Origin of the sequence: Labilibaculum sp. DW002 (assembly GCF_029029525.1) — a bacterium.
Classification (GTDB): domain Bacteria; phylum Bacteroidota; class Bacteroidia; order Bacteroidales; family Marinifilaceae; genus Paralabilibaculum; species Paralabilibaculum antarcticum.
On record NZ_JAKJSC010000001.1, the window covers coordinates 1,499,458 to 2,422,203 of the forward strand.

Here is a 922,746-nt window from a genome sequence, read left to right on the forward strand (position 1 = left end):
GAAAGATTCTCAAGGTATTTGTTTTGTTGGGAAAGTAGATTTGCCTGTTTTCTTGCAACAGAAACTTAAGGCTAAGAAAGGTAAGATCATTGAAATCTTGCCTGAAAAAGCAGATGAAATAGTTCCGAAATCAGATTCATTGGAAGCTATATCAATGCCTTATGAATTTAAACCAGAACATGGAAATGTTGTTGGCGATCACAATGGTGCCCATTTCTTTACTGTTGGTCAGAGAAAAGGTTTAAATGTTGGCGGGAAAAAAGAACCATTATTTGTAATTGGTACTGATGTTGTGAAAAACATTATTTACGTTGGCATGGGGCATGGACATCCTTTACTTGAAAGAAAAGCTTTGTTTATTCCAAAGAAAGAAATTCACTGGATTCGTGAAGATTTAATGCCAAATGAAGAATGTGAGAGACGTTACGATATTCGAATTCGTTACCGTCAGCCTTTACAAAAGGGAACCATTTACTTTAAGAAAGATGGCTTGTATATTCTATTTGATGAACCGCAACGTGCTGTTGTTGCAGGCCAATTTGCTGCCTGGTACGATGGAGATGAGCTAATTGGTTCTGGAGTAATTGACTAATCTCAAAAACATATAAATAAAAAAAGGCATCCTGTTGGATGCCTTTTTTTATTCATATATCTTAAGCATTTACTGCTTCAATTTTCTCGAAACATAAACAAAAAACTCGACTGCAGCTATAAACAGTAAGGTATAACCGAACAATTCACTTCCTTCTTCCACAGCATTTTTTACCCAACGTTGTACTGGCTCTAATTTCTCAACATCAAATAAAGCTCTCCAAACCTTTTTGGTTCCAAACAAACGAGAGAAAACAAATACACTCAGAAAACCAGCAATAAAAGTTCCAAATGCCGGTGTTGTGAAAAACTCTTCCAAATTCTCCCATATTTGCTTTTTCTGACGATAAGCCAAAAATACAGCAATAGCCAAAACAAGCATAGCAAAAGGAAACCAAGCGCCATGGTAAAGTTGATCGAAATAAACATCTAATTCTCTGATTAGAGCAACCAAAGCACCACCTCCAAAAAGGTAAGATATTGCCTTATGTGATTTCGAACGAATACCAGCCAATATAAAAGTTAAACTAGTTAGCAACAAAAACAATTGTTGCATCCACTCTGTTGAAGATCCTTCTCCAAACTTAATACCATCGACAAGAATTCCTGCATCGCTTTTGATAACTAATGCAGAAGCCACAACAGGAATAGCATACAATACTACTCGAACAGCAGCGTAAATAATTGGTTTTAGATTCATTCTTATAATATATTTATGAAATAGTTTTTATTAATATTTTTCCTGATCGTATCACAAATATCGATTGATTAACGATTAAAACAAAAGTAGACAGAGAAAGCCATCATTACAAATTGCAAGGTTCCTATCAAACTAATTTGATAAATTCTGCCCATTGGATGGGTTCGTTCTACTGGTTTTTTAATCAAACTTGATTTAAAATACTTTTGCAGTAAAAAATAGCCTAAATACGCCATTCCAATTCCAATTAAAGAGCCAACAAGAATATCTGCCGGGTAATGAACCCCCAAATAAATTCGAGAATAAGAAACGATTATTGCCCAAAATATCAGAAAAACACTGGTAATTCTATTCTTTATAATCAAGCTGGCAAGCACAGCTAATCCAAATGAATTTGCTGCATGCGAGGAAACAAAACCATATTTACCTCCTGTATATCCTTGTACCAAATTAACCATATGACTAAAATCTGGATCTCTTGATGGTCTAAACCTTTTAAACAGTGGTTTAAAAATTCCAGAAGCTATTTGATCGCTTACTACGATTACCAAAACTAAACTGATAAGAATCAAACCACCTTTTCTCCAGCCATAAGTGTTTAAAATACAACCAATAAGCACAATGTAAAACACATACCACATTTCCTTTTCAGAAATTAGCCTCATTAAATAATCCCAAAAATAATGTTGTTGCCCATTTAGTAACAATAACAATTCTTTATCAAGGTTAATTAACCATTCTAACATGAATTTCGTTTTTAGTTTTGATCTGTCACAACAAGTAATTCATCTGTACATTAACTTGTAGATAATGCCATTTTAATTGTTGTGTCCAAAAATAAGTAAATTATTTAAGATGCTCTTGTGCCCAAGCTAAATCCTCAGGTTTTCCGAGATCTGTCCATATTTCTGAACAATCCTTATAGGCCAGAATTTTCTCTTCTTTTGCCAATCGCAAATACAAATCAATAATCGAGAACTTCCCATTCTCTGTTATTAATGAGAAAAGATTTGGGTCAATTAGATGGATTCCACTAAATGCCATTGGCTGGGATTTATTCATGTCATCTCTTGCTTCTTTTATTTCTCCAGTCTTGCAATTCTTCCAGCCTGTAAGCTGATTTTTAGTATTAAAATACAAATATCGACTGCTCGTTCTCTCGCGCATTACCATACTCACTAAAGCATCGCTTTTTGTATGTTGATCAATCAGTTCATTCAAATCTAAGGAAGATAAAACATCAACATTATAGATTAATACGGGAGCATTCGGAATAAATAAATCAGCTGCTTTTTTTAATCCCCCACCTGTATCCAATAACTCATCTCTTTCATCGGATATGCGAATATCAATGCCAAAGTTCCTATTTACACGAAGAAATTCCTCGATAAGGTCGGCATAATGATGAACGTTGATTACAATTCGATCGACCTTTAATTCAATCAATTTTAAAATGGCTCTTTCCAAAAGAGGTTTTCCTGCTAATTCAACCAAAGCCTTAGGCTTGTTATCGGTGAAAGGTTTAAGGCGAGTCCCTAAACCTGCAGCAAATATCATGGCGTTTAACATCTATATCAGTTTTCAGTGAACGGTTATCAGTGAACTGTGAAAACCACATTAAATCACTATTAGTAAACACATTACTGGATTTTCTTATTGCTTTTTCTTTTTTGCATCGCACAATCGTTTTACATTTTTTGCGACACGATTGCATTTTTTGCAGATAAAATTCTCCGCATTGCAAATTTTTTCTGCGTACTCCTCAGGAGACAATTTACAACGTTTCTTGGCCATAATTAACTTCCTTCTATTTCTCTTTCAATATGTCTTAAACTGATATTCACATCGAATTTCTCTTGTAGATGTTTTGCTAAACTATCTGCTGAAAATACGGATCGATGTCTTCCTCCGGTACAACCAAAGCTCACCTGTAAATTAGCAAAATTGCGTGCGATATATTTATCTACACTCATATCAACAATAGAAAAAACCGAAGTTAAAAACTCATCCATTTCGCTCTTTTCTTTAAAAAAGTCAATTACTGGCTGATCTTTCCCTGTCATTTCAACATATTCCTGATACCTTCCTGGATTGTGAATTGCTCTACAATCGAAAACAAATCCTCCACCGTTAGTCGTTTTATCCAAAGGAATCCCTCTACGGTACGAAAAGCTATTTATTTCAACATGTAATTTTGGCTTCTCTTCTTTCCCAACTTCTTTTAAAAAATCAGAAGCAATAACAGATTTTAGTGCTTTTACCAATTCCGGCAATTCAACAGGAATATCCATACGATTCAATATGGTTTCCAAATTGCGTAAGGCAAATGGAATCGACTTTAAGAAATGTTCTTTTCTTTCGTAGAAACCTCTAAAACCATACGCTCCCATTGCTTGCATGATTCTTACCAGAACGTAGCCTTGGAAAAATGATCCAAATGCTTTCGGATCTACATCCTGAACTTTCTGAATCTCTTGCAAATAAAAATCAAACAACTCATCGCGAACCTCTTGTGGCAAATCTGCCTTTGCATCGTATAATAAAGAAGCTAAATCGTATTGTAGCGCCCCTTTTCTTCCTCCCTGATAATCAATAAACCAAGGTTCACCGTTTACCAACATGATATTTCTTGATTGAAAATCGCGATACAAAAAGTAATCTCGTGGAGCATCTAATAAATAATCTGAAAATTTCTGAAAATCGTCTTCCAACAATTGTTCATCAAAAGGAATTTTAGCCAATTTCAGAAAATAATATTTGAAGTAATGTAAATCCCAAATCATTGATTGTTTATCGAAACTATCTCTAGGATAACAGGCACTATAATCTAAACCGTCACTTCCCTCCGTCTGAAAACGAACCAATTGAGTAATGATTTTCTTGTAAATCAAAACCAAATCGGTCGCAAATCCTTCACCAATTCGTAGGTGTAAGATGTAATCGAATAAGGTTGTATTTCCTAAATCCTGCAAAAGGTAAATATCTTGTTCTGCATTTTCATGATATATTTCAGGAACAGATAAACCTTTCGATGCGAAATGCTTGCTGAAACTGATAAATGCATTATTCTCTTTTTTATCGGCGTTATACGCACCCAAAACAGTTCTTTTCTCTCCAATTAATCGAATGTATTCACGATAAGAACCTGATTGTGGTAAGATTTCTGTCTCCACAACTTTGTCGTCTGCCCACTCTTCAAATAGTTGAATTAGAGCATTTTTTGTTTCCTCTTTCAAATCTAATATATTTTAAGGTTCCTATTTTTTTTACTGATCATCAAATTTACAAAAAGATATAGCACAATAGTACTTCAATCAAAAGTGCTGGAAGCATATTTAAGACTTTTATCTTTTTTATTTCAAGAATACTTATTCCCAAACCTATAATTAATATTCCTCCAACTCCAGCTATCTCATTAATAATTACTTCTGGAATCACTTCACCAAACAAGGCAGCTAACAAAGTTAAACCTCCTTGATAAATCAGCAATGGAATAACTGAAAAAATTACACCAACGCCCATCACTGCTGCTAATGCAATGGCTGAAAATCCATCCATTACAGATTTAGTCATTAATAAAGTTGGCTCCTTTCCCATTCCTTCTTCAATACTTCCTAAAATGGTTAAAGTTCCCAAACAGAAAAGCATAAAAGCCGTTACGAAACCAGTCGAAAATTTATCTTCCTTACTACCAATCTTCCTTTTTAATAGTTCGCTCAAGTTTTCAACTCGTTCTTCTAAACGTAATCCTTCTCCAATTAAGGATCCAACGACAAGGCTGAATACCATTAATAAAAGTTCGTTAGCCTTTAAAGCCATGCTCACACCAAGATACAAAGTAAAAACTCCAATTGCCTGAAAAACAATCTTAAACATTCGTTCTGGAATCTTTGTACGAAACAAAAGGCCTATACTACCACCTATGATTATTGCTATAACATTTACGAGTGTTCCTATCATAAAAGATTAAATTTACTAAAAAGCTAAAAATACAGAAATTATCGAAAGCTGCCCTTAATCTATGAAAAAGCTTTTGCACAAATCAGTATTAATTTTCTCTATCCGGATATGACGAATAGCATATTTCCAAACCGAGATATTCCTTATCTTGTGGCTCTAAACAAACACCTAGAAAAACTCAAATACTATGAAAAGATTTTTTGTATTTGCCTTAATGCTTGTGGGCATTTCGCTTTTTGCAAAGGCACAATATGCTGATTATTTTACTTCAGCAACCATGCGATTGGACTACAATCATGTTGGAAATTCAGGAGAAGAACATTTTGCATTCGATCAAATGGTGAACGATGGCGAATGGGCAGGTAGTAAAACAGTCTTGATTGATGAACTTAAATTAGGAAAGTATTTTTTCGAAGTGAAAGATGCAAAATCTGGCGAACTACTATATTCACGTGGATTTGCAAGTATTTACGGCGAATGGGAAACAACTCCTGAAGCTGATAAAGAATGGGCTAGTTTCCACGAATCACTTCGTTTTCCATGGCCCAAAGCTGAGGTTAATGTCACTATTTCAAAACGTAATATCAAGAATGGCTTCGATCCTGTTTGGACATACAAAGTAAATCCAAAACACCACCGAGCATTTATTAGTCCAGTTAAAGATCATTATAATACGATTGATATTGTTGTAAACGGAAAACCTGAGAAACAAGTTGATATTGTGGTTCTTGGTGAAGGTTACGCCAAAGAAGATATGGGCAAATTCAAAAAGGATGCTCAACGATTCGCAGAGGTTCTTTTAAACACAGAGCCATATGCTTCTTTTAAGAACAAGTTTTCAATCAGAGCAGTTGAAACGCCATCACCCGATTCAGGGGTAAATCACCCACATCAGGATATTCACACACGTTCTGCACTATCTGTTACTTACGGTGCTTTCGATTCTGAGCGTTATGCATTAGGTTACGACAACAAGACAATTCGTAATGCTGCCGCTGCTGTTCCTTACGAATTTACTGCTATTTTAATGAATGACTCTATTTATGGCGGAGGCGGTATTTACAACCTTTATATTACTGCTGCGGTTAATAATGCTTTTCAGGAATACTTATTTGTTCATGAATTCGGACATCATTTTGCTGACTTAGCTGATGAATATTATACTTCTGCTACCTCATATGAAATGGATGCAGAACACATGGAACCATGGGAGTTAAATGTAACAGCTAATCCTGATCCAGAAACCATCAAGTGGAAAGATATTGTAACTGAAGGCACACCTATCCCAACACCTTGGGAAAAAGAAAAGTATGATGAGCACAGTATTGCTATTCAGAAAAAACGTGTAGAAATGCGTAAAGCCAAAGTTGAAGAGAAAGTTATGGAAGAATTCTTTATCAAAAAAAGAACGTGGGATGATAAGCTTTTATCAAACATGAAACATAGTGGTGAAGTTGGTGCATTCGAAGGTGCGCAGTATAAGGCAACCGGCTTATACAGAAGTGCTGCCAATTGTATCATGTTTACACGTCACGATGAATTTTGTCCAGCTTGTCAACGTGCTATCAAACTCATTATCGATCAATATTCGAACTAGAAATACAAAAAAGGCTGTCCAAATGGACAGCCTTCAATCTACTATTATATACGCAACTATAGATTTACATCAACAAATCTAGTCTAGAGAAACAACGGCTTTCACAACACCTGTCTTAGGATCAAGCCACGTTTTAAAATCTTCAATCATATTCTCAAATTTCGCTCTGTGCGTAATTAAAGAATTTACATTTACCTTACCAGCTTTCATCGAATCCACTACGTGATCGAAATCCTCACGAGTCGCATTTCTACTACTTCTTAGAGTTGTCTCTCTTTTGTGAAATTCAGGATGTGAGAAACTAAAAGTATCCAACTGTAATCCTACCATAGTGATTCTTCCACTATGAGCAAGGAAGTTTAGATTACCTTCAATAGCTCTTTTGTTTCCAGTAGCATCGATGATAGCAGTTACCATATCGCCACCAGTAATCTCTTTAATAACTTCTAAAGGATTGTTTAGTGCATTAACTGTATAATCAACACCAAAGTGTTCTTTTGCGAACTCAAGACGATTATCCTGAACATCCAAAGCAATTACTTTAGCTCCTTGAATCTTTGCAAAAGCCATAGCTCCTAATCCAATTGGACCAGCACCTGTTACCAAAACAAATTCATCTTTTTTGATTTCTGTAATGCGAATTGAATGCGCACCAACAGCCATTGGCTCAACCATAGCCAACTCGTCGTAACTCATTCCCTGACCATGAATCAAAGCATATTCAGGTACATTCATATACTCTCCCATTCCGCCATCAATATGAACTCCGGCAACTTCGATAGTAGTACAACAGTTTGGCTTACCAGCTCTACAAGCAACACAATCTCCACAAGGAAAATAGGGAATAAAAGTAACAGCTTCACCATTTTCGAAACCTTTATCGTTAGCTGCAATATCAACGATATCTCCAGCTAATTCATGTCCTAGTACTCTTGGGTAAGAAAAGAATGGCTGTGTTCCTTCAAAAGCATGTAAATCGGTTCCACAAATACCTATTCTCTTTATTTTTAATAAAGCATTCCCCTCTTTTCTTTCGGGTTGAGATTGATCTTGCATCTCGAACTTACCTGGTTCTAAACATACTAATTGCTTCATTTTTATATTTTTTAAAGTCCTAATTTATAAATACGTTCCATTAACTGCCATTTTTCATCGGCACTGGCATCGGCTGATGTATTCTGAAAACGAGCAACATAAGCTTCCCATTCTGACTGGCGTGGCTTGGTAGCCAATTCAGTCATTGCTATGTCGTGATCAAAATCAGCAAGTGTGTCCATAATCATGAACAATTGGTTTTTAACAATGTAGATTTCCATATCAATGATACCAACATCTAACATTCCTTGAGTAATTTCAGGCCATGCAGCACCAGCTGCATGAACCTCTTTGTATTCTTTAATCAGTTTGTCATCATTTTTCAAACAAAGTGATTTACAATATCTTTTATAGTTATTTGTATTCGACATTTCCTTTAAATTAAGCCATGTGAATTTTCACTGTTCTGTATCCGTAAAAAGCGATTAAAACAAAACAGATTAGTGGTAAAATAAATGAGAAGTTAACTGCTGGCATATCGAAAACAGTTTCCATATCGATAATAGCAGCCTGAATTTTTGGTAAGAAAGTACCACCAACAATTGACATGATTAATCCTGCAGCTCCAAATTTGGCATCATCGCCCATTCCTTCTAAAGCAATACCATAAATGGTAGGGAACATTAGTGACATACAAGCTGAAACACCAATTAGACAATACAATCCAGAGATTCCTTGCAACATAATTGTTCCTGTTGCTAAAACAACTCCACCAATTGCTAAATACTGTAGCAATCTTCCTGGTTTGATATATTTTAACATGAAAGTACATACGAAACGAGCAACTAAGAAAAAGAACATCGCTAGAATGTTATACAACTGAGCAATGTGCGCAGCAGCTCCTTCGGTTAGTCCATTAGCTCCTTTTCCTGAAACAATAATATCTCTTACACTATCGGAAAGAAATCCTAATGAGTTAACAATACTTAACCAACCCGATTCAAGATCGTGAGGCGTTAAACCACCTTTAACGAAAATACGCTGACCGTACTGAACGATGAATGTCCAACACATAATCTGTGCTCCAACATAAAACATCTGAGCAATAACACCCTCGCGATACTTACGGATTTTGAATAGTTTCGCTAACGTTCCAAAAAGATTCAAGCTATGATCTGCATCTTCATTCTTTGGCATTTTTACCAATGCAATAATGATGAACATGGCAATAATTACCAATCCAATAGCAATATAAGGAGTACTTAAAATACTAAGATCACTCATTTTTACCGCTTCAAATTCTGCTGGAGATAAGGCAGTTCTTGCTTCAGCACCACGAGGATCAAGACGAGCCTGAATCACTGTAGTCGCAATAAACATTCCTGTTAAAGAACCCATTGGATTAAAAGCCTGTGCTAAATTTAAACGACGAGTAGCTGTAGAGTCAGCTCCCATAGATAGAATGTATGGATTTGCACTGGTTTCCAAGAATGACAAACCACAAGTCATTACGAAATAAGCAATCAAAAATGGATAATACATTCCTAAAGCACTTGCTGGAAGAAATAACAATCCACCTGTTGCATATAATCCTAATCCGACAAGAATACCTGCCTTATAAGTGTACTTTCTGATGAATAAAGCTGCTGGAAAAGCCATTGCTCCATATCCACCGTAAAAAACTACTTGTACCCAAGTACCTCCACTTGCTCCCATGTTAAAAATTCGGGAAAAAGCTTCTACCATTGGGTTGGTAATATCATTGGCAAATCCCCAAAGTGCAAAACAGAATGTTATTAAAACAAACGGGATTAATACTGCCCTCGAAACTACTTTATCTTTTGTGCTCACTGTTGTATTTTTAGGTTTAAATTCGGTTAATTCTCTCTACTTATCCTAATGCTTGCTTATTTAACAAGTACGTTACGCGAAGCAACTACATTATCAGTAATCTCGTTAAAGATTTCTTCGCTCAATACTCCTTCGTCCCAAGCATCAAGTAAATCAGCCAATTGAGCCTTTGTATGAGGACCAACAACTACACGATCAGCCTCTTCCATAGAGAATAAGTAACGCAATGCCAATCTTGACAATGGTATGTTGTGTTTCTTCGCAATCTCGTTTGTTTTCATTGCAGTATCAACATCCAAATTCGTGATCCACTCATTGTTTGGTCTGTCTTCGTTATACATATCCAAACGTCTTCCTAATAAGCCCATGTGCAAAGCAGAAGCTGCATAGTATGCAATATTTTCTTCACGGATTTGAGGAATATCTTTTTCGAAACCAGCTAGGTTACAAGCATCCATTTTCAAAAATCCAGACAATACATCAAAATTATCTTTGATCATGTGTGGGTAAAAACGATCAATTGGGTTTCCTCCAATTCCTAACATACCAACAATTCCTTCTTTCTTGAAAGACTGTAAACAATCCATAATCTCATCCATTTTTTCAACTGGAACCAAATGTGGCTCATGTAAAAATAACAGATCAATTCTATCAATACCTAAAACCTCAAGACTCTCATGAACACTTCTTTTCATTGTCTCTGGAGAATAGTCTACGATGCAATCATCAGCTTTTTCAGCTCTTAAACGACCAACTTTAGTACTGATAAATGGCTTATCACCTTCCCATTGACGCAAAGCTTTTCCTAGATAAGTTTGAGACATGTTATAAGATGGAGCTGTGTCAAAAACACGAACACCTCTTTCCAAAGCGTACATCATAGCGTCAACAGCAACACTTTCTTCAACAGGACTCCACACACCACCCAAACCAGAACATCCACATACCAAGCGGCTCTGACCTGAGAAAAAACTACTGTTCTTATAATCTCCTTTTATATATGTCGGTTTTGTATTCATTTTGTTTTAATTTTTTAGTTGATAAAATTCAATTGCATTACCTCCAAGAATAGCTTCCTGTTCTGCGGTAGTATATTTCTTAATTTTTCTGATAATCAAGTTCATTACCTTCTGGTAAGAACCAGCCAAAGTACAAACTGGCCAATCCGATCCGATCATTAATCGATCAGGACCAAAAGCTTCCAACACAACATCCAAATAGGGATTTATGTCTTCTTCTGTCCAATTCGTCCAATCTGCTTCGGTAACGATTCCGGATAACTTACAAGAAACATTTGGCAAAGCAGCAATTTTGCGAATCCCATCAGCCCAATCATCCATCTTTTGATCTTTAATTTCAGGCTTCGCAATGTGATCCAATACAAACTTCTGATTTGGAAATTTAGCTGCAAACTCAGCACTTGGCTTCAAGTGTTTTGCAAAAATTAGAATGTCGTAAGTAAAGCCGAACTCTTCTAATAAGGCGATGCCATTGCAAAATTTCTCCCCTAATATGAAATTATCATCCTGCTCATCCTGAACAACGTGACGAAATCCTTTTAAGACAGGAAACTTGCTATAATATTCTAATCTTTCGCGTAAATTATCTGCTCTCAAATCAATCCAACCTACAACTCCTTTTATGAATTGGTTCTTCTCTGCTAAACCAATTAAAAAATCGGTTTCTGCTTCGGTTTGATCTGCTTGTACAGCAACGCATCCATCAAAATCAATAGCCTTCAAATTGATTTGCAAATCCTTAGGTGCAAAATCATTTTGAAGAACAGCCATTTCATCCGATATCCAGCTATGTTTTTCAGGACAGTAATTCCAGAAATGCTGATGGGAGTCAATTTTTTGTACTTTCATAAGCTTATATTCTTACTGATTTCTAATTTCTTTTATAATTGAAATCGCATTTTCTGTTGCCTCTTCAATAGCTTTGTAGTTGAATGTACCATCTGTATTTTTCACCATCAATTGCGAGCCCATACCCACACAGTGAACACCGGCATTAAACCATGCTCTTAAGTTCTCTTCATCTGGTTTTACACCTCCTGTTGGCATAATAGATGACCATGGAAATGGGCCTTTAACTGCTTTTACAAATTCTGGACCTCCTACCTGAGCTCCAGGGAATATTTTCACAACCTCAGCTCCCAGCTCTTCAGCATAGGAAATCTCAGTAAGTGAACCACAGCCCGGAGACCAGGCTACTTTTCGTCTATTACAGACCTTAGCCATTTCAGCATTTAAAATTGGAGAAACAACAAAATTAGTTCCCAATTGAATGTATAAAGATGTTGTTCCCGCATCAATAACAGATCCAACTCCCAACATCATATCAGGACATTCTTTTGCTGCCCATTTATTTAATTCATCGAAGATTTGATGTGCATAATCACCTCGATTTACAAACTCGAACAAACGAGCGCCACCATCGTAACAAGCTTTTACGACATCCTTGCAGATATCAATATCTTTATGGAAAAAAACGGGAATCATTCCTGTTTCTTTCATTTTCAAAGCAACTTCTATTCTGGAAAATCTTGCCATTAGTTTTTCAATTATGAATTACGAGTTATGAATTATAAATACCTAATACCTGTTATTAATTTAGGCCTGCTTTACAAATTCATAACTTATAATTCCTCATTCATAATTCATTTATCGCGCTACACGTCCTGAAGCATCACCATCCATTAATTTAGCAACGTCCTCTACAGTAACTTGATTGTAATCGCCATAAATGGTGTGCTTTAAGCAAGATGCTGCAACGGCAAAATTTAAGGCTTTTTGATCATCATCAGCATAGGTTAATAATCCGTAGATTAACCCACCCATAAATGAATCACCACCACCAACACGATCAACAATGTGCGTAATTTGGTAGGTATTATTTGACTTGAACAAAGTTTTACCATCATAAAGAACACCTGCCCATGAATTGTGGTTTGCATTGATAGAACCACGTAGCGTAGTAATTACTTTTTTGCACCGTGGGTATTCCTTCATGATTTTCTCAGAAACCGAAAGATAAGCCTCAGCAGTTACGTGTCCAGAAGTTACATCCAAACCATCAGGATGGATTCCTAAAACCATAGCAGCATCTTCTTCATTACCCAAAATGATATCTGTTCCTGCAACTAATTCTGGCATAACTTCTCCTGCTGTTTTACCATACTTCCAAAGATTCTTACGGAAATTCAAATCACAAGAAACAGTAATTCCTTTTTCGTTTGCTTTCTTAATTGCTTCTAAACAAACATCAGCAGCTCCTTGAGAAATAGCTGGCGTAATACCTGTCCAGTGAAACCATGTTGCACCTTCGAATACCTGATCCCAATCGATCATACCTGATTCGATTTCAGAAATTGCCGAATTAGCTCTATCGTAAACAACTTTACTACCACGAGTAACTGCTCCGGTTTCTAAAAAATAGATTCCCAAACGATCTCCACCGTAAACAATATTATCTGTTGATACACCATACTGCTTCAAATCCATTTCGCAAGCACGTGCAATATCATTTTTAGGCAAGCGAGTTACAAAATCAGGTTGCAAACCGTAATTAGCCAAGGATACAGCAACATTAGCTTCTCCACCACCATAGGTAGCTTTAAATTCAGAAACTTGACTAAAACGCTCATAACCGGGAGTTGATAAACGCAACATTATCTCACCAAAACATACTACTTTCTTATTCATCTTATATTTCTTTTATCAACTATTACAACATTGATTCAATTGCCTTATTCATACCTTTTTCGTGAATCGACTGAAGTGATTCTGTAACTGCTTCACACAATCCAGGAACTTCATTCAAGTCTCTTTTCCATACTTTATCGTATGCCAAAACATTCTTCACAAGAGAACCAAACTCTAATTCAGACTTCATAGCAGCCCATTCTGTTTTCATTAAGTCCATCACATCTTGAGAATCGTTAACTGGAATTTCTTCTAGGTTACGTTTTCCACGATAGAAGTACAACATAGCTGCTAATGCAAAACTTAAACGCTGAGGAATTTCATTATTTTGCTCTTGATAAGCCAATAAAGTAGGCAATACACGAGTTTCGAATTTCGAGAATGAATTCAATGAAATTGACAATAATAAATGGTGGATGTAAGGATTTCTAAAGCGATCTAAAACGTCAGCTGCAAAAGTTTCTAACTCTTGCTTATCCATATCTAAAGATGGAATGATTTCTTCTTCCAATGCTTTTTTAAGGAAACGACCACAAACCTCATCTTCAACAGCTTGCCTTACTGCATCAATTCCATATAAGTAGGCTACAGGAACTAGAATGGTATGCAAACCGTTCAAAATTCTCACTTTACGCTTTTTGTACGGAGTAATATCATCAGTAAAAATCACATTTAAACCCGCTGCTGGAGCTGGAAATTCTTTTTGTACTTGCTCTGGAGCTTGAATTACCCATAAGTGGAAAAATTCACCTTCAACAACCAAGTTATCTTCGTATCCTAGTTCTTCTTTAATTTCTGGCATTCTATCTTTTGGATAACCAGGAACAATACGGTCAACCAAAGTATTGCAGAAGTAGTTTGCTTCATTGATCCACTTCACAAAATCAGCTTCTAACTTCCAAAGCTCAGCATATTTTAATACGATTTCTTTCAATCGATCTGCATTGGCATCAATCAATTCACATGGAATAATAATTAAACCTTTAGCAGCTTCACCTTTAAAATGAGTAAAACGACGATAAAGTAAAGCAGTTAATTTTCCAGGATAAGAATTCTGAGGCTTGTCTTCCAATTTGTCATTTGCATCGAAAGCAATACCTGCCTCTGTTGTATTCGAAATCACAAAACGAAGACTGTCCTCTTCGGCCTGAGCCATGTACTCATCATTCTGAGTATAAGGATTAATACCTCCCTGAATAGCATCAATAAGAGTGTGTTCACTTTTTGCTTCACCATTTTGAATTCCACGAAGATAAAGTGTGTACAATCCATCTTGATCATTCAACATGTCAACCATACCACGATCGATAGGCTGAACTACTTTAATACCAGCTTCAAAATTTTGCTTTTTGTTCATGGTATCAATCATCCAATCAACAAAAGCTCTTAAAAAATTTCCTTCGCCAAACTGTAACACTTTAGTTGGAAGTGAAGCAATGGCAACGTCGTTATTAGTTCTATTTAATTTCATCATTACGATCTATTATTCTTACTATTCAATTTCTGATTTATTATAAAGAAACTCCACGTTTCCAAGGAATGAAGTCAAACTGACGAAGCTCTTCTGCTTTTACCAATTCTTCACCAGATGCGACTCTAATAATTTGCTCTAACAATTCAATTGCTTTTTCACGAATAGAATGTTCGCCTGTTACAATAGTACCGGCATTAAAATCGATGATATCACCCATTTTATCGGCAAGCATAGTATTACTAGAAACCTTAACAACGGGAACAGCTGGGTTACCGGTTGGCGTACCCAATCCTGTACTAAACAAAATTACATTTGCTCCTGATGATGCAAGACCAGTTGTTGATTCAACATCGTTACCTGGTGTGCAAAGTAGACTCAATCCTTTTTTGCTTACCAATTCGGTATAATCTAACACATCAACAACTGGAGAAGCACCGCCTTTTAAAGCTGCTCCTGCAGATTTCATTGCATCTGTAATCAAACCATCTTTAATATTTCCTGGAGAAGGATTCGCTTCGAAGCCAGAACCTGCTTCAACAGCACGCTTAGCGTAAGTTTTGATTAAATCTGAGAACTTTTCGGCATCTTCTGGATTTACACAACGGTCAACAATATTCTGCTCTACTCCATTCAATTCCGGGAATTCAGAAAGAATTGCACCTCCACCTAAAGTCACGATCATATCGCTCACATAACCCAATAATGGATTTGAAGAAATACCTGAAAAACCATCAGATCCGCCACATTCAAGGCCAATTAACAATTCACTAAGCGGTGTATCTTCTCTTTTGTATTCGTTTGCTTCCATTAAGCCAGCATAAGTCAACTTAATTGCTTCCGCGATAAAATCACGTTCCGAAGTACTTTGTTGTTGTTCCAAAATATGAACAGGCTTCTTTCCTAACACACCAAACTCTTCTAAAAAGCCCTTAATATATTTCACTTCTGCATTCTGGCAACCCAATCCGATAATTGTTGCCCCAGCAACATTCGAATTAGCGATATAACCCGCTAAAAGTTTGCTTAACACAATTGCATCTTCTCTTGTGCCACCGCATCCACCTTCGTGAGTTAGGAAGCGAATGCCATCAACATTTGGAAAAAATGGAGAAAATTGTTTTTCACTGTTCAAGTTCAAAACATCCATTTTTAGAATTTCTTCAGCACTAGCTCCTTTTGCAGATGCTTCTTTTAATACATCTAGGTTGATTTTGTGAGAAGTCTCATGCTTATAGCCTAATTGAGATTCCAATTCTTCCTGAAGTACTTTTATGTTACGATTCTGACAAAACACCAATGGAATTACTAACCAATGGTTTGCAGTTCCTACTTTGCCATCTTTGCGTTTGTATCCTTTAAAAGTTCTATTTTCAAACTCGCTTACATCAGGCGCAGTCCAAGTATATTCTGATGCTGTATTACTAAATCCACCTGTGTGATGCACAATATTATCAGTTGTAATTACCTCTCCTTTACCAATAAACTTGAGTGCTTTACCAACCGGAAGACCATACATTACAATTACATCACCTTCGTTAAAATCTAGTTCTGCAATTTTGTGCTTCACCTGAACACCATTTTTTACCAGGTATTCTTCATTCTGATAAGTTACGGTTTCACCTGCAGCAATATCTACCAAAGCAACCAGTAAATTATCTTTCTGACTAATTTTTATCAACTTCTCTTTCATAAGCATTGGCTTGTTCTATCGATTGAACTACACTTGAAAAAAAATGTAATTAAGCTTAAAACAAATTTTATAATTGGATATGTAATATTATTAACAATTCAATCGATTGAACAAATCAGTAAAAAAATATCAAACAAATAGATAATTAAGCGACAATTACTACCAAGTTTTTTTAGCCAAGATGAATTAATTCACCAAACTGTTCAAACGATTGAACACAAAGTAAGAAAAAAATTAGATCAATTAAAAATTTTTCGATGAATTTCGAATAATCAAGGTTGGGTTTAGAACGATATTTTTTGCTGTAAAATCTGAATTTGTGGACTTTATATGTTCAAGAACCAATTCTCCTGCTGTGTGCCCCATGATAATACTAGACTGGTCAACAGAACTAATTCCTGGATCTAAGTAAGAAGTAAAAGGTTCGTTACTAAAACCAAAAATCATAACCTCATCTGGAACAATAATATTCTGTTCTCGTGCAATTTGTAAAGCCCCTACAGCCGTATAATCACTCGAACAAAAAATTGCATCTGGTCTGTCCTTCATTGCTAACAATTGAAGCATTCCATTTCGTCCATCTTCCAAATGCAAATCGCTTTGAATAATTAGTTCTTTTTCAACTGGCAAAGAAGCATCACGTAAGGCTGATTTGTATCCCTTTAGTCTATTCTTATATAGTTCCATATGAGAATGTCCAGCCAAATGAGCAATTCGTTTACATCCCTGCTCTATCAAATGACTAACCGCATTATAGGCTCCCTTGTAATCATCAACCTCAACCGTACTTACCCCAAAATCTTTAATAATTCTATCGAAAAATACCAAAGGCACATTCTCCTCTTTTAATTTTTCGAAATGTTGATACTTTTTAGTTTTAAGCCCCAGAGCTGCAATTACCCCATCAACTCTAGTTGCCAATAAAGTATTAATAATATCCTTTTCTTTTTTTACGGAATCATCGGATTGTGTAAGGATTACACTATAGCCAGCTTTGTTTACTGTTTCTTCAATACCGCGAATTACAGAAGAGAAGAAAGAAATATTTGCTGCAGGAACAATAACACCAATCAATTTACTTTGCCCACTTCGCAAAGCAGCGGCAATTTGATTAGGCTTGTAATTTAACTCTTCAGCCATCTTATTCACCGCATCTTTCGTCTTTTGACTCATTCGAGGGTGATCACTTAAGGCTTTTGATACTGCAGAAGGAGTTATATTCAAAGCCTTTGCTATATCTTGTAGAGTTACTTTTTTTCTTTCCATATTCTAATGCTATTGCAAACACAAAAGTATAACATTATCTAATTTAATTATTATTTATAATGTGATAAATTAACATCATACTTAAAATCACTCTCCATAGCATTCAAACGATCTTCTTTATGTGTCTGATAATAAGCGTTCTTTTTAAAAAAAATCCAGTGAAGCCCCCCTCACTGGATTATCTATAATAATAGAATCACCATTTCAACAGTGTTTCATTTATTTTTTCAATGTAATTTTACAAAATTGTTGCACAATGTATTTACTTCTCTTCCCAAACTCTAAAGTAATTTACCTTGTATTCACCATCTAATCTATTATCATCTGGCAATGCACCAAACCATTTATTCGATTCGCAATTAAAGTTGACTTCCAGTGGTTGATGCCAATGTGTATTTTCTGCTTCCCTAAATAAAATACCATCAATATAAAAGCGAATGTATTCAGGTGTCCATTCTAATCCCCACGTATGAAAATTGGCCTGCAATTCTTCAGGAAAATAAAACTTCTTAGTTCTCGAAAAATGCTTCTTAATATCTCCTTTGTCTTTTGGTGTTTTAAAAACATGAATATTAGAATTCAAATCGTGACGATTGTATGACAAGCCAGGTGCATTTTCACAAATGTCTATCTCTGTCCACCAGTCTTTACCCACATTAGTCATCCAAAACCCGGAAACCCAAGGAGCATCCATCAATTTCACTTCTGCCTCGAAATATCCATACAGAAATTTATTTTTACTTTTAATAAAACCTGTAGAATGGGTAAAACCTTCTGGAAGTTTTTCATCTCCATGTTTGTTTACACGAAATACTACATTTCCATTTTCCAAACTCACATTCGATCCATGAAAATAAGTTGGTTGTCTGCCTTTCCAACCTGGATTATTAGGATACCAAAGTGTTTCATTTATTTGATTTGCATTGAATTCGTCTGAATATTTTTCCAATTTCTTCCAATCTTTAGAATTGGATTGATCGGAAAGTGGGTAGTCTGCATTCGTTCTTGCCGGTGCATGTTCTAAATTCACCGAATCGACATAGTTCTTTGGCGGAATCGTTAAATTCTGAGAAAAAACAGAACCTCCAATTGCGAATACCAATATTAATAATGTTACTAATTTTAATTTCATGAGCGTAATTTAAGGTTATTATTCCCCTCTCGAGGTGCAGTAATTTTATTTGATCAGCTTGAACTGTATTGCCTGACCTCCTCCTGCTGCTAAAACCAAATCCATTTTACTTTCAGAGGTCACCTGCATCTTCTTAATTTCTACAACTTCCGGATTTGTTTTCCAATCCGCGCCTTTGCCATCAGCATAAATTGTGGCTTCGTATTTTTTCCCTTTTGCAAGAAATGATAAATCAGTGCTCAACACTCTGGCATTCTCATCGGTAATACTTCCCAAATACCAGTTGTCGGTTCCTCTTTCCTGTCGAACTACAGTATAGTAATCACCAATTTTCGCATGCAATACCTTAGAGTTGCTCCAGTCGGTAGGAACATCCTTAATGAACTGAAATGCAGGAACTCCTTCGTAGTTTTCTGGTAAATCTGCTGCCATGGGCATTGGGCTGTACATCGTTAAATAGTAGGCTAATTGCTTGCAAATTGTACTTCGTACACGAAAAGTATCTTTACTCCACGGTTTCTCAGGAAGAAACATCTTAAAAATCCCTGGTGTATAATCTATCGGACCACCAAGAATTCTTGTAAACGGAAGTACTACACCATGTTCTGGCGAATTTCCTTTACTCCATGCATTGTATTCTTGTCCACGCACACCTTCACGAGCCATTAAATTTGGATAAGTACGTTGTTCTCCGGTAAATTTAATTGGTTCATGATTTACAATCATCAATTTATATTTAGCAGCTGTTTGTACCATTTTTTTGTAATGGCGAACCATATACTGCCCATGATGGTGTTGCTTGTATGTTTTGGTGTCGTAATCGTAATTTACATCACCCGTGTACCCCATTTTCACAGTTTTAATACCTAAATCACTACACATTTGATACAATTCATCCATTGCCGGTTCGTAATGATCGATATCAGAAATAGTCTCATGATACATCATCATGCGAACACCTTTTTCTTTACCATATCGACATACTTCCTTTATGTCAAAATCATCAGTTGAGGTTTTCCAGTCAAATATTCCATATCCAGTCCAAGAACCTTCCATATTATCCCAACCTTTATCCCAACCTTCAATTAAAACATCTGGAACTCCATGTTTAGCAGCAAAATCAATATGTTTTTTTGCATTTTCGGTAGTTGCACCATGCGGATGAGAAATTGGTTTGCCAAATTGTGTTTTTTCAGCCCAGGCAGTTTTCCCGATATGCAATTCCCACCAGATACCGATGTACTTATAGGTTTCAATCCAATCGGTATTCTCATAAGCCACTGGTGGATTCAAATTCATGATTAAATCTGATTCAACCAAACCTCCTGCATTTTCAGAAATCTGAATGGTTCTCCAAGGAGTTTGAAAAGGTGCCTTTGCTCTCACTAAATCACAATTCTTCCATGGTGTTAAATGAGCTTTTAATTGTACTCCATTGTGCGTATTTAACAAATTCATTCCTGCATAATCTGTTAAATCGGCTTCATGAATACTAATCACCAATTTATCATTCACCTCTATCGTAGTTGGAGTATTGGCCATATTGGCTCTCTCCTCTTTATCTGGACGTCTTTCGAAATTTAATGAATCACCAACAGCACTAATTGGAGAATTGTAATACACTTTCTCGTAGTTGTCGTAATCAGCAAAATTCCACCAAGCTTTGTAATCATCTGCAAAAGTAAACTCCGTTAACTCATCCACGATAATAAAATCAGCCAAGTTATTTTGTTTTGGAAAAACATATCGAAATGCAACACCATCGTCATAAGCTCTTGCCACAACATCAAGCAACAATCCAGTTTTCGATTGCTTCAAATGAATCGTTAATTCATTATAATGATCACGAACCTTCTCGCTCTGTCCCCATACTGTGGTCCATTCACTATCATTGGATCTCGTCTCCGAAGCTAAAATTTCAAACCCTTGCTTTAAAGATTTCGTTTTTAACTCGAAGCCTAATGCCGATTTAGTTATGAATTGCAAATCGCCATGATTCACTGTATAGAACAATTGGCCTGATTCATTCAAGTCAAACTCAAACTTATTTTGTTCGTTTGGTGATTCCAAAGAACTAGCATATTTTTTATTGGTAGCACAACTAACTACGAATATAAATAACAATAAATACAATAATTTCTTCATCCAGTACTAATTATCTTTTAAGTTTATTTTAACAACACCATTGGCAGCTCTCACTCCATATTCGGCAGCTTCATTCCCAATTAGTACTTCAACAGATTTAACCTGCTTTGGACTAACCGAGTTAATGTCATCAGTTACAATTCCATCCACTACAATTAAAGCCTGTTGCCCTGAACTTATAGAGCTAGGACCTCTTGAGGTAAGAAATACTTGTTTAGTTCCATTTACAGTTTCAACTTTTGCTGTAGTGTGAACAAACTGAATGATTTGGTAGATGTTTGCCATTCTATCGAAATTGTTATTTTCATACAACAAGTTTTCAATACAATAATCAAGATTTTCCTTAGTCATTATTTTATTCTTAATAACTTTGTAATAAGAACTTTCGTTATGAATATAAATTAAATTCACGGCATGTTCTTTCTCGCCCCTGTAGCGGAAGTTTTGACCAACAAAGCCAGCAACTTTAACTTTAATATTATCCTTTTTAGCTCTACATGATATGCTGTAATATCCTAATGAATCAGTTGTGGTAGTTTGCTTACTTTTTGAAGCGCTAATAGTTGCGTTAGCCACGGGATATCCTTTAAAAGTGATTACCTTACCTGTTAATATTGCCTCTTGTCCCTGAATATTTGTAAATGCCAAACAAACTAACAATCCTATTATACCAAGTTTTAGTTTCATGTTTTGATTTTTTGTTGATTAAAGCAACGATTAGTTCCTTATTTTGAGTTTCTTCTTTATATCAAACCTTACTATCTACTTCTGCTTTCGCTTCGGATTTTCTTAATTTTAGCATCAAGTTTGTTCACTATTTTTTTGTTGCCTTTTGCAATGTTATTTTTCTCTTGAGGATCTTTTTCTAAATCGAACAACTGTGCTTCATTCATTAAACCTGCTTCAATGTTTTTATCATTAGTAATCCAATCTGCAACACGTGTTGAAGGTTCAATATATTTCCATTTCCCTTGGCGGATTGATAAAGCATAAGCTTCCTCAATTACACTTTCCCGGCCATTTGAGTCTTCACCTAAAAAAGCAGAAATCGTATTGAAGCTATCTGGTGCTTCTGTTTCGTCCAATTCATAATTAAGTAAAGAGGCAATAGATGCATACAAATCAACATGAGATACCAGAGCGTTATTCGTTTGCCCTGCTTTAATTCGTTTAGGCCAATGAGTAATTGTTGGAACTCGTGTGCCGGCTTCATAACAAGAGTATTTTCCACCTCGGTAAATTCCTCCCGGTTTGTGATCTCCCAATAATTCCATTGCCTGATCATCATATCCATCAGTCAATACAGGCCCGTTATCTGAAGAGAAAACGATCAAAGTATTCTCTAATATTCCTTTTGATTCCAGGTAATCTACCAACTGTCCTGTAATGTAATCCATCTGAACAATTGCATCTCCTCTTGGTCCCATTTCTGTAGCTCCCTGAAACTGATGATCGGGCAAACGTGGTACGTGAATATCATGAAATGCAAAATACATGAAGAATGGTCCATCCTCATTTTCATCAATAAAATTTCTTGCCTTGTGTAACATTTGATAAGGAACAGTCTCATCTCTCCATCGTGCCGAGTTACCACCCGTCATGTAACCAATTCGGCTAACACCATTCACAATTGTTTTGCCATGCTGTTTATCGGCTCCGTAACGCAATAAATCAGGGTTTTCTATTCCAGTAGGATCTGTTCCTATTTTCCCATCATAGCTTACTCTAATCGGATCGCTCTGATCCAAACCTAAAACTGTATGATTTTCAACTAGTACGCAAGGCACTCGATCTCCTGTTGCCGGGATTAAAAAAGAATAATCGAAGCCTATCTCAAGTGGACCGGGTTTCACATCCTTATTCCAATCCAAACTACCATCTCCCAATCCTAAGTGCCATTTTCCAATTACCGCAGTTTTGTATCCTTTCTTTTGCAGCATTGCTGGCAAGGTTGGTGTTCCTGGTTTAATCAACAAAGGAGCATCTCCCTGCAACACAGCAGCATTTTGTCTAAATGCGTAACTTCCGGTTAGTAATGAGTATCGCGAAGGTGTACAAGTTGCCGATGAACAATGCGAATCGGTAAACAATACACCTCCTTTGGCCAATTTATCAACATTTGGCGTTTTCACTCTCGTTGCTCCGGTACATGAAAGGTCTCCATAACCCAAGTCATCAACATAAATGACAACAATATTGGGTTGATCACCTTCTGTCTTCTTTTCTGCATTACATCCTGCAACAGGAAATAAATTAGCAGCTAAAAGCAAGCATAAAAATATAATTTGGTATCGTTTCATTAGTTCTTCTTGTTTTGTGGTTTGATTATTAGAACAGCATCGGCATTGTTGTACCATGGTGATTCAAAATCTTGTTTTTTATTTATCACCATGTTTTGGCTGTATTCTCCTGTTAATGTATTCATCCATTGAAACTCTACTGATTCATATTCATGGAAGAGAAATTCCGCTCTAAATTGATAGGTTTCATTCGGCACATAAAACAGGTAAGTATCGTCACTTTTTAAGCAATATCCTGCCTGATTGCGCCAAGGTGTTGGTTTAAACTTGCTGAAATCGAATTTTGAAAACAAATTGGTCATGTGTTTGAAATACTCAAACTTTGGTTTGATAAAATCTTCCGTTTGTTCGTAAGGATTGTGAATTACCACATTCCAACTGGCAGCCTGCCAATAATAAGTTGAATATACACCAGCAAACACGCATTGGTAATTTCTTCTCAAGCAAACTTCCGGATCGATATAACTTCCTACAAATACTTCATATGGCGACGCTTCGTAGCCACCGTGTTCTATATTGAAAACCGGCTTCGTTTTGTAATTATTGTAATCATCAAGCATGTTGTGATACAAAGAAAAAGTCCAATCCTGACGAGAAATAAAATCAACAGATTCAGGATGACGCTTACAAAATCCATAATCATGAACTGTTACCAATCGATTAAACGCATTTCCTTCTCGTAACCTTTTAATTCGCTCCAAAATATAAGCATCATCGGCTCTACCGTAATACAATGCTTCTTTTGAAACATCCCACATTACATTTGGAAAGGCTCCGTATCGTTTCACCACATAATCGTAATACATGTTGTCGGCATCTGAATACATTTCAGGCCAAGCAACCAACTTATTCCACACATATATCATTAAATGAGAGACAATATCTTTCTCATTCATCAATTCGATGGTACGGTCTAACTTTTTAAAGAATTCAACATTTAAAGCTGAATAATCAGGTTTATCATTATTTCCTAGGAATGGAAAAATATCTTTAGGTCCACCATATTCATGTTCCGGATGCTTTGCTAACTTTTTATCTTTATTCCAACTTACATCATATGAAAAAACATTCATCACTACCTGATTGAAACCATTCTCATTTAATAAATCCAATAAGTGCTCTGTTTTTGGTAAACCATCTTCATTATGGTAATCCAAGGCGTAAAGCCAATCACACTCAAATGCAGTTAAGAAATAAGATTTCCCGCTCTCGTAAAAGAAATTTCTTGGTTTTTCTGGATTCAAAACGATTCCACCTTTTTGTCCCTCTCTTCCCTTCTCATCAATAAGCAACACTCCTTTTTTAGCATTTAATGCTTTTATCTCAGAACTTGTAGTATAAGACCATTTTCCAGCTTCAGCAGTTGAAAAACGAATTAGCCACTCATTTTCTCCATTATAAAATCCGGGAACAATTTGCTCCTTACCTTGCGGACTAATAAACTTGGCCGAAAAATCTACAACAAAAGGATTTTTAAGTTTACTCTTTGCTTTAAAGGAAATATCCACAACTTCCCATTTTTGAATCGCAATTAAACTCTTAGTGTATTTTTCTTTTTTAATCTCTGCCTTAGATATTGTAAAAACACTAATGCAAAATACGATCAATAACAATTTCCTTACTGACGACATAAAATTTTATTATATAGGTTTTTTTCCATGCTTGGAATAAGTATTTCCTTAACTCCTCTCCTTCAATTCAAAATTACATAAGCTTATACTGCTTATTGGGATAGATTAACAACAAAAGAGGGGGGTAAATAACACACAAATCCCTACAATGCACTCAACACACTCATTATCTGACAACAAAAGCTTACCTGTCTCATTCCTGCTCAATGTAATCAACATATAATTATTGGATTAAAGCTTAGATATTGTCATGAAAAAAATAGAAATTGCAAATAAATTTAAAATCTAGTTTCATCTTAATTCATAAAAAATAAACACATTATGAAGTACTTTATTGGAATTCTACTCTTCGCACAAATTCTGATTTCGTGCAATACGAGCACGGAAAACATTACAGTCTCCCCAAATTCCGAGGCATTAAGTTATATGGGAAGAACCATTACTCTTTCAGATTCTTCAGCCACTGAATTGTGCTGGTCGGGAGCTTCGGTTGAAATTAACTTTGAAGGCCAAGAGCTACGAGCAAGTTTAAAAAATAACCTGCGCGACAATTATTATAATGTGCTTATTGATGGTGTAATGGACACAATTTTACGCATTGATACCCTAAGAAAGGAATATATTTTAGCCAAAAATTTACCCAAAGGAAAACACAACATTCAACTATTTAGAAGAACAGAATGGACCTTTGGAAAAACTCAATTTTATGGATTTAGCATTAAAGGAGATGCAAAACTTTTGCCTGCTTCAGCAATAAAGAAACGAAGCATTGAATTTTATGGCAATTCTATAACTGCGGGTCACGGAACCGATGATCCAACTGAACAAGATCGTTGGGATAGCATCTACTCCAATAATTACAATACATACGCTTCGGTAACAGCTCGACATTTTGATGCTCAGTATTCATGTATAGCAAGAGGTGGAATTGGAATCATGGTGAGTTGGTTCAACCAAATTATGCCCGACTTGTATTATCGTCACGATCCAACAGATAGTAATTCGAAGTGGGATTTTAACTCAAATCCTGTTGATGTGGTAGTTGTTAACTTGTTTCAAAATGATTCGTGGATTGTAAATTACCCAGAACATGAAGAGTACAAAAGAAGATTTTCCAACAATTCACCAGACAAAGAATACATCATTAAATCATACGCTAATTTTGTAAGCAAAATTAGAGGTCATTATCCAGATGCTGATATTGTTTGTATGCTAGGTAATATGGATGTAACTCAAGAGGGTTCTTTATGGCCTGGATACGTAAAAGAAGCTGTTAAAACTTTAAAGGATGATAAAATCTCAAGCTTTTTTATGCCTTATAAAAAAAGCAAAGGGCATCCTCAAATAGCAGATCAAAAACGAATGGGTGAAGCATTAATCCAACACATAGAAGAAACTATTGGTTGGTAAAAAAATCGTGCATATAAAAACCCCACGCGGTCGAAGACGTGAGGTTTTAATTTCAGACTCAAGAAATGAGTCTCTAACCAACTAACTCTAATTCACAATAACCTTTTGAGTATAAACAGCATTTTCGCCAGTTAATCTCAAAATATAAAGACCTTTTCTTGTTGGCATATCAGAAATATGTATTTCCGATTGTCCTCTGTTAATATTTTCTGATTTTATTACTTTCCCATTCATAGAAACAAGGTCCATTGTTCTAAAAGTATTTTCGATCATCATCACTTTCATCCATCCTTCTGTAATTAAAGTTGGATACACCTTAACCCCATATTCTTTTGCATCTTTTATTCCAACAGCCAATCTGGTATCATGTAAATTAACCTGCATTATTACCGAACTTACTCGGCCATCATTATCAGAAAACTGAATAGACACTTCATTATCTTCCTTTAGATACTCAATTGGAACTGGAATCTCAATCATACCAAAGAAATCATCGCGACTAGCCTGATCGTATCCTGCCCAATCTGAAGGAGGAGTAAGCGCATTACCATTAACACGAACAGTTGGTCTTTTAGAGCGATTATGCTTTCTACCAATAGACATACGAAGACTGGCTGTTCCGCCATTATCACCAACATCAACACCGTTAATATGAAATGTTAATGCGCCCGTAATTTTTTTCAAATGCTCACTTGTATAATACTTTTTCGAACGAATTGCATTGGTAAAAACGATATTCTTATTGAAGGAGTATTCCAAAACAACTGTTTCATCAGCAATTAATTTTATACTCGTTGGAGCAGTATTCTGGGTTTTATCTGTGTATTCAGGATCTTTATCATTCCAAATTTTCAAACTCTTAATTCGTACTGAAGTCAAATCATTCAATTCTTCAAATGATTCCAAATTTACAGTGCTTGTAGACTCTTCTAAATTACTCAATGCCAAATACAATCTATTCTCATCAACAAAAGCATGACTCTGAATATCTGGATCTTCTGAAGACACAAAAACTCTTTTCCCTTTTACATCTTGCCATAATTCATAAAAATGTACTCGTGGTGTATACACCCATTCTGTATTAGAATCTATTGGAACACCTGTAACACTTGGACGCCATAAAACTGCTCCGTATGGCTCGTAGTTATTACTTGCATTAATATGCCATGTTGCTTTTGATGTAATAAATGGTATTGCAATTTGCAAATCATTTTCTCTATCAAGCAAATTGAATATGATATGGTTTATAGCTTTTACCGATTGTATACTTTTCAAATCACTATAACCATCAGGGTAACCCTTCTCAATTCCTCCAAATTCTGATATTGCATGAGGTTTAACAACGCCCCACTTTGCATAGCTATAGGTTTCAATTAGATCTAAAATTGCTTCTGAATTAGAACCAGATCTCTTATTATCTCCACCTGTCACATTAATTCCATCGTACAGGTGAGTTGCAAAAGCATCCATGTGATCACCTGCAACATCCATAAACATTTTCATTCGAGAATCCCAATATCCAAAATCCCAAAGTTCCATAGATGGCCATGCACTTGAATAACCAATTACATTTACATTTTCCAATTCTGGTGTTTCATCGAATTTTTTACCAATCGCTCCAAACCATTCTGCCATTCTTTGACGCATTTTAGCATCATCAGGCTGTTCTGCGGAAAAATCTGCATCTCCTGCATGAACAAATGGCTCATTCATTGGCTCGTACCACATCGGACGATCCTCATCGGTATAAAAATGCTTAAAATATTCAGCAGCCCATATTGCGGCTTTATCCGTATCTATACTCCATCTTACAACCGACTCAGGATGTGCTGTAACAATAAGTCTATTGGATTTTCTCCAATAATATGGTTGCGATTTTGAATAATTGACTGTATTAGTACCTTTACTAATAATTGTTTGCTCATCCTCAGGATATACACCTACTTCTCCTCCTGCATTATTTTTTGCCCATGCAAATGGCCCCCAAAAGCTTCGTCCGTAATTAACACCCAACTCTTCTGTTAAATGATTGTATTCATCATCTGTTACATTTCCGTCAGCCCATCCTCCATGCAAATTGAAATATTTGCTTCTATCAATCTCAGATACATCACCAATATAACGTTGCATAGATGGATCTACCGTTATTTTATTTTGTGCATTACCTGAGGTAATGCAAGCAAATACAGTTAAAAGAGTACAAAGAGTAAAAATTCTTTTCATAGGTTTCATTTAAATCGGTTTCGATTACACAAAGAGGTCGAAAAAAAAATAATATCACGGAAAGAAAAGCCAATTAAATACGGGGGGATTTTAAATATAAGAATCCTAAACCTCCACTTATTCAGTAATCTAAAGCATAAAAAATAACCACCTCTTAAAATTAAGAAGCGGCTACTAATTTATCCAACTATAAAAAAATCATCTAATATCCAGAATGCTCCTATTCATGCTTAACAATACCATATTCCTCCATCATACTGTCAGCTGTATATCTCACGACCTTTGGTTTTTCTGTTCCTCTTGCCTCTTTAATTAAAATTTCCCACTGTTCTTTAAGCATCTCTAACTTATCGGTATGTTGTGAGTTCTCAATTAAATTAGTTAGTTCCTGAGGATCATCTTTTAAATTGTAAAGCTCTTCGTAAACAGCCTGCTCTCCCATTAAAGGACCTTCTACAAAAGAGCGATACAAAGCAATATCGGGATCGTGAACCGCATACAGCATTTTATTTAGTTTGATACCTAACTCTTTTGCTGTTGCAATTTTCACACTTGCCGAAAGGTTCTCATTCTTATAATAACGGATGTATTTCCATTCTTTATTTTGAACGGATTCGCATCGAGGATTTCCAAATTGAGTAGACCATAAATTTTCTGTGTACAAGAAATCTCTCACCTTCTCATTCGAATCATCTACGATACCAGAAATATCTTTTCCTTGATAACTTTTAGGAGTATCTACACCAGCATAAGACAAAATGGTTGGTGCAATATCAATTGTTTGAATCAATTCATTAACAACTCTACCCCTCGCTTTTCGCGATGTCATTGGATTATAAACAATCATTGGAACATGAGTACATTGTTCGTAGCACAAGGCTTTTCCTCCTAAGCCTTGCTGTCCCATGAACAAACCATGATCAGAAGTATAAATAATGATTGTGTTTTTATCTAAACCTTGTTTCTTTAAATTAGCTCTCAATTTCCCTAACAAACCATCAATTCCTGTCATGGCTTGCATTTGCCTTATTTCTCTTTCTTTTAGATCTTCTGGTGTATCAGTATAATTATAACCAACTTGACGATCTTCTGCTCTCAATAAATCCGAAGGTAATTTTGGCGTTATGATATCTTTTTTAGCAATATAATTTGGAACTAAAGGAATATCAAGATCACGATACAATTCACGGTAAATTACTGAATCTGTTGGCAATTGTTTCATGGTTCCAGTACTTGCACCATGCGGTAAATTAAAACAGATACTTAAGCAAAATGGCTTATCATCTGGTCTTGACTCCAAAAAATGAACAGCTCCATCCAAACGATATTCATTATTATCCAAGAAATCCTCTATGCCTTCATTAATGATCTCAACTTGAGTATCGTGCTTTGCCGATTTAAAAATCTTGTGTCTTTTCTTAGGATAAAAACTAAGATGACCATGACCTGAATACCAATAATCAAAAGATTTATCCATTAATCCACTTTGATATCCACCATTACCTATTGGAGAATGATTTTTCCCAATGTATCCAGTATAATATCCATTCTCCTTCAGTACAACAGGATAAGATTCTTTCCATGCCTCAGGAGAAACACTTGTTCCTGAATTAAAATTGACACCATGCTTGCGCTCAAACTGACTTAAAAGCATTGAAACTCGACTTGGTGTACAAATTGCACTGGTAACATGGGCATTCGTAAATCTTACGCCTTGTTCAGCCATCTTATCAAAATGTGGTGTCTGAAGTAATTCATTCCCATTACATCCTAACAAATCAAATTGCTGATCATCCGTAAGGATAAAAATTACATTCGGTTTTGTTTCCTTTTTTATAGATTTAGCATTTGCACTAAAAATTGTTACTAATCCTAAGGCTATGCTTAAAAAATATTTACTTCTCATTCTAAAATAACAAGTTTGTATCATCATCAACTCAAGCAGTCCTTTTCTCCAGTCTACAAATCAATAAATGAAAGTTACACTACAAATAGACTTATTTTTCGTCAATATTACGGGGAATAATTCCAAATGATTATAGGGGGAAATTAACAATTCTATTTACTTAGTAGTATCACTTCTTGTAAATAACAATTACCCCTACAGAGTAAGTAAATTCACAAATATCAAATCAATTTTTATAAAAAGAAGCAATTCCATTGGTTTCTAAAGTGCCAATTACAAGTCCAATATAGAAATACACCACAGATAATCAATTATATTCCCCCTATGCATATAAAGTTTTAGCTTTACATTTGAGCTATACTTTAAATGATCAACTGATGAACAAATCTATCCTATTAAGAGGTATTCTCTTTTTACTATTGGCAATGCAATACTCTCTTGGGTATTCACAAAACCCACTTGTTACGCACATGTTTACTGCCGATCCTACGGCTCGTGTTTTTAATGGGAAATTATATGTATTTCCATCAAGCGATACCTATCCTCCTAATGGACGAGAAGCAGAATTTCCACGCTTTTGCATGCCAGGTTATCATGCCTTTTCTCTAGAGAATGGCTCCACTTGGAAAGATCATGGTTGGGTATTGAAAGAAAATGATGTGCCTTGGGGTGAAAAAGACACTTACGCTATGTGGGCTCCAGATTGTATTGAAAAAGATGGAAAATACTATTATTACTACCCAGCGAAACCAAAAAATGATAGAGCTTTTAGAAGAATTGGCGTTGGGGTTTCTGATAAGCCAACAGGACCATTTAAGTGGGAAAAAAGTTTCATAAAAGATGTTACTGGAATTGATCCTGGACTACTATTGGACGATGACAATAAAGCTTACTTATTCTTTGGTGGTGGGCACGAATTGTATGCTGCACCCCTTAAAGACAACATGAAAGAAGTAGCGGCCAAACCTATTCTAATTGATGGATTGCCTGCTGGATATAAGGAAGGATCGTTCCCATTTAAGAAAGATGGCATTTACTATTTAACTTTTGCTCATGTTTTTCCTGATGAAGGATATACAATTGGCTATGCTACCAGTGATAAACCAATGGGACCTTATACTTACCAAGGGAAAATAATGGACAATATTTACAATGGTACCAATCATCATTCTGTTGTTAAATACAATGATCAATGGATTTTATTTTACCATTCGTGGGATATTAGCGGATACAACAAGCTACGTTCGATGAGAGCAGATTACATGACGTTCAAAAAAGATGGGACCATTAAAAAGGTTAAGCCTACGCTTCGTGGAATTGGTACTCCTCAGGTAAATGATACAATTCAGGTTGATCGTTGCAACGAAATATCAGGTGCAAAAACAGCTTTTGTTGGTGGTAACGAACCTAACGGATGGATGGTTTGTGATGCTAAAATGATGAGTTCTGTGAGATTTGATCGAGTAAAATTTGATGGAGCAAAAAAAATCCAAGCTCGTATAGCAAGCGGTCAAAGAAATGGTAGTTTCGAAATAAGATTGAACAATCCAAAAGGTAAATTAATTGCAGAATTCCCTATAAACTATACTGGTGGATGGAACACATGGGAAACTATAGAAACAGAACTTAAAGAGCCGATTACAGGGACGCATAACCTAGTTGTTGTCTTTAAATCTGATTGGGGTAATACCAAATCGGTTAATTTGAATTGGTTATTACTTAAATAAGATTAAGATTTTATCTGTATTTTAGCAAGTCATAAAAAAGCTATTATTCTAGTATGAAAAAATCAATTATCCTTTCATTTATTATGCTGATATCGGTCGCAACTTCGTTTAGCCAAGAAACTATTGTTCCTCTTTGGCTAAATCAAGTTCCAAATCAACAAATTACTGATGAAGTTGAGCTTGTAGAATCAACCGGAATTATCAGAATATCAAAGGTCCAAAACCCAACAATTGAAGTGTTTTTGCCTGCGAAAAACAATGCAACAGGTCAAGCTGCACTTATTTGTCCGGGTGGTGGTTATGGTATTTTGGCTTACGATTGGGAAGGAACTGATATCGCAAAATGGTTGAATTCTAAAGGAATTGCAGCTTTTGTATTAAAATATCGCTTGCCGGATTCAAAATCGGTAATTGAAAGCTACAAAGCTCCTTTACAAGATGCTATTCGAGCATTAAGAACAATTCGCTACAATGCAAAGAAATACAATATTCATAAAAGTCAAATAGGTGTAATGGGCTTTTCGGCCGGAGGACATTTAGCTTCAACACTTGGAACTCATTTCAATGAAGTAATGTATACTCCAAGTGATCGTATCGACCAAGAAAGTGCTCGACCTGACTTTATGGCTCTTATTTATCCGGTAATTAGCATGCAAAATGGTGTAACTCATAATGGATCAAAAAACCATTTACTGGGAAAGGATGCTAATGCAGAATTAATTGACAAATTCTCCAATGAATTACAAGTAACTACAGACACACCACCTACTTTTTTGATTCATGCATCGGATGACAAAGCCGTGCCAGTTCAAAACAGTATGTTAATGTATAGTTCGCTAATTAAAAATAGCGTAAGCACCGAAATGCACATTTACCCAAAAGGAGGTCATGGCTTTTCGTTTGGACACAAACAAGGGCATGTTAATTCATGGACTGATTTGTTTTGCACTTGGATTAATAATTTAGAAGAATAGACTCTTAATTTTAAACAATAAAAAAGGGAATTGCTAAAATCGGCAATTCCCTTTCTAGTTTCGTTGAAACTATTATTTTTCCCAATCATCTGTTCTGAATGAGGAAGCAGGATTACCTGCCGTATCGAACAAGCTCCCTACGACCCAATTTGACCATCCGTAACGTACAGCAACCGGATTCTTTACCTCATCACTCCAAACAACCAATCCTTTTCTTAATACGATTAGTGCTTTGGCAGGATAGAATACTTTATCTTCTCCAGCAATTAAAAAGTCGTTCAATTCTTTTCCCATATTGCTTAAACCCAATGGTGCATTATCAAATTTCAAGTAAGCCTTGTTCTCTTCAATTTCCATTGATTTATATACAGGACCACCATATTGAATTCCCTTAAACCCATAATCTTTAGCCAATGCCCAATAAGCCAAACGCTTTCCAATTGTGATTTTTTCAGGAGGATGGATCATCCATTGATGTCCAATATCCAAAGTCGAAACCATTCCTGTGTTTGGCACATATTTCATTGTTTGTAGCTGCGCTTCTCTTATTTCTGCAGTATTTTTTCCTTCTGTCTTGCCATAATTTTGCATAGGACAAATTTGCACATAGTAAAATGGGAAATCACCCTGATTCCATAAACCTCTCCAACTCTTAATCATGGCTGCAAACAAATCAGTATACCCTTTTGGTTGATTTGAATTGGATTCTCCTTGATACCAAATAGCACCTTTTATTCCAAAAGGAATAATCGGATTAATCATGGCATTATACAAAACCGTTGGCGATTGAAATTTCATTTTATCAGTTCCCAATACTGTCATATCAGCACCAAACTCGCTTAACGTTTCTTTATTCATCCATGCTTCAACACGAGTACCACCCCAAGTACTATTTATTACACCAATCGGAACACCTAATTTATCTTGTAGATACTTCGCAAAACTATATGCAACCGCACTAAAATTAGCCACCCCTTCAGGTGAAGACACTGCCCATGCGCCCTTACAATCTTCTTGAGGAAATTCCGCAAAAGCATTCTTCATGTTGAACAAGCGAATGGATGAATTATTTCCTGCCGCGATATAATCATTCGATCCGTAAACTGGCTGGTTGTTAAAACCCTTAAAAGGCATTTCCATATTCGATTGCCCAGAGCACAACCAAACCTCTCCTATCATTACGTTCGATAAAACAATCTTTTTATCAGCAGAGATCGTCAGCGAATAAGGTCCGCCAGCTTCAGGGGTAGGAATAGTAATCATCCATTTTCCTAATTTATTAGCTTTTACCTCAAAACTTTCGTTGCTCCAGCTGGCACTAAGTTGTATTTTTTGGTTCTTATTTGCCCAACCCCAAATAGGCACATTCGACTGTTGCTGCAATACCATATTGCTTCCAATTACTGCAGGCAATTTAATTTGTCCTAAAGAACTATTACTTGCGGCCAATAGGCCTACTAGCAATGATATTTGAAATAAAAATCTACGAAATTGATTCATTACTTTAGCTTGTTTAGGTTAAAATCATTCCCTTATCTCTTTAATTAACTAACACTTCTAACTCGGAACTAGTCAATTCTTTTGTTTTGGCTTTCACTGTAATTTTCCCCGTTTTGAAGGTAGATTGTAGTATTAGTAAACATTTTCCGCCCGATGTTTTAATCTTATTTGACTGATAATCTTGAATATTCGATGGCGAACCATTATCAACACCAAGTAATCGAGCTGGTCCTGTAATTTCAAACTCAACTTCCATCTCCTGATTTTTCACTGGAATCCCATTTTCATCAGTTAACTGTAACGTATAATGAACTACATCATAAGCATTAGCTTTTATTTTTTCTTGATCAGCGACAAGCGAGAGGTTTTGAGCTTTCTTAGCCGTTTGTAAGCAATAAGTCGCTTGTCCATCGACAGCTTTGGCTGTAAGTTTCCCTTCTTGATAAGGTAACATGAATTTTACAATGTGATCTTCATTATCCGATAAAGATTGAACACCCACAGATTTATCATTTAAAAATAATTCTATCTTCTTTTGATTGGTATATACTTCTACGGCAATACTATCTCCATGCGAATAATTCCAATGCTCATTCACATCTTGCCATCCCCATTTTTGATGACTTGCCCAATCTTTTTCTTTCTCTACTAATAAATTTTGTTTAGCATCCCACTTATATGGCGATTTAGACAATAACTGAGTAGCAATGTAAACGTGAGGTTCATCATTCCAAAGCACTTTGAACATTTGGTAAGATGGCTTTTTGAAGCCCGCAAAATCGAGCAAACCACTACCACTACCTTTTTTCGGCCAAGCTCTCGATTCACCCATATAATTGATTCCCGTCCAAAGAAAAATACCAGCAATAAATTCCTTCTCAACAACTGGTTTCCAATCGTGCCATCGGGTCCAATTCTCTGTTCCTAAAAATACTTTATCAGGATAATTCTTTTTGCAATAGTCATACACAGCTTGTCGATACGACAAACCCACAATATCTAAAGCATCTGCATAACCCGAAAAATTACTCACTGTAGGAATCACCAAATTTGCGGTTACAGGTCTTGATAAATCAACCTCTTTAACCCATTTCGATAATTTGTGAGCAGTCTCTGCTACATGATATTTTTGTTTAGGATGATTCTTGAAATTAGACTTCACCTTCTCTAAAGACAAAGGAGGTTCATCCCAATAATAGTTTACATCTCCCACTTTATTACTTCCCCAATACCCAGTTACAGCTCCATAATTAGGGAAAGTCCACTCTATTTCGTTCCCAATACTCCACATGATAATTGACGGATGGTTTATATCACGCTTCACCATATCCTTGATGTCTCGCTCTGCCCATTCTTCGAAACTATGCGTATAACCTTTGGTAATATCCTCTTCAGTTTCCTGATTGTAGTTGTTTCGCTTGTCTTTAGGGTTTTGCCACTCATCAAAGGCTTCTTCCTGAACCAAAAAACCCATCTCATCGCAAATGTCCAAAAACTCTGAAGATGCTGGATTATGAGCGGTGCGAATTGCATTACAACCAGCCTCTTTTAAGGCTTTTAAACGTCGTTCCCATACTCCTCTTGGCACAGCTGCACCAACCAAACCACCATCGTGATGCAAACAAACACCTTTTAAAAGCATGTTCTTTCCATTTAAGAAAAAGCCTAAGTCCTTATCAAACTTAAAGCTTCTGATACCAAAAGTACTTGAAACCTCATCAATCTTCTCTCCTTCAACAAATACTTCCGTAACCAATCTGTACAAGTTTGGTTTTTCTGTATCCCAAAGGTTTGGAGAAAGTACTACAATATTTTGATTTTCCTTTTGAGCATTTTTTGCCTTCACAAGCAAAGCAGATTCAACAAAACCGACCTCTTTATTCTGAAAAAAGATCCTTGTTTTCAAAACAACCGGCTTGTCTTCCTCAAAATCATTACTTAGATCTGTAGTAATACAGATCTTTGCTTTTTCTTCTGAAACCTCCGGTGTTGTAATTTGGGTTCCCCATTGAGGGATGTATACCTTGCCGCAAGTTACCAACTTAACATTTCGATAAATCCCTGAACCTGGATACCAACGGGAATCCAAATATGCCGATCGATCGACCTTAACAGCAATCAAATTCTTTTTATCACCATAATTCAAATAAGGAGTTAAATCGTAAGCAAAAGGAGCATAACCAAATGGCCTCTTACCTAAATATTCTCCATTGATCCAGACCTCTGAATTGGTATAAACACCATCAAATTCTATTCTTGTATTTTTATCTACAGCTTCATTTGGCATGATAAATGTTTTTCGATACCAACCAATTCCTCCTGGCAAAAATGCAGTTGCACCTCCGGTATTTTTTTGTGTAAACGAATGCTCTACACTCCAATCATGTGGTAAGCGAACGTCACGCCAAGAAGAATCATCCAATCCTGTTTTTTGGGCCTTTTCAACATTGCCCAGATTAAACTTCCAATCAAAATTAAAATCTAAACTTGTTCTAACCTCTTTTTTCGGACGGTTACATCCAAACAAAAGACATAAAATAATAAAATAGACGTATTTATTCATTTTGCTCCTTGATTTTGAATTAACTCATTTAAGTTTAAGCCAAAAAAAGAGCTTACAAAATATTGTAAGCTCTTCCCTTTAAGTTATTTCTATTTCAATTCTATCTTCAAAGTAAAAGCATGTTCACACGGTTTTTCTGTTGGCATTTCAACTTCTAAACCAGCTTCAGTCATTTTCCAATTCAATTTTTCCTTAGAACCCAACATACTCACCTTAACAATTTCATTGGTTAGTAATCCTTCTTTCTTTGCAAAAGATCTAATTACCATCTTATCTTTTGGCCAATCCAATGCAATCGCATACAAATTACCATCCCTTGTTGTAAATCGAATATCCTCAGCAACTGCGTCTGCATTCTTATCTTCACTTAAATGTCCTTCTACAATTTCTTGTGGACCTTCACCATAAGCTTTCCAAGTACGCGTGCCATAAATTGCTTCCTTATTCACATAGAACCAATCACCCATTTCCAACAAACGAGTTTTAACTCCTTCTGGAATTTCTCCGTTCGCTTTAGGTGTAATATTTAATAGAACTGCTCCGTTCTTACTCACTACATCTACTAGGAAATCAATTAAACGGTTTGTCGACTTATATTTTGGATCACTAATATCACACCATGCTTTCCAATCAATAGAATCATCCGTAAGCCATGTAAAATCCTTCTTCTCACTCATACGTGATCTTTCCAAATCCAGTACAGCCGAACCAACAGCCATATCTTCAAATTTGTAGGTGCAAACTACTTCTTTTCCCCACTCTTGTCCTTTGTTATAATAGTTTGCCAAGAATTGCTTACGATACTCTTCCTTAATGATATCCATTTTGTTGTCAAACCAAATGATATCTGGTTGATATTTATCCATTAATTCATTCAATCGATCAAGCCACTCCTGATGAAAAGCATCTTCTGGAGGATTAGGATAATCACCGGTAGCCATTACAAAAGAACCTTCAGGAACATATGGTCCATATAATCCTGCATATTCAGGATTAGAAGCATCTGTCTCTTTATCCCACGTTGGGTACCATGCATATAACCAATGACGGTGATAAGTGGCAATGAACTTCATACCTTGCTTACGAACAGCTTTGGCCATTTCACCAACAACATCTCGTTTTGGCCCCATATCCATTGCATCCCACTTTGTTAGTTCACTATCCCACATTGCAAAACCATCTGCATGTTCTGCTACTGGACCAGCAAATTGTGCTCCCGATTTCTTGAACAATTCAGCCCATTCATCAGCATCAAATTTATCTGCAGTAAACATTGGAATAAAATCCTTATAACCAAATTCATCTAGTGGTCCGTAAGTTTCTTCGTGATGCTTACGAATAGGATGTCCTTTGGTGTACATATGAATTGCATACCATTCTGTTTCGTGAGCAGGAACAGAATATGGTCCCCAATGAAAGTAGATGCCGAATTTTGTATCCTGATACCATTCTGGCACTTCTTTTTGCTTTAAAGATTCCCATTCAGGCTGATAATCGATCTTCACGATCTTTTCCTGCTTTGGTTTAGAACTGCAAGAAAATAAAGCCAAGCTAAATGCAAGTAAAATTAATTTGTTCATGATTATTATTCGATTAATAATTATTATTTAAATTTTATCCAATCAACATTAAACAAGTTTCCCTCTTCGCCCTTAAAAACACATACCAAATTTTGAATACCAGAAACCTTTTTGTCTAATTTTACATTGAATGTCTTCCATTGATTCCACCCACCAGTATTTGTAATTTTGACAACTGCCAATAATTTACCCGTTGCGCCACCAATTCGAACTTCAACGCTTCCACCTTTTGCTGCCGAAGCACAATTCATCTCAACTTCAGTTAAGTTTCCATCTCTAAAGTTTACACGATCGTAAGCAACCCATGAATCATTAGTAATGTAATCCAACTGCCAGTTAGCAGGAAGTCCACTTCCAATTCTATTCACTTGAATCTCTTTTTCACCAATTCTGCTATATCTATCAATTTGTATTTCGTTAGTTGCAGGACAAACTCCAATACCGCGTAAAGTTGGAATCACTTCTTGAATGCTACCATCTTCATTAAAATTCAGATTATCAGCACACATCGAGCGTAAATGTTCATTGTTACTAATGTCTTTATGATGATAAAACACCATCCATTGACCTTTGTATTCAACTATTGAATGATGATTTGTCCAACATCCATTTGTCCAACGTTTCATAAAGAATCCTTGATACTCAAATGGTCCAAGAGGATTATCTCCTGTTGCATACGCCAATTCTTCCGTTCCGTGAGGAGAATGTGGAAAAGTGAAATAGTAAATTCCATTTCTTTCGAAAACAAAAGATCCTTCTTTATACTTTGAAGGTAAATCGTTAATAACAACAGGTTCTGAAGCCAATTCTTTCATATTAGCTTTCAACTTTGCCCCATACAATTTTTCGCCACCACCCCAATATAGGTATGCCTGACCATCAGTATCAATAAACACATTTGGATCGATGCCATCTAAACCTTTCATGTAATCATTCTCTAGTGTATATGGGCCTTCTGGATTGTCCGCAACAGCTACTCCAATTCTTCTAAATGCAGTCGTATCCTTTGGCATATCTGGGAAATAGTAATAATATTTACCTTCCTTTTCAATGCAGTCCGGAGCCCACATTCCAAAACCATCAAAAACACCCCATTTTACATCAGCTTGATCAATGATCACTCCGTGGTCAGTCCAATCAAAAAGATTTTCAGATGAGAACACATGATAATTTGGCATGCAAAATCCATTGTTCCCTTTACCTTCTTCGCACTTAATATCTGTTGACGGAAATACAAATAGCTTCCCATTCATTACCCTTGCAGTAGGATCTGCAGTATACATATGTCTTACCAAAGGATTATCTGCAATGGCAAAATTTGCTGCAAAAAGTATAATTGTTAATAAGCTTAGTCCTAATTTCTTCATGTTCAATTTTATGCTTGGTGTATTAAATTATTTGTTCCAGTTTGCTTCAACTATTGCATTGATTTCTGGAAAGTTCTTATCTGTTTCATTTAATTCCTCTCTTTGAGTTTTCAAATCAAGCTTCAACTTGGAAATGATCTCCTTGTACTCAGGATCATTGTATCTGTTATTTAATTCTTGAGGATCTGTTCTTAAATCGTAAAATTCCCAACTTGCAGGCGTTTCTCTATCAATTCCCTCATACTGAGAAGACCAATAAAAATCCTTAAACTCAGATGTATCGCGATACATTTTCCCATAGTAAAAAATCAACTTGTAATCTTTGGTTCTAAGACCAAAATGAGCTGGCACGTAGTGATGAATAATATGCATCCAATAACGATAATAGGTCGCCTCTCTCCAACTATCTTCAGCTTTTCCTTGAAGAGTATTTATAAAACTCTCGCCTTGCATGTAATCCGGCTTGCTTCCTCCAGCCAACTCGATCATCGTTGGTGCGTAATCGGTATTATTAATAAGTATATCACTTTTCACATTAGGCTTAATTCCTTTTGGATAGTGCACTATGAATGGCATTCTCATGCTTTCGTCATACATCCATCTTTTATCTTGCAAATCATGTTCTCCCAACATCATTCCTTGATCTCCCGTGTAAATAATAACCGTATTTTCCCACAATCCTTCTTCCTTCAGATAATCAAATAACCTCCCAAGATTATCATCAACACCTTTTACACAGCGCAAATAATCTTTTAAATAGGTTTGATATGCGAGACTAGTTGCATCATCACCAGAAATACTATCCTTTAGGTAGTGTTGAACGTAGTTTCTATGCATATTCCTTTTCGAAACAGATGTCCCGATATAGTTGATTAAACTATCATTCTTCCCTTTGGTTCCTTCCGATCCCCAATTAGGCTGGCTATAAAGACTTTCTGGTTCTGGTATTTTTGTATTTGCCAAATACTCCTTATATCTTGGAGCATACTCAAACATGTCATGAGGTGCTTTGTAATGATGCATCAAGAAAAAAGGCTTTGTCTTATCTCTATTTTTCAGGTAGTCTATTGACTGATCAGTTATAATATCTGTTGAATGCCCCTCATATTGCACTATATTATTTGGCCATTCACCTTTTCCTTTCTCACGAAACTTTGTATTAAAATATTTTCCTTGACCTGGTAAAACTTTATAATAATCAAATGCTGTTGGTTCATCATGAAGGTGCCATTTCCCAATCATTGCTGTAGAATAGCCTAATTTACTCATCTCCTTTGGCAAATATTGTTTATCAGCGGCTAATTCACCATCTAAATCCAGTACACCATTAGTTTGAGAATATTGTCCTGTAATAATGCATGCTCGACTTGGAGTACAAATAGAGTTCGTGCAAAATGCATTGGTAAAAACAATTCCATCATCAGCTAAATGATCCAAATTTGGAGTTGGATTTAATTTTGCCAAACGACCACCATAAGCTCCAATTGCCTGCGAGGTGTGATCATCCGACATGATGTAGATAATATTTGGCTTTTGCTTCTCATCTATTTGAGAACAGCTAGCCGATATCAAGCCCAATGTGGCCACTAAGATGCCAATCATAATTGTTTTCATTATTCTTTTTTTAGTTTTCTGCAAAAGCAAAGGAGATCTTTTTTCATTCATTAAATAACATCAGTAAATCCTATTTCCATTGATTATAATTGCGATCTTCCTCTACTCGTTTACGAATCATTAAAAGTAGCATACTAATAGAAGAAATTAGTGAGAAATTATTCTACATAAAGGGGTGAAATAGAATTATACTAAGAAAATGATAGACAAAACACTTAATAAAAACTAGACAAAAACTTTTTTAGATTGAAATTAAGATACTGACAGCACTAACAACACCTCACCACAAACAACTGATTACGAGAGATCTAATCAAGCCACCCAAACCTACCCCATCCTATTTATTTGGGAATGGATAATAATATGCCAACTCAATTTAAAACTTGCATACAGCCCCCCTATATTCAACTAATATACCTCCAATTGACCGCCTCTGAAATTGTATTTTTGTATTAGGCAAATATACTCAGTGTATATAGTAAGCCTCTGAGCAAAAACTAAATCAGTATTGACATGAAAAAAATAACAATTGCCATTCTATTATCCCTTCTTTTTTTAAGTGGATTCACTCAAATAAAAGATAAACCTAACGTGATAATAATTCTTTCCGATGATCAAGGATTTGGCGATGTTGGATTTAATGGTTGTACAGATATTCCAACTCCAAACTTAGATCAACTAGCAAATAGCGGCGTCGTTTTTTCTCAAGGATATGCTTCTCATCCATACTGTAGCCCAAGCAGAGCTGGATTGCTAACAGGGCGTTACCAACAAAGATTCGGACACGAAAACAATTTGCCTTACACCGATGCTAAAGCTGATGATGGCCTTCCGTTGAATGAGCTAATGTTATCTGAGCTATTGCAAAAAAATGATTACCGAACTTGCGCTATTGGAAAGTGGCACCTTGGTGACTCCACGCAGTTCTGGCCAAATAAAAGAGGCTTCGACGATTGGTTTGGGTTCTGGGGTGGTGGAATGAGCTATTGGGGAGATACAGGAAAAAAACCAGCGACAGCAGGAGTTCTTCGTAACGGTAAAATTGTTCCTCGATCGGAATTAACATACCTAACGGATGATTTTACCAATGCAGCAGTAGAATATATTGAAGAATACAATAAAGAAGACAAACCTTTCTTTATGTATTTAGCTTACAACGCACCTCATGCTCCAATTCAAGCAACCAAGGAATATACTGACAAGGTTAAACATATTGAAGATGGTAAGCGTGCTGGTTATGCAGCTATGGTTGTTGGTATGGATGCTGGAATTGGAAAAGTAATTCAAAAATTAAAAGAAACTGGTGATTATGATAACACATTAATCTTCTTTTATAGCGATAATGGTGGTCATTTACACGGTGCTAGCAGTGCTCCATATCGTGGACACAAAGGAATGTTATTCGAAGGTGGAATTCATGTTCCATTTCTTGTTTCATGGCCTAGTAAAATTAAGTCAGAAAAGAAATACACCGAAATAATTTCAGCCTTAGATATTTATCCAACAATCCTAAAGGCAACTGGAGTAAAACATCCAAATCCTGTTAAATTAGATGGCGTAGATCTTTTACCTTATATCAAAGGGGATAACAAAAAAGCACCTCATAAGGTACTATTCTGGCGATATTCTGATGGTGCGGGTTATGCAGTGCGCAAAGGCAAATACAAAATGGTGATGTCAGGATACAAAAAAGAATTCTTTTTGTTTGACATTAAAAATGATCCTTATGAGCATACAAATTTAAGCTCGAAATTACCGGTAAAACTGGAAGAATTAAAAGGATTATATGCAGAATGGAACAAGGAAACAGTTCCTGCATTATGGCAAGATCCACATGCACAAAATCTTTCGAAAGAAGAGAAAAAGCGTCAGAACTACATTGATGCTGCAACAAGAGGAGAAGGCAAATTCAATTAGTCCTAATTCTAATGATATTTTCAACATGGAACAAATGAATATTCTTCACATTTGTTTCTTTGAAAGAATTATTTTTTAAGCAAAATGCAATTTTCATCAATAAATAATAACATGAAAAAATATTCTCTGGCCTTAGGATTACTATTATTTACAACTTGTCTGTTTGCAATAAATCCCCCTAACGTAATTGTTGTTTTAGCTGATGATATAGGTGTTGGAGACATCTCGCATTATCGACGAATGCACTCGAACAATATCATTCTTGAAACACCAAATATTGATAAGCTAGCCAATGAAGGAGTTGTATTTACAAACGCTCATGCTCCTGCAGCGCTTTGTGCTCCTTCTCGATATGCGATTATGACTGGCAATAGTTGTTATCGAAGCCCAAAACCATGGGGCGTTTGGGGAGCTTACGAAGAATCACCAATAAAAGCAGACCAGTTGACCTTAGGAAAACTGATGAAACAATCAGGATATTCCACGGCTTTCTTAGGTAAATGGCATTTGGGAGGAGACTATCTTAAGAAAGATGATAAAAATACAATTTACAGAGGTCCTCGCTACAAGCCAGAATTAGATGTCGACATCAGTAAAATAATCGGAAATGGGCCAAAACAGCAAGGATTTGATTACAGTCTAACTTTCCCTGCAGGAATTCAAGATGTTCCTTATGCTGTTTACGAGAATGAAAATTGGATGCCCTTACATAGCAACTCAGAAATCACCTATATTTCTCAAGAAAACATGACTAAAATCGGTGTAAAACTGGATAAGTCGGAAGGTTTAGGTGATTCAAACTGGGATCCACATGATATGGGACCACTTTTAGCCAATAAGGCTGTTGATTACATTAACAATCATGCCAATAGAGAAAAGCCTTTTTTCATGTATTACTGCTCGCAGGCTGTCCATTTACCACACACTCCATCGAAAGAGCTAAACGGAATTAAAATTGCAGGAACAACTCCATCGAAACACATGGACATGATTAAGGAGCTTGATGTACAAATGGGAATGCTGACGGATGCACTAAAAGCTCAAGATATTTATGAAAACACTATTTTCATTTTCACCTCGGATAATGGTGGCTTATTAAAGCAGAACACATTAAAATCAGGTCATCAACCTAGTGATATTTATAGAGGTGGTAAAAATTCTGCCTTTGAAGGTGGACACCGCGTTCCATTTATTGCTGTTTGGCCTGAACAATTTAAAGGGAACAAAACTTCGAATGAACCAATTTTGGGGCTAGATATAATGGCAACACTTGCTTCCGTAACAGGACAAGAAATTGCAAAAGATCAAGCAATGGATTCTTACAACCTTCTGCCAATTCTTAAAAATAAAAAAAATGCAGATTCCCATGCTTTTTTAATGTTACAAGGAGGCACAGGTAAAGAGGTCATTTTAATTGAAAATGATTGGAAACTAATTATACAAGTCGATAAAAAAGATAAAACCGATCAAAAAAGAAAACCAATCGCTTTGTATAATCTTAAAAAGGATCCAACAGAGAAACAAGTTAATAATCTGATCAACTCTAAAAAACAGCAAAATCGTATTAAATCGATGTTTACAAAGTACAATACGATTCGAAAAAATAAAGAAGTAACCGGAAATTTTAATTAGTAAAATCAATTAGATGAAATTACGTTTTGTAAGCCTTGCCCTTCTTGCATTGATCTCTATTCAGACTTTGTGTAGCACAAACAAAACAGCGACTCCTCCCAATATTGTGTGGATCGTATCGGAAGACAACTCTAAACATTACATGAGCTTGTTTGACGAAAATGGAATTGAAACTCCAAATATTGAAAAGCTAGCAAATAGCGGTGTAATATTCAATCGCGCATTTTCGAATGCTGCAGTTTGTAGTGCCGCTCGATCAACTCTTATTTCTAGCTGTTATGGTCCTAGAATGGCTTCGCATTACCATCGTAAAATGGGATGCATTATCCTTCAGGATTCGATGGAAATGTTTCCTGCCTATCTTCGAAAAGCAGGTTACTATACAACCAACAATTCTAAAGAAGATTATAATATCATTAAAGCAGACAATGTTTGGGATAACTCTTCGAAGAAAGCCAGTTGGAGAAATAGAAAAGATGGTCAGCCATTTTTTCATGTTCAAAACATTGGTACAACTCATGAAGGACGCTTGCATTTTACCGAAGAACAGTATCGTACAGAAAAGACAAAGTGTGATCCGAACTCATGCTTTGTTCAGCCAAATCATCCTCAAACCGACCTATTCAAATACTCAAATGCTCTCTATCGCGATGAAATCGTAAACATGGATCAAGAAGTAGGCGATATTGTAAGCAAACTTAAGGAAGATGGCTTATTAGAGAATACCTTTATTTTCTATTATGGCGATCACGGTGGAGTTTTACCTGGAAGTAAAGGATATTTGTATGAAACAGGTTTGCACGTGCCACTTGTAGTACATATTCCAGAAAAATACAAAGAGCTTGTTACCCTAGAAAAAGGCAGTAAAACAAATGGCTTTGTAAGTTTTGTTGATTTTGGAGCTACTGTACTAAACCTTGCAGGAATAGAAGTGCCGAAGAATATGGATGGCAAACCATTCCTTGGTAAAGGTGTAAGCAAAGAAGACTTGGAATCGAGAGATGAGACCTACTCTTACGCGGATCGTTTTGATGAAAAATATGACATGGTTAGAGCCGTCAGAAAAGGGAATTTCAAATACATCAGAAATTACCAACCATTCAATTTCGATGGCTTGATGAACAACTATAGGTACAAGCAGTTGGCGTATAAAGAATGGAGAGAGTTATACGAAGCTAAGAAATTAAACACTGTACAATCGGCCTTTTTTGAACCAAAACAAGCTGAGGCTTTATATGATATTGAAAAAGATCCATTTGAAACAAATAATCTAGCTACAGATTCAAAATACTCAGACAAATTATTGGAGCTAAGAGCAAAGTTGGAAAATTGGGAAAACAGCATGCCCGATCTATCTTTCTATCCAGAACATTACTTGCTTAAAAATGCAATTAGCGATCCTGCAAGTTTTGGACAAACACACAAAAAGGAACTTAGTACTTATCGTCACATCGCCAACCTATCACTTTCTGATTTTGATTCGGTTGAAAGTGAAATCAAATCGTACTTGAAGTCTAATGATCCATGGGAAAGATACTGGGCTTTAATTGTTTGTAGTGGATTTCAGAAAAAGGATACTAAGCTAATCGCCTTAACTAAAGAGATTTATATGAATGATTCTGAATTGATTAATAGAGTTCGTGCTGCTGAATACTTGGGGTTAACGAAAATAGAAAATCCTGTAAAAGCAATTAGCAAAGCCCTTTACGAATCGACTGATAGTGCTGAAGCATTGTTAATTCTTAACTCGGTTACTTTATTACAAGATGGACGACAAAAGTATTCTTTTGATCTTAAAGAGAATAAAATTCAAAAGTCTGTTTTAGAAAACAAATTGGTAAAACAACGTTTGTCATATTTAAATGACTTACAAAGACCACATTACAGATAGCCTATTCATAGCCATGGATAGGCTGCTTTATTTATCTGCTAGCTAATAATTCTACAAAAATCGTATACAAGCTCAAAACTACACCTTAAACATTTGATCTAAAACCAACTAGGATGCAAAAACTACAAATATCTATTCTATTATTGATAATCATTTTTCTGGCGAGTTGCCAAGCAAATCAGCCTACAAATACCAAAGAATTATTCGATTTCAATTGGAAATTCTCAAAAGGTGAGGCGATAGATTCTGAAAATCCTGATTTTGATGACACTTCCTGGCAAGATGTAGACCTGCCTCACGATTATAGTATTGAAGGTCCATTTAGTAAAGAGAATGCTTCATTTTCGCGAGGAGGATGGCTTCCCGCTGGAAAATGTGCATATCGCAAATCCTTCAAGGTATCCAAAAGCAAATTAGATAAACGATTTGTAATTTATTTCGATGGTGTATATCGAAATTCTGAAGTTTGGATAAATGGACATTTCTTAGGCAAAAGGTCATTAGGTTATATTGCATTCCATTATGATCTTACCAAGTATATTAATTTTGACGCTAACAATATTATAACTGTTATAATTGATAATTCTTCACAACCCGGTTCTCGTTGGTATAGTGGCACCGGAATCTATCGTCATGTACACCTCATTACAACTAACAAATTATACGTTCCTGTTCGGGGAAATTACATTGTTGCAAATGACTATAACGATGAAAGCGCAACAATTAAACTGGAAACAAAGGTTCAAAATGATTCTGATGCTAAAAAGGACATTATAATACGCCATACAGCTTTTAATCCTGATGGGCAGGCAGTCAATTCAATTGATCTGCAAGAAACTTTATTATCAAAAGAGAATAAAATCATTAATTCCGAACTGAATATTGAAAGTCCATCATTATGGAATCCTTCTACTCCAAACCTTTATTCAATTAAAACAGAGCTTATTGAAGATGGTAAAACAATCTATTCTGAGACGAATAAAACGGGAATACGAAAATTGGAATTTAATGCTCAAAACGGATTCTTACTAAATGGAAAAAACATCAAACTAAAAGGTGTTTGCCTGCATCACGATGGTGGTCCTTTAGGTGCTGCAGTTTATGAGCGAACGATTGAGCGACAATTAGAAATTTTAAGAGAAATGGGATGTAATGCAGTTCGAACTGCGCATAATCCTTTCTCAGAAGAATTTATGAATGTTTGTGACAGAATGGGATTTTTGGTGATGAACGAAATGTTCGACGAGTGGGAACAAGCTAAATCTCCAGCCACAACTCAAAACGGAAAAAAGATTCGAATTCCGGTAGATTTTTATGCCAAAGAATTCAAAAAATGGGCAGATATCGATTTAAAAGATTTTGTGCTTCGAGATAGAAATCATCCTTCAGTTATTATGTGGAGCGTTGGAAATGAAATTGAACAAATGATGAGTGATGAAGGAGCTCCAATTGCGAAAAGACTTGCTGAGATTGTTCATGAATTGGACTATCGTCCTGTTACTAATGGTGTTTATGGGTATGGTTGGGATCGTTGGCCAAATGATTCGGCCGTATCTCATAGCGATATTAAGGGCTATAACTATATCAAAGATGACGGATTTGATAAGGAAAGATCATTATTTCCATCGGCCTTAGCAATTGTAACAGAATGTGAATCAGCTCAATCTTTCTACCCTAGATCAACTTATTTATACGATGATGCGAAAAAACAATGGTGGAACGCATTACAATACGAAAGTCAAGAAGCCTACGAATGGACTGAGAAAAGAGGTATTACAGGTGATAGTGGCATGGAAGCGTGGAGAGCGGTAAAAAAACGACCTCATGTCATGGGACAATTTATTTGGACAGGATTTGATTATTTAGGAGAAGTAATTCCTTTTGGATGGCCTGCGCGATCGTCCTCTTTTGCTCCATTAGACCTATGTGGTTTTCCAAAAGATGGGTATTATTTCTATCAATCTCAATGGAGTGATGAACCAATGGTTCATATTTTCCCGAACTGGAACCTAAATGGTATGGAAGGTAAACTTGTTGATGTTTTTGCATTTACAAATGGTGATGAAGTTGAACTATTTCAAGATGGAAAATCCTTAGGTAAAAAATCAAACGACAAAAAGGGTGTTGAATATCAAACATGGAAAGTAAAATACAAGGCTGGGGAGCTTAAGGCTATTTCTTATTTAAACGGTGAGAAAGTTGCAGAAAAAACACTCAAGACAGCTGGAAAAGAAAAGAAAATATCACTAAGCGTTCGAAGAACAGAAATGAAATCAGATAGTCAAGATTTAATATATGTGGAATGTACAATTTTTGATGCTGAAGGAAATATCGTTCCAAACGCAAGTAATAAAATTAATTTTTCAATTGAAGGTCCAGCCACGATTGTAGGTGTAGGAAATGGGAACAACATGAGCCATGAACCATTTCAGGCTTCATACCGAAAGGCATTTAAGGGCAAATGTTTAGTCATTATAAAATCGACTAAAGAAAAAGGTCAAATCTTATTCTCAGCTCATTCTAAAGGACTTGAAAGTTCCAATTTACAACTTGAATCAAAATAGACATGAAAATTAAAGACATATTAGTTTGTTCTGGACTAATCATTTTCACTAGTTTTTCATCAATATCTCAAGTACAAGTGGATATTGATCTTCAAACAAAGAAAATGTATGGAAAAGTTGCCGAGCTTGACAGATCAAAATTCTTCAACATGCACGCGCAAGCCAAAAGCTTTAATTCAGAAGAATTGGCATATCTGCAAGAATTAGGTGTTGGTTTTGGAAGATCTTTCAGTGCTCCAACTGTTGGACAATTTATGGCTAATGAAACTCCTTCAAAAGCTGATCACCTGAAGCGAATTAAGTCTTCACGCAGAAAATCATTACAATGGATGAAAACTCCAATCGAACTGGATCGAAGTATGATATTCACATCTCATCCTACTCACAAACATAGTAGGTATGCTTTTCAATGGAAAGGGAAAAATGCAGACTATTCTCAGGAGGCGGAATACATTGCACGTGAGTTTAAAAATCTATACGGTAATAGTGCGAATGGAGAATTACCCTTTCCTAAGTACTATGAACCAATGAATGAACCCTTTGTTCATGCAAAGGATATCAAAGGAATTGATTCAGAAGATGTACGCGTAGAAATGTGTCGATTCCATAAAAGTCTCGCAGAAAAATTACATGCGAAAGTTCCGAAAGTAATGATAGGTGGATTTGCCTCTGCATGGCCATCATTTGAATTATGGGATTTTAGACATTGGAACGAGCGAATGAAATTATTCATGGACTTGGCTGGCGAGGATATGGATTTTTTATCCTATCACATTTATGATGGGAAAAATGTAACCGGAGGTGATTCATTCAGATCTGGAAGTAATGCAGAAGCAATAATGGATCTAATTGATGCATATGCTACAATTAAATGGGGGAAAACAAAGCCCATTTTAATGTCGGAACATGGAATAACACGACCAGATTGGATTGGATCTCCATATAGTGAACTTAGAGATTGGAAAAACATTAGATCCATCAATCATCAAATGATGCAGTTTATGGATCGCCCTGATCAGATTGCAAAAGTTGTATCATTCATTACTGCTAAAGCTAAATGGTTCAAAACACCTGGAAGCCATCCATATCCATGGGTAAGTATGCGAAAAGTAAATGGTAAATATGAGTGGACTCACCTAACCAAATTCTATGAATTCTGGAAAGGTGTTCAAGGTTCATATAGTGACATTCAAGTTTCAGATCCAGATATTCTAGCGCATAGCTTTATCCATGAAAACAAGGCATTTATTGCTTTAAGCAACCTGGAACACAATGAAAAAAAAATAAATTTAAATTTCACTAAACTACCTAAGGTCAAATCACTAAAAATAAGAAGACTATACCTATCAGAAAACAAGCCGAATTTAGATGTGAAAATACTGGATCCGAAGTTAAGACAACTAAGTCTCGCGAAAGATGAAGCGGTAATTCTAGAGTATACATTTGAGGATAATATTACTCAATCTGAAACACTACAGAACAAAAATTACTTTGCTGATGAATATCTATTGCCGATCGAAGATCAACAAGCGATCAAGTTTCACATAAAAGGAATAGACGCAAATGTTCAAAGAGCAAGTTTAAAAATAGGTATTGCCCGACCATTAGATAAGTCGCTTAATGCAAGCTTAGTATTTAATGGAAAAAACATCAATTTCCCGAGTGATTGGAAAGGATATGATCAATCTGATAGAACTAAGACTGGCTTCTTTGGAGTTATGGAAGTAAATATTCCAAGTGAAATTGTGAAAGAGGATAACACTATCGAAATTTCATTTAATGGAAATGGAGGACGAGTTAGTTCAGTCAAATTAAGTGTTTTAAACAATGTTGATTACATCAAATAATAATTACTAGTATTGATATGATTTTAAAATCCATAAGATTCCAATTTTCAATTCTTTTTATCCTACTGATTTTTTTTGGATGCGGTTCAGACTCCAGTAAGCCTGAAAAATCGAATTCTTTCTCAAATAAAGAAATCGATGCAAAAGTTAAAGTAATAATGAGTCGAATGACTCTGGAGGAAAAATTAGCGCAAATAGAAGGAATTCGGCCAAATGATCTCATGATTGATGGCAAATTATCTCTTGAAAAATGCAGAGAAATCATTCCTCATGGAATAGGACATTTCTGTCAATTTTCATCTTCCTTGACCATGAGTCCATCGGAGTTAAGAGACTTTGTTCGTGAGATTCAGCATTATCTAATGACCGAAACCAGAACCAAAATTCCAGCTATTTTTCACGAGGAAGCAATCACTGGATTTGCAACTCAGGGAGCAACAACATTCCCACAGCAAATTGGCATGGGTTGTTCATGGAATGAAGATCAAATTATCAAAAATTCAGCTTCTACAAGAAGAAATATGAGAGCTGCTGGAGCAACTTATGCCCTGTCTCCTATGCTCGACCTTAGTCGCACCGCTCATTGGGAACGAATTGAAGAAAGTTATGGTGAAGATGCCTATTTGACTTCTGCATTAGGTTTGGCGTTTGTAAATGGATTGCAAGGAGAAGACATCAGTAATGGAGTTGCAGCTACAACGAAACACTTTGCAGGATATGGTACTCAAAACAATAATTCTAAGGAATTTCATGAAGAATATTTGATGCCACACGAAGTAGTAATCAAAAAAGGAAACGTAAAAAGTGTAATGCCTTCTTACGGTAGATTCAAAGGTAAAGCTGTAGTGACCAGTAAAGAAATGCTAACTACAATTTTACGAGAAAAGTTGGGATTTGACGGTGTTGTCGTGAGCGATTATGGCGCAATTAACCTTACCTATACTGGACACAAACTGGCATCTTCATCGAAGGAAGCTGCAGTTATGGCTTTAAATGCTGGTACAGATATTGAACTTGCAAAACCAATTGCTTTTCCATATTTACCTGAAGCATTGAAAGAAGGATTGGTAAGCCAAGAAAAAATTGACGATGCAGTAAAACGCTCATTAATCATGAAGGCTCGTTTGGACTTATTGGATGAAAATCCAGCAATTGGTGTTGATGGAGAGCTGGATTTTGATCCTCCTGCAAACCGTAAATTGGCTTATGAATCTGCTTGTCAGTCTATCGTTTTATTAAAGAACAATGGTATTCTACCCCTTAAAAAGGATGTGAAAAAGATTGCTTTGGTTGGACCAAATGCAGCTACAGTGCATGGTTTATTAGGTGATTACACATACCAATCTATGATTTCGTTTTGGTGGGGTAAATCTTTCGACCCTAACAATCCTAAACTAATTAGTCTTAGCGAAGGTTTACACAATGTTCTTGGAGATGATGTTAGCATTGCACATGAACGTGGCTGTGACTGGAGTGCACCTTTAGAATCAATGATCAAAAAAGATGGATTAGGCGATAGTCGTTTGGCAAAAGTAAAAATGCTAACCATTAAAGATGTACCTCAACCAAATCTTGATAATGCTATTAAAATATCTAAGGAAAGTGATGTGATTATCGCCGTAATGGGAGAAAACATTTACTTGTGCGGTGAAGGGCGTGAAAGAAAAGGAATTCGTTTACCAGGAGAACAAGAAGCTTTCGTAAAGCAATTAATTGCAACTGGAAAACCGGTAATTTTGGTTATGTACGGTGGTCGTCCGCAAGTAGTAAATGAGTTGGAAAAAGGTTGTGCTGCTATTGTTCAAGCTTGGTTCCCTGGAGAAGAAGGTGGCCAAGCAATTGCTGATATCATGATCGGTAAAGTTAACCCGTCTGCTAAATTGTGTATCACTTACCCTAAATCGGAAGACAAAACAGAGGTGAACTACAAAAATGAATACACAAATGAAGAACCTCAATATCCTTTCGGATACGGTTTGTCATATACCAATTATACTTATAGTGATTTGCAATTGAACTCTAGCACTAAAATTACAGATGATCGTTTCGAAATAGCCTGTAAAGTGAAAAATACGGGTGAAAAGGACGGTACTGAGATCGTTCAGTTGTATGTCTCTCCTACCGATGAAAATTCAAGTATGAAACCAATACAATTAAAAGGTTTTCAGCGTGTAGATTTAAAAGCAGGTGAAGAAAAATCCATAAAATTCCTTGTTTCACCTGAGCAATTGGTTCAATACAAAAATGACCAATGGATTGTAGTACCAGGAAAATATGATTTTAAGCTAGCAGCATCTTGCACTGATATCCGTTTAAGCGGAACAATTAATATAAAGGGTGATGCCAAAATTCTTAAAAATGGGCGTTCAGTATTCTTCTCGAAAAATCAATAAAATAATGTTCTACTGATAATTACTCTTTGTTTTAAAAATACAAAACCCGGAATGTGTGCAATCACAATTCCGGGTTTTCTATTTACTGATTTCATTAACAAAGAAATAGTCTATCAGCTAATTTTCAGAATACTTACACAAATTTAAGCACAATTATTAAATTTATTCCATGATCCATAGCCTTGACGAATACTACGCCAGATTAACAAAACGAAATTAAAAATGGTAATTAAAACTACAGATTTCTTCTTCTCAACACTCCTGACTTAAAATAGAACCGATTAAAGCGGTACCATTTAAAAAGGAAAAACACAACAAAAAACCCGAAATAGTATCGCTCTATTTCGGGTTTTTTAACTTTTAAATTCATTGTCTATAACCGCTCAACAACAAAATAATAAGCCATTTCATGTTTATTATCCTTGTTGGTAAAACCACCGTCAAACTCCATTTTTCCTGCCGACAGTTCAACTACAACTTCTGCTGATGCATTATCATCAGTTAATGCACACGAGTATTTCTTACCATTAATTCGAATTACCGGATCTTTCAAATCAAGTGATTTACCCAGTGCAATCCATTCTGTATAATCTGTAGCTTTCTCTCCTTCAACTGAAGCATCAATAGCCAATCCACTTTCTTGTGGATAACGGGAAATTGTAAATTTATACTTCCCTTGCTGCATAACTTCCGTTACAAAAATTCCTTCATCAAAGGATATACCATTGCGAATCATGTTCTGATTCCAAGGAATATTTTGTTCGCTATGCATATCGTGACAAGTTAGATGCATCGGGTTCTCATTATCCGAACCTATTTTAATAACCGAATACTCAAAATCTTTTTCGGTACTTGTCCACCAATTATCGTAGAATGCATTCATTTCAACAACAACATCAGGGTAGGCATTCGCAACATTCACTTTCTGTCCTGGATCATCATTAATATCGTACAATTTATCTCCATCAATCAAACGCCAACGAGTTGTCATCACACAAGAGTTTCTACCTTTTTTAGGCCATTGAATTCGTTGCGTATCTGTCACCAACATTCTTTTATCAAAATCTGTTTCAGTAGGCTTATCCAAAATCATACCTTTTACAGATTTTCCATCCATTTCCGATAGATAGGTATGTTCCAAATCGCATAAATCAACTAATGTTGGCAATAAATCAACATGAGCAGTTAAAGAATTAATATCTCGTCCTTCTTCTGGCATTGCATCAGGCCAGCTAATAAAGCATGGCACTCTATGTCCACCATCATAATGACTGCCCTTAGTTCCTCTCATACCTGCATTATAACCTGTATATTCACCTGTTTTTTTATCGTAATAGTAACCAGCAGCAGTTCCATTATCAGTCATAAAAATCAAGATTGTATTTTTAGACACTCCTTGTTCTTCTAATTTTTTTCTGAATTTTCCCAACTGCTCGTCCAACTCAGTAATCATACCATAAAAACGCTTTTGTGTTGGTTTAAGATTTGCATTTTCATACAAATCGTAATACTTCTCAGGCACATTAAAAGGACTGTGTGGTGCATTTAACGACACATAAAGGAAAAATGGTTTGTCTTTATTTTCTTTAACAAACTTACCTGCTTCATTAAACCAAACATCAGTACAATATCCTTCAGCTTTCTCTGGAGTTCCATTTCTAAAATAGGTATCGTCGAAATAATCATTGTTCCAATAATCTGGTGTTTGCCCTACACCACCACCACCGTGATAGTAAGCCATATCAAAGCCTCTATCTTGCGGGCGAAACGGATACATATCTCCTAAATGCCATTTCCCAACCATTCCTGTTGCATATCCATTCTCAGAAAACACATCAGCAATCGTCGTTTCCTTTTCGTTCAGTAAAGAACAACCTCCAATGGTATGCCAGGTTCCATTCCGATTGGAATTACGTCCAGTTAGCAAACCTCCACGCGTAGGAGTACAAGTTGTTCCAGTATGAAAGTTTGTAAAACGCACACTTTCTGAATGCAATTGATCAATATTTGGAGTCTTAATAATCGGATTTCCATGACAAGCAAGATCCCCATACCCTTGATCATCAGTAATCACTATAATAACATTAGGCTTTTCAAGAGTAGTCGTTGCCTCGCACCCAAAAATGGAAAGTGCTATAGCAATTCCCCCAAATAAATTTTTAATTTTCATTTTTTAATTCTTATTGTAAACTAAATGATTACACTGGTTTCTAGTAACGAGAGACTAAAAATTCGCCTCAACAAAATATTGTTTGGATGTGCAAAATTTACCGTCACATTGCAATTTAATTTCATCCTGTCCAAATCCAGGATAAACATCCTTTACGATCTCCTTCACCAAATTTCCATCCTTATCTTTAACTTTAATATATAGTTTTCTCTGACTATTAGATTTCACGATGCAATTGATTAGTAAAGTCTCTTCTTTAACAAGAGTGCTTACAGTTACATTTTCAGTAAAGAGATCACCAACTGCACCTGAAACCTGTGATATTGGAACTAATTTATAGGATCTGATCCAATCGTAACGTGCGGTATTAATCGATTCATCTTCCAAATCATTAACATTTGTAATTGGTTGCCAATCGTAAGTCTCGGTTACCATATTTATTTGCATAGGACGATCAAAAGGTTTTTCTGAAACATCGGTTCTAACTTTTACAGTATCAGAAAATTCATTATCTGCATAAAATAAAACCTCATTAGCATTTTTCCACCAGGCACCATAAATATGATATTCTTCCGAAACTTCTGATTTAACCTTTGTTTGTAAACCTTTAGAGATAAACTTTTCTCTTTCCCCTCTTTTTTCTACATATCGAAAATGAGTATTGGAATTCATGCCCATTCTAAATCTCTCATCAGTAGTTCCACCACCAACGCATTCCTGAATATCCAATTCCTGACTGTATGAATCTCCTCGATAATCGGTTGGTTCAAATGCCACTTTGTCGTTCGACATCCAGAATGTTGTAGACATCTGAATTTTTGATGCCTTTGCTTTGCATTCATAGTAACCAAAATGAGCCTTTTTAGATTTTGATGTAACGGCACCACCATAGTACTTATAACCCTTATATGCCTTCTTTAAAATGCCACTTTTAATTTCCAAGTTTCCATTTTTCACAAATACAGCCTCTGGATTAAACATTGCCGGCTGTCTTCCCTCCCAACCTGGGAAGTAATTGTTCCATTTCTTTTGATCCAATTCGGATCCATTAAATTCATCAGAGAATTCTTGATTGAGAACCCATCTAAATCCCTTTGGTGGAATCGGTGGATCTGCCATTAATTGTAGTCCAATGGAACAACACAATAATAACAATAATACAACTTTCTTCATATATCTAAAATATTCAATTTACAGTACAAAACATTAGTTCGGAAGACCAGCTTATCAAATTAGATTGTTCTTCCAATTACTAAACAATATTACGCTGAATTAATCTAATTAACAGGAATAAAAGCGCGTGTATTTGGGGGATATATACTTTAAAAACCAAGCATAAACCTTAAATGCCCCCTTATATTACATCGAAAACAGACTGATGAATAAAATATTTCGACCTATTTTTACACTTATACTTATAAGGAAAATTATCAATTTCATAATGGCAAATTTTTAACAAATGAAGAAGTTATTCTTTTTAATAATGATGTGTAGCTTGCTTGCTAATTCACAAGCTCAAAAACCAATTAACGACTGGGAAAATCCTACTGTTTATAGCGTTAATAAAATGCCTGCCCGAGCAACTAGTTATTCTTTCAAAAATGTGAAAGATGCTCTTGGAGGTAATCGTGAAAATTCTGAAATACTATTTCTAAATGGAAAATGGAAATTCAATTACTCTAAAGAAGTTGAAAATAGACCAGTAAATTTTGCCGATAGAAAATTTGATAGCTCCAAATGGGATGAAATAGATGTTCCATCAAATTGGGAATTGAAAGGATATGGCAATCCTGTTTATGTGAATTCCAATTTTAAAGTAAATCTAAATCCGCCACACTATCCTTGGGCAAATGAAGTTGGATCATACATTACAAATTTTGAATGGAATCCTAATTGGAATGATCAGCAAGTCATCCTGCATTTTGGTGGTGTAACATCGGCTTTTTATGTATGGGTTAATGGCCAAAAAGTTGGATATAGTGAAGACAGTTGTTTGCCTGCTGAATTTGATATTACCGAATTTCTAAATGAAGGAAAAAATACTCTTGCTGTTGAAGTTTACAGATGGACAAGCGGTAGTTTTCTTGAAGATCAAGACCATTGGCGTTTAAGTGGTATTCACCGAGAGGTAATGATTCTTACACAGCCCAAAATTGCTATTAACGACTTTTTCGTTCGAACTAAATTTGACTCTAATCTCGATGATGCACTATTACAAATTAGACCTCGATTGACATCAATTGACAAGGTGAATTTTAATGATCTTAAGATTGAAGCCAATTTATTTGATGCCAATGGAAATAAGGTGATGAAACAAATTGAGCTAAACGCTAACAAGATTGCGAATGAATATTATCCTCAAAGAGATAATGTGTATTTCGGATTATTAGAACAAAATATTGAAAGTCCACGCAAATGGTCAGCAGAAGATCCATACCTGTATACTTTGGTATTAAGTTTAAAAGATAAGAATGGCAACCAAATTGATCATCGTTCTCAAAAAGTAGGTTTTAGAGATGTTACGATTGATGGTAATGTTATGCTGATCAATGGTAAAAAAGTAAAACTTTACGGAGTTAACCGTCACGATCATGATCAAACAGGCGGAAAAGTAATTTCTCGCGCAGCAATGGAAAAGGATGTACAACTGCTAAAACAATATAATTTTAATGCTGTTCGAACCTCACATTATCCTAACGATCCGTATTTCTATGAATTATGCGACAAATACGGTATTTATGTGATGGACGAAGCCAATTTGGAAACTCACGCCGTAAGAGGTTTACTCTCGAACCAGCCAACTTGGGCAGGAGCTTATGTTGACAGAGCCATTCGTATGGTTGAAAGAGATAAAAACCATGCTAGTATCATTTCATGGTCCCTCGGAAATGAATCCGGATCAGGTCCAAATCATGCCGCTATGGCTGCTTGGATTAAAGACTATGATCCTACAAGATTTTTACATTACGAAGGTGCTCAAGGTGATCAGAATCATGAACATTACAAAAAAGTATTTTCTGACGAATGGCGTAATTGGGAAAATATTAATTATGCAAACCCAACAGATCCAGCCTATGTTGATGTAATCAGCAGAATGTATCCAAGCTTGGAACAGTTTCAGAATTTGGCCAATAGCCCATACATCCATCGTCCAATAATGCCATGTGAATATGCACATGCAATGGGAAATTCACTAGGAAACATGATGGAATACTGGGATTTGATTCATAAATATGACAACCTAATGGGTGCTTTTATCTGGGATTGGATTGATCAAGGAATTTTAAGGCATGATGAAAATGGTAAGCCATACTATGCTGTTGGTGGTGATTACGGTGATACGATTAATGCAGGAAATTTCTGTTTGAATGGTATTATTGCTTCCGATAGAACGCCAAAACCTGAAATTGAAGAATGCAAATATGTGTACCAACCAGTAACTTTTAAAGCGGTTAACTTAGACCAAGGTTTAATTAGAATACGTAATCGTCAATGGTTTTCCAATACTTCCGATAAATTATTCAAATGGGAATTGTATCAGGATGGAAAAAAACTACAGGAAGGTAATTTGCCAATGCAAATAATTAATCCAGAAGCTTCAAAGGAGATTCGCATTCCATTCAAAACACCTAAGGTAATTCCAGGTGCCGAATACTGGCTTCGGGTGAGCATGAATAGCACAAAAGCCAATCTGTGGGCTGATAAAGGATTTGAAATTGCTAAGCAACAATTCAAACTTCCAATTGGTATTGAAAAGAAAGATTCCCGAAAACAAAATTTTCCTGAAATATCAGAAAAAAGAGAGAACGGAATAATTGTTCTTTCCAACAAGAATTTCAACTTGAAAATTTCAGAAAAAGACGGATATATCCAACAATTAATTTCAAACGGGAATACACTTATTGATGGAGCAATGACACCAAATTTTTGGCGTCCAAAAACAGATAACGACGAACGAGGATGGAAACCTGAGTTACAATCTGCATTTTGGAAAACAGCTGTTCAAAACCTAAAATTAGAATCTTTCGATGTAGTTAAAAATCAAGAAGGCTCTGTTAGCTTTACTGCTGTGCTAAAAATTGAAGACAAACTTAATTTGAAGCTAAACTATACTGTTACTGGTGATGGATCTGTAAAAGTAGATTACAGTTTAAATGCAGACAAATCTCTTCCTAAACTATTAAGAGTTGGGATGAGTACAAAAGTACCTGTAAACTTGTCTAAAATGAGTTATTACGGAAAAGGGCCATGGGAAAACTACAGTGATCGTGCCGAAGCTGCAGAAGTGAATGTTTACAAAGGAAATGTTGCTGATTTTGTGTTTGAATATGCTCAACCACAGGAATGCAGTAACAGAACTGATGTTAGATGGTTGCAGCTTGAGAATAAAAACGGAGCAGGTTTACGATTCGAGGGAGCACAAGCATTAAGTACTTCTGTTTGGCCATGGACAGCCGAATCCTTAGAACAAGCAAGACATACCAACGAATTGAAGAAAGAGAATTTCTACACTGTTAATATTGATTTGCTTCAAACTGGAGTTGGTGGTTGTGATACATGGTCACCAAAAGCTGAACCTATTGAAAAGTACAGGCTATATTCCGGTGAATATCAATATTCATTTACAATTTCTTCAGAAAAGTAATAGTTAGCAAGAATAAAACAAGAAAGGCGTTGAGTAATCAACGCCTTTTTTATTTACCCTTAACACATCTAACGCCTTGTAATTAAATACTTACACAGATGTAACAAATAAACTTTCGGCTTGTCTCGAAAGCTAATTCACAGTTAAATCAAATAGCTTCATTCAGAGTTCTATTAACAAGAAGATATTACCTCAATCTGATTACAGATAAGGCTAATGAAGAATGAAAATAGCCAGCTTTTCGAATGCCTAAATAATCCATCTTACAAAGAATCGCCTTTAGTTCCATGCAAATAAAAAGGGCTGCCAATCGGCAGCCCTAAATACTAACTAAAAACTAACATGATTTAGTTATATACTGAATCAACTTTAATCATCACATTATTGTACTCAATAGTTTCAGAAACTTCATCAACAACAGTCGTAATAGATAGCGTTCCTACACCAGTGTCTTTACTAGCATCAATGACATAATCGTAGCTTCTAACAACTACCGATTCTACACCTTCTGAATCTGAAACAGTTACATTTTCTGTTGCTGTAAAAGATACCATATAATTAATTTCATCCGAAGTATCTGAGTAAGCCGAAGTTGCAAGAACTTTTACTTTTCCATTTTTTGTCCAGATGCTTAGCAAAGAATTGTTTTGATATACATTTAACTCAAACAAATCATTACTACCGGTCTCTGTGATAGCATAAACCGGTACTTTTTCTATATCAGGTACAGGATACTCATCTGCCTCACAGGCAAAAAATCCAAATACCATAATAAAACTTAAAAGTTTTACAATATTTTTCATAGTGATTTTCTATTTATTTCCGGCTCTACGAATAGAGCCGGATAATTATAAATTTGTTTACTTATGGTCTAGCATCACGTTCAATCATGGAGAAATCATCAACATAAATAACACCTTCACCGTTCAATGTGAACATGATAATTAAAGTGCCACCAAGATTGTAATCAAATGTTTTCTCAATTGTAACCCACTCTCCTTTAGGTTTATCATTAAGACCAACCCAGTTTTGCTTCCATTCAGGGAAGAACCATGTACTCATACTTCCAGCAGTTGTTGAAGCATCAACCCAAACTTTGTATGTATAGACATAACTCTTGCCTACCTTCATTGTTGCTGGAGCATTTTTACTTTCAATCTTACCTTTACCTCCAAATTGGGTCATTTTCATACTATATGAACCACTAGCGGCTTTTTCTGTTGTATACTCAATGGTTGCAGTATTATCCCACATTGGAACCCATCCTGCACCAGCATCCTCGAAGCCATAAGCTGGGTCACTTAGTACATTTGGATTGTACATTACTACAGGAGCATCTACAATATCCACTAAATTTCTCTCATCTAACGAAATGATTTCTCCACCAGAATAAGAAATAGTCACAACATCATCATAAGAATAAATTGGTTGACTTAAAGTCAAATCAATTACATTTCCTAGTTCTGAATTTACTTTAGCTGCTTGTACTTCAATTTCTTCATCAAATCCAGTATTAGGATTTGTTACATGAACAGTAAAGAACTCTTCTTGATTAAAGAATGGAACAATTTCCCCAGTTAAACTAAATTGAATCGTTTCATCTTCTAATTCCATTGCATTTCCAGCAACTTCGAAAGGAAGAGTTGACTTTATCACCTTTATTTTTAAAGGAATTGGCTGACGTTTATAACCATAAGGTACATTTTTACTGTTTCGGCTTGAAACCATTACAGGTTTAAATGTTCCTAATCGATAAAAATAATTTAATTCTGTAGAATCAGATTTACCACCTGTTCCTCCAGGAATTATCCATGTTCTTCCTGTTGGTCTATCAATTGTTGTCATGTCAACGAAATTAATAGCCTTACCTGCTTCAATTTCCAATGTAGGCCAAGAAGCTGAATCCAACTCATTAACTGCTGAATTTGCTGGTAAATCTAGAACTTCATTACCATCAAGAAACAATTTTAATGCAGGTTGTAAAGTATCATAAACATCCAAAACAAATGTTGTATCAATAACCCAAACATCACCTTGTTTAACTGCAGCCAGAGTATCATTTCCGATAAACTCAACATATTCCTTAAACGTATTGTACAATCTTAAATTATGCAATCCAGGACTAGTAAACAGGACATGAACAGTATTATCATAACTAACACTACCTGCATTTTCATCAATAAAATCAACATAATTTGAATCCTGACGTATAATTCTTCCTGTCAAAAATTTATCATCAAAATTAGGATCTAACTGCCATTCATGAGTTAATGCATTTTGAGAAAGATCCGCAAATGACATATATTTATCGAGACCAATGGAATTAGGTCTTGCGTGAGACATATCTGTATACCAATTAACATCTGAATAATCATTCAGCGGTTCGTATTCATCATCACATCCTACTACTAGGAGCAACATGAATAAACCGAAGATTAAATTTATATTTTTCATACTTTTCTCTCTTGTTAGTTTACATTAGGATTAGCTGTAGTTTCACTATTTGGTATTGGCCAATAGCTATGCAAGTTTTCAATATAATTTATAGCAGATTGTTGAAAACCAAATAACTCTTTTGGTGGATATTTTACAGGATCATCTAAAGTCGCCTCTGCATCACTTTTAACATCAAATAAGATATCTCTGCTAATGTCTTTCCCTTTTTCATCCACTGTTTTATAATTCCCAATATAGAATGTTTTAGCAGCTAACTCGTCTAACCTTTGCTTTTTCAATCCCCATCTTCTTAAATCTAAATGACGAATAGCATGTCCCTCTGCACTTAATTCAAGTGGACGCTCTACATACATTAAATGATTCATTACATCAGTAGACATATACGATTTTTTGTCATAATCTGCAGCTGCAAATTCTGGTGCAGGTGTTGCTCCTAACAATTGTAATGCTGCTCTTTGTCTAACTCTATTAATATACATTAAAGCTTCGGTAACACCAGCTTCATTGCTACCACCTTCAATTAAACACTCAGCATACATAAGATATACATCTGCTAGACGAATTACGCGATAGTTAATCCCTGAACGTCCCGGAGGGGCTAGGTTCTTCTCATGATCCGTAATATCCCAATTGGTATTCTTTCTCCAGTAAGCTGTTTCTCCATTGTTAAAATAAGATACAACAGAAGGTCTTCTTTGATAATACAACAAATCTTCATCATCAGCTACTGCTATAGAATGAGATGTACGAAGAGAAAACTTTCTATAACGAGTACTTCCGTCCTCTTCCGTCACTAAATTACGTGGGTCATTAATATCAATAGAATCTTGTCTATAGGTCATTATTAACCAACAACTTGGATAAATACCTCTCCATCCTCCAGTTTGAGGAGCAGCAATTAAATTGGCATTATTATTAGTCGTTCCAAAAGGTGAATATTGATCGTACTCTGGCTTGTAATTAGCGTCGTAAGAAACTTCTAAAATAGACTCTGAATTAAACTCACCATTGGTTGTAGAGTTTTCACTAACATCAGCCAAAGCATATACTCCACTATCAATAATAGCTTTAAAATAAACAGCAGCAGTTGAGTAATCACCGGCATACAAGTAAGACTTACCTAGAACAGCCGCCGCAGCCCCTTTAATAATTCTACCTTTAAAATTCTTAAGATTTGTATTGCCATCAGCCGCATAACCACTTAGTGTTGCTGGTAAATGCTCTAACGCATATTCCAAATCAGCAGTATAAAATGCTTTCACATCTTCTGCAGAGCTTAACGTTTGGTAAAAATCCTCTTCTGATTTAGGAACAAAATCATAAATAATTACGCTTCCCTTATTATAAGAATTATGAAGATAAAAATGGAATAATCCTCTAAAAAAACGAGCCTGCGCCATAATACGCTTCCATTGTTCGTCTTCTTCTGTGGTATCCATTCCTGATTTAATACCTTCTAAACCTTCAATCACCTGATTTGCTCTGAAAATCCCTTTGTACAAGGCATCCCATTTTTTATTAACTCCATTATAACCAGAATTAAAAATTTGCAAATAAGCTGGATTAGGGGTTGGAGGCGAAGGACGCCCATAACCTGGGAAGGATAAATCACTTCTATTGGTCTCATCTGATAATAGCATAATATTACCATCAGAAAATTGATTGTACGTTCCAACTAAACCAATTTCACAATCATTTAAAGTTTTCCAGAAACTACCTGTGGTAACTTCGTTTGGATTAACTTCCGTAAGATAATCGTCGCAGCTACTTAATGAAAATAACATCATTAAGCCTACTAAACATTTATAAATATATTTCTTCATTATATCAACTTTTATACATTAAAAATCTAGCTGAATACCCATTCTGTATTGAGCACTTACAGGATAATTACCTCTATCTAATCCACGAGTAGCTAGACCATTTCCTCCAACTTCTGGATCATATCCTTGATATTTTGTTAAGGTTAATGGATTGTCTGCAGCAGCGTAGACTCTTAATTTCGATAATTTTAAACGAGTCAACATACTTTTTGGTAAAGAATATCCAAGAGTTATATTTCTAAGTCTAACAAATGAGCCATCTTCAATCCACATATCAGACCAACCTCTATAATTCATATGTCCGCTACCTCTATTTGTTGGGATAACACCATATGGATTTTTTATCGTGTGTTGATACAGTAAATCTTTGTGAGTTCCTGATATCATTGCATAAGCACGAGAACCATTTACCACTTCATTACCAACAGAAGCAAACCAAACCATTGCTAAATCAAAGCCTTTGTAGTCTACAGAAGCATTTAAACCTAACTCATACTCTGGGGCACCTGATCCGCCATAAACTCGATCACCTTCTTCAATTTTGCCATTCCCATTGGAATCCACATAAATCAAATCACCCATTTTCGCTTCAGGATCAATCTTCTGATAATTAGCTAACTTAGCTTCAGTATTTACAATTCCATTGGTTTTCATTACAAAGAATGATCCCGCTGCATAACCTTCTTTTAATGCAGTAATTTTATCTCTATTACTTGGTTCATTAAGAGCGTAGCCTTCAGTGAAATAAGCAATATCTGCACTACCACTCATTTTGGTAATTTCATTAACATTCTTAGAGTAAGTAGCATTAACAGACCACGATAGTTTTCCTGAATGACGATATCCTAAAGCAAATTCCATTCCTTTATTGTTCATATCTCCAACATTCAAAACAACCGTTTTCCCTTCACCAGCACCACCAGAAGTAGGAATCAACAATGGAAATAACATGTCTTTTTTATCTGAATTATAAAAATCAGCTGTAAAAGTCATTTTGTTATTAAACATTCCTAAGTCAAAACCAACATTTTGCTGTACTGTTGTTTCCCATTTAACATCCTCATTTGAATAAGCAGTTTGGATAGCTCCAATTGCTAACATTCCGTCACCTTCAGCTCCGAAAGGATAATCATAATTTAAGCTAATGGTAGGAGCAAAAGCATAATCAGCAAAATTCTGATTACCTGTTGTACCATAACTAGCACGGATTTTTAAAGAATTTGCAACATCTGCAAGAGGAGACCAAAAATTTTCATCTGCAACATTCCATGCTACAGAAGCTGATGGAAATGTACCCCATCTATTTTCTTCTCCAAATCTTGATGATCCATCGCGTCGTACACTTGCACTAAGTATATATCTACCCTTATAATCATACTGCACACGACCTAACATTCCAACGAGTGTATTGGTTCTATCTCTCTCCCACTGAGTAATACCTGAGCCTGCGTTTGGTTCAGAAGATGCACCATTTAAAACAGTAACTTCATTACTAAACAAGTCTTTCTTCTCTCCATAAAACCTAGTATAGGTATACTTTTCAGTTGAAAATACCCCTAATAGTTTTATTTTATGATCTCCTAATTCTTTCATGTAATTCAGACCACTTTCCCAAGTAAAACTTGTTGCTCTATCACTAGTGTTCTTTACCGAAGAGCGAGTATTGGTATTCACAACCAATTCTCCTTCATCCGTGTACACTTCGAATTTAGGTTTAATTTCGATTCTAGTATTGTTATTAAAGCTAACTCCAGCTCTTGTAGTCAAATTGAAATTCTTTAGAATTTCATAGTTAAGATCAATATTAGCATTGAATTGTTCTCCATTGCGAACATTTGATTGCTTAAATTTAGACATCATATTACCTAAATTCATAGCATCATTACTATCCTTTCCACCTGAAGCTACCGATATATCTTGACTTGGATCAATAGGTGCAGCGTATGGCTTATACTTGTAGGCATCATAAAGAAAATTCCAAGGTACATCTGACTGTTCTTCTACTCTAAAACCTAAACCTGATCTAATGGTCCATTTATTCTTTTTAAATGTTGTATTACTACGAACATTATATCTTTCATATCCAGAATTGATCAATACACCATCTTGCTTAAAAAATGAACCAACAAGACTGTAAGTTAAATCTTTTGTTCCACCTGAGATATTTAAACTATGATTTTGGATTACAGCATTATCATTCTGAATCGTCCCCATCAAATTGGTATTGTTCGTAAAGTCATCTTTACTAGTCTCTAACTCAGTCCAGATTCCATCAGTGGTAGTCCCTTTTATTGTTTGAGTTTGAGTAAGACTATTATACCAGTATTCGTCAAAATTCATCAATTCAATTCCTGATGTAATTTTCTGAACTCCCATATAACTATCTAATGCAATACGCATTTGACCTTTCTTTCCTTGTTTTGTTGTAATCAATACAACACCACCAGAACCTCTGGTACCGTAAATAGAAGCTGATGCAGCATCTTTCAAAATATCAATGGTTTCAATCTCATTGTTACTTAAACGAGGATCGCCATCTTGAGGAATTCCATCAACAACAAATAAAGGAGCATTTGCACCATTAACAGAACTTAGTCCTCTAATTTGGATGTTAGCAGCAGCTCCAGGAGCTCCTGAACTAGCTTGAACACTAACTCCGGCTACTTGACCTTGTAGAGCAGAACCTAAATCGGAAGTCGCCATTTTTGTCAACTGTTCTGATTTAACCTGCACAACAGCACCTGACACTTCTTTTTTTCTTTGTGTACCGTAACCAATTGCCACGATCTCATTAATATTAAACGATTGCGCTTGCAAAGCAACATCAATGTTTGCACTTGTTATTACCTGCTCTAAGGTTTCCATTCCCATAAAGCTAAAAACCAAAGTTTCTCCTTTAGTAGCATTAATACTATAGATTCCATCAATATCGGTTATTGTACCAACGGTTTTTCCTTTAATAACAACGCTAACTCCAGGTATTCCCAAGTTATCTTCCGAAGAAATAACTTTACCTCGGACTTGAATTTCTTGACCATACATATTAAAGGTCAACATCAACAAGAGGGATAAGATTATTCCTCTCGCCTTCCATGAACTTCTGTACCTTGTGTCCTTCATAAAATTTAAAAATAGATTAGTTTTTACAATTATATGCGCTTTATACATTTCTTGTAACAAATGTACTTTTCATTCATGCAATCGTTGGAAAAAATTAGTTTCAATAGGAGGGGGATATTTGTTAAATAATGTAAAAATACCAGTCATTGAAGCCTAATCCCCTCTAAAACAATAGATCTATAGCTCATTTATTAACAATCAATCAAAAAAACACAACAAGCTAATTTTCAATGCAATAAATCTTAAGAGTTTTAAATACCCCTCTTAATTTACTTTATTCCCCCTAATAATTATATGAATAACTACGGCAACAAATTATAATCTACAAGCTCGAACAAAATACTTGAAACATATGTGAATTAAAAATAACCGACGACAATAAAACCTGTTTTACGATACATTAGATAAAACAAAAAAGAGGTGCCCTGGGGCACCTCTTTACACAACTTAACCAACTTATTATCACACTAACAACAAATTAAATCATTACAATTTCGAATGCACATGCATAATTAGCATCTCCATTACCCTCTGCTTTAATTGTAAGACCAGATTCTCCAACTTGCCATTCGCAAGCTTTATCCATTCCTACCATTTTTACAGATTTGATTTCACCTTTGCAAAGGTCACTTCCTTTTGCAAAAGATTTAACTAAATACTTACCATTTTCAGCTATATCCATAGCAATCACGTAAATCTTACCATCTTTTTGAGTAAATCTGAAATCATTTGCAGTTAATTTCTTGTTTTTACCTTCAGTATGATGACCCGTTTTAACTTCAGTAGGTCCTTCTCCAAAAATACTCCAAGGGCGAGTGCCATAAATAGCATCACCATTAACACTTAACCAATTACCAATTTCAAGTAAAATATCTGCTTGATCTTGAGGAATTGTACCATCAGCTTTTGGTCCTACGTTAAGAAGCATATTACCATTTTTACTTACAATGTCAATTAAATCATCAATAAGCGTATTTGCATCTTTAGAGTTCCAATCAACAGTATGGCACCAGCTATTGGTTCCAATTGATGTATCAGTTTGCCAAGGGAATTTTCGAATATCGGCAGATTTCCCACGTTCTATATCCAAGACATTTGTTCCTTCTGGAAAAGTCTCATAATTGAAATTCTTTGTTTGAAGAACCACATCTTTATTCCAATCTATCCCCTTATTATAGTAATAAGAAGCAAGTTTAGCATGATAGGGTACAAACTCCTCATGATCTAAAACAAAATCGAACCAAAGAATATCAGGCTGATAATTATCAATGATATCCTGTGTTCTATTCCACCATAACTCAAGAAATTCTTTATCAGCTGGAGCATAGTGATCATGTGCACGTGCATACAAATCAGCATACTCTGGATCTGCTGTATCAAATCCCTCTTTATGAGTAAAGTAATTCCAATTAAAAGCAAAATGAGACGAAGCTCCCAAATACAAACCAGCATCCTTTGTTGCTTTCGACATTTCTCCTAAGATATCACGCTTAGGCCCCATATCTGCAGAATTCCAACGAGTAAAATTCGATTTATACATTGCAAAACCATCGTGATGCTCTGCAACTGGCACAACATACTTAGCTCCTGCTTTTTTAAATAAATCGACCCATTCTACAGCATTAAATTTTTCTGCTTTGAACATCGGGATAAAATCTTTGTATCCAAATTCACCTAGATCACCATACTTCTCAACATGATGAGTATTAACAGAAGACCCATTCTTGTCTTGTAGCTCTCCTGTTGGACTCCATATAACAGAATCCATATACATTAAACGAGGATACCACTCTGATTGAAAAGCAGGAACACTATATGGTCCCCAATGAATAAAAATACCAAGTTTGGCATCTCTAAACCAATCTGGTGTTTGGTATTTAGCTAATGAGTTCCAATCCTCCTCAAAAGGTTCATTATTAACCATTGTAGAACCTTTACGATCCATACAAGAACTAAATAACAAGCCTACCAACAACATACTTAATAGTAGTCTTTTCATATGTTTTTTTTATTTTAACAATAGTCGTTTTAATAACAATAAAATTTAGCCATTGTTACATCGTAAAGAGGTAACAAATAAATTCAATTGTCCTTCTCAAGTAATTTTAATTTTCACAAGAATATTTCAGTTTAAAAAAGCAATACTACTTTCTTCTACTGCGGATTCTTATTTGTTTTAATTGTAATAAAACCAGTTCGAGTTAAGAATGTCCTTACTGGAATAAATTGATTACTAAAAAAATGTATAAAGCACATTACAAATATATATGGTCAGACCACAAGTAAAGGCTACAAAATATTAGTTTAAGAAGGGGGGATTTGAAAATAAAGAAAGGAAAGAAGCCGAATTTCATTAAATAAAAAAGAGAACCTAAAATAGGTTCTCTTTACTTTTATATCTTAAATATTATTCTTCAAGATGATCTTTTCGATATTGGCGAATGTAGTCTGAAGGAGTCGTATCAAATTGTTTTCTAAAACACTCTCTAAAATACTTCATATCATTAAAACCAACTTCATAAACAACATCGGTAACAGATAATCGATCTAATTTCAACAATTGAGCAGCTCTTTTTAAACGAATTGTTCGTATAAACACGTTTGCAGTTTGACCAAGCAATGCTTTTAATTTCTTATTCAATATCGATTGGCTTATTCCTACTTCACGCCCTAACTGCACAACTGTAAATTCAGGATTACTTATATTTTCTTCTACTACTTTTAATAGCCTTTCGAGTAATTTTTCATCAATGGATGTAAAAGTGACCTCTTTGGGCTCAACTTCTACTTTCTGATTAAAGTCTCTCTTTACCTGTCTTCTAGCTTCTAGAATTGATTTAATTTGAGCAATTAAAACATCGATATTAAAAGGTTTAGACATATATGCAACAGCGCCTTCCGTTAAGCCTGTTAATTTATCTTCATCGGTTGATTTTGCCGTAAGTACAACAATTGGAATGTGACAAGTCAACTCATCTTTTTTGATAATATTACACATTTCAAATCCATCCATTTCTGGCATCATCACATCAGAAATAATTAAATCTGGATTGTACTTTCTACAAAGTTCAATTCCCTCTTTACCATTATATCCTTGTATACAATTAAATTCCTCTTTTAGATTACCCTTTATCAATGCTTGCACATCGAAATTGTCCTCAACAATTAATACAACTGGTTTTTTTTCGTCTATCTCTAGCTCCCTAGAGATATCAGACATTGCTTCTTCATGCTGATAATCCTTAACGATTGTTGGTACTTCGCTAACGGATTGATTCGCCTGAACTGAGAAATCCTCCTTTTTAAAATGCAATTTACCCTTTGGAATTTGGATTGAAAATAGTGTTGCTATGTTTGGATTACTTGATACTGAAATTTTACCTTGATGAAGGTTAACCAAATTCTTTGCAAAAGCCAGTCCAATTCCTGTTCCAGAAACTTTTGACAATTTATGACTACCTGTCTGGTAAAATCTATCAAATAGATATTGTACTTTCTCCTTAGCGATACCAGGACCATTATCCTTAACGCTTATTTTCACCCATTCTTTACCGTCAATTTCTTCCTCTTCTACAATAATCGCTACCTCTCCACCTTGTGGCGTAAATTTAAAAGCATTAGACAATAGGTTATACAGTACTTTTTCCAGTTTATCGTAATCGAACCATAACTCTACCGAAGGGTAAGAATTCTTTAGTTCGAAACGTATGTTTTTTGATTGAGCAATTTCATTAAACGCATCAAAAACCTCATTAACAAGTTCCATCACATTGCCTCTATTCACTGCCAATGGCATCTTGCCTTTCTCCAATTTTCTGAATTCCATTAATTGGTTAATTAATCGATTCAACATTCGAACATTCTTCATCATCAAAGAATAATTCTGTTGTCGATCCTCTCCACTAATCTTATCATTACCAGAAATCAAACGCTCCAAAGGACTTTGAATTAAGGTTAAAGGGGTTCTAAATTCATGAGAAATATTCGTAAAAAACTGTAATTTCATTTGAACTAGCTCTTCCATTTTTTCTTGTTCAAAATGCTCCATCATCAGCTCATTCTTCTTGGTAACAGCGATAACCGAATACCTTCTGAAGAAAATCAGAAGTACTACAAAAATAAATACATAGATAAAAAGGGCATAAATTGTTCTCCAAAATGGAGGAACGACCTCAATCGTCAACATCGAAGGAATAGTTGTCCATACTCCATCGTTATTTGTAGCTAAAACCTTTAAAGTATATTCCCCAGGAGGTATATTTGTGTACTTAGCTCTTGGTTCAACACTATTTACCATATTCCAACCATTGTCAAAACCTTCCAGCATATACTTATACTTGATTTTCTCAGGTGCAACATAATGGAGTGCAGTAAAGCCAACTGAAAAACTATTTTCGGAATATTTTATTGAAACAGAATCGGTAGATGGCATTTCGTTTTCAAGAAGAATTCTCCCGTGATACTCTTTTCCCGTTAAAATTTGTTCATTAAGTATAAACAGCTCTGTAAACTCAACATGAGATGCATATGGATTATCTTCAATTTCACTTGGAGTAAATACATTAATACCATTAACACCACCAAATACCATTTCTCCATTTTTTCTTGTAAAAGAGGCTAGTTCACTAAATTCATAATCCTGTAATCCATCAGACATTGTATAATTCCTGATCTCTTCCGTATTGATATTAAACCTTGTTAATCCTCGATTTGTTGAAATCCATAAATTTCCTTCGCGATCCTCTTCAATTCCCTTAATAACATCATTTGGCAATCCATGTTCTGAAGTATATGCTTTAAACTTAGTCGTACTACCTGATCCTCCTTCTAGCAGACAAAGTCCACCTCCCATAGTTCCAACCCATACTCTATTCTTACTATCGAGATGCATGGCCAGCACATAATTATGCGTTAACGACGTGTCATTCTCTGGATCATTTACGACTGTTATAAAGGAAGGACTTGAGTTTTCCTTTTCCCTTTTCGGCAAAATATTTAAGCCCATATCGGTACCCACCAATATGTTCCCATCACCATCCTCAAGTAGACTCCTTACAATATCGGAACACAATGAACCTTCCCCATTAGCTCTATAATTATTTAGGACAATAAACTCATTTTTTACGCTATCGTACTTTGTTCTATATAGTCCAGTACCATAGGTGCCAAGCCAGATATATCCATCTTTATCAACTAATATTGTAAATACCGAATTTTCAACTAAATGAGATAAAGATTCTATTTCAATTTCACCACTCCTATTTATTTTCGCCAGACCAAGTCTCACAGGATATCCAGCTCCAAATATCACTCCTTTAGGTTCATCGGGTAAACCTGCAATAGAGTATACATAGTTTTGATTGTTTACAATCTCGGTTATAGCCTTATTAATAAATCCTGTTTCATATTCACCTTTCTTATTTGCCAGCAAACAAGAAATTCCTCCACCTTCAGTACCCACCCAAAGGTTAGATTTTCCATCTTCATAAACAGCTCGAACTTTATTATACGACAAGCTTCCTTTGGCATTAGTCCTACTAATATGATGGAATTTCTTTTCATTTAAGTCTAGCCGGTTAAGACCACCTCCATTAGTACCAACCCACAAAAGTCCTGAATTATCTTCGTACAGGTCAATTACAATATTCGCACTTAGGCTTTTAGAATTATAAAACTCGTATTGGAAATGTTTTATTAACTCAAGACTTTCCTCATCTTCATGCCAAACAAATTGAAATAATCCAGAGTTATTAGCTCCAAACACGAAGCCCTTACTGGTTTTTAAACATGATGAAAAAAAGTAGGGTGCTATCATTTTAGCTGTGAATTCTCCGCCTTGCTCTTTAATATAGTATGCACCATCACCGCACGAGGCGATATATCCTCTTTCTGTTTCAATAATTGAATGGAAAGTTCTCGCCGCTAATATAGGAATCCGTTCAATCTTCAATTTCAAATCCTTGGTAAGGCCTACCTTATAGAGCCCATTAGTATTACCGAGCCAAATTTGTCCTTTTGAATCTTGAAAAAATAAATTTGCAGAACGCAATGAGTAAAATTTATTTTCTCTATCTGAAGCTGCATCAAAAATTACGCCTTTAACATCTGAAGTATTATATGTTTTGGTATCAATAAGGCTCACACCATTTGATGAGCTTATCCATAAAATACCATCTCTATCCAGAAAAATGTTACCCACTTTCAGATCCATTAAGATACGCTTGCCGTTCATAATTTCCGGAACCTTATGAAACTCCTCCTTCTTTCTATCGAAAAACCAAACCCCATTATCAGAAGTTCCTATCCAAAAATTACCTTTTGAATCTTCAACCATACAAAATGGCAAGTTACTGCCAATAGGGTGTTCCATTGGTGTGGTTCTCTGGTAAGTGATGAATTTCATTCCATCAAATCGATTCAGTCCATCAACGGTTCCAAACCACATAAATCCCTTAGAATCCTGAAAAATAAAATTGATATCATTTTGGGAAAGACCATCAAGAGTACTTAATCGCTCAAAATCCGTTTGAGAATAGGAAGAAAAAAATACAAATAACAGTAGAGTAGAGAGAAATAAACGCATATCAACTTAATTATTAACCGATTTTCAATTTCAAATAAGAAATAAGCAGTACTAGGGTTTACTGAATTTTCTTTATAACTGCATAATGTATAAAAAAAAACTTTCCCGACATCAGATATCGAGAAAATTTAATTTTACAAGCATATAATACATTCCATTCACACTATTTTTTCAGCTTATCTTATTTCAAAATCCATGCTTTGAAGAGCTGAGACACCTTTATTTTCTAGATCCTTAACTGGAGAACTGCCCCCAATGAAAAGAGTATATTTTCCTTTACGAATTTCACTATTCCCTTTTTCTGTTACCTGCGCAAATTCCTTAGCACCAATCGTAAACTTCAAGTTTTTGTTTTCTCCTACCTTTAGGCTAAGTCTCTTAAATGCCACTAATTTTCTTAATGGTGCTGTTTCTCCAGCTCCAGGCTGAGCTAAATAGATTTGAACTACTTCATCAGCCATCATCTCACCAACATTTGAAAGCTTTATCGCTATTTCTAAATCTTCATTTTTCTTCAATTTCGCTGAACTTAAACTGAAATCATCATATTTAAATTTGCTATAGCTCAAGCCAAAACCAAAAGGAAATAATGGATCTTCCTTCATGTATTTATAGGTTCGCCCCTTCATACTATAATCTTCATAAGCTGGCAATTGATCCATGCTCTTCGGAAATGTTAATGGCAATTTTCCTGAAGGAGAAATCTTACCAAATACAACATCAGCAACAGCGGTTCCCCCTTCTTGCCCAGGATACCAAGCCCATACAATAGCATCTGCTAAGTCCGCTACCTCTGGAATAATCATTGGACTTCCACCGGTCATTACAACAATAACAGGTTTCTTATTGTCTTTTTTCAGTTTACGCAAAAACTCAAGTTGATTTGCAGGTAAGAATGGCTGCAAACGGTCTCCCATTGTTTCTGATGCAATCGCATCTCCTTCTTCACCTTCCATGGCACTTGAAATTCCCAATACTGCAATTATTGCATCAGCATTTTTCGCTTCTCCAGTTGTCCAATCGATAGGATTAACATTTTTGCGATATGGCAAACATCCTTTTTTGTAATTAATTGTTGTACTCGAACTTACTGCAGCAGTTATGCCTTCCAAAACATTAACCAGACGATTACTCATCCCGTAATAATTCCCTAATAACACCTCTGAATTATTAGCCTGAGGCCCTGTAACATATAAATTCTTAATCGCTGGAGACAAAGGCAATGCATTGTTCTTATTTGTTAGCAATACAATTGATTTCCTTGCTACTTCCAATGCTAAATCGCTATGTTTCTTGCTACAAATAACTTCTTCACCTAATTTACTGTACGGATTGTTTTCTTCCGGATCAAAGAATCCTAACTTAAATCTCGTATTTAATAAAGCTCTTAAACTTTTGTCAATGGTTTCCTCTTTTACCAATCCTTGTTGCACTGCGTCAACCAATTTTGGATATACCTTACCACAATTTAAATCGACACCACTGTTAATTGCCAAAGCAGCAGATTCTACAGCATTTTTGGTAACCTTATGAAACAAATGAAAGTCAGAAATAGCACCACAATCAGAAACAACATGACCTTTAAAACCCCAATCATCTCTTAAAATCTCTTGCAAAAGAAAAGGACTACCACAAGCAGGCTCTCCTAGCACACGATTGTATGCACCCATTACCGATTCTACATTCGCTTCTTTCACCAAAGCTTCAAAAGCTGGCAGGTAAGTCTCATACAAATCTTTCTTCGACACGATGGCATCAAACTCATGTCTTAATGCCTCTGGACCTGAATGTACAGCATAATGCTTTGCACAGGCCGCTGCTTTAAGGTATTTTGGATCATCTCCTTGCAATCCATTCACAAAAGCAACCCCTATTCTTGACGTTAAGTAAGGATCCTCTCCATAAGTTTCCTGACCTCTTCCCCATCTTGCATCTCTAAAAATATTAATGTTTGGAGTCCAAAAGGTAAGTCCTGCATATTTTGCTCTGTTGTCATTCTTAATGGAAATATTGAATTTTGCACGAGCCTCATCGGATATTGCCGTTGATACTCTTTTTGCTAAGTCCGGATCAAAGGTTGCAGCCAGACCAATTGCCTGAGGGAAAACCGTAGATCGCCCATTTCGTGCTACACCATGCAAACACTCGTTCCACCAATTGTATCTTGGCACCGATAATCTTGGAATCGCCACACTTACATCAGTCAACTGAGAAACTTTTTCCTCTAGCGTCATTGCGTCGATAAGCGCATCAATTCTTGAGTCGATGGATAGCTCGGAATTGAACCACTCATAGTTTTCATTTTGCGCACTAAGTATGGAAATATTAGCACAACAGACCAACACTGCTAGAAGTAATAATTTTACGTTTCTCATATTATTGTGTAAAAAATTAAAATTCAAGTTTATTGCCTATCAAAAATAAGCTTTTAATAGACTTTCAAACCTAATATCATTAAATAAAAACAAGAGGGTGTATATTAATAAATTTTCAGGGGGGCTTTTTCTTTTCGATGTGTAATATCGTACAAGCAAAACCCATACTACCTTAATATACAGAGGATTTAGTTGCTTTTCAGTATGCAAATCCATTACCGCTCTGTTCACAAAACAATTGCATTTCTCTGCTTCATCAAGCGTAAATTAATTCAAGAAACTACCCCCAAGTCTGTCCGTAAATCTCCCCTCACTTCTACAATGAGTACTTTATCTTTGTAATACAAATTATATCTGTAATGATATAGGAAGTAAAGCGACAATTGATTACTCCAATACGGAGAGTGTATACAAGTTTTTAAAAGAAAAACGGATGATTAAAAAAACAGGCAAAGCAAAATTCATGGAAGCTCTTCGCCTTCTAACAATTGCAGTTTTTGCATTTGGATTGGGAGCGTGTCAGCAAAGCTCATCTATTCCCGACCAAGATTTCAACAAGGATTGGTTGTTCTTTAAAGGAGAATATGAAAAAGCTGAGAAAGCCGATCTTGATGATTCAGCATGGCGCAAACTAAATTTACCGCACGACTGGGCAATTGAAGGGCCATTTAGCAATGAAAATAACGCCAGAACTGGAGGATTACCGGTTCATGGAACAGGTTGGTATCGAAAACACTTCCAGGTGGAAGAAAAATTTTCGGATAAAGAAATTGCCATAGAATTCGATGGAGCAATGAACAATGCTCATGTATGGGTTAATGGGGAATTTGCCGGAAATCGTCCTTATGGATACATCGGATTTGAGCTGAACATCACTCCTTTCATTAAGTTCGGAGAAGACAATGTGATTGCTGTAAGATTATCTCCAGAAGATCTTTCTGCCAGATGGTATCCTGGAGCTGGGATCTATAGGAATGTTAGGATCAAGATTAACAACAAACTTCATATTCCGCAGTGGGGAACAAAAATACGTACACCACACATTACCGAAAAGAATGCTAGTGTTGAAATTACAACATCGGTTTGCAATCAATCCAAAAGCCAACAAACAGCAAAATTGGAAACCATTCTGATAGATGCGAAAGGAAATGAAGTTTGCACAACCAATAGCGATATCATTATACAAGCTGAAACGACCGGTTATGTGGATCAGAAAATGAACATTGAAAATCCACTAAAATGGGATCTTGAAACACCACACCTATACAAAGCTGTCAGCAACATTTACCTGAAGGGGAAATTGATTGATCGCTTTGAGACTAATTTTGGGGTAAGATCGATCCAGTTTTCTTCAGAACATGGCTTTCAACTAAATGGTCGTACGGTAAAACTAAATGGGGTATGCATGCATCACGATTTAGGTCCTTTAGGAGCTGCTGTAAATTACAGAGCTACGGAAAGACAAATGCAGATCATGAAAAGCATGGGTGTTAATGCACTGCGAACAAGTCATAATCCTCCGTCTCCTGAAATTCTTCAGATTTGTGATAAACTAGGAATTGTAGTGCAAGTAGAAGCATTTGATGAATGGCAAATGGGAAAAGTACCCAATGGCTACAACAAATACTTCGATCAATGGCACGAAAAAGATCTTCGCGATATGATTAAAAGAGATCGCAATCATCCTTCGGTGATCATGTGGAGCATTGGAAATGAAATATTAGAACAGTCGAGAAAAGATGGATGGAAAATAGCCAAAAAACTTACCGATATCTGTCACGATGAAGATTCAACTAGACCAAGCACAGCAGGCTTTAATTATTACCCTGCTCCTTTCACCAATAAATTGGCAAAATATGTTGATATCGTAGGAATGAACTATTGGCCTTTAAATTATACTGAGATTTTAGAGAAAAATCCAGACATGATAGTTTATGGTTCCGAAACCTCGTCTCAAACCAGTAGCCGAGGTGTATACCATTTTCCAATTGAAGCAAAAGAGAAGCATGAAACCAATCAGGTTTCAAGTTACGATGTGACCGTTGGACCTCCTTGGGCTTACCCTCCAGATGTTGAGTTTGAGCAGCAAGAAAAGGAAACACGTTCCTTAGGAGAATTTATGTGGACTGGTTTTGACTATTTAGGAGAACCTACGCCTTATGGTGGCAAAGACAATTCGACAAATGGTTACTGGAATGCGGATTGGCCTTCCCGGTCGTCTTATTTTGCTCCCGTTGACTTGTGCGGTTTCCCGAAAGACAGGTATTTCTTGTATCAAAGTCAGTGGACAAAAAAGCCAATGGTTCATGTTTTACCGCACTGGAATTGGGAAAACAAAACTGGAGATACAATTCCTGTTATGGCCTACACCAACTGCGATGAAGTAGAACTTTTTGTGAATGGTAAATCGTATGGAAAAAAAGTTAAAGGTGTGGATTTAACACCAATTCCTGCAGAGTTTCATTTCTTTGAAAAAGGAACTTACTACTCGAAATACCGACTATCGTGGAATGTGCCATACCATGCTGGTGAGTTGAAAGTTGTTGGCTATCAAAATGGCAAAAAACAAGCAGAGAAAACAATTAAAACTGCAGGAAAGCCTTACCAAATCAAATTAATTGCCGATCGATCAAATATAAAAGCAGATGCTATGGATCTATCCTTCATCAGCGTGAGAGTAGAAGACAAAGATGGCAATTTGTGTCCTAAGGCAAATGATCTTATCAACTTTACAGTTGATGGAAAAGGAAGTATTGCTGCAGTAGGAAATGGAGATGCAACATCAACAGAACCGTATCAAGCCAATTACAGAAATGCTTTTAATGGTTTGTGCTTGTTAATTGTAAAATCGACCGATAAGGCAGGGAAAATAAGAATTACGGCCAGTTCGAATGGTTTACAAGCTCAGGAAATTGTTTTAAACACTAAAAAATAAGATTTAAATACCTTCCCAAAAAAAAACGAGCTTACTTCTTAAAAGTAAGCTCGTTTTGTTTTTAATAAGCACCTCACACCTTTAAAATGCTTGTGTCAGAAATGGCTGGATAACAAAAATGCCCCTTGTGCAATACAAGAGGCATTTTTATCAGAAATAGACTTCTATTATCTGAACAAGCGAGCAAAACCTTTCTTTCTGGTTCTTTGAGAAAGCTTTCTTTCTAATCCATTAATTCCTGCGTAAATCTCGCCCCAATCGGGCAAACCGCCATAATTCATGTCGTCGATGTATAGGTCTGCTTTAATTTTACGGCTAATGCTCTCGTCGAACACTTCTTCAGGGTAGTTTTTGTTGACGGCATAAAACTCGACCCCTTTAGAACGACAAAACTCAACTGCATCCTCCAACTCTCTTCCTGCTCGATAAGTCCACAAAATTAACTGATGACCATCTTCTTGCAGCATACTTAAGGTAGCACAAGCAAATGGAATTTCCTTCCCTACTTTTGGGTAGCGTTGCTCAACAATGGTTCCGTCGAAATCTATGGCAATAATCATGGGAATAAGGTTAAAGTGTAAAGGTGAAAAGTGGAAAAGTATAATCTCGATGAATCGGGACCAGCAAGCTGGAGGTGGAAAGTGGAAAAGTCTTAAAGGTCAAAGGGTCTTAAAAGTCAAAAATCCTACCTGTAAAGGTAAAATATCCATTGCCGTTTGGCTTTAGCCAAGGGATTTAAAAAAGGAAGTCGATAAATAATTACTTCAAAAATCTAATAAATTCAGTTTTAGAAATTCTCCCTTTTTGAGGGGATCCCGAAAGCTTTCGCGGAGTCCACAGGACAGATGGGTGTTTTAAACATCACATGAACTTGAAACAGATTGCCGCGTCGTTCCTCCTCGCAATGACATAAATTAAGAATCGATTATTTTTTCAGGTAAATTTTATAAGCAAAACCGCCTACCACATTTTCAAAATCGTGCACAAAAGCATGAAGATAGAGATGCTTAAAAAGTAAGGCCGTAGCTCCTACATTAAGCGTATTGCTATCGTATTCTGCAACAAAAGAAACTTGTTGTAAACAAGAAGGTGTTACTGAAACCCCTCCGAAAAAACCATGTACTTGTGTATTTTCACTAGCTGGACTATCATTAAACCCAAATCCCATCGTAACTCCAACATTGCAGGCTTTCAGTTTCAAATTTTTACTCGAAACTGCGTAATAAGAACCAAAGGTTTTGTTGACATCATCACCATGTTCTGAATAGATATCACCTCCCCCAATGGCAATGGCAGGTAATATCTTTTTCTCTTTAAACAATTTTAATTTAAGACCAAAGGTTCTGTCCTGCTCTGTATATTTTGAAGTCTTTGCATTTTGCAACAATACCATCCGGTAATTTACTTCCATAAAAGGTAGAAAGGTAAGATTCAAATAATAATTTCCAGAATCATAAGACAATCTACTAGGTGTAAATTCTTGTGGTAAATAATTTGCCCCAAATAAAAAGGTTCCATCCTTCTGCATTTCCGCACTTGGAATATTCAACAAACCAATACTACCAGAAGTCGCCTGTGCACAAAGCCATGCAGGCAAACAAACAAAAAATAGGATGCTTAAAAATCGTCTCACTTCAAGTGTTAAATTAGGCATTTGTAAAGGCTTAAAAATCTTCTAAAAAAAGAGGCTGTCCCAATCACGAAAGACAGCCTTTATATCAATCCAATTAAAATTTATAACCAAAAGAAAGGGTCAATTGTGGTCCATTGATAGACACTTTATTCTTTATCGACTCAACGATTTCTCCCTGATTATAATCCCCAATCATATAAGAAAACTCAGCTCCTACCAGAAAATGATCACTAACCAATCTTTCGATCCCAAGCAATGGGGCAAATGAATAATCATGACCATTTTGATCTTCAGAACTTATCGTTCCCGATTCTGATTTCATGTCTACTTTGTTGTTGATATCGTAAAGGTACAATTCAACTCCTGTATATACCTGAAAACCATCAAACGTAGCGAATTCTGGAGTATACAAACCACCAAAGGAGAAACGAGTAAAGGAAACCTTTAATTCACTCAAGCCAGCACCACTCCCACTTACCTTATCTGACCAATAAGAAGCGCCAACTCTTGCTCTAATTGATGGTAAAATGATAAAGTTAATATTACCACCAAAAACAAGACTGGAACCAAATTCATCACTATTTCCTGATGAAGGCAAATAGCTATCGTTCCAATAGTCCATTTCAGGTGCATACAATCCACCAGTTAAGTTAATACTGTGCACAATAGAACCTTTGTTCTTTACCTTTGGTGAATGACTAGTATACGGGTTAAAAGTCTGAGCTTGCAAGGCTATTCCTGCTCCCAGGAACAACAATATTATGAATATTTTTTTTGACATTACGTTGATTTTTAGCTAAACAAATTAATTTCCTGATCCACCCCCATGATGACAAGCCTGCTGACCTGCAGGAGACCATATTACAGGTATGCTTGGAATCTCGATGCTGTAATTTTTAGTAACATTTCTCAAAGTACTAATGGCATATTGTGCACTAATGGTTCTTTGAAAACCTTTTAGCCCATCAACTTCTTTAGTCGAATAAAAAGTCATTTCGATTCGAATAGGCAAATCATCCTTGGCTTCTGTTTCGTTGGAATCGAAGGTTTTAATCAAAGTTGCCACCAAAGGCTCATCACAATCTCCAACAAATTGAACTGGAGTAGACATTACTGTTCCCTCGTAAGACCAAACATTTATTGTCGTTAAAATATAATCTGAAAAGTGAGATACCAATGCAGTTCCTGTGCCATCCCCATTTTTTGCTACCGTAACGGTTTCCCATTCTCCATTTACCAAAGTTGCAAACACTAAATCCTCCGTTGTATTTGGAATTGGGAAGCTTACTTCAATAGGCTCAACAAAAGTTTGTCCTTCAGGTAAAAAATTAAGGGATTTTAACGCAATTCGTCCTTTCAAAATTTCCACTTGACTACTTTCCGCTGCAATATCAGCTGCGGCAGGTGTTTCTGTAATGGCGATCATCGCATCTTCTGCCAAACAATTTGCAGGAAATTTAACGGTTGCATCCGATCCTACAATTGGGGTATTAAACTCAACCCCTTTGGTTACCGAAAATGGTTTGTTCGCTTCGGTCAACATTACTTTTGAAGCAAAGACCCAGTCTCCTCCATCCAACATATTGCTTCTGTCGATGCTAATGGTCTTTTCTTTTGAGATAAAACCAATTTTTTCAAACTTTAGAATTAAATCTCCGTCATCTCTGTTGTCAATATCAACAATTAAGACTCCATCTTCAATTTCAACAGTTTCCGATGATTGATCCGGATAAGTTACCAATACAGAAACATCGGCAAGCTTATTCTTCAAGTAACTATCAATTACTGTAATCGTAATCGTTTCTACTGCATCAGGCGTATAAAAGTGAATCGGCTCTACATCCTTTTTACAACTGTGCATGCTCATTCCTCCAAGAATGCCAATGGCAATTAAGAAGAATAAGGATTTAAACACTCGATTTTTTTTCATAAAGTCAATAATTGTGATTTTAAATAAATTGGATTATAAATATCTTCAGTTCTATTGGCATTCGGTTTGGTTTCGTAAAGCTGTCCTTTTACGAACTCTGTCCCTGCATCATATTCCCAATCGAAATAATTTGCTGGCATAACACGGAAGCTTCTTTTTCTCTTTCTTTTCTTTGTAGGCAAGGGAATGGTAAAATTAAATCCGCCATTGGATTCCCCACCAGTATATATGGCAAAAAAGCTAATGCTAACCCGACCAAAATGACGAATTACATCTGCTCTAATTCCTTTATCTCCATAAATGTATTTCCCATAACTAAGGGCTAACTCTAAACCATATTCGTGATGAAAATAACGGCTTTTAACAAACCAATTGAATTCATTTATGTCTTCGTTCATCCACCTCCCTTGATAAAAATGAGAGGCTCCGGTAAGTCCAATATTAGCTTCCACTTCCACTCTATTTTTCAAAACTGGACGAAAAACACTTGCATGAGCACCATAACGATTGGTATTAAAATTACCCACCGACAATTTCCCAAAATAGGATTCTCCAAATCGCAGGTTTTGATTTAGTGTAACAAAACCAGGACGAACCTCATCTCCTTCCTTTCCATAGTCGTTAACTAGTGGAACAATTACTTGTCCAGTAAATTGCATTCCTTTCCAAAGGTCCACTTCAACAACTGGATTTAGATTAATCTGTGTTTCGTAAATCTGGTGAAAGCCTGTATTTTGCAAATACATTTGCGGATAGATCACCAAGTCTACTTTATTTGTATTTGGATTCCAGAACAGTTGCTCTTCCAATAATTGATAATTGGAATCGATTTTTGATTCGATATGCAAAACAGTCTTCATTTTCGACTTTGGCAATTCTCCTTTTCGGAAGGCTTCCCAATTGCGAGCTGAAACTTGCAACTGCACTTGCGGAATGGCATGGTTCAGCACATAAAGTGTCAAATTATTATTCTCTGTCACATTTGCTGCAATGCAATCCAAAGCTATGCTTATGGCCTCTACATCCCAAGAGTATACATTGTTTTCCAAGCTTACCAAAACCTGATGATCAATAGCAAGAACTTTTACATTCTCAAAGCCAATAACGCATAGTTTTTCACTTAAATCGTCCAGATTTCCTTGCGCATTTACCTGAAAATTGGTCAGCAAGCAAAGGCTGATCAGAAATAGCTTAATTAGATGTTTCACAAAATAATATTTGACATTACAAACTCAAGATTATCATTACATTATGACAAAGCAACAAATATAGGAAGTTCTCATTAATAATTGGCAATGCATCAACCAGTTGTTAACAATATTTTTTTTAATACACAAACTAATAAAAGACAATTCAATCCTGTATTATCAATGCATTAGTATTTATAAGAAATGACTAAATGAGAGACTCTTCCTCATTTACACATAAAAAAACGAGTAAACATTGCTGATCATTATCATTACAAACTAAGAATAAAATCAAAACAACTATTCACATTTTGATAAATTGAACAAATAATCTAAGAGTGAATAGGTAAAAAATCATAATTATTTGTGTTATCTGCGTCTTAATTACTCATTATTAATCATTTCTCTTGTCCTCAAGCCGGATGGACTCTTACATTTCCAGCTTTGCTGGTCCCGAGAATCGGGATTGTCCATGTCGGGGAACCGATTCGAGCGAACCTCCTCGTAATTCGTTATTACCTCCTGTCATTGCGAGGAGGAGCAGCCTGTCCCGAGTCCGCGATAGTTATCAGGACGGGAACGTGGCAATCTGTCTCAGGTTAGTAGTAATCCAAGAAAAGGGTGAATCTTATTTAATCATTTTTTTCTGCGCTATCTGCGTCCTAACCATTAATTCTTAATTACTCATTATTAATTATTTCTCTTGTCCTCAAGCCAGACGGGCTTTTCATTTTATTCATATAACAATTTTAAATTAAGGTATTCATGATTTTCAATGCTCCTTAATGAGAAAAGAAACAAAAGAATCAAGACCTCGACAATCGGTGACCCATTACGGCTTAAAAGCTAAACAGAATAATATTCGCTTCGCTCATGGGATTCTGTTTTTAACGCTTTCTTCTCCTATGGGGCCCCACCTGCATTGTCCATGTCGGTGAACCGATTCGAGCGAATTGCGAAATCTTAAAAAATCATTTTTTTCTGCGCTATTTGCGTCTGAATTCATCATTAACAATTTATCACTAATAATTATTTCCTGTCCTCTAGCCGGACGGGCTGTTCTTTTATCATTACCATAAAAGAACCAAAAAGGCTAGACCTCGACAATCGGTGACCCATAACGGCTCAAAAGCTAAACAGAATAATATTCCCTCGTTCCTCACTCATGGAATTCTGTTCTTAACGCTTTTTTCTCCTATGGGGCCCCACCTGCATTGTCCATGTCGAGGAACCGATTCGAGCGAACTGCGTTTTTTTGACTCTTCGGCTTTTCGACTTTTCGACTCTTCGACCTTTTGACTCTTCGACCTTTTGACTTCCAGCTTTGCTGGTCCCGTCCTCGAAAGCTTTCGGGATCGGGATTCACTCTTCCACTCTCTTACACCCCCCTATATCCCCCCTCTAAGGGGGACTGGGCCGCTGCATTTTTTTTTTACTGATTACTGCTCACTGATAACTGCTCACTGATTACTGTTCACTGTTCACTGTCAGTTTAATTTTTCGAAAAGTTACGTAACAATCTTTGCCCCCAATTTTTCTTTGAGTTCTCTTCGTCATAATAGCCGTTGCCATAGCCATAACTGTTGTAGTTTTTTCCGTAACCATAGCCATAGCCATTGTAAACAGCATCGTTCAAAACAATTCCCAATTGAGAGATGTTCTCTTTTTCGGCTAACTGATTAATGAACTTGATTTGGTTCTTATTTGAATAGCCCTGACGCAAAACAAACAAATTCGCATCGGCATGCTTGCCCGTTAGTAAACCGTCGGTAACCAAAGTAACTGGGGCATTATCCATGACAATGTAATCGAACTCTTTTTTGGCTTCGGCCATAAACTCCCCAAAAGCTGTGGTTCCCAACAGTTCAGCAGGATTTGGCGGTATTGGACCTGAATTTACAAAATGCAGGTTCTTTGTTCTGGTTGGTTGAATAATTTCCTTTAAAGTATGATTGCCAATTAAGTAAGTAGATAAACCAAACTTATTATCCACCTCAAAAATGGAGTGCAAACGAGGCTTACGCAGATCACAACCTACCAGCAATACTTTTTTATTGTCCATGGCAATGATACTGGCCAAATTCAACGAGCTAAAGGTCTTTCCTTCCCCAGGAATCATAGAGTGAATGGCCAAAACTTTGCAACCGTCTTTTTGTTTGAACAGGTATTGCAAATTGGTACGCAAACCACGGAAAGATTCTGCAATTCCCGAACGAGGATGTTTGGCAATTGGCAACTCTTCGTAATAATTATTGTGCGCAATCTCGCCCATTATCGGCAACTTGCTTTCCTTCTCAATATCTTCTTTCGATTTTATGGTATCGTTAAAATAATCGCCCACCACAATCACTAAAAATGGAAGAGCCAAACCTAAAATTAAACCAACCAATAAGTTAATTACTGTTTTGGGACCAACCTTTACGGCTGTATCAACACGAGCAGGATCGAGTATTTGAGCATCCGACACATTCGAAGCCGTTGTTATGGCTGCTTCGGCACGTTTCTGTAATAAGAAAGTATACAATTCGTTGTTCAAATCGAAACGACGCTTGATGTTGATCAGCTTCTGTTCTGTTTTTGGCAAGCCTGCCAATTCCAGATTAATCTTGTCCATGCGGTTCGACAAAGACTTCAATTCTACCTCTGCATTGCTCAATAAGTTTTTCAGATTTTCGTCTAAGGAAGCCAAGGTATTGGTGATTTCGTTGTTCACCATTAACAAACTTGGGTTTTTTTCTTTGGCGATAAAGGAAAGCTTCGATTTTCGCGAATACATTTCGGCCAATTTAACCACCTGAGCATTTAATCCTGCATCTACAATTCCTACTACCGATGGCGACACCATTAATTTCATTTGCTCTGCATCGCCCATATAGGCTTTTAGGTTACGGAAATAATCCAATCGACGCTCGGCCAATGCTTTCTCCGATTCCAGTTCTTCCAATTTTTGCACAACCAAACCAGCTTCCTGTCCCAAATCTACAATCCCATTTTTTGAACGGAAATCAGAAAAGTTTTGCCCAGCCAAACTCAAAGAATCTACAATTTGTCCCAATTGTTCATCGATAAAACGAACCGTATTTTCCGAAGTTCTGTTCTTTTCTGCCAAGCCATAATTCATGTACACACGAATCAATTCGTTCATGTAATCAACCTCACGAGCAGGATTGTTTCCTTCCAGGTTCAGGTTAATTCCATCTGCCTTTTTCGTTGCCAAACTTACCGATAAACGATTCATATATGATTTTGTCAGCTGATTCAAATCATTGAACACAAAATAAAATTTCCGATCATTCGACCCTAAAAATATTTCGTTCTTTCGTAGCGTAAAATTGAAATATTCGTTTGCAAATATCTGACCGTAAGTCCCTTTCTGAGAAAACTCAACTTCCTGACTCACACCATGCTTAACAACTTCTCCTACGGCTTCCAGCTCATAACGATTCCCTCCAAGAGGTAAAACATGCAAAGCAATACCCGTTAAATTGTTTTCGGCGCTATACTCTTCTATCAAATAAGGCGATTGTTTGTACAAACTTACATCTGTAAAATTCCCCTTCTGAAACCATGAAATCGTTCGGTCCATATTTTCCAATGCCTGACGATTCAAAGTATAAGATTTTAGCATCAGGATGTGGTTTTCGATATTGGTTTTACTCCCCATATCAAATCCTTCAAACAATTGATCCATTCCCATGCCTGCAGACTCTTCATGTACCAAAACAGTACTTGTCATCTTGTACGTAGGCTGGGTGTATTTACTGATTAAGTAACCACCTGATAAACCTAAAAATCCGAAAAGAACAAACCAGTGCCATTTCGAAAGCAAACGAAAAATGAACTCTTTTACATTAGTTCCTTCTTCCATTTCGAAATATTCCATCATTTCATTCATGTTTTGCATAGTCAACGCGTATTTTATTTTACCTACTTTGAAGTAGAAGTTTTATTTTTTTAAATCAGTCTTTAATAGTCTTAATAGTCGAAGAGTCCAAGAGTCCAAGAGTCAAAAGGTCTTTAAAAGCCTTAACTATCCAAGGGCCTAAAATTATTTTTTACTCAGATAAGCGATGAATTTCCCTAATCCTCCAGATAATAAGAATATCTCGGACCAAATTCCCCTCTTGAGAGGGGACTAAGGGGAGTGTTTTCAAGCCAAATTATGGTTTTGCTCAATCCAACTTATAATATCATTAATAATCACCTCTCTATTTTGCTTTACTTCCAAGTCATCAAATCTTAAAAAATGAATCCCCTTCTCCTCTAATCTTTTTTGTCTAATCTCATCATTATCAGCTATAGCTTCATTAGAATGACTCTCTCCATCAATTTCTATCGCTAAATGTAATTCATGACAATAAAAATCAACAATGTAATCCAACATTGGCACTTGTCGATGGAATTGAAAGCCTAATATCTGCTTTTGTCTCAAGTCTGACCAAAGAAGAATTTCCGAAAGAGTACTGTTCTTTCTCAACTTCCTTGCTAGTATTTTTAAATCCTTTCGATAGGGTATAATTTTATTTCGGCTCATCTTTCAAAGCTTACCATTTTATTATTCTTTTATTACATCCCCCTGTTTCCCCCTTCGAAGGGGGACTTGGCCGCTACGAATTAATTTCCTTAATTACTTATTCAAAAATTAATACCTCAACCAAACTGTTAAGAATTATCGGACCAAACTCCCCTCTTGAGAGGGGACTATGGGGAGTGTTCAATCACTATTCAATTAAACTGTATCAACATCCCCCTGTTTCCCCCTTCGAAGGGGGACTTGGCCGCTACGAATTAATTTCCTTAATTACTTATTCAAAAATTAATTCCTCAACCAAACTATTAAGGTTTATCGGTCCAAACTCCCCTCTTGAGAGGGGACTAAGGGGAGTGTTCAATCACTATTCAATTAAACTGTATCAACATCCCCCTGTTTCCCCCTTCGAAGGGGGACTTGGCCGCTGCGAATTAATTTCCTTAATTACTTATTCAATAATTAATATCTCAACCAAACTATTAAGGTTTATCGGTCCAAACTCCCCTCTTGAGAGGGGACTAAGGGGAGTGTTCAATCACTATTCAATTAAACTGTATCAACATCCCCCTGTTTCCCCCTTCGAAGGGGGACTTGGCCGCTACGAATTAATTTCCTTAATTACTTATTCAAAAATTAATACCTCAACCAAACTGTTCAGAATTATCGGACCAAACTCCCCTCTTGAGAGGGGACTAAGGGGAGTGTTCAATCACTATTCAATTAAACTGTATCAACATATCCCCCTGTTTCCCCCTTCGAAGGGGGACTTGGCCGCTGCGTGCACTTTATCTGTCTACAAGATATTAAGCACCAATATCAAAGTCGATAGTGTCGATAAGAAAAGCGAATAGAGCGGTGAATTCAGTTTTACGTTTTTGTATTTGTCGGGCTCTACGTACACCACATCGTTGGGCTGTAGAAAAAAGGCATCTGATGATAGGAATTTTTTATTACTTAGATCCAGACGAAAAGTTTTGCTGCCCTTATCTGTTGGACGAAGAACCAATACTTTTTGAATGCGACCATAATCGGTAACACCACTAGCCATGCTGATCCCATCCAATACGGTCATGTTGTTGTTGTAATTGTAATATACTCCTGGGCTTTTAACTTCTCCCAATACGGTGATCTTGAAACTTAGCAATTTTACTTTTACCGTAGCATCTTTCAAGTATTCATCTGCTCTCAGCTGAATAGCATTTCGAGCATTATTCAAAGTCATTCCTGCAACTGCAACGTCTCCAATTACGGGTAACTTAATATTTCCAACTAAATCGACATGAAAACCATTTAAATACTGAGAAGATGGCTGTCCGTAGTTTTGAGAGGTACCTCCCGTTGCTCCAGCTGCCTGCGTAGGATTAAACATGGCATTTACCTCTGGACTCATGGATTGGATATCCACATACAAATTGTCGTTGGTTTTTATAATGTACTCTGCCGTTTTTGCAGGAATCCCTTCTAAAAGTTCATCATCAGTCGTATTGCTTAAGTACACCAAATCTTTATTGGTTCTGCAAGAGGAGAAAAACAAACCCGTTGCAAGTAGGATAAATAGTAGTCGTTTCATTGATTGCCTATGTAATGATATGAAATGCAAAAATATATCTTCTTTTTAAATAGTAATGATAAATGCGAAAGTAAAAAAGTCTTAACAGTCGAATGGTGTATCACGATGAATCGGGACCAGCAAAGCTGGAAGTTGAATAGTCGAAACTGATAACTGTTCACTGATAACTGATCCTTTACACCCCCCTGTATCCCCCCTGCAAGGGGGACTTGGTCGCTGCTTAATTTTCTCTTTTAATCTTTTGTTTTCTTAAATAACCTTCGTCGAAACTTCACTTTTTAATACAAAAGTTAAAAACTCATGATCCAAACTCCCTCCCGATTACTATCGTGGATGAGAGGGCCCCGAAAGCTTTCGAGGGTAAGGGGGAGTGTTTTTAATTAATAATTCATCATTAATAATTATTTACTGCCCATCTCCCGTTAGCATTACCTTAAAGGTTTTTAGGAAAAGGATTAGATCGAGTTTTAAAGACCAGGAATCGATGTACTGCATGTCCATTTTCATCCACTGCTCGAAAGGAATGTTGTTGCGACCAGATACTTGCCAAATGCAAGTGATCCCCGGTTTCATGCTCAATCTTCTTCTTTGCCATCGCTCGTATTGTGTTACCTCGGCAGGAACTGGTGGTCGAGGACCTACGATAGACATTTCGCCACGCAATACGTTAATGAACTGCGGCAATTCATCCAAAGAGGTTCTTCTTAAAAAATGACCGATGCGAGTTACCCTCGGATCCTTCTTTATCTTGAATACCGGTCCTTCTTGTTCGTTTTGTGCCATTAAACTTGCCTTTAAGGCTTCGGCATTGGTAACCATGGTTCTGAATTTTAAGCATGGAAAGCGACGACCGTTTCGGCCTACTCGTTTCTGTGCAAAAAAGATTGGGCCTCCATCATCTAATTTTATGGCCAAAGTGATGATCAACATCACGGGCGAAATCAGGATTAGTATAAAAGATGCCGCAAGGTAATCGAGTACCGATTTCATTTTTAGTGCCAAATAATTCCCTGGGGTATTCATGAAAGATAAGAATGGCAACTGATGAAAATAGGAATGCTGCGAGCGTAAACTTAAAACACTCAAAAATTCCGATTGCATTCGAAAAACAACGCCCACCTCAGCACAAGTATAAATCAAACTTTTTACCTCATCCTGATTCAAATTACTTTTGCAATACATCACCTCATCAATGGATTTCCCATCTACCAAATCGGTCATGTCTTCTTGTGCTGACAGGATGGTATAACGCTTTCCATATTTTGCTTTGATGTAGGTACTGTCTGTCATGATCGCATATACCTGATAGCCCCAATCTTTGGTCCCCAGCAAGCGATCAATAAAATAGTAAGAATCTTTATCAGCAATAATTAAAACCGAACGGGTGTTGTAACCTTTCCCACGAAACTTTTTCATTATTCTATAGAACAACAACTTATAGCTTGCCAAGACAATGAAATTAAGAGCCGAAAACTGCAACAAAACAACTCTCGAAATGGTATCGAAATCGAGCATCACAATAGAAGCCATTAAAAGCGCAATCCCTATGAATACAACGGTTATGTATTCAACAATAAGCGCAGAGTACATCTTGACACGCACCATACGTCCCAAGCTAAATTGTCCCAACAAAAAAGACCATATCGGAATAATCAAAAGAAGTACAACTTTGTATTCTTTCATATTCCCGCCAATGGGTTTAATAAATTGTTCGCAGAGCCACATGGCTGCAACAAAACAGGCCACCGAAATAATGGTTTGAAATGCAACACTGAATTTCTCCAGTGCAGGTTCGCGTTCTCTAATCATGATAGGGGTAAATAATGTGGTTAAAAGTGTTTTTCCGATAATAATCGGACGTAAATGCACACTGCTGTGCAGATTTAAAGTGTTTGGTAGATGCGCACTGCTGTGCGTGTAAAAGTGAAATTGTCTAACAGTCTTAACAGTCGAACAGTCAAAGGGTCTTAACAGTCCAATAGTCGAAGAGTCGAATGGTCTAAACAGTCTTAACAGTCGTAAAAGTCCAAATGTGAATCATGCATTACCATTTGGCTTTAGCCAACGGATTGAAAAAAGTAAAATAATCGCTGTCATAGCGAGGAGCGAAGCGACGTGGCTATCTGTTTATAACTTGTAGTCACTATAAAAAAACGCACTACTGTATTCGAAGAGATTACTTCGTTGTCGTACCTCCGCCTCGTAATGACAAACGTAATTGACGAGAAGATTACTTCGTTGTCGTTCCTCCTCCCGATAGCTATCGGGATCGTAATGACATTACAGGGTTTCGAACAAATCTCTCCACTCAGGATTATACTCATTAATCAAGTCTATTTTCTTTTGTCTCGATCCTGCTTTTATTTGTTTCTCCCTCTCAATGGCTTCACCGATGTCAAAAAACTGCTCATAATAAACCAGTTCATCAACATTATAGCGAGCCGTAAAAGATTTAGGGTTCGTCTTTTCTTTGTGCTGTACTACCCGTAACTTCAAATTTGATGTAACACCTGTATACAAAACCGTATGGTTCTTATTCGTAAGAATATAAACTTGATAAGTGCGGTATTCCATTTTAATCTGTCATAGCGAGGAGCGCAGCGACGTGGCTATCTGTTTATAACTTGTAGTTCCTTTAATTAATAACACTACCATATTCGAAGAGATTACTTGGTTGTCGTTCCTCCTCCCGATAGCTATCGGGATCGTAATGACAATCTCTAATGCAAACAAACCCTTTTTAATTCCTCATTATTAATTTATAATTATTCATTATTGAAAATAATGCTCATACATCAAGCGAATGCCCTCTTCCAATTCGATGCTGTGCTTCCAACCCAGACCGTGCAATTTCGATGGATCGGTTAATTTGCGCATGGTGCCATCTGGTTTTGTTGTATCAAAATCGATGATGCCTTTAAAACCAATCTCTTTTTGAATGCATTCCGACAATTCACGAATGCTGATCTCTTTTCCGGTCCCTATGTTGATATGCGTGTTCTTTACTTCTGACGTTTCGACTCTTTGACCTTTAGACTCTTTGACTACTTCATCAAAGTTTCTATTCTCTAATAAGAACACACAAGCCGCTGCCATGTCTTCCGACCAAAGGAATTCGCGCATTGGCTTACCACTTCCCCATAAATCCAATTTGACTTTTTGACCTTTTGACTTTTCGACCTTTTGACTTTCAATACCGTATTTGTTTAGGATAGCAAGAATCTCTTCTTCACTCGCATTTCCATCCACTCCTTCAACTGGTCGGCGGCTTAGGTCTTCACGAATAACATCCCAATTGTTCTCTTCCAGTGCTTTTGCCAAATGGATCTTTCGAAGCATGGCTGGCAATACGTGCGAGGTTTCCAAATTGAAATTGTCGTTCGGACCATACAAATTGGTAGGCATTACCGAAATAAAGTTGGTGCCATATTGTAGGTTGTAAGCTTCACACATTTTTAGGCCTGCAATTTTCGCGATTGCATAAGGCTCGTTGGTGTATTCCAAAGTATCGGTTAACAAACAATCTTCGGGCATTGGCTGTGGAGCCATTTTCGGATAAATACATGTCGATCCTAAAAACAACAACTTCTTCACCCCATGCACATAGCTTTGGTGAATTACATTGTTCTGAATTTGCATGTTCTCGTAAATGAACTGCCCACGATAAGTATTGTTCGCAACAATCCCTCCTACTTTAGCAGCTGCCAAAATCACATATTCTGGTTTCTCAGCTTCAAAAAAAGCTTCTACAGCTGCCTGATTCAATAAATCCAACTCCTCAAACGAGCGACCTATTAAATTGGTATATCCTTTATTTTCTAAGGTCTTCCAAAGAGCCGAACCAACCAGCCCTTTATGACCTGCAATATATATCTTACTATCTATGTTCATAGAATTACGAATTTCAAAACGAATTTTAACGAATTAACGCGAAAGGTTGATAATGCGTTTATAGGTGAGAGATTGAGTTCCAAAATTTATTAGAACCCCCAACTCCTTATTCGTCGCTTTCAAATAATTTTGCAATTGCTTGTATTGCGAATCACCTAAATTGTTAACTACTTTTAATTCTAGTATAATCGAATCATAACAAATGAAGTCAGCAATATAATATTTGCTTAACTTCTAACCATCAAAAAATATAGATAACTTTTTCTGACGCTCAAATGGAATCTTTCTTTTTTTCAAATTCCTTTTCCAATGCTTCCTGATAAACTGCCTCTAGAAAACCTGCACCTAATTCTGTATGCACTTTCATACAAGCTCCCACGATAGCATAGCTTTCGTCTTTAAATAAAATATCAGTCGACATCTTCGTGTTAATTCGTTTTTAATTCGCGTAAATTAGTTTACTATTATTCAAAATAATTCAACACTTGGTATCCAGCACCTTTTAAGAATGCATCCTTTTTAAACAAGACAATATCTGCATCTACCATGTCTTTTACCAAAGCAGGTAAATCATATTCTGGCTCCCATCCCAATACAGTTTTCGCTTTGGTAGGATCACCAATTAGCAATTCTACTTCGGTAGGACGGAAATATTGAGGATCAACCTCTAGTAGACATTCACCAATTCGCTTGCTAATCTTTTCCAGGTATTCCAATCCTACTTTTTCAATAAACATAGCTGTATCGATAGAAGCCAAATAAGCTTTCTCCTCTACTCCTTCGCCACGAAACTCAACCGTAATACCACATTCGGCAAAGGCAAACTTCACAAAATCGCGTACTGTTGTTGTAATTCCTGTTGCAATTACGTAATCATCGGCTTTTTCTTGCTGCAATACCAGGTGCATCGCGCGGATGTAATCTTTGGCATGACCCCAATCTCTTTTTGCCGACAGGTTCCCCAAAAACAATTGCTCTTGCATGCCCATAGCAATACGAGCTGCAGCACGTGTAATTTTACGAGTTACGAAAGTTTCTCCTCGATAAGGCGACTCGTGATTGAATAAAATACCGTTCGATGCATGCATGTTGTAAGCTTCTCGATAGTTTACCGTAATCCAGTAAGCATACATTTTGGCAACTGCGTAGGGCGAGCGAGGATAAAATGGTGTCGTTTCCTTTTGTGGTACTTCCTGCACCAAACCATACAACTCCGATGTTGATGCCTGATAAATACGGGTTTTTTCACTCAAGCCCAAAAAGCGTACTGCCTCTAAAATTCTCAAGGTTCCCAATCCATCAGCATTGGCTGTGTACTCTGGCGTATCAAAACTAACTGCCACATGACTCATGGCCGCCAAATTGTATATTTCATCGGGTTGTACCTCCTGAATTATACGAGTAATGTTCATACTATCGGTTAAATCGCCATAGTGCAAGATAAAATTGCGATTCTCAACATGTGGGTCCTGATACAAATGATCAATACGATCGGTATTAAACAAAGAAGTTCTGCGTTTAATTCCGTGTACGATATAACCCATCTTCAGTAAATACTCGGATAAATAGGCTCCGTCCTGTCCGGTAACTCCGGTAATTAAGGCAACTTTTTGTGTCATTTTATATTGTTTTTTTGATTCTATTATTTGTCTTTGCGATCCCATCCCTCTGCCAGCTTTGCTGGTCCCGTCCTCGAAAGCTTTCGGGATCTCCCCTAAAAAAGGGAGAATACTTAAAATTAGAGGTGTCTGACTTCCAGCTTGCTGGTCCCGATTCATCGGGATTCGACTTTTGGACTGTTAGACCTTTAGACTGTTAAAACCCTCCAGCTCTGCTGGCTAAACCTTCTGCAATTTCCTTCTTAGCGATAAATTAATCGGCTTGTTCTCCAGAAACACTCTTTGCGGAACCATTCGCGGAAGCAAGTATTGCGGTATTTTCCGACCAATTTTACAGCCCAGTGTAAACCAAGCCGGAAAACCATACAAACGCATGATTTTTAAATCTTCCGATGATTTTTTCTTTTGCAAGCTTGCTGTAGTACTCTTACCACCCAGGCGCATTTTTACCACATAAGCATCTAAAAAATGAGTTCTTACATCTGGATTAATGAACCAACGCAGCGAAATTTCATAATCGCTGGCAATGGAATAATCCTGATTGTACAAACCTAAGTTTTGGAAAACTTCCTTTTTTGCATAAATGGTAGTGTGCAAAGGAATCCAACCAAAAGGCAGGTAACGTTTCTTAAAAGGCTTGGCGCCATAAATTCTTTTTACCTGGCTGATATCATGCTGATCTACATACAAACCATTGGCATAAACCAAATCCGATTGCGAGTACTCAAATGCTTCCACCACCTTGGCAATGGTATCCTTCTCAAAAAACAAATCATCCGAATGAAGTATCCCAATTACATCTCCCGTAGCTTTTTGTATGCCTTTGTTTAAGGCATCGTACAAACCCTTGTCTTTTTCCGACTGATAATGGGCCAAAGAATTTCGATAACCCTCAATTACTGCCTGAGTGCCATCGGTAGAACCTCCATCCATTACAATGTGCTCAATATTTGGGTAAGTTTGAGCCAATACAGACTCAATACAATCGGCAATACAAGCCTGATTGTTATACACAATGGTGATAACAGATACTTTCATAGAACAATATTTTGTTTTCAAAGAACTTTTAAGGCGTAAGGATTCATGCATTCCTTTTACTAGAATGCTTGTTATTTTATTATTTTATGGATTCATTTTTTTTTAGAATAATAAATTGCTCATATATAGCCTTCATCACGCAAAATCGAAAACCTACCATGCCATCTAAAAATCCTAGTTTAATGACATACATATATATAAACTTAAAAAAGGGACGTAAAGGTAGTTTATAACTAATCGCTTTTAACACACGTCGTTTCTCATGTGATTTTCCATTTATGAGCTTCAGAAAAGGCACATTATTCAAACTTATATTTTCCTCATTACTACACTCATCACTGGCATATTTTAAATGTTTCACAAACCATTGATTGATCCCTTTGCTCATAAAATAATGCACATAAGGTTCTTTCAATTTTCCCATACCTTTCATTAGATCACATTCACGTTGGCCATGACCATATTGTTCAAACCGCGCATCCTTCAACTTATGAAAACGCATCTGATATACCGTACCAGCCGAGTATTTCAACCAAGTTGCCCAAAGCATTTCTTTTGCAGGGACTAAAAAAGCTCCATATTTATAATCCAAAATGGTCTTATTGCACTCTTGTCTTAAAGCCTCTGTAAAATGTTCGTCTGCATCCAAATGAAAAACCCATTCATATTTAAAGGCAACAGTCTCATTTGCAAAATTACGTTGTTGTGCAAAGTCAATAAATTTATTTTGAAAAACTCGCGCTCCATGTTTTTCAGCTATATCAATAGTTTTATCCTTACTATAGCTATCAATAACTACGATGTCATCACACCATCCTATAGATTTTAAACAACTCGGAATGTTATCTTCTTCATTGTAAGTTAAAATGACAATACTGAATCTACTATTCATAACTTCTTTTTTTTATCAATTTGGCAGGATTTCCACCAACTATATCCCAAGCATCAACATTCTTAAAAACTGCAGAACGAGCACCTACAACGGCACCTGATCCAATAATTACACCTGGACCAATAAAAGCGTCTGCGGCAATCCATACCTGATCTTCTATTGTTATGGGCTTAGGAAGCAAAGGGAAATTCAAAGTATTATAATCATGAGAGGAGGCACACAAATAAGATTTTTGTGATACAATTGAATGTTTTCCAATTTTTATATGGCCTTGATTGTAACAATCAACTTGCGGCCCTAAACAGGCATATTCACCCATTTCTAAATTCCATGGAGCCCATATCTTAGCACTAGCGTAGATATTTGCTTTAGAATTGACTTTTGCACCAAATAAACGAAGCAATAAAATTCGCCAAGTGCGAAATAGCCCCAAGTTAAAAGGACGAAATAAGATCCAATAACAAATATTCCAAGCTAATCGTCCTATTTTATTGGCAAGACTAAAGCTGTGATCGTATTGTGATAAATCAACATTTGATTCGCTCATATGGTTTGATAAAAAAAGTTTTAGATTTTATTATTTACGATTGAAGTATAAAATTCTTTCATATTCTTAGCCACAGCTTTAATGTCGTACTTCTCTGCCACCAATTGCTTACCACATAAGCCCATTTTATTTAGTTCTTCAGGACTCTTAGTAATAGCCTCCTGTAAAGCTTGTGCCAAATTCTTTACTGACAAATCGATCCACCAGCCACATTTATTGCTTTCCAATTCTTGCCATGGCGTACCATGCGTGGTAATTACAGGAACACCCATTACCAAAGCTTCAGCTACAACAATCCCAAAATTCTCACTGTAGGTAGGTAGAACAAAAACATCCGCACTTTTTAAAAAGGACCATTTTGAATCTCCATACTGAGCACCAACCAATTGAACATTAGGAATATTTTCAGATTTAATTTTTTCCTTTAATTCTGAAATGTAGTCAGCATCCCCTTCGCCTGCAATCTCCAAAACCCACTCCATTACATTTAAAATTTTCCATGCTTCTAACAAAAGTTCAATCCCTTTTTTCTCATGAATTCGAGACAAAAAAACCATTTTTTTTGTTCCGTAATCAATTTTAGGTTCTGGAACTGTTGACAAGTCAATACCATTGGGAATTATGGTGATGGGATTGGTGAAACCAAGCTGACAAACACTTTCTGTTTCCGCTTCGCATGTGGCATGAATGGCAAGAGCCTTTTTTAAATCTCGCCTTTGATACAAAAACATTCCTAACTTTTTTTTCCAAGGATTGTGCTGCATAATCCAAGGCTCTAACATTCCTCGCGGTGTTATGACGTAAGGAATGCCTTTGAACCTAGAAATCCTTGCCATGACATGTATGTACGGATCCCAAACATGTTGCAAATGAATTAAATCAACCTCTTTATTAGAAAGTTTCAATCCAAACAAAAGCAATTGCTTCATCGATCGAAAAGTAAGCTTAAAAAAAGAATTGGTATTTACCTCTACAGGATTTTCACTCCCTCTGGCAACTAATTCTATTTGAATTTCCGAATTCGAAAGCTGCTGACAAGTTTGTGGAACACTACGAGATGGCCCTCCTGCACCTTTATCTAGAGAACCAACAATATGAATTACTTTCATTAAATTATAGATTTGTAGACATTCTTATATTCCTCTGCAATTTTGCTGACTGCATATCGTTCCACATTTTTTTGCCCTAAGGCAATTTTGCTATTTCGGGAATCATTATTCTTGATAACGCTTAAAAACCCTTCTCGAATAGAATTAACATCAAGAGGTTTTACATATTCCACTGCATCACCTGAAACTTCGATTAAAGGTTCTATTTGGGAAGTAACAACTACTCGCCCTGTTTTTTGACCTTCTATAATTGGCATCCCAAATCCCTCATATTCGGAAGGAAAGGAGACAATATCACAATTCACATATTCTTCTTTTATTTCTAGATCCGAAATATTGAAAATAGTAGAGTACTCTATACCACTTTTCTTCAACGCAAAATTCTGCTCGACTGACAATTTTCCAACAATCCGAAGATGGCAAGGAATATCTATTAAGGCTTCAACAACTCGTAATAAATTTTTATTCCACCCAGTTCCAATATGAAGAATCACAGGTTTTTCTTTATTGAATTCTTTGGGTAAATATTTAAACATCGGATCAATAGGGTTTTCTATTACAAAAAGTTTATCCGTTTTAATGTGAGCTAAAATGTTGTTTTTGGTTTGATTTGAAATGCAAACCACTTTATTGGCTAATTTGATAGGCAAATAGAGCCAGAACAACCATTTGTAAAATCTCTTAATCGGATTTTTCACATTGTCTAAAAAAACCAAATCGTGAATCGTGAGCACAATCTTACAACCAAACAAACCCAATACCACATCGTGTATGTGACCAGTAATGTGATTGATCCCTGCTTTATTCCGATGCTTGAAGGTAAACCATGAATTTTTCACAAGATCCCAAGGCATCGAGCCTTCCGAAGGCATAAATACCTCATGCATCTTTTCGTTCTGGCGCATTTCATCGGTTATGGTTTTAAATACTTTACCAATGGAAAAACCCACCTTGGGATTGCGATAAAAAAAGGTGATCATTAGTTCTAATATATAAGGGATAAGATGTAAAAACTATATTTTGCCTACTCTTTTAGAAATGCGATTTCTTATCAATTTTGGTTTGTGCTTCAGGCTTGCCAAAATAAGACCTCCAATTAGGGTACTAAAGCCCAAAGCTGTGGGTTGCGCCCATTGCCCCTGCAGTATGATTATAAAACCAAAACTTAACAACAACCAAGGAAGACCATTGCCACGGTTTAATTCTGCAAAAGAGGCAATTGTCAATTTTAAAACGAAAAACAAACGAGTCAGAATCACAAACATTCCTAGAATAATTCCCATTTCTCCAATCAACCTCCCCCATTCTCCTTCCGAAATCAAAAATGTTCTATCTCCAGTTAATAACATACTGCCAACATTGGTACCCATACCAATACCATAACCCGAAACGGGCAGTTCGCCTGAATTAGCAATTGCCCCAAGCATTCCTCCCAGAAACCGATCAAGCAAAACTCCTTTCACTCCCCCTTCATTTTCATTAGCTGAAGTGAAACGATCCGTGAACACCTCCACTCCTTTCTGAAATACTGGAATGTATTGCAAGACAAGAATCAAAAGAAACAAACCAAATATAACTAATAAAGCCTGCTTGAAATACTCTGGTTTCCTAACGATAATAAAAAATGCAAATCCTATACTGAGCAAAACCCCGAAAAGCAAACTCCTGCTGATTGATAAAGGAATAGATACCAAAAGTGCAGTTGCAGCCATCAATAAAACAAATCGATTAATTCTTTTCGAATTCAGCCAAAAAAAAATAACAAAGGGTGCAAGAAGTCCCCAGAACATTGAATTTCCATTAGTAAAAGAAAATGTTCCTGGTGGTCGAAAGTAACCCATTGCGCCGGAAAAACCAGCTCCCGAAAGATCGCCCCCCACACCTCGGTTTACCCAAGCCGCTTGAGGGCTCAAGAACTGGAGACCTATTAATATCAACATAGGAATTGCGATGTAGAGACATATTTTTCCCATTTTAATCACATCATCTCGGGAAAACACTTTACCAATCACAAACATCAAGGGAAAATGAAAGAGCAAAATACGCACACCAAAAATGGCTACAAACAAATTTCGATGCCCAAAAAGCATGGCTATTACAAATGCCACACCAGCGCAAATCCACATTATTAAAATATAGAAATTCAACTTAAACAACCCTTTTTCCCAGGCTTTCAGCAACATCCAAACAGCCAAAGGATCACGCACAATTAACAAAGGAGTTGCTAAACCTGGTAAAAACCACTTACGTAAAGCTCCTTCAAAAATCAATAAAAAAAAATACAACCAGATCCCTTTTTTTAAAGAGCTTAGCTGAGCACTCTTCTTTTGCTCAATTAGTGAATAAAAAAACGTGATCGTATTTTTAAAATCTAAATTTGAATCTATATTCATTCTGATATTTTATGCTCTAAACTAAGGATTGTTTCAGTTAGCTCCTGTCCATATACTTTCCATGGCCTACTCTTAGCAGTCATTAAAGCAGCTTCACCAACCTGTTTTATATATGGTCTATTTTGTAAAATTTCTTCTATTTGATTTTGGAGGGCTTCCGATGAACCAGCCTCTACGATCCATCCATTTTTCCCATGGCTTATAAGGTCTGGACCGCATGTACGATCTGTTGTAATTACAGGTGTTCCTTGCGACATAGCTTCGGTAACCACCAAACCAAATCCTTCAAAAAGAGAAGGGAAAACCAAAATATCCTTTGTTCTCATTAATGCCAGAACTTCTTGATGAGTAAGGCTAGGAATCCATCTATGTTTTAATAAATTATCATTCAAAGCTGTGCAATTGTCAACAGGTTTTTTACCAACTAGGGTCAAATCAATTTGCGTTCCAAGATTTTCAGCAACTTCAAACAAATTTGCGATTCCTTTGCGTTGTGATAATCCTCCAACAAACAGGACCTTTAAAGGTCCTGTTAAATTTGAATATTCTCTTTTTTTAATGGGCTTTGGAAACCCATAAGGAATAACAGAAACAGGAGGTAATTCTCCAGGATAATCGTTTAGTGTTTGAGCTGTAAAACTACTAGCCACAAAAATGTGTGTTGCCAACTCTAACTCTTTATCCTTTCGCGCAAGTTTTTCATCAGAATCTAAAAAACCAGTTAATGTAGCTGCCCATTCCGGTCTTTGTTCTTTTTCCTCTAACAATAATTTACGGGCACTTCTCCAATAACCAATTGGTAAATCGTACAAACAATCCAAACCTAATTTTGTAGCTTCCTGAAAAGTGGCTGCAGCGCCATCTTCATAAGCATAGACTCCCGTACTGCCCTGTTTCATGGCTTGCTCCAAACTAGAAGCAATTTTTTCGTCTAAGCTTTTATACACCTGATCGACACAAAACATACCTTTTTCGTGCTTTATCAGTTTTTTAAAACCAAACTTCGAAACCAACAATCGTCCAATTTCTCTCCAAGGATGTGTATAAGTTACCCCCTTAAGAAGTGAGTTAAATTCTCTTTTATGAAGTTCCGCCATTGGTTTTACAAACCCTATTTTATAAAGAACAGTTCCAGAAAAAACTGCTATAGCAGTATAAAATCGATACAAAAGACCAGCTTTTGCACAAGCTTGAACAGCTGCTCTCGAATTAGCATTTCCTGTTGGATGAGATAATATTATTTTCATTTGGTAATTTTATTAGCCCTTCAACCAGGCATTATTCGCTGCTAAAAATTCGCAGGGATTGTAATCTAATTCTTCACATCTCGATTTTGATATAGGAAGTGCAGGATTCCCTACTACGATTTGGCCAGATAGTATATCTTTACTAACAACTGCGCCAGCACCTACAACAGCACCTTTACCTATATGCACCCCAGGAAGAATGATGGCATTTGTGGCGATCCAAACATAATCATCAATTATTACCTCTTTCTTTATATGCTTCCAAAGAGGATCTTTGATATCGTGCGATGCAGTTAATATCTGCACTCCATCATTAATACAAACATTCGCACCTATACTTAAATGATCATGTAAAGCTATAGTAGCTTTGCCAACAAAGGTAAATGCGTCAATTTTTAAATACCTATTTTTCCCTTCAATAGTTACCTCTCCTATTTCTGCAGTCTCATGAATAAAAGCTCCTTTTCCTGTAAGTTTCTGTCGACGATAATTACGCTTAACAAGTCCTGGCAATAATATTAATCGCTTAGCCCAAGCTTTATAGAATAAAATAGAATAAATTGAATTTTTAGCACGTGATTGCCAGAGGTATGTAAAACTTGCCATATTAACTATATCTTAATTAAAGAATTAGATAATTGCTGAGATATTTCAGCCAATGAATTCAATACACTTTCCTGTTCCTCTCTAGCAAGTGTTTTTTCTAATTTGCCTTTTTTATAATAAGGAATATAATTAAGTGTTTTTTCTGCATTCTTCACTTCCCAATTACGTGAAACGCATATTATAGGTAGTTTGTGTTCCTGCATAGCAGCAGCGGTTCCACTCTTCTCTATCAATAATAGGGGGGTTGAACTGATCCCCCAATCTGCCATACTTAGTACATCAGATATCTTCTCAATACTTTGTTCTCCTAAAACCTCCGTCTTAAGACCTGCATTTTCACAGGCAGTACACCAATTTTCAAGTTCGGTTCCACAACGGCCAATAAATTGAAAATGGATCGTTTTATTGTTATTTTGGCCATAAACAGCCAATTCTTTTACAAAAGGTACAATGGGTGCTCCTGGGTGAATAGATCCAAAAAGAAGAAATGTCAGTTGCTCATTTATACTTGATTTTTTCTCTTTTTGAATAATTACTGGAATATTTCCAAATAAGGGTAAGTAATTCGCCTTATATCCAAGCCTCGACAATTGAGCTTGATAAAGCCTTGTTTGGGTATGTATTTTCACAGGTTTAACAATAGCAATTATATTATGAATGATGATTTTTTGTACCTCTCCCCAAACCTTATATTTAAAGGGTGATTCTGAATCCATTCCTACCCATAACTCATGAAACATGATCTGCCATTTACGACCAATTCCTATTTTTTTCAATTTGGAAGCTAACCCAAAGGGTAATCCTTTTTTCTGAAATGAAAATGGCACGTATTGCAAACTCAACCATTCTGGGTCAAACTGGTCAATCCAAGTTTTAGCCTTAGTAAATCTACTATTTGCAGCCAGCTGTGTCGAAATGCGTAAAACAGGAATGGAAATACCTTCAGACTCTTGCTCCTCTTCTAATATTTTAGGAACATTTTTATCGTATAAAGCAAGCAATGCGCTTTGATGACCTTGACGTATTAATTCTCCAGCTAATCGCCTTGAATAATCACCCACACCATCACGCCCTGGCTCCAAAGAACCACAAAGAAATATTATCTTCATTAGGCTTTTATATTAGAATTAAATGTGTTAGCACTTTGAAATTGTTCTCTTTTTAAATCATTAATACGCTGATCAATTATTCTCCAATCAAAAGATGTATTACGTTTCAAAAAACATTTATGGAGTTTTTCCTTAGAAACCTCATGAATAGATAAACCTGCTTCACTTAACCCAAGGCTTTCTAGAAAATCAACATGCTTTAAGTCGTAGTTTATTGATATAAAAGGACACGCCGCTAACGCAGCCATTATGTTAAAATGAAGCCTTTCCCCTAAAGCAAAAGTACAATCTTCAAAGTGACTCAATGCTTCTTCATAATTATTAGGAATATCTAGAACAATAACTTGGTTTCTATCTTTTACCAAATCAATACTTAATTCTAAATCTATATAATGAAATGGTAAAAATTTAATTAGATAACCTTCTTCAGTCTTTTCAGCAATAAAATTTAAAATCTCGTTTCTACTTTCTAAAAGATTAGAATCCTTTGTATGCGTGCCAAAATTTATAATTATACTTTTTTTTAAGTGGTTCTCCCTTTTCTCTACCCTTTTATTATGTAAACTAAATGCAGCATCACCAACAATAGGTAATTCAAGTCCAATTTTACGCATATTTTTTTGAGATAACGGGCCCCTTACCCCCCCTACTTCATTTGTTGCTAAAATAGATTTCCAAAAAAAATCATCAACAATATTTTTATCAGCTCCAGTCCCATGAATAAAAACTGATTTTCCTTCCTCAATCAACCTCAAATAATATTTTTTATTACCCCCAAATTTTCTAAACAAAGTTCCTCCACCTACAATAATACCTGATATTCTATTACTAAAAAATAAACAATAGAATTTTAATAAGATTGGCATATGTTTTTGCAGAGGGATCAGTTTATTTGGATAACAAACAGATTTTGTAGCCTCATAGACTAGCTCATCACCAAAATTACCATCCCCTAAAAAACCATAGTAAGCAAATAATTTATGTTTATTAAAAAGCACATTCAACAATGACGGGAAATGTCCCATTGTATAGGCTCTTCTATAATAATTCTTAGCTTTCTTTATCAAATTGAACATTCTTAATATAATTGAAAAAATAAATTATTCTAATCAAATAAATGACGAGTGTAGTGTATAAACTAAATAAAATTACCCCATACACCTCTCCCAATGGAACAAAAAAAGCTGTGATTAACTGAACTCCAATTGCTGATATAATAAATAGTAATGCTGGGATTACAATACCTCTCGAGGACAATATTTTATTTATGGCGCTACTTGTAAATGCCATACACCCACTTATCATCATTAAAACAAACTCTTTACTCAGGTTAGCGTAATCGGGTCCTAAGATCCAAAGTAATTGATCTTTTAAAACAATAAATATTAGTCCAAATACTATACATATAAAAAAAAGAAATAGGTTTATTTTAAGAAAGCTATTTATAATCTTTTTTTTATTATTAGGCATGCGTGCAAACCGTGGAACAAAAAGAGTATCTATCAAAACGCCTAGTAGTACAAAAAGCATTAAAAATCGACCTAGAGCACCAAGTTGAGCAATGGCGGCAGTATCTCCAAATATGGAGATCAACCAAATAGTAATCTGACCAGACAAACAATAATAAATAGCACTTGGTAAAATTCGTTTTACGATGGCTAATATTTCCTTACGAATTACTGGGTCCGGTTTTGTTGCGCTAATTACAAAGGGTGCTGTAATTTTTTTTAGTTGTATATTTCCATAAATGCGCGGTAATCCACTTGCCAACAAGGCAACAAAAGTAAATGGAAAAATAAAAATGGTTAATCCTGTTAGCGCCAAGCGGCCCACTCCCACCTCAACTTGGTTTCTTTGCAGTGGTCCAATATTTTGATGCAATTTCGGCACAATTTGCAGTAAGGAATCAGACAGTGCTGCAAAAAATGCAGGAATTAAAGAAATAACAATTAATGTAGCGGTTAACCAGGAAGCTCCGTGATCTAGTAATAAGTATAGCAAAATAGGAATAGAAACAAGTAAACTAACTATAGCGAATTTTTTTCGCAAGTCTAAACCCGTTGCCAAAACGGCTCCTAACTTTTCTTTATCCTGCCATACTTTTCCCCCTTGTGCCATTACACCAGAAGATATTCCTCCATCAGCCAACACAGTCATGGTTCCCAGCATGGTATTGGCTAAGGTGTAAAGGGCATACTCTTCTACAGGGAGTAGGCGAATAACTAAAATTCCACTTATAAAACCAACCGCTTGCACCAATACTTGTGCTAGACCCGTAATACTAATCAGTTTTCCCCAATGTAAAACCTTGGCATATTGAGGATGAGCCTGCATTTTCGCTTTATAGTTTTTCAAATGCACCAATTATTTCCCTTTTCCAATATTATAAACATCAAAGCCAACTGTTGTCAACTCTTCTTTATCTGCAATGTTTCTACCATCGAACACAAAGGCAGGTTTCAACATTTCGCTGTAGACCTTTTGCCAGTCGTAAGTTTTGAACTCGTCCCATTCGGTTAGTATGGCAATGGCGTGTGCGTTTTCCATAGCGGCGTAGGGTGTGCTGTGAATCGTTACTCTTTTTAACAGCTCCTTCGTCGTTTCGCTTTCGGGCAGATTGCCGCGTCGTTCCTCCTCGCAATGACAGATGTCTTTTATGATCTGCTCTTTTGTTACTTTCGGGTCGTAGATGTGTATTTCGGCACGGTCTTGTAATAATTCGTCGGCTACGTATATTGCTGCAGATTCTCTTGTATCGTTGGTATCTTTTTTAAATGCCCAACCCAAAAAGGCAATTTTCTTTCCTGAAACGGTGTTAAATAGTTTGTCAATTATATTTTTTGCAAAGCGGTGTTTTTGGTAATCGTTCATTTTAATTACTTGCTCCCAATAAGCTGCTACTTCTGGCAAATTAAAATGTTGGCACAAGTACACTAAGTTCAAAATATCTTTCTGGAAACAAGAACCTCCAAAACCAACCGAGGCTTTTAAAAACTTAGAACCAATACGGCTATCGGCACCTATTGCTCGTGAAATCTCATCTACATCGGCTCCTGTTTTTTCACAAAGTGCAGAAATTGCATTAATAGATGAAACTCGCTGCGCTAGAAATGCATTAGCGGTTAACTTTGATAATTCGGAAGACCAAACACGGGTTGTTAATATATTTTCTAGTGGCACCCAATTGGCATACACATCAACCAAAGCCTGCATAGCTGCTTTTCCTCTCTCTGTATCTTTACCTCCAATTAAAACGCGGTCTGGCACCTGTAAATCATTAATCGCTGTTCCTTCCGCTAAAAACTCAGGGCTTGAGAGGATGTCAAACTCCACTCCATTTCCCGTAGAATTTAGTATGGTACTTAATGCCTCAGCAGTACGAACCGGTAAAGTCGATTTCTCAACAATAATTTTATCGTCTTTGGCTACTCTAGCAATCTGGCGAGCACATAACTCAATATATTTTAGATCGGCAGCCATTCCTTTTCCAACACCATAAGTTTTGGTTGGGGTGTTTACCGAGATAAAAATCATTTGTGCATCTGCTATGGCTTGATCTACCTCTGTAGAAAAAAACAAGTTGCGGTTTCGTGCTTCAGCAACTACATCGGCCAATCCTGGCTCGTAAATGGGTAGCTTATCCAAATCAGCATCGTTCCAATCGGCAATTCGTTGTTCATTTAAATCCACTACTGTCACCTTAATGTGTGGACATTTCTGGGCAATCATTGCCATGGTTGGTCCGCCTACGTATCCTGCTCCTATACAGCAGATATTAGAGATTTGTTTGTTGTTCATGTTGTTTAATGTGTATCCCGATAGTTATCGGCAGGGCGTAATGTATAATTCTAAAAATTGGTCTTCTACTTTATTGGCTTAGTACTAATTTGCTTCGGCTTGGTACTTCTGAGCTAGCTCTTAATACCAAAAAGGTGCGCTTTGGTACTTATTTGCTTCGGCTTGGTACTTTTGAGCATCGGCTTGGTAGCTTTTTGCTCCGAGTTGGTACTTATTTTCTCCGGTTTGGTACTTCTGAGGTACCCCCCCACCCTGTTAAATAGAAAAGTGTGTTTTTTATTTGCCTAAGTATGTATTCCAGGAGATTGCCACAGTCGCATAGGCTCCTTCGAAATGACAACTGTTTGATTTTTTAACTTTCCTGCTCTACTGGCCCCGTCCTCGAAAGCTTTCGGGATCGGGATTGACTTTTGGACTATTGGACTATTGGACTATTGGACTATTAGACTTTTTAAAACCCAGACAGTGGGTAAATATTAATTTATTTCTATTTTCTTACTTTTTAGAGTTACCGGGAAATCTTTTTTGTAAATCTCCGTAGATCATATCTGTTCCGGGCACGCCAGCTTTTCCAGCTCCCTTCACGTAATTGTAAAATGCAAGTGCACCAATGTAAGCTTCACTTCCTGATAATAGCATGGTATCGTCCAACAGGTCGGCCAATTGTCGAAGTGGTCCGTACACTTGCTTAAGGGTTTGCACAGCTTCCAAATCCTCTTTAAGTTCTTCTACTTCCACATAAGGAGGTACTAAATTTGGATTGGAGATCATGTGTGCATGAGCTTTGCTTACGAAAGCAAAAGTTTTGTCTCCCATTTTAGGAATCTCGCGACGATCCTCTGCCGAAAGATTCTTTAAATGAGGTAATAATTTCTCATTCAATATTTGAATGGCATCCTTAACGGCAACTAAGTCTGCCTCTGGAATTTCTACTGAAACTTGATTTTTAGTAATCATTTTGTTCTTGTTTTTAAGTTAAAACCACTGTCTGAAGTTCTTTTGCGTATTAACAATAATACAGAACTAAAATACAATGATTTAGATTCAACTAAAAACATTTCGTTAACAAAATATTCCTTAAGTGTAAAGTAGAAAACAGATCAACATTCATTTATCTTATGTCATCTGCAAATTCAAACATGTCAATATCTTGAATTCATTGATTAAAATTATGTTATATTTTTTTTGTTTGTTGCTTTTGTGGGCTTAAGCAGAAATAGGATGAATCTTAGTAAATCATAATCATCTGTGTTATCTGCGTCCTAATTATTAATTATTTCTCCTGTCATTGCGAGGAGGTACAGCCTGTCCCGATTATCGGGAACGTGGCAATCTGTCTCAAGTTAGTAGCAATCTAAGAAAAGGATTAATCTTAGTAAATCATAATCATCTGTGTTATCTGCGTCCTAATTCATCATTAATAATTAATCACTAATAATTAATCACTAATAATTAATCACTAATAATTATTTCTCTTGTCCTCAAGCCGGACTGGCTTTTACTTTTCTCCTTAAATGAGAAAAGTAAACAAAAGAATCAAGTCAGCCTGATCCTTGTCTCCTCTTTGTTGTTACGCATTATCACGCCTCGCGGCAGGCTGACAAATCACGCTCAAATTACATTACTAATTCGTAATTATTTTCAAGCTCTCCGGACTATATTCCGAAATTCCTATTCGAGCGAACTGCGTTTTCAAAGATGTTTTCTCTTCTCCTTTGGAGCCTGTCCCGATATTCGGGAAGAAAGATAGAATGAGGTTATTTCGTAATTTATTTCCCTTTGAACACCCCCCTGTTTCCCCCCTCGATGGGGGATTTGGTCGCTGCTATATTTTTTGTCGTAATTCGTAATTATTGTTCTTGTCTTCTAGCCAGACGGGCATTCAAACTTTTTTCTTGATAAAAAAGTTACAAAAAATCAAGACCTCGACAATCGGTGACCCATTACGGATTAAAAGCTAAACAGAATAATATTCGCTCCGCTCATGGGATTCTGTTTTTAACGCTTTTTTCTCCTATGGGGCCCCACCTGCCTTGTCCATTTCGGGGGTTCGATTCGAGTGAACTGCCTTTTAATTAATAATTTTTAATTCGTAATTAGTAATTAAACATCGGGTCCCGGTCTCCGGACTATATTCCGAAATTCCTATTCGAGCGAACTGCGTTTTCAAAGCTGTGTTCTTTTCTCCTTTAGGAGAAAGATAGAATGAGGTTATTTCGTAATTTTTTCAAGTTCTCCGGACTATATTCCGAAATCCCTATTCGAGTGGACTGCTTTTTCAAAGATGTTTTCTCTTCTCCTTTGGAGCCTGTCCCGATATTCGGGAAGAAGGATAGGATGAGGTATTTCGTAATTTATTTTCCTTTGAACACCCCCCTGTTTTCCCCCTCAATGGGGGAATTGGTCGCTGCAATATTTTGTCGTAAATCGTAATTATTAATTCATAATTAATTTACGTCGGAGTCTAAGCTCTTATCCTTTCACCTTAGTTTTTTTCTCTACGATACTACATTTTCGAAATTCAGCCTATTTGCTTCGGAAGCCAATGCTAAATCTTCACACCAAAAAAAGAGGTACAAACAAGTGTAGCTTTCTATTTCAATCTTAGTGGTAAAGCTTTCTTCTTTTCGGGTGGCAATGCAGGGAATTTCTTCTGCGTGCAAAAGCTCATCCAATCCGAATATTTTTAAGAGGCACGCTTCTTTGGCTTTGTTTCCTTTCGCTTTGTTTTTCCAGCTAAAGCAAAAAGTATTGTCGTCCTTCTTTTCAATTTGAAAGTCTGCTAAGCCATCCAGATTGCCAACTACCAATTTTAGTTTGTCGAAATCGGCATTTCCATCGGCATCGAAAGCCTGGGTGTTGGTTTTGCAAAAAAGATTTTGGCCTGTCATTCCCTGGCGTTTTGCTTCAGGATTCCAGTAAGGGCGAATTAACTCGTTTAGGTTACGACTAACAAAGGTGCTCGCGGCCTTAAACTTTCCCCTCTGACTGGTTTGTTGTTCCGTTTTGGGGTTGTTTACCTTTTTGGGTCTTCTTTTCAGGTAAGGTTTTCCATTTCTGTGCGAAATAATCACCTCATCCATCATGTCCCTCAAAAGGCTTTTACTTAATTTTGTCATAACCTATATAATACGGCAGTTTCAAGCACTATGTGATCCAGTTTATTGCCATTTCTCATCCGAGCTTGAGCCAGTGTTGATCGAGAGTTAGACACAAAAAAAATTAAGCCTAATGGCTTAATTGAAGGATTCCTATTTCGCAGTTTTCTGCTTTTTCTTCTTTGTTTCGCTTTTCTTTATGGCTTTTGTACCTGGCTTTACATCTTCGAATTTAATTTCGGTAAGCACGCAAGTTCCCAAGGACTCAAAACGGATGGCCAAACGATGCTTTCCACGAATTTCTTGAATTTCACCAGAAACTCCTTTTAGTGGGCCAGCAATTACTTCAACCCGATCGCCTGTTGCCATATCGGCGGTCGTTATTTCTATTTTTCTTGCCTCATCGCTTAAAAAGCAACGCAGCGCTTCGATTTGTTTTTCAGGAATTGCGACTGCTTTTCCGCGAATGGTAACGTAACAAACACCATAAAAAGAATTGATTGCTTCGTGGTATTCTTTTGTACTTACACGTACAAAAACATAGGAGTTAAAAAGAGGTGTTTCGACCCATTTTTTTCGATCGCTCCAAACCCGAAGTTTCTTTTGCATGGGCAGGTAACAATCAATGTTTTTTTGGCAAAGTTCATCGTACAATTTTCTTTCCGAACGCGACTTGGTATAGATCGCATACCAAAAGTATTCTCGTATCGGTTTTTGTATTTTTCTCTCTTCGCACATTTACTATCAATCAACAATTCTAATTCCAAATAAGGCTTTGTATCATTCTTAACAATATTCATAGAAAGGATTAGCTATAAAAAGAATTTTCTCAATTCATAAAAACATCACGTCTAGATACAGCTTCGCCCCTTCAGTCCCATTAGTTATAGGACTATTTAACTTCATCCATCCTTTTTACAAGGATCGCTTACAAAGATAAACACTGCATAAAAAATTATACGAAATGCTATTTATTATTGATGGAAAGACCTACGCTATCGATTAAAAACCTTTCCTATGGGTGTCAGCGTACTTTTTTAATAGATATCTGTTTCTGAATATAATTTTTATCCCATTTCACCATAAGTTAGCAATTGAAAAATTTACTTTATTTAACATTATTTTACACTTATCGTACCAAGGCCTAACCAAATACCCATCATATCTATTTTCATCGATTAACTATATCTTGTAAAATAAGTCTTAGATTACTAACATAAAAAGACAATATCAGCAATAAAAGAGTAAGAGATCTCCTATTTATACTATTCAATGAAAACGTCAGTTTTTTACATCCAGAAAAAAAAACAGATCAAAAAGCGCTATCCATTTCACAGCACATATTTATCCATAATTTTAGGAATGCATTCTTAGCTGCTTCCTTTTATGAAAAAATAGAATTCTGAAAAAATAAGGTGGAAATTTGGGCAATAAGGAGTCCTGTAAAATGATTTCTCAAATCTTTTTTACATCACAAAAACCCTTCAAAAGCTTTGACGGCTACATTTTTACCTCAGAAAACAGATAATACATGTTATTTTTACTATCATTAATCAATAATGCTCATTTATAAGTATTATTTTGATTATTTTCGCGAGATCTAGATCTATAAACCTAATCTTAGTTTCTATGAATTGTAAGAACATCATTGTTTTATTCGTTTTTTCTCTATTATGTATATCGCAGGCCAATGCTCAAGCCTTACTAGGAGTGAAAAAAAGTAGTTTTGTGGATAAGAGTGAAAAATCAGTCAATGCCTATTCTAAAATTACAGAGGCGCTGACAATGTATGAGCAAGCACCTAATAGTACAGACAAATGTCTTGCTTTATTATTGCAGGCTTATCAATACAAAAAAACCAATGCCGTACTCAACTACAACATTGGGGTTTGTTACCTCAATAGCGATTCTAAAATAAAGGCAAGCAAATATCTTCTGGAAGCTTACGATTTAAAACCTACGGTAAGTAAAGATATCTGTTATCAAATTGGACGAAGCCACCAATACCAATATGAGTTCCTAAAGGCACTTAAGATGTTTCAAAAGAACATTGAGATTTTAGTCAACTCTAAAAAAGCGAACAAAAACCAAGGCTTAATCGAGATCTGCGAAAAAAGCATCGACGAATGCAAAAGCGGTCTTAATTTACAAGCATTGGATCGCAAGCAAACGGTTTACCCACTCGACAATACCGTTAACTCGAAATACAACGACTTAAATCCTATCGAAAAAGGAAGTACTTTCTATTTTAGCTCGCAAAGAGAAGCCAGTGCAAAAGGAAAACTACTTGAGAAAGTTTATTCTGTATCTACGGATCAAAATCAAGGTGTAAAGAAAGAAAACATTCCTTTCCGTACGTATTCGAATTTAGCCTTGGTAGCCTTTAGTGACGATGAGTATATTTTTTACTCGGGTCTTAATGGCGGTGGTGATTTTATTCCTGCAGAATATAAAAATGGCAAATGGATTAGCAAAGGAAGCTTACCAACCATCAACTCTGCCTCATCGAGAGAAGCATCGGCATGCATTGCTGGTGATGAATTTTACTTTGTGAGCGATCGCCAAGGAACTCTTGGAGAATGTGATATTTACTATTGCAGCAAAGAGAAAAATGGAAGATGGTCGAAAGCAAAAAACATAGGCGCTGAAATTAATACGGTATTTGATGAAGCAGATGTATTTGTTACACCTGATGGAAAAGAGATGTACTTTAACTCTAAAGGACACAACAGCATGGGTGGATACGATATTTTCAAATGTGTGCGCTCATCTGATGGAAAATGGAGTAAACCCGTAAATATGGGTATTCCTGTAAACAGTCCTTTTAACGACATTCAATATTTCAAATCGGCAAAAGGTGCTGAATACTTTTCTTCGGAACGAAATGGTGGCGCTGGAGGATTCGATATCTATTCCATCGGGAAAGTTGTTGAAAAGGAAGTAGTGAAAGCGAAACCACAAGCTCCAAAAACAAGTGCGAGCCCAGCAGAGCAAGCGCCTGTTAAAAAAGCAAACAAAGAAATTGTTCCTGAACTGATTTACCGAGTGCAAATTTTAGCTTGTAAAAAGGAAGCTAGTGTTGAGGAATTGTACAAAATATACAATGGAAAAGAAGTGATTGAACAACAATTTCTAGAGGAATGGCACAAGTATGCAATTGGTAAATTCAAGACTTACCGTGAAGCCGAAGCATTTAAAAACACATGTGGCATTGAGGGTGCTTTTATTGTTCTGTTTAAGAATGGAAAACCTTTAAAAGTAAAAAGATAGCAATCAGCTTGTCTTTTCGACACAAAATATAAAATACAAAGCGCCATGGAAAATTCATCCATGGCGCTTTTTTTATGCCCGCAATTTTATGCATATGGTCCCTTGCAAGGCAGGTCATCAAATAACAAAGCAATTCATTTCCCTAAAAAGCTATTTTTGCATTCAAATCACAGCACATGATTTGAAAAAGGCAATTTGTTTATTCGTTTTACCTTCAAAAGCAAGAAGAGAAATACAGCTTAAACCAATATTCCCTGCTAGAGTGCATTCCTTTTTTTTTCGAAAATATTACAAAGAATTCAATTGTACATTCCACAAAAGAAGGAAAGTAAAACATCCATATTCAAAAGAATAGATCATGCAATAAACACAGCCCAAGAGAGTTAAAAACTACTCCCACAAGCTTTTATGCTATTGCAAATACGATGAGAACAAAAAAAAGCGCTTCATTCTTTCGAATGAAGCGCTTTTGGTTTTATTAGAGTAATGTGCCCAGAAAAAGGGCAACCAAATTTTTCTTACTATTTAAATATCAACGAAATACAAAAGCCAATAATTTTTGTTCTCGATTTAGTCTCTCTAAATATTCTATTCCTTCTCTTTGCTATTGTAAAGATAACAACTTCGTAGCACAGATTCAAACGTGAAACTAATATTAGTCAAAAAACACAATAACAATAAATCAATCGTTTAACTATTTGTTTCATTACTCTTTTTACTAATAATAATTGCCAATTCTGCCGCAATATTATTAAGTAAACTTCTTTCTTCCGTAAAAAAGGGGCCCTCGTTCATATCTGGACATTTTTCAGTATAAATAACTTCTACGACTCCACATTTTTCTTTTTCAACAATAATATCAGCTACAAGTTTATGCTCACAACTAGTTATAGGAGTATTTGAATAGTCAATGCCATTTAGTGTAATTCGAGCTTGTGTTATTTCTGGGTATTGCCAAGCAGGTGGTATTAGTTTAATAATCTGATGTATACTATCTTTCAGTGAAATTGAACTTTGTTTAGTAATATTTGACATCTCATACAAGAAAGCTAACTCTTTTACACGTTCCAGTAAAAGTGCTTGTGTATACTGGTTAATAAGAATGGCACTTAAAGTTTGAGCAAATTCTTCGAATAAATTAGTACCTAAACTCGAAAATAACTCTCGCTTAATATTTTTAAGTTGCACAAGCCCAACTCTTTCATTTCCATATAAAAATGGGATAATTAAAAGTGAGCAACTACTCTTTGGCTTCAGAAGATTATTATTTTCAACTAAGCCCAATTTCCTACGATAAGGAATGGAGAAATTATTAAAATCTATGGTCCAAAACGTTCCTTTTTCAGTAAAAAAAGTTGAAGTAGGATCGAAATTATTAGTTAATATTGGTTCCCAAAGAATTGTAGTTTCGTCTTCAGGCAGATGGTGTAATAAGTCATTTAAACTTATGATTTTGTATTCAAAACTATCCTTAGTGCAATGTACAAATTCGAATTGGGATTTATTTTCCCGTTTGTGAAATAAAAGCGTTAGTTCTGAAAACTTTAACGAGTCAATAAGAATATTCGACATTTCGTTCAGAAAAATAGACCTTGGTATCTCACGATTAGCAATTTTTAATATTTCATAAGATAAAGTTGGAAGGATATTTTTCATTTTGATAATTTAAATAAATGCATAGGCTATACTTTTGGCAAAGATATTAAATGGTTGCAATTATTAAAGAACCTTACCTCAATCTTAAATAAAATCGATATCTCCTAGCAATCTCAATAGATTAACATGCCGTTTTTCCTTTCATTAGAACAAATACTGGATAAATCGCTCCATTATGTGCCACCCATTTCGGAGCAAAGTGTGCCACTGATATCGGTTCAAGTTGTGCCAGTATAATACTGGCATAATTTTGAAAGTATATCGGTCGAACTTGTGCCACCAAAAGAATGATTTCTATCTTATTTCTGTATACACTAATCACTACAGAAATATGGCTGCCAAAAGGATAGAAATTATGGACATACGTCAATTACTACTATTAAAGATCAAAGGAGAGAGTAATCGTTCTTGCTCTAAAATTTTAAGTATTCACCGCAATACTATTGATCCCTATATTAGGCTATTAAATGCCTGTGAACTTAGCTATACTGAGCTGTTAGATTTTTCAGATGTCGATTTATTAGAACTATTTCCAATTAGCTCAAACTCTGATACTGATCGTTATCAGATTCTTATTCAATATTTCCCCTATTTCAAAAAAGAGTTGATGCGACCTGGATCAACACGAGAAGTTTTGTGGCGTGAGTATTTACAAAGCATCCTCAATAGAATCAGCAGAGATAGCATTATCTAAGGCAGAAAATAAATGGAAGGATAAATATGCGGTAGCCTTCAAATCCTGGAGAACAAATTGGTATAAGCTATCTGCATTTTATGGCTTCTCTAAAGATATCCGACGAATAATGTACACCACCAATGCTATTGAAGGCATTCATCGCCAAATGAGATCTGTCACAAAAACTAAAGGCGCTTTTACTTCAGAAATGGGTCTGAAAAAATTAATTTACCTTAGAATAAAAGTGATAACAAAAGGCTGGAAAGGAAAACAACCTAACTGGGGACTTGTATTAGCCCAGTTAGAAATAAAATTTGAGAAGAGAATAGCTAGATATGATTGAGTATTTTCAAGATAAAAGCGAAGGTACTCATCTTACCAGAACCTGTCAAGACCAAGACAAGCGATCTGCCGCAGGCGCAACACAGATCGATCTTGACTGAACCTGTTAAGATAACTTAAGGGCTTTTAATAGAAAACACTAAAAAAATTGGTCAGACACAGTTCCATGAATATATCCCGTTTAGACGGATAAATAGGTCGTCTCTGGTTGTGAAAAAGCTCTTATGCCCTTAAAACAGTGGGTTTACAGATAATCATACCCGACCGTAAGCTACTTATAAGACGGATAAATAAAACCAATCAATATTTCATCGGCTCAGATTTCAATTATCAATGAAGGCCTTAAAGTAATCTGATACAGAATATTAATTGAGATAGAAGCCCCAATAGAGCCCAATCCAAAACACTCAACTCATTGACTACCTGCTACTTATAATACTTTAAATGAGTGAATATACCCTTATTTGTCCCCCTTATTAATATTAGTTGATTATAGGATTTAACGGTAAATTGTATGAGTAGATAAGGGGAATTTCACCCAAAACCTCTCACAGAACCGTACGTGATAGTCTCCCATCATACGGCTCTTGTTATACAAATCAATGCTAATTTAACTAGAATATCCAACTTGCCAATGGTAAAATAAATAAGGATACTGTTTCCTTACTCGACCTAACCATTAGTAGGCTTTGGTTAAACTTGTTCTATAGCGTTTATACCGTTTTCTTGCCCATCGCACAATACGTTTTCGTAATAATTGAAAGACTTTTGAGAGTTCATCCTCTAAAACGGCCATAGTAATTAACCCATCATCGAATCATTGGATTCAGATATTGGGCAATTTCCACAATGCTCTTAAAACTTAATCTCTCAACTTTCGATTCATCAATTGTTATTCTGCTCCAAATTTGATTGCTAGTTCCGGGTATAAAAAAACACCCTTAACAAATTTAAGAGTGAATTCTTGTTATAAATTAATTCCTTAAGTTACATGTCTGTTTGCTCTCTGGATCCCTGGAAATGATAATCTCTGTTTTTCCCTTTAATTGTGTAATCGAATGTCTGGTTTCTCATATCAAAACCTCCAAAGTGTAAATCATCAGAAGCATGTTCTTCATCCATTCTGAGTGGACAGTGCTTGTTCCACCCATCATTGCTCCACTTCCCATCATGCCACCGTTTGAACCCATCATATGGCCATACATCTCTTCGAAAGCAGCGTCATCATGACACAGCATGATACTATCGTTATTCTCATAATAATTCATAATGAATGTTGTATCCAGTTCACTTCCAAAACAATGAATTTCGACCTGCCCATTACCCAAATCGCTTACAACCGCTGTCCCATCCTGGCTTGCATCAAATGTATTATTAGACGTGCTTTTCAATCCATCTTTGATTGTAAGGGTGCCAACATATGTTCCCTCAATTGAATTAGATGGAGAGATATTAGAATCCTCGCATGAAGTAAAACCCAATGATGCCATTACAGCTAAGCTCAAAACTAATTTTAAATTTTTCATCTTTTTGTTTTATTATATACAATTATTTTCAAATCTATATCACTTGTTTCTTCGTGATTATCTTGTTTGATTGTATACCGAAATCGAATGAATATGCCCTATGGTTTTTTGGAAGTATTTAAAAAAAATAAAATTGGTTATAACTCCCGAATTCTAGTCGTTTATACTTTTAAATTAAAAAGTAATATTCATAAAAACTGAAGGCGTAAATGGAACCGCCTCTGAGTAAATGCTGACAAGTTCATCTCCTTCATCAGGAATTTGGGTCAGGTTGGAGTATTTTATGTTTTTAGTATTGAAGAGGTTTAGTATCGAAAAACCGGTTTCAATCTTTATGTTTTTTAAGGGAAAGCGGTAAATTCCTGAAACATCGAATCTTTTATAGGGATGATCTGTTGATGATATATTGGTGTTTTGTAAATAACCTGAGCCATAAACATAGTTGGCCGATAAGTAAAAGGGTGATAAGTTAAATAAACCTGAAATTTTGAATTCATGAAGTTGATCTTGAAGCGCATTTTGGTATTGAGTATCCTGAAAGTAAGGAAACCATTCTAAGGATTGTGAAAGCGAATAGGAGATCCATGCTGCATGACCCTTATAGTCTTTCTTCAGAAATACATCGATCCCTTTTGTTTTATTTTTCCCTTGATATCGTGTATTGAGAGTTCCGTTCTGAACCAAGCGTGAAATATCTTGTGTGTTTTTATAAAACCCTTCCACACTAAAACTAATTCCATTTTGACGATAGACTCCTCCAACAATTATATGCTGGGAAGAAATAACCGGAATATCAGCTCCATTACTAATCATCCATCTATATCGGTAATTGTCATATTGATCAATCTCCGAATCGTAAACTATAAATTGATTGTAAAGTCCCCACGATGCGTTAAACTGTACTTCTGAAGAAGGTTTAAACGACATGTTCAGGCGAGGTTGCAGATATATTTTTTTAAGCTCTAATGAATAATCTGTTCGTATTCCATAACTAAGATCGATTTGGTTAGTAGGAGAATAACGATTTTGTAAATAAGCCATGACTTGTGCTCCATGCTCATTATTTTGTAATTGACTTTCAGCTAACATATTATCTTTTAGAAGAGTTGTATTTCTAATTAATCCAGCACCATAATCAATTACCTGCCGTGGCGATATCCTCATATTTCCGGAGAGGTGGGCCTTTAGTTCGGTGATATCGTTTTGAGTCTGTTCATTTTTGCTGTGCATACTATGCCCCATCATTGATTGAGAGCTATTTTGGACATCACTAACTTCAGCTTGCAGACCAGAATAAGCTATATTAAATGATGAACTTCCTTTTCCTTCCCAAAGCATGGTATACTTAGCACCAATTCCATAGCGTCGATTCTTTTCATCCAATTTTTGTTCGATAACTGTATTTTGATGTGCTTGTTCTATGGAATAGGAGAAATGATCCTGTCCCCAAAAACTGCTGATGTGATAGGTATTGCCCTTTTTGGTTTGTCCTGAAAATTTCAGGTTGCCATCACGAAAATTATAATCTGGATTTGTCAGAATGCTATTACCATTAAAATGAGTTTGACTAGCATCTTCCCATTTTACATCGTTAGGAGAATAAAGGTTGTAATAGGTTTGTCGATATGCAGCAACAACAGACATTTCTGGCCCGATGGGTGTTGTTGCGAGTACGTTCATCGTCATGTTATTCAGGTTGAAATTCATTCCTGATCTTTGCTTACTTCCATCTATTCCTGTAATGTCTACAATACCGCCAACACGCTCGCCAAGTTGGGCGTCGAATCCTCCTTTGTGTACCCGAATATCTTTGGCCATATAGGGGTTTACCGCACTGATATTATCGTTGTAATTTTTGAGACCAAACAAGGTCATCCCATCAAAATTCACCTGACTCTGCCCGGCATAACTTCCCCATATAATTAAATCGTTTGATTGATCACCTGCGGCCATAATCCCGGGTTGCAGTCGTAGTAAATTAAAAACAGAGTTGTCACCACTCCCAGGAATTAGTAAGGCAACTTTATGGTTTATTCGCATAAGACCAGCCTGAGTCCCCACTTGTTGTGAATAGGAAATTGGATTAGCTGTTACAATAATCTCATTCAGATTGACATTCCCAGCAGAAAGATCAAATCTATAATTGCTTCCATGCGAAACTATTGTGTCGAGTTTCTGGTAACCGAGATATGAAATTTTAAGATGAAACATACTATCAATGGCAGAAGTAAAGTTGAAGTTACCTTGTTCATCAGAAATACCTCCCATCTGATTGATAACAATATGGGTATAAGGCAAACTTTCGCCACTTTCACCATCATGTATCCTACCCGATAATCGATAATTTACCGATGGAGACTCAACTTTATTTCTTGGATAAAAGAGATATACATTACCTGTTTTTTCAAATGAGATGGGCAAGTTTTGTGTTAAAATAAGAAAGGCATCACCCGGTGTATCAAAATGTTGGTGTAAGGTAATTTTGTAGTTAGCGAGATCCTGATCATTAAAAGACAGATTCAAATTGTAGGTATCGCGAATTTCGATTAACAACTTGTTTAAAGCCATGTTGTTTGCCTGAATATCAATTCCTTGCGCATGTGAAACACTTCCCCAAAAAAGGAAAAAAAGGAAGATCAAATATTTCTTCCTTAGAGCTGATATTTTATTAAAGGTCCATTTATTCATATCTAAATCGGCAGTACAAAAATTTACTATCTGTTTAAATTTGATACTTGGTAAAATTATGAATTAATTGAACTTTTACTTTTTATCGATTCGATATTCAGTAGCAGAACTCTTCTGAACGATAAGCTCAAAAGGGCGACAAATTATTTTAAGAATATTGTCTAAAGATTCATTTTTGTCGAAGCTACCCGTATATACTTGATTAAGACCTTTGGGCACACTGATTTTCACTGAATATTGACGTTCAATTTCCTGGAATACCTCTTTTAACAAAACCGAAGTAAAAACAATTTTATTTGACAACCATGCCCTTGTATCTTCAATATTAGTCACTTCATCAACTTCAAGTTGACCTGTTCGAAGTATAGCTTTTTCTTTTGGATGCAAAATAACGCTGTTTGAAGTTGAAACAGACTGTACTCTTACTGCTCCGGTAAAACAGGTGACTTCATAACGTTCATTGCGAGCAAAAATATTAAAGCTTGTTCCAAGGACTTCAGTAATTCCAACAGAAGATTCTACCCTAAATTTTTTTCCTTTTTCTACTTCAAAAAATGCTTCTCCTTTCAAATTTACTTTTCGGTTTACCATCCACCAATAGGGATGATATGAAATTTCGCTACCTGCATTTAAATCAATGCTTGAACCATCGGGTAATTGAGTGCTTAAGTGTTGTGCTGATAATGTTTGAACGCTTGTTGTATAGGTTTTCATAAATAAACCAAGTCCGAATGTGATTACAACAGCAGCAGCAACAGATACTTGCCAAAACAGAGAACGGGGTTTAAATGAAATGACTGAACGGGGCTTCATTTTAACAAGCGTGTCTTCCCATATTTCACTTTTGGCTTTAGGCCAAGGTACCCGAAGCATCGAAAACAATTCACTGGAATCGTTATCTAAATTTTTATAGTTTGCATTGCTCATTCTCATCCTACGTGCATTTTAATGTAATTACCAACGAGTTTTAGACTTTCAAAAGAACTTGAAAAAATCAGAAAATAATAAAGTACTTTTAGAACCTCTCTAAATGTGAAAAGTGCCCCAGTCATCCTTTTCTCAACGGTCTTTATACTGATATCCAATCGTTCAGCAATTTCTCGATATTTGAGACCTTCTAAACGGCTCATAAGAAAAACCACCCGTTGCCTTTCGTCCATTTCGGCTAATGTTTGCTCGTATTTCTCTTTCAGTTCTTTAAATTCTAAGACCTTTTCAGGAGATATGTCCATGAATTCAAATTCCAATGAGTTGATGTATTTAGCCTCGACGAGACTCTTTCTATATCGGCTTATAAAAAGGTCATTGGCAATTTTATAGGCAAATCCAACCGTTTTTTCACCTTCGTTTTTCGTCTGTTTCTCCCAGAGTTCAAGCAATGTGTCCTGAGCCAAATCTGTGGCCAATTCCAAATTACCCGACCTGTAGTATAAATAACTACGAAGCCCGTCAAAAATTTTATCATAAAACTGCTTAAATTCTTTCTCTGTCAAAATAATTCGATTTAAAATAAATCATTAGAAGTACAAGCGTAATTTACTTAAAAGATTTATATAAAACATCTTAGGATCTTTCTGTAATTCCTGATGCAATATTTTAATTGTAGCTATTACTTGTATACCGAACTGAGGTGGATTTTCCCTATGATTAATTTATTTTTGTATACCCATTCATCCTACTAGAAAAACAAACATATACAGGAAGATAAAGCCTTAATTCTTCAGACTGCTTAAAGGGGTATTTATCTCGGTAACTGGATAAGCTGGATTTTGAACTAAAGAATTAATCATCTCTACTTAGTGATATTCCCCATCTACCTATTTAAATGAACCCATACAGGGAATAAGTCCATCTTCATTTTTTTAATGCGGACAATTTCCTTACTTGCTTATTGATTTTATACTTATTCTAAACTCAATAGTCCGTTAGATTCTAGTAATTAGCAGTTAGTCTGATTCACAAATCGCTTATTGTTAGTTATTTAGAGTTAGAGATGTGATAGCCTTAACCTGCTGCTAATCAACGTTAAATAAAAACTTAACAAACCATTGAAACTAATACCAGAAAAGAACGAGACTGTTCTTTTCTGGTATCAATAATTTCACAATATCTTAACAGCTTTTCAATTGCTTACGTCTCTTTTCATCCTGTCGCGGTTTTCATCCGAGAAAAACGGAAAAGGAATCAATTGATCTTAAATCATTTATTTTCTGACGTATACTGAAATTAAAACTTTAAAATTCCTTCTTAGATTATCATACCAGCTCCAACGGTGACATTAGTCGCTTCATCAATTATTATAAGACTCCCTGATATTCTATTTCGGCTGTATTTATCGAAAAACAGGGGTTTAGTTGTTCTTATCCTGATTCTTGCAATATCGTTTGTGCCAATCGATTTATCTTCAAAATTTTTATCCAGCGTGCTGATATCTATTTTATATTTTATTTCCTTGACTATTGCCCTGACATCACTAGTTGTATGTTTTACTAAATATTTTGCCGAAGGATTCAGGGGTGTGTCACCTAACCACGACACCATTAAATCGATATCCTGACTTGCTGTAGGGCTATTATTCGGTTTAGCAATAAGGTCACCTCTGCTGATATCAATTTCATCTTCGAGTTGAAATGATACGGACATCGGGGCATAAGCCTCATCTATTTCGCCATTAAAGGTATCAATCGCTTTAATCCTGGAAGTAAATCCTGAAGGATAGACAATCACTTCTTCTCCTTTTCTGAATACCCCGCCTGCTATTCGCCCCGCGAAGCTTCTATAGTCATGATACTTTTCACTTTGAGGGCGTATTACATTTTGAACAGGGAATCTGGCATCGGTGTGGTTATGGTCGCTACTTAAGTGTAAATTCTCCAAAAGGTATAGCAGGGTTGAACCTTTGTACCAAGGCATTTTTTCTGACTGATTTACGACGTTATCGCCATTTAAAGCACTTATTGGAATAAAGTGAATATCCTTAACCTCAAGTTTTGATGCGAAATTGGTGATGTCCTCCTTTATCTGTTCAAATTTTTCTTCATCATAATCTATTAGATCCATTTTATTAATCGCAAATACGACATGAGGTATCTGCAATAAAGAGGCGATAAAGGAGTGTCTTTTGGTTTGTTCGGAAACACCCTTTCGTGCATCTACCAGAATAATGGCAAGGTTAGCTGTTGAAGCTCCGGTAACCATGTTTCTGGTGTATTGAATATGTCCGGGTGTGTCTGCAATAATAAACTTGCGTTTTGGCGTTGCAAAATATCGGTATGCAACATCAATTGTGATGCCCTGTTCTCTTTCAGCCCTTAAACCATCAGTCAAAAGTGCTAAATTGACATTTTCTTCTCCCCGCCGTTTAGATGAATTCTCTATCTCCTCGTATTGGTCCTCAAAAATTGATTTCGTGTCGTAGAGCAAACGTCCTATAAGTGTGCTTTTTCCGTCATCAACGCTTCCAGCTGTTGTGAATCTTAATAATTCCATCTATTTCGTGTTTTTTAATTTTTCTGTTAAACAATATGTCTTGAAATCATCTTTATTGAAAATAACAATAAAGGGCTTTTGATATCGATTAAAAGTAACCCAGTTTTTTTCTGTCTTCCATGGCTCCTTCTGATCGTTTATCATCGCTACGTGTTTTTCGTTCGGTCACTCTCGAAACTTCAACCTCCTTGATTATATCATCAATGCTTTCGGCATCAGATAGAAAAGCTCCGGTACAGGTGATATCTCCTATGGTTCTGAAACGTATTTTCTTTGTTGTAATTGGTTCGGTATCTCTGGTTAAGTTATATTCGCTTTTTGCCAGTAATATGCCGTTTCTTTCGAAAATCTCCCGCTCATGGGCAAAGTACAGCGATGGCAAATTAATTTGCTCCTGTTGGATATATTGCCATATGTCGGCTTCTGTCCAGTTGCTTATAGGGAATACTCTAAACGTTTCGCCTATGTTTTTTTTGCCATTAAAAATATTCCATAACTCTGGACGCTGATTTTTTGGATCCCATTGGCCAAATTCATCTCTATGTGAGAAGAAACGTTCTTTTGCCCTTGCTTTCTCTTCGTCACGACGAGCACCACCGATACAGGCATCAAATTTATATTTGTCGATCGTGTCAAGCAAAGTAACCGTTTGAAGCGCATTCCGGCTGGCATTAAATCCCTTCTCCTCAACAGCATGTCCTAAATTTATTGACTCCTGAACTGAACCTACAACTAGTCGGGCTCCAATATCTTTAATATAATTATCTCTAAAGCTAATGGTCTCTTCAAAGTTGTGGCCTGTATCAATATGTGCCAATGTAAAAGGGATCTTCGCTGGCCAAAAAGCCTTTCGTGTAAGATGTGCTATGACAATAGAATCTTTTCCTCCTGAGAAAAGAAGGGCTGGGTTTTCGAATTGAGAGGCCACCTCCCGGATGACATATATGGCTTCGGATTCTAATTCCTGTAAATTGGATAGCTTATATTTTTTCATGTTGTATTCTTTTTTAGTTTGTTAAATAATAAGGGGATCAATTCAAAAACGATTCAGCTTCTTATTCTGTAAATCTTGTATCGTTTTAATATAAATTGAAATTTCAGAACAGCAGTATTCGATCTTAAAACTCAGCTAATTATCAAGGGGTTCAACATCTTTTTTCGATTATTTTATCTATGATATGTTCAAGTATTTCTTCTGCCAATTCTTTGACACTCCTGTCTTCAGTTTTTATCACGATGTCAGGATTCTTCGGGCTGATAAAAGGAGAGTTGATGCCTGGAAAGTTTTTAACATCTCCATTTCGGGCCCTTTTGTATAATCCTTTTATATCGCGCTGTTCGCAAATATGTAGTGGCGTGTCGATAAATACTTCTATAAAATCATCGCCTATGATATTTTTGGCAAGATCCCGAACATCCTCAGTTGGACTGACAAAACAGTTTATTGTAATAATACCTGATTCAACAAATAATTTTGAAATTTCAGAGATACGTATAATGTTTTCAAGTCTGTCGTTCTCGGAGAAACCGAGATTTTGGTTAATACCGCTTCTTATATTGTCACCATCAAGAATGTTGGCAAAATAGCCAAGTTTGAAAAGTTCTTTTTCCAGTTCAATGGCAATTGTCGATTTTCCTGACCCCGATAGTCCGGTAAACCAGATTGCTTTTGCCCTCTGATTCAGAACAGATTCCTTGTAAGTACGAGGGACCGTTTTTTCGAATATGGGGAATATATTTGTTGCTTTTTTCACGATTACCTCCAATTTTGTGATTTACTCTTTTGGTTTTGATGGTTTAGAATGTAAACCGCATTCTGTTTTTAATTTTCCTGACCATCTGCCTGAACGTCCTTTCCCTTTTATTGTACAGTGTGTACAGCCAACAGATTCATAACCACTGGCAAAAAGGGGATGTTCAGGAAGATTGTTTTCTTTAATTATCTTATTCTTTTCTTCCTCTGTCAGGTCTATTAAAGGATGAAATTTTATTATTCCGTCAGCCTCCTGAAAAATTCCAAAGTCTTCTCTTACATTATTTTGATTCTGCATAAGTCCTGAAATCCAGATTTTATATCCCGATTTTACAGAGGCAAGTGGACCAACTTTATTTACAGCACAACACAGGTCGGGATCACTTTTCCATACTTTCTCCTTTTTGGTAAAACTAATCTGATATTCATCAGGTTTTATATCAACAACATCAAGCTTATATAGCTGTTTTAATGTCTCTTTGTACTTCAATGTTTCAGGAAAGTGAAACGAAGTATCCAGAAAATGAACTTTTTGTTGTGGGTTAATACTATTAATAATATGCAAGAGCAGAATTGAAGACGTTCCAAACGATGATGTAATCATTATTTCATTGGGACTAAAATCTTTATATAACTCATGAATCCTTTCATCAGGCGTCAGTGGGGAATATTTTGCATTTAATTCTTTAATATTAGCTTTCATTTGTTCTGGGATTAGTTATAATATTGTTTATGATTTTAAAAGCCGTTTTTGCATTTGACTATATCCTTTGGTAGCTTAATACCCCCAGCGAACGCGTGCCCATATTCTTTCATTTGTGAAATAAAGAATAAGCTTCACAACAAAATCGGCAAGACCAATATGAAAGGCTGAACTGATATCTGAAGTGAACGCGTAGGTAACACTCATGGTTGCGAATGTTGCCATAAAGCGATACGAAAGCCCCTTTATTATACTTCTTTGTTTAGATTCTTTCATTGTCTATGATAAGATTTGAAGTTATTTTATTTAATTCTCTCACTTTTACAGTGAAATCCGATTTTAGACTGTTTCTAAGCTTATTGAGATTATCAAGAACACTCTCCACTTCATCGGGTAAAATGCTTTCAAGAATTTCTCTGAATCTTTTTGAGAATGTTGGCGATTTCCCATTTGTGGAGATACCTACCTTTAGATTTCCTTTGGTAACAACAGATCCGAAATAAAAATCGGATAACAACGGCTTGTCGACAACATTTACCAATAGTCGCATTTGTTTAGCTTCAAGTCTGATTTCGCGGTTTAAGTCTGAATGGTTTGTCGCAATTATCACAATATCTTTATCAATGAGGTCTGAACGATCAAATTTCTTATTTTGAATTTTAACATTTGAATGTTTATTTGACAGTTCATAAATCTTAAGTGAAACCTCAAGAGAGACAATCGTAATATTTGCGTCAGGACTGTTTTTTAATAAAAAAAATAATTTTTCTGTTCCTGCTTTTCCCCCACCAATAATTAAATATTTAACCTTTAGCGGGTTTATAAATATGGGCAACAGGGGATTTATATTTATTTTATCCGTCATTTTCATATGTTTATAATTTTCTAGTTAAGGCCATATGAAAGTCGCCAATAAGTATCTCCCTGTGTGTCGAAAGCACTAGACATGGCTCGTTTCATTTTCTTTAATTTGGTTCTGAAGTAAATTGCTATGCAGATATTCACACACGTATTCGGTATGTTGCCTTACAACCTCTCCAATAATTATAATACTTGGCGTTCCCACATTCTTTTGTTCTACAAGCTTTTCAATATTTTCTATTGTAGAAATGGCCGTTTTCTCATTTGCTAACGAACCGTTTTGTATTACAGCAACCGGAACTCCTGATTTGTTATTATTCTTAAAAATTTCAACGATCTCGGAAAGTTTATTTCTTCCCATTAGTATAACTATAGTTGCAGATGATTTTGCTGCCAGTTTAATATCACTAGCCAGTTGATTATTTTGTGTTGTCCCGCTTAAAACCCAGAAGCTTTCGCTGATTCCCCTGCTGGTTAAAGAAATGCCCTTAAGTGCAGGTAGTGTTGTTGCTGATGAAAGGCCTGGGATTACGGCGACCTTTATTCCATGCAACTCAGCATATTCAGCCTCTTCTTTGCCACGACCAAAAATAAAAGGATCTCCTCCTTTTAATCGGACTACATTGCCATATTTATATGAGTAGTCAACAATTAATTTGTTTATCTCATCCTGAGTGTGACTATGATTATTGGCTCGCTTACCTACATATACTTTCAGGCTGTTTTTCGGTGCATATTCCAGAATTTCAGGATTAACCAAAGCGTCGTAAAGGACTACTTTAGCTCTTTTAAGTGCATTTGCTCCTTTTATACTTATTAGTTCAGGATCTCCCGGTCCTGCACCTACTAATGTCAGAACCGGTTTGTCATATTTATTTGTTTTGGCTTCCATGTCTTTATCTTAAAAGTCGATTTCAATAAATTTTCTTGTTTTGCTTATATACTTGTCTGCAAACGCTTTGGCTGGTCTTTGTTTATTAATTAGAAGAATTGTGTCTTTAAAGCTATTTTCCTTGCTTGTTATCTTTTTACTTGTAATTAAATTATCAAAGTCATTTATTACTTCAATCTCCGTGTTTACAGCAATCTTGTTTTTTATAAGAATCGATTTTGCGATTGAAATAAGAGCGGCATAATTATGAAATATTGCATCTGCGTATTCTTCGTTTTCGTAAGCAATATCAGACTCTTCAAATCTATTTTTTGCCTCATTCGTAAATCTTTCTGCCCAATTGATATCAACTACTGGGGCAGTTGCAATCTTATTAGTTTCAAACTTTTTATCGTTTCCCCAGTCATAAAAATCACTTTCAATAAGATTTGTTTTATTTGTTAAGGGAGTAAGAAGGTCAAAATAAAACGTCTTAGTTTTTTCGTTATAGTATTCATTAAATGTTTTATCGTCCAAATTATTCTTAGTGAAATCTGAAAGTATTATCCTAAGTGCATCAGGTACCCTCTTGGCAGGTATTTTAATTACTTTTTCACTAAAGACACCATTGCCGTCACCTGTTATACCTCCGCCTAACATTATTTGGCTTCCCGGAGCTTGTCTACCATCAACAGAAAATATTGTTCCGTGAAAACCAATTGATGCTATTGACTGTTGCCCACAAGAGTTTGGACATCCGCTTAGTTTAATCCTTAAATTCTTATCTCCGATAAGCTCAGGAAATTCATCAATAATCACTCTTTCAATTTCTGCAGATAATTTGCTTGTGTTTGTTATGGCTCTGACACAAGTGTCTGTACCCGGACATGATGTCACATCTGCAGTGCTATCGGCTCCAGGCTCAGCCAATCCAATCTCGTTTAGCAAATTGAAAATTCCTTTTAAATTCTCATTAGTTACAAACTTCAGAATAAGTCCCTGAGTAATGCTTAGTCTGATATCATCAGCCGCGTATAGCTTTACAATACCGGCTAATTTTCTAGCTGTATCGCTATCGATGTTTCCTATCGTTAGCTTAATTTGAATGGCATTAAATCCTTCCTGCTTTTGTTTCGATACATTCGTTTGTAACCACAATAAATATTTGTCTTCATTTAAAATTTCGATATCTTTTGTATTGCCCGCTTTTAAATTGGGAACAATTTGATTGTAAGATTCTCTGCTAATAACGAATTTCTCATGTTTAACGGCTATTTTTTCCTCATTTATTAATTGAATTACAAGCGAAAGACCAAGCTCTTTAATTAGAAATTTCAATCTCGATTTTGCTCTGTTGTTTCTTTCTCCATATCTGTCGAATACACGAATAACAGCTTCAGTGAAGGGTATCAGTTCGTCTTCTGGAATAAATTCTGTCGCAACATCGGCTAGTTTTGGAGAGACTCCCAGCCCGCCACCAATCATGACCTTGAAACCTCTTTTTTCTTCTCCTGAAATAATCTTAATTTTCGGAATAAACCCAAGGTCATGAATAAAACTCAGTCCCTCGTCTTCTTCATTTGATGAAAAAGAGAATTTTAATTTTCTTCCCAGTTTTTGCCCAAAAGGATTCCACAATATGTATTCGTAAAGCGCCTGAGCATAGGGTGAAACGTCGAATGTTTCTTTTGGATCAATTCCGGAAAAAGGGGAGGCTGTTATGTTTCGAACAGTATGACCACAGGCTTCTCTAATTGTTAATCCAACTTTATCAAGTTCACTCCAAATAGCTGGAGTATCTTTAATTTTTACTGAATAAATCTGAATATCCTGTCTTGTGGTGATATGTAACATGCCATTAGCGAATTGGTCTACAAGTTCAGCGATTTTAGTCAGCTGTTGTCCGGTTATTCTTCCATAAGGAATCTTAATTCGAACCATCTGTACTCCTTTTTGACGCTGACCATGAATACCTCTTATGGAGTGAAATCCTTTGAAGCTCTCTTGGTCAATACTGCCGTTTTTAAATAATTGGATTTTTGATTCCAGTTCTTTTATATCATTTTTTACTGATTGGGATGGATTAGTCGAATTTAGAATAGTCATGTTTTTAATTTATTAAAAGAATATTTGGATGTTTGATTTTATGCAAAAAAAAAGCCTTCCGAGTATCCGGAAGGCTTTACTATAAGTGATATGTTTTGATTTTAGAACATAGTACAATCATAGTTATAATATCCCGGATAGGTCAAAATAATGCGCATACAACAGCACATACAGCAAATGCAGCACATCATTGTGTTAGAAGAATCTATACGGTTTTTAACTATGTTTTGTATTGTGCTTTTCATCTTAATTTTTATTTAGCGGATGTTTTTTTGAAATCTAACTATAAAAAAAAGCCTTTCTGATGACACAGAAAGGCTTAGTATATAATTATTTAAATTACACGTGATGAGCTCATCCTTTGTCGATAGGTATGTACATACAGCAGCAACAATTGTTCTGCTTTGATTTCACGATATGTAATTTTTCTTTTCTCATCTTTTCAAAGGTGTCTTATGTTGTTTTAGCAACAATATGTTAATGTTTTCGGAATGCAAATCTTTTTTTATGATTTCAGGTATAATTCCCAGAGTTTAAATAAAGTGTTGCGATCGAAAGTGTTGAATGTGTTTTTTATCTCTAATTTAATTTATATTTTCCATAAGCTATCGGATCAGGACTTAGCACCTTAACTGGTGTCAGGTTGCTAGAGTTTCATCGAACCTGTCTCTCCACTCTTCTGTATAAATCAACTATTTCTAATTGAATTTGACGACACAAACATAAAGTGCTTTCACCGTCTTTCCAAATTCATAACAATTTAATGATGAATCGAAATCCACTTATAGTTAAGGATTCTAGTCAACCATGCTAGCTCACCAATGCAGCACCCCCCTGTATTAGCACCGATTTTAAGTAAAAAAAAACAAGATCTTCATGCATTAAAATAAATAAACTAAAAATCTTTATTTATTTTGAATTTAGATAATGGCAGGCAAACTGAAAATTTGACCAAACTTCTCTTCTTTGAAAAGAAAAGGCGAAGCCTTATCAGATTGGGAATTGAAGCTGGGCAAGTCTATGCTTGGAGTAGAACTCAAAAGGGTGGATGGGCGGTTGCTCAGAGTCCAATTCTTATTACTACAATTACATTGGAAAGGTTGAAGAAACGCGGCTATGTTTCTATGTCAAAAATTGTATTTACAGGTACGGTCTTGTGTATGAAACGTAGCGTATAAAAAGACGCTAACTTTTCGGATAAACACAGAGCCGAATTTTTATATTTTGTTTTTAATTTATCAATCTTAAAAGCCAAATTTAAAAATTTGGCGAACTTCGTAAATATACACAAACCTCTCGAAAAGCCTATATTAGCTATATTTTATACACGTTATGCTTAGTGTTTAGTGCTTTTCCGCTTTACTTAATTCCAAAGTCATTTTTATAAAATCAGATATGCTTTTTCCTAAAACTGCCATTCCTGCATCGTGAGGATTTTCCAATTTATAGCGTCCTTTTGCCGAACCATTTAAAGCATAGTCGAATCCATCAATTATTACTATACACCAATGACTTCGCCTACACTCAATAATTACTTCTTCAGCATAAAAAGGCCAATCTCCCTTATATTCCGATTTCAAAATTTTCTTTGATTTATATTCAGGATTTACTTTTCGCTCAACTTCGTCAAGCATTGTTCTCTTATGAACCTTTTTCGGTGTCTCTTTATATTTTGTGGTTTGACTTCGATAATCCTTTTTCCCGAAATCTTTTTCATATAATATTCCAAAATCAAAAAACGTTGATGATGATAATTGTAAACCTTTTTGACCTAAACATTTAAAAATAAACTGTCTCGAAATTGCGGAAATATACTTTTCAAAGACTACAATTATGTAAGTGGATATTTTTTGATAAACTTCGTGACTTAAATTAAAATCCATCAGCTTTTGATAATCTTTTGAGTCAAGAGCCTTGTTTTCAAACTCTTCCCATAGTTTTTTTGTATTAATTCCAATTTGCGCATTGTCAGTAATCAAATCGAAATTGTGATATCTTGCCAATTTACCGAACTCAGAAAGTATAAATAGAAGTTCTTTTAAATCCGAATTTGTTTGGATAAACTCATTGTCTAAATCAAACTGGGGGCTGTCGAAATCGAAGTAATAATTGTCGATTATTTCCTTTAGTAATTTTTCTAAATCGTGTCCTAAGTTTTTAAGATACCTAAAGTTCGGAAGTTCTTCGTGTTTGTGGAAGTAACCCAAGCAAATGTAGGCTTTCATAAATCTCTCAAATCCTTGCGATAAAAGTTGAAAAGGAAGAAAGTAAAAATCGTTGTTGAGATTGATATTTTGAAGTTCGCCAAAACCTAATTTAATCAACTTGTCAGAGGTTTCAAATTCCTCTAAAAGCGCAAAATATTTTATGTTCTCAATTTCTGGCATTCTGTTTTTCGGCATTAAGCACAACTTCTAAATAAACGCAATGGCGTTCATATTTATAGTAAAAGTTTATTTCCAGACCTATATAGAGCGGGAGTGTACACTTATTATGTTTTTAATATTAAAAATCATCAATAAAACGGCACTAATACTTTTACTAAAGTATTAAATCTAAACTAAGATTCATATTGTCAAACCTGTCAACTTTCCGACATGGGAAATCACATTTTAAATAAGTCGCTATTTTGAAAACTGGATAAGCTAAATATTGAATCAAGAAACGATGTGTTTTTATTCGGTAATAAAAACTACCTCTGTAGATTAATAGGCATAAACAGAATGTGAAACGTAATAATGGAGCTATTTGTAAAGAGTTTTTAAGGGGTATTTATCCAGATCTTATCTGTTCCTATCGATCACCTATCCCGCTTCTATCTCGATCGTTTATCCTACTTAAACGATCTTTCTGATAGCAAAACAAATTAATTTGATGGAAATTTCTATTTCTCTAGTAAAATAAGCCTTTGCAGAGAATAAAGGCTACAAATAGAGCTATAATAAAGGGGTTTTAAGGGTGTTTATCTAGGTCTTAAATAGTTTCTATCCCGATCTTATCTAGATCGCTTATCCGTTTCGGAGGATATGAAAAAAGCCAATTAATATTTTAGTGATTCAGGTCTCAATTTCCCGAAGTCTAAAATATTATTTGGCTCGAATACAAATTGCCTGGCAATTACACATCCGAGCTTTGCTCGGATTGCATCATGTAAGTTTGTAAGGTGCTGAATATTTCCAGTTGCTCTTCATGAGATTTTGCAAACAGTACATAGAGCATTTGAACCAGATAGCCTTGTGCATCGGGTTGCATTCTTCGAATGGCATCAATAATTTGTTTTTCCTGTACATTAAATTGATCTTCTACACCGCCTAAAGCATTTGTTTTACTAGGAATCAGATTGTTCGCAAAAGCCCCTAATACCGATTGAATTGCAGGCATTTGAGTAATTGCTGTTACAGTATCCTTGGTTGTGCTAGTACTTGCCTCGGCAATATCTCTGGTGTGTTTGTCCTTTAGGTCGCTTATTTTATCATTTAGCTTTTCAATCGTAAATTCATGCTTTAGATTCGTATCTTCCAAAGTTCTGATCTTATCCCCGTACTCTGTACTTAAGCTTAGGATTGTATTAAAATGTTCCCGTTCTACGGTTCTTAATTCTGCCGAAGCATTCTGATTCATTTGGTGATTTTTTCTGCTGTCTATATCGATGAGCGGATAAGCACCAAATTCATCTAGCTCTCTTTCTTTTGCCCGCATTCGTTTTGCTTTGTTGATACAAGATGTAGAACAATATCTACTATCGGGTCTTTTCTTTTCAATCGGGTTTCCACAAATTTCACATTCCATTTTCTGGTTCTTTTTTAGTTGTTGGTTTATTTTAATAATTCTATTTTCTTTCAAGTATGCCAATTTCCCATTTGGTTCTCCATTCCACATTTTCATGAATGTATTTGACTTCGTTTTCAAGTAAGAGGTAATGTCCTTTGATGTGTTCCAAAAAGACAGGATTCAATTTTTTCATTCTTCGGCCAAGAGTTGAAATGGAAATGTCTAATTCCATTGCAAGCTCTTTTCTGTTCATTGTTCTGTATTCCATTTTTAAATTTTTGCAGTTTGGTTATTCCTGAATTCTGTTTTTTTCGTGTTTGTATTCTTTTTAGAGTGTACTCTTATAAAACCACATAAAATAAATTGACATTGTACAAATCAGGTGTATTCAATCGGTAGTCCTTATTTGGTAGCATGAACTTTATTTTCTTTTGGATTTTCTCTTTAAACGATACTGCTTAGTATTATTTTCATTCATCCCCTTTATTCGAATCTGCCACAATAATTCTTTTACAAACTCCCTTTTTAATCCAATACTAATTCTTTCATCTTTACTTATAGAAACTCTTTCTTTTATTGATGTCTTTTTCTCCAATTGGTAAAAATTCGGCTTCTCTTTAAACTTCGACAGTCGAATCGGGTAGCGAATCACTTTACCTTTCCCATCGGTCACAAATACAACATGACCTCTCCCTGATCTGCTGATTTCGACATTGAAAAGTTTCAAGGTCTCATCATAAATTGCTTTTGAATTTACTTCTTCCAACTGGTTGATATGATAGAAAAGACTCTCCAGACCTTGCTTGATGTTTCGGCTTTTGGCAGAAAATTTAAAAACTGGCTTCTCGCATCTTTTACGATTATCCAACTGATGCCTTAACTCTAATTCTTTAATGTAATTCTGAGCCTTCTGCCGCTCATGATTGTCTTTTATTTTCTTGCCTGTTAGCTTATCAATCCTAGTAGATACAATATGGAAATGCGTCCTCTCCAAATCTTTGTGCTTGTAGATAAAGTAAGTCTGATCCCCATAGCCCATGTGTTGCATAAAATTGTCAATTTCCTTTAGAATCATCTTATCATTTAATTTCTGGGAATCTTCTACAGATGGATTTACAGAGATGTGAAGGCATTTGTTTTTCACTCGGGCATTGAGCTTTTCGATGTCCGTAAGCTCTTTTAAACGATGACTTTTGTCGTAAAAAAAGGGATTAATGGCTTTGGTGTTCTTGCTATAGAAATAACTAGCTGCCTTCTGCTCCACTTTCTTTTCATTATAGAGAAAAGCATTTTCAGTATTGGCTGTTTGATGGATAACGATAACCATGAAGGGAGCTTTTGTTTTTTATTCAATGACATCCATATACTTTTGCAAAACGGAAAAACAATTTCGGAGCTCTTTCAAAACTTTTAAAAAGACCTCACGATCTGAAGGACCAAATTGATGAACTTGCTGAGCATTGATATTCTTAGATACCTGATTGAGGTTCACTCCAATTTTGTTGAGTTCATAGTCCAGCTTTTTAGTAATCTGAACAAAGTCTTCACTCACTTCAATTTTTCGAATCTCCCTATTCTTCACAAGCTTTGCCCTGCAAAAATCACTCATCGTTCGATAGCCTTCCTTCTGGCATCTTTTTAGAAGAAGTCTCTTTTCTAGTTTGGTCAAACGAATCCGAACTCCATGTTCTAGCTTCTCATGTTTTTCTGTCTTGGGTCTCATATCTATTCCTCCTTGTCCGTTGGACAATCAAGCTTTTCATTCGGGGATGAAAAGTCCCTGCCGGAAGGCACAAGCGTTTTTGTGGAACAAAAACACATCTTGCATTCCCCTCTTTAAATTTTAAATCCAGTCCTTGATTCAACTTATTTTTTCCAAAAAGGGAAGAACTCCCAACCTGCGGAAATGTCTTCCCTCACCTTAACTCAACCACGATTATCTTATCCTACTTTCTGTTTTATTCCTTTCTTTTTTTCGGTCTTCTGCTCCTTCTCCTGTTCCTTTTCTTTCTCCTTTTTAAAACCGGAAAAGTTGATGCTGCGATTGGCTGCATCTACCTGAAGAGATGCTGAAAATTTCTTTCCATTTTTCCCGGTCATTCCATCCAGATGGATTTTCTTTCCAGCTGCCAATTGCTGTTTTTGTTCTTCGGAAAGACTTGCTCCCTTGATTTTTTCAGGGATATTAATATGCTTAGAACGAAGTGGAATCAGCTCATTGGTTTTGGCATCCAAAGAGAGGTAATAATTATCCTTTTCTCCCTTCTGATTGGTCATCTCAATGGTCTTTCCTAAGTGTTTGTCTTCCAAAAGAGCTGTTTTTTCTTCCTTGGTAAATTTGTGTCCCAAATATTCATCAGGAATATGCAGGCGTTGAATGGGATGCACCTTTACTTTCACGCTGCCATCTTCCTCTTTCTGCAATCTGATTTTAGTAGGAATCCGATATTGCTCATCATTAATTTTGGCATTGATCGTGTATAGTTTAGCAGATCGAAAGCCATTTAAAAAATCTTTCAATTCCTGACTTTCCATTCGATCTACAAAGTCTTTTTTGATCCCGGCTTTCTCCAGCTTTTCAAAAGGGATCTCTTCCTTGGTAATTCTTGTTGTTTGTTCCATCATTTCAAATTTTACTAGTTAGTATTCTGCATAAATGGGCCAAGCTTATTGCTTGCTGATTTTGCATTCAATCAAAATCTTCTGAATATCCTCGCAGATTCGGCTGCGATTGTTTTCAAGCACTTCCTGCACATCATCAAACTGATAAATATCAGGGATGGACTGATAGCGCTTTTCTTCCCTTTTCACCTGATGGGGATCCACCTGAATCAAAGCGTTGAAATTCTTTTGGGCGATCTCCTCTCCAAAATTGTCGGCGATCTGTCCCACCATCACTCCTTGCGGCAGGGTGGCAATTTTCCCTTCCGGAACCAGATAATCCATCTGTGTTGAAAAGGAAGTGGATTGTGTGTTTCTGTTGATCGTAACGGACTGTCTCTCCTGCAGGATTTTCCCCATTCTGCTCTGAATGAACTTGGCCGTATCGCCAACCGATTGACCCGCAAACACATTCCCTATATTGGTCAAAATGGCATTGGCCTGTTCCTTCCCATAGTCCCGAATCAACTGATCAATTGTCTGCATGCCCAGCAAGGTTGAAATTCGATTGCTTCGGGCCGTTGCGATCAGAGTATCCAAACCCCGAAAATAAATGGTGGGCAGCTCATCAAAGATCAAAGAAGATTTGCGCTGCCCCTTTCGGTTCATCACCTTGAGCATTCTGGTGATGTACAGGGAAAGTACGGCTCCGTACATCTCAATTCGAAGGGGATTGTTAGCCAGACAAATCACCTTTGGCTGTTTGGGATCATTGATATCCAAAGAGAAATCATTTCCTGAACAAATCCAGTAAATCTCCTTACTGATGATCTTGGAAATGGCAATCTTTAAACTCCCCAACTGTCCTTCCAGCTGTTCACTGGCTCCTCTTTGGTGTGCATTCAGAAAAGGGTTGATGATGTTCACTACATCTTTTTCCTGGGAAAGCACTTCAAAAAGATCATCATAGTCCAGTTGCAAGAGTTCTATGGCATGAGGCAGTGTGCAATACTGCCCATTTTGGTAGCGCTTCAAAAACCAGATGACCGCTGCAAAAAAGGAGACGGCAGATTCGGAAAAGAACTCTCCTTGCTTTCGGATCCACTCCCGGTTCAAATTGTAAAGAACCGTTCTGGAAGATTCAAAGGCATCAATGGGTGATTCCATCAGTTCCGGTGCCAAAGGATTGCAACGATAGGATTTTTGGATGTCATCAAAATTAATGATGTAAAAGGCTGAAGCCGCTGGCAGTTTCTTGTTCTTTTTTGCCTTCAAAAAATGATTGTAGGCCACTTGGGACAGATCCGGAAATTTAAAATCATACACGCACATGCAAAACCCTTTGTTCAGGTGTTGTTTGATAAAAGGCAGTACCACGGAAAAGGATTTTCCAGAGCCAGGTGTTCCAATTACCATGCTTCCTCGAAATGGATTGATCACATTGATCCACCCCTGCTTCGCTTCTCCTTTGTTCTGAAACTGAGTGGGCAGATTGACCGAATACTCATTCTCTTGCAGCTTCTGAAGTTGTGGAAAACTTTCATTCTCACTGTTGAAACGATCTTTCATCAGGTTCACATTAATCAGTTTAGAGATATTATCAAAGGCAATGTTCAGAATCACAAAGCCCCAAAAGGAAAACAGAAGATAAAGGCCTGCCTGACATTTGACTAGCAGTAAGCTTCCCCAGTAAAGGACCAAGCTAAAGAGAACCTGAAAGATCAGAGTGGAAATTTTCAATTCCCTGTCCTTTTTGGCTTTGGTTCCAATGCAGGTAATGATTAAAAAAATCATACAGACCGTCTTTGAGTAAAGTGGTGAACTCAAAAACTCAATATTTATCAATTTGGCGAACAGAGCTTCCAATTCCAGCTGGTAAATCCCTATTGCTTTGAAAAAAGCCATTTGGCTCAAGTACAAAGACAGGATCAAAAGGAAGTAGGAAAAAAATCGAAATCCCTCATGCAACCTTACCAATTCTCTGGATTCATCACTCATCTTTTCCTATCCTTTTTGACTTATAAATTTTCGGCCTTAAGAATATCTCCGTTCTCCAATTCCAGACTAAGCTTTCTTCCGGTGTTACCCAGCGCTTTTTCCAGCATTTCAATTCGCAGTACCCGCTGATCGGGAACATTCAGCTTGGGCAGAACAAAAATTTCTCGGACAGAGCTTTTGGCTGGAACATAAGCTAGGGAGTAATATTGAAAGCGGGGGCGCAACTGGTATTCCTGAGCATTACTGGCCCGAAACTGTCTTTTATCAGCAATCCACCATTGAAAGCTCTCCAAATCATAGCCCATGTCCGTGTCGTTTTTGATTCCAACTTCAAAAAACAAAACATCATTGCTCAAATAAATGTTCCTTAACTCCAAACTGATGCCGTCTTTTGCCATTTTGTGCCTTCTCCCACTGCGTTTTTGGCGGGCTAAAATTCTTCTGCAATTATCATCCAATGCTTCCTTACTCATTAGCTGACCCAAGTATAAATCTGCTTCTCTGGATTCAAAATCCTGAAGTAAATATGCATTTTCCGGGTCTGTCCCATATGTCAGAATTAGTGTATAGAGCTGCCCAGCTGAAACTAAAGTAATGGAGCTTTCTCCTTCAAATTCGACCAAAGCTTTGATGCGAACCAAATTCGGATGTTCAGGTACAATTCCAGCCAAAAGTAAATCTTGATTACCTAGCTGTAAATAGGTAATTTCCTCTTCTGAAATCAGATGAATAACTTTGTTCTCACAGACCTTAATCTGATTTTCTGCAAACAGTATTAATGGGAACAAAAGGAAAAAGGTAATATTGTATTTTTTCATCTCTATTGCTTTTTACTGATTAAATAAACAAGGGTATTTTTCTTGATACTGACTTTTTTCAGCCTTACTCTTTTCAGAAGGCTTCGTGTTGTTTGATCAGCTGCTGAAATGCCCATATTAGCTATTGGATCATTACTCATTCCCCATAGGCTTGAAGCATTGGTTCTGCTCCCCACTTCTTTGCTCACTCTTCTAGACACATTATCGGGGATGTACAAACCTGGCAAACCATCCAAATCATGAATTTCCAAGTTCACAGGCAAAAAATAATCTGCAACAGGAAAATTGGAAACTCGTATGTACAGACGCTCATTATTGATCTTACATATCCCGTATAAAAATGAATTTTCTAGTACTTTTCGTCCGTCCAGCCAGGCATCTTCGAGTAAACGCATTTTGATCCTGTTCCCATTCAGCACCTTGCTGCTTTCATAAATTTCAGCTCTAATCATGGAGTTGGAAGTAATCTTCCCATTGAAACTCACCTTCTCTTTCTTTTCCAATGTGAAGCTCCTTAATCTTTGCTTTTTCAGCTGAAATAGTTGACTCTTTGTTTGCTCCAGATAAAATTTCAAAGAATCATTTTCCTGATTCAGGCTGATATTTTCATCAAAGACCTCCTCCAATTCTTCCAATCCTGTTTCGGAATCTACCAATTTGCTTCTCCCTTGTTTTTCTTGAGGTATTGGCCTTACCGCTTTTTTAACTGGACTTTTCTGGATTTTCTTTTGACATGGAGAAGCTTCCTTTTCCAAATCATTTCTAACCAGTATTTCCTTTTGTCGAATGTGTGCCAGCAGTTGAGCAGAAACATCTTCCTTCTGATTTTTTTGCAAAAGGACCAAAAGACTGTCTGTTCCCACAACTGAGTCACTTCCTTCTTGTTCTCCTTCCTTTAAAACATGCTCTTGCTGAGCGTTTTCATTTCCCAATTGAACAGCCAAATCTTGCTGTTGATAGGCTTCCATTTTATCAAAGATCTCTATGCTCTTTTCTGCTTCAGGCAGGAAGTAATTAGCTCCTTCTTTTTCAGCCTTATTATTCGCAAGAGCATTTTGCTTTAAAGCCTTCTCTCCACCTCCTAAAATGTAGAAAATGAGTATCACAAAGGGAAGCAGTACTATAGGAAGTATGAGTAAGGCCTTATTTTTTTGTAGATAAGTTCTCATGTAAATTTCGTTTAAGTTGGTTTTCAAATGTATCCACCGGCATCGCAAATGTTGACGTACCAGTTTGTATCTTGTTTGTTTCACTGACATTTCCAGTAGGTGATTCAAGCTGATGCCCTACAAACTTTGCCACTGGCAACCAGATAAAAGAGCTTCCAAACAGAAGCAGAAATGCAATCACAATCAGTGCCCATTTTCCTTTTCTCACATTCGGAGCCAAGGCCTTGTCCTTCTCATCGGCTCTACTCAGCCAGGCATCAAAAAGCATTGGAAGACTTTTGCTTTGTTGTGGAGATCGCTTCTTTTCCATAATGATGTTTTTTTTTAGAATTGTTTTCTTCTGATGGTTTCAATGTCCTTATTGTCCTCTATCCTCCAGTTCTCCAATAAAAAGCCATGGGGATTGTTATCCGTTCTGGAGATGTTTCGCATAGCTCCGGAAGTACTTAAATTCCGAATCGTAATGTTGGACTTGCGCACAATTTTCTGCTTTCCAAAAAAATGAAAGCGGTAAGGATAGGCTGAAAAATCCAGCTCTATGGAATCGGTCTGCACAGTCATGCTAATATCTGAGGCGATCACCTGATTGTAGACATTGTTCTCCTTGAAAGACTGATATTGATCCATGGCGGAACGATCTGACAAATGAAGTGCTTCCCGGACATTATTTTCGATGTATTGTTTGTCAGGTTCCAAAGTGAAAAACAACTCATGAAAGCGTTTGACATGATCCCTGGCTTCCGCATTTCTGTTCTCGGTGATGTCTTCCCGAAGCGCTACCAAAAGAGATTTCCCATTATCCAGCACATAGATTTTTTGTTTGGACCGCTCCACCAGATTCAAGGAAATAGTAAACACATAGACACTTAGCCCAATCATAGAAAGACTGGTAATGAGCAGTACATAAACTGTAAACCTAAATTTTCTTTGGATATCAAATAGTTTTTTCATGATGCGTATTTTATTTCAACATCCCTTTGGTAATTGCCATGGTGGCCGCAGTTCTGACCATTCTTCCTCCTCCGGAACCTGTTCCCGAAGCTTGTACAATCCAGGAGGCAATCTTAGGAACTAAACTCAAGCCTATGATTCCACAAACCGGAACAATCAGGCTGGAAACATAGAACATTTGAGGCTGATAGATCATCATGCTGTTGATCTGATTGATCTCCCATTCCAGCATATAGATCAGTACCTCCTGATCCAATGAGAGAATCAAAAGAGCAATGGGCAGATAGAGATTTACATTGATAAAACGGGCAATCCATTGCAGGTAGTTGTCTTGAAATCCATCAAAAATTGAAAGGGCAAAAACCAGAGGGCCAAAGATCACCAGCAGGACACAAAAAACTGTTCGCAAAAAGGCAATCAAATAGACAATGGCTTCAAACAGTGATTCCAGCACCTGACGGATGGCATCCATGATGTAAAAATTGATCTGGTTTTGAATGGCCCTTCCGGTGAAGATGTTGTAGGTGGTCAGCAGCAGATTAACGCCCTTGTCCCAAAGGGCCGCTTCCTTCTCCTCATTTTCATAGAAAATGGGTAAATCTGATGCCAGCATGGCATCCTGCTTTTCCTCCAGCAATTGAGCCACCTCCAGTTTTTTATTGGCGTAGATGCTTTCTGAAAGTGAAGCCAGGCCTTTGGTCGGCACCATTAGCAAATTCACAAAAACGCCCCAAAAACTTAGCACCAACACAAAGGCAAAAGGACGCAATAGTGGCAAAAGTGAAATGGGATTGTCTGCAATGAGCTCCTCATAAATCCGCTTGGAAATGTAAAAGAAGGCCGCGATTCCCCCAATGGCTCTGGCCATATCCACCAAAAGCCGGGCATGGGAGATTCCGCTGGCAATCAAAGTATCTGTAAAGGCAAAAAAGTCATCTGTTGTAAGTACTTGTAAGATCATGAGCTTGGTTTTAATGGGTTAAAAAGGCATAGGAACCTGTCTGCTTCGGGGTAAATGAATGGAAGAATTTCAACTTGTTATAAGTATAATCCAACTCGCCATTGAATTTGTGAACCGACATTTTCAGATCTGTGAAAGCATGTAATTTCTCACCCTGTTCCGATTCCAGAAAGTTGACCATCAGAAATTGTTCCAGCATCTGGTTGGCTTCCTGTTTGAGTAACTTCTTTACTTCCCCTCCCTTTTCCAAATGTTCCAGACCATCCAGTTTTGCATACAAACTGATAAAAGATTCGGTGAGGCCATAGAGATCTTCCAATTGATCAAAACGGCTGTTATACAATTTTTGATCGATCTGTTTTTGCAAGGCATTCATCATTTTGATCCAGCCTGTTTCCTGATACCTTCCTTTGAACTGAGAACGTTCCATGAATTTGGCAGCCAATCGCATTAATCCCGTTTTTATTTTCCCTGTGATCTCCTTAGAATCCGTTACCGGCACGGACGTCACCTTCCAGTAGTAATGTGTGAATGGCGTTTTTACAAACAAGTGAGGAACAGGAGGCAACCATCCTTTAAAAGCAATAAAAGACATGGGGTATTTATTTTTCATTTGAGGGTATCTCCCTTTCCATTTTTTGATGGCAACAGCTTGCCCATTGATTGTCATTACTGATCCCAACAAAATGAAAATGATCAGCAAGTAGTTTTTTATTTTATTCATGATTAAAATTTATTTGTACAAAGAATAATACATAGCAAAACCTTCCAGCGTATTGCTTTCATAGCTTTTCAGATAGGAAGCATAAAGTAGCTTGTTGTAGAGGTAACAGATGGTCCCGTAATGTTGTTTTACACTTAGATACACACCATTGATGGTGTCGTAGCGCTGTTTGTCATCCATCATCAGAAGATTGTCTTCCAGAATGGTTTTTAGGATGGTGTTCACCAGTTGTCTGCTGTCGTCCAGAATCAGATCAAAAGATTGAACGATGGCCACAGCCTGCTCATTGGTGAAATTCTCATCCTGTATGAGCTGGGGCAATTTATCGGTATAAATATTCATGACTTTATCCAGCATCTTTCGGGTTTCCTGTACCCTTTTGTAATCCTTGATCAAAGCGGATACTTTCTCCAGACTTTCCAGCATCTTCTGGTCTATGCCCAGCATCTCACCAGTCAGGCCTTTGATGTCTCCGTTCAAGGCTTTGATCAGCACATTGTACCAATTGATTTTCGAGAGTATGCCTTTTTCCTTCGTCCAAAGGGCTTCCCTTTGAATTCCAGCTCCCACGTCGGTGACAGCTGCTTGTGCTATTGCTTGTTGAAATAGGCTTCCAAAAAGCAAAAACATCACTATCAGTACCATTAATTTTGTTTTCATCTTCGTTTATTTTTTGATTACATGTTTGTTAGTATTTCAATCAGGGAATTTTCCCCAGAGAGTTTTTCCAGAATTATTTCTTTTTCTTTCTGCTCGGTTGTGTAACAGAAGTATTCCGCACGACTAACCTCAAGAGCAAAGACTCTGGAATAGGAACCCAGTGCGATGAATACCTCTTTGAGTTTCCGGTCGCCCGGCAGGTTCTTGTTGATGGAGAGAATTTGTTCTTTCTGAAAATCTGACAAACCCAGGAGCTGGCTGATCTGACCAAACTTGTTTTTAAACTTGCTCATGTCCAGCAAAATTCTGGTATCAGCATTATTGATAATGGCATCTCGAATAATGGGGGACGAAATGATATCATCTACCTCCTGAGTCACCACCATGGCCTCTCCAAAGAACTTGCGGATGGTCTTGAAAAAGTATTTCAAATAAGACGCCATTTGAGGAGTGGCAATTGCCTTCCAAGCTTCTTCGATGCAGATTACCTTTCTTACCCCACTAAGTCTTCTCATTTTCTGAAGAAAAATGTCCATAATGATCAAGGTAGCTACTGGAAAGATCACTGGATGATCTTTGATATTGTCCAACTCAAATACCAGAAATGGACAATTGAAAAACTCATCCGTCTGCATGGGTTTATTTAACAAATAGTCATACTCTCCCCCTTCAAAATATTTACTGAGAATAAAAAAATACTCATGTGTGTTGAATTCCAGGCTTTGCTTTTCGACCAAATCAGGAATGTAGTCCTTGCAAAAGCTGTAATAGCCATTAAAAGATCGTTCCAAGCCTGGTGTTTGCAAAAAATCTGTAACTGAATGAGCAATCACGTCTTTTTCCATGTCTGAAAGCTCTTCCTTATAAATGGTGTAAATGACCGATAGAATGGTCTGTTTGCGCTCTACACTGAGTTCCCCTTCCAATACAAATGGATTAAAAGAAATGGGACTTTCCGTAGTGAATTCCACCATCATGGCTCCTCCCTGCTCCTTCAAACTCTCATTGAGGTATCGGGTCAGCATCTCATAGCTGCGCCCCACATCCAAAAGCACCACATGGCAATTGCCACTTTCTGCGTATTGTCTCAAAAGATGGTTGGTGAAAAATGATTTCCCAGAACCTGATCCCCCAATAATAAGTTTGTTTCGATTGTGAATCAAGTGTTTTTCCATGGGTTCATCCGAAAGATCTATTTTCACCGGGCAGCCCTCCTGACGATTGGAAAACTGAAGAGTAAATTCTGAATTGGAATTTCTCACTTCTCCTTCAAAATTACACAGGCAACAAGCCTGAGGCACCTGAGTAATGAAAAGTTCCGTTTCGGGCAATTGAGTAGAAAATGGCACACAAGAAAAAAACAGAAGCGGCAAATCAAAAGTATGCTGATAGGGAAAACAGTTCATCAGTGAAAAAGCAGAACTGCATTCGCTTTTGTTTTGCTTGAGCTTCTTGATGGATTCATCCATTACCATCACATTGAAATGCGTTTTCACGATTTTCTCTCCTGAAGTCTGTACTGTATCCAGAAAATTTTCGATCAATCCTGAATTGATTTTATTCTCAGATGAGAATCGAGACAAACTGTAAATTTTCTTGTAATTGCTCTCCAGATTGGCTTTCACCTGCTGTTGCCCCGGCATGTAAATAAACTGATTGGTGATATGGGAAAATGGCAAATGATAAGTCAGTGGATAAACAAAAGAACAAGGCAAGCCGGTCCCCGGATGTCCACCCACAGGTTTTACCCTGGAAGGCATGTGAGAATAATCACTCAGACTTAAGATTTCCACAAACTGATCCATCACGCGTAGCCGATCCCGAAAATCAATACCGCCCAGCAAGCTGTTTTCTTTTTGAAAATTAAGGGTCAGATAAGATTCTATGAGCCCAGTAGACTGTTCCGTTCCCACGGCCTGCTCTCGGCTGATTGGCTCACAAGAAATACCTGATTGAGAAAACAGGGCCATCAGGTTGGATCTGAGCTCTAGCGCTTTTTCACTCCGACACTGTTCTGCCTGCTTTACTTTCGCAGAAAAAATCAGAGAAGAACTCAGGTAATTTTTCAAAAGACCTTTGTTCAGTAGGCTGATATAGAGATAGCATTCATGTCTGAGCATCTCCCTTCCTTTGAAATGATTTCCATAGCTTTCATCTAGTTTGGATTGTTTGTCAGCAGCACTTGCTTTTCCTTCTTCAAATTGCTCAACAAAAAAGAAATCCTGTTTGTGCAAAAAGCTGTCTTCGGGCAGTAGGTTCACTACACGCTGAAAGCTATCATGCAACAGATACAATTTCTCCTGACTACAAGAAAGAAGTTCTGGCAACTTCAGCTTTAAACCAAAGCTTACATCCAGGTTATTGGAAATCAAAAAATCTCCTTGAAAACCAAGTATCGACAAACTTTTTTCTATTGATTTTACATTCATGATTTAGCTTTGACAGATTCTTCTTTTCACAGAGATAAACTGAGGTAGTTTTTTAGCATGCTTCTTTTTACTCCAGCCTTTGTGACCGTATTTTTTCTGAATTCGACTGAGACGATAGAGTATGGCAAAAAATGAGGGGACACAGATGGCTACAGCAGAAAAAACACCAGCGAGTATGTAGAGCAAAACAAACAGGATAAAAGTACCGATGATACTGTACAGAGCTAAATAAACCAATTCACCTGAAAAACCTTTCACATACAAGCTGGTGTCTATCTTTTGGATTTGATAGTTATCCATCAGGAAAAAAATGCCTTGATGACAACACCTACCAAAATTAAAAACAGGCAGGCACCAAACCAGCCCATGATGGCTTTTTGGGTGTCCTGATCTCCACTTTGCCATTTGATGTAGACCCTGACTCCTCCAATTAATCCAACCACTGCTCCAATGGCAATGATCAAATTAGATACCGGATCAACATAGGAATTGATTTCACTGGTAGCTTGATCAATTCCAGTTGCACTTTGTCCTAAAGCAAGTGATGCTATGCAGAGCATCCCAATCAAAAGAGCCATCCCCTTTTGATAAATTCTCAATCTGTTTTTCTTCATGGAAATTAATTTTTAGTACTTATTGTTGATATTGAATTTGACTCAAAATTTCTTTAAATCTTGGTTCATCAGGCTGTAAAAAGGCATCCAGCTCAAAAGCTTTATCCATACCCATTTCTTCCTGAAAAGAAATATCTGGCAAGATCCCTAACAGGGAAAGAGGCGGGATCAATTCTGAGGTAAAATCTTTTGCAGAAACCAGTATCGGCTGAAACTCTTGCTTTTGAAAATCATCTTCTGATTGATCTTCAAACTGAATCGGCTGATCCTTGTACTTGCTTTTCAACCAGGCAAGCACCATCAATCCCAGATACCATGGAATCAAAACAAAGGCCGTGAGTTTTAAAAAGTTGGCCCAGCTAATGTGATCGAATCCAAACATAAGTTCTTGGGGTTTTAGTAAACGTTCTATTATCTAATCGAATACATGACAGTAGTCTCTGTTTCGATAAAGCAAATGTCCAAAATCCAAAAACAGGAATTTCCCAAGTTGTTCCCAACTTGGGTGTTTTTTATTGTTTAGTAAAAACCAGATGATTTGTAGTAATTTGATCTATTTTCACATGAATTGACCTCAAAAAATGATCTTTTATCCCAAGTTGGCTTGTTAAAGCATTTAATTTGTTTCTGTTTGCTAGATTTTGCTTTGGTTTTAAAAAAAAAGAAGAGAAAAAACGGTCAAAAAAAGAAAAGAAAGTCAACTGACCAGCCGATGACAGGCTAAAATACAAGGCTGCCACAGCTCAATAAAAAATATGAAACCAGGTAAAAGCTTGATTTATTTGTGGCACAAAGCCTGGCCTTGTATTTTTAACGGGCAAGCCTGCGGGACAATCGGCTATATTGGGCTTTCTTTTTGTCTTTCCTTTGGCTGATTTTTAAACCAATACAATTTCTTTACAACTTTGGGAAAAGCAAGTGTAGCTCTGGAATGAAATGAAGGAGATACTCTTGCCTGCGAGTGTCCAAGGCTTGTTGGGAGAAGCAGTGCAATCAGAATCCCGAAGCTGAGCGTAGCAAACAGCCTGGAAGCTGACAAATGGCTGAGCCATACTGGCCGACACACAGGACTCATCTTCTTAGCAGATATCTATTTCCTTTACCAGCACAAAAAACTTCTTCCTAGGGCAGGAAAAAGCAAGTGCAGAGCCGTAATGAAATGAAGGGGATGCTCTTCATGCAGGGATGTGGGAGGCTTGTTTCAATATGAAATGAAAACACTTACATCACATGATGGAGCATGCGAATGAGGATGATCTTGGTTGGAATAAATAGAAGAAACAGGCCGCTCACATAAAGGGGTATCTATACTCTTTTATCTTTGGAAGTCTTCTCAAATGCAATGAGATTGAACAGTTCACGCATTCTACTGCGAACACGGTTTCCATAAAGCACCTCTAGCTCTGAGGCAGATAAATTTGTAGTCAGGTGGGTAATAATTTTCTTTTGAATGAATAAGTCATAGCGACTAAGCAGAATTTCAGCCATCACATTGCACTCATTCCCATAGTACTTCTGACTTTGTTCTATGCCCAAATCATCAAAACAGATAATTCCAGTTTTAATAACTTTTCCTATGCTATGCAAGTAGGTATTTCCATACCGACTGATCACCTTGAATCCTTCTCGTTCGAACTCAAAGCTTACTTCTCGAGAAGATTTCATTTGAAATTGTCTGAGCGGAGGAAAAAATTGGTTGATGAGCCTCATTAGGGAAGTTTTCCCACAGCCAATTGGCCCTGTTAATAAAATTCCTTTGTGTAATCTCAGCCCTTTCTTTTTGCAGCTGTCCTCATCTCCAATGGCATAAACCAGCAGTTTATAAATCAAGCCCACATCTTCCTTGTGAATGGTAAAATGAGCCCCAAACTGCTTTTTGCCCACCCGCTCCAACCAATTCAAACAGGATGGAAAATCAAACTGATAGTTATTCCCAATCAACTTGGCTACATCCTCATAAGGGTTCTGAATAATCTTTGTCGAGACTGGCATTCAATCGGTTTTTTCCGTTTCCATTTTTTCCTCTTTCCTTTTTCAAATTATCCGGATACCCTTCTTTGTTTTTGTTTGTAATGTTTATTAAAAGTGTATCACTTGCTGTATCAGATCCAGTATCTGTTGCGATATCAAATCTGATACAGCTAATGTGACTGCCGGAATGTAAATTGGCTGAAGGAAAATACTCAATATAGCCCCATTGATTCAATTCTTTTATACAACGGGCATAGGTGTTTACGGATCCTATTCTGGAGAGCTTCATCATCTCAAAGCGGTTTACCGAAAAAGGATTTTTGAAGCGATTCATGTTCCAAATCTGGAAGCAGGACAAATACAGACTGATGTGATAAGCTTTCATTCGCTGATCCTGTTCCAGTTTTTGGAAGAATCTATTGAGATGTCGGATGTAGTTCATCAATGGCCATTAATTGGAAATCGACACTTGACTTGGTTCTTATCTAGCATTTTTTTGATGTCTTCAAAATTATAAAACATCATGCCTCCAATTTTTGTGTAAGGAAGAGTTCCGTTGGATCTCATGGTTTGTAGGGTTCCTGGTGAAATCCCCAGTAGTTCACGCACCTCGTAAGATTTTAGCCATTTCTTGGCCGGTTGACCATGGTGCTCTTTTAAAATCGTTTTGAATTCATCCAATAGTTCGATTTTGAATTCTCTCAAATCATCTGTGGTTACAATTTCTGTTGGCATAAGATTCTGTTTTAAATGACACAAAATAACTTAGCCCTCAAATTGCAATATTCTCTAAATATTTTCCCCCAAGTTGTTCCCAACTTGGGAAAGAAATTTTCATGGAAATTTATTCACTTTCTAAATATTACAGTGTTATTTTTTCATCAATTTCTTTCATCTTAGTTAAAAGTGAATCTTTTAGAAGATCAAGAAACTTAGTTTGTTCTATTTTTCGATTTCGAACTTCTGAAAAAGTATGATAGACATCGCCCAAATCAATATCAAACATACTCTCAAACAATTGAGCAATCCTTTTAATGCCTTCCTTTCCATCATTAATGGACTTTGAGCTGTGTAAACCATAAATCAATTCCACTAAGGCTGTTTTACTTTCCGTCCACTTCAACTGATGAGAGTTTGATTTTTCGATTTGAGAATCCTCATTTAACCTTAAGTTTTGATTAAGCTTTGAAATATCATCTTGATCTAGCAATAAATCCTTAAGACATTCAATTCGAGATTCAAAGAAAAAATTTAAAGGTGATGAATATAAATTCTTTCCTTCTTTTTGGAATTGTTTTGAAAGATTTCTTTTTTCCTTTTGTAGATATTTAATCTTTTCTGGTAATAATGAAAATTTATTAGTCTTATCTTTTACTCTCGCCATTTCTGGGTAAAATTCTTTTAATTCATCTTTCCATGACTGGTATTTCTTCACTTTATTAAAAGATTTCTTGCATTTTTTCTGATAAGTTAGAATGAATTTTCTGGACTTGTTAATGATCTTCTTTTGAAACTGAAAATAAGCCATCATCTCTGAAAAATAATCGAAACTAGAGTGAATGCATGATAGTTTAGAATTGCTCTTAGAAACTATTTTCACATTAGTATGTGGAGATACTAAATCAGGACATACTTTTATTTGTTCATCCAATATTTCAAAAACATGCAACAGCATTTCCAAATATATTTCGGCCTCTTTATCTATTTTGAAACTGATTAAATTATTTCGAACTTCATTAATAAATTCATAATACAAAGTGCCTAAATGACATTCAAAATCTCGATAATCTGAATAATTATTAAAGTAGATTTTGTATCCACTTTCAATTTTCTCCAATGCAATTGTTGCATTGCACAATTCGGCTTTTAGGTTTAAAAAATTGTCTTCCTGAATCATAAACAAATCCTCCATATCTTCTTTTATGAATGAAGCTGAGGATGTTATTCAACCAACATCCTCTACCATAAAATTAATACTGTTATTATAAATTTATGAAATCTCAATTGAATCGAACGAATATTTTAAGAGAAATATAAATTATTTTGTTTGTTATGTGTTTTACAACCAGAATATTATATTAACATCTACCTGTTAATTATAATTTTCTAAATAACAGCATTTAATTTTCTTTCCGGAGTTTTCCTCTCTTGCTTAGTTATAAAAATTAATTCTGACATAAATTTGAAGTTTTGATTAAAGAATTAAACAGAATCAATCATTTGATTGCAAATGATCAGTCTTTTTATTCAGACAAACCTATGTGATTCCCATCTGATTATTTATGAAAAAAATATATAAAACGACAGACATAGACTTTCCATGGATGTACAAAGAAGTACACACACACAACATATAGGTCAAAACAGAAAGCGATTAAAGGAGGACAGAAGCATTAAACAGCATGAGATTGCTGACTTAATTGGTATGCACCGTTCTAACTACAACAAAATAGATAATGGACAAAGAGAGATTTCCATTTCTGCTCTTGATAAAATTGCTGCTTATTTTGATATTACTCTTGACGAGCTGGTGCACATGGGCGAAGATTTGCCCAAAGAAGTAAACGTTGGAGACAAAACCACTGCTGAGCAAGTAAAGCTTATTCAGGAACTAGACTAGGAAATGAAAAGCATGGTCTTTAAAATAATTGAGACATTCCTTACAAAGAAAAAATTCAAAGACTTCTTCAACAAAAATATAGTAACTCTATAGAATTATTCTAAATTAAAGAAAGACCTAACATCTCATATTTGTACCTTTTAGGTCATATTTGAGCCGAATAAGTCATAAAAACAAAATATTACCCACTCACATTTTAAATGCAAGTGGGTAATATTTTGTTTTGCCATTTCCTGCCTTCGCAGAATACGAGCGAAACGCTCGAACTAGCTGTGGGAACAACTGAATGCTAAAATGGTATAAAAGGTGGTGGTGGAGGTTTGGAGCTACTGTGCCTTACTGAGTTGCGAGCCGTCTGCGAGTGGGAGGCTGTGACTGGCAAGTAAAACAAGGTACTTGTGATTGACAGCCAGCGGTTTTTGGCGGCTTTTTTGAAGCTGTGGTGGATGTTGCCGGGTGAAGCACTGGGTATGTTTATTTTTGAATGCTTCTGTTTAGAATGTATGAGAAAATAATTGGGTTGTGGTGCTTGACCCAGGTGTGTAGGGAAAGGGATTTAACCAGGTAGAAAATTTTGCGAGTAAATATCACTTATCTCAAAATGCCTCTCTCCTTCTCTTTTGGCACATACTTTTATTTTAAATGTAGGATGCAAAATTTTTACCATGGAAAAGTAATACCCGTGGCCTCTCAAAAAAGATGACAAAAACCGATAGCGGCCGACCTAGCAGGCGAGCCTAAAATGAGCAATGGAGGTTTTTTAGCTTTCGGCAGTGGCTTAACGACGATAGCTAAAGAAACTGAGAATTACTGTGAACGACAAGTGGTTGAGCCCGAAAATTGTGACAGGGTTGCGGGAATTATGGAGCTGATATTGAAATTTATTCGGAACCCCAATGTTCGAAATCAAATGAAGAACAATTTGATATGAAAGTCGTTTTTTAAGTTGTTTAAATGATCGACTTTGATGTCAAACTTGTTATCTCAAACAAAAACTAAAAGATTAATAATTCAGAGAAAATTCCATTATTTTATTTAAATCCATTACTCCCTTTTTTTAAAGGATTGAGCGTTTTCTTAATCTTAAACTATTAATGAGTACTGAGGTGGAACTTAGAGACATGGCCGCTCCAGCTATCATTGGATTCAAAAGAAATTCATTGAAAGGGTACAGTACTCCTGCAGCAATGGGAATGGCTATTGCATTGTAAATGAATGCCCAAAACAGATTTTGACGAATAGTACGCATTGTTGCTTTGGATAGCTTTATGGCTTTTGCAATTTGCTTTAGATTGGAATGTATTAAAGTAATACCAGCACTTTCCATAGCGATATCAGTTCCGCTTCCCATAGCAATTCCTACATCGGATTGCGCCAAAGCATGCGAATCATTTATGCCATCACCAACCATTGCTACAGTTTTGCCATCTTCTTGAAGTTGTTTCACAAAGTTTCCTTTATCGGCAGGCATTACATTTGCTCTAAAGTTCTCAATTCCAACCTGACTTGCTATTGCCGAAGCTGTTTGCTCATTGTCACCCGTAAGCATATAAATCTCAATACCCATTTGCTGAATCTGCTCAATGGCTGAATGGGAGCTTTCCTTGACTTGGTCAGCAACAGCAATAACTCCTTCCACTTTGTTTTTAGCACTGAAATAAATTACTGTTTGAGCAGCTAATTTTAAGGCTGCTGCCTTTTGAGATAACTCGCTTGGAATATCGATGTCATTGACAAGCATTAGTCTTTCATTTCCTGCCATAAAGGTTGTCTGCTGAAAACTTGATTTAGCACCCATTCCTGTTATACTCTCAAAAGAATCTGTATGAATAATCGGAGTATCTTCTTTTTTGAGGTGCTGGACAATTGCTTCTGCAATAGGATGTTCAGATTGGGACTCTATGGCTAATAGAATTTGTTTCAATTCACCGACACGAGCACCTTCTGCCCAAACTAACTCAGTTACTTTGGGTTTACCTTCTGTTATGGTACCTGTTTTATCAAGAATTAAGGTGTCAATTTTAAAAGCTGTTTCTAATGATTGGGCATCTTTAATTAATATTCCTTGTTGTGCTCCTTTACCGATACCAACCATCAAAGCCGTTGGGGTTGCTAAACCCAAAGCACATGGACAAGCAATAATCAAGACTGTAATTAATGTTAATAGTGCATAGGTGAATGATGGCTCAGGGCCGATCATGTACCAAATAAAAAAGGTGAGTATAGCGATTCCTATTACTATTGGAACGAATATGCCCGCAATTTTATCAACCAATTTTTGAATGGCTGGCTTGCTCGCTTGAGCTTGCTCTACCAATTGAATAATTTGAGAGAGTAAAGTTTCATTACCAACTTTATTAGCAATGATTCTTAGCGAACCTTTTTGATTGATTGTACCTGCAAATACCTTATCTCCCTTTGTTTTTGAAACAGGAATAGGCTCTCCGGAAATCATACTTTCATCAATAAATGATTTACCCTTCTTCACTATACCATCCACAGATACTTTGTCTCCCGGTTTCAAGATAATAAGTTCACCTTTTAAGATCTCATCAAAAGAAATAGTCTTTTCTTCCCCATTTCTAATCACAATTACCTGCTTTGGTTTCAAATCCATTAGCTTTTTGATGGCCGAAGAGGTTTTACTTTTCGCCTTCTCTTCCAAAAATCGTCCCAATAAAATAAGCGTTACGATAATGACAGCGGATTCATAATAGACATGTGGAGATACACCTCGGCTTAGAAAGTATTGTGGATATACAGTATTAAAAACACTAAACACAAAGGCAGTTCCTGTACTTAGTGCAACGAGTGTATCCATATTCGCTGAAAAGTGTTTCAGTTTGTTCCATGCAATGACAAAGAATTCGGAACCACTCCAAAATAACGCAGGAACTGAAAGCATCATCATTATCCAGTTTTCATAGGGAATTTGTCCCATAAAAAACATAGCCATAATGAAGACTGGTATTGAAAAAATGGCTGATATTATCAGCTTTGATTTAAGACTATCCAGTCTCTTTTCTTCTATCTCTTTAAAGGCTTTTTGTGCTTCCTTTGCTTCTCCAATTAGAATGGTATAACCAATTCCCAGTGCTTTTTGCTGGAGTGTTTCTATGGAAACGATACCTGAATCATATTCCAATGCTACGGACTGATTGGGGTAGTTAACTGCAACTTGCCTAACTCCCTTAACGTGATTAAGATAGGATTCCAGATTAACTGCACAAGATGCGCAAGTCATTCCTGACACCTTGTGACTATCTTTAATTACACTGAACCTTTGATTTAATGCTGTGACTTCTTCCATGACTTTCTAGTTTAGACTACAAAGATGAGCATGGAAGCAAACTTATTCTTTACAGAATTCTGAGAATCCTTTATAGAATTTTGTATTTAAAAGGAATCTAGGGCTTGGTGTCCTGGTTTTTTCAGTTTTTTAAATTCAGTTGGTGGCATACCTGTTTCTTTTTTAAACTGAGCAGAAAGATGTGCCACACTACTATAATCCATCTGAAAGGCTATTTCAGAAAGCGTTAACTCATTATAAAAAATAAGCTCTTTTACTCTTTCAATTTTCTGCTTCAAAATAAATCGTTCGATAGTGATACCTTCTACTTCCGAGAAAAGTCTGCTTAGAGAAGAGTATTCATGGTTTGTTTTTTCGCTTATAACAGTCGAAAAATTTACCTTAAGTGCATCTTCTTTGTAGTGAATTTGCTCAACAATAATGGCCTTAATTTGGCCAATAAGTTTTGATTTTTGGTCTTGGAGTAATCCGAACCCTCTTGAGGCCAACTTTTCCTCTAATTGCTTTCTTTGAGAATCATTTATATTTTCACTGATGCTTACTTCACCAAGCTGTATATAGGACGTTTTAATATTCAATTCATTGAATATCTCTCTCACGGTTTCAATACAGCGAGGACAAACCATGTTTTTAATGCAAATTATACTTGTCATTGTATAATATCAGTTAATTAATTTGTAGAACCTTAAATTTCATTTAGCCAATAATACCCTTTTAAGTTTAAAAAAAATATCCTTGGCATTTTCATAAAGGATTTTTGATATTTTTTTTAATTTAAACCTAAATTCATCCCTTTTATATTCAACCTTGCTTATTTCTCCTACAATTCGAATAAGCTCCTGAGCCATTTCCTCGTACACATGTCTTTTGTAATGTCGGATGCTATGATTAATACCTTCATCATTTACAAACTTTCTTACATCTAACAAGAATGCATTGTCATGTTCAGCACAAAAATCATCCAATACTTTATTTAGTATTCTGTGTCGATCTTGTGCCTTTCCGAATTCTGATACATTATTTTTCGGACTCCTTATTTCCGCTCCATTAATAAAAATGATTGGTTTGCTTATTTGACTCCTCAAACTTTCCAAATTATTCCTGAGATCCTCAGGAATAATCTGTCCCTGAAATGTAAAATCACTTTTAAAATCATCGTAAAACTCTTCATCCATACCTATAAAACCATGCCTTTTACAACGTGAAACAAACTGTTCTTTCGTTTCATTTATAAAATCAGAATAACTTTCATAAGGTACAAGCACATTGGTTCTTTTTGAGTTGTACAGATCCATTGTGTAGTCTAAGAGCAGACTATATACCAGTACATCATACTCCTGTTCAAATACTTTTGTGGAAAAAATAGATTCATCCCAAAAAGGCAATTTATCAATCAGGTATGACTTTGTAGTATCACTAACAATTCCCGATTGTAATAATATGAATGAATGAGCTTGGGGTACAGGATGATTATTTACATTCACAAAATTGAATTCCGACTGTAAGTTCAAATTCTTATAATTCAAATAATGCAGCATTTGATTCAGATCGCAAGCTCCTTTCAGTAATAAGCGAATAGGTTTCGTTTCATTATCCTCATCAATAATCTGATTCCAATCCTCCGATACTGTTATCCAATTAGGCTTAGGTTCTTTGGTCAGTTCTGCAGTAACCGCCCCAACTCTAATAATTTCAGGATAACTTAAATGTGCATAAACAAATTGTTCTAATCCAATATTCATTGCACGGCATGAGAAGAGAAAGTGTTCCAGTCTGTTGGTAGATAATTGGAGTGCATAAAAACCGACAACACCATATTCTCCAAAACGATCTTTTACCCGAATCATTTTGCATTCGTAATCTGTATTTTCAAGCAGCTCATCAAGCTCATGTTCGGCAATCCTCTTTTTAGTATAGTTGATTTGATTTGTTCTTTGAATCAATTCGAATATTCGGCCCTTACCAGATAAAACTTCGCTGATAAAAGCAAGTTGAATCCCTGACGTTTGAAGAAATTCCTTATTATCAGAATAATTAGTTCGTTCCTGATTTTTTCTCTCTAAGATTCTATAATAATGAAGACGACTATGTTCTTTATCCTCTTTCCCAATAAAAGCATCATGATCGGTAATCTTAAAAATGAAATTAGGATCCTCAACCCACACGGCATCATTATAAAATTTAACTTCTTTTAAATTCAAATGGTTATCATCCAAAAACAACACATTTTGAGGTCGTAACTGTGCCAACTCTATGATACTATTAACACTCTTCCCTTTAGGTTGCCAATTTATTCGAGGAAATATAAAATAATCCCAAACCCCTAATTCCTGAAGTTTCTTTTTTGCTTCATATTGGTTGTTTTTTGAAGAAATCGAGTTCATTATTCCCCGCTCCACCAATTCTTTCACCAAATCTATATTGAACTGTATAGGAGTAATCTCTTCCTCTGATAGCGTTCCAGACCAAAACGTATCATCCAAATCCCATATCACTAGCTTAACAATATCCATCATATTTAGTTTTCAAAAATCACAATTCGTGGAACATTAACCATCTTTACATTTTCATACATATTTCCCTCAAATGAATGTGTTTATTATTCAATAACACACTCCATCCATAAAAGAGGGCAAACAGGGATAAGAAAACCTCCATAAGTTCACTTTCGCCGTCAAGACTAGTTATTAGGATAAAAACACCAATGGAAATAAACTTGGATGGGGGAAAATAAAGCAAAACCAATTGGGACACTTGTTTCGTTTCGGTATCCAAAGTGTCATTATTTTATATCTAACCAAGAAAACATTCCGTTATTTTCACCCCATTATACATCACTCTTGTGTATAAAATTACAATTTAGATCTTGATCTAGCACATTGGCTATGTGAATAAGGTACTCAATTGTCGTATTCACTAATCCATTTTCAAGCCTTGAAATGTATTCCTGATTACATCCCAAAAGTTCAGCCAATTTAGATTGTGTCATCTTTTTTGACATCCTTGCTTGCCTAATCTGTATCCCCAAATCGCTCCTTATTTTTCCCATTTTAAGGCAAATTCTTAATTTTAATACTATCAAAACAAAAGCACTTTGAGAGTGCTTTTATTTCATAAACTAACCGATTCAAAAATCAACAGAACAGTATTTGTCCTAAGGCTCAACATTCACAGGTCAAACCTTAGGGCTTGTATTTGATTAATGATGTTGATGTCCTTTATGACCTTTAGTGTCAGACTTTGCTCTTTCATATTGACAACATCCTGGCAACTTATTATAAGTTTCATCTTTCGCTTTATGCATCATCGTATCATGCCCAGCTTTGGCAATAGCCATATGCACTTTATGAATGTCAGTTTTAGAACTTTCAAAAGCAACTTCGATCATCTTAGTCTCTTTATTCCAATCTGCCATAGTCACACCATCTATGGCTAGAGCAGCTTTTTCTATTCGCTTCTCGCACATACTGCAATTACCAAAAACTTTAAATTTAACGTTCTTTGCTTGAGCAGATAAGCTCAAAGTGCTAACAAAAAACAAACCGATTAATCCTACTAATTTTAATTTCATAATGTTTTCTTTTACTATTGATTACTAATTCAATTATTTTTTACAACAAGAGCCACTTTTCTTTTTATTGGGACGAGTGCACTCTGAATGATCTGATTCCTTCTTTTCTAATTTATGACTGCAAGTTGAATGATCATGCCCTTCATGACTAGTTACCTGTGTAAGAGCACCTCTTTCGTACTGACAACATCCTGGCAGTTTGTTGTAAACCTCATCTTTCGCTTTATGCATTTGAGTGTCGTGACCTGCTTTTGCTATAGCCATATGCACTTTATGGATGTCGGTCTTAGAACTATCAAAAGTCACATCAATCATTTTTGATTCTTTGTTCCAATCTGCAACAGATACGCCATCCACCGCTAATACAGCTTTTTCAATTCTTGTCTCACACATTCCGCAATTACCGGAAACTTTAAATTTCTCAGCATTATTTTGTGCAAACACTGATCCTGAACTCATAAAAGCCATTACTAATACAATATAAATTGCTTTAATTTTCATCTTCTCTAATTTTTAAATTATTTATTACTTACCACATCTTTTTTTACTGATTCTCTTTTATATTTGCAACAATCCGGCAGTGCAAAACAGGCTAAATAATCCAATATGATACTAGAATTAAAACCATAACAGGTCCACTTATTTTTTATTAATTAATTTCATATATTGATCGCAAGTCTCATCTGACTTAAAAAATAATACTCTTTTATGATCTTGCGGATCTTGCCTTACTATGGCATCTGCCTTGCTAAACGTTTGACCTGATACCGGATCAACTGCATATTGAATATTATCTATATTTTGCTCCAACTTCGTCAAGCATTTCTCACAACAACCATAATAAGTTCTACCTCCAATTTGAATTGGCAAACTACCTTTACTTTTTATATCACCTCTCACCATACAAATTATACTATCAGGTATAATTTCTCCCTCAAAAGATGAGTAATTAATTACTTCAGGAATAGATTTACTATTCAATTGAGGTCCATATAAAGCTATAGCTGCAATTACTATTATTCCTCCCAACAATAGCAATCCTCTCGTTCTGCTTTTACTTTCTAATCGAGTCTTTGTTTTATTCTTATTATTTATTTTTTTCATGATTTCTCCTCTTTTACCATTACTCCTTCTGACAGTTGGCTCAATCTGTAAGAGAAGCTATAAATTTGTTCAAAAGTATTGACACTTCTGTAGCTACCCTTTCAATATCCTCATTATTAACGGCACTCATTGAAGCTATTGGATTGATTGCAGCAACTTCAATTTTACCGTCTTTAAGTTCCTGAATGATAACATTACAAGGTAACATTGTTCCAATCCTACTGTCAAATTTTAGAGCCTCGTAAGCAAACTTGGGATTACATGCACCTAATATTTTGTATTTATGAAATTCGACAGCTAACTTTTCATTGAGTTTTTGTTGAATGTCAATTTCTGTTAGAACCCCAAATCCCACATTTTGCAGCGATTCTCTAACCTGTATCTCTACTTTTTCGAAATTTGAATTCAGTACTTTGGAATTATAGTATGACATCTTTTATTTTGTTTTATATGAATATTAACTCTTACTAAACGCAAAGCATTTGTAATTCCAGAGATTGAACTAAAACTTACTTAGTGCCCATGAATTGGTAATCTCCATCACTCATTTTAAATAAATAGTTAAAGGTATTGTGTCGCATATCGAAATTTCCAAAATGCTCATCACCTTCCTCGTGTTCATCACTTAAATGATGCATCCATTCTGTTTCTTCACTATGGGAGTCTCCCATCATTCCTCCAGGAATATGATTTTCACCTAGCATATGTCCATAGATTTGTTCAAATTCCTCACCTGTGTGGCAAACGAAAACACTATCACTATGCTGGTAATAATCAAGCATAAATGTTGTGTCTAATTCTCCTCCATAACAATGAATCTGAATTTGTTCACCAATAATCATTACATCTGCATATGCGTGATCATCAGAAGAAGATCCCGATTTCACAACACTTTTCAATGATAAAGTACCAGTATATTTTCCTGTAATTTCATTTAACTGCTCATCATCATTTTTGTCGCAAGCAACAAAAATGACCAAACTAACCAGTACCGCTACTATTGTTTTTGATTTCATAACTTTCCTTTTTTAATGATTAAATGTTTAGTTGCTAATTGATGGGATCAAGCCGATTTGAATAAAATACTCTCGCAAGGCCTGATCCCATCTGATCAAAAATAAAAACCCACGTGTCCAAACCTTCATTTAAACACGTTACCAAACTATGAAAAACCTAACTTTTACAGTTTAAACAATAATTCCTTTATAAAGCTAAACAGCCTATATTTGTTACGATACTCAGCAATTACGGTTTCTTTTTTAATATCTAAATCTGAAATAATTTGTTCCATTTCTATTATACTAATTGCCGATGAATCGTAGAATAACTGTATTATATTTTTTGAACAAACCACCTCTATAACCTCCTCTACACCATAAAACAAGGCGTAAACTGTATTCGTCTCAAATAAAGTCAAATCCCGATCAGCATGGAATTCAAAACATCTATTGGCGCTCATAACTATAAATTATGGTAGGTTATATATTAGAGTTTCATCATTATTATTAAAACTCTCTCCAACATGTTTGTAAATAAGCATTTTGGTTTGTCCTTTTGTATGGATTATTTCCATCTCATTACTATTATCAACCTTTAGCAAGGATTCCCCTGTCTCGGTAATTACGTTAAGTGTAAAATTGATACTTACAAAAGATTCTGAAGGATCTTCATAATTTTCAGGTGCCAAATATTCTACACAAGAATATACAAGTTCAACTTTCTCATCTTTATTAAAAGTAGTTTGTGATATCAATTTGATTTCGTCTAAAAGATGATTTTTAGGCAGTGGAAGCTTAACACTTCTCCACAAACTGTTATCTATATTATGAATGAATATTGTTTGATTTTTTTTATCGTATTTCACATACTTTATTGATCCATCATCCAGTTTAATAGATTTGTATTTTGAATTAATTTTTCCTTCATATTTAATCTGAGTAAAACCTATTGTACTCATAAAAAGCAGAAGAATAGTTATTAATATATTTGCTTTCATGATTTTAGTTTTTAATGATTTGTCTTGATTCTAGATACCTAACTGTTTCGCTAGTAGTCAGAGGATTCGTGATATTGCCTGTTCTCAAATAAAAAATTGTACGGGAATTTTCATTTAGATAAATTGGCCGCATAGATGGCTGAATGACCACGATACATATTTCCTTTTTATTTATATTGTGGAATGAAATGTTTAATAAAGCACAAATATTTTTCCCAAAAGTATTTGAGACCAAAGTAATAAGCCTCTGTTGAAAACCATCTTTATCATTCTTCTTTAATGAAAAGTAGTCATTATCGAGACCCAACAATTCCCCAAAATCATTCACTCCAATCAGTAATGTCCCCCCTTTGGCATTTAAAAATCCTGCAATTGATTTCATTATAACCATTTCCAGATTCTTATTTGTTTTAACCTGTCGATAATCATGTCTTAAAGAAGACTTGAATTCAACAAACTCGCTTTCACCTTCTTTTATGAGTACGGGAATACTCTGCTCCAGCAACTTCCTTTTTCCGTGCAACAGACCATCTTTTCTTCTCAGTGATTTGTAGTATAACCCCGATCCTAAACCAATTAAGGCTCCCAGAAAAGAAAAAGCAATTGACATTCCAATCATATGAAAGCTAAAAGCATGCATTATACTTTCAGTAGTCACCTTTCCCAGATTTCTCAAACTATACTCCGCTCCATTTGTATCGAACCAATAAATAACCATACTTATTGGATGCAGAATAAAAAAGCCAATTAACAGTCCAATCAACGAGTGGATTAGTAACTCTCTATTTCGAATTTGGAGATTTGCACCTTTAATAATATTCATGACCAACTATTTTTAAATTGCAATTTTGGAAGGAACAGTTGCTCGTTCCCTCATATCGACCTCATTACTTAATGGTTTCCTTCACTTCTCCACATCCTAGCATCATTTCTCCAAAATATGGGTTTTGAATTTCTTCAGAATTACTGAACCAATAAGCTCCTTTATCGCCATTAGCCATCGGACAAAACTGATAGTATGTCGTTACTTTATCCAAACCAAAAGACTTTACACTTTTGTATAATGCTTGGTTAAAAGGTGCGAAGGCAGTTCTTTGCTTATCAATATTCTTTTCTCCTACTATTGTTATTAATTTAGATTCGAGCACTTTCAAATCGGCCATCCAAGCCATATGGGCATCACCTTTTAATAAATCCATGTTGATCGTTTTCAATTTTGGCAACAAAGCGTCAGCTGCAGATTTAACCTGAACAGGATCAGATGTTACAAAAGCTTTGGTCAAGGATAGATAATCATTGTAAAAGCTCGTTAACTGCTTTTTGAATTTGCTATCCACATCAAAACTTTTCATTTTGTGTTGAGAATGATCCGTTGCTACATCACCATGATTGTGTCCTGTAGGAGCAGCTCCTCCACCAGGATTCATCATACTTGGAAGGCCTATTAATTGAGATGCTGCATCAATTTTGAAAACGCCATTAATTGCAATTTCTTCATGTTCCTGCAAACCTTCACTGACTACGAAAAATGATCCGGCTTCTGGTCCCAAAATAACTTCCCGATACAAAAAAGATGGTGTCTCCCTATTCGGAACTTTCACATAAACCACAGCTCTTTTACCTGTCCAGAGAATAGCTGATTTTGGAATTAGTATTTTGTTCGAAGTTTCGGCAGTTTTAGAAGTCACAATACCATTCACGAACATTTCAGGTTTAAGCTGTTGGTTTTTATTGGACACCTCTGCTCTTACTTTTGCAACTCTTGTGCTACCATTAATAAATGGATCGATATAGGTAACCTTAGCTTCATAATTCTTACCAGGTATCGCTTGAACGGTAAACTCTACCTTATCATTAATTTTCACCCAGGGCAAATCACTTTCGTAAGCATCCAACATCACCCAAAGTTTAGATAGATCAACCACCTTGAATAGTTTTGTTCCTTCCTTCACATAATCGCCAATTGCAACATGTCGCATGGTAACTGTCCCTGAGATTGGAGAAAGCATATCAAAATATAACATAGGTTCTCCTTTCTTTTCAATTTCTTCAATTTGCTCGTCTGTAAGATCCCACAATTTAAGTTTCCCCCTAGATGCTTGATAAAGTGATGGACGTGAAGATTTAAAACTAATTGCCTCTAACAATTCTCGTTGTGCTGTCACTAAATTTGGAGAATAAATAGTAGCTAGTTTTTCCCCTTTACGCACAGTTTGTCCTGTGAAATTGACAAATAATTTCTCAATTCTCCCTCCAAAGCGAGCTGTTAATTCAGATACGTTTCTTTCATCTGCATGAATTTTACCTTGCAAACGAACTGACTTTTCAGGAACTCCAAATTGAACCATCATGGTTTGAATATCCGCCAATTTAGCTGCAGATTCAGACATAACAATTTCATTCGGATCAACATCATCACCTGATGATTGCGTTGTCGTAAGAGGAATTAAATCCATAGCACAAATTGGACACTTACCTGGCTTATCCTGCTTAATCTGAGGGTGCATTGAACAAGTCCAGGTAGTTGGATCTTCTGATTCATGATTATGTCCTTCGTGCCCTTCAATACCATTTGAAGGTGTTACGGTTTTATCAGATGATCCTGAAAATAAGAGTCCAAGAAGAACTCCAATTACTAAAACGGCAATTACTAATTTGTAATTATCTTTTATATTGTTGATTATTTTTTTCATAACAGAACGATTTATTTACCCATTAAGTAGTTGATGAATGCAATTGCAGCTTGTTTATCTGCTCTGGCTTTTTCCAGCTCCAAATTGTATTTTAGAACCTTTCTTTCCATTCTTAAAATTTCTTCGAAATTCTTGTTCCCTGTTGCATAATCGGTTTCCAACAGATTTAAAGATTTATTAGCCAATTCTAACTGAGCGATGTACAAAGCAATTCTTCTATGTCCATCTTTATAATCTTTCCATGAATTTTCGAATATGGATTCCAACATGTTTAATGTATTGGCTTTGTCCATCTCTTTGGCGGTTTCCAGCAAAACAACTTCATTAATCATTGCTTTGTATTTGTTCCGGTAAAGAGGAACTGTAATCCCAATTTTTGGAAAAATAAAGGCATCTTTTCCTGCCAAATTATTATCTCCCTTTCCGACAATGGTATAATCAAAACCCAAATTAAAACTAGGTTTGCCTTGCTTGTCGGCCAATACTTTTCTGTATTTTAAAGACTCCTGCTGAAGCGCAATTCCCAGCAATTTGTGATTGTTACTTTTCACAGAATCCAACAAAACTTCTTTTGCAAAAGGAATGTCATCTTCCCACAAAACGTCAGGAGTAATCACCATATTTGATTTATCAGCATTTAAGAGCTTATTAAAAGCAACCTCCAATACCTGCTGCTTATCTGTTAAAAGGTCTAATTGATTTTGCAAATCACCAATTTCCATTTCAATTCGATACTCATCAACAGCAGAAACCAAACCTGCCTCTACTTTAATAATAGCCAACTTTCGAAATGCACTTAGAATCTCAAGATTCTCCATCGTTACCGAAATGGCTTTCTTATTGAAATAGATATTGTAATAATTTGCACTGATATCACTAAATAGTTTTGACTTGGCATCCTGAAAAACCTCATATTTAGCCTTAGCATTCCCAATGGCACTATTTTCTTTTGCCCTTAAAGTTCCAAACCAAGGAAACATCTGAGAAGCAGAAAATTTAAATTCCTGAGGGCCCATCCTCGTTTCTATCGGCTTGATAAAATAGGCAAATGCCACTTGTGGGTCAGGCAAGGCCTTTACCTGAGGTGCTACCTCTAAAGCCGCCATATATTCCTTAAATCTGGCTTGCAATCCAGGATTATTTTCTGCTCCTGTTTTCAAGTAAGCTGACAGTTCCTGTTGGCCAAAAACAACAGAGGAAGTCAAAAGAAACAGGACTGTGATAATTATATTTACTTTTCTCATGATACTATTCCTTTAGTTTTTTTAACTCCTTCTTCACTTTCGATTCCTGCCACATACTATAAAGTACAGGAACCACCAACATGGTTAATACCTCAATGGTCATTCCTCCAAATAATGGAATTGCCATTGGAATCATGATATCCGAACCTTTTCCTGTTGAAGTGAGTACAGGTAACAGTGCGATGATGGTCGTAGCGGTCGTCATAATGGCCGGACGCACTCTTTTTGAACCCGCTTCGATAATCAGTTCTCGAACTTCCTTAACAGATTTGGCAGGTTTTTTATCCTGCAATTGCTTGATATAAGTACTGATCAAGACCCCATCGTCAGTTGCTACACCAAAGAGAGCGATAAAACCAACCCAAACGGCGACACTCAAGTTTATAGTTTGTACCTGAAACAAGTCCCTAAAATTCATACCTGCCAAAGAAAAATCTAAGAACCAGGTCTGACCATAAAACCAAAGCATAATAAAGCCTCCTGATAAGGCAACGATAATACCTGTAAAGATTAATGAGGTAGAAATAACCGATCGGAATTGGAAATACAGAATCAAGAAAATGATCATTAGTGATACCGGAACTACAATCATTAAACGTTTAGTCGCTCTAATCTGATTCTCATAATTACCTGTAAAGACATAAGAGACACCTGCTGGCAATACAAATTCACCAGATTCAAGTTTTTCATTCAGATACTCCTGTGCATTCTCTACCACATCAATTTCAGCAAAGCCTTCTTTTTTGTCGAAAATCACATAACCTACAAGAAAAGTATTCTCACTTTTAATTAACTGCGGCCCTCTGATGTAATTAATTTCAACCAATTCTCCCAAGGGAATTTGAGCTCCACCTGCTGCGGGAATCAATATCTTTTTTAAATCTTCTGGATTATCTCGATATTCTCTTGCATAGCGTAATCGAACCGGGAATCGTTCTCTACCTTCTACCGTAGTTGTCAATTGCATTCCTCCAATAGCACTGCTTAATACCGATTGTAAACTCTTAATTGAAATGCCATAGCGCGCAATGGCATCCCGATCAATCTCCATTTCCAGATAAGGCTTACCTACTACTCTATCAGCAAAAACCGACATGCCATTCACACCTTCAACATGTTTAAGTTGTTTCTCTAATTCGAAGCCCACCTTTTCAATACTTTCCAAGTCAGGACCAAAAACTTTAATTCCCATTGGCGCGCGCATACCGGTTTGTAGCATCACCAATCGAGTTTGAATAGGTTGTAACTTTGGAGCTGAAGTCAGACCTGGTATCGTTGCATTGCTGATGATCTCATCCCAAATATCATTGGGTGATTTTATCTCATCTCGCCACTGACGGAAATATTCACCATTCTTATCATCACTAAGTTTTCTTTAGGAACCAAACGAAAGCCATCTTCTTTGGGATTATAAATAGAACCATCTTTTAATATAAAAGCATTCTCCTCGTTGACTTTAAAACGCATTTTATGTCCGTCTTCATTTAGAATGTATTCCGGCTTGTAATTAATGACATTCTCGTACATAGAGGTTGGTGCCGGATCGAGTGCTGAATTTACACGTCCCCATTTCCCAACTACAGATTCAACTTCAGGAATGTTATTTAGTTTTTTATCAAGGATTGCAATCACTTCCAGATTTTCAGCGATACCCGAATGAGGCATGGTTGTTGGCATCAGTAGAAATGAGCCTTCATCCAAAGAAGGCATAAATTCTTTTCCAATACCTGGTAATTTTTCATCCAAATTCTGATAAAGAGCTGTTTCTTTTACAAAATTAGGCGCAAAACCAAATATCTTATCAAAACCTTGCCAGCTAGTGATTCCAAATAGAACAATCAGAATTGGCAAACTCATAAATTTCCATTTGTTATTCAAACACCAATTTAAAATTCTTGGGTAGAAATAACCACGAGCGACAACGCTCCTAAAACTATTGACACTAAGGCGATTACAAATAAGAAGTTTGCAAACAAGCTATTTTGTGCTCCTAAAGGCAACCAGGCCTTTGTTAGGAAAAAGACTACTACCACAACCGTAATTGCGATATTGATTAGATTCACCCATGATTTTTTCGACTCACTCCACTTATCCGCAAACAAACCATTTAAACCATAAGCAACCAAAGCCAACGCGATATAGTTCCCTGAAACAATAGACAAGACGATACCTGCCACAATAATCAGGCTATTCCAAATTTTAGAATATTTGTTTTTATCAAAACGAATTGAAAAAATCAGGTGAGCCAGAGTTGGAATAATAATAAGTCCAATCAAAAGGGCCGCAAGCATGGTAAAAGTTTTTGTAAAAGCAAGTGGTCTAAAGAGTTTTCCTTCGGCTGCCTCCATTGCAAATACAGGCAGAAAACTTACTATAGTAGTTGTTAAGGCTGTCATAACTGCACCTGCAACTTCAGTTGTAGCGGTATAAATAATTTCCAAAAGTTTTTTGCCTTTAGCTCCAATATTTTCAACCGCTTCGGCATGCCGAATGATATTCTCCGTAAAAACAATCCCCACATCCACCATGACACCAATCGCAATAGCAATACCTGAAAGGGCCACAATATTGGCATCGACACCAAACTGACGCATGGTAATAAAGGTGATTAAAACCCCTAATGGCAATAAAGAAGATATAAGAAATGAAGCCCTCAGATTCATCACCAAAACAATCACAATCAGGATACTAATCAAAACCTCTAAGGATATAGCCTCTTCAAGGGTTCCCAGTGTTTCTTTAATTAGTCCGGTGCGATCGTAGAAAGGTACTATTGTTACTTTCGAAACTGTCCCATCATCTAAGGTCTTAGTAGGTAGACCTGGAGTAATTTCTGCAATCTTCGCTTTTAAATTATCAATTGCCTCCAAAGGATTGGCACCATAACGAGCCACAACCACACCACCAACGGCTTCCGCTCCACCTTTATCAAGACCACCACGACGCGTTGCAGGACCAAAATTGATTTTAGCGATATCCTTCAATCGTATCGGCACATTATTACGAACTGTTACAACTGACTTTTCAAGATCTTCTAGATTTTTTATATAGCCCAAGGCTCTCACCAGGTATTCCACGCGATTGAACTCAAGGGTACGAGCACCAACATCAAGGTTACTGTTTTTTACAGCAGCCATAATCTGAGCCACATTCACACCGTGTGCTCTCATGGCATGAGGATCTATATCAATTTGATATTCCTTTACAAAACCACCAATTGATGCCACTTCGGCAACACCTTCTGCAGCTGTTAGGGCATAACGAACTTGAAAGTCCTGAAGACTTCTTAGTTCATGCGGATCCCAACCACCAGCAGGATTTCCCTCTTTATCTCGACCTTCGAGAGTATACCAGTAAATCTGGCCCAAAGCTGTGGCATCAGGACCTAAAGCTGGAGCGACATCGTCTGGCAAAGTACCTGATTGAAGCGAGTTTAATTTCTCTAAAATTCGAGTTCTACTCCAATAAAACTCCACTTCCTCATCGAATATGATATAGATACTCGACAGACCAAAAATGGAGTTACTACGAATGGTTTTCACACCAGGTATTCCCAATAGTGAAGTTGTTAATGGATAAGATATCTGATCTTCGATATCTTGAGGCGAACGGCCTGGCCATTCAGTATATACAATTTGTTGATTTTCTCCAATATCAGGAATAGCATCAACAGGTACTGGATCTTTTGGTAAAATACCTAGTATCCCATCCAAAAGGTGAATTGATAACACCCCATGATATGAAAATTAGCACCAAAAAAGTAACCAGTTTATTCTCAAGGAAAAAACGGATAAATTTATTCAGCATAGTTATTCAATTATGATTTTATTACTCAACTATAAATTACCTGACATGTCAGAAACTATAAGGCATAGTTGTCTTAACGCATCTTATAAAGATAAGTTACAAATCATAATCTGTAAGTCTGCAAACTTGAAAGTACGGTTTGAATTTTGGGAGGTGGCATTGTGTTTCTCAAGGAATACACTTTAGCCATAATTGGATCTTCTACCTTAATCAGCTCAATTAAAATTGGCAATACAATTTCAAATTGAGTAAAATCAAAGGTATATGATGAAATTGAAAAATCATTTTCAATTTTAATCGTATAAGCCTCGTCATGGCAACATCCTTCAGGATTTTCACAACAAGATTGAGTTACTGATAAAAAAGACACATCTTTTACATTACCACCACAATAATGCGTGGAGATAGTAACACCTGTTGTTACAACAAATATTACCAGAGCTAATAATGTATGACCGAATCTTTTTAGCATTTGAGATAATTTATAAGGCAAATTTAAAAATAGTTTACACAAGGGGTGTGTACAATTTTAAAAAAGATGTGCATAATTTCAAGTGTCGAAGAATTTTAAATTTCATTAATTGGATTTCTACCTGTTTTTTTATTATCACTGAACTCACTAGGTGTCAATCCAGTTATGGACTTGAATTGCTTGGAAAAATGCTGACTAGAACTGTAATTTAATTGATAAGCAATTTCACTAATACTTAATTCTTCATAGAAAAGTAATTCCTTCGCTTTCTCTATTTTTTGAAGAATTAGATACTTTTCAATTGTGGTTCCTTCAATTTCTGAGAACAACTTACTTAAAGAAGAATAACTCCTCCCAATGGCATTTGAGAGGTGATTAGTAATATTTCCAATTTGTTCTGAGCTTTCCCTATGATGTACAACTTTTATTATTTCATTCTTTATCTGCTCAATTAATTGGGCTTTTTTATCGTTCAAAAACTCAAATCCCATCTCCTTTAATGCCATTTTAAGATCATTGTGCTCTAATTCGTTTATTGTATTCTTAAAAAGAACAGTACCAAGTTCAATCTTAAGATACTGAATATTCAATTTTTCGAGAACATCTTTTACCGCAGTTATGCATCGAGGGCACACCATGTTCTTAATACTAATTTGTTTCATAAAATCTAAAGTAAGAAAAAACTTTTCAAATCTATTTTTAAATAATTATTCGGATCAACTCAAAGGAGTTAATTCTATCTTATATTTATTACAAGGTTTAACTCTAAATATTCTACCCATAAAATATTATTGCGATTTAAAAATTAAGAAAAGCTGAACAAATTCTTTAATCAAAGAATTAAGCCAACATAAATAAGATAGAAGGATTGCATTAAAATTAATTCTTTACATAGTAGTTTGATGGCAATAAAAACAAAAAGTCAATAATTTACAACACAGCCTATAATTATCTGTTTTTCACTTGCGATTCATTTTAGATATTTTGTATCCTATTCATACATCTGATGTACCCGTTTAGATATTTGTATTTCTGACAATTAGAGGTGTTTCAAAAGTGATTCTCCTAATGTTTTATATTTAAAATATTGTTCAAAATAAAATAGTTTGCATCAAACCTTTACAATTCTATCCTAATTTTTATCTTTTCAAATGAAAATTCACGATTACTTCTTCAATCTCACCGACCGTTATTTGTTTTACTTTGGCATTAAGTTTTTCGTTCCACACTTTTAAGTTGTATACACCAGGGGGTACATTCTCAATAATAAACTCACCCTCCTCGTTGGTAATGGCAAAAAAAGGATTCTGCAATACAATTACATAGGCCTCCATTTCCGGGTGAACATTGCAAAGGAGGACAGAAACGCACTCAATTTTATCATATTTCACAGATCGTACTTCACCTTTCTTCCATGTCCCCAGATTGAATTTATTGACACAAGAATCAGGTGAGAACACATTGTGTAATACATCGTCGCTGTTCAAAAAATCAACAGTAGAGCCTACCACTATTGGGAGAATTTTGGGTAAAAATTGTAATTCCTTTTGGTTCATTACTGGATTTTCTTCCGGCAGATCAAAATGAGTATCTACATTCTCAATGTAGACAACTGTATTAATTTTATATTTCTCTTTACCTGGGTCTGTCTTTACTTCCCCAATAATAGTTTGAGAAGCCAAAAGGCCAGGCAAAAATAAGACAGCTATAAACAAACAGATTCTTTTTAATATTTTCATTTTTAAAATTTATTGGTTACGCATGTTTTAAGGTATCTACAGAATATTAATCAAAAGGCAAAATCCAATCCAAGAGCAAAATAATCAAGCTCTTGATCATCGGGATCCAAACTAGTTTCCATAAAGAACTTTACATTGGCTACCACCAGCGCACTTACATGCGGAACGACCCTTTTTATAGAACTCCCTTCATTTGGATTAGCCTGTTCATATCGAACAAGACCAATTAACCAAGGATAGAACATGTAACTAGCCTCCCCAAAAAAGAGATTGTATTTCGTTGTCAATTCTCCTCCATCCTTTCCGCCAATTACTCCTCCAATCAAATTGAACTGATTGATAATGATATTGAAATCAACTCCAATACGATGAAAGTTAAAACCAATCGTATCGCTAATAGTTCCACTCCCCCTGTAAGCAAAGGTTCCAAGGGTTAAGGAAATCTCCTTATCGATTGGAACACTCTCTTTTACACTCCCATCAAACGCCATTCCACCTATTTTATAACTCAAGCGACTATAGAAATCCCTCTCATTATTAACATCATGCTGCACACCACTTCCATTAATAATTCCCCCGACATATCTCACACGAGGGGTAAGTAATCCACTAAATTCCATACCCAATTGAAAATTCTCAATGCCGAAAGGCACTTGTTCATGGATATAGGCTCCAACAAACTCATTTCCCTGCGAAGGGGCATATGTGTTAAAAGCATAAGTAGTCTGGGTGAGACCTCTATGGTTTGAACTAAAGGGAACCATTTCTGGAATAAACTGACCAACTCTAACTGATAGTGCCTTTTCGGGTAAAAAGCCATTAAGCAAGTTACTAAACCGAATAAAAAAACGATCGATATTCCCGGTTTTTCCATCTTCGTACAAATGAGCCCCTAAAAATAATGAGATGTCTTTACCCATAGTATTTGCCGCCAGGAATTGAAGGCTAGGTAAACCAAATTCAGATACTATATCTCCAGTTTCGTCACGCATTCCATCGAATGAGGTTTTTCCTCTTAACGAAATTGGTGATTTAGCTGGAATCGAATTGGGCCATACTGCATCAGGCCATATTTTTTTATATGATTCGGCTCCAAGAATTACCCTTTCTTCCTTAATATTTTCTTGTTCTCCTTTTGGAAACTGATAACCATTCATTCGGAAAGTTTCGCCAAAAGGTGTTAGTTTAGGATAAACTGAGTGACAAGTGATACAACTTGTTTTATATTTTCTGGAAAAAGAAGGTATTGCCTCTCCTTTTTCTGGTAACAGAATACTGGCTAGCATCAGCAATAGTGTAACAAATTTTATCTTCATAATCCTTTAATTTGCAGATTTCTATATAATGTAACGCGAACACAATGTAATGCACTATACATGTCGGATACAGGATCAGTTTACTATTTTTACACTTTTTTTATTAAAAAAAATGGATCATTTCACATCTCACTTTTCTTTGTATTCGTTTGGATTAATATCATTTTTTTTCAGCATTCTGTGAATGGTCCTTCTATCAACGCCTGCAATTCTTGCTGCTTCAGAAATTTTACCATAGGCAGCTTCGAGTAAACGATGGAGGAATTGCTTTTCAAACATTTCAATGGTATTTTTCCTGGCTTCACTTAAAACCAAGGAGGGAAATTCCAACTGGCACTCCTCTTTTACAGAATAATAAGAATTCAAAACTGATTTCTCAATTACCTCTCCTTTTGTCATTACAACTGCCCGTTCAGCAATATTTTCAAGCTCACGAACATTACCCGGATAGTTGTGCTTGTATATGAAATCATATACATCACTAGAAATTCCGGTGATTTCCTTATTCTGTCGTGTGGAATATTTTCGTATAAAATAGTCAAAAAGGAGAGGAATATCAGATGCCCTGTCTCGTAATGGAGGAACATTAATATACATTACATTCAACCTGTAGAACAAATCCTTTCTGAAATTCCCTTTTGCAACTTCGTGTTCGAGATTTCTATTGGAAGAAGCTATGAAACGTGTTTTTACTTGGATTAGCTGGTTGCCACCAACTCGATAGAATTCTCGTTCCTGCAATACCCTTAAAAGTTTAACCTGCAACTCTTTCGTTATCTCACTGATTTCATCCAAAAATATTGTGCCTGAGCCTGCCGCTTCCAACTTACCTATTCTTCTTTCTACGGCTCCAGTGAACGCACCCTTTTCATAGCCGAAGAGTTCACTTTCCAACAGACTTTCCGAGAAAACTGAACAATTAACTCCAACAAAAGGTTGATCTTTATGGCTCCCATTGTTATGAATTGCGCGTGCAACCAACTCCTTTCCTGTGCCACTCTCACCGGTAACTAATACATTAAGTGTATTGGGTGCAGTGGTAACTGCTCCAATCACTTTAAATACTTCATGCATACCAGAATGTTGACCAATGAGTTCCCGGTCATTGACTTTACCAGGTTGTTGGCTCTCTAGTTCCTTAATTTTTTTTCTAAGAGAAACCATCTCGATAGCTCTTTGCGTAATAACAAAAATCTTATCGATATCAAGAGGTTTTGTCAGGTATTCGTATGCTCCTAACTGTATGGATTTTATGGCTGTATTCATAGTCCCACAACCAGTAATTACCACTATGGGTATCGTGATGTTGTTTTGTTTTAAAAGTCGAATCACCTCAAGACCATTCAATTCTGGCATATCAACATCTAAAAAGATCAGGTCCGGATTTTCATTCTCAATCATGGTAAGAGCCTCTTTTCCTGTTCCAGCCTGATGAACAATAGCGGATTGCGTCTCAAAAGTTTTTTTAAACGCATAGCGAATATTTTTATCGTCATCAGCAATTAATATAGATTTCCCTTTAAGTTTCATTGCTCTTATTTTTTAAAAATGGGTAAATAAATTGAAAAACAGGTGCCCTTAGAATACTCAGAACGAACCCTAAGTACCCCGCCATGTTGATTGGCAACTCTTTTTACTTGTGGCAATCCTAGACCTGTCCCATTTCTTTTAGTGGTAAAAAAGGGATCAAAAATTCTATCGATAAGTTCCTGAGGAATCCCTACTCCATTATCCTCTACCTCTATACAAATTACTTCTTCTCCCTTGGAAATAAGAATTTCATTTACCTCTACTCTGAAATCTCTTTCATCGTGGATATTTATTTCCTGTAAGTCCATCATCTGTTCCTGTAGCTTTTCTTTACGCGAAATCACCCTAATGATACCACTGTTTTCAATTGCCTGAAATCCATTTAAAATCAAATTAATTATGGCCTCTTTTACCTGATTTTCATCCACATTCAAAGATGGGAGTTGTTCATCCAAATGAATTTGAATTTCAGCTTTATCTTTTTGCATTTGATGACGAACAAATTTTACACAAAAATCAAGTATTTGATTAATATCCCGTTTTTCTTTCATTGGCAATGGAGGACGAGCAAAAACCAACAAATTATTTACAACACTCTCCAATTTTTTTGTGGAGTCAAGGGCTACTTCAACGGATTCTGTATCCTTAAGCTCTTCATTTCTTTGGATCAACTGTAAAATCATGCTTACAGAAGTAAGAGAGTTTCTTACCTCATGGGCAATTACGACAGCTAACTCACCTGTAACGGCAAATTTCTCACTTTTAATCAATTTGTCTTGAAGATTTTTCTTTCTGGTGTTATCCGTAATTATTGCCAAAACACTCTCCCCTATTCCGTTTTTATAAATAGGGATCAAAACATGTTCGAGGTATTTTTTTTCACCATTATCTTTTGGGTGAACCCAGGCTGCAGTCTTAAATTCACCAGTTTGAAAAAGTTGGTTCAGCATACCACTTTCCAAATCTTGATGACAATCGATAGCATCACAATATTCCGTACCCACCAGACCGTTTATAGGTTGATCCAGAATTGTAGTTAGCACAGAACTGGCTGAAAGTATGAATCCATTTTTATCTAGCATAAGAATTCCATTAGGAATATTATCGAGAATTGTCTGTAACTTATTCTTTTCTGTTTCAAGTTCGGAGGTTCGCAATTTCACTTTCTTTTTGAGCATATCCTGATGCATACTAATCTCTATCTCTCTTTTCTCCAAGGATTGGGCCATCACATTGAATTGCCTTGCCAAATCCGCTATCTCATCGTGTGTTTCAACCTCGACACGTGAGGAATAATTGCCCCTAGAAATGAATTTAGCTTTTTCTATTAAATTTCTGATTGGGTGCACAAACTGCTTCGTGGCTAATAACGCCAAAAGAAAGGAAATGAGCACAAATCCACTAAGAAGAGAAGCAAAGAGGAAAAACTGAGATCTGATTTCTGAAAAAATCACGTTCTTTGAGATTGCAATCAGAAGGTTGTATTTTTGCTCAAACTCTGAATCTGTTTCAAATACGCGAGCACTCCCCACAAGTATGGAGTCGAAATCAAAAATGCTATCTTGAACGTTTAAAAATATTTTCTTAGTAAAATTCTGCCCATAATCAACTTTAAGATTTGATTGTTCTTTAAAAGCAGAAAGCTTATTCCAAGAATCCTTATAATCTGAATGATAGACGTAATACCCATGATCATCTACCAACATTATTTTCCGTGGGAAAAGGTTTTTTGAACTCTCTATGATTCTATAAAAGCTATCGGCCTTGATATGGATAATTAGTGCTCCATTGAAATCCGATTGCTGAATATGGTAAATACAGCAAATGGTTTGAATAGGTGTCGAACTTTTTATAGGAATTATTTCTGCAGGACTAAAGGTCGCCGTATTGGGTTCAATCTGTTGGGCGACATAGAGGTAATACCTGCTCCCTCCCTGGTTGAGATCAATAGGCGGAACAAGATGATATGACGCATTTTGCTGGACTACCTGAAACAATTCTTCTCCCTCAAAATCTATCAGTTTAATTTGATAGAACATATCTTTTTGTCGGGTAAAAGTTAGTACCTCCGGAAGTAATGATTTTACCAATTCATGTCGTTGGACGCCTTTCTCCCTATTGTATTGCTGAGTAAAGGTTTCAAATGCATTCGAAGCAGTTAAAAAGTATATATTCTCTTCCAAACCATAAAAAAAATGCTCCAACTCACCCTTAATCTCTTTCAATTCATTGTTAAGATCATTCGTTGCAATTTCTCGTTGCAATCGAAGATTGGAATGAATTCCCCAGATACCAAAGATAATAATTGGCAACAATGATAAAGTAATAAATGCTACAACAAATTTGTCCCGAATATTGATATGGAGTATTTTATTAAAATTAATCATGCACGATGCTTTCTTCAACTAAAAGTACGAAAATCATACAGATATTGAAAATATTAATCCCGCAGTTGGAAACTTCAAAACATTATCATTTTGATACTTACTGAAAAGGTGAGCCTTTTTCTTCTCAAAGCTACTTTTACACAAAAAAATATAATATTTTAACACATGCAAAAATCGCTTTTACAGCCTTGCTAACTAAAAAATAAATGTTGTGTGTTCATAATAAATCACCTATTTCTGTTTCGATTGACTTTCGCAATTTAAACATGAGATAGCTAATACATCGCGGAAATTGGTTGCAAAATTTAATCCTAAAAAAGACAGAAAATACTGTTTACAAGACTTTATTAGCATCCATAATTTTACCAAAATCGTGTTCACATTCCATTCATTTTCGATATTACCAAGTTGAATTTACCCTTTTTTGTTCTAATCAATTGGTTAGATTCTATATTTTCAAAGAGTATACCACACTCTATTCCTATAAGATCCCGAAGGTTCTTTTCAATTGCATTTAAATCTGCTCTAGAAAAACCCTTGTCAGGAATCAGATTCACAAGGATTTCATCCTTCCGCTTCTGTATAATTTGCGCTGCCAATAGTCTTTTTATTTTCTTAAAGGCCAAATCCAATCGTCCAATTCGATGACCATTTTTCAGAACAATGTAATCGTCATCTCGTCCTTCAATTGCCTGTACTATAAATTCCTCTTTACAATTAGGGGCTAATTTAATAATATCATCTACCTTATAGCGAATTAAAGGAAAAGCCGAATTAATTAAGCTTGTAGTAATTAAATGATTATTTTCAACTTCAACATGAGAATATAATGGAAGCTCCCGATACAAGGAATCTTGACACTGACCTAAAGCAACTGTTCTTTCGGCATTGCCATACCAGTCAAAAATTTTGGTGTTCAGTACTTTTTCAATGATTTCTTTTTGAAAATTATGCAATACTTCTGATGATGTAAATGCTATAGGAATACGCAATTCCTTCCCCGATTTATAGAGCTCGGTTGCCAATATGTGCATGGAACTTGGATATGCTCTTATCACTTTCGGCTGAAATTCTTTTATAATTTTATAATATTCATCTATCCTGTCTTTTTTCAAATGAAAGCTTGACATATACAGTACATTATTGATTTTATCGTGATATGATAAAATTTTGCGATCTAGATTACCTCGTAGTGAGACTACCGGATCACCTAACTTATATCCGTGCATGTTTTGAAAAAAATGAACATATGCATTTTCTTTTATTGTGGAAGCAAAATCACGATAAACCTTAAGAGGTGTTCCGGATGTGCCGCTTGAATATGCTTTAAAAGAGGTAAACTTAGATTTAGTAAGAAAATCTTCACCAAACTCCTTCACATCTGATTTGGTTACTATAGGTATTTTTGAGATATCCAATAAATCTCGAATTGATTGTAGACCTAAGCCATGCTTTTGATAAAAATCCTTGTAAAAAGCAGAATTCTCGAACGCATTTCGATATTGCTTGACAAATTCCAGGTTTTTGAGTTCATAAAGCTCCTCTTTTGAACAATTATTTAATTCAATTATTCGTTGAAGTTCTTTTTCAAAACCATTGCCAAATTTTATCTTACGCGTTATTAAATCTTTTATATAACGATATGTCATAGCCGATATCTTATAAGCAATAATTAATTATAATATGTCAATTTTTCTTTCATGTTAGTTCGTACCCAAAAAGTAAATTAGTCGAATCTCACATGAAGAAAACTCACGCATTTTTTGTAGCTCTTCACGCTTTCTTTTAGAGAGCTTGAAGAAAATTTCATCTTCATACAGAAAGCTTCTACAAAATGTATTCATATTGAGTACACAGAATGACAGGTACTATAACTTATTTTGTATTTTCTGGAAAAAAGAAATTGTTTCTCCCCTTTTTGGTAACAGAATACCAAGTAGAAAAATATACACTACAAATTATGATTCCATAGTTCTCTTTATTTTAGCGAAAGTATAAAATCAATAAATGTGCCAAGAAAACTATAAACTGCTGTGTTGCATTATACATCATAGATACAGGATCATCTTCCGTTTTATGTACCCTTTATATTATAACAAAATGAGACATGTGGTGTCGCAGTATAGACCATTTTATGTCTCATTTTTCTTTGCATTGGCTCAGATTAATATTGTTTTTAGCAGCATTCTGAGAATGGATCCTCTATCACCGCCTGTACCCCTTGTCACTTTAGAAATTTTGCCATGGGCAACTTTCAGTAAGTGATGAAGGCATTGGCTTTCAAAAATTTCCATGGTATTAACCTTGGCTATGCAAACCTAAGGGAATAGTTATGCTTGTATATGAAGTTACACACACACTGGAAATTTCGGTGATTTCTTTATCCTGCCGAATGGAATATTTCCGGACAAAATAGTCGAACAGGAAAGGTAAATCACATGTCCTGTATCGTAAGAGTGATTTAGGTGAGATCATGTTGGAAACCAGAGATCGAGTTAGTTTACTTAGGTTTAAGTAAAGGAATTACAGGTATGCATCGAATTTTATTACGTTAATTTACAGGAATCTTTTACATATCATATTTTGCATGTATTAAATTACAATTAAGCAAAACAATTTTAATATGAATTACGTCTATTTAAGAATAAGTATGGACAAACAATCAGACGAAAATCAACGGTTCGAAATATTGAAGTACTGTGATTCTAAAAAGATCCTAATTGATGTTTTGGCTGAGAAGAGATAGACAAACCATACATTATATTCTAAATTACATGAAAGAATCCTTGATGAATTATCACTAAGAACATGAATTGTTGTTCCTCAATGAAACCAGGGGTGGCTTGCATGTATTTTACAAACACACTATTCCTAACAACATACACAAATCGATAGCATCATGTAAGGATAAAATGTGCGATGGGAAGTATTTAGGAAGAGTTGATCTTCTCGCTCGAAATTATCGTATATTTATAATGGAAAGTCAACAGAAATATATTTACCATTTCTTTAAATAATATTACAGATATTGATTCAATTCTGCTATTGTAGTATTCATATCCCTCTCCATCTCAAGTAAATTTTTTACACCTTTATAATAAATGGAAAGTTCAAGAATAGAATAAAACTCTAGGATATCAGGGGTCAAAACATATATGTGGCCCCAGCAGAACCCAAAACGAAAAACATTAAAACTTGAACACTAATAACTTAGTGGTGGTTTAGCGTTTTAATGTCCCCCTTATTTGTCCTCCACTAAGTTTTAGGTGGTTAAGTATTTTCAACGGTTGGTATTTGAAAAGTAGGCGATTTCGAAGCACTTATCTTTCAAGTTACAAAGAGGTTATGTTTTACCTTAGTTCTTTATTAGCAACTGGGCGTTCATCTCCATGCGCTGTTAATCAATCACTTAAATACTCAATAATGCCTTTTCAAACTGCACAAACCTATCCACGAAGCACAAATTTATTTTATTTTTTTGTGGGCTGGACAAAATGCCCTGTGGGCAAACTGGGTTGACAATTCTTTGAGCAATCTTTATGATAACACTCCATTTCTTTATTGATATTTTTCAATTCCTTACCGCTTCATTGTTAAATTCGTAAAAAAAAAGTGATAGAATTAATAATAATGGAATGAAATTATATATAAAAGTTCATACAACGAACTTAAGACTTAACAACAGTTTTTACCTTTCTGAATCGATGGACATTTCACCGTTCCATAAGAACAATACACGCAACAATCACCATGCTTTGGTTTTAAAATTACATGGCAATTTTCACATTCATAAAAGAACTGACATGAATCTGATGGCATGGGTTCTTCTTTTTTATATCCACAATCAGGACAGGTAATCACCGATTTTGATATTATCTTCATATTTATTTACTATTTATGTTAATGCAAAAACTTCTGTTACTTCCCTTTTAGAACGCGTGTAGCATTTAATATCGCGATCAACGCTACCCCCATATCTCCGAATACCGCTTCCCACATGGTGGCAATTCCGAATACACCCAGGACGATAAAGGCAAGCTTAACCCCCAATGCAAAGATGATGTTCTGCCAAACAATTTTTCTGGTCCTGGTGGCTACATCTATTGCAGTAACAACTTTTGAAGGAGAGTCCGTCATTAAAACAACATCGGCGGTTTCAATTGCAGCATCAGAACCGAGGGCACCCATGGCAATTCCTACATCAGAACGAGTAAGTACAGGGGCATCGTTTATCCCATCGCCTACAAAAGCAACTTTTCCTCTCTTGTTCTCCTCGATTAAAATCTCAATATGCTTAACCTTATCTTCGGGCAATAGTTCATAATAGTATTTGTCAATCTTTAATTTTTTGGCAAAAGCTGCTGCGGCAAATTTGTTATCGCCTGTTAGCATTACCGTTTGGATATTTTTTGCTTTTAATTTTTCTATTGCTTCAATGGCATCATCTTTCAGGGTATCCGAAATAATTATATACCCGGCATAGATAGAATCAATAGCTATATGTACGACAGTTCCTTCGACATTGCAAACAGGATGCTCTATATTTTCTTTATGCAAAAGTTTGTCATTGCCTGCAAGTATTGTTTTACTGTCAATAACAGCTTTAATCCCATGTCCTGAAATTTCTTCGACATGTTTAATTCGTGCATGATCTGACTTATTGCCAAACGCATCTATAATTGATTTAGCTATTGGGTGATTTGAATTGTATTCAGCATAGGCTGCATATTCTAGTATTGTTTCTTCATCGAAACCGTTTGAAGGAGATATGCTTGCAACCTTGAATTCGCCTTTGGTTAATGTTCCTGTTTTATCAAACACCACCGTTTTCACTTGCGTTAGTGCATCCAGAAAGTTGGACCCTTTCACTAAAACACCCCTTCGGGAAGCCCCACCAATACCACCAAAGTAACCAAGCGGAATACTGATTACAAGTGCACAGGGACAAGAAATAACTAATACCACCAATGCCCTGTATATCCAATCACTATAAGTTGCTCCACTTATTAAAAGAGGAGGTACAACAGCAAGCAGAAAGGCACAAATCACAATTACCGGGGTGTAGTATTTAGCAAATGTAGTAATAAACTTTTCGGTCTCCGCCTTCTTGGAAGTTGCATTTTCAACCATCTCAAGAATTTTAGAGATGGAAGATTCCCCGAAAGGTCTTGAAACTTTTACGGTAATTAATCCGGATTGATTGATCATGCCCGCTAATACTTCATCGTTTAGTTTTACTTTTCGTGGGACACTTTCTCCGGTAAGTGCTGAAGTATCAACAAAGGAATCTCCTTCGACTACAAATCCGTCCAATGGAATTTTCTCACCCGCTTTTACAATTATAAGGGTAGCAACTTTCACATTTTCCGGAGATACCTTTTTGATGTCTCCATTTAATTTAAGATTCGCGAAATCCGGTTTTATTTCAAGAAGGGATTTTATTGATCTTCGGGACCGATTCACCGCAATGTCCTGAAACAATTCACCCACCACATAAAACAGCATGACGGCCACAGCTTCAGGCATTTCATCTATAGCAAAAGCACCTAGGGTTGCAATAGTCATTAAAAAATGCTCGTTAAAAACCTGTCCTCTGAGGATATTTTTCACAGCTAATGCAATAACTTTCCACCCCACAATCAAATAAGCTGTTACGAATATGAGATACTCCACAATTTGGTAAGGAGTATTGTGTATTTCTTCCTCAAATAACAGCCCTACAAACAGCAGAAGAATACCTGAAACCGCTTTAATTATAGCCCATTTGTTTTCTGAAAGCTCGCTTGTTGAAACAACTTTTATCTCATTATCGTTTTCCCTGATTTCGACTTCTGGCTCAATCTCTTTAATTTTACTTTTAACTTTTTCAAGATTGTTTGTATCTATTGTCAGGGAAGAGTTGACAAAATTGATATTCACAAAATTTACTTCCTCCAGGTTTGCTAGGTTGCGTTCTATTTTCGCAGCACAAGAAGCACAATCAAGGTTTTCTAATATATATTTTTTCATACCATTGTTTTACAGATTTTCTCAAATGAACGATAACTTGTGTAACAGCAGATTGCACACATTTTATAGCAACCTGCTGTCTTTTGGATGGTATTTTATATTGTTTGAAATCCTGTTTTAACACGGAATACACTTTCAACATTAGACACATATATTAATCCGTCTCCTGAATTGAGCGTTTTACCGTATTTTGAAATAATAGAAACAACATTTTCCACATTGTCATCATAGACTACTATTTCAATTTTAGCAATGGGACTATCAGTAACGGAAAACTTTTGGGATACAAATGCGTTTTCGTCTTGAAATTTCCCTGTTCCTTCAGCTGAAGAAATGGTTATATTTTCAAACCCGGCTTCTTTCAAATGATGTAAAATATCATTCACCTTGTTGGGACGTATAAATGCTTTTATTTCTTTCATAATTTTTGTTTTAATGGTCATGTTCTGTTTCTTCTTTGCCCATGTCTGCCAATAAATAGTATGCGGCATTCATTACTACTTTTGTGTTTTCAGGTAGTGAATCAATCAGGTGGATTTCTGTATAACCGTCATCTTTTAGCCCAGTGATAACCTCAATCATTTTAAAAGCCATTTTATCATCGTTGGCATCATCATCGTCAACATCACCATGTTCATGTCCTTCATGTGATTCTTCTTCGACATGATTTCCATTTTCTTCTGCGTGTTCATCATGCCCATGTTCTTCAAGAGCTTCATTATCTTGAATAAAAATGTATGATTTCGTTCCTTCCTTCACTATGGCATCATTGGGTAATGTGCGTGTATATTTCTTATCGGTGTGTAAATGACCTGAGATATACATTCCAGAAATAAGACCAGAGACTTTTTCATTTATATCGGCATGAATATGTACTGCCCTTGAATTGGCTTCAAACTCTTTTCCAATAGCAAAAACAGTAGCTGTTAATTCTTCATCAGGACGATTTGAAACTGTAAAATGAACTTTTTGACCTTCTTTTACAAGATGAACGTCTTTCTCATAAATCATAAAATCGGCGTGCATTTCACTGTTATCTGTAATAGCAAAAAGTTTGTCTTTGGCATCAACATAAGTACCAACTTTAATATTAACATCATTCACAAAACCATTAATGGGTGCTATGATATTTACTGTATTTGAAATAATTCCTTCTTCAATTTTATCAGGAGAAAGGTTTATCATTTGTAAACGAGATTTTAGTCCTGCGTACTTTGCTTTAGCTGTGTTGTATTCTGATTTTGCTTGTTGGTAATCTTTACCTGCACCAACATTATTTTCAAACAATTCTTGCTGACGTTCATACTCTTTTTCCAAGTATTCCAGTTTGTTTGCTACTTCCGAAAACTGTTCTTGAAGAATGATATAATCAGGATGTTCAAGCACGGCTAGTAGTTGCCCTTTGGATACTTTGTCTCCATGAAACACCTTGATGCTTTTTACATTTCCACCAATTATTGCAGTTACATCGGCACTGCTTGAAGGAGGAACTTCAAGTTGACCATTGGTTTTTACCACGGTGGTTAAATTCCGCATTAGGAAACTACCTAGTTTCAGGTTAAGTGCTTCACGTTGGTTCTTTTTTAACACAACCACACCTTCTGCGCCATGCTCTTCATGTTCTTCACCTTCATGACCTTTATTATTGCTTGAGTTACATGACATCAAACTTGCAATGGCTATAAATGCTATAAATATTTTTGTTTTCATTATATTTTTGTTTAATAGATTATTTACCTGTTAAAAATTTTAATTGAGCAGACAATTCAAAATACTCTACTTGTTGCTTGAAAAAATCCTGTTTTGTTTTGATAGCCATTTCCATGTTCTGAATAAACTGGATATAATCAATACTACCAAGGCGATACGCCAGATTGGATGCCTGAATTTGTTCTTCTGCTAATGGTAATGCTTCTCCCTGGTAATATCTTAATACATCTTGCAATGTAAGGTATCTGCTAATTTGTTGATTATACCTGGCTTTTATTTCCAGTTTCTTTTGCTCGTATTGCTGACCTACAATCTGCAAATTTATTTTTGTAGCCTTGGTTTTGCCTGACTGGGAAAAGAACAATAAAGGAACAGATATTCCCGCTTCCCATCCATAAAAACCTGATTTGCCGTCAACTGATTGCAATTTATATCCCAAATTTAACTTAGGTAGAAAATTAGACTTTTCCACTTTCCAAGCCGATTCTGCAACATCGATTCCTGTTGAGTAATAATTTAATAACGGACTTCCATTTAAAGAATCTCTCGCTGAAATAATATCAAAAACATTCTTTTCTAAATTTTGAATATTAACATCAAATTCCGTCGGATATAAAAGGTATTGATTTAGAATTTGCAAGCTTGCATAATAGTTACTTTCAGCTTTCTTAATATTAACCTGCAATTCTTTGTATTTGGCCGATGCCGAAAGATATTCAATTTTAGAAGTGGCCTGAGTCTTGTATCTTAACTCCGCAGCTTTCTGGAAATTTGCGTATAAGGTATCAAGCTGTTTGAAAAGCTGAAATTGTTGTTTGGCAAAGACAGCATTGTACCATGCCATACTTACATCACGAGCCAATGAATATTCGGTAAGCTTCTGTCCCGATTCAGCTTGTTGTGTTCGGGCACTGACTAATTTATTTTTTGCTGGAATACCAAATATATCTATGTCAGATTGTACAATTCCTAACTGATTTTGGACACCTGCAGAACCGTTCCCCACTTCCTCTTTTCCTGTGTATATTGAGGTACTACCAAAATCGTAAGAAGTGGCTTTTAAAGCTTTTTGCTTATCAACCTCCATCTGAGCAGCTTTAATTGAAGGATAATTCTCCTTTGCCCTTTCTATTGCTTGTTGCAAGTTTATTGATGAATCTTGAGCACTAAGTTCATTTGGAAGAACTGAAAACGTTACAATCATTAATACGGCTAATACAGCTGTTCCTACTTTAGGTAGTTTAATTGTTTTTTTTCCTGATTCAACAATGTTATATAAAACAGGTAGAACAACCAGTGTTAATAGGGTTGAAGTTAACATGCCGCCAATAACAACAGTTGCGAGTGGTCGTTGTACTTCAGCTCCTGCTGATGCAGATATTGCCATAGGTAAAAAACCGAGTATATCGGTAGAAGCAGTTAACAAAATAGGACGAATACGGCGAATAGAGCCTTTTGTAATTATTTCAGCTAAACTGAATTTACCTTCGGCTTTCATTTCGTTAAATCCACTGACAAGTACCAGTCCATTTAACACAGCAACACCAAATAGTACAATAAACCCAACTCCAGCAGAGATACTAAATGGCATTCCACGTAAATAAAGGGATATAATACCTCCTACAGCAGCAAACGGTACTGCTATATAAATCATAAGCGTTTGTTTTAGTGATTTTACGGCAAAAAACACTAACATAAAAATAAGGGCTAATGCCAGAGGTACGACTAAAGCAAGTCGTTTACTCGCTCTTTCAAGGTTTTCAAATGCTCCACCATATCTGATATAATACCCTGATGGAAGTACTAGTTTTTCATCTAATGTTTGTTGAATTTCTTCAACCAAAGATTTTACATCTCTGCCTTCAACGTTTATACCAACATAAGTCCTTCTGTTGGTATTGTCCCTACCAATTTGCATCGGACCTGGTTGATAGCTTATGTCAGCTACTTCTTTAAAGGGTATTTGATTACCATCGGGCAGGTTGACATATAAATTTTTAATATCTTCAATACTTCTGCGGTGTTCTTTATCCAGGCGAACTACCAAATCGAACATTCGTTCCCCTTCATAAATTTCTCCTGCAATTCCACCGCTAAATGCTGTTTCAACAATGGTATTTAACTCATTTATATTTAATCCGTAACGTCCTAACTTATTTCTGTTATAGTTAATTGTAATTTGAGGTAATCCTTTAGTTGCTTCGGCTTTCACCCCTGCAACTCCATCAATACCAGAAATAAGACCTTTTATTTCTTCGGCTTTTTCCGATAAAACATCCAGGTCAGCACCATAAAGTTTTACAGCAACATCTTCTCGAATTCCTGTTAGTAATTCGTTAAATCGCATTTCAATGGGTTGAGTAAAACCATAATTAATTCCCGGTAATTCCCTTACCTTTTCTTCAACCTGTTCTATTAATTCTTGCTTAGAATCAGCCTTTGTCCATTCATCTTTTGGATTTAGAATCACAAAAATATCTGCAATATCTAATGGCATGGGATCCATCGGTAAATCAGCAACACCAATACGGGACTGAATTGATTCAACTTCATCGGGAAAGTTTTCAAGAACTATTTGTTCGAGACGGGTTGAAGCTTTTTGAACCTCAGAAAGTGATGTGCCGGGTTTTAAAAATGCCTGAAAAGCAAAATCACCTTCATCAAGTTGGGGTGTAAATTCAGCTCCTAGCCTTGAGAAGATGAACCAACCGGATATTAATAATATCAAAGCAATTGCTATAACAATGCGACTCCTTTTAATTGCCCAATCTATAACCGGACTGTATATATTTTCAAGTTTTCCAATAAATTTGTCTCCCCATGTCTTCTTGTTAGTTTTTGGGGGCTGAAGGAATATGGATGCCATCATTGGAATATATGTTAGACAAAGCAAGACGACACCTAAAATTGCAAATCCAAAAGTCATAGCCATTGGAATAAACATTTTTCCTTCAACGCCTTGAAGAGCTAAAACAGGTATAAAAACGATGAGAATTATTAACTGACCAAAAAAGGCAGAATTCATCATCTTACTTGCTGATTTATATGCTATTTCATCTCTCTTGACCTTGTTTAATCTTGTGCCTATAAGCTCGTTTTTATGAAGATAAAAAATCACACTTTCTACAATAATTACAGCTCCATCTATAAGTATACCAAAGTCAATAGCCCCTAAACTCATAAGATTAGCCCATACTCCAAATTGATGCATCATAATAAATGAAAACAGCATGGCTAATGGGATAGTAGAAGCTACAATTAGTCCTCCACGTAGGTTTCCTAAGAAAATTACAAGGACAAATATTACGATTAACGCTCCAATAGAAAGGTTTTCGGCAACTGTAGATGTGGTACTTTTAATAAGTTTACTCCTATCAAGAAATGACTTAATTTCTATACCTTCCGGTAAAGACTTTTGAATTAAAGCCATTCTCGTCTTTACATCTTTGATAACATCGTTTGAATTAGCGCCTTTTAACATCATGACAATACCACCAACAGCATCGCCCTTACCATTTTGAGTAAAAGCACCATAACGCACAAAACTGCCAAACTTTACATCGGCTACATCCCTGATAAAAACTGGCTTACCATCTTTATTGATAACAAACGTATTCTTTATATCATCCAAAGAGCGCATCAATCCCTCACCCCGAATGAAATTAGCCTGGAAGTTCTTCTCAATATAAGCCCCGCCTGTATTTTGATTATTTGTCTCTAAGGCATCAAATACATCTGCCATGGTTATTCCCATGCTTCTTAGTTTATCAGGGTTAACTGAAACTTCATATTGTTTGCCTTTGCCACCAAAAGAGTTTACCTCGACAACACCAGGAACCATAGCCATTTGACGTTTAACAATCCATTCCTGCATGGTCCGTAGCTCCATATCGTCATACATCTTTTCATAACCGGGCTGAACCTCAAGTGTGTACTGATAAATTTCACCTAAACCTGTACTGATAGGAGCCATAAATGGTTCAGCAAAACCTTCCGGTATTTTTTCTTTTATTTCGGATAAAGCTTCACTTACTAATTGCCGTGGCAGGTAAGTACCCATTTTATCTTCAAAAACGATTGTAACTACCGAAAGTCCAAATCTTGAAACAGACCTTATTTCTTCAACTCCTGGAAGGTTGGCAACTCCAAGTTCGACCTGATAGGTTACAAATTGCTCAATGTCTTCCGTTCCCAAGTTAGGGGCTGTAGTTATTACTAGTACCTGATTGTTTGTAATATCAGGTACAGCATCAAGTGGCACTTTGTTCATAGAGTATATACCCCCTATAATCAGACCGATTATCATCAGTCCGACTAGTGCCTTGTTTTTAATTGAAAAAGATATAATTCTGTTTATCATTTCATATTTGTTTTACATGTTATTAACCTGATTTTATTTACTTGCTTTTACTGCATAATAATTTTTGAAGTTTTTTATGTTTTCAAAATAGACCAACACAGGTTGATTCTTCTCTTTCAAGCCAATTATGGCATCGGATTTACTGATGGTTTTACCGGAAAAAGCATCTGTAACAAAAGCAATTTCCCGAAAGTTGTTGATTAGATGTTGATGGCACCTTGAGCCACAGATATAGAATACTCCGTTGTCATGCATAACTTTTGAACTTTCGTGATACTGCAAACGATCATTGCACATACAAACCTGCTCATTAGGAAACTGTCCTGCCGTACAATGCGAATTTTCGGTAGGCATATTTGGTATCGCACCAATAAGTGAAAAAAAACAGAATTTAGATTAGAGTTAGAAAAAGCAAACTAAAACTGATCAACATCGTTCTATTGAATCTTTGGTTTTCAACGATTTGCTTTTACCTTAATTGTTTTTTACTTAACCTCCTTGCAGCCATGGTACCAAACAATTATTTATGAGTCGATAATCTTTTGGTATTTCTTAAAATGAAAACCAAACAGGAATTCCAACTTTTTTTTGCAATAATTCTTGCGGAATTTTGAACGTTATTTTATTTAAAACAGATCATTTTTATGAAATGAATAAATACAATTCGCTAAGTCACAAGAATTGCTCTCATGTCTTCCAGAAAAGGAAACTAAATTAAACTTTGGGAGGTCGAAAGAATGAAATTATACATTCCCTTTCATTCTGTACAATTGATGGTACTGTTAAGTTAAAACCTGTAAAATCAATCTGGAAGGTAAAGTACACAACTGGTTGGGGGTGTGTTTGACAGCAAACACAAAAACAAAAAGGAGAACATAAATCAACATCATATGAATGATATTGGTCTTGTTCAAGCAATTCCAGAACAACTGAATTTGTATCAGCAGCATGTACATCAGTACAAGGCATGGCTGTTAAAACCATTACATACACCGATAATATGACTGCTATGATTTTCATACTTAATTAATCAGTTGCTTTAAATATCTACATACAAATATCGGAAAAAGTTTGTGCAACTGAGTTGCAAAGTTATTTCTTGCAATTGGAACAGATTCCTTTTACAACTAGGTTCACGCTTTCAAGCAAAAAATCAGAAGGAAGTTTGATATCCGGAATTTGTATTTCATCCAGACAATACGTTTGATTGCATTTTGTACAAAGAAAATGAACATGAAGGTCCTCTAGATGGCAATTGCATTTTTCATGACACAAGGCATATTTAACCGCTCCTGTTCCATCCTCAATATGATGGATTAGTCTTTTTTCTTCAAAGGTTTTTAATGTCCTGTAAAGAGTAGCCTTGTCAGCTTTTTCAAATTTCTGTTCCAATTCAGGCAGACTGATGGCTGTATTTTGATCAATCAAAACCTGTAAAACCAACTGACGCATAGCAGTTGGTCTTATGTTTTTGGATTTGAGCTTTTTGTCTAATTCAGGATTCATTTTTTTTCAAATTAACAACAACTTTTATTTCTCTGAAGTGTATCAAGGTCTTTAATCCAATCTTCCCCATACTTCTTGACAAGAATTATTCGGAGATTTGTCTCTCTCGAGTGAACTTCAAGACATTTATAAGGGGTTATTTTTATAATTAACATCCATATTATTAAGATACCTATAAACTGTAGCTCTACTTTTACCAATAATAATGGCAATGTCTTCAGCTTTCATTTTTTTATCTTCATATAATTCTTTAGCTATTTGCGCTTTTTTATAAGCGTCTTTTGAAAGACCTTTAGGTTTACCTATAAATTTACCTCTTAGCCTAGCTGCCTCTTGTCCCGCTTTTGTGCGTTCAATAATTAGTTCTCTTTCATATTCTGCAAGTGAAGCGATGATATTTATAAAAAACCTACCTTGCGAAGTTGTTGTATTAATATTGTCATTCAAGCTAATAAAATTTACACCAATCTTTTTAAAATGATCAATTAATTCGACAATATGTCTTATGGATCGGCCTAATCGGTCCAACTTCCAAACAACAATTGTGTCCCCTTCCCTCAGCTTATTGATCATTTCTTGTAGGTGTGGGCGCTCTTTATAGCCAGAAATTTTCTCAGTAAATATTGTATCGCAACCAAATTTTTTGAGAGCAATAATTTGCAAATCCAACTTCTGATCTTTTGTACTTACCCTGGCATATCCAAATTTTTGGTTGCTCATATCTCAAATAGTTTAAAGGTTGACATTAATTAATGAGACAAATATATGATACAAAAATACCATTTACAAAGTTGAATATTCGTTGTATCACAAAGTGACCGTTTTGTGATACATATTTTCGTGTTCATAAAATTGGATGATTTCCATATTTAATAAGCAAAATGAATGGATGATCAATTATATTGAGTGTATGGGAAAGAATAATCCTGAAACACACAACCAATGTGTTTTAAAGAGGCCTTTCCCAAATTAAGTTTATAGCCTATTGGTCTTAAGCAAACCAAACAATACTTAATGCTTTGTTTTTATATGGAATAACCTGTTCAAAGATCTTACTGTTCAGATCTTCGTCTCTAATATCATTAAACCAATCTATTCCCCACAATTCTTCTGTTCTCTTTTGCCCAATACCTGTTCTAAAGTATTGTCCTGCGAGACTATCTTTTGGAACATTAATTTTCCCATCAGCTAAATTCCAGAATTGGAAGTCGTCACTTTGCCATTTCCATTGAATTTTATTATCCTCCATATAAACTACCATAATAGGGTGTGTCCCAATATCTGCAAAACGTATTGCACAGGCGGTGATACTTACATGATATTTTTTGTGTAGATCTTCAATAATATTATAATCAAACCTTCTGTAAAATTCACAATCAAGCCTAAATCTTTCTTGAGGCATTAATAAGCATGAAGCGAAAAAGTCAGCTTCTCTTTCAATCATTTGATGTTTATTCTTATTGTATCTGGAAGGATGTGGTTCTAATAAACCTTCTTTAAGTGCAAGGCGATGAGTATTTATAAAGTAATGGCCTAATTCGTGTGCTAATGTAAATCTCCCTCTTTCTTTATCTTGAGTGTTACCTAGAGCTGTATTTAAATGTATATAATAACCATTATCATAGACTAAGGTTCCATCAAAAGCATTACCATAATCATCGTAAAAAACAGGAACATCCTCTAGATGAGCTATCTTTTTGAGAGGGGTTATCGTTTCATCATGCTCCATTGCAAGAAATTCTGCTATTTCTCGAATTTGATTTTTTTTACGGCTATTTATCTTCATCGTTATGTTTTCGCTTCATTTTTTCAAGAATTGACTGAGGAATATGCTCATTTCCCTTTCTCGCAGCAATTCTTAACTCATTAATATCTTGTTGCTCTTCATCATTCCTCAACCTTAGTACTTTTCCCTTTTTCTCAAAAGATTGATTAATAATTTCTTCAGGATTAATCCTAACATTTTTTAGTTTGAAATCATAATTCTCATATAATAACTCAAACTGTTCCAATTCTTTATCATTTCGTGGATAAATATACCCTGCAATAGCCAATAATTCGTCGAATCTATCAGCATTTATGTTGTTGCTTTTTTTCTTAGCTGCCATAGTTTCTGTTTAAAAAGTTTTCGACTTGTTTAATCGCTTGTTCTTTATATTTCCTAATCGAGCCTGGAACTAACTCCAATTCATTTTGAAGTTTTTTACTTACAGATCTTGGAATGTTTTTTCCCGCTGGAGCATATAGTTTGTATGTCAAATATATAATACGATGCTTTTCTCCCAGCTGAGCAATTACATCATCAAGAACTTTTAGCTGTTTTCTTAATTCTTTCCTAGTTATCTCATCATCTGTTGTTTTATCCACTAATTCATCAAGTGAGTATATTAATGACAAATCAGTTTCTATATCTGGTTCATGACAAGTCCCTCTATTGGTATAGTTTGCAAGCTGAGTATATGCTATTCTATTAAGCCACCTTCTTATACCAGTGTCAACCTCCTTCGATTTTGATTTTTCATGATTATATGTATGATATTTCCATACTCTGGCAAATGTACAATTAACAATATCTAGTGCAACGGTTTCTGTAAGATTCCACTTATAGCAAAATATCTCTGCAGCCTTAACAACTGCTTGGTCATAGCGGATACAGAATTCTTCAAAAGCAGCTTTAGCTTCTTCTGGATATTCTTCTTTCCAGCCTATATATTCAAGTAAATTCAGACTACAGGCTAATTTCATTTCTTCTATAACTTCCAAAACTAATTTTGTTAATTAAATACCAAAAGCGTGAGTCACGCTTTTGGTATGATTATAAAGGATGTATAAAATTAATGAAATATTTAACAATATGGCAACAAACCCACCGAAAGACGGAAGTAGAAAAGGAGCAGTTAAACAACGCTCACAAGTAAAGAATCCTAAAACAGGTCTTTGGACAAAGCGTGATGCTGAGACAGGGAAATTTATAGATGTGAAAACATCAAGTGATAAACCATTTAAAGGAGTTAGAAAGGAGAAAAACTAAATTATGAAGAACAATTTTTTTAATTATTTCAAGTCAGGCATTTTGGTGTCAGTTATAGGCGCATTGGTTATTGCTTTGTATTTGGCAAAGAGCCATTGGGAGCTATCAATTGCTATCTCAGGAACAGTTACCATGTTGCTTGTCTTGATTTCAAAATACCTATGGAAATTTAAGCCTTTCAAATGGCTGTTTTGGGTAGATGATTTCTCTGGCAGATATGAGGGAGTATTGAGATATCAGTATATCGATGATCAGGGCAATTTTCAATCAGGAGAGAGAAAGCATGTGAAGGTTATTAATCAAAATGGGAGCCGTATTTCTATTGCATCATTTACGCTCAATGAGGATGGTGAGAAATCTTCTCCATCATATAGTAGAGGTATGTTTATAGAACTTACAGAAGATGAGAATCACTACCAAATTATCTATCATTTCTTAAATGAGGGTAACCCCCAACTTGGATTCCCACCTCATTTTGGGACTGATGTATTAAAATTTATAAAGAATGGTACATCTAAGAAATTGACAGGTGGATATTATACAAACAGAAATCCTCAAACGAGGGGAGAATATTTTAATCTTAAATGGGTCAGTAATGACCTTAGTCACGAATTTTAATAATATTTAGTTATGGCAGTTTTGCACAAAGAATTTACAAAGTATAATAAGGATATAAAGCTTACATCCTCTCGTAAAGAGTCACTAAAGGACAGTCGAAGAGACATTAAAAAGAAAATCAGGAAATGGTTTAAGGATAACAAGCCGGATGATTTGCAACCTAAATTTCATGGACAAGGTTCATTTGAAATGAATACCGGAGTTAATCCTATTCCTGAAAAATATAGCGACAATAATACGTTATTAAAATACGACTTAGATTTTGGTATTTATTTCATTGAAAAGGACGATGAAGATAATAAGCAAACCATCGAAACATGGCATGATTGGGTTTATAAATCAGTTGAAGACCATACGGCTCAAAAGCCAATTAAAAAAACAACCTGTATTCGGGTTATTTATATTGATGGGCATCACCTAGATTTACCAATATATTATAAGTTGGATGATGTTATCGAACTGGCTCATAAAGCTAAGAGTTGGATTGAAAGCGACCCAAAGGAATTTTACGAATGGTTTAACAATCTTAAAAATGCGCAGTTGGAGAGAGTTGTTAGGTACATAAAAGCTTGGAAAAACTATCGTGAACTAAAAAATACGAATTTAAAATTACCTAGTGGTTTTGAGCTTACAATCTTAGCTGCAAACAACTATGTTGAGGATGATAATGATGACAAAGTATTCAGAGAAACAGTTCGTAAAATAGACACAGTACTTAATAAGCCTAATGGTTTTATGTGTTTACGTCCTACAACTCCTAAGGATGAAGATGTTTTTGCTAATTATTCAACTACAAGAAAGGATAATTTTCTCACAATATTGAAAAGCTTACTGAATGATTTAGATAGAGCTAGGGATGAAAAGAACTTCAAAAAGGCTTCTGAAATATTACGTGATAATCAGTTTGGTGATAGATTTCCTTTTGGAGAAGATAAAGACGAAGAAGATAAAAGTAATAACCTTAGTGCAAGTCTTGGAGCAGCACTAATTACACCAAAACCTTATGGAGCTTAATCTGCAGATTCAAGAAGTATTAAAGCACTACCCAGACTTATCTTTTAATGAAATAAACAATTCTATTGATGGGGAATTGTTTATTTCAAAGGATGACTCCTATGATGTATCAATAGAATTAGAGCCATATCCTAGGCATTTTCCGAGGTTGTTTGAAGTTAGTGAGCGTATACCACGAAAAGTTACCCGTCATACTTATACAGATACAGGTTCTTGTTGTTTGTCTACACAGGCAAAAGCTCAAATTTTAATGAGAACAGAAGTGGAAACACTTTATTTGTTTGTAAAAGAGGTTGTTGTGCCATATTTCCAAAACAATTCATATTTTGAAATAAATGGACATTATAAAACCGATGAGTATTCTCATGATAAGCTTGGAATCATTGAAGGATATAGAGATATCTTACAATCAAATAATGATTTACTCATTGCCAGGCTCATGATAAATAGAATTGAATACAAGAAACTAAAGATGCACGATTTATGCTATTGTGGTAGCGGTCAGATAATGAAAAAATGCCATAATGGTAGGCATCATACTTGCTATAAAGACTTTCGTAAAATTGACATTGAGCTTCTACAATGTGATTTAAGGATTTTTATTGATAAAATAAAAAAAGGGAGATAGTTTTAAAACTACCTCCCTCTTTTTACTCCAGTACGATTCTTAAGCCGATCTAACCTCAAGATTCAATGTTTTACCCAATGCACTAAATACCCTACTTAATGTATTAACTGTAACATTAGATGAATTGTTCTCAATTTTAGATATCTGACCTTTTTTGACTCCTATTCTCTCTCCTAACTCTGCTTGCGATAATTTTTGTTCTATTCTTAATTTTTTAATTTCAATTCCAATTAATTCAGACTTTAGCTCAACTTCATATTGATCTCTCTTAGCAGTTCCTTCTTTCCCAAGAAAATTATCTTTTACTTGATCCAAAGTTTTAAAACCTGCTTTTTTAACTTGATTTTTCATAACGATTTTAATTTGATTCAATTTATTACTCTGGAGTAATTCGGAGTACAATTAAGTCACTTAAGAAAAGAATTGTTCTGCTATCTTCCTGGCTTTCTTTATTTCCTTTTCAGGAACTTTTGAAACCTTTTTCACAATACCATGAGTGCAGAGGACTAATGATTGTGAGTCTTTGTTCCAAACGGCTAAAAGTCGGTAGCGATTCGATTTGTTTGTCACCCTAAATTCCCAAACATCATCTCTGAGTTTTTTGAATTTTTTGGGATCGATACAATATTGACACTGTTCGATGATCGTGAACAGTTTGTTTCGAACCTTTTCATCTAAAACCTCTAAGAAGTTTTCAGATTCTTTACTTAATACAACATCAAATAACTTGATCATTTGCTACAAAGATATAAAAAGTCTACTTAAAAGCGAACTTTTGAGAATGTAAATTAAGATTTCATTAAACTCTCCAGCTGGTGAAATCAACCAATTTGAACCTAAGAGTAAAGCTTTTCAGCACTGGTAAGGGATAGCCTTGTCCGATAACCCATGTTATGATCACCTACCCTATTTAAGGTACTCAAACTAATTTCCATCCACAAGCAAAGTTTATCCTGAAAGAGTTACCAAAACGGCTTTTGCTGAGTATAATATGTAAGAAGATAAGCTCCTCTCTTTATGTCTGAATTTGAAAGTGTATAACTAAAGGACTCCTTTCTTTTCCCCAATATAATCAGGCATTTCCAACAGTCTGAAAATAAAGTTTGCCAAAACATAAACTTTTGCCCCTAAAACTGATATATAAATTACCTCATTAGAAGTAATGAGGATAAAAAAAAATTAACAAAATTATGAAATGGAAAACATTCAAGAGAATTATTAAAAAATGGAAAATGAAAAATTCAACCAAGCAAATTAATTACGCCTTACTGGTTATAAAATTAATCAAGGAAGGCATAGGGTTTTTCTTATAACTTGAGTAAATAAAAAGTGAGTGAAATTTTTAATTTTCACCCACTTTTCACTTTGTTCCAAAAATAACAATTGTATGTAGTTAAGGTGGAATTTTGAAACGCTTCTTTTTTTTGATACCAAATTGTTCTTTGTCCAGCTGCACCGGCTTTCGTTTTTGATACCGTTTTTATCAGCTGCAGAAAGTTCCAGGACAAATAAATGATACCTAAATAAAATTAATTAGCTTGAAAAGGGATAAGAATGTTACTATTTGTACACCTCCACAAACCAACTTGCCTTACAAGGTGATATACTGTCCGTTACGTTAATTTGTATTTTCTGCATCGAAAAAACAAAAGCTCTCCCTCTCCTTTAAACTCTTTACATATATCACGGTCTTTGCTACATGCATAAGCATCCCTTTTCAAAAAGGTCATGACTTATCCAAAAGGAAACGGAATAAATGGCCTGTGTATTGGCTGGGAAAATCATTTCAATGTGTTTTAAGCAGGTTAGCCAAAAGGCTTTGTATTTTGCAGCATGCAAAATACAAAGCTTTTTGCCACCTGGCCTGTGTGAAGGATAAAAAACTCTTTGAAATGATTGGGTGTGTTTATGCCGAACGCTTTTGTGTTAATCCATGCCCGTTTCTAAATTTGCTGACACATGTATGAAGATAAACATCTAATAAACCATTACATTCAGACACAAGAAATAAAACTATAACACATTCACCTTCTTTTGTAGAACATCCATATCAGTAGAGATCGATCATACTGGTCAATATTATGGCAAATCCAACTTGCTTTTAGAGTGCTACATATCAATATTTTAAAACAAAAAGTTCACACTTTTCGTGATGGTATCCTAAATTGTAAATGCGAACAATTAAAAAATTATGTATCGTTAACTTTTAAACTATTTCTTTTTTTCTTTCAGCTCTAGCTTTATTTTCAGCTCCTCCATATCCTCCGCAACCTTCTCATCCAAAATTTTCGCATAAATCTGTGTTGTTTTTAAGGAAGTATGTCCCAACATTTTAGAAACTGTTTCAATAGGAACACCATTGGACAAAGTAATCGAAGTTGCAAATGTATGTCGAGCCATGTGCATACTAATATCTTTATTAATATTACACATATCCCCTATCTCCTTTAAATAACTGTTCAATTTCTGATTTGTTAATACAGGCAATAATTTACCAGAATAGACAGTCGCAGGATAATTCTCATAAGCATTCAAAATTTCTTTAGCCTTTGGCAATAATGGTATCCTACATCTTGTGTTGGTCTTGTTTCGATCAATGACAATCCAGTCTTTATCATCATTTCCTTTTTGTAGATGAGTTCCGTTTAATTTATGGATATCGGAATAAGACAAACCTGTATAACAAGCAAAAACAAAAATATCACGAACCAATCTTACACGGTCCATTTCAATGGACTTGTTTTCAATTCTCTCTAACTCTTCTGAAGTTAAGTATTCCCGATGAGTTGTTACCAAAGGAACCTTATAATTCCCATAGGGATTCTTATCAATATGCCTCAAAGAAATCGCAAGGTTTAGAACACGGCGAAAATGTTTGTGATAATTCCAGGCCGTATTCTGATGCACCTCAAATTTAGTTTTCAAGTAGACATCAAACTCATCCAAGAATTTATAGTCTATTTTTCCCAGTGGATAATCCTTTGTTTTAAATTTAAATTTGATGAAGTTACAAATACGTTTTCGAGAAGACTTATAGTGTTTGTAGGTCTCCATAGCATATCCTCGGTGCAGTTTTTCCGCCATACTATTAAGATAGTAATCAAAAACAAATAAAATACCAACATATTTTCCATCGTCTTCATTTAGGTATTTGCTTTTAATTGCGTTGACATCAAATTCATCACCAAAAGACTTGAACTGATTGTAAATATCAAGAAATTCAAGTTGAATTTTATCCAAGGTATTATTTATTACCATCGAGGCATCATTTTGTCCTTTATGCTGTTGCCCATTTTCATCCCATTTTTCTGGAATCACAAAAATATTAGAGGATAGTTCAACTCGTTGACCATTCATGGTCAACCGCACGTAAATAGGGGCTTTACCATTAACTCTAGCCCTCCCTTTTTTCAATGAAAAATTGATAGTCAGTCTCATAATCGTTGTTAAGTTTATATTTAACCTTGAATCATCCCGTTTTGCATCTATAAATTAGTAGAAATTCTACCAACTTCAAATAGTAAAACGAATCAATTCGCATCATTCTTGATGTTGATTTAGAGAGATTTATGAGCTTGTCGAGAACAAAAACTTAACAGTATGTCTGTTCTCGATATAGTCTCGCTTAATATGCGATTATTTGCCTTTAATTGATGTTTTCAAAAAACAAAAAGCACTTAAGTCAGTGACTTTAAGTGCTTTTGTTTTTATTTAACAGTTAAGAAGTGCCCAGAAAAAGACTCGAACTTTCACGACCATAAGGCCACCAGCCCCTCAAGCTGACGCGTCTACCAATTCCGCCACCTGGGCAAGGGCTAGCAAAAGTAACAAAAAAGAACCAAATGCAAAACACATCGCCCCATTCATAGTACTTCTAAATAAAATATCATTCCCTATAATTCTTCTTTGGAGATGAATTTCATTTTCTATCTTTGTGAAATATTAAAAAGATACATGGCAGAAAATAAAAAGGATTACACCTACCTCGACAAATTAGCAGTTCAACCTGAAAAATGGAATGAATTAAATAAGAATGAATTTCAGATCATGACATTCAGAACCTGCTTTTTATATGGCGAAAGTCAGAATAAAAAAATGATTCCTGTCTTGTTTCAAATTTATGAACACCTGCAATCAACTACTACTAGCGAGGAAAGAATAAAAATGCTAACCGCATTAAGTGCCTCCATTCGAAAAAATAGACCAAAAGCGATTATGGCCTTATTTCCTTTTATTCAGGTAGAAGAAGATGGTGATGTTATTCGTGCGGCAAGCCAATTTTTCGTTAACCTTTCTGTTTTGTCCAATAAAGAATTTACTTCAGGTGCCAGAATCATGATCGAATTGGTTAAAGATGCTCCCCTAGACAGCAATTCAGCCTATATTCTTCTTGGTCTTTTAGACATCAACAATGAAAAAATTGACAAGCTGATATCTCTTCTAAAAACAATTCTTGGCAATGATGTAAAAAGCATTCTTCACAACAACGGCATTACTTTGTAAAAAACAAGCTTGAAAATTGAGGGTGTAGATCCGCACTGCTGTGCGGATAAATATGTTTGTCTGTAGGGCAAACATATTATAGCCCAAGGTAAATGAGCGAAGCTTCTTTTAATTAATAATGAGTAATTAAAAAAGTATAATTAGGACGCAGATAATTATGATTTTTTAAGATTCACCCTTTTCCCTATCGGGTTTTTTCTCCCGAGAATCGGGACAGGATCTCAAAAGGAAAAACAGCAGTTTGAATCTGGATTGCAAGATTAATTGGGACAGTATTGGATTGTATGATTTTTTTGCCTGAAGGGCAAACATATTATAAGTCAGGGCAAATGAGCGAAGCTTCTTTTAATGAATAATTAAAAATAACCTCATCCTATCCTTCTTCCCGAATATCGAGACAAGCTGTTCCTCCTCGCTACCGATCCCGATTAACCGGGAGAGATCACCGAAGATCATGACAGCCCATTCCAAAAGCGATCGACTCTCTAAAGGGAGTGAAAAATAATCACCAATAATATAAACATCTACCTTTTTAGATCTTTTAACAGTTATTTATATCGTGCAAGACATATTTTTCATAGATTTGTTTAAGCAAAAATAAATCGTGAAATTCAAGTAACTATTACTGACAAATAACAATTGTACTTATGAAGAAAATTGCCCAGATCATATCTGTATTTGTTTGCATCATTCTTTTAAGCGCCGCAAGCACATTTGCTCAAAGCAACTTAGAAGAAGCACTACTAAAAGCAAAATCAGAAAACAAAACCGTATTCGTCAATTTTTCAGGTTCTGATTGGTGTAGAGCTTGCATCCTATTAAAAAAGACAATCCTTAACACTGAAGAGTTTGAAAAATATGCAGGTGAGAATTTGGTGATTCTTGATCTGGATTTTCCAAGGTTAAAAAAGAACAAACTATCGAAAGAGCAAACTGCTACCAACGAAGCATTGGCTGAGAAATACAATAAAAATGGTCAGTTCCCAACAATCATTCTGATGGATTCAGATGGAAAAGTGCTTGGAAAAACAGCTTACAAAAAGATTTCTCCAGAGAAATACATTCAACACATTCAGTCTATTATTAACAAGTAAGCAATGAAATACATTGGAATTATTCTTGTTCTAATTGGTGCTTTTTCCTCTTCTGTAAACGCTCAAAGCAATAAATCTCACAAAGAAGTGTTGTTGTTGATGGGATCAAGATTTGAACTTACCGCTGTAAGTGAAAATGAAGCTTTGGCAAAGGAGGCCATTCACGCAGGAATTGCAGAAATCAAAAGGATTGAAAGCTTGATCTCCTCCTGGGATTCCAATTCGCAAACGAGTAGTGTTATTCGCAATGCGGGAATTAAGCCAGTTAAAGTAGATCAAGAGCTGTTTAACCTGATTAGAAGATCGATAAAAATTTCGAACTTAACCCATGGCGCATTTGACATTAGCTACGCCTCGATGGATAAAATATGGAAGTTCGATGGCAGCATGAAAGTGATGCCTGATTCTGCTTCGGTAAAAGCTTCGGTAAGCAAAATCAATTACGAGAACATTATTTTAGATGCCAAGCAACAAACTATTTTCTTAAAGGAAAAAGGAATGAAAATTGGATTTGGAGCTATAGGGAAAGGCTATGCTGCCAATAAGGCTCTCGATATCATGTCGAAAATGGATTTGAAAGGTGCACTGGTTAATGCCTCCGGCGACCTAATCAGCTGGGGAAAAGATGAAGGTGGTAAAGATTGGAAAATTGGGATCTCGAACCCAAAAAATAAGGATCAAATCTACTCTTGGTTAACCATTGGCGAAACTGCTGTGGTAACATCCGGCAATTACGAAAAATTTGTTGAGTTTGATGGTGTAAAATACAGTCACATTATCGACCCTCGATCGGGATATCCTGTAAAAGGACTAAGTAGTGTGAGTATTATATGTCCCAATGCTGAACTTGCAGATGCATTAGCAACATCTGTTTTTGTTTTGGGTAAGGATAAAGGTCTTGACCTTATCAATCGACTTAAAGGCATCGAATGTCTTTTAATTACAGATAAACAAGAACTGATCACCTCGACAAACTTAAAGTTAGAGTACCACAACATAAAGAATCAGAAAAGTAAATATCAAATTCAAATAGGAGAAACGAATGAAAAATAGAAGAAAGTTAAACTTGCTTCTGATGGGTCTTTTCGCTATTATAGCAATGAATAGCTGTGTTTCTGTAGCAGGATATCAAAAGACTTATCTTAACGACGAAGCAATGGCGCTTCAGGCTAAAAAGCTCGAAAGCTATGAATCGAATTTTCAATCGTACCGCGAAGGTGCTGCCGGTGCCAACGGCGGTAAATCAGGGGGAGGTTGTGGATGCAATTAAAGAAACTATTCACGCTACTATTACTAGCAGGAATTTCTGTAACAGGCTTTGCTCAAACAGACAAGAATAGCATAGACGACAAACAAGAAGACAGTCGTAAAAAAGTAAAGACAGACAAAGCTCCCGAAGATTTTAAAACTACCGAGGTGAATTTCTTGCTTAATTATTATGAGCAAGATGGTGATCACTCTCCAGTTACCGGCGGACAAGGAACTGAAGAATTAAGCAATGTAGCTCCAAGTTTTGTAGTGCATATTCCTATGGATTCACTCTCAAGCTTGGATCTTAATTTCGGGATTGATATTTATTCTTCGGCTTCTACCGATAATATCGACTTTTTCGAAGCTGCGGACAACAAATCGTCAGCCTCAGGAATGGATGCAAGAGCGCATATCAATGCTTCTTATTCACGTAAATTAGCCAAGTCGGGAAATGACTACAGCTTTATGGCAGGCTTTTCACAAGAATATGATGTGTCCTCATTCAATTTTGGTGGATCCTACACCTTGAATTCTAAAGATCAAAATCGTTCACTTACCATTGACGGTCTGTTCATGAACGACACTTGGAATTTACTTTATCCTGTCGAAATTAGAGATAATATTGCGAAGAAGACCATTACAGATGACACCAGAACAACTGTAAAATTTGGCTTATCGTATTCGCAGGTAATCAACAAACGCTTACAAGCCTTATTCTCGGCCGAAGTTGTTTCGCAAAGAGGATTGCTTTCAACTCCTTTCCATCGTGTATTTTTCGACGATGCAAACATTGGTGATAGCAATGCGATCTTAAGAAATTTAAGCCATGTTGAACGCCTTGACGATAGCAGAATTAAAATTCCAGTATCGATGCGTTTTAATTACTATTTAAGTGATTTTATTCGCGTTAAAACCTTCTATCGTTTCTATACGGATAGTTGGGGAATTTCTGCTCACACAGCAAGCCTAGAATTGCCAATGATGGTTTCTCCATCTTTTATCGTGTCGCCATTTGTAAGGTATCACACGCAAACTGCTGCTGACGATTTCTACGATTTTGGACAAGCTAGTGCAAGCAATACACCTGAATTCTATACTTCAGATTACGATTTATCTGATCTCAACAGTGTGAAAATTGGAGTTGGCCTTCAATACTCTCCAGTAATGGGTGTTAGCAACTTTAAATCTCCATTCAGAAAAAACAAAACAGCACAACTTAAAAGCATTGGTTTACGAACCGCCTACTACGATCGTAGCGATGGCTTAAATGCTTGGATGGTAAGTCTCGATTTTGGATTTACTTTCTAACAATCAACATATTCTATAAAAAGCCTCGTACATCGAGGCTTTTTTTTTATCTTAAGTGAATGAACAGAAATAAAGCTCTTTATCTCCTTTTTCTATTTCTCTTAGGGTCTCTTTGCGGATTTGCCCAAGATAACTCGAAGTCAAAAATCAAACTTGACAAAGAACAAAAGGATACAGAGGTAAATTTTCTCTTCAATTATTACGCTCAAGATGGCGACAATTCACCCGTTACAGGAGGAATAGGAAGCGAGAAACTTAACAATTACAGTTCTTCCATCCTTGTCCATCTACTTCCCGACAGTTTAACTCAACTTACTTTAGAGCTAGGCATCGATGCCTATACCTCAGCATCAACAGACAAGATTGATTACTTTAAAACACACCAATCTTCCGCTTCTGGTAAAGATGGAAGAGCTCATATTAATGCTGATTACACACGTAAGCTTGCCCATTCAGAAAACAAATATGGATTCCATTTTGGCTTTTCCATCGAATCTGATATTTATTCACTTGGCATAGGAGGCAAATACATGATCAATTCAAAGGATCTTAATCGATCATTGCGAATATCTACAAGCTATTTCAGAGACAACTGGCATTTAATCTATCCACACGAACTACGCAGTAAAGAAAGCTGGTTAAGCACAGATATTAGGAATACGCTTAGCATAGAATTATCCTTGACTCAGGTTCTCAATCAAAAATCGACCATTGGCATCACTGTCGAACCGGTATTTCAATTTGGCCTACTTTCTACACCATTCCACAGAGTCTTTTTTAATGATGCCGCTGGCAAATTATTCGACGATTTAGAATTCTTAAGTCATACAGAGCAACTACCCAACAGAAGATTCAAACTCCCTATTTCTCTTCGTTATCATTATTACCTGAACGATTTTTTTAGATTCAAAAGCTATTACCGAATCTATTCAGACACATGGGGAATACAAGCCCACACAGCAAGCATTGAAACACCATTTTTCGCATCTCAAACCTTCATCCTTGCTCCTTTTTTCCGATATCACACACAATCAGCAGCAAGGTATTTTGCTCCTTTTGCTACCGTAAACGCCTTAAACCCTCCACGCTACCATACTGCAGACTACGATTTATCAAAACTTCATTCCTATAAAACAGGCATTGGCATATCCTACGCTCCCATTTTTGCAATTCGCAAATTCAAATCGCCTTTTAAAAGCTCAAAAACAGCCCAACTAAAAAGCATTAATCTAAGATCGGCCTATTACAAAAGAAGTGATGGATTAAAGGCTTGGCTGATTAGCCTCGATTTAGGATTTATCTTTTAATAAAATACAGGGCATAAAAAAAACGGTTTCATATTAATGAAACCGTTTTACTGAGCGAGAAACGAGACTCAAACTCGCGACCCCAACCTTGGCAAGGTTGTGCTCTATCAACTGAGCTATTCTCGCATAATATATGCGTTGTGCTCTAACTCCCGATAACTATCGGGATGAGCTATTCTCGCATTTTCCTTTTTAAAAACTCTAATTATTGAAAGAAAGGAAAAACTTCAATAATCTTGGAGCGAGAAACGAGACTCAAACTCGCGACCCCAACCTTGGCAAGGTTGTGCTCTATCAACTGAGCTATTCTCGCATACTAATCAGAACATGTGTTCTTATCTTTAGCGATGCAAATATAGATATTCTAAGTCTTTTGACAAGCAAAATCAGCAAAAAAATTTCAATAAATCCTCTCAAACAGGGCTAAAATTCTGATTATTTGGACAAAAAGAAAGAGGAAATTATTTAGAATAATCTCCTCTTTATCTATTTACAAGCTTTTGAAGACTACAAATTGTCTTTTAAAAACTTATTGAATCGCTTGTACAAATGCAATCTGGTTTTACCACCATAGATACTGTGATTACGGTTGGTGTAAATCTGCATTTCAAATTGCTTATCTGCCTGAACCAATCGTTCCGCTAGCTCATACACATTTTGTACATGAACATTGTCGTCAGCTGTACCATGACAAAGCAATAAGGCTCCTTCTAGCTTGTCAACATGATTGATAGGTGAATTATCATCATAGCCTTTTTCATTTTCCTGAGGAGTTCTCATGAATCTTTCTGTGTAAACCGAATCGTAATATCTCCAATTGGTTACTGGTGCAACAGCTATTGCCGCGCTAAACACATCAGCACCCTTTTCTAAACAAAGCGAAGACATAAATCCACCATAACTCCATCCCCAAATCGCAATTTTATCTTCATCGATAAAACTCTCGCTTGCTAAAGAACGAGCTGCAGCAATATGATCATCCGACTCTAATCGCCCCAATTGCATGTAAGTACACTTGCGAAAATTCTGTCCTCTTGCTCCTGTTCCTCTAGGATCAACACAAACAACAATATATCCTTCTTGTGCCAAATACTGATACCAATCAAAACTCCAGCTGTTTTTTACACTTTGCGAATTAGGCCCGCTGTATTGTGTAATTACCATTGGGTATTTTTTAGATGCATCAAAATTGAAAGGCTTAATCATCCAAGCATTCAACATCGTCATGCCATCAGCTGCAGGAACCATTGTAAATTCCTTTGTATTGTACTGATACCCTTTTAATTTTTCAAGCAATTCGCTATTGTCTTCCAACACACGAATCTTCTTTCCCTTACTACTAAATAAACTAACTGTATTTGGCTGGCTAACACTTGAGAAATAATTGATGTAATATTTAAAACCATTGCTAAAAACAGTTCTATTCGTACCTTTTTCCGGAGTAATCAACTTCTTATTTGTTCCATTAAGCTTTACCGAATATACGTTGCGATCCATTGGAGAAACTTCTGCAGACTCATAGTAGCAAACCTGTTTCTTCTCATCAAAACCTAAGTAATCGGTCACATCCCAATCGCCATTTGTAATTTGCTGCACTGCTTTTCCAGTCGCCATATCATACAAATACAAGTGATTAAAACCATCCTTTTCATCCAAATAGATAAATTGTTTTCCATTCTCTAAATAAGAAAGGTGATCAAAATTCCTCTCTTCTACATAGTACTTGTTCTCTTGTGTAAACATTACATCCGAACTACCTGTTCTGGCGTTAGCGACTAAAAATTCTAACTTATTCTGATGACGGTTCAATCGGTAAATACTAAGCATTTTAGGATCTTGGGTCCACTTAATACGAGGAATGTATTGATCTTTTTCCTCTCCTACGTCCATTCTTTTTGTGATTCTATCCTCTACATTATATACAAACACCTCAACACTGGAATTTTTCTCTCCAGCTTTCGGATATTTGTAGGCATAGTTTTCAGGGTAAAGCGCATTCTCTTTTACCTGAGGATACAAACCTTCAAACTTATTCATGTTGAACATCTTCACTTCGCTCTCATCAAATTTCATGTAAGCAAGAAATTTGCTATCTGGCGACCATGCGAATGCTTTATTGAACTCAAACTCTTCTTCATAAACCCAATCCGGTGTTCCGTTTTGAATCTTATTCCATTCTCCATCTTTTGTAATTCTGATTTCAGAACCAAACAATACATTATGAATGAACAAATTATTATCACGTACGAAAGCAATGCGATTTCCATTAGGAGAGAAAGTTGCTAATCGCTGTTTCCCATTTTCCGATAAAGAAACCAACTCTTTATTTTTAAAAGAGAAAATAAAATAATCAGCAGTAAATGAACGACGGTAAATTCTTTGCGGATTTGTCATCAACAAAATTCGACTTTCATCAGCACTAAATTCATATTCATTAATCATTTCAACTTTTGCATCCTTCAATTCCTTTAAATCCAAAAGTACATCTACAACTTCTCCACTTGCATAACTGTGTTTTACAATTTTAGTTCTGCCCTCTTCTAAAGTAGTATAATGAATACCATCATTCATAGAGCGTAAACCATTAACCGATTTCTGACTAAATGTTCCTTGCAACATCAAATCTTCCATTGTAATTTTCTTACTTCCCTCTTGCGAGAAAACAGAGAAACTACAAGTCAATAACATACTTAAGACAAGAATATGCCAATTAATCTTCATAATATTTAAATTTATTATCATTAGTAAATGTTGTTTTTTCTAATCCCTTTCAAAGATTCTACTTTTTTATAGAAAAGAAAAATTCCTTTCAACAATTTAATTTCAGAATGGATGATTAGCACCTATTCTCTTTCTAAAAGCATATCTTATTAAAAGCATCTAATGGCAATTCCAAGTTCAAAATTTAGTTTTCAAACCTAATTTAAGTAAAGAAGGATGGTAATTCTTTTGAATTACTGAATATTGACTACAAAATTCAGCTATGATTTAGAGAGAAAGTTATATCTTTGTAGACCGAAATAAAAATGAATATTTAAAACGATATAATGATTAAAATTACATTTCCGGATAACACCGTAAAAGAGTTCGAGGCTGGAATTTCTGGTCTTGACATTGCGAGAAACCTAAGCAATAGACTTGCAAAGGAAGTTTTATCCATAACTGTAAATGATAACATTTGGGATATTACTCGTCCAATTAACGAAGATGCAAGCATAAAGCTTCACACATGGAATGATGAAGAAGGTAAGCATGCTTTTTGGCATTCTTCAGCTCACTTAATGGCTGAAGCATTAGAAGCATTGTATTCTGGAGTTAAGTTTGGTATTGGCCCGGCAATTGATATGGGTTTTTACTACGATGTTGACTTGGGAGAAGATCGTATGCTAACCGACAAAGATCTGCCAAAAATTGAGCAGAAGATGTTGGAATTAGCTCGTACAAAAAATGAGTACACACGTAGAGACGTAACCAAGGCTGAAGCTCTTGAGTTTTTTGACTCAAAAGATGAGGGATATAAAGTAGAGTTGATTAATGATCTTGACGATGGAACAATTAGTTTTTATCAGCAAGGAAACTTTACTGATCTTTGTCGTGGACCTCACTTGCCAAACACCTCATATATTAAGGCAATAAAAATTAACTCTATTGCCGGTGCATACTGGAGAGGCGATGAAACAAGAAAACAGTTGACTCGTGTTTATGGTATTACTTTTCCAAAGAAAAAGTATTTGGATGAGTACGTTGTTATGATGGAAGAAGCTAAAAAGCGTGACCATCGTAAGTTGGGTAAAGAAATGGAATTATTCACTTTTTCTCAGAATGTAGGACAAGGGATGCCATTGTGGTTGCCTAAGGGAGCACAGTTGAGAGAAAGTCTTGAGACATTCTTGAAACGTGTTCAGAAGCAGTTCGGATACGAGCAGATTATTACCCCACATATTGGTAATATCAATCTATACAAGACATCGGGTCACTACGATAAATATGGTGAAGATTCATTTCAAGCTATTCAAACACCACAAGAGGGTGAAGAGTACCTGTTGAAACCAATGAACTGTCCTCACCATTGCGAAGTTTATAAATTTAAGCCACGTTCGTATAAGGATCTTCCAATTCGTTTTGCTGAGTTTGGAACCGTTTATCGTTATGAGCAAAGTGGAGAACTTCACGGTTTAACTCGTGTAAGAAGTTTTACTCAGGATGATGCTCACCTTTTCTGTACACCAGATCAGCTGAAAGAAGAGTTCAAAAAAGTGATCGATATTATCTTTATCATTTTTAAAGCACTTAACTTTACAGAATATACCGCTCAGGTTTCTTTACGCGATAAGGAAAAGAGTTCGAAGTATATTGGAAGTGATGAGAATTGGGATAAAGCTGAAAAAGCAATTATCGAAGCGGCTGATGAAAAAGGATTAAATACAGTTGTGGAATATGGAGAGGCAGCTTTCTATGGTCCTAAACTAGATTTTATGATTAAGGATGCAATTGGACGTAAGTGGCAATTGGGTACTATTCAGGTTGATTACAACTTACCGGAACGTTTCGAATTGGAATATGTAGGTAGCGATAATCAGAAGCATCGTCCTATCATGATTCACCGTGCACCATTCGGATCGATGGAGCGTTTTGTTGCTGTTTTAATCGAACATACCGGAGGTAAGTTCCCGTTGTGGTTAACTCCTGAGCAAACGGTGATTATGCCTATTAGCGAAAAATATAACGATTATGCAAAAAAAGTTTTAAATTCGTTAAATAATTCCGATATTCGCGCCGTGTTAGACGACCGAAATGAAAAGATTGGTCGTAAAATACGTGATAATGAATTGAAAAAGATTCCTTATCTACTAATTGTTGGGGAAAAAGAAGCTCAAGAAAATACGATTTCTGTTCGTCGACAAGGAGAAGGTGATATGGGAACAATGCAAATTTCAGAATTTGCTGAATTAATAAATAAAGAGGTAGAAGGTCAAATGTCTTCTATTGCAAATTACTAACTAACTAAGGGAGGAACTAGCCATAGCTGGATTTCAACATAGAAACAGAAGAGGCCCGATGAAGCCTCGCGAGGCTCAACATAAGATTAATCAGTTGATTAGAGCCCGCAGTGTTCGTATTGTTGGTGACAACATCGAACCAGGTGTATTTTCTATTGCTGAAGCATTGAAAATTGCTCAGGACAAGGAATTAGATTTGGTGGAAATTTCACCTAACGCCGATCCACCGGTTTGTAAGATAATCGACTACAATAAGTTTCTTTATCAGCAGAAAAAGAAACAAAAGGAGATTAAAGCAAAAGCCGTCAAAGTTGTTGTGAAAGAGATTCGTTTCGGTCCAAATACTGACGAACATGATTACAACTTTAAGCTGAAGCACGCTGAGAAATTTCTTGGCGAAGGTGCTAAAGTAAAAGCTTTTGTATTCTTCAAGGGGCGATCTATTCTTTTTAAAGATAAAGGAGAGATTTTATTGTTAAAATTTGCTCAAGATCTTGAAGAGATTGGGAAAGTTGAACAAATGCCTAGACTTGAAGGAAAGCGTATGACAATGTTCATCGCGCCGAAAAAGAAAAAGTAATTTAGTATATAATCAATAAGTTTGTACAATGCCTAAGATGAAAACAAACTGCAGCGCAAAGAAGAGATTTACTTTGACTGCATCTGGAAAGATCAAAAGAAAGCACGCCTTCAAAAGTCATATTTTGACTAAGAAGAGCAAAAAGAGAAAGAGAAATCTTACTTATTTTGGTGATGTTCATAAGTCAGACCAGAAGAATGTTAAGTTAATGCTTAACATGTTGTAAAAAATCATTTTTGATTTTTTCAAGTTTATTAACCGAGTGATTTAGCACAAAAGAGTCCCAATGGGAACGCTAACATTCTAAAATTTTAAATTATGCCAAGATCAGTTAATTCTGTAGCATCTAGAGCTAGAAGAAAAAGAATTCTTAAGGAAACTAAAGGTAACTTTGGTGCCAGAGCTAATGTGTGGACAGTAGCTAAGAATACATGGGAAAAAGGTTTGCAGTATGCTTACCGTGATAGAAAAAAGAAAAAAGGAAATTTCCGTTCATTGTGGATTCAGCGTATTAACGCTGCTGCAAGACTAGAAGGTCTTTCATATTCACAATTAATCGGATTAATGCATAAAGCTAATATCGAGATCAACCGTAAGGTTTTGGCAGATTTAGCAATGAATCACCCAGAGGCTTTTAAAGCTGTAGTGGGAAAGGCTCAAGCAGCTAAATAGCATTATAGATTATTTTACTTTAGAACGGGATTGTTTTTGGACAATCCCGTTTTTTGTTTACCTCCTAAATGACAATACTTATTGCGTACAGTAGGCAATTTATCGAAAAAGGCTTCCAATAATGCCTTTTACAAGCCTTATTATGCTTTGTTTTATTATTTTTGAAATCAGTAAACAGAATAAATCTATTAACCGAACAAGTACCTCAAAAAAACCACAAATGAGAATAGCACTTATTGGTTACGGAAAAATGGGCAAGGAAATAGAACAAATTGCTCGTAACCGCGGACACGAAATAGGATTAATCATAGATCAGGATAATCAAAAAGATTTGAATGCTGATCAACTAAAAGATATAGATGTTGCCATAGAATTTACGAATCCTGAATCTGCATACGGAAATTATCAGATTTGTTTCGAAGCCAAAGTACCGGTTGTTTCCGGAACTACCGGATGGTTAGATAAAATGGATCTCGTAAAAGAAAAATGCAATGCTGGAGATGGCTTTTTCTATGCATCAAATTTTAGCTTAGGTGTAAACCTGTTTTTTGAGCTAAATAAGAAGCTGACCAAGTTGATGGCTCCTTTCGAAGAGTACAATGCAGACATGGAAGAAATTCACCACATCCATAAACTGGATTCTCCAAGTGGAACTGCAATTACGCTTGCTGAAGGAATTATTGACAATCATCCTAAAAAGGACAAATGGATTGAAGCAACGAGTATGAAGGAAGACGAACTTAGCATTTTAGCAAAACGTCATGGAGCAGTTCCGGGAACACACTCCGTAACCTGGCATTCGGAAGTTGATGAAATTACAATTCAACATTTGGCTTATAGCAGAAAAGGTTTTGCTTTAGGAGCCGTTTTAGCAGCTGAATTCATGCCTAAAAAGGAAGGATTCTTTGGAATGAAAGATTTATTAAATCTATAAATATTAGCCTTTGCGCTAAAAAAGAAACGAAATTATCATTTAAAATCAATTGAATGAAAAGCATTTTAAGAAACAAATGGTTTAAATTTTCAATAGCCCTTATCATTTGTCTGTTGATGATTGTTTGGGTAGGTAACTATTGGCTACTGTTAGGCCTTCCTATCCTTTTTGATGTATACATTAGTAAGAAAGTACATTGGGCTTTTTGGAAGAAAAAAGGTGTAGCAAAACAAAGTGCTACCGTAGAATGGATTGATGCCATTATTTTTGCTGTAGTTGCCGCTACAATCATTAGAATGTTTTTCATCGAAGCCTACACAATTCCTACATCATCAATGGAGAAATCATTATTGGTAGGTGATTACCTTTTTGTAAGTAAAGTGGCTTATGGACCAAAAATTCCAAATACTCCTTTGTCTTTCCCATTCGCGCATCATACAATGCCGACAACCACAAAGACTAAATCGTATTTAGAGTGGATCAATTGGCCATACAAACGTCTTGCTGGTATTACTGAAATTAAAAGAAACGATGTTGTCGTTTTTAATTTCCCTGCAGGTGATAACATAATTGTTGGACAAGAAAATCCAGATTATTATTCAAGAATTAGACAAATTGTAAATTCTATTAAAGGATCTGACATGAAAAAAGGTCGTCAGGTTCAAGCAGATAGTTATTACAAGAAAATTGCTAGAAAGCACTTGGCTGATAATAATGAAATAAGCAGCAGACCTGTTGATAAGCGTGAGAACTATATTAAACGTTGTGTTGCAATGCCAGGAGATACAATTCTAAGTATCGACGGACAATTGTTCATTAATGGTAAAAAGCAGATTAAAATTGAAAACTTACAGTACCGATTCCAAGTAAACACCAATGGTAGCTTAATAAATCCTAGAAAATTGGATGAAATGCACGTTACCAAAAGTGAAATTGGACAGAATGGTTCTACTTACTCGATGCCATTATCGCAGGAAAAAGCTGAACAATTGGGTAAACTAAGCAATGTTTCTTCAATTGTAAAAATGACTTACAATGTTGGTGTTCCTGAAGATGTTTTCCCTTTTAGCGACCATTACACTTGGAACAGAGATAATTTTGGACCTCTTGTAATCCCGCAAAAAGGACAAAGCGTAAAACTGAATTTAGAAACATTACCGCTTTACGAAAGAGCTATTAATGCTTATGAGGAAAATTCATTATCTGTAAAAGATTCAACTATTTTCATTAATGGAAAGGCAGCTGATTCATACACTTTTAAAATGGATTATTACTGGATGATGGGTGACAACAGACACATGTCTGCCGACTCAAGATATTGGGGATATGTTCCAGAAGATCACGTTGTTGGAAAAGCATCTTTCATCTGGTTATCATTAGATAAAGACAAAAGCGCATTTAGTAAAATTAGATGGGATCGCATTTTTAAATGGATTCACTAATCAACTAAAATAGATATAACTAAAAAGACACCTCAACAGGTGTCTTTTTCTTTTGCATATTTTTCTATTTTTGTAGCTTATTATAAGCAGTACCTATTCGATGAAAAATACAAAAACCTTATTAGCCACTTCTTTTTTTGCGCCAATTCAATACTATTGTAAATTGGTTCAATATCCTGAAATATTTATTGAACAATGGGAAAACTATTCCAAACAAACGTACCGAAATCGCTGCAATATATATGGTGCTAATGGAGTTTTACCACTTTCAATTCCTGTTGTAAAAGCTACAAGCAAGAAAATATTAACGAAAGATGTAAGGATCTCCTACGATACTAACTGGCAGAAATTGCATTGGAAAGGAATAGAGGCAGCTTACAAGTCTTCTCCATTCTATGAATACTATATCGATGATTTTGAACGATTTTTCACAAAAAAATGGGATAACCTACTTGAATTCAACAAGGAAATTCAAGATGAAATTTTGGGCTTATTAGAAATTGAACCAAACATTCAATTTACAGATGACTTTATTGAATTTGGGAATTCCGAATATGATGATTATCGAAATATTATTCACCCTAAAACGTCTAAATCAGGTATTGATCGCACATTCAATCAGGAAAAATACACACAAGTATTTGGAGATAAGCATGGATTTCAGGAAAACTTGAGCATTCTAGATTTGATTTTCAACTTAGGGCCCGACAGTTTAAGCTATCTGGAATCAAGCATTGTTGATTTGTAAATAAGCTAGTACCTCTTTCATTATGATATCGTGATCGAATGCTAATGATGGTAGATTGGGAATAGCAATCCACTGCGCTTGAGCAGCATCATCGTCACCTTTCACAACTGGTAATTCGTTACGCTCAATAATACCAGTATAAACAACAGAAACAGTTCTACCTCTAGGATCTCTATTTACAGTACCGTAAGTTCGGTATTGCTCCAATTTAATTCCTTCAAAGCCTGTTTCTTCCTTCAGTTCCCGATAAGCAGCAGTTTCCAAATCTTCATCCATATCTACAAAGCCACCAGGAAACGCCCATTCCCCCTTAAAGGGTGGATTAGCACGCTCAATTAGCAAGACATGATACATCTGATTTGTTTTGCAAAAAATGGCACAATCGACGGTTAATGCAGGTCTTGGGTATTCGTAGGTATACATTGGTAAATTTTGGATTCGCTCGAAGCTATTTGATAATTCGCTTAATTACCCTCAGTTTATGAGTATACCGCTTCTCATCTACATTAAATATTCCAATATGATCCACATTATCAATACGTACTTTTCCTGAAGCATGTATAATTTTATGTCGATCCCAAATAATTCCAACATGAGTAATCTCACCTACTTCATTATCAAAAAATGCTAAATCACCTGGTAAAGCTTCTTCAACAAAAGTAAGGACCTCACCTTCTTTAACCTGTTCACTTGCGTCACGGGGTAGGCAGATACCATTTAGTTTATAAACAATTTGACTCAAACCTGAACAATCTATACCATAAGGTGTACGCCCTCCCCATAAATAGGGTGCATTAAAATATTTCAGTGCCGATTCAATAAGAGAATCTCGAAGTTCCTCAGGCTTTTTTCCATTGGATGAAACCACGCCTTGATAATGATACAGTTTATCGGCAAGCATGAAAGTTTTCTTCTCTAAATCACAAAATGGGAATGAGCTTCCCGGAACAATTAACTTGTTAGAATAATCTGCTTCTTGAAAAACCAAATTAAAAGTATCATTGGCAACTACAGGAAAATTCTTGTTCAATTGATTGAATAAATCCTCTTCAATTGGACTAATCATTTTATTGTCAATCCAACCTTCATAATTATCGAAAGCAAGCTTAACTTTCGACCATTTTTCAGTTACCTCAGTTATTTCAAAATGTTCGCCAAAAAGAACTTGACTAACCATTTCACTTTTTTCAGTTGGTTCACTTCGAACAGGAATGATACTTAAATCAGAAATGCCATAAGTCATTTATTGCTCTCTTTTTTATCTTATCAATCAAATATAAAAAATAAAATTATGTATTCACATCTGACCCTGCAAAATTGCCAATAAAATAGCACATCTAAAAGAAAGCTCGAATTGTTTTCATCCCCAAAATATTCCCTTATTTTTATATGCAAAATATACCCTACACAAATAAGCATCAGAAATGAGTAAATATTTAAGGTGGATTCGACAAAATTTAAACAATATCTATCGGTTTTTGATTACATCAATGACCATTATCTTAATAAGCTTACTTTTTCCTAATCTTGGTAATTTCAAGTACGAATATCAAAAAGGGAAGCCATGGATGCATGAAACGCTAATTGCTCCTTTTGATTTTGCGATTCTAAAAACAGACAGCGAAGTACTTCAAGAAAAAGATAGTATCTTAAATAAATTCTATCCTTTCTTTACCATTGATCCTTCTGTTTTCGAAAAGGTTACAGAAGAATTCAATACTGATTTTGATAAGAAATGGAAAAAATTCGTTAGCTCAAAATCCTTCCAAAAAAGTAATAAATCGAAAAATAGCATTCAGAGAGAGCATGATAAAATAAAAGAGTATCTCTTAAGCTATTTCAAAAACATTTACGATACCGGAGTTGCAAATCTTCAAAATGAGTTGAAAGAAATTGGATTTAAAGAACCCGAGTACATTAACAAATCGGTAAACAACTTAAACGAAGTTGTAGCTACATCTATCATCTACACACCCAAAAGTGCCTATCAATATTTTGCAAATAAAAGCAAATCTGACTATTCTTCATCCATCTATCAGAGTTTTATTCAAGAATTAAATATTGATTCTTACCTCATGCCTAATCTTTTCTATGACAAAACAATGTCGGATCAGGTTAAAACTAGCATGCTCGCAAATGTATCTCTATCGAAAGGAATTGTTGAATCGGGTACTCGAATTGTGTTGGTTGGCGATGTTATTGATGATGAAACGTTCATTGTTTTAGAATCATTGAAGAAAGACTATGAAAATATACTGGGCTCTTCTCAAAGTCATTATTTAATTGTAATTGGCCAATGTTTACTAATCATATCCTGTATTGTTTTACTCTTTTTATACTTGCGGAATTTTAGAAGACAAATTTTACATGATAACAAAAAACTATTGTTTATACTTCTTTTTGTATTGCTCTATGTTGCAATTACAACCTTAGTTCTTAATTTCCCAAGGGTAAATGTTTACATCATTCCATTTGCATTGATAACCATAGTTGTAAGAACTTTAATGGATAGTAGAACTGCTCTTTTTGTTTTTATCATTACCGTATTACTTACTGGTTTTCTTGCTCCTAATGGCTTTGAATTTGTATTCCTTCAACTTTCGGCAGGAATTATGGCCATTTACAGTCTGCCAAGACTCGAACGTCGTGGACAGCTTGTACTTACTGGCATCATCACCTTTCTAACATACAGTATTGTTTACTTTGCATTTGCCATAACTCAAGAAACAAATATTGCTGATATCAAATGGGAAAACTTTATGTTTTTTGCCATTAATGGTCTATTCCTGACCTTTTCGTACTCTTTAATTTACATTTTCGAAAAACTATTTGGTTTCCTTTCGGATGTAACGCTAATTGAATTATCCAATCAAAATCATCCTCTGCTTAGACAATTAACGCAATATTCTCCTGGAACCTTTCAGCATTCTCTGCAAGTTGCTAATTTAGCTGAAGCTGCCATTAATCAGATTGGTGGAAATCCATTACTTGTTCGTACGGGAGCACTGTATCATGATATAGGGAAAATGAAACACCCTATTTATTTCATTGAAAATCAACTATCCAATACAAATCCGCATGATAAACTTGAGTTTGATAAAAGTGCACAGATCATAACAGACCATGTAAAATATGGTGTTAAAGTGGCAAAAAAGCATAAACTGCCGCAACAAATTATTGATTTTATCGAAACTCATCACGGAGCTGGAAGGGTACAATATTTCTACACCTCTTTTAAAAACAAATATCCCGATAAGGAAATAGATGAAGAGAAATTCACCTATCCTGGTCCAGATCCATTTACGAAAGAAACTGCTGTTTTAATGATGGCTGACTCTGTTGAAGCTGCCTCTAGAAGCCTAAAAGAGAAAACCCCTGAGACAATTCGAGATCTTATCAATAGTATTATTGACAAGCAAGTCAGTCAAAATCGTTTTCAAAATGCTGATATCACATTTAAAAATGTAAATCAGGTGAAGGAAATATTCACAAATGCATTGATCAACGTATATCATGCGAGGATTGAATATCCTAAAGAAAATAAATAAAGTCAAAGTATAAACAATTAAAGTTTCCACTCTTTTTTAACCAAAAAAAGTATGGAAACTTTTTTTTTATGAAAAAGCTAAATAAATCAATATAAAAGACTGTTAACAAGTCCCCTAATCATTTTTTTTGCATTCCATTTTTTTGTAACTTATAGGTATCATCATAGGCTTTATGCTTATCCATAAAGACCGATCCGTTCTGACAAACCTAGGGAATAATTCGCATTAATATACCAGAGAAGCACAGTATCTTAAACTCAAAACCCTTCTATTATGATACGAAAAACTATATTTTTATTTAGCCTGATTATCTCTATCACGATTGCATTTTCATGTCAACAAAATAAAAAAACAGAAGAAAAGAAAGCTTACGATACGGTAATGCAGCGTAAATTGGCCAATTATGCCAAAGTTAAATTATCGGCAGATATAAGTACTTTATCGGCAAATCAGATTAAGCTATTTTCGGAATTAATTAGAGCAGCCAATGCGATTGATGATATTTATTGGCTTCAGGCTTATGGTGACAAAAATAAGTTATTAGATGAAATTACCGATACAGACATGAAGGAATACGCCATGATTAATTATGGCCCATGGGATAGACTAGACGGATTCATACCTTTTACGGAAGACTTTCCTCCAAGGCCATTAGGCTTAGGCTTTTTCCCCAATGACATTAATCAGGAAGAGTTTTTCGCGTTAAAAGATGATGCAAAATACAATCCCTTCACAAGTTTGCAGCGTACCAACGATGGCTTACTAAAAGTGATTCCGTTTCACACAGCATACCAGTCTCATATTCAAAATGCAACTACTCACATCAAAAATGCTGCGCAGCTAACCGAATCTGAAACTTTCAAGGAGTATTTACTTCAGCGTGCTGAGGATTTACTTGTTGATGATTTTGATAAAAGTGATCATCTTTGGATGAAATTATCTGACAATCCAATTGATTTTATAGCCGGTCCAATTTCAAATACTGAAGATCATCTTATTTGGTCAAAATACTCTTATGGAGCTTTTATTCTTCTGCGAAATGAAGCCTGGACGAAAGACGTAGAAAAGTACGCTTCTCTTTTGCCTTACCTACAAAAAAACTTACCTGTTGGTGATGATTACAAAACAGAAACTCCATCAGGGTCGGCAAACATTGCAATTTACGATGTATTGTACAATGCGGGATATTGCAATGCAGGAAACAAACTAATCGGTTTAAACTTACCAATTGGAACCAATCATGTTAATTGTGCTAGAAAACTATATTTCAAAAATGTAATGCAAGCTAAATTTGATAAAATATTACAACCAATAACAAATTTAGTAATAGATGAAAACCAACGTAAACATGTTACCTTCAAATCTTTTTTCTTAAACACTATATTTTATGAAATAAGTAATAGTTTAGGTATTTCGGAAACAATTAATGGAAAAGGTACCGTTAAAGATGCCTTAAAGGAACATCACAATGTAATTGCTGAATTAAAAAATGATGTATTACGAATGTTTTTCATAGATCAGCTGCACGAAATGCGAGAAATAAAAGATGCTGAACTTATGGATAATTATGTTACCTATATGGCAGATGTTTTTCGATCGATTCGCTTTGGTGTTACAGATTCACAAGGAGTAGCTAACATGATTCGTTTTTATTACTTCCAGGAACATGAAGCATTCAAATACAATCACAAGAGTAAAACCTATAAGGTGAATTTGTATAAAATGAAAAAAGCCATTGAATCCTTGTCGTCCACAATTCTTGAAATACAAGGTAATGGAGATTATGAAGCTGCAGCTAATCTTATTAAAGAGAAAGGTTACATTCATACTGAATTACTGCAGGACTTGTATCGCATTCAACGAGCAAAAATTCCAAAAGACTTGGTTTACGATCAGGGAGAAAAAGTTATTCTCTCCGACAACTAATTTAAAGACAAAAAAAGGCACTTGGGCGGTGCCTTTTTTTTAATTCCTTTATCTAGCTGAAAGATTTATCATATATTTGAACTTTATCTATAAATTGAAAAGATTCGCCCAATGATTCGCCTGGCTCTCCTCTCTGTATTTCTGTTCCTTACTATGAATAGTAGTGCACAAAAAGTTACCATTTTTGACATCAGCTCTAAAAAAGTAATTGAAAATGTTTACATTTTTAATTCTAAAAATTCTGTCTTATCTGATGCATCAGGAGAAGCTAATCTATCTGGATTTTCAAAAAGTGAAATCATCTACTTTCAACATCCAGCCTATAAAAATATCGAATTAAGTTTTGATGATATCACTAAACTTTCATTCAATATTCAATTGCAATCAGATATATTTCCAATTAATGAAATTCTTATTTCTGCTAACAAATGGGAACAAAAAAGAAGTGAAATACCACTTAAGATTGCCCATATCAGCAAAGAAATAATAAGCCACAGTACAGCACAAACTAGTGCCGACCTACTAAAAGAAAGTAATCAAGTTTACATCCAAAAAAGTCAATTAGGAGGTGGAAGTCCTATGATAAGGGGATTTTCAGCGAATAGAGTTTTACTTGTATTGGATGGCATTCGTTTGAACAATGCAATTTACAGAAGTGGTAATTTACAAAACGTAATCAATATCGATCCTAATAGTCTGGAGTCTGCTGAAGTAATTCTAGGTCCTGGTTCTATAATTTACGGCAGTGATGCAATTGGTGGTGTTATGGATTTTCATACGATTAACCCACTCCTGTCGACCTCTAAAAAAGCAAATTTTAAGCTTAACTATAAATCACGATATTCTTCTGCGAATAAGGAGATCATGAACCATGCTAATTATAATTTTGGCAAAGCGAAATTAGCTTTTGCAGGAAGTGTAAGCTATAGTGATTTTTCAGATTTAAAAATGGGAAGCGATGGGCCAGATGACTACCTTCGCCCGGAATATGCATCCAGACAGAATGGAGAAGATAAAATTGTAAAAAACACAGATTCTCGAAAGCAAATTAACAGTGCTTACTCTCAACTAAACTTACTGCAGAAAATTCGTTTCAAAGCTTCCAACAACTTAGATTTCCTTTACAACTTTCAGCTATCTGAAACTTCTAATATTCCTCGTTACGACAGATTAATACAGTACTCTGATGAGAATTTAAAATATGCAGAATGGTACTACGGTCCACAAAACCTTCAATTGCATGGATTTCAAATAAAAAATTCAAAATCAAATCTATTCTACGATTCATTTAAAGTAATCTCTGCCTATCAAAATTATAAAGAGAGTCGATACAGCAGAAGCTTTAACTCCTCTTCTTTGAAGGCCAGAACCGAAAACCTAAACATCTACTCGGTAAATGCTGATGCTGAAAAACAGATTAATAAGTCGTTCCATTTTTATTATGGCAGCGAATGGACCTATAACAAATTAAAATCAAAAGGAAATAGCACCAACATACTGACAGACGAAAAATCTGCAATTGCGAGTAGATATCCCAACAATTCCAGTTATTCTAGCTTTGCTATTTATTCGAACTTAAAATGGAAACTAGATCCCAAATGGACCTTAAACACGGGTATTCGCTATTCCCATGTGTGGATCAAGTCAAAACTTGATGACACATTCTACAATTTTCCATTTGAAAACCTCGATTTATCCACTGGTTCTATTAATGGAGGAATTGGTGTTAGTCACCAATCTGATAAAGGATGGCTGCTTAAATTAAATGCAACAAGCGGTTTTCGCGCTCCTAACATTGATGACATAGGCAAAGTGTTTGATTCAGAACCTGGGAAAGTAATTGTCCCAAATAAAAACTTAAAACCTGAGTATGTTTATAATTTTGAGTTTAACTTGAGTAAAACCTTCAATAACAAACTCTTCCTTGATCTTAACACCTTTTATTCTTTCTTAGACAATGCGATGACCAGACAAGATTTTTCCTTCAACGGTCAAAGTACAATGATTTATGACGGTGTTGAAAGCGATATACAGGCTATTGTTAATACAGATAATGCTAGGGTTTGGGGTGGAAATATTAGTGCCATACTTAAATTAACAGATCAATTCTCAGTAAAATCGAATCTAAACATTACAAAAGGGGAATATAAAGATGGCAGTCCAGTAAGACACGTCCCCCCTATTTTTGGGAATTTTTCCCTAAACTATAAATCGAATAGGCTTCGAAGTCAACTAATTTTTGAATTTAATGATGAAATTTCCTACAATAATTTAGCAGATACGGAAAAAGACAAAGACTACTTGTACGCAAAAAATGAAAAAGGTCTTCCTTACACTCCTTCTTGGGCAATTGTAAGCCTCAAAAACACAATTACAATAAGTAAACGATTTAGCACTAACATAAGCCTTGAAAATATCTTAAACAAGCGATACAGACCATATTCATCTGGCATTAGTTCTGCAGGTAGGAATTTTGTACTGGGGATTAGTTATAAAATATAAATTCTTCCATTATATCAACAACTAATTCCATCCGTAAAAGATGATTTGTGCTTACTTAAAAGCTCTTCTGCCCTAAATTGAAGCTTACCAAATATGCAACTTCCTAGTTAATACTTCTTTGACTGTTGCTTAAGCTTATGATATCATAAAAATTTATTATTTTTCCTCTTAAATAATTGTAATCCATATCAGTTACTTAAATTTCTATTAGTTTAAAACTTACAAGCAATTCTTCTTTTTTAGACGTGATTAAGAATTTAAATCTAAAAATGTAACTCCATTAAACTCTAATTTTAATAGAAATAATCAATCGTTTCTGTTGCCCTTTTCAGGACATGAAAGAACAAAAAAGAGCCGAACTTACGTCCGGCTCTTTAATTATATTAAAACCATACACTAACTTCCAAATTCTGGAACTAATGTACATGTATAGTCACTACCTGATTTTACAATCTTTACAAATCTATATCCAGAACCTGTTGGATAAGTACCCGCAAGAGAATCATCAAATGCTGCAGTAAAAAACTGATTTGTTTGATCAGCAAAACCAATTCTTATTGTAAAGTTGATCATTTCTGTATCAACACTATAAGGATCAAGCTCAGCATAATAAACACCATCAGGCTGATCATCAGTCAAAACTGTAATTTCAGGATTTGCACCAGTTGCACCAGCCCAACCTGACCATTCAGCAGTTACAGCTTCATCAATGATCATCAAGTCCCAATCATCATCATGATTGTCCCATTCAAAAGATACAGTAAGTCCGCCTGCAACGTTCTTATTAACCACTGTTAAATCCAAATTAGGATAAACAGTTTGTGGGTTAATCGTGTACTCTGTTGCCAAATCAAAAATACCGAATTCTAAATTTAATGCCTCACCATCTTCAGGAAGATTATCTGCAGTAAAAGCAACAGAAATTTGCCCTGTTTTAGTATAAGCTGGGATTGTTACTGGCTCAAATGAAAAATCATGATCGTCAGCATCACCTGTCGCTTGAACCGTGAAAGTAATATCATGGTCAAGCATTCTATCAAGTGTTATCGTGTAGTCAATTGTTTCACCTTCCATAATCTCAGTTCCTGAGAAATCTGTAGTGAAAGTTGCTATAGGATAGGTGTCTGTACTTTGTGGCGCCTCAACATCTTGGTCATAACAAGAGCTTAGAGCAATCAACATAAAGAAAGCACCTAAAATATTATATATTAAACTTTTTCTCATCATTCTTTTTTTTAATTAGAATTTAAATGACTAGTTGACAGGTGTGAAAGTACAGTCGTACTCACTTTCCCAACCAGAAGAACTAATCTTATAAACGATATGTAACACTCCTGTATCTGGATCAACACTACCAGGTTGGAAACTTTGTACTTGATTACCATAAGCTTCAACAAGACTTTGCTGAGGTACTGCAATCACACCACAAACATCTGTAAATGTAAATCCTGGTGTATTACCCAAAGTTGCAGCTGCCCAGTGACCTACTTCAGAAGTACGGTATGTTCCAACACCTGTTTGAGTAATCGTTACATTAGTATAAGGAGTAATTACACCACCATCACGCAATACAACAACTGTGTATGCACCTTGTAATTCTGAAGGACAAGCGTAATTAAGCGTTACAGGAATAGTTTTTCCTGAAGCAACAACTGAATTATCTCCAGATGCTGTAGTAACCTCTAAAACCAATTTAGGAGAAGTTGCTAACGGAGTAGCAATTCCTTCTGTTAACATGGTTACACCATCAAATAAAGCTAAATAATTATTATCGCTCTTTAAAGTAACTGAATTATTATCGATACGATAATGAGTTCCTTCAACTGCTGTAGAAGATGAGTGAGCTGCAATTGTCACAGTAACATCACCTGTTACTTTTGACAAGTTTGGCCCTTGCAATTTCATTTTTACGTCTACTGGGTACTCCGTACCATCAGCAATTCGTGTTACGGCCTGTTGTGACTGTTCAAATACTGCTAAATTAGTACCGCCATCGATGTCATACACAACAGAATCATCTTCATCACAAGCATTCCAAATCAGAACCCCTACTAGAAGAAATAATATGTATTTTATATTTTTCATAATTTAATCTCAATTTAGTTTGCCCAAAATATTTTACTTGTAAAGGCGTTTGGTTGACTTGGAAGATTTATTGTATTACCAGTAATCTCACTAGATGGATAGAATAATCTCACAGGACGATCCGAAGTTGATGCCAATAATGAAACAGGCAAATTACTAGGGTATCCAGTTCTAGTATAATCAAACCATGACTGAATTGCGTCAACACCGTTTAAAGCAAGCCATTTTTGTGTAATAATAGCTTCTAACTTGTTAGCTGAACTTGCATAAGCAATATTGTTTACAGCTTGAGATAAGTAAGTTGCAGATGAACCAGCTCCAAGATTAGCAAATGATGCTTCAACTCCTGCATTGTAAGATGCTTCAGCGTCTCCACCGAATCCTTTTAATGCAGCTTCTGCTTGGTTAAAATGACTTTCAGCTAATGTGAAAACAACAGCTTCCATAGTTGCAGCTTTTAAAACTCCAGGTCCGATATTCGAAACTAGATCCGCAGCGTAATTATCATCTGGATTTGATCCTTGTTCAACACCTAAATGTCCTGTATCTGGCGTTTCGTATAAAAAGGCAAGACGTGGATCATTAGTAGTTGTAAGGTAATCAAGAACGTATTGAGTAGCACATGTTGCATCGTTAGATAAAGTAACTGTTCCATCTACCTTTGAACCAAGAGTTTCCCAAAATGGATTTTGCTTTCCTTCTTCATTCAAGTAACCAGGTTGAACCGTTACATCTTCTCCGATATAACCATAACCATTAGCGTTAATTTCTGCAATTCCACCACTAATGTCAGCTACATCAGACATACGAACAAGAACTCTTAACTTAATTGTGTTCGCAAATTGCTTCCACTTATTCATATCTCCACCGAACATGATATCATCATCACCAGGAGCAACAGATAACTCGTTTGCTTCAGCAGCTTCAATCATTGTAACAGCGTTAGCTAATTGAACCAATAAATCATTATAAATCGTCAAAGCATCATCATAAACAGGTGTTGCAACTGCTCCACGAGCTAAAGCTTCTGAATAAGGTACATCACCATATAAATCAACTAGAATTTGAAAGTGAAATGATTTCATTATTGAGCCAATAGCTTTATAATGTCCATATTCTTCATCAAGATCTGCTAAAGCATGGTATTGTTTTAATGCAGTACCATAAGCATCTCTAAATAATTGATCGTAAAAAGTTGGTGTTACCAAATATTTGAATTCTTCATCGTACCATGAAAATCCATAAGTCTCACTCCAGTTATACATTAACATATTACCTAAGTGATTTGTTCTCCTACTTGAAGTATTGTAGCTCGCAGTATAATCTTGCGCTACTGGCAAAATAAGATCTGGTGATACAGTTGTTGGGTTATTTGGGTCATCATTGACATCCAAAAACTCATCGCACCCTGTAAACAGAAGTCCAGAAAGTATTATTAATAAAAAATATTTTTTCATATCTAAGTATGTTTTTTTAGAATTCTACATTTACGTTAAATCCAAACGATCTCGTTGGAGGTGATGTTAAGTAACCACCAATACCAATACCATTCGCTGCATCCGTTGATCTCGTATTTCTAAATTCAGGATCAGAGAATCTGTACTTCTGCTTTGGTAGAGAGGTCCATAAGTTTCTTGCTACAAAACCAACTGTTACTTTATTCACAAAATTAGTTTTATTCAAAAGACTCTTAGGGAAAGTATAATTTAACGCAAGCTCTCTAATTTTGAAAGCAGTTGCATCCTTCACGTAGTTTTCTTTAATTTGGTTGTAATGATCTTTCCAGAAAGACATTTCACCACCAGTAATTTGAGTATTTGTGTTTGCTTCATATACTCCAGGACTTACCTCAATAGATGAATTAGGCCATACGAAATCTTGTCTATTCGCTTGAACACTTTCCATAGATCTTCCAGTAAATTCCATAAGGTCTGAACCTTGTGAGTAATACACATAGTTAGCACGATAATCCATGGTAGCAGATAAAGTAAGTCCTTTATAGCTAACAGAAGTATTTAAACCTAAAATATACTCAGGAGTTGTTCTTCCCATGTTTTCAATTTCACCAACAACTGGGTCACCACTTACAGCATCTACAACAATTCTTCCTTGAGGATCTCTTGTGTAAGCAACTGCTTTCAACATTGGGAAAGTTTCACCAACTACAGCATAAGTACCGAATCCACCAGTATAAGATTCAATTGCAACCTCTTTAAGATCACCAACGATTTCTACAACTTCAGTGTCTGCTTTAGAAAAGTTAACATTCATATTCCAGCTAAAATCTCCAGCTTGAATAACTCTACCACCTAAACTAACTTCTACACCTGTACTCTTTAACTCACCAATATTTGTCAAGAAACCATAAGCACCTGAGGCAATAGATGGAGTTGTGTTCGTAATCAGATCAGTAGTTTTTGTAAAGAAGTAAGCAGCATCTAAATTAATTCGACCTTGAAGGAATGACATGTTCATACCAATCTCAGTACTATTTAATTTCTCTTTCTTAATACTTTCAGCAACCGCTGTGTTAGCAACGCGGAATCCGTTTACTGTTCCGTAAGGAAATCCACCAGCTTGATAGAAACTTTCATTAATTTGATAAGGTCCTAAATCATTATAAACTGTAGAATTACTTAAAGTTACCTTAGCAGTTGAAAGGAATGAATTATCAGCTAAAGAAGGAATTGCTTCTGTTAACACGATAGATAAACCAGCAGCTGGATAAAAATAACTTCTATCATCTTTTGCAAGACTTGAAGTAACATCTTGTCTTCCTGTTAATGTTAAGAAAGCCCAATTTTTGTAACCGAAAGTAAGATCGGCAAACACACCAAATGTACGTTTACGAGACTCACTTACACCACCTTGAAGCTCACCTGTTCCATTAGAAACATCATAAAAATCAGGAATACTAAGATTGTTTGCAGTCAAATAACTACTTCTATTTCTATATGACGATGTTGCAGAACCAACAATTGCCTTTAAATTAATGTCCTCAGTTAAATCAAACTCACCTCTTAATAACATATCTAATGTATAAGATGTGTATTGAAATTCTGAATCAGTAACATAAGAACCAACTGCTGAATGATAAGGCTGTGTAAACGAATCATAAGTTTGAGCCGCTCTCCAGTCTTTACCATCACCAAAACTACTATTTACACCCGCACGAACAGTAAAATTAATTTTATCTGTGATGTCATAAGATGCACGTAAATTTGCATTGATTCTTTTTGATCTATCACGATCTCTGTTTGTTCCAATCGCCCAGTAAGGATTCTGATAAAATGCATTAAAATATCTATCAGCGTGACCATAACTAAGAGGGTTATCCCAATCTTTGTATGTATCCAAAGGAATATTTGCAGGAGTATTTAAAAGAAACCAGTAGAATGCTCTATCTTGGTCACCAATATTACTACCAACAACATCCTTATCATCAGACATAAAACTAGAATTCAATCCAATGTCTAATTTACCAATTTTCTTATTTGCATTAACACGAACTGTGTATTTTTCATATGTATCATCTGGCACGATACCTTTTGTATCTTGGTGACCAATAGATAAGTAGAAACTACCAGTATCATCACCACCATTCATGTATACAGTATTCTGTAATGTAGTACCTGTATTGAAAAAATCTTTCAAGTTGTCCTTTACAGGAGCATAAGGAACTGCTTGGAATGTACCATCTCTAAATACAGGTCCAATCTGACGATCTTGACCGTCAAAACGTGGTCCCCAGTTGGTATTCTCAATGTTGTTGTATACTCCATCCCATCCTGTACCATATTCAGTTTGGAAGTCAGGCATATAAGCAACAGTTTCGAATGTTGTAGAATTTTGAACACCTACGGTAAATTTAGAACCTTTTTTCCCTTTTTTGGTTACAACAATAATTGCACCATTACCGGCACGAGAACCATAAAGAGCTGCAGCACTAGCACCCTTCAAAACGTTTACACTTTCTACATCATTTGGATTCAAATCATCAAAAGCACCAGTTGATGCAATAGAACCATCTATTACAATAAGAGCTTCATTATTCGCAGAAATTGAACGCAATCCTCTAAGTAAGATTTGACTTTCAGATTTTACACCATTACTTTGAATGTTGATTTGAACACCAGCTACTTTACCAGTAAGAGCTGCAGCAACTGCAGTCTGCTGTCCAGCCATCAGCTCTTCGCTGTCCACCTTTTCAGTCTGATAAGTAACAGAACGCTTCTGACGTTTGATACCAAAACCGGTTACAACAACTTCGTCCATACCAATAGATTCAGTTTCTAAAACTACATTAATAACAGTTTGAGAACCAACTGTTATTTCTTGAGAAACCATACCCACAAAACTATAAACAAGAACATCACTTGCCGAAGCTTCAAGACTATATTTCCCATCAATATCTGTACTAGCACCAATAGTGGTACCTTTTACGATAACAGATACACCAGGCATACCCAGCCCGTCGTCGGCACTGGTTACCGTACCGGTGATTTGCTTGCTTTGCGCAGTTACTATCTGAGTCCCTACAAAAAGTAGAAAAACAAATAGTCCAATTAATTTTTTCATAAAAATTCTTTTTAGTTAGTAATTAAGTAAAGATGCAAATGGTTTAAATGGTAATAATCGATGCTAAATTTAGTACTTATAATGGATTTAACAAATATTAACACCGTTTTAACACCTACTAAACTCATGATTTATGTCATATTTTACTTGTTTTTGAAATAAAAACAAGTTGTTTATGGATTTTTAATCATGAGGTATCGAAAACAATTGTGTAGTTAAAAATCAATCAAATACAAGCCTCTAGGTTTATTGATTTCATTATTGTTTTGGACAATTATTTATAACTGAAAAAAATAGTGTTTTTTTTTCAGAAATAGCATTTAAATTTTAAAATCACGCCATATTTAGCCACCTGATTGAATAAAAAGACCTTTTTTTAGTACTATATTATAATAAATAAGGGGTGAGATTGAAAAATACCATATATTATTTAACAACTTATTTTTTTATATCATTTACCATTCAATAGCTATTGATTTATTACATTTGGTAAAAAATTTAAACAACAATGAAAAGAATACTCTCTGAATTACAACCTACGGAAATTTGGAATCACTTTGAAGATATCTGTCAGGTTCCAAGACCATCAAAAAAAGAAGCTAAAATCATCGAATTCCTTATGGATTTCGGAAAAAAGCACAATCTAGATACTAAAAGAGATGAGATTGGCAATGTGTTAATCAGTAAACCTGCTACACCGGGAAAAGAAAATATAAAAACTATAGTTCTGCAATCGCATATGGACATGGTCTGTGAAAAAAACAGTGAAACAGATCATGATTTCGAGAAGGATCCTATTGTTCCATGGATTGATAATGGTTGGGTTAAAGCCAAAGGCACGACCTTAGGTGCTGATGACGGCATAGGTATGGCCGCAGAAATGGCTCTACTAACCTCAACAGACATTGAACACGGACCTATTGAGTGCTTGTTTACGGTGGATGAAGAAACTGGACTCTCTGGAGCTTTTGCCTTACAGCCTGATTTCTTTAAAGGAAATATACTCTTAAACCTAGATTCGGAAGATGAAGGGGAACTATTTATTGGTTGTGCTGGAGGTATTGATACAATTGCCAGTATGGATTACAAACAAGAAGAAATTCCTAAAGACCACTTCCCTATTCGCATTGAAGTAAAAGGTCTTCTTGGAGGACACTCTGGTGATGAAATCAACAAAGGTCGTGGGAACTCCAATAAAATCCTAAATCGTTTTCTTTGGCAAATAAACAAAAAATACGACATTCGAATAGCAGATTTTAATGGTGGAAACCTAAGAAATGCAATACCTCGTGAAGCTTATGCCATAATTACCTTACCTTCTAAATTTAAAGAGAACGTAAGAGTAGATTTAAACATCTATGCAGCAGATATGGAAGAAGTATGGAGTGTAAGTGAGCCGAAACTTAAAATAAGTCTTGAATCTACAGATGTTCCAAAGTTCGTTATAGATAAAGAATGCTCTTCCAATTTTATGGATGCGATTTATGCCTGTCCACATGGTGTATTTGCAATGAGCTCAAAAATGCCTGGCATGGTTGAAACTTCAACAAATCTTGCATCTGTAAAATTTTCGGATGATAACAAGATCCTTATCACCACTTCACAAAGAAGTGATGTTGATAGTGAAAAGTACAATATTGCACAAATGGTTGGCATATCATTAACCATGGCCAATGCAAAAATAGAACATACAGATGGATACCCAGGATGGGCTCCTAATCCTAATTCTAAAATATTAGATGTGGCAGTTGACTCCTATAAAAATCTATTTGGAAAAGATCCTATTGTTCGTTCTATCCACGCAGGACTTGAATGTGGTTTATTTCTAGAAAAATATCCTAACATGGATATGATTTCTTTTGGTCCAACTTTAAGAGATGTGCATTCTCCTGATGAAAGAATTAATATTGAAACGGTTGATAAATTTTGGAAACATTTAATTGATGTGATCAAAAACATACCAAGTAATTAATATTTTCAATTGCATTTAAAAAGACGATTCTAATTTGAGTTGTCTTTTTTTTTGCACTGTAGCGATATCAACATTTAAAATCTCCTCCGTTTGATTTCCAAGAATTTTTATTGAAATATTATACCACCTTAAATTAGGTTGATCAAAGCAAAACAATCATTCGTCAGGCATTACAGCTACTCCAAATTTTCCTAAATCAATACACGATAAATTCCTTTCTCAAATAGGATAAAAAGCGTATTTTTGTGAGCAATTTTTTAATACTTAAGCAGTGAGGGAAGAGGTTTACAATAATATCGAAGCATGGTTTGAAAACTATGTTGCTGGATTTGAAAGTGAGATTGAAGAAATTGGGACGAATATCGAATTGAAAAAGAATCATTCTTTCAGAGTTTCGGAATTGATCACTGAACTATCGGAAGAGTGGGAGCTTGATGAAGCAGATCTTATTTTAGCTAGAATAGCAGGACTGTTGCATGACCTTGGTCGCTTTGAACAGTTGATTAAATATGGAACTTTCTCTGATACAGAGCAAATCAATCATATACAGCTAGGAATTTCGACACTGGAAGAGAACAATCTGCTATCGGAATTGAGTGATGAAGAATCTAAAATTGTAATTGATAGCATTCAAAACCATAACGAAACTTTATTGCCAAAGTCTATTAGCCCAACTAGTCTTCCATTTGTTAAACTTGTTAGAGATGCTGATAAAATTGACATCCTTCACATTGTTGCGAACTACTACTCTAATAATAAGCAAGGGAGCAACAAAAGACTTGAAATGGAATTGAGTGATAAACATGATATTTCTAAAAAAGTATTTCAAAGTATCATTAATGAAAAAGTTGTTGACTATAAAGATGTAATGACCTTAAACGATCTTAAACTTCAACAAATGTCATTAATCTTTGATCTTAATTCCAAAAAAAGTTTCAAAATCATAAGTGAAAAGACCTACTTGAAGCAGATTTTTGAAACAATGCCTAAAAAAGATGAAGTCATTGACACCTACAGACAAATGAAAATCTTTTTAGAAAATCAATTATAGAAAAAAGCTTATCTAGAATCATTAAAAATAAAATTGCTTTGATTTGCTGTTTTAAATCGAATTATATATATATTTACAGCAGAAAATCATTAAAAGAAAAATAAGCAATGAGAGATATCGTTTGTAATTGTCAAATGGTTGACAGAAAATCTATAGATAAAGCAATTCACGAGAAGAATGCTACCACTATTGAAGAAATTCGCAGGTACACAGGAGCAAATACTGGTTGTGGAAAATGCATTAGCTATATTAATAGCATATTAGATACAGAAGTCCCAAAAGTGACACAAAAAATAGATAAAACACAAGCTAGTAAATTCAAGCTTTGGTAATATAAAGCTTCGGACATCCGAAGCTTTTTTTAGGCCTTCACTTTTCTTACCACATCAATCAATGTTCCATCCACCCATTTAATAGCAGCTACAATTTCATCCGATAACTGAATTGAATCCATTTTACCACAAATCATTTCAGCTTCTTCCTTCAGCTCATCAATTGTCTTTATTGGTAAATCTGTTTCTTTGATTTTCTCTAAAAGATCCTTTCGTAGTGGATTTATTGCAATTCCTCTTTCAGTAACAATTACATCAATTAATTCTCCGGGTCCACATAAAGTTGTAACGCGATCTCTTACAACTGGTATGCGATTTCGAAACAAGGGAATAGGTAAAATAACCGTCTTACTAAACAAACAATTTTGCCAACCACCAATACCGTGCAACAAATAGCCATCGGAGTGAGTAACTACATTTGCATTAAAATCGACATCAACTTCTGTCGCTCCAAGAATTGCAACATCTACCATCCCTGCAAAATTTCCTTTGCCATGATAATTGTAACTTGTAAAAGGACTAGTCCACACGTGATTTGAGTTTTCTCTCATTGAACGTACGCCCTCTAAATCAAAAGTTTGTCCATCTAAAATATATTCTACAATCCCCTCCTCGAGCATTTGCACCAAGTATTTATTGCTACCTCCTCTTGCAAACCTTGCTTTCACACCCTTTCTCCTCATTATCTGAGCAAAATACTCCGCAATTGCCAATGATGTACCACCCGCTCCTGCTTGAAAAGAAAATCCTTCTGTTATAATTCCAACTTCATCACAAAATTTTGCCGTTAGCTCAGCAATAAACAAACGATCTGGGCTTTTTGTTATTTGAGTTGTACCTGAAACGATTCTTTCAGGAATACCGATCTGTTCTATTTCAACTGTATAATCAACAAAATTCCCCTGAATTTGCCAAGGAATACATGGAAACCGAATCATATTATCAGTAAGGACAATTACTTTATCAGCATATTGAGAATCCGCAAGAGCGAAACCTAATAAACCTGAGGCTGAATTTCCTCTTAAACCATTTGCATTACCAAATGAATCGGCACAAGCTGCTCCAATTATTGCAATATCAATGTTTACTTCACCATCTTGAATCGCCTGATAACGGCCTCCATGTGAGCGAAGAACTGCAACTCCATTCATTTTACCTTCAGAACAAAATCGTCCCAATGGACCATTCATACTTCCCTCTATTCGTGAAATGGTTCCATCTTCGAGGTACTTAATTAAATGCTGATGACATGGGAAAGATGCAGATGGAAACCAAACTAATCCTTTAACTCCCAATTCATGCGCAATATCAAATACCAAATTAGCAATCAGGTCACCATCCCGAAAATGATGATGCGTCGAAATCACCATTCCGTCGGATAGTCCTGCTTTAATTAATGCTCCTTTTAAAGATTTCACTTGCTTGTTGCCATCGGAAGGAAAACTTACACTAGAAGATATAGATGCATTGTATTTTCTTCCACTTGGCATGTAATTCCCAACTCCCATAAACGGCATTACCTTCTCACCATTTATTTCAGTTGGCACAAATCTACCTATCGCATTTTCAACCATTCTATGCTTCATCACAATCCCTCCAATTTACAGGTACCAATTTCATCTCAATAGCCAATTCAAGAATTTTAAGCTGCCTTTTTACGACAGGAGGATCAATCATCTTACTCCCGATTGAAACGACTGCAATTTTATTTCTTTCCGCTTCATCGAAAGCCAGAATGATTTTTTTAGCTTTTTCAATCTCCTTCTTGTCAGGAGCAAAATTTTCATGAATCACTGAAATCTGTCTTGGATGAATGCATCCCATTCCTTGAAAACCCAATTCCTTTGATCTTTTAACATTTAAAGCCAAAGCTTCCATGTCCGCAACATCTGAAAACACAGAATCTATAGGCTGAATATTCGCTGCATTACATGCATTTACAATGCGCATTCTTGCATATAGGGACTCTATAGCACCTTCAGATCTTTGTACTCCTATATCAGCTGTATAATCTTCCAAACCAATTGCCATTGCAGCTATGTTTAATGATGACGAAGCTATTTCAAAGGCATTCTCAACCCCAAGAGCACTTTCAATAATTGGCATTAAGTAAATATCATGCACAATCGCATGACGTTCTTTTAATCTTGCTATTTCTTTTTCGACAAGAAGAACGCCATCAACGGTTTCACATTTCGGAATTAAAATCAGATGAACATTGTGAGGAATCAGATAGGACAAATCTTCGACACCTCTTTGTCCTTGATTTATTCGAACCATTCTTTCTACGCCATAAAAGTTTTGTGAGCGTAAGGCATTTCGGACTAAAATTCGGGCTTCATCCTTTTTTTGGATTGATACTGAATCCTCTAAATCTAAAATAATTGCGTTGGGTTGATGAATACCAGCATTCAACATCATATAGGGCGTGTTACCCGGTAAATATAGGCGAGATAGTCTAAAATGTCGTTTCGTAGATTGATAATTATTTTCAGGGATAAGATCCAACAAAAAATCCTTGTCTGTTTGCATTATTGCTTTTACCGCAGCTTCTATTCTTGCCGCTAAAACATAGGGTAAGGCACCATTGTCATTTATTTCTACAAGGGCATTTTTAATATTGAAAAAAACCAAAACAGAACGACACAGTTGTTCTATTGACGAAGCATAAAAAACCTTTACTTTAGAATTTAAAACAAAATCAATTCCTTCTGCTTCTTTTACTTCAATCTTAACATGACAATCCCCTTTACTCTTCGAATTACTATTTCCTGCTTCACCTAGACGTTTTACAAGTTTCATAACCCAATATGTGTTAAATGAGAAATCTTAAAAATAAAAAAGAGAAGCAAGAACATCAATAATCAGCTCCTACCTCTCCTTTCATACCATTTTGCATCTTATTTACAATATATTAAATATAAGAATTTTGTTGAATAAAAAAAATCTTTCCATCTCTGATAGCCATATTATAATAAAAAAGGGAGCCTAATAGGCTCCCTTTTAATATCTATATGATGTTTTTATTACATCAAGAAACTCAATAGAATACCAGCTCCTACTGCCGAACCAATAACACCAGATACGTTAGGCGCCATTGCATGCATCAACAAGTGGTTAGTTGGATCATTCTCCAATCCCATCACCTGTACTACACGAGCACTATCAGGAACAGCAGATACACCAGCCGCACCAATCATAGGATTGATAGGACGATCTTTTGGCGAGAAGATGTTCATAACCTTAGCAAAGATTACACCACCAGCTGTTGCAACAATAAATGATGCAGCTCCCAATCCGAAGATTAAGATTGAGTCAGCAGTTAAGAATACATCAGCCTGAGTTGAAGCACCTACTGTTACACCCAATAGAATTGTAATAATGTTAATCAATGCATTACTAGCAGTTTCAGCCAAACGGTTAGTCACTGTAGATTCTTTAAGTAGATTACCAAAGAATAACATACCCAACAATGGCACCGAAGTTGGTGAGATATAAGCTGTTAATAACAAACCAATAATTGGGAACATGATTTTTTCAAGACGAGTTACCGCACGAGGCGCTTTCATCTTAATCTTTCTTTCCTTTTTAGTTGTCAACAAGTTAATAATTGGAGGTTGAATTACAGGAACCAAAGCCATATACGAATAAGCCGCAATCGCGATAGGTCCGATCAAGTTCTTCACCGTTTCTCCATTTGCCATCACATTCATACCATTGGCAAGTTTTGATGACAAGAAGATAGCCGTAGGACCATCAGCACCACCAATAATTCCAATCGCACCTGCCTCTGGTGGAGCAAAGCCCATCCAAAGAGCACCTAGGAATGTTGCAAAGATACCAATCTGAGCTGCTGCTCCAAGAATCATCAAACGTGGGTTTGAAATTAATGAAGAGAAGTCTGTCATAGCACCAATTCCTAAGAAAATCAAAGGAGGATACCATCCTTGCAATACACCTGAATATAGTAGATTCATTACTGAACCTGGCTCGTAAACACCTAACTTCAAGTTAAAGTCTACTGCTTGGAACATTGGAATATTACCAATCAAGATACCTGTTCCAATAGGAATCAATAATAATGGCTCGTAGTCATACTTAATCGCTAAGAAAATAAAGAAGATACCAATCAACATCATCAACAAGTGACCAGGTGTTACATTAGCAAAACCAGTAAATTCATAGAAATTTTTCAATCCTACAACAGCATCTGATTCATGTGCACAATTAAGTAAAGGGTTAGCGAACTTAAGCATATCACCATCAACCTTGGCTATACGTGTACCAAGATTAAGTACTTCTTTAGTTGTACTGTAAGCATTTGATCCAGAATTTGGATCACTATTTTTAAATAGGTGAGTTACAGTCTTAGGCTTAAATATAATAATTACATTTTCACCTTCGGTTTTCCAACTCCCACTAAAACGTTGTTTAACCGAGTCCATAATAAAAGTATGATCTCCTTTAAACTCAAATGTCTTATAACGTTTTACTGTTTTATCAGATATTCCAATTGGGTTAGGTACATAACCATCTTCATGATTTACCCATTTCCCAGTTGTTAGTTTTGCTGCGGTATCCGATGAATCTTGGGCGATGGCGCTAAAAGCAAGCCCCATCAACAAGATCATAGAGAATACCATTGAATAAAGTTTTCTCATTATATAGTTTTTCCCTTTTGTATGAAATTACCCAATTTCAATAAGTACATCATCCTGAAGTACTGCATCTCCCACATTTACTTTAATAGCTTTAACTGTACCAGGCTTTTCAGCCAGTACGTTATTTTCCATTTTCATGGCTTCCATTACAAGTAAAGTATCACCAGCATTAATTGAGTCACCTACGGCAACGTCAACTTTAATGATAGTTCCTGGAAGAGGAGCTTTAATACTAACACCACCTGCAGTTTTTTTAATCTGACCTTCACCTGGCTTATTAACGACAGGCTTACGAATCAACTGAGGCGTTTTAGAAGCTTTTTCTTCTGCATGAATCTCAACATCGTAAACAGTACCGTTTACTTCAATTTGAGCATTTGAACCTTCGATCTCTTTGATATCAACATCGAAATCCTGTCCTTTTATAGTAAATTTGAACTTTTTCATCGTCTTATCTTGGTTGATTCATTACTCCATAAATCTTTGAACTCCATGGAGAATAATTCTTAGTTACTTTCTTAATGGTAATAATATTGCTTTCATCATCATGAATTTGATCGAAGTGCAAATGAAGTGCCATAGCTATAGCCGCATTTACATTTCCTTCAATATTCAAATCCTCAACATGAGCGCTTGGCTTACCTTGCTTTCACAAGCTTCTTTCTCAAGTTAAGCTGTAATAATTTAGGTAAGTTGATAAAAACAATAACAAGTAGTACCAATGCAATAAATACAATTGAGTAACCTACGATAGCAATTGTCCATCCTCCCTGACTTCCAATCGATAATAAATTGATATAACTCATAGTTTATTATTTTTTACAATGGAATGTTTGAATGCTTTTTAGCTGGATTACTCTGCTTCTTAGTCTGTAAAGACTGGAATGCACGAATCACTCTAAAACGTGTATTACGAGGCTCAATCACATCATCAATGTAACCATATGAAGCTGCATTGTATGGGTTAGCAAATTTCTCGTTATACTCAATTTCTTGCTCATTGATGAAAGCAACTTTCTCATCATCGCTAAGTTCCATCATTTTTCTACCATGTAGTACCTCGATAGCACCTTTAGCTCCCATTACTGCAATTTCAGCTGAAGGCCAAGCGTAGTTAAGGTCACCACGTAATTGCTTACAAGACATTACATCGTGAGCACCACCATAAGATTTACGTAGAGTGATAGTTACTTTAGGAACAGTAGCCTCACCATAAGCGAACATTAATTTCGCACCATGAGTAATGATACCACCAAACTCCTGACCTGATCCCGGAAGGAATCCTGGAACGTCAACTAAAGTAAGAATAGGAATATTAAAACAGTCACAGAAGCGGATAAAACGAGCTGCTTTTCTTGAAGATTCAATATCTAAAACACCTGCAAGGAAGTTAGGCTGATTGGCAACAATACCTACTGGCATACCACCCATTCTTGAGAAACCTACAAGAATATTCTTTGCATAGTGACGGTGAACTTCTAAGAACTCAGCATTATCAACCATAGAATAAATAACATCCTTCATATCGTAAGGCATGTTAGGATTCTCAGGAATAATCTCGTTCAACACATCTTCCATTCTATCGATTGGATCATTACAATCCGCCAATGGTGGCTCTTCAAGATTATTAGAAGGCATGAAAGATAACAACTTACGAATAATCATGATTCCTTCTTCTTCATCTTCCAATTTGAAGTGAGAAACACCTGATTTAGATGCGTGCATATGAGCACCACCCAAGTCTTCAGTTGTAATATCTTCACCAGTCACAGTTTTTACAACCTTAGGACCGGTAACAAACATGTATGACTTTTCTTCAGTCATCATGATAAAGTCAGTTAATGCAGGAGAATAAACGGCTCCACCAGCACAAGGACCAAAAATTGCAGAAATCTGAGGAATAACACCAGACGCCATAATATTTCTCTGGAAAATCTCAGCATAACCAGCTAGAGCAGTAACACCCTCCTGAATACGAGCTCCTCCTGAATCATTCAATCCAATACAAGGTGCTCCAACTTTCATTGCCATATCCATCACCTTGCAAATCTTTTGTGCAAAGGTTTCCGATAAAGAACCACCAAATACTGTGAAATCCTGAGAGAACACAAAAATTAAACGTCCATCTACAGTTCCTTGACCTGTAACAACACCATCGCCTAAGAATTTAGTTTTCTCCATACCAAAATTGGTACAACGATGTGTTACAAACATATCGAATTCCTCGAAACTACCTTCATCCAAAAGCATATCGATTCTTTCACGAGCAGTACACTTACCTTTCTTGTGCTGAGATACAATACGCTTCTCACCTCCGCCAAGTTTAGCTTCAGCTCTTAAGTCAATTAACTTCTTAATTTTATCCTGACTAGCCATAACTTCTATTAGTTATAATATATTATAATTGAGTGTTCTTATTTATTACCACAAAGTTCAGTCAAAACTCTCTGAGTTGACTTAGGGTGCATGAAACCAATCTTCAAACCTTCAGCTCCACCACGAGGTGTCTTATCGATCAATTGACATCCTGCTTCTGCAGCATCATTCAACGCTTCTTGAACATCTTCTACAGCAAATGCTAAGTGATGCATTCCGCCACCAGTCTTCTCTACGAATTTACCAATTGGTCCTTCTGGATCAGTAGACTCAAGCAATTCGATTTTTACATCTCCTACTTTGAAAAACGCAGTCTTCACTTTCTGATCAACTACTTCTTCAATAGCATAACACTCTAATCCTAATACTTTCTCGTAAAATGGAATAGCTTCTTCTAAGCTTTTAACAGCAATTCCGATGTGCTCAATATGTGTCGGTTTCATAATTAAATTATATTTTGATTGAATAATTTGGTGACAAAAATATTGAAAGGAAAAACGATAATCAACGTTTTCTTAGATTATTAAACTTGTTCTTCAACATGTACAAGAAAAGAGGAAGATCTCACTTTCTTTCTAGAAATCAAACAAATAGCCTTCTAAATAAGACTTCAATCTCTTAATTTAGAATTGAATTCTTCGAAAACCTTTGCATAACTTTTTCTAACCCGACAAACCTCTTGATTAACGAACCCAAAGGAAATCGCTTTTCCAATAAAACAGAAATATTTTTTGCTATTCCTCAACATGTTTTTGACAATTATTTTTCATCTCTCAAAATTGAAAAATCAAGACAATTTAAGCCATTAGCTTTCGGCAATTCATAATATTCCTTAAGAATCAATAAAGCATTCTTGCTTGATGTGAAAAATTACCTCCTTCCTTATCCTTTTTTATCTTATTCTATAAAGTCTTTTACTTATATTTGCAATCTGAAACGAGTTTCAACCATTTTTTATAAATTCTTAAGTAGATTCTAAGATGATACTATTCTTCAAAAAAGACGAAGTACACTTTGTTGTTCAATCAACTAACCAATTAAATGGACTGGATTATGACAAGCTTTCCTGGTTATTTGGAAATGCAACTAAAATTCAGGAAGACAAGTTAGTTGGTTTTTTTATTGGCCCAAGAAAAGAGATGATTACACCTTGGAGTACAAATGCTGTTGAAATCACCCAAAATATGGGATTAAACGGAATTCTTCGCATCGAGGAATTCGCTCAGGTAGACACTGAGCATCCTCAGTTTGATCCAATGCTTCAAAGTTCATATGAAAATTTAGATCAAGAAATTTTCACAATTGAGAAACAAGCTGACCCAATTCTTTATATCGAAGACATTAGATCTTATAACAAAGAAGAAGGTTTAGCGCTAAGCGAGGAAGAAATAAAATACCTTGAAGATGTTGAAAAGAAGATTGACCGCAAACTAACTGATTCAGAAGTATTCGGTTTTTCTCAAGTTAACTCGGAGCACTGCCGTCACAAAATATTTAACGGGACTTTTGTTATTGATGGTGAGGAAAAAGAGTCTTCTCTGTTTCAATTAATTAAAGAAACATCTAAAAAGAACCACAACCGAATTGTTTCGGCTTACAAAGACAATTGTGCATTCCTTGGCGGACCAAGAGTTGAGCAGTTTGCTCCAGCTTCTCACGATAAAGCAGATTTTTTCTATACCAAAGATATTGACACTGTTATTTCATTGAAGGCAGAGACACACAATTTCCCTACTACAGTAGAACCATTTAATGGTGCTGCAACAGGAACTGGTGGCGAGATTCGAGATCGTATTGCAGGTGGTAAAGCTTCTTTACCAATGGCTGGAACAGCGGTTTACATGACTGCTTACCCAAGATTAGAATCGTCTAGAAAATGGGAAGATGCTACAGATCCTCGTAAATGGTTATACCAAACTCCTGAAGAGATTCTTATTAAAGCATCTAATGGAGCGAGTGACTTTGGGAACAAATTTGGTCAACCATTAATTTGTGGTTCTGTACTAAGTTTCGAACATTTCGAAAACAATAAAAAATACGGATACGATAAGGTTATCATGCAAGCTGGTGGTATTGGTTATGGCCGATTGGAGCAAGCTCAAAAAGATGTACCTAATAAAGGTGACAAAGTTGTTCTTTTAGGTGGTGATAACTACCGAATTGGAATGGGTGGTTCTGCTGTATCTTCAGTAGCAACAGGTGAATTCGATAACTCTATTGAGTTAAATGCAGTCCAACGTTCTAATCCTGAAATGCAGAAACGTGTTTGCAACGCAATACGCGCAATGGCTGAATCTGATCACAACCCTATTGTTTCTATTCACGATCATGGTGCAGGTGGCCACCTGAACTGTTTATCAGAATTGGTTGAAGAAACTGGTGGTAAGATCGACCTTAATGCACTTCCTGTTGGTGACCCTACTCTATCGGCTAAAGAAATCGTTGGTAACGAGTCTCAAGAAAGAATGGGATTGGTTATTGGAAAAGATGATGTTGATTTATTGACTCGTATTGCTGATCGCGAACGAGCTCCTATATACACAATTGGTGAAACAACTGGTGACATGCGTTTCACATTCGAAGATAAAAAGACTGGTGAGAATCCTATTGATCTTGGTCTTTCTGAAATGTTTGGTAAGCCACCCAAAACTGTTTTAACAGACAACACTTTAAATGAAAAATTTGAAGCTGTTGAATACGATACTAATAAAATAGAGGAATACATTGAAAATGTTCTTCAAATAGAAGCTGTTGCTTGTAAAGATTGGCTAACCAATAAAGTTGACCGTTCGGTAACAGGTAAAATTGCCATGCAGCAATGTGCTGGTCCTCTTCAACTGCCTCTAAATAACCTAGGAGCTGTAGCTTTAGATTTCCAAGGTGAAAAAGGTATTGCAACCTCTATTGGACACGCTCCAGTTTCGGCTCTTGTTGATTCTGCTAATGGTTCTCGTCTTTCCATTGCTGAGTCATTAACTAACTTAGTTTGGGCTCCAATTGAGCAAGGCATTAAAGGCGTTTCTCTTTCTGCTAACTGGATGTGGCCTTGTAAGAACAAAGGTGAAGATGCTCGTCTTTATAAAGCTGTTGAATCAATTAGTGAATTCGCTATTGAACTTGGCTTAAATGTTCCTACTGGTAAAGATTCCTTATCGATGACTCAAAAATATGGTCAGGATGATGTGGTATACGCACCGGGAACAGTAATTATTTCAACTGTTGGTGAAATTGTTGACATCAATCGCATGGTTAGCCCAGTGATGAAAAATGCTGCCAACTCTCACCTACTACATATCGATTTCTCAAAAGATGCTTTTCAACTAGGAGGAAGTAGCTTTGCTCAAATCGTTAATAAATTAGGAAAGACAACACCTAATGTAAACGATGCTAAATATTTTGCTAAAACTTTCGAAACACTTCAACAGCTTATCCTAGATAGAAAAGTTCTTGCTGGACATGATATTTCTGCTGGTGGTATGGTTACTGCATTGCTTGAAATGTGTTTTGCCGATAACAAACTTGGCGCATCAATTAACCTTGACGAAATTAAAGAAGCTGACTTAATCAAAGTTTTATTCAGCGAAAATCCAGGTGTTATTATTCAAGTTGAAGATCTTGATACTGTTTCTTCTGTATTAACAGAAAAAGGACTTGACTTCCATGTTATTGGTTCTTTAGCCGAAGCAGGCAAAATGACAATTACTAAAGCTGATAAAAACTTATCACTTGATATAGCTTCACTACGTGACCTTTGGTATAAAACATCTTACCTATTAGATCGCAACCAATCAGGAAATGATAAGGCTTTAGAACGTTTCAAATCGTATAAAGAAAATAGTTTAACTTACAAATTCCCTGAGAACTTTACAGGTAAATTTGCACAGTATGGTATTGATCCTAAGCGTCAAACTAAATCTGGCATTAAAGCAGCTATCATCCGTGAAAAAGGTGTGAATGGCGATAGAGAAATGGCTTGGATGATGCATTTAGCTGGTATGGATGTGAAAGATATTCATATGACTGACTTAATTTCTGGTCGTTCTGATTTCTCAGACGTTAACATGATTGTTTTCGTTGGTGGATTCTCTAATTCAGATGTATTAGGTTCTGCTAAGGGTTGGGCTGGAGCATTCTTGTATAACGAGAAAGCTAAGAAAGCTCTTGAAGATTTCTACAAACGTAAAGACACTCTAAGTTTAGGTGTTTGTAATGGGTGTCAGCTAGTCTCTGAACTTGGATTGATTTACCCTGAACACGACAAGCATCCAAAACTAATTCATAACGAAACTCATAAATTCGAATCAGGCTTCGTGAATGTTGATATTCAAGCTAACGAATCAGTTATGCTTTCAACACTTGCTGGTAGTCGTTTAGGTATTTGGGTTGCTCACGGTGAAGGTAAATTCGATTTGCCTTACGGTGAAGACAAGTATCAAATTCCAATGAAGTACAGCTTTAAAGATTATCCTGCAAATCCTAATGGCTCTCCATTCGAAACTGCAGCAATCTGTTCTAAAGATGGTCGCCATTTAGCAATGATGCCTCACTTAGAGCGTGCAACATATCCTTGGAATTGGGCTTACTATAACGAAGACAGAAATGAAGACGAATTAAGTCCTTGGATCGAAGCTTTTGTTAATGCTAAAAACTGGATCTTGGAACACAAAAAATAAGATCAACTACTTATATATAGAATACCTCCTTTTTCAAGGGGGTATTTTTTTTGTCCCCATTAAGTTAGCTGAAACGATTCCCAATACCTTGTGAAAGATCTTTCGCAACCCATCAGACAAATTAGAAATAAAAAAAACCTCAGATGACTAGCACCTGAGGTTTTTATATCGATTAAGAACTTTCTTTCAGATAGAAATCTTTATTCTTATTTAATTACTTGAATTTTACTAGACATTACTTTATCATCCAATGTTACACGAACAATATAAAGTCCTGCCTCCAAGGATCCAAATTGAATCGTATTGGTTCCTGCATTGCGATCTTTTTTCACAAATACTGTTCTTCCACTTAAATCGAGAATTTCCAATGAATAATTCTGCGATAAATTCCCAAGTTGAAGGTTGAACTCATCTCTACATGGATTAGGATAAATCTTCATCTGATCTACTTCCTGATTAATCGTTTCGACATCAGTGATAATCATTTCCACTTCTTTTGTATTCGATTGGAATGGAGAATCAAACATGTAACCAATAATATAAACACTATAAACACCAGCATCTTTAGCATATATTTCATAATAAGCTGTGCCTACTGCAGGACTGTTTACCGTCTTGAATATTTCGTCGTTAACATAGATTTCAAACTTATCGAATAGAACAGGAATCTCTACTCCAAGATTTAATCTATACTCCGCAATAACTTCTAATAAACTAACTGTTGGAATTTTATCCTCTACTACTACTTCTTCTTCGTTCGATTTAAAAGGCTCATCACTAATATAACCAATTACGTAAGATTTGTAAGTTCCAGCTTGATCAACAGTAATAGGGAAAGTTTGCTCTCCTTTTTCAGGAGTATCAATAGTTTGGTGTACAACTCCATTTAGGTAAATTTCCAACTTATCGTAATCAACTTTTACATCAATATTAAGGTTAATGATTTTATCCTGAACCTCTTTGTACTCTGAAATTTCTGGAATACGATCAATATCTGGAATATCTACACTCCAAACACCTCTACCGTGAGTTGCTATAACAACCTGCTTACCTACAATTTGCATATCATAAACAGAAACTGGAGGAAAGTTACTTTCCAAAGCATGCCATGAAACGCCATCATCAGTCGATTCAAATATTCCAATCTCAGTACCAGCCCACAGTGTTTTTGTATCACTAGGCATTACAATCATACAATGAGTTACAACATCTGGAAAACCATTCGTACTCACCTCACCTGTTCCAAATCCTGAAATATCTTCCCAGTTTTGACCAAGATCTGTAGTTCTTAATATTTTAGGTGAATTACTGTTAGAAAATAGTAAATAAGCTGTTGATGCTTGCGTTGGATGAGTTGAGATTCCACTAATATAAGCTCTCATATCCTTATCTGCATATTCATTTACTGCAGTATAAGTTTCACCTTCATCTTGTGAAACGTGGATCTTAAAATCTCCATCATTTACCATTCCTGCTCCGGCCCATACAATGTTAGCATCTGCTAGAGATACCTCTACGTTATGCTGGCTATTAACTCCTCCCCAAAAGGATTCAATTGCTTTAAGTGTCCAGTTAGCTCCAAAATCAGTAGATTTATAAACCCCTTCTTTCGCAACCGCAAAAACAACATCTGGATTCCATTTAGAGGCTGATAACTTGGTAACAAAAGGACCATCGTCTTCAGTGATTCCTTGAACGCCTCCCCAAGTATCTCCACCATTAGTTGATCTGTAAATGGCATTATAATAAATACTACCCAAAAGCTTTTTAGAGTCTCTTCTATGCCATAAACATTCGAAGCCATCTCCTCCTAATCTAAAGAAGTAATTAGAGGTTGATGAAGCATCTTCCGCTGCAGCAGACTGCCATGTTCCGTTATCCTGCATTCCACCAATGTACTCGTTGGCATCAGGATTTTTAGCCACACCATAAAATTGAGTGGTAATGTAATTGTTCGGTTTTTGTGTAAATGTTACACCATTGTTTTCCGAAACACCTATTCCACCATCATTTCCATTAACAACCCAAAAATTACCATCTTCAAATGGAATAATTGTGATGTTGTGATGATCGGGGTGCAAGCCAGGAATCTTGGTGTCACCAAATCCAGCTCCTTGATCATATCTATTTGCGCCACCATTATTGCCATAAGCATCAGCAACACTTGTTTTTTCACCATCATATACTTCTACAGCTCCATATTCTACCACTACTTTTGAAGTAGGAAGGTTCGCCGCATCCCAAGTTGCACCTGCAGTTAACTCTGGCCAAATCATATAAAGTGCTTTGTTTAAATGTCCTCCAGCAACAGCAATACTTGCATTTGCCACATCAGCACTATAATCTATAGCATTAATAAAAATGTATTCTCGTCCCAAATCTCCATATGCATCACTTTCACCATCACGTGTATAAAGGTTAAATACTCCATCATTTTCCTGATCACGGAATGAAACCATTAGCTGTTTGTTATTGGTAATATCCCAAACTTGAAAAGGAACCTCAACATAATCTACATAAGTATATTCTGCCGCAGGAACTCCTGATGTTTTTTGATCAGGAATAGTAAAACGATGTGCTTTTTGAGTTAATCCAGCACCAAATCGGATTTCAACTGAAGTCCAATCGGTCGAAAGAACATTAGAACCTTCCTCAGTACTTAGACCACCATTTAAATGGCTTCCTCCGAAACTAACGAAAGAAAGAAAATCAGTATCTACAGTGTAGGCCGCTTTTACAGCAGAAGACTTTTCTGTGGCTGTTTTATTAAATGCTAGTTTCCACATATCTACACCAGCTACGAATACCACACTGTCTATAAATGGGTGCGCTTCAAGTGTATTGTCATATCCTCCTTGTCCACCAAGAAAATTCTGAGCATCATCAAACTTAGCCCAATTGTTTGCATTGTCTATTGAAAAGAATACCTCTGATACTTCATCAGAAATATCGATACTGGTATAAACAAAATTTCTATTTACAGGAGATACAGCAACTTCATAACGAGATCCTGTTGATAATCCCTTAGAGAAAACTTCCCAATTATCACCACCATCTACAGTTCGAAGAATTCCTTTTCTATTTTCCCCAGCAAAAATGGTATCTCTTGCTGTAGGATAAGCTGCTAAATCTTCCACTCCACTAACACTCTCATAAACTTGTGCCCAATCTGTGCCTCCATTAATCGTTTTAAATATTCCAGCTTCCGTAGCTGCTATTACGATTTCCGCGTTAATTGGATTTACAAAAAGACGATTCACATAACCGAATTTTTTATCTGTTGAAGTACTACTTAATTGGCTCCAACTTAATCCTCGATCAAGCGACTTCCATATCCCATTTCCGAGATTCTGAGCGCTTCCTGGAAAACTTTCTCCAGTACCAGCGTAAATAATATCATGATTAGAACTTGCCATGGCTAAAGCATTTACCGATAAATTGGTCAAATCGTCAGATAGATTTGTCCAGTTTTCAGCACCATCTGTTGTTCTCCAAATTCCTCCGGTAGCACTACCTGCAATCCAAGTAGTTTTGTTGACATCATCAGGATCAATAAGAATGGCTCTAGTACGACCTCCAACATTAGCAGGTCCGCGTTGAATAAATTCTAGGCCTACTTTTACACTTTTCAGTTTAGAACTATTTCCGCGAGCTTTCTGCAACTCTAATGTTTTATAGTTCATTTGATAACCAGATTCATTTTCACCAATCCTGGTTGTAATATCTTTAAAGTACTTACTGTACATGTCAGGCTTATTGGCTTTACTGTAGCCTACTTTTCTTTTCTCCTTTTTTTCTTGATACTGCTTTTGCCAAAATTCCTTAGGAGTAAATTCATTACTGGAAAATTGCTTTTCCGAATGTTGCGTGTAATTACTAATAAGAATTCCCGACAAGGTCAGGAGTCCGACAATTAGTAAGATGTGTTTTGTTTTCATAAATATAATAATTAGCTGGTTGTGATTTTCTATTTTGTTTTAGTTGAGGTCAAGCTTTTTTTTGATTTAAGATCAAAAATATAAGATGATTTCCCCGTATCAGTAGGATTAGTAATATATCCTTTCTGTTTGGTAATCAGAAGTTGTGTGTTGTTGTGCCAAGATATTTTAACATTAGCTATTTTTTCCATGTATATAATTTTTTCCTCTTCAATATTATATACTAAAAACTCGACCAATTGGTTAGGATTAAGATTTGGCTCTGCAATAATCTTTTCACACAATACGCAACTCTTATCCGCATTCAATCTATAGTCTATATTTTTTCCCATTTTTTTTTCTGCGACTTGCTGATAGGTCATTTTTTGGGTATTTACCTCTTCCTTATTCATTTTTTTATTTGCCACACATCCAAATAAAAAGAATAACAAGAATAACTGTAGTGTAATTTTTTTAAGGAACATAGTATTTAGCTATTACATTGGTTATATTACTTATGATTCAATACAATATTAAACTCAATTCTTAAGCTGAATTAAATTTAAAAGCTAATAAATATAATGACATTAAATGACATTAAAAATTGTTTTATTTTGGAGAATACATAGAAGCCCATATCCCAGTCAACAAAAGAGACACATAGAGACTTAATTATCAAGAATATTACCATTACAAAAACAATAAATCCATAAGAGTTATTTAATATTTTTTAAACAGATAAATATTAAGCATAAATACATTGTTTGTAAATAATGAATGTTACGATTTGCAATTATTGAAGTCGCATCCAAAAAATAATCCTTGCTTGATGTACTGATGTTCAATTAACAAATTTTCGCTGCTGAACTGTCGTTTCTATTTCAATTCCATAGAATAAAAAATAAGTAGAACCTTTAAAAACAAAAAAACCGAAATCCCAGAATGAGATTTCGGTTTTTCTTTTTCAAATACGTCTATCAACTTCTTAATTGATCAATTAAATTATCTTCATCATCAAATTTACCATCTGAAAAATTAATAGCCGTTTCAATAATAGCTAAGTGTGAATAGGCTTGCGGGAAATTACCCAGCATACGCTTTGTCTCAAAATCAATATCCTCAGCAAATAAACCTAGATGATTAGAATAGCTTAAAAGAATATCAAATTTATCCTGAGCTTCTTTTTTTCTTCCTATTTTATATAGGCTGTTTATCAACCAAAACGAACAAATAGTAAAGGCAGATTTAGGTGTACCAAAATCATCCTGATTCTTATAACGATACATAAGCCCATCATGTTCTAATTCTTTTTGAATGGTAAGAACTGTCGATACATACTTTTCATCCTTTGCATCAATAAAACCATAGGTTTCCATTAATAAAACGGATGCATCCAGATCATCAGAGCCATAATGCTGTGTAAAGGCTTGCTTTTCCTCACTCCAGGCGTTTTTCATGATATCTTTTTTCACTGCATCACGATATGGCGTCCATTTATTCACATAGTAGTCACTCTTAAGAAGTTTGGATATTTTTACAGCACGATCGAAAGCCACCCAGCACATCACTTTACTAAAAGTGAAATGAAGGCTTTTCCCTCGAATTTCCCATATTCCTCTATCTGGTTCACGCCAGTTTTCTTCTACAACTTTAATAATACTTCGTACAATTGTGCATAATTCTTCGGTGTGTTCCAATGAATTTTCAAACAATTCGAATTGCTGATGAATCAAATCCAAAAGAATGCCATAGATGTCATTTTGTTTTTGCTTATAAGCTGCATTTCCAACCCTTACCGGTTTTGAACCTTCATACCCAGCCAGATGTTCCAATTCGTACTCAGAGAGTTTCTTTTCACCATTAATACCGTACATGATTTGCACTTTTTCCTTTTTCTCAGGAATAATATCCGTGATAAAATCCAAATAACGTCTGGCAACATTGTAATGCCCCAGTTGAGTTAGGATTTTTACAACCATTGAGCCATCTCGTATCCAACAGAATCGGTAATCCCAATTTCGGACTTCTCCTATGGTCTCTGGTAAAGATGTCGTTAAAGCAGCTAAGACAGCTCCTGTTTTTTGATAACTTAATAATTTCAAAACTAAAGCGCTTCGAATAGCTTCTTCTTTATATAAAGGAAGTTCCTTTGTCTTTTCGCTCCAATTTAACCAGTAAGTTTTCGTTCTTTGCAGCTTTAAATAAGTACGATCAAGGTTTTGCTCTAATAACTTTTGATTATAGCTTATCTGACAAAATTCATCTTTCTCTAATTGAATGATTTCTTCGTTTAAAATATCCGTTTTTCTAAAACTAGAATACAGATACAAAGAATCGTAATTACCTGAAGTAGTATATGACTTAATAAATTCTTCTCTGGAAACTTTACTTTTCGTTTCGTTTTTCGCATAATCCAATTGAGGATCGTACTTAATTCTAAAACTTGGTTTTCCATACACTAAACGAAAATAACGAATCACATCTGGCGGTGAATAGTAATCATTTTTTTCAGTTAGATATCTTGGCATAAAATCCAAAACTTCAAACACACCATCGATACACTCAAAACGTGAAATTAAAATATTTGTATTTTTTCGATATTCCTGTTTAACATCCGTCAGATTTTCTGGCAGAATTTCAAAACTACCTCCCTTATTCTTATCCAAAAGTTTTGCAAAAGCCGATGAAGAATCGAATTGAGGTAAGCACATCCAGTCTAAAGATCCTTTTTCAGAGATCAAGGCCGCAGAGCGACAATTTCCTACCACACCATAATTTAAATTTTCCATAAAAAAATGCTAATTTAGAGCTTAACCATAAAAACTATACGGAAAATAGAGTTTTTTCACGACAATATATAGTTTTTCGAACCAAAATTAAACAGACATTTTATGAATAGAATTCACATTGTTTCAAACAGACTTCCGGTTAGTATTAATGTTGAAAATGAAAAAATTGAACTAATACCTAGTGTTGGTGGGCTAGCAACTGGTATGAGATCGGTTTATAAAGAGTATAACGGGAAATGGATAGGATGGCCGGGCTTGCCTAGTGATGATATAGATGAAAAATTATCGAATAATATAGATAGGGAGTTGGAAAAGGAAGATTGCGTATCGGTTCATCTTTCTAAAGAAGAGATTGATTTATATTATGACGGCTTTAGTAATCGAACAATTTGGCCGCTGTTTCATTATTTTGCGCAGTATATTGACTATGATCCTGAATTATGGGAAGCATTTGTACACGTGAACCAGAAGTTTGCAGATAAAGCTCTTGAGACTTTAGAAGAAGGAGATACCATTTGGATTCATGATTACCAGTTGCTTTTAGTACCAGAAATGATTAAATCGAAAAAGCCAGGTGTAACGGTTGGTTTTTTCTTGCATATACCTTTCCCTTCATTCGAAGTGTTTCGAATTCTGCCATGGCGAAAAGAGTTGATTCAAGGCATGTTGGGAGCTGATTTGATTGGCTTTCACACCTATGATTACCAACGTCACTTTTTCAGTTCTGTACGTCGTTTGATGGGCTACGAGATTTCCTTCAACCAAATTCAAATTGAGGACAGAGTTATTATAGTTGATGCTTTTCCTATGGGAATTGACTACGATAAATTTAAAAATGCTGCAACGGATATTTTTCAAAAACCACTTCAGGAGAAATCTGAACTTCATCGTGAGTTGGAAAAGTACTTTTTGCTTTCTCCCGACAGAAAATTAATTCTATCCATAGATAGACTGGATTATTCAAAGGGCATTCCCAATCGTTTAGAAGCGTTTGCAAAATTCCTGGAATCATACCCTGAGTTTGTTGGAAAAGTTACTTTAATAATGCTTGCAGTCCCATCTCGAGGGACAGTAGAACATTATATCAACCTTAAGAAAGAAGTGGATGAATTGGTTGGAAAAGTAAATGGACAATTTGGTAATATTAATTACACACCCGTTTGGTATTTTTACCGTTCCATGCCATTTGAGAATCTGATAGAGCTTTATAGTTCATGCGATGTTGCTCTTGTGACACCTGTGCGTGATGGAATGAATTTGGTTGCTAAGGAATATGTTGCCTCAAGAACCAATCGAACAGGCGTGATTATCCTGAGTGAAATGGCAGGTGTGGCCAAAGAAATGGGAGAGGCTTTAATGATTAATCCTAATAATACCAACGAAATAGCAGAAAGTATCCAACATGCTTTAAATATGCCACTTGACGAACAGCGTGAACGTATGATTTTCCTTCAGGATAGGATTAAACGCTACGATGTCTTTAAGTGGGCCAGTGAGTTTGTCAAATCGTTGGCTAAAGTTGAAAAAATTCAAAGCTCATTCTATGCTAAAAAAATCAATAGTAAGATCATGGATAAGCTAAACGAGACCTATAAATCAGCTGAGAAAAGATCTATTTTTTTAGATTATGATGGCACACTAACTGGCTTTAAAAAGAACCCAAATGATGCTTCACCTAATCAGGAGTTACATGATATTCTCTATAAACTTGAAGAAGATCCACGAAATGTAGTTACCATTATTAGTGGTCGCGACAGAGAAAGTCTTGAAACATGGTTTGAAGGCCACAAAATCAATTTAATTGTAGAGCATGGTGTTTGGTATAAGAAATTCGGAAAAGAATGGAAAATGCTTACCAATGCAGTCGATACGTGGAAATCGAGTATACAACCAATTCTTGAAACTTTTGTTGATCGTACACCAGGTTCTTTTATCGAAGAAAAAAACTATTCGTTGGTTTGGCATTTTAGAAAAGCTGAACCGGAACAAGCTGAATTAAGAGCTTACGAGCTAAAAGATGAACTGACAACCATGATAGCCAATCACAACCTCGAAATTTTGGAAGGTAATAAAGTGATTGAGGTGAAAACCGGAGGAATAAATAAAGGTATAGCTGCTTTGCAGTTTCTTAAAAATAAAAATTACGATTTTGTTTTTGCAGTGGGTGACGATTGGACGGATGAATACATGTTTAGAGAACTTCCGGAAACGGCATATACAGTAAAAGTGGGCTTAAAGCGAACAGCAGCTAGATATAAGGTCGAATCTGTTAAGTCTGTTCGTAAATTACTTACAGAATTAGCAGAATAAAGATCATTTCGAATAAAACAAAAAAGTGGCAAATTAACGATTTGCCACTTTTTTCATTTCCCATTCTTACTTAGAACCGTAATTCTTTCAGAAAACTTGCCTTAGATTTTCCTCTTCTTTAAAATTCCTATAATTTTGCAGTCAATACAATGAAAATCCCTATTTTCGCACGAACCAAGATTTTTTAAAAGATGTTACACAAAAAGTTCGATTTTTTAATAATCGGAAGCGGATTAGCTGGCTTATACTCAGCCCTATACGCTTCCAAATATGGAAAAGTCGCCATTTTAACAAAATCGAAACTTGATGTTAGTAATTCCTACTATGCTCAAGGTGGAATTGCTGCTGTAACAGATTCTGCAGACTTCCCACAGTATCATATGGAAGATACTTTAACCGCTGGGCGCGGCTTGTGTGATACGATTCCTGTAACTATTCTTGTAAATGAAGGTCCTAATCGTATTGATGACCTAATTGAAATGGGCATGCAATTCGATACCGAGAATGGCAAGCTTGCCTTGGGCTTGGAAGGTGGACATCATCGCCGAAGAATACTGCATGCTGGAGGTGATTCGACGGGAAAGGAAATGATCTTGTTTCTAATTCAGAAAGTTTTAGCTCAGAAAAATATCGAGATTTTTGAAAACCAGATGGTTTATGAGCTACTTACTAAAAATGAAGTATGCTTTGGAGCGAAAAGCTATAACACAATCGCTAATTCTAATGTATTAATTGAAGCTAAACATACAATTCTTGCAATAGGTGGAGCATCTGCAATCTTCCAAAGAACTACAAATCCGAACACAACTGTTGGCGATGGAATTTCTCTTGGATATAAAGCAGGTGTAGAAATTGCTGATATGGAATTCATTCAATTTCATCCTAGTTCCTTTTATTCAGAAAAAGGAAAAACCTTTTTGATTAGTGAAGCGGTAAGAGGCGAAGGTGCACATCTTTTAAATTCAAAAGGTGAAAGGTTTATGCTAGCAATTCACCCACTTGCAGAATTAGCACCGAGAGATATTGTGGCTAGATCGATCTTCGATCAAATGAAAAAAGATAATAATCCATTTGTAACTCTAGATTTAAAACATTTAGACGGAAAAAAAATAAAGGCTCGTTTTCCTTCAATCTATAAAAACTGCGAGTTAGAAGGTGTTGATATGTGCAAAGAGATTCGCATTGCTCCTGCTGCACATTATATGGTTGGTGGCATAAAAACTGACCTTAACGGCAAAACAAATATTTCTCAACTGTACGCATGTGGCGAAATTGCTTCATCCGGGGTTATGGGTGCTAATAGATTGGCTTCAAACTCTCTCTTGGAATGTTTGGTTTTTGGAAAAAGAGCCGTCGATCACGCTCGAAAAACACATATTGAAACAACCGAAGTAGATGACGGTAATTCAAAAATGCAAACCAATATTAATTTGGAAGAATTGTTCTTGCAACAAAAGAATCAAATTGCTTTAACAATGAATTCGAAAGTTGGCATTATTCGCAATAAGAAAGAGCTAACTGAGGTTAACGATTTACTAGATACTATTGAAGAATCTTTCCCTTTTGAGAAGAATGAATATTACAGTCATCGTTTAGAAAACCTTATAACTGTTTGTAGGCTTCTTGCAACAGCTGCCATAGCAAGAAAGGAAAGTCGTGGTGGACATTACAGAGATGACTACCCAAAAGAAAAATCAAAATACCTAACTCACTCAATACAACAAATCAATAAAAATTTACATTTCATTCCTGTTGAGCATGAATCACAGGATTAAATTATATCGTTAAAATGAAAAAATCTGGATTTAACGCTCAAGAGATTGAATTAATTATCAATCATGCATTCCAAGAAGATATTGGAAATGGAGATATCACAACCAATAATATTGTTCCTGAAAATAAATTGGCCAGCGCCAGTATGACTGCGAAAGCTGATGGTATTATTGCTGGTATTGACATTGCAGAAATGGTATTTAGAAAGTTGGATGAAAATTTAGAATGGAATCCTAAAATTAAGGATGGAGACTCCGTTAAGAAAGGAGATGTTATCCTTGAAATAAAAGGAACTTTTAGAGCTTTATTAACTGGCGAAAGGTTAGCATTAAATTTGATGCAGCGCATGTCGGGTATTGCTACAGAAACGGCAAAATACGTTGCTGAAACAAAAGGCAGTAAAGTGAAGATATTAGATACCAGAAAAACCGTTCCTGGCCTAAGAACTTTCGATAAGTACGCAGTAAAAATGGGTGGAGGCACCAATCACCGTATTGGTTTATACGATATGGTAATGATTAAGGATAACCACATTAAAATGGCTGGAACAATTACAGCAGCCGTTGAGCAGGTTCGTAAATCTATTCCAAGCGAAATTAAGGTAGAAGTTGAAACAACCAATTTACAAGAAGTAGAGGAAGCTGTTAATGCTGGTGCAGATATCATTATGCTGGATAATATGAGCAATGAATTGATGTGTGAGGCAGTTGATTTAATAAATGGCAAAGCCTTAATTGAAGCTTCAGGAAATATGAATTTAGAACGTATTTCGGGTGTCGCAAAAACTGGTGTCGACTTTATTTCGGTTGGTGCTTTAACTCATTCTGTTATTGCTTTAGACATCAGTCAAAACATTATTATTTAATTACAATTAGATTATCTCCAAATATGGAAACACAGGAATTAATCAATCAGATTAAAAAACTGAAGAAAGAAAAAAATGCAATTATACTAGCTCATTACTATGCTGATCCTATCATTCAGGATCAGGCTGATTATATTGGTGATTCGTTAGGACTTGCTCGAGAAGCTGGAAATACTTCGGCTGATATTATCGTTTTTTGTGGCGTCCATTTCATGGCAGAAACAGCTGCGATAATTTCTCCACAAAAAAAAGTACTAATTCCTGCACAAAGATGTGGATGTTCTCTTGCTGAAAGCATTACTGGCAAAGACATTCAAAATTGGAAAGCTAATAATCCTGACGGAATAGTTGTATCATATGTGAATACAACGGCTGAAGTTAAAGCAGAAACTGATTATTGCTGTACTTCTTCCAACGCTTTAAAGATCATTAATCATTTGGGAAAAGATAAAAAAATATTTTTCACACCAGACAAGAATCTTGGAGCATACATTGTAAAAAAGACTGGTATCCAAATGGAACTTTGGAATGGAGATTGTTGCGTTCATGAGCCAATTACGACTGAAATGGTGTTGGATATGTCTGCCAAATATCCTGAGGCTGATGTTTTAATACATCCCGAAAGTAATTGCTCTGGAGATGATCAAATTCTTAATTTGGACAATGCTTACTTCTATTCTACTGCAGGCATAATGGAACACGCTAAGAAATCAGATAAAAAGCAATTTATAATTGCAACAGAATTAGGTACCCTTCATCAACTGACGAAAGAAAATCCATCCAAAGAGTTTATCTTGATACATCCAAAAACCATTTGTGGTTCTATGAAAAGAGTAAAATTACAAGGATTATATGAAGCATTAGAAAAAGAACAATTTGAAGTAATTGTTCCTAAAGAAATAGCGGAAAAAGCAATTCATTCCATAACAAAAATGCTAGAAATTAGTTAATTACACGAAAGCCTTTCATACCATTTGAAAGGCTTTTGCATCAATCATAAAACCAATATGTAAATCACAGATCAACACATTGCTTATCAAAACAAAAATTACAATAAAATGTGTTCAAATATTATAAGAAATATTGGTATATTTCGACTCAATTACAGCCAATTACAAAAGACTAACTACTTAAACAAGCTTAATCTATAAAGAAAAACAAGTACATCTAAGACCACTACAAAATGCGTTTTCCCCTACTATTATTATCTTGCCTTTTACTATTCGTAAATACATCGCAAGCAAAATCTTCAGCTCGAGAACTTAGAACACAAATTAAAAACAGTTCTAAGAGTGAAAAAGCTGAATTTTATTTAAAATTATCTGAACATTATTATAATGCTAATAATAGTGACAGTGCCCTTTATTATGCCAAAGAAGCACTTATTGTATCAAAATTAAACAAGAATGATCAATTCATTCTTAAATCATATCTTGAACTCTATTACAATTACCTGCTTACTTCAAATTCAAAAGAAGTAAGGCATTCTTTAAACAACGCAAAGATCTTAGCTTATAAAATTCAAGATACCATTCAGATTTGTGATATTCATTTAAACTTAGCTGCTTTCTATTCTGAAAATAGCAAATTTGACAGTGCTATTTTTCATTATAATGCATCTAGAAAATTGAGTGATATTATTAACTACAAACTAAATACAGCCCAAGCTCTAATAGGCATAGGTGAAGTATATTATGAACGAGGAGATTTTGAAAATGCCTTAAGTAATTACCTAGAAGCATCTGAGTATTCCGAAGCAATAAAAGACAATCACATACAGCTAAGCATACTCATTGATATGGGTAACATTTATGGTGATGATAAGCAACTTGAAATTGCTAAATCTTATTACAATCAGGCTAAAGAAATAGCTGAAGATATGAAAGATGAGGAAACCTTATCGGTTCTTTACAACAATTTAGCAATAATTTACCAAGACGAAAAGGATTATAAAAAAGCTCAAACTTATTTTGAAAAAAGCCTTGAAATAGAAAAAAATACTGATTATAAAAGTGGTGTTGCTTTAGCTTTAAATAATATTGGCGAGAACTATTACAAAATGGGTAACTACGAACAAGCAATAGTTTGCGTTCGAGAATCATTAGCTAGCCACCGAAAACTAAATTTAAATAACGAAATAATATACAATTTAGAAGTATTAACACAAATACACTTAGCAACCGGAAATTACAAACAAGCTATTAAATATTTGAATGAAGGTATTAACTTAAGTAAAAAACTCAAAACAAAAGGAAAACGATCTGATCTGTTGAAATTATTAGCAGAATATTATCATAAACTAGGAGATAATAAAAAAGCCTATTCTGCCATGTTAGACTACAATGATCTTAAGGACAGTGTACAAAACATAGCTAAATCTACTAAAATTGCACAACTTCAAGCAAAGTTTGAATCCGTAAAAAAAGAAAATGAAAATGAAATTCTTAGAGTTAAGAATCAGTTTACTCAAGAGAAACTAGAACAAGAGAAAACAACATCTCACTTTCTTTATGTATTTTCTATTTTAGCTCTTTTTGTAATTATCCTAATTGTAATTCTATTTCGCTCAAAAATCAATACTCATAATAAAATGAGGCGTGTTTATGGTCTATTAGAGGAATCAAACTCTAAACTTAAAATCATGAACATTACTAAGGATAAGTTTTTTTCGATTATAGCACATGATTTACGCTCCCCTTTTAATGCTATTTTAGGATTTTCTGAATTAATTAAAAGAGAACTAAATACGACACAAAAGGTTGCTGTTTTAAAAGAATATAATAACTCTGTCAACGAGTCTGCAAACGGATTGTATAATTTATTAGAGAATCTGCTGCAATGGGCAAACAGTCAAAGAGGACAATTAAAATTCGCTCCTATTCGGTTTGATTTGTACGAATTGGTTCAAAACAACCTTCGTATTTTTAATTTGAAAACAGCAGACAAATCAATAAAACTTAGTTCTGATATAAAACCTGGAACACTAGCGTACGGAGATATCCAAATGGTAGATACAATTGTACGTAATTTGATTAGTAATGCTTTAAAATTCACCGATTCCAAAGGAAAGGTATTTCTTTCAGCCAAATTAGACAATGAATTTATTCAGCTTTCGGTAAAGGATACTGGCATTGGCATCAGCAAAGAGAACCAAGAGAAATTATTCAGAATTGATAGTAATTTTACAACCTATGGAACGGATGACGAAGCTGGAAGTGGATTAGGCTTAATCCTCTGCAAAGAATTCGTTACTAAAAACGGTGGTGAGATTTGGGTAGAGAGTGAACTGAACAAGGGTAGCCGCTTTACCTTTTCTTTAAAATCGGCTTAAATATTTATAGAACTAATTCAAATTAGCAATTTCAAAAACTGAAGTTGCTATTTCTTTTCACATTTCTTAGGAAGAACATATCTTTGCATTCCAAAATAATTGAAATGGAAATAGTAAGTATCATTCTTCTTGCCCTTGGTTTATCTGTTGATTCGTTTGCCGCTTCGGTATGCTCTGGCTTAGCCATCAAAAAAATTCACTTCTTACAAGCAATAAAAATAGCTTTCTTTTTAGCTCTTTTTCAAGGAGGAATGCCAATTATTGGCTGGTTAACCGGATGGGAGTTAAAAGATTTGATTAAAGATTTTGACCATTGGATCGCTTTTATCCTACTCGCAGGAATGGGTGGTAAAATGATTTACGAAAGCATTACATCCAAAGAAAAAGATTGCTCTTTCAATCCGTTAAAACTAATGGTCTTAATTGGAATTTCAATAGCAACAAGTATTGATGCTTTGGTTATTGGTTTAAGTTTAGCCTTGCTTGATGTAGTAATTTGGTTACCAGCAATAATAATTGGAGTAGTTACTTTTATTGTCTCTATGTTGGGAATGCTTCTGGGAAAAAAGATTGGCAGTAAAATGAGTCAAAAATTTGAAATATTAGGAGGTATTGTTCTAATTTTTATCGGCTTACGAATCCTTATTGAGCATTTGTTTTTTCAAGCTTAAATTACGCCTTTTTCTTTCAATTCACTCATCATTATACTTACCGTCTTAACTCCTTTTGTCATCGATGGTCCTGAAATGGTAGCTCCGGAAATACCATCAATATCTTTTTCAAATTCCATTTCTTCTCCCTTTACTTTACCAATGAATTGTTTTAACCACGATTTTGCCATGATTTCACCACCGTAAGTAGATCGGTACATTAATACTATAACCTTTTTGATTTCCATGTTCTCACTAAATAGAACCATGTAATCAAAATAATCATTCTTCCCTTTTGATGAAGCAAAACAAGCGTAGCCCATTAGCTGGTCTGAACACATTAATCTGCTCAAGCTCACATTTTTGATGCTTTGATATTTAAAAGTATCAAAATTGAAATCTTCAATCTTAACCATTGTCAGATCTTCTAACGGGAAGATTTTTTTGACTTCTTTATTAATTTTCTTCTGAATTGACTTCGGAAGACTGCTTGCCTGAGAGGTAAAAGTTAATCCTACTGCAAACACAATCACTATAAGTCGAATAATATTTAGAAATCGCATCATCATCAATTCTATTTTACGTTAAAACTTCAAAGCAAAATGGAAAACCAAAATGCTTTGAAGTAGATAATTTTATGTGTTTATTGATTTAGAACCAAACGCCTACACCAAAGTTTACAAAGTTCTTTTTAACATCGTTACCATCTTTCGACCACTGATAATCAGCTTTAACTACGGCACCTTTTGCTAAATGATAACTCAATCCAAAGAATAAATCTTCACGATCGTAAGCTTTATTAGCTGTATATTTGAAGCAACTTCGTGATGTGTATCGTAACTTTCGTAACGTACAAAAGGCACCAAAGCTTGCTCTTTTCCATGCAATAAATTGTATCCTGCTTCTACGTAATAACCTTGCATTTGCTTACCAAGATCTTTACCTGTTTTCTCGTTATATGCCTTTACATCATTTATAAAAGAGTGAATATACTGGCCTTTCAAACGTAAAGCATCAAATTTATAACGTAAATCAAGACCAATCATGCTTACACCAATACGAGTTGAATCTGCATAATTTTCTGCAAGATCATCATCCTTATCCAATCCGTTGAAAGCTGAAGATTGTGTTTTACCAAAGTATCCTGAAAGACCAATATTTAAACCTTTGATACCATAGTAATCTACTTTTGCCGACAGTGAAGGAGAAGTGAAAGTAGACTCAGCACCTTTTTGACGACCTTTACGTAAACCATCTTTTCCTCTTAATTTAGTTGATCCGTCGAAACCGTTAAAACCATTCATGATATACATTTGGTACTTTAATGGCGCATTAGCTAAACGACCATTAATACCAAAACCAATCTCTCTCCATGTGGTTGGTACAATATACTTATCAAGACTTGGACGCTCAACTCCATTATAAGTTGTTGGTTCGTGATATTCGTTAACAATACCCATTGGAATCAACATTAATCCGGCGCGTAAAGCTGTGTTTGGTCTCACATTGTAGTTCAGGAAAGCCTGCTCCACGTATACCTCTTTAACGTGCTCAAATTCAAGTTCGGTAACAAAAGACGTTTTGTCGTTAAATTGGTATCCAAAAAACATGACCATACGATGCACATCCATTTTTCCATTATAGCGAGTCTGTCCGCTCACTTGCTGATTGTAGTGAATCTCACCATAACCTCCAATACTTAATTTCTCATCCTTTACTCTCTCCAAAATTGTAGAGCCGATACTCTTGGGTTCCTGAACATCCTGTGCTTTAACAACAAAAGTTGCAGCAATCATTGTTATAAATAGTAGTCCTTTTTTCATCAGTTTAATTCAATTAGGTTTTTAGTTGTTCTGCTCGAAAAACAAGCATTATTTCGACTGCTAAAGTAGAGTAAGTCTAAATAAACTGAAATACCTATATGTTGGTATTTTTACACCTTGGAGTCTTTTATTACTAATAAGAAGCATATACTTATCCAAATATTTTAATACTTTTGGAGGAAAATAAGACCATTACATAGGCCAAATACAACAATAAAGAATAAGCAAGGAGAACCTACATCATGGAATATATAAAACAATTTTTTATCGATTTCATTCAAATCCTAAATGAAATGTCCCCCTATTTACTCTTAGGATTCTTCTTTGCAGGTCTTTTAAAAGTTGCCATACCACAAAAATTCATCGATAAATATATGGGCAAAAAAGATGGACGCTCTGTCTTAAACGCATCATTATTGGGAATTCCAATGCCCTTATGCTCTTGTGGTGTGATTCCCACCGGTATTTCATTCTATAAAAGCGGCGCAAGTAAAGGCTCGTCAGTTTCATTTTTAATTTCTACTCCACAAACCGGTGTCGATTCAATTCTGGTTACCTATTCATTACTGGGGCTACCATTTGCAATTATACGACCAGTTATTGCTTTAATTACAGGCTTCTTTGGAGGTTTGCTTGCCAATCGATTCGATACAGATGAAAAAACAATTACTGAACCAATAGAAAATTCTTGCTGCTCTACAGAAAAAGAATCGGATTGTGGCTGTGATGACAATTGTGCTACAGAAACAAAAGAAAAGAAGCCTGCTCTATACACCATGTTCAAATATGCCTTTGTCGATTTTCTACAGGATATTTCGAAATGGTTAGTTATAGGTTTACTTCTTGCAGCTCTTATTTCGGTAGCACTTCCCGATGATTTCTTTGCAAGCTATATAGGTAATGATTTGATTGGCATGCTGGTAATTTTAGTTGCATCAGTTCCTCTTTACATATGTGCAACTTCATCGGTACCTGTTGCAGCTGTACTTTTAATGAAAGGTGTTTCGCCAGGTGCAGCTTTAGTTTTCCTAATGGCCGGACCTGCAACTAATGCAGCAACCATAACTGTTTTAAACAAAGTACTGGGAAAGAAAACAATGTGGTCTTATCTAATTTCAATTATTTCGGGCGCTTTGCTTTTCGGATTATTAATTGATAATGTGTTCCCGAGAGAGTGGTTTGAAATGAGTACACTGCACAATCACATGCATGCCCATGAAGGCCATTGGATGCTGCCCCAATGGGTGCAATGGGGAAGCAGTATTTTATTAACATTACTGATCTTAAATGGTTACTTACAAAAATACCTTTCTGGTAAAAGAGAAGTTAACGCTTCCACTTCTGAAAGTATTATTGATGATAAATTGGTTCTTGTAAATGGAATGAGTTGTAATCATTGTAAAAATTCAGTTGAGAAACATATAGGAGCCTTATCAAATATCACGAAGGCAGAAGTTAATCTAGAACAGAAAAATCTGCATCTTCAAGGAAAATCTATCGACATAGAAATAATTAAAAAAGAGATCGAAAGTTTGGGATTTGAATTTGGTGGAGAAAAGGCAAATTAACCCAATTTGCTATCTCCAGATAGCAAAAACTCCTTTTGCAAAATTTATTTTAAGCTAAAAAATCCAATAATTGCAAAAATTCGTCTGCAGTACTAAACTTAATTGAGAAACACACATCTGATTCTCACTTGTTCTTCAACATCTTTGGCGTTTTATACCCATTTCTACTTTTTTTACTTCTTAATTTTGTAAGCGCATAACACTAAAGTAAATAATACACTGATAATCAATACCATTAACACTTTTTCAAACTTGGCGATTCATGTTCTACGCATACACACATCTTTATATTTAATTACTTGAAAACTTCAATTTTTTGATTACTTTTATGTGTTCTACAACATATTCATGCTGTAAGCTATCTTTATTGGTAAAACAATTTTATAACTAAGAGTAGAATTAGTTGATTAAAAACAAAGCTTTAATAAGCTTTTAAACAAAGACCAAAATGATCAAGAAGATTTCAAAAGTTCTCGTTGCAAATCGAGGAGAAATTGCTCTGCGTGTAATGCGCTCGTGCAGGGAATTGGGAATTCTTTCTGTTGCTGTTTATTCCGACGTAGATCGAACATCGATGCACGTACGTTATGCCGATCAAGCATTTCATATCGGACCAGCAGCCTCGGCAGAGAGTTATTTAAATATGGATAAAATTATAGAAGTTGCTAAGCGATCCAAAGCTGATGCAATTCATCCTGGTTATGGCTTCTTAAGTGAGAATGCTGAATTCTCTAAACGCTGTCACCAGGAAGGAATTATATTCATCGGCCCAACACCCGAAGTTATCTCTACAATGGGAGATAAAATAACCGCTCGACAAACAATGATAGCTGGTGGTGTACCAGTAGTCCCCGGAACCAAAGAAAACCTTGAGGATGAAACCACAATCCTTAAAGTGGTAAAAGAAGTCGGACTTCCGGTTATGATTAAAGCTTCGGCAGGCGGTGGTGGAAAAGGAATGAGAATGGTAGATAAAGAAAAAGATATTTTAAGCTCTCTTCGTGCTGCCAAATCAGAAGCTATGTCATCATTTGGTGACGATTCTGTTTATGTAGAAAAATACATCTCTTCACCTCATCATATCGAATTCCAAATTCTAGGTGACCAACACGGTAATGTTATTCATCTTTGCGAAAGAGAGTGTTCGGTACAACGTCGACATCAAAAAGTTGTTGAAGAAACACCTTCTCCTCTAATGACCCCCGAGCTTAGGGAGAAAATGGGACAATCTGCTGTAGAAGCTGCCAAAGCTGTAAATTATCACGGTGCAGGAACTATCGAATTCCTTGTTGACAACGATCACAACTACTATTTTCTGGAAATGAACACTCGCCTTCAGGTGGAGCATCCTATTACCGAAAGGGTAACGGGTTATGACCTAGTTAAAGCTCAAATTCAGATTGCAGAGGGGCAAGCCTTAGAAATTAAACAGGAGGATGTTTTCCAATTTGGACATGCTATTGAGTGCCGAATTTATGCCGAAGACACTGAAAATAACTTTATGCCTAGTCCGGGACTAATTACTCATATTACTGAACCCATGGGTTTAGGTGTAAGAACTGACGGTTATGTGTACGAAGGTTATGAGATTCCAATCCACTACGATCCTATGATCTCGAAGCTTATTGTATGGGCAAGAACCCGGTCTGAGGCAATTGAACGAATGCGTCGTGCCCTGTATGAGTATAAAATAACAGGTGTTAAAACTTCAATTCAGTTTCTGGAACGTATTATGGATTGTCCTGATTTTAGAAATGGCACCTATGATACTCATTTTATACAAGACAACGAGGAGTTTTTACTTGCTCCTGACGAGGCGAAAGAATCTTTTGAAGATTTAGCCATAGTTACTGCCTTTTTAGATTACCACCACAAACTCAAAAATGCCCAAGTTAACCCAAAATCTGCCGCACATAACAAGTGGAAAGAATTTGGTCGACGTAGAGGCATGTTTAGAGCAAGTGAAAATTAAAGGATAAACTAAAAAATTATAAAATGGCAATTGAAATAAAATTGGGCGACCGACTGGCAAAAGTTGAACTTCTTGCTGAAGATGGAACCCAGGTGAAAATAATGGTCGATAACAAAGAATATGATCTCGACATGCAGCAGGTTGAAAACGGAGTTTATTCTGTGATGTATAAAGGTCGTTCTTTTAATGTAGAGTTAATTGATACCGATTCTCCGAAAAAATACTCTGTCAACACATTTTATCATTCATACGATGCTGAAATAATTGATGCTGAGACTAAATATTTGCAAGCCCGAAAAGGTGGTGAAATGGATGATGAGCAGAGTACAATAAGTTCGCCAATGCCCGGCAAAGTTGTCAAAATACAGGTTGGCTTAGGCGAAGAAGTTAAAAAAGGAGATACCGTCATCATTATTTCAGCAATGAAAATGGAAAGTGAATATAAAGCAGGGAAAGATGGTACCATTTCTGAGATTTTTGTAAACGAAGAAGATACTGTTGATGGCAATCAACCATTAGTATTCATTGATGATTTAGACTAATACAATTTAAGCAAAACCCGTTTTCTAAAGTTTAGAGCATTTAGGATAACAAAAAAACAACGATTGAAATGTTGACACTTGAAGACAAAATAAAAAGATTTGAAGAGCTAAGTAAAAAAGCCGAATTGGGTGGTGGCGAAGAACGAATTGCAAAGCATCATGCCGGCGGTAAAAAAACAGCTCGCGAAAGAATTTTGGATCTGATGGACCCTGATACCTTTACCGAAATTGATAAGATGGTAACCCACCGTTCTACAGATTTTGGAATGGAAAAGAATAAAATTCTTGGCGATGGTGTCGTTTCAGGTTATGGCAAAATTGATGGTCGCTTGTGCTATGTATTTGCACAAGACTTCACCGTTTTTGGAGGCTCATTGAGTCGATCAAATGCCGACAAGATTGTGAAAGTTACCAAGCTTGCCATGAAAATGGGAGCACCTATTATAGGATTAAATGACTCAGGTGGAGCGCGTATTCAAGAAGGCGTACAATCACTGGCTGGTTATGCAGACATCTTCTACCAAAATGTTCGGGGTTCGGGTGTAATTCCTCAAATCTCAGCCATCATGGGCCCTTGTGCCGGTGGTGCAGTATACTCTCCTGCCCTTACCGATTTTATCATGATGGTGAAGGATACTTCTTATATGTTCGTAACAGGTCCCGATGTGATCAAAACGGTAACTCACGAAGAGGTGACTAAGGAAGAATTAGGGGGAGCGATTACTCACAACTCAAAATCAGGCGTTGCGCATCTTGTGGCTGACGACGATGAACAAGCTATGATGATGTTGCGTGAACTGATGACCTTCCTTCCATCAAACAATATGGAAGATCCACCGATAAAACCATGTACTGATAATATCCATCGTGAGGATGAAAAGTTACAAAACATAGTACCTGTCGATCCTAACAAACCTTATAATATCAAGGACATTATTGAAACCGTTGTTGATGATAAAAACTTCTTTGAATTAATGCCACTTTATGCACAAAACATCACGACAGGTTTTGCGCGATTGGGTGGACAACCAGTTGGTATTGTTGCCAATAACCCAGCTTTCTTAGCCGGAGTTTTAGATATCGATTCATCAACTAAAGCAGCTCGATTTGTTCGCTTCTGCGATGCTTTTAATATCCCTCTTGTTACTTTTGTAGATGTACCAGGTTTCTTACCAGGAACAGAACAGGAGTATGGTGGTATTATTAAGCATGGTGCAAAGCTTTTATATGCTTTTGCTGAAGCTACAGTGCCAAAAATCACATTAATTACTCGTAAAGCCTATGGTGGGGCATACGATGTGATGGCTTCGAAACATATTGGTGCTGATATTAACTACGCTTTCCCAACTGGTGAAATTGCTGTAATGGGTGCCGAAGGTGCTGTAAATATTGTAAGTAAGAACTTAAGCGATGAAGAGAGAGCTGCGGCTATTGAGGATTATCGTGACAAATTTGCAAATCCCTACAAGGCGGCTGAAATGGGTTATATCGATGAAGTGATTCAACCCAAGCAAAGTCGTTATAAATTGATTCAAGCATTGGAAATGTGTCGCAATAAGAGTGAACACAACCCACCCAAAAAACACGGAAATATTCCATTGTAAATCGGTTTCAGATTGATAAATATAGAAAGCACATCCCAAGTCGGTTGTGCTTTCTTTTTTTAATCACACCAATAGTAATACAGCGTAAATACTTACGTGGATCGAAATTTTAATCTCCTTCACTACCCTGTTATCACTAGTGCAAACCATTGAGATCTAAGATGAAAACATTTTCGATACCTAAAAACTAGCTGTACATAAATACTAAACAAAAAGCTAACATACTGATAACCTATTTTCTTAAATAATGACGTAAATTTAGTTGTATTAACTAGTAAACTTAAATTTATGAATCAGAAAAACGAAGAACTTAGAGATGTTTGCCACGAAGCATTGGTTTGCCTTAACAAACCAGGAAACTCAGCTTACGATGAAGTAAAAGCAAAACTAGAGTATGTTATCGCCAGTTATAATAACGACAAAAACCCTGTTGGATTATACGAAATTGGAAACATGGCTCTTACTGCCTTAGAAGAAATTAGCTCAGAAAAACCACGAAAAGTAAAAAAAGCACTTTTAAAAGACCTTAAAGAAAGCTTACTACAAGAAGTCTAAGCTTGATAATTTAAAAACAAAAAAAAGCGCCTGTTTTGAATAGAACAGGCGCTTTTGTATTTAAGTAAACGAACTAAAAACGATAACCAGCTTTCTGTATTTCTTTTAAATTCTGGATAGGATTATTTGGTTTTAGCTGCTTGGCTAAGAACTTGTAAATCTTCACTCGAATTTCCTTTGCCTTTTTCGTATCCATCCTATCAAAAGAATGCCCTCCGGGAACAGCTTGGTAAATTTCATACTCGAACTTCTTTCCATCTGCTTTAAGCGATTTAATTAAATGTTCTACCTCAAGAACATTCACATCATCATCTATAGTATTCGTATGAATTAATAAGGGTGTATTTTGAAATTTGTGCGTATTCCATGCTGGCGAGCGACGACGATATTCCGCAATATTATCATTCGCAGTTTTGCCAATATGATATTCTGCCGAATATAAATCGCGATACGATTGAGTCATATAGCCCATACGAGCGACAAGATCGCTAACTGGTACACCTGCAAATCCCACTTTATAATCTTTAGGATGGTTAAATAAATTGAAAAGAGTAATCATTCCTCCATGACTCCAACCCATGATTCCAACTCGATTTTCATCAACAAAATCGTAGTTTTCTATCATATAGTTTCGACTGGCATACACATCTTCATTCTCTAATCCACCATAATCAATTTTCTCATAGTGGCCTTTTCCGTAGCCTGTACTTCCACGATATTCAGCAGCAACTACAATGTATTCCTGAGCAATAAGCTCCCGAACAATATGGGTATAGTAGGTTGTAAAGTCGCCATGAACGCCCCCATGAGGCAAAACAATTAAAGGGTATTTTTTATCAGGATTAATATTTTTAGGAATAAATGTATAAGTCCAAAACTTAACAGGATTCCCAGCTCCTTTAGCCGTTGGGTTCTTTTCTTTCCATTTTGGTGGTCCATAAATATAAAGTTTGTCGACATGAGCAACATCGCCAACTCTTTCAAACCAAATCAAATCATCAACCATTTTTTGCAGTCGATCCACTCGATGGTCCAAATTCGTGTTATATTTCTTAAGTCCATCAAGCTCTTCTTTCACTAGGGTGCCAGATTGAGCAAATGTGAATCCTGAGATAAGTAAAAACAGACAAATAGAGATGCCTTTTTTGATTGAATTCATAATTGAGTTTTGGGTTAGTGAGTTATTGAATGGTCTAATTTATAAAATAGTAAGCAGATTATAAACTTAAGACAATTGTAATCATTTAAATAGGGTACAGAGTACCCTACTATTTGTAGTAATTTACGCTTGTCGCCACAAGGAAGTGCAGCGCACCAAAATATCATTTACCTTAAATTAGACCAATTCCAATCGATAAATTTTTGTGGTTTCATCGGTAATTTTAACGCGATCATCCATTCGATGACCAACAACCCAAATGATTTTGCTTCCAGAACACAGGAGCCATGTGTTTTCTTTTTCCTGAATTGAAAATTTCTGGTCGATGAAAAAATCAGATAGTTTCTTATTCCCTTTCATCCCAATTGGGCGAAAAGCATCACCTTCTTGCCATTTCCTCAACTTTAATGGAAATTTTAATTTATTGGCATCGAAACAGGCAATTTTTAAATCCCTAGGAAAACGAAAACTTGATGTTCTATCCTGAAAAGATAATTTCATGCTAAATGGTGAGTCCAATACAGAAACTTCTTCCGAAATTGAATATTCTTGCTTATCGTTTTCAGAAATCTCCGAAAGAATTAAAAATTCACGGTCTCGCAAAACCTGATGTGTAGACGAATAGAAAAGTTTACCTGAAATTCCCTTAATTGCATCAGCAATATTCTTCACATCTCGATGATGAAAACCAAAAGGAGATAGAATTTCAAATAAATGAGAAACCGGAGCCTTTAACTTCTCCAATTTCGCAATAGAGATCAGTAAGTCCTTGCCTTTGTTAAGAATCAATTCACCTCTATTCTTTTCGATAACCTCATTGTAGATTTGCTCTACTTCGCGAAAACGACGAACATTCTCAGTCATGGTATTTCGAATTGCCGGGTTAATCTCTTCCAAAACCGGCATGATTTGATGGCGAATTTTATTTCTTACAAAATCAGTTTCTGCATTGGTCGAATCTTCACGGAAATTAAGCGAATTATCTTCTGAATATTCAAACAACTGCTTTCTAGTAAAAGGTAATAAGGGACGAACAATATTCCCTAATTTTGGCTTTATTCCAGATAATCCATGAATTCCTGTGCCGCGAGCCAAATTAATTAAAACTGTTTCAGCTACATCATCTGCATGATGACCAACGGCAATGTATTTATATTGGAAATTATTCCGAATTTGTTCGAACCAATTGTAGCGTAAATCGCGTGCTGCCATTTCAATAGAAACCTTATTTTCGGCAGCATATTTTTTAGTATCAAAATCCTTAGAATAAAAAGCCAATCCACGTTGATCAGCCAAATTCTTTACGAAATCAAAATCTCCATTCGATTCCTCATCTCTTAAGTGAAAATTGCAATGAGCAACCCCACATTCCACCTCCATTTTGCATAGTAAATCGAGCAATACGACAGAATCTACTCCACCGCTTACTGCCACTAATATTTTTTCGTCGCGATAAAACAATTTTTCTTCCTCTACAAAACGAACTAGCTTACGAAGCATGAATTAGAAATTAAAGTAATCGATTAATAAGAATGATAAAGTTAAGAAATCCTTAGTCTTTTAACACTTTCATAATGGCTTTTGCTTTTAACATGCATTCTTCGTATTCCTTTTCAGGCTTGGACTGCATCGTGATTGCACCACCAACCATAAACGAAAGATAATCATCTTTAGCGTTATATTGTATGCTTCTAATCACAACATTAAAATCAAAATCGGCATCAGGAGTGATATAACCAACAGCCGCTGAAAACAAACCTCTCTTAGCCACCTCGTATTTCTCAATCAATTTCATGGCACGAACTTTAGGGGCTCCCGTCATCGATCCCATAGGAAAGCTATGCTTTATGCAATCGACAAAATGTTTATCTTTCCTCAAGTCTGAAACCACAGTAGATATCATTTGATGTACCTGAGGAAAGGTATATATACCACAAAGCTCCTCAACTTTCACTGTTCCTTTGGCTGCTGTTCTCGACAAATCGTTTCGAACCAGATCTACTATCATGATATTTTCAGCTCTTTCTTTAGGATCGGTAAACAAATGCTCTTTTATCTGTTGATCTTCCTCTTGTGTTTTACCTCTTTTTGCAGTGCCTTTAATTGGCTGTGATATAATTTTCTTACCTACCTTTTTAATGTACCTCTCAGGACTAGCGGATAACAGAAATTTATTGCCCATGCAGTACAGACAGGAATAAGGAGTTGGCGAAACCTGCATTAATTTACGATAGGTTTGTCGTGGTCGAATGTAAGCTTCTTCTACATAAAACTCCTGACAAAAATTTACTTCGTAAATATCACCCAAACGGATGTGGTCTTTCAATTGCTGAACAGCAGTTAAATATTCATCCCTGCTAATACGTGAATTAATTTCAGCTACGCTTACTTTCTTCTCTTCAGGAATATCAAAAGCTTGAAGATTCTTCATTAAATCATAAATTTCCTCTTCTGTAAATTCCTCATCGAAATAGCGAACTTGTAAAGTATCAACATCTAATATGAAAACCCAACGCGGACGAAAAAAATTCATACTTGGCATGTCCAGTCCATCTAAATTAGCCGAACTTAAATTCTCAATCTCGTTTTTAAGATCGTAACCCAAATAGCCAAACCACCAATCTTTTGCATGATCAAGCTCTTTTTTAAAGGTTTCAAAACAATCTTTCTCTGGTTCAATAAGCTGAAGAGAATCAATACCTGCAACTAGTTCGTATGAATTATATTCCTTTTTTGAATTTGCTTTTTTATTTACATCATGACTGTCAAGTACAGCAATTCGATCAAATTTCTTACTCCACAACAACAACTGCTGCTTAAACTCAACTGTATTTGAAATATGAAAACTTAGGATTTTACGCATGGCGCAAATTTAAGGAAAAGATGCTTAGAATATCATCTCTTCTGCAAAATAGAAGAAATTTTCAGCAGTGTCATGAACTAAAGATTAATCTATCGTTTCTTCCTTCACCATACTGAAAGAAAAACCTTTGTCATCCTCTCCCAACACATTAATATGAATTTCCTGTTCTGAGAATTTCTTGTATTGAATTTTTTGAGGAAAGTCGTGCTTCTTATTTTCAAAGGAGAAACAAGAATCTATTGATTCATTTAAGGTGAAACTGACAGTTGCTCCTTCATTTTGATTGGAAACAGTTGCGCGATAAACAATCGATCCATTCTCGAATACAATCTGAAGTGTTTCTGAAACCTTCTTTTCCTCATCAATCAATTTATAGGAATAACCTTTTAGTTCGCTCGTACTAACTCGTTCCCAAACTTCATAGCTCTCTTTATCTTCGACTTTCCAGGTTCCTTCGAAAAATTCAAGATTCGATAATGGATTTTGCTGGCAAGAAATAGCAAGTAGACTTAGTACTGTGATTATTAGTGATTTCATATTATATCTATTCTAGAGTATTATTGTCCTTATCTAAAGATTATTTCAATCTTAATACCCTACCAATATAGAAATCTTTTTATTCACTCATATCAAAAAAGGCAACCATATAGGCTGCCTTTACTATTCAAATAGAATTGAAATATCTATAATTTCACAATTACTCGACCTCGGCTTTTCTTTGTCAACATTAAATCGATATAGGTAGCTAACTCTTCTAAGGATGATTCTATTACCTGTTCTTTATTATTGTATACATTCCATTCTGAAGCTAATTTATCCCAAACTTTTTGACGTAGCTCCATCGGACAATTTTGAGAATCGATACCAATTAAACTGATTCCTCTAAGTATATACGGATAAACGGTACCATCCAAATCACCAGATCCGATATTACCACAACAAGTTACATTTCCCATTGGTTGACAAGCTTTGATAAGAGTAGAAAGCACATTTCCTCCAACCACATCAATTGCTCCCGCCCAAAGTGGCTTCAACAATGGTCTTCCTGATTGATCATCGGAAATTTCACGAGAAATTCTTGAAGCAGCTCCTAGTTCATGTAATTCCTTTTCGCCCCCATCATTTTCAGAGGTCGCAGCAATTACTTCAAAACCTAAGGATGATAGAATAGCAATTGCAATACTTCCTACTCCTCCTAAAGCACCTGTAACAACAACAGGTCCCATTTCGGGTGTTTGCCCGGCAGATAACAAACGTTCAACCGATAAACCAGCTGTAAAACCAGCCGTACCATAAATCATAGCCTGCTTCAGACTTAAATTCTGAGGCTTACGAACCACCCAATCTGCAGGAACACGAATGTATTCGCCAAATCCACCATCAGTGTTCATTCCTAAGTCGTAAGAGGTCACAATAACCTCATCACCAATCTTGAACTTTTCACTAGTTGAATGTTCTACAATTCCAGAAGCATCGATTCCTGGTGTATGTGGATACTTTCTCGTTACGCCTTTGTTTCCAGCAACTGAAAGTGCATCTTTAAAATTTAAAGAAGAGTACTTCACATTCACGATCACCTCACCTTCCGGAAGATCTTCAATTTTCCGCTTCTCAATTCGTCTAATGAATTTGCCTTCTTGTTCGTAAATTCGTAGTGCTTTAAATTCTCTTTTGCTATCCATTTCTTATCCTAATTAAATTCTTATCTTGCAACAAAGCTACAAGCATTTATATTATTAATCAAGAACTTACACTTTGTAAGCTTACTAACATTTTGTTCGGTTTTACTGATTATCAGCACATAAAAACTTTTGTAATTTGAAAAAAGGCAATTGTCCAATTGATACATTCATCAATTTCGTTAAAGGAAAGCGGAAAGCAACCATTATTTTGCACCTAATGCAAAGTACGAAGCGGTACAACGAATTGTTAAAGCTTCTGCCTGATATAAGCGACCGAATGCTAAGTAAAAACCTAAAAGAACTGGAAGAAGATGGGATCATCAGCCGAAAGGTTTATCCGGAAGTTCCACCTAAAGTAGAATACAGTCTTACCGATTTGGGAAAAGAAATTCATCCAATTTTAAAAGCCATGTTTTTAGGTGGTAGAAGGTTTGAAAAATTGATGGAATAAAAAAGGCAACCATATCGGCTGCCTTTCCTTATAATATATAGTAAAAACTTAACGCTTAGAAATCAAATCAACAACTTTTAAAATCACATCTACAGCTTTCTGCATAGAATCTACTGGTACATATTCAAATCGTCCATGAAAATTGTGTCCTCCTGCAAAAATATTTGGGCAAGGTAAACCCATATATGATAAGCGGCTACCATCAGTGCCGCCACGAATAGGCACAACCATAGGTGTAACGCCAACATCTTTCATCGCTTGTTCTGCGATATCAACAATATACTTTACAGGTTCAACCTTTTCGCGCATATTAAAGTATTGATCTTTCATCTGAATTGAAACACTGTCTTCGCCATATTTAGCACAAAGATCAGAACAAATAGCTTCAAATTTATTTTTACGACCATTGTAAGCTTCCATATCAAAATCACGAATGATATATTGAAGTTTAGAATTTTCAACAGATCCTTCCATACCCAGAAGATGATAGAAGCCTTCGTAATTTTCTGTTTTCTCAGGTACTTCATCTTTTGGCAATTGCCCTGCAAACTCTTGCATAATATGCATCGAATTTATCAGTTTATCTTTCGCCATTCCCGGATGCACATTACGTCCTTTAAAAGAAACCTCCGCATAAGCTGCATTAAAGTTCTCAAATTGCAATTCTCCAATTTCACCTCCATCCAAAGTGTACGCGAAATCAGCTCCAAATTTTTTAACATTAAAATAATCTGCTCCTTGACCTATTTCCTCATCAGGAGTGAAACCGATATGAACAGGGCCATGCTTAATTTCAGGATGATGAATTAAATACTCAACAGCGGTCATAATTTCAGCAACCCCAGCCTTATCATCTGCACCAAGTAAAGTGGTTCCGTCAGTTGTAATCAGCGTTTGCCCTTTATACATTTTCAAATCAGGAAAATCACTAACTTTCATTACGATATTTTCTTCCTGATTAAGTATAATATCATTTCCGTCGTAATTTTCAACGAATTGAGGTTTTACATTTTTCCCCGTAAAATCGGGACTTGTATCCATATGAGCTACAAAACCCACAGTTGGCACTTCTTTTTCGATATTCGATGGCAACACTGCCATCACATAGCCATTCTCGTCTAAAGAAACCTGGCTCATTCCCATCTCCTCAAGTTCTTTAACTAATTCTTTAGCAAGAACCATTTGTCCAGGTGTACTTGGAGTCAATCCTGTTTGTGTATCAGATTCAGTATCAAACTGAACGTATTTTATAAATTTATCTACTACAGCAGTCATTGGTGTGTTTTAATCTATTAAATTTTAGAAATGCAAGGCAAATCAATATCTAAATAAAAACGCTCCAAAATTTGAAGCGTTTACAATATTACGAAATTGATCGATTAATCAGAATAGATTCGATTACGAATAACATTCTAAATTAGACTCAGCTCAGCTAAACATCGTCAGACTTAAACTGGAAGCCCAAACGTTTACCTGTTTTAATTTTTGAATTCTGAATTTTTTCGAACATTTGCGCTACCGACATAATTTTCACATTATCATATGGTGGAACCAATAAATCAAAATTTAAAGAGTAATTAATAGCTGTCTCAACTATGTTTCGAAGATTATCAGAATCTGCTTTTGTTACTGACAAATCTGCTTGAAGCAGTCCTAATTGTCTTTTTCCTTCGACGATATAATGGTTTTCCTGATTGATGAAAATACGTGCCACCAAATATCCCAAATCCTCTGAACGTTTAAACTTAAATGAATCGGATAGAAAATTATAGATATTAATAATACCTGAATAAGCATTATTAGGATTGTGTTTCACATAGTCTTTTTGCCAAACAGCATGGTCGCGATCGAACTGAAAAACGTTAGAGTACATACTAAATACTAATATATCCGAAGCAATTTTGATCTGGTATTCAAATTCGCCTTTGTCTTCAAAATCCAAAAGAATATTTTCATCAACCTCACCTAATTCTGAATTGTATTCTTCAATTAGGTTCTTAACTACAATTCGTAATTCTTCAAATACCACTTGCGTATTTTTATAAACAACTTGCTTTAAGGATGCTTTATCCATAATGGTTGAGAGAATTGCCGCTTTGGTGTTTAGTATGTTCATTGTACGTATGTTTAAATATGAATAGTAAATATACAAAAAAACAGCCATCAGAAAACTGATGGCTGTTTGATATTATATCTATTTTTCCATCGTTATTAATATGATTTTGCAAATACAACACGTTGTTTCGATGGCTTACCTGTAACCATACAAACGCCTTCTTCCTCTTCATTATCAAAAGGAATACAACGAATTGTTGCTTTTGTTTCACTCTGAATTTTTTCTTCTGTTTCAGTTGTACCATCCCAGTGTGCCAAGAAAAACCCTGTCTTCGTTTCCAACAATTCTTTGAATTCTTCGTACGAATCAACCTTTGTTGTTTTCTCTGCTCTGAAATCAAGTGCTTTTTGGAAAATAGTATTCTGAATTTCTTCAAGAAGGTTCTCAATCATATCTTCAACACCATCAACAGCAACCGTCTCCTTGGTCAAAGTATCACGACGTGCTAATTCAACTGTACCATTCTCTAAGTCACGTGCGCCCATAGCTAAACGCAATGGTACACCTTTCAATTCATACTCAGCAAATTTCCAACCTGGCTTACGGTTATCACTATCATCAAACTTAACAGAAATACCTTTAGCTTTAAGTTTTGCAACTAGAGGATCAATCACCTCTGCTAGTTTAGCTAATTCAGGTTCCTTACGATATATAGGTACAATTACAACTTGAATTGGAGCCAATTTTGGGGGCAAAACTAAACCATGATCATCTGAATGGGCCATAACTAATGCTCCCATCAAACGAGTTGATACACCCCAAGATGTTGCCCAAACGAAATCTTCTTTACCTTCTTTATTAGCAAACTTCACATCAAATGCCTTAGCAAAATTCTGACCTAAAAAGTGAGAGGTTCCAGCCTGAAGTGCTTTCCCATCCTGCATTAAAGCTTCAATACAATAGGTATCTAATGCTCCTGCAAAACGCTCAGATTCTGTCTTTCTACCTTTCAATACAGGTACAGCCATCCAATCCTCAGCAAAATCACCATATACATTAATCATTTGCTCTGTTTCATCCAGTGCTTCTTTCTCTGTTGCATGAGCAGTATGACCTTCTTGCCAAAGGAACTCTGCAGTACGTAGGAATAAACGTGTACGCATCTCCCAACGCACGACATTCGCCCACTGATTAACTAAAATTGGCAAATCGCGATACGATTGAATCCAGTTCTTGTAAGTATTCCAAATAATTGTTTCAGAAGTTGGTCGAATGATTAATTCTTCTTCCAAACGTGCCTCAGGATCTACAACCACACCTTTACCATCGGGATCATTTTTCAAACGATAATGGGTTACAACTGCACATTCTTTTGCAAAACCATCAACATGATCAGCTTCCTTACTTAGAAAAGACTTAGGAATTAAAAGAGGAAAATAAGCATTTTGATGTCCGGTTTCTTTAAACTTTCCATCAAGTACTGCTTGCATTTTTTCCCAGATAGCATAGCCATATGGTTTAATTACCATACAACCTCTAACTGCAGAATTCTCTGCCAGATCAGCTTTAATTACTAGGTCGTTATACCATTGCGAATAATTTTCGCTTCTACTGGTTAAAACTTTTGCCATTTTATATTGTTTTGGTATAGTATTTGCTATTTTTAGGGTGAATTAAATTCTTTACAAAAGTAAAAAATAATCTTAGATAATTCATTATTGGAGGACATGCGATGAAAACCTATTTCAAAATTCTATTAATTACAGCTCTCTTTGCAACTAGTTGCTCCCCTTCTTACATGGGATCAGCAGTTTATGAAGATGACATTTATTACAACCCTAACCAAGCTCCCTTAATTGTTCAAAAGGTAGAAGCTAAAAGCCCTGCAGTTAAAAAAGCCAATACCTTGGCTCCTGCTACAGCAAACCAATCGACAACAAAAATCGAACCAACATCGGTTTCTGATAATGTAGATGATCGGAATTTTGCTGAACTACAAAAAAAATACACCGAAATATTAAATGATGATTCAATTGAAAATATTGACACATTAATTTATGAAGGTGATTCTGGTTACTATCTTGGTGGATTTGACGGATCGGATAGAGATCGAGAAGAAGCAGAACGCTTACGTCAAATGTATCCTCAAGGATTTGGTTATAACAACAGCGGTTACAATACTGCAATGTGGTTAGCTGGAGACCCTGACTGGAATGTTTATGTAGATGGATATAATGTTTGGTGGACACCAACTTGGTTCAATCGTAACTACAATAGCTATAACTATTCCACCATACGATATGGAAACTCATTTGCCTATAATTATGGTTGGGGAGCTGGAGACAGTTGGTATTGGGATCTATCTTTCGGATGGGGGTATCCTCATTATTCATACGGACACTATGGTCATTATGGTCATGGATATTACGGACACCATGGCTACTATGGTAGTTACTATGGACACTACAATAATCACTATGGACATAGCAACTATTATCGAAATAGAAACTATACCAGAACAACTGACCGTTATGGTAACCGTCGAGCGTCTACGTATAAGCCAACTGGAACAAGTGCTTCAGGAAGTAGTCGTGTAGCAACATCGAACAGAAGAACCTCAATAGCTAACAGTACCAAAGCTGGTGTTTCTACTTCAACTCGCAGATCAAGCGCTTCAATTAGCGACGATGCTAGAAGAAGTAAAGCTGCAGCTCGATACAGTACTAGAAGTTCTTATGGAAGTACTAAAGCAAGCCAAAGCAATAGTGCAACAAGAAGATCGAATTTTGGCATATCAACCAGAACAAATGGATCTAGTTACAGAAATGGAACACAAAGTTCGACAAGATCTAATTATAACAATGGGAATCAACGAAGAAACTCCTATTCAACTGGGAATAGAACAAACTCTCAAACAAATAGAAATTCTTATTCAAATACAAGAAGAAGTACTTCGCCAAGCTATAATAAGCCAAAAACGAACTCAAGACCTTCTTATAACAAATCGTCAAACACAAGAAGTTCTACTTATTCAAAATCAGGCACAAGGTCTAATTACTCTAAAGTAAAGAGTAGTTCAACCAGAACGAAACCTACATACAAATCAGGTTCGTCGAGATCAAATAAATCTTACAATAGCGGAAGTTCTAATAGATCATCTGGCTCTTCTTATCGATCATCTGGTAGCTCAAGTAGATCTTCAGGTTCATCGTACCGTTCTTCGGGAAGCTCTAGATCAACTAAGAGTAGCTCATCTAGTTCTTCCAATAACTCAAGTAGAAGATCTACAGGTAGAAGGTAATTTACTTACAAAAATGGAAAATGTCCTCCATAAGTAATAAATAGAACGCTAATAATTCTGTAAAACAGTCACAATAAGGATTACAGATTTAAATCTAAATTTAACGAAAATGAAACGATTATATATATTCCTAGGACTACTTCTAATGTCTGGATTTACCTTTGCCCAAACGGTAGATGATGCACTAAAATTTTCACAGCAAAATTATAGTGGGACTGCGCGTTCCACCGCTATGGGTGGAGCTTTTGGTGCTCTTGGTGGAGATTTTTCAAGTTTGAGTATCAACCCAGCAGGTATTGCGATTTATCGTAGTTCCGAGTTTACCATTACTCCTTCTTTTCAGATGAACAAGTCAGAAAATGGATCTTTTTCCGAAGACAAAAATAAATTCAGAATAGGTAATATTGGCTATATTTCAAGCTATGTTCCTAGAGTTGATTCAGGAAAAGGTTGGCAAAATTTCAATTTTGGTATTGGCTACAATCAAGTTGCAAACTTTGATAGTAAATCCTTTATTTTGAATGCAGCATCCGCTAGTTCAAGATTGGACTTTTGGACAGACATGGCAAATGGAGCAGCAGACAATGGAGATCCATTGTATCTATTTGAAGAAGAATTAGCTTATCAGAATTTCATGATTAACCAAGATGAAGAAGGGAATTACTTTTCTGTATTAGATGGTAATGATATCATGGATCAGGAAAAATATACGGTTGAAAAGGGATACATAAGTGAGTTTGTATTGTCTTTTGGAGGAAATTACTCGCATAAATTATATTTGGGAGCGACAATCGGAATTCAAGATTTGTATTATAAAACATCTACCATTTATTCAGAATATGCCTACAATGACAACCTAAGTTCATTAAACGAATTTACATTTGGTGAAGACAGAGTTGTGGATGGTGTTGGCGCCAACATAAAATTAGGAGCCATCTACAAGGCAACTCAAAATCTACGTTTAGGTCTTGCAGTGCACACTCCTACATGGTACAATTTAGATACTGAAATGGAAACTTTTATGAATTCAGACTTCGATCCAAGCATAAGCAATGGCTTCCCTGAAGATGGAATTGCGAGCCATTCTTTCCTATCTGAGGTGATTGAATATACCAACACAGACTTTAAAACACCATGGAGAACCATATTGAGTGGAGCTTACACATTTGGTAAGCGAGCTGTAATAAGCGTTGACTATGAAATGCTAAATTATGGCAAAGCAAAATATAGTGATGGTGAAACTGAATGGGATGATGGAGAATATATCGAAGGATTTAAGACTGATTTAAAAGGTGTAAACAAAGCAGTTTCAGCAATACATGAGTCTACTGCCAATATTAGAATTGGTGCTGAGTTTCGTGCAACACCAAACATTAGTCTTCGAGGTGGTTTTGCTCATATAGGAGATCCTTACAAAGGAGATTACGATGAAGGTTACAACACATACTCGGGAGGACTTGGATTTAAATTCAACAACTTCTTCCTTGATACTGCTGCAGAATACAAAAATTACAATCAAGATTTTGTGTTCTATGATGGTAGTGATGTTGTTCGTTTAGAGAAAACTAATCTTAATTTAAAAATGACTCTTGGATTAAGATTCTAAGTCATTTCAGAAAAATAATAATAATACAAGAGACTGCAATCACAGTCTCTTTTTTTATACAAAAAAAAGGCTGAAACAGATGTTTCAGCCTTTTTTGAAATTCAGCAATTAGCGAATTTTATAAGATCATACCTGCAGCAACAGTTTCGTTAGTTGCTTCGTCAATTAAAATAAAACTTCCTGTATTACGATTTTTCTTGTATGAGTCAAAGAATAAAGGTTTTGCTGTTTTTAACTTCAAGCATGCAATATCATTTAAACCGATGGTTTTATCATCTTCCATCTCTTCTAAAGTATTAACATCAACTTTGAAGTTTACGTTACGAACCATACAGCGTGTTTCGTTTGAAGTATGCTTAATGGTATACTTACCTCCAGGTATCATAGCGCGTTCGTTCATCCAACAAACCATAGCGTCAAACTCTTGCTCCATAGCAGGAACATTATCTGCTGCTACAATCATATCTCCTCTTGACGTATCAATTTCGTCACTTAACCTTACGGTTACCGATTGTGGTGTGAATGCAACCTCTTGTTCTCCAGTAAAAGAATCTATAGCCTCAATAGTGGTATCAATTCCGCAAGGTAGTACACGAACCTTATCGCCTGGCTTGAATACGCCACTAGCTACACGACCAGCAAATCCACGGTAATCGTGATACTCATCGCTTTGAGGACGGATAACATACTGAACAGGAAAACGAGCATCTTCATGATTTCTATCATCAAGAATTTCAATAGTCTCCAATAGGTTCAATAAAGTTTCACCTTTATACCAATCCATATTTTGAGAAGCATCAACAACATTGTCACCAAATTTGGCTGAAATAGGAATAAATCGAACATCTTTAATATTCAATTTATCAGCGACTTTCTGATATTCCTTCTTGATATTCTCATAAGTCTCTTCAGAATAATTCATCAAGTCCATCTTATTGATACAAACAATAAGGTGAGGAATCTGAAGTAAGTTAGCAATATATGAATGGCGCAAAGTTTGTTCAATTACACCGTTACGTGCATCAACTAAAATAAGAGCACAGTTAGCTGTAGAAGCTCCTGTAACCATATTTCTTGTATACTGAATGTGACCTGGTGTATCAGCAATAATAAACTTACGTTTTGGAGTTGCAAAATAACGGTAAGCTACGTCAATAGTAATACCTTGCTCACGTTCGGCTCTTAAACCATCTGTTAGCAATGCTAAATCCACTTCTGTATCACCACGTTTCTGACTCGAAATCTCAATAGCTTCCATTTGATCTTCGAAAATGGCTTTACTATCGTATAACAAACGTCCAATTAGGGTACTTTTTCCGTCATCCACACTACCAGCTGTAGTGAAACGTAAAAGCTCCATATCTAAATATCCTGATGTTTTATCTGACATATCTTTTTTTAGCTTTTTGCTATTAGCGGTTAGCCATTAGCTATAAGTTCAAAATTTTTGAGTAGCAATTTTGCAACTCATTTATATCTTATTCCTTTAAGCTTTTAGCTTAAAAATACCCTTCTTTTTTACGATCTTCCATAGCAGCTTCAGAACGTTTATCATCATGGCGTGTACCACGTTCTGTTGTTCTTGTAGCCGCTACTTCTTCGATAATATCTTCCAAACTGTTTGCCTCCGACTCTACAGCACCTGTACAAGTAGCATCACCAATAGTTCTAAAACGAACGATTCTTTTTTCTACTTTCTCAGTATCACGCATAGGAATAAAGTCCGAAACTGATAACAAGTTTCCATGACGCATAAAAACTTCACGTTCGTGAGAGAAATAAATATTTGGGATATCAATATTTTCTAAATAGATATATTGCCATACATCCATCTCCGTCCAATTAGAAATTGGGAAAACTCTGAAGTGCTCACCCATATGCTTTTTACCATTGAAAAGGTTCCAAAGCTCAGGTCTTTGGTTTTTTGGGTCCCACTGTCCAAACTCATCACGATGAGAGAAAAAACGCTCTTTTGCTCTGGCTTTCTCTTCGTCACGACGACCTCCACCCATAGCACAATCCACTTGTAATTCTTCAAGTCCATCAAGAAGTGTTACAGTTTGTAGTTTGTTTCTACTTGCATCAAAACCAGTTTCTTCAACAGCTTTTCCCTGATCAATTGAATCCTGAACGTAACGTACAATCAAACGAGTACCTGTCTCTTCCATCAATCTATCACGAAATTCAATTGTCTCTGGGAAATTGTGACCTGTATCAACATGCATTAAAGCAAAAGGTACTTTTGCAGGTGCAAAAGCTTTTCTTGCCAAATGAAACATGATAATAGAATCCTTTCCTCCCGAAAATAACATTACGGGATTCTCGAATTGAGCTGCAACTTCACGAATCACATAAATCGATTCAGCTTCCAGTTCTCTTAAGTGATTTATATTGTATTCATTCATTCGAAAAAAATTTATTTACTCTTCTATATGAATCATTAAAATGATTCTCTCAATAAAGTTTGATTGCATCAACTTTATTTATTTTTTATTAACTGAGGTAAAATGGCATTAACCACTTCCTCTACTGATTGCTCAGGTGTCATATCAGAGGTTTTGATCTCCAAAAAAGGATTCTCCGGGGCCTCAAAAGGAGCATCTAAACCTGTAAAATTCTTGATCTCACCATTTCGAGCCTTTTTATACAAGCCTTTTACATCTCTTTTCTCACACTCTTCATAAGATGCATTCACATAGATTTCTCTAAAATCTTCACCAATAATATCTTTGGCTTGTTTTCGTATTTCCAAAGTTGGACTTACAAAACAGTTAATGGTGATAATACCACAATTCACAAACAATTTAGAAACTTCAGCAATACGACGAATATTTTCAGTTCTGTCTTCTTCAGAAAAACCTAAGTTTTTATTAATACCTGTACGAATATTATCCCCATCAAGAATCTGAGTTAAGAAACCTCTTTTTTGAAGCTCCTTTTCTAAACCAATTGCAATAGTCGTTTTACCTGAACCAGAAAGTCCGGTCATCCATACAACACATGCTTTTTGATTTAAAAACTGCTCCTTCTCATCTCTTCCGATAATTCGATCGAAAACGGGGTGAATATTAGTTGCTTTGGTGGTCATCAACGTTTCTTGTTTCGAAGTTTTTAAAACCTTTCTAATTTTTTAAAAAGTAAGGGCAAATGTACATATTATCAGTAGATTTTAAAAATCTAAACTTTTAACAATTACAATTTATTGCAAAAAAAAATCCGAGTTTTTCAACCCGGATTTTAAAGACAATATTTTACGTATTATTCTTCTTTACAATCACACGGATTAAAACTCTTATTGTATTGCTGCATTGCTCTATAACTCATACCCATGTTAGAGAATCCGCCATCATGGAATAGGTTCTGCATAGTTACTTTCTTTGTCAAATCTGAGAATAACGTGATACAATAGTTAGCACACTCCTGAGCATCAGCATTTCCTAGCGGAGACATACGCTCAGAGAAATCGATAAGTTTATCGAAACCTTTAACACCACTACCTGCTGTTGTAGGTGTTGGCGATTGTGAAATTGTATTCACACGAACTCTTTTCTCACGTCCATAGATGTAACCAAAACTACGAGCGATAGATTCCAACATAGCTTTTGCATCAGCCATATCGTTGTATTCAAACATAGTTCTTTGTGCCGCTGCATAAGTTAATGCAACAATAGATCCCCAATCTGCAACAACATCCATTTCCTTAGCCTTCTGAATCACTTTGTGAAAAGAAATAGCAGAAACGTCAAGTGTTTTCTTAAGGTATTCGTAGTTCAATTCATCGTATGAGTTTCCTTTACGAACATTAGGTGACATTCCAATAGAGTGAAGAATAAAATCAACAGGACCTCCAAAATGCTCCATTGATTTTGTGTAAAGATTCTCCAGATCTTCCGGGTTTGTTGCATCAGCAGCAATTACCGGAGCATTACATTTTTTTGCAAGCTCGTCGATAGTTCCCATTCGAATGGAAACGGGTGTATTGGTTAAAACAATCTCAGCTCCTTCAGCAACTGCCAGTTCTGCAACTTTCCATGCAATTGACATGTCGTTTAAGGCTCCAAAAATGATTCCTTTTTTTCCTTTTAATAAGTTATAAGACATAATTTGAAATTTTTCAATTTTATCAGCTACAAATTTAACCAATATTATTTAGAATAAATCAAAAAAAGATCACTTATTAAGACTGAATAAATTCTTTAATCATATCAAATATTTGACATTTATTTAGCTAGCAAGACTTTAGCATTTTCCATGGCTGCCTGAGTCATATCAGAGCCACTTAACATTTTGGCAAGCTCTTCAATACGACTTTCATTATCCAAAAGAACTATATTTGAGTAGGTTTCAAGCTCATCATCGGCTTTATAAACTTTATAATGGTAATTGCCTTTACCAGCAATCTGAGGTAAATGTGTAATGCTTATTACCTGAATATTCTCAGCCATATCTCGCATTACAACACCCATTTTATCAGCAATTTCTCCTGAAACTCCGGTATCAATCTCATCAAAAACGATAGACGGCAAGGCGGTAGAAGATGACACCAAATACTTGATACTAAGCATCAAACGAGACAGCTCCCCTCCTGATGCAACTTTCTGAACTTCTTCTAATTGACCGTTTTTATTGGCACTAAATAAGAAACACAGCAAATCACGACCTAAATACTGAAAATCTTCTCTAATCTTCATGTCAACTTTAAAGTTCGCATTAGGAATCCCCAATTGCACCAACTGTGCTACTATGGTTTTTTCAATTGCCGAAACAACCTTTTTCCTACTGTTTGTAAGCTTTTCAGAAACCTTTTGAAGCAAAGCTTCTTGCTTGTCCAATTGCTTCTTCAAATCTTCAATAAAATCATCTCCAGAAACAATCTTATCGACCTTTTGTATTAATTCTTCTCTTATTTCGATCAAACCTTCAACAGAATCAACATGATGCTTTTGTTGCAAAGAATAAATAGCATCTAATTTCTGATTTAAAAATTCAATTCGAGAAGGATCCAATTCAATAGATTCGTTTGTTTGCTCTACTTCTTGAGCTAAATCCTGTAATTCGATGTAAGCACTTTCTAAACGCTGGTATAGAGAATCAGCATCGGGATATACATTTTGAATTTGTGCAATGGCATTTCGAGCCTCTTTTAATTGGGAGACAATAGGGAATTCTCCTTCAGAAAGATTTTCATATGCTTTAAATAAGCCAGATTTTATCTCCTCTGCATGAGTTAAAGTCTCCAACTCATTTTCCATTTCTTTTTGTTCTCCAGCTACCAATTTTGCATCAAGTAATTGCTCCAACTGAAACTGAAAATAATCCAAATCAGCCTTCTCTTTAGCAGCTATTTCTTCCTGCTTTCGCAAATTATCTTTCAACAATTGAAACTTATCGAACTGGTCTTGATATTTTTTTAAAAGCTCAGCATTGCCTGCATAAGTATCCACAATACCTACTTGATAGTCGAAACTACCAATTACCAAATTTTGGTTCTGACTATGAACATCAATCAGGCGGAAGCCAAGTTCTTTTAGTGTTTTAACACTTACAGGAGAATCGTTTACAAAAGCTCTACTTTTACCATTCGGCAAAATTTCTCTTCGCAATAATGTTTCCTCTTCGTAGTCTAATTGATTCTTATCAAAAAAGCCCTCTAATTTGTATCTAGATATTGAAAAGCAACTCTCAATTATGCATTTCTTCTCTCTATCTTTTAAAACATTCACCTCTGCCCTTTGCCCAAGTACTAAAGATAAAGCACCTAATAAAATAGATTTACCCGAACCTGTTTCTCCAGTAATAACCGAAAAGCCATCTGAAAAATCAATATCAAGTTGATTGATTAAAGCATAATTCTGAATGGATATGGATTGAAGCATAGAAATCTTTAAATGAAGTGGTAATTAGACAATAGGTTGATTAGAAAACACTATTTCTTTTGTCCTATAATTTTGTTGTATTTGGAAATGTTGGCTGGATCTATTTCACTCAAAATATTGAAAACCCTCTTTTTCTCATCCGTAAAAGATTCTGAAAAAATATTTACCAATTCATCCGCTTTGGCGTCGAAAAAAATTTGAAGAATAAACGAGCCAGGCTTGGCGCGATATGCCTTCTGCAGTAATCTAAGACTCTCAGCAATCTCAGCTCTCGATTCGGTTAAACGTTCTGCCATGCGATCCAATCCCAAACGGTGGTACTTGTACAAACACTCTCGAACAGGACTGTAGGCATTGTTTAGTATGTTTTCAATTAACCAGTATCTATTTTTTCGACTTTCGTAAGCCTTCCAACCTTTTACATTAGAGTTTTGCATTTTATTTACAATCTCTTCCGCTTTGGCAAAATAAACTCCTCCACCATCAGGCGAATAAGTGTCATAATCAAGACCAACAATAATATTAGCATAGTATGCCAAAAGTGCTGTCAAACTTGTTGGTGTATTGGTCTCATTAAACTCCAAAGCTTGATATTCTGCATATTTAAAATGAATATCGTCGTCCTTAAAATTCAGTAATACCGTATTAAAAGAAGAGTTGAAAATAGGTCGACGAGCTTGAATCTGCATCGTTCCTTTAAACTCATCAGATGAAATTTGGTCTTTCAAGTTAATCAGAATATTACACTCAATCTTTTCATCCTGATCGTAAACATGATCCGTCCATCTTCTGGTATTCATAAATTCATAAATAGCCGTTTGCATCGTTCTAAAAACCTGCTTATTGGTCCCTTGAATTTGCTGACTTACAACCTGAACATTGCAACGTAATTCTTGAGCGAACAAAGGAGTAGACAAACAAAAGGCCAATAATAGAATAAAGAGTTTTCGCATAATTAAATTTCAAAAGTTCACAGCTAAAGTTAAAAAATTAAACGGAAGAGATACAACATTTATTCTGCATAATACGCGATCAATTCTGCTACAATATCCTCAGCAACTTCAGTTTTAGATTTTAATTCAAATTTTTTCATTCCTCCCTTACGAGAAAAAATTGTAATCTTATTTGTATCGTGCTGAAAACCTGCTCCCGAATCGTTTAATGAATTCAAAACAATTAAATCTAAGTTTTTCTTTTCTAATTTCAGTTGAGCGTTCTGTTCTTCGTTATTGGTTTCGAGAGCAAAACCGACCAAAAATTGATTTTCAGATTTAATATTACCTATAGAAGCTGCAATATCTTTTGTAGGTGTAAGTTCAATCGTATAATTCGATTTTTCACGCTTCACCTTAGTATTTAATGGGTTCAAGGGAGTAAAATCAGCTACAGCAGCAGTCATTATTGCTCCATCACAGTGAGGGAAATGCTCCAATGAAGCTTCATACATTTCCTGAGCGGAAACCACATCGATACGATTAATATTAGGATGGATCGCTTTACAAGCTGAAGGACCTGAGATAAGTGTCACTTGTGCACCTTCTTCAGCTAATTTTTCGGCAATTGAGAAACCCATTTTGCCTGAAGAGAAATTACCAATAAAACGAACAGGGTCGATCTTTTCGTAAGTCGGCCCTGTTGTAATCATGACCTTTTTGTCACTTAGTCTTTTTTTTTTGAAGCAAAGAATTCCTTAAGTTTCTCAACTATTTTTTCAGGATCTTCCATGCGACCTTTACCGTACAATCCACTTGCCAGCTCACCACTTGAAGGTTCAATAAAACGATCCCCATAAGATCTTAAAATATCCATATTGCGAAGCGTAGCCGGATGTTTAAACATATCCAAGTCCATAGCAGGTGCATGAACAACCGGACATTTGGCAGAAAGGTAAGTTGTCAACAATAGATTATCACAAATACCATGTGCCATTTTAGCCATAGTATTAGCAGTTGTTGGAGCGACTAATAATACATCAGCCCATATACCTAGATCTACATGACTATTCCATTCACCATCATCATGCTTAAAAAAGTCACTTAATACAGTGTTTTTAGAAAGCGTAGCCATTGTAACCGGAGAAATAAACTCCTTGGCATATGGGGTCATAATAACCTTTACTTCAGCTCCTTCTTTCACAAGTAATCGAACTAAAGTTGCAGCTTTATAGGCAGCAATACTTGCCGTTACACCTAATATGATTTTCTTATCTTTTAACATAAGGTCTAAAACTAAAAAATAAAAAGTTCCCTTTTGTGACAAAGGGAACTTGTAAACTATTTCGTTTTTTGCTCTTCAGTAATAAGCTCTTTCGCAGGATTTCTATAATAAACGTCTCCATTTATGAATTCCTCAACCGCAATTAAAGTCGGCTTTGGTAAACGCTCATAGTATTTTGAAATTTCGATCTGCTCACGATTCTCGAAAACTTCCTCCAAATTATCAGTAAAAGATGCGAATTCTTGAAGTTTCTTATTCAGTTCTGTTTTAAGCTCTACAGCAATCTGATTAGAACGCTTTGCCATAATCATCACTGATTCGTAAGCATTCCCTACTTCTCTGCTCAAATCAGTTACGTTACGTGTAATTGTTGAACTTGCTGCATTGGTTTTTTTGTAATCCATACTGAAAGAATTATTATCTATTTTAATTATTCGTATTAAACTGACTTAAGTATGATTCTATATTTTTAATCATCTTTTCAGCATTCTTAGCGTACTCACTCTTAGGGAATTCATCAACAAAAGAATAATATTCCTCTTTTGCTAAATTGTATCTTTCTCTTTCTTTTTCTTCAACACTTAAAATTGCCAATTCGAAACGAGATTCAAGAAGCATGAACATTAATTCCTCTCGATAAGACGATCCAGGATAATCTTTTATTGCATTTTGCAATGCAATAATTGCTGAAGGATAATGTGTTCTATCAAAATAATTACGAGCACTTAAATACGATTTATAAACCAATTTATCCTGTAACTCATCAATGTTATCGTTACATTTTGGAATCCTTGTAGAATTCGGGTAACGGTTAATATACAATTGAAATGCATCAATCGCATCTTTTGTTGCTGTTTGATCTAATCTCGGCTTTGGAGACTCCAAATAGTAACAGTATGCACTCATGTATAAACTCTCTTCAGAATATGGACTATCAGGAAAAGTCTTTAAGAAATTTCTAAAATAATATCCTGCTCCGATATAGTCTCCAGATCCATATGCGCAATAAGAGATATAGTAGCTGATCGTTTCGGCCTTACTTGTTCCACGATAAATTGGTAACAACTCCTCAAAAAGTGTTGCAGCTTTAATATAATCTTCCGAATTATAGTACTCAACTGCCTTTTTATATTTCAAAGGATTGTCGCTACTTTTTAGAAGTTTTTGGTAATCGCTACATCCACCTAAAACAAAGGCGAAAAGTAAAAAAAGGTAAACTAATTTTCTCATAGGTACAGCTACTCTATTTTTTTGCATTTTGCAAAGATATAGTTTTCAACCGAAATATTTAATAATTTCCTATCATATTATACAATTCTTTATAATTTATTGCTAAAATTCCAAAAAACATTACTTTTGCACAGTTGTAATAAAAACATTTCAAAAAAAAACATATAACGTGGATATTTTTGACAAAGTTAACACCCAGAAAGGGAATATTGGACAATACGCAAAGCAAGCACATGGCTACTTCGCATTCCCAAAACTAGAAGGCGAAATCAACTCTAGAATGAAATTTAGAGGTAAAGAAGTTCTTACATGGAGTTTGAACAACTACATTGGACTAGCTAATCACCCGGAAGTAAGAAAAGCTGATGCTGAGTCTGCTGAAAAATGGGGCCTAGCGTATCCAATGGGAGCTCGTATGATGTCAGGACAAACTAGTCGCCACGAAGAATTAGAAGCTCAATTAGCTGACTTCGTTGGTAAGCCAGATGCATTCCTTTTAAACTTCGGTTACCAGGGTATGCTTTCTATTATCGATGCCTTGGTTAATCGTCATGATGTTATTGTTTATGACTCTGAGTCGCATGCATGTATCATGGATGGCTTAAGACTACATCAAGGGAAACGTTTTGTTTACCCACACAACGATATGGAAAACCTACACAAGCAGCTTGAAAGAGCTACTAAGTGGGCAGAAAATACTGGTGGTGGTATTCTTGTAATTACTGAAGGTGTATTCGGTATGGCTGGTGACCTAGGTAAATTGGACGAAATCGTTGCTATGAAAGAAGAATTCAACTTCCGTTTGTTAGTTGATGATGCTCATGGTTTCGGTGTAATGGGTCCTACTGGCGCTGGTGCTCCAGAGCATTTCGGTGTTACTGAAGGGGTTGATGTTCTTTTCGGTACTTTTGCTAAAGCAATGGCTGGTATTGGTGCATTTGTTGCATGTGATGAAGATGTTTGTGGCTATTTACGTTACAACATGCGTTCACAAACTTTTGCTAAATCTCTTCCTATGCCAATCGTAGAAGGATCTATCAAACGTTTAGAGCTACTTAGAACTAAGCCTGAATTGCGTGAGCAGTTATTTACTATCTCAGACACTCTTCAAAAAGGGTTAACTGAAGCGGGACTAGAAATTGGATGCACTGAATCTCCGGTTACTCCGGTTTACCTTTCTGGTAGTGTAGCCGAAGGAACTCAGGTAACTATGGATCTTAGAGAGAATTATGGTATTTTCTGCTCAATAGTAGTATACCCGGTAATTCCTAAAGGACAATTACTACTTCGTTTGATTCCTACAGCAACTCACACTCTAGAAGATGTTGAGTACACAGTAAACGCATTTAAAGATGTTTCTGCTAAGCTGAAAGAAGGTAAATACAGCAATGAAAAATTTGCTGATATTTTCAACCAATAGTTTCTAGAAAATATAGTTAAAAACGACATTCGAAAGGATGTCGTTTTTTTTACGCAAAAAAAAATACCCGACTATTATTAGTCGGGTAAAATATTTTTGCTTGTAAGCTGCTTACTCTTGCTCTGAAAGAAAACGCTCAGCATCCATTGCAGCCATACATCCTGATCCTGCAGATGTTATTGCCTGACGATAGTGAGGATCTTTTAGATCTCCTGCAGCAAATACACCAGGAACATTTGTTTTGGTTGTATCCGGCTCTGTTAACACATAACCTTGCTCATCCGTTTTTAAGTAATCAGCAAATATTTTTGAATTTGGAGTATGTCCAATTGCCACAAAGTACCCATCAATTTTTATGTCTACTTCTGTTTCATCAGCCTCTCCCATTCTCTTAATCAACTTAGCACCTTGAACCACACCTTCGCCATAAAGCTCTTTGGTGTTGTGCTCGAAAAGCACCTCTATGTTTTCTGTTCGAGCAACACGATCTTGCATAGCTTTAGAAGCACGTAAGAAAGGCTTACGAACAATTAAGTATACTTTATTACAAAGGCCAGCTAAGTATGTTGCTTCCTCAGCAGCAGTGTCTCCACCACCTACAACAGCAACATCTTTACCACGGTAAAAGAAACCGTCACAAGTTGCACATGCAGAAACTCCTGATCCGGCATATTTTGATTCTGATTCCAGACCTAAATATTTTGCGGTTGCACCAGTACCTAAGATGACAGATTCAGCTTCGATAGTTTTGTTACCATCAACAACCACTTTGTGTGGGTACGATGAGAAGTCAACTGAAGTTACAAGTCCCCAACGGCAATCTGTACCAAAACGCTCAGCTTGCTTCTTAAGATCAGCCATCATTTCAGTTCCAGTTATACCTTCAGCGTATCCTGGGAAGTTATCAATTTCAGTTGTTGTTGTTAGCTGTCCACCAGGTTGCAAACCTTCAATAACTACCGGGCTAAGGTTAGCACGAGCAGCGTAGATGGCTGCTGTATATCCAGCAGGACCTGATCCAACGATTAAACATTTTACTTTTTCTACATCCCCCTCAGGAGTTGCAGAATTGCCATTCTCCAGATTCATTGATTTAAATTCCATATATGTTTAATTATTCTGTTTCTAAATTGTAATTTCGAGAAACAAATCTACAAAATATCTAGATAACTACAAGTGTGTTTATTCATAGAAAATGTAGATGTTAACATCAATTAACTCGAATCTTTGATATTATTTTTATTTGTCAAACTTTAATGATCGATAATATATAACAATGGAAAATAGAAGTGTTGCTCAGCTAGGTTTAGAATAAACTTCTGAGAAAATAAAGCAAAAAAATACCCCCTGAGGATAAATTCAGGGGGTAATTAACACTCAATTATTAAATAGTCATTAGGCTTTTGGCTCAATTACTAAAAGCAAATCGCCTTTAGCAACAGAATCGCCAGTCTCACATTTAATCTCTTTTACAGTACCTGCTGCTTTAGCATCAAGATTATTCATCATCTTCATTGCTTCAAGTACGACTAATGCATCTCCTACTTTTACTTCGTCACCAACTTTTACTTTGCACTCCACAATCATACCTGGGATTGGAGCAACAACGCTTCCTGTAGCCATTTCATCGTTAGCAGACTCCTTTTTCTTACGTCCTTTAAATTGAGGCGTAGCAGGACCGTTTGGATCATTTATTTCTACCGTAAAGGTTTCACCGTCAACAGTAACTTCAAGCTCACGACCGTTACCTTTTCCTTTTGAAGTTAACTCTCCGGAAAGGGCTTTTCTTACAAGCTCCTCTTCTTTTTCAACCTCTGCCATTGTTTTAGCTTTGACATCTGCCGGTACTTCTTCCAAACCATACTTCCACTTTAAGAAGCGTTTTCCCGTTATAGGATAAAGTGCGCATAAAACTTCGTCATCGATATCCTTAGCAAGATCACTGAATTCAGCTTTAACATCTTCCATTTCCGGCTCAAGAATAGATCCCGGACGAGCTGTAATAGGCTCTTCACCACGAGGATAATCCTTCAAAGCTTTCTTTTGAACTTCAGGATCAATTGGATGAGTCGTTTTACCATACAATCCAAAGCAAAGGTCTTTTACCTCTTTGGTAATTTGAGCATACTCTCCTTCGTAAGAATCAAACAATACATTGTTTACTGTTTGTACACCAACAATTTGAGATGTAGGCGTAACCAATGGAATGTTACCAAGCTGCTTACGTACTTTAGGAAGTAAACGATACACTTCCGGTAATTTATCTAATGCATCCATTGCTTTCAACTGATTTACCAAGTTAGAAAGCATTCCTCCCGGAGTTTGGTGCAATAAGACATTGATATCCGTAGTCGCATACTTAGGATTATTATCTAAGTGTTTGTATTTAGGAATGTATTTCTCCATTTCACCAGCAATAGCATTAATTTTATTAATGTCCATTCCTGAATCGCGGTTTGTTCCCAATAGAGACATGATCAATGGCTCAACAGCTGCGTGAGAAGTACGGTATGCATAAGGTCCGATACAAGTATCAACGATATCTACACCAGCTTCAATCGCTTTAAAAATAGCCAAGTCACCCATACCTGAAGTAAAGTGAGTATGCAAGTTAATTGGTGTATCCGTAAATGTCTTGATTTCGCGCACCAAATTGTAAATATCATAAGGAGCAATCAATCCGGCCATATCTTTGATACAGATAGAATCTACACCAAAACTTAAAAGATCTTTCACTTTGTTGATGTAGTATTCCATATTGTATACTTCACCACCTAAACGAGGCTGGTTCAAAGTATAACACACCACACCTTGAAGATGTTTTTTGTTATCCTTAATTACTTTTGCCGCAGTTTCAAAGTTTCTGAAATCATTCAACGCATCGAAACAACGGAAGATATCCATACCATTATCGATTGATCGCTGAACAAAAGACTGAACCACATCATCAGCATAATTACGGTATCCTACCACATTCTGTCCACGAAGAAGCATTGAGAATGGCGTTTTAGGCATATGCTTTTTCAATACTCTTAAACGCTCCCATGGATCTTCACCCAAGAAACGGTGCATGGTATCAAAAGTTGCACCACCCCATGTTTCAACAGAATGATATCCTGCTTCGTCAATCATTTCTGCTACAGGCAACATATCTTCTGTACGTCCACGAGTAGCGAACAACGATTGGTGTCCATCACGTAAACTTACATCATTAATCTTGATTGGATTTTCAGCTTTCGGACGATCTTTGTCAAAGTTAAGCTCGGTCATTTGTAAGACCCCGTGTTTATCGTATATCATCTTTTTTATTTTTTTTGTTGATTAATACTTTTCCTAATTAACAGGAAAATAGAATTATGCACTTCGTAGACTTCGACCGCGAAGCTGTGCAATCTTACGTTTAGCCATCATCATTTTGACGCCAGCACGTGACCAGGAACCATTTATTGATTCTTCAACTTTTAACGCTTCAGCTTTCTCTTGTTCTATATAGTGAGCAACTGCTATAGCTGCTGCTTTTTTAATCTTTTCTTCTCGTGTCATAATTATTGGTCTTAATAATTAATTTATTAAAAGTCTTTCTTACAATGGAATATTTCCGTGTTTCTTAGCTGGTAATACTTCTGCTTTTGTTTTCATTGCATTCAATGCATCAATCAAACGAGCTCGAGTTTCGCTAGGAAGAATTACATCATCGATATAGCCACGCTGTGCTGCCAAATAAGGAACGTTAAATGCTTCTTCGTATTCCTTAATTTTCTCATCAGTTTTAGCTTGCTTATCATCAGCAGCAGCAATTTCTTTTTTATAAGAAGAGATAACCTCTACCGCACCCTTAGCACCCATTACCGCAATTTCGGCAGTTGGCCATGCAAATACCATATCAGCTCCCAATGGCTTAGAACACATTGCCAAATAAGCTCCACCGTAATCTTTACGTGTTACAACAGTAAACTTAGGCACAGTAGCCTCGGCATAACTCCATAATAATTTCGCTCCGTGGCGGATAATACCACCTAGCTCTTGCTGAACTCCCGGAAGGTATCCCGGAACATCAACGAATGTGATCATTGGAATATTAAAAGCATCACAAGTACGAACGAAACGAGAAATTTTATCAGAAGCATCAATATCTAAACAACCAGCTTGAATCATTGGTTGGTTAGCGATAATACCTACCGATTGATTATCTAATCGACCAAAACCGATAATGGCATTCTCAGCATAGTGTTCATGCACTTCGTAGAATTCACCCTGATCAAGCACCGATTCAATAACACCCTTCATGTCGTAAGGTGTTTTTGCATCATCAGGAATCATTGTATCCAATTCCGAGCAATCACGCTCAGGATCGTCACCCATAGGCAACTGAGGCGTTTCCTCCAGGTTGTTATTTGGCAAATAGCTTAATAAATCGCGAATTTCTTCAATTGTATCTTCATCTGAATCGCAAGCGAAGTGAGCGTTACCACTTTTGGCATTGTGAGCCATAGCTCCACCCAGTTCTTCAAAAGTCGTTTCTTCACCTGTTACTGTTTTAATTACATAAGGAGATGTAATAAACATATGACTCTGTTTCTTAACCATGTAAACAAAGTCAGTCATAGCTGGAGAATATACTGCACCACCGGCACAAGGGCCCATAATTGCAGAAATCTGTGGAATTACCCCTGATGCTCTTGAGTTACGCATAAATATTTCACCATAACCTTTCAATGCATCAACACCTTCTTCTACACGAGCTCCACCTGAATCGTTAAGTCCAACAATAGGAGCTCCGGCACTTACAGCCAAATCCATTACTTTACAGATTTTTGCAGCATGCATTTCTCCTAAAGATCCTCCACGGGAAGTAAAATCCTGAGAGTAAGCAAATACTGTGCGTCCATTGACTAAACCATGACCGATGATAACACCATCAGCTGGAATCTCAGTTTTTTCAAAGCCAAAGTTTGTACAACGGTGTTCCACAAACATATCCAACTCTCTAAAACTTCCTTCATCAAAAAGTAGGTCTATTCTCTCACGTGCGGAAAGCTTACCTTTGTCATGCTGTTTGGCAACACGAGCTTCTCCACCCATCTTTTTAACTTCTTCTCTTTTTTTCTTTAAGAGATCTAACTTTTCAGATACCTTCATTTTATATTTTTTTTCAAGTCATTTGCTAAGAAAATCTCAAGGAATTTCTAGTTTACTTCAATTGCTATTCAGTTAATACTCCTCATACATTTGATTGAGCAATTAAATTTTCACATCAATCAATAGAGCTGTTTGCTTAGAACCTAATTCTATTTAAAGAATTATTTCATTATTGGCTGCCGAATATAAATACTTTCATTCTAGATAAGAAACTGTTTTAAAACACCACTTCATGTCCGTAAACGTTTGTATATGAAACCGCCCCCTTGAAAATACCACCCTATCAGTCTGTTTTCCAGATCATTCCTCCAACAAAACAACATTCAAAAAAAAACAGCAAAAATTCGCCTTAGATATTGTAAAACATATAAAGAACGAGTTGACAAATGATATTATATATTGAAAAAAAATTCAATAACTTTTTTCAATCAAGGATTGAACGCAAATTAAAAACTCTTTTTCATTATTTTTCATCCAAACACTAGCAATCACCTATAAATGGGTATAATTACCCATTCATTTCAATATGCTATTAAAAGATTTTTTTAGGAATATCTACAACACTCTTGTATGTAAATTAGTTTATAATGATTAAGCAAATACTTTTGCAGCTTGGTTAAGAAATACAAAAAATGACTAGCGAAAAAATAAGATTTATAACATAGACAGCATGGTTGTAGAATACCTGTTAACGGACCCGGCAGATTTAGGGAATTATTTCTTTATTCAACATAGGTATCATCACGATTATTTACATCTAAAAAAAATAGAAAGCAAAGTCAAGTTTATCTTATCTTTCCCAGTAATTTTTTTATTGATAGCAATTCGAAATTATATTTGTTAATGCAAAAATCAGGTCGTAGCTCAGCCAGATTTAGAGTACGCGTCTGGTAGGCGTGGGGTCGGAATTTCGAATCTTCTCGCATGGACTATATAAAATAAACGAAAACTCTTGCGAATTTTTCTTTCTTATTGCTACGTATCATTAGAAATTCTAATATCCCCCTTCTATTTCCACTATCTCTTCCTGCCCATTCTCTACTTGATAATGTACCTTGCAAACTAGTAATAGAAGCCTTAATTTTATTAGATATATATGAAAACATTTCCTTTCTCATTGTTTTGTTTAATACTTTTCATTTCAAGTTCTTGTAATGAAATTAAAACTATTCACATTGAGTATAACTCTACAATAGAACAAGTTGCTTTTGCCGTTTCAGATTTACAATCAGAACTAATTTCGAAAAATTACACCTTGTGCGAAAAAGCAGATTTCACAATTCGCTTTGCTATTGATGAGAGCATGAATAAATCAGAGAGTTATCAAATAAATAGAAGCACAAGAAAAGAGCTTCTGATTTTAGCTCCCGATGCCAATGGATTATTATATGGTGGATTGGAATTGAGTGAATTAATTCGAATTGGCAAAGATATTCATGAGATAGAAAGCATTAGCGATCAGCCATACATTGCCAAAAGAGGAATCAAATTCAATATTCCTTTGGACATTCGCACTTCCAGTTTTGATGATTCGGGAGATGCCGCACAGGAAAATATTGCCGAAATGTGGAATCTGAAATTTTGGGAAGAATTTTTCGATAATATGGCTCGCCACCGCTACAATGCCATTTCATTTTGGAATGCCCACCCTTTCTCTTCTATGGTAAAATTGGATGATTATCCGAATGTTGCCCTTCAAGATGTGTGCGGAACCAGCATAAAACCACAAGAAAATCCTGGGTATTGGACTGTGCCGGAAATGCCAAGTATTAAAACCGTTGCGAACTTAAAAGTGCTCAAAAAAATGAGCATTGATGAGAAGATTATCTTTTGGCAGAAAGTAATGAAACAAGCCAAAAACCGCGGAATTGATGTGTATTTCATCACCTGGAACATTTGCTTAAATGGTGCAGCACCTCCAGGTTCAAACAAAGAAGTTGGCGATAAGAAAGGGAAATATGGCATTACAAATGACTATCGCAACAAAACAAGCATCGATTACCTGAGAAAATCAGTAAAGCAATTCATCATCAACTATCCCGATTTAACAGGCCTTGGCGTAACTGCCGGTGAGAACATGCGCACTCCAATGAATGATGACGATAAAGAAAAATGGTTGTGGGATACTTATGGCGAAGGCATTATGGATGCGAAAGCTGTTCAGCCAAATCGTGAGATTAAATTCATTCATCGCTTTTGGTGGACCGATATGAAAAAGATCACCAAGTATTGGGGTGATTATCCTGATCAGTTTGACATGAGTTTTAAGTATGCAAAAGCACGTTTGTATTCTTCTGTAAATACTCCTTTCCATAAGCCTTTGTTGGATTGGATGGCTCCTCAGAATTTAAAGTCGTGGTGGAACCTAAGAAATGATGATATTTTTATTCATCGTTGGGGCGATCCAGAGTATGTAAGTAATTTTATTAAGAACATGCCAGCAGAACAAACTGCCGGTTTTCATATGGGATCAGATGGCTATGTTTGGGGACGTGAATTTATCAGCAAAAACCCTGAAAGCCCTCGTCAATTAGAAATTAACAAGCATTGGTTTCGTTTTATGCTTTGGGGAAGAATGGGCTACAATCCAAACATACCAGAACAACGATTTAAGGATATTTTAGCAAGTAAATTCCCTGAAGTGGATGCTGATAAATTGCTCTACACATGGAAATCAGCATCTAAAATCATCCCTCAAATGAACCGCTTTCATTGGCGAGATTGGGACTACATGTGGTCACCAGAAACCTGTATGGAAATTTGGAATGATTTGCGTTCCGTTGATGAATTCCGAACTACTGCAACAATGGAAGGAAGTGGAATTTTGAATCCATACGATTACGTTACGGCAGATTTAAATAAAATGGTAATCAAAGGAATCACTCCTATTATGGTTGCTGACAGCTTGTTCTATTTTGCCAATGAAGCAATTGAAGGAGGCAAACAGTTAAGTGATGAAAACAACTCAAAAGAACTAAAACAAACTATTTTGGATGCTCAATCGATGGGCTATTTGGGAGAATACTATGCCAATAAAATATTAGCTGCTGTGCATTTGGAATACTTTAAACAAACAGGAGATGAAAAGCAAAAGATAAAAGCGGTTAATCGACTTCGCAATGCTGTTACATGCTGGGAATCGTATCGAGATATTAATGTTAATCGATACAAAAGACAAAACCTTGCACGTCTTAGAACCTTCGATTTTAATGATCAGTTAAAGTGGGTGAAAAAAGAAGTTGATATGACTAAAAATGCAGTTTCCTATTCTGAGGAAAAAGCAATAAATTAGTTAAATGACAAACAACACACACTCAGTTCCCGCAAAAGGAATACAAGATTTTTATCCAGACCATTTTGCACAATGCTATGGCTGTGGACGATTAAACGAGCACGGACATCAGATTAAAACCAATTGGAATGGCGATGAAACCATCACTCGCTTTGTGCCTAAAAATTACCATACAGCAATTCCTGGTTTTGTATATGGCGGACTACTTGCCTCACTGATCGATTGCCACGGAACAGGCTCGGCTGCTTTGGCTTTAGCAAAAGAGAAAGGTATTGAACTTTCAGACTCTAACGCTCCTAGGTGTGTTACTGCTTCTTTGCAAGTGAAATACCTAAAACCTACCCCAATTGGTGGGGAAATAGAAATTCGAGGAAAAATTAAGGAGGTGAGCCAACGAAAGGCAATTGTTGAAACCGAACTATATGCAAACGGCATTCTTTGCGTTTTTGGCGAGGTAATTTCTGTTTTGGTTCCCGATGATTTTGGGAAATAAAAAAAGGCCATCTGTTTTGATTCAGATGGCCTATTTTTTTGACGTTTAATCGCTTATTCCGTTAATATTCCACCGGTAATTCTTACTAAGGCAGTTCTAGATTGAATCAAGTTAAAAATTGCATTTTCTCTCGCAAAAGCAACATTCTGATAGGTAATCTGAATATCACGATAGTTGAAAGAATTAATACTCCCCGATTCATATTTATCCTTTGAAATACTCAAATTTAATTCTGCTGCGCTTAGGTTTTCCTCAGCCAGCTTATACAGTTCTTTTCGTACTTGATAAGCTTCAAATTGCTGCGCTAATAAATTGGTTAAAGTGTGCTTTACATCTTCCGTTTCAATCTTTCCAATTTCTTCCTGAATCTTGGCAATTTGCATTGCTCTACGATTCGAATTACCATTAAAAATCAGGTAGTTTAAACTTACATTAGCGTACAAATTATGCGAATCAGCAGTAGACGAAGACATTCCATCCAATTTGTTTCTTGTTCTGTTACCTTGCACACCTGCTCCTAAAGAAACTCGTGGATAGAAGTTGCTTCTAGCCATCTGAACATCTCGTTTCAAAAGCATTTCCTGAATGTATCTATTCTTTAAGGTGTTGTTATCAGACAACATTTTATCCATCAAATTACCCAATAGATATTCTTCGTTTACAGGTAAAAACTCTTCTGAGAATGTGTAGGTTTTACTTTCCTTAACGCCCAATAAAAAGTTTAAATCTCGAACTGCATTATTAAAACCAACTTCTTGCAACAAGAAGGCTGAACGATCTTGTAACCATGCATTTTGAGCTTGCAAAACATCGTAGGTAACCGAACTTCCAATCTCTTTACCGACTTTCATTTTTTCATATCGGTCGGAAGACAATTCCATGATTTTTTGATTTACTCCCAAGCTCTCTTTTTCCAAAAGCACCTTGTAATAAGCAAGAATAATCAATTCAATTTTATTCTCGATAGCGATGATCGTATTTCCTTTTGAAAGTTGTGCCAAATCGTCGAACTTATCTTTTCGAATTTGCACTGCAAAACCATCAAAAATGGTCCAACTTACGTCTAAAGAAGGCACCAAACCATTTCGAGTGTAATCCTGATTCTCGTTATAATCCCAGGTGTTCCGCGAAGCAAAATTAAAATCCACTTTTGGATACCTACCCGCATTTCCCCAGGTATTGTTCAAATCAGAAATTTCTTCCGACTTTTTTACAATCTTTAATTGATAGTTATTCTCCAAGCCAATTGCAATTGCTTTGGAGAGATTAAGTTCTTCTTGTGCTATCAAGTTAAACTGACAGCACATAATGAAGACTATGAATAATGATACTTTTCTGATCATTTGTTTGTTCTTTATTTGATTCCTGACCAAAGTCAGGGCTAATTATAAACAGGAAATTCTATTATTTAATCCAAACTTACTTTTGATTCCTTAACCTTAGGCTCAACATCTCGAGCTAAAATCTCTTTCCCTTCCCAAATACTTTTTGATACTCTTTTAATATCATTCAAGGTTAAAATAATTACAGGGAAAAATAACAGAATAAACATGGTTCCTACCAATACTCCATAAGCCAATGCAATCGCCATTGGAATTAAGAATTGTGCTTGAAAGGAATTTTCTAAAATCAATGGGTACAAACCTACTGAAGTCGTAATTGTTGTTAAAACAATGGCTCTAAATCTAGCTTTTCCCGCTGCTTTTACCGCTGGTTCTGGCTGCATACCTTCCTCTACAAATAAATTGTATTTGGACAGGAAGACCACAGCATCATTTATAATTACTCCCGAAAGAGCAACCATTCCCCAAACACTTAACATCGATACTGGAAATCCTTCTAACCCGTGTCCCCATGCAGATCCAAGCCAGCCCAAAGGAATCATCATTAAAACGATTATTCCTTGTGTAAAGCTTCGGAAATGAATCATTACAATAAAAATAATTAACATAAATGCAATGCTAAAATAGATCTTCAATTCTGCAATATCTTCAGCTGATCTTTTTGCCTGACCTTGAAATTCTGGGCGAACACTTGGGAATTTGGCTTCTAAATCTGGTAATATTGTTGTTTCAATATATTCTAAAATTGGCGGAACAGGTTCACTTGGATCAATGATTTCAGCATCAACACGAATTTCTCTTGAACCATTGTAACGTTGTATACTAACAGGACCACGCAATATCTCGTAATCAATTAATTCAGACAGTGGAAATTCACCTTTTGGCGTACGAATTCTCATGTCTTCCATTTGCCCAATAAAAACGCGATCGGTTTTCGGATATCGAACCCAAACCTTAATCTCATCTTTTCCTTCCTGCAAACGTTGCGCTTGTCCTCCAAAAAATCCTTGACGAATTTGAGAAGTAATTGATCTTAAATTCATACCTAAATAGTAGGCTTTGGATTTTAATTTCAATCTTACCTCTCGACTACCCAATGGGTTATTATCGTTTATATTATATAAGGAAGACATTTTTCTTAATTCACCTTGAAAATAGTCATTGGCCTTATTCAATTGCTCCAAATCATTCCCCAATAAACTAATAGAAACAGGTGCTCCCCAACGATTATTAGCTCCAATCGTAAACTTCTCGAGGTCGGAAACATCTCCTAATTTATCTTTTACTCTTCCCGATATATCGAAACTTGATACTGGCGCACCTTCCATATCTCGAAGCGTTACAGATAGGTTTCCTGCATGAGGTCCAACTTCCTGTCCGCCAAAAGCATTTCCTGAAGAAAGACTTGTGTATTTAATGAAATATGCCGTATCCTGAAATTCATTCATCAGCTCTTCATTTACTTCCCAAACTGCATTCTCAAAGCTCTTTAAAGCCTTAACTGTGATATCTTTATTGGTTCCTGGCTTATAAGCAACATTAATGTTAAAGGTATCGAAACTCACATTAGGGAAAAATGTACTTTTAATAAATCCACCTTTAAACAATCCCATGGTAACAAAGAAAAGAGCTACAGGTATAAACACAACAAACCATCTCCATCGAACTAATCGGTCCAAAATTCCGGCATATACATTATCTCTAACATACATGATCCCTTTCTCTATCTTAGCCCTAAAGCGATTAAAAGCATTATCTTTTCTATTTCTATTCAATACTTTTTCGTTTCCAACATGACTAGGCAATACAAACAAACTTTCGAAAAGAGAAATACCCAAACAAAAGACCACAACAAAGGCCATTTCGTATAGGAATTGCATATTCCCTGTTACGAGTAACAAAGGTGTAAAGGCAATCATAGTTGTCGTTACCGATGTTAATACGGCAGGTACAACTTCCATTGTTCCATCAATAGCAGCACGACGAGGACTCTTTCCTTTCTCAAAATGGGTGTATATATTTTCACCAATCACAATTCCATCATCTACCAGAATACCAATAATCAAAATCATTCCGAAGAGAGAAATCATATTAATGGTCACTCCCATAAGATTGGCAAAAATAAACATGCCTAAAAATGAGGCTGGAATTCCCCATGCTACCCACAAGGATAAACGGAAACTCAAGAATACAGCCAAGGCAATAACAACCAAAAGTAAGCCATAACCTCCATTTTTATATAGTAGGCTTAATCTTGATTGCAAAAGACTAACAAAATCGAAACCTATTTCTAAAGTAGCATCAGTATATTTTTCGTTAAACTCTTTGGCGTATTGATTACAGTATTCCGATATTTCTTCCAAATCCTCATCATTCAGCTTGTTCACCATAATGGAAATAGCTGGATTTCTATTGACAAATGTAGCATTTGGCACATCCTGAAACTGAAAATGAATATTCGCCACATCACTAATTCGAATATAGCTACCATCAGGATTTGCTTTCAGAATTATTTCCCCAATTTGATCTGGATTGATCGAACGATTACGCGATCGAATTAAAATCTCCTCAACTTCATTTTTAATTGCTCCTCCCGAAATATCAATATTATTATTGGCTATCGCCATTGATATCTCACTAAAAGTAAGACCATAACGCCTCAAATCATCCTCTTTTACCTCTACCGACAACTCCAAATTTGGAAAACCAGAAAGAGATATTTGCGACATCACCTTTGAGCGCATTAAATCGTCATAGATGATATCGGCATATTTTTTCAGACTTATTAAATCGGTATCACCGGTAACAGACAAACGAACCGCTGGTGTTGTCGCTCTTCGCTTGGCAATCACAGCTTTCTCGGCTCCTGATGGAAAAGTAGGGATCCCATCAACCGCATTTTTCACATCGGCTAATGTTTCATCCAAATCATAATCTCCGGTTGTTGTAATTGTCAATCTGGCAAAGCCTTCCGACGAAACAGAATTCATTTCTTTTATTCCAACAATTCCTCTCACAGCATCCTCTATTCTTGAGGTAATGCCTTCTTCAACCTCTTTTGGTGAAGCTCCAGGAAATACCATCGAAACGGTAATGATTTTAGATTCTGTCTCAGGAAAAAATGATTTCTTCATAAATCCTAAAGAAGTAAATCCTGCAATTGCAAGTAGAGCAATAATCATTTTCCCGTAAAACGGATATCTTACAAATTGTGATATTATATTTCTCATTTTACGCTATTTCTTGATTTGTACCTGCATGTTTTCCGTAGCCTTAACAGGAGGTTCAATAACCAATATCTCACCCTCCTTTAATCCATTAAAAACCAAAGTATTCTCATTGCGTTTCACAACATTAATTACTTTTGCTTTTAGGATATCTCCCTCAACAACAAATACTTTGTTTGAGCTGAAAACAGCATTTCTAGGAATTTCCATGACATTATCAATCATTTTCCCATTAAAACGAGCAGTTAAAAACTGTCCTTGATACAATTCCTTTCCATTTGTATTCTCCAACTTTACAAAAACAGAAATAGATTGTGTTCCCTGATCAACAAAATCAGACTTACGCACTAATTTACCAGTAAAAATTACTTCTCCTTGAGAATCCAAAATGTCGACCTTTTCATTCAAATTCAACCATGAAATTTCTTTCGACTCAATCGGAACTTGTAGCTCTAAATTATTCGATTCTATGATACCAGCAAGTTTCGATCCCATTCCTGCAACCGATCCAATCTGAGTATTTACTTCTACATAAGAACCATTAAATGGTGCGTATATTTTTCGTTTGTTTAATTTAACCTCTGCACTTTTAATCGCATAATAGTCTCCTAAAATGTTTCTGCTTGCCATAAATACTTTTTCTTGATCAGACTTTACACTTGGTAACTCAGGAATAGCTTTCTCCAAATTAATGGCATTGAAAAAGTTCATCCAAACCTCAAAGTTATCGGTATAATCTACTTTAATATCAGGAAGGTTTGAAGCTAATTTATTTAAGAAACGACTTTTCTGAGCACGTAAATCCATTTTTGCATCTTCTTCATAAACACGAATCAACAATTGTCCTTTTTTAAACTTCTGTCCCACTTTTAAAGGAACGCCAGCCTCAACGATACGACCAACTACTTCAGAACTTAAATTCACTTCCAAATTAGAAGCCAATCTCCCCTTTTCAACAATAGGAGAAGAAAGTTCATGATAATTTACAGCTTCCACTTTAACAATAGGTAGCTTTTTTTTGTCCAAATTCTTTTTAGGAGCTTCTTTTAAACTGCTCAAGCCTTTCATGGCAAAAAAACCAATAGCCAAAGTTGCGATAACCAGCAAAACGATAATTACTTTTCTATTCATCGATGATTTATATTAGTGGAATGTTCTCTAGAATGTATAACTAAATTAGTCTAATTTCTCAAACATGTAAAGATACAATATATAGATATAGATTAATAATAATTTATGTCACGTTAACAACTATTTAAGGAAAATTCCAGAATCGAATAAAATCTGAAACAATTAAGCTCTAATTAACGTTTTCCTCGAAGTGATGTAAGGATTTTAAGAAATTATTACGATTTTTGTCACCACTAAAAATCTAAAAGATGGATCAGGAAAAATATAATAAAATGAAACAGCAGCTATTGGACTCTACAAAATGGCCATCTGTTTACATGTTTAAATTTATTGTCCCGAATAACGAGGACAAAATAAATGCTGTTAAAAACTTATTTTCAGAAGATACTGAATACACTTATAAAACATCTCGAGATATTAAATTCATTGGTATTACAATTAAAAAAGTAATGAAATCTGCCGATGATGTAATCGAAGTTTACACTCGTGCCGAGGGAATAAAAGGTATCATGGCATTATAATACAATTCTCACTATCAATAAAAAACATTGAGAACTGTGATGATTTCATTAGAAAACACTTATAGGCTGTTTCGAAAGATTCGGCCTTTTTTTGTCCTTCTTAGTTCTTAAAAATCAAACTATGTAGGTTTGCTATTTTCTATTCCGAAAGAAAAAACTAATATTGCCTTTTCAAACACACTAACACCTTAAGCTTACACTTTCCATGCTAACAGACATCATCATCGTTTTAGCCATTATGATATTAGGAATGGGCATTGGTCTTTTTATTGGTAACCGTCCAAAAGTCATAAAAATCGTAGGTGTTTTAACCTCATTTTCAATATTCCTTCTCCTTTTTTTATTGGGAATTGGTGTAGGTACCAACGATAGAATTATAAACAACCTAGACACAATTGGTATACAAGCATTGGTTTTGACCATTGGTGCATTGCTAGGTTCTTTGATTTGCGCGTATTTCACCTATTCCTTATTCTTTAAAAAGAAATAAACACTATGAAAGGCAGTTTAATCATTCTTAGTTTTTTTGTTTTGGGTTTAATTCTTGGCCTGACTCGCTTTTTACCCGATACGCTTCTTGAAGGAGATTTTAGCATCTATGCACTTTATTTGTTGATGTTCTTAGTTGGAATTGGTATTGGAACTGATCGCGACTCATGGAAAGTTATTCGTCAAGTCAACTTCAAAATTGTTCTTGTACCACTTTCTGTAATAGTTGGTTCTCTAATTGGTGTTTCTGCCGTTTCTATTCTCTTATCTAGTATCAATTTTGGAGAAGCTATGGCTGTTGGGGCTGGTTTTGGTTATTACAGTCTATCCTCAGTCATAATTACAGAATTTCATTCTGAGACATTGGGAGTTATTGCGCTCCTATCCAATATCATTCGTGAGGTTATTACACTTTTAGCAACACCTTTCTTTGTTCGGTATTTTGGAAAACTTGCAGGTATTGCTTCAGGTGGTGCAACCGCAATGGATACAACCATGCCAATTATCGTTCAATATTCAGGTAAAGAATATGCTATAATTGCTGTTTTTAGCGGAATTGTATTAACGGTATTAGTTCCTGTAATTGTTCCTCTTATTTTAGAGTTCTTATAAAAACATCTTTTTATTAGCGATCAGAACACCAATAGTTTATACTCATTTTAAGGAAGATAAACAGAATATCATATTCGATTTTTTATAAATTTACTTCTCAATTAACATCCAGTTGAATGATTTGCTATAACGAATTCATACTTCTCTATAATTGTTCGTACAAAGGTTTGTACGAGTGCTGGATTTGTTAGCTCCATCCCCACTATCGATTTTTCCGTTTTCACAATTTTAATAGATTATACTCTTTACATGGGATTGATGTATTCAAGATAAAATAAGGTAAACTTTTACTTTTCGGATAAAATTGTTGTATCCAAACCATTATTATTTTTCAATGCAGATTACGATTTGCGTTTATCAACCAACAAACCCAAAAACAAAATACAATGTTTTCAAAACAAACTTATTGCAAACGAAGAGACCAACTTAAAACAGATGTAAAATCAGGAATTCTACTATTCTTAGGAAACGATGAATCAGGCATGAATTACGCAGATAACACCTATCATTTTCGTCAGGATAGCACCTTCTTATATTTCTTTGGATCCGATTATGCAGGCTTAAATGCCATTATCGATATCGATGAAAACCGCGAGATTATTTTTGGTGATGAACTTACAATGGATCATATTGTATGGATGGGCTCACAACCAACCATCAAAGAAAAAAGTGAGGCCGTAGGCATCAAGGAAACGCTCCCGATGGCAGAGTTAAAATCCTATCTTGCCACAGCACTAACTAATGGCAGAAAAGTGCACCACCTTCCTCCTTATCGTCCAGAACATCAAATCAAATTACTTGACCTAATTCAGGTTCATCCTAACATTGCTGCCACAAATGCCTCCTACGAATTTATACAGGCGATTGCAAATCAAAGAAATTACAAAAGTCAGGAAGAAATTGTTTTAATTGAAGATGCAGTAAATATTACTGCTGACATGCACTTAACAGCTATGCGAATGGCTCGCCCCGGCATGAAAGAATCTGAGATTGCTGCTGCGGTGCAACAAGTTGCTATTGCAGCTGGTGGTCAACTTTCCTTTCCTGTTATTGCAACTATAAACGGCCAAACTCTACACAACCATTATCATGGTAACACGCTAAAAAGTGGAGATCTTTTCCTTCTGGATTGTGGTGCTGAAAATAGCATGCATTATGCGGGTGATATGTCAAGTACATTCCCTGTTGACAAAACATTTACAACCAGACAGAAAGAAATTTACCAAATTGCACTAAATGCTCACGAAGCAGCTATCGATATGCTTGCTCCTGGTGTAAAATTTAAAGATATTCACCTAAAAGCTGGCCGAACTATTGCTGAAGGTATGAAAGAAATGGGATTCATGAAAGGCGACTTAGATGAAGCTGTACGTCAAGGAGCTCATGCTTTGTTTTTCCAATGTGGCCTAGGTCATATGATGGGTATGGACGTTCATGACATGGAGAATCTTGGCGAAGTTTATGTCGGATACAATGGAGAAGCTAAAAGCACTCAGTTTGGACTTAAGTCTTTACGATTAGGGCGAGAATTGGAAGAAAACTTTGTTCTAACTATAGAACCTGGCATTTACTTTATTCCTGAGCTCATTGATATGTGGAAAGCCGAGAACCGCTTCTCTGAATTCATTAATTACGACAAAGTTGAACAATACAAAAATTTTGGTGGTTGCAGAAACGAAGAAGACTTCCTGATCACAAAAGATGGTGCTCGTTTATTAGGAAAACCAATTCCTAAAACCATAGCAGATGTCGAAGCGGAAAGAATTTAAATCGTAAAAAAGCAGACATGAAAAAGCACATAATCAAATCAATTTGTTTACTCTTCCTTCTTAGTTTGGGTTTATCAAATAGCTTACTCGCTAAATCAAAATCTCTTGAAGAGAAACTAAAACAAATTCCCAATGTTAGCGTTCAAAAAATAAAGGGAGATACTACTTTCGCTAGCTATTTTGAATTGTATTTCACTCAAGCATTGGACCATAACAATCCAGATGCGGGAACCTTTCAACAACGCGTACTTCTAGGGCATCATAGTATTGATCGACCTATGGTAGTGGAAATTGAAGGCTATCAAATTTGGTCGGAGAAAGCAGGTGAATTAAGTAAATTATTAAAAGCAAATCAACTAACCATCGAGCATCGCTATTTCAAAAATTCCATGCCTGATAGTATAGATTGGCAATATTTGAACATTAAACAGGCTGCAGCCGATCAACATGTGATCATTCAGGCTTTAAAAAAGATCTACAAAGAAAAGTGGATCACAACTGGAATCAGTAAAGGTGGGCAGACAACCATGTATCATCGTTACTTTTATCCTAATGATGTAGAGGTTAGTGTACCCTATGTGGCTCCTCTTAATTTAGCTCGTGAAGACAAACGAATACATGAACATTTGGCAAGTGTTGGAAAAAAAGAAACCCGAGATAAGATTTATCAATTTCAATTGGCTTGTTTCAAAAACAAAGAAAAGCTACTCACCATAGCCGAATCTCATGCCAAAGAAAAAAAGTATTCTTTCTTGATGGGATTGGAAAAAGCTTTGGATTTAAGTATTCTTGAATATCCTTTTGCATATTGGCAATGGGGAGGAATTACTTTCTACAACATTCCAGATGAAAATGCTAGCGTTAATGAATTGTTTGAGCACCTTATAAAAGTTTCAGGCATGGATTTCTTCGATGAAATAAGCTTGAAACCCAGTCTTGCATTTTATCATCAGGCATTAAGCGAAATTGGAATGTACAGCTATGAAATTGTTCCATTCAAAGAATATTTGAATTACAAAGACGATTTGACCTTCGATCATGTTTTTCCGAATGAACCTATTCGAAAATTTGATGCCTCATCGATGGTTAAAATTAACAAATGGCTGCAAACAGATGCTGAAAAAATACTTTTCATCTATGGGGAATATGATACTTGGTCGGCAACTGCTGTTAACCTAAAAGAAAACAACAAATGCCAAAAATTTGTAAACCCGGAAGGTTCTCACAAAACAAGAATCAAAAGCTTCCCGGAGGAAATGCAGAAAGAAATCGTATCTACCTTAGAAGCTTGGCTCGATCTTAAAATACAAAAATAACAATCAAGAATCATAACTAGCATTAGGATTCTTCTTTTGAGAAGGAGGTTTCGGAATAGCCCTCTGAGACCTCCTGACTCAAACACACACTAACTTTCCAAACAAATATGAAAACCCTAAGTATTAGCATCCTTTTTGTTTTGCTGTGCGATATACTTACAGCGCAAGAAGCCAACAAGCCAAATGATTGGGAAAACCCTCAAGTTGTAGGAATAAACAAAGAAAAGCCAAGAGCATCCTTCTTTGCATATCGAAATACTGAAAATGCAAGTCGAAATCAAAAGTCTAATTCTCCCTATTTTATAGATTTAAATGGAGTATGGAAATTCAATTGGGTAGTTAAACCAGCCGATAGACCTGTTGATTTTCACAAACTTGATTTCGATACCTCAAAGTGGAATAATATAAAGGTACCAGCTCATTGGGAGTTGGAAGGATATGGAGTTCCAATTTATACTGATGTCTCCTACCCTTTTCCAAACAATGAACCATTCATTCCTCATGATTACAATCCTGTAGGATCTTACAAACAAGAATTTACAATTCCTGAAAATTGGGAAAATGAAGAAGTCTATATCCATTTTGGAGGTGTTCGTTCTGCTATGTATGTTTGGGTGAATGGAGAGAAAGTTGGTTACAGTCAGGGAAGTAAAACCCCAGCCGAATTCAATTTGACAAAGTATCTAAAATCAGGGAAAAACCAATTGGCGGTTGAAGTGTACCGATTTAGCGATGGTAGCTATTTGGAAGATCAGGATTACTGGAAGGTGAGTGGATTTGAGCGAGATGTCTATTTGTATGCTCGTCCTAAGATTCACATCCAAGATTTCTTCGTACAAGCTGGATTAGATGAAAAATACACTAACGGAACATTTTCTTTAGATGTAAAGATCAATCAAAACCTAACTAAAACTGCCAGAAGATCTTTACAAGTAAAGGTATTCGATGGAGGAAAAACCATTGTAGATTTAAGTACAACTAGAAAGCTTGAACAAGGCATTCAGCTTTTTTCATTTGAAGGCCTAGTTCCTGATGTTCATAAATGGACTGCAGAAACACCAAATTTATACACACTACAGATTGAATTGAAATCTGGTGATAAAACCATAGAAATAATCCGCAGGAAAATTGGTTTCCGAACCAGCGAGATTAAAAATGGCTTATTGCAAGTTAACGGTGTGCCAATTGTTATACGAGGTGTCAACCGGCATGAGCATGACGCTGAAAAAGGTCGTGTGATTACTGAAGAATCAATGATTCGAGATATCGAGTTAATGAAGCAATTCAACATCAATGCTGTTCGAAATTCACACTATCCAAACCGTGAGCGATGGTACGAATTATGCGATGAATATGGTTTATATCTAATTGATGAAGCCAATATTGAAGCACATGGTTGCGATCCTTACAATAAGGAAAAAACATTGGCTAATAAACCAAACTGGAAAAAAGCATTTCTTGACAGAACTCAGTCCATGTTCGAGCGAAGTAAAAATCATGCCTCTGTTATTATTTGGTCATTAGGAAATGAAACAGGTCGTGGTCAAAACTTCGAAGCAACCTATAAATGGTTAAAAGAACATGATAGTTCGCGCCCTGTACAATCTGAAGATTCTGGACAAGAATTCAATACAGATATTTTCTGCCCCATGTACGATCGCATATGGGAAATGAAAAAGTATATTGAGAAAGTACAAACGCGTCCACTTATCCAATGTGAATATGCACATGCTATGGGAAATAGCGTTGGTAACCTTAAGGATTATTGGGATTTAATTCGCAAACATCGCCAACTTCAAGGTGGATTCATTTGGGATTGGGTAGATCAAACCTTTAGAAAAGTAACCGAAAAAGGAGATACAATTTTTGCCTATGGTGGTGATATGGGGATCTATAAGATTCAAAATGATTCAAATTTTTGTGCCAATGGCTTGATTAGTGCAGACAGAAAAATTCATCCTCATATTTGGGAAGTAAAGAAAGTATACCAACCTATTGCTTTCGAAAAAGTTGATCTTTCTAATAATCAATTCAAACTAATAAATCGATATGATTTTATCAGTCTAGACCATATTGATATCAGCTGGAAGCTAAAGGAAGATGCAAAGGAAATTGCAGCAGGTAATGTTGATGCAAAACCTCTGGCTGCTCATGAGCATATGAATGTAAAAATCGATTATCCTGCCATTGATCCAAAACCGGGAAAAGAATATTTCATCCTTTTCGAAGCTCACTGTTCAGTAGAAGATGTAATGATTCCAAAAGCTCATCGCGTAGCTTGGGAACAATTTCAATTGCCTATTCACAAGGAAGTAGAACCAATTAAATCTAATCAATTGGCTAAACTAAAATTGATTGAAAATCGAAATGAAATAACAATAACAGGAAAGCAATTCGAACTGATTATTTCAAAAGAAAATGGCAGTATCAACTCCTACAAAATTGATGGAACAGAATTAATCGAGCAAGCTTTGGAGCCATTCTTCTGGCGAGCGGTTACCGATAATGATTTAGGAAATGGAACTCCTGCTAAATGCAAAATCTGGAAAGATGCTGGAGAAAAAAGAGAATTGTCTGAGATTAAGCTAAATCAAATTAATCCTCAACAAATTGAAGTAAATGTGCAAAGCAATCTTGCAAGTGCTTCGAGTAAATACCATACTAAATATCTTGTTTCAGGAAATGGAGACATCGAAATTGAGAATCAATTTACACCACTTTCAAATGATCTTCCGATGATTCCACGTTTGGGCATGCAAATGCAATTACCAAAGGAATTTAATCAAATAGAATGGTTCGGAAGAGGACCTGAGGAAAGTATGGAAGATAGAAAATCCGCCAGTATCATCGATCATTACAAAGGAAATGTTTGGGAACAATACCATCCCTATGTTCGTCCGCAAGAAACTGGCAATAAAACCGATCTTCGTTGGATTGCCTTAACCAATAAAGAAGGTAAAGGCATAATGGCTATTGGTGCTCCTTTGCTATCTGGTTCTGCTTTGGGTTTTGATTACAAAAAACTTTATCATGAAGGAAAAGACAAGCCAAATAAACATGGAAATGAAATCAAACAAGGCGATGTAATCTCCTTTCAAATTGATTACAAACAAATGGGTGTTGGTGGAGATAATTCTTGGGGAGCACCTGTGCACGCAGAATACTGTATTCCTTCAAGAACCTATAAATACAAGTTTATTCTTCGCCCTATTAATGGAGAGCAGGATTTAAACGAGCTGAGTAAGCTTAGAATAAAATAAGAATCATGAGACAAATAATATCAAAATTATACTTGCCATTTTGCTTGCTGATGTCATTTTCAGCCTGTGTTGAAAAAGAAGCGATTGATTCAAAAGCTGATTTGCAGGAAATTTATTCCAATGTTCTGAACATATCAGGTATACCTCAGGAGCAATTCAAATTGGATGCATTCGGCTTTTCCGATTTGGGTGCTTGGCATGGATATGCATTACCACATCAAGATAGTACATCCTATTATGGTGGATTTTCTGGTCCATTGAGCATGAAAATGTGGGGCCAATGGCTAAGCAAGAGCATTAGTCAGCTAGAAGTAACTAATGCTCAAACAAATGAACCAATAGATTTGAGTAAGGCGAAAGCCGAAATGACCTACAATCCAGGCTTATTACAACAAACATTGAAGGTTCAGGACTTAAGCATTACCATTAAATTAATTTTTGTAAGTAATCGTACCTCTTTACTGCAAACCAAAATTTTTAATCATTCTGAAAAGGAATTAAACCTTTACATTGGATGGAAGGGACAGCTTTTTGAAAAGGGCTTACAATTGAAAGAAACCACTTTGGGCATTAAAGTTGCGTTTGAAAACAGTGAGGAAGAATTTATAATTCAGACCGATAAAACCAAGGATGTAATAATATCTAAAGATCAACTTTCTTATAGAATGATTTTAAAGGACAGACTTGAAATCCCAGCTGGTAAATCAAATACAATAAACCTTCTTCACTCTCACTATTTTAATAAACAAGAGGCGCTTGCAGAAAGTTCTAAAACGGAAGAATACCTATACAATTCACAAAATGCATTTACAGACAACAAAACACGTTGGAACAAATACCTAAGCAATGCATTATCGAGTAAAAGTTCATTGTTAGAAAAGAAAGAGAATAGAAAGCTGGCGGTAAAATGCGTGCAAACCTTACTTACCAACTGGCGATCACCAGCGGGTGATCTACAACACTCTGGTGTTTTTCCGTCAGCAGCTTATCAAGGTTTTTATGGATTCTGGTCTTGGGACTCATGGAAACAGGCTGTTGCTCTTGTAAGATTCAATCCTGAACTTGCAAAAAGTAACCTTCGCTCTATGTTCCAATATCAGGATGATATGGGTATGGTTGCCGACTGTGTATATTTTGATCCCAAAGAAAATAATTGGCGCGACACCAAAGCACCATTGGCTAGCTGGGCTGTTTTAGAAATCTATAAAGCAACTTCTGATCTTGAGTTTGTGAAAGAAATGTATCCTAAATTGGTGAAATATCATAAATGGTGGTATCAATATCGTGATCACGACCAAAATGGCTTATGCGAATATGGTTCAACCGATGGTACTCTTATCGCAGCTAAATGGGAATCAGGTATGGACAATGCGGTTCGCTTTGATGATTCAAAAATGCTTAAGAACAACAAGAACGGATGGTCTATGAATCAGGAATCAGTAGATCTTAACGCTTATTTGCAAGCTGAGAAAGAACAATTGGTCAAGCTTGCAAACTTGTTGGACAAATCGGAAGAAGCCCAAAAACTAAGTAAGCAGGCCAATAATTTAAAAGAGCGAATTGCCAACGAATTCTACGATACAGAAGAAGGTTTTTTCTACGATAGAGAAATTATAAGTGGCAAACTCTTAACTGTACAACAAGGACCCGAAGGCTGGATTCCTCTTTACACAAACATTGCGAATCAAGAGCAAGCAAATGGTGTTGTAAAGTTACTGACCGATACTACTAAATTCAATACAAAAGTTCCTTTCCCTACCCTAGTAGCCGATCACAAAAAATTCAATCCGCTTAAAGGCTATTGGAGAGGCCCAGTTTGGTTAGATCAGGCTTACTTTGGTATTAAATCGCTAGAACTATATGGCTACACTAAAGAAGCAGATCTATTAAGTCAGAAATTGTTGCAAAATGCTGAGGGTCTACTTCAGGATGCACCAATTAGAGAAAACTACCACCCTATAAGTGGTAAAGGATTAAATGCTAACCACTTTTCCTGGTCAGCAGCTCATTATTTGATGCTATTGACAGATGAAGACTAATTAAAAAAGCGGATGTTCTGTACAGAACATCCGCTTTGTCATTTATGACTTAAAAATTAAATCTCTTTAAGCTCTGGAGACATTACCACCTCTATTTTAGCTGGTTTAGCAAAGTATTTCTTTGCAAATGCTTCCACTTTTTCTTTTGATATTTCATTGATCATTTCCTCATAAGCCTCAACAGTCTTAACGCTCTCACCGTATTCATAGTAACGATTTATTGCATTAATCCAATAGCCATTCTTACGAAGATTTTCCTGGTATTCCTTAATGAAATTTTTCTTGGTTTCATTCAAATCATCTTCTTTTACTCCACTAGTAAACAACTCGCTAACCTCATTGTAAACAATAGTTTTTAGCTTATCTGCCTTAGCTGGATCGGTATCAAAACGAATTAATAAATTATACTCTTCACGAGGAAATTTATCAACAGATGCTCTTACTCCAACTCCGTACGATCCACCTTCTTTTTCACGAATCACTTCAAGGTATCTTTTACTAAGTAGTTCAGCCACAACATCCATCATAATAGAATTCTCTTTCGAGTATTTAATATCTCCGTGAAAATCGATATTAATGGTTGTTTTAGGAGTTTCCATTTGTCTAACAAAATGATTGAAAGCATCTTTTTCAGGGTATCCTACGCCATTATCTTTCCAATTTTCTTTACGATCGATATCTTTAATGCTACCAATATAAGTCTCGATTAAAGGCTTAGCTTTTTCAGCATCAATATTTCCAACAAAAACGAAAGTAAAATCACTTGCATCAACAAAACGTTCCTTATATACACGCTCCATGGTAGCCAAGTTTAATTTGCTAATCATATCTGTGTTAAACAAGATCGTACGAGCATCATGATTAGTAGAAGTCATTGCTACAGAATCACCAAATACCTTATTTACATCGGATCCCATATTGGCTACGTAAGCCATATATCTACTTTTTAATGCAGTAAAAGCATCTTCATCGAATCTTGGTTGTTCGAAATACATATGCACCAATTGCAGCAAAGTTTCAAAATCTTTAACCGAAGAATTTCCATTAAAACCTTCAGATAATTCTCCAATATATGGCGAAACGCGAACTTCTTTACCTGTAAGTAATTTTTTAAGGCTTGTTTGGTCAAATTTACCCAAACCAAAATTTGAAATAAATCCACCAGTCATTTCTGCAGAAGCTAAATCCTCAACATTATACAGCGAATTTCCACCTTTACTAAAAGCTTTCAAGCGAATTTCATTCTCTTTGAAATTAGTCTTTTTAAGCACAACTGTAGCACCATTTGCCAACTTCCATTCTGTGGCATCAAAAGCATTTAATTTAGCTTCTTTTGTTACCGAACCAAGCTCTGGTAATTCAGCAATTAAGGGTTCGTTAATTACCTTGTCTTCGTAAGGCTCTAGTTCTGCATTTCTAACTTTTTTAACGATTGCAAGCAATTGTTCTTCAGTTGGCAATTGCAATCCTTCCTTCTCAGGTGCTGATAAAGTTATAACTACATTCTCCTTTGTAACCCATCCTTTAGAAATTGCATTCACTTCATCTGCACTAATTCCAGGCAACAATTTCTGCATTGCCATAAATTCAAACTCAATACCAGGAGCAGGCTCATTGGTAAGATAGTTTTGCTTGTACTCACGAACCAATCGATCGTTATGTTGCTTGTTACGTTCCTGATATTGCTTTTCAACTTGACTCAGCATAGCAGTCTTCGCTCTTTCTAATTCAGAGGCAACAACTCCATATCTATTTGCTCTTTCAGCTTCCTTTAAAAAGACTTCAATACCTCCAATAATATTATCCTCTTTAAGAGTTACACTATTGTGATAAACATCCATTTTTCTTGCTTTGTTGTAGTAAGCTCCAAATGCATTAATAAACGGAGCATTCCCTTTCTGTAGCAATTCATTTAAACGATTACCAAGAATTGTTGATTGAAGATCTGCGATAAGAAGTTCACGATAGTATTTCATATTCTTTTCAACAAAAGGGGTTGCCTCATGTTTGTATAAAATATCAAATCTTAAGCTACTCAATTCTTTATCAGTAATAACTCCAACAATAGGTTCCTGATTATCTGGTACTGGATAATAAACTCTTTCTTTAGGATTTTTAACAGCAGGAATATGAGCAAACATTTCCTTAATCTTCATTTCAAATTTCTCTGCATCAACATCCCCAACAACAACAATCGCCTGTAAATCGGTACGATACCAGTCGTGGTAAAAATCCTTTATCACCTGATGATCAAAATTATCAATTACATCAAGACTACCAATTACATCGCGTTTCGCATATTTTGACCCTTTGTAAATGAGTTTATTTTGTTCTAAATAAACGCGCATTCCTCCAGATCTACGTGTTCTCCATTCTTCATGAATGACACCGCGTTCATTATCTATCTCCTCGCCTTCTAAACTCAAGTAATTCGACCAATCATGCAATACCAAAAGTGCCGAATCTAATAAGTTTTCATTTGAAGTAGGAATATTACTTAGATTGTAAACAGTTTCATCAACATTTGTATAAGCATTAATGTTTCTACCAAAAGCAACTCCGTATTTTTCTAAATAATTTAAGACTCCCTTTCCTGGGAAATTTTTTGTGCCATTAAAAGCCATATGCTCCAAGAAATGGGCTAATCCATTCTGATCATCATTTTCTAAAATCGCACCTACATTTTGAACAATGTAAAAGCTGGCCCGATCTTTAGGTTCTTCATTGTGACGAACGTAATAGGTTAATCCATTATCTAATTTTCCCGTCCGCACATTCGGATCCATCGGAATTTTAGCATCCATACCACTTTGAGCTGATAGCATTCCTGTTGCTGTCAAAACGCAAGCAGCACAAAGGCTGATTTTACTAAATAAATACTTAATCATTTGTTATTCGTTTTAGTGATTTGATTTCATCTCCTACACAACATAAGTGCAAGTTTTATCTAATTTAAACAAACATTTTATCACTTAACTAATTTATTAGTTATTTTTAACATTTTATTTTTATCACATTCACACAAAATAATCCAAACACCCACAAAACACTACTATATTATCAATTAGCACTGACAAAATAAATATTTTAACAATTCAACTAAACAATATTTTCGTACAAGCAATATCAAAACAGTATAAAATTTATTATTTATACTGTATACTAATAGTACTGAAATCAGTAAAAAATCACAATCAGTAAGCTAAGCTATTTTAGAAATAAATTCTTGCTCTTACTGATTGAATAATAGAAGCAAAAAAAGGAGCACCATAGGCGCTCCTTTTCAATTCTATATCAGAAGATATCTACTCTTCTGTTTTGTCTTCTTTATCCGAAACATCTTCGAAAGCTACCGTATCGTCACCTTCTACTTTTTTACCAAGATAAGTTGGTAATTCCATTCCAGCCATTTTGAAAAGCTCTTCCATTGGAGGTATAGATCCCATCATTCCTTGCATAAAGTTGGCTGTAGATGTTTTTCCATCTTTTCCACCACCATTTTCCCAAACGGTAACCTTATCAATCTTGATGTTTTTAATCGCTTCTACTTGAGTCGCAACTAATTCCGGTAATTTATCAGCAATCATTAACATTACTGCATCTTTAGCATCGTCGCCAGCAGCTTGAACTAGCTTGTCAAAACCTTCCGCTTGCTTGCTCAAAATTTCATAAGTACCCTTACCTTCTGCTTCCATTTTCATGAAAATCGCATCTGCCTCACCTTTTGCATGACGACGGGTTTGCTCAGCAATCGCCTCAGCAGCAATCTCAATTTTTTGTTTATCAATCTCAGCAGGTACCACAATATTAGCAGTCTGTGTTGCTTTATCACGAGTTGCACGAGCATTTTCAGCCAATTGTTCAGCAGCATAAGCTTCCTCTAAAGCACGCGCCTGAGTTACTTTCTCAGCAGCTGAAGCCAAACGTTCTGCTTCCGCTTCTTTCTCTCTTCTACTAGCATCGGAATTAGCTACCGTAATTTTCGCTGTATTCTCTCCTTCTACTGCCGAAGCATCGGCTGCAGCAACCTGTACACGTTGTTCCTGATGTGCATTTGCCTCACCAATCGAACCATCACGGTTTTTCTCAGCAACACTTTTCTTAGCATCATTTATCGCTTTTGCAGCTGCTTCCTTACCCAAAGCCTGAATGTATCCCGACTCATCGTTGATATCGGTTACGTTCACATTGATCAGCTTCAAACCAATCTTATTCAATTCAGCTTCCACATTAGATGATACTGCTGCAAGGAATTTATCCCGGTTGCTATTGATTTCCTCAATATCCATGGTTGCAACAACCAAACGCAACTGACCGAAAATAATATCTTTCGCCAGGTTACTGATATCATCTTGAGATAAACCTAACAAGCGCTCTGCAGCATTGGTCATTACCCCTGACTCTGTAGAAATACCAACAGTAAATCGTGAAGGAACATCAACACGAATGTTCTGCTTACTTAAGGCATTCGTTAAATTAATTTCAATTGAAATTGGTGTTAAATCTAAAAATGCATAATCTTGAATAACTGGCCAAATAAAGGCAGCTCCACCATGAATACATTTTGCTGAACGAGATTCTGTTCCAACCCCTTTACCAACTTTACCATACACAACCAATATTCGATCGGATGGACATCTTTTGTAACGTTTAAAAAACGAAACGATCATCACAAAGATGAAAATTGCCGCTGCGGCAAAAAGAAAAACTACATATTCTCCCATAGTGTTTTATTAATTAATTGAGTTTTACAACTAGAATTTGATTATTTAATATCTCTACCACTTCAACAATTGCTCCTGTTGGAATGTCTGTTTCATTATCAGTTACTGCATCTAAAGTTTGAAATCCCTGAACTTGAATTTGAACTTTTCCCATACCTGCTCTTTTTGCAGGAATCGGCAGATATACACTCCCTGATTTACCAATGGCATTTTTCATTTTCAAAGTACCATCTTCAACCAGTTTCCCCATAAAATACATGATAGAAGCCATGATCAACATCATTATTAATCCTGCTCCAGTAGCAATTAAGGCAGAAATCCCTGGTCCAAATCCTGAATGAAGACAAATAATACCTGTCCATCCAAATATGGTGAAAAAGGCAATCAGGTTTTTAAGACTTAGAAATTGAAAATCGATACCTCCATCAGTATCCACAGCTGTATCAGCATCTCCATCAACATCCATATCATCCACATCACCGCCAAAAAAGGTCAATACTGTTTGAATGACGAAAAAGAATGAAAAGAGAATGGCAATTCCCCAAAAAACTTGTTCAACCAAGTTCATGTCAGTCCACCAATTCGAAATAGTTAGAATCATAATTATCATTTTTTATTTGTCTCAAAATACCAATAAATATTCACCTAGAAGCTATTATGCTTAATAGATTTATTCTTTTTAGTCGTAACTAAAATTTCACATGTTTTTAATGGATTTTTAGGGGATAAAAGTGGAGAGATATTTTATAGAAAAAATTAAAAATAGAGCGATGGTATCTTTTAACTTAGAATGCTTTTAAAATAAGTTCTATTTTACAATGCGTTAATTAATAGTATTAGATTTAAATACATGTTACTACAAAAATAAAACGTGTATTAAATAATTTTACACATCTTAAAAGTTTGAATAATGAGAAAAAACATCCTAAATGTTAAAATCAATCCTAAACAAGATCTATGAAAAAAATAGAACTATTTATTATTTTATCAGCTTGTTTATCAATACTCTTGAAAACACTTCATATCCCATTTAGTGGGGAATTATTAACTATCTCTATAATGATTTTAGCGAATTATTATTTCCTCTATTATTTAGCTGTAAATCAAGGTTTAGTTTTGCGTTTGAGAAAATTTCTGTTTAAAGAAGTTATTGTTGATTCAATTGAAGTGAAAATAAGCGGTTTTGCATTGCCTTTGCTCCTTATCGCAATTTTGTTTAAACTTCAACATTATCCATTTTGGCCAGACCTTTTTATTGTTGGTCTAACTGTAAATTCTATCGGTATAATTATTACAGGATATAAACACTTTAAACTTAAGAGTATTTTTTTCTATCATCTTTTTATAAGATTAGTAATAATTGGAGCTATTGCCTTTATTATTTTTATGATGCCAATTAAAAATAGCAATATAAATGTGAACAACTCTGATGACATTGAGTTACACACCTAACTACAATACAATTCTCTTATTCATATCCAAAAAACAGAATAAAAAAGGAGCACCAAATGGTGCTCCTTTTCTCTATATATTATTTTGTATAATTTATTTCACATCCTCTTCTATCCATTTAGAACGATTTGGATCTTTAGGAGCATTTACCTTTTTCATTGGTTTCTCTTTTAATTCTTTCAAAAGCATTTCTACAGCTTTTTGAATGGAAGGATCAATTCCTTTTGCAACCTTATGAGGTTCATCGTAAACTTCTACATCAGGATAAACACCGATACCTTCGATAATCCACTTCTGATTTTCATCAAAAATACCAAAACGAGGTACGGCAATATAACCACCATCTACTAATCCGGCATTACCCGACATACCTACAAGTCCACCCCAGGTGCGTGTACCAATAAGCTTTCCAAGTCCTTTCTTTCTAAAATAGTATGGGAAGGCATCTCCCCCTGAAGACGAATAGTGATTAATCAACATGGCTTTAGGTCCATCATGTGCAATTCCCGGAGTTTGAGTAGGTTCTAAACCTCTACGATGCCAATATGATAGCACATTACGATCTAGTAAATCAGCCATATGATCAGGAATAAATCCACCACCATTATAACGGTCATCAATAATCAAAGCTTCCTTATCATGATACGCATACATCCCTCGATGCAATTCACGGTTTCCTTCTACTGCAGTATTAGGAACATGAATATAACCAATCTTACCATCTGATAATTTGTTTACAATCTCACGACGCTCATTCACCCAGTTCAGATACATCAACTCCAATTCAGAAGCAATCGGCTTAATTGTATACGTTTTTGCTCCTTCGAAATTAGGTTTCGAATTTACGGTGATTTCAATCATTTTATCAACTGTATTCTCTAAATACATGTAAGGATTTTCTTCCAGACTTAGCTTATGACCATTGATACTTAGAAGGTAGTCTCCTTTCTTCACATTCACACCTTGCTCTGTCAATGGAGATCTTCGGTTAGGTGTCCAATTTTCACCTTCAAAAATCTTAGCAATAATATATTTTCCAGTTTTAGGATCTGCCTTAAGCTTAGCTCCAAGCAGCCCTGTTTCCAACGGTTTTACCTTCTCAAAATCGCCATAATTTACATAAGCATGTCCTGTATTGGTTTCCGAAATAATCTCACCAAGAATATAATCCAAATCGGCACGATGACTCACGTAGGGAATCAATTGATTGTAGTTCGCTTTAATTTGATCCCAATCAACACCTTGCATATTAGCAACGTAATAGTAATCGCGGAAAATTCGCCATCCGTCTGTATAGATCTGCTTCCACTCTTTCTTAGGATCAATTTTCATTTCCAGACCATCCAAACTTAATTTTCCAGCATCTGCTTTTTGTCCTGCCGATAAATCAGTAATACCATAAGTAGAACCTGCGCGATACATGATTTTATCGCCATTACCAGTAAGAGAGTAATTTGAAACTCGATCCAAGATTACATCATCTTTCTTTTTCTCAATTGTATAATGATGTAGCGCTCCACCACTAGTGTATAGAATACCACCATCAACAGCGTCTAAATTTCTGTAATTTCCTGAAGACAATGGAAAAACTGCAATTCGATTGGTAATTCCTTCTACATCAATAGTAACTTTTATTTTGTCTTCTGCTTTTGGAGCTTCCTTCTTCGATTTTTTCTTCGAATCAACAGCTTTAGCTTCCTCTTTTACCTCTTCTACATCATTTTTCAAAGCAAATAATTTTGGTCCATCTGCTTTTAAAGACATGGCAAAAATACGAGTCGCATTATTGTACAAATAGTTGAACTCAAAACTTGAAAAATCAAGATTAAAATCTCTGTTAGAAAGGAAATAGATAAAGTTTCCATCCTTAGAAAAAACAGGTGATGAATCCCCAAAAGTATCATCAGTTAACTGATATTTTTTACCAGTAGAAATTTGGTGTACCCAAACTGCTCCCTGATCGTTTCTGCTATCCTTAACGTAAGTAATCCAATCTGAATCTGGAGAAAAAGAAAAATCTGTTAGTTCGTTACGATTTGCCGTATCAACAACTTTAAGCTCTCCTTTTTCAACATCTAAATATTTCAATTTTAAGCTGCGATCGAAGAATAACAGGTATTTACTATTTGGTGACCAAGTCGGATTGTACATCCAATTAGAAGAACCAAAAGTAACTTGCTTTGCCTTTGCTCCTTTTTTATTCTCTAACAAGTAAATTTCGTATTCACCAGTAGCATCGGAGTAGTAAGAAATGTATTTTCCATTTGGTGACCAAGATGGAGCCGTTTCACGAACACCTTGTGTTTGCGTAAGATTCAGGCTTGGACCATTCTTTGCTGGAACTGAAAAAATATCTCCTCTCGCATCGAACAAAGCTCGTTTTCCGGATGGAGAAACAGCAGATCCTTGAATAAAATCCTTAACATTCGTATAATATGGAAGGATGTTTGGGTTGTCGAAATTGATGTTTACAATTACACGCTCTTCCTTACCTGTTTCCAGATTTAGCTTGAACAATTGCCCACCATTTTCATAAACCAACTGTCCATTTTCACCAGATGGCCACATCACATCAAATGTTTTATGGTGTGTAATTTGGCTAATTTCTTTGGTAGTAACATCATATTTATAGATGTTCAGCTTTAAATCGCGATCGGAAGCAAAATAGATTGCATTTTTATACCATGATGGTATTTGATCGGAACCAACAAACTTGGTTATTCTCTCCGACTGATCATTTTCCAAATCATAAATCCATAAATCAGCTGCACGTCCACCTTTGTAACGCTTCCAAGTTCTGAATTCTCGACTAATTGGCGCAAAACACATTTTCTTGGCATCAGGTGAGAAAACACCAAATCCACCTTCTGGAATTTGCAAAGCTTCTTCCAGACCACCATCTATGCTTACTTTGTAATAAGTTCCGTTTCGCTCACCAAAAGCAGTACGATTCATACGTACCAAAATGGATTTGCTGTCTGGCGTCCAATCTAAAATAGCATTATCGAATCCTCCACGTGGCGGCATCATTCCAACCGAATTGTAATAAGTCAATTGCTTAGGTGTTCCTCCTACAGATGGCATCACATATACTTGACGACTGCCTGAATATTCAGCAGAAAAAGCAATCCATTGTCCATCTGGTGAAATTTTTGGAAATAGCTCCATTCCTTTGTGCGAAGTTAGTCTTTTGGCATCGCCACCATTAGAATCAACTGTCCAAATATCGCCAGCATATACAAAGGCAATTTGATTTTTGTTTACATCAGGATAACGCATTAAACGCACATCCTTCTCTGCATAAGCACTTCCCATCATCCCAAACAGGACTAGACAAAATACCGCAATTCTCACATTCAATTTTAACATTGCAATTTATAAGTTAGTGTGTAAATATTATTTGGTGTAAAATTTCAGACTTCCTCTGCAAGAGATAAGTATGGTAAAACAGCATTCTTAATTTTAACTATTCATAATCAATTTTCCCCTAATAGACTTTGTTAATTGGGCTATCCGCCCAAACCTGACTTCATTTTTTGTCGTGAATACAAAAAACAGAAGCAAAAAAAATCAAGGCTACATTTAAAAAAACTTCCTTATTTACCTCAAAATTAAGTGCGGCCGAGTGATCTTCAAACAAGTTTGAAGCTTCCCGGTCTTACTAAATCTTAAAGGCAAAACAAAAGCTCTTTAAAATAGATGCCAATCAAGCTGCTTCTAAATAATATTCTAAAAATTAATCAATGATCTTAAGCCTATCTAAACGAATAAATTAAAACCAATCCTCAACAACGTTTAGGTCGTAATTGATTCATCTTATTAAGTTTTTGTGAAGCTACAAAAAAAGTGACATTCCTAAAAAAAGGAATGCCACTTTAACACAATAATTATTTTAACGCTTATAATTCAATCAAACTAATGGCTGCTCCACCACCTTCAGCCAAATGAAATTCTAATTTTGAAGTACTGTCAACCTCTTTTTTTATAATCTGAAAGGCTGTAGGATTTTTGTCCCAATGCGCATTTTTGCCATCTAAATATAAAGTTGCCTTGTATTTCTTTCCTTTTGTAAGAAAATCTAAACTCAGATTCATATCACGTGCATTCTCATCGGTAATTGAACCAATAAACCAATTTTCAGAGTTACGATCTTTTCGAGCGATAGTCACAAAGTCACCAATCTCACCATTTAGAACTTTTGTTTGTTCCCAATTAACCACAACATCTCGGATAAACTGAAAAGCAGGATGTCCTTTATAATTCTCTATTAAATCGGGAACCATTTGAATTGGAGAATTCAATACCACATATAAGGCCAGTTGATGAGCCAAAGTTGTATTCACTTGGTTATTGGCTTTATGAGGCTTTAGTTTAATATTGAAAACACCAGGCGTATAATCAATAGGTCCTGCTAACATACGAGTGAAAGCTACTATCGGCAGATGTTCTGCTGGATTTCCTCCATCGCTCGACCATGCATTAAATTCTTGTCCGCGCAAGCCTTCACGGGAAATTGCATTCGGGTAAGTACGACGCAAACCTGTTGCCTTTATCGGTTCGTGAGCATTTATTGCAACTTTATACTTTGCACCCATTTCCAAAGCTCGGCGATAATGGTTTACCATCCATTGTCCGTGATGATATTCTCCTTTAGGAATTAACTTCCCCACATAGCCGGTCTTCACTGAATGAATCCCCAACTTATTCATCAGATGGTAAGCTGTATCCAATTGTTGGTCGTATGTACGTGGTGCTGCTGAAGTTTCATGATGCATAATCAACTCAACACCTTTTTCTTTTCCGTAACGAACCACTTCTGGTAAATTATAATCATCGTAAGCTGTTACAAAATCGAATACGCCCTCACGATCTTCAAAACCAATCCAGTGTTCCCAACCTGTATTCCATCCTTCCACCAATATTCCACCAATATTATTTTCCGATGCAAAGTCGATCAGCTCTTTAGCATACTCTGTGGTTGCCCCATGTTTACCACTTGCCTTATCCCATGTCTTGGTACCCAAATGCATATCCCACCAAATACCTACATACTTCATTGGTTTGAAATACGAAACATCACCAATCTTATTGGGTTCATTTAGATTTACGATTAAATCTGATTGAATTAGATCACCCGCTTTCTCAGCAATTTGGATTGTTCTCCAAGGCGTATGAAATGGCAAAGAACGCTTCACCTTATATTTTGTCCTTTCAGATCCCACCAAAGTTGAAACCATTTTCATATTCGTTGTATCCACTTTAAGTGTCATACCTGAATAATCCGTCAGATTGGCCTCATGAAAACTTAGGTAAATCCCCTCTTCAGTTTTCATACTTACCGGTGTATTTACGGCATTATTAGGAATTGAAGTTTGAGCCAGACTAGCATGTCCCCGCAACTTCGTCGCATCAATCTCAGAAAACTTGGTTGTATGATAAAGATGCTCATAAATATCCCAATCTCCCGGAATCCACCATACCTTATGATCTCCGGTTAAATTAAATTCGGTGTTTTCCTCAGCAATCAAAAGCTCTTTCATTGCTTCTTGCTCAGGGAACTCATATCTAAAACCTATTCCATCATTATAAGCTTTAAACACCAAATTCATTTTTCTATTGGGTGCATTCTCCTCTTCTAATTTTACAATCAATTGATTGAAATGATCCTTCACTACTCTTTTTTCTCCCCATTGCATCTCCCATGTTGAATTACCTGGCAGCAACTGAGTGCTTGCAATTTTCCACCCTTTATCAATGGATGGCATATTCTGGAAATCGAAGCCTAATTTTGAAGGTTCGATTATTGGTTTTCCATTGAATGAAACCCCGTAGGTAGATTGTCCTTCTTCCAGATAAAATTGAAGACTAATTTTTCCATCTGGTGAATTAACATTTTTCACAAATTCGCCTTTAGCACACGATGCTAATAAGATTGCTAAACCAGCAACAAGGCAAAGAATTGATTTAAATTTCATAGTAGTTTTTAGCTAGTTGTTAATAAAACTGAAAAATCCAATAGGAAAAAGATCCTTTGGAGTATAAATTTAAGATGTTCACCTCAGAAAGGCGAACATCTTTATCTTAAATTTCTAATTTATCCCACCCAAGGCTAATAAGGTGAAATGTCTTTATAAAATGCCTTTCGGCAACTTTAATTCTTGTTTAATTCATATCTAAACTCAGCACCTAAGATTAATTTTACGGTATAGTTACCTGATTCAGGCACCTGAATTGAGCTAGGATCGGATTCCGAGTCAAATAATCGCAAGGCTAAGCTTCCATCAGTAACACCAAGCTGCGGTGCCCATTGGTCATTTGCTCTAAACTTCAACCATTCATCACCAACTAAATCAGCTGTAACTGTGTAAACAAACTCTCCATTATCAGATGATTCTAGTGCCATATTGGTATCCTCATCCCAACCGCCAGGTGTTCCACTTCCAATAATTCCCCAGCTATCAATCGCCACAAAAGAAACTGTTTTTGCAATTGTATCGGAACGGAAAAAATAATTCCCTGGCGTATCGGTAAAAGCAATCGGATCTCCACCAACAACAAATTCATCTGCTGAATTCAATCCAAAGACTGTTGAATTGGGTAAATCTGCAGTTGAATTATTTTCATGACTAACAACTAGTGTTCCACTACCCAAAGCCATATACTTTGTTGCCTGACCTACAACACTTCCATTTACCATTATTGCATTATTCTCAAGACCAGAAAATTGTGTTGCTTCGCCATAAACGAAATAACCGTTGTAAATCTCGAGAACCTGAGGAGCATCTACCTCATCGTCGCAAGAGTAACTTAATACACTTACAAATGCGACTAATATCAATATCATTAATTTATTCATTTCAAGTACTTTTAAATCATTAAAATGCTTCTCAGATTAATTCAAATTTGGATTACTATCAATAGCCCATTGTGGAATTGGGAACATATAATTTGCTTCGGTATCAGGAGCTTTTTCCCACCATGAATCTTTAAAGGTTCCAAAACGAATCAAATCCTGACGACGATGTGCTTCACACCACATTTCACGACCGCGTTCTGCCAATAAATTATCCAATGTAATATCTGCATCTTCAAAAGCGGTAGCTCCAGCTATTGTTCGCACATCATTTATTTCAGCTTTAGCGATCGCAATACTTCCTCCTGATTTTTGCAATTCACACTCCGCTTTCATCAATTTAAAATCAGCTAGACGGAAAATAGGAAGGTCGTTGCTTAAATTGTCTTTTACTCCACTCTTCACTTCGAATTTTACCATACGTGCTCCAGAAAGACGAACTTCAGTAGCTGAATAAGATGCATCAATACGTAAAGCAGGAACCTCTTTTGTGAAAAATACAGGTGCGTTTCCCGCATCTACATCAACCAGAGCTTCTCCTGTTGAAGAATATTGTTGACCGAATAACAATCCGGCTAAACGTTGATCACTAGTTTCGAAAAAATCGACCAAACGTTCCTGTGCGCAGAACCCATTCCAAAAAGTTGTTTGTGCATTGTAAGTCGCAGTATTGGTATAATGCAATGTTCTTCTGTGCAATATAAATCCTTGATAATTATCCTCATCGTAAGGAACTGTGAAGATATTTTCAGGTGAATTTTGATTTTCTGTTACAAAAGGAGCCAATCGATTAGCTTCTAAAGAATATGGACCAGCAATAATCAAATCGCAATACTCTTCACATTTCTCCCACATTACATTTCCAGTAAAAACTTCTGCATTTAAATACAACTTAGCTAGCAAAGCATATGCAGTATAAAGATTTACAGAACTTGTTGAAGAACCAGCTAAATCGCCCATTACGCTTTCAATATCAGCAATGATATTATTAAAAATTGTTGCTCTCGTCTCTTTTTCAGGCATTGCAGGAGCATTTGCAAATTCTGTTACATACGGCACATCACCATAGTTATCGATTAACAAATAGTAATAATAGGCACGCAATACCTTCATTTGCGCCACAGCATTTTTAGAAGTTTCAGCATCTCCAAGAAATTCGATGGCTTTGTTACATTCAGTAACACCACTATAGAAATTGCGCCACATGTTATTCACAAATTCGTGGTTATTATCCCAAGTGTGTGTATGTAAAGTTCTCCATCGTCCACCATCATCCCAGTCGTTACCACGAGTTGGAGCAACAATTAAATCTGCAGTAATTTCTTGTGCAAACCACCAACCACCATCAATGTGAGATTGCAATTGCGCGTATGCATTATTTGTTATTAGTTGAGCCTGAATTTCATTTTCAGGATATTCTTCTGCAAGTAATTCGCTGTATACCTCATCATTTAAATCGGTACAAGAAGCAAAGAAAGCTATGATTGCAAGAAGACTAAATATTTTACAATTCATCTGTTATAATTTTCATGTTAAAACCAGGTTTAATGGCTATTTTTAAAAGCCTATTATTCTCTGGATGCACTAATAATTTGCTTAGAATCCTACCTTCATTCCGAACGTAAGTGTTTTGGTTTTTGGATAAACATCGTACATATCTAAACCAAGGTTTTCGTAACCTCCGTAACTTGATTCCGGATCGATACCAGAATAGTTTGTAAGGGTAAACAGGTTATTAGAACTAATATAAAAACGACATTTGCTTAACCAACTAACCTTATCAACATTTAAACTGTATCCTAAAGTGATGTTGTCAAGACGAAGGAATGAACCATCTTCAATATAATAATCAGAGAATTTTGGTGCATCAGACAAGATCGGAGCAAGAGTTAAAGCATCCTTCAAAGCATTTCGATTTGGAAGCATACTAGGATTACCCAAAATCATTCTAGTAACATTCAATACATCTCCTCCAACAATAGCTCGAAGCGAAAATCCCAGATCCCAATTTTTATAGGTAAACTGATTTGTCCAACTCATTGTAAAATCAGGAAGAGCTTGTCCAATTACTTGTCGATCTTCGTCTCTTTGATCTTTAGTAATATTTCCATCCTTATCGTAAAACAACCATTGTCCATTCTGATCAATACCAGCATGTTTCCATCCATAGAAAGTTCCTAATTCGCGACCAGGCTCAATTAATTGAGTCCATACACCAACCATTCCTCTACCACTAATCCACGATGCGTGCATGTTGTCTAATGAATAGTTATCGTCGGATAAGGATACTACTTCCTGCTTGTTCACAGAAAAAGAATAGGTCGATTTCCAAGTGAACTTATCTGTTCGAATTGGATTTGCAGTAAGGTTAATCTCCAAACCTTTATTGGAAATCTCTCCTGCATTTGCGTAAATACTTTCAAAACGATTTGGAGGAACTGGTACTGCATATTGCGCTAGCAAATCATCAGTCGTTTTATTATAGTAATCGATCGATCCTGTTAGTTTGTTATTAAAAATGGAGAAATCAAGACCAAAATTCCACTCGCGATTCTCTTCCCATTTTAAATCAGGATTTGCATTACTAGATTGCTGAATCACTAAAGTTTCTTCTCCCGTTGTTGGATCTAATGTTCTGCCACCTGTGCTAATTCTAGCAATATCATGGTAATTTCCAATTTCTTGATTTCCGGTAACTCCAAAACCAACTCGAAGCTTCAATTGATCAAGCCAATCGGCATCATCCAAAAAACTTTCGCTCGAAACATCCCAAGCCGAAGAAAAAGACGGAAACCATCCCCATTCATTATTGTCTCCAAATCGAGAAGAACCATCACGACGAATTGTAGCTGTGAAATAATATTTTGAATCAAAATTGTAAACAGCTCTACCGATAAAGGAAATTAGGCGACTTCTTTCTTTCCATGACTCAATATCCTGAGGAAGTACGTCGTTTGCAAATCGTAAATTATTAGCTCCTACCTCATCCGAAAGAAAATCTCTTCCTTGTGCAGCTAAGCTGGTAGATTTATCTTCTTGCCAAGAGTAGCCACCCAAAAGATTTACATTGTGCTTTTCTTTAAATACTTTATTGTATTTTATCGTTGTCTCAATCATCTTGGTTTCAGAATTATTATAGCCTCTGCGGCCATAACCTCCATCACTAGATGAAATTTGATAAGATGGACGAAAGAAAATCGTTTCATCATCATCTTTTCGATAACTTACATTCACACCAGCAATCAAGCCATCAGTAATCTCAAAATCGGCCTTTGCATTTGCCAAATACCTTTTGGCATCTCGCTCGTTTGTAAGCTGATCAATTAAGGCTCTTGGATTTGAATTTTCGAAATCATTAACTTCAAAAAATGACCCGTCTTCATTATAAACTGGATAGGTAGGATTTCGAGAAAAAGTTTGAAATAAAACAGCTTCCCCGTTATTGCCATTGGTTTGCACATAATTGTTATTCTCAAAAGTTCCTGATAAACTCAAATTCAAAGTCAATCGATCATTAATACCCTTCTGAGTAGCATTTAAACGCATAATTGCTCGTTCTCTGCTCGTTCCTCTTAAAACACCTTCAAAATTGTCATAACCAATACTTGCTCTGTAATTGTGATCATTACCACCACCACTCATTGCAATATTGTGAGATTGTGTTTTGCCTGTTCTAAATGTTTCGTCCTGCCAATCAGTATTAGCACCTCGATCATCAAAAGATAAAGCATTATCGCTTGCATATTTTCGAATATCATTAGCGCTTAACAAAGCTAGATCATTGGCCACCTTATCGGTAGAAATATAACCACTGTAAGAGATTTTTCCTTTCTGATTAAATTTCCCTTTTTTGGTAGTAATAATAATTACACCTGTAGCACCTCGAGAACCATAAATTGCCGCTGAAGATGCATCTTTCAAGACATTAAACGATTCAATATCTTCAGCGGAAATGGTTGTAGGATCAACACCTGGAACTCCATCAACAACATACAATGGAGATGTTCCTGAGAAAAAACCTGCAGTTCCACGAATTTGAACTGTAAAACCTGCATTTGGATCACCGCCTCGTTTTGTGATGTTTACACCTGCAACTTTCCCCATGATTCCCTGAATAGGATCCTGCAAAACTCCTTGCTGTAAATCTTCAGCTCCTACGCTCATTACAGCACCAGTCTTATCTTTTTTCTTTTGGATGCCATAACCAACAACAACAACTTGTTCTAAATTTAAAACGTCTGGTTCCAATAAGACTTCAACGTTTTCGGAATCGCTTACTTGAAATTCTTTATTGACATAGCCAACAAATGAAAATACAATGGTTTTTCCTTTTTCCACTGAGAGGTTGAAATCTCCATCAAAATTGGTTGTAGTACCAATTGTGGTTCCTTTAACAACAATGGAAACACCAGGTAAGGCTTCGCCATTAGCGGCATCTATAACCTTTCCTTTAATTTCCTGATTTTGTGCAAATATTCCTATTGACAAGAACACTGCCCAAAACAACAAAAATAATTTCTTCATAATTCTTCATAAATAGAGTTAGTAATTAACGCGTCTACTTCAATTCGAAGTAAAATTTTGATGTTTCAAAAACCGATTTCCCAGATCGTTCGAAATCATATCATTCTGCAGATAATGATTTTAAATCTCGAACATCAAAGGAACTACAGCGCTCTTTTAATTACTAAATACCTATAAAGAATATAGATCAATACCAATCACAAAAACTCACAACCAACTGACTATCCATTAATTACGAAAAATGATCTGATTCTAAAATATAGATGGAATAAAGAAAGAAAATGGATTTAAACTGATTTAATATCCATTATTTTACTATCGAAATCCTCATTTTGAATCAATGAGCGATTTTTAATTTTTGTTTTGTAAGTATAAATCGTGTTAACCGAAAAATTAAGAATACTGGCTATCTTTTCATTGTCGTTAACTCCTAATCTGATTAAAGCAAAAATCCGTAAATCAGTGTTTAAAATTTGGGAATCTTTAAGTACAATTCGATCTTTTTCATCGAACATTTGGTTAAAGCAATTAACAAAATCAGGAAATAGTTTAAGAAATATTCTATCAAAATCTTCAAACAGATTCTGTCTCTCACGTTTCGAATTGTATCTTTTTAACTCGGACTCAATCGAATCGTATTGCTTGGTCATTAACTGTCGAGATATGGCCTTTTTCATTCCTTCCATTTTCTCAATAAACTGAGAACTAAAATTGAAATAATAACCAACATACTCTTCCTTAATTTTGCTCACCTCACGAAGCATTTCATTTACCTTAAGAAGATCTTCATTACTATCCAATATTACTTTTCTTGCCTTTCGCAAAGCTCGTAATTGTCGATAAATGATAATTAAAAAAATAACAATTAGTAAAGTGACGATAATTCCAATAATAGAAATGTAGATCGCGAAGTTTTTTTCGCCCTCAACTTTATTCAAAACAGCTGCTTCAATCTGAGGTTTGATGTATGAAATTTCAAGTCTTCGAGCATGACTACCATAAAACGTCGCGTCATTCTGGGCTAGTTCTATGAATTTATTGGCCTCTTCCAAATTTCCATAATAAAACAGGATCTCTGCCAAAATCTTTGATGCAACAGTTTCAGTAGTTGCTGATTTTATATCTGCCACAACCGCCTTCAGTAAATAATATTCGGCTTTCTCATTTTCGAAGAATCGTGTATAAGCAATACCTAACCCACAATTGCTAATTGCTGTCTCATGATGCGTATTGCTATACTCATCAATCAATTTCTGATATTGTTTTATGGCTTCTTTATTTTTGCCAAAAACCAAAGCACTATTCGCTTTTGCAAAAACATATTCAAATGAATTTGGAGCTGCTTCCCTAAAAATTTTCTGACAATAAGTATATCCTTTTTTATGATATTCAGGCTGATAATGGCCCCATCTTGAATTGCCTAAATCATAGTAAGCACGGGCGGCAACATAGTAATAATGAATTCTTTTGTCTAGATCTAAAACTGATTCATTAATTGTAGTTAGCGTATCTATGGTTTCCTTAAATAGACCTTTTTGCAATAAAATAAGAGCAATATTTGTTTTCGACTCTGCAATTTTAGCTTGGTCTTTTAATCTGTAAGCTACTTGTATTGATTTTGAAGCATAATTAAATGCGGAATCATAAACAAACGATTCGTATTGTTTCGTTAAGTTTGTTAACAATCTAAATTCTTCATGATTTTTATTCTGAGCTTTGTAATCTCTTAATGAATCAGTTAACAAAGCCAACTTGTCTTTTTTTACTTGAAGAATACTATCTCTCAGTCCAAGATATTTATTCGCCTCAGCAAATTGAAATTCAAGAGAATCTGTTTGGCAAAAAGAAGACTGAATAGTCAGTAATGAAAGTAGAATCGTAAAAACAAAAAATCTTCCCATGCTAGTGTATAATTGGTTAACAAAACAGCAAGTAAAAATAAGACTATTCTTTTACTCAAAAAAAAGAAATTCAGTATTTAAATAATAAAATAACTGCTAAACAAAGCACTAAATTTCTGCCAAATAAAAAAAGCACAATTTGATTCTCAAATTGTGCTTTTTTTCAACTTAATTTCAAAGATGAAACCAGTTTTATTTATTCCGCGGAGGAATCGAACTTAGTTTACCGTTTTCTTTTATCCAAACAGTTCGTCTCGAATTGTTAATTAATTTGCCCTTACCCATAATACTTTTAATAGCATTTATATACTCATAAAATTCTCCTGCTCCAACATACCAAATATCTTGCTTTGCAGAAACATTATTGCATAGATTTTCGAAATACGGCCAATTATTATTCTGAATATTTTTATCAAATTCCCAACTGTGTCCCCACATAAAAAACAATAAGGGTTTTTCTGATTTTATCGACACAAATTTCTCCAATGATTCCTTTGCTCTGGAATGATGACAGGTTGGATGCCACCTATAGAAATCTTCTGGCAACTCGAAAGACTTTGAGTCATTTACCGTACGTGCATTTGTCAGTCCAGATTTTTTCAGAACCGAAATAAGCTTCTCATTATACTCTCCAAATGGATAAGCAAAACTCTTGATGATTGTATCTGAAATCTTCTCTAGATTTTCTATATCATTATTTATCTCAAGTATTATTTCATTCCTTTTCAATTCGGTCAAGTGAGGATGAAATAAAGAATGAGCCGCAATTTCATGATTCCGATAGGTAGTTTTAATCTGATTTTTATCCAAATACAAGCCAGGTTTACCAACAAGTCCTTGCAGCCACGAAGCTTCAGTCCCAAGCTGCCCCGAATTCAAATTAAAAGTTCCTTTAAGTCTGTACTTATTCATTATGGAGACCAATAAAGTATCCTGTAACAAGCCATCATCATAACTTATAATTATTGCCTTTGTTTTTCCATCTGGGAAAGTAAAAAGCCTATCCTTATAAATTTTATCCCCTATGGATTGTGCAATTAGCAAATTGGCGTTTAAGCACACTACCATTAAAATAAAAACCTTTACAACTCTCTTCATATTATCTAATTTCCAGATCAAAAATGTCGCCTTTTTAGGCTTATCAATTTTAATCTTCATAAATTAAAGTTCCTATAATATCTGGAAAAACTTTGTGTCGCATTTGATGCGTAAAGCGACTTCCATGATCTCCCTGATGCAAGACTAAGTTGTGAGAAATTCTTCTGTTTTGCAATAAATTCGAATAATATAATGAGCCATCAACAATCCATTTAAAACCATCATTGTAACCACAATCAATCGTTAAAAGTTTTAGTTCTCGTAAATTAGATTCATATTTATTCAGCTCGTCAGAAATTCCACCAAATCCACTTTCCCACTTCTTCCAAACCTCGTTATTAACAATTGTGTCATTTCCAACAATGCTTATCGGATAGTCAAAATAAGGAGCTTTTTTAGTGTTAGGCGCAAAACACATTCCGTAAGCCAATGTAAATTCAATATTCCAATCTTCAATACCTTTTACATATTCCAGATATTCCTTATGTGCATCTTCAACAGATAAAGACTCGAGCTTATTCAAAAGAGCTAAAACGGGTTCTACTGTGCCTCCCTCACGAAATACTTGACAGTTAGATAAACCCTTTTCATCGAACACACCGGGACTCATAGCATAGGCCGAAGCAAAAACTTCTGGATGTAGCATCGACAAATTTATAACCCCAAAACCACCCATTGACATTCCGGCTAAACCTCTTGATTCCCGTTTGGCAAGCGTTCGATAGTTCTCATCTATATAATTGACAACATCTTTCACAACAAAATCTTCCCAATTCCCTGTAACTGGGGAATTTGCATAAAAACTGCCTCTAAAATTATAATCTCCACTTATTTGCACCAAAATAACTTCAGAAACTTGTTTTTCTATAATCAAAGAATCTAAAATTCCTCCCACATAACCATTGGCATCAATTCTGCCGCCATATCCTTCCAAGAAATAAATAACAGGATACCTCTTTTTTGATTTTTGGTATGATGGTGGCAAGTAAATTCCAATTTGCTTATTAGGCTGGTAGTCTATGCAATTATTGGCTAATGAAGGTGTCGGAATGCTATGCGTATTCCAGGTTCCATTTTTTGATTCCTGAGCATTACCTATAAAAGAAATTAGGCTTAAAAAAAGCAATACAATTTTCATAATTCAATTCAGTTACATTAATAGATATTTTTAATTGTGCAAATTAAAAGCAAAGCATTACCAATTTATAAAAGCTAAGATTGAATATTAATTAAAATCTCAAATCACCTTCTTATTAGCCTAATTAACAAGGCAATTGCCTTAATCGTAACATCTGAAAATATAGACAGATTACGAGTTGGTTTTAATAGCTGAGCAAGAAGAAAACCATAAAAAAAGCCTTGTCAATTGACAAGGCTCCTAAAAAAAACAAAGAACAAAATCTTATAATCCACTAAAATCTATTCCTTCAAACATCATACTTGGTGTTTGCCACGAACGATCGGTTAACGGATCATTACCTATTGCAATTAAATTATTCCATATTTCCTTATGATTCCCGGTAACATTCATACCTGAAACTGGATGAATAATTTTTCCTTTCTTAACATAGAATCCTTCTACTCCAACAGAAAAATCACCTGTTGCAGAATTTGAATTACCTCCATTAAAACCAGTAACCAAAATACCTTCGTTCATATCTTTGGTTAAGCCTGCCAAGTCTTTATCTCCTAATTCAAAAATTAGATTAGATGCTGAGCCAGTTGTTGGTTCCATTTCTAACTTCTTCCCATAATAATCACCAATATAATAGGTTTTCAATACTCCTTTTTCTATAACAGTCATTTTACGAGCAGCCAAACCATCACCATCATATAAGCGTGAATTACGACCTGATTCAATAAATGGATTATCCGTAATACTCAATAAATCAGAAGCAATTTTCTGATCCATTTTCCCTTCTAAAAATGATCTTTTTTGTTGCAGGTTATAACCGTACATAGGTTGAAGAAGAGAACTAAAAACACGTCCAACAGATCTGTTTTCAATCAACATTTCCATTTTTCCTGACTTAATTGTCTTTGCACCAATCTTTTTCAAAGCTCTTTCAACAGCATATTTTCCAACTCCTTCTCCGGATAAATGATTCCAAAATCTGGCAGCATTGTAATGGTAATCACTCGGGCGGCTATCTCCACCATTTATTGATGCACTTGCACTAACTGAATAAGATGTAGATTCTTTAAAACCTTCAACACCATTACTCAAAACAAGATAGCTACGGTAAGAACCATCTCCATAAGAACCAGACACACTAATTATTCGATCATCCATGCCATTCGTTTCCGCTTCAACCTGCATGGCCAAATCAATTTTCTGACGAGGATCAATCGCATCATAACTTGAATCATACAACTTCAAATCTTTTTCGGTCCCATCGTAACATAGATTACGATCTGGTAGTGAACGATATTTATCTTCAGCCAGATAATCAGTTCCTAAAATAGCCTCCTTGATAAATTTTTCAAGATCATTCTTATTCAATCGATTTGTTGAATGAGTTGAATACTTTCCATTCACATACAGCTTTAAACTTAAGCCACTTTGAATCGACTCTTGTATTTTTTCTATTTTCTGTTTTCTAACTTCTACTTCCGATTCCTTGGAATCATAAACTGAAACAGAAACCTCTTTTGCGCCATTTTCCTTGGCATATTTGGAAGCCCATCGGGCCAACTCCACCTTTTTATTATCTTTCATCGAAACTTGTTTTTAAATTGATTAAAAGTAAACTCTAATGCTTTTTTAAGCATTTACACCACCAACAGTAAGTTGTGCTACTTTAACCGTTGGCAATCCCATAGATACAGGAACACCTTGTCCTCCCTTACCACAAGTTCCAGTTCCACAATCAATTTTCAGATCATTACCGACCATTGAGATTTGGCGAAGAGCATCAGGCCCATTTCCAATTAGATTTACATCCTTTATTGGTTGGGTTAGTTTACCATTTTCAATTAAATATCCTGATTTCACATAGAAAGTAAAATCTCCTGCTCCAATTTTCACTTCTCCATTCGTAAATGTGTCTACATAAATTCCATCCTTAACACTAGAAATAATATCTTCTTTAGTATGAGGACCTGCTTCCATATAAGTATTTCTCATGCGAGGAATTGGTGCGTATCGAAAAGATTCGCGACGACCATTTCCTGTAGGAGCTACTTTGTAATGTTTTGCACTAATTCGATCGTGAAGATAACTGGTTAACACACCATTTTCGACCATCTTCGTTTTCTGGGTAAGAATCCCTTCATCGTCTATATTTAATGTTCCTCGATAGTTTGGATTCGTTCCGTCATCTACAATTGTCACAAAATCTTCTCCAACCTTTTGCCCCATTTTATCACTGAAAATTGAAGTTTCTTTGCGATTAAAATCAGCTTCGAATGCGTGTCCCATTGCCTCGTGCAATAAAATTCCAGCTCCACCTGCAGCTAAAACAACTTCCATTTGTCCTGCTTTTGGTTTCACAGCTTCAAATTGTTTGTTAGCACCTTCGACAACTTCATTTGCTATTTCATCTAACAATTCCTCGTTTAAATATTCATAACCTATTCTCATGGAGCGAGATGCAAAGAAATCTTCTCTTCTATCTCCTTTTTCCATTACACAAACAGCAATAAAACTAACCATAGGGCGATAGTCATAACTGATTACTCCTTCAGAATTTGCAAAAAGAATGTAAGAGGAGCTATCGTCAAGATAAACCTGCACCTTAGCTACCTTATCATCTAAATTAAAAACCTTATCGTTGAGTTTTTGAAGGAATGGTATTTTTTGTTTGATAGATACATCCTCCCAAGAAGTATTGACCTTACAAAATTCTGGATGTACTCTTTCCTTTAAGTTAATAGATGGAAAATCTTTACTTTCATTTGCTATACTTGCAGCTGTTTTAGCTACTTTTTTCATGGCTTCCAAAGAAACCTCCTCAGAAAAAGCGTAACCAGTTTGATCCCCTTTTAATACTCGCACACCTACTCCATAATCAATATTTGATCCTGCACGATTTACTTGTTTGTCTTGAAGTCCAACATAGTTTGAAAGAGAGTGTTCGAAATACAAATCGCAATAATCGCCACCTCTTGATAATGCTTCAGCCATTACCTTTTGAAGCATTTCTTTGTCAACATTAAAATGCGAATAATACTCCTCTAATCCTGATTGTTCAGTGATGCGATTGCATCCCATACTTAAAAATGAGGGCAAAATCGCCATTCCTGCAAGTGAGAAAGATCCTGTTCGGATAAACTCTCTTCTTGAAAATTCATTGTTCATATAAAAGTTTTTTTAGGGTTTGGGTTTTCTTTAAAATATTTGGTGAAGAAAAAGTTAAGACTTTTTATTGTCATAATAAAAACAAATCTGATAATTCTTGAATTATTGAACCATGAATAATAGTTATCAATAGTTTTTATTATTTTTGAAAGCTTAAAAAACGCACAAAACATAAAAAACATCTTGATGAAACATTTTCTGCTAATAATTATTTGCTGTTTAAGCATTCAGTCATTACACTCTCAAAAACTTGAATACCCTATTTGCCCAAAACATACTGTTGTAGATACATTTTTTAATCATTATCTCGTTACTGATAATTACAGATGGTTAGAAAATGTACGTTGCGATAGTGCATTATCGTGGATCGAAGCAGAAAAAAAGATATCAGCAAAATTCCTTCAAAAAGCTTCAGCTAAATACAATTCTAAAGCAGCATTAAAAAAATATTCCTTTGTTGATGGGTTTTCAGCGTCTAAAAAAGGAAAATACTTTTTTGGTTATGGACGAAGAAATAAATTCGCATCTTCAGGTCTTTATATTGGTGATAGCTTTGACAACATTAACCAACTCTTAATTGATCCCAACTTTAAAAATGGAGGAGATAAAATTGACATTACTGGCTTTGATGTTTCTCTAGACTCAAAAAACCTGGTCTATATGATAAACCGTAATGGAACTGACTGGAGAGAAATTAAAGTTGTTGGCTTACCTTCTGGGAAAGAGAAAAAAGATCATTTAAAAGGTATAAAATATTCTTCTGTTGCATGGAAAAATGATGGTTTCTTTTATTCGCAATATCCAAATCTTGGTGAATTCTATGCCGCAGTTGGAGAAGAAGTTTATTATCATAAACTGGGCGATTCTCAGGAACTGGATAAGCTTATTTTTAAAAGAAAAAACCCTTCTACAAAATTCTCATACTCGACTACTTCTGATGAACGATATTTTATATTAGAAGAAGAAACTACCAATTACTTCAATTATTTTTTCATTGATTATCAGTCGGATAAACCATACTTACGACCACTATTAATGAAGCAAAGGTCAAGTATTTCAATTATAGACAGTCAAGGTGATGAATTGATAGCCATTACTGGTAAAAAATCTAATGGAGGTTCTATCGTTGCTATCGATCCATATAATCCTTTTAAATGGAGGCAAATTATTCCACAAGTTGAAGATGGTGTCCTAACTCGATGTATTGCAAAAAAAGATAAACTCCTACTAACTTATCAGAGTAATCAACATCCTATTTTAAAGGTATTCGATTATTACGGGAAACAACTTTTCAATATGAATTTCCCAAGTGGTAGTTCTATTAGCGGATTTGATGGTGAAAAAGATGATGATAATATCATTTTCTATAGGCAACAATACACCATGCCATCAATCTCTTATCATTTTAATGTTAAAACCTTCGAAGTAAAATATGGTGAGGCTGTTAATGTAGTGTTCAACTTTAAGAGTTATAAGACTAAATCAATTAAATATCCAGTTAATGATAGCATAAGCGTACCAATAAATTTGGTATATAAAAAAGGATTAAAACTAGATGGAAATAATCCTTGTTTACTAAAAGCTTATGGTGGATTTGGATCGATATCTACTCCTCACTTTGATCCAGGAATTATTCATTTTATTGAAAAAGGAGGTGTATATGCCTATGCTAATATTAGAGGCGGTGGAGATTTAGGTATTTCTTGGGCGCAAGCTGGTAAACGACTAAACAAACAAAATACGATTGATGATTTTAATGCAGCAGCAGAATTTTTAATTAAAGAAGGCTATTCTAAATCTGAAAAAATGGCCTGCACTGGAGGTTCACATGGAGGTTTGGTAGTTGCAGCTGCAGCAATTCAAAGACCAGATTTATATGCTGCTGTTATTCCTGTTGTTGCTGTTACAGATATGATTCGATTTGAAAAATTTACTGTTGGTGTTCTTCATCGAGATGAATTTGGTACAGTCAAAGATTCTTTAGATTTTGCTAATCTTCTTAGTTATTCTCCATTGCACAATATAAAACAGGATGTAAACTATCCGGCAATGATGATAATGACATCTGAGAATGATGATAGAGTTCCTCCTTTACATTCCTACAAATTTGTAGCAGAATTACAAAATAGAAAGGCACAAATAAACCCTATTCTCTTAAGAGTAGAAAAAGATGCAGGGCATTATGGTGGTACGAATTCGTACGCTCGTAATAAATTCAGAGCTAATTTTTATGACTTTTTATTGAAAGTTTTAATGAATTAGCAAACAGTCACCCTGATGTAATCAAACAAAATCTCAATGAAATTTTATTATCTGCTTTTTCTTATCACTATAACAACTAGTGTTATTAATGCTCAAAAATTAGAATACCCTACTTGCAAAAAGCAAACTGTTACGGATACTTTTTTCGATCACTACAAAGTAACTGAAAATTATAGATGGTTGGAAAATGTGAGGTGCGATGAAACCAAATATTGGCTTAACGAAGAAAATAAAATATTTAGCAAGTTTATAAGAAAGGGAACCTCGAAGTATCGATGTAAATTGGATATTGATAAATTCGCTGCTATACGAACAAACTATTCTGTAAAACTTGGCAAATACTATTTTGCTGAATATTATCGAAATACACAAGCTAGTGCTGGTTTATACATTGGAGAATACTTAGATAGAGTTGATCAATTAATCGTTGACCCAAACTTTAATACCAAAAATAAAAAAGTTAGCATTAAAGGATTCTCCGTCTCGAAAAACTCAGATATGCTTTGCTATCTTACCAGCAATGATGGGTCTGATTGGATGGAAGCGCGGGTAGTAAGCCTGCCTTCTGGAACAAGAAAAAAAGATCATATCCAAGACATTAAATATTCATCCATAATCTGGAAGGGAAATGGATTTTTCTATTCAAAATATCCATTAGTAGATGAGTTTGCTGCCACATGTAGCGAAGAAGTTTACTATCACAAACTAGGAGATGACCAAGTCCAAGATCAACTGATTTTTAAACGAAAAAACCCAAAGGCTGAATTTAGCTATAACTGTTCTGATGATGAACGTTTTTTTGTTCTTGAAGAAAAGGCAAGCGATTACTTCAATTACTTTTTCATAGATTATTCTGCAAATAAGCCTTATCTGCGTCCTTTACTAATGAAACAAAAGGATAAAATTTCTTTTTTAGATAGTAATAATGGTAAATTAATTGTTAAATCTTTAAAAAATAACAACGGAGGATCAATAGTTGAAATAGATCCGTATGAACCATACAAGTGGCGAGAAATCGTTCCTGAACATAGCGATGCAATACTAACAACTTGTAAGGTGAAAATGAACTGTATTATATGTGTCCTACAAAGTAAATTACAACCAGTTATTAAGATTTACAATTTTGCAGGGAAAGTTATTCATACTGCATTTATGCCATTAGCAAGTTCTATATCTGGTTTTGACGGGCCAAAAGAAGATGAAAACTTTATTTATTACAATGAGTGCTTTACCATACCCAAAGTACAATATCTATTTAATACAAAAACATTTGAGTCTAAGAATGGAGAATACACAAACGTAACGTTCAATTATAAAAACTTCGAATACAAACTCCTTGATTACCATAGTAAAGATGGTACATTGATACCTTTAACTTTAGTATATAAAAAAGGTATGAAACGAACTGGTGACAATCCTACCATTTTAAAATCATACGGAGGTTTTGGCATCCTCTCTACACCAAAATTTGATCCTGGAATTGTTTATTTCTTAAATCAAGGAGGAATTTGTGCATTTGCAAGTATTAGAGGTGGTGGTGACTTAGGATTGGAGTGGGCTGAAGCTGGGAAACGCCTCAAAAAACAAAATTCAATCAATGATTTTATATCAGCAGCTGAATTTCTTATTAGAGAAAAATATACAAATGCTCATAAATTGGCAATAACTGGAGCATCTCATGGTGGACTAATCGTAGCAGCTGCCGCTATAAAACGTCCTGAATTGTTTTCCGCAGTTGTTCCTGTTGTACCTGCCACAGATATGATCCGTTTTGAACAGTTTACCGTTGGTAATTTTCATACTGAAGAATTTGGCACGATTCAAGATTCAACTGATTTCCTGAACCTTAGCAGCTATTCTCCTTTACACAATATTAAGAAGGATATCAACTATCCAGCAATGCTAGTTATCACTTCTGAAAATGATGATCGAGTTCCTCCATTTCACTCCTACAAGTTTGTAGCCGAATTACAAAACAGAGATGCTCAAATTAATCCAATATTATTGAGAGTTGAAAGGGATGCTGGTCACAGTGGGGGTAATAATTTCTCATCCTACATTGATCGAAAATCAGACATGTATGGATTTATAATGAAAATTCTTCTAAAATAAAAAAAGGCGATATCCAACTACTAGATATCGCCTTTTTGATTGTTATGAACTAATAGTTAAACGATGAACTGAAACAAATCAGTCTTATCATTAAGGTATTCAAAGATGAAATTTCGATCTTTCATTCTTTCTTTTAATCGTTTTAGTCCTTCTGATTTCTGAACTTCTATACCAATTACAGCAGGTCCTTTCTCACGACTACTTTTCTTATAATATTCGAAATGGGTTATATCATCTCCTGTATCAAGTACATCGGTCACAAATTCTTTAAGAGCTCCTGATCTTTGTGGAAAACGAACTATGAAATAGTGCTTCAAGCCTTCATATAGAAGACTTCGCTCTTTTATTTCTTCCATTCGGGTAATATCGTTGTTGCTGCCACTTAGAACACAAACCACGTTTTTACCCTCTAGCTTATCACTCATCAATTCCAAAGCAGCAATAGACATCACACCAGCAGGTTCAGCTACTATTGCATCTTCGTTATATAAACGCAATATGGTTGAGCAGATTAAGCCTTCTGGTACAACTAAAATATCATCTAAAACCTTTTCACAAACCTTCCATGTGTAATCACCAACCTTTTGAACAGCGGCACCATCAACAAAACGATCAATATTTTCAAGAGCCAGATTACACTTATTATCCAAAGCCAATTTCATAGATGGAGCACCTTCTGGCTCTACACCAATAATCTTAGTATTCGGACTAAATTCTTTAAACCAAGCTCCTACTCCTGAAGCTAGTCCACCTCCACCAATAGGCAGAACTAAATAGTCAATCGGCTCGCTATATTGTTGCAATATTTCTAAACCAATCGTACCCTGTCCTTCTATCGTTTTTGGATCGTCAAATGGATGAATAAAGGTTTTTCCTGATTCTTTGGCATCAGCAATGGCTTTAGATGAAGCATCATCGAAAGTATCTCCGGTAAGGAAAACTTCAACAAACTCACCACCAAACATTTTTACTTGTTTAATTTTCTGACGTGGTGTTGTTTCTGGCATATAAATACTTCCGAAACACTTCAGTTTTTGGCAAGAGTATGCCACTCCTTGAGCATGATTTCCAGCACTAGCACATACAATTCCCTTTGCCAGGTTTTCCTTAGTCAGACTTGATATTTTATTAAAGGCTCCTCTAATCTTATAAGAACGCACCAATTGCAAATCTTCCCTCTTAAGATGAATATTTGACTGATACTTGGCAGACAAATTCATATTTTTTAACAAAGGTGCCGTATGTGCAACCTCTTGAACAACTCTACTTGCCTTAACAATATCCGCCATGAGCGGATAATAATTTTTATTAGACATTTCTCCCCCTTTTTTACTACTTAAAAATAAGCCTGAAGGTAACCAATTCCTTCAGGCATATTCAACTTATAATGTATACTAACTAAACATTCTTGATGTAATTCGCCAACCAATCACCCACTTCACTAGTTGAATAAGCTTTTTTGCCATCAGCAATATCTTCAGTAACAACTCCTGCTTCTAATGCTTTATCAACAGCTTCACGAATTAAAGCTTCTTTTTTCATTCCAAAAGCATGATCCAACATCATAGCGGCTGAAAGAACGGTTGCACATGGATTCGCTATATTTTGTCCTGCAACCTGTGGATATGAGCCGTGAATTGGTTCGAATACCGAAGTGTGCACACCTATTGAAGCTGATGGCAACATACCCAATGAACCAGAAATAACACTTGCCTCATCGGTCAAGATATCACCAAACATATTCTCTGTAACCATCACATCGAAACGTTTAGGCCAAGTGATAATCTGCATGGCGGCATTATCAACAAACATGTATTCAACCTCAATTTCTGGATATTCAGGCTCCATTTTCTGAGCAATTTCTCGCCACAAACGTGAGGTTGCCAAAACATTTGCCTTATCGACTACAGTCAGCTTTTTTCTACGCTTTCCTGCAAATTCGAAACCTAAACGTACAATACGTTCAACTTCTTCCTTTGTATAAACACATGAGTCGAATGCTGTATTCCCATCCTCTGATCTTCCTTGAGGACGTCCAAAATAAATACCACCAGTCAACTCACGAATACACAAAAAGTCAACACCTTCAAGCAATTCAGTTTTCAGTGGTGACTTGTGCAATAGTGACTTAAAGGGCTCTAATGGGCGAAGGTTTGCGTATAAGCCTAGCTTCTGACGCATTTTCAATAAGCCTTGCTCCGGACGCACCTTTGCATTCGGATCATTATCATATTTTGGATCTCCAATAGCTCCAAACAAAACAGCATCTGAATTCATACAAAGCTCGTGCGTTTCATCCGGATAAGGATTTCCGACAGCATCAATAGCTGAAGCCCCAATCAAAGCCTCGGTATAATCAAATTGATGATTGAATTTTTCTGCTACAGCATCGATGACTTTACGAGCCTGTGCAACGATTTCCGGACCGATTCCATCACCGGCTAATACTGCAATTTTGTATGTCATTTTAGTATTCTTATTCAGTTTTTAATGAGTTTATTTCTACACTATCATGTTGCTCTATCAAATTTAGCATTCGAAGCGTAGCTTTTATTGCCGCTTCAATCTGATCAGGATCCAACCCTCTGGTTTTATATTCTTTTCCTTTATAATTCCATGCAATCAAAGCTTCAACAAGAGCATCCGTTTTTCCTCCGGGAGGAATTCGAACCAGATAATCGGTAAGTACTGGACGATCTCTACCCAATTCGTCATAAATGCTCCAAATGGCATTCATAAAAGCATCATATTGTCCATCGCCAGAAGATGTACCTTCGTGCATTTTCCCATTTACTTCTAAATTAATAGATACAAATGGTCGCATTCCTTTCGATAATGACAAGGAATAATGTTTGATCTGAATTGGCATCTCTTCCATGGTCTGATTCAAAACATCAGAAACAATGTAAGGAAGATCATCAATGGTTACCGTCTCTTTTTTATCGCCCAATTCAATCACTCTTTGGGTAACCATTTTCATGGTCTCCTCTTCCAGAGTAATGCCTAATTCTTCCAGGTTCTTTTTGATATTTGCCTTACCCGAAGTTTTACCCAAAGCATATTTTCGTTCGCGTCCGAAACGTTCTGGCATTAGGCGATTAAAATACAAATCATCCTTTGAATCACCATCGGCATGCACTCCACAGGTTTGTGTAAATACATTTTCGCCAACTAAAGGCTTATTGGATGGAATACGCACTCCTGAAAAAGTCTCAACAATTCGACTTACAGTATTAATTTTATCCTCATCGACATTAATCTTTCTAGCCAAATGATCGTTGATTACACCAACAACCGAAGCTAAAGGAGCATTTCCAGCTCTTTCACCCAAACCATTCACTGTTGTATGAATTCCATTCATTCCTGCCAAAACTGCTGAATAAACATTAGCGAGTGCTAAATCATAATCATTGTGAGCATGAAAATCGAAATGAAGTTTTGGATATCTTTCGCGGCAAGCATAACAGAAATCGAAAGCTTGAACCTGATTCATAACTCCCAAAGTATCTGGTAACATGAAACGTTCAATTTTCTCGTGTTGCAATTCATCTAAAAGATACCAAACATAATCTCTAGAAGCTATCATTCCATTCGACCAATCCTCTAAGTATAAGTTCACCTTAATTCCTAGATTTGCAGCATATTCAATGGCATCTTTAACGGCCTGAACATGCTGTCCTGGTGATTTTTTAAGCTGACCTTTTAAATGTTTTAACGAACCTTTCGCTAATAGATTAACCACTCTGGCTCCACTTGCATGAATCCAGTCCAAAGAATCGGTTCCATCTACAAAACCCAACACTTCAATTTTATCCAGACAGTCGTTTTCCTCCGCCCACTTTGTAATTCGTTGTACGGCTTGAAATTCTCCTTTTGATACTCTGGCTGAGGCCACTTCAATTCGATCGACTTTTAAGGATTGCAGCAAAAGCTTTGCCATCCCTAATTTTTCCTCCGAATTAAAGCTTACCCCAGAAGTCTGTTCTCCATCCCTAAGGGTGGTATCCATTATTTCTAAGCTACGCAGTTCGTTCATTTTACACCTCTTCTATTAATTTTTAGCTTCAAAAGCTTCAATCTTTTCTTTTCTTGCGAGTAGGAAATCGATATCATCAAATCCATTCAATAGGCAATCTTTTTTGTAAGGATTAATTACAAACTCCTCACTTTTCCCATTGAAACTAATGACTTGCTTTTCCAAATCAACAACTAGCTTTTGGCTTTTATCTGCCTCTACTGATTTAAATAAATCGGCCAAAAATTCTGATGAAACGGTAACAGGAAGCACGCCATTATTTAAAGCGTTATTCTGAAAAATATCCGCAAAGAAACTACTAACAACCACTTTAAAACCATAATCGTGAATTGCCCAAGCAGCATGTTCTCTTGAAGAGCCACTACCAAAGTTTTTTCCACCTACTAATACACTTCCTGAATATTCTGATTTATTCAATACAAAATCAGGATTTACTGATCCATCTGGAGCATATCTCCAGTCACGAAATAGGTTCTCCCCGAATCCTTCACGGCTAGTTGCTTTAAGAAAACGAGCAGGTATAATTTGATCAGTATCCACATTCTCGTTGGGAAGTGGCACATAAGTCGATTCCAATGTGATAAATTTATCTATAGACATAATATTTACTTTAAGCAATTAGCTTTTGGTTATCGGGACAACCATTCGCTAAAAATGTTATTGGTATTTTTGATTAAAACAATTCACGCGGATCAGAAATAACTCCCGTAATTGCGGCTGCTGCAGCTGTAAGAGGACTCGCCAATAAAGTACGAGATCCTGGGCCTTGTCTACCTTCAAAATTTCTGTTAGATGTCGATACACTGTATTTACCAGCTGGTACTTTATCTTCATTCATAGCTAAACAAGCAGAACAACCAGGTTGTCTTAATTCAAAACCTGATGCTTCTAATACCTCTACTAGTCCTTCTTCAATTGCTTGTTTCTCTACCTTTTTGGAACCAGGTACAATCCATGCTGTAATTGCATCTACCTTTTTATGTCCTTTCACTAAAGAAGCAAATGCTCGGATATCTTCAATTCTACCATTGGTACAAGAACCTAAAAAAACATAGTCAACCTTCTTACCAAGTAATTTGTCTCCTAATCCGAATCCCATGTAATCCAAAGACTTTTTGAATGTTGGCAATTCAGTAGGATCAACATCTTTTTCACTTGGAATGCTTCCCGAAATTCCCATTCCCATACCTGGATTCGTTCCGTAGGTAATCATAGGTTCAATATCTGATGCTTTGAATACATATTCTTTATCGAATGCCGCTCCGTCATCCGTTTTTAGTTCTTTCCATTTTGCAACAGCTTTGGTCCACTCTTCGCCTTTTGGTGCGAACTCACGACCTTTCATATATTCAAAAGTCGTCTCATCTGGAGCAATCATACCCCCACGAGCACCCATCTCGATACTCATATTACAAACGGTCATTCTGCCTTCCATAGTCAAAGAGCGAACAGCTGAACCAGCATATTCAACGAAATAGCCTGTAGCTCCTCCTGTTCCCAGTTGTGCAATCACATAAAGCGTCAAGTCCTTTGCCGAAACACCTTTACTAAGCTCGCCATCAACCGTAATTCTCATTTTCATAGGCTTAGATTGCATAATACATTGCGTTGCAAACACCATCTCAACTTCCGATGTTCCAATTCCGAAAGCAACCGCACCAAATGCTCCATGTGTCGAAGTATGACTATCACCACAAACCATTGTCATTCCTGGTTGCGTGTGGCCTTGTTCTGGCCCTACAACATGCACAATTCCATTGTTTGGGTGATTCAAACCATACATCTCAATCTTATTCTTCTCGCAATTGGCTTTCAAAGTTTCCACCTGCGTACGTGATTGTTCATCGGATATTGGCAAATGCTGATTCACTGTTGGCACGTTGTGATCAGGTGTTGCAATCGTTCTTTCTGGTCTAAAGACTTTTAAGCCTCTCGCCTCAAGTCCTGAAAAAGCCTGAGGACTTGTTACCTCATGAATCAAATGTTTGTCGATATATACGATATCAGGACCACCTTCAACATGCTCTACCACATGTGCGTCCCAGACCTTATCAAATAATGTTGTTGCTTTCATAGTACTCTCTTAAAGCTATTCTGTATATAATTTTTTTATAACTGTCTTAAATTATTTTGGATAAAGCATCAACCAATGCTTCTACTGAAGCTGTAACAATATCAATATTAGCACCGAATCCATAGTACATTTTACCTTTATGCTCCAGCTGAACGTGAACTTTACCAAGGTCATCACTACCACGAGTCAAAGCTTGAACAAGGAACTCCTCCAAGGAAAATTGCTGCTTAATCAATTTCTTTACCGCGTTAAAACAAGCATCAATTGGCCCGTTACCTTCTGCAGTTGCTGCACAAGATTCACCTCTAATTTTAAGATGAACAGTCGCCATAGGAATAGTCGATTTACCGGCTACCACTTGTAGCAACTCCAACTCAACAGATTTGGTTTCAGATTCATGATCGCCCATCAACTCAGACAAATCGTTCTCATTCACATTCTTTCTTTCATCAGCCATCACCAGGAAACGAGTGTAGGCATCATCCAACTCTTCCTTATTCAACTTATAGCCCATCTCTTCAAGATGATGATTCAAAGCAGCACGTCCACTTCTTGCCGACAAAATGATAGCAGATTCTTTGATACCCACATCAGCTGGATCGATAATCTCGTAATTCTCACGATTCTTCAATACACCATCCTGATGAATACCCGATGAGTGAGCAAATGCATTACGTCCTACAATAGCCTTATTGGCCTGTACGGGCATATTCATCAATGAAGATACCAAACGACTGGCTTCGTAAATACCTTTGGAATTAATTTCGGTATGAAATGGCAAATCATGGTGCGTTTTTACAGCCATCACAACTTCCTCCAGGGATGTATTTCCGGCACGCTCGCCAATACCATTCAGGGTTACTTCAACCTGACGTGCTCCATTCGCAATACCACTTAATGAGTTAGCTGTTGCCATACCCAAATCGTTATGACAGTGAGTTGACAGAATTGCTTTGTGTACATTCGATACATTCTCCATCAGGTAATTGATCTTTTCTCCATATTCACTTGGCAAACAATAACCTGTCGTATCCGGAATATTAATTACTGTTGCTCCGGCTTTAATCACAGCCTCAACAACTCTGGCCAAATACGCATTATCCGAACGCCCTGCATCTTCGCAATAGAACTCAACATCCTCAACGTAGCGTTTTGCATATTTTACAGCTCTAACGGCTCTTTCTATAATTTCATCATGATTAGAATTCAATTTATTAAAGATATGATATGGTGATGTTCCAATTCCTGTATGAATACGTCCTCTTTTAGCAAACTTCAAAGCTTCAGCGGCAACATCAATATCTTTTTCTACTGCTCTGGTCAAAGCACAGACTGTTGGATTACTTACAGCTTTCGCAATCTCTACAACTGACTGGAAGTCTCCTGGACTAGAAACAGGAAAACCTGCTTCAATCACATCAACTCCCAAAGCTTCAAGTGTTCTAGCGACTTCAATTTTCTCAATGGTATTCAATTGGCAACCTGGAACTTGTTCCCCATCGCGCAAAGTCGTGTCGAAAATAAATATTCTATCACTCATTATATTTGTGTTTTATAAGTATACTGTTACTAGCTTTTATTGCAAAAAAAAATCCTCCCTGATAATGGAAGAACCTTGTTTTTATTCTCTTATTTAATAAGATTTATTACACAGTCTTCCTTGTTGATTCTCCAATAATGAGATCAATAATCAGGTTTAAACCAAAAAGAATAGTTTCATAATTCATCTTATCACTTTTATTTGATTTTGTGGATTTCAAGTATCTCTCTGAATCCTTAACAAACCTAAAAACTTCGAGCCTTTAGGAAAAACAATTTATCAATTGCAACTACGATATTCAAACTAATTCCAAATACATTTACAGAATCACAAAATAAGCCTAACAATCTATAAACCTGTAATATATCTCCAGTTTTCTTTTCCCTAAAATGGGATATCCAAGCAATATTAAAACCCGACAGTTTTTGATAATCTGCCGGGTTTTTATGCTATTTCTAGTTGTTTTCTGGTCTTAATTTACGAACCGCAGTTCCAGCTTGCCACATTTCGCTTTCGCGTAATTCTTCCAATTCAGCATCTAATTTCACTCGATAATCATCCTGAGAGTTAGAGTCGATAGAACGTTGAGCTTCCTCACCTGCTGCTACGTTTTTGTATAGTTTTTCGAAAACTGGCTTAGTCGCATCACGGAAAGGCTTCCACCAATCAAGAGCACCACGCTGTGCAGTTGTAGACGTATTTGCATACATCCAGTCCATACCGTTCTCTGCTACAAGAGGCATCAAACTCTGAGTCAATTCCTCAACAGTCTCATTAAAAGCTTCAGATGGTGAGTGACCATTAGCACGCAATACATCGTACTGAGCTGCAAAAATTCCTTGGATACATCCCATCAATGTTCCACGCTCGCCAGTAAGATCAGAATATACCTCACGCTTGAAAGTTGTTTCAAAAAGATATCCTGATCCTACACCGATTCCCAAAGCAACTACACGATCGAAAGCACGACCTGTTGCATCCTGGAAGATAGCGTATGATGAATTCAATCCACGTCCCTCAAGGAACATACGACGTAAACTTGTTCCAGATCCCTTAGGAGCAACAAGGATTACATCAACATCAGCTGGAGGAACAATACCAGTTCTTTCCTTATAAGTGATACCAAAACCGTGCGAGAAATATAGTGCCTTGCCTGGCTTCAAATATTTCTGAACAGTTGGCCAAACAGCTATCTGACCAGCATCTGACAATAAGTATTGGATAACAGTAGCTCTATCTAAAGCTTCTTCAATCTCGAAAAGATCTTTACCTGGTGTCCAACCATCGGCTACAGCCTTATCCCATGTTTTAGAATTTTTACGCTGTCCAACAATTACGTTAAAACCATTATCTTTTAGGTTTAGTGACTGACCTGGACCTTGTACACCATAACCAATTACAGCAATGGTTTCGTCTTTCATTACCTCACGTGCTTTTTCCAATGAAAATTCTTCACGTGTTACTACTTGTTCTTCTGTTCCACCAAAATTTATTGTTGCCATCTTTTTCTTGTTTTAGATATTGGATTTCTAGATTAGATTTTTGATATGACTTCCATATCAATTCCTTTCATCGAGACCTATATTAATTAGATAATTCTTTTAGATAGGTTGTAAAGTCTTTCTGTAATGTCGAAACAGCTACACGACCCGATCGTGCAAACTGTAAAACACCATACTGCTCTAACTCATGAAACAGTTCTTGATTTTCAGCCTTATATCCTACTCTCTCGATTACAAGAAAATCAGGGCTTACAGTTAGAATTTTAGCCCCATTATTTCTGACTAAAGATTCCAAATTCCCATTCAACTTAGTTGAGTTAGCAATCTTAAACAAAGCCACTTCTTGATGAACAATTTCTTCTGCTTCGAAATAGAGGGCTTTGAAAACACCAATAATCTTTTCAATTTGTAGCACCACATTCTCAACCTTACTCTCATCCATATAGGCTACAATCGTATATCGAGAGACACCTTTTACTTCTGATTCCGAAACAGTTAAACTCTCTATATTGATTTTTCGTCTTGAGAAAACGATGGTTACCTCATTCAGTAGACCTATATTGTTCTCCGAAAAAACTGTTATTGTATATTCTTTCATCTTTTTAGATTTTTAACTGTTAAATAAGTATTTATTCCAATCGCATATCCGATACCGAAGCTCCCGGAGCTATCATTGGCAATACGTTCGATTCTGTTTCTACAACAACTTCTAGGAAGTATGCATTTGGTGACTCCAACATTTCTTTGATAGCATCATCCAAATCTTCACGCTTACTTACTCTTTTTGCTTGTATACCGTAACCTTCAACAATCTTTACAAAATCTGGATTATCTAGTTTAGTACATGAAAAGCGCTGCTCGAAGAATAGATCTTGCCATTGTCTTACCATACCCAAAAATGAGTTGTTCAATACAATGGTTTTAACAGGCAAGTTGTATTGTCTAATCATAGCCAATTCTTGCAATGTCATTTGAAAACCACCATCTCCAGATATGGATACAACCTTAGCATCTTTATCTCCAATTTGAGCACCAATAGCTGCTGGCAAAGCAAATCCCATAGTTCCCAAACCACCAGAAGTAATCTGAGTATTTGGCTTTTTGAATCCATAGTATCGCGCTGTAGCCATTTGATTCTGTCCTACATCTGAGCACAAAACAGCTTCTCCATTCGTTTGCTCAGAAACAGTTCGAATTACTTCCGCCATATTAATTTTCTCATTATCAGAATAGGCTTGTTTCTTTATTACCTTATCAAATTCTAATTGGTAGAAGTCCTTAAAAGTCTTCATCCACACTTCTTTCGTCTCACCATTAACAACTTTATTCAAAGCAGTTAAAGCTTCTTTTGCATCTGCCAAAACTGGAACATCAACTTTTATATTTTTGTTATGCTCTGATCGATCTATATCGATATGAATAATCTTCGCTTGCTTAGCGTATTTAGCAGTATTACCTGTTACTCTATCATCAAAACGCATACCCACTGCAATCAAAACATCACATTCATTGGTATTCATATTTGGACCATAATTTCCATGCATCCCTAACATACCTGTATAAAGTGGGTGGTCAGTTGGGAAACATGATAAACCTAAAAGTGTACACGCTACTGGAGTCTGAGTTTTCTCAACAAATTCCATCAACTCTTTCTCAGCTCCTGATAAAAGGATTCCCTGACCAGCAAGTAATAAAGGTTTCTTCGCCCCATTGATCAATGCTGCTGCTGCTTCAACTTGACTCATGTCCAATTCCGGCATTGGCTGATATGAACGAACAGTCTCGCATTTCTTATACTTGTAATCAGTCGTAGCAATCTGAGCATCTTTTGTGATATCAATCAATACTGGTCCTGGACGACCTGAACGAGCGATATAAAATGCCTTTGCCATAACCTCCGCAATCTCTTCAACTTTGGTTACTTGGAAATTCCATTTAGTGACTGGCATTGACAAACCAATCATGTTCGTTTCCTGAAAAGCATCCGATCCTAGAAAGCCACTGGCAACCTGTCCCGTAATAATTACAAGTGGGGTTGAATCGAGGTAAGCATCAGCCAATCCGGTTAGTACATTTGTTGCTCCAGGACCCGAAGTTGTGAAACAAACACCTGGCTTCTTACTAATTCGTGCATAAGCTTGAGCCGCATGAGTTGCCCCTTGCTCGTGACGAGCCTGGTAATGCATTAACTTATCTTGATGATCGTATAAGGCATCATAAACTGGCATAATTGCACCACCAGTATATCCGAATATGCTATCTACTTGTTCCTCAATTAAGCTTCGAACCAATATCTCTGCTCCTGATAAATGTTCTGCGTTCTTACACATGGTATCTGTATTTTGAGTTTTTGTTGCTGCTTCCATAGTGTTTGTTTTTAAGTCTTATCAACAGTAAAAAAAAGATTCAACTAATAGCACCCCTCTGTCCTATCGGCTCCACGAAAGCTTTCGGGATCCCCTAAAAAGAGAGAGAGAGCTTGATGCCTTTGGTTTTACCTTTATCTTTTTACCATTTACCTTTAACTTATAATTCTCTAATAGCTCCTTTATCTGCTGATGATACAAATCTAGCGTAAGCTTGAAGTGCTTTCGATACGACTCTTCCTCTTCCTCGTGGAACAAAAGCTTCGTCTCCAAATTCTTCTTCTTCTTGTCTTCTCTTGGCTAATTCTTCATCAGAAATAGTAACATTTATGCTTCTGTTCGGGATACTAATTTCTATTTCATCTCCTTCTTTAATCAATGCGATGGCCCCTCCTGCTGAAGCTTCTGGCGACACATGGCCAATAGATAAACCTGAAGTTCCTCCTGAAAATCGACCATCGGTAATCAATGCACATTTGGCTCCCAATCCCATGGCTTTCAGGTAAGAGGTTGGATAAAGCATCTCCTGCATTCCCGGTCCTCCTGATGGACCTTCGAACTTGATAACAACCACATCACCAACATTCACTTGTTTCGTTAGAATCGCTTCGCAAGCATCGCGCTGAGAATGATAAACTTTAGCTTTCCCTTTGAAGTTGAAAACCTCTTCGGCTACCCCAGCTGTTTTTACAACGCAACCGTCAGGAGCAATATTTCCAAAGAGAACTGCCAAACCACCATCCTGGGTGTAAGCATTTGCCATGTTTCGAATACAACCTTTTTCTCTATCCTTATCAACCTCAACAAAAGCTGCATCTTGAGAAGCGAATGTTAGGTTTCTTCCGCTTCTTCCTGGAGCTGAATGATAAATTTCTTTTGCTTTATCTGTTACTTTATCAGAAACTAAATCGTTTAATTCTAAAGCTTCTTTCAGGTTGGTAGCATCTACTCTATACACATCGGTATTCAAAAGATTACCTCTGTTCAATTCTCCTAGAATACTCATGATACCTCCTGCACGGTTTACATCTTCGATATAATAGTCAGCTGAATTTGGTGCTACTTTGCATAGGTTAGGCGTTTTTCGCGATAGCTCATCCATATCTTTCATCGTGAAATCTAGCTCAGCTTCGTGTGCAATAGCTAAAAGGTGAAGTACTGTATTGGTTGAACCTCCCATTGCGATATCCAATGTCATGGCATTTTTGAAAGCATCGAGAGTAGCAACCGATCTTGGTAAAACTGAAGCATCGCCCTGCTTGTAATAAGCATCTGTTATCTTCACGATACAATCGGCAGCATCCATGAACAAATCCTTACGCAACCTGTGAGTGGCTAATAAAGTTCCATTTCCTGGTAAGGCTAAACCCAAAGCTTCGTTCAAGCAATTCATTGAGTTAGCTGTGAACATTCCCGAACAAGATCCACAAGTCGGGCAAGCCGATTCTTCAATCTCCTGAAGACGCTCATCGCTTATGCTATCATCACCAGCTTTTACCATGGCATCAACCAGGTCAAGCTTTTCACCTTTCGATTCACCAGCCTCCATTGGTCCACCTGATACAAAAACCGTAGGGATATTCAATCGCATCGCTGCCATCATCATCCCCGGTGTAATCTTGTCACAATTCGAAATGCAAATCATCGCATCAACCTTGTGTGCGTTGCATACATACTCCACACTATCTGCAATTACCTCACGAGATGGCAACGAGTAAAGCATCCCATCGTGTCCCATTGCGATACCATCGTCAATGGCAATGGTATTGAATTCTGCAGCAAAATAGCCCGATTTCTCTATCTCTTTTTTCACCATTTGTCCAACGTTTTGCAAGTGTGCATGACCTGGAACAAACTGGGAGAATGAATTTACAATAGCAATCACTGGCTTTCCGAACATGTCTTCTTTCATGCCATTAGCACGCCATAGGCTTCTGGCTCCTGCCATCATTCGGCCTTCTGTGGTTTGGCTGCTGCGTAATTGATTTTTATACATTTTGGTTAATATTTTATGGTTGTTTTTTCTTTTTATCTTGATAGTTGCTTGTAAAAACTGGAGCAAAAAAAACGCTCTTCCGTTTCGGGAAGAGCGCTCATAATTTCGTTAGTTCGAATTATTGTGTGTGCATGCCTTCCCTCATCCTCATTCTAATAATGACGATGTTAATAATAATGACGATAATGACTAGCTTAACTGATACCATAATAATCTGATCTAAAAAAAAGCCTCTTCGTTTCGGAAGAGGCTTTGAATATTTTGTAAAACTTGTTTCGTTTAATCCAATATGCTCAACCTCGATTCGTGTCCAATTAGGACGCGAATAATGACGTTAATAATAATGACTGATGTCAATTGCATATTGTTTTTTATTTTTGGATTTCTAATTGAAATCCTATTGTTTTAATCTTGTCAACGAACCTTTACAATCTCTCTTTCGATCTGATTACGTTGACAAATCTATGCGACAAATATATGTGATAAAATCTTTTATTTCCAAATTCTACGATTCCCAATGGCTTTTTTCAATCTACAAACAGTCTAAATAAAGATTGTAAGTATCTGATCTTTAGGTGTTTTTATTTTAAAAACTTTAATGACATAATGTAATTTTCAATTCAGAAAAACACACTCAATTTTCATTAAAAAAAACTATGCAAAGCATTGCGGAAACAATACTTTCATTCAAATCTAGCTACTCTAAATCAAATCACGATAAAAAGGAGGATTTTTTTTCTGATTTAATTAAGGAATTGGATAATAAAAAAAGAGGTAATCGACATTTTTCATATCCTTACCTCTATTCTTTTTTTAATAAAATTCTTATTCTGTATTTCACAATTCTTAAGACTAGTTCTCGTCCTCTCAAACTTCTGTTTTTATCTCCTCTTTGGTCATTTCTGAATTGTTTTTTTTCCAAATCAATCGGCTAATAAATTTTCCTAGCCATGTACCAACACTATCCTTAACTATATTTTCAAGTCGATAACTTTCTCTGGTATTTCTGTAAAAATATTTCAATTTATACACAACCAACTCCTTTTCAAGATATAAACGATACCTCTCTCTTTCCATATCTTTTAGTGAATAAAAACGTCTCATCTGCTATCTTCCTTTATTACAAGAACTTATAAATGTGAACCTACTTAATAAAAATGCATTCGATAGATTTAGGATCCAACCAATAAAACCAGTTTCAATCGTCCTTTTTATTTTCATCCAATAATAAAAATCGTTGGAAATATTTAATCATTGGACGCTCGATTAAAGGTCTTCTGAGTAAATAAATGAATAATAACAGAAACAAATAAAATAAAGCCACACACAAATAACCTCCAACACTATTTTCTAAAATACTGTTTAGCCATATTGACGCAGCAAAACCCAACAGAATCAGCACAAGCATTAGTAATACGAAAAATATAGCTGCAAATGTAATTGCAATAACTAATCGCATTAATTTTTCGAAACCTGCAAACTTGTAATAGTCCACATTAGAATCGAAATACTCAATCAATAATTCCTTTAATTGTGAAAACTGTTCCGTAATTTTTTCCAATACTTTCGGCTTTAGTAAACTGATATTTAATAATCTTACCTAATGATTGATAAACAAAAAAGAAAGTTATACCAATTCCTCTTCTTCCTTCTCTACTTTTCTGAACTCCTCTAACTTCTTCTCTAACTCAACAATAAATTCGTCCATCTTTTTCCGCATTTTCGTAACACTCTTGTCAAAGGCAACATCCAATTCATCCATTTTTTCTTTGGCTTTCGTTCTCACCTTTTTACGAGTTACTTCTCCTTTATCAGGAGCATACATTACCCCTAATCCAACACCAATAGCACAGCCCGCTAGCAAGCCTGCAATAATTCCTCCTGTACTTGACATAGCATATAATTTTTAAATGAAACAATAAAATAAGAGTATAATAATCTGAAGTGTAATACTTTATATCAAGTTAAGAAATTTATGAGCACGAGTCAATTTTTTTCCTGAGCAATCCATCACTTTTTGACTAAAAAAAAGTGCCAATATCACAATGATATTGGCGCTCATAGAATTCGTTTTATTAGTATAAAAAATAAGCTTCGTTTAAATAGATCTTCCCTTTTTAATTATTTAACAGACATACCTTAGTGGCATGAACACAAATACTGTTAATATAATTCTTACCACTATCTGCCATTATTTTTCTGAGCTTAGCAATGTCCTTTTTTACGATTTCAACATCGGCTCCAGTTTCAATCTTGTTGTTTACCCAAGGCTTATCTTTACAAGGTGACTGATCGATATGGCAAAGTAAGGTTCCTTCTTTTTCCATTCTATCAATGTATGCTTTTTTGATACGCTTTACTTCCACTATTCCTTGAACAGAAACCAATTGCTTTTTCAGCTCTGAATCGAAACTATCTTTTGGATTGTTGGGTACAATTTTAAGAATTGCACCACTAGGCGATTTCAATTTCATTTTTTGACCATCAACTCCGCACATATGCACAACCAAACCAATAACTTCAACCTTTTTGCCAACTAAACTATCAGCTTTTGCCACTAATTGATCAATTGAAAAACTAAGATATTCTGCACTTGCTTGTGCCTTTGCACCAATCGAAATTACCAAGAACAGAATTAAAAAGAAAATGTTCTTTTTCATACTATTTTAATGATTACAGGTATGACCTTCTCCGTGTGTATGACTGCAAGATGAACCACTATCGCTTACTTGTCCTTCGATAAACAATTTTACAACCTCTTCGGTAGTTCCTGAACATCCACGTATTACTTCAATTCCATTTCTGTTTAGAACATTGATCGCTCCATTTCCAATTCCGCCTGCAAGCATAATTTTTACGCCCGCCTCAGCTAAAACTGATGCAATATTCGACTTGCAACCACAACCTTGTGGTGAGTCCATTCTTTCTGTTGCAACAATTTCATTCTTTTCTGAGATTGTATAAAGATTGTAAAATTCGCAATGACCAAAATGACCATCGATTTGATTACTGCTTGTTACTGGTACTGCTATTTTCATTTTACTTATATTTTTATTTTGAATAATCCACCAATTGCTATCGAGAATATTCTCACAAAACTACAAAAGGATAATCCATTAACAAAAATTCCTGGTGATCATTTTAAATAGAATTCTCAAGTATAAATTGTGTCTAATTCTTTTTACTAATTGCTTTTATTAGGTAACCTTCTTTAATTAGAACATCTTTCATTAAAAGTTGATAGGAGAATTCAATCTAGTTAGCTTAAAAAAATGAAGCCTTAAAAATTTCCTGTTGACAAAATTTAAGGCTTCTATTATACTTTTTAGAGAAATTACTTAGTTGTGCAAGGGTTACTTTTGTTAGCATTTGTTGTTTTTGCGTTAATATAATTATTTGCCTTTTCAGCTATCAAACTTAGAATCTGTCTATTTGATTTGTATTCTTTCTCCTTATTCAGATTTGTTGGATAAATATAAATTTTTCTTCCTAGTGTAGTTTCTTTTTGAAAAAGAACAACAATTATATCTTCAGTCATAGGATGTATATAAAATGGATGATACTTCAAAGATTTAATATTACTCAATTCAATTTTATCTGTCAGCTTACCATTTTCTAAATACAAATATTCATCATCAATATATGCCTCACATAATCTCGAAGAGTATTTTCTCGATATTAAGGTAATTGTTGAAAATAAAACAAGGATCATTAAAGCAAGTAGGATGACTAAACTATTCCCCTCTATTATATTGACAATAAGAACAACAAGTATGGCAAGGTCAACTAGATAAAATACATAAACTTGTATTTTATGCAAATCAGTGGCTGAGTTTGATAGTTTAATTTTCATCGTTCTTAAACAATTAATGCTAACGGTATGGCGATATGTTTCGTCACTTGTTTTGAAATATATCCGCCTGTTATCATCTGTTGGGCTGTGAATACCACTTAGGATAAATTATTTCAGCCCTTTTAAAAATAATTTGCCCTATTTAAAATTTCATTCCCTTTTGCATTGTCTATACACCCGTGTATGGATCTGTTCAATGAGGGAAGAAGAGATTGCAACACTCCAGGATTCTTACCATACTTGACTTTTATAAAAAAGTCTCGTAACTTCTCAAAGTCAAAAACGTTTTTACGTTCTGAATGTGTAACACTCACACGCTTCAAGCGTTGACTTTGATGAACTTCGTTCACAAGAATCCTTCCTTATCCCAATCCCTGAAATTTTATCTCAAACGCTCAAATTCACAGCACAATTGATGATTTAACGGTCTTGCTAAAATTTGAGGGCGATTTACAACTACCGCCTTATCAAAGTCGCTACCTTTTAAAGTTTTGTTTTATTGTCAATTTGAGCGTCACCGCCCTTTAATTTTAACTTTTGTTGGGGCTTGTTGCTTCTCTAAATTTTTCACCACTTCAATATTTGAATTTCTCAACGTATCCATAACAATTTCCTTTTTAGGATTCGATTCATTTAATACTTGACCATCATAAAACACTTGATATGAAACAGAAATGAAGGTTAAAAGCGCAGCAACACTAGCAATGATAAATGCATTTCTGGATGATTTTCTTGATTCATTTAATTCTTTGTACTCAATCAGCTTAAAATATGCGTCACCTTTTAATCTCGCTTTATCACCATTGTGCTTATCCATTAAATCAAATGCAGGAATTGAATAAATGCCATTTCTTGTTGTTTGGATAGTTCTCAAATAAAAATGGTCATAGAACCAAACATTAAATGATTTTTTAAACTCATCTTTCTTTTCTGGGCTTTTAAAAGTCTTAGTCAAATCTGGCTCTAAAAATTCGATCAACTCATTAAAAGAGACTCCTATTTCAATTTTATCTTCGCCATATTCTAAAGCCTTAATAAATATATTTTTTTTCATAAGTATACTTTGAAATGATTGTTGTTGCAGCAATTAGCCCCAACTCCTAAATAAAAACTATTGGCTTTATTTCGTTTATATTTATTAAAAAGGTGTATTTATCGATCCATATAGGGCGATAATGAACGCTTATTATATTAAGTATGTGAATTTACGAAACAATATGTGGCTCACAAAAATATTATCTTGTTAATTTAACAGAGTGTTATTTGCATATAAAAAACACCATTACATTTTGTCGAGAGCTCATTCTAAGCTCGAAAATGGCATTACACTTTGTCGAGAGATAATTCTAATGGTAAAAACAGCTCTCGCAAGAGCTTAGCCTATGTTTTTACTTGGAAAAATAAACTACATAAAAAAAGAGCTCCCCACCGAGAGCTCTTGAACAACAACATTCTAAACTAAATAATTCTAATCTGTACTATTTTAAGTAAAAGGACAATTCAAATATCGCATTGAAATTGTATTTCTAGATTTTCTTAGCATTAATTTTGCATCAAATCTATATTAATAGATTCACACTGTACAGACGCAAGGCCTTGCACTTTACTAAATTGGATTCGTTTTTATTAGCCGCACCGCCGTGCGGATCTACATAGCTATCCTTTTTGATTTCGATGATGGCATGAATATGGTTTGGCATGATCACATAGGTATCGCAAATTAATTCGGATCGGATTTCAAATGACTTTTCCCATTCCTCTTTTACAATTTTACCAAATTCTGATAATTGCACTTTTCCCGATTCAATTTTCCCAAGAAAACATTCTCTACCAACTGTACAAATCGTAATGAAATACAATCCTTCGTTGGAATAATCCCACCAGCTTGCGCGTGCTGATTGAATCCGATATTTATTTTTGAATTTTTCCATTAGCTAAATTTAGTTTTAGTTAACCTAATGAAATTATCAAAATTCAAACAAATAAAAAATATGTAAAATTAATTATCTACAAACCTAATTGTAAAGACGCACGGCCGTGCGTCTTTACGTTGATAACGTGTAATTAATTATTTCAAATTATCCTTTAAAAAATCAGTCATCATGCCAAATAGATGTAAACGAGTTTGACCACCATAAATGCCATGATTTCGGTTGGTGTACAAGTGCATTTGGAATTTTTTGTTGTGCTGAACCAATTCTTCGGCCAACTCTAAAGTGTTTTGCATGTGTACATTATCATCTGATGTTCCGTGTACCAAAAGTAATTTTCCTTTTAATTGATCTGCAAAGTAAATTGGTGCGTACTTGTCATATCCGTCAGGATTTTCTTGAGGTGTGCGAAGATATCTTTCGGAATAAATGCTATCGTAATATCTATAAGTAGTTACGGGTGCAACAGCAATTCCTGCAGCAAAAACATCAGCTCCCCGAAACATGCATAAGGATGACATTTGTCCGCCAAAACTCCATCCGTAAACGCCAATTTTATCGGCAGCAATAAATGGTTGTTTTGCCATATACTTTCCTGTTTCGATTAAATCGATAGCCTCTAAATTCTGAATTTGCATGTAGGTACATTTCTTAAATTCTTCGCCTCTTCCACCAGTTCCCCGATTGTCGACACAAACCACTACAAAACCTTCCTGAGCTAAATATTCCGACCAATCGAATCGATAACGATCCAAAACCTCTTGCGAGCCTGGGCCACCATAAAAAGTAAGTAAGGATGGATATTCTTTGTTAGCATCGAAGTTAACTGGCTTCATCATCCAAGCGTTTAATTCAACTCCTTCGCTTGTTGTAAATGTGAAGAATTCACGTGTTGGCAATTGGTATTCTTGCAATCTTTTCTGCAAGTCTTTATTGTCTTCCAATATTCGTATTAACTTTCCTTTGGCATTGTGCAAACTTACCAAAGTTGGTTGTTGCTTGCTCGAAAAATAGTTGATGTAATATTTGAATCCCTTACTAAAACTAGCAGAATTGCTTCCTTTATCTGCGCTAAGCAATGTTGTTTTCTTTCCTTTTATATCCACAGCATAAATTTCTCGTTGCAATGGACTTAAGGCTGCTGCCTGATAATAAAACAGTTTGCGAGATTCGTTATAGCCAAGAAATTTCGTCACTTCCCAATCGCCATTGGTTATTTGCCTTACCGGATTTCCCTCCATATCGTACAAATAAACATGATTGAATCCTGATTTTTCGCTTGTAAAAATGAAGTGCTTGCCATCTTTTAAAAAGTCAAATCATCGTTTACATCAATCCAAGCCTTATTTTTCTCTTCATAAATTAGCTCAGTATCACCCGTATTTACATTGGCGAATAAAAGTTCATAATGGTTCTGATGACGATTCATACGAACCATGCTTAAAACCTCAGGATTACGAGTCCATTTAATTCTCGGAATGTACTGATCGGTTTCCTCACCCACATTCATGGTTTGTGTTTTCTCCGATTCTAAATCATAAACATGGATGCTCACAATTGAGTTATCTTCTCCTGCTTTTGGGTACTTAAACGTATAGTTCTCCGGATAAAGAGTATTCGCCTTTTTCTCAGGGTAAGTTCCCTTAAAAACAGTCATATTAAACTGCTTTACACGAGATTCATCGAAACGCATAAATGCAATTCGTTTACCATCAGGTGACCACTGAAAGCCTTTCCAAAAAGAGAACTCTTCTTCGTAGACCCAATCTGGTGCACCATTAATGATATGATTGTATTTCCCATCAAAAGTGAATTGTTTCTCATCACTTGTTTTCAAATCTTTGATAAAAAGATTGTTGTTGCGAAAGAAACAGATTTGATCGCCCGCAGGAGAAAAATCAGCCAACTGTTGACGCCCTGTTGAAAGAGCTTCTAGCTTGTTTGCTTTTCTATCGTAAACATAGAATTCTGCTGAATAAGAATGACGATAAATATCAAGTCGATTACTTGCCAATAATAACTTCTGTTCGTCTGACGAGAACTGATAGCTATCGATTCTCTTAATTTTATCCATTCCTACCACTGCTAAATCAAAAATTATTTCTTCGACTTCACCAGTAGCGTATGCATATTTCTCAATTCTGATTCCCTGTTTCAACACGGTATACGATTCTCCGCTCATCATCGAACGTAATCCGTAAACCGAACGTGCACGAAAAGTACCCTTATTTGTGATGTCTTCTAATGTAAAACTCTTTTGTGCTTGTACTAAATTTAAGCTTAAAAGAGCAAGGAGGGTTACTATTAATTTTTTCATTGTTTGCTTATTATTTTTTGAACTTTTACACTTCACCCCGACCCTCTCCTAAAGGAGAGGGATAAGGCAAAAAACAAAAATGACAGATGTACCATTTTGCGCTAATAATCTGCCATTCTCTATTGTTATATTAAAATTCTGTATGTTCATTTCTACGGATGATTTCATTCTGAAGATCTTCACCCAAATCATTGAAATAATCGCTGTATCCTGCAACACGAACAATTAAATCTTTATAAGACTCAGGATTCTTTTGTGCATCGCGAAGTGTATCCGCATTAACCACATTAAATTGAATGTGATGCCCATCCATACGGAAATAAGAACGCACCAAATTCATCACTTGCGTGATTCCCGCTTCATCTTCCATAAATTGAGGACTGAACTTCTGATTCAACAAGGTACCACCAGTACGAAGGTGATCGATTTTTGCTGCTGATTTCACAACGGCAGTAGGTCCTTTTGTATCGGCTCCTTGGTAAGGTGAAATGCCTTCGGACAATGGCATCTCAGCCAAACGTCCATCAGGCGTTGCAGCCATTATATTTCCAAAATACACATGACAAGTCGTTGGCAACATATTAATACGGAAAACCCCACCTTTTGCGGTTGGTCTGCCATTAACTGCTTCGTAGAATGTTTCAAAAATATCGATAGCTAAATCATCAGCATAATCATCGTCGTTACCATATTTAGGGGTTTTATAGATCAAGTCACTTCTCAACTGATCGTATCCATTGAAATTAGCATCCATAGCCTTTTTCAAATCATCAAGACTCACTTTTTCCTTATCGAATACATTGTATTTGATCGAAGCCAACATATCGCTCAAACTACCTAAGCCAACACCTTGAACATAGGATGTATTGTAGCGCGCACCGCCTGCATTATAATCTCTTCCTTTGCTGATACAGTCGTCAACTAAAACAGATAGGAATGGCACAGGAAGGTAAGTCGCATACAAACGTTCAATCACATTGTTTCCTCTAAGTTTAATATTAGCAAAGTGTTGCACTTGCTTTTGCCAAGCCGCAAATAGTTCTTCGTAAGAATTAAAACTCGACAATTCGCCTGTTTGCAGTCCAATTTGTTTTCCCTTACGAGGATCAACACCATTGTTCATGGTAACTTCAAGAATTTTAGCCAAGTTGAAATAGCCACTTAAACTGTAATTCTCGGTACCAAAGGCTCCCGTTTCAACACAGCCTGAACATCCACCATTTCGTGCATCTTCGATGCTTTTCCCTTGACGAAGCATCTCTTGAATAACCGCATCGGTATTGAAAATAGAAGGCTGACCAAAACCTGTTTTTACAATGCGAAGTGCCCGCTTGATAAAACGATCCGGGTTTTTCTTGCTCAATTGAACCATAGAACTAGGCTGCAACAAACGCATCTCTTCTATCACATTCAGAATAACATAAGACATTTCGTTCACCGCATCAGATCCATCTTCTTTCAAACCTCCAACATTAATTAAGCAGAAATCTGTGTATGTGTTACTTTCCTTAGCCGTAACACCCATTTTAGGTGGCGCTGGGTGGTTATTAAATTTAATCCAGAAAGCATGAAGTAATTCGTACATACTCTCTTCAGCAAGCTTACCCGTCTTTACTTCTTTCTCGTAAAAAGGTAGCAGATGCTGATCCAGTCTACCTGGGTTGAATGAATCCCAAGGATTCAGTTCTGAGATAACACCCAGATGAATAAACCAGTAATGCTGTAAAGCCTCGTGCATGGTTTCTGGTGCATGAGCTGGTACACGACGACAAACCTTAGCCATTTCCTCCAACTCAACTTTTCTTTCAGAATTAGATTCTGCCTTAGCTAGATTTTCAAGTTCATCAGCATGACGTTCGGCAAAATGAATAATACCATCGCAAACAATAGCCATAGCTTTCAACTCTTCTTGCTTGTCGTAAGCTTCATTATCATTTAGGAAATCTAAAGTTTCGATCGCTTTTACAATATCTTGCTTGACATCAAGAAAGCCTCTTTGGAACATTTTCTTGCCTAAAACAGTATGTCCTGGTGCGCGTTGCTCCTGAAATTCAGTAAAAATCCCCGCTTCATAGGCATTCAACCATTCTGGTGTCATATTGCCAATTAGCTTATCTCGATTGGTTTTCCCAGTCCAGAAAGGAATAATACTTTCCTCGTAAATTTTAAATGTTTCCTCATCTACTTTAAAAGAAACCTTCTCTCTTTCATTCAAAATCTGAAGATCACCTAAAGAGTGAATACATATCTCCGGATAAGTTGGACAGGCTTTAGGTGCAGGTCCGCGTTCACCAACAATCAATTCATTAGGGTTGATACAGATCTTTTTGTTGGCAAAAAAGTGTTTGAAAGACAGAGCACGTTTCACTGGTGTAGAAACCATTTGTGCCTCATCTGATTTATAAAATTCAGTCATTAACAGAGCGCGCTCAGGCGATATACAGTTAATGGCGTTTAAACTTTGTTCTCTGAGATGTTTTATTCTGTTGTTCATGTTTTCAAGTATCAAGTAGAAAGTAATAAGTCCAAAGTTGATTTACTTCTTCGGAAATTCTTTCACTTATTATTAATTGATAACTGTTCACTGATAACTGACTAAACACTCCTCTGTCCTATCGGACATCTCCCCTAAAAAGGGAGAATACTTTTCGAATTATTGAGCCTTTAATTGTATTCTGTTCACTGATAACTGAACTTTAACCTCCAATACTTACCCTAAATCCGGCCTCCTCAAAAAGCTCTTTCGCCCAAAGTGTATCCTCCTCTTTCATAGAAGGTATATCAGGCATTCGATTCTCTTTTTCGAAACGAGAATATTTATCTTTCCCTATTCGGTGATAAGGTAAAATATGGATTTCTGATTGGTAAGTCAAGTCGGTCAAGAATTTTATCATTTCCATGATATGTTCCTTAGAATCATTGAAGCCCGTAATCATAGGAAATCGGATAATCAAATTCTTTTTCTGCTCGATTAGGTAGCTTAAATTATCTAAAATTTGTTGGTTGGATACACCAGTTAATTGTTTGTGCTCTTTATTATTCAACTGTTTTAGATCGTATAAAAAGAGATCTACATTTTTAGTAATGCGCTCGAAATTTTCTTTGGGAGCAAAACCTGAAGTATCAACAACAGTATGAAAATCCATTGCTTTACACTCTCTCAGCATCGTTTCCAGAAAATCAATTTGTAGCAATGGCTCTCCACCCGAAAAAGTAACACCGCCACCCGATTCATCAAAAAACAATTGATCCTTTTCAATTTCTTTGACCAAATCAGTAACAGAATATTTTTTCCCGATCTGAACTTTATCTTGAACTACTTTATCGCCCAATCTCTTTTCCTGATAAAACTCCTCAACTAGTGGAGAAAAACTTTCTGGATTATGGCACCACAAACAGCGTAAAGGACAGCCCTTCAAGAATATGGTTGTTCGAATTCCTGGGCCATCATGTACAGCATATCGCTTGATATCAAATACGATACCATTCATATATTTTAATCTTAAAATAATAGATATTAGAATGTAGCCAAGTACAATTGACCATTCTTTAAACTGTGAAAAATGTAGATTGTTCCCTTTAAATTAAGGGAATAGAAATATTAGTAGATCAACAAATCCAGCATTCGTATAGGCCTTTGTAGGAGTGCCTGTGCAGTATGGGAATAATTCTATTCATAAATTTATTCTCGCTTGTTGTAAATCTATGATTTTTTTTTGATCTGACAAAGCATGATGATTTGCTAAGGGATTGATTTAAAATGGTTCTAATTAAATACCTTAACTCCTAAAAGATATTCATTATATTGAGCATCATTTTCTATAGCTCTGTCTTATAGCCAGACGGGCTTCTACTTTTTGATTCATTCTCAATTGTTACGGGTATTCATGATCTCACTTCGTTCGGTACATGGATGAAAAAGTAGACAAAAAATCATTGACAGCGTCCTCAATCACCCGTTATCAGCTTGATGACTAAACAAAAAAAACTCGCTCTGCTCAAACAGTTTTTTGTTCTTAACGCCATCCTTACTGAACGGGTCCCGATCTCCGGACTGAATGTCAAATATCTACTAATGTTCTGACTGCAAAATACCCTAAAACCTTAACTATTAAATAATATCAACATATTTGTAGATAATACATGTCCATATTAAGGTACATAGTACTGTAACAAAAAAAGCTTCCCCTTTCGAGGAAGCTTTCACAATATATTACAATAAAAGGAACTTACTAAAATTCTTTCTTCAATTGCTCAACCCAAGCCTTAATTCGCTCATCAGTTAAAGCAGCCTGATTTTCAATATCCAAAGCTAAGCCCAAAAATTGTCCATCGCGCAAAGCGGCAGAACGCTCGTAAGTGTAACCCTCAGGGCTAGTAAATCCAATTAACTTAGCTCCTCTATCTTCCAAAGCAATAGCTAATAAGCCAATGGCATCAACAAAATTTTCAGGATAACCTACCTGATCGCCTAGCCCGAAAAGAGCAACTTTTTTGCCTTTAAGTTTCATATCATCGATAGCTGGCATAAACTCATCCCAGTAGTTTGGCAATTCCCCATCGAACCAAGTTGGTACACCTAGCACCATATTTTTGTATGACAAGAAAGAATCCTCATCAATCTCTTCAACATTTACCATTTCCACATCATAATCCTTACCGAAGGCTTTCTTTACCTTCTCAGCATTCTTAGAAGTTTTAATGGTATTGAAACTATAGAATAAACCTATCTTTTTCATTTTGTTTTTAGATTTTATCCCGAAAATTTCCAGGATTAGATGAAGAGAAAAGATAGAGATTCGAAGGATACTCAAATCTCTTATCCACTATCTGATTGTCTAATATTTAATACTCTATAAGCTCTTTAGCTGCAGCATAAATTTTATCCGTGTTTGGAAGAGTCGCCTTTTCCAAAATTCGATTAAATCCAACCGGTGTAAAGGTCGACCCAACACGTCTTACCGGAGCGTCTAAATGCTTAAAAGCCTCCTCTGTGATTGTAGCAGCAATTTCACCACCAAATCCGGCGAATACCTTATCTTCATGTACAACCAAAACCTTATTGGTCTTAGCTACCGACTTAATTATGGTTTCCTTATCCAAAGGTACAAGCGTACGGATATCGATTACTTCAACATTCTTACCAAGATCCTTAACTATTTGATCCGCTACTTCAACACACATATGCGTTGTGTTACCATAAGTTACAATCGTCAAGTCTGTACCTTCACGACGAACACGGGCTTTACCAAATGGCACCTCGAAATCGTCTGGCACAACAGCCTGCGCTTTAGGATCGTTATACAAAGCCTTTGGCTCCATAAATACAGTCATACCTTTCGATCGAATCGATGTACGCAATAGGCCTGCGGCATCATCGGCATATGATGGGTAAACGATACGAACACCAGGGAAAGTTGCCAAAGCACCTTCAATATTTTGTGAGTGATACAAACCACCACCAATATAACCACCAGAAGCAAGTCTTACCGTAATATTAGGTGAGTATTGACCTTTTGTACGCCAGTATTCATGGGTTGTTTCAACAAACTGCTCCATAGCTGGCCAGAAGTAATCGGCGAACTCAGCGCCTTCAACTACAATACGAATTTTGTCATTAAAACGACTCATACCGTTGGCAGTACCCATAATGAAGTCTTCGGCAATAGGTGCATTAAATACACGCTCAATACCAAACTCTTGCTGCATCCCTTTAGATACATTGAAAATACCACCCTTATCTTTATTAGCGATATCCTGTCCCCAGATAAAAGTATCAGGATTATTACGGAATTCAGCCTTTAAAGTTTCATTCAATCCCTCAATCAATTTCTTAGGTTCACCAGTTTCGTTATGAAGACCTTCCGGATATTTCTCAGCTGGGTAAGCATCAGGAATTACAAAATCGTGAATTGAGTTTGGATCCGGATCTGGTGCCGTTAAACCAGCACGGTGTGCTTTCTTAACTTGCAACTTCACATCATCTTCAATCTTCACCAATTCAGCTTCCGTAAATCGCTTGTAACGAATCAACAAACGACGAAATTTAGCCAATGGATCATATTTCTCAACATAACTTAACTCAGCATTATCGCGGTACAATTCGTGTTTATCAGAGTTTGAGTGAGATCCCATACGAACACAATTTGCTTGAACGATAGCTGGCATCTGATTCTCCGCAGCATAAGCTTTTGCTTCAGTCATTGTATTCATCGAATCGAATACATCCTTACCGTTGCAATGGAAAATCTTCAAATACTTCAATCCCTTAAAGTTATCAGCAACCTTACGATTAGCAGTTTGGTCCTTTTTAGGAACCGAGATACCATAACCATTATCCTGGAAGACAAAGATCACTGGTAATTGTTCTTTCGACGCCCCATTAATCGCCTCATACACGTATCCTTCAGAAACTGAAGATTCCCCTTGAGAACTAATGGCAACACCTTTACCTTTATAATGCTTTACCGCTCGGGCAATACCTACCGCATGCAAGGTATGATTACCTGTACATGATGAAACATTGTGCACATTCCATTCTGGCTTAGCAAAATGATTTGACATATGTCGGCCACCACCCGCAACATCATTATCCTTTGAAATACCGTTGAAAATAACTTCTTCAGCCGTTAAGCCTGCTGACAATGATGTCAACATATCACGGTAGTAAGGAAATAGGTGATCTGTTTTTCTATCGAAAATTTGTCCTATGGCCAATTGAATACCATCGTGTCCTGCATAAGGCGCATGGTAGGACCAGCCAATAGCTTGTTTCAAATAGTTAGGTGCTTTTTCGTCAAGAGCACGACCTAAAGTCATTAAATTAAACCACTCTGAAAGCAATTCCTTTGACGTTTTTTTAATGCTAAATTTTTTACTTTCAGTCATCTTCTCTGTTTTGTTTGTTTTGTCTACGGATGTTATTTCAAGTGTTTCCATGATTAAATCGCTCTGTTAGTATCAAATTCCTCCAGGTGATCGGCGATCTTTCTAAGGAAAGCGCCACCCAAAGCCCCATCAACCACACGGTGATCGTAGGAAAGTGATAAGAACATTTTCTGACGTGGAACAATGACATCGCCGGCTGGTGTTTCCAATACAGCTGGTTTCTTTTCAATGGTTCCAACCGCAAGAATCGCAACCTGAGGCTGATTGATAATCGGTGTTCCCATTACATTTTTAAACGATCCAAAATTCGAAATCGTGAATGTTCCACCTTGAATATCATCTGGACCTAATTTATTGTTTCTAGCATCATTTGCCAAGCGATTCATATCACTAGCAAGACCTACTAAATTTTTCTGATCGGAGTTTTTAATTACCGGGACAATTAGGTTCCCACTTGGAAGAGCAACTGCAACACCAATATTAATATTCTTTCGAAGAATAACATTGTATCCATCTACAGATGCATTAACACCAGGAAATTCACGTAATGCTTTTGAAACCGCTTCGATGATAATTGGCATAAACGTGATCTTTGTTTTCTCTTTAGCAAAGAATTCATCTTTAATCTTATTTCTCCAATTCACCATATCAGTTACATCAGCCTCAACCATTGCCGTTACGTGTGGCGAAGTTTGCTTCGACATCACCATATGGTCAGCAATAATTCGACGCATACGATCCATTTCGATAATCTGGTCGTTTGCACCAACAGACATTGAAACTTTTGGCTTTTCAGCAGCAGTTTTTGGTGCTGGAGCCGGACTCACAATTTCTTTTTCTTGAGGTGCTGCTACAGTCGAACCATTTCGTTGAGCCAAATAATCCAAGACATCTTGTTTTTGAACTCTTCCTTCGGTTCCTTGTCCTTTTATTGATTCTAATTCCTGAACTGAAATATTTTCGCTCTTCGCAATGCTTTTCACTAATGGGGAATAAAATCGACCCGAGGTAGATTGAATATCAGAAGTACTTACACTTTCTTTAGTTTCTTGAGCTTGGCTTTCTGCAACAGGAGCACTTACAACTTCTGCAACTGGTTCCGTTACATCATCAGCATCACCCAAAGCAATTACTGCAACGATCTCTCCCACTGGTACAACATCATCCTCTTTAAAACGAATTTCAATAATTTTACCAGATACAGGAGATGGAATCTCAGAGTCCACCTTGTCGGTTGCAATCTCAAAAAGCATGTCATCCTCTTCGATAACATCATTTAGATTTACAAACATTTTGGTGATGGTTGCCTCCTGAACACTCTCTCCCAACTTGGGCATTAGAATTTCAAAACTTGACATATAACTTATAGTTTAATATTTATAATCTTATCTAAATGTTTCGATACAAATATAAAAATTTATTCTTATTTAGACTGATTTAAATTAAAATAATTGTAATGTCGAGATTACAATTATTTATTTAGATATAGATTTCCTTGATATGGAGAATTTATCTTACTAAAAGTTACCATTTTCTTATTAATCAGATTAATTTTGGAACTGAAAAAAACAAGAAAATGAAAGAATTCACATATAATATAGAAATCACATCTTCACAAGAAGAAGTATTTAACGCATTAACCAATCCTTTCCAAATTGAACTTTGGACAGGTTATCCTGCTGTAATGGACGAAAAGGTTGGAACTATTTTCTCTCTTTGGGAGGGAGATATTACTGGCTGTAACTTAGAGGTTGCTAAAGATTACAAGCTTGTTCAAGAATGGTTTTTTGGAGAAACAGAACAGCCTTCAATTGTTAGTATGCTCTTAAAAAAAGCGGGTAATAAAACTCGCATTGAATTAAAACACACTAACATTCCATCTGATGCATATGATGAAATAGTAGAGGGTTGGAAAGATTACTATTTAGGTTCGATGAAAAACTTCTTAGAATTTTATTAATCGTCTCTTAAAATAAAGCACAAAAAATAAGGAAGCAGACCAAATCTACTTCCTTATTTTATTTTCTACAGTACAATATAAAATGATTATTCTACAATAATCACTTCGTCAAATATTTCAATTTTATCTCCCGGACGAATTTTTGCTCGCTTACGGTATTCAATCTCACCATTACGAATCACCTGACCATCTTCAACAAAGATTTTTGCTTGTGCTCCACTCTCACTAAGACTTAATGCTTTTATTAGTTTTATCAATTCGATATATTCTGTATCTAGTTTGAAGTTAATCATGGTTTAAAGCTTATGGTGTTATTAAAATTTTGAAAGGCAAAGGTATCCTTTTTCCTTAGATTAATGAAAGAATAAATAAGCAATACCAATTGCAGCAATAATGCCAGCAAAATCGGCAATTAAACCACATGTAATAGCATATCTCGTATTCTTAATTCCAACTGCACCAAAATAAACTGCAATAATATAAAAGGTCGTATCTGTGGCTCCTTGCAGCGTTGAAGCTAACCTACCTACAAAACTATCTGCTCCATGGGTTTGCATAGCATCAACCATCATCCCTCGCGCTCCACTTCCACTCAATGGTTTCATAAGAGCAGTTGGCAAAGCCTCAACAAAATCAGAATTCACGCCTAAAAAACCACATAATCTTGCAGCTCCTTCTATCACTAAATCCATTGTCCCTGATGCTCTAAAAACACCAATGGCAACCAGGATTGCAATCAGATAAGGAATAATCTTTACGGCAATATTAAAACCATCCTTAGCTCCTTCAATAAAACTCTCGTATACATTAACCTTTTTTCGCACTGCTAAAAGAATGAATGCAATAATTATTGAGAATAAAAACACATTACTCACAACAGCAGACACCTCAGTTATCTGTTCTTTCTCTAATGATGAAAAATAGGCAATTAGAGCAATAATAAAAGCAGTCATTCCACCTAAGTACATCAAAATAACTTTATCCCACAACTTAATTTTTTGCATAACTGAAACTGCAATAAGTCCGGTAATAGTGGAAAAGTAAGTCGCTAATAGGATAGGAATAAATATATCTGAAGGGTTAACAGCTCCCAACTGAGCCCTGTAAACCATGATAGAAATTGGTATAATAGTTAAACCTGAAGTGTTTAATACCAAAAACATAATCTGTGCATTCGAAGCTCTCTCCTTGGTTGGATTAGCATCTTGCATTTGTGTCATGGCCTTCAGTCCCATTGGCGTTGCAGCATTATCTAAACCTAGCATGTTGGCAGCTAAATTCATCATGATGGAACCATGAGCCGGGTGATCTTTGGGCAATTCAGGAAACAAACGGTTAAAAAATGGACCTATCAATCGAGAGAAAATTTTGATAATACCACCTCGTTCGCCAATCTTCATTATACCTAGCCAAAGTGTTAGTACACCTGTCAGGCCGAGTGAAATATCAAAGCCCGTTTTTGCCATATCAAAAGTTGAATTTATCATGGCAGGAAAAACTTCCATATCACCGAAAAAAATCAACTTAATCAAGCCTACAACAAAAGCCAGAACAAAAAAGAAAACCCAAATATAATTTAATGCCATATAGTTTTATTTTGATCGTTTTTAAATTGGTATTATTTTTTGTTCTGATTCGATTTGATCGATTTCAATCTTTCCTTCGGATAAGTTTCGCTTGGCTTCAAGCTCTTCGCTTTATTATAATAGAAACGGGCTACCGACCAGCTCTTCTTCGCATAAGCATCATCTGCCTGCTTAATCAATGCTTTATATTCATTATCAATCTGCGAATTCTTTTTTGAATCAATCAATTCATCAATCTTCTTCAACTGCTCTTTAGGATATTTTTCTGAGCCATTTAATCGAAGTGCTTTTTGATAATAAAACTTCGAAACCGAATAATTATTTTTCGTCAATTCTCCATCTCCGCGAGCAATTAGTTTACGGTATTCTTCCGTAAGATGAGAGTCTTTGCCTTCTTTTATTATTTTCTTAATCTCCTTTAACTTCTTTTTAGGATATTCTCTGTCAAACAATTTCAATGCCCTATCATACATCACTTTCGCAACTGTAAATTGTGACGAATTAAAAGCTTTATCTGCTTTAGCGATCAAGCCAGTATATTCACGTTCCCTAGCAATTGATAACTTTGACTCAAAGTTTGCAGGGTTCTTGGCGATCGATTCTTGATCTGCAATTTTTAAGGCTGCTACCAATTTAGCAATCTCAGCTAATTTTTCCTTTGGATATTCTGCCTTTGGTTTAATTCCCAAAGCTGCTTTATAATGATGGCGTGCGACACTAAATTGCTCTAATTTGAATGCTTTATCTGCCTCTTCGAGCTCACCTGCAAATTTCTCATCCAATTCTTTTTGCTTACGATCTGCAATCTTTTTTCTTTCCAATAAAACTTCGATTCGTTTTATCTGATTTTGTGGATAAGCTTCTTTTGGCTTTAAATCCAAAGCTTCTTGATATTTTCTCACAGCTAAACTGTACTCCTCTTCCTTCAAGTATTTATCAGCTTCTTCAATTAAAGCTTTGTACTGATATTGAGCCGTTAATTTCTCCTTTTCCAATTTCTCTAATTCAACCAAAATTAAGTTGATTTCTTCAATTCTATTAGGCGGATAAGTTTCGTTTGGCTTAATCTCTTGAGCATTTAAATATTCATTTATTGCCGATTGCCATCTTTTTCCTTCGTAATATTTATCTGCCAGAGCAATGTGATTCTTATAATCTTTTTCTTTGGCCTTTAATTCCGTAGCTATTCTTGCTTCTTCCTCAGCTTTAGCTTTTAGTTCACTTAAGATCTCATCAATCTTCTGTATTTGACTTTTTGGATATGCTTCATCAGGCTTAACTTGAAGTGCTGAATTGTAATTCTTTTTAGCCGACTCATATGTTTCCGAAGAATACTGAGAATCTGCCAAAGCAATAAAAGTATTGAATTTTTCAACCATACCTTTCTTCTCCATAGCCAATCGCTCTTGTTCTTCTGCTAATCGCCTTTGCTCTGATAAAATCTCATCAATTTTTCGGATCTGAGACTTAGGATAAGCTTCATTTGTTTTTAAGTCCAAAGCATCCTGATAAGTTGTTTTAGATGATTGGTAATCATTTGATGAAAATTGAGAATCTGCCAATGCAATAATAGCGGCATATTTTTCATCTAATGCTTGTTTTTTAGATGCCAACCTTGCATTTTCATCTGCTTCCGCTTTCAATCTAATTAATAGCTCATCAATTTTTTGAATCTGCTTTTTAGGATATACCTCGGCAGATTTTAAAGCCAATGCTTCATTGTAAGCAATTTTAGCAGATTTGTATTCTTCTAATGAAAATTGCGAATCGGCTCTTTTAAGTATCGAGGCATATTGATCATTTAATGCTTGTTGATCTGCCGCTAATTTAGCCGCAGCATCTGCATCTGCTTTTTGCTCTTCTAGTATTTTATTAATCTTATCAATTTGAGTCTTTGGATATGCTTCCGCAGCTTTCAAGTTTAATGCATCGGCATAAGCTGTTTTAGAGGACAAATAGTTACTTGATGAAAATTGTGAGTCTGCTTGCGAAATAAGCAATGCATACTTCTCATCCAAAGCTTGTTTTTCGGCTTCTAATCGTGCTGCATTATCTGCTTCTGCCTGCTGACTTGCCAACATCTCATCAATCTTCTGAATTTGGCTTTTCGGATAAGTTTCACCAGATTTCAAGTCCAATGCATCGGAATAACTAGTCTTTGAAGATCGATAATCTCCTGATGAAAATTGTGAATCTGCCAAGTTAATAATAGCTGCATACTTTTCGTCCAATGCTTTCTTTTCCGCTGCTAATCGTGCAGCCTCATCTGCTTCTGCTTGCTGATTTGCTACTAACTCATCAATTTTCCGAATTTGACTTTTCGGATATGCTTCAGCAGATTTTAGAGCCAATGCATCGGTATAACTTGTTCTAGAAGACTGATAATCACCTGATGAAAATTGCGAATCTGCCAAGTTAATAATAGCCGCATATTTTTCATCCAATGCTTTCTTTTCCGCTGCTAATCGTGCAGCCTCATCTGCTTCTGCAAGCTGATTTGCAAGAATCCCATCTATTTTCTGAATTTGACTTTTTGGATACGCTTCAGCAGACTTTAGGACCAATGCATCTGAATAAGTCGTTTTAGAAGTTTGATAATCTCCCGATGAAAATTGCGAATCTGCCAAGTTAATAATAGCTGCATATTTCTCGTCCAATGCTTTCTTTTCTGCTGCTAATCTTGCGGCTTCATCTGCTTCTGCTTGCTGATTTGCAAGGATTCCATCAATCTTCTGAATTTGGCTTTTTGGGTAGCTTTCATCAGCTTTCAAATTCAATGCATCAGAATAACTCGTTTTCGAAGATGGATAATCCCCTGAATTAAATTGTGAATCTGCTAATGCTACTATTGAAGCATACTTCTCATCTAATGCTTTCTTTTCTGCTGCTAATCTTGCAGCTTCATCTGCTTCAGCTTTTTGACTAGCCAAAATCTCATCAATCTTCTGAATTTGGCTTTTTGGGTAGCTTTCATCAGCTTTCAAATCCAATGCATCAGAATAACTCGTTTTCGAAGATGGATAATCCCCTGAATCAAATTGTGAATCTGCTAATGCTACTATTGAAGCATACTTATCCTCAAGGGCCTTCTGTTTTGCGGCTAATTTTTCCTGATTCGCTAAAAGATCGTTTATTTTCTGAATTTGATTTTTAGGGTACGCTTCATTAGCTTTTAACCCTAATGCCTCTGTGTAAGAGGTCTTGGATAGGTCATAATTCTTAGCCTCAAACTGGATATCTGCTTGGGCAATTATCGCAGCATATTTTTCTTCTAAAGCTTTCTTTTCGGCCTCTAAACGTGCTTGTTCAGCAGCATTTGCCAGATCCTGATTCAAGAGCTCTTCTATTTTTAACAACTGACTTTTAGGATACTCTTCCTCTTCCTTAATCGTTAATGCTTCGTTATATCCAGCTTTTGATAAATCATATTTACGTGCTTTGAAATTAATATCTCCTCTTTGGATAGCAGCCTTATAAGCTCTCTCTTCTGCTAATCGCTGCGCTTCTAACTCTGCTGCTCTTTTCCTAGCTTCCTCTTCCGCTCTTTTTATTGCATCTCTAATTTGAGAATCGTAATCTCTATCGTAGTCAAAATCATCTAACTCTTTATCGTACATGATCATTCCCATAGGTTGATCAAACACAGAAAGGTCAAGACCTTTGTATGCAGGAAATAAGGATACCATAAACTTAAATGGCGGAAACTGACTATCTCTACTTAATACTTCAATTGGAACAAATGTGGAAATACTGACTTTTTTGGTTACAAAACCTTCCTGAGAAAATTCAAAGATATACTCATGCCCAAACTCTAGACCATATTCAAATTTGCCACTATTATCAACCATTTTAGTTTCCATTTTTTCAGCATTCTTTAAAATGGTGATATAGGTATTATCAATGGTACCATTCTCAATTTTAACCTTACCAAAAACAGAATATTTCTCTTGAGAATAACTCGCGTTTTGGTTTAATAAAAAAATGAAAATTACGATTGAGACTAGCCTAATAGTCTTAATTAGTGAGAATTTATCCATATCAAATCAACGGTTTTGCATTAGCCTAATCCACAAATATAATCACTTACTTGTTTGATCAAAAAACAATAAATACGATTACAATAAACGTAAAGTTAAAATTTTGTAACGAAAACACAGGCTTTATTAACAAAATAAAGCCATTTGCAGGAGCAAATGGCTTTGTAAAAGTATTTGTGAATATTTAAACAAAAAGGGTTTCTTTATCAAAAATGCTTAATGTATCTGGTAAAAGTACTTTTTCTTCACGCAAACAAATTTCTTCTTTTGTTTTTTCTCCCCACTCATTGTAATACTTTGCCATCCTCTTTAAAATTCCAGCAGTACACAATGCATAATTAGCATATTCGCTAACTTCTAATGCGGCATTAAAATGTCTTTCAACTTGCGCTCTACTTTCTCTTGAAAAGTGAATTGAGCTAAGAAAAGCATGATAAAAAATTTGTAGGAAGTAATTCTGAGAAGAAAAAACTTCTTTTTCACATGATTCCAAAAAGGTAAGCTGATCATCATCCAATTCCATTCCTAAACCATGCTGAGCTGATAACTTATAGCATTGGAGAATTCTATAATTAATATTTGCCTTTTTAGACTTAACATTATTGTATAAATGCTCAACATCATCAATCAATTGAATTACCTTATGGAATGATTTCATATAAATTAAAACCATACAAAGAATGAGCTCAAACTCGCCATTAAGTGTTTCGTAGTCACCATCATGTTGTTGGTAAGCCATTTCTCGATAATAAAACATTTTCAATATATCAATCTCATTCGATTCGTCGATAATGAAATGATTATAAATCAAAATACTCGCTAGACGAATAGATATGGTAAAAGCTGAACAGCTAGAATCGGGTTCTTCTGCTTTTAGTTTCTTGTAAATTTCTTTTGTTCCATTAACTTCAAGGGTAAATATTGCACTCAGTAAAAGTAAAGATAGGGATTTGATACGTACACTTTTGCGATAAGCTTTATTTGCAAAAACACCTAAAATCATACGATTCCCTTTTGTCAGAGTGTACACATCTGGAAATTTACCAAATAGATATTTTTCAGCATTTTCTTCTCTTGCAAAATGCTCCATCAACTCCAAATTCTTTTCATCCAAATTAACCGAAGAATTAAGAACTGTTTCAACCACCTTGATATCAGACAAAGTATCTTCACTTAAACTAAAAAAATCTTTTAATTCTAAATGTTTATCGCTTAATAAAGCACTACTGTACAAATAACAAATCAGTCTATTTTTAATCTCATAACCGGCATAATCCTGATCAACAGTCTTTATCAATTGAAAATCGACTCCTCCATTTTTCTGAATCAAATCCATTCCAATTAATGCTTCAAATAATTGATCATTGGAGATGGTAACGTACTTGCAATAACTGTTTAATTCATTTATTGTAATAAACTCGGTTAACAATCCGTATGAAACCAACTCTTCGTATGCTGAAAAATAATTACCTGCAGTTTTTAAATGAATTGGGTATAGATCTCTCAACTCCATTTTTTTAGCTGAAGTACCATTTCGTCCATGCTTTATCAAGCTAATAATACCTTGTATTATATCCATTTTCTCCTCGGCAAAACGAGAAAAGAAAATTTTATTTCGAAGGAACTCGGCCAATAGCTCCTGTCCTTCACTGTATTCATGCCCTTTATTAGGATTATATAATTTAACAAACAATTCCAAAAAGAAAGGATTTGAAATCATCTCTTTTTGACTAAAAGACAGCTCACCAACTTCCAATTTTGCTTCAAAATCTTGATTTAATGTCCGATCAAAAACGTGCTGAATTTCACTCCCTGTTAAAGGGTTTAAATTTTGAGGGTTTAGTTGTTCTATTTTTAATTCCAACTCAAACCAGCTACTTTGTATCGCATTCCCTTTTATAACAAAAGGAATTGCAAATTTCTCCCAAGTTGAATTTCGAGACGTAATGATTAATTTGACTTTTTGAGAATCCTTATGGCTTGATATAAATTGCTTTATTTGAAGAAAAAGACGCTCTAGCTTATTGTTGTCATATGTTATTTCGTCAAGAGCATCGATAACAAAAATAAGACGCCCCTTGCATTCTTCTGGCTTTTCTAAAAAATATTTTAATGAATCTTTTTGATTTAAATCCAACTGCTCTTGCGCCCAACGTTCTAACCTAAAATCCTCATTTAAAAAACCAATCATAAAAGAGGCATTTAAATACAAGATCACATCTTCACTATCTCCTGAAACCCAATTATTTTCAAACCATTTTGCAAGCATTGTGGACTTTCCCCATCCACCTGGAGCAACAAAAGCTGTCGCCATCTTAGTGGATTTCAGAAAAGAATCAATTCTTTGTTCTGCATTAGATCTACTCACAACCGAATCAAACGGAAGTCCTGATTGACCTTTTATTAATTGATAGGTTTCTTGACTAAAACTAAATGCTTTTTTGTGCAGATCTGACCAAGCATTTTCATGCTCATTTACTTTTTCTGGTACGCTTTCTTGTTTTGAACAGAAATCCTGCCAAGACTCGAAGCCAATATAAAGAGAAAGAATGTTTAATGTGAATTTTGCAGGAGATGTTCTAGATTTTAAAAATCCAAAAATACGCCGAACTGTTGTGGTGCTTATTCGACTTCCAGTTTTATCGCATATTTCATCCGCCAGTATTCTACAATCCTTAGTGTACAAAAGTTGGGAACCAAATTTCTTTAAAACTTCAGTTTTTAGGTGTTCAAACATAGTCGTAGTAGTGCTAGAAATAGTGATTTTCTCAAATTCTGGTTGAAATTAGAAAAGAAATGTCACCAAGGCAATCACCAATTTATCTTCAAGCATGATAAATTTATATCTACGTTGTTTGAGTCTATAATAGCGTTATCGAAGATCTGAACTTTCTGAACTCCCTATAATCATTGGCATTTCGAAGCTATACAAGAAAACGTTTTCAAATTATTTAAAGACCATTCAAAAGTTCATTAATTATGTAAATACTATAAAAACCAAAAACACAAAACAAACAACTAACAGCACACTAGTAGTCAACCCATAGCACTAAACTGTCTATTATTACAAACATCAATCACGATCATAGGTAATAATTAGAATATAATCTTTTAAAAAAAAATTCCCGGTCCTACAATAAGTAAAACCGGGAATTTGAATATTCCTTTTAAATAAATACGCTATTACTTAGACTTAAAAGATTTTAAATCCAATCTTAAGTCTTGGATAAGAAATAGCATTCATAAAAGTTGTTTTTTGATCTGCCCCTTGAACTCCAGGCATTTTAACAATTTCAGTATGTTGATACATGAAATTAAATACATTTACTTCCAAACCAATAAATAAGGACTGGGTAAAATAGTAATCAACTCCACCAACTACAGCACCACCTAAACCAATAGCTGTTGCTGTTGCGACACCGCCACCACCAGAATTCACTTCATAATCACCATTCTCCTTTTCCAACCATGAAATCTGAGTTTTCTCAAGACGTTCATACATGAAGTTAAAGCGGCCTCCTAAATAAAAATCAGTATTTCTTAGTGCTCTAACATCTTTATTAAACTTGAAATGATAATCGGCACCTGCAGACATGTAAAGTTTATGGTTTACTGTTTCAGGGCTTCCCTGAATAGCAGGAATCTCAGATCCTACTATAACTGATCCATTTGAATCACTCAATGGCGAAAAGCCAGTATAAGCTTCTTCTCCAGGTGTAGATTTATAACCATATGAACCAAACAGGTTTAATGAAATCTTATCACTCAAAAAGTAATTTAACGAAATACCAGCCATATTTGTTAATGATGCTGGCTCCTTTACTGAGAAATTATCATCAGAACCTAATCTCGAAACATAATAACTATCTGAACCATTATAGATTGAATAATTAGGTAGTACGGATGGATTTATATCAGTAACATCATTATCTCCCAACACCAAAGCAACAGTAAGGTTGCCTTTTTTTGGTAGCAATTCCATTTTACCTTGAGCATTTACAGCAGTACACAATAAAAGTGATAGGGAAATCAAAGAAATAATTTTTCTACACATAACTCTTTGTTTTTGAATTTGATTTCATAAAAGTCTCCTCTCGTGAGAGGAGACTTAGTATTTTCACTTTTAGTTTAATAAAGCATTGTATTCAGCTTGTCTATTATCTAGATTTGCTTTCGTTTCTGCAACCTTTAATGTTAGTCTTGCAATTTCAGCTTCCTCGATCACGATAGCTAATTCTTGATCTCTAACAGCTTCAGCTTGACCATAGTCACCTGCTACAATCTCAGCAAGCATTTTTTCCTCAGCGTAGATATCTTCGTCAACATCCTTGATCTCTTCTTCTAAGGCTTCAATTGCATCATCAATATTTTCAACCATATCTTCAAGCTTCGCTGTTTCTGTATTCTCCGTAGAAGTATTGTAGATAAATACTAAAGCATTCAAACGAGCAACCTCATCTGCAATTAGACCAATAGCATCAGCTTCAGCAGTTTTAGCATCAGCAGCATCTGAAGCCGCAATAGCAGCAGCAGTAGCAGCATCAGCAGCAGCTTCATCAGCAACATCTTTAGCATCTTTAGCAACATCTTCAGCAGCAATAGCAGCAAAATATGCAGCATTTAAATCAGCTACAGAAGCATCAAAAGTAGCTACAAAAGCATCAGAGATTGCTTTTTTAGCAGCATACTCCTCAGTTAAAGCAGCTAACTCTTCTTCTAATAATTCCGTTTCATATGTAGTTAGATCAGGAGCGTCAAGTTCGTCTTGCTTCGCATCCATAGCATCTTTAGCAGCAGATGTTTCTGCCTTAGCAACATCAAAACCATTTTGTCTAGCAGCAACTGTCAAGTAAATACCTTTTTCTTCGTTAGAAGCAGCACCAGCATTTTCTCCTACCCAAGTAGTAATATCAGCATATGCATCAGTAACAACAGTACTAGCATCAGTAACAACGTCAGCAGCAGCATCTGCAGCATCATCAGCAACTTCAGCAGCAGCATCTGCAGCAACTTTAGCAGCTTTTGTAGCAACTACATCAGCATTAGTCTCATTAGTTTGAATCACCTCAGCTACCACTTTTTCAGTTTCCTTAGCATCTCTTTCAACAATAAAAGCATCCCAATCGTTGGTTTCTTTTAAGTCGTTCACTACAGTTAAACTAGCCACAAGCTCAGCTTTAGCAGTGTTTAGAAGAGCAATATCTGCTTCTTTATTACCTTTTACATCAATATTGTCAAAAGCATACTTAAAACCAGCCAATGCATATTTGCTATCAATCAAATTATTATTTGCTTCTAATAAGTCATTTGTTGCATCGTTCCAATCTCCATAAGCATCTGTGTAAAGATCAAATGCATCATTTAAATCATCATTTTTATCAGTAATTAAACCGTTAGCGATAACAGAAAAATTATATTCAGCCTGAAGCTTTTGTCCGTCCAAAATAATTTTCATGTTTTCAAGTGCCATTAATGCGTTAGCTAAAGCAACTTTTTCATTCGCCAACGCTAGCATAGCATTATCACTCTCTACTTGCGCTTCTGCAATTTCAATTGCATTTAAAGCTTCCGTTTTAGCATTTGCAAGTTGTGCAGCTTTAACTTGAGCTTCTTTAAGAGCAGCTTCAAAGTTCTTAAGAGCAGCTTCAGCAGTTCTATAGGCAGCATTTGCTTCTTCAACAGTTGCTTTTGCAAGATTAACAGCCGCTTCAGATTTAAAATATTCTGCTCTAGCATTTCTCATATTTGCTACAGAATCAGATTCTTCATAAGTTTCACACGCAACAAAACTTAAGGCTAATAAGCCTAGAGATAAAAATTTCAACTTCATAATTGTTTTTGATTTTACATTAAAAATTATTTCCAGAACAAAACAGGCTAAATAATGAATTTAAAAACTACTATTATTTTGTTCAGTGCAAATGTATGACATTCAAAATTATGATACAACTATAATTATGTAAATACGTACTTACACAATGCAACTACGTTACAAATGCACATAACTACGTCTATTAAAGCAATTATAAAAGCGATTTCAAAATAATTAAAAAACATAACAAATCAATATTTCATCTGATAAAAAAGTTATGTATTGATATATTATGAGTATTTAATAGGTCAACTAATAGCCACATATATAATTATGTTCCAATAATTTAAAACAAAAAAAGAGAAACGTTAAACGTTTCTCTTTTGAAAATCAATATTTATTTTATCCTATTTTTTTGTTTTGGTAAGTGAATGAGCCAATTGTTTTAATCTTGATAAAAAAACCTTCTTTTTACTTTCAGAAACTTCAATTTCTTTTCCATTTGTTAAAATGATACGTCCACCTCGTCCCTTAATGTATTGACTCGTGTAATTAAGGTTTACCAAATGTTTACTATGTACTCTACAAAATACATCTGGAGGTAAAATCTCTTCAAAATTGGAAAGGACTTTTGAAACCATTAAAACAGTTTCGTCACTTAAGTAGAACTTTGTGTAACTACCATCTGCTTCACATCTTAAAATCTGATTCAATTCAATTATCCTAAGACCATTTGCAGTTGGCAATATGATCTTTTGATGATGATTATTTAAACTATCACAAAGAATTTTTATCTTTTCATTTAAATCAACATCCTGATTATTTTCTTTGTAACGCTCTACTGCTGCCTGCAATTCGATATAGTTAATTGGCTTTAGCAGATAATGAAGAGCTGAAAATTGAAAAGCCTTAATCGCAAAATCATTAAATGCAGTTGTAAAAACGACTTCAAAATCACGATTAGAAACTTTTTCTAATACCTCAAATCCATCCCCATCAGGCATCGAAATATCCAAAAAAACCAGATTTGGCTTTAAATTATTGATTGCTAAAATACCCGACTCAACATTATGAGCAAAGCCGATCACCTCAACACCTGTACAATATCTCTCCAATAATTTATGAAGTGTCGATTGACTCTTCAATTCATCATCAATAATTAATGCTTTTATCATTAGCTCACAATTTACTTAGAACTCTTACAGATCATAAATATATAAAAAAAGCACCCCAATGGGATGCTTTTAAAAATATTTATGTTACAATTATTCATTAATCCCTACCAAGTCAAGAACAAAAGCATACTCCAATGCAACCTCATGATAACGTTCAAATCTACCTGAAGCTCCTCCATGTCCAAAATCCATATTAATTTTAATAAGTAATGGATTTTTATCGGTTTTCATGTCTCTAAGTTTTGCCACCCACTTTGCAGGTTCCCAATACTGAACTTGAGAATCATGTAGACCTGTGGTTACTAACATTGCAGGATAATCTTTAACCTCTACATTATCGTATGGAGAATAAGAAAGCATGTAATCGTAATATTCCTTGTCTTTTGGATTTCCCCACTCATCAAACTCACCTGTAGTTAAAGGTATTGTCTCATCGAGCATAGTGGTTACAACATCCACAAATGGGACTGCTGCAATAATCCCTTTGTAAAGATCTGGTCGCATATTACTAATCGCTCCCATTAACAATCCTCCTGCACTTCCACCCCAGGCAAATACTTTATCTTTTGCAGCAAATCCTTCTGAGACCATAAACTCAGCACAAGCATTAAAGTCGGTAAAAGTATTTATCTTCTTTAACAACTTTCCATCTTCGTACCAATAACGACCCATTTCCTGTCCTCCTCTTACGTGTGCTGTTGCAACAACAAAACCACGATCCAATAGACTCAAACGAACCGAACTAAAATAAACATCTGAACTACTACCATAAGAACCGTAAGCTGACAACCAAAGTGGATTGGTTCCTTTTTTAAATTTATCTTTTCGGTAAACTAATGAAACTGGAACTTTTGTACCATCTTCAGAAATAGCCCAAACACGTTTTGCTTCGTAATTATCTTTCTGAAAATCACCAATAACCTCTTGCTGCTTCTTGATTGTTTTTTCTTTAGAAACCATATTATAATCTATGGTTGAAGAAGGTGTAGTTAAAGACGTATATCGATAACGAAGAACATCTGTTTTAAATTCAGGGTTTGTTGAAATTCCCGCGTTATAGGTTTCTTCTCCAAAGTCTAAGTAATGCTCATCTTTGCCATTCCAATTCATGATACGCAATTGATTTAAGCCATTTTTTCTTTCTCCAACAACTAAAAAGTTTTCAAAAATCTCAAAATTACTTAAGTAAACATCTTCGCGATTTGGAATTACTTCTGTCCAATTAGACTTCTCTGTTTTTGACACAGGAGTTTTCATTAAACGGAAATTTTTCGCTTCTAAATTCGTTCTGATATAAAAATCGCCTTGATAATGATCAATACCATATTCCAAATTATTTTCACGAGCTTGGAATATTTCAAATTTACCATTTGGATTATTTGCTTCTACAAATCGATACTCTGCAGATAAAGTACTGGTAGATCCAATAATGATATATTTTTTCGATTTCGTTTTGTAGCAGAAAGTATAAAATGTATTGTCTTTTTCTTCATACACCAACTCATCCTCTTCGGTAGGTGTACCCAATATATGCTTAAATACCTTGTATGGCAACAATGTTTCAGGATGCTTTATGGTATAAAAGATGGTTTTATTATCGCTTGCCCAAGTAATACCTCCTGTGTTATTCCCAATTTCATCGGTATAAACTTGATCATCCACTAAACTTTTAAACTTAATGGTATATTTTCTTCTACTTACTGTATCTTCCGAAAAAGCCAAAATTTTATTATCCTCACTTACTGAATAATCTCCAACTGCAAAATAACTATAGCCTTTTGCCATTTCAGGAACATTAAGCATGATTTCCTCATCAGCATCTAAAGATCCTTTTTTACGACAGTACAAAGGATATTCTGCATCCCCTTCTGTTCTGCTGTAATAGTAATATCCATTTGATTTGTAGGGCACAGACTCATCTGTCTTTTTAATACGGGCAACCATTTCATCAAACAATTTTGTCTGAAAATCGTCCGTATGCTTCATCATAGCATCTGTATATGCATTTTCCGCATTTAGGTAATCGATAACCTCTGGATCTTCCCTTTGATTCATCCAATAGTAATTATCAATTCTAGTATCTCCATGAACCGTAAGTTCTTTTTTCACCTTTTTAGCTACCGGTGGCTCTGGCGCTGTTGTTTTTTGACTACAAGACATAGCAATAAAGGAAGTTAATGTGACTCCCATAAGTAATTTAATGTTCATAACTATAGGCAATTTATAAGTGTTTGTTAGTACTGAATTTCAAATACGCAACGATAATTCATCCTTACGTAAATTTTGACATCCTAATTTAACAAAAATCACCCTTTATTCAATACAAAATTAGATGGACTCGGATTTGATACGATTAACCGAATAATTAACAAGACGAAAGCACTTTCAGATAAGAAATTCCTAATCGAACTTTGTAATATTCTATATCTTCTTTTAAAAACAAATGCAAATCCTTTACGCTAGATGTTTTATTTAAAGAATAATACGCACTTTCTATTTGCTCTATTTCTGAAGGATTTAAATATTCTGTAAGATCAATATCCGCACCTTTTTCGTATAAAGAAGCCAAATGAGAATATATTGTTACAGGGTTAACCTTCCTAATCTGTGCAATCTCGTCTACCGAATAACCTTGCTTATAAAATTCATAAGTTTCATAAAATGATTGGCTGCTTTTTTTTGCCTCCTTATTTTTTTTCTGTTCAAATTCTAATATCTCATTGATAAAGAATTCGCCATACAATTGATATTTTCGTTCACCAACTCCAGATATCATTTTCATTTCGAATTCACTTGTTGGTTTTTCATCAACCATCTCGTGCAATGTTGCATCAGAAAAGACTAAGTAGGGAGGAATATTCTCTTCTCGAGATATCTGAAGACGTAATTTTCTTAATGCCTCGAACAATCCTTCGCGAGCTTCTTGTTTGGTCGTTTTAACAATTGGCTTAATAGTTGGTTCCGACTTCATCGAAGCCAAATGAACCAAATTAACCATACGCTCCCCAAACAATACTTCCCTACTCTGTTCTGTCAGTTTTAAAGCATTACCTTCATCATAAGCAACTGAAATATAGCCCAAGTTCAATAATTGAAGCATATATTGTTGCCAATCCTGATGCGGAACATCTTTACCGGCACCATAAGTTTTAACCTTATCATATCCCTTAGAAAGAACCTCTTGACGGGAAGAACCTCGTAAAACATCTATAACTGTTCCTGCAGCGACTTGCTCCTTTAGCCGAACAATAGCAGAAAGCGCTTTTTGTGCAATTAAAGTTCCATCAAATTGCTTTGGTGGATCCTTACAAACATCACAATTACCACAATCTTCTTCTAAGTGTTCTCCAAAATAACTCAACAATATTTTTCTTCGGCATATTTGTGCATCACAAAACTGTTGTATACGTTCAAGTTTAGCATTTGAAACTTCTTTCAAAGCCGATTCCTCAATAAACTTTCGGTGAACAATTACATCTGAAAAGCTATAGAACAATAGTGTATCAGCTTTTAAACCGTCGCGACCAGCACGCCCAATTTCCTGATAATAGGACTCTATATTTCGAGGTAAATTATAATGAATTACCCATCGCACGTTCGACTTATCAATTCCCATTCCGAAAGCAATGGTTGCGCAAATAATTGGTATATCGTCGTTAATAAAATCCTCTTGACGCTTCGCTCTTTCTTCCGGCGATAATCCGGCATGGTAATAACTGGCATTAACACCCGAATTTCTTAACTTCTCAGATAAACCTTCACAAGCTTTACGGCTCAAACAGTATATAATACCAGATTGATGTGGGCGTTGTCTTAAAAAACCAAGAATACTCTTAAATTTATCTTTCCCAGGTGCTACTTTCAAACTCAAATTAGGTCTGTCAAATGATGAAAGAAACCTTTTGGGCTCATTCAAACCTAATTGGTTAATAATGTCTTTTTGAGTCAAACTATCAGCAGTAGCTGTCAAAGCAACAACCGGCACCAAAGGAAATTGCTTTTTCAGATAGGCCATCTTAGAATATTCAGGACGAAAATCGTGTCCCCAGACCGAGATACAATGAGCCTCATCAACAGCAAAAAGATTCACTTTAAGTTGTAAAAGCAAGTAATAGAATTCTTGACTTACCAATTTCTCGGGAGACACATAAAGCAATTTTATTTTCCCCTCGTGTATATCTTCAATAATCTCATTTTGAACCTGAGTCGATTGAGAACTATTTAAAAAGCCAGCTTTTACTCCGTTGGCTTGCAAACCTTCAACCTGATCCTTCATTAATGCAATTAAAGGAGAAACTACAATGGCCACACCTTCCATCATTAAAGCCGGAATCTGATAACACAAAGATTTACCCCCTCCGGTAGGCATGATAACTAAAGCATCTTCACCTTCAAGAATTGATTGAATAACCTCATCCTGTAAGGGACGAAATTTATCGTATCCAAAATATTTTTTTAAGGCTCGTTTTGCTGTAGACATTGATCACATTTAATTGGGATGACAAAGCTAGTACAATTGCTGATAGGTAAAAAATGATTTTATTAACAAGGCTGTTAAACTTCTATAAAACCCATTGTTCGTAACTTTGAAAAAGATGTTTTTACAACACACAAAATAATTCAAAAAACTGACAAAGATCATACAAATAAAATGATTCCATATCGAGCAAAAAATTACTTTTGACGCCAACAACAAACAACAAACACTCAAGTTAAAACTATGAACGCAATTAAGTCGATTAAAGAGACTAATTTCCTTAAACAACGAAGATACGAAGCTGTGATGTTCCTGATCACTTTCTTTGGTATTTTCGGCTATGTAGGTCACACGATGGGAGTAGCTAACATGCTAAACACTATTATGAACACAGCCTGGGATCTTCTTATGAACACAGTATTCTACATTATGGGTATTACTGTACTATCTGGAGCTCTAGGTAAACTACTTATCGAATTTGGTGTCGTACGTCTGTTAGAAAAAATTCTAGCCCCACTAATGAAACCTCTTTTTAACCTTCCAGGTGTAGGTGCATTAGCCGGAGTTTTAACTTTTCTTTCTGATAATCCAGCTATCATCAGTTTAGCTAACGACAAGAACTTTAGCAAGTATTTTAAGAATTACCAATTGGTATCCTTAACCAATTTTGGTACTGCATTCGGTATGGGACTTATTGTGATTACATTTATGTCTACACTTAAGATTCCTGGTAATGACGAAAACTTATTTATTCCAGCTCTTATTGGACTTGTTGGTGCTTTATTCGGAGCTGTTGTTTCGACAAGGTTAATGCAAAGATTAATCAAAGGGCATATTCCTGTTCGAGAAGATAAAGATTATGAAGGAGCAACTGAAAAAATTAGCTTTAAATCGGAAGGTGGCGTATTTCTTCGATTCCTTAATTCCATATTAGATGGTGGTAAATCTGGTGTAGATTTGGGATTAGCTATTATACCTGGTGTATTGATTATCTCAACTATGGTGATGATGCTAACGTTCGGACCTAAAGATCCTGCCATTGGATACCAAGGTTTAGCTTACGAAGGTGTTACCTTACTTCCAGATCTTGCTGGTCACGTTTGGTGGTTATTCGAAGGTTTATTTGGTTTCAAAAACCCTGAATTAATTGCATTCCCTGTTACTTCTTTGGGAGCTGTAGGTGCTGCTTTATCTCTTGTAAAAGCATTTATCGCTAAGGGAATTATCGATGGTAATGTGATTGCTGTATTTACAGCAATGGGTATGTGTTGGAGTGGCTATTTAAGTACTCACACAGCTATGCTTGACACTTTAAACTATCGTGAACTAACATCAAAAGCACTTCTTTCTCATACTATTGGAGGTATTTTGGCAGGAACATTTGCCCACTACCTTTATTTACTTGTAAATATGTTTCTATAAATATATTTCACACCTATATTTTAAAATGCCATCTCGTTTGAGATGGCATTTTTTTTATGGAATTAATGCATATTCTTTACAATTAATTAGATATTAACTTCTCCATTAACCATTGAATTCTACATTTACCTTATTACTAAATCAAACACACTTATATGAATTCTATTAAAACTCTAGGCTTATCCTTATTGCTCATTCTCTTTTTGTCGAGCTGCGACAAAAAATCCAATAACGAAGTCAAGATTACAAATCAAGCTCCAGAAAATGAATATTCAGCTATTTTTGGAGGAGGTCCTTTTTATTCTGGAGGAAATGAAGTTATCGACGATTTAAGAAATTCTGGTTTCAACACGGTAATTCTTTGGACCATTCATATTGACGAAGATGGTAGCATGAATTTAAATGATCAATCCATTATTGATAAAAATGGTAATTATATCGGAGATCCTGAATGGAAGAATAGATTGATTCGTCTTCAGGAAGAACCAAGTTCTGTTGAAAGAATTGAGATTGGTGTTGGCGCTTGGGGAGCTAAATCGTGGGAGAATATAAAAAACTTAATTGCTAGCGAAGGAACCGGCTCTGACACGAAACTATACAAGGCCTTTCAGTTATTACAAGAAATAACTGGAGCTGCTGCTGTAAATTACGATGATGAAGTAACTTTTGACGTAGAATCAACAGTTCAATTCAGTTTAATGCTAGATAATTTAGGCTACAAAATTGGACTTTGCCCATACAACGAAGTAGCATATTGGAAATCGGTTTACGAACAAGTTGAAGCAAAGAAACCAGGTGCAATTGATCGAGTTTACCTCCAATGCTATGCTGGAGGAAATAAAAATCTACCGTCGCAATGGAATCAATATTTTGGAGACATAAAAGTTTCTTACGGATTGTGGTCTAAGAATGGAGGCGATTGCAAACAAGGTGACAATCCTGATGAGATAAAAAAGAAAATAGCTTCTCAAAAAGAAAATATTTCTGGTGGCTTTATTTGGCTATACGATGACATCCAAAAATGTCAAGCTTATGGCTCAACCAGTTCATATGCAAAAGCAATTAACGAAGGCTTGAAATAACATCAATAAAAAAAAGGAAATCAGCATCGACTGATTTCCTTTTTCATTTCTTATATTATTGTACTTTTATTCCATCGTTACTACTGTTATTCCTGCACCACCCATCTGAATTTTCTCATCACGAAAGTGTTGAACCAAATCAATAGTCTGTAATTGTTCTCGAATCATCTGACGAAGAATTCCTCCTCCTGTTCCATGCAGAATACGAAACTCGCCAACATCGAGCATGATAATTTCATCGATATGATCAATTACGACTTGAACAGCTTCTTCACCACGCATACCGCGCACATCCAAATCGGCTTTAAAACTCAATTTTCTTTTGGATATTTTCTCCTGAATTAAGGATGAAGTTTTATTATAGGTCTTTTCCTGTTTCTTAACTTGAGACTTGCTCACTTTTGTCAATCGTACCTTTTTAACGGAAGTAAGAATATTTCCGAAGGCAACTACTGCTGTTTTTGCATTAAGCTCTACCACCTCACCAACTGACGATTGTGTATCTAATTTCACAAAATCACCTTTTTCAATAACATCTGGATTAAATTTCTTTTTAGCTTTTTCAATTGTTTTTGAATCGGTAGCAACAGGTTCTTTTGTCTCTGGTGTAGTTCTCTTTCCTCCTTTTTTTTCTCTCTCTTTTAGTTTCTGTATTTTTCTATTTATGCGCTCCTCTTCTTTCAGCTCCTCTTTAGTTAGCTTAACCTTTACTTCTTCAAACTCTTTACGGATTTTTCGGGTTTTTTCTTTATCCGCTTTACTCTCTTTAATTTCACGAATGGTTCTCTCTATGGACTTATTCGCACTATTCAATAACTGAGCAGCTTCCTCTTTGGCTTTTTCAATGATTTCTTTTCGAAGCTTACTGGCATCTTTCAATTCCTTATCGTACTGCTCCACCAAATCGTTCAACTTTTTATCGCTTTTCCTGATATTGTTACGTTTGGTTTCCCAGTATCGCTTATCACGCACAATATCACGCAAGTGTTTATCAAAGTTGATATGATCGCCACCAATAATATCGGTGGCCGATTTCAGGATTTCCTCTGGTAAACCAATTTTACGGGCGATCTCAAAAGCAAATGACGAACCTGGCTTACCTACCTGTAATTGGAATAAAGGTTGTAGCTTATGAGAATCGTATAACATAGCACCATTCTCGATTCCTTCGGCCTCTGAAGCGTAGTGTTTCAAACCTGTATAGTGAGTCGTGATAACACCTCGTACTTGTTTTCTATTCAGCTTATCCAAAATCGATTCGGCAATGGCACCACCTACAGCAGGCTCGGTACCTGTACCAAACTCATCAATCATCATCAGGGTTTCAGCATTTGAGTATTTCAAGAAATGCTTCATATTAATCAAATGCGAACTATAGGTACTCAAATCGTTCTCCATAGATTGCTCATCACCAATATCGATGAAAATATTATCGAAAATTCCCATCTTCGATTTCTCACCCATTGGAACCAATAAACCGCATTGGAACATGTATTGTAGCAAACCCATCGTTTGCAAACACACCGATTTACCACCGGCATTGGGTCCTGAAATAAGAACGATACGTTGCTTATCGTTTATTTCAATATTTAATGGAACTGCTTTTCTTCCTTCCCCCTTCAAGGTTAAATAAAGTAGAGGATGAACTGCATTTTCCCATAAAACTTTAGGCTCTTTACCCATTAGAGGCATTAGACCATTAACTTGAATCGCAAACTTTGCTTTGGCTCGAATAAAATCTATTTGAGCTAAGAATTCGTAGGCTAAAAACAAGTCGTTGACATAAGGACGGACTTGTTCAGTAAATTCACGAAGAACTCTAATTATCTCGCGACGCTCAGCATATTCCAATTCACGAATTTCGTTATTGGTTTCTACAATCTCAGCAGGTTCAATATAAGACGTCTTACCCGTTGCCGATTCATCATGAACAATACCTTTTATTTTTCGTTTGTGTGCCGATGGAATTGGAATAACAACTCTTCCATCACGAATAGAAAGTGCCACATCCTGTTCTACCCAACCTTCTTTTTGGGCAATACGTAACATTCCTTGCATACGTTTCGAAATGGTCGATTGCTTCTGAATCAAGCTACTTCTAATATGTTGCAATTCTGGCGATGCATTGTCTTTCATCCGACCATGCTTGGTCAATATGGCATTTAACCTCTCAAAAATATAAGGGTACATTTTCACATTCCCCGTTAATCTCATAAGGTATGGGTAACTTCCCTCCTCTTTGTTCTTAAAAAAACGCAGAATAGCAGATATTGACTCTAAAGAACGTTTTAAATTGAATAATTCATCAAGTTCTAAATAAGTCCCGTCAATTCGAATTTTCTCTAAACTCTGACGTACATCAATAAAATGTCCCAAAGGAAAATTCTCTTCCTCAAGACAAATGGTTTTAAATTCATTGGTTTCGCTAACCCGGCGAGTAACACGCTTAAAGGATTCGGAAAACTTTAGCCCATCGACTAAATCTTTTCCTAATTGACTTAAACATTGTTTCTTTAGTAGTTCTCTAACCTTATCGAAGCGTATCTTCGTTTCAAAATTATCTGGATATATCACGTGTGTCTGTACAATCTTAGTTATTTCTTCTGCAAAATTAACAAAAGAGCTTGAAGAGGCAAAAGTAAAGGAACAACACATAGGTGTTATTCCTTTTTATTATTTAATAACTTTGGAATTGCAATTTCTCTTTAGGTACTCTTCCGACTGTCCTATTCCAAACTTCACAGCTTCTTTCCAATCTTTGCAGGCGGCATCTTTTTCTCCCATCTTGTACAAGCAAATACCTCTGTTGGCATAGGCTGCACCATAATCAGGCTTTAGATTAAGGGCATAGGTATAATCCAAAACAGCTGTACTAATCATCTTTTTTGCTAAACAGATATTAGCTCGATTAAAATAGTAACGATGTACCAAATGAAAATCTTCTCCATTTAATTTACTATAAGCAATTGCCATACTATATTCAGCCATCGCCCTCTTAGCCTCACCTTTCAAATTGTACATTTCTCCAATGTAATAACAAATTTCATCGTCTTGTTGAAATATTTTTTTCGATTTTTGAAGTATGGAAATAGCTGTATCAATTCGTGTTGAATCATTCATCCCTACACGATATAATTGCAGATATGAATTCCGATTTGTAGAATCTAGAGCAATTGCTTGAATCAAAAGATTGAATCCTTCCCCGACATTATCAGTTTTAACTTTCTCAATGGCCTGATTTGTTAATACAATCGCTTTATTTTTATCCGCAAGTGATACTTGATGTACTTCCTGAGCTGATACTCCCAATTTTGAAATCAGGAGAAAGAGAATAATAACTAATTTTAATTTCATTCTGTTTTCTTTTAGACAAAACACTCCCAACAATTGCAAAGAGAACTTGTTTTTGTTAGAAGTGTATTTTTAAATTTTACTGATGTATTAAATAGTAATCCCTCAAATTACAAATACAATGAGAAGCCCACATTAAATGCAACACCACTCGAAATATTTCTAGGATCTCCATCCATATCCTCACTTGGGCGAAGAATTGTAGATTGATAACCTAAACCTAAATCCAAAGCAATTTTATCATTTAGGAAAATAGCAACTCCACCACTTATTCCGTAAACAAAAGTTTTTAGCTTCGTCTCTTCTGAATCAGATACATCTTCCAACTTAAGCGATCCAATTCCAAAACCGCCATGTAAATAAGGTTTTACATTATTATCTCCAAAATAATATCTGGCAAATGGCATGAACGCAAAACTATTTGTTTTGAACTCATCATCATCTTCATCTTTTTCTGTTTGTAAGCTTACGGGTAACTGCAGGCCAACTGCAAATCGATCCGCAACAAAATACCCAACTTGAGGAGCAAATTCAAATTTTGTTGATGAGCCAAGGTCACCATCTCCACCATCATTTTTCCATTTATTATTTACGGATGTAAAATTTAAATTTGAACTACCTCCAATTAATAATCTACCTTGCTCAGTTTGAGCAGATAAAAGTCCTACAAAGCAAAAAAATGCACAAAGAGTAAAAATTAATTTCATAGATTTCTTTTTGATGTATTTGGCCTACTCTTAAGATTTTCGGCAATCTCTTTTTTAAATATGTAAACTTAGATGTGTTAATTGTAATGTACTCGACCACAACATTTCTTAAACTTCAAACCACTTCCGCAAGGACATGGACTATTTCTGCCAAAACTCTGCTTTGTCTTTTTTAAATTTCGGGTTTTCATATTTTGGTTAAAAACCTCGGTCATTATCTCATACAATTCAGGATGTGTTTCTGCAAACTGTTTAGGTTTCTCAAAAAAATATTCACTAGCTACTGCAAAAAACTCTGCTTTATTTGTTCCTCCATAAGGATTTATATCAGATCTTTCCTCATATATCTCATCAATCTTTTTATCTAAAAGATCGAACCATGGAATTGCATATTGCTTTTCTAAAAGTATAGAAGGCAAACCATCAATATTGCCATCCATCTTGTCTATTAAATGAACAAACTCGTGAACAGCCGTGTTTTTCTTATCTGATTCGTTTGAAAAACCGTGCAGCAAGGCTGGTTTAGATAAGATCATCTTTCCTTCCATATACCCACTACCAACCATTCCTAAGATATTTGAGTCTGAAGTAGAAGTTTGAAATTTTTCGTTAAAATTACCTGGGTAAACTAATACCTCATCAAGGTTTGTATATTTCCACTCAGGGAATGCAAATACAGGGATAATTGCACTAGACGCAACTAAAATTCGATCGGTTAAGTCAACATTGATATTAACACCAGTAACTCTGCAATTCAAAAGAAACTCCTGAATTTTAAATTCAAATCTTTTTTTCTCATCTGCAGACAATGCATTATAGAACACTACTTTTTCAACAAGTATGATTCGCCATTCTTTTTGGAAAGGTGACTTTGGCGTTTTCCATTTCTTTTTATTATTCCTCCTAAATAGAAACCACACAATAGCAATGACAATGGCTGAAAGAATTACAATATCCATAATTTAAATTAACACAGTAAATAAATTCAATAGATAAATGTAACACTTTACATTTTTATGTTGGTTATCTCACATGTGTATTATGATTATATAGAAATAATCTAAGCTAATGAAAGTAAAGAATGTTTCACCCCATAAGTTAGTCCATAGTAGTCAAGTTTTAAAAATTATCCTTTATATTAGACTGATTTTCTAAAAAACAGAAAATGTAACTAACCGTAACCCTATTATTTTTATGCATAGTATCAACGACTTTTTAGCCGGAATAGAACAATACCTTGGAGGAAGCCAATGGTTCACTCTTTTATTACTTGGAACCGGACTCTTCTTTACTCTATATCTTAAATTTCCCCAAATTCGATTTTTCGGACACGCTTTAAAGGTGGTTCGTGGTAAATACGACAAGGCCGACGAAAAAGGAGATACATCACATTTTCAAGCTTTAACTACTGCCCTTTCAGGAACTGTAGGAACAGGTAATATTGCTGGTGTAGCATTTGCAATTTATTTGGGTGGTCCAGCTGCCCTTTTCTGGATGCTCATGACGGCTATTTTAGGTATGACAACCAAGTTTGTAGAGGTTAGTCTCTCACATAAATATCGTGAAACAGATGAACAAGGCTTTATTTCCGGTGGTCCGATGTATTACATGAAAAACAAACTTAAAATGCCATGGTTAGCTGCATTTTTTGCTGCTATGACAATTGTTTCATCATTTGGGACAGGAAGTTTACCACAAATCAATTCCATATCAAGTTCTTTACATTCAACTTTTGGTATTGAAAAAATGTTGAGTGGTGGAGTATTGGCAATTCTTCTAGCCATCGTTATTTTAGGTGGAATTAAGCGAATTGCCAAAGTAACTGAAAAATTGGTTCCAACCATGGCCATCATTTATTTTGTAGGTGCATTAGCTGTTATCTTTTACAATTACGAAAATATCATACCCTCCTTTATATCCATTTTCACAAATGTATTTTCAGGTACTGCTGCTGTTGGTGGTTTTTTAGGTGCTGGCTTCTCTTATGCACTAACTAAAGGTGTTAATCGAGGTTTATTTAGTAATGAAGCTGGACAGGGATCAGCTCCTATTGCTCATGCTGCTGCCAGAACAGAAGAACCTGTATCAGAAGGTATGGTAGCCATCCTGGAGCCATTTATCGATACCATCATTATCTGTACACTTACAGGTTTAGTTATTCTTTCATCCGGTGTTTGGAACGAGAAACTTCCAAATCAATTCCAAACTACCGATATGAGTATAATGGCTGATGTCTATGATGATACCAATAAAGAAGACAGGAACGAGTTATATCAATTCTTAGGCAATCAGAAGAAGCTTCCTTTGTTCAATGGTGAGTTGAAGGTGAAAAATGGCAATATCGAGAATCAGGTAAGCATTATAAATGCACGATCAATTGCCGAAAATGTTTTGATCTACAATACTGACGGAGATTTATATTCTGGTAAAGTAAAAATTGAACTAGGGAAATTTACTTCAGAAAATGGAGCCTACTTTAAAGGAAATTCACTTATGCACTCTGCACCTTTAACAGCTGAAGCCTTCACCAGAAGTTATCTAGGTGAATGGGGACGTTGGATTGTTTCCATCGGTTTATTGTTATTTGCATTTTCTACAGCAATCGCCTGGGCCTACTACGGAGGTCGTTCTGTCACCTATTTATTTGGAGCTAAAGGTGTATTACCTTATAGAATTATCTATTGCATCGGATTCTTTATCGCATCATTTGCAGATACAACAATTATTTGGACATTATCAGGAATTACAATTGTGCTTATGGCATTGCCAAACTTAATTGGAATTTTAATGCTACACAAAGACATGAAAACGACCCTAAATACCTATTGGGATAAGTTCAAAAAGGAACATCCTGAAGAAGTGTAAAGCATTATAAATTGTAAAAGAGGCTCTAAGGAGTCTCTTTTTTTTTGTACTTTACTTTTTACCTAAAAGTAAATGAAACATGAAACACATATACAAGAATGAGAGAAACGAATCTTTATTCTCACTAAGTACACTTCCTTGCACCGACAATGAACTTCTCTTAAAAGAAAATGAATATTATCGAATTCTTTGGCTAAAAAATGGAAAAGCCACAATTCGTGTAGATGGTATTGATTATACAATTATTGAAAATCAAATTATTTTCCTGACACCTTTAAATAAAATACAAATTATCGATACGGAAGAGAACATGCTTGCTCTTATTTTTAATCGAGAATTCTATTGTATTCAGCAGCATGATCAAGAGGTATCTTGTTATGGCTATTTATTCTTTGGTTCCTCTGATGTACCAATTGTTAGCCTAAGTTCTGAAGAGCAAAATAGTTTTGATTTACTTTATCAAGTCATGCTTGAAGAATTTGAAAATCAAGATCAAATCCAGGGAGAAATGTTACAAGTTTTATTGAAAAGGTTTCTGATTAAATGCACACGTTTGGCACGAAAAAATCTTGAGAACCCTGAAATTAACCAAGACAAATTGGATCTCATTCGCCAATTTAATGTGTTGGTGGAAATGCATTTTAAAAACAAACACAAGGTTGCTGATTACGCCGATCTTTTAAATAAATCACCAAAAACCTTATCGAACCTATTTGGTGAATACAATAGCAAAAGTCCTTTGCAGGTAATTCAAGAACGGATTGTACTAGAGGCCAAACGTCTCTTTCTTTATACCGATAAAAGTGCCAAGGAGATTGCCTTTGAAATTGGCTTTGATGATGCAGCTCATTTCAGTCGCTTTTTTAAAAAATCGGTTGGAAAAAGCCCTAGCGAATTCAAAAAATCATCCATTATTTAGTACGAAGGGAAAAATCATCAAGTCGCGGGGAAGAATAGCCATTCTTACCCGTTTTTTATTGCTCCATCTTTGTAATGTCATTAGATCGAAAGACATATAATCGTTAAAAGATCAAAATATAAATCATTATAAAAATTAAAACAGATGAGAACAATTTCAGTACCAACGAGAGAACAATTAGACGAAAAAGGACTACAAATTCTAGACAAAGTAAAGGGACAATTGGGAATGATTCCAAATCTTTTTGCCACCATTGCATACTCTAGTGATACATTAGAAAGTTTCCTAAATTTTTCAAGTCAAGTAGGTAAAGGAAGTTTTTCAAACAAAGAATTGGAGACAATAAGGTTGGCTGTTTCTGAAGTGAACGAATGTCAATATTGTTTAGCGGCACATACGGCTATCGCTAAAATGAATGGCTTTACAGAAAATGAGACACTGCAGCTAAGAGATGGTAGTATTGATGATCCTAAATTGAGCGCTATAAGCAACTTAGCAGCTGAAATTTCCAGAAGCAATGGAAAGGCAAGTAATGAAGCTAAAGAAAACTTTTTTGCAGCTGGATTCAATGAAAAAGCACTTATTGATATTCTTGCAGTAGTGACTGAAATCACGTTTACTAATTATACCCACAACTTAACAGAGGTTCCGGTAGATTTCCCTACAGCAAAAGCTTTGGTGAAAAAAGCCGCTTAATATATCAATACTATTCATTTTGCTTATAACAAGAGCTGTTTCAAAAAATTGAAGCAGCTTTTTTATTCAATTTCAATATCGAACTGACTTAGCAAACCAACTACTCCCGAAAGAGAAAACTTTGCCTTTTTTATTTTATTAACTTCTGGATTAATTAGATAATTAAAGGAACTTCTTAAATCAGCTTTTTCAATATTGGTATACTCAAAAACTGTTCTACTTAAATCACAATTGTCAAAATTTGAGCCTGTTAAATCTGTTTCCGTAAAATCGACCTCCTGTAAATTACAATTTACAAATTGAGTCCCTTTCAATTTTAATTTATAAAAAGAAGCCAAATTAAGCTGACAATCCTGAAAGTTTACCGATAATAATAATTGATTACAATCCTGAAATCCAACACCAATCATCTTACAAAACTTAAATTCAGTGTCGCGAATAGCTGTGTAATTTAATTTAGCCAGACTTAAATCGCATTGTTCAAATTCACATTCAAGAAAAATATTCTCAGACAAATCGCAATTCGCAAATGAACAATTCACAAAACGACAATTTTCATACTCTCCTTTTGGCAAGCCTTCTGCTGAATAATCTTTCTTTTCAATAACTTTATCTTCTACGTATTCCATATTAATTAAATTGCATTCTCTAAAATCTCAGCTATTCCTTCTCTATTTACAATCGCTAAACCATGCCTTTCGCTAGAAATTCCTTCTTTTATTTGGTAGGTATTAACAGGAACATCCCCATCTAATCTTGACTCAAAATATTTAAGGTCAACACATTTTTCTGATTCTAACTCCTCTCCAATCTCAGTAATATGACTAGAAATTAAGAATAGTGACTTCTTAGAATTTAAAAATCCTTTTGTTACCAATAAACCGGCATCACATGCGTCTTTCACATTGGTTCCTCGAAATAACTCATCAAAAATAATCAACAAATTCTTCTGTTCTTTAATCTGAGTTGCTATTTCTTTTACTCTCTTTACTTCACTGTAATAATGGCTATACCCAATTTCGATATCATCAGATAGATTAATCGTGGTAAATAAACCATTAAAAACACTTAGCGTACAATCTTTTGATGGAACAGGAAAACCTATATGTGCCAAATAAATAGTTAAAGCTACAGCTTTCAAAAAGGTTGATTTACCTGCCATATTAGGCCCTGTCAAAAAGCAAAGATTCTTGTTTTTTCCTAATTCGAAATCGCACGGTACTGGCTTGGGTACAAAAGGATGAAAGAGTTGCTTTGCATTAAACTTCGGAGTTTCAGAATTTATAAATTTCGGGAAAGTAAAATCACCTTCTTGAGCAATCTTACCTACAGATAAATACGCATCTAATAAATATGTTTTCTTGATTACTTGCTTTAGTAACTCACTGTATTTATCCTTTAACAATGCGTCAAAATGATTAATCTGTCTGAAGGATATTTTTTCTTTCTCATTATTAAATAATGACTCGAAATCTTGATTTTTTTGAATGGCAATAACATCATCTCTAAGTCCAGCGAAAAATACTGGAAGTTTTTCTCCTTTGAATGATTCAATTAATAAACCCAAAAAGTTAAAATGCTCCTGAATATATTTTAATGCCTGTAAAGTTAAATAGTAACCATTTGTTGGCTTTAATTTATAAGAGATTTTATCAAACAATGCATCCAATAAATTATCTCTAAGAGAAGCCGTGTTTAGATTTAAATAATATTCTATAATATCGAGCTTGTCATCGTTTAAACACAAATTAATTTCCTCTTCCAGTCTAAAAGAATACTTAATTGCATCTATTTGATCAACAATATCTTTATAAGCATTAAAAGGAGAATCCATTAACTTATGCAAAGCAATTGAACCACCTCTAGTTTTTGTTTTATCAAAGTATCCGAAAATTGAAGTATCCTTACGATATTTTGGAAATATTTTTAAATCATTTAGCGTTTGTTCGTCTGTTTTAAATTTGAGCATATCTAAAACTACACAAACTATTATAGAGAAACATCCTGAAAAATAAAATTTTTATACTGATTAACCTTAATTAACAATAAAACTACATTTGAATTACTTTTTAATAATTCTTCAATGATCATTTTATTTCAATCCAAATAAATCTCGCCTACACTATAGGTTATCGCGTTTCCAGCAAGTAATAATCTTCCTCCCTTATTTTGACCTTACATTCTATTATAAAAAAACAGCCTCAAAAAAAGAATTCTGAGGCTGCTTAATATAATAATAATCCTAGTTCTCTATTTCAGCAACAAGAGGAGTATCTTTAATATCTTCATAGAACTTAACGTAACTAACTTGCATGTAAGGAATCAACCATAAGAAACCTATTCCTAAAGTTAACATACATAGTAATGACCAAAGGAAAAATCTAACCATCATACAAAACATTTTCCATTTGTAACCATACATCATTGCTTTACTTTTATCAATCGCTTCCATCGCACCAATTGAAGGATTCTCTGCAAGAATAAAGAAACTCATTGAGTAGGAAATTGCAGCAATAATTCCAGGTATAATCAATAAAAGAGACCATAACAAAGTGAAAACCACCATCAATAAATAAGTTCCCAATGCTGTTCCAAAATTATTGAATCCTGAAAATAATTGATTTAACTCAGCTTCTTCATCACGAGAAATTGACAAAAAGAATACTGTTAAGCCTAACATTAATGGTCCAGTAATAATTAAACCTGCAATGGCTCCTGCAATAGGAATAAATTGTAAACTACCTACAATTAAAAGATAAACAACTGTTGTTCCAATAGCAACTCCCCATTTTCCGCTTAGAGATTCTCTAGCACTTCTCATTAGGGCTAAATTTTCGGTTTTCATAGTTTCTTTTTTTTTAATTATTTTATAATACAAGATGAACCTATTGCAAAACTCTTGCTCATTTACACCAACTAACAAACCTAATAAAAACAATCAAGCGAAACAAGATATAATTTACTTACTTGTTAAATAGTCTCACGAGATAAATACTAGTCTAAATAAATCTCACCTACACTATAGGTTATTGCGTTTCCAGCAAGTAGTACTCTTTCCTCTTTATTCTCGCAAAATAAGATTCCTTGACGATCTGAAATCTGATGAGCAAGTAATTCCTTTTTCTTTAATCGTTTGCTCCAAAATGGTACCAAACTACAATGTGCCGAACCCGTTACTGGATCTTCGAATATAGTAGCTCCTGGCGTAAAAAAACGGGATACAAAATCAGCTTCCTCCCCAAGTGATGTGCATACAATCCCTCCATGCCCCAAATCGATTGCTTCCAACTTGTTCTTATCAGGATTTAGTGCCTTAACCTCCTCTTCGGATTTATAAACTAAAACATAGTCTCTAGCCAAAAACACTTCCTGTGGCTGCACATTTAAACTTGCTTTAATTATAGTTGGCAATTCTGCTTTTTCGGGCATTCTTGAAGGAAAATCCAATACGTATCGATCCTCATCGAAGGTAACAGCTAATTCTCCACTGGCAGAGCTAAAGCATATCTTATTTCCAGAATAATTCAAATGTTTTTTGATGACATGAGCAGAAGCAAGAGTAGCATGACCACACAAATCCATTTCGATTTCTGGTGTGAACCATCTAATGTGAAATCCATTATTAGTTTTTGTAAAAAATACCGTTTCGGCTAAATTATTCTCTTTTGTAATCTTCATTAACAAATCATCTGGCAGCCAATCTTCCAATGGAATTACGCAAGCGGGATTACCACCAAAAAGTTGATCTGTAAATGCATCAACATGATATTTAGTCAATTTCATAGGGCCTATTTTTCAGCGTACGATTAGATTTCAATTGTCATTTAAAATTTCCTCGATTTGAGGCTTTGAGTACAATTCGGATTTAATCACCTTACCATCTTCTCGATAAATAGCATTGCCATTTTCATCTAATTTACTCATGTTACTACGGTGTACTTCCTTAAAAATATCGGGATACTTATCTTGCAAACCAAATTCGAGCACTGTTCCCATAACTACGTAATGAATATCAGCTAAAGCATCAGCAACCTCAATTAAATTTCCCGATTCCCATGCTGCCTTTAATTCATCAACTTCTTCTTGAATTATATTCTGCCTCAACTCACATCTTTTTTTATTTGGTATAACAGGTTTCTTTTCCACATTTACCCCAAAGGCTGCGTGAAATTCGTTTACATTTTCTAAAGCTTTCATATTTGATATCAATCTATTTTACAAACTTAAATATCATGATTTCTTTTGTGAAAGCCGAAAAGAATGCACAAAAAAAAAGGCTACCATTAAGGCAGCCTATCAAATATATTTTAGTGGATCTTTATAGTGTTACCGCAAAAGTAAGGAACAAGCGCTCCGATACAGGATTTAAGGTAAGACCACCTCTAACTGGTAAAGAAAAAGAATCTGACAATTTTATTTCATCGTAAGTTGTGATGCTGGCATTTACCAGATTGATTTTATCATCATACATACCATCAAAAGGAGTGAATCCCAACGCGTAGGCAAATTTTTTACCTCCAATAAAATTAGAATATCCCAATTCTACGTAAGTTGAATAACGTTGATCATTATTTGCATCACGATCGAACTCACCATAAAACAAAACAGAGGTCATAATCGAAATAGGAAATTTTTCACAACCTTTATATTTTGCTACAGCGTCAAAAAAGTGAACACTCTTATCGCTGTCAAAGTCGAAAAAATCTGAATTTTCAAAGTCAACATTAGGACAGTAAAAATCGTAAAGACTAAACTGAAATAAGGGTGTATTATAACTCACATAGAAATCGACTTCTTGATAAGATTCATCAAGTGCATATGATCCCCAGACACCAACTGTAAACCGTCCGGTTTGCAATTCGATTGTAGGCTCAATAGTTGGAGCTGTTCCACTATTAAAACCACGCCACAAGTGTCTACTCACAAGATCAATACTTGTATTAACGCTCGTTTTCGAAGGTAATTCGTCTGCTTTTACTCCCCCGCAGATTAGCAATAATCCTATCAAAAAGATAGATTTTAAAAACTTCATCAGTAAATTTATTAAGTGTTGTTGTTTGTCTGACGGAAGCTAATTTACGAATGCAAGATTAAACTGCTACTGTATGATTTTCACTTCCCCCTTGTTCAAAATCGCTGCAAAAATAGAAGAAAAAGAAGGTGCAAATCATGATAATTATCTTATTTCTGATCTGTTATAAAACACAATCGATAGCGCTATCGATTACCTGTTAATAATGAGCTAATTATCAAAAAAGAAAAGGGAAAAAGCACTCGCTTTTTCCCTTCTATATTTAATTGAAATATTTATTAATATTCATCAGGCATTACAAACCAAAGAATGATGTAAACCAATAATCCGGGAAAACCCGCACTAAATATTGAAAGCAATACATAGGCTATTCGGACAATGCTTGTTTCCCATCCTAAATAATCTGCTATTCCTGCACATACACCAGCAATCATCTTATCTGATGATCTTCTTAATTTTCCTGCCATAATACTGTTTTTAATTAATCATCAAATTCTTCGTCATAAAGATCTTCCTGACTCTCCAACTCATCATTGTAGAATGTCTCGGCCTCATCCATTAGATCTACAATCAGATTTTCATCTTCAGGAGCTTTATCTAACCAATGTACCGTCTGATTAGAAGTAAAATCCTCTACATCACATTCAATAATACACTTAGGAGAATGTGTGTGGATGATAAAAAGAGTATCTGGTAACTCTTGTGAATTGTCTGCTAATAAAAACTTTGGGAGCATAACTTATTTTTTAATTTCGATGTAAATATAGGAAGAGATTGAATTCCAAGCAACAAAATTAGACTAACTATTTATAATTTAAGCATTTTTATCAATATGCCGTGCATCTTCAAGATCAGACAGCTCAATTTCAATCTCGTCGCTCATCATTTCATTTTGAATTTGGATCTACCTTAGTTAGGGAATTACAACTATTTTATCAGTTCTGCTTTCATTCCACTTTACTTATCAATCCTATAAATCAACTTCAAAAGGAGAGTGTATAAATAACAACCACACAAATCATAAACTTATAACACTGATAATGAACACCATTACAATCTAAATATGATTTTCTATGCAAACGTTTCTTATAAATTAGAAAAAGACCCGCAGGTATTATTTTATTACTTTCTTGTTGGATTAGTCAGAATATCTTCCTAAACTTGTATCAAATAAACAGATCAAAATATCCGAATTAGCAATGAGCAATTTCCTTCAAAATAACAAAATGACTATGTCTATGTGTACAACCTGTTGTATGTGTATGGAAAGTCGCGTTATGCAAAAAGGAACAGCTTAATTGAAAAAAATTCGGTATCAGGATATTTTCATAAGCCTTTTTGCATTAGCAGAAAGGCTTTTTTTATATCCAAAATAATGATCTCGACAAGAAATGTAAACAGTACAAGAATCTATTTCTCTATAAAGGATGAAAAGAAATTCAGACCATACAAAAAACAGATCCAACCTAGCATTATGTTGTTGTATGTGTATGTTAAGGTATCCACCCTAGCAGAAATCGTTATGTACCTAAATGAACATTACATATCGAGTCTTTCTGCATTGCAGAAGGACTTTTTTTATTCTTGTAAGTCAAGTGAAATGAAAGAGAAGAATTACAGAAGCATCCTAAAAACCATATCCTGGAGAACGATAGGAACAATTGACACCATACTAATTTCCTACTTCGTTATTGGAGATTTAAAATGGGCCATGTCGATTGGCGGAGTTGAATTGTTTACGAAAATGGGACTCTATTTTGTTCATGAACGAACATGGAATAAAATTCAGTTAGGCAAAGAAAAAGAGCATCCTATTGATTATCACATTTAAAAAGCAAGATCATGTCAAAACATAATAAACAATTTTTACCAATCGCCTTAGATATTACAGATAAGAAAATACTAATTATTGGTGGCGATGAAGACGCTTATAAAAAACTGAAAATATTACAGAGGAGTACAGATTTAATTGAAGTAATCGCTCCTAAAATCATCGACTGGATAAAAAATGCAGGAGTGATTTTCCACGAGAAACAATACGATAAGAGCATTCTTAAAGATTACTTTTTAATATACAGTTGTGTTGAAGATCCTGCATTTGTGAGACAATTAATAAGAGATACAAAAGAAGCAGGCGTACTATTAAATGTTCACGATCAACCTAATTTGTGTGAATTTGTATCTCCTGCAATTTACAAGCAATCGAATGTCAGTATTGCTGTTAGCTCTAACGGTAAAGATGTTTACGAATCGATACGAGTTAGGAACCAATTGAAAGATTACTTTGAAAATTATCAGCTTCAAAAACTACTAATTGCCAATTAAGATGGGAAAAGAATATCAAATCAATCAAGAACAATTAGCTCAGCTTAATCAGCTGATTCAAAATTTATCTGCCGATCAGTTGGTATGGGTAAATGGATACATATCGGGAATCATTAATGGAAAAGATGATGCACTCTTGCTCCCCAAAATCTCTGTTCCAAAATCAGCGGAAAGCATAACAATTTTGTACGGGACACATACAGGACACAGCAAAGAAATAGGGCTCGATTTATACGATAAAGTGCTTGCCTTAGGTTTTAATGCAAAACTACAAGGTGTAGATGATTATAAGAAGAATGACTTGAAGAAAGAAAAGTATGTCTTCCTAATAATTAGTACTCATGGTGAAGGTGATGCTCCAATTCAGGCAGAAGATTTTTACGAATATGTGCATGGCACAAGAGCGCCAAAACTACCAGATACCAAATATGCTGTACTTGCGTTGGGCGATAAAACATACAAGAAATATTGCCAAACAGGTATCGATTTCGATCAACAGTTTACAAAATTGGGAGCACAAGCAATAATTCCTGTGCAAACGAGCGATGTAGCTTACGAAGAAGTTGCAGAAAAATGGATCGAAACAATTCTGAATGAATTAAAAACTCTAGCTCCAGAAATAGCGAGCAGTCCGCAAAGCAAGTCGACTTCTGCTCCAAAAAAGAAATTTAACCGTTCAAATCCTTACTATGCTGAGGTTCTGGAAAAAGTAAGAATCACAACAAGCGATTCTGAAAAGGAAATTTATCATGTTGAAATCTCTTTAGAAGATTCTGGAATTGAATATCAGGCAGGTGATAGCATTGGTATTCTTCCTAATAACCCAATCGATTTGGTTGATTTACTAATAAATAAATTCGAAGATGATCCAGAGCGAATTGTAACAGTTGGCGAGAAAGAACTTAGCTTGTTTAGAGCCTTACAAAACAAACTGGAAATAACGGTTTTAAATCAGGAAGTACTGACAAAATACAATGCTCTTGTTCAGAATAAAGATCTGGAAGCACTGCTAAACAATGAAGACAAACTAGAAGAATATTTGTATGGCGCTGATGCATATGATTTGCTGGAAGATTATCCTGGTGAAATTACAAGCGATCAATTCCTGTCGGTTCTTAGAGTTTTGTACGCTCGCCTCTACTCCATTTCATCTGGGCCTAGTGCTAATCCCGAAGAGGTTCACATCACCATTGCATCGGTAAGATATCAGCAAAAAAAGCGAGACCGTAAGGGTGCTTGTTCTTCTTATGTTAGCGATGAAATTAATGCAGGCGATCACATTCCTATTTACATCGATAAAAATGAAGCATTCCGTTTACCGGATGATGAAAATAAGCCTTTAATAATGGTTGGAGCAGGAACAGGTGTTGCTCCATACAGAAGTTTCTTACAAGAACGAGAACAAAATAGTGCGAAAGGAAAAAACTGGTTGTTCTTTGGTAATCAACGCTTCAAAAAAGATTTCTTGTATCAGGTTGAGTGGCAAAAATTCCTAAAAAAAGGCACACTACAAAAGCTAGATGTAGCTTTCTCAAGAGATCAGGAAGATAAGGAATACGTTCAGCATCGATTGAAAGAAAATGGCAACGAAGTGTACCAATGGCTTGAAAATGGAGCTCATTTTTACATCTGCGGAGACAAGAAGTATATGGCGAAGGATGTTCAGGATACTCTGCTTGAGATTATTCAAAATGAAGGTGGCATAACACCCGATAAAGCAGAAGAATATTTGAAAAACCTGAAGAGAGAAAAGCGTTTGCTGCTTGATGTGTATTAGATAATTATGAGTTAAGAATTATAAATTATTAATTGAACAAGTTGTAAATACCAGTGAAACAGCTACGATAGTTTATTTATAAAAAACTTATCTCTCCTAAATCAAAAAACTATGTCAGATAATATCAATTGGGCAGAATTGTCCGAAGTAGAAAAAATAAAAACCGACAGTAACTATTTACGCGGTACACTTGAGGCCAGCCTTGCCGATCCCATTACAGATGCAATTGCAGTCGATGATCGTCAGGTATCTAAATTCCATGGCATTTATCAACAATTCGATCGTGATAACGAACGAGAAAGAAAGAAGACCAAATTGGAACCTGATTACTCTTTTCTTATTCGAGTAAGAGTACCGGGAGGAGTTGTAAATGCACAACAGTGGCTTCAAATCGATCAAATATCCGATGAATATGCCAATGGAACCATCAAATTAACAACGCGACAAGCATTTCAGTTTCATGGTGTTTTGAAAGGAAACTTGAAACCTAGTATTCAATCGATCAACAAAGCTTTATTGGATACCATTGCTGCTTGTGGAGACGTAAATAGAAACGTGATGGCAAGTCCACACCCATATGGCTCTGAGGTTTTCGATCAGGTGCAAGAATTGGCTGGGAAAGTTAGTGATCATTTAACGCCTAGAACACCGGCTTATTACGAAATCTGGCTCGACCAGAAAAAAGTTGCAGAAGGAAGCGCTGGTGAAGTGGAACCCTTATATGGTCCGGTGTATTTGCCACGAAAATTTAAGATTGGATTTACCACACCGCCTTTCAATGATACGGATGTATTCACGCAAGATTTAGGCTTCATCGCGATCGAAAATAATGGTGCACTTGAAGGATTTAATATTGTTGTAGGAGGAGGAATGGGAACCACTTTTGGAGATACAGAAACTTATCCTCGATTAGGTAATGTTCTGGGTTTTGCTTCGGTAGAGAACACCGTAGATGTTGCGGAGAAAGTTGTTCTGTTGCAGAAAGAATTGGGCAATCGAAAAGTGAGAAAGAATGCCCGTTTAAAATATACGATTGATCGTATTGGAGTTGCTAAATTTAAAGAATTACTAAACGAAAAATTGGGCTACTCTTTGGAAGAAGAAAGAACCTACGCTCTAATTCGAAATGGTGATAAATTTGGATGGCAAAAAGCAAAAGATGGTTTATGGTATCTTGGTTTGTTTATAGAAGGTGGTAGAGTAAAAGATGTTGATCAGCTAAAGATTAAAACCGCTTTACAGGAAATTGCCGAATTAGGCATTTCTGATTTTAGATTAACAGGAAATCAAAATCTAGTACTTGGTAAGATTGAAGAAACAAACAAGAAAAAAATAAATCAAATCCTGAAAAAGCATAACCTATTACCACAGGCTATTTCGGGAACACGAGCGAATTCAATTGCCTGTGTCGCACTAAATACATGTAGTTTAGCTTTTGCTGAAGCTGAAAGATACCTTCCTATCTTAATCGATAAAATTGATGAAAGCCTTCAGGAATTTGGTTTAACAAAAGATGAGATTGTGATTCGAATGACAGGCTGTGCCAATGGATGTGGAAGACCTTACGTTGCAGAGATAGGTTTCATTGGAAAAGCCCCTGGAAGATACAACTTCTACTTAGGAGGTAATTTTAAAGGTACTCGTTTAAATAATCTGTATCGTGAAAACATAAACGAAGAAGAAATTCTTAGCGAACTACGTCCGATTTTAAAAGATTACGCCGAAAACAGAACCAAAGGAGAAGAGTTTGGCAATTTTGTTATCCGTAAAGAATATGTGAAAGAGATTGTGAATGCTAAAGATTTTAAGCATTAAATCTAGGAAGGTCAAAAAATCAAAAAACCCCTAAATCCCCTGAAGGGGACTTGGATTTACAGCACTCAAATTTAATTGCACTCCCTTTATCTTTTACATTGACCAAAAGTCCCCTTCTGGGGATTTAGGGGTAAAAAGAAAAGGACAAATACATACAAGTATGAAAAAAGGAAAAATATGGATTGTTGGTGCCGGACCAGGTGCTGCTGATCTGCTCACAATAAAAGCTTTGCGAAGCATCCAAAACGCAGATGTGATTCTATATGATGCATTGATAACTGATGAAGTACGAGAATTGTTTCCTGAAAAAGCTATCCTTATTAATGTGGGAAAGCGATCAGGCGATGGTAAAAATCCAGTATCTCGACAAGAATACATTCACGATCAGCTATTGATGTATTACCTTTTGGGAAGTCAGGTGGTGCGTTTGAAATCGGGCGATCCGATGGTTTATGGCAGAGGTGTGGAAGAGATTCGATATTTATTGGAAATAGGATTGGATTTTGAATTGATTCCAGGAATTAGCGCTGCTATGGCTGCATCGAATGAGTTCTGGATTCCTCTTACCGAACGAGGAAAATCCTCTGGTATTCATTTTCACTCGGCAGTTAAAGTTGGTGGTGAAAAAAGCACTTTAAATGGCATCATCAAAGAAATTGAAAATGACGATACCGTAGTAATTTACATGGGATTGGAACAGTTGAATGCGATGGCTCAAGAATTAAATCAAAAACTGAGCAAAGAGACAAATATCAATGTAGTTTCCAAAGTAAGTTACCAAGCCAGCGATGTACTTAGTGGCAACACTCGTTTTTTCTCAAAAATTAAAAAAGAGGATCTGCCTGAATCTCCCGCTGTAATTATATTGGGTAATCATACGCAAATACCAGGAACGCAAAATGTGTTAGCAAAAGAGAAGTATCCAATTTCTATGAAAGTCAAAAACTTTATTAAACAACCATTTCTTAATTTGTTTTAAACGGATTATAAAACGAATTAATGAAGAGAGGTGCGGTAATTCGCACCTCTTTTTTTATGCCAATGCAACACTTTATATTCGCTAATCGTCTTTACCTCAGATTAACAATCTACTTTTTTTATTTGAGCTGTAACTTAATTCTTACTAACGGCGTCTTATTTATAGATTAACATTTTCACTAATATAATATACACATGAAAAAATTCATTCAAAAAACTAGCTTCCTAATTGTAGCCCTTGCATTTTTGCTATCCGGTAGTGTAAATGCACAATTCTGGGGCGAAAAAGGGAATGGTAATGTCCAAAAACAAGATCGTGAAATAAGATCCTTCTCAGTAATATCGGCTAGTAGTGGCCTAGATGTATATGTCGTTCAAGGTGACAAAGAATCATTGACCGTTGAAGCGGACGAGAATTTAATGGAACACATTATTACTCGTGTAAAAGGTGATGAACTAATTCTTAAAGTTGATGGCAATATTCGCAGAGCTACAAAAATGAGTGTTTACGTAACGCTCGTTAATGTGCACGAAATTAATGTGTCGAGCGGTGCCGATTTGGAAACCAGAGGTCTTATTAACGCAAGTAATTTAGACATTAGCGTGAGCAGTGGTGCCGACGCAAAAATGGAAATTAATGCAAAAGAATTAAGCTGTAGCGTAAGCTCTGGAGCTGATGCAAGATTGCAAGGAAAAGCAGATTATTTTGCTGGAAAAGCAAGCAGTGGTAGCGATCTTAGAGCAAAAGAATTAATCGCAAAAACATGCAAGGCGAAAGCCTCAAGTGGTGGTGACGTTAGCGTTTATGCATCGGAAGCTATTGAAGCTCATGCCAGTTCTGGTGGTGATGTTAGCTATTACGGAAATCCTGAAAAAGTAAATGTAAGTGACTCAAGCGGTGGAGATGTTAATCGTCGTTAGAGCTACAAAGAGGCATTTCCTATTGGGAAATGCCTCTTTTCTTTTGTTTTTTGTCTGTGCTCCTTTGTGTTTTTCGTGGTCAAATCTTTATTAAGAATCCACTTTATTTTGTTGTCTTCAAGCCAGACAGGCTGTTCTTTTGTCATTACCACAAAAGAACCAAAAAGTCTAGGCCACATCTCTTCGCTACCCATTACGACTCAAAGTCTAAACAGAATAATATTCACTCGTTCCTCACTCATGGGATTCTGTTCTTAACGTCTTTTTCACCTATGGGTCCCAGCGTCGAGCTGAATGCCAGAGCCAGTTCCATCTAAATTGAATTACTTGAAAAGAAACTCAAGTTTTTAATTAAACCCCTTTATTATCTAATTTTTTGTCTGTGCTCCTTCGTATTCTCCGTGGTCAAAACCTTTTATGAATGACATTCTTCTGGCAAGTATCTTCTTTTACTATTTTTTCTCACCACAGAGAGGACTGAATTACACTGAGGTGAAACCGCACAGTTTTACTTCTTTTTTCTCTTCTCTTCCACTTGTTTCATGTAGTCAGCCAAACCATCAAATGGCATGTAAGTTTTAGGCACTCCTAATTTTGCTGACGGATCGTTCGCTGCTAAATCTACTTTCTTACTACAATTAGGGCAACTTACCGTATGATGGTTGGTGATCTCCAATATATTTACAATGATTTCGCCCTTGCAATGTGGGCAATCAACAATTACTTCCTGATCGTTAAATTCCATAGCTTTTATTATTTATTCTTGATTCACAAAAATATCAGAAATAATTCACATTTTCCGCAGTATTTAATAATTAGCCGAGTTCACTTATAAAATTACTGTGTAAGCATCACTCACAAAGTTTGAACTACTTTATCGTTGGACACAAAGGCTATTCTACAAGCTAGAATATTACAAATACTTGTGAATTGTTGCTGCCGTAAGCAGGAAGCTTTCACAGCCTTGTGAATTGTTGCTGCCGTAAGCAGGAAGCTTTCACAGCCTTGTGAATTGTTGCCGCCATAGGCAGGAAGCTTTCACAGCCTTGTGAATTGTTACCGCCATAGGCAGGAAGCTTTCACAGCCTTGTGGATTGTTGCTGCCATGAGCAGGAAGCTTTCACAAACTTGTGGTGATAAACTATCATTGGATTGAAAATTTCACAAAATCAACTAAATTTCGATCAACCTGTAAATATGAAAAATCCCAGTAAAATTAGTTTTACCAGGACTATTCAATATTCTTAACAGCAATCTACTGCTCAACATCTTTCATCGATAGTTGAATTCTTTTTCTTACGACATCAACCTCAGTAACTTTTACATTTACATGCTGATGTAATTGTACCACATCGGCAGGGTTTGATACAAAACGATTAGCCAATTGTGAAATATGCACAAGACCATCTTGCTTAACACCTACATCAACGAAGGCTCCAAAGTTAGTGATATTGGTAACAATACCAGGTAATTCCATCCCAACTTCCAACTGATCAATCTTATAAATTCCTTCTTTAAATTGAAATACCTTAATAATTTGACGCGGATCACGTCCTGGTTTCTCCAACTCCTCCATAATATCTTTTAGGGTTGGCAATCCCACCTCTGCACTTACATATTTATTCAGATCCAATTGCTTTCGCAATTCATTATCGGCAATTAAATCGGCTACCGAACACTTTAAATCCTTCGCCATTTGCTTTACAATGCCATACGCTTCAGGGTGAACAGCTGAGTTATCTAGTGGATTCTTAGCATTTTGAATTCTTAAGAATCCAGCACATTGCTCATAGGCCTTTGCTCCCATTCGCTTTACTTTCATTAATTGCTTACGTGACGTAAAAGCTCCTTCTTCTGCCCGATAATCAACAATATTTTGGGCTAATTGTGGTCCTAATCCAGACACATAAGTCAGCAGATGCTTACTTGCCGTATTCAAATTAACTCCAACCTTGTTGACACAAGATTCCACAACCTGATCGAGACTTTGTTGTAAAAGATTCTGATCTACATCGTGCTGATATTGCCCAACTCCAATGGACTTCGGTTCAATTTTCACCAATTCGGCAAGTGGATCCATCAATCGACGACCAATAGATACAGCTCCACGAACCGTTACATCATATTCCGGAAATTCTTCTCTTGCAACCTTTGATGCTGAGTAAATTGAAGCACCTGCTTCACTTACCACAAATACCTGAACCTTTCTATCGTAATGCAAGTTGGTTACAAAACGTTCCGTTTCTCGTCCTGCGGTTCCGTTCCCTACTGCAATGGCCTCGATATTATAAGTCTCAACCATATTAGTGAGCTTCTTAGCAGCCATCTTCCCCTGATTTTGTGGGGCATGAGGATATATCGTTTCGTTATGCAACAAGTTACCTTGCGCATCTAAACAAACAACTTTACATCCCGTTCTAAATCCAGGATCGATAGCCAAAACACGTTTCTGTCCAAGAGGAGAAGAAAGTAACAATTGTCGTAGATTCTCCGCAAATACACGAATTGCTTCTATGTCGGCAGCTTCTTTTGAACTTTTAGCAAACTCTGTCTCAATAGACGGATTTAGTAAACGCTTATAAGCATCTTTTCCAGCCAATTCAACTTGTTTCGAAGAATCTGTTTGTCCTTTTACAAAAATTCGATCCAAACGATCTAAAACCTCATCCTCATCAGGTGCAATACTAACACGCAAAATTCCTTCGGCCTCTCCTCTTCGTAAAGCCAATATTCTATGAGAAGCTACTCTTTTCAAAGATTCTTCTGAATCAAAATAATCTTTGAATTTTGCTCCTTCCTCTTCTTTGCCTTTTATCAACTTTCGATCGAATAACTGCTTGGCGCTGAAAAATGCTACGCACCGAATTTCTGGCTACTTCATTCTCATTTACCCATTCGGCAATTATATCGCGAGCACCCTGCAGAGCTTCCTCTTCGTTTGGTACTTCGTCCGATAAAAATTGAGCTGCTCTGCCTTCCACATCGCGTTCAGCTTGCTTCATTAGAATTTTAGCCAGAGGCTCTAAACCTTTCTCCCTGGCTTTTACGGCTCTGGTTTTACGCTTAAGTTTGTATGGCAGGTATATATCTTCTAGCTGATTAAGCTGGGTGCAAGCCTTAAGCTTTGCAAGCAATTCATCAGTCATTTTATCTTGCTTATCAATCGCTTCAATAATGCTTTCTCTTCGCTTATCCAGCTCTTTCAACCGAGCCAATTCATCTTTTATATTTCCAATTTGTACCTCATCTAAACTTCCGGTACGCTCTTTTCTATAGCGCGCAATAAAAGGTAAAGTTGCCCCTTCGTTTAGCAATTCTACGGTGTTTTCAACTTGAGAAACCTGCAATTGCAAGCTTTTCGTAATGTATTCTATATATTTTTTCATCATTTAAAGAACAATTCTAATGAAGTAAATTTATTTTTCTTAATTCCACTTCTTCCTCAGGATCAAGCCTCCCTCTTGGGGTTAAACCAATCATCATTGTATAATATTGAATGGTTCTTTCATCAATTTTGTAATTGCAAATATGTCTGATCTTTTGAAAGTTATTAATTTTTTTATTCCAAATAACACAATGAATCGTTGGATCTATCTTAGATATAACAATACAAAATTGTACAATCTTTCCTTTTCCTACTTCATCCTTTTTTATGTAGTCTACAACAACTGATTCAAAGTAAATTTTCCTATTAATTTTATAAAAATATTTAAAGGTCCTAGAATCACTTTTAGATCCTCCCGATCGATGGCTATCATAAAATGTCGCAACAGTAATTAACCTTTCAGAAGAATTTAAATATTTGTTCCATTTGTTCATTCGCAATCCAAGCCACACAACAAATACGAGTAATAAAACTCCTAACAAAGAGTACTGAATCTCTTTTTTACTCAATTGCATAAAATGATTTGTATAACTTTAAATAGATTACTCAATTAAGAAATACTCGTTATAATTCTTAATTTATAACTTATAATTCTTACAATATCGCTCGAATTCATTCACAGAACGCTCCACACAATCTTCTAACGAAAGTCCGTTAAAATAATTGCCGCACAGGTAAATCCCTTCTTGTTCCGATAAATCTTGAATCTCCTGGATTCTTTCTTTGTGTCCTAAAGTGAGTAAAGGTAATTTGTGTGTTGCCTCAATTGTATCTCCAACTTCAGCTTTCTCTATTCCCAAAAGTTCCGACATGAATTGCTCTTGTTCCTCATTCGAGATTTTACCATCTTCAAAATGGAAAGCAAAGCCTCTTGATTCGTTGTGTGACAATACATCACGCGTAACCATTGAAAAACAAGGTCCTTGCAATGGGATCACAAAAGAAACGGGTTCAAAATTCACCTTCTCTTTTGCCAATACATTTCCTCTTGATATAATATTCTGGGTAGGGAACTCTGTTAGTCGCTCAGATAGTTTTGGATTGATTTCGGAAACCATACTGGCAACCAACTCCGGAGAAACCGCAAAGGCAATGTCTTTAGCGGTAAACAACTCGCCTCCTTCGGTCGTAACACTTACTTCCTTTTCCTTTTTAATAGAAACAACAGTCTGCTTTGTTAAAACCTTAATATTTTCTGATTCAGCTAATCGTTCCATGAAGCTTTGCATTCCCTTTTTCAGGATAAAGCTTTTAGGATGTTCTTTGCTTTTGGTATTTCGTTTTTTCAGGAAGTATTCAGCGGTAAAATTATCGGCATTTTGAACAATTACTGCACTAAACATACGCGTAAAGAGCTTGTCGTAATTTTTCTTACCAACAATTTTCGAAAAATATTCTTTTACCGTTTTGCCATCTCGTTTAGAGAAAAACAAATTGGGAACAGAAGTTAGCAATTCAAATTTCCCAATCTTCGAAAAAATCTTTTCGTGTTGATCTGTAAACACTTTCATCCCCACTTTCTCACGAGCTACAATATCTGATTCCAATCCATTCGACTGCAATAGTTGAATTAGATTGGCATAAGTAGCATAAAATGTATGTGCTCCCATCTCTACCCAAAAATCATTGTTTGCATGATAATGCGTATTAAGACAACCACCTACTTTTTCTTTGCTTTCAAGTACAAGTACTTTCTTGCCAGATTTGGCTATTTTATTTGCCAGTGTTAAACCGCTGATTCCAGCGCCAACAACAATCATGTCGTAAGTATTAGAATGGGGCATGCGTGGGTTTGTTTAGGTTTCTATTTCTTTTTGAAATTCTTTTTCTTTACAAACTTCCTCTTCCCAGTTGGTCTGCTTTTCGGATTGTATTCCGGCGCTTCACCCAATTCTGCTGGTACAGGAATTTTATATACTTCAGATTCTATTAAATCTTCAATTTTCTTAAAATCGATCTGATCTTTTGGCGTAATAAACGTTAAGGCAACACCTTCAGTCTCTGCTCTGGCTGTTCTACCAACTCTGTGTACGTAATCTTCCGCATCGCGTGGTACATCAAAGTTAATTACCAAATCAATCGAGTCGATATCAATACCACGGGCAATAATGTCGGTAGCGACCAAAATCTGATGTTTTCTATTTTTGAAATCACGAAGAACTTCCTCACGCTCATTCTGTTCCAAATCAGATTGTATTCCCGCTGCTTTAAATTTATGCTTTTTTAAATCTTTGGTAATTGCTTTTACATTCAACTTGGTAGAAGAAAAAATAATAACACTTTTGATATCCTTTTCTGCTAACAAATTAATAATTAAAGGAATCTTTTGTTCTGGATACACCATGTATGCTGCTTGCAATACTCCTGCCGCAGGTTTCGAAATCGCAATATTAATACTTTCAGGATCATTCATCATGGTTCCTGCCAGCTTACGAATATTTGATGGCATGGTAGCCGAGAACATTAAATTCTGACGTTCTTTTGGCAGGTGATTAACGATTTGCATTAAATCTTCATAAAATCCCATATCCAACATTCTGTCCGCCTCATCTAAAATAAGATGCTTTAATTTAGTCGTATTTACATAGCCTAAATTCAGGTGAGAAATCATTCGTCCTGGAGTAGCAATTACCACATCAGCACCTTCAATTAATCCCTTTTTCTGCTGATCCCAAACAGAGGAATCACCTCCACCGTAAACCGAAAGAGAAGTAATCGATACAAAATATCCAAAGCCTTCCATTTGCTGATCAATTTGCATGGCAAGTTCTCTAGTTGGAACTAAAATTAAGGTACTAAAACCATCAATTTTATTCTTTTGTATTTTATCCATTACTGGTAACAAGTAGGCCGCGGTTTTACCCGTTCCTGTTTGTGCGCAGCAAATCAAATCCTTATCTGCAATTATTTGAGGTATAGCAAGTTCCTGAACTGGAGAAGGAGTTTCAAATCCCATGGCATTAAGCCCATCCATTAATTCAGGAGTAAAGTTAAATTCAGAAAACTTCAATTTTTTTCGATTTAGTTATTCATTATTCGGCTTTCCTTACTGAAAACCAACTAAATATCAAGCAAATGGGAAGATACAAAAAAGTGCTGATTCTTTGCCGATTCCCACATAAAAATATCATTCCTATTCTACGTACAATACCAGTCCCTTAAGGTAATCCCCTTCAGGATGGAAAATATTCACAGGATGATCAGCAGGTTGATTTAGTTGGTGTAAAATACGAACACGACGTCCTGCATTTGCAGCAGCTATAAAAACAGCTTTTCTAAAATCCTCTTTACTAACAGCTTGCGAGCAAGAGAAAGTAAACATGATTCCACCCTTTTTTATAGCTTGGAAACCTTTTAGATTTAATCGTTTATACCCCTTAAGTGCATTTGACAAGACTTTCTTGTGCTTTGCAAAAGCAGGAGGATCCAGAACAATTAAATCGTATTTCTGATCAGAATCATCTAGATATTTAAACGCATCAGTCGCAAATGCTTCGTGTCTTTTATCACCAGGGAAGTTTAACTCAACATTTTCGTTTGTTACCTCAATAGCTCTTGCTGAAGCATCTACTGAATGAACCAAATTGGCTCCGCCTCGCATGGCATAAAATGAAAAACCACCTGTATAACAAAACATATTCAATACAGATCGTCCTTTTGAATAACGTTCCAATAAAGATCTGTTTTCACGTTGGTCGATAAAGAAACCCGTTTTTTGTCCTTCTAGCCAGTCTACCTTAAATTTCAAGCCATTTTCTATAGCAGTAAAATCTTTAGTCTCTCCTAATAGGTATTCGTTAGTTGGCTCTATTCCTGATTTAAATGGAATCGTTCCTTCCGATTTATCGTAAACTGCAATCAAGTCATCACCTAAAACTTCTTTTAGAGCTTCAGCAATTTCACCACGATGCAGATACATTCCCACTGAGTGAGCTTGAATAACTGCCGTTCCAGCATAATAATCGACAATTAAACCTGGCAAGCTATCTCCTTCACCATGTACTAATCGACACACATTATTGTTTGCAACACCATACAAGCCTATTGCTTTTCTCATGTTGCATGCAGATTCGAATTTATTTTTCCAAAAATCAAGATTGATTTCTATTTCTTCAAAAGAAATAATTCGTACAACAATTGAACCAATTGCGATGTGTCCAATCGCTAAAAATTCTTCTTTTGCAGTATAAACCGATACCAAATCTCCTTCTTCTAAACCTTCATCAACGCGAGCAACAGCTCCGGAAAATACCCAAGGATGAAAACGCTTAATCGAGTTCTCTTTCCCTTGCTTCAGGATTACTTTTGGATAATTTATCATTTTGGAAATTTCTTTTCTGATTGATTGAATAAAATCCCGACAAAAAAGACTTCTGTCGTGCAGATTTAATTCATTAATTAACATCTCACTCGGCAATGTTTCCGAATGTGAATTTTATTATGGCAACTCGTAGTTTATTACTTTAAAGAAGCCTTTAACTTTTCAAATATTTTTAAAGAGACCCATGCATCAGTTGCCGCATATCTCAATTGACCACAGCTCAATTCTTCAGCTTCCCAATTGGATACTTGCTGACGCTTCGAAATTCTAATTCTTAAAACAATTGCAGCCAATTTCTTAAGTGAAAAATTTTCTATCCCAAAACTTGATACATACTGTTGAAGTTCTAAGAAAGAATTACCATCAAAATCTGTGATATCCTGTAAACCTCGAATATCATCTTTAATAGCTGCACCAACTTTTATGATTTCAGGATCGGCCAATAAATCAACTAATTGCTGAGGCAATCCAATTCTATTAATTCTAAAAAGAAAAGTTCTAGAATTTGCAGCTAGTTGCAGCAAAGCAACATCATTTACTCTTCCTTTTTTAAATGACGGTCGAGTTTCAGTATCAAATCCAAGAATTGGATATTGTTTCAGGTAGTCAACAGCCTCTTGAAGCTCCTCTCCCTGATCAACCAAAATAATTTCACCTTCGAAAGCTTCTAATGGGAGGTCGTTTATTTCTTCTTTTGTAATTGATTTCTGAAATGATAACATCTATACTCTTTTTCTGAGGGAAACATGAATTTATTTCCCTAGTCTACTAGTCTTCTCCCCACTCTTTTTTTCGCTGCGAAAAAATAGAGTTACTTAAGTCAATCTCATCTAAATTTGAGGCATCAGATGGATCAATATCTTCATCAAAATTTTCTTGTCTTGCGACCAAATTATGAATTGTACGCAACGAATTTACTAAATTTTGTCCCCAATTCTGGTAGAAATTATTATTTAGATCCCATAGAGCTTCATTCATTACATCCATGTTTCCAATTCTGTACGAGGTAAGGAAATCTTTAAGATCCTGGTAAATATCAGCAAAATTCTCAGAAATAGAAGCTACTACAGGTGTTTCACTGTACTCCATATCTTGCTCGAAAACTTCTAAATATTGATCGTGGGCTCCCATTTTTGTTTGCACTGATGAATGGATAAATTCCCAATCTGCTTCAGCTACAAACTTCTCAACCTCTTCTTCTAATTCACTTTCATTTTTGGGCAATAAACATGCCTTTAAATAAATCAGAGGTAATAGTTTCTGTGCCGTTTCAACAAACTCTATTTTTGAAACTTTCGCACAGGTTTCTAATAACAAACAAAACTCATTTGCTACGGTAACAAACTCAATAACATTTTTCGAATAAACGACATGATCAAACTTCTCTTCCATCTTCTATTTTTACTGTCCAAATGCAAAAATAACAAGATTTTACAAATATTTGGCAGAATAACAAGATACTACTGCGCACAAACTGTAAAATAAAAGCTATTTATAGAGAAAGTAAACGAATCTTATTGCCATCTAATGACTCTATTTCTTCATTATCTTTTAGAAATCGAATCACTTCTAATACTCTTTCCTCAGAATGTGTCGATTTCTCAATTAGCCTCGTTACGCTTACGATCTCCGTCCCAAGAATAGAAATAATTTCTTCATAAATCTCCTTATACTCGGCCTTTGTCAGACCTTTTTCTTCGGCCTCCTTACAAATGTCACAGAAACCACATTTAGGAGCATTTCCTTGCCCAAAATACTCCAATAAAAATTTAGAACGACAAGTTGTTTTTGTCTCTGCATAATTAATTACTGAATTAATTTTCAAAGACAAATTATCTTTCCTTTCCTGATAAACCTCTTTTGTTAATTTGATAAAATTAAGCGGTAAGCGTTCTTGTGTATAAATAAGGTAAGGTGTTTTCTTTCGCGGAATGTATTGAATCACCTTATATTTGGAAAGCTCTTTAAGATAATTCGCAATTACTTCTTTCTTGGTATTCGATCTTTTTGCAAGCAAATCAATATTTAAAGGAACAAAATCAGTAAATAAACCGGTATATGATCGAAGAAGCATCTTAATGAATGCATCAAAATCTTTATTGCTTACTTGAAACTTGTACAAATCATCTCTTTCAACCTGAAAATGAATTCTTGATTCATGCTCCAAATCATCTGTTAATTCAAGATAGCCTGCTCTTTGTAAAATCTTAAGACTATTGAATGCTTGCAACACATTGTACTTAAAATTCTGACAGAACAGGCCCAAATCAAAATCAAAAACAGAATCTCGTCCTGCTCCTTCAGCTACTTGCAAAAAATTCCCAACCGATTGATAGACTCTTTTCACCAAATCTGGTTCTGGAAAAGTCGTAGAAATTCGTTTTAACAATTTCACCTTATCCGGATTTGAATAAAGCATCACGGCATAGGCACGTTTTCCATCGCGACCTGCTCGACCAGCTTCCTGAAAATAGGCTTCAAGTGTATCCGGCAAATCAAGATGAACTACCGTTCGAACATCTGATTTGTCAATTCCCATACCAAAAGCATTTGTAGCTACCATAACCTGCACAACACCGTCACGCCATCTTTCCTGCCTCATATCTTTTACGGCATTATCAAGACCTGCGTGATAAAACTCGGCTTTAATTCCGTTTGTTTTCAGAAACTCAGACAGCTCTTTGCATTTTTTTCTGCTTCGAACATATACAACAGAACTTCCTTTTTGTTTGGTTAAGATCTTTAGTAGGTAGCGTCTTTTGTCTTCTATTTCGCGAACCAAATACACTAAATTTTCCCTTTCGAAACTTTTTCTAAAAACATTTTTCTTTGCAAAACCCAAACGATCCTGAATATCATCAACAACTTCGGGCGTCGCTGTAGCGGTTAAAGCAAGAACAGGAACTTGAGGCAACAATTCCCGAAGTTGGATAATCTTTAAATAAGAGGGACGAAAATCGTATCCCCATTGAGAGATACAGTGTGACTCATCGATAGCAATTAAGCAAACATTCATTTGCTTCAATTTCTTCTGAAAAACATCCGATCGAATTCGTTCTGGAGAAATGTATAGGAATTTAATCCCGCCAAATAAACATTTATCTAAGATTATTTCAATCTCTCGAGCATACAAGCCAGAATACAAAAGTTCAGCTTTAATGCCTTTTTCTTTCAAGTTTAAAACCTGATCCTTCATTAAAGCGATTAAGGGAGAAACCACAATACAAAGTCCATCCATAGCCAATGTTGGCACCTGAAAAGTCAAAGATTTACCTCCACCTGTAGGCATCAATCCAAGCGTATCTTTCCCATCCGCTACCGATTTGATAATCTCATCCTGTAAAGGTCTAAAACCTTCATATCCCCAATATTCCTTAAGAATCTTATTAAATCGATCCATCCAACTGAATTACACTCATTTTGAACTAAATTAACTCCATAATAAATTAAAAAAACTAATTAAAAATAGTAACTTTTAGATAGAATCAGCGATTTAACACTTTTTAGAATTCTGAACAATATCCGTTCCACTATTTTTTGTAATTTCGTCTGCAATTTAAAGCTAAAATCATTGTATAATATCATTTGTATCAGATAAATTAATTCTGAAGATTTAATTTTTTCTGCTTACATTAAAGTAATGCACAATGTATAATTGCATCTGAGATTTCAAGCTGGTCGGCGAACTGCGCAGGCTGCTATTTTTTTCGTGTTTCAATGAATAATTTAAATTCGTTAAATGAGAAGAGTATTATTTTATCTATTGATATTTACTTGTTGCCAATCGGCAAGCTTTGGACAAAGTAATCCGAAGGATACTCTTTTTACAATTAATGATACTGTCTATTCATCAGAAGCGTTTTTAAACTTTTGCAAAAACGAACAATTAGCAGATACAAACATCTATCGATTAACAACAAAGGAAAAGTTAGATCAATTTATTCTATTCCATCTAAAAGTAAAAGCCGCCGAAAAAAACAATATCAACAAACGAGAGGAAGTACTAAGAGATTTGCAAATCTACTCAGACATTGCTTTCCATTCTTTTCTGTATCCGACAACAATTACCGAAGAGCAAATTATTGAGGCGCATGAACGGATTCAACATTATATAAAGGTAAGACACATTTTAGTAAAAATACACGGGCATGCATCCCCTAAAGACACCCTTGCTGCCTATACAGAAGCTAAGAAAATTCAAAAATATCTTGTAAAAGGTAAATCATTCGGGAAAATAGCTCAAAAACATTCTGATGATCAATCGGTAAAAAGAAACAATGGCGAAATTGGATATTTTACAGCATTCGATATGGATTATTCTTTTGAATCTGCTGCTTACAAGCTAAACTTGCATGAATACTCAAACCCAATTAGAACACAGTTTGGTTATCACATCATACAGGTAATGGATAAAATCCCAAATCCTGGCAGCGTAAAAATCAGACACATATTACTTGAGTACAACAAACGGAATCACCTTCAAATAAAACAGCAAATCGATTCGATTCATGCTATACTCAAAAAGGAAAATCAATTTGAAAAATTAGCTGAAAAACACTCCTCTGACAAAAGGTCAGCAAATTTAGGCGGTGTACTACCCTGGTTTGGCTTGTTTGAAACGCATCCGGAAATTGAAAGAGCTGCCTTTAAATTAAAAGAAAAGAATGAAATTTCGAATCCTGTAAAAACAGAATTTGGCTATCATATATTGCAATTAATAGATCGTAAAGATTATTCATCGTTAGAGGAATGCAGAGAAGAAATTAGTCGATTAATTTCGCAGGATAGTCGATCAAAAACTAGCTCAGGTGAACTTCTATCAAAAATTAAGAAGGAATATCAGTTTAAAGAAAATAGAGAATTACTCTCTAACTTCTACTCTATTTTAGATTATGCTTATGCTGATTTATGGCAGCCTTTATTTACCATTGGAGGGATTGAATATTCGCAAGAAGATTTTGCAGCTTACTTAAGCCAACAGGCATCAAAAGATATTTATGAAAATTTCATAGAATACATTAACCGAGTTTACGATAATTTCTCAAACAATAGTATCTTAGCCTTTTACAAAAAACAGTTGCTTGAGAACAATTCTGCCTTGAAAAATCGGATTCAGAATTACAAAAATAAAATACTGGTAAAGAACATTACGAAACAAAAGGTTTGGTTACCTGCGACTAATAGCCAATTCAATTTGCTGAAATATTATCACGAGAACCGAAGCAAATACGATAAAAATGTCGATTTCGAGAGCATAAAATTTAAAGTAGTTGCTGACTACAAAGCGTATTTAAATGCAATTTGGGAAGAAAAATTGCGTTCTGAATACAAAATTAAAATATCACAGTCGACATTTAACAAAATTGCAGAAAAATAAGATGACTAAATATTCGCTACTATTATTATTCACAGTACTATTTTATTCTTGCGAAACGAATAAAACTAAAAACGACAAACCTGTTGCAAAAGTAAAGGATAAAATCTTATACCTGAGCTCTATTCAAGAGGCAATACCTAATGAAACCAACAAAGAAGACAGTACTCTGATTGCCGAAAATTACATTCATCAATGGATTAAAAAACAGCTTATTATTTCTAGAGCTGAACTAAATTTAACGGAAAGCGACAAAGATGTAAGCAAAATGGTTGAAGATTACCGCTCATCCTTAATTATTCACAAATATCAACAACAGTTAATCGAACAAAAAATTGATACACTAGTTAGTCAGTTTGATATTGATAATTATTACAAAGATTATGCTGCCAACTTCACACTAAACAGAAACATTATCAAGGCATTATACATTAAAGTTCCCATTCCAGTTCCAAACCTTAAGGACATCCAAAAACTGTATAAATCGGAAAAAGATGAAGATTGGGATAAATTAGAAGACTACTGTTTTCAAAATGCCACAAAATTTGATAATTTTAGCGAGCAATGGATTTATGCCCAAGAGCTTTTAAATATGCTTCCAAGCAAGATAAATAATGAAGAGAGATTCTTAAAAACGAGAAAACACTATGAAATTAGTGATTCAACTCATCATTATTTTGTTAAAATTCAAAAATATGAGCTTAAAAACAATTTAGCTCCTTTACCATTTGTTAAGGAAGACATTAAGAAAATATTAATAAACAAACGAAAAATTCAGTTTATTAAAAATATGGAGGAAAGCATTTTCAGAGATGCCGAATCAAAAAACAAATTCAAAATTTACTAAACTTTCACATATGCATTACATTTTCAAAAAATTTAATACCCTCTTGATCATGGTTGTGATTGGTGCTTTCTCTGCCAATGCCCAAGATAACATGGTAGATAAAGTTATTGCCGTTGTTGGAAATCAAGTGGTTCTTAAATCGGATGTAGAAAATAGATTTTTAAGCTTACAAAATCAAGGATATACTTCTGGAAGCGTAGATTTAAAATCAGAGATTTTTGAAGACCTTTTGATTGAAAAACTGATGATTGCTCAAGCACAAGTTGATAGTATTGAAGTTACAGAGCAGGAAGTTGAAAACGATCTTCAACGTAAGATTGAGATGTACATTCAGCAAGTTGGTTCTAAAGAGAAACTGGAGCAATATTTTGGTAAAACCATGCTTGAAATGAAAAACGATCTTCGCGATGATACTCGCGACGAGCGTATCAAAGAAAAAATGCAAGCTGAGATAACAAAGAACATCCGCATTACTCCAGCTGAAGTTCGAGAATTTTACAATACAATACCAACTGATAGTTTACCTATTATACCTGGCGAAGTACAAGTTCAACAAATTGTAAAAAATCCAAAAATTTCAGATAATGAGAAGGATCGTATTAGAGAGAAACTAAGAAGCTATCGTGATCGTATTATGAAAGGTGAAAGTTTTGCAACACTTGCTGTACTTTATTCTGAAGATCCAGGTAGTTCTCAACGTGGTGGAGAACTTGGTTTCACACCCAGAGCTAATCTAGTTCCTGAATTTGCGAATGAAGCTTTTAACTTGAAGCCTGGCAAGATCTCTAAAATTGTTGAGTCTGAATATGGTTTCCATATCATTCAACTTATCGATCGTAAAGGTGAGAGAATTAACGTGCGTCATATTCTTCTTAAGCCACGTATCTTGCAAACTGACAGAACAGAAGCAACTAATATCTTAGATAGTATTGCAGATAATATTCGAAATGAGAAAATCAAATTCGAAGAAGCAGCATTCTATTATTCAGATGACAAGGATACTAAAAATAACGGTGGTTTAATGGTGAATCCATACACAGGAACGTCTGAATTTGAAAAAGACAATTTACCTCCTGCTATTGCCAAACAAATTAACACCTTAAAAGTTAATGAGATTTCTGCCGCTTTTCTTGACAATTCTCAAGGTAAAGAGTTATATAAAATTATTAAGATAAAGTCGGAAACGAAATCGCACAAAGCGAACTTGAGCGATGACTGGAGCCAGTTTGAGAACATGCTAACCAATAAGAAACAGCAAAAAATTCTAAACAAATGGATCTCATCGCGACAAAAGAGTACTTACGTTCATATCGACGACTCTTATAAAAACGGTAAATTTAGATTTAAAGGCTGGTTAAAATAAACGAAATACCAATATATTTTTCAGACACAGCCAATGCTGTGTCTGATTTATTAAAGGCAATAACTAATACCAAATCTGATGAATTTTAAAACTGAAGTAGAAGCTGCAAATGCTTTGCAAGCAGATTACCAACAATTAACTGCTGAAATCAGAAAGAAGATATTTGGTCAGGATGACATCATTAAAAAAGTGCTGATTTCCATTTTTAGCAATGGACATTGCTTACTTGTTGGTGTTCCTGGATTGGCTAAAACACTTCTTGTGAACACCATATCTCAGGTTCTTGATTTAAAATATCAGCGGATTCAATTCACACCAGATTTAATGCCTTCGGATATTATTGGAACTGAAATTTTAAACAACGATAGAAAATTCAATTTTATTAAAGGCCCTTTGTTTGCAAACATTCTTCTTGCTGATGAAATAAACCGTACGCCGCCAAAAACGCAATCGGCATTACTTGAGGCAATGCAAGAAAAAATGGTAACGGTAAATGGCAAAAGCTACCAAATAGAGAAGCCTTTTTTCGTATTGGCAACGCAAAACCCAATCGAACAAGAAGGTACTTATCCGCTACCTGAAGCTCAGCTTGACCGTTTCATGTTTAGTATCTATTTAGATTATCCAAAACTTGAAGATGAACTGACCATTGTTGAGAACACAACTTCTGGCAAAGAAATTGCTCTAGAAAAAATAATATCAGCAGATAAAATTCTTTATTATCAGAAATTAATTGAAAAAGTACCAATTAATAGAAGCGTATTGGAATATGCTGTAAACCTGGCTGCCAAAACAAGGCCAAACACAGAACATGCACATCCAATGGCAAATGATTACATCAATTGGGGAGCTGGACCAAGAGCATCACAATATTTGGTAATTGGGGCAAAAACTAACGCTCTGCTGTCGGGAAAATATTCACCAGATATCGAAGATGTTAAAGAAGTTGCTGTTTCCATACTTAGACATCGAATTATGAAGAATTACAAAGCTGAGGCTGCAGGAATCAGTATTGAAGACATCATTACAGAACTTTTAAAGTAAAAATATAATGCTTAGTAAAGCTAACAAGTACATATTAATTATTCTCACAAGCCTTTTGTGCTTGGCTTACACATCTACTTTGGCTCAAAAGAAGTCGAAAGTAGATATTAAAAACTCGGACATAGTCAAGTTTGTTAGAAACACCGATCCTGTACTTAACAAATTTCTTGGTAATGTTTTCATTACTCACGGAGATATTAAAATGTATTGCGATAGTGCCTACCAGTATGAAAAAGAAAATAGCTTGGAAGCTTTTGGCAAGGTACACATCATTAATGCTGACACCGTTCACATCTACGGTGATTACTTGAAGTATTATGGCAACCGAAAATATGCAGAGTTGAGAAATAATGTGAAACTGGAAAATAAGTCGGTTACCGTTACAACACAATTTCTTGATTTTGATATGAATGAAAGTGTTGGTTACTACTTTAATGGCGGCCAAATTATTGATTCGACCAATGTTCTAAACAGTGAAATTGGCAGGTATTATACCAAAGATGAATTGTTATTCTTTAAGGATAGCGTTAAGGTTCATACTGAAGATTACGACTTATTCTCAGACACTTTAAAATACAATACCGTTAGTAAAACTGCCTTTATTTTAGGCCCAACTGATATTGTAGGTGAAAAAGAAACTTTGTATTCTGAAGATGGATGGTACAATACATCAACTAATATTTCTCAATTCTTAAAAAACACAGAACTAAACAGCAAATCGTATCAGATTAAAGGAGATAGCATCTACTTAGATCGAAACAACGAATTGGCTAGAATTTTTGATCATGTAGAATTGCGAGATACGATCAATAATATTATTCTTAAAGGAAATTACTTAGAGACTTTTAAAAGTACTGAGGAAGCCTTAATGACCGATTCTGCAGTGTTTATTCAAGTTACAGAACAAGATTCCTTATTTTTGCATGCAGATAGTTTACGCCTTGACAAAGACACATCTAATTTTGAAAGAATAAAAGCCTTTCATCGCGTGAAGTTTTTTAGACCGGACTTGCAAGGTAAATGTGATTCTCTGGTTTATACTATGCAAGATTCGACCATTCGCCTTTTTAACAATCCTGTTTTATGGGCACAGGGAAATCAAATAGTTGCGGATACAATTGGTATTGAAACTAAAAATGAAGCCATTAGATACTTGCACTTTCGTGGATCATCATTTCTTTGCTCTAAGGAAGACACGACCTTTTACAATCAAATAAAAGGCAAAAACATGCTTGGACATGTGAAAGATAATAAGTTGTATAAACTTGACATCAGTGGGAATGGAGAGACATTGTACTATCCTATGGATAAAGGAATAATAATGGGAATGAATACTGCTAAAAGTAGCAATATCAGCATAAGAATAAAAGAGAATAAGATTGATCAGATCATCTTTATCAAAAAGCCAGACGGCAATATGTATCCCCTCTTCCAAGTTGAGAAGGAAATGTTATATCTAAAAGAATTCCAATGGCTAGAATCAGATCAGCCCAAAAGAAAAGAGGATATTTTTATTTGGGATAAAAAACTTTTAGAAATAAGTGAGCCTGAACTAAAACCAGAACTATTACGTGAAATAGAATAATTTCATTAAAAATACTTATACCATTAAGCTGGTATAGGAGCTCAAAGAAATTTGAAGCATAAAAAATGGGGTTTTATACAAAACCCCATTTTTTTTTTTAATATTCGTCTTCGTTGAATAGAAAATCTCCTTTGCTTGGATAATCGGGCCAAATATCTTCAATACTCTCATACACATCACCCTCGTCCTCGATTTCTTGCAAATTTTCGATCACCTCTAATGGCGCTCCCGAACGAATTGCGTAATCAATTAATTCATCTTTTGATGCTGGCCATGGTGCATCTTCTAGCTTCGTAGCTAATTCTAGAGTCCAATACATAGTCTTATTTTTGCTTTTTTTACAGTTTGCGAATATAATTTTTTTTTCTGAATCTACAAGTCCGGCATCCATTTAATTTCATCCTTGCCCAAATCTGTCAGTACTTTACGCGAAAGAATGAATAAATAGTCTGATAGTCTATTTATATATTTCAATAATAATGGATTAACATCTACTTCTGCAGCTAATTGATTAGCTCTTCTTTCTGCTCTACGACAAACCGTACGAGCGATATGACAATAGCCATTAAGAGGATCTCCCCCAGGTAAAACGAAGTTATTTAATTCTGGCAAGGATTCATCCATTCGATCCATCTCCTTCTCTAACAACAGAATATCACTTTCTTCTATAATTAACTTCTCTTTCAGATCAGATTTAGTATCATCTGTGGCTAAACGTGAACCAATAAGAAATAGTTTATTTTGAATCATAAGTAAAATATCGCTTGATTTTTTCTCTATTTCGTGTGAACGAATCAAACCAATATATGAATTCAATTCATCAACTGTCCCATAGGCTTCGAGACGAAGATGATGCTTAGGAACTCGAGTACCACCAATTAATCCAGTGGTTCCGGAATCTCCCGTTTTTGTATATACTTTGAACTTTGTCATCTTTAATTTTATTTAGCTTCTATTCAACCATTCACTTTTTCGTCAAATATCAACGCTACTACAAAGATAAAATTTCGCTGAACTTTTACAATAGCTAAAAAGGATACTTTCATGCATAATTTCGTTAAATCGAATTTCCTTCATTTATCAAAAAACCTACTAAAATAAACCCAAACCAAAAGAGATCAATTTAACCGGTTTCATCTTTTCAGCTCACAAGCCAACTTTAGGCTTTCATTTCTTTTTAAAAATTGTTTTTCAATCTACTTTTGTTTGTACTTTTATGATTTAAATAATTTTTCAATAAGCTAAATCTAAAATTTAGCATTGCCATTATAGAATAGAACAAAATCCATGTCTGAATTAGCTGGACTCGACATAAAATTTTTAGCTGGTGTTGGCCCCAAAAGAGCCACCATCCTGAACAAGGAATTATCAATTTATAGTTACGAAGATTTACTATATCATTTTCCTTTTAAATATATTGATAGAACTAAATTCTATGCAATTAGTGAAATCCACTCCAAATTACCCTACATACAGGTACGAGGAGAAATCACAAGCATCGAAACCGTAGGCGAAAAAAGACAACAAAGACTAGTTGCCCAATTTACCGATGGAAAAAATGTATTGGAATTGGTATGGTTTAAAGGCATTAAGTATATTAAAGCTAGCCTCAAACCAAATACAGAATACATTGTTTTTGGTAAGCCATCTGAGTTCAATCGGAAAATAAATGTTGTTCATCCTGAACTTGAAGAGAGTGCAAGTAAAAATGACAAATTAAATGCCTCTTTACAAGCTTTTTATCTTACTACTGAAAGGATGAAAAGCAGTTTTCTTAACTCGAAAGCAATACACAAACTTCAAGAAAATGCGCTTAAGTCATTAAATGGCAAAATACCGGAGACACTTCCTGCTTATTTAGTAAAACACTTAGGTTTAATCAATTTACATGATGCTCTTTTTCAAATTCATTTCCCTGAGAATTCTGAAGTTTTAAAAAAGGCACAATACAGATTAAAATTCGAAGAACTTTTTTACATTCAGCTGAATATTCTGAAAAAGAAGATGAAGCGTAAAATTCTTTATCAGGGACACCAGTTTATTAAAATTGGAGAATATTTCAATGCCTTTTACAATAACAATCTTCCGTTTGAATTGACCAATGCACAAAAGCGCGTATTAAAAGAAATTCGAAAAGAGGTTGGTCTTGGAAAGCAAATGAATCGTTTGCTTCAAGGAGATGTAGGGAGTGGAAAAACCCTTGTTGGACTAATGAGTATGCTTATGGCTCTTGACAACGGATGCCAAGCTTGTTTGATGGCTCCAACGGAAATTCTGGCAACCCAACATCTTGAAACCATTTGTGAGTTTTTAGAAGGCTTAAATATTAAAGTTGCCCTTCTAACAGGATCAACCAAACAAAAAGACAGAAGAGTAATTCACGAGCAACTTAAAAGTGGCGAATTGCAAATTTTGATCGGAACACATGCCTTATTAGAAGATATTGTACAGTTTAAAAACCTGGGCTTCGTTATTATTGATGAGCAACATCGATTTGGCGTAGCACAACGAGCTAAACTATGGGCTAAAAATCCAATCCCACCGCATATTTTAGTTATGACCGCTACTCCTATTCCTAGAACATTAGCGATGACGCTTTATGGTGATTTGGAGGTATCTGTTATCGATGAACTTCCACCAGGACGTAAACCCATTCAAACTGTTCACTATTTTGAGAACAAGCGACAAGAGGTTTACAAATTCATGAAAAAACAAATCGATTTGGGACGTCAGATCTATTTGGTTTATCCTATGATTAAGGAATCAGAAAAAATGGATTTCAAAAACCTTGAAGAAGGCTATGAATCTGTAGCCAGTTTCTTTCCACCTGAGAAGTATGGAATCAGTATGGTTCATGGCAAAATGAAACCTGCAGAAAAAGACACTGAAATGCAACGTTTTGCCAGAGGAGAAACCCAGATAATGGTAGCAACTACCGTTATTGAAGTTGGTGTTAATGTTCCTAATGCCTCTGTCATGATTATTGAAAGTACCAATAGATTCGGCCTATCTCAACTCCATCAGCTTAGAGGGCGTGTTGGTCGTGGTGCCGATCAGTCATACTGTATTCTCATGTCAGATTATAAGCTTTCCAACGAATCGAAAAAACGGATTGAGACCATGGTCAGAACCAACGATGGTTTCGAAATTGCTGAAGTTGATTTGAAACTAAGAGGACCTGGAGATATTGAAGGAACGCAACAAAGTGGAATTGCATATGATCTAAAAATAGCCAATTTGGCAAAAGATGGACAAGTACTGCAATATGCACGTGATATTGCTCAAAGTATACTCGACAAAGATCCATTACTCGAAAAAGAAATCAATCATACACTTGCAAAACAAGTCAAACGTCTAAGTAAAGCTCAATTCAACTGGAGTGTAATCAGTTAAACCTAATCGTCATTCAATAATCCCCAATAAAATCTGTTCATTTGACAGAAAACAATATCTTTATTATCAAATTACCAAACAATACTGATAAAGTAGGGTAACAAAGCCTATTTTCGGTTCTATTCTAACATTAACTATTCTATTATATCTATGAAAAAATCACTAAAACTATCAATTCTATTTGCGCTAAGCATCTTTTTGTTCGCAACAAGTACTTCTGCACAAAACGATTACCCTGTTTTTGGTTTCGATAATTCTTTCACTAATCTTAGCAATCCAGACTCTATTAGTTCATTTACAGGTGCATTTGCTTTCGCCCAAATTGGAGGTGAAAATTACGCAGGTGTTCGTTTTCAACCCGATTTGAGTTTTGGAAAAGTTGGAATTGGTCTGGATGTACCTTTATACTTTAATCTGGACAATGGAGATCTATACACAGATGAATTTAAAAATGGATCAGGAATTCTTCGTTTGATTAGCTATTTACGCTATGGTAGAAAGAAAAAAGACCCTGTTTACCTAAAATTAGGACAACTTAAAGGAGAAGCAATTGGTTATGGTAGTTTAGTAAACAACTACAGCAACTCTCCTAGTTACGAGAAAAGAAAAGTAGGTTTTGCTTACGATATCAGAATAAAAAAGATTTTCGGTATTGAAGGAATGTACAGTGATTTCAACAGTAAATCATTCAACCTTTTTGCCGTTCGTCCTTATGTTCGTCCTTTTGGAGCCAGTGGAATTCCAGTAATTAAAACCCTTGATTTTGGTTTTACCTACATTACTGATAAAGATCAAACGGATCGATTTGACGAAAACAGTGGGAAAAATGAATTCCTATCTGATGGTATCGAAGCTTATGGACTGGACATGGGAATTCTATTGATCAACTCTAACTTTATTAACCTTACGGGATATGCTCACTACAGCAGGTTAAGAAAAGTAAAATCAGACTCGTTAGTAGCATTTCATCAATTGGTCCCTCCCACTCAAGGATACGGAGCTGGTAAAGGAACAGGTATTGGTTTAAATGCGAATATGAATGTTATTGGCAATTTGTTCAAACTGAATTCTCGTATTGAACGCTTATGGTACACCGACAACTATATGCCTCAATTTTTTGATGCTATTTATGAAGTAAATAAAGATGCCAAAATTGCAACTTTAGGTGATGTAAAAAGCCAAGAAGGCATTTATGGATCCGTAACTGCATCTATTTTAGATAAAATAATGGTAGGTGGTAATTTACTCTTACCAGATCATGTGAGTGAAGAATCTCCAGCAACAGTTCAGTTAAACTTGCGAACTCAAGATTTATTCGACAAAATTATCATTGAAGGGTATTATACAAAAGGAAACCTAACAAAAATGAGTGACACATTTACATTTGATGAAAACTCATTGGCTGTAATGAGATTTGCTTATAAAATTAGTCCAATATTAGTAACGGGTATTGATTACCGATGGTCTTGGACAGAGCAGGAAAATGGATCTTACAAGGCTGACAATACAGTAATGCCTTACATGGCTTTAAGATTTCAATTCTAAATAAAACACAAACACATAAAGAAAGCGCAATCCAATTGGATTGCGCTTTCTTATTTTATATGATTTTTTTTAGTCTACAGCAAAAAAATGAGCTGCTCCTACTTCTCCTTTGTTTATTTCAGTAAAGAAATTTTCAGTCATTGTTTCTTCATGAGTAACCGAATCAACATAGTTCGCGGTAATCTTTACTTTCCCAGTCTCCTTTATTTTTATTTTAACGTAATTGTACACGTAACCTTTCCCTTTAGGGTTAGCAATCATTTTTGCGGTAGAGCAAACAACAAATGCTTCTTTATTTCGAATTGACATTTTTGCGAAATACTCCCATGTATCAATTTTCATTCCACCAATAGCATCCACACTTTCCTCTTCAATTTCGTTATCACTAATCAACTGGCAATCCTTATAATAAAATACTGCCTTTACTGTTTTTCCTTCTTTTAAAGCATCCATCACTTGATCAAAAGATTCTAATTTTTGAGTTTTAGCCATCAACATGGCAGGCAGAAGCAGAAATGCTAGTAATAAAAATTTCTTCATAAGTCTGTTATTTTTAATTGAAGCATTAAATTAATAATCTTTATCATTAGATCTAAATTTATATCATAATTATTTTAATTGCTAAGAAGACGCTCCTTCCTTCATTTTCGCGAATAAGTTTTTAGAATCCTCTTTTGTAAATATCCTAGGGAGATCTCAATGGATAATTACAATTCCTAAAGATTTATTTACACTCAATCTAAATTAACACGATTGCAAAAAGGACTTAAAATACCGATTTTTTTCCATAATCGCCCAAACTAACTGTAATCAACAGAGATAGAAGTAAAATTGTAATCTCTAGTTTACAAAAGTAGGGAAGTCCCTCTATTTAAACACACTATAAATTGACTTTTGCAGAATAGAATGTGTCCTAAAGTATTATTTTTGTTGCGATGTGTTAAATAACACCCTGATTTTAGCATACTGATTAGATGATGGTTAATACAAAAACACCACCAATTCAGACAGCTATTTTCAACTTGAAAAAAGTAACTAAAAGGGAAACAAGAAATGCAAGATCCCAAAAAGATTGATCACGAGGGGACAATCCTTGAAATAAAGGATGGGAAGATTAGTGTTGGTATCGTAAACGTATCAGCTTGTTCGGGTTGTCATGCAAAAGGAGCATGTACCATGTCCGATATGAAAGAGAAGTCAATCGATGTTATTGATTACAGCAACAAATTTGAGGTAGGTGAAAAAGTTAACTTAAGCTACAGGGAATCTTTAGGCTGGTTAGCCATGTTTCTAGCTTATGTATTGCCTTTTATTATAGTGCTAATTACACTTTTCGTTGCGACAGCAATAACAGAAAACGAATTAATCAGTGGATTATCAGCCTTAGCTATTTTAATCCCTTATTACATTATACTAACCTTTTTTAAAGATCGACTTAAGAAAACGTTTTCGTTCACAATACACAAAATTGTAAATATTTAAAACAATGAACATTATAGTAATTACTATTCTTGCTTTGTGTGCTATTGGGGTTGCCGCGGCAATCATCCTTTACTTTGTAGCACAAAAATTCAAAGTGTATGAAGATCCTCGAATTGACGAGGTAGAAGAAGCATTACCTGCTGCCAACTGTGGTGGTTGTGGTTACCCAGGATGTAGAGGTTTCGCTGAAGCATTAGTTAAAGCTGATGATATTTCGAACTTTAACTGTCCTGTTGGTGGAGCTGCAGTCATGTCACATGTAGGAGGTATTTTAGGACACGATGTAAAAGCTGCAGACCCAACTGTTGCTGTCATTCGCTGTAATGGAACATGCGACAACCGTCCTAAAACAAATATTTACGATGGAGCAACATCTTGTACTATTGCAGCATCTCTTTATTCTGGAGACACGGGTTGTCAACATGGATGTTTAGGATTAGGCGAATGTGTTGATGCTTGTAATTTCGATGCCATGTATATGGATAAGGAAACAGGTTTACCTGTAATTATTGAAGACAAGTGTGTATCATGTGGCGCTTGTGTTAAAGCCTGTCCAAACAGCATTATAGAACTTAGAAAGAAAGGTCCTAAAAGTCGTCGTATTTTTGTTTCCTGTGTAAACAAAGACAAAGGTGGTGTCGCTAAGAAAGCTTGTTCTGTAGCTTGTATTGGTTGTGGTAAATGTGTGAAAGAATGTCCATTCGACGCTATTACACTTGAAAATAACCTGGCATATATCGATTACAACAAGTGTAAGTTATGTCGCAAATGTGTTATTGTTTGCCCAACCAATGCGATTCACGAGTTGAATTTCCCACCTCGTAAAGAAAAGCCAGCTACTAAACCTACTGCTGCAACTGTAAAACCTGTTGCTGCACCAAAAGCTGAGGCAAAAACAGAGGAAGCTCCAAAAGCTAAGCCTGAGCCAAAAGCAAAAGAAGCTAAAGACGGAACATCTGATAACAAATAAATAGGAGGACAATCAGTGTTAAAAACATTTTCAATAGGGGGTATTCATCCGGAAGAAAATAAACTTTCTGCTCAAAGCGCAATCCAGGAATTGCCAATCCCTAAAATAGCAACTATTCCAATTGCTCAACATATTGGAGCTCCTGCTAAAGCAATCGTTAAAAAAGGCGATGAAGTAAAAGTAGGTCAAGTTATAGCTCAATCGTCAGGTTTTGTTTCTGCCAACATTCACTCTTCGGTATCGGGAACGGTATTTAAGGTTGATGATGTAATGGATGCAACTGGTTTCCGCCGTACGTCTATTATCATTAAAGTTGATGGTGATGAGTGGTTAGAACATATCGACAGAAGTGAAGATCTTGTAACAGAAATAACTCAGACTAAGGAAGAAATCATCAAACGTGTTGGAGATGCAGGTATCGTTGGACTTGGTGGTGCGACCTTCCCTGCTCATGTGAAACTTTCAGTTCCTCCTGGTAAAACTGCCGAGGTACTTGTGATCAATGCGGTTGAGTGTGAGCCCTACCTAACTTCTGATCATAGAGTGATGCTTGAAAAAGCAGATGAAATTATGGTGGGAATTGAAATTCTAATGAAAGCTCTTGAGGTTAAAAAAGCAATTATCGGTATTGAGAACAACAAACCAGATGCTATTGCCCACATGACTCAGGTAGCAACTAAATATTCAGGAATCGAAGTTTGCCCTTTAAAGACACAGTACCCTCAAGGTGGTGAGAAACAATTGATTTCTGCTACAATGAAACGTGAAGTTCCTTCCGGAGCACTTCCAATTGAAGTTGGAGCTGTTGTGCAGAACGTAGGAACTGCCTTTGCTGTTTATGAAGCAATTCAAAAAAATAAACCTTTGTTCGAGCGTGTAGCGACTATCACTGGTAAATCATTAAAGAATCCTTCGAACTGGAAATTCAGAGTGGGTACACCTGTTAGCGACATCATTGAAGCAGCTGGAGGACTACCAGAAGATACAGCCAAGATTGTTGGTGGTGGTCCAATGATGGGTAAAGCTCTTGTAAGTGTTGATGTGCCTTTAACAAAAGGTAGCTCTGGTTTACTTTTATTAGCTGAAGAAGAAACCGCTCGTAAAGCAACCAAGGCCTGTATTCGTTGTGGTAAATGTGTTTCAGTTTGTCCTATGGGATTAGAGCCATATTTATTAATGGTATTAGCTGATAAAAAAGAATACGAGAGGCTTGAAAACGATGCTGTAATGGATTGTATCGAGTGTGGTTCTTGTAGTTTTACATGTCCTGCAACCCGACCTCTTTTGGATTATATTCGATTGGGTAAAGGTAAAGTTGGTCAAATTATGAGAGCTAGGAAATAAAAATTACGAATGACAAATTAGAAATTACGAATTGAGATTAACTCTTTTTTAATTTCCACATTCACTCATTTACAAATTAACTAATCACTATAAATATGAACACCAAAGTACTTGTCGCACCATCGCCACACATACACAGTGGAGATTCCATACAGAAAAACATGTATGGTGTGGTTTTCGCGATGCTTCCGGCTCTTCTGTTATCTTTCTATTACTTTGGTTTGGGTTCCATTATTGTTACCCTTACTGCCGTTGCATCATGTTATTTTTTCGAATTCTTAATTCAAAAATATTTACTAAAAGTAGAACCAACTATTAAGGATGGTTCAGCTTTAATTACCGGTATACTCTTGGCCTTTAATATGCCAGCCAACCTTCCAATTTGGATCATTATAATTGGAGCCTTGGTTGCTATTGGTATCGGTAAATTAACCTTCGGGGGATTAGGAAACAATGTTTTCAATCCGGCACTTGTGGGTCGTGTTTTTCTTCTTATCTCCTTCCCTGTTCAAATGACGTCTTGGCCTAAAGCTTTAGGTTTCCAAACTTCATATCTTGATGCAGAGACCGGAGCAACACCACTTGCTATTATAAAAGAAGGCTTAAACAAAGGCGATTCTCTAACCGATTTAATGGCTCAACTTCCATCCAATATGGATATGTTCCTTGGAAACATGGGCGGCTCATTGGGAGAAGTTGCCGGAGCAGCTCTGGTTCTTGGTTTACTTTACATGTTGGTTAAGAAAATTATCACATGGCATATTCCGGTATCAATTATTGGAACAGTTGTGGTATTCTCTGGCATACTTAATATGGCTAGCCCGGAAGCTTATGCAGGTCCTGCTTTCCATATTCTAACTGGTGGTTTATTATTGGGAGCTATTTTCATGGCAACCGACTATGTTACTTCACCAATGTCGAATAAAGGCATGTTGATCTACGGTATTGGAATTGGTATTCTCTCCGTTGTTATTCGTGTATTCGGAGCTTATCCTGAAGGTGTGTCATTCGCTATTCTAATTATGAATGCATTTGTACCACTTATTAATGTGTATGTTAAACCTAAGCGTTTCGGCGAAAAAAGGAAATAATCATGGCTGGTAAAAAAGAATCTACATTTATAAATATGGTTCTGGTGTTATTTATTGTAACACTAGTGGCATCAGCTGCTTTGGGAGGCCTTTACGAGCTTACCAAAGAACCGATTGCAGCAGCAAAGCTGGCAAAAAAACTAAAAGCTATTAAGGAAGTTGTTCCTGAATTTGACAACAACCCAAGCGACGAAATGTATTCAGTTGATATGCCTACAGGTGATAAACTTGAATTCTATCCTGCTAAAAAGGGAAATAAATTGGTTGGTACAGCAGTAAAAACCTTCACAACAAACGGCTTTTCCGGATATATCTGGGTTATGGTTGGTTTCAAACCAGATGGTACTATTAACAACTATTCAGTTTTGGAGCATAAAGAAACTCCTGGCTTGGGAACAAAAATGGCCGACTGGTTTAAAAACCCAGCAAAAGAAAAAGCTAGTATCCTAGGTAAAAATCCAGCTACATCACCATTCGTGGTTAGCAAAGATAATCCTAAAGGAATCGATGCAATTACGGCAGCAACTATCAGCTCAAGAGCTTTTCTTGAAGCTGTACAAACTGCATACAACGAGTACTCAAAACAAATGAAAGGGGGAACCAAGTAATGACGAATAAAGAAAATTTCTTAAAAGGTTTTTTTAGAGAAAATGCCGTTTTTACTCTTTTATTGGGTATGTGTCCTGCACTAGGGGTAACTTCTTCGGCAATAAATGGTTTAGGAATGGGCTTAGCCACAACCTTTGTACTAATTATGTCGAACGTGTTTATTTCGATCTTTAGTTCTTTTATTCCTGACAAGGTTAAAATTCCTTCATTTATTGTGATTATTGCAGCCTTCGTAACTATGGTTGATTTGATTATGGCCGGATATGCTCCTGCTTTGCATGAGCAATTGGGTGTATTTATTCCACTGATTGTTGTAAACTGTCTTGTTCTAGGTCGTGCAGAAGCTTTTGCCTCTAAGAATCAAATATTTCCTTCAATTATTGATGGTGTAAGCATGGGACTTGGTTTCTCAATGGCTCTTACTATGCTAGGAGCAGTTCGAGAACTTTTTGGTGCCGGTAAAATGTTTGGTATTACCATTTTTAGCGAAAATTACGGTATGTTGATTTTTGTTCTCGCACCCGGAGCATTTATTGCCCTTGGTTACTTAATCGCATTTATTAACAAACTGAGAAAAGCTTAAGGAGGAAAATTATGGAATTTATTGTAATTATTATATCAGCCATATTCGTTAATAACGTTGTATTGGCACAATTCCTTGGAATTTGTCCTTTCCTTGGTGTATCTAAAAAAGTATCTACTGCTGTAGGTATGACAGGAGCCGTAACCTTTGTTATGATTCTTGCGACTATTGTAACCTACTTGATTCAAAAATATATCTTAGATGCCTTTGGAATCGGTTTTATGCAAACCATCTCTTTTATTTTGGTTATTGCATCACTTGTTCAGTTAGTAGAGATTATGCTGAAAAAAGTAAGTCCACCCTTATATCAAGCCCTAGGTGTATTCTTACCTTTGATTACAACAAACTGTGCCATTCTTGGTGTGGCTATTATGACCATTCAAAAGGATTACAACTTACTTGAGGCAGTCGTATTCTCAGGAGCTTCAGCAATTGGATTTGGATTAGCTTTAGTGCTATTTGCAGGACTTCGCGAACACTTGGATTTAGTTGATCTTCCAAAAGGAATGAAAGGCGCTCCGGCAGCTCTTGTAGTAGCTGGTCTATTAGCAATGGCATTTATGGGATTCTCAGGAATCGTTTAACAAAAAACAATTCAATATATTATCAAGGCAGCTCTGTTAGAGCTGCCTTTTTTATTGCCATTTTTTCTCTATACATTGACTATTATAAGCCCTTTGTCAAATTTTTTGTGAAAATCCACAATAATAATTAACTTACAATCAAATGTGATCTAAACCGATCATTTCAACCACTAAGTTACACTTAAACCTGTTACGATTTCATGTTAAATAGAATGAGATTCCGCACGAGAGTGCTTTCCGGTTTTGGCTTAATTCTACTGTTTACGGTATCATTTGTTGTCCTCTCTATTTTTCAAGTAAAAAGCCTTCGCAACGAGTCCGAATTCATTTATACACACACCTATAAGGTTAGTAATAGCGTACGAGACATCAACACGCACATCCAAACCATGGAAAGTTCCATGAAGGATATTCTCTTGGCTAAAACACAAGAAGAGTTCGATCAAGCAATCGATACAATCAATTTTTACCACCTAAAGGTCATGACCCAGTTCGATACTGTATTCAATCGATTCCTTGGCGATAAACGTGATGTTGGAATTGCATACCATACTTTTATTGAATGGGAAGAACTTCGAAATCAGATTATTGATTTAAAAGTTAGTGGCAAGGAACTTAGCGCTAAAAAAATGGTTGATGGTGTTGCGGCTGTTCATCTCAACAAACTAAAGGAAAAAACTAAGGTAATGACAGATTTTGCAGAGAACAAAGCAAATCTGATCTACAGAGAAGCTACCGAAACACATACCTATACGCTATACCTTTTTATTGCCATTTCGATATTAATTGTTCTGGCTAGTATTTTTATCACTTACGTGATATCAGAAAGCATAGCTCGTCCAATTAAAAAATTCATTTTAAAAGCTCAGGCAATTTATCAAGGCAATACATCAATTCGTCGTATAAGTGAAGAACAACTATTGGATCATTCCATGACGGAACTAACCCAAACTTATACGAAACTTCAAACGGAAATAAAAGAAAGAGAAAAGGGAGAAGAAACAATTCGAACTCAATATCAAGAAATTCATGAGTATTCTGAAAAGCTAAGACTATTTAATGAAAAGTTAGAGGAAAGGGTTAATGAAAGAACTACAGCTCTAGCCGAAAGCGAAGAAAAATATCGTAACCTGATTAACGGTAGTACCGATATTATTCTGGTAAATGAATATATGGGAGATGGAACTTCTAAATTAATTGAAGCAAATGATACCGCTTGTGTTCTTCTTGGTTATTCTCGTGAAGAATTGTTCAACTTGTCTTTAACCAACTTTATTGAAGACCTACCCAAAGATCATATTGTTGATTCTATTAAAAGATTGACCAGAGAAAAGCAATTTACGCATGAGCAAGTATTTGTTTCCAAGTACGGTAAAAAAACACCAATGGAAACGGTAAGTCAACTCGTTACACTTCATGGAAAACATGTGATCTTATCTACGTCGCGAGATATTACGGAGCGTAAACATGCACAACAAGCGATTGTAAAAAGTGAACGACGCTTGAAGAAAATGATTCACAAGTCTCCTCTACCGATTGTTATTACTGATGAAAAACAAAATATTGAATATTTCAATGATAAATTTGTTGAACTATTTGGATACACCATGCAGGATGTTAAAACTTCCGATGACTGGTACAAATCTTGTTTCCCGATTAAAGAATACCGTGAAGAGGTAATGACAAAATGGAAAAATGCTATCGCTGAGGCAATAAAGAATCAAACTGATATCGAAAAGCAAGAGTTCCATATGACGATAAAAAATGGAAATATTCGTCATTGTGAATTTTTCATGGTTCCTTTTGACACTTCATCGATGATTATCATTAATGATATATCAGATATTATTTCGACACAAGGAGAGTTGGTTAATGCAAAGAATAAGGCGGAAGAAAGTGATCGTCTTAAATCTGCTTTCTTGGCTAATATGTCGCATGAAATTAGAACTCCAATGAATGGTATTATTGGTTTTGCAGACATGCTTCGCAGACCAGGAAAAACGCCAGAACAGCATGAAACCTATATCGATATCATTTACAAGAGTTCAAACCAACTTCTTAAAATCATAAATGATATTCTTGATATTTCGAAGTTAGATGCTGGACAAACTTTTATTAAAGAATCGGAATGCTCTCTAAATATAATATTAGATGATCTACACGCTCAATATTCAAAAGAGAACAGTACTGATGATGAAATAGAATTCACCCTTACGAAGTCGCTATCGGACGAAGAGGCGTATGTAATTACAGAGGATCGTAAATTGCGTCAGGTAATTTCCAATCTGCTTAGCAATGCCTTCAAATTTACATCTTCTGGATACATTGATTTTGGTTATCATTTAGTAGATGAGAATTTCTTAGAGTTTTTCGTAAAAGACACAGGTATCGGAATTCCGAAAGAAAAACAGGAAATTATTTTTGAACGATTCCGCCAAGTAGAAGAAACTTTTACCAGAAAATATGGAGGAACAGGACTTGGCTTAGCAATATCTAAAGGTTTTGTAGAGTTAATGGGTGGACAAATTAGAATGGAAACGATGGAAGATAAGGGGACGACTTTCTATTTTACGGTACCTTACAATCCTGTAGAAGCTCAAAATGTAAGTATTATCAAACCAAAAAAAAGTGGTTATAAATGGGATGATAAACTTATTCTTGTTGTTGAAGATGATGAAACCAATTTCAAATACATAGAAGCAGCTCTAAAACCAACTAAAGTAAAAATATTACATACAATATCTGGAAATAAAGCCATTGAATTAAGCCTTAGAAACCCAACTATTAATTTGGTATTAATGGATTTAAGATTACCTGATATTAATGGATTAGAAGCAACTCAATCCATCAAGAAAATGAGAGATAACCTCCCAATTATTGCACAAACAGCTAATGCTTTTAGAGAGGATCGTAACCGAAGTATCGAAGCTGGATGTGATGATTTTATAGCGAAGCCATTTGAAGAAAACAATTTACTGGCAACGATTAATAAATATCTTAAAAAAGATAAAAAGGCAATTCTTTAATTCAATACGAAAGTGTATAATTCTGTGGTTGTTTCCTTTCCTGTAAGTAGAACTTCACCAAGATATCTGCAACCTATTCCTTGAGAATATTCACCATTAAGTTGATTAAACAAGTTCCCTGAAACAAGCAATCGAGACTGGTATGAGTTGCAAAGTCCTTGAATTCTTGCCGCAGTATTAATTGCATCGCCATGATAAGCTATTTCGGATTTTAATTCCCCTACTTGTGCAACCATAACCTTACCAGAATGAACACCTGCTTTAAAAATAGGTACCATACCATAGTTTTTCTGATAATATTCTTTTTTCTTTTCGAGTACTTCCATAAAATCGTAGACAACTTGTAAGCATCTAGATTTCCCAAGGCCATTCTTCATCTTCCAAGTTAGCACCACCTCATCACCTACATACTGGTAAATTTCAGCTTTATTTTTTGTGACTGCACTTGAAATATCTTTAAAACAATCCTGTATCAACCTGCTATATTTAAAATGACCTAATTTTTCGGCATAATAGGTAGATGATTTTAAATCCATAAAAAGAAAGATTCGCTCCTCTTCCTTAGGCTTGTAATATTTACCTAAAAGAAATTTTAGCAGTATCCCTTTTCCAAATTTTCGATCTACATCATAAAATATTTCAATAAGTGTTCCGATAATAAAGAAATAGACCAGAATAGTATAAAATAATTGTGAATTATAAAGTTGCGATAAGCCTGTAAAAGCAACTGGCATATCTTCTATAATTAATATATCAGCTAAATGAAACCTAATATACATTAGTAAATAAGCACTACAAATATTAGTAAAAAGCGAAATGACAACAGCAAGAAAATAAGTTGGAATCTGAGACCGAATGTATTGTACAAACTTATAAATCCCTCCCCAAACAATGCCTGAAATTATTCCAGACAACAAAATATTTTGAAAGGATTGAATCCGAAAAACAGAAAACATACCATCTTCATCAACCTGAAAAACAACAAGAAAAAAGAAGGCAACAATCCAGGTAAGCGTTATAGTTAAAAAGTACGCACCAATCGATTTTATGTAATTCTTAATACTACTATTCATCACAATTCAAAAATTGTACTAACCATTAATTTCGTGCAGTAAGCCTATTCTTTACATAGTGGTATATAAAGAAATGACCAAGCCAAAAATTGATGCACCATCATCAATCCCATCCTACTGGCCGACTCGGTCATTTCTACCACTATTATATTTTCAATTCACCAATCGCTTTTAAGAAACTTACTTCTCTCAGCTTGTAATTGATCTTTGAATCAATTAATTCGCTATGTGCACGTTGCCAAAAGGCTTGAGCATCGAGTAATTCTGTTGTATTGGCTAATCCCTCGTAGTAGGAGTTCTTTGTTAAAGCAACATTTTCATTTGCTTGCTCCATTGCAATCTTTGCCAATTCAATTTGCTGAAATGCTTCTTGCAAAGTAAAATACGACTGTTGAACTTGTAATGAAACCAAATCTCTCGTGCGCGCCATTTCAAGTTCTTTTTGCTTACTTCGATAGCGAGCAGAAGCAACTTTATGCTTGCGTTCTTGCCAATGAAAAACTGGTACAGATAGCTTTGCCTGCACTGCTAATATCTTCGACGAACCAATTAGTTCTTCAATTTTACTTGTGTAAGAATACGAAGCTCCCACTCCCAACTGAGGCAAATAATCTGCCTGCGTATTCTTCACTTGCTTTTGTGATATTTCAACTTGCTTGCTTAACATTAATAACTCAGGCCTTTGTTGCAAAGCTTTTTGCTTATAATCAGCATCAATAGACGATTGATTAACCACAATTGCAGTATCTGTTGCAATAATTTCTGCGGATAAGTCTTTTCCAATTACCTGGCACAAAGACATTTTCGAAAGAACCGTTAAATTCTCTACTCGAAACAAATTTAATTTTGCCTGATTTAGTTGCACCTGAGCTTTTAACAACTCATTCTTTGTTGTGATCTCTAAATCAAAAGCATTTTGAAGATCTTGTACCAATGCCGACAACATCTTCACATATTTTCCTGTTAAAATTCTCTTTTCGTTAATAGATACTAAGTTCCAATAAGCTTGGTCGGTTTCCATTAAAACATCAGAAGATTGCAATTGCTTATTGAATACTGAAATCTCAGATCCAATTTTCGACATTTCGTAAGAAGTTCTGATTTTCCCTCCCATATAAATTGGCTGCGTAAGTGTTAAATTGGCAGAGAAATAATCTACATTTCCCATTTCGAGGTTAAAACCAGGAAAATAAACATCGCTAAGACCACTATAATTACCTGCCTCCGCATCGGCTAAACTATTCGCAGTTGGTAAAAAAGAACCAGGTAAACTTAAATCAGTGATATCATGATAATAGTTATAAGATCCACTAGCCGATAGGTTCGGCAAGAAATGAGTATAAGCAAATCTCATGGTCGATTTACTCTCAGAAATCATTTCATCTGCAATCTTAATTTTCTGATTGTATTCCAATGCCAAGGCGCGACTTTCGCGAAGTGACAATTTTTCTTGAGCTTTTCCCTGAACAACAATCAGGGAAAAGATCAAAAGAAAGTATATTTTATTCTTCATTTTTACTTGCTTATAAATCCATAACATTTTTAGTAGACAACCTGTAAAAAATTGCATACAGAACTGGAACTACAATTAAAGTTATTATGGAACCAATTAGTAATCCAAACATGATTGCAACCGCCATTCCGCCGAATAATTCATCGCTGATTAAAGGAATCATTCCTAAAATTGTAGTAAACGAAGCCATAATAACTGGACGCATTCTTGAAACCGCAGAATCAATTACAGCTAACAGTACATCTTTACCTTCCTTTATTTCAACATTAATTTGATCGAGCAGAACAACAGCATTTTTAATCATCATTCCCATTAATCCAAGCGTACCAAGTACTGGCATGAATCCAAAAGGCTTTCCTGTTATTAATAAGCCATAACTGATACCAATAAATGCAAGCGGTAGAATTGACAAAATGATAATTGGCTGGCGGAAATTATTAAACAACATCATGATAATAATAACCATCAATAGAAATGCTAAAGGCAAGAATTTATTAATGTTATTATTCGCATCTACACTATCCTTATGCTCTCCTAACCATTCAAAATCATAACCTGCTGGCAACTGAATTGCTTCGATTTTTTCTTGCAGATTTTTAAAAGTATCTGGAGCATTATAACCAGGTGCTGGATCACATTGTGCTTTAATGGCTCTTCTGCGATCGTAACGTATGATCATAGGATCCTCAAAATCAATATTTATATCTGAAACAACCTGACGTAAAGGAATACTATGAGCAACTTGACCCCAAACTGGAGTATTTTCTAATGCTTCGATGTAATTATCTTTATTGGCTTTTGTTTTCAAAACAATTGGCAACATGTCATCTGCCTGATGGAATAATCCTATTGGCAAACCATCAGTAGCACATGCCAAGGCATTTGAAACATCCGATCGTGAAATATTGGTTAATCGAGATTGAGATTGTGAAAACTGCGGGTTCCAAACTTTAACCTTGTTTTTCCAATTATTCGTTACTTTAATTGCACTTGGTTCGTCAAGCATAATTTTCTCAGCCTTTTCTGATAGATCTCGCAATACTTCAGGATCTGGACCCGAAAACTTTGCTTCAACCATATACTCAGCAAAAATTGGCGAATAATATTTCACCCTGCAACGTGCCCAAGCGTAATTTTCGTTCAGGTATTGTTGCAAGTCTTTTCCAAATCTTTTAGTGGTATCATAATCCTTTGTATCAACAATTAATTCACCATAACTGCTCTTATTGTTGGTAAAAGGCCTTACCAGAGTATATCTTGCAGGTGTAGCTCCCAAACTGGTTGTCACACTCATAACATCCTCTTGTTTAAGCAAATATTCCTCAAGCTCACTTAATTCTTTTTCAACTGTAGTTATATCAGTACCATCCGGCAAGAAATATTCCACAATAAACTGATTGTAAGCCAAGTTTGGCATAAACAATTGTTTCACATTTTTAAATGCAAAAACAGAGGATGCAAAAACCAAAACTGTAAGTACAATTATAAGCGTTTTATGACGTAAGGAGAATTTTACGAAATGACGAAATTTCTGATAAAACTTACCTGAGTATGGATCTGAATTATCATTTTCATCCTTTGAATACTTCTTTCCTTTTAAAAATAAATCGCAAAAATAAGGTGTCTGTGTCAATGCCAATAACCAGCTAATAAATAAGGAAACAGCAATAACAATAAACAAACTAGCACAAAATTCCCCTGTTGCATCTGGTGAAAGATAAATAGGTAGAAATGCTAAAACTGCAACTAATGTTGCTCCCAGAAGTGGCATGGTTGTTTGCTTCGAAGTTTTTGTCAATGCCTCCTGACGACGGACTCCCTTTTTTAAATCAATCAAAATGCCGTCTGCTATTACAATTGCATTATCAACAAGCATCCCCATGGCGACAATAATGGCACCAAGGCTAACTCTTTGTAAAGCAATATCAAAACTCAACATGACAATAAAAGTTGCCAATATGGTAAATATCAAACCACTACCAATCAAAAGACCTGTTCGGAAGCCCATGGCGAATAAAAGAACAATTACTACAATCAGTACTGACTCAATTAGATTGATCATAAATACTTCAATTGCCGAACTTACTCTTTCTGGCTGATAAAAAACTTTATTAATGTTTATTCCTACTGGAATGTTAGACTTTAAAGCATCAATTTTACCTTGTACAGCCTCTCCTAACTCAATTACATTCCCACCTTTTTCCATCGCAATAGCCAAACCTATTGCTGGAATTTGATTATATTTCATCTTGTTAGTATAAGGAGTCATATAATCCTTCTTTATACTAGCTATGTCTTTAAGAAATACTGAAGTTTCACCTCTACCCGACACCAAAATATTTTTTAGGTCTGCCAATTCATGAAAACTTCCTTCGGATGCAATACGAACTCTATTACTACCGACTTTAAAGGTTCCTGGATCTACAATTTTATTTTGACTATTCAGAATTTCGATGACCTTGTATGGATGAATACCTAAATAAGCCATTTTCTCTTGCGACAATTCAATATTTACACAAGCTCTTTGCTCTCCAAATAAATTGATTCTCTTTACTCCATCAACAAGTAAAAGTTCTCTCTTCATATAACGAGCATAATCCTGTATCTCGTCGCTACCAAATCCATCTCCGCTTAGTGCTAGAAAAATACCATACACATCACCAAAATCATCCACAACCATTGGATGCGATGCACCCTGAGGTAAATAAACACTTATATCGTTTACCTTACGACGTAAAACATCCCAAACTTGTTGTAATTCACTTGTTACAACCGAAGGCTTAATATTAACTGTAATCTCTGAATATCCTGCTAAAGATCTTGATTCAATAAAATCAATATTATCCATTGCCTGAATAGCAGTTTCCAAAATATCAGTTACCCTCAATTCAACCTCATGAGGTGAAGCGCCAGGGTAGCTCGTCATAACCACGGCCTGCTTTACGCTAATTTCAGCATCTTCAAGCTTCGACATTTTTGAAAATGCAATAGCGCCTCCAAAGACAATTGCTATTAAAACAAATAACAATACTTTCCGCTGATTTAATACAGCTTCCGTAAAACTCATAATTGCCCTCCTATGTTCGAATTAGCTTTCTTGCTTAACATCTTTACCTTTTGACCTTCTATTAAGCTATGAACTCCTGCAGAAACTATTATATCCCCAATTTCAACACCACTTTCAATATTAATCATGCCCTTAGAGTCAAAATCTTTTAAGCTAACCGTTTTACCTTTCACACATTTGTTTGCTTCATCGTAAATCCACACGTAAGACTTTCCTTTTTTATTAAAAACAGATTCTACAGGAACCTTACACATCGAACTCTTCGTTGTTTCAAGGTTTGTTTTAATACTTGCAACCATACCAGGCACCACTTGAAATCCCTGACGATCAACTTTTAATCTCATTCTAAAGAAGTTATCACCATTCGGTTTTTGCTCAATTTCAATAAGTTTCAAATTAAAATCAACACCAGGAAAACTTTCAAATCTTCCCGTAAATCCAGAAAACGTTTTGTATTGTAAAAAATCATTCTCACTTAAAGAAACAGCAATCTCTAAATTGTTTAGATCAAGAAGTGATACAATAGGTTGCCCTGCACCAACTTTCTCATAATTTTCGGCATACATTGCTTGCACATAACCCGAAAACGGCGCATATATTTTAGTATCCTTTAGTGCATTTTCAGCAGCTTCCTTTTGTGCTTTAGCCAATTTAAAGCCTGCTTGTATTTGATCATAAACGCTTTTTGAAGTACTCTTCTTCTCGTACAAAGCAGTATATCTTTCCGCTTGCAATTTTGCATTCTCGAACTGAGCATTTGCCGCTTCCAATTGCACTAAATAATCACGCTCATTTATAGCTGCAATCAACTCCCCTTTTTTCACAAACTTTCCTTGATCTACATTTAAATTCACCAAAGGGCCTGCAATTTGGAATGCGATTTTCACCTCTCTTGATTCCTTCACCAAGCCTGTAAATACCTTAACAGATGAACTGCCATTGTTGTTTCCAACCCTAAAAACTTTTACTGGTTGAACAATGGCAACATGTTCTTTTGGGCTGTTCTTACATCCAAATAAACTTGCGGTAACCAATACCACTAGAATTAACATTCTTGTTTTTGTTATTTTTCTCATTGTGATCTTTTTTGAACTCTTACGGTTCATTTGGTTCATTTTATTCAAAAAAATAAGTGAAGTATAAGACTTCATTTTACTACATCATCCTAAATCCAACAAATACGTCCTTTTTCAATACGGATTAAAAATACTTATAAAGGTATTCCTATACCTCTAAACACAGATATAAATGCTGCACGCATTCGTCTAATTATTTCTTCATTAGAATAATCACTTCTAACGTAAAATTCATTTAAAGCTTCTAAAGCTTCCAAAATGTAATCAACTTCAATATCAGTTCTAATTAGCTTTTTATCTTGCCATGTCTTAAATCGATGTTGTATGTTTACAATCATTTCATTGTAGTTACTTTCTACATCCTTTTCAATTAATGGATATTCTTTATAGATCTGATTGATCAGAATCTTCTGGCTTTCTATAGCGTAATCAAAATATTTATCTAAAAATTGTTTTGTGGCAATTACTGGGTCATCATGCTTCATCATCGGATCCAAAACGGCAACAATATTAATCCTGAAAATTTCAAGTGCTATTTCTGTAACCAAATCCTCTTTTGAACCAATTATTTTATAAAGCGTAGCTTTTGCCAAACCACATTCACGAGCCAGCTCAACCATATTCAATCCGCGAAGACCAAACTTCAACATCATATCCATAGCAATCTTGGTTACTTTCTCTTGAATTTCTGCTTTATCTGATTTTGCCATAACTGAACTCATTTAGTATTTTCAGTACAAAAGTAATCAAAAATCACTTTCTCACAAACCTATTAATGAAATTTAACGATTTCTCTAAAAAATTAAAATTGAATCGTAAACTGTGTGTAAACCAATGGTTCGGACTTAAAGGATAAAGTACCTCCGTGTAGATTTATTAATTGCCTTGAAAGACTAAGTCCAATTCCAGTTCCATTTTTTTTAGTTGTAAAAAAAGGAACGAACACCTCTGACTGATATTCTTTATTAATTCCACAACCATTATCTTCAAGTTCAATAAAATGCTGATTCTTGTTGTTCGTGTCTATTCGCACTTCAATTCTTTTTTCCGCTTGAAACGCTAACGCTTGAATTGAATTCTTCATCAAATTAATAAAAATTTGATCTATCATACTTGGGTCCGCATGAACTAAAATATCATTCTTGGGATAAGTAAATGTCAATTCAATATTCTCTTTAATTAGATCGTCTTTCAACAATTTTAGCAAATTCTCAATTTTATTAACCAAGTTTACCTTTTTAAATACAGGTGCTGGAAGTAAGGTTAAATCTCTAAATTGTTCAACAAATTTGACAATCCCAGCCATTCTTTCTTCTATTATATCTAAGCCTTCTACAGTATCTTCAATTACTTCTTTGTTAATTTTCGACTGACTAATGTGTTCGCCACTATCTTGGTCGGTATACATTTCAACTAATGTAGAAATTGAAGATTTAACCGGACTTACAGAGTTCATTATTTCGTGCGTTAATACTCGAATCAATTTTTGCCAAGAATCCAATTCCTTTTCATCCAGTTCATTTTTAATATTCTGGAAAGAGATTAATTTAATATTTTGGTCTGTCATTTTCAGATTACTTGCCTTCACAGATAACTGTATCAATTCATGATTCCGAGACAAGGACAATAATTTCTGTTCAGATGGTTCTAACTTCATTATATACTCCGACAATCCAAGCTGAATTCGATCCAAGTCATTGATATGACTTAAGTGAGTTTTATTAAATAATTCTTTAGCTGCTCTATTAAAAAGAGTCACTTTACCATCAGAATCGTAAGAAAGTAATCCTACTCCAACATGTTCAACTAAAACTTTAAAGTATTGATTCTGATTTTCGTTTTCTATTTTAATCTTACTGATATCACTGTTTACCAAATCCAATTGTTCGTACAATTCAGGGTAATCTACATTTTTTCGAGAATTGAATCGAACTGAGGTATCATTATTCCGTATCGAAGTAAAAAAAATTTCAAGATCATAGTTCAAGCGATTTAATTTCCTGATTAAAAAAAATGTCTGTACAATTAATGCTAGTATTAAATTCGATACCAATAATACGTCATCATATTTAAACCAGAAAAAAGCTAGTAAAAGACAATTAATTAAAATTCCAATCACTCGAATAATTACCGTCGTATATAATTTTCTATAGATCATACTAAAGGTTTACAGGATATTATATTTTTCAATTTTTCTATACAGCGTTTGCCTTCCAATATTCAGTTCACGCGCCACATTACTAATGTTTCCTTTATGCCTTTTTAAAGCACTATAGATTAGAATTTTTTCACCTTCTTCAAGGCTGATCGGTTTTTCACTTAAATCAATGGTAACATCACTTTCCTCCAACTGAAAATCAGCAGCCTCAAAGCTTGACTTATCAGCCAAAATAATAGCTCTTTCCATACAATGTTTTAATTCACGAATATTACCTGGCCATGAATAATTTAACAACTTGTCTTTGGCTGTTTTGCTTAAGCCGGTGTAATTCTTACCATACTTATCTGCATATTTTTTTAAATAATGAACTGCAATTAATAAAATATCATTCCCTCTTTCTCGCAGTGGAGGCATATTAATAACTACTGTGTTAATCCGATACAATAAATCTTCTCTAAAGGCTCCTTCCTGAACTAATTTTAAGATCTCTGCATTTGTTGCAGATATTAGTCTCATATCGACATTCTCCTCCTTATTTGAACCAAGAGAAATTACGATCCTATTTTGCAAGACTGATAGTAATTTAGCTTGCATCGCTTGAGACAGGTTCCCAATTTCATCTAAAAATATCGTACCTCCAGAAGCTGCTTGAAATCGCCCTATTCGATCCTCTTTTGCATCGGTAAAAGATCCTTTTACGTGCCCGAACAATTCACTTTCAAAAATCGATTCACTTAAAGCTCCCAAGTCTACGTTCATAAAAACTTGATCTTTTCTTTCTGACTGATTATGTATTTCTCTTGCTACAATTTCCTTACCAGTACCGTTTTCACCAAGAATTAAAACATTTGCTTCGGTTATAGCGACCTTATTTATAAGTTCATAAACATTTTTAATTGCCTTCGACTCCCCAATCATTTTAATTGCTGGTTGATTTAAATCTGCCGTTAACAATTTCCGATGTTGATTAGAATGTTCTAACTCTAATTTGGTTCGGGAAAGCTCAACTCCACATTTTAAGGTTGCCAACAACTTTTTGTTATCCCAAGGCTTTAAAATAAAATCAGTGGCTCCATGTTTCATTGATTCTACCGCAAGATTTACATCGCCATAAGCGGTAAATAAAATTACAACTGTTCGTTTACTAATTTTTCGTATTTGCTTTAACCAATACAACCCTTCATTTCCTGTATTCACACCTGCTGCAAAATTCATATCCAACAATACAACATCAAATTCGTTTTGACGCATAAGGTCCGGAATTTGATTAGGATTATTGCACGTAACCAGTTCTTCAAAATGATGCTTTAAAAAAAGTTGCAATGATTTTAATACACTTTTATTATCATCTGTTATGAGAAGTTTGCCTTTTTTTTTCATTGGGGTCAATATGAACGTAACGATTTTCGAATAAAATTAAGTCAAATTGATAAGGTAAAAAATCTATTGTTCCAATTTGATACAATTATTGGATGATTTTGAAACACTTTGTAAAACGAAATTAGTAAAATAATTACGCTAGACGCTTAATATCAGCGTATTAAGTATGATGGCACAAATATAGATTATTCTTATCCATATTATCAAAACCAGTAAACATGATAAAAACAGACAATCTAAACAAATCATTTAGAACCGCCGAAGTAGAAACTTTAGCGCTATCGAATGTAAATCTATCTATAAAAAAAGGCGAATTTGTTGCTATAATGGGCCCATCGGGATGTGGAAAATCGACCTTGCTCAACATTATTGGCTTATTAGATAAGCCTTCGAACGGAAAATTTCAATTTATAGAAAGCGAAGTATCAACATATTCCGAAAAACAAAGAACCCTACTACGTAAAATGAACATTGGTTTTGTTTTCCAAAGTTTTAATTTAATTGATGAACTAAGTGTTTTCGAGAATGTAGAACTTCCTTTAGTCTATCAAAAAATTTCAGCTAAGGAGCGCAAGAAAAAAGTCGAGGCGGTCTTAAAAAGAGTTCAGTTAGATCATAGATACAAACATTATCCTCAACAACTATCAGGTGGACAACAACAACGAGTTGCCATTGCACGAGCTGTTGTAGCCAACCCCAACTTAATATTAGCCGATGAACCAACAGGAAATTTAGATTCTGCAAACGGAAAAGAAGTTATGGATTTACTCTCACAACTCAACCAGGAAGGCACTACTATTGTGATGGTAACACACTCTATATCCGATGCCGATAGAGCAGACCGAATCATTCAACTTTTCGATGGTCATTTGGTTAGCGAAAACCATAAAAAGAAAGTAACTATTGTAAAACAGAACTCAGAAGTATTATAATTCGTAAAATCATGTTTCTATTCAATCTTAAAATTGCTTACCAAAACCTCATCCGAAACAAAGGATACAGTTTCATCAATATATTTGGCTTAGCCATAGGCATGGCCTGCACCATACTACTGCTATTGTGGGTAAACCACGAAATGAGTTTCGATAAATTTCACAAAAAAGACAAACAACTTTTCCAAATTGTAAACTGGCAAACCTACAGTGGACAAGAGTATGGATGGGGAAGTATTCCCGGGAAACTTGTTGATGCTTTAAAAGAGGAAATTCCAGAGATTGTAAGGGGTACAAACTACAATGGATGGGGTGATAATTCACTAGTATTTATAAATGGGATTAAAAACTATGAAAAGGTAATGCATGCTGATGCGGACTTTTTCCAGATGTTTTCGTTCCCCTTACTAAAAGGTTCACCTGATAAAGTATTTGAAGATCCATTTTCATTGGTTATTTCCGAGAAAATGGCAAAAAAATACTTTGGTGATAAAGATCCGATCGGGCAAGTTGTTCAGTTTGATACAAAATACGACCTCACCATTACGGGAGTATTAAAAAATCTGCCTTCCAACTCTAATTTTAAATTTGATTTTATTGCACCATTTAAATTTAAAAAGAAAGAATGGAAATATTGGGAAAACTGGGGTAGCCATACCTATTCTGGTTTTGTTGAATTAGATGCAAATGCAAACCCTGATACTGTAAGTGAAAAACTACGTACTTTTTATGTAGATAATGTAGATCCTGAGTCTACTGAAAGAATATCATTATTCCCAGTAAGCAAAACTCATTTATACTCTTTGGAAGGCAAAGAAACAAATTTGAAAAACATTCGCATTTTTTTAATTATAGCCCTATTTATATTGCTGATTGCTTGTTTTAACTTTATGAATCTTTCTACCGCAAGAGCTTCTAAAAGAGCGAAAGAGATTGGCTTAAAAAAGGCAATAGGCTCTTCTAAACCACAGTTAATCTGGCAATTCCTTTTTGAATCGGTACTGGTCTCTTTTATCGCAATTAATTTTGCAATTATATTGGTTCGACTATTTATTCCTGAATTCAACAGTATCCTCGGACAGCGCTTGCAATTGAATTATACCGACTGGAAATTTCTTAGCATTATGCTTTCAGTTGTGCTATTTACCGGACTATTTGCCGGTGCTTATCCTGCTTTTTACATTACTTCGTACAAAACAATTGAAGTTCTAAAAGGAGTTACAAGTTCTGGAAAAAAAGCTACGGCTTTCCGAAAGGTATTAGTCGTTCTCCAATTTACACTAACTGTTTTTCTACTTATCTGCACTCTTACCATTACTCTTCAAACAAAATATTTGAAAACAGCTTCGACTGGAATCGATAAATCGAACGTTGCTTTCGTAGTTCTAAACGGAAATATGAATGAAAATCGTGAAAGCATAAAAGAAGAGTTATCAAAGGATCCTAGTATTTTGTGCTCAACTTTTGGTTCCGATCTGCCAACAAGTCTTGGCAGTAATGGTGGTGGATATGAATGGAATAATGACGAAACAACAAAAGATGTTTTGGTTCACATGTATTATTCAGATCCAGATTTTATTGATGTATATAAAACCCCATTGGTTGAAGGTCGTTTTTTTAATAAAGATCACTTTGAAGCCGATTCTCTTACATTAGTGATAAACGAAACATTTGCTAAAATGATTAACCAGAATTCGGTTATTGATAATACTATTGTGCATTGGGGATCAAATAAACGAATAATTGGTGTTGTAAAAGATTTCAATTTTAGAGGTTTACAGCAAAAAATTGGTCCAATGGCCTTCATACCATCATATCATTATAATTTTCTAGCGGTTAAAATCGAAACAAATAGTAACAGTAGGTCCTTGGCACATATTGAAAAAGTTTGCCAAAAATACAATCCAGGATTTCCAACAATTATTAATTTCTTAGAAGACAATTACACGTCCCAATACAAAGAGGAAGATAGTACCATTGCTATTCTAAAGTATTTTACGATTCTTACCATTCTTATTTCCTGCCTTGGTTTATTTGGCTTAGCCTCGTTTATGGCCGAAGAAAAAACAAAAGAAATTGGAGTACGAAAAGTATTGGGAGCAACTGTTTATAATTTGGTTGCACTATTTTCCAAAGAATTTACAAAATGGGTTATCCTGGCAAATATTATAGCATGGCCAATTGCATGGTACATTATGGATTATTATTTAAGCAAGTATGCTTTCCATATTGATATGCCATGGTGGGTGTTTTTATCGGTTGCCATGCTGGTTTTTGCAATTTCCATTATTACAGTTGCTTACCAGAGTTGGAAATCTGCAACTCAAAACCCAATAAAAAGTTTGAAGTACGAATAATTAACATATCCTTTTAAACACAAAAACCGTCTAAGAAATCATTCCTAGACGGTTTTATTATTTTTTTATCAATCTACTTCTGAACCAACATCGCCTCAAATACGTTCACCCATTCTAAAAAATCAGGATAAACTTTTTCCCCATTTTCAATAGTTTGAGTTTTAAGAAATTCTTTGAGTTTTTTCTTTCCACCTTTATTTAGAAGAAACTCGATAAAAGCTGCTCCTACTGGATAACTTAAATTTCGCTCATATTTTAACGGTTCTTCCCATAATTCGAAAAATGAAAATTGATCATTTGTAACTCGATCTCGGGCGAATTGAAGTAAATTTTTATCATTCTGATCAATATAAACACCTAAACCCTCCTTAATAATCATCGAGGTAAATTTAGGTTGCAATGACCTATTGCTCATCATATGGCATAACTCATATTCATTTTCCTCTGCATAATAAACATTGACAATAGCCAAATCAGCATTTGAAAAACCAAGTTGCCTATCTAATTTTCGAAAAGCTTCATTTCTATCCGTCCAAATAAACAAATCGATCTTCTTTGTTGGCTTTGCATTTAATAAAGTAACGATTCTGTTGTAATTCACAATTGCCTTTTGCATATACTCTCCTGCATTCTTTAACTTCTTTTTATCCTGAAAATGAAAACGGATATTATCAGATTCGATAAGCTCCCAGGCTTTATAATAGATATCTTCTTGAAACAAGCGCAAATATTTATTTGCATATCTATTACCATCCCTAGATCCTCTGACATTCTGACATTCTTTTAGGTATGCAACGGCCTTTTGTTTTTCTCCACGTGTAAAATAACACTTTGCTAAATAAGCTTTACTCAACCCTCTAACATCATCTGAAACATTCTCCAATTCAATTGCTTTTTCCAAATAAGGAATCGCTTTTTCAAATTGCTTTGAATTCGTATATGCTCGACCTAAAATAGAATTCAAATGAGAATCTGAGGCATTTTCTTTTAGCATTAATTGTGCTTTTTCAATTAACTGATCGTATTTTCCTTTCGAAAATAATTTCTTTAATTCTTTACTCTGCCCTATGGAGCTAAACTGAAAAAGGATAAATAAAAAAGTAATAAATATTTTAATCATGCTAAAATTAAGTTTAGGTTCTTATAATTACTTCACAATACAGTAAAATGTAAAAAACAATCTGATTTCATTGATCAATAATCATTCCATAAAAACAAATTGTTCTAATGTACCTATTTTGTCATAAAAAAAGAGGTTCATTAAAAAGAATAAACTTCCTTTTAACGAACCTCAATATCATTAATCTAAACTATAAAAAGAACAGGAAAGGTATAATAATACCAATGGCAATTAGCCATTTACCTCGCCCTGCAATACCTTTTTTGCCAGGAACAATAAACATACCCGAGAGTGCAAAAATAAGCATGGCAACGGCAAATATATCAGCCATCAGAGTCCAACCTTTTTTACTGTTGTAATGCAGCTTGTTCATAAAATACACCCATTCTTTTTTCTCATATACCTCGAAGGATAGCTTACCATTTACAGGATTATAACTTCCTAAGCCTCCCTTGATATATATATTATAAGAATCATCTTCTGGTATTATTCTATTTAAAGAATATTCTGTAATATTTTCTTTCCAATAGCTAGTCAGCTTATCTGGGGATAAACTTGAAGCCAATTGCATCGTTTTATATTCCGTTTTATAGGCAGGGTCTTCATCATTCTTTTTATGATTCAGGATAATTCCTGAAATCGCATAAATTAGTGTTATTCCCACAAAGAAATAGCCTAAATCACGGTGAATAAACCGAAGCCACTTTCTTATATTTTTCTTACTCCACAACTTCATAATCTGTTCCGTCTACATAATAAATTGCATAGTAATCTTTATTGTTGGCTTTCATCCAATCGCGCATTTCTTTAATGTTAGCCATTTCAGAACTACAATGTCCGCTTTCAGTTTCTCCTTTGTGTTTCTCAAGCACTTCCGTTTCCCACTCATTTATTGAAGCCTCATCCAGGCGCTTTTCTCTTAGCGTACCAGCCACTTTAATATCATTCCCTGCAATTTCCTTATTAAAGCCTTCCAAATCACCTGTTGCTTCTACTCTAAGAGACAGGTTACCTTCAGCATTTTTTAAAATACAACGCTTGCCCGAGTGTGCACATACATGATTGACCAATCCTTTAAAGGCAACTTCTTTTCCAACCATTTGATCTGCTACTACCATCAATTCATCAATAGAATAAACAGTTTGACTTGCTTGTTTTGTTTCTTTATTAGTCTCTTTTTGCTTCATATTACATGATATGAATAGCAAACTAACTACAAAAATGCTTAAGTACTTCATAATTAAACTTTTTAGGATTATTAATTGTTTGTTTGGTTTTTACAAACTTATGATTAGCAAGGCGCAAAAACAAGAGAAATAACATTTCTTTAACAAAAAACCAGAACCAAAAAATCAGTTAATAATTAGGCCTAATTCCTTGTCCTTAATGATTTTAAATAAGAATGCTTTTTCAAACATTAGATATTAACCTAAAAAAAACCACCTTTCATGCAAGTATAGTAACCATTCACAAGAAATGCCGTACTATAAGCGACATCATTAAAAGCTTAATTTCATTTGTTGATTTAGATTTTACAGACCTCGATATATTATGCAAATACAATTTAGAAGATTTAAAGATTGGAAGATCAAAACAAAGTTATTTCTATCTACTCTAATCACCCTTATAAGTATCCTATTCCTTGGTCTTATTTCTAGCTATTTTTTCAATACCAGCAGAACTTTAGGCATCATGATAAATGGTGTTCGTGTTCACCAGACCTTACTTCAAAATTCGGTAGAAGAATTGTATCAATTTAGAATTCGAAAAGATTCTACATATTTGGTAAAATCAGCAGCACATTTAACAAAAGCAAATCACTTAATTGAAGATTTGTTAAAACTAGAGAAAGATTACACCTCTAAGAGTACGGCAGAAATAGCTTCCTATCTTTTTAATGGTTCTCCCGAAGTTTATAGTAACGACATTAAAAATGCAGAATTACTAGTAAGCAGATTAAAAGTACTTAACAAAGTGCGCAACAAAAATTTAAGCGGTGCAAGAGTAAACGTGCGTAAAGCACTTAATATTATTGACGATATTAAAAAAGAACTGCTTAGTAACGGGGAAAATATAGATATTGATATTATTCAAGTTAAACTGAGTACAATTCAACAGCATTACTCGAACATTAGTAACGAAGTTAATGATCTATCGCATAAAATTAATTCGGCTTTAATCTTTATAATATTTACAATAGCATTTATTATTGCAGGTATAATATTTGTTTTAGCAAGATATATTTCAAAATCAATTTCTGTTCCTGTTGAAAAAATTGTTAACAATTTCAAATTAATTGCATTAGGGAATTATCATACTCCCTTAAATATTGAATCAAAAGATGAGATTGGAAACCTAGCTAGATCATTCAACACAATACAACTTGATTTTCAGAATGTTGTAAACCACACCGGTAAGATTGCAAAAGGAGATTTAAGCCATACCATTTCGCCAAAATCAAAAGAGGATGAATTATCCATCTCCTTAAACCAAATGGTACAAACACTTAAAGATGCAAAGTCAAAAAACGACGAAACCTTATGGTTTAGATCTAGTGTAAATAAATTTAATGCCATACTTCAAGGAGATCAGAACTTAGAAAACGTAACAAATAAATCTCTTATTTTTATCAGTGAATTATTAGAAGTTCAACTTGGAGCAATCTACATTTATCATGAAGATCAAGAAGTTTTAGAGCTTAATGCCTCGGTTGGAATGCCAAAGGATATAGAGCATAGACACATACCAAAAGGTCATGGCTTGGTAGGTCAAGCAGCACTAACAAAGAAAATAAAGCATTTTAAAGATGTTCCGAATGATTATTTTTCAATTTTTTCGGCAACGGGAAAAATGAAACCAAATAATATCCTACTCATTCCGCTTACTTTCAATAAAAAGATACGAGGAGTTATGGAATTAGCGACAATTAACACGCTTAACGAATCAGCAATTAGCTTTATAGAAGCGATTCGTGAAAGTGTTGCCGTTAAAATCTCCTCTACTTTAGCGAGAACCCAGTTAGAGGTACTGCTCACGAAAACACAAGATCAAGCTAATGAATTACAAGTACAGCAAGAAGAACTTCGCATTGCAAATGAAGAACTTGCCGACCAAACACAAACATTAATTGATAATGAAACAAAACTTCAGGTACAACAAGAAGAACTTCGAGTTGCTAACGAAGAATTAGAAGAAAGAACAAATCAACTTGAAATACAAAAAGACGAAATTCAAAACAAGAATCTCAATTTATCTCAAACACACGATAAGTTAGAAACAAAAGCCCGTGAATTAGAACAAACAAGTCAATACAAAACTGATTTTCTGGCCAATATGTCTCATGAATTAAGAACTCCCCTAAACAGTTTATTAATTTTGTCTAGTTTGTTAGCTAAAAATAAAAAGGGAAACTTAACTTCTGAAGACATTGAGTCAGTAGAAATTATAAATAAGAGTGGTAAAGATTTATTGCAATTAATTAATGAAATATTAGATCTATCGAAGATCGAAGCAGGAAAAATGACTGTTGAATTTGAAAATCTTAACACTGAAAGCATTGCTAAGGATATTCTAATCAATTTTAAACATCAAGCGGAAAAGAAAAAATTAGACTTGAATATTGACATCGCTTCAGATTTCCCTAAAACCATTGAAACAGATCAATTAAGAATATCTCAAATTCTGAAAAACCTTTTATCAAACGCTTTTAAATTTACTTCACAAGGATCTATTACAGTAGCTATGAAAATGGTCACCGATAAAGAAAACTTGCGAAGAACAGATTTAAAAGATGTTGATACGTGTGCATTTTTGGTAACAGACACAGGAGTTGGTATTCCTAACGATAAAAAAGAAGCTATTTTTGAAGCTTTTCAACAAGCTGATGGTAGTACGTCTCGCAAATATGGTGGTACAGGCTTAGGTTTATCTATTTCTAAGGAATTGGCATTTATGTTAGGTGGCGAAATTCATCTCGAAAGTGAAACGAATAAAGGTTCTATCTTCACAATTATACTGCCATTAAAGCAAAAAGAAAGTAGCAAATCAGACGTAAACTCTAGGACAATTATAGAAGACAAGATAGTTGAAAAACCTGTTGTCTTGCCACAGTTCATAGATGATGATAGAGACATACCTCATTCAAAACCTACGGTAGTTGTAATTCATCCAAATCAAAAAGAAGCAAGTCAGCTTTATTCTCAAATTCATGACACTCAATTCAATGCTCTTGCAGCTTCAAATGTTAGCGATGCATTGTTATTAATTGAAGCGCATCAACCTTCGGCAATTATAATTGGTCTGGAATTGTTAAGAGAAAATGGAGAAGCTGAATTAGAACAATTGAAAGCGCACCCTTTTGCATCAACTTTACCAATACACATTGTTAATCCTGTTGAAGGAATTGGCGAAATAGAAAAAGGAGAATTGTCAACGGTTAACGCAACAGATTTTAATAGCGCAATTGGAAAAATTGAAAAGGAATTACTTTCTGATTATAAAAAAATACTAATAATTGAAGATGATCCATTAACTCGAAAGATTCTCACAACACTCTTAGAACCGACCAATGCGATTATAGAAGAAGTATCAACAGGTCTTGAAGGAATAGCGCTAATTAAAGAAAACAAATACAATTGTATCGTTTTAGATTTAGGCTTACCTGATATTAGTGGTAACGAATTATTAGCCAAACTCTCTAAGGAAAATATCGATATCCCAAATACAATTATTTACACAGGTAAAGAACTTTCAAGAGAAGAACATCGAGACTTAAGTAAATATACAAATTCCATTATTCTTAAGGGACTAAAATCAGATGTTCGACTTATGGATGAAGTGACTTTATTCTTGCACCACGTAGCAATAAAGAACCCCCAAATACAAACCCAAGAAATAACCGATATTGACGAATCAATATTTAAAGGAAAAAGAATTTTGGTTGTGGACGACGAGATACGAAATATCTTTGCTCTGGGAAAAATTCTCGAGGATAAAGATATGGAAGTTTTAGAAGCTGAAAATGGAAAAATTGCTCTTGAAGTTCTCGAGGAAGAAAGTAATATCGATTTAGTTTTGATGGATGTAATGATGCCAGAAATGGACGGTTATACGGCAATCGAACATATTAGAAAAACACCAAAAATAAAAAACATACCAGTAATCTGTACCACTGCTAAAGCAATGAAAGAAGATTACGACAAAGCTATTGCACATGGTGCAAACGACTACTTATCTAAACCAATTGACGAGAATAAGCTGTTTTCAATGCTAAAAATTTGGCTATACAATTAACTGCAACCCAATACGAAATATGGAATTGAACAAAGAACAACAACTACCTATAATGCAGAAGATAAAATATTAATCGTAGACGATAAAGAAGAGAATTTAATAAGTCTTGAATATATTCTTTCTGATTTCGATGTGGAGGTTGTGAAAGCTTATTCTGGTGAAGAAGCTCTCAAATGTACATTGAAAGATGAATTTGCAATGGCAATTCTAGATGTGCAGATGCCTGGTATGGACGGCTATGAAACCCTTGAATTAATGCGCCATAGAAAGAAAACAAAATACCTGCCAGTTATTTTTGTATCCGCTATTCATCAGAGCGATTTTCATATTGTAAAAGGTATTGAAACAGGTGCTGTCGATTTTATTCCCAAACCAATTACTCCTGAAGTTTTAAAGGGAAAGGTTAGCATCTTTCTCGATTTATACAGACAAAGAAAAGAGCTGGATCTTGTTTTAAAATATCTCGAGAATAAAAATGAAGAACTTATAATAGCCAAGAACAAAGCTGAAGAGGCCACTAATGCAAAATCAATGTTTCTCGCTAATATGTCTCACGAAATTCGTTCTCCTATGAATGGTATTTTGGGTTTATCTAAACTTTTGTTGCAGTCAGATTTAAATGATGAACAAAAAGACATGCTCGAAGTAATGAGTAATTCAGGTGAACATTTATTGCAGATTATTAATGACATACTAGATTTCTCGAAAATTGAAGCTGGGCAAATTGAACTTGAATGTATCGATTTTGATATCAGAAAAGTTTGTGATACCATTTTTCAACTTCTAAATTTTAGAGCTATTGAAAAAGGGATCGAATTCAAGATTGAAATTGATGATATGGTTCCTGAAAATTTAATTGGAGATTCATTTCGATTAAATCAGATTTTAATGAACTTAGCCAACAATGCTATAAAATTCACTCAAGAAGGATCAGTTACCATTTCGATTAAATGTCTTGAAAAGAAAAACGAGCAGGTTACCTTATTCTTTGCAATAAAAGATACTGGCATAGGAATATCGGCAGATGCACAAACAAAGTTGTTTCGTGAATTTACACAATCTAATAGTACCATTACTCGTGAATTTGGGGGAACTGGCTTAGGCTTAGCCATATCAAAAAACCTAACCAATTTAATGGGTGGGAAAATTAGCCTTCAAAGCCAACTAGGTGTTGGTTCTGACTTTATGGTAGAACTTAATTTTGACTACAAAGAAAAACAAGCAACAATGATAGACGAACAAAATACAAACATCCCTTCTGAAATCTCAATTCTGGTTGCAGAAGATAATCCTATCAATCAAAAGGTTGTTACCATGACGCTAAAGATAATGGGATTGAAATGTGAGATCGCAAAAAATGGTCTGGAAGCATTTGAAATGTACAAAGAAAAACGTCACCAAATCATACTAATGGATATGCAAATGCCTGTTCTTGATGGGATTAGCGCAACGGAAAAAATTAGAGGATTTGAAAATTTAGAAACCATTGATGATCCTGCTTTTATTGTAGCACTTACCGCGAATGCCTTTGTTGAGGACAAACAAAGATGTATTGAAGCTGGCATGAACGACTTTATTAGCAAACCATTTAAAGAAGAGGCTCTTAGGAAAGTATTGAATCAAGCTTCAAAGAAATAGTACGTTAGAAAGTGCATATGAATCCAAACAAACTGGAGAACCTAGATAATATTGATATTGAAATACCTTTACTCTTAGAAGCAATTTTCCAAAAATATGGATACGACTTTAGGAATTATTCCAAGGCGCATATTAAGAGAAGATTGATGCGTAGAATGGCTATTGGTAAATTTGAATCAATCTCTTTAATCCAAGATAAAATATTAAGAGATAAACAATTTTTTGTTGAGCTATTAGCAGATTTGTCGATCAATGTCACAGAAATGTTTCGTGATCCTGAATTCTATGCTTCATTTCGAGAGAATGTTGTGCCTAATTTGAAAACTTATCCTTTTATTAAAATCTGGCATGCTGGCTGTTCTACTGGCGAAGAAGTCTATTCATTTGCCATTCTCTTACGAGAAGAAGGTATTCTAGATCGCTGCCAGATATACGCAACAGATTTTAATAGAAAAGTACTTGAAGTTGCTAAACAAGGGATTTATGCAACTCGAGATATAGAACTATTTGAAAGAAACTATACGAAGTCAGGGGGAAAATCAAAACTATCCGACTTTTACACCATGAAATATGGTTCAATAAAACTAGACCAGTCTCTCGTTAAAAAAGTCGTATTTGCAGATCATAACCTAGTTACTGATTCTGTATTTGCAGAGGTGAATCTTATTATTTGTCGTAATGTCTTAATTTATTTTAATCGAGATTTACAAAACAAGGTTATCAACCTATTTCACGAAAGCTTATCCTCTAGCGGTTTTTTATGTCTGGGAACAAAAGAATCTCTTCGTTTTACAAGTCAAGAAAGAAATTTTACCGAAATTGATGTAGCACAAAGAATATTCAAAAAAAGAATTGGTTAATGTATAAAGCATTAGTCATAGGAACATCATTTGGAGGTTTGGAAGCTCTTAAAGCAATTATTCCTCTATTGCCAAAAGATTTTCCTTTGGCAATTCTAATTGTTTTGCATATTGGTGAAAACAATAATGATCACTTTATAAATTACTTAAATAACCATTGTAATTTATTCGTAAAAGAAGCTGAAGACAAGGAAATTATTAAGGCTGGAACAATTTATTTTGCTCCTCCTAATTATCATTTACTAGTTGATGACAATTCACAAATTGCATTGAGCATAGATTCTAGAATACATCATTCCAGACCATCCATAGATGTTCTTTTTGAATCGGCTGCATGGCATTATCAAAACAAGCTTATAGGGGTATTGCTTACCGGTTTAAATCAGGATGGAGCACTTGGGCTAAAAGAAATACAAGAATTTGGTGGCCTCACGATTGTTGAAAACCCGAACAATGCTATGGCTTCCATAATGCCGGCTTCTGCAATTAAATTAATTAAACCCGATTTCATTTTAGAAATTGACCAAATAGCCAGTGAAATAACCAAACTCATTAAATAGGCTAAATTTCTTTCCAAATACAGGTTAGCATTCACCCATTCTTCAAATGGTGACAATTAATTGATCTCCCCATTTAAATAGTAAAACAAAACCAATATTTTTTCCGAACTTTCGGGCAAATAACACATCCAAAACAATTGAATAATGACTACTTCTGTGGAGATAAAGGCATACTGCAAAGATCTTACTAAGCTTAAAAATATTCTTCTCGCTATTCAAGCTAAAGAACTTGGTACAGATCATCAAACTGACACCTATTTTCATTCAAAATCAGGAATTTTAAAATTAAGAGAAGGCACTTATGGTAGTCAACTCCTTCACTACAATATTGAAAGCGGAAAACAAACAATTCAAAACACACTAAATTCTTACAAAACAATTCCGAAATCTTGCTTAAAAGAGATTCTGGAAAAAACCATTGGTTCGAGCTGTATTGTTGATAAAGAAAGAAAAAGCTACCAGCTAGAAAACATCTCTTTTCATTTAGATAGTGTAAAAGGCTTAGGTGATTTTATCCTTATAGAAGCTAATGATTTAGATGGCACCATCGGTTTAGAACAATTGAAAGGACAATGCAACAAACACCTTAAAACTTTAGAAATCAACGCAAAATCAATTGTATCATTGACGTATCAAGAACTCTTACAACAAAACAATCTATTCAATCAAATTTTAGTGGATGAATAAAAACTAAATTAATTTGGGCGAGTTTCTACATTTTTAAGCTAACAATTTAGTAACTTGTATGAACAACCTAAAGCTATCTGTTCATGCTTCAATTTGAATTTGATATCCGAAATCATAAAATCAACAATAACGAATCAAAGGGAATTCAACTTGCCTTGAGTATTTCCTTCTTGATTTGTGCGGCTTTATTTTATGCTTTTACAAAGTATTTAGAATTCTTTCCTTTTAACGAATATCTGATACTTATTTTAGTTGTACTCTCTCTTTACTTTATTGGCTTGCTTTTAGGATGTAAACTGCTATATCCAAAAGAATACCTCACCATTAACTCAAGAAAATTAACCTATAAAACTGGTTGGCGAAATAACAAACTAAAGGTCTACCTAAAAGACATTAAAGATTTCTCAATTCAGGATCGAAATCTTATTTTAAATCTAAAGAGTAAAGAGAAATTACAAATCGACCTGAACAATTTAAGCGAGAGAGCCATAATTATTCTGAAGAATTATTTAAACCTATAAAAGAAACGGAAGAATAATTTCTTCCGTTTCCTTCATTTATTTAATAGTCATTCGGGCAAAAGGAGCTGTATCCTGTTCCACAAAATCCTTTTTCAGATATTTAAAATAACCAGTAATTGCAACCATCGCTGCATTATCTAATGAATAACCTAACTGAGGAATATAAACCTTCCAGCCCTGCTTAACAGCAGTTTCTTTCATGGCATTCTGTAAACCTGAATTTGCCGAAACTCCACCAGCAATTGCAACTTCTTTTATCCCTGTTTCACGTACGGCACGTTTCACCTTATTCATAAGCACATCAACAATTGTGTATTGCAATGAAGCACACAAATCATTCATGTTTTCTTCTATAAAATTGGGGTTCTCTTTAATTCTATCGCGCAAGAAATACAGAAATGAAGTTTTTAAACCACTAAAACTATAGTTCAATCCTTGGATTCTAGGTCGGTTAAACTCAAAAGCCAATGAATTCCCCTCTTTAGCACGTTTATCAATTACTGGTCCTCCTGGATAAGGAATACCCATGACTTTAGCGCATTTATCGAAAGCTTCACCAGCTGCATCATCAATCGTTTCACCAATAACTTCCATTTCCATGTGATCTTTCACAACTATAATCTGAGAATTTCCTCCTGAAACCAATAAGGCAAGAAATGGAAAGTTTGGATGCTCATAAGTATTCTTCAAATCATCAATAAAATGAGCTAATATGTGTGCTTTAAGATGGTTCACCTCGATAAGTGGAATGTTTTTAGAAAGAGCAAAGCCTTTTGCAAAAGATGTTCCAACCATTAAAGATCCTAATAATCCTGGGCCACGCGTGAATGCGACTGCATCAATTTCATCAGCAGTTACGTTTGCCACCTTCAATGCCTGATCGACTACTGGAATAATATTTTGCTGGTGGGCACGAGAAGCCAATTCCGGCACAACTCCACCATAAGCCATGTGCACAGTTTGAGTGGCAGTAATGTTAGAATGAATCACACCATCGCGCAAAACTGAAGCCGATGTGTCATCACATGAAGATTCAATTCCTAATATCGTTATACTCATATTTTTGTTTTATATCCTTATAATACTGGTATTACACACATAAATGGTTAAAAAAATCAAAAATCTTCTTAATCCCAATAATGGGATGTTATATTCTATTTCTTTTTGTCTAATTTTGTGCAACTGCACTCAAAAGCACAAAACTATTAAAAAATTCCTCAAAATATCAATTTGGACACTTGTGGTTATCATTATGATACCCATTTTAAGCTATTTAATTTTTTTAAATCGCCATGTTCAAACGTATACAAGCCAAAAAATTGCTAAATATCTTTCTGAACAAACAAAAACACCTATCACAATTGAAGGAGTTAACATCTCTCCTTTTAAAAGTATTATCCTTAAAGGTGTTTATGTAGAAGATTACCGTAAAGATACTTTACTCTATATTGGTAGCCTAAAAGCAAAAATAGATTCCTTCAATTTCAAAAAACAGCAAGTTTTCGTAAACAAGCTAACTTTAAACAAGGCCTACGTAAATCTACATGAAGATAAAGATCGAGTTTTTAACTATGATGTTTTTCTCGATTCTTTAAGTTCAGGAGCCACAAAAAACCAAGAATCGAAGAATAAAAAAGTTTGGAATATATCTGTTGCAAATATTGACTTGGAAGATTCTCAATTTGGTTATCGAACCTCGACTCGGGAACCTCAAGATTTTGGGATGAACTATGAAGACATTTATGTCACAAACTTGAATTTAGAAGCTAGAAATATAAAAATCATCGGAGACTCTATCGATTTGCAGCTTCAACACATGCATTGCATTGAAAAATCGGGCTTCGAACTAAAAGATTTTAAGGCAAGAACTTGGATTACAAGTCACCAATGGGGATTAAAGGATGTTAATATTGTATCTAAGAATAGTAAACTAATAGCCGAGCATCTGTATTTTAATTATGAAACAGGTAAAAACTATTGGCAACAGTTTACAAAAAAAATGCAACTAGACTTCCAATTTACATCTTCGCGTATTAGCTTTCTAGATGTAGCTTATTTTAATGAGCTCTTGTTAGGATTTAGAGAAACCGGCTATTTATCTGGCCATGTGTATGGAACGGTTTATGACCTAAAAGGTAGAAATATAGACGTTGTTTATGGGGAAAACACTGTTCTGAAGGGTAAATTTTATATGAATGGTCTTCCCTACCTAAGAGATGCTTATTTAGAAGCTGATTTTAAGGAATTAACAACAAGTATTTCAGATGTAGAAAAGGTTTATATCCCTGGCTATGACAAAGAACATTTCAACTTGCCGGAGTACTTCGATAATCTTGGGTTAATTCATTACAATGGGAAATTTAATGGTTTTTTAAATGATTTTGTCTTTTACGGTGATTTTGATACTGATTTGGGAAAATTAGAAACCGATTTATTGTTTAAGCCCATTACAGGAGGCAACAGATTAAATTTCAAGGGAGATTTAAGTGCTAGCGACTTTAACCTTGGCGGATTTTTAGAGCAAGATAAAGTAGGAAACGTATCCTTGAATGTTTCTGTTAATGGATTTACAGAATCTTCTTCTGCTCAAGGAATCATGAAAGGAAACATTAGCAAAGTAGATTTCAACAACTACGAATACAAAAATCTTTCCTTAGATGGTTTCTTCTCAAACTCACGATTTGATGGAAAAGTATCGATAGAAGATCCAAACATTGGTTTCGATTTTGAAGGAAATGTTGATTTCTCAACGGAAATACCAACCATGAAATTTAGCTCACACCTTCGTAATGCTAAATTATTTCCTCTCCATTTAAATTGGGAAGATCCTAAAGCCGAATTAAGCCTTACAATGAATGCCAATTTCGCAGGCAGTGGATTTGACAATGCCAACGGAATAATTGAAATTAGTGATACTGAATACACCAACAGCCTTGGAGAATTTACGCTGCAAAAATTTACAATTAATTCTTTTTCATCTCCTAGTTTTAAGCGAATCATCCTAAATTCAGATATCTCCGATGCCAAAATTGAAGGGAATTATGAAGTTGGCAAACTAATTTCTTCAATTACCAACATTGCTTATTCTTATTTGCCAGCTTATGCTCCAGACAAAGAATTTGTCAATACTGATACTACAAACCAATTCAAATTCTCGGTAGAATTGAAGGAAACCGAGCCAATTACGAAACTTCTTTTTCCAAAAATCACATTAGCACCAAATACCAATTTACAAGGAAGTTTAAATGCAAAAGAGCAAAAAATTGAAATGAATTTCAACTCTCCAAAACTAAGCTTTGAAAACAAAACTTTCGACGAATTAAAAATCGATTTATCAACTGATGATAAAGAGTTAGTTCTTAAAGGTCGCACCAATAAATTTAGCTTTTCTGATAATTTCCGTTTGTATAATTTATCAGAAAAAATAGTTGCTAGCGATAATAAAGTACAACTTAGTGTGCTTTGGAACAATTGGGATGCTGTTACTTATAGCGGTTTTATTTCGGCCGAAGCACAAGTTGAAAAATCTAAAGTAAGTAATAATCCTGTTTGGGATATTGACCTACTGCCTAGTACAATAATTATGGCGGATAGCATCTGGAACATTCCGAAATCTCGTTTTGTTTTAGACAGCACAAGCTATGAGATTGATAACTTTAAAGTCAGCAGAGAAAATCAATATTTTGGTTTAGATGGAAAAATCTCAAGCAATCCTAAGGATAGTATCAATTTTCAAATTGAAAATATAAGCCTAAAGAATTTAAATGACCTTACTCGTGAACAAAACATTGGTATCGATGGTACAGTTCGAGGTTACCTGCAATTATCGGACTTTTATGGTGATCGTCTTTCCAATTCGAACATCATGCTTGAAGATCTGGTTCTTAACAACGATACATTAGGCAATTTTTACCTTCTAAGCGATTGGGATAAAACAGCTAAGGAATTGTCCTTTTCATCTTTTACCGATTATAAATCTCATAAAGAGTTAGAATTAACTGGAAGTTATTTTCCTGAGCAAGATTCCTTAAATATGAATATTCAAATTGACAAACTACGTTTGAACCTCTTGAATCCATATTTTCAGGAGAACATTTCGAATATTAAAGGAAATGCCTCAGGGAATTTACGCATTGAAGGACCTATTGATAATCCGACATCAATTGGAAAATTAAATCTGGAAAATGCTGCATTTACAGTAAATGAATTGCAAACAACATACACTTGTAACGACAGTATTAAGATAACACCCAACGAATTCCAATTTCAGGATTTCAAGCTTTATGACGAAAATAAAAACATAGCTAGTATTTTTGGTGTTATATCTCATAAGCAATTCAGCAACTTCAATTTAGATCTCGCAATAAATACCCTAGGCTTTAATGTTTTAGATACAAAAATTACAGATAACGAGTTATTTTATGGACAAGCTTATGTGACAGGTGTAACTCAACTATTTGGTTCTGTTGACGATTTAGATATTGAAATTATTGCTAGAACCGATAAAAACACCAAGCTGAATGTTCCTTTAAATAATAGTGGAGATATTAAAGAAAGTGATTTTATCACCTTTGTGAATACAAACTATCATTCTGAAAGTTCTGAAGAAGAAAAAGAAGAATACAAAATAGATTTGTCGGGTATTAGAATGAATTGTGATTTGGAAGTTACTCCGGAAACTGAAATCCAAATTATTATGGATGCAAAAATTGGAGATGTTTTAAAGGCTCGAGGAACTGGAAATTTAAAACTTGAAATTGATACCAAAGGAGATTTCAAAATATTTGGCGATTATACAATCCAAGACGGTAGATACATGTTTACACTTCAGAATGTAATCAGCAAAAAATTTGATTTGGCAAATGGTGGGACTATTAAATGGGCAGGAGATCCTTACGACGCAACGGTAAATATTAATGCCATGTACAATGTAAAAACCACTTTATACGATCTACTATTAAACACTCCATACATCGACAATACCAAAAAGGTACCTGTACAGTGCAATATGAATTTGAGTCAGAAACTCTCCAATCCTAATATTAAATTCAATATCGATTTCCCAACTTTAGATCAACAAACGCAAAGTATTTTGGAAGGTCTATTCTCTACCGAGGATGAAATGAATAAACAAATTCTATCCTTATTGGTTTTGAACCGCTTTTATACTCCAGAACACCTAAGGTCAACTGATCCTGATTTTGAAAATAAGAATTCAAGCTATGCAGTTGGAGTAACCACAAGTGAATTATTATCGAACCAATTATCAAATTGGCTAAGTCAAATTAGTAATGATTTTGATATTGGAGTAAGTTATCGTCCGGGAGATAATCTAACCAGTGATGAAGTGGAATTAGCACTCTCTACTCAGGTATTTGACGATAAAGTTACCATTAATGGAAATGTTGGCACAAGCAACAGCCAAACTAGAGATAATGATATTGTTGGTGACGTGGATGTCAACATCCGGCTTGACAAAAAAGGCAAGGTACAACTGAAAGCTTTTACCCGTTCTAACGAGTATTTGGTATATGAAGATTCAAGGAATACACAAGGAATCGGTATTTTCTACAAAGAAGAATTCAATACTTTTTCTGGATTAATAAAAAAATACCTCAATTTCCTTAGTCCTAATAAAGAGGAAAAGAAAGACTAGCTTAAATTTACCGAACTAGTGTTTAAGAAATACATTCTCAATGTTTTTCAACAGAATTAATAATGGTTTTTTTTCTTTTATTGGCCCTGATTATAAAGCTCAAATATTATTATATTAGTAGCTTACTTTTGAAATTAAATTAACTAAATAATAAATCAATTACTATGTTTACACTAATGGTAGTGGTTTTCGTTCTTGGTTATATCGCAATTGCACTCGAACATCCACTCAAAATTGACAAGGCAGCTTCTGCTCTTCTTATAGGAACAATAACTTGGGCACTTTATGTTTTTGGAGGCGTTGACATCCTATCATCAGGAGTAAGTACGGCATGGAATGAGTTCGCTTTAGCTAATCCTGATAAAGATACCGTCGATGGGATGATGAAATTTATTGTTCATGATGAAGTTCTTCATCATCTTTCTGAAATTGCAGCAATTCTATTCTTTCTTTTGGGAGCTATGACCATTGTTGAGATTGTAGACCAGCATCAAGGTTTTAAAATTATTACAGATAAAATTAAGACAACTAATAAAGTAAAGCTACTTTGGATTTTAAGTATTCTTACTTTCTTCATGTCTGCAACCTTAGATAATCTTACAACCACTATTGTTTTGGTTGCTCTTATACGTAAACTGATTGATGATCAGAAGGACCGTTGGTTTTTCGCATCCATGGTCGTATTAGCTGCCAATGCCGGTGGTGCATGGTCTCCTATTGGTGATGTTACAACCATTATGCTATGGATTGGTGGACAAGTAACAACTTTAAATATTATTACTCGAGTAATAGTACCTAGTTTATTTACCATGCTTGTACCTCTACTTATTGTAACTACGTACATCAAAGGGAATATTACACGACCAGAAATATCGGGTGGAGATGAAAAGAGTACACCACACATAAAGAACAACTATTTATCTTATGTTTAGGTGTATGTGCACTTCTTTTTGTTCCGGTTTTTAAAACTGTAACCCATCTGCCACCATACTTAGGCATGTTATTCGGACTAGGTGTGATGTGGGTTGTAACAGAAATCATGCATCGCAATAAGGGTAAAGAGTACAAATCTCGTTTAAATGTAACTGCCATTTTAAAGAAGGTTGATGTTCCTACTGTTTTATTCTTTTTAGGTATTCTTTCAGCTGTTGCAAGTATGCAATCTGCTGGTCATTTGGATATCTTAGCAAGCTGGTTAGATTCAAACATACATAACGTTTACGGTATCAATTTGATTATTGGTGTCCTTTCAGCAATTGTAGATAATGTCCCTCTTGTAGCTGCTGCAATGGGTATGTACGATATTGCAGGTCCTGAAACTGCAGGTTACGTGGCAGATTTTATGCAAGATGGTGTATTCTGGAAATTCTTAGCATACTGTGCTGGTACAGGAGGATCTATCTTAATTATTGGTTCTGCTGCAGGTGTTGCTGCTATGGGAATGGAGAAAATTGATTTCATCTGGTATTTAAAGAAAATTTCTCTTCTCGCACTTGCTGGATACCTTGCTGGAGCTGGTGTTTACTACATTCAAGCAATGTTATTACATTAAAGTATTATTTTCCCATTTTTTGTGTGGGGAATAAGAAACAATAATATTAATTTAGCGAGATATAATATTTTATATTATATCTCGTTTTTATATATATAGATAAATCAGAAAATTGACGATATGAATAACCTTTTGTTCTTAGCTGGTCTTCAGAATGCTACTCAAAATGAAGAAATTGTAACAGAGACAAGTGAAATCACACTTAATTTCATTGATCTTGCTTTTAAAGGTGGATGGATCATGATTCCTATATTCGCTTTATCAATAATTGCCATATGGATATTCTTTGAGCGCTTTTATGCAATTAGAAAAGCTTCTAAAAAGGATGATAATTTCATGAATCGTATCAAAGATTACATTCACGACGGAAAAATTGACTCAGCACTTTCTCTTTGCGAAACCAATGATACGCCTGTCTCAAGAATGATTTCAAAAGGTGTAAAACGTATCGGCCGTCCTTTAAATGATGTAAATGCCGCAATTGAAAACATTGGTAATCTTGAAGTATCGAAACTGGAAAAGAACTTACCTACCCTTGCTACAGTTGCTGGAGCAGCACCAATGATCGGTTTCCTTGGAACAGTAATGGGAATGATTCAAGCTTTTTATGCTATGGCAAATGCCGGTAATAATATAGATGTTTCATTACTTGCTAATGGTATTTACACAGCTATGGTAACAACAGTTGCGGGACTTATTGTAGGTATTATTGCTTATTTCGCTTACAATATTTTAGTCGCTAAGGTTGAAAAAGTTGTTTTCACTATGGAAGCAACAACTACCGAATTTATGGATCTTTTGAATGAACCAATTAAGTAATTCGAATTATGGCATTAAAATCAAGAAATAAAGTCAACGCCAATTTCAGCATGTCGTCCATGACTGATATTGTGTTCCTACTGTTGATTTTCTTTATGGTAACATCAACCCTTATTGCTCCTAACGCATTAAAACTTTTGTTACCAAAAAGTAGTAGTCAAACAGCTTCAAATCCTATAACCTCAGTTTCTATAGATAAGCACTATAATTTCTATATAGAAACGACACCTACTCCATTTGCGAAACTTGAAGGCAAATTGCAAGCTCTTTTAGCTGAACATGAAGATCCAACCGTTTCACTTCATGTTGACAAATCGGTACCAATGGAACAGGTCGTAAAAGTTATGAATATTGCAAAAAACAATAAATATAAACTGATTTTAGCAACTTCAGCAAAATAGTTTTCTTAAGCTTGCATTTTCGCAGGCTTATTCTCCTGATAATAAACAAGTAGATGAGCAATTCAAAAAGCAAAAGAATCGGTTATGTGGGTACTATAATTTTCCATATAGGATTACTTGCTATATTGTTTTATCTAGGCTTTCGAATTCCACTCCCCTTACCTGAAGAAGAAGGTATTCTTGTAAATTTTGGGAACAGTAATCAAGGACAAGGAAAAAAAGATCCTGCTCCTTCCCGAGCAAAACAAGTGATCATTCCAGCAGCAAAGCCAAAACCTCAGGTGAGTCAATCAACACCTGAGAAATCATCAGCTTCGGCAACTGAAAAGATTCTCACTCAAAATACTGAAGATGCACCTGCATTACCTTCTGCTGAAGAAATAGCTAAGAAAAAAGCTAAAGAAGAAAAAAACAGAAAGTTAAAAGCGGAACAAGATCGTTTGAATAAGATCGAGAAAGAAAAACAACGTAAGGAAGAAATAAAAAGACAGCAGGAGGCAGAAGCAGAACGTAAACGGTTAGCCGAAATAGAACGACAAAGAAAAGAAGAAGCCGAACGCCAAGAAAAGATTGCCAATATCAACAACAAAGCAAAAAATGTTTTTGGTCAAGGAACTTCTTCCAATACGTCTCAAGGCAAAACTTTTCCATCAGGCAATCAAGGAGCTCCTACAGGCTCTCCCGATTCTGATAACTACAATGGTTCAGGCCTAGGCAATAAAGGCGTTTCCTACTCCTTAAATGGCAGAAGTTCTTTATCTATTCCTAAACCCAAGTATAACCTACAGGAAAGTGGTAAAGTTGTTGTAGAAGTTACTGTCGATCGTAATGGAAAAGTTACAAGTGCTCGCCCTGGAATGCCAGGATCTACTACAGCAAATATTACCTTACTTGAAGCTGCAAAGAAGGCAGCATTAAAAGCAAAATTCAATTCAGATAGTAAAGCTCCAGCTTACCAACGTGGAACAATTACTTATCATTTCCAATTAGATTAAATAGCAGTTAGCAGTTAGCAGTTAGCAGTTAGCAGTTAGCAGTTAGCAGTTAGCAGTTAGCAGTTAGCACAAAGTTAATTATTCAGGTACAGAGTACCGAAATGCTAGTAGAAAATCAACTATATCAAACCAATCATTTCGTAAACACCTATAAATTTTAGGGAAGCAAAAACAATAACAGCCATAAGAATGTATCGTACAAATTTTGCACCCCAACTAACTGCAAAATTCGCTGCGATATAAGCGCCAAGCATGTTTCCTACTCCAAGAATAATCCCAATTTTATAATCTATTTGTCCATTCATAATAAATACACCCAAAGCAAACGGAGTGTAAAGAAGCACAATAAATACTTTAATCGCATTTGCTTTTACCAAATCGAAACCCGCTCCAAGAACTAATCCTGATAATAGAAAAAATCCAACTCCTGCTTGAATAAACCCACCATACAATCCAATAAAAAAGAAAATTACAACTTGCATAATACTCGGTTTCGAGCGAATCAAACCTGCCTGGCCTTTTACCCATGCATCGGGCTTGTAAAGAATAATAAAGAAGAGAAATACAAGAAGTCCACCGATGGTCTTCTCCATAATTTCTTCATTTATTTCGACAGCCAAGCTGGCCCCAATAACAGAACCAACTATTGCTGGTAAGGCTAACCAAATCCCTTCTTTAAAAGTAAAAACCTTTTGTTTTTTAAAACTACTTACTCCAACAATATTCTGCATTAAAATGGCAATACGATTAGTACCATTAGCAATGTTTGCAGGTAAGCCCATAAACATTAACATCGCTAAACTAATAACGGAACCACTTCCAGCAAGCGTATTCAAAAACCCTGCAAATACACCTACCAAAACAACCAAAACGTAATAATACCATTCCATAATTTTTCACTTTTAGGCCATTAAACTAAGGATAAAAATCGTAACCAAGTATGTTTAAAAACAAAATGCAAAACACATCACCTTTTCCCTTAACATATTTTTGAGCACAAAAAAAGAGGAGAACCAAGTTCTCCTCTTCAATTCTATATTTTGTAAGGTTGAATTAGTAAGCGAAAATTGGACGCTCAGTCATCAATTCATTTACGCGAGTTCTAACTGAAGCAATTACTTCTTCATTGTCGATATTAGAGATTACCTCATCAATCATTGCAACGATAACTGGCATTTCAGTTTCTTTAAGACCACGAGTTGTGATAGCAGGCGTACCAATACGAATACCTGAAGTAGAGAATGGAGAACGCGTATCAAATGGAACCATGTTCTTATTGATAGTAATATCAGCTTTCACCAATGTATTCTCAACCTTCTTACCTGTAATCTCAGGGAACTTAGAACGAAGATCAACCAACATAGAGTGGTTATCAGTACCATCAGAAATTACCTTATAACCCAATTTCATGAACTCTTCAGCCATAACCTTAGCATTCTTCTGCATTTGGATTGCATAGTCTTTGTAGCTATCAGTTAAAGCCTCGCCAAAAGCAACAGCTTTAGCAGCAATAACATGCTCCAAAGGCCCACCTTGCTGTCCTGGGAATACAGCAAAATCAAGTACTGCAGACATCATTTTAGTAACCCCTTTAGGCGTTTTAGCACCAAATGGATTTTCAAAATCTTTTCCTACGATGATTAAACCACCACGAGGTCCACGAAGAGTTTTGTGTGTTGTTGTAGTACAAACGTGACAGTGAGGAACTGGATTACTCAATAATCCTTTAGCAATTAAACCTGCTGGATGAGCAATATCAGCCATCAAGATAGCACCTACTTTATCAGCAATTTCACGTAAACGTGGGAAATCCCAATCACGAGAATATGCTGAAGCACCTGCTACAATCATTTTTGGGTTATTTTCTAAAGCCAATTTTTCTACCTCATCATAATCAACCATTCCTGTTTCCTCACTTACGTGATAAGCAACTGGATTATATAGATTACCAGAAAGGTTTACCGGAGAACCATGAGAAAGGTGACCACCGTGAGCCAAATCTAATCCCAAGAAAGTATCACCTGGCTTCATGCAAGCGTAAAAAACTGCAGCATTCGCTTGAGCACCTGAGTGAGGCTGAACGTTAGCATACTCTGCACCAAATAATTCACAAGCTCTATCAATTGCCAATTGCTCAGTCTGATCAACAATTTGACAACCACCATAGTAACGCTTACCAGGATATCCTTCAGCATACTTGTTAGTTAAACATGAACCCATTGCTTGCATTACTTGCTCACTTACGAAGTTCTCTGAAGCGATTAACTCGATTCCTTCTTTTTGACGATTGTGCTCTTGGCCAATCAGGTCGAAAATAAGAGTATCTCTTTCCATTGTTGTTTTTTCTTTTTCCGAAATTAATCGAAATGATTTAATGATTTGTTAGTGTTTAAAAGGAATATAATTCCTTACTGATAAAGTATTTATTCCCCCTTGAAAAGATGATGCACTACAAAAATTTATTATAAATATATTCCTAAAAGTGCAGGTTCAAAATTAGACAAATCAGCATATTAAAAAAATTATTTCTCTCTTAATTCACCCTTAAATGAATATTTAGTAAGGAAATAGCAACACCACCTTTCATCGCAAGGTACAGAGGCATGGTTTTTAGCTTCTTTGATCCGAATAAATCTACAATCATCATGTAAAAAACAGTACTTAACCGACAATATTCACTAAAAATCTAAATTCCTTTTATTCATTTTATTAGATGATACAATTATTGTACATTTAACATTGTAATTTTCAGTCTAGAATAAACCCTAAACAAACCAATATGGAAATCGTTGAAACTTCACCTAAACAAAGACCAACTCTACTAACCGTCTTGTGCATACTTACTTTTATAGGCAGTGGTGTAAATGTCTTTAGTAATCTTATGGGAATGGTTATGTCTCCTATTAAAAGTTTTTTAGGACCCGAATTTTTCGAAATGGCATTGCAGGACATTCCTGAAGAACCAGTTAAAAAATTTGTAGAACAAGCCTTTGAAATGGCCCAATTAGCAATCGATCATATTTTTGAAATCTCCCTTGCCAATTTTATTCTATACGCAGCTAGCCTTACCGGAGCAATATTAATGTTTCAATTAAAAAAACTCGGTTTTTACATCTATGCAAGCGCTCAAGTTTTACTGTTATTTGTAGCTCCTGCCTTTATTGGTTTCAATCTCTTTACTAATATTGGAATTCTATTTGGGAGTTTCTTTGCAATACTATTTATTGCCCTTTATGCTGTTAACCTAAAAAAAATGAATTAATATATTTATTATCCCTAAAAAACCAGACTATTATGGAAGAAAATGTAACAACTATTGAAGCCCCTAAAAAAAGATCAACATTTCTAACTGTTCTTTGCATACTATCTTTTATAGGTAGTGGTGGCTTTGGATTATTAAACTCTGTATATACCTATGTAACTTTTGAAAATTCTTATCCTGAAAAAATGCAACAAGCAACTGACGGACTTGAAGCTATGGAGGAAGCAGGAATGGAATCTGGATTCTTTTACAGTATGACAGAAAATAGTATCATCCAACTAAAGGCATTATCTGAAAACCTAGAACTAATAACAGGAGTGAATTGTTTATTTGCAATACTTAGCCTTTTAGGAGTATTCATGATGTTTAAATTGAAAAAGAACGGATTTTATTTATACACAGCCGCAAATGTTTTTTGGCTTCTAGTCCCATTAGCTCTTATCGATTTCGATGCAATGTTTAATATGACAATGATTGGAGCAGCAATTACGGCCTTATTTGTAATTATGTATGCTATAAATCTTAAACAAATGGAATAGTATTTCCAAGCTATATAAATCAAGCCGCTCCAATCAGGGCGGCTTTTTTAATACTTTTTAAAATATTTTAACTCGGATTAAAATAAGCGATTTTGTAATTTTATTGTGATAATATAAAACCTCAATCAAATGAAAATTGTAATTAATTCGGCCTTGTCTGTTTTTATCCTACTCTTTTCCTTTACAGGATTTACCCAAAAACAAGACACAACAAAACTTCCAAACAAAAACATCAAAGTACAAAGAGAATACGATGAAGATGGGAATCTGATTCGTTATGACTCTACTTATGTCTATTCTTGGTCTTCTGATAGCAGTTATCATTTTAATCCCGACTCATCATTTTTCAACTTTTCTAATTCGCACGAAATGAGAAAAAAAATGAAAGAGCATTTAGAGCATCTTTTTAAAAGAGATAGTTCGGCTTACAAATCATTTCATCATCCATTCTTTTCGGATGACTTTTTCAATAGAGATTTCTTCGAACCACAATTTTTCCAAAACGATTTCTTCTCTAGGGATTCAAGTAGAGACAATTTCTTTGAAGAATTCGAAGAGATGTTTGAAGATCGCATGAATTTTGAGGATGAAAATAGAAATCAAATGCATCACAAGCTAGATTCCATTCGACAAAACTTTATGAAACAGCGAAAAAAATATTTCAAGCAGAGAGATTCTATATATCAACAAAACAGAAAGAAAAAATCAGGAACAATTGATATCTAAACATTTTTTAATCTGCTGTAATTTCCACCAAATGTTGACGATAAGCAGAGAAAAGTTTCGATTTGGATACAAAACCAATATACTTGCCATTATCAATTACAGGTAAATTCCAAGCTCCGGTTTTAGTAAATTTTCTTAGAACAACTTCCATAGAATCATCATAAGATATTGAGGCTGGAGGCATAATCATAAGATTACTAATTGGAGTCGTGTACATTTCTTCATTAAACATGATTTCACGAACCTCATCCAACAAAACAACACCCAGTAAAAATCCTTCCTCAGTCAAAACCGGAAAAATATTTCTTTTCGATTTAGAAATAACCTTAACCAAATCGGCTAGAGTTGCATCTTCATTTATGCTTTTTAAATCTGTCTCAACAACCTTTGATAATTGCATAAACCGTAGCACTGCCTGATCTTTATTGTGTGTTATAAGCTCACCTTTTTTAGCCAATTGTGCAGTTACAATAGACTCCTTCTGTAAACTTTTTACTGTGATAAAAGAAATGGTCGTAGAAAGCATCAATGGCACAATCAATTCATAACCACTTGTTATTTCAGCTATCAAAAAAATACCCGTTAATGGTGCATGCAAAACACCACCAAGTACACTAGCCATACCAACCAATGTAAAATTACCAGGGGAAAGTGCTTGACCAAACTGAAAATGATTGTACACATACACAAAAAGAAAACCTAGCATTGCTCCTGTAAAAACAGAAGGAGCAAAAATTCCTCCAATTCCTCCTGCACCTATTGTAATTGAAGTAGCTATCACCTTTAGAAAAACCATGGCTCCAATGAAAATAACAACCATATACCACACATCTGTTGAATTTTCAAACAAACTTGATTGGAAAACTTCTTCCAAATTCCCAACCATTAAAGCCTTTACCATGTTATAACCTTCACCATATAGAGCAGGAAAGTAAAAAATTAAAACTCCCAAACACAAACCACCCACGAGTAGCCTATTACGCAACAACCTAATCCCTTCAAAGCGATTTTCTATCCATAAAAACACCCTCGTGAAATAAACTGATGTTAGTCCCGAAAGAATACCCAGCAAAATGAAAAATGGAATATCCTTTATTACAAAAGGGTTATTAATTGCAAACTCAATCAGAATATCTTCATCCAAAAATAACTTGGTTGTAATAGCTCCACTTACCGAGGCTATCAACAGAGGTATTAGAGAAAAACGAGATAAATCAATTAGCAATACTTCTAATGCAAATACAATAGCAGCAATTGGCGTATTAAAAATTGCCGCAATTGCACCAGATGCTCCACAGGCCATCATCACAGTTATTTCTTTATAATTGAGATGAAAGTTTCGTGCCATATTGGATCCTATTGCAGCTCCGGACGAAATAATAGGAGACTCCAAACCAATACTTCCTCCAAACCCAGCTGTAATGATTGAACCTATAACCGATGAGTATGTTTTATGCAGTTTGACAATGCTATTTCGCTTTGATATAGCATGCAACAGAGAAGTAATGTTGTGCTTAATAAAATCACGAATGATGTATTTCTTGAAAAGCAAAGTCAAACCAACACCAATCATTGGATATAAAAAAAACAGATAATTCTGATAACTCCAATTAATCCCTTCCAACAGGAATTCACGACCTCGATACACAGCTGTTTTAAGCACAAGTGCTGTCATACCAGATGCAATTCCAACTAGAGCACTGAGTATTAAAATAAAAGTTTGATTATTAATATGGCGCAATCTCCAAATCAGAAAGCGACGCCATCGAGTATTTGTTGCCATTTATTAGGATAGGTGAACTCCTAATTTAATAAATCGAGAAGAAAAATACGAACTGCTGGTGAATTATTTAAGCCATTATTCTTCTAAAAAGAAGAGCTCATTCCGCAATTGCAAAATGAGCTCAACTAAATCTAACAACTAATCCTAACTTACTATTCGTCGGAATAATGTACCAAGACTCTTCTGTAAACATTAAAAATCTTTGCTTTTGATACAAATCCCAAATATTTATCGTCCTGAACAACCGGAAGGTTCCAGGCGCCTGTTTCTTCAAATCTTCGCATTACTTTATCCATTGGCGCATTCGCATCCAATATGGCTGGTGGCATAATCATTAAATCATGTACGTAAGTATCATCGTACATTTCCGGGTTAAACATGATATTTCTGATATCATCTAAAAGTACAATTCCCAACAATTTCTCATCCTCATCAACAACCGGGAAAATATTTCGTTGCGATTGTGATATTTTCTTAACCAATTCGCCTAATGTTGCATTCGGATCAACTCTCTTTAGGTCAGTTTCAATCACTTTTCCTAATTTCATTAATGTGAGAATCGCTTTATCTTTATTGTGGGTAATTAACTCACCTCTTTTTGCCAAACGCTTTGTATAAATAGAATGTGGCTCGAAATACATGATGGTTAGATAGGCAATGGTTGCCGTTATCATGATCGGAATAAATAAGGCATAGCCACCCGTTATTTCAACAATTAAGAAAATAGCCGTTAGTGGTGCATGCATTACACCTGCCATCATACCTGCCATTCCTATTAACGTAAAATTACTCTCCGATAACTTCACAAAATTGAAACCATTAAGCACTCGAGCAACTAAAAAACCAGAAACACCACCTAAGAATAAGGATGGCGCAAAAATACCACCAACACCACCACTTCCGGTAGTAACTGTGGAAGCAACAACCTTAAATACTAGTATCAGAACAACGTATCCTAACAACAACCAATAATTATCTTTTAAGAAATAGAAAATACTGTTGTTTACCAGATGAGTATGATTTCCATCTAAAAGAGCTTGAATTGTATTGTAACCTTCTCCATAAAGTGGTGGAAACAAAAAGATCAAAACACCCAATGAAAGTCCACCAATCAGCATTTTTTGATAAGAATTCTTTACACAATCAAACAAGGATTCCAAGTACATGGAAAAACGAGTAAAATAAAGAGAAACCAAACCTGCAAATATGCCTAATATTATATAATAAGGTATGTTATTAATTACAAATGGTGCCGTTACATCATAGGACAGCAAGACACCTTTACCCATAAAGAAATAAGCTATACTTGCTCCTGTTATAGAAGATATCAAAAGAGGAATCAGTGATGCCATTGTTAGATCTAACATCAAAACCTCTAATGTAAAAATCATCCCTGCCAATGGCGCTTTAAATATACCTCCAATGGCACCTGCAACACCACACCCCACCATCAAAGTAATGGTTTTGTAATTCAGGTGAAACATTCGACCCAGGTTAGATCCAATTGAAGCTCCGGTTAAAACTACTGGTGCCTCAGCTCCTACCGACCCACCAAAACCAATGGTTAATGTACTTGCAACAATAGATGAATAATTGTTGTGTGATTTTATTTGACTATTTTTTTGGGAAATGGCATATAAAATTCGCGATACCCCATGTCCTATCTTGTCCTTGACAAAGAACTTTACAAACAAAACAGTAAGTAAAATTCCCACAGTAGGATAAGCTAAATACAACAGGTTCACTGAATCGACATGAAGATTATGAGTCAGAAAATGATGGGTTTGATGAATGGTTGTTTTTAACAAGAGAGCTGCCAGCCCACTTACAATACCAACTAAAAAACTAAGAATTAGAACAAATTGTCTTTCTTTTATATTCTTCATTCTCCAAATTAGAAATCGGGACAACAAACTTTTGTTCTTCATTGTAAAAAATTCAACGTTTACGTCTATAATTTAATTGCGTAAAGGTCGGATGGCTGAAGAAGTCAGGCGGCCTTTGATAAAGAGTACATAACAAAATCTAGCGATTTCTTAACAATCATGTATTCTCTTGATTTTCTGAACAGTTAATAATAAATCTTACATAAACCCTTCTCAAATCGAGTGCAAAAGTAATAGATAATTAAACAGATAAAACCCTTTTTAAAAGAAATTTTCAAAACTTTTCAAATAAAGATCTAACCTGCTGATTCACAATACTAACAAAGCAAACGTTTGTTGTGTATTACAGGATTTTTTCTTTATAAACCCACTTAAATTTAATCTTCTGAAAAGTGCTTTAACATTCGGCGATAGGTGGAGAAGATTTGAGCCCGAGAAACACAGCCCAAGTATTTGCCATCTTGCAAAACAACCAGGTTGAATTTATCTGAATACTGATATTTACGAGCTACATCAGCCATCGATTCGTCATGTTGAATCACAACAGAGGGCATAATCATTAAATCTCGCACAAACATGACATCATATTTTTCTGGTTGAAACATGATTTCTCGAATGTCATCAAGCTTAACAATGCCTTCAAAATTATTTTCTTTGTCAATAACAATAAAGAGATTACGTTGCGATTTCGCTATCACTTTTACAAGGTCACCTAAAGTTGCATCAGAATTGATGGTATTAAAATTTTTTTCAATCAAACGTGTTACTCGCATTAAAGAAAGCACATTCTGATCCTTATCGTGAGTCATCAGTTCCTTACGACGGGCAAGCTGAACTGTATACACCGAATGTGGCTCAAAACTCTTGACCGTTGCATAAGAAACAGTAGCCGTAATCATTAGTGGTACAAATAGCTGATAACCTCCCGAAATATCGGCAATAAGGAATAATCCGGTAAGTGGAGCATGCAATACACCAGCAATCATTCCGGCCATTCCAATCAAAGCAAAGTTATTCACCTCGATATTTCTAAAACCTAAATAATGAACAACCTTTGCAAACAAAACACCGGCATTTACTCCCATAAAAAGAGTTGGAGCAAAAATACCACCTACACCACCTGCTCCAAAAGTAATAGAAGCCGCAATCACTTTGAAAAAAATAACCAGAGCTAATAAAATTAGAAGCATCCAAAAGCTTTCGCTGAAACCGTAGAATAATGAATTATTGAACAGATAAGAATAATCTCCGGATAAACTAGCATTTATAGCATGGTAACCTTCTCCAAAGAGAGATGGGAAAAAGAAAATGATCATCCCCAATGACAAGCCTCCAATAAGAAGCTTCACATATCGTTTATCTATTTTATCGAACAAACCATGAATGTACATATACATCTTGGTAAAATATGTAGCCAATAGTCCTGTGAAAATTCCTAAGACGATATAATATGGCAGATCTTTCATGACAAAGCCATTATCAACCTCAAATGGATATAAAACATCCATTCCCAAAAAGAAATATGATGTGATAACAGCTGTAGACGATGCTAACAAAAGTGGAACGAGTGACCACATAGTTAGATCAAGCATAATAACTTCCATGGCAAATACAATAGCAGCAATGGGAGCCTTAAAAATTGCAGCCATAGCCCCTGAACAAGCACAAGCTAGAAGTAGAGTGGTTTGCTTATAATTGAGATGAAAAAGTCGCCCGATATTAGATCCTAAGGCTGCACCTGTTGATACAGTTGGCCCCTCCAGTCCGACCGACCCTCCAAACCCCACCGTAAAAGCAGAAGTAACAATAGACGAAAACATATTGTGGCTGTTTATTTGCCCATTGGTCTTAGAAATACTGTAAAGAACATTAGGAATTCCATGTCTCACAGGCCTTTTTATTACATATTTTATAAAAAGAACGGCAACACTAATCCCAATTGCCGGGTAAATCATGTATAGAAAATTCGCATACTCAAGTTCTGAAGTTTCTTGCAACAAAGAGCTGATGAAATGCACTGAATTTTTAATGACAACAGCTGCCAATCCAGAGGTAATTCCAATAAGAATACCTAAAAATGATATAAACTGGCGATCGTTTACATGCTTCAATCGCCAAATAAGAAAGCGGGCTAATAATGATTTTTTCTTCACTCTTATATCTAAATATCATCAATCTAGCAAACCCAAAACTTACTGATTGATAAAGGTTAACCCCTAATTTTTATTGGAGCCTAAAATAAAGAATATCTTCTTTAAGATACAAGGAGCATTATCCAAAAGAAAGCAATATTTTGATATATTTTCATATATATATTAATTCTAAAGAGTATTGTGCTCTCTCCCTCTGTCTGGATAATTTTTTCTTTGGATTTTGCACATGCTTAAAATCATACTTCCAGATCTTATTCTTATCAAGAATTTTTCTAAATTTGCAGCATAGAAATTATCCTTTAAGACACAAGCATACAATCTTTGTTCTTGTGTCTTTTTTGGTTGAAAGACAATTGATTCAATAAAATATGATAAATAGAATTACTCAACTTTTTGGAATCGAAAAACCTATTATTCAAGGTGGAATGGTATGGTGCTCTGGATGGAAACTTGCTACAGCTGTAAGTAATTCTGGCGGTTTAGGTTTAATTGGAGCTGGATCAATGCATCCAGATACTTTTCAGGAACATATTCAAAAAGCCAAAACTGCGTGCAATAAACCATTCGGGGTTAACGTACCTTTACTTTATCCGGAAATGGATAAAATCATGGATATTATCGTCAAAGAAGGTATTAAAATTGTTTTTACATCTGCTGGAAGCCCTAAAAAATGGACTCCGTTCTTAAAAAAACATGGTATTACTGTGGTACATGTTGTTTCTAGCGCATTTTTTGCAAAAAAATGTGAAGATGCCGGCGTTGATGCTATAGTTGCAGAAGGTTTCGAAGCTGGAGGTCATAACGGTCGTGAAGAAACAACGACTCTTGCCTTAATTCCAAATGTAAGAAAAGCAACAAGCCTTCCTTTAATTGCAGCTGGCGGAATTGGATGCGGTAAAAGTATACTGGCAGCTCTTAGTTTAGGTGCCGATGGCGTTCAAATAGGAACTCGATTTGCTGCTTCAGAAGAATCTTCTTCACATATCAATTTTAAAGAAGCAATTGTAAAATTAGGAGAAGGTGGAACAAAACTTGCCTTGAAAAAACTGGCTCCTACCCGATTGATCAAAAACAACTTCTTCGAACAAGTTAATGAAGCTGAGTGTCGAGGTGCTTCTCCCGAAGAAATGAGAGAATTGCTAGGAAAAGGTCGCTCTAAAATAGGCATGTTCGAAGGTGATCTTGAAGAAGGTGAATTAGAAATTGGCCAAGTTTCAGCTTTAATAAGCAAAATTCAGCCTGTATCGGAGATCTTCAACGAAATTAATACAGAGTACAAAGAAGCCTTGACTCAATTGCAGTCGTCAAAATATCAGTTTTAAAACTTGCCATTCAAAATCACACAAAGAGAATTATGATCGAATTTGACAAATTTACACTAAAGAATGGCTTGCGGGTTATTGTCCATCGCGATGAAACCACACCAATGGCTGCTGTTAACATACTATATAATATTGGTGCCAAAGATGAAGATCCTGAGCAAACTGGCTTTGCTCACCTTTTCGAGCACCTTATGTTTGGTGGATCAGTTAATATCCCAAATTACGACGAGCCTCTTCAAAAAGTAGGTGGCGACAATAATGCCTGGACCAATAACGATGTTACAAACTACTACCTAACGGTTCCTAAAGAAAATCTTGAAACAGGTTTTTGGCTTGAATCTGACAGAATGCTAAGTTTAGCTTTTACAGAAAAGAGCTTGGAAGTACAAAAAGCAGTAGTTGTAGAAGAATTCAAACAGCATTATTTCAATCAACCTTATGGTGATGTTTGGTTACATTTGAGACCTCTGGCTTATAAAAAACACCCATACCAATGGTCTACTATTGGGAAATGCCTTGAGCATATTGAAGATGCGCAGTTGCAAGATGTAAAGAATTTTTTCTTTCACCATTATGCACCAAACAATGCTGTACTAGTTGTTTCGGGAAATGCTGAGACTGAAGAAGTCAAACGTCTTGCCGAAAAATGGTTTGGTCCAATAGAACGCAGAGAAATACCTGAACGCAAACTACCTGCTGAACCCAAACAAACTGAATTTCGTTCATTACATCTCGAAAGAGATGTACCTTACGATGCTATTTATATGGCATTCCATATGGGAAAAAGAATGGATGAAGACTTCTACATTGTGGATTTGGTCTCTGATGTCTTATCGAATGGACAATCGTCAAGAATCTTTCAATCATTAGTTAAGGAAAAAAACCTATTTTCTTCTATTGACGCATACCTTACTGGAGAATTTGAACCTGGTTTATTTCTCATTTCAGGAAAATTGATTGAAGGAGTGGATATGAAAGTTGCTGAGGATGCTATTTGGGAAGAGCTGAATAAAATAGCAAGCCAAAAGGTTGATGAATATGAGTTACAGAAGGTGAAAAACAAGATTGAATCATCACTGGTTTTCTCTGAAATTAGCTTCTTAAACAAAGCTATGAATTTGGCAACTCACGAACTATTGGGTGATGCCAATGACATTAATAAGGAAGTAGAAAAATATCAGAAAGTGAATACTGAGGATATTTTAAATAAATCGGCAGAAATCTTTAGAAAAGAAAATTGCTCAACATTATACTATCACTCTAAAAAATAGGAATGGAAAATATATACCGAAATATAGCTCCGGAATTCAAGACGATTGATAGCATTGAAATATTGCCATCAAAGAAACATATCCTGAGCAACAACATCCCTGTTCATATAATTGATGGTGGAAGTCAGGAAGTAGTAAAAATTGAATTTGTTTTTGATGCTGGAATATGGCAACAAGATAAACCTCTTGTTGCAACTCTTGCAAACACAATGATGAATGAAGGAACGAGTTCTTTAAATGCATCAGAAATTGCGGAAAAATTCGATTTCCTAGGTGCTTACATTGGTTTTTCTACCGCCAAACATGATGCGAGTGTTAGCTTGTATTCCTTAAAGAAGCATCTATCTGAAACCCTTAAAGTAACGGAAGATCTTATTAAGAATTCTATTTTTCCAGAAAAGGAGTTCAATACCATATTGACCAATAAAAAACAGCAATTCCAAATTGAACATCAGAAAACAAATGTTTTAGCAAAGGAAAAGTTTAACGAATTGATTTACGGTAAAGAACATCCTTATACCAATACCTTTTCAATAAGCGAGTTTGATACTATTTGCATTGATGATGTTAAGAACTTTCACAAAAAACAATACACAGCAAGCAATTGTCATATCATTGTTGCGGGTAAAGTTGATGAAGCAGTCTTAAATCAAATTGAAGACTTATTTGGTGCTAACAAATGGCCACAAGAAAACAAATCTGATCTTTTCAATTATGAAATAAAGGAATCAGAGCAGAAATCTGCCTTTGTTTGCAAAGATGATGCTGTTCAATCAACAATTCGAATTGGACGAAAACTATTCACAAAAAGCCATCCTGACTATACAGGAATGCAGTTACTTAATCTTATTTTAGGTGGCTATTTTGGCTCCCGATTAATGCAAAACATCAGAGAAGACAAAGGCTATACATATGGGATCAACTCCATAATGATTTCACACCTTACTGCAGGTCATTTAACTATAGTAACTGAAGTTGGATCTGAAGTTTGTAAGCCTGCCATTTCTGAAATTTTCAAAGAAATCGCTCGACTAAGAGAAGAATTGGTTTCTGAAGAAGAATTGACTTTGGTGAAGAATTATATTTCTGGTGAAATGCTTCGAAACTTAGATAGTCCTTTTGCCTTATCGGATAGTCTAAAAGGAAACTTACCATTCGGCTTGGACAACACCTATTACATTCAATTCATAAAAGATTTAAAAGCAGTTAAGGCTTCAGAAATAAAAGACTTAGCCAATAAATATCTGCAAACCGAAGATCTTTATTTAATTGTTAGTGGTCCTAAAGAGTGTGAGGAAGCAATAATAGATCGCAAATAAATTCTTTTTTACTAAACAGGATAAACTTGGCGATAAATGATGGGTTAAAGCCTGTAAATCGTTAAAATTTGTAGGTTTTCATACAAAAAAAGGCAAATAAGTCTTTAATTAAGTATTAAATAATTATTAGATTTCGCTACATTTAAGCGACACAACAAACAACTAGAAGAAATAGGTTTTTATGAGTGGAGAGACCGAAAATGATAAAAAATTAATACTTGATGCCTACGAAGAACTTATAAAGCATTGTAAAAGAAGTCGTGGAGCAGAAAGTAAACAACTTATAGAAAAGGCATTCCATTTTGCCTGGGATGCACATAGAGGCGTACGCCGTAAATCTGGAGAACCTTATATAATACACCCCATTGAAGTTGCCGAAATTGCAGCAAAAGAAATTGGACTTGGAACAAAATCAATCGTTTCTGCTTTATTGCACGATGTTGTTGAAGATACCGAGTATACCGTTGAAGATATTGCTCATCATTTTGGAGATAAAGTAGCTGCCATTGTAGATGGATTGACAAAAATATCCGGAGCTTTTAACCAGCAAACATCCATGCAAGCTGAGAATTTTAGAAAGATGTTGTTAACTCTTTCCGACGACATACGTGTTATCATTCTTAAAATTGCTGATCGTTTACACAATATGCGAACCTTAAGTTCTATGCCTTTGCGTAAACAAATGAAAATTGCCGGTGAAACTTTATTTTTATTTGCTCCCTTAGCACTTCGAATGGGTTTGTATGCGATCAAATCGGAGCTTGAAGATTTAAGTTTAAAATACGAACATCCCGATGACTTTAAGCTCATCTCTGAAAAAATAACAGAACAAGAAGAGAGACAGGAAAAAATCATCAAACGAATTATTGCTCCTCTTAAAGAAAAATTAAAGGAAGGCAATATAAAATGTTCTATTAAGAACCGTCCTCGTTCCATATTTTCGATTTGGAATAAAATACAAACTCAAAACACAAGTATCGAGGAAATTTACGATATGATTTCGGTACGTGTGGTATTTGAGCCTGAAAAAGGAATTCCTGAAAAAAACCAATGTTGGAATATTTATTCTCTGATTACAGATATATACAAGCCAAAGCCTGAACGAATCCGTGATTGGATGAGTACACCTAAGGCAAATGGTTATGAAGCTCTTCACGTAACGGCAATGGGACCACAAGGTAATTGGGTTGAATTCCAGATTAGAACAGACCGAATGGATGACATTGCAGAAAAAGGTTTTGCTGTACATTCAAAATACAGTGATGGTTCTGGTGAATCAGAGCTTGACAAATGGCTTAAGGATGTTCGTGAAATATTAGAAAATCCGGAATCGGATGCCTTAGCTTTTCTTGACGAATTCCGATTGAATTTATTCTCTCAGGAGATACAGGTTTTCACCCCTAAAGGATTAATCAAAACATTACCCAAGCACGCAAGTGCACTCGATTTTGCTTACGAAATCCACACTGACATTGGTAATCAATGCATTGGAGCTAAGGTGAATCATAAATTAGTTCCTCTTAATTACATATTACGAAGTGGTGATCAGGTTGAAATTTTAACTTCGGATAAACAAAAACCAAAATCTGAATGGTTGGAGTATGTTGTTACTGCAAAAGCCAAATCGAAAATTAAATCAGCTTTTAAAAAGGAGCGAAAAGAATATACGATTAAAGGAGCCAGAGTACTTGAAGATAAACTAGTAGATTCAGGACTAAAATTAAATGCAAAAGCATATCGCAAAATGCTTGAGCACTATAAACTGTCAAATAAAGAAGAATTATACTACAAGATTGGTTTGGAAAAAATCAAGCTTGATGAAATTGAGGATATTGTCAAGAAAAAATCGAAGAATAAATTTATAAAGTATTGGAAACTTCAACTCTTTGGAGATTCTAAAGAGGAAGAAGAAGAAATTCTTGAAACAGCAACTTCAAAGCCCGAAGTAGATAAAAAGAAAACACTAATGCTTAATGAATTGGCCGCAAATGAAAGCTATCGAATAGCTCCATGTTGCAAGCCTATTCCTGGTGACGATGTTCTCGGTTATGTTGATATGGCAAATAACGTAACGATTCACAAACGTAAGTGTCCCAATGCGCTTAAATTAATGTCGAGTCAAGGTGACAGAATATTAGAAGCCAACTGGACAAGTCATCGATTAATGTCATTTCTTGCCATTATTGAACTAAATGGGATTGATAAGATAGGAATTGTAAACGATATCACTTCTGTCATCTCAAAAGATCATCATGTAAACATGAGATCCGTGCATTTTGAAAGTCACGATGGCGTATTCGAAGGTTTAATACACCTCTATGTGCATAATACAGAGGACCTAAACAATCTAATGAAAAAGCTGATAAAAATTAAAGGTCTCGACAATGTTAGACGAATCGAGAACATAGAAGAATACAGTTAATACGTTTTTTTTGCTTCCAGTCTTGGAAGTAATCAAAAAAAAACACTATTTTAGTCCCGTTATTTAAAATTAGATTAGATAGTAATATAGCTTTAAGAGTATGATTAGCGAAGACACGAAAGAAATTGTAAAAAAGATGTTTACTGACTACCTTCAAAAAAAGGGACACAGAAAAACACCTGAAAGATATGCCATACTTGACGAAATATATTCGCGTGAAGGTCACTTCGACATTGAATCGCTTTATATTTTTATGAAGAACAAGAACTATCGTGTTAGTAGAGCGACACTCTACAATACCATCGATCTTCTTTTAGATTGCAAACTTGTAATTAAGCATCAGTTTGGAAAAAACATTGCTCAATTCGAGAAAGCATATGATAGCAATAAGCACGATCATCTAATTTGCACTAAATGTGGTAAAGTGTTAGAATTTTGTGATACACGATTGGAAGATGTTAGAAATAACGTCTCTGACGATATGGACTTCTTGGTCTCACACCATTCTTTATACATTTATGGTACCTGTCAAGAGTGTAGAAAGAAAGACAACTAAGATATTAACAATAGATATTGATCAAAACCTCTTTAAACAAGAGGTTTTTTTGTGCTCTTTAGCGACTTATTAACAAGCCCCATTTTAACCTTCGCTAAATGAAAATAATTATTACCTTTGACTGTTAAAACTTGTAACCATCCTCAAGCTTTAACCGCAAACCGAACCATTTTAGCAAGTCCAAACACTTCGAATGTGGAACGGATATTATACTTGTAAGATTTAATATCAAATTATTACCCTATGAAAGTTGATGTACTTTTAGGCCTCCAGTGGGGAGATGAAGGAAAAGGCAAAATTGTAGATGTACTTACTCCAAAGTACGATATTATAACTCGATTCCAAGGTGGACCAAACGCAGGCCATACACTTGAGTTTAATCAAATCAAGCACGTTTTACATACAATTCCTTCTGGAATTTTCCGTGATGATAAATTAAACGTTATTGGTAATGGTGTCGTAATTGACCCTGTTATTTTCAAAAAGGAAATTGAAGGAATCAAAGCTATTGGTATTGATTTAAGTCAGAATCTTTTCATCTCAAAAAAGGCACACTTAATTTTACCATCACACCGTATTTTAGATGCCGCCTCTGAAGCTGCAAAAGGAAAATCTAAAATTGGATCTACTCTTAAAGGTATTGGTCCAACTTATATGGATAAAACGGGTCGTAATGGTTTAAGAGTAGGTGATACTCTTACTAATTTCGATGAAAAATATAAAGCCTTGGTTAAGAAGCATGGCGAAATGCTTGATAAGTACTTTTCTTTCGAATACGATTTGTCAGAGTACGAGGCAGAATGGTTCGAAGGCATCAAACTTCTACAAGAATTCCAACTTATCGATAGTGAGCAATTCTTAAATGATAGCATGAAGAATGGCAAATCAATTCTTGCTGAAGGTGCTCAAGGTACACTTCTTGATATTGATTTTGGTTCATATCCATTTGTGACTTCATCAAACACAGTTTGTGCAGGGGCTTGTACTGGATTAGGTATTGCTCCAAACAGAATTGGCGAAGTTATCGGAATCTTCAAAGCATATTGTACTCGTGTTGGTATGGGACCATTCCCAACTGAACTTTTCGATGCTGATGGAACAGAGCTGAGAGTTAAAGGGAATGAGTTCGGTTCTACAACTGGTCGTGAGAGACGTTGTGGCTGGTTAGACCTTGTATCTCTTAAATATTCAATCATGATTAATGGGGTAACTCAATTAACTATGATGAAATCGGATGTGTTAGATGGATTTGACACAATCAAAATTTGTACTGGTTACAAGCTTGATGGCAAAGAAATCGACTATGTTCCTTATGAAATGACTGAAGATATCGAGCCTGTATACACTGAATTTAAAGGTTGGAAAACTGATATGACAGCTATGTCGAGTGAAAATGAATTCCCTGCAGATTTCAATGCATATGTTGATTTCATCGAGAAAGCAACCGGTGTTTCAATTACTGTTGTTTCAGTTGGACCCAATCGTTCTCAAACTATTGAAAGAATGCTTGATTAATCAAGTTCTTATATAAGAAAGAAATCCCGCTCAAGGCGGGATTTTTTTATGCTTTATAATTTGTAATCTTTTATTTACTCACATTTTTAATGGATCCTAAATCAGGATAAAACTCAATACTGTAATTTTCATTCAACAAAACCTCTGCTGGCAAATTTGCAATTTTACCGAATTGAGCCACTGGTATTCTATCTTTATACAAAACTCGTTTTCCATTAGAAATAGAAACATCTGCTATACCAGGAATACGATAAGAAATTAGCTTTTGTGGAGCGATACCTGCTGTTGGAATAATTGCTAATTCTCTAGTGCTTTCTAAATTTTTAAAATCAATACGAATTGGTTTGCCTCCCAAATCGTTCACACCAACTGGTCCCATTTGTGGCGACATTCTAAAAACGACACCTCCGTTTTCTCCTTTATTGGGTGTATAAGAAAAATGAAAATTCCGAAGAGAACTTACTTTCTTACCTATAAAAAGAGATAAATACTCATCTTCTAACTTTCTAAGTTCTCTTACAATTACTTCGTAAGCTTTTCCATCTGGAGGTAAAACCTCAAAATTCGCAGTTAAAATCTTAAATCTTCTTTTGCGTAATTTAAAAATCTCATGAGCAGCTTCTTCGGCCTTTTCTTCTAACGACTTGGTTAAGGCCTGCTTTTCAAGAACAGGTATTTTAATAAAAGCCGTATCTGTTTCAACTACCTTATAAATCGTATCTTCTCTATACTTTATTATTGGATCGATAGAGAATTTTCCATACTCAATATCAACATCCTCTACAGAAGTAAATAGTAACTCTTTATCCTCATCGATAATCTGGCTTTTCTTCAAATTAAAACCTTTTATCAGGCCAGTTGGGCTCAAAGCAATTAAACTTGGTTCATAATCAACCGAAGTGGTTAATTTATGGTATTGTTCTGGATCAACCTCTCCTACCGAAGAAGCATTAATTGTTTTCAATTTCCACTCTACTCCATTTGCTGACACAACATCTGTAATACCGAGGTATTTGTTAGCATATTCGGCAAAAGGTCCTCGTTTCAAAATTGTTTTCTCAGCTGTTACATCAAGCTTTATAACTGTTTGCGGTAAAGCATAAATTACTGTACTTGGAGTTTCAAGTGTTCTTCTTTTTTGCGCACTAACATTCCATTGCAAGCAGATAATGGTAAGAAATACCATTGAGGTTCTAAATATCATTCGGCTCATTACAATCTATATTTTTTATTTTTGAATTCGCTATTATTAGTAACGCTAGACGACCTAGCTTAATTATGCTGGAGTAATCATTTTTTTAGTTTTAACCATGCTTTTGGCAAATAGTCGATAATATCACTTGCTGTAAGCGCTTCAATTCCAAGATCAACAGATGCCAAATCGCCAGCTAAACCATGTAAATACACTCCTATTATTGCTGCCACATGGGAAGAATACCCTTGCGATAACAAAGATAATATTATTCCAGTTAGTACATCACCACTTCCTGCGGTTGCCATTCCAGGATTTCCTGTCGGATTAAAATAACAACTTCCTTCCGGACAACAAATTGCAGTGTAAGCTCCTTTTAAAACCAATGTAAGCTGATGTTCTTTAGCAAATTCTCTTTGCATACAGTTTCTTGTATAACTATCCTTTGATTTTCCGACCAAACGTTCAAATTCTTTCATATGAGGCGTAAATACACAGCCCATTGGCAAGTCATCTTTTAACTCAGGATGTTCACCAATAATATTGATCGCATCTGCATCCAAGACCATCGGTACTTTCACCTCTTTTAGCAAATCGATCATTGCCTTGTAGGAATTCTGTTTTTTATCAATTCCAGGACCAATAGCTATTGCCTTAAATTGATCTAAATTTGGGAATTCAGTAAAAATAATATCCGATCGATCGATACTAACCATGGTTTCAGGCACTGCAGTTTGCATTATTTGATAACCCAAACGTGGAATATGAGAAGTCAGCAAACCTATTCCCGAACGCAAACTAGCGCGAGATGCCAAAATAGCTGCGCCCATTTTGCCATAACTACCACTAATTAGTAAACCATGCCCATAAGTTCCTTTGTGATCGAACTTCTTTCTTGGCATTAAAAGAGATTTTACAAATTCTCTATTTAGTATTTTATAAGGGGTCAATTCTGATTTTATAATTTCTTGATGCAAGTCGATTGGAAGTACTTCCCATTCGCCTACATATTTAGCATTTTCAGGAAATAGAAAAGCCAATTTAGGAAACTGAAAACTTAAGGTGTAATCTGCTTGAACAATTCCTCTCGTATTGTTCGTAGAATTATCTTCACACATCAATCCTGATGGCACATCGATAGAAACAACATTGGCCTCGCTAGCATTTATAGCATTCACGATTTCAAGAGCCAATCCACTTAATGGTCTTGACAAACCTGACCCAAAGACAGCATCAATTACGATGTCATCTGGAAACAACCAAGGCATATTATCAATGGAGGTAAGCTCATAAATATCCAGGTTCTTTTTGTTTTGAATTCGGCTCAAGTTTACCTGAGCATCTGAAGCTATTTTATCACTTATTTTTAGCAGAAATACTTCTACAGAGTAGTTCTTCTCAGCAAGCATTCGAGCTACAGCCAAACCATCTCCTCCATTATTCCCAGGTCCAATAAATATCTTGCAATTCTGAGGAGAAGGAAATTTCCCAACGATCCAATTATAAATTTTAGATGAAGCTCTTTCCATTAAATCAATAGAAGCAATTGGCTCGTGTTCTATAGTGAATGTATCAATTTTTGAAATTTGTTCGGCCGAGAATACTTTCATATCAATTAAGTTTTAAATTTTGACTCTGAAATAAAGAAAAAAGAATTAGACTACTGCTCGTAAAATAAGTATCTAACCACTTGCTAATTTGCATTTAATGGTAGCCAGTTTATTTCGATTTTTCGTATGCTTCTAGTATCCAAGCTTTCAATTCATTATCAATTTCCGACAATTCAGAAATTCTCACTCTATGGGTACACATTGTTCCAAAAGGTCCAGAGCTTTCAAGCCTATTCGCTATTGGCTTGTCTTTTATTTTCAAGCCTAAATCAATTCTTGTTTTGGTTGCGGGTTTAATTAAAACAAATTGTCGTTTACGAATAATGCTGACACTTCCTTTTTTGGGAGTAATAGTAACATCAGAACCTAAGGTTTTAAGATACTTGATAAGTTCTTCGTAGATCGGAATTAATTCTTCTTTTCCCTTGTATTGAGATTCCACAAGATCTTCTGATGTATTATCTTCTTCTTTTGATAGTGTTACAATTGTATTCGCAAACCCATGTGTAACATTATATTCAGATTTTAGATATTTAACCCCTTCCGAATGTTTTTCGAATGATTTTTTTTTCAATATTTTTTTCCATTCTTCTAATGATTTACCCGTTTTTTCAGGCATATTTTCAATCATCGTCTTCAGTGCAGGATCCATAAGTCAATTTTTTGTTGGCTACAATACCGAAAATACTCGGTTACATCTTACTATTTCTAATGCTTTGGGCTTGTATATCAAAGATACTAAACTTTTCAATTCCATATTTGCTTACGAAAACGTTTTAAATAGACTCATTCTGCTAACAAATCATTACTCTCTTTTGTTTTTTTTTATATATTTGTCCATCTCATGAAAACAAGTAAAAACTATTAATAATTAAAACAAACAACTATGTTTAAAGGACATCCTAAAGGTCTGATTCCTGCTGCTTTAGCAAATATGGGTGAAAGATTCGGATTCTATACCATGATGGCTATCTTGGTATTATTCTTACAAGCTAAATTCGGTTTAGATGGAACCGCTGCTGGTTGGATTTATGCAACTTTCTATTCATCTATCTATTTCCTTGCTATTTTAGGTGGTGTTATTGCCGATAAAACTAAAAACTACAAAGGAACTATTCTCGCAGGTTTATTAATGATGGCTTTTGGATACGTGCTTCTTGCAATTCCAACTCCAACTCCAGTTCCAAACTTAACTTTATACCTAGTTGCAACCTGTGTTGCTTTAGCTGTAATTGCATTTGGTAATGGTTTATTCAAAGGTAACTTACAAGCCTTAGTAGGTCAGATGTACGATGATCCTAAGTATGATAAGGTTAGAGACTCAGGTTTCTCTTTATTCTATATGTTTATTAATATTGGTGGTATTTTTGCTCCAATGATTGCTCCATCTATTAGAAGTTGGTGGTTAGCAAGATCCGGTTTTGAATACAATGCCAATCTTCCTGAGCTATGTCATCAACACCTAGGCGGTACGCTTACAGAAAAAGCAGCGGAAAGATTTCATGAAATTGCAAACCAAGTAAGTGCTTCTCCTATTACTGACTATACTGCTTTTTGTAATGATTACTTAAATGTATTTAATGAAGGTTTCCATTATGCATTTGCTGTTGCGATTGTTGCTATGTTAATTTCATTGGTTATCTATCTTAAGAATAAAGCTAACTTCCCAGATCCTGCGAAAAAAGCTGCTGAAGCTAAAGCAAACAACACAACCGTTACTCAGATGGATGTTAAGGAAGTTAAGCAAAGAATCTACGCTTTATTAGCGGTATTCGGAGTTGTTATCTTCTTCTGGTTCTCTTTCCACCAAAATGGTTTAACTCTTACTATGTTTGCTAGAGATTATACTGTACTTAATATTGGTGGCTTTAGTTTTGATCCAGAGATTTTCCAAATGGCTAATCCATTCTTCGTAGTATTCTTAACTCCAGTTGTTGTAGGTATCTTCGGATGGTTACGTAACCGTGGAATTGAGCCATCTACCCCTAAGAAGATTGCAATTGGTATGTTTATCGCTGCATTAGCTTATGTATTGATGACTTTTGGTTCTCTTAATGTACCATTGTTCTCTGAAGTAACTGAGATGGGTGGTCTTCCTGAGGCTGATAAAGTAACTCCATTCCTATTGGTTGGTGCTTACTTCATCTTAACTGTTGCTGAGCTTTTCATTAGTCCACTTGGAATTTCTTTCGTATCGAAAGTAGCTCCTCCTCAGTATCAAGGTCTAATGCAAGGTCTTTGGTTAGGTGCAACAGGTGCTGGTAACCAGTTATTAGTATTTGGTGCTATGCTTTACGTTGGAGTACCTATCTGGTTAACTTGGACAGTATTTATTGGTGCATGTGCTATCTCAATGATCATCATGCTTGTAATGGTAAAATGGTTAGAAAGAGTTTCTGAATAAGAAATACAAATAATATATCAAAAACCGCCTCATATATGAGGCGGTTTTTTTATGCCATAAACTTCCTTATTTAAAATTCTATTGGTTAATCAATAAAATCAAACAGAAAATCCCTCTCCTATTTCAGACTTAAAGGTATTTTATATTATATTTGCTTATTCAAAACTATTCTAAATAAAACCTCATGTTTGAGAAACTTAAAAAACGTTGGGAGATCAATTCAAATCTTCAACTAATATTAATCCTTATTACCTTTTCCATAACTGGTAGTCTTTCAGTTATGGTGAGGAAACCAATATTTGAATACCTTTCTATTGGGCCCGAAACCAACCTGATGATCAAAATAATAATGAGTATTATTATCATCACTCCAGCTTATCAAATCCTATTATTAATTGTAGGTAGTATACTAGGGCAATTTCGATTTTTCTGGAATTTTGAAAAGAAAATGATTAGTCGCTTTTCATCTAAGAAAAAGAAAAACACCATTCACAAAGAAGCATAATTCAGAATATTACTAAAGACAACACACGCAACAATAATCCTCTATGCATAAAGAAGAAATCGCAGAGAAATTTAAACAACTACAAGATAGAATTACCAAGGCCATTGAGACTACTGATGGAAAAGCATCCTTTATTGAAGATCTTTGGGAACGAGATGGCGGTGGAGGCGGAAGAAGCCGAGTAATAAAAGAGGGAAATACAATTGAAAAAGGTGGGGTTAATTTCTCCGCTGTTCATGGTCCTCTTCCTGAAAAAATTAAAACTAAGCTCAATGTAAAAGGCGATGAGTTTTTTGCAACTGGCGTATCGCTTATTATGCATCCAGAGAATCCTTATGTACCCATTGTTCACATGAATGTTAGATATTTTGAGCTTAATGATGGTACCTATTGGTTTGGAGGAGGCATTGATCTTACACCAATATACATTGACAAGAAAGAAGCCGCAAACTTTCATCAGGCTCTAAAAACAATTTGTGGAAAATACAATCCTGATTTTTATCCAAAATTTAAAACTTGGGCTGATGATTATTTCTTTTTAAGCCATAGAGATGAGACAAGGGGTGTTGGGGGGATTTTCTTCGATCATCTAAATGATTCAACAGGTTTATCAAAAGATGACCTATTCGCTTTTGTAATTGAAATTGGACAGCTCTTTGCTCCACTCTATGCAGCAATCATGAAAAATAAAGCTGATTATTCATACACTGAGCAAGAAAAAGATTGGCAATTGCATCGACGTGGACGTTATGTGGAATTTAACCTTCTACAAGATAAAGGAACTCGTTTTGGAATAGACACCAATGGGCGTACCGAATCCATATTAGTAAGTATGCCGCCTGAAGTAAAGTGGACTTATCAATACGAGATTAAATCAAATTCCAAAGAGGAACAAACCTTAAATCTATTAAAGAAAGATATCGATTGGATTGCCTAATTCTTCAAATAGGTACAACAAAGTAGCTGCATATTTGTTTTATCTGTAAAAGAAAATTTTTATTATTTTTAGTAAACGAAAGTTCTGTATACATTAGTCCATTCTATTTCTCTTAAACGAACAAGCAACATGTCGAAAAAAACAACTGTTCTTCTTATCAATCTTGGCACCCCTAAAAGCCCAAGTGTTAAAGACGTACGCTCATACTTAAAGGAGTTTCTAAATGACAAACGAGTTATTGATATTCCCTGGCTTCTTCGTAAGATATTAGTCAACCTTATCATTATTCCATTTCGGGCAAAATCTTCTTCAAAAATATATAAAGAGCTCTGGACACCTAAAGGTTCTCCTTTAATGATATATGCTGAAAAGGTACAGAAACTGCTTCAAGACAAATTGGATGATAATTATACGGTTGAAATGGCAATGCGCTATCAGCAACCATCCATGAAAAGTGTCTTGGCTAAAATCCAAAAAGAGATGCCCGCAAAACTGATCATTTTCCCAATGTATCCTCAGTACGCTTCTTCATCAACAGGTTCGACTATAGAAAGGGTTATGGAATTGATGAAATCATGGGAAGTTATTCCTGAGGTTAATATCATCAATCAGTTTTTCGAAGACCCTGATTACATCAAAATTATTGCCGATAATGCACGCAAGAATAATTTGGATGATTTTGAACATTTTGTTTTCTCATTTCATGGACTTCCCATCAGACAAATTAATAAAGTACACCCTGGAAGAAATTGTAAAACCTGTGATTGTGATAAAAAATTCAATCGTGAAACCGACTACTATTGCTATAAATCTACTTGTTACGAAAATGCCAGATTAATCGCCCAAGAACTAAATATTCCTAAAGAAAAGTATACAGTCGGCTTTCAATCTCGATTAGACAAAGATTGGCTTGAGCCATTTGCAGATAAACTGATGGTTAAGCTAGCAAAAGAGGGTAAGAAGAACATTATGGTTTTTAGCCCTGCTTTTGTTGCAGATTGCTTAGAAACAACCATAGAAATTGGCATTGAATATCGAGAAATATTTGAAGAAAACGGTGGCGAAAAACTAGCTTTGGTAGAAAGCCTTAACGATCATCCTAAATGGATTGAAACTTTAAAAGACTTGGTAGTTAAGTCTTAATTTTCGAAGCTATTTATTAAATCGATCATCTGATTTTAAGGTCTTATTTTTTTCATGCCAATTTTCATCCAGCCAGCCAGAAACCGCATCTGGACGATTATCAAATTTTGAAAAGAAAGGTTTAATATCAATTAAAGGTGTTCCATTTAGAATATCAACATCTTCAACTAGTATGTTGTTACCTTCAATACCTAATACTTTTACTGTCGACATACCAATTGCATTCGGACGACGAGGAGCTCGCGTGGCAAAAATGCCATGCTCAACCTTATCCATAAACGGCTTTACATGCAAATCAAATCCACTTGATTCATGCAGGTGATAGAGTAAGATTGCATGAGAAAAGCCTTCCAAATCCATTAAACCATCTGCATATTCTGGATTTACCACAACCTTAGCCTTAATGCCTTTAGCACTTAAGGGTTGAATTGGCATGTTTTCTTTGGTAACATGCGGCGTATGAATAATACCAATTGGCTTGAATACAATTTCAGTCATATCTTTTTCTATTATAATCAATCAAATTTAGCAATATAAAATAAAAGAGCTTACCTCGAAAAACGAAGCAAGCTCTTTAGTGCGCCAAAAACTCTTATGAAGAGTATTACTGTTTAAGCCTCAACAAATTTCTGTGGTTTGATCATACGCTCAGGAGCAAGAATCTCATCAAGTTTTTCTTTAGTCAATAAACCTTCTTCAAGAATCAAATCATATACACTTCTGTTCTCAGCTAGCGCACGCTTAGCAATTCTCGATGATGCTTCGTAACCTAAAGTTGGGTTTACTGCTGTAACAATTCCAATACTGTTTAGAACCATTTCCTTACAGTGCTCTTCGTTAGCCGTAATTCCATCAATACAACGCTCTTTTAAAGTAGCCATACCATTCTTCAACATCTCCATTGATTCGAAGATAGAACGAACCATAACTGGCTCCATAACGTTCAATTGTAGTTGACCAGCTTCAGCAGCCATTGTTACAGTCAAATCGTTACCTATTACTTTATAAGCAATTTGGTTTACCACCTCTGGAATAACCGGATTTACTTTTCCTGGCATAATAGAAGAACCTGGCTGCATTTTAGGTAGGTTAATCTCATTAAATCCACAACGCGGTCCGGAAGAAAGTAAACGTAAATCGTTACAAATCTTAGAAAGTTTGATAGCCAAACGCTTGATTGCTGATGAGTACATCACATATGAACCTGTATCCGGAGTCGCCTCGATAAGGTTACCAGCCAATACGATATCCATTTTTGTGATATCACGCAGGTGTTTAATACATTTTTCAGGATAATCAGGTTCAGAGTTGATACCTGTTCCAATAGCTGTAGCACCCATATTAACTTCTAAGAACAACTTAGCATTCTCATTTAAGCGTAAGATTTCTTCTTCGAGGTTAACAGCCCATGCTTCAAACTCTTGCCCTAAAGTCATTGGTACAGCATCTTGAAGCTGCGTTCTTCCCATTTTAATTACATCCTTGAATTCTTCCCCTTTTGCACGAAATCCTTCAACTAAGCTTTTTAATCCAATCACCAAATCTTCATTCTTAAGCATTAAACCAACTTTAATACCAGTTGGGTATGCATCGTTAGTCGATTGAGAAAGGTTAACGTGATTATTTGGATGACACTTCTTGTAATCACCTTTTTCGTATCCTAGAATTTCTAAGGCACGATTTGCAATAACCTCATTAGCATTCATGTTGGTAGAAGTACCAGCACCACCTTGAATCATATCAACCGGAAATTCATTGATCAATTTTCCATCGATAATTTCTTCACAAGCCTTTGTAATAGCATCATTAAGATCATCATTCAATAAACCTAACTCGTTATTAGCTTTTGAAGCTGCCCACTTAACCATAGCAAGAGCCTTTATATATTTTGGATATGCGCTAAGTTTAACACCGCAAATATCAAAATTTTCAACTGCTCTTAAAGTTTGAATTCCATAATATGCTTCAGATGGAACTTCTTTGTAACCAAGTAAATCGTGTTCAGTTCTTGTACTCATTGTGATTATACTTTTCCCTTTAGCAATTACTTAATTGAAATTCCCCCTTCAAAAAAAATCTGCTAAACCCGTTTGTAAATAGTGTTTGTTTGTTGCCACAAATGTAAAATAAGAATCAAATTTATACCAAGATTTAATAAAAAATCAACCAGCAAAACACCACACAGCATAAAACCCTGTTTTAATGACTTTTACATCAGTTAAAACAGGGTTTCACAACTCATATTCGTTTGGTTTTGGTATGTTTCTCAACAGAATACAAACGTTTTCGACAAAAAGGGATCAGAAAAATCTGATCTATTCAAAATCTTGAGAATTTTCTTCAACTTCCGATAGCGGTTTTAGGTGTGCAGGAATTTCTTCATTCAATTCATCCTTAAAGAATGGAAATACATCCATTAATGGACTTTCTGTAATTGAGTGAATTTCATAAGGTACAATCATAGTGCTTAAAGATTCCTCTAAGAACTCATATGCCTGCTTCACATTATTTGCTTCAGTTAGCATGTAGTTGTTCGCTTTTTTCTCCTTACCAGATGCCTCATCAACATCTACAAAAGAAACCTTCGCTTTATACCAACGATCACCATTTTCGTTTGGATAAAGTTCAGTAACGTTAGACTTGCTTATGTTTGTAACATTAAATTCGCCACCAATCATTTGCTCTAACTCTTTATGAATTCTAGCCTCGGCTTCAGTAAAGGAAACTGCATCTACTAAATAAGGCTCCGAAACTTTTTTCTCTTTGCCTGAAACTTCGTCAATTTTAACGTACTTAACTTTACACTCGAACCAATTATTTGTCATCATATTATTTTTATTTTTTTTCGCTTAACAAAGATAAAATAACCTACTTTATATTGTTCAAATTGAGGAATAAAAAAAGGGAATAACTTTAAAGTTATTCCCTTTGAGTAGCGAGAGGCGGGCTTGAACCGCCGACCTCGTGATTATGAATCACGCGCTCTAACCAGCTGAGCTACCTCGCCATTTTTGCTTGATTGCGGTGCAAATATAATGGCATTTTATTTCTAAAAAAAATCTTTTTATTGAAAAAAGAATTCTCTTTTCATAAGAACAATCCAAAGTATCTCTATTACAGAATTATTGCATTAAAATTTTTCTTTAAAAAAAAATTGCAAATCATTATTTTAGACTGAATTTTATCCCAAACCAGCCTAAATCCATTTCAAAAATCATTTCCTCATCTTTAGAAAATAAAAAAAGGAACAACTTTTCAGTTATTCCTTTTTAGTAGCGAGAGGCGGGCTTGAACCGCCGACCTCGTGATTATGAATCACGCGCTCTAACCAGCTGAGCTACCTCGCCGTTTTTCTAACGGACTGCAAATATAGAATCCTTTTTCATTTAAAAAAAATACTTGAACACTTTTTTCGTAATGCTTCAATCTACTTATCTGAAAATTTGCTTATATTATAAGACGGAACTTTAAGTAAATGGAAAAAATACCTTAACAATATGAAAAATGAACAAGTTTTCATTCTCTTTTTTTTTAATTCCATATTCTTAAGTATCTTGCGCAAAATTTCAGTATCGACTTACAATTCACGTTTTTAGTTTAAGAAAACCTAGATTTCAGAGCTAAACCAAAGACTGTAGACCTGTAAAATTGGTATTTACATATTTTCACTTTACTTATAATAAATACAAAGCCCCAACCAATGAAACAATTTGAACTAGAATATGTGCTTCGTGCTTCCCAGAAAGTTATTTTCGATCGATTAAGCAGCGCAAGTGGTTTGTCCGAATGGTTTGCCGATGATGTAAACCAAAAAGATAAAGTTTATACATTCATGTGGGATGGATCCGAACAACAAGCTGAATTGTTAACTAAAAAAGACAATAGACTTGTTCGTTTTCATTGGTTAGATAGCGATATGGAAGAAAGCTTTTTTGAGTTTAAAATCGAAATTGATGCCTTAACAAATGACCTGTCGTTGATCATTACAGACTTTGCCTACGAAGATGAAATTGATGAAAGCATTGAACTTTGGGATACCCAAATTGCTGAGTTAAAACATGTTTTAGGGATTTAATTTTTTTAACACTCCACATTTACGAAACCTAATTAAAATAACCTATTTTTGTATGTTTCAGGGCCAGTTTCTTAATGTTATTGGTCTTGTTTTTTATGGAACAAATTATTACGTTTCAAAACATGGTTTATTAATCTGGTTAACAGATATTTTCAATACTCAATTTCATAATTGAGAACTAAAATATCGACAAATCAGTTAAAATGGCGAGTAATGAAAAGATTACATTCATTTATATTAAAAAGTTTTTTAGGGCCTTTAACGTTCACATTCTTTATTTGCATGTTTGTGTTACTCATGCAATTTTTATGGCGCTATATTGACGAATTTGTTGGTAAAGGTCTGGAATGGACTGTAATCGCAGAATTTCTTTTCTACGTTTCTGCAACTTTGGTTCCTATGGCTTTACCCTTGGCTATTCTCTTGGCATCTATCATGACCTTTGGTACTATGGGAGAAAACTATGAGCTAACAGCAATGAAAGCTGCTGGTATTTCTCTACAAAGAATAATGAAACCACTAACCATTCTGATCATTTTGATTAGTTTGGGTGCTTTTTATTTTTCTAATAATGTAATGCCAATTGCCTCTTTAAAGACCACCAACTTACTTTATGATATTAAAAAACAGAATCCTGAATTAATTTTAAAAGAAGGAATCTTCACCAATGATTTGCCAAAATTTAGTGTTAAGGTTGGTAACATCAATAAGGATAATGGAATGATGTATGACCTTCTAATTTACGATCACCGTGAAAATAGAGGAAATACAAATGTAACCGTTGCCGATTCAGGAACAATGGTCACTTCTGCCGACAAACTAACAATGAATTTAACGCTGTATAGCGGTAATATTTACAAGGATATTAAAACAAAGAACCGTAAAAAGAATAAAAATCATCCCTCTCAAAGAATTAAATACAAAATTTTCAAACAAAATATTTCTCTTCCAGGTACTGATCTAAAAAGAGGAAATGAAGATCGCTTTAAGAATAGTTATCGAATGCTTAACCTAGGTCAATTGGTGGGGACAGAAGATTCACTAACAAATAAGCTAATCAAAGAAAAAGAGTCTTTATCGAAAAATTTAATTACCAGACATTATTTTCAGAAAGAGCCAAAGAGGATATTAAAAGACACTCTTCAAGCTCACTTAGTAACGGAACAAACTCTAGACGCCGACTCACTTTTCAATAGTATGTCATCGCCTAATAAACAAATAACCATAAACTCTGCCCTTAACAAAGGAAGAAAAGCTAGAGAAAATATTTCCCGAAAAAATGGAGAATTAGAAGGTCAAATAAAATGGATTCGAAAATTCACAAACGAATGGCATCGAAAATTCACTCTTCCTTTTGCATGTTTTATCTTTTTCTTTATCGGTGCTCCTCTGGGTGCAATTATCCGTAAAGGAGGTTTAGGAATGCCAGTAATTATTTCAGTATTGTTCTTTATTGCCTACTACATTATCTCAATGACTGCAGAGCGATTTTCAAAAGAACTTGTACTTACACCATTCTGGGGAATGTGGTTGTCTTCAATAATTATTTTGCCCTTAGGTATTATTTTAACTTATAAAGCAACTACTGACTCTTCTGTTTTCAATATTGAAAATTATATTGATTTCTTTAAAAAGATTAACCCTCTGAAATTCTTAAAAAAGAAAAATGCCTAATCAATTTCGATTACTCGGATTTCTTTTCATTTTAATGATAAGTTCGTGCAATACTATCGAGCCACCCAAAGAAAAAGAAGTTGCTGAATTTATTACTAATTGGCACAAAGCTGCAGCCGACGCAAACATCAATTCCTATTTTGGAATGATGAGTGAAGATGCTATTTATATTGGTACTGATGCAAGCGAAAGATGGACAAAAAAAGAATTTTTCCAATTTTGCGAACCTCATTTCGCAAAAGGAAAAGCTTGGGATTTTAAGGCTTTCGATAGAAAAATCTATTTCTCTGAGGATGGAAAAACAGCATGGTTCAATGAATTATTAAATACCTGGATGGGTGTTTGCAGAGCTTCAGGTGTTATCCGTAATGAAAACAACACACTCCTAATAACTCACTATCACCTATCGGTAACGATTAAAAACGAAAAGGTTAAAGAATTTCTTCAAATTAATCAAAATTAAAATGTTCGACGATTTAAAACCAGATATCGATTATTATATGAGCCCCGACGGTTATCGCATATTAACTCATAAATATTTAAGTGAAAGAGGTTATTGTTGTGGAAATGGGTGTAAACATTGCCCTTATTTTCCAAAACACACCAAAGGTAATCGAACTTTAAAAGAATAATACAAAATCCAATATGAATCAAAATAGCTTACGAATTGTTTACATGGGGACACCGGAATTTGCTGTAGCTCCTCTTGATGCTTTAATTGAAGCAGGTTTCAATATTGTCGGAGTTGTTACAAATCCGGACAAGCCTGCTGGTCGTGGTCAAAAGATTCAGGAATCAGCGGTTAAAAAATATGCCCTTGAAAAAGGTTTAACTATTCTTCAACCTGAGAAATTCAGAAATGAAGCTTTCTTGGCTGAACTAAAAGCTTTGAATGCTGACTTACAAGTCGTAGTTGCTTTTAAAATGTTACCTGAATTAGTTTGGAATATGCCAAAATATGGAACTCTAAACCTGCATGCCTCTCTCCTTCCACATTATCGTGGTGCTGCACCTATCAATTGGGCAATCATGAATGGAGATAAAGAATCAGGCGTTTCAACCTTCCTACTTCAACATGCTATCGACACTGGAAATATATTATTTCAGGAAAAGATTTCAATTGGAGATAATGATAACGTAGAAGTTATTCATGACGAACTGATGAATGTAGGTTCACAGTTAGTCGTAAAAACGGTTAAAGCAATTGAGGCTGGTGATTACCCACAAATACCTCAAGAAAGTTTATCTGCTCAGGAATTAAAATCAGCTCCAAAAATCTTTAAGGAAGATTGCAAAATCGATTGGACAAAAGATATTAACTCAATTCACAATCTAATTAGAGGATTGAGTCCTTACCCTGCTTCATGGACAGAACTACTTCCTAAGGAAGAAGGTAAAGCAATTGGGCTAAAAGTATTTGGCACCGAAAAAGAAATTGTTAAACATTCCGAAACTGTTGGAACTATATCTACCGACGGAAAAAACTATTTAAAAGTCGCTGTTGATGGAGGCTTTATTTCCATTAAAATGCTTCAACAAGCTGGAAAAAAACGGATGAAAGTAGAAGATTTCCTCCGGGGATTTCAACAAATAAACAATTACCATTTATAATATTTAAGGAAGCTATTTTAGCTTCCTTTTTTTACGCTCACCAAATAAAAAGTAAAACTCACCAATAATTCTTTTATTTTCGAAAACCTTTTCGTAAATTCTATAGAAGTAAAAAAAACTCTTCTAAAAACCAAATTATCATCCTAGTAGAGATTTCTCCTCAAAAAAAGTAAGCTACCTTTCTCTCTCACCTCTTTTCCACAGAGAATACTTAAATGCCTCAACATTTACATGATTTTTTTGTTGACATACTAATAGACCTTACCTACCAACAATTTTTAATTTATGGTAAAGCGAATTTTTGATCTACTAGATAACTACAGAGAATGTTTTCCTGACAAAATAGATGCTTTTGCAAAAAAAGAGGGTGAACAATGGATTACCTATTCTTCAGAGCAATATTTGACTTATTCTAATTTTATAAGTTATGCATTGCTGGAAAATGGTTTAAAAAAGAATGACTGTGTAATAAGCATTTCTAACAATCGACCAGAATGGAACTTTCTTGACATGGGCTTAGCTCAAATCGGCGCTGTACATGTTCCATTGTACCCAACAATTAACGCCAAAAGTTACGATTACATTATTCAGCATTGCCAACCAGTTGCAATATTTGTTTCGGACCAAATACTATACGAAAAAATTGAACCCCTTTTAGCGGATCATCCATCTGTAAAGTTGGTTTATTCATTCGAAAAAATTAAAGCCGTTGCTCATTGGACCAGACTACTTGAAGCTGGAGAAAAGGCAGAAGCAAATTTAAAAAGCGAGTTAACTGCAATAAAAGAGAGTATTCAGCCAGATGATTTGGCTACAATAATATACACTTCCGGTACAACTGGTAATCCGAAAGGCGTAATGCTTTCTCATAATAATTTCATGAGTAATGTATTGGCTTCCGCTGCTCGATTGTCACTTGATTCATCTCACAAAACCTTAAGTTTCCTACCCATCAATCATGTTTATGAGCGAATGGTTAATTATCAATACCAATACAAAGGAGTTAGCATCTATTACGCCGAAAGCATGGATACAATAGGTGATAATTTACGAGAATTGAAACCTCATGGATTTGCAACGGTACCACGTTTGCTAGAAAAAGTTTACGACAAAATTATGGCAAAAGGAAAGAGCTTACCTTTTATAAAAAAATCGATTTTTTTATGGGCTGTAAAACTGGGATCAAAATATGAATTGAACCGCGCCAATGGCAGTTGGTATGAATTCAAATTAAAAATTGCGCGAAAACTAATCTTCAGCAAATGGCAGGAAGCTTTGGGTGGTAATATCATGTTCATGTGTTCGGGTGGAGCCGCATTACAGGTGCGCTTAGAACGTTTATTTTGGGCTGCAGGCATTCCTGTTCAAGAAGGATATGGCCTAACCGAAACCTCTCCTATTATTGCTGCCAATCAAAATGCTTACCCAGATGTAAAATTTGGAACCGTGGGACCCGTTTTAAAAGGTGTCGAGGTAAAAATTGCTGATGATGGTGAAATATTGGCGCGTGGACCAAATATCATGTTGGGCTACTATAAAAATCCAGAACTAACCAAACAAGTAATTGATGAAGACGGTTGGTTCCATACAGGAGATATTGGTTGCTGGGAAGAGGATCGTTTTTTAAAAATTACTGATCGAAAGAAAGAAATTTTCAAGACTTCAGGTGGAATTTACATTGCCCCTCAGGTAATTGAAAACCGATTAAAAGAATCTCCTTTTATCGATCAAAACATTGTTATTGGTGAATTTAAAAGATTCCCATCGGTAATCATCTCTCCTGATTTTGAGTTCTTAAAGGAATATTGTAAACGAAAAAAGATCCCATTTGAGAGTCCTGAAGATGTCATTTTCAACCAAAAAATTCAGGTTCGAATTTGGAAAGAGGTTCAAAAAATGAATGTAAATCTCGATCGACCTAAGAAAATCAAAAGCTTCCGATTGGTTGCTGATGTTTGGACTCCAGAATCAGGAGAACTCTCGCCTACTTTAAAATTGAAACGAAAAGTTTTAAAAAATAAATATCAATTACTGATTGAAGAAATTTATTCCTGACACACACTAAAATACTAAATATGCATCGTAAAATAAGGAAAGTTGCCGTTTTGGGAGCCGGAGTAATGGGTGCCCAAATTGCATGTCATTTTGCCAACATTGGTATGGAAGTTCTATTGCTAGATATGCCTCCCAAGGAACTAAGTGCAGAAGAAGATAAAGCTGGATATTCATTAGAACACCCAAGGGTTCGAAATCGAATCGTTAACCAATTATTTAGTCGGATAGTAAAGAATAAACCAGATCCACTGTATCTAAAGAGTTTCGCAAAAAGAATTAGCCTGGGTAATTTTGAAGATGACCTTATCAAAATTAAAGATTGCGATTGGGTAATTGAGGTAATCGTTGAAAATTTAAAAATCAAACAAAGCCTATATTCTAGAATTGAAGAGTACAGAAAACCTGGTTCTTTAATTACAACAAACACATCAGGTATACCAATAGGAATGTTACTGGATAGTAGATCTGAAGATTTCAAACAATCATTTTGTGGAACCCACTTTTTTAATCCGCCAAGGTATTTGAAATTGTTGGAGATCATTCCTTCTACTTATACTTCTGAGGAAGTGATTGCTTTTCTAAAAGAATTTGGTGAAAGGCACTTAGGGAAATCGGTTGTGATTTGTAAAGATACACCTGCCTTTATCGCCAATCGTATTGGTGTGTATTCCATGATGTCGGTATTTCATTTACTAAAAGAATTTGATCTTTCGGTTGAGGAAATAGACAAGCTAACCGGACCAATTATCGGCCGTCCTAAATCTGCAACTTTTCGCACCTGCGATGTAGTTGGGTTAGATACGCTTGTTTTTGTTGCTCAAAACCTTCAAAAAGCTCTCGTTAATGACGAATCGAAAGAGATTTTTGCGGTACCTGATTTTATTCAAAAACTATTAGAAAACCAATGGTTAGGAGCCAAAACGGGACAAGGATTTTACAAAAAAATCAAAAATGAGGAAGGAAAAAGTGAAATTCTAAGCTTAAATCTTTCCAATTTTGAATATCAAGCGAAGCAAAAAATAAAATTTGCTGAATTTGAAGCTGCTAAAGCGATTCCTCATCTTAATAAGCGTTTCAAACTCTTGTTAAAAGGAGAAGGAAAAATAAATCAATTCTACCGCAAATTATTTTTAGGATTGTTCGCCTATGTTTCGAATCGAATTCCTGAAATATCAGATGAAATATATAAGATTGATGATGCCATTTGTACTGGGTTTGCCTGGGAAATGGGACCTTTCGAAATTTGGGATACTTTGGGTTTGAAAAAATCCATTCCAATGATGGAAGAACTAGGTTACAAACCGGCTGATTGGGTCTACAAAATGGCTGAAAAAGATCAGAAATTCTATCAGTTAAAAGAAGGAAACAAACAATTCTATGAGATTAACTCTCAAGAATACATTACCATTCCTGGAACAGAAGAATTGGTAATTCTCAACAATCTTAGACCATCGCACAGCATATGGAGTAACGAAGGTTGTAGTATTCTCAATCTGGGAGATGGAATAATCAACTTAGAATTCCATACTAAAATGAATACCATTGGTAGTGAAATTATTCAGGGTATCAACAAAGCTATTGAGTTAACAGAGGAAAGTTATAGAGCTCTCATTATTTCTAACGAAGGAGATAATTTTTCTGCAGGAGCTAATATTGGTTTAGTTTTCATGCTCGCTATAGAACAAGAATATGAAGAACTTGACATGGTCGTTCGCACATTCCAAAACACCATGCTCAAATTAAAATATGCTTCATTCCCGGTAATAGCAGCACCACATAATATGGCACTTGGCGGTGGTTGCGAAATAAGTATGCATTGTGATAAAGTAATTGCTCATGCTGAAACCTATATGGGATTAGTTGAGTTGGGAGTAGGCGTTATTCCTGCTGGTGGTGGATCTAAAGAATTTGCTTATCGCCTTTCGCAAGAAATTGCACATGATGACATTCGAACCAACCGTTTTCGCGAAAAATTCTTAAGCATAGGACAAGCAAAGGTATCCACATCGGGCTATGAAGCCTTCGAACTGGGTTACTTACGCAAAGATGTTGATGAAGTAATTGTAAGTAGAAAACATCAATTGCTCTATGCTAAAAAAGCAGCTTTGCTAATGACCGAAAAAGGCTACACGCCTCCTCTACCAACAAAAGACATTCGTGTATTGGGAGCAGAAGGATTGGCCTTAGTCTATTCCGGAGCAGATGGAATGGAAGTTGGAAACTACATTTCGGAGTACGACAAATACCTCTCAATTGAATTGGGAAAAGTACTTAGTGGTGGAGAATTAAGCGAACCTGCAGAAGTTTCGGAGAACTATCTATTGAATTTGGAACGAATTGCATTTGTAAAATTATGTCAGCAGAAAAAAACCCTAGAACGGATGCAAAGTCTGCTTCAAAAGGGGAAAATTCTTCGTAATTGATAACTGTTTAATGATAACTGATAACTGAAATTTATGAACGCATATATAGTAGCAGCCTACCGAAGTGCTGTAGGCAAAGCAAAAAAAGGCAAACTGAGGTTTATTCGTCCAGATGATATGGCAGCTCAAGTAGTTCAGCATATCATGAAAGAGATTCCAAATTTGGATCCAACAATGGTGGATGATGTGATTGTGGGGAATGCAACTCCTGAAGCAGAACAAGGCCTTAATGTTGGGCGAATGATCGCTTTAATGGGGCTCGATAATATTCAAGTTCCTGGAATGACTGTGAACAGATATTGTTCCTCTGGATTAGAGACCATAGCCATTGCCGCATCTAAAATTGAAGCTGGATTGGCTGATTGCATATTCGCTGGAGGTGTTGAAATGATGTCTATGATTCCTATGGGAGGTTGGCGAGTTGTGCCAAATCTTGATATAGCGAAATCAAACCCAGATTGGTATTGGAATATGGGAATTACTGCCGAGGCTTTGCGTAAGGAATATAATATTTCACGTGAAGATCAGGATGAATTCTCCTTTCATTCACACCGAAAAGCTCTCGAAGCATTGGCACAAAATCGCTTTACGGATGAAATTGTTCCCATAAAGGTGATGGAGACTTTTGTTAATGGAAATGATAAAGCTGAAAGTAGAGAACACCTAATTAGTAAAGATGAAGGTCCAAGATTGGGAACTACGGAAGAAGCCTTGAGCAAGTTAAGACCTGTTTTTGCACAAGGAGGTAGTGTCACGGCTGGGAATTCATCACAAACTTCAGATGGTGCTGCTTTTGTTTTAGTCGTATCAGAGAAAATGCTAAAAGAACTGAACGTAGAGCCTTTGGCTAGATTTGTGAATTATGCCGTAGCTGGTGTTGAGCCTAAACATATGGGAATTGGACCAGTTGCAGCCATTCCAAAAGTTTTAAAAAGATCAGGTCTAAATATGAATCAGATTGAGCAATTAGAATTGAATGAAGCTTTCGCTGTTCAAGCTCTTGCCGTAATGCGAGAATTGAATATCAATCCTGACATGACCAATATGAATGGTGGCGCCATTGCACTAGGCCATCCACTTGGCTGCACCGGAGCAAAATTAAGTGTTCAGCTGATTCATGAAATGAAAAAACAAAATCAAAAATACGGCATGGTGAGTATGTGCGTTGGTTCGGGACAAGGAGCTGCCGGCATATTCGAATTAATGAGCAATGATTAATGTTTAATTATTAATGACATTAACCATTCTATATTGATCACTAATTATTAAACATCAACAAACATGGAAAAGATAAAAACAGTAAAAGGCGGTGAATTCCTGGTAAAAGAGACCAAGCCTCAAGACATATTTATTCCTGAAGAATTCTCAGAAGAGCAAATCATGATTAAAGAAACCTGTAGTGATTTTCTGGAAAAAGAGATTCTTCCCAATCTGGATAATATAGACAATCAACAAGAAGGCTTGATGGTTGAACTACTGGAAAAAGCCGGCGAGTTGGGCTTATTAGGCGTATCTGTTCCCGAAGAATATGAAGGCTTTGGACAAGATATGAACACATCTATGCTTAGTACCGAAATAATGGGGACATTTAGTTCATTTGCTGTTGCCTATGCCGCACATGTGGGTATTGGCACATTCCCTATTCTATATTATGGTACTGAGGAGCAAAAAAATAAATACCTACCGAAACTTGCTAGTGGTGAATTCAAAGGAGCCTATTGCCTTACAGAACCTGGTGCAGGTTCAGATGCCAACTCTGGAAAGAGTAAAGCGATTCTTTCAGAAGACAAATCTCATTATATCCTTAACGGACAAAAAATGTGGATCACCAATGGTGGATTTGCTGATGTCTATACCGTTTTTGCAAAAATTGATGATGATAAAGATTTAAGTGCTTTTATCGTTGAAAAATCATTCAGTGGAATCAAGCTCGGGCAAGAAGAAAAAAAGATGGGAATAAAAGGGTCTTCGACCTGTATGATGTTTTTTGAAGGTTGCCCGGTACCAATTGAAAACTTACTAGGAAAAAGAGGTAAAGGATTCAAAATTGCATTAAACATTTTGAATAATGGTCGAATTAAATTAGCAGCAGCTGTTTTGGGAGCTGGCAAAAATGTCATCAACAATTCTGTAAAATACGCCAATGAAAGAATTCAGTTTGGTCAGCCAATTGCAAACTTTGGTGCTATTCAACACAAAATTGCAGAACAAGCTATGCGAACTTATGCTGTAGAATCGGCTATTTACAGATGTAGTAACGACATCCAAAATACCATGCATCATTTGATGGAGGAAGGCACTCCAAAAGAGCAAGCAGTTATTCAAGCACAAAAAGAATTTGCTGCCGAAGCTGCTATTCTTAAAGTTTCAGCCTCAGAAGCCCTTGACTTTGTTGTAGACGAAGGTGTTCAAATTTATGGTGGCATGGGCTACTCAGCAGAAGCGCCTATGGAAAGAGCTTATCGCGATTCTCGTATCAATCGAATTTTTGAAGGTACAAACGAGATCAACCGAATGCTTACTGTTGATTTCCTTTTGAGGAAAGCTTTCAAAAATGAATTGCCTCTTTTATCAGCTTCACAAGCTGTAGTAAAAGAACTAATGGCAATTCCAGACTTTGGCGAGGCTGATGAAAGTTTATTTGTTAGAGAGAATAAGCTTGTAACTAATTTCAAAAAAGCAGCCTTATTGGTAGCAGGTGCAGCAGCACAAAAATTTATGCAGAAATTAAGTCATGAGCAAGAAATATTAATGAATATCTCAAACATTATTATGGATTGTTATTTAGCTGAATCAATGTTATTACGAGTTCAGAAACTAATTGACTCAAAAGATGCTGATACTTATAAAGAACAAGTAGCAATGGTGGAAATATTCATTTACGATGCTGCAGACCGCATTCATAAGAATGCTAAGGATGCGCTTAACTCTTTGGCTTCTGGTGATGAACTTAGAATGATGCTTCTTGGTATCAAACGATTCACCAAACATAGCGGACTAAACACTAAAGATGAACGTCGCCAAATTGCGAAAAAATTAATTGAAGAAAATTCTTATTGTTTTTAGATGAAAAAATACTTTTTAGTATCAAAAAATAAAATTGATGAACCCCAATTGAATATTCTAATCGGGAACTAGTTAAGATAGAAGTTCAAGCTCTCTTAAATTAGAATAGCATATTAAAAACAAACCCCTCCATTGGACAATTATTTGCCTTTGGAGGGGTTTTAATTCTTATGTTTTTTAGGATTTAAGATACTGTAATCAATTCACTTTGCGTACAGTTTTTTTAGTTGTATGTTATACAAAGCGCATAATATCCTCAACATTTTTTCTTGGAGTTGCAGGTGCATGTTCCCCATCTTCGTAACCATAAACAATCATTGCTGCAACGGTTTCTTCTTCTGGCAATCCTACTATTCCAGAAATTTTCTCATCGTTAATAACACCCATTATACATGTACCAACACCTCTGGCATGTGCCGCTAAACAAAAAGTTTGACAAGCAATACCCGCATCAAATACTTCCCAAACACTAGCTTTTGAAGTTGCATAATCGTCACCTTCCAATTTGCCACTTTTGCCTTTTACAAAGCTCAATACAGCAACGCCTTTAGCTTCTTTTAGAGTGTTAACATTGTATACAAATCCATCTACACCATCATTTGCCAACTTAGTAATTATCGCCTTATCATCTACCAAAGTATATCTGGCAACTTGAAAATTTCCCCAAGAAGGAGCCCATCTACTTAGCTCAACAATTTCCGTCATTGTTTCGTGGTCTACTATTTCATTTTTAAACTTACGCACACTTCTGCGTTCTTTAATCATTTCAATTGCATCCATTACTTTATTTTTTTTTAGTTTTCAATCTATGTTTTAAGCTTTAAATATCTGGTCTAAAATCCGATTAAATCGTATGACGTACAGGAACACTGTTCAAAACTGCCTCATCCATATCTGAAAGAACGTAGTTGACCCTATCGATGGCAGCTTGTTTTTCTTTTGGTAGTTTCGCATCAAAACTAACTGTGTTTATAATATGGATTCCCATATAATAGGTTTCCACATCCACTAGCTCTAATGTTTTCTTTTGTTCTTCGAGCACTTCACGTTCAGTAGCCATCTCAAAAATACCTTCTTCAACATCTTTAGCAAGTTGAGTTCCTTCATTTACATTTAGTGATGTTGGAACAATACCCACAGGCTTAACTTTATTAATAAGTTGTGCATTGGCCTTAGCGTTATCAATTCCTTTCCCCTTACCCGCAGCGCCAAACATAAATCCATAAAAGAAGGTGATTCCAGCTTTATTCAAGCGTTCTAATTGTTCATGGACATCCTTTAACGACGCACCTTTATTAAGATAATCAAGAGCTTCACCCAAACCTGTTTCCACACCAACCCACAAATCACCAATACCAAGCTTGCTCAAGTCAGCCAGCTCTTCATCCGTTTTACCGATAATATTGTTGATTGAGGCATACATTGTTATGATCTCAACCTCAGGTAGGTATTTGTGAATCAATTTGGCAATTGCCTTTAAACGCTTTGCGGAAAGAACAAAAGCATCTCCATTTACCAAAAATACTCGCTTTACATTGCCATTTCTCATTTGAGCTTCCTGCAAATCCTTTTCAACTTGTTCAATCGGATCAACAGAGAATTTCACATCACGATACATGGTGCAAAACGTACATTTGTTGTGTGCACATCCCACTGTTACTTGCAGCAAGAGTGTATTTGCCTCATAAGGAGGTCTGTAAACTGGTCCTGTATAATTCATCTTTTTCTTAATCGATTAATTTATTTGTAAAATCAATCAGTTCATTAATTGCGGTCTCATTGTATGCATCTGGATGAGCTTTGGCATAAACACCATTATCATTATCAAAATACTTTCCTGTAATACCTTTATGATCTTCCGAAACGGCCAAGTCGTATAAAATATTAGAGCCTTTATTGGCCGGAGACCAATGTTGACCATATGCTTCGTTAGCCATTTTTGTATTCAGCAAGGATCCCGGGTTTACAGCGATTACTGCTATATCTTCCAACTCTTTTGCCAATCGGAAACTCCACATGGTTAATGCCAATTTACTTATTGCATAAAATTCGTTAACCGACACTTCTTTTTTACCAACAATCGCATCGTAAGAAACAGGAGCTTGTGCAGCAGAACTCAGGTTAATAATACGAGCATTACTTCCCTTTTTGATCAATGGCGTTAGTCCTTTGGTTAGTAAATATGGTGCCAAATAGTTGACTACAAATCTCAGATCCAAACCATTTCTATTCACAGAAAAAGGAGTTTTGAAAACACCGGCATTGTTGATTAAAATATCGATGTGCGATACCTCATCGTTCACTTGCAAAACCATTTTTTTAACAGCATCTAAATCTGATAAATCAGCCACAAAGCCATGAATAGACTCATTCTTTGTCAATCCTTTAAGCTCAGAAATTGTGGCATTTACCTTCTCTTGGCTTCTTCCGTGTACATAAACTGTATGTCCTTCTTTTGCGAACATTGCCGCAACAAGTTTTCCAATTCCATCTGTACTACCTGTAATTAGTATATTCTTAACCATTTCAGCTTATTATTTAGTTAACTTTGTTTTCACAATAATAAATGGTCCAACACTATCGTCTTTTCCATTATTAAGAGCAGGTACTCTGTTTAACTGATCAACAGTACTGTATAAATAGCCATCCTTAGCCAGATGCAATCCATCTGGCCATGTTTGACCAACTGGAAGTGTTGCAATAGTTCTGAATCCATCTTTAGCATTAGACACAGCAAGTTCGTTTTGTTCGATATTGCTTATGTAAACATTCCCTTTTTTATCTGCAGCAATACCATCGCTGTATGATTTTGCAGAATACTCTTCAATACTTGCAGTTAACTCTTCATCGGAGTCAAAACTTTTTGCAGGCACTCGATATATTTTTTTACCGTGTAAGGCTCCAAAGTATACCCATTTAAAATTAGGGTCAATAGCAATTGGATTTAAAGCAAATCCTCCTTCAAAATCAGGCATCATCGATGCGTGGCTTTCTATCATTCTTCTTGCAGCGCCAGTTTTGGTATCAATAACAATAAAGGCAGGTATTGGAGTACTTTTTAAGTCTCCTTGAGTCATGTCAGCAATAATAACACGATTGTGCTTTTCATCGATTACGAAATCTTGCAGAAAACTGGCTGGCGTCACAACATTTTCTGGAATTTCAATCGTCTTCACCAACTTCTCATTTTCAGTATCCCAAACAATAAACTGTTTGGCTCCCATATCTAACAACCAAAGATTGTTTTTGCGATCCGTTCTAATACCTATAATAGCTTTAATTTTTGAATCCTCTCCTTTTGAATATTCAGCATTTGGATAAACCTTAGTTTCACCATTCTCACCAATCTCGTATACGCGCACATCAGCTCCTAAAAGAGGATTAATTGAAACAAACATTCTACCCGATGGGCTTATCGTCATATTTCCAGTTCTAACCGTTTCAGAAGAAAGAACTGTTTCAGCAAGTTTAGCTGTTTGGGCATTGATGTTCGCACTTGTAAACAATATAAGGATAGTTGCTACTAATGACTTAATATATAAATTTTTCATTTCTATGATTCTTTTTAATTTTCAATATTAATTCAGTTTCAAATACTAACTAAGCAATGTGAATCATTTTATTAACTACAAACTCTTCAGTTGCAAGCTCAGTTGCTTTCATGTATTCAGTAAAATGAGTGCTTTCTACATGCTTCTGCAAAGCGTCAGGATTTTTCCAATTTTCATATACAAAAAATAGGTTTGAATTTTCCTTATCCTGATGTAAATCGTAATTAATACATCCTTTATCTGATTTTGACAAGTCAGCAAGTTTCAGCAATTCAGCTTTTACTGTGTCTGCTTCACCTTCCCTAACTAATATTCGTGCTACGATACTTATTTTTTGATCTTTCATGAAATAATATTTTTTGTAGTAATTCTTTTATACTCTTGTTTGATTTATCGAGATGACAAAGTTACATCCTGAATGACATTCAATGATTGTAAGAGAATTGGGTAGTATTGTATATTAAAAGGTTTTTAATTAAAAAAAACGGTATATGACTGAATAATTGAAACAAATGAGTTTTTAAATCTAAATACCAAACCAAACAACCAATAATTATACAATTAGTAGACATCTCAGTATCTAAGCTTAAACCAAAAAAAGCATCAAGAATAATTTATTCTGATGCTTCTTTAAGAGATATAATACTAGTTTATTCTTAGAGGTATCACCACTTTTCCATATGTATATTAGCAACATCAAATTTATCTTTAGCTTTTTCAACACCTGCAGGATAACCAAAAGGAATCACACACATCGGCATGATGTGTTCCGGTAAATTCAGCACCTTTCGTGCATGTTCCATCCTATCCTTTCCAGGATATAAAGTACTCCAAACACCTCCTAGTCCCATTCCTTCCATAGTCAAAAGCATATTCTGTGTTGCTGCAGAGGTATCTGTAATCCAAAATTCAGGAGCTTCTTCTCTTACCTTATTCATATCACCACAAACAACAATAGCAGCAGGAGAACCATCTAAACCTCGTGCATACTTTAATTCTTTCCTTAATTCGAGCATCGTATTTCTATCCTTGATAACAATAAATTGCCATGGTTGTGCATTAAAGCCCGTAGGAGCAGCCATACCTGCTCTCAAAATAGTTGTTATATCTTCGTCAGAAATTTGTTGATCGGTGTAGTTTCTAACACTCTTGCGACTGTGAATAACTGATAAAATTGCTTCTTTTTTAGTTGTTGCAGATTGAGAAATCTCTTCTACCTCATGTTTCATTTCAACCAACTTATAGGTTGAAAGAAGTAAGGCGATTACTAACAATAAGGATAATAAATGACTCTTGTTCATGATTTATTTTTTGAATGGTTTTCTAATTGTTTCTAATAGGTATCCTGTAGGGCAAGCATAATTGCACCAAGGACGAGGGATGAAAATAGATAACAGCAAAAATGTAACCGCTAAGACAATAACTGGAATAGAAGCTGATCTGAATAGGAAAGCTGAGAATGGCTCTATATTGGTCAAATCAAAACTGACTCCCGTAAATAATAACAACATGATAGTTGCAAATACTTTTTCGCGCAGTGTTGCCACGAATTGTTTTACATTATTGGGTAATTTCAGTTTGTTCTTTCTTACTTTTCCCAATAAATCTTGTGATGCTCCAAAAGGACAAAGATGACTGCAGTAAAACGCCTTACTGGTAAGTAAGGGAAGCACAATGCTCAAAACTAAAACTGCAAATACAAATAGTTTTGCTGGCAAATCAATTCCATGCACAGTCCAATTATTGAAAGAGAACAAGGAAAGGAATGTTCCCGACCAAAATCCTAAAATCACCACAAGCAAAATCTGATAAATAAGTCGAAATCTTTTTAGCGTTTTAGGTCTGAAAAACTGAATTAATGCCAGAATTAGTAAAACGACCCCCAGGACACTTTTAAAGATTGCTAAAAAATCAGTTTGCACAGCAAGAGAAACTGACTGCTTTAAAATTTTTCCTGTTCTATGTTTTACTGTCTTTATAATTGCCTTTGAAGTTAACGTAGCTCCGGAAACAACATCAACCTTTGCATTCAGCACATCTTGAATTTTCAAGTTGTTCCACGATTCCATGAATCCGGTTTCCTTTATTTTTTGTACAAAATCTGGCGATTCATAATTCTTAAGCAGCCTAATTCCGACAAGACTATCCTGATTACTATAAGCTAAGAGTAGCGGTACCGAGGAAGCAAATCCGATAATTGAATCGGAAATTGGACTGGTATTATATGCCCAACCAATTTGATGTTCTTTTGAAAAAACGATGATACTATCATTCTGAACTTTATAGCTCGAGGCATCTGAGAATAATATCCTAATATCATTAATTGTATATTTTGCATCTTGCTTTACATCAGTTTTGCTAGTAAATAATTCATAGCCAAAAAATTTATCCCTTTGCATTGCCAATACACCTAGCAATAAAATAATTACAGTAATGGCATAAACCTTTTGAACTGAAGTTTGACCTATCCCAATTTTCATCATAATGCCAATAATAAAATAATTACTACTGCCGCCAGTATAATATTGATTACATCGCTAACACTTAATTTCTTCATATTTTTATTTCTATTTAATCACCCTATCGAAGGAAATCCCTTATTATTTATCGATGTTACAAAAGTATATCTGCCGATAAGTTTATTCATTGTATCGAGATTGGGAAAAATGGTATCTCACACTTACATTATGTTACCCCCTTGACCTGAAGCCTATGTATATAAAAGAGATTTATTGTATTATTAATGGTTTTATGTGTGGAAAAGTTACTTTAACCTTTTATTAACATCTTTAATCATTAGTTTATCCCTACATTTGCAAAGACAAACCAATATAGATACAATGTTTACAGAGAGAACTAACAAATTATTCGAAATCCAGATTGAAGAAATGTCTTCGTGGGGAAAGAGACCGCATAAGCACAATTTCTTCGAGATTGTTTATGTAGAGAAAGGTTCCGGTTATCAGTGTATCAATCAGCATGAATTTGAATATAAAGAGGGGAATATATTTCTACTTCCTCCCTTAGATTGCCATTCATTTAAAATTGAAGAACATTCCAGATTTTACTTCATAAGCTTTACCGATCATTTCTTTTTAAAGGAAGATGGACTGACCAGTTATAAGGATTGGTTCGATCGTATTGCCTATATCATAGCCAATTACAACAAGGTGCCTGGAGATATTATACCTACCGATAGAGAAAGGAAGTTTATCATCGATAACATCAAATCCATTTACCAGGAACACTTGTCTGCCGATAATTACTCAGAAGCGATTATTGCGGGATCCATAGCCTCAATTCTAAATATTTTGGCCAGAAGTATTGAGAAAAGATATGTAGATCAGGCCAATGATGTTGATAATCGTTTTGGGGAAGTTCTGAGGTATATAAACACTCATATTTTTATTAGCGACAATTTGAGAGTACCGAAGCTGGCTGATAAGTTTGGTATCTCGAAAACCTATTTCTCGGAGTATTTTAAGAAGCAGGCAGGTATTAGTTTGGCAGATTACATTACCAAGTCGAAACTTCGCATTGTGGAAACAAAGGTGCTGCATACCGATTTGTCCTTAAAAGAAATTGCCTATCAGCTAAACTTTACCGACAGCAGTCATCTGGCTAAATCATTCAAAAAGGTTTATGGTATGACGGTTAAAGAATTTAGAAGCAGTGGCCAGGTTTGTTGTAATTAATTACTTCACCAAAAAAATACAATTAGCGTAAACTAGAAGATTTCTCGATGACGTAAAAAAACCTCCAATAGAAAAATCTAATGGAGGTTTTGGAAAATTATTTAATTTGAAAAAGACTATTCATTAATTTTCCTACTCATTATAAAGTAATAAGCCAAAAAGCCAATAGAAACTGAAACAAAGAATATTCCATAAGGCATAGCACTTCTATATTCCTTAAAAATAGGATATTCCATACCTATAACTTCCATTGCTATAAATCCTAAACCTCCAAAAAAGGCAACTAATCCCCATTTTAATGCAGGAAACTGGTCATACTTCACTTGTTTCTTAACTTCAACTTCAGTATTCTGATCCAAAATCTCTGCACGATCAAAATGACCTGTTTTAATTATCTTTCTTTTCAAAAAGTGCGAAGACATCATTTTTACAAATGTGATGATACTAAAGAACACCACTGCAGCCATTAACAATTCACCAATATTCATATCTCTAATTTTTAGTTTTTCAATTTGTTTTGCTCATTAGACCATGCTTCGTTTTAAAATGTTGCAAAAAGCTTAAACTTTTTTTCGATTCCATTTCTTGGGACTCCGACTTCGAGTCAGAGATCAAATAAAATTATAAAAGTAGAATGATTATTTATTCGTGCTCCGAACTTGAAGTCGGAGCACAAAATTTTGTCTTTGGGATTCCTACTTTGGTTCGGATTCCCAATATACTTTTTTTACTCTGTGGTAGTTCAAAATTCGTTATCGACTAAACAAATTTTAATTTGCAAAAATAATTCTACCACATAGTACACTGAGAAACACAGAGGATTTACTTCTTTTAGTATCGATACAACTAGGGTTAGCTCAGATTGCAAATGGAATAAGAAAAATTGGATGTGTGAACAGAAAATACTTTAACTTTAAAAATACTCATAATATTTGCAACATGTGTTAGGGGTAGAAGCGACTACCCCACAGCGAGGTACGAGCGAGGAGTAATAGCGTATGGCCCGACCCGAAGGGGAACACCCAAAGAAAAATATAATTAATTTGTAAAATTTTGCAACAATTAAAGAAGAGTGCCTGTCTACTCAATCAAAGATGAAGGAAAAAGAGCTGATACACCAAATATGTAATGGCAATCCACAGGCCTTTCGGTTTTTGGTGAAGCAATATGAGCGTCTCGTATTTCACGTGGCTGCCCGTTTATTGAATCGTCAGGAAGATTTGGAAGACGTGTGTCAGGAAGTTTTTATTAAGGTGCATCAAAAGCTCCCCAAGTTCAGAGGAGAATCAAAATTATCAACTTGGATTGCAACCATAGCTTATCGAGTGGCGGTCAATCATATCAAAAAGAAAAAAACAGGAACTGATATTGATGAATCAGAACGTGAATTCATACATCCTGATATGATAACAAATGATCATCCTCAGAATATCGTTGAGAAAAAAGAATTGAAAACATATGTACGGAAAATGGTGGATCAACTTCCGACTCAATACAAAACAGTTCTCAGTTTGTATCATCTGGAAGAAATGGGCTATAAAGAAATTGTAGAGATAACCGGGCTACCTGAAGGGACAGTGAAAAACTACATTTTTAGAGCTAGAAAATTATTGAAAGAATTAGTTGAAAAAAGCGAATTAGTTAAATATAAATTGAACTGATATGCAAAATAATCAAGATAAATACACAAATGATGAATTCGATTTGGAAGAATTGAATCTCATCGATCAGATGCTGAAGGAAAGTTTAGAGGACAATTTTGAGATTCATATTCCTGTAAATTTTGCTGATAATGTAACGGAGCTTGTCGAGAAACGAAAATCGATTCGTGAGGCGCTGCTTAAACATGCCATAATGAGTCTTGGTTTGATTGTAATTGTTGGTTTTGCAGTTGGAATACTATTCTACTTTAAAATAGATTTGGCAAATATTATTCTCGATTTTGCCATCAACTTCAAATATCCGCTTGCCTTTGGTTTGCTTACAATTACTTCGATTCAATTAGCAGATTCGTTTCTCTTGAGTAGAACCAAAGATCGATTAGAATAATTTCAATTTGATGATAAAAAAAGGGATAAACTATCAAGTTTATCCCTTTCTATTTTTTTAAAATAGCTATTCTACCTCATAAGTAGGAATACGCCCTGGTGTCCAAGGAGCACCTAAACTTTCCAACTCATTTTCAAGTATTTTTATTTCTTTAGCTAACTTATGCAGTCTTTGCAAAGCAGTAGGAAATTCCTCTTTCAAAATTTCAAACTGCTCCTGTTGCGTTTGTGTAACACCAGAAGTACTGGCCCAATGCGTACCCACAATATTTCCGATTCTGTTAGAAATCGGAATTTGAGCAGGAGGAATTTCTTCTCCACTCGCTCTGGCATCAACTCCATTAAATAAGAAATCAATAGCATCAACTTCCATTTGCAAGTCGTTCACCATTGTACTTAAAGTTTCATTTGCTCCAGGTGTTTGCAAAATTGCCATCTTAATTGCGCTAATTTTACTCTTGTAAGCATTACTCAGTTGCATACTTCCTTGTATTGCCCTCGACATTTTAGCTACTTTTTGCTGGAATGCAACCAAGCCTTCACGATCTTTTGCTGGCAAACTTCTGTTACTTAAAGTTAGTGCTTCGAAAGATACAGCATCGGCTAATAATTCATATTTTCCCTTGCTCACAATTCCCATTTCAACCTGATACTTAGCCGGCATAATCATCATTCCTGATCGAGGCTTTTTTGTCGGCTTAAACTCAGTATCCTTTACAGGATTTAAGGACTGGTAACGCAGGTCCCAATTGATGCGATTAATGCCTTTCTTTGCGGCAGTGGTTAGTCTTCGTATCTCATTGTCTTCAGCATCTTTTACAACAAATACAAGATAAGGAGCCAATTCTTTCTCCTCATCTTCCAATTCTTTCCAACTAGCTTGTGGAATAAATTCGCCAGCTTTAAACAACTTTTTCTCTTTCTCCTTACGGATTTGTTTAGCAGTTTTAGGTACCTCTTTTAAATAGTAGGTAAATGTGGCACCAAATTTAGGATTCGGAGCCGTAAAATAAGTTGATCCCATATTACCTTTACCACCTTTTTCTATATACATCAAAGCATCCTTTACAGGAAATAGATGTGCTGATTTTTTCACAAAAGCCGGGTTTACATTTCTCAAAGGAGAATAATCATCTAAAACATAAAAACCACGCCCAAAACTAGCAGCAACCAAATCACCTTCTCGCTGTTGAATTGTTAAGTCACGAACTGCAATAGTTGGAATACCCGCTTTTAACTGCACCCAATTCTTGCCCTCATCTTTAGTGAAGAATATACCAAACTCTGTTCCTACAAATAATAAGTTAGAATCTATAAAATCTTGTTCAATTGTATGAACAGTACCATTCTTAGGTAGATTTGAAGCAATATTAACCCACGTTTTTCCCTTATCAGAACTTTTTAAAACATAGGGCTTAAAATCATCACGTTTACGATTATCAAAGCTTGTATATACAATATTCTCATCAAATTTAGATGGTAAGATATCACTGATATAAGTATATTGAGGAATTCCAGTAAAAGAGGCATGTTTTGTCCATTGCTCTCCTCCATTTTCCGTTACCTGAATTAATCCATCATCGGTACCAACAAAAAGAAGATTCTCTTTTAATGGTGATTCGGCTAAAGAAACAATAGTTCCAAACTGAGAAGTCGAAACGTGTTTTTTCACTGCATCCGAGGCCCAATATTTTCCCATAACTTTAAAAGAGTCACGATCTTTTCCAGAGCACAAATCATCGCTTATTGCCTCCCAGGAATTTCCTCTGTCATCACTACGAAATACTTTATTAGCCGCTACATATAGTCTCGTATTTTTATGAGAAGACAAAATCATCGGAGCGTTCCAATTCCATTTGTATGCCAATTCTCCTTTTTTTTCTCTCGGTTTAATATTAATTTTTTCGCCACTTTTTTTATCGTAACGAAAAGAATTTCCATACTGATATTCGCAATACACAATATTAGGATCTGTTGGGTCAATCTGTGCCCAGAAACCATCGCCACCTAAAATTGGTTCCCACTCTGCATTGGTTACTCCTCTTCTACTGATATTTCTGGATGGTCCACCTAAAGTATTATTATCTTGAGTTCCCCCATAAATATTATAAAATGGTAAGGCATTATCAACTTGGACACGATAGAATTGAGTTATTGATAAATTTGATTTAAATAAGTAATTAGATCCGGCATCAAAACTTTCATAAATTCCACCATCCCCACCTATCATGAAATGATTGGTATCATTAGGATCAATCCATATAGCATGGTCATCTACGTGACGATTTTTTAAACCCAACCGAGTCCATGTTTTACCACCATCTGTTGTCACATGAGAACGCGTTTCAACTGAATACACTTTATCTGCATCAATCGGGTCACAATAAATTTCATTATAATATTGTCCGCTACTAACATGCTTGCTCATTTTTTTCCAAGACTCGCCTCTGTCGGTAGATCTAAAAAAACCACTCTGCCCGTCAGCAGCTTCAATTATAGCATACACATAGTTGTGATTTACAGGTGAAACAGCAATACCCATTCCTCCTTTATGCACTTTGGGCAAACCTGAAGTTAACTTTCTCCAAGTATTACCACCATCAGTCGATTTATAAATAGCCGATTCCGGGCCTCCATTAATTTTAGCATGCACATGTCGACGTCTTTGTTCCGATGTGGCATACATGATATCAGGATTAACAGGATCAATTATCACATTGTTAACACCTGTATTTTCACTAATTGTCAGAACCTTTTTCCAGGTTTTACCACCATCAGTGGTTTTATACAAACCTCTGTCCCCACCGGATCCCCAAGCAGATCCTTCGGCAGCTACAAAAACAATGTCAGAATTTCTCGGGTCAATAACAAGTCCTCCAATATGACGAGATTCTTTCAAACCCATATTTTTCCATGTCTTTCCACCATCCATGGTTTTATAAACACCATCACCATACCCTAAAGCTCGTTGGTGATTATTTTCTCCTGTACCAGCCCAAACAACATTGCTATTATTCGGATCCATAGTAACAACTCCTATAGAGTAAGAGCCATACTTATCAAATACAGGTTTCCAAGTTGTACCGTTATTAATTGTTTTGAAAATATTACCACTCGAAACGGCCACATAATACTCACTGTGATTATTAGGGTTTACAGCAAAGTCTGAAATTCGACCTGAAGTTGTTGCCGGGCCAATGTTTCTAAATTTAAGTCCACTAACCAAACTCGAGTTAATTAAGGTATCGACCTTTGGTTCTACTGTTTTTTTCTTTGCAGAAACGATGCTAGGAGATAATACAATCCCAGTAATTGCGAAAGCAAATACCAATCGCCGTAAGCTAATTGTAGTCAATTTCATTCGGTTTATTTTAGGTTGAGTTCAGCCGAATAAGACCAAACTTAAACGACTAATAATGTGTGTAAATAATTTGCATGTTGAATTTACGAGAATTCACAAGAATATCCTATTTGACAATGTGTTAATTAATCGTCTAAGCGAAGTTAAACCCGATTTATTAGAAATAAAAAAATCCGATTCTTTTGAACCGGATTTAAAATTTATCGTTTTTTGCTTCTTAGCCAGATCCTCTCGCCAAGCTTCACTTTATAATTTCTCCTAACGCCATTAAATTTCTTTAGTCGTTTCAATTTAACGCCGTATTCTTGCGAAATGCCGTAAAGACTATCACCTTCTTTTACTCTATGGAAATTATAACCTCTTGCCGCTTTTCCACGCTTATTGTGTAAATACAATCTTTGTCCAATCTGTAAAATATAGTTTTTAGGCAGGTCATTATATTTCAGTAGTTTCTTGCGATTTACGCCTAAATTTTTCTCAACACTAAAAAAGGTATCTCCCTTTCTCACATTGATATAATGTATTCCATTGGCAATTTCTAGTCTTGCTCCGAAAGGATCAATTTCCAAATCAGAATCAATATCGGCTAAATCTGTTCCATCTGGCTTGTAAATTTTGTAATCTTGTCCTTCACCCTTGACATCTAATTTATACAATTGCGATTCTTGAATGATCTTTATTAATCGATGTGCATATTTAGGATCGGTAGCATAACCTGCTTTTTTTAATCCATGAGCCCAACGTTTGTAATCATCCGAACTGTATTTAAACAAAAATGCATAACGAGAACGAGTTGTTAAAAACTTGGAATGATCTTTATATGAATCGTACGGTCGATCATACTTTCGAAAACATTCATTCCGCTTGTCATCATCCATTTTAACACTCGGGCCAGTCCAATCGTGGCACTTAATCCCAAAATGATTATTCGCTTTAGTAGCCAGCTGGGAGTTCCCATTTCCAGACTCCAACAATCCTTGCGCCAAAGTAATACTAGCAGGAATTCCTGTTCGCATCATTTCCTTAATAGCCAAATCTTTATACTTGTGAATGTACTGTTGTCTTGTGTATCCTTTAGCAAAAATACTTGAGCTTATAAAAAAACTCAGAAGTATATATAAACAAACTCTTTTCATTCGGTTCAAATTTTGAATCGTGTGTAAAAATGGGAAATCACTCTATTTATGTATATATTAGCTGCGATTTCCAAAACAACCATAAAAATATAACAATCCTGTTATCCTCCGTTACTTTAAAGAATAAATTAATAAACAATTTGTTACTGATATTAGGAAACGCCTATTGTAGCTTGTTTATTATAATTAATAAAATTTGTTTAAATTTCAGAAAGTATCGATTTAATCGTGCCGAACAAGCTCAAAACAATCTGATCAAAGAGTAACGCAATGAAGAAAAGTCAAATAATTACAACTGTATACGAATATAATTCAGTAGATGAATTATCTCAATCGGAACAAAATTTGGTAAAAGAAGCAAAAGAAGCAGCTTTGCGTTCTTATTCTCCTTATTCTGAATTTAAAGTAGGTGCTGCTGTTTTGTTAGAAAACAATGAAATTATTCAAGGGAATAATCAGGAAAATTCAGCTTATCCATCTGGTTTGTGCGCTGAGCGAGTGGCTATTTTTTATGCCAATTCGATGTTTCCAAACGTTCCGGTTAAAGCAATTGCTATTACTTCGAAAACAAATGGTAGTTTTTTAGATACACCTGTACCCCCTTGTGGATCGTGTCGCCAAGTATTACTTGAAACAGAAGATCGATATGAGCAAGCCATAAAATTGATTCTCTGTGGAGAAAAGAAAATTAAAATAATTGAAAGCTGTAAAGAAATGCTTCCCTTGTATTTTGAAAAAGATATGTTGGATGGAAAATAAAAAAAGGTCGATACAATTGTATCGACCTTTCTGTTTATTTTAGCATACTTTGAAACTCTTTAAAGAGATTATCCTGGTTTGGCACTGGAGCTATAATTTTTACAGGCTCTTGCTTTACCGGATGTATAAAAGAAATTTCACGAGCGTGTAATCCAATTCCTCCACCTGATTTAGATCGAGCTGCTCCGTACTTTAGATCTCCACGAATAGGAATACCTATTTTGGCTAGCTGTGCGCGAATCTGATGATGACGCCCTGTGTGTAATTTCACTTCAAGCATGAAATATTTTTGAGAACGAGTCAATAACTTGTATTCCAATGTTGCTTCCTTCGCTCCTTTTTTAAGCTTATCAAAAACATTAGTTCTGTTCTTTTCCTCGTTTTTTAATAAGTAGTGTGTCAACACTTCTTCTTCTAACCTTGGACAATTACTTACAATAGCCCAATATACCTTACGAATTTCATTATCTTTCTGTTGGAACATCAAATTCAAACGTGTAAGAGCTTTACTCGTTTTTGCAAATATTACAACACCACTAACCGGTCGATCCAATCTATGTGGCAAACCTAAGTATACATCACCAGGTTTATTGTATTTTTCCTTAATGTATGCCTTAACCATGTCACTTAAAGGCTCATCTCCAGTCTTATCTCCCTGAACAATATCACCTCTGCGTTTGTTTACAGCTATAATGTGATTATCCTCGAATAACACATCTAATCTTTTTTCTTTTGCCATATCCTAATCCTAATTAGCAATTAAAAAACCGCCAACTCTATATTTATTAATTCTTAGTATTGCTCTCTTTCGCTAGGGAAATCTTTCGATTTAACATCCTCAATATAATTTTCGACTGCGCCTTTCATCTCAGCAAAAAGGTTGTGATATCTTCTTAAGAAACGAGGAGAGAACTCTTGAGTAATTCCCAACATATCGTGAGCAACCAAAACTTGGCCATCAACACCACCTCCGGCACCAATACCAATAACAGGAATTGTAAGTGACTCAGCAACTTTCGTCGCTAAACTGGCAGGTATTTTTTCTAGCACAAGAGCAAAACAACCTGCCTCCTCCAGCATTTTTGCATCTTCCAATAGTTTAGTCGCTTCTTCTTCCTCCTTAGCTCGAACAGCGTATGTTCCAAACTTATGAATTGACTGCGGAGTTAATCCTAAATGCCCCATAACCGGGATACCTGCAGATAGAATTCGGTTTACCGATTCTAGGATTTCACGACCACCTTCTAATTTCACTGCATCAGCGCTACATTCTTTCATTATACGTATAGAAGAACACAAAGCTTCCTTCGAATTTCCCTGATATGTACCGAAAGGTAGATCAACTACAACCAGTGCTCGATTGACTGCGCGAACCACTGAAGCGCCGTGATAAATCATTTGATCAAGTGTAATCGGAAGTGTTGTTTCATGACCAGCCATCACATTAGATGCTGAGTCTCCAACTAGAATCACATCCACTCCTGCCTTATCAACAATGCTTGCCATTGAAAAATCGTAAGAAGTTAACATGGCGATTTTTTCTCCTTTCAGTTTCATCTCTGAAAGAATATGAGTCGTTACTCGTTTGAATGATTCTTTATGAATTGACATTTTTTAAAATTTTGACACTAGTTAGACAAATCAATGCTAGCCAACTAGAATTAATATTGAAATGCAAAGGTAGAAAAAAGTAACAAGTAAAAAGCTTACAACTAGTAGAAAGTAAAAAGGGAGAATAATCTGAAACAACTTAAGTAAGATCCGACTATTCAAATTTGCGAATTCTTAATTGTCAATTACTGTTTCTGCCAAAAAGACAGAAACAATGTCAGGATTTAAGGCGTTTTTTCTGTTTCCGATGTCAGAATTACACTTCTTTTGGCAAAAAACATCTTGGCACAGGCTTTGATTAAATCCAATCGAGTTTGAAAAAGAACTCAAAACAAAATCGAATATTAAAAACTTAAATAAATATTAAAATGGGTAAGATTATTGGAATCGACTTAGGAACAACCAACTCTTGTGTTTCTGTAATGGAAGGAAATGAACCAGTTGTAATTCCTAACAGTGAAGGAAAAAGAACCACACCATCGATTGTGGCTTTTATTGAGAACGGAGAAAGAAAGATTGGTGATCCTGCAAAACGTCAGGCGATTACTAACCCTACTAAAACAATTTACTCTATCAAGCGTTTCATGGGTGAAACTCACGATAAGGTATCTAAGGAAATTGGACGTGTTCCATATAAAGTAGTTAAAGGCGATAACAATACACCTCGTGTATTAATCGACGATCGTAAATATTCTCCACAAGAAATTTCAGCTATGACACTTCAGAAAATGAAGAAAACTGCTGAAGATTACTTAGGACAAGAAGTTACAGAGGCTGTTATTACAGTTCCTGCTTACTTTAACGATGCACAACGTCAGGCAACTAAAGAAGCTGGTGAAATTGCCGGTTTAGCTGTTAAGCGTATTATCAATGAGCCTACTGCTGCATCTTTAGCATATGGTCTTGATAAGAAAGATAACGATATGAAAATCGCAGTATTCGACCTTGGTGGTGGTACTTTCGATATTTCAGTTCTTGAATTAGGTGACGGTGTATTCGAAGTTAAGTCTACTAACGGTGATACTCACTTAGGCGGTGACGACTTTGACCAAATCATTATCGACTGGTTAGCTGAAGAATTTATTAAGGACGAAAACATTGACCTTCGTAAAGATCCTATGGCTCTTCAGCGTTTGAAAGAAGCTGCTGAAAAAGCTAAAGTTGAGCTTTCTAGTTCTACTAGTACTGAAATCAACTTGCCATATATCATGCCAGTTGACGGTATGCCTAAGCACTTGGTTAGAACTCTGTCTCGTGCACAATTCGAGCAATTAGCTGATAAATTGATTCAAGCTGTACTTCAGCCTTGTAAAACAGCTTTGCAAGATGCCGGTGTTTCTAAATCAGAAATTGATGAAGTTATCTTAGTAGGTGGATCAACTCGTATTCCAGCTATTCAGAACATCGTTCAGGAATTCTTCGGGAAAGCGCCTTCAAAAGGGGTTAACCCAGATGAGGTTGTAGCTGTAGGTGCTGCTATTCAAGGTGGTGTATTAACTGGTGAGGTTAAGGATGTACTTCTTTTAGATGTAACGCCACTTTCAATGGGTATCGAAACTATGGGTGGAGTAATGACTAAGCTTATTGAAGCTAACACAACTATTCCAACTAAAAAAACTGAGACTTTTACTACTGCTGCTGACAACCAGCCTTCTGTAGATATTCACGTACTACAAGGTGAGCGTCCAATGGCTAACGGTAATAAAACTATCGGTCGTTTCAACCTGGATAATATTCCTCCGGCACAGCGTGGTGTACCTCAAATCGAAGTAACTTTCGATATTGATGCAAATGGTATCCTAAACGTATCTGCTAAGGATAAGGGAACAGGAAAAGAGCAGTCAATTCGTATCGAGGCATCTTCAGGATTATCTGACGAAGAAATCTCACGTATGAGAGACGAAGCTAAGGCTAATGAAGAAGCTGATAACCAAGCTAAAGAAAAAGTTGATACTTTGAACAAAGCTGACAGTACTATCTTCCAAACTGAAAAGCAATTAGCTGAAATTGGAGATAAACTTCCTGCTGATAAGAAGCAACCTATCGAAGATGCTCTTAACAAGTTGAAAGAAGCTCACAAAGCTCAGGATCTTGAAGCAATCAATACAGCAATTGAAGAATTGAATACTGTATTCCAGGCAGCTTCTCAGGATATCTACAATGCTCAAGCACAAGATCCTCAGGCTGGTGGACAACCAGGTGGAGAACCTCAAGCTGATGCAGGTGCAAAACAAGATGACGAAGTAACTGATGTTGACTTCGAAGAAGTTAAGTAATTCCCTATCATAAACGATAGTTAAAAATAACTAAACCCCAGTAAAACATTGTTTTACTGGGGTTTTCTTTTATATTCAACTTTTAAAATTAGTGGATTTTTATTGTTTTTTACCCTATATTTGTACCATTATAGTACCGCGCGTTATCAAGTGATGATGTGCGCCCTAAACAGTCCTATCAAGGCTTAATTAAAATGACATATCATATAAGTAAAATACTATGGCGAAAAGCAATCTGAAAATACCCAAGGTTTGTGAGCAATGTGAACAGCCTTTCGAAGCCAAAACTGTAGCCACTCGCTTTTGTAGTCCTTACTGTGCAAATAAATCAGGAAGAGAAAGAAAAAAACGAGCAAAGGAAACTGAACTAAAACAAACATTACTGGAAAAGTCCATTGATAAAATCGCAGATATTCAAACCCGTCCTTATATTTCTATTACGGAAGCGACTATTCTTTTTGGGATATCAAAAGACACAATTCGTCGCCTAATTCTAGCTGGAAAAATTCCAGCCTTTAACCTTGGACAACGATTAACAAGAATTAGTCGTTTACACATGGAAGCTATGTTTAGCACTGTTGACTTGCCAGAAGCTCCCGAAGAAGAGCCAATAAGAATACATTATGAAATAAACGAATGTTATAAAATTGGTGAAGTTTCTGAAAAATTTGGAGTATCTCCTTCAACAGTAAACAAAATAATTCGTCGATATGGCATCCCAAGACGACAAATTGGAAAATTTGTGTATGTACCTAAGGAACAAATTGACAAATTGTTTTAACAAACCAAACCGATCACCCCATGAAACAACTTTCAAAAACAAAAGTAACCGTTAGACTTCGCAAATCAGAAGATAGAAAAGAATGGTATGTTTATTTGGAAAGTTATCCGGTATTTATTCCAGGCAAAACTACTCCTCAACGCATTCGAGAATATCTAAATAGAAGTATTACTACTGTTGAATGGGATAAGAAACGAACTGCCCGAACCAATTCTAATGGTGAAAAAACATACAAACCCAAACGTAATGATAATGGCATAATTATATGCCGCAGTGAAATTGATACAGAAAGTATATTGTATGCAGATAGTATTCGAAAACTCCGCCAACAAGAATATGATCATGCAGATTTGTACAATGACACAGAAAATTCTCAAGCTGAACAAAAAGAACGTTTACAACATAACTTCATCGAATATTTTGGAAAAGTAACTTTTAAACGCCATGCTAATAACTCTAAATCTATTCTAATTAATTGGCAGCGTACAATTGAATTCTTAAAACTTTTTGCAGGAAATACACTTTTGTTTTCTCAAATAGATGTTGCGACAGCTGAAGATTTTAAGCTTTTCCTTCTATCAGCACCTATGGGAGGTAATAAAAGTGGAATTATTTCTCAGAATACGGCTTCAACCTATTATACAATTTTTAAAGCAACTCTCAAACAGGCCTTTATAGATGGATATCTACAGGAAGATTTATCTGCTAAACTTAAAGGGATTCCGGAAAAAGAGTCACGTCGTGAATATTTGACAATTGACGAATTGAATATACTTGTTGCTACACCTTGCGAGCGTAATATTCTTAAAAGAGCGGCACTTTTCTCTGCTCTTACTGGATTAAGACATATCGATATTCAGAAACTGAAATGGAGTGAAATAAGCATGGATAGAGATCAGACAAGACTTAATTTCACTCAAAAAAAGACTAAAGGTGTTGAGTATATGCCTATTTCGGACCAAGCTTTGCAACTTTGTGGAGAACCAGGTCGACCCGAGCAATTAGTATTTGAAGATTTACCTAATCCTTCGTGGATTTCCCGACCACTTAAACATTGGATTAAGACAGCAGGAATTAAAAAGAATATTACTTTTCATTGCTTTCGCCATACATTTGCTACCTTACAATTAACAAGTGGGACTGATATATACACAGTTAGCAAAATGCTAGGGCATACTGATGTGAAAACAACACAAATTTATGCCAAAGTGGTGGATGAGAAAAAAAATAAAGCGGCACAAGCCATAAAATTGGATGATATAAAAAACACAGACCTATAAACTATTACTAAAATAATTATAAATAAAGCCCGGTATCAAAATGAATTCCAAATATTTTGAATATATCATAATCTATTTATCTGTTCTATTAGCGTGTATATTGTTGGGTACTGTTGCAAGAATGTTTGTAATTAATATTGGAGCAGATGAGTTCACTGCTAGAAATGTATTTTGGGGATTTTCCTTATTAGGTATATTAGTTTATTTCATTCTTACATTCTTTATCGAAGGCCTTTACTTTACATTTGTTCGGATTTTTTTTTCAAAAAAAAAGCACTTAAAAAAGTCTAATATTTCAAAAAAGCTTAAAGAGATTAGAACAGAGCAACAACAGTGGAATGATAAAAATGAGCAGGATAAAAAAGATATTGCCATTCAATACATTCAAAAGGAGTTTGCTGCGTACTGCTCAGATGAAGACTTGCTTTTACTTTGTCAGTATGTAATATTTTATGCAGAGAAAAAACCTCTTGCCAATATAAAACCCATAACTACTAACGGCTTATCAAATCTTGATTTTTATCATTTTGGATGGAATATCTGGAAGCATTTTAGAGTAAGCAAACAAGAAGAAGTATCTTTTTTTCTCAAAAGTGTATTTGCGAATTACCTGGAAGATATTGAAACCAATACCATAAAAAGCCACTTAAAAGATGATGACCTGAAAGGCATCATTAAAATTCGAAAAAGCATTTCAGAACAATAACAATAAATAAGAATTACTATTTCCTGTGTTTTTATAGTGTTTTTTTCAGTGAAGCGAAACACGGCTAAAACACATGTTTTATTTACATTATAACCATTAAAAACGATAGTTATGAATGTAAATGAGATTTCTTTTGAAAATTTACCAAAAGCAGTTGCTCATTTGGTAAATGAAGTGGAAGAACTAAAAGTTCTTGTTGAGAAAGGTCAAACACCTATTTCACCTCAAAAACGTATCCCAATTGGCATTGAAGAGGCCTGTCGAGTCATTGGGAAAGCCAAACCTACCATTTATGCACTCGTCAGAAAACACATGATCCCCTGCTACAAAAATGGCAAGAAACTCTACTTTTTTGAAGATGAACTACTAAAATGGATTACCAAGGGCAAAAAGAAAACTTTGCAGGAGATTGAAAAAGAAGCAGAAATAGAATTCAAAAAACGCCCTAAAGGAATCCGAAGATGAATCTTTTTCAATTATTGGCAATTTTTTGGCGAGTAGATGAACAGAAAAATTTCTCTGGAAACGAAACTCGTCTGTATTTTTTCCTGATTCATTTAGCAAATCGTTCGTTTTGGGCAGAGTGGATTGAATTTGCAGACAAAAGAATGGTAGCCAATGCCAATATATCCTTACAAGTATTGAAATCCTCCAGGGAAAGATTGAAAGAGGCTGGACTCTTAAATTATATCCCAGGAGGTGGCTATAGGGTCAAAACTAAGTATCAGATTCTGACACCTAGTCCCAAACCTAAACTCTCACCTTATTATAATAATACTAAAAACAAAAACTCAAAGATGAATTCAAATGGAAAGAAGAAAGGATTTGTCCACACAGGAAGCGATTTTGATTAAACGAAATTCTGTTAAGATATTGCAAAATGATGCTCAAAAAGTTATTACTGATGCAAAGAAAAAGATTCGGCAACAGCGTTTCCTTTTACCATTCAAGTATTCCGATTTTCGAAACTTATTCATCCTATTCGGTACTGCTTGTTTGCATAAAAGATTCCAAAACAAAAGCTTTTTTATAGATGACAAGAATGAGCCAACAATACAGCAGTTGCACTATTATGCAACCAATAATCCTGCTTTTGCTGGTGATCTGACTAAAGGAATATTATTACAAGGCAAATATGGATGTGGAAAAACCATACTTCTTGAAACTTTTTCCATGCTTCACAATCATATTGTAAGAAAGTACTGTATCAACCATCCCCTGCTTTTATTTATCAAAGCAGTAGAATTACAAGAGCAAATTCGAAAACAATCAATGAATAATTTTGTTCGCCGTCCTTTAATTATTGATGAATTTGGACGTGAATCAAAAACAGTTCAAGATTATGGAAATCTAACTCGTCCAATATCAGAATTACTAAGCTTGAGAAGCGATATTGGATCCCTAACACATGGCACTTCAAATTTTACTTTAAACACACTTTCCTCTGATGAATTCTATGGTCAAATGATTGGAGACCGCTTAAAAATGATGTTCAACTTTATCACTTTACAGGGAGAAAGCAAAAGAATATAAGATGTCGCGCAAACATCATTTTTTTAGAGAAGCAAGTTTGTGTTTTGGTCTGACCAAAACCTTGCTCTTCTAGGCAAAACATCCCGCCGGTCTCATAAACATAACAGATATGAAAAGAATAAAAAATAGAAATACAAATGGCCGCCCAAGCAAAAGTCTATATGAAAAAAAGAGCTATAAAGTAACTGTTAAAATGGCTACAGAAGAATTTTACACACTGAAAGCTAAAGCCAGTTTTGCCGGAATTAACCATAGCGAATTTATTCGGAGATGCATTCGTTCCTCTGTGGTAAAACAAAGGCTAACGCCCCAATTGATGGGATACATTCGTAAGCTTTGTGGTATGGCAAACAATGTAAATCAGATTGCTCGTACAGCAAATACTGTAGGCTATTCAGATATACATAGTAGATGCATTAGCATGACTAAAAACTTGGATAGATTAATTAAACGAATTGAAAATGATTGCTAAAATTGTTCAGGGAAGCGGCTTTAAGGGAGCAGTAAACTATGTTCTGGAAAAAAAAGATGCTCACTTGCTTTATGGGAAAGGTGTTCGCTTAAAAGATAAAGCATCAATCATTCAAAGTTTCATCACACAAAGTAAAATGAAACCAAATATATCGAAACCTGTAGCACATATCTCACTTGATTTTTCAGCACAAGACAAAGCCCGTTTAACGAATCAATTCATGACTGATATGGCTCAGGAATATCTGAAAAAAATGGGATATGAAAACACACAATACATTATTGTTCGTCACTTTGATACTGAGCATCCACACATACACTTAATGATTAACCGTATTGATAATAATGGAAATCGAATATCCGATAAAAAAGAAAAGTTGCGCAACTCCAAGATCTGTATGGAACTGACAAAAAAGTATGGTTTATATATTGCTTCAGGGAAAGAGAATGTAAAAGAACACCGCCTAAGGGAACCCGATAAAAGTAAATATGAAATCTACCGAACGCTTCAACTCGCAATTCCCAAATCAAGAAATTGGAAAGAACTGGAAAATGAACTTTGGAAATCGGAAATCAGCATTGAACTGAGAAAAAATGGAAGCACGAACAAAATTCAAGGAGTTCTCTTTAGTAAAAATGGCTATAAATTCAATGGCTCTAAGGTTGACAGATCGCTTAGTTATTCCAAAATTAATTTACGCCTGCAACAAAACGAATGGTCATTGAATCTGCAATCAAAACCAAGTTATCAAAACAAGACAGACACAACATCAAAACATGCTTTATTGAAAGACTTAGTCAACACGCTGAATTCAACTGCAAATAGTGAATATGATGCAGGTTTATTAAAACAAAAATTCCAAAAGCAAAAAAAAAGAAAAAAAGGTTTAAGAAGATAAAAATCATTAGATATGAATGACAATAGTTTTATTAGCGCCATGTTTGAAGAAATCAAAAAGAAAATTTCTGTTATTGAGAAAAAATTAGAGCAACAAAATATCTCTCCAGCCCAAGCTGAGTCTCCTGCTGAAACAGAAAAAAAAGATAAAACAATTACAACAAATGATCTTTTAGCTTTGATGCAAAAAATCATAATTCATTGTACTCAAAAAGAATTTCAACAGATTATTCCGCAACTTAAAGATTCTAACAAAGAACTTTTAGAGAGAATTTGTGATCTACAATCTAATTTTCAAAAAGAGAAATGTCATCCTGAAATTTTGAAAAAAGATACTCTAATTAATAATCTTAAACTTTGGAAAATCAGCTCAATTATCATTGCAGCATCACTCCTATTTTGTGTAATTATAATAAAAATTGAAAACTCAAGACTGACAGACAATGATTTAAAATTCAGATATATTAATTCAATCCATAGTATAGATTCAACCGGCTTGCAAAATATCGAAACATTATTTCATATCAGCAGAGATGAAGAATTAATAAATAACATCCGTAAGAATGTGAACGAATACGAATCAAAAGCTAAAAAAGAATTGTTTTTAAAAACAAACTGACACAATTGAAAACATCAAATTCACCAGAAATAAAAAAGGTTCAATATTATTTTTAGTTTAATGTAATCCCAAATCAACAACAAAGATGTTCTATTGAATTCAAACAAGCCTGCGGTTAAAAAAGACTTCGGCATAAACGCAACAAATCATTGCACAAGAGTTTCTGTAATTAATTTTTCTCTTTTGCATGAATACTCCATTCTCATTCTTCGAAAGGAAAATTCATTGCAAATAAGCGGTAAAAACACTTGTTCTTTAATTTGCCATAAACCCACGATCCCATTTATTCCGATTCCTTTTGTAATTTGAATTAAATTAATTGAAGGATGCTTAAGATTTGGGAATTCTCAAATTATTTCCGCTACTGAATAATTGAAATTGAGTTCATAATTAGTCAAAAAAAATTTCTCTTCAATTTGCTAATAGTAAAGTGAAATATATTTAAAGCGAAATACTTTTTACAAATTTTACTATATTTGTAAAAACTATTTATCATTATGGGCAGAAACAAGATCATCTTATTACCCAAATCAAAAAGAATTCTTACTGATTTAGGTGAAAACATTAGACTAGCACGTTTAAGACGAAAATTAAGTGCTGAGCAGGTTGCTGAACGTGCAAATATCAGCCGTCCTACCTTACTCTCCATTGAAAAGGGTGCGGCAAATACAAGCATGAGGGCTTATCTTCAAGTCTTATTCGTTTTAGGATTAGAAAAAGATCTATTAAAAGTCGCTAAGGATGATACGCTGGGTCGAAAACTACAAGACATTTCAATAACAACAAAAACAAGAGCTCCAAAGAAAAACCGAGATGAACAAGAGAAATAGTAAGCAACAAATATTTGTTTATGCAGATTGGCTCAATTTGCAGACCCCAACTCTCATGGGCATCCTAAGCTCTGAGCGATTAAGAGGAAAAGAAATTTTTTCTTTTGAATACGATAAAATTTGGATCAAATCACCTCATATTCAAATCCTCGACCCCGATCTACAACTCTATTCAGGACCTCAGTATATAAATGATGAGAACAAATCAAATTTTGGAATATTCCTTGATTCCTCTCCCGATCGTTGGGGAAGGCTACTAATGCGCAGAAGGGAACTTGCTCTGGCTAGGATCGAAGATCGACCAGCTAAAACTTTATTCGAAACAGATTATCTTTTGGGAGTGTATGACAAGCATCGAATGGGAGCCATTAGATTTAAAGATTCTATTGATGGTGAATTTCTTAATGCCAATAATGAATTAGCTACCCCACCATGGACATCAATTAGAGAATTGGAAGAAATCAGTTTGCGACTCGAAGAGCATGATATTGTTGATGATCCAGAATATTTGAAGTGGTTAAACCTATTAATCGCTCCAGGCTCATCACTTGGAGGAGCAAGACCTAAAGCTGGAGTATTAGACAATAACAAGCATCCTTGGATTGCTAAATTCCCTAGCAAAAATGACGACACAAATATTGGCGCTTGGGAGATGATTACCAACGAACTAGCCAAAAAAGCAGGTTTAAATGTCGCTGAAGGTATGGCAAAAATATTCTCTAGTGATCACCATACATTCTTATCAAAACGATTCGATCGTACAGATAAAGGGGAACGTATTCATTTTGCATCAGCAATGACTCTTTTAGGATATACCGATGGAGCTAATCATGAAGATGGAATTAGTTACCTGGAATTGGTCGAATTTATTTCAACTCACGGGGCTAATATCTGGACAGATTTAAAAGAACTTTGGCGAAGAATTGTATTCAATATCTGTGTGTCGAACACCGATGACCACCTAAGAAATCATGGATTCATATATTCTAATGAAGGTTGGTTACTCTCGCCAGCCTATGATATTAACCCTGTAGCAACAGGTACAGGACTATCCTTAAATATTTCAGAAGATGATAATTCCCTCAATCTTGACCTAGCCCTAGAAGTGCACCAATATTTTCGTCTTTCTGAAAAAGACGCCAAACAAATTATACAAGAAGTAAGGACTGCTGTAAAAGAATGGAGAAACTTAAGTGTTAAGTATAATATTTCGAGAACCGAACAAGAATTAATGGCAGTTGCTTTTAGTAAAGCATAAAAAAACAATCAATCTTTTAATAAAAATTTGCTCCATATTAAAGCATTTGATTTAATTCCTTAATTCAAACTACGGAAAACGAAAGAAGATTTATGCTTTTAGCGATTACGTTGAATGGTTTCTTCCTTCTCAAAAGATATGGAAATATCAAGTACACCATAAATTTTGTTGTGATATTGAATGATATCATTCCTTATATTCAGCATTATACCTCATTTTTTTATTTTCTTCTGTAAACCAACATCTTGATAATTAAAAACAACACCTGAAAATTCCTGATAATCCCTTATTATCAGTTATATAAATCCAAAAACCACTTAAATAAGCAATATCAACACTTCTATTTTCAGATCCATTAACATCCTTTTATAATTGATTGAATGTTTTCTTAATCTTAAACTATTAATGAGTAATGAGATGTAAATCTGAGACATGACCATTCCTACTATCATTAAATTCAAAAGGAATTCGTTGAAAGGGTACAGTACTCCTGTTGCAATGAGAATAGCTATTGCATTGTAAATGAATGCCTAAAATAGATTTTAAAGATAAATACCAATGTATATGCTATACATCGTCAAAAAAACTGTTTAATTTGTATTTACTAATTCGCTCTTATAAACCATAAAGGCAAGAAAAAAATAATTGCTAATAATGAAAACAATAAACCTCCAATAGTACCAGCCGCCAAAGCAAACCAAAACACTTCGTTTTGTCCGGACACCAAAAAGGGAATAAGTCCTAAAATGGTTGAAATAATGGTTAATAGAATAGGAATGATTTTATGATTAAACGCTTTTAAATAAAGTTTTAAATCAATTCTCTTCTGTCTCAATCTTTTTAGATTGTTTAAATCATTAATTATATATAATGCTGCATTTACAGAGATACCACACAGTAAAATAAACGCAGCATAGCCCCCTTGATCAAAATTAAGCTCGAATAAGCTAAAAGTAACAAACACCCCAATAAAAGAGATGGGAATCATTCCAATAACCGCTAAAGGTTGAAGAAGCGATTCTAATAAAATGGAACAAATAAAATAGATTATACCAACAACCAATAAAATTAGCCAGTAGGATGTTTTATTTTCATTATTCCACCATGATCCGTAACTTGATTTTTCGACCCGATAACCAAGAGGTAACACTTGTTGTGTTTTTTTTATCTGCTCGTCTGAGACAATTTTACCAAGCTGGTGTGGCCCAATAAAATCGTACTGAATAACCAACTGATACTCTTGATTCTTTTTATAAATACTATTGCCCGTACGCTCCTTTTTTATTTGTGCTAATTTATGCAATTTCAGACTTCGATCTTTTAATGGAATGGGCAAATTACGCAGTTGCCACATATCAAAATCTCCAGCCTGATCGGATACCATTCTAAGCGTTTTTAATTCTCCTCCCATTAGAAATTGCTGAGAGTTTCCAGCTCCTAAAACTTCTGTTAAGTAATTGTAAACTTGACTATAAGATGAATTATAAGTTGCCATTAAACCTTCATCTACATAAAATCTATACTCGTGTTTTGACTCAGAATGCCAACCCACACGCCCTACAATATCTGCTTTCTTAATTCGTGAATGTTTCAATAATTCCATTTTCAAGCGTTCGGCATAGGCATACAATTGTTCATAATTGTAACCACACAAAGTTATGTGAGAGTTTCCATTTCCTGTTGAAATCTCATTGGAAAATCCCCGACCTACTCCGTTCACTCCCCAATCCATTCCCCCCATACTAATGGCCTTATCCGTAATTAAATTTTTCAATTGATAGGGAAAGGATGAATTTTCAGCCTCTTGGGTAAACAATATTTGAATCTGTCCGTTTCGTGAATTATAGATCGAAGTTTGAAATTGATCGATTTCATCGAACTTCGACAAAAAATTCTCCATTAGCATTATCGCCTCATTCAATTGAATAAGGGTTGCTCCTTCAGGCATTTTTCCTCTAACATTCAATTTGGTGCGTTCCGGTTCGCTGTAAAAGGAATTGGCAAATACATTCTGTGCAAAAAGCCGCAAACTTCCCCCCAACACCTTTTCTGCAGTTTCTTTTACATTATCCTGATACCAAGAAGAACCAAAGCTTTTGTTATACACACCATCCCAAAAACCATCTCCATCCAATTTTTCGGGAAGTAAATGCAATGGTAAACCAAAAGCCAGCACAATTATTATCAAAAAAGCCACCCGCCAGCGTTTCATAAACAAAAGTACTGAGGCATAAATATTTGTGAAAATTAACACCCTCCTCTTCCTCCGAAAAAACAGTTTATTCTTTTTTGGTGCAAGAGGTAATTTTTGCAACAAAGCCGGAATTAAGAACAGAGCAATTGCTAAGGATACTGCCAGATTAATGATCATTACCAAAGCAAAATCAATTAATTTAATTTTTTGCTCCTCGCCCAAAAAAAATATAACACTTAAAGAACCTATGGTAGTAAGTGTTGCAGCCAATATTGCCAAAAAAGCCTTCTTATTGCCCTGATGTCGCAAATGATCAATCATTACAATACTGCTATCAATCATCATCCCCAAGGAGACAGTAATCCCAGCCATGGCATAAAGATGAAGCTCCAAACCTAACAAATAGTAAAAAACCACCGCAATTGCCAAATTAATCAGCAAACTAATCAGAATCAATAATAAATAGCGCCAGCGTTTGCTAATCAATAGTACAAACAGTAATAAGATCAGCAAAGACAAGCCTGTTCTCCAAGCAATTTTCTCCAATTCTTTTTGAATGAACTCAGTAGTATCGTAGCTTAATAAAATTGAATAACCAGCAGGCAAACCAGTCTTCATCTCTTCGATCTTTGCTTTTACTTTATTAGCCAAATCCAACTGATTAGCTGTTTTCTCGGCAGATACAACCATATTAATTGTATTTAATCCATTGATCCGAAAATAACTATCTGGCACTTTTTCTTTATAACGTATTTTGGCAATATCTCCCAAATAAACTATTCTTTGCTCAACTTTTCCTACAGGAATTCTCTCAGGTTTAAATTCAGTATTGTTACGAAATGAAAAATACACCTGCTTTAAAATGGGCGTTTGCATTTCGGAAGTAGTTTCCCAACCAACTCCCAATTCTTTGCTGTCAAAAAAATTACTTACCGCTTTTTGTACTTCATTTGCCTTAATACCCAATTGCTGTAATTTCTTAGTTTGGTAACAGATTTCCCATTCGAAAGGATTAGCTCCATAAACTTTGATATCATTTATGCCCTTTAGCAAACTAATATGTGGTACAAGGTTTTCCTCAGCATATTTTTGGATAAAATAGGGGCTAGAACTTCCATTTAAAGTATACACCAATAAAGAACTACTCTCCTCATTTCCTGTTTTCACCTTTATAAACGGATAACTGACTCCTTCAGGCAATTCTGGATACACCTGCCGAATTAAGGTCGCTACTTCGAAACGAGCCACATCCATATTGGTTCCTTTGTTAAAGGATATTTGAATGTTACCCTGACCTGAAGACGACTGCGACTTAATCTCCTTTACGCCCTTTATGGAATTAAAAACGCCCTCAAGTCGGGCAGTTACTTCTTTTTCAAGAATTCGCCCACTGCACTTTGCCCACGAATAAGCAACCTTAATACCTGGTAATTCACGTGATGGATTCAGTTTTACACTCAATAAAGGCACAAGACTGCATCCAATAATAAACAGAACAATAAAAATAATGATAATTGAGAAGGAAACGTTTCGCTTAGAAGACATTTGGGTATGGCTTTTAAAATTTCATGATGATATATCTATAACTGATTGCGAATAAAAACTAGAAATTAAATTCTGCTTCTAAGAGTTTTCCTGATCTAAAATCGTAGAATGTTAACATCTGAATGGTATAATAATATTCCCAATAATTTTTTAAACTCGTAATGTATTGCACTCTGGATTCATCATGTTTATTTAAAGCATCATCCAATTGCAAAACACTAGCTTTCCCTTCTTTAAAAAGTTCCAGAGTAACCCGATAAGATTTACCGGCAATTTCATCGGCTCTTTGAGCGTTGTAAACCAATTCCCTCTGAAGGTTAAAATCGATAACTTTACGGCTCACATCTTGCTTAAAATCAATCCGTTTTTGTTTTGAAGACAAACGAATTACCTCCCGATCACTTTGTGCCATTTTATAAGTCCCCTTCCGCTTTCCCCAATCCAAAAGAGGAATCTCTAAACTTAGCTGTACTTTTTGCTGATTTATAGGGTCTTGATAAGCATTCTTGAATGTTTCAGATTCTTGATTCAAACCATAGCTTACCACAAGATCGGCTTGAAAACGACGAGCTTTTTTTGCCTCATCCACTTCCATATCAGCTTCCCATATGTTTTGCTGTTCTTCCAGTAAAAGAAGATGATTTTTAAAAGCCAACTCAAGTGCCATATTAACATCTATAATGAATTCAGGAACAGCATCAGGCAAAACCAAATACTTAGATTCATTTTCATTATAATCCAGAAATACATTCAAATCAAACTTTGTTTGTTGCAATTCTTTTAATGACTTTGCCAGACTTGTTTTTGCTTTTAGAACATTCAATTCCAGGTTTAATAAGTCATTTTGTCTGATTGCGGCAATCTTAAACCTCTTTTTCCCCATTTCGTATAAGGCAAATGCATTAACCTGATTAGAACTATCCATCTCAACGTTTAACTGAGCCAGAACCTGATCAAAAAATAATCCAACGGCTGTTACATTCACATTTTGTAAATTGAGCAAATATTCTTTTTTTGCAATCTCAAACTTTAAAGGTTCCAGCTTGCTCTCCCATTTAAATTCATTAAAACCAAACAAGGGTTGAGATAAACCCACCCGAACAAAAGTAGAACTATAACTTTTACTGCTACTCGCACCAAAACTCTCCAATCGCCCCAAATCAGAATCGATATAGATAGTACCGCCAGTGAGTTTAATATTTTGTGATAAAGTCATGTTTGCATAAGAATACAAAGATTGCTGTTCTTTATATTCATCCAATTCGGTTACCGAATTATACCTCTCCGTAAAAGATCGATTGTAATTAAAAGGATTCATAGTTAAACTTAAACTGGGTAAACCATCGGCCACATAAGCCTTGTATTCCCATCGGCTAGCCAAATAGGTGTTTTTTTGAAGAAAGGCATCTAAAGAATTACTTTGAGCTCTATCCAATACTTGATTTAAAGTAAGATTTTGTTTTTGAGCTTGTACTGATATAAGACTCATCAATATCACACTTAATAAAATTATTTTTTGAAGCATAAGTAATATATTTTATTCAATCAGCTTAAAACTGTTAGTAACAACTTAATTTCCGACAGTAGCAAATTGCTACTAAACGGGAATTATTTTCTCTTATTCAAATAATAGTAACAAAGGGGAACAAAATATAAACTAACTATGGTTCCAATTCCCATGCCTCCAATAACTGTTATAGCCAAAGGTTTTTGCAAATCGGCCCCCAAACCATTTGTAAAAAGAAAGGGCATCAAAGCCAATATCGTAGTTAAGGAAGTCATTAAAATGGGCTTTAATCTTCGCTGTCCGCCCATACTAATAGCACGAATCAATCCATACCCCTCCTCTTTGCGAAGACGATTAATCGTATCAATTTTCAGAATAGAATCATTAATAATGATTCCTGACATCACGATAATTCCAATTAGAGACATCAAATTTAAGCTACCTCCAAACAGCCACAAAAGGAACAAAGCACCTCCAACATCTATTGGTACCTCTAACAATACAATTAGTGGCTGACTTAATGATTCAAATTGTGCAGCCAAAATAAAGTAAAGCAGTAGTAGAGAAATTACCAATACAAGACCCAGTTGTTTTATTAACACCTTATTTGAGAAAACACTTCCCAAAAAGGATAAATTAGCACCTGGATACTTTCTTCCTATTTCTCGAATCCTATTTTGAGAAGATAACAATTCCGATTCCTTTATATCAATATTAAATGGGAGATATTCCCCTTCTTTCCCAGCAATAATACTTTTCAAGCTACTACGAGATTCCTCTCTGATTAATTGACTCATAGAATAATCATCTCCTTCGGAATTCTGAACAAAGGTCTGTGCCAAAATATCAGAAATCTGCTTTTGTCCCTCACCTAAAACAATTGGCACAAAACTCTGGTTCTCCTTAATCACAGCCAACTGATTGTCGTTAAAAGCTGTTCGCAACTTTTGATATACCACATCTGGCTCCAGGTTATAACTTAGCAACTGAACAGGATCAATGGTTAATTGCAATTGCTTCTGCATACTTTGCGACATCTCCAATTGATCCGGAAAATACATTCGGAAATCTTTTTCTAATGATTTCAATAAGGCTACTTGTTGAGTTTCCTCATTCTTTTGTACACTAAGTCTGGCAACCAAAGGAGCTTCATTACTACCAAAAATTTGCTCAAATAAATTCGGAGGGGGATAAAATTGAATTCTGGCAGAAGAATATTTCTCTCCCAAATAATTACGCAACACATTTTCCACCTCATGCGTCTGTTTTTCATTTTCTACATTCAAATACAATCTACTTTCAGAACTGGAAAATTCTTGTTCTTTGTTTAACAGGTATTGTTGTTTACCAACTAAGGCTGTTGACTGTTGAAGAGAATCTGCCACCAAGGCAAGTAATTCCTTCACACGTTTTTTATTCTCATCGACATGAATTCGGGCATTCCAATCTATCTGCAACATCAATTCATGTTGCTCAACCTTTGGCAATCGAGTTTTCTCCATTTTAGAAATCAAAACCACCCCAACAACAATAAACATAAAAAAGAATACACAAGAAACCAACTGATTTCGAAATACCAAACGAAGGCCTTTTTCGTAAAGATTCTCATAATCGAGACCACTAATTTTTGAAACAAAGCGATCCATTCTTCCACTTCTTTGTTTCAGATAAAATAGACGGTAATACACTGGCAGTATACTAATTGAAACCAAAAGTGAAACAAACAAACCAATGGTTACAGCCATAGCCTGATCGTAAAACATAGCTCCTGCAATTCCCGAAATAAAAATCATGGGAATGAATACCGCACAAGTAGTTAAAACAGAACTCAAAAGTGGTCGAATCACTTCATTGGTACCCTTAACACAAGCATTTAACAGGTTTTCTCCCCTTGCTCTATATTGAGCAATATTATCAATTACAATAATTGAATTGTCAATCATCATTCCAATACCCAATACCAAACCCGATAATGAAATGATATTTAATGACAAGCCTACAATATGGAAAAACAAAAGAGAAATAAGTAAAGAGGCCGGAATGGATACACCAATAAGCCAGGGTGCTTTAAAGTCTTTCAGAAAAAAGAACATAATTAAAAAAGCCAAGCCTGCTCCCCACAACAAACTCTGTTTCAAATTATTAATTGAATAATCTAACAATCGGGTCTGATCTTGAGAGATTTCAAAAGCAATCTCAGGATAATCTTTCTCAAAAACCCCAACCATCTCTTTTAGCTCCTCCTCCATTTCCTGAAGGCGAGCATCAGATTGTTTAATTAGGGCCAATGAAATACCTTCTTGACCATTAATTAAGGCAAGTCCTTTTCGAGGCTGAGCAATAATTTTTACCTGAGCCAAATCTTTCAATTGAATCACCCGATCTTCGGCCTTCAAGTAAAGTGCTTCAATATCCTGTTTGTTTCTCAAACGAGACGAAAAACGAATGCTGTACTGATAGTAGCCATCACGAATACTTAAATTTCCAAAATCGATGTTATTCTCTTGAATAAGTGTCTCCAGATCTTTCAAGGTAAATCCCAATGATTTCATCTGTGATTCATTGGGTACAATTAATATTTCCTGAAAACTACGTCCTGTTAAATCAACCATAGCCACCTTGGGCATTTGCTCTATTCTCTTTCGAATTACAGCATCGGCAAATTCACTCAGTTCCATAAATTTTTGCTCATTGCCATCTTGCTTTAAACTCAAATTAAGATGAAATACCGGCAGATCGCTTGCACTGGCCTTGATCACTTTAGGTCGTGACATATCCCTTGGCAGGGAAGACATGGCCCGATCAATTTTCTCGTTTATCTCGATGTAGGCTAAATTAATATCACTTCCGTAGGCTAATTTCAAATGAATTATTCCACTTCCATCACGGGTTTCACTATATATATCCTCGAGATGAGCCACTTGCATCAATTGCCGACGGACGGGAGCTACAACCGAATTTTCGAGTACGCGGGCTGATGAATTCTTATAATTCATCTGTACCGTGACTTCCGGTATCGAAATATCAGGCATTAAGGACACTGGCAATAGCCCAATAGATACCACCCCCAACAAGAGAATGGCAATAAAGGTCATTGTAACAGCAATGGGGCGGGAAAGTAGGAATCGAACCATAGTTTTTTTAGGGTTTAACAAGACAGACTACACATAGCTATATCTTGACATTTGTATAGTAAACATATACTATGAAGTAATTAGAAACTAAAAAATATGATTTAGCCCCCTCTTTCATCTTGAGAATACTCAACAGCTTTCTTACGTATTTTTTCAAAATATAATTGTTTAATCTTCTTATTACGTATCGGATTTCCTATTAATACAACCCTATTATCCCTATCCAAAAGAAAAGTATTAAAGCGCTTGTCTTTTTTTAAGTTATTTTTAATTCTTAAATCATCTAAGCGATCAAAAATAAGAGGATATGGAAACCTAATTGTACTTTTATTTATTTTCTTGAAAATTTCAAAATTGTTTGTAGCTACATAAAAATGAAATGATAAATTTAATTCACTGCCGTAATCTTGCACCATTTTTTTCCACTCTAATAACTCATCGATACAAACAGAACAGTCTCCATCAATTCTTGTTACAATTTTGAATTCTTTATTATCAATACACTCTAAGTTAAAATCGCGACCAATAGCTCCAATAATTACTGTATCGCTTGGTAAAACCAATTCTCGATTCATCCAATATTTAACTATTTTAGCATATTCTTGACTTTTCTTATTTCTGTTACAGGCGCTAAACAATATCATTATTAGAATAACAGAACTTATTATTAATCCAAAAGGATAAGATAATTTACACTTTACATTCATTTTGTAGGGAATTTTACCAATTGTGGGTAAGGATTTATTGTCAAAGCATATATAGTCCCATTTTCATCAACATCAAAAGTTCTAATATCCACATCAAGTTCATAGTACTCAACAGGTACTCCTGAATGTGTGAAAATGAATATTTTATTCCCCATATACGCTTCCATTCCAAATTCCTTACGAGTACGTCCTGAGTATAATGCATAAATAAAATCATCCTTACTTACAACATCTAAAAAACCTGTACAGGATTCCTTAGCAAAAACAACACCATAACCGAAATTTGAATTAGGTGTAAAATTTGGTGTAAATAATTGGTAAGCATTTTCCGTTACAATACCATTCCCATTTTTAGAATAAAAAAATATCTCACCAGAAGCTAATGTATATCCTGTAAAATAACCATTAATACTATTGGTGAAATGTGTCTGATAAGCCATTCCTTTATTCATTGTCGACATTTTTGGATAATCATCAATCGGATAATCGTCAACATACTCACATAAACCAATACTATCCATTGAACTTATTAATAATCTTCCTTTATTTTGAAACAATCCTGAACTTACAAAACAATCATTTACACGCACAGTATTTGCAACACGTTCTTTTTCAATTTTAAGGTTTCTGTTCAAAGTTGTTTTCAGATTATATTGATTAGATTTTATATCTGCCTCATAGTAAGTAGTATTTAAATCATCATAAAAACCAATCTTCCTAGGTTCTAATAATTCAAACCGACATATCATCCCGTATTCTTCTGGACCTCTACCTTTTAAGCATAAATCTTTAATTAAGGATAAATTATTCAAACTAATTAACTTAATAAAATTACGAGAATCGGGATCTAAAACAAATAGTAAAGAATCCGAGATTCTCAAATTAGTTGGGTCTCCAAATAAATCTTTATCATGCCCTATTTTTTTGAAAATTAAGTTCTCTTTTTAAAGGAAAACTATTTTCAAATTCCTCAAAAGATGAGTATTCATTGCATGAATAAAATGAAAGTAATACAATTATAAAACAAGCTATTTTTTTTATCATCATTTTAATTCGTTTGGTTTATTTTTAAAATACACTTTGATTTTTTTACCCCCTTCACGACCATCATACTTAAGTATATGAAAAGTATTTGATTTTAGTTGATAATATATTGAATCCCCAATGCTTATTTTATCCCAATTTTCCATTAGAGTACCTCGATTAAATAATCCAATAGATATAGTCTTTGTTTCTTTGCCTTCATTTTCAAATTTGAGAATAACAACATGCTCTCTTTTATTATAAAAAAAATCCTCTACTTTACCTTTCATAATATTTCCAGATGGAATCTGCCCCTCTATTGAAAAGAACATAACTAATGTAATTGCAAGTAATTTCATCTTATTCGTATTTTGTTTAATTGTTTTGCTTTGACTAGCAAAAACCTATCCTCAAGAGTATTGTTGGTAGCATGAATGCTACCAACAATACATATAAAAAAATTTCTATCAAAAATGATTTAGAAAAATTAATTGGCACTCCTATATCCATAAAGAGGTATTATTTGTCCATCCCTCTCAATAAAAATACACAATTCTCTTGGAGGTGAAACACAAATATATCCCCCTGATCCCTCACCACTCGCCAAAGCTTCCACGTTCATCATTTCTAAAGCATTATACTGATCTGTTGAAGAATTGGTAAAGAAATTTAGGCTTATTGTTACCACGATAACTACTGCAAATAAATATTTTGTTAATTTCATTTTATTATTACGGATAAAAACTATCCTAATTCATTTTAGCTAAATGCCGATTATATCCTTTCACAGCACAGGTCACATGAACCTTTTCTTTTTTTAGTATATCTTTGCCGTATTACCTCCTTTCTAATTTTGGAGGGAGCCCGAACAGGAGCTTTGTTTTGTTTCTAAGGCGCAACAAGCTTCTGTCATTTTCTTACGTATTTTTTCAAAATACAATTGTTTAATCATATAAATTAGAGTCAGACAATAAAGTCAAACCCTAAAAAAAATAACTTATACACTTTACGGGATAGTGTTATTTAATTTTGACTTTTTATTTTCTTTTTCGATACAACTTCTAATGAAAGCCTTTTCCTCTTTTAAATTTCTATTTTTATAATTAGGAAAAAAAACGTTTTTTATTTTATTTTCAAAGTCAAATGAAAGAAAAACAGGAGTATAAATAAATTTTAGTTCTTTCCGAATTACATCTTTCTCATCGATGTAAACATATTTTTTATAATTGTTTTTTAATTGGTCTTGTCCAACATTTGCAGATGTAGATATTATATATACCACTTGTTTGTTTAAAACCGAGTCAATCATTTTTGATATTTCAAATCCAATATCAATGCATGTTTGGCAATCAAAACCATTATATAGAAAAATAGTTTTATTTGAAATCTTAGTTGTGCTATCTAAGATAGAAATTAGGGATTTTACTTCTTTATTTTTAATCTCCTCTATTTGAGCTTTAAGCATGATGTCATATTTTGACAATGTTTTATCTGTTGTATTATTGTTGTTGTTTTTACATGACGTGAAAATAGCAAAAAGTATAATGATACAAATTAAAAGATTTTTCATAAAAATTTAATTTAATTTAAATTTAACCATTTCTCCATTTTGACCATCATATGCAAGAATTTGGTTTTCAGTAACACAAAATGAAGTAAACCAACCTTTTCCTAAACTTAATATTCGAGTTATTTCAAAATTATTGTTATTGATTTTTATTTCCAAAATATTGTTTGTATTAACCTTAACTCCTTTATTTGTTGTTAGTAATAAATATAACTTATCATTAAAAATATAGGCATAAGAGATTAGTTCGTAGTAACCGTTTTCTCTGGGGGTTTCTTTATTAATAAGAGTCATTCGATCTTTCAAAATAGCAATATTTTCGAAATTTAATTTATTAAGGATAACACCTTCGCTATTATATATTTCAATATTTAATTTATTGTCTGATACTGCTATTATATTTTCTTTATTATTTAAAAGATGTTTTTTGTTTTTTACATACGTTTCTTTTTTTGTTCTATATTGTTGAACTAATCCAATTTTTTTTATTTTTCCGAGTGAAGAGAGTTTAACTATGCTAGTACCCATGCTTACATTTGATAAATATAAACCATTCTTATTTTTGACAAAACTAGTATTTGGTAAATACGCACTCGATATTGTTGGTTTGATAGTACTTATATATTTATTCTTATCATAAACCTCTATTGATTGTTTGCCATCATTTAATATATATAATGTATCCTGAAAAATAGTAATATGAGCGGCCCCAATAAACTCTCCAGGACCTTTACCCCCAGAGCCTAATGTTCTAATTAACTTTAGATCTTTATTCAAAATTAAAATCTGATTTCTTTTATAGTCCGTAAAATAGAATTTATTGTTGCTTGCAACTATTCCTCTTACATCAGAAAAATAAGTACTGTCTGAAAGTTTATAAAAAGATGTGTCTCTTTTTAGACTTAGTTTTTCCACTTTAATTGACTTCTGTGTACATCCTGTTAATAGGCAACAGGCAAATAACAATTTAATAACATTCTTTTGTATAATCATATACCAAAATTTACTAAAGGAAGTATTGACTTAACAATACTTCCTTTATTATTAACAATATGTTGAATTCCCATCACACTTAACGTATCTCCACCCCTTAATACACGTTTTTATACCTGTGCACTCAACATTTGATCCCATGGTGTCGCAAGTAGTGCTGATAGTACATGAGTATCCTGTTTCACCACTAGCATAAGCATTTAAACTTATTAAACTTGCTAAATCGATATTCGAACTACTAGAGTTATTTATCGAATGATTTATGTTTATAGCAACAGTAAATGCTAGAATTACTATACTTCCTATTGTCTTTTTCATAATTTTTATTTTTTTACGAGAAATAATTTTATAATTTGTTTCTTTCGAGGGATATCACTTTTGAAAGACAAACTACTTTTTTATAACAATTAACAATCTGTTCTGTTTCCATCACATGAAACATACCCAGATCCTCTAGAACATTTTTGACCTGTACATTTTACAAATCCATTGATCGGACAAACTGATTTAACAGTACATGAATATCCCGTTTCACCACTGGCATAAGCATTTAAACTTATTAAACTTGCTAAATCGATATTCGAATTACTAGAGTCATTTATCGAATGATTTATATTTATAGCTACAGTGAGTGCTATAATTACTATACTTCCAATTATTTTTTTCATAATCTTTAATTTATTTTTGAGAAGTTCTACTTCCCGAGAAATAATTTGATACTTTATTTTTTGATGTCTTATGAGGTGTTTTGCTTTTGCAAAACAAATTACCATTATAAAATAATTATCTCATTAGAGATTTCCTCTAGGGATCAATGGTTTATTTCATATATCTTTGCCGTATTACCTCCTTTCTAATTTTGGAAGGAGCCCGAACAGGAGCTTTGTTTTGTTTCTAAGGCGCAACAAGCTTCTGTTCTTTTTCCCATTTTTTTTATCTTTTTTAGAGAATTCTACTTCTCCTTTTATTTTGTCTAATCCACAAGCACTCTCACCTTCGCCTCATGTGCTAAATTCAAGTTTCCATCAACAATCACTTCATCACCAGCTTGCAAACCTTCAATAATTGTATAAGATGAACTGTTTTCCTTCCCTGTACTTACATAGTGCCATATGGCTGTTCCTTCCTTGTAGGTAAAAACAACTTCTTTATTCTGACGAAGCAGTACTGCCGATTTGGGAACAACAAGTTGATTTGGCAAATTGTTTTGAATCAAAACCCGCACATTCATTCCCTCCAACAAGTCTCCTCCTTTATTATTTACTCTGGCAGTAATTTTCACCAATCCATTATCCTCAATCACCGGATTAATTTGCGTGATGTTACCGAAATACTCCTTTTCAAAAGCAAAAGGAAATATTTTCACTCTTTGACCTTTTCGCAATTCTCGTAATTCCGATTCCATTACCGAAAATTCAACTTCGAAATTTTTATGATCTATCAGTGTACAGAAAGGCTTGCTAATATCTGTTTTATCATAAATTCGACCATCAAGATTGGCTACTACTCCATCAAAAGGAGCAATAAGACAGGTGCCCATCATATCATGTTGAGCATTTTTATATTCTAAGTTAGCAGAAGAAAAGCCAGAATTTAATTTCGAAATTCGCAACACTTCTTTTGGTATTTCAAGGGTATCTTGCCCATTATACCCCTGACCAATGAGCACATCTGCCAGTTCGAGTTCGGCTTTCGCCAATACCTGTTTACTTTCCTCCAAGCTGTTTTTTTGCTCAAAATCGTCCAGTACTGCCAATACTTCCCCTTTCTGTACAAAATCTCCATTGCTAACATTTAGTTTTTTCACCACATTGGAGAGCAAAAAATATAAATCGCTCTTGCAAAAAGCTCTAAGCTTACCGTTACTTACCAACTCTTTTTGAAAAGTACCAGCAACTAATTTAATTGTTTTCACTTCGTTTAATTCCTCACGAAAAGCAATCTTTGAAGATTCTTCGTCGGTTTTACCCTGTATAGGCTTACAACTAACTGCCAAGCAAAAAACACATAATAACATTAAAAATATTCGCATAACAAATAAAATACATTTACAACTTTAAATACTTACCACGTGGAACTTATTATAACCGGATAATTATCCTTCTACATTAGGATTTACTGAAAATAGAACTTTGCAATTCTAGCTCATTTCACAGTAAATCATAATCTCTATTCTTCTTCAACGTATGCCTTAAGAGTAAGCTTATAAAACTCAGTTTGAGTATTAGCCCTAACCGTTGTATAGATCTTATTAAAACCCAATTTTTCCTTTGTATCAAATTTAAGTTCGATGAATGCAGTATCTAAGGGTTGAATTGTATCATTACTTAAACTATAACCAGTACATGAACAATCTGGATTTACGTATTTTATAAATAATGTATCACTTCCAGAATTGTAAAATCTATATTTACCTATCAGTAAAGTATCTTGGCGAACTTTCCCAAAATCTATATACTTATTAATAAATATCAAAGATGATAATCTATGATTAACATTTATGATTTCACTACTCCTTTTGGGGCGTATTTTACAGCCAACAAATGTTAATAATAAAACACCCACCCAAATATATTTTCTGAAATTCATATTAATTGTTTTTTTTGGGAACAGTAAACCGATACACTTTCATCTCCTCATTTTCTTCATCAATAGTGGAGCTAGCATAAACATATGGATCAATAAAACCTATTACTTTGAGATTTCTTGGCACTTCAACATCTGCAATCATTGTATTACTTTTATATATTTGTAATCCATCCGTTGAAGAATTATCACCTTTTTTATAACTCCTAAACAACATATCTAACTCATCTATATATTCAATCCAATCATAATATCCTTTCGTTTCTCTTTCTACTAAATAGTATTTTTGAAACTCTTTTAAACTGTTAAGTTCTTTATACTTTATATTCATATTTTCCCCTGAATATCCAAACGCTTCGATTGGATTGAATTCATTATCATATTCATATATTAAGGAATCAGCCTCGAAGGATATCAAAAAATTTCCATTTTCTTTGATATCAAAACTAAATAATGCAACCTGTTTTACATTATCATTATCTGCATAGTACGTTGAATATCTACCATACATTTCGCATACTTTGCCATCATCTAATTTCATTTCGGACAGAAGTCTACATTCCCTAAAATACTTACTTGGATTATTAACTACATTATACCCCTCATACTCTGAAAATTGATTGAAATATATCTTATCCCCATTGTTTTTAAAGATTAGTTTAGGGTACATTAAAGTATATATGCCAAAATCACTTGCATCCATTCCTTTTTTTCGCATATCTCCTTTATCTATCAGAAATGTTTTTTTTCTAATAAAATTTTTATCAAATAAATGACAATCATTTCCACTCCCAACGATGAGATGATCTCCATTTGATAACCTTGTATGACAATCAATCAAACCTGTATTAAGTTCTGAAGGACCTCTTCCTTGACCAAGCATCCTTTTGATAAAATGTCCATCTTTATCAAATGAAAAAACCCAACAAAACCTCTTATCAATGAAATATATGGAATCGGTCCATAATTTAATATCTCCAACATATGATGCTTCTATTTTGTCAAGTTTTATTGTATCGAGATTAATCTCATTTAATACTACAGTCTTATTATTATTTATTTCCCATACAATATTTAGTTTTTCCTTTTTGCAACCGATTGCAAGAAATACAACTATTATGAAAATAAAACATCTATACTTTATATGCATACCCTTTTTTTATTTGACATACAAAATAGTATCAAAGCTCTCTTACTCAGATACCACATTGTATATCATAATTATCAATAATTAATTATCTTGAGCAGTTCCTATCGTAATTCCAACAATCAGATGATCCATTACACTTTTGACCTCCGTTATCAGCTTTACATCCCTTACCAAAACCTATTGTAGATCCGCAAAAACATGAAACTCCGGATCCTCCGGATTCTCCATCAGCCATTGCAACATATTCGATTGCATCCAAAGGAAATTGCCCTTCACTAGAAGTGAAAGTATCAGACCCTACAACTGACAACAATATTATTGCCACAACACTGATATTTTTTAATAATGTGTTTTTCATTTTTTTAAAATTTATTAAGAATAAACTGTATAGCTTTAAAAGCTATACAGTCCATTCATTATGTTAGTTACAATTTCTATCATAATTCCAACAATCTGATGATCCTTCAGGATTACATCTTGAACCACGATTATCAGCCTTACAACCTCTTCCATACGTTTGCCCACAATAACATGAAACTCCTGATCCTCCGGATTCTCCATCAGCCATTGCAACACATTCTATTGCATCTAAAGAAAATTGCCCTTCACTAGAAGTGAAAGTATGAGACGCTATAACTGTCAACAATATTATTGCCACAACACCGATATTTTTTAATAATGTATTTTTCATTTTTTTTAATTTCCCGAGTAATAAAAATAAAATTACTCTAATTGATACTAGTAACTATTAGTCCTGTTTTATCCTTTCACAGCGCAGGTCACATAAACCTTTTCTTATTTTAATATATCTTTGCCGTATTACCTCCTTTCTAATTTTGGAGGGAACCCGAACAGGAGCTTTGTTTTGTTTCTAAGGCGTAACAAGCTTCTGTTCTTTTTCCCATTTCATTTACTATTCTCTGAGAGTTTTACTTCTCCTTTTATTTTCAGTGTAATCATCCCTTCTTTAGAATTGCAAAACACCGTGATGGTTTTAAAAAACCTCCCTGGGTATTTAGCATCGTAAGTCACTTTTATTTCTTCACTATTACCCGGGTTAATAGGATGTTTGGGCCATTCAGGTTTGGTGCAACCACAAGAAGTTTCTACATACTTTATTAAAAGTGGGTATTCACCTGTATTTACAAATTGGAAACTAACTTCATTTGGTTTTCCTTGCTCCAATTTTCCCATATCAATTTCTGTTTTATCAAACTCAATTTGGGTGGGAGTTGTATTAATTGTAACAAAAGAATAATCTCCAACAAAAGCCCAAACTAAAAATAAGAGACTCAACACTGCTATTGGCACTAAATAAATCTTTTTCATTCTTTAATTATTTATTGATTCTCCTATCCTATTCCAACGAATACCACTCCAAGTCTTTTCTTCCACATCACTACTCCATCCTATCATAAATACTTTCCCTATTAAATGATCTTCAGGCACAAACCCCCAAATACGACTATCAATACTCAGATCTCTATTGTCTCCCATCATAAAATAATAATCCTGTTTTGGCACATATGAATCTGTATGTATTTCATTTATATAAATACCATCTTCTTTCATTTCAATACGATTCCCTTCATAAGTCTCAATTAAGCGACGGTAAAAGGCAATATTTGCTCCATTCAATATTAAGGCACTTCCTTTTTTCGGAATTTTAACAGGTCCATAATTAATAGCATCCCAATTCATTTTCTCATCTAGTTCTTTCGGGAAATAATAAATAGAAGCCCGTTGTCTGATTCGAACCTTAATACTATCAATATCACCTCTTGCTTGAAATACCTTCCTCTCTTTATCCGTTAGAGAGAAATCGGTAATCCTCTCATCCCTATTCCGCCAATAGTTAGAAGATCCTATATCCTTTTCACATGCCCACTTATCGTGATAATAAACTCGCCACAATCTTTTAAAATTATAATTTTCAGTTATTGAATCTCCATTAATTTTCACAATTCCATGAACAATTTGGATTATTTCCCCTGGTAATCCAATACATCTTTTCACGTATACAGGCCTATTACGAATAGGCAGAAAACACTTCTCTCCATAATTTACAAATCCTATATTATCTATTTTATTCTTTCTTTTCCGCTCAAGCATTTCATAATAATTTTGCATAGGTCTATTACAAAAAACAGTATCCCCTTCAGGAAAATGAAATACTACCACATCTCCTCTTTTAATATCTCTAAACTTTGGCAATGAATATATTTTACCAAACATCTGTTTCGAACTACCAAAACCAATTTTATCAACACATATCCAATCACCAACTATTAAATTGGGCGACATCGAATGAGATGGAATTTTATATGCAGAAATAAAAAAAGTTTTTAGTAAAAAGATAATAAACCCAATTATGAAAACAATATAAACTCCTCTCTCCAAGATGTTCCAAATTGTTTTTATGATTTTTCTACTTTCCATATTTTATTTTACTAATATTTTTGCCAACTCACTTCTCATTTCCTCTATTGCTTTGGATTTAACTTTTACCTTTTTATTCAATAATTCCTTGGCAATCCTCTTGGATTTTGTTGTTTGTCCTGTTTCATCATACAGTTTTGCCAACAAATACTTTGGGTAAAATTTATGTGGAATAATGTACCAAGCCTGTAAGTATGCTTTTTCCGCTTTTTCATATTCTTTTAGTGCTCTGTAAGTATCACCAAGTGCAGTATATAAAATAGGATCACTTCGATACAATTTTGCCTTTTCTAATACAATTTTTGCCTCTGTGAACTCTTCATTCATAAGTAAACACTTACCATGCATTTGTAGTAGCAATCCATTGTTTGATAAAATTCCCGAAGCTCTTTGGTATTCCTCAGCCGCATCGTCATAAATCGGATATTGATACAACTGATAGGCTTCTTTCCAACATTGATATCCACCGTATTGTTGCCATATTATTTTACCTGAAAAAGGTAGAAGAACCAATAAAATAAGACCAATTCCCTTTACTAAAACCAGCTTAAATTTCCCAGAAATATTTAAAGGCAAAATGACTGTTTTATACTCTTGAAGACTTATAATTAAAGCGAATAGTATAATTAATTGCACGACTATGGGAGCAATATCTAATGTGTAGGAAAACAGGCTAAAACACAAAATGGAAAGTAAGGCTCCTTTTAATAGTACCACCATATTTTCAGTCGGTTTCTTTTCCGATCGAACACTATATACCTGCTTACGAAACAAAATCACCAGAAAACCAATACAAAACAATACGCCAACAGCACCGTATGCTACTACCAATCGTATTATTTCATTAAAAGGTGCATCTGGTATGCCGGCAACCATACTCTGTTCTACAGTTCCAGTACCATTTCTAAACCACTCAGCCTGATAATCCCCATACTTCGCTTCAAAACCTCCTACTCCCCACCCTGCTAAAGGTTTGTCTTTTATCATCTCCCACGAAACTTGCCACATCAACAATCTCCCATTTGCCGATCCCTCCTTGAATTTGTACAGACCAAACAGAGAAATAACTATGGTTAAACCGACACTTACAGCAATCACCTTTTTTTGTAATGCATTAAATGCCATAAGAACATGATGTATTCCAGGATATTTTTTCAATTCCGATCTAAATAACCACAAAATGTATAAACTACTTGCAATTGCACCTAACCAGGCCGCTCTAGAATGAGTTGCTGATAAGGCAATTAGTAGCACTATTAAAACAATTTGAGAATAATAATTCATCAATATTCTTGAGTTCAGAGCATTTATTTGGCGAAGAATATTAATCTTCCACCTAATAATGGTTTTAAGATTTGAATTGCTGTCATTTATATCCTCTATAATATTTTCATCAAGCTTTTTTCGCGTTGTTAAATAAAGTCCTAAAGCCATAGGAACACCACTAAGAATATACCCAGAGAAAGGTCCAGGATTATGAAACGAACCTGTTATATTGAAAAGGCTGTGATAAGAATACATCAGACCATACAATTGCAAAAGTCCGATAATAGCTTGCACCGATACAATAGTCAGATAAATTAAAATAACAGATAAAACTACTAGCGAACTGTTCCTTATCTGTCTAAAAAACAAATACAAAACAAAGTAGATGCCACTAGTTATCAAGTACTGTTGAGGGTTATCATTTGGCATATTAGTAAACAACTCCCTTACTAACATCCATAATACAAAAAGTACAATAAATATGTCTATAAAGTAGATATTTACTCCTTTCCTAAAGAGCAATTTCATCCCTGTAAATACCATTGCTAAAATGCCAAACTGCTGTATCCACAAACACTTAGCTGTTATGTTACCACGAAACAAGCTATTATCAACAACAAAGCAACTACTCAGCAATATTGCTATTAGCAACAAGGGAATAATCTGACCTTTATATTTGTTTACAATTTTTAGCATTAATTGTATCTTACGTACTCGTATTTCAATCAAAATGTGGTGTAATAAAAAAAAAGAACAATTAAAGAGTAATAATTTAAATAGGCAAAATTTACTAAACAGTTACTAAATCAACTAATGCCATTATTCACCACTCAAGAGTTTCAATAAATTAAAAACCAACAATCTCACCCAACCAATCGATGAAACCTGTTGGTAAAATTGTTGGATCCACCTCATCTGGATCTTCCTCTCCTGTAGCCATTGCCATGGTAGATATGTTTTCTAGTTTAACATTTGGCTGGTTTTTATTTCCTTGTAATAATAAGTTGAAACCCATTATAACAACGACCACTCCAAATAAAATTTTCTTTTTTGTCTTCATCCGTTTTATGTTTATCAATTAGGATGTAAATGAAACTGAATAAAATTATTTATAATAATTTTTTAACGGGACATTTGCGGGACAAATATCATAATGCAACATATCAACTACTTACAAGTTGAAGTACAATAACACTACTTAACAATTCAATATAGAAAAACACTCTAAATCCGTTCTGTAAAATAAAATTAAAAACATCAAACTAAAACATATTATGATTTTATTTGAATTTTGGAGATAATCCAATACCTTGTGAAAATTTACTCTACATAATTTAAAAAAACAAACTACCTTTAGAAGTCGTATTTGATGAACTTATTAATTAAATAAGTTTAAAGTTTATATTAAAAACATATGGTAATAAATAAAATAAAAAATCTTCCCTTGTACGCATTTATTATTATAAGTATTGTGCTAATTGTATATATGCTTTCCTCAAAAAAAGATCAGTTGTTTACCTATGAAACAGCCTTGGAAATTTCTGGTTCTAATAGAATAGAGCTCCAAAAAGTACTTGATCATTATGGTGAAAATGAGCATGATTCGCTTAAATTAGAAGCTGCTAAATTCTTAATAAGGAATATGCCTTTTTACTCTTTCAAAAAAGGGAGTAAGGAGTTTGGTTTCGCATTTGATTCAATTGCTAAATTCCCAATGACTGTAGAGCGTAAAACCATATTTTCAAGGCTATTGGACTCTATAAATAAACAAACAGTTAAAGTTCCGAAAAAAGAATTCAAGGATATAGAAGTTATTACTTCAGAATTTCTAATTAAAAATATTGATTTAGCATTCAAAGCATGGTATCGACATCCCCCAGATAAACGCTCAAATTTCAATACCTTTTGCAACAATATTTTGCCTTATCGAAACAGTAACGAGCCAATTGAAATGGGAATTGAAACTCGAAAAAAAATAATGGAAAAATATGATTGGGTATTTGATTCTCTAAATGCAAATGTACCACTGGAATCAATAGTCGATTCGATTGTAAAAAAGTTCCAAGCTAACAACATCCCATCAATTCGCACTAAATATCCAGTCACACTAAGCATTAACGAATATGAAAAAAGTAGAATAGGAATATGTCAAGATAATGTGAATTATTTTATTTACTTGTTCCGTGCCTTGGGCATTCCAAGTTCGGATGAATCAGTTCAACACTGGGGAAATCATCATTCTTCAGGACATTCATGGTTTAGACTTGAATATGGAAAGGACATTTATTATCAGGATAATGTTCTCGAAAAATATATATACGAAAGTATTCCGAAAGTATTCCGAAGAACATTTGATACAAATATCACAGAGAAAAACAAGATTAAATTAAACATAGATGTTACTTCTGAATATAAAACCACAGTAGATGTTAGCCTTCCTTGGGTTATAAATAAAACAGATAAGGATGTTATACCTCTTGCATGTGTGTTTGATGTACATCAACAATGGTTTATGGTTGATGCAGGAGTAATTAAAAATGATTCAATCAAATTTAAAAACCTTGGAACAAATACTTTATATCTGTCTGCATTTTATAATGAAGGACAAAAATCAGCTGCCAACTATCCTTTTTATATTTCACCCGACCAAAGTATTCGTTTTTACAAACCAGATACAAAACAATATGATTCTGTAATACTACTTCGTAAAGCAGGTTTTATTACGCATAGGTCAAAAACAAAACAACGATGGTTAAAAAATCTAGAAGGAGGGTATTTTCAAATTGGCAACACCCCTTTTGCAAAACAGTCCCCTATCGTACACCAAATTATTTCTCAGAAAAGCACCCATGCTCAAATTATTCCTATTAACAATAAAAAACCATTTCGGTATGCATGGTTCCATTCTAACAAAAAAAAATCGCATCTTGCACTGATGGAATTTCATGATCCCGATGGCAAAAAAATATCAGGTTCTATAATTGAATCAAATACAGATAAACTCTACTGGGAGGATGGTGCTTTTGATGATGATCCACTAAGCTTATCTGGTGGCACAAATTATTGCATAGGTATAAAACTAAATAAACCGCAAGTCATTGGCTATGTAAAATATCAAGCCAGAAACGATGATAATCATATTAGAATAGGCGATACCTATAATCTTGTTTATTGGGACAACAAATGGAAGACTTTGGGTACACAAACGGCAACCGATACATTATTGACATACCGTAATGTTCCAAAAAATGCCGTTCTTTGGTTAAGGAATTTAACTCGAGGCAAAGAAGAAAACATATTTACAATTGATGAAAAAGAAAAACAACATTGGTTTGGCTTCATTAACTAAATAGAAAAACTATAACCTTCTGGTGTCAGGATACTATCTCAACAAGAAATTATTACTCTTCTAATTTAATAAAACCAACTATCTATAATTCTTTTGCCTTAATTTAAGAGCAGAACTAAAAAAATGTCCTAAATCACATCCTGTTTCCAAAGATAATTTCTTTCTCATCCTAAACTTTGTTTTACGGATACTATCAGGATTAACATTTTTAATTTCAGCTATTACATCATCGGGTAATTTTAGCGAGAACATTACAGCGTAACGAGCGTCACTTCTTGTCAATTGGGGATATGCACTTTCAATTTTATTGATACTCTCAGGATAACACTCTTCAAAATCGTCATGAAATAATGAATTCGTATCCATTCTCTTTTGTAATTCTAATGCATTTTCTTTATAACCTAATAATGACCGTTTCTCTCCTAATCCTACTAAAAGACTTTGCAAGGCCAATTTTTTCTCTTTTGCTTTTTCAAGTTTTTCTTTATTTTTTAATTTAAATTTTAAACCTATTATTGAAAATGAAAAAAACAATACAACAACAGCACCTAGCAACATAAGTAGTATATTCTTAGTCTGAGATTTCAATCTTGTGTTTTCTTCCTCAAGTGTTATCAAATTGAGTGAAGTCTCCATCAGCCTAGCTAGCTGTTTTTCTGCTTTACGATCGTTAGATCTGTGGTTTTCATTTGCTTTAACAAGGTGAGTAAAACCAGATTTATAATCGCCCATCAACGTATCTATTCTGCACAAAGCTTTATATGCATAATATTTTGAAAAATCTTGATTATACTCCTCACTCAAAGTCAATGATTTATTTAAACTCAGCCTCGCATCTTCATAATCTCCCTGATAAAAATACACCAATCCTTTAAGCTGAAACAGTGAAGGTAATAATGACGTTGAAGGATAATCAGAAATAGCCAAACCTAATGCCTTATCCAAATAATTATGCGCAACATTCCACTCTCTCAACTTTTTTGAATGCTGTGCAAGTACTTTATACACACTAGCCGCATTAGTATAGAGATCCAATTTCTCATACTCATCTGCAATATTTAAAAGTTTACCGGGTGTTTCGTTATTACTTTTTTTAATTAGCAGATTAAGGAATTCAGCATACAAACTATATTCTTTGACTTCCATGGAATTTAATAATCCCGTTCCCTTTTGCAAGTCATTGCCTTTGGCCTCTCTCAAATAGTTTTTGCACCTTGCTAAACCTAAATAAGCTAGGCCTTGTTCCCTTTTATTCTTTTTATTAACCAGATCGATTACTTTATAATAATGGATTTTTGACTGTTGCCAATAACCTATCCTCTCCGCTAACCAACCCAATATCAACTGCGCCTTGCCCTGGTACAGCTCATTTTCATTATTAACAAATGTAATAAGTGCTTTTTCAAGGTAATCTATGGCGTTATCCTGCTCTGCTTTTTTATAAGCCAAAAGACCAAATAAAAAATTTACCTGCCCATAATATTTTTCAAACTCATCTTTGCCAGTTTTACTGATCAGATCCTCTAGCATCATTTCACCTTCTGCAGGATGAAAATAAAGCTTATCCTCTATTATTGAAATTTGATTTTCTATTTGATTTTGACAATTCGAATCCTTCCCAATAACCAGAAGTAAGCAAGTAAACAAAATAGCAAATATATTCTTCATCAGTAATTTTATTATTTTATCATTCAAAGATAAGAATGAATTACAATAAAAAATTCTTACTCTGACCTTTTTATTATAATCAATTTTAAAAATCACCTGCCATTTATATGTTATACATTATTACCTTTTGGACAATAACAATCTGCATAATTATAGATAGCAAGTCAAATGCTATTAATCAAAGAAATAGCTATCAAGTATAATATACTTAGAAATGAACAAGCATTAATTACAATTGCATTTCTTAAGCAAGAAATAAAATTTACTTACAGAGATTTATCCGGGCAGCATAAAACATAAACTTCTTCAAACCTTTCTCAACTTTCAAAACATGATAACTTTCTAAGAACGAAAATAAAGAAGCATATATTTTCAGTAAAATTCATTCAAGCTCATCAACTCTTCTAAAGAATTTAATTTGAGTCTTTAGCCAATTAAAATAACTTCCTTTATATTAGGCTAGCCTAACTGAATCAGATATAAATATTTTAAAAAGTGTCAACCTTCTTAGAACAACTCACTTTTTAGCGTATACTCTTCAAAACATACAATAGATGGGAATATTGTATGTTTTACTGCATTCATTGTGATGAAACTAATTTGAATTCAATTTTGTATATTCGTATATTTTTTATATAAATTTGAATGGTAACAACAGTTTCATGGCAATAATTATAAAGTACTAATCTGTACCAAACTTGCACCTTAAGATTGTAAAACGCTAATAATCAGCACCGATTAGTTTTGAAGAAGTGAAGTAATTCAACTTCAGATAAAATCAAAATGGCGATCAATATTATTGATCGCCATTTTTTTGTGCATTAAAAAAAGGTTCAAAGCTAAAAATTACCATTGAACCCTTACAATATCCATTTGTTGACGTTAGTTTAATATTCCAGAATAAATGGCTCTATATCTTTTCGTTTTTCGTAGTAGGAAATCAAAGATTTCTTTAACACTTTCTCCTCTTTTAGAAGTGCATACAACTTTGGTTCGTAAGCCTTTTTAATGGCCTGAAAGTTGGATAAATCTTCATTCTCACTTTTTATTAATTCACTGATATTGGCTGTGATTTTAAAATGTGCCTTGCTCATTTTAGGATTTTTTATGGCTTCTATACAGAAATCAGAAATTAGTAAGTTTGTTCTATTTTCGAAAGTAAAATCAAATGGATTCTGTCCGCAGCCAAAGTGAAATGCAAATCCTCTTTTTTCTGAATAAGCTGCAATGTCAAAATATGACATGGAGATGTTGACTAAACTATCAATTGACACCTTTACCTTTTTAGTTTCTTCATTATTATAGAAGCTATTTTTAGCTAAATCAAAAATTCCCATTACCGTTTCATCTTTTTTGCAATAAGTAATAAACTTCTGCTTTCCCACCTCATAGTCTCTCTCCTTAATTCTTGACAATTCACCAAACTTTACCGTTGTATCACAATTGACTTTATTATAAAAAGCCGAAACAATTCTACCCGCATAAGCATTATAAAAATCTGCATTAGGAATGCTATCTGGAACTCGATACTCTATTGCCATATTCTCCTGATTATAATAGGAGTAATTAAAATCCAACGCAAATTGATCGGTAGTACTATCGATGCATTTAAAATCTGTCATGACTTCGAAGAATGCAACAAAATCACGATTATCCTTTTTAAAATTTTGACAACTAACAATACCAAGTAAAGCAATTAAATAAATTAGGTTTTTCATTTTATGATGGTTTTTGTATGTACAGGGAGATTGTTTACTTAATGGCAGTAGGTAGAATATTTTCTCTTTTCAGAATACCATCAAAATCCGTTACGTACAGATAAAAATCTGCAAGGGTGTTTTCGATATTAATATCAATTTTTAATTCAACAAATTTTAAATCTTTATTATCGCTTGTAAGTTGGTAGCGCATCGATTTAATCAATCCTTTATCAATAACCTGCACTAGTTTGTATTCAGATACCGTACCCAATATCAATGAACCCATTGAATATGATTTTTCGTACATCTCTTCGTTCATCACAATCCTCCCATGCACCATAGGAGTTACATAATCTTTACCTAGTAAATAACGTGCTCCTTCACTATGATTTAATGACTTTAGTATATCACCAACAATTAAAGAACCTTTACTTTTAAGTTTTTGATCAACCTCTTTTAAGGGGATTTTGGTATTTTCCTTTGAGCCACAGGATGTCGCTAAAAGAAGAATAATAACAACAAGAACATTATTCAGATATTTCATACTTCTAGATTCCATTTTTATAGACTGATTTCTTTTACAAACTTTTTATAACGAGTGGCTGTATCGCTTCAAATTAAACTATAACACGTGAAACTACAAAACAATAATGAGCATGTAAAACAATCATTTAATTATTTTACATGCTCATTATGGATTAACAAAATAAATGCTAATTAATCTAATTACATCTCTATTGTTAAAGGATCATGACTGCTGTGAATCCAAAAAGTTTTCACTTTCATTTTTAAATAATTTGCTTCATACTCCACGCACTTCATTGGATCATCCTTTTTGTATAAGTCTTGTCCGATCTCCATAACATCTTGCATGGTTGCCCACAAATGATTTAAGCAACGAAATACTTCTTCTTTCAGTAAGCCTCGAGAATTTAACAAACGATTAAGCTCAATCTTATCCAACTTTAACACTTGAAAAAGCGTTAGAATTCGATCGATTATCGTTTGAGTAGTTTCTGCATTTTCACGAGGAATATTACCCTCTAACTGCACTACAAAGTTTGGAATAATTGTAAGAATAGAGTTCAGATCTTTCCGCTCAACAATCTCTACAATTTTATCGAACTCTTTAATTCGCGAAACAGGAAAATTATCTTGAACTTCGAGTATCATCCCATTTAAGGACTCTAATTTTCGATAAATACCAATGCGTAATTTTTGTATTTTAATCCCTTCGGGACCACAACTCACAAATTCTTTTGCACGTTGAATCTGATCCATCAACTTTGTTTTAAATACTTCATCGAATACTGGATAAGATCTATTAAAATCTGCTATATCTCGTGAATAGCTATCCAATAAAAATTTTGCCGCTACCGGCATTTCATCAAAATTAAAAGGAAAATCAATTGTTTCCATACCACCAATTTTGTTAGTTATGCTTCTTTTTAATCGTTTAATATCTGTTGAAATTCCATCTCACCACTTACGGAACTTTTGCATCAACAAGTTGAAAAGTCAGTAATTTGTTCTCTTTATTAATTTAATTTACGTCTACCGTATCGCCATTAGTAAATTACATAATATCACAAAACTTACTGAATTCCGTTTCATAAAATACAAAATATCAATACGATCGAAAAAATATTACAAGTGATCTACAACATGTTTTTAATTATCATGATCAAAAGCATTAGGAATTAAGAGAAAAGCTGCACGTTTTTTTTATCATCAATCAATCTTTTAGTAGATTTGTATAGATCCAATAAAAATAAGATGACAAAGAAATTACTATTACTAGTTTTAATCATATTACCACTTTTAAACTTTGCTCAGCAATTAAATCAAAGCGATGCAAACGGTCGAAAACAAGGATTGTGGGAGAAAAAATACCACAACGGGAAAGTAAAGTACTCTGGTACTTTTAAAGATGGTTATCCTTTTGGAGAAATGAAAAGGTTCCATACCAACGGCAAGTTAAAAGCAATAATGTTCTTCTCTCAGGAAGGAAAAAAAGCTAAAGCCAGTCTTTACAATGATTATGCGAAATTAATTGCCGAAGGAAATTTCATTGAATCGAAAAAAGATAGCATTTGGAATTATTTCGATAAAAATGGGAATATCCGTGCCACTGAATCATTCAAAGAAGGTGTTAAAAACGGTACAAATACCTTTCTATTTAAAAATGGAAACATGGCAGAAAGCATCACTTTTAAAGATGGAAAAAAGCATGGTGTTTGGAAACGCTTCTTTAAAAATGGACAGGTATATTTCGAAACTACATACCTAAATGGTCAATTGAATGGTGGCGTTCAATCTAATTTTCCGAATGGTGTTATTGAATTTGGCGGAGAATACAAAAACAACAAGCGAGAAGGAACATGGGATTTTTATTCGGTAAAAGGAGATTTGCTCTATACCCTGGAATACAAAAATGGTTTTGCAGCCAATCAAGATGAGCTTGATCAGCTTCAGCAAAATAAATTATTGGAAATGGAAAAACAGAAAGACAGTTTAGTTGATCCTGAAAAATATGTTGATGATCCGGATTCTTATCTTCGATCACAACTTCAATAATTCTATTTGTTAGCCAACTCACTCCAAATCCAATTCTTATTTCATGAGTCAAAAAGGAATCAGTCTTTTCAACTTAAATCAACAAATTAAAAACATTTTGTCGGAGTCGTTTTCTTCTGGCATTTGGGTCGTTGCAGAAATTAGTGAATTGCGATACAATCAGAACGGACACTGTTATCTGGAACTGGTTGAAAAGGATGAGTCGAGCGATCAAATTATCGCAAAAGCGAGAGCAACCATTTGGTCGTACACCTTTCGCATGTTAAAACCGTACTTTGAAACCACTACGGGTCAAGCTTTTTCAGCAGGAATGAAAGTTTTGGTTAATGTGAGTGTAGAGTTTCAGGAAATCTACGGATACTCTTTAAACATTAAAGATATTGACCCAACTTATACTTTAGGCGACATTGCTAGACGAAGAAAGGAAATTATAGCTCGTCTTGAAGAAGAGGGTGTTTTGGAGATGAATAAGGATCTTGACTTTCCTGAAATTCCTAAATGTATTGCTGTAATCTCATCGCCCACAGCAGCTGGCTACGAAGATTTTATCAATCAGTTGGAAAATAACTCCTTCGGATATCAATTTCACTACAAGCTCTTTCCCGCTATTATGCAAGGAAATAATGCTGAAGAATCGATCATTAATGCACTTGATAAAATTAATGAGCATGAAGATGTATTTGATGTAGCCGTTATTATTCGTGGTGGTGGATCTCAAGCCGATTTAAACTGCTTTGATAATTATTGGTTGGCTTTTAACATTGCTCAGTTTCCGCTTCCGGTGATATCAGGAATTGGCCACGAAAGAGATGAAACGATTGTTGACATGGTTTCCCATACCAGAGTAAAAACACCGACGGCAGCAGCTGAATTTCTAATTGATTGCTTTGATGAATGTCGTGAACATCAAAATAATTTAAGAGAACAATTTTTGGAAGAGGTGAATGAAATTCTACTATCTTCTTCAGAAAATTTGATGCACCTTACCAATAAATTCTCACCACTTGTAAAGCAAATTTTAGAACGTAAATCGAGTCATTTGCAATTGGCAAAACAAAAGTTAAAATCGGCAAGTGCTAATTTAATAATCGATCAGGAGCATCACCATCAAAGGTTAAATTCTCGTTTTCAATATTCCACAGAACGAAGTATTGGCAGTGAAAAGATTCTTATCGATCAATTAAAAAACAAATTAAAAACGAAAATAAAAGGACGTTTCGAATCGCAGAATCATCAAATTTCGATGTTCGAACAGTCAATAAAATATCTCAACCCTGAAAACATCTTAAAAAAAGGCTATACCTTAAGCATGAAAGATGGTAAAATTATTAAAGACATCAACCAACTAACAGAAAAGGATGTTATTGAAACTCGATTTACAAACGGAAGTGTTAAGAGTCAGATTCAAAAGATCACTAAAAAGAAAATAAAATAAACGATAATATAATGGCTAAAAAGAAAATAAGTTATCGCGATGCAATTAGCGAAATAGAAGAAACCATAGCTTCAATTGAAAATGGAGAATTGGATGTGGATGAATTGTCGGAAAAGGTAAAACGTGTTTCGGAACTTTTGGTCGTTTGCAAAGACAAGCTTCACAATACTGAAAAAGAAGTTGAGAAAATTTTAAATGAGATGGATGAATAAGTCTGTATTCATCCTTCTATTGGTTCTTTGCAATATCTCTTGCAAGGCACAATCAGAAAAATCCTTATCAACTCAGCAGTTTGTTGATGAGTTTGTTGCTGATTCTTGCTTTCATGCTGCTGGAGTTGGTATTGTGGTATCTGATTTAAAAACGGGAGAATTACTGGCTAGCAATCAAGCGCATTTAGGCTTAACTGCTGCATCAACACAAAAACTAATTACGAGTGCAGCTGCGCTTGAAATTTTGGGTATCAACTACCAATTTAAAACACAGATTAAAATCGATGGAGAGATTCTTCAAGATGGTACTTTAAATGGAAATGTAATTGTAAAAGGCTTTGGAGACCCTAGTTTAGGATCGAAGTACTTTGCCAACGACAAGTCAATTGAAGTTCAAATTGCAGAGAAACTACAACAAAATAAGATCAAAAAAATAAGCGGAAAAATCATTGCCGATGCCTCTTATATACAAGCTAAAATTCCTTCAACTTGGATTTGGGAGGACATCGGAAATTATTACGGAGCCGTACCTAATGGGCTGACTTACAAAGACAATACTTACACACTTTTCTTTGCTTCTGGACAAGCTGGTAGTAAAACTGAAATTAGTAAAACAGAACCCAAAAACACTGGCTTACTATTCGACAACCAGGTTGTCAGCTCATCCATAAATAGAGATTTGGCCTATATTTTTGGTGGAAACATAAGTAACAAAAGAAGAATTGAAGGCAGCATACCAAAAAATCGATCTCTATTTAAAGTAAAAGGTGCACTTTTACAACCAGAGAATAGTTTAATAGAGGCTCTTACCAAATCAATTACTGCTCTTGGAATTCGAATTGAGAATGAAAATTTACCCCCGAAAAAAAGCAAGCTTCTTTTTACGCTTTATTCTCCAAAATTGAATGATATTTTAAAAATTACCAATCAGAAGAGTGTAAATCTCTTTGCAGATCATTTACTTTTTGAAATTGGACAAAACCAATCTGATGAAGCAAGTTGGGAAAGTGGGATTAGCGGTGTCAAAAACTTTTGGGAAAGTAAAGGTCTAAATACAAAATACATTTCTCTTTACGATGGAAGTGGACTCTCCCATTTTAATACCGTCTCAGCAGATTTTTTCGATCAAGTGCTAAAACACATGAACCAGAGCAAATATCGAAGTGATTTTATTGCTTCCTTACCTGTTGCCGGCCAGTCTGGCACATTAAAAAACTTTGGGCGAAATAGTGCCATTAACGGAAATTGGATTGCTAAAACCGGATCGATGACTGGTGTTAGAACCTATTGTGGCTACCTAACAACTAAAAATGGGAAAAAATATTCTGTAAGTATTTTGATTAACAATTATTCTTCCTCCACCTCTGCTCTAAATAATAAACTTCATAATCTTTTAATTAAACTTTATAATTCTTAAATTGAACAGACATCTGTTAAACAAACAATTTGTTGTTTTATGAGAATTATCGGAAAACACTTTGCTTTTTTACTAACGATACTAATCTTCTGTTTAAAAGGATACTCCTCAAACCAGAAGGAAATACTTGTTTTAAATTCCTATCACAATGGCCTTAGCTGGACCGATTCTTTAGTAAATAGCATAAAAACAGAGTTGTGTCATGAACTAAACTACTCCGTCTATTTTGAAGATATGGATACGAAAAGACATTTTTCGGAGAAGTATTTCCAAACTCTTAAGGATTATTACAAGCAAAAATATGCAGATAAAAATCTGGATCTTATTATATCGACAGATAATAATGCTTACGATTTTTTAATACTGTATAAAGAGGAGATTTTTGGATCTATACCAGTATTGTTTTGTGGTTTAAATTCTGTTATTACTCCACCAAAAGGATTTAGTGGTGTCTTCGAAAATACCAGTTTCTGCTCAACAATTCATCTCATCGAGAATAATCATCCTGATTATAAAGAAATTGTAGTTGTTAGCGATCATAGTACTACAGGAAATACGGTTGTAAATGCTTTGCTTGAAGATCTCGATCACATGAAAAAGGCTCCTCGTTATCGTATTCTTCAACCAAATGACATACACGATTTACAATTAGAACTATCTTCTCTGAAAAAAGGAAATATTATTCTATACCTTTTATTTAACAGAGATAGTAAAGGTAACTACCTAAATTACGAAAGTAGTTTTGAAAGTGTAGAGCCTTATTGTTCGGTACCTATTTACTGTGTTTGGGATTTTTATTTGAATAAAGGTGCTATTGGTGGTGCTCTAATTACTGGAAGAAATCAAGGTAAACAAGTTTCAAACATGGCTAAAAAAGTACTCTCAGGCACTCCTGTTGATGATCTTCCTCCCCTAATGGCCGAACATGAATTTGTTTTCGACTACAAACAAATATCTGCTTATGGTATCAAGAAAAGTAAGCTTCCGAAAAATGCACGTATCATAAATAAACCTTACGACTTTGTTCGCCAGAACAAAGAGATTGTAATTCTTACTTTAACTGTTTTAATACTACTAACAATTATCATTATTGTTATGACGATTAATATTCATTTGAGAAAAGTAAGAGCACAAAAGGAGAAAATACATTTACAGGAAATACAAGCAAACCATGAGAACTTGAAAATTGCAAAAGAAGCTGCAGAGGAATCTAGCCGCCTGAAATCAGCTTTCTTAGCAAATATGTCTCATGAAATTAGAACTCCTATGAATGCTATTCTGGGCTTTACAGATCTTTTATCGAGTGGGGAAATTGAAAAGGAAAAAAGAAACCGGTTCATATCAATCATTCAAAAAAACACAAAAAGTTTACTTCGCTTAATTAGCGATATTCTTGATATTTCGAAAATAGAAACCAATCAATTGAAAATTCTAAAAAGTAAATGTAATCTTGATAATCTGTTCATTACACTGCAAGAAAACTTCGATACGCTTATTGAACAACACGGAGATAAAGAGCTAACTTTTACGATTTCTACTCCCGAAGAAAGTAGTATTTTAGAATTCACGACAGACACCATTCGTTTGCATCAAATTTTTATGAACTTGATCGAAAACTCGATTAAATTCACGAATCTTGGAACTATAGCTATTGGCTATGAGATTAGAGGTGATAAATTACAATTCTTTGTAAAAGATACAGGCATTGGAATTCCTATAGACAAACAAAAGATAATTTTTGACCGGTTTAGACAAGCCGATTTAAACGCTGACACAAGACAGTACGGCGGCACAGGTTTGGGCCTAGCAATCTGCAAAAGCTTAGTCGAATTATTGGGAGGTGAAATTTGGATGAAGTCACAACCTGACCATGGCACTTCATTCTATTTTTCATTACCAATCTAAAAATAACAAAGGCGAACTTTTCAGTTCGCCTTTGCTATATTGAATTCAATATTTTTTAGAAAAAATAGTAAAGGCCTACTGCGATACGAGTATTACCTACCCAGTTGGTATTCTCTACTTCTGCTTTCTCCGTAACATCACCATAAGCTGCTGCAGTATATTCAGCTTCTAATTCAAACTTTACATTTTTGATTCGTTTAGAAATACGAGGAGCTATTCGATATAGCTCACCAATATTTTTACCACGACTATAAATCATTCCTGTTTCAACTTTATCGTCAGCGCCCATATTTTTTGAATACCCTGCCATTAATGCTAACTCGAAATTATTTTTCTGATAAGAAATATCAGCCCAAGTTGCCGACACTTTAATTCCTGAATAACTAGCTTCGTTTGTCATTGGATTGATACTTTTTACAGCATAGCCACCTAACATCAGCATATCTGTAAGGTTTGATCCATATGTTGTTTGAGCTTTAAAAGTAATTGGTTTAAAATTCAATTTAAAATATCCCATTAAAGCCCAAGATGCAACCGTTTCATCATTCTTCCAATTCATTACATCTCCATTCTCTATAGATCCCGTTGAACTCATTAGAGATGGTTTCAAATTCTTATACTCAGCACTAGCACCAATTAAATGTTTGCCTGCGTAATAATGTGCTTGAGTTTGAAAAATAGGAAGTCCGGCATTTCTCAGATACTTATTACTACCTCCATCAGGACCTGTACTTGTGTAATCACGTTCCGATGCAATGGCAGCAATCAATTTCCAGTTTTCTGATTTATGCGTTAAGCGCACCTGAGGATTACGTGCAAATGGCTTAAAAGGCAATCCTGCACTTGCACCACATGTTCCAGGAAATACTTCTGTCACAAATAATGGAGACCAGGTTTGACCAATCAGTAATGATGTTTTTCCCCAATCTAAATTAAAAAAGGCATGACGCAAACGCATTCCATTTACATCGGATTCTCCATTACCAACAAATTCAGCTTCAATCATTGCACTTGTTTTTGCTCCTAATACTTCAGGACCAGTAAATTTTGCATTTACTCTTGATTGAATAACAGCCATATGGTAAATGCCTCCTTTATTAATATCCTTTCCACTTGCATCTAATTTCTCATTTTGGGGATACAATAAAATTAGGCCTTCGCGCGCACTTACAGTCTGACGTGTATCATAGGTAAATAAAGAATGTGCGTAACCTCCGAATTTAGCAGTAATTACTTTTTCTTTTTTTTGAGCAGATAGATTAGATATACTTGTGATAATCAATACAAGTAGTAATAGGTAATTCAATTTTTTCATAGATATTGTTCGTTTTTTGCGCCACAAATATAAACAGTAATATTTGTTTTAGGGGTATTGTAAAACAGTTTTACATCTTGTCTTTCCCGAACAGAAAGACAAAACATAAAACCCTATAAGATAGCTAATTGAGCAACAACAAGGAGTTTTAATATTCTTGGTAAATGATTAATGGACCACCTTCAAACTCAATACGAAAACTTTCTCCCATCGATTCGTTTAAGGTTCCCTGATACATCATTTCAAGTTTCTGTTCTGTTAGAGAATAGCGCAAATTGGCAGTAGAAATAAGGGTTTCAGGATTTGGTGAGAAAATTGAAACCTGCTGTCTGGTATAACTTTCAAAATTTTTGGCTCTCAAAATCGGCGTAAACACACCATAACTGGTCAACATTTTAACCTTAATTTTTCTGGCATATCCCGGAAGTAAAAATACATTCCCAATCATATGATCATCCCTCTGACCAGTAGCTCCCACAATGACAACTTCCGAAAAATTATTTTCCAGACACCAGTTAATTGCTTTGGTTAAATCATTTGTATCCTGATTTGCAAAATGATGAATAATATCACGATATTTCCATTTTAGATCAGAATCTAAAGAATCTAAATCTCCTACAATTGCATAAGGTTCAATACCAGCCTTATCTAATTTATTAATTGCTCCATCGCAACAAACAATGTATTTAGAGGACTTTAGTTCTTTTAAAGGAATTTCGTGTTTAGGAAATGATCCATTTGCCAGAATAACAGCTTTCTTTTGCATGCTTATTTATCTAATAAGTACCTGAATTTGATTTTACTGAAGCAAAAGTAATTATTTGTTGGAGATTGCTTCGGAAGAAAGCATATCTTTTTTCCATTGCAAGTAGCCAACCAAAGCTAATACAGTATAGAAAAAGAATAAAATAGAAGTTGGATACAAGCCTTTATAAATGTACAATCCTAACGAAACGGCGTTTACAACAACCCAAACCAACCATTGTTCTAAAATTTTCCTTGCCAACATCCAAGTAGCAACAATGCTTAGAGCAGTTGTAAAAGCATCCCAGTAAGGAATTGATCCATCGGTATAATTAACCAACACAAAAGAAATAAGGGCATAAATTAGCATGCTTACCCCAAAAAGAATGAGGAATAATTCCTTTGTTAATCTAGTTACTGGAAGCTCCTTTTTGCTAATTCCTTTGGACCAAACAATCCATCCATAAATACTGATAATAACATAGTAGAATTGGAGTGACATATCAGCGTAAAGTTTAGCCACAAAAAACACATAGATATACATTACCGAAGTAAGTAATCCTACTGGCCACAACCATTTGTTCTGTTTTATTTCCAAATACAAGAAAATTAAACCAGCAATGGTTCCAACTATTTCAATAATATTATCGAGAATCCAATTCATTTTATTGGGCTATATTTTGCAGGGACACAACTTCATGTGTCCCTACAAATTTAATTAAAATCTTAGTGTTACTCCTGCAAGAAAATTAATTCCTGCTTGTGGGTAATAATATCTCCAAGTCTTTTCATCACCTTGTTCGTACCAGTTTCCACCGTAAGCATTGTTCTCATATTTCTTATCAAGAACATTGTTTATTTGCACGTGGAATAAAATTTCTTTCATCCAAGTGGGTTGAATTGCATAATCCATTCTGAAATTATGAACCAAGTAGTCATCTAACTTACGTTCCGTGTTTGAGGTATTATCAAAATACTGTTCCCCTACATACTTACTTATAAAGCTTAGACCTAAGCCTTTTGAAGGTGTCCAATTTAACACACTGCTACCAATAACCTCTGGAGAATAACTAATATGTGTATCTCCTAATTCTTTACCTTTGTATTCTTCATTCCAATTTTCATCGTAATAAGTAGAATATTCTGTAAAATCTTTAATGCGATTACGACTTAAAGTTAAATTCGCATCCCATTTTAAATTCGAAAGAAGTTGTACTCCCCAAATAAATTCAATTCCTGCTCTGTAACTCTTGTCAACATTTGTCATGATATCCGACCCAACATTATTTTTTTCACCAGTTGGAACCAATTGATCACGGTAATACATGTAATATACGTTTGCACCAAAAGTCGCTTTCGCAGATTTAAAATTGTATCCCAATTCGTAATCAAATAATGATTCTTCCTTTGGAAAACTTGTTATGTCTTCCTTTGCATCTTTATAATTCGCTCTTGTTGGCTCTCTATGAGCTAAGCCAAATGAAGCATAAGCAGTATTTCTATCGTTAATAGTATAATACAAGCCCATTTTAGGATTGAAAAAATCAAACTTATGATCTTGAACTAATGGTTTCAAATCATCATCATTTCCAGTCATACTGTATGAAATGTGACGATACTGAACATCTCCATATACATTTAAATGATCACTCAACTCAACACTAATTTTAGCAAAGGTATTGTAATCTGTTTTTTCACCATTGTTAAAATACCACTGATAACCATTTTTCACACCGCCATTTTGAGCCCATAGAATATTTCCAAAATGATCTCCATCATAGCGATTCCAAGCTCCCCCAAAAGATGCATCCACGCTATTTTTCTTGTAATTTAAAGAGTAGGTAAATCCGTAAAAATCATTCTTCAACCATTTTTGGCGAGTTAAATCTGTTGAGCTAACTTCTTCTGCGCCATATATTGGATTGCTTAATCCATATTCAGCATAACTTTCATCTTCTTTGTATTGCTCGTAAAATCCTTTACCCTTGGTATAATGCAAGGCCGCATTCATGTTCAAATTCGAAGTCAGTTCTTGTGAATAGAATAACTGATAATGTGTCTGCTTGTAGTTATCTGTCTGGTTGTCGTAATAACGTGTAACACCATTTTCGTCGGTAAATTCACCCGCTGGATTATATTTTCTGTCTTCTACAACACTTTCATCCGGGTTGTTAACAGTAGGATTTCCCCACCAAGAAATACCAGTTTTCTGATCACCACTCATCACATTGAACTTCAACATGCTTTTTTCTTTGTAGTAAGTTCCACTAACAAAGAAAGATTCATGATCTGAAAATGCACGATCAACAAAACCATCTGATTTTAAACGAGAATAACGTGCATCAAAACTAAACTTACCATCTATTAATCCAGTTCCAACTTTAATTGTATTTCTAAACGTATTAAACGAACCAGCTACACTTTGCACTTCAGCATAAGGATCTGCATTAATCGTTTCGGTCTGGAAATTAATTGTTGCTCCAAAAGCTGCAGCTCCGTTAGTTGATGTTCCAACTCCACGTTGAATCTGGATGTTATCAACTGAAGAAGAAAAATCGGGCATATTTACCCAAAATACTCCTTGAGACTCAGAATCATTCAAAGGCACACCATTAACGGTTACATTAATACGAGAAGCATCAGTTCCACGAATTCTTAATGCTGAATACCCAACACCGCTTCCAGCCTCAGATGACACTACCATAGAGGGAGTTAGATTAAGTTGATACGGAATATCCTGACCCGTATTTTGTTTTCTAACATCATCGCTTGATAAATTCGTAACCGCTACTGGCGCTTTATTTCCTGCACGAGTGGCTGCAACTAGTACCTCATCGGCCATAATGGCAGATGATTCTAAACTAAAATCAAGACTGGTGGATTTTGTTACCTGAATTTCTTTTTGAGTACTTTGATAACCTAAAAATGAGACTACAAAATTGTATTTTCCTTCTTTTAGGTTTTGAAACTTGTAATCGCCATAAGAGTTGGCTACAGTTCCTAAATAAGTTCCTTTTACTGCAATAGTTGCACCTGGAAGTGCTTTCCCTGCTTTATCGGTTATTTTACCTGTTAGGGTAAGTTGAGAGAATCCGATAAAACAAACAAATTGCAATAGAATTAACACGCTAGCTCTGCGCAATACAGAGTTCATCTTTCTTGTAAACATTGTTTAAAAGTTAAAACGTTAATAAAATATTGCAATGAGGTTTTCTTAAGATCAGGTAGGCGAAGAGTTAATTCGCAAGTTTTTCCTACGCCGGCATTACCCGGATCAGGTAAATATCAATTTTAATAATAATTGATATAAGGGTATGATCTCAGCCCGTATTATTAAGGCACCCCACTGTGATTTTGCGTCAAAGGTAATCTGAAATAGTTCAAAAACAAAAAAGTCGGCAAATTGCCGACTTTTTTTTAAAAACTTTTCTCTTAATTCTAGTTTGTTGCATCAGGATGATTCACATTAAAAATATCCTTGATGGCTTTAATAAATGTTTTCTTAGGTAAGGCTCCTTTAGCCATTGTTGGTTTTCCTTCTTTCGGGATAAACAAAAATGTTGGCATGCTTTTAATACCAAACGCAGCCGAAACTTGAGGGGATTTATCTACATCAACCTTATAAATTTGAATGTCAGTTCCATATTCTTTTTGAAGCTTAGCCAAAACAGGAGCTACTCGTTTACAAGGACCACACCAGGTTGCATAAAAATCAACAATCACTGGTTTATCACCTTTATAAGCCCACTCTTTACTATTTGTAAAATCAAACACTTTTTCTTTAAAACTATTATCATCTAAATGAATTACTTTAGGTGACGATTGCGAAAATGCGCTTAAACTAAGTAATGTTGCAAATAATATAAAATATAACTTCTTCATCTTTTCTAATTTTGGAGGTATTTTTCCCAAACTTACTACCTCAAATTTAACTTCCTCATCTTTTTACTCTCCAACAAAAATGATGATTTTTCTAAAAACTTCTTAATCGGTAAGGAGCTTTAACAAATATTTAAGTCAAAAAATTACTCTTTTACTCCTAATACATCCTGGAAAGCTTGCTTAAAGGATTCTTTAGGTAAAGCACCTTGCGCCATTTGTGGCTGTCCATTTTGTGGAACAAATAATAATGAAGGAATACTCTGAATTCCAAAGATCGAAGCCAATTCTTTCTCTTCCTCTGTATTAATCTTATAAATTTCAAGCTTCTCACCATACTCTTTCTTCAAATCTTCAAGAACCGGAGCTACAGCTTTACAAGGTCCACACCAATCAGCGTAAAAATCAATTACACAAGGCTTATTTCCTTCAAATTTCCAGTCCTTATTATTTTCGAAATCAAACACCTTTTCTTTAAAAGATGCTAATGTTAAATGTTCTACCATAATTTTTACTATTAAAATAATCTACTTATTATTACATCTATAAATCTACATATTTTTATTATGCAATTTGTATGCCATATTCAAAATTCACTTATTTTTATAGATTCCATATAAATAATTGTAATTTTGTCAGCGAAAAGAGCTTTGGTTTTATTTTATTGACATACTCAAAGCCAAAATAGATATAACACCACAGATCTAAATCTGTTAGAAAAGAAATCAAGTGAAAGAACATTTAACACACCCTATATTCCCAATATTATCAGAAATTGTGACCAAAGAAAACCTTGAATCTTATGTGATAGGAGGTTTTGTTAGAGATCTGTTTCTAGAAAGAGGATCAAAAGATATTGATGTTGTTGTGATTGGTAGCGGCATTGAACTCGCTAAGAAAGTTGCTGAAAAAGCTGGCAATACGAAAGTTTCTATTTTTAAAAGCTATGGTACAGCCATGCTTAAATACAAAGGATTCGAGGTTGAATTCGTTGGGGCACGTAAAGAATCTTATCAGCGTGAATCTCGTAACCCAATTGTTGAAGACGGGACTTTGGATGACGATCAAAAAAGAAGAGATTTTACAATTAACGCATTAGCCTTAAGTTTACATCGAGATAATTTCGGCACACTACTGGATCCATTCAATGGAATAGATGATTTAAATAAAAAAATCATTAAAACTCCAATGGAACCTTTAATTACCTTCTCGGATGACCCGCTAAGGATGATGCGAGCAATTCGTTTTGCAACGCAACTGGATTTCAAGATTTCAGATGTAACTTTTGAAGCAATTAAAGCCAATAAGGATAGAATTCATATCATCTCGAAGGAAAGAGTTATTGAAGAAATGAACAAAATAGTTATGTCGGCTAAACCCTCAATTGGTTTTAAATTACTTGACGAGGCTGGTTTACTGGAATTGATATTCCCAGAGTTTCAGAAACTAAAAGGTAGAGAAACACGAAATGGTATCAGTCATAAGGACAATTTCTACCATACACTTGAAGTGCTGGATAACCTGTGCTGCCACTCTGACAACTTATGGTTACGCTGGTCGGCTTTACTTCACGATATTGCCAAGCCTAAAACTAAAAAGTTTGTAAAAGGTATTGGTTGGACCTTTCATGCTCACAATTTTATTGGTGAGAAAATGGTTCCAAAGATTTTTAAGAATATGAAACTACCTTTGAATGAAAAAATGAAATTCGTTCAGAAAATGGTTTCTCTGCATATGCGACCGATTGTTCTGGCTCAGGAAGTTGTTACTGACTCAGCTATTCGTCGCTTACTTTTTGATGCTGGTGATGATATTGAAGAGTTAATGCTCTTGTGCGAAGCAGATATCACTTCAAAAAATGAAGCTAAAGTCAAGAAGTTCCTCGATAACTTCCAATTGGTTCGTAGCAAGCTGAAAGAAGTTGAAGAAAAGGATGCTATCAGAAATTTCCAGCCACCAATTAGTGGTGAAGAAATTATTGAAATGTTCGCCCTTAAGCCATGCAGATTAATAGGTGACATAAAACTAGCAATTAAGGATGCAATATTAGACGGTATAATTCCTAATGAACATGATGCCGCTTACGAATTCATGATAAAAAAGGGCAAAGAATTAGGTCTCGAGCCAGTCAAAAAATAACAACAATTAAAACCTCTGAATTCGTTCAGAGGTTTTTTTTTGATTTGCTAACCTTTGCATGCTAAATAGCAGTATCAAATAAAACAATAATATCTACTTTTGCTGCCTGAAAAAAATCTAACTGAGAACCTAATATAAAACTAAACTCACATGGCATACGTTGACAATACAATGATTATTAGAAGGGATCTTTTGGCAAGAATGGCTGACCTTTTTAATGACGGGAAATTAGTGGAAGGATTGGATCGTATTCCTCTGGAAATGGCACCTCGAAACAGAGAAAACTCTGATCGCTGCTGCATTTTTAAAGAAAGAGTTATCATCAAAGAAAAGCTTATTCCTCTTTTGGGTTTCGAATTGGAAGAAGATCGTGATGAACTTAAAACCTTAGGTGAATACGCTACTGAAGCTCTTGAAAGAGAAAATCCAATAGATAAAATCCTTACCGTAGTAGATGAAGCTTGTACATCTTGTGTACAAAATTCATATATCGTTACGAATCTTTGTAAAGGTTGTGTGGCTCATCCATGCATGATGAATTGTCCTAAAGAAGCTGTTAGTTGGAACGCAAACGGACAGGCTCAAATCGATCCTAAAACCTGTATCAACTGTGGTATTTGTATGAATGTTTGTCCTTACCATTCGATTATTTATATGCCGGTTCCTTGCGAGAATGCATGTCCCGTCGGAGCTATTACTAAAAATGAACATGGTAAAGAGCAAATAGATGAAGACAAGTGTATCGACTGTGGAAAATGTATTACAGCCTGCCCTTTCGGTTCTATCATGGAGAATTCTCAGATTATCGATATTATGAAATCGCTTAAATCTGATCAAGAAACTATTGCATTAGTCGCTCCTGCTTTATATGGTCAGTTCAAGTTTAAAACAGAGAATGTAATTGGAGCTATAAAAGAATTGGGCTTTCACGATGTTATTGAAGTAGCTAAGGGTGCTAATGTAACTACAGAAAATGAAGCTGATGAATTATTAGAGCGTCTGGAAGACAAAGCTCCTTTTATGACCACATCATGTTGTCCTGCATATGTTTCAGCTGTGAAAAAACACATCCCAAATATGGAGCAATATGTATCTCATACAAAAAGCCCGATGTATTACGCAGCAGAGATAGCAAAGAAGCAATATCCTAATGCAAAAGTTGTTTTCATAGGTCCTTGTATCGCTAAACGACGCGAAGGAATGTCAGATCCAAACGTTAATTACGTTATGACTTTCGAAGAGTTATCCGGACTATTTGCAGGTTGGAATATCAATATTGATGGTAATGCTATTGAATTGGATAGAAGCATTAAAAATCATGGACGTGCATATGCTGCTAGTGGTGGAGTTGCTCAATCGGTACTTGAAGTTAAACCATACGTTAATATTAAACCAGTTATTGTTAACGGTATCGATAAAAAGAAAATAAACATGCTAAAAGCTTTTGCCAAAACAGGGAAAACAAGTGGTAACTTTATTGAAGTTATGGCATGTGAAGGCGGTTGCATTGCGGGACCTAGCTCAAACTACGATCCTAAGACAGGTAGTAAATTATACGAAAAGAATCTCTCAGAAATAATTTCTGCAGAATAAAAAAATCAAAGATGGCTATCAAATATTGGTAGCCATTTTTATTTTCTCCATAAATCTAAAATAACAGGCAAGTGATCGCTGAAGCCGTTGTTATATTTGTATCCTACAAAACTTCTAAATGGTTTTTCGCCATAATAAGTATGATCTTCCTCCAACAAAAAACTAGGCTTAAATAGGCTCATTCCTGTACTTTCACAATACAAACAACCCGTCTTATTTAGCAAGCTTCCCGATACAATAAATTGATCGAGCATTCCCCACTTTCCTTGGTATTTATGACTACCTATCCCCGTTTTATTCAGAAATAAGCCTGCTAAATTATAGAGTTGGTTGTTCTCAAAAGAATCCTTAGGCATAAGCGCTTTTAATACCATCTGTATGGATTTATCGTCTGGATAATCATTAAAATCTCCCATGATTATAATTTTAGCCTTGGAATCACTTTTAAGGATTTCGACTAGTTTACTTTTCAGTAATTCAGCAGCCGATAATCTTTTGTGTTCTGAATCAAACTGACCGCCCCATCGCGAAGGCCAATGATTTACAAATACATGCAGCGTATCATCCGTATGTGTTTTTCCTTTCACATACAGTATTTCACGGGTTGTAGAACTGCATTCACCTTTGTAAACTAATTGCAGAAAGGATGTATCAATGGGTTGAAAGGTTCTTGCCTGATAAATTAAAGCAACGTCAATTCCCCTTCTATCGGGTGATTCACGATGAATAATTTGATATCCTGCATTGTTTAGGTACCCAATTTTAAATAAACCATCCAAAACAAAACGATTCTCAATTTCACAAAGGCCAATTAAATCTGGAAACTCCCATGCTCCCGCTGATAAAATCACTTTCCCTATTTTTTGAGATTTCTTTTGATACTTATCCCATGTCCAACTTCTTTCTCCCTGAGGAAGAAATTCATCATCCAGGGTAAGAGAATCATTAAAACAATCGAATAGGTTCTCCACATTATAAAATAGAACTCGAAAATCGCCCCTTTTATCCTTTTCACTTCCATCAATAATGGATTGTGCGAAGACACTTACTGAAAGTGCTAATAAATACGTTAGAAGAAGAATTGTTCTCTTCATTTTAATTCATTTCAAAATATTCATATGCTCCCATATCCGGAGCAATGTCTTGATCTCTGCGATTAGCATTTAGATCTAACCAATTGTCCTTGTTTAGTTCAATATTTCCTTTGTTAATAGCAGGAGATTCGACTTGCAGTCCAAAATCAAACTCAGTAAGATCAATAAATAAAGGATTTTCATTGAAAATGCAATTTTTAAAAACAGCCGCATAGTCTAGTTGAAAAGTACTTCCTAGTTTTAAGAGTGTATTCTCAACTTCAACTTTCTCTAAAGGCTCCACTTCTAATTCATTAATTCTTCCACTCCAAACAATACTATTACTGATTTTCAGATTGCCTTCTCCTGTTCCTTTATAAAAAATGACAGGATCGGTTCTTGGAGAAAAAGACCATAAATTGTAGAATGTGGATTGATAAATCTCATAGATTGCATCACCTTCCATTCTTAAGCATTCTTGGCCACAATTCGTAACCAATAAATCATGAGCAATGATCGATGCATTCTTGGCTGAAATTCCATTTTGTGAAAAATTTCGAATAAAAGCATAAGATAAATTAACAGGAACACCTGCCATTGTACGATCAAAACTTAAACCATTAATGCCATCTTCCAAAACAAAATGCTCCAACACGGAAGAGGTACTTTCCTCGTAAAAATAGATTCCATCCCACTGTCCCGGAGCATTTTCATACAATTCTTCTAAACGAGTACTGCCAAAATAAACAGGTCGTTCAAAAGTGCCATTCACACTCAATTTCCCTTTAACATGTATACCTGCATCTTTGTAAAAATAGATTTTCGCTCCTTCTTGTATGCTAAGTTCTGTTCCTTCAGTAAGCCAAGTAGGCTTAAGAAGCACATAAGGCCTGTTTCCGGTCCAAATTGCAGACTCAGTAATATCTTCATCAATTAAATGAACATCTTGCGCAAAAGTCTCTAAAGTTATCCTCTGCACATTCCCATTTGCTTCAATAACAATTTGATCTTTTAACAAGCGAGGAGCATCCTCATCTTTTGGGCTTAAACTCACCTCTACAAAAACATACAAACTATCCTTAGCATTCAATTCTATATTCTGAACTAGATTCGATTGTTTACCATTTACATTTATACGATATGGTGTTTCGGTTTTATAAAGATATATACTTGAAATTTTCACCGCTTTTGATGATGGATTATAAATTTTCAACTGTTTGGTTGTGGATTCAAATCCAGTAAACAAAGTATCAAAAGCTACTGTGTCTGTCGAAAATGTAAACTTAAAATGAGGATCTGAAACAAAGTCATCTTCTTTATCACAAGAAAGTATAGAAATTGATATCAAAAAGAAAAAAAGAAGACGTATTGAAAACATGGCTTACTTATTTAAATCAAACTTGAAGATAAAAAAAATCCGGTATTTTATGTGAAAATACCGGATTCATATCTTGTGTAAATTTTCTAAAAGAAAATATAGCTTTTACTATTTCGCTTGTAGCGAGATGTTTTTGTTTTACTAAAATTACGATCTGCAGCTCTTCTTTCTCTCAATCTATTTTCCCTCTTCATCTTGTTAGGAATATCAAAATTAATTCCTAAAGTTATTTCATGAGTTCCATCACTACTATCAGCAATTAAGTTATCGGTATAATGATCGTATGAATAACCGATGTAATATTGATTGTAATTAACACCAACCATTCCAACAATTTGATCGTTTGTTCGATATGATGCAGCCATCCAAAAATGATGAATATATACCTTTGCTGAAATATCGTAATACAAATCTGAATCCATTGTTTTACGAACAATTACCGATGGCTCGATATCTACAAGATCACGCAAGTGAAATGTATAACCTGCTGTTGCATAAAAATGACGTTTCATGATATCATCATCAATATTGTTATCACCCATTTTTACAGATGATTCGAATAAGTGTGCAGCCGATGCACCAATAAAATAATCATCATTGTATAAATAAAGACCAAAATTGGCATCAGGAACGTAAGAAACCTCATCCGGACCAGCCTTTGGATCATTCACTGGAATGTATCTCTTATCGAATTTAAACTGATAAAATACACCTCCCAAACCAAATGAAAGCTTAGTGCCAGTTTGCCCTAATTTCGATCTTGTTAATTGAATGTGATAAGCATATGATAATTCAATTCCTGTTCTGGCTACTTCTCCTGCACGATCATTAAAAAAATATCCTCCCAAACCAACACCTCTTGACTTATTACGACGCGACAAAGGATTTCCTTTCACGTTACAGGTTGTGCATTTGTTACTCATATTTTTATTAAAACTTAAAGCCTGTGTTTCAGGAGCTCCTTCGACTCCAGACCACTGCTGCCTTAAGCTTAATCGCAAAGGTGAGTACATCCTACTTCCCGCCATTGCAGGATTCAGTAAAAACCCATTCTCTACATACTGACTGTAAAGAGGTAGTTGTTGGGCCTTTCCTTGTGTGAATGCAAAAAGTAACATTCCCAGAACAATTATTTTTATTCTCATTCGAATTTTAGGGTCAGTTTTATTAGTAATCAATTAACGAAGAATAGTAACAGTTCCCATTATTGGCTTTTCATCATCAAGCTCTACGGCATAATAATACGAACCAATTGGCAGTGATGTATTGCCATCTGCTCCTGTCCAAGGAGTACCGCGATACTCGTTACCTGTTCCACTAAATTTGTAAACGGCTTTCCCCCATCGATCGTAAATAACGATCTTAAGATATTGCACAAACTCTATTCTTTCTAAATCCCAATAATCATTATAACCATCACTATTTGGTGTAAATGCTTTTGGTATCTTAATTCTTTTCTCAAATAAATACTCCAGATTAATAGTCGAATCTAAAACACATCCATTGGCATCAATAATATTGATATCATAATTTCCTCTAGGAAGACCATCATTATACAATCCAGTATAATCAATGCCATTCCAATTAATCGTGTATGCTTCAACTCCACCTACAACATCTAAACTAATAGCTCCATCATTAGCATCCACTGTCGTTGGCCTTACAGCCTCTATTTCTAATGCAAGTGCTTCCGGTTGATCTAAAACAACACTTGAAGTATCGGAACAACCATGATCATCAATTACTTTCACCTCATATCTACCAATATAAAGCTCAGTCGCCTCTTCCGTCTCCTGACCATCTGACCATTCTATTGTATAAGCAGGGGTTCCTCCACTAATATCAACCGTGGCACTACCTTTATTCTCTCCATAACACAACACATCTGTGAAATTATTCACTTCAGCGATTAATGTATCCGGTTGATTTAAAGTCATTCCTCCGTTAGCTTCGCAACCATTCTTATCAACAATAATGTAATTATAGTCTCCTGTTTCTAAATCATAAATATCTTTAGTGATACTACCATAATTATCCCAATTTACCAAATACGGACCTGTACCATCTTCTATTTCAAGCTTAAGCCATCCATCTTCTAAACCATAACAAGTAGGTTCGTAAAAATCAACAATAGAGGCAATAATTTCTGCTGGCTCTGTAATTTCAAAGTTAACAGTCTCAGATGGGCAACCTCTGCTGTCGGTCAATTTAACTGAATAAGAACCTGCCGCTAGGTTTTGTTGATCTTCTGCGTTTGGATCAACTCCTGCACCGCCCCATAAATAAGTATAACCTGGTGTTCCTCCTTGTGGATGAATATTAATGTATCCATCGTTTAATCCATAACAAGAAATATCTTTTTTCCAGAATTCAGCAACCAATTCTTTTGGTTCTGCAACTGTTACTTGAAGGCTTTGCTCTTCGTAGCCAGGATCTCCAGCGGAATCATATACTGTTACGGTGTACGTTCCGGCTTTCAATCCACTTACATCCTTATCTGTACTTCTAAAATAATGATCACCTGTCCAACTATAAGTTAGGTTAGCGACATCACTCTCACCTAATACGCCAACTTCAATTGCCCCATCAGAACCTCCCGGACAAGTTGTATTGGTTTTTGAAGTTACAAACAATAATAATTTTGTAGGCTCGTGAACTTTTTTCGAATCTTCAATTCTACATTCATTCGCATCCAAAACAACAACTTCGTAAACACCCATTTCTAAACCAGAAATCGAAATATTTCCACTTACGTTTGATGATTCAGAAAAAGAATATCCATTTGGACCTGAAACTAAGAATATATATGGTGCAGTTCCTCCGGTTACATCAGCCGTTAAAGTACCATCACGTTCACCTGCCGCTGAAATATCAACAGTAGCAACTGTTAATCCAAGAGAGTTTGGTTCAATAATAACTTGACTACCCGAAACTGAACATCCATATTCAGAAGTAACAGTATAATCATACGTACCTGGCTCTAAATCTAAAATGTGTTTTGCTGTAGATAAGAAACCTGTACCGTTTGTCCATTCAATCGTATATTCTGCAGATCCAAAATCAATATCTAATTCTATTTCTCCATCGGCAGCATTATTACAACTCACATTTTTTACATTAGCAATACTCACCAATAAAGGATCTGGCGTTAACAACTCATAGGTGGTTGAAACTGTTTGCCCTGCAGAAGTTGCAGTTACAGTATAAGTTCCTGCAGCTAATGTAGAAATTGTTTGCCCAACACCTGAGTATCCCGCAGGACCAGACCAAGTATAAGTAAAGCTTCCGTTTCCTCCAGATGCATTTGCTCTTAATTCTCCAACCGGACTACCAACACAACCTACGGCTTGTAGTTCTTCAATGTAAGTGAAAACCATACCCGGTTCATCAATTATTATTGATTTCTCAACGGTTGAACATCCTGAAGCATCAGTTGCTACAACAGTATAAACACCTCCAGCCAAGTTCTCTATCAAGAAAGAATGATCATCGTAATCATCAGGACTTGTAGAAGTATAACCACCAGGTCCACTTACTGTAAATATATATGGAGCTGTTCCTTCTTGAGTTTCAATAGCAAGAATACCATCATTCACTCCAGCGATTGTTATGTGTTGCTCTACAACCAAACCTAACTGAATGGTATAACCGAGATTTAAATCAACAACATCTTCGGAAGAACAATTATTTTTATCTGTAATTAATAAACTGTAATCTCCAGCGGCAATATTTTCGATATTCTGATCGTAAGATCTAAAATCATTTGGTCCTGACCAACTATAGTTATAACCACTACCTCCACCATAAGGAGTAACTCTGATAATACCATTATTAGAATTTTCACAAGTAGGTAGTACTACATCTTCAACTAGGAAGCCTATTTCACCAGGCTCTGTAACTGTTACATTCGATTCATAAACACATGAATTTGCATCTTCAATTCGCAGTATGTAATCTTTAGGAGTCAAGTTTGGAAAGATTCCTGTGGAACTTTCTACACCATCTAAATAATATTGGTAAGAAGGAGTTCCTTGTTTTGCTTCAATAAATATCTCACCAGAATCTTCACCATTACAATTAGCAGGTTCAATCACCAACTCATTTGGCACTAATTCCAAAGGTTCATTTAACTCATAACTTAATACAGATACACAATTAACCGCATCAGTTACGCTTAGCTCATAAGTACCTCCTGCTAATCCTGTAATATTTGCTGAACTTGCAGTATAGCCAGATGGACCAGTCCATGCATAAGAATAATCAAGAACTCCACCAGTAATATTAGGGGCAAATTGTCCGTTATTATCATTGTAACAAAGCAAATCTGTACCATTCAAATCCATAACAATTTCCGGGTTTGAATTAATCGTCACTAATTCATCTAGAGTTGTACAAGAATTCTCATCTCCAACATGAACTGTATAGTCACCAGAATAAAGACCTGTGATATTTTCACTAGCCTGCAGAACATTATCTAAAAAGTACGAAAGACTTCCTGTACCGCCGGTTGCAGTAATTAAAATTTCTCCTTCTGGAACCGTAAAACAAGTCAGGTCTTTTTTCGTGATATCATCAACCAATAATTCGTACGCGTCGAAAATATTTACGACCGTATCAAACTCGCAATTTTTACCATCCGCTACCGTAATGTTATATTTTCCAGGAGTTAGGTTTAATGCTGTACTTTCCCAAGTCAATTTATTGGTTGAAGTTAAAGGAGTAAAATCAGTTCCCGCTTCATCAACCCAAGTAAATTGATATTCAGGGTACAACTGATTAGTAACCTCAGCAATAATACGACCATTTCCTTCACCGAAACACTTCACATTATTTGCCGTTATTGCCAAAGAAACATTTGATTTTGTTCCTAATACAACCTCTATAATTGATTCAATTTTACACTGTAAACCATCAACAATATTAATTCCATAGTTGACATCAACTTTATAGAAACCTGTTGCATCAACTTCAATAATAGCATTTGTTTCTCCAGTTAATGCTTCATAAGGATCTGTTGTACCATCTGCACTATAATACCATTGGAATGTTGTATTGTTATTAATTGGGAAACGAGTTACGTGATCCAATACAGCAATTTCACTACACCACTCTTCCCTTGGCTGATCAAAACTATCTTCGAACGAAGGTGGATCTATTTCTCCTGTAGGATCAATTTTCTCATAAAATCCTGTGCTGTTGTCATTCTCATAATGATAATTAACAGGATGATCTCCTGCTGTTCCCGATGAACCCGCAATATCAGTTAATGCCGAATTGTAAATCTTTTCAAATAAACCTGATGGTTTATGAATAAATGCCTTATCTCCAGGAATACTTGCTTTTAGAAAAACATATGAACAACGAACACCCTCCATTTTTAAATCATAAATAACAGTAATTGTTTTTCCTGATTCGATTGTATTGTTCTCGTATCCAAGTGTAAATTCAAGGTTGTCGAAAGTATTGTCTCCAAAAATCTGACCTTGTTCCATAAATCGAACTGATCCAAAAGTACCTTTGCCACTACCTAGAATCTTTATTATTCCATTGTTATTGAAATCTACAGAGCCGAAAGTTACATTCGCATCTGTTTCGCAATAAATTCCTCCGCCATTTTCAAAAGTAATTGCAGTAGAACTTGCAATAAAATCCAAACCTCCGTCGGTATTCATTTTCATATTCCATGAATTGTTCGCATCAGAAATTACACTGACTAAAGAACCAGACATATCAAATTTTCGAACTGCATAAAAATCTGCTAATGATAAAGAACTAAACTTACCAATCGTAAAATCATTTCCACCGGTTGTAACAGAACCACTTTCTATATATAAATCTCCCGACGTAATCAGACTTGAATTCCATACCCAAGCTTGATCATCACCGTTAAAAATAACATCTCCATCCATTGATTTATTAGCAAAATCAACCACTTTATCACCAGCTAATCCATCACCTATAAAATCAAAGGTACCTCTCATACTCATTGACATGGTTTCTGTTAAATCCATAAAACCACCTAATTCAAGTCGAGCATCAACAGTAAAATTAGCATCTGGATCAACATCATCATACCAAGTCATGTTATGACATTTGCCATCGGCAAGCAACTCAACTAGTTTACTTCCTAGAAATGAGTTTGCAGTAAAAAACACATCATCGTTCAAAGTAGGTACACAACCTTCTTCACTACCATCAGCAGCACGACTCCAATTTTCGTGATTACCCCAGCTATCGTCATCACCATTTCCAGTCCAATACAAAGCAATCGGAGCAACCACTCCATCTATTGTCCATCCTGCAACATTACCAAGGTCAAATGAATTCGCAGCAGTATAGCTTGCTCCGTTAGAAGCGTCACCAACAATATCTTTTAATTGCAAGAAATTGCCAACAACATCATTAGCTGCTAAAATTGTTGTCTCTTTTCCAGCTCCATCCTTTGATGAATGTAAATATATAGGTGCAAAACAGCTACCTTCTGCTAAAAGGTAATCCATCTCATACGTTTTCCCATTTTGAAATTTAAATTCGAAACCACGGCCTAATTCAACCGTTCCAAATTTATTTTTGCCATTTACAGAGCCATTTTCTTTAAATTGCAAATAATCAACATAAGGTGTAATTCCAGAAAATCCAGAATCTAACTCTCCATCCTTCTCAAAAATTAATTTATTAAATGAAATATTGTGAGTTGTAGCACCTGCAATAAATACCTCCGCATCATCAACAAAAGTAATTGTACTGTTTGTTGATAAAAACTCAAAACCTAAATCTAGGTATGCATCAGCCAAATTAATGTAAATAGATCTTCCTAATACATCCTCCTTACCCGTAATGGTAATATTCGAATTTTGAATGTCTAATCCACGAGTATTGATCCCCTCAGTAGGATCTGTTGAAGTGATACTCTTGCATTCCAAGTCATTACCATCAGTAATCAACTTACCATATCTGATAAAACAATCACCCTCTATTTGCATGTTGTCGAGCAATTTCCATTCTCCACCATTACCATCAAACTCAACGATATTTGGAAACACATAACCAAAGGTATTAATCACCTGTGGTTCGACTGCTCTAAAGTAAAAATCAACCATCGCTGATAAATCAATATCAACAGCAGAATTAAATATTAATGACCCATAGATATAAACACCTGTAATATCAGTCGTTCCCATTTCAAAATTAGGTCTCGCCCCTTCGGAACCAGTCCAATCCATTGTTCTACAGCGGATATCACTTGCCCCTGTATATACAGTTTGTTCCGTATCCGTAAATGATGCAATATCAAAAAACACATTATCCTTAGCTGTCGGCACACAACCATCTGCTACAGTAGCTCCTGATGTTGTAGCCCAATGACTAGGATCATCCCAATTCCCTGTTCCACCAATCCAATACAAATCTGTCCCTGCTGGTTCATCTTCAAACTTCCAACCATCAGCCCCACCTAAATCGATAGAAGCTTTAGCGATAAATACATCCGCTGGCTGCGCTTTTACATTTAAAATATTAACTGAATTTGCAGTGATACTAGTAACTCCTGTTTTGGCTTCAAAAATAGCCTGATCTGCTCTTGATCCTGTAATATCTATAGTTCCTTCACAAGCTCCATTTGCGATTAAATTGCCCAGAATATATTTTTGAGTACTTTCAAACACATAAGTTTTACCTACTGCTAACTGAATACTTTCCACAGCAAAACTTACTTCAGAATCATTTTTCTTTCTAAAATATGTATTGCCATTTAGTACTAAATTATTAAAAGTGATGTCATCTGAAAATGTATCAATATATGCGTTGCCATCAGCGTCTTCAAACGTTACATCGTAAAATGTTACTGGCACAGCTCCTTTAGATATTATTAAATCTCCTCCGGTTGTAAATATAATTTCTGAAGTTCCTGAATTCAATGCAAAACCATCAGGGGAAATCTCAAATCGTTCTAATCTAAACTTTGTAGCTCCTAGAGTTAAAGATCTGGTATTGTCAATACCGAAATTAGAAATGAAACTTCCTGCTTCCATATCTTGATCATTAGAGATTAAATCTCCATTCTCCAATACTATTGTTCCTGTCGTATTCAAAGCGCTATTTAATGTCCAATCTCCAGCATCCCAAGTCCCGTCATCTTTCTGCGTTCCTTCAAAATTCAAATCACTAAGCAAAGTTACTGCACCAGCATCTATTGTCGCTGATGAAATCGATTTAAAATAAAATTCGCCAGAATAAGCAAAATTGGAGCCATCCATTCCTGAAAAATCAGTTGATCCGAAAATGCAAATTGGCTGATCTCCAGTAAAACTCATCAGGTTTGCATTTGTCCAAGTCATATCTAAACATTCGGCTGATTTACCTCTATCAGATATATTAACCTCGTAGCTATTGGTAACATTAGCATCATCAAAAACAACAATATCTTTACGATTTGGCAAACATCCGCCAAGCCAGTTATCTGCTGTAAACCAATCACTATCTGTATTTCCAGTCCAATAAACGGTTCCACCTACTAAATCATTAGGAAAAACCCAACCATCGTATCCTGAAATCCCAATAGATTCGGCGGCAGTAAGTGTACCAATACTTCCAATTACATTTACATCTTCAATTCTTAATCGAATCAAATCGGTTGAAGCAACATCGCATTCGAAGAAAGCAATACCGCCTTCGCCTTTGAAAGTAATGTAATCAGAACATGTTCCGTGAGCAACTAAACCTTCTGCAACCACTATTTTCTGTGTGCTTCCAGCCAAAAATAAGTATTGTTTACCTTTGCTAAATATCAACTTATCAAACTGATGATTACCTGCTATTTTTGCATTCCCGTTAAACAATAAGGATTCAAAACTTGGCTCTGTTACAATTCCTTCATTGGTTAAAAACACTTGGCCATCAGGGTAATTAAACACCACACGACCATAAGTTAAGTAATCAGAAGAGTTATTATAAAATTCAGCAGCATCTTTCGTCAATCGTATTTCTGAATTGGTACTTGTAATGGTAAAATTATTCCCTGCTACATTCCATGCTCTGGAAACGCCATCAGTAATAATAATATCCGAATTAGAAATATCAAGTGTTCGATACAAAGTACTGGTTGAAATAAATTGAGCTGTTGTAAGCTTAAAGCCTGCAGTTACAACATCACCTTCGATTAACTCTACTGTATTTAAAACCGTAAGATCAGTAGCGAATGTCCAATCTCCCGATCCGTTGAAGAATACAGGACCAATTATATCTTTGTTTAAAGCAATGGTATTTGAATTATCTCCACTAAACTGCGTGTCTCCAGAAAAATTCCAGGTACAATTACCTGCTGCAAGAGAACCATAAATCTCCATTCTATTTGTACCCTCAAGAGTTGAGTTATCGTCAATAATAAGATCCTTACATTCTGCAGGGACATCTACATTAACTACAAAAGTAGCTGGTATAATTGCATTGTTATTCCTTGATGGCACACAACCACTGTCCCAGTTTGAAGGGGTTCCCCAATTGCCATCTCCAGCAGTTCCAATCCAGGTATAATCGGCGGAAGAAGGAGCATTAAACGTCCAATTTGTATTGTTCCCACCAAGATTGTATGAGTTGTTTGCTACAAAAGGGATTGCAGTTCCAAGAGCATTAATATTCTGAACTTTTAAATAATTTAGATTTACTGCTGCCGCCGAAATATTTCCTCCAAAAGCATCACCAATCAAATTAACATATGCAAAACACTCTCCAAGTGCAGTAAAAGTTCCCTTTACATTCTGAGTCCCATTATTGATAGAATAGGTATGCCCTGCATTTAGTGTTAAATCATTAAAATCATTTTCACCTTTTAAACTTCCATCTAAATCAAAAGTTACGTCATGAAAAGAAGTAAGTATATTCGAGCTTTCAATTGCACCTTCGTTTCCAGTAAAAACAAGATCGTAAAATTCAATACGCTTTGTTCCTGATATTTGAATTGTGGAATTACTTGAACTAACTACAATCTTGGATGTTCCAGGATATAGGTCTAGGTTATCAGCCTGGAATGAGATGACAGGATTACCGCTTTTTTGAAGGTTAACTGTTGAAGCGTTTAAATACAACTCTCGAGAAACCGAATTTTCTGAAAGAATACTACCACATGTTAATTCAGCCTCAATACTTAAGACTCCTTGATTAAAATAAATGGTATTATCCAAAAGGTCCATTGTGCTGGTTATTCTCCAGCCTCCATTGTTTTCAAAATAGAAATCGCCATTAAAGGTATTTCCTCCAAAATCAATTTCATTCCCTAAGGTGTTAGCTCTAAAATAAAGTGGACGATCCAAATCAATGATCATTTGATCATTGAATTTCACACCACCATAAATAACCAGATAATGCGCAACATTATTATCTGTTTTTAGGGTAGGAACATTCTGCACATCCCCCCAATGCATATTTAAACATCTGGCAACACTTGTAATCGTTACTTCGGCATTAGGATTTGGAAATGAAAACTGATCAAAGTAGACATTATCATCTTTATCCGGCAATAAGGCTAATGGATTCACTTTTCCACCTGGCTGATCACTCCAATGTTGAATATCATTAAAGTTACCTGATCCTCCAATCCAGTAGAAATCACGCGCTTCCGCAGACAAATAAAGAAATTGTAATATTATAATTAATAGTATACTAGTTGTATTCCTTTTCATAACAATTTGTTTTCCAATAAACCGACTTCCTAATTACCTTAGGCAGAAACATATATTCTTAGTGTTAAAGAATCATTTGTTTTGACGAGAGAAAAATAAATAAGTTTCAAATTTGGGGAAAAATTTCAACATATTGATTATTACCCCATATTATTTCGTTCAATAAAGTCCATTTTAGTGAATTAATTAACTTGTGTTCATAATTTAACTAAATTTAAACATCATTACACCTATTAATTTCAGTAGTTTATAAAAAAAATCCCATTCTTGAACAAATTCAAAAATGGGATCAATATCCAAATAGGGATTTTATCATAAAAAATCAATTCGCTCAATATCCTCCCACTCAAAAGTCTGATATTCATCTTCTTTTAAGAACACAAGAACTCCTGCATTTTTATTTGAAACATCCGTTTGATCTCCTAAATATAACCTCTTTCCATTTTTAAGTTCAACAAGACAGTAATTATAAGCCATTGGCTTAATACTTTGAATGTTTCGGAATGGAACTGAAAAATCTAATTCATCATTTAATCCATTCAAAATCTCCGAATCCATAGCCTCATCTAAATCGTAAACAATTGTTCCTTCGTACGATTTGCCATCCTTTGTAAGTAATGTACCGAACAACCTTTTGGTTACCCTAAATTCTTTTTGACAACTTAGCTCATTCTGTGAAAATGGAATCAATTCTAAAGAAAGAAAATGGCTCCATGGGAAATCAATTCGTCCCACATTTGGAATACTTATAATTATACCTCTGTTATCTTTATTAACATCATTTTTTCCTCTTAAATCAAACTTCCGTCCAGAATGCAAACTAACTCTACTACCATTTTCAATTTTCTCGATTTCCTTTATTTTTGAAAAACTGATTGCTAAATCTCCATCTCGACTTCTTCCATCTAATTTATCGGAGCTTAATCGTTCATCATGATCCCACTGAATAAAACCTGTAAATTCACCTTTCGTAGTTATTAACTTCCCATATATAGGCTCTCCAAAATTTTCAATTCCAGATTTTGGAGGAGCTTTAAAATTGACCACATCGATTCTGTTCCAATCAATTTTAAGCAAGCCTAATTCTTGATCAATGATCCAAACCTTGGTTCCAACATCATTCGATCCACCAGTTAAATTAATGAACTTGCCATCGCGCAATTCCAAACTGACAGATTCTGAACCAGTAACAGAGATTGATTTAATATCGCCAAAACGACATGAAAATTTTCTGGCATAATCGCCCTGCAATGAATTACGGTCGCCATCTATTGTTAGCTCAATTCGATCCCAGTATTTTCTCTTTTTCAAATCTTGATTTACACGCTCTCTCGATTTAGGTAAGTATTTCACATATGGATTTTCTTCCTTTTCAGCATTAAAAACATCTGTCAAAAACACTTCTTCGTCATCCCAACGTATGGCACCACGATATACATCACCATCAACGGTAACAATATCACCAAACAAATAACACGGATAGCTTTGACTCTGAGCAATTTTAGAGCCTATTAATAGATATGTAAAAAGAAAAAAGAGTAAAATATTTTTCACTAAATTATCCATACTTCCTGATTTAATTATTATTCCATTCCGCTCGTAAGACGAAGTGAAAGGTCAAAAGTTACAGCAAATATCGATAATAAATTAGGCTATTTTTTACGAAAGAGGACTTGAATGTTTTTGGACGACTCGGCAGGAGTGAAAATTTGTAGCACCTCCCAATGAGAATCATAGTTAGCAATGACTTTTTTTAAATTATAAATCTTATGCAACTTCTCCGTAATTTCATCTGGTTTATCCTTAATCTCTTCAGCAATATCCCAAGCAAAGGATTCTAATCTGAAAAAAATTGATTGGTCGTTATTCGCTAATTTAACTTCTACCTCTGCTACCTGATTATCATCACTTAGTGGAATTGGAACACATATTTCTCTCATGACTTCGAAGTTTAAAATTTTAAAAAGCAGTATTTATTCGTACTTAATGGCTTTTATTGGATCCGATGTAGCAGCCCTAAACGATTGCCATGCAACAGTAAAAAGCCCTATGAATAAGGATACAACTAACGTAACCACAAAAACCCAGATACCTATTGATAGATGATATGGAAAATCACTCAACCATAAACTTAAAGCCCAATATGATATTGGCACTGAAATTAAGTTGGCGATTAAAATCAAGCGGATAAATTCTTTGGTCAACAAATACACTAATTTATTAACGGAGGCTCCCAATACTTTTCGAATACCAAGTTCTTTAGTTCTTTGTTCTGCCATAAATGAAGACAAACCAAACAGACCAAGTGAAGCTATAAGAATACTAATTAGTGAGAATAAAGAAAATATCCACATTAATCTTTCTTCATTCTCATAATTCTCTTTCATTTGGTCTTCTAAAAAGTCATACGAAAAAGACATATTAGGACAAAATTCATCCCATACTTTCTCGATATAAGCAATACTTTCTTTTCTATTTTCTGAATTTATACGCACATACAATACTCTCTTGTGGTTTTGATCATCGGAAACAATCAAACTCATTGGCTCAACAACATCCTTTAGGGATTGATAGTGATAATCCTGAACAACACCAATCACTTCTCCTAACATCACGCCACCTGAGTCTTCTCCTTCTATTTCGACCCCCAATTGAAGTTTTTTTCCAAGTGGTCCTTTCAGCCAATGAAACTTATTAACCGCCGCCTGATTTACGATAAAAGCCGAAGCTGTGTCGGAAATAATCTCGCGATTAAAATCCCGACCTTCCAACACATTCATTCCCATCACATCGAGATAGTCAAAATCAACAACATTAAAATTTAAAGCGTATTGTTGCATTCCCTCGTTACTTTCATACAAATGAACTGTTTTCGATCCACCGAAAATAAGCATTGAACTAGAAGTTGTGACTCCCTTAATATTTGGGTTTTTCTTTAATTCTGTTTTTAAAGCATCTATTCTTGTTCGCAAAACAGAATCTCGCACTACGGCTACAACTACATTTTCTTTCGTAAACCCAACATCCTTATTATTCATATAAACGAGCTGGGACGCTACTATAATTGTACCACTAATCATTATCGTAGATACCGTAAATTGCGAAATCACTAGAAGCTTTCGCAACAAACCATTAGCTCCTTTTGCTCCATTATATCCTTTTAAAATGAAGGCCGGTTGAAAAGAAGATAAATACAATGCCGGATAACTTCCAGATATAATGCCCAAAATAACGGCAAGAATAACATTGAACAAAATTACCTCAGGAGTTGTGAAAACACTCAACACAAGATCCTTATCAACCAACTGATTGAAAAATGGCAAAAGCAGTTCGACACAAATCAATGCTATAATTAAGGCAAAGACAGTTAATGAAATACTTTCAAACATAAACTGTCGAATAATATTTTCACGTTGTGCTCCAACTACTTTACGAATACCAACTTCTTTGGCTCGTTTCGACGACCTAGCAGTCGCCATATTCATATAATTTATACTTGCAATTGAAAGAATAAAAATGGCAATAACCGATAATATATAAATGTATTTTATATTTCCAGTTGGTGCATCCCACTGTAGTTGAGATCTTAGATGAATATCTGCAAGCTTCTGAACAATCAATTTATAATCAACTCCCAACTGATCTCCCAAAGCTTTCATGTATTTATCGTAATAGCCAGGAAATCGCTCTAATAAAATATCAGAATTGGCCTTTTCATTTAAAAGCAGATAGGTATAATTGCTAAATGACCAAAACGATAGTGGTTGTTGACTATTAAATGCCTCAGGTCCCCTAATAGCCTCCAGTGATTTCATGGAGTAAAAAGCATGAAATCTAAAATGACTGTTAGCGGGTAAATTTTTCATTACACCACTTACCGTGTAAGGAGTATTTTCACCTATATGTAAAACTTTACCTATTGGATCTTCATCACCAAAGTATTTGTTTGCCAACGTCTCATTTAAGACTATCGTATATGGTTGTGTTAATGCTTTTTTAGGATCTCCTTTTAACAGCGGGAAACTAAATATTGTGAACACAGATGAATCAGCATAGGATATTCTTTCCTCGTAAAATTCTTTTTCTCCATATTTAAACTGCTGCCTTCCAGACTGACGAAAACGCACAAATCCCTCAACCTCTGGAAATTCTTCAACAAAAGTAGGCCCAAATGGCAAGGCTGATGTTGCAGTTCGATCTCTCTTCCCACTTATGGTAAAATCAGAACCAACACGAACAATACGCTTGTGGTTCACATTGTATTTATCGTATGATAATTCTTCTTGAACAAACAACAATATTAATATCGTACACATTAACCCCACAGACAAACCAACCACATTAATTGCAGTATAAAACTTGTTTCTGGAAAAATTCCGAAAAAGGGTAATGAAGAAATTCTTAACCATTCTTGTTCAATTAAATTAATAAGGATACCTATTCTCTACGAGTCCATCATACGAATATTAATTATTTATAGTTTTTGTCTCATATTCTCGGTAACAATATGTCCATCGAATAATTGAATGATTCTGTGCGAACGATCAGCATCAGAAGGCGAGTGGGTCACCATAACAATCGTAGTTCCTGTTTCGTTCAACTGAGTTAATAAATTCATGACTTCTTCACCATTAGCAGAGTCCAGATTACCAGTTGGTTCATCGGCCAATATAAGTTTTGGATTGGTAATTACAGCTCTGGCGATAGCAGCTCTTTGTTGTTGTCCTCCCGATAATTGTTGTGGAAAATGTTTGGCCCTATGCGCAATCTTCATTCTTTCCAAGACCTCATTAACACGCTTTTTTCGCTCAGAACTGGAAACCTTCATATATAACAATGGTAATTCTATATTTTCATAAATCGTAAGTTCCTCAATCAAGTTGAAACTTTGGAAAACAAAGCCAATATTTTCCTTGCGGAGATTGGTTCTCTGGCGTTCGCTATATCCATCAACTTGTGTTTTATTGAAATAAAGTTCTCCACTTGTTGGATTATCTAACAAGCCAAGAATATTTAGTAATGTTGATTTTCCACAACCTGAAGGGCCCATGATAGCAACAAATTCACCTTCGTTAATTTCCATGTTCACATTATTCAGAGCAGTTGTTTCTACTTCATCTGTTCTGAAAACTTTAACCAAATTTTTAGTATTAATCATAGCTTTATCTTTTATAAAAATTCACTTATTCATATTTTAATATTCTTGCAGGTGCTTTTTGCGCTAAGCTATAAATTTGTCGATATACCGTTAACAAAGTTATTGATAATGAAATTACTCCTGCCAAAATAAAAATTCCAATCCCAATATCTATTCGATACGCAAATCCTTTTAACCACCATTCCATTGCAAAATACGCCAGTACCCATGCAATTACATTTGATAACATCACCCACTTAAAAAATTCCTTCAATAACAAACTAAATACAATATCTATATTTGCTCCAAACACTTTTCGTAGTGCCATTTCTCTTGACTTTCGTTCTGTAACGAAAGACACCAATCCGAATAATCCTAAACTAGATATAATAAATGCAATCAATGTAAAGGATAAAAATATCTTACTCATTCTAGATTCTGCCAAGTAAAAATATTTAAAATCCTCTTCAAGAAATCTGTAAGTAAAAGGAATATCTGGAACCAATTGATCCCATACTCTTCTTATTTTATTTATTATTGGCTGTGCATCATCAGCTATTCGTATGCCAATATATTTGAAAGCATCTGGTTGACGCATCATTATTAATGGCTCAACACCTACTTGTAAACTGTTAAAATTAAAATCTTTTACGATCCCAATCACCTCTCCCGAATATCCCCAAATGGTAACAAATTCACCAATTGTTTGAAGCATATTCATTTTTTGAGCTGCCGACTCATTGATGATAAACTTTAAACTATCCTCTCCATGTATTTTTGAGAAACCTCTTCCTTGAATAACATCCATTTCAAAGGTTTCAATAAAATCGTAATCGACAAAAGACAATTGAAATAATACATCTTCTGAACTAACTAATTTCCCTGGCCATTCAACATCCCAGGTTGAATTGCTAAAATTAACCGGCATTTGATTGGCTGCTGTAATCCACGAAACGCCAGAAATCTTAACCAACTCCTTTTTCAAATCAGCATATACCGATTCAAAATCATCACCCATTTCAATATAAATCAAATCATCTTTATTGTAGCCAATATCTGACTCCTGCAAAAACTTCAATTGCTGATATATAATCCCAGAGCATATAAAGAGTATGATCGACATTGTAAATTGAATTACAACCAAAACTCTTCGCAGACGGGCTGAATCTTTTCTTAATCCACCTCGAACCACCTGAATAGGTATAAAAGAGGACAAAAATAAAGCAGGATAACTTCCTGAAACAATTCCTGTTAGAAATACAACTAGACCAACACTAAACAAAAAATTAAAATCACTAAAGCTCAAACTTAAACTCCTATTGGTCAAGTCACTAAATACAGGCAACAATAACTCAACCAAAACAATTGCTATTCCTAAGGATATAAAAGTAAAGAAGATCGACTCTCCTAAAAATAAACTTATCAGTCCTTTTCTTTGGGCTCCTACAACCTTACGTATCGCAACCTCTTTTGATCTTCTTTCTGATCGAGCTGTTGCCAAATTCATGTAATTAAAACAAGCAATTAGCAGTATTAAAACCGCAACAAACAAAAATACACGAACATACCAAACTCCTCCTACTCGGCTGTCATCAATAGCATGAAGGTGATAATTACTAAATGCTTGCAATGCTAATTCAACATTAGAACTTGGAATTCTAGCTTTGATAAACTTCCTTAATTTCTCAGAAATATCAACTGGCTTTGCATCTTCCCCTAGCCTAATAAAAGTATGAAAAGAATTTGCTTCCCAATCTGATAAATCATACTCCCAAAAATCTTCAAAAAAAGAAAAGGGAATCAAAAAATCAAAACTAATTGATGAATTTGCTGGAGGATTCTGAATAACAGCAGTAACCTCATATCTATATTTTGAATTAACTTCAATTAATTCTCCAATTGGATCTAGATCTCCAAAATATTTGTTCGCCAATTTCTCCGTAAGAACAATTGAATAATCACTCTTTAAAGGATTTTCTTTCTCCCCCTTTATTATTGGGAATGAGAAAATTTTAAAAAAATCAGGATCTACAACCTTACCGCCATTCTCCACAAAACTTTCTCCATCAACAGATAGAATCAATTGTCCCCATGTACTAACCAATCGAGTAGAATAGTTAATCTCTGGAAATGATTTCTTTATTGACTCTGCTAATGGTGAAGGTGTTGAATAAACAGAAAAAACATCGCCATCTGCATAATTTTGATTCTCATAAACACTATAAACTTGATCGATATTCTCATGAAAATCATCAAAGCCCGTTTCGTAATCAACCCATATTAAAATGAGTAAAGTACAAGTTATACCTGTTGCCAAACCTAAAATATTCACCAAAGAATAAACTTTTTGTCGGTACAGACTTCTTAAAACGGTATTCAACAGAATTTTCAGCATTAGCTTATTTTAAGACCAACTTATCAACATCACCATATGATTCATACCCGTTAGCAACAACTTTTTCTCCTGGGGCTAATCCTTCTAAAACTTCATAGTATTTCGGATTTTGATTGCCTAATTTAATTGCTCTTTTGGTTGCAAAACTGCCACTTGGATCAATAACAAATATCCACTGTCCACCAGTACTTTGAAAAAATCCACCACGAGGAATCAATATCGCCTCTCTAGGCTCGCCAAGTTCAATCTTTGTTCGAAAAGTTTGTCCTGTTCGAATACCAGAAGGTAATTCTCCAATAAATTTCATATCAATCTCAAACTGACCACCCCGAACTTCAGGATAAACCTTATATACTATCAAATTATACTCTTTGCCACTAAATTTAAATTTAGCTTTTAATCCCTTACTTAAACGAGCAATGTAAAGCTCATCCACCATGGCATTAATTTTATAATTATCAAGAACATTAACCTGTCCTAATCGCTGACCTCTAGCCTTCGACTCACCTAATTCTGCATTTAGGGAACCTAACTGACCTGTAACAGGAGCTTTAACATTCAAATTCTGAAGTTTTGCACGAACCAACTCAAGATTATTTTCCATATTTCTTAGGTTGGCATCCAAACGTTGAATCTGTATTGTTCTTGCTAAGGAATCTGTTCTTTGTCGCAACAACAGTAGATCCTTTGATTGCTGAAAATATTTAAAATTATCATTAGATTCATCGAATTCTTCCCTAGAAATAAGATCCTTCTCATAAAAAATTTTATTTCTTTTAAAAGCTCTTCTACTTTTAGACAAACTCAATTCAATATCCAACAAACTTCTTTTAATACTCAAACGATCCTGCTGCATACTCAAACGAGTATCTCTTAATCGATTTACTTGTTCGGTAAAAGCTGCTTCCGAATTCAAAATTTGAAGATTTAACTCTGAATTACTTAAACGAAGAATGACATCTCCCTTTTGGACCATACTTCCTTCTTCCAACAAAATCTCCTCAACACGACCACCTTCAATTGCGTCTAAATACACAGTGGTTATCGGATTAACCGTCCCTGTTCTAGCAATATACTCCTGAAAATGATCCGATTGAACTTCTGCGATCGATAACTTATCTCTATCCACTCGTAAGCGAGAACCTGGTTCTCCTAAAAAGGCTGCATATAATATAATTACAGCTAAAACAGCTCCTGCCAAATACCAATTCTTCTTTTGTAAATACCAGGGTTTCTTTTCAATAATTCTATCCATTATTTTTTTGACTTCTTTAATCCTTTTTCAAACACATGCAGAATATAACCACTATCATGCCAAAACACTTTTAACATTGATTAACAATTCATTAAAAAAGTCAAACCTACTGATATACATGACACTGTGAACGAAAACAATACAAACAGTGTACGTATGCGAACATTTTTCTTTTAATTCTGAATTAATAATGATACCTTGAATTCATATTTACACAATATAACCCGAACCGACAAATTAGTTTTCAATTATGGCAAATCAAAAAAACGGAAAAATACTAGCTATAGATGACAATGAAGACATCCTCTTCTCTTTAAAGCTTCTTCTAAAGCAACACGTGGAATTAATCAATACAGAATCTAATCCAGAAATGATTCCAAAACTAATGAAACAGGATCATTACGATGTGATTTTATTAGATATGAATTTTACGAAAGATGCAATTAGTGGACAGGAAGGATATCATTGGCTAAATAAAATATTAGAAATTGATCCACAGGCTGTTGTTTTATTTATTACGGCATATGGTGATATTGAAAAATCAGTCAAAGCAATTAAAGCTGGCGCTACTGATTTCATACTTAAACCATGGCAAAATGAAAAGCTTCTTGCTACAATTTCTTCAGCTATAAAATTACGCAGATCGAAAGATGAAGTTAGCGAATTGAAAACCAAACAAAAGGAATTAAACGCTGTTCTTGATCAACCTTTTAACGATTTTATTGGAACTTCTCCTGAAATGCAGCAAGTGTTCTCTACCATTACTAAGGTTGCGGTTACTGATGCCAATGTTTTAATTCTCGGAGAAAATGGCACAGGAAAAGAACTTGTTGCCAGAGCATTACATCGAAATTCAGCTCGTAAAGATGAAGTTTTTGTAAGCGTTGACTTGGGGTCAATTAATGAAAACTTGTTTGAAAGCGAATTATTTGGCCATGTAAAAGGAGCCTTTACAGATGCAAGAACCGATCGACCAGGAAGATTTGAAATAGCATCTGGCGGAACCTTATTTTTAGATGAGATAGGCAATTTGAGTTTGCCAATGCAGGCAAAACTACTTACCGTATTGGAACGCAGAGAAGTTATTCGCGTAGGATCAAACAAACCAATTCCTATTGATATCCGCTTGATTTGCGCTACTAACATGCAACTAAAACAAATGGCATCTGAAGAAAAATATCGTCAGGATTTACTCTATCGAATCAATACGGTTGAAATTACACTTCCTGCTCTACGAGAGAGATATGAGGATATACCACTGTTGGCAAATCACTTTTTGGAAATCTATTCAAAGAAATACAAAAAAGGAATTAACCCGCTTTCGAAAGGCTGCTTAAATAAATTATACGATTACAGTTGGCCAGGAAATGTAAGGGAACTTCAACACCTGATGGAACGCGCCATAATTATGGCTGATGATCGAAATCTAGACCCTAATGATTTTCAAGTTAGCACCGAAAGAAATGGTCAGGAAGATGTAGAATTCGATTCTTATAATCTTGAAGAAGTTGAAAAAAATATCATTCAAAAAGTTTTAAAAACAAACAAAGGGAATATTTCAAAAGCGGCTGGCGAATTAGGCCTTACTCGAACATCTCTTTATCGCAGATTAGAAAAATATGGTTTATAAAAGCTTCCGTGTCAATTTTATAATAAGAATTATCGTTCTTTCTGCAACGATATTCTTATTGTTTTATCTAGTTGCAAAAAAGAGCTTATACTTTACTGCAAGCTTAACTCTTATTGCCATCGTTTATCAGATAATAGAAATTATTAAATATGTGGAAAAAACCAACCGCTTACTTAAGAATTTCCTTGAATCGATTCGATACTCCGATTTCACACGTAACTTTCAAGTCCAAGGTCTTGGTAGCTCGTTTGACAAACTACAAGAGTCATTTAATGCCGTTATTACTGATTTTCAAAAAATAAGAGCGGAAAAAGAAGAACATTACTTTTACCTGCAGACCGTAATACAGCACATTGGAATTAGTTTAATTGCTTTTCACAAAGATGGAAAAGTAGAGATGATAAACAATGCGTCTAAAAAGCTCTTTCAAGTTAGTAATCTAAAGAAAATACAAGACTTAAGCTCCTTTAGTCAAGAGTTGGTTGACAACCTTTTAAGCCTGAAGCATGGTGAGAATACACTTATCAAAGTCGTCGACAATGAAGACATTCTGAAACTGTCAGTTTATGCTACCGAATTCAAAATCAATAACAGACAAGTTGTTTTGGTTTCAATTAAAAACATCCAATACGAATTGGAAGAACAAGAAATTGAATCATGGCAAAAATTGATTCGAGTATTGACGCATGAAATCATGAACTCCATTACGCCGATCTCATCGCTTTCTACAACGCTTACAACAATCTTAGATGACTTTGGTGCAAACAACACAAACAAGTTCCAAGAAGACGACCTAGAAACATTAAACGAGGTTAAAATGGCTCTTGAAACAATTCACAAAAGAAGTTCAGGTCTTTTGCATTTTGTTGATACCTATCGCAACCTTACCAAAATACCAAAACCTAGCTTTGGCATTTTTCAGGTTCAAAAATTATTCGATAACATTCATCGCTTAATGGCCGAAGAAATAAAAAGAAAAGGCATCGAATGCGATATCAGTATCAATCCAGAGTCTATTGAACTTTCGGCCGACGAACAATTATTAGAGCAGGTACTCATCAATCTTATTAAAAACTCGATACACGCTTTAGAACAAACCGAAAATCCTAAAATAGAGATGAAAGCCTTTATGAATAAAAGAGGGCGGATATCGATTCAAATTAGCGATAATGGGCAAGGGATTATAAAAGAAGTATTAGACAAGGTATTTATCCCATTCTTTACCACCAAACCAAAAGGCTCTGGAATTGGTTTAAGTCTATCAAAACAAATTTTACGATTGCATGGCGGAACAATAACTGCACAATCTGTTCCAAATGAAAAAACTAGTTTTACACTTACATTTTAACATTTTTTAACATTGAAATAATTTTAAATTAACAAATTCTTTCGCTAAATTTAAAGGGCAAATCAATTTCTAACCATTAATAAAAACTTTAGAGCATATGACTAAAACCATAACATTCAATGAGTTGAGAAAGATTAAAGATCGTTTGCCAGATGGAAGTATGCAAAGGATTGCGGAAGAATTACAATTAGAAGTAGAAACAGTTAGGAATTATTTTGGTGGAACAAAAGGTAAAAGCACTGGAATTCACGTTGAACAAGGACCTTATGGCGGTATTGTTGAACTAGATGACACAACAATTCTAAATAGCGCTTTTCGTATTTTGGAAAATGCCTAATATTTGTAAACATCAATAAATTAAAAAACAGGGCTGTTGATTCATTTCAACAGCCCTGTTTTTTATATCCTTTATTTCATCTCTTAAAGAGCTTCTTCCTTATCGGTATGAATCTTATTAAAAATGATTGCCAAGTTGGCATAAAGCGAAGTATTTTGAACCACTATATCATCTGGTACTTTAATACGTGCCGGCGTAAAGTTCCAAATAGCTTTTACTCCCCAAGCAGCCATTAAATCGGCCACCGATTGGGCATATTCTGCAGGTACAGTTATAATCCCAATGATTGCTTTCATTTCTTGAGCTAAATCACGAAACTGATCAATATGGAAAACTTCAATATCATTTATTTTCTTTCCTACAATGCCAGGATTAACATCAAAAGCTGCTACAATATCAAGCCCAAAATTTTCCAAACCATCATCATGCAAAAGAGCTGATCCCAACGAACCAGCACCTACAAGAAAAGCCTGATCCATAACAGTAAACCCTAAAAAGCTAGAAAGAATATCAACCATAGCCCTAACCTCATAACCAACTCTCGTTTTTCCCACAATACTTGTATATGACAAATCTTTGGTTACCTGAGTAGGGTCAATATTCATATAGTTGGCAATCTGAGTAGAAGAAACAAACTCTTGTCCTTTCTTTAATAAACCTTCAGAAAATGCCAAGTAGGACGGCATGCGACGTATAGTCGGCTCAGGAACCCCCTGATTTTTTTTAGAACTTTGAACCATAGTTTCTTTCTTACACCTAAAACGAAAACAAAAGTAACCAAGTTTTTATTAAAGAAAAAATTCTTTAATGGTTTTTTTTGTAATACAAGTTATTCTTTGAGTAAATGGCGCTGGGGATAAAATAAGGATTCTTCTTAAATCCTTATAATAGTGGGCGATATAGGATTCGAACCTATGACCCCTTGGGTGTAAACCAAGTGCTCTGAACCAACTGAGCTAATCGCCCTTAACGGGTGCAAATATAAACAGAAAATATTAGCACCGCAATAAATTTATAGCTTTTGTTTAAACGACTTCTGCAACAACAAAAGTACTACCTCCAACAAATATCAAATCATTTTCATTCGAATTATCTTTGGCTGACCTCAAAGCTAAACTCACTGTTTCGTAGGTGTTACCATTCAAACCAAACGCTTTTGCTTTCTTCGCTAATACATTCTGATCTAATGCTCTAGGAATATTTGCCCGGGTAAAATAGTAGTTCGCACTTTTAGGAATTAGCTTTAAAATATCATCAATATTCTTATCATCAACAACACCAAAAACAATGTGTAGATTTCTGTAATCCATAGATTCTATTTGCGATATTATTTCTTTAATACCAGCAACATTATGCCCAGTATCACAAATCACCAAAGGATCCTTACTAATTGTGTACCAGCGTCCTAACAAACCTGTATCTGCAACAACATTCGACAAACCATGTTTAATAGCACTGTTTGCTATTTCAAGTCCTTGTTGAATCAATTTATCGCAAACGCACAATGCTGTTCTTATATTTTTAACCTGATAACTACCTAACAGATCACAATTTATTCTTACTTCTTCGTTCTTCGATATACTTCGATAAATTATATGTCGATGATGATCCCTTAATTCTGAAGACTTAATTTCATACTTATCCTCAGAATAAATAAGCTCTGTATTTTTATCTGCTGAAAAACGTTCAAAAACTGGAAAGATTTCTTCTTGCTTCTCTCCTACAACAACCGGGACATTCGTTTTTATAATTCCTGCTTTTTCGCCAGCTATTTGAGTGATATCATTACCCAACAAATTCGTATGATCTTTACTTATATTGGTTATTACCGATACCAAGGGATTGATAATATTTGTAGAATCTAATCTCCCTCCTAAACCAACTTCAACAACAGCAATATCGACCTTTTGATCTGCAAAATATTCAAAAGCCATTGCAACGGTCATTTCAAAAAATGAAGGACACAATTCTTCAAATTTCTCACGATGTTCAGCTATAAATTTCACCACATGATCTTCAGTAATCATCTCTCCATTTATTTTTACACGCTCTCGAAAATCACGTAAATGAGGAGAAGTATACAGTCCGACCTTGTAACCTGACGCCTGCAATACCGAAGCTACAGCATGAGACACCGAACCTTTTCCATTTGTGCCTGCAACATGAATGGTCTTAAATTCCTTATGCGGATGATCAAAATACTCATCAAGAGCCAAGGTTGTATCCAAATTTGCCTTGTAAGCAGCCTTCCCTGTGCGTTGATACATAGGGAGTTTAGTAAACATGTAATCTAATGTTTCTTTGTAATTCATTTTCAAAACTCCAGTAATATAAATGATTTTACAAAGAAGAATAAAATTTCTTAAAAATTCCTTTAACAAGTTGAATTTCCTACATTTTTTGCTAATTTAATAGTAGAAAATACTACTGTTTAATTGAAAAAATCAATCGATAAAAAATTACAAAAGCGAACAAACCTGCTTCAAAAGGTATAACAAATTAAACACAAGTATTTTGCAATCACTGTAAAGTAAATATACGACAGTCAATCCCAGTCGAAATTAACCTCTAACACCATTCATTATGGCAAAACTTAAAAAGATTTTCGTACTCGACACTAATGTGATTCTTCATGACTTTAATTCCATTTATAATTTTGAAGAAAATGATGTTGTAATCCCAATAACAGTTCTAGAGGAATTGGATAAATTTAAAAAAGGGAATGATCAAATAAATTATCATGCTCGTGAATTTACCAGAGAACTAGATCGAATTTCTGGTGATTTACTTTTTACTAAAGGCGTTCCACTTGGAAATAAACTAGGGAAATTATCAGTCGAAACAGGGAAAGAATTTTCAGTTCAAATGAAAAACTCTTTTCAAGAGAACATTCCTGACCATCGCATTCTTGCAATAGCTGAATATTTGCACAATGAAACCAAAAGAAAAAAGGTCATTCTGGTTACCAAGGATATCAATTTAAGAATGAAAGCCAAATCCTTAGGTATACCTGCTGAGGATTATAAAAATGATCAGGTTAAAGATCTTGAGGATGTTATAAATTTAGGAATTACAACCATTGAAAATTTCGACGACGCCAAAATTTCTCAACTCTATAAATCACATGAAGGAATACTGGAGGAAGACTTAGGCTTTGAAAAAACAATAAATGGTCATGAATATTTTATTTTAAAAAATAATTCATCAAGCGCCTTAGCTCATTTTGATCCAGTTGAAAAGACCATGTCTCGAGTTGAAAAACCAAATGCATATGGTATTTATCCAAGAAATGCTGAACAAACCTTCTCGATGCATGCTCTTTTAGATCCTAAAATATCATTAGTTGCACTTACAGGAAGAGCTGGAACTGGCAAAACATTATTAGCCTTAGCAACTGCCCTGCAGCAAATAGATATGTACGATCAAATCTTTCTTGCTCGACCTATTGTTGCACTTGCAGACAAGGATTTAGGCTATTTACCAGGTGATGCCAAAGAAAAAATTGGTCCTTACATGCAACCTCTTTTCGATAATCTAAGCGTAATTAAGCACAAGTTTAACATTCACAGCAAAGAATATCTTAAAATAGACGAATTACTTAAAGATGATCGATTACAAATCACACCTTTAGCATACATAAGAGGAAGAAGCCTTTCAAATACATTCTTTATTGTTGATGAAGCTCAAAATCTTACGCCTCATGAAATTAAAACAATAATAACAAGGGCTGGAGAAGGTACCAAGATGATTTTTACTGGGGATATAGAACAGATTGATTCTCCTTATTTAGATAAAAAATCGAACGGCTTAGCCTATTTATCAGACCGCATGAAAGGTCAAGATATTTTCGCCCATGTCAACCTTCTGAAAGGAGAAAGAAGTCACCTTGCAGATCTAGCAAGTAGTCTTCTATAAATGTATTAATTGGATTAGTGAGAAAATTCCATTAAATTAATTACTACAAAATTTGAAAATATTGTTTCAGTAATTAATCATGATATTTTAATAACAACTCAAGTTTATGTAGTAATTAATTTTCGGATACTGATAACCTAATTGTACTCCTATGAAAATAATGAAATTTGCCGCCATTGATATCGGATCGAATGCTATCCGATTGTTGTTTATGAATGTGTTTGAAGAAGGTGGTAATACTCACTTTAAAAAATCTTCCTTAATACGAGTCCCTATTCGATTGGGAACCGATACTTTCATTGATAAATTTATTTCTCCTGCCAAAGAAGAAAAAATGATTAAGGCAATGAAAGCTTTTCGAAACCTTATGGAAGTTCATGAAATTGTAAGCTATCGTGCTTGTGCAACCTCTGCAATGAGGGAAGCGGCAAATGGAATTGACATTATCAAACGAATAGAAAAAGAGGCAAATATTACAATTGATATTATTGCTGGCAAAGAAGAGGCAAGTATCATATTTGATAATAAAATAGCAGACAAGCTAGATCCTTCTAGAGACTATTTATATGTTGATGTGGGTGGAGGTAGTACTGAAATAACACTATTCTCAAAAGGAATTTGTACTTTTTCAGCTTCATTTAATGTTGGAACAATTAAAATTCTACGCGATTGTGTTCCAAAAGGTGAATTCATTCGTATTAAAGAATGCTTGCTAGATGTCTGTCCTAATTGTGAAGACGTTGAAATTATTGGTTCTGGAGGAAACATCAACCGCTTGGTAAAACTCTCCGCACCAAAAAAGGACAAGTTTCTAAGCTATCATGAATTAAAATACATTTACGAAGAGCTAAAACAGTGTTCTCAAGATGAATTAATGATTGGTTATGACATGAATCCAGACAGAGCTGATGTTATTATTCCGGCTGCCACCATCTTCCTTAGCATTATGGAATGGGCGAAAGCAGATAAGATTCACGTACCTAAAATTGGAGTAACCGATGGTATTGTTCATCAACTTTACAAAGAATATAAAAGCAAGACCCTATTAATTAGCTGAAAAAGCAATTCTTTTTTATAAATTTGCAACTTAATTAATTTAGATATTTTGAACTATTTCAATACTGCTTTGAAATGGTTCATTTGTTTTAGCAGTGAGCTGATTTTCAGATCATCGCAATTCATCAGCAAGAAGGGGAGAAAATATGTCGCAAGGAAAGAAAGTAGCTTTTTACACATTAGGCTGCAAATTAAATTTTTCAGAAACATCAACTATCGGACGTTCTTTCAAAGAAATGGGATTCGAAACAGTTAAACCAACTGAAAAAGCTGATATCTATGTCATAAACACCTGTTCCGTTACAGATCAGGCAGATAAAAAATGCAGACAAGCCATAAAAAAAATCATTAAAACAAACCCTAATGCTTTTGTTGTGGTTATTGGTTGTTATGCACAGCTTAAACCAGAAGAAATTTCAGAAATTCCTGGTGTTGATCTGGTATTAGGTACAAATGAGAAATTCAATATCCATAAATATATCGATCATTTAGAGAAAAAAGGAACTGGAGAAATGCATCCGTGTGAGGTAGAATCGGTGAAAGATTTCCAGGCCTCATACTCTATGGGTGATAGAACTCGCTGTTTTCTTAAAATTCAGGATGGTTGTAATTATTTCTGCACCTATTGCACTATTCCTTTTGCTCGTGGTGGAAGTCGAAATATGAGCATTTCTGACACTGTAGCAGAAGCAAAAAAGGTTGCGCAACAAGGTGCAAAGGAAATTATTTTAACTGGTGTTAATATTGGGGATTTTGGACAAAGTACAAATGAAACTTTTTTCGAGTTAATTCAAGAATTAGAAAAAATTGAAGGAATAGAACGATTCCGTATTTCATCAATTGAACCCAATTTACTCAGTAATGAGATAATCGAGTTTGTAGCCAATTCAAAAAAATTCGTTAATCATTTTCATATTCCTTTGCAGGCTGGATCAAATCATGTTCTTAAGCTAATGAAACGTCGCTATAATCGAGAACTATTTGCACAGCGAATTGAAAAAATTAAAGCACTTACCCCTGACGCTTTTATTGGTGTCGATGTAATTGCTGGTAGTCGAGGAGAACGAGAAAAAGATTTTCTTGATGCATATGACTTCATAAATGAATTACCTATTTCCCAACTTCATGTTTTCCCATATTCCGAACGACAAGGAACCAAAGCCTTGGAAATAAAAGAAGCTGTGCGACCGGAAGATAAAAAACGAAGAGCCAAAATGCTTCAAATTCTATCGGAAAAGAAACTTAGAGCATTTTATGAAGAGAATATCGGCAAAGAGGAGGAAGTGCTTTTTGAAGGCTATAATGATAAAGGGAAAATGTACGGATTTACAAAAAACTACATTAAAGTAGAAATACCATACAAACAAAACTTTAGTAACGAGTTAGCTTTTGCTAAATTGCAGGATATTAATTCAAATGGCAATGTTACCGGATTATTAGTGAACGAAAATCAATTTCAATTCAAACCTATTCTTGAATAATTTACCATACCATGATCAATCTTAAGGAACTTTGTTTTAAAACAAACGACATTGCTCGTAAAGTTGGAGCCTTTATCAAGGAACAACAAAGTAAAATTAAATCGGATGTAATTGAAGTTAAGGGAATACATGATTTTGTAACTTATGTAGATAAAACTGCCGAAGAACAAATCGTTGCTGAACTGAAACTAATACTTTCGGATGCTGGCTTTATTGCCGAAGAAGGAACAGAAACCTTCAGAGCTGAAAAATACAACTGGATTATTGATCCTTTGGATGGAACAACCAACTACATTCATGGCCTATCTCCTTTCGCGGTTAGCATCGCTTTAATGGAATATGACGAAATTGTTTTGGGTGTTGTTTATGAAATAAGTCTTGACGAATGTTTTTACTCGTGGAAAGGTGCATCTGGCGCATTCTTGAATGGCAAAACAATTCAAGTTTCTAATGCAAAAACCATCGATGCCAGTTTAATTGCTACCGGCTTTCCATATTACGATTACGACCAACTGAAAACTTTCATGGCTTCATTGGAATATTTCATTATTAATTCACACGGTGTTCGTCGTCCAGGTTCTGCCGCTACCGATTTAGCTTATGTATCTTGTGGTAGATTTGAAGCATTTTATGAATACAGTCTTCAGCCTTGGGATGTTGCAGCAGGTTCGTTTCTAGTTCAACAAGCTGGTGGAAAGGTTTGTGACTTTAAAGGAGACACCAATTATATTTTTGGCAAAGAAATAATAGCTAGTAATGCCTTAGTTCACGATGAATTTAGAAATACTGTTAATAAGTTCATGGTGAAGTAAAACTGTCATTTTTTTTGTACTTTCAGCGCATATTTAAAATATTCATAATTTATAATGATAAAATTTCTGTCCTATATTGTTTACGGATTGGTTAGATTGATCAGTTATCTTCCCTTCCCAGTTCTTTATGTTTTTTCAGACATTGTGTATTTCTTTGTTTGCTACATTCTTCGTTATAGAAGAAAAGTAATTACAGACAATCTTAAAAATTCGTTTCCAGAAAAATCAGACGAAGAAATTCATAAGATTAGAAAAGAATTCTACAGCCATTTCTGCGACACATTTATTGAGACTATTAAGCTTTGGACCATAAGTGAAGAAGAAATGAAGAAGCGCTGTAAATTTCTTAATCCTGAGATATTTGACAGATACAAAGAACAAAATAAAAATGTGATTACTATTTTAGGTCACTACGGAAATTGGGAGTGGCTAACCTCTTTTGCTATTTGGAGAGATGCAAATTACTTGCCGGTATACAAACCTCTTCACAACCAAGTGTTTGATCAAATGTTTCTTAAAATAAGAAAACGTTTTGGTGCTATTCCTGTTGCAAAAGACGATACACTACGCACCATGATTAGGTATCGTAATGAGAAAAAACTATCTGCAACCGTTTTAATTGGTGATCAAACTCCTAAGAAAAAAAGCATCAGTTACTGGACTAAATTTTTAAATCAGGACACTGCTATTTTGATCGGCACAGAGAGAATTGCTAAAAAACTCGACCAAGCCGTTGTTTTTATTAAAATGAACAAAATAAAAAGAGGCTATTATGAAGTTGACCTCATTCCTCTTTTCGATAATCCTAAAGAAACAGCAGAATTTGAGATAAGTGAAAAACACACTCGCGTTCTTGAAGATATTATTAAGGAAAATCCAGCTTACTGGCTATGGTCACACAAGCGTTGGAAGCACAAGAAAGAAACAGCTGAATGAATAAAATAGCAGTAGTCATATTAAATTGGAACGGTAAGAGTTTACTCGAAAAATTTCTTCCTTCAGTTGTTCAATATTCCCAAAGAGAATGGGCCGAAGTTATTGTTGCTGATAATGCTTCAACAGATGACTCTATTTCCTTTTTAAATACTGAATATCCAGACATTCGACTAATTCAGCTTGAAGAAAATTATGGCTTTGCAGACGGGTACAACAGAGCGCTAGACCAATTATCGCATACTTATTTTGTTCTCCTAAACTCAGATGTAGAAGTTAGTTCCAACTGGCTTGATCCTATTTACGAAACATTTGAGAACAATGCTGATATTGCAGCAGCACAGCCAAAAATAAAAGCTTACCATCACAAGGATTCTTTTGAGTATGCGGGTGGTGCTGGTGGCTTTATAGACTACTTAGGCTATCCTTTTTGCAGAGGTAGAATATTAGATAATATTGAAGTTGACAACAAGCAATACGACTCACAAAAAGAAATATTCTGGGCTAGTGGAGCCTCTTTATTCATTAGATCGGAAGTGTATAAAGCTGCAGGTGGTTTAGATGCTGATTTTTTTGCTCACATGGAGGAAATTGATCTGTGTTGGCGAATTAAAAATCGTGGTTACAAGATTATTGTAGAACCAAAATCAACGGTTTATCATGTTGGTGGAGCCACTCTTCCAAATCATAGTTCAAGAAAGTTATTTCTTAATTTCCGCAACAATCTTTTCATGTTGCACAAGAATTTACCTGGAAATAAATTTTACACTACATTTTTAACCAGAATGCTACTCGATGGTGTTGCAGCCCTTAAATTTCTAGTTGGAGGTGAGTTTTCGCATTTTTCAGCAGTGTTTAAAGCACACATGTCATTTTATGCTAGCCTTTCAAAATCTAGAAAAAAGAGGAAAAGCCTACTTCCAAATGTAAGTACAAATAATCATTCTGAAATTTATAAAAACAGTATTATTTTTGATTATTACTTAAGGAAGAAACAGCATTTTACTGACCTAAACTTCTAAAAAACAAAGTTATTAACTCTGTGTTGAAAACTTTAAACCGATGATAGCCACTAGGAGTAAAAGTAAAAAAAATACTCTTGCGAAATGAACCGGCTCACCAAATAGAACAATACCTAATACAGCTGTTGAGAAAGCACCAATTCCTGTCCAAACAGCATAAGCCGTTCCGATAGGTAAATTCTTAACTGCTAAAGCGAGAAAATACAGACTAATTGCCATTGCAATAACAGTAATCACACTTGGCCATAGCTTTGTAAATCCTTGTGTGTATTTCAATCCGATTGCCCAAACAGCTTCAAACAAACCAGCAATTATTAAATAAATCCACGCAGTAGACATAAGCTATAATTTTTCAATTACTTGTTCCAAACGAATTCCTCTTGACCCTTTAATTAGAATGTACTGATTCTGCAAATTAGCCTTTTCAAGTACTTCAATCAAATCTGTTGTTTTTGCAAAAGTCTGAAATTGATCATTCACATTTACCTTACAAAATAAATCACCCACCAAATAGACATCCTGCAATTGCTTTTCTTGAATCAATTCTAGTAAATCATGGTGCTCCTTTTCTGCATCTGCACCTAATTCTAACATATCACCTAAAATCAACACCTTACCTTTACGCGTCATATTCGCAAAATTCTCAACCGCTACTTTCATACTAGTTGGATTCGCGTTATATGCATCTAAAAACAATACATTCTTTTCTGTTTGCTTCAGTTGCGATCTATTATTACTTGGAAGATATTCTTCCAATGCATTTTTTATCTCAATCTCATCAATTCCTAAAAAACGTCCTAATGTAACTGCTGCCAATGCATTTTCGAAATTATATGCCCCAATCAATTTGGTTTTCACATATAACTTTCCAATTTTAGGTGATCTTAACTCTAACACCATATATGGTTCAGCTTGCAGAAATTTCGCCTTGCTAAATGCAGCCTCATTGTTGCCATAGCTAACAATTTCTTGATCGTTTAGCATTTCTTTTAAGAGAGGATTATCAGTATTAACAAATACCTTTCCTTTCTCTTTATACATGTAATCGTACAATTCCTTTTTTGTCTTGATTACGCCCTCAAAAGAACCAAAACCTTCCAAATGTGCCTTTCCTACATTTGTTATCAATCCAAAATTAGGTTCTGCGATCTCACACAAGAACTTAATTTCTTTTGGATGATTTGCACCCATCTCAACAATTCCAAATTCCGTATCCTCATTCATCGAAAGCAAGGTTAAGGGCACTCCAATATGGTTATTAAGATTCCCAAGGGTGGCAATAGCATTAAATTTCTTTTTTAACACTTCGAAAACTAACTCTTTTGTTGTTGTTTTTCCATTGGTTCCAGTTATAGCTAAAATTGGAATATCTAATTCTCTTCGATGCATACGAGCCAAATTCTGCAAACAAGTTAATACATCATCTACTAGGATGAAACGATCATCGATCGCATATTCTTTCTCGTCTATTATTGCAAAACGACAACCTTTTTCAACAGCAGATAAGGCGAACTTATTGCCATTAAAATTATCACCCTTTAGGGCAAAGAATAACGAATCTGATACAATTTTTCGAGTATCGGTAACAACCTGCGGATACTGCTTAAAAAGTCGATAAATTAGAGCTATTTCCATGCTATATTATTCTGAATTTATTCAATAAACGAAATTAGCAAATTCCAACAAAAAACCCCATCCTTTCGAGATGGGGTTTCAATTATATATAAGATAACTACTTTGTTCTTTGATTTGCAGGATGTCCTACATGTGTCATTGCACATCTGAAACCGATATCATCACGAGCTTCTTTTTGATTTAAAAAGCGACGTGCACTTGGCGCCATCCAAAAAGCACGATCTTTCCAAGAACCACCTTTGTAAACACGAGAATCGTCAGTTACCATAGAGCTAAAATCGCTACCATCTTGACCTCTACCTTGAACATACATACGGCTAGAACCTTTTGTTTGATGCTCTGGGTTATTCCATGTATAATCCGAAACGATACTTGAAGCAACATCTCCATCATTATAGTTTCTGTTATCGGCAGTTCTGTAATTTACACGATTAACCAATTCTTCATCTTTTTGTTGACGGTAGCGAATACGACCTAAACTATCTTTTTCAGCTACATTTCCTTCCTCATCAAGCAATGGTGTTTTAAAAACATTACCTCTATACGGATTAAACTCGGCTACATCATATGAAGATAATGGGCGATAAACATCAGCAACCCACTCATTTACATTACCTGCCATACAGAACAAACCAAAGTCATTAGGCCAATAAGATTCAACTGGTACAGTAATATCTCCGGCATCATTAAGAGCTCCTGCAGATCCCATAAAATCACCACGACCTCTTGAGAAATTAGCCATCATCTCACCTCTATGCTTCTTGTCATCATTTCTTACCCAATGTCCATTCCAAGGATACATTTTCTTATCAGCAATACGCTCATCTGTCGAATTACCAATAGTTGCAAGAGCTGCATACTCCCACTCTGCTTCTGATGGAAGACGATACTTTGGTAACAAAATTCCATCAGACCAACGTACACGACGCTCTTCGTTATCCGGATTTAAATCTTTAAGGTTTGTACCAACAACACCTTCGTATTGTCCCATTAAGTACGCCTGAGTATTAAAGTTATTCTCATTACGCTGATCAGGATTCTCTTTCAAAATACCCTTTTCAATTAGAATTCTTTCATTAACACGATCAGTTCGCCACTCGCAAAAATCAGATGCTTGCTCCCAAGAAACACCAACAACCGGATATTCTGAATAAGCTTTATGGCGTAAATAATTATTTACATATGGCTCATTATATGCCAACTCTGATCTCCAAACCATTGTATCAGGCAGTGCTTTTTTATATACCTCCGGGTAATCAACAAAAACACGCTTTGTCCAATGCAGGTATTCTCTATAATCAACGTTTCTAACTTCTGTTTTATCAATATAAAAAGAAGGAATTGTAACACGACGAGGCATATTATTCCAATCAAACATTACATCATCTTGAGTACGTCCCAAGACGAAAGTTCCCCCTTCAACAAATACCAAACCAGGTCCTGTTTTCTGTGTATAACCCTCTTTGTATTCAAATCCTCCGTTCTCCGGATCATTGTAGGCCCAACCAGTGGTTTTAGATTTCTCTCCTTTTCCAACAAGGTTCTTCACCTTTGAACATGATGGGAATACCATCAACGATATAGCAAAAACAAAGAGAACAATACTCGATCTTAATTTCATAATAGATTGAATGTAGTTTATCTCAAAAATACTTAACTCAACAAATATAACTAAAAGTGTACAGATTTTATTGTATTTAATTTTACTTTTTTTTAAAATTATTTAACATTTTCATTAAACAATCTAACATCTAAAAAATACAAGATTATATTATTTTAATCGGTAAAACCCACCAACTCACATAACTAACTGATACAAAACATTTTTTAACAAAACATAAACTTCTCAATACTACAAAAGCTTCGTTTTTATCTTAATATATTTACTCGACATTCTCTTAACTTTTACTTATTTTGTAATACTTGTTATTTTATAATAACATGAAAATGTCTTACAAAATGCAAAAACGTCTGCTATTACCTATGCGATATCTAGTCATTCTTCTTTTCTCTCTTCTGAATATTAGTGCATTTGCACAAATATCTAAGCCTTTTCAATTACAATGGACAGAAAACAAAGTATTCTATCCAAATGGAGAAAGTATTAGTACCCTAATGTTCTCTGGTGCTTCTATTGAAGAAAAAAACAATTGGCTTCCTGAATTTTCACACTTGCAATTATTAGGATCGACTAATGACTTATTTGAAGTTGAGTTAGTGGATACGGAATTTAAATTGTTAAGTTCCATTGAAAAGCAGATTTTACAAAATAAAACGGTGCCAAATAACATAAACCTCTCAATAAAATCGGTTTTAATTCGAAAAAAGGCATATCAAGAAGTTTATTTAATTCCTATTCGAAGAAATTCTACTTCTGGACAATATGAAAAACTAGTTAAATTTTCATTGCGTTTTAAAAAGTTAAAGCAATCCAAATCTGCTAGTCAAGTAAAATCCTATGTTAGCAGTTCGGCTCTTAAAACAGGTTCATGGGTTAAAATTTCTGTTGACACAACAGCGATTCACAAGATTACCTATTCTCAACTAATCGATATGGGCATCTCTAATCCTGAGAATGTTCGAGTTTATGGCTCTGGAGGCGGAATGCTTTCCAAAATGAATTCGGATGAACACATAGATGATCTTGTGAACAATCCCATCTTTATGGAAAGAGGTGATGATGGCATTTTTAATTCGGGAGATTACATTTTGTTCTATGCAAAAGGAACAAACTCCTGGAAACATGATGAAAACACGAATGAGTTTGTACATGAAAATCATTTGTATTCGGATGCCTCCTACTATTTTTTAAGTTCAGATATGGGATCGCCTTTATTAATGGAAAGCACTCCATCCTTATCTACTTCAAACATAATAGTTAATGATTTTAATGATTATGCCGTAATTGATCAAGACGAAATTAATTTACTTGAAAGTGGTAGGCTTTGGCTAGGTGATAAATTTGATGTTACCACGAATTACGCCTACTCATTCAATTTCCCAAACTTAAAAAATGATGAACCAATTGCTATAACAACAAACTTGGTAGCACGTTCCTCTTCCAGTACTAAATTCACTTTACAATCTGGAAGTACGGTAATTGGAAATATCCCCATGAATCAAGTAAACACAGGAAGTTATACTGCAAGCTATGCTTCTCAATCGGAAAACTCCTTTACCAATTTCACTCCTTCATCCGATCAATTTGAAATAGAAATTGATTATGAGAAAAGTTCTGCCTCATCGAAAGGATGGCTAAATTTTCTGCGCGTGAATGCGAGGCGCGAGTTAATATTCACTACTGATCAGATGTCATTTAGGGATAAAAAAAGTATTGGAACCGGCAATATTGCAAATTTCTCAATTCAAAATACCAATGATAAAATTCAAATTTGGGATGTCTCAAAGCCTAAGTCTTTAAAATTGATTCTAGCATCATATAGCAACAACACAACTTCATTTAATGCTGATGCAAATATTTTAAAAGAATACATTGCTGTTGATGTAAAAGGCGACTTTCCAAGTCCTGAACTAGTTGGTACAGTTCAAAATCAAAATCTGCACGCATTATCGCAGAAAGACATGCTAATTATTAGCCCAACAAAATTTACCTCTTTTGCGAATCAAATCGCAGATTTTCATAAAACAAAAGATGCTTTAAGCGTTCAGGTAATTAATCCTGAGGAGATCTATAATGAATTTTCATCTGGTGCACCAGATGTTAGCGCTATTAGAAATTTCATTAAAATGTTTTACGATCGAGCTGCAAATGAATCTGAAATGCCAAAGTATCTATTATTATTTGGCGATGGCTCATACGACAATAAATCAGATCAGGAAAACAATACCAATCAAGTTCTCACCTACCAATCGCAAAATTCTTTAAGTCCAACACAATCTTTTGTTACCGACGATTTTTTCGGATTATTAGATGATGATGAAGGAGAAGCCTCGGGGATGTTAGATATTGGAATTGGTAGGTTACCCGTAAATACAATTGAAGAAGCTCAAACTGTAATTAATAAAATTTTAAACTACAATGATTCTGAATGGGGCGATTGGCGAACAAATGTTTGTTTCATTGGTGATGATGAAGATCGAAATACTCATATGAGAGACGCCAATAGATTAGCTGTTCAAGTCGAAAATAACTATCCACAATATCAAACTCAAAGAATATTCCTAGACGATTACGAGCAAATTATTAGTTCTGTAGGACAGGTATATCCAGATGTAAATTTTGAAATCAGCGAAAGCGTAAACAAAGGCACGCTAATAATGAATTACACAGGGCATGGCAATGAAAATGGATTAGCGCATGAACAAATAATGATGCTTGATGATATTTTAGCATGGAAAAACCCGAATAAACTACCTTTATTCATGACGGCTACCTGCGAATTTAGCCGTTTTGACAATTATAAAAAACGTTCATCAGGTGAAATGATATTGCTTAGAGAAAATGGAGGTGGCATTGGTCTGTTTACAACAACTCGCTTGGTTTTTTCTTCTCCAAACTTCACACTAAATCAAAATTTCTATCATCATGTTTTCGACAAAGATGCCGATGGCAACTATAACCGCTTGGGAGACATCATGAGAAAAACGAAAAACGAAACAGGATCAGGAATCAACAAAAGGAATTTTACCTTATTGGGAGATCCTGCTTTGCGATTAAATTACCCAAAACATACTGCTGAAACAACCAAGCTAAATGATGTAAATATTACACAAGCCATAGACACTTTAAAGGCATTAAGCAAAATTAAGATTTCAGGCCGTATTGTATCTGAAGATGGTGCCGATTTAAATGATTTCTCAGGAACCCTATTTCCGACAGTTTTCGATAAAGTTAAAACCAAAGCCACGCGAGGAAATGATTACGATCCCTTTGAATACGAGGTGCAAAATAGCATTCTATTTAAAGGAAAAGCTAGCGTTACAAATGGGAAATTCGACTTTAACTTCTTTGTCCCTAAGGATATTAGCTATGAATATGGCAATGGAAAAATAACTTACTATGCGAACAGTACAAACACTGATGCTACAGGTTTTACAAACAATATCGTAATAGGAGGAACAAATCCTAATGCTGATAATGATAAGTTAGGGCCCGAAATTAGCCTGTTTATGGATGACGAACATTTTACTCCTGGCGGATTAACAAGCTCCTCTCCTCTCCTTTTAGCTGTTGTTAAAGATTCTAGTGGAATCAATACGCTAGGCAATTCCATTGGGCATGATATCGTGGCTATTTTGGATCAAAAATCAGATAATGCAATCAAATTAAATGATTTCTATGAATCTGACTTGGATAATTATCAAGAAGGTAAAATATCGTATCGCTTAACGGATTTGGAACCTGGAGAACATGATATCCAACTAAAAGTATGGGATAATGTTAACAATTCATCCGAGAATATCCTCGACTTTATTGTTGCTGAAGATGCAGAACTTGTTCTTAAAAACATCCTTAATTACCCTAATCCTTTTACAACGAATACTGGTTTTTACTTTGAACACAATCATGCCGCTAGAGAACTCGACGTATTGATTCAAATACTAACAATATCTGGGAAATTAATTAAAAGCATAGAAACCACCGTTAATTCTTCTGGAAATCGTGTCGGACCCATTCAATGGGATGGAAAAGACGATTTTGGCAACTCCATTGGTCGTGGAGTTTACTTCTATCGTGTAAAGGTTCGGGCCGATGATGGAAAAGTGGTCAATAAATTTCAAAAATTAGTCATCCTCAAATAATAAATTCAAACATTACAAGTTAATTGAATATATTTGCAGACCATTATATTAAACTATTATGAATTATAGACTAACTCTAATCACCAGCCTTTTGTCCATTTTGTTATTCACAAATTTAAAGACAAGCTGGGCGCAAAGCTCAACATCCGGAGCAAATTATATTTCTACGGCTGTCCCATTTCTAACTATTACACCCGATTCTCGTGCAGGAGCAATGGGAGACGTTGGTGTTGCAACTTCGCCAGATGCTAATTCAATGCATTGGAACCCTGCTAAATTTGCCATGATTGATGGAGATTACGGCGTTGCCGCTTCTTACACTCCATGGCTAAGAGACTTAGTTGACGATATGAGTATTTCATACCTAACAGGGTATTACCGATTGGATAAAAACCAGGTAATTGCAACCTCACTTCGCTATTTTGCATTAGGTGAAATCATATTTTTAGAAAGTGCCGATGCGATCGAAAATTCTAAAAATCCGAACGAATGGGCATTCGATATGGCTTATTCGAGAAGATTAACAGATAATTTATCTGGAGGTATTGCTTTTCGATATATCCGTTCAGATTTTCAGGCTGATTATGTTGCTGGTGTAGAAACCAAAGCAGGTAGCGCTTTTGCTGCTGATATTTCGGTATACTATCAGAAAGAATTTAAGCGAAACCGAAAAGAAATGCTTTGGTCTTGGGGTGTAAACATTTCTAATATTGGTTCTAAAATCAGCTATTCTGATGATAGTGAGAAAGAGTTTATCCCAACTAACTTGCGTTTAGGTACTGCATTAAAAATGGAATTAGATCGATACAATTCATTGACTATTGCTGCTGATCTTAACAAGTTACTGGTTCCAACACCAGGTAAAGGTGCAGTTGAAGACAATCCTGAAGGAACCGTAATTGTTGGTAGTGAAACTTCCGATCAATCTGTTATGAGCGGAATTTTTAGTTCTTTCTCTGATGCTCCAAATGGAATGAGTGAAGAGTTTAAAGAAATAACATGGAGCCTTGGTCTAGAGTATTGGTATCATAACCAATTTGCTGTTCGTACAGGATATTTTCATGAAAATGAAGATAAAGGGAATCGTAAATTCTACACAGCAGGTGTTGGAGTAAAACTAAGCATGTTTGATCTGGATTTTTCTTATTTAATTCCATCAAGTCAAAACAACCCATTAAAAAATACTTTGCGCTTTACCATAACTGCAAATCTTGATAAAATTCTAAAATAGAAACAGATGAAAATAAGAGTAGGATTTGGATACGATGTTCATCAACTAGCAGAAGGTGAAGAATTTTGGCTTGGAGGTATCCAATTAGACCATCAGAAAGGAAGTGTTGGTCATTCAGATGGTGATGTTCTAATTCATGCAATATGCGATGCCCTATTAGGTGCTGCCAATATGAGAGATATAGGCTATCACTTCCCGGATACCTCGGTAGAATTAAAAGGTATTGATAGTAAAATACTACTCAAGAAAACAGTTGAAATAATAGCTAAAAAAGGTTTTACAATTGGTAATATAGATTCAACTATTGCTTTGCAAAAACCTAAAATAAATCCTCATATTGATAAAATGCAAAAAATACTTGCTGAGGTTATGGGTATAGATATTGAAGATATCGCTATAAAAGCTACAACAACCGAAAAATTAGGATTTATAGGCACCGAAGATGGTGTTGCGGCCTATGCAACAGTTTTAATACAGAAGTAACACTCAGTTATTTTAATTAGTTAAAAACCTCTTATGAATAAATTCATAAGAGGTTTTTTATGCGAATAAGTTAACATTAACTCCTTTTTTCCTTTGCCAATTTCTCTCTTTTGCTATATTTGTTTTATATAGATATCTAAATACTTTAAATGATCGAAAGATGAGAAAAACAGTAGTTATAGGTGCCAGTTTAAAAGAAGAAAGATATTCAAATCAATGCATTCGCTTGTTGCGTGAACACAACATTGAAACTGTTGCTGTTGGCAATAAAGCAGGAAAAATTGAAGATGTTGAAATTATTGTTGGTCGTCCGTGCGAAAACAAAGTTGAAACAGTAGCTATTTACCTTTCACCAAAAAATCAAGAATCTTATTACGATTATATCATTGGCTTAAAACCAGAGAGAATTTTGTTTCCTCCAGGAACCGAGAATCCTGATTTTTACAGAAAAGCTAACGCTCGAGGAATAGAAACTGAAGAAGCTTGTCCTTTGGTGATGTTAAAAACCGGAATATATTAAACCAAGCCATATTTTAGAGGCGCTTCCCAATAAGCGTCTCTATTCGAAAAATAGCTGATAAGGTCGTTTTAGCTCGCCTTCAACCTCTCCGAGACCAATTACCCGACTTCTTCGTAAAAACTCCTTACCATCTAGAAAAACCAGTAAACTTGGATTTGTAAACAAACTATACTGAGCTGCGATTTCTGGCTGAATTGAATTGTCTACTTCGTAGGCATCTAACCTTGGAAAGTGCTCAGCCATTAAAGTCTTCAATTTCGGCGCTAATACATGACAAACACCACAATTAGGCGCAGAAAAATAAATGTAAAATGAGGCTCTTTCCTCCTTTAATTTTTCAAGAATAGCTAAGGACAATTTCATAAAACAAATGTATTAAAATTTACTTCCCAATCTCAATAATAGTACAAGCATAAAAAAAAGCTGTTTCAAACAAATGAAACAGCTTTTTATATTGTAATTGAGTAGTATTACTCTTTTTTACGAGTTCTTCTTTTTGGCTTCGCAGCTGCAGCAGCTTTATCAGCTTCTTCTATGCTATGATCGTAATCTACGATGTACTTATCAACTAAGATACGTCCACAGTACTCACAAACAATAACTTTCTTACGAGAACGAATATCCATTTGACGTTGAGGTGGAATCTTATTAAAGCAACCTCCACAAGCATCACGCTCTACAGTTACAACAGAAAGACCATTTCTTGCATTCGAACGAATTCTTGTATATGCAGTTAACAATCGCTCTTCAATTTTACCTTTGAAGTTTTCTGATTGACTCATCAATTTTTCTTCTTCAATTTTCGTCTCAGAAACAATTGCTTCTAACTCACCTTTCTTACCTTCTAAGTCAGCTTGTTTGTCAGCAAATACTTTATCTGAATTCTCGATTAAAGCTTTCTTGTTGGTAATTTCCGAATTGAACTCTCTAATTCTCTTCTCGCACAATTCAATTTCAAGCTTTTGAAATTCAATTTCTTTAGAAATAGAATCAAATTCACGATTATTACGAACGTTAGACTGTTGAGCCTCGTACTTTTTAATCAATAAATCAGCTTCTTTAATCTCTTGTTTCTTCTTAGCGATTGTATCACCAAGATCACTCACTTCAGTGTTAAGATTATTAATCCTGGTGTCAAGCCCCACAATTTCATCTTCCAAATCCTGAACTTCTAAAGGAAGTTCTCCTCTTAGCGTTTTAATTCTGTCAACCTCAGCATCAATACTTTGCATTTCGTACAGTGCACGCAATTTTTCTTCAACTGAAATATCCTTTAAATCTGCAGCTTTTGGATTTTGTGTTGTCATATGTTTACAAATAATTTATTGGATTCGAATTTATCTCTGAGATACGAACCGCAAAGTTAGGAAATTTTTCTGTAACTATCTCATAAAAAATTTCTCTAGTAAACTGTTCACTTTCATAATGTCCGATATCGGCGATGATCAGCTTTCCTTCGGCATCGAAAAATTCGTGATATTTAAAATCTCCTGTTATATAAATGTCAGCTTTTGCAGCCTTTGCTTTTCTTAGAAGAAAGCTTCCGCTACCACCGCAAAGTGCAACCTTTTTTATCTTATCCTTAACCAAATCAGTGTGCTTAACGCAAGCTGATCCAAAAATTTTCTTTATTCTTTTTAAAAATTGAAGTGTATTTTCCTCTTCATTTAACTCACCAATCATTCCTAAACCGACATTTGGGTTCACATTTTCTAATTGATAGATATCAAAAGCAACCTCTTCGTAGGGGTGATTTTTTAACAAAGCAGCTAGAATTTTTCCTTGTAAATGCTTAGGAAAAACAGTTTCAATACGTGTTTCCGGTTCTGTATGTAATTCTCCTTGTTTCCCTACGTAAGGTTTAGTTCCTTCATTTGCTTTAAATGTCCCCTCACCTTTCGAATTGAAACTACACGAATCGTAATTACCTATACGACCCGCACCAGCAATAAACAAGGCATCTTTTACCTTTTGGGCATATTCTGTTGGAACAAAAGTTACCAATTTGTTTAAATCTTCTGCTAAAGGTGATAATATTCTTCTATTCTGTAATCCTATTAAATCGCAAATGCGATCACTTACACCACCTTTTACTGAATCCAAGTTGGTGTGTGCCGAATAAATAGCAATATTATTCTGAATGGCTAACATTACTGTTCGTTCTACATAGTTATTGCCATTAAAACGTTTCAGTCCTTTAAATACGATTGGGTGATGTGATATAATTAGGTTTAAGCCTTTTTCAATAGCTTCTTCAACCACTTCCTCAACAACATCCAAACAAACTAAAGCACCCGTAAGCTCCCAATCGTATCTCCCAACAATTAAGCCAGCATTGTCATAAGACTCCTGGTAAGATAAGGGGGCCATTTCTTCGATTGCAGCTACGATATCTTTTACTTTCAATTCTAAAAAATTTAAGGGTTATAATTCCTGAATTGGAATTCTAGATCATCTCTTTCATTTCAAGAAGAAGAGTTCTAATATCCTTCAATCTTGAAACAACCTCGAAATTATTCTGTGTATCTTCTTTATTTTCTTTCAACTTCAGCTTAGCACCATTAAGAGTCATTCCTCTTTCCTTTACCAGATGATAGATTAAATGAAAATTATCAATATCAGCTTTTGTAAAAAAGCGATTACCTTTTTTATTCTTTTTAGGCTTTATAATATCAAACTCTTTCTCCCAATAACGAATATGAGAGGTGTTCACGGAGAACATCTCAGCAACTTCCCCAATGGAGTAGTAGAGTTTTTCTATTTTCGTTTCTCTATATGGCACCTGTCTTGCTATTTAGAGTGAATTTTCTTCGTTCAATACTTTAGAGATGACTAAATTGAACCGTTTACTTACCTAAATTAACAAAAAAGTGGCACGAAGTTAAATTTTTCGCACCACTTTTTTATGCTTGCCAAATTCTTTTTGGTGAATCTAATCCATTGTTTGACCAGTGTTAGCAGCGAATGCTACCATACGATCATATTCATCTGCGCTTAGATCATTGAAATAATAATTTATTGGATTTAAGTGCTTTCCTGATTTTCTTATCTCATAATGTAGGTGTGGTCCGGTTGATTTACCTGTATTTCCTAAAAAAGCAATTACTTCACCGCGTTTCACTTTCTGCCTTTTTTTAACGTTATATCCGTTAAGGTGGGCATAAATTGTTTGGTAACCATAACCGTGATCTATAACGATCTTCTTTCCATAACCACGCTGATTTCCAACTGATTTAATGACTCCATCACCAGTAGCGTAAATTGGCAACCCTATGTTACCGGTAAAATCCATACCATCATGAAACTTACGCGTCTTATAAATAGGATGTACCCGCCAACCATAACCAGCCGAGATACGATTAAAATCCTTTATAGCTATTGGCATAATTGCAGGGATAGCAGCTAAGAGTTTAAATTTATTCTTAACCATCTCTTCAACATCATCATACGATTTAGTCTGAACGTAAATGGATTTTGATAACTGATCCAATTTCTTCGATGTGGAAATAACGAGATCAGCATTCTTTAAGTTCTCTAAATTCTCGTAGCGATTCACACCTCCAAAACCTGCTTGTCTAATATTATTGTGAATGGGTTCTGCCTCAAAAATAACACGGTAAATATTATCATCACGTTGCTCCAGATCACCCAAAACATTCTGTATCTTAGTTAATTCGGCGTTTAAGCGAGTATACTGAGTAAGTAATTGTTTATTCTCTCTAGCTAATGCTTTCTCTTTTGGGGAGCCGAAAAAATAGAACAATACCACTACCATTGCGATGGCAAGTACTGAACTTGAAGCCATGTGTTTAAGAACGTTTATTATTTTCGTCTTAAAGTTGGCCTCTACTTTTTCGTAACTAATAGACTCTGGGTTAAACTGATACTTAGTCTTCGCCATGTAATTTTTATAGGTTGTATTTACTAAAAAAAGCCTAAAATTTTTGCTCTCTATAGGTAACAAAATTAAGGAAATAATCTAACTTTGCAAGCTAAGTATCAAAATCTCATTGATTTAAAACATAATACAATATGACTTCTAGCGAGATCAGACAAGCCTATTTGGATTTCTTTGAATCCAAACAACATAAAATTGAATCATCAGCAGCAATGGTGATTAAGGATGACCCAACATTAATGTTTACAAATGCCGGGATGAATCAGTTCAAGGATATTTTCCTTGGTAATTCTCCCATTAAGTACAAGAGAATTGCCAACTCCCAAAAATGTTTGCGAGTATCAGGTAAGCATAACGACTTGGAAGAAGTAGGACATGACACCTACCACCACACCATGTTCGAAATGTTAGGCAACTGGTCTTTTGGTGATTATTTTAAAAAGGAAGCAATTGATTGGGCTTGGGAATTCTTAGTTGATACATTAAAACTTCCAACGGATCGTTTATACGCTAGTGTTTTTGAAGGTAGTGATGAAGACAAAATGCCTCGCGACGACGAAGCTGCAGGTTATTGGGAGAAGTACCTTCCCGTAAGTCACATTATCAACGGAAACAAGAAAGATAATTTCTGGGAAATGGGAGATGTTGGTCCTTGTGGTCCATGTTCTGAAATTCATATTGACCTAAGAACGGAAGAAGAAAGAAAACTTGTTGATGGTAGAGATCTTATTAATATGGATCACCCACAAGTTGTTGAAATTTGGAACTTAGTTTTCATGCAATTCAACCGTAAGGCTGATGGCTCACTAGAGTCATTACCTCATCAGCACGTTGATACAGGAATGGGATTCGAGCGTCTTTGTATGGCTATGCAAAACAAGCAATCAAACTACGATACTGACGTTTTCCAGCCAATCATCCAAGCTATTGCAAAGATGTGTGGCAAAACATACGGCGACAACGAAGAGATCGATATCGCATTACGTGTAATTGCTGACCATATCAGAACTATTTCATTTGCTATTACTGATGGTCAATTACCATCGAATAATAAAGCAGGTTACGTCATCCGTCGAATCCTTCGTCGTGCTGTACGTTATGGTTATACATTCCTTGATTTGAAAGATCCTTTCATGTACCGTTTGGTTGAGGTTCTAATCGAGGTTATGGGTAAGCATTTTCCAGAACTGGTTAAGCAAAGAAATTTGATCGAAAAAGTGGTGAAAGAGGAAGAGAATTCTTTCCTAAGAACACTTGCTAACGGTATCAAGCTACTTGATCAGATTATTGAAAAAACAAAAGCTGACGACTTTAAAGTTGTTCAAGGTAAAGTTGCTTTTGAACTTTACGATACATACGGATTCCCATTAGACTTGACAGAGTTGATTCTTAAGGAGAATGATCTTGTTGTGAACCGAAGAGAATTTAACGAAGCCATGGAAGCTCAGAAGAACCGTTCACGTTCAGCTACAGCAATGGAAACCGGCGATTGGATTGAGATTCTGAAGGATGATAAGGAAGAGTTCGTTGGTTATGATTACTTATCAACTGATGTAAAAGTTACACGCTATCGTAAAATGAATATCAAAGGGAAAGATTTATTCCAACTGGTATTCAACATTACGCCTTTCTATGGCGAAAGTGGTGGACAGGTAGGCGATACTGGTTATATCGAAGCCAATGGCGAGAAAATTTCGATTGTAGATACAAAAAAAGAAACGGGTTTAATTATTCATATTGCAAACGAATTACCTAGCGATCCAACTCTAACTTTTAAAGCAGTTGTAAACGCAGGTAAGCGTCAATTAATTGCAAATAACCATACAGCTACACACCTATTGCATGCAGCTCTACGCGAAGTCTTGGGCGATCATGTTGAGCAAAAAGGTTCTCTGGTAAATCCTGATCATTTACGTTTTGACTTTTCTCATTTCCAAAAATTGACAGAAGAAGAGATTGCTAAGGTTGAAGAAATTGTAAATCACAAGATTCGTGAAAATGCAACAACCGAAATAAAAAATGGTATTCCTATGCAGGAAGCTATTGATTTAGGCGCAATGGCTTTATTTGGTGAGAAGTATGGCGACTTGGTCCGTGTTGTAAAATTAAACGAATCGGTTGAGCTTTGTGGTGGTACTCACGTTAAGGCTACGGGGCAGATTGGCTTATTCAAAATCACTTCTGAGGGAGCTATTTCTGCAGGCGTACGTCGTATTGAAGCAATTACAGCAGTTAAGGCTGAGAAATATATCAATGATAAGCTAAACACACTTAAAGAGATTGAACGTACTTTCAAGTCGAATCAAAATTTAATTAAGAACATTGAAGATTTGATGTCTGAAAATTCAGGTTTGAAGAAAGACCTGGACGGATTCATGAAAGATCGCCTAAAGGTGATTAAGAATGATCTTAAAGGACATGTTTCTGTTACCAAAGATGTTAATTTTATTACCGAGCCATTAAGTGTTGGAAGTGCTGGTGATATTAAAGATGTTGCCTTCTCGCTTAAATCAGAAGTTGAAAACCTGGTGTTTATTGCTGGGGCAGACCTTGGTGGAAAAGCCAACCTGACTATCATGTTCTCTGATAACCTGGTTAAAGAATACGATTTGAATGCCGGAGCAATTGTTCGTGAAGCTGCTAAGGAAATTAAAGGTGGTGGCGGTGGCCAGGCATTCTTTGCTTCTGCTGGTGGTAAAGATCCTCAGGGTATTGATGCGGCAATCAGTACAGCTAAGAAAATGATTCTACACAAGATTGAAGGCTAAAAAAGCTACAAGCGTAAAGCTACAAGTATAAAAAACGCCATTTCGTGAGAGATGGCGTTTTTTTTGTTTTCATTGTCTTGTCCTAAAATAAGTATCTCACACTTCAATTAAAACTTCACAATAGGATTATTATTTTATATTTATATTTCATTATATTTAACTTCTCGTTATCAAATAAGAGAATATGGAGACCAGAAACCATTCAAACGGGGCGAACCTGAAAAGCCATACGAGTAAGCATTTTAATCGAAAAAATAATGGAAATTTTTATTGGAGTAGTTTTTTACCTTGCACTTATTGCATTAATGATAGTATCTGCGTGGAAAATTAACACAAAAGCAAATCAACCTGGATGGGCTTGTATTGTGCCAATTTATAGCGCTATAGTAACCTTAGAGATTATTGGTAAACCATGGTGGTGGATACTTCTAATTATCTTCCTTCCAGGGATAAATTTAATCTGGCTAATTTGGATGACAAATCTATTATCTAAAAGCTTTGGGAAAAGTACTGGATTTACTATAGGTATGATTTTTCTACCATTCATTTTTTATCCAATTCTTGGATTAGGGGATGCTACTTATCAAGGTCCTGCTGGATTAAAATAATCATTATATAAATAACAAAAAACGCCGTTTCAATTGAAACGGCGTTTTTTGTATACTAAAATATCTTACGGCTGTTGACTGTATGTGTGAACACTAAACTGTGCCGATGGAAGGTAATTAACTCCGAACCAACACACCAAAAGTATTACGAAGGCAAAGGCCAAAATCCATAAAGATGATTTGTATTTCGAAGGCATTTGATGTCGTCGGTGAATGTAGACTAAATATCCCATCCAGGTAATAAATGCCCAAGTTTCCTTTGGATCCCATGTCCAATAATGCCCCCAAGCTTCTTTTGCCCAAAGAGCACCAAATAGTAAGCCAAGGGTTAAAAAAGAGAAGCCCAAATAGACCAAATTGTCGGCTACATACATCAATTTATTGTCAAACTTGTTCATTTTCACTTGATACAAGCCATACACAGCAACTAATGTAGATGCAGCAAGAAATGCATAGGAAATAATATACACCACAACGTGTGGCACGAACCATGGACTTTGCAAAGCTGGCATTAATGTTTTCGAGAAATTTTCGGGATGCAGAAAATTAATGAACAGAAACAGCAATGACATAAAAAGACAGTAATACAGCATCCACAAATACTTCCATCGGAAATAGGTAATCAATCCAATTATGGATATAAATAATGCATACCACAAACGTGTTTCACCTAAAGTTCTCAATGGAGGTCGTTCCAAGCTAGTCCATAAAAAACCAATATATAAAGCCATGCTGAGTATACCAATCAGTACAAGAGCATTTCGAATGCCATTTTTCTTAGCTAGCAAAGCAGACAAAATCCAACTTGCTGAACTCACACCTGCTGACAATAAAAAATAGTTCCAAATCATTTTATTCAGTTTACAGTTATCAGTAAACAGTTATCAGTAAAATTACTGCTCACTGCTAATTGTTACTTTATTTCCACGCCAAAACATGTAAATAGAGCCAATCATCATCATAAACACACCAATGTATACATATATCTGCCAAGGATCTTTCACAACCTCTACAATGCTCTTGGTAGAATAAATCCCCATCTTTTCATCGTAGCTTAGTTGGTAGATTTTCCATCCGTTAACAGTGAATGATTTGTTTACTTCTAATACCTCATCTCGCTGTTTTCCATCTGGCGTAAAAATTCGAACATCAGAAGAGAATTTTTTTGCTTCAGGAACGGTCATTAACAATGAAAATTCATCGTTTATTTTTAGTGACTCATGAGGACGATTAAAACTTCCACAGCTGATCCAGCCAGAAATAGTGTCTTTTTGCTGAGAAATAACCTTCACTTTAGCTGCTGGTGCTGCACCTAAGTCCGAAAGGAAATAATATCGATCTCCAGATCGTCCAGATGTCAGAAAAAACTCCTCTACGATTATCTTCCAATCGTGCAATTTACACTCTAAGGAATCCTCTATCATGATCATGGAAGGTTTCGTTGGCTCGTATAAATTACCTGTGGTATTTTCAACAACTGCCATCTTAGGATTAAACTCTTCAATCTTAAAATCATTTAATTTAATGGCCAATGGCAATTCGTAAAACTTGCCAAAATCATCATAAGCTCTTGCCTCTATCCTATTCTCATGCAAATCCATTCGTAAACGCTGAAGATCTCCTGAGCCAAGACCAGCTGCAAAAACCGTTATCCATAAACCTAAATGACTACAAATGAATCCCCAATTTTTCCATTTTAAAGGAAACAGCTTTCGAATGATTACCATTCCCAATATCAGCAACAAATAAAAATTAATAAACAAAAAAGGAATGGATGTAGTTAATTGATTCAAATTAAGCATTCCGACCAATCCATCTTTCTTGATTGGTACCTGCGGAATAATTCCCATCACAATTACAAGCAAACTTAAGGCTGTTATTGCACCAATAGAAGCTGGAACTCCCGATAAGAATTTAAAACTTGATTTTCGCTTAATCAAAAAATACAAAAGTACGTTTAACAATATATAAACACCACCTACTATTATATTTTGAGGAAAGACAATGGTCCCAAAATTTGTACTATCAATGGTAAATTCCAGTGCAAATCCAACTAGTAGTATTCCAAATGCTAATAAGAATCCTTCAGAATATGTCCAAGGCGATTGCCATAAAGCCTTTTTTATTTTTGTCATATATTATTCCTTAATCCAATCCAACAAATTATTCAAGTCGTAATTTGCCGATTTTTATTGTTACAGATACTAATATAAAAAAATATGCCACCCAAATTGAGTGGCATATTAATAATTCATCTATTTAGAATGAAAAGTTCATTACATTTTCACTTTGTAAGTCTTCTCACGCTTTTCAGCTTTTTTGTCCCACTCAGGAAGAAGATTCTTCTTAAATGTTTCTTTCTCTTTATTCAATTTATCCATATCAAGACCGATAAATTTCTGAGCTTTTGCTTTCGTAGCGATATCTGGATAAGCAACCTCTCCGTCGAAACCATACTTATGGAAAATTCTTACTAAAGCGATTCGAGCCTCTTGTGCACGATCTACACCAGTAGTAATAATACGACCCGTTTCAGTTGGAGCGTGGAAAGAACCACCATGAGAAGCAGCTGCATAATCCCAACGCCACTGAGCGTGACGAATCATCATCAATATTGGCTTCATTTCTTTTTCAGTAGCACCTAAATCCCAAGCTTTCTTAGCTTCAACGTGAGCACGTACAAGAAGTTCTTCTAGCTTATCACGATTCTCGATAATTTGATCCTGACGTTGATAAACATTCTTAATCAACTTCTCAGTCTCTTCACGGTGACAAACCTGACAAGAATTAGCAACATTATTCAATGGAGATTGAATATGGTGATCAGTAAATTTCTGTCCACCTTCTGATTTATAAGGCATATGGCAATCAGCACAAGAAACACCACGATCAGCGTGAATACCCTTTAGGTAAACTTCGTATCCCGGATGCTGAGCTTTCAACATAGGAGCTTTACTTAACTTATGAGTCCAATCTTTAAACTCAAGCTCATCGTAGTACTCTTCCATTTCTTCAACGCCCATTCCTTTATCCCATGGTAACTGAACAAAAGCAGATCCTTTAACACGATTCTTGTTAAAATAATACTCAACATGACACTGAGCACAAACTAAAGAACGCATCTCCTGATGAGTTGCATCGTTAATATCTTTACCCATACGCTCGAAAGCTTCAATTAGGTATGGACGCGTAACTTTAAGATTCATTGTTTCAGCATCGTGACAGTCGGCACATCCAATAGGATTTACAACTTCGTGTCCTTTTGACGACCATTTTCCTGAATAATATTCAGCAACACCAATTTCATTCATCAAACGAGGTACATCAGGAGATTTACATGTCCAACATGTTGAAGGCATTGGTCCATCTTTATCACTAGTTGGGCCACCTGTACGTAAAGTATTTCTTAAGTCATCAACTGCATAATAATGACCACGACCTTGATTATAATCTTTCGCAAAACCATAACCTGCCCAAAGCACAACCAATCGAGGGTCTACTTCCAACATATCAATCATAGCATTACCGTTATACTTGCTATTAAAGCTAGTATCGGCTGTGTTGTAATAAGATTCAAATTCGCGAGGGAAATTTTCACCCCAAACCTCGTTGCGAGGTTCCCACTGGTTATATTCAACCTGCGGTGTGTAAGCAAAAACAGATTCGGCTCTTCTTTCCATTATCGATGAAGCTAACAATCCAAGTAGAAATACAACCACCAAAGTTGCAAGGAAGATGATCCATCCCAACATTGGTTTTTTGCCTACAGATTCTTGTATTGGTTTCATATGCTATTTTATTTAGGTTTTATTCGTTTTCTAATTTAGATTCTTCCATGTATTCCTGTAACCAATCTGGAATTGGACTTGAAGGTACCGGCACGCGTGCGTTTGGAACACTCGAAAGGCTATTTACCCTTCCATGAGGTACTTCTCTATGGCAATCCCAGCACACTCTACCTTGCGTGTTATGTGTATGTTGTGGAACTTGTGTTGCCAACTTAGGGTCGGTCAGCGTTTGGCTGTGACAGCGAATACAGTTATTGTGAACCACTTCGCGTCCTTCTTCCAAAATAAAGATGACTTCCGGTTCCATTCTTAATGCAAACATTGTTGCATGCCTCAAACCATCTTTTGCCTTAAAAAAGTACTTATTAAACACATTATTGTGCGGTACATGGCAATCGTTACATGTAGCAACCTCACGGTGCGAACTATGCTGATAGGTCGCATATTGTGGTGCCATAACATGACAGTTGACGCAGGTTTTAGGATCATCAGAAAGATATGATGCCGCCTTTGAAAGGTAAAGCACATAAAAGCCAAGTCCAACGAATATTCCTAGAGACACCAAAACCGGCAGTTTCCATTGTGGAGGTGGTGTTAGAAATTTGAATAGTTTTCTCATTAGCAAAAGTTTTGATGTATTGGGTTTGCTTTATTACTTCAAAAAGTTAGGAGTGAAAACAACCATAACCCATCCCCAGTTTTGAGTTTCATCTTTGTCACCACCCTTCAACACTTCCATTGAATCTGATGCAAACATCTGAGAATATCCCATTTTAAATGTTACTGATTTTGAATACTTATATCCGAATGATAAGTCAATCTCAGTACCTAAATAAGCATCTTGTTTTTCAGCTCCTTTATATAAATCTGCTGCTGCAGAAAAAATATGAATAGCCGATCCAAATGAGAACTTATCTTTTGAATAGTTTAAACCACCATAAATATCTTGTAATCCAACATCACCAACATGGTTGCCAACATAGAAATAATCCATATGACCATTAAACTTGTGATTGGTTCCGAATAAAGGCGTGAAAGAATTATTATCTTTTATCTCATCATCATCAGTTCCTGACAGCATTTCAATTCCAACATTACCTTTCCAGTTATCCGCAACCTTAAATTTCATTCCTAAGTTGAACATATAAGCACTAATATCCTTATCCGCAACTGTTTTACCCGACTGAGCATATAGTGATCCGGTTAAAGTAACTTTACCTGGACGGTAATTCATATGTGTACCAAAAGTTTGATTGTATCTTGTTTCAAGATCATCATCAACATCAAGAGTCTGAAGACCTACATTCATGAATAGTAAGCTAAAATCAAACTTGTCTGATTTTCTGTTATACCAAGCAAATTGCATGTTCTTATAATTTGTTGTGTATAACATTCTCTTTAATCCTTCAGAGTCGTTATTTACAGCTAAACCAAGATGAAATTTACCTTTATCATCGGTTTTAAACTTAAGCAAAGCTAAGTCATGACTTCTTGCTTGTTGAGCCCAACCGACATTACCCAAAATTCTGGAATCATCATAAACCAATTCCTGACGACCTACTTTTAATGAAAAGTTCTCATTAAACAATAGTTCACCCCATGCTTCGTGCAACATCAACTGATTCTTATCAGACATATTTAGCTGTTTTACATCTCCCCAAGTACGAACATCTTGTAATGATAAACCAACACGGAATTTAGAATCGTTGTACTTTAAATTCAAACGTGTACGTTGAGAAGTGAACAAAGCAGCATCATCAGCCTCACTAAATAATGATTTTAAGCCATGACGATACTCAGTACGTGGACGAAGTTCTCCTGTAAAAGTAAGTTGTGCCATCGTTATCATTGGCACTAGTCCTAGAAAAAGGACTAACATTAGACGAAATAGTTTTTTCATAGTATGGATAGATTTCAATTTAAAAAACTGTGAGTCACCACAGTAATTACATAGATTATATTGCAATACTAGGTAGATTAAAGCTTTATTTCAAGATTAGAAGATTATTTAAATTTATTATATTTAAATTTTAATACCTTTTTATCCTTTACTATTCTTGGTTTTCAAGCTTTTCATATCGATGATAACAAATATGAAACAAGTGTAATTTATCTTTAATCTTAATAAAAACATGAAACATCCTATATATGTAACTCCATTTCCCCTATTTAATAAGAAAATTTATCTGCAATAGATAAATTGAAATCTTACTACAAATGGAACATCTTACTTACAACAAGTTACATTATTTCAATGAAAAAGGCTCATCAAAAAGTAGTTGAAGTATGAAAATTATAGTATTTTGGATTTATAAAGAAAAGCGTATCTTGAACTCCAATTTTCGGGAAGTAGCACGTTAAGTGGCTTTTAACCGAATAACAATAAAATTCTTTAATCGAAATATAAAATTTTACCCGAATGAATAAGTTTCTAAATTTTCTGTTTTCTATGCAAATGATGGGTGTGCTCATCATTCTTTTTGCTTTCTCAATTGGAACCGCAACATTTATAGAAAATGATTTTGGAACTCCTGCCGCTCGTGTTCTTGTATATAATGCATGGTGGTTTGAGTTAATGCTATTACTGCTTACAATTAACCTTGTTGTCAATATTTTCCGATACAAGCTCTTCAAACGAGAAAAGTGGTCTATATTTTTGTTTCATGCGGCTTTCATAATCATTTTTATAGGTTCTGGTGTTACTCGTTATTTTGGTTACGAAGGAAACATGCACATTCGAGAAGGACAATCAACAAACCAGATTACCACAATGGAATCGTATATTGATGTGCAAGTACAAGCCAATGGACAATTCAATAGAAAAAGCGAGAAGATTACTGTATCGTCGGTAAAAACAACCGATTATAAGGATGATTTGGAGATCGACAATAAAAACGTAGAGCTCAAATTAAAAACATTCATCCCTAATGCAGAATCTACTATTGCTCAGGATATGAACGGTGTTCCAATAATGGAAATGGTTGCTGTTGGAAGTGAAGGAATGTCTGGAATGCAAAATTTTGCTCTAGAATATCGAGGACAGAAAAACATTGCTGGCAACCTGCTTGCCTTTGGTGGACTACCAAATGATCAAACGGTAGTATTTGATTTTACAGATAGTTTAAGAATGATATCTCCTTACCCATTTCATGAAGTGAGTATGATGGGTGGCGAGCCTATTCCGATGCAAGCGAATCTTTGGCATTCAATTTCACCAAAGAAATTATATGATTTAAAAGGGACCAAATTTGCAATTAAAAACTTTTTCCCAGCTGCCAAATACAAATACATTCAAGGGGAAAATAAAAACGCACCTACCGTATTGGTATTTCATGCAAAAAGTGGCAATGAGCAAAAAGAAATCATTGTAAAAGGTGCTAGTAATTATGTGAGTGCACCGAGTACTGCGAATATTAATGGCATAGATCTTTCGATTGCATATGGGCCTAAAACACTTGAACTTCCATTTTCTCTTAAATTAAACAAGTTTATCTTAGATAGATATCCAGGATCTAACAGTCCGTCCTCTTTTGCGAGTGAAGTAACATTGTACGATAATGCAAAGGGAATCGAAAAAGACTACCGTATTTATATGAATAATATTTTAAAGCACGAAGGTTTTAGATTCTTTCAAGCTTCTTATGACACAGATGAAAAAGGAACTGTTCTTTCGGTAAATCACGACCAGTGGGGAACATTAATCACCTACTTTGGCTATTTTGTACTTATGCTAGGAATGACTTGGTCATTAATTAGCCCTTTCACTAGATTCAAAAATTTAGGAAGACAATCCAGAAAAGTAAAAGTAATAACTGTATTAGCCGTTATTTTTGCAAGTAGTTTATTTCCTGCTTCGGCCCAAAATCAACAATTACCCGTTGTTCCGTTAAAGCAAGCCCAAGATTTTGGTAAGCTTTTGGTACAGGATAATGGTGGTCGATTTGAGCCAGTTAATACGATGGCAAGTGAAGTAATCCGAAAAATTACTAAAAAGAATAAATTTCAAGGATATACAGCCGAACAAGTATTTCTTAGTATGCTGGTAAATCCTCAAGCTTGGCAAAACATTGCCATGATTAAGGTCGGAAGTTCTAAACTGGCAAAAGAAATTGGCATTTCTGGTAAACATGCAAGCTTTAAAAACTTTTTAAATCAACAAGGTCAGTATAAACTATCTGCCAAAGTTCAAGCAGCCTATTCAAAAAAACCTTCTGAACGATCTGCATACGACAAAGAAATTATTAATGTTGATGAAAGAATCAATATTACCTATATGGTTTTTACTGGCGAATTCCTGAAGATATTCCCAGATCCTAATGATGTTATGCATGAATGGTATAATCCTACTTCTGAAGTTCAACTTACTGGGGATGATTCATTATTCGTAAAGAAATCTGTTATCATGCTAAGCCAAGCAATAGTCCAAGGAGATTTTGCAAACGCAGATAACTATATTGCTGGAATTAAAACTTATCAGAATAGATTCGGGCAAAGTATTATCCCTTCTGCAACAAAACAGAAAACCGAAATATTGTACAACAACATCAATATTTTCAAAAGACTATTCCCATTTTACTTACTAATAGGATTCTTCTTAATCATCTTTTTGGTAACTCATATCATTAGACCTAGATTCCCAATTAAGTGGGTGGTTCGTATCGCGATGCTTATTCTTGCTATAGGATTTATTTTACAAACAGGTGGCTTAGCTGCACGATGGTATATTTCAGGCCATGCTCCGTGGAGTAATGGTTTTGAAACCTTAACGTTTATATCGTGGGGTTGTTTACTTGCCGGATTTATTTTTGCACGAATATCAAAACTAGCCATTGCTGCGACTGCAATGCTAGCAGGATTGTTCTTATTTGTAGCGCATTTGAGTTGGATGAATCCAGAAGTAACCAATTTGGTACCTGTTTTGAAGTCATACTGGCTCACCATTCATGTTGCAATTATTACTTCTAGCTATGCATTCCTTGCTTTGGCAACTATTTTAGGAATTATTAATCTTTGCCTGTATAATTTACAAAACAAGAATAGTCAAGAGCGTATTTCCAGTAAAATATTAGATTTAACTCGCATTAGCGAAATGACCATGACAATTGGCTTGTACTTCCTAACCATAGGAACTTTCCTTGGTGGTATTTGGGCTAATGAATCATGGGGGCGCTATTGGGGTTGGGACCCAAAAGAAACTTGGGCACTTGTTAGTATATTGGTGTATAGCTTTGTACTGCACATGCGTTTTATTCCAGGCTTAAAATCTGTTTATGCTTTTAACATTGCTTCTGTATGGGGCTATAGCTCAATTTTAATGACCTATTTTGGAGTGAACTACTATCTTGCTGGAATGCATTCATATGCAAAAGGAGATCCTGTACCAATCCCTACATGGGTTTATTATTCGGTAGCGATACTATTTGCTTTAAGTATGGTGGCTTATTTCAATTACAAAAAATACAATGCTGTGCCGGAAGAGGTCGAGGCATAAGCGAAATACATTTTATTCTTTAAGGAGCTTCACTTTTGTGAGGCTCTTTTTTATTCTAATTTAAAATCTATTGTTCTTTCGAATTATTCCCATTGCAGAGGAAGTGCCGACAGTCAAAGGGAAGATTGTTCTCCAATAAAACAAATTATTTATTTTCGCTCAAGCCGCATGGCTTTTACTTTTCTCCTTAAGCCAGACAGGCTATTCTTTTGTCATTACCACAAAAGAATCAAAAACGCTAGGCCACAGTTCTTCCTTACCCATAACGGATCAAAGTCTAAACAGAATAATATTGAATCGATATAACTATAGGCCAATTCTGATCACTTGTTTTCTCTTTGCTCAAGCCGCATGGCTTTTACTTTTCTCCTTAAATGAGAAAAGTAAACAAAAGAATCAAGTCAGCCTGATCCTTGTTTGCTCTACAAACTTAAACCTGTATCACGCCTAACGGCAGGCTGACAAACCACGCTCACATTTTGTCAAAATGAAAAATAAAAATCGACATTGCATGTACCTTCGATTAAAAAATACAACACCAAACCTCAAGTGATCGAGGCATAAGCGAAATACATTTTATTATTTAAAGAGCTTCACTTTTGTGAGGCTCTTTTTTATTCTAAGCTAAAAGCCTATTATTATTTGAAAATCTTCCCTTTGCAGATGAAGCACAGACAAGCCAAGGGGTGATTATTCTCCAATAAAACAAATGATTTACATTCTTTGCTCAAGCCTGTCTGGCTTTTGCGTTTGTCTTTAAGCCAGACAGGCTATTCTTTTGTCATTACCACAAAAGAATCAAAAACGCTAGGCCACAGTTCTTCCTTACCCATAACGGATCAAAGCCTAAACAGAATAATATTGAATCGATATAACTATAGGCCAATTCTGATCACTTGTTTTCTCTTTGCTCAAGCCGCATGGCTTTTACTTTTGTCTTTAAGCCAGACAGGCTATTCTTTTGTCATTACCACAAAAGAATCAAAAACGCTAGGCCACAGTTCTTCCTTACCCATAACGGATCAAAGTCTAAACAGAATAATATTCGCTCGTGCCTCTCTCATGGAATTCTGTTTTTTACGCCTTCTTCTCCTATGGGTGCCAACGTCGAACTGAATGCCATATCCTGCCTTTAATCATCGACAATGCATGCATTGGCATAATAGAATAGTTCACGATATAAAACAAAAAAAAGGAAGCATCTCTGCTTCCTTTTCTATATTTTAAAAGTATCGGCTTAAGCCTTATTCGTTGTAATTACAAATATAATAAGTGGTTCGTCGCTGGTGTTTTGAACCGAATGAAATCCCTCTTTACTAACAGCAGTAATATTGCCTTTCGTAATTTTCGTTTCTCTAACTTCGCCATCAACACCGGCTTTATCGGAATACATTCCCTCGCCATGCATCACCACATAAACTTCTTCCTCGTTACGTGGCCCATGATCATGAAATCCGGCTTGATCATTCTTATTTAAAAAGACCATAAAACAACCAATTCGATTATTAATTAATTCATCAACATCGAACATTTGCAGCAAATAAACAACTCCCTCGCCACCATACATTGGCTTACGAGTATCAACACGTACTACCGAACGTTTGTCTTGTCCAAACGGAACAACATCTAAATCGATGTACTGAGACACTTTTTCTATTACCTGATTGGCTTCGAGTGTTTGCATATGTATTATTTTACAGATATCAAATGAATATCGAAAATCAAAACAGAACCACCTGGAATGCCTCTTGTATCGTAAGGTCCATAGCCTAGGTGTGAAGGAACTAAAAGCTTTCCTTTTCCACCTTCTTTAAAATAAGTGATGCCTTCGGTCCATCCTTTTATAACTCGCTTCAACGGAAACGAAATACCTCTCTCACTACTCTCGTCGAAAACCTCTCCATTTAAATAAGAACCTCTGTAGGCTACCTGAACCGTTGATGCACTTGTCGGTTGGGCGCCTTCTCCTGCATTATCAACGGTATAATATAAACCAGACTCACTCTTTGTTGCGTCCAATTTATTGATCTTTATATAATTGGTAATTTGTTTCTCATTTATGCTCGCATAATCTTTCTCGGGAGTACTCTTGCACGAAATCATAAAAGCAAACAAAAGGGCTAATAAGCTATATTTCATCTTTTTTAATATTTTAATGATTGCTTAAGCAGATATTGAATTCCTATTCGTTAATTGAAATCAGCTTTACATCGAAAACAAGAACTGAACCTCCTGGAATACCATTGTAGTAGTAGCTACCATAAGCCAAATGCGCTGGTATGATTAATTTTCCTTCGCCACCTGGTTTAAAATAAGTGATTCCTTCTTTCCATCCTGCAATTACACCATCTAAATCAAAATCAACTCCACTTACACCACTTTCATCGAAATCTGTTCCATCAAGAAAATAACCTTTATAAGAAACAGTAACATTAGATGTTTCTGTTGGAAATTCTCCAGTTCCTTCTTCATCGATAATGTAATACAAACCAGAATCTGATCTTGTTGCTGTTAAATTCTCAATTTCCAAATAAGTTAGAATTTCTTCTTCATTTCTTTCCGCAATCATCTCCTCAGAAAACACAGTAATTTCGAAAATTAGTACCGAACCACCAGGAACGCCATTGAAATCCTTATTACCATATCCTAAATGAGCTGGAACTAACAACATTCCTTTTCCACCTTCTTTAAAATAAGTCAAGCCTTCTGTCCACCCTGGAATAACTCCTTGCAAATTAAAGGAAGCTAAATTATCTTCAGTATTGTCAAAAACTACTCCGCTTGTGTAATATCCTTTGTAAGTAACAGCAACATCAGATGTATATGTTATCGCAGCTCCAGTTCCTTCTTCTTCAATTACATAATACAAGCCCGATGCAGTTTTAGTTGCAACTAAGCCATTTGCCGCTACATAAGCTGCAATCTCTTCATCATTTTCTACTCTGTAATCTTTTTCGCTATCCGAACTCGAACACGATACCATAAAGGCAAACACTAAGGCTAATAAGCTATACTTCATATCAATTTGTTTTTTATAAGAACAACAAATATAGTAAAATGTAGGAATGTTGGTTGCTGTGATTGACTTTGCTCTAGTATTTTTTTAATTCTTAGCCTAGCCCTATCTTTTAATTACCCTTAAAGAGGACTTTACCCAAAAAATTAAAGTAATCTATTACACCGCTACCGCACGATTGTATCGTGTGGTTCTAATTTTTTTAATAGTATAAAACGCGATAGAATCGCGAACAAATTAATTCTGTGGCAGCATTAAAAAATCATGGTCTAAAATAAGGCAGCCATTATTAAAATAATCATAATTTAAGCTACCTTTAAACACATAAACTTCCTGTTGTTTTTAATCGATACTGCATGCATAAAAATACCTATATTAAAATTTGGCCATTACTTATCTTATTCCATTTACTGCTCCTTTCAACAGATGTTTACAGTCAGAACAGTGCAATTACAAGCACCGACAGCTTGCGCACTTTATTGGCTACTAAAACGGGAACAGCTAAAATTGCCATTCAACTCGACCTGGCCCGTCAGGTTAAATATAAAAACGTTGACGAAGCAAAAAAACTAGCTCATTCGGCATTACACAACGCTACTAAAGCCAAGGACAACAACCTGATAATGCGCGCTTATTTAGCCCTTGGAGATATCTATCTAAGTATAGACAATTCGCAGTCGGTTGCCTATTTTGAAAGTGCATTATTGCTGGAGGAAGCGACTGAATATTCTTGGTACAAAGGAGAAATACTGTACAAAATTGGCGTGAATAAATACAGATTGGGTGAAAATATTGTAGCTCTTGAGTCGTTTAATGCGGCTATCCAAGCCTGCCGGCAGTCGAAAAATTTCAAGACAATGGGTGCTTCGTACTCTATGATGGGCTCTACTTTTAGAATGAACGGGCTGTACGATCGTGCTATTGAGTACATCATAAAAGCAAAACTAAATTATACAAAAGCAAATTTTATTGAAGGGAGTGCATGGTCGGCCTTTTTGCTGGGGCAGATATACTTTAACTTAAAAGTTCCAGAGATTGCGCTCGATTATACGCAGGAAGCTCTTGCTATTTACCTGAAACAGGCAGCTCTCGATGGCAACCAGAATGGCGTAGCCATGTGTTACGAGCAGATCGCCTTACTTTATTTAGAATTGGGCAATTTCGAAGAAGCCCGTAAAAACATTGCTTACACGCTAAAAATACACACAAACGCTTCCTCTTCCCTAGGCATATCGAATGTGCATAAAAATCTGGGTAAAATAGAATATGCCATGGGTAATTATAAACTGGCAGAAAAGCATTTAAACCAAGCCGTACAGCTGCAAGAAGCAGGAAACTACCGACGAAGTCTCCCCAGCACTTATGAATACTTGGGTTTAACCCTCTTTAAAAGAGGCCGTGTAGAGAAAGGGTTCGAAACCATTTACCGAGGGCTAGAACTAGCCATATCAAACAACCAGAAAAAAATTGAGTTAGAAATTTATTCAAGATTGGGCGAGGCGTATTTAGCAGTAAAAGATTATAAAAATGCCATTCGTTGTAAAAACAAACAAATCGAGATTCAGAGTTTAATTCTTTCGGGTAATGCTTTTATAAAAACAGAACAGCTGCAAACAATTTACGAAATTGATGAAAAAAACCAGCAGATAGCAGGACTCGAAAAGCAGAATAAAATTAATGCCTTAAATATTAAACAGCAAAAGACCACTCGCAATGGGATGATTTTAGTGATTATTCTGATCCTTTTAATTGCAACAATCATTTACTATTTTTACTATAAACTGCGCCAGAAAAACTCCGAATTACACGAAATAAATGCAGCCAAAGATAAATTTTTTGCAATTATTGGACACGATTTACGCGGTCCTACAGGAACCCTTGCCGCTCTGCTAGAACATCTTAATTCCAGCTTCGATAATTTTAGCATGGATGAACTTAAAAAATTGTTATCTATTTTGCATAAATCGGCAGTAAATGTAAGTAAGCTTCTCGAAAACCTGCTTATATGGGCACAGTCGCAAGTGGGTAAAATAGAATACACACCAACAGTGCTAGTGCTTGACGATGTTTTTCATCATGAACTAAAGAACCTAAAACAATCGGCCGACAATAAACAAATCGACATCAGGCTAGAATTAAACAAGCCAATTTCGGTACTTGCCGACTTAAACATGCTACAAACCATTGTACGTAACATTATTAGCAATGCCATTAAGTTTACACAGCGCGATGGTACCATCCTTGTAAAATCGGAGATCAAAAACAAGGATACAGCTCTCGTTCAAATTATTGATAATGGGGTGGGCATAAAAAAAGAAAACCTCTTAAAAATATTTGAAATAAGCAATACATTTCACACCAAGGGAACCGAAGACGAGCAAAGTACGGGGCTGGGCTTAATTCTTGTAAAAGATTTTATTGAAAAAAACAAAGGGATTTTATCAATTGAAAGCGAATTTGGCGAAGGAACAACTGTTTCGTTTACCCTTCCCATAAACAATACCAATTTCATTTCTAAATAAGTGATAAGCCATCCTATGCCATAGAAAAATACCTCGATGCCGTTAGCCCCCTACATTTGGCTTTTTAATGGAACCAAGGCTACCGAACGATTGTATCGTGTGGTTGTAACTTTACAATACTTTAGAACGCGATAGAATAGCGCACCAGCGGGGGCACCGCCCTTTAATTTTAACTTTTGTTGTAGGGCGTTTTTTATTCAAAACCAATTGTTTTACCTCTCGCTTCTTTGTCTAATATTATATTTTTAAGTTCTTCATATTTCAAATCATCAATTAAATCTCTACTCCATAGAAACTCTAGATTATTTAGTTGATTCTCAATAGGTAAATCCTTGTCAATTTTGCTGTATTTGTTAATCATGTATTCTTTAGACTTATCTAAGATAGTATCTGCAAAGTTACAAATTGTACTTTGGTTACTCTTACGATAATAAAGGACTATGGATGTTGTTGAAAGCGTGTTGATGGTAATTGTTCTTTTCCGTGTAAATAGTCCCGTTAGCATAAATATAAGGCTTATACAAGATAGAATTGTAAAAATGAATAATGCATCTGCCATATTAAATACAATGCCAATTATAAAGATTGTTAGACCCCAAAATATTAGATCTCTATTAATTTCTACTTTAATAGTTTTGCTATGAATGATATTCTCAAGAGGAATATCGTACTCGATGTATTTGAACACAGATTTCTGTGAAATTCTAATTTTATTTTTCAGAATAGTCAATTTGTTGCTAGCAAGCAACCTATTTATTTCAATATCTGTCATGTCTTTTCTTAAAAATGCCTTACAACTTCTAAATAAAACCAATGGGCATTATTTCGTTTGTAATTCTATCAAAAAGTGTATTTACCTACCCATATAGAGCAATGCTATACCAACGCTACCGCACGATTGTATCGTGTAGTTGTAACTTTACAATACTTTAGAACGCGATAGAATCGCGCACCAGTGGTGGTTATTCTACTTATTTATCAATGCTTTTTGCAACAATTTCGGCCATAATGTTAATCCCCTTTTCGTTTGGGTGGATTCCATCAGGGAATAAATCAGACATTTGGTTCATTCCATTATAAACATCAATTATTTGAAGATTATTCCTTTTTGCAATTCCTTCAACTATTGGAATAACATCATAACGAATTGTTGAATCGCTAATACTCCAAGCAGAGCTGTAGGCAGGAGGTGGAGAACAAAGGTAAATTTGTGGTTTGGAAGCCAGAGTATTTAATGTATCAATCATTAATTGGTAATTGCGTTCATAACTGGAAGCATTCCAATTATTAGTTTTAGAATCGTTTGTACCGAGCATGATTACTACAATATCTGGTGCATACACAAACACATTGTGCAAATCTTTTTGATTCCAATAAGGTTTATTTCCATCGCTTTGCATGGTGGCTCCACTTTCCCCACAGTTCAACACCTGATAACCTTCACCTAATAAATTATCCAATTGAGATGGATAAAACGATGATTGATTCTTTCCGCCGCCGTTGGTGATACTGTCGCCAACACAAGCTACTTTTATTTCGCTTTCGCAAGAAATAAAAATTATAGAAAGCAATACAAGAAGAATTAAATTAGATTTCATAAAATGGTTTTTACAATGTTAAAAATTAATGAAGCTTACCCATGAGTCCGGCACCTGTTTTCTTATCAATAAACCCTCTTTCTGTTCCCGATTTTGGGTCTAAATTTTCATGAACAACAATATTATCTTTGAGCTTAAATTTTCGTTTTAGTCTTCTTAAGTTTAGTAATCATTTATTTGCAATGCATATCTGCACTTGCAGAACACGAGCTACAAGCTAGCGCTAACAGGGGTAATCCATTTCGTAACAAATTTTCCTGCAAATTCCTTCAACACCAGAAAACATTGTTTTATGATTAATTCCCAAAACATTTAACTCTTTCAATAATTTTCGTTTGTAGATTGATGGAACGGTGAGTTTTTTCATATCATCAATATCATTGGGGAAGTTTTGCTTGTTTATTTCGACCAATTCTGATGTGTTTTTAGGTAATGGGTAGATTATGAAACAGCCTTCTTGTAATGCGATTCGTTCATTGTTTAATTTGGGATAAAAAACATTAAATCCTTTTTCGTAAAAATTGAATTTACCATCTAAGGAATCTTCATTAAAACCATTGGGACTCAAGAGATAGAGGATTCCATTATCGTCAAACCTATCAGTGCATGCAAAAAAGAGAGCTTTTAGAGGGTTTGAAGTCCAATCAAGCAATCTTGTTGGTAATCCATAATGTTGTCCAAGTATAAGCCAGTCAATCTTTCTTTCAGGTTCTTTATCAAGAAGGAGAGAAACTTCTCTAATAAACTTATCCAATAAATCATCTTCAAGAGTTTCCCAATCTTCATATCCTAATTCGTTAACAGAATTCCTACCAATCTTAGGTACTAATTCCCAATCGGATGTTTGCCCTCGAAAGATAAAATCATCATCAAGGTTATTTATTATTTCAAGATATTCTGATATGCTATTAATAGTACTCATCTTGTTTTTATATGGTGTACAACGGTTGGTGTATGTGTAGTGCGGGATTCATAATTTGAAACTCCAATTAATAATGCAAGTCTTTTCTGTTTCAATGTTTTGTCTCTTTAATATAAACGATAACGGCTCGAATATGCGTATTGCGGGATTTCAAAGCTTTAACTTATCAAATTACACCATCGTTTATAAAATGTGATATCATTCACTTTTAGTACTTTACCGCATTACGTATATTTATTGTTAGGCAAAGTAATTTGTTATAATTTATTAATAGATTTATTAATTTCATTATTCACGCCAAATAGTTTTATCAATTTAATAACAGAAAGTATTATAAAGATGAATAAATAAATAGCTATAAAAACAAAGATTGTCGGCTTAATCTCAAAATCAAGAGGAGCAAAATCATAAGTTTCAAATATCTCCATAACTGTTGGTATTAGAATCCAAAATGAAGATATGTTTATCAACAAAATTGGAAAAACCCAATTAAACCATATAAAATTTCGGACTTTCTTCCTTTGTTTCTTTAACTTGTCTTCATTAGTACTTATTGTGCTTAATTTAAAATCTAATAGTTCATCAGCTTTTGTCACAAAGTAACTAAACAACACTGTAACAAAAACAATAAGTAAACTAAGTGATGATATGATTTCAGCTATATTCATGATTATTCATTAATGTATTTTTCAAGTAACTCTTTAGATTTTTTTGATATTTTGTAATAAGAAGAAACCGAATTGTATCTTTTTATTTTTTCGCAATTTTGGTCTTTTAGCTCTATTATTTGATTCATTTCACTATACATGTACGCAGAACGTATATTAAATTTGTAATATTCCTCATCTTCTAAATCATCTTCACTAATCACATCTAAAATATCCTTAATAGTTCCTTTAAAATATGACTCCATTTCAAATTGATATCTGGATTTCATATTTTTAATCAAGGTTTTTGCACTTGTTTGCGGAATTTTAAAGATGGACGCTACTTCTATTTCGCTTGGAATTTTTCCTTTAAATACATGTTTTACTAATAAAAATAATCGAAATTGTCTTATTTCTCCAACAGAATTCTTATTACCATCATCTAAAAATTGCACAATATATTCTTCTTTTGCAGCTTTCATAATGTTCTCGAGCACTTCAGTCTCGTTATAATTCTCTACAAAATTAAAGATACTCTTTAGTCGTTTTTTCTGTTCGTCGGTAAGGGTTATTGTTATTTCCATTTTCTAAATCTTAATAAGTTATTGAATTCTCAGGGTTGTTCATTATTTTGCCTAACTTCTTAATAAAACCAATGGGCTTTATTTCGTTTGTAATTCTATCAAAAAGTGTATTTACCGACCCATATAGGGCAATACGATACACTTTTTCAAATTCTCAATTCCAAATTTACAAATTATAATCAATTCGAAGCACACACTTATTAACAATACTGTTGATAAGTCGGCTTTTAAAATCGCCTTTATCCATTTTGTTTGTAATATCAACAATAAGAAATTCATTTTTTAATTATTTTCACTTGAATTGATCCATTTCGATCGGAATTGGACCTTACCTATTTGGTGTTGGTAGATGTTGTATAGGAGCCTATCGTAAACTTGAACAGAGTTGGTGTTTTTGCATCGAAAACAGTCTTCCCCTTAGCTAAAACGAGCAATTCGGGTCGCGAAAGCTTATTTTCTTCAATAAAAACGACCCTTTTTGCATCCGAACTGCTGTTTTCTTCAATTAAAATGTAAAATATCGCATCGGACTTGTCAAAAAGCTGTACCGAACAGGCTAATGAACGATGCGAACTGGCAAAATCGTGAATCAAATTGGCTACATCGAAGTAAAAACGGTCTTTTCAGCTCAAAGATAGTCTTCGTGCCGATCGGAAATCGTCCATTTTACCTCAAGTTTATTTCAGCTGCCATAAGAAAAAGAAGCATCTGCCCGATTAAAAAAAACAATCCTATAAAAAGAGGCTGATATTTGAAATAAAATTACTGTAACAAAACCTCCTAATTAACTATATATTTCAGTAGATAGCAAGCCTATTATACAATATAATTTTTAATTGCAAAGTGCAATTTTATGGAACATCAAACATTCTAAAAATCATAATTTATTTATAATTAATTTTATTGTTAGATATAATTTTCTTAATTTCAAGGCTAATCCGATAAAAATAACCCAATAAATTCATCTGAAATGTACTGCTTAAGGGCAAAGAATCATTTCACTTTTAAAACTCAAAAATGGAAAAAACGGTATTGCGCGATAGCAACAGCAACGAAACAGAGACATTAGCCAACGGCCTTATAAAAGAACTTAACAAAGTTGATTTATCGGGCGATGTAATGATTAGCAAAGTACTTGCTGATTTAACAAGTGAAAATAGCGTACTAACTCAAGGGATTGAAAAAACAAATGGCGATGTATTAAGGGAAAATCTGCATGAGGAAAACGAAACTGCCGATGCTGATTTTGTATGCTTAAAGCAGTTTGTAAAAGCAAATATTTATTTGCCAAATGCCAAACAAGCGCAAGATGCCGAAGATGTTTGGGAGTTAATCAGTTCTCACAATTTAGAGCTTCATAATTTAAGCTACGAAAAGCAAATTTCATTGAGCAATTCGTTACTAAGCAATTTGGCTAGCGATAAATTTAAAGCGAAAGTGAAACGACTAGTTGGCGTATCGGATCGAGTGCAGAAACTCGCAAAATCGAGCGAATCGCTAAAAACGGCTTACGATAAGGTAATCGAATTGGAATCTAAAAAGCTTAGCATTATTCCTCCATCGACCCAAAAACATGAGGTTCGTAAAATTATAAATGAAAACCTGATTCCTTACCTGCAAACCTCATCGAAGGTATTCCCTGAAACATACGAACCGCTATATAAAATGGCCTGCGAAGCTATTGGCAAATTGAACATGAAAGTTCGCACACGCAAAACTCGCAAGGCTAATGAACTTGAAGAATCCGTAGCAGATTAAATCTGCATTTTTTATATTATTTTGGTTAATGCTAAGGGGTAAGTCGAAAGGCTTGCTCCTTTTTTTTACTAAAAACCTCTCGTGGTTCTAATTTTAATAATATTATAGAACACGATACAATCGCGCAGCAGCTTAGGGGCTCCAGTAGATTTGCAATTTACAGGTTGGGAGTTAGGGATCTCATATCCCTTTTATAACAATAGAAATTTATATGCTCAGGTTACAAATCTGAGGGAGCATGCTGTCCTCTTTTTTAACTACCCCTAAATCCCCTAAAGGGGACTTTACCAAAAAAATTAAAGTAGTGGCTTACATTATACGTAAGCCCCTTTAGGGGTTTGGGGTAAAAAAACAGCTATTGAAATTAAGAATATACAAACAACAAGAGCCTCACAATGTGGGGCTCTTGTTGTTTCAGCTACTGTAAATACATTAAGTGGTAGTTTCATAATATTTGGAACACGATACAATCGCGCAGCAGCATAGGGGCTCCAGTAGTTTTGCAATTTACAGGTTGGGAGTTAGGGATCTCATATCCCTTTTATAACAATAGAAATTTATATGCTCAGGTTACAAATCAGAGGGAGCATGCTGTCCTCTTTTTTAACTACCCCTAAATCCCCTAAAGGGGACTTTACCCAAAAAAATAGAAGTAGTATGTTACATTATACTTAGGCTTAAAATCGATATTGCAATCCTGTTATTACATAACGATTCCCAAATCCTTCATCAACCTTATTAAAGAGTGCATATGGTGCGTAATTGTATTCAATAAACAAACCAATCGCTTTTTTATTAGTAATAATTCGATTAATACTAAGACCGAAATTAACATTCAGGGTTTCCACACCAAACCATTCATCATTTTCGTCCTCTGTATCATTTTTCCTTGTATCTGTTTGAATAAAGCCAACACCAAGTCCCACATATCTGCTAAAAATAAAACGATGGTTAAATCGTGTTTCCTGAGCCAACCATACGCCCAAAATACCATTTATTGTTTCCTCAGATTTTGCAAGAAATCGATTACCATTATCGTTGTATTCAAAATGCTTCGAATCAAACGGCATATTAATACTGGCTCCTAAATCAACGCGTAAGCTTTCCGATACGGGAACTCCAAAACGAAAACCCAGATTTGGACTGCTTGTAAAAGTCTTTTTTAAATCTCCCATTGGAATCCATACTCCAGCTTGCACTGTAAAAGTCATGCCATAATTCCAAGTATCATATTCTGAAATCTGATTGGTCTCTCCTTCTTCATTTTGGGCAATCGAGACACTAGATTGGAGTACCAATAAAACGAAAATAATTTTCTTGAGATATTTTGCATTCATGCTTAAGCAAGCTTAGGTTATCAATATGTCTTGGTCATATCCTCACGAACAACAATAACATAGTTATTCTTTCCCTTAAGATCTTTATCCATCTTTCTAACTTGATTAGCTGTAGCTGTATAAATGGTTGCAATTTTCAAGTTTGGATTGGCTTGTTTCAAATACCAAACGATACCTTCGTAATTGTTCGAATGATAAGCGCCATTATAATGAAGAAACTGCTGTCCGGACTTAAGGTTACTTAGAATAACGTGAGCCATAGTTGCATCTTTTATGGCTTGTGCTTTGGGAAAATTCTCCAGCTTATCGGCGCTCATATGCATGCCCATTTTCTTCATTGATTTATATCCTGGCAATTCTGGATCATAAGCAACTGGCAAAGGTGTAATCCAGGCTTTCTCTTCATCACTCAATTTATCCAAAACTTCAAAGCCTCCCTTAAATACCTGTGATGCATATCGTCTTGGAATATTACTGGCTACAAAATGCAATTGATTCTTCTTAGCAAACTCAACCAATGGTTTATAATCAGTATTGTAGTTTTTCCACAAACGTGTAGAATCCATAAATGCTTCTTCCGATATCTCTCCTTCCAAATAAGCGCTCAAAAATTCTTGATTATCCACCTCAAACATCTCCGCTCCTAACACCAAATTCTCACCCCTTTGTTCATGCAGGTCTTTGGTGACTTGTAACTCCAACCAATGCGCGATAGGATTGTTATGCAGCTCTCCAAACAGCACAATATCTGCATTGCTTATTTGCTTTATCATTTTCTGATAACGAATAGGCTTACCATTCTCTTTAAAAATTCGATAGGCTGGATTACCATTGATAAAGGCTAGGCAGATTATGGCTAGAAATAAGATTTTTTTCATGTGTGTATGTCTTTTCAATGCTGATCGATCAATGGAATTTGTCAGCTTTTGTATTTCGATTTTCTAAGATATCAAAAATAAAAGATAACACACATCTTGTCTATTACACCTTTTCACTTCTACATCTTTCAACTTTCTTCGAATCTAGACCCTTTTTAAATTACTGATTCAGAACAATAATGCGTACAGAAAACCGTAATTTTAGTTAAAACCTCACCTATGTCGAGAATTACACATGTACTGTTCTTACTCTTGTTTGTACTAATTGTGATAGCAGCAATTGTGGCTTTAAGCTATTATGGGTTCACCTATTACCAGCTGAATATCGAGGAGCGATTTTATCATGCCAATCATCAGCTTTTAAAGCCGAGTGGTATTCTAGGACATGGTTTGGGCATTATTGGTTCTTTGATGATTATTGCTGGTGTGTTCTCTTATATGGCACGAAAACGAATCGCTAAGCTTTCGCGGATAGGAGTACTAAAATATTGGCTAGAGTTTCATATTTTTCTTTGCACACTAGGTCCGGTTTTGGTTCTTTTTCATACGGCTTTTAAGTTTGGTGGAATTGTGTCCATATCGTTTTGGAGCATGGTTGCTGTTGTGATCAGCGGCGTAATTGGCCGATTTATTTACATTCAAATTCCGAGAACAATTGAAGGTCGGGAACTAAGCTTAGCAGAAGTTCGAGAAACAAAAACCGACATCGGTACATTACTAAAAAAAGAATACAACCTAAGCGAAGAAAGCTATGGAACTATTGTTGCATCGGTAGCCGATCAGCCAGATAATGAATCTAAATTCCTACTGCTGCGATTGCTTGCAAAGGCAAAAGAGGATCGGAAAAGTTACAAAAGAATAGATACTGAACTTAGAAAAAACAATCTCTCTCGCACCGAACGTCAAAAAATTAAGCGTTTGGTGATTAATGAAATTGCACTGAATCGAAAAATCGATCGACTAAACTACATGCAAAAGCTTTTTAAGTATTGGCATGTTGCCCACCTGCCTTTTGCACTGGTAATGTTGGTTATTTTACTAATTCATGTAGCAGTTACCATCCTTTTCGGATACAAGTGGATCTTCTGATTCTCAGCAAATGAAGAATTAATAATTACGAATTATTTAGATGTTAATATTTAAGTTGCCTGTTGGCTGGCATCTATTTTAAAGAGCTTTTGTTTTGCCTCTAAGATTTAGTAAGACCGGGAAGCTTCAAACTTGTTTGAAGATCACCCGGCCGCACTTAAGCTTAAGGTAAATAAGAAAACTTTTTAAAATGTAGCCTTGATTTTTTTTGCTTCCGTTTTTTGTATTAAGACAAAAAATGAAGTCGGGTTTGGGCGGATAGCCCAATACAAAAATAAATAGGACAATATTGATATGGATTTATTATTGGAAGAAATAATCATTTATGGAAGCGTATTCTTGCTTTGTCTTTTGGTTGTAGTGATCTATATCCGTAAACAGACAAGGGAATCTCGCATTGTTGAGCAAAAAATTGCACAAGCCAAAGCTGACGGATTGCATGAACCTGTGTCCTTACATCCCGTGGTCGATCAACATTCCTGCATCAAAAGTGGCGCCTGCATTACCGTTTGTCCCGAAAAAGATATTTTAGGAATCCGAAACGGCAAAGCAACCGTTATTAACGCATCGCAGTGCATTGGGCATGGCGCTTGTTTTCATGCCTGCCCGACTCAAGCCATCAGTTTGTGCATCGGAACCGAAAAGCGTGGCTTCGAATTGCCTCATGTCGATCAGAATTTTGAAACCAATGTGCCGGGTATTTTTATTGCTGGCGAATTGGGTGGCATGGGTTTAATTAGAAATGCGGTTGAACAAGGCAAACAAGCAATAGAAAATCTGAGCAAACAGATTAAGAAAAATAGCAAAGCCGAATACGATGTTTTAATTATTGGTGCCGGTCCTGCCGGGATAGCTGCATCATTAATGGCTAAAAAGAACAAGCTGAAATTTATTACGCTTGAACAGGATAGCTTGGGCGGAACCGTCTTTTCCTTTCCTCGTTCAAAAATCGTGATGACCTCTCCTATGGATCTTCCACTTTACGGAAAAGTAAAATTATACGAAACAAGCAAAACGGAGCTGCTCAATTTATGGGAAGATGTTCTGCAAAAAAATGAGATCAGCGTAAGCGAAAACACAAAGGTTGAAGTGATTGAAAAAACACCTGAGCTCATTAAAATAAAAACCAAAACGGGTGATGAGTACACTGCACAATCTGTTCTCATTAGCATTGGCCGACGTGGCAGTCCGCGCAAGCTAAATGTAAATGGTGAAGGTTTGGAAAAAGTAGCTTACCGATTGTTGGAACCCGAAGATATATCTGGCAAGAACATTACCGTTGTTGGCGGTGGGGATTCTGCTATTGAGTCGGCTCTTTTATTAGCCGATCAAAACAAAGTTAGCTTATCGTATCGCAAAGAATCCTTTAATCGATTGAAGCCTAAAAACAGTGAGCGAATTCAGGCTGCCATCAGTCAAGGCAAACTAGATGTTATCTTCAATTCCAATATCATGCAGATAGAGGATAAATCTCTAACACTTTCGAAAAGCAATTCGGAAGATGAAATGACCATAGCTAACGATTTGGTATACATTTTTGCTGGTGGCGAGCTGCCTACTCAGTTTCTTAAAAACTCAGGCATCCACATCACAAAGAAATTTGGCGAGGCAATCTTGAAACACGAATAAAAATGAATAATTAGTAATTATAAAAGATTAATTAAAACACTCATTTATCATTAATAACTAATCCTTAAAAATTTAATGTATAAAATCATTCATATCATATTATTCCTCTTTATTTCTCAATGGACTTATGCCCAATTGTCGCCTGGCGATTTGGCAAAAGCTCATGCTCATTTGGAAGGTATTTCGAACTGCACCAAGTGTCATGTACTGGGTGAAAAAGTGGAGAATAGTAAGTGTTTGGATTGCCACAACTTACTAAACGATCGAATCCGTAAAAATCTAGGCTATCACGCGTCGAGCGATATTAAGGGCAAACAGTGTATTGAATGTCACAGCGATCATCATGGTCGAAAATTTGAGCTGATTCGTTTCGATAAAAATACTTTTAAGCACGAATTAACGGGTTATAAGCTAAAAGGAAAACATCAAAATTTAGATTGCAAGGCTTGTCATCAAAGCAAGTTTATTGCTGATAAGCGAGCTGCCGAAAAGGATTATACTTTTCTTGGCTTAAACCCAAAATGTGCCAGCTGTCATACCGATGTTCATCAGCAAACACTCTCTACCAATTGCAACGATTGCCATACCGAAGAGAGTTTTGTGCCGGCTTCAAAATTCAATCATCAGAACACAAAATACCCTTTGCTTGGCAAGCACCAGAATGTAGATTGTATTAATTGCCATCGAGTGGATACAAAAAACGGCCAGCGCTTTCAACAATTTGCTGGCGTAAAGTTCAACTCTTGCACTTCCTGCCACACCGATGTTCACAAGAACAAGTTTGGACCCAATTGTACCGATTGCCATAGCGTAAATTCTTTCAGAACTGTAAAAGCATTAAATAATTTCGATCACAACATTGCTGATTTTAAACTTACCGGTAAACACAAAAACGTTGATTGCAAGAGTTGCCATAAAGGTTCTTACACCGCACCAATAGAACACAATCGATGTTCCAACTGTCATCAGGATTATCATCAAGGCCAATTTGTAAAGAAAAGGCTTTCGCCAGATTGTAAAGATTGCCATACACTTAATGGTTTTGTAGGATCTACTTATTCAATTGATCAGCATAACAAAAGCATTTTCCCTTTACGCGGATCTCACTTGGCAACACCATGTTTTGCCTGTCATCAGCAAGAAGAAAAATGGCAATTTCGAAACATTGGAGAAACTTGCGTTGATTGTCACAACAACATTCACAAAGAGGTGTTGAAAGAAAAATATTATCCGAAAGAGAATTGTGAAGCTTGTCATTCAGAAAACAGGTGGAGCGAAATACAGTTCGATCACAACAAAACGAAATACAAATTACTCGGCGCTCATGAGAAACAAACTTGCCGCTCTTGTCATTTTAATCAGGGCGAAGCCACTCAAAAATTCACTGGTTTCGATCAGGAATGTTTGAGTTGCCATCAGGATGAGCATCAGAAACAATTCGAGAAAGCAGGCAAAACCGATTGCCTCAAATGTCACCAACATGAAAATTGGACCATTGCCCAATTCAATCATGACAAAACCGACTTTAAACTGGAGGGAAAGCATGCCACTTTAGATTGTGCTGCATGTCATAAGCCTCAACAGCTATCAAAAATTACTTTTACACAATATAAATTTAAAGATTTCACATGCGCTACTTGTCATCAATAATCTTGATTTTATCGTTTTCAGTAAATGTATTTTCCCAAAAATCACCCCACGGAAAAGACTTGAAAATAGATTGTGAAACTTGCCATACTCAGGAAGGATGGGAAGTAAACCCAGAGACTTTTGCTTTCGATCATCAGAAAACAAACTTCCTACTAGAAGGTCAGCACCAAGTAACCGATTGCAGATCTTGTCACACCAAGCTCGTGTTTAACGAGGCACCAAACCAATGCATGCAATGCCATACCGATGTGCATGAAAATACGCTTGGTTCGGATTGTGCACAATGCCATACATCGCAATCTTGGTTGGTGACCAACATTACAGAGCTTCATCAGCAAACAAGCTTTCCTCTTTTGGGCGCGCACGCCACAGCAGATTGTTTCGATTGTCATACCTCTAACAACTTTACACGTTTTGAGCCATTAAAAACGGAATGTATCGATTGCCACAGAACTGAATACAATGCCACAACAGAGCCAAATCATATTGCAAGCGGCTACTCTTTTCATTGCGAAGATTGCCACGAAGTATCTGCTTTCGAGTGGTCCTCATCGGGTTTTAACCATGAATTTTTTGCCCTAACAAAAGGCCATGCCATTAATGATTGTTTCAAATGCCATACCGATAACAATTTCTCCAATCTATCTACGGATTGTTTTGCTTGCCATCAGGCCGATTACAATGCAACAAGCAATCCGAATCATGCGGCAGCAAGCATCCAAAATGATTGTGCACTTTGCCACAGTACAGAACCGGGTTGGACTCCCGCTTCATTCGATCAGCACAATGATTTCTATGTCATTCAAGGTGCTCATAACAGAATAGCGACTGATTGTTTTGCTTGTCATGAGGGAAGTTATCAGAATACGCCAAACACCTGTTTTGCTTGCCATGCGGATGATTACAACCAAACATCTGATCCGGGACATGCTGCAGCAAATTTTCCAACCGACTGTATATCCTGTCACACAGAGAATGCATGGGAACCTGCCACTTTCGATCATGATGGTCAATATTTCCCAATTTACAGTGGCAAACATCGCGAGGAGTGGAATTCCTGTACCGATTGCCACACAACAGCTAGCAATTATGCTTTATTTTCTTGTATCGATTGCCACGAGCACAACAGAACCGACACCGATGATGATCATGATGAAGTAAACGACTATGTATACAACAGTAATTCTTGTTTGGAATGTCATCCTAACGGAGATGATTAATCGAATAAAATGGAGGATAGAATGAAAAAGTTGATGCTATTAATAACGGTTTTACTGCTTGGAGCAAATTCAAATTTAAGTGCTCAAGAAAAGTTTTTGGAAGGCGAAGTTTCTTATAAAAGCTCCCAAAATACCTATGTGAAATTCTTAAGTACCGAGAACATTTCTATTGGTGATACGCTATTCATTCAGCAAGAATCTGGACTTACTCCTGTCTTGGTCGTGAACAACAAATCCTCTGTCTCAGTAATTGCAAAATCGATCGGTTCCATTTCTTTGCAAAAAGGAGACAAAATAATTGCCAATTTACCTGAGAAAAAAGAAAATATAGAGGATGTTGTTCTTACCAAAGATCCTGATTACATCACCGAAATAGGTGAAGAAGTAGCTCCCGTAAAACCTCTCAAGCAGCCAACAAATCAGCAAGAGAAAATCAGAGGGAAACTTTCTGTTTCTTCCTATTCCAATTTGTCTAGTTCTTCGGATAATAGCAATACCCGAATGCGATATGGCTTTTCAATGGATGCTAAGAATATTAACAATTCAAAAATTTCGGCTGAAACAAACATCCGTTTCTCTCACAATTCTGGTGAGTGGGACGAAGTGAAAGATGATGTTTTTAACGCCCTTAAAATTTACAACTTGGCCTTGCGATACGATGCGAACGAAAGTACAAGTATCTGGTTGGGACGAAAAATCAATCAAAAAGTATCGAATGTTGGAGCAATTGATGGTGTTCAGGTAGAAAAACGATTTGGCAACTTCTCATTAGGTGCAATAGCTGGATCGCGCCCCGACTATGAAAACTACAGCTTCAATTTTGACCTGATGCAGTTTGGTGGATATTTAGAACACAGAATAAACAATCAGGTAGGCAGTATGCAGAATACAATCTCCTTCTTCGAGCAAAAATACAATTCGAATACCGACCGAAGATTTGCTTATTATCAGCACAGCAATTCACTTTTGAAAAATCTGTTTTTCTTTGCCTCTTTCGAAGTTGATCTTTACAAATTAGAAGAAGAAAAATCGAAAAACACCTTCGATTTAACAAGTATGTATCTATCCATGAGGTACCGTATCTCGAAACAATTGTCTCTTTCTGGATCTTTCGATCGTCGTAAAAATGTGATTTACTACGAAACTTTCAAAAGCTTGGCTTTCCAGATATTAGAAAATGAAACAAGACAAGGAATTCGCTTTAGAGTCAATTACCGACCAACAAATCGTCTTTCTTTTGGTGGGAAAATTGGATTCCGATCGCGCAAGGCTGAACTCGAAGATTCAAAGAACTATTATGCCTATGTTTCTTATCGAAATATTCCAGGTATCAATAGCAATGCGACCCTATCCACAGCCATTCTGCAAACTCATTATCTAGATGGTATGGTTTACAAGCTGAGATTATCTCGCGATTTAATTCCGGGTAAATTATTTGCTGGCCTCAACTATAGCTATGTCGATTACCAATACAAATACAACAATAGCGAATTGCTTCAACACATTGGTGAAGTAAATCTTTCGTGGAGAATCAACAAAAAATTCTCCCTATCGGCTAATTACGAGGGAACTTTTGAATCGGAACAAAATTCGTCTAGGCTGTATCTGAATTTGATTAAGAGGTTTTAAATTGTCAGGCTCAATTCTCTTAAGGAATTATACAATCATCCAAGCACTAGGCGGCAGAGCTGAAAACGAACAAATTGCCAGTTGGGCATATCTGATTGTAACAAAAAATTAATCTGACACCTTTAATCCATTGAAGTTACATCTAATTCAATCTATTTACGAATAGTCCACAAGCCAATAAAGGTAAGCGCTCCATTAATCATTAACAATTCAAAACCAATTGCCCAACCGAACCATTCCATCGAATTGTCTTTTAAAATGTAGCAGATGATAAGTGATAAAATAGCTACAACAGGCACCAAATTGTCTTTCACTTTTAACTTCGTGAACAAACCGAAAGCATACAAACCAAGCAAAGGACCATAAGTATATCCTGCAATGGTAAAAATGGCAGCAATAACGGAATCGTCGTTAATAGCTCTAAAGATCAGGATGACAATTAACAATAGTACAGAAAACAGAACATGCGATATGAATCTCAATTTTCGAGTTTTCACCTCATCATTCTCATCAGCACCCAATATATCCACTGTAAACGATGTTGTTAATGAAGTTAGAGCTGAATCGGCACTGGAATAAGCTGCTGCCATAAGTCCTACAAGAAAAAATAAACCAACAACAGGCCCAAGATGTTGAGTTGCCAGCATAGGGAACAGGTCGTCTCCTCTTTCAGGAATTGCAATACCTTCGTGTTGTGCAAAAATTAAAAGTAGAGCTCCAAGCATTAGGAATAACAGGTTGGCCGGAATAAAAGCAAAACCATACCAATACATATTCTTCTTCGCCTCGCCCAGATTTTTACAACTCAAATTCTTTTGCATCATATCCTGATCAAGTCCTGTCATTACAATCGTAATAAAAGCACCAGTAAAAAACTGCTTAAGAAATTCTGCTTGCTTTTCCAATCTCCAAATTCAAATATTCGAGAATACTCACTCTTCCCTATTGTTTCAGATAAACCTGCAATATCCAAATTCAGCTTGTCCATAATCAGGTAAATACTCACTCCTACAGCTAAAAGCATAAACAAAGTTTGGAGGCTATCAGTCCAAATAATCGTCTTAATCCCACCTTTAAAGGTATAAAGCCATATCAACAGAATTGTAATTAAAACAGTTAATGCAAAAGGTATACCCCATGCATCAAAAACAGTAATCTGGAGCACATTTGCCATCAAAAATAATCGGAACGAAGCTCCAATAGTTCTCGACAACAAAAAGAATGAAGCTCCTGTTTTATAGGATGTCGAACCAAACCTATCATTCAGATAGGTATAAATTGATGTCAGATTCAAGCGGTAGTATAAAGGCAATAAAATATTTGCAACTACAATATAACCTAGCATATATCCCAATACCATTTGCATATACGAAAACTCAGTAGATCTGACCCACCCCGGTACCGAAATAAATGTAACACCCGATAAAGATGCTCCAATCATACCAAATGCCACCACATACCAAGGTGACTGTTTATTACCAAGGAAAAAGGCTTTATTGTCTGCCTTTCGACTGGTAAAATAAGAAATGCTTAGCAAGAGTGCAAAGTAGCCAACAACTACAAGTAGTATGGTAACTGGTGACACAGGCTAAATTTTATAATGAATATCAAAAATAGAGAAAGGATTTATCTTATTCAAAAAAGAGTTCATTCTCTTTTTTCATCCTATTTTGCTACTTTTGAGCTAGACAATTGAATTGATAATAAAAATGAGCTATACCAATTTCCCATCTAAACTTCTTGAAAATGCTGTTAATGAATTTTCTAAACTTCCAGGCATTGGAAGAAAGACAGCACTGCGCTTGGTTTTGCATCTGCTAAATCAACCAAAAGAAGATGTGCATCTTTTTGGCTCTTCCATCATTCAATTGCGCGATGAAATTAAGCATTGCACCTCTTGTTACAACATTTCCGACACATCCATGTGCGATATTTGTGCCAGTCCTAAAAGAGACAAGACAACTATTTGCGTTGTTGAAAGCATTCGTGATGTCATGTCGATTGAACGCACACAACAATACAATGGTATTTATCATGTTTTAGGTGGTATCATTTCTCCAATGGATGGAATTGGACCAAGCGATCTGCGTATTCAACCCCTAATAGAAAAGGCTGATAAAGAAGATTTAACCGAGATTATTCTGGCCTTAAGCACAACAATGGAAGGTGATACAACAAATTTCTACTTGTACAAAAAACTTAAACCACATCAGGTTTCTGTAACCACTATTGCCCGAGGGGTTTCCATTGGTGATGAACTCGAATATACCGATGAAATTACGCTTGGACGATCTCTTCTAAACAGAATGCCATTTAATCAAAACAATCAATATTAAGGTATTAAAATTGAAGCTTCAGATCCATTTGTCTTTTACTCTTTTTTAATTAAATTTGTGTTCTATTTAGACTAAATAAACAAACACTAAACAAAATCAATATGGCAAAATACGAAATCTTTCTTCCAGCAATGGGTGAAGGAATCATCGAGGCTACAATTACAAAGCTCCTAAAAAACGAAGGCGATTCTGTTGAAGAAGAAGACTCTATTATGGAAATCGCAACTGATAAAGTTGACTCTGAAATACCAGCCCCTGCAAATGGTGTTATTGCAAAATTATTATTCGAAGAAGGTGATATAGCACAGGTTGGCGATGTAGTTGCGATTCTTGTTACAGAAGGCGAAGAGCTTGCTACAGAAAAAGCAGACAACACTCCAGAAAAAGTTAAAACAGAAAATACAATTGCAAAAAATATTACTCCAGTAGTAAAAGAAGAAAATTCGCCAACAATATCTAACAAAACAGAAAATGGATCTTTTATTTCTCCTTTGGTTCGAACAATAGCCCAAAAAGAAAATATTAGTTCAGAAGAATTGAATCAAATCAAAGGATCTGGTGAAGGGAATCGTATTACAAAAACTGACGTACTCAGCTATTTGGAAAATAGAAAATCTGCTGGAACTTCCTTGAAAATGGCAGAACCAATTGTTGCTCCCGTTAGTTCGGGGCCAAGTGCTGCTCCTACCGCAAGTCATAAATCATACGAAGGTGAGAATGTCGAAATTATTGAAATGGATCGTATGCGCAAGCTCATTGCAAAATATATGGTCAACTCAAAACAGGTTTCTCCTCACGTTACTTCATTTATAGATGTTGACGTTACCGGTTTGGTGCAATGGAGAAACAAGGTTAAAAATCAGTTCCTTGAAAAAGAAAAACAAAAACTAACCTTCACGCCTATTTTCGTTGAAGCTGTAACTAGTGCTATTAAAGATTACCCGATGATTAATGTCTCGGTTGATGGAGATCGTATTATCAGAAAAAAATTCATCAACATAGGGATGGCCACTGCTCTTCCTAGTGGAAATTTAATCGTACCCGTAATTAAAAATGCAAATGAGAAAAACCTTATTGGGATTACTCACCAAGTAAACGATTTGGCTGAACGTGCCAGAGGCAATAAATTGCTTCCTGAAGACATAACGGGAAGTACTTTTACAATTACAAACCTTGGAGCGTTTGGAAGTACAACAGGAACGCCTATTATTAATCAACCTGAAGTTGCAATTTTAGCAGTTGGAGCAATTAAAAAGAAACCTGCAGTAATTGAAACACCACAAGGTGATACCATAGGTATTAGACACATTATGGTGATGTCATTATCATATGATCATCGTGTGGTTGATGGTGGACTTGGAGGCATGTTCTTGAAACGTGTTGCAGAGAATTTGGAAAATTTCGACACCACTAGAACATTTTAAAATCTCAAATAATGATAAAAAGAAACCTTTGACACATCGTCAAAGGTTTTTTTATGTTCCTTACAGGCTTATTGCTCAAAATATCAAACAAAATTATTTATTTTGTACACTTAGAATGCTTTATGTTGTCTATTTTAGCATGATATTAAAAAAAGCAGGTAAAAGACTAAGTTTTTATCAACAATTCTGCTTTTTTATTACTTTTGCTTTGGTGTTTAACCCTTATCTACTATATTTAGTTATTGTTAATAAATAAAATTCATATAGCCTGCCCAAAAGCCCATCAGCAGAGCAGAAAAACCTCTATAATTGCAAAGGTTTTTCTTATGCTTTTCGTCTCTATCATTATAGGGATGAGTAGCTCCTACTCACTTTCCGCTTCGCCAAAGAAGAAAAAAATCACAGATAAAAGGAAATATCAGATTGCTGAAAAGTTTCTTGTGAACCGTAATTACTCAAAAGCAGCAGTTATATACAAAGAACTACTCGAACAGTCATCTCGTAATGCTGATCTAAACTTTAAACTTGGATTGTGCTATCTAAACATTGTTTCAGAGAAAGAAAAATCGGTTGGATTACTGGAAAAATCAATACAGTATACCAGTTCTCGCAACAACGTTTCGATGGATGTTTATTTTAATTTAGCAAAAGCCTATCATGCGAATTATCAATTTCGCGAATCAATAAAAGTTTATAAAGATTTATTACAAATCATATCTCCACAGAATACCTCTTTTAGGAATGATATTCAGCGACAAATGAAAATGTGTCAAAATGGAATTGAACTGATGAAAAATCCAGTCAACATTTCCATTATTAATCTTGGCAATAAAATAAACACTGAATTTTCGGAACACAGCCCGGGAGTAACGGCAGATGAAAGCACAATGGTTTTCACTTCTCGTAGAAATGGCACCGGTAGCAAAATAGATTCTGACGGGCAATATTTTGAAGACATATTCATTTCACATTTAGTAAATGGTTTATGGACAAATCCTGTTGGGATTGCGAAATTAAACACCATTGATCATGATGCTTCGATTTCAATTTCTGCCGATGGTCAGGAACTGTACATTTACAAAGCTGGCTTTATAAATAGTCGTGAATCGGAAGGTGGCGATATTTTTGTTAGTCGTTTAGAAGGAACTGAATGGAGTGAACCAGAAAAACTTGCTCCTGTCATCAATTCCAAAAGCAAAGAAAGTCACATTTCAATTTCTGCTGATCACAGAACAATTTTCTTCTCGAGTAATCGACCTGGAGGTTTTGGCGGAATGGATGTTTACAAAACAAGTAAACTACCAAATGGAAAATGGGGACGAGCAAAAAACTTAGGCCCAGCAGTTAATACTGAGCATGATGATGATGCTCCTTTCATCCACCCTGATGGTAAAACTTTATATTTTAGCTCTTCTGGGCATAAGACCATGGGAGGCTTAGATGTTTTTAAAAGTGTGAATCGAAAAGGACGCTGGACAACTCCTGTAAATGTTGGCTACCCTATTAATTCAACAGACGATGATATTTATTATACTCCTACTCCTGATGGAAAAAGAGCCTATTTTGCTTCTTACCGAAAAGGTAGTTTAGGTAGAACTGATATCTTCTTAATTAAAACACCTGATGAAGAAAAGGTTGGTCTTTTTGTGTTAAAAGGGAAAGTAGTAAATACAAGTGGTAGTACTGTTTTAAATTCTAAAATTACAGTTAGTAAAGACGGAAAAGTTATCGGTATTTATAAACCAAATGCGGCAACTGGAAAATTCTTGTTTATTGTTGATGCTGGAAAAAAATACGATATCGAAATTGTTGCAGAAGGCTACAGAACGCTTAGAACTGTATTAAATATTCCACCTGAATTTGCAAATAAAGAAAACAGAAGTGTAATTACTTTACTTCCATTAACGCTTAGAACTAAGGGTGAGCCTGATTATCCTCAAACTCTAGAGCTAATTGATTTAGAAGAGAGTAAACTGAGTGATATTGGTTCTTTACCATCAGAAAAAGATAGCATTCCTGAAAATAAAAATTTCCCAGAACCAGAAATTAAAAAGGATACAATTAGTCCTGCTTTACCTGTAGAACCAATTAAAACAAGCGAAACTGAAGTTGCAAAAACAAACGAATCAGCTAAAAAAGACAGCATTGTTAAAATTGAGGATACAGTTATTGAACTGCCTAAAGCGGAAATTAAAAAGCCGATTATTAAGGAACCTGTTATTGTAAAAGATGAACCAGTAGTTGAGCAAACGGAAGAATTAATTAAAAAAGCAATTCCTACAGCTCCTGATTCACAACTTAAGAAATTGGACACTAGTGATCTTGCATTTACGCTTGACCTTGGGAACTTTAATTCTCCACGTCCTGATTTATTTGAAGGATTAGATGGTGTTGAAGAAACGCTTGGGCCAGATAAAAAATATCATTACACTTACGGGAAATTTAAAGATTATAAAAAGGCCGTAAAAGCTAAAAAAGTGATTGCAGCAAGAGGATTTAAAGCCACTAAAATCAGAATTCTTTCTAACGACAATATCGTTAAAGAAGGTAAAGGTGGAGAAACCTATTATACCATTCAAATAATGGCGCTGAACATATCTGTGGAATCTGAATTCTTTGATAACCTTGATAACGTAAAGGCTTTCCCTTGCGATGATGGATTTACACGCTATACTTATAAAAAATTCACATCCTATCAGGATGCGCTTACTGAAATGAACCGATTAATTAGAATGGGTTACTGGGATGCTTTTATTCGTACCGTAATTAACGATCAATTGCTTTATCCAGGAATGAAATTTTCTGAAAGAAGTACATATACAATTCAAGTAATGGCCTTACGTTATCCAAAAGCTTTATCCTTCTTTTCAGATTTAGGAAAAGTAAAAGTATTCACGGATGTAAATGGATTGTATCGCTACACTTTTAAAGTATACAAGAATAAAACTGCTGCTATTCGCGATTTAGGATATGTATTGAAAAGAGGTTACTGGGATGCATTTGTTCGTAAATCATTATCGGGAGAGCATATTTTGGATTTAAACTCGACAGAAACAGATAATTTTTACACCATACAGGTAATGGCTTTAAAAAATGCCAGACCATTAAATTATTTCAATAATTTAGGGACAGAAAATCTTATTATGCACGAAGGTAAAGATGGTTTATCCAGATATACTTTTCAAAAGTACCGCTCCTTAACTGAAGCCAAAAATCAATTACCTTCAGTAACAAAAAAAGGTTATCTTGATGCTTTCACTCGTGAAATCAAATGGTATAACAAACATTAAGATGCAAATTCTGGAAGCCAAAAACATCCGCTTACGAGCTGTGGAACCTAGTGATTTAAAACTTCTCTACAAATGGGAAAACGATAGTTCCATATGGGAAGTTAGTCATACATTAAAGCCATTTTCCTTATTCGTTTTAAAACAATACTTGGAATCTTCGCACCTGGATATTTTTGAAACCAAGCAATTACGATTAGTTATTGAGCTTAAAGATTCAGGAAAACCAATTGGCTTAATTGATTTGTTCGACTTTGATCCTTTTCATCAAAGAGCAGGTATCGGAATATTGATTAATGATAAGGATAGTAAGAACAAAGGATTTGCTTCTGAAGCTTTAGATATCCTATGCTCTTATGCATTTAACACACTTCAAGTTCATCAATTGTATTGCAACATAACGGCTACCAATGAAATTAGTCTTCGCTTGTTTCAGAACAACGGATTCGAAATTATGGGAAATAAAAAAGATTGGATTCGCACAAAAGATGGCTGGAAAGATGAATATAGCCTTCAGAAGATTAATCTTCAAAATCCCTAATCAACTCGTACATCGGAATTTCAGGAATAAACTTAAAGGTTTGCTTCTGATAATCCATCTGGCAACAATAATGCTGCAAACCATTCGTAACCACTAGGAAAGGAACTCTCAACTTCATATTGTAACGTGCAATCTGATTAAATACATCTTGTGAGATTTTTATTTTGGCAGATTTACATTCTACAATGATCACCGGCTTCGCATTTTTATTGTACAAAACAATATCGCTTCTCTGTGGCAATAAGTTAACGTCAACTTTTTTTTCCACTGCAATTAAAGATGCAGGATATCCTTTCTCATCCACCAAGTATTGGATGAAATTTTGCCTTACCCACTCTTCCGGAGTCAATACTACATACTTCCTTCGAATACTGTCAAAAATTAGTTTTCTTTGCAGCTCAGATTTTATTTTAAAGGAATAAGTTGGTAAATTTAAATTTTCCATAAGATTACGATTACTACCGCAAAGGTAGAAGATTATTCCTGATATTTAATTCCCATATCTACATGAAAACAAAAGAGGAAATTGTAAAAAACTGGTTAACAAGATACACAGGTAGAGAACTATCTGATTTTACACCATATATACTTCTAACGAACTTTAACAACTATGTTGAGCTTTTTGCAGAATGGCACAATGTTAAAATTTTAGGTGAAGACAAAGCAATGCCAAATGCTTCCGCAGATAACATTACCATCATCAATTTTGGTATGGGAAGTCCTAACGCAGCTACAATTTTAGATTTATTAAGTGCTATTAAACCTAAAGGAGTTCTATTTTTAGGTAAATGCGGAGGTTTAAAGCGTAAAAACAAATTAGGTGACCTTATTCTGCCAATTGCGGCAATTCGAAGCGAGGGAACATCTAATGACTACCTACCACCAGAAGTGCCAGCCTTACCAGCTTTTAGTTTGCAAAGAGCCGTTTCACAGGTAATATCAGACAGAAATAGAGAATATTACACGGGAACTGTTTTCACAACCAATAAGCGAGTATGGGAATACGACGAACGATTTAAAAAATACCTTTCCAAAACAAGAGCCATGGCAATTGATATGGAAACTGCTACCATATTTACAGTGGGATTTTACAATGGCATTTCTACTGGTGCCTTGCTTTTGGTATCGGATCAGCCAATGATTTCCGATGGTGTAAAAACCGATCAAAGTGATGCCAAAGTAACTGACAACTTTGTTGAAGAGCATATTCGAATTGGAATTGAATCCTTACAAGAAATCATGCACAACAGACAATCCGTTAAACATTTACGATTCTAACAATTTACCATATGACATTTGAGGATATTTTAAAAAGCTTAAAAAAGAAAGAGTATGCTCCTGTTTATTTTTTAATGGGAGAAGAAAGCTTTTTTATCGATCAAATAACTGATTACATTATCGATAATGCTTTGCAGGAATCGGAAAGAGATTTTAATCAAACCATATTGTATGGAAAGGATACAGATATTGGCACCATTGTAACTACGGCAAGAAGATTTCCAATGATGGCTGAAAAGCAATTGGTGGTGATACGTGAAGCCCAAAACATCAAAAATATTGATCAGTTATCCTCTTACATTCAAAATCCGCTAAAATCGACTATTCTTGTCATTAATTACAAATATAAATCTTTAGATAAGCGAAAAAGCTTCACAAAAGAAGTTGCCAAGAATGGGATATTATTCGAATCAAAAAAGATTTACGAAAATCAAGTTCCTGATTGGATTAAAAATTACGCAAGCAAACAAGGCTATCAAATTGAATCGAAGGCTTGTTTTCTTCTTGCTGAATTTTTAGGTAACGATTTAAGTAAAATAAAAAATGCGCTCGATAAATTAACGATAAATATTACAGACGGGAAGACAATCTCTCCCAGTGACATTGAACGAAACATAGGGATCTCTAAAGATTTCAATAACTTTGAGTTACAAAATGCTTTGGGCAAAAAAGACATTTTTAAAGCCAATCAAATCATAAACTATTTTTCAACGAATGAAAAAAATAATCCAATGGTTGTAACCATTGCCTTATTACACTCGTATTTCTCAAAAGTTTTAAAGTATTATTTTATAAAAAATAAAACAAACGATAAAACGGTTGCATCAAGCTTGCGCATTAATCCGTATTTCGTTAAAGATTATAAACTAGCAGCTAGAAATTACAATCCTAAAAAGCTGGTTTCAATTATCGCAATGTTGCGTGAATATGATCTAAAATCGAAAGGAATTGGTGATGTTAGTTCGAAGCATGGAGATCTTTTAAAGGAATTAATTTTTAAAATTCTCCATTAATATGTAAATTAATAAATATTCAAAAATTAACTGTACGTAAATCCCAAATATGAGATTTAATCTACCCGTTTACCTGCTTTTAATCCTAATTACCTGTAGCTTCTCCGAAAGTTTTGGGCAATTAACAGAACGTCCTGTTGCTACGAACGATACCGTTTCTATTACAAATTATAGTGCAACAAATGAGGTTGTTTATATCGAAATTGATTTTCTAAGCAACGATAAATTTCCAGATATCGATCAATTGGAAACTTCGATCATTGGTCAATCGGACCAATTTGGGAAAGCACACCTAATTGAAAACAATACACTTATCATATTCTATCCATATGAATCTAGCTATGGGATAGATACGATAGCTTATCAAATTTGTAATGGAGATAACAATTGTGACAAGGGTTTAATTGTAGTAAATGTTTTGGATCCTAATCAGGTTGAACTTACCATACCATCTTCATTTACACCGAACAATGATGGTACAAACGATAATTTCTATATCAAGGGAATTGAGAATTATCCAGAAAATGAATTTATCGTATTCTCGCGTTGGGGAACGAAGGTATTCGAGAAAAGAAACTACTCTAATGATCAGGCTTGGGATGGTGGATACAACAAAGCTGGTGTAAAATTAGGTCCTGGGGATAAACTTCCTAAAGGAACCTATTTCTTTAAGCTGATTATTAAAGACAAAGAGTATGTAAAAAGTGGATACATTGTAATTAAGTACTAATGAATGAATTACAAACTTAAAAACTTTCTTCCTTTCGTATTAATTCTTTTGTGCTCCATGCAATTGCAAGCACAAGAAGACATACGCTTTTCAAATCATAAACACAATCGGCTTTTTTACAATCCTGCTTATGCGGGAAGTAGTCCTTTTATGGAAGCTGTTTTAGCCTATCGCAACCAATGGGTTGGTGTAGAAGGTTCTCCCGAAACAGCTATGCTCTCGTTTCAAGCTCCAATTAATTATACCAATTCTGGAATAGGAGCAATTGTCTATCGTAATAAATTTGGTATACAATCGGATATAGGTATTTTTGTAAATTACGCTTACCATTTACAAATAAACCATGATTCTAAACTTTCAATGGGACTTCAAGCCGGATTTGTTAACAAACAAATCAATTGGACCGAGTTAACTTTTTACGATCCAAACCCTAGCTCCCCAAATGATGAAATGATCCCAGATAATAATCTTTCAACTTGGGTACCTAATTTTGGTATTGGTTTTTATTATCATTCTCCTGATTATTATTTAAGCCTATCTATTCCGAGACTATTGGCAAATAATCAGCCTTCAACAGAGGGTATTTCAAATAATGTAGATTTCGATTCTAAATCTTTGTTCTATTATTTTGGCGCAGGAGTTAAACTACCAATAAGCTACGAAATAAATTTTGTTCCTTCCGTTTTGTACGTGGCATCACATAAAACATCGAACATAATCAGCTTTAATGCCAACTTTGAACACGATAGTGGTTTTTCTCTTGGAGCTGGATACAGAAGCGACAAAACTTGGGCAGGTATGTTGGGTTATCAAGTCAGTCAAAAACTTAGATTTTCATACTCATATGAAAAATCTTTCGGAAATTATGGCTCAAAAGGATATACAAATCATGAAATAATATTAAATTACAATCTATCATTACGTAAAAGCCAGATTACATCACCAAGATATTTCTAGTAATATGAATAGAAGTCAAATCTCACAATTTATATTCGTTTTCCTTTTTACTTTTGCAGGAGTACTTACTTCTTCTGCACAAAGCAATACAGAACAAAAAGGAGATCGCCTATACAATAACAAAGAATTTGCAGCCGCAATTCACTACTACGAAAAAGAATTAGAAAATTCGGATAATCTAGCGGTAAAACGAAAACTGGTTTATTGTTATTTAAAAACCCTCAAAGATACCAAAGCAAACTTTTTACTTGAAAACATAGTAGCTTCGCCAAATGTTGTTGCAGAAGATTATTTACTGTACGCAAATTTACTAAAGCGACTTCGAAATTACGAGAAGGCTAAGATTTGGTTTAAAAAATATGCAGAACTTAATCCTGATGATAAAAACATAGATAAGCTAATTCTTTCTTGTGATTTAATAAATGAATTAGAAGACAAGCAATTATACTCAACAGAATCGGTGTCGATTAATTCACCCCAAGCTGATTTTGCTTCCGCCTTTTATAAAAATGGACTTGTGTTTGTTTCCGGCAGAAAAAATCAAACCTCGAGGGAAATTGATGGAAGATCGGGTGAATATTATTTAGACATGTATTTTGCTGAAAAATCTGGAGATCGTTTTCTTCAACCAGAATCTTTTTCCGATGAGTTCAATACAAAATATCATGAAGGACCTGCATGTTTTAGTGCTAATGAAAAATTTATCTTCTTTACACGTAACAAAGGAAATTTAAACCTTGAAGGTAAATCGGAACTGAACCTGTATTCGGCAAGACACAACGGCAAAAAATGGGACAAGGCAGAGTTATTTCAATTCTCAGGTAAGAATTACTCTATGGCTCACCCAAGCATATCTCCTGATGGAAGAAATTTGTTTTTTATTTCGAATATGGATGGTGGCTACGGTGGAACCGATATATATGTCTGTAGAAAATTTGGCTTCGCATGGAGTCGACCAATTAATTGTGGCCCTTCGATAAATACCGATGGCAATGAAATGTTTCCTTTTATTGCAGAAGATGGTTATCTCTATTTTGCTTCCGATGGACACATTGGCTTTGGAGGATTGGATATTTTCAAATCTATTTTCGAACAAAATGAATGGACCTATCCTGTTAATTTAGGACCTCCATTTAATACTTCAAAAGATGATTTTGGATATCTTATTGGTAAAAATAAAGACATTGGTTATTTTTCTTCTAGCAGAAATGGCAGCGATGATATTTTTGAATTTAAGCAAAACCCAGACAAGATTCATAGCCTAAGTGGAAGATTAATTGCAAGTACAACCAAAGCAGGTTTAAAGGATGTAGAAGTTATATTAATGGAGAATTTATCGAAAGAAAAAACAACTCTTTCCGATGATAAAGGACTCTTCACCTTCGATATATTTAAAGGGAAAAATTACAGCTTAATTGTTACCAAACCTGGGTTTAAAACCAAGCGTATTCTTTATTTTGCTCAAGACGATGAAAATACTCCAAAGCAATTAAACATTTCAATGGATACTACTCAGTGGGTTAAATTTAATGGAAACATTATCGATCAATTCTCTGCACGAGCTGTTAAAGAAGCAAGCGTTCAAATAATTAATCAAACTTACCGAAGTAATTCAGTCAGTATTTCTGACGAATATGGTGATTTCGAGCAAGATATTGATCCAAGTAAAAGCTATGATATCATTATCCAAAAAGAAGGATATTTTACCAAAGTAATTAATAACTACAAGTACCAATCGGATAAATTTGAACAAATTGAATTGCAGAAATTCTCCACTAATCAAAACATGGAATTATATGCTGTAGAATTTGATCCAGGAGCATGGGAATTAAAGAAAAACACCATTCAGGAATTGAATAACCTAGCAGGCTTATTGAAGGTAAACCCACATATTTCTGTTGAAATAAATGGTTTTACAGATCAAGATAAAGGAAAGAAAGAAAATAAAATACTTTGCGAAAAAAGAGCTAAACTTGCAGCAGAGTATATCATTTCGAAGGGGATTACTGCAAATAGAGTACAATATAAATCTTCAGGATTTGATTCTGGACGATCTGCTCTTGTAGTAAAATTGATCGAGGCATTTTAAACACACAAGAATGACAATCATTATAATTGCAATAACTGTCTTAATTTCAATGGCAGCTTTTAACAAGGTTGATCTTTTATACAAATATCAGTTTAATGCTTATCAAGTATTAAAAAGGAATCAGTGGTATCGAATGCTAACCTATGGTTTTCTTCATGCCAATTGGGATCATCTGCTGGTTAATATGTTCGTACTATATTTTTTTGGTGATTCGTTGGAATATTATTTTTCGTATCATTTTGGGCAGCTGGGAGTATTGTATTTTATTCTGCTTTATATCGGAGCAATCATTTTCTCAACTCTCTACGATCTTAAAAAGCATCACGAACATTATCATTACAATGCTGTAGGAGCATCAGGAGCAACATCGGCAATCGTATTTGCAACGATCTTTTTTGCACCTTTACAGAGTATTTACTTCATGTTTTTCATTCCGATACCTGGAATTATTTTCGCCGCAGGTTACTTGTATTATTCGTATTACATGAGCAAGAAAAACATTGATAATATCGGACATAGTGCACATTTTTATGGTGCCCTTTTCGGATTTCTATTTCCGATCCTTATTAAACCCCAATTATTCTCCTTATTTTTGCAGCAGATTCTCAATTTTTAGAACATGCAAAAGGCCCTTTTCCTTGATCGAGATGGTGTTATCAACTCAGATGAAGGACATTACTACATTTACAAAACAGAAGATTTTAAAATTAATGAAGGAATCATTCCATCATTAAAAAAAATCACGCAAGCCGGTTATTTACTTTTTATTGTAACCAACCAAGGTGGTGTTGCGAAAGGAATTTATTCTGAACAAGACGTAAACAAGGTTCATGAATACCTACTTTCTATTTTGAAAAAAGAAGAAATTCAAATTGAAAAAATCTATTTCTGTCCTCATCACGAAAGTGTAAGTAAATGTTCCTGTAGAAAACCAAGTCCGTTTTTTATTGAGCAAGCCATTACTGATTTTAATATCAGTAAAGAACAATCGTATATGATTGGCGATAGCCCAAGAGATATTCAAGCTGCGGAAGCTGCAGGAATTAAAGGAATCAAAATTGATTCTAATGAAAATATCAGTGCTTATTGTGACCAGATTTTAAAAGGAGAAATATAGTAATGAGTACAATTCAAAACATTTGCTTCAACGGAAATATTTATCCAAAAAACGAATTGCTTTTCGGAGCCTCAAACCGTGCTTTTCGTTATGGTGATTCTCTTTTTGAAACCATTCATACCAATGGGACTGAAATACAATTTCTGTCGGAACATGTAGATCGCTTATGCAAGGGAATGGATGCCTTAGAGATGACTATTCCTGCCGATTTTAAGGAAAAACTTAAAACTGACATCACTTTTTTAATCAACAAAAATAAAGCTTTTGCAGGCAATCGAATTCGTTTAAGTGTCTTTCGTAACGATGGTGGTTTGTATACGCCAACCGACAACACCATTTCTTATTTAATTGAAAGTTCACCTCTTGAAAATGATCATTACCATTTAAATAAAAAAGGACTAAAAATTGGCATTTACACGGACATGAAAAAATCGTATAATTTTCTGTCTAGATTCAAAACAGGTAACTCTCTCCCATTTATTCTTGCTGGAAATTATCGTAAAAAAATGAAGTGGGATGAATGTATTCTTCTTAATGAAAAAGGAAATTTGGTGGAGAGTTTAAGTTCAAACCTATTTCTTGTTAGGAATGGAATTCTGCTTACCCCATCGATAGAGAGTGGTGGAATTTCTGGCATTATGAGAGAACAAATTATTGAATGTGCTTCTCAATTAAACATTACTGTTTTTGATGACTGTGATTTAACGACAGAAGATCTTTTAGAGGCAGATGAAATTTTTCTTACGAATGCTATATCGGGTATACAATGGGTTGTGGCATTTCAAGAAAGAAGGTATTTTAACAAGACTTCTAAAATATTAATCGAAACCTTAAACGAAAAAGCCTTTCAATTCTAACAAAGTATGCTAACTAATTTAATCCAGGATTTTCTGGAAAGTTAGACCACATTTTATAACGTCCGCCCATTTTTCGTAAAGATCGTTCCCATAGCTTTTCATTATTGCAATTCATTACATCTTTAACATCAAGCTGACTCACCAGCCATGAATTTTCTTTTATCTCATCTTCAAGCTGTCCTGCACTCCACCCGGAATAACCTGCAAAAAAACGAACCTGATGAACTTCTATTTTTTTTAAGCTGATTAACTCCTTCAGAATTGCAAAATCTCCTCCCCAATACAAATTATCATAAATATGTATGCTCTGAGGTATTAATTCCGGTATAGTATGTATGTAATAAACTCTATTAGTATCCACTGGGCCACCAATAAACACATCACCATCAAAATGAGCAATATTTATTAGCACCTCATTAACATTCAGATTAACTGGTTTATTCAATACAAAACCTACCGCTCCTTCATCCGAGAATTCAGTCAATAGAACTACCGATCGACTAAAATATCGACCTTCCAAAAATGGTTCCGCAATAAGCACCTTCCCCTTTCCAGGGATGATGTTATTATTTTCCATTCTAAAAAGGTCATCTGTTCCGTCCACGTTCTCACATTTTAGTTCCTATTTCCAAAGTAACCAATTTTACCGATTAAAAAAAGAAATATTATACTGACAGAAGGACTTTCTATCCATAAATCGATTAGCATAAAGATTGCAAAATTATTATATTAGAGCTGCCTAAAACTAACTTGTATGCCTAAAAACCACTTTTCCTCTCTACTTTTTATTGTATTTATTTTTCTGCCATTAATTAGTTTTTCATCCAACAATTCTAATCCTACTCTTCAAGTAGTACTCCCAAAAATTATTATTGCTGATATTCCCACTTCAATTGTTATTCCCATTGAAGGTAATACAGCAGATTTTATAGAGCAGGATAGCATTTGGCTTGATGTTAATAACATGCAAGTTTTGGCAGTAAAAGGCAATAAGCAATTTGAATTCGAATACATCTTTAAAACAAAAGAAAATGTAGCTTTCAAAATAGAGAATCGTTCTTTTTCAAAAGTTATTAATCCAATTCCACTATGGCTCTCCATACTTCCACCACTCATCGCCATTTTAATGGCACTCTTTTTTAAAGAAGTTTTTTCAGCCTTATTTATTGGCTTATTTTCAGGAACATTAATCATTTTCTCTTATCAAGAAGCATCAATATTCTCAGCTTTTTTTAAGGCTATTTTTGCGATATCCGACACGTATATTCTACAATCTCTTGCCGATTCTGGTCATATCTCAATCATCTTATTTTCGATGCTAATTGGTGCCATGGTTAATTTAATTACTAAAAATGGAGGAATGCAAGGTGTTGTAAATAAATTATCAAAATTTGCCAACAGCCGCAGATCAGGACAATTTGTAACTTGGTTTTTGGGGATTCTAATCTTTTTTGATGATTATGCTAACACTCTTGTGGTTGGAAATACCATGCGGCCTGTTACAGATCGATTAAAAGTTTCAAGAGAAAAATTAGCTTATATTGTTGATTCAACTGCAGCACCAGTTGCTTCTATTGCCATGATTACAACGTGGATTGGTATTGAATTGAGCTACATTCAATCGGCTACCGTGCAAATTAACATTGACGAAAGTCCATACAGCATTTTCTTGCATTCTTTACCAACTAGATTTTATCCTTTCTTTACGCTGTTTTTTATTTTAATGCTAATTCTTCTCAAGAAAGACTTTGGCCCGATGTTAAAAGCAGAGAAAAAATGCCGACAGCAATTAAAAATAGAGGAAGAGACAAATAAACCATCTGCAGAATTACAAGATATTGAAATTGACAAGAGCATTCCGACAAGGTGGTACAATGCAGGAATACCGGTTTTCATAGTAATCTTCGGAACTTTTGCAGGCTTGGTCTATACGGGCTGGGACACAACTATTTGGAATGATTCAAATCTCGCATTTAGCAAAAAACTATCACATATCATAGGTGCTTCAGATTCATACCTTGCTTTATTGTGGTCTTCTTTATCAGCCGTTTTAGCAGCAGTAGCTTTAAGTCTTGGACAAAGAATACTAACACTTAGCAAAGCAGTAGAAGCATTGGTTAGTGGCTTTAAAACCATGTTAACCGCAATTCTAATATTGGTATTGGCATGGGCACTTGCTGACATTACGAAAGATATGCACACAGCAGATTTTATTTCAAATACATTAATTGCAACTAATGTTTCTCCTTATCTGCTGCCATCCTTAACATTTATACTCTCCGCACTCATAGCTTTTTCTACGGGATCATCTTGGGGAACGATGGCAATTTTATATCCACTTATTCTTCCAGCTTCTTGGGCACTCTGTCACTCAGCAGGAATGAATAACCTCGAAAGTATGGATATTTTCTACATCACTGTTTCAGCTATCCTTGCAGGTTCTGTATTGGGCGATCATTGTTCTCCTATCTCGGACACAACAATACTAAGTTCTTTGGCAAGTTCGTGCAATCATATAGAACATGTTAGAACCCAATTGCCATATGCCTTAACCGTTGGAAGTATCGCCATTTTCGCAGGATTACTTCCTGCCGCCTATGGCGTATCATCGTGGATCTTAATTCCATTAGGTTTTATTCTACTATTCCTCATCGTGAAGTTCTTTGGAAAAAAACATGAAGAATAAAAAAGGCGTATCTGGGGAAGATACACCTAAAAACCTTTATATCGATTTGTTTATTATCTATTCGATAACGTACCACTAACCACAATGTATCAAATCAATACTTACTAAAAAGCTTATATCTTAAAGACAACATTAAAGTGAAAAAGGTGACTCTCGAAGCTCTATTTTTTCGTTTTTAACATCTTTTAACAGTCTGTTTAATTTTACTTAAACCTGTTTGATTTAAAAAAAAGAAGCCATCTCTTTCGAGATGGCCGTAACTCCTGTATATTTTGGAGCCCTTTAGAATTGATTTGTCAGTAGAATTACCACATTGCATCTAACAATCACTAACTAAAAATATTCAAGATTCTCCCCTATAGATCCTCTTGAATAGTAACAAGACAGCTTAAAGCTGTTTTAGGATGAATGTAAATTAATTTAATTCACATTTTATGTAAGTCTAGTAATGTTCCCTAACGACGTTGTTCTTTTTTAATTGTTGCATTGGCTCAAAAAAAATTAAGAAAAAGAAGTCATCTCTTTCGAGATGACTATAACTCCTATATATTTTGGAGCCCTTTAGAATTTAAAGGTTAGTTGAACCACCAAATACAACTAACAATTACAACTAAAAGTTCGAGTATCTCCCCTACAGATTCTCTCGAACAGGACTATAACAGGTGGAATTAAAAAAAGGGTGACAAGGCTCTAAACTTATTTCTCTTTTTAACATCTCTTAACAAACAAGGCCGAATCTAAAAAAGATTCGGCCTCAAGTTTTATAGGAATGCTGTTTTTTTAACTTTTATAAATCGATGAATATTTCTGAGGATCAGCCTCTCTCATAATATCATAAATAATTTCGAAAACATCTTCTGCATTTGGATTCGAGAAATAATCACCATCGGTTCCGTAAGCTGGTCTGTGATCTTTGGCAGTTATGGTTCTGGGTTCTGCATCAAGATGGAAGTATGCCTTCTGTTCTTCAAGAACCTTTTGCATCATAAATGCCGTTGCTCCACCAGGCACATCTTCATCGAAGAAAATAACACGATTGGTTTTCTTAACAGATTCAACAATCATATGGTTGACATCGAATGGGAGAAGTGTTTGTACATCGATAAGTTCGACAGAAATATGAAACTCCTTCAGTTGTTTAACGGCATCCTCAGCAATTTTTACACATGAGCCATAAGTTACCAAGGTAATGTCATTACCTTCCTTTAAAACTTCTGGAATACCAAGAGGTGTTTTGAACTCTGCTAAGTTATCAGGCATTTTTTCTTTAAGACGATAGCCATTTAATGGTTCGATTACTAAAGCAGGTTCATCAGCCTCCATTAGTGTATTGTAAAGACCAGCAGCTTTAGTCATATTACGCGGTACACAAATATGAATTCCTCGAATGGAATTGATCACCATACTTAGTGGAGATCCGGAATGCCAGATGCCTTCAAGTCGATGTCCTCTTGTACGAATAATGACAGGCGCTTTTTGTCCCCCCTTTGTTCTGTACTGAAGCGTTGCTAAATCATCACTCATGGTTTGCAAAGCATACAAAAGATAGTCGAAATATTGGATTTCAGCAATTGGACGAAGGCCTCGCATGGCTAATCCAATTCCTTGACCTAAAATTGTAGCTTCACGAATACCCGTGTCGGCAACTCGTAATTCACCGTACTTTTCTTGCATACCTTCTAAACTTTGGTTTACACCACCAATAAAACCAGTGTCTTCACCAAAAGTTAATAATAAAGGGTATTTACTAAAAAGTTGATCGAAGTTATCTCTTAATACTTCTCTTCCATTTACTGTTTTTGAATCAGCAGAATAAACAGGAGCACAAGCTTTAATATTTTGAACTTTTAAAGCCGTTTCACTGTATAGGTGACTGCTATATCGTTCTTCATTTTCTTTCAATGAATTCTTTAACCATTCTTGCAATCCAGATTTAAGAGGCTTAAAACTTTCACACGAACTACAAATAAATCTTAAAATTTTCTTCGCTGCCGTAAAATTATCCTTCCTTACCGGATTAATAATCTTTTTAAGATCATTTACAATCTTATCTATGCGCTCTGTCTTCTTACAATCACAGCCTGCATTTTTAACCAATTCGATCAATTCATCTCGTTCGATTTTAATCGGATCAGCAAAAGATTTCCATGCTGCTTTTCTTGCATTTTTAACCTCAACGACGGTAGCTTCTTCAATTTCTCTCAAGGTATTTTCATCTGCCAACTCCATTGAAACAATCCATTCTGCCATCTTCTTAATTGGATCGAATTCCTTTTCCCAGTCAAGACGTTCCTGCGTTTTATAACGCTCATGAGATCCCGAAGTAGAATGCCCTAATGGCTGTGTCATTTCAGTAACATGAAACAAAACTGGGACATGATTATTTCTACAGAGTTCTACCCCTTCAGTATACATCTTACAAAGTTCCGGATAGTCCCAACCTTTTGCCTTGTAAATATGGTAACCATCGCCATTTTCATCAATTTCAAACCCCTTAAGGATTTCAGAGATGTTAGATTTGGTCGTTTGGTATTTATTAGGAACCGATATTCCCCATCCGTCATCCCAAACACTCATGGCCATGGGTACTTTTAATACACCAGCAGCATTAATTGTTTCCCAAAAATGCCCTTCTGATGTACTTGAATCACCAATGGTGCCAAAAGCAACTTCGTTACCTTTATCAGAGAACTCTGAAAAGCTGTGTAATTCCTTATTTTGGCGGAATAGTTTAGAAGCATAAGCTAAACCCAAAAGACGTGGCATTTGTCCGGCTGTCGGCGAGATATCTGCCGAAGAGTTTTTCTGTTCCGTTAAGTTTTTCCACGTTCCATCTTCGTTTAAGCTTCTTGATGCATAATGATTGTTCATCAATCGGCCACCATTACCTGGATTTTTGTCGAGTTGAGTTTCCCCATATAGTTGAGCAAAAAATTCTTCCGGAGTGAGCATGCCTGATGCAAGCATAAATGTTTGATCACGATAATAGCCTGATCGCCAATCGCCATTTTTGAAGCTTTTGGCCATAGCAATTTGGGCAAGTTCTTTACCATCACCAAATATTCCAAATTTTGCTTTTCCTGTAAGAACTTCTTTACGTCCTAATAAACTTAGTTGACGACTTATATTTGCAATTCGGAAATCTTCAAGAACCTCTGAAGTAAAATCGTCGAAAGACAGATTTTTATCTTTTGTTCCCTTATTTTCTTTTACCATTTCTGACATATTATTGTGTATTATTTAGTCTGTAAAGCTTTTCCCCCTTACTCTACAAGCTAAAATATGTTGGTGTGAGTGTTTAACAAAATATTCTCATTTAATTTAAGATCAAATTTAGTAAGAATAATTCTAAATAAGAAGTCATTCCACAAGTATTTAAAGACCTTTAAATCTTCATTTGTTTGGAAGAACAATCCCTAATGAATATCTTTGCATTTAATTATTCTTCATCAATTCATTTCTTGTTTATAATCTTTCTAGACTCTCTATTAAGACATTAACGAATTTTGGATTGATAGGAAGAAGAGCTAGGAATGGAGTTTAAAATACTCCATACTATAATGACAAACTAAAAATTACACAAATAATGCTTACAGTTTTACTTTTAACCGCTGTTTTACTTGCTATCGGATTTGTAGGATTTGCGATTACCATTCTAATTAAAAAGAATGGTAAATTCCCAGAATTACACATCGGAAAAAATAAACATTTGCAAGAAAAAGGAATTGGTTGTGCTACATCGCAAGATAAAATGGAACAAGCGAAAGCTAAAAAATCTCACCAATTTAAACAGTATACTCTATTGGAGAAGGAATTAAATTCTTTATAAATCGAATTTAGATTTTTTAACAGGATAATTAAAACCTAGTACATAAACTCTCGTATTCTTAGATAAGTACATTTAAAAACGAAACAGAATGGCAGTATTCATAAAAATTTTGCTTTTATCTTTATTCCTGCTGTTAATTGCTTTTTTAGGACTTGGAATAAAACTATTATTCGATAAAAATGCCAAATTTACTGGTGGTGGTTGCAGTTCATGCGGATGCACAGATCCCGAAGAGGAGAATTGCGAAATAAAATAAGGTATTTGGTTATCGGTTTTTTGACTTCTGTTGTTTGTATTATTTCATAACAACTACATTTTTTTTCCGAGCTTCGGAAATCAGAAAACCGATAACTTTTTAATTCATAAAAAAGAGGATTTAATCTACTTAACGATTAAATCCTTTATTTTTTCACTTCTATAAGTCTTGTAATTCCCTACCGAATCGGTGTAAATAAAATAAGCTTCTAATAAAGAATCATTTTCTACTATTGCAATACTTTCTTCTAATCCCATTACCATAAAACTGGTTGCATAAGCATCTGCCGACATGCAATCAGGCGCAACAACGGTAGCTGAAAGTAGACTATGCTGCACTGGGTAGCCAATACGAGGATCAATTGTGTGAGCATATTTTTTACCATCTTTAATATAAAATTGACGGTAATTTCCAGAAGTTGCTAAAGCACTATTTTCTAACTGAATTACATCTTGAATTTCACGTGACATGGTTGATGGATCATCAATTGGTTTGTCAATGCCAACCCTCCAAATTCTTCCTTTGTTGTTTTTCCCTTTGGCTCTAATCTCTCCTCCGATTTCAACCATATAATTCATTATCTCTTTTGACTCCAAAAAATCAGCAACAACATCAACTCCATATCCTTTTGCAATGGCACTGGCATCAAACATGATTCTAGGATCGCTTTTAATCACTTTTCCAGCTTCCAATTGGACTTTTGTATATCCAACTACTTCCAATAAACTATCAACAGGAATCATCTCAGGATCTAGCTTATTTTTAAAACCAAAGCCCCAAGCATTTACCAAAGGCGCAACAGTCATATCAAAAGCTCCATTTGTTACTTTCGATATCTCATCTGCCCTTTTCATCACCTTAAGAAAGTATTCATCCAGCACAACTGTAGAATCATTGTTGTTCACTTTAGAAATAACCGAATGTGGCTTATAGGTCGATAAGGAAAGATCAAATTCAACCATCTTAGCTATGATTTCATCATGCAAGTTAGCATCATTTGAATACTCGTAAACAATGTGATAAAATGTCCCAAATATTGGCCCTTCGTCGAAATAGTATTCCTTGCTATTATTTTGACAAGATGTAAATACCACAATAGCAATTAACAGGACAAAATTGAATCTTATTCTCATGACATTAGACTAATTATATTAAAAAATATTCAGTTGGGCAAATGTAAGCAAGCTTATAAAAACAAAAAAGCCTCGGGAAATCCGAGGCTTTAAAATATTTATGATCCGAAATCGTCAAATTCAACCATTTCGTCTGGTACACCTAAATCATACAGCATGTTTGTAACAGCTGAATTCATCATTGGAGGTCCACAAAGGTAATATTCAATATCCTCTGGCTCATCATGATTAGTCAGATAGTTATCGTAGATCACCTGATGGATAAATCCGGTAGGTCCTTCCCAGTTATCTTCTGGCTGTGGCTCAGAAAGAGCTAAGTGCCACTCGAAGTTAGGGAAATCAGCTGCAATAGCATCAAACTGATCAGCGTAGAATACTTCTTTTAATGAACGAGCACCATACCAGAAAGTAGCCTTACGACCTGTTTTCACGGTATGGAACAAGTGGAAGATATGAGAACGCATTGGAGCCATACCAGCACCACCACCAATAAACATCATTTCGTTATTCGTCTCTTTGATGAAGAACTCACCATAAGGACCTGAAACAGTCACTTTATCACCTGGCTTACGCGAGAAGATAAATGAAGAACAGATACCTGGGTTAACATTCATCCAGCCACCGTTTACACGATCGAATGGAGGCGTTGCAATACGAATATTAAGCATTACAATGTTACCTTCAGCAGGGTGGTTAGCCATAGAATAAGCACGATATGTTGGTTCCGGGTTTTTCATCTTAAGATCAAACATCTTAAACTGTTCCCATTCGCCACGATACTCTTCTTCAATATCCATGTCCTTAAAATCAACATCGATTTTAGGTACGTCAATTTGAATATATCCACCTGATTTGAAATCAAGAATTTCACCTTCAGGTAATTTCACAACGAATTCTTTAATAAAGGTCGCTACGTTACCGTTTGAAACCACTTCACAATCCCATTTCTGAATACCTAAGATTTCTTGAGGTATTGACATGCTCATGTCTTCTTTTACTTTTACCTGACAAGCTAAGCGCCAGTTGTTCTGCGCTTCCTTACGAGTAAAATAATCAACTTCAGTTGGAAGAATGCTACCTGCTCCGTCAAGTACCTGACATTTACACATTGCACATGTTCCACCGCCACCACAAGCTGATGGTAAGAAGATTTTTGCAGCACCCAAAGTGCCTAAAAGGGTACTCCCTGGCTCTACAACCAATTGTTGATCGCCATCGTTAATATCAATCGTTACTTCTCCTGATGGAGTTAGTTTCTTCTTCGCAAATAAAAGTATAGAAACTAGAATCAGGGTCACAAGTAAAAAGACAGCTATACTTATGGAAATAACAGTTCCCTGTGTTGTTAATAATATCATCTCTAGTTCGATTAATTTTTTAAAACTAAATTTTACTGTTTTTTATCAGCTTAGAGTTTAATACCCATGAAGCTCATAAAGGCAATTCCCATTAATCCTGTTACAATAAAAGTAATACCAAGACCTCTTAGAGGAGCTGGAATGTTAGAGTAACGGATTTTTTCGCGAATAGCTGCAATACCAACAATTGCTAATAACCAACCAATACCTGATCCAAGACCAAATGAAGTTGCTTCTGCCAAAGTTGAATAACCTCTTTCTTGCATAAAAAGAGATCCACCCAAAATTGCACAGTTTACAGCAATAAGTGGTAAGAAAATACCTAGAGATGAGTAAAGTGCCGGAGCAAATTTCTCAACAATCATTTCAACCAATTGTACCATTGAGGCAATAACCGCAATAAACATGATGAAACTTAAGAAACTTAAGTCAACATCAGCCATTGAAGCGTCAATCCATACAAGTGCACCTTCAGCCAAAATATATTTGTTTAGCAAGTAGTTCATAGGAACTGTAATTCCTAATACGAAGATTACAGCTAAACCTAGTCCCATAGAAGTTTTTACAGTTTTAGAAACTGCAAGGTATGAACACATTCCAAAGAAGAATGCGAACACCATGTTGTCGATAAAAATCGACTTGATAAATATATTAATCAGATTTTCCATGTTTCGATTTATCTTTAAAATTAGTTCTCAATAAGAGATTTATCACGAGATCTTTGTACCCAGATAATGATACCTACAACAACCAATGCCATTGGAGGAAGGATCATTAAACCGTTGTTTTCGTATCCCATATCGTAAAATGCCTGAGGAATAATCTGGAAACCATAAAGAGTTCCAGACCCTAACAATTCACGGAAGAAAGCTACGATTACAAGAATGATACCGTATCCGGCCGCATTGCCAATACCATCAAGAAAAGCTGGCCAAGGTTTGTTACCAAGAGCAAACGCCTCAAGACGTCCCATGATAATACAGTTGGTGATAATAAGACCTACAAATACTGAAAGTTGTTTACTTACTTCGTAAGCAAAAGCTTTAAGGATTTGATCTACAAGAATTACCAATGCAGCAACAATTACCAGTTGAACAATGATACGAATTCGTGAAGGGATAGTATTTCTAAGTAACGAAACTATAACATTAGCTAGCGCCAATACGGCCATAACAGAAATTGTTAAGACAACAGCTGGCTCCAATTTTGCAGTTACTGCTAAGGCCGAACAGATACCCAGTACCTGAATCGTAATCGGATTATCGGTTCCCAACGGATTGGTAAGCAATTTTCGATTCTTAGCTGAGAATAATGGTTCTTTATCGCTCATCTTTTGCTTATTTTGAAGATTTTAAAAACTTTTCATAACTGCCAAGGCTTTTTAGAAGCATATCTTCTAAACCTTTTGAAGTAACAGTACCACCAGATACAGCATCAAATGCGTGTGGATTAGTCGAAGCTGTTCCCTTTGCTAATTTTAGTGAAGTAAACATTCCAGCTTGATTAAAAATCTGTTTTCCAGTGAAAGGAGCAAGGAAATCTGCGTTAGCAATTTCAGCACCTAAACCTGGCGTTTCACCTTGGTGGTCGAATGTTGCACCGTAAATAGTTTTACGATCAGATTCCATTGAGATAAACCCCCAAATAGGACCCCACATTCCTTTTCCACGAACAGGAATAATTAGTTTTTCGCCAACACCTTCTTTATTGAAAACAAAAACAGGAAGATCTCTTTTTGAAAGTTCTCTCTTGTTCTCTTTTTTCAAATCTACTTTAAAAGTCTCGACTTTATCATTTGATTTCACTTCGCCTTCTGAGTCTACGATAATTGCTTTTACGATGTATTTGTCGTAAAGCTCAACCGCATTTGCAGGAGTCGAAGCAACATTCACAGCTTTTAGAATGTTTTGCTTTTTCTCAACTTCTTTATTCATGTTTTGACGCTCTTTCAATGACAATGATGTAAAAGAAAGTACAGCCGCAACCACAACTACCATAATGGCAGCATAAAGAAATGTATATGTATTGCTTTGAGTATTCATTTTCTAAACGTTTTTTTAATTAAGCATTTACCTTAACACGTTTCAATCTTCTCTTGACGTTACCTTGAATCACATAATGATCGATAAGTGGAGCAAAGGTATTCATCAATAGAATTGCTAACATCATAGCCTCTGGGAAACCTGCGTTCATAACACGAATCAAAACAGCTAGGAAACCGATAAGGAAACCGTAAATGATTTTTCCGCGAGCTGTTTGAGCAGCAGATACAGGATCAGTTGCCATAAACACAGCACCAAAAGCAAAACCACCCATAATAAGGTGTTGCCATGCAGGAATCAACTCCATGTAAGCATTAGCACCTACTAAGTTGAAAATAGCACCCATTGTGTAACCACCGACAAATACGGAAGCCATAATTTTCCAGCTACCAATTCCTGAAGCAATTAGAATAACAGCTCCAATTAGAATAGCGATAGTTGAAGTTTCTCCAATAGATCCCGGGATTAAACCAACAAACATATCCCAAGAGTTACTTAAATGCTGTTCAATTATAGACGTAGCTGCACCTGAACCTCCTTCAAAATCTGCTAAACTAGCAGCATGCGCTAAAGGTGTAGCTCCTGAGAAGCTATCCGCTTTATCAGCAATCCAAACAATATCACCCGACATTTTTGATGGGTATGCGAAGAAGAAGAAGGCACGAGCTACAAGAGCTGGATTCCAAATGTTCATTCCGGTTCCACCAAATACCTCTTTACCAATAACCACAGCAAAAGCAGTAGATACAGCAACCATCCAAAGTGGTGCTCCAACTGGCATAATAAGAGGAATAAGCATACCTGAAACAAGGAAGCCTTCGTTTACCTGGTGACCACGCATTTGTGCAAAGGCAAATTCAATACCCAAACCAACCACGTATGAAACAACGATAATAGGTAGGATTTCGATTAAACCATAAATGCAGATATCCATGAACTCAGCTGTTTGGCCAAGAGAAAGGAAATGCTGGTAACCTGTGTTATAAATTCCGAACAATAAAGCTGGAATCAAAGCCAATACAACAACCGACATGGTACGCTTCAAATCGATAGCATCTTTAATGTGGGTTCCACTATGGGACGTTATATTAGGGACGTATAGGAAAGTCTCAAAAGCCTCAAATGAGGACTGCAACTTTGCAAACTTCCCACCCTTTTGAAATAAGGGTTTCTTTTTATCAAGAAATTTTCTTAGTGCTTTCATTATAAATAGTTTTCCGTTTTATTCTTAGCTCATTTCTTTAACCATCAGATCAATTCCCTGACGAACTAAGTCTTGTACATTAATTTTAGAAGTACAAACAAATTCGCACAAAGCAAGATCCTCAGGAGCTACTTCGTAGATACCCAATTGTTCCATTTGGTCAATATCTTCAACCATAATAGATTTGATCAATTGTAACGGAAGTACATCCATTGGTAATACTTTATCGTATTCTCCAGTCATTACGAAAGCACGGTGCTCACCATGAAGGTTCGCATCTAAGCGGTATTCTTTATTTGGAGTTAACCAAGAGAAGAATGTTTTAGACATAGAGAATTTCTTCAAGCCAGGAAGTGCCCAACCTAAGAATTCATACTCGTCACCTTCAGGAATAACAGTAATTTGAGAATCGTAGAATCCAAGGAAACCATCTTCAGGAATTTGAGTCCCTGTAAGAACATTACCAGAGATAACACGGATCTTATCGTCATCTTTAAGCTGAGCTTTAAGAATATTACGAACAGAACCACCTAATATAGTAGAGTAGTATGCAGGATTCTTAACTTCTGAACCGGTAAGAGCAACTTTACGACTTACATCGTAGGTTCCGTTTTGGAATAGTCTACCAATGAATAGAATTTCTTGCGGACGAATAACCCAAACAACATCACCCTTATTAATAGGGCTAAGCTCATGAATCTGAACACCAACATTTCCCGCAGGGTGAATTCCAGTAAACTGGTTTACCACTACATTCTTAGCATCAGAAAATGTTTTGCTTTGGTTGATATTAGGATTGATATTTAAATGAACCTTACCATCGGTAAGTTTTGCTAAAGCATCCAAACCTGCCTGAAATGCTTCTGCTTCGCCTTCTAATAGAAAATCAATATCAGCAGCCAATGGTGCTGTATCGAAAGCAGAAACGAAAATAGCTTTTGGAGTATCCTGAGGCTTAGCAATTACATCATAAGGTCGTTGACGTACATATGCCCAAAGACCACTCTTCAACATTTCCTCCTTCACTTCCTCTCGCGAAAGACTATTTGGGTCAGCCTTTTTAAACTCCTGGTACTGTATCGCAGCATCTGCTTGAATTACTACTTCAAGAATTTTTCTTCTTTCGCCACGATTCACGGCAACAACCTTACCACTAACCGGAGAGGTAAAATTAATTTCAGGACGATACTTGTCGAAGAATAAAGCAGAACCTGCTTTTACTTCAGTATCAACCTTTACTTTTAATTTTGGTGTAAGTCCAGGGAAATCGGTAGGTTTAATTGCAAATGTCTCAGAACGATCAGCCTTTTCAAGTACTTTTTCAGCCTTTCCTATCAGCTTAATATCTAAGCCTTTTTTGATCTTTTTAACTTCAGACATGTTAAACTATTTGATATGATTAATTTCGTCAAAAATAACTAATTTAATCGCTAATTCACAATCTTAATGAATTGAGTATTTATGTTATAAAGTTACATTAACACATCATTATTAAGTTTGTAAAAAATTCGAACACAAATATATAAAGCAATTTTGTATTTTTGAAGTCCTTTGGTTTATTTTTAACCAGTATATATACATATTCATATGCCTAAAAATTTCGTTATTTCTATAATTATTGTATTCATTAGCTTTTCGAAGCTTTTAATGGCTTCAGATATTGACTCAGAATTAGTCTATAGCAATGAAATTAGGAAGACTAGCATTCATACTGTTCAAATGTATCCTCTCGACTGGGAACTAACAGAGCCAATAATTGAGCTCAATGGAGATAATCAGCTCCTTTTTTCCTTTGATGAGATTGAAGAAAATATTCAAGATTACTCTTATAGAATTATTCATTGCACTTCAAATTGGCTCGATTCTCGTCTAAGTGAATTCGATTTCATCGATGGTTTTACTGAAAATCAGATAAAAGACTACGAACATTCTTTCAATACCAACATCGATTTTGTTCATTATACTTTACGTATACCGAATGATGATATTCAATTGAAACTTTCTGGAAATTACGTTCTTGAAGTTTATGAAGATTTTGATCCTGAAAAAGTAATCATACGCCAACGCTTTATGCTATTGGACTCTAAAGTTGAGGTCCAAGGGAAAGTAAAACATCCAATTTCAATTGACCAAAGAGAAACACACCAAGAAGTCGATTTTAGCATATTACATCCTAATTTTAGAATTGATAATCCACACTCCGACTTAAATGTGATTTTAACACAAAACAATAGATTAGATGGAAGTCAAAAAAATTTAAAACCGATTTTCATTCGTAAAAATGAATTGGTTTTTGATTACGAGATGGAAAATGTCTTTGCTGGAGGAAATGAATTTCGAAATTTTGATTTAAAAAGTCTACGCTACCAAACAAGATACATTAGAGAAATTGTTAGTGAAAAAGGACAAACAAACGTTTTGCTAACACCAGGAAATAATCGCCATTTTAAGCAATACATTTACGAACAAGATATTAATGGTCGATTTTTAATTGATGTACAGGAAAGAGATGAACCTGCAACCGAAGCTGATTACTGCATGGTAACTTTCTGGCTGCCTTTTGACAATGAAATTACACATGGTGACTTATATGTTTATGGTGATTTTTGCAATTGGATGTGTAACGATAAGACAAAAATGGAATACGACTACGAGACTGGATCTTACCGAAAAACCATTTTCTTAAAACAAGGATATTACAACTATCAATTTGCCTTACTCGAACATGGAAAAACAGAACCAGACCTAAGCTATATTGAAGGTAGTCACTGGGAGACAGAAAATAATTACGTGATCTACATCTATTATCATGACATCGCTTTAAACTACGACATGCTAATTGGATACAAAAACATTAATTCTACTGCTACGTTTTAAATTCCAACTCATTTCTAAACAGCTTTGCTTCATATGTTATAAAAGCAGTTTCATCTAAAAAAAAAAGAATACTTTTGACTCCGAAATAAAGAGAATTACTATCTTGTTTTCTCTTAATTTAAATATTTATCATATGAATCCTGTTACAAACAAAGGTCTACAAAGATCAGATTTGCAGGTGTTCAGCCGATGGAGCCGTAAAGGCTATGCTGCATTTGCCAGCATGAATAAGGAAATTAAAATTTCCAATATCAACAGCAGTTATAATCTGTTGGTTCCATCATCTGAATGCGGCTTTTCTGGCTTTTGCTATGTACCCTTAAACAGCAGGGATAAGAATGAGACTGATGAAATAGAAGCCTTGTGCTTCGAACTCATGCAGGCACTTGTTTTGAATAATCAAAGCACTTGCAAAACCAGTCAGATTGAACCTCATCAACAAACAGAAAAGGTTCTTTCTTTTTATTCCAATTCCCACAATTTTAAAAATTAAAAAAGAACCTAAGTTATGACTGATATTAGAAACAACTGGACCCACAATGAGGTCAAAGAAATTTATGACTTACCCTTGTTAGACTTGGTAAACCGTGCTTCTAACATACACCGTAAATATCACGATTCATCTAAGATGAATATGAATACGCTGATTTCTGTTCGTACAGGAGCTTGTTCTCAGGATTGTAAATATTGTGCGCAATCAGCTCGATACAATACGCATGTAAAACCAGAGAAACTAAGCTTAGAGCAAGTGCTCGAAGATGCGAAAGTTGCTAAGGAGAATGGTGTAAAACGTGTTTGTTTAAGTTCGGCTGGTCGTGATGGAAATCGTGACGATCGTTTTAACGAAATGGCTGAAATGATTACTGAGGTGAAAAAACTTGGACTGGAGGTTTGTTGTACCATGGGTATGATTAATAAAGACAAAGCGAAGAAACTTGCTGGCCTGGGTATCACAGCTGTTAATCACAATTTGGATACATCAGAACGTCATTACCCAAATATTACAACTACGAGAACTTATGCTGAGAGATTGGAAACTTTAGCTAATCTGCAAGAAGCGGGTATTTCGTATTGTTCTGGCGGTATACTTGGAATGGGAGAGGATGACGAGGATCGTATTGAGATGCTACGTACACTATCAAATCAAGAACAACACCCTTATAATGTACCTTTAAATTCTTTAGTTCCTGTTGAGGGAACACCATTTTACGGAAAAGATGTAATTGATATTTTCGAGATGGTTCGTGCTGTAGCAACGGCTAGGATTTTGATGCCTAAAGCCGTAATTGCATTTGCAGCCGGACGTACTCACTATAGCAAAGAAGGACAAGCCCTTTGTTTTATGGCTGGTGCAAACTCAATTTTCTTTGGAAATAAGCTACTTACTGTAGAAAATATGACTGTAAACGAGGATCAGCATTTATTGGATACAATAGGTATGGTTCCAACTCGTTATCATGAATTGACAACATTAGAAGAGTAAAATACATTAATATCATTATAGCGCAAAGGGGTATACTAATGTATATCCCTTTTTATTTTCCCATCCTTTTTTCGTAAGTTCATTGGCTCATTAACCCAGCACAACTCCATTATGAACCCGAAAACTAAAACCATCTCTCTAGGGGAATCCCTTATACCTATTATTCTCTTAATAATTCTGCTTAGTATAAATGCCATTATTTTTGGTGATGGAGCCATTGAAGGTGCCAACCAATTTTCCCTTTTAATTGCAGCAGCTTTTGGAGGCATAATCGCATTACGATATCATAAAACGTGGGATGATCTTCAAAAGGGGATTGTTAAAAGTATTGGCACCGCCATGCCTTCCATGCTCATCTTACTATTGATTGGTTCTTTAGCTGGTACTTGGATGATTAGTGGCGTTGTTCCTGCAATGATCTATTACGGATTGGAATTTCTGAACCCGAAGCTTTTCCTTATGCTTTCAGTAATTATATGTGCTATTGTTTCGGTGGTATCTGGAAGCTCATGGTCAACCATTGCAACCATTGGAGTGGCTTTATTAGGAGTTGGCAATGCCATGGAATATAATAATGCTTTGGTTGCAGGTGCCATTATATCGGGCGCTTACTTTGGCGATAAGGTTTCCCCTTTATCCGATACAACAAATTTGGCTCCTGCAATGGCAGGTGTAGACTTGTTTGTACACATTCGGTACATGATGTACACAACCATTCCTTCAATTATAATTACCCTCATCATTTTTTTAGCAATTGGTTTTACCAAACAAGGGGAAATTAATCCAGAAAGTATTAGAGAGGTACAAGTGGCCATTAAAGATACCTTTACAATAACTCCCTGGCTATTTTTAGTTCCGATCTTACTTTTTTTAATCATCAGTAAAAAGGTTCCTGCTTTACCAGCGATATTTGCAGGCACTTTAATTGGAGGCGTTTTTGCGATTATATTTCAACCTCAAATCATACAGCAAATCTCAGGAAATGAATCCTACATACAAGCATGTTATCATACGGTAATGCAATCTATTTTTACGGATGTAAGTGTACCTGTTCAAAATGAAAACATTCAAGATTTACTATCTACTGGTGGGATGGCAGGAATGCTAAACACCATTTGGTTGATTCTTACTGCCATGGTTTTTAGTGGAATTCTGGAAACTGCAGGTATTTTACACAAAATTACTGAAACCATGTTAAAAGCAGTTAGCTCTACAGGATCTTTAGTTACCACAACGGTTGCTAGTTGCGGATTCCTAAACCTTACCGCTTCTGACCAATACATTTCGATTGTTGTTACAGGTAGAATGTTTTCAGAAACGTATAAAGATCAAAATTTAAAACCTGAAGTATTGAGTCGTACATTAGAAGATGCAGGAACAGTAACTTCTGTTTTGGTTCCATGGAATACATGCGGTGCTGCGCAGGCAGGTGCACTTGGAGTGGCAACGGTGGCGTTCGCACCATTTTGCTTTTTCAACATCATTAGCCCAATAATGACCATCTTAATGGCTTACTTCGATATTAAAATTAGAAAGCTTACTGATACAAGTGAAAAATCATCATAAGTTCAAAATTAATCAATAATTAAGAAAGCTGTGTAATTCTTAACCTGTTTGATTTTACGGCTTTTTTGCAAGCATGATAATACTCATAAATCAGTAATTGCTTTTTTTTTACATTTGTTCAGATTGAAAAGAAAAGACAAAAAAATAACCCTTAAACCAAATTATCATGCCAAAAGGTATATACAACATTCCGGCTGTAACTAACGAGCCAATTTTTTCTTATGCTCCAGGTTCTCCTGAAAGAGCAGAATTACAAGCTACTATTAAGAAAATGCGTTCTGAAGAGATCGATGTACCTATGTATATTGGTGGTGAAGAGGTTCGTACAGGTAAATTATTTACCATGACACCTCCACACGATCATCAGCATGTATTAGGGCATTATCATTTAGGAGAGAAGAAGCATATCCAAATGGCTATTGATGCTGCTTTGGCTGCTAAACCAGCTTGGGAGGCTCTAGGGTGGGAGCATCGTGCTTCTATTTTCTTGAAAGCTGCTGAGTTAATTTCCGGACCATACCGTCAGAAACTAAATGCTGCAACAATGTTGGGACAGTCGAAAAATGCATTCCAGGCGGAGATTGATTCTGCTTGTGAGATTGCTGACTTCTTGCGTTTCAACGTACAATATATGACTGATATTTACAAGCAACAGCCTGTATCTTCAAAAGGAATTTGGAATCGCGTTGAGCAACGTCCATTGGAAGGATTCGTATTTGCTTTGACTCCATTTAACTTTACTGCAATTGCTGGTAACTTGCCAACAGCTCCAGCAATGATGGGTAACTGTATTGTTTGGAAGCCATCTAAAACGGCTGTATATTCAGCTCAGGTTCTTATGGAAGTATTCCAGAAAGCTGGTGTACCTGCTGGTGTTATCAACTTGGTATATGTATCAGGTCCTGCTGCTTCAGAAGTATTATTCTCTTCTCCTGATTTCGCAGGTATTCACTTTACCGGATCGACTGGTGTATTTCAGGATATCTGGAAGAATATAGGTGAGAACATTCACATGTTCAAATCGTACCCACGTATCGTAGGTGAAACAGGAGGTAAGGACTATATCTTTATGCACCCAACAGGAAGTTGTAAAGAAGTTGCTACAGGTATTACTCGTGGTGCTTTCGAGTATCAAGGACAAAAATGTTCTGCTGCTTCACGTGCATTCATTCCTGCAAGCAAGTATGATGAGGTAATGGCATATGTTAAGGAAGATCTTGCAAAAATCAAGATGGGTGGAACTGAAGACTTCACAAATTTTGTGAATGCTGTAATTGATGAGACTTCTTTCGATAAGTTAGCTCAATCAATCGATGAGGCTAAGGCTTCTCCAGATGCTGAGATTGTAGCAGGTGGTACTTACGACAAGTCTGTAGGTTACTTTGTTGCTCCAACTATTATTAGAGCTCTTAAGCATGACTATATTACAATGGAAGAAGAGCTATTCGGCCCTATCTTGACTATTTACGTATACGATGATAACAAAGTAGATGAGACATTAGATATCCTTGATAAAGGTTCAATGTACGCTCTAACAGGTGCAATTTTCGCTGACTGTCGTTACGAGATTGAGAAATTAGTTAAGCGTTTAACACATACTGCAGGTAACTTCTATATCAACGACAAGCCAACTGGTGCAGTTGTTGGACAGCAGCCATTCGGTGGTGGTAGAGGTTCTGGAACTAACGATAAAGCAGGTTCTATGATTAACCTATTACGTTGGGTTTCTCCACGTACAATTAAGGAAACTTTTGTGCCAGCTACAGATTATATGTACCCTAACTTCTTAGAAGACTAATATACAAGACCGTTTTAACTATTGTTCGCAATAGTTTGCCAAAAACGACATGATTTATTTTGGGTAAAACGACCGGAGTTTTCTTCGGTCGTTTTTTTTAAATAAATTTTAGTGAATTCAATTGTACTAAGCTTATTTTTCAACCTTTAACCACCCTTCTCCCTGTCGGGATCTCCCCTAAAAATGGAGAAATCTAAATCACCTACTCACACATTAAGATTTTTACTTTTCTACTTTTAAATTTTGAATTCTTAAATTTCAGATTATTCTTTGTAATTTAGCTTTCGCAAAAATAAGTCAGTAGAATGAATCAAAAAAAGGTACAGAATATATTTCTAAAAATCATACGTAACAAATACGTAATTACCTTCTTGATCTTCTATTTTTGGTTGTACTTTTTCGATCAACACTCTATATGGGAACGAAAAGGTCACGAAGACACAATCGAATCTTTAGAAAAAGAAAAGACTTACTTTATTGAAAAAATCGAGAATGATAAAAATCGAATTCACGAGCTAAAAACCAACCGTAAAAATTTGGAGAAATTTGCTCGCGAACAATACCTTATGAAAAAAGAAAACGAAGATATTTTTATTCTAATTGATGAAGATTAGTAAAAAATAAGTTAATCATTCATTTTCTCATATTCCCTATAAATTTCCAAAAGCTCTTTTGCAGAATAAATTCCTTTGGTTTCAATTCCCAAATCGACTAACAATTGTTTTGCACAAACCACAATGCTTTCTTCATCGATAAATTGTTCGTGAACATTGTTTAGGTATTTCAATATCTTGAAAGCATTAAAAGCGCCAAAAAATTTCTTTCTGAATGACTCGATACTGGAACAATTTCTATTGATCTCATCTAAAGCTTCAAAGAAATTATCTTCTTTCAGGTAAGAGCGTACTGGGCCAGGAAGACTTACAATGAGCTTGTTAAGATAGGTGTCGTAATCTACACCAAAAAATTCATCAACACGATCGAAAAAAATCTTTATGTCCTTAAAGGCTGAGTAATTGTAGGTTTTATAATCCAATATTCCTTCTTCTAAAAATGTGGCAATTGCTTTACCAGTGCCAAAAGGAACTCGATCAGATTCTCGTGGCGAAGGAATTACACGAGTTGTTTTAATTTCGTAAAACTTACCAAGAGCTATTATTTTCTGTAAAAAATAAAAATCCTCTCCTGCCTGACGACGATTCATTCCTCCTTGTTTGATATAGGCATTTGCCGAGACAGCAAAACTAGAACCTACAGTATGGAATGCATGTGGATGACCAGCAAAGCGCATGGCCAACATGTAATATCTTAAATAAAGCTCGTATTGAGCGATTGCATCGTATATTGGCTGTTCAAATTCCTTACCTTCTAATGGATGCTCGTAAAATATATTTGCACCATTGGCCTTCGGATATTTTTTAAACAACTTCTCTATCTCAACAAAGTAGTTCGTATCACAAGCAGAATCAGCATCAAATCCTGTGATAATTCCATTCGTTTTATCTATTTTATTTAAACGACTTACCGCCTCATCCATAGCAATTTTTCGAGCCAAGCCAACACCGGCAAATTTCTTTGGCAAATTGGGTTGATCAATCAAAAAGAACTTCAATTTCTCATCTTCATGATTTTTCATCCAAACTCTTGCATCGGATATGGTTTTCTGATTTTGAGCGAAAATCTCATTACTAACAAGTTCACCAGAATTGACAATAACAATAACTTCAACTGCACAATTTGGTCTTTCACAACTCCACAAAGCATCCAAGCTAGGAATTAAATCTGGCTCGTTAAAGCAAGGAATCGTTACAATAATATTCAATTCTTCGGATACTGTATCCTCAATATAATCCGGAAACAGTCTTTGTTTTTTAAGATATTTATCAGCAAAAGCCATTGGTTCTATTTTTTCTTTGGACAACAAAGATATAAAAAAGGGCAGATAGCTTGCATCGCTAATCTGCCCTTAAAAAATATTGTAATTAGAATTACTCTGCCTTAGCTGTATATCTGCCGTTTAAGCCAGTAATAATTTCTGCAGTAATATCTAAACCATCTTGAGAAAGTAAAACATTTCCGCCTTTAGTTGTGCTTAAAATTAAGCTGTAGTTATGAGCTGCATTGTATTCTGTTAGGTAATTTGTTACGCTATCGAATAATCTTTTGCTATTTGCTTGCTGCTCACCCATCAACTGGTTTGATAATTCACGCTCTAATTGTTGCAAATTTTGTTGCTTAGCAATTAATTTACGCTGTGATTCCTCAGCTCTTTCACGATTTAAAAAACCCTTGTTTTGAAGTTTACGTTGGAAATCTACAGCTTCCTTCTCCAATTTTTGAGCCTTAAAGTTAAAATCAGTTCTAGAATCTTCCTGCTTTTTAAGAAATTTCTCATTCAAATCGACAGAAAAATTATAATTCGACAACAATGAATCAGTGTTCACATACACAACAGCACCTTCACCAGCAACAGTTTTTACTTCTGTTGAATCATCTGAAGAATTTGAAAAATGAAGAACATAAAGAATTCCAACAGCTACAATTAATACAGCATTTAATGCAATAGATAAATTTTTCATAGGTATTTTAAAATTAATTTTTCAAGGTTTTCTGATTTGCCAAAATGAGTAATCAACTATAATTCTAGTATCCTACCTCAGCTGGCAAATAGTGTTTTTTTGATTTTGCCTAACAAATATAAGCTTTAAAAGGAGACTAAAAAACTCAGTCTTATCAAATTTTAAAATCGGAATATATTTTGCCTAATAATTCAAATCAAAAGGATACCCTGATAAACATCATTCTTTTTTTTTTGAATCCTAATTACATTACAGTCGAAAATAAGGAACAAAAACATAACTAAACCCAATTCCCCATGTTTAATAAAATGATAGCAGCGACCCTGCCTTACATGCCAAAAAAATTAGTTTGGCTTTTTTCGAAAAGATATATTGCCGGAGAAACAATTGATGATGCAGTAAAAGCTTCACTCGACTTAAATGCAAAAGGCATAAAAGTTACCGTCGACCTTTTAGGTGAATTTATTGAAGATTTGAATCAGGCGACTGAAAACAAAGATGCCTATCTGGAGATTATAGAAGCTTTTGAAAAAAATAAGATTGATGGTAACTATTCTGTAAAACCAACTTTCTTTGGTTTATTAATAGACCCTGAAGTTTGTTACGAAAACATCAGGACTGTTGTAGCTAAGGCTGCCGAATACAACAATTTCGTTCGAATTGATATGGAAGATTCTCCATGTGTGGATAAGGAAATTGATATGTTCCGAAAATTGAAAGCTGAATTCCCGCAAAATGTAGGTTTGGTTGTTCAGGCATATTTAAAAAGAACACTTGATGACTTGACCAATATGATGGACATGCAAAATGGTGTTTCTAAGCTGAACTACCGCTTATGTAAGGGGATTTATGTGGAGTCAGAAGAGATTGCTTATAAGAAATATGAAGAAATCAACGAACACTACATTAAGGATCTTGAGTTCATGTTAAAAAATGGTATCTATCCAGGTATTGCAACTCACGATAAAAATTTAATTCAGCCATCATACGATTTAATTGAGAAATATAACGTGCCTAAGGATAAGTATGAATTCCAAATGCTTTATGGCGTTACGCCGGAACTTAGACAATCAATCCTTGATAAAGGACACAAAATGCGTGTTTACGTTCCTTTTGGGAAAGATTGGTTTGGTTACTCAACCAGAAGACTTAAGGAAAATCCTAAAATGGCAATGCTAATTATAAAAGCACTATTTAGTAGAGGATAAAAGAAAAGCGGTGATAAAATCACCGCTTTTTTTATTTCTTTTTTGTTCCGTATCGATACATTTGTTTTAATGTGGTTATCTCTTTGTCGGTTACCAAATTATCGGGAATCTTTAATTTCCTTTTCCTTTTCATTCTTTGTACCTCTGGTAAAGTACGTCCCATACTTACACCAACCATCTGATCTGGAGCAATCATAACATGATGTTCATTCATCACTACATGATTTCTTATTAGTAAATCAGTATTTGCTTTGGCATCCATCTTTGTCGGTCTGGTGGTTAAAGCTTCATAGGTTGCAGAATTGACGTTATTTTTTGCCCTCACATACTCTGGTGTATTCACCTTTGCATTCATGAATGCTTCTTTAAAATCACCAAAGCGAGGCAAAATTAATACCTCCTGAAGGGCAATCGTATCTTTCGCAAGAAATACGCCAAACAGATAATCATCTTGCTGGAGACTATCGCTCACCACAACTTTTACATCGTTGTAACCAACATAGGAATAATTTATTGTATCTCCCGAACTTACCCAAATGGAAAACCTTCCGTAGGAATTCGTTGTACCTGCCTGTTTGTTATTTACTCTATAATGAGAATAAGGTAAAGTTGAAAGTACTTCCTGATCCATTACAGCTCCAGTAAAAAAAATTGAATCGTTTCTTATTTTTTGTGCGTTTGCATCATTAAAAAGTAAAATTGCACACAAAACAAACAAACAGCTTATAATTGTCTTTTTCATATTCTTTAGTTTAAGCTCTATAAACATCCAACAATCAGGTCATCTAATTTTCTTTTGGGAACATAATGAACACCATTCTCATCTCTCCAATATTTTATATCTTCATTCTTCATTTCTTCAATTACAATCTCCTCTTTAGGCTTACCTAGAGCTACTACTTGAATGATTGAATAATCCTTTGAAATCTTTAAAATCTCTCTTATTTCTTTTTCTTTAAACGCTCTGAGTATGCAGCCACCAAATTCATCTTCCACGGCTCCAAGCAACAAATTTTGTACCGCTATCCCATCATCACAAAAATAATTTCTGCTTAATTTCTCATCATTTAGCATGATAACATAAGCTGCAGGCCTCTCTCCCTCAATTGGCCCATTCCAATCGCTCAAATATCCCGCCCAGGCCAAATTTGAAAATACTTCTTCACATTTGTCTTCACTTAGTACAATTTGATATTTTAAAGTTTGTCCATTTCTTCCTGAAGCTCCTAAACGAGCTAAATCAATCCATTCGCGAATTAAATACAATGAAATTTTTTCTTCTTCAAAAAATCTACGATAACTTCTATTCCTTTTTACTAATTCTTTCAACATTTTCATTCTGTTTCTTACTATTTGCTAATCCTTAAATTAAACCAAATTTCTCTGAGCATCAAAAAATTCATTACTCATTTCAAGCTCTTATTAATTAGAAAACAATAACCACCTAACAACCAAGCAAGAACAAGAATTTAAAAAATTCAGATCTTCATCAATTGCAAGCATAAAAAATGGGCGATTTCACAATAAAATCGCCCATTCAGATATATGTATTTTTACAATTCATTAAATCGTTTCTCAATTACTTCCCAATTTAGCAAAGTCCAAAAATTTTCAATGTATTTCGGACGAGCATTTTGAGTATCTAAATAATAAGCATGCTCCCATACATCCATAGTCATTAATGGGGTCATTCCATCGGTAAGTGGATTGCCAGCATTCGTTTTCTTTATAATTCTCAATTTATTGTGTGCGTCAGCAACTAACCACGCCCACCCAGATCCAAACAAGCTAGCACCAGCTTTCGAAAATTCATCCTTAAAAGCAGCAAATGAACCAAAAGTAGATGTAATGGCATCTGCAAGCTTACCCGTTGGCTCTCCTCCGCCTTTCGGACTTAATGCCAGAAAATAAAAGGTGTGATTGTACACTTGTGCTCCATTGTTAAAAATGCCTCCCTCAGAATGCTTTACAATTTCCTCCAAGCTTGCGTTCTCGAAAGCAGTTCCCTTTATCAAATTATTTAAATTTGTAACGTATGCTTGATGATGTTTTCCGAAGTGAAATTCTAAGGTTTTTTGGCTAATAAAAGGCTCTAAGCCATTTAATTCATAAGGTAATTTTGGTAGTTCGTGTGTCATGTCTTTGCTTTTTTTGATTCACTATACAATTTCAACATAATTTTTGAATTATTCAATAGCTAAAACTAAAAGACCGACTTTCAAAAGAAAGCCGATCCCAAAATCAAAAAAACAATAAACAAAACTAATCCTGAAAGCGCCTTGACGCTTCCTCCCAATTAACAACTTCAAAAAATTCTGAAATGTAATCGGGTCTTCTATTTTGAAACTTTAAATAGTAAGCATGTTCCCATACATCCAATCCAAGGATTGGAGTTCCTTTTACTTCTGCATCGTCCATCAGCGGATTATCTTGATTTGGTGTTGAACAAACTTTCAAACTTCCATCTGATAGTTTTACCAACCAAGCCCATCCTGATCCAAATCGAGTTGCAGCTGCTTTTGAAAATTTCTCCTTAAACTGCTCAAAACTTCCAAACGTATCATTAATAGCTTTTTGCAATTCTCCAGAAGGTTTACCACCTCCATCAGGAGACATTAATTTCCAAAATAAATCGTGATTATAATATCCTCCACCATTATTCCTAATTGCTGAAGATTGTTTTGAAACACCAGCTAAAATCTCACCAATACATTTTCCATCAAGATCAGTATTAGCAATTGCAGCATTCAAATTATTAGTATAACCTGCGTGATGCTTTGAATGGTGAATTTCCATAGTTCTTGCATCAATATGCGGCTCTAAAGCATCATATGCATACGGTAATTTAGGTAATTCAAAGGCCATATATAGTATGTATTTTAATCGTAATTATTATCTATTTTTTTATCACTAAAACAAAGCTAATTTTTATCTGGATTAAATCCAAGCTATTTAAAGACTTTTTTGTCTTTTATTTTTTAATCCTACAGATCTCCTCTTACATCGAAGATTTTTAGCTACTTTCGTGGCTTCAATATTTATATTCTTGTGAACAAACGAATTCTCGATATCGCGATACCTAATATTATTAGTAATATCACTATTCCTCTTTTGGGTATAGTGGATTTAGCACTGATGGGTCACCTTGGAGAAGTTGATTTTATTGGTGGGATTGCCTTAGGAGGAACAATATTTAACTTCTTATATTGGGGTTTTGCTTTTCTTAGAATGGGGACAAGCGGAATTACAGCTCAGGCTTATGGTGCTCGAAATTTAAACGAAACCATTCTGTCTCTATCTAGAGCACTATTAGTTGCATTGATAGGTAGCACCTGTATATTACTCTTACAAGTCCCAATAGCCGAACTTAGCTTTTACTTTATCGATAGTGAAGAATCTGTTGAATCAATAGCGAAATCGTACTATTACATTCGTGTTTGGGCTGCTCCAGCTACCATCGGCCTGTATGCCTTAACAGGGTGGTTTATTGGCATGCAAAATTCTAAAATACCGATGGTCATTGCCATTATTTGTAATACTATCAATATTAGTCTATCAGCTTATTTTGTTTATGGATTAAATATGGATGCCAGAGGTGTTGCTCTTGGAACTGTTATTGCTCAATATTGTGGTCTTGTTTATCGCAATGTTCTTTGTTCTTCGCTTTTATCGCCGATTATTTCATTACTGGAGCAGAAAAGGAATGATGAAAATTAGCGAATTGAAAAACTTCATCGCCATTAACAAAGATATTTTCCTGAGAACTCTTTGTATTATTTTTGTATTTACCTTCTTTACAACTGAATCTGCAAGCACTAATAAAACCATTCTTGCCGTCAACTCACTATTACTACAATTCCTTTTCATCTTTTCATATCTTATGGATGGTTTTGCTTATGCAGCAGAAGCTCTTGTTGGTCGATTTGTTGGGGCAAATAATGAAAACGGACTAAAAAAAGTAATTCGATTATTGTTTTTATGGGGAATTGGAATCAGCTTGGCATTTACTGTTTTTTACGGTACAACCAGCAACTTAATCTTATCGGCCTTAACAAATAGTGAAGCTACAATATTAGAAGCACAAGCTTATTTAAAATGGATTATTCTATTGCCAATTTTAAGTTTTACATCCTTTCTTATGGATGGGATCTTTATTGGTGCAACCGCTTCGGTTTACATGCGAAAAACAATGATGGCTGCAACCCTTTTCGTTTTTATTCCTTTTTATTATATCCTTAGTGATTACTATCAAAATCATGGATTATGGATCGCCATGTTAGGTTTTATGTTGGCTCGAGGAGTATTCCAAGCTATTTATTACAAAAAAGCTATTCTTCTTCGTTTCAATTCAATTTAAACATTTCGAGTAAAGTTAACTGCAAAGCTTCCGTTAATTTTAAAATCTCATCTTCTTCAATTTTGTAGCTATCACTTGCCTTTTCAATGCGATCTACAACATAAAACAATTGAATTAATTTCAATTTCTCTTCTAGACATGCATATAAGACACTAGCGCCGTCTCTGCTTATTACATCCGGATGATTTTTGACATACATATCAGCAATACTAAAAAGACTTTTGGGTATTGTGTTGCAGCTAATACCACTAACTTTTCTGTATTCCGATTGAAATTCTGGTAAGACAAGGTTGTTTTCTAATATTCCGTTCGAAAATGGAAATTCATTTTTATTCTGTATTTCCAAATCGAAAATAGAAGAAAACTGATCCTCCGATTCAAAACCCAAATCACCAAAATAATCATCAATCACACTAGCAACAATACCAGGTTCCAATTTGTCTTTTAATGAAAAGCATCGACCAAGATGAATAACAAAATCATATTTCTTTGTATTCAATGATTTACTTAAATGATACGATGATACACTTCCCCCAGTTCCAGTAATCAGCACATCTAATTCCTTTTCCTGATACTTGAATCGAGCGTAATTCTTTCCCAAATATTCAACTAAAACCAGCTGACTAATAAAATTTTGCATGGTTGAAAAAGAACCAGCAATTATTAAAATCTCCATTGATGCAAGAACTTAGGCTAAACAAAAGCTTCGAAAAGTTTGTTATATAGGTGAAATTTATACTTATTTTGCAAGTCGAAATAGCGACTTAAATTTAAACAGACAACACAGATGGAATTTTCAAGTAACGAAACAGAAAATAAAGGTTTCACAAAAATAGAAAAATTCAACCAAGAAACGACTGAGGAACTCATGTTTCACTATAAAAAAGTACTTGAACTTTTAGGTGAAGATGCGGAGAGAGAAGGACTTGAAAAAACGCCCCTAAGAGTTGCTAAGGCAATGCAATTTCTTACACACGGTTATCATATCAAACCTGAAGAAATCCTGAAATCAGCCATGTTTAAAGAAGAATATCGCCAAATGGTGATTGTTAAGGATATTGAAGTATACTCAATGTGCGAACATCACATGCTTCCGTTTGTAGGAAGAGCTCACGTTGCGTATATTCCTGACGGCACAATTACAGGCCTAAGTAAAATTGCACGTGTGGTTGATGCTTTTGCCCGCCGTTTACAAGTGCAAGAAAGACTAACAACTCAAATTAAAGATTGTATTCAAGACACACTTAAACCTCTTGGTGTAGCGGTTGTAATTGAAGCGACACATATGTGTATGTCAATGCGAGGCGTTCAGAAACAAAATTCGACAACAACAACTTCTGATTTTACCGGAGCTTTCGAAAAAGTCGCTACACGCGAAGAGTTTATTCGACTGATCTCTACAAAAACTAATTACTAATAAGTAAAGAATTCTTGATTCAAGGATAAGCACCAATTCACAATGTTCGATAACAAAATTGCACGTTGTTAATTGATTAGATATCTTTGTGCCCTGAATATTTTAAATCTTAGCATGATAATCAATTCATTACTTATTATTGAATTGAAAATTGATAATTGAAGAAGAATATGAAAGCATATGTATTCCCTGGGCAAGGAGCCCAATTTGTTGGTATGGGCAAAGACCTGTACGAAAACTCTGAACTAGGTAAAGAATTATTCGACAAAGCTAACGAGATTCTTGGTTTCAACATTACTGAATTAATGTTTAACGGAACTGATGAAGATCTTAGACAAACTAAGGTTACTCAACCTGCTATCTTCCTTCATTCTGTAATTTTAGCTAAAACTTTAGGTGCTGATTTCAAACCAGAAATGGTTGCTGGTCACTCTTTGGGTGAATTCTCTGCACTTGTTGCTAATGGAGCTCTTTCTTTCGAAGATGGTCTTAAGTTGGTTTCTCAACGTGCAATGGCTATGCAAAAAGCTTGCGAAATTGAGCCTTCAACTATGGCTGCTATCATTGGTCTTGATGACGAAACTGTTGAAAGAGTTTGTGCTGAAATTGATGAGATTGTTGTTCCTGCAAACTTTAACTGCCCAGGTCAGTTGGTTATTTCTGGTAGTATGAAAGGCATTGAAGTAGCTTGCGAGAAATTGAAAGAAGCTGGTGCTAAACGTGCTTTGCCATTAAAAGTTGGAGGTGCATTTCACTCACCACTAATGGAACCTGCACGTGTCGAACTTGAAGAAGCAATTAAAAATACAAATTTCTCTACTCCTACTTGTGCTGTTTACCAAAATGTAAATGCTAAGCCTGTAACCGATCCTGAAGAAATCAAGAAAAATCTTGTTGCTCAGTTAACTGCTCCTGTACGTTTTACTCAAACTATGGTTAACATGATTGCTGATGGTGCAAGTTCTTTCACCGAAGTTGGTCCTGGTAAAGTTATCCAAGGTTTAGTTAAAAAAGTAGATCGTAAAATGGAAACTGCTGGTGTAGATTCTTTTCAAGGATAAATACCAATCGAAATAAATAACAAAGGCAGTTCATATGAACTGCCTTTTGTTTTACCATAAAAAAAGGAGGCTTATTGCCTCCTTTTTATTATTTAAAACTAATTACACTAGTTTGTTTTTTACCGTCCATAAGAATCTCTAAAGGCTCTTCGAATCGGATGTGCTTGAAATAATGAATTTGTTCTTCTACCTTTTGTTTAGCTAACATTTCCAGATTCACAAAACTATGCTCAGTATTGCTTCTAACTGAAAAGTAACCAACATTCATAGAGGTTACATTATGGAAGAAATGTGATCCTAATGAGGCGTCAAGTGGGAAATCTTCCAAGCCTTGCTCAACAATCACTTTTGCATTAGAAATTTGCGACCAAAGAACAGGAATTCCAGTAAATCGATCTTTTGTTCCCCATCTTCCAGGTCCAATTAGAACATATTCTCTATCTTGCTCTTTCATTTTCTGGTTCAAAACGGCCATTTCCTCAGCCATTTCTTCAGTTTTAGTTCTGTCAAATTTGCTTACATCCATATAAATGACATCGCGAACATGGTCAATTTTACCATTTCCCATTCCTTTATCAGCCAATAAAACAAGCTTGTCTTTATCAACTTTTTTCATATCAATTTCGACACTCATTTCCTGACGGATAAGTGGCTTAATTTGTAATAAGTTGAAAGTAGGTAAGCCATTCTTTCCTTTAGATAAGTCAACTGCAAATTCAATCTCAACAGGCGCTCCCATTGCTTGCTTAAAAATATTCAGAAGAATACTTAAAGTTTGCGCCAATGGAATCTGATTGTATTTAAGAATGTTTGCAAAATCCACAACGCGAGGTCCTCGTAGGTTCAAATCTGGCTCAATCCTATCATTTCGCCCATCGTATACCGAAGCACAATGCAATAAATTTCCATCATCCTCGGCATCAGACAATTGATATTTTAAGGTAACCGCATCTTCTCCATCTTTTACTAAATCAATATCTTCCTTTTGCATATCGATTCCGTAAAAATACTTTTGAGAATCTTTCACTTGGTCTTGAATTGAAGCCAACTGTAATTTTGGATACTCAGGACAGAAACGATGCGTTTTCTCGCCACCAACAACATACTTACCCAAACCTAATCCCAGAACAGCAAAACCATCTTCAGGTTTCATATACGAGAATGGATAATAATTGTATGATTGTGCTACCCCACTAATGTTTGGATAATATTTCCCATTGTACTCTTGCCCTACAACCTCTTGAAGAATTACAGCCATTTTCTCTTCCTCAATCTTATAATCAACAGCTGAGAAATAAGCTTTTGCTTCAGGTGTAAAAATTGAAGAATAAACCATTTTTATAGCAGTTACCAAATGATCAAAACGCACTTCAAAATCCTCGTCATTATTTGGCAAAAGATAGGTTGCATATACACCAGCAAAAGGCTGCATCAATGAGTCTTCAAACAATCCTGATGAACGAACAGCCAAAGGCTTATTCATTTTTTCAAGATACCTCCTTAGTCTATCTCGCAATTTATCCGACAACTCTCCTTTTGCGAATAAATCTCTTACTTTTTTATAGTTTTTATCGAGATAAATCTTGTCGTAAAGATTATTCGCTTCTAAGAAATTATCGTACTCATCAACTCCAATAATCGCAGTTCGGGGAATTGTAATGTTAATGTCTTTAATCAGTTTTTGGAAACTGATATTCTCAGTAAAATTACTCAAGAACGCTAATCCACGGCCTTTACCACCAACTGATCCACGACCTAAACGAACAACGTAATGGTTCGAGTTTGCAAGGCTAGGTTTGAATTTGATGATACGACCACGCAATTGTTTCAACCTCGAAGCCTCGAATACATCCAAACAAAATTGTCTCAATTCACGAACCGTTTTAAAGTCTGAAATTTGATAGCGACGTAGTTTTTTAGCAATATTAATCTCTCCTCTGGCCATTAGCCAAGTTGAAATACCATTTCTTTTAGAGTGAAATAATAAAGATTCATCTGGCACATATCTTAACTTGTTCTCAAAATCCTCAAGTGATTTTGCCATGGCAACTTGGGTTCCACTTTGATTTCTGAATACGAAATCTCCAAATCCCAATTTCAAATGTATAAAGTTGAAAATATCTAAAGCTAGCGTATCACTATTTTTATTGATAAAATCAGCATTTACTTGAAAAGCACGCATTGCATTGTCCGTATCATGCGACTGCATAACACAAGGAATTCTTAAGTGCTTATCTTGCACATAGGATATCAAATCTACCCCTGCATCGTCATTCAACTTACCATCTCGGGCAAATCGAACATCAGAAATAACACAAAGTAGGTTTTCCAGATATTTATCTACAATATCAACAGCATCCTCATATGAACTCACCAAAATAACCTTAGGACGAGCACGCATTTTTAGAATTTTATGCATCTCATCAATATCATCTTCGTCAGAAATTACTTTCTGAGTTTGAGTCATAACGGACGTATAAAGTAAAGGCAGATAACGAGAATAATATTTTACAGAATCTTCTACCAGCAACATTACCCGAACATCACCAATCTTAGAATCTGGCTCCAGATTCATTTTATCTTCAATGTATTTGGTCATGGCCATAAAGATCTTAGTCGATCCATTCCAGACAAATACTCTCTCAATATTATTTTTAATCTTATCGGCAGCCTTATCGAAATAAGCTAAGTCACTATTATTATTCACCAAGACCAAAACGGGTAATTCTGGCTGTTTCTTTTTAATCTCTTGGCTCAATTCAAGCGGTGATTCCTTATCAAGTCCTGCCATCAAAATTACAATGTCGAAATTTTTCTCATCCATTGCCTGGAGAGCTTCTTCATTGGTAGCAACACTAGTAAATCGGGGTGCTGTGTATAAATTTAACTGAAGATATTCTCCAACAATTTTGTCAGAAAATTGACCTTCTCTGACGATAGTATATGAATCGTAATAAGTAGCGACAAGAAGAATTTCCTTTACCTTAAATGGCATTAATTCCTGAAATATATCCCTGTCGTTCTTTTTACGCTTATAAATTTTCGAAATAGCAACTTCTTCCATTTTCTTTGTGTTTGTTGTGTGTATTCTAGTGGTACAAAATAATACAATTATCTGATTCGAGATCTACCTTTTGGCAAACATTTCCTCATTCCGATTTACTGAAGCCATCAAATCTTATCACCCAATAATTTTGGGCGAAATTAATGAAAAATAAGTGTAAAATAAAAGAGGAAACTCATCGCTTCCTCTTTTTATATTCTAGGTTAAAAATTCTTTATTCAACAACCCAAGTGTCTCCACTATTTAGTAGATCATCCATAGATTTGATTGATGATATTGCTTTAATATCTTCAATTTGTTGAACCATTTTCTCGTCGTAAGAAGTAGAATCTACATCACGAATAACACCCAAAGCAACAGGATACTCAGGAGCCATCATACTTGAAAGCAACCAATGCATATGTGGGTCTTCAGTATGTGCATCATGAACAAGAACATCTTCTTCGGTAATGCCATGTTCACCAATAGTAACAACTACAAGTTTACCATTACCTCCCATGATTAAACCTTTATTTTTCTCCTTACCAAAAATCATCGGTTTACCATGTTCAATTATTACGGTATAGTCTTCTTTTGTCGCTTTATCTGTAATAATAGAATGAGCTCCATCATTATAAATCACACAATTTTGAAGAACCTCAACAATAGATGTTCCTTTATGATCAGATGCTGCTTTTACAATCTCTGTCGTTAATTTGATATTCGTATCAAGCGATCGAGCGTAAAACTTTGAACCTGCTCCCATAGCTAACTGAGATGGCTTAAATGGCTCCTCAATAGTTCCGAAAGGTGACGTTTTTGTCACCATTCCATGATTTGATGTTGGCGAATATTGACCTTTAGTCAGGCCATAAATCTCATTATTAAAGAGAAGAATAGTCATGTCAATATTTCTACGAACTGCATGAATAAAATGGTTACCACCAATTGCTAAAGCATCTCCATCACCAGAAACCTGAATTACTTCAAGGTCTGGGTTAGCACACTTAGCTCCTGATGCGATAGCCGCAGCACGTCCGTGAATGGTATGGAAACCATAAGTATCCATATAATATGGGAATCGAGAAGAACAACCAATACCTGAAATTACGGCATAATCTTCCTTCTTAAAATCCATATCAGCCATTGCCTTTTGAACGGAATTTAAAATACCATGGTCACCACAACCAGGGCACCAGCGATTCTCTTGATCGCTTCTAAAATCCTTAGCACTTAGCTTCTTAATATTAGGTGAATTTAATACTGTATCAGCCATGACTTATTTCTCCTCCAATAATTGGTTAAATCTTTCTTTTAATTCCACCACAGTAAATGGTAATCCCATTAATTTATTGTGTTGTTCAAACTTAATATCTTGGAACGTACTTCTTAGATATTCTGCAAATTGACCGTCGTTCAATTCACACACAATAATTTTTTTGTAACGACCTAACACTTCAGCAGTGTTTTTAGGAAGTGGGAAAATATAATTGAAATGAGCTAAACTAATAGATTTCTCTTCCTTTTGTAATTCGCGAACTGCCGTTGTAAGGTGACCATAAGTGCCACCCCATCCTACTACAAGAACATCAGCGTCATCCTTTCCTTTCACTTTAAGTTCAGGAATATTGTCAGCAACAAGCTCTACTCTTTTCTTACGAATATCACTCATCACTTGATGATTTTCTGGTACGTAAGAAACAGTACCAACGCCATCAATTTTTTCAAGACCACCAATACGATGCTCTAATCCCTTTGTTCCCGGAATAGCCCATCTACGACTCAATCGCTTCTCTTCACGAGCATAAGGAAGGAAATCGTCTCCTTCTTTTGCAATAGGGGCAACAATCTCTGGTAATTCAGACATAGTTGGAATCCTCCAAGGTTCAGCACCATTAGCAATAAAACCATCTGTTAAAAGAATAACAGGCGTCATATGCTCAAGTGCGATACGACTCGCTTCAAATGCGTAATGGAAACAATCAGATGGCGTACTAGCTGCAATAACAGGCATAGGACACTCACCACTACGGCCATGAATTGCTTGCAATAAATCAGACTGCTCAGTTTTGGTAGGTAAACCTGTAGAAGGACCTCCACGCTGAACATTCACAATAACAAGTGGCAATTCAGTCATCACTGCAAGACCTGCAGCTTCCGTTTTCAATGCTAAACCAGGACCAGAAGTTGTAGTAACAGCAAAATCACCAGCAAAACTAGCACCAATTGCAGTACAAATACCTGCAATTTCGTCCTCCGCTTGGAAAGTTTTCACACCAAGATCTTTGCGAGCCGCTAACTCTTGTAAAATCTCAGTAGCTGGAGTTATAGGATATGACCCACAGAATAGCTCAAGATTAGCTCTTTCTGCTGCTGCCATAAGTCCCCAGGCTGTTGCTTTATTACCAGTAATATTTCTATATGTACCCTTACGGATTTTAGCAGGGGCTACACTATAGTTATAAGGCAATGCCTCAATTGTTTTAGCAAAATTGTAACCTGCCTTAAGTACCTTTTTATTAGCATCAACTACTAATGGGTACTTTTTAAATTTTTTCTCAATAAAATCTTCAGAGTGATCCAAAGGACGATCGAACATCCAATATACCATTCCAAGAGTAAACATATTCTTACATCTCAGAATACTTTTTTGATCAAGTCCTGAATCTTTTAAACACTCACGTGTAAGTGATGTAACCTTTGCCTTAATTAGGTTATAGTCAGCAAGCTTATCATCTAACAATGGATCTGATTCGTAACCGGCTTTTTCAAGATTCTTATCTGTAAAACTATCCTCGTTCACGATAATTGTACCACTTGCTTTTACCCACTTTAAATTAGCTTTTAAAGCCGCTGGATTCATTGCAACCAATACGTCGGCATAATCACCTGGAGTATAAATCTCTTGGTGACCAAAGTGCAATTGAAAACCTGAAACGCCACCTACGGTACCTTGTGGGGCGCGGATTTCTGCTGGATAATCAGGGAAAGTCGCTACATCATTCCCAAATAAAGCTGAAGTATCAGAGAACTGTGTTCCTGTTAATTGCATACCATCTCCGGAATCACCTGAAAATCGTATAACAACCTCTTCTCTTTCAATAATTTTTGTCTTTTGACTCATGACTGTTTGATTTAACTTCTAGTTAAATTCTTAGTTTGTTAAGTTGTTTCGATTTTGTCTTGTTAATCACATCTTGCTTTACGCATGTTATTTAACATGGATAAAGGTAACGTTTCCAATATTTTAGACAAGAAAAGTTATGAAATTTTAATGACTTTTTGCAAACGTTTGTGTCATAAAAAGTTACATCCAACTTATGTTTAAAATTAAGTCTGATTAAGAGTTGATTAAGTCTGAATAAAGCAATTCCAAAGGTGGGAAAGGGTAACTTTTTTTAAAATTTTAATCAGGAAGACAAATTGCTAACCGAAGCACAATAATTTACGTCTATTTTTAAACGTAAAAAAAGGCGTCTCAAATAAATGAGACACCTTTAATATATTTAAGAATTGATTATCTACTAATAATCATCTTCAGTAAAACCTGAATAACGATGACCAGCAATAATATAAGCTTCATCTTTTGTAGCATCATGAGCTACAGTATCAAAAACCCATTTGAATTCTTCTTTGTCAGGATTAGCTCTGTAGGCTACAGGAACTTCTTCACTTTTGAAAGTTACACTTCCACTATATAAAACCATACTGACGTTTAAACTGTCAACAATATTTTTATCAAGTGTAGTGGCTCCATCTTTAATAATCTTTCCTTCAACAACAGCAGCTCTAATATAGGAACGAAGTTCAACAATAGTTTCTCCAAGTGCAGTAGGCTTTGAGTCAGGAATTACAATTGCTTTTTCATTATTCGTTAAATCAGCAAAAGCTATAGACTTAGATTTAAAATTACTTGCATCACCATCTAAAAAGAACTTACTTCTTAACTCGAAATATTTATCATGATCATCAATCCAAAGTTCATTAGCTACATCAGCAGATGTATTATAAAATTCCAATTTATGCTCATTGTCATAATCAGCAACAAGAGTCCCATCAAGTTCTGAAACTTGATAAAGGTAAGTACCTGAGTAGTCCAGTACAGCACTATCCCAATCTTCTAGCTCAGTATCATCACAAGAAACAAGAGAAAGAGAAATAAATGCTCCTATTAAATATAAAAATATATTTTTCATTTGTTTATTCAATTTAAATTAATTTTAAGAAACAATTACAATTTCTGCCATCTTCTATAACTCCATGGAGTTCCATCTCTACTAATTAGAAATTCAAAAAGACCACCTTCAGAAATTGTTCCTGTAGCTGTAAGTGCATAACCAAATAAATCGGTCATAGGAACTAAAGCTATTTCCCCAGCTCTTACATAAACGATTCTAACAGGCATAGTATACTGAGCACCATAAGTTTTTTCGTAACCATAGATACTTCCCATAGTATAATAACCTGCTTCTTTTTTCTTTACAGGTACATCGAAAATAACAAAAGAACCATGAACAAGTTCATAATCGCCTGAAAGGTTAACTGCAGAGTCATCTACTTCATCAGTTACAATAACATAACGAGAAACAGATCCATCAAAACCATCAACATTTGTAGCACTATAAACTACCTCGTAAATACCAGGAACATTAGAATCAACAACATCACCTGATGTTACAACTTCAAGTTCGTTTTCACCTTCCATAGCAACTACTCCAGGCTCAGTATAAGCTGTACCCATTTCGTGTCTGTAGAACTCACCACCTTCTAGAGTAAAATCAGGAAAGTAAGTAATCCTTGAGATATCTTCTGTCTCCTTATCATCACACGCTGAAAACAAGGTGATGATAGCAAGCAATGATATATATAATATTTTTTTCATTTTATAAATTTTTATTGTAAAAGCTGGACATCTCATAAAAAGATAATCAATGTCCATTATCTATAAATTACAATTATTATTCAGCCTTCTTATTCCACCAAACTTTCTCTAATAGATCTTGCTTCTGTGCAGGAGCATTTTCATTACGAGTTAATATAGCGGTAGGATAAATAGGTGAAGCAGGTAATTTTGCATTTAATTTACCTCTTCCTTCAATAGCAATCGTCAATTCTCCAAGAAAATCATTACGTAAAATAGTATCAGCAGCAACACGGTCTTTACGAATATCAATAGTGTTAACAGCTGGATATTTAGTTCTATTTCTCTCTAAAAATGACTCAATATGCTGATAGTTAGCATTAGCTACCCATTTTTGCATTGCAATTTGCTTTATTCCTTCTTCTGGAGTACCACCAGTCCAAGCTGCATAACCTGTAGTTGCAATATCAGAAGTAGTAATACCATGCTGACTTAAAGAAGCCTGAACTCCAAGATCATAGTACTCTTTACCCTTAGCATTGTTACCCGCACGAGCATAAACTTCAGCGATATAGAAATTAATTTCCCAAGTTGACATGATTATTAGATCTTGTGTTGCCGAAAATACAGCTTGACTGTAGTCTTCGTCTTCATCAAGAGTTCCGTTTTCATCAGAATCTTCTTTAGAGGCAAAATCTCCGAAAAATGCACCTAAATGATATCCACCAGACATTTCGAAAAGAACATCAAGACGTGGATCACCATTCTCTTGAAGATAATCTAAGAAGTTCTTAGAAGCAATTACATTTGAACTTAAGTAATCAGCTCCACCTTCTTCGAATTCTCTCATAGGGTGACGCTTTCCTTCGTCTGTATCAGACCATGTAGAACCGCTTATTCCAGCATTATTCTTAATGAATTCAGCTGATTCGATAAAAGTAACAAGAGCAGCATTATTATAAGATGATGTCTCAGAAAGACGAATCATTAATTTCAACTTAAGCGAGTTTGCAAAAAGTTTCCATTGATCTAAATCTCCACCATAAATAAAATCATATGATCCTGGTAAAGAAGCTTCAGAAATATCTGTTGCTATTAACGCTTCAACTCTTGCAAGTAGGTCAGCATAAATAACGCTTCCTTCATCAAATTTAGGTGATACTATTCCTTCATCTCCTTTAAGAGCTTCAAAATAAGGAACGTCTCCCCAAACATCAGTAATGGTTTGCCATGTGAAAATTGACAAAGCTTCAGCAGCATAATATACCCCTATGTTATTATTCTCAGTTGCAACAGTTTTCATTCTTTTGCAATCTAAAAGAACACCAGCAGTTAAATCACTATACGCTGTAGCAAAACTAGTTGGCTCATATTCGCATAAAGTTTTAAATTGAGATGCATCATAAGCTTGAGTCCAATATTCAGACCAAAAACCACCACCAAAACCGAAATCCCAGCCCATCATTTGATTAGCCAAATTCAATTCTGCCGCAGGCAAAACTACCTTTGCTTCCGGAATGTCACGTAATACATCTGGATCCTCATTTATATCTAAATAATTATCACAGCCCCAGCCAAATACTGACAAAAAGGCAAGTGAAATAGCTATAATTTTATATTTCATAATTCTTTTTTGTTACAATGTGAAAGTTAAACCAAAAGTGTAAAATTCGTTACTTGGACCTGCACCAAACTCACCAAATTTTGCACCTATATCATTTCCGAAAGTAGTTGTTTCAGGATCGATATAAGAATTTTCATTTGGAGTCCATAATAGAATATTACTAGCACTTAATGATAAGCTTAAAGAACTAACATGCAATTTATTGCAGAAAGTCTTAGGTAAAGCATAAGATAAATTTACATTTCTTAGCTTGAAGTAAGAACGATCAATAATAGCATCTTCATCACCATCAAATCCACCACCATCACCATAAAATTTATGCAAGCCAGTTGGATCTACTGCAGTTGTATTTTCAATCCATCCACCTTGTCCATCAGAAACAACAGAATTTGGTACCAAGAAAGTTTTACGATCATTCAATACTGATTCTGGAGAAGCTCCTGTCCAATGCAAATAATCTTTAGTATATGAATACATGTATCCACCATAACTAAAATCAAGAGTTGCACCTAGACTAAAACCTTTGTAAGTAAAAGTGTTGGTTAAACCCATTCTGAAATCAGCATCAACATCTTTTCCGATAAATTCAGTTTCAGTTGTAGCTTGTGGATTACCACTACCATCAACAACAGTATGCATTACACCATCAATATCAACCTTCTTAACTGTCGCGATTTTGAATTGTCCCATAGATTTTCCTTCTACAGCAACAATTGATGCACCACCAAAACCATCAAGAAATACCTCATCAACATCTAAAGATTCAATTGTATTTGTATTGAATGAAACATTATATGCTACATCCCAAGTAAAATCATTAGTCTTAACAGGTGTGAAATTAACAGCTAATTCAATACCTTCATTACGAACATCACCTAAATTAGCAACCTGAGTTGTATAACCTGATGATGGATCTTTTGGAAGATTAGCAATCAATCCTTCAGTTAATCTGTTATAATAAGATACATCGAAACCTAAACGACTATTGAAAAATTGAGCCTCAAATCCTAATTCAAATTCTTTAGTTAACTCATTTTTCAAATCAGGATTTCCTAAACGATTCGAAGCAGAATATGAATTTACTCCTCCGATTGGGAAAGACAAATCATCAATATCTGGAAAACCAGGGTTATTTGAAGCAGCTGATACATAACGATCATAAACTGCATAAGGAGCAGCATCATTACCAGTCATACCATAAGCTGCTCTTACTTTCGCAAAGTTTAAGATACCTGTATCGATATCATTGTACTTTAAGAAATCAGTAATTAGGAAACTTCCTGTAACACCTGGGTAAAAATAATCATTTTGCTCAAGTGGTAAGGTCGAAGACCAGTCATTACGTGCAGTTAATGTTAAGTAAGCATAATTTCTATAACTGAAATCAACATTTGCATAAAGACCGATTAAACGACGTTTTGAATGTGCATGAGCAGAAACAGATGGAGAAAAACTATTAGCTAAATTATAAAAACCAGGGATATCAATAGAGGTAATACTTCCTGATAAGTAAGTCATACTTCTTTCATTTACATTTAAACCTGCAATAGCATTTAATGTAAAATCTTCACTAAGATTTTTCTTATAACTCATCATCACATCGTGATTCACTTGAGTTCTTTCAGTTCTTGATTCTCTAAATGCACCTGTGTTAGCAGGACCTGACTCATTAGGAGAACCTGGAGTAAAGTCAATAATAGCAGTATGAGTTTCACCCAAAGCAACTTCATAGTCACCACCAAAACGGTAACTCAATCGCAAATCATCAGTAAAATCATAATCCAATTGGAATTTACCGAAAAGCTTTTTCTTATTTTGCTCAGCAGCATCTTCATTCAATACATAGTAAGGATTTACACCATAAGGAGTAAAATAATTATCTAAATTATTGAATTTGTTATTGTAATCCTTCATGTCAACGATAGAAATATCGTTAGCACTTTCATAAAGAGATCTAAATACAGAAGTACCTTGACCAGAAGCAACCGCTTTGGTTTTTTCAGTACTGAAATTCACATTAGCGCTCACAGTTAATTTTCCTGCTTTATGAGAACCTTTAGTTGCAATCGTATATCTCTCATAAGAGTCACTATTGGTTGGTATTACACCATCAACAGAATTTTGAGACAAAGACATTAGAAAGTTAGTAGTAGCATTACCACCACTCAAAGAAACTGAGTTTTTAAGATTCTTACCTACTTCGTAAAAATCACGAGTTCTATCTTCTAAGAAAACGTAAGGCTTAATTTGTTGGCTATTGTCAACAATATTTCCCCAAACTCTATCTTTTCCATCATAAGCAGGACCCCAGTTACCATTCTCATCAAGAGCTCTTTCACCGCTCCAACCTTGACCGAATTGCTTTTGAACCTCAGGAAGACGACCTACTCTTGAAAAAGTAGTTGATCCACTATAAGAAACACGCATCTTTCCTTCAGTATCTTTACCTGACTTAGTAGTAATCATGATGACACCATTAGCCGCACGAGAACCGTATAATGCTGATGCTGATGCATCTTTCAATACTGTCATATCCTCGATATCATCAGCATTAATAGCATTGATACCAGAACCAAAGTCAACTTGTGAATTCAAAGCACTACCTGACTGGTTTTGAGAATTAGTAATAGGTACACCATCAACAATATAAAGAGGCTGGTTATTTCCAAAAGAGGAAGCACCACGAATCATTACATTTTGAGTTGAACCTGGTCCTGGAGCTGTTGCAATATCAACACCAGCAACTTTACCTTGTAAAGCATTCATTGGATTAACAACTTGAGATTTTCCAATCTCATCTCCACCCAATGAAGTAGCAGCATATCCTAGAGCCTTTTTTTCTCTAGTTACTCCCATTGCAGTAACAACAACTTCATCCATACCAACAGATTCAGACTCCATAACAACATTAATCGTGCTCGAAGTAATCTGGACTTCTTGATCTTTCATTCCAACGAAAGAAAACACTAAAACGTTTCCATCTGCTGGCACAGCGATTGAATACTTTCCATCGAAATCAGTAGAAGTACCAATAGTAGTACCTTTCACAATAATTGAAACTCCAGGTATAGACAAACCATCTTCGGCAGATGTTACTACTCCTGAAACTTCTCGACTTTGAGCGAATACGCTCTGCAATCCTATTAAACACAGGACAAGCATCGAAAATAGATTTTTTTTCATAAATTTTTAGTTAGTGGTTAATTAACATTTAATACACATTTATATATAAATTCTACCATTCCCCTATAAATGAAATGATAGCAACAATATGCGTCCCTTTAGAATTATTTAGAAGAAAACAGAAAAACTTGATCCATTTTTAACATCTAAACGCAGAAATAATAAATACCCCTATTTACATCTGCGGACTCAAAATTGTGAAAAAAAGTTAAATATTCAAACCTTTTGTACTGCAAACCTTTTAAATCTAAATAATTTTTCACCTGTATCATTACAGATTCCAAGTTTTACCACACATTTACTTCCAATTCCAAAGCTATGCTATCATTCTCATTACCAATCCCATTAACGATAACGTTTGCGTAACTTTTTTAACAACATATACGGAAAATATTCAGCAATCTTTTTTTTATTTAAATTTGTATTTAAATTCAAACTAAATAAGGAATTAAGTCATGGCATATATAATAGATCTGAAAGGTAAAACACCCCAAATGGGCAAAAACTGTTTTTTAGCTCCAAACGCAAGTATTATTGGTGACGTAACAATGGGTGATGGGTGTAGTATTTGGTTCAGTGCAGTACTACGTGGAGATGTTCACTACATCAAAATTGGGAATAATGTGAATATTCAAGATAATGCTACTATTCATGCTACCTACAAAAAATCACCAACTAATATTGGGAACAATGTTTCAATTGCTCATAATGCGGTTGTTCACGGATGCACAATAAAGGATAATGTACTAATAGGAATGGGTGCTGTTGTTCTGGATGATGCGATTATAGAACCCAACGCAATTATTGCAGCAGGATCCGTAGTTACCAAAGGTACTCATGTGGAATCAGGAAGTGTTTACGCTGGCTCTCCGGCAAAAAAAATTAAGGAATTAAGTCCTGAATTATTAGAGGGAGAGATTAATCGAATTGCCAACTCATATGCAATGTACGCTAGCTGGTACGAAGATACTGAAGAATAAGAATTCATTTTTAAAACAGAAAAACCTCTTAAGTCTGAACTTAAGAGGTTTTTTTGTAACTATTTCATTATTTCTTTTCTTAAAAACAAATGTGTTCGGCTTTAAGCTCTGCATTTAAGAATCTACTCGCTTTTTCTTCAAAGCTATCTACAAATTCGGTTGTAAAATATTCTCTGCTTGCGTTTTTTGTACACATGGAATCCATTTCAGGATGACGACGAAGATAATCTCTCAAGCTTTTGGCTACAATTTCTCCTTGAGAAATTAATTTTACATGATCTGGTAGAAGCTCATTAATTTCCTCCTTCAAAATGGGATAATGCGTGCAACCAAGAATTATTGCATCAATAAGTGGATCTTTTTCTAACAAAGTCTGTATGTTCTTTTGAATAAAGAATTTACCCCCAATTGTATTAAACTCATTGTTTTCGACCAAGGGAACCCACATTGGACAGGCTTCTTGAACGACAGTTACGCCAGGAAATAATTTGTTAATTTCCAATGGATATGAATTGGAACGAACAGTCCCAACAGTTCCTAGGACTCCAATATGATTGCTTTTTGTGATATCAGAAACAGCTTCAACACTTGGACGAATAACACCCAACACCCTTTTACTTGAACTAATCTTTGGTAAATCACACTGCTGTATGGTACGCAAGGCTTTTGCTGAGGCAGTATTACAAGCAAGAATCACCAACTCACACCCCATGGAGAAAAGCTTTTCAACAGCCTCTAAGGTGTAATCATAAACAACATCAAACGATCTTGTACCATAAGGACTTCTAGCATTATCACCTAAGTAAATAAAATCGTACTCAGGTAATTCATTCAACAATTCATTTAAAATGGTTAATCCTCCATATCCTGAATCAAAAACTCCTATTGGTTGCTTGCTATTCCTCATACTTGTAAAAATAAGAAAAGGTGATATTAAAAATACCACCTTTCCTTATTAAATTATAATGTTTTTTACTGAATTCCTAACTTTGTTTTTACCAATGGCATGATATCTACACTGTTGTTTGAGTTAAAAAGAATAACTCCAGTACTAATATCAAAAACATAAGTAAAACCGTTCTCAGCACCAACAGCTTTGATTGCTGCAGAAGCCTTATCGAAAATAGGTTTCAACAATTCATTTTGTTTTTTCTGAAGAGCTTGTTGAGCGAAACCATCAAATTCCTGCATACGAGTTTGCAAGTTCTGAATTTCTTTTTCTTTATCAGCTCTTACTGCTTCAGCTAGAGCATCTTTTTGCTCAAGGTATGAACTTATCAGAGTCTGAGCTTCTTCTCTCATCGCCTTAATTTGCGTATCATACTCAGCAGCAGCCGCTTGAATTTGTTTCTGTGCTTCTTCTTTTTCCGGCATAATCGATAATAATTTATTAGAATCGATATGTCCAAACTTTAAGGTTTGAGCAAATGTACTTACACTTGTAGATAAGATAATGGCTAATAAAGTAACTTTTAATAAATGTCTCATAATATCACTCAGTTAGTTTTTATTTAAATTTTAATTAGTTCTAATACCTAACTTATACAGTACCTTGTCGCTTAAATCAAATTTTGGACTACTGTATATTATTGTTGGCCCATTAGCACGATCAATAATCATACCATAAGTTCCTGCCTTTGCAATTTCTTTAATTGCATCATATATATCATCCTGAATTGGCTTCATTAATTCCTGACGCTTTTTATACAATTCACCATTACGCCCAAAGTATTTCTGCTGAAGCTTTTGAGCCAATAACTCCTTATTGAAAATTTCCTTCTCACGCTTTTGTCTCATCTCCGATGAAAGAAAAACTTCATCAGCTCTGAACTTGGTTTGTAATTCTTTTATTTCTTGAGCTATTTTTTCAATTTCAATTTGCCAATTACTAGAAATCTGATCCAACTGCTCCTGTGCGTTCTTATAATCTGGCATCTTATTTAGAATGTACTCTGTATCTACAAATCCATAACGTTGCTGAGAATATAAACTTCCAACAAGTACAAATACAAATCCGATAAGTAATACTAAACGTTTCATTATGTTGTTATTTTTAATTAAAATCTAAAATAACTTAAATTAAAATAGTCCCCAAGGTCAATTCCTTAAAATATGTTAAAACTGTTGGCCAATCACGAAATGGAACTGCCCGCCATTCTGGCCTTCCAGATTTGCATCGTCAAATCCATATCCATAATCGATTCCTAACAGCCCAAACATTGGAAGGAAGATACGTAAACCAATACCTGCTGAACGTTTAAGGTTGAATGGTTGAAAATCTTCAGATTCATACCACGCATTTCCAGCTTCAGCAAATGCTAATGCATAAATCGTAGCCGATTGACTTAATGATAATGGGTAACGAACCTCTGCTGTAAATTTAGAATAAATATTACCTCCTAAACGCTGTCCATTTGCTGCAATTGGTGTTAAGGTTCCATTTCCATATCCACGCAAACCAATATTATCTGAACCGTACATGGAGTAACCTGACATTCCATCACCACCAACTTCGAACCCTTCAAATGGTGAACGTTTATCCTTATTAAAATAACCTAGGTAACCAAATTCAGCTCCTGTATATAATACTAATTTATCCGTACTATTTAATAGTCTCGTATACATTTGGCCTTTGAATGTCCATTTATGATATTCAATCCATTTGTACAATTCTTGTTCACTTGCACGATCGTAATTTACACCATCAAATAAAGAATAAGGAGGCGTAATCTTCATACTCAATGAGAAAGATGATCCACTTCTTGTGTATAACGGATTATCAATAGAACTTCTTGACAAGGTTGTTGTAAAACTAAAGTTGTTTGAGGTACCATTAGCTATTAAATAATACTGCCAATTTTTCAAACGATAGTTTTGATAACTAACTTCATTGTATAATGAAAAATAATCATCAGGCCATTTTAATCTTCTAGCTAAACCAACACTTGCTCCAAATACTTTTTGACTTTGATCTGAATCTCCACCTCCGTAGCCTCCGTAAGCACCGTAACCTTGGCGACTTCTGTTGTACTGACGGCTATATCCTGATTGTTTCGAATAATAAAATGATGTGCTTAATGAAGTAGGTTTCTTTCCTCCTAACCAAGGTTCAACAAAAGATAAACTGTATGAACTATAATAAGATCCATTAGTTTGTGCCCGAATACTCAAAGTTTGGCCATCACCTGTTGGTAAAGGACTCCAAGCCTCTTTATTAAACATATTACGAATCGAAAAATTTGAGAATTTCAATCCAACGGTACCGATAATCATACCAGCACCCCAACCTCCAGAAAGTTCAATCTGGTCGTTAGCTTTTTCTTCTAATTCATATATGATATCAACTTTTCCACTCTCAGGTTTAGGCTGAATATCAGGATTAATTGCTTCAGGATCGAAATGACCTAACTGCGCCAACTCTCGAACAGAACGAATAATATCTTTCTTACTAAATAACTCACCTGGATATGTATACAATTCTCGACGTGCAACATGCTCGTGTGTTTTTGTATTTCCCTTTATCATTACTCTATCAATATACGCTTGTTTTCCTTCAACAATACGCATTTCGATATCAATTGAATCTGTTCCAACAACAGTTTCAACCGGGTTCACATTAAAGAATAAATATCCATTGTCAAGATACAAGTTACTTACGGCATCATCATCTTCATTTAATCTCTCACTCAATAAAGTTTGATTAAAAACATCTCCCTTTTTAATTTGCAATACGCGCTCTAAATAATTTCCCGTATAAACTGTATTACCGACCCAAGTCACATCATTAAAGTAATAACGATTTCCTTCTTTATATTTTAAATAGATATCAACACGATCGTCCTCAACTTTTACAACACTATCCGAGATAATCAATGCATCACGATAACCTTTCTCGTTAAATTTTTCAATTAAGGTTAACTTATCTTCTTCCCATTTTTCTTCGATATACTTCGATGACTTTAAGAAATTTTTCAATTTCTTTTCTTTGGAATCTTTTATTGCTTTTTTTACTTTTTTATCCGTAAAAGCTGTGTTTCCTTCTACGATAATATTACTAATCTTTATTTTATTGTTTCGATTAATATTAACATCAAGAATAACACTATTCTCATCATCAGATGCATCTCGTTGAACAATGTTAACTTCTGTATTGTAATAACCTTTTTCTTTAAAATAGTCTTTAACTACTTTCTTTGTACTCGACACAAGATATTCAGTCACTTGTGTACCTTTCACCATGTTCAATCGTTCCCTTAATTTGGTTGTTTCGCTTTTAGATGTACCATTATAATTAACGGAAGATAAACGAGGACGTTCTTGAAGTTGAATATTCAGATAAATTTTATCATCAATTAACTTTGTAGCTGAAATCTGTATATCAGAAAAAAGACCCTGTTTATACAATTTTTTCACTGCCTTGGTCACCTTCTCTCCAGGAATTTCGATGGTACTCCCAACACGAAGACCAGAAATTTGTATCAACACATTATTCTCTAGATGCTTTACTCCTGTTACTGACACACCCCCTATTTCATAATTCTTCGGAGAAGAATAATATAAAGAAGGATTGTAAATCGTATCAGTCTCTTGAGCTACCGCGCTGAAACTAAGGAATAGAATAAAAATGAAAGTTAATCTTTTAATCATTACTTGAATTATAATGGTTAATTATCGTTTAATTGTTCACTTGTCTTACCAAATCGGCGTTCTCTATTTTGATAATTTAGAAGTGCTTTGTATAGTTCTTCCTTATCGAAATCGGGCCAAAATAACTCAGTAAAGTACAATTCAGAATAAGCAATCTGCCAAAGCAAGAAGTTACTTATTCTATTTTCTCCACTTGTTCTAATCAAAAGTTCCGGATCGGGAATTCCTTTGGTCGTAAGCTTATTGGAGAATAAATCAAAATCAATTTCGTCAGGAGATAATGCTCCATCCTTTACTTCATTTGCAATGTTTTTCACTGCATTTACAATCTCCCACCTAGAACTATAACTTAAAGCTAAAACTAAAGTTAAACCTGTATTTTTAGATGTATTGGAAATTGTTCCTTGCAACTTTTCTCTTACTTCTAATGGCAAACTATCTAAATCGCCTATTGCTTGAAGGCGAACATTGTTTTTCATTAAAGTTGGAGTCTCATTTTCTATTGCTTCAACCAACAAAGACATCAATCCTAAAACCTCGTCTTGTGGTCGATTCCAATTTTCTGTAGAAAATGCATATAAGGTTAGATAAGAAATTCCAAGTTCAGCTGATGCTTCAACCGTACTTCGTACTGCCTCAACCCCATTTTGATGACCAACAATACGATGTTCTCCTCGCATTTTTGCCCAACGTCCATTTCCATCCATTATAATGGCTAGATGAGTTGGAAGCTTTTCTTTAATTATCTTATTTAATACTGACATATGTTATTTTACAAAGCGACCGTATGAATGGCATTCTTCATTATCTGGGAACAACTTATAACTAATCATTACTCCAAAAAAAGATGCCCAATCGTTATTGTGAATCAAACTACTTTTATCCAAACTATTCGGATCATCCAAATGATCTAAATCATCTGTGAAACTTTTTCTAAAACTCCATTCCAAGGCTGCAGTCCATCTGCCTCCTAAATTGGTTTTTAAACCAACCCCCATTGGTATGGTAAATGAAGAACTTGTACTACTTGGAGCAATGTAACCAATTCCTCCCGTAACATACGGAACCATTATTTGACTTTTGGATTTTTTAGGAGACCAAAAAGGTTGAAAATTAAATTCCACTTGAAGGGAAAAATCAACCAATTCTGTTTCGAACGAGGCTCCTCTCGCTTTCTGATATGAATTATTAAAATCCTTATCTTCACCACTTAATCCCGAAAACAACATTCCAGCTCTTAACGAGTAACGAGAATTAAAGTTATATCTGTAAATTCCCCCTAACGCAACTGAATTTGAATAAAGTTGTTTATTAGGGTTAATATCTCCCAAATAATAGGCAACACCACCAAAGAAGCCCAACTCTGCTTTGGTTTGCGAAAAAGCTGTTGTGCTAATTGCAAAAAACAGTATTCCCAATATCAGTTTATACATGAAATCAAGTTTATGTTTTCAATCTTGTTAAATGAATTTTAGAATCTTGTTAAAGCTCCTAAAACCGTTGGTTTGATAAGGATACAATCACCCTAAATTCAATCACAAGCTACAAAAGTAGCATATAATCTGAAAAAACCTTATTTCTAGAAAAAAATAACAGCAGATCTCAGTTAAATTTTGTTAAAACAAATAGTCAACTTTAGCTTATTTTTAATTACGCTTATCAACACCCCACATAAGCTTGTTTCGGAGTGTGCTATAAAAAGAATGAGATTTCAATTTAAGCACCTTGATTTTAAAATCAGCCTTACTTATTTTTAATTCATTTAAGGCCTCAAAACTCACGGATCTTGAATCCAAAGATGCTAAATAACTATCACTTCTTCCCTCAACTTTAAGTGTTATCTCTTGATAATTGGGAACCACAATAGGACGTACAGTTAAATTATGAGGAGAAATAGGTGAAATTACAAAATTTTGCGTATTCGGTATTAGGATTGGCCCTCCAACACTCAATGAATATGCTGTTGAGCCTGTAGGTGTTGAAATAATTAAGCCATCCGCCCAATATGAATTCAAATATTCACCATCTATATAGGTGTGAATTGTGATCATAGAAGCAGAATCCTTTTTATGCACGGTAAATTCATTTAAACCATAATTGAAATCTTTGAACAAACCATTACTTTCGGTTTGAACTTTCAGTAGTGTTCTCTCTTCAATTGAGTAATTCCCTTCTAAAATATTTGATATAGCCGCAGGAATTTCATCTCGAGCAATATCTGCCATAAAGCCAAGTCTTCCACTATTAACACCGACAATCGGGACTCCTGAATCTTGAACTAAAGTCACTGCATCAAGGAAAGTTCCATCTCCACCAATACTGAAAAAATAATCGACATTTTTATCTAAATCTTCGTAACTGTGGAAATAGTTTTGAACTGGAGGTTTAAAATTAATATCACGAATTAAGAAATCATAGAATGGTTCGTAGATTACCACATCTATATTGTGTTTGGTAAAAACATCAAACATCAAGATAAAGCTCTCTGTAAAGCTTTCATTAAATGATCTCCCAAATAAAGCAACTTTCATACTTCACAAATTTGTGTTTTGTTTCTTTCAACTAATCATCTCTCATTTCAAGCCTAAACAAGGCTTTCATTTAGATTTTCCAATCCCATTATTACATCTTCTCTATTAAAAACACAGAAGAATAAAAGCAGGAATGAGTTTCACAAATATAGAGTAATCTACTTCATAGCAACAATTCTTAACACAAAAAGATACACTTCGTTTGTGTTTTTAGATATTTAGGAATCTCATAAAAGAATTGTATCGATCTTCCATAAAATCTTTCATGTCATCTTCTCGGACATAAGTCGTTTTTATGGTATAATCGTAGCGAAGAAATGTTTGTATGATGGAGGTTAAGTTGGTTCGATTTACCTTAATAGTCAGTTCTATTTTCCTTGAATCCGTTGAAGATTTAACGTAAAGACTTAAAATTTTAGCATCGTTACCTTCGACAATTTGAGCAATCTCACTCAAAGAATAATCGATGGAATTTAACTCCAGAACAATAACTCCTCCAGGTTCACTCACCGCAAACACATTATCTACATATTGCATTAAATCACTCAGAGTAATTAATCCCAAATAGGTTTCATCTTCTAAAAGAACTGGAATTACAGTTAGTTTTAGGTGTGAAACTTTTTCAATTACATCGTAAATATGCTGATCCTGGGTAACGAAGGGACTAAATAAAGATAATTTTTGCTTTCCAATGGGTTCTTCAACCTGATTTAAATCGTAAATATCGTTATCAGATAATAGGCCAATAAATTGATCTCCTCTAACTATTGGTAGGTGAGAAACCTTAAATATTTCCATCCAATTCAGAGCCTGAAGCCCTGTGTCAGATTCTCTTAAAACCGGAACAACATCAGAAATTAAATCTTTTGCAATCATATTAGGTTTTTTTTCAGGGAAATACTTCTAATTTTGCCTCAAGGAATATTTACGACCAAACATTTTTTTTGTTCTTAAAATCATCCTTCATTTTACTTATAAAGTTTTTATAAAATGACTAGACTTAGTGTAAATATAAACAAAATTGCAACATTAAGAAATGCCCGAGGCGGCAACACTCCAAATGTTTGTAAAATGGCATTAGACTGTGAAAGATTTGGTGCAGAAGGTATCACGGTTCACCCACGACCAGACGAACGTCACATTCGCTATCAGGATGTAATGGATCTTAAGGATCTTGTTACTACTGAATTTAACATTGAAGGTTACCCTACTGAAGATTTCATAGATTTAGTTCTAAAAGCCAAGCCTGCTCAGGTAACTCTTGTTCCAGATCCACCAGAAGCTATTACCTCTAATGCTGGCTGGGATACAGTAGCCAATAAGGATTTTCTTATTGAAGTAATCAATAGATTTAAGGCTGCAAACATTCGCACATCTATATTTGTTGACACCAACCTTAAAAATGTTGAGGGCGCTAAAGCAACAGGTACAGATAGAATTGAACTATACACTGAACCTTTTGCCGATAATTATCCCAACAATCCGGAAGAGGCTGTTCGTCCTTTTGCTATAGCAGCAGAGAAAGCGCACAAATTGGGATTAGGGGTAAATGCAGGTCATGATCTAAGTTTGGAGAATTTAAAATTCTTCAACGAAAATGTTCCTAATCTTGCTGAAGTATCTATTGGACATGCTTTGGTAGCTGATGCTTTGTATTTCGGAATGGAAAACACAGTACAAATGTATTTAAGGTGCTTAAAGTAAAATCATCTTTAATTAAAATTTAAAGGATGCTCGAAAGGCATCCTTTTCTTTTTGCAACTAGTTAAATTCGGTTAAAAAACGATCTGTTATCAATTCTGTTCTTATCTTTAATATTCAAAATCAATTTCGAATAAATGAAACTCAATTATAAAAAAATTGGTGAAGGTCCAGCTCTAATAATTGTACATGGCCTTTATGGCAGCTTAGATAATTGGCTGACTGTTGCTAAAGAACTTGCTCAAAACTTCGAAGTTTACTTAATTGATCAACGCAACCATGGTAGCTCTCCCCATTCAGATTCTCACACCTATGAAGATCTTAAAAATGATCTTCTTGAGTTTATGGATGATCAGAAAATTGATAAAGCTGTTCTTCTTGGTCATTCAATGGGAGGAAAAACAGTTATGTTTTTTGCTGTAGATTACCCTGAAAGGGTAAACAATTTAGTTGTGGTAGATATTGCACCTAAGAACTACAGTAAAATCTCCGACTATGCACCTCAAACGATAGATCATTCCTGCATTGTAGATGCCATGCTAAAATTTGACTTATCGGCATTTAAAAGCAGAACTGAAATTGACCAAAAGCTGGCTGAAAAAATAAATAGTGATCGAGTTCGACAATTTTTGCTTAAAAATTTGAAACGCGATGAAAATAAAAAATTTGCATGGAAACTAAACATCAAAACTTTAAGCGAATTCTTACCGCAAATAATGGATGGTATAGATAAAGATCGATTTGAAGGTGGCAAAGGAATTACAGACTTTCCTATTCTTTTTATAAGAGGCGAGAAATCAAATTACATTACTGATTACGATCACACCTTAATAAGAGCGATTTTTCCAAAAGCTGAAATTACTACGATTCCCAATGCGGGACATTGGGTTCATGCAGAACAGCCAAAACTATTGGTTAAAACGGTAGAATATTTCGTATTAGACTAATAAAAAACCCGAAACGATATCGTTTCGGGTTTTTTATTCTTTTTTTTAGGCTACCAAACTCCAGCTTTAAATGTATAACGAGTTACAGCTTGTATATTTATTTCTTTATTTGAACTATTATCTGGATCAATATCATCCTCATATTTAAAACCAGAAATCTTCACATAGTAATCATCTCCTAAAGTCAGCTCATTCAAAGCTTCGTATTCACTAGCCGTTGAATTATCTATAATCAATTCTTTTGCATCACCTGCAACTGCAGATTGCCTTGTACTTCTAAACTTTGGTAAATATTCGTTACCATCTTTATCTAAAATTTCAACAAAGTAATAAATATCATCCTCATCAATGGCATTCCAATTAATCGTAACACTTCCAGCTCCACTTGCATGTGTAGCTGTTGTTGAGAAATTATCTAGAGCGGCAATACTTGAACTATAAATCTGCTCATCTAATTTATAACTTTCTCCATTATCAAATTTCAAATAAAATTTAATCAATTGTGCACCGCCGAAAACATCAAAGTAATTATCTCTATCGTTTTCTTTTAAGTAATACACTTTATTCCCTTTAAAATTTGTAAAATCTTCCATTTCGAAACTAGTAGATCCATCCACAAGAGCTCTCACCTTACTTAGCTTATCTCCATATACTGCATACTCTAATTTATAAGCAGATTCAAATGCATTATTCACAATATGCAAATCGTTAACTAAATAAGCATCTGCAGTAACATCATTAATTTCATCAATATCGGTGTAAAACTCTCTTGTTCCTGCCGAACTGTTCAATTTTAAATAGGTTGAAGTTGATTTAGGTTGAATGAACCATTCTTGTCTATTATCTATAGAAATTGACTCATCATTAATTACCAATTCATCACCTTTCAAACTCCATGATCCAACAACCTTGTCACGTCGACCACTAAACTCCTGCCTTTTTAGAACATTTCCTCCTTCGAATCGATACACAATCACAGCATCATCACGAGCAAAGTCTGATGACAAATAAGGATTCGCATACCAATATTTATTAGTCAAATCTGAAGACTGAAATTCAAATTCTTCCTCATCTCCTCCTCCACTACTACTTCCACAAGAAGTAAACAATAGAGTTCCTAACAAGAAAAACACAAAAGTTAATTTATTAATAAATGAATTATTCATCAGTTTAATGTCTTAAGTTTAAATACTACGCCTAACTAGGTAGGCAGAATTTTATGGATGAAATATCATCCTGTTTAATAAACACGAAAAAAGTGAAACTATTGTAAAATAGCAAAACAATTACAACAATACTCGTTCAAAATTATTTTCCGGAATTAAATCTTCACCTTGATATCGTAAAAACAATTGAGCTGTGGCTAAAATATCTTTCTCACAATAAATAGCAATTCGATCCAAGTCATTGTCCTCCCAATACACCTTTCCAACCATCGATCCATCGATATCATCTTTAGGAGTGGGAATATTAAATATTTCGCACAGTAAAGCCAGTGAAGTATAATGCTTGTAATCGCCAAACTTCCATAATTCCATGGTATCCAAGAATTGAACTTCCCAAGGTTTTTTTCCGGCAATATCAAGAACACTTGGAAGAGCCACACCATTAATCAACATCCTACGAGCGATATATGGAAAATCGAACTCTTTACCATTGTGAGCACACAAATTTCGATTTGCCTTACTAGAAAATCGATCGAGCATAAGCCCAAATTCTTCAAGCAGTTGCTTTTCATCGTCTCCATAATACGATTTGGCAACAAACTTCTTAACACCATCTTTTTTAGTCACCAGGCCTGTTGAAATACATACTATTTTTCCAAACTCAGCATAGATGCCAGCTCGTCCGTAAACATCAGAAGGACTCTCGTCATCTTTTCGAAAATAATTTGATTTCTTTTCCCACAATTCCTGAAGCTTAGGAGACATTTCATCGAATGTGGCATTTCCGGATACCGTTTCTATATCTACAAATAGTAAATTTTCAACTTTTACATTATTCAACATACTTCAAAGTTTATCATAAACAAATTGAAAAGGTATAAAAAAATGGAGACAGTATCAAGGTCTCCAAATTATATTTTTCAGTGAATAAGCTTACCGTTTTTACAAACTAGCAACGAGATTTTTCTGTATGAAATGGGTTAAAATGTCAATCGCTACAATATTATTACCTCCCTGAGGAACAATAATATCTGCATAACGTTTGCTTGGCTCAATAAACTGAAGATGCATTGGCTTCACGGTTTTTTCATAACGATCCAAAACCTTTTCAACAGATCTTCCACGCTCAACAATGTCTCTTTTGATTACTCGATTTAAGCGATCGTCGGCATCACAATCTACAAACACCTTCAGATCCATTAAATCACGTAAAACAGGATCTGTTAAAATCAACAATCCCTCCACAATGATAACTCCCTTAGGCTCTACCTGAATAGTTTCGTCAGAACGTAAACAAGTAAGGTAGGAGTATATCGGTTGCTCTATCGCTTCATCGTTTTTTAACTTTCGCACATGCTCAATCAATAATTCAAATTCTATTGATCTTGGATGGTCAAAATTTATTTCTTGACGCTCCTCCAATGGCATCTCCTTATTATCCCTATAATATGAATCTTGTGGCAAGACTGCCACATCTCCCTGATTTAATCTTTCAATGATTTTTCTAACCACTGTTGTTTTACCAGAGCCCGTCCCTCCAGCAATTCCAATAATCAACATGTTGTATGATATTTAGATGTTTGATTCAAAAATGCTAATTTTGCATTAACTTCGGCTGGAAAGTTACTAATTATTTAAAAAAGAATTAAAATGATCAAGCACATTGCAATGTTTAAGTTTAAAGCTTTCGGTTCAGCTGAAGAAAAAAAGAATTACTTTTGCAGATTAGAAAAAGCATTTGATGGCCTGGATAAAAGTATTCCAGAAATCAAATTTTTACAGATTGGTTTCGATCAACTTCAATCTGATGCTTCTTTTGATTTTGTGGTAAACGTTGATATTGAGAACATGGAAGCTTTACCTGTTTATGCAAATCATCCTGAACATCAAAAAGCTGTGGCAGTAATAAAAGAAATGGCAGCCGAGCGAAAAGTAATTGATTACGAATTTTAAGATTATCCAAAAGCCAAAATAGCAATCAAATTAATTGTAAGAAAATGAGTTTGTATCCATTGAAATTTAAAACCATTCTTAAAGATAAAATCTGGGGTGGTGACAAATTAAAAACTGTTTTAAATAAAGATTTTTCTCCACTACCAAATGCTGGTGAAAGTTGGGAGATATCGGGTGTAGAAGGAGATGTTTCGGTAGTAAGCAATGGTTTTTTAGCTGGAAATAATCTGGAAGAACTTATTGAAATCTACATGGGAGATTTAGTTGGCGATAAAGTTTATGAGAAGTTTGGAGTCGAATTTCCATTACTTATTAAATTTATTGATGCCAATGATGTACTTTCTATTCAGGTACACCCTGATGATGAAATGTCTAAAGAGAGACACAACGCCTATGGTAAAACTGAAATGTGGTATGTAATTGAAGCAGACAAAGGTTCTGAATTGATTGTTGGTTTTAATCAGGAAATTACGAAAGAACAATATTTAGGAAAGTTAAAAGAAGGCAAACTGGAAGATATATTAAACAGCACACCTGTAAAAGAAGGCAGTTGTTTCTTTATTCCTGCCGGACGAGTTCACGCAATTGGAAAAGGAATTCTATTGGCGGAAATTCAGCAAACATCGGATGTTACCTATCGAATGTACGATTTTAACAGAACCGACGATGCTGGAAACCCAAGAGAACTTCATACCGAACTTGCAGTTGACGCAATTGACTATAGTTTCGAGAAGAAATATGAAACCACATATAAAACAGAAGTAAACAAAACAGAAGAATTGGTACGTTGCCAGTATTTCACAACCAATATTCTTGAGTTTGATAAAGCAATTGAAAAGGATTATTATGATCTTGATTCTTTTGTAATTTATATGTGCTTAGAAGGTGATTTAGATCTTGCCTATGACGAAGAAACGATAAGTGTAGCGAAAGGGGAAAGTATTTTAATCCCTGCAACTATTAAAAACGTAAAACTTAGTCCGAAATCAAAAGCTAAAATCCTAGAGGTTTTTATTAAATAAAACTGGAATAAATATTTATTGATCCTCTTTTCAAGTAAATGAAAAGAGGATTTTTTTCTTCCTCATGTAAATTGCCATATCGGTCAATAAAATTGCGGCATATTTCGGAAAATATAAGAATCTGTATAACTTTGCATCGTAAATTAAAATACACCATGAATATTACCAGTGCACAATTTGTGATGTCCAACTCGGATATAAGTAAATGTCCTACCGATAACAAGGCCGAATACGCCTTTATTGGTCGTTCCAATGTTGGAAAATCATCTCTGATTAATATGCTGACCAACAATAAAAGTTTAGCGAAAATTTCAGTTAAACCAGGAAAAACACAGTTGGTCAATCATTTCATCATTAATAAAGAATGGTACTTGGTTGATTTACCAGGATATGGATTTGCAAAAGTTGCTAAGAACACAAAACAGCGATTTTCCAAATTAATTTTCAGCTACATTGAAAGTCGAACTACACTTATCAACCTATTTGTATTGGTAGACTGTAGGCACGAACCCCAAAACAAAGATGTTGACTTTATGGAATGGTTGGGTGTTAATGGAATTCCTTTTTCGATCATATTTACAAAAGCAGATAAGCTTAGTAAACAAAAATTAAAAGACAATGTAATAGCCTACGAGAAGGAGTTACTAACCTCATGGGAAGAAATGCCCCCTTATTTTATTAGTTCCGCATCTTCAGGTTTAGGAAAAGATGAAATATTAAATTACATAGAAGAAACCAACAAAAAGATTTCTTTGTAATCACAGCAGCACATAAAAGGGAGATCTCGTAAAGACATCTTCTTTTTTATTTTAAATAGATTTAGGTTTATCCTTTATAAATAGAATAAATAATTGCCTGAGACAGATTTAAACTCCTGTTTTTGAAGCAATATTTCATAAATTTGCACAGTACAATAGTTATCTGATTTATAAACAAATAATATTTTAATGAATGCCCCAATTAAAATTTTTGCAGGTTCAAAAAGTGAGAAACTAGCTTCTCAAATTGCCGAAGCTGCCGGACTAGAAGTCGGAAATTCAAGCATCGTTAACTTTAGCGATGGTGAATTCGAAGTTGCTTTCGAGGAAACCGTTCGTGGATCTCACGTATTTATTGTTCAATCGACTGTTCCTCCTGCTGACAACTTAATGGAACTTTTAATGTTGATTGATGCTGCCAAAAGAGCATCAGCTTATAAAGTTTGTGCCGTAATGCCTTATTTCGGGTTTGCTCGTCAGGACAGAAAAGACCGTCCCAGAGTTGCTATCGGGGCAAAACTGGTTGCCAACTTATTAATGGCTGCAGGTGTAGACCGTGTTATGACAATGGATTTACACGCAGATCAAATTCAAGGTTTCTTTGATGTTCCTGTTGACCACCTTTATGGTTCATCAGTCCTTTTACCTCATGTAAAAGCTTTGAAGCTTGAAAATCTGGTTATTGCTTCTCCTGATATGGGTGGTAGTAAAAGAGCAAATGCATATGCTAAGTATTTAAATGCTGGTCTTGCAATTTGTCACAAAAGTAGAGAAAAAGCGAATGTCGTTGGTGAAATGACTGCTATTGGTGATGTTGAAGGAAAGAATGTTGTTATTGTTGATGACATGATTGACACAGCTGGTACAATTGCAAAAGCTGCCAACATGCTTAAAGCTAAGGGAGCCCTTAGCGTTAGAGCCATTGCATCTCATGCTGTCCTTTCAGGTCCGGCTAACGAAAGAATTGAAGAATCAGCACTTGAAGAAGTTCTTTTCACTGATTCTATCCAATTGGATGGTGCTTCAACAAAGATTAAAACACTGACAATTGCAGACATTTTCGCAAAAACTATCCTTAATGTTTATAATAACGAGTCAATTAGCTCGAACTTTATTATTTAATTGATATATTTGCGGCGAATTTTGGTAAAACTATTTATAATCGTGTGATGGGATATAACTTGAGCCTACTTACCAAGGCGATGAAATTTATATTGAGTAGCATAACAAAAAAAGTACAATGAAAACTTTAGAATTAAAAGGTTCATTAAGAACAGATCTAGGAAAAAAAGCAACTAAAGCTTTGCGTAAAGCAGAATTAGTTCCTTGTGAACTTTACGGTGCAGGTGAAAACATTCACTTTTCTGTAAACGAAAGAGATCTAAACAAATTACTTTTCACTCCTGAAACTTTCATCGTTAAGTTTGATGTTGAAGGAAAAGTATTTACTTCAGTAATGAGAGAAGTACAATTTCACTCAGTAACAGACAAGCCACTTCACGTTGATTTCTTCCAGGTAACTGAAGATAAAGCATTCGAAGTTGAAGTTCCTGTAAAAGTTGAAGGTTTTGCTAAAGGTATTCAAGCTGGTGGTAAATTAGCTATCATCAACAGAAAACTAAAGGTAAAAGCTCTAATGGCTGATCTTCCAGAAAACTTACTTGTTGAAGTTAGCGATCTTGGTCTTGGTAAGAGTATCCAAGTTGGTGCTTTAGACTTCGAAAACCTGGAGTTATTGAATGCAAAGAACGCGGTTGTTGTTCAGGTTAAGCTTACAAGAGCTGCTCGTGCTGCTGCAAATAGCGGTGACGCTGTTGAAGGAGCTGAAGCTGCTGCTCCTGCTGCAGAGTAATTATTTGCTGCAATTAAAATATAACCTCCCACTTTTCAAAGAGTGGGAGGTTTTTTAATATCCTCCGTTTCTAAAAAAAAGAGGGAAATATTGAAATGAAAGTATTCATGGAAAATGCGATGAATATTTTAACTTTGATTTCGATATGATTCAATTTTTAAAAAATATATTTGGGCGGAATAAAACCCAAGCAAATAAAAATAGTACTGATATGAAATATTTAATTGTCGGGCTTGGAAATATTGGACCGGAATATTTTCACACTCGCCACAATATTGGGTTCAGAATTTTGGATGCTCTTGCCGAAACGGCAAAAATCGAATTCAAAGATGGACGCTATGGCGCCATTGCTGAATACAAATTCAAAGGTCGACAATACATTCTTGTAAAGCCCAGCACCTACATGAATCTTAGTGGAAAAGCTGTAAACTACTGGTTACAAAAAGAGAATATTCCTATTGAAAATATGATGGTTCTGGTAGACGATTTAGCCCTTCCATTTGGAACACTTCGTTTGCGACCAAAGGGTAGCGATGCAGGACACAACGGTCTTAAACATATCAACGAAACATTAGGTCATCAAAATTATACCCGCCTTCGTTTTGGAATTGGAGCTGATTTTAGCAGAGGCAAACAAATTGACTATGTATTAGGCAAATGGTCAGAAGAAGAGATTGAAAAACTGCCTGAACTGTACAAAATCTGTATTAATATGATTAAGGGTATTAGTACAATTGGCGTTCAGCGTACAATGACGGCTTACAATACGAAAAAGCAGTAAATAATATTTACTAGAGCATATAATAATCAATCCAAATAGTAAGCCATGGACAATAAAGTTAGAATTGACAAGTGGATGTGGGCTGTACGTATTTTCAAAACGAGAAGTATGGCAGCTGAAGCCTGTAAAAAAGGGAAAGTTACAATAGGCGGTGTTACTATAAAACCATCTCGTGAAATAAAAATAAACGATCAGATTGAGGTCAAAGTTCCTCCAATTACTCGTAGTTATTTGGTAACGGCCATATCCAGCAAACGAATGGGAGCAAAACTTGCAGTCGATTTTGTAAAAGATGTAACTGCTCAGGATCAACTTGACCTTTTAGTGGCGACTAAAGTTTATGGATTTGAAGCTCGCGATAGGGGAACTGGTCGCCCTACCAAACTAGACCGAAGATTAATTGATAAGTTGAAAGAGTAAAAATCTTCAATACTAAGTTTAATTACAGATAATTTCGAAACATGATTATTGCACAAGAAAAAAGAAAAACCAATTTAGCTGAATACATCCTTTATATGTGGCAAGTTGAGGATATCATTAGAGCTTATCAGTTTGACATTACTAAAATTGAAGAGAATATCATCAAACAATTTCAACAACCTGCTGAGGTTCATGCTGAAATTAAAGAGTGGTACGAAAATTTAATTGAAATGATGAAGATTGAGAAGATCGAAGAAAAAGGTCATCTACAAATCATCAAAAATAATATCAACGAGCTTTACGACTATCATGTTTTTCTACTAACAAAAGGAAAAGATGCTGCCTACAATAACCACTACCAACAAGCTCTTGGAAATATTACTGAATTTCGCGAAAAATCGAAAGCTTCTCAAGAAAACAATGACATAGAACTTTGCCTGACAGCTCTTTATGGTATTTTAATGCTTCGTTTGCAGAAAAAAGAAGTTTCTAAAGATACACTTGCAGCCGTTAGCTCATTTAGCGAAATGATTGCAACACTTACTGCAAAATATAAAGCTTTCGAAGAAGATAAGGACTAACTCTAAATACATCTTGAAAAATATGAGTCTAAACAGTAAATACAGTAATTGGCTATTACTACTTGTAGTTTCTTTCATATGGGGAAGCCCATATATTCTAAGAGAAATTGCTCTCAAAAGTTTTACTCACAGCCAAGTTGCTGCATTTCAGGTTTTCTTATCATTCATATTATTCTTGCCACTAATCTTCAAGAATTTCAAAAAGCTAAACAAAGAAAACATTGGACCATTATTGCTTTCAGGTATAGCTGGTAATATCGGTCCATCATTCTTCTTTGCCAAGGCACAAACATTAATCAATTCTTCATTAGCAGGTATGTTAAATGCCATGCTACCAAGTATTACTCTACTTCTTGCCATTCTTTTTTTCAAATCTAAAACCAACAAAAAAGTATTTGGAGGAATTCTTTTAGGTTTAGCAGGAACACTCGTATTGAGTTTCTCAGGGGAATCGCATGGAGCATCTTATTTTTGGGGTGTTTTTTATGTGTTTATGGCCATATTATCTGTCGCCATCAGCATCAATATCGTAAGTTTCTCTTTGCCCAAACTTAACGGTACCGAAATTGCCTCTCTTGCCTTTTTGTTCGTAGGACCAATGGCTGCTTGCTTTTTACTTTTTACCGATTTAAGTGCACCATTAGCATCCGAAACAGTCTCTAAAAGTGCTCTGATGCTTGGTTTGCTAGCAATTTTAACTTTTGGTGGTGTAATCTTCTACAATCAACTCATCAAAAAATCCTCACATGTATTCGCTGCTTCCATTGCTTATATCATCCCGATTGTGGCTATTTTCTGGGGAATTGTTATTGGCGGCGATCAAGTTTCAATTGCACAAATTGCATCAATATTAATTATCTTAGTCGGAGTACATCTAACGCACCGATAAAGTGAATAAAAACATCCTCCTTGCCATTTCTTCAGGATTACTATTGGGATTGCCATTTTGCATTCCCTCACTCTTTTTTCTGATCTTTTTTGCATGGATTCCACTTCTTTGGCTCGAAGAAAAAACAATTAATCATCACAATCCTTACTTATTATTCAATTATACCTTTCTAAGCTTTTTAATTTGGAATACTTTGGCCTATTGGTGGGTTGGCGAGGCTCAAATAGTAGGCCTACTCTTTATCCTTCTCATCAATTCTCTTTTGCTTGCGCTGATTTTTTGGTTGGTTAGCAGAACGAGAAAATCACTTAGAATATCCATTCTATTTCCCTTCCTTATTATTTGGCTTGGATTTGAATATTTTGCCACCTGGTGGGATTTGGCTTGGCCATGGCTCAACCTAGGAAATGCCTTTGCTTCATCGCCAAAATGGATACAATGGTACGATATTACAGGTACTCGTGGTGGCAGCTTATGGATTATCCTCATCAACTACAGCCTGTTTAAAATCTATCGAGAATCAACCGGTTTCCAATACTCTCGAATAGTCATTTCAATACTTTTAATTGCATTACCACTTCTTTGGTCATCAATTCGAATGAATAATAATGAAGAAAGTTTTGGCAGCAAAAGTTTCGCACTTATTCAACCCAATCTTAATCCGTACACGGAAAAATTTGTAGCCGAAAATGAAGAACGATTTTTTGCTGATTTTCTAAAAACAGCCGATTCGATTTGTTCAGCTCAACATCCCGATTTCTTATTTGGTCCCGAAACTACGATTCTCCAATCTATTGATGAAAGCAATCCAAACCAATCTATTTATTACGCACAACTTCTTGATTTAAAAAAGAAATATCCCAATACTAGCATTCTATTAGGCGTACACAGCAATATCGGATCAAAATCTTTCAATTCAGCTCTATTTCTAACTGATACCACTATTCCTCAGTTTTATCACAAAACAAAATTAGTTCCCTTGTTCGAGAGAGTTCCCTTTGACAAATATCTTCGCTTTTTAAAAGATTGTTCCATTGAAATTGGTGGTTACAAAGGAACCTATAGCAATGAGAATGATATTGATTATTTCTCATCTGATTCTCTTGCAATAATACCAGTAGTTTGTTTCGAATCAATATTTGGTGATTATTGTGCACAAAGGGTTCCTACCATAGCTGGATTTCAATGCATGATTACCAATGATGGTTGGTGGAAATCTACACCAGGATATCAGCACCATTTCAATTTTAGCCGTATTAGAGCAATCGAAAGTAGACGAGAGTATATTCGGGTAGCAAATAATGGAATTTCTGCTCACATTAGTGCAAAAGGCACAATTATTGCTAAAACAAGTTGGTGGAAAAGATCTGTGTTAACTGGCAAAGTAAATTTACTAAAGGAGCATACGTTTTATTCTCAGCATGGAGATTATATCGGTCGTGTTTGCCTCTTTATTGCAAGTCTTTTATTAATCTTTGTTAAAATTCGTGTTACAACACAATCTAAAACTAAAAGATAGAGTTAAATGTTTTACATTTATTTCTAGAATAGTTTTTCTGATTAAAAAATCTAAAAAATAAAATATATGAGACGATTGATATTTGTTCTAATGAGCATTTTCTTATTTGTAGGATCGGCAAATGCCATAACAAAACACAAGAAGATTGAAAAGACATTTAAAGCTGGAGAAAACCTTAGAATAGAATCGAAATACAGTAAAATTCAAATTAAACATTGGGATAAAAACGAAATTAGATTCGAGGTTTTAATTAGCGTTGAAGGATCGAACGAAGAGAAAACAAAAAAGATGGCTAATAATATTACCATCGATTTTACTGAAGGTGAAAAACAGCTGCTTGCTAAAACTGTTCTTGGTGACTTTTTCTCTCTTAAAAAACTGACCAACTCTCTTTTTAATAAGGGTAAAATTAAAATCAAATATACAGTGCAAGTTCCATCAAATGTAAATTTGGATATTGTACAGAAAAACGGTGATGTGTTTATGGACAATCACGATGCTAATGTAAATCTTGATTTAACCAGTGGCAATTTTACAGCTCAAAACTTAATGGGAGAAAACTCTTTCACCATAACAGGCTGTACTTTTAAAGCCCAAAAATTAAATGACTCAAAATTAATTGTTGCAAACTCTAAAGTAACAATTGAAAATGCAGAAAAAATATCTGGAGAAAGCCGCGATTCTGAATTCAAAATTCAAGTAATCGACAACTTAAATATTAAATCGGCCAGAGATAAATTCGATATCAAGGAAATTGAATACTTGTATGGATCGTCAAATTTTTCGAAAATTGAAATTAGCCAAATGGGTGGCGAAATTGATTACGATCAAAAATTTGGTCACATCAATGTTTTCAACATCAACAACATGTTTTCTTTCATTAAAATAGATTCGAAACATGGCGATGTAGGCCTTAGCTTTATGGAAGGATGCCAAATCGAATACGAAATTAATCACAAATCGGTTAAATTCGATAATGCTGCAGACTTTAAACTTTCGAACGAACCAACTGCCGATAAAAATACTTTTATTGCCAAAGGTCGTGTTGGAGATAAAAAAGCTTTCTCTAAACTGAATATTAGAGCAAATAATTGCAAAATGAGATTGCAGTAATGAAATTCTAAATCCCCTTAAAGGGACTTCATAAAAATGAAAGACCAATTCCCCGCGGAGTTGGTCTTTTATTTGCACAGTAAAGTATTGATTTATATAGAAATTCATTGGTCGACAGCCTAAAAATGCCCTTCTCATGCATTAAACCACTTACAACCATGTACTTTTCTTTTACTTCCTACCGAACTCACTCAATAATATGGTGATTTTAGTATGCTAAAAGTTTCAGAGTTTATCAATTTCTAATTCCTCTAACTAAACTCCTTAAAAATTCTCGACTTTTTCACATTTCGTCATACAACACAAAGCCTTTTTTGATTAAATTTGAAACTATGTCCATTACAAGAAAAAAATACTTCCTACTTCTTATTATTTTCATTTTAATATTCTCCGAAAAAGGATTTTCAGAGGATAAATTTAAAATCGGTTTTTCGCAATGCACATCGGAAGATAGCTGGCGAAAAGCAATGCAAAGTGAAATGCAAAATGAATTGATTCTATTTCAAAATATGGAATTAATAATAACTGATGCAGATGACAATAATGAAAAACAAATTAGAGATATTAGAGAGTTAGTGAAAAGCGGAATCGATTTGCTTATCGTTTCTCCTAACGAGTCGGCACCGATTACCCCAATTGTAGAAGAGGTTTATCGAAAGGGTATTCCGGTAATTATTCTTGATCGAAAAATTGATAGTGAAAACTATACAGCTCAAATTAGCGCTGACAATTACCTGATTGGAAAAGAAGCTGGTAAATATGCTGTCAAACTTTTAAATGGCGAAGGAAATATTGCAGAAATTTGGGGGCTGAAAGGTTCTAGTCCTGCCATTGAACGCCACAAAGGATTCTCAGAGATTATCAACAAATATCCTAATATTAAAATTATTTTCTCAGAAACAGGAGAATGGTTCAAACAAGGTGGTACCCAAATGATGGAGTTAGCGATTGAACAACATGATGATATCAATTTGGTTTTTGCACATAACGATTACATGGCTATTGGCGCGTATGAGGTACTACAATCAAAATTTGGCGAACACAAACCCTTTTTACTTGGGATTGATGGTCTTCCCGGACCAAATGATGGTGTTGATGCTGTCATTCATAAGAAAATGAATGCCACTTTTTTATATCCAACAGGTGGTTCAGAAGCCATAGAATTAGCCCATAGAATTTTAACAAAAAAGGAATTTGAAAAAAATATCATACTTAAAACAGTAGTTATTGATTCTACCAACGCAGAAATTCAAAAACTGCAAACTGATCAGATTCTTTCCCTGCAGGGAAAAATATCCACAGCAAAAAACATTCTCGACTCTCAAATTATAAAATACAAAAGTCAACGAATGTGGCTAATTATAATTGTCGTATTTCTCTTCCTATTGATAATTTTAGGTATTCTACTTTATCAGGCCTACAAAAATAAAATAAAAGCAAACCTGACTCTTAAAGAGCAAAAACAACAGATAGAACTTCAAAACGAGCAACTAATTGTCATTTCTGATCAACTAGAAGAAGCTACGCAAACAAAATTGAAATTTTTCACTAATATTTCTCATGAATTTAGAACTCCTTTAACCCTAATCCTTGGGTCAATTGAGAATCTTTTAGATCAAAAAGTTAAAGACAGAGAATCACATCAACAGTTAAGTGTAATGCTTCGAAATGCCAATCGACTGCTTCGCTTAATCAATCAACTGATGGATTTTAGAAAAATAGAGAATGAAAAAATGCAAATGAAAATTTCTAAGAATGATATCAATAAGTTCATTAAAGAGATTTCAGATTCGTTTAAAGAATTGGCAAATAAAAAGAACATTAACTATTCCTATTTGTCGACCATACAAAAAGAAGACTTGTATTTTGATACCGATAAACTTGATAAAATCCTCTTCAATCTTTTATCGAATGCTTTTAAATTCACACCCAACCAAGGTAAAGTTGCTGTTTATCTTGAAAATTCAAGACGAAAATTTAATGGCGAGAATAGAGAATGTGTAAAAATTAGTGTAGTTGATTCCGGTAGTGGAATTTCTGAATCGGATCTTAAAAATATCTTTCAACGATTTTATCAAGCAAAAACCAATGCTTCGTTTCCGGGAACTGGAGTAGGCTTGTCTTTAACCAAAGCTCTGGTTGAATTGCACTCTGGAATTATAGAAGTTGAGAGTAGTTTGGGAATTGGGACAACATTAACGGTTTATTTGCAAAAAGGGAAATCACATTTTAATGATGCTGATTTAATTTTTGCCGATCCTCAAGAAAAAGATACCTCAAGACAGATTCCATCAGAATTGGATGAAATGGACTATATTCCTCAACTTACCGATTCAAATGAGGACGAAAATCCTTCCTTTCTAACAAACAAAGAAATTCGGATTCTTATTGTAGAAGATAACCCAGACGTATTAGAGCATATTGCCGATTCGCTAAAAGGAAACTTTAAAATTTTAAAAGCTGAAAACGGGAAACAAGCGTTAAAAGTGATTGAAGCAGAGAATCCGGAATTGATCATTACCGACTTAATGATGCCAGTGATGGATGGATTGGAATTAACAGACATTGTAAAATCGGATTTAAAAACCTGTCATATTCCGGTCATCATGCTAACCGCAAAAGCCTCGCAAGAACATAAAATTGAAGGCTTGGAAATTGGTGCTGATTCCTATATTCCAAAACCTTTTAACAAGAAACACTTGCAGGTAAGAGTGCGAAAACTAATCGAAAGTAAAAAAAGAGTACGAATTCATTATCGTGAAAATATCGATTTCACAGAGCAAAAAGATGGAATCAACAGATTGGATCAGCAGTTTCTGAAGAAAGCTTGCGAAGCAATTGAAACCAATTATCAAAATTACGATTACGGTGTTGAAGAATTAAGCAAAGATGTTAGTTTATCGAGAGTTCATTTGTACCGTAAAATAAAGAACTTAACCGATTTATCGGCCAGTGAATTTATTAGATCTGTAAAGCTAAAGAAAGCCTCATCCCTGCTTTTAGAAAGTGACTTAAGCATTTCTCAGATTGCCTATCAAACAGGATTTGCCAGCCCGTCCTATTTTAGCAAATGCTTTAAAGAGAAATTTAAATTATCTCCCAAAGAATACATCAAACAAAAAAAATAAAGTAGAAGATTGCATAGTAAAAATAGAAATTTATACACAGTAAAAACCATAGCACCTCCTCTTTTATTGGTATTCTTAGCTAATCTTTAATACCTGAATTAGATAAATAAAAAAATCCGGGTCGTACAGACTCCGGATTTTTCATTATTCATAACACTTTGTTTCACCAAACTGATTTTAACTTATAAAATTTGGCCTCTTTAACCGAAATGTTACCACCACTAACTATTTCTAGTTTATCAAACTTTTCGGTAGAAAAAAATTGATCTGTCACTACCACTTCACCACCATTTACAAATACTTCGATGGAAGATTCATCAATAAGTATCTGTAATTTAATTCCCGTTTTACAACTAACATCTGCTTTATCGATGCTTGCAAACGCATCTGAAAACGAAGAATCCTTCAATTTCGTTCTATCAATAGTAAAGCTTTCATCTACTCCAGAATAAAAGGCTTCCAATTCTTCTCCTACCGAATTACTTAGCTTAATACCAAATTTTTGTGGTTGTTCATCCCATACTATTTCCAAATCTATTTCAATAGGAATTGCCTTAAAAGGAATTGCATTTGCAACATCAAAATTCCCTTTTATATCCTGATTCGGAATGATATAACATTCCTCCCGAATTAATTCCAACTCTTTAACCGGCACAGAATTTAAGTGATACTTGTTATTCTCTTTTTTTAAAATTAACTCTCTTGGAAAGGTATTTGCACTTCTCCAATTTTCAGTTGGAACAAGGGTGGCATATTGCCAATTACTCATCCAACCAATAAACAGCACTCTTCCATCCTCTTCCGGTACATTCGACCAAGTTACCCCAGCATAATTATCTCTTCCATAATCAAGCCATTTGATATCCTTTTCTGTACTCACAAATTCTTTCCCATCAAAATCACCAATAAAATACTGAGTTGCAGAACCACCATTTGGACCTCCATCTCCAATACTTACAATCAAAATCCATTTTACCCCATCGCTTCCGTCCACTTTTATTGGGAACAAATCGGGACACTCCCAAACACCACCATGTGATCCCAATTCTTTTCCAAAATCACTTTCAAAAGTCCAATCGATTAAATTCGAAGAAGAATAAAAACTGATATGATCCTGCACTGCCAGAGACATAATCCATTTCTTAGATTCTTTGTGCCAAATTACTTTAGGATCTCTAAAATCTCTAATCCCAGGGCTTTTTAAAACAGGATTCTTTTCATACTTGCTCCAAGTTCTTCCTTTATCTATGCTATAAGCAATTCCTTGAGACTGAAAATCATTTCGTCCGGCCTTTTCTCCTTCCATATTGTGGTAGGTATAAATAGCAACCATTGCTGGCTTGTCTGCAGAACCAAAACCAGAGGTATTTTCATAATCAATAACTGCAGAACCAGAAAATATATATCCCAATGAATCGGGATACAAAGCAATTGGCAAATGTTCCCAATGCATTAAATTCTTACTTACGGCATGCCCCCAGTGCATTGGTCCCCAAACGGTGCTATCTGGATAATATTGATAAAACAAGTGATATTCGCCCTCGTAATAAACCATTCCGTTTGGATCGTTCATCCAATTGGCTTCAGGTGTGAAATGAAACTGTGGACGATGTTTTTCCTGATACACCTTTGTTGTACTTTCCTCTTGTTTTCTTTCACTTGTTAAATTACAAGAAGAAATCATTGCAGAGACAATTAGAATTATGAATAAGTAGTTTTTCATTTTAAATCAATTAATAAGATACATAGATATTGTTCAAGTCGCCATCCACATTAATTTTATCTGCTGGCACACAATTAAAAATTTCGGTTGTTTCGTTTACATAGAAAACTCGCTTGCTATTATCATCAGAGATTAACAAATTCGTAAAACGATTCTTACTTCCACTCACCGATCGTATAGTTACAGGATTTATAATTCCTTCATTCCAATTGCAGGTAATCGAGGAACTAGATATTAAATTGGCATTTCCTTCCACACGAATTACTCCGTAATCTTTATCCTTAGCCCGCAATTGAACACTTTGACTAAGAGCATTTCGCAACCAATAAATATTATTGCTAATCAAATTATTATCTCCATGTAATTCCAACATTCCAACGTGGTAACTTTGAAAGTTATTGGACGATACATTGGTATAAGTACAATTAGTCATTTTTAAATTCACATCACCATCCGGATAAACATGGTTTCCTTCAAATACAAAGTTCTCTTGGTTAGAAAGAGTAACCGTTACACCTCCAGATTGAGCTCCCAATTGACAATTTGCAATCATGTTTTGAATACCATAATTCATTACAATACTGTTCAAGCATTCTGACATCCAACATTTTTCAATGATCATTGCGTCGGCTGCAATGACAAAAATTCCATAGTTCAAGTTGATGCCAACTACATTATCAATACGAATACCATCATTATCCTGTTGGATATAAATACCTGTACCTTTACGCTCAGAACCACCTGAAATCAATAAATTCTTAATATTTACACCTGAAATTCGGTTCTTCCTTCCATTTACATCAGGAATGCTTGGTATACGAATGCCATAAGTAGAACTACCTAGAATTAATTTACTGCCACCACCAGGATTTACCATATCACCTGCTGGTACATCAATATTACTCCGAAGACCGTTATTAACTCCTTTTATGGTAACAAAATTTCTGGTTATTTCAATTGGATTGTTCAGTAAAAAATCTCCTTCAGGAATAAGTATAAGTCCGCCAGAAGCAGGAAGTGCAGCCAAAGCCTTTTCAAATGCTGGGGCACAATCAGTTAACCCATCGCCAACTGCACCAAAATCAGTAATTACATACTCAGGTGTTACCAAGGTATCGTAAACATTGATGACATTAGTTATTTCCTCAATCGTATCACTTGTATCGCAAGCCCAAAAGCTCGCAAATAACATAAGTGTAAACATTATATGAATTGCTTTTCTTAGCATTTTGCTCTTTTCTAATTTAATTCCATACTGATTTTAATTCCCACATATCTAAGCTAAGTAAGTTTGAACTATCCTTATTTGAAAACAGTTCAATCTTACGACTGTTTGGATCTGGAAATATCAAACAAGAAATCACTGTTTCTCCATCATTACCAAACACTTCAATCGTCGACTGATCAACAAGAATGTGCAATTTAATTTTTTGATCATTCATTTGAAGAGGTCCTCTGTAGATCTTTGCAAATGATGTACTAAATTCATGCTCCCCTGATTTTCTTCGATCGATATATAATTCAGCCGTTTCCGAATTATACCCGACAATAGTTTCCTCATCGTTCCCTTTAGCAATCTTAAATCCAATCTCAGATTTTTCACTCAATTCAAATTCCGCAATCAATTCATAAGTATTTTTTTCTGGCATAAATACAGATAAATCATCATCTTTATTGATAGAAACATTCTCAAGATGAAAATGATTTTCTCTAAGCATTTCTATCTCCTTGATTGGGTTCTGCACCAAACAAACTCCTTCTTTGAGTGTTTTTAACTCGACGGTACGCGGAAATGATTGACATCCTAACCATGGTTTTGTTGGAACATCGCTAGCATATAACCAATTACTCATCCATGCCAACCACACTCTTCGATTATCATTTTCAGGCATATTTACCCAAGATCGCACCGCATAAAAATCAGGTCCATAATCAATCCACATTGCCTTTTCTCTGTCACTTGTTGCCAATGTTTTACTCTGTATTATATGATCGACAATTATATGACCAAAACCACCTTCATAATCATCTACTATTTGAATATTAGCTATCTTACCTTTCAAATCACCTACATCCCACCCTTTCCAGATAAGAGCTTCAGTATTGTATCCTGTTGCCGATCGAACAATTTCATTTTCCACGATCAAATTAACACACTCTTTATCAGGATGATTACCGCCTCCAATCAAGAAATTGATGAAATCCTCTTTAATCTGAAACTTTGGTGAGCTCAATTTTCCTTTAGATGCATCTTTCTTATGGAAACTATTTATGAATTGATCACCTTCTTTACCAAGAATAGCACATTGCATAAAAAGTTCTTTTTTAGCTGGAGATTCTTTAAATGCTTCTCCTTCGATATCCCAGCTATCTAAATCGCTTTCAAAGTCGAATAAAACCTCACCTTCGGGTTTAAAATCATTATAAGCCAGTCGCTTTTCAAAATTAGGGTCGATGGTAAACTTTTCACCATCAAAATCACCTATAAAATACTGTCCACTAAACGGTTGCACATCTACTTCTAAAACCCACTTTATATTATTTACATCACCATCAACTGCTAATGGAAATAAATCAGGACACTCCCAAACTCCTTCACGTGCTCCATAAGGACCAAAATCGCTTAAAAACCTCCACTCCTTTAAATTATCAGATCCGTAAAATCTAACTCTACATTCTCCAGCAAGTGCTACGGCCATAACCCATTTTTGGCTCGATTCGTGCCAAAAAACCATAGGATCCCTAAATTCGGTAGAATTAATATCAATTACCGGATTCTGTTTGTAAGGAGTAAATGTAAACCCTTCATCATTGCTGTATCCTATAGATTGTTGCTGCACAAAGTCTCCCTTTCTTAACTCGGAGTAAACAGACACAATAGGAGGTTCCCCATTTGTTCCAAATCCTGAAGTATTTTCCCAATCAACAACCGAAGCACCAGACATCATTTGTATGCTACCATTCCTCTTTTTCTCCTTCAAGGAAAAATCCCAGTGAATGAGATCTGCACTCGATGCATTTCTGAAATTAAGATGATAAAGTCCCTCGTAATAAATCATTCCAGTAGGATCATTCATCCAACCCTCAGGGAAAGAAAAATGATATTGTGGTCGATATTTTTCGCTGAATAAATTTGATTCTTTCTTAGCATTACAGCCAAATAGTAGGAACATAAGAAGAAGAATACACACACACAACTGAAATTTTCCATTAAAATTCATAAGCTAAAATTTTGAATGACTATTACTCGATTTTAAATTCCTCGATAACACCCTTGATGTGATTGGTTGGAAAAGGCCCGGCCTTACAACCTTACTAACTTATTCCTACCAGCAACTTAGCGCACTTTCATCCATGAAATTTGTTGGTTTTGAAATTGTAGAAATAAAAATTTCCGGGACGCAAACGCCCCGGAAAAATGATCTTAATTTGTTCTATTATTATTTGTTTCTGTAGCTACATAAGTTAAAATATTCTGCGTCACTCTTTGGACATTATCCATAAACGTATTTTCTCCATCCACAGACTTCCAATCATAAGCTCCAGCACTAAATGCAATAACAGTCCCTTGTTGAGGAGTTCCTGGAAATTCGGCCATTAAAACCAATACCGTTCTGTCAAAATCCCACTCAGTTGATGCCAAACTAATTCCATAATCAGGGAAAATCGTGTTTTCATCCCAAACAGTCCACCATGCTTTGTTATCTTTTCTCCATGCTCCACCACTAATTAAAAAAGCAGATTCGATGGTTTCCATTCTTAACCCCTGAAAAATTGGATGATCAGTATGTCCTCTAAAACTCATGCCCCAATTGTCTGGATTCTCGAATTCTATAGGAGCACCACCAGCTTCTGTAATTCCGTGTCCTTGCTGTACCACTTCAATTTCTTCTAAATATTGAGTTGCAAATCCACTTAAGTACAAGCCTCCACCATTATTTCTGTAGTTTACTAATGCAGTTAAAACTTCTTGTTTCAAGGCACTTCCAGGCAGTGATACTTCAGTGTCGTAATGCCACCAAACCACATCTGTTTCATTTAAAATAGATGCATCGTTTGCCAACTGATCAAAACTCATATAGGTTATATTTGGGAATGTTGATTTTCCCCACTGAGCTGCGGCTAATTCATCTTCATTCGTTATTTCAGAAATTGCAGAACTTGTTCCCAACACAAGTAATCTCGTTGATTTAGTGTCCATAGCACCATATTCAACACTTACAATAAATTGTTTGCTTTGTCCGCTATTTTCTAATGTATATGTTACAGGTGAAGAAAAATCTACTATCGTTCCGTTAGCCGGAGAAATTTCAGAACCATATGATCCTTCAACAAAAGGAGTCAAAGAGGTAATATCTGCATAAGGAGGTACTGAAAGGCTAACTGTTGCATTAAGCACATCAATTTCACCTTTTACATCAAATCCTTCCAGAGAAAATTCAACCATCTCAGGATTAATACTTCCAAGACTGTTCATTCCTTCTTCATCACAGGAAGTAAATAATAATCCTGCTACTAAAAATGAAAACAAACTGATATATATATGTTTCATGTTTTTTTATTGTTAGTTAAAACTCAAATTAATACGCAGGGTTCTGAATGTAAATTCCACCACTTCTATCTATCTCATCTTGAGGAATCGGTAAATATTCATTCTTTCCGGCCACAAAATTTGCTCCATTTAGATAAGTTCTTTTTGATGCTTCCTGCTGGATATATGTATTTAAAACTTCAGATGCATCACCCCATCTTACCAAATCATAAAATCTAATACCTTCTAAAGCCAATTCTAATCTTCTTTCGAATTTTAAAGCTTGTAATCCATAAGATTGAGTCCATGTCGCAGATGGATATAAACCTATTTTATAATTTGCAGCATCTGAAATCCCGTCTAAAGTTTTAACATAAGGCGAATTTTGAGCTCTTTCTCGAATAGAGTTTATTATTGATCTAGCTTCTTCTAGATTTTGGTTAGACTGAATTAGAGCTTCAGCTTTCATTAAAATCAAATCGGAATACTTAATTATAGGCCAATTCAATGGTGATCCTCCCCACGGCCAACCTTTTATCATATAAGGAGAAGTTGGATCTATCTGGCATTTTTTGGATCCTAATGTTCCATAAGTACCTGCATCTCTCACCCAAGTCTCATTATACACTTCATCTTTAAATTCTTTCCAAGGAATTCCTAAGCGACCAATTGTGTGGTCTAATCGAGGATCTACTTGATCTGAATTTGTTACATCAGATGAATTAAAAGAATCAAATAATGGTAATCCATTTGCATCTACTTTATAAGCATTTGCAAGATTCTGGCTTGGCATATGAAAATTATCTCCATTATAAGCTGCTCCACGTGGTGTATTCAAAAGGTTTCCCCAATTTATATTACCGGAAGCCGAGCCATCATTGGTAGAAAATTCAATTGACCAAATGAACTCAGGTCCATGTTCAGAATCTACATCCCAAAGCTTTGTGAAGTCACTAAACAAACCGTATCGTCCTGAATTAATGACAGCATCAGCCTGAATTACAGCCTCATCCCATTTAGCTTGAAACAAATAAGTTCTGCACAAATAAGCATGAGCCGCAAACTTATTAACTTGACCTGCAAGCTCTCTTTGTTCTGGTAGTTTCTCAATAGCATCAAGAAAGTCAGCTTCAATATGACCCCAAAGTTCTTGCACATTAAAAGTATTTGGTACTTTCTCACGTTCATCAAAAGAAATACTTTCATCGATATAGACATACGAACCAAAATTTTTCATTAGATCGAAGTAAAAATGTCCACGAATCAATCGCAATTCTCCAATGTGAATGTCTCTTAATGGTACATCTTCCAGAGAAACGTCTCTTAATGCTCCTAAAGCTTCATTTACACGACTAATTCCAACATATAGAGCTTTCCATTTACGTTCTAATGTAAAGTTATCCGCACGAATATTTCCCAATTCCAAGTCATGATATTCTGAAATATCACCAACACCGCCACCACCTTTATAGGCATCATCAGAACGCACATCGCAAAAACTCCAATTTGATGCAGGTTGAAAAAAAGCAGGATTTGGATCCGTAAAATTTTGAGCTAAACCTGCATAAGCAGAGTTTACAAGAGTTGCAATTCCCTCTGGAGTTTGCAACTGACTACTGTTTAAAGCACCTTTTGGTTCAGCATCAAGAAACTCGTCTTCATTGCAGCTAGTAAATAATAAAGCTGCAATTGCGAAAATGTATAGTAACTTATTTATTTTTTTCATTATCGTGATTTTTAAGACTAAAAGTTAACATTTACTCCAAGCATGAAATTCTTCGTGTGGGGGTATAACTGACTATCAATACCCAATGAAGTCGCAGATGATGCACCTACTTCGTAATCCATTCCTGTATAATCAGTTAATGTTAGGAGATTTTGTCCTTGTAGATAAAACCGAACCTTTGACGCTCCTATTTTCTTTGCCATGAAATTTGGAAGAGTATATCCTAAAACAATACTCTTAAGTTTTATATAGCTTCCATCCTCTACAAAATAGGTTGAAGTTCTAAACTCATTATTGATATTGGACGTTGTAACCGCTGGAATATTTGAATTTGAATTCTCGGGAGTCCATGCATTTAAAACATTTGTTCCGTGATTAAAATTCCAATATGTAAAATCTGTCATTTGTTTGTGAACGTTATAAATATCTCTTCCCGATACTCCTTCGATAAATGCAGAAAAATCGAAATTTTTATATTGAACATTCATATTCACACCAAAGGTAAAATCAGGGTGTGGATCTCCAATGTAAGTTCGATCCTGATCATTCACAACGCCATCATTATTTAAATCCTTATAGCGAATTCGCCCAAGACCTTCATCATTTGCACTCAGTCCATCTTGTGTAGCATGGCTATTAATTTCTTCAATTGAGCGGAATAATCCGTCAGCAACATAACCATAAAAAACAGAAACGGGTTTTCCTTTTACAATACGTCCAACACCTAAATCATAGAAATCATTCCCTTCGGTAAGTTTTGTCACCTTATTTTTTAATGCACTAAAATTTAAACCAATATCGTAGGTTAATTCTTTCGAATTGTCACTATGATAATTCAAGTTCATCTCGATTCCAGAATTTTCCATTTTTCCGGAATTGATCCAAGGCGCATTACCTTCACCTGATACAGACATCATTGGAGGATTAATCAACATTCCACTAGTTTCTTTAATGAAATAATCCGCAACAATATCAATTCTATTATTTAATAAGCCCAGATCAATACCAATATTAGTCTGTTTTGTAGTTTCCCATCTTACATTTGAATTCCCAATAGAAGAAATACTGTATCCAGCCGAAGGAGTCGAATTGTCACCGCTTAAATTATAATTAGAACTTTCCACGTTAGGAGCATAAGTAGTATAAGCTGCTGTTGTAGCAATCTTTTGATTTCCAGTTTTACCATAACCGAAACGCAATTTAAGATTTGAAATTTCCTCCAATTCAGATAAGAATGATTCCTCGCTTAATCGCCATCCAAAAGAAAAAGCAGGAAAGTAACCTGTTCTGTTGTCAGCTCCCAATCGCGAAGAACCATCACGACGAAGTGTAAATGAAGCTAAATATTTATTATCCAAAACGTAATCAAGCTTACCAAAATAAGATAGTAAAGAAGATTCGTCTCCTATTCCACCACTGGTTGATTCACCTGTACCTGCATTCAAGTATCTAAAATCAGAACTCTCAATTAAAAAATCGCTGGTTCTTCCCCAAAGGTTTTCTTTTTCAAAATGAATGGCTTCGTAACCTAACAATCCAGAAAAAGCGTGAATACCGAATTTTTTATTATATGTAAGGGTATTTGTCCAAGTCCAACTTGTTTCCTCTGCATAATCCTCTGTTAAATAATTTACATCAACAGAACGAGTTCCTTCACTCCATTTGGGTTCAAAGTTTTTATACTTATTGTTGATATAATCAATACCAAATGACGTTTTGAACTTTAATCCACTAATGATTTCAGCCTCGGCAAATGCATTTCCAAAAATTCGGTATTTTTTTCTCTTATTATCCTTATTGTCATTTAAAACTCTAACCGGATTTGACTTATCACCCAAGCCACTAGTTGGTCCTGCATAATTTCCATTGACATCATAAATTGGAATTAATGGGTGTTGAAATAATACTGTGTGAGTAAAATCACCAACTGTCGGTTCAACCTGTGTGCTGTATGATATCATCATGTTTTCACCTAAGGTTAACCATTCTGCTGGTTTAAACATGGTATTTAGTCTGGATGTTATTCTTTTGTAACCAGTATCCATCATAATACCATCTTGATTTAAGTAAGAAGTACCCCAGAAAACCGATGTTTTCTCAGTTTTACTATTTAAACTCAAGTTGTAATACTGCATTAAGGCAGGATCAAATACTTCATCAACCCAATCAGTATTTCCAGCAGGAATCAGATTATCTTCATCAATAAAGGAAGGCATTACAGGTTCCGCTCCATTACCATATTGCGGATGTGAAGGAGTTTGACCCGCCTTACCTTGTGCTGCCCAATACACTTCTCCCCATTCTTTTGCATTCAAAACATCCAATCGATCTCGTAAAGTTTGAACACCAACATAGGAATCAAAATTAATATCCAATTTCCCTTTTTTACCTTGCTTGGTTGTTATGACAATAACACCATTAGAAGCACGAGAACCATAGATAGATGCAGATGCTGCATCCTTCAGTACCTGAATTGATTCAATATCTCCAGGATTTAAACTATTTAAACCTGTTTCTGTTGGTACTCCATCAATTACATACAGTGGAGAATTATCATTAATGGTACTGAAACCGCGAATACTCACAGATGTATTATCTCCACCAGGTGAACCATCTGATGAAATAGAAACTCCGGCGACACGTCCTTGAATTGATCCCAGAACACTTGCATTTGACTCTCCAACAGCTTCTTTCATATCGATAATAGCAACTGCTCCTGTTAAATCTGCTTTTCTTTTCGATTGATATCCCGTAACAACAACCTGATCCAATTGTTGGGAATCTTCTTCCATTACAACGTTTACGGTACTAAGTCCGTTAACAGGAATTTCCTGAGTTTTAAATCCAACAAAAGAAAATTGAATTATTCCTTTTGTCGAGACTTCTAATACGTACTGACCATTAATGTCTGTTACAGTACCATTCGTAGAGCCTTTTTCGACTACTGAAACTCCAGGAATTCCCTCATCGGAGTTGAGCATTGTAACTTTTCCGTTAACATTGATTGTCTGTGCCAATGCATTTAACGGAACTGAAACCGCAAGAAAAATCAATAGAGCTGCCATTGATTTTTTTGTGATTTGTAAGAATTGATTTTTCATAGAAATTTTAATTAGGATTGATTCATAATTCGTAAAACTTCACTCATATCATACTTTGGTGTGGCTCCCTCTTTAGAGGCAACAAACGCCCCAGTTGCTGAGCCAAAATTCAATGCTTCCTCTGGTGATTTATTTTGTAATAAAGCTGATAGGAAACCAGCTAAAAATGCATCACCAGCTCCTACAGCATCAACTGCAGCAACCTTATAACCTAAATGCTTAAAAAATTGATTATTTGTAAACAGAACAGCACCCTTAGCGCCTTTGGTCACACAAACCATAGAACATTGGTACTGTTCTGAGAACCAACTAATCAAGTCTTCTTCATTTTTGGAGGTCTTTCCGTACCATCCCGATATCTGGATCAACTCCTCATCGTTCAGTTTTGCGATGTCAGCTTTGCCAAGCAATAATTCGACATCTTCTTTCTGATCGAAAGGAGGACGGAGATTTACATCAATTATTTTTAAACAATCTGAATCCAACACATTCAATATTGTTTGTTTTGCTTTCTTATTTCTAGAACCTAAAGTCCCAAATATGACTATTCCTGATTCTTTTACTTTAGTAGACAATTGCTCAGGATATTCTAAATGATCCCATGCTACAGGTTCACAAATCTCATATTTCGCATTATTTTTATCGTCCAAATGCACCAACACTTCACTTGTTGGCAAATCTGTGTCAAGCTGAATCAAATCTGTATTCATTCCTGATTCTTCCAAAAAACACTTTAGTTTTAAACCTTGTTCATCATTCCCAATTCTACTTGCGAATTGAACATCTAGCCCAATATTATTTAATTGCAACGCCACATTCATAGGTGCGCCACCTGGCTTAGGACCAGTGGGTAGCATATCCCATAACATTTCACCGACACTTATAATTTTTTGATTTTTAATGTCCATCACAGTTTTTTATCAATTTATATTTGACTTAAGCCCGTTTTAATTCCTTTTGGATTTGTTCCAATGATTTACCTTTGGTTTCAGGGAAGAACTTGAATACTACAATCAACTGCACCATCATAGCCACAGAGAATATTGTAAAAGCGACACCTCCGCCATTCACTCCACTTTCTGCAATTGCAGGAAACATCCAAGATACCATTGCGGCCATTATCCAATGCGTAAAACTACCTAAGGCCTGACCTTTTGCTCTTACTTTATTTGGGAAAATTTCGGAAATAAATACCCAAATTACAGCACCTTGGGAAAAAGCAAAACATGCAATAAATCCGACCAAATAAGCTACTACAAGTATATTAGCTGTTGATCCCTCAAATAATGTTTTTGCAACCAAACCAAGGAAAAACACCATTCCAGTTGATCCAATAAGCAATAATTTTTTACGCCCAATTTTATCGATAACAGTCATTGCTAATAATGTAAAAATAAAATTTGTTGCTCCAATCACTACAGATTGAAGTAAAGCATCATCTTTGCCAAAACCTGTCATTTCAAATATTCGAGGTGCATAATACATGATTGCGTTGATTCCAGACAACTGATTAAAAATTGCAATTAAAATTGCCAGTAATACAGGAAAACGATATGCTTTGGAAAAAAGATTTGCATTCCCAGAATTACTATCCTCGATCATTGATTCTTCTATTTCCTTCAATTCCTTTTCTGGGTTTAATGAGGCTAGCCTCTTCAGTAAACCTAAAGCTTCCACTGACTTGCCTTTCAGTACCAATAGACGTGGTGAAGCTGGAATATAAAATAACAAGAAGAAGAATATAGCAGATGGAATTGCTTGAACTCCTAACATCCAACGCCAAGATTCCGTTTCAACAATTGAAGAAATAAGGTAATTGGAAAAGAAGGCTAATAAAATACCACTTACAACATTAAGCTGAAACATACCAACTAGTCTTCCTCTTAAATGAGCAGGTGCAATTTCTGCAATATACATAGGTCCGATAACCGATGATGCTCCAACGCCTATTCCGCCAATAAAACGGAACGTGACAAAAATAGTCCAGTCACTTGTCATAGCTGTAACTAATGCCGTAATTCCATATATGGCTGCTATTACAAGCAGAACCTTTTTTCTACCAAATTTATCAGCAGGCTTTCCTGCGGTCATTGCTCCCACGATTGTTCCTATCAATGCTATCGCAACAGTAAAACCATGCCAAAATCCATCCAATCCGAACATCTCTTGAATCGATTTCTCAGCTCCCGATATTACTGCCGTATCGAAACCAAATAGTAATCCGCCCAAGGCTGCAATTAAAGCACATGTAAATACATAGGTATTTCTCTTCTTCATCTCCGTTTTATTAAATCATTTAAATTTTCATAACGAATCTAATATGTTAGTCAAGAATAGTACCCAACATATGTTACCAACAGTAGCATTTATGTATCAAAACACAGAAAAACAAACGTTTGTATGAAATATGTTACCATTTTAGTATAAATGTTACCTATGGAATTAGGTTGCGATACAAAAACCTGATAACCATTCAAATTAACACTTGACAATCATACATCATTATTTTTAACGCCATTTAAATCCTTGATATCATCCTTTTTATTATCTTCCTCAGAAATTAATAAAAGAACAACATGAAGAGGATAGCTATACTGCTTTTACTAAGCTTTACAATAACAACTGGATTTGCTCAAACACATCTGAAGCAACATTTTGAAAAAGATATAATAAGCTATACCAATGCATTTAACCAAAAGGAATGGAATAAGGTTACTCAAATGATGTATCCTCGCATGTTCGAGATGATGAGTAAAGAAAAGATGATATTGGTATTAGAGCAAATGGACAATTTAGGTATCAAAATGACAACCGATTTTCGATCTATAGATAAAATCTCTCAAGTGGTTGAAAACGGAAAAGAAAAGTACTGCAAAATACTATATTATGGAGTTATTAATGTAAAGTTGTCTGGGCTTATGTCGCAAGGAAGTGCATTAATTCAGCCTCAGTTTGAACAAGAATTTGGCAAAAAAAATGTAAAATACAATGAATCGAGCAATTCGTTTACCATTCAGGCTCATAGGTCGATGCTTGCTGTTGCCGATAAAAAATCAGACAACTGGAAATACATAGATGTGAATTCTCCACAGGCAAAAGGTTTAAAAAGATTAATTCCTGTAAGAGTACAAGAACAATTAAACGAATAAATATCATTAAATTAATTTCCATTCCATAAAGAGCTTTATTTTATCATCTTACCAATAGTCTTCATGTCATTTTACGCCTAATAGTTCAATTGCTATATTGGAAGATAGAAAGAATTAAGTTATCTTAGAATTAAGCTTAATTATCATTTTATTATAAGCCTAAAATTACTAATCTGCCTTTGCTATCGCTATATACACTAAGCAGTGTTCTTCGTTTTTATTCAAATTGAATTGCACTTAAGGGCTCTAAACAATACAATATGAACATCTACTTTTCGGGATCAATCCGTGGCGGCCAACAAGATACAGAACTGTACAAAGAATTAATTGATTACCTAAAACAACTTGGTACCGTTTTAACAGAGCATATTGGCTCCAAAACAATCGATACAAGTATAAGCGATCAGGAAATTCACGATCGTGATTTACAATGGGTATTTGAATCTGATATTATTGTTGCAGAAGTTACTGTTCCTTCTTTGGGTGTTGGTTACGAAATAGGGCGTGCCATAGAAATGAACAAACCAATAATTTGTTTGTATCGTAGTATTAATGGTAAAAGTACTTCTGCCATGATTCGTGGCTGCTCAAACCTTAAATGCTTTGAATACAAAAATATTGATGATGCCAAATTGATTCTAAAAGAACAATTTAAAACGATAAACATGGACTGGAAAGATATTTCTTACCTAAAAGAAGGATCTCCTGTTCAAACAAAGGCACACAAATGTCTAAAAGAGCTTAATATATTTGATTTATTAAAAGAATATAATCCTGTATTAACAGGAACTATTCCGCTTGGAATCTCAACTAAATCAAGCGATTTAGATATTGCTTGTCGCTATTTCGATGCCGACAGATTTGAAAATTATTTAGAAATGCATTATGGCCGACAAACCAATTTCACAGTAGAACAAAAGGAAAAAGCAGGATATTGGATCGTTGTTGCAAAATTTATTTATCAAGAATTTAAAGTCGAAATATACGGAGCTCTCTTCCCTGTTGCAAGCCAGAACTCCTACCGCCATTTACAAATAGAGCATCGAATTTTAGAATTGCTAGGTGATAAGTTCAAACAACAGGTTGTAAAATTAAAACAAGAAGGGCTGAAAACAGAACCAGCTTTTGCTCAATTATTAGAAATAGAAGGTGATCCATATCAACAATTATTAAAATTAGAAACAGCAACAGATTCGGAGATTATTACAATGTGGAACGCATAAAACATACCTTACATAGCTCTTTTTACAAAAAGAGCTATTTTTTTTACTTCAACTCGGTCATGTTTAATTTACATTAACCAGCGATTACAACAAGTTTACCAATTGTCTCTTGTTATTGGACAAAGATATTTGAATACAAAACCAATATGATCTATTTTTATTTCATATTTGTAGTGATATGGGAGCTTTAAATTGTTGGGAGTACTATAAGTGTGGGAGAGAAGAAGGCGGAATTAATGCCTTAGAATTAGGAGTGTGCCCTGCAAGTACAGATAATAATAATCATGGCATTAATGGTGGTGAATCATCTGGCAGATATTGCTGGACTATTAAAGGAACCTTATGCAATGAAAAAATTCAAGGAGAATTAGCTGACAAATTACTTAACTGTATTAACTGTGGTTTCTTCAAATTAGTAAACTATGAAGAAGGTAGAGAGTTTGTTCTCATTGAAAAAAAAACATTAAATAAATAGGTTGTCGAATCATCAACAACCTATTCTTCAAAGTGCTTATCCCTAAAGCAATATTAATAATACTAACCTTTAATTTTCTAAAATATCATACTCACTTTTATCCAATTCCTGTAACCTCTTTTTGGTTGGGTCTACAATCAAATTATAAATTGTTCCTGCAAAAAGCATCACCGCAAATACAGTAGCAAGCATAAATCCATACTTTGCATCGCTACCAAATGCATCACTTATTGCTCCCATAGCCAATGGGCCAATTGCTGCGCCGGCTGCTGTAAAAAACAAAATCACTCCCGCGACTGCTCCATGGCTGGATTTTGGAAAACAACTAATTCCTTTCGAATTGATGGTCGGATAAATAACAGACATAAATAGACCGGAAAGTGGCAATAAAAATACAGTTGCTTCTATTCCGAATAGCATGCTTCCCAAAAAACAGATCAAAATCGCAAAACTAAACAAACTCAATACTACAGCCCAATTAAATCGAGACATCATCCATGCTCCTAAAAACCTTCCTCCTGCTCTCAAAATAAAGAAAATTGGCAAAGCATAAGTGGCAATAAACAGCAAGCTACCATCGTATCCCTGAATCAAAGTTGGCATCCAAACATAAATGGCAGCCTCTACCGAAACATAAAGGAAAGCTCCCATAGAAAAACCAAAAGCATAAGGATCCTTTACCATTGCTAAACTTCGCTTAACATTGATTGGTTCTTCCGATTTTTTCATTGTTTCGGGGTATTTAACCTTAACTGCAATTAAAATCAGAACAACACATAAACTTGCCGCTACCACATAAAGCCATTTCCAATCTACTCCTTGAGTTAAAAAGTAACTTACAATAAATGGTCCGATAATAGCACCAACACCAAAAAATCCTTCAACAGCATTCATGGTAGAAGTATGTTCTTTTGTTGAAGAAGTAATATCTCCAATTAGAGCCAAGGCACCAGTTTTAAATATTCCAATTGCTGCTCCCGAAATTACCATTAGAGTTAAGAAAAATGCAAAAGCATTTCCAATAATAAACAGATAAGAATTAATAACAAAAAGAAGCAAGCCAAGTATAATTGTTTTCTTTCGCCCTAATTTATCTGCTAAAAACCCTAAGAAAATTCCAGCCAAAGCGATTGCTGTCATCGGACCATAATGTAACAACCCGGCAGCTGTCATACTTAAATCGAAAGTCTTCATTACTTCCGGAATAATAACTCCAACTGCATCGGTGGTCATGGCAAACATCAAAAACATCATGTATGTCAGCCACTTAATCAATCTTATATTTGTAACACCTTGCGTATTATTCGTATTTCCCATCTTTATATTTTTACGTAAGATTAAAAAAATCTTACTAGAAATTATATACTACATCTCCTTTTTCGTCGGTCGCAACAATATTGAAGGTATGCTTTTTCAAATTTGCTTCAAAAGTTGCAATGCAGCCATTATTTTTCCATTGCAATTTTAACAATTCTGACTTAGATTCCAGAATTTCCAGTTTAGCATCAAAACCAAAAGCTGGAAAATTGTTTCTAAACTTCAACAAAGATAATTGCTCAAGTACCACATCTTTCCCTAATTCATTGCAGGCATCCTCTAATTGCAAATTTGTTCTGTTGATTTCTTTATGACCTCCTGCCCCAGCATTTTTTACAGCGTCATGATCATTCTTTCCTGCAAGAAGATCAAGATACCAAACCTGAGGTTTACCTGGCATAAAAATTTGAATAGCTCTTGCCAATAAAAGTTTTGCATCATCTTCACCTAATGCACTGTAATAAGTTGCATTTACCTGGTAGTACATGTTCTTTTCCCCATGCAGATCTTTCACAAATCCGCCTCGCTCAACTACAGTGTCAATCAAAACCTGAATCTGCTCTTCCGCCAACAAACCTTTTAAATCCAACAAAGGAATTCCGTCATGGCAACCAAGCATATTTACAACTTTGATATCTTTTTCCAACATATCTTTAATCCACTTGACCAAGACTTCGTTTGTGTTTCTTTCAAAAGCATCTATAATTAATCCAGGCAAGAAAAAATCATAAGTCAAATAGCCTTTACTTGCTAATTTCTCATGCATTTTATCTTCGTACTTCGAGTGTATTTCAGGCAAGAGGGTTAAGTCATATTTATCTGCTAAATCTTTAACCCTTCCTAATAAATTCCATGTCCCTGGATCATTCAAAAAATTTGGCAATCCAGGCTCTTTAGGAGCATATGCAAATGCATCGAGCCTAATAATTTCAGCACCATAACCAGATAGTTTTTTCAAGGTATCTTCGTAAAATTCCCACACCAATGGAGACTTGATATTAAGATCCATTTGTCCAAGATATTTTCTTCTCGATTCTAGTAAGTCAATTGTCTCTTTTTGGTACTCCTTAAATTTCCAAAATTCAATCTCGACAGGCTTTTTTCCTTCACCTATAGCTGTATTTACGACTTCCGCCAGTCTGTTAGCCGAAACATATTGAATATTTGAAACCTTCATCAAATCCTGGGCATCTATTTTCTCATATTTCACTTCCTGATAAAAAGTGTTCCAATAGGGAACCTCCTTTCCATCGGGCATGCGAACCATTAAAATTGGCAGACCAGGTTTTCTGAAAAACATGTCTTTGATGTATTCTGCATCTGGCTGAATATAACCTTCTTTAGTTATTTCTCCACATCCATCCCAGAATTGATTCCACTGTATAAAAAACTCCTTATACTTAGAATTCTCACCATTTTTTAAAATATCCTGAAATTGACTTGAAAGAACAGACGAATGGTTTAGCACAAAATCAAACTTTAGAGCTATATTCATTTTTTCCAGTTCGATTAAATTTTCCTTCGAAGCATACATCTTGTTTAGGTTATAATCGATAACGGAAAATCCTCTATCTAAATCGGTATTAAAAACACTAGGTAAAATATAGAATGACTGAAATGTATTCTCCAGTTCATCTTTACTTAGAAATTTAATGATATCATCTAAAGTTCCTCCAATACTATCAGGATATGCATTCAGCATTGGGCCTGATTTTATTATTGATTTATTCTCATTCATGTCTTACATCTCCTACTTCTCTAATCAAGATATATTAATAATTAAACCTAAAATTATAGTGCCATAGCTATTTACAGTAAGGCACAACATTTAATTATTTCACTTCTAATTCATAATCTTTTGTGATTACAAAATCTGCCAATTGCTTATGACCAGCGATTATTTTATGCTCGGTAACCAACACTTGTTCTATAAACGGATCGCCAACCTCTTTTCCTCTGTTTCTCTTCTGTCTGTGCTCTAGTGTATCAATTCTGTTGCGAGCAATAAAAACTTTTGTATCTACATTTTTCAACAAAGCAGTATAAGTTCCTTCAGCAATCACAACCTGAATTCCTTCCAGATTAATGATTTCATTTTCAACACTATTTTGGTGATAATCAATCAAAGGTTTTACAATCTGATTTTTGCCATCAATAGCATCCTGTAAATTTTGATCCATTAAATCCATTTTAACCTCAACATGAGGCCCTAACCATTCCGGATCTTCTCTTCTTTTTGCATCATTGGATTTTGGAGGAAGAACAAAATAATCATCCTGCCCTAGTAATACTGATTTTATTCCCTCCTTCTCCAACTCATCGGCAATGGCTTTTCCTGTTTCTGATTTTCCACTTCCCGATTCGCCAGATACAGTAATTGTATATCTTTTTCCCTTGCTTTTAATTTCCTCTACCAAACAAGGAGCTATAATTCCAGCAACCCTTATATGGTGTTCTTCCAATACAATAACATCACCCTTCATAACTCTATTTTTAAGTATTCTTTGATATTCTTTAGGCATATTTTGGGTGTTTTGGAGGAGATTCTCACCTCCCCCGTTCACCTTTTTTCTAACCTAATCTAATCACTAAAATGTATATGTAATACTAATTGTAGAAGCTCTACCTGTAATTGGTCTTGCTCTCATGTAATTCATAGTGTTTTCAACAAAAGCATCTCCTTCCATTTCTGTAAATCCGAGCGTGTTAAATAAATTATTCACATTTGCACGAACCGCTAATCCCTTGGTAATACTCTGACTAGCATAAGCATTCACATAAGTATATCCTGGTATAACAATACCATTATCATCCTGAGCATATACTTCCGTTGTTCCTACTAAACTAAACCCGATAGATGTTTTGCCTTTGTTAAAATCGTAAGAAGGTGTAATATTGTACAATAAATCAGGTACTCTTCGTGGCGTATTCCCTTTTTCATCAGAATTTAAACTCTTATCAATTTCAGCCTTTGTGTATGTTGCTCCAAAAGACACATTGAAGTTTGATTTTTTATAAACCCCTTCGAATTCTACACCATAAGTAGAGAACTCTTTGTTGATAATTTTCCCAAACTCTTCATTCTGTTCAGAAATATCAGTATAAAATCCAGTAATGATTAAAGCCAAAGATGGAGACTTGTATTTGTATCCCAATTCGAATTGTTTGATTTCGTCAGCATCCAGTCCGTCAACAGTTCCTCCTTCAGGAGTAATAAACGGAGAGTATAACAAACGATCTGCATTTGCTCTTCCACCTTTACTATAACGGGTATAAACAGCCTGATCATCATTTATTTTATAATTGGCTCCCAAAGAGTAAGAAACGTAGTTGTAATCGTAATCCACCGGCATTGGATTCGCATTGTCTAAAACGGTTACACTTTCTTCAACTGGACTAATGCTTCCGTTATTATCAACATCAACTGGCGCTTGATAATTGGATAAATAATGGCCTGTTACATCACCCATATCGTAACGAATACTACCTTCAATATTTAATTGATCAGTAACTTCAACACCTACATTTGCATAAACAGCATCAATATCATAAGTCATATCGTAACCACGAGTACAACAATTTCCCCAGAATGGAACACCGTGTGCTATTAAGCCATTACTGCTATTGTAAGAATTGTCAGCACTTGCGATATTCATTAATCTTGGTCCGTCAGAGCTAATATCAGTAAGGAAAGTTTGCCACAACCAAGTCATTCCAATTTTTTGCTGTGCCTTGTAATAACCAGCAGTAAAATCAACTTTATCAAATGATTTCGATAAATAAAAATCATTTGTAAAATTACCAAGATCGTTCATCTCAACATCGAAAAGAATCGTTCTCATCAGTAATCCGTTGTTATTTAAATTACCAATTTGTGATCCACTTAAGGCTACACCTGCATTCTCACCATTTGCATAACTTAAACTATATCCAGCTCCTGCAATACTTTCAGCTATATCATTTGCGTTTCCAACCTGCGCTGGAAATGGGGAAACAAATGATCCGTGATTGTTTGCATAACGGAATTTTTCTTTAAGTTGCCATCCATCACCAATATCGAAGGAGAATTCACCTCCCACAACTTTAGAAACAGGATGCATTCCATCACCAATGTTACTTGTTCTGCTGTTTCCATTAGCATCTACACTTAACACATGCATGAAATTTGGACTTTGAAGAGAACTATTGGTTAAATCATAACCTGGAATGGACTTGAAGTTAGGATCTGATTTGGTTCCTGTTACTTTCACAGGCATCGGCAGATATGATATTGATTTATCATCCAATACTTTAAAATACAATCGCACATATCCTTTTTCAAATTCTTTGGTGATATTTGCTTTTATCTGACCTCCACTATTCCCTGTAAAGCCAGGATTTCTCGGTCCTTCTCCTTGACGAAAAAATCCACCAACATGAAAGCGAAATCCATTTCCTATTGGAGCCCCATATTCAAAATCTGTTCTAGTTGATTTGTAATCAAGTCCCATGGTCATTCCGATGCTTCCACCTTCAACGGCACCATTCTTACTTATAAAGTTGATGATACCTGCAGGAGAATTACTTGCAAACGTTGACGCACTTCCTCCCTTAATAGCTTCGATACGACCGATTGTTCTATCTGATCTCACAAAAATATCTGCATTACCAAAAGAGATATCTCCAAACTGCATTACTGGCAAACCATCTTCGTGTATTTGTAAAAATTTTGATCCTCCAGAAGCAATCGGAATACCACGCACAGCAATATTCGCATTTCCTTCTCCTCCTGAAGATTCAGATCGAATTCCAGGAATTGCTTTAAATAATTCTGCAGTAGTTGCAGCTCCAAACACTTCAACAAATTTTGGTTTTAAAGTTGTTAGTGCAACACTCGATTCAATATTTGATTTTTGATTCACAACACCAGTTACTGTAACTTGATCCAAGCCAATTAAATCGGCAGATAAGTCAAAATTAAGTGCTGTTTCTTGATCTGCTAAAATAGTAACCTCAGTTTCTACTTTTGAATATCCGATAAAAGATGCAACAATAGTATAGGTACCTGCTTCAATATTTTCCAACTGATAAGTTCCATCAATATTTGAAATTGTACCATTCGTTGTTCCTTTTATAACTACTGATGCTCCAATTAAGGGTTCTTCATAGAGCTTATCGGTAACCTTTCCTTTTAAAATTCCTGTTTGTGCATTAACCAATCCAACTAATAGGATTAGATTAGCAAAGGTCAAAAGAATCTTTCGTTTCATAAATTTTATTTTTTCATCTATTGTTCGAAACATTTGTGTTGTAATAAATTTAATATTCATTTTAACACCTGTGTGTATTTCAAAAAATAGTAGTTAGTTGATTCGTTTTATTTTTTGCAATCGTTATCTTAGCTAAGGATAATAGTGTAAAACTATAGTTTTTTAATGAATCATACCTCACAAAAAGGCTCTATTTCAACACCTTGCCTCCGCAACCGGTTGCACAACCGGTTGTTGTTAATAAGTTTTTTTATTGATTAAATGAAGACATTTAGATTCTGAATTTCATGACAAATAAACCAATTACAATAATTGACATAGCAAAACTCCTAGGGGTTTCTAAATCAACGGTTAGCAGAGCTCTTAAAGATCATCCAGATATCAGTAAAAGCACAAAAGAAGCTGTTAACTTACTTGCTAAACAACTGAATTACAAACCAAATGCAGTTGCAATGTCATTCCGACATAAAAAAAGCAATGTAATTGGTTTAATTGTACCACACATTTCGCCATTCTTTTTTCCTTCTATTATAGAAGGAATTGAACATGAGGTAAATAAAAGAGGTTATAATTTAATGATTCTTCAATCCAATGAATCTTACGAAAGAGAAAAAAACAACTTAGATATTTTAATGAGTAATAATGTAGAAGGGATTCTAGCTTCCGTTTCCAGAAAAACTAAAAATCTCAGCCATTTTTCTAATCTTATTGAAGCAAATACGCCAATTGTTTTTTTCGATAGAATTCCTAAAAACATACCCGCAGATATGGTACTTGTCGATGATGTTTCGGGTTCATTTAAAGCGGTTGAACATTTAATAAATATTGGACGTAAAAAAATTGCAATTTGCTTAGGCAACCCAAATTTATTAATCAGCAGTAATCGTTTAGAAGGATATAAAAAGGCCTTAGAAAAATATAATATTCCTTTTAATGAGCAATATGTTATCTCAGGACAATCAACTAGTGAAACAGAAAGAGAAACGAATAAACTTTTTGAATTAAATGAAAAACCCGATGCTATTTTAGCAATTAGTGATCTTACCATGTCTGGTATCATGAAGGTGGTTTATTCTAAACAAATTAAAGTACCTACGGACCTAGCTGTTATTGGTTTTTGTGAAAATACATTCAGTCAAATGTATAACCCCCCACTTACAACTATTGACCCTATGGGTTTGGAAATCGGAAAAATAGCAACCGAAAGACTTTTTCATCGAATTCACGAAAAAAATATATTAGAGCCTAAAACAATAAGCCTATCAAGTAAATTGATTATAAGGGAATCAACTGATAAATAGCATTACAAATGCCCCTAATAAATCTAATAAAAGACTTGCAAGTCTGCAATATTTTAATAATTTTATCATCTTAGAACTAATCGTTTCTTTTTAAGGCTAAAGATAAAAGCTATAAAAAGTCACCTTAAACGAGCGCGGATGATGGACCTTAACGATATCTTCAAAAACAATATTTCTGTTTACTCATTAATTGAGTCGATGTCCGAAGGAGTTATCTTCATTACTAAACAAGGTACAATTATACAGGTAAACAAAAGATCTAATGAACTATTTGGCTACACTGATAAAGAATTAATTGGCCTTTCAGTAGAATCTTTAATTCCTAATCGATTCAAAAACAAACACAAATCCCATCTTACAAATTATTTTTCGTCTCCAAAGGCTCGTCCAATGGGACACTCCTATTCTCCCCTTTCCGGATTAAAAAAAGATGGTTCAGTATTTCCTCTAGAAATCAGTTTGAGCTTTATTAATACCAGCAATGAAGTTATTGGTGTTGCGTTTATTACTGATATTTCGGCAAGAACGAAAGCCGAAAATGAATTAAAAAAACGAAACTTAGAATTGGATGCTTATGCCCATACCATTGCTCACGAATTGCATTCTCAACTAAATAGTATTATTGGTTTCAGCCAACTTCTATTAAACGATGATGAATTAAGCGATGAAAAACGTAGGTCATTCCTTGAAATGATTGAAGGCAGTGGGTATAAAATGAATAATATCATTAGTGAGATGCTTCTTTTTGCCAACCTTAAAAAAGAGGAAATTAAAAAAACTGAACTACCAATGAAAGCGATTATTGACGAAGCAATAAATCGAATATCTTTAACAGAAACCAATATAGCAAGTATCTCAATTGCCACTAATTTTGAACCATCTGTTGGCTATGGACCATGGATTGAAGAAGTTTGGTACAATTATATCCGTAATGCAATTAAATACGGTGGAAATCCGCCTAAAATTGAAATTGGTAGTTCTAAAGGTGAAAATGGATATAATAAATTCTGGGTTAAAGACAATGGACTTGGATTAAGTTCGGATCAATGCAATCTAATTTTTGTTGACCCTCATAAACTAGGCACTGGCTTTGTAAAAGGACATGGATTGGGACTTTCAATCGTAAAGCGCATTGTGAAGAAATTAGATGGTCAAGTGCGTGTTGAAAGCACTCCAAATCAAGGTAGTATTTTCAGTTTCTATTTGCCAACTTCTATTTCCGATTAAGGTCTAATAATAAATGGTTGCTGATAAACTTTACCAACAACCATTATTCTATTTTAAGCTTCTATTTTCTTCAAAAATTCACGTGCAATAAGAACTCCATTTACCGAAGCCTGCATTAAACCACGAGTAATACCAGCTCCATCACCACCCAAATATAGATTTTCGACAGAAGTTGACTGAAAACTATTATCCACTTTCGTGATATTGCTATAAAACTTCACCTCAACTCCATACAATAATGTTTCATCTGAAGCTAAACCAGGTGTTACTTTATCTAAAGCCAATATCATCTCCTCAATATCTTTCAATATTCTATGCGGAAGTACCAAACTTAAATCTCCAGGAACAGCATCCTTTAAAGTTGGTATAATATTGTTTCTATACAACCTTTTAGAAGTCGTTCTACGCCCTCTTATTAAATCACCGAACCGTTGTACCAAAATTTGATTGTTCGTTAGCATATTGGCTAAGCGTGCGATGTGCTTACCATACTCAATAGGTGCTTTAAAAGGTTCTGTAAATTTCTGCGAAACCAACAGGGCAAAATTTGTATTATCACTTTTCAGATCCTTAAAGCTATGTCCATTCACTACTGCCAAATCGTTATCGTAATATTCTGAAGAAACAAAACCTCCTGGATTTGAACAAAAGGTTCTTACCTTATCGTCGAATGTTTGGGTGTAATGGATCAATTTGGCCTCATAAAAGTTATCATTAATATCTTTCATTACCTCATTACGGCATTCCAAACGAACACCTATATCAACAACACCAACTTCGGTATTAATGCTTTCTTTGCTGCACTCCTTCATTAGCCAATCGGCTCCATCGCGACCAACCGAAACCATTACTAAATCAGCATAAAACTCTCCCTTGCCATTCTTTACTCCCTGAATTTTGTCATCCTCCAAAATCAAGTTTTGAACCGCGCTATTAAAGTTAACTTCAACTCCTCTATCAATAACAAAATCATATAATTTTCGATAAAGTTCCTGCGCCTTTTCTGTTCCTAAGTGACGAACTGGACAGTGCACCAATTTAAGGTTAGATTCAATTGCTTTTCTTCGAATAACTTCCATTTCAGGAGTCAATGTTTCCCCATGAATTTCCCCATCTGCACCAAAATCCAAATAAATTTGATCCGTATATTTTATCATTTCAATGGTTTCCTCTACCCCTAAATATTCCGGCAAAGTTCCACCAACTTCATGAGAAAGAGATAGTTTCCCATCGGAAAAAGCTCCAGCTCCAGCCCAGCCTGTAGTGATACTGCACGGTTTACAATGAACACATTTTCCTCCATTTGTATGTTTAGGACATTTACGGTTGGCAATTCCTCTTCCCTTCTCAAGAATTAATATTTTTAAATCTTGTCTGTTCTTTACCAATTCATAAGCACAAAAAATACCGGCAGGTCCGGCACCAACAATAATCACATCGTATTTCTTCATTTCTTTTAATTAAATTTCATACCCGATTAATGCGGCTTGCCATTGTCTAAATTTTAAACAGGCAAACCTTTAAAAATAGGTAATCTTTTCATTCGAAATACACATTCTTTTCCATAATGGTTATAAATATCACGTCCAACAATACCCTTAAAACAAAAAAAGCTCGCAACGAATAATCATTGCGAGCTGAAAATCTTTTGTTTTTTTATCTATTCAAAAATTCTTTTTTCCCTTTTTCAAGAAATTCTACAAATGCATCTGCATTTAAATCATAAGCTCTTGGTTCAACTAAAAGATTTTCTTTCTTATCCTGAAGAACATAATATGGTTGAGCATTAATGCCAAATCTTGTGATTTGAAAGTCTGCATTTATCTTACCCAATGTCTTTTTCGTTTTACCATCATAAGTTGAAACAATCCAATCTGATTCGGGTAATGTTTTCTTATCATCGACATACAATGCGATAATAACATAGTCTTCTCTCATTATTTTCATCACCCTAGGATCTGACCAAACATTCGCCTCCATTTCGCGGCAGTTTACACAGCCGTGACCTGTAAAATCAATAAATACAGGTTTATTTAATTTCTTCGCAGCCGCTATTCCTTCTTCATAATCAAAGTAACCACTCAACCCATGAGGTAAATGCAAAAAATCAGAATACTTTGCAGAATGTGCCTCTTGCACTTGAGAAGTTCCATTACCATAAGAATTACTTCTTATGATTTTATTCAAATCGAAATCGTGGGTTGCTTGTGGTGGAATATATCCTGATAAAGCTTTTAATGGTGCTCCAAACATACCTGGAATCATATACACTACAAAAGCAAATGAGGTAATGGCTAACATCAATCGAGGTACGCTAATATATTTCACAGGGCTATCGTGCGAAAAAATAAGCTTTCCTAACAAGTAAAATCCCAGCAAAGTAAAGATCACAATCCATATTGCAAGATAGATTTCACGATCAAGAATTCCCCAATGATAAGTTTGATCTGCAATGCTTAAGAATTTTAATCCAAGTGCCAATTCCAAAAATCCCAAGACAACTTTTACTGAATTTAACCAACCTCCTGATTTTGGCATTTTATTAAGCCAACCAGGGAAAATGGCAAATAAAGTAAATGGCAATGCAAATGCTAAAGAGAATCCTAACATGCCAATGATAGGCATCAAAACCTCTCCTCCTGCTGAAGCTACCAAGATAGAACCAACAATTGGACCTGTGCATGAAAAAGATACCAACACTAAAGTGAATGCCATAAAGAATGCTCCCATAAAGCCACCTTTATCTTCTTTTGAAACTGATTTATTAACCATCCAACTTGGCATCGTTATTTCGAACATTCCAAAAAATGAAAACGCAAAAAATACAAATATTAAAAAGAAAAATATATTGGGAACCCAATGTGTAGATAGGAAATTGGCAAAGCCTGGACCCATTACAACCGCCAAAATTGTACCAATTACTGTATATATTGCTATGATTGAAAAGCCGTAAAAGAATGCTTGCATTCTACCTTTAGCTTTATTTTCGCTACTGTGCATAAAATAACTCACAGTCATTGGAATCATTGGAAATACACAAGGCGTAACGATAGCCAGTAAACCACCAACAAAAGCAGCGATAAATATGGTCCAAAGCCCTTTGCTTTCTTTAGGTTTATTATTTAGTGGCGAGACATCTTCCTTTAACTCGGCCTTCGCACCATTACCCACATTTAATTTAAACTCAAAATCAGGTGTAAACATCACACACTCGCCTTCTCGACAAGTTTGATATTCCATTTCTCCTTCAATTGTAAATGCTTTATCTGTAAGTAATCTAATCTTTTGTTTTAGAAGGGCTTCTGAGACAAAATATTGAATGTCCATTTCAAATATTTCATCAAATTCCGACTTGGCTTTGGTAATTTCTTCAACGTCCCCTATCAATTGATAGTTGTCAGATTCTGCAAAGTCGATACTTAAACGCACAGGGCCACCATCCTCAAAATGTTGAGAATACAGATGCCATTCCTTGTCGATTTGTGCTTTAAATACAAGATTTACTTCAGTATCACTAATTCTTTCTGTAGTAAAATCCCAATTTACAGTTTGTAATATTTGCGCTGGAAGTGTGAGACTGCTAAAAACAATCCCCATTAAAAGAATCAAAAATCTTTGTTTCATACAAATTTGTTTAGTTGCTTATAACACGATTAAAATTAGCATTATAAAAGCAAGCAAACAAAAGCTTTAACAAACAAGTAACAATATATTTAGAATCCTTAACAATTGAATTCGTAAATTAATATTACAACACGATTTCTTGATTGTTTTTATCGAAGAATTTGTAAACCAGAAGATCGTAAGATGGAATTTCACGTACTGACAACTTAATACCTAATTCGGATTGCCATTGTCTACGTAATGTTTTCCATATTCCTTTGTTGATATAAGCAGCAACAAAAGGATGTACTTTTAAGGTTAACTTCTTCTCACTTTGCTGATTAACGATCCTTGACAAATTTTGTTCAATTTGATCGGTAAGTAATACGGCTGGTGAAATCTCTCCGGTACCTTGACAAGTAGGGCACTTTTCCTGAACAGCAACATTCATTTCCGGACGAACACGCTGACGAGTGATCTGCATTAAACCAAACTTACTTAAAGGAAGAATGTTGTGTTTAGTACGATCTTTACCCATCATTTCTTTCATCTTTTCGAAAAGCTTATGACGGTTTTCGGCTGAGTGCATATCGATAAAATCGACAACAATAATACCACCCATATCACGAAGTCGCAATTGGCGGGCACATTCTTCAGCAGCAGCAAGATTTACTTCAAGAGCATTGGTTTCTTGGTCGTTTCCAGCTTTTGATCGATTACCAGAGTTCACATCGATAACATGGAATGCTTCGGTATGTTCAATGATAAGGTAAGCTCCGCTTTTAAAAGAAACTGTTTTACCAAAAGAAGATTTAATTTGTTTGTCGATACCCAATTGATCAAAAATTGGGAGTTCTCCTTTAACGTGCTTTACAATTTTTTCTTTTTCGGGAGCAATACTGGCGATATATTGTTTGATATCTTCTGCAGCTCCAGCATTGTTTACATAGATATTTTCAAACGATGAGTTTAGAATATCGCGAAGAATAGCCGTGGTACGATTCATTTCTCCTAATACCAAACTAGGAGGGTTCATATCTCTTATGTGTTCAAAACTAGTTTCCCACTTTTCAACAAGAGATCTTAATTCCTTATCCAGTTCAGCCACCATTTTACCCTCGGCAACAGTACGAACAATAACCCCATAATTTTTAGGCTTAATGCTTTGTAGCAACTGTTTAAGTCGACTTTTTTCTTCGGTAGATTTTAATTTCTGAGAAATGGATACTTTGTCAGAAAAAGGCATTAAAACGATATTACGTCCGGCAAGTGAAATTTCTGAACACAATCGTGGGCCTTTGGTGGAAATAGGTTCTTTAGCAACCTGAACAAGAATGTATTGTCCTGATTTTAAGACATCGGTAATTTTCCCATTTTTATCGATATCCGGCTCCAGTTTCATTTTTGAAATGGACATGCCTTTGCCTTTACGGGCAATGGCTTGTTGCAAGAATTTGTTTAGAGTTAGAAACTGATGTCCTAAGTCAAGGTAGTGAAGGAAAGCATCCTTTTCATACCCAACATCAACAAAAGCAGCATTCAAACCAGGCATTATTTTTTTTACTTTACCTAGATAAATATCGCCAACTGCAAATTGTACATTACTTTTTTCTTTCGATACTTCTACCAATTGCTTGTTGTCAAGCAAAGCAATTACAATTTCGTTAGGTTGTACATCAATTACAAGTTCGTTACTCACTTGAAAACTCCTATATTAAATTCAAAAAATAGTTAATTCTTACAAATAGATAAACCTAAAGTACTAAAAAGTTCTTTAGGTTTATACATTATACTCTTACTAATAAGCGTGATAAGAATTATTTCTTCTTATGACGATTTTTTCTTAATCTCTTTTTACGCTTGTGCGTAGCCATCTTATGTCTTTTTCTCTTTTTTCCGCTTGGCATAACTTAAATATATTAAAATTTGTTTTTAAAGTCTGAGACTACTTTACGTTTGTTTTTACTTTACTTACGAAAGTCTTCGCCGGTTTAAATGACGGGATAAAGTGCTCAGGAATAATAATAGTTGTGTTTTTAGAAATGTTTCTTGCAGTTTTCTCTGCTCTTTTCTTAACGATAAAACTTCCAAAACCTCTTAAATACACGTTTTTACCTTTAACAAGTGAACCTTTGATAGTATCCATGAAGGCCTCAACAGTTTTTTGTACTGTAATTTTCTCAATTCCCGTGTTCTTAGAAATCTCGTTAACAATATCTGCTTTAGTCATCTCTTAAAAATTCTTTAATTATCAATTATATACAACAGTTTTTTCTCAAAATCAGACTGCAAATATATATGATTTCTCTTTATTAAAGAAATCGAAAGCACTATTTTTCGCAAATTTGAAAAAAAATTATTTTACACAAATATTTTAGAGATGCTTAGTAACCAAATCATAGACTGGTATTTGCAGTATAAGCGTGATTTACCATGGCGAAATACCTCAGATCCATACAAAATTTGGATTTCAGAAATCATGTTACAACAGACCAGAGTTGCTACTGCAACAGACTATTTTAATCGTTTTTTAAACCAATTTCCAACGGTATCTGACCTAGCTATGGCAGATGAACGTGAAGTTTTGAAGTTGTGGCAAGGATTAGGGTATTACTCCAGAGCTCGAAATTTGCATGCAACAGCTAAAATAATTCATACAGACTATAATGGTGTATTTCCTAATACATATAAAGACATATTAAAACTAAAAGGCATTGGGACCTATACAGCGGCGGCTATTTCTTCATTTGCATTTAATTTACCCTATGCAGCTTTAGATGGAAATGTATTTAGAGTTTTATCTAGAGTATATAGTATAGATAAACCTATAGATACTGGTGAAGGGAAAAAATTTTTCCAAGAATTGGCAACAGAAACGATGGGAAATGCTCGTCCAGAAATTTACAACCAAGCAATTATTGAATTTGGAGCCTTGCAATGTACGCCTCGAACTCCGAACTGCGTAACTTGTCCAATACAAGCTAACTGTCTGGCTTTTGGGAATGGACAAGTAGATCAATTGCCTTTAAAATCAAAACAAATTAAAACCAAAAATCGATATTTTTACTATTTGTTTCTATCTTGTGAAAATCGGTTTATTATTGAAAAGCGAGAAGGTAAAGACATTTGGAAGAACATGTATCAATACCCTTTAATTGAAAGCGATAAAGCAATTTCAACTAAAAAATTGTTGCAAACATCTAAATGGAAGGAGTTATTTGAGAATAAGGAATTGGTAATTCAATCGATATGCGAAAATGTGGTGCATAAATTAAGCCATCAAAACCTTCACACCACTATAATCCATATCAATACAGACATCGATCAACTGAAGGAAATTAAGCCTTATCAGATTATTGATTCTTCTGAAATTGAAAACTACCCATTCCCTAAGCCCATTGAGAATCACATCAATGCGACATTTGAAAATATTCCGTAAATTTTATTATGATATAAATAAAAGTTTATATCTTTATAACTATTGTTAATTAAAAAATCAAAAAATATGTCAGTAAACAAAGTAATTCTTGTTGGTAACGTGGGTAAAGATCCTGAAGTAAAATACTTCGATGACAATGTTAGTGTTTGCAATTTTCCTTTGGCAACTAGCGAAACCTACACGAAAAACAACGAAAAAGTTACACAAACAGAGTGGCACAATATTGTTCTTTGGCGAGGACTAGCTAAAGTAGCAGAAGATTACGTTAAAAAAGGAATGCAATTGTACATTGAAGGTACTCTTCGAACTCGTTCTTGGGATGACAAGGATGGTAATAAGAAATACATTACAGAAATAATGGCTACCAACATGCAAATGTTAGGTCGAAAAGGTGATAACGAAGGTGCTTCCCAAAAAGCTAGCACAGAAGCTACTCAACCTAAAGCAACTGAAGAGGCTGCAACAAGCGAAGAAACAGATGATCTTCCATTCTAAAAATTCTTCTGTAAATTAATTTATTGCAATATTGGAAACTGAAGATTTTACGAACCTATTTTTAAGCAATACTGATATTGCTTTTTACCCTATTGATATAAGTACCATTGTAAGTTTACTTATAATGGTACTTCTTTTGTTTTGCTCTGCTCTTATTTCTGGATCTGAGGTAGCATTTTTCTCACTTTCCCCTCAAAATATTAATGAGCTTGAATCGGAAGAGAATCAAAAGAATCGTAGATTATTAAAACTGTTAAGAAAACCGGAACAATTACTGGCAACCATATTAATAGCCAATAATTTTGTAAACATTGGAATCGTAATCCTATCAAGCTTTATTACCAATTCGCTTGTCGATTTTTCGAATGCTCCTACTCTTGGATTTGTAGTTCAAGTTGTGGTCATTACCTTTCTATTGCTTCTTTTTGGAGAAATCATTCCTAAGGTATATGCAACGCAAACATCTGTACGATTCTCCAAATTCATGGCTTTTCCTCTTTTTTATTTAGAGAAGTTATTCCGTCCTCTTTCTATCATTTTAATTAAATCAACTTCGATTGTAAACAAGAGTATTTCTAAAAAACAGAACATTTCGATGGTTGATCTTTCACAGGCACTTGAATTAACAGCCGATGAAATATCTGAAGAAATGGAAATTCTGGAAGGAATTGTAAACTTTGGTAATATTAATGTAGAAGAAATAATGATCTCCAGAGTTGATGCCATCGCTGTGGATCTGAAAACCAATTTTAGCAAAGTAAAATCAGTAATTATAGAGTCAGGATTTTCGCGAATTCCTGTTTTTGACGATAGCTTCGATAACGTAAAAGGAATATTGTACGTTAAAGATTTACTTCCTCATCATCACAAAGCAAATACGTTTCGTTGGCAATCCATCATTCGTCCTCCCTACTATGTTCCGGAAACGAAAAAAATTAATGACTTACTGGAAGAATTTCAGACGCAAAAAAACCACATGGCAATTGTTGTTGATGAATATGGTGGAACATCTGGAATTATTACAATGGAAGATATTCTGGAAGAAATTGTTGGTGATATTACAGATGAATCGGATGATGAAAAAGCTACTTATACTTTAGAAAAAGATGGCTCTTACCTATTCGAAGGAAAAACGTTATTAAATGATTTTTTTAAAATTGTTGATACTGAAGCTGATATTTTTGAATCAATAAAAGGCGATGCCGATACTTTAGCCGGTCTTCTTCTTGAGATTAAAGGTGAAATTCCACAAAAGAAAGAAATGTTTAAATATCAGAATCATCAGTTTATTGTTGAGGCTGTTGATAACAGACGAATTAAAAAAATTCGTTTTATTCCACCAAAAGTCAATTCGAAAAATTAATTTCGTAATAACAAACCTACAAATTGCATTATTCTTTTGTTTGAATTCAATCCTGTAATTATGAAATTTAATCGCCTAACTATATTTTTTCTACTAAGCGCATTCACTTTAGTCCTTTTGGGATGTAAAGAAAAGTATACTCCAAAGCCTAAGGCATATTATCGTATCGAATTTCCTGAAAAGGAATACCAGAATTGGAATGAATCAGCTCCTTTTAGCTTTGATCACCTCAACATTTCAACAGTTGAAAAAGATAAAGGTAAGGGAACCGAACAATATTGGTTTAATCTTCAATATCCAACTTATCATGCGACCATACACCTTAGCTATAAAAATGTAAGTGGTAATCTGGAAGAGTACCTTGAAGATTCACGAAAAATGGCTTACAAACATTCAATCGTAGCTGATGCCATTGCCGAGCAGGTTTATTTTAATCCTGAAGAAAAAGTATACGGAATGGTTTATCGAATAAAAGGAAATGCTGCTTCTTCTCTTCAATTTGTTGCTACTGATAGCACAAAACATTTTTTAAGAGGCGCACTTTATTTTCAAGAGCATCCCAATCAAGATTCTCTTGCTCCTGTTATTAAATACATCGATAAAGATGTTGTTCGTCTTTTGGAAACTTTAAAGTGGAAATAAGCTAAGTCGTTATGCCAATCTGCCAACAATTAGATATAAATAAGGATTGTACTTTACTTATTTGGAATGTAAGTGAACCTTTAGATGAATTGCTGCAACAAGTAACTTTAACTATTGATGAACAAGCTAAGCTTAATTCATTTGGAAGTAAGTCTCGCAAATTAGAATTTGTTGCAACTCGATGTTTAGTGCAATTAAGCTTGGGAGCAGATGTGAGAATAATGAATGATGAACACGGTAAACCTCATCTTCTTAATTCTGATCTTGCAATCAGCATTTCTCATACCAAATCCTACGTTGGCATTCTTTTAGGAAAGAATCATTCTGTTGCTCTAGATATGGAATACCTATCGGATCGTGTTGAACGAATCGCTTCTCGCTTTTTATCCGAAAAGGAATTAAATAGCATCGCAAATGAGAATAGAATATTGCATTTATACCAACACTGGTGTGCTAAAGAATGTCTGATTAAACTCTATGGTAAAAAGGATGTTCATTTAATAGACGAACTTAAAGTTGATCCTTTTTCTCCTAGTGATATTTCATTTACAGGTGAAGTTTGCAGATTAGATTTTTCGGAAAAATATACTTTTCAATTCTTGCAGTTCGATGGACAGCTTTTGGTTTATGCCACAAAAAAAGCTAGCAATTAATATTACTAGCTTCCTTTCGTTTTTTTGTTTCCTATTGAATTAATTCTTCTATTGGATTTCCATCACATCCTGATGGAATTGAAATGTTCAAGAAGCTAGAAATGGTAGGAACAATATCTTCTATTAATATAGATCTTGAAATCGTTGCTCTTTTAATTTTCCAGCCATACCAAAACAGTGGAACCTGATTTGTATAGGAGTATTGCGCTATTTGATCTCGTTCATCCTTTACTTTATGCATCCAACCTGGCTCTAAAGTAATCATCACATCACCCGAGCGTTTTTGATTAAAAGAGCGCTGAACCTTTTGCAAAATACCATGCGTGTAATTGGCATTAACCAAACTATTAGCTGTAGTTGTTGTTGCAACACCTGTAAATTGAATTAAAAAACTAGCTGCTTTTACCTGTAAATCGATTACTGAAAGCTTCGAATCTTCAATTAACTGATGGTTCAAATAAATTTGCTGAGAATCATATCCTAAAATCCATTCTCCATTTCCATATAAAATATTGAAGTACGATTTTAAAAGTGCGATTGCATTATAAGTACTAAAATATCCATTAGGTATGTTTTGCTTCGTTAAATTTTCTGGTGTATAATTTGCCGATTGATCTGCTGTGACAAAAAGCAATACATTTTCCATTCCAATTTGTTCATCTAAAAAATTAAGAAAATGTTCTATTTCTTGATCTAAACGAATAAAATTATCAACCATCTCTGGAGCAAAAGGTGATAATTCTCTATGCTTTTGATCCAAACAAGAAAAGGTCATCGCTAAAAAATCAGCATCGTCATCTTTTCCCAAATTCTCATTTATAATTGAAGCAATGGCAAAATCTTTAACCAACATATTACCAAAAGGTGTTGATTTAATTGCCTTGTAACCACGTTCTCTTTTTTCTTTATTTAAATCGTAGAAAAACTCATTGTTCAAACCTACTTTTCCAAGTAATTTATCCGATGAACTAGGTGCTTTTCCACCATCAAACGGCGTCCAAACTCTATTTAAATAAAAATCAGCAAATTTTTTCTCATTGAATTCATTCACCCAATTGTATAGTGTATCCTGATAATAACTAGAAGTGATAAATTTTCCTGAAAGATCATCCATCCAATAAGCTCCATCCGCCGCATGTCCTGCTGAATACAAAGCTGATTCACAATTTAAGGCAACACCTACAACCCTTGAATGAGTATTAAACAATTTAATTTCATCGCCCAATGTAGATGCTAACAATTTTTTAGGAGAGCTGCCTTTTTCCTTCGATTTTATCCCAACCAGTTTTTCCTGTGCATCTTCCTTAGCCATTTCTAGTTCGCCAGAAAGTCTACTGTACCATCCGTTGGAAACAATTCCATGATAAGCTGGAGGTGTTCCTGTAAAAATAGAGGCATGATCTGGCCCTGTTTGGGAATATAGGTAACTGAATTTAGCATTTTTGCAATAAGTTCCCTGATTCATCAATCGCTTAAAACCACCATCACTTAGCAAGTTTGAATAGCGAAAGAAATAATCTGATCGTAGATGATCAATTACGATTCCAACAACAAGCTTTGGTTTTTCCGATGGTATTTTTCTTGTTCTTTGAGCATTTGAAAATTGCACTGTAAGCAGTAATACTAAAAATATAAGGGTCCCAAATCTTTTACTCATCATCAATCTTGTTGCGGTTTTAATTCTTCGCCACAAATATAATGGATTCGAATTGATTAAAAAGTAATTGGACTTTGATATATTGGATTCTTTTAACGGCCAGAATAAAAAGAAATCGCTCAATTCAATTATTTACTCTGAGCTTGATAGCGAATTACATCAACTTGTTCCATAGTAATCATTCCTCCACCTCCCGATTTTTCAATCAGTAATTCAAGAATGTGCAAATAGCCATTTACTTTATCTTCGGAGTCAACAATTTCTATTATAATTGGCAAATCATCCGATAAGCTGAAAATCTTAGAGGTATGTATTCGTGAATTGGCTCCATAAGACATGATACCCCTATGAACCGTTGCTCCTGCTAATCCATATTTCTTTGCTCCATAAACAATTGCCTCGTACAATGGTCTTTGGTAAACACGATCTGCTTCACCAACAAATACACGTAATAACTTTGCTTTCCCCTTCAATCTCATATCGCCAATTTTGGTTGCTCCGATAGGAGAATCAAGAAAAACTTGAATTACTACCTAAAACAACTTGTGAATTTGTGTGCCGAAGTAAACTGCCAATAGCCCTAAGAATACGCTTCCTCCCACATATATAGAAAGATACAAAAATCCGCTATCTTTTAAAAGGTTCAGATTATCAAAAGCAAATGAAGAAAAAGTGGTAAAACCACCACAAAAACCTACCGTAAGAAACATTCTCATTTCAGGGCTAACAAGATTGTCGCGTTCGGCTAAAGAATAAATTACTCCAATAATAAAACTACCTACAATATTTACAGTCATTGTTCCAATGGGGAAAATGGTGTCGAAAAGACGATGTAATCCTTGTCCAACCAAATATCGGGATACACTTCCTAAAAATCCTCCCAATCCGATTAACAACATTGTACGAAGCATGCGGTATAGATAATAAAATGAATAATTTAAAAATTAGTAACAAGTATAAAGATACTATTCTTGAGTAATATCAAAAATGTCAAAAAAAATGGCTGTTCAAATTGAACAGCCATCTATATTTTTTATTCGAATCAATTATACATTGAAACGGAAATGCATAATATCACCATCCTGAACGACATATTCTTTCCCTTCTACATTCATTTTACCAGCTTCTTTACAAGCATTTTCAGATCCTAAGTTAGAGAAGTCTTCGTATTTGATAACCTCTGCACGAATAAATCCTTTCTCGAAATCAGTGTGAATAACTCCGGCAGCCTGAGGAGCTTTAGCACCTTTAGGATAAGTCCACGATCTAACTTCTTTAACACCTGCAGTAAAATAGGTTTCAAGTTCAAGAAGGCTAAATGCAGCTTTAATTAGCTTATTAACTCCTGGCTCTTCAAGACCAAGATCCTCCAGGAACATTTGTTTTTCTTCGTATGATTCTAGTTCTGCAATATCAGCTTCAATACCAGCACCTACAATTAAAACTTCGGCATTTTCATCTTTTACAGCTTCTTTAACAGCTTCAACGTGAACATTCCCATTTGTTACAGATGCTTCGTCAACATTACAAACGTATAGTACAGGTTTTGTTGTTAATAAATGAAGATCTTTTGTTACCAGTTCCTCAGCTTCACTAAGTTCTACTACTCGAGCTGATTTACCTTGCATTAAGACTTCCTGATAACGCTCAAGAACCTCAACTAATTTTTTAGCTTCAGGGTTTTTACCAACTTTCGCAAGTTTCGCAGCTTTTTGCAATCTTGTTTCTACAGTCTCAAGATCTTTTAACTGCAATTCCATATCAATGGTTTCTTTGTCACGAATTGGATCAACCGAACCATCTACGTGGACAATGTTTCCATCTTCGAAACAACGTAAAACGTGAATAATTGCATTGGTTTCACGAATATTTGTTAAGAATTTATTTCCTAATCCTTCACCTTTACTAGCACCTTTTACCAATCCAGCTATATCAACAATCTCCATTACTGAAGGCTGCACCTTTTGTGGCTGTACCAATTCTGTTAATCTGATCAAACGGTCATCAGGTATAGTAATTACACCTACATTAGGCTCGATAGTACAAAAAGGGAAATTTGCCGACTGTGCTTTTGCATTCGACAAACAATTAAACAAAGTGGATTTTCCAACATTTGGTAATCCAACGATTCCACACTGTAATGCCATGTTATATTTTATTTATTAATTTGCTGAGTTTCAAAAAATCTGTGCAAAAGTACATTTAAAATTTCGATGTGCCAATTTTCGTGATTTTTCTAATTAATAATTGTTAATAAATCACAATCAAAAGAAGTTCTAAAATTCATTCCTTATCTTATTAGTAGATTTAAGAAACAAGAATAAAATGTACCGAAAGATTCAATTTATCCTTTTATTAATTTTTATAAGCACTTGGAACCTTCACGCGCAGGATCCGAACTTTAGTGGGTATGGAAAAATTGATCGACATGCTAAAAGGGCTCCTGACAGTATTTGCAATAACTTAACTTTTCTACACAAGTATCTTGTTTCAGCAGCAGAAACTGATGAAGAGAAAATTCGTGCTTTTTACATCTGGATTATCAAGAATATAAAATACAAAGATCAAATAGAGTTAAAGTACAATTCGGATGTTCTTTTTTACATGGGTTCTAACAATTGTTCTTCTCCTGTATGTGTACTTAGCAGGAAACAAGCAGTTTGCGAAGGCTTTTCTAAAATATTTGAATATTTCTGCCAACAATCTGGCATCGAAGCCTATTCTATTGGTGGGTACATCTCAAAAAATGGTGTTCTTCAAGATCGTGCAACACACTCTTGGAATTTGCTTAAAATAAACGGAACCTGGCGTTTTTTTGACCTAAGTTGGGCATATGCAACTCTTCGTTACACAGGAATAAAAAGTAGTACAAATGAATTTTTTATGGTTGAACCTGAGCAATTTATTTTAACTCACCTGCCTTTAATTCCAATGTGGCAAGTTTTAGAATCACCAATTACAATAGAAACCTTTAATCAAGGAGATTCTAAAATTATAGAACAACTTGCTTCAGCTCCTCAAAACTATTCCTTTACAGATAGCATTGCAGCTTTCAAACTACTCCCACAATATAAGAAAAGGTTAAAAACAGCTGACGAAATCTTTAAAACAAATCCTTCAAACAAATTTAATCGAGCAATAGAATATTATAGATTTGCCCAAATAGCAGTCAATTTTGATAGCGAAATTACACCTCTCATTTATTACAAATTAATAAGAGCACAAGAAAAAATTAAAGTAGCCATTGACTTGTTTCAAACAAGTGATGATATTTCGTCAAAGATTATGTATTTGCATTCAAAAGATCTTTTAAAATTGATTAATAGATTACTCGATTCTGCTAGCTCAGATATAATATATTTGAAATAATTCATTATCATTTTAATTGGTCAAATCTAATACATAACTTTAGGTTTTCTAACTCTAAACTTTTGGCTCTTGAAATTCTATCTTAAATTTATCCTAATTGGTCTGATTGGCTTACTTTGTACAAAACAGAATTATGCCCAGCATCGTTCTCCTCAAAAGCAAGAGAAAACAAGAATCTTGTTTATTTTCGATGCATCTCAGAGTATGAATGGCTATTGGGAAGAATCAAAAAAGATCAATATAGCTCGTAAGTTTTTAATTCGAATGATTGATAGCTTGGAAACCCAACAAAATGTTGAAATGGCTTTAAGAGTATATGGCCATCAAAGTGTTGTTCCTCCTCAAGATTGCAGTGATACCAGATTAGAGGTTCCATTTAAGGCAGGAAATGCTGGTGAAATAAGGCAGACTCTTCGTTACATTACACCGAAAGGAACTACTCCAATTGCTCACTCACTTGAATTAGCTGCTAAGGATTTTCCTGAAATAAACAATCAAACCAGAAATGTAATAATTTTAATTACAGATGGTGTTGAGGCATGTGATGGAGATCCTTGTGCCGTATCTTTAGGTCTTCAGAAAAAAGGAATATTCTTGAAACCATTTATTATAGGAATAGGCTTAGATGTTAATTTCAAAAATAGCTTTGAATGCATTGGGAACTATTTAGAAGTTAAAAAGGAAGAGAAATTTGGAGGAACCTTAGAATATGTAATCTCCCAAGTTTTAAATAAAACGTCGGCACAAATTAATTTAATCGATGCCAATGGCTCTCCTACCGAAAGTGACGTTCCAATGACATTCTATAATACTACATCTGGAAAAGTTAGGTATCAATTCATGCACACAATGAATGCAAAAGGAAATCCAGATACTTTATATTTAGATCCTTTATTAACCTACAACATCACAATTCACACTATACCAGAATTGCATCGCGACAGCGTTATTATTAATGGTGGAAAACATACGGCTATTGGTTTTGATGCTGCGCAAGGAATGCTAAAAATTAGCTCTCCTAGAACGACTCTTTATAAAAACTTACAAATTCTTATCAAAAAGAATCAAAAAACAATCAACATTCAAACGCCAAATCAGGTAGGTAAATACTTATGCGGAAAATACAATTTAGAAATTTTGACTTTGCCAAGAATATCAATTCCTAATGTTGAAATAAACCAAAGTAAAACAACATCCATTGCAATTCCGCAACCAGGACTGGCAACTATTTTTAAACCAACCGTTGGGCCGTGCACGCTATTTGTGCAAAAAGATGATAAATTAGAATGGGTTTACAACATCCCTGAAAAAAATATACGAGAAACTTTAACCTTGCAGCCAGGCACTTATCATCTTATTTTTAGAAATAAAAATGCCTACCTATCTCAAAGTTCACGTAAAGCAAGTTTTGTAATCACATCTGGCAAATCAATACCAGTAAGATTGTAATTATATTGATTTACAATATTCTAATTATATCAGCATTAATCATTTTTTAGTCTATTTAGAAGCGTTTCCATGATGTCAAAAGGCATTTTTGTATATCTTTGCATCCATTAATAAAACCTTACCAAGTTTTTATAATCTAAAATCTCATTTTCAAAAATGGAGCCAAAAGAAATGGACAAACAAGTGGAATTATCGGTAACTGATATGGCATCGGATAATATTCGAATTTTATCAGCTGCTATGGTTGAAAAAGCAAAATCCGGACACCCTGGTGGTGCAATGGGTGGAGCTGATTTTGTAAATGTACTCTTCTCGGAATTCTTAAATTTCGACCCAACTGACATGAAATGGGCGAATCGTGATCGTTTCTTTCTTGACCCAGGTCATATGTCACCAATGTTGTATTCTATTTTAAGTCTGACAGGCAATTACAGCATGGATGATTTGAAAAACTTCAGACAATGGGGTAGTGTAACTCCTGGTCACCCTGAAGTTGATCAAGATAGAGGTGTTGAAAATACATCGGGTCCATTAGGACAAGGACATACAATGGCGGTAGGTGCTGCTATTACTGAACGTTTCCTTTGTTCTCGTTTCGGCGAGTGGATGGCTCATAAAACTTATACTTTTATCTCTGATGGTGGTATCCAGGAAGAGATCGCTCAAGGTGCTGGTCGTATTGCAGGTACTTTAGGATTGAGTAATTTGATCATGTTTTATGATGCAAATAACATTCAATTATCAACAAAAGTTGAAGAGGTAACTTGCGAAGATACAGCTAAAAAATACGAAGCTTGGGGATGGTATGTGATTACTATCAACGGTAACGATGCTGGTGAAATTCGTGCTGCACTTAAAGCTGCAAACAAAGAAACTGAGCGTCCAACTCTTATTATTGGTAAAACATTAATGGGTAAGGGTGCTGTTGATGCTGACGGATGTAGTTTTGAAAATATGGTGTCGACTCATGGTCAGCCATTGGGAGCTGCAGGTGCATCGCTAGCTAAAACAATTGAGAATCTTGGTGGTAAGGCTGAAGAGCCATTCCAAATTTTCCCGGAAGTTGAAGCTTATTACAAAGAAGTATTAGCAAAGAAAACTGCTGCTGCTGCTGTTAAGAAGGCTGAACAAGCTGAGTGGGCTAAGGCAAATCCGGAATTGGCTTCTAAGCTAGAGAACTTCTTCAAAATGGAAGCTCCAGAAATTGATTATGAAGCAATCGCTCAGAAAGAAGGCGTAGCAACTCGTGCTGCTTCTGCTGCTGTTTTAGCTGAGTTGGCTAATAAGGTTGATAACATGATTGTTTCTTCTGCTGACTTAAGTAACTCTGATAAAACAGATGGTTTCCTTAAACAGACAAAAGCATTAGTTAAAGGTGACTTCTCTGGAGCATTCCTTCAGGCAGGTGTTGCTGAGTTAACTATGGCATCTATTTGTAATGGTATTGCATTGCACGGTGGTGTTTGGGCAGCTTGTGCTACTTTCTTTGTATTTTCTGATTATATGAAGCCAGCGGTTCGTCTATCTGCATTGATGGAAGTTCCGGTAAAATATATTTGGTCTCACGATGCTTTCCGTGTAGGAGAGGATGGACCAACGCATCAGCCAATTGAGCAAGAAGCTCAAATTCGTTTGATGGAACAAATTAAAAATCACTCTGGAGAGATGAGTCTATTGGCTCTTCGTCCTGCTGATGCTTTGGAAGCTTCTGTAGCTTGGAAAATGGCTATGGAGAATACTAAGACTCCAACAGCTCTTATCATGTCTCGTCAGAACATTAAAGATCTTCCTTCAAAAGGGAATCGTTACGAAGAGGCTTTACAAGCTCAAAAAGGTGCCTACATTGTGGAGCAACCTACTTCAACGCCTGATATAATTCTTTTAGCTAGTGGTTCTGAGGTTTCAACTCTTGTAGCTGGAGCTGAATTGTTACGTGCAAAAGGAAACTTGAATATTCAGATTGTATCTGTTATCTCTGAAGGTTTATTCCGTCAGCAATCTGCAGAATACCAAGCTGAAGTTCTTCCCGCTGGAATTCCTACATTAGGATTAACTGCAGGTTTACCTGTAACTCTACAAGGATTAGTTGGAGCAAATGGTAAGTCAGTTGGTTTAGACCATTTCGGTTATTCAGCACCAGCAAGCGTGCTTGACGAGAAGTTTGGTTTTACTGCTGAGAATGTTGTAAAAGAAGTATTATCTCTACTTCAAAAATAATATACAATACACTTCTAAAAATCCGGAATCAAATCGATTCCGGATTTTTTTTTGATCCTAATTTAAACCTTTTGAAAAGAAACTAGTCTTACCTAACGCATAACAAAAGTGAAATAGCTATTTTTAAACAACATTAATGGAATGCTAATTGATGAATAAATCAGACGAAGAAATATTACAGCTTTTCCGCAATAAGTCAACCCAAAGTCAGGCATTTGGTCTTTTGCTTAAGAAATATCAGGAGCGCTTGTATTGGCAGATTCGAAAAATCGTTATTTCACACGACGATACTGATGATGTTCTTCAAAATACTTGCGTGAAAATATGGAAGGGCTTAGGGAATTTTCATTCGAAGTCTCAATTGTTTACATGGATGTATCGGATTTCAACGAACGAAGCATTAAGTTTCTTGAAGGATAAGCAGCGTAAGAGTTTTGGATCTGGAAATGGAGAGCTTGAAGAATTATTATTGGCAAGTTTAGAAAGTGATCCATATTTTGATGGGGATCACGCACAGCTAGAATTACAAAAAGCCATTGTACAGTTGCCTGAAAAACAACGTTTGGTTTTTAATATGAAATATTTTGATGAGATGAAGTACGATGAGATTTCAGGAATTCTTCAAACTTCAGTAGGAGCTCTTAAGGCATCTTATCATCATGCTGTTAAGAAAATTGAATCGATGTTAAAACTAAACGAAGTCTAAATTAAACCAATTAAAATTCCGACAGTCTAAAGAATATAACTGTCTTGAATAATATTTCAAATATGAAAAAGGATCAGCCATTTAAAGTTCCCGAAGATTACTTTGAAAATTTAAGTGATCGTATTCAGGAGAAGATCGAATTAGAAGAGAATCCTAAAAAAAGGATGCTTCAGGTATTGAAGCCATACGTTTGGATGGCAGCAAGTATTATTGGAATTGTTATTATTGCTAAAGTTGTATTAACAAATTCGGTAGACCCAAATTATAAGATCCAACAATATTCTCAATCAGAAATAAGTATCGATACACAAAGTGTAATTGTAAATACCGATGACTTAAACTGGTTTTCGGATGAAGAAGAACTAACATCGGAAGAAATTATTGAATATTTATCGGATTATGATATTGAAACAGAAACACTACTAGCAAATTTATAATAACTGAACTATGAACCGAATCGTAATCACTTTATTGCTTTTTATATTCGTAAGCTCATCATCTTTCGCTCAAGAACGTAATGGAGAAGGACGCGAAAAAATGAGAAGTAGAATCGAGGCTCAGAAGATCTCTTATATCACTCAAAAACTAGATTTAAGTCCTAAAGAAGCTCAACAATTTTGGCCATTGTACAATGAGCTAGAGAAAAAGAAACACGATATTCGTGTTAGAAGTAAAATTCTCTTTAAAAAATTATATCGCGGAAAAGATTCTATTCCTGAAGAAGAACTTCTGAAAATTAGCGATAATCTAATCGATCTTCGATTGGAAAATGTACAGCTTGAAAAAAGTTATCACATTGAATATAAAAAGATACTACCTGCCAAAAAGATTCTTGATCTTTATCATACCGAAAAACAGTTTCAAGGAATGCTATTGAGGCAGATAAAAGAAAAAGGTAGACGACAACACGGTAAATAAAATTAAAAAGGCTGTTATTTTTCAATAACAGCCTTCTTTATATCTCGTTGGACATTAATCCTACTTCAATTTTTCAACCAATTGATCAGGAGTTAGCTTTGTTTGCTCTCCTGAATCCATATCTTTTAAGCTTAATAAACCTTCTTCCATTTCCGTTTCGCCTACCATAATTACAAAAGGAATATGCTTATCATTAGCATAATTCATTTGTTTTTTCATTTTAGCTGAACCAGGGAAAATCTCAGACTTCACTCCATTTGCTCTTAAGTGTGCTAAAATTGGCAAACAATATTTTTCTTCTTTCTCACCAAAGTTCACAAACATCACCTTGGTTGTATTTACTGTTTCAGCTGGGAAACGCTCCATTTGCTCCAATACATCGTAAATACGATCGGCTCCAAACGAAATACCAACACCCGAAACATCTTTTAGTCCGAAAATACCTGTTAAGTCATCGTAACGACCACCACCTGTAATACTTCCGAATTCCATATCTTTCGACTTAACTTCGAAAATGGCACCCGTATAGTAGTTCAACCCACGAGCAAGAGTCAAGTCTAACTCGACTTCTGTCGTTACATCAAGATCTGCAAGGTAATTGAATACAGTTTCCAATTCTTCAATACCTTTCATACCAACTTCTGATGCAGAAAGAACTTCTTTCAGCTTGGCAAGTTTCTCGGTATTCGTTCCCGATAAAAGAATAATAGGCTGAAGTGTATCAATCGCTTCCTGTGGAATGCCTTTCTCAAACATTTCCTTGTTCACATTATCCAAGCCAATTTTATCCAGCTTGTCAATGGCAACAGTGATATCGATAATTCTATCTGCCTCGCCAATAATTTCGGCAATACCCGCAAGAATTTTACGGTTATTTAGTTTCACCAATACGTTTAGCTTTAAACGCTTGTAAACTTCATCAACAATCTGAATTAATTCAACCTCATTCAAGAGAGAATTGCTACCAACCACATCAACATCGCACTGATAGAACTCGCGATAACGTCCTTTTTGCGGACGATCGGCTCTCCAGACGGGCTGAATTTGATAACGCTTAAAAGGGAAAGAAATATCGTTGCGATGCTGCACAACGTAACGTGCAAAAGGAACCGTAAGATCATATCTTAATCCTTTTTCAGCTATTTTTGTGGTTAACTTTACTGAGTTCTTTTCGCGAAACTGATCTTCGTTAACTTTCGAAATAAAATCTCCTGAGTTTAAAACCTTGAATAGTAACTTATCTCCTTCTTCACCATACTTACCCATTAGAGTAGATAAATTCTCCATCGATGGTGTTTCGATGGGCATAAAACCATAGAGTTGAAACACCTCTTTAATGGTATCGAATATATAATTTCGCTTCACCATTTCAACAGGTGAGAAATCTCTCGTTCCCTTAGGAATTGACGGTTTTTGAGCCATTGTAATTCTTTATTTTGGTTAATTTTTTCAGAGCTACAAAATTATGAAATTATTTGAGAGAAACCACAGCTTTTTACTGCGAACTATTCACTTCAATATATTAACTTATTTATGAGTCTATTTTTAAGGTAAGATAAAGTAATAATTAGGTATGTATTTGCTAGCTCTTTTTTATACGTCTGAGTATGTTCGCAAAAAAATCAACCAGAATACCTAAAACAAAAGGGTAATGCCACAATTCTATCTTCAAAACAATTAGAAGAAATACCGATAGCAAGAATAAGACATTTACAGCAAGTTTTAAATATTCGAATGTTGTCCATTCTTTTACGCTCTTATAAAACAACATTTTTATTTGAACACCTGAATAAAGAACCATTCCTATTGCAAAAATTACATCTCCGAAAGGCAATTGTTTAATTAAACGGTAGCCACCTAAAAAAACGAAGACAATCCCAATAAAGTAGATTGTCTTGTATATAGAAAATGATTTCATTCTATCATTTTATAAAATTAATACTAAGCGGATATTGGTAATCCTCACCGTTTAAAGTTTTAACGATAGCCAAAACAACAAAGATCAAATTTAGCAAAGCTAGCCCAATTAGCAGTAAAATCCCGATTCCTACAATCACCAATATAGCAGACACAAATATATATATGCTCATTGAAATTTGAAAATTTAGAGATTTTTTGCCTTCTCTATCTACCAATTCAGAAGAATCTTTTTTCATTGACCACAAAATAAGTGGGCCAACCACGTTACCAAAAGGAATAATTACTCCAGAGAAAGAGGCCAAATGGCAAAACATAGCCCAATTACGTTCATCAGATGAATTTGCAAATTGATTCATTTAATTCTGTTTAAGTGAATATTTATATTGTGTATTAAGTTACAAAAATAAGGGAAGAGATTCAATTGAAACCCTTCCCTTTTTAACAGTTAATCAGCGATGAGTTTCTTATATCGAATACGCTTAGGTCCTTCGTCACCTAATCGTTTCTTTCTGTTTATTTCATAATCGCTGTAACCACCTTCAAAAAAATGAACATGAGAATCACCTTCGAAAGCAAGAATATGCGTTGCAATTCTATCCAGGAACCAACGGTCGTGAGAAATAACTACAGCACAACCTGCAAAGCTCTCTAAACCTTCCTCAAGTGCACGAAGCGTATTTACATCAATATCATTGGTTGGCTCATCGAGAAGTAATACATTGGCTTCTTCCTTAAGTGTAAGGGCCAGGTGTAAACGGTTACGTTCACCACCCGAAAGCACACCACATTTTTTCTCCTGATCGGCGCCAGCAAAGTTGAAACGTCCCACATAGGCACGAGCGTTAATTTGTCTTCCTCCAACATTAATCAAATCACCACCACCTGAGATAACTTCATAAACCGATTTATCCGGATCAATATCTGCATGTTGCTGATCAACATAACCTACCTTCACTGTTTCACCCACCTCGAATGTTCCTTTGTCAGGTGTTTCAAGATCCATAATCATTCTGAAAAGTGTGGTTTTACCCGCACCATTGGGTCCTATAACACCTACAATACCTGCTGGTGGCAATTCGAATTCCAAATCTTCATAAAGCAATTTGGTTCCGTATCCTTTTGATACGCCTTGTACTTGAATCACCTTATTACCCAAACGTGGTCCGTTAGGAATAAAGATCTCCAACTTTTCTTCTTTCTGCTTCAAATCTTCGTTCATCATGTTGTCGTAAGCATTCAGACGAGCCTTATTTTTCGCCTGACGTGCCTTTGGTGCCATACGCACCCACTCCAACTCACGCTCAAGCGTTTTACGACGCTTACTAGCCGTTTTCTCTTCCATTTCCATGCGCTTGGTCTTCTGATCCAGCCATTCGCTATAGTTTCCTTTCCAGGGAATACCTTCTCCACGGTCAAGTTCAAGAATCCAACCTGCTACATTATCTAAGAAATAACGGTCGTGAGTAATACTGATAACCGTTCCTTTGTACTGGGCAAGATGCTGCTCCAACCACTCTACCGATTCAGCATCCAAGTGGTTAGTTGGTTCATCAAGAAGTAGAATATCTGGTTCCTGCAATAACAATCGGCATAAGGCAACACGACGACGCTCACCTCCTGAAAGGTTTCTAACTGAGGCATCTCCTTCGGGACAACGCAAAGCATCCATTGCTCGCTCTAATTTGGTATCAAGGTTCCAAGCATCAAAATGATCAATTTTTTCCTGTAGATCTGCTTGCTCATCCATTACGGCTTGCATCTTATCAGGATCTTCTAATACATCAGGATCAGCAAACTTCAAGTTAACTGCTTCGTAAGCTGCCAGGCAATCTACAATCTCCTGTACACCTTCTTCTACAATCTCTCTTACCGTTTTGTTATCATCCAATTCAGGCTCCTGAGCCAAATAACCAATATTGTGATCTTTCGACCATACAACGTGACCATCAAACGATGGCTCAACACCTGCAATAATCTTAAGTAAGGTTGACTTACCCGATCCATTTAAACCGATAATACCAATCTTTGCCCCATAAAAGAAAGAAAGGTTAATATTATTCAATACTTTTTTTTGCGATGAGAACGTTTTACTAACACGATCCATCGAAAAGATAATCTTCTTATCGTCTGCCATTATATATACATTATTTATTTTTTACAATTTCTTACTTCTGCAAAAATAGAAAATTTGCTTCGATAATTTAGATATTCATTTCCACTTTAGAACTATTAATATCTAGACAGATAGATATACTCATCAATAATCTAATGTGAAATTGAACAATTCTATTTTTTATTATAGTTAAAAATCCCTACTTTTAATTATCAAAATATGGGGCTATTATGGAGAAGACTGCAAATAAAAAACTTTCTGAATTACTAGAACGAATAGGCATAGAGACTAAGAAGAAAATATTCTGGGAAGAAACTATTGACTCTTCTGTTGTTGTAAAAACGCATCCGAACAAAAGAAACATTCCTATAAAAGAAGCTAAAGTTCTTTTGGTAGAAGATCAGCCAAGCAATAGAAAAACTATTGAAGTTTTCTTAAAACAAAAAGTAGCTAAGGTGGATATCGCTGAAAATGGTAAACAAGCGGTAGAACTTTTTGCAAAAGAACAATACGATATTGTCTTAATGGATTTACAAATGCCAATTATGGGTGGAATAGAAGCTTCTTTGAGAATTCGCAAAATAGAAGAAGATCGTGATTTCTCTATTCCAATTATTGCCTTTACCGCAAACTTTTATTCTGATGATAAGGAAATTTCAATTGAAGTAGGTATGAACGCTTATTTATCCAAACCATTTCAATCAAAAACTTTATTTGCCTTGATGCAAGAATACATTTAGTAAATTTCACATATAAAAAAAAGGGATCTGAAAAGATCCCTTTTTTGTTTTTATAAAATATGGATTAACATCCAAATTTAGCGTTAGCTCCCAATTCTTCTTCAATACGAAGTAATTGATTGTACTTAGCCATACGGTCAGAACGGCTCAAAGAACCAGTTTTAATCTGTCCGGCATTTGTAGCAACAGAAATGTCAGCGATAGTAGCATCTTCAGTTTCACCAGAACGGTGAGAAGTTACTGAAGTATAACCCGCACGGTGAGCCATTTCAATAGCATTTAACGTCTCAGTTAAAGTACCAATTTGGTTTACCTTAATCAAGATAGAGTTAGCAGCCTTAAGCTCGATACCTTTAGCTAAGTAGTCAACGTTAGTTACGAATAAATCGTCACCTACGATCTGACACTTGTCACCGATAAGAGCATTTAAAGCAACCCATCCATCCCAGTCACCTTCGTCCATACCATCTTCGATAGAATCAATTGGGTACTTAGCGATTAACTCAGCTAAATAAGCAGCTTGTTCTTCAGAGTTTCTCTTAGCTCCGTTTGGCTCAAAAATGCTATAGTCATATACACCATCCTTGAAAAACTCAGAAGCAGCACAGTCCATTGCGATAGAAACATCACCACCATCTTCTTTACGACCAGGCTTGTAACCAGCGTTTTTAACAGCAGTAAGGATACACTCGATAGCTTCTTCAGTACCACCCAACATTGGAGCGAAACCACCTTCGTCACCTACAGCAGTAGAAAGATTTTTACCTTTAAGTACTTTAGCAAGAGCGTGAAATACTTCAGCACCCATTCTTAAAGCCTCACGGAAAGATGGAGCACCAATAGGACGAATCATGAACTCCTGGAATGCGATAGTCGCATCAGAGTGAGATCCACCATTAATGATGTTCATCATAGGAACCGGAAGAACGTTAGCATTAGCTCCACCGATATAACGGTACAATGGTAACTCAGAGTATGCAGCAGCGGCTTTAGCAGCAGCCAAAGATACACCTAACATAGCATTAGCACCTAATTTTGATTTTGTTTTAGTACCGTCAAGAGCGATCATTGCCTTATCGATAGCAACTTGGTTAGTTGCATCCATACCGATTAAAGCAGGAGCGATAACGTTATTCACGTTTTCAACAGCTTTTAACACACCTTTTCCTAAGTAACGTGACTTATCACCATCACGAAGCTCCAAGGCTTCATTTTCACCTGTAGAAGCTCCGGAAGGAACACCAGCGCGTCCCATATAACCACTTGCAAGTGTTACTTCTACTTCGATAGTTGGATTTCCACGTGAGTCAAGAATCTCACGACCGTGAATCTTTACAATTTCTGACATAACTTACGTATTAAAAAAATTATAATAGTAACAATTTTACTTCTTTATTTTCAACCCTAAATTTCGGTAAATTAATGCAATAAACTGGTATGAAGTATTCTAAAACATACCAAATATTTTACGCAAACGTTGGAAAAATCTTTAGGGCATTAAAAAAGGGATAAAGTTAGACTTTATCCCTTTTGATATTGTAGAAGGAAGTTCTATTTTTCTTCCTTGTTAGTTGTATCCTCAGCAGTTTTTGGAGTCTCTTCAGACTTCGCTTCTGCTTTAGTTTCTTCTACAGTTTCTGTTGTTGCTTGCGCTTCAACAGTTTTTGCAGAACTACGTCTTCTACGTGTAGTTTTCTTAACTTCAGCTTTTTTCTCTGTTACGTAAGTCTCATTGAAATCAACTAGCTCGATAATACACATTTCTGCGTTATCTCCTAAACGATTTCCTGTCTTAAGAATACGAGTGTAACCTCCGTTACGAGTCGCAACCTTAACTGAAACTTCTCTGAACAACTCAGTAACGGCTTCTTTTTGCTTTAAGTAGCTAAAAACAACACGTCTTGAGTGAGTAGTATCTTCCTTACTTTTAGTAATCAATGGCTCTACATACATTTTTAAAGCTTTAGCTTTAGCAGTAGTTGTACTGATTCTTTTGTGTAAGATTAAAGAAGACGCCATATTTGAAAGCATAGCCTTTCTGTGGGCAGCTTTTCTTCCTAGGTGATTGAATCTTTTTCTATGTCTCATTTTACCTTATTCCTTATCTAATTTATACTTAGAAATATCCATACCGAAAGTAAGATTCAATGACTCTAATAAGTCATCAAGCTCGGTTAAGGACTTCTTACCAAAGTTTCTAAATTTCAATAGGTCGTTTCTGTTGAATTGAACTAATTCTCCTAATGTATCAACATCAGCAGCTTTCAAGCAGTTCAATGCTCTAACAGAAAGATCCATGTCTACCAATTTAGTCTTAAGAAGTTGACGCATGTGCAATACTTCTTCATCAAACTCTTCGTTTGCAAATTTCTCATCAGTGTCAAGAGTAATCTTTTCATCTGAGAATAGCATGAAGTGATAAATAAGAATTTTCGCAGCTTCTTTTAACGCCTCTTTGGGATGAATTGAACCATCAGTCGTAATCTCGAATACTAACTTTTCATAGTCAGTCTTCTGCTCTACACGGTAGTTCTCAACATCGAACTTGACGTTCTTAATTGGTGTGTGAATAGCATCAATTGGAATTACTCCAAATTCAGCATCAACAGGTTTATTCTCTACAGAAGGAATATAACCACGACCTTTGTTGATAGTTAAATCCAATTGTAATTTGGCAGAGCTATCCATTCTGCAAATCACAAGCTCAGGATTCAACACTTCGAAACCGGTTAGGAACTTGTTAATATCGCCTGCTGTAAAAGTTTCTTGATCCGAAATGGTAACAGTTACCAACTCGCTGTCAACTTCTTCAACTTTTTGTTTAAACCGAACTTGTTTCAAGTTCAGGATCATTTCGGTTACGTCCTCAATAACACCTGGTACAGTAGAAAACTCATGATCAACACCTTGAACCTTAATAGTAGTTATAGCGTACCCCTCTAGAGAAGAAAGTAAAATTCTTCTTAAGGCGTTACCTATTGTAATACCATATCCTGGCTCTAATGGACGAAATTCGAATTTTCCGAATCTATCGTCAGCGTCGAGCATAATAACTTTGTCCGGTTTTTGGAAAGCTAATATTGCCATAAAATATTGATTAACTATTTTTATTTAGAATACAATTCAACGATTAACTGCTCCTTGATGTTCTCAGGAATTTCAGTTCTTTCTGGAATGTTTAAAAACTTACCACTAAGTGAAGTTTGATCCCACTCCAACCAAGATGCTTGGTTGTATCTTGCAGTAGATAAAGAATCGGTAATAGCAATTAAAGACTTCGATTTTTCACGAACTCCTACGATATCCCCGGCTTTTACTGAAAATGAAGCGATATTACAAACCTGACCGTTTACAGTAATATGTTTATGGCTTACCAACTGACGAGCAGCTGATCTTGTTGGAGCAACGCCTAATCTGTAAACAACGTTATCTAAACGACATTCTAGGAGTTGTAACAATACTTCACCAGTAATACCTTTACTTCTTGCGGCCTTTTTAAATAAGTTAGAGAATTGCTTTTCTAACACACCATAAGTGTATTTTACTTTTTGCTTCTCTTTCAACTGAACCCCGTATTCAGACATCTTTGATCTTCTACGGCTATTACCGTGCTGTCCTGGAGGGTAGTTTTTATTTTCAAATGCCTTATCAGGTCCAAAAATTGGCTCTCCAAATTTTCTAGCAATTTTACTCTTTGGTCCTATATATCTAGCCATCTCTTATTAAATTTAATTTTTTCTAAAAATAGAAACTTTGCATTAAGATTTGAATTATGAAAATGCCGCGTTTTTTAGAGAGGATATCAATAAAACTAATTCAAATTCTTTAGATGCATTTTTAATTATACTCTACGTCTTTTCGGTGGTCTACAACCATTGTGTGGTAGTGGAGTTACATCGATGATTTCTGCGATATCAATTCCGCAAGCATTTACTGCACGGATAGCAGATTCACGTCCGTTTCCTGGACCTTTAACGTATACTTTAACTTTTCTCAAACCTAGATCATGAGCAACTTTAGCACAATCGGATGCTGCTTGTTGAGCTGCATATGGAGTATTCTTCTTAGAACCTCTAAATCCCATTTTACCGGCCGATGACCAAGAAATAACCTGACCAGTGTTATTGGTCATTGAGATAATAATGTTGTTGAATGATGAGTGGATGTGCACTTGTCCTAGCGCTTCAACCTTCACAACTTTCTTTTTAACTGATACTGACTTCTTTGCCATAACTTAACAATTATTTAGTTGCTTTCTTTTTGTTTGCAACTGTTTTTCTCTTACCCTTTCTAGTACGGGAGTTATTTTTAGTTCTCTGTCCACGCAATGGTAAACCAACACGGTGACGAATTCCTCTATAACATCCGATATCCATCAAACGCTTAATGTTCAGTTGATTTAAAGAACGCAACTCACCTTCTACTTTGAAGGTAGCGTTAATAGCCTGACGAATTTTTCCAGCTTCATCATCTGTCCAGTCCTTAACTTTAGTGTCGTAATTAACACCAGCTTCATCAAGGATTTGTTTAGCGGCGCTTCTACCAATTCCAAAGATGTAAGTTAAACTAATAACTCCTCTTTTGTTTTGAGGCAAATCGACTCCAACAATTCTAGCCATAAAATTTATTTATTTATTTACAAGTTAACTTAATTATCCTTGACGTTGTTTAAACTTAGGATTCTTTTTATTAATCACATACAAACGTCCTTTTCTTCTAACGATCTTACAATCTTCAGAACGTTTCTTTACAGATGCTCTTACCTTCATTTTATCGAAATTTAATTTTTGTATCTAAAAGTAATGCGCCCTTTAGTAAGATCGTATGGTGACATTTCCACTTTAACCTTATCCCCAGGCAAGATCTTAATATAGTGCATTCTCATTTTCCCGGAGATATGTGCTGTTATCACATGTCCGTTCTCAAGTTCTACGCGAAACATTGCATTTGATAATGCTTCGGTAATGGTACCGTCTTGTTCTATTGAAGGCTGTTTAGCCATAAGTAATAATTGTATTATATGTTATTTTATTCCTCAATAAATTCAAAACTGGACAGGATCAGATCATTTTACAATCACCATTTCTTCTCACAATTTCAATCCACGTCCTTTTTTCAATAATCCAGAACTAATGGCTCTTCATGAAGATTTCTCCAATTCCTTGTCTTCCCATCTTTCTTACAGCAGAAATTCAATGACTCTCTGCACGCTTCGTATGGCAAAACCTATTTCGCCTAATGATTACCATCAATATTTTTTACTACTCTGTAAAAACTCTTCTGATAACCTTCAACAGTTGCTGAATGTAGGAGTACTGAACCAATAGTAAAGGTCTTATATAAATTATCAAAAAACAATTCAACAAACCTCATAATCACAGGAAACAACATCTCCCTATTTCAGCTAAAAGCTAGATGGAATTCCTTGAACAACCTACTAGTTAATTAAAACAAAAGGTATTCTGGAATCCATCGTAACCAAGAAACCTTGGTTTTATGCCATAGTTTCTTATTTACTCCTTTGCAATTTTAACAAATCGGAAAATTGAGTTCTAAAGCTAATTCTTTCGATATTACACCTAAAGATTTCGCTATTAGTAAGTTACTCATAATAAGCAACTAAATCAAATCCCCAGCTTTGCCAAAAATCATTTTGCAAAGAAAGCAAAAATATTTTAATAAGCAGCAGCTCCTGCCGGAGATTTACCTTTAATTCTTCCAGACTTCATCAAACCATCGTAATGACGCATCAATAGATGACTTTCGATTTGTTGCAGAGTATCCAAAACAACACCTACTAAAATCAATAATGAAGTACCTCCAAAGAATTGTGCAAAACCACTATTAATACCAGCTAACATTGCAAAGGCAGGCATAATTGCAACCCAACCTAAGAATAATGATCCTGGTAAAGTGATTCGAGACATTACAGTATCTAAGAAGTCAACAGTTTTCTTACCTGGTTTAACACCTGGAATAAAACCACCGTTTTTCTTCATATCCTCAGCCATTTGCGTTGGATTAACTGTAATAGCCGTGTAAAAATAAGTGAACAGCACAATCATTACAAAGAACAAAGCATTGTAATAAAATCCTGTGTAGTTACTTAAAGCAGCAGCAACTCCTGATAATGAATCTGAACTCGCATAGTTCACAAATGCCATTGGCAAGAACATAATAGCCTGAGCAAAGATGATTGGCATAACACCAGCTGCATTCACTTTTAAAGGAATGTACTGACGAACACCACCATATTGCTTATTCCCAACAATACGCTTAGCATACTGTACCGGAATCTTTCTTGTACCCTGTACTAAAAGAATAGTAAGAGCAAAAACAACAAACAAAATTACGATTTCAAGAACTAGTAGAATTAATCCACCACCTTGTCCTTCTAATCTTGATCCAAGTTCAGCTACAAAGTTAAATGGTAAACGAGCAATAATACCAATCATGATGATGATAGAAATACCGTTTCCAATCCCTTTGTCTGTAATCTTTTCACCCAACCACATGATAAACATTGATCCGGCTGCAAGAATAGCCACTGAAGATGCTGTAAAGAAAGCGCCTTTCAAAATGAAAGCTTGTTCAGGCAATTGCGAATGTAGGTTTAATAAATATCCTGGTGCTTGAAGAATAAGAATAACGACGGTTAGGTAACGTGTAATCTGATTGATTTTACGTCGACCGCTCTCACCTTCACGTTGTAAACGCTGAAAGTAAGGTACAGCAATTCCCATTAACTGGATAACGATAGATGCAGAGATGTAAGGCATGATTCCTAGGGCAAAAATTGAGGCATTCGAAAATGCTCCGCCTGAAAACATATCTAACAAACCGAGTACTCCATCAGCAGTTTGAGATTTTAACGCGCCTAAGTGAGCTGGGTCTATCCCCGGCAACACTATCATGGTACCTAAACGGTAAACCAATAGAAGAGCTAAAGTTGTTAAGATTCTTGATCTTAAATCTTCAATCTTCCAGATGTTCTTCAATGTATCTATTAAACCTTTCATTATCTAATCTTACAATTTAACAACAGTTCCCTCTACTTTTTCAATCGCTGCTTGAGCTGATTTCGAGAACGCATGAGCTTTAACTTCAAGCTTAGCAGATAATACACCATTACCTAAAACTTTGACTTTGTCGTTTTTGCTACACATTCCTGCGTTAACTAAAACTTCTACATCAATTGTAGTAAGGTTGTTTTTCTCAGCTAATACTTGCAATACTTCAACATTAATAGCTTTGTATTCAACTCTATTAATGTTCTTAAATCCAAACTTAGGAACTCGACGTTGCAAAGGCATTTGACCACCTTCAAAACCAACTTTCTTCGAGTATCCAGATCTTGACTTTTGTCCTTTATGACCTTTGGTAGAGGTACCACCTCTACCAGATCCTTGACCGCGACCAATTCTTTTATTTGTCTTAACAGAGCCAGCTGCGGGTTTTAAGTTACTTAAGTCCATAATATATGTATGCTAAAATATTAACAATTATTATTCTTCAACGGTAACTAGGTGACTCACCTTTGCAACCATTCCTTTAATTTGAGGTGTAGCCTCATGCTCAACAGTACCATTGATCTTTTTCAATCCCAATGCTTCTAAAGTTTTCTTCTGGCGAGCGTTACTACCAATTTTACTCTTAACTTGGGTAATTTTAATCTTAGCCATTTCCTTTAGTTTAACCGTTAAACACTTTATCTAATGAAACACCTCTTTGATCAGCTACAGTATGTGCATCTCTTAGTTCTCCAAGAGCTTCAATAGTAGCTTTCACAAGGTTATGAGGGTTTGATGATCCTTTTGACTTTGCAAGTACATCAGTAACACCAACACTCTCAAGTACGGCACGCATTGCACCACCAGCTTTTACCCCGGTACCATGAGAAGCAGGCTTAATAAAAACCTCTGCTCCACCAAAACGTGCAAGTTGCTCGTGAGGAATAGTTCCTTTAAGTACTGGAACCTTAATCAAATTTTTCTTAGCAGCGTCAACACCTTTTGAGATAGCTGTAGTAACCTCGTTTGCTTTTCCAAGCCCCCAACCTACTAAACCATTCTCGTTTCCAACAACTACAATTGCTGAAAAGCTAAAAGTACGTCCACCTTTTGTTACCTTAGTAACACGATTAATTGCAACCAGTTTATCCTTAAGTTCTGCGTCGCTAGTCTTAATATTCTTATCTGCCATAATATTTAAAATTTAAGGCCACCTTTACGAGCAGCGTCCGCTAAAGATTTAATTCTACCATGGTATAAGTAACCATTTCTATCAAACACTACTTCAGAAATACCTGCAGTAGCAGCTTTCTCAGCAATTGCTTGCCCTACGAATTCTGCTTGCTCTGATTTATTACCATTCTTCTCAGCAATTTCTTTTACTAGAGATGAAATAGATAATATGGTTTTCCCAGTAACATCATCTATAATCTGTACTGAAATCTGCTTATTTGAACGAAAAACTGACATTCTTGGTCTTTCGGCAGTTCCAGAAATTGACTTACGAACTCTTCTTTTAATTCTAAGTCTTCTTTCGCGCTTAGTTAAAGCCATAATTTACTGTTTTAGAAATTATTTACCCGCAGATTTACCAGCTTTTCTTCTTAGCTGCTCTCCAACAAATTTAACACCTTTTCCTTTATACGGCTCAGGTTTTCTGAAAGAACGAATCTTTGCAGCAACCTGTCCAATCAATTGCTTATCGCAACTCTCAAGAGTAATAATTGGATTAGCACGCTTGTCAGTAACAGCAGTTACTTTAACTTCTGGTGCAATCTCCATATGAATCAAGTGAGAGAAACCTAGAGCCAACTCTAAGATCTGACCTTTAGAAGTCGCACGGTAACCTACACCTACAAGCTCTTGCTCAGTTTTGTACCCTTCAGTTACACCAACAACCATGTTGCTGATTAATGAACGATAAAGACCATGCATTGCTTTATGAGGCTTCTGATCCGTTGGACGCTCTAAAACGATAGAGTTTTCTTCAACAGTTACTTTGATTACAGGATTAACCTGTTGGGTTAATTCACCTTTAGGCCCTTTAACCACCACTGAATTATCTTTGTTTACCTTTACTTCAATTCCGGCAGGCAAAACGATAGGTAATTTTCCAATTCTTGACATTTCTTATCCTCCCTAAATTAGTAAACGAAACACAATACTTCACCACCAACGTGCTTTTGGCGTGCTTCCTTATCTGTCATTACTCCCTGAGAAGTAGAAAGGATAGCAATACCTAAACCGTTAAGTACGCGAGGTAATTCAGTAGCTCCACAATATTTTCTTAAACCTGGCTTAGAGACACGCTTAAGATCCTTAATTGCTGGAATCTTAGACTCTGGATGATATTTCAAAGCAATTTTAATTTTGCCTTGCAAACCATCATCCTCAAATTTGTAATTAAGGATATATCCTTTATCCTTAAGAATTTTTGTCATTTCCTTTTTTACGTTTGATGCAGGAATTTCAACCACTCTGTGGTTAGCCATAATTGCATTTCTTAAACGCGTAAGAAAATCTGCTATTGGATCTGTCATTTTTATAAAAAATTAAATTGATCCCGATTGCTCGGGACAATATTTAACAATAGTTCTTTTACAAACGTTGTTGGTTACCAACTTGCCTTCTTAACACCTGGGATTAATCCTGAATGAGCCATCTCACGGAAAGTGATACGACTTAAACCGAACTGTCTCATGTATCCCTTAGGACGACCAGTTAACTTACATCTGTTATGTAATCTAACAGGTGAAGAATTTTTAGGTAAACGACTAAGACCGATGTAGTCACCTTCCTCTTTTAATTTAGCTCTTTTAGCAGCGTACTTTTCTACTAACTTTTGACGCTTAACTTCGCGAGCTTTCATTGATTCTTTAGCCATCTTATTACTTTTTAATGTTTTTAAATGGTAATCCAAATTCTTTCAAAAGAGCGTAGGCTTCTTCATCGGTATTTGCTGAAGTAACAAAGGTAATATTCATACCCATAATCTTATTCACTTCATCAAGAATGATTTCAGGGAAAATGATTTGCTCTTCAATACCTAATGTATAGTTTCCACGTCCATCAAGCTTACTATTAATACCTTTGAAGTCACGTATACGTGGCAAAGCAACACGAATTAATTTCTCAAGAAATTCGTACATGCGCTCGCGGCGTAATGTAACAGTAGTACCAATTGGCATACCCTTACGTAACTTAAAGTTAGAAATATCTTTACTTGATAGAGTTGATACAGCTTTCTGTCCAGTGATTGAAGTTAATTCATTCAATGAGAACTCTAAAACTTTTTTGTCAGCAATTGCTTGTCCAACACCTTGATTAAGTACTATCTTCGTTAATCTAGGAACTTGCATTACAGATTTGTAGTTAAATTCCTTCACTAAAGCTGGAACAACTTCTTCTGTATACTGTTTTCTAAGAGATGGTATATAACTCATTACTTAATCTCCTCCCCTGACTTTTTAGCGTATCTAACTAATTTGTTATTGTCATTCAATTTTCTACCAATACGGGTCGCTGCCCCGGTAGAAGGATCCTTCACATTCAAATTTGAAATGTGAATAGGAGCCTCTTGCTTAATAATACCGCCTTGAGGGTTAGCTGCGTTAGGTTTAGTATGTTTAGACATCATGTTAACACCTTCAACGATCGCACGTTGCTTGTCAACAAGAACTTCTAATACTTTACCTTCCTGGCCTTTAGATTCCCCTGCGTTTACAATTACGGTATCACCCTTTTTAATATGTAACTTTTTTCGCATTGTTCTAAGTTTACAAGATTATAATACTTCTGGTGCTAGAGATACGATCTTCATGTTTGTTTCACGTAGTTCTCTTGCAACAGGTCCAAAAATACGGGTTCCTCTCATCTCTTCTGCTGTATTCAATAACACACAAGCATTATCGTCAAAGCGGATATAAGACCCATCATTTCTTCTAATCTCTTTTTTTACACGAACAACAACAGCTTTTGTTACTGTTCCTTTTTTCATTTCGGAACCTGGGATTGAGTTCTTAACGGTAACCACAATCTTATCGCCAATTGAGGCATAACGTTTCTTGGTTCCGCCTAACACACGGATACAAAGAACTTCTTTGGCTCCGCTGTTATCAGCTACTAATAGTCTACTTTCTGTTTGTATCATGATTACTTAGCTCTTTCAATAAGTTCAACTAATCTCCAAGTCTTATTTTTACTCAAAGGTCGGGTCTCCATGATCTTTACGGTATCACCTTCATTGCAGGTGTTTTCTTCGTCGTGAGCAGTATATTTCTTAGTCTTGTTCACGAACTTTCCGTAAATAGGGTGTTTTTCTTTAGTGTGAACTGCAACAGTAATGGTTTTATCCATTTTGTCGCTTACCACTACCCCGATACGTTCTTTTCTAAGGTTTCTTTCCATCACTTTTTTACTTTTCAGTTAATTGCCTCTGACGCTTTTCCGTCATTAATTTTGCAATATTACGTCTGGTTTCCTTGATTTGTAAAGGATTCTCCAAAGGTGAAATAGCGTGATTTAGGTTGAAGCGAGTTAATGCTGATCTTTCAGCGTCCAACTTTTCTACTATTTCCTGTGTTGTTAACTCTTTAATTTCCGAATTCTTCATGATTAATCATTTGAATTTTCAACATAATCACGTCTTACGACAAACTTTGTAGTAACAGGCAATTTTTGAGCAGCAAGACGTAAAGCCTCTTTTGCTACTTCAAAAGGTACACCTTCACACTCGAATAACATTCTTCCTGGTGAAACAGGAGCAACGAATCCTTCTGGTGAACCCTTACCTTTACCCATACGTACCTCTGCAGGCTTCTTAGTGATAGGCTTATCCGGGAATACTCTGATCCACAGTTGACCTTGTCTTTGCATATATCGGGTTACTGCAACACGAGCAGCTTCAATCTGGCGACCTGTTAACCACTTTGTTTCAAGTGATTTAATTCCAAAAGATCCGAATGCTAATTCAGTTCCGCGCTGTGCGTTACCTTTCATTCTTCCCTTTTGTTGTCTCCTAAATTTAGTCCTTTTTGGTTGTAACATCGTACTAATACATTAAAATTTAAAGACTACTTCTTTTTTCTTCTATTAAAACCTGATTTTCCACCTTTTGGTGCACGAGCATCGCGCAATCCAGCATTTGGAGTTAAATCTGGTTTCCCATAAATCTCACCTTTACAGATCCAAACTTTGATTCCTAGTAAGCCATAAGTTGTTAAAGCTTCAGCTAAACAGTAATCAATATTTGCTCTTAAAGTGTGAAGAGGAGTACGTCCTTCTTTATACATTTCAGAACGTGCCATCTCTGCTCCATTCAAACGGCCTGAGATTTGAATCTTAATTCCTTCAGCACCCATTCTCATTGTAGAAGCAATGGCCATCTTAGTTGCTCTTCTGTAGGCGATACGACCTTCAATTTGACGAGCAATATTATTAGCGACGATTACGGCATCCAACTCAGGACGCTTAATTTCAAAGATGTTAATTTGTACTTCTTTGTCAGTAATCTTCTTCAACTCTTCTTTCAACTTATCTACTTCCTGACCACCTTTACCGATAATAATACCAGGTCGTGCAGTGTTGATAGTAATAGTGATTAGTTTAAGAGTTCTTTCAATTATGATTTTAGAAATACTTGCTTTTGCTAAACGAGCATTTAGATACTTACGAAGTTTTGTATCTTCAACAAGCTTCTCACCGTAGTTTTTTCCACCAAACCAGTTAGAATCCCATCCTCTGATGATTCCTAGTCGATTCCCTATTGGATTTACTTTTTGTCCCATTCTAACTATTCTTTATTATCACTTTCGGCAGTTTTGCTACCAAGTAATATAGTTACATGATTTGATCTCTTTTTAATTCTATGTGCTCTTCCTTGAGGTGCAGGTCTTAGACGCTTAAGGATACGTGCAGAATCTACTGAAATTTCTTTCACATATAGTGCACTTTCCTCTAGTCTTTGTCCTTCATTCTTAGCTTGCCAGTTGGCAATAGCAGAAAGCAATAGTTTTTCTACGCGAGTTGATGCTTCTTTTGGACTGAAACGAAGTACATCTAAAGCTCGGTTCACCTCCATACCTCTTACCATATCGGCAACAAGGCGCATTTTGCGGGGCGAAGTAGGAACATTCTTTAAGCTAGCAAATGCTTTGCTTAAATTTTGCTCCTTTATTTGGTTTGCTTTTATTCTTTTTCTAGCTCCCATTTCTATGAATTCAAAATGTTAATTAAAACCAACGTCACGCTTAACGTTTTTTCTTATCAGCGTGACCTCTAAAGGTACGAGTTGGCGCAAATTCTCCTAGTTTATGACCTACCATATTTTCAGTAACATATACTGGGATGAATTTATTTCCGTTGTGAACGGCAATCGTGTGGCCTACGAAATCTGGAGAGATCATAGAACGACGTGACCAGGTTTTAATCACTGATTTTTTACCTGACTCGTTTTGTTCTACTACTCTTTTATCCAATTTGAAATCGATAAAAGGGCCTTTTTTTAATGAACGACTCATAACAACTTAGTTAATCAAATTATTTTTTCCTTCTTTCAACGATATACTTATTAGAAGCATTCTTCTTAGCTCTGGTTTTGAAACCTTTTGCCAAGACTCCTGTTCTAGAGCGTGGATGTCCACCTGAAGATTTACCTTCACCACCACCCATTGGGTGATCAACTGGATTCATCACTACACCACGAACACGAGGTCTTCTACCTAACCAGCGAGTACGACCAGCTTTACCACTTCTTTCTAGAGCGTGATCGCTATTAGAAACAGTACCGATTGTAGCTTTACAGGTAACAAGAATCATTCTAACTTCTCCCGAAGGCAATTTGATCATTGCATATTTCCCATCACGTGAAACGAGTTGAGCATATGCACCAGCACTACGAGCCATCACAGCACCTTGAGAGGGTCTTAATTCAATATTATGAACTATTGTACCTAATGGGATATCTGATAATGGCATTGCATTTCCGATCTCTGGAGCAACGTTTCTACCAGAAACAAGTGTTTGATCTACCTCTAAACCATTTGGAGCAATAATGTAACGCTTCTCACCATCTGCATACACAAGCAAAGCAATGCGCGCAGTACGGTTTGGATCGTACTCTATTGATACAACTTTGGCAGGGATAGTATCCTTGTCTCTTTTGAAATCGATTACTCGATATCTTCTTTTGTGACCACCACCTATATATCTCATTGTCATTTTACCGGAGTTATTTCTACCACCGGTTTTTTTCATTGGTCTTAACAATGATTTCTCAGGTTTGTCTGTAGTTACCTGTTCAAAGGTATTTAAGATCTTATTTCTTTGACCAGGAGTTACAGGTTTTAATTTACGTACAGCCATTTTCTAATTAAATATTGCTATAAAAATCTATGTTATCTCCTTCAACTAAAGTTATAATCGCTTTCTTAAAAGAAGCAGTTCTTCCTTCAATTGCACCAGCTTTAGTAAAACGGCTTTTCTTCTTACCTTGATAATTCATGGTATTAACTGCCGCAACCTTAACGTTGTACATTTTCTCAACTGCTTTCTTAATATCGATCTTTGTCGCTCTACGATCAACAACGAAACCTACGCGATTTAATTTTTCGCTTAGGTCAGTCATTTTCTCGGTAACGAGGGGCTTTAATAAAATTTCCATTTTTTTAAACTTAGTTTAGTTTAAACATTTCATTGAGCCCATTAACCGAACTCTCAACGAATAACAAAGTTGAAGCTTTCATAATGTCATAAGTTGCTAAGTCAGAAACACGCACAACTTCAACATTCTTCAAATTACGAGACGACAAATATATGTTTTTATTCTCTTCGTTTAAAACCAAAAGTACTTTTTTATCAGCTACTTTCAGATTATTTTGAAGATCAACAAACAATTTTGTCTTTACTGCTTCAAAATTGAAATCTTCAACAACAACTAAAGCGTTGTTTTTAGCCTTAACTGACAATGCAGATTTACGAGCTAATTGCTTAAGTTTTCTGTTCAATTTGAAACTGTAGTTTCTTGGACGTGGTCCGAAACAACGTCCACCACCACGAAATAAAGGAGACTTGATACTACCCGCACGAGCTGTACCAGTACCTTTTTGCTTTTTAATTTTTGCAGTTGAACCAGAAATATCAGCTCTCTCTTTTGACTTGTGAGTTCCCTGACGTTGGTTTGCTAAAAATTGTTTTACATCTAAGTAAATAGCGTGCTCATTTGGTTCGATGCCGAAAACTGAATCTTGCAACTCAATTTTTCTTCCTGTATCTTCTCCAGCTGTGTTTAAAATAGTTAATTCCATTACTTTTCAATAATTACGTATGAACCTTTAGACCCTGGAAGAGATCCTTTAACTAATAATAAGTTGTTCTCAGGAATTACCTTAAGAACCTGAAGGTTTTGAACCTTCACAGTGTCCCCACCAGTACGTCCGGCCATTCTCATGCCCTTAAATACTCTTGCTGGGTAAGATGCAGCACCAATAGAACCAGGTGCACGTAAACGATTATGCTGACCGTGTGTCGCGCCACCTACTCCGCCAAAACCATGACGTTTTACAACACCTTGGAAACCTTTACCCTTTGATACCCCTGCAACGTCCACATAAACTGTGTCCTCAAAAATATCAACAGTAACAGCCTCACCTAAAGCATACTCTTTGTCAAAATCCGAAAATTCAACAAGTTTCTTCTTTGGAGTTGTGTTTGCCTTTTTAAAGTGCCCATCTAGCGCCTTAGTTGTTCGCTTTTCTTTCTTTTCATCAAAAGCCAACTGAAGTGCTGCGTAACCGTCAGACTCAAGAGTCTTAACTTGTGTTACGACACATGGACCTGCCTCAATGACAGTGCATGGAATACATTTTCCCTCGGCACTGTAAACGGAAGTCATTCCGATTTTTTTTCCAATTAATCCTGGCATTTCTCTTTTTGTTTTAAAATAAAACTAACAATTACTGTCTATCAAACCTTAATTTCAACTTCTACTCCACTTGGCAACTCAAGTTTCATTAAAGCATCAATCGTATTTGCAGTTGAACTGTAAATGTCAATTAAACGCTTAAATGAAGAAAGCTGAAATTGTTCTCTTGATTTCTTGTTCACAAAAGTTGAACGAAGAACAGTAAATATTCTCTTGTGAGTAGGAAGTGGAATTGGTCCACTTACTACCGCACCTGTAGCCTTAACTGTTTTTACAATCTTATCAGCTGACTTGTCAACCAAGTTGTGATCGTAAGATTTCAGTTTAATTCTAATTTTCTGGCTCATATTATTAAATCTATTACGATATTAATTACAATAATTCTACTTTACCCTTAGCGGCTTCTACAACCTCTTTTGCAATTCCCTTAGGTACATCTTCAAAATGTGAGAATTCCATAGAAGAGTTCGCACGACCAGAAGATAGAGTTCTCAATACAGTTACATAACCGAATTGCTCAGACAAAGGTACCTTCGCGTTTACAACACGAGCACCATGCTTAGACTCCATTCCTTCGATCTGACCACGACGCTTATTCAAGTCACCGATGATATCACCCATATATTCTTCTGGAGTAACAACTTCAACTTTCATAATAGGCTCAAGAACGATTGGTCCTGCCTTAGCACAAGCTTCTTTGAAACCTTGCTTAGCAGCCAACTCAAATGATAATTGATCCGAGTCAACCGGGTGGAAAGATCCATCATACAAAACAACTTTCAATGAATCGACAACATAACCTGCCAATACACCGTTTTTCATTGCTTCAATAAAACCTTTCTGTACAGATGGTACAAATTCTTTTGGAATGTTACCACCTTTAATTTGGTCAATAAACTGTAATCCTTCTCCTTCGAAATCTTCATCAACCGGAGATAAACGGAATTGAATATCAGCAAATTTACCACGTCCACCAGACTGCTTCTTGAATACCTGACGGTGCTCAACTTCGCGAGTAATAGCTTCCTTATATGAAACCTGAGGCGCACCTTGGTTACACTCAACCTTGAATTCACGCTTCAAACGGTCAATAATAATATCAAGGTGAAGCTCACCCATACCAGAGATTACTGTTTGACCTGAATCTTCGTCAGACTTAACCTGGAATGTAGGATCCTCTTCAGCTAGTTTAGCTAAAGCCATACCCATCTTATCCACATCTTTCTGAGTCAAAGGCTCAACAGCAATACCAATTACTGGATCTGGGAAATCCATAGATTCTAATTCGATTGGAGTTTCTTTTTGACAAAGAGTATCTCCAGTACGAATATCTTTAAAACCTACACAAGCACAAATATCACCAGCCTCAACACGGTCGATAGCATTTTGCTTGTTTGAATGCATTTGATATAAACGTGAAATACGCTCTTTGTTACCTGTTCTTACGTTATAAACGTATGAACCTGCATCAATAGCACCTGAATACACACGTGTAAATGCCAAACGACCTACAAATGGGTCAGTAGCAATTTTAAATGCAAGTGCTGCTAAAGGCTCATCAACCGATGGTTGTCTAGAAGCAACTTCGTTAGTTCCAGGAACAGTACCTTCAATAGCATCAATATCTAATGGATGTGGCAAGTAAGTAATCATAGCATCCAATAATCTCTGAACACCTTTATTCTTAAATGCAGAACCACATAACATTGGAACAATTTCCATGCTAATAGTAGCCTTACGGATAACCGCATACATCTCATCTTCAGTAATAGAATCTGGATCTTCGAAGAAACGCTCCATCAGCTCTTCATCCTGCTCAGCTACTGCCTCTACAAGATTAGCTCTCCACTCTTCAGCTTCTTCTTTAAGATCAGCTGGAATTTCTTCCATTCTGTAGTTTGTTCCACTCTCATCTTCGAACCAGATACAAGCTTGCATTGTAATCAAATCAACTACACCACAAAACTTCTCTTCTGTTCCGATTGGAATTTGAATAGGTACAGGATTAGCACCAAGCTTTTCCTTAACCTCACGTACAGCTTTGAAAAAATCAGCACCAGAACGGTCCATCTTGTTCACAAAACCCATACGAGGAACTTTATATTTATTAGCTTGTCTCCAAACTGTCTCAGATTGAGCTTCAACTCCACCTACAGCACAAAAACATGCTACAGCACCATCAAGAACACGTAAAGAACGCTCTACCTCTACAGTAAAGTCAACGTGACCCGGGGTATCAATAATATTGATTTGGAATTTCTCGTCATTGTAGTTCCAATAACAAGTTGTAGCAGCAGAAGTAATGGTAATACCACGCTCTTGCTCTTGCTCCATCCAGTCCATGGTAGCAGCTCCATCATGCACCTCACCAATTTTGTGAGAAACACCAGTATAATACAAGATACGTTCTGTAGTTGTAGTTTTACCAGCATCGATGTGAGCCATAATACCAACATTTCTGGTATATTTTAAATCTCTTTTTGCCATGATCCTAATTATTAAAATCTGAAATGAGCAAAAGCACGGTTAGCCTCAGCCATTCTATGTGTATCTTCTTTCTTCTTATAAGCACCACCTTCTTCGTTGAATCCAGCAATAATTTCAGCTGCCAACTTATCGGCCATAGACTTACCAGATCTCTTACGAGCAAAAAGAACCATATTCTTAATAGAGATAGAAACTTTTCTTTCTGGACGAATTTCCATTGGAACTTGGAAAGTTGCTCCACCTACACGGCGAGACTTAACTTCAACACCTGGAGTAATATTCTCCAATGATTTTTTCCAAACTTCTAAAGGAGACTTCCCTGTTTTTTCAGTTTTTTCCTTAACGATTTCTAACGCTGCATAAAAAATCTTAAATGATAGATTTTTCTTTCCGTCAACCATTAAGTCATTTACAAATCGTGTTACCAACACATCATTAAATTTTGGATCCGGTAACAAGATTCTCTTTTTTGGTCTTGATTTTCTCATCTTTCTTAGTTTACGAGTTATCCGTTGTAGCTGCCTTTTTCAGTCTTCAAAAATCTCACGATCATTTACTCAACTTAATAGAGAACAACACATAAACATTAACTCACAGTTTTAAAAACTAGAATTAATTACTTTTTAGCTTTTGGTCTCTTAGTACCATACTTAGAACGACGCTGCATACGACCTTCTACTCCTGAAGCATCTAGTGCACCACGAACAAGGTGATATCTTACACCTGGAAGGTCCTTAACACGACCACCACGAATCAATACGATCGAGTGCTCTTGCAAGTTATGTCCTTCTCCTGGAATGTAAGCATTCACTTCTTTTCCGTTTGTCAATCTAACACGAGCTACTTTACGCATAGCTGAGTTAGGCTTCTTAGGTGTAGTAGTGTAAACACGAACACAAACTCCTCTTCTCTGAGGACAAGAATCCAAGGCTGGAGCCTTGCTTTTCTCTACAAGTTTGGTGCGTCCTTTTCTAACTAACTGTTGAATTGTAGGCATATTAACAATTACTTTGTGATTAAATATATTTTAACAAATTGGTTGCAAAGGTATTAATTATTTCACAAAAACAGCAACTCAACTCTGTGTTTTTGCAAAATCCCCTTGAAATCAGCGCACAAAGATAGGAAAAGAGTTTAGAAAAGACAAGTTATTATCTGTCAAAAAATTAAGTGATTTTATTTTTCTTGAAACACAATCTTAAAACCCGCCAAAAACAAAGGAGTAAAATCAAAAATACGGCAATTAATTCAACAAGTTAAATACTAAACTTGCTCATTTTCTAATGTATATTGCATCTAACTAAAAAGTTAATTAATTTGGAGAACCTTATAAGCCAAAATGGAACTTATGATCCATTTTAATAGATAATGTACAATTTTTTAACCCAATAAAAATTTCGAGTATGAAAGTTTATCAATCTAATGAAATTAAAAACATCGCGCTCATTGGCAATGCCGGCTCGGGTAAAACGACCCTAGCTGAAGCAATGTTATTTGAAGGCGGTGTTATTAGTAGACGCGGAAACGTGGATGATAATAACACCGTTTCTGATTACAACCCGGTAGAGCACGAGCATGGCAATTCTGTTTTCTCAACAGTTTTGTACACAGAATGGTTAGGAAAGAAAATCAATTTTATCGACACGCCAGGTGCTGAAGATTTCGCAGGTGGTGTTATTTCTGCCCTAAATGTGGTTGATACCGGTTTGATGCTAATTAATGCTCAACACGGTGTTGAAGTAGGAACTGAGATTCTTGGTAGAAGAGCGACTAAGAGAAACAAACCTTTGATCTTTGTTGTAAATCACCTCGATCATGAAAAAGCTAATTTCGAGCAAAGTATCGAATCTGCTAAGGTAAGCTTTGGTAACAAGGTTGCTATTGTTCAGTATCCTGTAAATGCTGGAAATGGTTTCGATGCCGTTGTTGATGTTTTAAAAATGAAAATGTATAAGTGGGGTCCTGAAGGCGGGAAACCAGAAATACTTGACATCCCGGAGTCTGAGTCAGAAAAGGCAAATGAACTACACAACGAACTTGTTGAAGCAGCAGCTGAAAATGATGAAGCTTTAATGGAACTTTATTTCGATAAAGGAAGTTTGACTGAGGATGAGATGAGAGAAGGAATGAGAAAAGGGATGACAGCTTGTGATCTATATCCTGTTTTCTGTATTTCTGCAAAAAAAGATATGGGTGTTCGACGCCTAATGGAATTTATTGGTAATATCGTACCATTCGTAACAGAGATGCCTGCCATTCCTACCGTAAGCGGACGTGAAGCAAAATGTGATGCGAATGCTCCGACTTCCTTATTTGTATTTAAAACATCTATTGAACCACATATTGGTGAAGTCAATTACTTCAAAGTAATATCTGGTAAAATTAAGGAAGGTGATGATTTAACGAATATTAATAATGGCACAAAAGAACGTCTTTCTCAGCTATATGCTGTTGCAGGTCGTCATCGTGAAAAAGTTTCAGAACTTGTAGCGGGTGATATTGGTGCTACCGTAAAACTTAAAAATACAAAGAACAATCATACTTTAAACTGTAAGGATTGTGACTTTATATATAAGGATATTGATTTCCCTGAACCAAAGTACAGAACTGCTGTTAATGCACTTGACGAAGCAGACGATGAGCGCTTAGGAGAATTACTTCACAGAATGCACGAAGAAGATCCTACGATTATAATTGAGTACTCGAAAGAACTTAAACAAATACTTCTTCATAGTCAGGGTGAATTCCACTTAAATACGCTTAAGTGGCGATTGAAGCATAATGACAAAATGGAGATTGAATTTAAATCGCCTAAAATACCATATCGCGAAACAATTACCAAACAGGCTGCTGCTGATTATCGCCACAAAAAACAATCAGGTGGTTCGGGGCAGTTTGGTGAAGTTCATTTAATTATCGAACCTTATTATGAGGGGATTCCAGACCCTACATCATTTAAAGTAGACGGAAAAGAATTTAAGGTGAACCTTAGAGGCACAGAAGTTGTCGATCTTGAATGGGGTGGTAAATTGGTCTTCTGCAATTGTATTGTAGGTGGAGTTATCGATACCCGTTTCCTACCAGCAATTATGAAAGGTATCATGGAAAAAATGGATGAAGGTCCTTTGACAGGTTCATACGCTCGTGATATTCGCGTTACAGTTTACGACGGTAAAATGCACGCCGTAGATTCAAATGAAATCTCATTTAAACTTGCAGGTCGCCATGCCTTTAGTGAAGCTTTTAAAAATGCTGCTCCTAAGATTCTAGAGCCAATTTATGATATTGAAATTCTGGTTCCTGAGGATAGAATGGGTGATGTGATGAGTGATCTTCAAACTCGCCGTGCTATGATTATGGGAATGGAAGCTGAGAAAGGATTCCAGAAGATTTTAGCTAAGGTGCCTCTTAAAGAGATGGATCGTTATTCAACTTCCTTAAGTTCATTAACGGGTGGACGAGCTCAATTCTCAATGAAGTTTGCAGAGTACGACAAAGTACCTAATGATGTTCAAGTAGAATTACTAGCTTCTTACGAAGAAGAGACTGCTGAAGTATAAAAATAAAAAAGGCCTCTATTCAAAATTGAGGCCTTTTTTTATATTCGTATTTTCCTTTATTTTCGAATCAGCATAAAGGATCCTTTCTTTGTGTATTTCTTTTTTAGCTCTTCCCTACCTGTTGCAGTAATCACATAGAAATAAGTCCCTGGTGTAGCAAGTTTGCCATTAATCTTTCCATTCCATCCTTCATCAGGATTTTTCCATTCGTACACAACACGTCCCCATCTATTTAAAAGTACAGCATGAAAAGTTTTTAACGATTGTGACTTTACCCTAAAGACATCATTTCGACCGTCGCCATTAGGTGTAAAAACATTTGGCACTTGCACCAAAGAAGTATCAACAACAATTGGTGTTCCTTCTGATTTCAAATAAAACTCTTCAATACAAGTCTCTGGTCCCTTATTCGAAGAGGCAATTAACTTCACAAAATAATTACCTGGATGCATATAAGTATATGGTGCAGGATCTTCATCAACCAATACACCATCTATCAATAAACTATCCTCTACAGATGTTAAAGCTGTTTCTAATCTATCAAAATCCTGATAAATAAACCATTCAAAATTTTCTGCATTAACAGAATTATTATCAAAAGTAATCTCTAAGGGAGCTTCTCCTAACATTGGGTCGATCGAAAATTCCGCATGTATTTTATAGGTTTCTGATGAAATTACGGGAGCAGAATATTCATTCCCGCACTCATCTGTAACGGTCATCAGATAATCATTTTCCCCCTCAAACGCATCCTCATCGAAAAAGTTCTTTACTGATCCATCGTAATTATCAAATGGTGTTCTTTGTATACTTTCCCCTTCTCTAGTTAACTCAAATACATAACTTGTTAAAAATGATTTTTCATTTGCAGTAGGAATATCCAGATACTTCAATTGAACAGGTACATAAGATGCATTAAAAAATACACCAACACAATCCATCCTATCAAAACTAAAACTAGGCAACTGAGAACTCATCGTTCTATTTAAAACCCATGCCTGCCCCTCTTCATCTGTTTCACCAGTTTTACTAATAACGACCTTATACAAACCATCTGTTAGGTTCGTTAAAGTTGATTCACTTTGATTGACCTCTACCGTAACTGGAATTGTATAATCGCCAGTTCCAACATCCCACTTTGTCCAAGTGAAGGTCCAACCCGATGTTCCATCGGCAGAATTTGCAATCAATTCTCCAACTCCGGTTCCAATATTATCGCAAAAAACAAAAATAGAATTTTCACTTATTACTGGATCAGAATAATCCGTTTGTGCAGTCAAGGAAGCTTTGGGTGCTGTTATCTGAGCAAAAATCGGATTGGCAAGAAAAGCCATCATCACGAAAAGTGAAAACTGAAATAGTTTGATTGATTGTTTCATATGAATAAATGAATAATTTTATGATCGATCTTGATTTACAATATTAAAAAAATAAAGTCGTATTTTCTACTATTAACCAGTATCTTTATTTCCCAATCACTTAACAAACATTAATCCTGATTAGATGCTTATTCATCTTTACTGAAAATAAACCTACTTAAAACCAGCAAACACAAAGCCTATTAGATACTAACAATCATAGTCTTAAGGCAAAACAAAGAATAAAAAACACTAGTAATATTATAAAAAGAGACAAATATTAAACTTCAAATATTATTTTTGGGGTTGAAAATAATTGGAAAACTGATCGTAAAGAATGGATTATTTAAACGAATTAAATCCTGTTCAGCGCGAAGCTGTAGAAAAAACAGATGGACCGTCTCTTGTAATTGCTGGTGCAGGATCAGGGAAAACACGTGTATTAACATACCGAATTGCTCACCTTTTAAATAAAGGGGTGCGTCCGTATACCATATTAGCTCTTACCTTCACCAATAAAGCTGCTCGCGAAATGAAAGAGCGTATTGGCCATATTGTTGGTTCAGAACAAGCACAATCACTTTGGATGGGAACTTTTCATTCCACTTTTGCAAAAATTCTGCGCTACGAAGCTGAACATTTAGGCTTCGATTCCAACTTTACTATTTACGACACTCAAGATTCCAAAAATCTACTTCGCAGCATTATCAAAGAGATGAAACTGGATGATAAGGTCTATAAAGCGAATGATATTTTGAATCGTATCTCATCGGCTAAAAATAACTTGGTAACCGCAACTGCTTATTCCCAAAATTCTGCTGCTCAAGAAATAGATGCTTCTAACCGCAGACCACTAACTGCAGAAATATATAAACGATATAGCCATCGTTGTCGACAAGCCAATGCTATGGATTTTGATGATCTGCTTTTACAAACCAATATTCTGTTTAAAAGTTCACCTGAAGTATTAGCCAAATACCAAGCCAAATTCAAATACATACTTGTAGATGAGTACCAAGATACCAACTACTCGCAATATTTAATTGTGAAAAAATTGGCCGAACAGCATAAAAATGTAAGTGTTGTAGGTGATGATGCTCAAAGTATTTATTCATTCCGTGGAGCAAAAATTGAAAATATTCTAAACTTCAGAAATGACTACCCTGATTACCAATTATTCAAACTAGAACAAAATTACCGATCTACAAAGATCATTGTGAATGCTGCAAACTCAGTAATCAAAAAAAATCAGGGGCAGATAAAAAAAGAGTCTTTCTCAGAAAAAGAAGGTGGCGAAAATATCAAGGTTATAAAAGCTATGACCGACCACGAAGAGGGATATATTATTGCCAACGATCTTTATGAAACAAAAATGCGTCATCGACTCAAATTCGAAGATTTTGCAATTTTATACAGAACAAATGCTCAATCGAGAATTTTCGAGGAATCATTAAGAAAACTTAACCTGCCCTATAAGATTTACGGCGGACTTTCTTTTTATCAGCGAAAAGAAATTAAAGATCTGCTTTCTTATTTTAGAATGGCTGTGAATCCTAACGACGAAGAAGCCATAAAGCGTGTTATTAACTACCCTAAAAGAGGAATTGGAGCAACTACCATTAGCAAATTACAGGAAGCGGCAGCACAAAACGAATCGAGCATTTGGGATATTGTCTGTGGACTTAACCAAAGACCTTACGGAATTAATGGAGGTACGATTTCAAAACTAATGAAATTCGCTACTTTAATTACCGATTTCCAAAAAATGCAGGAAACAGAATCTGCATTTGATCTTGCTAACCACATTGCAAAAACTACTGGTATTATTAAAGAACTCTATAACGACAGATCGCCTGAAGGTGTATCGCGTCATGAAAATATTCAGGAACTTTTAAATGCTATTCAGGATTTTACTCAAATCGCACTGGAAGAAGGCAAAGAGAACAAGCTAGCCAATTATCTTGAAGATGTTGCTTTACTTACAGATCATGACAATGAAAAAGACGAAGATCGGAATAAGATTAGCATGATGACGATTCACTCTGCAAAAGGATTGGAATTCCCTCACCTTTATCTTGTTGGTCTAGAAGAAGATTTATTCCCGTCACAAATGGCCACGAGCACTCAGCAAGAACTTGAGGAGGAAAGAAGACTTTTTTATGTTGCTTTAACAAGAGCAGAAACTAAAGTCAGCTTGTCTTTTGCTAAATCGAGATACAAATGGGGCAATATGAGTTATCCTCGTCCTAGTCGTTTTTTAAACGAAATTGACGAAAAGTATGTTGATAATCAATTTGAAAAAGAACCTGAATTTAATGGAGCAAGCAGCGATAATTTCCAAAGCAATTCGGATTCAGAAGTTGTTAGCCAATCAAGAAAATTCCAGGCAAAAAGAAGTTTAAACACAAAACCTAAACTTAATCAACCTACTGCACGTATTAAAGCAAGTAGTCAACAGCAAGACGATCCGAACTTCAAGCCATCAAACCCAGAATTAATTCAGGCAGGCATGGTAGTAGAACACCAACGGTTCGGAAAGGGAAAAGTTTTGCAAATGGAAGGTAGCAAGCCAAATATCAAAGCAACGGTATTCTTTCAAAATGTTGGTCAAAAACAATTATTATTAAAATTTGCAAAACTTAAAATTGTTGGATAAATTCCCTAACTATTTGTATTGAAAGAAGAAATCTGTTACATTTGCCATGAGTTCTAAGACTTTCTGTATTTGTTTTTTCGTAAAACAGTTCATTAAAATTCTTTTCTACTTCAATAAGTATAGCCGATAAGATCTTAGCTCCCTCAATTATTTTGGTGCTATTGCGTTAGATTCTTTAAAGTACGCCAAATTGCCCAAAAGATTAAAAATTGTAATTACCTGATAATAACAACAACGAAATAAATGGATTATAATTCAGCCAGGAAACATCTTGTTCTTCCTGAATATGGACGAAACGTTCAGAAAATGGTAGATTTTGCCTTAACTGTTGAAGACAGAGACGAAAGAAACCGTGTGGTAAAGAGCATTATTGCTATTATGGGGAATATGTATCCTCACCTTAGAGATGTAAGTGATTTTAGACACAAGCTATGGGATCACCTTGCTATCATGTCTGATTTCGCCTTAGATATCGACTCTCCTTACGAGGCTCCAACAAGAGAAAAACTTGCTGAAAAACCAGATCAATTACCATACAACAATCAACGAATTCGCTATCGCCATTATGGTCGAACAATTGAAGCTTTAATACTAAAAGCAATCGAATTGGAAGATCAGAAGGAAAAAGATGCTCTTATTTTGATGATTGCTAATCACATGAAAAAATCCTTCCTTAACTGGAACAAGGATAGTGTGCCTGATGAAAAGATTTTCAAAGATTTAGTAGAAATGTCGAAGGGAAAATTAGAAATCCCTGAAAACATGAGATTACGCGAAATTAGAGAGAAAGATTTTATTCAAAAGAAAAAGCCTGTAAGGAAAAATACCAGGTCTGATAATCGTAATGACAACAGAAACGATCATCGAAAACATAACAAACCAAGACAATAAAATATAAACCGGTTCTATACCGGTTTTTTTTATGCCAAAACCATTCCTATTTTCACTTTTCAAAACGTTTTTTATAATTATCTTTAGAACGTTATTCACACCAAAAGAATTATAAAATGAGCACATTCGAAATAACTGGTGGCACAACATTAAAAGGTGAATTGCACCCGCAAGGAGCAAAAAATGAAGCTTTACAAATTTTATGCGCCACGCTCCTGACTCCTGAAAAAGTAAGAATTCATAATATCCCCAACATACTAGATGTTAATCGTTTGATCGAACTTCTTGCTTCACTCGGTGTAAGTGTCACTCAAGAAGCAAAAAACACCTATTGTTTCGAAGCAAAAGAAATCAACCTTGAATATTTGAATTCTGATGAATTTGCAAAAAAGGGTTCTTCTCTTAGAGGTTCAATCATGATTATCGGTCCATTATTAGCTCGATTTGGGAAAGCATATATTCCAAAACCAGGTGGTGATAAAATTGGTCGCAGAAGATTAGATACTCACTTCATCGGTTTTCAAAAACTAGGTGCTGATTTCAGATATAAACAAGGTGATAAGTTTTATCGCTTGGAAGCTCCAAGATTGCAAGGCACCTATATGCTCCTTGATGAAGCATCGGTAACAGGAACTGCTAATATTATTATGGCAGCTGTACTCGCCGAAGGCACCACTACAATTTACAATGCTGCCTGTGAACCCTACATTCAACAATTGTGTAAAATGTTGAACTCAATGGGGGCTAAAATTACTGGTATTGGCTCCAATTTACTTTACGTCGAAGGTGTTAAATCTCTTTCTGGCTGCGAACATCGTATTCTTCCTGATATGATTGAAATTGGGAGTTTTATTGGCTTAGCTGCCATGACCAAATCTGAAATTACAATTAAAAATGTTGCTTATAAAGAACTAGGCGTTATTCCTGACACATTCAAAAAATTGGGTATAAAACTGGAGATTATAGGTGATGATATTTACATCCCAAAACAAGAGAATTATACCATTGAGAATTTTATGGATGGTTCAATTTTAACCATAGCTGATGCACCATGGCCAGGCCTTACGCCAGACCTTTTAAGTATCATTCTTGTGGTTGCAACACAAGCAAAAGGCAGTGTTTTAATTCATCAAAAAATGTTCGAATCAAGATTATTCTTTACCGATAAACTAATTGATATGGGAGCTCAAATCATACTTTGTGATCCTCACCGAGCAACGGTAATTGGATTGAATCAAGAAACAAAACTTAGAGCAACTAAAATGGTGTCACCAGATATTCGTGCCGGGGTTTCTCTACTAATTGCAGCACTTTCAGCAGAAGGAACAAGTACCATTCAAAACATCGATCAGATTGATAGAGGTTACGAAAATATAGACCTTCGTTTGAATGCAATTGGTGCTAAAATTAGAAGAATTGATAATTAACTATTTATTAACAGTCTAAATAAGTATATCTACCTATTTTAGTAACACGAATAAATACAAAAACTAAAATTTGAGATTATGAAGAAATTAGGAATATTAGTTCTTTTCTTCTCGTTTATATTTTCACTTTCGGTGGTAGCCGAAAATAAAATCAATACGGACGATAAGAGTGTTACAATAGGTTTTGAAATCGGAAATAAACTTCCGGACATAATTGCAAAATCAATTAAAGGAAACAACATTAAACTTAGTTCGCTTGAAGGTCAGCTTGTTTTGGTTGATTTCTGGGCATCTTGGTGTCCCCCATGCCGTGCAGAAAATCCTAGAATAGTAGATGCTTACCATAAATTTAAGGACGAGAAATTTAAAAATGGAATTGGATTTGCAATCTATAGTTTTTCACTTGATAAAAAATTGGCTAGTTGGAAGGCTGCAATTGCTAAAGATAAACTAGATTGGGATTATCATGTTAGTGAATTAAAAGGATGGCACTCACCAACCTCAACTAAATTTGGAATCAATTCAATTCCTTCTAACTTTTTAATTGATGGTGACGGGATTATTCTGGCAAAAAACCTTAGAGGTGAAAAACTAGAATTAATCTTACAATACTACGTGAAGAAATAACTCACAAAGAAAGACAACATAAGAACTGGCTAGTGCATTGCAATAGTCAGTTTTTTTATGCTTTCTATTAAGTGGTCTTTTCACTTAAAAATCCCTCTATTTCAGTAAGCTGATAATTTAATTCATTCAACCATTCGACCGCTCTTGATTCTTTTTTAAAGATCTTAGTTTTTGCAGAAATATTTCTCAAATAAAAAGAGAAAATATACGCTTGCATAATCTGAAGAAATTTAGGCTCAACAATCACTGCATTATGCCCAAAATTCAAATTATCGGAAAGTTTAACAATCGCTCTATTAATCTGTCGAGAAATGGAAGGGTGTGGCAAAATCAATTCTGTTAAATCACACAAAGCGGCAAAACGATCATGCGAATATTTCGAGATCACTTCATCTATTGTCTTTTCAAAAAAATCTGCACCTGTTTTATCTTGTATTCCTATCACTTTTAAATAAGCTACATTTTGATACAAACGAATACAAAACTCCTCATTATCAACCACTATCTCCATCCTAAATATATTTAATTAATAAATATAAGAATTTTCAATCTGTTAAACACAACTAAATTCGGCTTAATAAATACTCATTTAAACATGAATTGATCGAAATCAGAATAAAATGGAAATAATTACAGTTACAAATTCTATATTTGTGCCAATTTGTCGGAAGACAGCAAATTGGCAGGTTATTTGTAAACTATTGCCAGATTAAAACAAGAATAAAAAAATCATTGAAAAATGACAAAAGATACAAGCAAATCAAAAAAAGAAGACGTGCAAGAAAAAGAAGTTGAAACTACTGACAATCCAACAGTTGAGGAAACTGCCAAAGTAGAAGAGCCTAAAGCAGAAGAGAAAAAAGAGAAGAAGAAAACCAAAAAATCAGCAAAAGATAAGAAGGCTGATGAATTGGAAGAATTAGGACAAAAGCTTCAAGAAATGAATGACAAGTATGTACGTTTGTCAGCTGAATTTGACAACTACAGAAAAAGAACCTTGAAAGAAAAAATGGAGCTTACCAAATCGGCTAGCGAAAAGGTTTTGATCAATATTCTTCCTGTAAAAGATAATTTCGAACGTGCTTTAAAATCTATAGATGATGCTAAAGATATTGAAGCCTTAAAAGAAGGTGTACATTTAATTTACACAAACTTCAAAGATTTCATGACACAACAAGGCGTGAAAGAAATTGAAGCTACCAATCTTGATTTTGACACAGACGTTCATGAAGCTATTACCAAAATTCCAGCTCCAACTGAAGAGTTAAAAGGTAAAGTTGTTGATTGTATTGAAAAAGGGTATTTCCTTAACGAAAAAGTGATTCGCTTTTCGAAAGTAGTCGTTGGAGAATAATATTAAACAAACAAATCTGAAATAAGATGTCGAAAAGAGATTACTACGAAGTACTTGGCGTATCGAAAAGCGCTACCGGACCAGAGCTAAAAAAAGCTTATCGTAAGAAAGCAATTCAATTTCACCCTGATAAGAATCCAGACGATAAAGAAGCTGAAGAAAAGTTTAAGGAAGCGGCAGAGGCCTATGAGGTACTTAGCAATGATCAAAAACGTCAGCGTTACGACCAATATGGACATGCAGGCATGGGCGGTGCAGCTGGAGGTGGTTTCGGCGGAGGTGGCATGAATATGGATGACATCTTTTCTCACTTTGGGGACATCTTTGGTGGTGGATCCTTCTTTGGTGGTTTTGGCGGCGGCGGACGTAGTTCACAACGTGTGAATCGCGGAAGCAACCTAAGAGTTAAAGTGAAACTTACGCTTCAGGAAATTGCCAATGGTGTTGAAAAGAAGATTAAGGTTAAGAAGCATGTTGAATGTAACGACTGTAATGGTTCAGGTGCTGAAGGTGGTTCTTCTCACGATACTTGTACACAATGTAATGGTAGTGGTCAGGTAACTCGTGTTCAGAATACCATCCTGGGTCAAATGCAAACCAGTGCCGTTTGTCCATCATGTAATGGCGAAGGAAAAATCATTACCAACAAGTGTAAATCTTGTGCTGGTGAAGGTATTGTAAAAGATGAAGAAATTATCACAATCAATATCCCAGCGGGTGTTGCTGAAGGTATGCAACTATCGGTTAGCGGACGTGGTAATGCAGCTCGTCGTGGTGGTGTGAATGGTGATTTGTTAATCTTAGTTCACGAAGAGGAGCATCCTGAGCTTGTACGTGACGAGAACGACTTATTATACAACTTATTTATTAGCATTCCTGATTCAATTTTAGGTACTGCTGTTGAAATTCCTACTATCGAAAATAAAGTAAAAGTTAAGATCGATAATGGAACTCAACCAGGAAAAATTCTACGCTTACGCGGAAAAGGCTTACCTGATATTAATGGATATGGTCGTGGTGATCTATTGGTTAAAATAAATGTTTGGGTTCCAAACAAGGTTAGCAAAGACGAACAGAAACTTCTTGAAAAACTTCAGGCTTCTGAGTCGTTTAAGCCAAACCCCAGCTCACAGGAAAAAAGTTTCTTCAAGAAAGTTCGAAACTTCTTTGAGTAGACAAAATATAAGTATTCAAATCCTCAGAGTAATCTGAGGATTTTTTTTGTGCTAAATTTTACATCAGAAAAAAACTCATTTAAAACATGTTCTTTTCTCTTTACATCGATTTTATATGTTGGGCTTCTCAAATTTGAGTACTTTAGATTTTAATTGAAATTTTAGTGTCACCTAACCAAAATATACATGGCGTTTTTCGAAGCAAAAAACATAGTAAAACAGTATGCTGGCCACACTGCTCTTAAGGGTGTGAGCATTTCTGTTCCAGAAGGAAGTATATTTGGCCTTTTAGGTCCCAATGGTGCTGGTAAAACAACTCTTATTCGAATTATTAACCAAATTACAGGTCCGGATGCCGGTGAGGTTTTCTTCAATGGAGAACCACTGAAACCAGAGCACGTTCATCATATTGGTTATTTACCTGAAGAAAGAGGTTTATACAAAAAAATGAAGGTTGGAGAGCAATCTATTTACCTTGCTCAACTGAAAGGAATGAGCAAGCAGGATGCAACTGCAAAACTACAAGCCTGGTTCAAAAAATTTGATATTCTTGAATGGTGGGACAAAAAAGTAGAAGAGCTCTCAAAAGGCATGGCGCAGAAAATCCAATTTATTACAACCATTCTTCATGAACCTAAACTCTTAATTTTCGATGAGCCGTTTAGCGGTTTCGACCCGATTAATGCTAATCTATTAAAAAGTGAAATTCTTGAACTTCGCGATAAGGGATGTACAATTATCTTCTCTACTCACAATATGGGTTCTGTCGAAGAAATTTGCGATCACATAGCACTAATTCATAAATCTGAAAAAATCCTAGATGGTCCTGTTGATCAGATCAAGAAAAAATACAGAACAAATACTTATCAAGTACAATATACTGGTGAGTTTGACAAGTTGGAAAAAGTTTTAAATGCGGATTTCGAAATTTTAGATCAGCAAAAAGGTATTGAATTCAATACCCTAAAAGTAAAATTAAATAATGGAGCTACTTCCAATGATTTTTTGAAACAGCTTCTACCTTATTTGAATATCGTTTCCTTTAGTGAAATCATTCCAAGTATGAATGACATCTTCATTCGAGTAGTGAATGAAAACAAAAAAATCTAACCCGAAACACCTAAAAAAATGAACAAGATATTAATCATTATACAACGTGAGTATTTATCACGAGTTAAAAAGAAATCTTTCTTACTTCTAACCTTTCTTACCCCTATCCTAATTGCAGGTATTTATGCCTTTATGATTTGGATGATGATGAAAGATGACACTGAGAAAAGAACGATTGGTGTTATTAATGAATCAGAACTTGTCAGCCCTGTAGAATCAAAAGATTTTACCACTTTTGACTACCTGGGAAACACAAGTTTTGAAGAAGCAAAAGCACAGATGGAAGACAAAGGATATTATGCTATTCTTAAAATTCCTGAAAACATTTTAGATAGCAAAATGGCTGAACTTTTTTCGTATAAACAAGTCACCATTGAAGTAAAATCCGGAGTTGGATCTCAAATTCGTAATCATATAGAAACGATAAAGCGTTCAAAAATTATTGCAGAAGCTAATATGCCGGATCTAGAGCAAAAGCTAGCTGCAACTAAAACGCCAATTTCCGTAAAGACCATTAAGTTTGGAGATGACGGTGAGATTAAACAAAGCTCAACTGAAATTGCAATGGGACTTGGCTTTGCCATGAGTTTCATTATTTACATGTTTATTTTCATGTATGGCGTACAAGTTATGCGCGGTGTTATCGAAGAAAAGAGTAATCGAATTATCGAGGTTATTATCTCATCGGTTAAACCTTTCCAGTTGATGATGGGTAAAATTGTTGGTGTAGCTATGGTAGGCCTTACTCAATTCTTAATGTGGGTTATCTTATCAGGTGTTCTTATTGCTATTGGGATGGCCGTAGTTCTTCCTGGTGTTGACATGGATTCTTTGCAGCAAGCTAAAACATTATCGGAGCTACCTGAAGGAGCTGCCTCTCTTAACCCAGAGCAACTTAAAATGGCTCAAGACTTATTAGGGACATTCGACTTTGCTTATATCGCTGGCATTCTTGGCGCATTTGTATTCTTCTTTCTAGCCGGATATTTATTGTACTCGGCTCTATTTGCTGCTGTAGGATCGGCTGTTGATAACGAAACAGAAACACAACAATTCATGTTGCCTATATCATTACCTCTGGTACTTGCCTTATATATTGGTATGGCTGTAGCCAAAAACCCTGAAGGAAGCTTAGCCTTTTGGGGATCTATAATACCTCTAACATCTCCAATTGTCATGCTGGTTCGTATTCCATTTGGGGTTCCTTTGTGGGAATTACTATTATCAATGGGATTATTAGTTGCAAGCTTCATATTCGTTACATGGGTAGCCGCTAAAATATATCGTACAGGAATTCTAATGTATGGTAAAAAAGTATCTTATAAAGAGATTTGGAAATGGTTACGTTACCACAATTAATTAAACCATTATATGATTTGTAAATGCCTCATTTTATGGGGCATTTTTCTTTTTGAAAAATAAGGCACAAATATTGATGAATCTTGAAACGTTAAAAAATCTTATTCCTTGTAAGATCCAATCCAAAATCATGAATCGAGAGCAAAGTTTTTAGTATCTTCGATTTTAATTTGATTACATTAAAAGTTAAATAGTTTCAACTGAAAATCTAATCAATCAAACAATTAACTCAACCAAATAGTAATTCATGCGAATTTCTGTAATAGATTTAGGAACAAATACATTTAATCTGCTTGTTGCAGAATGGGATGAATCTGGAATACCAAAGATTCTGAACCGTTCGAAGTATGCAACAAAAATAGGAAAAGGCGGAATCAACGAGAATAGAATTACGGATGATGCTATAAAAAGAGCGCAAGATGCATTTGATCAAATAAGCGAAATTTCAAAGCAGTTCGAAGTTTCAAAAACATTAGCCTTTGCTACATCAGCAATAAGGTCTGCCGATAATGGCGATGAGTTCGTTCAAATGATCGAAGAAAAATACAATATCAATATTGAAGTTATTTCGGGAGAAAGAGAAGCTGACTTAATTTTTACAGGCACTAAGAAAGCTATTGAATTAAACCACGAACCGGTCGCTATTTTAGACATTGGAGGTGGCAGCAATGAAATCATTATTGCAAACAATGAAAAGGTATTCTGGAAAAACAGCTATCCTTTAGGAATGACTCGTTTACTTGAAAAATTTAAACCTACCGACCCGATCAATAAGAATATGATTAAGGATATTGAAGGATATCTTAAAGCGGAAATGGAAGATTTATTTGAAGTTCTGGAAGTAAATTCCGTAAAAACATTGATTGGTTCTTCTGGATCTTTTGATACTTTTAAACAAGTCTTATTGGCTGATCATCCAAGTTTAAATGGTTTCCCAGTAACTCATTTTGAGATTAAACTGAAAGATTTTTTCAAACTACATCAATTGTTTACAGCCTCTAGTCTTGAGGAAAGAGAGCAAATGAAAGGAATGGATCCTGTTCGTGTAGAATTAATTGTGATCGCAAGTATCTTCATTAATTACCTGATAAAAGAAGCTGGATTTAGTAAATTATTCCAATCTTCTTTTGCTCTAAAAGAAGGTGCATTATTTGAATTTATTAAACTTAACACCCCATCAGCAGATGTAAACAAAATTGCTGAATCAAAATAATAAGTATGTCAAAAATTTTAATCATCGACGACGAAAGAAGTATTCGTAATACTTTGAAAGATATTCTTTCATACGAAAACTATCAGGTAAGTCTAGCTGAGAACGGAATGGAAGCCATTAAAATGGTGGGAGCGAATGAATTTGATGTGATTCTTTGCGATATAAAGATGCCGGAGATGGATGGCCTTGAAGTTTTGGAAAAACTACAAGAAATTGCTTTCGATGTTCCCGTTATTATGATATCGGGGCACGGAAATATTGATACAGCCGTTGAAGCAATTAAAAAAGGCGCTTTTGACTTTATTGAAAAGCCTCTTGATTTGAACCGAATTTTAATCACGATTAAGAATGCACTTGATAAGGCTGTTCTTTTGACAGAGACTAAAGTTCTGAAAAGAAAGGTGAGTAAAAAGTACGACATGATAGGTGAATCGAAAGCTATTATGGAGTTGAATGATATGATTGAGAAAGTTGCTCCAACTGATGCTCGAGTTCTGATTACCGGCCCTAATGGAACGGGTAAAGAGCTTGTGGCACACCGTATTCATGAAAAAAGTAACAGAGTAAAGAAACCTTTTGTTGAGGTGAATTGTGCAGCTATTCCATCGGAGCTTATCGAAAGTGAATTATTTGGACACGAAAAAGGATCCTTTACTTCAGCTCACAAACAACGCAAGGGGAAGTTTGAATTGTCTGATGGCGGAACTTTGTTTTTGGATGAAATTGGGGATATGAGTTTATCAGCTCAAGCCAAAGTTTTGCGTGCTCTTCAGGAAAATAAGATTACTCGAGTTGGTGGCGATAAAGAAATCAAAGTGAACGTAAGAGTCATTGCGGCAACCAATAAAAATCTTTCGGATGAGATTGGATTAGGTAAATTTCGCGAAGATTTATACCACCGCTTAAGTGTAATTCTGATTAAAGTTCCGGCTTTGAATGACAGACTTGAAGATGTTCCATTGTTGGCACAACATTTTATTGATATGATTTGTTCAGAGATGGGTTTACCCTTAAAAAACATTGATGAAGATGCAGTGAAAGAATTGCAGAAGATCAACTATACAGGGAATATTAGAGAATTCAGAAATATTATCGAAAGGCTAATTATACTTGGACAGGATACGATTTCGGTTCAAGATGTAAAATCGTATACTAAAGCTTAAAGTAATCATGAGAAGCGAATCTGATTTCATAGGACAAAGGGAAATTCCGAAAGATGCTCTTTGGGGAATTCATTCTCTTCGGGCGAAAGAAAATTTCCCTGATCAAACTGCCTTTCACAAGGAGTGGTTCATGGCTATTGGAATTGTAAAACAGGCTTGTTACCAAACCTATTTAAGCTTCTTAAAAGCAATTGAAGATAAATTTCCACAAGAAGAATTCCCTTTTCAATTAATCGATTCAAAACTAATTGACGAATTAGAAAAGGCTTCTATTGAAATTAACGACGGGAAACATTTTGAGCACTTTATTTGCCCAGCCATTCAAGGTGGTGCAGGAACAAGTATCAATATGAATTTGAATGAGATCATTGCGAACCTTGCACTTCAAAATACGGGTAAAGATTGTGGTTCATATCAAGAAATTGATCCTTTTGAACATGCAAATGTTTTTCAATCGACAAATGATGTAATTCCAACCGCTTTAAAGGTTGCTGCAATTCGCCTTTTGCAGGATTTAGAAGATTCCATTAACAGTCTTCGCACGCAGGTAGAAAAAACAGAAAGTAAACACCGAAATGTGCTTCGACAAGGCTACACGCAAATGCAAGCAGCCGTTCCTTCTTCTTACGATAAATTATTTAGCACCTACAACAATGCTCTTTCGAGAGATTGGTGGAGAGTTTCTAAATGCTTTGAGAGAATTAAGGAAGTAAATTTAGGTGGTGGAGCAATAGGAACTGGACTTTCGATTCCTCGTTTTTTCATTGTGGAAGTTGTTCCTAAGCTTCAAAAATTAACTGGTTTACCCATCACTCGATCCGAAAATTTATCGGATACGACCGCTAATCTTGACTCTTTTGTAGAAGTTCATGCGACATTGAAAGCACATGCTGTTAATTTAGAAAAGATGGCAGCCGACCTTCGTTTACTTGGCTCAGATTTATTTCAAAATCGAGAAGTACACTTACCACAGAAACAAGTTGGAAGTTCGATTATGCCAGGGAAAATTAATCCCGTCATTCCTGAATTTGTGATAAGTGCAGCTCACAAAATATACGCTAATGATTTGATGATTAGCAATCTGTCTGGACAGGGCTGTTTAGAGCTAAATGCTTACTTACCAAGCATCGGTCATGCATTGCTCGATAGTATCAAACTATTAATTGCTGCAAACAATTCTTTAGCAGACAACTTATTTAAAGATTTGGTCATAAAAATTAATCCAATTGAAGAAACGATCCTGAAAAATCCATCGGTAGCAACAGCTTTATCGCCATATATTGGATATCATCAGGCAGCCAAATTGGCCAAAGAGATGAAGACTAAAGAGATTTCGATTCTTCAGGCCAACGATAATCTTCAACTGATTGAAATTGATACACTAAAAAAACTGATACAGCCTGAAGAACTTCTAAAATTAGGCTTCAGGATTGGAGAAACTTTACAGTGATAACTGTTAACTGATTATTAAGAAATGGGAAGAGAAAGACGTCCTCATATTGGAATTTTTGGAAGAAGAAATAATGGAAAAAGTACCTTAATCAATTTTCTTGCAGGACAAGATATTGCGATTGTTTCTGACGTGGCTGGAACCACAACCGATCCTGTTAAAAAATCCTTTGAAATAACTGGTTTTGGTCCTGTCATTCTAATCGATACGGCTGGTATTGATGATACAGGAGATCTAGGTAAAAAACGAATTCTGAAGACCAATCAAGCCATTAAAACCATTGATTTAGCAATTTTGGTAATCACTCAGAATACATTTGGTGATTTTGAATTGGGTCTTATTGAAAAATTCCGAAAACAAGATGTTCCATTTATAGCTGTTCACAATAAACAAGATATTGAATTATTGCACCAAAATACTTCTGATTTATTACAAAAAAATGGTGCTAAAGAAATTCTTCATTTCTCAAACAACGAAGGCAATATTGAGCCCATCGTTAACAGCATAAAAACAACGATTCCAGAATCGGCTTACACAACTCCTTCTCTACTTGGCGATTTAATTTCATATGGTGATATCGTTTTATTGATTACGCCAATAGACATTGAAGCTCCTGAAGGCAGACTTATTCTTCCGCAAGTTCAAGCAATTCGAGACATTCTTGATAATGATGCAGTTTGCATAGTCTTAAAAGAAAAGGAAGTTGATGCTTTTTTACGTAAAACTGGAATTAAACCTAAGCTTGTTGTCACCGACAGCCAAGTATTTTTAAAGGCTGGAGCATCGATTCCTTCCGATATTGCATTAACCAGTTTTAGCATTATGCTGGCCCATTTCAAAGGCAATTTTAGTGCCTATTTAAATGGAACTCCCAAAATATCAGAATTAAAAGATGGTGACAAAGTATTGTTACTCGAAAGTTGCACGCACCATAGCTCTTGTGATGATATTGGACGTGTAAAAATTCCTCGATGGATCTCAAATTTCACAGGAAAGCAATTAGAATATGTAGTTGTTGCCGGATTAGACGAAGTTCCTGGTGACATAAGCGACTATGCTCTTTTAATTCAATGTGGTGGGTGTATGATTACCCCTAAACAACTAGGTAATCGACTTCAGCCAGCTATTGATGCTGGAATTCCAGTTACCAACTACGGTATGGCAATTGCCTACGTTCAAGGAATCTACAATCGAGCGGTAGCTCCTTTCGCTAAAATTGAAGACTCAACATCAGACTATTTGTAAACAGATAACAAAACTAAATCTTGATGAAAAAATATTTAACTCTACTCCTACTCGTGTCCGTATTATCCACTGTAAATGCGCAAGAAAAGGAATTCTCTTTAAAAGGAATGATTGGTGGACTGCAAAACGAAAAACTATTTCTTTATCAGGAAACTGGAGAAGAAGTAATTCTTCTTGATTCGACAATGACAAGCAATGGAGAATTTAGCTTTACTGGAAAAGCAGATCACGCTTTTGTTGCTCAACTACGTTTCGCTAAATACAAAAGAGCAAAACTATTCCTATCCCCATCACAAATGAACCTGCTGGTACATAAAGATAAATTCGAGCGTAAAATTCTCATTGGAAAGCTTACAGGCTCGGAAGCACAAGACCGATACGAAGACTATCTGGAAAAACAAGAAATCAATACTCAGAAAAAACTAAAGATCGTTGATGCTTTAGAGTTACCTGAAGTATTAGCGGACACGATTAAAAAGAAAACGCTTCTTGATGATTACAAAAAACTAAATAAATTCAAACAAAAATATTTCTACCAATACGCTTCTTCTCCCGTTGTGCCTTATTTAATTTATCAGGATTATTTTGGTGCTAAGACAAGTCTCGAAGATCTAAAAAAGTATTTGGAGATTCTTAACAAGGCAAACCCAAATGGAATTTACGTTAAGAATTTGAATAAGAGAGTTGCTGTTTTGGATGGGATTTCGGAAAGAGGAGAAGTCCCAAACATAAATGGGACAACACTTACAGGAGAAAGCTTTAGTTTAAAAAAGAGCAAGCAAAACTTACACCTTTTTTACATCTGGCGTGCTTGGACTCCGGACAAAAATGACAGACATTACAAAGCCCTTGAAGAGATTCAGTCAAAACTAGAAAATAAGCGTATTGATTTGGTCAGTATAATAAGAAATTCATCGTACAATATGGTTCGCATACCAGGAACTAACAAAGGAGAATTATGGCATCCAACACTTAATGACAATCAAAAATACATTCAAATCGAAAGCATCGATAAAAGTGTGGACTTCGTAAAATACCTAGATCGAAATATCAATATTTTACTGGTTGATAGAAATGGTAAGATTCTATATCATCAGAAGATTTTTGATACTAATTTGCTACTATCTGAAATAACAAAACAGCTTTCGAAGCATTAAAAGTTAATTATTAGTTCTGATTAACTATATTTATCACTTTGATAAAAGAAACAAACGCTAACCATTTATGGCAGATAATTTACTAAAGTCCAAAGCAAATTTTGGAACTTTGCCTGTTTTCATGACAGCAATTTCTACCATTCTTGGTGCAATCTTGTTTCTTCGTTTTGGATGGGCTGTCGGTAATGTTGGTTTTATCGGTGTCATTGGAATTATAATTCTGGGGCATATGATTACCATTCCAACGGCTATGGCAGTTGCTGAAATTGCGACCAACCAAAAGGTCCTCGGTGGAGGAGCATACTATATCATTTCTCGATCGTTCGGTTTGAATATTGGAGCAGCAATTGGTATTACGCTTTATTTATCTCAAGCCATATCGGTTGCTTTTTATATTATTGCATTTGGCGAAGCATTCGATCCCGTTATTCAATGGGTAGCCAATGATTTTGGTTGGCTGATCTATGATAAAAGATTAATTAGCATACCAACAATGGCACTTTTATCAGGATTATTCCTTTACAAAGGAGCCAATATTGGTATGAAAGCTTTGTATTTTGTTGTTGCCATATTAGGAATTGCTTTGGCCATGTTTTTCTTAGGATCTCCTGAGTCTGCTCCTCAAGATATTATTTTAGATGCAACTATTGAGAATCCGAAGAGCTTCTTCTATGTATTTACGATTATATTCCCTGCATTTACAGGGCTTGCAGCCGGCTTAGGTTTATCTGGAGAGCTGAAGAATCCTAAACGATCTATTCCGAGAGGGACTATCTGGGCAACCGTTGGTGGTTTAGTTGTCTATCTTTTTGCTGCCTATAAATTTACAGTTTCAGCTAGCCCTGAAGATTTAGATAGCAATCAGCTTATCATGAGTAATATTGCCATATGGGGGCCAATTATTCCAATAGGATTGGCTGCCGCTTCATTATCATCGGCATTGGGTTCAATTATGGTTGCACCACGCACCTTGCAGGCCATTGGTATGGATGATATCTTTCCACAGAAAGGCCTAAATAAATGGTTGAAAAAAGAGAATCAAAAAACAACTGAACCTCTGAATGCTTCAGTTATTTCTATAATTATTGCCTTCGTGTTTATATTTATTGGCGATGTTGATTTTGTAGCCCAGATCATTTCGATGTTCTTTATGGTAACATATGGTGCCATTTGTATGATTTCATTCCTTGAGCATTTTGCGGCTGATCCATCGTATCGACCTACTTTCCGTTCACGTTGGTATTTGTCATTAATGGGTGCGATTCTTTCATTCTGGATTATGTTCCAAATGAATATGACTTACGCTATTATTTCGTTACTGATTATGGGTGTGATATATTATGGGATAAATGTGAGTAATAAAGAACATCGGGGTCTTGCAAAACTTTTCCGAGGTGTTGTATTTCAATTGAGTCGATATCTACAAATTTTTGCACAGCGTGCCGAGAAAGTTGATAGAGAAGTGAGTTGGAGGCCTTTTGCAATTTGTATTTCTCAAGATACATTCAAACGTCGTTCTGCTTTTGATTTATTACGTTGGATTTCATATAAATATGGTTTCGGAACATACATTCATTACTTGGAAGGATTTCTAAACGAGGAAACAAATCTCGAATCCAAGAGAGTAATGGGTCGATTAATTAATTTAGCATCTGGCAGTAAAAATAGAGTTTATTTGGACACTATTATTAGTCCGTCAATGACTTCGGCAATTGCCCAAGTCATGCAGCTTTCAAGCATATCAGGACATGGTTATAATTCAATTCTTTTTGAATATTCTCGTACCGAGCCAGATCAGTTAAACTACGTGATTGACAACTATAATTTGATTGAATCAACTCAATTTGATGTTTGTGTTCTAAATACCTCGTTTAAAGGTTTTGGGTATCATCGCGAAATCCATGTTTGGATTGGAGCTGAAGACTTGGAAAATGCCAACCTAATGATCTTACTAGCCTATATTATTCAAGGCCATCCAGATTGGAAGAAAGGTACCATTAAGATCTTTGCCATCTATCCCGAGGATGAACTTGATAATCAGAAAGAGAAACTATTAGCGCTAATTAAATCTGGTAGACTGCCAATTTCACCAAGTAATATTGAATTAATCAATGCCAATTATGCAAATAAAAAGCAAGTAATCAGGCAAAATTCAATTGATGCTGATTTAAGTATTCTTGGGTTTAATCATGAAGATGTTGAGAAAGAAGGTGCTGATTTATTCACTGGATTTGAAGACATGGGAAATATTCTTTTTGTAAGTTCGTACAAGGAAATTAATATTAAGTAATGGATGATTTTATTAATGTTACCGATGATTTGGGAAGAGAAGTGAAAATTCCTTTTCCTCCTAAAAGGATTATTTCGGCCGTACCTTCTACTACTGAATTTTTATTTGATTTAGGTTTACATGAAAAGATCATCTCAAGAACTCGTTTTTGCAGATATCCTAAGGATGGAATTTCAAAACTTCCTAATATCGGCGGCACCAAAAACTTGCACATTGATAAAATAAGATTATTAAATCCTGATTTAATTTTAGCCAACGAGGAAGAAAATAATAAGGAACAAATTGAATCTTTATTCGACGAATACCCCGTTTATGTTTGTAAAGTTCGAAATTACGACGAAGCACTAAAAAATATCCTGAATACAGGAAAAATAACTGGTTCTGAACCAAAAGCATTTGAAATTGCCAATACAATTCATGCTGAATTTAGCCAGCTACCTGTTGTCACAAATAATTTAAAAGTGCTTTACCTAATTTGGAAAGATCCATATATGGCGGTTGGTAATGATACTTTTATCAACTCTCTGCTAGAAAAATGTGGTTTTTCAAACGCAGTTAGTCATCTTTCAAACAGGTATCCAAAACTAACAAGCGAAGACATCTTCGAAATAAATCCTGATTTGGTATTTTTATCTTCGGAACCTTTTCCTTTTGAGAATAAACATTGTGATGAGATTCAGAAAATCGCACCAAACTCGAAAATAGAATTGGTTGATGGAGAAATGTTTTCCTGGTACGAATCACATTTACTAAAAGCTGGGAAATATTTTAAAGATTTAATCTTAAAATTTAACCCTTAAAGATTATCAATCAAAAAATATCATTACAATTATTCTTACTACTTTTGTTAAGTATTTAAAAACTTTTGAATGGAACGCATTGCTATTTTTCCGGGTTCTTTCGACCCGTTTACTATAGGCCACGAATCGATTGTTACTCGTGCATTACCTTTGTTTGATAAAATTATTATTTCAATTGGTTACAATTCTGAGAAACGTCAATTTTTCCCAATTGAAAAAAGAATTCAATGGATCAAAGAGGCTTTTCACAACAACCCAAAAATTGAAGTAGAAACCTTTAGTGGACTAACAGTAGATTACTGTCAGAGAAAAAATGCAAAGTTTATTCTTCGCGGACTTAGAACTGCAGCCGATTTCGAATACGAGAGAGCAATTGCGCAGATTAATAAAAAGATGGCGTACGAATTGGAATCAATTTTCCTATTAACAACACCAGAACATACCATGATTACCTCAACCATTGTTCGTGATATCATTCGCCATGATGGAGATGTTTTGCAATTTTTACCAAAAGTACAAGATCCAGACGCCTATAAATTAAACAAATAAAATCATGTCTAGAATTACCAAGATTCTTTTAATTATAGCGCTATTAGTTTGTGCCTGGATGCTTCTTGCTCCAAATTATCTGCGAACTAGCCTTATATACTGGTATGCTAATTTAGATGATTATACAATCTTTGAAAATACTAGAGTAAACATTGCTGATAGTAAAGATTGGCCAGATGATTTGCAATACAATAAATATGAACTAAGCAAAGAGGATCGCGAATATTTGGAAGATCACGAAACCGTAGCTTATCTGGTAATTCAGGATGGTAAAGTATTATACGAAGAATATTGGGATGGCTATGGAACGGAATCTCATTCAAATATTTTCTCGGCAACAAAAAGTATTGTTAGTTTATTAATCGGCATTGCCATTGATGAAGGTAAAATCTCTTCGATTGATGAACCTATAGGCAATTATTTGATTGAATTCAGGGATGATGAAAGAGGAAAAATAACGATTAAAGAATTGCTTACTATGAGCTCTGGGTTGGATTGGGATGAAGCCTACAGCAGTCCTACTTCAATTACTACAAAAGCATACTATGGCAAAAAATTGAGAGAGGTTTCAACCGATCAAAATTTAATTGAGAAACCAGGTGTTAGGTTCAGATATCAGAGTGGAAATACACAACTCCTTGCTTTTATAGTAGAAGAAGCAACCAAAGAAACCATTTCTAAATATGCTGAACGAAAACTTTGGAAACCAATGGAAGCAATGAATTCAGCTTTGTGGAGTGTCGATAAAAAAGGTGGCGATGAAAAATCTTTCTGCTGTTTTAATACCAATGCAAGAGACGCAGCTCGTTTCGGTCAGCTAGTATTGAACCATGGTAAGTGGAATGATAAGCAATTAGTATCTGAGAACTACATTCAAGATGCCACCAAAGCTGCTAGCTACCTTCTTAATGAAGAAAAGACAGCTCCACTAAAATGTTATGGGTATCAATTTTGGGTTCTTCCCTACCAAAGCATGAACATACCTTATATGCGTGGACATAGAGGTCAATATATCTACAGTATTGCAGAAAAGAATGCCGTGGTAGTTCGTTTAGGAAAACAAAAAGATAAGATCAAAGAAGGTCAGATCACATTGGACATTCCAAAATATGTTGATATCGCTTTAAAAATTCTGAAGTAAAACTAAATTAAGCTTTCGCTAAGATGAGAACATTCTTATTTCTGTTAATATCTCTATTTTTTATCAATTCTGCTTTCGCAGATCAGGTTCGCATTTATGGTAAAAATAAAACCTATGCAAATTCGAAAATTGAGATTAAATATCATTCAGATGTTTTCACCTATTCCGAAAAAATACTCTCTAAATTTACAGTCGGTGAGGATGGGGAATTCTCAGTTGATATAGATGTTACCGAAACAAGTTTGGTGTTTTTCCCTATAGGGATTTACAAAGCATTCTTATATGTAGAGCCAGGTAAAGAATATGAAATTAAATTACCTCCTAAAAAAGATCTAACACCGGTACAAAAATTAAATCCTTATTTTGAAAAGGAAGAATTCCTAATTGGAGTTGCGAATGCCGAACCTACTGATTTGAACATATTAATTCGCAAACTAGATGACAAGATCGATCCATTTATTAATCAGAACTTTCATAAAATATATCGCAGAAAAGATAAATCTGTTGGGATTCTTTTTTCAGACCAACTAAAAGAAGAAAATAAAGGAATTGAGAACGACTATTTTCAAGATTACCTAACCTATCGCCTTGGCTTTTTAGAGTACTTAGCCTATCCTGCATCTTTTCAAAAAATAGAAAAAAAATATTTCGAGAATCAAGAAATTAAATTGAATAATTCGGCTTATACAAGTCTTTACAAAAAGCAATATGGTAATTTTTTAACTGGTTATTTTAGTCAAAAAGAATCTTCGGAATTAACCAATGCCTTAAAATCAGAAACTACTTATCGTGATATTTATGAGTTAATGCGAATATATCCTGCATATAAAAATGTAAATTTTCGAGAATTAATTATCGCAACTTCGGTTTTTGATGCTTTTACACGAAAGTTTTACAGTCGTAAAAAAAGTCTAGAAATATTGAATGATTTAATAAATCATAGCTCCAATAATTACAATATAGATTTGTGTAAAAATTACATTTCTAAAATTACTCATCTGCAAAAGAATTATCCAGCGCCTGATTTTTCCATCGGTGATTATCAACTAGCAAATTACAAAGGCAAACATCTTTACCTTAATTTCTGCAATACAGAAAGCTATCCATGCCTGCAGGATTTTAAAGAGATGAAAAAACTGAAAGATCAGTTTGGTGAGTATGTTGACTTTTTAAGCATTGCCTGCGATTGGGACGTTACTAAATTCCTACAGTTTACCCATAAAAAGAAACTCGATTGGCCAATTATTCATATTGGTGATCAACAAGAACTAATTGAACAGTATGGAGTAAAAGCATTTCCAACCTATATTTTAATTGACTCAAAGGGTAATATCGTAAAAGCTCCTGCACAAGGTCCAAAAGAAAACATTCAGTTGGAGTTTATCAAGATTGCTCGTGATGCGGCAAGAGAGGCGTATCGCAAGTAAAAAAAAAGGCCACCACACAATCATGCAGTGACCTACCCAATAAATAACTATTTAAACCACAGCTACTTTTTTCATCTTCAGTTTTAATTCTATAGGAGTTATATTCCTCAAGTTATCTGATACTGGACACCTATCCTCGATGGCAGCTAACCATTTAGTAAGCTCTTCTTCTGTTGCGTCACAATCAGGTTCAATAGAAACCTCAATACCTTTGTATCCTGCTCTATCGTCAAATGAAGTACCAAACAAACGGCTAGGATTTAATTCACCAGCCATTTTAATTTTAACTGCACGAAGCTCTATATCCATTTCTTTCGCAATTACATGAGCCATAACATTAATGCATCCGCAAAATGCTGCAAGAATATATTCTACCGGGTTCGCCCCCTCATCGGTTCCTCCAAGATCTGCAGGTTCATCAATAATAATTTCAAAACCTCTTGCTTTTACTACGGTTTTGGTTGGATTCTCACTATGAGCACTTACTCTAAATTTTAAATCTGACATTTTACTCGCGCTTTTAAGAATTATTTTTAACTATTTAAAAATGCAGTATCTTCTCTGTTCTTAAAATTATTAGCAGATGCATAGATTCACTATATTTGGTGTAATTTAACATCAAGTTTGCGACGATCTACAAATAAAATCAATTTCTAAAATGAATTTAGAATATCAAATCGAGAGGTATCAAACCGATGCTGAGCTAATTAGCGCAAAAGATTGTTTTGAATCTCTTACACCACACCAAAAAGATTTGGTGGAAAAATCCACCACCCGGCTCCAGTTTACAAAAGGAGAAACCATCATTAAACAAGGTTTTGTAGCCTCACACATCCTTTATATCGAAAAAGGACTAGCCAAACTTGATGTAACAAACGATTCGAAACTTTCTACCTTAAAACTATTGAGTAATGATTCGTTTGTAGGTATCATGTGCAGTTTTGCTTGCAAAAGTCTCGACTTTTCAGCCGTTGCATTGGAAGACACAACCATACGAATGATCAATATGGATCTCTTTTTAAGTCTGGTTAAAGAAAATGGTGAATTTGCTCTTAAACTCATGCGTCACATGTCATCGCTCACCAATGATATTATGCACCGAACAAGTCGTATAGCTGGTAAAAATGTTGAAGGATCTTTAGCATTAATTTTGACAGAGCTTAGCGAAATATACAAAAGCCCGCAATTTGTTTTACCGGTCACACGCGTTGGACTTGCTTCGTTAGCTGGATGCTCAAAAGAAAGCGTAATTCACACATTGGCGAAGTTTCACAACGATAAAATAATAGAGGTTAAGGATAAAAACATTACCATCCTAAAACAGGCAAGTCTTGAGCTAATAATAAAAAATGGATAATCTTAACTTTCATTAATCACCTCAAGTATTGAAGCGTAAGTATTTGCTTTAAATTCTGCCAGGTTTTTTATGGAAAGCCATTTTACTTCTTGGATGTCTTCTTCGGTTTGTGGAACAAGTGTTTCAAATCCGGCGTAGCTCATTTCGAACCAATAGGTACGCTTCAGCATAAATTTACCTTTCATCCAATAAGTATGAAAAGTTGAATTCAACTCTTTTTTAATTTCTAAATCAGTAATACCACATTCCTCTTCAACTTCGCGAACAGCCGCCTCACGAACAGATTCTCCTTTTTCAACCTTTCCTTTGGGCAAATCCCATTTCTCCAATCGGTAAATGGCTAGCAATTGATTTTTACTATTATATACTTTCCCTCCAGCCGCTTCTATATAAGAAAAACATGATTTAAAGTGTTCAAAAAGTTGTCCGAAATCATCTGCTACGATGCAAATGGCTTCTTTACTTTCATCTTCATCAAACTGTAGAATAAGACCTTCGAGTGGCTCATCTTCTATCCAAGCATAAACCATTCCTTCGAAATTTAGACTCTCGCTTTTATCTCCTAAAAAAATGATTCGATCTTTAAAAAATACTTTATACATTTGCGGATGATTTTTAAAATGCTTCGGAAAAATACAATCAACTGAATTTCCGCTTTTTGAATTCAATTAACAAACCATAAATCCATTGAAAGAATGCAAAGTACTGCAAAACAAATCGCTGAATACCTTTTGCAAATAAAAGCAATTAAGCTAGAACCTACAAACCCATTCACTTGGGCTTCGGGATGGAAGTCGCCAATTTACTGTGATAATCGTAAAACTTTATCGTACCCAGCAGTTAGAACTGATATTAAAAAAGCTTTTGCAAAGGCTGTTTTAGCTAAATATCCGGATGTTGAAGTTATTGCAGGTGTTGCTACCGGAGCAATCGCTTTAGGTGCATTGGTTGCTGATGAGTTGAATTTACCTATGGTTTATATTCGTTCTGCTGCCAAAGCTCACGGAATGACTAATATGATTGAAGGTGATTTAAAAGCTGGACAAAAAGTTGTTGTTATTGAAGATTTGATTTCAACAGGCGGATCTTCGTTGAAAGCTGTTCAAGCACTTCGCGAAGCAGAATGTAATGTAATGGGGATGTTAGCAATTTTCACGTACGGATTCCAAACTGCTGAGGATAATTTTACAAATGCAAACTGTGTTGTTGATACTTTGAGCGATTACAATACAATGATTGACTGTGCACAGGAAATTGGCTATGTAAAAGCAGAAGATGTAGCTCAGTTGAAAGAATGGCGCAAAGATCCAGGAAGTTGGGGAGTTTAATTCCTTTATTTTCTAATAAAAATAAAATTATAAAGAGAGCATTGAATGCCCTCTTTTGTATTCTAAAGGAGGACGAATAAATGTCGACGACAGAGATTGTTAGTGAAGTAAAAAAAATTCCACATACAGTTAGTGATGTGTACGGATTCTTTTCTGATTTTAGAAAAATTGCTAAGGTATTTGAGTTGGCTTCAGAGAATCCTGAAGTACAAGCTAAAATAGAGGAGCAAACTAATAAAAAGATGAATTTCAAGGATCAAATTGAGCATTGGGAAGCTACTGAAGACAATTGTTCTTTTGTAATTAAAGGTTTTGGTGAAGCGGGTTTACAGTTTGTTGAAAAGGAAAAAAATAAATCTTTAAAATTGACAGGCTACGGTCGTAGCCCTTTCGAATTTTACTTTTGGATTCAACTGATTGAACAAGGACCATATGAAACAAAGGTTCGTTTGACTGTGCATGCAGAGTTGAATGCCATGATGAAGATGATGTTGAAAAAGAAACTTGAAAAAGGAATTGATCAGTTAGCTGAAGGCCTTACCCAAATTCCCTATAGCGCACTGCAAAATATTGAATAAGGTCTCTATTCTTTCACTAAAGCTGTTGAAAAATCGACAGCTTTTTTTGTACCCTCCCAAATTTTGAATAGCTTTGTTTTGAATGAGTCTAAATAATAAGCATAGAGCACTTTCTTTTCTAATCACTTTGGCATTTGTATTGCCAATAGTGATTAAGACTCATCACATGATGTTCCCAAATCACGAACATCATTGTCATTCCTGCGTAAGTCATACTGCCGACTTAAAGGATATATGTGAGATTCAAGAGTTTGATTATTTTCATTTTACGCCAGCAAATACAACAAGTATTCCTACCGTTTCGATTTTTCAATTCGAAACTCCAAAGGTAGAGTCGATTCAAAAATCATACAAGGAATCAATACCTTCCTATGGCTTAAGAGCTCCTCCATTTTCGTAAGTTAAATATGACAATTAGAATGTTGATAAGTATTTATACACTTATCAATTATTTCTATACATTTTAAATTTTCTTACGTGAAACAATATAACTCTGTATTTAATGATACGATATATTTTGGCGATAGTATTACTATTGCCTGTTTATGCCTACTCAAATGTAGAACTAAGCAATAACAAATTAACAGGATCAGTTCTCGATTTAGAAAAAGGAACACCTCTGCCGGGGGTGAGTGTATTTATACCGGAATTGCAAAAAGGAACAGTAACCAATAAAGATGGATCATATACATTGGAGCATCTTCCAGAAGGGAAATTAACGATACAATTTTCTTTTATCGGGTACGAATCAATTATTGAAACTAAACAGATTGAAACTACAAACAATGTGCTTAATGTGGGATTACGATTCACTTCTGTGACAACACAAGATGTTGTGGTTTCTGGTGGTTTTCCATCTGCGCAACACGAAAATTCAATAAAAATATCAGTATTAAACAAAAATAAACTCGAACAATTGGTTTACCCTTCTATTGGTGAAAAACTTTCTACCATACCTGGTGTTGATATAATTTCACGTAGTCCTGGTATTAGCACCCCGGTAATTAGAGGTTTATCTTTAAATAATATTGTTTTTCTTAATAATGGTGTTCGTTTAGAAAACTTCCAGTTTTCTACCGATCATCCATTTCTAATTAATGGGCAAGGAGCAGATCATGTTGAGGTAATTAAAGGACCTGCGTCATTACTATATGGATCAGATGCAATGGGTGGAGTAATTAATATTCTACGCGAAAAGCCAGCCCCGGCAAATACAACTCAAGCCGATATTTCCAGCGAATATCATTCTGTATCGCAAGGGCAAAATTACAATGTTGGAGTAAAGTCATCATCTAATAATTGGTTTTGGATGCTTAGAGCAAATCAACAATCACATAAAGATTATAAAGATGGGAATGGTGATTTTGTTCCAAATAGCCGTTTCAATTCGAAAGGATTACAATTAGGTTTAGGGATGATTAAAGATTATGGAAGCTTTAAAGTGTACTATGATTATTTACAACCACAACTTGGTATGACCAATGGTGAATCTTTGGAAGTGGTTAGTTCTGGAAAAAGAAAAAATCATTATTGGTTTCAGGATTTAACACAACATTTGATTTCTTCCAGAAACAGGTTATTTCTTGGGAATTATAAATTGGAGCTAAATGCTGCATATCAATTCAATAACAGACAATTAAAGGGAGACCCTAATTCTACTTTTTTTCGTTTGGTAGATATGGATTTAAAAACACTTACCTACGATAGTAAGCTGTATTTCCCAACTGGAGAAAATACAGAGTTTCTTATCGGCTTGCAAGGAATGCATCAATCAAATAAAAACCAGGAAGCTCCCAACAGGATAGTTCCGAATTCTAAAATTGATGATTTTTCGCTTTTTACATTACTTAAAAAGGAAGTTCATCATGTAGATTTTCAAATTGGTTTGCGTTATGATCATAGATCTTTGTATGTTCCGGAACAAGAAACGGGTGGACATTCTCACGGAGAACCTGAAGAGGAACATGAAGAAGAACATCATGAGGAAGAAGGAGAACACCATGAAGAGGAAATGGTTCATATAAACCGCAGGTTTGATAATTTTAATGCTTCATTAGGAGCAACTTTTCATGTGTCTGAATCTCTACTCATGAGAACAAACTTTGCAACAGGATACCGGGTACCTAATTTGGCTGAACTTTCACAGCATGGTTTGCATGGTAACAGATTTGAAGAAGGAAATACCAGCTTGGATCCTCAAAAAAGTTTAGAAGCAGATTTAGGCGTGCACTATCACACTCACGATCATAATATCGATTTTTCACTTTTCTATAATAAAGTGTATGATTTCATATATTTATCACCAACCACGGAATTGGCGCCGGAAGGAGATGGATTCGTGTATGCATATAATCAACAAGATGCCAAGTTGTATGGTGGAGAGGTATCTATTAATATTGTGCCTGTTAGCTTTTTAAAAGTCCACACGGATTATTCTATGGTAATTGCAAAACAAGATTTGGGAGGGAGATTACCTTTTATACCACAACACAAACTAAACACGAGTTTGAAATTCTTTTGTAAGGGAAATAAAAGCTTTCAGGATCCATTTATAAGTATTGGTTGGAAGTATGCTTTGGAACAAAATCGCCCTGCTCAATTTGAAACAAATACATCTGCCTACCATCTTTTTAATGTTCAGGCGGGTACTTCTTTCAAAATTGGAAAAGTAAATACTAGTTTCTTTGCTGGAGTTAGTAATCTCTTCGATAAGGTTTATACTGATCATTTATCTAGCTTAAAGCCATTAGGATTTTATAATCCTGGTAGAAGTATTAATGTGAAACTTGCATTTAAACTATAGAATATATTGAGGTGGGCTATCTTACAAAGCTCACCTCTTTAAAATTATAAACCCGTTCTTCGTTCTTTACTTTTACGCGAAGTTGTCCAAAATCGGTTATTCCTACAATCTCTCCTTCGAACTCGCCATTTTCATCTGAAAAATGATGACGCTCATTCATCCAATAAAGTACATTCAAATAGTCTTTTTCCAACATCTTCGATTTCCCATCGACCAACTGAAAATATCTTTCTTCGATAGATTCCAGAAGTTTCTCTAATTCCTGATCTAGATCAAATTCCTTATTTGTTAAAATTGCCAGAGAAGTTGGGTTCGGAGCATTCGACACAAAATTGCATTGGTTGATGTTTAATCCTAAACCACAAATACTATGACTGAGTGCAGATCCCATTATCGATTGTTCAATTAAAATACCTGCAATCTTTTTATCTCCAACATAAATGTCGTTGGGCCATTTTACCGAAACATTCTCAATATAAGAACTTAGGTAATCTTTAACACCTAGAGAAATAATCATAGAAACCTGAAATTGATCTTGCGCTAAAATGAACTCCGGGCGAAGTATAAGACTAATGGTAAGGTTTTTGCCACTTTCACTTTCCCAAGTATTTGCTTGCTGTCCGCGGCCTTCTGTCTGGTTTAATGCCATAACGACAGTTCCTCCTGACGGATTTTGCGTTTTGATTAATTCAAGAGCAAAATTATTGGTAGAATGCAATTCGTTTTTACGAATCAACAAATCAGGGGTAAATAATAATCGATTCATTGGTAAAATTTATTAATTTCAATAATCCAAAGGAATTTGAATCACTTTTAAATTGTGATCAATGACAAAATTAATCATTAGCCTGCAGAAAGGCAGCAAATTAATTGATTTTGACACATTCAAATTGAAGCTTTTAAATTATAATAAGTAACAAAATAAAAACGAATCTAGAACAAAATGAATATCTTTCTGTATATCATCTAATTACTACTCTCACTAACAGAGATTAAGATTATAGAAATCTAATTCGAAAACAAATTTTATTCGTTTGAAAAAAAATTATCTTTGTATTTAAAATATTTATATGACAAAAAAGAAGGGAAATGCAACAGAAGAACTTGTTGATGCTATTATTGAAGGATTAAAAGATAAAAAAGCAGTAGATATTGTAAAGATAGATCTTAGAAATATAGATAGTTCTGTTTGCAAATATTTTATTATTTGCCATGGAACATCCACCGCTCACGTTAGTGGTATTACCAATTCGTTACCTGATTTTGTAAGAGAAAAGGTTGACGAAAAATTATGGAAAAAGGAAGGACACCAAAATTCTCAATGGATTCTTTTGGATTATGCTGATGTTGTAGTTCATGTTTTTCAAAAAGAATACAGAGATTTTTATCGTCTGGAGAGTTTATGGGCCGATGCAACAGTAACTAAAATTAAGGAAGCATAGCCAATTCAGTAAATTTTAATTAAAAAGAATGACAGAAAATAATAATCAAAATAAATCTCCTTTCCAGAAAGGAAAGAATGGCAACAACATGCTTAAACCACCAAAATTTAATGCATACTGGTTGTACGGATTAGTTGCCGTAGCAGTTATCGCTCTTAACCTTTTAAACATTGGTCAAACACCGCAAGAAATTAGTTGGCAAAAGGTGAAAAATGAAATGATTCGCAACTCTGATGTTGATCGAATTGTTGTTGTTCGTAACCTTCTTGAAGTAAATGTTTACCTTAAATCGGAAAGTCTGGATAAATATCCTGCACTATTCGAAAGTAGCTTCGATTCTCCATCAAAATCAGGACCGCATTATTTCTTTACAATTGGTTCAATTGAGAATTTACTGAGCAATTAGAAAAAGCCCAAGCGAATGTTTCTGAAATGAACAGAATTGAACCTGAGTATACAACTCATGAGGATTATTTTGGAAATTTTATTGGTTGGATTTTACCCTTTGCCTTAATTATTGGAATTTGGTTCTTCGTATTTAAGCGAATGAGCAAAGGTGCTGGCGGTGGTGCTGGTGGTGGAAATATTTTTAATGTTGGTAAATCAAAGGCGAAAGTTTTTGATAAGGAATCTGATATTAAAACAAACTTTAAGGATGTTGCTGGTTTGGCTGAGGCTAAACAAGAGGTTGAGGAAATCGTAGAATTTCTTAAGCATCCTGAAAACTATACAAAATTAGGAGGTAAGATTCCGAAAGGAGCATTGCTTGTAGGCCCTCCGGGAACAGGTAAAACTCTTTTGGCAAAAGCCGTAGCAGGTGAAGCTCATGTACCTTTCTTTAGTATGTCAGGTTCTGACTTTGTTGAGATGTTTGTAGGTGTTGGTGCAAGTCGTGTTCGTGACTTGTTTAAGCAAGCTAAGGAGAAATCACCATGTATCATTTTTATTGATGAGATTGATGCTATTGGTCGTGCCAGAGGTAAGAATCCTAATATGGGTGCTAACGATGAGCGTGAAAATACCTTAAATCAGTTATTAACTGAAATGGATGGTTTTGATACCAATTCTGGTGTTATCATTCTGGCAGCAACTAACCGTGCTGATATTTTGGATAGAGCATTGATGCGAGCTGGTCGTTTCGACCGTCAGATTCATGTTGAGTTACCAGATTTAAATGAGCGTGAAGAGATTTTTAATGTACATCTTCGTCCTTTAAAACTTGACGAATCAGTAAAGAGCGAATTCTTAGCTAAGCAAACACCAGGTTTCTCTGGAGCTGATATTGCTAATGTTTGTAATGAATCTGCTTTGATTGCTGCTCGTAAGAAGAAAAATGTTATTCAAAAACAAGATTTCCTTGATGCAGTTGACCGTATCATTGGAGGTTTGGAGAAGAAAAATAAGATTATTTCAATTACTGAAAAGAAAACAATTGCTTATCATGAGGCTGGTCATGCAACCATATCCTGGTTGTTAGAATATGCTCACCCATTGGTGAAGGTAACTATTGTTCCTCGAGGAAAAGCTCTTGGAGCTGCATGGTATTTGCCAGAGGAAAGAAGTATTACGACTAAAGAGCAAATGCTTGATGAAATGTGTTCTGCTCTTGGTGGGCGTGCTGCTGAGGAATTGATTTTCGGTAAAATTTCTACTGGAGCTCAAAATGATCTGGAGAAAGTAACCAAGCAAGCAATGGCTATGGTGTCGATCTTTGGAATGAGTGAAAAAGTAGGTAACGTAAGTTACTACGATTCATCTGGACAATCTGATTATGGTTTTTCTAAGCCATACAGTGAGAAAACTGCAGAACTTATCGATAAAGAAGTTAAAATCTTAATCGATGAAAGTTACAAAAGAGCCAAACAAGTGCTTTTAGATAATATGGATAAGCACAGTAAACTTGCTGAATTACTTCTGGAACGTGAAGTAATCTTTAGTGAAGATCTAGAAGAGATCTTTGGCAAAAGAGCTTTTGGAACACCAGAAGGATTAGACGAAAAAAAGATCGATCCTAAAACGGAAGAAGAAAGCAAGAATGAAGACAATGAGACAAAAGCTGTTTAAGCTTTTATTCTCTAACCATACAAATGCTAAATTGCTGGATACATTCAGTAATTTAGCATTTTTTTTAGCCTCAACACTCCATTGAATACTGAATTTGCCACACACGAATTCGTTCAATTGTCAAAAGTGATTAAAAAATACTATTTTTGGAGGCGAATAAGTACACATAAGGATCTTGTGGCAAAAAAGCAGATTCAACTTAAATATATTTCAAGTGGGGAACTTTATCAAGAGAACATTTTCAGGAGCCATATTTGTAGTCATTTTAATTTCAGGAATTTGTTTCCATCCAATTGGTTTTCTGGCTGTTTTTCTTGGAATTTCACTAATGGGGACTTATGAATTTTACAAATTGATTCGCAAAACGGAAGCTTCTCCACAAATTACATTAGGATTAATTTCGGCAGGATTACTATTTCTCTCTTGTTATGCTAGCGCTCATCTCAATATCAAAAGTGTTTTTTTACTATTCACCTTTAGTCTAGTATTACTTCCGATTATTGAAATGTATCGAAAAAAAGAGAAACCTTTTACCAATATTGCATTTACAATTATGGGTTTATGCTATGTGGCTCTTCCCTTTTCTCTTCTCAACTACTTAGCTTTTCCTTTTAACGAACTACAATTTCACTATGAAATCGTTTTGGGCGTATTTGTAATGATATGGGCAAATGATACCGGAGCATATATAGTTGGTGTTAATTTTGGTAAAAACAGATTGTTTGAAAGAATTTCACCAAAAAAATCTTGGGAAGGAAGCATAGGAGGTGCAATTGTTACTTTGCTAATAGCATGGGCTATTTCACAATTCTTTATGGATTTAAATCTAATTCAATGGTTAATCACTGGAGTTATTGTTGTAATATTTGGTTCTCTAGGTGATTTAGTTGAGTCTTTATTCAAAAGAAGTATTAACATTAAAGATTCAGGCACCATTCTTCCTGGACATGGCGGTATACTTGATCGTTTTGATGCAATCTTATTGGTATCTCCAGTAGTTTTTATCTTTTTACAAATCATTCAAGAGTTCTGGAAGTAAATTGAATTGCTAGCGGTTTTAATCATCCATTACTAAAAAAGCAATTCAGAATTCTTAGCTCACGCTCAAAAAATCTTTTTTAATTTCTCTCCTCTTAATTTTTATCGTCTGATCTATAAAAAATCGTAACTTCATGTTCGCGAGTCTGCAACTGTATGTTGTAGCATATCAACTCAAATAAAACAAGCATGGATTTACATATTAAAGATCAACTTTTTGTGGTTTGCGGTGCCACTTCTGGATTCGGAAATGCCGTATTAAACAACCTTATTGGCGATGGAGCAAAGGTAATTGCAATAGCACGTGGGCAAGAACAATTGGATAAGTTAATACAAGCTCACCCAAACTCTATAGAAGTCCTATGCGGTGATATTACCCTATCGGAAACCATTCAACTGTTATTGGATAAAATAGGCAACAGAAAGCTATCTGGAGCATTTATAAATGCAGGTGGTCCGCCGGCAATGAAAACCCTTGAAACAAAATTAGACGATTGGGACAACGCTTATCATCAGCTCTTGCGTTGGAAAGTGGAATTGACTCAAGCATTGGTTCCATTAATGATGAAAGAAAAGTATGGACGAATGGTTTTTCTAGAAAGTGCTTCGGTTAAACAACCTATTGACAATTTGGTATTAAGTACCTCGCTAAGACTTTCAGTAGTAGGTTTTATTAAAACGCTTTCACAGGAAATAGCTGAATCGGGTGTTACGCTTAACATTGTTGGCCCAGGATATCACGAAACACCTGCAATTAATCGATTGTTGGATAAAAAAGCCGAACAAGAAAATATTAGTTCAGAAGAAGCTAAGAATAAAATTGCTTCTGGAATTAAAATGAAACGAATGGGAAACCCAGAAGATTTAGGACAGTTAGCAACTTGGTTGCTCGCTCCGTCCTCTGGTTATATAACGGGACAAACCATTAGTGTAGATGGTGGGCAAATTTTAGGAATTCATGGATAATAGAATTCAATTTAAAAAAAAGAGGAGATAAAATATTTATCACCTCTTTTTATCATCAAATTATGCTTGCCATGTATGGCTACATTTTTGACATGTTGTAGGATTCTTATCTGCTAATAAAGCAAGTAATCCTAATGGAAAGAAACAGATCGCAACAATAATCTGCCATGCTTTGTATCCACCTTTTTTTGTTAGTTCACTACACTTTGGACATGATAAATTTGCCATAATAATTAAATATTTAAGTTAAAAATAAAGTTCTAATCCAGTTTAATAATATGAGAGCAAGAATTATGCTACTACCAATTCTTGAAATTTTTTGAAGTATTATTTTAGTATCTTGTTTAAGAATAATAATTAATCGAATAGGTATTTGAATAACAACAAAGACTCCAACAAGTATGGCCGCATAATTTTGCTGAATACCACTACCTATTTTACCATCACCAAATTCACAAAACGCACGTGTTACTCCGCATGCAGGGCATTCAAATCCAAATACTCTATCGAATAAACAAAAATGTGGTAAGTATGAGAGAAGTTCTAATAATTTATTCCCGAAACTAAAAAAAACAATTACGATCAATAAATTACTAACTAATACACTTACATCGTAACGTATAAATTCATCTATACCTAATAATTTAAGTATCCATCTAGGGATAAATGATATTTCCATTTAAATATATTAGCTTACAATAAAGTGTGCAAAAATAAAAAAAATATATTTGTTGTTAAGTATAAGTGTTGTGAAATAATATTTAAAAATGCCTTTATATTAGTATTTACGCTTTGCACCCTCATACATACTAAATTAAACTTAAGAAATAAACATCACCTTCTCTTACGGAACCAAGTTTGCACTTTTCTTCTTTGAATAGATACTTTAAGTTTAGTTCTCTTTACAAAAACAATTGCTTTCCGATTAAATTTCTGTTTTAGTGTTAATCTTTCCGAAAGAATAAAGTTATTTAACACTTGTGCAAATTCAGGTGTTCGCAAATAACCATACGACTTATGAGGGTTTGAAATTTTATTGATTTGATAGTTATTCTCAACTAGGTAATCAATTGGCTTTACACCAAATCTATTCTCCTTAAAATCATCACCTAATTCATAATTAAGGGCAACCTTATCCAGAATATCAGCAAAATTATACCAGCTTTTTACATTGGGTGGAGTTGCAATCAATGTACCTCCGTTATTACGAACACGTTGCTCATCTGCAAATTTACTAACAACTATAGGCAATCCTAGTGGAGAACCTATCGTAACAAAAGTATGAATTTGAATATGATTAGCTAAAAAACTAAGTACATCGAAAGCAATAATTGAGCCCATTGAATGAGCAATCAACATGATATCGTCCCCTTTGTACTTTTCCAAAACCTTTAATAATCGCAGTCGAATCGATTCTTTAATTTTGTTAGCTGATTCTTCATTTGATTCACTCTCCTCCTGATAATAAGTCTGGAGATCCTGAAAATAGTTTCCTAATATGACATCCGTAATAAAAGAATAATTCAAGCTAAAGTCTTCATTCAAAAGGAACTTATTCAACTGTCTATTCACAAAATTCACAACCTTCTTTCTTGTATCATGATTTTCCCTCACGAATAGCTTTGGTCGTCTCACATAAATTTCATCTAAATAGTAAGGACTGTCCTCATTTTTTTCGAACTGATTTAGTGGCTGATCGTGAAGAATATCTGCCCAATAAACCATTTCATACTTCGGTAAGTTTGCTTTGTAATTGTTGCTTTTTAAACCTTCAATCATAGCACGCTCCCACCACCGTTCCAGTAAGTTCTTTGGAGGTTTGTTTCCTAAACCATGAATTTCAATAATCACATTTGCCATAGCGCGCAGAAGCTATTTAAAAGAGTAAGACAATGAAAATACATTAGAATATTTTGCCACGGATTGGTCTCCAATATCAGTTAATGCATAATCTAAACGAAAGTTTTTGTAATTGATTCCTAAGCCTAAGTTTGGCTGAAAGGTCCAACTCGTACTTTGATCGAAATCTGTTTCCTCCTGAAAGTTACTTACGCCTGCACGCAGGTAAATCAGATTTTTAAAAGAAGCTTCAAATCCCATGTGAGGATCGATACTAATTGGATCAGCCTGCACCAATACATTTCGTTTTCCATCGAATGTTAAATCAGCATCAAATTCCGCTAACAAAGAAAATTTATCTGATATCGGGAATTCTCTACTAACAGCTAAAATCAGTCTTGGCAAAGTCAATTCTGTAGAATTTGTAGGAATCTCATTTCCTGTCGTATTGAAAACCTCCTCCAAATTATCAGTTTTAAATACCCAGGCATTAAAAGTCGAACTGGCATCACGCAGTAATGCTCCCATTTGCCATTTTCCTCTCTTATATTTTACCGCAGCATCAATTCCAAAACCATAGGCCGATGCAAAATCACCTGTATGGCGATAAATCAACTTGACGTTACCTCCAATAGACAAACCTTCAATCTTAGTTTTCTTAGCATAGGAAAATAAAAAGGCATAATCTGATGCTGAAAATGTAGTAACTAAATCGTATCGAATATTTCCATCCTTATCGATTAACTCCAGCGTATTGGGAATATCATCAACCCCATATCGAATGATACTTAAAGCCAAAGTACTTTTCTCATCCAATTTTATTCCCAGCCCTACATAGTCGTAAGCTGCCATACCAGCAAAGTATTCAGCATGCATGGCTGATAGTTCATATTTTTTCTTTAAATCGACAAGGCTAGCGGGATTCCAGTAAGCTGATTCAACACCTTTTTGAGAAGCTACAGCCACATTTCCCATTGCGAAAGCTCTTGCTCCTACACCTACGGAAAGAAATTCATTACTATATTTTGGTGCTGATGTTTGGCCAAACAAATTACTGGTAAGGCACAAACAGATTAAACTGACTATTATTCGTGATAAAAATTTCTTTTTCATGGAAAGGTAAAAATAGTATGCTTTTTTTAAACTTATGCATAGTAGTGCTAGAAATACTTCGTTTCGGAAAATTCCCTTATTTTTGTGCCATACTTTACAAAAATAAAATTCATGTCAGAAGCTAAAGGATTCGTTAAACACATTCCAAATACAATTACTTGTTTAAATTTATTTTGTGGTTGCTCAGCCGCATTAATGGCCATGGAAGGATATCTTGTTTGGGCATCTTTCCTAGTTATATTAGCCGCAGTTTTTGATTTTATGGATGGATTAGCTGCTCGAGTTTTAAAGGCGTATTCTCCTATGGGAAAAGAACTAGATTCATTAGCTGATATGGTTAGCTTCGGTTTTGTTCCAGGCGTAATTGCCTTAGCTTATTTAAAAGGAGCAATTCTTGGAAGTGCTTCCGCAAATTTTGTTCCTGCCGAACTTAGCTACTCACAATTGGCTATTTTATTGTCGGCCTTTATCATTCCGATCTTTTCAGCCTTACGATTGGCAAAATTTAATGTAGACACAAGACAAACCACATCCTTTATAGGAGTTAATACCCCTATGAATGCAATGTTTTGGGCTTCATTCGCTCTAATCTTTCATTTTGGAGATTATCCAAAAATTGAAGCATTGGCTAACAATCCTACCGTTTTAATTATTGCAATAATTGTGACCTCTCTTTTACTAGTTTCAGAAATCCCGATGTTTGCTTTAAAAGTGAAAAGCTTAGCATGGAAAGAAAATAAAATCCGTTACCTATTTTTAATAAGCTTATTGGTACTTGCCATTCTTTTAAAATGGTTAGTGGTTCCTTTGATTATTTTCGTTTATCTATTCTTTTCTATAATTGACAACCTAATCAGTAAAAAATAAAACAATACACTTTACAGATATAAAAAAGAAGGCTAAGATGTTCAACACATTCTTAGCCTTCTTTTTTTTATTTTTCCGTTTTGTTAAATCTATTTGTTTCACTTTGCGAATTAAAATATTTCTCATAAAAGAGATACGATCCCCATAAGCAAAGTCCTGCTCCAATAAAAAGACCTATTCTTTCACCTGTTCCAATATTAAATAGCTCTAAAAAAATTCGTTACTTCGCTATATTTAACTGTCAAATAAAAAGCAATACCATTGTTAACTGCATGTATTAAAATACACAACCAAAGAGATTTAGTTTTCCAATACAAATATCCTATTACCATACCTGCGATCATTGCCGTTACAAATTGCCAAGGATTTAAATGTATCACACCAAAAAATACTGATGACCAAATAATAGCCTTCCATGGAGAATAGTTTCGCAACAATCCATTCAAAACAATTTCGCGCAATAAAATTTCTTCCAAAATAGGAGCCGCAATTACAATCGTGATAAAACCCCATATATTAGGCTGTAAAAATTCTTTAAACACATCAACAAGCCAATCTGGCATTGGTACCCAACTTGCAATTTCTGAATGAATAACTACTAAGCTGATCGTCATAATTAGAACAACAGGCAAAATGGCTAATGGAAATCCTTTAAATTGAATTTTGCTATCATTTTTAGGATTTTTCTTCCACCAAGAACGAGTAATAAAAATCAGAATAACTATCGGAATTGAATAGTTTAGAAGATGAAATGGCCTCTGCTGAATATCAGGATAAAACATACCAATTATGCCAAGTGGCATTGCATAACATATTGTTACCAATATAAGTAAACCCAATATTCCCCAACCTTGTTTTATACTAGGGTAAGCCATTTTTGCATCTTGCGATTACTGACTTGGCTCTGCTACTGTTTCTGTTGTAATTTGATTCATTTTTCTGAAATATTATTTACTTTTTTTATTACAACCTGTGAGCCCATTGTCTTAATCATTTGACTATAGAATTCGCTTAAGTCACCATAATACTCTTTTGAAAATGATTCTATATTTATTGAAAACGTGGTTCGAATACTAAGTTCGTTCCCACTCTTTTTTGATATAAGCATAAATTCTCCCGCTCCTTGGTTCAAGACATATTTCTCACCTTTTGGATAATCCTCGAACTCATACCCTTCTGGAAGAATAAACTTTATTATATAAGTTTTGGATCTAGGATAATTATAGTCAATCCTGTATTGTCTAGATTCTTTCAAAAATGGATTTTTCAGATCTTGTTCATTGAATAAATTGAAATACGTAAAATCACTATATTCATCTAAACCACTTTCTAAATTCAAATCACACTTCATTTGTAATGAAAGGCTTACTTTTTTTTCATTTTTAAATTTTAGCGAATCTTTATTAAAATCACACTTTTCTAAATCAAAAAAATCTGACATCCATGACTCCGCGCCATCTTCAGATAATTTCTCACGGCTTTTCGATGCTAAATATCCTAATTCCTGTATTTTAAAATTACAAATAGGATCCTCTAAATCCGAATAATCATAGGTTATTGATATTTGTTGATAATTCTTTTTATTAGGAGTAATTTTTGCCCAGTATGGCTTTTCTTTGCGCAATACAAAAGCATGATAATTCAAATCCTTTTCGGCAATCAGATTGTAAGGGCGATATGGTGAAGTTGCATTTAAAAAATGCTGTTTACCATACAATTCAACACAAGCAAGAACCTGATCGAATTGACTCAGTAATGGATAAGCTTTTTGAATTAATCCTCTTGTATTAGATCTGGCTAAAGCCGGATTGCACTCAAAACCTGCATTTCTTAACAATAAAACGAGCAAATAATTAATTTCTGAATTACTCCCAACTTTCTCCTCTAATAAATTAGGTGGCGACTTTTCGGGATAGATTCGATACTTGCCATTCCATTTTACACTAGTTCTTACAAAATCATAAATCTTTTCGAGTTTTTCCCAATTGTTTTCGCTTCCATCCAAAATTGTTTCCAATTGCTTTTTTGCAAAGTTTGAACGTCCCAGATAATTCACTTTTTCGATATATTCTTTGGCAAGTGCCTCATAGGTTGTCATGGAATTTACAAATATTGGCGTACCACCTAAAGAATTTTTATCTTTTGTATAATAACCAGCCAATTGAAAACGCAATTGTTCTATAAAATCATGATAATTATTAACATACGATTCTTCTTGTATAGAAGGCATATTGGTCAAAACCCATTCATTACCCTTGGGTTCTGCGTATTTTACTTGTATCCTATTCCCAAACATCACCATATTATAGCGAAATGTCTCAGGCATATTCACCCTTATAGAACTATGTAATGTCGGTATTTCACCTTGAAAATACCATGTATCTAGATAAGAGTAAAATTGAGAATTTGTTGTGTATTTGTATTCAATTATTGATCCCACCTTCACATCAGGCATAGAAAATCGAACTTCACCATAATTTTCATTAACATCTACATCAAAAATTGAGCTGTTCTCGACCTTCACAATCTCTTGTTTTCCTCCAGCATTCAAATTAATTGTTTGCGCTTTTACCTTCGTAATATTTTCTATATTATTATTCCTATAATAGGATAATTCAACATTACCTTGATTAATACCTTCCTCTTTTAATATTTTTATTCGGACATGGTAAGAATAAGTGATGACCGAATAACTGAGGTTTACAGTACAAGTTCTACTTAGTATAACTGCTGAAGCTTCCTTTTCATAAGAGCATTCTTTTAAAGCAAATTCATCCTTAGACACTTTCCCAAACTTGATTCCTTTGGCATTAGACGAACTTATTGCTAAAAGTATGAAAGCGATTAGTAATAATGATTTTTTTAATTTTTTCATAAATATAGGATTAGGCGCTTCAAATTAACAAAATATATTAATATCGTAAATTAAAGCATTCAATATTTATCAAAAATTAACTCAAGACTACTTATATAGATTTATTACAAAGAAAATGGTTCTTATGCTCAACAAAAAAGGCTAAGATGTTCAACACATTCTTAGCCTTTCATATCTATAACTTTACAAGTGCTATCGATTCATCACTTTATTTTGTTTTAAAATAGCTTCTTTATGAATCATTCGTAATAACTGAGTTGTGAACTTTTCAGATAAGCCAAGAGATTTCCCCAACTCAACACCTTTTTCTCGCACCTTTTCCCATCGTTCCAATTGCAGAATTGTCATATTTTTTTGCGATTTATATTCGCCTATTTCTTCCACAATATTCATACGTTGAGCTAACAATTCTATTAACTGAGCATCTACTGAATCAATTTGATTTCTGTACTGTTCCAATTGGTTTTCACCTAAATCATCAATAGAATTTAAACGACATACCAAACCTCTTAGAACTTCATCCAATTCAGCCGGACTTAATGTTTCTTCCAGTTCACTTAATGCCTCTTCTGGCTTAAAATGACTCTCTATCATGAGGCCATCCATATTTAAATCAAGGGCCTTCTGAGAAATCTGCTGAATGTGTTGCTTATCACCAGCAATATGTGATGGATCGCAAATCATAGGTAAGTTGTGAAATCGAGATTTCAACTCAATAGGAATTTCCCATTTAGGAATATTTCGTAAGCTTGTTTGTTCAAAAGGATAGAAGCCACAATGAATGGCTGCCATTCTGGAAATACCAGCTTTGTTGATTTGTTCCAATGCTCCAATCCAGAGATTGATATCTGGGTTGAGAGGATTCTTAATCATCACAGGTACATTCATTCCTTGAAGAGCACTTGCAAGTTCCTGAATTGAGAATGGGTTTGAAGTTGTTCTGGCCCCAATCCAAAGAATATCTACATTGTGGCGTAAACACATTTCAACATGCTTAGGAGAAGCAACTTCCACCATAGTAAGTAAACCCGTTTCTTGCTTTACTTGATTCAGCCATTGCAAAATATCTAAACCTCTGTCTCCAAAAGTTTTAGTTGCAGTTTGCGGTTTCCAAACCCCAGCTCTAAATATTTTTACCTGATCAACTTTTTTAAGTTCTCTGGCAGTATTCAACAACTGTTCTTCAGACTCTACGACAGAAGGACCACTTATCACTATTGGTCTTGTATCCAACTTCTTAAACCAAGTATTCATTGGTTTACAATTCTCCAATCCGCTCATATTTTCAATTTAAGGCTGTCCAATACCAAAGCTGATATTAGTCGCACAAAAATACACTTTTAAATGACACTGGAAAATGCTTAAAAACAAATGAAATAAAAACCCTAATTATCAGGGCAATTAAAGTTACCATTCAATTTTTTACATGATCTATTTCCCATCCAAATTAAAAAAAACATGTGAAAAATTTCACTCAATTTAGAAGTCAATAATAGCGATAAGTCAATAAAATATGAAGTTTTTTCTTCGAGTAAAGCATATCCTAATAGATTGTTTTTATGAGCTAATCTAAAAAATCTATAAACATTTAATCTGCAAACACTTACCAAGAACAAAACCATATCAAATATTGACAGGAACAGCTTGATTTTAAAAGGAATCCTCATTTCAAAATTCTTTAATCTATTCAAACCAAATGGTATTTCACAAAATATTTACAAAATCACCAATCTCACAATAAAACCAGATTATCACACACACAATCAACTCCTTAGACAACCACAACAAAACAAAAACTCAAATAGAAAGAATATCAAGCACTTCTGACGATAATTTCAACTAGCTTATCAAATGAAATTATTTATTTATATTTGAATTAATACGCAAACGTATGTGAAACATAAAAGAACTAAACTTACAGATCCTTAAACTAGTAAACACAAGGAATTAAGTTTGTTATTTAGAATCATTTTAAAGAGCATTGTTTCGTATGTAAAACTGCTATCTTAGGTGTAAAAAGAAAGCTCTTAAACAGAAAAACTAACCTAATACATAATGAAAGAAGAAGCATCAAACAAGAGTAGAAGAAATTTTCTGAAAAGCTTTGGAGTAACTGTTGGTGCAGCTGGAGTTGTAAGTAGTTTTTCACTTCTAAGTGCTGCTAAGGCTGCAGCTAAAGAGCCTGGTGAAACCGTAAACTTACTTACTGCAGACGGACAATTGGTTCAGGTAGATAAAAATCAACTTCGCCCAACAGTAAATGAACCTCTTGATGAATTACAGCAAAGAGGTCGCGAGGGAATAGCTGGGAAATCGTTCGTAATGGTAATTGACTTGAGTAAATGTAGGAATGCTCGTAAATGTATGTCTGCTTGTCAAAATCATCATCAATTAAGAGCTGATCAACATCATATTAATGTCTTGCAGATGCAGGATGCTGATCATACGGCACCTTACTTTATGCCTAAACCTTGTCAGCATTGCGATAACCCACCATGTACTAAGGTTTGTCCTGTTGATGCAACATTTAAACGTCAGGATGGAATTGTTCTAATCGATAATGAACGTTGTATTGGTTGTCGTTTTTGTATTGCAGCATGTCCTTATTCAGCACGTATATTCCAATGGACTGAACCTAAGGATGCTGAAAAATATAAAGATTTAACCTATAATATAGAGGCGAATGTACCACAGAAGAAAGGTACTGTGAGCAAATGTCTGTTCAGTGCCGACCGTCTTCGTGAAGATAAGTTACCGTCATGTGTTTCTGCATGTCCTAATGGTGTTTACTATTTTGGAGATAGAAACGAAGATGCTGTAACGAATGGAACAAGTGGCGAAACGGTTCGTTTCTCTAAATTGATAGAAGAAAATGCGGGTTATACTCTAATGGAAGAGCTGGGAACTAAGCCTCGTGTTTATTATTTGCCTCCAAAAAATAGAGCTTTTGAATTCAATGGTGATCTATTGAATGAAGAGAATCTTCACTAAAAATAGTTTTCAAATCAATTTTATAATAATCAGATTTTATTTGCCCTAAAATAATTTAATCTTATGAATGACTTACCTGAACAGAAAGAAACAACACTTTCCTTTGAGAAAATAAAACAAGATGTCCTTCGTCCGATGCAAAATCATAGAGGGCTTGAGTTATGGATTGTTTTTCTAATAACAGTAATCTCTGTGGGAGCTTGGGCGTATTACGTACAGCTTCGTGATGGACTTGGTGTTACAGGCATGCGCGACTATGTGTCTTGGGGACTTTATATCGCCAACTTCGTGTTCTTTGTAGCGGTAAGTTTAGTGGGAATGCTAATTTCATCCATACTTGGCTTGCTGAAAGTCGATTGGATAGCTCCAATATCGAGAATTGCCGAAATCATAGCTGTCGCTTTTGTAGCAGTAGCTGGTTTGGTTATAGTTTTAGATATGGGTCGTCCTGATAGAGTATTGAATGTTATGATCCACGGACGTTTTCAATCTCCAATTCTTTGGGATGTTACTGTTATTACAACCTACTTGGTTATCAGTGCTCTCTTGTTGATCTTGCCAATGATTCCTGATTTGGCAATCTGTAAAAAAGAGATTAAAACAGCACCGCCAATGCTAAAGAAGCTATATGCAATTCTATCGTTTGGCTATACCAATACACCAGAACAACATAAGCATCTTCATAAGATGATTCGAACTTTAATGGTTTTAATTGTTCCTGTTGGCTTAGCTATTCATACAGTAACATCGTGGTTGTTTGCTGCAACATTGCGTAATGGATGGGATACGACAATTTTTGGACCTTACTTCGTTGCAGGAGCATTTGTTGCAGGTTCTGCAGCTTTAATTATTGCGATGTATTTCTTTAGAGTCAACTACAAGTTACAGGATTATATTACTGAATTGCATTTCGATAAAATGGGTAAACTGATGGTTGCAGTTTGTTTGGTTTACTTGTATTTTAATGTGAATGAGTTTTTGGTTCCAGGTTATAAAATGAAAACTGGCGACGGCATTCACTTAAAAGAACTATTTACAGGGCACTGGGCGATCCTTTTTTGGTCTTCTCAATTATTTGGCAACATCATTCCAGTTATTCTTTTGGTGACCAAAAAATTCAGAAAACCATTACCGATAATGATCATTTCTATTTTTGTATTGGCAAGTGCTTGGTTTAAGCGTTATGTGATTGTAATTCCTACTATGTTGCATCCACATCTTCCTATTCAGAATGTTCCGGATAATTATCAGCATTATTTTCCATCTTCAGTCGAAATCACAGTTACAGTATTGAGTTTTGCTTTGGCATTATTGATTATTACTGTTCTGGCAAAAATCTTCCCAGTTGTGCCTATTTGCGAAATTGCTGACCAAAAGGGAATTGATTATAAAATTGAGGAATAAAAAATCAAGAAACACATGAAAAATGCTATCAAAATAATTGCCAGCCTGTTTCTTATTGTTGTCTTTACAACAACCGTTGTTAAAGCAGAAGATTGGGCTGTACCTAATTCTTCAAAAAAGAAACAAAATCCTTACGAGGCTAGCACTAAAAATATCAGTTCAGGTAAAAAGATTTATAATATCAATTGTAAATCATGCCACGGTGATGCTACCATGGGCAATATGTTACCGCTTCAACCTGTAGCCCCATCCGATTTAGGATCACAGGCTTTTTTAGTACAGTCTGATGGTGAGATTTATTACAAAATAAACAAAGGAAGAGCTGCAATGCCAACCTTTGAGAAAACCTTAAGCGACGAAGCCAAATGGATGGTAGTTACTTACCTGCGATCTTTCGATAAGAATAAGAAAGCAAGTAAACAAGTTGCTGAAATTAAAAATCCTGAAGTTACTGATGTAAAACTTGTTTTGGATATTAACCAAGAAGACAAAAAAGTTGCTGCCAACTTAACTGGTCTTACTAAAAAAGGGGATCGTGTTGCATTGCAAGGAATCGAACTTAGTATAAAAGTTAAAAGAAGCTTTGGTTATTTAGATGTTTCGGGCGATGATGCTTTTACTGATGATAAAGGTAATGTGGAAATTAATTTTCCAGCAGATTTACCTGGAGACAGAGAAGGTCATGTAAACTTATTGGTTAAAGTTACTGATGACGCATACTATGGCGAACTTGCTGTTGATCGAATTGCGACTTTAGGCGTACCAACAGATCCAGTAAATCCATTAGACGAAAGAGCTATGTGGGGAACCAGAGCAAATGCTCCAATATGGATTATTGTGAGTTATGCAGGTGGTGTAATTGGTATTTGGGGTATCATCTTTTTGGTATTGTTCCAATTAATTCAATTGCCTAAACTAGCTAAAAATAAAGAGTAGCGTTTACTGAGAATCATCCTCTTTTTTCTTTTTCGACGGACCACCAATTTTATACATGAGGTATCCAATTCCAGCAAGAAAATGAAGAGCGGTTATTCCGGCAATAAGGTAAATAAGACTTGAATCATTATTCATATCTGATCATATAAGACTGTGAAGTCTGCAAGTTGATGAAAATGCAGGAAGAATCAAAAAAATACATCTGTATCCATTGTGGCGACGATTGTGGTAAACACCCCGTAATTTGGGATGGTAAGCCATTTTGTTGCTCAGGTTGTTCTACTGTATATCAGCTTTTAAACGAGAACGAACTTTGTTCTTATTACAATATTGAGTCAACACCGGGAATTCGGGTTGAGGAAGGTAAATTTAAAGAAAAGTATGCTTTTCTCGATGACGAAGAAATCTCTTCAAAGCTTTATGAATTTTCCGAAGACGCAATACGAAAAGTAAGCTTGTATATTCCCGGGATTCACTGTAGCTCCTGTATTTGGCTACTTGAACATTTAAATGTTTTAAATAAAGCTGTCCTTAAGTCAACGGTCAACTTTGTTAAAAAGGAAGTGACAGTTACTTTTAATTCTGAAGAATTAAGCTTACGAGAACTAGCTGAACTACTCGCATCCATTCATTATATTCCTGAAATTACACTAGACAACCTTCAGGAAAAAAAGAATCAGGATGCTAATAAAAAACTTCTTTATAAAATTGGTGTAGCAGGTTTTAGTTTTGGTAACATCATGTTACTGAGCCTACCTGAATATGTGCCCGGATCAGAGTATTTAGAGAGTCATTTCAAATCCTTTTTTGGAATGATGAATTTTCTTCTGGTTCTACCTGTTCTTTTTTATAGTGGAAACGACTATATCATTTCTGCGTTCAAAGGATTAAAGCATAAGTTTATCAATATTGATGTACCTATTTCTCTGGGTATTATCACTCTCTTTATACAATCTAGTTTCGAAATATTTACCAGTACAGGGTCAGGTTATATGGATTCCCTTACAGGCTTAATTTTCTTTTTATTGATAGGGAAATGGTATCAAAGCAAGAGTTATCAGGCTCTTTCCTTTGAAAGAGATTACCGTTCATACTTCCCTGTTGCAGTTAGCAAAATTGTTGATGATAAAGAGGAAAGTACTCAGATCAATAAATTGAAAAAGGGTGATATTATTCTCATTCGTAATCAGGAATTAATACCTGCCGATGCGATATTGACTAAGGGAGAAGCATTAATTGATTATAGTTTTGTTACCGGCGAGTCTAAGCCTGTTTTTAAAGAAAGTGGCGATCATATTTTTGCTGGTGGGAAGCAAATGGGAAGTGCCATTGAATTAACAATCGAGAAAGATGTAATTCAGAGTCGCTTAACTCAGCTATGGAACCAATTCGAAGATGAAAATACATCAGGCACCAAACTGAACTCTTTAATCGACAAAATCAGTAAATACTTCACTTTTGTAATTATTGCCATTGGAATATTTGCAGGTATATATTGGCTTTTGAACGATTCAACAAAAGCCGTATTTGCTTTTACATCGGTTTTGATTGTTGCTTGCCCATGTGCATTGGCGCTATCTGCTCCTTTCGCATTAGGGAATACAATGCGACTGATGGGACGATTGGGAATCTATCTGAAAAGCTCGGATGTTGTTGAAAAATTAAATTCGATAACTACCATTGTATTTGATAAAACAGGTACCATTACACAAGCTGATGAAGTTAAAGTTAGCTTTAATGGAGAAGAGTTATCAGATGAAGATATCATCGCAATTAAATCCTTAACCAGACATTCAACTCATATTTTAAGTGCAACCTTATACGATCATTTTAAAAGTATTTTTCCAGTTACCGTAAGCGATTACAAAGAATTACCATCAATGGGAATTTCTGGTATCGTTTCTGGTCGTGAAATTAAACTAGGATCAGCTAAATATATCCATGAAGGAAAAACAGAAACGAGTTCTTTAAATACCGAAGTTTATCTTTCGGTAGATGGAAAAATAAAAGGCCATTTTGAATTGAGCAATCAATATCGTGTTGGACTAAACAAATTGATATCTGACTTATCTCCCAAATTTGATTTGCATGTTCTATCAGGTGATAATGATTCGGAAATGGAGAACTTGAAAAATATTTTTCCTAAAGAATCTACCATTAAGTTCTTTCAATCTCCTAATGACAAGTTAAGCTACATCAACAATTTAAAAGCCAATAATAAATCTGTTTTGATGATTGGGGATGGCTTAAACGATGCGGGCGCCTTAAAAGTGAGTGATGTTGGTATTTCTATTGCTGATGATATTTACCATTTTTCTCCAGCTTGTGATGCCATTTTGGAAGCTTCGAAATTTCAAGAGCTGCAATCTTATCTTAAAATATCAGCAAAAAGTATTCTAATTGTAAAGTTGAGTTTTGCACTCTCATTTTTATATAATATTGTTGGATTGTATTTTGCTGTTCAGGGAATTTTATCCCCTATAGTGGCTGCATTGCTAATGCCTGTAAGTTCAATTTCGGTAGTCGCATTTGCAAGTTTTACAACGAGCTATTTTGCGAGAAATAAAGAGAAAAATAATAATTCAGTAAACGAATCGAAAATTGATAGTGACAAAGCCGTCTCTTCAGTAAAAAAATCGGTTCAATTAAATTAATATAAATGAGCGTAATATTTGTTTTAATAGCGGTGAGTATGGTAGTGGCCGGAGGCTTCTTAATTGGTTTCTTATGGGCCGTTAAGAAAGGACAGTACGAAGATACTTATTCACCATCGGTCAGGATTTTATTTGACGATATGGAAAAAGAAGAACAAAAGGAAGAATTAGAAAAAACTAAAGAAGAAAAAAACAACTAAGAAGAACCATAAATCTTTATTTAATGGAAACACAACATTTTTCTTACGACAATAAAATCGTAAAATATTTTGCTTACGCTACCATATTGTGGGGTGTAGTCGGAATGTTGGTCGGTCTTTTGGCTGCTTTACAATTGGCGTTCCCCGTTTTTAATTTCAATTTGGCTTATACTACATTTGGTAGAATTAGGCCGATTCATACGAATGCGGTGATCTTTGCCTTTGTTGGTAATGGTATTTTTACAGCAGTATATTATTCGCTTCAGCGTCTTTTAAAGGCTCGTATGTTTAGCGATAAATTAAGTTGGGTACACTTTTGGGGATGGCAAGCAATTATTGTATCTGCTGCCGTGACCTTTGTTTTGGGAATTACAACAAGTAAAGAATATGCTGAGCTTGAGTGGCCTATTGATATTGCAATTACAATCATCTGGGTTGTTTTTGGATGGAATATGTTTGGGACAATCTTGAAAAGAAGAGCAGATCATTTATATGTCGCTATTTGGTTCTATATTGCTACGTTTGTAACAGTTGCTGTTCTTCATATTGGTAACTCAATTGAGATTCCATATAGCTGGTTACAATCTTACCCGGTTTACGCTGGTGTTCAAGATGCCTTGGTTCAATGGTGGTACGGTCATAATGCTGTAGCGTTTTTCTTAACAACTCCTTATTTAGGTTTGATGTATTATTTCTTGCCTAAGGCTGCTAATCGTCCTGTGTATTCGTACCGACTATCGATTATTCACTTCTGGGCATTAGTATTCCTTTATATTTGGGCTGGTCCTCATCACCTGTTATATACAGCTTTACCAGATTGGGCACAATCATTAGGTGTTGTATTCTCTATTATGCTTATTGCGCCATCTTGGGGTGGTATGTTCAATGGTCTGTTAACACTTAGAGGTGCTTGGGATAAAGTTCGTGACAGTGCAACACTTAAATTTATGGTTGTGGCAGTAACTTGTTATGGTATGTCAACTTTTGAAGGACCTATGATGTCACTTAAATGGGTTAACTCATTAACTCACTATACAGACTGGAATATTGCTCACGTACATATTGGAGCGATGGGTTGGAATGGTTTCTTAACCTTTGGTATGTTGTATTACCTTTTCCCTAAAATGTGGAAAACGAAGTTGTATTCAGAGAAATTGGCAAATGCACACTTCTGGATTGGAACTTTAGGTATCATTTTTTATGCCTTACCATTGTATTGGGGTGCCATTGTACAAACTCTAATGTGGAAAGAATTTACGCCGGATGGCCTGTTAGCTTACCCTAACTTTCTTGAGACGATCACTCAGATTTTACCAATGTATCATGTGAGAGTTCTTGGTGGTGTATTCTACTTTGTGGGATTATTCTTAATGGTTTATAATCTTCTTAAAACAGCTGCTTCAGGTAAATGTGCCGATAACGAAGAAGCTTCAGCTCCGGCTTTGGTTACTTCGCCAAAGAGAGCTAAAGGTGAAGGATGGCACCGTTGGTTAGAGCGTCGTCCGGTACAATTTATGGTTTTAGCAACAGTGGCTATCTTAATTGGTGGTGCTTTCGAGGTAATTCCAACGTATTTGGTTAAATCAAATATTCCAACTATCGAAAGTGTGAAACCATATACGCCTCTGGAATTAGAAGGTCGTGATATTTATATCCGGGAAGGATGTAATACTTGTCATACGCAAATGATTCGACCATTTAGATCGGAAACAGAGCGTTACGGAGATTATTCTAAAGCGGGTGAACTCGTTTACAATCACCCACACTTATGGGGATCGAAACGAACAGGCCCGGATTTGGCTCGTTCAGGTGTGCCTGGGGGTAAAATGTACAAAACGAATGTTTGGCATTTTAACCACTTGCTTGATCCACAAAAGATGAACAAACAGTCAATTATGCCAGCTTATCCTTGGCTGATAAAAGATCAGTTGAAAACTTCTAATACAGGAGCAAAAATTAGAGCCATGACAAGCTTAGGTGTTCCTTATCCAGAAGGATATGATCAAATTGCCAACGATGATTTGAAGAAACAAGCTGATGAAATTGCTGCCGACCTTAAGAAGAATGGCGTTGAGGTTGCAAGTGAAAAAGAGATTATTGCAGTTATTGCTTACCTACAACGATTAGGTCGCGATATCTCAGTAAAAGAATAAAAATTGAGCAAATGAGAGAAAAGTGAAAAAATCACTTCTCTCTCATAGCTAAATAAGAAATACATGAAACTAGTAAGTCATTATTTACAAAGTATATCAGATGTTGGTCTTTTCCCAAGCATCTCACTAATCATCTTCTTTAGCTTTTTTATGGGGATGATATGGTGGACATTTAAGAAAAGCAATAAAAGCTATTTCCACGATATGGAAAGTTATGCTCTTGACGATGATGGAACCACATCATCTTCGGAAGCCAACGAATAAAAATGCCCCTAAATCACGATAAAATGGAAAAAAAAGATAAGTTTCTTGAAGAAAATGCGCACCTAATCAGTGATCATGATTACGATGGGATTCAGGAGTTGAATAACCCAATGCCAACTTGGTGGCGTTATTTATTTTATGTAACCATTGTGTTTTCAGCTGTATACATGTTCCGTTATCATGTGTTTGGCGACGATCTTCAGATTGCTGAATACGAAAAGGAAATGGCACTTGCAGAGGCTAATAAACCAAAACCAACATTTGACGAGAGTTCTCTTGTTTTAATGAAAGGTGCTAAAGATTTAGAAGCTGGTAAAGCTCTTTACGATAAAAACTGTGTGGCATGTCACGCTCTTCTTGGAGAAGGAAATGCGATTGGGCCAAACCTGACTGATGATTACTGGTTGAATGGTGGTAGCCTTGAAGATGTTTACAAGATTATAAAAGTTGGTAAACCTTTAAAAGGTATGTTAGCTTGGCAGAATCAATTGTCTCCTGAGCAAATGCTACAGGTTTCAAGTTATACAATGAGTCTGCAAGGAACGAATCCTCCTAATGCTCGTGAAGCACAAGGCGAACTTATTGAATAATTAAATCTAAAAATAAAACATGGCTCCTAAAAATCCATACACTGGTTATCGTGACCAGTTAGCAACACTAAATGAATCAGGAAAAAGAAGGTGGGTGTATGCCCAACAACCTAAAGGTAAACTATACAATTATAGAAATGTAGTTAGCTATACCCTATTAACTTTACTTTTTACAATTCCATTTATCAAGTTGAATGGAGAGCCATTTTTACTTTTTAATATTCTTGAACGAAAGTTCATCTTATTTGGTGTTTATTTTTGGCCACAAGATTTCCATATTTTTCTATTTTCAATGATTACACTTTTTGTGTTTATCGTCCTGTTTACGGTAAGTTATGGCCGTATCTGGTGTGGTTGGGCATGTCCGCAAACGGTGTTTTTGGAGTTTATTTTTCGAAGAATAGAATATTTGATTGAAGGAACACCGCAAGAGCAACGAAAATTGAAGGCTCAATCGATGAACTTTGAGAAGTTCTGGAAGAAAAACACTAAAATTAATTCTGTTTTACGCCATTTGCTTTTCAATTACCAATGCTTTTCTATCCTACATTATTGGAATTGATCAATTATTAGAAATAATGAAAGCTCCAATTTCAGAGCATAGTGTTGGATTTACAGTTGCTGTTCTATTTTCAACGGTGATGTATTTTGTTTTCTCACGTTTGAGAGAGCAAGTTTGTGCTATGATTTGTCCATATGGTCGTTTGCAAGGAGTTTTGCTTGATTCAAATACGATTGTAGTTGCTTACGATTATAAAAGAGGAGAAGAAAGAGCACCACTGGAGGCAGGTGAAGATAGAGAAGCTGATAATAAAGGGGATTGTATCGATTGTTACGATTGTGTTGATGTTTGCCCTACAGGGATAGATGTTCGTGACGGTACCCAGCTTGAATGTATTAATTGTACAGCTTGTATAGATGCTTGTAATTCGGTAATGGCATGGCAAGGAAAACCTAAGGGGTTGATACGATTCGATTCGGAAAAAAATATTGCAGAAGGTATCAAACAGAAGTGGCCAGTCCGTAAAATTGCTTACACAGTTGTTTTATGCATTTTATTAGCAGTTGTTGCGATGCTATTTTCATCAAGAACCGATTTAGAAGCCATCATCTTGAGAACACCTGGTTTAATGTATCAAGCTCAAAAAAATGATAGCATCAGTAATATGTACAGCTTCAAAATCGTTAATAAAACCAATGCTGCAACTCCGATTAATTTTAAAATAATGAATCATGAAGGAAGCATTAAAGTTATTGGAGAAGCATTTAATGCGGAAGCTAGTGCGATAAAAGAAGGTGTTTTCTTTGCTATTTTACCACAAAAAGAAATTACAAGCGATAACATTCCAATTACGATTGGAGTTTATGCTGACACACGATTAATTGAAGAAGTGGAACTAACATTTGTAGGGCCAAATTAAAAAATTACAGTTATCAATTAACAATGATCAGTAAACAGTTAATAAAAAACAAACTACTCATTATTGCTAATAAATAATAGATATTTCAAGTATGAAAAAAATGAGTTGGGGGACAAAATTAGGGATAGGAGCATCAATATATGTAATTGGGGTTCTCGCATTTGTTGGGTTTAGTACTACACAAAAGATAAATCTGGTATCAAAAGATTATTATCCTAAAGAAGTAGAATACCAGAAACAAATTGACAAATTAGAAAAAGCTAAAAATTTAAATGAGTCAATTCAGATCTCTCAAAAGAAAGGGAAATTACAATTTCAATTTCCAAAAAATATGCATTCTGATGTAAGTGGTGAAATCATACTTTATCGCCCTGCTGACTATGAATCTGATTTAAAATACACAATCCAATTGGATACTAATGGTTATCAAGAAATCGAATCAGACCAATTACTTAAGGGAAAATACACAGTCCAAATAGATTGGGTACATCAACAAATTGGTTACTATATGGAGGAAGGAATTTATTTAAGTAAATAAAACCTTTATTTTAACCACTAAGAACTCTAAGTATGGCACAAAGTACCTCCAAAATAAATATAGAAGCGATTTATAAAAAGGTTCTTGATTGTTTTTTATAGTTCACACAGCGCTTGGTCCTGGACTTCTTGAAAATGCATACGAAGAATGTTTGTACTTTGAGCTGTGTCAAGCTGGACTCAAAGTAGAAAAACAAAAAACACTACCACTAGTTTACAATGAGGTTAATTTGGAAAGTGGTTATAGAATAAACTTACTGGTAGAAAAATCAATTATTATAGAAATTAAAGCAATTGGAACCTTAAACGACACCCATTTAGCACAGATCTTAACCTATATGAAACTTTCAAAGTGTAAACTTGGGTTGTTGGTTAACTTCAATGTTAAATCATTAAAATACGGTATCAAAAGAGTAATCTTTTAAAACTTTGTACACTTTGTGAATTAACTTTGTGCACTTAGTGGTTAAATTCAAGAAACATGGTATACTTATCAGCATTAACATTAGGTCTAATTGGCAGTTTTCACTGTGTTGGCATGTGCGGGCCAATAGCTCTAGCAATCCCTTTAAAAACAAGCTCCTGGTTAGCTCGAATAACCGGCGGACTAATATATAACATTGGCCGTGCAATAACCTATGCACTTATGGGTATTGTTTTTGGTTTACTTGGTCGCGGACTAGTTATGAGTGGCTTTCAGCAATGGGTATCTGTTATTATGGGAGCTATCATGATTTTATCTGTTGTTACTCCCTCACTTTATAAGAATCGTTTTAATGCAGAAAAAGGAATCTTCTCTTTCGTAGGTAAAGTAAAATTATCACTAGGTAAATTATTTACGCAACGCAGTTATGGTTCTCTTTTTCTCATCGGATTATTAAATGGATTACTCCCATGCGGATTGGTTTACGTTGCTATTGCAGCTGCAATTGCTACAGGATCATCTGTTGGAGGTGGACTATTCATGTTTATTTTTGGTTTAGGAACACTTCCAATGATGTTGGCCATTTCATTAATAGGTAACCTAATTACACTTGAATTGAGAAAAAAAATAACCCGTTTGATTCCATACGCAATTGTTTTTATTGGTATTCTATTCGTACTTCGCGGTTTGAGTTTAGGGATTCCATTTTTAAGTCCTCCTGAAAAAGCAATGACTGTTCCTACAGAACAAGTGGATGTAACGAAACCAAAACCAGATTGCTGTCATTAAAATCATTATCGAGCTTACTTATTTTTGGCCTGATTATTGTTTATCAAAACAATAATTTTTATTCACTCTAAAAACAATTAAGCTATGAATAAAACAATTACTCTCTTCCTATTCCTATTATGCTATTTTAATGCATACAGTCAAAAAACAATTGAAGTTTCTGATAATAAGCTAGATCAATTTTTCTATGATAAAATGCCGGAATACATTACTAAATTTGGACTAGAAGATTTAAGAAATAGTACCGATTCATTAAGACTTCGAATATGGAGTGGTAAGGGAACCATTGAAGTAACACAACAAAATGGTGTTAAGGCAAACTTAACTCAATGGACTATGTGGCAAGATCCAATAATTAATAAAGTAGATTTCAAATCAGAAATTTCCAAGCAATTACTGGATACTCTCCTTGCTTATGATATCACAACGCTTCCGGCTGACAACACTTGGGGAATTGATGGCAGCTATATTCACATCGAGGTTTCAACTCCTGAAAAATATCGCACTTATACCTATTGGAGTCCGCGATTGAGTGAGGGTGGAAATAGATTTAAAGTTGCAAAAATTGAACGTTTAGCTAACTCAATTCTAAATAGAAATAAACATTTCAACGAATTTATTGAAACACTCCCTCCTGGAGGTTATGGTTTATCCTCAGGGCAAATTGATTGCTATTTACCAGAAGGATCAAAAGAATCCTCCTTATATCAGGAAGTAAAAAAAAGAATGCAATTGGAATTAGGTATAACTGAGAACACAAGCCATACTAAGTTTCCTCAATTAATTATTGACACGATACCATGCTATATGAAAGGGCTTAACAAATATGAACTTTCTGAAATTAAGGATATTAAAATCATTACTGAAAAAGGTAAAGTATCTACTTTTTATGGTGCGAATGCTGCAAATGGATGTGTGATTATTACTACTAAAAAATAATACAAACTAACTTTTGACAATTCTATCAATAAAAAAAGAGGCAATATCTACCTAGGATATAGCCTCTTAAATTGTTGTAAAAAATCGAATACGATTTTAAAGGATAATTATTTAATTTGAGCTTTCAATTCTTCAATGGTTTTAGCCATTACAATTCCAGGAATTTTTACTGGAGCTCCAACTTGTGCTAAAAAAGAACCTTTGACTTCACCTTTTTTGTAAGTAGTAAAACCAATTCTATACAATCCAACTGTTAATGCTTTAAGTGGATCACCAGCTACACTTTTATAACGTAGTAAAGAATTGTATTTTGATCCTCGAGGAGTTTTAGGCATTTCACTACTATCATCATTTTTAGCTAATGAAAACCATTTAGCACTATTTACCCCATCAACAGAAATCTTGTCAGCACTAACAATATCAGAACGTTCCAAAGTAATGTAAGTATCAAAATAATCTTTTGAATCGGCATTTGCAGTATAATCCTCTGACTGAATTGCACCCTTAACTTTAGTTTTTCCTACTGGAGACATCATTCGAACACCTAATTCAGGAGCTACCGCTGGTACCCATAAATAAATAAAATAAAATTTCTTTCCATCAATTACCTCATCTTGTGTATCCTTAGCTGCATATCCCATATAAGAAACAACATCTGTGTAAGGTACTTTAATCGTTTTAGGTCCAATTTTCTTTTCAGTTAAACCACCGAATTTACCTAGTTTTTGAGCTTGCGAAGGAGCTACAACGGCTAAGGCTAATGCCAAAATCACAATTAATCTTTTCATTTTCTTTTGTTTTATTTATTAACAAAATCAAATTTATGCTATTTAATTGAACTGACAAAACTAAATATCAATAATTAATTATTACCAACTAGACGTGAAATCATAATAATAGCCCAACTCATTTTAATACAAGCACTTGCACGCCAATCGTACAGCCTCAAGAAATTATCAACTTAACTTATTGTTATTTTTATCCTAACAAAAAATCAACAATATTTTGGATTAAATATAACCTAACCGAACATAAAAATCAAATATAAGTTTTGTAAATAAACGTTCTATTACTATTGGATAATTAACACCTGTACTTATTTTAATTGTTTCCATTCAGAATATCTTGTAAATTAAAGGTTCCCAAAGTTTAACTTTTAGATATTCAACACTATGAAGAAAACACTTAACAGTCTTTTAAGCTTCTTCAATACAAATGATGAAGAAGAATTTTACTATGTAAGAATTGAGCGTAACGAGAAATGCTATTGTGAGAGTGGAAAGAAGTACAAATCCTGTCACTACCCCGATCATCAGAAAAAAAGCAAGGTTGCCGTTAAGAAAATAAGTGAAACAACAGGAGAAGAAACGATCAAAGTTTTAAGCGTAAAAAAACTTCGCAAAGAATATTACAAAGTAAAATCCAATGTATTTTAATATTAACTTAAAGCTTTTGATTAGATCAAAAGCTTTTTTTACCTCTTAATTGCTGCAACCTCTTCTAGGCTTACTTGTCCGTAATTATTCTCCCACGAATTTAGAATATAATTAAAAACCAAGACCAATTCCTTATCGGTTAAACCGGAAGCAGGCATTAAACTATTGTATTTAATTCCATTCACTTTAATCGGCTTGTTACTTCCAAATTTTACCATTTTTATAGCCTCATCAGTATTCTTTCTCAAGTAATCTGAATTTGCTAAAGGAGGAAATACTTTTGGTATTCCTTTTCCTGTTTTCAGATGGCAATTCATGCACTTAGCTCGATACAACTGCCCTCCTTTTTCCATATCCGAAGCAGTTATTTCAACTCCCAAATTTTCTTTGTTCGATTTTTTTTTATCAGATCCGCTACATGCGAATAAGAAAATTAAAAAAAAGAAAAATATTACGTTCAACTCTCTCATGTGTGCTATCCTTTTTTAGATCCAGTAAAAATAGTAAACCCAGTCCACATTTTCAAAATAATTCTGCAGTCTAAATAGCTAACTATCGCAAAAAAAGCTAATTAACCATAAGAACCAATCATTTATTTTTATATATTTATATAGAACAGAGTGATGTTTATCCCAGTTTATTGCCCCATTTCTCTCCTTAACCCTAAAAACTATGGAGGACCACTTATGAAATTAAAACTTATTGTTTGTCTAGTTATCATCTTTAAAGCTAGTATTTCGTTCGGACAAGACGATAAAGATCTATATTCCGATTTTGAAGTTGGAATAATAGAACGATTGGATGATACAATTCCTGAAAACATTCAACTAACAAATGAAAAAGGCGAATTGGTTTTTTTAAAAGATCAAATTGACAAGCCAACGGCTATTATTTTTGTCTACTATCGATGTCCAGGAATTTGCAGCCCATTAATGGATGGTTTAGCTGATGTTGTTCAAAAAAGTGATCTAAATCTATCTGAAGATTACCAAGTAATCACAATTAGTTTCGATCCTACAGAAACTTATGATTTAGGCGTTAAGAAAAAAAAGAATTACCAATCTCTTATTCAAGGCAAAAACACCCAAGATGGGTGGAAGTTTTTTTCTGCTGATAGCCTAAATATTGCTCGTGCAACGCAAGCAACAGGCTTCAGGTATAAAAAAGTTGGGAATGAGTATACGCATGCGGCTACGGTTATTATCGTGAGTCCAGAAGGGAAAATTACCCGTTACCTAAATGGGACTTATTTTCTTCCTTTCGAATTTAAGTTAGCCATAATGGAAGCTTCGAAAGGGCAAGCCGGACCAACGATCAACAAGCTACTACAATATTGCTATTCCTACGATCCTGTAGGGCAAGCCTACGTTTTAAACATTACAAAAGTAACGGGAACAATTATCCTGGTTATGGGATTAATTGTATTCCTATTGCTAATGCTTAAAAAGCCTAAAAAGAAATCACAATAAACAACCACAAATCTCACAGATTAGCACAAATCGGTAAGTATAAAATATGAACAAAAACAATTTCCTATATAAAAATGAGTGTTTTAAGATCATTGGATCTTGTATGGCAGTTCATTCTGAACTAGGATGTGGTTTTCATGAAGCCGTGTATCAAGAGGCACTTGAATATGAATTCGAAGTAAATTCTATTGCTTTCCAAAGAGAGTCCAAAATAGACATTAACTACAAAGAAAAATTATTGCACAAGAACTATATGGCCGATTTTCTATGTTTTGATGAGATTCATGCTGCTCATATCTTAAATTATTTGAAGGCTACAAAAAAGAAAGTTGGATCATTAATAAATTTTGGCACCAATAGTTTACAATACAAACCATTTACCTTTTAAAAATATCTGTGTAATCTGTGGTTATAAATAAAATATCAATCGTAACACTAATTATATGTCTGAAACTGTAATTCAAAACCATGAGCCTAACTACCTTGAATACAAAGGGAAGTACAAAGGCATATTTGCATGGATATTTTCTACCGATCACAAACGTATTGGATTACTATATTTGTATAGTATGCTTGTCTTCTTCTCAGTTGCAGCCATACTAGGATTGTTAATGAAATTGGAGCTTATAGCTCCAGGGAAAACCATTATGGGAGCTCAAACCTATAATAGTTTCTTTACACTTCATGGTATTACAATGATTTTTTTGATTGTTGTACCAGGTTTGCCGGCTGTATTCGGTAATTTCTTTTTACCTATTATGATTGGGGCTAAAGATGTAGCTTTCCCAAAGTTAAACCTTGTTTCGTGGTGGATCTATATTATTGGAGCTTTTATTGCACTGTCAGCACAATTTATGGGCGATGGAGCACCTGATACAGGTTGGACATTTTATGCTCCCTACAGTTTTAAAACGGGGACTAATATGTTACCAGCCGTCTTAGGAGCTTTTATTCTTGGCTTTTCATCAATCGTCACGGGTATTAACTTTATTGTGACAATGCATCGCATGCGTGCACCTGGAATGAATTGGATGAAAATGCCGCTCTTCCCCTGGGCTTTATATGGAACCTCCTGGATACAGGTTTTAGCAACACCTATCGTAGGTGTTACTTTGCTGATGGTCGTTTTGGAAAGAACGCTTCAAATTGGCTTTTTTGACCCTGCTTTAGGAGGCGATCCTATTTTATATCAACATCTGTTCTGGATTTATTCTCATCCAGCAGTGTATATCATGATTCTTCCTGCAATGGGAGTCATTTCTGAAATAATTCCAACTTTCGCAAGGAAAACAATCTTTGGCTATACAGCTATTGTAGTATCCACATTAGCCATTGCATTCGTTGGTTATTTTGTTTGGGGACACCATATGTTTACTTCCGGTATGAGTGGAGTAGCTCTTTATACATTTTCCATACTGACTTTTCTGGTTGCAATTCCATCAGCCATAAAAATATTCAATTGGGTAGCCACGCTTCATAAAGCGTCTATTGATTTACAAACACCCTTCTTATGGGCACTTTGTTTTCTATTTGTTTTTATGATTGGTGGCTTATCGGGGATGGTTTTAGGAGCACTTTCGGCTAATGTACATTTGCATGATACGGCTTTTGTTGTGGCTCATTTCCATTATATTGTGTTTGGAGGTACGGGGTATGCTTTCTTTGGTGCATTGCACTATTGGTATCCAAAAATGTTTGGTCGAATGTATGATAAATCGTGGGCGAATATTGGCTTAGCTATGTTCTTTACAGGTTTCAATACGCTTTATCTTCCTATGTTTTACTTGGGAATGACTGGTATGCCACGTCGTTATTACGATTATGTGGATAAGTTCCATGGGCCTAATATTATTTCTTCTCTTGGCGCCATTTTAATGATAGTAGGGTTGATTGTTATCATTACCAATTTAGTTCGATCAGCTCGTTATGGAGCTCCTGCTGTAAAAGATCCTTGGAAAGGTAAAACTCTCGAGTGGACTGTAGCCAGTCCACCAAGCTTAGAAAATTTTGATGAGATTCCTACTGTAACCGATCATCCTTATAAATATGAATAATCACGCCCATATTGACGAACATAGAGACGATGAAGGAGCCAAAACAGGTATGTGGATATTTATCTTCACAGAACTCCTGCTTTTTGGTGGTCTTTTCATAGTCTATTCGGTATACCGTTATTTAAATCCAATGGCATTTCATTTGGCTGCAGAAGAGCTGGATGTTGTCGTTGGAACTGTGAATACAGTTATTCTCTTGGTTAGTAGTATGACAATTGCGATGGCAATTACTTCTATACAGCTGAAGAATAAAAAACTCACTTTGATATTAATGGGAGTTACCATTCTTTTGGCAATCATTTTCATGGTGAATAAGTATTTTGAGTGGACAGGAAAAATCTCTCATGGCATATTTCCAGGGAGTGAAATACTGCATCAAAGCAGCCAGGGCGAAATCTTATTTTTTGGTTTGTATTATGCTATGACAGGACTACATGCCTTGCATATTGTAATTGGTGTTGGTTTTATTGCTTATGTCATGTGGTTAGTTAAAACCGATGATGTTAAGCATGATGATTATGTGATACTCGAAAATAGTGCCCTGTATTGGCATTTAGTCGATTTGATTTGGATATTCTTATTCCCATTATTTTATCTAATCACCTAATTGTACAACTATGGAAAAAGAAGCACATACACACATCGTAAAGTATAGTACATATATCTATGTATTAATTGCTCTACTTTTTATGACATTCCTTTCTGTAGCAGTTACAGGAATTGAGTTAGGACCTTATACTGTTTCGGCAGCTTTACTACTTGCGAGTATAAAATCCATATTGGTACTACTCATTTTTATGCATTTAAAATTCGACAAGAAATTTTACGGCATCATGGTAGCTAGTGTATTCATTCTGCTGGCTTGTGTTATTATCGTTACATTTTTAGACTACTTATACCGATAGCTTATGTTTTCAAAAGAAATGGCTGACGCATCCAATTTTGTTCAAGGAGTAGATACTTCCTTTATGGTCATATTTGGAATAATTTCATTTTTTCTAGTTGGAATTACTGCGACTATGATTTATTTCGTTTTCCGATATAGAAAATCGAAGCATCCGAAAGCAAAGCAAATTCATGGTAATAATATGCTTGAGATTATTTGGACGCTTATACCAACCGTTCTGGTAATGGTCATGTTTTATTACGGCTGGATGGGATATAAACCTATGAAAGAGGTTCCTGACGATGCCTTTACAATCAAAAGTATTGGTCGTATGTGGAATTGGCAATTTGAGTATGAAAATGGTAAGAGGACAGATACACTCTATGTACCTAAAGATCGTGCCGTAAAGCTTGATTTAGTAGCTTTAGATGTGTTGCATAGTCTTTATATTCCTGCATTCCGGTTGAAGCAAGATTTGGTTCCCGGGAAAGAGGAATTTATGTGGTTTATAGCTGGGAGAGAAGGTAATTTTGATTTATTCTGTACCGAATATTGTGGTTTGTCTCATTCCTCAATGACCACTTCGGTTGTTGTTATGGCAGAAGATGAGTTTGATAAGTGGTATATAGATACGACAACAGTGGCTCCTGTTATTTCTGATAAACCCGGAGCCCTAGGACTACGTATTGTACAGAAAAATGGTTGTTTAGCCTGTCATTCTTTGGATGGGTCTAAAATTGTTGGTCCAACTTGGAAAGGGCTATACGGTAGAATGGAAACCGTAAAATCTAAAGGACAAACCAGAGAGCAAATTGTTGACAGTGCTTATGTGATCAATTCCATTTACAACCCTAATGATGACATTGTAGACGGTTATAACAAAGGCTTGATGCTTTCCTATAAAAATGATCTTACTGAAGAAGATATCGGTGAAATTATTGAGTTCATGAAAACTCTTAAAGAATAAATTAACAAAAAAAAGAAATGTGCTTATGAGTATATCCTCGAAAATATCGACTCTTGCCGAATTGGGAAAAGCAAAAATAGCTACTCCTATTGCCTTTTCTTGCCTTACGGGATTTCTTTTGTATTCGCAGGAATTCTCAATGAATTTATTTTACGTTGTAATTGGTATTTTCTTAATTGTCGCAGGAGCTTCTGCCTTAAATCACATACAAGAGCACAAGAAAGATGCACTGATGAACAGAACCAAGTTCAGACCAATTCCTTCTGGAAAAATTAGCATTTCAGAGGCTGTAAAATGGGCCGTTTTCTTTCTCCTTTCGGGATGTGGATTGTTGATTCTTGGAGGATCGGCAGAAAGTTTATGGATTTCTATCTTTTCAATTTTCTGGTACAATCTGGTTTATACTCCTTTAAAACAACATTCTGCTTTTGCAGTTGTTCCTGGAGCACTTAGTGGTGCTTTTCCTCCAGTGATTGGTTATGTTGCTGCTGGTGGTCACATGTTCGACTTTCCCATTTTGGCATTAGGCTTTTTCTTTTTTATAGGACAAATACCGCATTTTTGGCTTCTTCTACTTCTCTATGGTGAAGATTACAAAAAAGGAGGTTTTAAAGTCCTTACAGACGTCTTTAGCGTGAAACAAATACACAACATCACATTAATTTGGATGTTGGCTACCATTATGGTTGCCTTACTACTTCCCGTTTTTGATGTACTGTCCTCAAAAATTATTATTTGGTCTTTATTAGCAATTTCGCTTTGGATCATTCCCAATAGTTTTATCCTATTAAAAAATTATGATAGAATAACGGTTCGCAAATTATTTTTACGCTTGAATCTCTATTTTTTGATTATCATGATCATGATAAGTATTGATAGTTTATTAGTCTAGAATCTGATTATTCATTGTAAATAAAGCTTACTGGACATTTACTAACAAAACGTTTAACTTTACAATTCAACTAAAACCAAAGAAAATGAAACGATTTTTTATTATAATTTTTGCACTAGCTCTTTTTACCGCTTGCCAATCGAATACTAAAAAAGCAGAAAGTGAATCAAAAGCTGAAACTACTCAAGTTGTGGAATTGCAAGAACTAGAATTGACAGTAACTGGAATGACTTGTAGTGGCTGCGAAAACACCGTTAAAAATGGATTGAAACAAATAGATGGTGTTGTTGAAGTACAAGCTTCTCACAAAAATAGTAAGGTAACTATCAAAGTAGAAAAAGATAAAGTTAGCCGAGAAGAAATTGCACAACAAATTGAAACCATAGGCTATAATGTAGAAAAATAGCACCAACAGTAACATGAAAAAAGCTGATTCTTATGAAAAGAATCAGCTTTTTTTCAGTATCGTTTATATTTTAATTCCCTTGCAGATCAACTTTGATGTACTCAATAATCTTCCATCTGTCTTCTTGTTTGATCTGAGCTCCATGGGCTCCCATAACACCAAAACCAACGGTAATAACGTGAAATATCTCTCCTCTTGGTGTTTGTTTCATTACATCCGTTACTAAACTCTTTGGAGGATATGGATATTTCCCACTTGTAAACAAAAAGCCTTGTCCATCTCCCATTTCTCCATGACAATTGATACAATAAATCTCAAAAAGCTCTTTACCTCTTTGTACATCTTCACTTGTCATATCTACCATGTTTACGATATTCTCTCCTGCCCAGACTCTTTCTTCTGGAGTTTTCTCAAAATGATAAGGAATCATCTCACGAGGAATTGTTCCTTCAGCTGGCAAACGAACACTTAAACCATCTTCAAAATTTGGGTTTTGAGAATATGGTTCAAAAGCTCTAGAATCCATCATATCTGGAAAATAAGAATAGCCTGGATGATTACGATCTTTATCACAAGAAGATAAAAGAAGCATAACTACCAATAAAACACTAAAATATAAGTTGATTTTACGCATAACAAATTTCTTTTTTAGTCATCAATCAGGTTTCGTAATGGAAACTTTCTTCCAATAGTGGATCATTTTTACTTAATAACGGCACTTTAGCCATCGACTTAAATACCACAAACAAAAATCCAGCTAAGAACACACAAATAAATCCTATTTCGGTTATTCCTATTTGAGCGGTTTTTCCAATTGTTCCTGGAATTACCAATAAATATAAATTCAACCATTGACCAATTAAGACAACCACTGCCATAACCGACAACCATTTTAAATTTCGCTTAGAATCCCGAGTCATTAATCCTAAAAATGGAACTACAAAATTAAGGACTAGAATCGTAAAAAACAGTATGGTATGATCGTTAAGTCGTGGAGCAAAGTAAGCCGTTTCCTCTGGAATATGACTGTACCAGATTAACAGATACTGAGAAAACCACAAATACATCCAGAAAATACTAAATGCAAAAAGGTACTTTCCCATGTCGTGAATGTGCTCCTTGTTTATGAATTCCAAGTTACCCTTCGATTTTAAAAAGCTTATGAAAAGAATAATTGTAGCAATTCCACTTACAAAAAGTCCAATAAAAATGAACCATCCGTAAAGCGTACTGTACCAATGTGCATCTATAGACATTAGCCAATCCCAACTCATAGTAGAACTTGATATGGCAAAGAATACCATGAATAAAGCCGCTAGAACTTTTCCTTTTTTATAATACTTGATATCAGTAGATAAATCTTGTTGCAAGGAATTATTGCGCAGTAATCGTGTCAACCAAATCCATATTCCAAAATAGATCGCCATTCGAATAAAAAAGAATGGAATGTTAAGGTAAGCAGATTTCGCCTCTAAAATAGGATCGTTTAATCCCTCATGCGACCAATGATAAATATCGTGCATTCCGAAATACAATAAGAACATTAGAATTGCTGATATTGGCAAAAAAGACGCTAAAGCTTCTGGTATTCTTTGCAATGCTGTATGCCATCCCGAATAAGCAATTTTATGCAAAGCCTGAAATACGCCACCAAACAGTGCGATAAATAAGAAAAACAGGTTGTTGATTAAAAAATTGGTCCAAAACCGCTGCCCATTAGGCGCTTCAATAAAATACCCAAGCAAGAGCAGGAATAATCCTCCACCTCCAACTGTGAGTAAGGTAATTTTTGTTTTTCGGGAAAAAGTATAATTGTTATCCATCACCATATGCTTTATGTGGTTTACTTTTCAATCTCCTTAACTTGTATATTCTTGGCATCTTCCTTTTCAAGTATGCTCTTTATTGTTGCTTCATGATTCCCATCCTCATCCAAATCAACTATGATCACAAAACGGTCATCCGTAATTCTTTCATCGTGAATGACATTATTAGCGCCAGGACCTAATTTCGAACTAATGAAAAAGGCCGTTGCCATTCCAAAAGCAGCAAATAGCACTGTTACTTCAAAGGTGATAGGGATGAATGCCGGAATAGCAAAATGAGGTTTACCTCCAATAAAAAGGGGGTAGTCAACCACAAAAGCCCAGGTTTGAAAACCAAATGCTAAAACCAAACCTATCGCCCCACAAACAAATGCTACCGCTGGTAAATTTGAGCGCTTGTATCCTAAAGCATGATCCAATCCATGAACTGGAAATGGAGTCAATACATCCTGTATGGATAATTCCTGATCTCTTAAATCTTTTGTAGCACGAAGAAGATTCTGCTCATCTGTAAAATAGGCTGAAATATATCTTCTCATAGCGTTTCGTTTTTAATTTCTTTTTCTCCGGAACTCTTAACAACAGTTTTAACCTCGGCAATAGCAATTACAGGGAATGCACGAATAAATAATAAGAAACAAGTGAAGAATAAGCCTAGTGTTCCTACAAAGATTCCAACCTCAACAAGAGTTGGTTTATACATAGACCAACTTGAAGGTAGATAATCACGATGTAAAGAGGTTACGATAATAACAAATCGTTCGAACCACATTCCGATATTTATGAATATGGATAGTATAAAAGTGAAGACAAGGTTTCGTCTCAATTTTCTAAACCAAAGCAGTTGAGGTGAAATCACATTACATGTCATCATTATTGCGTAAGCCCACCAATATGGTCCTGCCGCTCGATTTAAAAAGGCGTATTGTTCATACTCGACTCCAGAATACCAAGAGATAAATAATTCGGTCAAATAAGCTATACCTACAATTGATCCCGTGGCAATAATAATCTTATTCATAGACTCAATATGAGCCAATGTGATGTAGTTCTCCAAATTGAGAACTTTACGTGTAACAATCAATAGAGTCAGTACCATCGCAAAGCCAGAAAAGATGGCTCCTGCAACAAAATAGGGAGGGAATATTGTTGTATGCCAACCAGGAATAATTGAAGTTGCAAAGTCAGCACTTACAATACTGTGTACCGAAAGGACAAGAGGTGCAGCTAAACCAGCTAATATTAAACTGAGTTTTTCGTGACGTTGCCAATGCTTGACCGAACCGGTCCAACCAAAACTAAGTAAACCATAAATGAATTTTTTAGCTTTTGACTTAACTCTATCTCTCATGGTTCCTATATCAGGAATTAATCCCATATACCAGAATAGAAGAGAAACCAAGAGATAGGTAGAGATTGCAAAAACATCCCAAAGAAGAGGAGAATTAAAATTCACCCACAAATCGCGGGTATTAGGATAAGGGAATACAAAAAATGCTAAAAGAGGTCGCCCCATGTGAATTAAAGGGAATAAGCCCGCACACAATACAGCAAAAATGGTCATTGCCTCTGCAGAGCGATTGATACTTGTTCTCCACTTTTGGCGGAAGAGTAGGAGGATAGCTGAAATAAAAGTTCCTGCGTGACCAATACCTACCCACCAAACAAAATTAGTGATACCCCAACCCCAACCAATGGTTCGGTTGAGCCCCCAGGTTCCAATACCTTCCCAAATGGTCCATCCCATCATGGCAAGGCCTAAAAACATGGCAGATAAACTTAAGCTTATACCCATATACCACGCTTTCCCGGGCTTACCCTCAATTGGAGCTGCAATATCCTTGGTGATTTGGCTATAAGTTTTGTTTCCTTTTATAAGAGGTTCTCGAATTGGAGATACGTACATAACTCAATTTTATAGTGGTTTAACTCTTCTTATTTCTAATTTTTGTCAGGTAGCTAACAGATGGAAGTGTGTGAATTTCCTCCAACAAATGGTAATTCCTTCCGCTTGATGTGACTTTGAATAATTCACTCGATTTATCGTTTAAGTCTCCAAATAGTATAGCACCAGAAGGACAAGTTTGCTGACAGGCTGTTTTAATTTCCCCATCCTTTACTTTTCTACCTTTAAGTTTGGCATTCAGTTTTCCTTCCTGAATTCGTTGTACACACATCGAGCATTTTTCAATAACACCTTTGGCTCTTATTGTTACATCAGGATTAAGAACCATACGGCTCAAATCTGATGTCAGGCCAGCCGGATCGTGAAGATTGTTTGGTATTGAATCTGCTTGAGTATAATCATACCAATTAAAGCGTCTTACTTTATAAGGGCAGTTGTTTCCGCAATAGCGAGTTCCAATACATCTGTTATAAATCATTTGATTTAACCCCTCACTGCTGTGATTGGTTGCCGCTACAGGACACACATTTTCGCAAGGAGCGTTGTCGCAATGTTGACACATCACAGGCTGAAAAACGACACCTGGTTTGTTTTCATCTCCTGAGAAATAGCGGTCGATTCTGATCCATGACATTTCGTGTGCACGAATGACTTCCTTTTTTCCTACAATAGGCACATTATTTTCTGCCTGACAGGCAATGGTACAAGCACCACATCCTATACAAGCGTTTAAGTCAATGGCTAGGCCCCAATGATGATTTGGGAATTCGGGTTCCTTATAAATGCCAGCATTCTTATATTTATGTTTGTGGTCATTTCCTGCCTTAGGATTTTTTTTGTATTCATCAAGATTAGCTTCTCTGACGATAGCTCTTCCTTCCATGGAATGGTGAGTCTGAGTCATCGCAAAGTCATACTTCTCTTCCGTTTTTTTAATTTCAATACCACTTACAAAATCACTTCGATGTTCCTTTTTAAGATTAGCTAATGCTGCAACATTTTTACCAACATTCTTACCAACCACTCCACAAACAGTTCTACCATATCCCAATGAAATAGCAAGTGTATTGTACGCCTGGCCTGGCAATATGTATATTGGGTATGTTTCTCCATTATTTAGCTCAACTACATCACCTAACTCGAGCTCCATCTCTTTGGCTTGCTTAGGCGAAATATTGAGGTAGTTATCCCAACAAATTTTACTTATAGGATCAGGCATTTCTTGCAGCCAAGGATTATTTGCCATTTGACCATCGCCTAATGCAACACTTTCGTAGATTTGAAGATCCAAACCTGAAGATTCTACCTTTTGGGCTGCCATTGCCATCACATTTGTGATATCAGGCATTTTAAACTGAACTTTAGCCACGCTTGTACTTGGCTCAAAAACACCTTGCTGTAAAGTATGATTCCAGAAAGTCGTAAAATTTGGGTATTTGTTTTGAAGAGCATAAAAATTCTCTTCCCAATATTTCTTTATGAATTTTAAGTAATCTAAATCGGAACCAGACCAGGCTAATAATGTAGATTGAAACTGTCGAGTATCGAATAAAGGTCGAATACCTGGTTGCATTAAACTATAGCGACTCGATTTCGCCTCAACATCGTTCCAACTCTCTATAAAATGATTGTCAGGAGCCACGTTCTTAAACAAAACACTTGTTTCATTTGGTGCTAAATCCAATGAAATTGAGAAAGGTACTTTTTCAATAGCCTTTCCAAATTCTTCTCCCTTATAATAATCATAAACAGGATTTACGCCATAAGACAACAAAGCTTTAACTTTACCTGATTTTAGTTCAGATAGCAAGTCTTCCATATCAGAATCAATTGCTTGCTTGGTTAAAATTTGCTTATCCGTGCGAAGCGTATTGCCATAATTTTCTAGCTCGTAATTAAGTGCATTAATCACAAGTTGAATGTTCAAATCATTATCGCCTGCTACAACAAGAGATTTTCCTTTATTCCCCCAAAGTTCTTTTGCCAACTCTACAATATCCGCGGAAGCGGTAGCAATAGTATAAGTTTCTTTCCCTTTTATTTTTAATACCTCATTGTATAATTGTGCAATCAGCAAGGCATGTTCTGAAGCTTTTACTGGAATTCTAAAATCGGCATTACTTCCTGTTAAAGACATTCGCGACTCGAACTGTATGTGTCGCGACATATTTGTATTGCCATCGCTTAATTTGCGTTTTTTAGCGTACTGACGAATGTGTTCTACCGGCATTAACCAATTTCCAAGAAAATCAGCATCAAAGCTCACTACAAGATCAGCTTTATCGAAACGGTAATCGGAAATTCCTGCTTTCCCAAAACACATTTCATTTGCCTTAAGTAAAGCTGAAGCTGATCGATTATCGTATTGTACCCATTTTAGATTTGGATAAACTTTTAGAAAACCTTCTATTACTGATTTGGTAGATGGACTGTAAATTGTTGGTGTGAGTAAAACAACTTCCTCTTTATTATCTTTCAATTTATTCAACTGATCGACAACCGTTTTATCCAAGTCATTCCAAGACAATTTCTTATCTCCGCTTAACGGATTTTTATATCTTCCAGTATCATACAAACCCAAGATTGATGCTTGTACTCTCGCGCTAGTTCCTCCATGTGTTACTCCCGATAAATCGTTCCCCTCAATTTTAATCGGACGACCTTCTCTTGTCTTAATTAAGATGCTACAATAGTCGCTACCATTCACATATGATGATGCATAGTAATTCGCTTTCCCTGGCGTTATTTCTTCTGGTTTTATTAAATAGGGAATGGCTTTTTGTACCGAATTCTCGCAACTAGCAAGAACTGTACTTATTGCCAAGCTATATCCGCAAAGCTTTAAAAAATCACGACGATTAGATTGCGATTTGTCATTCCCATTTTCAAATATATCAAGCATTTGTTCCAGATTCCCTTTCGGTATGCTTTTTTCGACAGGTTTATCCGATCCATTCTTACGTTCGGCAAGGCTTTTCCAATGTTTCTTCATAGATAAAAGGTTATCAATTGGTACAAAGTAATCTAATAGGGCATTAATCTGTTTTCAAAGCTTAATAGTGGCAACGGGCACATTCCCTTCCTCCAATATCAGTAACCCTGACACTGTCAATAGCTCCAGTAGCCAATTCTTCATGTAACTTTTTAAAACTTTCGGAATAGTATCCGTTTGCTTGAAAATCAACAGCGGTTTTATCATGACAATCCAAACACCATCCCATAGATAAGTCCTCAACTTGCTTTATTACATGCATTTCCTCAACTATTCCATGACATTCTTGGCATTCTCTTTTTCCAACATTGGCATGTTGTGCATGATTGAAATAAACATGATCTGGCAATTGATGAATTCTGATCCATTCAACAGATGTATTGTTCTCAATTGCTGCATGAATTTTATTGATCTCAAATTTTCCCGAGTTAGTTCCTTCGCGAACAATCACGTGACAATTCATACAAAGATTTACATGCGGAATACCTGCAGATTTACTATCATCAACCGTTGTATGGCAATAACGACAATCAATTTTATTATCGGTAGCATGAACTTTATGAGAGAATTTTATTGGTTGTGCTGGCTGGTAGTTTTGTTTACGACCCAAAGCCATAGCTCCTTCGGCTAACATCTGAATTTGATACCCAAAGGCAAAAATAAAAATCAGAATAGGAATTAACTTGTACCTAATCTTCTTGGTAAAGAACAAATCAATTAAAGCCATTGTTATGATTGCTCCTAAAAAGAAAAATAAAATAATGTTGTTGACCTTAGGCTTTGTTTCGTACAAAGTATCAGCTTCCAAAGTGGCTAAGTAGGTTTTAATATATCCTAACTCCTCATCGGTAAAGGAATACCCAACATGCGACTCCTCCATTTTTTTCCCAAGCGGGCTCATTAAAACAGATTTGAAATCGGCGATTGACTTATTCGCATAGCTAGCGGAAATATCATGTGCGGATGGATTCCAATTCAATGTATCGGAGTAATTAATATTGTGGCAGGAAACACAAGAAGCCAAATCGGATTTAGCTCTGGTAAGGCCCTTAAAAAGGCGCTCCCCTCTTTTTTCTGCATTTAGAAAGTAATCAAAATGAGATTCTTCTGAATCACCAACATGAGTACTATCCTTCTCACTTGCAGAAAGATTAACAGGAATAGAAAGCAAAAAAAGTATAATCAGGGCATAAAATAATCCGTATGATTTATTCATAGAATAGATATTAGGTACAGATAAGGTTATATAATAGCCAATAATAGAATATACAATGCAATATACGATACCTTTCTCCCCTCTCTTCCTACTTCTAATCTATCATCTGGTAAAGGTAGTCGAGCTGACTTTTTTCGTAACTTCCTCGCTCTCTACCAAATATAATAATTTAAACGAATAATTCATATTCTTTCACATAACGAATTCCAAATATAAATAGAAATAGATTCAGACTTGCTTATCTTTTATTAGGATTTTCAATTGATACAGGGATTTTGAAAAAATCTTAAATTTGGTCTAATTCAGAATATTTCCGATTCTACTTTTATTTTTCAAATAAAAAAAAGGGCATCCCTGTTAAAGAATACCCTTTTTGAGCTATACTAACTAAACTATCTTACCAATCCCATCTCTACTGCAACCGACTCAAAACCTATTTGATCATTTGCTTTAGACATTACTTCGTCAGCTAACGCGCCAGTAATGATAACTGCTCTGTATTCAAAAGTAGCTTTTGCTAACTCCTCTTCTGCATTCGCAAAAGTGAATAACTCACGAGCCATATATATTTTTTCTTGTCCTCCAATTATAAAAGACTCCGTTAAAAGGTTACCCATTGCTGTTTTGCTAGTACTTGGCAATAAAATTGCGCGATCATTTGCAGAGATTCGGTAAATCAAAACAACACCACTTTCAACAATATCATCAGTTATTTTATCATATAAAGAAATACGATCATCGTAAATGTATAATACATCCTTCTCCTCTGTCAAAATCCAATTGCTCTCATAAATACTAAATACATAAGACTTTACGTTTGCATTTCCATCAGCACCTTTCATTTCTAAGCCAGCACCCCACAAAGTCTGTCCATCCAATACAATATCAGCCTTAGGACCATATAAAACAGAATTCTCTTTGTCTAGATAGTAATCTCCTTTAACACCTATACTATTGTCAGGTACTCCCATCCCAGATAAAGTTGTAGATCCATCAGAACCGTTTGCTCCATCCGTACCATTGCTTCCATCGGCACCTTTCAAAGAAAATTCATCTGTATCTGTCCAATTGTCATTGTTTACCTTAGGGCCATACAATATTCCCGTTGCCAAATCAAGACAATAGTCACCTACTACTCCAACTGTAGCTTCTGGTTCACCTTCTCCACTATACATTTGACTACCATCATCTCCTGCTGGTCCTACTGGTCCGGCTACTCCCTGTTCTCCTTGATCCCCTTTTGGACCAATAAGTCCAGCTTCTCCATCATCACCACTACACGAAATCATTGAAATACTAAGCGCTAAAAAAGCGATAACGAAAAAATAAAGTTTACTAGTTTTCATTTTTTTTGTAATTTTAAAATGATTAATAAATTGGAATTAAAGAGATCTTGCGTGATTTTTAACTCCTGATATTTAATTACTTCCGGAGGTTACAGCCTCCGGATTTTTTATTTAATAAGTATTTAAGCCAATTGCGAGTAGAACTGCTCCAATAACAAGCGACAACAAAACAGACACCGCGATGACAACAATAAGGCTAACAACAAAATAATTTGTCTTTTTATCTTCAGCCACATTGGTTACCGGAACAAATCCTAAATAAAGAATGTACAAACTGTAAATTCCTGCAACTAAGCCTAAAATCGACAGGCTAGGCACCATGTAAAAAACTCCTGCCAACCAACTTGGTGTATAAGCATATCCGACTAACTTGACTGCATTTGGCAAACTAACATGAGTGTGAAAGCTTGCCGCCAATTTATGAATGCAAAAAGCACTAATTAATACGCCTAAAAAAGCACCTAAGAATGCCAAAATAGCTTGATGCAATCCCCAACTAAACGAAGCAACCTGAAAATAACTGCCCATTCCAATCAATCCATATCCAATAAAGGAGGCAATGGTTGGAATCAAAACAAGAGGAAGAATATAGCTTGTTAAAAAATCTTTGAGCTGAATTTCTTCATTGCTGATTTTTTCCCAAGCCGCTTTAGGATTAACAATTACAAGCTTAACTCTGTCGATTAAATATTCGATGTTTATCATTTTTTTAAGTTTAGCCTGCTGTTACGATTCCAATAAACTGTTCAAAATTCCATTACTACTTTCTTTTTGGCTATTTGAACTCCCTGTACTCAATTGACTTATCAACTTGTTAATTGGCATTGATTGCAACCATACTTTTCCTGTTCCTCGCAGCGTTGCTAAAAACAATCCTTCTCCTCCAAAAACCATCGACTTTAAATTACCAGCTTGTTCTACACTAAAATCGATACCTTCCTGAAATCCAACCACACAACCAGTATCCACTCTTAAGGTTTCTCCATTTAAGTCATGCTCTATTAAAGTTCCTCCTGCATGAATAAAAGCTTTACCATCTCCTTGTAATTTCTGAAGAATAAATCCTTCTCCACCAAAGAAACCAGCTCCCAATTTACGGTTAAAGTGCATGCTGATTTTAGTTCCTAAGGCAGCACATAAAAAGGCATCGCGCTGGACAATTACCGTTCCTCCCATTTGCTCTAGATCCAATGGTACAATTGTTCCAGGATAAGGAGCTGCAAATGCAACCTGACTTTTACCAACACCTTGATGAGTAAAATGAGTAATGAAAATTGATTCTCCTGTGATCTTGCGAGAAGCCGCAGAAAGAAGTTTACCAAACAATCCTTTTTCAGGTTCTGAACCATCACCCATTTTTGCTTTAAAATCAATTCCCTCTTTCATGTAAAGCATCGCTCCAGCTTCTGCAATTACCGTTTCATTTGGATCCAATTCTATTTCTACCAATTGAATATCGTGACCTTTAATTGTGTAATCTATTTCGTGTGATTTCATGAGTTTTTTGTTTTAAGGTTTTTTATCTATTTGAGTTATTAACAAGTTGTTGATATCCTAATTTTTCATACTTACAAAAAGCGCAAGCATTAACAATCCAACTTTTTTAAGTACTTGTAAAAGCATCAACAAGCCAACAAGACAGAAAAGAAGTGGACCATAGGTTATCACGTAAGTAAAAAAGCCAGCACCTGGCTCTAACATCGAAATACTAGGCGCTTCGGAATTGTAATAAACAGTTACCAATTCTCCTTCTGGATATTTGCTTAATTCCTTATCTACTTCGGAAAAACTACTCGTACTGGTCGCGATCGTTGAGATTCTATCTCCTGTATAATTTTCACCTTGCACTGTGTAGGCATATGATAAATCGACACTATACATCTCAGTACCATCGCTTATTGAACTTCTTATGTCAGAGAAATTTACAATCCCTTGAACTGTTGGCCAATCTTTAGATGCATTTGCCTCATCTACAATCGTCTGGCTTACATGATTGTAAAAAAGCCATCCTCCAACGATAAAAATGAGCGCGAAAATAAAACTGGCAAAAATTGAACTTTGTTTTGATTCCATGATTGTGCGTTTTAATTAGATTTCTCTAGAAATGAAATTCATTAAAAATTGAAAGCATCTCACTTTTACTTTTTTCAGTACTTGATACAAGAATAATGTAGGTGTCGTAATTTGAAATATCAACGATTAACGAAATGCCATCGTCATCATCCATTTTACCATACATACATTTCTTTCCTTTGTAAGAAAAGCTTTCTAAATTTCCCATTTGACCAGGATTTCCATTCTTACGAGAGGTAGCTGCCACAGCTAGGTTTTCGCTCATTCCTTTCATAAACATAGCGCTGTACGTACCGTTGGTATTCATTACCATCATTTTTCGGTAGCTGTTGTACTCAAACCCATTGGCTAGCTTCTCAAATTTGCTATACGGATATTTCACAGGAACTAAGTCCATATCCTCATCATCATCACCATAATCCTCGTCTTCGAAGCTACCGCTATCCATACCACCAAACATTTGTTGTTGATATTGACTTTGATCTTCGTAAGTTATATTTGAAGGAGGAGTGAATTTACTTTTTGAGATACTGATATTTTTATCAAACTTAACAGCTCTTTCCATAGCTTTTATGCCCAACATTTTGGCATCTGATTTTAAGGTAACGCCTTTATAAACCCAGCATTTTGCTCCCATCAACTTTACAACTTCACATTTATTTCCTAAAACATTCTCTGTTCCAATAATCTCACCACCCAAACCTTCTAAAAGATCTTTTCCCATCTTTTGTTTTTCAGCTTCGGTCATATTCTCAGTCATTTTAGCCATTTCCTGATAATAAGGAAGGTTTCCTTTCTGTCCCGTATTCTCAATTAAATTAGCTGACCAAAACTGTTTACCATTCATAATAAGAATATCATGCGTTTTGGTTTCGGTTTTCATTCCAAACATCTTAGTTACACTTACCGATTTGGTTTCCGTTCTAGATAAACTTCCATAGTTGTCCCACCAGATTGATTTGGTGCCCGTAGTATTTCCACTTAATTCGTACTCAACATGACCAGATTTAACGGCATATTGTTGAATTTTCTGTTGTGCACTACTAGCGTAGCTCAACATCCAACAAGTTAAAATCAGAATTGTTTGTTTCATGGTTTTTTGATTTTTTATTAAACGGTTTTTCTATCTGTGAAAACAAGAATATGGTAGTGGAATAAATTGCTAAAAGTTTTAATAACTTCCTGTTTGAATCTATGGTTGAAAGGTTTTTTAAGGTTGTAAAGTGAATTGTTTAAAGACCAAACAGGAAGTATTGATAACTGTATGTAGTTATTTACAATTATTTAAAAATGATAAAGTACACCTACGCCAGCTGATAAATAGTTAGCATTACCAATAGTATATTTCAAATCTGCGTTAAAATACATCTTATCAGAAATGGCGAAACGACTACCAACACCAATGTTTACACCAACATCACTACCAGAAGCATCTAAATCTGATAAGCCACCGAACATTTCATCAAGCTCACTACTTCCAGAACTTACACCGTCCATTTTGAATTTCCAGAAAGTCACATTTAAACCACCAATAGCATAAAATGTACTTTTGTCATCTGATGAAAACACATAATGTCCATCAAAATCTAATGTAGACCAGTTTACATTGTTCTTCTTGAAATAGTAAGTAAATGCAGGAGCAATTTCCCATGTATCACTTGCCAAATAAACACCCTTAGCTTCAATACCCATTGTACTGATATCTGTAGCATACTTAAGACCAGCTCCGGCCATAATTTTTGAGTCTTGTGCTTGAGTTGTTAGGCTGAAAAATACTGAAAGCACAGTTGCGCATACTAAAATTAACTTGTTTCTCATTTTGATTACTTTTTACTAGTTATTAAAAAATTTAATTAGGCTTATAGAATTTCCACTTCGACATCTACCAAGGCAGTTGTTTCGATTTTGAAACTTACTGGCTGCTCGGTAACTGCACCTGTGATTGTAATTTGTAGTTTTTTATTCAGTAACAATGTGTTTGCAATTGCATCTAATTGTTCTGTTGTGAAATTCACGAAAAGAGGTTGATTTAAAGATACCGTTGGAATATCGAAGTCGAAATCCAAGTCTGGTACACTAACATTTAAAGATCTCACCTCACCACCAGTTAATTCAGTAATTGTACAATTTACTGATGTTACATCAACAGCTTCAAGCTTGTTTAAATACTCTTTAATCTCACTTATATCAGCAAAATCGAGATTAATTGTTTCTGAGAATGGAAAAGTTTCTTCCATTTTTAAACTGGCTGTTTTAACGGTATTAACCGTTACTAATGTTTTCTTCGATAATTCGATATCATAGAAATCTTTTGTCTTTAAATCTTTTACTTTATCACAAGAAGTGAATCCAATTACAATTGCGAAAAGAATAAATAATGATTGTTTCATAGCTTACTTATTTAGTATTAATAGATTTCAATTCATATATATGATAATGCCCAAACATGCCTTCTTTATCTTCAATAATCTTAGCATATACTCCTGGCTTATCGTTAATCATCCAAAGTTTATATCTCTGTTCGCTCGATCCTGTCGATTCAACAACTGTACAATTGTAAGTACCCGAAACAGTTTCTAAATCTTCTTTTCCTACAACTCGAAAAGATTCCTCTCCGAGTGGAAAAAATTGATTCCCGTAACTCATATCCAATTTGTTTGGTGGTAGTTGAGTATCGTCAGGCAAATTGTATCTATCGTATCCATAAAAAATAAAATCGATACTTAGCGTTTGTTCCTCTTTATCGGCCTTTACATCGGCAATCAATTCCTTAGTTTCAAAAACGTCTGTGCCTTCAACTAATGTTGAAAAATTGTATTCTAATTGGCTTGTGTTAACTAAGGACATCAACATTTCAAAAGAATCTGTCCATGGTAATTTTCCTTCTTCACCATCATATTTATAGTTCCCATTTTCATCGAAAAAATCATCTTCCGTAAAATTCAATCTTTCAATCATACTTGAGTTATCAGCTAACTTTCGAATGATAATTTCCTCTCCTGAATTTTCTAAAAGCAATTCATTTTCATTGATTTTATGAATTTTGTTTTTACCATTAATCTTTATGCGTCGAGAAAGGACTAACAGACTTTTTTCTTGCTCATTATAAATCCACATTCCACCATTTGTCGATTCCATTCCTGGTTGTTTCTCTATAAGGGTAAAACTATCTGGAGCTTCAAAAGTCAAGACTTTTGTTACATCTTCATTTTCCTCATCAGCAAATTCCCAAGACCCGATAAGACCAGATTCAGAATTTTGCTTAGCTATTAGATCCATATCGAGCTTGGATAGAAACCATTTTTCACCACTCTTTTCAAAATTTAAATTCTTCTGATTAAGGCTTATGATCTTGCAATCTCCTCCAAAATCTTTATCCATGCTTGACTCCATAATCAACTTCTCTTCTTTCTTGTTATGCGACCATGTGCCTACATTAATTCCTTGCGTTATTACAGATCCTTCGGCATTATATTCCAACACAAATAATGGTTCATGTACTTTATCTCCTACAACTATTTTAGTAACCAACCAGCTACCTTCAACTTCTTGAGCATTAGCAGAAACGGCCAATACCATTATTGCTATTAATAAAAATGTTAACTTTTTCATTTTCTTAAAGATTAATGTGTATTTCCTAAAGTCTTCATCAAATCATCATAAGCAGCCTTAATTTCACTTTCACTTAACTCAGGCTTCATTTGTTTGGCTTTTTTTCTAAAATCACCATAAGGAATAAGGTTCGGATTCGTTTTAATTTTCTCAGCTTCTTTTTCTGCCTCTTTCATCAACTTTTCGATCTCTGGCATCGAATCTTCAAATAGCTTTTCGGCCTTTTTCAATTCTTTCTGCAGTTCACTTTCAGTATCTGAACTCGGCTTAGTTGCTTCTTGTTTTCCAATATTTTTATCTGCGTTGATGTAGGCATTAATGAATTGAAAAGCATCCTCTTTGCTTAAACCACTTTTATCATTCTTCACCTCATCCATTACACCCATTTGATTTAAAAGTTGATCAAAATCATTTTGATCAGGTGCTTTTGTGCTGTCCTTTTCATCGTACTTTAAAAGAAAATCGATCAGCGGTTTTGCAGCGTCAATATTTTCTTTGTTCGCCTTCATGTAAACTTCCTGGATTTTATCTCCCTCGTCTTTTTTCTCCTCAGTTTGAGCGAATAAAGAGCTATATGCCATAAGGCAAATCATGATGATAAAAGCTTGTTTCATAGCTGTATCTTTATGGATTAAAAATGCACTTGAATTTAGAATACTGATGACTTACAAATCATTAATATCTTTCATTGGAAAGTCTGGTAAATCGAAATAATTATCAGCTACAGGAATATCAAAACGGATACTTGTTGCCTCCTCTATAATTGTGATTCCAGCCAGATTGGTAACCACTTTTAGCGTTAAACCTTTGTAAATCCATTGCTTTATGCCCAAAAGCTCCCATACTTCACAGTCGTAGCCTAAAACTTTTTCATTAGCTAACTGAACACCACCCAATTTTTCTAACATTTCTTTTCCAGCTTCCAAAGCATCTAAATCATTCTGACGCATGTATTCAATTAATGGATCATCTTTGGTAATAATATAGCCTTCCTTGTAATCAACTACATATACTTTTTGATTGTCAATCTTATATGTATTATGAGCATCTTTTGTTGTTGATTCCTCAGTTCCATCTGGCAGATAAGTAATAACCGTTTCACTACTTAATTCATTTTTCAATTCAAGTGCTCCCCATTTGTCGAAATACAATTGGTTGGTACCCGAGCCATTTACATAAGGACCCGAAATAGCAGTAGCATAGGTAACCATTCCCGATTCTACATTGTATCGCTTAATATCTTTACTTTCCAAATCATCATCTTTATCGCACGCAACAAATGCAGTAACAAAAAATAATATGCTTAGGTACTTTAATGTGTTCTTCATAATTCAGTTTATTATTGATATATTTCTTATTCTAAATTCAAGTTTATTAGTTTGGAACGACATAAAAACCTGTATTTTCCATTTGTTCAATTTTAGCCTCTTTGGCCCCTGATCTGCTCAACCAAAAATCTTCTTCTGAGCTCATTAAATTCTCTGTGTTTCCTTCATCCAAATCACAAGTGTAGGTTCCGCCAATTTCCAAGTTATTCGACTTACTGTGCACAGATCCATCATCATTGTAGGTAACATATCTAACAGTCAGTTTATAGTTGTCATTTTCATCAACATTCAGTACCTCCATTTTACCGAGATTCCCATCTGAAGTACCATAAATGATTGTTGTTCCATTCCCCAAAACAACTCCTGATTGATTCGCAACTTGAATGTTTCCATTTTCTAAGCTTCTCATTTTGGTATCAATGGCATTTCGATCTAATGAGTTAAAAATTGAATTACTTGATGAGTTTGAATTAGAAGAAGCAGTATTGCCTTCTGTTTTCACGAATTCAACACGTCTGTTATTGGCTTTCCCTTCGCTGGTGTTGTTATTGTCAATAGGTTTACTTTCTCCAAATCCAGCATAGCTTAATCGGTTGGAAGAGATTCCCATCTGAATCAATTTCTCCATTACCACCTTAGCTCTTGCTTCAGATAATCTTTTATTTGATGCATCATCCCCATCACTATCGGTATGTCCTTCAATACTAAAGTTAAGGTCAGTTTGTTTCTGCATCAATTGAAATATTTTGTTTATGGCTCCCATGCTTTCAGGTTTAATTGTAGATTTTCCTGTGTCGAAACGAATTCCATTGCAAATAATCTTACCATCTTGTAGAATACGATCGTAATATTTTACACCACCTTTAGCAATGCGAATGTTTTTTATGTATTTCTCGTAATCAGATGATGAATATTTTTCCATTTCAATCGTCAATCCTGTTGGATTACTTTCGTAATGAGGAATATTTATCAATCTGGTGTCATCCATATAAGCCTTTAGTTTACCTTTTGTAAAAGCAACTGATATATGACGCCAACCTCCAATATCATCTCTGTTTCCTCTATTTTTACCAGGATAATTAGCAGAACTTTCACCTAGCGTTAAGCTATTCACATATATGTATAATGTTTTATTGCTATCATTCCTTTGATTTTTTTTATCGAAAAAATTTATAAAATATCTTCCTGAGGATCCAGCACTAAAAAAAGCATCAAATTCAATCGTAAATACCTCTGGCAAATAGTCCTCTTTCGAATTTTTTAAATAAGGAACAATCGATCCATGCTCTATTGAATAGATAACATTTTCACCATCTACTTGAGCGATCTCAACATTTCCTTCCTTTAAATCCCATCGGCTTGGAAATTCACCATTTTCTTCCATTATATTAGGACCATCCTCAAAAATGACCTTGTCACCAGGAACGAAATCAAATTTATTCCAAACCACATTTGGCTTATTTGGTTTTCTCGTTTCAATATTCTCTTTTGAATTAGAAGAATTTTGATTCGCATTTTCAGCTGCTTCTTTCTTTGCTTCAGCTTCCTGTTTCTTTTTCTTCTTCTTCTTCTTACCAAAGAGACGTCCGAGACCTTCTTCTAATTTATCAAAGCCTTTATCAATTCCTTTTTCTATTTTTCTATTAGTTCGTTTTGTGCCTTGTTTTTTAGCAACTTTTTCGGGATCTACAATTTGTGCATTTAGTATTGTAATACTTAGTGTAAATAATAAAGAAAGAAAGACTAGTTTTTTCATGAGTTCATTTTTTGGTTTTGATTACAATGTAAATGTATGGCGGGTTTACATTTTTAAATAGAAGCTATGTTTCAAACACAAGCATAGATGTTCCAAGCATTAACTATCAGCCTATTATGAGCCTCCAAATAAACAATAATCATTAAATCGGGAACATTTATTATATTCTATAAAATTCTCTAAATTTGAAATAAGGGAACAAGAATCCGCTCATCACCATCAACGCAACTCATTCAACAACTGCACTTTAATGCGTATTAAGAATTAATTTATCAAGAAAATAATTAGCTATAAATAAGGAATGCTAAAAAGAAGTATTACAAATGTTCCATCTAATTGTACAAATGTTCCAATCACTAAATATCAAACAGTTACAAGAGTCACATTACAATTATCGCATAAGTAGGAGAAAATTGAAATTGCAAATTATCGACAGAAATCACTTTTACAAATAAAAATTAGTACTCGTATTCTTCTAAAATGAATTCCATATATAGAATCAAAAATCAACCTACTAATCCTTTTGAATAGGTAGCTAGCCATAAAATCAAGGCACAAAAAAAATGGCTCACGATAGGTGAGCCATTTTAAATTAGTACATTTTTTTTCTAGCTATTAACTGTATGTTCTTTCATGTATTCAGAAGGAGTACAGCCTTGAATCTCTTTAAAACATTTCGAAAAATAGGAAGTATCATTAAAACCTGTTGAGTAACAAACTTCGCTAATACTTATTTCTGGTTTTAAGAGTAGTTCGGAAGCTAATTTAACGCGCTGAGTTCGAATAAATGCAGTTGCAGATAAACCAGTCAATGCCTTTAACTTACGATGCAATTGGGTTCTACTCATACACGTTAATTCGCAAAATTGATCGACAGAAAAATCAGGATCGGGTAAATGCTTCTCTAACACTTCTTGTAAGCAAGTGGCAAACTTTTCCTCTTCCGATTCGAAAACCAAGTTTAACGGATTTATTACCAATTCCTTTTGATATTTCTCTTGTAATTCTTTTCGAGTACTTATCAACCTTTCCACTTTAACCAACAAAGCCTGAGCATTAAATGGTTTCACAATATAATCATCAGCACCAGAATTTAAACCATCCAATTCATTATCATCTCCCACTTTAGCAGTTAATAAGATAATCGGAATGTGATTGGTTTTATGGTCTGATTTTAAAGATGTACATAGCTCTACGCCACTAATATTAGGCATCATCACATCCGAAATAATTAAATCAGGAATATAGTCAAATGCCATTTTTATTCCTATTTCCCCATCTTCGGCTTCTAAGACCTTGTATTTATGAACAAAGTAAGTTTTGATGTACTTTCTCATGTCAGGATTATCCTCAACAATAAGAAGTACTGGAAGATCAGCTAATTTCTTTTCTGTTTCTACTTCCTTATTATTAGGCGCTTCTATAATTTCTTGAACAGGCCCTTGAACAATTGGAACTAATGATATTTCACTCGATTTAAAGTGTTCTTTTGTAGTTGGCAACACCAAGCTAAATTCGATTATTTGACTATTGGAACAACTTACTTTAATAGGAGCACGATATAGCGTACAAAGTTCTTTAACCAAAGACAATCCAATACCTGTTCCTTGCGTTTCATTTTCTCCTGCGCGATAAAAACGATCGAAAATATGCGACAATTCTTCATTTGTAAGTGTACAACCAGAATTACGAACTGCAATTTTTAAGTGATCGCTATAAGCGATAACATTTAGCTGAACCTCTCCATTGCCAGGAACAAATTTAAAAGCATTTGAAAGTAAATTTGTAATGATAATTTCAACAATATTTCGATCGAACCAAACTTTTCCAGAATCATTAACCTCTAACTGGTAATTGATATTCTTCTCGGATGCTTGGTAGCTAAACGAATTTGATATCCCTTTCAATATGGTGGCCAAATCACCTTCTTGGGCTGAAATTTTAAATTGTCCTGCATCAATCTTCGACAAACTCAACAATTGATCAACCAGAGATAACAAACGGTCTGAGTTTCTTAATATCAGACTTAAATCATTTCGATCATCATCGCTTTCTGATTTTCTTAATTGCTTTTCAACTGGCCCTTTTATAAGCGTTAAAGGAGTTCTAAATTCGTGAGAGATACTACTAAAAAATTTCGATTTCATTTTACTGATACTTTGCAATTCTCGCGTAACTCTTTGCTTGTTTTGGTATCGGTAGTAAAAAAATGCCGCTAAGCCTCCAAATAATAAAAGCAATACGCCAAATTGATTTCTTTGCATTTTCTTCGACTCACCAATCAATTGATTTCGAGTGTTAAGCAATTCAATTTGTTGTGTTTTTTTCTCCGATTGGTACTTGAACTCCAAATCGTTAAGAA

773 protein-coding genes, 6 tRNA genes, 1 pseudogene and 1 riboswitch (2 of these 781 cut by a window edge) are annotated in these 922,746 nt (G+C 35.2%); of the genes and pseudogenes, 291 read left to right on the plus strand and 489 right to left on the minus strand.

Annotated features, from left to right (window positions below):
- Positions 1-592, plus strand: partial view of a tRNA 2-thiouridine(34) synthase MnmA gene (mnmA, locus tag L3049_RS05675; protein WP_275108832.1) — the 3' portion only. Its footprint begins 581 nt before the window's first position; the window shows 592 of its 1,173 coding nt (coding positions 582-1,173); its start codon lies beyond the left edge, outside the window; its stop codon occupies positions 590-592.
- Between the two features lie 69 nt (positions 593-661).
- Here mnmA and L3049_RS05680 read toward each other — a convergent pair whose 3' ends face one another.
- The 5 genes from L3049_RS05680 to L3049_RS05700 form a co-directional block, all read right to left on the minus strand.
- Positions 662-1,291: a hypothetical protein gene (locus L3049_RS05680; RefSeq protein WP_275108833.1), complete on the minus strand. Its 630-nt coding sequence runs from the start codon at positions 1,289-1,291 to the stop codon at positions 662-664.
- Between the two features lie 68 nt (positions 1,292-1,359).
- The gene (locus L3049_RS05685; RefSeq protein WP_275108834.1) at positions 1,360-2,037 is read right to left on the minus strand and encodes a phosphatase PAP2 family protein; all 678 of its coding nucleotides are present in this window, start codon (positions 2,035-2,037) and stop codon (positions 1,360-1,362) included.
- 100 nt (positions 2,038-2,137) lie between these two features.
- Positions 2,138-2,860 carry a nucleotidyltransferase family protein gene (locus tag L3049_RS05690; RefSeq protein WP_275108835.1) on the minus strand — a complete coding sequence of 241 codons (723 nt, stop codon included), beginning with the start codon at positions 2,858-2,860 and terminating at the stop codon, positions 2,138-2,140.
- A gap of 227 nt (positions 2,861-3,087) precedes the next feature.
- Complete coding sequence (locus L3049_RS05695; RefSeq protein WP_275108836.1) at positions 3,088-4,527, minus strand: RapZ C-terminal domain-containing protein; 1,440 nt, start codon at positions 4,525-4,527, stop codon at positions 3,088-3,090.
- A 46-nt stretch (positions 4,528-4,573) separates the two neighbouring features.
- On the minus strand, positions 4,574-5,251 hold the full coding sequence (locus L3049_RS05700; RefSeq protein ID WP_275108837.1) for a DUF554 domain-containing protein: 678 nt from the start codon (positions 5,249-5,251) through the stop codon (positions 4,574-4,576).
- A gap of 187 nt (positions 5,252-5,438) precedes the next feature.
- Between L3049_RS05700 and L3049_RS05705 the strand changes: the two genes are divergently transcribed.
- Positions 5,439-6,848, plus strand: coding sequence for a M64 family metallopeptidase (locus tag L3049_RS05705; RefSeq protein ID WP_275108838.1), 1,410 nt, complete (start codon positions 5,439-5,441; stop codon positions 6,846-6,848).
- Between the two features lie 78 nt (positions 6,849-6,926).
- Here L3049_RS05705 and L3049_RS05710 read toward each other — a convergent pair whose 3' ends face one another.
- The 15 genes from L3049_RS05710 to L3049_RS05780 form a co-directional block, all read right to left on the minus strand.
- Positions 6,927-7,943, minus strand: coding sequence for a zinc-binding alcohol dehydrogenase family protein (locus L3049_RS05710; protein WP_275108839.1), 1,017 nt, complete (start codon positions 7,941-7,943; stop codon positions 6,927-6,929).
- 11 nt (positions 7,944-7,954) lie between these two features.
- The gene (locus L3049_RS05715) at positions 7,955-8,314 is read right to left on the minus strand and encodes an L-rhamnose mutarotase (RefSeq protein WP_275108840.1); all 360 of its coding nucleotides are present in this window, start codon (positions 8,312-8,314) and stop codon (positions 7,955-7,957) included.
- A gap of 10 nt (positions 8,315-8,324) precedes the next feature.
- Entirely contained in the window at positions 8,325-9,734 is a 1,410-nt protein-coding gene (gene fucP, locus L3049_RS05720) for an L-fucose:H+ symporter permease (RefSeq protein WP_275108841.1), read from the minus strand.
- Between the two features lie 56 nt (positions 9,735-9,790).
- Complete coding sequence (locus L3049_RS05725; protein ID WP_275108842.1) at positions 9,791-10,753, minus strand: aldo/keto reductase; 963 nt, start codon at positions 10,751-10,753, stop codon at positions 9,791-9,793.
- A 6-nt stretch (positions 10,754-10,759) separates the two neighbouring features.
- The gene (locus L3049_RS05730; protein ID WP_275108843.1) at positions 10,760-11,602 is read right to left on the minus strand and encodes an amidohydrolase family protein; all 843 of its coding nucleotides are present in this window, start codon (positions 11,600-11,602) and stop codon (positions 10,760-10,762) included.
- 12 nt (positions 11,603-11,614) lie between these two features.
- Positions 11,615-12,289 carry a bifunctional 4-hydroxy-2-oxoglutarate aldolase/2-dehydro-3-deoxy-phosphogluconate aldolase gene (locus L3049_RS05735; protein WP_275108844.1) on the minus strand — a complete coding sequence of 225 codons (675 nt, stop codon included), beginning with the start codon at positions 12,287-12,289 and terminating at the stop codon, positions 11,615-11,617.
- Positions 12,290-12,400: 111 nt separating this feature from the next.
- Complete coding sequence (locus L3049_RS05740) at positions 12,401-13,441, minus strand: sugar kinase (protein WP_275108845.1); 1,041 nt, start codon at positions 13,439-13,441, stop codon at positions 12,401-12,403.
- A gap of 22 nt (positions 13,442-13,463) precedes the next feature.
- Positions 13,464-14,912, minus strand: coding sequence for a tagaturonate reductase (locus L3049_RS05745; protein WP_275108846.1), 1,449 nt, complete (start codon positions 14,910-14,912; stop codon positions 13,464-13,466).
- 40 nt (positions 14,913-14,952) lie between these two features.
- Positions 14,953-16,605 (minus strand): UxaA family hydrolase, encoded by a 1,653-nt coding sequence (locus L3049_RS05750; RefSeq protein ID WP_275108847.1) that lies wholly within the window; start codon positions 16,603-16,605, stop codon positions 14,953-14,955.
- A gap of 243 nt (positions 16,606-16,848) precedes the next feature.
- Positions 16,849-17,871 (minus strand): LacI family DNA-binding transcriptional regulator, encoded by a 1,023-nt coding sequence (locus L3049_RS05755; RefSeq protein ID WP_275108848.1) that lies wholly within the window; start codon positions 17,869-17,871, stop codon positions 16,849-16,851.
- Positions 17,872-18,133: 262 nt separating this feature from the next.
- Positions 18,134-19,003, minus strand: a complete 870-nt coding sequence (locus L3049_RS05760) for a family 16 glycosylhydrolase (RefSeq protein ID WP_275108849.1) — start codon at positions 19,001-19,003, stop codon at positions 18,134-18,136.
- Positions 19,004-19,048: 45 nt separating this feature from the next.
- Positions 19,049-21,148: a glycoside hydrolase family 97 protein gene (locus L3049_RS05765; RefSeq protein WP_275108850.1), complete on the minus strand. Its 2,100-nt coding sequence runs from the start codon at positions 21,146-21,148 to the stop codon at positions 19,049-19,051.
- Between the two features lie 6 nt (positions 21,149-21,154).
- A complete protein-coding gene (locus L3049_RS05770) occupies positions 21,155-21,835 on the minus strand; it encodes a carboxypeptidase-like regulatory domain-containing protein (protein ID WP_275108851.1) in 681 nt (226 codons plus the stop codon).
- Positions 21,836-21,906: 71 nt separating this feature from the next.
- Complete coding sequence (locus L3049_RS05775) at positions 21,907-23,448, minus strand: sulfatase family protein (protein WP_275108852.1); 1,542 nt, start codon at positions 23,446-23,448, stop codon at positions 21,907-21,909.
- Positions 23,448-25,079, minus strand: a complete 1,632-nt coding sequence (locus tag L3049_RS05780; protein ID WP_275108853.1) for a DUF5060 domain-containing protein — start codon at positions 25,077-25,079, stop codon at positions 23,448-23,450. The genes L3049_RS05775 and L3049_RS05780 overlap by 1 nt, the downstream gene beginning before the upstream one ends.
- Before the next feature lie 321 nt (positions 25,080-25,400).
- Here L3049_RS05780 and L3049_RS05785 point away from each other — a divergent pair, with 321 nt between their 5' ends.
- Positions 25,401-26,489 (plus strand): SGNH/GDSL hydrolase family protein, encoded by a 1,089-nt coding sequence (locus tag L3049_RS05785; RefSeq protein WP_275108854.1) that lies wholly within the window; start codon positions 25,401-25,403, stop codon positions 26,487-26,489.
- An 87-nt stretch (positions 26,490-26,576) separates the two neighbouring features.
- On the opposite strand, the gene L3049_RS05790 is transcribed toward L3049_RS05785, so the two are convergent.
- Together L3049_RS05790 and L3049_RS05795 are read right to left on the minus strand one after the other, a co-directional pair.
- The gene (locus tag L3049_RS05790) at positions 26,577-28,712 is read right to left on the minus strand and encodes a T9SS type A sorting domain-containing protein (RefSeq protein WP_275108855.1); all 2,136 of its coding nucleotides are present in this window, start codon (positions 28,710-28,712) and stop codon (positions 26,577-26,579) included.
- 220 nt (positions 28,713-28,932) lie between these two features.
- Positions 28,933-30,618, minus strand: a complete 1,686-nt coding sequence (locus tag L3049_RS05795; protein WP_275108856.1) for a sulfatase-like hydrolase/transferase — start codon at positions 30,616-30,618, stop codon at positions 28,933-28,935.
- Between the two features lie 377 nt (positions 30,619-30,995).
- Between L3049_RS05795 and L3049_RS05800 the strand changes: the two genes are divergently transcribed.
- Both L3049_RS05800 and L3049_RS05805 read left to right on the plus strand, forming a co-directional pair.
- On the plus strand, positions 30,996-32,345 hold the full coding sequence (locus L3049_RS05800) for a family 43 glycosylhydrolase (RefSeq protein WP_275108857.1): 1,350 nt from the start codon (positions 30,996-30,998) through the stop codon (positions 32,343-32,345).
- A gap of 53 nt (positions 32,346-32,398) precedes the next feature.
- Positions 32,399-33,319, plus strand: coding sequence for an alpha/beta hydrolase (locus L3049_RS05805; RefSeq protein WP_275108858.1), 921 nt, complete (start codon positions 32,399-32,401; stop codon positions 33,317-33,319).
- Between the two features lie 72 nt (positions 33,320-33,391).
- On the opposite strand, the gene L3049_RS05810 is transcribed toward L3049_RS05805, so the two are convergent.
- The 5 genes from L3049_RS05810 to L3049_RS05830 all read right to left on the minus strand — a co-directional run bounded on the left by L3049_RS05810 (position 33,392) and on the right by L3049_RS05830 (position 41,943).
- On the minus strand, positions 33,392-34,819 hold the full coding sequence (locus tag L3049_RS05810; protein ID WP_275108859.1) for a sialate O-acetylesterase: 1,428 nt from the start codon (positions 34,817-34,819) through the stop codon (positions 33,392-33,394).
- Between the two features lie 40 nt (positions 34,820-34,859).
- Positions 34,860-37,382: a glycoside hydrolase family 2 TIM barrel-domain containing protein gene (locus tag L3049_RS05815; RefSeq protein ID WP_275108860.1), complete on the minus strand. Its 2,523-nt coding sequence runs from the start codon at positions 37,380-37,382 to the stop codon at positions 34,860-34,862.
- 89 nt (positions 37,383-37,471) lie between these two features.
- Positions 37,472-38,962 carry an alpha-L-fucosidase gene (locus L3049_RS05820; protein WP_275108861.1) on the minus strand — a complete coding sequence of 497 codons (1,491 nt, stop codon included), beginning with the start codon at positions 38,960-38,962 and terminating at the stop codon, positions 37,472-37,474.
- A 23-nt stretch (positions 38,963-38,985) separates the two neighbouring features.
- Positions 38,986-40,329, minus strand: coding sequence for a family 43 glycosylhydrolase (locus L3049_RS05825; RefSeq protein WP_275108862.1), 1,344 nt, complete (start codon positions 40,327-40,329; stop codon positions 38,986-38,988).
- A gap of 27 nt (positions 40,330-40,356) precedes the next feature.
- Positions 40,357-41,943: a sulfatase family protein gene (locus tag L3049_RS05830; protein ID WP_275108863.1), complete on the minus strand. Its 1,587-nt coding sequence runs from the start codon at positions 41,941-41,943 to the stop codon at positions 40,357-40,359.
- Positions 41,944-42,456: 513 nt separating this feature from the next.
- On the opposite strand from L3049_RS05830, the gene L3049_RS05835 reads away from it, so the two are divergent.
- From L3049_RS05835 to L3049_RS05860, 6 genes are all read left to right on the plus strand, one after another.
- Positions 42,457-43,860, plus strand: coding sequence for a sulfatase family protein (locus tag L3049_RS05835; RefSeq protein WP_275108864.1), 1,404 nt, complete (start codon positions 42,457-42,459; stop codon positions 43,858-43,860).
- A 111-nt stretch (positions 43,861-43,971) separates the two neighbouring features.
- Entirely contained in the window at positions 43,972-45,492 is a 1,521-nt protein-coding gene (locus L3049_RS05840) for a sulfatase family protein (RefSeq protein ID WP_275108865.1), read from the plus strand.
- Positions 45,493-45,505: 13 nt separating this feature from the next.
- Complete coding sequence (locus tag L3049_RS05845) at positions 45,506-47,383, plus strand: sulfatase family protein (protein WP_275108866.1); 1,878 nt, start codon at positions 45,506-45,508, stop codon at positions 47,381-47,383.
- A 113-nt stretch (positions 47,384-47,496) separates the two neighbouring features.
- A complete protein-coding gene (locus L3049_RS05850; RefSeq protein ID WP_275108867.1) occupies positions 47,497-49,947 on the plus strand; it encodes a glycoside hydrolase family 2 TIM barrel-domain containing protein in 2,451 nt (816 codons plus the stop codon).
- 2 nt (positions 49,948-49,949) lie between these two features.
- On the plus strand, positions 49,950-51,794 hold the full coding sequence (locus tag L3049_RS05855) for a hypothetical protein (RefSeq protein WP_275108868.1): 1,845 nt from the start codon (positions 49,950-49,952) through the stop codon (positions 51,792-51,794).
- Between the two features lie 158 nt (positions 51,795-51,952).
- Entirely contained in the window at positions 51,953-54,187 is a 2,235-nt protein-coding gene (locus L3049_RS05860) for a glycoside hydrolase family 3 N-terminal domain-containing protein (RefSeq protein WP_275108869.1), read from the plus strand.
- Between the two features lie 373 nt (positions 54,188-54,560).
- Here the strand turns inward: L3049_RS05860 and L3049_RS05865 are convergent, their stop codons facing one another.
- Positions 54,561-56,357 carry an arylsulfatase gene (locus L3049_RS05865; RefSeq protein WP_275108870.1) on the minus strand — a complete coding sequence of 599 codons (1,797 nt, stop codon included), beginning with the start codon at positions 56,355-56,357 and terminating at the stop codon, positions 54,561-54,563.
- Between the two features lie 54 nt (positions 56,358-56,411).
- Positions 56,412-57,530, minus strand: coding sequence for a LamG domain-containing protein (locus L3049_RS05870; RefSeq protein WP_275108871.1), 1,119 nt, complete (start codon positions 57,528-57,530; stop codon positions 56,412-56,414).
- 286 nt (positions 57,531-57,816) lie between these two features.
- Between L3049_RS05870 and lacZ (L3049_RS05875) the strand changes: the two genes are divergently transcribed.
- Positions 57,817-61,002 (plus strand): beta-galactosidase, LacZ type, encoded by a 3,186-nt coding sequence (gene lacZ / locus L3049_RS05875; RefSeq protein WP_275108872.1) that lies wholly within the window; start codon positions 57,817-57,819, stop codon positions 61,000-61,002.
- Between the two features lie 347 nt (positions 61,003-61,349).
- On the opposite strand, the gene L3049_RS05880 is transcribed toward lacZ (L3049_RS05875), so the two are convergent.
- From L3049_RS05880 to L3049_RS05910, 7 genes are all read right to left on the minus strand, one after another.
- The gene (locus L3049_RS05880; protein WP_275108873.1) at positions 61,350-61,805 is read right to left on the minus strand and encodes a hypothetical protein; all 456 of its coding nucleotides are present in this window, start codon (positions 61,803-61,805) and stop codon (positions 61,350-61,352) included.
- 61 nt (positions 61,806-61,866) lie between these two features.
- Entirely contained in the window at positions 61,867-63,456 is a 1,590-nt protein-coding gene (locus tag L3049_RS05885) for a hypothetical protein (protein WP_275108874.1), read from the minus strand.
- Positions 63,457-63,470: 14 nt separating this feature from the next.
- Positions 63,471-65,282, minus strand: a complete 1,812-nt coding sequence (locus tag L3049_RS05890; RefSeq protein ID WP_275108875.1) for a RagB/SusD family nutrient uptake outer membrane protein — start codon at positions 65,280-65,282, stop codon at positions 63,471-63,473.
- 18 nt (positions 65,283-65,300) lie between these two features.
- Entirely contained in the window at positions 65,301-68,402 is a 3,102-nt protein-coding gene (locus L3049_RS05895; RefSeq protein ID WP_275108876.1) for a SusC/RagA family TonB-linked outer membrane protein, read from the minus strand.
- A 478-nt stretch (positions 68,403-68,880) separates the two neighbouring features.
- Complete coding sequence (locus tag L3049_RS05900; RefSeq protein ID WP_275108877.1) at positions 68,881-70,401, minus strand: alpha-L-fucosidase; 1,521 nt, start codon at positions 70,399-70,401, stop codon at positions 68,881-68,883.
- 408 nt (positions 70,402-70,809) lie between these two features.
- Entirely contained in the window at positions 70,810-74,985 is a 4,176-nt protein-coding gene (locus L3049_RS05905; protein WP_275108878.1) for a hybrid sensor histidine kinase/response regulator transcription factor, read from the minus strand.
- A gap of 176 nt (positions 74,986-75,161) precedes the next feature.
- Positions 75,162-77,360: a glycoside hydrolase family 3 C-terminal domain-containing protein gene (locus L3049_RS05910; protein ID WP_275108879.1), complete on the minus strand. Its 2,199-nt coding sequence runs from the start codon at positions 77,358-77,360 to the stop codon at positions 75,162-75,164.
- 433 nt (positions 77,361-77,793) lie between these two features.
- On the opposite strand from L3049_RS05910, the gene galB reads away from it, so the two are divergent.
- Complete coding sequence (gene galB / locus L3049_RS05915; RefSeq protein ID WP_275108880.1) at positions 77,794-80,295, plus strand: beta-galactosidase GalB; 2,502 nt, start codon at positions 77,794-77,796, stop codon at positions 80,293-80,295.
- Positions 80,296-80,462: 167 nt separating this feature from the next.
- Here galB and L3049_RS05920 read toward each other — a convergent pair whose 3' ends face one another.
- The 29 genes from L3049_RS05920 to L3049_RS06055 all read right to left on the minus strand — a co-directional run bounded on the left by L3049_RS05920 (position 80,463) and on the right by L3049_RS06055 (position 113,231).
- Positions 80,463-80,855, minus strand: a complete 393-nt coding sequence (locus L3049_RS05920; protein WP_275108881.1) for a BT0820 family HAD-type phosphatase — start codon at positions 80,853-80,855, stop codon at positions 80,463-80,465.
- Positions 80,856-81,220: 365 nt separating this feature from the next.
- Positions 81,221-81,949 carry a YjbH domain-containing protein gene (locus L3049_RS05925; RefSeq protein WP_275108882.1) on the minus strand — a complete coding sequence of 243 codons (729 nt, stop codon included), beginning with the start codon at positions 81,947-81,949 and terminating at the stop codon, positions 81,221-81,223.
- A gap of 73 nt (positions 81,950-82,022) precedes the next feature.
- Positions 82,023-82,709 (minus strand): hypothetical protein, encoded by a 687-nt coding sequence (locus L3049_RS05930; RefSeq protein ID WP_275108883.1) that lies wholly within the window; start codon positions 82,707-82,709, stop codon positions 82,023-82,025.
- Between the two features lie 24 nt (positions 82,710-82,733).
- Positions 82,734-83,858: a hypothetical protein gene (locus L3049_RS05935; protein ID WP_275108884.1), complete on the minus strand. Its 1,125-nt coding sequence runs from the start codon at positions 83,856-83,858 to the stop codon at positions 82,734-82,736.
- A complete protein-coding gene (locus L3049_RS05940) occupies positions 83,855-85,066 on the minus strand; it encodes a YjbH domain-containing protein (RefSeq protein WP_275108885.1) in 1,212 nt (403 codons plus the stop codon). The genes L3049_RS05935 and L3049_RS05940 overlap by 4 nt, the downstream gene beginning before the upstream one ends.
- 1,471 nt (positions 85,067-86,537) lie before the next feature.
- Entirely contained in the window at positions 86,538-88,949 is a 2,412-nt protein-coding gene (locus L3049_RS05945) for a GumC family protein (protein ID WP_275108886.1), read from the minus strand.
- A gap of 246 nt (positions 88,950-89,195) precedes the next feature.
- Positions 89,196-89,579 carry an endonuclease domain-containing protein gene (locus tag L3049_RS05950; RefSeq protein ID WP_275108887.1) on the minus strand — a complete coding sequence of 128 codons (384 nt, stop codon included), beginning with the start codon at positions 89,577-89,579 and terminating at the stop codon, positions 89,196-89,198.
- 790 nt (positions 89,580-90,369) lie between these two features.
- Positions 90,370-91,146 carry a polysaccharide biosynthesis/export family protein gene (locus L3049_RS05955; protein ID WP_275108888.1) on the minus strand — a complete coding sequence of 259 codons (777 nt, stop codon included), beginning with the start codon at positions 91,144-91,146 and terminating at the stop codon, positions 90,370-90,372.
- Between the two features lie 405 nt (positions 91,147-91,551).
- The gene (locus tag L3049_RS05960; protein WP_275108889.1) at positions 91,552-92,955 is read right to left on the minus strand and encodes a sugar transferase; all 1,404 of its coding nucleotides are present in this window, start codon (positions 92,953-92,955) and stop codon (positions 91,552-91,554) included.
- Between the two features lie 471 nt (positions 92,956-93,426).
- Positions 93,427-93,720, minus strand: coding sequence for a GIY-YIG nuclease family protein (locus L3049_RS05965; protein WP_275108890.1), 294 nt, complete (start codon positions 93,718-93,720; stop codon positions 93,427-93,429).
- Between the two features lie 198 nt (positions 93,721-93,918).
- Positions 93,919-95,037 (minus strand): GDP-L-fucose synthase family protein, encoded by a 1,119-nt coding sequence (locus L3049_RS05970; RefSeq protein ID WP_275108891.1) that lies wholly within the window; start codon positions 95,035-95,037, stop codon positions 93,919-93,921.
- A 33-nt stretch (positions 95,038-95,070) separates the two neighbouring features.
- The gene (locus L3049_RS21630) at positions 95,071-95,253 is read right to left on the minus strand and encodes a GxxExxY protein (RefSeq protein WP_425440814.1); all 183 of its coding nucleotides are present in this window, start codon (positions 95,251-95,253) and stop codon (positions 95,071-95,073) included.
- A gap of 55 nt (positions 95,254-95,308) precedes the next feature.
- The gene (locus L3049_RS05975; protein WP_275108892.1) at positions 95,309-95,458 is read right to left on the minus strand and encodes a GxxExxY protein; all 150 of its coding nucleotides are present in this window, start codon (positions 95,456-95,458) and stop codon (positions 95,309-95,311) included.
- A gap of 43 nt (positions 95,459-95,501) precedes the next feature.
- Positions 95,502-96,656 carry a GDP-mannose 4,6-dehydratase gene (gene gmd / locus L3049_RS05980; protein WP_342753448.1) on the minus strand — a complete coding sequence of 385 codons (1,155 nt, stop codon included), beginning with the start codon at positions 96,654-96,656 and terminating at the stop codon, positions 95,502-95,504.
- Between the two features lie 219 nt (positions 96,657-96,875).
- Positions 96,876-97,694 carry a glycosyltransferase family 2 protein gene (locus tag L3049_RS05985; RefSeq protein ID WP_275108894.1) on the minus strand — a complete coding sequence of 273 codons (819 nt, stop codon included), beginning with the start codon at positions 97,692-97,694 and terminating at the stop codon, positions 96,876-96,878.
- Between the two features lie 79 nt (positions 97,695-97,773).
- Positions 97,774-98,586 carry a glycosyltransferase family 2 protein gene (locus L3049_RS05990; protein ID WP_275108895.1) on the minus strand — a complete coding sequence of 271 codons (813 nt, stop codon included), beginning with the start codon at positions 98,584-98,586 and terminating at the stop codon, positions 97,774-97,776.
- Complete coding sequence (locus L3049_RS05995; protein ID WP_275108896.1) at positions 98,579-99,133, minus strand: LbetaH domain-containing protein; 555 nt, start codon at positions 99,131-99,133, stop codon at positions 98,579-98,581. Before L3049_RS05995 ends, L3049_RS05990 begins: the two co-directional genes overlap by 8 nt.
- A gap of 20 nt (positions 99,134-99,153) precedes the next feature.
- Positions 99,154-100,242, minus strand: coding sequence for a glycosyltransferase (locus L3049_RS06000; RefSeq protein WP_275108897.1), 1,089 nt, complete (start codon positions 100,240-100,242; stop codon positions 99,154-99,156).
- Complete coding sequence (locus L3049_RS06005; RefSeq protein WP_275108898.1) at positions 100,242-101,222, minus strand: glycosyltransferase; 981 nt, start codon at positions 101,220-101,222, stop codon at positions 100,242-100,244. Before L3049_RS06005 ends, L3049_RS06000 begins: the two co-directional genes overlap by 1 nt.
- Before the next feature lie 33 nt (positions 101,223-101,255).
- Positions 101,256-102,635, minus strand: coding sequence for a hypothetical protein (locus tag L3049_RS06010; RefSeq protein WP_275108899.1), 1,380 nt, complete (start codon positions 102,633-102,635; stop codon positions 101,256-101,258).
- Complete coding sequence (locus L3049_RS06015; protein WP_275108900.1) at positions 102,632-103,882, minus strand: glycosyltransferase family 4 protein; 1,251 nt, start codon at positions 103,880-103,882, stop codon at positions 102,632-102,634. The genes L3049_RS06010 and L3049_RS06015 overlap by 4 nt, the downstream gene beginning before the upstream one ends.
- Before the next feature lie 12 nt (positions 103,883-103,894).
- Positions 103,895-104,488, minus strand: a complete 594-nt coding sequence (locus L3049_RS06020) for an acyltransferase (RefSeq protein WP_275108901.1) — start codon at positions 104,486-104,488, stop codon at positions 103,895-103,897.
- A gap of 5 nt (positions 104,489-104,493) precedes the next feature.
- Positions 104,494-105,597 carry an NADPH-dependent FMN reductase family protein gene (locus L3049_RS06025; RefSeq protein ID WP_275108902.1) on the minus strand — a complete coding sequence of 368 codons (1,104 nt, stop codon included), beginning with the start codon at positions 105,595-105,597 and terminating at the stop codon, positions 104,494-104,496.
- Positions 105,597-106,664 carry a polysaccharide pyruvyl transferase family protein gene (locus tag L3049_RS06030; protein WP_275108903.1) on the minus strand — a complete coding sequence of 356 codons (1,068 nt, stop codon included), beginning with the start codon at positions 106,662-106,664 and terminating at the stop codon, positions 105,597-105,599. The genes L3049_RS06025 and L3049_RS06030 overlap by 1 nt, the downstream gene beginning before the upstream one ends.
- Positions 106,648-107,952, minus strand: a complete 1,305-nt coding sequence (locus L3049_RS06035) for a lipopolysaccharide biosynthesis protein (RefSeq protein ID WP_275108904.1) — start codon at positions 107,950-107,952, stop codon at positions 106,648-106,650. Before L3049_RS06035 ends, L3049_RS06030 begins: the two co-directional genes overlap by 17 nt.
- Before the next feature lie 9 nt (positions 107,953-107,961).
- A complete protein-coding gene (locus tag L3049_RS06040; RefSeq protein ID WP_275108905.1) occupies positions 107,962-109,395 on the minus strand; it encodes a UDP-glucose 6-dehydrogenase in 1,434 nt (477 codons plus the stop codon).
- Positions 109,396-109,890: 495 nt separating this feature from the next.
- Entirely contained in the window at positions 109,891-110,352 is a 462-nt protein-coding gene (locus L3049_RS06045) for a hypothetical protein (RefSeq protein WP_275108906.1), read from the minus strand.
- Positions 110,353-111,893: 1,541 nt separating this feature from the next.
- Complete coding sequence (locus tag L3049_RS06050) at positions 111,894-112,514, minus strand: DUF6266 family protein (RefSeq protein WP_275108907.1); 621 nt, start codon at positions 112,512-112,514, stop codon at positions 111,894-111,896.
- 132 nt (positions 112,515-112,646) lie between these two features.
- Entirely contained in the window at positions 112,647-113,231 is a 585-nt protein-coding gene (locus L3049_RS06055; RefSeq protein WP_275108908.1) for a UpxY family transcription antiterminator, read from the minus strand.
- A gap of 891 nt (positions 113,232-114,122) precedes the next feature.
- On the opposite strand from L3049_RS06055, the gene L3049_RS06060 reads away from it, so the two are divergent.
- Positions 114,123-115,763: a hypothetical protein gene (locus L3049_RS06060; RefSeq protein ID WP_275108909.1), complete on the plus strand. Its 1,641-nt coding sequence runs from the start codon at positions 114,123-114,125 to the stop codon at positions 115,761-115,763.
- 690 nt (positions 115,764-116,453) lie between these two features.
- On the opposite strand, the gene L3049_RS06065 is transcribed toward L3049_RS06060, so the two are convergent.
- Complete coding sequence (locus L3049_RS06065) at positions 116,454-117,419, minus strand: hypothetical protein (protein ID WP_275108910.1); 966 nt, start codon at positions 117,417-117,419, stop codon at positions 116,454-116,456.
- Between the two features lie 355 nt (positions 117,420-117,774).
- Here L3049_RS06065 and L3049_RS06070 point away from each other — a divergent pair, with 355 nt between their 5' ends.
- Both L3049_RS06070 and L3049_RS06075 read left to right on the plus strand, forming a co-directional pair.
- Positions 117,775-118,113 (plus strand): hypothetical protein, encoded by a 339-nt coding sequence (locus L3049_RS06070; RefSeq protein WP_275108911.1) that lies wholly within the window; start codon positions 117,775-117,777, stop codon positions 118,111-118,113.
- Positions 118,061-118,438, plus strand: coding sequence for a transposase (locus L3049_RS06075; protein ID WP_275108912.1), 378 nt, complete (start codon positions 118,061-118,063; stop codon positions 118,436-118,438). The genes L3049_RS06070 and L3049_RS06075 overlap by 53 nt, the downstream gene beginning before the upstream one ends.
- 1,069 nt (positions 118,439-119,507) lie before the next feature.
- Here the strand turns inward: L3049_RS06075 and L3049_RS06080 are convergent.
- The 12 genes from L3049_RS06080 to L3049_RS06135 form a co-directional block, all read right to left on the minus strand.
- Positions 119,508-119,963, minus strand: coding sequence for a hypothetical protein (locus L3049_RS06080; RefSeq protein ID WP_275108913.1), 456 nt, complete (start codon positions 119,961-119,963; stop codon positions 119,508-119,510).
- Between the two features lie 174 nt (positions 119,964-120,137).
- On the minus strand, positions 120,138-122,651 hold the full coding sequence (locus L3049_RS06085) for a TonB-dependent receptor (RefSeq protein WP_275108914.1): 2,514 nt from the start codon (positions 122,649-122,651) through the stop codon (positions 120,138-120,140).
- Between the two features lie 75 nt (positions 122,652-122,726).
- Positions 122,727-123,584, minus strand: a complete 858-nt coding sequence (locus L3049_RS06090; RefSeq protein ID WP_275108915.1) for a FecR family protein — start codon at positions 123,582-123,584, stop codon at positions 122,727-122,729.
- Positions 123,581-124,144 (minus strand): RNA polymerase sigma factor, encoded by a 564-nt coding sequence (locus tag L3049_RS06095; RefSeq protein ID WP_275108916.1) that lies wholly within the window; start codon positions 124,142-124,144, stop codon positions 123,581-123,583. Before L3049_RS06095 ends, L3049_RS06090 begins: the two co-directional genes overlap by 4 nt.
- Before the next feature lie 754 nt (positions 124,145-124,898).
- Positions 124,899-126,140, minus strand: coding sequence for a sulfate adenylyltransferase subunit CysN (cysN, locus tag L3049_RS06100; RefSeq protein ID WP_275108917.1), 1,242 nt, complete (start codon positions 126,138-126,140; stop codon positions 124,899-124,901).
- 88 nt (positions 126,141-126,228) lie between these two features.
- Positions 126,229-127,134 carry a sulfate adenylyltransferase subunit CysD gene (gene cysD, locus L3049_RS06105; RefSeq protein ID WP_275108918.1) on the minus strand — a complete coding sequence of 302 codons (906 nt, stop codon included), beginning with the start codon at positions 127,132-127,134 and terminating at the stop codon, positions 126,229-126,231.
- A gap of 151 nt (positions 127,135-127,285) precedes the next feature.
- Positions 127,286-127,894 carry an adenylyl-sulfate kinase gene (gene cysC, locus L3049_RS06110; RefSeq protein WP_275108919.1) on the minus strand — a complete coding sequence of 203 codons (609 nt, stop codon included), beginning with the start codon at positions 127,892-127,894 and terminating at the stop codon, positions 127,286-127,288.
- 21 nt (positions 127,895-127,915) lie between these two features.
- On the minus strand, positions 127,916-128,596 hold the full coding sequence (locus tag L3049_RS06115) for a phosphoadenylyl-sulfate reductase (protein WP_275108920.1): 681 nt from the start codon (positions 128,594-128,596) through the stop codon (positions 127,916-127,918).
- Positions 128,597-128,671: 75 nt separating this feature from the next.
- The gene (locus L3049_RS06120; protein ID WP_275108921.1) at positions 128,672-128,872 is read right to left on the minus strand and encodes a DUF2061 domain-containing protein; all 201 of its coding nucleotides are present in this window, start codon (positions 128,870-128,872) and stop codon (positions 128,672-128,674) included.
- Positions 128,859-129,467, minus strand: coding sequence for a precorrin-2 dehydrogenase/sirohydrochlorin ferrochelatase family protein (locus L3049_RS06125; RefSeq protein WP_275108922.1), 609 nt, complete (start codon positions 129,465-129,467; stop codon positions 128,859-128,861). Before L3049_RS06125 ends, L3049_RS06120 begins: the two co-directional genes overlap by 14 nt.
- 69 nt (positions 129,468-129,536) lie before the next feature.
- Positions 129,537-130,349, minus strand: a complete 813-nt coding sequence (cobA, locus tag L3049_RS06130; RefSeq protein ID WP_275108923.1) for a uroporphyrinogen-III C-methyltransferase — start codon at positions 130,347-130,349, stop codon at positions 129,537-129,539.
- Between the two features lie 9 nt (positions 130,350-130,358).
- The gene (locus tag L3049_RS06135) at positions 130,359-132,434 is read right to left on the minus strand and encodes a nitrite/sulfite reductase (protein WP_275108924.1); all 2,076 of its coding nucleotides are present in this window, start codon (positions 132,432-132,434) and stop codon (positions 130,359-130,361) included.
- A 586-nt stretch (positions 132,435-133,020) separates the two neighbouring features.
- Positions 133,021-133,124: riboswitch (SAM riboswitch) on the minus strand.
- A 257-nt stretch (positions 133,125-133,381) separates the two neighbouring features.
- On the opposite strand from L3049_RS06135, the gene L3049_RS06140 reads away from it, so the two are divergent.
- Entirely contained in the window at positions 133,382-133,612 is a 231-nt protein-coding gene (locus L3049_RS06140) for a hypothetical protein (RefSeq protein ID WP_275108925.1), read from the plus strand.
- A 165-nt stretch (positions 133,613-133,777) separates the two neighbouring features.
- Here L3049_RS06140 and L3049_RS06145 read toward each other — a convergent pair whose 3' ends face one another.
- From L3049_RS06145 to L3049_RS06250, 22 genes are all read right to left on the minus strand, one after another.
- Entirely contained in the window at positions 133,778-134,836 is a 1,059-nt protein-coding gene (locus tag L3049_RS06145) for a hypothetical protein (RefSeq protein ID WP_275108926.1), read from the minus strand.
- A gap of 715 nt (positions 134,837-135,551) precedes the next feature.
- Complete coding sequence (locus L3049_RS06150; RefSeq protein WP_275108927.1) at positions 135,552-136,313, minus strand: hypothetical protein; 762 nt, start codon at positions 136,311-136,313, stop codon at positions 135,552-135,554.
- A complete protein-coding gene (locus tag L3049_RS06155; RefSeq protein ID WP_275108928.1) occupies positions 136,264-136,473 on the minus strand; it encodes a helix-turn-helix domain-containing protein in 210 nt (69 codons plus the stop codon). The genes L3049_RS06150 and L3049_RS06155 overlap by 50 nt, the downstream gene beginning before the upstream one ends.
- Positions 136,474-136,626: 153 nt before the next feature.
- Positions 136,627-137,532, minus strand: coding sequence for a relaxase/mobilization nuclease domain-containing protein (locus L3049_RS06160; RefSeq protein WP_275108929.1), 906 nt, complete (start codon positions 137,530-137,532; stop codon positions 136,627-136,629).
- 18 nt (positions 137,533-137,550) lie between these two features.
- Positions 137,551-137,928 (minus strand): plasmid mobilization protein, encoded by a 378-nt coding sequence (locus tag L3049_RS06165; RefSeq protein WP_275108930.1) that lies wholly within the window; start codon positions 137,926-137,928, stop codon positions 137,551-137,553.
- A gap of 218 nt (positions 137,929-138,146) precedes the next feature.
- Positions 138,147-138,827, minus strand: coding sequence for a DUF3945 domain-containing protein (locus tag L3049_RS06170; protein ID WP_275108931.1), 681 nt, complete (start codon positions 138,825-138,827; stop codon positions 138,147-138,149).
- A 45-nt stretch (positions 138,828-138,872) separates the two neighbouring features.
- The gene (locus L3049_RS06175) at positions 138,873-140,804 is read right to left on the minus strand and encodes a type IV secretory system conjugative DNA transfer family protein (protein ID WP_275108932.1); all 1,932 of its coding nucleotides are present in this window, start codon (positions 140,802-140,804) and stop codon (positions 138,873-138,875) included.
- Between the two features lie 20 nt (positions 140,805-140,824).
- Positions 140,825-141,622: a DUF4138 domain-containing protein gene (locus L3049_RS06180; RefSeq protein WP_275108933.1), complete on the minus strand. Its 798-nt coding sequence runs from the start codon at positions 141,620-141,622 to the stop codon at positions 140,825-140,827.
- Positions 141,623-141,624: 2 nt separating this feature from the next.
- On the minus strand, positions 141,625-142,791 hold the full coding sequence (gene traM / locus L3049_RS06185) for a conjugative transposon protein TraM (protein WP_275108934.1): 1,167 nt from the start codon (positions 142,789-142,791) through the stop codon (positions 141,625-141,627).
- Positions 142,766-143,101: a hypothetical protein gene (locus tag L3049_RS06190; RefSeq protein WP_275108935.1), complete on the minus strand. Its 336-nt coding sequence runs from the start codon at positions 143,099-143,101 to the stop codon at positions 142,766-142,768. Before L3049_RS06190 ends, traM begins: the two co-directional genes overlap by 26 nt.
- Before the next feature lie 14 nt (positions 143,102-143,115).
- On the minus strand, positions 143,116-143,742 hold the full coding sequence (gene traK, locus L3049_RS06195; protein ID WP_275108936.1) for a conjugative transposon protein TraK: 627 nt from the start codon (positions 143,740-143,742) through the stop codon (positions 143,116-143,118).
- A gap of 10 nt (positions 143,743-143,752) precedes the next feature.
- Complete coding sequence (locus L3049_RS06200) at positions 143,753-144,703, minus strand: TraJ family protein (protein WP_275108937.1); 951 nt, start codon at positions 144,701-144,703, stop codon at positions 143,753-143,755.
- 10 nt (positions 144,704-144,713) lie between these two features.
- Positions 144,714-145,427, minus strand: coding sequence for a hypothetical protein (locus L3049_RS06205; protein ID WP_275108938.1), 714 nt, complete (start codon positions 145,425-145,427; stop codon positions 144,714-144,716).
- A 9-nt stretch (positions 145,428-145,436) separates the two neighbouring features.
- A complete protein-coding gene (locus tag L3049_RS06210; protein WP_275108939.1) occupies positions 145,437-146,087 on the minus strand; it encodes a hypothetical protein in 651 nt (216 codons plus the stop codon).
- Positions 146,088-146,104: 17 nt separating this feature from the next.
- Positions 146,105-148,516, minus strand: coding sequence for a TraG family conjugative transposon ATPase (locus tag L3049_RS06215; protein WP_275108940.1), 2,412 nt, complete (start codon positions 148,514-148,516; stop codon positions 146,105-146,107).
- A gap of 3 nt (positions 148,517-148,519) precedes the next feature.
- Positions 148,520-148,816 (minus strand): DUF4133 domain-containing protein, encoded by a 297-nt coding sequence (locus L3049_RS06220; protein WP_275108941.1) that lies wholly within the window; start codon positions 148,814-148,816, stop codon positions 148,520-148,522.
- Entirely contained in the window at positions 148,816-149,130 is a 315-nt protein-coding gene (locus tag L3049_RS06225; protein ID WP_275108942.1) for a DUF4134 domain-containing protein, read from the minus strand. The genes L3049_RS06220 and L3049_RS06225 overlap by 1 nt, the downstream gene beginning before the upstream one ends.
- A 19-nt stretch (positions 149,131-149,149) precedes the next feature.
- Positions 149,150-149,512: a hypothetical protein gene (locus L3049_RS06230; RefSeq protein WP_275108943.1), complete on the minus strand. Its 363-nt coding sequence runs from the start codon at positions 149,510-149,512 to the stop codon at positions 149,150-149,152.
- Between the two features lie 923 nt (positions 149,513-150,435).
- Positions 150,436-151,122, minus strand: a complete 687-nt coding sequence (locus L3049_RS06235; RefSeq protein ID WP_275108944.1) for a P-loop NTPase family protein — start codon at positions 151,120-151,122, stop codon at positions 150,436-150,438.
- Positions 151,085-151,543 carry a hypothetical protein gene (locus L3049_RS06240; protein ID WP_275108945.1) on the minus strand — a complete coding sequence of 153 codons (459 nt, stop codon included), beginning with the start codon at positions 151,541-151,543 and terminating at the stop codon, positions 151,085-151,087. Before L3049_RS06240 ends, L3049_RS06235 begins: the two co-directional genes overlap by 38 nt.
- Entirely contained in the window at positions 151,543-151,836 is a 294-nt protein-coding gene (locus tag L3049_RS06245; protein WP_275108946.1) for a helix-turn-helix domain-containing protein, read from the minus strand. Before L3049_RS06245 ends, L3049_RS06240 begins: the two co-directional genes overlap by 1 nt.
- A 127-nt stretch (positions 151,837-151,963) precedes the next feature.
- Positions 151,964-153,013, minus strand: a complete 1,050-nt coding sequence (locus L3049_RS06250) for an RteC domain-containing protein (RefSeq protein ID WP_275108947.1) — start codon at positions 153,011-153,013, stop codon at positions 151,964-151,966.
- Between the two features lie 408 nt (positions 153,014-153,421).
- On the opposite strand from L3049_RS06250, the gene L3049_RS06255 reads away from it, so the two are divergent.
- The gene (locus L3049_RS06255; RefSeq protein WP_275108948.1) at positions 153,422-153,721 is read left to right on the plus strand and encodes a helix-turn-helix domain-containing protein; all 300 of its coding nucleotides are present in this window, start codon (positions 153,422-153,424) and stop codon (positions 153,719-153,721) included.
- A 1,057-nt stretch (positions 153,722-154,778) separates the two neighbouring features.
- On the opposite strand, the gene L3049_RS06260 is transcribed toward L3049_RS06255, so the two are convergent.
- From L3049_RS06260 to L3049_RS06370, 24 genes are all read right to left on the minus strand, one after another.
- Positions 154,779-157,031, minus strand: a complete 2,253-nt coding sequence (locus tag L3049_RS06260) for a heavy metal translocating P-type ATPase (protein WP_275108949.1) — start codon at positions 157,029-157,031, stop codon at positions 154,779-154,781.
- Positions 157,032-157,117: 86 nt separating this feature from the next.
- Positions 157,118-157,684 (minus strand): helix-turn-helix domain-containing protein, encoded by a 567-nt coding sequence (locus tag L3049_RS06265; protein ID WP_275108950.1) that lies wholly within the window; start codon positions 157,682-157,684, stop codon positions 157,118-157,120.
- A gap of 39 nt (positions 157,685-157,723) precedes the next feature.
- Positions 157,724-159,544, minus strand: coding sequence for an HAD-IIIC family phosphatase (locus L3049_RS06270; RefSeq protein ID WP_275108951.1), 1,821 nt, complete (start codon positions 159,542-159,544; stop codon positions 157,724-157,726).
- A gap of 314 nt (positions 159,545-159,858) precedes the next feature.
- A complete protein-coding gene (locus L3049_RS21635) occupies positions 159,859-160,080 on the minus strand; it encodes a helix-turn-helix domain-containing protein (protein ID WP_275121348.1) in 222 nt (73 codons plus the stop codon).
- Between the two features lie 150 nt (positions 160,081-160,230).
- Positions 160,231-160,602, minus strand: a complete 372-nt coding sequence (locus L3049_RS06275; protein ID WP_275108952.1) for a heavy-metal-associated domain-containing protein — start codon at positions 160,600-160,602, stop codon at positions 160,231-160,233.
- A 33-nt stretch (positions 160,603-160,635) separates the two neighbouring features.
- Positions 160,636-161,103 (minus strand): heavy-metal-associated domain-containing protein, encoded by a 468-nt coding sequence (locus L3049_RS06280; RefSeq protein ID WP_275108953.1) that lies wholly within the window; start codon positions 161,101-161,103, stop codon positions 160,636-160,638.
- 138 nt (positions 161,104-161,241) lie between these two features.
- Positions 161,242-161,706, minus strand: coding sequence for a hypothetical protein (locus tag L3049_RS06285; protein ID WP_275108954.1), 465 nt, complete (start codon positions 161,704-161,706; stop codon positions 161,242-161,244).
- A gap of 40 nt (positions 161,707-161,746) precedes the next feature.
- Complete coding sequence (locus L3049_RS06290) at positions 161,747-162,139, minus strand: DUF302 domain-containing protein (protein ID WP_275108955.1); 393 nt, start codon at positions 162,137-162,139, stop codon at positions 161,747-161,749.
- A gap of 76 nt (positions 162,140-162,215) precedes the next feature.
- Complete coding sequence (locus tag L3049_RS06295) at positions 162,216-162,722, minus strand: hypothetical protein (RefSeq protein WP_275108956.1); 507 nt, start codon at positions 162,720-162,722, stop codon at positions 162,216-162,218.
- 164 nt (positions 162,723-162,886) lie between these two features.
- Positions 162,887-163,165, minus strand: a complete 279-nt coding sequence (locus tag L3049_RS06300) for a hypothetical protein (RefSeq protein WP_275108957.1) — start codon at positions 163,163-163,165, stop codon at positions 162,887-162,889.
- A 9-nt stretch (positions 163,166-163,174) separates the two neighbouring features.
- Entirely contained in the window at positions 163,175-163,702 is a 528-nt protein-coding gene (locus tag L3049_RS06305) for a hypothetical protein (protein ID WP_275108958.1), read from the minus strand.
- A 4-nt stretch (positions 163,703-163,706) separates the two neighbouring features.
- Positions 163,707-164,525 (minus strand): AlbA family DNA-binding domain-containing protein, encoded by an 819-nt coding sequence (locus L3049_RS06310; protein ID WP_275108959.1) that lies wholly within the window; start codon positions 164,523-164,525, stop codon positions 163,707-163,709.
- A gap of 64 nt (positions 164,526-164,589) precedes the next feature.
- Positions 164,590-166,395 (minus strand): efflux RND transporter periplasmic adaptor subunit, encoded by a 1,806-nt coding sequence (locus L3049_RS06315; RefSeq protein ID WP_275108960.1) that lies wholly within the window; start codon positions 166,393-166,395, stop codon positions 164,590-164,592.
- Positions 166,396-166,406: 11 nt separating this feature from the next.
- Entirely contained in the window at positions 166,407-167,639 is a 1,233-nt protein-coding gene (locus L3049_RS06320) for a TolC family protein (protein ID WP_275108961.1), read from the minus strand.
- A 4-nt stretch (positions 167,640-167,643) separates the two neighbouring features.
- Positions 167,644-168,858 carry an efflux RND transporter permease subunit gene (locus L3049_RS06325; RefSeq protein ID WP_342753435.1) on the minus strand — a complete coding sequence of 405 codons (1,215 nt, stop codon included), beginning with the start codon at positions 168,856-168,858 and terminating at the stop codon, positions 167,644-167,646.
- A 98-nt stretch (positions 168,859-168,956) separates the two neighbouring features.
- On the minus strand, positions 168,957-169,496 hold the full coding sequence (locus L3049_RS06330; protein WP_275108962.1) for an efflux RND transporter permease subunit: 540 nt from the start codon (positions 169,494-169,496) through the stop codon (positions 168,957-168,959).
- Positions 169,497-169,525: 29 nt separating this feature from the next.
- Positions 169,526-171,352 (minus strand): efflux RND transporter permease subunit, encoded by a 1,827-nt coding sequence (locus tag L3049_RS06335; RefSeq protein WP_275108963.1) that lies wholly within the window; start codon positions 171,350-171,352, stop codon positions 169,526-169,528.
- A 197-nt stretch (positions 171,353-171,549) separates the two neighbouring features.
- Entirely contained in the window at positions 171,550-171,918 is a 369-nt protein-coding gene (locus L3049_RS06340; protein ID WP_275108964.1) for an HYC_CC_PP family protein, read from the minus strand.
- Between the two features lie 95 nt (positions 171,919-172,013).
- A complete protein-coding gene (locus L3049_RS06345) occupies positions 172,014-172,580 on the minus strand; it encodes a helix-turn-helix domain-containing protein (RefSeq protein WP_275108965.1) in 567 nt (188 codons plus the stop codon).
- Between the two features lie 477 nt (positions 172,581-173,057).
- Complete coding sequence (locus L3049_RS06350; RefSeq protein ID WP_275108966.1) at positions 173,058-173,657, minus strand: carboxypeptidase regulatory-like domain-containing protein; 600 nt, start codon at positions 173,655-173,657, stop codon at positions 173,058-173,060.
- Positions 173,658-173,707: 50 nt separating this feature from the next.
- On the minus strand, positions 173,708-174,973 hold the full coding sequence (locus L3049_RS06355) for a hypothetical protein (RefSeq protein ID WP_275108967.1): 1,266 nt from the start codon (positions 174,971-174,973) through the stop codon (positions 173,708-173,710).
- A gap of 129 nt (positions 174,974-175,102) precedes the next feature.
- Positions 175,103-176,503, minus strand: a complete 1,401-nt coding sequence (locus tag L3049_RS06360; protein WP_275108968.1) for a sigma-54-dependent transcriptional regulator — start codon at positions 176,501-176,503, stop codon at positions 175,103-175,105.
- Between the two features lie 5 nt (positions 176,504-176,508).
- Positions 176,509-178,890, minus strand: coding sequence for a PAS domain-containing sensor histidine kinase (locus tag L3049_RS06365; RefSeq protein ID WP_275108969.1), 2,382 nt, complete (start codon positions 178,888-178,890; stop codon positions 176,509-176,511).
- A 377-nt stretch (positions 178,891-179,267) separates the two neighbouring features.
- A complete protein-coding gene (locus L3049_RS06370; protein ID WP_275108970.1) occupies positions 179,268-180,539 on the minus strand; it encodes a phenylacetate--CoA ligase family protein in 1,272 nt (423 codons plus the stop codon).
- Between the two features lie 974 nt (positions 180,540-181,513).
- Between L3049_RS06370 and L3049_RS06375 the strand changes: the two genes are divergently transcribed.
- Positions 181,514-181,636, plus strand: coding sequence for a hypothetical protein (locus tag L3049_RS06375; protein WP_275108971.1), 123 nt, complete (start codon positions 181,514-181,516; stop codon positions 181,634-181,636).
- Positions 181,637-182,565: 929 nt separating this feature from the next.
- On the opposite strand, the gene L3049_RS06380 is transcribed toward L3049_RS06375, so the two are convergent.
- The 12 genes from L3049_RS06380 to L3049_RS06435 form a co-directional block, all read right to left on the minus strand.
- On the minus strand, positions 182,566-182,772 hold the full coding sequence (locus L3049_RS06380) for a GDCCVxC domain-containing (seleno)protein (protein WP_275108972.1): 207 nt from the start codon (positions 182,770-182,772) through the stop codon (positions 182,566-182,568).
- A 36-nt stretch (positions 182,773-182,808) separates the two neighbouring features.
- Positions 182,809-184,899 carry a heavy metal translocating P-type ATPase gene (locus tag L3049_RS06385; protein WP_275108973.1) on the minus strand — a complete coding sequence of 697 codons (2,091 nt, stop codon included), beginning with the start codon at positions 184,897-184,899 and terminating at the stop codon, positions 182,809-182,811.
- 95 nt (positions 184,900-184,994) lie between these two features.
- A complete protein-coding gene (locus tag L3049_RS06390) occupies positions 184,995-185,321 on the minus strand; it encodes a P-II family nitrogen regulator (RefSeq protein WP_275108974.1) in 327 nt (108 codons plus the stop codon).
- Between the two features lie 10 nt (positions 185,322-185,331).
- A complete protein-coding gene (locus L3049_RS06395) occupies positions 185,332-186,609 on the minus strand; it encodes an efflux RND transporter periplasmic adaptor subunit (RefSeq protein WP_275108975.1) in 1,278 nt (425 codons plus the stop codon).
- Positions 186,610-186,628: 19 nt separating this feature from the next.
- Positions 186,629-190,969 (minus strand): CusA/CzcA family heavy metal efflux RND transporter, encoded by a 4,341-nt coding sequence (locus tag L3049_RS06400; RefSeq protein WP_275108976.1) that lies wholly within the window; start codon positions 190,967-190,969, stop codon positions 186,629-186,631.
- Positions 190,970-191,002: 33 nt separating this feature from the next.
- Positions 191,003-191,323 (minus strand): hypothetical protein, encoded by a 321-nt coding sequence (locus L3049_RS06405; RefSeq protein WP_275108977.1) that lies wholly within the window; start codon positions 191,321-191,323, stop codon positions 191,003-191,005.
- A gap of 360 nt (positions 191,324-191,683) precedes the next feature.
- A complete protein-coding gene (locus L3049_RS06410; RefSeq protein WP_275108978.1) occupies positions 191,684-191,989 on the minus strand; it encodes a DUF6660 family protein in 306 nt (101 codons plus the stop codon).
- A gap of 72 nt (positions 191,990-192,061) precedes the next feature.
- Complete coding sequence (locus L3049_RS06415; protein ID WP_275108979.1) at positions 192,062-192,475, minus strand: Fur family transcriptional regulator; 414 nt, start codon at positions 192,473-192,475, stop codon at positions 192,062-192,064.
- Positions 192,476-192,601: 126 nt separating this feature from the next.
- A complete protein-coding gene (locus tag L3049_RS06420) occupies positions 192,602-193,195 on the minus strand; it encodes a recombinase family protein (protein WP_275108980.1) in 594 nt (197 codons plus the stop codon).
- A gap of 271 nt (positions 193,196-193,466) precedes the next feature.
- Positions 193,467-194,261 (minus strand): ImmA/IrrE family metallo-endopeptidase, encoded by a 795-nt coding sequence (locus L3049_RS06425; protein ID WP_275108981.1) that lies wholly within the window; start codon positions 194,259-194,261, stop codon positions 193,467-193,469.
- A complete protein-coding gene (locus L3049_RS06430) occupies positions 194,248-194,583 on the minus strand; it encodes a hypothetical protein (protein WP_275108982.1) in 336 nt (111 codons plus the stop codon). Before L3049_RS06430 ends, L3049_RS06425 begins: the two co-directional genes overlap by 14 nt.
- On the minus strand, positions 194,573-195,238 hold the full coding sequence (locus L3049_RS06435; protein WP_275108983.1) for an RNA polymerase sigma factor: 666 nt from the start codon (positions 195,236-195,238) through the stop codon (positions 194,573-194,575). Before L3049_RS06435 ends, L3049_RS06430 begins: the two co-directional genes overlap by 11 nt.
- A 91-nt stretch (positions 195,239-195,329) precedes the next feature.
- Here L3049_RS06435 and L3049_RS06440 point away from each other — a divergent pair, with 91 nt between their 5' ends.
- Genes L3049_RS06440 through L3049_RS06455 form a run of 4 tightly spaced genes read left to right on the plus strand, consistent with a single transcriptional unit; the run spans position 195,330 to position 197,766 of the window.
- Complete coding sequence (locus tag L3049_RS06440) at positions 195,330-195,506, plus strand: hypothetical protein (RefSeq protein WP_275108984.1); 177 nt, start codon at positions 195,330-195,332, stop codon at positions 195,504-195,506.
- A 3-nt stretch (positions 195,507-195,509) separates the two neighbouring features.
- Positions 195,510-196,124: a Cap15 family cyclic dinucleotide receptor domain-containing protein gene (locus L3049_RS06445; protein WP_275108985.1), complete on the plus strand. Its 615-nt coding sequence runs from the start codon at positions 195,510-195,512 to the stop codon at positions 196,122-196,124.
- A 12-nt stretch (positions 196,125-196,136) separates the two neighbouring features.
- Entirely contained in the window at positions 196,137-197,138 is a 1,002-nt protein-coding gene (locus L3049_RS06450) for a cyclic GMP-AMP synthase DncV-like nucleotidyltransferase (RefSeq protein WP_275108986.1), read from the plus strand.
- Positions 197,128-197,766, plus strand: coding sequence for a hypothetical protein (locus tag L3049_RS06455; RefSeq protein WP_275108987.1), 639 nt, complete (start codon positions 197,128-197,130; stop codon positions 197,764-197,766). Before L3049_RS06450 ends, L3049_RS06455 begins: the two co-directional genes overlap by 11 nt.
- A gap of 39 nt (positions 197,767-197,805) precedes the next feature.
- Here the strand turns inward: L3049_RS06455 and L3049_RS06460 are convergent, their stop codons facing one another.
- From L3049_RS06460 to L3049_RS06475, 4 genes are all read right to left on the minus strand, one after another.
- On the minus strand, positions 197,806-198,117 hold the full coding sequence (locus L3049_RS06460; RefSeq protein ID WP_275108988.1) for a helix-turn-helix domain-containing protein: 312 nt from the start codon (positions 198,115-198,117) through the stop codon (positions 197,806-197,808).
- A gap of 60 nt (positions 198,118-198,177) precedes the next feature.
- Positions 198,178-198,501 carry a type II toxin-antitoxin system RelE/ParE family toxin gene (locus L3049_RS06465; protein ID WP_275108989.1) on the minus strand — a complete coding sequence of 108 codons (324 nt, stop codon included), beginning with the start codon at positions 198,499-198,501 and terminating at the stop codon, positions 198,178-198,180.
- A gap of 1,476 nt (positions 198,502-199,977) precedes the next feature.
- Positions 199,978-201,204: a site-specific integrase gene (locus tag L3049_RS06470; protein WP_275108990.1), complete on the minus strand. Its 1,227-nt coding sequence runs from the start codon at positions 201,202-201,204 to the stop codon at positions 199,978-199,980.
- Between the two features lie 288 nt (positions 201,205-201,492).
- Positions 201,493-201,576, minus strand: a tRNA-Leu gene (locus tag L3049_RS06475).
- Between the two features lie 144 nt (positions 201,577-201,720).
- On the opposite strand from L3049_RS06475, the gene L3049_RS06480 reads away from it, so the two are divergent.
- From L3049_RS06480 to L3049_RS06505, 6 genes are all read left to right on the plus strand, one after another.
- On the plus strand, positions 201,721-202,269 hold the full coding sequence (locus L3049_RS06480; protein WP_275108991.1) for a hypothetical protein: 549 nt from the start codon (positions 201,721-201,723) through the stop codon (positions 202,267-202,269).
- Between the two features lie 647 nt (positions 202,270-202,916).
- The gene (locus L3049_RS06485; RefSeq protein WP_275108992.1) at positions 202,917-203,363 is read left to right on the plus strand and encodes a thioredoxin family protein; all 447 of its coding nucleotides are present in this window, start codon (positions 202,917-202,919) and stop codon (positions 203,361-203,363) included.
- 3 nt (positions 203,364-203,366) lie between these two features.
- Positions 203,367-204,416, plus strand: coding sequence for an FAD:protein FMN transferase (locus tag L3049_RS06490; protein WP_275108993.1), 1,050 nt, complete (start codon positions 203,367-203,369; stop codon positions 204,414-204,416).
- Entirely contained in the window at positions 204,406-204,633 is a 228-nt protein-coding gene (locus tag L3049_RS06495) for a DUF4266 domain-containing protein (RefSeq protein WP_275108994.1), read from the plus strand. Before L3049_RS06490 ends, L3049_RS06495 begins: the two co-directional genes overlap by 11 nt.
- Positions 204,624-205,922, plus strand: coding sequence for a DUF3570 domain-containing protein (locus L3049_RS06500; protein ID WP_275108995.1), 1,299 nt, complete (start codon positions 204,624-204,626; stop codon positions 205,920-205,922). Before L3049_RS06495 ends, L3049_RS06500 begins: the two co-directional genes overlap by 10 nt.
- Before the next feature lie 59 nt (positions 205,923-205,981).
- A complete protein-coding gene (locus L3049_RS06505) occupies positions 205,982-207,229 on the plus strand; it encodes a DUF3570 domain-containing protein (RefSeq protein WP_275108996.1) in 1,248 nt (415 codons plus the stop codon).
- Positions 207,230-207,282: 53 nt separating this feature from the next.
- Here the strand turns inward: L3049_RS06505 and L3049_RS06510 are convergent.
- The 3 genes from L3049_RS06510 to L3049_RS06520 all read right to left on the minus strand — a co-directional run bounded on the left by L3049_RS06510 (position 207,283) and on the right by L3049_RS06520 (position 209,950).
- A tRNA-Gly gene (locus tag L3049_RS06510) sits at positions 207,283-207,355 on the minus strand.
- Positions 207,356-207,466: 111 nt separating this feature from the next.
- Positions 207,467-207,542 (minus strand) — tRNA-Gly (locus L3049_RS06515).
- A 194-nt stretch (positions 207,543-207,736) separates the two neighbouring features.
- Positions 207,737-209,950, minus strand: coding sequence for a S9 family peptidase (locus L3049_RS06520; protein WP_275108997.1), 2,214 nt, complete (start codon positions 209,948-209,950; stop codon positions 207,737-207,739).
- 326 nt (positions 209,951-210,276) lie between these two features.
- On the opposite strand from L3049_RS06520, the gene thrS reads away from it, so the two are divergent.
- The 7 genes from thrS to L3049_RS06555 all read left to right on the plus strand — a co-directional run bounded on the left by thrS (position 210,277) and on the right by L3049_RS06555 (position 216,605).
- The gene (gene thrS, locus L3049_RS06525; protein WP_275108998.1) at positions 210,277-212,229 is read left to right on the plus strand and encodes a threonine--tRNA ligase; all 1,953 of its coding nucleotides are present in this window, start codon (positions 210,277-210,279) and stop codon (positions 212,227-212,229) included.
- A 58-nt stretch (positions 212,230-212,287) separates the two neighbouring features.
- Positions 212,288-212,809, plus strand: coding sequence for a translation initiation factor IF-3 (infC, locus tag L3049_RS06530; RefSeq protein WP_275108999.1), 522 nt, complete (start codon positions 212,288-212,290; stop codon positions 212,807-212,809).
- Between the two features lie 37 nt (positions 212,810-212,846).
- Positions 212,847-213,035 (plus strand): 50S ribosomal protein L35, encoded by a 189-nt coding sequence (gene rpmI, locus L3049_RS06535; RefSeq protein ID WP_425440811.1) that lies wholly within the window; start codon positions 212,847-212,849, stop codon positions 213,033-213,035.
- A gap of 92 nt (positions 213,036-213,127) precedes the next feature.
- Positions 213,128-213,481, plus strand: coding sequence for a 50S ribosomal protein L20 (rplT, locus tag L3049_RS06540; RefSeq protein ID WP_129253553.1), 354 nt, complete (start codon positions 213,128-213,130; stop codon positions 213,479-213,481).
- A gap of 220 nt (positions 213,482-213,701) precedes the next feature.
- Positions 213,702-214,415, plus strand: coding sequence for a 4-hydroxy-tetrahydrodipicolinate reductase (gene dapB / locus L3049_RS06545; RefSeq protein WP_275109000.1), 714 nt, complete (start codon positions 213,702-213,704; stop codon positions 214,413-214,415).
- A 53-nt stretch (positions 214,416-214,468) separates the two neighbouring features.
- Positions 214,469-215,857 (plus strand): signal peptidase I, encoded by a 1,389-nt coding sequence (gene lepB / locus L3049_RS06550; protein ID WP_275109001.1) that lies wholly within the window; start codon positions 214,469-214,471, stop codon positions 215,855-215,857.
- Between the two features lie 100 nt (positions 215,858-215,957).
- Entirely contained in the window at positions 215,958-216,605 is a 648-nt protein-coding gene (locus tag L3049_RS06555) for a WbqC family protein (RefSeq protein ID WP_275109002.1), read from the plus strand.
- Here L3049_RS06555 and L3049_RS06560 read toward each other — a convergent pair.
- Together L3049_RS06560 and L3049_RS06565 are read right to left on the minus strand one after the other, a co-directional pair.
- Positions 216,585-217,028 (minus strand): NUDIX hydrolase, encoded by a 444-nt coding sequence (locus tag L3049_RS06560; protein ID WP_275109003.1) that lies wholly within the window; start codon positions 217,026-217,028, stop codon positions 216,585-216,587. The genes L3049_RS06555 and L3049_RS06560 overlap by 21 nt on opposite strands.
- A gap of 25 nt (positions 217,029-217,053) precedes the next feature.
- Positions 217,054-217,848 (minus strand): C40 family peptidase, encoded by a 795-nt coding sequence (locus L3049_RS06565; protein ID WP_275109004.1) that lies wholly within the window; start codon positions 217,846-217,848, stop codon positions 217,054-217,056.
- Between the two features lie 181 nt (positions 217,849-218,029).
- Here L3049_RS06565 and L3049_RS06570 point away from each other — a divergent pair, with 181 nt between their 5' ends.
- The 3 genes from L3049_RS06570 to L3049_RS06580 all read left to right on the plus strand — a co-directional run bounded on the left by L3049_RS06570 (position 218,030) and on the right by L3049_RS06580 (position 224,581).
- The gene (locus tag L3049_RS06570) at positions 218,030-220,153 is read left to right on the plus strand and encodes an HD family phosphohydrolase (protein ID WP_275109005.1); all 2,124 of its coding nucleotides are present in this window, start codon (positions 218,030-218,032) and stop codon (positions 220,151-220,153) included.
- 273 nt (positions 220,154-220,426) lie between these two features.
- Positions 220,427-222,079 carry a Zn-dependent hydrolase gene (locus tag L3049_RS06575; protein WP_275109006.1) on the plus strand — a complete coding sequence of 551 codons (1,653 nt, stop codon included), beginning with the start codon at positions 220,427-220,429 and terminating at the stop codon, positions 222,077-222,079.
- Positions 222,080-222,232: 153 nt separating this feature from the next.
- Positions 222,233-224,581: a TonB-dependent receptor plug domain-containing protein gene (locus L3049_RS06580; RefSeq protein ID WP_275109007.1), complete on the plus strand. Its 2,349-nt coding sequence runs from the start codon at positions 222,233-222,235 to the stop codon at positions 224,579-224,581.
- A gap of 396 nt (positions 224,582-224,977) precedes the next feature.
- Here L3049_RS06580 and L3049_RS06585 read toward each other — a convergent pair whose 3' ends face one another.
- From L3049_RS06585 to L3049_RS06600, 4 genes are read right to left on the minus strand one after another with little or no spacing between them, the layout of a single operon-like run.
- Positions 224,978-225,805 carry a hypothetical protein gene (locus tag L3049_RS06585; protein WP_275109008.1) on the minus strand — a complete coding sequence of 276 codons (828 nt, stop codon included), beginning with the start codon at positions 225,803-225,805 and terminating at the stop codon, positions 224,978-224,980.
- 30 nt (positions 225,806-225,835) lie between these two features.
- Positions 225,836-226,666: a hypothetical protein gene (locus L3049_RS06590; RefSeq protein WP_275109009.1), complete on the minus strand. Its 831-nt coding sequence runs from the start codon at positions 226,664-226,666 to the stop codon at positions 225,836-225,838.
- Between the two features lie 14 nt (positions 226,667-226,680).
- Complete coding sequence (locus tag L3049_RS06595) at positions 226,681-228,123, minus strand: SusD/RagB family nutrient-binding outer membrane lipoprotein (RefSeq protein WP_275109010.1); 1,443 nt, start codon at positions 228,121-228,123, stop codon at positions 226,681-226,683.
- 16 nt (positions 228,124-228,139) lie between these two features.
- Positions 228,140-231,244: a SusC/RagA family TonB-linked outer membrane protein gene (locus L3049_RS06600; RefSeq protein ID WP_275109011.1), complete on the minus strand. Its 3,105-nt coding sequence runs from the start codon at positions 231,242-231,244 to the stop codon at positions 228,140-228,142.
- Positions 231,245-231,752: 508 nt separating this feature from the next.
- Between L3049_RS06600 and L3049_RS06605 the strand changes: the two genes are divergently transcribed.
- From L3049_RS06605 to L3049_RS06615, 3 genes are all read left to right on the plus strand, one after another.
- The gene (locus tag L3049_RS06605; RefSeq protein ID WP_275109012.1) at positions 231,753-233,216 is read left to right on the plus strand and encodes an aminoacyl-histidine dipeptidase; all 1,464 of its coding nucleotides are present in this window, start codon (positions 231,753-231,755) and stop codon (positions 233,214-233,216) included.
- Between the two features lie 271 nt (positions 233,217-233,487).
- The gene (locus L3049_RS06610) at positions 233,488-234,267 is read left to right on the plus strand and encodes an HD domain-containing protein (RefSeq protein ID WP_275109013.1); all 780 of its coding nucleotides are present in this window, start codon (positions 233,488-233,490) and stop codon (positions 234,265-234,267) included.
- 107 nt (positions 234,268-234,374) lie between these two features.
- Positions 234,375-234,599 (plus strand): (2Fe-2S)-binding protein, encoded by a 225-nt coding sequence (locus tag L3049_RS06615; RefSeq protein ID WP_275109014.1) that lies wholly within the window; start codon positions 234,375-234,377, stop codon positions 234,597-234,599.
- Between the two features lie 29 nt (positions 234,600-234,628).
- Here the strand turns inward: L3049_RS06615 and L3049_RS06620 are convergent, their stop codons facing one another.
- The 8 genes from L3049_RS06620 to mce all read right to left on the minus strand — a co-directional run bounded on the left by L3049_RS06620 (position 234,629) and on the right by mce (position 242,079).
- The gene (locus tag L3049_RS06620) at positions 234,629-236,185 is read right to left on the minus strand and encodes a citrate lyase subunit alpha (RefSeq protein WP_275109015.1); all 1,557 of its coding nucleotides are present in this window, start codon (positions 236,183-236,185) and stop codon (positions 234,629-234,631) included.
- Positions 236,175-237,401 (minus strand): aldolase/citrate lyase family protein, encoded by a 1,227-nt coding sequence (locus tag L3049_RS06625; protein ID WP_275109016.1) that lies wholly within the window; start codon positions 237,399-237,401, stop codon positions 236,175-236,177. Before L3049_RS06625 ends, L3049_RS06620 begins: the two co-directional genes overlap by 11 nt.
- A 224-nt stretch (positions 237,402-237,625) precedes the next feature.
- Positions 237,626-239,260, minus strand: coding sequence for a sodium ion-translocating decarboxylase subunit beta (locus L3049_RS06630; protein WP_275109017.1), 1,635 nt, complete (start codon positions 239,258-239,260; stop codon positions 237,626-237,628).
- Between the two features lie 27 nt (positions 239,261-239,287).
- Positions 239,288-239,707 (minus strand): biotin/lipoyl-containing protein, encoded by a 420-nt coding sequence (locus tag L3049_RS06635; RefSeq protein WP_275109018.1) that lies wholly within the window; start codon positions 239,705-239,707, stop codon positions 239,288-239,290.
- 4 nt (positions 239,708-239,711) lie between these two features.
- Positions 239,712-239,876, minus strand: coding sequence for a hypothetical protein (locus L3049_RS06640; RefSeq protein WP_275109019.1), 165 nt, complete (start codon positions 239,874-239,876; stop codon positions 239,712-239,714).
- Positions 239,877-239,898: 22 nt separating this feature from the next.
- A complete protein-coding gene (locus L3049_RS06645) occupies positions 239,899-240,066 on the minus strand; it encodes an OadG family protein (protein ID WP_275109020.1) in 168 nt (55 codons plus the stop codon).
- Between the two features lie 13 nt (positions 240,067-240,079).
- Complete coding sequence (locus L3049_RS06650; RefSeq protein ID WP_275109021.1) at positions 240,080-241,636, minus strand: acyl-CoA carboxylase subunit beta; 1,557 nt, start codon at positions 241,634-241,636, stop codon at positions 240,080-240,082.
- 38 nt (positions 241,637-241,674) lie between these two features.
- Positions 241,675-242,079, minus strand: coding sequence for a methylmalonyl-CoA epimerase (mce, locus tag L3049_RS06655; protein WP_125030884.1), 405 nt, complete (start codon positions 242,077-242,079; stop codon positions 241,675-241,677).
- 537 nt (positions 242,080-242,616) lie between these two features.
- On the opposite strand from mce, the gene purL reads away from it, so the two are divergent.
- Positions 242,617-246,309 carry a phosphoribosylformylglycinamidine synthase gene (gene purL, locus L3049_RS06660; protein WP_275109022.1) on the plus strand — a complete coding sequence of 1,231 codons (3,693 nt, stop codon included), beginning with the start codon at positions 242,617-242,619 and terminating at the stop codon, positions 246,307-246,309.
- A 206-nt stretch (positions 246,310-246,515) separates the two neighbouring features.
- Here purL and L3049_RS06665 read toward each other — a convergent pair whose 3' ends face one another.
- The 3 genes from L3049_RS06665 to L3049_RS06675 all read right to left on the minus strand — a co-directional run bounded on the left by L3049_RS06665 (position 246,516) and on the right by L3049_RS06675 (position 253,015).
- On the minus strand, positions 246,516-250,247 hold the full coding sequence (locus L3049_RS06665) for a T9SS type A sorting domain-containing protein (RefSeq protein WP_275109023.1): 3,732 nt from the start codon (positions 250,245-250,247) through the stop codon (positions 246,516-246,518).
- A gap of 29 nt (positions 250,248-250,276) precedes the next feature.
- Complete coding sequence (locus tag L3049_RS06670) at positions 250,277-250,639, minus strand: hypothetical protein (RefSeq protein WP_275109024.1); 363 nt, start codon at positions 250,637-250,639, stop codon at positions 250,277-250,279.
- 564 nt (positions 250,640-251,203) lie between these two features.
- Positions 251,204-253,015, minus strand: a complete 1,812-nt coding sequence (locus tag L3049_RS06675; protein ID WP_275109025.1) for a glycoside hydrolase family 15 protein — start codon at positions 253,013-253,015, stop codon at positions 251,204-251,206.
- A 102-nt stretch (positions 253,016-253,117) separates the two neighbouring features.
- Between L3049_RS06675 and L3049_RS06680 the strand changes: the two genes are divergently transcribed.
- From L3049_RS06680 to L3049_RS06705, 6 genes are all read left to right on the plus strand, one after another.
- Positions 253,118-255,325, plus strand: a complete 2,208-nt coding sequence (locus L3049_RS06680; RefSeq protein WP_275109026.1) for a bifunctional alpha,alpha-trehalose-phosphate synthase (UDP-forming)/trehalose-phosphatase — start codon at positions 253,118-253,120, stop codon at positions 255,323-255,325.
- 191 nt (positions 255,326-255,516) lie between these two features.
- Positions 255,517-257,100 (plus strand): L-aspartate oxidase, encoded by a 1,584-nt coding sequence (nadB, locus tag L3049_RS06685; protein ID WP_275109027.1) that lies wholly within the window; start codon positions 255,517-255,519, stop codon positions 257,098-257,100.
- Between the two features lie 14 nt (positions 257,101-257,114).
- Positions 257,115-257,963, plus strand: a complete 849-nt coding sequence (gene nadC / locus L3049_RS06690; protein WP_275109028.1) for a carboxylating nicotinate-nucleotide diphosphorylase — start codon at positions 257,115-257,117, stop codon at positions 257,961-257,963.
- Positions 257,964-257,986: 23 nt separating this feature from the next.
- The gene (gene nadA, locus L3049_RS06695; protein WP_275109029.1) at positions 257,987-258,913 is read left to right on the plus strand and encodes a quinolinate synthase NadA; all 927 of its coding nucleotides are present in this window, start codon (positions 257,987-257,989) and stop codon (positions 258,911-258,913) included.
- 233 nt (positions 258,914-259,146) lie between these two features.
- Positions 259,147-261,294: a tetratricopeptide repeat-containing sensor histidine kinase gene (locus L3049_RS06700; protein ID WP_275109030.1), complete on the plus strand. Its 2,148-nt coding sequence runs from the start codon at positions 259,147-259,149 to the stop codon at positions 261,292-261,294.
- 104 nt (positions 261,295-261,398) lie between these two features.
- The gene (locus L3049_RS06705; RefSeq protein WP_275109031.1) at positions 261,399-261,965 is read left to right on the plus strand and encodes a manganese efflux pump MntP; all 567 of its coding nucleotides are present in this window, start codon (positions 261,399-261,401) and stop codon (positions 261,963-261,965) included.
- Here L3049_RS06705 and L3049_RS06710 read toward each other — a convergent pair.
- Together L3049_RS06710 and L3049_RS06715 are read right to left on the minus strand one after the other, a co-directional pair.
- The gene (locus tag L3049_RS06710) at positions 261,962-262,510 is read right to left on the minus strand and encodes an FMN-binding protein (protein ID WP_275109032.1); all 549 of its coding nucleotides are present in this window, start codon (positions 262,508-262,510) and stop codon (positions 261,962-261,964) included. The two genes, L3049_RS06705 and L3049_RS06710, sit on opposite strands and share 4 nt — an antisense overlap.
- 195 nt (positions 262,511-262,705) lie before the next feature.
- Positions 262,706-263,767 (minus strand): hypothetical protein, encoded by a 1,062-nt coding sequence (locus L3049_RS06715; RefSeq protein WP_275109033.1) that lies wholly within the window; start codon positions 263,765-263,767, stop codon positions 262,706-262,708.
- Positions 263,768-264,009: 242 nt separating this feature from the next.
- Between L3049_RS06715 and L3049_RS06720 the strand changes: the two genes are divergently transcribed.
- The 5 genes from L3049_RS06720 to L3049_RS06740 all read left to right on the plus strand — a co-directional run bounded on the left by L3049_RS06720 (position 264,010) and on the right by L3049_RS06740 (position 270,008).
- Positions 264,010-265,335 carry an SO_0444 family Cu/Zn efflux transporter gene (locus L3049_RS06720; protein WP_275109034.1) on the plus strand — a complete coding sequence of 442 codons (1,326 nt, stop codon included), beginning with the start codon at positions 264,010-264,012 and terminating at the stop codon, positions 265,333-265,335.
- Between the two features lie 448 nt (positions 265,336-265,783).
- Positions 265,784-267,307 (plus strand): acetyl-CoA carboxylase biotin carboxylase subunit, encoded by a 1,524-nt coding sequence (gene accC, locus L3049_RS06725; RefSeq protein ID WP_275109035.1) that lies wholly within the window; start codon positions 265,784-265,786, stop codon positions 267,305-267,307.
- Positions 267,308-267,330: 23 nt separating this feature from the next.
- A complete protein-coding gene (locus L3049_RS06730; RefSeq protein WP_275109036.1) occupies positions 267,331-267,849 on the plus strand; it encodes a biotin/lipoyl-containing protein in 519 nt (172 codons plus the stop codon).
- Between the two features lie 68 nt (positions 267,850-267,917).
- On the plus strand, positions 267,918-269,453 hold the full coding sequence (locus tag L3049_RS06735; RefSeq protein ID WP_275109037.1) for an acyl-CoA carboxylase subunit beta: 1,536 nt from the start codon (positions 267,918-267,920) through the stop codon (positions 269,451-269,453).
- Positions 269,454-269,741: 288 nt separating this feature from the next.
- A complete protein-coding gene (locus tag L3049_RS06740; protein WP_275109038.1) occupies positions 269,742-270,008 on the plus strand; it encodes a hypothetical protein in 267 nt (88 codons plus the stop codon).
- Positions 270,009-270,081: 73 nt separating this feature from the next.
- Here L3049_RS06740 and L3049_RS06745 read toward each other — a convergent pair whose 3' ends face one another.
- From L3049_RS06745 to L3049_RS06765, 5 genes are all read right to left on the minus strand, one after another.
- Positions 270,082-271,167, minus strand: coding sequence for an alpha/beta hydrolase family protein (locus tag L3049_RS06745; protein WP_275109039.1), 1,086 nt, complete (start codon positions 271,165-271,167; stop codon positions 270,082-270,084).
- Between the two features lie 177 nt (positions 271,168-271,344).
- A complete protein-coding gene (tilS, locus tag L3049_RS06750) occupies positions 271,345-272,667 on the minus strand; it encodes a tRNA lysidine(34) synthetase TilS (protein WP_275109040.1) in 1,323 nt (440 codons plus the stop codon).
- Between the two features lie 52 nt (positions 272,668-272,719).
- A complete protein-coding gene (locus tag L3049_RS06755) occupies positions 272,720-274,030 on the minus strand; it encodes an anthranilate synthase component I family protein (protein ID WP_275109041.1) in 1,311 nt (436 codons plus the stop codon).
- A gap of 84 nt (positions 274,031-274,114) precedes the next feature.
- Complete coding sequence (locus L3049_RS06760; RefSeq protein WP_275109042.1) at positions 274,115-274,567, minus strand: DUF6265 family protein; 453 nt, start codon at positions 274,565-274,567, stop codon at positions 274,115-274,117.
- Between the two features lie 146 nt (positions 274,568-274,713).
- On the minus strand, positions 274,714-275,712 hold the full coding sequence (locus L3049_RS06765; RefSeq protein WP_275109043.1) for a YhdH/YhfP family quinone oxidoreductase: 999 nt from the start codon (positions 275,710-275,712) through the stop codon (positions 274,714-274,716).
- A gap of 136 nt (positions 275,713-275,848) precedes the next feature.
- Here L3049_RS06765 and L3049_RS06770 point away from each other — a divergent pair, with 136 nt between their 5' ends.
- Complete coding sequence (locus L3049_RS06770; protein WP_275109044.1) at positions 275,849-276,163, plus strand: winged helix-turn-helix transcriptional regulator; 315 nt, start codon at positions 275,849-275,851, stop codon at positions 276,161-276,163.
- A gap of 48 nt (positions 276,164-276,211) precedes the next feature.
- Here the strand turns inward: L3049_RS06770 and pepT are convergent, their stop codons facing one another.
- The 3 genes from pepT to proS all read right to left on the minus strand — a co-directional run bounded on the left by pepT (position 276,212) and on the right by proS (position 279,850).
- A complete protein-coding gene (gene pepT, locus L3049_RS06775) occupies positions 276,212-277,438 on the minus strand; it encodes a peptidase T (RefSeq protein WP_275109045.1) in 1,227 nt (408 codons plus the stop codon).
- Positions 277,439-277,595: 157 nt separating this feature from the next.
- On the minus strand, positions 277,596-278,279 hold the full coding sequence (locus L3049_RS06780; RefSeq protein WP_275109046.1) for a hypothetical protein: 684 nt from the start codon (positions 278,277-278,279) through the stop codon (positions 277,596-277,598).
- A gap of 95 nt (positions 278,280-278,374) precedes the next feature.
- Complete coding sequence (proS, locus tag L3049_RS06785) at positions 278,375-279,850, minus strand: proline--tRNA ligase (RefSeq protein WP_275109047.1); 1,476 nt, start codon at positions 279,848-279,850, stop codon at positions 278,375-278,377.
- Positions 279,851-279,951: 101 nt separating this feature from the next.
- Here proS and L3049_RS06790 point away from each other — a divergent pair, with 101 nt between their 5' ends.
- Both L3049_RS06790 and L3049_RS06795 read left to right on the plus strand, forming a co-directional pair.
- On the plus strand, positions 279,952-281,520 hold the full coding sequence (locus tag L3049_RS06790) for a hypothetical protein (protein ID WP_275109048.1): 1,569 nt from the start codon (positions 279,952-279,954) through the stop codon (positions 281,518-281,520).
- Positions 281,521-281,629: 109 nt separating this feature from the next.
- Positions 281,630-283,126, plus strand: a complete 1,497-nt coding sequence (locus tag L3049_RS06795; RefSeq protein ID WP_275109049.1) for an OmpP1/FadL family transporter — start codon at positions 281,630-281,632, stop codon at positions 283,124-283,126.
- 118 nt (positions 283,127-283,244) lie between these two features.
- Here L3049_RS06795 and cysN (L3049_RS06800) read toward each other — a convergent pair whose 3' ends face one another.
- From cysN (L3049_RS06800) to L3049_RS06845, 10 genes are all read right to left on the minus strand, one after another.
- Entirely contained in the window at positions 283,245-284,516 is a 1,272-nt protein-coding gene (gene cysN / locus L3049_RS06800) for a sulfate adenylyltransferase subunit CysN (protein WP_275109050.1), read from the minus strand.
- A gap of 109 nt (positions 284,517-284,625) precedes the next feature.
- The gene (cysD, locus tag L3049_RS06805) at positions 284,626-285,531 is read right to left on the minus strand and encodes a sulfate adenylyltransferase subunit CysD (RefSeq protein ID WP_275109051.1); all 906 of its coding nucleotides are present in this window, start codon (positions 285,529-285,531) and stop codon (positions 284,626-284,628) included.
- Positions 285,532-285,605: 74 nt separating this feature from the next.
- A complete protein-coding gene (cysC, locus tag L3049_RS06810; protein ID WP_275109052.1) occupies positions 285,606-286,214 on the minus strand; it encodes an adenylyl-sulfate kinase in 609 nt (202 codons plus the stop codon).
- 170 nt (positions 286,215-286,384) lie between these two features.
- Positions 286,385-287,227, minus strand: a complete 843-nt coding sequence (locus L3049_RS06815; RefSeq protein WP_275109053.1) for an enoyl-ACP reductase FabI — start codon at positions 287,225-287,227, stop codon at positions 286,385-286,387.
- A 119-nt stretch (positions 287,228-287,346) separates the two neighbouring features.
- The gene (gene recN / locus L3049_RS06820) at positions 287,347-289,002 is read right to left on the minus strand and encodes a DNA repair protein RecN (protein ID WP_275109054.1); all 1,656 of its coding nucleotides are present in this window, start codon (positions 289,000-289,002) and stop codon (positions 287,347-287,349) included.
- A 50-nt stretch (positions 289,003-289,052) separates the two neighbouring features.
- Positions 289,053-289,955 (minus strand): type IX secretion system protein PorD, encoded by a 903-nt coding sequence (porD, locus tag L3049_RS06825; RefSeq protein WP_275109055.1) that lies wholly within the window; start codon positions 289,953-289,955, stop codon positions 289,053-289,055.
- A gap of 59 nt (positions 289,956-290,014) precedes the next feature.
- Positions 290,015-290,647, minus strand: coding sequence for a phosphopantothenoylcysteine decarboxylase (locus tag L3049_RS06830; protein WP_275109056.1), 633 nt, complete (start codon positions 290,645-290,647; stop codon positions 290,015-290,017).
- Positions 290,648-290,661: 14 nt separating this feature from the next.
- Entirely contained in the window at positions 290,662-291,219 is a 558-nt protein-coding gene (locus tag L3049_RS06835; RefSeq protein ID WP_275109057.1) for a flavoprotein, read from the minus strand.
- A 56-nt stretch (positions 291,220-291,275) separates the two neighbouring features.
- Positions 291,276-291,623 carry a DNA-directed RNA polymerase subunit omega gene (locus L3049_RS06840; RefSeq protein WP_275109058.1) on the minus strand — a complete coding sequence of 116 codons (348 nt, stop codon included), beginning with the start codon at positions 291,621-291,623 and terminating at the stop codon, positions 291,276-291,278.
- A gap of 22 nt (positions 291,624-291,645) precedes the next feature.
- Entirely contained in the window at positions 291,646-292,476 is an 831-nt protein-coding gene (locus L3049_RS06845) for an outer membrane protein assembly factor BamD (protein WP_275109059.1), read from the minus strand.
- 142 nt (positions 292,477-292,618) lie between these two features.
- Between L3049_RS06845 and L3049_RS06850 the strand changes: the two genes are divergently transcribed.
- Positions 292,619-293,869, plus strand: a complete 1,251-nt coding sequence (locus tag L3049_RS06850) for an aminotransferase class I/II-fold pyridoxal phosphate-dependent enzyme (RefSeq protein WP_275109060.1) — start codon at positions 292,619-292,621, stop codon at positions 293,867-293,869.
- A 111-nt stretch (positions 293,870-293,980) separates the two neighbouring features.
- Here the strand turns inward: L3049_RS06850 and trxB are convergent, their stop codons facing one another.
- The 4 genes from trxB to L3049_RS06870 all read right to left on the minus strand — a co-directional run bounded on the left by trxB (position 293,981) and on the right by L3049_RS06870 (position 299,008).
- The gene (trxB, locus tag L3049_RS06855; RefSeq protein WP_275109061.1) at positions 293,981-294,973 is read right to left on the minus strand and encodes a thioredoxin-disulfide reductase; all 993 of its coding nucleotides are present in this window, start codon (positions 294,971-294,973) and stop codon (positions 293,981-293,983) included.
- 291 nt (positions 294,974-295,264) lie between these two features.
- Positions 295,265-297,169: a pyruvate carboxylase subunit B gene (locus L3049_RS06860; RefSeq protein WP_275109062.1), complete on the minus strand. Its 1,905-nt coding sequence runs from the start codon at positions 297,167-297,169 to the stop codon at positions 295,265-295,267.
- 54 nt (positions 297,170-297,223) lie between these two features.
- Positions 297,224-297,412: a hypothetical protein gene (locus tag L3049_RS06865; RefSeq protein WP_275109063.1), complete on the minus strand. Its 189-nt coding sequence runs from the start codon at positions 297,410-297,412 to the stop codon at positions 297,224-297,226.
- A 39-nt stretch (positions 297,413-297,451) separates the two neighbouring features.
- A complete protein-coding gene (locus L3049_RS06870; protein ID WP_275109064.1) occupies positions 297,452-299,008 on the minus strand; it encodes an acyl-CoA carboxylase subunit beta in 1,557 nt (518 codons plus the stop codon).
- A gap of 1,096 nt (positions 299,009-300,104) precedes the next feature.
- On the opposite strand from L3049_RS06870, the gene L3049_RS06875 reads away from it, so the two are divergent.
- Positions 300,105-302,300, plus strand: coding sequence for a hypothetical protein (locus L3049_RS06875; protein WP_275109065.1), 2,196 nt, complete (start codon positions 300,105-300,107; stop codon positions 302,298-302,300).
- Between the two features lie 4 nt (positions 302,301-302,304).
- On the plus strand, positions 302,305-302,793 hold the full coding sequence (locus tag L3049_RS06880) for a PaaI family thioesterase (RefSeq protein WP_275109066.1): 489 nt from the start codon (positions 302,305-302,307) through the stop codon (positions 302,791-302,793).
- 53 nt (positions 302,794-302,846) lie between these two features.
- On the opposite strand, the gene L3049_RS06885 is transcribed toward L3049_RS06880, so the two are convergent.
- From L3049_RS06885 to L3049_RS06895, 3 genes are all read right to left on the minus strand, one after another.
- Complete coding sequence (locus L3049_RS06885; RefSeq protein WP_275109067.1) at positions 302,847-304,136, minus strand: TolC family protein; 1,290 nt, start codon at positions 304,134-304,136, stop codon at positions 302,847-302,849.
- A 65-nt stretch (positions 304,137-304,201) separates the two neighbouring features.
- A complete protein-coding gene (locus tag L3049_RS06890; RefSeq protein WP_275109068.1) occupies positions 304,202-307,366 on the minus strand; it encodes an efflux RND transporter permease subunit in 3,165 nt (1,054 codons plus the stop codon).
- 6 nt (positions 307,367-307,372) lie between these two features.
- Positions 307,373-308,494 (minus strand): efflux RND transporter periplasmic adaptor subunit, encoded by a 1,122-nt coding sequence (locus tag L3049_RS06895; RefSeq protein ID WP_275109069.1) that lies wholly within the window; start codon positions 308,492-308,494, stop codon positions 307,373-307,375.
- A gap of 248 nt (positions 308,495-308,742) precedes the next feature.
- Between L3049_RS06895 and L3049_RS06900 the strand changes: the two genes are divergently transcribed.
- The 7 genes from L3049_RS06900 to L3049_RS06930 all read left to right on the plus strand — a co-directional run bounded on the left by L3049_RS06900 (position 308,743) and on the right by L3049_RS06930 (position 318,500).
- Positions 308,743-309,015 (plus strand): DUF493 family protein, encoded by a 273-nt coding sequence (locus L3049_RS06900; protein WP_275109070.1) that lies wholly within the window; start codon positions 308,743-308,745, stop codon positions 309,013-309,015.
- Between the two features lie 205 nt (positions 309,016-309,220).
- On the plus strand, positions 309,221-309,505 hold the full coding sequence (locus L3049_RS06905; RefSeq protein ID WP_275109071.1) for a LysO family transporter: 285 nt from the start codon (positions 309,221-309,223) through the stop codon (positions 309,503-309,505).
- A 5-nt stretch (positions 309,506-309,510) separates the two neighbouring features.
- Positions 309,511-310,116 carry a LysO family transporter gene (locus L3049_RS06910; protein WP_275109072.1) on the plus strand — a complete coding sequence of 202 codons (606 nt, stop codon included), beginning with the start codon at positions 309,511-309,513 and terminating at the stop codon, positions 310,114-310,116.
- Positions 310,117-310,502: 386 nt separating this feature from the next.
- On the plus strand, positions 310,503-311,885 hold the full coding sequence (locus tag L3049_RS06915) for an aminopeptidase P family protein (protein WP_275109073.1): 1,383 nt from the start codon (positions 310,503-310,505) through the stop codon (positions 311,883-311,885).
- Positions 311,886-311,902: 17 nt separating this feature from the next.
- The gene (locus L3049_RS06920; RefSeq protein ID WP_275109074.1) at positions 311,903-313,201 is read left to right on the plus strand and encodes a S28 family serine protease; all 1,299 of its coding nucleotides are present in this window, start codon (positions 311,903-311,905) and stop codon (positions 313,199-313,201) included.
- A 107-nt stretch (positions 313,202-313,308) separates the two neighbouring features.
- Entirely contained in the window at positions 313,309-316,461 is a 3,153-nt protein-coding gene (gene lacZ, locus L3049_RS06925) for a beta-galactosidase, LacZ type (RefSeq protein ID WP_275109075.1), read from the plus strand.
- A 5-nt stretch (positions 316,462-316,466) separates the two neighbouring features.
- Complete coding sequence (locus L3049_RS06930) at positions 316,467-318,500, plus strand: MGH1-like glycoside hydrolase domain-containing protein (RefSeq protein ID WP_275109076.1); 2,034 nt, start codon at positions 316,467-316,469, stop codon at positions 318,498-318,500.
- A gap of 56 nt (positions 318,501-318,556) precedes the next feature.
- On the opposite strand, the gene L3049_RS06935 is transcribed toward L3049_RS06930, so the two are convergent.
- From L3049_RS06935 to L3049_RS06945, 3 genes are all read right to left on the minus strand, one after another.
- Positions 318,557-321,388 carry a M16 family metallopeptidase gene (locus L3049_RS06935; RefSeq protein ID WP_275109077.1) on the minus strand — a complete coding sequence of 944 codons (2,832 nt, stop codon included), beginning with the start codon at positions 321,386-321,388 and terminating at the stop codon, positions 318,557-318,559.
- A 417-nt stretch (positions 321,389-321,805) separates the two neighbouring features.
- Entirely contained in the window at positions 321,806-323,224 is a 1,419-nt protein-coding gene (locus tag L3049_RS06940; RefSeq protein WP_275109078.1) for a flotillin family protein, read from the minus strand.
- A 13-nt stretch (positions 323,225-323,237) separates the two neighbouring features.
- The gene (locus L3049_RS06945; protein ID WP_275109079.1) at positions 323,238-323,825 is read right to left on the minus strand and encodes a hypothetical protein; all 588 of its coding nucleotides are present in this window, start codon (positions 323,823-323,825) and stop codon (positions 323,238-323,240) included.
- A 356-nt stretch (positions 323,826-324,181) separates the two neighbouring features.
- On the opposite strand from L3049_RS06945, the gene L3049_RS06950 reads away from it, so the two are divergent.
- Positions 324,182-324,676 (plus strand): hypothetical protein, encoded by a 495-nt coding sequence (locus tag L3049_RS06950; RefSeq protein ID WP_275109080.1) that lies wholly within the window; start codon positions 324,182-324,184, stop codon positions 324,674-324,676.
- Between the two features lie 93 nt (positions 324,677-324,769).
- On the opposite strand, the gene L3049_RS06955 is transcribed toward L3049_RS06950, so the two are convergent.
- The 10 genes from L3049_RS06955 to L3049_RS07000 form a co-directional block, all read right to left on the minus strand.
- Complete coding sequence (locus L3049_RS06955) at positions 324,770-328,045, minus strand: S41 family peptidase (protein ID WP_275109081.1); 3,276 nt, start codon at positions 328,043-328,045, stop codon at positions 324,770-324,772.
- A gap of 530 nt (positions 328,046-328,575) precedes the next feature.
- The gene (locus tag L3049_RS06960; RefSeq protein WP_275109082.1) at positions 328,576-330,651 is read right to left on the minus strand and encodes a glycoside hydrolase family 97 protein; all 2,076 of its coding nucleotides are present in this window, start codon (positions 330,649-330,651) and stop codon (positions 328,576-328,578) included.
- A gap of 176 nt (positions 330,652-330,827) precedes the next feature.
- Complete coding sequence (locus tag L3049_RS06965) at positions 330,828-331,532, minus strand: cadherin repeat domain-containing protein (RefSeq protein ID WP_275109083.1); 705 nt, start codon at positions 331,530-331,532, stop codon at positions 330,828-330,830.
- A 36-nt stretch (positions 331,533-331,568) separates the two neighbouring features.
- Positions 331,569-333,044 (minus strand): RagB/SusD family nutrient uptake outer membrane protein, encoded by a 1,476-nt coding sequence (locus L3049_RS06970; RefSeq protein WP_275109084.1) that lies wholly within the window; start codon positions 333,042-333,044, stop codon positions 331,569-331,571.
- Between the two features lie 81 nt (positions 333,045-333,125).
- The gene (locus L3049_RS06975; protein ID WP_275109085.1) at positions 333,126-336,053 is read right to left on the minus strand and encodes a SusC/RagA family TonB-linked outer membrane protein; all 2,928 of its coding nucleotides are present in this window, start codon (positions 336,051-336,053) and stop codon (positions 333,126-333,128) included.
- A gap of 287 nt (positions 336,054-336,340) precedes the next feature.
- Positions 336,341-337,954: a DUF6377 domain-containing protein gene (locus L3049_RS06980; RefSeq protein WP_275109086.1), complete on the minus strand. Its 1,614-nt coding sequence runs from the start codon at positions 337,952-337,954 to the stop codon at positions 336,341-336,343.
- 192 nt (positions 337,955-338,146) lie between these two features.
- Positions 338,147-339,112, minus strand: a complete 966-nt coding sequence (locus tag L3049_RS06985) for a polysaccharide deacetylase family protein (RefSeq protein WP_275109087.1) — start codon at positions 339,110-339,112, stop codon at positions 338,147-338,149.
- Positions 339,102-340,190 (minus strand): alpha/beta hydrolase, encoded by a 1,089-nt coding sequence (locus L3049_RS06990; RefSeq protein WP_275109088.1) that lies wholly within the window; start codon positions 340,188-340,190, stop codon positions 339,102-339,104. The genes L3049_RS06985 and L3049_RS06990 overlap by 11 nt, the downstream gene beginning before the upstream one ends.
- 264 nt (positions 340,191-340,454) lie before the next feature.
- Entirely contained in the window at positions 340,455-341,771 is a 1,317-nt protein-coding gene (locus L3049_RS06995) for a TldD/PmbA family protein (protein ID WP_275109089.1), read from the minus strand.
- A 45-nt stretch (positions 341,772-341,816) separates the two neighbouring features.
- Entirely contained in the window at positions 341,817-343,352 is a 1,536-nt protein-coding gene (locus tag L3049_RS07000; RefSeq protein WP_275109090.1) for a TldD/PmbA family protein, read from the minus strand.
- A gap of 186 nt (positions 343,353-343,538) precedes the next feature.
- Between L3049_RS07000 and L3049_RS07005 the strand changes: the two genes are divergently transcribed.
- Both L3049_RS07005 and L3049_RS07010 read left to right on the plus strand, forming a co-directional pair.
- Complete coding sequence (locus L3049_RS07005) at positions 343,539-345,614, plus strand: prolyl oligopeptidase family serine peptidase (RefSeq protein ID WP_275109091.1); 2,076 nt, start codon at positions 343,539-343,541, stop codon at positions 345,612-345,614.
- A gap of 36 nt (positions 345,615-345,650) precedes the next feature.
- A complete protein-coding gene (locus L3049_RS07010) occupies positions 345,651-347,726 on the plus strand; it encodes a prolyl oligopeptidase family serine peptidase (RefSeq protein WP_275109092.1) in 2,076 nt (691 codons plus the stop codon).
- A gap of 56 nt (positions 347,727-347,782) precedes the next feature.
- On the opposite strand, the gene ilvA is transcribed toward L3049_RS07010, so the two are convergent.
- The 25 genes and pseudogenes from ilvA to L3049_RS07135 form a co-directional block, all read right to left on the minus strand.
- Positions 347,783-349,042, minus strand: a complete 1,260-nt coding sequence (gene ilvA, locus L3049_RS07015; RefSeq protein ID WP_275109093.1) for a threonine ammonia-lyase IlvA — start codon at positions 349,040-349,042, stop codon at positions 347,783-347,785.
- A gap of 82 nt (positions 349,043-349,124) precedes the next feature.
- On the minus strand, positions 349,125-350,192 hold the full coding sequence (gene leuB / locus L3049_RS07020; protein WP_275109094.1) for a 3-isopropylmalate dehydrogenase: 1,068 nt from the start codon (positions 350,190-350,192) through the stop codon (positions 349,125-349,127).
- A gap of 10 nt (positions 350,193-350,202) precedes the next feature.
- Positions 350,203-351,762: an alpha-isopropylmalate synthase regulatory domain-containing protein gene (locus L3049_RS07025; protein ID WP_275109095.1), complete on the minus strand. Its 1,560-nt coding sequence runs from the start codon at positions 351,760-351,762 to the stop codon at positions 350,203-350,205.
- A 15-nt stretch (positions 351,763-351,777) separates the two neighbouring features.
- Positions 351,778-352,362 carry a 3-isopropylmalate dehydratase small subunit gene (gene leuD, locus L3049_RS07030; RefSeq protein WP_275109096.1) on the minus strand — a complete coding sequence of 195 codons (585 nt, stop codon included), beginning with the start codon at positions 352,360-352,362 and terminating at the stop codon, positions 351,778-351,780.
- Positions 352,363-352,435: 73 nt separating this feature from the next.
- Entirely contained in the window at positions 352,436-353,836 is a 1,401-nt protein-coding gene (gene leuC, locus L3049_RS07035) for a 3-isopropylmalate dehydratase large subunit (RefSeq protein WP_275109097.1), read from the minus strand.
- Positions 353,837-353,882: 46 nt separating this feature from the next.
- Positions 353,883-355,376 (minus strand): 2-isopropylmalate synthase, encoded by a 1,494-nt coding sequence (locus tag L3049_RS07040; protein ID WP_275109098.1) that lies wholly within the window; start codon positions 355,374-355,376, stop codon positions 353,883-353,885.
- Between the two features lie 455 nt (positions 355,377-355,831).
- Positions 355,832-356,878, minus strand: a complete 1,047-nt coding sequence (ilvC, locus tag L3049_RS07045; RefSeq protein ID WP_275109099.1) for a ketol-acid reductoisomerase — start codon at positions 356,876-356,878, stop codon at positions 355,832-355,834.
- Between the two features lie 82 nt (positions 356,879-356,960).
- The gene (ilvN, locus tag L3049_RS07050; RefSeq protein WP_275109100.1) at positions 356,961-357,476 is read right to left on the minus strand and encodes an acetolactate synthase small subunit; all 516 of its coding nucleotides are present in this window, start codon (positions 357,474-357,476) and stop codon (positions 356,961-356,963) included.
- Positions 357,477-357,507: 31 nt separating this feature from the next.
- Positions 357,508-359,244, minus strand: coding sequence for a biosynthetic-type acetolactate synthase large subunit (gene ilvB, locus L3049_RS07055; RefSeq protein WP_275109101.1), 1,737 nt, complete (start codon positions 359,242-359,244; stop codon positions 357,508-357,510).
- A gap of 160 nt (positions 359,245-359,404) precedes the next feature.
- Complete coding sequence (gene ilvD, locus L3049_RS07060; RefSeq protein WP_275109102.1) at positions 359,405-361,240, minus strand: dihydroxy-acid dehydratase; 1,836 nt, start codon at positions 361,238-361,240, stop codon at positions 359,405-359,407.
- 867 nt (positions 361,241-362,107) lie between these two features.
- Positions 362,108-362,344: a hypothetical protein gene (locus L3049_RS07065; protein ID WP_275109103.1), complete on the minus strand. Its 237-nt coding sequence runs from the start codon at positions 362,342-362,344 to the stop codon at positions 362,108-362,110.
- A 94-nt stretch (positions 362,345-362,438) separates the two neighbouring features.
- Entirely contained in the window at positions 362,439-362,801 is a 363-nt protein-coding gene (locus L3049_RS07070) for a hypothetical protein (RefSeq protein WP_275109104.1), read from the minus strand.
- Between the two features lie 66 nt (positions 362,802-362,867).
- On the minus strand, positions 362,868-363,134 hold the full coding sequence (locus L3049_RS07075; protein ID WP_275109105.1) for a YtxH domain-containing protein: 267 nt from the start codon (positions 363,132-363,134) through the stop codon (positions 362,868-362,870).
- A 223-nt stretch (positions 363,135-363,357) separates the two neighbouring features.
- Entirely contained in the window at positions 363,358-363,900 is a 543-nt protein-coding gene (locus tag L3049_RS07080; RefSeq protein WP_275109106.1) for a hypothetical protein, read from the minus strand.
- Positions 363,901-363,906: 6 nt separating this feature from the next.
- Positions 363,907-364,278: a NifB/NifX family molybdenum-iron cluster-binding protein gene (locus tag L3049_RS07085; protein ID WP_275109107.1), complete on the minus strand. Its 372-nt coding sequence runs from the start codon at positions 364,276-364,278 to the stop codon at positions 363,907-363,909.
- A 296-nt stretch (positions 364,279-364,574) separates the two neighbouring features.
- Complete coding sequence (locus L3049_RS07090) at positions 364,575-365,093, minus strand: hypothetical protein (RefSeq protein ID WP_275109108.1); 519 nt, start codon at positions 365,091-365,093, stop codon at positions 364,575-364,577.
- Between the two features lie 514 nt (positions 365,094-365,607).
- Complete coding sequence (locus L3049_RS07095; RefSeq protein WP_275109109.1) at positions 365,608-366,147, minus strand: hypothetical protein; 540 nt, start codon at positions 366,145-366,147, stop codon at positions 365,608-365,610.
- A 505-nt stretch (positions 366,148-366,652) separates the two neighbouring features.
- Entirely contained in the window at positions 366,653-367,024 is a 372-nt protein-coding gene (locus tag L3049_RS07100) for a transposase (RefSeq protein ID WP_275109110.1), read from the minus strand.
- A 137-nt stretch (positions 367,025-367,161) separates the two neighbouring features.
- Positions 367,162-368,010 carry an alpha/beta hydrolase family protein gene (locus tag L3049_RS07105; RefSeq protein ID WP_275109997.1) on the minus strand — a complete coding sequence of 283 codons (849 nt, stop codon included), beginning with the start codon at positions 368,008-368,010 and terminating at the stop codon, positions 367,162-367,164.
- Between the two features lie 63 nt (positions 368,011-368,073).
- Positions 368,074-369,341, minus strand: a pseudogene (locus L3049_RS07110) (beta-propeller domain-containing protein); the annotation flags it as partial.
- 130 nt (positions 369,342-369,471) lie between these two features.
- A complete protein-coding gene (hypD, locus tag L3049_RS07115) occupies positions 369,472-371,835 on the minus strand; it encodes a trans-4-hydroxy-L-proline dehydratase (RefSeq protein WP_275109111.1) in 2,364 nt (787 codons plus the stop codon).
- 202 nt (positions 371,836-372,037) lie between these two features.
- Positions 372,038-372,832: a glycyl-radical enzyme activating protein gene (locus L3049_RS07120; RefSeq protein WP_275109112.1), complete on the minus strand. Its 795-nt coding sequence runs from the start codon at positions 372,830-372,832 to the stop codon at positions 372,038-372,040.
- 741 nt (positions 372,833-373,573) lie between these two features.
- Positions 373,574-374,080, minus strand: coding sequence for a flavodoxin (locus L3049_RS07125; RefSeq protein WP_275109113.1), 507 nt, complete (start codon positions 374,078-374,080; stop codon positions 373,574-373,576).
- A 106-nt stretch (positions 374,081-374,186) separates the two neighbouring features.
- On the minus strand, positions 374,187-376,280 hold the full coding sequence (locus tag L3049_RS07130; protein ID WP_275109114.1) for an alpha-ketoacid dehydrogenase subunit alpha/beta: 2,094 nt from the start codon (positions 376,278-376,280) through the stop codon (positions 374,187-374,189).
- Between the two features lie 2 nt (positions 376,281-376,282).
- On the minus strand, positions 376,283-377,587 hold the full coding sequence (locus L3049_RS07135) for a dihydrolipoamide acetyltransferase family protein (RefSeq protein WP_275109115.1): 1,305 nt from the start codon (positions 377,585-377,587) through the stop codon (positions 376,283-376,285).
- Positions 377,588-377,805: 218 nt separating this feature from the next.
- Here L3049_RS07135 and L3049_RS07140 point away from each other — a divergent pair, with 218 nt between their 5' ends.
- On the plus strand, positions 377,806-378,189 hold the full coding sequence (locus L3049_RS07140; RefSeq protein ID WP_275109116.1) for an SRPBCC domain-containing protein: 384 nt from the start codon (positions 377,806-377,808) through the stop codon (positions 378,187-378,189).
- Between the two features lie 86 nt (positions 378,190-378,275).
- Here L3049_RS07140 and L3049_RS07145 read toward each other — a convergent pair whose 3' ends face one another.
- From L3049_RS07145 to recQ, 9 genes are all read right to left on the minus strand, one after another.
- Positions 378,276-378,482: an RNA-binding S4 domain-containing protein gene (locus L3049_RS07145; RefSeq protein ID WP_275109117.1), complete on the minus strand. Its 207-nt coding sequence runs from the start codon at positions 378,480-378,482 to the stop codon at positions 378,276-378,278.
- A gap of 60 nt (positions 378,483-378,542) precedes the next feature.
- Positions 378,543-379,775: a nucleoside recognition domain-containing protein gene (locus L3049_RS07150; RefSeq protein WP_275109118.1), complete on the minus strand. Its 1,233-nt coding sequence runs from the start codon at positions 379,773-379,775 to the stop codon at positions 378,543-378,545.
- A 32-nt stretch (positions 379,776-379,807) separates the two neighbouring features.
- The gene (locus L3049_RS07155; RefSeq protein WP_275109119.1) at positions 379,808-383,812 is read right to left on the minus strand and encodes a hypothetical protein; all 4,005 of its coding nucleotides are present in this window, start codon (positions 383,810-383,812) and stop codon (positions 379,808-379,810) included.
- 184 nt (positions 383,813-383,996) lie between these two features.
- Positions 383,997-386,549: an NACHT domain-containing protein gene (locus L3049_RS07160; protein WP_275109120.1), complete on the minus strand. Its 2,553-nt coding sequence runs from the start codon at positions 386,547-386,549 to the stop codon at positions 383,997-383,999.
- 456 nt (positions 386,550-387,005) lie between these two features.
- Positions 387,006-387,866, minus strand: a complete 861-nt coding sequence (locus tag L3049_RS07165; RefSeq protein ID WP_275109121.1) for a BT1926 family outer membrane beta-barrel protein — start codon at positions 387,864-387,866, stop codon at positions 387,006-387,008.
- 69 nt (positions 387,867-387,935) lie between these two features.
- Positions 387,936-389,642 (minus strand): hypothetical protein, encoded by a 1,707-nt coding sequence (locus L3049_RS07170; protein ID WP_275109122.1) that lies wholly within the window; start codon positions 389,640-389,642, stop codon positions 387,936-387,938.
- Between the two features lie 389 nt (positions 389,643-390,031).
- Positions 390,032-390,799 (minus strand): LytR/AlgR family response regulator transcription factor, encoded by a 768-nt coding sequence (locus tag L3049_RS07175; protein WP_275109123.1) that lies wholly within the window; start codon positions 390,797-390,799, stop codon positions 390,032-390,034.
- A gap of 90 nt (positions 390,800-390,889) precedes the next feature.
- Positions 390,890-393,007 carry a S9 family peptidase gene (locus L3049_RS07180; protein ID WP_275109124.1) on the minus strand — a complete coding sequence of 706 codons (2,118 nt, stop codon included), beginning with the start codon at positions 393,005-393,007 and terminating at the stop codon, positions 390,890-390,892.
- 157 nt (positions 393,008-393,164) lie between these two features.
- Positions 393,165-395,279, minus strand: coding sequence for a DNA helicase RecQ (gene recQ, locus L3049_RS07185; RefSeq protein ID WP_275109125.1), 2,115 nt, complete (start codon positions 395,277-395,279; stop codon positions 393,165-393,167).
- A gap of 240 nt (positions 395,280-395,519) precedes the next feature.
- Between recQ and L3049_RS07190 the strand changes: the two genes are divergently transcribed.
- Positions 395,520-396,698 carry a CD0519/CD1768 family membrane protein gene (locus L3049_RS07190; RefSeq protein WP_275109126.1) on the plus strand — a complete coding sequence of 393 codons (1,179 nt, stop codon included), beginning with the start codon at positions 395,520-395,522 and terminating at the stop codon, positions 396,696-396,698.
- Between the two features lie 155 nt (positions 396,699-396,853).
- The gene (locus tag L3049_RS07195) at positions 396,854-397,780 is read left to right on the plus strand and encodes a hypothetical protein (RefSeq protein WP_275109127.1); all 927 of its coding nucleotides are present in this window, start codon (positions 396,854-396,856) and stop codon (positions 397,778-397,780) included.
- A 66-nt stretch (positions 397,781-397,846) separates the two neighbouring features.
- Here the strand turns inward: L3049_RS07195 and L3049_RS07200 are convergent, their stop codons facing one another.
- The 4 genes from L3049_RS07200 to L3049_RS07215 all read right to left on the minus strand — a co-directional run bounded on the left by L3049_RS07200 (position 397,847) and on the right by L3049_RS07215 (position 402,797).
- Positions 397,847-400,435 (minus strand): endonuclease MutS2, encoded by a 2,589-nt coding sequence (locus L3049_RS07200; protein WP_275109128.1) that lies wholly within the window; start codon positions 400,433-400,435, stop codon positions 397,847-397,849.
- A gap of 18 nt (positions 400,436-400,453) precedes the next feature.
- Positions 400,454-401,134, minus strand: coding sequence for a tetratricopeptide repeat protein (locus tag L3049_RS07205; RefSeq protein WP_275109129.1), 681 nt, complete (start codon positions 401,132-401,134; stop codon positions 400,454-400,456).
- 107 nt (positions 401,135-401,241) lie between these two features.
- Complete coding sequence (locus tag L3049_RS07210; protein WP_275109130.1) at positions 401,242-401,838, minus strand: outer membrane beta-barrel protein; 597 nt, start codon at positions 401,836-401,838, stop codon at positions 401,242-401,244.
- Between the two features lie 77 nt (positions 401,839-401,915).
- Positions 401,916-402,797, minus strand: coding sequence for a M90 family metallopeptidase (locus L3049_RS07215; protein ID WP_275109131.1), 882 nt, complete (start codon positions 402,795-402,797; stop codon positions 401,916-401,918).
- A 235-nt stretch (positions 402,798-403,032) separates the two neighbouring features.
- Between L3049_RS07215 and L3049_RS07220 the strand changes: the two genes are divergently transcribed.
- The 3 genes from L3049_RS07220 (at position 403,033) to L3049_RS07230 (ending at position 406,318) form a co-directional block, all read left to right on the plus strand.
- Positions 403,033-404,703 (plus strand): alanine/glycine:cation symporter family protein, encoded by a 1,671-nt coding sequence (locus tag L3049_RS07220; RefSeq protein ID WP_275109132.1) that lies wholly within the window; start codon positions 403,033-403,035, stop codon positions 404,701-404,703.
- Between the two features lie 79 nt (positions 404,704-404,782).
- Entirely contained in the window at positions 404,783-405,622 is an 840-nt protein-coding gene (locus L3049_RS07225; RefSeq protein WP_275109133.1) for a helix-turn-helix domain-containing protein, read from the plus strand.
- Positions 405,623-405,766: 144 nt separating this feature from the next.
- A complete protein-coding gene (locus tag L3049_RS07230) occupies positions 405,767-406,318 on the plus strand; it encodes a carboxymuconolactone decarboxylase family protein (RefSeq protein WP_275109134.1) in 552 nt (183 codons plus the stop codon).
- A gap of 62 nt (positions 406,319-406,380) precedes the next feature.
- On the opposite strand, the gene L3049_RS07235 is transcribed toward L3049_RS07230, so the two are convergent.
- From L3049_RS07235 to L3049_RS07270, 8 genes are all read right to left on the minus strand, one after another.
- Positions 406,381-406,947, minus strand: coding sequence for a pentapeptide repeat-containing protein (locus L3049_RS07235; protein ID WP_275109135.1), 567 nt, complete (start codon positions 406,945-406,947; stop codon positions 406,381-406,383).
- A gap of 5 nt (positions 406,948-406,952) precedes the next feature.
- Positions 406,953-408,287 carry a MutS-related protein gene (locus tag L3049_RS07240; RefSeq protein ID WP_275109136.1) on the minus strand — a complete coding sequence of 445 codons (1,335 nt, stop codon included), beginning with the start codon at positions 408,285-408,287 and terminating at the stop codon, positions 406,953-406,955.
- A 273-nt stretch (positions 408,288-408,560) separates the two neighbouring features.
- On the minus strand, positions 408,561-409,163 hold the full coding sequence (locus L3049_RS07245) for a DUF975 family protein (protein WP_275109137.1): 603 nt from the start codon (positions 409,161-409,163) through the stop codon (positions 408,561-408,563).
- 149 nt (positions 409,164-409,312) lie between these two features.
- The gene (locus L3049_RS07250; RefSeq protein WP_275109138.1) at positions 409,313-410,101 is read right to left on the minus strand and encodes a PhzF family phenazine biosynthesis protein; all 789 of its coding nucleotides are present in this window, start codon (positions 410,099-410,101) and stop codon (positions 409,313-409,315) included.
- A gap of 30 nt (positions 410,102-410,131) precedes the next feature.
- Complete coding sequence (locus tag L3049_RS07255) at positions 410,132-410,515, minus strand: nucleoside triphosphate pyrophosphohydrolase family protein (RefSeq protein ID WP_275109139.1); 384 nt, start codon at positions 410,513-410,515, stop codon at positions 410,132-410,134.
- Between the two features lie 121 nt (positions 410,516-410,636).
- Entirely contained in the window at positions 410,637-411,350 is a 714-nt protein-coding gene (locus L3049_RS07260; protein ID WP_275109140.1) for a hypothetical protein, read from the minus strand.
- A 278-nt stretch (positions 411,351-411,628) separates the two neighbouring features.
- Positions 411,629-411,817 (minus strand): PspC domain-containing protein, encoded by a 189-nt coding sequence (locus L3049_RS07265; protein WP_275109141.1) that lies wholly within the window; start codon positions 411,815-411,817, stop codon positions 411,629-411,631.
- Between the two features lie 14 nt (positions 411,818-411,831).
- On the minus strand, positions 411,832-412,086 hold the full coding sequence (locus L3049_RS07270; RefSeq protein ID WP_275109142.1) for a hypothetical protein: 255 nt from the start codon (positions 412,084-412,086) through the stop codon (positions 411,832-411,834).
- A 639-nt stretch (positions 412,087-412,725) separates the two neighbouring features.
- Here L3049_RS07270 and L3049_RS07275 point away from each other — a divergent pair.
- The 6 genes from L3049_RS07275 (at position 412,726) to L3049_RS07300 (ending at position 419,166) form a co-directional block, all read left to right on the plus strand.
- Positions 412,726-413,181, plus strand: coding sequence for a DUF2061 domain-containing protein (locus tag L3049_RS07275; protein WP_275109143.1), 456 nt, complete (start codon positions 412,726-412,728; stop codon positions 413,179-413,181).
- An 11-nt stretch (positions 413,182-413,192) separates the two neighbouring features.
- Positions 413,193-413,675, plus strand: coding sequence for a precorrin-2 dehydrogenase/sirohydrochlorin ferrochelatase family protein (locus tag L3049_RS07280; RefSeq protein ID WP_275109144.1), 483 nt, complete (start codon positions 413,193-413,195; stop codon positions 413,673-413,675).
- 1 nt (position 413,676) lies between these two features.
- Positions 413,677-415,452, plus strand: a complete 1,776-nt coding sequence (locus tag L3049_RS07285) for an assimilatory sulfite reductase (NADPH) flavoprotein subunit (RefSeq protein WP_275109145.1) — start codon at positions 413,677-413,679, stop codon at positions 415,450-415,452.
- Between the two features lie 111 nt (positions 415,453-415,563).
- Positions 415,564-417,267: an NADPH-dependent assimilatory sulfite reductase hemoprotein subunit gene (locus L3049_RS07290; RefSeq protein WP_275109146.1), complete on the plus strand. Its 1,704-nt coding sequence runs from the start codon at positions 415,564-415,566 to the stop codon at positions 417,265-417,267.
- Between the two features lie 160 nt (positions 417,268-417,427).
- Positions 417,428-418,246: a uroporphyrinogen-III C-methyltransferase gene (cobA, locus tag L3049_RS07295; protein ID WP_275109147.1), complete on the plus strand. Its 819-nt coding sequence runs from the start codon at positions 417,428-417,430 to the stop codon at positions 418,244-418,246.
- Between the two features lie 194 nt (positions 418,247-418,440).
- On the plus strand, positions 418,441-419,166 hold the full coding sequence (locus L3049_RS07300) for a head GIN domain-containing protein (RefSeq protein ID WP_275109148.1): 726 nt from the start codon (positions 418,441-418,443) through the stop codon (positions 419,164-419,166).
- Between the two features lie 508 nt (positions 419,167-419,674).
- On the opposite strand, the gene L3049_RS07305 is transcribed toward L3049_RS07300, so the two are convergent.
- The 10 genes from L3049_RS07305 to L3049_RS07350 form a co-directional block, all read right to left on the minus strand.
- On the minus strand, positions 419,675-419,911 hold the full coding sequence (locus L3049_RS07305) for a hypothetical protein (RefSeq protein WP_275109149.1): 237 nt from the start codon (positions 419,909-419,911) through the stop codon (positions 419,675-419,677).
- Positions 419,912-420,421: 510 nt separating this feature from the next.
- Positions 420,422-421,984, minus strand: a complete 1,563-nt coding sequence (locus tag L3049_RS07310) for a helix-hairpin-helix domain-containing protein (RefSeq protein ID WP_275109150.1) — start codon at positions 421,982-421,984, stop codon at positions 420,422-420,424.
- On the minus strand, positions 421,935-422,552 hold the full coding sequence (locus L3049_RS07315; protein ID WP_275109151.1) for a Tex-like N-terminal domain-containing protein: 618 nt from the start codon (positions 422,550-422,552) through the stop codon (positions 421,935-421,937). The genes L3049_RS07310 and L3049_RS07315 overlap by 50 nt, the downstream gene beginning before the upstream one ends.
- A 16-nt stretch (positions 422,553-422,568) precedes the next feature.
- Positions 422,569-423,060 (minus strand): hypothetical protein, encoded by a 492-nt coding sequence (locus tag L3049_RS07320; protein WP_275109152.1) that lies wholly within the window; start codon positions 423,058-423,060, stop codon positions 422,569-422,571.
- A 69-nt stretch (positions 423,061-423,129) separates the two neighbouring features.
- Positions 423,130-424,335, minus strand: coding sequence for a protoporphyrinogen/coproporphyrinogen oxidase (locus tag L3049_RS07325; RefSeq protein ID WP_275109153.1), 1,206 nt, complete (start codon positions 424,333-424,335; stop codon positions 423,130-423,132).
- A gap of 20 nt (positions 424,336-424,355) precedes the next feature.
- Positions 424,356-425,561, minus strand: coding sequence for a DEAD/DEAH box helicase (locus L3049_RS07330; RefSeq protein ID WP_275109154.1), 1,206 nt, complete (start codon positions 425,559-425,561; stop codon positions 424,356-424,358).
- A 123-nt stretch (positions 425,562-425,684) separates the two neighbouring features.
- Positions 425,685-426,872 carry a class I SAM-dependent rRNA methyltransferase gene (locus L3049_RS07335; protein ID WP_275109155.1) on the minus strand — a complete coding sequence of 396 codons (1,188 nt, stop codon included), beginning with the start codon at positions 426,870-426,872 and terminating at the stop codon, positions 425,685-425,687.
- Positions 426,873-427,009: 137 nt separating this feature from the next.
- A complete protein-coding gene (locus L3049_RS07340) occupies positions 427,010-427,594 on the minus strand; it encodes a 3'-5' exonuclease (protein ID WP_275109156.1) in 585 nt (194 codons plus the stop codon).
- Positions 427,595-427,640: 46 nt separating this feature from the next.
- Positions 427,641-428,264, minus strand: a complete 624-nt coding sequence (locus L3049_RS07345) for a DUF5063 domain-containing protein (protein ID WP_275109157.1) — start codon at positions 428,262-428,264, stop codon at positions 427,641-427,643.
- Positions 428,265-428,364: 100 nt separating this feature from the next.
- Positions 428,365-430,272 carry a RecQ family ATP-dependent DNA helicase gene (locus L3049_RS07350; RefSeq protein ID WP_275109158.1) on the minus strand — a complete coding sequence of 636 codons (1,908 nt, stop codon included), beginning with the start codon at positions 430,270-430,272 and terminating at the stop codon, positions 428,365-428,367.
- A 339-nt stretch (positions 430,273-430,611) separates the two neighbouring features.
- Between L3049_RS07350 and L3049_RS07355 the strand changes: the two genes are divergently transcribed.
- The 5 genes from L3049_RS07355 (at position 430,612) to L3049_RS07375 (ending at position 437,085) form a co-directional block, all read left to right on the plus strand.
- The gene (locus L3049_RS07355) at positions 430,612-432,249 is read left to right on the plus strand and encodes a peptidylprolyl isomerase (RefSeq protein WP_275109159.1); all 1,638 of its coding nucleotides are present in this window, start codon (positions 430,612-430,614) and stop codon (positions 432,247-432,249) included.
- 1 nt (position 432,250) lies between these two features.
- Complete coding sequence (locus L3049_RS07360) at positions 432,251-433,093, plus strand: hypothetical protein (RefSeq protein WP_275109160.1); 843 nt, start codon at positions 432,251-432,253, stop codon at positions 433,091-433,093.
- Positions 433,094-433,103: 10 nt separating this feature from the next.
- The gene (locus L3049_RS07365; RefSeq protein ID WP_275109161.1) at positions 433,104-434,456 is read left to right on the plus strand and encodes a peptidylprolyl isomerase; all 1,353 of its coding nucleotides are present in this window, start codon (positions 433,104-433,106) and stop codon (positions 434,454-434,456) included.
- A 78-nt stretch (positions 434,457-434,534) separates the two neighbouring features.
- Positions 434,535-435,500, plus strand: coding sequence for an AAA family ATPase (locus L3049_RS07370; RefSeq protein WP_275109162.1), 966 nt, complete (start codon positions 434,535-434,537; stop codon positions 435,498-435,500).
- 7 nt (positions 435,501-435,507) lie between these two features.
- Positions 435,508-437,085 (plus strand): OstA-like protein, encoded by a 1,578-nt coding sequence (locus tag L3049_RS07375; protein ID WP_275109163.1) that lies wholly within the window; start codon positions 435,508-435,510, stop codon positions 437,083-437,085.
- 97 nt (positions 437,086-437,182) lie between these two features.
- Here the strand turns inward: L3049_RS07375 and L3049_RS07380 are convergent, their stop codons facing one another.
- Both L3049_RS07380 and L3049_RS07385 read right to left on the minus strand, forming a co-directional pair.
- Positions 437,183-437,404, minus strand: a complete 222-nt coding sequence (locus L3049_RS07380; protein WP_125031983.1) for a DUF2795 domain-containing protein — start codon at positions 437,402-437,404, stop codon at positions 437,183-437,185.
- 53 nt (positions 437,405-437,457) lie between these two features.
- Positions 437,458-438,018 (minus strand): cob(I)yrinic acid a,c-diamide adenosyltransferase, encoded by a 561-nt coding sequence (locus tag L3049_RS07385; protein ID WP_275109164.1) that lies wholly within the window; start codon positions 438,016-438,018, stop codon positions 437,458-437,460.
- A 354-nt stretch (positions 438,019-438,372) separates the two neighbouring features.
- Here L3049_RS07385 and recG point away from each other — a divergent pair, with 354 nt between their 5' ends.
- Both recG and L3049_RS07395 read left to right on the plus strand, forming a co-directional pair.
- On the plus strand, positions 438,373-440,478 hold the full coding sequence (gene recG, locus L3049_RS07390; RefSeq protein WP_275109165.1) for an ATP-dependent DNA helicase RecG: 2,106 nt from the start codon (positions 438,373-438,375) through the stop codon (positions 440,476-440,478).
- A 150-nt stretch (positions 440,479-440,628) separates the two neighbouring features.
- Positions 440,629-442,023: a hypothetical protein gene (locus L3049_RS07395; RefSeq protein WP_275109166.1), complete on the plus strand. Its 1,395-nt coding sequence runs from the start codon at positions 440,629-440,631 to the stop codon at positions 442,021-442,023.
- A 69-nt stretch (positions 442,024-442,092) separates the two neighbouring features.
- Here L3049_RS07395 and L3049_RS07400 read toward each other — a convergent pair whose 3' ends face one another.
- The gene (locus L3049_RS07400; protein ID WP_275109167.1) at positions 442,093-442,563 is read right to left on the minus strand and encodes a hypothetical protein; all 471 of its coding nucleotides are present in this window, start codon (positions 442,561-442,563) and stop codon (positions 442,093-442,095) included.
- A gap of 513 nt (positions 442,564-443,076) precedes the next feature.
- Here L3049_RS07400 and L3049_RS07405 point away from each other — a divergent pair.
- The 8 genes from L3049_RS07405 to L3049_RS07440 all read left to right on the plus strand — a co-directional run bounded on the left by L3049_RS07405 (position 443,077) and on the right by L3049_RS07440 (position 451,712).
- Positions 443,077-443,505: a SoxR reducing system RseC family protein gene (locus tag L3049_RS07405; RefSeq protein WP_275109168.1), complete on the plus strand. Its 429-nt coding sequence runs from the start codon at positions 443,077-443,079 to the stop codon at positions 443,503-443,505.
- A 4-nt stretch (positions 443,506-443,509) separates the two neighbouring features.
- The gene (locus tag L3049_RS07410; RefSeq protein ID WP_275109169.1) at positions 443,510-444,475 is read left to right on the plus strand and encodes a Fe-S cluster domain-containing protein; all 966 of its coding nucleotides are present in this window, start codon (positions 443,510-443,512) and stop codon (positions 444,473-444,475) included.
- Between the two features lie 15 nt (positions 444,476-444,490).
- Positions 444,491-445,819, plus strand: coding sequence for an electron transport complex subunit RsxC (rsxC, locus tag L3049_RS07415; RefSeq protein WP_275109170.1), 1,329 nt, complete (start codon positions 444,491-444,493; stop codon positions 445,817-445,819).
- Positions 445,820-445,914: 95 nt separating this feature from the next.
- The gene (locus L3049_RS07420; protein ID WP_275109171.1) at positions 445,915-446,910 is read left to right on the plus strand and encodes an RnfABCDGE type electron transport complex subunit D; all 996 of its coding nucleotides are present in this window, start codon (positions 445,915-445,917) and stop codon (positions 446,908-446,910) included.
- Positions 446,911-446,912: 2 nt separating this feature from the next.
- Positions 446,913-447,518 carry an RnfABCDGE type electron transport complex subunit G gene (locus L3049_RS07425; RefSeq protein ID WP_275109172.1) on the plus strand — a complete coding sequence of 202 codons (606 nt, stop codon included), beginning with the start codon at positions 446,913-446,915 and terminating at the stop codon, positions 447,516-447,518.
- Positions 447,518-448,102 (plus strand): electron transport complex subunit RsxE, encoded by a 585-nt coding sequence (gene rsxE, locus L3049_RS07430; protein ID WP_275109173.1) that lies wholly within the window; start codon positions 447,518-447,520, stop codon positions 448,100-448,102. The genes L3049_RS07425 and rsxE overlap by 1 nt, the downstream gene beginning before the upstream one ends.
- Positions 448,103-448,113: 11 nt before the next feature.
- A complete protein-coding gene (locus L3049_RS07435; protein ID WP_275109174.1) occupies positions 448,114-448,686 on the plus strand; it encodes an electron transport complex protein RnfA in 573 nt (190 codons plus the stop codon).
- A 212-nt stretch (positions 448,687-448,898) separates the two neighbouring features.
- On the plus strand, positions 448,899-451,712 hold the full coding sequence (locus tag L3049_RS07440) for an ATP-binding protein (RefSeq protein ID WP_275109175.1): 2,814 nt from the start codon (positions 448,899-448,901) through the stop codon (positions 451,710-451,712).
- Here L3049_RS07440 and L3049_RS07445 read toward each other — a convergent pair.
- The 7 genes from L3049_RS07445 to L3049_RS07475 all read right to left on the minus strand — a co-directional run bounded on the left by L3049_RS07445 (position 451,709) and on the right by L3049_RS07475 (position 461,982).
- Positions 451,709-452,785, minus strand: coding sequence for an adenylate/guanylate cyclase domain-containing protein (locus tag L3049_RS07445; protein WP_275109176.1), 1,077 nt, complete (start codon positions 452,783-452,785; stop codon positions 451,709-451,711). The genes L3049_RS07440 and L3049_RS07445 overlap by 4 nt on opposite strands.
- A 145-nt stretch (positions 452,786-452,930) precedes the next feature.
- Positions 452,931-454,298, minus strand: coding sequence for a TolC family protein (locus L3049_RS07450; protein WP_275109177.1), 1,368 nt, complete (start codon positions 454,296-454,298; stop codon positions 452,931-452,933).
- A 10-nt stretch (positions 454,299-454,308) separates the two neighbouring features.
- Entirely contained in the window at positions 454,309-457,365 is a 3,057-nt protein-coding gene (locus L3049_RS07455; RefSeq protein ID WP_275109178.1) for an efflux RND transporter permease subunit, read from the minus strand.
- A complete protein-coding gene (locus tag L3049_RS07460) occupies positions 457,362-458,441 on the minus strand; it encodes an efflux RND transporter periplasmic adaptor subunit (RefSeq protein ID WP_275109179.1) in 1,080 nt (359 codons plus the stop codon). Before L3049_RS07460 ends, L3049_RS07455 begins: the two co-directional genes overlap by 4 nt.
- A 134-nt stretch (positions 458,442-458,575) precedes the next feature.
- Positions 458,576-459,151, minus strand: coding sequence for a TetR/AcrR family transcriptional regulator (locus L3049_RS07465; protein ID WP_275109180.1), 576 nt, complete (start codon positions 459,149-459,151; stop codon positions 458,576-458,578).
- 92 nt (positions 459,152-459,243) lie between these two features.
- Positions 459,244-460,599, minus strand: coding sequence for a sensor histidine kinase (locus L3049_RS07470; protein WP_275109181.1), 1,356 nt, complete (start codon positions 460,597-460,599; stop codon positions 459,244-459,246).
- Between the two features lie 9 nt (positions 460,600-460,608).
- Positions 460,609-461,982 carry a sigma-54-dependent transcriptional regulator gene (locus L3049_RS07475; protein WP_275109182.1) on the minus strand — a complete coding sequence of 458 codons (1,374 nt, stop codon included), beginning with the start codon at positions 461,980-461,982 and terminating at the stop codon, positions 460,609-460,611.
- A gap of 218 nt (positions 461,983-462,200) precedes the next feature.
- Here L3049_RS07475 and L3049_RS07480 point away from each other — a divergent pair, with 218 nt between their 5' ends.
- A complete protein-coding gene (locus L3049_RS07480; RefSeq protein WP_275109183.1) occupies positions 462,201-462,914 on the plus strand; it encodes an ABC transporter ATP-binding protein in 714 nt (237 codons plus the stop codon).
- 11 nt (positions 462,915-462,925) lie between these two features.
- Positions 462,926-465,271, plus strand: coding sequence for an ABC transporter permease (locus tag L3049_RS07485; RefSeq protein WP_275109184.1), 2,346 nt, complete (start codon positions 462,926-462,928; stop codon positions 465,269-465,271).
- Between the two features lie 73 nt (positions 465,272-465,344).
- Here the strand turns inward: L3049_RS07485 and L3049_RS07490 are convergent, their stop codons facing one another.
- The 3 genes from L3049_RS07490 to L3049_RS07500 all read right to left on the minus strand — a co-directional run bounded on the left by L3049_RS07490 (position 465,345) and on the right by L3049_RS07500 (position 467,629).
- A complete protein-coding gene (locus L3049_RS07490; RefSeq protein ID WP_275109185.1) occupies positions 465,345-466,391 on the minus strand; it encodes a tetratricopeptide repeat protein in 1,047 nt (348 codons plus the stop codon).
- Between the two features lie 190 nt (positions 466,392-466,581).
- The gene (locus tag L3049_RS07495; protein WP_275109186.1) at positions 466,582-467,127 is read right to left on the minus strand and encodes a PepSY-associated TM helix domain-containing protein; all 546 of its coding nucleotides are present in this window, start codon (positions 467,125-467,127) and stop codon (positions 466,582-466,584) included.
- Positions 467,111-467,629, minus strand: coding sequence for a hypothetical protein (locus L3049_RS07500; RefSeq protein WP_275109187.1), 519 nt, complete (start codon positions 467,627-467,629; stop codon positions 467,111-467,113). Before L3049_RS07500 ends, L3049_RS07495 begins: the two co-directional genes overlap by 17 nt.
- Positions 467,630-467,942: 313 nt before the next feature.
- Here L3049_RS07500 and L3049_RS07505 point away from each other — a divergent pair, with 313 nt between their 5' ends.
- The 6 genes from L3049_RS07505 to L3049_RS07530 all read left to right on the plus strand — a co-directional run bounded on the left by L3049_RS07505 (position 467,943) and on the right by L3049_RS07530 (position 475,949).
- Positions 467,943-471,683 carry a response regulator gene (locus L3049_RS07505; RefSeq protein WP_275109188.1) on the plus strand — a complete coding sequence of 1,247 codons (3,741 nt, stop codon included), beginning with the start codon at positions 467,943-467,945 and terminating at the stop codon, positions 471,681-471,683.
- A 72-nt stretch (positions 471,684-471,755) separates the two neighbouring features.
- The gene (locus tag L3049_RS07510) at positions 471,756-473,321 is read left to right on the plus strand and encodes a response regulator (RefSeq protein WP_275109998.1); all 1,566 of its coding nucleotides are present in this window, start codon (positions 471,756-471,758) and stop codon (positions 473,319-473,321) included.
- 17 nt (positions 473,322-473,338) lie between these two features.
- On the plus strand, positions 473,339-474,181 hold the full coding sequence (locus L3049_RS07515) for a CheR family methyltransferase (protein WP_275109189.1): 843 nt from the start codon (positions 473,339-473,341) through the stop codon (positions 474,179-474,181).
- Complete coding sequence (locus L3049_RS07520) at positions 474,181-474,741, plus strand: chemotaxis protein CheB (protein ID WP_275109190.1); 561 nt, start codon at positions 474,181-474,183, stop codon at positions 474,739-474,741. The genes L3049_RS07515 and L3049_RS07520 overlap by 1 nt, the downstream gene beginning before the upstream one ends.
- 144 nt (positions 474,742-474,885) lie before the next feature.
- On the plus strand, positions 474,886-475,428 hold the full coding sequence (locus L3049_RS07525) for a class IV adenylate cyclase (protein ID WP_275109191.1): 543 nt from the start codon (positions 474,886-474,888) through the stop codon (positions 475,426-475,428).
- A gap of 83 nt (positions 475,429-475,511) precedes the next feature.
- Positions 475,512-475,949 (plus strand): hypothetical protein, encoded by a 438-nt coding sequence (locus tag L3049_RS07530; RefSeq protein ID WP_275109192.1) that lies wholly within the window; start codon positions 475,512-475,514, stop codon positions 475,947-475,949.
- Between the two features lie 36 nt (positions 475,950-475,985).
- Here the strand turns inward: L3049_RS07530 and tsaD are convergent, their stop codons facing one another.
- A complete protein-coding gene (gene tsaD, locus L3049_RS07535) occupies positions 475,986-477,008 on the minus strand; it encodes a tRNA (adenosine(37)-N6)-threonylcarbamoyltransferase complex transferase subunit TsaD (RefSeq protein ID WP_275109193.1) in 1,023 nt (340 codons plus the stop codon).
- A gap of 85 nt (positions 477,009-477,093) precedes the next feature.
- On the opposite strand from tsaD, the gene L3049_RS07540 reads away from it, so the two are divergent.
- The 6 genes from L3049_RS07540 to L3049_RS07565 all read left to right on the plus strand — a co-directional run bounded on the left by L3049_RS07540 (position 477,094) and on the right by L3049_RS07565 (position 485,372).
- The gene (locus L3049_RS07540) at positions 477,094-481,605 is read left to right on the plus strand and encodes a translocation/assembly module TamB domain-containing protein (protein WP_483874628.1); all 4,512 of its coding nucleotides are present in this window, start codon (positions 477,094-477,096) and stop codon (positions 481,603-481,605) included.
- Between the two features lie 164 nt (positions 481,606-481,769).
- The gene (gene nhaD, locus L3049_RS07545) at positions 481,770-482,537 is read left to right on the plus strand and encodes a sodium:proton antiporter NhaD (RefSeq protein WP_275109195.1); all 768 of its coding nucleotides are present in this window, start codon (positions 481,770-481,772) and stop codon (positions 482,535-482,537) included.
- Between the two features lie 65 nt (positions 482,538-482,602).
- Positions 482,603-483,157, plus strand: coding sequence for an SLC13 family permease (locus L3049_RS07550; RefSeq protein ID WP_342753440.1), 555 nt, complete (start codon positions 482,603-482,605; stop codon positions 483,155-483,157).
- Between the two features lie 120 nt (positions 483,158-483,277).
- Positions 483,278-483,976 (plus strand): MotA/TolQ/ExbB proton channel family protein, encoded by a 699-nt coding sequence (locus L3049_RS07555; protein ID WP_275109196.1) that lies wholly within the window; start codon positions 483,278-483,280, stop codon positions 483,974-483,976.
- An 8-nt stretch (positions 483,977-483,984) separates the two neighbouring features.
- On the plus strand, positions 483,985-484,377 hold the full coding sequence (locus L3049_RS07560) for an ExbD/TolR family protein (RefSeq protein WP_275109197.1): 393 nt from the start codon (positions 483,985-483,987) through the stop codon (positions 484,375-484,377).
- Positions 484,378-484,430: 53 nt separating this feature from the next.
- Positions 484,431-485,372: a TonB family protein gene (locus L3049_RS07565; protein ID WP_275109198.1), complete on the plus strand. Its 942-nt coding sequence runs from the start codon at positions 484,431-484,433 to the stop codon at positions 485,370-485,372.
- Positions 485,373-485,491: 119 nt separating this feature from the next.
- Here L3049_RS07565 and L3049_RS07570 read toward each other — a convergent pair whose 3' ends face one another.
- Complete coding sequence (locus tag L3049_RS07570) at positions 485,492-486,262, minus strand: sulfite exporter TauE/SafE family protein (RefSeq protein WP_275109199.1); 771 nt, start codon at positions 486,260-486,262, stop codon at positions 485,492-485,494.
- A 163-nt stretch (positions 486,263-486,425) separates the two neighbouring features.
- Positions 486,426-487,706 (minus strand): serine hydroxymethyltransferase, encoded by a 1,281-nt coding sequence (glyA, locus tag L3049_RS07575; protein WP_275109200.1) that lies wholly within the window; start codon positions 487,704-487,706, stop codon positions 486,426-486,428.
- A 445-nt stretch (positions 487,707-488,151) separates the two neighbouring features.
- Here glyA and L3049_RS07580 point away from each other — a divergent pair, with 445 nt between their 5' ends.
- From L3049_RS07580 to L3049_RS07590, 3 genes are all read left to right on the plus strand, one after another.
- Positions 488,152-488,634, plus strand: a complete 483-nt coding sequence (locus L3049_RS07580) for a hypothetical protein (RefSeq protein WP_275109201.1) — start codon at positions 488,152-488,154, stop codon at positions 488,632-488,634.
- 32 nt (positions 488,635-488,666) lie between these two features.
- A complete protein-coding gene (locus tag L3049_RS07585; RefSeq protein ID WP_275109202.1) occupies positions 488,667-489,173 on the plus strand; it encodes a hypothetical protein in 507 nt (168 codons plus the stop codon).
- Between the two features lie 129 nt (positions 489,174-489,302).
- Positions 489,303-489,899, plus strand: coding sequence for a hypothetical protein (locus tag L3049_RS07590; protein ID WP_275109203.1), 597 nt, complete (start codon positions 489,303-489,305; stop codon positions 489,897-489,899).
- 7 nt (positions 489,900-489,906) lie between these two features.
- Here the strand turns inward: L3049_RS07590 and L3049_RS07595 are convergent, their stop codons facing one another.
- The 3 genes from L3049_RS07595 to L3049_RS07605 all read right to left on the minus strand — a co-directional run bounded on the left by L3049_RS07595 (position 489,907) and on the right by L3049_RS07605 (position 495,721).
- Positions 489,907-491,682: a chloride channel protein gene (locus L3049_RS07595; protein ID WP_275109204.1), complete on the minus strand. Its 1,776-nt coding sequence runs from the start codon at positions 491,680-491,682 to the stop codon at positions 489,907-489,909.
- A 152-nt stretch (positions 491,683-491,834) separates the two neighbouring features.
- The gene (locus tag L3049_RS07600; RefSeq protein ID WP_275109205.1) at positions 491,835-493,568 is read right to left on the minus strand and encodes a chloride channel protein; all 1,734 of its coding nucleotides are present in this window, start codon (positions 493,566-493,568) and stop codon (positions 491,835-491,837) included.
- A gap of 377 nt (positions 493,569-493,945) precedes the next feature.
- Positions 493,946-495,721, minus strand: a complete 1,776-nt coding sequence (locus L3049_RS07605; protein ID WP_275109206.1) for a chloride channel protein — start codon at positions 495,719-495,721, stop codon at positions 493,946-493,948.
- A gap of 368 nt (positions 495,722-496,089) precedes the next feature.
- Between L3049_RS07605 and L3049_RS07610 the strand changes: the two genes are divergently transcribed.
- The 6 genes from L3049_RS07610 (at position 496,090) to L3049_RS07635 (ending at position 504,126) form a co-directional block, all read left to right on the plus strand.
- Complete coding sequence (locus tag L3049_RS07610; protein WP_275109207.1) at positions 496,090-497,043, plus strand: NAD(P)H-dependent flavin oxidoreductase; 954 nt, start codon at positions 496,090-496,092, stop codon at positions 497,041-497,043.
- A gap of 32 nt (positions 497,044-497,075) precedes the next feature.
- The gene (locus tag L3049_RS07615; RefSeq protein ID WP_275109208.1) at positions 497,076-498,314 is read left to right on the plus strand and encodes a M16 family metallopeptidase; all 1,239 of its coding nucleotides are present in this window, start codon (positions 497,076-497,078) and stop codon (positions 498,312-498,314) included.
- Positions 498,315-498,316: 2 nt separating this feature from the next.
- A complete protein-coding gene (locus L3049_RS07620) occupies positions 498,317-499,633 on the plus strand; it encodes a M16 family metallopeptidase (RefSeq protein ID WP_275109209.1) in 1,317 nt (438 codons plus the stop codon).
- A gap of 181 nt (positions 499,634-499,814) precedes the next feature.
- Positions 499,815-502,055 carry a RelA/SpoT family protein gene (locus L3049_RS07625; protein ID WP_275109210.1) on the plus strand — a complete coding sequence of 747 codons (2,241 nt, stop codon included), beginning with the start codon at positions 499,815-499,817 and terminating at the stop codon, positions 502,053-502,055.
- Between the two features lie 100 nt (positions 502,056-502,155).
- Positions 502,156-502,611, plus strand: coding sequence for a Fur family transcriptional regulator (locus tag L3049_RS07630; protein ID WP_125029697.1), 456 nt, complete (start codon positions 502,156-502,158; stop codon positions 502,609-502,611).
- Positions 502,612-502,854: 243 nt separating this feature from the next.
- Positions 502,855-504,126 (plus strand): adenylosuccinate synthase, encoded by a 1,272-nt coding sequence (locus L3049_RS07635; RefSeq protein WP_275109211.1) that lies wholly within the window; start codon positions 502,855-502,857, stop codon positions 504,124-504,126.
- A gap of 70 nt (positions 504,127-504,196) precedes the next feature.
- Here L3049_RS07635 and L3049_RS07640 read toward each other — a convergent pair whose 3' ends face one another.
- The 3 genes from L3049_RS07640 to L3049_RS07650 form a co-directional block, all read right to left on the minus strand.
- Complete coding sequence (locus L3049_RS07640) at positions 504,197-505,339, minus strand: DUF4831 family protein (RefSeq protein ID WP_275109212.1); 1,143 nt, start codon at positions 505,337-505,339, stop codon at positions 504,197-504,199.
- Positions 505,340-505,416: 77 nt separating this feature from the next.
- Positions 505,417-506,928 (minus strand): NAD(P)H-hydrate dehydratase, encoded by a 1,512-nt coding sequence (locus tag L3049_RS07645; protein WP_275109213.1) that lies wholly within the window; start codon positions 506,926-506,928, stop codon positions 505,417-505,419.
- Positions 506,929-507,037: 109 nt separating this feature from the next.
- Complete coding sequence (locus tag L3049_RS07650; RefSeq protein WP_275109214.1) at positions 507,038-507,580, minus strand: DUF4287 domain-containing protein; 543 nt, start codon at positions 507,578-507,580, stop codon at positions 507,038-507,040.
- Positions 507,581-507,814: 234 nt separating this feature from the next.
- On the opposite strand from L3049_RS07650, the gene L3049_RS07655 reads away from it, so the two are divergent.
- From L3049_RS07655 to hemH, 4 genes are all read left to right on the plus strand, one after another.
- A complete protein-coding gene (locus L3049_RS07655) occupies positions 507,815-509,332 on the plus strand; it encodes a peptide MFS transporter (RefSeq protein WP_275109215.1) in 1,518 nt (505 codons plus the stop codon).
- Positions 509,333-509,516: 184 nt separating this feature from the next.
- On the plus strand, positions 509,517-509,837 hold the full coding sequence (locus L3049_RS07660) for a DUF6787 family protein (protein ID WP_275109216.1): 321 nt from the start codon (positions 509,517-509,519) through the stop codon (positions 509,835-509,837).
- A gap of 43 nt (positions 509,838-509,880) precedes the next feature.
- The gene (gene hemF / locus L3049_RS07665; protein ID WP_275109217.1) at positions 509,881-510,774 is read left to right on the plus strand and encodes an oxygen-dependent coproporphyrinogen oxidase; all 894 of its coding nucleotides are present in this window, start codon (positions 509,881-509,883) and stop codon (positions 510,772-510,774) included.
- 129 nt (positions 510,775-510,903) lie between these two features.
- Positions 510,904-511,917, plus strand: coding sequence for a ferrochelatase (gene hemH, locus L3049_RS07670; protein ID WP_275109218.1), 1,014 nt, complete (start codon positions 510,904-510,906; stop codon positions 511,915-511,917).
- A gap of 9 nt (positions 511,918-511,926) precedes the next feature.
- Here the strand turns inward: hemH and tsaA are convergent, their stop codons facing one another.
- The 5 genes from tsaA to L3049_RS07695 all read right to left on the minus strand — a co-directional run bounded on the left by tsaA (position 511,927) and on the right by L3049_RS07695 (position 515,264).
- Positions 511,927-512,415: a tRNA (N6-threonylcarbamoyladenosine(37)-N6)-methyltransferase TrmO gene (gene tsaA, locus L3049_RS07675; protein WP_275109219.1), complete on the minus strand. Its 489-nt coding sequence runs from the start codon at positions 512,413-512,415 to the stop codon at positions 511,927-511,929.
- 113 nt (positions 512,416-512,528) lie between these two features.
- A complete protein-coding gene (gene aspA / locus L3049_RS07680; RefSeq protein ID WP_275109220.1) occupies positions 512,529-513,935 on the minus strand; it encodes an aspartate ammonia-lyase in 1,407 nt (468 codons plus the stop codon).
- A gap of 297 nt (positions 513,936-514,232) precedes the next feature.
- Entirely contained in the window at positions 514,233-514,745 is a 513-nt protein-coding gene (locus tag L3049_RS07685) for a DUF4494 domain-containing protein (protein ID WP_275109221.1), read from the minus strand.
- A gap of 105 nt (positions 514,746-514,850) precedes the next feature.
- A tRNA-Met gene (locus tag L3049_RS07690) sits at positions 514,851-514,924 on the minus strand.
- A 266-nt stretch (positions 514,925-515,190) separates the two neighbouring features.
- Positions 515,191-515,264, minus strand: a tRNA-Met gene (locus L3049_RS07695).
- A 353-nt stretch (positions 515,265-515,617) separates the two neighbouring features.
- On the opposite strand from L3049_RS07695, the gene L3049_RS07700 reads away from it, so the two are divergent.
- The 9 genes from L3049_RS07700 (at position 515,618) to L3049_RS07735 (ending at position 526,821) form a co-directional block, all read left to right on the plus strand.
- Positions 515,618-515,992: an START-like domain-containing protein gene (locus L3049_RS07700; protein WP_275109222.1), complete on the plus strand. Its 375-nt coding sequence runs from the start codon at positions 515,618-515,620 to the stop codon at positions 515,990-515,992.
- A gap of 213 nt (positions 515,993-516,205) precedes the next feature.
- A complete protein-coding gene (locus L3049_RS07705) occupies positions 516,206-517,666 on the plus strand; it encodes an LptF/LptG family permease (protein ID WP_275109223.1) in 1,461 nt (486 codons plus the stop codon).
- A complete protein-coding gene (locus L3049_RS07710) occupies positions 517,659-518,129 on the plus strand; it encodes a nuclear transport factor 2 family protein (protein ID WP_275109224.1) in 471 nt (156 codons plus the stop codon). Before L3049_RS07705 ends, L3049_RS07710 begins: the two co-directional genes overlap by 8 nt.
- Before the next feature lies 1 nt (position 518,130).
- The gene (locus L3049_RS21640; protein ID WP_275124366.1) at positions 518,131-518,298 is read left to right on the plus strand and encodes a DUF5522 domain-containing protein; all 168 of its coding nucleotides are present in this window, start codon (positions 518,131-518,133) and stop codon (positions 518,296-518,298) included.
- 13 nt (positions 518,299-518,311) lie between these two features.
- Positions 518,312-519,277 (plus strand): methionyl-tRNA formyltransferase, encoded by a 966-nt coding sequence (gene fmt / locus L3049_RS07715; protein WP_275109225.1) that lies wholly within the window; start codon positions 518,312-518,314, stop codon positions 519,275-519,277.
- A 285-nt stretch (positions 519,278-519,562) separates the two neighbouring features.
- Positions 519,563-521,332, plus strand: a complete 1,770-nt coding sequence (locus L3049_RS07720; RefSeq protein WP_275109226.1) for an AMP-dependent synthetase/ligase — start codon at positions 519,563-519,565, stop codon at positions 521,330-521,332.
- A 20-nt stretch (positions 521,333-521,352) separates the two neighbouring features.
- A complete protein-coding gene (locus L3049_RS07725; protein WP_275109227.1) occupies positions 521,353-523,755 on the plus strand; it encodes a 3-hydroxyacyl-CoA dehydrogenase/enoyl-CoA hydratase family protein in 2,403 nt (800 codons plus the stop codon).
- Between the two features lie 33 nt (positions 523,756-523,788).
- Positions 523,789-524,973 carry an acetyl-CoA C-acyltransferase gene (locus L3049_RS07730; protein ID WP_275109228.1) on the plus strand — a complete coding sequence of 395 codons (1,185 nt, stop codon included), beginning with the start codon at positions 523,789-523,791 and terminating at the stop codon, positions 524,971-524,973.
- Positions 524,974-525,036: 63 nt separating this feature from the next.
- Positions 525,037-526,821, plus strand: coding sequence for an acyl-CoA dehydrogenase family protein (locus L3049_RS07735; protein WP_275109229.1), 1,785 nt, complete (start codon positions 525,037-525,039; stop codon positions 526,819-526,821).
- A gap of 234 nt (positions 526,822-527,055) precedes the next feature.
- Here the strand turns inward: L3049_RS07735 and L3049_RS07740 are convergent, their stop codons facing one another.
- The 7 genes from L3049_RS07740 to L3049_RS07770 form a co-directional block, all read right to left on the minus strand.
- Positions 527,056-527,601, minus strand: a complete 546-nt coding sequence (locus tag L3049_RS07740; protein ID WP_275109230.1) for a nitroreductase family protein — start codon at positions 527,599-527,601, stop codon at positions 527,056-527,058.
- Positions 527,602-527,665: 64 nt separating this feature from the next.
- Positions 527,666-528,541, minus strand: coding sequence for a radical SAM protein (locus L3049_RS07745; RefSeq protein WP_275109231.1), 876 nt, complete (start codon positions 528,539-528,541; stop codon positions 527,666-527,668).
- Between the two features lie 7 nt (positions 528,542-528,548).
- The gene (locus tag L3049_RS07750; protein ID WP_275109232.1) at positions 528,549-529,346 is read right to left on the minus strand and encodes an SDR family NAD(P)-dependent oxidoreductase; all 798 of its coding nucleotides are present in this window, start codon (positions 529,344-529,346) and stop codon (positions 528,549-528,551) included.
- A 9-nt stretch (positions 529,347-529,355) separates the two neighbouring features.
- Positions 529,356-530,372: an L-dopachrome tautomerase-related protein gene (locus tag L3049_RS07755; protein WP_275109233.1), complete on the minus strand. Its 1,017-nt coding sequence runs from the start codon at positions 530,370-530,372 to the stop codon at positions 529,356-529,358.
- Positions 530,373-530,421: 49 nt separating this feature from the next.
- Positions 530,422-530,718 carry a putative quinol monooxygenase gene (locus tag L3049_RS07760; RefSeq protein WP_275109234.1) on the minus strand — a complete coding sequence of 99 codons (297 nt, stop codon included), beginning with the start codon at positions 530,716-530,718 and terminating at the stop codon, positions 530,422-530,424.
- 319 nt (positions 530,719-531,037) lie between these two features.
- On the minus strand, positions 531,038-531,673 hold the full coding sequence (locus L3049_RS07765; RefSeq protein ID WP_275109235.1) for a nitroreductase family protein: 636 nt from the start codon (positions 531,671-531,673) through the stop codon (positions 531,038-531,040).
- 3 nt (positions 531,674-531,676) lie between these two features.
- A complete protein-coding gene (locus tag L3049_RS07770) occupies positions 531,677-532,852 on the minus strand; it encodes a 4Fe-4S binding protein (RefSeq protein WP_275109236.1) in 1,176 nt (391 codons plus the stop codon).
- A gap of 360 nt (positions 532,853-533,212) precedes the next feature.
- On the opposite strand from L3049_RS07770, the gene L3049_RS07775 reads away from it, so the two are divergent.
- Positions 533,213-534,067: an AraC family transcriptional regulator gene (locus tag L3049_RS07775; RefSeq protein ID WP_275109237.1), complete on the plus strand. Its 855-nt coding sequence runs from the start codon at positions 533,213-533,215 to the stop codon at positions 534,065-534,067.
- A gap of 116 nt (positions 534,068-534,183) precedes the next feature.
- On the opposite strand, the gene L3049_RS07780 is transcribed toward L3049_RS07775, so the two are convergent.
- Positions 534,184-534,555: a hypothetical protein gene (locus L3049_RS07780; RefSeq protein WP_275109238.1), complete on the minus strand. Its 372-nt coding sequence runs from the start codon at positions 534,553-534,555 to the stop codon at positions 534,184-534,186.
- 606 nt (positions 534,556-535,161) lie between these two features.
- Between L3049_RS07780 and L3049_RS07785 the strand changes: the two genes are divergently transcribed.
- Positions 535,162-535,728, plus strand: a complete 567-nt coding sequence (locus L3049_RS07785; RefSeq protein WP_275109239.1) for an RNA polymerase sigma factor — start codon at positions 535,162-535,164, stop codon at positions 535,726-535,728.
- Position 535,729: 1 nt separating this feature from the next.
- Positions 535,730-536,116 carry a hypothetical protein gene (locus L3049_RS07790; RefSeq protein WP_275109240.1) on the plus strand — a complete coding sequence of 129 codons (387 nt, stop codon included), beginning with the start codon at positions 535,730-535,732 and terminating at the stop codon, positions 536,114-536,116.
- A gap of 66 nt (positions 536,117-536,182) precedes the next feature.
- On the opposite strand, the gene L3049_RS07795 is transcribed toward L3049_RS07790, so the two are convergent.
- The gene (locus tag L3049_RS07795) at positions 536,183-539,476 is read right to left on the minus strand and encodes a WD40/YVTN/BNR-like repeat-containing protein (RefSeq protein ID WP_275109241.1); all 3,294 of its coding nucleotides are present in this window, start codon (positions 539,474-539,476) and stop codon (positions 536,183-536,185) included.
- A 200-nt stretch (positions 539,477-539,676) separates the two neighbouring features.
- The gene (locus L3049_RS07800) at positions 539,677-540,612 is read right to left on the minus strand and encodes a glucosaminidase domain-containing protein (RefSeq protein WP_275109242.1); all 936 of its coding nucleotides are present in this window, start codon (positions 540,610-540,612) and stop codon (positions 539,677-539,679) included.
- A 270-nt stretch (positions 540,613-540,882) separates the two neighbouring features.
- Here L3049_RS07800 and L3049_RS07805 point away from each other — a divergent pair, with 270 nt between their 5' ends.
- Entirely contained in the window at positions 540,883-541,371 is a 489-nt protein-coding gene (locus tag L3049_RS07805; protein ID WP_275109243.1) for a cytidine deaminase, read from the plus strand.
- Between the two features lie 34 nt (positions 541,372-541,405).
- Here L3049_RS07805 and L3049_RS07810 read toward each other — a convergent pair whose 3' ends face one another.
- A complete protein-coding gene (locus L3049_RS07810) occupies positions 541,406-542,110 on the minus strand; it encodes an RluA family pseudouridine synthase (RefSeq protein ID WP_275109244.1) in 705 nt (234 codons plus the stop codon).
- 53 nt (positions 542,111-542,163) lie between these two features.
- Positions 542,164-542,982 carry a 3-methyl-2-oxobutanoate hydroxymethyltransferase gene (gene panB / locus L3049_RS07815; RefSeq protein ID WP_275109245.1) on the minus strand — a complete coding sequence of 273 codons (819 nt, stop codon included), beginning with the start codon at positions 542,980-542,982 and terminating at the stop codon, positions 542,164-542,166.
- 368 nt (positions 542,983-543,350) lie between these two features.
- Between panB and dnaK the strand changes: the two genes are divergently transcribed.
- The 12 genes from dnaK to L3049_RS07875 all read left to right on the plus strand — a co-directional run bounded on the left by dnaK (position 543,351) and on the right by L3049_RS07875 (position 553,634).
- Positions 543,351-545,258, plus strand: coding sequence for a molecular chaperone DnaK (gene dnaK / locus L3049_RS07820; protein ID WP_275109246.1), 1,908 nt, complete (start codon positions 543,351-543,353; stop codon positions 545,256-545,258).
- A 220-nt stretch (positions 545,259-545,478) separates the two neighbouring features.
- Positions 545,479-546,039 carry a helix-turn-helix domain-containing protein gene (locus tag L3049_RS07825; protein WP_275109247.1) on the plus strand — a complete coding sequence of 187 codons (561 nt, stop codon included), beginning with the start codon at positions 545,479-545,481 and terminating at the stop codon, positions 546,037-546,039.
- 20 nt (positions 546,040-546,059) lie between these two features.
- Positions 546,060-547,319, plus strand: coding sequence for a site-specific integrase (locus tag L3049_RS07830; RefSeq protein ID WP_275109248.1), 1,260 nt, complete (start codon positions 546,060-546,062; stop codon positions 547,317-547,319).
- 40 nt (positions 547,320-547,359) lie between these two features.
- On the plus strand, positions 547,360-548,025 hold the full coding sequence (locus tag L3049_RS07835) for a hypothetical protein (RefSeq protein ID WP_275109249.1): 666 nt from the start codon (positions 547,360-547,362) through the stop codon (positions 548,023-548,025).
- A gap of 111 nt (positions 548,026-548,136) precedes the next feature.
- On the plus strand, positions 548,137-548,490 hold the full coding sequence (locus tag L3049_RS07840) for a helix-turn-helix domain-containing protein (protein ID WP_275109250.1): 354 nt from the start codon (positions 548,137-548,139) through the stop codon (positions 548,488-548,490).
- On the plus strand, positions 548,487-548,879 hold the full coding sequence (locus L3049_RS07845) for a hypothetical protein (RefSeq protein ID WP_275109251.1): 393 nt from the start codon (positions 548,487-548,489) through the stop codon (positions 548,877-548,879). The genes L3049_RS07840 and L3049_RS07845 overlap by 4 nt, the downstream gene beginning before the upstream one ends.
- Entirely contained in the window at positions 548,833-549,558 is a 726-nt protein-coding gene (locus L3049_RS07850; protein WP_275109252.1) for a hypothetical protein, read from the plus strand. Before L3049_RS07845 ends, L3049_RS07850 begins: the two co-directional genes overlap by 47 nt.
- A 109-nt stretch (positions 549,559-549,667) precedes the next feature.
- Positions 549,668-550,030 carry a plasmid mobilization protein gene (locus L3049_RS07855; protein ID WP_275109253.1) on the plus strand — a complete coding sequence of 121 codons (363 nt, stop codon included), beginning with the start codon at positions 549,668-549,670 and terminating at the stop codon, positions 550,028-550,030.
- Positions 550,020-550,928: a relaxase/mobilization nuclease domain-containing protein gene (locus L3049_RS07860; protein WP_275109254.1), complete on the plus strand. Its 909-nt coding sequence runs from the start codon at positions 550,020-550,022 to the stop codon at positions 550,926-550,928. Before L3049_RS07855 ends, L3049_RS07860 begins: the two co-directional genes overlap by 11 nt.
- 12 nt (positions 550,929-550,940) lie before the next feature.
- Positions 550,941-551,546 (plus strand): hypothetical protein, encoded by a 606-nt coding sequence (locus L3049_RS07865; RefSeq protein WP_275109255.1) that lies wholly within the window; start codon positions 550,941-550,943, stop codon positions 551,544-551,546.
- Between the two features lie 497 nt (positions 551,547-552,043).
- Entirely contained in the window at positions 552,044-552,376 is a 333-nt protein-coding gene (locus tag L3049_RS07870; RefSeq protein WP_275109256.1) for a helix-turn-helix transcriptional regulator, read from the plus strand.
- Positions 552,360-553,634, plus strand: coding sequence for a type II toxin-antitoxin system HipA family toxin (locus L3049_RS07875; RefSeq protein WP_275109257.1), 1,275 nt, complete (start codon positions 552,360-552,362; stop codon positions 553,632-553,634). The genes L3049_RS07870 and L3049_RS07875 overlap by 17 nt, the downstream gene beginning before the upstream one ends.
- A gap of 604 nt (positions 553,635-554,238) precedes the next feature.
- Here L3049_RS07875 and L3049_RS07880 read toward each other — a convergent pair.
- From L3049_RS07880 to L3049_RS07975, 20 genes are all read right to left on the minus strand, one after another.
- Entirely contained in the window at positions 554,239-557,373 is a 3,135-nt protein-coding gene (locus tag L3049_RS07880) for an efflux RND transporter permease subunit (protein WP_275109258.1), read from the minus strand.
- Positions 557,374-557,431: 58 nt separating this feature from the next.
- The gene (locus L3049_RS07885) at positions 557,432-558,862 is read right to left on the minus strand and encodes a TolC family protein (protein ID WP_275109259.1); all 1,431 of its coding nucleotides are present in this window, start codon (positions 558,860-558,862) and stop codon (positions 557,432-557,434) included.
- Positions 558,863-558,981: 119 nt separating this feature from the next.
- Positions 558,982-562,014 carry an efflux RND transporter permease subunit gene (locus L3049_RS07890; protein WP_275109260.1) on the minus strand — a complete coding sequence of 1,011 codons (3,033 nt, stop codon included), beginning with the start codon at positions 562,012-562,014 and terminating at the stop codon, positions 558,982-558,984.
- A gap of 101 nt (positions 562,015-562,115) precedes the next feature.
- Positions 562,116-562,721 carry a hypothetical protein gene (locus L3049_RS07895; protein WP_275109261.1) on the minus strand — a complete coding sequence of 202 codons (606 nt, stop codon included), beginning with the start codon at positions 562,719-562,721 and terminating at the stop codon, positions 562,116-562,118.
- Positions 562,718-563,653, minus strand: a complete 936-nt coding sequence (locus tag L3049_RS07900; protein ID WP_342753452.1) for a BF3164 family lipoprotein — start codon at positions 563,651-563,653, stop codon at positions 562,718-562,720. Before L3049_RS07900 ends, L3049_RS07895 begins: the two co-directional genes overlap by 4 nt.
- 111 nt (positions 563,654-563,764) lie before the next feature.
- Positions 563,765-564,103: a hypothetical protein gene (locus tag L3049_RS07905; protein WP_275109262.1), complete on the minus strand. Its 339-nt coding sequence runs from the start codon at positions 564,101-564,103 to the stop codon at positions 563,765-563,767.
- A gap of 128 nt (positions 564,104-564,231) precedes the next feature.
- Positions 564,232-564,468 carry an NVEALA domain-containing protein gene (locus L3049_RS07910; protein ID WP_275109263.1) on the minus strand — a complete coding sequence of 79 codons (237 nt, stop codon included), beginning with the start codon at positions 564,466-564,468 and terminating at the stop codon, positions 564,232-564,234.
- A gap of 282 nt (positions 564,469-564,750) precedes the next feature.
- Entirely contained in the window at positions 564,751-565,314 is a 564-nt protein-coding gene (locus L3049_RS07915) for a hypothetical protein (protein WP_275109264.1), read from the minus strand.
- Positions 565,315-565,320: 6 nt separating this feature from the next.
- Positions 565,321-566,226: a 6-bladed beta-propeller gene (locus tag L3049_RS07920; RefSeq protein ID WP_275109265.1), complete on the minus strand. Its 906-nt coding sequence runs from the start codon at positions 566,224-566,226 to the stop codon at positions 565,321-565,323.
- A 129-nt stretch (positions 566,227-566,355) separates the two neighbouring features.
- Positions 566,356-566,622, minus strand: coding sequence for a hypothetical protein (locus L3049_RS07925; RefSeq protein WP_275109266.1), 267 nt, complete (start codon positions 566,620-566,622; stop codon positions 566,356-566,358).
- Between the two features lie 89 nt (positions 566,623-566,711).
- Positions 566,712-566,972, minus strand: coding sequence for a hypothetical protein (locus tag L3049_RS07930; RefSeq protein ID WP_275109267.1), 261 nt, complete (start codon positions 566,970-566,972; stop codon positions 566,712-566,714).
- Between the two features lie 305 nt (positions 566,973-567,277).
- Positions 567,278-568,336 (minus strand): efflux RND transporter periplasmic adaptor subunit, encoded by a 1,059-nt coding sequence (locus L3049_RS07935; RefSeq protein WP_275109268.1) that lies wholly within the window; start codon positions 568,334-568,336, stop codon positions 567,278-567,280.
- 137 nt (positions 568,337-568,473) lie between these two features.
- Positions 568,474-568,893, minus strand: coding sequence for a DUF1573 domain-containing protein (locus L3049_RS07940; protein ID WP_275109269.1), 420 nt, complete (start codon positions 568,891-568,893; stop codon positions 568,474-568,476).
- Between the two features lies 1 nt (position 568,894).
- The gene (locus L3049_RS07945) at positions 568,895-570,040 is read right to left on the minus strand and encodes a 6-bladed beta-propeller (RefSeq protein ID WP_275109270.1); all 1,146 of its coding nucleotides are present in this window, start codon (positions 570,038-570,040) and stop codon (positions 568,895-568,897) included.
- An 85-nt stretch (positions 570,041-570,125) separates the two neighbouring features.
- Positions 570,126-570,398: a hypothetical protein gene (locus L3049_RS07950; RefSeq protein ID WP_275109271.1), complete on the minus strand. Its 273-nt coding sequence runs from the start codon at positions 570,396-570,398 to the stop codon at positions 570,126-570,128.
- 63 nt (positions 570,399-570,461) lie between these two features.
- Positions 570,462-570,731, minus strand: coding sequence for a hypothetical protein (locus tag L3049_RS07955; protein ID WP_275109272.1), 270 nt, complete (start codon positions 570,729-570,731; stop codon positions 570,462-570,464).
- A gap of 215 nt (positions 570,732-570,946) precedes the next feature.
- Positions 570,947-571,369 (minus strand): DUF1573 domain-containing protein, encoded by a 423-nt coding sequence (locus L3049_RS07960; protein WP_275109273.1) that lies wholly within the window; start codon positions 571,367-571,369, stop codon positions 570,947-570,949.
- Between the two features lie 3 nt (positions 571,370-571,372).
- Complete coding sequence (gene lepB / locus L3049_RS07965; RefSeq protein ID WP_275109274.1) at positions 571,373-572,479, minus strand: signal peptidase I; 1,107 nt, start codon at positions 572,477-572,479, stop codon at positions 571,373-571,375.
- 3 nt (positions 572,480-572,482) lie between these two features.
- Positions 572,483-574,441 carry an O-antigen ligase family protein gene (locus tag L3049_RS07970; RefSeq protein ID WP_275109275.1) on the minus strand — a complete coding sequence of 653 codons (1,959 nt, stop codon included), beginning with the start codon at positions 574,439-574,441 and terminating at the stop codon, positions 572,483-572,485.
- 151 nt (positions 574,442-574,592) lie between these two features.
- The gene (locus tag L3049_RS07975) at positions 574,593-574,805 is read right to left on the minus strand and encodes a hypothetical protein (RefSeq protein WP_275109276.1); all 213 of its coding nucleotides are present in this window, start codon (positions 574,803-574,805) and stop codon (positions 574,593-574,595) included.
- A 354-nt stretch (positions 574,806-575,159) separates the two neighbouring features.
- Between L3049_RS07975 and L3049_RS07980 the strand changes: the two genes are divergently transcribed.
- Positions 575,160-577,094: a hypothetical protein gene (locus L3049_RS07980; RefSeq protein WP_275109277.1), complete on the plus strand. Its 1,935-nt coding sequence runs from the start codon at positions 575,160-575,162 to the stop codon at positions 577,092-577,094.
- 78 nt (positions 577,095-577,172) lie between these two features.
- Here L3049_RS07980 and L3049_RS07985 read toward each other — a convergent pair whose 3' ends face one another.
- The 4 genes from L3049_RS07985 to L3049_RS08000 all read right to left on the minus strand — a co-directional run bounded on the left by L3049_RS07985 (position 577,173) and on the right by L3049_RS08000 (position 581,881).
- Positions 577,173-578,762 carry a tetratricopeptide repeat protein gene (locus tag L3049_RS07985; RefSeq protein WP_275109278.1) on the minus strand — a complete coding sequence of 530 codons (1,590 nt, stop codon included), beginning with the start codon at positions 578,760-578,762 and terminating at the stop codon, positions 577,173-577,175.
- An 887-nt stretch (positions 578,763-579,649) separates the two neighbouring features.
- The gene (locus tag L3049_RS07990; protein ID WP_275109279.1) at positions 579,650-580,480 is read right to left on the minus strand and encodes a hypothetical protein; all 831 of its coding nucleotides are present in this window, start codon (positions 580,478-580,480) and stop codon (positions 579,650-579,652) included.
- 34 nt (positions 580,481-580,514) lie between these two features.
- Positions 580,515-581,021, minus strand: coding sequence for a hypothetical protein (locus L3049_RS07995; RefSeq protein WP_275109280.1), 507 nt, complete (start codon positions 581,019-581,021; stop codon positions 580,515-580,517).
- A gap of 167 nt (positions 581,022-581,188) precedes the next feature.
- Positions 581,189-581,881 carry a hypothetical protein gene (locus tag L3049_RS08000; protein WP_275109281.1) on the minus strand — a complete coding sequence of 231 codons (693 nt, stop codon included), beginning with the start codon at positions 581,879-581,881 and terminating at the stop codon, positions 581,189-581,191.
- A 357-nt stretch (positions 581,882-582,238) separates the two neighbouring features.
- On the opposite strand from L3049_RS08000, the gene L3049_RS08005 reads away from it, so the two are divergent.
- Genes L3049_RS08005 through L3049_RS08025 form a run of 5 tightly spaced genes read left to right on the plus strand, consistent with a single transcriptional unit; the run spans position 582,239 to position 588,008 of the window.
- Positions 582,239-583,039: a toxin-antitoxin system YwqK family antitoxin gene (locus tag L3049_RS08005; protein WP_275109282.1), complete on the plus strand. Its 801-nt coding sequence runs from the start codon at positions 582,239-582,241 to the stop codon at positions 583,037-583,039.
- A 43-nt stretch (positions 583,040-583,082) separates the two neighbouring features.
- Positions 583,083-584,474: an exodeoxyribonuclease VII large subunit gene (xseA, locus tag L3049_RS08010; protein WP_275109283.1), complete on the plus strand. Its 1,392-nt coding sequence runs from the start codon at positions 583,083-583,085 to the stop codon at positions 584,472-584,474.
- A gap of 11 nt (positions 584,475-584,485) precedes the next feature.
- Positions 584,486-584,686: an exodeoxyribonuclease VII small subunit gene (gene xseB / locus L3049_RS08015; RefSeq protein ID WP_275109284.1), complete on the plus strand. Its 201-nt coding sequence runs from the start codon at positions 584,486-584,488 to the stop codon at positions 584,684-584,686.
- Positions 584,679-586,103: a D-alanyl-D-alanine carboxypeptidase/D-alanyl-D-alanine endopeptidase gene (gene dacB, locus L3049_RS08020; RefSeq protein ID WP_275109285.1), complete on the plus strand. Its 1,425-nt coding sequence runs from the start codon at positions 584,679-584,681 to the stop codon at positions 586,101-586,103. Before xseB ends, dacB begins: the two co-directional genes overlap by 8 nt.
- Positions 586,104-586,142: 39 nt before the next feature.
- Positions 586,143-588,008 carry a sensor histidine kinase gene (locus L3049_RS08025; RefSeq protein ID WP_275109286.1) on the plus strand — a complete coding sequence of 622 codons (1,866 nt, stop codon included), beginning with the start codon at positions 586,143-586,145 and terminating at the stop codon, positions 588,006-588,008.
- 55 nt (positions 588,009-588,063) lie between these two features.
- Here L3049_RS08025 and L3049_RS08030 read toward each other — a convergent pair whose 3' ends face one another.
- The 6 genes from L3049_RS08030 to trxA (L3049_RS08055) all read right to left on the minus strand — a co-directional run bounded on the left by L3049_RS08030 (position 588,064) and on the right by trxA (L3049_RS08055) (position 594,452).
- Entirely contained in the window at positions 588,064-589,323 is a 1,260-nt protein-coding gene (locus L3049_RS08030; protein WP_275109287.1) for a hypothetical protein, read from the minus strand.
- A gap of 148 nt (positions 589,324-589,471) precedes the next feature.
- A complete protein-coding gene (locus L3049_RS08035; protein ID WP_275109288.1) occupies positions 589,472-590,089 on the minus strand; it encodes a thiamine diphosphokinase in 618 nt (205 codons plus the stop codon).
- A gap of 51 nt (positions 590,090-590,140) precedes the next feature.
- On the minus strand, positions 590,141-590,731 hold the full coding sequence (gene pnuC, locus L3049_RS08040) for a nicotinamide riboside transporter PnuC (RefSeq protein WP_275109289.1): 591 nt from the start codon (positions 590,729-590,731) through the stop codon (positions 590,141-590,143).
- A gap of 54 nt (positions 590,732-590,785) precedes the next feature.
- Positions 590,786-593,236 carry a TonB-dependent receptor gene (locus tag L3049_RS08045; RefSeq protein ID WP_275109290.1) on the minus strand — a complete coding sequence of 817 codons (2,451 nt, stop codon included), beginning with the start codon at positions 593,234-593,236 and terminating at the stop codon, positions 590,786-590,788.
- A 269-nt stretch (positions 593,237-593,505) separates the two neighbouring features.
- Positions 593,506-593,949, minus strand: a complete 444-nt coding sequence (gene trxA / locus L3049_RS08050) for a thioredoxin (protein ID WP_275109291.1) — start codon at positions 593,947-593,949, stop codon at positions 593,506-593,508.
- 143 nt (positions 593,950-594,092) lie between these two features.
- Positions 594,093-594,452, minus strand: a complete 360-nt coding sequence (trxA, locus tag L3049_RS08055) for a thioredoxin (RefSeq protein ID WP_275109292.1) — start codon at positions 594,450-594,452, stop codon at positions 594,093-594,095.
- Between the two features lie 223 nt (positions 594,453-594,675).
- Here trxA (L3049_RS08055) and L3049_RS08060 point away from each other — a divergent pair, with 223 nt between their 5' ends.
- Together L3049_RS08060 and L3049_RS08065 are read left to right on the plus strand one after the other, a co-directional pair.
- Positions 594,676-596,085 (plus strand): CCA tRNA nucleotidyltransferase, encoded by a 1,410-nt coding sequence (locus tag L3049_RS08060; protein WP_275109293.1) that lies wholly within the window; start codon positions 594,676-594,678, stop codon positions 596,083-596,085.
- A gap of 150 nt (positions 596,086-596,235) precedes the next feature.
- Positions 596,236-597,678, plus strand: coding sequence for a monomeric [FeFe] hydrogenase (locus tag L3049_RS08065; protein WP_275109294.1), 1,443 nt, complete (start codon positions 596,236-596,238; stop codon positions 597,676-597,678).
- Between the two features lie 38 nt (positions 597,679-597,716).
- On the opposite strand, the gene L3049_RS08070 is transcribed toward L3049_RS08065, so the two are convergent.
- The 10 genes from L3049_RS08070 to L3049_RS08115 form a co-directional block, all read right to left on the minus strand.
- Positions 597,717-598,772 carry an endonuclease/exonuclease/phosphatase family protein gene (locus L3049_RS08070; protein ID WP_275109295.1) on the minus strand — a complete coding sequence of 352 codons (1,056 nt, stop codon included), beginning with the start codon at positions 598,770-598,772 and terminating at the stop codon, positions 597,717-597,719.
- A 1-nt stretch (position 598,773) separates the two neighbouring features.
- Positions 598,774-600,129: a choice-of-anchor Q domain-containing protein gene (locus L3049_RS08075; RefSeq protein ID WP_275109296.1), complete on the minus strand. Its 1,356-nt coding sequence runs from the start codon at positions 600,127-600,129 to the stop codon at positions 598,774-598,776.
- A gap of 86 nt (positions 600,130-600,215) precedes the next feature.
- The gene (locus tag L3049_RS08080; protein ID WP_275109297.1) at positions 600,216-601,274 is read right to left on the minus strand and encodes a PorP/SprF family type IX secretion system membrane protein; all 1,059 of its coding nucleotides are present in this window, start codon (positions 601,272-601,274) and stop codon (positions 600,216-600,218) included.
- A gap of 33 nt (positions 601,275-601,307) precedes the next feature.
- Positions 601,308-610,805 carry a T9SS type B sorting domain-containing protein gene (locus tag L3049_RS08085; protein WP_275109298.1) on the minus strand — a complete coding sequence of 3,166 codons (9,498 nt, stop codon included), beginning with the start codon at positions 610,803-610,805 and terminating at the stop codon, positions 601,308-601,310.
- Between the two features lie 312 nt (positions 610,806-611,117).
- Positions 611,118-612,371 carry a hypothetical protein gene (locus tag L3049_RS08090; RefSeq protein ID WP_275109299.1) on the minus strand — a complete coding sequence of 418 codons (1,254 nt, stop codon included), beginning with the start codon at positions 612,369-612,371 and terminating at the stop codon, positions 611,118-611,120.
- An 86-nt stretch (positions 612,372-612,457) separates the two neighbouring features.
- Positions 612,458-612,745: a hypothetical protein gene (locus tag L3049_RS08095; RefSeq protein ID WP_275109300.1), complete on the minus strand. Its 288-nt coding sequence runs from the start codon at positions 612,743-612,745 to the stop codon at positions 612,458-612,460.
- Between the two features lie 33 nt (positions 612,746-612,778).
- Entirely contained in the window at positions 612,779-615,214 is a 2,436-nt protein-coding gene (locus tag L3049_RS08100; RefSeq protein WP_275109301.1) for an ABC transporter permease, read from the minus strand.
- A gap of 65 nt (positions 615,215-615,279) precedes the next feature.
- Positions 615,280-615,963, minus strand: coding sequence for an ABC transporter ATP-binding protein (locus tag L3049_RS08105; protein WP_275109302.1), 684 nt, complete (start codon positions 615,961-615,963; stop codon positions 615,280-615,282).
- 25 nt (positions 615,964-615,988) lie between these two features.
- Positions 615,989-618,337, minus strand: a complete 2,349-nt coding sequence (locus L3049_RS08110; protein WP_275109303.1) for an ABC transporter permease — start codon at positions 618,335-618,337, stop codon at positions 615,989-615,991.
- A gap of 4 nt (positions 618,338-618,341) precedes the next feature.
- Positions 618,342-619,592 carry an efflux RND transporter periplasmic adaptor subunit gene (locus tag L3049_RS08115; RefSeq protein ID WP_275109304.1) on the minus strand — a complete coding sequence of 417 codons (1,251 nt, stop codon included), beginning with the start codon at positions 619,590-619,592 and terminating at the stop codon, positions 618,342-618,344.
- 250 nt (positions 619,593-619,842) lie between these two features.
- Between L3049_RS08115 and L3049_RS08120 the strand changes: the two genes are divergently transcribed.
- The 3 genes from L3049_RS08120 to L3049_RS08130 all read left to right on the plus strand — a co-directional run bounded on the left by L3049_RS08120 (position 619,843) and on the right by L3049_RS08130 (position 622,907).
- Positions 619,843-621,222, plus strand: coding sequence for a sigma-54-dependent transcriptional regulator (locus L3049_RS08120; RefSeq protein WP_275109305.1), 1,380 nt, complete (start codon positions 619,843-619,845; stop codon positions 621,220-621,222).
- Entirely contained in the window at positions 621,212-622,570 is a 1,359-nt protein-coding gene (locus L3049_RS08125) for a sensor histidine kinase (protein ID WP_275109306.1), read from the plus strand. Before L3049_RS08120 ends, L3049_RS08125 begins: the two co-directional genes overlap by 11 nt.
- 97 nt (positions 622,571-622,667) lie before the next feature.
- Positions 622,668-622,907 carry a DNA-binding protein gene (locus L3049_RS08130; RefSeq protein ID WP_275109307.1) on the plus strand — a complete coding sequence of 80 codons (240 nt, stop codon included), beginning with the start codon at positions 622,668-622,670 and terminating at the stop codon, positions 622,905-622,907.
- A gap of 83 nt (positions 622,908-622,990) precedes the next feature.
- Here L3049_RS08130 and L3049_RS08135 read toward each other — a convergent pair whose 3' ends face one another.
- From L3049_RS08135 to L3049_RS08145, 3 genes are all read right to left on the minus strand, one after another.
- Positions 622,991-623,647 carry a redox-sensing transcriptional repressor Rex gene (locus L3049_RS08135; protein ID WP_275109308.1) on the minus strand — a complete coding sequence of 219 codons (657 nt, stop codon included), beginning with the start codon at positions 623,645-623,647 and terminating at the stop codon, positions 622,991-622,993.
- 151 nt (positions 623,648-623,798) lie between these two features.
- Positions 623,799-623,873 (minus strand) — tRNA-Val (locus tag L3049_RS08140).
- Between the two features lie 59 nt (positions 623,874-623,932).
- Positions 623,933-625,219, minus strand: a complete 1,287-nt coding sequence (locus L3049_RS08145) for a bifunctional folylpolyglutamate synthase/dihydrofolate synthase (RefSeq protein WP_275109309.1) — start codon at positions 625,217-625,219, stop codon at positions 623,933-623,935.
- Between the two features lie 271 nt (positions 625,220-625,490).
- On the opposite strand from L3049_RS08145, the gene L3049_RS08150 reads away from it, so the two are divergent.
- The 6 genes from L3049_RS08150 (at position 625,491) to L3049_RS08175 (ending at position 632,126) form a co-directional block, all read left to right on the plus strand.
- Entirely contained in the window at positions 625,491-626,822 is a 1,332-nt protein-coding gene (locus tag L3049_RS08150; protein ID WP_275109310.1) for a PhoH family protein, read from the plus strand.
- 151 nt (positions 626,823-626,973) lie between these two features.
- Positions 626,974-627,879 (plus strand): Ppx/GppA phosphatase family protein, encoded by a 906-nt coding sequence (locus tag L3049_RS08155; RefSeq protein ID WP_275109311.1) that lies wholly within the window; start codon positions 626,974-626,976, stop codon positions 627,877-627,879.
- A gap of 145 nt (positions 627,880-628,024) precedes the next feature.
- Positions 628,025-629,359, plus strand: a complete 1,335-nt coding sequence (mtaB, locus tag L3049_RS08160; protein ID WP_275109312.1) for a tRNA (N(6)-L-threonylcarbamoyladenosine(37)-C(2))-methylthiotransferase MtaB — start codon at positions 628,025-628,027, stop codon at positions 629,357-629,359.
- An 11-nt stretch (positions 629,360-629,370) separates the two neighbouring features.
- On the plus strand, positions 629,371-630,171 hold the full coding sequence (locus L3049_RS08165; RefSeq protein WP_275109313.1) for an inositol monophosphatase family protein: 801 nt from the start codon (positions 629,371-629,373) through the stop codon (positions 630,169-630,171).
- 54 nt (positions 630,172-630,225) lie between these two features.
- Positions 630,226-631,107: a lysophospholipid acyltransferase family protein gene (locus L3049_RS08170; protein ID WP_275109314.1), complete on the plus strand. Its 882-nt coding sequence runs from the start codon at positions 630,226-630,228 to the stop codon at positions 631,105-631,107.
- Positions 631,104-632,126, plus strand: coding sequence for a glycosyltransferase family 2 protein (locus L3049_RS08175; protein ID WP_275109315.1), 1,023 nt, complete (start codon positions 631,104-631,106; stop codon positions 632,124-632,126). Before L3049_RS08170 ends, L3049_RS08175 begins: the two co-directional genes overlap by 4 nt.
- A 12-nt stretch (positions 632,127-632,138) precedes the next feature.
- Here L3049_RS08175 and sugE read toward each other — a convergent pair whose 3' ends face one another.
- From sugE to gldJ, 3 genes are all read right to left on the minus strand, one after another.
- Positions 632,139-632,465 (minus strand): quaternary ammonium compound efflux SMR transporter SugE, encoded by a 327-nt coding sequence (gene sugE, locus L3049_RS08180; RefSeq protein ID WP_275109316.1) that lies wholly within the window; start codon positions 632,463-632,465, stop codon positions 632,139-632,141.
- A gap of 3 nt (positions 632,466-632,468) precedes the next feature.
- A complete protein-coding gene (locus tag L3049_RS08185; protein WP_275109317.1) occupies positions 632,469-633,761 on the minus strand; it encodes a UDP-N-acetylmuramoyl-tripeptide--D-alanyl-D-alanine ligase in 1,293 nt (430 codons plus the stop codon).
- Between the two features lie 97 nt (positions 633,762-633,858).
- Complete coding sequence (gldJ, locus tag L3049_RS08190) at positions 633,859-635,382, minus strand: gliding motility lipoprotein GldJ (RefSeq protein ID WP_275109318.1); 1,524 nt, start codon at positions 635,380-635,382, stop codon at positions 633,859-633,861.
- 338 nt (positions 635,383-635,720) lie between these two features.
- On the opposite strand from gldJ, the gene porU reads away from it, so the two are divergent.
- From porU to L3049_RS08210, 4 genes are all read left to right on the plus strand, one after another.
- The gene (porU, locus tag L3049_RS08195; RefSeq protein ID WP_275109319.1) at positions 635,721-639,524 is read left to right on the plus strand and encodes a type IX secretion system sortase PorU; all 3,804 of its coding nucleotides are present in this window, start codon (positions 635,721-635,723) and stop codon (positions 639,522-639,524) included.
- 58 nt (positions 639,525-639,582) lie between these two features.
- A complete protein-coding gene (porV, locus tag L3049_RS08200) occupies positions 639,583-640,755 on the plus strand; it encodes a type IX secretion system outer membrane channel protein PorV (protein WP_275109320.1) in 1,173 nt (390 codons plus the stop codon).
- 6 nt (positions 640,756-640,761) lie between these two features.
- Complete coding sequence (ispF, locus tag L3049_RS08205) at positions 640,762-641,238, plus strand: 2-C-methyl-D-erythritol 2,4-cyclodiphosphate synthase (protein WP_275109321.1); 477 nt, start codon at positions 640,762-640,764, stop codon at positions 641,236-641,238.
- Between the two features lie 160 nt (positions 641,239-641,398).
- Complete coding sequence (locus L3049_RS08210; protein WP_275109322.1) at positions 641,399-641,758, plus strand: CoA-binding protein; 360 nt, start codon at positions 641,399-641,401, stop codon at positions 641,756-641,758.
- Positions 641,759-641,797: 39 nt separating this feature from the next.
- Here L3049_RS08210 and L3049_RS08215 read toward each other — a convergent pair whose 3' ends face one another.
- From L3049_RS08215 to L3049_RS08235, 5 genes are all read right to left on the minus strand, one after another.
- Positions 641,798-642,121, minus strand: a complete 324-nt coding sequence (locus tag L3049_RS08215) for a thioredoxin family protein (RefSeq protein ID WP_275109323.1) — start codon at positions 642,119-642,121, stop codon at positions 641,798-641,800.
- 107 nt (positions 642,122-642,228) lie between these two features.
- Entirely contained in the window at positions 642,229-643,065 is an 837-nt protein-coding gene (locus tag L3049_RS08220) for a zinc ribbon domain-containing protein (protein WP_275109324.1), read from the minus strand.
- 4 nt (positions 643,066-643,069) lie between these two features.
- Positions 643,070-644,164, minus strand: coding sequence for a Nif3-like dinuclear metal center hexameric protein (locus L3049_RS08225; RefSeq protein ID WP_275109325.1), 1,095 nt, complete (start codon positions 644,162-644,164; stop codon positions 643,070-643,072).
- Positions 644,165-644,204: 40 nt separating this feature from the next.
- Positions 644,205-644,540, minus strand: coding sequence for a MerR family transcriptional regulator (locus L3049_RS08230; protein ID WP_275109326.1), 336 nt, complete (start codon positions 644,538-644,540; stop codon positions 644,205-644,207).
- Between the two features lie 150 nt (positions 644,541-644,690).
- Positions 644,691-645,659 (minus strand): M23 family metallopeptidase, encoded by a 969-nt coding sequence (locus L3049_RS08235; protein ID WP_275109327.1) that lies wholly within the window; start codon positions 645,657-645,659, stop codon positions 644,691-644,693.
- 131 nt (positions 645,660-645,790) lie between these two features.
- Between L3049_RS08235 and alaS the strand changes: the two genes are divergently transcribed.
- Together alaS and L3049_RS08245 are read left to right on the plus strand one after the other, a co-directional pair.
- A complete protein-coding gene (alaS, locus tag L3049_RS08240) occupies positions 645,791-648,424 on the plus strand; it encodes an alanine--tRNA ligase (RefSeq protein ID WP_275109328.1) in 2,634 nt (877 codons plus the stop codon).
- 257 nt (positions 648,425-648,681) lie between these two features.
- The gene (locus tag L3049_RS08245) at positions 648,682-649,032 is read left to right on the plus strand and encodes a DUF5684 domain-containing protein (protein ID WP_275109329.1); all 351 of its coding nucleotides are present in this window, start codon (positions 648,682-648,684) and stop codon (positions 649,030-649,032) included.
- A 65-nt stretch (positions 649,033-649,097) separates the two neighbouring features.
- On the opposite strand, the gene ccsA is transcribed toward L3049_RS08245, so the two are convergent.
- From ccsA to L3049_RS08270, 5 genes are all read right to left on the minus strand, one after another.
- Complete coding sequence (ccsA, locus tag L3049_RS08250; RefSeq protein ID WP_275109330.1) at positions 649,098-649,883, minus strand: cytochrome c biogenesis protein CcsA; 786 nt, start codon at positions 649,881-649,883, stop codon at positions 649,098-649,100.
- A gap of 42 nt (positions 649,884-649,925) precedes the next feature.
- A complete protein-coding gene (locus tag L3049_RS08255; protein ID WP_275109331.1) occupies positions 649,926-651,167 on the minus strand; it encodes a cytochrome c biogenesis ResB family protein in 1,242 nt (413 codons plus the stop codon).
- A 141-nt stretch (positions 651,168-651,308) separates the two neighbouring features.
- On the minus strand, positions 651,309-652,820 hold the full coding sequence (nrfA, locus tag L3049_RS08260; RefSeq protein ID WP_275109332.1) for an ammonia-forming cytochrome c nitrite reductase: 1,512 nt from the start codon (positions 652,818-652,820) through the stop codon (positions 651,309-651,311).
- A 19-nt stretch (positions 652,821-652,839) separates the two neighbouring features.
- Positions 652,840-653,439: a cytochrome c nitrite reductase small subunit gene (gene nrfH / locus L3049_RS08265; protein ID WP_275109333.1), complete on the minus strand. Its 600-nt coding sequence runs from the start codon at positions 653,437-653,439 to the stop codon at positions 652,840-652,842.
- 33 nt (positions 653,440-653,472) lie between these two features.
- Positions 653,473-654,720 carry an alginate export family protein gene (locus tag L3049_RS08270; protein ID WP_275109334.1) on the minus strand — a complete coding sequence of 416 codons (1,248 nt, stop codon included), beginning with the start codon at positions 654,718-654,720 and terminating at the stop codon, positions 653,473-653,475.
- Positions 654,721-655,239: 519 nt separating this feature from the next.
- On the opposite strand from L3049_RS08270, the gene L3049_RS08275 reads away from it, so the two are divergent.
- Positions 655,240-658,311 (plus strand): cytochrome c biogenesis protein, encoded by a 3,072-nt coding sequence (locus L3049_RS08275; protein ID WP_275109335.1) that lies wholly within the window; start codon positions 655,240-655,242, stop codon positions 658,309-658,311.
- Between the two features lie 1,237 nt (positions 658,312-659,548).
- Here L3049_RS08275 and L3049_RS08280 read toward each other — a convergent pair.
- From L3049_RS08280 to L3049_RS08290, 3 genes are read right to left on the minus strand one after another with little or no spacing between them, the layout of a single operon-like run.
- Positions 659,549-659,995 carry a cupin domain-containing protein gene (locus L3049_RS08280; protein WP_275109336.1) on the minus strand — a complete coding sequence of 149 codons (447 nt, stop codon included), beginning with the start codon at positions 659,993-659,995 and terminating at the stop codon, positions 659,549-659,551.
- A 5-nt stretch (positions 659,996-660,000) separates the two neighbouring features.
- Positions 660,001-660,450, minus strand: a complete 450-nt coding sequence (locus L3049_RS08285; protein WP_275109337.1) for an FKBP-type peptidyl-prolyl cis-trans isomerase — start codon at positions 660,448-660,450, stop codon at positions 660,001-660,003.
- Positions 660,451-660,493: 43 nt separating this feature from the next.
- Positions 660,494-661,330, minus strand: coding sequence for an FKBP-type peptidyl-prolyl cis-trans isomerase (locus L3049_RS08290; protein WP_275109338.1), 837 nt, complete (start codon positions 661,328-661,330; stop codon positions 660,494-660,496).
- Between the two features lie 353 nt (positions 661,331-661,683).
- Here L3049_RS08290 and L3049_RS08295 point away from each other — a divergent pair, with 353 nt between their 5' ends.
- Positions 661,684-663,849 carry a tetratricopeptide repeat-containing sensor histidine kinase gene (locus tag L3049_RS08295; RefSeq protein ID WP_275109339.1) on the plus strand — a complete coding sequence of 722 codons (2,166 nt, stop codon included), beginning with the start codon at positions 661,684-661,686 and terminating at the stop codon, positions 663,847-663,849.
- A gap of 193 nt (positions 663,850-664,042) precedes the next feature.
- On the opposite strand, the gene L3049_RS08300 is transcribed toward L3049_RS08295, so the two are convergent.
- The 6 genes from L3049_RS08300 to L3049_RS08325 all read right to left on the minus strand — a co-directional run bounded on the left by L3049_RS08300 (position 664,043) and on the right by L3049_RS08325 (position 668,193).
- Complete coding sequence (locus tag L3049_RS08300) at positions 664,043-664,621, minus strand: hypothetical protein (protein ID WP_275109340.1); 579 nt, start codon at positions 664,619-664,621, stop codon at positions 664,043-664,045.
- A 199-nt stretch (positions 664,622-664,820) separates the two neighbouring features.
- The gene (locus L3049_RS08305) at positions 664,821-665,447 is read right to left on the minus strand and encodes a GDSL-type esterase/lipase family protein (RefSeq protein ID WP_275109341.1); all 627 of its coding nucleotides are present in this window, start codon (positions 665,445-665,447) and stop codon (positions 664,821-664,823) included.
- Positions 665,448-665,670: 223 nt separating this feature from the next.
- On the minus strand, positions 665,671-666,369 hold the full coding sequence (locus L3049_RS08310; protein ID WP_275109342.1) for an FRG domain-containing protein: 699 nt from the start codon (positions 666,367-666,369) through the stop codon (positions 665,671-665,673).
- A 257-nt stretch (positions 666,370-666,626) separates the two neighbouring features.
- A complete protein-coding gene (locus L3049_RS08315) occupies positions 666,627-667,037 on the minus strand; it encodes a hypothetical protein (protein ID WP_275109343.1) in 411 nt (136 codons plus the stop codon).
- 2 nt (positions 667,038-667,039) lie between these two features.
- Complete coding sequence (locus L3049_RS08320) at positions 667,040-667,600, minus strand: hypothetical protein (RefSeq protein WP_275109344.1); 561 nt, start codon at positions 667,598-667,600, stop codon at positions 667,040-667,042.
- Positions 667,601-667,932: 332 nt separating this feature from the next.
- The gene (locus tag L3049_RS08325; protein WP_275109345.1) at positions 667,933-668,193 is read right to left on the minus strand and encodes a hypothetical protein; all 261 of its coding nucleotides are present in this window, start codon (positions 668,191-668,193) and stop codon (positions 667,933-667,935) included.
- A 424-nt stretch (positions 668,194-668,617) separates the two neighbouring features.
- On the opposite strand from L3049_RS08325, the gene L3049_RS08330 reads away from it, so the two are divergent.
- Positions 668,618-669,358 (plus strand): DUF6261 family protein, encoded by a 741-nt coding sequence (locus L3049_RS08330; protein WP_275109346.1) that lies wholly within the window; start codon positions 668,618-668,620, stop codon positions 669,356-669,358.
- Positions 669,359-670,035: 677 nt separating this feature from the next.
- Here L3049_RS08330 and L3049_RS08335 read toward each other — a convergent pair.
- Together L3049_RS08335 and L3049_RS08340 are read right to left on the minus strand one after the other, a co-directional pair.
- Entirely contained in the window at positions 670,036-670,695 is a 660-nt protein-coding gene (locus L3049_RS08335) for a hypothetical protein (RefSeq protein WP_275109347.1), read from the minus strand.
- Positions 670,696-670,715: 20 nt separating this feature from the next.
- Positions 670,716-671,573 carry a ChaN family lipoprotein gene (locus tag L3049_RS08340; RefSeq protein WP_275109348.1) on the minus strand — a complete coding sequence of 286 codons (858 nt, stop codon included), beginning with the start codon at positions 671,571-671,573 and terminating at the stop codon, positions 670,716-670,718.
- Positions 671,574-671,792: 219 nt separating this feature from the next.
- Between L3049_RS08340 and L3049_RS08345 the strand changes: the two genes are divergently transcribed.
- From L3049_RS08345 to L3049_RS08365, 5 genes are all read left to right on the plus strand, one after another.
- Positions 671,793-672,662 (plus strand): hypothetical protein, encoded by an 870-nt coding sequence (locus L3049_RS08345; RefSeq protein ID WP_275109349.1) that lies wholly within the window; start codon positions 671,793-671,795, stop codon positions 672,660-672,662.
- A gap of 294 nt (positions 672,663-672,956) precedes the next feature.
- Positions 672,957-674,291: an NAD(P)-binding domain-containing protein gene (locus L3049_RS08350; protein WP_275109350.1), complete on the plus strand. Its 1,335-nt coding sequence runs from the start codon at positions 672,957-672,959 to the stop codon at positions 674,289-674,291.
- Positions 674,292-674,366: 75 nt separating this feature from the next.
- Entirely contained in the window at positions 674,367-675,941 is a 1,575-nt protein-coding gene (locus tag L3049_RS08355; RefSeq protein ID WP_275109351.1) for a hypothetical protein, read from the plus strand.
- 59 nt (positions 675,942-676,000) lie between these two features.
- Entirely contained in the window at positions 676,001-677,161 is a 1,161-nt protein-coding gene (locus tag L3049_RS08360; RefSeq protein WP_275109352.1) for a hypothetical protein, read from the plus strand.
- A 21-nt stretch (positions 677,162-677,182) separates the two neighbouring features.
- Positions 677,183-678,790, plus strand: coding sequence for a TonB-dependent receptor (locus L3049_RS08365; protein WP_275109353.1), 1,608 nt, complete (start codon positions 677,183-677,185; stop codon positions 678,788-678,790).
- Between the two features lie 152 nt (positions 678,791-678,942).
- Here L3049_RS08365 and L3049_RS21595 read toward each other — a convergent pair whose 3' ends face one another.
- Positions 678,943-679,695 carry a sodium:solute symporter family transporter gene (locus L3049_RS21595; RefSeq protein ID WP_342753441.1) on the minus strand — a complete coding sequence of 251 codons (753 nt, stop codon included), beginning with the start codon at positions 679,693-679,695 and terminating at the stop codon, positions 678,943-678,945.
- Positions 679,635-680,375 (minus strand): sodium:solute symporter family transporter, encoded by a 741-nt coding sequence (locus L3049_RS21600; protein WP_342753442.1) that lies wholly within the window; start codon positions 680,373-680,375, stop codon positions 679,635-679,637. Before L3049_RS21600 ends, L3049_RS21595 begins: the two co-directional genes overlap by 61 nt.
- A 124-nt stretch (positions 680,376-680,499) precedes the next feature.
- Here L3049_RS21600 and recR point away from each other — a divergent pair, with 124 nt between their 5' ends.
- From recR to L3049_RS08390, 4 genes are all read left to right on the plus strand, one after another.
- Positions 680,500-681,126, plus strand: coding sequence for a recombination mediator RecR (recR, locus tag L3049_RS08375; protein ID WP_275109354.1), 627 nt, complete (start codon positions 680,500-680,502; stop codon positions 681,124-681,126).
- Between the two features lie 101 nt (positions 681,127-681,227).
- Positions 681,228-682,550, plus strand: a complete 1,323-nt coding sequence (locus tag L3049_RS08380; RefSeq protein WP_275109355.1) for a dihydrolipoamide acetyltransferase family protein — start codon at positions 681,228-681,230, stop codon at positions 682,548-682,550.
- A gap of 353 nt (positions 682,551-682,903) precedes the next feature.
- Positions 682,904-685,840 carry a TolB-like translocation protein gene (locus L3049_RS08385; RefSeq protein WP_275109356.1) on the plus strand — a complete coding sequence of 979 codons (2,937 nt, stop codon included), beginning with the start codon at positions 682,904-682,906 and terminating at the stop codon, positions 685,838-685,840.
- Between the two features lies 1 nt (position 685,841).
- Positions 685,842-686,378, plus strand: a complete 537-nt coding sequence (locus L3049_RS08390) for a GNAT family N-acetyltransferase (protein ID WP_275109357.1) — start codon at positions 685,842-685,844, stop codon at positions 686,376-686,378.
- Here the strand turns inward: L3049_RS08390 and L3049_RS08395 are convergent.
- Positions 686,359-686,823 carry a type I restriction enzyme HsdR N-terminal domain-containing protein gene (locus L3049_RS08395; RefSeq protein WP_275109358.1) on the minus strand — a complete coding sequence of 155 codons (465 nt, stop codon included), beginning with the start codon at positions 686,821-686,823 and terminating at the stop codon, positions 686,359-686,361. The genes L3049_RS08390 and L3049_RS08395 overlap by 20 nt on opposite strands.
- 62 nt (positions 686,824-686,885) lie before the next feature.
- Here L3049_RS08395 and L3049_RS08400 point away from each other — a divergent pair, with 62 nt between their 5' ends.
- The 8 genes from L3049_RS08400 to L3049_RS08435 are packed head-to-tail and all read left to right on the plus strand — an operon-like array spanning position 686,886 to position 694,419.
- Complete coding sequence (locus tag L3049_RS08400) at positions 686,886-687,656, plus strand: AMP nucleosidase (RefSeq protein ID WP_275109359.1); 771 nt, start codon at positions 686,886-686,888, stop codon at positions 687,654-687,656.
- Positions 687,657-687,667: 11 nt separating this feature from the next.
- Positions 687,668-688,669 (plus strand): DNA polymerase III subunit delta, encoded by a 1,002-nt coding sequence (holA, locus tag L3049_RS08405; RefSeq protein ID WP_275109360.1) that lies wholly within the window; start codon positions 687,668-687,670, stop codon positions 688,667-688,669.
- A gap of 49 nt (positions 688,670-688,718) precedes the next feature.
- On the plus strand, positions 688,719-689,399 hold the full coding sequence (locus L3049_RS08410) for a T9SS type B sorting domain-containing protein (protein WP_275109361.1): 681 nt from the start codon (positions 688,719-688,721) through the stop codon (positions 689,397-689,399).
- Positions 689,400-689,402: 3 nt separating this feature from the next.
- Positions 689,403-690,356: a PorP/SprF family type IX secretion system membrane protein gene (locus L3049_RS08415; RefSeq protein ID WP_275109362.1), complete on the plus strand. Its 954-nt coding sequence runs from the start codon at positions 689,403-689,405 to the stop codon at positions 690,354-690,356.
- Between the two features lie 4 nt (positions 690,357-690,360).
- Complete coding sequence (locus L3049_RS08420; protein WP_275109363.1) at positions 690,361-692,445, plus strand: OmpA family protein; 2,085 nt, start codon at positions 690,361-690,363, stop codon at positions 692,443-692,445.
- Positions 692,446-692,455: 10 nt separating this feature from the next.
- Entirely contained in the window at positions 692,456-693,061 is a 606-nt protein-coding gene (locus tag L3049_RS08425) for a rhomboid family intramembrane serine protease (RefSeq protein ID WP_275109364.1), read from the plus strand.
- A 3-nt stretch (positions 693,062-693,064) separates the two neighbouring features.
- Entirely contained in the window at positions 693,065-693,562 is a 498-nt protein-coding gene (locus L3049_RS08430; RefSeq protein WP_275109365.1) for a D-glycero-alpha-D-manno-heptose-1,7-bisphosphate 7-phosphatase, read from the plus strand.
- Positions 693,563-693,564: 2 nt separating this feature from the next.
- Positions 693,565-694,419: an aminotransferase class IV gene (locus L3049_RS08435; protein WP_275109366.1), complete on the plus strand. Its 855-nt coding sequence runs from the start codon at positions 693,565-693,567 to the stop codon at positions 694,417-694,419.
- Positions 694,420-694,432: 13 nt separating this feature from the next.
- Here the strand turns inward: L3049_RS08435 and L3049_RS08440 are convergent, their stop codons facing one another.
- A complete protein-coding gene (locus L3049_RS08440; RefSeq protein ID WP_275109367.1) occupies positions 694,433-695,023 on the minus strand; it encodes a YqgE/AlgH family protein in 591 nt (196 codons plus the stop codon).
- Between the two features lie 150 nt (positions 695,024-695,173).
- Between L3049_RS08440 and L3049_RS08445 the strand changes: the two genes are divergently transcribed.
- Positions 695,174-697,105, plus strand: a complete 1,932-nt coding sequence (locus L3049_RS08445) for a Na+/H+ antiporter NhaC family protein (RefSeq protein ID WP_275109368.1) — start codon at positions 695,174-695,176, stop codon at positions 697,103-697,105.
- Between the two features lie 780 nt (positions 697,106-697,885).
- On the opposite strand, the gene L3049_RS08450 is transcribed toward L3049_RS08445, so the two are convergent.
- Entirely contained in the window at positions 697,886-700,330 is a 2,445-nt protein-coding gene (locus L3049_RS08450; protein ID WP_275109369.1) for an alpha-ketoacid dehydrogenase subunit alpha/beta, read from the minus strand.
- Between the two features lie 361 nt (positions 700,331-700,691).
- Between L3049_RS08450 and L3049_RS08455 the strand changes: the two genes are divergently transcribed.
- Both L3049_RS08455 and L3049_RS08460 read left to right on the plus strand, forming a co-directional pair.
- The gene (locus tag L3049_RS08455; protein ID WP_275109370.1) at positions 700,692-700,934 is read left to right on the plus strand and encodes a hypothetical protein; all 243 of its coding nucleotides are present in this window, start codon (positions 700,692-700,694) and stop codon (positions 700,932-700,934) included.
- Between the two features lie 88 nt (positions 700,935-701,022).
- The gene (locus tag L3049_RS08460) at positions 701,023-701,190 is read left to right on the plus strand and encodes a hypothetical protein (RefSeq protein WP_275109371.1); all 168 of its coding nucleotides are present in this window, start codon (positions 701,023-701,025) and stop codon (positions 701,188-701,190) included.
- A 125-nt stretch (positions 701,191-701,315) separates the two neighbouring features.
- Here the strand turns inward: L3049_RS08460 and L3049_RS08465 are convergent, their stop codons facing one another.
- The 7 genes from L3049_RS08465 to L3049_RS08495 form a co-directional block, all read right to left on the minus strand.
- Entirely contained in the window at positions 701,316-702,323 is a 1,008-nt protein-coding gene (locus tag L3049_RS08465) for an FAD:protein FMN transferase (protein ID WP_275109372.1), read from the minus strand.
- A 98-nt stretch (positions 702,324-702,421) separates the two neighbouring features.
- Positions 702,422-703,681, minus strand: coding sequence for an NADH:ubiquinone reductase (Na(+)-transporting) subunit F (gene nqrF, locus L3049_RS08470; protein WP_275109373.1), 1,260 nt, complete (start codon positions 703,679-703,681; stop codon positions 702,422-702,424).
- A gap of 50 nt (positions 703,682-703,731) precedes the next feature.
- On the minus strand, positions 703,732-704,349 hold the full coding sequence (gene nqrE / locus L3049_RS08475; RefSeq protein ID WP_275109374.1) for an NADH:ubiquinone reductase (Na(+)-transporting) subunit E: 618 nt from the start codon (positions 704,347-704,349) through the stop codon (positions 703,732-703,734).
- Positions 704,350-704,369: 20 nt separating this feature from the next.
- On the minus strand, positions 704,370-705,011 hold the full coding sequence (locus L3049_RS08480) for an NADH:ubiquinone reductase (Na(+)-transporting) subunit D (protein WP_275109375.1): 642 nt from the start codon (positions 705,009-705,011) through the stop codon (positions 704,370-704,372).
- 7 nt (positions 705,012-705,018) lie between these two features.
- Positions 705,019-705,723 carry an NADH:ubiquinone reductase (Na(+)-transporting) subunit C gene (gene nqrC / locus L3049_RS08485; protein WP_275109376.1) on the minus strand — a complete coding sequence of 235 codons (705 nt, stop codon included), beginning with the start codon at positions 705,721-705,723 and terminating at the stop codon, positions 705,019-705,021.
- A gap of 19 nt (positions 705,724-705,742) precedes the next feature.
- Complete coding sequence (locus tag L3049_RS08490; RefSeq protein WP_275109377.1) at positions 705,743-706,927, minus strand: NADH:ubiquinone reductase (Na(+)-transporting) subunit B; 1,185 nt, start codon at positions 706,925-706,927, stop codon at positions 705,743-705,745.
- Between the two features lie 24 nt (positions 706,928-706,951).
- Entirely contained in the window at positions 706,952-708,307 is a 1,356-nt protein-coding gene (locus L3049_RS08495; RefSeq protein ID WP_275109378.1) for a Na(+)-translocating NADH-quinone reductase subunit A, read from the minus strand.
- A 207-nt stretch (positions 708,308-708,514) separates the two neighbouring features.
- Between L3049_RS08495 and L3049_RS08500 the strand changes: the two genes are divergently transcribed.
- From L3049_RS08500 to L3049_RS08525, 6 genes are all read left to right on the plus strand, one after another.
- The gene (locus L3049_RS08500) at positions 708,515-709,804 is read left to right on the plus strand and encodes a type IX secretion system plug protein (RefSeq protein ID WP_275109379.1); all 1,290 of its coding nucleotides are present in this window, start codon (positions 708,515-708,517) and stop codon (positions 709,802-709,804) included.
- A 133-nt stretch (positions 709,805-709,937) separates the two neighbouring features.
- Positions 709,938-710,297 (plus strand): hypothetical protein, encoded by a 360-nt coding sequence (locus L3049_RS08505; RefSeq protein WP_275109380.1) that lies wholly within the window; start codon positions 709,938-709,940, stop codon positions 710,295-710,297.
- Positions 710,298-710,312: 15 nt separating this feature from the next.
- On the plus strand, positions 710,313-711,287 hold the full coding sequence (gene bioB / locus L3049_RS08510) for a biotin synthase BioB (RefSeq protein WP_275109381.1): 975 nt from the start codon (positions 710,313-710,315) through the stop codon (positions 711,285-711,287).
- 111 nt (positions 711,288-711,398) lie between these two features.
- Positions 711,399-712,853 carry a Na+/H+ antiporter NhaC gene (nhaC, locus tag L3049_RS08515; protein ID WP_275109382.1) on the plus strand — a complete coding sequence of 485 codons (1,455 nt, stop codon included), beginning with the start codon at positions 711,399-711,401 and terminating at the stop codon, positions 712,851-712,853.
- Positions 712,854-713,019: 166 nt separating this feature from the next.
- The gene (pruA, locus tag L3049_RS08520) at positions 713,020-714,651 is read left to right on the plus strand and encodes an L-glutamate gamma-semialdehyde dehydrogenase (RefSeq protein WP_275109383.1); all 1,632 of its coding nucleotides are present in this window, start codon (positions 713,020-713,022) and stop codon (positions 714,649-714,651) included.
- A gap of 305 nt (positions 714,652-714,956) precedes the next feature.
- Positions 714,957-715,265: an FtsB family cell division protein gene (locus L3049_RS08525; RefSeq protein ID WP_275109384.1), complete on the plus strand. Its 309-nt coding sequence runs from the start codon at positions 714,957-714,959 to the stop codon at positions 715,263-715,265.
- Positions 715,266-715,276: 11 nt separating this feature from the next.
- On the opposite strand, the gene L3049_RS08530 is transcribed toward L3049_RS08525, so the two are convergent.
- Positions 715,277-716,548 (minus strand): glycosyltransferase family 2 protein, encoded by a 1,272-nt coding sequence (locus tag L3049_RS08530; protein ID WP_275109385.1) that lies wholly within the window; start codon positions 716,546-716,548, stop codon positions 715,277-715,279.
- A gap of 91 nt (positions 716,549-716,639) precedes the next feature.
- On the minus strand, positions 716,640-717,230 hold the full coding sequence (locus L3049_RS08535) for an OmpH/Skp family outer membrane protein (protein WP_275109386.1): 591 nt from the start codon (positions 717,228-717,230) through the stop codon (positions 716,640-716,642).
- Between the two features lie 296 nt (positions 717,231-717,526).
- Here L3049_RS08535 and L3049_RS08540 point away from each other — a divergent pair, with 296 nt between their 5' ends.
- Positions 717,527-718,438 (plus strand): proline dehydrogenase family protein, encoded by a 912-nt coding sequence (locus L3049_RS08540; protein ID WP_275109387.1) that lies wholly within the window; start codon positions 717,527-717,529, stop codon positions 718,436-718,438.
- A gap of 31 nt (positions 718,439-718,469) precedes the next feature.
- Here the strand turns inward: L3049_RS08540 and L3049_RS08545 are convergent, their stop codons facing one another.
- The 4 genes from L3049_RS08545 to L3049_RS08560 all read right to left on the minus strand — a co-directional run bounded on the left by L3049_RS08545 (position 718,470) and on the right by L3049_RS08560 (position 721,303).
- Complete coding sequence (locus tag L3049_RS08545) at positions 718,470-719,180, minus strand: peptidase associated/transthyretin-like domain-containing protein (RefSeq protein WP_275109388.1); 711 nt, start codon at positions 719,178-719,180, stop codon at positions 718,470-718,472.
- A gap of 17 nt (positions 719,181-719,197) precedes the next feature.
- Positions 719,198-719,770 (minus strand): nitroreductase family protein, encoded by a 573-nt coding sequence (locus L3049_RS08550; protein ID WP_275109389.1) that lies wholly within the window; start codon positions 719,768-719,770, stop codon positions 719,198-719,200.
- 221 nt (positions 719,771-719,991) lie between these two features.
- On the minus strand, positions 719,992-720,576 hold the full coding sequence (locus tag L3049_RS08555; RefSeq protein ID WP_275109390.1) for a superoxide dismutase: 585 nt from the start codon (positions 720,574-720,576) through the stop codon (positions 719,992-719,994).
- Positions 720,577-720,700: 124 nt separating this feature from the next.
- Positions 720,701-721,303: a superoxide dismutase gene (locus L3049_RS08560; protein WP_275109391.1), complete on the minus strand. Its 603-nt coding sequence runs from the start codon at positions 721,301-721,303 to the stop codon at positions 720,701-720,703.
- Positions 721,304-721,486: 183 nt separating this feature from the next.
- On the opposite strand from L3049_RS08560, the gene L3049_RS08565 reads away from it, so the two are divergent.
- Both L3049_RS08565 and L3049_RS08570 read left to right on the plus strand, forming a co-directional pair.
- Entirely contained in the window at positions 721,487-722,155 is a 669-nt protein-coding gene (locus tag L3049_RS08565; RefSeq protein WP_275109392.1) for an MATE family efflux transporter, read from the plus strand.
- Positions 722,145-722,795: an MATE family efflux transporter gene (locus L3049_RS08570; RefSeq protein ID WP_275109393.1), complete on the plus strand. Its 651-nt coding sequence runs from the start codon at positions 722,145-722,147 to the stop codon at positions 722,793-722,795. The genes L3049_RS08565 and L3049_RS08570 overlap by 11 nt, the downstream gene beginning before the upstream one ends.
- Here L3049_RS08570 and L3049_RS08575 read toward each other — a convergent pair.
- The gene (locus tag L3049_RS08575) at positions 722,782-723,471 is read right to left on the minus strand and encodes a nucleoside phosphorylase-I family protein (RefSeq protein WP_275109394.1); all 690 of its coding nucleotides are present in this window, start codon (positions 723,469-723,471) and stop codon (positions 722,782-722,784) included. The genes L3049_RS08570 and L3049_RS08575 overlap by 14 nt on opposite strands.
- 111 nt (positions 723,472-723,582) lie before the next feature.
- On the opposite strand from L3049_RS08575, the gene folE reads away from it, so the two are divergent.
- Together folE and fabD are read left to right on the plus strand one after the other, a co-directional pair.
- Positions 723,583-724,212: a GTP cyclohydrolase I FolE gene (gene folE / locus L3049_RS08580; RefSeq protein WP_275109395.1), complete on the plus strand. Its 630-nt coding sequence runs from the start codon at positions 723,583-723,585 to the stop codon at positions 724,210-724,212.
- Positions 724,213-724,382: 170 nt separating this feature from the next.
- The gene (fabD, locus tag L3049_RS08585) at positions 724,383-725,273 is read left to right on the plus strand and encodes an ACP S-malonyltransferase (protein WP_275109396.1); all 891 of its coding nucleotides are present in this window, start codon (positions 724,383-724,385) and stop codon (positions 725,271-725,273) included.
- 88 nt (positions 725,274-725,361) lie between these two features.
- Here fabD and L3049_RS08590 read toward each other — a convergent pair whose 3' ends face one another.
- The 7 genes from L3049_RS08590 to L3049_RS08620 form a co-directional block, all read right to left on the minus strand.
- Positions 725,362-728,337, minus strand: a complete 2,976-nt coding sequence (locus tag L3049_RS08590; protein ID WP_275109397.1) for a PEP/pyruvate-binding domain-containing protein — start codon at positions 728,335-728,337, stop codon at positions 725,362-725,364.
- Between the two features lie 214 nt (positions 728,338-728,551).
- The gene (locus L3049_RS08595; protein ID WP_275109398.1) at positions 728,552-729,592 is read right to left on the minus strand and encodes a 2-oxoacid:ferredoxin oxidoreductase subunit beta; all 1,041 of its coding nucleotides are present in this window, start codon (positions 729,590-729,592) and stop codon (positions 728,552-728,554) included.
- A 3-nt stretch (positions 729,593-729,595) separates the two neighbouring features.
- Positions 729,596-731,440 carry a 2-oxoacid:acceptor oxidoreductase subunit alpha gene (locus L3049_RS08600; protein ID WP_275109399.1) on the minus strand — a complete coding sequence of 615 codons (1,845 nt, stop codon included), beginning with the start codon at positions 731,438-731,440 and terminating at the stop codon, positions 729,596-729,598.
- 400 nt (positions 731,441-731,840) lie between these two features.
- Positions 731,841-732,512, minus strand: coding sequence for a lipid-binding protein (locus L3049_RS08605; RefSeq protein WP_275109400.1), 672 nt, complete (start codon positions 732,510-732,512; stop codon positions 731,841-731,843).
- 35 nt (positions 732,513-732,547) lie between these two features.
- Complete coding sequence (locus L3049_RS08610; protein ID WP_275109401.1) at positions 732,548-733,198, minus strand: immunoglobulin-like domain-containing protein; 651 nt, start codon at positions 733,196-733,198, stop codon at positions 732,548-732,550.
- 76 nt (positions 733,199-733,274) lie between these two features.
- On the minus strand, positions 733,275-734,801 hold the full coding sequence (locus tag L3049_RS08615; protein ID WP_275109402.1) for a SusD/RagB family nutrient-binding outer membrane lipoprotein: 1,527 nt from the start codon (positions 734,799-734,801) through the stop codon (positions 733,275-733,277).
- Positions 734,802-734,813: 12 nt separating this feature from the next.
- Positions 734,814-737,984, minus strand: a complete 3,171-nt coding sequence (locus L3049_RS08620; protein WP_275109403.1) for a SusC/RagA family TonB-linked outer membrane protein — start codon at positions 737,982-737,984, stop codon at positions 734,814-734,816.
- Between the two features lie 455 nt (positions 737,985-738,439).
- Between L3049_RS08620 and L3049_RS08625 the strand changes: the two genes are divergently transcribed.
- Positions 738,440-738,964 carry a gamma carbonic anhydrase family protein gene (locus L3049_RS08625; protein WP_275109404.1) on the plus strand — a complete coding sequence of 175 codons (525 nt, stop codon included), beginning with the start codon at positions 738,440-738,442 and terminating at the stop codon, positions 738,962-738,964.
- 79 nt (positions 738,965-739,043) lie between these two features.
- On the opposite strand, the gene murI is transcribed toward L3049_RS08625, so the two are convergent.
- From murI to L3049_RS08665, 8 genes are all read right to left on the minus strand, one after another.
- Complete coding sequence (gene murI / locus L3049_RS08630) at positions 739,044-739,871, minus strand: glutamate racemase (protein WP_275109405.1); 828 nt, start codon at positions 739,869-739,871, stop codon at positions 739,044-739,046.
- A 65-nt stretch (positions 739,872-739,936) separates the two neighbouring features.
- Positions 739,937-740,452, minus strand: a complete 516-nt coding sequence (locus L3049_RS08635) for an OmpH/Skp family outer membrane protein (RefSeq protein WP_275109406.1) — start codon at positions 740,450-740,452, stop codon at positions 739,937-739,939.
- A gap of 30 nt (positions 740,453-740,482) precedes the next feature.
- Positions 740,483-741,004: an OmpH/Skp family outer membrane protein gene (locus L3049_RS08640; protein WP_275109407.1), complete on the minus strand. Its 522-nt coding sequence runs from the start codon at positions 741,002-741,004 to the stop codon at positions 740,483-740,485.
- A gap of 75 nt (positions 741,005-741,079) precedes the next feature.
- Complete coding sequence (gene bamA / locus L3049_RS08645) at positions 741,080-743,611, minus strand: outer membrane protein assembly factor BamA (RefSeq protein ID WP_275109408.1); 2,532 nt, start codon at positions 743,609-743,611, stop codon at positions 741,080-741,082.
- Between the two features lie 17 nt (positions 743,612-743,628).
- A complete protein-coding gene (locus tag L3049_RS08650; protein WP_275109409.1) occupies positions 743,629-744,375 on the minus strand; it encodes an undecaprenyl pyrophosphate synthase in 747 nt (248 codons plus the stop codon).
- Positions 744,376-744,378: 3 nt separating this feature from the next.
- Positions 744,379-745,044 carry a type IX secretion system protein PorG gene (porG, locus tag L3049_RS08655; RefSeq protein WP_275109410.1) on the minus strand — a complete coding sequence of 222 codons (666 nt, stop codon included), beginning with the start codon at positions 745,042-745,044 and terminating at the stop codon, positions 744,379-744,381.
- 213 nt (positions 745,045-745,257) lie between these two features.
- Positions 745,258-746,142, minus strand: a complete 885-nt coding sequence (locus L3049_RS08660; RefSeq protein WP_275109411.1) for an NAD kinase — start codon at positions 746,140-746,142, stop codon at positions 745,258-745,260.
- A 210-nt stretch (positions 746,143-746,352) separates the two neighbouring features.
- Positions 746,353-747,018, minus strand: coding sequence for a CBS domain-containing protein (locus L3049_RS08665; protein WP_275109412.1), 666 nt, complete (start codon positions 747,016-747,018; stop codon positions 746,353-746,355).
- Between the two features lie 114 nt (positions 747,019-747,132).
- Here L3049_RS08665 and L3049_RS08670 point away from each other — a divergent pair, with 114 nt between their 5' ends.
- Both L3049_RS08670 and L3049_RS08675 read left to right on the plus strand, forming a co-directional pair.
- Positions 747,133-747,846, plus strand: coding sequence for a pyridoxine 5'-phosphate synthase (locus tag L3049_RS08670; RefSeq protein WP_275109413.1), 714 nt, complete (start codon positions 747,133-747,135; stop codon positions 747,844-747,846).
- A 134-nt stretch (positions 747,847-747,980) separates the two neighbouring features.
- The gene (locus tag L3049_RS08675; protein ID WP_275109414.1) at positions 747,981-748,790 is read left to right on the plus strand and encodes an alpha/beta fold hydrolase; all 810 of its coding nucleotides are present in this window, start codon (positions 747,981-747,983) and stop codon (positions 748,788-748,790) included.
- 50 nt (positions 748,791-748,840) lie between these two features.
- Here L3049_RS08675 and L3049_RS08680 read toward each other — a convergent pair whose 3' ends face one another.
- The 3 genes from L3049_RS08680 to udk form a co-directional block, all read right to left on the minus strand.
- Positions 748,841-749,956 carry a hypothetical protein gene (locus tag L3049_RS08680; protein ID WP_275109415.1) on the minus strand — a complete coding sequence of 372 codons (1,116 nt, stop codon included), beginning with the start codon at positions 749,954-749,956 and terminating at the stop codon, positions 748,841-748,843.
- A 120-nt stretch (positions 749,957-750,076) separates the two neighbouring features.
- A complete protein-coding gene (locus L3049_RS08685) occupies positions 750,077-750,799 on the minus strand; it encodes a 3'-5' exonuclease (RefSeq protein ID WP_275109416.1) in 723 nt (240 codons plus the stop codon).
- Between the two features lie 99 nt (positions 750,800-750,898).
- Complete coding sequence (gene udk / locus L3049_RS08690) at positions 750,899-751,516, minus strand: uridine kinase (RefSeq protein ID WP_275109417.1); 618 nt, start codon at positions 751,514-751,516, stop codon at positions 750,899-750,901.
- Between the two features lie 90 nt (positions 751,517-751,606).
- Here udk and L3049_RS08695 point away from each other — a divergent pair, with 90 nt between their 5' ends.
- From L3049_RS08695 to L3049_RS08750, 12 genes are all read left to right on the plus strand, one after another.
- On the plus strand, positions 751,607-751,909 hold the full coding sequence (locus L3049_RS08695) for a Dabb family protein (RefSeq protein WP_275109418.1): 303 nt from the start codon (positions 751,607-751,609) through the stop codon (positions 751,907-751,909).
- A 44-nt stretch (positions 751,910-751,953) separates the two neighbouring features.
- Positions 751,954-752,931 (plus strand): type I phosphomannose isomerase catalytic subunit, encoded by a 978-nt coding sequence (locus L3049_RS08700; RefSeq protein WP_275109419.1) that lies wholly within the window; start codon positions 751,954-751,956, stop codon positions 752,929-752,931.
- A 155-nt stretch (positions 752,932-753,086) separates the two neighbouring features.
- Positions 753,087-753,689 (plus strand): ribosome biogenesis GTP-binding protein YihA/YsxC, encoded by a 603-nt coding sequence (yihA, locus tag L3049_RS08705; RefSeq protein ID WP_275109420.1) that lies wholly within the window; start codon positions 753,087-753,089, stop codon positions 753,687-753,689.
- Between the two features lie 189 nt (positions 753,690-753,878).
- Positions 753,879-754,811, plus strand: a complete 933-nt coding sequence (locus L3049_RS08710; RefSeq protein WP_275109421.1) for a ribose-phosphate pyrophosphokinase — start codon at positions 753,879-753,881, stop codon at positions 754,809-754,811.
- A 118-nt stretch (positions 754,812-754,929) separates the two neighbouring features.
- The gene (locus L3049_RS08715) at positions 754,930-755,541 is read left to right on the plus strand and encodes a 50S ribosomal protein L25/general stress protein Ctc (protein WP_275109422.1); all 612 of its coding nucleotides are present in this window, start codon (positions 754,930-754,932) and stop codon (positions 755,539-755,541) included.
- A gap of 211 nt (positions 755,542-755,752) precedes the next feature.
- A complete protein-coding gene (pth, locus tag L3049_RS08720) occupies positions 755,753-756,322 on the plus strand; it encodes an aminoacyl-tRNA hydrolase (RefSeq protein ID WP_275109423.1) in 570 nt (189 codons plus the stop codon).
- Between the two features lie 45 nt (positions 756,323-756,367).
- Positions 756,368-756,742, plus strand: a complete 375-nt coding sequence (locus L3049_RS08725) for an RNA-binding S4 domain-containing protein (protein WP_275109424.1) — start codon at positions 756,368-756,370, stop codon at positions 756,740-756,742.
- Positions 756,743-756,783: 41 nt separating this feature from the next.
- Entirely contained in the window at positions 756,784-757,323 is a 540-nt protein-coding gene (locus L3049_RS08730; RefSeq protein WP_275109425.1) for a DUF4924 family protein, read from the plus strand.
- Positions 757,324-757,345: 22 nt separating this feature from the next.
- Positions 757,346-758,212 carry a DMT family transporter gene (locus L3049_RS08735; RefSeq protein WP_275109426.1) on the plus strand — a complete coding sequence of 289 codons (867 nt, stop codon included), beginning with the start codon at positions 757,346-757,348 and terminating at the stop codon, positions 758,210-758,212.
- 1 nt (position 758,213) lies between these two features.
- A complete protein-coding gene (gene lnt, locus L3049_RS08740; RefSeq protein ID WP_275109427.1) occupies positions 758,214-759,731 on the plus strand; it encodes an apolipoprotein N-acyltransferase in 1,518 nt (505 codons plus the stop codon).
- 66 nt (positions 759,732-759,797) lie between these two features.
- Positions 759,798-760,844 (plus strand): hypothetical protein, encoded by a 1,047-nt coding sequence (locus L3049_RS08745; protein ID WP_275109428.1) that lies wholly within the window; start codon positions 759,798-759,800, stop codon positions 760,842-760,844.
- Positions 760,845-761,176: 332 nt separating this feature from the next.
- Positions 761,177-763,972, plus strand: coding sequence for a hybrid sensor histidine kinase/response regulator transcription factor (locus L3049_RS08750; RefSeq protein ID WP_275109429.1), 2,796 nt, complete (start codon positions 761,177-761,179; stop codon positions 763,970-763,972).
- 163 nt (positions 763,973-764,135) lie between these two features.
- Here the strand turns inward: L3049_RS08750 and L3049_RS08755 are convergent, their stop codons facing one another.
- From L3049_RS08755 to L3049_RS08790, 8 genes are all read right to left on the minus strand, one after another.
- On the minus strand, positions 764,136-765,695 hold the full coding sequence (locus L3049_RS08755; protein WP_275109430.1) for a glycoside hydrolase family 32 protein: 1,560 nt from the start codon (positions 765,693-765,695) through the stop codon (positions 764,136-764,138).
- 10 nt (positions 765,696-765,705) lie between these two features.
- Positions 765,706-766,923, minus strand: coding sequence for a glycosyl hydrolase family 28-related protein (locus tag L3049_RS08760; protein WP_275109431.1), 1,218 nt, complete (start codon positions 766,921-766,923; stop codon positions 765,706-765,708).
- 16 nt (positions 766,924-766,939) lie between these two features.
- The gene (locus L3049_RS08765) at positions 766,940-768,916 is read right to left on the minus strand and encodes a glycoside hydrolase family 32 protein (protein WP_275109432.1); all 1,977 of its coding nucleotides are present in this window, start codon (positions 768,914-768,916) and stop codon (positions 766,940-766,942) included.
- 203 nt (positions 768,917-769,119) lie between these two features.
- Entirely contained in the window at positions 769,120-770,247 is a 1,128-nt protein-coding gene (locus L3049_RS08770; protein WP_275109433.1) for a DUF4960 domain-containing protein, read from the minus strand.
- Between the two features lie 28 nt (positions 770,248-770,275).
- Positions 770,276-771,952: a RagB/SusD family nutrient uptake outer membrane protein gene (locus L3049_RS08775; protein ID WP_275109434.1), complete on the minus strand. Its 1,677-nt coding sequence runs from the start codon at positions 771,950-771,952 to the stop codon at positions 770,276-770,278.
- 17 nt (positions 771,953-771,969) lie between these two features.
- Positions 771,970-775,053 (minus strand): SusC/RagA family TonB-linked outer membrane protein, encoded by a 3,084-nt coding sequence (locus L3049_RS08780; RefSeq protein WP_275109435.1) that lies wholly within the window; start codon positions 775,051-775,053, stop codon positions 771,970-771,972.
- 11 nt (positions 775,054-775,064) lie between these two features.
- A complete protein-coding gene (locus tag L3049_RS08785; RefSeq protein ID WP_275109436.1) occupies positions 775,065-775,961 on the minus strand; it encodes a carbohydrate kinase family protein in 897 nt (298 codons plus the stop codon).
- A 28-nt stretch (positions 775,962-775,989) separates the two neighbouring features.
- Positions 775,990-777,330: a sugar porter family MFS transporter gene (locus L3049_RS08790; protein WP_275109437.1), complete on the minus strand. Its 1,341-nt coding sequence runs from the start codon at positions 777,328-777,330 to the stop codon at positions 775,990-775,992.
- A gap of 299 nt (positions 777,331-777,629) precedes the next feature.
- On the opposite strand from L3049_RS08790, the gene L3049_RS08795 reads away from it, so the two are divergent.
- The 3 genes from L3049_RS08795 to L3049_RS08805 all read left to right on the plus strand — a co-directional run bounded on the left by L3049_RS08795 (position 777,630) and on the right by L3049_RS08805 (position 779,900).
- Positions 777,630-778,202 carry a hypothetical protein gene (locus tag L3049_RS08795; protein WP_275109438.1) on the plus strand — a complete coding sequence of 191 codons (573 nt, stop codon included), beginning with the start codon at positions 777,630-777,632 and terminating at the stop codon, positions 778,200-778,202.
- Positions 778,203-778,462: 260 nt separating this feature from the next.
- On the plus strand, positions 778,463-779,425 hold the full coding sequence (locus L3049_RS08800; RefSeq protein ID WP_275109439.1) for a DUF4269 domain-containing protein: 963 nt from the start codon (positions 778,463-778,465) through the stop codon (positions 779,423-779,425).
- A gap of 178 nt (positions 779,426-779,603) precedes the next feature.
- Positions 779,604-779,900 (plus strand): two-CW domain-containing protein, encoded by a 297-nt coding sequence (locus tag L3049_RS08805; protein WP_275109440.1) that lies wholly within the window; start codon positions 779,604-779,606, stop codon positions 779,898-779,900.
- Between the two features lie 69 nt (positions 779,901-779,969).
- Here L3049_RS08805 and L3049_RS08810 read toward each other — a convergent pair whose 3' ends face one another.
- From L3049_RS08810 to L3049_RS08825, 4 genes are all read right to left on the minus strand, one after another.
- The gene (locus L3049_RS08810) at positions 779,970-781,217 is read right to left on the minus strand and encodes an MFS transporter (protein ID WP_275109441.1); all 1,248 of its coding nucleotides are present in this window, start codon (positions 781,215-781,217) and stop codon (positions 779,970-779,972) included.
- Positions 781,218-781,251: 34 nt separating this feature from the next.
- Complete coding sequence (locus tag L3049_RS08815; protein ID WP_275109442.1) at positions 781,252-782,955, minus strand: alpha-amylase family protein; 1,704 nt, start codon at positions 782,953-782,955, stop codon at positions 781,252-781,254.
- A gap of 94 nt (positions 782,956-783,049) precedes the next feature.
- Positions 783,050-783,739, minus strand: a complete 690-nt coding sequence (locus L3049_RS08820) for a uridine kinase family protein (RefSeq protein ID WP_275109443.1) — start codon at positions 783,737-783,739, stop codon at positions 783,050-783,052.
- Between the two features lie 66 nt (positions 783,740-783,805).
- The gene (locus L3049_RS08825) at positions 783,806-786,466 is read right to left on the minus strand and encodes a TonB-dependent receptor (RefSeq protein ID WP_275109444.1); all 2,661 of its coding nucleotides are present in this window, start codon (positions 786,464-786,466) and stop codon (positions 783,806-783,808) included.
- 287 nt (positions 786,467-786,753) lie between these two features.
- Here L3049_RS08825 and L3049_RS08830 point away from each other — a divergent pair, with 287 nt between their 5' ends.
- On the plus strand, positions 786,754-787,767 hold the full coding sequence (locus tag L3049_RS08830) for a LacI family DNA-binding transcriptional regulator (RefSeq protein WP_275109445.1): 1,014 nt from the start codon (positions 786,754-786,756) through the stop codon (positions 787,765-787,767).
- 138 nt (positions 787,768-787,905) lie between these two features.
- Positions 787,906-788,994: a PAS domain-containing sensor histidine kinase gene (locus L3049_RS08835; RefSeq protein WP_275109446.1), complete on the plus strand. Its 1,089-nt coding sequence runs from the start codon at positions 787,906-787,908 to the stop codon at positions 788,992-788,994.
- Positions 788,995-789,047: 53 nt separating this feature from the next.
- On the opposite strand, the gene L3049_RS08840 is transcribed toward L3049_RS08835, so the two are convergent.
- The 4 genes from L3049_RS08840 to L3049_RS08860 all read right to left on the minus strand — a co-directional run bounded on the left by L3049_RS08840 (position 789,048) and on the right by L3049_RS08860 (position 794,827).
- Positions 789,048-790,445, minus strand: coding sequence for an NAD(P)/FAD-dependent oxidoreductase (locus tag L3049_RS08840; RefSeq protein WP_275109447.1), 1,398 nt, complete (start codon positions 790,443-790,445; stop codon positions 789,048-789,050).
- Between the two features lie 205 nt (positions 790,446-790,650).
- A complete protein-coding gene (locus L3049_RS08845) occupies positions 790,651-792,618 on the minus strand; it encodes a protein-disulfide reductase DsbD family protein (protein WP_275109448.1) in 1,968 nt (655 codons plus the stop codon).
- A gap of 124 nt (positions 792,619-792,742) precedes the next feature.
- On the minus strand, positions 792,743-794,296 hold the full coding sequence (locus L3049_RS08850) for an Rne/Rng family ribonuclease (protein ID WP_275109449.1): 1,554 nt from the start codon (positions 794,294-794,296) through the stop codon (positions 792,743-792,745).
- A 246-nt stretch (positions 794,297-794,542) separates the two neighbouring features.
- Complete coding sequence (locus tag L3049_RS08860; protein ID WP_125030273.1) at positions 794,543-794,827, minus strand: HU family DNA-binding protein; 285 nt, start codon at positions 794,825-794,827, stop codon at positions 794,543-794,545.
- 150 nt (positions 794,828-794,977) lie between these two features.
- On the opposite strand from L3049_RS08860, the gene mutY reads away from it, so the two are divergent.
- The 5 genes from mutY to L3049_RS08885 all read left to right on the plus strand — a co-directional run bounded on the left by mutY (position 794,978) and on the right by L3049_RS08885 (position 799,189).
- Positions 794,978-796,036 carry an A/G-specific adenine glycosylase gene (mutY, locus tag L3049_RS08865; protein WP_275109450.1) on the plus strand — a complete coding sequence of 353 codons (1,059 nt, stop codon included), beginning with the start codon at positions 794,978-794,980 and terminating at the stop codon, positions 796,034-796,036.
- Positions 796,037-796,102: 66 nt separating this feature from the next.
- Complete coding sequence (locus L3049_RS08870; RefSeq protein WP_275109451.1) at positions 796,103-796,531, plus strand: single-stranded DNA-binding protein; 429 nt, start codon at positions 796,103-796,105, stop codon at positions 796,529-796,531.
- A gap of 31 nt (positions 796,532-796,562) precedes the next feature.
- Complete coding sequence (gene gldE / locus L3049_RS08875) at positions 796,563-797,894, plus strand: gliding motility-associated protein GldE (protein ID WP_275109452.1); 1,332 nt, start codon at positions 796,563-796,565, stop codon at positions 797,892-797,894.
- Positions 797,895-797,954: 60 nt separating this feature from the next.
- Complete coding sequence (gene gldD / locus L3049_RS08880; protein ID WP_275109453.1) at positions 797,955-798,536, plus strand: gliding motility lipoprotein GldD; 582 nt, start codon at positions 797,955-797,957, stop codon at positions 798,534-798,536.
- An 11-nt stretch (positions 798,537-798,547) separates the two neighbouring features.
- Positions 798,548-799,189 carry a 4'-phosphopantetheinyl transferase family protein gene (locus L3049_RS08885; RefSeq protein ID WP_275109454.1) on the plus strand — a complete coding sequence of 214 codons (642 nt, stop codon included), beginning with the start codon at positions 798,548-798,550 and terminating at the stop codon, positions 799,187-799,189.
- Positions 799,190-799,220: 31 nt separating this feature from the next.
- Here the strand turns inward: L3049_RS08885 and L3049_RS08890 are convergent, their stop codons facing one another.
- The 4 genes from L3049_RS08890 to ychF all read right to left on the minus strand — a co-directional run bounded on the left by L3049_RS08890 (position 799,221) and on the right by ychF (position 802,993).
- Positions 799,221-800,846: an alkaline phosphatase family protein gene (locus L3049_RS08890; RefSeq protein WP_275109455.1), complete on the minus strand. Its 1,626-nt coding sequence runs from the start codon at positions 800,844-800,846 to the stop codon at positions 799,221-799,223.
- Between the two features lie 128 nt (positions 800,847-800,974).
- A complete protein-coding gene (locus tag L3049_RS08895; RefSeq protein ID WP_275109456.1) occupies positions 800,975-801,325 on the minus strand; it encodes a DUF190 domain-containing protein in 351 nt (116 codons plus the stop codon).
- A gap of 54 nt (positions 801,326-801,379) precedes the next feature.
- Complete coding sequence (crcB, locus tag L3049_RS08900) at positions 801,380-801,757, minus strand: fluoride efflux transporter CrcB (RefSeq protein WP_275109457.1); 378 nt, start codon at positions 801,755-801,757, stop codon at positions 801,380-801,382.
- Between the two features lie 135 nt (positions 801,758-801,892).
- The gene (gene ychF, locus L3049_RS08905; protein WP_275109458.1) at positions 801,893-802,993 is read right to left on the minus strand and encodes a redox-regulated ATPase YchF; all 1,101 of its coding nucleotides are present in this window, start codon (positions 802,991-802,993) and stop codon (positions 801,893-801,895) included.
- A 178-nt stretch (positions 802,994-803,171) separates the two neighbouring features.
- Between ychF and L3049_RS08910 the strand changes: the two genes are divergently transcribed.
- The 6 genes from L3049_RS08910 (at position 803,172) to L3049_RS08935 (ending at position 809,505) form a co-directional block, all read left to right on the plus strand.
- Entirely contained in the window at positions 803,172-804,215 is a 1,044-nt protein-coding gene (locus tag L3049_RS08910; RefSeq protein WP_275109459.1) for a transglutaminase domain-containing protein, read from the plus strand.
- Between the two features lie 69 nt (positions 804,216-804,284).
- Entirely contained in the window at positions 804,285-805,664 is a 1,380-nt protein-coding gene (locus tag L3049_RS08915; protein WP_275109460.1) for a vWA domain-containing protein, read from the plus strand.
- Between the two features lie 156 nt (positions 805,665-805,820).
- On the plus strand, positions 805,821-807,881 hold the full coding sequence (locus L3049_RS08920; protein WP_275109461.1) for a transketolase family protein: 2,061 nt from the start codon (positions 805,821-805,823) through the stop codon (positions 807,879-807,881).
- A 151-nt stretch (positions 807,882-808,032) separates the two neighbouring features.
- Entirely contained in the window at positions 808,033-808,587 is a 555-nt protein-coding gene (locus L3049_RS08925; RefSeq protein ID WP_275109462.1) for an RNA polymerase sigma factor, read from the plus strand.
- A 62-nt stretch (positions 808,588-808,649) separates the two neighbouring features.
- Positions 808,650-809,024, plus strand: coding sequence for a hypothetical protein (locus L3049_RS08930; protein ID WP_275109463.1), 375 nt, complete (start codon positions 808,650-808,652; stop codon positions 809,022-809,024).
- 10 nt (positions 809,025-809,034) lie between these two features.
- Positions 809,035-809,505, plus strand: coding sequence for a hypothetical protein (locus L3049_RS08935; RefSeq protein ID WP_275109464.1), 471 nt, complete (start codon positions 809,035-809,037; stop codon positions 809,503-809,505).
- 60 nt (positions 809,506-809,565) lie between these two features.
- Here the strand turns inward: L3049_RS08935 and hisS are convergent, their stop codons facing one another.
- The 4 genes from hisS to ettA all read right to left on the minus strand — a co-directional run bounded on the left by hisS (position 809,566) and on the right by ettA (position 813,559).
- Positions 809,566-810,927, minus strand: a complete 1,362-nt coding sequence (gene hisS, locus L3049_RS08940) for a histidine--tRNA ligase (protein ID WP_275109465.1) — start codon at positions 810,925-810,927, stop codon at positions 809,566-809,568.
- 160 nt (positions 810,928-811,087) lie between these two features.
- Positions 811,088-811,423: a hypothetical protein gene (locus L3049_RS08945; protein ID WP_275109466.1), complete on the minus strand. Its 336-nt coding sequence runs from the start codon at positions 811,421-811,423 to the stop codon at positions 811,088-811,090.
- Positions 811,424-811,427: 4 nt separating this feature from the next.
- A complete protein-coding gene (locus L3049_RS08950) occupies positions 811,428-811,781 on the minus strand; it encodes a DUF4870 domain-containing protein (RefSeq protein ID WP_275109467.1) in 354 nt (117 codons plus the stop codon).
- An 89-nt stretch (positions 811,782-811,870) separates the two neighbouring features.
- A complete protein-coding gene (gene ettA / locus L3049_RS08955) occupies positions 811,871-813,559 on the minus strand; it encodes an energy-dependent translational throttle protein EttA (protein ID WP_275109468.1) in 1,689 nt (562 codons plus the stop codon).
- Positions 813,560-813,768: 209 nt separating this feature from the next.
- Here ettA and L3049_RS08960 point away from each other — a divergent pair, with 209 nt between their 5' ends.
- Positions 813,769-814,278, plus strand: a complete 510-nt coding sequence (locus L3049_RS08960; protein ID WP_275109469.1) for a response regulator — start codon at positions 813,769-813,771, stop codon at positions 814,276-814,278.
- A gap of 64 nt (positions 814,279-814,342) precedes the next feature.
- Here L3049_RS08960 and eno read toward each other — a convergent pair whose 3' ends face one another.
- The 33 genes from eno to rpsL all read right to left on the minus strand — a co-directional run bounded on the left by eno (position 814,343) and on the right by rpsL (position 833,692).
- Positions 814,343-815,626, minus strand: coding sequence for a phosphopyruvate hydratase (gene eno, locus L3049_RS08965; protein ID WP_275109470.1), 1,284 nt, complete (start codon positions 815,624-815,626; stop codon positions 814,343-814,345).
- A 203-nt stretch (positions 815,627-815,829) separates the two neighbouring features.
- On the minus strand, positions 815,830-816,366 hold the full coding sequence (gene rplQ / locus L3049_RS08970; protein ID WP_425440812.1) for a 50S ribosomal protein L17: 537 nt from the start codon (positions 816,364-816,366) through the stop codon (positions 815,830-815,832).
- A 6-nt stretch (positions 816,367-816,372) separates the two neighbouring features.
- Positions 816,373-817,365: a DNA-directed RNA polymerase subunit alpha gene (locus tag L3049_RS08975; RefSeq protein WP_275109471.1), complete on the minus strand. Its 993-nt coding sequence runs from the start codon at positions 817,363-817,365 to the stop codon at positions 816,373-816,375.
- A gap of 20 nt (positions 817,366-817,385) precedes the next feature.
- Positions 817,386-817,994, minus strand: a complete 609-nt coding sequence (rpsD, locus tag L3049_RS08980; RefSeq protein WP_129252929.1) for a 30S ribosomal protein S4 — start codon at positions 817,992-817,994, stop codon at positions 817,386-817,388.
- A 125-nt stretch (positions 817,995-818,119) separates the two neighbouring features.
- A complete protein-coding gene (gene rpsK / locus L3049_RS08985; RefSeq protein WP_275109472.1) occupies positions 818,120-818,509 on the minus strand; it encodes a 30S ribosomal protein S11 in 390 nt (129 codons plus the stop codon).
- A gap of 10 nt (positions 818,510-818,519) precedes the next feature.
- Complete coding sequence (rpsM, locus tag L3049_RS08990) at positions 818,520-818,897, minus strand: 30S ribosomal protein S13 (RefSeq protein ID WP_275109473.1); 378 nt, start codon at positions 818,895-818,897, stop codon at positions 818,520-818,522.
- A 33-nt stretch (positions 818,898-818,930) separates the two neighbouring features.
- On the minus strand, positions 818,931-819,047 hold the full coding sequence (gene ykgO / locus L3049_RS08995) for a type B 50S ribosomal protein L36 (protein WP_054714088.1): 117 nt from the start codon (positions 819,045-819,047) through the stop codon (positions 818,931-818,933).
- Between the two features lie 11 nt (positions 819,048-819,058).
- Positions 819,059-819,280 carry a translation initiation factor IF-1 gene (infA, locus tag L3049_RS09000; RefSeq protein WP_054714084.1) on the minus strand — a complete coding sequence of 74 codons (222 nt, stop codon included), beginning with the start codon at positions 819,278-819,280 and terminating at the stop codon, positions 819,059-819,061.
- A gap of 673 nt (positions 819,281-819,953) precedes the next feature.
- Complete coding sequence (secY, locus tag L3049_RS09005; RefSeq protein WP_275109474.1) at positions 819,954-821,297, minus strand: preprotein translocase subunit SecY; 1,344 nt, start codon at positions 821,295-821,297, stop codon at positions 819,954-819,956.
- 9 nt (positions 821,298-821,306) lie between these two features.
- Positions 821,307-821,753 carry a 50S ribosomal protein L15 gene (rplO, locus tag L3049_RS09010; protein ID WP_275109475.1) on the minus strand — a complete coding sequence of 149 codons (447 nt, stop codon included), beginning with the start codon at positions 821,751-821,753 and terminating at the stop codon, positions 821,307-821,309.
- A 30-nt stretch (positions 821,754-821,783) separates the two neighbouring features.
- Positions 821,784-821,960, minus strand: coding sequence for a 50S ribosomal protein L30 (rpmD, locus tag L3049_RS09015; RefSeq protein WP_275109476.1), 177 nt, complete (start codon positions 821,958-821,960; stop codon positions 821,784-821,786).
- A 10-nt stretch (positions 821,961-821,970) separates the two neighbouring features.
- Entirely contained in the window at positions 821,971-822,480 is a 510-nt protein-coding gene (gene rpsE, locus L3049_RS09020) for a 30S ribosomal protein S5 (RefSeq protein WP_275109477.1), read from the minus strand.
- A 5-nt stretch (positions 822,481-822,485) separates the two neighbouring features.
- Positions 822,486-822,842: a 50S ribosomal protein L18 gene (gene rplR / locus L3049_RS09025; RefSeq protein WP_275109478.1), complete on the minus strand. Its 357-nt coding sequence runs from the start codon at positions 822,840-822,842 to the stop codon at positions 822,486-822,488.
- A gap of 18 nt (positions 822,843-822,860) precedes the next feature.
- Positions 822,861-823,415 (minus strand): 50S ribosomal protein L6, encoded by a 555-nt coding sequence (gene rplF / locus L3049_RS09030; protein ID WP_275109479.1) that lies wholly within the window; start codon positions 823,413-823,415, stop codon positions 822,861-822,863.
- A gap of 17 nt (positions 823,416-823,432) precedes the next feature.
- A complete protein-coding gene (gene rpsH / locus L3049_RS09035; protein WP_425440813.1) occupies positions 823,433-823,828 on the minus strand; it encodes a 30S ribosomal protein S8 in 396 nt (131 codons plus the stop codon).
- Between the two features lie 74 nt (positions 823,829-823,902).
- Positions 823,903-824,172 carry a 30S ribosomal protein S14 gene (gene rpsN / locus L3049_RS09040; RefSeq protein ID WP_275109480.1) on the minus strand — a complete coding sequence of 90 codons (270 nt, stop codon included), beginning with the start codon at positions 824,170-824,172 and terminating at the stop codon, positions 823,903-823,905.
- A gap of 4 nt (positions 824,173-824,176) precedes the next feature.
- Positions 824,177-824,731, minus strand: coding sequence for a 50S ribosomal protein L5 (gene rplE / locus L3049_RS09045; protein ID WP_275109481.1), 555 nt, complete (start codon positions 824,729-824,731; stop codon positions 824,177-824,179).
- Positions 824,731-825,054, minus strand: coding sequence for a 50S ribosomal protein L24 (rplX, locus tag L3049_RS09050; RefSeq protein ID WP_275109482.1), 324 nt, complete (start codon positions 825,052-825,054; stop codon positions 824,731-824,733). The genes rplE and rplX overlap by 1 nt, the downstream gene beginning before the upstream one ends.
- An 18-nt stretch (positions 825,055-825,072) precedes the next feature.
- On the minus strand, positions 825,073-825,438 hold the full coding sequence (gene rplN / locus L3049_RS09055; RefSeq protein ID WP_275109483.1) for a 50S ribosomal protein L14: 366 nt from the start codon (positions 825,436-825,438) through the stop codon (positions 825,073-825,075).
- A 2-nt stretch (positions 825,439-825,440) separates the two neighbouring features.
- The gene (gene rpsQ / locus L3049_RS09060) at positions 825,441-825,695 is read right to left on the minus strand and encodes a 30S ribosomal protein S17 (RefSeq protein ID WP_125030243.1); all 255 of its coding nucleotides are present in this window, start codon (positions 825,693-825,695) and stop codon (positions 825,441-825,443) included.
- Positions 825,696-825,702: 7 nt separating this feature from the next.
- On the minus strand, positions 825,703-825,900 hold the full coding sequence (gene rpmC, locus L3049_RS09065) for a 50S ribosomal protein L29 (RefSeq protein ID WP_275109484.1): 198 nt from the start codon (positions 825,898-825,900) through the stop codon (positions 825,703-825,705).
- A 2-nt stretch (positions 825,901-825,902) separates the two neighbouring features.
- On the minus strand, positions 825,903-826,334 hold the full coding sequence (gene rplP / locus L3049_RS09070) for a 50S ribosomal protein L16 (protein WP_275109485.1): 432 nt from the start codon (positions 826,332-826,334) through the stop codon (positions 825,903-825,905).
- Between the two features lie 26 nt (positions 826,335-826,360).
- Positions 826,361-827,074: a 30S ribosomal protein S3 gene (rpsC, locus tag L3049_RS09075; RefSeq protein ID WP_275109486.1), complete on the minus strand. Its 714-nt coding sequence runs from the start codon at positions 827,072-827,074 to the stop codon at positions 826,361-826,363.
- A gap of 5 nt (positions 827,075-827,079) precedes the next feature.
- Complete coding sequence (gene rplV / locus L3049_RS09080; protein ID WP_275109487.1) at positions 827,080-827,496, minus strand: 50S ribosomal protein L22; 417 nt, start codon at positions 827,494-827,496, stop codon at positions 827,080-827,082.
- Positions 827,497-827,536: 40 nt separating this feature from the next.
- The gene (rpsS, locus tag L3049_RS09085; RefSeq protein ID WP_130307110.1) at positions 827,537-827,806 is read right to left on the minus strand and encodes a 30S ribosomal protein S19; all 270 of its coding nucleotides are present in this window, start codon (positions 827,804-827,806) and stop codon (positions 827,537-827,539) included.
- A gap of 19 nt (positions 827,807-827,825) precedes the next feature.
- Positions 827,826-828,650 (minus strand): 50S ribosomal protein L2, encoded by an 825-nt coding sequence (gene rplB, locus L3049_RS09090; RefSeq protein ID WP_275109488.1) that lies wholly within the window; start codon positions 828,648-828,650, stop codon positions 827,826-827,828.
- Positions 828,651-828,657: 7 nt separating this feature from the next.
- Positions 828,658-828,948, minus strand: a complete 291-nt coding sequence (rplW, locus tag L3049_RS09095) for a 50S ribosomal protein L23 (RefSeq protein ID WP_130307112.1) — start codon at positions 828,946-828,948, stop codon at positions 828,658-828,660.
- Between the two features lie 10 nt (positions 828,949-828,958).
- Positions 828,959-829,591, minus strand: a complete 633-nt coding sequence (gene rplD / locus L3049_RS09100; RefSeq protein WP_275109489.1) for a 50S ribosomal protein L4 — start codon at positions 829,589-829,591, stop codon at positions 828,959-828,961.
- Positions 829,591-830,208, minus strand: coding sequence for a 50S ribosomal protein L3 (gene rplC, locus L3049_RS09105; RefSeq protein ID WP_275109490.1), 618 nt, complete (start codon positions 830,206-830,208; stop codon positions 829,591-829,593). The genes rplD and rplC overlap by 1 nt, the downstream gene beginning before the upstream one ends.
- Before the next feature lie 41 nt (positions 830,209-830,249).
- On the minus strand, positions 830,250-830,555 hold the full coding sequence (rpsJ, locus tag L3049_RS09110) for a 30S ribosomal protein S10 (protein ID WP_275109491.1): 306 nt from the start codon (positions 830,553-830,555) through the stop codon (positions 830,250-830,252).
- Between the two features lie 25 nt (positions 830,556-830,580).
- On the minus strand, positions 830,581-832,695 hold the full coding sequence (gene fusA, locus L3049_RS09115) for an elongation factor G (protein WP_275109492.1): 2,115 nt from the start codon (positions 832,693-832,695) through the stop codon (positions 830,581-830,583).
- Positions 832,696-832,706: 11 nt separating this feature from the next.
- Positions 832,707-833,183: a 30S ribosomal protein S7 gene (gene rpsG / locus L3049_RS09120; RefSeq protein WP_275109493.1), complete on the minus strand. Its 477-nt coding sequence runs from the start codon at positions 833,181-833,183 to the stop codon at positions 832,707-832,709.
- Between the two features lie 128 nt (positions 833,184-833,311).
- A complete protein-coding gene (gene rpsL, locus L3049_RS09125) occupies positions 833,312-833,692 on the minus strand; it encodes a 30S ribosomal protein S12 (protein ID WP_129252875.1) in 381 nt (126 codons plus the stop codon).
- Between the two features lie 406 nt (positions 833,693-834,098).
- Here rpsL and L3049_RS09130 point away from each other — a divergent pair, with 406 nt between their 5' ends.
- Complete coding sequence (locus L3049_RS09130; protein WP_275109494.1) at positions 834,099-836,255, plus strand: elongation factor G; 2,157 nt, start codon at positions 834,099-834,101, stop codon at positions 836,253-836,255.
- A 56-nt stretch (positions 836,256-836,311) separates the two neighbouring features.
- Here the strand turns inward: L3049_RS09130 and L3049_RS09135 are convergent, their stop codons facing one another.
- Entirely contained in the window at positions 836,312-837,634 is a 1,323-nt protein-coding gene (locus L3049_RS09135; protein ID WP_275109495.1) for a T9SS type B sorting domain-containing protein, read from the minus strand.
- 316 nt (positions 837,635-837,950) lie between these two features.
- Here L3049_RS09135 and L3049_RS09140 point away from each other — a divergent pair, with 316 nt between their 5' ends.
- From L3049_RS09140 to L3049_RS09155, 4 genes are all read left to right on the plus strand, one after another.
- Positions 837,951-840,269, plus strand: coding sequence for an ATP-dependent helicase (locus L3049_RS09140; protein WP_275109496.1), 2,319 nt, complete (start codon positions 837,951-837,953; stop codon positions 840,267-840,269).
- A gap of 243 nt (positions 840,270-840,512) precedes the next feature.
- Positions 840,513-841,160, plus strand: coding sequence for a DUF4290 domain-containing protein (locus L3049_RS09145; RefSeq protein WP_275109497.1), 648 nt, complete (start codon positions 840,513-840,515; stop codon positions 841,158-841,160).
- Positions 841,161-841,276: 116 nt separating this feature from the next.
- Positions 841,277-842,587 carry a UDP-N-acetylglucosamine 1-carboxyvinyltransferase gene (gene murA / locus L3049_RS09150; protein ID WP_275109498.1) on the plus strand — a complete coding sequence of 437 codons (1,311 nt, stop codon included), beginning with the start codon at positions 841,277-841,279 and terminating at the stop codon, positions 842,585-842,587.
- Positions 842,588-842,665: 78 nt separating this feature from the next.
- Positions 842,666-843,214 (plus strand): peroxiredoxin family protein, encoded by a 549-nt coding sequence (locus L3049_RS09155; RefSeq protein ID WP_275109499.1) that lies wholly within the window; start codon positions 842,666-842,668, stop codon positions 843,212-843,214.
- 67 nt (positions 843,215-843,281) lie between these two features.
- Here L3049_RS09155 and L3049_RS09160 read toward each other — a convergent pair whose 3' ends face one another.
- Positions 843,282-843,725, minus strand: coding sequence for a hypothetical protein (locus L3049_RS09160; protein WP_275109500.1), 444 nt, complete (start codon positions 843,723-843,725; stop codon positions 843,282-843,284).
- Between the two features lie 228 nt (positions 843,726-843,953).
- Here L3049_RS09160 and L3049_RS09165 point away from each other — a divergent pair, with 228 nt between their 5' ends.
- From L3049_RS09165 to L3049_RS09230, 14 genes are all read left to right on the plus strand, one after another.
- On the plus strand, positions 843,954-844,568 hold the full coding sequence (locus tag L3049_RS09165) for a nucleotide exchange factor GrpE (protein WP_275109501.1): 615 nt from the start codon (positions 843,954-843,956) through the stop codon (positions 844,566-844,568).
- Between the two features lie 26 nt (positions 844,569-844,594).
- Positions 844,595-845,743, plus strand: coding sequence for a molecular chaperone DnaJ (gene dnaJ, locus L3049_RS09170; RefSeq protein ID WP_275109502.1), 1,149 nt, complete (start codon positions 844,595-844,597; stop codon positions 845,741-845,743).
- Positions 845,744-845,929: 186 nt separating this feature from the next.
- Positions 845,930-846,853: an ABC transporter ATP-binding protein gene (locus tag L3049_RS09175; protein WP_275109503.1), complete on the plus strand. Its 924-nt coding sequence runs from the start codon at positions 845,930-845,932 to the stop codon at positions 846,851-846,853.
- A gap of 18 nt (positions 846,854-846,871) precedes the next feature.
- Positions 846,872-848,212: an ABC transporter permease gene (locus L3049_RS09180; protein WP_275109504.1), complete on the plus strand. Its 1,341-nt coding sequence runs from the start codon at positions 846,872-846,874 to the stop codon at positions 848,210-848,212.
- Positions 848,213-848,459: 247 nt separating this feature from the next.
- Positions 848,460-849,425, plus strand: a complete 966-nt coding sequence (locus L3049_RS09185; protein WP_275109505.1) for a Ppx/GppA phosphatase family protein — start codon at positions 848,460-848,462, stop codon at positions 849,423-849,425.
- Positions 849,426-849,430: 5 nt separating this feature from the next.
- The gene (locus L3049_RS09190; protein ID WP_275109506.1) at positions 849,431-850,588 is read left to right on the plus strand and encodes a sigma-54-dependent transcriptional regulator; all 1,158 of its coding nucleotides are present in this window, start codon (positions 849,431-849,433) and stop codon (positions 850,586-850,588) included.
- 7 nt (positions 850,589-850,595) lie between these two features.
- Positions 850,596-852,038 carry a lyase family protein gene (locus tag L3049_RS09195; RefSeq protein ID WP_275109507.1) on the plus strand — a complete coding sequence of 481 codons (1,443 nt, stop codon included), beginning with the start codon at positions 850,596-850,598 and terminating at the stop codon, positions 852,036-852,038.
- Between the two features lie 24 nt (positions 852,039-852,062).
- Complete coding sequence (gene hydF / locus L3049_RS09200) at positions 852,063-853,283, plus strand: [FeFe] hydrogenase H-cluster maturation GTPase HydF (protein WP_275109508.1); 1,221 nt, start codon at positions 852,063-852,065, stop codon at positions 853,281-853,283.
- A 23-nt stretch (positions 853,284-853,306) separates the two neighbouring features.
- A complete protein-coding gene (locus L3049_RS09205; protein ID WP_275109509.1) occupies positions 853,307-854,440 on the plus strand; it encodes a DUF4369 domain-containing protein in 1,134 nt (377 codons plus the stop codon).
- Positions 854,441-854,507: 67 nt separating this feature from the next.
- Positions 854,508-856,730, plus strand: a complete 2,223-nt coding sequence (locus L3049_RS09210) for an amino acid permease (protein WP_275109510.1) — start codon at positions 854,508-854,510, stop codon at positions 856,728-856,730.
- Positions 856,730-857,530, plus strand: a complete 801-nt coding sequence (locus tag L3049_RS09215; protein ID WP_275109511.1) for a helical backbone metal receptor — start codon at positions 856,730-856,732, stop codon at positions 857,528-857,530. Before L3049_RS09210 ends, L3049_RS09215 begins: the two co-directional genes overlap by 1 nt.
- Positions 857,531-857,599: 69 nt before the next feature.
- Positions 857,600-858,079, plus strand: coding sequence for a pantetheine-phosphate adenylyltransferase (coaD, locus tag L3049_RS09220; protein ID WP_275109512.1), 480 nt, complete (start codon positions 857,600-857,602; stop codon positions 858,077-858,079).
- Between the two features lie 4 nt (positions 858,080-858,083).
- Positions 858,084-859,220 (plus strand): serine hydrolase domain-containing protein, encoded by a 1,137-nt coding sequence (locus L3049_RS09225; protein ID WP_275109513.1) that lies wholly within the window; start codon positions 858,084-858,086, stop codon positions 859,218-859,220.
- Positions 859,221-859,243: 23 nt separating this feature from the next.
- Positions 859,244-860,647 carry a TlpA family protein disulfide reductase gene (locus L3049_RS09230; RefSeq protein WP_275109514.1) on the plus strand — a complete coding sequence of 468 codons (1,404 nt, stop codon included), beginning with the start codon at positions 859,244-859,246 and terminating at the stop codon, positions 860,645-860,647.
- Between the two features lie 51 nt (positions 860,648-860,698).
- Here the strand turns inward: L3049_RS09230 and L3049_RS09235 are convergent, their stop codons facing one another.
- Positions 860,699-861,154: an OsmC family protein gene (locus L3049_RS09235; protein ID WP_275109515.1), complete on the minus strand. Its 456-nt coding sequence runs from the start codon at positions 861,152-861,154 to the stop codon at positions 860,699-860,701.
- Positions 861,155-861,305: 151 nt separating this feature from the next.
- On the opposite strand from L3049_RS09235, the gene L3049_RS09240 reads away from it, so the two are divergent.
- On the plus strand, positions 861,306-862,004 hold the full coding sequence (locus L3049_RS09240; RefSeq protein WP_275109516.1) for a Crp/Fnr family transcriptional regulator: 699 nt from the start codon (positions 861,306-861,308) through the stop codon (positions 862,002-862,004).
- A 2-nt stretch (positions 862,005-862,006) separates the two neighbouring features.
- Here the strand turns inward: L3049_RS09240 and L3049_RS09245 are convergent, their stop codons facing one another.
- Positions 862,007-862,606 carry an NUDIX domain-containing protein gene (locus L3049_RS09245; RefSeq protein WP_275109517.1) on the minus strand — a complete coding sequence of 200 codons (600 nt, stop codon included), beginning with the start codon at positions 862,604-862,606 and terminating at the stop codon, positions 862,007-862,009.
- Between the two features lie 93 nt (positions 862,607-862,699).
- Between L3049_RS09245 and pyrE the strand changes: the two genes are divergently transcribed.
- The 4 genes from pyrE (at position 862,700) to L3049_RS09265 (ending at position 866,713) form a co-directional block, all read left to right on the plus strand.
- On the plus strand, positions 862,700-863,332 hold the full coding sequence (pyrE, locus tag L3049_RS09250; protein ID WP_275109518.1) for an orotate phosphoribosyltransferase: 633 nt from the start codon (positions 862,700-862,702) through the stop codon (positions 863,330-863,332).
- Positions 863,333-863,412: 80 nt separating this feature from the next.
- Entirely contained in the window at positions 863,413-863,910 is a 498-nt protein-coding gene (locus L3049_RS09255; RefSeq protein ID WP_275109519.1) for a hypothetical protein, read from the plus strand.
- A gap of 82 nt (positions 863,911-863,992) precedes the next feature.
- Complete coding sequence (locus L3049_RS09260; RefSeq protein WP_275109520.1) at positions 863,993-864,310, plus strand: hypothetical protein; 318 nt, start codon at positions 863,993-863,995, stop codon at positions 864,308-864,310.
- 102 nt (positions 864,311-864,412) lie between these two features.
- Positions 864,413-866,713, plus strand: coding sequence for a TonB-dependent receptor (locus L3049_RS09265; protein ID WP_275109521.1), 2,301 nt, complete (start codon positions 864,413-864,415; stop codon positions 866,711-866,713).
- Between the two features lie 16 nt (positions 866,714-866,729).
- Here the strand turns inward: L3049_RS09265 and L3049_RS09270 are convergent, their stop codons facing one another.
- The gene (locus tag L3049_RS09270) at positions 866,730-867,479 is read right to left on the minus strand and encodes a biotin--[acetyl-CoA-carboxylase] ligase (protein ID WP_275109522.1); all 750 of its coding nucleotides are present in this window, start codon (positions 867,477-867,479) and stop codon (positions 866,730-866,732) included.
- A 304-nt stretch (positions 867,480-867,783) separates the two neighbouring features.
- On the opposite strand from L3049_RS09270, the gene rsfS reads away from it, so the two are divergent.
- The 5 genes from rsfS to L3049_RS09295 all read left to right on the plus strand — a co-directional run bounded on the left by rsfS (position 867,784) and on the right by L3049_RS09295 (position 872,223).
- On the plus strand, positions 867,784-868,155 hold the full coding sequence (rsfS, locus tag L3049_RS09275; protein WP_275109523.1) for a ribosome silencing factor: 372 nt from the start codon (positions 867,784-867,786) through the stop codon (positions 868,153-868,155).
- A 28-nt stretch (positions 868,156-868,183) separates the two neighbouring features.
- A complete protein-coding gene (locus tag L3049_RS09280; RefSeq protein ID WP_275109524.1) occupies positions 868,184-868,561 on the plus strand; it encodes an ATP-dependent metallopeptidase FtsH/Yme1/Tma family protein in 378 nt (125 codons plus the stop codon).
- A 26-nt stretch (positions 868,562-868,587) separates the two neighbouring features.
- Positions 868,588-870,219 carry an ATP-dependent zinc metalloprotease FtsH gene (ftsH, locus tag L3049_RS09285; RefSeq protein ID WP_275109525.1) on the plus strand — a complete coding sequence of 544 codons (1,632 nt, stop codon included), beginning with the start codon at positions 868,588-868,590 and terminating at the stop codon, positions 870,217-870,219.
- A gap of 214 nt (positions 870,220-870,433) precedes the next feature.
- Entirely contained in the window at positions 870,434-871,258 is an 825-nt protein-coding gene (locus L3049_RS09290; protein WP_275109526.1) for a phosphatidate cytidylyltransferase, read from the plus strand.
- A 188-nt stretch (positions 871,259-871,446) separates the two neighbouring features.
- On the plus strand, positions 871,447-872,223 hold the full coding sequence (locus tag L3049_RS09295) for an SDR family oxidoreductase (protein WP_275109527.1): 777 nt from the start codon (positions 871,447-871,449) through the stop codon (positions 872,221-872,223).
- A gap of 60 nt (positions 872,224-872,283) precedes the next feature.
- Here the strand turns inward: L3049_RS09295 and L3049_RS09300 are convergent, their stop codons facing one another.
- From L3049_RS09300 to L3049_RS09315, 4 genes are all read right to left on the minus strand, one after another.
- Positions 872,284-872,451, minus strand: a complete 168-nt coding sequence (locus L3049_RS09300; RefSeq protein ID WP_275109528.1) for a hypothetical protein — start codon at positions 872,449-872,451, stop codon at positions 872,284-872,286.
- 13 nt (positions 872,452-872,464) lie between these two features.
- Positions 872,465-872,902, minus strand: a complete 438-nt coding sequence (locus L3049_RS09305) for a DUF2752 domain-containing protein (protein ID WP_275109529.1) — start codon at positions 872,900-872,902, stop codon at positions 872,465-872,467.
- Positions 872,903-873,057: 155 nt separating this feature from the next.
- Positions 873,058-874,083 (minus strand): alpha/beta hydrolase family protein, encoded by a 1,026-nt coding sequence (locus L3049_RS09310; protein ID WP_275109530.1) that lies wholly within the window; start codon positions 874,081-874,083, stop codon positions 873,058-873,060.
- Positions 874,084-874,095: 12 nt separating this feature from the next.
- On the minus strand, positions 874,096-875,175 hold the full coding sequence (locus L3049_RS09315; protein ID WP_275109531.1) for a putative type IX sorting system protein PorV2: 1,080 nt from the start codon (positions 875,173-875,175) through the stop codon (positions 874,096-874,098).
- Positions 875,176-875,286: 111 nt separating this feature from the next.
- Here L3049_RS09315 and L3049_RS09320 point away from each other — a divergent pair, with 111 nt between their 5' ends.
- Positions 875,287-876,042 (plus strand): CDP-alcohol phosphatidyltransferase family protein, encoded by a 756-nt coding sequence (locus tag L3049_RS09320; protein WP_275109532.1) that lies wholly within the window; start codon positions 875,287-875,289, stop codon positions 876,040-876,042.
- Positions 876,043-876,239: 197 nt separating this feature from the next.
- On the opposite strand, the gene L3049_RS09325 is transcribed toward L3049_RS09320, so the two are convergent.
- The 3 genes from L3049_RS09325 to L3049_RS09335 all read right to left on the minus strand — a co-directional run bounded on the left by L3049_RS09325 (position 876,240) and on the right by L3049_RS09335 (position 880,198).
- Positions 876,240-876,917, minus strand: coding sequence for a CPBP family intramembrane glutamic endopeptidase (locus tag L3049_RS09325; protein ID WP_275109533.1), 678 nt, complete (start codon positions 876,915-876,917; stop codon positions 876,240-876,242).
- Positions 876,918-876,973: 56 nt separating this feature from the next.
- On the minus strand, positions 876,974-878,917 hold the full coding sequence (locus tag L3049_RS09330; protein WP_275109534.1) for a transglutaminase family protein: 1,944 nt from the start codon (positions 878,915-878,917) through the stop codon (positions 876,974-876,976).
- A gap of 192 nt (positions 878,918-879,109) precedes the next feature.
- On the minus strand, positions 879,110-880,198 hold the full coding sequence (locus L3049_RS09335; RefSeq protein WP_275109535.1) for a chorismate mutase: 1,089 nt from the start codon (positions 880,196-880,198) through the stop codon (positions 879,110-879,112).
- Between the two features lie 774 nt (positions 880,199-880,972).
- On the opposite strand from L3049_RS09335, the gene L3049_RS09340 reads away from it, so the two are divergent.
- The 3 genes from L3049_RS09340 to L3049_RS09350 all read left to right on the plus strand — a co-directional run bounded on the left by L3049_RS09340 (position 880,973) and on the right by L3049_RS09350 (position 884,248).
- Positions 880,973-881,908, plus strand: coding sequence for a 4Fe-4S dicluster domain-containing protein (locus tag L3049_RS09340; protein ID WP_275109536.1), 936 nt, complete (start codon positions 880,973-880,975; stop codon positions 881,906-881,908).
- Between the two features lie 63 nt (positions 881,909-881,971).
- A complete protein-coding gene (gene nrfD / locus L3049_RS09345) occupies positions 881,972-883,312 on the plus strand; it encodes an NrfD/PsrC family molybdoenzyme membrane anchor subunit (protein ID WP_275109537.1) in 1,341 nt (446 codons plus the stop codon).
- A 15-nt stretch (positions 883,313-883,327) separates the two neighbouring features.
- On the plus strand, positions 883,328-884,248 hold the full coding sequence (locus L3049_RS09350; RefSeq protein ID WP_275109538.1) for a c-type cytochrome: 921 nt from the start codon (positions 883,328-883,330) through the stop codon (positions 884,246-884,248).
- 3 nt (positions 884,249-884,251) lie between these two features.
- Here the strand turns inward: L3049_RS09350 and L3049_RS09355 are convergent, their stop codons facing one another.
- On the minus strand, positions 884,252-884,383 hold the full coding sequence (locus L3049_RS09355) for a hypothetical protein (protein ID WP_275109539.1): 132 nt from the start codon (positions 884,381-884,383) through the stop codon (positions 884,252-884,254).
- 35 nt (positions 884,384-884,418) lie between these two features.
- On the opposite strand from L3049_RS09355, the gene L3049_RS09360 reads away from it, so the two are divergent.
- The 11 genes from L3049_RS09360 (at position 884,419) to L3049_RS09410 (ending at position 894,219) form a co-directional block, all read left to right on the plus strand.
- Positions 884,419-886,902: a heavy metal translocating P-type ATPase gene (locus L3049_RS09360; RefSeq protein WP_275109540.1), complete on the plus strand. Its 2,484-nt coding sequence runs from the start codon at positions 884,419-884,421 to the stop codon at positions 886,900-886,902.
- Between the two features lie 5 nt (positions 886,903-886,907).
- A complete protein-coding gene (gene ccoS / locus L3049_RS09365; protein WP_275109541.1) occupies positions 886,908-887,102 on the plus strand; it encodes a cbb3-type cytochrome oxidase assembly protein CcoS in 195 nt (64 codons plus the stop codon).
- Positions 887,103-887,125: 23 nt separating this feature from the next.
- On the plus strand, positions 887,126-889,255 hold the full coding sequence (gene ccoN, locus L3049_RS09370) for a cytochrome-c oxidase, cbb3-type subunit I (protein WP_275109542.1): 2,130 nt from the start codon (positions 887,126-887,128) through the stop codon (positions 889,253-889,255).
- A gap of 63 nt (positions 889,256-889,318) precedes the next feature.
- Entirely contained in the window at positions 889,319-889,519 is a 201-nt protein-coding gene (locus L3049_RS09375; protein WP_275109543.1) for a cbb3-type cytochrome oxidase subunit 3, read from the plus strand.
- A 23-nt stretch (positions 889,520-889,542) separates the two neighbouring features.
- Entirely contained in the window at positions 889,543-890,109 is a 567-nt protein-coding gene (locus L3049_RS09380; protein ID WP_275109544.1) for a cbb3-type cytochrome c oxidase N-terminal domain-containing protein, read from the plus strand.
- Positions 890,110-890,128: 19 nt separating this feature from the next.
- On the plus strand, positions 890,129-890,671 hold the full coding sequence (locus L3049_RS09385; RefSeq protein ID WP_275109545.1) for a 4Fe-4S binding protein: 543 nt from the start codon (positions 890,129-890,131) through the stop codon (positions 890,669-890,671).
- A gap of 16 nt (positions 890,672-890,687) precedes the next feature.
- On the plus strand, positions 890,688-891,530 hold the full coding sequence (locus tag L3049_RS09390; protein ID WP_275109546.1) for a 4Fe-4S dicluster domain-containing protein: 843 nt from the start codon (positions 890,688-890,690) through the stop codon (positions 891,528-891,530).
- A 91-nt stretch (positions 891,531-891,621) separates the two neighbouring features.
- Positions 891,622-892,068 (plus strand): FixH family protein, encoded by a 447-nt coding sequence (locus tag L3049_RS09395; protein WP_275109547.1) that lies wholly within the window; start codon positions 891,622-891,624, stop codon positions 892,066-892,068.
- Positions 892,069-892,156: 88 nt separating this feature from the next.
- Positions 892,157-892,492 carry a GxxExxY protein gene (locus L3049_RS09400; protein ID WP_275109548.1) on the plus strand — a complete coding sequence of 112 codons (336 nt, stop codon included), beginning with the start codon at positions 892,157-892,159 and terminating at the stop codon, positions 892,490-892,492.
- Positions 892,493-892,548: 56 nt separating this feature from the next.
- On the plus strand, positions 892,549-893,280 hold the full coding sequence (locus tag L3049_RS09405; RefSeq protein ID WP_275109549.1) for a sulfite exporter TauE/SafE family protein: 732 nt from the start codon (positions 892,549-892,551) through the stop codon (positions 893,278-893,280).
- A gap of 84 nt (positions 893,281-893,364) precedes the next feature.
- Positions 893,365-894,219: a SusC/RagA family TonB-linked outer membrane protein gene (locus L3049_RS09410; protein WP_275109550.1), complete on the plus strand. Its 855-nt coding sequence runs from the start codon at positions 893,365-893,367 to the stop codon at positions 894,217-894,219.
- Between the two features lie 107 nt (positions 894,220-894,326).
- On the opposite strand, the gene L3049_RS09415 is transcribed toward L3049_RS09410, so the two are convergent.
- Positions 894,327-895,007 (minus strand): Lipl32 family lipoprotein, encoded by a 681-nt coding sequence (locus L3049_RS09415; RefSeq protein WP_275109551.1) that lies wholly within the window; start codon positions 895,005-895,007, stop codon positions 894,327-894,329.
- Between the two features lie 384 nt (positions 895,008-895,391).
- On the opposite strand from L3049_RS09415, the gene L3049_RS09420 reads away from it, so the two are divergent.
- Positions 895,392-895,655: an SEC-C metal-binding domain-containing protein gene (locus L3049_RS09420; protein WP_275109552.1), complete on the plus strand. Its 264-nt coding sequence runs from the start codon at positions 895,392-895,394 to the stop codon at positions 895,653-895,655.
- Positions 895,656-895,693: 38 nt separating this feature from the next.
- Here the strand turns inward: L3049_RS09420 and L3049_RS09425 are convergent, their stop codons facing one another.
- The gene (locus L3049_RS09425) at positions 895,694-896,125 is read right to left on the minus strand and encodes a c-type cytochrome (protein ID WP_275109553.1); all 432 of its coding nucleotides are present in this window, start codon (positions 896,123-896,125) and stop codon (positions 895,694-895,696) included.
- A 216-nt stretch (positions 896,126-896,341) separates the two neighbouring features.
- On the opposite strand from L3049_RS09425, the gene L3049_RS09430 reads away from it, so the two are divergent.
- From L3049_RS09430 to L3049_RS09465, 8 genes are all read left to right on the plus strand, one after another.
- A complete protein-coding gene (locus tag L3049_RS09430) occupies positions 896,342-897,124 on the plus strand; it encodes an SCO family protein (protein WP_275109554.1) in 783 nt (260 codons plus the stop codon).
- A 46-nt stretch (positions 897,125-897,170) separates the two neighbouring features.
- Entirely contained in the window at positions 897,171-897,512 is a 342-nt protein-coding gene (locus L3049_RS09435) for a GxxExxY protein (protein ID WP_275109555.1), read from the plus strand.
- 55 nt (positions 897,513-897,567) lie between these two features.
- The gene (locus L3049_RS09440; RefSeq protein WP_275109556.1) at positions 897,568-899,178 is read left to right on the plus strand and encodes a cytochrome c oxidase subunit I; all 1,611 of its coding nucleotides are present in this window, start codon (positions 897,568-897,570) and stop codon (positions 899,176-899,178) included.
- Positions 899,171-899,785 carry a cytochrome c oxidase subunit 3 family protein gene (locus L3049_RS09445; RefSeq protein ID WP_275109557.1) on the plus strand — a complete coding sequence of 205 codons (615 nt, stop codon included), beginning with the start codon at positions 899,171-899,173 and terminating at the stop codon, positions 899,783-899,785. Before L3049_RS09440 ends, L3049_RS09445 begins: the two co-directional genes overlap by 8 nt.
- A 10-nt stretch (positions 899,786-899,795) precedes the next feature.
- Positions 899,796-900,083 carry a cytochrome C oxidase subunit IV family protein gene (locus tag L3049_RS09450; protein ID WP_275109558.1) on the plus strand — a complete coding sequence of 96 codons (288 nt, stop codon included), beginning with the start codon at positions 899,796-899,798 and terminating at the stop codon, positions 900,081-900,083.
- 3 nt (positions 900,084-900,086) lie between these two features.
- Complete coding sequence (coxB, locus tag L3049_RS09455) at positions 900,087-901,031, plus strand: cytochrome c oxidase subunit II (RefSeq protein ID WP_275109559.1); 945 nt, start codon at positions 900,087-900,089, stop codon at positions 901,029-901,031.
- 25 nt (positions 901,032-901,056) lie between these two features.
- The gene (locus tag L3049_RS09460) at positions 901,057-901,923 is read left to right on the plus strand and encodes a protoheme IX farnesyltransferase (RefSeq protein ID WP_275109560.1); all 867 of its coding nucleotides are present in this window, start codon (positions 901,057-901,059) and stop codon (positions 901,921-901,923) included.
- Between the two features lie 85 nt (positions 901,924-902,008).
- On the plus strand, positions 902,009-902,329 hold the full coding sequence (locus L3049_RS09465) for a cation transporter (RefSeq protein ID WP_275109561.1): 321 nt from the start codon (positions 902,009-902,011) through the stop codon (positions 902,327-902,329).
- A 70-nt stretch (positions 902,330-902,399) separates the two neighbouring features.
- On the opposite strand, the gene L3049_RS09470 is transcribed toward L3049_RS09465, so the two are convergent.
- The 18 genes from L3049_RS09470 to L3049_RS09555 all read right to left on the minus strand — a co-directional run.
- The gene (locus L3049_RS09470) at positions 902,400-902,963 is read right to left on the minus strand and encodes a c-type cytochrome (protein ID WP_275109562.1); all 564 of its coding nucleotides are present in this window, start codon (positions 902,961-902,963) and stop codon (positions 902,400-902,402) included.
- A 25-nt stretch (positions 902,964-902,988) separates the two neighbouring features.
- Complete coding sequence (locus L3049_RS09475; protein WP_275109563.1) at positions 902,989-904,152, minus strand: quinol:cytochrome C oxidoreductase; 1,164 nt, start codon at positions 904,150-904,152, stop codon at positions 902,989-902,991.
- A gap of 20 nt (positions 904,153-904,172) precedes the next feature.
- Positions 904,173-904,694, minus strand: coding sequence for a DUF3341 domain-containing protein (locus L3049_RS09480; protein WP_275109564.1), 522 nt, complete (start codon positions 904,692-904,694; stop codon positions 904,173-904,175).
- Positions 904,691-906,061: an NrfD/PsrC family molybdoenzyme membrane anchor subunit gene (gene nrfD, locus L3049_RS09485; RefSeq protein WP_275109565.1), complete on the minus strand. Its 1,371-nt coding sequence runs from the start codon at positions 906,059-906,061 to the stop codon at positions 904,691-904,693. Before nrfD (L3049_RS09485) ends, L3049_RS09480 begins: the two co-directional genes overlap by 4 nt.
- Positions 906,062-906,080: 19 nt before the next feature.
- Positions 906,081-909,053 (minus strand): 4Fe-4S dicluster domain-containing protein, encoded by a 2,973-nt coding sequence (locus tag L3049_RS09490; protein WP_275109566.1) that lies wholly within the window; start codon positions 909,051-909,053, stop codon positions 906,081-906,083.
- 61 nt (positions 909,054-909,114) lie between these two features.
- Positions 909,115-910,269, minus strand: a complete 1,155-nt coding sequence (locus tag L3049_RS09495; RefSeq protein ID WP_275109567.1) for a cytochrome c3 family protein — start codon at positions 910,267-910,269, stop codon at positions 909,115-909,117.
- A 392-nt stretch (positions 910,270-910,661) separates the two neighbouring features.
- Positions 910,662-911,615 (minus strand): collagen-like domain-containing protein, encoded by a 954-nt coding sequence (locus L3049_RS09500; protein WP_275109568.1) that lies wholly within the window; start codon positions 911,613-911,615, stop codon positions 910,662-910,664.
- A 111-nt stretch (positions 911,616-911,726) separates the two neighbouring features.
- A complete protein-coding gene (locus L3049_RS09505) occupies positions 911,727-912,320 on the minus strand; it encodes a Yip1 family protein (protein WP_275109569.1) in 594 nt (197 codons plus the stop codon).
- A 21-nt stretch (positions 912,321-912,341) separates the two neighbouring features.
- Positions 912,342-913,112, minus strand: coding sequence for a TIGR00266 family protein (locus L3049_RS09510; RefSeq protein WP_275109570.1), 771 nt, complete (start codon positions 913,110-913,112; stop codon positions 912,342-912,344).
- A 57-nt stretch (positions 913,113-913,169) separates the two neighbouring features.
- Positions 913,170-913,688: a DUF3592 domain-containing protein gene (locus L3049_RS09515; RefSeq protein ID WP_275109571.1), complete on the minus strand. Its 519-nt coding sequence runs from the start codon at positions 913,686-913,688 to the stop codon at positions 913,170-913,172.
- A gap of 25 nt (positions 913,689-913,713) precedes the next feature.
- Positions 913,714-914,781: a hypothetical protein gene (locus tag L3049_RS09520; protein ID WP_275109572.1), complete on the minus strand. Its 1,068-nt coding sequence runs from the start codon at positions 914,779-914,781 to the stop codon at positions 913,714-913,716.
- Between the two features lie 191 nt (positions 914,782-914,972).
- Entirely contained in the window at positions 914,973-915,506 is a 534-nt protein-coding gene (locus tag L3049_RS09525; RefSeq protein WP_275109573.1) for an outer membrane beta-barrel protein, read from the minus strand.
- Between the two features lie 41 nt (positions 915,507-915,547).
- Positions 915,548-916,078, minus strand: coding sequence for a hypothetical protein (locus tag L3049_RS09530; RefSeq protein ID WP_275109574.1), 531 nt, complete (start codon positions 916,076-916,078; stop codon positions 915,548-915,550).
- A gap of 7 nt (positions 916,079-916,085) precedes the next feature.
- A complete protein-coding gene (locus L3049_RS09535) occupies positions 916,086-917,300 on the minus strand; it encodes a hypothetical protein (RefSeq protein ID WP_275109575.1) in 1,215 nt (404 codons plus the stop codon).
- Between the two features lie 11 nt (positions 917,301-917,311).
- Positions 917,312-917,914: a RasGAP domain-containing protein gene (locus L3049_RS09540; RefSeq protein ID WP_275109576.1), complete on the minus strand. Its 603-nt coding sequence runs from the start codon at positions 917,912-917,914 to the stop codon at positions 917,312-917,314.
- 51 nt (positions 917,915-917,965) lie between these two features.
- Positions 917,966-918,628: a hypothetical protein gene (locus L3049_RS09545; protein ID WP_275109577.1), complete on the minus strand. Its 663-nt coding sequence runs from the start codon at positions 918,626-918,628 to the stop codon at positions 917,966-917,968.
- Positions 918,629-918,674: 46 nt separating this feature from the next.
- Positions 918,675-920,384 (minus strand): OmpA family protein, encoded by a 1,710-nt coding sequence (locus tag L3049_RS09550; protein ID WP_275109578.1) that lies wholly within the window; start codon positions 920,382-920,384, stop codon positions 918,675-918,677.
- A 608-nt stretch (positions 920,385-920,992) separates the two neighbouring features.
- Positions 920,993-922,746 carry the 3' portion of a tetratricopeptide repeat protein gene (locus tag L3049_RS09555; RefSeq protein ID WP_275109579.1) on the minus strand. Its footprint extends 1,120 nt past the window's final position, so the window shows 1,754 of its 2,874 coding nt (coding positions 1,121-2,874); the start codon falls outside the window, past its right edge — the gene reads right to left on this strand; it ends in the stop codon at positions 920,993-920,995.

Coding starts and splice junctions, on each gene's coding strand:
- L3049_RS05680 (WP_275108833.1), bottom strand. CDS start 1,291: ATGAATCTAAAACCAATTATTTACGCTGCTGTTCGAGTAGTATTGTAT.
- L3049_RS05685 (WP_275108834.1), bottom strand. CDS start 2,037: ATGTTAGAATGGTTAATTAACCTTGATAAAGAATTGTTATTGTTACTA.
- L3049_RS05690 (WP_275108835.1), bottom strand. CDS start 2,860: ATGTTAAACGCCATGATATTTGCTGCAGGTTTAGGGACTCGCCTTAAA.
- L3049_RS05700 (WP_275108837.1), bottom strand. CDS start 5,251: ATGATAGGAACACTCGTAAATGTTATAGCAATAATCATAGGTGGTAGT.
- L3049_RS05705 (WP_275108838.1), top strand. CDS start 5,439: ATGAAAAGATTTTTTGTATTTGCCTTAATGCTTGTGGGCATTTCGCTT.
- L3049_RS05710 (WP_275108839.1), bottom strand. CDS start 7,943: ATGAAGCAATTAGTATGTTTAGAACCAGGTAAGTTCGAGATGCAAGAT.
- L3049_RS05715 (WP_275108840.1), bottom strand. CDS start 8,314: ATGTCGAATACAAATAACTATAAAAGATATTGTAAATCACTTTGTTTG.
- L3049_RS05725 (WP_275108842.1), bottom strand. CDS start 10,753: ATGAATACAAAACCGACATATATAAAAGGAGATTATAAGAACAGTAGT.
- L3049_RS05730 (WP_275108843.1), bottom strand. CDS start 11,602: ATGAAAGTACAAAAAATTGACTCCCATCAGCATTTCTGGAATTACTGT.
- L3049_RS05735 (WP_275108844.1), bottom strand. CDS start 12,289: ATGGCAAGATTTTCCAGAATAGAAGTTGCTTTGAAAATGAAAGAAACA.
- L3049_RS05740 (WP_275108845.1), bottom strand. CDS start 13,441: ATGAATAAGAAAGTAGTATGTTTTGGTGAGATAATGTTGCGTTTATCA.
- L3049_RS05745 (WP_275108846.1), bottom strand. CDS start 14,912: ATGAAATTAAATAGAACTAATAACGACGTTGCCATTGCTTCACTTCCA.
- L3049_RS05750 (WP_275108847.1), bottom strand. CDS start 16,605: ATGAAAGAGAAGTTGATAAAAATTAGTCAGAAAGATAATTTACTGGTT.
- L3049_RS05755 (WP_275108848.1), bottom strand. CDS start 17,871: ATGGAAAGAAAAAAAGTAACTCTACAAGATATAGCAAAGGCTTTGAAT.
- L3049_RS05760 (WP_275108849.1), bottom strand. CDS start 19,003: ATGAAATTAAAATTAGTAACATTATTAATATTGGTATTCGCAATTGGA.
- L3049_RS05765 (WP_275108850.1), bottom strand. CDS start 21,148: ATGAAGAAATTATTGTATTTATTGTTATTTATATTCGTAGTTAGTTGT.
- L3049_RS05770 (WP_275108851.1), bottom strand. CDS start 21,835: ATGAAACTAAAACTTGGTATAATAGGATTGTTAGTTTGTTTGGCATTT.
- L3049_RS05775 (WP_275108852.1), bottom strand. CDS start 23,448: ATGAAACGATACCAAATTATATTTTTATGCTTGCTTTTAGCTGCTAAT.
- L3049_RS05780 (WP_275108853.1), bottom strand. CDS start 25,079: ATGTCGTCAGTAAGGAAATTGTTATTGATCGTATTTTGCATTAGTGTT.
- L3049_RS05785 (WP_275108854.1), top strand. CDS start 25,401: ATGAAGTACTTTATTGGAATTCTACTCTTCGCACAAATTCTGATTTCG.
- L3049_RS05790 (WP_275108855.1), bottom strand. CDS start 28,712: ATGAAAAGAATTTTTACTCTTTGTACTCTTTTAACTGTATTTGCTTGC.
- L3049_RS05795 (WP_275108856.1), bottom strand. CDS start 30,618: ATGAGAAGTAAATATTTTTTAAGCATAGCCTTAGGATTAGTAACAATT.
- L3049_RS05800 (WP_275108857.1), top strand. CDS start 30,996: ATGAACAAATCTATCCTATTAAGAGGTATTCTCTTTTTACTATTGGCA.
- L3049_RS05805 (WP_275108858.1), top strand. CDS start 32,399: ATGAAAAAATCAATTATCCTTTCATTTATTATGCTGATATCGGTCGCA.
- L3049_RS05810 (WP_275108859.1), bottom strand. CDS start 34,819: ATGAATCAATTTCGTAGATTTTTATTTCAAATATCATTGCTAGTAGGC.
- L3049_RS05815 (WP_275108860.1), bottom strand. CDS start 37,382: ATGAATAAATACGTCTATTTTATTATTTTATGTCTTTTGTTTGGATGT.
- L3049_RS05820 (WP_275108861.1), bottom strand. CDS start 38,962: ATGAACAAATTAATTTTACTTGCATTTAGCTTGGCTTTATTTTCTTGC.
- L3049_RS05825 (WP_275108862.1), bottom strand. CDS start 40,329: ATGAAGAAATTAGGACTAAGCTTATTAACAATTATACTTTTTGCAGCA.
- L3049_RS05830 (WP_275108863.1), bottom strand. CDS start 41,943: ATGAAAACAATTATGATTGGCATCTTAGTGGCCACATTGGGCTTGATA.
- L3049_RS05835 (WP_275108864.1), top strand. CDS start 42,457: ATGAAAAAAATAACAATTGCCATTCTATTATCCCTTCTTTTTTTAAGT.
- L3049_RS05840 (WP_275108865.1), top strand. CDS start 43,972: ATGAAAAAATATTCTCTGGCCTTAGGATTACTATTATTTACAACTTGT.
- L3049_RS05845 (WP_275108866.1), top strand. CDS start 45,506: ATGAAATTACGTTTTGTAAGCCTTGCCCTTCTTGCATTGATCTCTATT.
- L3049_RS05850 (WP_275108867.1), top strand. CDS start 47,497: ATGCAAAAACTACAAATATCTATTCTATTATTGATAATCATTTTTCTG.
- L3049_RS05855 (WP_275108868.1), top strand. CDS start 49,950: ATGAAAATTAAAGACATATTAGTTTGTTCTGGACTAATCATTTTCACT.
- L3049_RS05860 (WP_275108869.1), top strand. CDS start 51,953: ATGAGTCGAATGACTCTGGAGGAAAAATTAGCGCAAATAGAAGGAATT.
- L3049_RS05865 (WP_275108870.1), bottom strand. CDS start 56,357: ATGAAAATTAAAAATTTATTTGGGGGAATTGCTATAGCACTTTCCATT.
- L3049_RS05870 (WP_275108871.1), bottom strand. CDS start 57,530: ATGAAGAAAGTTGTATTATTGTTATTATTGTGTTGTTCCATTGGACTA.
- lacZ (WP_275108872.1), top strand. CDS start 57,817: ATGAAGAAGTTATTCTTTTTAATAATGATGTGTAGCTTGCTTGCTAAT.
- L3049_RS05880 (WP_275108873.1), bottom strand. CDS start 61,805: ATGAAAAATATTGTAAAACTTTTAAGTTTTATTATGGTATTTGGATTT.
- L3049_RS05885 (WP_275108874.1), bottom strand. CDS start 63,456: ATGAAAAATATAAATTTAATCTTCGGTTTATTCATGTTGCTCCTAGTA.
- L3049_RS05890 (WP_275108875.1), bottom strand. CDS start 65,282: ATGAAGAAATATATTTATAAATGTTTAGTAGGCTTAATGATGTTATTT.
- L3049_RS05895 (WP_275108876.1), bottom strand. CDS start 68,402: ATGAAGGACACAAGGTACAGAAGTTCATGGAAGGCGAGAGGAATAATC.
- L3049_RS05900 (WP_275108877.1), bottom strand. CDS start 70,401: ATGAAAAGACTACTATTAAGTATGTTGTTGGTAGGCTTGTTATTTAGT.
- L3049_RS05905 (WP_275108878.1), bottom strand. CDS start 74,985: ATGCGTTTATTTCTCTCTACTCTACTGTTATTTGTATTTTTTTCTTCC.
- L3049_RS05910 (WP_275108879.1), bottom strand. CDS start 77,360: ATGAGAAACGTAAAATTATTACTTCTAGCAGTGTTGGTCTGTTGTGCT.
- galB (WP_275108880.1), top strand. CDS start 77,794: ATGATTAAAAAAACAGGCAAAGCAAAATTCATGGAAGCTCTTCGCCTT.
- L3049_RS05920 (WP_275108881.1), bottom strand. CDS start 80,855: ATGATTATTGCCATAGATTTCGACGGAACCATTGTTGAGCAACGCTAC.
- L3049_RS05925 (WP_275108882.1), bottom strand. CDS start 81,949: ATGCCTAATTTAACACTTGAAGTGAGACGATTTTTAAGCATCCTATTT.
- L3049_RS05930 (WP_275108883.1), bottom strand. CDS start 82,709: ATGTCAAAAAAAATATTCATAATATTGTTGTTCCTGGGAGCAGGAATA.
- L3049_RS05935 (WP_275108884.1), bottom strand. CDS start 83,858: ATGAAAAAAAATCGAGTGTTTAAATCCTTATTCTTCTTAATTGCCATT.
- L3049_RS05945 (WP_275108886.1), bottom strand. CDS start 88,949: ATGCAAAACATGAATGAAATGATGGAATATTTCGAAATGGAAGAAGGA.
- L3049_RS05950 (WP_275108887.1), bottom strand. CDS start 89,579: ATGAGCCGAAATAAAATTATACCCTATCGAAAGGATTTAAAAATACTA.
- L3049_RS05955 (WP_275108888.1), bottom strand. CDS start 91,146: ATGAAACGACTACTATTTATCCTACTTGCAACGGGTTTGTTTTTCTCC.
- L3049_RS05960 (WP_275108889.1), bottom strand. CDS start 92,955: ATGATTAGAGAACGCGAACCTGCACTGGAGAAATTCAGTGTTGCATTT.
- L3049_RS05965 (WP_275108890.1), bottom strand. CDS start 93,720: ATGGAATACCGCACTTATCAAGTTTATATTCTTACGAATAAGAACCAT.
- L3049_RS05970 (WP_275108891.1), bottom strand. CDS start 95,037: ATGAACATAGATAGTAAGATATATATTGCAGGTCATAAAGGGCTGGTT.
- L3049_RS05975 (WP_275108892.1), bottom strand. CDS start 95,458: ATGTCGACTGATATTTTATTTAAAGACGAAAGCTATGCTATCGTGGGA.
- gmd (WP_342753448.1), bottom strand. CDS start 96,656: ATGACACAAAAAGTTGCCTTAATTACCGGAGTTACCGGACAGGACGGA.
- L3049_RS05985 (WP_275108894.1), bottom strand. CDS start 97,694: ATGAAAGTATCTGTTATCACCATTGTGTATAACAATCAGGCTTGTATT.
- L3049_RS05990 (WP_275108895.1), bottom strand. CDS start 98,586: ATGAATAGTAGATTCAGTATTGTCATTTTAACTTACAATGAAGAAGAT.
- L3049_RS05995 (WP_275108896.1), bottom strand. CDS start 99,133: ATGAGCGAATCAAATGTTGATTTATCACAATACGATCACAGCTTTAGT.
- L3049_RS06000 (WP_275108897.1), bottom strand. CDS start 100,242: ATGAAAGTAATTCATATTGTTGGTTCTCTAGATAAAGGTGCAGGAGGG.
- L3049_RS06005 (WP_275108898.1), bottom strand. CDS start 101,222: ATGATCACCTTTTTTTATCGCAATCCCAAGGTGGGTTTTTCCATTGGT.
- L3049_RS06010 (WP_275108899.1), bottom strand. CDS start 102,635: ATGAATATAGATTCAAATTTAGATTTTAAAAATACGATCACGTTTTTT.
- L3049_RS06015 (WP_275108900.1), bottom strand. CDS start 103,882: ATGAAAATAATATTATCTCATCCAACAGGAAATGCTAATTCGAGAGCA.
- L3049_RS06020 (WP_275108901.1), bottom strand. CDS start 104,488: ATGGCAAGTTTTACATACCTCTGGCAATCACGTGCTAAAAATTCAATT.
- L3049_RS06025 (WP_275108902.1), bottom strand. CDS start 105,597: ATGAAGATAATATTTCTTTGTGGTTCTTTGGAGCCAGGGCGTGATGGT.
- L3049_RS06040 (WP_275108905.1), bottom strand. CDS start 109,395: ATGAACAACAAACAAATCTCTAATATCTGCTGTATAGGAGCAGGATAC.
- L3049_RS06045 (WP_275108906.1), bottom strand. CDS start 110,352: ATGATTACTAAAAATCAAGTTTCAGTAGAAATTCCAGAGGCAGACTTA.
- L3049_RS06050 (WP_275108907.1), bottom strand. CDS start 112,514: ATGACAAAATTAAGTAAAAGCCTTTTGAGGGACATGATGGATGAGGTG.
- L3049_RS06055 (WP_275108908.1), bottom strand. CDS start 113,231: ATGTGCGAAGAGAGAAAAATACAAAAACCGATACGAGAATACTTTTGG.
- L3049_RS06060 (WP_275108909.1), top strand. CDS start 114,123: ATGAATTGTAAGAACATCATTGTTTTATTCGTTTTTTCTCTATTATGT.
- L3049_RS06065 (WP_275108910.1), bottom strand. CDS start 117,419: ATGAAAAATATCCTTCCAACTTTATCTTATGAAATATTAAAAATTGCT.
- L3049_RS06070 (WP_275108911.1), top strand. CDS start 117,775: ATGGACATACGTCAATTACTACTATTAAAGATCAAAGGAGAGAGTAAT.
- L3049_RS06080 (WP_275108913.1), bottom strand. CDS start 119,963: ATGAAAAATTTAAAATTAGTTTTGAGCTTAGCTGTAATGGCATCATTG.
- L3049_RS06085 (WP_275108914.1), bottom strand. CDS start 122,651: ATGAATAAATGGACCTTTAATAAAATATCAGCTCTAAGGAAGAAATAT.
- L3049_RS06090 (WP_275108915.1), bottom strand. CDS start 123,584: ATGAGAATGAGCAATGCAAACTATAAAAATTTAGATAACGATTCCAGT.
- cysN (WP_275108917.1), bottom strand. CDS start 126,140: ATGGAATTATTAAGATTCACAACAGCTGGAAGCGTTGATGACGGAAAA.
- cysD (WP_275108918.1), bottom strand. CDS start 127,134: ATGAAAAAATATAAGCTATCCAATTTACAGGAATTAGAATCCGAAGCC.
- L3049_RS06115 (WP_275108920.1), bottom strand. CDS start 128,596: ATGAAAGCTAATATTAAAGAATTAAATGCAAAATATTCCCCACTGACG.
- L3049_RS06120 (WP_275108921.1), bottom strand. CDS start 128,872: ATGAAAGAATCTAAACAAAGAAGTATAATAAAGGGGCTTTCGTATCGC.
- L3049_RS06125 (WP_275108922.1), bottom strand. CDS start 129,467: ATGAAAATGACGGATAAAATAAATATAAATCCCCTGTTGCCCATATTT.
- cobA (WP_275108923.1), bottom strand. CDS start 130,349: ATGGAAGCCAAAACAAATAAATATGACAAACCGGTTCTGACATTAGTA.
- L3049_RS06135 (WP_275108924.1), bottom strand. CDS start 132,434: ATGACTATTCTAAATTCGACTAATCCATCCCAATCAGTAAAAAATGAT.
- L3049_RS06145 (WP_275108926.1), bottom strand. CDS start 134,836: ATGCCGAAAAACAGAATGCCAGAAATTGAGAACATAAAATATTTTGCG.
- L3049_RS06150 (WP_275108927.1), bottom strand. CDS start 136,313: ATGTGGAATGGAGAACCAAATGGGAAATTGGCATACTTGAAAGAAAAT.
- L3049_RS06155 (WP_275108928.1), bottom strand. CDS start 136,473: ATGGAATACAGAACAATGAACAGAAAAGAGCTTGCAATGGAATTAGAC.
- L3049_RS06160 (WP_275108929.1), bottom strand. CDS start 137,532: ATGGTTATCGTTATCCATCAAACAGCCAATACTGAAAATGCTTTTCTC.
- L3049_RS06165 (WP_275108930.1), bottom strand. CDS start 137,928: ATGAGACCCAAGACAGAAAAACATGAGAAGCTAGAACATGGAGTTCGG.
- L3049_RS06170 (WP_275108931.1), bottom strand. CDS start 138,827: ATGGAACAAACAACAAGAATTACCAAGGAAGAGATCCCTTTTGAAAAG.
- L3049_RS06175 (WP_275108932.1), bottom strand. CDS start 140,804: ATGAGTGATGAATCCAGAGAATTGGTAAGGTTGCATGAGGGATTTCGA.
- L3049_RS06180 (WP_275108933.1), bottom strand. CDS start 141,622: ATGAAAAAATACAATATTACCTTTTTCCTTTTGTTCCCATTAATACTG.
- traM (WP_275108934.1), bottom strand. CDS start 142,791: ATGAGAACTTATCTACAAAAAAATAAGGCCTTACTCATACTTCCTATA.
- L3049_RS06190 (WP_275108935.1), bottom strand. CDS start 143,101: ATGGAAAAGAAGCGATCTCCACAACAAAGCAAAAGTCTTCCAATGCTT.
- traK (WP_275108936.1), bottom strand. CDS start 143,742: ATGAAAAAACTATTTGATATCCAAAGAAAATTTAGGTTTACAGTTTAT.
- L3049_RS06200 (WP_275108937.1), bottom strand. CDS start 144,703: ATGATCTTACAAGTACTTACAACAGATGACTTTTTTGCCTTTACAGAT.
- L3049_RS06205 (WP_275108938.1), bottom strand. CDS start 145,427: ATGAATAAAATAAAAAACTACTTGCTGATCATTTTCATTTTGTTGGGA.
- L3049_RS06210 (WP_275108939.1), bottom strand. CDS start 146,087: ATGAAAACAAAATTAATGGTACTGATAGTGATGTTTTTGCTTTTTGGA.
- L3049_RS06215 (WP_275108940.1), bottom strand. CDS start 148,516: ATGAATGTAAAATCAATAGAAAAAAGTTTGTCGATACTTGGTTTTCAA.
- L3049_RS06220 (WP_275108941.1), bottom strand. CDS start 148,816: ATGGATAACTATCAAATCCAAAAGATAGACACCAGCTTGTATGTGAAA.
- L3049_RS06225 (WP_275108942.1), bottom strand. CDS start 149,130: ATGAAGAAAAACAGATTGAGAATTTATCAAAAGGGGATGGCTCTTTTG.
- L3049_RS06230 (WP_275108943.1), bottom strand. CDS start 149,512: ATGTTTGGATTCGATCACATTAGCTGGGCCAACTTTTTAAAACTCACG.
- L3049_RS06235 (WP_275108944.1), bottom strand. CDS start 151,122: ATGCCAGTCTCGACAAAGATTATTCAGAACCCTTATGAGGATGTAGCC.
- L3049_RS06240 (WP_275108945.1), bottom strand. CDS start 151,543: ATGAACTACATCCGACATCTCAATAGATTCTTCCAAAAACTGGAACAG.
- L3049_RS06245 (WP_275108946.1), bottom strand. CDS start 151,836: ATGCCAACAGAAATTGTAACCACAGATGATTTGAGAGAATTCAAAATC.
- L3049_RS06250 (WP_275108947.1), bottom strand. CDS start 153,013: ATGGAGGATTTGTTTATGATTCAGGAAGACAATTTTTTAAACCTAAAA.
- L3049_RS06255 (WP_275108948.1), top strand. CDS start 153,422: ATGGATGTACAAAGAAGTACACACACACAACATATAGGTCAAAACAGA.
- L3049_RS06260 (WP_275108949.1), bottom strand. CDS start 157,031: ATGGAAGAAGTCACAGCATTAAATCAAAGGTTCAGTGTAATTAAAGAT.
- L3049_RS06265 (WP_275108950.1), bottom strand. CDS start 157,684: ATGACAAGTATAATTTGCATTAAAAACATGGTTTGTCCTCGCTGTATT.
- L3049_RS06270 (WP_275108951.1), bottom strand. CDS start 159,544: ATGGATATTGTTAAGCTAGTGATATGGGATTTGGATGATACGTTTTGG.
- L3049_RS21635 (WP_275121348.1), bottom strand. CDS start 160,080: ATGGGAAAAATAAGGAGCGATTTGGGGATACAGATTAGGCAAGCAAGG.
- L3049_RS06275 (WP_275108952.1), bottom strand. CDS start 160,602: ATGAAATTAAAATTAGTAGGATTAATCGGTTTGTTTTTTGTTAGCACT.
- L3049_RS06280 (WP_275108953.1), bottom strand. CDS start 161,103: ATGAAAATTAAAGCAATTTATATTGTATTAGTAATGGCTTTTATGAGT.
- L3049_RS06285 (WP_275108954.1), bottom strand. CDS start 161,706: ATGAAAAAAATAAATAATAAGAATAAAACAAAGACTCGATTAGAAAGT.
- L3049_RS06290 (WP_275108955.1), bottom strand. CDS start 162,139: ATGTCATACTATAATTCCAAAGTACTGAATTCAAATTTCGAAAAAGTA.
- L3049_RS06295 (WP_275108956.1), bottom strand. CDS start 162,722: ATGAAATCAAAAACAATAGTAGCGGTACTGGTTAGTTTGGTCATTTTT.
- L3049_RS06300 (WP_275108957.1), bottom strand. CDS start 163,165: ATGAGCGCCAATAGATGTTTTGAATTCCATGCTGATCGGGATTTGACT.
- L3049_RS06305 (WP_275108958.1), bottom strand. CDS start 163,702: ATGAAAGCAAATATATTAATAACTATTCTTCTGCTTTTTATGAGTACA.
- L3049_RS06310 (WP_275108959.1), bottom strand. CDS start 164,525: ATGAATATTATTAAAGGTGCAAATCTCCAAATTCGAAATAGAGAGTTA.
- L3049_RS06315 (WP_275108960.1), bottom strand. CDS start 166,395: ATGAAAAAAATAATCAACAATATAAAAGATAATTACAAATTAGTAATT.
- L3049_RS06320 (WP_275108961.1), bottom strand. CDS start 167,639: ATGAGAAAAGTAAATATAATTATCACAGTCCTGTTTCTTTTGACTTCC.
- L3049_RS06325 (WP_342753435.1), bottom strand. CDS start 168,858: ATGCTACAAACCGGTATGCGCGCGCCAATGGGAATTAAAGTTTTTGGT.
- L3049_RS06330 (WP_275108962.1), bottom strand. CDS start 169,496: ATGAGTTTGCCAATTCTGATTGTTCTATTTGGAATCACTAGCTGGCAA.
- L3049_RS06340 (WP_275108964.1), bottom strand. CDS start 171,918: ATGCTAAAAAGATTCGGTCATACATTATTAGCTCTGGTAATATTTGTT.
- L3049_RS06345 (WP_275108965.1), bottom strand. CDS start 172,580: ATGAAACAAATTAGTATTAAGAACATGGTGTGCCCTCGATGCATAACT.
- L3049_RS06350 (WP_275108966.1), bottom strand. CDS start 173,657: ATGAAAATATTAAAAAGAATCTGTTTGTTTATAGCTGTCTTATTTTTG.
- L3049_RS06355 (WP_275108967.1), bottom strand. CDS start 174,973: ATGAAGATAAAATTTGTTACACTATTGCTGATGCTAGCCAGTATTCTG.
- L3049_RS06360 (WP_275108968.1), bottom strand. CDS start 176,503: ATGAAACTTAAAGGGAAATCTATATTAATTGCTGATGACGATAAAAAT.
- L3049_RS06365 (WP_275108969.1), bottom strand. CDS start 178,890: ATGATTAATTTTAATAAAATACTCCATATCAATATTCGGGACAAATTT.
- L3049_RS06370 (WP_275108970.1), bottom strand. CDS start 180,539: ATGACATATCGTTATATAAAAGATTTAATAACGCGTAAGATAAAATTT.
- L3049_RS06375 (WP_275108971.1), top strand. CDS start 181,514: ATGAATTACGTCTATTTAAGAATAAGTATGGACAAACAATCAGACGAA.
- L3049_RS06380 (WP_275108972.1), bottom strand. CDS start 182,772: ATGAAGATAATATCAAAATCGGTGATTACCTGTCCTGATTGTGGATAT.
- L3049_RS06385 (WP_275108973.1), bottom strand. CDS start 184,899: ATGAAAAAATATATATTAGAAAACCTTGATTGTGCTTCTTGTGCTGCG.
- L3049_RS06390 (WP_275108974.1), bottom strand. CDS start 185,321: ATGAAAGAAATAAAAGCATTTATACGTCCCAACAAGGTGAATGATATT.
- L3049_RS06395 (WP_275108975.1), bottom strand. CDS start 186,609: ATGAAAACAAAAATATTTATAGCATTTATAGCCATTGCAAGTTTGATG.
- L3049_RS06400 (WP_275108976.1), bottom strand. CDS start 190,969: ATGATAAACAGAATTATATCTTTTTCAATTAAAAACAAGGCACTAGTC.
- L3049_RS06405 (WP_275108977.1), bottom strand. CDS start 191,323: ATGCCTACCGAAAATTCGCATTGTACGGCAGGACAGTTTCCTAATGAG.
- L3049_RS06410 (WP_275108978.1), bottom strand. CDS start 191,989: ATGAAAATCATAGCAGTCATATTATCGGTGTATGTAATGGTTTTAACA.
- L3049_RS06415 (WP_275108979.1), bottom strand. CDS start 192,475: ATGAATCCTGAATTAGACAAAAAGCTCAAATCCAAAAACATAAGACCA.
- L3049_RS06420 (WP_275108980.1), bottom strand. CDS start 193,195: ATGAGCAACCAAAAATTTGGATATGCCAGGGTAAGTACAAAAGATCAG.
- L3049_RS06425 (WP_275108981.1), bottom strand. CDS start 194,261: ATGAAGATAAATAGCCGTAAAAAAAATCAAATTCGAGAAATAGCAGAA.
- L3049_RS06430 (WP_275108982.1), bottom strand. CDS start 194,583: ATGGCAGCTAAGAAAAAAAGCAACAACATAAATGCTGATAGATTCGAC.
- L3049_RS06440 (WP_275108984.1), top strand. CDS start 195,330: ATGGCAACAAACCCACCGAAAGACGGAAGTAGAAAAGGAGCAGTTAAA.
- L3049_RS06445 (WP_275108985.1), top strand. CDS start 195,510: ATGAAGAACAATTTTTTTAATTATTTCAAGTCAGGCATTTTGGTGTCA.
- L3049_RS06450 (WP_275108986.1), top strand. CDS start 196,137: ATGGCAGTTTTGCACAAAGAATTTACAAAGTATAATAAGGATATAAAG.
- L3049_RS06455 (WP_275108987.1), top strand. CDS start 197,128: ATGGAGCTTAATCTGCAGATTCAAGAAGTATTAAAGCACTACCCAGAC.
- L3049_RS06460 (WP_275108988.1), bottom strand. CDS start 198,117: ATGAAAAATCAAGTTAAAAAAGCAGGTTTTAAAACTTTGGATCAAGTA.
- L3049_RS06465 (WP_275108989.1), bottom strand. CDS start 198,501: ATGATCAAGTTATTTGATGTTGTATTAAGTAAAGAATCTGAAAACTTC.
- L3049_RS06470 (WP_275108990.1), bottom strand. CDS start 201,204: ATGAGACTGACTATCAATTTTTCATTGAAAAAAGGGAGGGCTAGAGTT.
- L3049_RS06480 (WP_275108991.1), top strand. CDS start 201,721: ATGGCAGAAAATAAAAAGGATTACACCTACCTCGACAAATTAGCAGTT.
- L3049_RS06485 (WP_275108992.1), top strand. CDS start 202,917: ATGAAGAAAATTGCCCAGATCATATCTGTATTTGTTTGCATCATTCTT.
- L3049_RS06490 (WP_275108993.1), top strand. CDS start 203,367: ATGAAATACATTGGAATTATTCTTGTTCTAATTGGTGCTTTTTCCTCT.
- L3049_RS06495 (WP_275108994.1), top strand. CDS start 204,406: ATGAAAAATAGAAGAAAGTTAAACTTGCTTCTGATGGGTCTTTTCGCT.
- L3049_RS06500 (WP_275108995.1), top strand. CDS start 204,624: ATGCAATTAAAGAAACTATTCACGCTACTATTACTAGCAGGAATTTCT.
- L3049_RS06505 (WP_275108996.1), top strand. CDS start 205,982: ATGAACAGAAATAAAGCTCTTTATCTCCTTTTTCTATTTCTCTTAGGG.
- L3049_RS06520 (WP_275108997.1), bottom strand. CDS start 209,950: ATGAAGATTAATTGGCATATTCTTGTCTTAAGTATGTTATTGACTTGT.
- thrS (WP_275108998.1), top strand. CDS start 210,277: ATGATTAAAATTACATTTCCGGATAACACCGTAAAAGAGTTCGAGGCT.
- infC (WP_275108999.1), top strand. CDS start 212,288: ATGAAGCCTCGCGAGGCTCAACATAAGATTAATCAGTTGATTAGAGCC.
- rpmI (WP_425440811.1), top strand. CDS start 212,847: ATGAAAACAAACTGCAGCGCAAAGAAGAGATTTACTTTGACTGCATCT.
- rplT (WP_129253553.1), top strand. CDS start 213,128: ATGCCAAGATCAGTTAATTCTGTAGCATCTAGAGCTAGAAGAAAAAGA.
- dapB (WP_275109000.1), top strand. CDS start 213,702: ATGAGAATAGCACTTATTGGTTACGGAAAAATGGGCAAGGAAATAGAA.
- lepB (WP_275109001.1), top strand. CDS start 214,469: ATGAAAAGCATTTTAAGAAACAAATGGTTTAAATTTTCAATAGCCCTT.
- L3049_RS06555 (WP_275109002.1), top strand. CDS start 215,958: ATGAAAAATACAAAAACCTTATTAGCCACTTCTTTTTTTGCGCCAATT.
- L3049_RS06560 (WP_275109003.1), bottom strand. CDS start 217,028: ATGTATACCTACGAATACCCAAGACCTGCATTAACCGTCGATTGTGCC.
- L3049_RS06565 (WP_275109004.1), bottom strand. CDS start 217,848: ATGACTTATGGCATTTCTGATTTAAGTATCATTCCTGTTCGAAGTGAA.
- L3049_RS06570 (WP_275109005.1), top strand. CDS start 218,030: ATGAGTAAATATTTAAGGTGGATTCGACAAAATTTAAACAATATCTAT.
- L3049_RS06575 (WP_275109006.1), top strand. CDS start 220,427: ATGATACGAAAAACTATATTTTTATTTAGCCTGATTATCTCTATCACG.
- L3049_RS06580 (WP_275109007.1), top strand. CDS start 222,233: ATGAATAGTAGTGCACAAAAAGTTACCATTTTTGACATCAGCTCTAAA.
- L3049_RS06585 (WP_275109008.1), bottom strand. CDS start 225,805: ATGAGAAAAAGTTTAATATATAATATTTTAGGTGCTTTCTTTATGTTG.
- L3049_RS06590 (WP_275109009.1), bottom strand. CDS start 226,666: ATGAAAAATATAAAATACATATTATTTCTTCTAGTAGGGGTTCTGATT.
- L3049_RS06595 (WP_275109010.1), bottom strand. CDS start 228,123: ATGAAAAAATATTTTTTATTAATAATACTTTCTGGACTTCTGTTTACA.
- L3049_RS06600 (WP_275109011.1), bottom strand. CDS start 231,244: ATGAAAAAATTAATTGGACTATTTGTTTTTCTACTTTTTGTAGGGACT.
- L3049_RS06605 (WP_275109012.1), top strand. CDS start 231,753: ATGAAAAGAATACTCTCTGAATTACAACCTACGGAAATTTGGAATCAC.
- L3049_RS06615 (WP_275109014.1), top strand. CDS start 234,375: ATGAGAGATATCGTTTGTAATTGTCAAATGGTTGACAGAAAATCTATA.
- L3049_RS06620 (WP_275109015.1), bottom strand. CDS start 236,185: ATGAAGCATAGAATGGTTGAAAATGCGATAGGTAGATTTGTGCCAACT.
- L3049_RS06625 (WP_275109016.1), bottom strand. CDS start 237,401: ATGAAACTTGTAAAACGTCTAGGTGAAGCAGGAAATAGTAATTCGAAG.
- L3049_RS06630 (WP_275109017.1), bottom strand. CDS start 239,260: ATGAGAAAACTTTATTCAATGGTATTCTCTATGATCTTGTTGATGGGG.
- L3049_RS06635 (WP_275109018.1), bottom strand. CDS start 239,707: ATGAAAAAGTTCAAATTTACTATAAAAGGACAGGATTTCGATGTTGAT.
- L3049_RS06645 (WP_275109020.1), bottom strand. CDS start 240,066: ATGAGTTATATCAATTTATTATCGATTGGAAGTCAGGGAGGATGGACA.
- L3049_RS06650 (WP_275109021.1), bottom strand. CDS start 241,636: ATGGCTAGTCAGGATAAAATTAAGAAGTTAATTGACTTAAGAGCTGAA.
- mce (WP_125030884.1), bottom strand. CDS start 242,079: ATGAAACCGACACATATTGAGCACATCGGAATTGCTGTTAAAAGCTTA.
- purL (WP_275109022.1), top strand. CDS start 242,617: ATGATACTATTCTTCAAAAAAGACGAAGTACACTTTGTTGTTCAATCA.
- L3049_RS06665 (WP_275109023.1), bottom strand. CDS start 250,247: ATGAAAACAAAACACATCTTACTAATTGTCGGACTCCTGACCTTGTCG.
- L3049_RS06670 (WP_275109024.1), bottom strand. CDS start 250,639: ATGAATAAGGAAGAGGTAAATACCCAAAAAATGACCTATCAGCAAGTC.
- L3049_RS06675 (WP_275109025.1), bottom strand. CDS start 253,015: ATGGAAAATTTAAATTATGGTGTGGTAGGAAATTGTCGCTCTGCGGCC.
- L3049_RS06680 (WP_275109026.1), top strand. CDS start 253,118: ATGAATAGAATTCACATTGTTTCAAACAGACTTCCGGTTAGTATTAAT.
- nadB (WP_275109027.1), top strand. CDS start 255,517: ATGTTACACAAAAAGTTCGATTTTTTAATAATCGGAAGCGGATTAGCT.
- nadC (WP_275109028.1), top strand. CDS start 257,115: ATGAAAAAATCTGGATTTAACGCTCAAGAGATTGAATTAATTATCAAT.
- nadA (WP_275109029.1), top strand. CDS start 257,987: ATGGAAACACAGGAATTAATCAATCAGATTAAAAAACTGAAGAAAGAA.
- L3049_RS06700 (WP_275109030.1), top strand. CDS start 259,147: ATGCGTTTTCCCCTACTATTATTATCTTGCCTTTTACTATTCGTAAAT.
- L3049_RS06705 (WP_275109031.1), top strand. CDS start 261,399: ATGGAAATAGTAAGTATCATTCTTCTTGCCCTTGGTTTATCTGTTGAT.
- L3049_RS06710 (WP_275109032.1), bottom strand. CDS start 262,510: ATGATGCGATTTCTAAATATTATTCGACTTATAGTGATTGTGTTTGCA.
- L3049_RS06715 (WP_275109033.1), bottom strand. CDS start 263,767: ATGAAAAAAGGACTACTATTTATAACAATGATTGCTGCAACTTTTGTT.
- L3049_RS06720 (WP_275109034.1), top strand. CDS start 264,010: ATGGAATATATAAAACAATTTTTTATCGATTTCATTCAAATCCTAAAT.
- accC (WP_275109035.1), top strand. CDS start 265,784: ATGATCAAGAAGATTTCAAAAGTTCTCGTTGCAAATCGAGGAGAAATT.
- L3049_RS06730 (WP_275109036.1), top strand. CDS start 267,331: ATGGCAATTGAAATAAAATTGGGCGACCGACTGGCAAAAGTTGAACTT.
- L3049_RS06735 (WP_275109037.1), top strand. CDS start 267,918: ATGTTGACACTTGAAGACAAAATAAAAAGATTTGAAGAGCTAAGTAAA.
- L3049_RS06740 (WP_275109038.1), top strand. CDS start 269,742: ATGAATCAGAAAAACGAAGAACTTAGAGATGTTTGCCACGAAGCATTG.
- L3049_RS06745 (WP_275109039.1), bottom strand. CDS start 271,167: ATGAATTCAATCAAAAAAGGCATCTCTATTTGTCTGTTTTTACTTATC.
- tilS (WP_275109040.1), bottom strand. CDS start 272,667: ATGCTTCGTAAGCTAGTTCGTTTTGTAGAGGAAGAAAAATTGTTTTAT.
- L3049_RS06755 (WP_275109041.1), bottom strand. CDS start 274,030: ATGCGTAAAATCCTAAGTTTTCATATTTCAAATACAGTTGAGTTTAAG.
- L3049_RS06760 (WP_275109042.1), bottom strand. CDS start 274,567: ATGAAATCACTAATAATCACAGTACTAAGTCTACTTGCTATTTCTTGC.
- L3049_RS06765 (WP_275109043.1), bottom strand. CDS start 275,712: ATGGATAGCAAAAGAGAATTTAAAGCACTACGAATTTACGAACAAGAA.
- pepT (WP_275109045.1), bottom strand. CDS start 277,438: ATGACTGCTGTAGTAGATAAATTTATAAAATACGTTCAGTTTGATACT.
- L3049_RS06780 (WP_275109046.1), bottom strand. CDS start 278,279: ATGAACATACTAAACACCAAAGCGGCAATTCTCTCAACCATTATGGAT.
- proS (WP_275109047.1), bottom strand. CDS start 279,850: ATGGCAAAAGTTTTAACCAGTAGAAGCGAAAATTATTCGCAATGGTAT.
- L3049_RS06790 (WP_275109048.1), top strand. CDS start 279,952: ATGAAAACCTATTTCAAAATTCTATTAATTACAGCTCTCTTTGCAACT.
- L3049_RS06795 (WP_275109049.1), top strand. CDS start 281,630: ATGAAACGATTATATATATTCCTAGGACTACTTCTAATGTCTGGATTT.
- cysN (WP_275109050.1), bottom strand. CDS start 284,516: ATGTCAGATAAAACATCAGGATATTTAGATATGGAGCTTTTACGTTTC.
- cysD (WP_275109051.1), bottom strand. CDS start 285,531: ATGAATGAATACAATATAAATCACTTAAGAGAACTGGAAGCTGAATCG.
- cysC (WP_275109052.1), bottom strand. CDS start 286,214: ATGACCACCAAAGCAACTAATATTCACCCCGTTTTCGATCGAATTATC.
- L3049_RS06815 (WP_275109053.1), bottom strand. CDS start 287,227: ATGTCTTATAACTTATTAAAAGGAAAAAAAGGAATCATTTTTGGAGCC.
- recN (WP_275109054.1), bottom strand. CDS start 289,002: ATGCTTCAATCCATATCCATTCAGAATTATGCTTTAATCAATCAACTT.
- porD (WP_275109055.1), bottom strand. CDS start 289,955: ATGCGAAAACTCTTTATTCTATTATTGGCCTTTTGTTTGTCTACTCCT.
- L3049_RS06830 (WP_275109056.1), bottom strand. CDS start 290,647: ATGATTACAACAGGGCCGACTTACGAAAAGATCGACCCTGTTCGTTTT.
- L3049_RS06835 (WP_275109057.1), bottom strand. CDS start 291,219: ATGTTAAAAGATAAGAAAATCATATTAGGTGTAACGGCAAGTATTGCT.
- L3049_RS06840 (WP_275109058.1), bottom strand. CDS start 291,623: ATGGATTACAAAAAAACCAATGCAGCAAGTTCAACAATTACACGTAAC.
- L3049_RS06845 (WP_275109059.1), bottom strand. CDS start 292,476: ATGCAAAAAAATAGAGTAGCTGTACCTATGAGAAAATTAGTTTACCTT.
- trxB (WP_275109061.1), bottom strand. CDS start 294,973: ATGGAATTTAAATCAATGAATCTGGAGAATGGCAATTCTGCAACTCCT.
- L3049_RS06860 (WP_275109062.1), bottom strand. CDS start 297,169: ATGATATACGATAAACACGGGGTCTTACAAATGACCGAGCTTAACTTT.
- L3049_RS06865 (WP_275109063.1), bottom strand. CDS start 297,412: ATGACACGAGAAGAAAAGATTAAAAAAGCAGCAGCTATAGCAGTTGCT.
- L3049_RS06870 (WP_275109064.1), bottom strand. CDS start 299,008: ATGAAGGTATCTGAAAAGTTAGATCTCTTAAAGAAAAAAAGAGAAGAA.
- L3049_RS06875 (WP_275109065.1), top strand. CDS start 300,105: ATGAAAACATTTCCTTTCTCATTGTTTTGTTTAATACTTTTCATTTCA.
- L3049_RS06880 (WP_275109066.1), top strand. CDS start 302,305: ATGACAAACAACACACACTCAGTTCCCGCAAAAGGAATACAAGATTTT.
- L3049_RS06885 (WP_275109067.1), bottom strand. CDS start 304,136: ATGATCAGAAAAGTATCATTATTCATAGTCTTCATTATGTGCTGTCAG.
- L3049_RS06890 (WP_275109068.1), bottom strand. CDS start 307,366: ATGAGAAATATAATATCACAATTTGTAAGATATCCGTTTTACGGGAAA.
- L3049_RS06895 (WP_275109069.1), bottom strand. CDS start 308,494: ATGAATAGAAAAGTAATTATCGTTTTGCTGGTTATCGCAACTTTGGCT.
- L3049_RS06900 (WP_275109070.1), top strand. CDS start 308,743: ATGGATCAGGAAAAATATAATAAAATGAAACAGCAGCTATTGGACTCT.
- L3049_RS06905 (WP_275109071.1), top strand. CDS start 309,221: ATGCTAACAGACATCATCATCGTTTTAGCCATTATGATATTAGGAATG.
- L3049_RS06910 (WP_275109072.1), top strand. CDS start 309,511: ATGAAAGGCAGTTTAATCATTCTTAGTTTTTTTGTTTTGGGTTTAATT.
- L3049_RS06915 (WP_275109073.1), top strand. CDS start 310,503: ATGTTTTCAAAACAAACTTATTGCAAACGAAGAGACCAACTTAAAACA.
- L3049_RS06920 (WP_275109074.1), top strand. CDS start 311,903: ATGAAAAAGCACATAATCAAATCAATTTGTTTACTCTTCCTTCTTAGT.
- lacZ (WP_275109075.1), top strand. CDS start 313,309: ATGAAAACCCTAAGTATTAGCATCCTTTTTGTTTTGCTGTGCGATATA.
- L3049_RS06930 (WP_275109076.1), top strand. CDS start 316,467: ATGAGACAAATAATATCAAAATTATACTTGCCATTTTGCTTGCTGATG.
- L3049_RS06935 (WP_275109077.1), bottom strand. CDS start 321,388: ATGATTAAGTATTTATTTAGTAAAATCAGCCTTTGTGCTGCTTGCGTT.
- L3049_RS06940 (WP_275109078.1), bottom strand. CDS start 323,224: ATGGGAGAATATGTAGTTTTTCTTTTTGCCGCAGCGGCAATTTTCATC.
- L3049_RS06945 (WP_275109079.1), bottom strand. CDS start 323,825: ATGATTCTAACTATTTCGAATTGGTGGACTGACATGAACTTGGTTGAA.
- L3049_RS06950 (WP_275109080.1), top strand. CDS start 324,182: ATGAAAAAAATAGAACTATTTATTATTTTATCAGCTTGTTTATCAATA.
- L3049_RS06955 (WP_275109081.1), bottom strand. CDS start 328,045: ATGTTAAAATTGAATGTGAGAATTGCGGTATTTTGTCTAGTCCTGTTT.
- L3049_RS06960 (WP_275109082.1), bottom strand. CDS start 330,651: ATGAAATTTAAATCAATTCTTTGCCTTGTTGCTGGTTTAGCAATCTTA.
- L3049_RS06965 (WP_275109083.1), bottom strand. CDS start 331,532: ATGAATAAATTAATGATATTGATATTAGTCGCATTTGTAAGTGTATTA.
- L3049_RS06970 (WP_275109084.1), bottom strand. CDS start 333,044: ATGAATTGTAAAATATTTAGTCTTCTTGCAATCATAGCTTTCTTTGCT.
- L3049_RS06975 (WP_275109085.1), bottom strand. CDS start 336,053: ATGAAGAAATTATTTTTGTTGTTTTGGGCAGTGTTCTTGTCAATAGGA.
- L3049_RS06980 (WP_275109086.1), bottom strand. CDS start 337,954: ATGGGAAGATTTTTTGTTTTTACGATTCTACTTTCATTACTGACTATT.
- L3049_RS06985 (WP_275109087.1), bottom strand. CDS start 339,112: ATGAAGATTAAAATTGATAAGCCTAAAAAGGCGACATTTTTGATCTGG.
- L3049_RS06990 (WP_275109088.1), bottom strand. CDS start 340,190: ATGAAAATTGTATTGCTTTTTTTAAGCCTAATTTCTTTTATAGGTAAT.
- L3049_RS06995 (WP_275109089.1), bottom strand. CDS start 341,771: ATGAAAGATAATAAAAAGGTGGAGTTGGCCCGATGGGCTTCCAAATAT.
- L3049_RS07000 (WP_275109090.1), bottom strand. CDS start 343,352: ATGAACAATGAATTTTCAAGAAGAGAGTTTATCCGAACAGGATCTTTC.
- L3049_RS07005 (WP_275109091.1), top strand. CDS start 343,539: ATGAAACATTTTCTGCTAATAATTATTTGCTGTTTAAGCATTCAGTCA.
- L3049_RS07010 (WP_275109092.1), top strand. CDS start 345,651: ATGAAATTTTATTATCTGCTTTTTCTTATCACTATAACAACTAGTGTT.
- ilvA (WP_275109093.1), bottom strand. CDS start 349,042: ATGTCTAATAAAAATTATTATCCGCTCATGGCGGATATTGTTAAGGCA.
- leuB (WP_275109094.1), bottom strand. CDS start 350,192: ATGACATACAAAATTGCAGTATTAGCCGGTGATGGAATCGGTCCGGAA.
- L3049_RS07025 (WP_275109095.1), bottom strand. CDS start 351,762: ATGAACGAACTGCGTAGCTTAGAAATAATGGATACCACCCTTAGGGAT.
- leuD (WP_275109096.1), bottom strand. CDS start 352,362: ATGTCTATAGATAAATTTATCACATTGGAATCGACTTATGTGCCACTT.
- leuC (WP_275109097.1), bottom strand. CDS start 353,836: ATGAAAGCAACAACATTATTTGATAAGGTCTGGGACGCACATGTGGTA.
- L3049_RS07040 (WP_275109098.1), bottom strand. CDS start 355,376: ATGAGTGATAGAATATTTATTTTCGACACGACTTTGCGCGATGGGGAA.
- ilvC (WP_275109099.1), bottom strand. CDS start 356,878: ATGGCAACAATAAATTTTGGTGGAACAGAAGAACAAGTAGTAACACGT.
- ilvN (WP_275109100.1), bottom strand. CDS start 357,476: ATGAAAGAATATACAATAACAGTTTTTTCGGAGAACAATATAGGTCTA.
- ilvB (WP_275109101.1), bottom strand. CDS start 359,244: ATGGAAGCAGCAACAAAAACTCAAAATACAGATACCATGTGTAAGAAC.
- ilvD (WP_275109102.1), bottom strand. CDS start 361,240: ATGTATAAAAATCAATTACGCAGCAGCCAAACCACAGAAGGCCGAATG.
- L3049_RS07065 (WP_275109103.1), bottom strand. CDS start 362,344: ATGAGACGTTTTTATTCACTAAAAGATATGGAAAGAGAGAGGTATCGT.
- L3049_RS07075 (WP_275109105.1), bottom strand. CDS start 363,134: ATGTCAAGTACAGGAGGAATTATTGCAGGCTTGCTAGCGGGCTGTGCT.
- L3049_RS07080 (WP_275109106.1), bottom strand. CDS start 363,900: ATGAAAAAGAACATTTTCTTTTTAATTCTGTTCTTGGTAATTTCGATT.
- L3049_RS07085 (WP_275109107.1), bottom strand. CDS start 364,278: ATGAAAATAGCAGTACCAGTAACAAGCAGTAATCAAATCGATGGTCAT.
- L3049_RS07090 (WP_275109108.1), bottom strand. CDS start 365,093: ATGAAAATTAAACTATCAAACTCAGCCACTGATTTGCATAAAATACAA.
- L3049_RS07095 (WP_275109109.1), bottom strand. CDS start 366,147: ATGAAAAAAAATATATTTATTAAGGCTTTAGAATATGGCGAAGATAAA.
- L3049_RS07100 (WP_275109110.1), bottom strand. CDS start 367,024: ATGGAAAAATTCAAAAATAAATATCGGATTCAATCAGCACGCGCAAGC.
- hypD (WP_275109111.1), bottom strand. CDS start 371,835: ATGAACAACAGAATAAAACATCTCAGAGAACAAAGTTTAAACGCCATT.
- L3049_RS07120 (WP_275109112.1), bottom strand. CDS start 372,832: ATGAATGGTATCGTATTTGATATCAAGCGATATGCTGTACATGATGGC.
- L3049_RS07125 (WP_275109113.1), bottom strand. CDS start 374,080: ATGAAAAAGATAGGTTTATTCTATAGTTTCAATACCATTAAAACTTCT.
- L3049_RS07130 (WP_275109114.1), bottom strand. CDS start 376,280: ATGGAAACACTTGAAATAACATCCGTAGACAAAACAAACAAAACAGAG.
- L3049_RS07135 (WP_275109115.1), bottom strand. CDS start 377,587: ATGTCAAGTTTTGAAATTCTAATGCCCAAGTTGGGAGAGAGTGTTCAG.
- L3049_RS07140 (WP_275109116.1), top strand. CDS start 377,806: ATGAAAGAATTCACATATAATATAGAAATCACATCTTCACAAGAAGAA.
- L3049_RS07145 (WP_275109117.1), bottom strand. CDS start 378,482: ATGATTAACTTCAAACTAGATACAGAATATATCGAATTGATAAAACTA.
- L3049_RS07150 (WP_275109118.1), bottom strand. CDS start 379,775: ATGGCATTAAATTATATTTGGGTTTTCTTTTTTGTTCTGGCTTTTGTT.
- L3049_RS07155 (WP_275109119.1), bottom strand. CDS start 383,812: ATGGATAAATTCTCACTAATTAAGACTATTAGGCTAGTCTCAATCGTA.
- L3049_RS07160 (WP_275109120.1), bottom strand. CDS start 386,549: ATGTTTGAACACCTAAAAACTGAAGTTTTAAAGAAATTTGGTTCCCAA.
- L3049_RS07165 (WP_275109121.1), bottom strand. CDS start 387,866: ATGTGTAGAAAAATTATTTCTTTGATTTCCCTATCACTTTTATTGTGT.
- L3049_RS07170 (WP_275109122.1), bottom strand. CDS start 389,642: ATGAAGTTGAAATTTTTATCTCTAGGCTTATTAGCCTTAAGTTTTGTT.
- L3049_RS07175 (WP_275109123.1), bottom strand. CDS start 390,799: ATGATAAAAGCATTAATTATTGATGATGAATTGAAGAGTCAATCGACA.
- L3049_RS07180 (WP_275109124.1), bottom strand. CDS start 393,007: ATGAACATTAAATTACTTATGGGAGTCACATTAACTTCCTTTATTGCT.
- recQ (WP_275109125.1), bottom strand. CDS start 395,279: ATGTCTACAGCAAAACGAGCCTTAAAAAAATATTTTGGATACGATAAA.
- L3049_RS07190 (WP_275109126.1), top strand. CDS start 395,520: ATGAACGCAATTAAGTCGATTAAAGAGACTAATTTCCTTAAACAACGA.
- L3049_RS07195 (WP_275109127.1), top strand. CDS start 396,854: ATGAATTCTATTAAAACTCTAGGCTTATCCTTATTGCTCATTCTCTTT.
- L3049_RS07200 (WP_275109128.1), bottom strand. CDS start 400,435: ATGTGTTGTTCCTTTACTTTTGCCTCTTCAAGCTCTTTTGTTAATTTT.
- L3049_RS07205 (WP_275109129.1), bottom strand. CDS start 401,134: ATGAAATTAAAATTAGTTATTATTCTCTTTCTCCTGATTTCAAAATTG.
- L3049_RS07210 (WP_275109130.1), bottom strand. CDS start 401,838: ATGAAATTAATTTTTACTCTTTGTGCATTTTTTTGCTTTGTAGGACTT.
- L3049_RS07215 (WP_275109131.1), bottom strand. CDS start 402,797: ATGGATATTGTAATTCTTTCAGCCATTGTCATTGCTATTGTGTGGTTT.
- L3049_RS07220 (WP_275109132.1), top strand. CDS start 403,033: ATGCATAGTATCAACGACTTTTTAGCCGGAATAGAACAATACCTTGGA.
- L3049_RS07225 (WP_275109133.1), top strand. CDS start 404,783: ATGAAACACATATACAAGAATGAGAGAAACGAATCTTTATTCTCACTA.
- L3049_RS07230 (WP_275109134.1), top strand. CDS start 405,767: ATGAGAACAATTTCAGTACCAACGAGAGAACAATTAGACGAAAAAGGA.
- L3049_RS07235 (WP_275109135.1), bottom strand. CDS start 406,947: ATGGAATACGTAGAAGATAAAGTTATTGAAAAGAAAGATTATTCAGCA.
- L3049_RS07240 (WP_275109136.1), bottom strand. CDS start 408,287: ATGCTCAAATTTAAAACAGACGAACAAACGCTAAATGATTTAAAAATA.
- L3049_RS07245 (WP_275109137.1), bottom strand. CDS start 409,163: ATGAAAACCGAAAATTTAGCCCTAATGAGAAGTGCTAGAGAATCTCTA.
- L3049_RS07250 (WP_275109138.1), bottom strand. CDS start 410,101: ATGAAATTGACTAAATATCATGTTGATGCATTTACAGATCAACTTTTT.
- L3049_RS07255 (WP_275109139.1), bottom strand. CDS start 410,515: ATGAAAGCTTTAGAAAATGTAAACGAATTTCACGCAGCCTTTGGGGTA.
- L3049_RS07260 (WP_275109140.1), bottom strand. CDS start 411,350: ATGAAGTTTTTAAAATCTATCTTTTTGATAGGATTATTGCTAATCTGC.
- L3049_RS07265 (WP_275109141.1), bottom strand. CDS start 411,817: ATGGCAGGAAAATTAAGAAGATCATCAGATAAGATGATTGCTGGTGTA.
- L3049_RS07270 (WP_275109142.1), bottom strand. CDS start 412,086: ATGCTCCCAAAGTTTTTATTAGCAGACAATTCACAAGAGTTACCAGAT.
- L3049_RS07275 (WP_275109143.1), top strand. CDS start 412,726: ATGATCTCGACAAGAAATGTAAACAGTACAAGAATCTATTTCTCTATA.
- L3049_RS07280 (WP_275109144.1), top strand. CDS start 413,193: ATGTCAAAACATAATAAACAATTTTTACCAATCGCCTTAGATATTACA.
- L3049_RS07285 (WP_275109145.1), top strand. CDS start 413,677: ATGGGAAAAGAATATCAAATCAATCAAGAACAATTAGCTCAGCTTAAT.
- L3049_RS07290 (WP_275109146.1), top strand. CDS start 415,564: ATGTCAGATAATATCAATTGGGCAGAATTGTCCGAAGTAGAAAAAATA.
- cobA (WP_275109147.1), top strand. CDS start 417,428: ATGAAAAAAGGAAAAATATGGATTGTTGGTGCCGGACCAGGTGCTGCT.
- L3049_RS07300 (WP_275109148.1), top strand. CDS start 418,441: ATGAAAAAATTCATTCAAAAAACTAGCTTCCTAATTGTAGCCCTTGCA.
- L3049_RS07305 (WP_275109149.1), bottom strand. CDS start 419,911: ATGGAATTTAACGATCAGGAAGTAATTGTTGATTGCCCACATTGCAAG.
- L3049_RS07315 (WP_275109151.1), bottom strand. CDS start 422,552: ATGAAAAAATATATAGAATACATTACGAAAAGCTTGCAATTGCAGGTT.
- L3049_RS07325 (WP_275109153.1), bottom strand. CDS start 424,335: ATGCCCCATTCTAATACTTACGACATGATTGTTGTTGGCGCTGGAATC.
- L3049_RS07335 (WP_275109155.1), bottom strand. CDS start 426,872: ATGATAAATTATCCAAAAGTAATCCTGAAGCAAGGGAAAGAGAACTCG.
- L3049_RS07340 (WP_275109156.1), bottom strand. CDS start 427,594: ATGTTATCATTTCAGAAATCAATTACAAAAGAAGAAATAAACGACCTC.
- L3049_RS07345 (WP_275109157.1), bottom strand. CDS start 428,264: ATGGAAGAGAAGTTTGATCATGTCGTTTATTCGAAAAATGTTATTGAG.
- L3049_RS07350 (WP_275109158.1), bottom strand. CDS start 430,272: ATGGATCGATTTAATAAGATTCTTAAGGAATATTGGGGATATGAAGGT.
- L3049_RS07355 (WP_275109159.1), top strand. CDS start 430,612: ATGAGAAGAGTATTATTTTATCTATTGATATTTACTTGTTGCCAATCG.
- L3049_RS07360 (WP_275109160.1), top strand. CDS start 432,251: ATGACTAAATATTCGCTACTATTATTATTCACAGTACTATTTTATTCT.
- L3049_RS07365 (WP_275109161.1), top strand. CDS start 433,104: ATGCATTACATTTTCAAAAAATTTAATACCCTCTTGATCATGGTTGTG.
- L3049_RS07370 (WP_275109162.1), top strand. CDS start 434,535: ATGAATTTTAAAACTGAAGTAGAAGCTGCAAATGCTTTGCAAGCAGAT.
- L3049_RS07375 (WP_275109163.1), top strand. CDS start 435,508: ATGCTTAGTAAAGCTAACAAGTACATATTAATTATTCTCACAAGCCTT.
- L3049_RS07380 (WP_125031983.1), bottom strand. CDS start 437,404: ATGTATTGGACTCTAGAATTAGCTACGAAGCTAGAAGATGCACCATGG.
- L3049_RS07385 (WP_275109164.1), bottom strand. CDS start 438,018: ATGACAAAGTTCAAAGTATATACAAAAACGGGAGATTCCGGAACCACT.
- recG (WP_275109165.1), top strand. CDS start 438,373: ATGTCTGAATTAGCTGGACTCGACATAAAATTTTTAGCTGGTGTTGGC.
- L3049_RS07395 (WP_275109166.1), top strand. CDS start 440,629: ATGAAAAAATCACTAAAACTATCAATTCTATTTGCGCTAAGCATCTTT.
- L3049_RS07400 (WP_275109167.1), bottom strand. CDS start 442,563: ATGAAGAAATTTTTATTACTAGCATTTCTGCTTCTGCCTGCCATGTTG.
- L3049_RS07405 (WP_275109168.1), top strand. CDS start 443,077: ATGCAAGATCCCAAAAAGATTGATCACGAGGGGACAATCCTTGAAATA.
- L3049_RS07410 (WP_275109169.1), top strand. CDS start 443,510: ATGAACATTATAGTAATTACTATTCTTGCTTTGTGTGCTATTGGGGTT.
- L3049_RS07420 (WP_275109171.1), top strand. CDS start 445,915: ATGAACACCAAAGTACTTGTCGCACCATCGCCACACATACACAGTGGA.
- L3049_RS07425 (WP_275109172.1), top strand. CDS start 446,913: ATGGCTGGTAAAAAAGAATCTACATTTATAAATATGGTTCTGGTGTTA.
- rsxE (WP_275109173.1), top strand. CDS start 447,518: ATGACGAATAAAGAAAATTTCTTAAAAGGTTTTTTTAGAGAAAATGCC.
- L3049_RS07435 (WP_275109174.1), top strand. CDS start 448,114: ATGGAATTTATTGTAATTATTATATCAGCCATATTCGTTAATAACGTT.
- L3049_RS07440 (WP_275109175.1), top strand. CDS start 448,899: ATGAGATTCCGCACGAGAGTGCTTTCCGGTTTTGGCTTAATTCTACTG.
- L3049_RS07445 (WP_275109176.1), bottom strand. CDS start 452,785: ATGAATAGTAGTATTAAGAATTACATAAAATCGATTGGTGCGTACTTT.
- L3049_RS07450 (WP_275109177.1), bottom strand. CDS start 454,298: ATGAAGAATAAAATATACTTTCTTTTGATCTTTTCCCTGATTGTTGTT.
- L3049_RS07455 (WP_275109178.1), bottom strand. CDS start 457,365: ATGAGTTTTACGGAAGCTGTATTAAATCAGCGGAAAGTATTGTTATTT.
- L3049_RS07460 (WP_275109179.1), bottom strand. CDS start 458,441: ATGAGAAAAATAACAAAAACAAGAATGTTAATTCTAGTGGTATTGGTT.
- L3049_RS07465 (WP_275109180.1), bottom strand. CDS start 459,151: ATGGCAAAATCAGATAAAGCAGAAATTCAAGAGAAAGTAACCAAGATT.
- L3049_RS07470 (WP_275109181.1), bottom strand. CDS start 460,599: ATGATCTATAGAAAATTATATACGACGGTAATTATTCGAGTGATTGGA.
- L3049_RS07475 (WP_275109182.1), bottom strand. CDS start 461,982: ATGAAAAAAAAAGGCAAACTTCTCATAACAGATGATAATAAAAGTGTA.
- L3049_RS07480 (WP_275109183.1), top strand. CDS start 462,201: ATGATAAAAACAGACAATCTAAACAAATCATTTAGAACCGCCGAAGTA.
- L3049_RS07485 (WP_275109184.1), top strand. CDS start 462,926: ATGTTTCTATTCAATCTTAAAATTGCTTACCAAAACCTCATCCGAAAC.
- L3049_RS07490 (WP_275109185.1), bottom strand. CDS start 466,391: ATGATTAAAATATTTATTACTTTTTTATTTATCCTTTTTCAGTTTAGC.
- L3049_RS07495 (WP_275109186.1), bottom strand. CDS start 467,127: ATGAAGTTGTGGAGTAAGAAAAATATAAGAAAGTGGCTTCGGTTTATT.
- L3049_RS07500 (WP_275109187.1), bottom strand. CDS start 467,629: ATGAAGTACTTAAGCATTTTTGTAGTTAGTTTGCTATTCATATCATGT.
- L3049_RS07505 (WP_275109188.1), top strand. CDS start 467,943: ATGCAAATACAATTTAGAAGATTTAAAGATTGGAAGATCAAAACAAAG.
- L3049_RS07515 (WP_275109189.1), top strand. CDS start 473,339: ATGAATCCAAACAAACTGGAGAACCTAGATAATATTGATATTGAAATA.
- L3049_RS07520 (WP_275109190.1), top strand. CDS start 474,181: ATGTATAAAGCATTAGTCATAGGAACATCATTTGGAGGTTTGGAAGCT.
- L3049_RS07525 (WP_275109191.1), top strand. CDS start 474,886: ATGACTACTTCTGTGGAGATAAAGGCATACTGCAAAGATCTTACTAAG.
- L3049_RS07530 (WP_275109192.1), top strand. CDS start 475,512: ATGCTTCAATTTGAATTTGATATCCGAAATCATAAAATCAACAATAAC.
- tsaD (WP_275109193.1), bottom strand. CDS start 477,008: ATGAGTATAACGATATTAGGAATTGAATCTTCATGTGATGACACATCG.
- L3049_RS07540 (WP_483874628.1), top strand. CDS start 477,094: ATGTTATATTCTATTTCTTTTTGTCTAATTTTGTGCAACTGCACTCAA.
- nhaD (WP_275109195.1), top strand. CDS start 481,770: ATGTTTACACTAATGGTAGTGGTTTTCGTTCTTGGTTATATCGCAATT.
- L3049_RS07550 (WP_342753440.1), top strand. CDS start 482,603: ATGTTATTCGGACTAGGTGTGATGTGGGTTGTAACAGAAATCATGCAT.
- L3049_RS07555 (WP_275109196.1), top strand. CDS start 483,278: ATGAATAACCTTTTGTTCTTAGCTGGTCTTCAGAATGCTACTCAAAAT.
- L3049_RS07560 (WP_275109197.1), top strand. CDS start 483,985: ATGGCATTAAAATCAAGAAATAAAGTCAACGCCAATTTCAGCATGTCG.
- L3049_RS07565 (WP_275109198.1), top strand. CDS start 484,431: ATGAGCAATTCAAAAAGCAAAAGAATCGGTTATGTGGGTACTATAATT.
- L3049_RS07570 (WP_275109199.1), bottom strand. CDS start 486,262: ATGGAATGGTATTATTACGTTTTGGTTGTTTTGGTAGGTGTATTTGCA.
- glyA (WP_275109200.1), bottom strand. CDS start 487,706: ATGGAAAGAGATACTCTTATTTTCGACCTGATTGGCCAAGAGCACAAT.
- L3049_RS07580 (WP_275109201.1), top strand. CDS start 488,152: ATGGAAATCGTTGAAACTTCACCTAAACAAAGACCAACTCTACTAACC.
- L3049_RS07585 (WP_275109202.1), top strand. CDS start 488,667: ATGGAAGAAAATGTAACAACTATTGAAGCCCCTAAAAAAAGATCAACA.
- L3049_RS07590 (WP_275109203.1), top strand. CDS start 489,303: ATGAAAATTGTAATTAATTCGGCCTTGTCTGTTTTTATCCTACTCTTT.
- L3049_RS07595 (WP_275109204.1), bottom strand. CDS start 491,682: ATGGCAACAAATACTCGATGGCGTCGCTTTCTGATTTGGAGATTGCGC.
- L3049_RS07600 (WP_275109205.1), bottom strand. CDS start 493,568: ATGAAGAATATAAAAGAAAGACAATTTGTTCTAATTCTTAGTTTTTTA.
- L3049_RS07610 (WP_275109207.1), top strand. CDS start 496,090: ATGATAAATAGAATTACTCAACTTTTTGGAATCGAAAAACCTATTATT.
- L3049_RS07615 (WP_275109208.1), top strand. CDS start 497,076: ATGATCGAATTTGACAAATTTACACTAAAGAATGGCTTGCGGGTTATT.
- L3049_RS07620 (WP_275109209.1), top strand. CDS start 498,317: ATGGAAAATATATACCGAAATATAGCTCCGGAATTCAAGACGATTGAT.
- L3049_RS07625 (WP_275109210.1), top strand. CDS start 499,815: ATGAGTGGAGAGACCGAAAATGATAAAAAATTAATACTTGATGCCTAC.
- L3049_RS07630 (WP_125029697.1), top strand. CDS start 502,156: ATGATTAGCGAAGACACGAAAGAAATTGTAAAAAAGATGTTTACTGAC.
- L3049_RS07635 (WP_275109211.1), top strand. CDS start 502,855: ATGAAAGTTGATGTACTTTTAGGCCTCCAGTGGGGAGATGAAGGAAAA.
- L3049_RS07640 (WP_275109212.1), bottom strand. CDS start 505,339: ATGAGCCGAATGATATTTAGAACCTCAATGGTATTTCTTACCATTATC.
- L3049_RS07645 (WP_275109213.1), bottom strand. CDS start 506,928: ATGAAAGTATTCTCGGCCGAACAAATTTCAAAAATTGATACATTCACT.
- L3049_RS07650 (WP_275109214.1), bottom strand. CDS start 507,580: ATGGATCCTGCACTGAAGACGATGATTGAAAATATGCCTGAAAAAACG.
- L3049_RS07655 (WP_275109215.1), top strand. CDS start 507,815: ATGTTTAAAGGACATCCTAAAGGTCTGATTCCTGCTGCTTTAGCAAAT.
- L3049_RS07660 (WP_275109216.1), top strand. CDS start 509,517: ATGTTTGAGAAACTTAAAAAACGTTGGGAGATCAATTCAAATCTTCAA.
- hemF (WP_275109217.1), top strand. CDS start 509,881: ATGCATAAAGAAGAAATCGCAGAGAAATTTAAACAACTACAAGATAGA.
- hemH (WP_275109218.1), top strand. CDS start 510,904: ATGTCGAAAAAAACAACTGTTCTTCTTATCAATCTTGGCACCCCTAAA.
- tsaA (WP_275109219.1), bottom strand. CDS start 512,415: ATGACTGAAATTGTATTCAAGCCAATTGGTATTATTCATACGCCGCAT.
- aspA (WP_275109220.1), bottom strand. CDS start 513,935: ATGAGTACAAGAACTGAACACGATTTACTTGGTTACAAAGAAGTTCCA.
- L3049_RS07685 (WP_275109221.1), bottom strand. CDS start 514,745: ATGATGACAAATAATTGGTTCGAGTGTAAAGTTAAGTACGTTAAAATT.
- L3049_RS07700 (WP_275109222.1), top strand. CDS start 515,618: ATGAAACAATTTGAACTAGAATATGTGCTTCGTGCTTCCCAGAAAGTT.
- L3049_RS07705 (WP_275109223.1), top strand. CDS start 516,206: ATGAAAAGATTACATTCATTTATATTAAAAAGTTTTTTAGGGCCTTTA.
- L3049_RS07710 (WP_275109224.1), top strand. CDS start 517,659: ATGCCTAATCAATTTCGATTACTCGGATTTCTTTTCATTTTAATGATA.
- L3049_RS21640 (WP_275124366.1), top strand. CDS start 518,131: ATGTTCGACGATTTAAAACCAGATATCGATTATTATATGAGCCCCGAC.
- fmt (WP_275109225.1), top strand. CDS start 518,312: ATGAATCAAAATAGCTTACGAATTGTTTACATGGGGACACCGGAATTT.
- L3049_RS07720 (WP_275109226.1), top strand. CDS start 519,563: ATGGTAAAGCGAATTTTTGATCTACTAGATAACTACAGAGAATGTTTT.
- L3049_RS07725 (WP_275109227.1), top strand. CDS start 521,353: ATGCATCGTAAAATAAGGAAAGTTGCCGTTTTGGGAGCCGGAGTAATG.
- L3049_RS07730 (WP_275109228.1), top strand. CDS start 523,789: ATGAACGCATATATAGTAGCAGCCTACCGAAGTGCTGTAGGCAAAGCA.
- L3049_RS07735 (WP_275109229.1), top strand. CDS start 525,037: ATGGAAAAGATAAAAACAGTAAAAGGCGGTGAATTCCTGGTAAAAGAG.
- L3049_RS07740 (WP_275109230.1), bottom strand. CDS start 527,601: ATGGATGCAATTGAAATGATTAAAGAACGCAGAAGTGTGCGTAAGTTT.
- L3049_RS07745 (WP_275109231.1), bottom strand. CDS start 528,541: ATGAATTATACAGGACCAGTTTACAGACCTCCTTATGAGGCAAATACA.
- L3049_RS07750 (WP_275109232.1), bottom strand. CDS start 529,346: ATGGTTAAGAATATACTAATTACAGGTAGTACAGATGGAATTGGAAAA.
- L3049_RS07755 (WP_275109233.1), bottom strand. CDS start 530,372: ATGAAAAATTTATATATTAAGTCATTAGTAGCAACTATCCTTATATTG.
- L3049_RS07760 (WP_275109234.1), bottom strand. CDS start 530,718: ATGAAAGATCAAAAAATAAGTATCGTAGCACGAATATTAGTTAGGGAA.
- L3049_RS07765 (WP_275109235.1), bottom strand. CDS start 531,673: ATGAACAAGAGTCATTTATTATCCTTATTGTTAGTAATCGCCTTACTT.
- L3049_RS07770 (WP_275109236.1), bottom strand. CDS start 532,852: ATGAAAATTGGGATAGGTCAAACTTCAGTTCAAAAGGTTTATGCCATT.
- L3049_RS07775 (WP_275109237.1), top strand. CDS start 533,213: ATGTTTACAGAGAGAACTAACAAATTATTCGAAATCCAGATTGAAGAA.
- L3049_RS07780 (WP_275109238.1), bottom strand. CDS start 534,555: ATGAATATTGGTGAATTGTTAATGGCTGCAGTGGTGTTCTTTAGTATC.
- L3049_RS07785 (WP_275109239.1), top strand. CDS start 535,162: ATGAAGGAAAAAGAGCTGATACACCAAATATGTAATGGCAATCCACAG.
- L3049_RS07790 (WP_275109240.1), top strand. CDS start 535,730: ATGCAAAATAATCAAGATAAATACACAAATGATGAATTCGATTTGGAA.
- L3049_RS07795 (WP_275109241.1), bottom strand. CDS start 539,476: ATGAAATTGACTACAATTAGCTTACGGCGATTGGTATTTGCTTTCGCA.
- L3049_RS07800 (WP_275109242.1), bottom strand. CDS start 540,612: ATGAAAAGAGTTTGTTTATATATACTTCTGAGTTTTTTTATAAGCTCA.
- L3049_RS07805 (WP_275109243.1), top strand. CDS start 540,883: ATGAAGAAAAGTCAAATAATTACAACTGTATACGAATATAATTCAGTA.
- L3049_RS07810 (WP_275109244.1), bottom strand. CDS start 542,110: ATGGCAAAAGAAAAAAGATTAGATGTGTTATTCGAGGATAATCACATT.
- panB (WP_275109245.1), bottom strand. CDS start 542,982: ATGTCAATTCATAAAGAATCATTCAAACGAGTAACGACTCATATTCTT.
- dnaK (WP_275109246.1), top strand. CDS start 543,351: ATGGGTAAGATTATTGGAATCGACTTAGGAACAACCAACTCTTGTGTT.
- L3049_RS07825 (WP_275109247.1), top strand. CDS start 545,479: ATGGCGAAAAGCAATCTGAAAATACCCAAGGTTTGTGAGCAATGTGAA.
- L3049_RS07830 (WP_275109248.1), top strand. CDS start 546,060: ATGAAACAACTTTCAAAAACAAAAGTAACCGTTAGACTTCGCAAATCA.
- L3049_RS07835 (WP_275109249.1), top strand. CDS start 547,360: ATGAATTCCAAATATTTTGAATATATCATAATCTATTTATCTGTTCTA.
- L3049_RS07840 (WP_275109250.1), top strand. CDS start 548,137: ATGAATGTAAATGAGATTTCTTTTGAAAATTTACCAAAAGCAGTTGCT.
- L3049_RS07845 (WP_275109251.1), top strand. CDS start 548,487: ATGAATCTTTTTCAATTATTGGCAATTTTTTGGCGAGTAGATGAACAG.
- L3049_RS07850 (WP_275109252.1), top strand. CDS start 548,833: ATGGAAAGAAGAAAGGATTTGTCCACACAGGAAGCGATTTTGATTAAA.
- L3049_RS07855 (WP_275109253.1), top strand. CDS start 549,668: ATGAAAAGAATAAAAAATAGAAATACAAATGGCCGCCCAAGCAAAAGT.
- L3049_RS07860 (WP_275109254.1), top strand. CDS start 550,020: ATGATTGCTAAAATTGTTCAGGGAAGCGGCTTTAAGGGAGCAGTAAAC.
- L3049_RS07865 (WP_275109255.1), top strand. CDS start 550,941: ATGAATGACAATAGTTTTATTAGCGCCATGTTTGAAGAAATCAAAAAG.
- L3049_RS07870 (WP_275109256.1), top strand. CDS start 552,044: ATGGGCAGAAACAAGATCATCTTATTACCCAAATCAAAAAGAATTCTT.
- L3049_RS07875 (WP_275109257.1), top strand. CDS start 552,360: ATGAACAAGAGAAATAGTAAGCAACAAATATTTGTTTATGCAGATTGG.
- L3049_RS07880 (WP_275109258.1), bottom strand. CDS start 557,373: ATGTCTTCTAAGCGAAACGTTTCCTTCTCAATTATCATTATTTTTATT.
- L3049_RS07885 (WP_275109259.1), bottom strand. CDS start 558,862: ATGAGTCTTATATCAGTACAAGCTCAAAAACAAAATCTTACTTTAAAT.
- L3049_RS07890 (WP_275109260.1), bottom strand. CDS start 562,014: ATGGTTCGATTCCTACTTTCCCGCCCCATTGCTGTTACAATGACCTTT.
- L3049_RS07895 (WP_275109261.1), bottom strand. CDS start 562,721: ATGAATGTAAAGTGTAAATTATCTTATCCTTTTGGATTAATAATAAGT.
- L3049_RS07905 (WP_275109262.1), bottom strand. CDS start 564,103: ATGAAATTACTTGCAATTACATTAGTTATGTTCTTTTCAATAGAGGGG.
- L3049_RS07910 (WP_275109263.1), bottom strand. CDS start 564,468: ATGAAATTAACAAAATATTTATTTGCAGTAGTTATCGTGGTAACAATA.
- L3049_RS07915 (WP_275109264.1), bottom strand. CDS start 565,314: ATGAAAAATCTTTTAATTTGTATCATTATACTTTTTGCTATTTTCACG.
- L3049_RS07925 (WP_275109266.1), bottom strand. CDS start 566,622: ATGAAAAAGACAATAGGAAGTATAGTAATTCTAGCATTTACTGTTGCT.
- L3049_RS07930 (WP_275109267.1), bottom strand. CDS start 566,972: ATGAAAAAAATAATTGGAAGTATAGTAATTATAGCACTCACTGTAGCT.
- L3049_RS07935 (WP_275109268.1), bottom strand. CDS start 568,336: ATGCGAATATTTTTAATGTTATTATGTGTTTTTTGCTTGGCAGTTAGT.
- L3049_RS07940 (WP_275109269.1), bottom strand. CDS start 568,893: ATGAATTTCAGAAAATATATTTGGGTGGGTGTTTTATTATTAACATTT.
- L3049_RS07945 (WP_275109270.1), bottom strand. CDS start 570,040: ATGCATATAAAGTATAGATGTTTTATTTTCATAATAGTTGTATTTCTT.
- L3049_RS07950 (WP_275109271.1), bottom strand. CDS start 570,398: ATGAAAAACACATTATTAAAAAATATCAGTGTTGTGGCAATAATATTG.
- L3049_RS07955 (WP_275109272.1), bottom strand. CDS start 570,731: ATGAAAAATACATTATTAAAAAATATCGGTGTTGTGGCAATAATATTG.
- L3049_RS07960 (WP_275109273.1), bottom strand. CDS start 571,369: ATGAAAAAGATTTATTTAGTGCCAATAGCAGTGTTGAGTCTCTTATTT.
- lepB (WP_275109274.1), bottom strand. CDS start 572,479: ATGGAAAGTAGAAAAATCATAAAAACAATTTGGAACATCTTGGAGAGA.
- L3049_RS07970 (WP_275109275.1), bottom strand. CDS start 574,441: ATGCTAAAAATTGTAAACAAATATAAAGGTCAGATTATTCCCTTGTTG.
- L3049_RS07975 (WP_275109276.1), bottom strand. CDS start 574,805: ATGAAGACAAAAAAGAAAATTTTATTTGGAGTGGTCGTTGTTATAATG.
- L3049_RS07980 (WP_275109277.1), top strand. CDS start 575,160: ATGGTAATAAATAAAATAAAAAATCTTCCCTTGTACGCATTTATTATT.
- L3049_RS07985 (WP_275109278.1), bottom strand. CDS start 578,762: ATGAAGAATATATTTGCTATTTTGTTTACTTGCTTACTTCTGGTTATT.
- L3049_RS07990 (WP_275109279.1), bottom strand. CDS start 580,480: ATGAAAAACCTAATTTATTTAATTGCTTTACTTGGTATTGTTAGTTGT.
- L3049_RS07995 (WP_275109280.1), bottom strand. CDS start 581,021: ATGGAATCTAGAAGTATGAAATATCTGAATAATGTTCTTGTTGTTATT.
- L3049_RS08000 (WP_275109281.1), bottom strand. CDS start 581,881: ATGGAAACAATTGATTTTCCTTTTAATTTTGATGAAATGCCGGTAGCG.
- L3049_RS08005 (WP_275109282.1), top strand. CDS start 582,239: ATGACAAAGAAATTACTATTACTAGTTTTAATCATATTACCACTTTTA.
- xseA (WP_275109283.1), top strand. CDS start 583,083: ATGAGTCAAAAAGGAATCAGTCTTTTCAACTTAAATCAACAAATTAAA.
- xseB (WP_275109284.1), top strand. CDS start 584,486: ATGGCTAAAAAGAAAATAAGTTATCGCGATGCAATTAGCGAAATAGAA.
- dacB (WP_275109285.1), top strand. CDS start 584,679: ATGAATAAGTCTGTATTCATCCTTCTATTGGTTCTTTGCAATATCTCT.
- L3049_RS08025 (WP_275109286.1), top strand. CDS start 586,143: ATGAGAATTATCGGAAAACACTTTGCTTTTTTACTAACGATACTAATC.
- L3049_RS08030 (WP_275109287.1), bottom strand. CDS start 589,323: ATGAAAAAATTGAATTACCTATTACTACTTGTATTGATTATCACAAGT.
- L3049_RS08035 (WP_275109288.1), bottom strand. CDS start 590,089: ATGCAAAAGAAAGCTGTTATTCTGGCAAATGGATCATTTCCTAAACAC.
- pnuC (WP_275109289.1), bottom strand. CDS start 590,731: ATGAATTGGATTCTCGATAATATTATTGAAATAGTTGGAACCATTGCT.
- L3049_RS08045 (WP_275109290.1), bottom strand. CDS start 593,236: ATGTTTACAAGAAAGATGAACTCTGTATTGCGCAGAGCTAGCGTGTTA.
- trxA (WP_275109291.1), bottom strand. CDS start 593,949: ATGAAGAAGTTATATTTTATATTATTTGCAACATTACTTAGTTTAAGC.
- trxA (WP_275109292.1), bottom strand. CDS start 594,452: ATGGTAGAACATTTAACATTAGCATCTTTTAAAGAAAAGGTGTTTGAT.
- L3049_RS08065 (WP_275109294.1), top strand. CDS start 596,236: ATGGCATACGTTGACAATACAATGATTATTAGAAGGGATCTTTTGGCA.
- L3049_RS08070 (WP_275109295.1), bottom strand. CDS start 598,772: ATGAAGAGAACAATTCTTCTTCTAACGTATTTATTAGCACTTTCAGTA.
- L3049_RS08075 (WP_275109296.1), bottom strand. CDS start 600,129: ATGTTTTCAATACGTCTTCTTTTTTTCTTTTTGATATCAATTTCTATA.
- L3049_RS08080 (WP_275109297.1), bottom strand. CDS start 601,274: ATGAGAATAAAAATAATTGTTCTGGGAATGTTACTTTTTGCATTCACA.
- L3049_RS08085 (WP_275109298.1), bottom strand. CDS start 610,805: ATGAAAAGGAATACAACTAGTATACTATTAATTATAATATTACAATTT.
- L3049_RS08090 (WP_275109299.1), bottom strand. CDS start 612,371: ATGGATAATTTAGTGAAAAATATTTTACTCTTTTTTCTTTTTACATAT.
- L3049_RS08095 (WP_275109300.1), bottom strand. CDS start 612,745: ATGAGAGAAATATGTGTTCCAATTCCACTAAGTGATGATAATCAGGTA.
- L3049_RS08100 (WP_275109301.1), bottom strand. CDS start 615,214: ATGGTTAAGAATTTCTTCATTACCCTTTTTCGGAATTTTTCCAGAAAC.
- L3049_RS08105 (WP_275109302.1), bottom strand. CDS start 615,963: ATGATTAATACTAAAAATTTGGTTAAAGTTTTCAGAACAGATGAAGTA.
- L3049_RS08110 (WP_275109303.1), bottom strand. CDS start 618,337: ATGCTGAAAATTCTGTTGAATACCGTTTTAAGAAGTCTGTACCGACAA.
- L3049_RS08115 (WP_275109304.1), bottom strand. CDS start 619,592: ATGGATAGAATTATTGAAAAGAAACCCTGGTATTTACAAAAGAAGAAT.
- L3049_RS08120 (WP_275109305.1), top strand. CDS start 619,843: ATGGCAAATCAAAAAAACGGAAAAATACTAGCTATAGATGACAATGAA.
- L3049_RS08125 (WP_275109306.1), top strand. CDS start 621,212: ATGGTTTATAAAAGCTTCCGTGTCAATTTTATAATAAGAATTATCGTT.
- L3049_RS08130 (WP_275109307.1), top strand. CDS start 622,668: ATGACTAAAACCATAACATTCAATGAGTTGAGAAAGATTAAAGATCGT.
- L3049_RS08135 (WP_275109308.1), bottom strand. CDS start 623,647: ATGGTTCAAAGTTCTAAAAAAAATCAGGGGGTTCCTGAGCCGACTATA.
- L3049_RS08145 (WP_275109309.1), bottom strand. CDS start 625,219: ATGAATTACAAAGAAACATTAGATTACATGTTTACTAAACTCCCTATG.
- L3049_RS08150 (WP_275109310.1), top strand. CDS start 625,491: ATGGCAAAACTTAAAAAGATTTTCGTACTCGACACTAATGTGATTCTT.
- L3049_RS08155 (WP_275109311.1), top strand. CDS start 626,974: ATGAAAATAATGAAATTTGCCGCCATTGATATCGGATCGAATGCTATC.
- mtaB (WP_275109312.1), top strand. CDS start 628,025: ATGTCGCAAGGAAAGAAAGTAGCTTTTTACACATTAGGCTGCAAATTA.
- L3049_RS08165 (WP_275109313.1), top strand. CDS start 629,371: ATGATCAATCTTAAGGAACTTTGTTTTAAAACAAACGACATTGCTCGT.
- L3049_RS08170 (WP_275109314.1), top strand. CDS start 630,226: ATGATAAAATTTCTGTCCTATATTGTTTACGGATTGGTTAGATTGATC.
- L3049_RS08175 (WP_275109315.1), top strand. CDS start 631,104: ATGAATAAAATAGCAGTAGTCATATTAAATTGGAACGGTAAGAGTTTA.
- sugE (WP_275109316.1), bottom strand. CDS start 632,465: ATGTCTACTGCGTGGATTTATTTAATAATTGCTGGTTTGTTTGAAGCT.
- L3049_RS08185 (WP_275109317.1), bottom strand. CDS start 633,761: ATGGAAATAGCTCTAATTTATCGACTTTTTAAGCAGTATCCGCAGGTT.
- gldJ (WP_275109318.1), bottom strand. CDS start 635,382: ATGAAATTAAGATCGAGTATTGTTCTCTTTGTTTTTGCTATATCGTTG.
- porU (WP_275109319.1), top strand. CDS start 635,721: ATGCAAAAACGTCTGCTATTACCTATGCGATATCTAGTCATTCTTCTT.
- porV (WP_275109320.1), top strand. CDS start 639,583: ATGAATTATAGACTAACTCTAATCACCAGCCTTTTGTCCATTTTGTTA.
- ispF (WP_275109321.1), top strand. CDS start 640,762: ATGAAAATAAGAGTAGGATTTGGATACGATGTTCATCAACTAGCAGAA.
- L3049_RS08210 (WP_275109322.1), top strand. CDS start 641,399: ATGAGAAAAACAGTAGTTATAGGTGCCAGTTTAAAAGAAGAAAGATAT.
- L3049_RS08215 (WP_275109323.1), bottom strand. CDS start 642,121: ATGAAATTGTCCTTAGCTATTCTTGAAAAATTAAAGGAGGAAAGAGCC.
- L3049_RS08220 (WP_275109324.1), bottom strand. CDS start 643,065: ATGACAACACAAAATCCAAAAGCTGCAGATTTAAAGGATATTTCAGTT.
- L3049_RS08235 (WP_275109327.1), bottom strand. CDS start 645,659: ATGGCGAAGACTAAGTATCAGTTTAACCCAGAGTCTATTAGTTACGAA.
- alaS (WP_275109328.1), top strand. CDS start 645,791: ATGACTTCTAGCGAGATCAGACAAGCCTATTTGGATTTCTTTGAATCC.
- L3049_RS08245 (WP_275109329.1), top strand. CDS start 648,682: ATGGAAATTTTTATTGGAGTAGTTTTTTACCTTGCACTTATTGCATTA.
- ccsA (WP_275109330.1), bottom strand. CDS start 649,883: ATGATTTGGAACTATTTTTTATTGTCAGCAGGTGTGAGTTCAGCAAGT.
- L3049_RS08255 (WP_275109331.1), bottom strand. CDS start 651,167: ATGACAAAAATAAAAAAGGCTTTATGGCAATCGCCTTGGACATATTCT.
- nrfA (WP_275109332.1), bottom strand. CDS start 652,820: ATGAAACCAATACAAGAATCTGTAGGCAAAAAACCAATGTTGGGATGG.
- nrfH (WP_275109333.1), bottom strand. CDS start 653,439: ATGAGAAAACTATTCAAATTTCTAACACCACCTCCACAATGGAAACTG.
- L3049_RS08270 (WP_275109334.1), bottom strand. CDS start 654,720: ATGAAAAAACTATTTCGTCTAATGTTAGTCCTTTTTCTAGGACTAGTG.
- L3049_RS08275 (WP_275109335.1), top strand. CDS start 655,240: ATGAATAAGTTTCTAAATTTTCTGTTTTCTATGCAAATGATGGGTGTG.
- L3049_RS08280 (WP_275109336.1), bottom strand. CDS start 659,995: ATGCAAACACTCGAAGCCAATCAGGTAATAGAAAAAGTGTCTCAGTAC.
- L3049_RS08285 (WP_275109337.1), bottom strand. CDS start 660,450: ATGAAATATAGCTTATTAGCCCTTTTGTTTGCTTTTATGATTTCGTGC.
- L3049_RS08290 (WP_275109338.1), bottom strand. CDS start 661,330: ATGAAGTATAGCTTATTAGCCTTAGTGTTTGCCTTTATGGTATCGTGT.
- L3049_RS08295 (WP_275109339.1), top strand. CDS start 661,684: ATGCATAAAAATACCTATATTAAAATTTGGCCATTACTTATCTTATTC.
- L3049_RS08300 (WP_275109340.1), bottom strand. CDS start 664,621: ATGACAGATATTGAAATAAATAGGTTGCTTGCTAGCAACAAATTGACT.
- L3049_RS08305 (WP_275109341.1), bottom strand. CDS start 665,447: ATGAAATCTAATTTAATTCTTCTTGTATTGCTTTCTATAATTTTTATT.
- L3049_RS08310 (WP_275109342.1), bottom strand. CDS start 666,369: ATGAGTACTATTAATAGCATATCAGAATATCTTGAAATAATAAATAAC.
- L3049_RS08315 (WP_275109343.1), bottom strand. CDS start 667,037: ATGAATATAGCTGAAATCATATCATCACTTAGTTTACTTATTGTTTTT.
- L3049_RS08320 (WP_275109344.1), bottom strand. CDS start 667,600: ATGGAAATAACAATAACCCTTACCGACGAACAGAAAAAACGACTAAAG.
- L3049_RS08330 (WP_275109346.1), top strand. CDS start 668,618: ATGGAAAAAACGGTATTGCGCGATAGCAACAGCAACGAAACAGAGACA.
- L3049_RS08335 (WP_275109347.1), bottom strand. CDS start 670,695: ATGAATGCAAAATATCTCAAGAAAATTATTTTCGTTTTATTGGTACTC.
- L3049_RS08340 (WP_275109348.1), bottom strand. CDS start 671,573: ATGAAAAAAATCTTATTTCTAGCCATAATCTGCCTAGCCTTTATCAAT.
- L3049_RS08345 (WP_275109349.1), top strand. CDS start 671,793: ATGTCGAGAATTACACATGTACTGTTCTTACTCTTGTTTGTACTAATT.
- L3049_RS08350 (WP_275109350.1), top strand. CDS start 672,957: ATGGATTTATTATTGGAAGAAATAATCATTTATGGAAGCGTATTCTTG.
- L3049_RS08355 (WP_275109351.1), top strand. CDS start 674,367: ATGTATAAAATCATTCATATCATATTATTCCTCTTTATTTCTCAATGG.
- L3049_RS08365 (WP_275109353.1), top strand. CDS start 677,183: ATGAAAAAGTTGATGCTATTAATAACGGTTTTACTGCTTGGAGCAAAT.
- recR (WP_275109354.1), top strand. CDS start 680,500: ATGAGCTATACCAATTTCCCATCTAAACTTCTTGAAAATGCTGTTAAT.
- L3049_RS08380 (WP_275109355.1), top strand. CDS start 681,228: ATGGCAAAATACGAAATCTTTCTTCCAGCAATGGGTGAAGGAATCATC.
- L3049_RS08385 (WP_275109356.1), top strand. CDS start 682,904: ATGAGTAGCTCCTACTCACTTTCCGCTTCGCCAAAGAAGAAAAAAATC.
- L3049_RS08390 (WP_275109357.1), top strand. CDS start 685,842: ATGCAAATTCTGGAAGCCAAAAACATCCGCTTACGAGCTGTGGAACCT.
- L3049_RS08395 (WP_275109358.1), bottom strand. CDS start 686,823: ATGGAAAATTTAAATTTACCAACTTATTCCTTTAAAATAAAATCTGAG.
- L3049_RS08400 (WP_275109359.1), top strand. CDS start 686,886: ATGAAAACAAAAGAGGAAATTGTAAAAAACTGGTTAACAAGATACACA.
- holA (WP_275109360.1), top strand. CDS start 687,668: ATGACATTTGAGGATATTTTAAAAAGCTTAAAAAAGAAAGAGTATGCT.
- L3049_RS08410 (WP_275109361.1), top strand. CDS start 688,719: ATGAGATTTAATCTACCCGTTTACCTGCTTTTAATCCTAATTACCTGT.
- L3049_RS08415 (WP_275109362.1), top strand. CDS start 689,403: ATGAATTACAAACTTAAAAACTTTCTTCCTTTCGTATTAATTCTTTTG.
- L3049_RS08420 (WP_275109363.1), top strand. CDS start 690,361: ATGAATAGAAGTCAAATCTCACAATTTATATTCGTTTTCCTTTTTACT.
- L3049_RS08425 (WP_275109364.1), top strand. CDS start 692,456: ATGACAATCATTATAATTGCAATAACTGTCTTAATTTCAATGGCAGCT.
- L3049_RS08430 (WP_275109365.1), top strand. CDS start 693,065: ATGCAAAAGGCCCTTTTCCTTGATCGAGATGGTGTTATCAACTCAGAT.
- L3049_RS08435 (WP_275109366.1), top strand. CDS start 693,565: ATGAGTACAATTCAAAACATTTGCTTCAACGGAAATATTTATCCAAAA.
- L3049_RS08445 (WP_275109368.1), top strand. CDS start 695,174: ATGCCTAAAAACCACTTTTCCTCTCTACTTTTTATTGTATTTATTTTT.
- L3049_RS08450 (WP_275109369.1), bottom strand. CDS start 700,330: ATGTCAGAAATGGTAAAAGAAAATAAGGGAACAAAAGATAAAAATCTG.
- L3049_RS08455 (WP_275109370.1), top strand. CDS start 700,692: ATGCTTACAGTTTTACTTTTAACCGCTGTTTTACTTGCTATCGGATTT.
- L3049_RS08460 (WP_275109371.1), top strand. CDS start 701,023: ATGGCAGTATTCATAAAAATTTTGCTTTTATCTTTATTCCTGCTGTTA.
- L3049_RS08465 (WP_275109372.1), bottom strand. CDS start 702,323: ATGAGAATAAGATTCAATTTTGTCCTGTTAATTGCTATTGTGGTATTT.
- nqrF (WP_275109373.1), bottom strand. CDS start 703,681: ATGATATTATTAACAACACAGGGAACTGTTATTTCCATAAGTATAGCT.
- nqrE (WP_275109374.1), bottom strand. CDS start 704,349: ATGGAAAATCTGATTAATATATTTATCAAGTCGATTTTTATCGACAAC.
- L3049_RS08480 (WP_275109375.1), bottom strand. CDS start 705,011: ATGAGCGATAAAGAACCATTATTCTCAGCTAAGAATCGAAAATTGCTT.
- nqrC (WP_275109376.1), bottom strand. CDS start 705,723: ATGAATACTCAAAGCAATACATATACATTTCTTTATGCTGCCATTATG.
- L3049_RS08490 (WP_275109377.1), bottom strand. CDS start 706,927: ATGAAAGCACTAAGAAAATTTCTTGATAAAAAGAAACCCTTATTTCAA.
- L3049_RS08495 (WP_275109378.1), bottom strand. CDS start 708,307: ATGTCTGAAGTTAAAAAGATCAAAAAAGGCTTAGATATTAAGCTGATA.
- L3049_RS08500 (WP_275109379.1), top strand. CDS start 708,515: ATGCCTAAAAATTTCGTTATTTCTATAATTATTGTATTCATTAGCTTT.
- L3049_RS08505 (WP_275109380.1), top strand. CDS start 709,938: ATGAATCCTGTTACAAACAAAGGTCTACAAAGATCAGATTTGCAGGTG.
- bioB (WP_275109381.1), top strand. CDS start 710,313: ATGACTGATATTAGAAACAACTGGACCCACAATGAGGTCAAAGAAATT.
- nhaC (WP_275109382.1), top strand. CDS start 711,399: ATGAACCCGAAAACTAAAACCATCTCTCTAGGGGAATCCCTTATACCT.
- pruA (WP_275109383.1), top strand. CDS start 713,020: ATGCCAAAAGGTATATACAACATTCCGGCTGTAACTAACGAGCCAATT.
- L3049_RS08525 (WP_275109384.1), top strand. CDS start 714,957: ATGAATCAAAAAAAGGTACAGAATATATTTCTAAAAATCATACGTAAC.
- L3049_RS08530 (WP_275109385.1), bottom strand. CDS start 716,548: ATGGCTTTTGCTGATAAATATCTTAAAAAACAAAGACTGTTTCCGGAT.
- L3049_RS08535 (WP_275109386.1), bottom strand. CDS start 717,230: ATGAAAAATTTATCTATTGCATTAAATGCTGTATTAATTGTAGCTGTT.
- L3049_RS08540 (WP_275109387.1), top strand. CDS start 717,527: ATGTTTAATAAAATGATAGCAGCGACCCTGCCTTACATGCCAAAAAAA.
- L3049_RS08545 (WP_275109388.1), bottom strand. CDS start 719,180: ATGAAAAAGACAATTATAAGCTGTTTGTTTGTTTTGTGTGCAATTTTA.
- L3049_RS08550 (WP_275109389.1), bottom strand. CDS start 719,770: ATGTTGAAAGAATTAGTAAAAAGGAATAGAAGTTATCGTAGATTTTTT.
- L3049_RS08555 (WP_275109390.1), bottom strand. CDS start 720,576: ATGACACACGAACTACCAAAATTACCTTATGAATTAAATGGCTTAGAG.
- L3049_RS08560 (WP_275109391.1), bottom strand. CDS start 721,303: ATGGCCTTTGAATTACCTAAATTACCGTATGCATATGATGCTTTAGAG.
- L3049_RS08570 (WP_275109393.1), top strand. CDS start 722,145: ATGAAAATTAGCGAATTGAAAAACTTCATCGCCATTAACAAAGATATT.
- L3049_RS08575 (WP_275109394.1), bottom strand. CDS start 723,471: ATGGAGATTTTAATAATTGCTGGTTCTTTTTCAACCATGCAAAATTTT.
- folE (WP_275109395.1), top strand. CDS start 723,583: ATGGAATTTTCAAGTAACGAAACAGAAAATAAAGGTTTCACAAAAATA.
- fabD (WP_275109396.1), top strand. CDS start 724,383: ATGAAAGCATATGTATTCCCTGGGCAAGGAGCCCAATTTGTTGGTATG.
- L3049_RS08590 (WP_275109397.1), bottom strand. CDS start 728,337: ATGGAAGAAGTTGCTATTTCGAAAATTTATAAGCGTAAAAAGAACGAC.
- L3049_RS08595 (WP_275109398.1), bottom strand. CDS start 729,592: ATGGCTGATACAGTATTAAATTCACCTAATATTAAGAAGCTAAGTGCT.
- L3049_RS08600 (WP_275109399.1), bottom strand. CDS start 731,440: ATGAGTCAAAAGACAAAAATTATTGAAAGAGAAGAGGTTGTTATACGA.
- L3049_RS08605 (WP_275109400.1), bottom strand. CDS start 732,512: ATGAAAAATATATTTTTATATTTAATAGGAGCATTTATTTCTCTTTCT.
- L3049_RS08610 (WP_275109401.1), bottom strand. CDS start 733,198: ATGAAAAAAATATTATATATATCATTGCTTGCTATCATCACCTTGTTT.
- L3049_RS08615 (WP_275109402.1), bottom strand. CDS start 734,801: ATGAAATATAAAATTATAGCTATTTCACTTGCCTTTTTGTCAGTATTT.
- L3049_RS08620 (WP_275109403.1), bottom strand. CDS start 737,984: ATGAAAAAAAATCTATTTTCGATGCTTGTCCTGTGTTTAATAGGATTG.
- L3049_RS08625 (WP_275109404.1), top strand. CDS start 738,440: ATGGCATATATAATAGATCTGAAAGGTAAAACACCCCAAATGGGCAAA.
- murI (WP_275109405.1), bottom strand. CDS start 739,871: ATGAGGAATAGCAAGCAACCAATAGGAGTTTTTGATTCAGGATATGGA.
- L3049_RS08635 (WP_275109406.1), bottom strand. CDS start 740,452: ATGAGACATTTATTAAAAGTTACTTTATTAGCCATTATCTTATCTACA.
- L3049_RS08640 (WP_275109407.1), bottom strand. CDS start 741,004: ATGAAACGTTTAGTATTACTTATCGGATTTGTATTTGTACTTGTTGGA.
- bamA (WP_275109408.1), bottom strand. CDS start 743,611: ATGATTAAAAGATTAACTTTCATTTTTATTCTATTCCTTAGTTTCAGC.
- L3049_RS08650 (WP_275109409.1), bottom strand. CDS start 744,375: ATGTCAGTATTAAATAAGATAATTAAAGAAAAGCTTCCAACTCATCTA.
- porG (WP_275109410.1), bottom strand. CDS start 745,044: ATGTATAAACTGATATTGGGAATACTGTTTTTTGCAATTAGCACAACA.
- L3049_RS08660 (WP_275109411.1), bottom strand. CDS start 746,142: ATGAAAGTTGCTTTATTTGGGAGATCATTTAATGAAAGCTTTACAGAG.
- L3049_RS08665 (WP_275109412.1), bottom strand. CDS start 747,018: ATGATTGCAAAAGATTTAATTTCTGATGTTGTTCCGGTTTTAAGAGAA.
- L3049_RS08670 (WP_275109413.1), top strand. CDS start 747,133: ATGACTAGACTTAGTGTAAATATAAACAAAATTGCAACATTAAGAAAT.
- L3049_RS08675 (WP_275109414.1), top strand. CDS start 747,981: ATGAAACTCAATTATAAAAAAATTGGTGAAGGTCCAGCTCTAATAATT.
- L3049_RS08680 (WP_275109415.1), bottom strand. CDS start 749,956: ATGAATAATTCATTTATTAATAAATTAACTTTTGTGTTTTTCTTGTTA.
- L3049_RS08685 (WP_275109416.1), bottom strand. CDS start 750,799: ATGTTGAATAATGTAAAAGTTGAAAATTTACTATTTGTAGATATAGAA.
- udk (WP_275109417.1), bottom strand. CDS start 751,516: ATGTTGATTATTGGAATTGCTGGAGGGACGGGCTCTGGTAAAACAACA.
- L3049_RS08695 (WP_275109418.1), top strand. CDS start 751,607: ATGATCAAGCACATTGCAATGTTTAAGTTTAAAGCTTTCGGTTCAGCT.
- L3049_RS08700 (WP_275109419.1), top strand. CDS start 751,954: ATGAGTTTGTATCCATTGAAATTTAAAACCATTCTTAAAGATAAAATC.
- yihA (WP_275109420.1), top strand. CDS start 753,087: ATGAATATTACCAGTGCACAATTTGTGATGTCCAACTCGGATATAAGT.
- L3049_RS08710 (WP_275109421.1), top strand. CDS start 753,879: ATGAATGCCCCAATTAAAATTTTTGCAGGTTCAAAAAGTGAGAAACTA.
- L3049_RS08715 (WP_275109422.1), top strand. CDS start 754,930: ATGAAAACTTTAGAATTAAAAGGTTCATTAAGAACAGATCTAGGAAAA.
- pth (WP_275109423.1), top strand. CDS start 755,753: ATGAAATATTTAATTGTCGGGCTTGGAAATATTGGACCGGAATATTTT.
- L3049_RS08725 (WP_275109424.1), top strand. CDS start 756,368: ATGGACAATAAAGTTAGAATTGACAAGTGGATGTGGGCTGTACGTATT.
- L3049_RS08730 (WP_275109425.1), top strand. CDS start 756,784: ATGATTATTGCACAAGAAAAAAGAAAAACCAATTTAGCTGAATACATC.
- L3049_RS08735 (WP_275109426.1), top strand. CDS start 757,346: ATGAGTCTAAACAGTAAATACAGTAATTGGCTATTACTACTTGTAGTT.
- L3049_RS08745 (WP_275109428.1), top strand. CDS start 759,798: ATGAGACGATTGATATTTGTTCTAATGAGCATTTTCTTATTTGTAGGA.
- L3049_RS08750 (WP_275109429.1), top strand. CDS start 761,177: ATGTCCATTACAAGAAAAAAATACTTCCTACTTCTTATTATTTTCATT.
- L3049_RS08755 (WP_275109430.1), bottom strand. CDS start 765,695: ATGAAAAACTACTTATTCATAATTCTAATTGTCTCTGCAATGATTTCT.
- L3049_RS08760 (WP_275109431.1), bottom strand. CDS start 766,923: ATGCTAAGAAAAGCAATTCATATAATGTTTACACTTATGTTATTTGCG.
- L3049_RS08765 (WP_275109432.1), bottom strand. CDS start 768,916: ATGAATTTTAATGGAAAATTTCAGTTGTGTGTGTGTATTCTTCTTCTT.
- L3049_RS08770 (WP_275109433.1), bottom strand. CDS start 770,247: ATGAAACATATATATATCAGTTTGTTTTCATTTTTAGTAGCAGGATTA.
- L3049_RS08775 (WP_275109434.1), bottom strand. CDS start 771,952: ATGAAAAAAATAAATAAGTTACTATACATTTTCGCAATTGCAGCTTTA.
- L3049_RS08780 (WP_275109435.1), bottom strand. CDS start 775,053: ATGAAAAATCAATTCTTACAAATCACAAAAAAATCAATGGCAGCTCTA.
- L3049_RS08785 (WP_275109436.1), bottom strand. CDS start 775,961: ATGGACATTAAAAATCAAAAAATTATAAGTGTCGGTGAAATGTTATGG.
- L3049_RS08790 (WP_275109437.1), bottom strand. CDS start 777,330: ATGAAGAAGAGAAATACCTATGTATTTACATGTGCTTTAATTGCAGCC.
- L3049_RS08795 (WP_275109438.1), top strand. CDS start 777,630: ATGAAGAGGATAGCTATACTGCTTTTACTAAGCTTTACAATAACAACT.
- L3049_RS08800 (WP_275109439.1), top strand. CDS start 778,463: ATGAACATCTACTTTTCGGGATCAATCCGTGGCGGCCAACAAGATACA.
- L3049_RS08805 (WP_275109440.1), top strand. CDS start 779,604: ATGGGAGCTTTAAATTGTTGGGAGTACTATAAGTGTGGGAGAGAAGAA.
- L3049_RS08810 (WP_275109441.1), bottom strand. CDS start 781,217: ATGGGAAATACGAATAATACGCAAGGTGTTACAAATATAAGATTGATT.
- L3049_RS08815 (WP_275109442.1), bottom strand. CDS start 782,955: ATGAATGAGAATAAATCAATAATAAAATCAGGCCCAATGCTGAATGCA.
- L3049_RS08820 (WP_275109443.1), bottom strand. CDS start 783,739: ATGCCTAAAGAATATCAAAGAATACTTAAAAATAGAGTTATGAAGGGT.
- L3049_RS08825 (WP_275109444.1), bottom strand. CDS start 786,466: ATGAAACGAAAGATTCTTTTGACCTTTGCTAATCTAATCCTATTAGTT.
- L3049_RS08830 (WP_275109445.1), top strand. CDS start 786,754: ATGACAAATAAACCAATTACAATAATTGACATAGCAAAACTCCTAGGG.
- L3049_RS08835 (WP_275109446.1), top strand. CDS start 787,906: ATGATGGACCTTAACGATATCTTCAAAAACAATATTTCTGTTTACTCA.
- L3049_RS08840 (WP_275109447.1), bottom strand. CDS start 790,445: ATGAAGAAATACGATGTGATTATTGTTGGTGCCGGACCTGCCGGTATT.
- L3049_RS08845 (WP_275109448.1), bottom strand. CDS start 792,618: ATGAAACAAAGATTTTTGATTCTTTTAATGGGGATTGTTTTTAGCAGT.
- L3049_RS08860 (WP_125030273.1), bottom strand. CDS start 794,827: ATGACTAAAGCAGATATTGTTAACGAGATTTCTAAGAACACGGGAATT.
- mutY (WP_275109450.1), top strand. CDS start 794,978: ATGCTTAGTAACCAAATCATAGACTGGTATTTGCAGTATAAGCGTGAT.
- L3049_RS08870 (WP_275109451.1), top strand. CDS start 796,103: ATGTCAGTAAACAAAGTAATTCTTGTTGGTAACGTGGGTAAAGATCCT.
- gldD (WP_275109453.1), top strand. CDS start 797,955: ATGAAATTTAATCGCCTAACTATATTTTTTCTACTAAGCGCATTCACT.
- L3049_RS08885 (WP_275109454.1), top strand. CDS start 798,548: ATGCCAATCTGCCAACAATTAGATATAAATAAGGATTGTACTTTACTT.
- L3049_RS08890 (WP_275109455.1), bottom strand. CDS start 800,846: ATGAGTAAAAGATTTGGGACCCTTATATTTTTAGTATTACTGCTTACA.
- L3049_RS08895 (WP_275109456.1), bottom strand. CDS start 801,325: ATGAGATTGAAGGGGAAAGCAAAGTTATTACGTGTATTTGTTGGTGAA.
- crcB (WP_275109457.1), bottom strand. CDS start 801,757: ATGCTTCGTACAATGTTGTTAATCGGATTGGGAGGATTTTTAGGAAGT.
- ychF (WP_275109458.1), bottom strand. CDS start 802,993: ATGGCATTACAGTGTGGAATCGTTGGATTACCAAATGTTGGAAAATCC.
- L3049_RS08910 (WP_275109459.1), top strand. CDS start 803,172: ATGTACCGAAAGATTCAATTTATCCTTTTATTAATTTTTATAAGCACT.
- L3049_RS08920 (WP_275109461.1), top strand. CDS start 805,821: ATGGAGCCAAAAGAAATGGACAAACAAGTGGAATTATCGGTAACTGAT.
- L3049_RS08925 (WP_275109462.1), top strand. CDS start 808,033: ATGAATAAATCAGACGAAGAAATATTACAGCTTTTCCGCAATAAGTCA.
- L3049_RS08930 (WP_275109463.1), top strand. CDS start 808,650: ATGAAAAAGGATCAGCCATTTAAAGTTCCCGAAGATTACTTTGAAAAT.
- L3049_RS08935 (WP_275109464.1), top strand. CDS start 809,035: ATGAACCGAATCGTAATCACTTTATTGCTTTTTATATTCGTAAGCTCA.
- hisS (WP_275109465.1), bottom strand. CDS start 810,927: ATGGCTCAAAAACCGTCAATTCCTAAGGGAACGAGAGATTTCTCACCT.
- L3049_RS08945 (WP_275109466.1), bottom strand. CDS start 811,423: ATGAAATCATTTTCTATATACAAGACAATCTACTTTATTGGGATTGTC.
- L3049_RS08950 (WP_275109467.1), bottom strand. CDS start 811,781: ATGAATCAATTTGCAAATTCATCTGATGAACGTAATTGGGCTATGTTT.
- ettA (WP_275109468.1), bottom strand. CDS start 813,559: ATGGCAGACGATAAGAAGATTATCTTTTCGATGGATCGTGTTAGTAAA.
- L3049_RS08960 (WP_275109469.1), top strand. CDS start 813,769: ATGGAGAAGACTGCAAATAAAAAACTTTCTGAATTACTAGAACGAATA.
- eno (WP_275109470.1), bottom strand. CDS start 815,626: ATGTCAGAAATTGTAAAGATTCACGGTCGTGAGATTCTTGACTCACGT.
- rplQ (WP_425440812.1), bottom strand. CDS start 816,366: ATGAGACATAGAAAAAGATTCAATCACCTAGGAAGAAAAGCTGCCCAC.
- L3049_RS08975 (WP_275109471.1), bottom strand. CDS start 817,365: ATGGCAATATTAGCTTTCCAAAAACCGGACAAAGTTATTATGCTCGAC.
- rpsD (WP_129252929.1), bottom strand. CDS start 817,994: ATGGCTAGATATATAGGACCAAAGAGTAAAATTGCTAGAAAATTTGGA.
- rpsK (WP_275109472.1), bottom strand. CDS start 818,509: ATGGCAAAGAAGTCAGTATCAGTTAAAAAGAAAGTTGTGAAGGTTGAA.
- rpsM (WP_275109473.1), bottom strand. CDS start 818,897: ATGGCTAGAATTGTTGGAGTCGATTTGCCTCAAAACAAAAGAGGAGTT.
- ykgO (WP_054714088.1), bottom strand. CDS start 819,047: ATGAAGGTAAGAGCATCTGTAAAGAAACGTTCTGAAGATTGTAAGATC.
- infA (WP_054714084.1), bottom strand. CDS start 819,280: ATGGCTAAACAGCCTTCAATAGAACAAGACGGTACCATTACCGAAGCA.
- secY (WP_275109474.1), bottom strand. CDS start 821,297: ATGAAAGGTTTAATAGATACATTGAAGAACATCTGGAAGATTGAAGAT.
- rplO (WP_275109475.1), bottom strand. CDS start 821,753: ATGGACTTAAGTAACTTAAAACCCGCAGCTGGCTCTGTTAAGACAAAT.
- rpmD (WP_275109476.1), bottom strand. CDS start 821,960: ATGGCTAAGATTAAAATTACCCAAGTTAAGAGTAAAATTGGTAGTAAC.
- rpsE (WP_275109477.1), bottom strand. CDS start 822,480: ATGGCAGATAAGAATATTAAGACTAGCGACGCAGAACTTAAGGATAAA.
- rplR (WP_275109478.1), bottom strand. CDS start 822,842: ATGGCTTTAACTAAGCGCGAAAGAAGACTTAGAATTAAAAGAAGAGTT.
- rplF (WP_275109479.1), bottom strand. CDS start 823,415: ATGTCAAGAATTGGAAAATTACCTATCGTTTTGCCTGCCGGAATTGAA.
- rpsH (WP_425440813.1), bottom strand. CDS start 823,828: ATGACAGATCCAATAGCAGATTTTCTTACGCGTTTAAGAAATGCAATT.
- rpsN (WP_275109480.1), bottom strand. CDS start 824,172: ATGGCTAAAGAATCAATGAAAGCTCGCGAAGTTAAGCGTCAAAAGTTA.
- rplE (WP_275109481.1), bottom strand. CDS start 824,731: ATGAGTTATATACCATCTCTTAGAAAACAGTATACAGAAGAAGTTGTT.
- rplX (WP_275109482.1), bottom strand. CDS start 825,054: ATGCGAAAAAAGTTACATATTAAAAAGGGTGATACCGTAATTGTAAAC.
- rplN (WP_275109483.1), bottom strand. CDS start 825,438: ATGATACAAACAGAAAGTAGACTATTAGTAGCTGATAACAGCGGAGCC.
- rpsQ (WP_125030243.1), bottom strand. CDS start 825,695: ATGGAAAGAAACCTTAGAAAAGAACGTATCGGGGTAGTGGTAAGCGAC.
- rpmC (WP_275109484.1), bottom strand. CDS start 825,900: ATGAAGAATTCGGAAATTAAAGAGTTAACAACACAGGAAATAGTAGAA.
- rplP (WP_275109485.1), bottom strand. CDS start 826,334: ATGTTACAACCAAAAAGGACTAAATTTAGGAGACAACAAAAGGGAAGA.
- rpsC (WP_275109486.1), bottom strand. CDS start 827,074: ATGGGACAAAAAGTAAATCCAATAGGGAATCGACTAGGAATCATCAGA.
- rplV (WP_275109487.1), bottom strand. CDS start 827,496: ATGGGAGCTAGAAAAAGAATAAAAGCAAACCAAATAAAGGAGCAAAAT.
- rpsS (WP_130307110.1), bottom strand. CDS start 827,806: ATGAGTCGTTCATTAAAAAAAGGCCCTTTTATCGATTTCAAATTGGAT.
- rplB (WP_275109488.1), bottom strand. CDS start 828,650: ATGGCTGTACGTAAATTAAAACCTGTAACTCCTGGTCAAAGAAATAAG.
- rplW (WP_130307112.1), bottom strand. CDS start 828,948: ATGGAAATTTTATTAAAGCCCCTCGTTACCGAGAAAATGACTGACCTA.
- rplD (WP_275109489.1), bottom strand. CDS start 829,591: ATGGAATTAACTATTTTAAACACAGCTGGAGAAGATACAGGAAGAAAA.
- rplC (WP_275109490.1), bottom strand. CDS start 830,208: ATGCCAGGATTAATTGGAAAAAAAATCGGAATGACTTCCGTTTACAGT.
- rpsJ (WP_275109491.1), bottom strand. CDS start 830,555: ATGAGCCAGAAAATTAGAATTAAACTGAAATCTTACGATCACAACTTG.
- fusA (WP_275109492.1), bottom strand. CDS start 832,695: ATGGCAAAAAGAGATTTAAAATATACCAGAAATGTTGGTATTATGGCT.
- rpsG (WP_275109493.1), bottom strand. CDS start 833,183: ATGAGAAAATCAAGACCAAAAAAGAGAATCTTGTTACCGGATCCAAAA.
- rpsL (WP_129252875.1), bottom strand. CDS start 833,692: ATGCCTACAATTCAACAGTTAGTTAGAAAAGGACGCACCAAACTTGTA.
- L3049_RS09130 (WP_275109494.1), top strand. CDS start 834,099: ATGAAAGTTTATCAATCTAATGAAATTAAAAACATCGCGCTCATTGGC.
- L3049_RS09135 (WP_275109495.1), bottom strand. CDS start 837,634: ATGAAACAATCAATCAAACTATTTCAGTTTTCACTTTTCGTGATGATG.
- L3049_RS09140 (WP_275109496.1), top strand. CDS start 837,951: ATGGATTATTTAAACGAATTAAATCCTGTTCAGCGCGAAGCTGTAGAA.
- L3049_RS09145 (WP_275109497.1), top strand. CDS start 840,513: ATGGATTATAATTCAGCCAGGAAACATCTTGTTCTTCCTGAATATGGA.
- murA (WP_275109498.1), top strand. CDS start 841,277: ATGAGCACATTCGAAATAACTGGTGGCACAACATTAAAAGGTGAATTG.
- L3049_RS09155 (WP_275109499.1), top strand. CDS start 842,666: ATGAAGAAATTAGGAATATTAGTTCTTTTCTTCTCGTTTATATTTTCA.
- L3049_RS09160 (WP_275109500.1), bottom strand. CDS start 843,725: ATGGAGATAGTGGTTGATAATGAGGAGTTTTGTATTCGTTTGTATCAA.
- L3049_RS09165 (WP_275109501.1), top strand. CDS start 843,954: ATGACAAAAGATACAAGCAAATCAAAAAAAGAAGACGTGCAAGAAAAA.
- dnaJ (WP_275109502.1), top strand. CDS start 844,595: ATGTCGAAAAGAGATTACTACGAAGTACTTGGCGTATCGAAAAGCGCT.
- L3049_RS09175 (WP_275109503.1), top strand. CDS start 845,930: ATGGCGTTTTTCGAAGCAAAAAACATAGTAAAACAGTATGCTGGCCAC.
- L3049_RS09180 (WP_275109504.1), top strand. CDS start 846,872: ATGAACAAGATATTAATCATTATACAACGTGAGTATTTATCACGAGTT.
- L3049_RS09185 (WP_275109505.1), top strand. CDS start 848,460: ATGCGAATTTCTGTAATAGATTTAGGAACAAATACATTTAATCTGCTT.
- L3049_RS09190 (WP_275109506.1), top strand. CDS start 849,431: ATGTCAAAAATTTTAATCATCGACGACGAAAGAAGTATTCGTAATACT.
- L3049_RS09195 (WP_275109507.1), top strand. CDS start 850,596: ATGAGAAGCGAATCTGATTTCATAGGACAAAGGGAAATTCCGAAAGAT.
- hydF (WP_275109508.1), top strand. CDS start 852,063: ATGGGAAGAGAAAGACGTCCTCATATTGGAATTTTTGGAAGAAGAAAT.
- L3049_RS09205 (WP_275109509.1), top strand. CDS start 853,307: ATGAAAAAATATTTAACTCTACTCCTACTCGTGTCCGTATTATCCACT.
- L3049_RS09210 (WP_275109510.1), top strand. CDS start 854,508: ATGGCAGATAATTTACTAAAGTCCAAAGCAAATTTTGGAACTTTGCCT.
- L3049_RS09215 (WP_275109511.1), top strand. CDS start 856,730: ATGGATGATTTTATTAATGTTACCGATGATTTGGGAAGAGAAGTGAAA.
- coaD (WP_275109512.1), top strand. CDS start 857,600: ATGGAACGCATTGCTATTTTTCCGGGTTCTTTCGACCCGTTTACTATA.
- L3049_RS09225 (WP_275109513.1), top strand. CDS start 858,084: ATGTCTAGAATTACCAAGATTCTTTTAATTATAGCGCTATTAGTTTGT.
- L3049_RS09230 (WP_275109514.1), top strand. CDS start 859,244: ATGAGAACATTCTTATTTCTGTTAATATCTCTATTTTTTATCAATTCT.
- L3049_RS09235 (WP_275109515.1), bottom strand. CDS start 861,154: ATGTCAGATTTAAAATTTAGAGTAAGTGCTCATAGTGAGAATCCAACC.
- L3049_RS09240 (WP_275109516.1), top strand. CDS start 861,306: ATGAATTTAGAATATCAAATCGAGAGGTATCAAACCGATGCTGAGCTA.
- L3049_RS09245 (WP_275109517.1), bottom strand. CDS start 862,606: ATGTATAAAGTATTTTTTAAAGATCGAATCATTTTTTTAGGAGATAAA.
- pyrE (WP_275109518.1), top strand. CDS start 862,700: ATGCAAAGTACTGCAAAACAAATCGCTGAATACCTTTTGCAAATAAAA.
- L3049_RS09255 (WP_275109519.1), top strand. CDS start 863,413: ATGTCGACGACAGAGATTGTTAGTGAAGTAAAAAAAATTCCACATACA.
- L3049_RS09260 (WP_275109520.1), top strand. CDS start 863,993: ATGAGTCTAAATAATAAGCATAGAGCACTTTCTTTTCTAATCACTTTG.
- L3049_RS09265 (WP_275109521.1), top strand. CDS start 864,413: ATGATACGATATATTTTGGCGATAGTATTACTATTGCCTGTTTATGCC.
- L3049_RS09270 (WP_275109522.1), bottom strand. CDS start 867,479: ATGAATCGATTATTATTTACCCCTGATTTGTTGATTCGTAAAAACGAA.
- rsfS (WP_275109523.1), top strand. CDS start 867,784: ATGACAAAAAAGAAGGGAAATGCAACAGAAGAACTTGTTGATGCTATT.
- L3049_RS09280 (WP_275109524.1), top strand. CDS start 868,184: ATGACAGAAAATAATAATCAAAATAAATCTCCTTTCCAGAAAGGAAAG.
- ftsH (WP_275109525.1), top strand. CDS start 868,588: ATGAACAGAATTGAACCTGAGTATACAACTCATGAGGATTATTTTGGA.
- L3049_RS09295 (WP_275109527.1), top strand. CDS start 871,447: ATGGATTTACATATTAAAGATCAACTTTTTGTGGTTTGCGGTGCCACT.
- L3049_RS09300 (WP_275109528.1), bottom strand. CDS start 872,451: ATGGCAAATTTATCATGTCCAAAGTGTAGTGAACTAACAAAAAAAGGT.
- L3049_RS09305 (WP_275109529.1), bottom strand. CDS start 872,902: ATGGAAATATCATTTATCCCTAGATGGATACTTAAATTATTAGGTATA.
- L3049_RS09310 (WP_275109530.1), bottom strand. CDS start 874,083: ATGGCAAATGTGATTATTGAAATTCATGGTTTAGGAAACAAACCTCCA.
- L3049_RS09315 (WP_275109531.1), bottom strand. CDS start 875,175: ATGAAAAAGAAATTTTTATCACGAATAATAGTCAGTTTAATCTGTTTG.
- L3049_RS09320 (WP_275109532.1), top strand. CDS start 875,287: ATGTCAGAAGCTAAAGGATTCGTTAAACACATTCCAAATACAATTACT.
- L3049_RS09325 (WP_275109533.1), bottom strand. CDS start 876,917: ATGGCTTACCCTAGTATAAAACAAGGTTGGGGAATATTGGGTTTACTT.
- L3049_RS09330 (WP_275109534.1), bottom strand. CDS start 878,917: ATGAAAAAATTAAAAAAATCATTATTACTAATCGCTTTCATACTTTTA.
- L3049_RS09335 (WP_275109535.1), bottom strand. CDS start 880,198: ATGAGCGGATTGGAGAATTGTAAACCAATGAATACTTGGTTTAAGAAG.
- L3049_RS09340 (WP_275109536.1), top strand. CDS start 880,973: ATGAAAGAAGAAGCATCAAACAAGAGTAGAAGAAATTTTCTGAAAAGC.
- nrfD (WP_275109537.1), top strand. CDS start 881,972: ATGAATGACTTACCTGAACAGAAAGAAACAACACTTTCCTTTGAGAAA.
- L3049_RS09350 (WP_275109538.1), top strand. CDS start 883,328: ATGAAAAATGCTATCAAAATAATTGCCAGCCTGTTTCTTATTGTTGTC.
- L3049_RS09355 (WP_275109539.1), bottom strand. CDS start 884,383: ATGAATAATGATTCAAGTCTTATTTACCTTATTGCCGGAATAACCGCT.
- L3049_RS09360 (WP_275109540.1), top strand. CDS start 884,419: ATGAAAATGCAGGAAGAATCAAAAAAATACATCTGTATCCATTGTGGC.
- ccoS (WP_275109541.1), top strand. CDS start 886,908: ATGAGCGTAATATTTGTTTTAATAGCGGTGAGTATGGTAGTGGCCGGA.
- ccoN (WP_275109542.1), top strand. CDS start 887,126: ATGGAAACACAACATTTTTCTTACGACAATAAAATCGTAAAATATTTT.
- L3049_RS09375 (WP_275109543.1), top strand. CDS start 889,319: ATGAAACTAGTAAGTCATTATTTACAAAGTATATCAGATGTTGGTCTT.
- L3049_RS09380 (WP_275109544.1), top strand. CDS start 889,543: ATGGAAAAAAAAGATAAGTTTCTTGAAGAAAATGCGCACCTAATCAGT.
- L3049_RS09385 (WP_275109545.1), top strand. CDS start 890,129: ATGGCTCCTAAAAATCCATACACTGGTTATCGTGACCAGTTAGCAACA.
- L3049_RS09390 (WP_275109546.1), top strand. CDS start 890,688: ATGAAAGCTCCAATTTCAGAGCATAGTGTTGGATTTACAGTTGCTGTT.
- L3049_RS09395 (WP_275109547.1), top strand. CDS start 891,622: ATGAAAAAAATGAGTTGGGGGACAAAATTAGGGATAGGAGCATCAATA.
- L3049_RS09405 (WP_275109549.1), top strand. CDS start 892,549: ATGGTATACTTATCAGCATTAACATTAGGTCTAATTGGCAGTTTTCAC.
- L3049_RS09410 (WP_275109550.1), top strand. CDS start 893,365: ATGAATAAAACAATTACTCTCTTCCTATTCCTATTATGCTATTTTAAT.
- L3049_RS09415 (WP_275109551.1), bottom strand. CDS start 895,007: ATGAAAAGATTAATTGTGATTTTGGCATTAGCCTTAGCCGTTGTAGCT.
- L3049_RS09420 (WP_275109552.1), top strand. CDS start 895,392: ATGAAGAAAACACTTAACAGTCTTTTAAGCTTCTTCAATACAAATGAT.
- L3049_RS09425 (WP_275109553.1), bottom strand. CDS start 896,125: ATGAGAGAGTTGAACGTAATATTTTTCTTTTTTTTAATTTTCTTATTC.
- L3049_RS09430 (WP_275109554.1), top strand. CDS start 896,342: ATGAAATTAAAACTTATTGTTTGTCTAGTTATCATCTTTAAAGCTAGT.
- L3049_RS09435 (WP_275109555.1), top strand. CDS start 897,171: ATGAACAAAAACAATTTCCTATATAAAAATGAGTGTTTTAAGATCATT.
- L3049_RS09440 (WP_275109556.1), top strand. CDS start 897,568: ATGTCTGAAACTGTAATTCAAAACCATGAGCCTAACTACCTTGAATAC.
- L3049_RS09445 (WP_275109557.1), top strand. CDS start 899,171: ATGAATAATCACGCCCATATTGACGAACATAGAGACGATGAAGGAGCC.
- L3049_RS09450 (WP_275109558.1), top strand. CDS start 899,796: ATGGAAAAAGAAGCACATACACACATCGTAAAGTATAGTACATATATC.
- coxB (WP_275109559.1), top strand. CDS start 900,087: ATGTTTTCAAAAGAAATGGCTGACGCATCCAATTTTGTTCAAGGAGTA.
- L3049_RS09460 (WP_275109560.1), top strand. CDS start 901,057: ATGAGTATATCCTCGAAAATATCGACTCTTGCCGAATTGGGAAAAGCA.
- L3049_RS09465 (WP_275109561.1), top strand. CDS start 902,009: ATGAAACGATTTTTTATTATAATTTTTGCACTAGCTCTTTTTACCGCT.
- L3049_RS09470 (WP_275109562.1), bottom strand. CDS start 902,963: ATGCGTAAAATCAACTTATATTTTAGTGTTTTATTGGTAGTTATGCTT.
- L3049_RS09475 (WP_275109563.1), bottom strand. CDS start 904,152: ATGGATAACAATTATACTTTTTCCCGAAAAACAAAAATTACCTTACTC.
- L3049_RS09480 (WP_275109564.1), bottom strand. CDS start 904,694: ATGAGAAGATATATTTCAGCCTATTTTACAGATGAGCAGAATCTTCTT.
- nrfD (WP_275109565.1), bottom strand. CDS start 906,061: ATGTACGTATCTCCAATTCGAGAACCTCTTATAAAAGGAAACAAAACT.
- L3049_RS09490 (WP_275109566.1), bottom strand. CDS start 909,053: ATGAAGAAACATTGGAAAAGCCTTGCCGAACGTAAGAATGGATCGGAT.
- L3049_RS09495 (WP_275109567.1), bottom strand. CDS start 910,269: ATGAATAAATCATACGGATTATTTTATGCCCTGATTATACTTTTTTTG.
- L3049_RS09500 (WP_275109568.1), bottom strand. CDS start 911,615: ATGAAAACTAGTAAACTTTATTTTTTCGTTATCGCTTTTTTAGCGCTT.
- L3049_RS09505 (WP_275109569.1), bottom strand. CDS start 912,320: ATGATAAACATCGAATATTTAATCGACAGAGTTAAGCTTGTAATTGTT.
- L3049_RS09510 (WP_275109570.1), bottom strand. CDS start 913,112: ATGAAATCACACGAAATAGATTACACAATTAAAGGTCACGATATTCAA.
- L3049_RS09515 (WP_275109571.1), bottom strand. CDS start 913,688: ATGGAATCAAAACAAAGTTCAATTTTTGCCAGTTTTATTTTCGCGCTC.
- L3049_RS09520 (WP_275109572.1), bottom strand. CDS start 914,781: ATGAAACAAACAATTCTGATTTTAACTTGTTGGATGTTGAGCTACGCT.
- L3049_RS09525 (WP_275109573.1), bottom strand. CDS start 915,506: ATGAGAAACAAGTTAATTTTAGTATGCGCAACTGTGCTTTCAGTATTT.
- L3049_RS09530 (WP_275109574.1), bottom strand. CDS start 916,078: ATGAAACAATCATTATTTATTCTTTTCGCAATTGTAATTGGATTCACT.
- L3049_RS09535 (WP_275109575.1), bottom strand. CDS start 917,300: ATGAAAAAGTTAACATTTTTATTAATAGCAATAATGGTATTGGCCGTT.
- L3049_RS09540 (WP_275109576.1), bottom strand. CDS start 917,914: ATGAAACAAGCTTTTATCATCATGATTTGCCTTATGGCATATAGCTCT.
- L3049_RS09545 (WP_275109577.1), bottom strand. CDS start 918,628: ATGAAGAACACATTAAAGTACCTAAGCATATTATTTTTTGTTACTGCA.
- L3049_RS09550 (WP_275109578.1), bottom strand. CDS start 920,384: ATGAAAAAACTAGTCTTTCTTTCTTTATTATTTACACTAAGTATTACA.